At 72.6% G+C, this 914496-nt stretch carries 785 protein-coding genes, 10 tRNA genes, 3 rRNA genes, 16 pseudogenes and 4 riboswitches (2 of these 818 running past the window's edge); of the genes and pseudogenes, 299 read left to right on the top strand and 515 right to left on the bottom strand.

The genetic code is table 11. The features are described from left to right. From ACRAS8_RS29860 to ACRAS8_RS29840, 5 genes and pseudogenes are all read right to left on the bottom strand, one after another. Positions 1–5801, bottom strand: a pseudogene (locus ACRAS8_RS29860) (amino acid adenylation domain-containing protein); its annotated part reaches 2446 nt to the left of the window's first position; the annotation flags it as partial. Positions 5802–5876: 75 nt separating this feature from the next. After that, positions 5877–6890, bottom strand: coding sequence for a phenylpyruvate C(3)-methyltransferase (mppJ, locus tag ACRAS8_RS29855; protein WP_438489085.1), 1014 nt, complete (start codon positions 6888–6890; stop codon positions 5877–5879). 203 nt (positions 6891–7093) lie between these two features. After that, complete coding sequence (locus tag ACRAS8_RS29850) at positions 7094–8626, bottom strand: ArnT family glycosyltransferase (protein WP_438489084.1); 1533 nt, start codon at positions 8624–8626, stop codon at positions 7094–7096. Between the two features lie 53 nt (positions 8627–8679). Next, entirely contained in the window at positions 8680–10185 is a 1506-nt protein-coding gene (locus ACRAS8_RS29845; protein WP_438489083.1) for a glycosyltransferase family 39 protein, read from the bottom strand. Positions 10186–10370: 185 nt separating this feature from the next. Next, positions 10371–11546 (bottom strand): glycosyltransferase, encoded by a 1176-nt coding sequence (locus ACRAS8_RS29840; protein ID WP_438489082.1) that lies wholly within the window; start codon positions 11544–11546, stop codon positions 10371–10373. Positions 11547–11881: 335 nt separating this feature from the next. On the opposite strand from ACRAS8_RS29840, the gene dhaK reads away from it, so the two are divergent. The 3 genes from dhaK to dhaM all read left to right on the top strand — a co-directional run bounded on the left by dhaK (position 11882) and on the right by dhaM (position 13998). Next, positions 11882–12874: a dihydroxyacetone kinase subunit DhaK gene (dhaK, locus tag ACRAS8_RS29835; RefSeq protein ID WP_438489081.1), complete on the top strand. Its 993-nt coding sequence runs from the start codon at positions 11882–11884 to the stop codon at positions 12872–12874. A 147-nt stretch (positions 12875–13021) separates the two neighbouring features. After that, positions 13022–13588, top strand: a complete 567-nt coding sequence (gene dhaL / locus ACRAS8_RS29830) for a dihydroxyacetone kinase subunit DhaL (protein WP_438490637.1) — start codon at positions 13022–13024, stop codon at positions 13586–13588. Beyond that, positions 13585–13998 (top strand): dihydroxyacetone kinase phosphoryl donor subunit DhaM, encoded by a 414-nt coding sequence (dhaM, locus tag ACRAS8_RS29825; RefSeq protein WP_438489080.1) that lies wholly within the window; start codon positions 13585–13587, stop codon positions 13996–13998. Before dhaL ends, dhaM begins: the two co-directional genes overlap by 4 nt. 27 nt (positions 13999–14025) lie before the next feature. On the opposite strand, the gene ACRAS8_RS29820 is transcribed toward dhaM, so the two are convergent. After that, positions 14026–14844 carry an SAM-dependent methyltransferase gene (locus ACRAS8_RS29820; protein WP_438489079.1) on the bottom strand — a complete coding sequence of 273 codons (819 nt, stop codon included), beginning with the start codon at positions 14842–14844 and terminating at the stop codon, positions 14026–14028. A 438-nt stretch (positions 14845–15282) separates the two neighbouring features. Between ACRAS8_RS29820 and ACRAS8_RS29815 the strand changes: the two genes are divergently transcribed. Both ACRAS8_RS29815 and ACRAS8_RS29810 read left to right on the top strand, forming a co-directional pair. Further along, positions 15283–15912, top strand: a complete 630-nt coding sequence (locus ACRAS8_RS29815) for an RNA polymerase sigma factor (protein WP_438489078.1) — start codon at positions 15283–15285, stop codon at positions 15910–15912. After that, a complete protein-coding gene (locus tag ACRAS8_RS29810) occupies positions 15882–16673 on the top strand; it encodes a hypothetical protein (protein ID WP_438489077.1) in 792 nt (263 codons plus the stop codon). The genes ACRAS8_RS29815 and ACRAS8_RS29810 overlap by 31 nt, the downstream gene beginning before the upstream one ends. Positions 16674–16689: 16 nt before the next feature. Here the strand turns inward: ACRAS8_RS29810 and amaB are convergent, their stop codons facing one another. The 6 genes from amaB to ACRAS8_RS29780 form a co-directional block, all read right to left on the bottom strand. Continuing rightward, positions 16690–18264, bottom strand: coding sequence for an L-piperidine-6-carboxylate dehydrogenase (amaB, locus tag ACRAS8_RS29805; RefSeq protein WP_438489076.1), 1575 nt, complete (start codon positions 18262–18264; stop codon positions 16690–16692). 34 nt (positions 18265–18298) lie between these two features. Then, positions 18299–19708, bottom strand: a complete 1410-nt coding sequence (gene hglS, locus ACRAS8_RS29800; RefSeq protein WP_438489075.1) for a 2-oxoadipate dioxygenase/decarboxylase — start codon at positions 19706–19708, stop codon at positions 18299–18301. A 79-nt stretch (positions 19709–19787) separates the two neighbouring features. Beyond that, positions 19788–20996, bottom strand: coding sequence for an NAD(P)/FAD-dependent oxidoreductase (locus ACRAS8_RS29795; protein ID WP_438489074.1), 1209 nt, complete (start codon positions 20994–20996; stop codon positions 19788–19790). 264 nt (positions 20997–21260) lie between these two features. Beyond that, complete coding sequence (locus tag ACRAS8_RS29790; RefSeq protein ID WP_438489073.1) at positions 21261–21665, bottom strand: STAS domain-containing protein; 405 nt, start codon at positions 21663–21665, stop codon at positions 21261–21263. 275 nt (positions 21666–21940) lie between these two features. Continuing rightward, on the bottom strand, positions 21941–22432 hold the full coding sequence (locus ACRAS8_RS29785) for an NUDIX domain-containing protein (RefSeq protein WP_438489072.1): 492 nt from the start codon (positions 22430–22432) through the stop codon (positions 21941–21943). A 110-nt stretch (positions 22433–22542) separates the two neighbouring features. Further along, positions 22543–24078 (bottom strand): ATP-dependent DNA ligase, encoded by a 1536-nt coding sequence (locus ACRAS8_RS29780; protein ID WP_438489071.1) that lies wholly within the window; start codon positions 24076–24078, stop codon positions 22543–22545. A gap of 86 nt (positions 24079–24164) precedes the next feature. On the opposite strand from ACRAS8_RS29780, the gene ACRAS8_RS29775 reads away from it, so the two are divergent. Then, positions 24165–24899 carry a histone deacetylase gene (locus ACRAS8_RS29775; RefSeq protein ID WP_438489070.1) on the top strand — a complete coding sequence of 245 codons (735 nt, stop codon included), beginning with the start codon at positions 24165–24167 and terminating at the stop codon, positions 24897–24899. A 108-nt stretch (positions 24900–25007) separates the two neighbouring features. After that, positions 25008–26339, top strand: coding sequence for a phosphoribosyltransferase family protein (locus ACRAS8_RS29770; protein ID WP_438489069.1), 1332 nt, complete (start codon positions 25008–25010; stop codon positions 26337–26339). Positions 26340–26438: 99 nt separating this feature from the next. Here ACRAS8_RS29770 and ACRAS8_RS29765 read toward each other — a convergent pair whose 3' ends face one another. Next, positions 26439–27554, bottom strand: a complete 1116-nt coding sequence (locus tag ACRAS8_RS29765) for a baeRF3 domain-containing protein (RefSeq protein WP_438489068.1) — start codon at positions 27552–27554, stop codon at positions 26439–26441. Between the two features lie 418 nt (positions 27555–27972). On the opposite strand from ACRAS8_RS29765, the gene ACRAS8_RS29760 reads away from it, so the two are divergent. After that, positions 27973–28407: a CBS domain-containing protein gene (locus ACRAS8_RS29760; RefSeq protein ID WP_438489067.1), complete on the top strand. Its 435-nt coding sequence runs from the start codon at positions 27973–27975 to the stop codon at positions 28405–28407. 79 nt (positions 28408–28486) lie between these two features. On the opposite strand, the gene ACRAS8_RS29755 is transcribed toward ACRAS8_RS29760, so the two are convergent. Next, the gene (locus ACRAS8_RS29755; protein WP_438489066.1) at positions 28487–28705 is read right to left on the bottom strand and encodes a hypothetical protein; all 219 of its coding nucleotides are present in this window, start codon (positions 28703–28705) and stop codon (positions 28487–28489) included. Between the two features lie 65 nt (positions 28706–28770). Next, a pseudogene (locus ACRAS8_RS29750) lies at positions 28771–28908 on the bottom strand (3-hydroxybutyrate dehydrogenase); the annotation flags it as partial. Positions 28909–29355: 447 nt separating this feature from the next. Between ACRAS8_RS29750 and ACRAS8_RS29745 the strand changes: the two are divergent. Next, positions 29356–29883: a hypothetical protein gene (locus ACRAS8_RS29745; RefSeq protein ID WP_438489065.1), complete on the top strand. Its 528-nt coding sequence runs from the start codon at positions 29356–29358 to the stop codon at positions 29881–29883. Between the two features lie 21 nt (positions 29884–29904). Here ACRAS8_RS29745 and ACRAS8_RS29740 read toward each other — a convergent pair whose 3' ends face one another. The 3 genes from ACRAS8_RS29740 to ACRAS8_RS29730 form a co-directional block, all read right to left on the bottom strand. Then, positions 29905–30420, bottom strand: coding sequence for an NUDIX hydrolase (locus ACRAS8_RS29740; RefSeq protein WP_438489064.1), 516 nt, complete (start codon positions 30418–30420; stop codon positions 29905–29907). Positions 30421–30474: 54 nt separating this feature from the next. Beyond that, positions 30475–31089, bottom strand: coding sequence for a hypothetical protein (locus ACRAS8_RS29735; protein ID WP_438489063.1), 615 nt, complete (start codon positions 31087–31089; stop codon positions 30475–30477). 64 nt (positions 31090–31153) lie between these two features. Further along, entirely contained in the window at positions 31154–31951 is a 798-nt protein-coding gene (locus ACRAS8_RS29730; RefSeq protein ID WP_438489062.1) for a glutamate racemase, read from the bottom strand. 136 nt (positions 31952–32087) lie between these two features. Between ACRAS8_RS29730 and ACRAS8_RS29725 the strand changes: the two genes are divergently transcribed. The 6 genes from ACRAS8_RS29725 (at position 32088) to ACRAS8_RS29700 (ending at position 39310) form a co-directional block, all read left to right on the top strand. After that, complete coding sequence (locus ACRAS8_RS29725; RefSeq protein ID WP_438490636.1) at positions 32088–33236, top strand: glycosyltransferase; 1149 nt, start codon at positions 32088–32090, stop codon at positions 33234–33236. A gap of 509 nt (positions 33237–33745) precedes the next feature. Beyond that, positions 33746–34189: a DUF6643 family protein gene (locus ACRAS8_RS29720; RefSeq protein ID WP_438489061.1), complete on the top strand. Its 444-nt coding sequence runs from the start codon at positions 33746–33748 to the stop codon at positions 34187–34189. A 46-nt stretch (positions 34190–34235) separates the two neighbouring features. After that, complete coding sequence (locus ACRAS8_RS29715) at positions 34236–35060, top strand: MOSC domain-containing protein (protein ID WP_438489060.1); 825 nt, start codon at positions 34236–34238, stop codon at positions 35058–35060. A 134-nt stretch (positions 35061–35194) separates the two neighbouring features. Continuing rightward, the gene (locus ACRAS8_RS29710) at positions 35195–35824 is read left to right on the top strand and encodes a hypothetical protein (protein ID WP_438489059.1); all 630 of its coding nucleotides are present in this window, start codon (positions 35195–35197) and stop codon (positions 35822–35824) included. Further along, positions 35818–36276 (top strand): ATP-binding protein, encoded by a 459-nt coding sequence (locus ACRAS8_RS29705; protein ID WP_438489058.1) that lies wholly within the window; start codon positions 35818–35820, stop codon positions 36274–36276. Before ACRAS8_RS29710 ends, ACRAS8_RS29705 begins: the two co-directional genes overlap by 7 nt. Before the next feature lie 601 nt (positions 36277–36877). After that, positions 36878–39310, top strand: coding sequence for a right-handed parallel beta-helix repeat-containing protein (locus ACRAS8_RS29700; RefSeq protein ID WP_438489057.1), 2433 nt, complete (start codon positions 36878–36880; stop codon positions 39308–39310). Here ACRAS8_RS29700 and ACRAS8_RS29695 read toward each other — a convergent pair. Beyond that, a complete protein-coding gene (locus ACRAS8_RS29695; protein ID WP_438489056.1) occupies positions 39280–41685 on the bottom strand; it encodes a hypothetical protein in 2406 nt (801 codons plus the stop codon). The two genes, ACRAS8_RS29700 and ACRAS8_RS29695, sit on opposite strands and share 31 nt — an antisense overlap. A 319-nt stretch (positions 41686–42004) precedes the next feature. On the opposite strand from ACRAS8_RS29695, the gene ACRAS8_RS29690 reads away from it, so the two are divergent. Then, positions 42005–42853 (top strand): DeoR/GlpR family DNA-binding transcription regulator, encoded by an 849-nt coding sequence (locus ACRAS8_RS29690; RefSeq protein WP_438489055.1) that lies wholly within the window; start codon positions 42005–42007, stop codon positions 42851–42853. Positions 42854–42927: 74 nt separating this feature from the next. Continuing rightward, positions 42928–43401 carry an SRPBCC family protein gene (locus tag ACRAS8_RS29685; RefSeq protein WP_438489054.1) on the top strand — a complete coding sequence of 158 codons (474 nt, stop codon included), beginning with the start codon at positions 42928–42930 and terminating at the stop codon, positions 43399–43401. Positions 43402–43476: 75 nt separating this feature from the next. Here the strand turns inward: ACRAS8_RS29685 and ACRAS8_RS29680 are convergent, their stop codons facing one another. Further along, the gene (locus ACRAS8_RS29680; protein WP_438489053.1) at positions 43477–44646 is read right to left on the bottom strand and encodes a PLP-dependent cysteine synthase family protein; all 1170 of its coding nucleotides are present in this window, start codon (positions 44644–44646) and stop codon (positions 43477–43479) included. Between the two features lie 245 nt (positions 44647–44891). On the opposite strand from ACRAS8_RS29680, the gene ACRAS8_RS29675 reads away from it, so the two are divergent. The 5 genes from ACRAS8_RS29675 to ACRAS8_RS29655 all read left to right on the top strand — a co-directional run bounded on the left by ACRAS8_RS29675 (position 44892) and on the right by ACRAS8_RS29655 (position 48331). After that, positions 44892–45179, top strand: a complete 288-nt coding sequence (locus ACRAS8_RS29675) for a hypothetical protein (RefSeq protein ID WP_438489052.1) — start codon at positions 44892–44894, stop codon at positions 45177–45179. 174 nt (positions 45180–45353) lie between these two features. After that, a complete protein-coding gene (locus ACRAS8_RS29670) occupies positions 45354–45854 on the top strand; it encodes an ATP-binding protein (protein ID WP_438489051.1) in 501 nt (166 codons plus the stop codon). Positions 45855–46031: 177 nt separating this feature from the next. Beyond that, complete coding sequence (locus ACRAS8_RS29665) at positions 46032–46703, top strand: TetR/AcrR family transcriptional regulator (protein WP_438489050.1); 672 nt, start codon at positions 46032–46034, stop codon at positions 46701–46703. A gap of 48 nt (positions 46704–46751) precedes the next feature. Next, complete coding sequence (locus ACRAS8_RS29660; RefSeq protein ID WP_438489049.1) at positions 46752–47339, top strand: DUF4865 family protein; 588 nt, start codon at positions 46752–46754, stop codon at positions 47337–47339. After that, positions 47336–48331: a phosphotriesterase family protein gene (locus ACRAS8_RS29655; protein ID WP_438489048.1), complete on the top strand. Its 996-nt coding sequence runs from the start codon at positions 47336–47338 to the stop codon at positions 48329–48331. Before ACRAS8_RS29660 ends, ACRAS8_RS29655 begins: the two co-directional genes overlap by 4 nt. A gap of 532 nt (positions 48332–48863) precedes the next feature. Here the strand turns inward: ACRAS8_RS29655 and ACRAS8_RS29650 are convergent. Further along, complete coding sequence (locus ACRAS8_RS29650) at positions 48864–50081, bottom strand: ROK family protein (protein ID WP_438489047.1); 1218 nt, start codon at positions 50079–50081, stop codon at positions 48864–48866. Between the two features lie 493 nt (positions 50082–50574). On the opposite strand from ACRAS8_RS29650, the gene ACRAS8_RS29645 reads away from it, so the two are divergent. Next, positions 50575–51324 (top strand): maleylpyruvate isomerase family mycothiol-dependent enzyme, encoded by a 750-nt coding sequence (locus ACRAS8_RS29645; protein ID WP_438489046.1) that lies wholly within the window; start codon positions 50575–50577, stop codon positions 51322–51324. 303 nt (positions 51325–51627) lie between these two features. Here ACRAS8_RS29645 and ACRAS8_RS29640 read toward each other — a convergent pair. Continuing rightward, positions 51628–51702, bottom strand: a pseudogene (locus ACRAS8_RS29640) (DNA-binding response regulator); the annotation flags it as partial. Between the two features lie 52 nt (positions 51703–51754). After that, entirely contained in the window at positions 51755–53035 is a 1281-nt protein-coding gene (locus tag ACRAS8_RS29635) for a geranylgeranyl reductase family protein (protein WP_438489045.1), read from the bottom strand. 180 nt (positions 53036–53215) lie between these two features. On the opposite strand from ACRAS8_RS29635, the gene ACRAS8_RS29630 reads away from it, so the two are divergent. Beyond that, positions 53216–54574 (top strand): dipeptidase, encoded by a 1359-nt coding sequence (locus ACRAS8_RS29630; protein WP_438489044.1) that lies wholly within the window; start codon positions 53216–53218, stop codon positions 54572–54574. Positions 54575–55109: 535 nt separating this feature from the next. Here ACRAS8_RS29630 and ACRAS8_RS29625 read toward each other — a convergent pair. The 3 genes from ACRAS8_RS29625 to ACRAS8_RS29615 all read right to left on the bottom strand — a co-directional run bounded on the left by ACRAS8_RS29625 (position 55110) and on the right by ACRAS8_RS29615 (position 59600). Next, a complete protein-coding gene (locus tag ACRAS8_RS29625) occupies positions 55110–56144 on the bottom strand; it encodes an NUDIX hydrolase (RefSeq protein WP_438489043.1) in 1035 nt (344 codons plus the stop codon). A gap of 290 nt (positions 56145–56434) precedes the next feature. Beyond that, on the bottom strand, positions 56435–58525 hold the full coding sequence (locus ACRAS8_RS29620) for a protein kinase domain-containing protein (protein ID WP_438489042.1): 2091 nt from the start codon (positions 58523–58525) through the stop codon (positions 56435–56437). 118 nt (positions 58526–58643) lie between these two features. Further along, positions 58644–59600: an ROK family protein gene (locus ACRAS8_RS29615; RefSeq protein WP_438489041.1), complete on the bottom strand. Its 957-nt coding sequence runs from the start codon at positions 59598–59600 to the stop codon at positions 58644–58646. A gap of 187 nt (positions 59601–59787) precedes the next feature. Here ACRAS8_RS29615 and ACRAS8_RS29610 point away from each other — a divergent pair, with 187 nt between their 5' ends. Then, positions 59788–60825, top strand: a complete 1038-nt coding sequence (locus ACRAS8_RS29610; protein WP_438489040.1) for a LacI family DNA-binding transcriptional regulator — start codon at positions 59788–59790, stop codon at positions 60823–60825. 524 nt (positions 60826–61349) lie between these two features. Here the strand turns inward: ACRAS8_RS29610 and ACRAS8_RS29605 are convergent. Beyond that, complete coding sequence (locus tag ACRAS8_RS29605; protein WP_438489039.1) at positions 61350–62633, bottom strand: DUF6986 family protein; 1284 nt, start codon at positions 62631–62633, stop codon at positions 61350–61352. Between the two features lie 206 nt (positions 62634–62839). Between ACRAS8_RS29605 and ACRAS8_RS29600 the strand changes: the two genes are divergently transcribed. After that, positions 62840–63358 (top strand): DinB family protein, encoded by a 519-nt coding sequence (locus tag ACRAS8_RS29600; protein WP_438489038.1) that lies wholly within the window; start codon positions 62840–62842, stop codon positions 63356–63358. A 96-nt stretch (positions 63359–63454) separates the two neighbouring features. On the opposite strand, the gene ACRAS8_RS29595 is transcribed toward ACRAS8_RS29600, so the two are convergent. From ACRAS8_RS29595 to ACRAS8_RS29580, 4 genes are all read right to left on the bottom strand, one after another. Further along, the gene (locus ACRAS8_RS29595) at positions 63455–64417 is read right to left on the bottom strand and encodes an electron transfer flavoprotein subunit alpha/FixB family protein (RefSeq protein WP_438489037.1); all 963 of its coding nucleotides are present in this window, start codon (positions 64415–64417) and stop codon (positions 63455–63457) included. Positions 64418–64564: 147 nt separating this feature from the next. Further along, positions 64565–65353 (bottom strand): electron transfer flavoprotein subunit beta/FixA family protein, encoded by a 789-nt coding sequence (locus ACRAS8_RS29590; protein WP_026247553.1) that lies wholly within the window; start codon positions 65351–65353, stop codon positions 64565–64567. A gap of 212 nt (positions 65354–65565) precedes the next feature. Then, positions 65566–66072 (bottom strand): flavin reductase family protein, encoded by a 507-nt coding sequence (locus tag ACRAS8_RS29585; protein WP_438490635.1) that lies wholly within the window; start codon positions 66070–66072, stop codon positions 65566–65568. Between the two features lie 231 nt (positions 66073–66303). Then, positions 66304–66678: a TlpA family protein disulfide reductase gene (locus ACRAS8_RS29580; RefSeq protein ID WP_438489036.1), complete on the bottom strand. Its 375-nt coding sequence runs from the start codon at positions 66676–66678 to the stop codon at positions 66304–66306. A gap of 344 nt (positions 66679–67022) precedes the next feature. Here ACRAS8_RS29580 and ACRAS8_RS29575 point away from each other — a divergent pair, with 344 nt between their 5' ends. Next, complete coding sequence (locus ACRAS8_RS29575; protein ID WP_438489035.1) at positions 67023–67745, top strand: lysophospholipid acyltransferase family protein; 723 nt, start codon at positions 67023–67025, stop codon at positions 67743–67745. Positions 67746–68260: 515 nt separating this feature from the next. Here the strand turns inward: ACRAS8_RS29575 and ACRAS8_RS29570 are convergent. The 3 genes from ACRAS8_RS29570 to ACRAS8_RS29560 form a co-directional block, all read right to left on the bottom strand. Beyond that, positions 68261–69331, bottom strand: a complete 1071-nt coding sequence (locus tag ACRAS8_RS29570; RefSeq protein ID WP_438490634.1) for a threonine aldolase family protein — start codon at positions 69329–69331, stop codon at positions 68261–68263. Then, on the bottom strand, positions 69328–70089 hold the full coding sequence (locus ACRAS8_RS29565; protein ID WP_438490633.1) for an SDR family NAD(P)-dependent oxidoreductase: 762 nt from the start codon (positions 70087–70089) through the stop codon (positions 69328–69330). Before ACRAS8_RS29565 ends, ACRAS8_RS29570 begins: the two co-directional genes overlap by 4 nt. A gap of 101 nt (positions 70090–70190) precedes the next feature. Next, positions 70191–71588: a DUF6421 family protein gene (locus tag ACRAS8_RS29560; protein WP_438489034.1), complete on the bottom strand. Its 1398-nt coding sequence runs from the start codon at positions 71586–71588 to the stop codon at positions 70191–70193. A gap of 615 nt (positions 71589–72203) precedes the next feature. On the opposite strand from ACRAS8_RS29560, the gene ACRAS8_RS29555 reads away from it, so the two are divergent. After that, the gene (locus tag ACRAS8_RS29555; RefSeq protein WP_438489033.1) at positions 72204–72887 is read left to right on the top strand and encodes a glycerophosphodiester phosphodiesterase; all 684 of its coding nucleotides are present in this window, start codon (positions 72204–72206) and stop codon (positions 72885–72887) included. A gap of 123 nt (positions 72888–73010) precedes the next feature. Here the strand turns inward: ACRAS8_RS29555 and ACRAS8_RS29550 are convergent, their stop codons facing one another. After that, complete coding sequence (locus ACRAS8_RS29550; protein ID WP_438489032.1) at positions 73011–73544, bottom strand: GNAT family N-acetyltransferase; 534 nt, start codon at positions 73542–73544, stop codon at positions 73011–73013. A 148-nt stretch (positions 73545–73692) separates the two neighbouring features. Here ACRAS8_RS29550 and ACRAS8_RS29545 point away from each other — a divergent pair, with 148 nt between their 5' ends. The 7 genes and pseudogenes from ACRAS8_RS29545 to ACRAS8_RS29515 all read left to right on the top strand — a co-directional run bounded on the left by ACRAS8_RS29545 (position 73693) and on the right by ACRAS8_RS29515 (position 80813). Beyond that, a complete protein-coding gene (locus tag ACRAS8_RS29545) occupies positions 73693–74079 on the top strand; it encodes a VOC family protein (RefSeq protein ID WP_438489031.1) in 387 nt (128 codons plus the stop codon). 86 nt (positions 74080–74165) lie between these two features. Next, entirely contained in the window at positions 74166–75743 is a 1578-nt protein-coding gene (locus tag ACRAS8_RS29540; RefSeq protein ID WP_438489030.1) for an FAD-dependent monooxygenase, read from the top strand. A gap of 168 nt (positions 75744–75911) precedes the next feature. Then, the gene (locus ACRAS8_RS29535; protein WP_438489029.1) at positions 75912–76622 is read left to right on the top strand and encodes a DUF5134 domain-containing protein; all 711 of its coding nucleotides are present in this window, start codon (positions 75912–75914) and stop codon (positions 76620–76622) included. A 126-nt stretch (positions 76623–76748) separates the two neighbouring features. After that, positions 76749–77684, top strand: a complete 936-nt coding sequence (locus ACRAS8_RS29530; protein ID WP_438489028.1) for a M56 family metallopeptidase — start codon at positions 76749–76751, stop codon at positions 77682–77684. A 326-nt stretch (positions 77685–78010) separates the two neighbouring features. After that, a pseudogene (locus tag ACRAS8_RS29525) lies at positions 78011–78687 on the top strand (HAD-IA family hydrolase). Between the two features lie 268 nt (positions 78688–78955). Then, positions 78956–79736, top strand: a pseudogene (locus ACRAS8_RS29520) (SDR family NAD(P)-dependent oxidoreductase). Positions 79737–80036: 300 nt separating this feature from the next. Further along, positions 80037–80813 (top strand): hypothetical protein, encoded by a 777-nt coding sequence (locus tag ACRAS8_RS29515; RefSeq protein WP_438489027.1) that lies wholly within the window; start codon positions 80037–80039, stop codon positions 80811–80813. Positions 80814–80931: 118 nt separating this feature from the next. Here the strand turns inward: ACRAS8_RS29515 and ACRAS8_RS29510 are convergent, their stop codons facing one another. Next, the gene (locus tag ACRAS8_RS29510; protein ID WP_438489026.1) at positions 80932–81300 is read right to left on the bottom strand and encodes a hypothetical protein; all 369 of its coding nucleotides are present in this window, start codon (positions 81298–81300) and stop codon (positions 80932–80934) included. A 250-nt stretch (positions 81301–81550) separates the two neighbouring features. Here ACRAS8_RS29510 and ACRAS8_RS29505 point away from each other — a divergent pair, with 250 nt between their 5' ends. After that, positions 81551–82474, top strand: a complete 924-nt coding sequence (locus ACRAS8_RS29505) for an ArsR/SmtB family transcription factor (protein ID WP_438489025.1) — start codon at positions 81551–81553, stop codon at positions 82472–82474. Positions 82475–82551: 77 nt separating this feature from the next. On the opposite strand, the gene ACRAS8_RS29500 is transcribed toward ACRAS8_RS29505, so the two are convergent. Beyond that, complete coding sequence (locus ACRAS8_RS29500) at positions 82552–83175, bottom strand: DJ-1/PfpI family protein (RefSeq protein ID WP_438489024.1); 624 nt, start codon at positions 83173–83175, stop codon at positions 82552–82554. Positions 83176–83281: 106 nt separating this feature from the next. Here ACRAS8_RS29500 and ACRAS8_RS29495 point away from each other — a divergent pair, with 106 nt between their 5' ends. Next, on the top strand, positions 83282–84619 hold the full coding sequence (locus ACRAS8_RS29495) for a PLP-dependent aminotransferase family protein (RefSeq protein WP_438489023.1): 1338 nt from the start codon (positions 83282–83284) through the stop codon (positions 84617–84619). A 176-nt stretch (positions 84620–84795) separates the two neighbouring features. Here ACRAS8_RS29495 and ACRAS8_RS29490 read toward each other — a convergent pair whose 3' ends face one another. Together ACRAS8_RS29490 and ACRAS8_RS29485 are read right to left on the bottom strand one after the other, a co-directional pair. Then, the gene (locus tag ACRAS8_RS29490) at positions 84796–85119 is read right to left on the bottom strand and encodes a TfoX/Sxy family protein (RefSeq protein ID WP_438489022.1); all 324 of its coding nucleotides are present in this window, start codon (positions 85117–85119) and stop codon (positions 84796–84798) included. Between the two features lie 155 nt (positions 85120–85274). Then, on the bottom strand, positions 85275–85727 hold the full coding sequence (locus tag ACRAS8_RS29485; protein ID WP_438489021.1) for a VOC family protein: 453 nt from the start codon (positions 85725–85727) through the stop codon (positions 85275–85277). Between the two features lie 200 nt (positions 85728–85927). Here ACRAS8_RS29485 and ACRAS8_RS29480 point away from each other — a divergent pair, with 200 nt between their 5' ends. Continuing rightward, positions 85928–86977, top strand: coding sequence for a helix-turn-helix transcriptional regulator (locus tag ACRAS8_RS29480; RefSeq protein ID WP_438489020.1), 1050 nt, complete (start codon positions 85928–85930; stop codon positions 86975–86977). Positions 86978–87364: 387 nt separating this feature from the next. On the opposite strand, the gene ACRAS8_RS29475 is transcribed toward ACRAS8_RS29480, so the two are convergent. Next, positions 87365–88753 carry a peptidase C39 family protein gene (locus tag ACRAS8_RS29475; protein WP_438489019.1) on the bottom strand — a complete coding sequence of 463 codons (1389 nt, stop codon included), beginning with the start codon at positions 88751–88753 and terminating at the stop codon, positions 87365–87367. A 159-nt stretch (positions 88754–88912) separates the two neighbouring features. On the opposite strand from ACRAS8_RS29475, the gene ACRAS8_RS29470 reads away from it, so the two are divergent. Both ACRAS8_RS29470 and ACRAS8_RS29465 read left to right on the top strand, forming a co-directional pair. Continuing rightward, positions 88913–89509, top strand: a complete 597-nt coding sequence (locus ACRAS8_RS29470) for a uridine kinase family protein (protein WP_438489018.1) — start codon at positions 88913–88915, stop codon at positions 89507–89509. A 502-nt stretch (positions 89510–90011) separates the two neighbouring features. Further along, a complete protein-coding gene (locus tag ACRAS8_RS29465; RefSeq protein ID WP_438489017.1) occupies positions 90012–91913 on the top strand; it encodes an AAA family ATPase in 1902 nt (633 codons plus the stop codon). Between the two features lie 62 nt (positions 91914–91975). Here the strand turns inward: ACRAS8_RS29465 and ACRAS8_RS29460 are convergent, their stop codons facing one another. The 10 genes from ACRAS8_RS29460 to ribD form a co-directional block, all read right to left on the bottom strand. Beyond that, complete coding sequence (locus tag ACRAS8_RS29460) at positions 91976–93106, bottom strand: hemolysin family protein (RefSeq protein ID WP_438489016.1); 1131 nt, start codon at positions 93104–93106, stop codon at positions 91976–91978. Continuing rightward, positions 93103–94464 carry a hemolysin family protein gene (locus tag ACRAS8_RS29455; RefSeq protein WP_438489015.1) on the bottom strand — a complete coding sequence of 454 codons (1362 nt, stop codon included), beginning with the start codon at positions 94462–94464 and terminating at the stop codon, positions 93103–93105. The genes ACRAS8_RS29460 and ACRAS8_RS29455 overlap by 4 nt, the downstream gene beginning before the upstream one ends. 172 nt (positions 94465–94636) lie before the next feature. Next, entirely contained in the window at positions 94637–95107 is a 471-nt protein-coding gene (locus ACRAS8_RS29450) for a PH domain-containing protein (protein ID WP_438489014.1), read from the bottom strand. Positions 95108–95153: 46 nt separating this feature from the next. Continuing rightward, positions 95154–96002 (bottom strand): ATP phosphoribosyltransferase, encoded by an 849-nt coding sequence (gene hisG / locus ACRAS8_RS29445; RefSeq protein WP_438489012.1) that lies wholly within the window; start codon positions 96000–96002, stop codon positions 95154–95156. 52 nt (positions 96003–96054) lie between these two features. Then, a complete protein-coding gene (locus tag ACRAS8_RS29440; protein WP_016571913.1) occupies positions 96055–96327 on the bottom strand; it encodes a phosphoribosyl-ATP diphosphatase in 273 nt (90 codons plus the stop codon). 34 nt (positions 96328–96361) lie between these two features. Continuing rightward, a complete protein-coding gene (gene ribH / locus ACRAS8_RS29435) occupies positions 96362–96847 on the bottom strand; it encodes a 6,7-dimethyl-8-ribityllumazine synthase (protein ID WP_438489011.1) in 486 nt (161 codons plus the stop codon). Positions 96848–96894: 47 nt separating this feature from the next. Continuing rightward, on the bottom strand, positions 96895–98247 hold the full coding sequence (locus ACRAS8_RS29430) for a bifunctional 3,4-dihydroxy-2-butanone-4-phosphate synthase/GTP cyclohydrolase II (protein WP_438489010.1): 1353 nt from the start codon (positions 98245–98247) through the stop codon (positions 96895–96897). After that, positions 98244–98903 carry a nicotinamide mononucleotide transporter family protein gene (locus tag ACRAS8_RS29425; protein ID WP_438489009.1) on the bottom strand — a complete coding sequence of 220 codons (660 nt, stop codon included), beginning with the start codon at positions 98901–98903 and terminating at the stop codon, positions 98244–98246. The genes ACRAS8_RS29430 and ACRAS8_RS29425 overlap by 4 nt, the downstream gene beginning before the upstream one ends. After that, positions 98900–99583 carry a riboflavin synthase gene (locus ACRAS8_RS29420; protein ID WP_438489008.1) on the bottom strand — a complete coding sequence of 228 codons (684 nt, stop codon included), beginning with the start codon at positions 99581–99583 and terminating at the stop codon, positions 98900–98902. The genes ACRAS8_RS29425 and ACRAS8_RS29420 overlap by 4 nt, the downstream gene beginning before the upstream one ends. A gap of 1 nt (position 99584) precedes the next feature. After that, the gene (gene ribD / locus ACRAS8_RS29415; protein ID WP_438489007.1) at positions 99585–100712 is read right to left on the bottom strand and encodes a bifunctional diaminohydroxyphosphoribosylaminopyrimidine deaminase/5-amino-6-(5-phosphoribosylamino)uracil reductase RibD; all 1128 of its coding nucleotides are present in this window, start codon (positions 100710–100712) and stop codon (positions 99585–99587) included. A 159-nt stretch (positions 100713–100871) separates the two neighbouring features. Further along, positions 100872–101002, bottom strand: a riboswitch (FMN riboswitch). 180 nt (positions 101003–101182) lie between these two features. Here ribD and ACRAS8_RS29410 point away from each other — a divergent pair. Continuing rightward, complete coding sequence (locus ACRAS8_RS29410; protein WP_438489006.1) at positions 101183–101956, top strand: SDR family oxidoreductase; 774 nt, start codon at positions 101183–101185, stop codon at positions 101954–101956. Between the two features lie 74 nt (positions 101957–102030). Here ACRAS8_RS29410 and ACRAS8_RS29405 read toward each other — a convergent pair whose 3' ends face one another. Then, positions 102031–102519, bottom strand: coding sequence for an acyl-CoA thioesterase (locus ACRAS8_RS29405; RefSeq protein WP_438489005.1), 489 nt, complete (start codon positions 102517–102519; stop codon positions 102031–102033). A 144-nt stretch (positions 102520–102663) separates the two neighbouring features. Here ACRAS8_RS29405 and ACRAS8_RS29400 point away from each other — a divergent pair, with 144 nt between their 5' ends. Together ACRAS8_RS29400 and ACRAS8_RS29395 are read left to right on the top strand one after the other, a co-directional pair. Then, complete coding sequence (locus ACRAS8_RS29400) at positions 102664–104061, top strand: uracil-xanthine permease family protein (RefSeq protein ID WP_438489004.1); 1398 nt, start codon at positions 102664–102666, stop codon at positions 104059–104061. Between the two features lie 591 nt (positions 104062–104652). Further along, positions 104653–105306 carry a DUF5995 family protein gene (locus ACRAS8_RS29395; protein WP_438490632.1) on the top strand — a complete coding sequence of 218 codons (654 nt, stop codon included), beginning with the start codon at positions 104653–104655 and terminating at the stop codon, positions 105304–105306. A gap of 59 nt (positions 105307–105365) precedes the next feature. Here ACRAS8_RS29395 and ACRAS8_RS29390 read toward each other — a convergent pair whose 3' ends face one another. The 12 genes from ACRAS8_RS29390 to fmt all read right to left on the bottom strand — a co-directional run bounded on the left by ACRAS8_RS29390 (position 105366) and on the right by fmt (position 120072). Further along, a complete protein-coding gene (locus ACRAS8_RS29390; RefSeq protein WP_438489003.1) occupies positions 105366–107072 on the bottom strand; it encodes a flavin monoamine oxidase family protein in 1707 nt (568 codons plus the stop codon). A 171-nt stretch (positions 107073–107243) separates the two neighbouring features. Next, complete coding sequence (locus ACRAS8_RS29385; protein ID WP_438489002.1) at positions 107244–108050, bottom strand: carbon-nitrogen hydrolase family protein; 807 nt, start codon at positions 108048–108050, stop codon at positions 107244–107246. A 256-nt stretch (positions 108051–108306) separates the two neighbouring features. Further along, the gene (locus ACRAS8_RS29380; protein ID WP_438489001.1) at positions 108307–108762 is read right to left on the bottom strand and encodes an Lrp/AsnC family transcriptional regulator; all 456 of its coding nucleotides are present in this window, start codon (positions 108760–108762) and stop codon (positions 108307–108309) included. 10 nt (positions 108763–108772) lie between these two features. Further along, the gene (locus ACRAS8_RS29375; RefSeq protein WP_438489000.1) at positions 108773–110260 is read right to left on the bottom strand and encodes an amino acid permease; all 1488 of its coding nucleotides are present in this window, start codon (positions 110258–110260) and stop codon (positions 108773–108775) included. A 350-nt stretch (positions 110261–110610) separates the two neighbouring features. Beyond that, positions 110611–112074 (bottom strand): GuaB1 family IMP dehydrogenase-related protein, encoded by a 1464-nt coding sequence (locus ACRAS8_RS29370; protein WP_438488999.1) that lies wholly within the window; start codon positions 112072–112074, stop codon positions 110611–110613. Positions 112075–112238: 164 nt separating this feature from the next. Beyond that, entirely contained in the window at positions 112239–112682 is a 444-nt protein-coding gene (locus ACRAS8_RS29365) for a barstar family protein (RefSeq protein WP_438488998.1), read from the bottom strand. Then, positions 112679–113134, bottom strand: coding sequence for a ribonuclease domain-containing protein (locus ACRAS8_RS29360; protein WP_438488997.1), 456 nt, complete (start codon positions 113132–113134; stop codon positions 112679–112681). Before ACRAS8_RS29360 ends, ACRAS8_RS29365 begins: the two co-directional genes overlap by 4 nt. A 61-nt stretch (positions 113135–113195) precedes the next feature. Then, positions 113196–114185 carry a sugar-binding transcriptional regulator gene (locus ACRAS8_RS29355; RefSeq protein WP_438490631.1) on the bottom strand — a complete coding sequence of 330 codons (990 nt, stop codon included), beginning with the start codon at positions 114183–114185 and terminating at the stop codon, positions 113196–113198. A 219-nt stretch (positions 114186–114404) separates the two neighbouring features. Next, entirely contained in the window at positions 114405–115085 is a 681-nt protein-coding gene (rpe, locus tag ACRAS8_RS29350; RefSeq protein WP_438488996.1) for a ribulose-phosphate 3-epimerase, read from the bottom strand. 154 nt (positions 115086–115239) lie between these two features. Next, positions 115240–117462: an NADP-dependent isocitrate dehydrogenase gene (locus ACRAS8_RS29345; protein WP_438488995.1), complete on the bottom strand. Its 2223-nt coding sequence runs from the start codon at positions 117460–117462 to the stop codon at positions 115240–115242. 150 nt (positions 117463–117612) lie between these two features. Then, positions 117613–119052 carry an RsmB/NOP family class I SAM-dependent RNA methyltransferase gene (locus ACRAS8_RS29340; RefSeq protein ID WP_438488994.1) on the bottom strand — a complete coding sequence of 480 codons (1440 nt, stop codon included), beginning with the start codon at positions 119050–119052 and terminating at the stop codon, positions 117613–117615. Between the two features lie 81 nt (positions 119053–119133). Then, complete coding sequence (fmt, locus tag ACRAS8_RS29335; protein ID WP_438488993.1) at positions 119134–120072, bottom strand: methionyl-tRNA formyltransferase; 939 nt, start codon at positions 120070–120072, stop codon at positions 119134–119136. A gap of 249 nt (positions 120073–120321) precedes the next feature. Between fmt and ACRAS8_RS29330 the strand changes: the two genes are divergently transcribed. Next, positions 120322–120867, top strand: coding sequence for a hypothetical protein (locus tag ACRAS8_RS29330; RefSeq protein WP_438488992.1), 546 nt, complete (start codon positions 120322–120324; stop codon positions 120865–120867). 173 nt (positions 120868–121040) lie between these two features. Here ACRAS8_RS29330 and ACRAS8_RS29325 read toward each other — a convergent pair whose 3' ends face one another. The 14 genes from ACRAS8_RS29325 to pyrR all read right to left on the bottom strand — a co-directional run bounded on the left by ACRAS8_RS29325 (position 121041) and on the right by pyrR (position 137909). Continuing rightward, positions 121041–123182: a primosomal protein N' gene (locus ACRAS8_RS29325; RefSeq protein ID WP_438488991.1), complete on the bottom strand. Its 2142-nt coding sequence runs from the start codon at positions 123180–123182 to the stop codon at positions 121041–121043. Between the two features lie 115 nt (positions 123183–123297). Further along, positions 123298–124506, bottom strand: a complete 1209-nt coding sequence (metK, locus tag ACRAS8_RS29320) for a methionine adenosyltransferase (protein WP_438488990.1) — start codon at positions 124504–124506, stop codon at positions 123298–123300. A 273-nt stretch (positions 124507–124779) separates the two neighbouring features. Further along, a complete protein-coding gene (coaBC, locus tag ACRAS8_RS29315) occupies positions 124780–126009 on the bottom strand; it encodes a bifunctional phosphopantothenoylcysteine decarboxylase/phosphopantothenate--cysteine ligase CoaBC (RefSeq protein WP_438488989.1) in 1230 nt (409 codons plus the stop codon). 137 nt (positions 126010–126146) lie between these two features. After that, positions 126147–126422, bottom strand: coding sequence for a DNA-directed RNA polymerase subunit omega (gene rpoZ, locus ACRAS8_RS29310; protein WP_274917076.1), 276 nt, complete (start codon positions 126420–126422; stop codon positions 126147–126149). Between the two features lie 80 nt (positions 126423–126502). Then, positions 126503–127123 (bottom strand): guanylate kinase, encoded by a 621-nt coding sequence (gene gmk, locus ACRAS8_RS29305; protein WP_438488988.1) that lies wholly within the window; start codon positions 127121–127123, stop codon positions 126503–126505. 38 nt (positions 127124–127161) lie between these two features. Continuing rightward, a complete protein-coding gene (locus tag ACRAS8_RS29300) occupies positions 127162–127485 on the bottom strand; it encodes an integration host factor (protein ID WP_438488987.1) in 324 nt (107 codons plus the stop codon). A 205-nt stretch (positions 127486–127690) separates the two neighbouring features. Continuing rightward, a complete protein-coding gene (gene pyrF, locus ACRAS8_RS29295) occupies positions 127691–128584 on the bottom strand; it encodes an orotidine-5'-phosphate decarboxylase (protein WP_438488986.1) in 894 nt (297 codons plus the stop codon). Then, entirely contained in the window at positions 128581–129687 is a 1107-nt protein-coding gene (locus ACRAS8_RS29290) for a quinone-dependent dihydroorotate dehydrogenase (protein ID WP_438488985.1), read from the bottom strand. The genes pyrF and ACRAS8_RS29290 overlap by 4 nt, the downstream gene beginning before the upstream one ends. Positions 129688–129785: 98 nt before the next feature. Further along, positions 129786–133097: a carbamoyl-phosphate synthase large subunit gene (carB, locus tag ACRAS8_RS29285; RefSeq protein ID WP_438488984.1), complete on the bottom strand. Its 3312-nt coding sequence runs from the start codon at positions 133095–133097 to the stop codon at positions 129786–129788. Continuing rightward, complete coding sequence (gene carA / locus ACRAS8_RS29280) at positions 133090–134265, bottom strand: glutamine-hydrolyzing carbamoyl-phosphate synthase small subunit (RefSeq protein WP_438488983.1); 1176 nt, start codon at positions 134263–134265, stop codon at positions 133090–133092. Before carA ends, carB begins: the two co-directional genes overlap by 8 nt. Next, complete coding sequence (locus ACRAS8_RS29275) at positions 134262–134849, bottom strand: PH-like domain-containing protein (RefSeq protein WP_438488982.1); 588 nt, start codon at positions 134847–134849, stop codon at positions 134262–134264. Before ACRAS8_RS29275 ends, carA begins: the two co-directional genes overlap by 4 nt. Next, positions 134846–136141: a dihydroorotase gene (locus ACRAS8_RS29270; protein ID WP_438488981.1), complete on the bottom strand. Its 1296-nt coding sequence runs from the start codon at positions 136139–136141 to the stop codon at positions 134846–134848. Before ACRAS8_RS29270 ends, ACRAS8_RS29275 begins: the two co-directional genes overlap by 4 nt. Before the next feature lie 5 nt (positions 136142–136146). Beyond that, on the bottom strand, positions 136147–137175 hold the full coding sequence (locus ACRAS8_RS29265; protein ID WP_438488980.1) for an aspartate carbamoyltransferase catalytic subunit: 1029 nt from the start codon (positions 137173–137175) through the stop codon (positions 136147–136149). Between the two features lie 95 nt (positions 137176–137270). Then, the gene (pyrR, locus tag ACRAS8_RS29260; protein WP_438488979.1) at positions 137271–137909 is read right to left on the bottom strand and encodes a bifunctional pyr operon transcriptional regulator/uracil phosphoribosyltransferase PyrR; all 639 of its coding nucleotides are present in this window, start codon (positions 137907–137909) and stop codon (positions 137271–137273) included. Positions 137910–138129: 220 nt separating this feature from the next. Here pyrR and bldD point away from each other — a divergent pair, with 220 nt between their 5' ends. Continuing rightward, complete coding sequence (gene bldD / locus ACRAS8_RS29255; protein ID WP_018539834.1) at positions 138130–138630, top strand: transcriptional regulator BldD; 501 nt, start codon at positions 138130–138132, stop codon at positions 138628–138630. A 228-nt stretch (positions 138631–138858) separates the two neighbouring features. On the opposite strand, the gene nusB is transcribed toward bldD, so the two are convergent. The 15 genes from nusB to rpsD form a co-directional block, all read right to left on the bottom strand. Further along, entirely contained in the window at positions 138859–139296 is a 438-nt protein-coding gene (nusB, locus tag ACRAS8_RS29250; protein ID WP_100602287.1) for a transcription antitermination factor NusB, read from the bottom strand. 2 nt (positions 139297–139298) lie between these two features. Then, complete coding sequence (efp, locus tag ACRAS8_RS29245; RefSeq protein ID WP_438488978.1) at positions 139299–139865, bottom strand: elongation factor P; 567 nt, start codon at positions 139863–139865, stop codon at positions 139299–139301. Positions 139866–139931: 66 nt separating this feature from the next. Next, complete coding sequence (locus tag ACRAS8_RS29240) at positions 139932–141047, bottom strand: aminopeptidase P family protein (RefSeq protein WP_438488977.1); 1116 nt, start codon at positions 141045–141047, stop codon at positions 139932–139934. A 60-nt stretch (positions 141048–141107) separates the two neighbouring features. Beyond that, a complete protein-coding gene (locus tag ACRAS8_RS29235) occupies positions 141108–141956 on the bottom strand; it encodes a Pro-rich N-terminal domain-containing protein (protein WP_438488976.1) in 849 nt (282 codons plus the stop codon). Positions 141957–142183: 227 nt separating this feature from the next. Then, complete coding sequence (aroQ, locus tag ACRAS8_RS29230; RefSeq protein WP_018539829.1) at positions 142184–142633, bottom strand: type II 3-dehydroquinate dehydratase; 450 nt, start codon at positions 142631–142633, stop codon at positions 142184–142186. Further along, on the bottom strand, positions 142630–143721 hold the full coding sequence (gene aroB / locus ACRAS8_RS29225; RefSeq protein WP_438488975.1) for a 3-dehydroquinate synthase: 1092 nt from the start codon (positions 143719–143721) through the stop codon (positions 142630–142632). The genes aroQ and aroB overlap by 4 nt, the downstream gene beginning before the upstream one ends. Further along, on the bottom strand, positions 143718–144272 hold the full coding sequence (locus ACRAS8_RS29220; protein WP_438488974.1) for a shikimate kinase: 555 nt from the start codon (positions 144270–144272) through the stop codon (positions 143718–143720). The genes aroB and ACRAS8_RS29220 overlap by 4 nt, the downstream gene beginning before the upstream one ends. Then, on the bottom strand, positions 144269–145453 hold the full coding sequence (gene aroC, locus ACRAS8_RS29215; RefSeq protein WP_438488973.1) for a chorismate synthase: 1185 nt from the start codon (positions 145451–145453) through the stop codon (positions 144269–144271). The genes ACRAS8_RS29220 and aroC overlap by 4 nt, the downstream gene beginning before the upstream one ends. Positions 145454–145588: 135 nt before the next feature. Continuing rightward, complete coding sequence (locus ACRAS8_RS29210; RefSeq protein WP_438488972.1) at positions 145589–146425, bottom strand: shikimate dehydrogenase; 837 nt, start codon at positions 146423–146425, stop codon at positions 145589–145591. A 22-nt stretch (positions 146426–146447) separates the two neighbouring features. Then, positions 146448–148262 carry an endolytic transglycosylase MltG gene (mltG, locus tag ACRAS8_RS29205; RefSeq protein WP_438488971.1) on the bottom strand — a complete coding sequence of 605 codons (1815 nt, stop codon included), beginning with the start codon at positions 148260–148262 and terminating at the stop codon, positions 146448–146450. Between the two features lie 126 nt (positions 148263–148388). Next, the gene (gene ruvX / locus ACRAS8_RS29200; RefSeq protein ID WP_438490630.1) at positions 148389–148853 is read right to left on the bottom strand and encodes a Holliday junction resolvase RuvX; all 465 of its coding nucleotides are present in this window, start codon (positions 148851–148853) and stop codon (positions 148389–148391) included. 14 nt (positions 148854–148867) lie between these two features. Then, entirely contained in the window at positions 148868–151537 is a 2670-nt protein-coding gene (gene alaS / locus ACRAS8_RS29195; protein WP_438488970.1) for an alanine--tRNA ligase, read from the bottom strand. After that, complete coding sequence (locus tag ACRAS8_RS29190; protein WP_438488969.1) at positions 151537–151881, bottom strand: DUF6167 family protein; 345 nt, start codon at positions 151879–151881, stop codon at positions 151537–151539. The genes alaS and ACRAS8_RS29190 overlap by 1 nt, the downstream gene beginning before the upstream one ends. Before the next feature lie 8 nt (positions 151882–151889). Next, positions 151890–152309, bottom strand: a complete 420-nt coding sequence (locus tag ACRAS8_RS29185) for a DUF948 domain-containing protein (protein ID WP_438490629.1) — start codon at positions 152307–152309, stop codon at positions 151890–151892. A gap of 301 nt (positions 152310–152610) precedes the next feature. Next, a complete protein-coding gene (rpsD, locus tag ACRAS8_RS29180) occupies positions 152611–153222 on the bottom strand; it encodes a 30S ribosomal protein S4 (RefSeq protein WP_018539819.1) in 612 nt (203 codons plus the stop codon). Positions 153223–153404: 182 nt separating this feature from the next. Between rpsD and ACRAS8_RS29175 the strand changes: the two genes are divergently transcribed. Then, a complete protein-coding gene (locus tag ACRAS8_RS29175; protein ID WP_438490628.1) occupies positions 153405–154199 on the top strand; it encodes a DUF2470 domain-containing protein in 795 nt (264 codons plus the stop codon). Positions 154200–154244: 45 nt separating this feature from the next. On the opposite strand, the gene ACRAS8_RS29170 is transcribed toward ACRAS8_RS29175, so the two are convergent. From ACRAS8_RS29170 to ACRAS8_RS29155, 4 genes are all read right to left on the bottom strand, one after another. Beyond that, entirely contained in the window at positions 154245–155603 is a 1359-nt protein-coding gene (locus ACRAS8_RS29170; RefSeq protein WP_438488968.1) for a replication-associated recombination protein A, read from the bottom strand. 102 nt (positions 155604–155705) lie between these two features. After that, positions 155706–156347 (bottom strand): vitamin K epoxide reductase family protein, encoded by a 642-nt coding sequence (locus ACRAS8_RS29165; protein ID WP_438488967.1) that lies wholly within the window; start codon positions 156345–156347, stop codon positions 155706–155708. 195 nt (positions 156348–156542) lie between these two features. After that, positions 156543–157805 carry a histidine--tRNA ligase gene (gene hisS / locus ACRAS8_RS29160; RefSeq protein WP_438488966.1) on the bottom strand — a complete coding sequence of 421 codons (1263 nt, stop codon included), beginning with the start codon at positions 157803–157805 and terminating at the stop codon, positions 156543–156545. A gap of 12 nt (positions 157806–157817) precedes the next feature. Beyond that, the gene (locus ACRAS8_RS29155; protein ID WP_438488965.1) at positions 157818–158534 is read right to left on the bottom strand and encodes an MBL fold metallo-hydrolase; all 717 of its coding nucleotides are present in this window, start codon (positions 158532–158534) and stop codon (positions 157818–157820) included. Between the two features lie 252 nt (positions 158535–158786). On the opposite strand from ACRAS8_RS29155, the gene ACRAS8_RS29150 reads away from it, so the two are divergent. Together ACRAS8_RS29150 and ACRAS8_RS29145 are read left to right on the top strand one after the other, a co-directional pair. Then, complete coding sequence (locus ACRAS8_RS29150; RefSeq protein WP_438488964.1) at positions 158787–159608, top strand: peptidylprolyl isomerase; 822 nt, start codon at positions 158787–158789, stop codon at positions 159606–159608. Positions 159609–159847: 239 nt separating this feature from the next. Beyond that, positions 159848–161077: a DUF349 domain-containing protein gene (locus tag ACRAS8_RS29145; RefSeq protein ID WP_438488963.1), complete on the top strand. Its 1230-nt coding sequence runs from the start codon at positions 159848–159850 to the stop codon at positions 161075–161077. A 91-nt stretch (positions 161078–161168) separates the two neighbouring features. Here ACRAS8_RS29145 and ACRAS8_RS29140 read toward each other — a convergent pair whose 3' ends face one another. From ACRAS8_RS29140 to pgsA, 15 genes are all read right to left on the bottom strand, one after another. After that, on the bottom strand, positions 161169–163706 hold the full coding sequence (locus ACRAS8_RS29140; RefSeq protein ID WP_438488962.1) for a RelA/SpoT family protein: 2538 nt from the start codon (positions 163704–163706) through the stop codon (positions 161169–161171). 184 nt (positions 163707–163890) lie between these two features. Continuing rightward, positions 163891–164439, bottom strand: coding sequence for an adenine phosphoribosyltransferase (locus ACRAS8_RS29135; protein ID WP_438488961.1), 549 nt, complete (start codon positions 164437–164439; stop codon positions 163891–163893). Continuing rightward, a complete protein-coding gene (secF, locus tag ACRAS8_RS29130; RefSeq protein ID WP_438488960.1) occupies positions 164436–165551 on the bottom strand; it encodes a protein translocase subunit SecF in 1116 nt (371 codons plus the stop codon). The genes ACRAS8_RS29135 and secF overlap by 4 nt, the downstream gene beginning before the upstream one ends. 1 nt (position 165552) lies before the next feature. After that, positions 165553–167295, bottom strand: a complete 1743-nt coding sequence (secD, locus tag ACRAS8_RS29125; protein WP_438488959.1) for a protein translocase subunit SecD — start codon at positions 167293–167295, stop codon at positions 165553–165555. Between the two features lie 154 nt (positions 167296–167449). After that, on the bottom strand, positions 167450–167944 hold the full coding sequence (gene yajC, locus ACRAS8_RS29120) for a preprotein translocase subunit YajC (protein ID WP_438490627.1): 495 nt from the start codon (positions 167942–167944) through the stop codon (positions 167450–167452). A 212-nt stretch (positions 167945–168156) separates the two neighbouring features. Next, entirely contained in the window at positions 168157–169245 is a 1089-nt protein-coding gene (gene ruvB / locus ACRAS8_RS29115; protein WP_438488958.1) for a Holliday junction branch migration DNA helicase RuvB, read from the bottom strand. A gap of 76 nt (positions 169246–169321) precedes the next feature. Next, on the bottom strand, positions 169322–169945 hold the full coding sequence (gene ruvA / locus ACRAS8_RS29110) for a Holliday junction branch migration protein RuvA (protein ID WP_438488957.1): 624 nt from the start codon (positions 169943–169945) through the stop codon (positions 169322–169324). Then, on the bottom strand, positions 169942–170493 hold the full coding sequence (gene ruvC, locus ACRAS8_RS29105) for a crossover junction endodeoxyribonuclease RuvC (RefSeq protein WP_438488956.1): 552 nt from the start codon (positions 170491–170493) through the stop codon (positions 169942–169944). Before ruvC ends, ruvA begins: the two co-directional genes overlap by 4 nt. Before the next feature lie 135 nt (positions 170494–170628). After that, on the bottom strand, positions 170629–171381 hold the full coding sequence (locus ACRAS8_RS29100) for a YebC/PmpR family DNA-binding transcriptional regulator (protein WP_438488955.1): 753 nt from the start codon (positions 171379–171381) through the stop codon (positions 170629–170631). A gap of 63 nt (positions 171382–171444) precedes the next feature. Next, on the bottom strand, positions 171445–172038 hold the full coding sequence (gene pdxT / locus ACRAS8_RS29095; protein ID WP_438488954.1) for a pyridoxal 5'-phosphate synthase glutaminase subunit PdxT: 594 nt from the start codon (positions 172036–172038) through the stop codon (positions 171445–171447). 14 nt (positions 172039–172052) lie between these two features. Beyond that, complete coding sequence (pdxS, locus tag ACRAS8_RS29090; protein ID WP_018539801.1) at positions 172053–172964, bottom strand: pyridoxal 5'-phosphate synthase lyase subunit PdxS; 912 nt, start codon at positions 172962–172964, stop codon at positions 172053–172055. Between the two features lie 146 nt (positions 172965–173110). Continuing rightward, positions 173111–173656, bottom strand: a complete 546-nt coding sequence (locus tag ACRAS8_RS29085; RefSeq protein WP_438488953.1) for a hypothetical protein — start codon at positions 173654–173656, stop codon at positions 173111–173113. A gap of 579 nt (positions 173657–174235) precedes the next feature. Then, positions 174236–175429 (bottom strand): glycosyltransferase family 4 protein, encoded by a 1194-nt coding sequence (locus ACRAS8_RS29080; protein WP_438488952.1) that lies wholly within the window; start codon positions 175427–175429, stop codon positions 174236–174238. Next, complete coding sequence (locus ACRAS8_RS29075; RefSeq protein ID WP_438488951.1) at positions 175426–176364, bottom strand: phosphatidylinositol mannoside acyltransferase; 939 nt, start codon at positions 176362–176364, stop codon at positions 175426–175428. The genes ACRAS8_RS29080 and ACRAS8_RS29075 overlap by 4 nt, the downstream gene beginning before the upstream one ends. Then, positions 176364–177017, bottom strand: a complete 654-nt coding sequence (gene pgsA, locus ACRAS8_RS29070) for a phosphatidylinositol phosphate synthase (protein ID WP_438488950.1) — start codon at positions 177015–177017, stop codon at positions 176364–176366. Before pgsA ends, ACRAS8_RS29075 begins: the two co-directional genes overlap by 1 nt. 246 nt (positions 177018–177263) lie before the next feature. Between pgsA and ACRAS8_RS29065 the strand changes: the two genes are divergently transcribed. Together ACRAS8_RS29065 and ACRAS8_RS29060 are read left to right on the top strand one after the other, a co-directional pair. Next, positions 177264–179462 carry an elongation factor G-like protein EF-G2 gene (locus ACRAS8_RS29065; RefSeq protein ID WP_438488949.1) on the top strand — a complete coding sequence of 733 codons (2199 nt, stop codon included), beginning with the start codon at positions 177264–177266 and terminating at the stop codon, positions 179460–179462. 183 nt (positions 179463–179645) lie between these two features. Next, on the top strand, positions 179646–181304 hold the full coding sequence (locus ACRAS8_RS29060; RefSeq protein ID WP_438488948.1) for a hypothetical protein: 1659 nt from the start codon (positions 179646–179648) through the stop codon (positions 181302–181304). 120 nt (positions 181305–181424) lie between these two features. Here ACRAS8_RS29060 and ACRAS8_RS29055 read toward each other — a convergent pair whose 3' ends face one another. The 6 genes from ACRAS8_RS29055 to ACRAS8_RS29030 form a co-directional block, all read right to left on the bottom strand. Next, positions 181425–182621 carry a YncE family protein gene (locus ACRAS8_RS29055; RefSeq protein ID WP_438488947.1) on the bottom strand — a complete coding sequence of 399 codons (1197 nt, stop codon included), beginning with the start codon at positions 182619–182621 and terminating at the stop codon, positions 181425–181427. After that, positions 182621–183433 carry a polysaccharide deacetylase family protein gene (locus ACRAS8_RS29050; RefSeq protein WP_438488946.1) on the bottom strand — a complete coding sequence of 271 codons (813 nt, stop codon included), beginning with the start codon at positions 183431–183433 and terminating at the stop codon, positions 182621–182623. The genes ACRAS8_RS29055 and ACRAS8_RS29050 overlap by 1 nt, the downstream gene beginning before the upstream one ends. A 92-nt stretch (positions 183434–183525) precedes the next feature. Then, positions 183526–184083, bottom strand: a complete 558-nt coding sequence (locus ACRAS8_RS29045; RefSeq protein WP_438488945.1) for an HIT family protein — start codon at positions 184081–184083, stop codon at positions 183526–183528. An 89-nt stretch (positions 184084–184172) separates the two neighbouring features. Continuing rightward, positions 184173–186149: a threonine--tRNA ligase gene (gene thrS, locus ACRAS8_RS29040; protein WP_438488944.1), complete on the bottom strand. Its 1977-nt coding sequence runs from the start codon at positions 186147–186149 to the stop codon at positions 184173–184175. A gap of 156 nt (positions 186150–186305) precedes the next feature. Beyond that, positions 186306–187514 (bottom strand): hypothetical protein, encoded by a 1209-nt coding sequence (locus tag ACRAS8_RS29035; protein ID WP_438488943.1) that lies wholly within the window; start codon positions 187512–187514, stop codon positions 186306–186308. Then, positions 187514–188101, bottom strand: coding sequence for a DUF4365 domain-containing protein (locus tag ACRAS8_RS29030; protein WP_438488942.1), 588 nt, complete (start codon positions 188099–188101; stop codon positions 187514–187516). The genes ACRAS8_RS29035 and ACRAS8_RS29030 overlap by 1 nt, the downstream gene beginning before the upstream one ends. A gap of 225 nt (positions 188102–188326) precedes the next feature. On the opposite strand from ACRAS8_RS29030, the gene ACRAS8_RS29025 reads away from it, so the two are divergent. Then, complete coding sequence (locus ACRAS8_RS29025; protein WP_438488941.1) at positions 188327–189052, top strand: exonuclease domain-containing protein; 726 nt, start codon at positions 188327–188329, stop codon at positions 189050–189052. 143 nt (positions 189053–189195) lie between these two features. Here ACRAS8_RS29025 and ACRAS8_RS29020 read toward each other — a convergent pair. The 3 genes from ACRAS8_RS29020 to ACRAS8_RS29010 form a co-directional block, all read right to left on the bottom strand. Further along, positions 189196–189267: transfer RNA gene (locus ACRAS8_RS29020), tRNA-Val, on the bottom strand. Positions 189268–189349: 82 nt separating this feature from the next. Next, entirely contained in the window at positions 189350–189820 is a 471-nt protein-coding gene (locus ACRAS8_RS29015) for an SRPBCC family protein (protein ID WP_438488940.1), read from the bottom strand. Positions 189821–189906: 86 nt separating this feature from the next. Continuing rightward, a tRNA-Val gene (locus ACRAS8_RS29010) sits at positions 189907–189978 on the bottom strand. Positions 189979–190354: 376 nt separating this feature from the next. On the opposite strand from ACRAS8_RS29010, the gene ACRAS8_RS29005 reads away from it, so the two are divergent. Together ACRAS8_RS29005 and ACRAS8_RS29000 are read left to right on the top strand one after the other, a co-directional pair. After that, the gene (locus ACRAS8_RS29005; RefSeq protein ID WP_003959770.1) at positions 190355–190768 is read left to right on the top strand and encodes an SsgA family sporulation/cell division regulator; all 414 of its coding nucleotides are present in this window, start codon (positions 190355–190357) and stop codon (positions 190766–190768) included. Positions 190769–190994: 226 nt separating this feature from the next. After that, positions 190995–191561 (top strand): CGNR zinc finger domain-containing protein, encoded by a 567-nt coding sequence (locus ACRAS8_RS29000; RefSeq protein WP_438488939.1) that lies wholly within the window; start codon positions 190995–190997, stop codon positions 191559–191561. 74 nt (positions 191562–191635) lie between these two features. On the opposite strand, the gene ACRAS8_RS28995 is transcribed toward ACRAS8_RS29000, so the two are convergent. Then, a complete protein-coding gene (locus ACRAS8_RS28995; RefSeq protein ID WP_018540225.1) occupies positions 191636–191791 on the bottom strand; it encodes a hypothetical protein in 156 nt (51 codons plus the stop codon). 68 nt (positions 191792–191859) lie between these two features. Continuing rightward, positions 191860–192306: a hypothetical protein gene (locus ACRAS8_RS28990; protein ID WP_438488938.1), complete on the bottom strand. Its 447-nt coding sequence runs from the start codon at positions 192304–192306 to the stop codon at positions 191860–191862. 173 nt (positions 192307–192479) lie between these two features. Between ACRAS8_RS28990 and ACRAS8_RS28985 the strand changes: the two genes are divergently transcribed. Further along, complete coding sequence (locus ACRAS8_RS28985) at positions 192480–193031, top strand: DsbA family protein (RefSeq protein WP_438488937.1); 552 nt, start codon at positions 192480–192482, stop codon at positions 193029–193031. Between the two features lie 63 nt (positions 193032–193094). On the opposite strand, the gene ACRAS8_RS28980 is transcribed toward ACRAS8_RS28985, so the two are convergent. Genes ACRAS8_RS28980 through ACRAS8_RS28970 form a run of 3 tightly spaced genes read right to left on the bottom strand, consistent with a single transcriptional unit; the run spans position 193095 to position 195854 of the window. After that, entirely contained in the window at positions 193095–193925 is an 831-nt protein-coding gene (locus ACRAS8_RS28980) for a GNAT family N-acetyltransferase (RefSeq protein ID WP_438488936.1), read from the bottom strand. Between the two features lie 37 nt (positions 193926–193962). Then, the gene (locus tag ACRAS8_RS28975) at positions 193963–194787 is read right to left on the bottom strand and encodes an aminotransferase class IV (RefSeq protein WP_438488935.1); all 825 of its coding nucleotides are present in this window, start codon (positions 194785–194787) and stop codon (positions 193963–193965) included. Continuing rightward, positions 194784–195854, bottom strand: coding sequence for a chorismate-binding protein (locus ACRAS8_RS28970; RefSeq protein ID WP_438488934.1), 1071 nt, complete (start codon positions 195852–195854; stop codon positions 194784–194786). Before ACRAS8_RS28970 ends, ACRAS8_RS28975 begins: the two co-directional genes overlap by 4 nt. Before the next feature lie 177 nt (positions 195855–196031). On the opposite strand from ACRAS8_RS28970, the gene ACRAS8_RS28965 reads away from it, so the two are divergent. From ACRAS8_RS28965 to ACRAS8_RS28945, 5 genes are all read left to right on the top strand, one after another. Beyond that, positions 196032–196104: transfer RNA gene (locus tag ACRAS8_RS28965), tRNA-Gly, on the top strand. Between the two features lie 40 nt (positions 196105–196144). Further along, positions 196145–196218: transfer RNA gene (locus ACRAS8_RS28960), tRNA-Cys, on the top strand. Between the two features lies 1 nt (position 196219). Continuing rightward, positions 196220–196291: transfer RNA gene (locus ACRAS8_RS28955), tRNA-Val, on the top strand. 24 nt (positions 196292–196315) lie between these two features. After that, positions 196316–196387: transfer RNA gene (locus ACRAS8_RS28950), tRNA-Val, on the top strand. Between the two features lie 40 nt (positions 196388–196427). Continuing rightward, positions 196428–196499, top strand: a tRNA-Val gene (locus tag ACRAS8_RS28945). 233 nt (positions 196500–196732) lie between these two features. On the opposite strand, the gene ACRAS8_RS28940 is transcribed toward ACRAS8_RS28945, so the two are convergent. After that, positions 196733–196942, bottom strand: a complete 210-nt coding sequence (locus tag ACRAS8_RS28940) for a hypothetical protein (protein WP_438488933.1) — start codon at positions 196940–196942, stop codon at positions 196733–196735. Between the two features lie 611 nt (positions 196943–197553). On the opposite strand from ACRAS8_RS28940, the gene ACRAS8_RS28935 reads away from it, so the two are divergent. Next, positions 197554–198912: a protein kinase domain-containing protein gene (locus ACRAS8_RS28935; RefSeq protein WP_438488932.1), complete on the top strand. Its 1359-nt coding sequence runs from the start codon at positions 197554–197556 to the stop codon at positions 198910–198912. Positions 198913–199360: 448 nt separating this feature from the next. Here ACRAS8_RS28935 and ACRAS8_RS28930 read toward each other — a convergent pair whose 3' ends face one another. The 5 genes from ACRAS8_RS28930 to ACRAS8_RS28910 form a co-directional block, all read right to left on the bottom strand. Next, positions 199361–202582, bottom strand: coding sequence for an SNF2-related protein (locus tag ACRAS8_RS28930; protein ID WP_438488931.1), 3222 nt, complete (start codon positions 202580–202582; stop codon positions 199361–199363). 39 nt (positions 202583–202621) lie between these two features. Continuing rightward, complete coding sequence (locus tag ACRAS8_RS28925; RefSeq protein ID WP_438488930.1) at positions 202622–205543, bottom strand: DUF1156 domain-containing protein; 2922 nt, start codon at positions 205541–205543, stop codon at positions 202622–202624. A gap of 3 nt (positions 205544–205546) precedes the next feature. Further along, positions 205547–206008 (bottom strand): DUF7680 family protein, encoded by a 462-nt coding sequence (locus tag ACRAS8_RS28920; protein ID WP_438488929.1) that lies wholly within the window; start codon positions 206006–206008, stop codon positions 205547–205549. After that, a complete protein-coding gene (locus tag ACRAS8_RS28915) occupies positions 206005–209226 on the bottom strand; it encodes an ATP-binding protein (protein WP_438488928.1) in 3222 nt (1073 codons plus the stop codon). Before ACRAS8_RS28915 ends, ACRAS8_RS28920 begins: the two co-directional genes overlap by 4 nt. 662 nt (positions 209227–209888) lie before the next feature. Further along, entirely contained in the window at positions 209889–210029 is a 141-nt protein-coding gene (locus ACRAS8_RS28910) for a hypothetical protein (protein ID WP_369356106.1), read from the bottom strand. A gap of 143 nt (positions 210030–210172) precedes the next feature. On the opposite strand from ACRAS8_RS28910, the gene ACRAS8_RS28905 reads away from it, so the two are divergent. Further along, positions 210173–210880 (top strand): hypothetical protein, encoded by a 708-nt coding sequence (locus ACRAS8_RS28905; protein ID WP_438488927.1) that lies wholly within the window; start codon positions 210173–210175, stop codon positions 210878–210880. Positions 210881–211018: 138 nt separating this feature from the next. Here the strand turns inward: ACRAS8_RS28905 and ACRAS8_RS28900 are convergent, their stop codons facing one another. The 8 genes from ACRAS8_RS28900 to ACRAS8_RS28865 form a co-directional block, all read right to left on the bottom strand. Further along, positions 211019–211927: a TrmH family RNA methyltransferase gene (locus ACRAS8_RS28900; RefSeq protein WP_438488926.1), complete on the bottom strand. Its 909-nt coding sequence runs from the start codon at positions 211925–211927 to the stop codon at positions 211019–211021. A 54-nt stretch (positions 211928–211981) separates the two neighbouring features. Further along, positions 211982–213220, bottom strand: a complete 1239-nt coding sequence (cobA, locus tag ACRAS8_RS28895) for a uroporphyrinogen-III C-methyltransferase (RefSeq protein ID WP_438488925.1) — start codon at positions 213218–213220, stop codon at positions 211982–211984. Positions 213221–213560: 340 nt separating this feature from the next. Continuing rightward, positions 213561–217661, bottom strand: a complete 4101-nt coding sequence (cobT, locus tag ACRAS8_RS28890; RefSeq protein ID WP_438488924.1) for a nicotinate-nucleotide--dimethylbenzimidazole phosphoribosyltransferase — start codon at positions 217659–217661, stop codon at positions 213561–213563. Positions 217662–217896: 235 nt separating this feature from the next. Continuing rightward, on the bottom strand, positions 217897–219126 hold the full coding sequence (gene cbiE, locus ACRAS8_RS28885) for a precorrin-6y C5,15-methyltransferase (decarboxylating) subunit CbiE (RefSeq protein WP_438488923.1): 1230 nt from the start codon (positions 219124–219126) through the stop codon (positions 217897–217899). A gap of 171 nt (positions 219127–219297) precedes the next feature. After that, positions 219298–219933 (bottom strand): GNAT family N-acetyltransferase, encoded by a 636-nt coding sequence (locus ACRAS8_RS28880; RefSeq protein ID WP_438488922.1) that lies wholly within the window; start codon positions 219931–219933, stop codon positions 219298–219300. Between the two features lie 214 nt (positions 219934–220147). After that, positions 220148–221005, bottom strand: coding sequence for a MetQ/NlpA family ABC transporter substrate-binding protein (locus ACRAS8_RS28875; RefSeq protein ID WP_438488921.1), 858 nt, complete (start codon positions 221003–221005; stop codon positions 220148–220150). A 98-nt stretch (positions 221006–221103) separates the two neighbouring features. Beyond that, a complete protein-coding gene (locus tag ACRAS8_RS28870; protein WP_438488920.1) occupies positions 221104–221838 on the bottom strand; it encodes a methionine ABC transporter permease in 735 nt (244 codons plus the stop codon). Next, positions 221835–222887, bottom strand: coding sequence for a methionine ABC transporter ATP-binding protein (locus tag ACRAS8_RS28865; RefSeq protein WP_438488919.1), 1053 nt, complete (start codon positions 222885–222887; stop codon positions 221835–221837). Before ACRAS8_RS28865 ends, ACRAS8_RS28870 begins: the two co-directional genes overlap by 4 nt. Before the next feature lie 598 nt (positions 222888–223485). Here ACRAS8_RS28865 and ACRAS8_RS28860 point away from each other — a divergent pair. Beyond that, complete coding sequence (locus ACRAS8_RS28860) at positions 223486–223854, top strand: hypothetical protein (RefSeq protein WP_438488918.1); 369 nt, start codon at positions 223486–223488, stop codon at positions 223852–223854. 43 nt (positions 223855–223897) lie between these two features. After that, positions 223898–224308, top strand: a complete 411-nt coding sequence (locus ACRAS8_RS28855) for a hypothetical protein (RefSeq protein WP_438490626.1) — start codon at positions 223898–223900, stop codon at positions 224306–224308. A 58-nt stretch (positions 224309–224366) separates the two neighbouring features. Here the strand turns inward: ACRAS8_RS28855 and ACRAS8_RS28850 are convergent, their stop codons facing one another. Both ACRAS8_RS28850 and ACRAS8_RS28845 read right to left on the bottom strand, forming a co-directional pair. Next, positions 224367–224855, bottom strand: a complete 489-nt coding sequence (locus ACRAS8_RS28850; protein WP_438488917.1) for a GNAT family N-acetyltransferase — start codon at positions 224853–224855, stop codon at positions 224367–224369. Positions 224856–225067: 212 nt separating this feature from the next. Continuing rightward, complete coding sequence (locus tag ACRAS8_RS28845; protein WP_438488916.1) at positions 225068–226234, bottom strand: glycerophosphodiester phosphodiesterase; 1167 nt, start codon at positions 226232–226234, stop codon at positions 225068–225070. 316 nt (positions 226235–226550) lie between these two features. On the opposite strand from ACRAS8_RS28845, the gene ACRAS8_RS28840 reads away from it, so the two are divergent. Further along, on the top strand, positions 226551–227219 hold the full coding sequence (locus tag ACRAS8_RS28840; RefSeq protein WP_438488915.1) for a lysophospholipid acyltransferase family protein: 669 nt from the start codon (positions 226551–226553) through the stop codon (positions 227217–227219). Positions 227220–227307: 88 nt separating this feature from the next. Here ACRAS8_RS28840 and ACRAS8_RS28835 read toward each other — a convergent pair whose 3' ends face one another. The 5 genes from ACRAS8_RS28835 to ACRAS8_RS28815 form a co-directional block, all read right to left on the bottom strand. After that, positions 227308–229278: a bifunctional metallophosphatase/5'-nucleotidase gene (locus tag ACRAS8_RS28835; protein ID WP_438488914.1), complete on the bottom strand. Its 1971-nt coding sequence runs from the start codon at positions 229276–229278 to the stop codon at positions 227308–227310. Between the two features lie 233 nt (positions 229279–229511). After that, complete coding sequence (locus ACRAS8_RS28830; protein ID WP_438488913.1) at positions 229512–231137, bottom strand: MFS transporter; 1626 nt, start codon at positions 231135–231137, stop codon at positions 229512–229514. Next, the gene (locus ACRAS8_RS28825; protein WP_438488912.1) at positions 231134–231685 is read right to left on the bottom strand and encodes a TetR/AcrR family transcriptional regulator; all 552 of its coding nucleotides are present in this window, start codon (positions 231683–231685) and stop codon (positions 231134–231136) included. Before ACRAS8_RS28825 ends, ACRAS8_RS28830 begins: the two co-directional genes overlap by 4 nt. A gap of 120 nt (positions 231686–231805) precedes the next feature. After that, positions 231806–233236 carry an argininosuccinate lyase gene (gene argH / locus ACRAS8_RS28820; protein WP_438488911.1) on the bottom strand — a complete coding sequence of 477 codons (1431 nt, stop codon included), beginning with the start codon at positions 233234–233236 and terminating at the stop codon, positions 231806–231808. 76 nt (positions 233237–233312) lie between these two features. Then, a complete protein-coding gene (locus tag ACRAS8_RS28815) occupies positions 233313–234515 on the bottom strand; it encodes an argininosuccinate synthase (RefSeq protein ID WP_438488910.1) in 1203 nt (400 codons plus the stop codon). A gap of 392 nt (positions 234516–234907) precedes the next feature. Between ACRAS8_RS28815 and ACRAS8_RS28810 the strand changes: the two genes are divergently transcribed. The 3 genes from ACRAS8_RS28810 to ACRAS8_RS28800 all read left to right on the top strand — a co-directional run bounded on the left by ACRAS8_RS28810 (position 234908) and on the right by ACRAS8_RS28800 (position 236268). Then, a tRNA-Pro gene (locus ACRAS8_RS28810) sits at positions 234908–234981 on the top strand. A gap of 440 nt (positions 234982–235421) precedes the next feature. Continuing rightward, complete coding sequence (locus ACRAS8_RS28805; protein ID WP_438488909.1) at positions 235422–235736, top strand: hypothetical protein; 315 nt, start codon at positions 235422–235424, stop codon at positions 235734–235736. Between the two features lie 139 nt (positions 235737–235875). Then, positions 235876–236268, top strand: coding sequence for a hypothetical protein (locus ACRAS8_RS28800; RefSeq protein WP_438488908.1), 393 nt, complete (start codon positions 235876–235878; stop codon positions 236266–236268). Between the two features lie 31 nt (positions 236269–236299). Here ACRAS8_RS28800 and pstS read toward each other — a convergent pair whose 3' ends face one another. From pstS to ACRAS8_RS28750, 10 genes are all read right to left on the bottom strand, one after another. Next, positions 236300–237448 carry a phosphate ABC transporter substrate-binding protein PstS gene (gene pstS, locus ACRAS8_RS28795; protein WP_438488907.1) on the bottom strand — a complete coding sequence of 383 codons (1149 nt, stop codon included), beginning with the start codon at positions 237446–237448 and terminating at the stop codon, positions 236300–236302. A 185-nt stretch (positions 237449–237633) separates the two neighbouring features. Then, a complete protein-coding gene (locus ACRAS8_RS28790) occupies positions 237634–238191 on the bottom strand; it encodes an arginine repressor (protein ID WP_438488906.1) in 558 nt (185 codons plus the stop codon). A gap of 19 nt (positions 238192–238210) precedes the next feature. After that, positions 238211–239467, bottom strand: coding sequence for an acetylornithine transaminase (locus ACRAS8_RS28785; protein ID WP_438488905.1), 1257 nt, complete (start codon positions 239465–239467; stop codon positions 238211–238213). Further along, positions 239464–240429: an acetylglutamate kinase gene (argB, locus tag ACRAS8_RS28780; protein WP_438488904.1), complete on the bottom strand. Its 966-nt coding sequence runs from the start codon at positions 240427–240429 to the stop codon at positions 239464–239466. The genes ACRAS8_RS28785 and argB overlap by 4 nt, the downstream gene beginning before the upstream one ends. 82 nt (positions 240430–240511) lie before the next feature. Next, a complete protein-coding gene (argJ, locus tag ACRAS8_RS28775; protein ID WP_438488903.1) occupies positions 240512–241666 on the bottom strand; it encodes a bifunctional glutamate N-acetyltransferase/amino-acid acetyltransferase ArgJ in 1155 nt (384 codons plus the stop codon). Continuing rightward, positions 241663–242691, bottom strand: a complete 1029-nt coding sequence (argC, locus tag ACRAS8_RS28770; protein WP_438488902.1) for an N-acetyl-gamma-glutamyl-phosphate reductase — start codon at positions 242689–242691, stop codon at positions 241663–241665. Before argC ends, argJ begins: the two co-directional genes overlap by 4 nt. A gap of 102 nt (positions 242692–242793) precedes the next feature. After that, the gene (locus ACRAS8_RS28765) at positions 242794–243507 is read right to left on the bottom strand and encodes a VC0807 family protein (RefSeq protein ID WP_438488901.1); all 714 of its coding nucleotides are present in this window, start codon (positions 243505–243507) and stop codon (positions 242794–242796) included. Beyond that, the gene (locus ACRAS8_RS28760; protein WP_438488900.1) at positions 243504–244148 is read right to left on the bottom strand and encodes a TetR/AcrR family transcriptional regulator; all 645 of its coding nucleotides are present in this window, start codon (positions 244146–244148) and stop codon (positions 243504–243506) included. The genes ACRAS8_RS28765 and ACRAS8_RS28760 overlap by 4 nt, the downstream gene beginning before the upstream one ends. Positions 244149–244229: 81 nt before the next feature. Then, positions 244230–245819: a N,N-dimethylformamidase beta subunit family domain-containing protein gene (locus ACRAS8_RS28755; protein ID WP_438488899.1), complete on the bottom strand. Its 1590-nt coding sequence runs from the start codon at positions 245817–245819 to the stop codon at positions 244230–244232. 199 nt (positions 245820–246018) lie between these two features. After that, complete coding sequence (locus ACRAS8_RS28750; protein WP_438488898.1) at positions 246019–246210, bottom strand: DUF1059 domain-containing protein; 192 nt, start codon at positions 246208–246210, stop codon at positions 246019–246021. 132 nt (positions 246211–246342) lie between these two features. Here ACRAS8_RS28750 and ACRAS8_RS28745 point away from each other — a divergent pair, with 132 nt between their 5' ends. Then, the gene (locus ACRAS8_RS28745) at positions 246343–247446 is read left to right on the top strand and encodes a class I SAM-dependent methyltransferase (protein WP_438488897.1); all 1104 of its coding nucleotides are present in this window, start codon (positions 246343–246345) and stop codon (positions 247444–247446) included. Positions 247447–247578: 132 nt separating this feature from the next. Beyond that, complete coding sequence (locus tag ACRAS8_RS28740; protein ID WP_438488896.1) at positions 247579–248343, top strand: helix-turn-helix domain-containing protein; 765 nt, start codon at positions 247579–247581, stop codon at positions 248341–248343. Positions 248344–248358: 15 nt separating this feature from the next. Here the strand turns inward: ACRAS8_RS28740 and ACRAS8_RS28735 are convergent, their stop codons facing one another. Further along, positions 248359–248811 (bottom strand): GNAT family N-acetyltransferase, encoded by a 453-nt coding sequence (locus ACRAS8_RS28735; RefSeq protein WP_438488895.1) that lies wholly within the window; start codon positions 248809–248811, stop codon positions 248359–248361. 93 nt (positions 248812–248904) lie between these two features. Continuing rightward, on the bottom strand, positions 248905–250371 hold the full coding sequence (locus ACRAS8_RS28730; RefSeq protein WP_438488894.1) for a PLP-dependent aminotransferase family protein: 1467 nt from the start codon (positions 250369–250371) through the stop codon (positions 248905–248907). Between ACRAS8_RS28730 and ACRAS8_RS28725 the strand changes: the two genes are divergently transcribed. Next, positions 250370–251320: a DMT family transporter gene (locus tag ACRAS8_RS28725; RefSeq protein WP_438488893.1), complete on the top strand. Its 951-nt coding sequence runs from the start codon at positions 250370–250372 to the stop codon at positions 251318–251320. The genes ACRAS8_RS28730 and ACRAS8_RS28725 overlap by 2 nt on opposite strands. Positions 251321–251519: 199 nt before the next feature. Further along, a complete protein-coding gene (locus ACRAS8_RS28720) occupies positions 251520–251729 on the top strand; it encodes a DUF1918 domain-containing protein (protein WP_438488892.1) in 210 nt (69 codons plus the stop codon). 63 nt (positions 251730–251792) lie between these two features. Here the strand turns inward: ACRAS8_RS28720 and ACRAS8_RS28715 are convergent, their stop codons facing one another. Continuing rightward, complete coding sequence (locus tag ACRAS8_RS28715; protein WP_438488891.1) at positions 251793–253010, bottom strand: glycoside hydrolase family 10 protein; 1218 nt, start codon at positions 253008–253010, stop codon at positions 251793–251795. Between the two features lie 159 nt (positions 253011–253169). On the opposite strand from ACRAS8_RS28715, the gene ACRAS8_RS28710 reads away from it, so the two are divergent. Then, on the top strand, positions 253170–254039 hold the full coding sequence (locus ACRAS8_RS28710; protein ID WP_438488890.1) for a 3-hydroxybutyryl-CoA dehydrogenase: 870 nt from the start codon (positions 253170–253172) through the stop codon (positions 254037–254039). Positions 254040–254908: 869 nt separating this feature from the next. On the opposite strand, the gene ACRAS8_RS28705 is transcribed toward ACRAS8_RS28710, so the two are convergent. Together ACRAS8_RS28705 and ACRAS8_RS28700 are read right to left on the bottom strand one after the other, a co-directional pair. Beyond that, entirely contained in the window at positions 254909–255481 is a 573-nt protein-coding gene (locus ACRAS8_RS28705; protein ID WP_438488889.1) for a hypothetical protein, read from the bottom strand. Positions 255482–255603: 122 nt separating this feature from the next. Then, a complete protein-coding gene (locus ACRAS8_RS28700) occupies positions 255604–261732 on the bottom strand; it encodes an RHS repeat domain-containing protein (protein ID WP_438488888.1) in 6129 nt (2042 codons plus the stop codon). A gap of 704 nt (positions 261733–262436) precedes the next feature. Between ACRAS8_RS28700 and ACRAS8_RS28695 the strand changes: the two genes are divergently transcribed. From ACRAS8_RS28695 to ACRAS8_RS28680, 4 genes are all read left to right on the top strand, one after another. Then, the gene (locus tag ACRAS8_RS28695) at positions 262437–265319 is read left to right on the top strand and encodes an FG-GAP-like repeat-containing protein (protein ID WP_438488887.1); all 2883 of its coding nucleotides are present in this window, start codon (positions 262437–262439) and stop codon (positions 265317–265319) included. 450 nt (positions 265320–265769) lie between these two features. Further along, positions 265770–267170: a lytic murein transglycosylase gene (locus ACRAS8_RS28690; RefSeq protein ID WP_438488886.1), complete on the top strand. Its 1401-nt coding sequence runs from the start codon at positions 265770–265772 to the stop codon at positions 267168–267170. A gap of 276 nt (positions 267171–267446) precedes the next feature. Continuing rightward, the gene (locus tag ACRAS8_RS28685; RefSeq protein WP_438488883.1) at positions 267447–267905 is read left to right on the top strand and encodes a hypothetical protein; all 459 of its coding nucleotides are present in this window, start codon (positions 267447–267449) and stop codon (positions 267903–267905) included. A gap of 382 nt (positions 267906–268287) precedes the next feature. Continuing rightward, positions 268288–268815: a transposase family protein gene (locus ACRAS8_RS28680; protein WP_438488885.1), complete on the top strand. Its 528-nt coding sequence runs from the start codon at positions 268288–268290 to the stop codon at positions 268813–268815. Between the two features lie 93 nt (positions 268816–268908). Here ACRAS8_RS28680 and ACRAS8_RS28675 read toward each other — a convergent pair whose 3' ends face one another. Next, positions 268909–269889: an alpha/beta hydrolase gene (locus tag ACRAS8_RS28675; protein ID WP_438488884.1), complete on the bottom strand. Its 981-nt coding sequence runs from the start codon at positions 269887–269889 to the stop codon at positions 268909–268911. A 122-nt stretch (positions 269890–270011) separates the two neighbouring features. On the opposite strand from ACRAS8_RS28675, the gene ACRAS8_RS28670 reads away from it, so the two are divergent. Then, the gene (locus tag ACRAS8_RS28670) at positions 270012–270413 is read left to right on the top strand and encodes a MerR family transcriptional regulator (protein WP_039630255.1); all 402 of its coding nucleotides are present in this window, start codon (positions 270012–270014) and stop codon (positions 270411–270413) included. Between the two features lie 511 nt (positions 270414–270924). On the opposite strand, the gene ACRAS8_RS28665 is transcribed toward ACRAS8_RS28670, so the two are convergent. Next, positions 270925–271383 (bottom strand): hypothetical protein, encoded by a 459-nt coding sequence (locus tag ACRAS8_RS28665; RefSeq protein WP_438488883.1) that lies wholly within the window; start codon positions 271381–271383, stop codon positions 270925–270927. A 798-nt stretch (positions 271384–272181) separates the two neighbouring features. On the opposite strand from ACRAS8_RS28665, the gene ACRAS8_RS28660 reads away from it, so the two are divergent. From ACRAS8_RS28660 to ACRAS8_RS28645, 4 genes and pseudogenes are all read left to right on the top strand, one after another. Continuing rightward, positions 272182–272451 carry a helix-turn-helix domain-containing protein gene (locus ACRAS8_RS28660; protein WP_438488882.1) on the top strand — a complete coding sequence of 90 codons (270 nt, stop codon included), beginning with the start codon at positions 272182–272184 and terminating at the stop codon, positions 272449–272451. A gap of 838 nt (positions 272452–273289) precedes the next feature. Beyond that, positions 273290–273943, top strand: coding sequence for a tyrosine-type recombinase/integrase (locus tag ACRAS8_RS28655; protein ID WP_438488881.1), 654 nt, complete (start codon positions 273290–273292; stop codon positions 273941–273943). A 23-nt stretch (positions 273944–273966) separates the two neighbouring features. Next, positions 273967–274071: pseudogene (locus ACRAS8_RS28650) on the top strand (3-hydroxyacyl-CoA dehydrogenase family protein); the annotation flags it as partial. 368 nt (positions 274072–274439) lie between these two features. Further along, positions 274440–274697, top strand: a complete 258-nt coding sequence (locus ACRAS8_RS28645; protein ID WP_438488880.1) for a hypothetical protein — start codon at positions 274440–274442, stop codon at positions 274695–274697. Positions 274698–274709: 12 nt separating this feature from the next. Here ACRAS8_RS28645 and ACRAS8_RS28640 read toward each other — a convergent pair whose 3' ends face one another. The 9 genes from ACRAS8_RS28640 to infC form a co-directional block, all read right to left on the bottom strand. After that, entirely contained in the window at positions 274710–275240 is a 531-nt protein-coding gene (locus ACRAS8_RS28640; RefSeq protein ID WP_438488879.1) for an NUDIX domain-containing protein, read from the bottom strand. Positions 275241–275288: 48 nt separating this feature from the next. After that, a complete protein-coding gene (locus ACRAS8_RS28635) occupies positions 275289–276626 on the bottom strand; it encodes a transcriptional regulator (protein WP_438488878.1) in 1338 nt (445 codons plus the stop codon). Between the two features lie 158 nt (positions 276627–276784). Next, a complete protein-coding gene (gene pheT / locus ACRAS8_RS28630; protein ID WP_438488877.1) occupies positions 276785–279325 on the bottom strand; it encodes a phenylalanine--tRNA ligase subunit beta in 2541 nt (846 codons plus the stop codon). Next, positions 279325–280455 (bottom strand): phenylalanine--tRNA ligase subunit alpha, encoded by a 1131-nt coding sequence (gene pheS / locus ACRAS8_RS28625; RefSeq protein ID WP_438488876.1) that lies wholly within the window; start codon positions 280453–280455, stop codon positions 279325–279327. Before pheS ends, pheT begins: the two co-directional genes overlap by 1 nt. Before the next feature lie 143 nt (positions 280456–280598). Next, entirely contained in the window at positions 280599–281714 is a 1116-nt protein-coding gene (locus tag ACRAS8_RS28620) for an ATP-binding protein (RefSeq protein ID WP_438488875.1), read from the bottom strand. Between the two features lie 69 nt (positions 281715–281783). Then, positions 281784–282653: a TrmH family RNA methyltransferase gene (locus ACRAS8_RS28615; protein ID WP_438488874.1), complete on the bottom strand. Its 870-nt coding sequence runs from the start codon at positions 282651–282653 to the stop codon at positions 281784–281786. A 142-nt stretch (positions 282654–282795) separates the two neighbouring features. Next, on the bottom strand, positions 282796–283182 hold the full coding sequence (rplT, locus tag ACRAS8_RS28610; protein WP_438488873.1) for a 50S ribosomal protein L20: 387 nt from the start codon (positions 283180–283182) through the stop codon (positions 282796–282798). A gap of 106 nt (positions 283183–283288) precedes the next feature. Then, a complete protein-coding gene (gene rpmI, locus ACRAS8_RS28605; protein WP_016576627.1) occupies positions 283289–283483 on the bottom strand; it encodes a 50S ribosomal protein L35 in 195 nt (64 codons plus the stop codon). A 123-nt stretch (positions 283484–283606) separates the two neighbouring features. Next, positions 283607–284290: a translation initiation factor IF-3 gene (gene infC / locus ACRAS8_RS28600; RefSeq protein WP_438488872.1), complete on the bottom strand. Its 684-nt coding sequence runs from the start codon at positions 284288–284290 to the stop codon at positions 283607–283609. A gap of 343 nt (positions 284291–284633) precedes the next feature. Between infC and ACRAS8_RS28595 the strand changes: the two genes are divergently transcribed. Then, complete coding sequence (locus ACRAS8_RS28595) at positions 284634–285023, top strand: DUF1844 domain-containing protein (RefSeq protein ID WP_018540167.1); 390 nt, start codon at positions 284634–284636, stop codon at positions 285021–285023. A 101-nt stretch (positions 285024–285124) separates the two neighbouring features. On the opposite strand, the gene ACRAS8_RS28590 is transcribed toward ACRAS8_RS28595, so the two are convergent. The 4 genes from ACRAS8_RS28590 to ACRAS8_RS28575 all read right to left on the bottom strand — a co-directional run bounded on the left by ACRAS8_RS28590 (position 285125) and on the right by ACRAS8_RS28575 (position 289294). Further along, positions 285125–285892 (bottom strand): MIP family channel protein, encoded by a 768-nt coding sequence (locus ACRAS8_RS28590; RefSeq protein ID WP_438488871.1) that lies wholly within the window; start codon positions 285890–285892, stop codon positions 285125–285127. A 135-nt stretch (positions 285893–286027) separates the two neighbouring features. Next, the gene (locus tag ACRAS8_RS28585) at positions 286028–286759 is read right to left on the bottom strand and encodes an SseB family protein (protein ID WP_438488870.1); all 732 of its coding nucleotides are present in this window, start codon (positions 286757–286759) and stop codon (positions 286028–286030) included. Positions 286760–287006: 247 nt separating this feature from the next. Then, positions 287007–288179: a type VII secretion-associated serine protease mycosin gene (gene mycP / locus ACRAS8_RS28580; RefSeq protein WP_438488869.1), complete on the bottom strand. Its 1173-nt coding sequence runs from the start codon at positions 288177–288179 to the stop codon at positions 287007–287009. Then, on the bottom strand, positions 288176–289294 hold the full coding sequence (locus ACRAS8_RS28575; RefSeq protein WP_438488868.1) for a hypothetical protein: 1119 nt from the start codon (positions 289292–289294) through the stop codon (positions 288176–288178). Before ACRAS8_RS28575 ends, mycP begins: the two co-directional genes overlap by 4 nt. Positions 289295–289505: 211 nt before the next feature. Here ACRAS8_RS28575 and ACRAS8_RS28570 point away from each other — a divergent pair, with 211 nt between their 5' ends. Continuing rightward, on the top strand, positions 289506–290729 hold the full coding sequence (locus tag ACRAS8_RS28570) for an amino acid deaminase/aldolase (protein WP_438488867.1): 1224 nt from the start codon (positions 289506–289508) through the stop codon (positions 290727–290729). Between the two features lie 52 nt (positions 290730–290781). Here the strand turns inward: ACRAS8_RS28570 and ACRAS8_RS28565 are convergent, their stop codons facing one another. From ACRAS8_RS28565 to ACRAS8_RS28550, 4 genes are all read right to left on the bottom strand, one after another. After that, positions 290782–292059 (bottom strand): haloacid dehalogenase-like hydrolase, encoded by a 1278-nt coding sequence (locus ACRAS8_RS28565; RefSeq protein ID WP_438488866.1) that lies wholly within the window; start codon positions 292057–292059, stop codon positions 290782–290784. Between the two features lie 94 nt (positions 292060–292153). Then, a complete protein-coding gene (locus ACRAS8_RS28560) occupies positions 292154–292954 on the bottom strand; it encodes a 3-oxoacyl-ACP reductase (protein WP_438488865.1) in 801 nt (266 codons plus the stop codon). A 35-nt stretch (positions 292955–292989) separates the two neighbouring features. Continuing rightward, positions 292990–294363 (bottom strand): aldehyde dehydrogenase family protein, encoded by a 1374-nt coding sequence (locus tag ACRAS8_RS28555; RefSeq protein ID WP_438488864.1) that lies wholly within the window; start codon positions 294361–294363, stop codon positions 292990–292992. 9 nt (positions 294364–294372) lie between these two features. Beyond that, on the bottom strand, positions 294373–295740 hold the full coding sequence (locus tag ACRAS8_RS28550) for a glutamine synthetase family protein (RefSeq protein WP_438488863.1): 1368 nt from the start codon (positions 295738–295740) through the stop codon (positions 294373–294375). A 73-nt stretch (positions 295741–295813) separates the two neighbouring features. Here ACRAS8_RS28550 and ACRAS8_RS28545 point away from each other — a divergent pair, with 73 nt between their 5' ends. The 3 genes from ACRAS8_RS28545 (at position 295814) to ACRAS8_RS28535 (ending at position 298989) form a co-directional block, all read left to right on the top strand. Next, positions 295814–296545 (top strand): FadR/GntR family transcriptional regulator, encoded by a 732-nt coding sequence (locus ACRAS8_RS28545; protein ID WP_438488862.1) that lies wholly within the window; start codon positions 295814–295816, stop codon positions 296543–296545. A 189-nt stretch (positions 296546–296734) separates the two neighbouring features. After that, positions 296735–298207, top strand: coding sequence for an ethanolamine permease (eat, locus tag ACRAS8_RS28540; protein ID WP_438488861.1), 1473 nt, complete (start codon positions 296735–296737; stop codon positions 298205–298207). Positions 298208–298251: 44 nt separating this feature from the next. Continuing rightward, on the top strand, positions 298252–298989 hold the full coding sequence (locus tag ACRAS8_RS28535; protein ID WP_438488860.1) for a gamma-glutamyl-gamma-aminobutyrate hydrolase family protein: 738 nt from the start codon (positions 298252–298254) through the stop codon (positions 298987–298989). Positions 298990–299039: 50 nt separating this feature from the next. Here ACRAS8_RS28535 and ACRAS8_RS28530 read toward each other — a convergent pair whose 3' ends face one another. Together ACRAS8_RS28530 and ACRAS8_RS28525 are read right to left on the bottom strand one after the other, a co-directional pair. After that, positions 299040–299405, bottom strand: coding sequence for a hypothetical protein (locus ACRAS8_RS28530; protein WP_438488859.1), 366 nt, complete (start codon positions 299403–299405; stop codon positions 299040–299042). Between the two features lie 163 nt (positions 299406–299568). Next, positions 299569–300174, bottom strand: a complete 606-nt coding sequence (locus ACRAS8_RS28525; protein WP_438488858.1) for a TetR/AcrR family transcriptional regulator — start codon at positions 300172–300174, stop codon at positions 299569–299571. Between the two features lie 205 nt (positions 300175–300379). Between ACRAS8_RS28525 and ACRAS8_RS28520 the strand changes: the two genes are divergently transcribed. Continuing rightward, positions 300380–301579 (top strand): FAD-dependent oxidoreductase, encoded by a 1200-nt coding sequence (locus ACRAS8_RS28520; RefSeq protein WP_438488857.1) that lies wholly within the window; start codon positions 300380–300382, stop codon positions 301577–301579. A gap of 18 nt (positions 301580–301597) precedes the next feature. Here the strand turns inward: ACRAS8_RS28520 and ACRAS8_RS28515 are convergent, their stop codons facing one another. Beyond that, complete coding sequence (locus ACRAS8_RS28515; protein ID WP_438490625.1) at positions 301598–302161, bottom strand: helix-turn-helix domain-containing protein; 564 nt, start codon at positions 302159–302161, stop codon at positions 301598–301600. A gap of 146 nt (positions 302162–302307) precedes the next feature. On the opposite strand from ACRAS8_RS28515, the gene ACRAS8_RS28510 reads away from it, so the two are divergent. Both ACRAS8_RS28510 and ACRAS8_RS28505 read left to right on the top strand, forming a co-directional pair. Next, positions 302308–303441: an aryl-sulfate sulfotransferase gene (locus ACRAS8_RS28510; protein WP_438488856.1), complete on the top strand. Its 1134-nt coding sequence runs from the start codon at positions 302308–302310 to the stop codon at positions 303439–303441. 36 nt (positions 303442–303477) lie between these two features. Then, complete coding sequence (locus ACRAS8_RS28505) at positions 303478–304737, top strand: uracil-xanthine permease family protein (protein WP_438488855.1); 1260 nt, start codon at positions 303478–303480, stop codon at positions 304735–304737. Positions 304738–304780: 43 nt separating this feature from the next. On the opposite strand, the gene ACRAS8_RS28500 is transcribed toward ACRAS8_RS28505, so the two are convergent. Continuing rightward, a complete protein-coding gene (locus ACRAS8_RS28500; protein WP_438488854.1) occupies positions 304781–305731 on the bottom strand; it encodes a LysR family transcriptional regulator in 951 nt (316 codons plus the stop codon). A gap of 70 nt (positions 305732–305801) precedes the next feature. On the opposite strand from ACRAS8_RS28500, the gene ACRAS8_RS28495 reads away from it, so the two are divergent. Beyond that, positions 305802–306938, top strand: coding sequence for a TDT family transporter (locus ACRAS8_RS28495; RefSeq protein ID WP_438488853.1), 1137 nt, complete (start codon positions 305802–305804; stop codon positions 306936–306938). Positions 306939–306942: 4 nt separating this feature from the next. Here the strand turns inward: ACRAS8_RS28495 and ACRAS8_RS28490 are convergent, their stop codons facing one another. From ACRAS8_RS28490 to ACRAS8_RS28475, 4 genes are all read right to left on the bottom strand, one after another. Next, on the bottom strand, positions 306943–307677 hold the full coding sequence (locus ACRAS8_RS28490; protein WP_438488852.1) for a helical backbone metal receptor: 735 nt from the start codon (positions 307675–307677) through the stop codon (positions 306943–306945). 169 nt (positions 307678–307846) lie between these two features. After that, positions 307847–308266, bottom strand: coding sequence for a hypothetical protein (locus ACRAS8_RS28485; RefSeq protein ID WP_438488851.1), 420 nt, complete (start codon positions 308264–308266; stop codon positions 307847–307849). Positions 308267–308426: 160 nt separating this feature from the next. Further along, positions 308427–311027, bottom strand: coding sequence for an ABC transporter permease/substrate binding protein (locus ACRAS8_RS28480; RefSeq protein ID WP_438488850.1), 2601 nt, complete (start codon positions 311025–311027; stop codon positions 308427–308429). Continuing rightward, positions 311020–312219 (bottom strand): quaternary amine ABC transporter ATP-binding protein, encoded by a 1200-nt coding sequence (locus ACRAS8_RS28475; RefSeq protein ID WP_438488849.1) that lies wholly within the window; start codon positions 312217–312219, stop codon positions 311020–311022. The genes ACRAS8_RS28480 and ACRAS8_RS28475 overlap by 8 nt, the downstream gene beginning before the upstream one ends. A 247-nt stretch (positions 312220–312466) precedes the next feature. On the opposite strand from ACRAS8_RS28475, the gene ACRAS8_RS28470 reads away from it, so the two are divergent. After that, the gene (locus ACRAS8_RS28470) at positions 312467–313381 is read left to right on the top strand and encodes a 5'-3' exonuclease (protein ID WP_438490624.1); all 915 of its coding nucleotides are present in this window, start codon (positions 312467–312469) and stop codon (positions 313379–313381) included. A gap of 39 nt (positions 313382–313420) precedes the next feature. After that, positions 313421–314311 (top strand): siderophore-interacting protein, encoded by an 891-nt coding sequence (locus ACRAS8_RS28465; protein WP_438488848.1) that lies wholly within the window; start codon positions 313421–313423, stop codon positions 314309–314311. A gap of 112 nt (positions 314312–314423) precedes the next feature. Here ACRAS8_RS28465 and ACRAS8_RS28460 read toward each other — a convergent pair whose 3' ends face one another. The 11 genes from ACRAS8_RS28460 to ACRAS8_RS28410 all read right to left on the bottom strand — a co-directional run bounded on the left by ACRAS8_RS28460 (position 314424) and on the right by ACRAS8_RS28410 (position 325872). Next, positions 314424–317240 (bottom strand): DEAD/DEAH box helicase, encoded by a 2817-nt coding sequence (locus ACRAS8_RS28460; protein ID WP_438488847.1) that lies wholly within the window; start codon positions 317238–317240, stop codon positions 314424–314426. Positions 317241–317439: 199 nt separating this feature from the next. Further along, on the bottom strand, positions 317440–318384 hold the full coding sequence (tatC, locus tag ACRAS8_RS28455; RefSeq protein ID WP_438488846.1) for a twin-arginine translocase subunit TatC: 945 nt from the start codon (positions 318382–318384) through the stop codon (positions 317440–317442). Positions 318385–318446: 62 nt separating this feature from the next. Beyond that, positions 318447–318743, bottom strand: coding sequence for a Sec-independent protein translocase subunit TatA (tatA, locus tag ACRAS8_RS28450; protein ID WP_438488845.1), 297 nt, complete (start codon positions 318741–318743; stop codon positions 318447–318449). A 204-nt stretch (positions 318744–318947) separates the two neighbouring features. Further along, complete coding sequence (locus ACRAS8_RS28445) at positions 318948–319157, bottom strand: hypothetical protein (RefSeq protein WP_438488844.1); 210 nt, start codon at positions 319155–319157, stop codon at positions 318948–318950. Between the two features lie 74 nt (positions 319158–319231). Continuing rightward, positions 319232–319480 carry a hypothetical protein gene (locus ACRAS8_RS28440; protein WP_438488843.1) on the bottom strand — a complete coding sequence of 83 codons (249 nt, stop codon included), beginning with the start codon at positions 319478–319480 and terminating at the stop codon, positions 319232–319234. 71 nt (positions 319481–319551) lie between these two features. Next, positions 319552–320502, bottom strand: a complete 951-nt coding sequence (locus tag ACRAS8_RS28435) for a helix-turn-helix transcriptional regulator (RefSeq protein WP_438488842.1) — start codon at positions 320500–320502, stop codon at positions 319552–319554. A gap of 14 nt (positions 320503–320516) precedes the next feature. After that, on the bottom strand, positions 320517–321512 hold the full coding sequence (locus tag ACRAS8_RS28430) for a helix-turn-helix transcriptional regulator (protein WP_438488841.1): 996 nt from the start codon (positions 321510–321512) through the stop codon (positions 320517–320519). Between the two features lie 113 nt (positions 321513–321625). Continuing rightward, positions 321626–322000, bottom strand: coding sequence for an FKBP-type peptidyl-prolyl cis-trans isomerase (locus ACRAS8_RS28425; RefSeq protein ID WP_438488840.1), 375 nt, complete (start codon positions 321998–322000; stop codon positions 321626–321628). Positions 322001–322070: 70 nt separating this feature from the next. Then, on the bottom strand, positions 322071–323087 hold the full coding sequence (locus ACRAS8_RS28420) for an FKBP-type peptidyl-prolyl cis-trans isomerase (protein ID WP_438488839.1): 1017 nt from the start codon (positions 323085–323087) through the stop codon (positions 322071–322073). Positions 323088–323241: 154 nt separating this feature from the next. Next, entirely contained in the window at positions 323242–324603 is a 1362-nt protein-coding gene (gene pafA, locus ACRAS8_RS28415) for a Pup--protein ligase (RefSeq protein ID WP_438488838.1), read from the bottom strand. Between the two features lie 9 nt (positions 324604–324612). Further along, the gene (locus ACRAS8_RS28410) at positions 324613–325872 is read right to left on the bottom strand and encodes an MFS transporter (protein ID WP_438488837.1); all 1260 of its coding nucleotides are present in this window, start codon (positions 325870–325872) and stop codon (positions 324613–324615) included. A 123-nt stretch (positions 325873–325995) separates the two neighbouring features. Here ACRAS8_RS28410 and ACRAS8_RS28405 point away from each other — a divergent pair, with 123 nt between their 5' ends. Then, complete coding sequence (locus tag ACRAS8_RS28405; RefSeq protein WP_438488836.1) at positions 325996–327099, top strand: LacI family DNA-binding transcriptional regulator; 1104 nt, start codon at positions 325996–325998, stop codon at positions 327097–327099. A 57-nt stretch (positions 327100–327156) separates the two neighbouring features. Here ACRAS8_RS28405 and prcA read toward each other — a convergent pair whose 3' ends face one another. The 6 genes from prcA to arc all read right to left on the bottom strand — a co-directional run bounded on the left by prcA (position 327157) and on the right by arc (position 333518). Further along, positions 327157–328038, bottom strand: coding sequence for a proteasome subunit alpha (gene prcA / locus ACRAS8_RS28400; protein WP_438488835.1), 882 nt, complete (start codon positions 328036–328038; stop codon positions 327157–327159). A 70-nt stretch (positions 328039–328108) separates the two neighbouring features. Continuing rightward, complete coding sequence (prcB, locus tag ACRAS8_RS28395) at positions 328109–328954, bottom strand: proteasome subunit beta (RefSeq protein ID WP_438488834.1); 846 nt, start codon at positions 328952–328954, stop codon at positions 328109–328111. Further along, a complete protein-coding gene (locus tag ACRAS8_RS28390) occupies positions 328936–329511 on the bottom strand; it encodes an endonuclease VII domain-containing protein (protein WP_438488833.1) in 576 nt (191 codons plus the stop codon). The genes prcB and ACRAS8_RS28390 overlap by 19 nt, the downstream gene beginning before the upstream one ends. A 50-nt stretch (positions 329512–329561) precedes the next feature. Then, entirely contained in the window at positions 329562–329777 is a 216-nt protein-coding gene (locus tag ACRAS8_RS28385; RefSeq protein ID WP_438488832.1) for a ubiquitin-like protein Pup, read from the bottom strand. Positions 329778–329965: 188 nt separating this feature from the next. Continuing rightward, complete coding sequence (dop, locus tag ACRAS8_RS28380) at positions 329966–331477, bottom strand: depupylase/deamidase Dop (RefSeq protein ID WP_438488831.1); 1512 nt, start codon at positions 331475–331477, stop codon at positions 329966–329968. A 274-nt stretch (positions 331478–331751) separates the two neighbouring features. Next, positions 331752–333518: a proteasome ATPase gene (gene arc, locus ACRAS8_RS28375; protein WP_438488830.1), complete on the bottom strand. Its 1767-nt coding sequence runs from the start codon at positions 333516–333518 to the stop codon at positions 331752–331754. 249 nt (positions 333519–333767) lie between these two features. Here arc and ACRAS8_RS28370 point away from each other — a divergent pair, with 249 nt between their 5' ends. Then, positions 333768–334061 carry a ferredoxin gene (locus ACRAS8_RS28370; RefSeq protein ID WP_221908577.1) on the top strand — a complete coding sequence of 98 codons (294 nt, stop codon included), beginning with the start codon at positions 333768–333770 and terminating at the stop codon, positions 334059–334061. A 99-nt stretch (positions 334062–334160) separates the two neighbouring features. Here the strand turns inward: ACRAS8_RS28370 and ACRAS8_RS28365 are convergent, their stop codons facing one another. The 3 genes from ACRAS8_RS28365 to ACRAS8_RS28355 all read right to left on the bottom strand — a co-directional run bounded on the left by ACRAS8_RS28365 (position 334161) and on the right by ACRAS8_RS28355 (position 337348). After that, the gene (locus ACRAS8_RS28365) at positions 334161–334748 is read right to left on the bottom strand and encodes a hypothetical protein (RefSeq protein WP_438488829.1); all 588 of its coding nucleotides are present in this window, start codon (positions 334746–334748) and stop codon (positions 334161–334163) included. Between the two features lie 202 nt (positions 334749–334950). Then, positions 334951–335943: a tRNA (adenine-N1)-methyltransferase gene (locus ACRAS8_RS28360; protein WP_438488828.1), complete on the bottom strand. Its 993-nt coding sequence runs from the start codon at positions 335941–335943 to the stop codon at positions 334951–334953. 100 nt (positions 335944–336043) lie between these two features. Continuing rightward, complete coding sequence (locus ACRAS8_RS28355; protein WP_438488827.1) at positions 336044–337348, bottom strand: site-2 protease family protein; 1305 nt, start codon at positions 337346–337348, stop codon at positions 336044–336046. Between the two features lie 190 nt (positions 337349–337538). On the opposite strand from ACRAS8_RS28355, the gene ACRAS8_RS28350 reads away from it, so the two are divergent. Both ACRAS8_RS28350 and ACRAS8_RS28345 read left to right on the top strand, forming a co-directional pair. Then, entirely contained in the window at positions 337539–338474 is a 936-nt protein-coding gene (locus tag ACRAS8_RS28350) for a RecB family exonuclease (protein ID WP_438488826.1), read from the top strand. Between the two features lie 207 nt (positions 338475–338681). Continuing rightward, positions 338682–339353 carry a response regulator gene (locus ACRAS8_RS28345; RefSeq protein ID WP_438488825.1) on the top strand — a complete coding sequence of 224 codons (672 nt, stop codon included), beginning with the start codon at positions 338682–338684 and terminating at the stop codon, positions 339351–339353. Between the two features lie 84 nt (positions 339354–339437). Here the strand turns inward: ACRAS8_RS28345 and ACRAS8_RS28340 are convergent, their stop codons facing one another. From ACRAS8_RS28340 to metH, 4 genes are all read right to left on the bottom strand, one after another. Further along, complete coding sequence (locus ACRAS8_RS28340; protein ID WP_438488824.1) at positions 339438–341033, bottom strand: ABC transporter substrate-binding protein; 1596 nt, start codon at positions 341031–341033, stop codon at positions 339438–339440. Positions 341034–341117: 84 nt separating this feature from the next. Next, complete coding sequence (locus ACRAS8_RS28335) at positions 341118–342728, bottom strand: ABC transporter substrate-binding protein (protein ID WP_438488823.1); 1611 nt, start codon at positions 342726–342728, stop codon at positions 341118–341120. 359 nt (positions 342729–343087) lie between these two features. Then, positions 343088–343801: an HAD family hydrolase gene (locus ACRAS8_RS28330; protein WP_438488822.1), complete on the bottom strand. Its 714-nt coding sequence runs from the start codon at positions 343799–343801 to the stop codon at positions 343088–343090. A 215-nt stretch (positions 343802–344016) separates the two neighbouring features. Further along, positions 344017–347526: a methionine synthase gene (gene metH, locus ACRAS8_RS28325; protein WP_438488821.1), complete on the bottom strand. Its 3510-nt coding sequence runs from the start codon at positions 347524–347526 to the stop codon at positions 344017–344019. A 238-nt stretch (positions 347527–347764) separates the two neighbouring features. Between metH and ACRAS8_RS28320 the strand changes: the two genes are divergently transcribed. From ACRAS8_RS28320 to ACRAS8_RS28295, 6 genes are all read left to right on the top strand, one after another. Continuing rightward, a complete protein-coding gene (locus ACRAS8_RS28320) occupies positions 347765–348529 on the top strand; it encodes an IclR family transcriptional regulator (protein ID WP_438488820.1) in 765 nt (254 codons plus the stop codon). Positions 348530–348756: 227 nt separating this feature from the next. Beyond that, a complete protein-coding gene (locus ACRAS8_RS28315; RefSeq protein WP_438488819.1) occupies positions 348757–349545 on the top strand; it encodes an MIP/aquaporin family protein in 789 nt (262 codons plus the stop codon). 43 nt (positions 349546–349588) lie between these two features. Further along, positions 349589–351145: a glycerol kinase GlpK gene (gene glpK / locus ACRAS8_RS28310; protein ID WP_438488818.1), complete on the top strand. Its 1557-nt coding sequence runs from the start codon at positions 349589–349591 to the stop codon at positions 351143–351145. Positions 351146–351159: 14 nt separating this feature from the next. Then, positions 351160–352764, top strand: a complete 1605-nt coding sequence (locus ACRAS8_RS28305) for an FAD-dependent oxidoreductase (protein WP_438488817.1) — start codon at positions 351160–351162, stop codon at positions 352762–352764. Between the two features lie 213 nt (positions 352765–352977). Beyond that, complete coding sequence (locus ACRAS8_RS28300) at positions 352978–354075, top strand: LLM class flavin-dependent oxidoreductase (protein ID WP_438488816.1); 1098 nt, start codon at positions 352978–352980, stop codon at positions 354073–354075. 165 nt (positions 354076–354240) lie between these two features. After that, complete coding sequence (locus ACRAS8_RS28295) at positions 354241–355356, top strand: PAC2 family protein (protein WP_438488815.1); 1116 nt, start codon at positions 354241–354243, stop codon at positions 355354–355356. A gap of 175 nt (positions 355357–355531) precedes the next feature. Here the strand turns inward: ACRAS8_RS28295 and mshC are convergent, their stop codons facing one another. From mshC to ACRAS8_RS28275, 4 genes are all read right to left on the bottom strand, one after another. Then, positions 355532–356761 carry a cysteine--1-D-myo-inosityl 2-amino-2-deoxy-alpha-D-glucopyranoside ligase gene (gene mshC / locus ACRAS8_RS28290; protein ID WP_438488814.1) on the bottom strand — a complete coding sequence of 410 codons (1230 nt, stop codon included), beginning with the start codon at positions 356759–356761 and terminating at the stop codon, positions 355532–355534. Positions 356762–356893: 132 nt separating this feature from the next. Continuing rightward, positions 356894–357757 carry an SCO1664 family protein gene (locus tag ACRAS8_RS28285; RefSeq protein ID WP_438490623.1) on the bottom strand — a complete coding sequence of 288 codons (864 nt, stop codon included), beginning with the start codon at positions 357755–357757 and terminating at the stop codon, positions 356894–356896. Between the two features lie 5 nt (positions 357758–357762). Next, entirely contained in the window at positions 357763–358353 is a 591-nt protein-coding gene (locus ACRAS8_RS28280) for a DUF3090 domain-containing protein (protein ID WP_438488813.1), read from the bottom strand. A 130-nt stretch (positions 358354–358483) separates the two neighbouring features. After that, complete coding sequence (locus ACRAS8_RS28275; RefSeq protein WP_438488812.1) at positions 358484–359182, bottom strand: histidine phosphatase family protein; 699 nt, start codon at positions 359180–359182, stop codon at positions 358484–358486. 82 nt (positions 359183–359264) lie between these two features. Between ACRAS8_RS28275 and corA the strand changes: the two genes are divergently transcribed. Next, complete coding sequence (gene corA, locus ACRAS8_RS28270; protein ID WP_438488811.1) at positions 359265–360257, top strand: magnesium/cobalt transporter CorA; 993 nt, start codon at positions 359265–359267, stop codon at positions 360255–360257. Positions 360258–360279: 22 nt separating this feature from the next. On the opposite strand, the gene ACRAS8_RS28265 is transcribed toward corA, so the two are convergent. After that, positions 360280–361068: a ferritin-like domain-containing protein gene (locus ACRAS8_RS28265; protein WP_438488810.1), complete on the bottom strand. Its 789-nt coding sequence runs from the start codon at positions 361066–361068 to the stop codon at positions 360280–360282. Positions 361069–361343: 275 nt separating this feature from the next. Beyond that, complete coding sequence (locus tag ACRAS8_RS28260; protein WP_438488809.1) at positions 361344–362399, bottom strand: LLM class F420-dependent oxidoreductase; 1056 nt, start codon at positions 362397–362399, stop codon at positions 361344–361346. 159 nt (positions 362400–362558) lie between these two features. On the opposite strand from ACRAS8_RS28260, the gene ACRAS8_RS28255 reads away from it, so the two are divergent. Further along, positions 362559–363542 carry an aldo/keto reductase gene (locus ACRAS8_RS28255; protein WP_438488808.1) on the top strand — a complete coding sequence of 328 codons (984 nt, stop codon included), beginning with the start codon at positions 362559–362561 and terminating at the stop codon, positions 363540–363542. Then, complete coding sequence (locus ACRAS8_RS28250; RefSeq protein ID WP_438488807.1) at positions 363539–365914, top strand: helix-hairpin-helix domain-containing protein; 2376 nt, start codon at positions 363539–363541, stop codon at positions 365912–365914. Before ACRAS8_RS28255 ends, ACRAS8_RS28250 begins: the two co-directional genes overlap by 4 nt. Positions 365915–366088: 174 nt before the next feature. Here ACRAS8_RS28250 and ACRAS8_RS28245 read toward each other — a convergent pair whose 3' ends face one another. Then, entirely contained in the window at positions 366089–366772 is a 684-nt protein-coding gene (locus tag ACRAS8_RS28245) for a hypothetical protein (RefSeq protein WP_221908602.1), read from the bottom strand. Between the two features lie 47 nt (positions 366773–366819). Here ACRAS8_RS28245 and ACRAS8_RS28240 point away from each other — a divergent pair, with 47 nt between their 5' ends. Then, the gene (locus ACRAS8_RS28240; protein WP_018537156.1) at positions 366820–367008 is read left to right on the top strand and encodes a DUF5703 family protein; all 189 of its coding nucleotides are present in this window, start codon (positions 366820–366822) and stop codon (positions 367006–367008) included. A 103-nt stretch (positions 367009–367111) separates the two neighbouring features. On the opposite strand, the gene ACRAS8_RS28235 is transcribed toward ACRAS8_RS28240, so the two are convergent. From ACRAS8_RS28235 to ACRAS8_RS28225, 3 genes are all read right to left on the bottom strand, one after another. Then, positions 367112–367987, bottom strand: coding sequence for a chaplin (locus ACRAS8_RS28235; protein WP_438488806.1), 876 nt, complete (start codon positions 367985–367987; stop codon positions 367112–367114). Positions 367988–368184: 197 nt separating this feature from the next. Further along, positions 368185–368418 (bottom strand): chaplin, encoded by a 234-nt coding sequence (locus ACRAS8_RS28230; protein ID WP_438488805.1) that lies wholly within the window; start codon positions 368416–368418, stop codon positions 368185–368187. Between the two features lie 328 nt (positions 368419–368746). Further along, a complete protein-coding gene (locus ACRAS8_RS28225; protein ID WP_438488804.1) occupies positions 368747–370072 on the bottom strand; it encodes a M20/M25/M40 family metallo-hydrolase in 1326 nt (441 codons plus the stop codon). A 303-nt stretch (positions 370073–370375) separates the two neighbouring features. Here ACRAS8_RS28225 and ACRAS8_RS28220 point away from each other — a divergent pair. Further along, positions 370376–370463, top strand: a tRNA-Leu gene (locus ACRAS8_RS28220). A 276-nt stretch (positions 370464–370739) separates the two neighbouring features. On the opposite strand, the gene ACRAS8_RS28215 is transcribed toward ACRAS8_RS28220, so the two are convergent. Next, a complete protein-coding gene (locus tag ACRAS8_RS28215) occupies positions 370740–371048 on the bottom strand; it encodes a hypothetical protein (protein ID WP_438490622.1) in 309 nt (102 codons plus the stop codon). A gap of 128 nt (positions 371049–371176) precedes the next feature. Beyond that, positions 371177–371443: pseudogene (locus ACRAS8_RS28210) on the bottom strand (recombinase family protein); the annotation flags it as partial. A 1507-nt stretch (positions 371444–372950) separates the two neighbouring features. Between ACRAS8_RS28210 and ACRAS8_RS28205 the strand changes: the two are divergent. Both ACRAS8_RS28205 and ACRAS8_RS28200 read left to right on the top strand, forming a co-directional pair. Next, complete coding sequence (locus ACRAS8_RS28205; protein WP_438488803.1) at positions 372951–373265, top strand: MazG-like family protein; 315 nt, start codon at positions 372951–372953, stop codon at positions 373263–373265. Positions 373266–373548: 283 nt separating this feature from the next. Continuing rightward, positions 373549–374009, top strand: a pseudogene (locus tag ACRAS8_RS28200) (winged helix-turn-helix domain-containing protein); the annotation flags it as partial. Positions 374010–374070: 61 nt separating this feature from the next. Here ACRAS8_RS28200 and ACRAS8_RS28195 read toward each other — a convergent pair. The 5 genes from ACRAS8_RS28195 to ACRAS8_RS28175 form a co-directional block, all read right to left on the bottom strand. After that, positions 374071–375366 (bottom strand): glycosyltransferase family 4 protein, encoded by a 1296-nt coding sequence (locus ACRAS8_RS28195; protein WP_438488802.1) that lies wholly within the window; start codon positions 375364–375366, stop codon positions 374071–374073. 153 nt (positions 375367–375519) lie between these two features. Further along, positions 375520–375660: a hypothetical protein gene (locus ACRAS8_RS28190; protein ID WP_438488801.1), complete on the bottom strand. Its 141-nt coding sequence runs from the start codon at positions 375658–375660 to the stop codon at positions 375520–375522. Positions 375661–376399: 739 nt separating this feature from the next. Beyond that, complete coding sequence (locus ACRAS8_RS28185) at positions 376400–376933, bottom strand: GNAT family N-acetyltransferase (protein ID WP_438488800.1); 534 nt, start codon at positions 376931–376933, stop codon at positions 376400–376402. Between the two features lie 247 nt (positions 376934–377180). Beyond that, a complete protein-coding gene (locus tag ACRAS8_RS28180; protein WP_438488799.1) occupies positions 377181–377957 on the bottom strand; it encodes a GNAT family N-acetyltransferase in 777 nt (258 codons plus the stop codon). Between the two features lie 635 nt (positions 377958–378592). Next, positions 378593–380071, bottom strand: coding sequence for an MFS transporter (locus tag ACRAS8_RS28175; RefSeq protein ID WP_438488798.1), 1479 nt, complete (start codon positions 380069–380071; stop codon positions 378593–378595). Positions 380072–380320: 249 nt separating this feature from the next. On the opposite strand from ACRAS8_RS28175, the gene ACRAS8_RS28170 reads away from it, so the two are divergent. From ACRAS8_RS28170 to ACRAS8_RS28150, 5 genes are all read left to right on the top strand, one after another. After that, a complete protein-coding gene (locus ACRAS8_RS28170; protein ID WP_438488797.1) occupies positions 380321–381250 on the top strand; it encodes a helix-turn-helix domain-containing protein in 930 nt (309 codons plus the stop codon). Positions 381251–381938: 688 nt separating this feature from the next. Next, complete coding sequence (locus ACRAS8_RS28165) at positions 381939–383594, top strand: purine-cytosine permease family protein (protein WP_438488796.1); 1656 nt, start codon at positions 381939–381941, stop codon at positions 383592–383594. A gap of 47 nt (positions 383595–383641) precedes the next feature. Next, complete coding sequence (locus ACRAS8_RS28160) at positions 383642–383800, top strand: hypothetical protein (protein ID WP_438488795.1); 159 nt, start codon at positions 383642–383644, stop codon at positions 383798–383800. A 117-nt stretch (positions 383801–383917) separates the two neighbouring features. Continuing rightward, positions 383918–384391, top strand: coding sequence for a PaaI family thioesterase (locus ACRAS8_RS28155; RefSeq protein ID WP_438488794.1), 474 nt, complete (start codon positions 383918–383920; stop codon positions 384389–384391). Between the two features lie 138 nt (positions 384392–384529). After that, the gene (locus ACRAS8_RS28150; RefSeq protein WP_438488793.1) at positions 384530–384988 is read left to right on the top strand and encodes a MarR family winged helix-turn-helix transcriptional regulator; all 459 of its coding nucleotides are present in this window, start codon (positions 384530–384532) and stop codon (positions 384986–384988) included. Between the two features lie 17 nt (positions 384989–385005). On the opposite strand, the gene ACRAS8_RS28145 is transcribed toward ACRAS8_RS28150, so the two are convergent. Beyond that, complete coding sequence (locus tag ACRAS8_RS28145) at positions 385006–385188, bottom strand: hypothetical protein (RefSeq protein ID WP_438488792.1); 183 nt, start codon at positions 385186–385188, stop codon at positions 385006–385008. 738 nt (positions 385189–385926) lie between these two features. Here ACRAS8_RS28145 and ACRAS8_RS28140 point away from each other — a divergent pair. The 4 genes from ACRAS8_RS28140 to ACRAS8_RS28125 all read left to right on the top strand — a co-directional run bounded on the left by ACRAS8_RS28140 (position 385927) and on the right by ACRAS8_RS28125 (position 389491). Next, a complete protein-coding gene (locus ACRAS8_RS28140; protein ID WP_438488791.1) occupies positions 385927–386430 on the top strand; it encodes a hypothetical protein in 504 nt (167 codons plus the stop codon). 173 nt (positions 386431–386603) lie between these two features. Continuing rightward, positions 386604–386975: a hypothetical protein gene (locus tag ACRAS8_RS28135; RefSeq protein WP_438488790.1), complete on the top strand. Its 372-nt coding sequence runs from the start codon at positions 386604–386606 to the stop codon at positions 386973–386975. Then, positions 386936–388282 (top strand): endonuclease domain-containing protein, encoded by a 1347-nt coding sequence (locus ACRAS8_RS28130; protein ID WP_438488789.1) that lies wholly within the window; start codon positions 386936–386938, stop codon positions 388280–388282. The genes ACRAS8_RS28135 and ACRAS8_RS28130 overlap by 40 nt, the downstream gene beginning before the upstream one ends. Positions 388283–388798: 516 nt before the next feature. Next, the gene (locus ACRAS8_RS28125; protein ID WP_438490621.1) at positions 388799–389491 is read left to right on the top strand and encodes an HAD family hydrolase; all 693 of its coding nucleotides are present in this window, start codon (positions 388799–388801) and stop codon (positions 389489–389491) included. Positions 389492–389548: 57 nt separating this feature from the next. On the opposite strand, the gene ACRAS8_RS28120 is transcribed toward ACRAS8_RS28125, so the two are convergent. The 3 genes and pseudogenes from ACRAS8_RS28120 to ACRAS8_RS28110 form a co-directional block, all read right to left on the bottom strand. Further along, entirely contained in the window at positions 389549–390085 is a 537-nt protein-coding gene (locus ACRAS8_RS28120) for an ATP-binding cassette domain-containing protein (RefSeq protein WP_438490620.1), read from the bottom strand. 477 nt (positions 390086–390562) lie between these two features. Then, positions 390563–391174, bottom strand: a pseudogene (locus ACRAS8_RS28115) (ATP-binding cassette domain-containing protein); the annotation flags it as partial. Positions 391175–391595: 421 nt separating this feature from the next. After that, complete coding sequence (locus ACRAS8_RS28110; RefSeq protein ID WP_438488788.1) at positions 391596–393041, bottom strand: cytochrome P450; 1446 nt, start codon at positions 393039–393041, stop codon at positions 391596–391598. 208 nt (positions 393042–393249) lie between these two features. Between ACRAS8_RS28110 and ACRAS8_RS28105 the strand changes: the two genes are divergently transcribed. Continuing rightward, the gene (locus ACRAS8_RS28105) at positions 393250–393681 is read left to right on the top strand and encodes a (2Fe-2S) ferredoxin domain-containing protein (protein WP_438488787.1); all 432 of its coding nucleotides are present in this window, start codon (positions 393250–393252) and stop codon (positions 393679–393681) included. Between the two features lie 181 nt (positions 393682–393862). Then, a complete protein-coding gene (locus ACRAS8_RS28100) occupies positions 393863–394633 on the top strand; it encodes a response regulator transcription factor (RefSeq protein WP_438488786.1) in 771 nt (256 codons plus the stop codon). Here the strand turns inward: ACRAS8_RS28100 and ACRAS8_RS28095 are convergent, their stop codons facing one another. Beyond that, the gene (locus tag ACRAS8_RS28095; protein ID WP_438488785.1) at positions 394634–395935 is read right to left on the bottom strand and encodes an MFS transporter; all 1302 of its coding nucleotides are present in this window, start codon (positions 395933–395935) and stop codon (positions 394634–394636) included. Next, positions 395932–396639: a helix-turn-helix domain-containing protein gene (locus ACRAS8_RS28090; RefSeq protein ID WP_438488784.1), complete on the bottom strand. Its 708-nt coding sequence runs from the start codon at positions 396637–396639 to the stop codon at positions 395932–395934. The genes ACRAS8_RS28095 and ACRAS8_RS28090 overlap by 4 nt, the downstream gene beginning before the upstream one ends. Positions 396640–396862: 223 nt before the next feature. Between ACRAS8_RS28090 and ACRAS8_RS28085 the strand changes: the two genes are divergently transcribed. The 5 genes from ACRAS8_RS28085 (at position 396863) to ACRAS8_RS28065 (ending at position 401927) form a co-directional block, all read left to right on the top strand. Next, positions 396863–397759 (top strand): DMT family transporter, encoded by an 897-nt coding sequence (locus ACRAS8_RS28085; RefSeq protein WP_438488783.1) that lies wholly within the window; start codon positions 396863–396865, stop codon positions 397757–397759. A 34-nt stretch (positions 397760–397793) separates the two neighbouring features. Next, positions 397794–398390, top strand: coding sequence for an NUDIX domain-containing protein (locus tag ACRAS8_RS28080; RefSeq protein ID WP_438488782.1), 597 nt, complete (start codon positions 397794–397796; stop codon positions 398388–398390). Positions 398391–398424: 34 nt separating this feature from the next. Further along, the gene (locus ACRAS8_RS28075; RefSeq protein WP_438488781.1) at positions 398425–399441 is read left to right on the top strand and encodes an MBL fold metallo-hydrolase; all 1017 of its coding nucleotides are present in this window, start codon (positions 398425–398427) and stop codon (positions 399439–399441) included. A 197-nt stretch (positions 399442–399638) separates the two neighbouring features. Beyond that, positions 399639–400685: a phosphotransferase family protein gene (locus ACRAS8_RS28070; RefSeq protein WP_438488780.1), complete on the top strand. Its 1047-nt coding sequence runs from the start codon at positions 399639–399641 to the stop codon at positions 400683–400685. A 27-nt stretch (positions 400686–400712) separates the two neighbouring features. After that, a complete protein-coding gene (locus tag ACRAS8_RS28065; protein WP_438488779.1) occupies positions 400713–401927 on the top strand; it encodes an acyl-CoA dehydrogenase family protein in 1215 nt (404 codons plus the stop codon). 27 nt (positions 401928–401954) lie between these two features. Here ACRAS8_RS28065 and ACRAS8_RS28060 read toward each other — a convergent pair whose 3' ends face one another. From ACRAS8_RS28060 to ACRAS8_RS28050, 3 genes are all read right to left on the bottom strand, one after another. Further along, positions 401955–402566: a TetR/AcrR family transcriptional regulator gene (locus tag ACRAS8_RS28060; protein WP_438488778.1), complete on the bottom strand. Its 612-nt coding sequence runs from the start codon at positions 402564–402566 to the stop codon at positions 401955–401957. 127 nt (positions 402567–402693) lie between these two features. After that, positions 402694–404346, bottom strand: a complete 1653-nt coding sequence (locus ACRAS8_RS28055; protein WP_438488777.1) for a class I adenylate-forming enzyme family protein — start codon at positions 404344–404346, stop codon at positions 402694–402696. Beyond that, positions 404343–405116, bottom strand: coding sequence for an SDR family oxidoreductase (locus tag ACRAS8_RS28050; protein WP_438488776.1), 774 nt, complete (start codon positions 405114–405116; stop codon positions 404343–404345). The genes ACRAS8_RS28055 and ACRAS8_RS28050 overlap by 4 nt, the downstream gene beginning before the upstream one ends. Before the next feature lie 204 nt (positions 405117–405320). Here ACRAS8_RS28050 and ACRAS8_RS28045 point away from each other — a divergent pair, with 204 nt between their 5' ends. Next, positions 405321–406601, top strand: a complete 1281-nt coding sequence (locus ACRAS8_RS28045) for an exo-beta-N-acetylmuramidase NamZ family protein (RefSeq protein WP_438488775.1) — start codon at positions 405321–405323, stop codon at positions 406599–406601. 98 nt (positions 406602–406699) lie between these two features. Then, positions 406700–408025 (top strand): MFS transporter, encoded by a 1326-nt coding sequence (locus ACRAS8_RS28040; protein WP_438488774.1) that lies wholly within the window; start codon positions 406700–406702, stop codon positions 408023–408025. Positions 408026–408061: 36 nt separating this feature from the next. Here ACRAS8_RS28040 and ACRAS8_RS28035 read toward each other — a convergent pair whose 3' ends face one another. Together ACRAS8_RS28035 and ACRAS8_RS28030 are read right to left on the bottom strand one after the other, a co-directional pair. After that, positions 408062–409033 (bottom strand): LysR family transcriptional regulator, encoded by a 972-nt coding sequence (locus tag ACRAS8_RS28035; RefSeq protein ID WP_438490619.1) that lies wholly within the window; start codon positions 409031–409033, stop codon positions 408062–408064. Positions 409034–409336: 303 nt separating this feature from the next. Then, on the bottom strand, positions 409337–412159 hold the full coding sequence (locus tag ACRAS8_RS28030; protein WP_438488773.1) for a penicillin acylase family protein: 2823 nt from the start codon (positions 412157–412159) through the stop codon (positions 409337–409339). Positions 412160–412421: 262 nt separating this feature from the next. Between ACRAS8_RS28030 and ACRAS8_RS28025 the strand changes: the two genes are divergently transcribed. The 3 genes from ACRAS8_RS28025 to ACRAS8_RS28015 all read left to right on the top strand — a co-directional run bounded on the left by ACRAS8_RS28025 (position 412422) and on the right by ACRAS8_RS28015 (position 415576). Next, positions 412422–413036 carry a hypothetical protein gene (locus ACRAS8_RS28025; RefSeq protein WP_438488772.1) on the top strand — a complete coding sequence of 205 codons (615 nt, stop codon included), beginning with the start codon at positions 412422–412424 and terminating at the stop codon, positions 413034–413036. A 79-nt stretch (positions 413037–413115) separates the two neighbouring features. After that, positions 413116–413847, top strand: coding sequence for a 3-keto-5-aminohexanoate cleavage protein (locus ACRAS8_RS28020; protein ID WP_438490618.1), 732 nt, complete (start codon positions 413116–413118; stop codon positions 413845–413847). 286 nt (positions 413848–414133) lie between these two features. Then, positions 414134–415576 carry an amidase gene (locus ACRAS8_RS28015; protein ID WP_438488771.1) on the top strand — a complete coding sequence of 481 codons (1443 nt, stop codon included), beginning with the start codon at positions 414134–414136 and terminating at the stop codon, positions 415574–415576. Between the two features lie 232 nt (positions 415577–415808). Here the strand turns inward: ACRAS8_RS28015 and soxR are convergent, their stop codons facing one another. Then, the gene (soxR, locus tag ACRAS8_RS28010) at positions 415809–416372 is read right to left on the bottom strand and encodes a redox-sensitive transcriptional activator SoxR (protein ID WP_438488770.1); all 564 of its coding nucleotides are present in this window, start codon (positions 416370–416372) and stop codon (positions 415809–415811) included. A gap of 140 nt (positions 416373–416512) precedes the next feature. On the opposite strand from soxR, the gene ACRAS8_RS28005 reads away from it, so the two are divergent. Beyond that, positions 416513–416974: a MaoC family dehydratase gene (locus ACRAS8_RS28005; protein ID WP_438488769.1), complete on the top strand. Its 462-nt coding sequence runs from the start codon at positions 416513–416515 to the stop codon at positions 416972–416974. Positions 416975–417038: 64 nt separating this feature from the next. Here the strand turns inward: ACRAS8_RS28005 and ACRAS8_RS28000 are convergent, their stop codons facing one another. After that, the gene (locus ACRAS8_RS28000; protein WP_438488768.1) at positions 417039–417662 is read right to left on the bottom strand and encodes a TetR/AcrR family transcriptional regulator; all 624 of its coding nucleotides are present in this window, start codon (positions 417660–417662) and stop codon (positions 417039–417041) included. A 197-nt stretch (positions 417663–417859) separates the two neighbouring features. Next, entirely contained in the window at positions 417860–419017 is a 1158-nt protein-coding gene (locus ACRAS8_RS27995; RefSeq protein WP_438488767.1) for an acyl-CoA dehydrogenase family protein, read from the bottom strand. A gap of 132 nt (positions 419018–419149) precedes the next feature. On the opposite strand from ACRAS8_RS27995, the gene ACRAS8_RS27990 reads away from it, so the two are divergent. After that, positions 419150–419779 carry a TetR/AcrR family transcriptional regulator gene (locus ACRAS8_RS27990; protein WP_438488766.1) on the top strand — a complete coding sequence of 210 codons (630 nt, stop codon included), beginning with the start codon at positions 419150–419152 and terminating at the stop codon, positions 419777–419779. A gap of 142 nt (positions 419780–419921) precedes the next feature. Here the strand turns inward: ACRAS8_RS27990 and ACRAS8_RS27985 are convergent, their stop codons facing one another. The 3 genes from ACRAS8_RS27985 to ACRAS8_RS27975 form a co-directional block, all read right to left on the bottom strand. After that, a complete protein-coding gene (locus tag ACRAS8_RS27985; protein WP_438488765.1) occupies positions 419922–421022 on the bottom strand; it encodes a Zn-dependent alcohol dehydrogenase in 1101 nt (366 codons plus the stop codon). A gap of 80 nt (positions 421023–421102) precedes the next feature. Beyond that, positions 421103–422497 carry an aldehyde dehydrogenase family protein gene (locus ACRAS8_RS27980; protein ID WP_438488764.1) on the bottom strand — a complete coding sequence of 465 codons (1395 nt, stop codon included), beginning with the start codon at positions 422495–422497 and terminating at the stop codon, positions 421103–421105. Positions 422498–422531: 34 nt separating this feature from the next. Next, positions 422532–423308, bottom strand: a complete 777-nt coding sequence (locus ACRAS8_RS27975) for a TetR/AcrR family transcriptional regulator (RefSeq protein WP_438488763.1) — start codon at positions 423306–423308, stop codon at positions 422532–422534. 255 nt (positions 423309–423563) lie between these two features. Between ACRAS8_RS27975 and hmgA the strand changes: the two genes are divergently transcribed. Next, positions 423564–424889 (top strand): homogentisate 1,2-dioxygenase, encoded by a 1326-nt coding sequence (hmgA, locus tag ACRAS8_RS27970; protein ID WP_438488762.1) that lies wholly within the window; start codon positions 423564–423566, stop codon positions 424887–424889. Between the two features lie 34 nt (positions 424890–424923). Further along, the gene (locus ACRAS8_RS27965; protein WP_438488761.1) at positions 424924–425673 is read left to right on the top strand and encodes a GntR family transcriptional regulator; all 750 of its coding nucleotides are present in this window, start codon (positions 424924–424926) and stop codon (positions 425671–425673) included. Positions 425674–425713: 40 nt separating this feature from the next. Here the strand turns inward: ACRAS8_RS27965 and ACRAS8_RS27960 are convergent, their stop codons facing one another. Continuing rightward, the gene (locus tag ACRAS8_RS27960) at positions 425714–427135 is read right to left on the bottom strand and encodes an MFS transporter (protein WP_438488760.1); all 1422 of its coding nucleotides are present in this window, start codon (positions 427133–427135) and stop codon (positions 425714–425716) included. A gap of 152 nt (positions 427136–427287) precedes the next feature. Between ACRAS8_RS27960 and ACRAS8_RS27955 the strand changes: the two genes are divergently transcribed. Then, positions 427288–428559, top strand: a complete 1272-nt coding sequence (locus tag ACRAS8_RS27955) for a type ISP restriction/modification enzyme (RefSeq protein WP_438488759.1) — start codon at positions 427288–427290, stop codon at positions 428557–428559. A gap of 147 nt (positions 428560–428706) precedes the next feature. Here the strand turns inward: ACRAS8_RS27955 and ACRAS8_RS27950 are convergent, their stop codons facing one another. After that, on the bottom strand, positions 428707–428970 hold the full coding sequence (locus ACRAS8_RS27950; RefSeq protein ID WP_018537118.1) for a hypothetical protein: 264 nt from the start codon (positions 428968–428970) through the stop codon (positions 428707–428709). Between the two features lie 240 nt (positions 428971–429210). Beyond that, positions 429211–430017: an SGNH/GDSL hydrolase family protein gene (locus ACRAS8_RS27945; protein WP_438488758.1), complete on the bottom strand. Its 807-nt coding sequence runs from the start codon at positions 430015–430017 to the stop codon at positions 429211–429213. Between the two features lie 313 nt (positions 430018–430330). On the opposite strand from ACRAS8_RS27945, the gene ACRAS8_RS27940 reads away from it, so the two are divergent. Beyond that, positions 430331–431569 carry a S8 family peptidase gene (locus ACRAS8_RS27940; RefSeq protein WP_438488757.1) on the top strand — a complete coding sequence of 413 codons (1239 nt, stop codon included), beginning with the start codon at positions 430331–430333 and terminating at the stop codon, positions 431567–431569. A 75-nt stretch (positions 431570–431644) separates the two neighbouring features. On the opposite strand, the gene ACRAS8_RS27935 is transcribed toward ACRAS8_RS27940, so the two are convergent. Next, the gene (locus ACRAS8_RS27935) at positions 431645–432355 is read right to left on the bottom strand and encodes a YoaK family protein (protein ID WP_438488756.1); all 711 of its coding nucleotides are present in this window, start codon (positions 432353–432355) and stop codon (positions 431645–431647) included. 170 nt (positions 432356–432525) lie between these two features. Here ACRAS8_RS27935 and ACRAS8_RS27930 point away from each other — a divergent pair, with 170 nt between their 5' ends. Beyond that, entirely contained in the window at positions 432526–432714 is a 189-nt protein-coding gene (locus ACRAS8_RS27930; protein WP_438488755.1) for a hypothetical protein, read from the top strand. Positions 432715–432901: 187 nt separating this feature from the next. Here the strand turns inward: ACRAS8_RS27930 and ddaH are convergent, their stop codons facing one another. The 4 genes from ddaH to ACRAS8_RS27910 all read right to left on the bottom strand — a co-directional run bounded on the left by ddaH (position 432902) and on the right by ACRAS8_RS27910 (position 437047). After that, positions 432902–433678, bottom strand: a complete 777-nt coding sequence (gene ddaH / locus ACRAS8_RS27925) for a dimethylargininase (RefSeq protein WP_438488754.1) — start codon at positions 433676–433678, stop codon at positions 432902–432904. Between the two features lie 70 nt (positions 433679–433748). Next, positions 433749–434138 (bottom strand): GntR family transcriptional regulator, encoded by a 390-nt coding sequence (locus ACRAS8_RS27920; protein ID WP_438488753.1) that lies wholly within the window; start codon positions 434136–434138, stop codon positions 433749–433751. 121 nt (positions 434139–434259) lie between these two features. Further along, positions 434260–436110, bottom strand: coding sequence for an asparagine synthase (glutamine-hydrolyzing) (asnB, locus tag ACRAS8_RS27915; protein ID WP_438488752.1), 1851 nt, complete (start codon positions 436108–436110; stop codon positions 434260–434262). A gap of 280 nt (positions 436111–436390) precedes the next feature. Beyond that, on the bottom strand, positions 436391–437047 hold the full coding sequence (locus ACRAS8_RS27910) for a class I SAM-dependent methyltransferase (protein ID WP_438488751.1): 657 nt from the start codon (positions 437045–437047) through the stop codon (positions 436391–436393). Between the two features lie 182 nt (positions 437048–437229). Between ACRAS8_RS27910 and ACRAS8_RS27905 the strand changes: the two genes are divergently transcribed. The 3 genes from ACRAS8_RS27905 to ACRAS8_RS27895 all read left to right on the top strand — a co-directional run bounded on the left by ACRAS8_RS27905 (position 437230) and on the right by ACRAS8_RS27895 (position 441386). After that, the gene (locus ACRAS8_RS27905; RefSeq protein ID WP_438488750.1) at positions 437230–439752 is read left to right on the top strand and encodes a SpoIIE family protein phosphatase; all 2523 of its coding nucleotides are present in this window, start codon (positions 437230–437232) and stop codon (positions 439750–439752) included. A 366-nt stretch (positions 439753–440118) separates the two neighbouring features. Next, complete coding sequence (locus tag ACRAS8_RS27900; protein ID WP_438488749.1) at positions 440119–441042, top strand: lytic polysaccharide monooxygenase; 924 nt, start codon at positions 440119–440121, stop codon at positions 441040–441042. 59 nt (positions 441043–441101) lie between these two features. Next, on the top strand, positions 441102–441386 hold the full coding sequence (locus ACRAS8_RS27895) for a hypothetical protein (RefSeq protein WP_438488748.1): 285 nt from the start codon (positions 441102–441104) through the stop codon (positions 441384–441386). Positions 441387–441457: 71 nt separating this feature from the next. Here the strand turns inward: ACRAS8_RS27895 and ACRAS8_RS27890 are convergent, their stop codons facing one another. The 3 genes from ACRAS8_RS27890 to ACRAS8_RS27880 all read right to left on the bottom strand — a co-directional run bounded on the left by ACRAS8_RS27890 (position 441458) and on the right by ACRAS8_RS27880 (position 447187). Beyond that, positions 441458–442315 carry an esterase/lipase family protein gene (locus tag ACRAS8_RS27890; RefSeq protein ID WP_438488747.1) on the bottom strand — a complete coding sequence of 286 codons (858 nt, stop codon included), beginning with the start codon at positions 442313–442315 and terminating at the stop codon, positions 441458–441460. Positions 442316–442577: 262 nt separating this feature from the next. Further along, positions 442578–443663 carry a DNA polymerase Y family protein gene (locus ACRAS8_RS27885; RefSeq protein WP_438488746.1) on the bottom strand — a complete coding sequence of 362 codons (1086 nt, stop codon included), beginning with the start codon at positions 443661–443663 and terminating at the stop codon, positions 442578–442580. Next, positions 443660–447187 (bottom strand): DNA polymerase III subunit alpha, encoded by a 3528-nt coding sequence (locus ACRAS8_RS27880; RefSeq protein WP_438488745.1) that lies wholly within the window; start codon positions 447185–447187, stop codon positions 443660–443662. Before ACRAS8_RS27880 ends, ACRAS8_RS27885 begins: the two co-directional genes overlap by 4 nt. A 196-nt stretch (positions 447188–447383) precedes the next feature. Between ACRAS8_RS27880 and ACRAS8_RS27875 the strand changes: the two genes are divergently transcribed. Then, complete coding sequence (locus ACRAS8_RS27875; protein ID WP_438488744.1) at positions 447384–448457, top strand: DUF3533 domain-containing protein; 1074 nt, start codon at positions 447384–447386, stop codon at positions 448455–448457. 166 nt (positions 448458–448623) lie between these two features. On the opposite strand, the gene ACRAS8_RS27870 is transcribed toward ACRAS8_RS27875, so the two are convergent. Beyond that, a complete protein-coding gene (locus ACRAS8_RS27870; RefSeq protein ID WP_438488743.1) occupies positions 448624–449394 on the bottom strand; it encodes an SDR family NAD(P)-dependent oxidoreductase in 771 nt (256 codons plus the stop codon). A 140-nt stretch (positions 449395–449534) separates the two neighbouring features. On the opposite strand from ACRAS8_RS27870, the gene ACRAS8_RS27865 reads away from it, so the two are divergent. Next, positions 449535–450278: a TetR/AcrR family transcriptional regulator gene (locus ACRAS8_RS27865; RefSeq protein ID WP_438488742.1), complete on the top strand. Its 744-nt coding sequence runs from the start codon at positions 449535–449537 to the stop codon at positions 450276–450278. A 303-nt stretch (positions 450279–450581) separates the two neighbouring features. Then, positions 450582–451022 (top strand): subtilase-type protease inhibitor, encoded by a 441-nt coding sequence (locus ACRAS8_RS27860; protein ID WP_438488741.1) that lies wholly within the window; start codon positions 450582–450584, stop codon positions 451020–451022. A gap of 116 nt (positions 451023–451138) precedes the next feature. On the opposite strand, the gene ACRAS8_RS27855 is transcribed toward ACRAS8_RS27860, so the two are convergent. The 10 genes and pseudogenes from ACRAS8_RS27855 to ACRAS8_RS27810 form a co-directional block, all read right to left on the bottom strand. Further along, complete coding sequence (locus ACRAS8_RS27855) at positions 451139–452203, bottom strand: S1 family peptidase (RefSeq protein ID WP_438488740.1); 1065 nt, start codon at positions 452201–452203, stop codon at positions 451139–451141. A 384-nt stretch (positions 452204–452587) separates the two neighbouring features. Beyond that, entirely contained in the window at positions 452588–453556 is a 969-nt protein-coding gene (locus ACRAS8_RS27850) for a slipin family protein (protein ID WP_438488739.1), read from the bottom strand. 132 nt (positions 453557–453688) lie between these two features. After that, positions 453689–454604: pseudogene (locus ACRAS8_RS27845) on the bottom strand (S1 family peptidase). Positions 454605–454868: 264 nt separating this feature from the next. Next, positions 454869–455675, bottom strand: a complete 807-nt coding sequence (locus ACRAS8_RS27840) for a DUF1684 domain-containing protein (RefSeq protein WP_438488738.1) — start codon at positions 455673–455675, stop codon at positions 454869–454871. A gap of 1 nt (position 455676) precedes the next feature. Further along, positions 455677–456996: an NtaA/DmoA family FMN-dependent monooxygenase gene (locus ACRAS8_RS27835; protein ID WP_438488737.1), complete on the bottom strand. Its 1320-nt coding sequence runs from the start codon at positions 456994–456996 to the stop codon at positions 455677–455679. Further along, a complete protein-coding gene (locus tag ACRAS8_RS27830; RefSeq protein ID WP_438488736.1) occupies positions 456996–458030 on the bottom strand; it encodes an LLM class flavin-dependent oxidoreductase in 1035 nt (344 codons plus the stop codon). The genes ACRAS8_RS27835 and ACRAS8_RS27830 overlap by 1 nt, the downstream gene beginning before the upstream one ends. A 79-nt stretch (positions 458031–458109) precedes the next feature. Beyond that, a complete protein-coding gene (locus tag ACRAS8_RS27825; RefSeq protein ID WP_438488735.1) occupies positions 458110–459078 on the bottom strand; it encodes a transporter substrate-binding domain-containing protein in 969 nt (322 codons plus the stop codon). An 86-nt stretch (positions 459079–459164) separates the two neighbouring features. Next, on the bottom strand, positions 459165–459926 hold the full coding sequence (locus ACRAS8_RS27820; protein WP_438488734.1) for an amino acid ABC transporter ATP-binding protein: 762 nt from the start codon (positions 459924–459926) through the stop codon (positions 459165–459167). Then, positions 459923–460855 (bottom strand): amino acid ABC transporter permease, encoded by a 933-nt coding sequence (locus ACRAS8_RS27815; RefSeq protein WP_438488733.1) that lies wholly within the window; start codon positions 460853–460855, stop codon positions 459923–459925. The genes ACRAS8_RS27820 and ACRAS8_RS27815 overlap by 4 nt, the downstream gene beginning before the upstream one ends. Continuing rightward, a complete protein-coding gene (locus tag ACRAS8_RS27810) occupies positions 460846–463386 on the bottom strand; it encodes an ABC transporter permease subunit (RefSeq protein WP_438488732.1) in 2541 nt (846 codons plus the stop codon). The genes ACRAS8_RS27815 and ACRAS8_RS27810 overlap by 10 nt, the downstream gene beginning before the upstream one ends. Before the next feature lie 499 nt (positions 463387–463885). Between ACRAS8_RS27810 and ACRAS8_RS27805 the strand changes: the two genes are divergently transcribed. The 3 genes from ACRAS8_RS27805 to ACRAS8_RS27795 all read left to right on the top strand — a co-directional run bounded on the left by ACRAS8_RS27805 (position 463886) and on the right by ACRAS8_RS27795 (position 465403). Next, positions 463886–464392 carry a GNAT family N-acetyltransferase gene (locus ACRAS8_RS27805; RefSeq protein ID WP_438488731.1) on the top strand — a complete coding sequence of 169 codons (507 nt, stop codon included), beginning with the start codon at positions 463886–463888 and terminating at the stop codon, positions 464390–464392. After that, positions 464389–464574 (top strand): hypothetical protein, encoded by a 186-nt coding sequence (locus ACRAS8_RS27800; protein WP_438488730.1) that lies wholly within the window; start codon positions 464389–464391, stop codon positions 464572–464574. Before ACRAS8_RS27805 ends, ACRAS8_RS27800 begins: the two co-directional genes overlap by 4 nt. Before the next feature lie 379 nt (positions 464575–464953). Further along, a complete protein-coding gene (locus tag ACRAS8_RS27795) occupies positions 464954–465403 on the top strand; it encodes a cell division protein SepF (RefSeq protein ID WP_438488729.1) in 450 nt (149 codons plus the stop codon). Positions 465404–465457: 54 nt separating this feature from the next. Here the strand turns inward: ACRAS8_RS27795 and ACRAS8_RS27790 are convergent, their stop codons facing one another. Continuing rightward, positions 465458–466651, bottom strand: coding sequence for an acyl-CoA dehydrogenase family protein (locus ACRAS8_RS27790; RefSeq protein WP_438488728.1), 1194 nt, complete (start codon positions 466649–466651; stop codon positions 465458–465460). 129 nt (positions 466652–466780) lie between these two features. Then, positions 466781–468421, bottom strand: a complete 1641-nt coding sequence (locus ACRAS8_RS27785; protein WP_438488727.1) for an MFS transporter — start codon at positions 468419–468421, stop codon at positions 466781–466783. A 224-nt stretch (positions 468422–468645) separates the two neighbouring features. Here ACRAS8_RS27785 and ACRAS8_RS27780 point away from each other — a divergent pair, with 224 nt between their 5' ends. Both ACRAS8_RS27780 and ACRAS8_RS27775 read left to right on the top strand, forming a co-directional pair. Continuing rightward, entirely contained in the window at positions 468646–469839 is a 1194-nt protein-coding gene (locus tag ACRAS8_RS27780; RefSeq protein WP_438488726.1) for a hypothetical protein, read from the top strand. Positions 469840–470104: 265 nt separating this feature from the next. Further along, positions 470105–471142, top strand: coding sequence for a phosphatase PAP2 family protein (locus ACRAS8_RS27775; RefSeq protein ID WP_438488725.1), 1038 nt, complete (start codon positions 470105–470107; stop codon positions 471140–471142). Between the two features lie 119 nt (positions 471143–471261). Here ACRAS8_RS27775 and ACRAS8_RS27770 read toward each other — a convergent pair whose 3' ends face one another. The 5 genes from ACRAS8_RS27770 to ACRAS8_RS27750 all read right to left on the bottom strand — a co-directional run bounded on the left by ACRAS8_RS27770 (position 471262) and on the right by ACRAS8_RS27750 (position 475819). Next, on the bottom strand, positions 471262–471486 hold the full coding sequence (locus ACRAS8_RS27770) for an I78 family peptidase inhibitor (RefSeq protein ID WP_438488724.1): 225 nt from the start codon (positions 471484–471486) through the stop codon (positions 471262–471264). A 375-nt stretch (positions 471487–471861) separates the two neighbouring features. After that, positions 471862–472797 (bottom strand): MerR family transcriptional regulator, encoded by a 936-nt coding sequence (locus ACRAS8_RS27765; protein ID WP_438488723.1) that lies wholly within the window; start codon positions 472795–472797, stop codon positions 471862–471864. Between the two features lie 9 nt (positions 472798–472806). Continuing rightward, positions 472807–473670, bottom strand: a complete 864-nt coding sequence (locus ACRAS8_RS27760) for a hypothetical protein (protein ID WP_438488722.1) — start codon at positions 473668–473670, stop codon at positions 472807–472809. 83 nt (positions 473671–473753) lie between these two features. After that, entirely contained in the window at positions 473754–475013 is a 1260-nt protein-coding gene (locus ACRAS8_RS27755) for a glycosyltransferase (RefSeq protein ID WP_438488721.1), read from the bottom strand. A 227-nt stretch (positions 475014–475240) separates the two neighbouring features. Next, positions 475241–475819, bottom strand: coding sequence for a transglycosylase family protein (locus ACRAS8_RS27750; RefSeq protein WP_438488720.1), 579 nt, complete (start codon positions 475817–475819; stop codon positions 475241–475243). A gap of 287 nt (positions 475820–476106) precedes the next feature. Here ACRAS8_RS27750 and ACRAS8_RS27745 point away from each other — a divergent pair, with 287 nt between their 5' ends. Next, on the top strand, positions 476107–476904 hold the full coding sequence (locus ACRAS8_RS27745) for a hypothetical protein (protein ID WP_438488719.1): 798 nt from the start codon (positions 476107–476109) through the stop codon (positions 476902–476904). Positions 476905–476993: 89 nt separating this feature from the next. Further along, complete coding sequence (locus ACRAS8_RS27740; protein WP_438488718.1) at positions 476994–477365, top strand: hypothetical protein; 372 nt, start codon at positions 476994–476996, stop codon at positions 477363–477365. 30 nt (positions 477366–477395) lie between these two features. On the opposite strand, the gene der is transcribed toward ACRAS8_RS27740, so the two are convergent. The 5 genes from der to aroH form a co-directional block, all read right to left on the bottom strand. Further along, positions 477396–478865 carry a ribosome biogenesis GTPase Der gene (gene der, locus ACRAS8_RS27735; protein ID WP_018537073.1) on the bottom strand — a complete coding sequence of 490 codons (1470 nt, stop codon included), beginning with the start codon at positions 478863–478865 and terminating at the stop codon, positions 477396–477398. Positions 478866–478933: 68 nt separating this feature from the next. Further along, positions 478934–479590, bottom strand: a complete 657-nt coding sequence (locus ACRAS8_RS27730; RefSeq protein ID WP_438488717.1) for a lysophospholipid acyltransferase family protein — start codon at positions 479588–479590, stop codon at positions 478934–478936. Beyond that, on the bottom strand, positions 479587–480330 hold the full coding sequence (cmk, locus tag ACRAS8_RS27725) for a (d)CMP kinase (protein ID WP_438488716.1): 744 nt from the start codon (positions 480328–480330) through the stop codon (positions 479587–479589). The genes ACRAS8_RS27730 and cmk overlap by 4 nt, the downstream gene beginning before the upstream one ends. A 142-nt stretch (positions 480331–480472) precedes the next feature. After that, entirely contained in the window at positions 480473–481558 is a 1086-nt protein-coding gene (locus ACRAS8_RS27720) for a prephenate dehydrogenase (RefSeq protein ID WP_438488715.1), read from the bottom strand. Next, the gene (gene aroH / locus ACRAS8_RS27715; RefSeq protein ID WP_438488714.1) at positions 481555–481917 is read right to left on the bottom strand and encodes a chorismate mutase; all 363 of its coding nucleotides are present in this window, start codon (positions 481915–481917) and stop codon (positions 481555–481557) included. The genes ACRAS8_RS27720 and aroH overlap by 4 nt, the downstream gene beginning before the upstream one ends. Positions 481918–482056: 139 nt before the next feature. On the opposite strand from aroH, the gene ACRAS8_RS27710 reads away from it, so the two are divergent. Then, the gene (locus ACRAS8_RS27710) at positions 482057–482764 is read left to right on the top strand and encodes a nucleotidyltransferase domain-containing protein (protein ID WP_438488713.1); all 708 of its coding nucleotides are present in this window, start codon (positions 482057–482059) and stop codon (positions 482762–482764) included. Positions 482765–482769: 5 nt separating this feature from the next. Here the strand turns inward: ACRAS8_RS27710 and ACRAS8_RS27705 are convergent, their stop codons facing one another. From ACRAS8_RS27705 to ACRAS8_RS27655, 11 genes are all read right to left on the bottom strand, one after another. Next, positions 482770–483588, bottom strand: coding sequence for a nucleotidyltransferase domain-containing protein (locus ACRAS8_RS27705; RefSeq protein WP_438490617.1), 819 nt, complete (start codon positions 483586–483588; stop codon positions 482770–482772). 7 nt (positions 483589–483595) lie between these two features. Then, the gene (locus tag ACRAS8_RS27700; RefSeq protein WP_438488712.1) at positions 483596–484606 is read right to left on the bottom strand and encodes an ADP-ribosylglycohydrolase family protein; all 1011 of its coding nucleotides are present in this window, start codon (positions 484604–484606) and stop codon (positions 483596–483598) included. An 81-nt stretch (positions 484607–484687) separates the two neighbouring features. Continuing rightward, positions 484688–485785, bottom strand: coding sequence for a pseudouridine synthase (locus ACRAS8_RS27695; protein ID WP_438488711.1), 1098 nt, complete (start codon positions 485783–485785; stop codon positions 484688–484690). Next, a complete protein-coding gene (scpB, locus tag ACRAS8_RS27690; protein ID WP_438488710.1) occupies positions 485785–486468 on the bottom strand; it encodes an SMC-Scp complex subunit ScpB in 684 nt (227 codons plus the stop codon). The genes ACRAS8_RS27695 and scpB overlap by 1 nt, the downstream gene beginning before the upstream one ends. After that, a complete protein-coding gene (locus tag ACRAS8_RS27685; RefSeq protein ID WP_438488709.1) occupies positions 486465–487613 on the bottom strand; it encodes a segregation and condensation protein A in 1149 nt (382 codons plus the stop codon). The genes scpB and ACRAS8_RS27685 overlap by 4 nt, the downstream gene beginning before the upstream one ends. Before the next feature lie 371 nt (positions 487614–487984). Next, complete coding sequence (locus tag ACRAS8_RS27680) at positions 487985–488635, bottom strand: hypothetical protein (RefSeq protein ID WP_438488708.1); 651 nt, start codon at positions 488633–488635, stop codon at positions 487985–487987. Then, complete coding sequence (locus ACRAS8_RS27675; protein WP_438488707.1) at positions 488620–489636, bottom strand: ParA family protein; 1017 nt, start codon at positions 489634–489636, stop codon at positions 488620–488622. Before ACRAS8_RS27675 ends, ACRAS8_RS27680 begins: the two co-directional genes overlap by 16 nt. A gap of 490 nt (positions 489637–490126) precedes the next feature. Then, positions 490127–491242, bottom strand: a complete 1116-nt coding sequence (ald, locus tag ACRAS8_RS27670; protein ID WP_438490616.1) for an alanine dehydrogenase — start codon at positions 491240–491242, stop codon at positions 490127–490129. 165 nt (positions 491243–491407) lie between these two features. Next, positions 491408–493519: a tetratricopeptide repeat protein gene (locus ACRAS8_RS27665; RefSeq protein WP_438488706.1), complete on the bottom strand. Its 2112-nt coding sequence runs from the start codon at positions 493517–493519 to the stop codon at positions 491408–491410. 171 nt (positions 493520–493690) lie between these two features. Beyond that, on the bottom strand, positions 493691–494317 hold the full coding sequence (locus ACRAS8_RS27660) for an NUDIX domain-containing protein (protein WP_438488705.1): 627 nt from the start codon (positions 494315–494317) through the stop codon (positions 493691–493693). Positions 494318–494415: 98 nt separating this feature from the next. Next, complete coding sequence (locus ACRAS8_RS27655) at positions 494416–496104, bottom strand: CTP synthase (RefSeq protein ID WP_438490615.1); 1689 nt, start codon at positions 496102–496104, stop codon at positions 494416–494418. Between the two features lie 456 nt (positions 496105–496560). Here ACRAS8_RS27655 and ACRAS8_RS27650 point away from each other — a divergent pair, with 456 nt between their 5' ends. Further along, positions 496561–498360: a glycoside hydrolase family 15 protein gene (locus ACRAS8_RS27650; RefSeq protein ID WP_438490614.1), complete on the top strand. Its 1800-nt coding sequence runs from the start codon at positions 496561–496563 to the stop codon at positions 498358–498360. 66 nt (positions 498361–498426) lie between these two features. Here the strand turns inward: ACRAS8_RS27650 and ACRAS8_RS27645 are convergent, their stop codons facing one another. After that, positions 498427–499581, bottom strand: a complete 1155-nt coding sequence (locus ACRAS8_RS27645; RefSeq protein WP_438488704.1) for a beta-1,3-glucanase family protein — start codon at positions 499579–499581, stop codon at positions 498427–498429. Positions 499582–499801: 220 nt separating this feature from the next. Here ACRAS8_RS27645 and ACRAS8_RS27640 point away from each other — a divergent pair, with 220 nt between their 5' ends. Further along, entirely contained in the window at positions 499802–501427 is a 1626-nt protein-coding gene (locus tag ACRAS8_RS27640; protein WP_438488703.1) for a PucR family transcriptional regulator, read from the top strand. A gap of 40 nt (positions 501428–501467) precedes the next feature. Here the strand turns inward: ACRAS8_RS27640 and ACRAS8_RS27635 are convergent, their stop codons facing one another. From ACRAS8_RS27635 to recN, 3 genes are all read right to left on the bottom strand, one after another. Then, on the bottom strand, positions 501468–502628 hold the full coding sequence (locus ACRAS8_RS27635) for a glycosyltransferase family 4 protein (protein ID WP_438488702.1): 1161 nt from the start codon (positions 502626–502628) through the stop codon (positions 501468–501470). A gap of 443 nt (positions 502629–503071) precedes the next feature. Beyond that, positions 503072–503863 (bottom strand): hypothetical protein, encoded by a 792-nt coding sequence (locus tag ACRAS8_RS27630; RefSeq protein ID WP_438488701.1) that lies wholly within the window; start codon positions 503861–503863, stop codon positions 503072–503074. Positions 503864–503898: 35 nt separating this feature from the next. Continuing rightward, complete coding sequence (gene recN, locus ACRAS8_RS27625) at positions 503899–505635, bottom strand: DNA repair protein RecN (protein ID WP_438490613.1); 1737 nt, start codon at positions 505633–505635, stop codon at positions 503899–503901. 316 nt (positions 505636–505951) lie between these two features. Here recN and ACRAS8_RS27620 point away from each other — a divergent pair, with 316 nt between their 5' ends. Continuing rightward, the gene (locus ACRAS8_RS27620; RefSeq protein WP_438488700.1) at positions 505952–507436 is read left to right on the top strand and encodes a S41 family peptidase; all 1485 of its coding nucleotides are present in this window, start codon (positions 505952–505954) and stop codon (positions 507434–507436) included. A gap of 22 nt (positions 507437–507458) precedes the next feature. On the opposite strand, the gene ACRAS8_RS27615 is transcribed toward ACRAS8_RS27620, so the two are convergent. Genes ACRAS8_RS27615 through ACRAS8_RS27605 form a run of 3 tightly spaced genes read right to left on the bottom strand, consistent with a single transcriptional unit; the run spans position 507459 to position 509582 of the window. Continuing rightward, a complete protein-coding gene (locus ACRAS8_RS27615) occupies positions 507459–508337 on the bottom strand; it encodes an NAD kinase (protein WP_018537049.1) in 879 nt (292 codons plus the stop codon). A 59-nt stretch (positions 508338–508396) separates the two neighbouring features. Next, the gene (locus ACRAS8_RS27610) at positions 508397–509212 is read right to left on the bottom strand and encodes a TlyA family RNA methyltransferase (RefSeq protein ID WP_438488699.1); all 816 of its coding nucleotides are present in this window, start codon (positions 509210–509212) and stop codon (positions 508397–508399) included. A gap of 7 nt (positions 509213–509219) precedes the next feature. Next, positions 509220–509582 carry a hypothetical protein gene (locus ACRAS8_RS27605; RefSeq protein WP_438488698.1) on the bottom strand — a complete coding sequence of 121 codons (363 nt, stop codon included), beginning with the start codon at positions 509580–509582 and terminating at the stop codon, positions 509220–509222. Between the two features lie 64 nt (positions 509583–509646). Here ACRAS8_RS27605 and ACRAS8_RS27600 point away from each other — a divergent pair, with 64 nt between their 5' ends. Further along, positions 509647–509994, top strand: a complete 348-nt coding sequence (locus tag ACRAS8_RS27600; RefSeq protein WP_438488697.1) for an SCP2 sterol-binding domain-containing protein — start codon at positions 509647–509649, stop codon at positions 509992–509994. Here the strand turns inward: ACRAS8_RS27600 and ACRAS8_RS27595 are convergent. The 3 genes from ACRAS8_RS27595 to ACRAS8_RS27585 form a co-directional block, all read right to left on the bottom strand. Continuing rightward, positions 509978–510802 (bottom strand): ABC transporter ATP-binding protein, encoded by an 825-nt coding sequence (locus ACRAS8_RS27595; RefSeq protein WP_438488696.1) that lies wholly within the window; start codon positions 510800–510802, stop codon positions 509978–509980. The genes ACRAS8_RS27600 and ACRAS8_RS27595 overlap by 17 nt on opposite strands. A 97-nt stretch (positions 510803–510899) precedes the next feature. After that, positions 510900–512000 (bottom strand): FecCD family ABC transporter permease, encoded by a 1101-nt coding sequence (locus ACRAS8_RS27590; protein WP_438488695.1) that lies wholly within the window; start codon positions 511998–512000, stop codon positions 510900–510902. Positions 512001–512098: 98 nt separating this feature from the next. Next, complete coding sequence (locus tag ACRAS8_RS27585; RefSeq protein ID WP_438488694.1) at positions 512099–513157, bottom strand: FecCD family ABC transporter permease; 1059 nt, start codon at positions 513155–513157, stop codon at positions 512099–512101. A gap of 111 nt (positions 513158–513268) precedes the next feature. Between ACRAS8_RS27585 and ACRAS8_RS27580 the strand changes: the two genes are divergently transcribed. Together ACRAS8_RS27580 and ACRAS8_RS27575 are read left to right on the top strand one after the other, a co-directional pair. Further along, positions 513269–514297, top strand: a complete 1029-nt coding sequence (locus ACRAS8_RS27580; RefSeq protein ID WP_438488693.1) for an ABC transporter substrate-binding protein — start codon at positions 513269–513271, stop codon at positions 514295–514297. Between the two features lie 77 nt (positions 514298–514374). Next, positions 514375–515271, top strand: coding sequence for a siderophore-interacting protein (locus tag ACRAS8_RS27575; RefSeq protein ID WP_438488692.1), 897 nt, complete (start codon positions 514375–514377; stop codon positions 515269–515271). A gap of 76 nt (positions 515272–515347) precedes the next feature. Here the strand turns inward: ACRAS8_RS27575 and ACRAS8_RS27570 are convergent, their stop codons facing one another. Beyond that, positions 515348–516397 carry an HAD-IIA family hydrolase gene (locus ACRAS8_RS27570; RefSeq protein ID WP_438488691.1) on the bottom strand — a complete coding sequence of 350 codons (1050 nt, stop codon included), beginning with the start codon at positions 516395–516397 and terminating at the stop codon, positions 515348–515350. A 117-nt stretch (positions 516398–516514) separates the two neighbouring features. Between ACRAS8_RS27570 and ACRAS8_RS27565 the strand changes: the two genes are divergently transcribed. From ACRAS8_RS27565 to ACRAS8_RS27545, 5 genes are all read left to right on the top strand, one after another. Beyond that, positions 516515–517780: a DUF1015 family protein gene (locus ACRAS8_RS27565; protein WP_438488690.1), complete on the top strand. Its 1266-nt coding sequence runs from the start codon at positions 516515–516517 to the stop codon at positions 517778–517780. A gap of 158 nt (positions 517781–517938) precedes the next feature. Continuing rightward, positions 517939–519486, top strand: coding sequence for a pyridoxal phosphate-dependent decarboxylase family protein (locus ACRAS8_RS27560; protein WP_438488689.1), 1548 nt, complete (start codon positions 517939–517941; stop codon positions 519484–519486). A gap of 40 nt (positions 519487–519526) precedes the next feature. Continuing rightward, entirely contained in the window at positions 519527–520852 is a 1326-nt protein-coding gene (locus ACRAS8_RS27555; RefSeq protein WP_438488688.1) for a lysine N(6)-hydroxylase/L-ornithine N(5)-oxygenase family protein, read from the top strand. Next, positions 520849–521418 carry a GNAT family N-acetyltransferase gene (locus ACRAS8_RS27550; protein WP_438488687.1) on the top strand — a complete coding sequence of 190 codons (570 nt, stop codon included), beginning with the start codon at positions 520849–520851 and terminating at the stop codon, positions 521416–521418. The genes ACRAS8_RS27555 and ACRAS8_RS27550 overlap by 4 nt, the downstream gene beginning before the upstream one ends. Beyond that, on the top strand, positions 521415–523232 hold the full coding sequence (locus tag ACRAS8_RS27545; RefSeq protein WP_438488686.1) for an IucA/IucC family protein: 1818 nt from the start codon (positions 521415–521417) through the stop codon (positions 523230–523232). Before ACRAS8_RS27550 ends, ACRAS8_RS27545 begins: the two co-directional genes overlap by 4 nt. Before the next feature lie 61 nt (positions 523233–523293). On the opposite strand, the gene ACRAS8_RS27540 is transcribed toward ACRAS8_RS27545, so the two are convergent. The 6 genes and pseudogenes from ACRAS8_RS27540 to ACRAS8_RS27515 form a co-directional block, all read right to left on the bottom strand. After that, complete coding sequence (locus ACRAS8_RS27540; protein WP_438490612.1) at positions 523294–524034, bottom strand: hypothetical protein; 741 nt, start codon at positions 524032–524034, stop codon at positions 523294–523296. 96 nt (positions 524035–524130) lie between these two features. Continuing rightward, positions 524131–524997, bottom strand: a pseudogene (locus ACRAS8_RS27535) (tetratricopeptide repeat protein); the annotation flags it as partial. Positions 524998–525123: 126 nt separating this feature from the next. After that, positions 525124–525240, bottom strand: a 5S ribosomal RNA gene (gene rrf, locus ACRAS8_RS27530). Between the two features lie 165 nt (positions 525241–525405). Continuing rightward, positions 525406–528534 (bottom strand): 23S ribosomal RNA (locus ACRAS8_RS27525). Positions 528535–528836: 302 nt separating this feature from the next. Further along, positions 528837–530365: ribosomal RNA gene (locus tag ACRAS8_RS27520) — 16S ribosomal RNA — on the bottom strand. Together the 16S, 23S and 5S rRNA genes form the textbook arrangement of a ribosomal RNA operon. Positions 530366–531014: 649 nt before the next feature. After that, a complete protein-coding gene (locus ACRAS8_RS27515; RefSeq protein ID WP_438488685.1) occupies positions 531015–531665 on the bottom strand; it encodes a DNA-3-methyladenine glycosylase in 651 nt (216 codons plus the stop codon). Positions 531666–531888: 223 nt separating this feature from the next. Between ACRAS8_RS27515 and ACRAS8_RS27510 the strand changes: the two are divergent. The 3 genes and pseudogenes from ACRAS8_RS27510 to ACRAS8_RS27500 form a co-directional block, all read left to right on the top strand. Beyond that, positions 531889–532227: pseudogene (locus ACRAS8_RS27510) on the top strand (sporulation protein); the annotation flags it as partial. A 42-nt stretch (positions 532228–532269) separates the two neighbouring features. Further along, entirely contained in the window at positions 532270–532809 is a 540-nt protein-coding gene (locus ACRAS8_RS27505) for a YbhB/YbcL family Raf kinase inhibitor-like protein (RefSeq protein WP_438488684.1), read from the top strand. Between the two features lie 487 nt (positions 532810–533296). Beyond that, on the top strand, positions 533297–533800 hold the full coding sequence (locus ACRAS8_RS27500) for an HNH endonuclease (RefSeq protein ID WP_438488683.1): 504 nt from the start codon (positions 533297–533299) through the stop codon (positions 533798–533800). 62 nt (positions 533801–533862) lie between these two features. On the opposite strand, the gene ACRAS8_RS27495 is transcribed toward ACRAS8_RS27500, so the two are convergent. From ACRAS8_RS27495 to ACRAS8_RS27480, 4 genes are all read right to left on the bottom strand, one after another. After that, the gene (locus ACRAS8_RS27495; RefSeq protein ID WP_438488682.1) at positions 533863–534630 is read right to left on the bottom strand and encodes a sulfite exporter TauE/SafE family protein; all 768 of its coding nucleotides are present in this window, start codon (positions 534628–534630) and stop codon (positions 533863–533865) included. A gap of 85 nt (positions 534631–534715) precedes the next feature. Beyond that, entirely contained in the window at positions 534716–535657 is a 942-nt protein-coding gene (locus tag ACRAS8_RS27490) for an SPFH domain-containing protein (protein WP_438488681.1), read from the bottom strand. Between the two features lie 99 nt (positions 535658–535756). Further along, complete coding sequence (locus tag ACRAS8_RS27485; protein ID WP_438490611.1) at positions 535757–536170, bottom strand: NfeD family protein; 414 nt, start codon at positions 536168–536170, stop codon at positions 535757–535759. 74 nt (positions 536171–536244) lie between these two features. Then, on the bottom strand, positions 536245–537039 hold the full coding sequence (locus ACRAS8_RS27480; RefSeq protein ID WP_438488680.1) for an ABC transporter ATP-binding protein: 795 nt from the start codon (positions 537037–537039) through the stop codon (positions 536245–536247). A 108-nt stretch (positions 537040–537147) separates the two neighbouring features. Between ACRAS8_RS27480 and ACRAS8_RS27475 the strand changes: the two genes are divergently transcribed. After that, positions 537148–537963, top strand: coding sequence for a hypothetical protein (locus ACRAS8_RS27475; RefSeq protein WP_438488679.1), 816 nt, complete (start codon positions 537148–537150; stop codon positions 537961–537963). A gap of 107 nt (positions 537964–538070) precedes the next feature. Here the strand turns inward: ACRAS8_RS27475 and ACRAS8_RS27470 are convergent, their stop codons facing one another. The 4 genes from ACRAS8_RS27470 to ACRAS8_RS27455 form a co-directional block, all read right to left on the bottom strand. After that, positions 538071–538310 (bottom strand): chaplin, encoded by a 240-nt coding sequence (locus ACRAS8_RS27470; protein ID WP_438488678.1) that lies wholly within the window; start codon positions 538308–538310, stop codon positions 538071–538073. Positions 538311–538471: 161 nt separating this feature from the next. Beyond that, positions 538472–538678: a chaplin gene (locus ACRAS8_RS27465; RefSeq protein ID WP_438490610.1), complete on the bottom strand. Its 207-nt coding sequence runs from the start codon at positions 538676–538678 to the stop codon at positions 538472–538474. A gap of 217 nt (positions 538679–538895) precedes the next feature. After that, positions 538896–539579: a response regulator gene (locus tag ACRAS8_RS27460; RefSeq protein ID WP_438488677.1), complete on the bottom strand. Its 684-nt coding sequence runs from the start codon at positions 539577–539579 to the stop codon at positions 538896–538898. Beyond that, positions 539572–540717 (bottom strand): GAF domain-containing sensor histidine kinase, encoded by a 1146-nt coding sequence (locus ACRAS8_RS27455; RefSeq protein WP_438488676.1) that lies wholly within the window; start codon positions 540715–540717, stop codon positions 539572–539574. Before ACRAS8_RS27455 ends, ACRAS8_RS27460 begins: the two co-directional genes overlap by 8 nt. Positions 540718–540975: 258 nt before the next feature. Between ACRAS8_RS27455 and ACRAS8_RS27450 the strand changes: the two genes are divergently transcribed. Then, positions 540976–541707 carry a nitroreductase family protein gene (locus ACRAS8_RS27450; protein ID WP_438488675.1) on the top strand — a complete coding sequence of 244 codons (732 nt, stop codon included), beginning with the start codon at positions 540976–540978 and terminating at the stop codon, positions 541705–541707. Positions 541708–542047: 340 nt separating this feature from the next. Next, entirely contained in the window at positions 542048–542728 is a 681-nt protein-coding gene (locus tag ACRAS8_RS27445; RefSeq protein ID WP_438488674.1) for a transglycosylase SLT domain-containing protein, read from the top strand. Positions 542729–542831: 103 nt separating this feature from the next. Here ACRAS8_RS27445 and ACRAS8_RS27440 read toward each other — a convergent pair whose 3' ends face one another. Further along, complete coding sequence (locus tag ACRAS8_RS27440) at positions 542832–545393, bottom strand: FHA domain-containing protein (protein ID WP_438488673.1); 2562 nt, start codon at positions 545391–545393, stop codon at positions 542832–542834. A 452-nt stretch (positions 545394–545845) separates the two neighbouring features. Between ACRAS8_RS27440 and serB the strand changes: the two genes are divergently transcribed. Then, positions 545846–547093 carry a phosphoserine phosphatase SerB gene (gene serB, locus ACRAS8_RS27435; protein ID WP_438488672.1) on the top strand — a complete coding sequence of 416 codons (1248 nt, stop codon included), beginning with the start codon at positions 545846–545848 and terminating at the stop codon, positions 547091–547093. Between the two features lie 394 nt (positions 547094–547487). On the opposite strand, the gene ACRAS8_RS27430 is transcribed toward serB, so the two are convergent. The 4 genes from ACRAS8_RS27430 to ACRAS8_RS27415 form a co-directional block, all read right to left on the bottom strand. After that, complete coding sequence (locus ACRAS8_RS27430; protein ID WP_438488671.1) at positions 547488–548006, bottom strand: SixA phosphatase family protein; 519 nt, start codon at positions 548004–548006, stop codon at positions 547488–547490. 112 nt (positions 548007–548118) lie between these two features. Continuing rightward, a complete protein-coding gene (locus ACRAS8_RS27425; protein WP_438488670.1) occupies positions 548119–548337 on the bottom strand; it encodes a hypothetical protein in 219 nt (72 codons plus the stop codon). Between the two features lie 216 nt (positions 548338–548553). Then, complete coding sequence (locus tag ACRAS8_RS27420) at positions 548554–548670, bottom strand: SGM_5486 family transporter-associated protein (RefSeq protein WP_267890163.1); 117 nt, start codon at positions 548668–548670, stop codon at positions 548554–548556. Between the two features lie 312 nt (positions 548671–548982). Next, positions 548983–550278 (bottom strand): CynX/NimT family MFS transporter, encoded by a 1296-nt coding sequence (locus ACRAS8_RS27415; protein WP_438488669.1) that lies wholly within the window; start codon positions 550276–550278, stop codon positions 548983–548985. A 151-nt stretch (positions 550279–550429) separates the two neighbouring features. On the opposite strand from ACRAS8_RS27415, the gene ACRAS8_RS27410 reads away from it, so the two are divergent. Further along, a complete protein-coding gene (locus ACRAS8_RS27410) occupies positions 550430–551137 on the top strand; it encodes a FadR/GntR family transcriptional regulator (protein WP_438488668.1) in 708 nt (235 codons plus the stop codon). Positions 551138–551445: 308 nt separating this feature from the next. On the opposite strand, the gene fabI is transcribed toward ACRAS8_RS27410, so the two are convergent. Together fabI and fabG are read right to left on the bottom strand one after the other, a co-directional pair. After that, a complete protein-coding gene (fabI, locus tag ACRAS8_RS27405) occupies positions 551446–552216 on the bottom strand; it encodes an enoyl-ACP reductase FabI (RefSeq protein ID WP_438488667.1) in 771 nt (256 codons plus the stop codon). Positions 552217–552221: 5 nt separating this feature from the next. Then, positions 552222–552926, bottom strand: a complete 705-nt coding sequence (gene fabG, locus ACRAS8_RS27400) for a 3-oxoacyl-[acyl-carrier-protein] reductase (RefSeq protein ID WP_438488666.1) — start codon at positions 552924–552926, stop codon at positions 552222–552224. Positions 552927–553108: 182 nt separating this feature from the next. Here fabG and ACRAS8_RS27395 point away from each other — a divergent pair, with 182 nt between their 5' ends. From ACRAS8_RS27395 to ACRAS8_RS27375, 5 genes are all read left to right on the top strand, one after another. Next, positions 553109–554638 (top strand): TldD/PmbA family protein, encoded by a 1530-nt coding sequence (locus ACRAS8_RS27395; RefSeq protein ID WP_438488665.1) that lies wholly within the window; start codon positions 553109–553111, stop codon positions 554636–554638. Beyond that, positions 554635–556062: a metallopeptidase TldD-related protein gene (locus ACRAS8_RS27390; protein WP_438488664.1), complete on the top strand. Its 1428-nt coding sequence runs from the start codon at positions 554635–554637 to the stop codon at positions 556060–556062. The genes ACRAS8_RS27395 and ACRAS8_RS27390 overlap by 4 nt, the downstream gene beginning before the upstream one ends. 164 nt (positions 556063–556226) lie before the next feature. Further along, complete coding sequence (gene tyrS, locus ACRAS8_RS27385) at positions 556227–557645, top strand: tyrosine--tRNA ligase (protein WP_438488663.1); 1419 nt, start codon at positions 556227–556229, stop codon at positions 557643–557645. Between the two features lie 224 nt (positions 557646–557869). Then, a complete protein-coding gene (locus ACRAS8_RS27380; RefSeq protein WP_438488662.1) occupies positions 557870–558232 on the top strand; it encodes a DUF3099 domain-containing protein in 363 nt (120 codons plus the stop codon). A 264-nt stretch (positions 558233–558496) separates the two neighbouring features. Further along, positions 558497–558736, top strand: a complete 240-nt coding sequence (locus tag ACRAS8_RS27375; protein WP_018541223.1) for a hypothetical protein — start codon at positions 558497–558499, stop codon at positions 558734–558736. Here ACRAS8_RS27375 and moaA read toward each other — a convergent pair. From moaA to ACRAS8_RS27360, 3 genes are all read right to left on the bottom strand, one after another. Then, a complete protein-coding gene (gene moaA, locus ACRAS8_RS27370; protein ID WP_438488661.1) occupies positions 558719–559708 on the bottom strand; it encodes a GTP 3',8-cyclase MoaA in 990 nt (329 codons plus the stop codon). The genes ACRAS8_RS27375 and moaA overlap by 18 nt on opposite strands. Before the next feature lie 191 nt (positions 559709–559899). Continuing rightward, entirely contained in the window at positions 559900–561522 is a 1623-nt protein-coding gene (locus ACRAS8_RS27365) for a solute symporter family protein (protein WP_438488660.1), read from the bottom strand. Then, positions 561519–561968, bottom strand: a complete 450-nt coding sequence (locus ACRAS8_RS27360) for a DUF485 domain-containing protein (protein ID WP_438488659.1) — start codon at positions 561966–561968, stop codon at positions 561519–561521. Before ACRAS8_RS27360 ends, ACRAS8_RS27365 begins: the two co-directional genes overlap by 4 nt. Positions 561969–562154: 186 nt before the next feature. Here ACRAS8_RS27360 and ACRAS8_RS27355 point away from each other — a divergent pair, with 186 nt between their 5' ends. Together ACRAS8_RS27355 and ACRAS8_RS27350 are read left to right on the top strand one after the other, a co-directional pair. Beyond that, on the top strand, positions 562155–562364 hold the full coding sequence (locus ACRAS8_RS27355) for a hypothetical protein (protein ID WP_438488658.1): 210 nt from the start codon (positions 562155–562157) through the stop codon (positions 562362–562364). A 198-nt stretch (positions 562365–562562) separates the two neighbouring features. Beyond that, the gene (locus ACRAS8_RS27350) at positions 562563–564053 is read left to right on the top strand and encodes a S8 family serine peptidase (protein WP_438488657.1); all 1491 of its coding nucleotides are present in this window, start codon (positions 562563–562565) and stop codon (positions 564051–564053) included. Between the two features lie 47 nt (positions 564054–564100). Here ACRAS8_RS27350 and ACRAS8_RS27345 read toward each other — a convergent pair whose 3' ends face one another. From ACRAS8_RS27345 to ACRAS8_RS27335, 3 genes are read right to left on the bottom strand one after another with little or no spacing between them, the layout of a single operon-like run. After that, complete coding sequence (locus tag ACRAS8_RS27345) at positions 564101–565657, bottom strand: TIGR03086 family metal-binding protein (protein WP_438488656.1); 1557 nt, start codon at positions 565655–565657, stop codon at positions 564101–564103. Between the two features lie 33 nt (positions 565658–565690). After that, complete coding sequence (locus ACRAS8_RS27340; protein WP_438488655.1) at positions 565691–566437, bottom strand: lysoplasmalogenase; 747 nt, start codon at positions 566435–566437, stop codon at positions 565691–565693. Then, a complete protein-coding gene (locus tag ACRAS8_RS27335) occupies positions 566434–567327 on the bottom strand; it encodes a sterol desaturase family protein (protein ID WP_438488654.1) in 894 nt (297 codons plus the stop codon). Before ACRAS8_RS27335 ends, ACRAS8_RS27340 begins: the two co-directional genes overlap by 4 nt. A 229-nt stretch (positions 567328–567556) precedes the next feature. On the opposite strand from ACRAS8_RS27335, the gene ACRAS8_RS27330 reads away from it, so the two are divergent. From ACRAS8_RS27330 to ACRAS8_RS27310, 5 genes are all read left to right on the top strand, one after another. Continuing rightward, positions 567557–568588, top strand: coding sequence for a DEDDh family exonuclease (locus ACRAS8_RS27330; RefSeq protein WP_438488653.1), 1032 nt, complete (start codon positions 567557–567559; stop codon positions 568586–568588). A gap of 63 nt (positions 568589–568651) precedes the next feature. After that, positions 568652–568885 (top strand): hypothetical protein, encoded by a 234-nt coding sequence (locus ACRAS8_RS27325; RefSeq protein ID WP_026247770.1) that lies wholly within the window; start codon positions 568652–568654, stop codon positions 568883–568885. A gap of 115 nt (positions 568886–569000) precedes the next feature. Beyond that, positions 569001–569885, top strand: a complete 885-nt coding sequence (locus tag ACRAS8_RS27320; RefSeq protein WP_438488652.1) for an SURF1 family cytochrome oxidase biogenesis protein — start codon at positions 569001–569003, stop codon at positions 569883–569885. Between the two features lie 29 nt (positions 569886–569914). Next, positions 569915–571699: a glycoside hydrolase family 15 protein gene (locus tag ACRAS8_RS27315; RefSeq protein ID WP_438488651.1), complete on the top strand. Its 1785-nt coding sequence runs from the start codon at positions 569915–569917 to the stop codon at positions 571697–571699. Positions 571700–571703: 4 nt separating this feature from the next. Next, positions 571704–572459, top strand: coding sequence for an SDR family oxidoreductase (locus ACRAS8_RS27310; RefSeq protein WP_438488650.1), 756 nt, complete (start codon positions 571704–571706; stop codon positions 572457–572459). Positions 572460–572675: 216 nt separating this feature from the next. On the opposite strand, the gene amaP is transcribed toward ACRAS8_RS27310, so the two are convergent. Genes amaP through ACRAS8_RS27285 form a run of 5 tightly spaced genes read right to left on the bottom strand, consistent with a single transcriptional unit; the run spans position 572676 to position 575006 of the window. After that, the gene (amaP, locus tag ACRAS8_RS27305) at positions 572676–573281 is read right to left on the bottom strand and encodes an alkaline shock response membrane anchor protein AmaP (protein WP_438488649.1); all 606 of its coding nucleotides are present in this window, start codon (positions 573279–573281) and stop codon (positions 572676–572678) included. A 7-nt stretch (positions 573282–573288) separates the two neighbouring features. Then, positions 573289–573888 carry a DUF6286 domain-containing protein gene (locus tag ACRAS8_RS27300; protein ID WP_438488648.1) on the bottom strand — a complete coding sequence of 200 codons (600 nt, stop codon included), beginning with the start codon at positions 573886–573888 and terminating at the stop codon, positions 573289–573291. Continuing rightward, on the bottom strand, positions 573885–574286 hold the full coding sequence (locus tag ACRAS8_RS27295) for a hypothetical protein (RefSeq protein ID WP_438488647.1): 402 nt from the start codon (positions 574284–574286) through the stop codon (positions 573885–573887). The genes ACRAS8_RS27300 and ACRAS8_RS27295 overlap by 4 nt, the downstream gene beginning before the upstream one ends. Before the next feature lie 6 nt (positions 574287–574292). After that, the gene (locus ACRAS8_RS27290) at positions 574293–574490 is read right to left on the bottom strand and encodes a hypothetical protein (RefSeq protein ID WP_438488646.1); all 198 of its coding nucleotides are present in this window, start codon (positions 574488–574490) and stop codon (positions 574293–574295) included. Between the two features lie 36 nt (positions 574491–574526). Further along, on the bottom strand, positions 574527–575006 hold the full coding sequence (locus tag ACRAS8_RS27285; RefSeq protein ID WP_438488645.1) for an Asp23/Gls24 family envelope stress response protein: 480 nt from the start codon (positions 575004–575006) through the stop codon (positions 574527–574529). A gap of 172 nt (positions 575007–575178) precedes the next feature. On the opposite strand from ACRAS8_RS27285, the gene ACRAS8_RS27280 reads away from it, so the two are divergent. Next, positions 575179–575901 (top strand): hypothetical protein, encoded by a 723-nt coding sequence (locus ACRAS8_RS27280; RefSeq protein WP_438488644.1) that lies wholly within the window; start codon positions 575179–575181, stop codon positions 575899–575901. Positions 575902–575924: 23 nt separating this feature from the next. Here ACRAS8_RS27280 and ACRAS8_RS27275 read toward each other — a convergent pair whose 3' ends face one another. The 6 genes from ACRAS8_RS27275 to ACRAS8_RS27250 all read right to left on the bottom strand — a co-directional run bounded on the left by ACRAS8_RS27275 (position 575925) and on the right by ACRAS8_RS27250 (position 582977). After that, entirely contained in the window at positions 575925–576704 is a 780-nt protein-coding gene (locus ACRAS8_RS27275) for an enoyl-CoA hydratase/isomerase family protein (RefSeq protein WP_438488643.1), read from the bottom strand. A 113-nt stretch (positions 576705–576817) separates the two neighbouring features. Next, entirely contained in the window at positions 576818–577039 is a 222-nt protein-coding gene (locus ACRAS8_RS27270) for a helix-turn-helix domain-containing protein (RefSeq protein WP_043263790.1), read from the bottom strand. Positions 577040–577390: 351 nt separating this feature from the next. Beyond that, positions 577391–578989 carry an ABC-F family ATP-binding cassette domain-containing protein gene (locus ACRAS8_RS27265; RefSeq protein WP_438488642.1) on the bottom strand — a complete coding sequence of 533 codons (1599 nt, stop codon included), beginning with the start codon at positions 578987–578989 and terminating at the stop codon, positions 577391–577393. A 479-nt stretch (positions 578990–579468) separates the two neighbouring features. Further along, on the bottom strand, positions 579469–580911 hold the full coding sequence (locus ACRAS8_RS27260) for a hypothetical protein (protein WP_438488641.1): 1443 nt from the start codon (positions 580909–580911) through the stop codon (positions 579469–579471). A 183-nt stretch (positions 580912–581094) separates the two neighbouring features. After that, a complete protein-coding gene (locus ACRAS8_RS27255; RefSeq protein ID WP_438488640.1) occupies positions 581095–582222 on the bottom strand; it encodes an alpha/beta hydrolase in 1128 nt (375 codons plus the stop codon). A gap of 86 nt (positions 582223–582308) precedes the next feature. After that, a complete protein-coding gene (locus ACRAS8_RS27250; protein ID WP_438488639.1) occupies positions 582309–582977 on the bottom strand; it encodes a class II aldolase/adducin family protein in 669 nt (222 codons plus the stop codon). A 413-nt stretch (positions 582978–583390) separates the two neighbouring features. On the opposite strand from ACRAS8_RS27250, the gene ACRAS8_RS27245 reads away from it, so the two are divergent. The 10 genes from ACRAS8_RS27245 (at position 583391) to cobC (ending at position 594804) form a co-directional block, all read left to right on the top strand. After that, on the top strand, positions 583391–584644 hold the full coding sequence (locus ACRAS8_RS27245) for an inorganic phosphate transporter (RefSeq protein WP_438488638.1): 1254 nt from the start codon (positions 583391–583393) through the stop codon (positions 584642–584644). Between the two features lie 55 nt (positions 584645–584699). Continuing rightward, positions 584700–584936, top strand: coding sequence for a hypothetical protein (locus ACRAS8_RS27240; protein WP_018541251.1), 237 nt, complete (start codon positions 584700–584702; stop codon positions 584934–584936). 227 nt (positions 584937–585163) lie between these two features. Beyond that, a riboswitch (cobalamin riboswitch) is annotated at positions 585164–585296 on the top strand. 130 nt (positions 585297–585426) lie between these two features. Next, positions 585427–586392 carry a cobalamin biosynthesis protein gene (locus tag ACRAS8_RS27235; protein ID WP_438488637.1) on the top strand — a complete coding sequence of 322 codons (966 nt, stop codon included), beginning with the start codon at positions 585427–585429 and terminating at the stop codon, positions 586390–586392. Then, positions 586389–587954 carry a cobyric acid synthase gene (locus ACRAS8_RS27230; protein WP_438488636.1) on the top strand — a complete coding sequence of 522 codons (1566 nt, stop codon included), beginning with the start codon at positions 586389–586391 and terminating at the stop codon, positions 587952–587954. The genes ACRAS8_RS27235 and ACRAS8_RS27230 overlap by 4 nt, the downstream gene beginning before the upstream one ends. Before the next feature lie 100 nt (positions 587955–588054). Then, positions 588055–590226, top strand: coding sequence for a putative cobaltochelatase (locus tag ACRAS8_RS27225; RefSeq protein ID WP_438488635.1), 2172 nt, complete (start codon positions 588055–588057; stop codon positions 590224–590226). Then, positions 590226–590825: a cob(I)yrinic acid a,c-diamide adenosyltransferase gene (gene cobO, locus ACRAS8_RS27220; protein ID WP_438488634.1), complete on the top strand. Its 600-nt coding sequence runs from the start codon at positions 590226–590228 to the stop codon at positions 590823–590825. Before ACRAS8_RS27225 ends, cobO begins: the two co-directional genes overlap by 1 nt. 7 nt (positions 590826–590832) lie before the next feature. After that, positions 590833–592248: a cobyrinate a,c-diamide synthase gene (locus ACRAS8_RS27215; RefSeq protein WP_438488633.1), complete on the top strand. Its 1416-nt coding sequence runs from the start codon at positions 590833–590835 to the stop codon at positions 592246–592248. Continuing rightward, positions 592245–592838: a cobalamin biosynthesis protein gene (locus tag ACRAS8_RS27210; RefSeq protein WP_438488632.1), complete on the top strand. Its 594-nt coding sequence runs from the start codon at positions 592245–592247 to the stop codon at positions 592836–592838. The genes ACRAS8_RS27215 and ACRAS8_RS27210 overlap by 4 nt, the downstream gene beginning before the upstream one ends. Then, positions 592832–593695 (top strand): sirohydrochlorin chelatase, encoded by an 864-nt coding sequence (locus ACRAS8_RS27205; protein ID WP_438488631.1) that lies wholly within the window; start codon positions 592832–592834, stop codon positions 593693–593695. The genes ACRAS8_RS27210 and ACRAS8_RS27205 overlap by 7 nt, the downstream gene beginning before the upstream one ends. Further along, complete coding sequence (gene cobC / locus ACRAS8_RS27200; protein ID WP_438488630.1) at positions 593692–594804, top strand: Rv2231c family pyridoxal phosphate-dependent protein CobC; 1113 nt, start codon at positions 593692–593694, stop codon at positions 594802–594804. The genes ACRAS8_RS27205 and cobC overlap by 4 nt, the downstream gene beginning before the upstream one ends. Before the next feature lie 154 nt (positions 594805–594958). Here cobC and ACRAS8_RS27195 read toward each other — a convergent pair whose 3' ends face one another. The 3 genes from ACRAS8_RS27195 to ACRAS8_RS27185 form a co-directional block, all read right to left on the bottom strand. Continuing rightward, the gene (locus tag ACRAS8_RS27195) at positions 594959–595936 is read right to left on the bottom strand and encodes an SCO1860 family LAETG-anchored protein (protein ID WP_438488629.1); all 978 of its coding nucleotides are present in this window, start codon (positions 595934–595936) and stop codon (positions 594959–594961) included. A gap of 251 nt (positions 595937–596187) precedes the next feature. After that, a complete protein-coding gene (locus ACRAS8_RS27190) occupies positions 596188–596934 on the bottom strand; it encodes an SDR family NAD(P)-dependent oxidoreductase (protein ID WP_438488628.1) in 747 nt (248 codons plus the stop codon). Between the two features lie 10 nt (positions 596935–596944). After that, positions 596945–597346 (bottom strand): hypothetical protein, encoded by a 402-nt coding sequence (locus ACRAS8_RS27185; protein WP_438488627.1) that lies wholly within the window; start codon positions 597344–597346, stop codon positions 596945–596947. 94 nt (positions 597347–597440) lie between these two features. Between ACRAS8_RS27185 and ACRAS8_RS27180 the strand changes: the two genes are divergently transcribed. Continuing rightward, entirely contained in the window at positions 597441–597971 is a 531-nt protein-coding gene (locus tag ACRAS8_RS27180) for an ArsR/SmtB family transcription factor (RefSeq protein ID WP_438488626.1), read from the top strand. On the opposite strand, the gene ACRAS8_RS27175 is transcribed toward ACRAS8_RS27180, so the two are convergent. After that, complete coding sequence (locus ACRAS8_RS27175; RefSeq protein WP_438490609.1) at positions 597890–598981, bottom strand: amidohydrolase family protein; 1092 nt, start codon at positions 598979–598981, stop codon at positions 597890–597892. The genes ACRAS8_RS27180 and ACRAS8_RS27175 overlap by 82 nt on opposite strands. 517 nt (positions 598982–599498) lie before the next feature. On the opposite strand from ACRAS8_RS27175, the gene ectA reads away from it, so the two are divergent. The 4 genes from ectA (at position 599499) to thpD (ending at position 602833) form a co-directional block, all read left to right on the top strand. Then, positions 599499–600065 carry a diaminobutyrate acetyltransferase gene (gene ectA / locus ACRAS8_RS27170; RefSeq protein WP_438488625.1) on the top strand — a complete coding sequence of 189 codons (567 nt, stop codon included), beginning with the start codon at positions 599499–599501 and terminating at the stop codon, positions 600063–600065. Positions 600066–600132: 67 nt separating this feature from the next. Beyond that, a complete protein-coding gene (ectB, locus tag ACRAS8_RS27165) occupies positions 600133–601401 on the top strand; it encodes a diaminobutyrate--2-oxoglutarate transaminase (protein WP_018536876.1) in 1269 nt (422 codons plus the stop codon). A gap of 51 nt (positions 601402–601452) precedes the next feature. Further along, a complete protein-coding gene (locus tag ACRAS8_RS27160) occupies positions 601453–601857 on the top strand; it encodes an ectoine synthase (RefSeq protein ID WP_438488624.1) in 405 nt (134 codons plus the stop codon). Positions 601858–601930: 73 nt separating this feature from the next. Next, positions 601931–602833, top strand: coding sequence for an ectoine hydroxylase (gene thpD / locus ACRAS8_RS27155; RefSeq protein WP_438488623.1), 903 nt, complete (start codon positions 601931–601933; stop codon positions 602831–602833). Positions 602834–602982: 149 nt separating this feature from the next. Here thpD and ACRAS8_RS27150 read toward each other — a convergent pair whose 3' ends face one another. From ACRAS8_RS27150 to ACRAS8_RS27140, 3 genes are all read right to left on the bottom strand, one after another. Further along, entirely contained in the window at positions 602983–604056 is a 1074-nt protein-coding gene (locus ACRAS8_RS27150) for an alkene reductase (protein WP_438488622.1), read from the bottom strand. 190 nt (positions 604057–604246) lie between these two features. Continuing rightward, positions 604247–605329, bottom strand: a complete 1083-nt coding sequence (locus tag ACRAS8_RS27145; RefSeq protein ID WP_438488621.1) for an aminotransferase class V-fold PLP-dependent enzyme — start codon at positions 605327–605329, stop codon at positions 604247–604249. A 90-nt stretch (positions 605330–605419) separates the two neighbouring features. Then, positions 605420–606115, bottom strand: a complete 696-nt coding sequence (locus ACRAS8_RS27140; protein WP_438488620.1) for a DsbA family oxidoreductase — start codon at positions 606113–606115, stop codon at positions 605420–605422. Between the two features lie 190 nt (positions 606116–606305). On the opposite strand from ACRAS8_RS27140, the gene ACRAS8_RS27135 reads away from it, so the two are divergent. Then, positions 606306–607019, top strand: a complete 714-nt coding sequence (locus tag ACRAS8_RS27135; protein ID WP_438488619.1) for a class I SAM-dependent methyltransferase — start codon at positions 606306–606308, stop codon at positions 607017–607019. On the opposite strand, the gene ACRAS8_RS27130 is transcribed toward ACRAS8_RS27135, so the two are convergent. After that, positions 606967–607566: a GNAT family N-acetyltransferase gene (locus tag ACRAS8_RS27130; RefSeq protein ID WP_438488618.1), complete on the bottom strand. Its 600-nt coding sequence runs from the start codon at positions 607564–607566 to the stop codon at positions 606967–606969. The genes ACRAS8_RS27135 and ACRAS8_RS27130 overlap by 53 nt on opposite strands. A gap of 305 nt (positions 607567–607871) precedes the next feature. On the opposite strand from ACRAS8_RS27130, the gene ACRAS8_RS27125 reads away from it, so the two are divergent. The 6 genes from ACRAS8_RS27125 (at position 607872) to ACRAS8_RS27100 (ending at position 612903) form a co-directional block, all read left to right on the top strand. After that, a complete protein-coding gene (locus ACRAS8_RS27125; RefSeq protein WP_438488617.1) occupies positions 607872–608642 on the top strand; it encodes an IclR family transcriptional regulator in 771 nt (256 codons plus the stop codon). Between the two features lie 170 nt (positions 608643–608812). Beyond that, the gene (locus ACRAS8_RS27120) at positions 608813–609457 is read left to right on the top strand and encodes a hypothetical protein (protein ID WP_438488616.1); all 645 of its coding nucleotides are present in this window, start codon (positions 608813–608815) and stop codon (positions 609455–609457) included. After that, on the top strand, positions 609409–610230 hold the full coding sequence (locus ACRAS8_RS27115) for a class F sortase (protein WP_438490608.1): 822 nt from the start codon (positions 609409–609411) through the stop codon (positions 610228–610230). The genes ACRAS8_RS27120 and ACRAS8_RS27115 overlap by 49 nt, the downstream gene beginning before the upstream one ends. A 114-nt stretch (positions 610231–610344) precedes the next feature. Next, on the top strand, positions 610345–611154 hold the full coding sequence (locus ACRAS8_RS27110) for an NAD-dependent epimerase/dehydratase family protein (protein WP_438488615.1): 810 nt from the start codon (positions 610345–610347) through the stop codon (positions 611152–611154). A 140-nt stretch (positions 611155–611294) separates the two neighbouring features. Continuing rightward, entirely contained in the window at positions 611295–611567 is a 273-nt protein-coding gene (locus ACRAS8_RS27105; protein WP_438488614.1) for a GlsB/YeaQ/YmgE family stress response membrane protein, read from the top strand. A 91-nt stretch (positions 611568–611658) separates the two neighbouring features. Further along, positions 611659–612903 carry a TerD family protein gene (locus ACRAS8_RS27100; RefSeq protein ID WP_438488613.1) on the top strand — a complete coding sequence of 415 codons (1245 nt, stop codon included), beginning with the start codon at positions 611659–611661 and terminating at the stop codon, positions 612901–612903. A gap of 4 nt (positions 612904–612907) precedes the next feature. On the opposite strand, the gene ACRAS8_RS27095 is transcribed toward ACRAS8_RS27100, so the two are convergent. Further along, positions 612908–613942, bottom strand: a complete 1035-nt coding sequence (locus tag ACRAS8_RS27095; RefSeq protein ID WP_438488612.1) for an LLM class flavin-dependent oxidoreductase — start codon at positions 613940–613942, stop codon at positions 612908–612910. A gap of 111 nt (positions 613943–614053) precedes the next feature. On the opposite strand from ACRAS8_RS27095, the gene ACRAS8_RS27090 reads away from it, so the two are divergent. After that, entirely contained in the window at positions 614054–614950 is an 897-nt protein-coding gene (locus ACRAS8_RS27090) for a class I SAM-dependent methyltransferase (protein WP_438488611.1), read from the top strand. Positions 614951–615029: 79 nt separating this feature from the next. Here ACRAS8_RS27090 and ACRAS8_RS27085 read toward each other — a convergent pair whose 3' ends face one another. Then, positions 615030–616526 carry a hypothetical protein gene (locus ACRAS8_RS27085; RefSeq protein ID WP_438488610.1) on the bottom strand — a complete coding sequence of 499 codons (1497 nt, stop codon included), beginning with the start codon at positions 616524–616526 and terminating at the stop codon, positions 615030–615032. A 219-nt stretch (positions 616527–616745) separates the two neighbouring features. Here ACRAS8_RS27085 and ACRAS8_RS27080 point away from each other — a divergent pair, with 219 nt between their 5' ends. Next, positions 616746–618584: an endonuclease/exonuclease/phosphatase family protein gene (locus ACRAS8_RS27080; protein ID WP_438488609.1), complete on the top strand. Its 1839-nt coding sequence runs from the start codon at positions 616746–616748 to the stop codon at positions 618582–618584. A gap of 140 nt (positions 618585–618724) precedes the next feature. Next, positions 618725–618865, top strand: a complete 141-nt coding sequence (locus ACRAS8_RS27075; protein ID WP_018536858.1) for a hypothetical protein — start codon at positions 618725–618727, stop codon at positions 618863–618865. 84 nt (positions 618866–618949) lie between these two features. Here the strand turns inward: ACRAS8_RS27075 and ACRAS8_RS27070 are convergent, their stop codons facing one another. The 10 genes from ACRAS8_RS27070 to ACRAS8_RS27025 form a co-directional block, all read right to left on the bottom strand. Continuing rightward, positions 618950–619753: an EI24 domain-containing protein gene (locus ACRAS8_RS27070; RefSeq protein ID WP_438488608.1), complete on the bottom strand. Its 804-nt coding sequence runs from the start codon at positions 619751–619753 to the stop codon at positions 618950–618952. Between the two features lie 118 nt (positions 619754–619871). Continuing rightward, positions 619872–620864, bottom strand: coding sequence for a 2,3,4,5-tetrahydropyridine-2,6-dicarboxylate N-succinyltransferase (dapD, locus tag ACRAS8_RS27065; RefSeq protein WP_438488607.1), 993 nt, complete (start codon positions 620862–620864; stop codon positions 619872–619874). A gap of 465 nt (positions 620865–621329) precedes the next feature. Further along, positions 621330–621665, bottom strand: coding sequence for a metal-sulfur cluster assembly factor (locus ACRAS8_RS27060; protein WP_438488606.1), 336 nt, complete (start codon positions 621663–621665; stop codon positions 621330–621332). Then, positions 621662–622120: a Fe-S cluster assembly sulfur transfer protein SufU gene (gene sufU / locus ACRAS8_RS27055; protein WP_018536854.1), complete on the bottom strand. Its 459-nt coding sequence runs from the start codon at positions 622118–622120 to the stop codon at positions 621662–621664. Before sufU ends, ACRAS8_RS27060 begins: the two co-directional genes overlap by 4 nt. 64 nt (positions 622121–622184) lie before the next feature. Next, positions 622185–623441, bottom strand: a complete 1257-nt coding sequence (locus tag ACRAS8_RS27050; RefSeq protein WP_438488605.1) for a cysteine desulfurase — start codon at positions 623439–623441, stop codon at positions 622185–622187. Then, positions 623438–624202, bottom strand: a complete 765-nt coding sequence (gene sufC / locus ACRAS8_RS27045) for a Fe-S cluster assembly ATPase SufC (RefSeq protein ID WP_438488604.1) — start codon at positions 624200–624202, stop codon at positions 623438–623440. The genes ACRAS8_RS27050 and sufC overlap by 4 nt, the downstream gene beginning before the upstream one ends. Positions 624203–624209: 7 nt before the next feature. Then, positions 624210–624527 (bottom strand): non-heme iron oxygenase ferredoxin subunit, encoded by a 318-nt coding sequence (locus ACRAS8_RS27040; protein ID WP_018536851.1) that lies wholly within the window; start codon positions 624525–624527, stop codon positions 624210–624212. Further along, positions 624524–625711 (bottom strand): Fe-S cluster assembly protein SufD, encoded by a 1188-nt coding sequence (gene sufD, locus ACRAS8_RS27035; protein WP_438488603.1) that lies wholly within the window; start codon positions 625709–625711, stop codon positions 624524–624526. Before sufD ends, ACRAS8_RS27040 begins: the two co-directional genes overlap by 4 nt. A gap of 59 nt (positions 625712–625770) precedes the next feature. After that, positions 625771–627192, bottom strand: a complete 1422-nt coding sequence (gene sufB, locus ACRAS8_RS27030; RefSeq protein WP_438488602.1) for a Fe-S cluster assembly protein SufB — start codon at positions 627190–627192, stop codon at positions 625771–625773. Next, positions 627189–628007 (bottom strand): helix-turn-helix transcriptional regulator, encoded by an 819-nt coding sequence (locus ACRAS8_RS27025; protein WP_438488601.1) that lies wholly within the window; start codon positions 628005–628007, stop codon positions 627189–627191. The genes sufB and ACRAS8_RS27025 overlap by 4 nt, the downstream gene beginning before the upstream one ends. 225 nt (positions 628008–628232) lie before the next feature. Here ACRAS8_RS27025 and ACRAS8_RS27020 point away from each other — a divergent pair, with 225 nt between their 5' ends. From ACRAS8_RS27020 to ACRAS8_RS27010, 3 genes are all read left to right on the top strand, one after another. Next, positions 628233–629192 (top strand): ABC transporter ATP-binding protein, encoded by a 960-nt coding sequence (locus ACRAS8_RS27020; RefSeq protein WP_438488600.1) that lies wholly within the window; start codon positions 628233–628235, stop codon positions 629190–629192. 88 nt (positions 629193–629280) lie between these two features. Then, on the top strand, positions 629281–630075 hold the full coding sequence (locus ACRAS8_RS27015) for an ABC transporter permease (RefSeq protein WP_438488599.1): 795 nt from the start codon (positions 629281–629283) through the stop codon (positions 630073–630075). An 84-nt stretch (positions 630076–630159) separates the two neighbouring features. Next, the gene (locus ACRAS8_RS27010; RefSeq protein ID WP_438488598.1) at positions 630160–631152 is read left to right on the top strand and encodes a COX15/CtaA family protein; all 993 of its coding nucleotides are present in this window, start codon (positions 630160–630162) and stop codon (positions 631150–631152) included. A 16-nt stretch (positions 631153–631168) separates the two neighbouring features. Here the strand turns inward: ACRAS8_RS27010 and ACRAS8_RS27005 are convergent, their stop codons facing one another. The 3 genes from ACRAS8_RS27005 to ACRAS8_RS26995 all read right to left on the bottom strand — a co-directional run bounded on the left by ACRAS8_RS27005 (position 631169) and on the right by ACRAS8_RS26995 (position 633814). After that, a complete protein-coding gene (locus ACRAS8_RS27005) occupies positions 631169–632212 on the bottom strand; it encodes an amidohydrolase (RefSeq protein ID WP_438488597.1) in 1044 nt (347 codons plus the stop codon). Positions 632213–632341: 129 nt separating this feature from the next. Then, positions 632342–632728: a hypothetical protein gene (locus tag ACRAS8_RS27000; protein WP_438488596.1), complete on the bottom strand. Its 387-nt coding sequence runs from the start codon at positions 632726–632728 to the stop codon at positions 632342–632344. 129 nt (positions 632729–632857) lie between these two features. Then, positions 632858–633814, bottom strand: a complete 957-nt coding sequence (locus ACRAS8_RS26995; RefSeq protein WP_438488595.1) for a heme o synthase — start codon at positions 633812–633814, stop codon at positions 632858–632860. A gap of 527 nt (positions 633815–634341) precedes the next feature. Between ACRAS8_RS26995 and tkt the strand changes: the two genes are divergently transcribed. The 5 genes from tkt to pgl are packed head-to-tail and all read left to right on the top strand — an operon-like array spanning position 634342 to position 641005. Beyond that, entirely contained in the window at positions 634342–636444 is a 2103-nt protein-coding gene (gene tkt / locus ACRAS8_RS26990; RefSeq protein ID WP_438488594.1) for a transketolase, read from the top strand. A 34-nt stretch (positions 636445–636478) separates the two neighbouring features. Then, positions 636479–637597 carry a transaldolase gene (tal, locus tag ACRAS8_RS26985; RefSeq protein WP_438488593.1) on the top strand — a complete coding sequence of 373 codons (1119 nt, stop codon included), beginning with the start codon at positions 636479–636481 and terminating at the stop codon, positions 637595–637597. Positions 637598–637602: 5 nt separating this feature from the next. Beyond that, complete coding sequence (gene zwf / locus ACRAS8_RS26980; protein ID WP_438488592.1) at positions 637603–639135, top strand: glucose-6-phosphate dehydrogenase; 1533 nt, start codon at positions 637603–637605, stop codon at positions 639133–639135. Beyond that, positions 639132–640202 carry a glucose-6-phosphate dehydrogenase assembly protein OpcA gene (opcA, locus tag ACRAS8_RS26975; RefSeq protein ID WP_438488591.1) on the top strand — a complete coding sequence of 357 codons (1071 nt, stop codon included), beginning with the start codon at positions 639132–639134 and terminating at the stop codon, positions 640200–640202. The genes zwf and opcA overlap by 4 nt, the downstream gene beginning before the upstream one ends. Beyond that, positions 640199–641005 (top strand): 6-phosphogluconolactonase, encoded by an 807-nt coding sequence (gene pgl / locus ACRAS8_RS26970; RefSeq protein WP_438488590.1) that lies wholly within the window; start codon positions 640199–640201, stop codon positions 641003–641005. The genes opcA and pgl overlap by 4 nt, the downstream gene beginning before the upstream one ends. An 89-nt stretch (positions 641006–641094) precedes the next feature. On the opposite strand, the gene pgi is transcribed toward pgl, so the two are convergent. The 13 genes from pgi to ACRAS8_RS26905 all read right to left on the bottom strand — a co-directional run bounded on the left by pgi (position 641095) and on the right by ACRAS8_RS26905 (position 655273). Further along, positions 641095–642747 carry a glucose-6-phosphate isomerase gene (gene pgi, locus ACRAS8_RS26965; protein WP_438488589.1) on the bottom strand — a complete coding sequence of 551 codons (1653 nt, stop codon included), beginning with the start codon at positions 642745–642747 and terminating at the stop codon, positions 641095–641097. A gap of 57 nt (positions 642748–642804) precedes the next feature. Further along, on the bottom strand, positions 642805–644145 hold the full coding sequence (locus ACRAS8_RS26960; RefSeq protein ID WP_438488588.1) for an MFS transporter: 1341 nt from the start codon (positions 644143–644145) through the stop codon (positions 642805–642807). Between the two features lie 259 nt (positions 644146–644404). After that, entirely contained in the window at positions 644405–644740 is a 336-nt protein-coding gene (locus ACRAS8_RS26955) for an RNA polymerase-binding protein RbpA (protein WP_016578660.1), read from the bottom strand. Between the two features lie 152 nt (positions 644741–644892). Further along, positions 644893–645129, bottom strand: coding sequence for a preprotein translocase subunit SecG (gene secG, locus ACRAS8_RS26950; RefSeq protein WP_438488587.1), 237 nt, complete (start codon positions 645127–645129; stop codon positions 644893–644895). Between the two features lie 138 nt (positions 645130–645267). Then, on the bottom strand, positions 645268–646023 hold the full coding sequence (gene tpiA, locus ACRAS8_RS26945; protein ID WP_438490607.1) for a triose-phosphate isomerase: 756 nt from the start codon (positions 646021–646023) through the stop codon (positions 645268–645270). 30 nt (positions 646024–646053) lie between these two features. Next, positions 646054–647265 carry a phosphoglycerate kinase gene (locus ACRAS8_RS26940; protein WP_438488586.1) on the bottom strand — a complete coding sequence of 404 codons (1212 nt, stop codon included), beginning with the start codon at positions 647263–647265 and terminating at the stop codon, positions 646054–646056. Between the two features lie 111 nt (positions 647266–647376). Then, positions 647377–648381: a type I glyceraldehyde-3-phosphate dehydrogenase gene (gap, locus tag ACRAS8_RS26935; RefSeq protein WP_438488585.1), complete on the bottom strand. Its 1005-nt coding sequence runs from the start codon at positions 648379–648381 to the stop codon at positions 647377–647379. A 251-nt stretch (positions 648382–648632) separates the two neighbouring features. Then, positions 648633–649622 (bottom strand): DNA-binding protein WhiA, encoded by a 990-nt coding sequence (gene whiA, locus ACRAS8_RS26930; protein ID WP_039637542.1) that lies wholly within the window; start codon positions 649620–649622, stop codon positions 648633–648635. Then, positions 649613–650674: a gluconeogenesis factor YvcK family protein gene (locus tag ACRAS8_RS26925; RefSeq protein ID WP_438488584.1), complete on the bottom strand. Its 1062-nt coding sequence runs from the start codon at positions 650672–650674 to the stop codon at positions 649613–649615. The genes whiA and ACRAS8_RS26925 overlap by 10 nt, the downstream gene beginning before the upstream one ends. Then, the gene (gene rapZ / locus ACRAS8_RS26920) at positions 650671–651624 is read right to left on the bottom strand and encodes an RNase adapter RapZ (protein WP_438488583.1); all 954 of its coding nucleotides are present in this window, start codon (positions 651622–651624) and stop codon (positions 650671–650673) included. The genes ACRAS8_RS26925 and rapZ overlap by 4 nt, the downstream gene beginning before the upstream one ends. Beyond that, complete coding sequence (gene uvrC / locus ACRAS8_RS26915; protein ID WP_438488582.1) at positions 651621–653675, bottom strand: excinuclease ABC subunit UvrC; 2055 nt, start codon at positions 653673–653675, stop codon at positions 651621–651623. Before uvrC ends, rapZ begins: the two co-directional genes overlap by 4 nt. A gap of 118 nt (positions 653676–653793) precedes the next feature. Beyond that, positions 653794–654678 carry a hypothetical protein gene (locus ACRAS8_RS26910; protein ID WP_438488581.1) on the bottom strand — a complete coding sequence of 295 codons (885 nt, stop codon included), beginning with the start codon at positions 654676–654678 and terminating at the stop codon, positions 653794–653796. A 4-nt stretch (positions 654679–654682) separates the two neighbouring features. Further along, a complete protein-coding gene (locus tag ACRAS8_RS26905; protein ID WP_438488580.1) occupies positions 654683–655273 on the bottom strand; it encodes a papain-like cysteine protease family protein in 591 nt (196 codons plus the stop codon). A gap of 239 nt (positions 655274–655512) precedes the next feature. On the opposite strand from ACRAS8_RS26905, the gene ACRAS8_RS26900 reads away from it, so the two are divergent. Continuing rightward, positions 655513–656472 (top strand): hypothetical protein, encoded by a 960-nt coding sequence (locus ACRAS8_RS26900; protein ID WP_438488579.1) that lies wholly within the window; start codon positions 655513–655515, stop codon positions 656470–656472. A gap of 13 nt (positions 656473–656485) precedes the next feature. Here ACRAS8_RS26900 and ACRAS8_RS26895 read toward each other — a convergent pair whose 3' ends face one another. Then, complete coding sequence (locus ACRAS8_RS26895; RefSeq protein WP_438488578.1) at positions 656486–656899, bottom strand: Rieske (2Fe-2S) protein; 414 nt, start codon at positions 656897–656899, stop codon at positions 656486–656488. Positions 656900–657105: 206 nt separating this feature from the next. Here ACRAS8_RS26895 and ACRAS8_RS26890 point away from each other — a divergent pair, with 206 nt between their 5' ends. Next, positions 657106–658137 carry a LacI family DNA-binding transcriptional regulator gene (locus tag ACRAS8_RS26890; RefSeq protein WP_438488577.1) on the top strand — a complete coding sequence of 344 codons (1032 nt, stop codon included), beginning with the start codon at positions 657106–657108 and terminating at the stop codon, positions 658135–658137. A gap of 49 nt (positions 658138–658186) precedes the next feature. After that, on the top strand, positions 658187–659152 hold the full coding sequence (locus ACRAS8_RS26885) for a carbohydrate kinase family protein (protein WP_438488576.1): 966 nt from the start codon (positions 658187–658189) through the stop codon (positions 659150–659152). Between the two features lie 91 nt (positions 659153–659243). Here ACRAS8_RS26885 and uvrA read toward each other — a convergent pair whose 3' ends face one another. Both uvrA and ACRAS8_RS26875 read right to left on the bottom strand, forming a co-directional pair. Beyond that, on the bottom strand, positions 659244–662339 hold the full coding sequence (gene uvrA, locus ACRAS8_RS26880) for an excinuclease ABC subunit UvrA (RefSeq protein WP_438488575.1): 3096 nt from the start codon (positions 662337–662339) through the stop codon (positions 659244–659246). Positions 662340–662611: 272 nt separating this feature from the next. Further along, complete coding sequence (locus tag ACRAS8_RS26875) at positions 662612–663283, bottom strand: TetR/AcrR family transcriptional regulator (RefSeq protein WP_438490606.1); 672 nt, start codon at positions 663281–663283, stop codon at positions 662612–662614. Positions 663284–663392: 109 nt separating this feature from the next. On the opposite strand from ACRAS8_RS26875, the gene ACRAS8_RS26870 reads away from it, so the two are divergent. The 3 genes from ACRAS8_RS26870 (at position 663393) to ACRAS8_RS26860 (ending at position 666564) form a co-directional block, all read left to right on the top strand. Further along, complete coding sequence (locus ACRAS8_RS26870; RefSeq protein WP_438488574.1) at positions 663393–664943, top strand: FAD-dependent oxidoreductase; 1551 nt, start codon at positions 663393–663395, stop codon at positions 664941–664943. Positions 664944–665156: 213 nt separating this feature from the next. Then, on the top strand, positions 665157–665897 hold the full coding sequence (locus ACRAS8_RS26865; protein ID WP_438488573.1) for a maleylpyruvate isomerase family mycothiol-dependent enzyme: 741 nt from the start codon (positions 665157–665159) through the stop codon (positions 665895–665897). A gap of 10 nt (positions 665898–665907) precedes the next feature. Beyond that, positions 665908–666564 (top strand): MBL fold metallo-hydrolase, encoded by a 657-nt coding sequence (locus tag ACRAS8_RS26860; protein ID WP_026247047.1) that lies wholly within the window; start codon positions 665908–665910, stop codon positions 666562–666564. A 60-nt stretch (positions 666565–666624) separates the two neighbouring features. Here ACRAS8_RS26860 and ACRAS8_RS26855 read toward each other — a convergent pair whose 3' ends face one another. The 3 genes from ACRAS8_RS26855 to uvrB all read right to left on the bottom strand — a co-directional run bounded on the left by ACRAS8_RS26855 (position 666625) and on the right by uvrB (position 672279). Beyond that, positions 666625–667623, bottom strand: a complete 999-nt coding sequence (locus tag ACRAS8_RS26855; protein WP_438488572.1) for a TerC family protein — start codon at positions 667621–667623, stop codon at positions 666625–666627. Positions 667624–667777: 154 nt separating this feature from the next. Then, entirely contained in the window at positions 667778–669820 is a 2043-nt protein-coding gene (locus tag ACRAS8_RS26850; protein ID WP_438488571.1) for a TerD family protein, read from the bottom strand. A 311-nt stretch (positions 669821–670131) separates the two neighbouring features. Beyond that, positions 670132–672279: an excinuclease ABC subunit UvrB gene (gene uvrB, locus ACRAS8_RS26845; protein WP_438488570.1), complete on the bottom strand. Its 2148-nt coding sequence runs from the start codon at positions 672277–672279 to the stop codon at positions 670132–670134. A gap of 503 nt (positions 672280–672782) precedes the next feature. Between uvrB and ACRAS8_RS26840 the strand changes: the two genes are divergently transcribed. The 3 genes from ACRAS8_RS26840 to ACRAS8_RS26830 all read left to right on the top strand — a co-directional run bounded on the left by ACRAS8_RS26840 (position 672783) and on the right by ACRAS8_RS26830 (position 674998). Beyond that, complete coding sequence (locus tag ACRAS8_RS26840; RefSeq protein WP_438488569.1) at positions 672783–673667, top strand: glycerophosphodiester phosphodiesterase; 885 nt, start codon at positions 672783–672785, stop codon at positions 673665–673667. Positions 673668–673755: 88 nt separating this feature from the next. Then, positions 673756–674355 (top strand): methylated-DNA--[protein]-cysteine S-methyltransferase, encoded by a 600-nt coding sequence (locus tag ACRAS8_RS26835; protein ID WP_438488568.1) that lies wholly within the window; start codon positions 673756–673758, stop codon positions 674353–674355. Between the two features lie 100 nt (positions 674356–674455). Next, a complete protein-coding gene (locus ACRAS8_RS26830; RefSeq protein WP_438488567.1) occupies positions 674456–674998 on the top strand; it encodes a DUF1697 domain-containing protein in 543 nt (180 codons plus the stop codon). Positions 674999–675049: 51 nt separating this feature from the next. Here ACRAS8_RS26830 and ACRAS8_RS26825 read toward each other — a convergent pair whose 3' ends face one another. The 5 genes from ACRAS8_RS26825 to ACRAS8_RS26805 form a co-directional block, all read right to left on the bottom strand. Next, the gene (locus ACRAS8_RS26825) at positions 675050–675511 is read right to left on the bottom strand and encodes a type II toxin-antitoxin system PemK/MazF family toxin (RefSeq protein WP_438488566.1); all 462 of its coding nucleotides are present in this window, start codon (positions 675509–675511) and stop codon (positions 675050–675052) included. A 172-nt stretch (positions 675512–675683) separates the two neighbouring features. Beyond that, positions 675684–676325: a uridine kinase gene (locus ACRAS8_RS26820; RefSeq protein ID WP_438488565.1), complete on the bottom strand. Its 642-nt coding sequence runs from the start codon at positions 676323–676325 to the stop codon at positions 675684–675686. Positions 676326–676366: 41 nt separating this feature from the next. Next, positions 676367–676813 carry a hypothetical protein gene (locus ACRAS8_RS26815; protein ID WP_438488564.1) on the bottom strand — a complete coding sequence of 149 codons (447 nt, stop codon included), beginning with the start codon at positions 676811–676813 and terminating at the stop codon, positions 676367–676369. Positions 676814–676919: 106 nt separating this feature from the next. Beyond that, positions 676920–677813 (bottom strand): IclR family transcriptional regulator domain-containing protein, encoded by an 894-nt coding sequence (locus tag ACRAS8_RS26810; RefSeq protein ID WP_438488563.1) that lies wholly within the window; start codon positions 677811–677813, stop codon positions 676920–676922. Positions 677814–677900: 87 nt separating this feature from the next. Then, positions 677901–678845, bottom strand: coding sequence for a quinone oxidoreductase family protein (locus tag ACRAS8_RS26805; protein WP_438488562.1), 945 nt, complete (start codon positions 678843–678845; stop codon positions 677901–677903). Between the two features lie 723 nt (positions 678846–679568). Between ACRAS8_RS26805 and ACRAS8_RS26800 the strand changes: the two genes are divergently transcribed. Together ACRAS8_RS26800 and ACRAS8_RS26795 are read left to right on the top strand one after the other, a co-directional pair. Beyond that, the gene (locus tag ACRAS8_RS26800) at positions 679569–681203 is read left to right on the top strand and encodes an FAD-dependent monooxygenase (protein WP_438488561.1); all 1635 of its coding nucleotides are present in this window, start codon (positions 679569–679571) and stop codon (positions 681201–681203) included. A gap of 371 nt (positions 681204–681574) precedes the next feature. After that, the gene (locus tag ACRAS8_RS26795) at positions 681575–683314 is read left to right on the top strand and encodes a CDP-glycerol glycerophosphotransferase family protein (protein WP_438488560.1); all 1740 of its coding nucleotides are present in this window, start codon (positions 681575–681577) and stop codon (positions 683312–683314) included. Positions 683315–683373: 59 nt separating this feature from the next. On the opposite strand, the gene ACRAS8_RS26790 is transcribed toward ACRAS8_RS26795, so the two are convergent. The 5 genes from ACRAS8_RS26790 to ACRAS8_RS26770 form a co-directional block, all read right to left on the bottom strand. After that, entirely contained in the window at positions 683374–683628 is a 255-nt protein-coding gene (locus tag ACRAS8_RS26790; protein ID WP_438488559.1) for a hypothetical protein, read from the bottom strand. Further along, a complete protein-coding gene (locus ACRAS8_RS26785; protein ID WP_438488558.1) occupies positions 683562–685598 on the bottom strand; it encodes an NB-ARC domain-containing protein in 2037 nt (678 codons plus the stop codon). Before ACRAS8_RS26785 ends, ACRAS8_RS26790 begins: the two co-directional genes overlap by 67 nt. A 202-nt stretch (positions 685599–685800) precedes the next feature. Continuing rightward, positions 685801–687768, bottom strand: coding sequence for a helicase-associated domain-containing protein (locus ACRAS8_RS26780; protein ID WP_438488557.1), 1968 nt, complete (start codon positions 687766–687768; stop codon positions 685801–685803). Positions 687769–687782: 14 nt separating this feature from the next. Beyond that, entirely contained in the window at positions 687783–689348 is a 1566-nt protein-coding gene (locus ACRAS8_RS26775; protein ID WP_438488556.1) for an SWIM zinc finger family protein, read from the bottom strand. Beyond that, on the bottom strand, positions 689345–692359 hold the full coding sequence (locus ACRAS8_RS26770; protein ID WP_438488555.1) for a DEAD/DEAH box helicase: 3015 nt from the start codon (positions 692357–692359) through the stop codon (positions 689345–689347). The genes ACRAS8_RS26775 and ACRAS8_RS26770 overlap by 4 nt, the downstream gene beginning before the upstream one ends. 600 nt (positions 692360–692959) lie before the next feature. On the opposite strand from ACRAS8_RS26770, the gene ACRAS8_RS26765 reads away from it, so the two are divergent. Together ACRAS8_RS26765 and ACRAS8_RS26760 are read left to right on the top strand one after the other, a co-directional pair. Further along, positions 692960–694468, top strand: a complete 1509-nt coding sequence (locus ACRAS8_RS26765) for a UvrD-helicase domain-containing protein (protein ID WP_438488554.1) — start codon at positions 692960–692962, stop codon at positions 694466–694468. A 112-nt stretch (positions 694469–694580) separates the two neighbouring features. After that, a complete protein-coding gene (locus ACRAS8_RS26760) occupies positions 694581–694886 on the top strand; it encodes a DUF6343 family protein (RefSeq protein WP_438488553.1) in 306 nt (101 codons plus the stop codon). Between the two features lie 63 nt (positions 694887–694949). On the opposite strand, the gene ACRAS8_RS26755 is transcribed toward ACRAS8_RS26760, so the two are convergent. The 5 genes from ACRAS8_RS26755 to rpsA form a co-directional block, all read right to left on the bottom strand. After that, positions 694950–695360, bottom strand: coding sequence for a tetratricopeptide repeat protein (locus tag ACRAS8_RS26755; protein ID WP_438488552.1), 411 nt, complete (start codon positions 695358–695360; stop codon positions 694950–694952). Positions 695361–695567: 207 nt separating this feature from the next. Beyond that, positions 695568–696038, bottom strand: a complete 471-nt coding sequence (locus tag ACRAS8_RS26750) for a cupin domain-containing protein (protein WP_438488551.1) — start codon at positions 696036–696038, stop codon at positions 695568–695570. Positions 696039–696061: 23 nt separating this feature from the next. After that, positions 696062–696652 carry a dephospho-CoA kinase gene (gene coaE / locus ACRAS8_RS26745; RefSeq protein ID WP_438488550.1) on the bottom strand — a complete coding sequence of 197 codons (591 nt, stop codon included), beginning with the start codon at positions 696650–696652 and terminating at the stop codon, positions 696062–696064. Between the two features lie 155 nt (positions 696653–696807). Further along, a complete protein-coding gene (locus ACRAS8_RS26740) occupies positions 696808–697761 on the bottom strand; it encodes a PAC2 family protein (protein WP_438488549.1) in 954 nt (317 codons plus the stop codon). A gap of 1232 nt (positions 697762–698993) precedes the next feature. After that, complete coding sequence (gene rpsA, locus ACRAS8_RS26735) at positions 698994–700502, bottom strand: 30S ribosomal protein S1 (protein WP_438488548.1); 1509 nt, start codon at positions 700500–700502, stop codon at positions 698994–698996. A 373-nt stretch (positions 700503–700875) separates the two neighbouring features. Between rpsA and ACRAS8_RS26730 the strand changes: the two genes are divergently transcribed. Both ACRAS8_RS26730 and hrpB read left to right on the top strand, forming a co-directional pair. Continuing rightward, positions 700876–701709 carry a class I SAM-dependent methyltransferase gene (locus tag ACRAS8_RS26730; protein WP_438488547.1) on the top strand — a complete coding sequence of 278 codons (834 nt, stop codon included), beginning with the start codon at positions 700876–700878 and terminating at the stop codon, positions 701707–701709. A gap of 52 nt (positions 701710–701761) precedes the next feature. After that, positions 701762–704365: an ATP-dependent helicase HrpB gene (gene hrpB / locus ACRAS8_RS26725; protein ID WP_438488546.1), complete on the top strand. Its 2604-nt coding sequence runs from the start codon at positions 701762–701764 to the stop codon at positions 704363–704365. A 177-nt stretch (positions 704366–704542) separates the two neighbouring features. On the opposite strand, the gene ACRAS8_RS26720 is transcribed toward hrpB, so the two are convergent. The 3 genes from ACRAS8_RS26720 to ACRAS8_RS26710 form a co-directional block, all read right to left on the bottom strand. Then, the gene (locus ACRAS8_RS26720; RefSeq protein ID WP_438490605.1) at positions 704543–705544 is read right to left on the bottom strand and encodes a DUF3068 domain-containing protein; all 1002 of its coding nucleotides are present in this window, start codon (positions 705542–705544) and stop codon (positions 704543–704545) included. Positions 705545–705616: 72 nt separating this feature from the next. Beyond that, positions 705617–705751, bottom strand: a complete 135-nt coding sequence (locus ACRAS8_RS26715; RefSeq protein WP_438488545.1) for an SPW_0924 family protein — start codon at positions 705749–705751, stop codon at positions 705617–705619. A gap of 149 nt (positions 705752–705900) precedes the next feature. Then, a complete protein-coding gene (locus ACRAS8_RS26710; RefSeq protein WP_438488544.1) occupies positions 705901–707766 on the bottom strand; it encodes a lytic transglycosylase in 1866 nt (621 codons plus the stop codon). A 183-nt stretch (positions 707767–707949) separates the two neighbouring features. On the opposite strand from ACRAS8_RS26710, the gene ACRAS8_RS26705 reads away from it, so the two are divergent. Next, the gene (locus ACRAS8_RS26705) at positions 707950–708840 is read left to right on the top strand and encodes a DUF4184 family protein (RefSeq protein WP_438488543.1); all 891 of its coding nucleotides are present in this window, start codon (positions 707950–707952) and stop codon (positions 708838–708840) included. Positions 708841–708909: 69 nt separating this feature from the next. Here ACRAS8_RS26705 and polA read toward each other — a convergent pair whose 3' ends face one another. Next, positions 708910–711624 (bottom strand): DNA polymerase I, encoded by a 2715-nt coding sequence (gene polA / locus ACRAS8_RS26700; RefSeq protein WP_438488542.1) that lies wholly within the window; start codon positions 711622–711624, stop codon positions 708910–708912. A gap of 215 nt (positions 711625–711839) precedes the next feature. Between polA and ACRAS8_RS26695 the strand changes: the two genes are divergently transcribed. Together ACRAS8_RS26695 and ACRAS8_RS26690 are read left to right on the top strand one after the other, a co-directional pair. Beyond that, entirely contained in the window at positions 711840–714152 is a 2313-nt protein-coding gene (locus ACRAS8_RS26695; protein ID WP_438488541.1) for an FdhF/YdeP family oxidoreductase, read from the top strand. Positions 714153–714277: 125 nt separating this feature from the next. Further along, entirely contained in the window at positions 714278–714751 is a 474-nt protein-coding gene (locus tag ACRAS8_RS26690; RefSeq protein ID WP_438488540.1) for a PaaI family thioesterase, read from the top strand. Positions 714752–714873: 122 nt separating this feature from the next. On the opposite strand, the gene ACRAS8_RS26685 is transcribed toward ACRAS8_RS26690, so the two are convergent. Continuing rightward, positions 714874–715566 carry an ANTAR domain-containing response regulator gene (locus ACRAS8_RS26685; RefSeq protein WP_438488539.1) on the bottom strand — a complete coding sequence of 231 codons (693 nt, stop codon included), beginning with the start codon at positions 715564–715566 and terminating at the stop codon, positions 714874–714876. A gap of 90 nt (positions 715567–715656) precedes the next feature. Between ACRAS8_RS26685 and ACRAS8_RS26680 the strand changes: the two genes are divergently transcribed. Beyond that, positions 715657–715739 (top strand) — tRNA-Leu (locus ACRAS8_RS26680). An 85-nt stretch (positions 715740–715824) separates the two neighbouring features. Then, complete coding sequence (locus ACRAS8_RS26675; RefSeq protein ID WP_438488538.1) at positions 715825–716613, top strand: helix-turn-helix domain-containing protein; 789 nt, start codon at positions 715825–715827, stop codon at positions 716611–716613. A gap of 69 nt (positions 716614–716682) precedes the next feature. Here the strand turns inward: ACRAS8_RS26675 and pyk are convergent, their stop codons facing one another. Together pyk and ACRAS8_RS26665 are read right to left on the bottom strand one after the other, a co-directional pair. Beyond that, the gene (gene pyk / locus ACRAS8_RS26670) at positions 716683–718119 is read right to left on the bottom strand and encodes a pyruvate kinase (protein ID WP_438488537.1); all 1437 of its coding nucleotides are present in this window, start codon (positions 718117–718119) and stop codon (positions 716683–716685) included. A 167-nt stretch (positions 718120–718286) separates the two neighbouring features. Beyond that, positions 718287–718982 (bottom strand): SIMPL domain-containing protein, encoded by a 696-nt coding sequence (locus ACRAS8_RS26665; RefSeq protein WP_438488536.1) that lies wholly within the window; start codon positions 718980–718982, stop codon positions 718287–718289. A 180-nt stretch (positions 718983–719162) separates the two neighbouring features. On the opposite strand from ACRAS8_RS26665, the gene ACRAS8_RS26660 reads away from it, so the two are divergent. After that, positions 719163–720926 (top strand): bifunctional metallophosphatase/5'-nucleotidase, encoded by a 1764-nt coding sequence (locus ACRAS8_RS26660; protein ID WP_438488535.1) that lies wholly within the window; start codon positions 719163–719165, stop codon positions 720924–720926. On the opposite strand, the pseudogene ACRAS8_RS26655 reads toward ACRAS8_RS26660, so the two are convergent. The 5 genes and pseudogenes from ACRAS8_RS26655 to ACRAS8_RS26635 all read right to left on the bottom strand — a co-directional run bounded on the left by ACRAS8_RS26655 (position 720904) and on the right by ACRAS8_RS26635 (position 728362). Beyond that, positions 720904–722348 (bottom strand): annotated as a pseudogene (locus tag ACRAS8_RS26655) (lysine N(6)-hydroxylase/L-ornithine N(5)-oxygenase family protein). The gene ACRAS8_RS26660 and the pseudogene ACRAS8_RS26655 sit on opposite strands and share 23 nt — an antisense overlap. Next, positions 722345–723769, bottom strand: a complete 1425-nt coding sequence (locus tag ACRAS8_RS26650; RefSeq protein ID WP_438488534.1) for a pyridoxal phosphate-dependent decarboxylase family protein — start codon at positions 723767–723769, stop codon at positions 722345–722347. Before ACRAS8_RS26650 ends, ACRAS8_RS26655 begins: the two are co-directional and overlap by 4 nt. Before the next feature lie 277 nt (positions 723770–724046). Further along, complete coding sequence (pepN, locus tag ACRAS8_RS26645) at positions 724047–726587, bottom strand: aminopeptidase N (RefSeq protein WP_438488533.1); 2541 nt, start codon at positions 726585–726587, stop codon at positions 724047–724049. Between the two features lie 177 nt (positions 726588–726764). Further along, positions 726765–727439 carry a response regulator gene (locus tag ACRAS8_RS26640; protein ID WP_438488532.1) on the bottom strand — a complete coding sequence of 225 codons (675 nt, stop codon included), beginning with the start codon at positions 727437–727439 and terminating at the stop codon, positions 726765–726767. A 113-nt stretch (positions 727440–727552) separates the two neighbouring features. After that, positions 727553–728362, bottom strand: coding sequence for a S1 family peptidase (locus ACRAS8_RS26635; RefSeq protein ID WP_438488531.1), 810 nt, complete (start codon positions 728360–728362; stop codon positions 727553–727555). A 275-nt stretch (positions 728363–728637) separates the two neighbouring features. On the opposite strand from ACRAS8_RS26635, the gene ACRAS8_RS26630 reads away from it, so the two are divergent. Further along, a complete protein-coding gene (locus ACRAS8_RS26630; protein WP_438488530.1) occupies positions 728638–729561 on the top strand; it encodes a hypothetical protein in 924 nt (307 codons plus the stop codon). A 43-nt stretch (positions 729562–729604) separates the two neighbouring features. On the opposite strand, the gene ACRAS8_RS26625 is transcribed toward ACRAS8_RS26630, so the two are convergent. Next, complete coding sequence (locus tag ACRAS8_RS26625) at positions 729605–730297, bottom strand: alpha/beta fold hydrolase (RefSeq protein WP_438488529.1); 693 nt, start codon at positions 730295–730297, stop codon at positions 729605–729607. 182 nt (positions 730298–730479) lie between these two features. Between ACRAS8_RS26625 and ACRAS8_RS26620 the strand changes: the two genes are divergently transcribed. Then, positions 730480–730977 (top strand): hypothetical protein, encoded by a 498-nt coding sequence (locus ACRAS8_RS26620; RefSeq protein ID WP_438488528.1) that lies wholly within the window; start codon positions 730480–730482, stop codon positions 730975–730977. A gap of 48 nt (positions 730978–731025) precedes the next feature. On the opposite strand, the gene ACRAS8_RS26615 is transcribed toward ACRAS8_RS26620, so the two are convergent. Then, positions 731026–731748, bottom strand: a complete 723-nt coding sequence (locus ACRAS8_RS26615; RefSeq protein ID WP_438488527.1) for an SDR family NAD(P)-dependent oxidoreductase — start codon at positions 731746–731748, stop codon at positions 731026–731028. A gap of 102 nt (positions 731749–731850) precedes the next feature. On the opposite strand from ACRAS8_RS26615, the gene ACRAS8_RS26610 reads away from it, so the two are divergent. Beyond that, positions 731851–732429, top strand: a complete 579-nt coding sequence (locus tag ACRAS8_RS26610; RefSeq protein WP_438488526.1) for a MarR family winged helix-turn-helix transcriptional regulator — start codon at positions 731851–731853, stop codon at positions 732427–732429. Here the strand turns inward: ACRAS8_RS26610 and ACRAS8_RS26605 are convergent. After that, entirely contained in the window at positions 732407–733198 is a 792-nt protein-coding gene (locus ACRAS8_RS26605) for an ArsR/SmtB family transcription factor (protein WP_438488525.1), read from the bottom strand. The genes ACRAS8_RS26610 and ACRAS8_RS26605 overlap by 23 nt on opposite strands. A gap of 67 nt (positions 733199–733265) precedes the next feature. Between ACRAS8_RS26605 and ACRAS8_RS26600 the strand changes: the two genes are divergently transcribed. Further along, a complete protein-coding gene (locus ACRAS8_RS26600; RefSeq protein ID WP_438488524.1) occupies positions 733266–733832 on the top strand; it encodes a hypothetical protein in 567 nt (188 codons plus the stop codon). 133 nt (positions 733833–733965) lie between these two features. Here ACRAS8_RS26600 and ACRAS8_RS26595 read toward each other — a convergent pair whose 3' ends face one another. The 3 genes from ACRAS8_RS26595 to ACRAS8_RS26585 form a co-directional block, all read right to left on the bottom strand. Continuing rightward, a complete protein-coding gene (locus ACRAS8_RS26595; protein ID WP_438488523.1) occupies positions 733966–735426 on the bottom strand; it encodes a glutamate synthase subunit beta in 1461 nt (486 codons plus the stop codon). Next, on the bottom strand, positions 735419–740020 hold the full coding sequence (gene gltB / locus ACRAS8_RS26590) for a glutamate synthase large subunit (protein WP_438488522.1): 4602 nt from the start codon (positions 740018–740020) through the stop codon (positions 735419–735421). Before gltB ends, ACRAS8_RS26595 begins: the two co-directional genes overlap by 8 nt. 325 nt (positions 740021–740345) lie before the next feature. After that, positions 740346–741077 carry a VIT1/CCC1 transporter family protein gene (locus ACRAS8_RS26585; protein WP_438490604.1) on the bottom strand — a complete coding sequence of 244 codons (732 nt, stop codon included), beginning with the start codon at positions 741075–741077 and terminating at the stop codon, positions 740346–740348. A gap of 348 nt (positions 741078–741425) precedes the next feature. On the opposite strand from ACRAS8_RS26585, the gene ACRAS8_RS26580 reads away from it, so the two are divergent. After that, positions 741426–742715 carry an ADP-ribosylglycohydrolase family protein gene (locus tag ACRAS8_RS26580; protein ID WP_438488521.1) on the top strand — a complete coding sequence of 430 codons (1290 nt, stop codon included), beginning with the start codon at positions 741426–741428 and terminating at the stop codon, positions 742713–742715. 109 nt (positions 742716–742824) lie between these two features. Here the strand turns inward: ACRAS8_RS26580 and lgt are convergent, their stop codons facing one another. The 11 genes from lgt to hisI form a co-directional block, all read right to left on the bottom strand. Then, positions 742825–743808, bottom strand: coding sequence for a prolipoprotein diacylglyceryl transferase (gene lgt / locus ACRAS8_RS26575; RefSeq protein WP_438488520.1), 984 nt, complete (start codon positions 743806–743808; stop codon positions 742825–742827). 121 nt (positions 743809–743929) lie between these two features. After that, the gene (locus ACRAS8_RS26570; protein WP_438488519.1) at positions 743930–744730 is read right to left on the bottom strand and encodes a DsbA family protein; all 801 of its coding nucleotides are present in this window, start codon (positions 744728–744730) and stop codon (positions 743930–743932) included. 78 nt (positions 744731–744808) lie between these two features. After that, complete coding sequence (trpA, locus tag ACRAS8_RS26565; RefSeq protein WP_438488518.1) at positions 744809–745639, bottom strand: tryptophan synthase subunit alpha; 831 nt, start codon at positions 745637–745639, stop codon at positions 744809–744811. Further along, complete coding sequence (trpB, locus tag ACRAS8_RS26560; RefSeq protein WP_438488517.1) at positions 745639–746904, bottom strand: tryptophan synthase subunit beta; 1266 nt, start codon at positions 746902–746904, stop codon at positions 745639–745641. The genes trpA and trpB overlap by 1 nt, the downstream gene beginning before the upstream one ends. Positions 746905–747030: 126 nt before the next feature. Beyond that, complete coding sequence (trpM, locus tag ACRAS8_RS26555) at positions 747031–747180, bottom strand: tryptophan biosynthesis modulator TrpM (RefSeq protein WP_438488516.1); 150 nt, start codon at positions 747178–747180, stop codon at positions 747031–747033. A 5-nt stretch (positions 747181–747185) separates the two neighbouring features. Continuing rightward, a complete protein-coding gene (gene trpC / locus ACRAS8_RS26550; RefSeq protein WP_438488515.1) occupies positions 747186–747995 on the bottom strand; it encodes an indole-3-glycerol phosphate synthase TrpC in 810 nt (269 codons plus the stop codon). Positions 747996–748194: 199 nt separating this feature from the next. Continuing rightward, entirely contained in the window at positions 748195–748635 is a 441-nt protein-coding gene (locus ACRAS8_RS26545; protein ID WP_438488514.1) for a DUF2752 domain-containing protein, read from the bottom strand. A gap of 110 nt (positions 748636–748745) precedes the next feature. Then, positions 748746–748988: an HGxxPAAW family protein gene (locus tag ACRAS8_RS26540; protein WP_438488513.1), complete on the bottom strand. Its 243-nt coding sequence runs from the start codon at positions 748986–748988 to the stop codon at positions 748746–748748. 86 nt (positions 748989–749074) lie between these two features. Beyond that, positions 749075–749728, bottom strand: coding sequence for a TIGR02234 family membrane protein (locus ACRAS8_RS26535; RefSeq protein WP_438488512.1), 654 nt, complete (start codon positions 749726–749728; stop codon positions 749075–749077). Positions 749729–749783: 55 nt separating this feature from the next. Further along, positions 749784–751328, bottom strand: a complete 1545-nt coding sequence (locus ACRAS8_RS26530; RefSeq protein WP_438488511.1) for an anthranilate synthase component I — start codon at positions 751326–751328, stop codon at positions 749784–749786. 11 nt (positions 751329–751339) lie between these two features. Beyond that, positions 751340–751729: a phosphoribosyl-AMP cyclohydrolase gene (gene hisI, locus ACRAS8_RS26525; protein WP_438488510.1), complete on the bottom strand. Its 390-nt coding sequence runs from the start codon at positions 751727–751729 to the stop codon at positions 751340–751342. A 32-nt stretch (positions 751730–751761) separates the two neighbouring features. Between hisI and ACRAS8_RS26520 the strand changes: the two genes are divergently transcribed. Both ACRAS8_RS26520 and ACRAS8_RS26515 read left to right on the top strand, forming a co-directional pair. Then, positions 751762–751905 (top strand): hypothetical protein, encoded by a 144-nt coding sequence (locus tag ACRAS8_RS26520; RefSeq protein WP_438488509.1) that lies wholly within the window; start codon positions 751762–751764, stop codon positions 751903–751905. A gap of 63 nt (positions 751906–751968) precedes the next feature. Continuing rightward, on the top strand, positions 751969–752601 hold the full coding sequence (locus ACRAS8_RS26515; protein WP_438488508.1) for a TIGR03085 family metal-binding protein: 633 nt from the start codon (positions 751969–751971) through the stop codon (positions 752599–752601). Between the two features lie 31 nt (positions 752602–752632). Here ACRAS8_RS26515 and ACRAS8_RS26510 read toward each other — a convergent pair whose 3' ends face one another. Then, positions 752633–753532 (bottom strand): LysR family transcriptional regulator, encoded by a 900-nt coding sequence (locus ACRAS8_RS26510; RefSeq protein WP_438488507.1) that lies wholly within the window; start codon positions 753530–753532, stop codon positions 752633–752635. Positions 753533–753662: 130 nt separating this feature from the next. On the opposite strand from ACRAS8_RS26510, the gene ACRAS8_RS26505 reads away from it, so the two are divergent. The 3 genes from ACRAS8_RS26505 to ACRAS8_RS26495 are packed head-to-tail and all read left to right on the top strand — an operon-like array spanning position 753663 to position 757034. After that, positions 753663–754334, top strand: coding sequence for a succinate dehydrogenase (locus tag ACRAS8_RS26505; RefSeq protein WP_438490603.1), 672 nt, complete (start codon positions 753663–753665; stop codon positions 754332–754334). A 1-nt stretch (position 754335) separates the two neighbouring features. Next, positions 754336–756294: a fumarate reductase/succinate dehydrogenase flavoprotein subunit gene (locus ACRAS8_RS26500; RefSeq protein WP_438488506.1), complete on the top strand. Its 1959-nt coding sequence runs from the start codon at positions 754336–754338 to the stop codon at positions 756292–756294. Beyond that, a complete protein-coding gene (locus ACRAS8_RS26495) occupies positions 756291–757034 on the top strand; it encodes a succinate dehydrogenase/fumarate reductase iron-sulfur subunit (RefSeq protein WP_438488505.1) in 744 nt (247 codons plus the stop codon). Before ACRAS8_RS26500 ends, ACRAS8_RS26495 begins: the two co-directional genes overlap by 4 nt. A gap of 13 nt (positions 757035–757047) precedes the next feature. Here ACRAS8_RS26495 and hisF read toward each other — a convergent pair whose 3' ends face one another. From hisF to hisD, 8 genes are read right to left on the bottom strand one after another with little or no spacing between them, the layout of a single operon-like run. Beyond that, positions 757048–757803, bottom strand: a complete 756-nt coding sequence (gene hisF / locus ACRAS8_RS26490) for an imidazole glycerol phosphate synthase subunit HisF (protein ID WP_438488504.1) — start codon at positions 757801–757803, stop codon at positions 757048–757050. A gap of 6 nt (positions 757804–757809) precedes the next feature. Continuing rightward, positions 757810–758220, bottom strand: coding sequence for a Rid family hydrolase (locus ACRAS8_RS26485; protein WP_438488503.1), 411 nt, complete (start codon positions 758218–758220; stop codon positions 757810–757812). A 39-nt stretch (positions 758221–758259) separates the two neighbouring features. Continuing rightward, positions 758260–758982, bottom strand: a complete 723-nt coding sequence (gene priA / locus ACRAS8_RS26480) for a bifunctional 1-(5-phosphoribosyl)-5-((5-phosphoribosylamino)methylideneamino)imidazole-4-carboxamide isomerase/phosphoribosylanthranilate isomerase PriA (protein WP_438488502.1) — start codon at positions 758980–758982, stop codon at positions 758260–758262. Between the two features lie 20 nt (positions 758983–759002). After that, positions 759003–759653, bottom strand: coding sequence for an imidazole glycerol phosphate synthase subunit HisH (gene hisH, locus ACRAS8_RS26475; protein WP_438490602.1), 651 nt, complete (start codon positions 759651–759653; stop codon positions 759003–759005). After that, a complete protein-coding gene (locus tag ACRAS8_RS26470) occupies positions 759650–759814 on the bottom strand; it encodes a hypothetical protein (protein ID WP_438488501.1) in 165 nt (54 codons plus the stop codon). Before ACRAS8_RS26470 ends, hisH begins: the two co-directional genes overlap by 4 nt. Next, positions 759814–760419, bottom strand: a complete 606-nt coding sequence (hisB, locus tag ACRAS8_RS26465) for an imidazoleglycerol-phosphate dehydratase HisB (protein ID WP_018536733.1) — start codon at positions 760417–760419, stop codon at positions 759814–759816. Before hisB ends, ACRAS8_RS26470 begins: the two co-directional genes overlap by 1 nt. Beyond that, positions 760416–761549, bottom strand: a complete 1134-nt coding sequence (locus ACRAS8_RS26460) for a histidinol-phosphate transaminase (protein WP_438488500.1) — start codon at positions 761547–761549, stop codon at positions 760416–760418. The genes hisB and ACRAS8_RS26460 overlap by 4 nt, the downstream gene beginning before the upstream one ends. A gap of 8 nt (positions 761550–761557) precedes the next feature. After that, positions 761558–762883 carry a histidinol dehydrogenase gene (gene hisD, locus ACRAS8_RS26455; RefSeq protein WP_438488499.1) on the bottom strand — a complete coding sequence of 442 codons (1326 nt, stop codon included), beginning with the start codon at positions 762881–762883 and terminating at the stop codon, positions 761558–761560. A 279-nt stretch (positions 762884–763162) separates the two neighbouring features. On the opposite strand from hisD, the gene ACRAS8_RS26450 reads away from it, so the two are divergent. From ACRAS8_RS26450 to ybaK, 3 genes are all read left to right on the top strand, one after another. Next, a complete protein-coding gene (locus ACRAS8_RS26450) occupies positions 763163–764764 on the top strand; it encodes an oxidoreductase (RefSeq protein WP_438488498.1) in 1602 nt (533 codons plus the stop codon). Positions 764765–764833: 69 nt separating this feature from the next. Beyond that, on the top strand, positions 764834–765571 hold the full coding sequence (locus ACRAS8_RS26445; RefSeq protein WP_438488497.1) for an LON peptidase substrate-binding domain-containing protein: 738 nt from the start codon (positions 764834–764836) through the stop codon (positions 765569–765571). A 65-nt stretch (positions 765572–765636) separates the two neighbouring features. After that, positions 765637–766170: a Cys-tRNA(Pro) deacylase gene (gene ybaK / locus ACRAS8_RS26440; protein WP_438488496.1), complete on the top strand. Its 534-nt coding sequence runs from the start codon at positions 765637–765639 to the stop codon at positions 766168–766170. A gap of 269 nt (positions 766171–766439) precedes the next feature. On the opposite strand, the gene ACRAS8_RS26435 is transcribed toward ybaK, so the two are convergent. From ACRAS8_RS26435 to ACRAS8_RS26420, 4 genes are all read right to left on the bottom strand, one after another. Next, entirely contained in the window at positions 766440–767162 is a 723-nt protein-coding gene (locus ACRAS8_RS26435) for an ABC transporter permease (RefSeq protein ID WP_438488495.1), read from the bottom strand. Positions 767163–767248: 86 nt separating this feature from the next. Next, positions 767249–768079: an ABC transporter permease gene (locus tag ACRAS8_RS26430; RefSeq protein ID WP_438490601.1), complete on the bottom strand. Its 831-nt coding sequence runs from the start codon at positions 768077–768079 to the stop codon at positions 767249–767251. Positions 768080–768194: 115 nt separating this feature from the next. Next, positions 768195–769184: an ABC transporter ATP-binding protein gene (locus tag ACRAS8_RS26425; protein WP_438490600.1), complete on the bottom strand. Its 990-nt coding sequence runs from the start codon at positions 769182–769184 to the stop codon at positions 768195–768197. A gap of 116 nt (positions 769185–769300) precedes the next feature. Beyond that, positions 769301–770575 (bottom strand): NYN domain-containing protein, encoded by a 1275-nt coding sequence (locus tag ACRAS8_RS26420; RefSeq protein ID WP_438488494.1) that lies wholly within the window; start codon positions 770573–770575, stop codon positions 769301–769303. Between the two features lie 267 nt (positions 770576–770842). Between ACRAS8_RS26420 and ACRAS8_RS26415 the strand changes: the two genes are divergently transcribed. Continuing rightward, positions 770843–771007: a hypothetical protein gene (locus ACRAS8_RS26415; RefSeq protein ID WP_438488493.1), complete on the top strand. Its 165-nt coding sequence runs from the start codon at positions 770843–770845 to the stop codon at positions 771005–771007. Between the two features lie 136 nt (positions 771008–771143). Here ACRAS8_RS26415 and dnaE read toward each other — a convergent pair whose 3' ends face one another. Beyond that, a complete protein-coding gene (gene dnaE / locus ACRAS8_RS26410; RefSeq protein WP_438488492.1) occupies positions 771144–774686 on the bottom strand; it encodes a DNA polymerase III subunit alpha in 3543 nt (1180 codons plus the stop codon). 211 nt (positions 774687–774897) lie between these two features. Between dnaE and ACRAS8_RS26405 the strand changes: the two genes are divergently transcribed. The 4 genes from ACRAS8_RS26405 to ACRAS8_RS26390 all read left to right on the top strand — a co-directional run bounded on the left by ACRAS8_RS26405 (position 774898) and on the right by ACRAS8_RS26390 (position 779225). After that, positions 774898–776217: a DUF2252 family protein gene (locus tag ACRAS8_RS26405; protein ID WP_438488491.1), complete on the top strand. Its 1320-nt coding sequence runs from the start codon at positions 774898–774900 to the stop codon at positions 776215–776217. A 95-nt stretch (positions 776218–776312) separates the two neighbouring features. Next, positions 776313–776987, top strand: coding sequence for a hypothetical protein (locus ACRAS8_RS26400; RefSeq protein WP_438488490.1), 675 nt, complete (start codon positions 776313–776315; stop codon positions 776985–776987). Between the two features lie 115 nt (positions 776988–777102). After that, on the top strand, positions 777103–777951 hold the full coding sequence (locus tag ACRAS8_RS26395; protein ID WP_438488489.1) for a thioredoxin domain-containing protein: 849 nt from the start codon (positions 777103–777105) through the stop codon (positions 777949–777951). Positions 777952–778277: 326 nt separating this feature from the next. Beyond that, on the top strand, positions 778278–779225 hold the full coding sequence (locus ACRAS8_RS26390) for a thioredoxin domain-containing protein (RefSeq protein WP_438488488.1): 948 nt from the start codon (positions 778278–778280) through the stop codon (positions 779223–779225). Positions 779226–779288: 63 nt separating this feature from the next. Here ACRAS8_RS26390 and ACRAS8_RS26385 read toward each other — a convergent pair whose 3' ends face one another. After that, complete coding sequence (locus ACRAS8_RS26385; RefSeq protein WP_438490599.1) at positions 779289–779906, bottom strand: dienelactone hydrolase family protein; 618 nt, start codon at positions 779904–779906, stop codon at positions 779289–779291. Between the two features lie 101 nt (positions 779907–780007). On the opposite strand from ACRAS8_RS26385, the gene ACRAS8_RS26380 reads away from it, so the two are divergent. Continuing rightward, a complete protein-coding gene (locus ACRAS8_RS26380) occupies positions 780008–781087 on the top strand; it encodes a mechanosensitive ion channel family protein (RefSeq protein WP_438490598.1) in 1080 nt (359 codons plus the stop codon). Here the strand turns inward: ACRAS8_RS26380 and ACRAS8_RS26375 are convergent. The 4 genes from ACRAS8_RS26375 to ACRAS8_RS26360 all read right to left on the bottom strand — a co-directional run bounded on the left by ACRAS8_RS26375 (position 781084) and on the right by ACRAS8_RS26360 (position 785359). Next, positions 781084–782676, bottom strand: a complete 1593-nt coding sequence (locus ACRAS8_RS26375; protein WP_438488487.1) for a Na+/H+ antiporter — start codon at positions 782674–782676, stop codon at positions 781084–781086. The two genes, ACRAS8_RS26380 and ACRAS8_RS26375, sit on opposite strands and share 4 nt — an antisense overlap. 91 nt (positions 782677–782767) lie before the next feature. Then, positions 782768–783709 carry an RluA family pseudouridine synthase gene (locus ACRAS8_RS26370; RefSeq protein WP_438488486.1) on the bottom strand — a complete coding sequence of 314 codons (942 nt, stop codon included), beginning with the start codon at positions 783707–783709 and terminating at the stop codon, positions 782768–782770. Positions 783710–783788: 79 nt separating this feature from the next. Further along, positions 783789–784391, bottom strand: a complete 603-nt coding sequence (gene lspA / locus ACRAS8_RS26365; protein WP_438488485.1) for a signal peptidase II — start codon at positions 784389–784391, stop codon at positions 783789–783791. 128 nt (positions 784392–784519) lie between these two features. Beyond that, positions 784520–785359, bottom strand: a complete 840-nt coding sequence (locus tag ACRAS8_RS26360; protein ID WP_438488484.1) for a TraR/DksA family transcriptional regulator — start codon at positions 785357–785359, stop codon at positions 784520–784522. A 567-nt stretch (positions 785360–785926) separates the two neighbouring features. On the opposite strand from ACRAS8_RS26360, the gene ileS reads away from it, so the two are divergent. Further along, entirely contained in the window at positions 785927–789070 is a 3144-nt protein-coding gene (gene ileS / locus ACRAS8_RS26355) for an isoleucine--tRNA ligase (protein ID WP_438488483.1), read from the top strand. A 224-nt stretch (positions 789071–789294) separates the two neighbouring features. Here the strand turns inward: ileS and ACRAS8_RS26350 are convergent, their stop codons facing one another. The 16 genes and pseudogenes from ACRAS8_RS26350 to rsmH all read right to left on the bottom strand — a co-directional run bounded on the left by ACRAS8_RS26350 (position 789295) and on the right by rsmH (position 806726). Continuing rightward, positions 789295–790401 carry a DivIVA domain-containing protein gene (locus tag ACRAS8_RS26350; RefSeq protein WP_438488482.1) on the bottom strand — a complete coding sequence of 369 codons (1107 nt, stop codon included), beginning with the start codon at positions 790399–790401 and terminating at the stop codon, positions 789295–789297. A 49-nt stretch (positions 790402–790450) separates the two neighbouring features. Continuing rightward, complete coding sequence (locus ACRAS8_RS26345) at positions 790451–790744, bottom strand: YggT family protein (RefSeq protein WP_039637383.1); 294 nt, start codon at positions 790742–790744, stop codon at positions 790451–790453. A 70-nt stretch (positions 790745–790814) separates the two neighbouring features. Further along, positions 790815–791435 (bottom strand): cell division protein SepF, encoded by a 621-nt coding sequence (locus ACRAS8_RS26340; RefSeq protein ID WP_438488481.1) that lies wholly within the window; start codon positions 791433–791435, stop codon positions 790815–790817. A gap of 123 nt (positions 791436–791558) precedes the next feature. Further along, entirely contained in the window at positions 791559–792293 is a 735-nt protein-coding gene (locus ACRAS8_RS26335; protein ID WP_438488480.1) for a YggS family pyridoxal phosphate-dependent enzyme, read from the bottom strand. Further along, positions 792290–793042, bottom strand: coding sequence for a peptidoglycan editing factor PgeF (pgeF, locus tag ACRAS8_RS26330; protein ID WP_438488479.1), 753 nt, complete (start codon positions 793040–793042; stop codon positions 792290–792292). The genes ACRAS8_RS26335 and pgeF overlap by 4 nt, the downstream gene beginning before the upstream one ends. 13 nt (positions 793043–793055) lie before the next feature. Beyond that, complete coding sequence (ftsZ, locus tag ACRAS8_RS26325; protein ID WP_438488478.1) at positions 793056–794294, bottom strand: cell division protein FtsZ; 1239 nt, start codon at positions 794292–794294, stop codon at positions 793056–793058. A 281-nt stretch (positions 794295–794575) separates the two neighbouring features. Then, entirely contained in the window at positions 794576–795391 is an 816-nt protein-coding gene (locus ACRAS8_RS26320; RefSeq protein ID WP_438488477.1) for a cell division protein FtsQ/DivIB, read from the bottom strand. A 22-nt stretch (positions 795392–795413) separates the two neighbouring features. After that, a complete protein-coding gene (murG, locus tag ACRAS8_RS26315) occupies positions 795414–796505 on the bottom strand; it encodes an undecaprenyldiphospho-muramoylpentapeptide beta-N-acetylglucosaminyltransferase (RefSeq protein WP_438488476.1) in 1092 nt (363 codons plus the stop codon). A 6-nt stretch (positions 796506–796511) separates the two neighbouring features. Then, positions 796512–797864, bottom strand: a complete 1353-nt coding sequence (gene ftsW / locus ACRAS8_RS26310) for a putative lipid II flippase FtsW (RefSeq protein WP_438488475.1) — start codon at positions 797862–797864, stop codon at positions 796512–796514. Between the two features lie 59 nt (positions 797865–797923). Further along, positions 797924–799387: a UDP-N-acetylmuramoyl-L-alanine--D-glutamate ligase gene (gene murD, locus ACRAS8_RS26305; protein WP_438488474.1), complete on the bottom strand. Its 1464-nt coding sequence runs from the start codon at positions 799385–799387 to the stop codon at positions 797924–797926. Next, complete coding sequence (mraY, locus tag ACRAS8_RS26300; RefSeq protein ID WP_438490597.1) at positions 799384–800448, bottom strand: phospho-N-acetylmuramoyl-pentapeptide-transferase; 1065 nt, start codon at positions 800446–800448, stop codon at positions 799384–799386. Before mraY ends, murD begins: the two co-directional genes overlap by 4 nt. Before the next feature lie 5 nt (positions 800449–800453). Continuing rightward, positions 800454–801029 (bottom strand): annotated as a pseudogene (locus ACRAS8_RS26295) (glutamate ligase domain-containing protein); the annotation flags it as partial. A 217-nt stretch (positions 801030–801246) separates the two neighbouring features. Continuing rightward, the gene (locus ACRAS8_RS26290) at positions 801247–802992 is read right to left on the bottom strand and encodes a UDP-N-acetylmuramoyl-L-alanyl-D-glutamate--2,6-diaminopimelate ligase (RefSeq protein WP_438488473.1); all 1746 of its coding nucleotides are present in this window, start codon (positions 802990–802992) and stop codon (positions 801247–801249) included. An 18-nt stretch (positions 802993–803010) separates the two neighbouring features. Then, positions 803011–804981 (bottom strand): peptidoglycan D,D-transpeptidase FtsI family protein, encoded by a 1971-nt coding sequence (locus ACRAS8_RS26285; protein ID WP_438488472.1) that lies wholly within the window; start codon positions 804979–804981, stop codon positions 803011–803013. Positions 804982–805092: 111 nt separating this feature from the next. Next, a complete protein-coding gene (locus tag ACRAS8_RS26280; protein WP_438488471.1) occupies positions 805093–805770 on the bottom strand; it encodes a septum formation initiator family protein in 678 nt (225 codons plus the stop codon). Next, positions 805767–806726, bottom strand: a complete 960-nt coding sequence (rsmH, locus tag ACRAS8_RS26275; protein ID WP_438488470.1) for a 16S rRNA (cytosine(1402)-N(4))-methyltransferase RsmH — start codon at positions 806724–806726, stop codon at positions 805767–805769. The genes ACRAS8_RS26280 and rsmH overlap by 4 nt, the downstream gene beginning before the upstream one ends. A gap of 413 nt (positions 806727–807139) precedes the next feature. On the opposite strand from rsmH, the gene ACRAS8_RS26270 reads away from it, so the two are divergent. The 4 genes from ACRAS8_RS26270 (at position 807140) to ACRAS8_RS26255 (ending at position 812802) form a co-directional block, all read left to right on the top strand. Next, positions 807140–807700, top strand: a complete 561-nt coding sequence (locus tag ACRAS8_RS26270) for a beta-class carbonic anhydrase (RefSeq protein WP_438488469.1) — start codon at positions 807140–807142, stop codon at positions 807698–807700. Between the two features lie 253 nt (positions 807701–807953). Further along, positions 807954–808979, top strand: coding sequence for an AAA family ATPase (locus tag ACRAS8_RS26265; RefSeq protein ID WP_438488468.1), 1026 nt, complete (start codon positions 807954–807956; stop codon positions 808977–808979). Further along, complete coding sequence (locus ACRAS8_RS26260) at positions 808979–810373, top strand: DUF58 domain-containing protein (protein ID WP_438488467.1); 1395 nt, start codon at positions 808979–808981, stop codon at positions 810371–810373. Before ACRAS8_RS26265 ends, ACRAS8_RS26260 begins: the two co-directional genes overlap by 1 nt. Beyond that, positions 810370–812802 (top strand): transglutaminaseTgpA domain-containing protein, encoded by a 2433-nt coding sequence (locus tag ACRAS8_RS26255; protein ID WP_438488466.1) that lies wholly within the window; start codon positions 810370–810372, stop codon positions 812800–812802. The genes ACRAS8_RS26260 and ACRAS8_RS26255 overlap by 4 nt, the downstream gene beginning before the upstream one ends. A gap of 341 nt (positions 812803–813143) precedes the next feature. Here ACRAS8_RS26255 and ACRAS8_RS26250 read toward each other — a convergent pair whose 3' ends face one another. The 3 genes from ACRAS8_RS26250 to ACRAS8_RS26240 all read right to left on the bottom strand — a co-directional run bounded on the left by ACRAS8_RS26250 (position 813144) and on the right by ACRAS8_RS26240 (position 815335). Continuing rightward, the gene (locus tag ACRAS8_RS26250) at positions 813144–813548 is read right to left on the bottom strand and encodes a DUF3040 domain-containing protein (protein ID WP_438488465.1); all 405 of its coding nucleotides are present in this window, start codon (positions 813546–813548) and stop codon (positions 813144–813146) included. Positions 813549–813979: 431 nt separating this feature from the next. Next, the gene (locus ACRAS8_RS26245; protein ID WP_438488464.1) at positions 813980–814735 is read right to left on the bottom strand and encodes a methyltransferase; all 756 of its coding nucleotides are present in this window, start codon (positions 814733–814735) and stop codon (positions 813980–813982) included. Between the two features lie 105 nt (positions 814736–814840). Beyond that, positions 814841–815335, bottom strand: a complete 495-nt coding sequence (locus ACRAS8_RS26240; RefSeq protein WP_438488463.1) for an SAV_6107 family HEPN domain-containing protein — start codon at positions 815333–815335, stop codon at positions 814841–814843. A gap of 264 nt (positions 815336–815599) precedes the next feature. On the opposite strand from ACRAS8_RS26240, the gene ACRAS8_RS26235 reads away from it, so the two are divergent. The 4 genes from ACRAS8_RS26235 (at position 815600) to ACRAS8_RS26220 (ending at position 821035) form a co-directional block, all read left to right on the top strand. After that, complete coding sequence (locus tag ACRAS8_RS26235; RefSeq protein ID WP_438488462.1) at positions 815600–817807, top strand: YhgE/Pip family protein; 2208 nt, start codon at positions 815600–815602, stop codon at positions 817805–817807. Positions 817808–817842: 35 nt separating this feature from the next. Continuing rightward, positions 817843–818457, top strand: a complete 615-nt coding sequence (locus tag ACRAS8_RS26230) for a TetR/AcrR family transcriptional regulator (RefSeq protein ID WP_438488461.1) — start codon at positions 817843–817845, stop codon at positions 818455–818457. A 364-nt stretch (positions 818458–818821) separates the two neighbouring features. After that, a complete protein-coding gene (locus tag ACRAS8_RS26225; RefSeq protein ID WP_438488460.1) occupies positions 818822–819445 on the top strand; it encodes a DUF4126 domain-containing protein in 624 nt (207 codons plus the stop codon). 69 nt (positions 819446–819514) lie between these two features. After that, the gene (locus ACRAS8_RS26220) at positions 819515–821035 is read left to right on the top strand and encodes a phytoene desaturase family protein (RefSeq protein ID WP_438488459.1); all 1521 of its coding nucleotides are present in this window, start codon (positions 819515–819517) and stop codon (positions 821033–821035) included. Between the two features lie 103 nt (positions 821036–821138). On the opposite strand, the gene ACRAS8_RS26215 is transcribed toward ACRAS8_RS26220, so the two are convergent. The 5 genes from ACRAS8_RS26215 to ACRAS8_RS26195 all read right to left on the bottom strand — a co-directional run bounded on the left by ACRAS8_RS26215 (position 821139) and on the right by ACRAS8_RS26195 (position 825835). Continuing rightward, positions 821139–822218 (bottom strand): hypothetical protein, encoded by a 1080-nt coding sequence (locus ACRAS8_RS26215; protein WP_438488458.1) that lies wholly within the window; start codon positions 822216–822218, stop codon positions 821139–821141. 36 nt (positions 822219–822254) lie between these two features. Then, a complete protein-coding gene (metF, locus tag ACRAS8_RS26210; protein WP_438488457.1) occupies positions 822255–823172 on the bottom strand; it encodes a methylenetetrahydrofolate reductase [NAD(P)H] in 918 nt (305 codons plus the stop codon). A 130-nt stretch (positions 823173–823302) separates the two neighbouring features. Continuing rightward, positions 823303–823953 carry a thiamine phosphate synthase gene (thiE, locus tag ACRAS8_RS26205; protein WP_438488456.1) on the bottom strand — a complete coding sequence of 217 codons (651 nt, stop codon included), beginning with the start codon at positions 823951–823953 and terminating at the stop codon, positions 823303–823305. A 102-nt stretch (positions 823954–824055) separates the two neighbouring features. Continuing rightward, entirely contained in the window at positions 824056–824421 is a 366-nt protein-coding gene (locus ACRAS8_RS26200; RefSeq protein WP_438488455.1) for an Rv2175c family DNA-binding protein, read from the bottom strand. A 133-nt stretch (positions 824422–824554) separates the two neighbouring features. Continuing rightward, positions 824555–825835 (bottom strand): NAD(P)/FAD-dependent oxidoreductase, encoded by a 1281-nt coding sequence (locus tag ACRAS8_RS26195; protein ID WP_438488454.1) that lies wholly within the window; start codon positions 825833–825835, stop codon positions 824555–824557. A gap of 164 nt (positions 825836–825999) precedes the next feature. Then, positions 826000–826112, top strand: a riboswitch (TPP riboswitch). Here ACRAS8_RS26195 and thiO point away from each other — a divergent pair. The 3 genes from thiO to ACRAS8_RS26180 all read left to right on the top strand — a co-directional run bounded on the left by thiO (position 826110) and on the right by ACRAS8_RS26180 (position 828496). Continuing rightward, on the top strand, positions 826110–827342 hold the full coding sequence (thiO, locus tag ACRAS8_RS26190; protein ID WP_438488453.1) for a glycine oxidase ThiO: 1233 nt from the start codon (positions 826110–826112) through the stop codon (positions 827340–827342). Its footprint overlaps the riboswitch before it by 3 nt. A gap of 92 nt (positions 827343–827434) precedes the next feature. Next, the gene (gene thiS, locus ACRAS8_RS26185; RefSeq protein ID WP_438490596.1) at positions 827435–827635 is read left to right on the top strand and encodes a sulfur carrier protein ThiS; all 201 of its coding nucleotides are present in this window, start codon (positions 827435–827437) and stop codon (positions 827633–827635) included. Between the two features lie 9 nt (positions 827636–827644). Then, positions 827645–828496 carry a thiazole synthase gene (locus ACRAS8_RS26180; RefSeq protein WP_438488452.1) on the top strand — a complete coding sequence of 284 codons (852 nt, stop codon included), beginning with the start codon at positions 827645–827647 and terminating at the stop codon, positions 828494–828496. Here ACRAS8_RS26180 and ACRAS8_RS26175 read toward each other — a convergent pair. Next, positions 828493–828894 (bottom strand): MerR family transcriptional regulator, encoded by a 402-nt coding sequence (locus ACRAS8_RS26175; RefSeq protein ID WP_438488451.1) that lies wholly within the window; start codon positions 828892–828894, stop codon positions 828493–828495. The two genes, ACRAS8_RS26180 and ACRAS8_RS26175, sit on opposite strands and share 4 nt — an antisense overlap. Before the next feature lie 226 nt (positions 828895–829120). Between ACRAS8_RS26175 and pknB the strand changes: the two genes are divergently transcribed. Both pknB and ACRAS8_RS26165 read left to right on the top strand, forming a co-directional pair. Continuing rightward, entirely contained in the window at positions 829121–831097 is a 1977-nt protein-coding gene (pknB, locus tag ACRAS8_RS26170) for a Stk1 family PASTA domain-containing Ser/Thr kinase (RefSeq protein WP_438488450.1), read from the top strand. Positions 831098–831166: 69 nt separating this feature from the next. Next, complete coding sequence (locus tag ACRAS8_RS26165) at positions 831167–832066, top strand: deoxyribonuclease IV (protein ID WP_438488449.1); 900 nt, start codon at positions 831167–831169, stop codon at positions 832064–832066. 32 nt (positions 832067–832098) lie between these two features. Here the strand turns inward: ACRAS8_RS26165 and ACRAS8_RS26160 are convergent, their stop codons facing one another. Then, entirely contained in the window at positions 832099–832719 is a 621-nt protein-coding gene (locus tag ACRAS8_RS26160; protein ID WP_438488448.1) for a sulfite oxidase-like oxidoreductase, read from the bottom strand. A gap of 155 nt (positions 832720–832874) precedes the next feature. On the opposite strand from ACRAS8_RS26160, the gene bfr reads away from it, so the two are divergent. Continuing rightward, positions 832875–833351, top strand: coding sequence for a bacterioferritin (gene bfr / locus ACRAS8_RS26155; protein ID WP_438488447.1), 477 nt, complete (start codon positions 832875–832877; stop codon positions 833349–833351). A gap of 40 nt (positions 833352–833391) precedes the next feature. Here the strand turns inward: bfr and ACRAS8_RS26150 are convergent, their stop codons facing one another. Next, positions 833392–833727, bottom strand: a complete 336-nt coding sequence (locus ACRAS8_RS26150) for a (2Fe-2S)-binding protein (protein WP_438488446.1) — start codon at positions 833725–833727, stop codon at positions 833392–833394. 155 nt (positions 833728–833882) lie between these two features. Next, positions 833883–835232 carry a class II 3-deoxy-7-phosphoheptulonate synthase gene (locus ACRAS8_RS26145; protein ID WP_438488445.1) on the bottom strand — a complete coding sequence of 450 codons (1350 nt, stop codon included), beginning with the start codon at positions 835230–835232 and terminating at the stop codon, positions 833883–833885. A 258-nt stretch (positions 835233–835490) separates the two neighbouring features. Between ACRAS8_RS26145 and ACRAS8_RS26140 the strand changes: the two genes are divergently transcribed. Further along, the gene (locus ACRAS8_RS26140; RefSeq protein WP_438488444.1) at positions 835491–837437 is read left to right on the top strand and encodes an anthranilate synthase family protein; all 1947 of its coding nucleotides are present in this window, start codon (positions 835491–835493) and stop codon (positions 837435–837437) included. On the opposite strand, the gene ACRAS8_RS26135 is transcribed toward ACRAS8_RS26140, so the two are convergent. The 5 genes from ACRAS8_RS26135 to ACRAS8_RS26115 form a co-directional block, all read right to left on the bottom strand. Continuing rightward, positions 837403–838419, bottom strand: coding sequence for a 2-hydroxyacid dehydrogenase (locus ACRAS8_RS26135; protein WP_438490595.1), 1017 nt, complete (start codon positions 838417–838419; stop codon positions 837403–837405). The two genes, ACRAS8_RS26140 and ACRAS8_RS26135, sit on opposite strands and share 35 nt — an antisense overlap. 171 nt (positions 838420–838590) lie before the next feature. Further along, on the bottom strand, positions 838591–839619 hold the full coding sequence (locus tag ACRAS8_RS26130; protein ID WP_438488443.1) for a 6-phosphofructokinase: 1029 nt from the start codon (positions 839617–839619) through the stop codon (positions 838591–838593). 191 nt (positions 839620–839810) lie between these two features. After that, positions 839811–840482, bottom strand: coding sequence for a response regulator (locus ACRAS8_RS26125; RefSeq protein WP_438488442.1), 672 nt, complete (start codon positions 840480–840482; stop codon positions 839811–839813). Beyond that, a complete protein-coding gene (gene macS, locus ACRAS8_RS26120; RefSeq protein WP_438488441.1) occupies positions 840475–841788 on the bottom strand; it encodes a MacS family sensor histidine kinase in 1314 nt (437 codons plus the stop codon). The genes ACRAS8_RS26125 and macS overlap by 8 nt, the downstream gene beginning before the upstream one ends. A gap of 99 nt (positions 841789–841887) precedes the next feature. Then, complete coding sequence (locus tag ACRAS8_RS26115; RefSeq protein WP_438488440.1) at positions 841888–842595, bottom strand: lysophospholipid acyltransferase family protein; 708 nt, start codon at positions 842593–842595, stop codon at positions 841888–841890. Between the two features lie 237 nt (positions 842596–842832). Between ACRAS8_RS26115 and ACRAS8_RS26110 the strand changes: the two genes are divergently transcribed. Then, positions 842833–843630: an alpha/beta hydrolase gene (locus ACRAS8_RS26110; protein ID WP_438488439.1), complete on the top strand. Its 798-nt coding sequence runs from the start codon at positions 842833–842835 to the stop codon at positions 843628–843630. Beyond that, positions 843617–844171, top strand: a complete 555-nt coding sequence (locus ACRAS8_RS26105) for a hypothetical protein (protein WP_438488438.1) — start codon at positions 843617–843619, stop codon at positions 844169–844171. The genes ACRAS8_RS26110 and ACRAS8_RS26105 overlap by 14 nt, the downstream gene beginning before the upstream one ends. A gap of 18 nt (positions 844172–844189) precedes the next feature. On the opposite strand, the gene ACRAS8_RS26100 is transcribed toward ACRAS8_RS26105, so the two are convergent. The 6 genes from ACRAS8_RS26100 to ACRAS8_RS26075 all read right to left on the bottom strand — a co-directional run bounded on the left by ACRAS8_RS26100 (position 844190) and on the right by ACRAS8_RS26075 (position 849329). Further along, on the bottom strand, positions 844190–845014 hold the full coding sequence (locus ACRAS8_RS26100; RefSeq protein ID WP_438488437.1) for an endonuclease/exonuclease/phosphatase family protein: 825 nt from the start codon (positions 845012–845014) through the stop codon (positions 844190–844192). 5 nt (positions 845015–845019) lie between these two features. Beyond that, positions 845020–845961, bottom strand: a complete 942-nt coding sequence (locus ACRAS8_RS26095; protein ID WP_438488436.1) for an ROK family glucokinase — start codon at positions 845959–845961, stop codon at positions 845020–845022. 138 nt (positions 845962–846099) lie between these two features. Next, entirely contained in the window at positions 846100–846573 is a 474-nt protein-coding gene (locus ACRAS8_RS26090) for a DUF5304 domain-containing protein (protein WP_438488435.1), read from the bottom strand. Between the two features lie 104 nt (positions 846574–846677). Next, positions 846678–847883 (bottom strand): ArsA family ATPase, encoded by a 1206-nt coding sequence (locus tag ACRAS8_RS26085; RefSeq protein ID WP_438488434.1) that lies wholly within the window; start codon positions 847881–847883, stop codon positions 846678–846680. Between the two features lie 2 nt (positions 847884–847885). After that, positions 847886–848371: an SRPBCC family protein gene (locus tag ACRAS8_RS26080; protein ID WP_438488433.1), complete on the bottom strand. Its 486-nt coding sequence runs from the start codon at positions 848369–848371 to the stop codon at positions 847886–847888. 181 nt (positions 848372–848552) lie between these two features. Then, a complete protein-coding gene (locus ACRAS8_RS26075) occupies positions 848553–849329 on the bottom strand; it encodes a metallophosphoesterase family protein (RefSeq protein ID WP_438488432.1) in 777 nt (258 codons plus the stop codon). A gap of 272 nt (positions 849330–849601) precedes the next feature. Here ACRAS8_RS26075 and ACRAS8_RS26070 point away from each other — a divergent pair, with 272 nt between their 5' ends. Beyond that, positions 849602–851398 carry an AMP-dependent synthetase/ligase gene (locus tag ACRAS8_RS26070; RefSeq protein ID WP_438488431.1) on the top strand — a complete coding sequence of 599 codons (1797 nt, stop codon included), beginning with the start codon at positions 849602–849604 and terminating at the stop codon, positions 851396–851398. 100 nt (positions 851399–851498) lie between these two features. Here the strand turns inward: ACRAS8_RS26070 and ACRAS8_RS26065 are convergent. Beyond that, positions 851499–852221: pseudogene (locus tag ACRAS8_RS26065) on the bottom strand (glycosyltransferase); the annotation flags it as partial. Here ACRAS8_RS26065 and ACRAS8_RS26060 point away from each other — a divergent pair. Continuing rightward, complete coding sequence (locus ACRAS8_RS26060) at positions 852115–853452, top strand: glycosyltransferase 87 family protein (protein ID WP_438488430.1); 1338 nt, start codon at positions 852115–852117, stop codon at positions 853450–853452. The pseudogene ACRAS8_RS26065 and the gene ACRAS8_RS26060 overlap by 107 nt on opposite strands. A gap of 31 nt (positions 853453–853483) precedes the next feature. On the opposite strand, the gene ACRAS8_RS26055 is transcribed toward ACRAS8_RS26060, so the two are convergent. From ACRAS8_RS26055 to ACRAS8_RS26030, 6 genes are all read right to left on the bottom strand, one after another. After that, a complete protein-coding gene (locus ACRAS8_RS26055; protein ID WP_438488429.1) occupies positions 853484–854260 on the bottom strand; it encodes a hypothetical protein in 777 nt (258 codons plus the stop codon). Between the two features lie 76 nt (positions 854261–854336). Further along, a complete protein-coding gene (locus ACRAS8_RS26050) occupies positions 854337–854834 on the bottom strand; it encodes a hypothetical protein (protein WP_438488428.1) in 498 nt (165 codons plus the stop codon). A 62-nt stretch (positions 854835–854896) separates the two neighbouring features. Further along, positions 854897–855943 carry an NlpC/P60 family protein gene (locus ACRAS8_RS26045; RefSeq protein ID WP_438488427.1) on the bottom strand — a complete coding sequence of 349 codons (1047 nt, stop codon included), beginning with the start codon at positions 855941–855943 and terminating at the stop codon, positions 854897–854899. A 235-nt stretch (positions 855944–856178) separates the two neighbouring features. Further along, entirely contained in the window at positions 856179–857204 is a 1026-nt protein-coding gene (locus ACRAS8_RS26040) for an NlpC/P60 family protein (RefSeq protein WP_438488426.1), read from the bottom strand. A gap of 305 nt (positions 857205–857509) precedes the next feature. After that, on the bottom strand, positions 857510–858826 hold the full coding sequence (locus ACRAS8_RS26035) for an NYN domain-containing protein (protein ID WP_438488425.1): 1317 nt from the start codon (positions 858824–858826) through the stop codon (positions 857510–857512). 75 nt (positions 858827–858901) lie between these two features. Then, the gene (locus ACRAS8_RS26030; RefSeq protein ID WP_438488424.1) at positions 858902–859141 is read right to left on the bottom strand and encodes a hypothetical protein; all 240 of its coding nucleotides are present in this window, start codon (positions 859139–859141) and stop codon (positions 858902–858904) included. A gap of 185 nt (positions 859142–859326) precedes the next feature. On the opposite strand from ACRAS8_RS26030, the gene ACRAS8_RS26025 reads away from it, so the two are divergent. Both ACRAS8_RS26025 and ACRAS8_RS26020 read left to right on the top strand, forming a co-directional pair. Then, positions 859327–860061 (top strand): rhomboid family intramembrane serine protease, encoded by a 735-nt coding sequence (locus ACRAS8_RS26025; RefSeq protein ID WP_438488423.1) that lies wholly within the window; start codon positions 859327–859329, stop codon positions 860059–860061. Then, a complete protein-coding gene (locus tag ACRAS8_RS26020) occupies positions 860058–860339 on the top strand; it encodes an Lrp/AsnC family transcriptional regulator (RefSeq protein WP_438488422.1) in 282 nt (93 codons plus the stop codon). The genes ACRAS8_RS26025 and ACRAS8_RS26020 overlap by 4 nt, the downstream gene beginning before the upstream one ends. 518 nt (positions 860340–860857) lie before the next feature. On the opposite strand, the gene ACRAS8_RS26015 is transcribed toward ACRAS8_RS26020, so the two are convergent. The 6 genes from ACRAS8_RS26015 to ctaE all read right to left on the bottom strand — a co-directional run bounded on the left by ACRAS8_RS26015 (position 860858) and on the right by ctaE (position 868047). Further along, positions 860858–862225 carry an aminotransferase class V-fold PLP-dependent enzyme gene (locus ACRAS8_RS26015; protein ID WP_438488421.1) on the bottom strand — a complete coding sequence of 456 codons (1368 nt, stop codon included), beginning with the start codon at positions 862223–862225 and terminating at the stop codon, positions 860858–860860. A gap of 219 nt (positions 862226–862444) precedes the next feature. Further along, positions 862445–862562, bottom strand: a riboswitch (SAM riboswitch). Between the two features lie 87 nt (positions 862563–862649). Further along, positions 862650–863714 carry an anthranilate phosphoribosyltransferase gene (gene trpD / locus ACRAS8_RS26010; RefSeq protein WP_438488420.1) on the bottom strand — a complete coding sequence of 355 codons (1065 nt, stop codon included), beginning with the start codon at positions 863712–863714 and terminating at the stop codon, positions 862650–862652. A 140-nt stretch (positions 863715–863854) separates the two neighbouring features. Continuing rightward, positions 863855–865492 carry a cytochrome bc1 complex cytochrome b subunit gene (gene qcrB / locus ACRAS8_RS26005; protein ID WP_438488419.1) on the bottom strand — a complete coding sequence of 546 codons (1638 nt, stop codon included), beginning with the start codon at positions 865490–865492 and terminating at the stop codon, positions 863855–863857. Beyond that, the gene (gene qcrA / locus ACRAS8_RS26000; RefSeq protein WP_438488418.1) at positions 865489–866532 is read right to left on the bottom strand and encodes a cytochrome bc1 complex Rieske iron-sulfur subunit; all 1044 of its coding nucleotides are present in this window, start codon (positions 866530–866532) and stop codon (positions 865489–865491) included. The genes qcrB and qcrA overlap by 4 nt, the downstream gene beginning before the upstream one ends. Beyond that, positions 866529–867338: a cytochrome bc1 complex diheme cytochrome c subunit gene (qcrC, locus tag ACRAS8_RS25995; RefSeq protein WP_438488417.1), complete on the bottom strand. Its 810-nt coding sequence runs from the start codon at positions 867336–867338 to the stop codon at positions 866529–866531. The genes qcrA and qcrC overlap by 4 nt, the downstream gene beginning before the upstream one ends. An 88-nt stretch (positions 867339–867426) precedes the next feature. Then, a complete protein-coding gene (ctaE, locus tag ACRAS8_RS25990) occupies positions 867427–868047 on the bottom strand; it encodes an aa3-type cytochrome oxidase subunit III (protein ID WP_438488416.1) in 621 nt (206 codons plus the stop codon). A gap of 284 nt (positions 868048–868331) precedes the next feature. Between ctaE and ACRAS8_RS25985 the strand changes: the two genes are divergently transcribed. Further along, positions 868332–868745 carry a hypothetical protein gene (locus ACRAS8_RS25985; protein ID WP_438488415.1) on the top strand — a complete coding sequence of 138 codons (414 nt, stop codon included), beginning with the start codon at positions 868332–868334 and terminating at the stop codon, positions 868743–868745. 33 nt (positions 868746–868778) lie between these two features. Here ACRAS8_RS25985 and ACRAS8_RS25980 read toward each other — a convergent pair whose 3' ends face one another. The 4 genes from ACRAS8_RS25980 to ctaC all read right to left on the bottom strand — a co-directional run bounded on the left by ACRAS8_RS25980 (position 868779) and on the right by ctaC (position 873271). Continuing rightward, the gene (locus tag ACRAS8_RS25980) at positions 868779–870056 is read right to left on the bottom strand and encodes an Ig-like domain-containing protein (RefSeq protein ID WP_438488414.1); all 1278 of its coding nucleotides are present in this window, start codon (positions 870054–870056) and stop codon (positions 868779–868781) included. A gap of 130 nt (positions 870057–870186) precedes the next feature. Next, positions 870187–870585: a cytochrome c oxidase subunit 4 gene (locus tag ACRAS8_RS25975; RefSeq protein WP_438488413.1), complete on the bottom strand. Its 399-nt coding sequence runs from the start codon at positions 870583–870585 to the stop codon at positions 870187–870189. Further along, positions 870582–872312, bottom strand: coding sequence for an aa3-type cytochrome oxidase subunit I (ctaD, locus tag ACRAS8_RS25970; protein WP_438488412.1), 1731 nt, complete (start codon positions 872310–872312; stop codon positions 870582–870584). Before ctaD ends, ACRAS8_RS25975 begins: the two co-directional genes overlap by 4 nt. After that, positions 872309–873271 carry an aa3-type cytochrome oxidase subunit II gene (ctaC, locus tag ACRAS8_RS25965; protein WP_438488411.1) on the bottom strand — a complete coding sequence of 321 codons (963 nt, stop codon included), beginning with the start codon at positions 873269–873271 and terminating at the stop codon, positions 872309–872311. The genes ctaD and ctaC overlap by 4 nt, the downstream gene beginning before the upstream one ends. Before the next feature lie 294 nt (positions 873272–873565). On the opposite strand from ctaC, the gene ACRAS8_RS25960 reads away from it, so the two are divergent. After that, complete coding sequence (locus ACRAS8_RS25960) at positions 873566–874984, top strand: cysteine desulfurase/sulfurtransferase TusA family protein (RefSeq protein ID WP_438488410.1); 1419 nt, start codon at positions 873566–873568, stop codon at positions 874982–874984. 16 nt (positions 874985–875000) lie between these two features. Here the strand turns inward: ACRAS8_RS25960 and ACRAS8_RS25955 are convergent, their stop codons facing one another. Then, positions 875001–875975 carry a carbohydrate kinase family protein gene (locus tag ACRAS8_RS25955; protein WP_438488409.1) on the bottom strand — a complete coding sequence of 325 codons (975 nt, stop codon included), beginning with the start codon at positions 875973–875975 and terminating at the stop codon, positions 875001–875003. Between the two features lie 316 nt (positions 875976–876291). Between ACRAS8_RS25955 and ACRAS8_RS25950 the strand changes: the two genes are divergently transcribed. Continuing rightward, on the top strand, positions 876292–877785 hold the full coding sequence (locus tag ACRAS8_RS25950; protein ID WP_438488408.1) for a hypothetical protein: 1494 nt from the start codon (positions 876292–876294) through the stop codon (positions 877783–877785). Between the two features lie 93 nt (positions 877786–877878). Here the strand turns inward: ACRAS8_RS25950 and erpA are convergent, their stop codons facing one another. Continuing rightward, on the bottom strand, positions 877879–878232 hold the full coding sequence (gene erpA / locus ACRAS8_RS25945; protein ID WP_018539634.1) for an iron-sulfur cluster insertion protein ErpA: 354 nt from the start codon (positions 878230–878232) through the stop codon (positions 877879–877881). Between the two features lie 339 nt (positions 878233–878571). On the opposite strand from erpA, the gene nadA reads away from it, so the two are divergent. Continuing rightward, positions 878572–879750, top strand: coding sequence for a quinolinate synthase NadA (gene nadA / locus ACRAS8_RS25940; protein WP_438488407.1), 1179 nt, complete (start codon positions 878572–878574; stop codon positions 879748–879750). A gap of 16 nt (positions 879751–879766) precedes the next feature. Here the strand turns inward: nadA and ACRAS8_RS25935 are convergent, their stop codons facing one another. Beyond that, on the bottom strand, positions 879767–880099 hold the full coding sequence (locus tag ACRAS8_RS25935) for a hypothetical protein (RefSeq protein WP_438488406.1): 333 nt from the start codon (positions 880097–880099) through the stop codon (positions 879767–879769). 141 nt (positions 880100–880240) lie between these two features. On the opposite strand from ACRAS8_RS25935, the gene ACRAS8_RS25930 reads away from it, so the two are divergent. Continuing rightward, positions 880241–881086 (top strand): helix-turn-helix domain-containing protein, encoded by an 846-nt coding sequence (locus ACRAS8_RS25930; protein ID WP_438488405.1) that lies wholly within the window; start codon positions 880241–880243, stop codon positions 881084–881086. Continuing rightward, a complete protein-coding gene (locus tag ACRAS8_RS25925; protein ID WP_438488404.1) occupies positions 881065–881262 on the top strand; it encodes a DUF397 domain-containing protein in 198 nt (65 codons plus the stop codon). The genes ACRAS8_RS25930 and ACRAS8_RS25925 overlap by 22 nt, the downstream gene beginning before the upstream one ends. Here the strand turns inward: ACRAS8_RS25925 and ACRAS8_RS25920 are convergent. Together ACRAS8_RS25920 and ACRAS8_RS25915 are read right to left on the bottom strand one after the other, a co-directional pair. After that, positions 881252–883408 carry an NACHT domain-containing protein gene (locus tag ACRAS8_RS25920; protein WP_438488403.1) on the bottom strand — a complete coding sequence of 719 codons (2157 nt, stop codon included), beginning with the start codon at positions 883406–883408 and terminating at the stop codon, positions 881252–881254. The two genes, ACRAS8_RS25925 and ACRAS8_RS25920, sit on opposite strands and share 11 nt — an antisense overlap. Beyond that, positions 883405–884502, bottom strand: coding sequence for an alpha/beta hydrolase (locus tag ACRAS8_RS25915; RefSeq protein WP_438488402.1), 1098 nt, complete (start codon positions 884500–884502; stop codon positions 883405–883407). Before ACRAS8_RS25915 ends, ACRAS8_RS25920 begins: the two co-directional genes overlap by 4 nt. Before the next feature lie 409 nt (positions 884503–884911). Between ACRAS8_RS25915 and ACRAS8_RS25910 the strand changes: the two genes are divergently transcribed. Further along, entirely contained in the window at positions 884912–885784 is an 873-nt protein-coding gene (locus ACRAS8_RS25910; RefSeq protein ID WP_438488401.1) for a 4Fe-4S domain-containing protein, read from the top strand. Between the two features lie 37 nt (positions 885785–885821). Here ACRAS8_RS25910 and ACRAS8_RS25905 read toward each other — a convergent pair whose 3' ends face one another. The 6 genes from ACRAS8_RS25905 to ACRAS8_RS25880 form a co-directional block, all read right to left on the bottom strand. After that, positions 885822–887018, bottom strand: coding sequence for a carboxylate-amine ligase (locus ACRAS8_RS25905; protein WP_438488400.1), 1197 nt, complete (start codon positions 887016–887018; stop codon positions 885822–885824). 180 nt (positions 887019–887198) lie between these two features. Beyond that, positions 887199–890381 carry an efflux RND transporter permease subunit gene (locus ACRAS8_RS25900; RefSeq protein WP_438488399.1) on the bottom strand — a complete coding sequence of 1061 codons (3183 nt, stop codon included), beginning with the start codon at positions 890379–890381 and terminating at the stop codon, positions 887199–887201. A gap of 234 nt (positions 890382–890615) precedes the next feature. Further along, complete coding sequence (locus tag ACRAS8_RS25895) at positions 890616–891299, bottom strand: response regulator (RefSeq protein WP_438488398.1); 684 nt, start codon at positions 891297–891299, stop codon at positions 890616–890618. 16 nt (positions 891300–891315) lie between these two features. Continuing rightward, entirely contained in the window at positions 891316–892593 is a 1278-nt protein-coding gene (locus tag ACRAS8_RS25890; RefSeq protein WP_438490594.1) for a sensor histidine kinase, read from the bottom strand. A gap of 141 nt (positions 892594–892734) precedes the next feature. Then, the gene (gene pspAA, locus ACRAS8_RS25885) at positions 892735–893013 is read right to left on the bottom strand and encodes a PspA-associated protein PspAA (RefSeq protein ID WP_438488397.1); all 279 of its coding nucleotides are present in this window, start codon (positions 893011–893013) and stop codon (positions 892735–892737) included. Positions 893014–893086: 73 nt separating this feature from the next. Further along, positions 893087–893887, bottom strand: a complete 801-nt coding sequence (locus tag ACRAS8_RS25880; RefSeq protein ID WP_438488396.1) for a PspA/IM30 family protein — start codon at positions 893885–893887, stop codon at positions 893087–893089. 295 nt (positions 893888–894182) lie between these two features. Between ACRAS8_RS25880 and ACRAS8_RS25875 the strand changes: the two genes are divergently transcribed. Next, positions 894183–894779, top strand: a complete 597-nt coding sequence (locus tag ACRAS8_RS25875) for a DUF3043 domain-containing protein (protein WP_438488395.1) — start codon at positions 894183–894185, stop codon at positions 894777–894779. A 60-nt stretch (positions 894780–894839) separates the two neighbouring features. Here ACRAS8_RS25875 and ACRAS8_RS25870 read toward each other — a convergent pair whose 3' ends face one another. Further along, complete coding sequence (locus ACRAS8_RS25870) at positions 894840–895052, bottom strand: hypothetical protein (protein ID WP_438488394.1); 213 nt, start codon at positions 895050–895052, stop codon at positions 894840–894842. Between the two features lie 220 nt (positions 895053–895272). On the opposite strand from ACRAS8_RS25870, the gene ACRAS8_RS25865 reads away from it, so the two are divergent. The 12 genes and pseudogenes from ACRAS8_RS25865 to ACRAS8_RS25810 all read left to right on the top strand — a co-directional run bounded on the left by ACRAS8_RS25865 (position 895273) and on the right by ACRAS8_RS25810 (position 910774). Continuing rightward, positions 895273–896502, top strand: a complete 1230-nt coding sequence (locus ACRAS8_RS25865) for a bifunctional adenosylcobinamide kinase/adenosylcobinamide-phosphate guanylyltransferase (RefSeq protein ID WP_438488393.1) — start codon at positions 895273–895275, stop codon at positions 896500–896502. 62 nt (positions 896503–896564) lie between these two features. After that, the gene (locus ACRAS8_RS25860; protein WP_438488392.1) at positions 896565–897224 is read left to right on the top strand and encodes a class I SAM-dependent methyltransferase; all 660 of its coding nucleotides are present in this window, start codon (positions 896565–896567) and stop codon (positions 897222–897224) included. 91 nt (positions 897225–897315) lie between these two features. Beyond that, positions 897316–898362: a nicotinate-nucleotide--dimethylbenzimidazole phosphoribosyltransferase gene (cobT, locus tag ACRAS8_RS25855; protein ID WP_438488391.1), complete on the top strand. Its 1047-nt coding sequence runs from the start codon at positions 897316–897318 to the stop codon at positions 898360–898362. A 161-nt stretch (positions 898363–898523) separates the two neighbouring features. Beyond that, positions 898524–898883, top strand: a pseudogene (locus ACRAS8_RS25850) (phosphatidylglycerol lysyltransferase domain-containing protein); the annotation flags it as partial. Positions 898884–898885: 2 nt separating this feature from the next. Continuing rightward, a complete protein-coding gene (locus tag ACRAS8_RS25845) occupies positions 898886–899614 on the top strand; it encodes a hypothetical protein (RefSeq protein WP_438488390.1) in 729 nt (242 codons plus the stop codon). Between the two features lie 48 nt (positions 899615–899662). Then, positions 899663–900463, top strand: coding sequence for an adenosylcobinamide-GDP ribazoletransferase (locus ACRAS8_RS25840; RefSeq protein WP_438488389.1), 801 nt, complete (start codon positions 899663–899665; stop codon positions 900461–900463). 190 nt (positions 900464–900653) lie between these two features. Next, the gene (locus ACRAS8_RS25835; RefSeq protein WP_438488388.1) at positions 900654–902195 is read left to right on the top strand and encodes a leucyl aminopeptidase; all 1542 of its coding nucleotides are present in this window, start codon (positions 900654–900656) and stop codon (positions 902193–902195) included. A gap of 311 nt (positions 902196–902506) precedes the next feature. Then, complete coding sequence (lpdA, locus tag ACRAS8_RS25830; protein WP_438488387.1) at positions 902507–903895, top strand: dihydrolipoyl dehydrogenase; 1389 nt, start codon at positions 902507–902509, stop codon at positions 903893–903895. 52 nt (positions 903896–903947) lie between these two features. Next, positions 903948–905681 (top strand): 2-oxoglutarate dehydrogenase, E2 component, dihydrolipoamide succinyltransferase, encoded by a 1734-nt coding sequence (gene sucB / locus ACRAS8_RS25825; protein WP_438488386.1) that lies wholly within the window; start codon positions 903948–903950, stop codon positions 905679–905681. Positions 905682–905885: 204 nt separating this feature from the next. Further along, entirely contained in the window at positions 905886–906509 is a 624-nt protein-coding gene (locus tag ACRAS8_RS25820) for a GntR family transcriptional regulator (protein WP_438488385.1), read from the top strand. Positions 906510–906805: 296 nt separating this feature from the next. After that, the gene (gene aceE, locus ACRAS8_RS25815) at positions 906806–909508 is read left to right on the top strand and encodes a pyruvate dehydrogenase (acetyl-transferring), homodimeric type (RefSeq protein WP_438488384.1); all 2703 of its coding nucleotides are present in this window, start codon (positions 906806–906808) and stop codon (positions 909506–909508) included. A 174-nt stretch (positions 909509–909682) separates the two neighbouring features. Next, the gene (locus ACRAS8_RS25810; protein ID WP_438488383.1) at positions 909683–910774 is read left to right on the top strand and encodes a helix-turn-helix transcriptional regulator; all 1092 of its coding nucleotides are present in this window, start codon (positions 909683–909685) and stop codon (positions 910772–910774) included. Here ACRAS8_RS25810 and ACRAS8_RS25805 read toward each other — a convergent pair. Continuing rightward, positions 910723–911721 (bottom strand): SDR family oxidoreductase, encoded by a 999-nt coding sequence (locus ACRAS8_RS25805; RefSeq protein WP_438490593.1) that lies wholly within the window; start codon positions 911719–911721, stop codon positions 910723–910725. The genes ACRAS8_RS25810 and ACRAS8_RS25805 overlap by 52 nt on opposite strands. 195 nt (positions 911722–911916) lie before the next feature. Then, complete coding sequence (locus ACRAS8_RS25800) at positions 911917–913812, bottom strand: hypothetical protein (protein WP_438488382.1); 1896 nt, start codon at positions 913810–913812, stop codon at positions 911917–911919. Between the two features lie 258 nt (positions 913813–914070). Here ACRAS8_RS25800 and ACRAS8_RS25795 point away from each other — a divergent pair, with 258 nt between their 5' ends. Beyond that, positions 914071–914496, top strand: partial view of a DUF4240 domain-containing protein gene (locus tag ACRAS8_RS25795; RefSeq protein ID WP_438488381.1) — the 5' portion only. Its footprint extends 93 nt past the window's final position; 426 of the gene's 519 nt are visible here — the first part of the coding sequence; the start codon lies at positions 914071–914073; its stop codon lies off the right edge, out of view.

Below are 914496 nucleotides of genomic sequence, written 5' to 3'. Positions count from 1 at the left end.
ACCTCCCCGAGCCGGGCGGTCTCCGCGGCGGACAGCCGCAGCGTGCGGGTGGCGTCGGGGGCGGCCCGGTGGGTGCCGGTGGGCGGCCGGTCGTAGGGCAGCGGGGTGGGCGACTCGCGTCCGGTGAGCGCCGCCCGCCAGTACGTCTCGGCCGCGGCGCCGTCCTGGGCGGCGAGCCAGGCGACGAACTCGGCGTAGGTGTGCCGCTCCGGTGCGGTGTACGGCACGCCGTCGGCGAGCGCGGCGTACTCCCCCAGCACCTCGGCAAGCACCTGGAGCGCGCTCCAGCCGTCCAGCAGCAGGTGGTGGAAGGTCCACACCAGTTGGAGCCGGCCGGCGCCGAGCCGGGCGAGGGCAAGCCGCATCAGCGGCGCGCGGTGCAGATCGAGGCCGCGCGCCCGGTCCTCGGCCAGGTGGCGGGTGAGCGCCGCCCGCTGCCCGGTCTCGTCCAGCGCGGTCCAGTCCAGGTGTGCCACGGGTATCCGCGCGCCGGACCGCACGACCTGGAGGGGTTCGGCCAGCCCTTCCCAGAACAGGTCGGTGCGCAGCACCGGGGTGCGGTCCACCACGCGCTGCCAGGCGTCGGCGAGCAGCTCCGGTGCGTGGATGCCGTCCAGCACGAAGTGGAAGTGCTCGACGTACAGGCCGCGTTCGGTGTCCATGAGGTTGTGGAAGAGCAGCCCGCTCTGCATGGGGGTGAGCGGGTAGGCGTCCTCGGCCGGGGCGCCGGTGGCGCCGAGCCGCGCGATGCCGGCCGCGTCCAGGCCGCTCAGGGCGAACGCCCGCTCGGCCGCCTTCCCTTCCGGTTCGGCGGGCCGCCGGTCCACGGTCACGGCCGGGCCGAGCGCGGCGATGGTCTGCAGCCGGAAGAGGTCCTTGGACGCCAGCCGCAGACCGGCCTTGCGGGCCAGCACCGCGACCCGCAGCCCGGCGATCGAGTCGCCGCCCAGGGCGAAGAAGTTGTCGTGCACGCCGACCCGTTCGACGTCGAGCACCTCGGCCCAGACGGCGGCCAGGGCTTCCTCGACAGCGTTGCGGGGCGCGGCGTAGGCGGTGTCGGCCGCGGCCGGCTCCGGGTCGGGCAGCGCCCGCCGGTCGATCTTGCCGTTCGGGGTCAGCGGCAGCGCGTCGAGCACGACGAAGGCGGACGGGACCATGTACTCCGGCAGTACGGAGGCGAGGTGCGCGGCCAGTTCCTCCGGGTCGGGTGCCGCGCCGCGGTCGGGGACCACGTAGGCGACCAGTGCGCGGCGGCCCGGTGCGGGCTCCCGGACGGTGACGAAGACCTGCGCGAGCTCCGGCCGGCGGGCCAGCGCGCTCTCGATCTCGCCCAACTCGATGCGGTAGCCGCGGAGTTTGACCTGGTTGTCGGCGCGGCCGAGGAAGTCCAGGGTGCCGTCCGGCAGCCAGCGCACGATGTCGCCGGTGCGGTACATCCGCGTCCCGGGCGGCCCGAACGGGCAGCCCACGAAGCGCTCGGCGGTCAGGTCGGGGCGGCCGAAGTAGCCGCGGGCCAGCCCCGCGCCGGCGAGGTACAGCTCGCCGGGCACCCCGACGGGGGCCGGGCGGAGCCGGTCGTCGAGGACGTAGGCGGCGGTGTTGTAGAGGGGGGCGCCGATGGACGGCAGGCCGGTGGGCGCGCCGGCGCCGAGCGGGGCGACCGCGGCCTGGGTCGCGGCCACCGTCGCCTCCGCCGGGCCGTAGGCGTTGACCAGCGTGAACGGCAGCCCCGGCTGCGGCCGGCGGCGCAGCGAGTCGCCGATGACCATGAGGGTGCGCAGCCGGGTCCCGGTGATCGCCGGGACGTCCAGCAGCGATTCGATGCGCGGGGTCGGCAGATAGGCCACCGTGGTGCCGTGCGCGGTGAACCACTCGACCAGCGCCGTCGGGTCGTCCAGCGTCTCCTGGTCGGGCTGGTCCACCCGGGCGCCGGCGCACAGATACGGCCACACCTCGCCGACCGCCACGTCGAAGGCGAGCCCGACCACCGAGGAGCCCCGGTCGTGCGGGCCGATGTCCCAGGCGTCGTTGTGCCAGGCGCAGTAGTCGGTCAGCGCGCCGTGCGGCACCGCGACGCCCTTGGGGCGGCCGGTGGAGCCGGAGGTGTGGACGATGTACGCCAGGTCGTCGGGGCCGGTCGGGACCCCGGGGTCGTCCGCGGGCCGGCGGGCGATCTCCGGTGCCGCCGCGTCGAGATCGACGACGGCGGCCCCGGTGGCCGGGAGCCCCACGGCCCGCTCGCCGGTGGTCAGCAGCACGGGCGTGCCGGTTTCCGTCAGGAGCTGACCGAGCCGCGCGGCGGGGGTGTCCGGCGCGGTCGGCACGTAGGCGCCGCCGGCCTTGAGCACCGCGAGCATCGCCACGACCAGCTGCGGCCGGCGGTCGAGGTGCAGCACCACCGGCGTGCCGCGGCCGACCCCGAGACCGATCAGGAAGCGCGCCAACTGGTTGGCGCGGGCGTCGAGTCGGGCGTAGGTCAGGGACTCCGTGCGGTGGGTGACGGCGAGTGCGTCGGGGGTGCGGCGCGCCTGCTCGGCGAACTGGCGGTGCACGCCCAGCGTCGTGGGCAGCGGGGTGGCGGTGTCGTTCCAGTCGTGGAGCACGGTGCGGCGCTCGTCGGCGGTGAGCAGCGGCAGGTCGTGCAGCGGGGTGCCCGGGGCGGTGCGGACGGCGTCCAGCAGCACCCGGAGTTGGCCCGCCAGCCGCTCGATCGTCGCCGCGTCGAACAGGTCGGTGTTGTACTCGACCGAGACCTCCAGCGCGCCGGCCCGTTCGGTGACGTCGACCGTGAGGTCGAAGATCGCGGCCGGTCGCGGCAGCGGGACGGTCTCGGTGCGCAGGCCGGCGAACTCCTCGGCGGCTGCTGGGGCGTTCTGCAGCAGCAGCATCGCCTGCACCACCGGGGTGCGGCTCGGGTCGCGCTCCACGCCCAGCGCGTCCACGACGTGGTCGAACGGCACGTCCTGGTGGGCGAAGGCGCCCAGTACGGTCTGGCGCACCTCGCCGAGGAAGGCGTCGAACGGCAGCTCGCCGCGGACGTCGGAGCGCAGCACCACGGTGTTGATGAACGCTCCGACCAGGCGCTCGACCTGGGGGTGGTCGCGGCCCGAGACGGCGGTGCCCAGGGCGATGTCGCGCTGCCCGGACCAGCGCGCGAGGAGGACCTGGAGCGCGGCGGTCAGCGTCATGAAGAGCGTGGCGCCGTGGGCCGCGCCGAGCTCCTTGAGCCCGGCGACCAGCCGGCGGTCCAGGGTGCAGCGGTATGCCGCGCCGGCGGAGGTCCGTACCGCGGGCCGGGGCCGGTCGGTGGGCAGCTGCAGCGGGGTCACCCCCGCCAGCCGGCCGCGCCAGTAGTCGAGTTGCGGCGCCAGCCGGCCGTCGGCGGCGAGGGCGCGCTGCCAGGCGGCGTAGTCCCCGTAACGGACCGGCAGCGGCGCCAGGTCCACGGGGACGCCGCGGCATGCGGCGTGGTAGCGGGTGCTCAGCTCGTCGGTGATCAGCCCCATCGACCAGCCGTCGGTGGCGACGTGGTGCACGCCGATCACCAGGACGTGGTCGCGGTCACTGCGGCTGATCAGCAGCACCCGCAGCACCGGCCCGGCGGCCAGGTCGAACGGCCGGGCCACCTCCTCGGCCAGCAGCCGCCGTTGGGCATCCTCCAGCTCCGCGCCGCTCAGCGCGGTGAGGTCCCGCACGTCCAGCGGCACGGGGTGGCCCCCGGCCGGGGCGATCACCGCGGTGGGGCGGCCGTCCCGGGACAGCACCGTCGTGCGCAGCGGCTCGTGACGGGCGATCAGCCCGGCCAGGGCGGTGCGCAGCGCCGCGGTGTCGAGGGGGCCGCGCAGCCGCAGCGCGGAGTGCACGTTGTACTCGACCTCGCCCGGGTCGAGTTCGTGGAACAGCCAGAACCGCTGCTGGGTGAAGGACAGCGGCAGCGCGCCGGTGTGCGGCGCGGCCGGTATCCGCCCGTCCTGTCCCTCGCCGGCCGCGGCGCGGCGCCGGGCCAGCGCGCGGACCGTGGGGGCGGCGAAGAACTCGGCGGCGGTCAGGTGCAGTCCGAGGGCGGTGCGCATCCGCGACAGTACCCGCACCACGGACAGCGAGTCGCCGCCCAGCTCGAAGAAGTCGTCCTCGGCGCCGACCTGTTCGGCACCGAGCACCTCCCGCCAGATACCGGCCAGCGCCTCCTCGGTGGCGCCCTCCGGAGCGCGGTAGGCGGCGTCGACGCTGTCCTCGCGGGTCGGCGCGGGCAGCGCCCGGCGGTCCAGCTTGCCGTTGGCGGTCAGCGGGAAGGCCGGCAGGGTGTGGAACGCGGTGGGGATCATGTAGCCGGGCAGCCGGGTGGCCAGCGCGGCGCGCAGCCGGGACGGCGTGGGGCGGCCGGCGCCCGACGGCACGACGTACGCGACCAGCCGGCGCTCGCCCGACGCCTCGTCGCGCACGACCACGGCGGCCTGGTCGACCGAGGGGTCCTGGGCCAGCGCGTGCGAGATCTCACCCAGCTCGATCCGGAAGCCGCGGATCTTGACCTGGTCGTCGCTGCGCCGGAGGTATTCCAGACCACCGTCGGGCAGCCGCCGCACCAGGTCGCCGGAGCGGTACATCCGCGCCCCGGGCGGGCCGAACGGGCAGGCCACGAAGCGCTCCGCGGTCAGCCCAGGCCGCCCCGCGTAGTTGCGGGCCAGGCCAGGACCGGCCACGTACAGCTCGCCCTCGGCGCCCACCGGCACCGGCCGCAGGTCCTCGTCCAGCACATGGAAGGCCAGGTCGGGGAGGGCGACGCCGACGGCGCTGCCCGCGGCGCGGGCCGCGCTCTCCCGATCCAGCGCCAGGAAGGAGGCGTGCACCGTGGTCTCGGTGATGCCGTACATGTTGACCAGCGTCGGACCGCCGGCGGTCCCGTCGTCGTGGCGCTCGTACCAGTCGGCGAGCTTGCCGAGGTCCAGCGCCTCGCCGGCGAAGACGACGTAACGCACGGCGAGTTCGGCGCCGAGTTCGGGGTGCTCCCGGTCGGCGGCCATCAGCTGGTAGAACGCCGACGGCGTCTGGTTGAGGACGGTCACCCGCTCCTCGACCAGCAGCCGCAGGAAGTCGGCGGGGGCTCGGGTGGTGGCGTGCGGGACGACCACCAGCCGGCCGCCGTGCAGCAGCGCGCCCCAGATCTCCCAGACCGACACGTCGAAGGCGAAGGAGTGGAACAGCGGCCAGACGTCGTGCTCGTCGAAGCCGTACCAGTGGGCGGTGGACGACAGCAGCCGCGCGACGTTGCCGTGCGGGACGACCACGCCCTTGGGCCGGCCGGTGGAGCCGGAGGTGTAGATGACGTAGGCCGGGTTCTCCGGGGAGCGGGGGCCGGCCGGGACGGGCGCGGCGTCCGCCCCGGTCGCGCGCCGGGCCGCGGCCTCGGCGGCTTCGGTGGCCTCCCGCTCCCAGGTGGCCATGACCAGCCAGTCCGTCCCGGCCGCGGCGGGCTCCCCGGCCAGGGCGTCCCGGAGGTCCTCGGTGGTGACCGTCGTCACCGGGCGGGCGTCGCCGAGGATGTAGGTGATGCGGTCGGCCGGGTACTCCGGGTCGATCGGGACGTAGCCGGCGCCCGACTTCAGCACCGCGAGGATCGCCACGACCAGGTCGGCGGAGCGGGGCAGCAGCAGCGCGACGAACCGCTCGGGGCCGGCCCCGCGCGCGGCCAGCACGGCGGCCAGGCGCTCGGCCCGGTCGTCGAGTTCGCGGTAGCTCACCGCCCGGCCCTCGAACACCACCGCCGTGCGGTCCGGTGTCCTCTTCACCTGCTCCGCGAACAATGCGTCCAGGCGGTGCTCTCGCCACTCACCCATGGAAAACCCCCTCAGCCGACGTGGTCGTTGGTGCCTGCGCGGTTATTCGAGTTCGAAGACCACGGAGACCGACAGTGAATCGATGGCATGCTTCTTCACACACCGCCAGCCGCCCTCTTCGAATACCCCGTCCCATTCGTCGAGGGTCGGCAGATAGACGCCCATCATGTCGTGTCCGAACTCGAATCCCAGGGTGAATACGGGGAGTTCGGTATCCGGAATGCCGACGGTGCGGGTCGCGTCACCGAGCAGGAAGCGGCGGACATTCGGGAAGGATTCCCGCAGATTCCGCAGGATCCGCACGCAGTTCTCCCGGGGCCAGAAGTCGTGCCCCATCATGAAGCAGGTGAGCAGATCCACCTTGGCGAATTCCTCGGGCGCCTCGACCTGGTCGATGGTGCGGGCGTCGCCGCGTACGAAGGAGATCCGGTCGCCGAATCCCTTGGCGGCCACCTCCTGCTTCGCCATCTCGATGGCGCCGTCGGCGATGTCGATGCCCAGGCCGCGCGCGCCGGGGAACCGCCGGGCGAGCTGGATCAGCCGCTCGCCGCTGCCGGAGCCCAGGTCGGCGACGGTGGAGGGCTCGTAGCCCAGGCCGTCGACGGCCGACCAGAACGCCGGGTCGAAGTAGCGCTCGCTGATCTCGCGGCAGGCGTAGCTGATCGCCGCCGCGTCCCGCTGGTAGAAGTCGCCGACGCGGTTGGCGTTCGGCAGCACCTGCGGCATACGGCGGAAGAGTTCGCCGCTGCCCTGGTTGAGCCAGTGGAACAGCGAACGGTGGTGGTCGGCCTCGGTGAAGTACGGCCCGGGAAGGACCGTCTCACCGTCCCGCCGCACGATTCCCACGCTCGCCAGGGCGGTGAACATGCCGACCACCGCCGGCCGGTGCAGATCATGTCGCACGGCGAAATCGGAAACATCCAGCTTGCCGTTCTCCCGCAGCTCGTCAAGAGCTCCGAGCTCCCACGCGGCGCCTATGGCCGATGAGGCCAGCGTCGAGTTGAAGATGTCGGCCACGGCGCGCCGCGCCTGCGCCTCGGAAACCTCGGTACTCATATCACGCCTCCACCCCAAAGGGGTCCGTCCGCAATTCGATTGGGCGTACGCATTCCAGCGATTTCCAGTCTCGGGTGAACTTCCCGGTCAAGCCACGACTTTTACCGTGCAGCGAAGCAGGTCGCCCCGCGGCCCGGTCCCGGGGAAACCCCGCACCGGGCCGCGAGCCAGGGACCGTCACAGACAGGCGGTACAGACAGGCGTCACAGATAAGCGTTGTAGTGCCGGTAGCCGGGCCACTGCGCGGACCAGGGCTGCTTCAGCCCGCGGCAGACCGTGATCGGCACACCCTGCTCGGGGTTGTCGATGCCCAGCCCGTTGTCGAGGTGGCCGGCGACGGCGCACGAGCGGAAGCCCGCGGCGAGCCGGGCAGGGTCGATGCCGACCGCGATCACGACGTCGGCGCGCTCCGGCGGCGGACCCCACTTGTGCAGCTCGTTGTGGCCGCTGTAGACGGGCGGCAGCCCGTGCCCGTACACGTCCAGGGCCCCCGCCTCGCCGAAGTTGTCGGTCAGCAGCACCGCCCGGTCGCGCTCGGCGACCGGCAGTGCCCGGTAGGCCGCCTCGGTCTGCTGGACCATACGGGGCCAACCCACGGTCTCCAGCGGCATGCTGGCGATCTGGAAGTCGCGCAGCGCGCTCTTGGGGATCACCGGCAGCGACAGCAGCATCTGCGCCGCGGCGCTGAGCGCCAGGCAGAACGCGAGCACCGACAGCCGTATTTTGCGCCGGCCGGCCCACCGGTCGGCGGCCACACACCCGGCGGCCAGCAGCGCGATCAGCAGTCCGCCGGTGTAGTCCGGCCGGCCGCCCTCGATCAGATACGACGCCGCGGTGGCCGCCAAGTAGCCGACCCCCAGGGCCCGTACGGGCTTCCACTCGGGAACCCGGAACAGCTTCCACAGCCCGATCAGGCAGAGCACGAACAGCGCAGGACCGAAGAGCAGCACGAGGTTGGTGGCGAACATGGCGCGGTTGGCCTCGCCGTCGGTACCCGCCAGCCCCTCCGCCATCTGCAGCTGCGGGAAGTCATGGGTGGCCTGGTAGACCAGGTTCGGCGCCCCGATCACCAGCGCCAGTCCGATGCCCGCGTACAGCCGCCACTCCCGGAACACCTTCCGCGGCCCCACCAGCGCCAGCCCCACCAGCAGCGCGACCGCCAGCAGCAGCACGATGTACTTGGCGTACAGCCCCACGCCGACCACCACACCGGCCCACAGCCACCACTTCCCCTCGCCGCGCAGCAGCGCCCGCACCGCGAGGAGCAGCACCGCGGCCCAGGCCACGGTGTCGAAGCTGGTGGTGAGGATCCAGTGGCCGAAGCTGAGCACCATGGTCGAGGTGGCCACCCCGAACGCGGTCAGTGTCTGCGCCCGCCGGGAGCCGCCCAGTTCGGCGGCGATCAGCGCGCCGAGCACGGTGACGACCACGGCACACAGCACCGCGGGCACCCGGATCGCCCACATGCTGTCGCCGAAGACCGCCGACGCCGCCCGTACCACCATCGGCAGCAGCGGCGGCTGGTCCACGTACCCCCAGGCGAAGCCGTGCTTCCCGAGCAGCCGGAAGTACAACTCATCGGCGTGGTAGCCGTATTCACTCGCGAACGCGAACAGCAGCACGGCCAGCGCGGCCGCCACTACGGCGATCGGCCGCCAGGCCACCGGCGCCGCCCGCAGCGCCGGTGTATCCGCCGCTCCCGCCTTGCTCTCCCTGTCCAGGGACGTCGTCGTCATCACGCCTCATCTCCCGCCGAGTCTTCGCTTCTCCCCCGGTCCCGCCGGGCAGTTCAACCGCTCAGGTAGTGGTAGGCGGGCCACAGCCGGGCCCATGGGGCCCTGCGGCCCTGGCAGACCGTCACCGGTTTGCCCTGTTCGGCGTTGTCCACGCCGACGCCGTTGTCCAGATGGCCGACGGCGGTGCAGCTGCGGAAGTCGGCCGCCAGCCGTGGTCGTTCGACGCCCACCGCGACCACGACGTCGGCCCACTCCGGCGGCGGACCCCACTTGTGCAGTTCGTTGTGACCGCTGTAGACGGGCGGCAGTCCGCGCCCGTACCGGTCCAGGGCCCCGCTCTCACCGAGGTTGCCGGCCAGCACCACGGCCCGTTTCCGCTGCTCGGGCGGGAGTGCCCGATACGCGGTGCGCACCTGGTCGGCCAGGCGGGGCCAGCCCACGCTCTCCAGGGAGATGTTGTTCAGCGGGACGAACGGGGAGTTCTGCGGCAGCACCGGCAGCGCCATCAGCACCTGCAGCACCGCACTGACCGCCAGCCCGCCGCCCAGCAGCACCTGCCGGAACCGCCGTTGCCCCAGCCACCGGTCGACGGCGACCGCCCCCGCCGCGAACAGCGCGATCAGGAACCCACCCACGTAGTCGGGCCGCCCCCCGCCGTAGATGGTCAGCGCCACCGCCACGCCGAACGCCGGTGCCAGCGCCCGCACCGGGCGCCAGGCCGGCTCGCGCAGCAGCCGCACCAGCCCGGCCACCCACACCACCGTCGGCACCGGCCCGAACAGGATCACCAGGCTCGGCACGAAGATGACGCGGTTCATCGGCCCGTCGGTGACGCCCAGCGCGTCGGCCATCTGCAACTGCGGGAAGTCATGGGTGACTTGGTAGATCAGGTTCGGCGACCCGATCACCAGTGCCAGCGCGATGCCCGCGTAAAGCCACCGGTCCCGGAACACCTTCCGCGGTCCCACCAGCGCCAGGCCCACCAAGAGCCCCACCGGCAGCAGCGCCACGATGTACTTGGCGTACAGCGCCAGGCCCAGTACGGCCCCCGCCCCCACCCACCACCGGCCCTGGCCGCGCAGCAGCGCCCGTACGACGCACAGCAGCAGCGCGGACCAGGCGAGCAGGTCCAGGGTGGTGGTCACCATGATGTGGCCCACGCTGAGCACCAGGAACGAGCTGCCCAGGCCCAGCGCGGCCAGAGTCTGCGCCCGCCGGGAGCCGCCCAGTTCGGCGGCGGTCAGCGTCCCGAGCAGCACCACGGCGCCGGCACACAGCGCCGCCGGCACCCGGATCGCCCACACCGAGTCGCCCAGCACCTGGGTCGTGGCGTGCACCAGTGCCGGCACCAGCGGCGGCTGGTCGGTGTATCCCCAGGCCCAGCCGCGCTCGCCCAGCAGCCGGAAGTACAGCTCGTCCACGTTGTAGCCGTACCGGCCGGCCAGGGCGAGCAGCAGCACGACGACGGCGCCGGCGACCGTGCCGGCCATCCGCCAGGCCGGCCGCACCCGCGGTCCGGCAACCGGCGTGTCCCGCACCTCCACAGCGACCGCCCCCACGTCCACCGCCCCATTCGCCGTCGAAAACCACGTCGTACGTCACGTCGTACGTCACGTCGTCGGTCACGGCGCCGTCCGCTCCGGACGGCGCGATCATCGACTGGAGTCTCCTGTCGGCCGGGGCGGACCGCCACGAGTTTGCGTTGTCAGCTAAGCAGCGCGCCCGCCTGGCGCGCGGGCGTCCCTCAGGCGGTGCGCTCCTCCCCCGCACCGCGCACCGCCGCGGCCCGTCGGCGCTGCCTGCGCCGGTAGACCAACGTGTCCACGAGCAGGAACCGCACCACGAACACCACCACCAGGCTCAGCACGGTCGCCGGCACCGGCCCGATCCCGGCCCGCTCCACGAACAGCACCATCAACGGGATCCGGGCCGGCAGATCGAGGTTGCTGAGCGCCGCGAACCCCGCCAGCCGGCCGGCCCAGTGCCCCCGTTTCACGCTGCGGTAGACCAGGAAGTCCAGCAGGGCGAAGTTCCAGACCACCCCGAGCTGGTTGGCGAGCACCTCGGCCACCGCGTAGTGCAGCGGTGTGAGGCCGGTCAGCGCCCCCAGCGCCAGCAGGTTCGGTACGAACCCGGAGACGCCGATCAGCCCGAACGCCACCATCCGCGCCCGCTTGTCGCTGCTGCGCAGCTCCGCGAGGTGCCGCAGGAACCGCAGCCCCTCCCGCACCGTCGACTTGGACTCGCCCGCGAACCGCTCCCCGAACTCGTAGGGCACCTCGGCCACCCCGCGCGGCCGGCAGCGCACCGCCAGCTCCAGCAGGATCTTGTACCCCAGCGGCCGCAGCCCGCCCTCCTGGCGTGCCTCGCCCTCCCGCCCGGCGCGCTCGACCGCCTCCCGCCGGATGGCGAAGAACCCGCTCATCGGGTCGGAGACCCCGCGCAGCAGCCTCGGGAACAGCGCCTTGGTCAGCGTCGTCGACGCCCCCGACACCGCCATCCGGTACCCGCCGGCCAGCCCGCTGCGGCTGCCGCCCTCCGCGTACCTGCTGGCGACCACCAGTTCGGCCCCGGTCCGCTCGCCGGCCCGCACCAACTCCGGCATCAGGTGCGGCGGATGCTGCAGATCCGCGTCCATCACCACGATCCACGGCTTGCTGGTCCGCGCGATCCCGGCCACCACCGCTCCACCGAGCCCGCCCTCGGGCACCTCCCGATGCAGCACCGCCACCGGGATCGCCACCCGTCCGGCCGCCTTCTCGATCACTTCCGGCGTGTTGTCCGTCGAGTCGTCGACGAACAGCACCTCGACGTCCCACCCCGCCGGCACCGCCGCGCTCACCACGTCCAGCAACTCATCGATGTTCCCTGCCTCGTTGAACGTCGGAACGATCAGCGACACGGCCGGCGGGGCTGCCATGGCTCCTCCTGAGGGGTCAGCAACTGTCACCACAGCGGCCACCAGATCCCAGGACAGCCCGGAACTCACCATGTTTTACGGAGAAGTCAAACTGACCGACCGGCCGTTCGACGCAGCTCAGCGGTCGCGTGCCGGGCGTGGCGCCGCACGCCGGCCACCGGTTGCTCCGTTCGGGTGGCCGGGGCATCCGACGTCCGTCACGGCGGAGAAACCTCGTGGACGACGGTGCGCCGGACACCTCGGGGCCCGATACTTGATCCGCACTTGATCCGCCGAGGCGTGCCCGGAAAGACTCGGATCATGACCCTGCTCGCTGCGCTCCCTGGGAGGTACCCGTGAGGATGCTGATCAACGTCCCCGAGACCGTGGTGGCGGACGCCCTGCGGGGGTTCGCCGCGGCGCACCCGGAGCTGGTCGTGGACGTGGAGCACCGGGTGATCGTGCGGCGGGACGCGCCGGTGGCGGAGAAGGTGGCTCTGGTCTCCGGCGGGGGAAGCGGGCACGAGCCGTTGCACGGCGGGTTCGTGGGGCCGGGGATGCTGGACGCGGCGTGCCCGGGAGAGGTGTTCACCTCGCCGGTTCCGGATCAGATGGTGCGGGCCGCGGCGGCGGTGGACAGCGGGCGCGGGGTGCTGTTCGTGGTGAAGAACTACACCGGCGACGTGCTGAACTTCCGGATGGCGGCGGAACTGGCGGAGGACGAGGGGGTGCAGGTCGCCACGGTGCTGGTGGACGACGATGTCGCGGTGCGCGACTCGACGTTCACGGCGGGGCGGCGCGGTACGGGGGCGACGCTGTTCGTGGAGAAGATCGCGGGGGCGGCGGCCGAGGAGGGGATGCCGCTGGAGCGGGTCGAGACGCTGGCCCGGCAGGTCGTGGCGTCGTCCCGGAGCTTCGGCGTGGCGCTGAGCGCCTGTTCGACGCCGGCCAAGGGCGGTCCGACCTTCGAACTCCCCGAGGGTGAGCTGGAGTTGGGGGTTGGGATCCACGGCGAGCCGGGGCGGGAGCGGCGGGCCATGATGACCGCACACGAGATCGCGGACGCCGCGGTGGACGCGGTGCTGGCCGACCTCCCGCCCCGGCTGCCGGTGCTGGTGCTGGTGAACGGCATGGGGGCGACACCGCTGCTGGAGCTGTACGGCTTCGCCGCGGAGGTCCACCGGGTGCTCGACGAGCGCGGGGTGGCCGTCGCCCGTACGTTGGTGGGGAACTACGTCACGTCGCTGGACATGGCCGGCTGTTCGGTGACGTTGTGTCAGGTCGACGAGGAACTGCTGCGGTTGTGGGACGCACCGGTGGCGACGGCCGGACTGCGGTGGGGGCGATAACGGGCGGCCGACGGGTGCTGCCGTGACGTGCACGGTGTTGACTGGCGAGACGTTGTTGACTGGCGCAGACGTTGTTGACTGTCGGTTGTGCAGAGGGGTGATGGTGTGGTGGACGTGACGCTGGACGGTGCGTTCTTCGTACGGTGGATGACCGCGGCCGCAGGTCTGGTCGAGCGGGAGGCCGGGCGGCTCACGGAGCTGGACTCGGCCATCGGCGACGCCGATCACGGGACCAATATGCAGCGGGGCTTCGCGGCCGTGGTGAAGGCGCTGGAGAGCGAGCCGCCCGCCGCGCCGGGCGCGGTGCTGCTGACCGCGGGGCGGCAGCTGATCTCGACGGTGGGCGGCGCGGCCGGGCCGCTGTACGGGACGCTGCTGCGGCGGGCCGGCAAGCGCCTGGGCGAGGCACCCCGGGTGACGGTGGCGGAGCTGCAGGCGGGGCTGCGGGCCGGGCTGGAGTCGGTGCGGGAGCTCGGAGGTGCCGCACCCGGCGACAAGACCATGGTGGATGCCCTGGTGCCGGCCGTGGACGCGCTGGGGACCTCGCCGGACGCGGCCGCCGCGGCGGCCGACGAGGGGGCCCGGGCGACGGTGCCGATGCTCGCGCGCAAGGGCCGGGCCAGCTATCTCGGGGAACGGAGCATCGGGCATCAGGACCCCGGGGCGACGTCCACCGCGCTGCTGTTCGCGGCGCTGGCGGAGGTGGCGCGATGAGCGGCGCGCGGCCGGTGGTGGGCGTCGTGCTGGTCTCGCACAGCAAGGCGGTCGCGGAGGCGGTCGCGGAGCTGGCGGCCGGGCTGGCCGGGGACGGCCCGCGGGTGCCGGTGGCCGCCGCGGGCGGGACCCCGGACGGCGGGCTGGGGACGAGCGCCGAGCTGATCGCGTCCGCGGCGCGGGAGGTGGACCGCGGCGCGGGGGTGGCGCTGCTGGTCGATCTCGGCAGCGCGGTGCTGACGGTGAAGGCGCTGATCGCCGAGGGCGACGAACTCCCGCCGGACGCCCGGCTGGTGGACGCGCCGTTCGTCGAGGGGGCGGTGGCCGCCGTGGTCAGCGCGTCGGCCGGGGCGGATCTGGCGGCGGTGGTGGCAGCGGCCGAGGAGGCGTACGGCTACCGGAAGCGGTGAGCGCCGGGCCGCCGCGCGGACGCCGGGTCAGGGTTTGCGGGCGACGGCGGCGTAGCCGGCGGCCTCGCCGTCGGTGACGTGGGTGGCGTCCTCGGGGCGGTCGGGGCGCCACTGGTGGGAGAGGGTGACGCCGGGGTCGAGGAGTTCCCAGCCGTCGAAGAAGCGCACGAACTCCTCGCGGGTGCGGAACTGCAGCTCGGTGCCCGCCTCGCGGTAGATCCCGAGGATCCGGTGCATGGTGTCGGGGCTGTGGTCGGAGGTGGCGTGGGTCATCGCCAGCGTACTGCCGCTGGGCAGGGCGGACTTGAGCGCCTCCACGACGGTGTGCGCGCGGTCCCGGCCGTCATCGGTGACGAAGTGCATCAGGGCGTTCAGGCTCAGGGCGACCGGCCGGGTCAGGTCGAGGGTGGCGCGCAGCTGCGGGGCGGTCAGGATGCTCGCGGGGTCGGTGACGTCGGCCGGTACGTACGCGGTGCGGCCCTCGGGGGTGCCGCGCAGCAGGGCGGCGGCGTGGGCGAGCACGATGGGGTCGTTGTCGGTGTAGACGACGCGGGCGTCGGGGGCGGTGCGCTGGGCGATCTCGTGGAGGTTGGGCGGGGTGGGGATGCCGGTGCCGATGTCCAGGAACTGGCGCAGGCCCGAGGCGGCGAGGTGCCGGGTGGCGCGGTGCATGAACTCGCGGTTGATGCGGGCGGCCACCAGCGCGGCGGGGAAGACGCCCAGGACCCGGCCGGCGGCCATCCGGTCGGCCAGGAAGTTGGTCTTGCCGCCCAGCATGTAGTCGTAGATCCGGGCCGAGTGGGCCCGGTCCAGTTGCAGGTCCACCACGGGCTCGTGGTCGTTCATCGCGTGCTGCCTCCCGTCGCCGTACGGGTCGCCGGAAGGCCCGTACGGGTCGCCGGAAGGCGCTCCCCTGGGAGCGGCGACCGCCGTGGTGAGCACTTCCCGGCGGGGGCGCGTTCATGCGCCACGGCGAGGGCGTGCGCGGGGCGCCTGGCGGCGTGCGCCGGGGGTGCCGTGGTCGCGCGGCGGGCATCGGCGTCCGCTTTTGATCGTTCTCGATCACGAGTAGTCAGATGACTGCGGAGCGCAAGATTATTTGTCGCCCGGTGCCACAAAACCGCGAGGTTTCCTGTTGATTGGAAGGTGAGGGCAAACCGCCCTCCCGGTGCGGCCGCCGTCCTCGGTGGGCGCCGCGGCGGTGCACGGCGAACGGAACGAGGGCGGCGCGTGAGCACACACCGGAACCGACTTCTGCCGGCCCTGGGGTCGAACCGTGCCGCCATGGCCGAGCCGGCCGTGCCACAGGAGTCGAGCCGGCGGCTGACGCTCGCCTTCGAGGCGTTCCTGTCGACCCACGCCCGCAAGTGGCTGGCCTACGCCTATCTGCACACCGGCAGCGAGGACGCGGCCCGCGCGGTGACCCGGGCGGCGTACGAGCGGCTCGGCCGGGTGTGGCCGCACGCACTGCGGCAGGCGTCGGTCGAGGCGTACGCCTGGGCACTGCTCAAGGAGCAGGTCATGGAGTGGCTCTACGACCACCGGCAGTCGACTGCGCTCACCGAGACCGCCGCCTTCGCCGTCGTCACCCATGCCCTGCTGCGCGAGTGCCAGCAGCAGTTCGCCATGCTGGAGAGCCAGTTGGGGCTCTATGCGGCGATCTCCCGGCTGCCGGAGCGGCAGTGCGACGTGATCGTGCTCCGGCACGTCATCGGCTACGGCGACGCGCAGATCGCCGCGCTGCTCGGGGTGGACGAGGTCACCGTGCGTTCGTACGCGAGCCGGGGCCGGCGGAAGCTGGCCGTCGCGCTCGGCATCGATCAGGGAGAGGGCCGGTCCGGTGGATCAGGGCCGGACCGGCCGGAAACCAGCGGGAGTCGGACATGGGGGAAGACATGGGGGAACGGGAGATGACGAGGGCTCATCAGGGTCCCGGCGAGCGGCGGGAGACCGTCGAGTCGCTGCTCAGCGCGGCCGCGGCGGTGGCCGGGATCGGCGGACTGGCGGACTTCGGGGCGCTGGACGAGGCGGGGGCGCTGGACGGGCTGGGCTGTCTGACGCCGGCGGCGGAGTGGCCAGCGACGTCGCCGCCCGCGGTGGTGCCGCCGCCGGCCAGGCCGGGCCGGGCCGCCCCCAGCGCGTATCCCACCGCGCGCGACGAGGCCACCCATGAGCTGCAACTGGCGTGTGCGCTGGTGATCAACGCCGCGGCGGCCGCGGCGAGTCTGGAGCGGCTGGTGGACGACCACCACATCGACCCGGAGGGGGCGCTGGTCTTCGGGTGCCTGCTGCACCTCACCGGGCGGTCGGCGGCGGCGCGGTTCTGGTGGCTCTTCGGCGCCGGCGCGGGCAGCCGGACCGCCGCCTACTGCCTGTATCTGGCGCACCGCCGGGACGGCGAGTTCCGCGACGCCGCCTACTGGCGCGGACAGGCCGCCCACGCGCCCGACGAGGAACCGCGGGCGGTGGCGGCCTTCGACGACAAGCAGCTGCTGCCGGACGAGGCCCGGCACAACCTCCTCGTCCAGTGGCACAGCGGGCTGGCGCCGACGCTGCCGGCCGCACTGGAGAACGTCATCAACCGGCTGGTGGTGGAGGGCGACGACGAGGACTTCGGAGCCATCCCCCGGCCGTCGCCGACGCTGGTGGCAGACCTGGGCCGGGCCCTCAACTGACGCCGGCGGGCGCGGTTCAGAGGAAGTCGACGCCCTGGGCGAGCGGCAGGTCGGCGGAGTAGTTGACGGTGTTGGTGGCCCGGCGCATATAGGAGCGCCAGGCGTCGGAGCCGGACTCCCGGCCGCCGCCGGTCTCCTTCTCGCCGCCGAACGCACCGCCGATCTCCGCGCCCGAGGTGCCGAGGTTGACGTTGGCGATGCCGCAGTCGGAGCCGTCGGCGGCCAGGAAGGCTTCGGCCTCGCGCTGGTCGCGGGTGAAGATGCTGGAGGACAGGCCCTGCGGCACGCCGTTCTGCAGGGCGATGGCCTCCTCCAGGGTGCGGTAGGTCAGGACGTAGAGGATCGGGGCGAAGGTCTCGGTGCGGACGATCCCGGTCTGCCCGGGCATCCGGACGAGGGCGGGGCGGACGTAGGCGGCGTCGGGGGCCTCGTCGGCGAAGCGGCGGTCGCCGCCGGTGAGCACGGTGCCGCCGTCGCGCCGCGCGGCGGCCAGCGCCTCGGCCATCGCGGTGTACGCGGCGGGATTGATCAGCGGTCCGACGAGGGTGCCGGGCCGGTAGGGATCGCCGAGCGGGAGCCGCTCGTAGGCGTGCGCGACGCGGTCGACGAGGCGGTCGGCGAGGTCCTCGTGGACGATCAGCCGGCGCAGGGTGGTGCAGCGCTGGCCGGCGGTGCCGGCGGCCGCGAAGACCACGCCGCGGACGGTGAGTTCGAGGTCGGCGGAGGGGGCGACCACGGCGGCGTTGTTGCCGCCGAGTTCCAGCAGGCAGCGGCCGAAGCGGGCGGCGACCCGCGGCGCCACCTGGCGCCCCATCCGCACCGAGCCGGTCGCGCTGAGCAGGGCCACCCGGGGGTCGTCGGCGAGCAGTTCGCCGTGGCGCGGGCCGCCGAGCAGCAGGTGGTGGACGCCGGGCGGGGCGCCGGTGTCGGCGGCGGCGCGGGCGAGCAGAGCGGTGCAGGCGAGGGCGGTGAGCGGGGTCAGTTCGGAGGGCTTCCAGACCACCGGGTCGCCGCAGACCAGAGCGAGGGCGGTGTTCCAGGACCACACGGCTACGGGGAAGTTGAAGGCGGAAATCACTCCGGCGACGCCGAGCGGGTGCCAGCTCTCGGAGAGCCGGTGGCCGGGGCGTTCGCCGGCGATGGTGCGGCCGTAGAGCTGGCGGGAGAGGCCGACCGCGAAGTCGCAGATGTCGATCATCTCCCGGACCTCGCCGAGCGCCTCGGAGCGGATCTTGCCGGCTTCGAGGGTGACGAGATCGGCCAGGTCCTCCTGGTGGGCGGTGAGGAGTTCGCCGAGGCGTTTGACCAGGGCGCCGCGGACCGGGGCGGGGACGGTGCGCCAGGTGAGGAAGGTGCGTTGGGCGTCGGCGAGGGCGGCCTCGGCCTGGTCGGGGGTGGTGGCGGGCAGATGGGCGAGGACGGCGCCGGTGAGCGGGGTGCGGGCGGCCACCGTGGCGCCGTCCCCGGGGACGGCGTCCGGGTACGCGTCGAGCCCGGCGGCGCCGCAGCGGCGCAGCGCGGTGGTGGCCCGGGCCCGCAGGGCGTCGGTGCCGGGAAGGCCGAGGGTGGCGGGTTGTGCGCTGACGGACATCGACGACAACTCCCTTGCAGTTCACGGTAGGTGACTAGGCGTTGGGCGGTACGGGCGTGTCCAGGGCGGCCAGGGCTTGGCGCAGCGAGCGCTCCTGCTGTTCGCCATAGAGCGCGAACGGGTCGAGCACCGGGCGGTCGAGGGCCGCGGAGAGGCGGTCGGCGTCGAAGGGGGTGCCGTCGCGGTGCGGGTCGCGGGTGCCGTCGCCGGTGAGGTTGGAGTGGAAGATGCCGGCGGCGGAGCGGGGCAGGAAGTCCTCGTAGACGAGGGGACGGGCGGTGAGCCAGCCGTCGGCGAGCAGGGCGGGGAGACCGGCGGACGGGCGGCGGCCGTCGCGAGGGCGGTCGGTCACCGGCCGGTAGGCGAAGAACGCCAGCCGCTCGGCGGCGAGTTCGGCCTCGGTGCGGGGGAAACCGTCGTTCCATACGGCGCGGGCGGTGGCCTGCCGGTCGGTGTCGGGGTGCTCGGCGGTCCGGCGGTCGGTCTCGGCCATGAGGGCGTCGTAGCGGGCCCGGCCGGTGCGGGTCAGGGCGATGCCGCGGGCCTCGACCTCGCCGAAGCGGACGCGCAGCGCGCCGCGGGTGAGCCGGCCGCCGGCGTCGCGGAAGGTGCGGGGTTCGGCCAGGGCGCGGAAGGAGGTCTGGCGCAGCAGGACGTCGGGGCCGGCCCAGCGCGGCGGCCCCTGGATGCGGTCGATCATGGTGATGCCGCGCTCACCCATCCGCCGGTAGAGGGCGTCGATGTCCAGGACGCGCGGGGTGAGGTGGTTGACGTGGGTGGTGGTGACGCCGCCGATGTCGGCGGCGACCGCGGAGATCCGTTCCAGTTCGGCGTACCAGGCGCGGTCGACGGGCTCGGCGGAGAGGGTGAACGCGCCGACGGCGAGGGTCAGGAAGCGTTCCGCGGCGGGTTCGTCCAGGCCCTGTTCGCGTTCGGCGCGCTCGGCGAGGCCGAGGAGTTCGGGCGGGAAGAGGCGGCGCCGGGCGAGGAAGGCGGTCAGGCGGGCCTCCAGGTCCGGGTCGAAGAAGCGGCGGTCGCCGGTGGTGAGGAGCGAGGTGAAGACCCGGAAGGGGTTGCGGTCGAGTTCGGCGGGGTCGGTGGGGCGGAAGGCGGTGGAGACGACGGGGACCGCGCCGACGGCGCCGTCCCGGAGGTCGTAGAAACCGACCGGGTGCATGCCGAGGGCGGCGAAGATCTGGGCGGCCTGGCGGAGTTCACCGGGGGTGCCGACGCGGATGGCGCCGTGGCGTTCCGCGGTGACCCGTTCGAGGCTGCCGAGCCGGCCGGCGTCGGGATCCCGGCCCGCGACCTCGTCGTTGATCTGCCCGGCGACCTCCAGGAGGGTGGTGTAGGCGGGGACTTCGGTGCCGTACATGGCGGAGAGCCGGCGGGCGAACGCGGCGCGCAGCCGCCAGGTGGGGATCGTGGCCGGGGGATGTGCCATGAGGTCTCCTCTGCGGGGCCGGCTCGGAATCTTCCTCTCCCGAGTCGCCTATTCGCCCTGTTCTTCTCATTCGTCTGATTCAGATGATGTGGGCCTCGGGCCGGGTCGCGGCGTGGTGGGCGTCGAAGCGGGTGGCGGCGAGCGGGCCGATGTCGAGGAAGGGTTCGCGGCGCAGGTAGAGGTCGCGGACGAGCTCGCCGACGGCGGGGGCCTGGAGGAAGCCGTGGCCGGAGAAGCCGGTGGCGTAGAGGAAGCGCCCGGGGTGCGGGGCCTCACCGATGAGGGCGTTGCGGTCGGGGGTCATCTCGTAGAGGCCGGCCCAGCCGCCGGTGACCGGCAGGCCGGCGAGCGCCGGTGCCCGGCGGGCCGCGGCGGCCCGGAAGGGGACCAGCCATTCGCGGCTGAACTCCCGCTCGTGGCCGGGTGGTTGGGCGGGGTCGGAGAGGCCGAGGAGCAGCCCGTCGGCACCGTCGTTGTGGAAGTAGAGGGTGGAGGCGTAGTCGAGGGTGAAGGGGATACGGGGCGGGCGGGGGCGCAGCGGCCCGGTGAAGGCGATCTGCCGGCGCAGCGGGGTGACCGGGAGGCTGACCCCGGCCAGCGCGCCGACCTGCGCGGACCAGGCGCCGGCACAGCAGATCACGGTGCGGGTGCGGACGGTGCCGTGCGGGGTGCGGACGGCCTGGAGGCGGCCGTCGGCGGTGTCGATGGCGGTGACGGGGCAGCGGGTGCGGACGGTGGCGCCGAGCCGGCGGGCCGCGCGGAGGTAGCCGGTGACGGCGGCTTTGGGGGTGGCGTAGCCGTCGGTGGGCGAGAAGGCGGCGGCTACGAGGGTGCCGGGGTCGACGTAGGGGCACAGGTCGCGGGCGGCGCGCGGGGTGATCAGGCGGCTGGGCACGCCGTGGGCGTTCTGGAGCTCGATGCCGGCGGCGAAGGTGTCGCGTTCGGTCTCGTCGCCGAGGAGGAAGAGGTAGCCGACGGTCTGCAGGCCGATGTCGGCGCCGGGGCGGCGGGCGAAGTCCCGCCAGGCGTCCAGGCTGCGCAGGCCGAGCCGGATGTTGAGCGGGTCGGAGAACTGGGCGCGGACCCCGCCCAGCGGTTTGCCGGAGGAGCCGCCGGCCGGCAGGTCGCGTTCGAGCAGCAGCACCCGGCCGGCGTCCGCCTCGGCCAGGTGGAAGGCGATGCTCGCGCCGATCACCCCGCCGCCGATGATCACGACGTCGGCGGAGGCGGGGAGCGGGGCGGGCTGCGGGTCGGGGAGCGAGGGTGCCGAAGCCGTGGAGTGGGCCATCCGGGCCGCCTTCCCGTCGTCACATGGTCGGGTGGGCACGTCGTCACGCCGTGGACCGTCCCGGCGGCGGGGCCGCGGGGCCGGTGCCCTTCGATGGTGACGGGCCGGGGGCCGGCCGTCCATGCGGCGTCGCGGGAGGTGAGGCCGGCGGCCGGGAGGCCGGAGCGTCACACACAGGGGTCAGCGCGGTCGGGCCGGGCCGCTTCGCCCGCAGGCGTGACCGCTCCCCCAGATGGCGCAGCCGGCTCGCGGGGGGGGCGGCGGTCAGTCCGCGGGGTCCTCGGGCGGCGGCCATGCAGGACGGCTGCCGTCGGGGACCGCGGCCAGGGCGTGGCCGACCGTCGGATAGCAGGAGAAGACCCCGAGCGACTGCGTCCCGACCAGCAGCTTGAGCATCCGCACGCCCAGGGAGGCCAGGAGCAGCCGGCCCTCCAGGCGGCGGCAGAGCCATTCCAGGGCGAGCAGGCAGCTCAGGCCCCGGGAGTCGCAGAACCGCAGGGCGGTCAGATCGAGCACGAGGAAGCGGTGGCCGGCCGAGACGACGGACCGGGCCTCGGCGAGGAACGTCTGCTCGGTGCGGAGGTCCAGCTCACCGCTGACCCGCAGCACCGCGCACTCGTCCTCCTGGACGAGTGGGGTGACCGCCAACGACCGCATCTCCGAGCTCATGCCGTCCAGCCTAAGCGCCGCGCTACCCGGCACCACCGGTGTGCCATCGGCGTACGCGGGCGGGCTCCGACGGCGGAGACGGGCCTTCGCAGGGGCCCGAAGGGGCCCGGACCAGCGGCGCAGACCCGAAAATCGGCGCTCGGAAGCGATCGGAAACGGGCGCATTTCTCATCGTTTCTCATCTCGTTTCTCATCGTTGCGACTCATTACGGGCACCCTCGGGCAGCCTCGGGCAGCAGAACTCTTGCCATGAACCTGACTGCCGGCACGGGCCCTCAGCGGCTCTCGCCGGCCCCGCCCCCGGCGAGGACGTCCGCCAGCCGGTCCAGGAACGCCCGCTGGGCCGCGATCAGCCGGTCATACGCCTCCCGTGGGCTCCACCACGCGACCCGGTCGATCTCCGGGAAGGTCCGCAGCACCCCGGAGCCGCGCGGCCACTCCATCTCGAAGGTGCCCGGCTGGATCCGGTCCGGGTCGAGGTCGGCCTCAACGGCCCAGACCGTCACCACCTTGCCGCCGGACTGCCGGACGTCCCCCAGGGGCAGGTACCGCCCTTCCGGCGGCGCCATACCCAGCTCCTCGGCGAACTCCCGGCGGGCCGCCGCCAGCGGCTCCTCCGGCGGCAGGTACTCGCCCTTCGGTACCGACCAGGCACCGGCGTCCCGGCGGGCCCACAGCGGGCCGCCCATGTGCGCCAGCAGCACCTCGATGCCGCCGTCCGCGCCGCCGCGGTACAGCAGCAGCCCGGCACTCCGCTTCCCGGCCATCCGCTCCCGCACTCCCTTCGCCCCGATCGTTCGTCCCGCTTGCTCGTCCCGTGCGTTCGTCCCCTTCGCTCGTCCCTTCGCTCGCCCCTTCGCTCGCCGGTCCCGCCGTGTCATCCGTGCGCGGCGAGCACGGTGTCGAGGGTGTCGGCCTCCGCGGCCGTCTTGTCCTCGCGGTAACGCACCACGCGGGCGAACCGGAGGGTGATCCCGGCCGGGTAGCGCGGCGAGGTCTGCAGTCCGTCGTAGGCGATCTCCACTACGAGTTCCGGACGGACCGTCACCACATGGCCGTCGTCCGCCACCGCCAGCTGCCGGAGCCGTTCGGTCTGCCAGTCGAGGGTGGCGTCGGTGAGTCCCTTGAAGGTCTTGCCGAGCATGACGAAACCGCCGTCCGCGGACCGTGCCCCCAGGTGCAGGTTGGAGAGCCGCCCGGTGCGGCGGCCGTGGCCCCACTCGGCCGCCAGGACCACCAGGTCCAGGGTGTGCACCGGCTTCACCTTCAGCCAGGCGGCGCCCCGGCGGCCGGCGCCGTAGGGCGCGTCCAGGGACTTGACCACGACGCCCTCGTGGCCGCGCCGCAGGGTGTCGGCGAAGAATTCCGCGGCGGCGGCGCGGGCGCCGGGGTCGTCCGGGTCCTCGACGACACAGCGCCGCACCCGCGCCGACTCCGGTACGACGGCGGCGAGTTCGGCGTGCCGGCGGTCGCCGGGGAGGTCCAGCAGCTCGCGGTCGCCGAGCGCGAGCAGGTCGAAGAAGACCGGGGTCAGCGGGAGGGCGGCGCGGGCCGCGGCGACGTCCGTCCGGGAGCCGAACCGGCCGGCGACCCGCTGGAACGGCAGCGGGCGCCCGTCCGCGCCCAGCGCGATCACCTCACCGTCGAGGACGAGGCGCCCGGCGGGCAACTCCCGTACGAGGGCGATGACTTCGGGCAGCCGGTCGGTGACCTCGTCGAGAGTGCGGGTGTGGATCCGGACGTCCGGGCCGTCCCGGTGCACCTGGACCCGGATGCCGTCGAGCTTCTCCTCGACGGCGCAGCGGCCGAGCCGGCCGATCGCCTCGTCCACGGAGGCGGCGGTCTGCGCGAGCATCGGCCCGACCGGCCGGCCGACGGTGAGCCGGAAACCGGCCAGCGCCGCCGGGCCCTCGGCGAGCAGCGCCCGGGCGACGTCCGGGAGCGAGCCGGCCAGCATCACCGCGCGCCGCACCGCGTCCGGCGGCGCGCCGGTGGCGGCCGCGAGCCCCTCGACGGCGAGCGCGTCCAGCGCGCCCTGCCGCACCTCACCGGTCAGCAGCCCGTGGAGGAACCGCTGCTCCTGCGCGGTGGCCGTGGCGAGCAACGCGCCGACCAGCCGGCGCCGTTCGGCCTGGGCACCGGGGCCGGCGACCCGGGCCAGGGCGGTCAGTGCGGCGTCCACGTCGCGGACGGTGAGGGTGGACCGGTCGGCGGGCGGCGGCGGGTCGCGCAGGGCACTCCAGCCGACGCCGATCCGGCCCTGGGGCAGCTGCCCGGCCAGGTAGGGAATGACCACCGGGACGTCCTCCGGGGCGGCGGCCCGGAACAGCTCGGCCAGCAGCGCGGTCTTCCGCGACCGGGCCGACGTGGCGGCGACCTCGGCCGAGACCCGTGCGAGAGCGGCGAGCAGCATACGGTCATCCTGCCCCCGCGAGGCCGCCCCCGCTCCCGCAGCCGGCCCGCACGCCCGCCCGCCGTCGCGGGCGCTACCGTGAAGAGGTGACCGCGCCCCGCGCCCCGGAACCCTTCGACGCCAACGCCGACGCCGACGGGAACGCCACCCGTCCGCTCCCCGTCACCCATGTCTGGTACGCCGCGTACGGCTCCAACACCCACCCCGAACGGCTCGGCTGCTACCTCGCCGGCGGCCGTCCGCCGGGCGGGCTGCGGGAGTTCCCGGGATGCCGCGATCCCCGGCGGCCGCGGCGCAGCGCGCCGGTGCTGCTGCGCGGGCGGCTGTACTTCGCCACCGAGTCCGCGGTGTGGACCGGCGGCCGGGCCTTCTACGACCCCGACGCGGACGGCGAAATCCCCGCTCACGCCCACCTCCTGACACTCTCTCAGTTCTCGGACGTGGCGGCGCAGGAGATGTACCGGGAGCCGGCCGCGGACCTCGATCTGGCGGAGGTCCTCGCCCACGGGCGCGCCCGCCTCGGCCCCGGCCGCTACGAGACGCTGGTCTGCGCCGGCCGGCTCGACGGCCACCCGGTCCTGACGTTCACGGCACCCTGGCGGAGCACCGACGTCCCGCCGAACCCGCCCTCGCCCGCCTATCTGCGCCTGATCGGGACCGGCATCGGCGCCGCACACGCCTGGTCGGCGCTCCGCACGGCGGAGTATCTCGCCACGTGCCCGGGGGTGCACCCTCGGTGGTCGGTACCGGAGATCACCGCCCTGCTGACCGCCGCTCCGCCCGCCGCCACACCGGCCACGCCACCCGGACCTCCGGAATGACCAGCCCGGCGCATTGACCAGCGCGGCTTGCGGAACGACCGGTACGGAGTTATTCCGGATTTAGGTGTGGACGTGGCTTTCGTCTCCCCTGGGTAGGGGGTGCACACTGTGCTGTTCACTGACCGCGCAGACGCCGGACGGCGGCTCGCCGAGGCGCTGCGCCACTTGGAGAAGGAAGAACCCGTCGTCCTGGGCCTGCCACGCGGCGGCGTCCCCGTCGCCTATCAGGTGGCCCAGGCGCTGCGTGCCCCGCTCGATGTGATCGTGGTCCGCAAGCTCGGCGTCCCGTACCAGCGGGAACTGGGCTTCGGCGCGATCGGCGAGGGCGGCGTACGGGTCCTCAGCGAGGACATCATCCGCCGGGGCCGGGTCGCGCCCGAGGACGTCGACGCGGTGCAGCGCACCGAGGAGGCGGAACTCTCGCGCCGGGCCGAGCGGTTCCGGGCCGGCCGGCCGCGGCTGCCGCTCGACGGCCGGACCGCGATCGTCGTCGACGACGGCATCGCGACCGGGTCGACCGCGGCGGCCGCCTGCCAGGTGGTCCGTGCCCAGGGCGCCGCGCGGGTCGTGCTGGCCGTGCCGGTGGCCCCGCCGGACGCCGCCGAGCGCCTGCGCACCGCGGCCGACGAGTTCGTCTGCCTGTCCACCCCGTATGCGTTCGCGGCGGTGGGCGAGTGGTACGAGGACTTCTCGCAGACCTCCGACGACGAGGTGGTCTCCCTGCTGGCCCAGGCCGCGAGCGGCACCGCCGCCCGGCCCGGTACGGCGCACGGCGCCCGTACGACGACGGCGCACCGTGCGGGCGACTGGGAGGAGGTGCGGATCGAGGCCGGGCCGGTGCGGCTCGTCGGGGACCTCACCCTGCCGGTACCGGGCGGGCCGGTCGTGATGTTCGCGCACGGCTCCGGCAGCAGCCGGCACAGCCCCCGCAACCGCGCGGTGGCCACCGCCCTGAACCGCGCGGGCCTGGGCACCCTCCTCTTCGACCTGCTCACCCCGGCCGAGGAGGCCGACCGGGCCAAGGTCTTCGACATCGAGACGCTGGCCCGGCGACTGGCCGAGGCCACCCGCTGGCTGCGGGCCCGCGAGCGCGTCCCGATCGGCTACTTCGGCGCGAGCACGGGGGCCGCGGCCGCGCTGCGGGCCGCCGCCTACCCCGACGCGGACATCGCCGCCGTGGTCTCCCGCGGCGGCCGCCCCGACCTCGCGGGACGCTCGCTGCTCTCGGCCGTACAGGCCCCGACGCTGCTGATCGTCGGCGGCGCCGACACCCTGGTACTGGACCTCAACCGCCAGGCGCAGTCCGCGCTGGTCTGCGAGAACAGGCTGGAGGTCGTGCCCGGCGCGACCCACCTCTTCGAGGAGCGGGGAGCGCTGGACAAGGTGTCCAGCCTCGCCCGAGACTGGTTCACCCGCCACTTCCATCTGCTACCGGCGTAGCGGCGCCACAGTGGCTACGGCAGTGGCAACGGTGGTCAACAGGCTGCCTGTTGACCACCGTTGCCACTGCCGTAGCCGGCTCCTTACGTAGCCAGCTCCTTAATACCGCAGCGTCCCCGCGATCCCGCCCACCTCGGCGAGCACACCGTCCGGTACGAAACGCACCTCCGCGCCGGTGTCCAGCGACCGCTCCACGATCGCGTCCACGATGTCGTCGACGGCGTCCCGTTCACCGGGCTCGGCCGGCGTCAGGTGGCCGCCGACGTCCCGCACGGTCTCCCGGTAGTTCTCCTCCACTGCCAGCAGAGCGACCCGGCCGCTCTCCGCGTTCTGCCGGATCTCGTCCACTCCGGCCGCGAAGGCCCGCCGCCCGCGCGCCCGGACCAGTTCGGCCAGCACATCGGCGACTTCGGCCTCCGCGCGCTTCTCCGCGTACGGGCGGACCGCCTGCCACAGCGGCTCCGGCGGGCCGGCGGCCAGCCCGGCCTGCGGTACCTGAGTCACCGTGACCTTGATGCCGGTGCCGCCCCGCATGACCATCCCCGCGTCGTCGAAGAGGGAGAGCGCCGCCGCCTCACCGACCACGTACAGCGGCCGCGGGTCGGCCTTGAGGACGGTGGCCAGAGCGGTGTCCGCCTCCCGCAGGAACTTGCGGGTGTGCTCGTCGCTGAAGGTGCTGGGCACCTCGCCCACCTGCAACTGGTCCTCGGGGTCGGGATCGACCAGGCTGCGGGTCAGCGGGAACCCGCCGCGCCGCAGCTCGGTGAGGCGGTCCGCCGCGCCGCTCCACAGGCTGACGTGGTCGGCGGAGAGCGCCAGCACCCAGAAGGGGTGCTCGGCGGCGTGCGCGGCGACGAGATTGCGGGTGAGGAAGGTGTCCGAGAGCACCACCCGGGCCGGGACCGTGCGGCCCAGCGACCACACCTGGTGCTCCCCCGGCGCGGCGAAGAGGACCATGCCCTCCTCGGCGTGCGTCAGATCGACCTCGGCCGCCGCCTTGTCCAACTGCTCGATGACGTCGATCCGTCGCTCCCTGGAGACGTTCGGATCGGCCTGGAGCCGCTCCTTGGCCTCGGCGAGCATGTTCCGCAGCAGGACCGGGTCCTGTGCGCTGTCCGGCTCACGGCGATGCGTGGGCATCAGCACCGACACGGCCGGATAGGGCCGCTGCCGGCGAAGCTTGGCGAGTTCAGCGGGGCTGAGCGCAGCATGCATCGGAACCCTTCTTTCGATGAGCGGATTCACGAATCTTTCGGTGAGCGGATTCACGAACGGATCCACGAGCGGACTCCCGGGCGGATCCAGCGGATTCACGGAGCGCTGTGGAGCGCGGAGTCGGGCCCGGCCCAGCGGGGAGGTGTCCCCGCGGATAGCCTTGTCCGACCCCCCGGAGCCCTACCACACTATGCACGATATGCCCGTTTCCTCGGTGCGGCAGCAGGTGCGGCGGCAGCGGTCTCCCGCCCGTACGGCAGCCGGATTTCGGGCCGGCCGACGGCGTCCCGGCCCCGGAAGCGACCTTGCGCCATTCGTGGTGTCATCGAAGTGTGGGCGCCCCGCGGACCATGCGGACGCCATGCGACGAACACTCCGGAGAAGCCCTGAGAAGAACCCTGTGACAGCGGGAGGAATCATGGCCGGCAACCTGCGAGCCCGGGACATCATGACCGGCGGAGTGCAATGCGTCGGCGCGCACCAGTCGTTGAAGGACGCAGCACAGATGATGCGTGACCTGAAGGTCGGCGCGTTGCCGATTTGCGGTGACAACAACAAGCTGACGGGGATGATCACCGACCGTGACATCGTCATCAAGTGCTGTGCCGAGGGCATCGACCCGGCGACGGTGCAGGCCGGAAGCATGCAGAGCAAGGTCCACTGGATCGACGCCGACGCGGACGCCAGCGATGTCCTGCGCGCCATGGAAACGCACCGGATCAAGCGCCTCCCGGTGATCGACGTCAAGGGCGGTCACCAACTGGTGGGCATGATCACCGAGGCCAACCTGGCCAAGACGCTCAACGACGCCCAGATCGCCGAATTCGACCGCCGCGTCTACGCGACCGCCTGACACGCCCGTACAGCGGCCGAGCGCGCCGCTTCCGCGCCCCGCACCCGGCCGCTGGCGGACCACCACCGTACGGCCGACTTCACCGGTCGTCTTCACGGACCGGCCCCCGGTCCGCGTCGTACGCGGCGAGAAGATCGCCGACCAACAGCCGCTGCGCGTAGACGAAATGCCACCGCCCCGAGAGCCGGGCGGTCCGTACCGCGTGCCGCCCGCCGTCGAAGCGGAACACGAACTCGCCCTGGGGTGTGGCGCGTTCGAGCAGCCGGTCAGCGAGGCCGTGCCGGGCCAACGCCCGCACCGCCCACTCCCCGACGAACCCGGCCCGCGCCCGCCGCTCGATGAACTCCCGGCTCTCCGCCCCCAGTACGACACCTGCGGCGTGCAGAGGTACGCCACCGCCTCGGCGACCCCCTCGGGCTCGACGAGCCGTTTGAGGGCCGCATCGGCCAGCAGGACGCCGGTCAGCACCCGCTCCTCGGGGATGCCGCGCGCGCAGGCCCGTCCCATACCGCTGGCCGCACCCGTGACCAGGGCTGTCCGGTCGCGCAGATCGAGGGCCACCGGGCCGAGGGCTCGGGGCGCGGGCGGCAGGATGCCGGGAGTACCAGGGACACCAGGCACATCAGGTGTACCGGACGTATCAGAGCTGCGCTTCGCGGTCATCCGCGCGTGATCGCAGCGCGGGCCGCGCCACGACAGGGCCCCGCCGGACACCGCCCGGCGCCCGGCCCCGGGCACCGCGCGTTCACCCGAACGGCCGCCCCGGATCGCCCCGCCCCCCGCGGGCCTCCTACGGTCTGTCCGATGGGTCAGGGCCGAAGTCAGGGCTGAAAGGGCCGCGCCGCGGTCCCGGCCATCGACCCAACGCACAGGCGCCTGGCGTCGAACCACCCCAGCGTCGAACGACACAGCGCGCCGACCGCGCACCGCCGCCACAAGGAGGCCGACATGCGGAGGCTGATAGCCGTGCCGACTGTGCTGCTCGCCCTGGCCGCCGCGGGCTGCGGGACCGGTGAGGACCGCGAGGAGGCACCGGCCACCACGTCCGCGTCCGGCCCGGGCGGGGCGCCCGACGCACCCGAGCCGCAGGGCTCCCCCACCATCCCGGGCCAGCCGGTGAGCTGCGGCGCCATCGCCGACGCACTGGGCAAGGCGCACGGCGTCGCCCTCTACGCGGACCCCGGCGCGGGCGGCACGGTGGGCTGCGACGAGGCCCGCGCGGTGATGAAGGAGTTCTTCCTGCGGGCGCCGCCGCAGTCGGCCGGACACCCGGGATCGCTGGCCGTGCGGGGCTGGGCCTGCCAGTACGACGCCGGCCCCACCGGCACCTGGGTCACCGAGTGCCGACAGGGCGAGCGCGCCATGCACACCGAGGACTCCGGCCAGGGGCCCGGCCCCAGCGGCCCCCCGGACGAGCCCGGCGCGCCCGACGAGTCCTCGCTCCCCATGGAGGAGCCGTCGACCACCGAGCTGTAGGCCCCGGCCGACCACCGGTCACTACTGGACGAGCGAGTCCGAAGTCCCGCCGGCCTCCTCCGGCACGGCCATCCCCTGGAACCACGTCGGCCCGCCCGCCAGCGCCTTCCCGATCCGGGTGCGCGCGTAGTCGTCCAGCTCCGGGAGGGCGTCCACGGAGAACCAGCCGACCTCCAGCGACTCGTCGTCGTTGACCCGCGCCTCGCCGCCGACCGCCCGGCAGCGCAGTGTCACGTCCAGGAACTGGCACTCGTCGCCGTTGGGATACCGGACCGGCGGCATGGCCTCGACGAGGACCACCCCTTCGGGGACGACCCGGACCGCGGTCTCCTCGTACACCTCGCGGACCGCGGTCTCGGCGGGCTGCTCACCGGGCTCCGGGATGCCGCCGATCACCGACCAGCCGCCGGTGTCCACCCGCCTGCCCAGCAGCACCCGGCCGGCGTCGTCGAGGACCACCGCGGTCACCCCGGGCAGCCACAGCAGCTTGGTGCCGATGTCGGCCCGGAGGTCGCGGATGAAGTCGGGGATCGCCATGCCCCGACCCTACGGGACGATCACCGGCCCCGACCCGAGCGGACGCGGTACGCCCTAGGCCGCCGACGCCGGGCGGCGCAGCCGGAGTCGTTCGCGGACGCAGCGCACCGCGCCCTCGGCATCGTCGACGGTGATCGTGAACGTCCGCCCGTCACCGAGCCGGAGCACCATCGCCTCACCGCGGCGGACGATCACGGCGGTGCCCTGCTCGGGCCGCCAGCGGTACCCCCAGCCGCCCCAGTGGCGCGGGGTGACCCGGGGCGCGAAGTCCGCGTCGACGACGCTGTCCAGCGGGATCCGGCGGCGCGGCAGGCCCATGTGGCCGCACCGCACCTCCAGGCAGTCCGCGTCCACCCGGACCGCGACATGGACGAACGCGAGGGTGCCGAAGAGCACCAGCAGCCCGGCCGCGACACAGCCGACCACGGCCATCACCAGGGGCGCCAGCCCGGAGGTCCAGGTGCTGTTCACCGCGAGGCCGATGCCCAGCGCCATGCAGGCCGCGCCCACGGAGGACAGCAGCCACTGGACGCGGTTGGACGCCCGGCCGTGCCAGACCTCGGGAATCTCCGCATGCGCGCCGCCGGCCGGTCGGCCACCGGCCGGTACACCGTCGGTACTTCCGTGCTCACCGGGGGCTGCGGCCCCCTCCTGGGGGTGGTCCCTCATGAGACGCAGCGTACGCGCCTTCGCAACCTGTGGCCCGGGATGGCTCCGTGTGGCAGGCGGCGCGTCACACGGTGCGCGGCGCGGCCGGGACGGCGCCGGCGAGCAGCCGGCCCTCCGCGTAGGCCAGGGCCACTTCGGGGAGCGTGCCCGGGCGGCCGCTGAGGAGGACGTGGAGGGTGCCGGTGGGGGCGGCCGCGGGGGCTGGTTCGGCACCGATCCGGCGGAGTGCCTGGGCGGCGACCGCCTCGGCGGAGCCGTGCAGGACCAGCGGCGGGGTGCCGGGCTGCTGGAGGGCGGCGCGGATGCGTTCGGCGACCAGCTCGTAGTGGGTGCAGCCGAGGACGACGGACCGGATGTCGCGCGGGGTGCGCTCGGCGGCGGCGGCCACCGCGGCGTCGATCGCGTCCTCGTCGGCCTGCTCGACGGCGTCGGCGAGGCCCGGGCAGGGCACTCCGGCGACCGCGACGCCCTGGGCGAAGCGGGCGATCAGGTCCTGCTGATAGGGGCTGCCGGTGGTGGCGGGGGTGGCCCAGATGGCGACCGGGCCGCCGCCGGCCGCGGCGGGCTTGATCGCCGGGACGGTGCCGATGACCGGGATGGCCGGCTCCAGCTCGGCACGGAGCGCGGGCAGCGCGTGCACGGAGGCGGTGTTGCAGGCGACGATCAGCGCGTCCGGGCGGTGCGCCGCGGCGGCCCGGGCGACGGCCAGGGCGTGCGCGGTGACGTCGTCGGGGGTACGCGGGCCCCACGGCAGGCCGTCGGGGTCGGTGGAGAGGACCAGATCCGCGTCCGGCCGCAGGCGCCGCACGGCGGCGGCCGCCGGGAGCAGGCCGGTTCCGGAGTCCATCAGCGCGATCTTCACCCGGACACTTTACTCAACGGGCCGTCCTGCTTGTCATACCGGGCCGGACAGGACCGGAAGGGGGCGGGGGCCGCGAGTCCCTGCCGGGCACCGGCCCGCGGCGGCCCCGGTGGGGCAGACTGCGGCCGTGGACGCGATGGAGTGGATCGCCGCGGTGTCCCTGGTGGCCTGGATCTGGCTGCTGCTGGGGCAGGGCTTCTTCTGGCGGACCGACGTCCGGCTGCCGGCCCGCCGGGATCCGGACCGCTGGCCGTCGGTGGCGGTGGTGGTCCCGGCGCGGGACGAGGCGGCGGTGCTGCCGGCGAGCCTGCCGACGCTGCTGGCGCAGAAGTACCCCGGCCGGGCCGAGGTCTTCCTGATCGACGACGGGAGCACGGACGGCACCGGCGCGCTCGCCCGCGAGCTGGCGGCCGGCGGGGGCGGGCTGCCGCTGACCGTCGCCTCGCCCGGTGAGCCGGAGCCGGGCTGGACGGGGAAGCTGTGGGCGGTCCGGCACGGCATCGCGCTGGCGCGGGAGCGCACCGCCCCCGAGTACCTCCTGCTGACCGACGCCGACATCGCCCACGAGCCGGACAGCCTGCGGGAGTTGGTGGCCGCGGCCCGGTCCCACGAGCTGGACCTGGTGTCGCAGATGGCCCGGCTGCGGGTGGCGACCGGCTGGGAGCGGCTGATCGTGCCGGCCTTCGTGTACTTCTTCGGCCAGCTCTACCCGTTCCGGTGGGTCAACCGGCGGGGCGCCCGGACCGCGGCGGCGGCCGGCGGCTGCGTCCTGCTGCGGCGGGAGGCGGCGGAGCGGGCCGGCGTCCCGGAGGCGATCCGGCACGCGGTGATCGACGATGTGTCGCTGGCGCGGGCGGTGCAGCGCTCCGGCGGACGCATCTGGCTGGGGCTGGCGGACCGGGTGCGCAGCGTGCGCCCGTACCCGCGGCTGGCGGAACTGTGGCGGATGGTCTCCCGCAGCGCCTACGCCCAACTCCGCCACCGGCCGCCGCTCCTGCTGGGCACGGTCCTGGGGCTGGCGCTGGTCTACCTGGTGCCGCCGGCCGCCCTGCTGGCCGGTCTCGCGGCCGGCGACCCGGTGGCCGCGGGCCTGGGCGGCGCGGCCTGGGCGGTGATGTGCGGGACGTATCTGCCGATGCTGCGCCACTACCGGCAGCCGCCCTGGGCGGCACCGCTGCTCCCGTTCACCGCGCTGCTCTACCTCCTGATGACCGTGGACTCGGCCGTGCAGCACCACCGGGGGCGCGGCGCCGCATGGAAGGGCCGCACCTACGGCGCGCCCTGAGCGGTCACTTCCGGTCGAGAGCGGCCACTTCCCGTCGAACCGGCCCCGCAGCACGCCGGAGGCCCTCCGCTTCGTCTCCCGCTTCGTCAACGAGACGGCCGGGGCGTCCTTCGTGACGGTGGCTTTCGTCAGGCGGACGGGAACGGGGCCCGGGGCCCGGGGCAGCCTGGCCGGGCGGCGCGGAATTGACGCCACCGGTTGACCGGCCGGCAACGGCGGCCGACGGGACACGGGCGGCGGGCTTGCGCATCGACATCGCCGCGCCGTCCCCTCGTCGTGAGTCCTCGTACCCCATCAGCCGTGGCCGTCACCAACCCACTTGGCCGGGAACGCCCCGAACGCCCCCTGTTCATCCGCTGGAAGCGAGGTCTTTACACGATCCCTACGGGCGATCGCGACCGATTTTCACAAGTTCGCTCACATTGCGGACCCAGGACCTCTCCGAACCCGTAAAACAACCCTCTTGTCAGGCTCCCCAATCGACACATCGTGGGCTTAACTTATGAGGCATGACCTCCCCCCGCTCCACTTACAGCGGCGGCTACTACGCATCGCCCTCCTTCCCCGACACCCCCATCTACGACAGCCTCGTCGCAGAGCGGGGTACGCCGCAGATCGCCCCGATCCGGGTGAACCCGTCCCCCTGGGAGACCGGTTCCTCGCTGCCGGCCCTGCCCGCGCTGCCCTCCGCGCCGTCCGCGCCCGCGCACGGCCACGGGTATCCGGGCGCCGTGCCGCAGCCGGCCGCCCCGCTGCAGCACACCCCGGCGCCGTACATCCCGCAGCAGGCGGGCCATCGCGGCTACCAGCCCCCGCAGCAGCACCAGCGCCCGGCACCGGGCATGGGCACGGGGTACGAGGCGATGCGTCCGGCCGCCCCGGTCGCGCCGCGGCCCGTCTCACCGTTCGACGAGCCGGGGTACGGCCGCCAGTATCCGCCGCGCGGGTACTGAACCGCCCGCTCGACCAGATGTGCGAAGCGGCTGGCAGGATGGGGCCATGTCAAGGCCACAGATCCAGTCGCTGCACATCTATCCGGTCAAGGGACTTGCGGGGGCCGATCCCGGCGATGCGGTCGTCGAGCCGTGGGGGCTCGCCGGGGACCGGCGGTGGCTGGTCGCCGACGCCGCGGGCCGGCAGATCACCCAACGCCAGCAGCAGAGGCTGGCGTTAGCCCGTGCCGAGCCGCTGCCCGGCGGCACCCTGCGGCTGACCGCGCCCGGGATGCCGCCGCTGGTGGTCGAGGTGCCCGAGCCGCTGGGCACGGTCCCGGTCCAGGTCTTCGACGACGTCGTCGAGGCGGTGCCCGCGGGCCCCGAGGCGGCCGCCTGGTGCCAGGGCTTCCTGGGCGTCGAGTGCCGGCTGCTGCACATGGACGCCCCGGAGATGCGCCGCCCCGTGGACCCCCACTACAGCGAGCCCGGCGACACCGTCAGCTTCGCCGACGCCTATCCGCTGCTGCTGACCACCGCCTCGTCGCTCGACGCCCTCAACTCCCTCATCGCGCAGGGCGACCACGCCGACGAGGGGCCCCTTCCGATGAGCCGTTTCCGGCCCAATGTGGTGATCGCCGGTACGGCGCCCTGGGCGGAGGACGACTGGCGACGGGTGCGGATCGGCGAGGTGGAGTTCCAGGTGGCCCTGCCCAGCGGGCGCTGCGTGGTGACCACCATCGACCAGCGCACCGCCGAGCGCGGCAAGGAGCCGCTGCGGACCCTCGCCCGCCACCGCCGCTTCGGCGGCCAACTGGTGTTCGGCCAGAATCTGATCCCCCGTGGTGCGGGCACGCTCCGCGTCGGCGACCCGTTCGAGATACTCGGCTGACGGCCGCACGCGGCCGCCGCCGCCCTCGTTGCGGGCCGGTCGGCGGCTGCCTACAGTGAGCGCTCAGCGCCGCCGACGGGACCGGCCGCGGGGGGAGACAGAGAGCTGCTGTGCCGATGCCTGCCAGGGATGCCGTGAGCGGCCCCCTCATCCCCGTCCGGCGCCTGCGCCCCGGGGACCACACCTTCGCGGGCCACGGCGACGACGAGGTCCGCCGGGCGGACGTGCCGGAGGAACCGGAGGAAGAGGTACCGGCCCGGATCGGCTTCCCCAGCCGCAGCACGGTACGGGCGCGCGAGCGCGGCCGGCTGGTGGTCACCGGCGTGCGGGAACTCATCGGGCCGGACGCCGAGTTCACGGCCGCCCGGCAGCCGGGGCAGCTGCGCGCGGCCACCGACCGGGCGACGGCCGAGGAGCACACCGGGCGGCGGCCGTACACCGGGCACTGCGCGTACGACCGCCGGCGGCTCGACCCGGCGAGGGTGGCCGCGAGGGAGCGGTCGCGTCCGCGGGCCGTGCCGGAGCGGCTGAGCGGTCCGCGGACGGTGCGCGGGCCGGGCGGGGCGCTGCGCTTCGTCGGCGAGGCGGACACCGCCCATCGGACCGCGTTCGTCCGCTCGTCGAAGAGCACGCCGGCCCGGGGCGCCACGGGACACGATCTGGTCGAATCGCGCTGCGGCCGCGGGCAGCAGCGGATGCTGCGGCGGCCGGGCGCCGAGGCGGTGCCGCGGCGGGCGCCGAGGGAGGTGGTACGGCCGTGCTGAATCCGGAACCGGCCGGTCACGGTCGGGCGAAGGAGCCGGTGGAGGAGGCCGGGCGCCGGCTGCTGCAGCGGCGCTTCACCGCGCGGCTGCTGCCGCAGCTGCGGCTCCTGGTCGAGGAGTGCGCCGCCCGGGAGGGGCTGAACGAGCCGCGGCGCGGGGAGTTCGTGCTCGCGGTCGACGAGATCGCCGGGAACGCCGTGGAGCACGCCGGCGGCGCGGGGCGGCTGGTGCTGCGGCGGGTGGGGGACGAGCTGGAGTGCCGGATCAGCGACGCCGGCCCCGGCTTCAGCGAGACGGTGATCCCTGAGCTGCTGCCGGGCCTGGACGGCGCGCCCAAGGGGCGGGGGCTGTGGCTGGCGCGGCTGGTGGCGGACCGGTTCGCGGTCGGGTCCGGCACGGGCACGGCGGGCGAGCGGGGCGCGGTGGTGACGGTGGCGGTCCGGCTGCGCTGACGGCCCGGCCGTCCGGCACGGGAACCGGCCTCGGGCGGGGCGGGCGGCGGGTGCGCCGCGAGGCCGCCAACCGGGCGCACTGTCAGGGGCGTTCGGGGCGGGTGGGCCGACCGGGGCGGGAGTGTCTCCGCCTCGTCCGCGGTGCCCGCCGCGTAACGCGGCCCTCTTTGCGTGGAACCCGCGCAGCGGAGCCCCGGCATGCGGTATCCACGGATACGAGAGGGGGCACGATGCGGGCGATACGGGCATTGGTGTGGGCGGTCTCGGGCCGCGGACCGCGGGGCGGAGAGGTGGCCGCGCCGCGGCCGGCTGGCTCGTCTAGGGCGGCCGGCGGCTGGCCGTACGGCAGCTGATGGCACGTCGGTTCGGCCGCTGGGACGCGGCCCGGGCAGGCGCCGGGCAGGACTGGGGCCGGGCCGGCGCCGGGAGTTGAGGAGCGGCTGACCAGGCTGCGGACCGTGTCAACTGCCGCCCCCCGGGCGCGCTACGGTGGTGCCTCCGGCCTCTCGGCTGGGGCCTCGCAGACCGGAAGCGGACCTCCCGCTTCACCCATGGCTGCCGGGCCGACATCCGCCGCACGAAGTGGGGACACGACACCGCCATGGCACAGGGCTCGGTCCAGGTGACGCACTCCGGAACGTCGCGTTGGCGGCGCCGCACCGGTGAGTACAGTTCGCTCGCCGCCGCCCTGGAGGCCGCCGGTGACGGTGACGTCCTGACCGTGCCCGCCGGGACGTACCGGGAGAACCTGGTGCTCCAGCGGGCGGTGACGCTGCGCGGGCCGGAGGGGGCGCGCGGCTCGGTGCGGATCGCGCCGGCCGACGGGGTGGCGCTGACGATACGAGCCTCGGCCACCGTCCACGACCTGCACCTGGAGGCCACGGACTCGGCGTCGCCGGCGCTGCTGGTGGAGGACGGCACCCCCGAGCTGACGGACCTCCGCGTGGTGACCCGGTCCGCGGCCGGCATCGAGGTGCGCGGCGGCGCCCGTCCGACGGTGCGGCGCTGCACGGTCGACAACGCCGGCGGCGTCGGCATCAGCGTCCTGGACGGCGCCGGCGGGGTGTTCGAGGAGTGCGAGGTGGTGGCGGCCGGCCAGGCCGGGGTGACGGTGCGCGGCGGCGCCCATCCGCGGCTGGTGAACTGCCGCATCCACCATGCCTCGGGCGCCGGCCTGTCGCTGACCGGCGAGGGCACCACGGTCGAGGCGGTGGGCTGCGAGCTGTACGAGATCAAGGGCACGGGCGTCCAGGTGGCGGGGCGGGCCGCCGGCCATCTCACCGACTGCACGGTGCACCGCACCACCGCGGACGGCGTCACCCTGGACACCGACGCGGTGCTCACCCTCGCCGACTGCGACATCCACGACGTCCCGGAGAACGCGGTGGACCTGCGGTCCCGTTCGGTGCTGACGCTGACCCGCTGCACCGTGCGGCACTTCGGACGCAACGGCCTGTCGGTGTGGGATCCGGGCACCCGGGTGGACGCCAACCACTGCGAGATCCACGACAGTACGGGCGACTACCCGGCGGTGTGGGTCAGCGACGGCGCGACCGCGGTACTGGACGCCACACGGCTGCACGACGTGCCCGACGCGCTGTTCGTCCTGGACCGGGGCTCCCGGGCCGACGTCGTGGACTGCGATCTCACGCAGGTCCGCAACACCGCGGTGTCGGTGAGCGACGGCGCCACCGTCCAGCTGGACGACTGCCGGATCCGGGAGACCTCGACCGGTGCGTGGTTCCGCGACCACGGCAGCGGCGGCACGCTCGCCAACTGCACCATCGACGGGGCGCAGACCGGGGTGATCGTCACCAAGGGCGCGGACCCCACCATCGAGGGCTGCACGGTCACTTCGCCCGCCGAAGCCGGGTTCTACGTCTCGGCGGAGGGCCGGGGCGCCTTCCACGGCTGCCGGGTCACCGGCAGCTCCGGCTTCGGCTTCCATGTGATCGACGGCTGCCGGACGACGCTGACCCGGTGCCGTACGGAGCGGTGCGCGCGCGGCGGCTACGAGTTCGCCGACGCGTTCGGCGACGGCAGCGGCGGCGGGCCCACCGTCGAGGACTGCACCAGCGACGAGAGCCGGACCACGCAGGCGCCGCCGGTGGCCGCACCGACGGTGCAGCCGGCGTCGGCGACGGCCGGGCTGCTGGGCAACGTCCCGGCGCCGCGCCGGGCGCCGGCCGCCCCCGACGCCGCGCCGCAGCCGCCGGCGCCCGGCCGCCCCTCCGAGGAGGTGCTGGGCGAACTGGACGCCCTGGTGGGGCTGGACAGCGTCAAGCGGGAGGTGCGCACCCTGATCAACATGATCGAGGTGGGGCGCCGCCGGCAGGAGGCCGGCCTCAAGGCCGCGTCGGTCCGGCGGCATCTGGTGTTCACCGGCTCCCCCGGCACCGGCAAGACCACGGTGGCCCGGCTGTACGGCGAGATCCTGCACTCCCTGGGGGTGCTGGAGCGCGGTCACCTGGTCGAGGTGTCGCGAGTGGACCTGGTGGGCGAGCACATCGGCTCGACGGCGATCCGCACCCAGGAGGCGTTCGACCGGGCGCGCGGCGGGGTGCTCTTCGTGGACGAGGCGTACGCGCTCTCCCCCGAGGACTCCGGGCGGGACTTCGGCAAGGAGGCCATCGACACCCTGGTGAAGCTGATGGAGGACCACCGGGACGCGGTGGTGGTGATCGTGGCCGGCTACACCGCGGAGATGGCGCGGTTCCTGGCGGTCAACCCCGGTATCTCGTCGCGTTTCTCACGGACCATCAGGTTTGGTGACTACGCCCCGGAGGAACTGCTGCGGATCGTCGAGCAGCAGGGCGAGGAGCACGAGTACCGCCTCGCCGAGGGGGCCGGCGAGGCGCTGCTCAAGTACTTCACGGCGCTGCCCAAAGGGCCCTCGTTCGGCAACGGCCGCACCGCGCGGCAGACGTTCGAGGCGATGGTCGAGCGGCACGCGGGCCGGGTCGCCAGGATCACCGACCCGAGCACCGACGACCTGACCCTGCTCTACGCCGAGGACCTGCCCGAACTCCCCTGATTTTCCGCGGGGTTGGACCGCTGTGCCGGTATCCCGGGGGCCAGCCGGGCGAGCAGTTGGGCGCGCACCCGGTCGAAGACGGGGTCGGCCTGGTAGTCGCCGTGGCCCAGGATCTGGGCGGGCAGCGGGTTCTGGAGGGTGCGGCCGAAGGCGAGCGGGTCGCGCAGCGGCCCCTCGTCGATCGCCCGGCCGTCCTCGCAGGTGAGCCGGATCGGGCCGCCGATGGGGTCGGTGAAGCGCCAGAGGTTGCGCCAGTCGTCCATCTCGCGGTGCAGGCCGGTGAGGGCCGGCGGGCCGAAGTAGGCGGGGAACCAGCGGCCGTAGAGGCGTTCCAGCGGGCTGCCGTAGGTGAGCAGGGCGACCCGGCTGCGGGTGACCAGGTCCAGCTGCCAGACGGCGGCCGCGGCCAGCACACTGCCCTGGGAGTGGCCGGAGATCACCAGCCGGCCGTCGTAACGCTCGGTCCAGGTGGCCATCCGCCACGTCAGGTCGGGGACGGCGCGCTCGGCATAGCAGGGCGGCGCGAAGGGGTGTGCGGCGCGCGGCCAGAAGGTGCCGACGTCCCAGAGGATGCCGATGGTGCGCCGGGCGGAGTGGTCGCGGTAGGCGCGCCGGCCCATGGTGAGCAGCAGGAGCACCCCGGCGCCCATCAGCCAGGAGCCGAGGGACTCGGCGACCACGGCGGCGGCGTGCACGAACGGCGGTGCGCCCTCGGTGGCGCGGCCGGGGGCCCGGTCGGTGAACCAGGCCCCGGCCACCGCGCCGGCGCCCAGGACGAGGGTGACGGCGGCGACCGCGGCCACCAGGACGGGCGCCGCGTCGGTGAGCCCGGCGCGGGCGATGGTGCCGGCGATGCGCTCGGTGCGCAGCACGTCGGGCCGCTCGCGCGGGTCGTAGAGGCCGGGGACGTCCTTGGCGACCCGCTTGCGGACCAGCAGGACCCGGACGCCGGCCAGGACAGCGACGACGGCCACCACGGCGAGCAGCGCGGGCAGTACCGACGCCTGCCAGGACAGCAGCACCGGCGGCCCGGGGATCGGGGCATGGTCCTGGCCGGGCGTGGCGGGCCCGTCGATCCAGTCGGCGAACCGCTGGGCCGCACCTCCCGTCAGCACCCCGGCGACCGCACAGGACAGCAGTGCGACGGCCGGCCCGCCCATGCCGCGCAGCGCGGTGCGGGCCTCGCCCCGGGCGGCGCGCTGGAGGAACCAGGCCGTCACCGCCAGGGCCAGCACCAACCCGCCCTGGAGGACGGCGATCCCGCCGAACGCCGCGACGCCGGGCAGCGGGCCGTGGCTGTGCGCCGCCGGCCGCGACCAGGCGGCGTAGCCGGCGGTGAGGGTGAGCACGGCCAGCGCGAGGTAGGGCAGCGCGCGGACGGCGAGACGGTCGGACTCCTCGTCGCGGACCGCCTCGCTGCGGGCGGTGCGCCAGACGACGAGCAGGGTGCCGGCGGCGAGCAGCACGACCAGGCCGGTGAGGGTGCGGCCGGCGGCGGTCAGGGCGGTGGCGCCGGCCCGGTCGTCGGCCCGCAGGGAGGCGACGAGCAGGGCGGCGGTGATGGTCAGCACCCCGGCCGTGGTGTGCGCGGCGCGCAGCCGGGCGACGAGCCGGCGGCCGTACCAGAAGCCGTCGAGACCCAGCGCGGTGCGCTCGTGGGCGGGGGTGTCGCGGGAGGTGCCGGGACGGCGCGGCGGCGGGGAGGCGGACTCGTAGGCGCTCCAGGTGCGGTGCGAGAGCCACCACAGGAAGCCGACGACCGCCAGGGGCAGCGCGGAGGCGAGGACCAGGCGGCGGCCCGGGGTGCTCCACCAGCCGCCGCCCGCGGGGTCGAGGAAGCCCAGCCAGGACTTGCCGGTGGCGCAGACGGGGGTGCCGGCGCACTGCCAGGCACTGAGGTCGAGGGCGACCTCGCACGCCGCGGCGGCCAGCAGGATGGTGAGGGTCAGCGCGAGCAGCCGTACGAGGAGGTCGTAGACGCGCTGGCCCCGGTGGTCGGGCGGGGCGGCCGGGCGCATCCAGTGGGCGAGGTTGGCGACCATGAACGGCAGCAGGATCAGCCAGAGTGCGCGGGCGCCGTTGCCGGAGGTGAGGTTGGACCAGCAGTACGCCTCGCGCACCGGCCGGGTGCGGTAGGCGCCGGGGCGCCGCTCGGCGTCGGCGTCCTCGGAGCGGCGGTAGCAGGCGGCGGTGTCGTCGCCGGTGATCAGCTGGACCCGTGGGTCGCCGAGCATCTCCTGCGGGGTGGTGCCGCCGACGCCGTGGACGAGGAGCTCCAGGGCGAGCGGCGACTGCGGTGCGGTGACGGGTGGCGGGTCCGCCGCCGGGCTCGGTTCCGGCGTGCGGGCGGACGGTGGTGTGGCCGCGGTCTCCACTGGCTCTCCCCCGATGTCAGTGTGGAGCGGTGTGAGGTGGGTGGTGCGAGTGTCAGGTCTGAGGTGGGTGGTGCGGGGCGCGGGTGGTCGCTCGTGCGTTGTGCCCCCTTCTCGGATTGTCCCCGTCTTCTGGGAGCGTTCGCACCCGGGTTGCGGTTCCCGGGGCGCCGGTTGCGGTTCCCCGGCCGCGGCGTACCGGATCGGGGCCGCTGTCGGACCCGCGTGCGAGGATGAAGGTCGGCAGCAGCACAGAGCGCAGGCGGCGGACAGCCGGCGGAAGGACCCGGGGCGGTGAGCCGGGTGGAAGGGACGGGCCGCGGTGGGCGACAACCAGAACCTCCTCGCGGAGCAGCGGCGGGCCCTGATCCTCGATGAGGTCAGGCGGCGGGGCGGGGTGCGGGTCAATGAGCTGACCCGCCGGCTGAGCGTCTCGGATATGACGGTCCGTCGCGATCTGGACGCGCTGGCCCGCCAGGGCATGGTCGAGAAGGTGCACGGCGGCGCCCTGCCGGTGAGCGATCCCAGTACGCACGAGCCGGGTTTCGAGGTGAAGTCGGGGCTGGAGCCGGGCGCCAAGGCGGAGATCGCCAAGGCGGCGGCCGAGCTGGCGGTACCGGGCAGCGCGATCGCGCTGGCCGGCGGCACCACGGCGTATGCGCTGGCCCAGCGGCTGCTGGAGGTGCCGGAGCTCACGGTGGTGACGAATTCGGTGCGGGTGGCCGATGTGTTCTACAACGCCCAGCGGGCCGCGGCCGGCGCCGGCGAGGGTCGCCCGCCCGCGGAGGCGGCGACGGTGGTGCTGACGGGCGGGATGCGCACGCCGTCGGACACCCTCGTCGGCCCGGTGGCGGACGCCGCGATCCGGTCGCTCCACTTCGATCTGCTCTTCCTCGGGGTGCACGGCATATCGGTGGAGGCGGGGCTGTCCACGCCGAACCTCGCCGAGGCGGAGACCAACCGCCATTTCGTGCGGTCCGCGCGGCGGGTGGTGGTGGTCGCCGACCACACCAAGTGGGGCACGGTCGGCCTGAGTTCGTTCGCCGCGCTGGACGAGGTGGATGTGCTGGTGACGGATGCCGGGCTGTCCGCCGAGGCGCGGGCGGAGTTCGCGGACCGGCCGACGGAGCTGGTGGTGGCGGGCGAGCCGGCGGCCGACGCGGACAGCTGACGACGCAGACAGCTGACGCTGCGCCGGCTATGGTGTCCGGCGCAGTCGGCTCCGCCCGCAGGAGGTGCGCGTCCATGCCCCGACGACTCCGTCCCGTCCCGCTCGACTTCGCCGGATCGGCGCCGCTGCGGCTGGTGTTCACCGCCGAGTCCGCCGCACCGCCCAAGGCCGTCTACGCCGCGCTGGCCGACGACGTCGCGGGCTGGGCCGACTGGTTCACCGGGGTCACCCGGGTCGCACCGACGCCGGACGGCCGCGGCCGCGAGGTGCGGCTCACCGGCGGCGGCCGCTTCCACGAGACGATCATCGCCGCCGAGCCCGCCGCGCGCTATGCCTACCGCGTCGACTCCACCAACGCCCCCGCGCTGCGGGCCCTGTTGGAGGACTGGCGGCTGACGCCGGCCGGCGACGGGACGCGGGTGCGGTGGACGTTCGCGGTGGACGGCCCGGCGCTCTTCCGCTGGCTGATGCCGCTGGCCCGCCCGGCCCTGGCGCACGTCTTCCGCCGTTCCCTGCGGTCCCTGGACCGCCGGCTCGCCGACGGCTGACGGACGGACTCGCGACCAGGCCCGCCGGCCGCCGAGGTGCGGACGGACGCCACCGGCCACCGGCCCGACCGCGCCTCAGTCGCCCCAGGACCCGGTGGCGAGGAAGTGCTCGATGGTCCGGGCGTAGGGGGCGATGTCGAGCCCCTGCTCCGCCAGCCAGTCGTCCGAGTAGTACTTGTCGAGGTAGCGGTCGCCCGGGTCGCACAGCAGCGTCACCACGGATCCGGTCCGGCCCTGCGCGACCATCTCCGCGACGATCCTCAGGGCGCTCCACAGCCCCGTGCCCGTCGAGCCGCCCGCCTTGCGGCCGATGGCCCGCTCCAGCGCGCGGACGGCGGCGACACTGGCCGCGTCCGGCACCTTCATCATCCGGTCGATCGCCCCCGGCACGAAGCTCGGCTCCATGCGCGGCCGGCCGATGCCCTCGATGCGGGAGGCGGTGGCGCAGCCGGTCGAGGCGTCGCCGGTGAGCCAGCCGTCGAAGAAGCAGGAGTTCTCCGGGTCGGGGACGCAGATCAGGGTGTCGTACTGCATGTAGTGGACGTAGCGGGCGATGGTCGCGGAGGTGCCGCCGGTACCGGCGGTGGCGACGATCCAGGTCGGCTCGGGGTAGCGCTCCAGCCGCAGCTGCTGGTAAATCGATTCTGCGATGTTGTTGTTGCCGCGCCAGTCCGTGGCCCGCTCGGCATAGGTGAACTGGTCCATGTAGTGCCCGCCGGACTCGTCGGCGAGCCGCGCGGAGACCTCGTAGACGGTCCGCGGGTCCCGGACCAGGTGGCAGGTGCCGCCATGGAACTCGATGAGCCGGGTCTTCTCCCGGCTGGTGGTCGCCGGCATCACCGCGATGAACGGGACCCCGATCAGCGAGGCGAAGTACGCCTCGGAGACGGCCGTGGAGCCGCTGGACGCCTCGATCACCGGCTTGCCCGGGCGGATCCAGCCGTTGCACAGCCCGTAGAGGAACAACGAGCGGGCCAGCCGGTGCTTGAGGCTGCCGGTGGGGTGCGTCGACTCGTCCTTGAGGTAGAGGTCGATGCCCCACTCCTCGGGCAGCGGGAAGCGCAGCAGGTGGGTGTCGGCGGTGCGGTTGGCGTCCGCCTGGACCTTGCGGACGGCTTCCTTGAGCCACGCCCGGTAGTCGGGATCCGAGCGGTCGACGTCGACGGTCGGCAGGGCGGACGGGGCGGTCACGCCGGCCGCGTGCGGGTCTCCGGGCCGGCCCTGGGGCGGTTGTACGGTGCTCACCGGCGCGCTCCTCACGGGGGTGTACGGGCCTGGCGGAAGGCCGGTCCGGTTTCGACTATAACCACCCGGCGCACGCTTCTCACCTGCATAAACATGCCTTTGAGAGGCCCCAAGAAGACCCTGGGGAAAGGGGGTTGTGCGCCTTGGCGCCCCCTGTGGCACTGGTGCACCGGGCGCGGTGGCGGCAAACTTCCCTACGGGGGGCGGTGGACGGCCCCGCCCAACGGCATCGGGGAGTGGTGAGAATGGCGGAGCCGGAGTACAACGCGACCGGCGTACGGATCGAGCGCTCGTTGCGGTCCCTGACCAGAGCGGGCCAGGTCCGCATCAGCGGCGGCCGGCTGTCCCTGCTGACCAGCTACGGCAGGGAGATCGACAGCGCGCCGCTCGGCGCGGTGGAGGCCCACAAGCCGCTGTTCGCGGCCCGCGACCGGGCACTCGCGATCCTCAACGGCAACCGCTATTCCCTGACCCTGGGAGCCCGGGACCGCTTCCTGCGCGCCGTGGAGGCGGCCCGTCGGCCACGCGCGTGAACGCCGGCTCCGGCACGGCGGTGCGGTTGCGCCGGCGCACCGCCTGCCCGACCCTGGACACGTATCACTGAGGGTTCACCAGCGGTGACACTGTGATGCAGCCGGCATCGCTGGTTCCGATCTTCGCCCCTCCCCGGCACGAGGGGCGCCCGGCCTCATCAGGGAGTCGCGGTCGTGATCAGGCAGCCCAGCAGACACTGCACGGTGGAGCTAGAGGCCGTCCCGGCCCGCATCGGCCACGCGCGCAGACTCGTCTCCGCGCAACTACGTCTCTGGCACCTCGACGCCCTGGTCGATCCGGCCGCCCTCGGGGTGACCGAACTCCTCGCCAACGTCCACCGGCACGCCCGCCCCAGCAAGCAGTGCACCGTCGAACTGCACGTACTGCTCGACCAGTTGACGGTCTCGGTGCACGACCTCGACCCCCGGCTGCCGCTCCTGCGCACCGCCGGCGGCTGGGAGACCTCCGGCCGCGGACTGGCGCTGATCGCGGCGCTCAGCGAGAGCTGGGGAGTGCGCCCGCACGACCCGGGCAAGGTCGTCTGGTTCACCCTCCCCGCCCTGACCGCCGCCCCCGAAGAGGCCCGCGCGCCGCACACCCGCTGGGACACCGCACCGCTGGAGGACGCGGGCGCGGACTCCCGACCCCGACCCCGGAGCGCACGGGTCGGCTGACCGCGAGGCGGCCGGGGGTGATCGGGGCCGGGGCGTCACCACCACCCGTGGGCCGGTGACCGGACCACGGCCCACGGCCCCGGGCCGCCGCCGGACCAGCGTTCTGCCAGTGCGTTCACGAAACTCAGCTGCTGCGACTCCTTGATCTCTGTAACTACTGGTATGTACAGTCAGGGCATGAGCAAGAGCACGTGGGACAGGGACAGCGGGACGACAGCGGCCGGCGCTCCCCCGGCCGGCAGCACCCAGGAACGGCTCGTCACCAGCACCCAGGAACTCCTGTGGGAGCGCGGCTACGTGGGCACCAGCCCCAAGGCGATCCTGGAGCGCGCGGGCGTCGGCCAGGGCAGCATGTACCACCACTTCGCGGGCAAGTCCGATCTCGCGCTGGCGGCGATCCGGCGCACCGCGGACGGCATGCGGGCGGCGGCCGACGAGATCCTCTCGGCTCCCGGCACGGCGTACGACCGCGTCGCCGCCTACCTGCTCCGGGAGCGACAGGTGCTGCGCGGCTGCCCGATCGGGCGGATGACGCAGGACCGCGACGTGGTGCAGGACCCCGAACTCCGGGCGCCGCTGGACGAGATGTTCGGCTGGCTCCGGCAGCGGATCGCCGAGGTGCTCACCGAGGGACAGCGGCGCGGCGAACTGGCCGCCGCCCTCGACCCGTCGGCCACCGCGGCCAGCGTCGCCGCGGTCGTCCAGGGCGGCTATGTCCTGGCCCGGGCGGCCGAGGACCCCGCCCCCTTCGACGCCGCCGTACACGGCCTGTTGGCGCTGCTGGCCGCGCAGTCCACTCCGGCACCGACCCCGCCCCCGGCCCGTGGGAAGGCCCCGGCCGCCCCCTGACCGACGCCGCTCCCCTCGCCTCCCCTCCTCTCCCCTACGGAGCCCCCGATGCACGCCATGCAATACAGCGTCCCCCTGCCCGCCGACTACGACATGGAGATCATCCGGCGCCGGGTGAAGACCAGGGGCCACCTCCTGGACGACTTCGACGGCCTCGGCCTCAAGGCGTACGGCATCCGGGAGCGCGGCACGGACGGCTCGCCGGTCAACGAGTACGCGCCGTTCTACCTCTGGGCCGAGCAGGAAGCGATGAACCGCTTCCTGCTCGGCGACGGCTTCCGCGGTGTGGTCCGGGACTTCGGGCGTCCGGCGGTCCGCAACTGGCAGGGCCTGTACCACCGTCCGGGCCCCGCGGCCGCCCGCCTCCCCGCCTCTTTCACCCGGCACGCCGTGCCCGTCCCCGGGGGCGCCGACCTCGCGACCGTCATCGAGGACGCCCTCGCCACGCACGAGAAACTGGCGACCACCGACGGGGTGCACACCACCGCCCTGAGCCTCGATCCCCGACGCTGGGAGCTGCTCCACTTCACCCTGTGGGCGGACGCCGCCCCGGAATCCGCCGCCGGGGAGCGCTTCCAGGTACTGCACCTGTCCACCCCTGGCGTCGGCCGTCTGGGCGCCGGGCGGCAGTGGTGACCCCGGGCCCCGCGGCCGCGCCCGGCCCCACCGTCCGCACGGTCCTGGGCGACATCGCCCCCGACCGGCTCGGCGTCTGCGACGCCCACGACCACCTCTTCATGAGCAGCCCCCGGCTTCCGGGCCACGAGCTCGCCGACGCCGACGCGGCCGCCGCCGAACTGCGCGCCTTCCGGGACGCCGGCGGGGCGTCCGTGATCCAGTGGACGCCGTACGGCATGGGACGGCACGCGGCCGAACTCCCGCGACTGGCCCGGGAGTCGGGCGTCACGATCGTCGCCGCGACCGGGCTCCACCAAGCAGCGCACTATCGCTCCGACATCCTGGACGGGCTGGCGGCCTCGGCCGACCTGGCCACGCTGTTCGTCACCGAGCTGACGGAGGGGATGGGCGCCACGCGCGCCCTCGGTGCCGACGGCGGCGACGCCGACGCCGTGGATTCCGCGGAGCCCCGGCCGCGGGCCGGCATGATCAAGGTGGCCGGCGGCTTCCATGGGCTGGACCGGCACGCCCGCTACACCATGACGGCCGCCGCCGAGGCCCACCGGGCGACCGGCGCGCCCATCGGCGTCCACCTGGAGCTGGGCACCGGCGCGCTGGACGTCCTCGACCTGCTGTGCGACCGGTTGGCGGTCCCGCCGGACCGGGTGATCCTCGGCCATCTCAACCGTTCGCCCGACTTCACGGTGCACCGGATGGCCGCCGAGTCCGGCGCGTACCTCGCCTTCGACGGGCCGTCGCGCGCCAACCACCCCACGGACTGGCGGATGCCGGACGCGGTCGCGGCCCTGTGCGACGCCGGCTTCGCCGACCGGATCCTGCTCGGCGGCGACACCACGACGGCCGCCGCCCGCGCGGTCAACGGCGGCCCCGGCCTGCGGTATCTGCTGCGCAGGCTACGGCCGCGCCTGGAGGCGGCCGTGGGGGCGACGGCGGTGCGGGGGATGTTTGTCGCGAACCCCTCCCGAGCGTTTTCGGCCGAATGGCCGTGAATCCCACGTAGCCGGCTTTCCCGCCGTGCGGGTTCCTGTTCTTTGCGCCTGCGGCGCATTGCTTGTCCGCTGCGCGGGGCTGTTGGGTGCGGTGCCGGGCCTCCGGGGTAGGGGTGTTCCGGACTGCTTCGCTTTACGTCCGGAACACCCCTACCCCTCCGACCCGTCCCCTCCCGTGGGTGGTCATGGAAGACGGTGGGTGGGGGCGTGCGTGAGTGGTCCCGTGCGGGTCGCTCATCAGTTGGGAATTGCCGGTCACGCATCAGTCCGGGGGCTGCACCGGCCCACCGGGCAGGAACCCCAACTCACCTGAAATCCGACCCCCAACGGGAGGTGGCGGGCCTCCGGGGCAGGGGGTGTGTCCGGACGTAAAGCGACAGCAGTCCGGACACACCCCCTGCCCCGGAGGCCCGCCACCGCACCCGACAGCCCCGCGCAGCGGACAAAAGCAAAGCGCCGCAGGCGCAAAAAGGCGAACCCCTACGGCGGGAAAGCCGGCTACGTGGGAAGAAAAGCCAAGCGCAGCGAACCGTCAGGGGACAATGACCAACGGGTCGTCAAGAATGGGCTGCCAGGCCAACTCCGCAGCCCCCACAAGGCTGTTGTGATCCAGGCTGCAGGGAAGGATCGGAACCCCACCGCTGCGTCCCCACAGGCTCCGCTCGGCGACCACCGCGCGCAGTCGTTCCGGGTCGGCCTCGACGAGCGCGCGGTGCAGGCCGCCGAGGATGATGCGGTCCGGGTTGAGGATGTTGACCAGGCCGGCGAGGCCCAGGCCGAGCCGGTCGATGAGCAGGTCGGCGGCGGCGCGTACGCCCGGGTCGGCGTACTCGTTGCGGAGGAGTTCGCCGGCCTGGTGGACGAGCGAGACCTCCGGCCCCGGTTCCCGGCCGGCGGCGACGAGGAAGGCGAGCGGGTCGGCCTCGACGTCCAGGCAGCCGCGGCTGCCGCAGTGGCAGGGCGCGCCCTCGGGGTTGACGGTGAGGTGCCCGACCTCCAGGGCGAGGCCCGAACTTCCGCTGTGCAGGCGGCCGTCGAGCACCAGCGCCCCGCCGACGCCCCGGTGGCCGGAGGCGACGCAGAGCAGGTGGCGGGCGCCGCGGCCGGCGCCGTGGCGGTGTTCGGCGAGCGCGCCGAGGTTGACATCGTTGCCGGTGAAGCCGATCTTCTCGGTGACGCCGGGGATGCCGGCGTCGGCCAGCGCGCGCAGGAAGAGTTCGCGGACCGGGGCGCCCGAAGGCCAGGCCAGGTGGAGCGGGTTGAGCGCCTCCCCGTCCGGTTCGGCGACCGCGGAGGGCACCGCGAGGCCCGCGCCCAGACAGCGCCGGCCGGTCTCGTGCAGCAGGGCGGCGCCGGCCTCGACCACATCGGCCAGGACGTGCGCCGGGTCCGCGGGGATGATGCCGCAGCTGGGCGTGGTGGCGACGATCCGGCCGCCGAGGCCGACCAGGGCGGCGCGGTAGCCGTCGGCGTGGATCTGCGCGGCGAGCACGACGGGGCCGTTCTCGTTGACGGACAACCGGTGCGAGGGCCGTCCCTGCGAGCCCGCGGAGGCGTGCGGCCGGGAGTCGACGGTGATCAGGCCGAGCGCTTCGAGCTCGGCGGCCACCGCCCCCGCGGTCGCGCGGGTCACGCCGAGTTCGGTGGTCAGGACGGCGCGAGTGGGGGCGCGTCCGGTGTGTACGAGCTCCAGTGCGGGTCCGAGGGCGCTGCGGCCCCGCTCCAGCCTGGTTGTCCGAGTCTGGGTCACGCCTCTATTCTGGCTTTGTGCCGACGCTAAACAAAATAAGCACGGCCTTGCCCCGTAATCGGGCCCATTTCCCCTCCAGCCTCGAAATCCGCGATATCGCCGTATAGCGGGGCGGGGGACGTCCCGCTCGGGGCGCGTACCGGCGCGCCGGGCGTGCGCGTCGCCCCGAGACCTGGCCGGATGCGCGCCGCGCTCACCGCGTTCTTCGTCATGGACGGCTCCGCGCAGGCGCCCCGCGCGGGGCACACCGCGTGCGGTCCCCTCCGGCGGCCGAGCACCCCTGGGGCCCCAACCTCCGCCGCCCGAACGCGCGTTGCCGGCCGCGGACCCGAGCCCCCTGTCCGGTTGATGTGCGGTTGAGATCGATTGACGGCCGATTGCTGTCCGGTTGGGGTGCGGTTGAGGTCATGTCGGTGAAGGGGCGGGGGTGCCAGGTCGGGGGCGGGCGACCCGGCGGGGGCGGTTGTCAGTGGTGGCTGGCACACTCGGACGCATGGAGATCACTGAGTTCGTCGAAACCCTTCGGCTGGACGGCGGGCTGCTCGCGGACGCCGCCGACGAGGCCGGACCCGACGCCCCGGTGCCGTCGTGCCCCGAGTGGCGGATGCGCGATCTGGTGCACCACATAGGGCGGGTCCACCGCTGGGCCGCGGGGTACGTGACCGACCCCCAGGAGCAGCGGAAGCCGTTCCCGGAGGACCCGCTGCCGGCGGACGACGAGCTGGTGCCCTGGCTGCGCGAGGGCCATCACCGCCTGGTCCTGGCACTGCACACCGCGCCAGCGGACCTGCGGACGTGGACGTTCCTGCCCGCGCCGTCCCCGCTCGCCTTCTGGGCGCGCCGGCAGGCCCATGAGACGTCGGTGCACCGCGCCGACGCCCAGCAGGCGGCCGGCGTCCCGCTCACGCCGCTGCCGGCGCGCTTCGCCGCCGACGGCGTCGACGAGATACTGGCGGGCTTCCACGCCGGCGACCGCAGCCGAGTGCGCCCGGACGCACCCCGGAGCCTGCGGCTGCGCGCCACCGACACCCCCGACGCCGACTGGACGGTGCACCTCACCCCCGACGCACCGCCGCGCACGGTGCGGACGCCCGCAGCGGCCGGGGACACGCCCGACTGCACGATCGAGGGCCCGGCCGAGGAGCTGTATCTCGCGCTGTGGAACCGCCTGCCGTGGGACGGTCTGAAGGTCTCCGGCGACCCGTCCCTGCCGAAGCTGTGGCAGGAGCGCGGCGCCATCTGATCCGTCGTACGGGTCTGTACGGGTCTGTGCGCCCGGTACTTGCTTCGCGCTGGGCTGTGCTGGGCTGCGCCGGCGTACTGATCTGCGCTGATCGGTCGGCCGTGACGGGCGGTAGGGGCAGAGGCGGGGCGGGGACCGGGCGGGCGGGCGCCGCTGTACCGTGCGCGGCGTGTGCCGGTGCCGGTGCCGGGATGCCGAGTCAGAGACACTCCCTCCCCGCCCCGCTCCGCCCGACCGCACGTCGCTGCACGTCGCCGCACGGCCAGGTGGAGACAGCGCCCGTCCCCGCACCCGCTGCCGGCCTCAGCCCAGCCGGCCGGGGCGGACCAGGCCCGACTCGTAGGCCAGGGCGACCAGTTGGGCACGGTCGCGGGCGCCAGCGTCGAGCACCAGGGCAGCCGGCCGCCGGACTCCGGCGCCGCCGGGCGCATCACCGCCGTTCGGCCGCCGGCTCCGGGTCGCCGATCTCCGCCGGACGGGCGGCGGGCGGGGTCTCCCGGGCCGCCTCCGTCCGGTCGAAGGCGTCCAGTGCGCGCCGGGCGATCGGATGCGTACGCACCAGTTCGGCGAGCGTGGCCGTACCGCGGGTGATCTTCGCGAACGCCCGCCACGCGGGCCGGAATCCGGTCAGCGCGGCATGGAACATCCCCGGGCGGCGCGCGAAAGCGGCCAGCATCCGCCGGCCGACCCCCATCTCCACACCCAGCCCGGCCTTGATCGCGAAGGCGTAGTTCAGGGCCTGGCGGCGGGCGTCGACCGCGTCGTGCGCCTCGGAGATCCGCACCGCCCACTCGCCCGCCAGCCGCCCGGAACGCAGCGCGAACGAGATGCCCTCACGGGTCCAGGGCTCCAGCAGGCCGGCCGCGTCGCCGCAGACCAGCACCCGGCCGCGGGAGAGCGGGGAGTCGTCGGTACGGCAGCGGGTCAGGTGCCCGGAGGAGATCCGCGGCTCGAAACCGGCCAGGCCGAGCCGGCCGATGAAGTCGTCCAGATAGCGCTTGGTGGCCGCACCCTCGCCCCGGGCGGAGATCACGCCGACGGTGAGGGTGTCCCCCTTGGGGAAGACCCAGCCGTAACTGCCCGGCAGCGGACCCCAGTCGAGCAGCACCCGGCCCGCCCAGTCCTCGGCGACCGTCGCCGGCACCGGGATCTCGGCCTCCAGCCCGAGGTCGACCTGGCCGACCTTGACGCCGACGTGCGCGCCTATCCGGCTCGCGCTGCCGTCCGCGCCGACCACGGCGCGCGCCAGCACCACCTCGCCGTCACCGAGCACCACCGCGACGGTCCGCCGGTCGGGGACGTTGCCGCCGTGCTGCTCGACCCGCGAGACGGTGACGCCGGTCCGCACCCGCGCACCGGCGTCCTTGGCGGACTCCACCAGCGCGGCGTCGAACTCGGGGCGGTTGATCAGCCCGAAGAGCGTGTTCTTGGCGCGACGGGTGCGGGTCAGCTTGCCGTTGAGCGTGAACGTGACGGCGTGCACCCGGTCGCGCAGCGGAAGTTCGAAACCGGGCGGCAGGGAGTCCCGGGACGGGCCGATGATGCCGCCGCCGCAGGTCTTGTAGCGGGGGATTTCGGCCTTCTCCAGGAGCAGCACCCGGCGTCCCGTACACGCCGCGGCGTGTGCCGCCGAGGCGCCCGCGGGCCCCGCGCCCACCACCACGACGTCCCACACCTGCTGCTCGCCCTCGGCTGCCTGCTCGCTGCTCACCTGTGCTTCCGCTCCCGTCCGATGCCTGGCTGCGCGTACCGCCCCGCATCCTACGGGCCGCCTCCCGCCGGACCGCCTGTGGGAAGATCGGTGGTACGCACACCCGTACGTCCGGCCCGCCCGGCCAACCCCGCCGGACGTGCCGCGCCTACCCGCCGTCGCGCCCACAAGGAGCGTTCCATGTCCGACAGCCCGCTCGCCCAGACCGTCGCCGCGCTGCAACCGCGCGCCAGGGCAGAGCTCACCGAGCTGGTGGCCTTCAAGTCGGTCGCCGACTTCGCGCAGTTCCCCAAGAGCGAGAGCGAGGGCGCCGCCCGCTGGGTCGCCGACGCACTGCGAGCCGAGGGCTTCCAGGACGTGGCGCTGCTGGACACCCCCGACGGCACCCAGTCCGTCTACGGCCACCTCCCCGGCCCGGCCGGCGCGCCGACCGTCCTGCTGTACGCGCACTACGACGTCCAGCCGCCGCTGGACGAGGCCGCCTGGGACTCCCCGCCGTTCGAGCTGACCGAGCGCGACGGCCGCTGGTACGGGCGCGGCACCGCGGACTGCAAGGGCGGCGTGATCATGCACCTGACCGCGCTGCGGGCCCTCAAGGAGCACGGCGGCGTCCCGGTCAACATCAAGGTGATCGCCGAGGGTTCGGAGGAGCAGGGCACCGGCGGCCTGGAGCGCTACGCCGAGGCACACCCCGAGCTGCTGGCCGCCGACGCCATCATCATCGGCGACGCCGGCAACTTCCGGGCCGGCCTGCCGACGGTCACCGCGACGCTGCGCGGCATGACGATGGTGCAGGTCCGGGTCGACACCCTGGCGGGCAACCTGCACTCCGGCCAGTTCGGCGGCGCGGCCCCGGACGCGCTGGCCGCGCTGATCCGGATCCTGGACTCGCTGCGTGCCGAGGACGGTTCGACGACCGTGCGCGGGCTGACCACGGACGGCGCCTGGGAGGGCCTGCAGTACTCGGAGGAGGACTTCCGCAAGGACGCCAAGGTCCTGGACGGCGTCGGACTCCTCGGCACCGGCACCGTCGCGGACCGCCTCTGGGCCCGCCCCGCCGTGACGGTCCTCGGCATCGACTGCCCGCCGGTGGTCGGCGCCACCCCGTCCGTACACGCCTCGGCGCGCGCCCTGGTGAGCCTGCGGGTGCCGCCGGGCACCGACGCCGCCGAGGCCACCAAGCTGCTCACCGCCCACCTGGAGGGCGCCGCCCCCTGGGGCGCCCGGGTCACGGCCGAACAGGTCGGCCAGGGCCAGCCGTTCCGCGCGGACACCAGCAGCCCGGCGTACGCCGCCATGGCCGAGGCGCTGCGCGAGGCGTACGACGGCCAGGAGATGCAGACGTCCGGCATGGGCGGCTCGATCCCCCTCTGCAACACGCTGACCGCGCTGTATCCCGATGCGGAGATTCTGCTGATCGGGCTCAGCGAGCCGGAGGCGCAGATTCACGCCGTCAACGAAAGCGTTTGTCCGGATGAGCTCCGGAGGCTCTCGTTGGCCGAGGCGCTCTTCCTCCGGCGGTTCGCGAAGCGGGGCTGATCCCCACGTAGCCGGCGTTCCGCCGGGGTTTGCCGCTTGCCTGTTGCGCCTGCGGCGCATTCTTGTTCCGCTGCGCGGGGCTGTTGGGTGCGGTGACGGGCCTCCGGGGGTGGTGTGTCGGACTGCTTCGCTTTACGTCCGACACACCACCCCCTCCGACCCGTCCCCTCCCGTGGGTGGTCATAAAGACGGTGGGTGGGGGCTGACCTCAGTGGTCCTCTGACGGGCACGCATGAAGTCGGCGCCACGCGTCAGCAGACGGTCACCCATCAGTCCGGAGGCCGCAGGAGCCCACCGGACATGCGCCCCAACGCACCTGGTCTCCACCCAACCCACGGGAGGGGACGGGTCGGAGGGGCAGGGGTGTGCCGGACGTAAAGCGACAGCAGTCCGGCACACCCCTGCCCCGGAGGCCCGTCACCGCACCCGACAGCCCCGCGCAGCGGACAACAATCCCGCGAAGCGGGCCGGCGAAACGCGCCGCCAGGCGCAAAGCGCGGCGAACCCCTACGGCGGGAAAGCCGACAACGTGGGGCTACCCCAAGGGAACCCCGGCCTCAAGGTGCAGCGGAAACCCCCGCTCCCGGGCGCGAAGCGCCCACCGCAGTCGGTTCCACCGTACCGGCGGCAGCATCGACTCCGCCTCGGACTCCGTGACGAAGCGCCAGGCGCGGAGTTCGGAGCCGGGGAGGAGGAGGTCACGGATGCGCTCCTCGGTGAGGGTTCCGCCGTCGAAGAGGAGGCGGAGGCCGCCGAAGCCGGGCGGCTTGGGTGCCTCCCAGTCGAGGACCAACAGCCTTGGGGTGCACGGGAGTTGGATGCCGAGTTCCTCGGCGACCTCGCGCACGCCCGCGCGAGCGGGTGGCTCGCCCGGTTCCACTATGCCGCCGGGGAACTCCCAGCCGGGCTTGTACGTCGGATCGACCAGCAGCACGCGGTCCCGGTCGTCGAAGAGGAGCACGCCGGCGGCGAGGGTCTCCGCGGTGGGTTCGGGGGTCTGCACGATGTCGCAGGCGCCGGCTCCGGTGCGGACGGCCTCGGCGACCCGCTCGGCGGTCTGACGTGGTGTCAGTGTCGTGGTGTCCACGACGTGCGCGTCGCTCCCGAGCCAGTCCAGCGCCCGGGCGTAGGGCCCGAGGTGCGCCAGGCACCAGCGGCGGACGGCGGCGCTGCCCTCCGGGTCGCCGGGGGTTTCCTCGCGGCGGGATATCCGCTCGCGCAGGATCGTTTCCTCCGCATGGAGCAGAACATGCCGGACCGGAATCCGGCGGGCGGCGAGGGAGCCGAAGATCTCGTCGCGGTACTCCTGGCGCAGCAGCGTCATCGGCGTGATCAGCGGGCCCGGCACCTCGGTGAGCAGCGCGGCCGCGGTGTCCACCACCATGCGCCGCCAGGACGGCAGGTCCTGGTAGTCGTCCACCTCCTCGAACCGCTTGGCCGGCAGCATCAACCGCAGCCCGCTGCCGAGGAGTTCGGGGTCGTAGAGCGTGCTTCCGGGAAGCAGGTCGAGCAGTTCATGAGCCGCAGTGGTCTTGCCCGCACCGAACGTGCCGTTCAGCCAGACGATCACGGTTTCCCCTCTTCCCTAGACCCAGGTGAGTTGCCCGCAACACCCTGCCACGGAAACGCGCGGGATCACGGGCCGCGCGCAGGGCCGGGAGCACCGCCTCTGGAACACACCGCACGGAGGATGCCGGTCCGCTTCCCCCGCCGCGAAGTCCCGGCAAACAAGCGCTCCCCCGCCCCTCCAGCACCGAAACCCCCACCCGCGCACGGCGTCCGGCCGACCGGAGGCGGGGCGGTACGTCGCATATGCCGGAGTCCCATGGATCCCGGCATACGGGGCGCGCCGTCCGCGGTTCAGCAGACCCGCAGCCCGGGCACCGGCTGGTCGTTCGCCCCGCCGGTGAGGTAGACGACGCTGACGTAGACGCCGGAGTTGCCGCTGTCGTCGTCGGTCTTGGCCCACCACACGTTGGTCCACTTCCCGTACGTCTCGCGACGGCCCAGTTTCGCCTGGCAGTAGAAGTAGTTGGTGCCCATGTTGAGATGGCCGACCTGCTGGAAGGAGGCGGTGTACGAGGCCGCGGTGCGCCACACGGTGCAGTTGGCCTTGCCGCCGCCGACGTCGACGCAGGACGGGCCCTGGGTCTGCCCTCCGCCGCCGGTGCCGCCATTGCCCCCACTGGCGCCGCCGGCACCACCGGACCCGGAGCCACCGGTCGTGCCGCCGGGCGCACCGCCCGACGTGCCGCCGTGCGCTCCACCGCCGGAGGCGCTGCCGTCCGTGCCACCCTGGCCGCCGCCCGCGGCCGCTCCACCGGTCTGGCCGCCCGAACTGCCGCCCGGGCCACCGGGCTTGGGGTTCCCGGACGCGGAGGCGTCGCCCGAGGGGGTCGTCGCGTCGGACGGCGACGGGCTCAGGGCCTTGCCGTCGCCGCCCTTGCCGGCGGACACGCTGGGCCGGCCGGCAGCCGACGAGCCGGCCGGTGCCGCCGGCTGCCGGCCGCCCGCGGTGTCCCGGTCGCCGGAGCCGCCGCCGACCAGCGCGTAGGTGAGCCCACCGCCGCTGGCCAGCACCGCCAGAACGGCCGCCACGGCCAGCAGCACCCGCCGGCGGCGACGGGCCGGCAGCCGGGTGGTGTCGCCGTCCGCGCGGCCCGGATAGGGATGCGGGCCGGTGGCGCCCACCGAGGAGCCGGCCGCGGTGGGCGACGGGTCGTGGGCGGCCGGCCCCTGCGGCGCGTACGGGGCCGGCGGCTGCGGGGTGGCGCCACCCTGGGCACCGGGCCCGCCGAGCCGGCCGGCCGGTGCCACGCCGGCGCCCGCGGGACCGGGCACCGGCCCGGCCCCCGCCGTCACGTCCGTCGCGGTAGGCGCGTACGGCAGGCCGGACGGAGCGGCCGACGGCGGGGCGGGAGGCGTCACACCGGGGTCGCGGCCGTCCGCCACCGCCTGGAGCATGCTGCGGGCCTCGGCGGCGGACGGGCGGTCGGCCGGGTTCTTGGCCATCAGGGCGTGCAGCACGGGCGTCAGCGGACCGGCCCGGCGCGGCTCGGGCAGCGGCTCGGTGACGATCGCGGTCAGCGTGGAGTACACCGACGTGCGGCGGAACGGCGCGGTGCCGCCCTCGACCGCCGCGTACAGCGTCATACCCAGCGACCAGATGTCCGAGGCCGGGGTGGGGTCCATGCCCTGGGCGCGCTCGGGCGGCAAGTAGTCGAGGGAGCCGACGAGTTCGCCACTGCGGGTGATGTTGGTGGTGGCGCCGTCACCGGGGGCCTCGATGCTGGCGATGCCGAAGTCGGTGAGCACCACCCGGCCGGTGCGGTCGAGCAGGACGTTGCCCGGTTTGACGTCGCGGTGCAGCACGCCCACCTGGTGGGCGGCGGCCAGCGCGTCCATCACGGCGGCGCCGATGCGGGCGATCTCCCGGGGGTCCCTCGGCCCGTACTCGCCTACGGCGTCGTCCAGCGACGGCCCGTCCACCAGCTCCATGACGATGACCGGGCGCCCGTCCTCCTCGATGACGTCGTGGACGGTCACCACGCCGGAGTGCCGGATCCGGGCGGCGGCCCGCGCCTCGCGCTGCATCCGGGTGCGCAGGTCGGCGAGTTCCGGAGCGGAGGCGTCCGTGTAGGCCCGCAGGACCTTGAGGGCGACCTCGCGGCCCAGCACCTGGTCGTCGGCCCGGCAGACCACGCCCATGCCGCCGCGGCCGATCCGGCCGGTGACGCGGTAGCGGCCGCCCAGCACCCGCCCGGTCAGGTCGTCGTCGGCACCGCGCCGGGGCCCGCTGCGGGAGGCCGCCCGCGGCGCCCCGCCCGCCGCGCCGCCCGGCTCCCGGCCCGCCGGTCCGGGGCCGTTCGCACCGCCCGCCGCACCGGCCTCGTCCGCCCCGCGCTGCTCGTGCTCCCCCGAAGTCACCGTGCCGATCCCCTCGTTACGCATCCATCGTTACGCATCCATGCCCCGCCGCGGCCGGTACGTCCGGGCGCCGGGGCGCCACGCCGTGGCCCTCGGCGCGGCCGGCACCAGACTACGGGGCGGAGGGGGACCGCCGATGCCCCTATGGAGCAGGGGCGTACGCATCGAGACGGGACTGTTGTGCGGCGGCCGCGGCGGCGCCCACCACGCCGGCGTCCGTCCCCGTCTGCGCGGGGACCACCGTCAGCCCGGAGACGAACGACAGCGTCGCATAGTCCCGCAGAGCGGAGCGCAACGGGGCGAACAGGACCTCGCCGGCGCCCGCGACCCCGCCGCCGACGACCGCTATGTCGATCTCGACGAGGGTGGCGGTGGCGGCGATCCCGGCGGCCAGCGCCCGTCCGGCCCGTGCGAAGGAGCGCAGCGCGACGGGGTCGCCGGCGTGCGCCGCGGCGGCGACCGCTGCGGCGCTGGTGTCCCCGCCGGGGCCCGGCCGCCAGCCGTCGGCCAGTGCCCGGCGGGCGATGTTGGGGCCGCTGGCGATCCGCTCCACACAGCCGCGCGCACCGCAGGGACACGGGTCGCCGTCGAGGTCGACGCTGATGTGCCCGATGTGTCCCGCGTTGCCCGAAGGCCCCGGATGCAGCCGCCCGTTGAGGACCAGTCCGCCGCCGACCCCGGTGGAGACCACCATGCACAGCGCGTTGTCGTGGCCGCGCGCGGCGCCCTGCCAGTGCTCCGCCGCGGTCATCGCGACCCCGTCGCCGACCAGCGTCACCGGGAGCTCCCCGACCAGCGCCCGCACGCCGGCGACCAGCGGGAAGTCGCGCCACCCGGGGATGTTGACCGGGCTGACGGTGCCGGCCGCGGCGTCCACCGGGCCGGCGCTGCCGATGCCGACGGCCGCCACCCGCACCCAGTCCGGCCCGGCGGCCAGCTCCCGGACGACCTCGGCCACCGCGCGCATCACGGTGGCGCCGTCCTGGTCCGCGGGGGTCGGCCGGGCGGCCCGGACGACGAGTCTGCCCTGCGCGTCCACCAGAGCGCCGGCGATCTTGGTGCCGCCAATGTCCAGCGCTGCGCTGAGGTCCGTCTGCATCGGTGTCGAATTCTCCTGGTGGGCCCGGGGGGGGGCCGGGGTCCGGCCCGGCGTGAGAACGCCAGTCTTCCGATAATTGACAACGTTGTCCAGAGGCTATGCTCGTCGCCACACGACGGTCCGGCCGCGCGCCCCGTCCGTCCGCGCGCCGGCACCGCATCCGCCCCCTCCAGACAGGACCACCCACGTGACCGAGACCGCCCGCGGCACCTCCCATCGCTACGGCACCCGCCCCACGATGAAGGACGTCGCGGCCCGTGCCGGGGTCGGTCTCAAGACGGTCTCCAGAGTCGTCAACGGCGAGCCGGGCGTCACGCCGGACACCGAACGCCGCGTCCAGGAGGCCATCACCGCGCTCGGCTTCCGCCGCAACGACTCCGCCCGGGTCCTGCGCAAGGGCCGGACGGCCAGCATCGGCCTGGTCCTCGAAGACCTCGCCGACCCCTTCTACGGCCCGCTCAGCCGCGCCGTGGAGGAGGTCGCGCGCAGCCACGGCGCCCTGCTGATCAACGGCTCCAGCGCTGAAGACCCGGCCCGCGAACAGGAGTTGGTGCTGGCGCTGTGCGCCCGCCGGGTGGACGGGCTGGTCGTCATCCCCGCCGGTGACGACCACCGCTACCTCGAACCGGAGATAGCCGCCGGCGTCGCGACCGTCTTCGTCGACCGCCCGGCCGGCCGGATCGACGCCGACGTGGTCCTCTCCGACAACTTCGGCGGCGCCCGGGCCGCGGTCGCCCACCTCATCGCGCACGGCCACCGCCGGATCGGCTTCATCGGCGACCAGCCGGGCATCCACACGGCCAAGGAGCGGCTGCGCGGCTACCGCACCGCGATGGCCGAGGCCGGTCTGCCGGTCGCCGACGCCTGGGTCTCCCCCGGCTCCACCGCCCCCGACCGGGTCCGCGCCGCGGCCACGGCCATGCTGACCGCCCCCGAGCCGGTCACCGCCCTCTTCGCCGGCAACAACCGCGTCACCGTCACCGCCGTCCGGGTCCTGCGCGACCACCCGCGCCCGGTCGCCCTGGTCGGCTTCGACGACTTCGAACTGGCCGACCTCGTCCACCCCGCGATCACCGTCGTCGCCCAGGACTCCGCCCAACTCGGCCGCACCGCCGCCACGCTTCTCTTCCGCCGCCTCGACGGCGCCGACGAGCCGCCCAGGCGGCTGGAGATCCCCACGCGCTTGATCGCACGCGGCTCCGGTGAAATCCGGCCCACCGGGTGAGGCCCCACGTTGTCGTCTTTCCCCGCCGTGGGGGTTGCGGTCTTTCCGCCTTCGGCGGAGGGGGTGTGTTGGGTGGGGGCGCCCGGTTGCCGGTGGGTGCCGGGTGCGGTCCTCCGGGGGCGGGTTTCCGGACTGCTTCGCTTTACGTCCGGAAACCCGCCCCCTCCGGCCCGCCCCCTCCCGTGAGTTGGCCGCCCCCGCCCGGTGGGAGTTGAGGGAAAGGGGCCGCCCCGGGTTGCTGCTTGTACCTGTCTCTCCCACCGGGGCGGGATCCCGTCCACGTACGGGAGGGGGCGGTGCCGGAGGGGTGGGTGTTCGGGCTTTGCTTCCGAAGGCTCGAAATAGAGCAAAGGCGGAGCGAAGCGGAGCGTAAAGCGAAGCAGTCCGAACACCCACCCCGGAGGCACCGAACCCGGCACCCACCACTCAGCGGGGCCCCGCCCCGACAACCCCTCCGCCGAAGGCGGAAAGACCGCAACCCCCACGGCGGGACAGCCGGCAACGTACGGGGCGCACCGGCCGCGTCAGCCGCGCTTCGCGGGACGCCCCGCCAGGCCGTCCAGGTCAGCGCGGGTCAAGCCGGTGAGGCGGGCGACCTCCGCCGGGTCGACCGCGCCACAGTCGACGCCGCGGAGAAGGTAGCCGCTGAGGGCCTTCGCGGTGGCGGGCTCGTCGGCAATGTCGCCGCCGGTCTTGGCGGCATACGCGGCGAGCCGGGCGGCGGCCTTCGCCAGGCCCTCGCGGTAGAAAGCGTAGACGGCGGCGTAGCGGGTCGGCAGGTGGCCCGGGTGCATGTCCCAGCCCTGGTAGTAGGCGCGGGCCAGGGCGCGGCGGGTGAGGCCGTGGTGCAGCCGCCAGGCGTCGTGGACCTGGGCGGTGGGGCCGACCGGGAGCACGTTGGTGGAGCCGTCGGAGAGCCGGACGCCGGTGCCGGCGGCGGCGACCTGCATGACGGCCTTGGCGTGGTCGGCGGCGGGGTGGTCGCTGGCCTGATAGGCGGCACTGACGCCGCAGGAGGCGCTGTAGTCGAAGGTGCCGTAGTGGAGGGAGGTGGCGCGGTCCTCGGCGGCCTCGATCATGCGGGCGACGGTGGCGCGGCCGTCGGCGCCCAGGATGGCCTGGGTGGTCTCGATCTGGATCTCGAAGCCGATCCGGCCGGGCGCCAGGCCGCGGGCCTTCTCGAACGCCTCCAGCAGCCGGACCATGGCGGTGACCTGCTCGGCGTAGGTGACCTTGGGGAGGGTGAGCACCAGGCCGTCGGGGAGTCCGCCGGCCTCCATCAGGCCGGTGAGGAAGATGTCCAGGGTGCGGATGCCGCGGTCGCGGACGGCGGCCTCCATGCACTTCATGCGGATGCCCATGTAGGGCGCGGCGGTACCGTCCCGGTAGGCGGCGGCGACCAGGGCGGCGGCGCGGGCGGCGGTCTCGTCCTCCTCGGCGTCGGACCGCGGGCCGTAGCCGTCCTCGAAGTCGATCCGCAGGTCCTCGACGGGCTCGCGCTCCAGCTTGGCGCGGACCCGTTCGTACACCGGGCCGGCGAGGTCGTCGGCGAGGCCGAGGACGGCCGCGAGCGCGCCGGCGTCGGGGGCGTGCTCGTCGAGCATGGCGAGCGCCTGGTCGCCCCAGGAGCGGAGGGTGCCGGCGGTGAAGGCGTCGCCGGGGACGTAGACCGTGTGGACCGGCTGGCGGGTGCCGGGGTCGCCCGGGTAGCGCCGCGCCAGATCGGCGTCCACTTGGGCGAGAGCGGCTCCGATGCCCTCGCGTACGGTGTCCGCGAGGCTCGTCGCCACGGTCTCCTGCTGCCCCATTTCGGTACCCTCCCGGTGCTTGTGCCCGCCGCCGTCACCGACCCCGAGCATTTCCGCTCAACGGAATCAACAATCCGTATAGCGAAGCTAACGGTGTCGGTAGGCGAGGTCAACACCTTCCCGGCCGTGGCGACGCGGGTCAGCGGACCGCCGCGGGCCGGCAACTCCCTGGCGCGAGCGGCCCCTCCCGGCCCACAATCCCGCTCATGACATGGACCGCACCCCGGATCGAACGCCGGCAGATCCCCACCGCGGCGGACGAACGCGCCTTGCTGCAGGGCTGGCTCGACTTCCACCGTGACACCCTGCTCACCAAGTGCGCGGGTCTGACCGGCGAACAGCTCGCCCGGCCCACCACCCCGCCGTCCCCGCTCACCCTGCTCGGCCTGGTGCGTCATCTGACCTACGTCGAACGCGTCTGGTTCCGGCAGCGGTTCGCCGGCGAGGCGATCGACAGCCTCTACTCCACCGAGGACGATCCGGACGCCGACTTCCACGGCCTCGACCCGGCCCGGGCCGAGGCGGACCACGCGGCCCTGCTCGCCGAGATCGCGGCCTGCGACGCGGTGGCGGCCGGCCGCGGCCTGGACGAGACCTTCACCACCGACAAGGGCCGCACCCTCAACCTGCGCTGGGTGTACGTCCACATGATCGAGGAGTACGCCCGGCACAACGGGCACGCGGATCTGCTGCGCGAGGCCCTGGACGGCGAGACCGGGTCCTGAGCAGCCCGGCCGCCCCACGGCCGAAGGCCCCGTACGCGGACGACGTACGGGGCCTTCGGCCATGCGGTGCGCGGGCCCGCGGCGGGCCCGGCCGGGTCAGCCCTTGCGGGTCTTGACCTCTTCGGTCAGCGCCGGGACGACGTCGAAGAGGTCGCCGACCACGCCGTAGTCGACCAGGTCGAAGATCGGCGCCTCGGCATCCTTGTTGATCGCGACGATGGTCTTCGAGGTCTGCATACCGGCACGGTGCTGGATCGCGCCGGAGATGCCGGCCGCGATGTACAGCTGCGGCGAGACCGACTTACCGGTCTGGCCGACCTGGTTGGTGTGCGGGTACCAGCCGGCGTCCACCGCGGCGCGCGAGGCACCGACGGCCGCGCCGAGCGAGTCGGCGAGCGCCTCGATGACCGGGAAGTTCTCGGCGCCGTTGACGCCACGGCCACCGGAGACCACGATCGCGGCCTCGGTCAGCTCCGGGCGGCCGGTCGACTCCCGCGGGGTGCGCGAGACGATCTTGGTGCCCTTGGAGGCGTCCCCGACGGTCACCGCGAGCTGCTCGACCGTGCCGGCGGCCGGCGCGGCCTCCGGAGCGGCGGAGTTGGGCTTGACGGTGATGACCGGGGTGCCCTTGGTGATCCGCGACTTGGTGGTGTACGAGGCCGCGAAGACCGACTGGGTGGCCACCGGGCCCTCGTCGCCGGCCTCGACGTCCACGGCGTCGGTGATGATGCCGGAGCCGATCCGGACGGCCAGGCGGGCGCCGATCTCCTTGCCCTCGGCGGAGGACGGCAGCAGGACGGCGACCGGCGACACCGCCTCGTGGGCGGCCTGCAGCGCGTCGACCTTGGGGGCGACGAGGTACTCGGCGAACTCCGGGGCGTCGGCGGTCAGGACCTTCACCGCGCCGTGCTCGGCGAGCACGGGGGCGGCGGTGTCCACGCCGGCGCCGAGGTGCACGGCAACCGGCTCGCCGATGCGGCGGGCCAGGGTGAGCAGTTCGAGGGTGGGCTTGCGGACGGCGCCGTCCACGTGGTCGACGTAGACAAGGACTTCAGCCATGGCAATTGCTCCTGCGGGAAGAGTGCGGGCGAGGGAGGAAGGGATGGTTCCGACGGACCGTCATGTGCCAGCAGAGATAGGGGAGTTGACCCCTGCCCCGGCCGCGGCAGCGGCCCCGGCCCGGGGGTGGCGCCCCGGGCCCGCGGCTCAGATGAACTTCTGGCCCGCGAGGAACTCGGCGAGCTGCTTGGCGCCCTCGCCCTCGTCCGTGACGATCGTGCCCTTGGTACGGGCCGGACGCTCGGTGGCCGACTCGACCTTGGTCCAGGCACCCTCCAGGCCGACCTCCTCGGCCTCGATGTCCAGGTCCTCCAGGTCCAGGGTCTCCAGCGGCTTCTTCTTGGCCGCCATGATGCCCTTGAAGGAGGGGTAACGCGCCTCGCCCGACTGGTCGGTGACGGAGACGACGGCCGGCAGCGCGGCCTCCAGCTGCTCGCTGGCGGTGTCGCCGTCCCGGCGGCCGGTGACCTTGCCGTCGGCGACGGCGACCTGGGAGAGCTGGGTCGCCTGCGGGACACCGAGCCGCTCGGCGAGCAGCGCGGGCAGTACGCCCATGGTGCCGTCGGTGGAGGCCATACCGCAGACCACGAGGTCGTAGCCGGTCTTCTCGATGGCCTTGGCGAGCACGAGCGAGGTGCCGAGCGCGTCGGTGCCGTGCAGATCGTCGTCCTCGACGTGGACGGCCTTGTCGGCACCCATCGACAGCGCCTTGCGCAGCGCGTCGGTGGCGTCCTCGGGACCGACGGTCAGGACCGTGATCTCCGCGTCGTCGTCGTTGGCTTCCTTGATCTGCAGGGCCTGCTCGACGGCGTACTCGTCGAGCTCCGAGAGGAGGCCGTCCACGTCGTCCCGGTCGACGGTCAGGTCCTCGGCGAAGTGCCGGTCGCCGGTGGCGTCGGGCACGTACTTCACACAGACAACGATCCTCAAGCTCACGCCGGCTCTCCTACCTGCTTCGTCTCTTCAGAACTGCCTTGTGCTGGCAGCATAGGCGCCTCACGGGGCGGCTCCCGGTCGGATACGGATCCCCGCGCCGACCGTCATGTTACTCGCTAGTACATACACTCCGTCGCCCCGAATCAAGGCCGCCGAAATGTGACCTTCCCAACGGCTCCAACGAGGCGACGAAGCAGGTCCGGAGGAACCCGTCAGTCCCGCAACGCGTTGAAGGCGCCCTGGTGGTAGAGGAGCGGGCGGCCCGGTCCGGCGGGGTCGCCGACGACCGGCTCGGCGAGCACGATCCGGTGGTCACCGGCCGGAATCCGGGCGACCACCCGGCACACCAGCCAGGCCACCACGCCGTCCAGCAGGGGCACGCCCTCGGGGCCGGTGCGCCAGGAGGTGGCCGGGCCGAACCGGTCGGCGCCGCTGCGGGCGAAGGTGGCGGCCAACTCCTCCTGGTGCTCGCCGAGGAGATGGACGCCTATGTGCGCGGCCTCGGAGACCACGGGCCAGCTGGAGGCGCCGGTACCGATGCCGAAGGAGAGCAGCGGGGGCTCGGCGGCGACGGAGGTGAGCGAGGTGGCGGTGAAACCGACGGGGCCGGGACCGGCCGCGGTGATCACCGCGACGCCCGCGGCGTGCCGGCGGAAGACGGAGCGCAGGAGTTCCGGGGAGGCGGTACGGGCCGTGCCGAGTTCGGGCGAGACCGTCATGGAGTTGTCCTTCTGCTGTGGGCTGTGCGCCCGGGCGGGGCCGCCGGCGGCCGAAGGGCGGGCGGCGGCGGTGAGGTCGTCGCTGCTCACACGCCGGGACAGCGCGCGCTGGCGGTCCGCTGCAGATCGACGTGCGCGCGTCCGTACAGAAGAAGGAAGATGCCTGGCCGCATGACGTCAGGCTGACGACGCGTGCCCCACAGCGTCAAGTGGCGCCCGGAATCTGGGAGATCAATCACGGACCGCCGCCCCCAGTGCCGCGATGACGTCGGCCTTGCGCGGCTGCCCCGCGGCGCGGCGGACGACCGCGCCGTGTCCGTCGAGCACCAGGACCGTCGGCGTGCGGAGGATCTCCAGCCGGCGCACCAGCTCCAGACGGTCCTCCGCGTCGATCTCGACATGGGCCACGCCCTCGACCATCCCCGCGACATCGGCCAGCACCCGCCGGGTGGCCCGGCAGGGCTGGCAGAAGGCACTGGAGAACTGGAGGAGGGTGGCCCGCTCCCCCAGCTCCGCACCGATCTCCGCGGCCACCAGCCGCGCCTCGTCCTCCCGCTCGCCCACCTTCGTCCTTCCGTCCCTACGACCGGCGAACCTGCCCGGCATCCCTCCCCCTTCGCCGCGCCCCTTCCCAGCATGCAGCGTCCTCAGGACCACAAAGATTCCCGGCCCCACACCACCACCGCACTCCACGCTCTCCACCGGAACCCCACCGCACAACGACCTGCCACGCACCACGACGCCGGACGCACCCCTCCTGAAACCGCCCACGACCTGCTGCTTTCCCTCTCCCCGCCCCTCCCACGTGACGAGAATCTCCCGCCGGGAGGCGCCCACGCGCTGGCCGCCGACAGCGAACATCGGGCACGATCTCCCGAGCCGCAGAGTTACCTCTGCGTAGGTTTCCGCCGGGAGAACCCTCCCCAGGCACAGAGAAGGGGCCCCCGGACATGGCCGAGTTCGTCTACCCGCCCGTCATCGGCGCCGCCCGTACGCTCTTCAAGACGCTGGACCTGAAGTTCGACGTGGCCGGCACGGAGCACATCCCGCGGCGCGGCGGGGCGGTGCTGGTGAGCAATCACATCGGCTATCTGGACTTCGTCTTCTGCGGGCTGGCGGCCCGCCCGGCCAAGCGGCTGGTGCGGTTCATGGCCAAGGAATCGGTCTTCCGGCACAAGGTGTCCGGGCCGCTGATGCGGGCCATGAAGCACATCCCGGTGGACCGGACGCAGGGCACGCACGCCTACAAGCACGCGCTCTCCGCACTGCGCTCCGGCGAGATCATCGGGGTCTTCCCCGAGGCGACGATCTCCGAGTCGTTCACCCTGAAGAACTTCAAGTCGGGCGCGGCACGACTGGCCCAGGAGGCCGGCGTCCCGCTGCTCCCGATGGCGCTGTGGGGCACCCAGCGGCTGTGGACCAAGGGCCACAAGCGCCAGCTGGGCCGCCACCACTTCCCGATAACGATCCGGGTGGGCGAGCCGGTGGAGGCCGACCCGGCCGATCAGGCCGAAAAGATCACCGACCGCCTGCGGGCCCGCGTCCAGGACCTCCTGGAAGCCGCCCAGCGTGCGTATCCCGTGCGTCCTCGGGACGCCGAGGACACGTGGTGGATTCCGGCCCACCTGGGCGGCACCGCACCGTCCGCTGCGCTTGGCTGCCCTCCCACGTAGTCGGCTTTCCCGCCGTAGGGGTTCGCCGCGCTTGCGCCTGACGGCGCGCTTCCGGCCCGCTTCGCGGGCTTGTTGTCCGCTGCGCGGGGCTGTCGGGTGCGGTGACGGGCCTCCGGGGGTGGTGTGCCGGACTGCTTCGCTTTACGTCCGGCACACCACCCCCTCCGACCCGTCCCCTCCCGTTGAGGGTCGGATTTCAGGTCAGTTGGGGCTCATGCCTGGTGGGCAAGTGCAGGCCCCGGACTGATGGGTGACCGGCAATGGGTAAGCGAGCCGGCACGGGACCGCTCACGCACGCCCGCACCCACCGTCTCCATGACCACCCACGGGAGGGGACGGGTCGGAGGGGCAGGGGGTGTGTCCGGACGTAAAGCGACAGCAGTCCGGACACACCCCCTGCCCCGGAGGCCCGGCACCGCGGCCGAACAGCCCCGCGCAGCGGACAAGCAATGCGCCGCAGGCGCAAAACAGGAACCCGCACGGCGGGAAACCCGACAACGTGGGAATAAACGGGCCTATCGGCCCATCTCCTCGCGGATCGCCGAAAGAAACGCGTCGACATCCCCCTCCGTCGTGTCGAACGAGCACATCCACCGCACCACCCCGGCCGCCTCGTCCCAGAAGTAGAAGCGGAACCGCTTCTGGAGGCGTTCGCTGACCTCGTGCGGGAGGCGGGCGAAGACGCCGTTGGCCTGGACGGGGTAGAGGATCTCGATGCCGGGGATCTCGCGGACGCCGGTGGCCAGGCGCTGGGCCATGGTGTTGGCGTGGCGGGCGTTGCGCAGCCACAGGTCCTTGGCGAGGAGTGCCTCCAACTGGACGGAGACGAAGCGCATCTTGGACGCGAGCTGCATGGAGAGCTTGCGCAGATGCTTCATGGCGCGGACCGCGTCGGGGTTGAGGACGACCACGGCCTCGCCGAAGACCGCGCCGTTCTTGGTGCCGCCGTAGGAGAGGATGTCGACGCCCACGGCGTTGGTGAAGGCGCGCATGGGGACGTCGAGGGTGGCGGCGGCATTGGCTATCCGGGAGCCGTCGAGGTGGACGAGCATGTTGCGCTCGTGGGCGTGGTCGCAGATCGCGCGGACCTCGTCGGGCGTGTAGACGGTGCCCAGTTCCGTGCTCTGGGTGATCGAGACGACCTGTGGCATGGCGCGGTGCTCGTCGTCCCAGCCCCATGCCTGGCGGTCGATCAGCTCGGGGGTGAGCTTGCCGTCGGGGGTGGGGACGGTGAGCAGCTTGAGGCCGCCGATCCGCTCCGGGGCACCGCATTCGTCGACGTTGATGTGCGCCGATTCGGCGGCGATCACCGCGCCCCAGCGGTCGGTGACGGCCTGGAGTGCGACGACGTTGGCGCCGGTACCGTTGAACACCGGGAACGCCTGGGCGCGCTGGCCGAAGTGGCTGCGGAAGACCCGTTGGAGGTGTTCGGTGTACTCGTCCTCGCCGTAGGCGACCTGGTGGCCGCCGTTGGCGAGGGCGAGCGCGGCGAGCACCTCGGGGTGCGCACCGGCGTAGTTGTCGCTGGCGAAGCCGCGGATCTGCGGGTCGTGGTGCTGCCGGGCGTCGGTCTTCGCCCGGTTCACGGCTTGGGGGTCAGCCACAGACGCTGTCCATTCACTTCCTGGGCGGGCCGGTCCCAGACCTCGGCGATGGCCTCGGCCAGCTCCGTGACGTCGGTGAAGCCCGCGAACTTGGCGTTCGGTCGCTCGGCGCGCATCTGGTCGTTGACGAGCGCCTTCACGATCAGGATGGCAGCCGCGGCGCGCGGTCCGGCCTCGCCCCCCGACTTGCGGAAGCCGTCGGCCATGGCAAGGGTCCATGCCTCGGCGGCCGCCTTGGACGCGGCGTAGGCGGCGTTGCCGGCGGTGGGCTTGCTGGCGCCGGCGGCGCTGATCAGCAGGTAGCGGCCGTTGCCGCTGCGTTCCAGCGCGTCGTTGAAGGCGAGGGAGGTGTGCTGGACGGTGCGGATCAGCAGCTTGTGCAGGGTCTCCCAGTCCGCCAGGTCGGTCTCGGTGAACGTCGAGCAGCCTCGCCAGCCGCCGACGAGGTGGACCAGGCCGTCGACCCGGCCGAATTCCTTCTCCGTGCGGGCCGCCCATTCGCGGGTCTGGTCGAGGTCGAGGAGGTCGACCGTCTCGCCGATGACCGTGGCGCCGCCGTGGGCGTAGCGGGCCGCGTCGACGGCCTCCGCCAGCCGCTCGGGGTTGGAGTCCGAGCCGACCACCACCGCGCCGGCCTCGGCCAGCCGCAGCAGGGTGGCCCGGCCCGCCGGTCCGGCCGCTCCGGCCACCGCGATGACCGCGCCCTCCAGCGGCCCCTGGCCGCCCGTCGAAGTACCCATCTCCGTCGCCTCCTCGTCCTGCCCCTGGACGGCCGCCGGCCTGGCGTCCCGGCCGGTCCGCACGCTCTGCACGTTGTCTTCCTGCTCGGTCCGCGCGCTCTTCACGCCGCCACCGGCGTCTCGCTGTGGGCGGTGATGCCCTTGGTCGAGGCGATCACAGAACGCAGCTTCTTGGCGAGCGCCTCGTAGAACATGCTCAGCGGGAACTCGTCGGGCAGCACGTCGTCGACGAGTTTGCGCGGCGGACGGTCCAGGTCGAGGGCGTCCGGGCCCTTGGCCCAGACCGAGCCCGGGTGCGGGGCGAGGTAGGTCGAGACCAGGTCGTAGGCGGCGAACCAGTGGACCAGCTTGGGCCGGTCGATGCCGTCGCGGTAGAGCTTCTCGATCTCGCCGCAGAGCTGGTTGGTGACCCTGGGCGCCCGCTCCCAGTCGATGTGCAGTGTGTTGTCCGTCCAGCGTACGACGTCGTGCTTGTGGAGGTAGGCGAAGAGCAGCTGGCCACCGAGGCCGTCATAATTGCGCACCCGCTCGCCGGTGACCGGGAAGCGGAACATCCGGTCGAAGATCACCGCGAACTGCACGTCCCGGGCCTGCGGGTAGCCCTCGGCCTCCAGCTTCACGGCCTCCTTGAAGGCGGTGAGGTCGCAGCGCAGCTCCTCCAGGCCGTACATCCAGAACGGCTGGCGCTGCTTGATCATGAAGGGGTCGAACGGCAGGTCGCCGTGGCTGTGGGTGCGGTCGTGGATCATGTCCCAGAGGACGAACGCCTGCTGGCAGCGCTGCTGGTCACCGAGGAGCGCGCGGATGTCCGCGGGGAGGTCGACGCCGAGGATGTCCACGGCGGCCTCGCTGACCCGGCGGAAGCGGGCGGCCTCGCGGTCGCAGAAGATGCCGCCCCAGCTGAACCGCTCGGGGGCCTGGCGGACCGCGATGGTCTCGGGGAAGAGGACGGCCGAGTTGGTGTCGTAGCCGGCGGTGAAGTCCTCGAAGGTGATCCCGCAGAAGAGGGGGTTGTCGTAGCGGGTGCGCTCCAGCTCGGCGAGCCAGTCCGGCCAGACCATGCGCAGCACGACGGCCTCGAAGTTGCGGTCCGGGTTGCCGTTCTGGGTGTACATGGGGAAGACGACGAGGTGCTGGAGGCCGTCGGCGCGCTGCCGGGCGGGCTGGAAGGCGAGCAGCGAGTCGAGGAAGTCGGGGACGCCGAAGCCCTCCTCGGCCCAGCGGCGCAGATCGGCGACGAGGGCTTCGTGGTAGGCGGCGTCGTGCGGGAGCAGCGGGGCGAGGTCGCGGATGGCCCTGACGGCCCGCTCGACCTCCTGGCGGACCGCCGCAGCGGTGGGTGCGCCGTCCGCGGCGAGGTCGACGGAGCCGTCCTTGGACTGCCACGGGCGGAGGGACTCGATGGCGTCCTTCAGCACGGGCCAGGCGGGGTGTGCGACCACGGAGCCGTCCGACAGGGTGCCGCCCCGGGCACCCACAGGCGAAAGAATTTCCGTCATGACTGCCCTCCGGCGATAGATCGTCCTGTGAGACCACCGTAACCAGCCAAGGATCGGCCATTCAAGTGGGCCTGGTGAAAAATATTCTGCGGACGCCCCATGGTCACGGCTGATTTTCCTGTGAGATGTGGCTTCGACCTCACTTCCTGCCACTTGCGGTGGACGATTCCGCGTTTTCTCCGGCGTGGAGTGGGGTAGATGAGGGAGATCGCGGACCGGCTGGGCGGGTGAGGAAGCACGGGGCGGACGGGGGCGGTCCGGGCCGGGCAGGGGCCGGAGCAGGCGCGACCGGCGCGGCGGCGCCGGCGGCCGTAGGGCGGTGGGCGGCCGCGGCGCGGTGGTGATGCCGGCGGCGCGGGCGGCCGGGTGTGGCGGAATGTCGCTCAACTCGCCGCGTCGGGGCAGGTGTTGATCAGGTCCGGCCGGGTTCCGGGGCACTCGGCGGTGCGTAGCGGAGGCGGCCGGCGGGCACTCGTACGGGCTAGAGGGGACTTGTCCCTACGGCGCTGCCGTTCGCCGGCGGATTAGGCTGTGCGCCATTTCGGGCGGCAGTGCGCCGGCGGCGACATGTGCACGGAGCCGACCGCAACCGAGCCGACTGAAAGCGAGGCAGCCTTGTCCTTTCTCACCATCGGGCACCGCGGATTGATGGGTGTGGAGCCGGAGAACACCCTGCGCTCCTTCGTCCGCGCCGAACGCGAGGGCGTCGACGCCGTCGAACTGGACCTGCACCTGAGCAAGGACGGCGCGCTGGTGGTGATGCACGATCCGGACGTCGACCGGACCACCGACGGCACCGGCCCGGTCGCCGAGCGCACCCTCGCCGAACTGCGGGAGCTGGACGCCGGGCAGGGCGAGCGGATCCCGGTGTTCGAGGACGTGGCGGACGCGGTGCGGCTGCCGCTGCAGGCGGAGATCAAGGACGTCGCGGCGGCGCAGGCGCTGGCCGAGGTGGTGCGCTCGCGCGATCTGGCCGGCCGGGTGGAGGTCATCTCGTTCCACGACGAGGCGCTGGCGGAGATCCGCACACTGCTGCCGGGGGTGCGCACCGGGCTGGTCGGCGAGTGGTACGGCGCCGACATCGTGGACCGCGCCACGGCGGTGGGCGCGGGTCTGGTGTCGCTCGACATCCGCCGGCTCACCCTCGAACTGGTCGAGCGGGCGCACGCCGCGGGGCTGCGGGTGCTGGGCTGGACGGTGAACACCCACGACCAGCTGCGGCTGGCGCGCGGGCTGGGGCTGGACGGGGTGGTGACCGATCAGCCGGAGATCCGGCGGGCGGTGCGCTTCACGGCGTAGCCGGGGCCTTCCGCGGGCGGGCGGCATGGCACCGCGTACGGGACGCGGCGCCACGTACGGGGCCGCCCGGCGGGAAGGCCGGCCGCACGTCCGGGCGGAGCTGCTCCGGCTGTCCGGTGTGGCTCAGCCCAGCGGCTTGACCAGCAGCTCGAACTCCAGGTCGGCGCGCTGCGGGATGCCGAACCGCTCGTCGCCGTAAGGGAACGGGCTGAACCGGCCGGTGCGGCGGTAGCCGCGGCGCTCGTACCAGGCGATGAGTTCCTCGCGCTGGCGTATGACGGTCATCCGCATCTCCGGGGCGCCCCAGGTGGCCGCCGCCGTGCGCTCGGCCTCGGCGATGATCACCTTGCCCAGGCCGGCGCCCTGCAGCGCGGGGCGGACCGCGAACATCCCGAAGTAGACGTGGTCCCCGCGGTGCTCCAGCTGGCAGCAGGCGACCAGCTCGCCGTCCCGCTCGGCGACCAGCAGCCGGCCGCTGTCGTTGCGCACCACCTCGGCGACGCCGTCCGCGTCGGTCCGCCGGCCGTCCAGCAGATCCGCCTCGGTCGTCCACCCGGCCCGGCTGGCGTCCCCGCGGTAGGCCGACTCCACCAGCGCGACGAGCGCGGGGACGTCGGCCTCGGTGGCGTCGCGGAAGGTCAGCGGCGTGGTGAGCATGGCGGGCGGAATCCTCTCGGCCGTACGGCGGGCTGACAGCCGAGGCTAACAAGCGGCGCCGCGCGGCGGGAGGGCCGGACGGCCCGGCGGCCGGCCGGGCGCCGTGTCCGGGCCCCTGAGGCGCGTCCGGCGGCGTAGGGTCCCTGCCATGGTGCAGGTACTGAGCAGCAGGGTGCTGTTGCGGCCGGCCGATCCGGAGCGGTCGCGGACGTTCTACGGCGAGGCGCTGGGTCTGGCGGTCTACCGCGAGTTCGGCACCGGTCCCGAGCGCGGCACGGTGTACTTCCTCGGCGGCGGCTTCCTGGAGGTCTCCGGACGGGCCACGGACGCGCCGACGCCGACCCTCCAGCTGTGGCTGCAGGTGGCCGACGCGGCACGGGCGCACGAGGAGTTGGTGGCACAGGGAGTAGAGGTGCTGCGGCCGCCGGTGCGCGAGCCGTGGGGGCTGATCGAGATGTGGATCGCCGACCCGGACGGGCACCGGATCGTCGTCACCGAGGTGCCCGCGGACCATCCGCTGCGCTTTCGGCCCTGAGCCGGCGCCTCGCGTGCTTCCGGCGCAACTCCCGTGCGTGCGGCGGTGACTGGTGGGCGGTGTGCGCGCTCGCTAGCGTCACCGCCATGACCTCTACCGAACACCCCCTCGGCGGGGAGCACTTCGATGTCGTCATCGCGGGCGGCGGGCCGGTCGGACTGTTGTTGGCCGCGGAGTTGCGGCTGCACGGCGTGGCGACGCTCGTCCTGGAGCGGGGGCGGCGCGGGCAGGGTGAACCGCGCACGCTGGCGTTGCACTCCCGGACGCTGGAGACCCTGGACCGGCGGGGCATGCTGGCGGAGTTCACCCGCGCGCAGGAGACCCTGCCGGGGTTGGCGGACTTCCGGCGGGAGCTGGCTGACGGCGGTGCCCGGGGGCACTTCGCCGGGCTGTTCCGGCTCGGCCGGCACTCCGCGGAGCCCGCCGAGCAGCCGCACGGCCTGCTCCTCCCCCACGAGGTCCTCAAGGAGCTGCTCGCCCGCCGGGCCGACGACCTGGGCGCGGTGGTCCGCTACGACCAGGAGGTGACCGGCCTGGCGCAGGACGGGGACGGCGTCACCGTCCGCGTGCGGACCGCGGACGGTGACGGTGCGGTGCGCGGGGGCTTCCTCGTCGGGTGCGACGGCGGGCGCAGCGTGGTCCGCAAGGCCGCCGGGATCGGCTTCCCGGGCACCGGCCCGTCGTTGGTGTCCCGTATGGGGCGCGGCCGGATCGAGGTCCACGGGGGCGGGGAGCTGCCGGGCGGCTGGCAGCGGACCGACGGGGGCTGGTTCATGCGGATGCCCGACGGGCGGATAGCCGTCACCGAGTGGGAGGTGCCGGAGGACCTGGAGAGCCCGGCGACCAGCGACGAACTGGCCCGCGGCATCGAGCGGGTGACCGGGCGGCGGATCACCCTGACCGGCGTGGACTTCGTCACCCGCTTCACCGACAGCGCCCGCCAGGCGGCCCGGTACCGCGCGGGCCGGGTGCTGCTGGCCGGGGACGCGGCGCACATCCACTTCCCGGCCGGCGGACAGGGCGTCAACCTCGGTCTGCAGGACGCCTTCAACCTGGGGTGGAAACTGGCCGCGGAGTGCCTGGGCCGGGCACCGGAGGGGCTGCTGGACAGCTACGAGGCCGAGCGGCACCCGGTCGCCGCGCAGGTGCTGGCGAACACCCGGGCGCAGGTGGCGCTGATGCGGCCCGGCCCGCAGGTGGACGCGCTGCGCGCGCTGTTCACCGATCTGATGGGGATGGACGAGGTCAACAAGTACCTCAGCGACATCATCTACGGCACCGGCATCCGCTACGCCGCCGGACCGGACGGGCATCCGCTGGCCGGCGGGTTCGCCCGCGATCTGCCGGTGGCGACGGCGGACGGCACGACCCGGCTGGCCGAACTGCTGCGCCCGGGGCGGCCGTTGCTGCTGGGGCTGGACGGCTCGGGTGCGGGCGGTTCGGGTACGGGCGGCTCGGGTACGGGCGGCGCTCTGAAGGCCGCGGCGGGGTGGGCCGACCGGGTCGAGATCGTGGCGGGAGAGGCGCCGGTCCCGCCGGCGGCGGCGCTGCTGGTACGGCCGGACGGCTATGTCGCCTGGGCGAGCGACGGGCCGGTGGCGGAGGAGGCGCTGCGGGCGGCGCTGACCGCCTGGTGCGGGCCGGAGGGGCCGGGGGCGGAGTGAGGGTGCGCGGGGACGGTGAGCACCCGCGGGCGGTCCGCGGGCGCGGCGGGCCTCGTGGGGCGCCGTCCTCGCTCCGCGCTCCCGGAGTGCGCCCGTGCGCTCCCGTGTGCGGCGCCCCGGCCGGGCATCCTGCGGGTGCTCACCGTCCCCGCGCCCGGGAGGTGTTCCATGCACGCTCCGCCGCTGGTCGGCTGGCTGCTGGTGCTGCTCTGCGTCGCCACCGCCGGCTACTGCCTGTCCCACACGCGCGCCGGCCCGCCGGCCCAGCGGGTGACGGCCCGCGGCGAGGGCCTGATGGCGCTGGGCATGGCGGCGATGGCCCTGCCTGCGTCCGCGGTGGCGCCGCCCGCGTGGTCGCCCTGGCTGTACGCCGCGCTGTTCGGCGCGCTGGCGCTGTGGGCGCTGGTGCGGCGCCATCCGCACCACACGGTGGGCGCCCTGGCGATGGTCTACATGGCGCTCGCGATGGTGGGCATGGGCGGCATGGCCGGTAGGGGCGACGGGTCCGGGATGTCGGCCGCGCACGGCGCGGCGGGGAGCGGGCAGCCGGCAGCCGGGACGAGCGGGATGACGGGCATGCCGGGGATGCCGGGGGCATCGGGCATGTCGGGGATGCCGGGGACATCGGGGATGCCGGGGACATCGGGGATGTCGGGGATGTCGCATGCCGCGCCGGCCGGTGTTCCGCTGCTGACCGGGCTGCTGCTCGCGTACTACGTGGTCTATGTGCTCGTCGCCGGGGTCCGGCTGGTCCCGTCGGGGACGGCGGTCGTGGCCGGCTGCGGCGCCCCTGCGGCCGGTGCCTGCCCGCCCGTCGTCCTGCGCGCGTGCCAGGTGGCCATGGGCCTGGGCATGCTCACCATGCTGCTGGCGCTGTGAGGCGCGGCGGGCGGCGGCCGTTCGCCTTCGCCCTTGGGCCGCGCGCCGTCCCGGCGGTGCGTGGTGTGCGTCACTTCCGCCGCGAGACCGTACCAACCGGTAGCGGCCCGCTCATAGGCTGACGCCATGATGGTCCCCCTCACGCTGATGATCCTCGGCGTGCTGGCCGCGGCGACGGCGCCGCGTCTGATGGCCCGTTGGGACTGGCCCGACCGCGAGCCGGTGCTGGCCCTGTGGGTGTGGCAGTGCGTGGTGGCGGGTGTCCTGCTGTGCTGCGGACTGGCCATGGCGCTGAACGCGGCCGCCGCCTGGGAGGCGGTCCGCAGCCCGGTCTTCGGTTTCGCCCCGCGGGTGGTCGTCGAGGCGTACGCGCTCAACACCTACGGGCCGTGGGCCGGTGTGCTGGCGCTGTTGCTGGCGGGCGGCGGCGCGTGGACGGCGGTGGCGCTGACCCGTGAGGTGCGGGCGGCGCGGGCCCGCCGCCGGCGGCGCCGGGCCGAACTCCGGCGCCGTTCACCGCTGCTGCCCGGCGAGGACCCGCGCGGCGGCCGCCTGGTGGTCCTGGAGGGCGACCGGCCAGGGGCCTGGTGGCTGCACCACCCCGCGTCCCAATTCGTCGTCACCACCGCGGCGTTGCAACGCCTGAAGGGCCGTCAGCTCGATGCGCTGATCGCCCATGAGCAGGGACACCTCCGGGCCCGGCACGACGTGCTGCTGCACTGCGCGTCGGCGCTGGCCGCCGGTTTCCCGCAGATCCCGGTGTTCGCGGCCTTCCGCGACCAGGTGCACCGGCTGGTCGAGATGGCCGCCGACGATGTCGCCTCGCGCCGCTTCGGCCGGCTGACCATCGCCCTGGCGCTGGTCGAACTCAACGAGGACAGCGGGGTGTTCGGGCCCTGCCCGCCGCAACTCGCGCAGGTCCCGCAGCGGGTGGACCGGCTGCTGGCCCCGGCCGCCCGCCTCACCCCGGGCCGCCGCCTGAGACTGACCGCGTACGCCCTGCTGCTGCCCGCCGTCCCGCTCCTGGTGACGTTCGGCCCCGGTCTTCGCGCGCTGGCCTGACGGGCCGCCGGACCGCCGCCACCATGGACACATGACGACCACCAACGGCGCACCCAACGGCGCACCCGGCGGTACGGCCAGCGGTACAGCCGGCGGCGGGATCGACGGCGTGTGTTCGACTTCTCCGGGACGCTGCTGCGCATCGAGCCCGCCCTCTCCTGGCTCCGGGCTTCCCTAGGGCGCTTCTGATGGATCTCCGCGGCGTCGCGGCGCCTGGCACGCACTCTCGCGGCGTTGCCGAAATGTCCCCATAGCTCCGCTATGAAGCCATCCCGGCGCCTTGCGAGAGCACGCACCAGGCGCCGCTCCTTCCTCCACGGAGATCCATCAGAAGCGCCCTAGCCGCCTTCCACGCCGCGCCCGGCACCCCGCCGTGTCCCCTCACCGGTGACGAGATCGCCCGGCTGGCGGCCGATCTGGAGCGGGCCGGCGCCCTTCCCGGCGGCGCCGTGCCGGTACGCGTCCCCGACGAGCTGGCCGCGCTGTGGGACGTCCGGGACCGCGACACCCGGCACCACCGCGCCCTCTACACCGGCCTGGCCCGCCAAGTCCCGCTTCCGCACCCTGAGTTGTACGACCCACCCGGCGACGCCCGTTCCCTCTACGACGCCCTCTACGAGCGCCACCGGACCCCGGACGCCTGGCTGCCCTACCCCGACGCCGCCGAGGTGCTGACCGCGCTCGACCACCGCGGCATCCGCACCGGCGTGCTCAGCAACATCGGCTGGGACCTGCGCCCGGTCCTGCGCGCGCACGGCCTGGACCGCCATCTGACCGCCTGCGTCCTCTCCTACGAACACGCCCTGCAGAAACCGGACCCGCGGCTCTTCACGCTCGCCTGCCGGGAGTTGGGGTGACCCCGCCACGTGTGCTGATGGTCGGCGACGACCGCACCGCCGACGGGGGCGCCACCGCCGTCGGCTGCGCCTACTTCCCAGTCGAGCCGCTCCCCGTACACCGCCGGCCCGGTGGACTGCGGCCGGTGCTGGACCTGGTCGGCTGACGGGCGGCCGGCCGCGCAACGGCGCCGGGGCCGTCCGGCCGGTGGCGCCCGGGGAGGGCAGCGCGCAGCTAGGGTGGCACGCCGCTAGGGTGGCGCGGGCCCCACCGATATATGACCGATGTGCGACCGCCATGCACCCGATGTGCGACCGATGTGCGTCCGTCGACTGCTGGCGGCCACCGGGAAAGCCCGGAACACCACCACGCGCAGGAGGACCCGCCCCCTTCCCCCTACCTCCTCCCCCTTTCCCGACCAGGAGGCCCGCCCCATGTCCACCACCCCGTACCTCGACGCGCTGTTCTCGCTGGCCGGCCGCCGGGCCCTGGTGACCGGGGGCAGCTCCGGCATCGGGCGGGCGATCGCCGAGGCGCTGGGCCGGGCCGGGGCCGCCGTCGTCCTGATGGCGCGCCGCCCGGACCCGTTGCGGACCGGTGCCGAGGAGCTGCGGGCGGCGGGCTGCACCGCGGACTGGGTCGCCACCGACCTGGGCGACCGGGCCGCGGTACGGGCGGGCGCCGACGAGGTGGTGCGCCGCTTCGGCGAGCCGGACATCCTCGTCAACGCCGCCGGGGTCAACCCCCGCCCGCCGATGGGCGAGTTGAGCACCGAGGAGTGGGACCGCACCATGGCCGTCAATCTGGACGCGCCGTTCCTGCTGGGCCAGCGCTTCGGGCCGGGGATGGCGGAGCGCGGCTGGGGGCGGATTCTCCATATCGCGTCCCAGCAGGCGGTCCGGGCGTTCGGCAACAGCGGGGCCTACGGGGTGTCCAAGGCGGGCCTGGCGGCGCTCACCCGCTCCCAGGCCGAGGCGTGGTCCCGGCACGGGGTGAGCGTCAACGCCCTCGCCCCGGGTCTGGTGCGCACCCCGCTCACCGAGGCGGTCTTCGCCGATCCGGTGCGCACCGAGGCGACGGCCCACCGGACGATGGCCGGCCGCAACGGCGAACTGTCCGACTTCGCGGCCGCCGCGGTGTTCCTGGCCGGCCCCGGGCGCGGCGTACGTAACGGGCCAGACGGTCTTCGTGGACGGGGGCTTCTCGGTGACCTGAGGGGGCGGCGGCCGCACGACGGCCGGCCGGCGGCCGGTGTGCAGGATGCCCACACGGCTGTATGCCCACACGGCCTCGCCAGACCCTCCCCTCGTCCACACGCAATCGCGCCCGGCTGACGGAGTCCCCGCGAGGAAACGTCCCTGTGGAAAACCCACGGCGTTACACCTCGGCTCCACAGGGGAGCCTCGTGACGCTGTAGACACCTGAGCGGTGGGCTGTGGCTGATTGTTGTCTCAGCCCACCGCTCTCACATGCGCCAGGATCAGGCCCAGGAATCCGCCACCCTCTCTGGAATGAGTGATCGTGCCCCGACCCCGAAAGGATTCGCGGCGCCGCCGCACCACATGGGCCATAACCGTGTCGGCTTGCCTCGTCACCGCAGTCGCCGGCTGGGTCGTATGGGACCACTCGCATATCCACGAGGCGGCGGTTCGCGGCGATGTCCTCATCAGCAGCGACGGCCGCACCCTCACCACGCCCGTCGACTGGACGAGCTGCGAAGACAAGCCCCAACTGGAGGCGCACGAAGCCGCCCACACCATCACCCTGGTACTCACTCGGAAACGTCATTCCTTCGTTTCCGGGAACACCGTGTGCGACGACCCTCGTGACGGGCTGGTCAGCACAACGCTGTCGAAGCCGGTGGGCGACAGGACCATCACCGATACCGTCACCCACTCCACCATCACCCCCTTCGACGGCTCCCACCTCGACCGCCCCCGCTACCTTCCGCACGGCTACGCCCTCGCGGACACCGTCATCGCCCCCGGAAACCGCTCCAACCCGCCCTACGTAAGGGCCCAGAAACCCGCCTGGACAACCACATACCAACGGAACCTCGACGGAGGCGGCCAGGCCGGATACGTGAGCATCTCGGAAACCAAGGGCGAGACCTCGGTCACCGCCGGAACCCCTGTAGTCATTGACGGACACTCCGCGCGCTTCCAGGAGCATGCCGGCGGCAGCCGATCCGTCACCTGGCCCGACAGGGGCTATACCGTCACCCTTGAAGCCGGTGACCCCCTCATGTCCCGGGGCGAGTTCCTGCACATCGCCAGGCAACTCAACCAGTAGGAGCCCGGCGAGGAAAGCGGGCAGCCGCCCGGCCGGCATCCGCAACCCCGTGAGCGCGGCGCGCCCCACCGGCACGGCACCCGAGCAGGTCCGGCGCCAGGTGGACCTGGCGCCGGGGTCAGTTGTGCACCAGGTACCAGTCGCTGTCCTGCATGCGCGGAACGTTCGGGTGCAGGTAGCCGACCACTCCATTGTTCTCGTGGTCGCAATGCCGATTCCTGAACTCCGTGATCTCCATCCTGCCGACCCACCAGTTGTCACGGATGTAGGTGTCCGTCGCCGGCGTCATCCAGCAGAACTGCACGGGCTTACCGTTCTGGTTCTTCCCGTCCAGCCAGATTGACGCCACCTTGTGCCGCCTGTCCTGGAAATGGATCTGCTGACCGCTGTTCCCGGCGAAAGCCACGCCGGCCCCGAGCGTCAACGAACCGGCCAGTGCGGCCGTACATGCCGTGGCCATCGCCATCCTGCGCAGACGAAGCATCATGTTTGCCTTTCCTTGCCTTTCGTTGCCTTCCGTTGCTTTCCTGCGGAGCCCTCGTGACACCGTCGCGAACGTGCGGTCCGTCGGACCGTGGCGGATAGGCGGCTGGTGACATCAGCGGTGAGGGCCGGTTGTTGGTTGCCGCGTACAGGCTCCCCGTTCCAGCGGAGCTGCGGGATGCTTTCAGCGAGGGCTGAATCGTTGGGGGACTGGCGTGTTACGCATTCACTGCACTTCAGAGGATCTCTTGAGGGTGACGGTCGCCGACCGGCCGGCGCCGCTGGTGGAACTCGGCTTGGCCATGGGGATGTTGCAGCGTCGAGACGGGCACCCGGTGTTCAGCCCATGGCGGCGGCGCGTGGCCCGGTCCCTGCCGCGGACGGCGCACCCCGTATTGCAACTGGTCTCCCCGCTGGGTGCCGGTCCGTTGTTCCTGGACCCGCCCAGCGACGATCTGGAAGAGGGCATGGATCAGGTCCTGTCCACGCCCCGTGCCCGAGCCCGCGCGGAGTTGCGCAGGATGTGCGCGATTGACCGCCCACTCACTCCATGGGTGCGTCACCTCGCCGACCGGGATCGAGACGCCTGGCAGATCCTCAAACTGGCCGTCCAAGCCGGCCATGCCAGTGTCATCGCCGAGGCGTGGCCCCGTATCCGGGCGGGCTTCCACGCCGAAACCGCCTGGCGCTCCCGCATCCTTGCCCAGCAGGGCCTGCATGTTGCCCTGACGGGGCTGGCGCCGTCCGTCCGCTGGCGCGGCATGACCCTGGAAGCAGCCTTCCCCCGCGATCTCGATCTCCCCCTTCACGGGGACGGCATCATCTTGCAGCCGTCCCTGTTCTGGGCCGACCACCTCTTGGCAGCGCCGCACCCCGACGGACGGCTTCTCCTGATCTACCCAGCCGTCACGCCGCTGCCTCTCCGGGACACCTCAACCCCCGCGGACCCGTTGACGGCTCTTGTCGGCAGTACCCGGGCGCATGCCTTGCGCCTGCTCGTCCGTCAGCACACCACCACCGACCTCGCCCGTGACCTCGCCGTCAGCCCAGCGGCCGCGTCCATGCAGGCCAAGATCCTCCGCGAAGCCGGACTGATCGTCTCGCAGCGTGACGGCAAGGCCATGTGGCACTGGTGCACAGCCCTCGGCCTGGATCTCCTTGCACACGGGAGGGCCTGAGTCGTTCCGGCCGCGAGCAACCGGCCAGGCTGTCGAGGGCGTGGCTTCCTGACCGGTCACTGCTTGCGACTGGTCGTTCAGACGAGCGCCGCTGTGGGAGCGGGCAGGTAGGGAGTGATGTTGCGCCAAGCGCGCTCGATGTATTCCTCCTTCTCACCGACCGGGGCGACATAGTGCAGCGCGCCTTCGGCGGCGCCGCTGCCCTCAAGGCGGGCGATGATCCAAGCGGCGAGGTAGGGGGAGGCCAGGCAGCCGCCGGCGGTGGCGATGTTGTCCTTGGCGTAGAAGGGCTGGTTGAGCACCTCGACGCCGGCGGCGACGACCCAGGGCTTGGTGATCAGGTCGGTGCAGGCGGGGGTGTCGTTGAGCAGGCCGAGCTTGGCCAGCACGAGCGCGCCGGAGCACTGCGCCGCGATGAGTTGGCGCGAGGGGTCCAGGCCGCGCAGGACCTTCATGATCGCCGGGTCTTCGACGACCTCGCGGGTGGCAATGCCACTGCCGACGATGACGGCGTCAGCGGCACACGCCTCCTCAAGAGTGCACATCTGCTCGATGACCACCCCGTTCATCGACGTCACCTTGGGGCTGGGGGTGGCGATGGTGACGCGCCAGTCGTCGGTCTTGATGCGGTTGAGCACACCGAGCGCGATCAGGGAGTCGAGCTCGTTGTAGCCGTCGAAGGTGAGGATGGCGATGTGCACGGTGGCTGTCCTTCCGGATGAGTGGGTCTTGACGGATGAATGGGTCTTGACGGTAAGGACTCGCGAACAGGACAGCCAAGGAATTGTCATGCATACAATCCGGTGCATGGCAGCCTCGCGGTACAAAAAGCTGGTCGATGCGTTCGCGTCCGACATCCGGACGGGGCGGCTCGCCGCAGGTGTGCGGCTGCCGACACACCGCGGGCTCGCCGCCCGCGAGGGCATCGCCGTGGTGACCGCGACTCGGGTGTACGCCGAGCTGGAAGCGATGGGCCTGGTGAGCCGGGAACAGGGCCGCGGCACGTTCGTGCGTGACATCGCGGTTCCCGCCGGTCACGGCATCGATCAGCAGGTCGTCGCCACGGATGCAGTCGACCTCAACTTCAACTACCCGTCGCTGCCCGGCCAGGCCGGTCTCCTACGGCAGGCCCTGCGAGAGGTGGCCACCTCTGGTGATCTCGACTCGCTGCTGCGCTACCAACCACATGGAGGGCGTCCCCAGGACAGAGCCTCGATCGCACGGCACCTGAGGCGTCGAGGAATCGCTCCTGACGCGGATCAGATCCTCATCGTCAACGGTGCGCAGCACGGCCTGGCCATCACCGTCATGGCCGCGCTCCACGCCGGCGACGTCGTCGCGGTCGACGCACTCACCTACCCGGGTTTCAAGGTGCTCGCGCATGCCTGTCGTCTCGACTTGGAGCCCATACCCACAACCACCGACGGGCCGGATCTCGATGCCCTGGAGAACCTGTGCGCGACCCGCCCGGTGCGCGCGATCTACACCATGCCCACCTTGCACAACCCTCTGGGCTGGGTCATGCCGGCAACTGATCGCACCCGTCTGATCAAGATCGCTCGACAGCACGGTCTGCTCATCATCGAAGACGCCTCCTACGCCTACCTGGTTGAGGACCCTCCATCACCTCTGGCTGCAAGCGCACCGGACATCACCGTCTACGTCTCGGGACTGTCCAAGAGCGTCGCCACCGGCCTCCGGGTCGGCTTCGTCGTCGCCGCGCCGTCCACGGTGCCGTCGCTGGAGCGCGCGATTCGGGCGACTACCTGGAACACCCCGGCCCTCACCACCGCGGTCGCCTGCCGCTGGCTTGAAGACGGCACGGTGGACCACTTGGAAGCGCAGAAGCGAGACGACGCCAAGGCCCGCCAAGCACTCGCCAGACAAGAGCTGGCAGACCTGCCCCTCATCAGCCACCCGTCGTCCTACTTCACCTGGCTGCCGCTGCCCGACGACGCACGCGCCGATCGCCTGACCGCCACCCTCGCGCGTCAGCACATCTCGGTCACCACGGCGGAGCCGTTCACCACCTCGATGCACACACCACAGGCGCTCCGCCTCGCTCTGGGCTCGACCGATCTGGACAGTCTCCAGTCGACGCTGCGTACGGTGAGGCGCGTCACAATCGAGGACGCCTACGCCTGAACTCCCCTCGTCCAGCCGGTTCCTGCCCGCACCGATGTCTGCGTACGAGGGCGTCGCGGTAGACCATCAGCGCGAGGCCGGGCGTGCCCAGGTCGGGCGGTGAGCGTCGGCGCAGACGTACAGGGCCGGGGCGGCCGGCGGGACGGGCGTGATCACGGGTTCGGCCGGGTGGGGCGTCACTTTGGCGGGAGTTCGGCAGTGGCGTCCATGGCCCAGGCCAGCCAGTCGTCCAGGACGTCGTCGTCGAGGGTTTCCTCCGCCAGCAGGACCCAGCCTCGTTGCTCCTTGCCCCGGATCACCAGGGGCGCGGCGCCGGGGCGGGTCAGGGCCTGGTCGGTTCTTTCCTTGCCGACGCGCACCATGAGGCCCTCGTCGTACAGGTTGGCCAGCGCGTTTCCCTGGAGGAGGAAGGTCAGGCCGTTGAACATCCTCTTCGCGACCACTCCCTCCGCCTCCAGCCGCTCCTTGATGCGTTCGGCGAGTACTTCGTCGTAGGCCATGACTCCTCCTTGTGGTCGGGCAGCCCGGACAGGCCGGCTATGGTCATCGTTTCGGCTGGTCGCCGGTGCGGCCACCGGTGGGCCGTGCGGTGGCCGGGAGGGCGAGATCGCCTTCCCGGGCTGCCGGATCGGGCAGACGCTGGGGCGGCCCGGGTTCAGGTGTTCTGGGCGGCTGTTTCCTGGCCCTGGTGGTGCGGCTGGAGGAGCTCGTGGCAGGTGCCGGAGTCGTCTCGGAAGGTCGCGGAGATGCCCCACGGCCTGGGCTGCGGCTCCTGGAGGAAGGTCACGCCCCGCGCGGACAGCTCCTTGACGGCCGCGTGGCAGTCCTCGACGGTGAACGTGCAGCCGACGAGCGCGCCCTTGGCGAGCAGTGCCCTGAGCTGCTCGGCGGACTTCGGATCCTGCACCGGTGCGCCCGGAACCATCAGGCTGAGCTGCAGTTCCGGCCGGCTCTGGGGGCCCACGGTGACCCAGCGCACGCCCTCGCCGAACGGCACGTCCGTGCGCGCTTCCAGACCGAGGGTCTCGGTGAAGAAGGTCTTGGCCGAGTCCTGGTCAAGGACCCAGACCACTACCGTGTTCACTCCGGTGATCATGATCTCTCCCATGGTGTGAGGACACGTCCGATCGCCCACGCGGCGCGGATGTGCTTTCTTCGGCGGCGGGGAGCAACGGGCAGGAACGGCCGCCTCCCGGTGGGAGCGGCAGCTGCCCGTCCATCGGGGCAGCCCCTCGACGCTCGGACGTTTCCGACCATAGAGGCCCTTTAGGACAGCTCACGTCACTAATGCCTGGCAGCCTGGAACACATGACCCAGGACCTGCCCGCCCGCATGCTGCGCCTGCTCTCCCTGCTCCAGACACGCCGCACCTGGTCCGGCACCGAACTCGCCGAACGGCTCGGCGTCACCCTGCGCACCATCCGCCGCGACATCGACCGGCTCCGCGATCTCGGTTATCCGGTCCAGGGCACTACCGGCACCGCGGGCGGCTACCGCCTGGCCGCCGGCGCCGACCTGCCACCCCTGCTCCTCGATGACGACGAGGCCGTGGCCATCGCGGTCACCCTGCGCACCGCCGCCGGCGGCGTCGCCGGGATCGAGGAGACCGCGGTGCGCGCCCTGGCGAAGCTGGAACAGGTGCTACCGCAACGGTTGCGCCAACAGGTGACCGCGATCCAGGCGACCGCCGCCCCGCTGCCCGTGCCCTGGAGCACCGGCCCCGAGGCCGACCCCACGGTCCTGGCCACCTTGGCCGCGGCCTGCCGCGACCACGAGATCACCACCTTCACCTACCGGACCGGGAAAGGTGTCACGGGCCGGCGCCGGGCCGAACCGTACGCCCTGGTCGCCGCCGCACCCGTCTGGTACCTCGTCGGCTACGACACCGACGACGACGCATGGCGCCTCTTCCGCGTCGACCGCCTCACCGACCCCACCCCCACCGGCCACCGCGCCGCGCTCCGCGAACTGCCCGCCACCGACGCCGCCGCCTATGTAGCCGCCCGCCTGGCCGCCTCCCCCGCCCGCTACACCCTCCACGCCACCGTCCCCGCCGACGCCGAAACCGTTCGCGCCCGCACGTGGTCCCTGCCCGGCCGCGTCCAGCCCGTCGACGACCGCACCAGCACCCTCGACCTCGCCGCCGACAACCCCCGCCACATCGCCGAACAACTCCTCGGCATCGACCTCGGCCCCACCCACACCATCCACGGCACGCCCGAACTCGCCCCACACCTGGAACAGTTGGGGAACCGTCTACTGCATGCCGCACACGCCCTCACCAGACGGGACGATCAGAGCGAACAGCGCGCAGAGCCGGACGCCAGGAACGAGCCGGCGGGAAGGTGGCAGACCTGAAGCAGGTCGGCGAGACGACCTCAAGGACAAGATCGTGAGACAGAAGGGCCGCGTCCTCCGCTGAGACAGCCGACAACTCCCAGAGGGCCTGGCGGACTTCATCAACCGCGGTCCCGCACCGCGTCGCGCCTCGCTCACCAAGGACGACGAAATCACCAAGGCCGTACGGACGTTGGGATACCGCACCGTCTCACCCGCAGGGTGCCGTGTGGTCACCGAAGTGACGACGACGGTGCCGAGGCTGCGCGCGGCCGGCGGCTGTGGCACCAACGTTTGCTGCCGGCAGCGCGGCACCCTGGAGAACCTCCGCGACTACGGCTGGACCCCGGTCACCGCGCCGTACGTCATCCGCCAGGGCCACTGGCGGTCGGCTTGGCGGCATGAGTGTCACCGGATTCCGAGCTCGCGCAGGACGCGGCGCTGAGCTGGTGCTGAGTCGACGGGGAAGTAGAGGTAGCAGACACCCCCGGAACCGCTCTTGACCTGGCCTTTTGCGTCGTGGCGCTTGGTTCGGAGCCAGATGTTCTCGAACTGGCGGCGTTGGTAGACGCGGCGGACGGCGGGGTCGTCGGGGGAGGCGGGGTCGTTGGCGATGACGTCGCCGGTCGGGGTGAAGCCGATGACGGTCATCAGGTGGCCGGCGGTGCCGTAGCCCGCGCCGTCGAGTTCGCTCTTGAGGAAGGACTGGGAGGTGATGACGGGGATGCCGGCGTGGACGAGGCGTTCGGCGTCGTTGAGGGAGGACAGGCGGGTGACGATGGCCTGGAGGTCGTGATAGGTGGCGGCGTAGGCGGCGTTGAAGGGCCAGTTGCCGCAGCCGTTGTACTGGTAGTCGAAGGTCTGGCGGGCGGCCTGGCAGACCTGGGGGTCGGCGTAGGAGGGGTCGACCCAGGCGAGCTGCTGCCGGGTGGGGCGGCGGCCCCAGTACTCGATGATCATCTGGGAGGAGGTGGGGCTGCACCACGCCTCTCCCCCATTGTCGTACTGGGGGTACTGGCCCTTGTGGATCTCCTGGGAGTAGCGGGGGACGTGGAGTTCGCGGCCGGTGAGGCGGGGGGTGGAGGGCGGCACCTCGAAGCGGTCGGGGAGGTCGGAGGCCATCGCGCCCAGTCGCCAGACGGTGGGGGTGACGGTGGTGCCGGGCCGGCGGTGGAGGGTGAGCCGGAGTTCGTAGGACGTCAGGCGCAGGCCGGTCGAGGGGTCGTCGAGGGCGAGGGTGTCGGTGGAGACGGCGCTGCGGCCGTCCTTCTGGCCGTCGACGGAGGTGCGCCGGATGTCGGTGTCGCCGTCGCCGGCGGTCCAGCGGCCCATGACGTACCAGGGGGTGTGGCCGCCGTCGGAGTAGGTGCCGCGGAGTTCGACGGCGATCCAGGTGCCGGCGGGGGTGTGGGCGTTCCAGGAGGCGACGGCCTCGGTGGCGGGGACCGGGAGGCGGTGCACCGGGCTGGTCCAGGTGGCGTACTCCCAGGTGGCGGTCCGGCCGGTGTGCGGGTCGTGGTAGTCGGTGGTGCCGGCGGGGTGGGCGAGGGCGATACTGGGGCGGTGGCCGGGGACCACGCGGGTGCCGTGGCCGGTGCCCCGGTGCCAGTCGGCGGCGGTGGTCCAGGCGTGGTAGTCCACGGGGTTCTTCGTCCAGTGCGGGGTGGTGGTCTCGGGCTGCGTAGGGGCCGTCCGGCGGCCGGGGCCGGCGGCGGTGGCCAGGGGGGTGACGGCGGCGCCGGCCGCGACGGCGAGTGCGGCGGCCAGGACGGTGCGCCGGGGTGCGGAGCTGGTCATGGGGTCCCCCTGTCGGTGCGGACAGCCGGCGGTGCGGACGAGCGGGTGCGGGTGGTGCGGCTGGGCTCAACTATCTCCGTTCCGGGCGGGCTTAGGAAGGCGGTTCGACGCGCGTCGCGCCACGAATATTGGTGTGGACCACTGGCGTACGCTGGTGGGATGACCCCTGCCCTGGACCCCGCGCTGGCGTCGCTGGCCGCCCGGCTGCACACCCTGCCGCCCTCGTGCGGCCCGGTGCGGCTGATCGCGGTGGACGGGCACGCGGGTTCCGGGAAGAGCACCTTCGCCGGGCGGCTGGCCGAGGCGCTCGGCGGCGCGCCCGTGGTGCACACCGACGACCTCGCGACCCATGAGGAGCTGTTCGCCTGGAGCGACCGGTTCCGGGAGCAGGTGCTGGCGCCGCTGTCCCGGGGCGAGCCGGCGCGCTACGAGGTCTACGACTGGGTGCGCCGGGAGTTCGGCGCGGCGGTGGAACTGGCGCCGGCGCCGGTGGTCCTGGTCGAGGGCGTGGGCACCGGACGGCGCGCGCTGCGGCCGTACGCCGCCTGCCTGTTGTGGATGGAACTGGCGCGCGAGCATTCATGGGAAAGAGGTCAACTCCGGGACGGGCCGGGGCTCTCCGCCTTCTGGGAGGGCTGGATTCCGGCTGAGCGCGCGCACTTCGCGGCGGATCCGTCCCGGCCGTACGCCGATCTCCTGGTGCACCAGGGGCCGATGGGGTACGAGGTGCGCGTGGGACCGTCCGGCCGGGCCTGACCGGGGCCCGGATTTCACCCTGCGTAGCCGACTATGGCTGACACGCCGACAGTTGTTGACCGGGACCCGCCGAGTGCGCCAACTCGGCTTGACCTGGGGGGCGTACAGGACTTACGTTCTCAATGTGCGGTTCAACGGACCGCCCGCAGACGCGAAGCCCCCGGTTGTTCCCCCGTGATCGGGGGCTTCGTTCTGTGTAGAAGCACCTGTCGCGGCGCTCGCAGCACGGCACTTCCCTCACCCAGGGTCACCGCATTCTTCGCGCCGGTGCGCCCCCTTCCGCGCCCCCGCCTCCACCTCGTGCCGCCCTCTACGGCCTGCGCCGACAGCGCAGGTACGATGCGAGTCTGTGCCACCGCGGGACCCGGACCCGGGCGCGTGGCAGGGCAACTCCCGCCCGCCGCACGCCGGTTCGGCCAGGGCCGGACGAACAGGCCCTGGGGCCCCGGTGCGGCACACGTCCGGTGGTACACCACGGGGGGACGTTTTGTGGGGGGACGGGATGGATGTCGGCGCTCAGGGTTCGCCCGCCCCGGCCGAACTCGCCTGGCTGCGCGCGGTCGACGCCTACACCATGGGGGCCTACCCCCAGGCCGAGGAGGAGTTCCGGGCCGCGGTACGGCTCGATCCGTCGATGGCCGACGCCTGGCTCGGGCTCCACGCGCTGCGCGCGGACACCTCCATGGCGCTGCTGCGGATGCACCAGCACCGCGACCGCTTCGGTGAGCAGCGCGCCCGGCACCGACGCGCCCTCAACTCCTGGTACTGGCTGGGCTGGTGGGTCCAGCCGGTGCTGGAGACCGGCCGCGACCTGCTGCTGGCGCACGCCTCCCACTGGCTCGACGGCCGCCATGTCGCCGAGCTGGACCAGGCGCTGGCCGGCTGCCCGCCGGTGGAGACCGATCCGCAGGTGCGCTTTCTGCACGCCTGCCGCGCCTATCTCGTCAAGGACTGGGACCAGCTCGTCCGGCACACCGAGCCGCTGCTCGGCGATCCCGCGCTGGGCATCGAGGCGGGGTTGTTCGGCGGGATGGCACGGGTGCGGCTGGAGATGTTCGGGCAGGCCGAGCCGCTGCTGGCCACGGCGCTGATGCGCTGCCGCAGCGAGCAGCCGCAGCGCAAGGAGCTGCGCTACTGGCTCGCCCGCGCCTACGAGGGCACCGGCCGCAGCGCCGCCGCCCTCCCCCTCTACCGCGCGGTGCACCGGGTCGACCCGGCGTTCATGGACACCGCGGCCCGGCTGGCCGCCATCGCGGAGGCGGACGGGCTGGACGAGGGCGCCGGCCTCGCGACGGTCTCCGCGCAGGGCCCGGCACAGGAGGCCGGCGGCGACCTCGACCCGCTGGCGCCGCTGGACCCGCTCGACGGCCGGGAGCTGCTGGTGGCCGGCGAACCGAGCGGCCCGCAGGCGGAGCCGTCCGGCCCGGCCACCGGGGGCGGCGGGGCGGCCCGGATCAAGACGACGGCGCCGGGCCGGCGCGGCGGCGAGGTGCTGCCCGCCGGGCCGGCCGATCCGGTGCTGCTGGAGAAGGCGCTGGCGGAGCTGGAGCGGATGGTCGGCATGGAGCCGGTCAAGCGGCATGTGCGGGCGCTCTCCGCGCAGCTGCGGATGGCCCGGCTGCGGGCGAGCCAGGGCCTTCCGGTGGCGCCCCCGAAGCGGCACTTCGTCTTCTCCGGCCCGTCGGGGACCGGCAAGACCACGGTGGCCCGGATACTCGGCCGGGTCTTCTACGCGCTGGGGCTGCTCGGCGGCGACCATCTCGTGGAGGCCCAACGCGCCGACCTCGTCGGCGAGTTCCTCGGCCAGACCGCCGTCAAGGCGAACGAGCTGATCGACTCGGCGCTGGGCGGGGTGCTCTTCGTCGACGAGGCGTACAGCCTGTCCAACTCCGGCTACAGCAAGGGCGACGCGTACGGCGACGAGGCGCTGCAGGTGCTGCTCAAGCGGGCCGAGGACAACCGCGACCGGCTGGTGGTGATCCTGGCCGGCTACCCCGAGGGCATGGACCGGCTGCTGGCCGCCAACCCCGGCCTCTCCTCCCGCTTCACCAGCCGGGTGGACTTCCCCAGCTACCGGCCGCTGGAACTCACCAGCATCGGCGAGGTGCTGGCCGCGGAGAACGGCGACCGCTGGGACGAGGAGGCCCGCGAGGAGCTGTGCAGCATCAACGGCCACGTCGTCGAGCAGGGCTGGATCGACGAGCTGGGCAACGGCCGCTTTCTGCGCACCCTGTACGAGAAGAGCTGCGCCTACCGCGATCTGCGGCTGTCCACCTGGCCGGGCACGCCGACCCGGGACGATCTCGCCACCCTGCGGCTGGCGGACCTGATGCAGGCGTACGGCGAGGTGCTCTCGGGCCGCGGGCCGGATCCGCAGGCGCCGCCGAAGGGGCTGGATCTGTAGGGGCTTCGGACGCCCGAGGGGCGCGCCGGTGGTCCGGTGCGCCCCTCGGGCCGATGCGGCGGTCAGCCCGCCAGTGCGGGGTCCTCGGCCGCCAGCGGGGCCCCCTCGCGCGGTTCGCCGACCCGCCCGGTCCCCTCGCGGGGCGCCGGGCCGGCCGTCGGCTCCGTGCGGTGCGCCGGGTCGCGGACCTCGCCGACCAGCTTCTCCAGGACGTCCTCCAGGGCGACCAGGCCGAGTACCCGGCCGGTGCCGTCGGCGACCGCGGCCAGGTGGGAGGCGGCCCGGCGCATCGCGGTCAGGGCGTCGTCCAGCGGAAGTTCGGCGCGGAGCGTGGTCATCGGGTGCCAGATCCGCTGCGGCACCGCCCGGTCCCGTTCCTCCAGGTCCAGGACGTCCTTGACGTGCAGATAGCCCATGCAGGCGCCGCCCGGCGCGCAGACCGGGAAGCGGGAGTAGCCGGTCCGTACGGTCAGCTCCTCCACTTGACGGGGCGTCACCGTCGGTTCGACGGTGATCAGCCCGGCGGGGTCGAGGAGCACGTCGGTGACCGGGCGGCTGCCGAGCTCCAGGGCGTCGGAGAGCCGCTCCTGCTCGCCGGGGTCGAGCAGGCCCGCCTGGCCGGAGTCCTCGACGAGGTGGGTGAGCTGCTCGCTGGTGAAGACCGCCTCCACCTCGTCCTTGGGCTCGACCCGGAAGAGCCGCAGCACACCGCGGGCCAGCGCGCCGAGCAGCGCGGTGACCGGGCGGCACAGCCGGGCGAAGGCGACCAGCCCGGGGCTGAGCCACAGGGCGGTCTTCTCGGGCGCGGCCATCGCGAGGTTCTTCGGGACCATCTCGCCGATCACCAGGTGGAGGAAGACCACCAGGGCCAGGGCGATGGCGTAGCCGAGCGGGTGGACCAGGGCCGCCGGCAGCCGGACGGCCGCGAAGACCGGCTCCAGCAGGCGGGCGACGGTCGGCTCGGCGACCGCACCGAGCGTCAGGGAGCAGACGGTGATGCCGAACTGGGCGGCGGCCATCATCTGCGGGAGGTTCTCCAGGCCGTGCAGGACCCGGCGGGCCCGCTTGGAGCCCATCGTGGCGAGCGGTTCGACCTGGCTGCGGCGGACCGAGACCAGGGCGAACTCGGCGCCGACGAAGAATCCGTTGGCGAGTACCAGGAGCACCGCGAAGAGAAGCTGGGCCACCGTCATCGGGCCACCTCCGCACCGGCCGGGACCCGCTCACGGGCCGCCTCGGGAACGGCGGGGGCCAGCCGGACCAGCCGTATCCGCTCGGCACGGTGGTGCGCGACCAGCCGCACCCGCAGCCGCCAGCCCTCCAGTTCCGCGGTGTCGCCGGGGGCCGGGATCCGGCCGAGTATGTGGGCGACCAGCCCCGCGACGGTCTCGTAGGGGCCCTCGGGGGCCTCCAGGCCGATGCGGCGCAGGGTGTCGACCCGGCAGCCGCCGTCGGCGTCCCACGCCGGGCGGCCGTCCTCGGGCGGGGCCTGGCCGAGCTCGGGCAGGTCCACCCGGTCGTGCTCGTCGCGGACCTCGCCGACGAGTTCCTCGATGATGTCCTCCAGGGTCACCACGCCGGCGGTGCCGCCGTACTCGTCGACGACCACCGCGATCGGCTGCTCGCTGCGCAGCCGCTCCAGCAGCGGCTGCACCGGCAGCGTGGCGGGCACCAGCAGCGGCGGCACCGCTATCCGGAGCGCCGGGGTGCGCAGCCGCTCCTCGGCCGGGACGGCGAGCGCGTCCTTGAGGTGCACCATGCCGACGATCTCGTCGAGCCGGGTGCGGTAGACGGGGAAGCGGGAGAGGCCGGTGGCGCGGGTGAGGTTGACGACGTCCTCGGCGGTGGCGGTCGCCTGGAGGGCGCTGACCCGGACGCGCGGCGTCATGACGTTCTCCGCGGTGAGGTCGCCGAGCGAGAGGGTGCGGACGAAGAGGTCCGCCGTGTCCTGCTCGATCGCCCCGGCCCGGGCGGAGTGCCGGGCCAGCGAGACCAGCTCGCCCGGGGTGCGGGCGGAGGCCAGTTCGTCGGTCGGCTCCACGCCCAGGGCGCGGACCAGGCGGTTGGCGACGGTGTTCAGCAGGGTGATCACCGGCCGGAAGAAGCGGGAGAAGGTGTCCTGCGGGCCGGCGACGAAGCGGGCGACCTGGAGCGGCTTGGAGACCGCCCAGTTCTTGGGTACCAGTTCGCCGACGACCATCTGGACGGCGGAGGCCACCAGCATGCCGATGACGACCGCGATGCCCGGGACGGCGCCGCGCGGCAGGCCGAGGGCGAGCAGCGGCCCGGACAGCAGCTCGGCCAGCGCCGGCTCGGCGAGCATGCCGACCACCAAGGAGGTGATGGTGATGCCGAGTTGGGTGCCGGAGAGCTGGAAGGAGAGTTCCCGCAGAGCGGAGACGACGGTGTCGGCCCGGGGGTCGCCGTCGGCCGCGGCCCGTTCGGCGTCCGCCTTCTCGACGGTGACGAGTCCGAACTCGGCGGCCACGAAGAAGCCGTTGGCGAGGATGAGTGCGAGTGCCGCAAGGAGGAGCAGCAGGGGGCCGGTCATGCCGCCGCCTCCGTCGTATGCGGGGGTTGGGGAGGGGCGGCGCAGGTACTACAGGACGATCCGTCCATTGCCGGAGGGAGTCACTCCTCGGGTCGTTGGGTCCCACTGAGGGGCGGGGTGCGGGTGCACCCCGGAGAACAGAGTAAACAGCGGGGCCCGCGTTGGGGCAGGGTCAGCGGGCCGTGTGGTCGACCGCACCGTGGATCTCGACGAGATCGCGCAGGGCGCGGGCGTCGCGAACGGCCTGTTCGCGGGCGATGCCGGGCTGGATGCCCATCGCGGGCAGGCTGGTGCCGTCGGCGAGGTCCAGATGGACCCACGGGTCACCGGCCCGGAGGTTGACGCGCAGCACCTGGGCCCAGGCCAGGTCGCGCCGGGTGGTGAGGTTGACGACGGTCACGCCCTCCTGCCGCGCGACCACCTTGGGGCGGGCGAGCAGCAGGAGGACGGCGCCGACCAGGACCCCGGTGGCGACGAAGCTGATCCGCTCGCCGCCGCTCAGCTCCGGCAGCAGCACCGCGACCGCGGTGAGGGCGGCGAGCTGGGCGATGCCCACGGTGTACAGGACGGCCCGGGTGCGGGACGGCCGGAAGGTCACCGGGAGGGCGGGCAGGGCGGCAGCGGGGGACGCGGGCGCGGACACGTGTCGTCTTCCGTGGGAGGGCGTGCGGGTGCGGAACGGCGGGGCGTCAGAGCCGGCAGGCGTGGATGCCGGTGGTCAGGATCGCGCGGGCGCCGAGTTCGTAGAGCTCGTCCATGATGCGCTGGGCGTCCTTGGCCGGGACCATGGAACGGACCGCGACCCAGCCCTCGTGGTGCAGCGGGGAGACGGTCGGGGACTCCAGGCCCGGGGTGAGCGCCACGGCCTTCTCGACCTGCTCGACCCGGATGTCGTAGTCCATCATCACGTACCGGCGGGCCACCAGGACGCCCTGCATGCGGCGGAGGAACTGGCGGACCTTGGGGTCGTCGTCCGGGGCGCCGGTACCGCGGATGACGACGGCCTCGGAGGTGAGGATCGGCTCGCCGATGATCTCCAGGCCGGCGTTGCGCAGGGTGGTGCCGGTCTCCACGACGTCCGCGATGATCTCGGCGACGCCGAGCTGGATGGCGGTCTCCACGGCGCCGTCGAGGTGCACGACGGAGGCGTCCACGCCGTGGTCGGTGAGGTGCTTGGTGACCAGGCCGGAGAACGAGGTGGCGATGGTCATGCCGGCGAAGTCGGCGACGTCCTTGGCGGTGCCGGGACGGGTGGCGTAGCGGAAGGTGGAGCCGGCGAAGCCGAGCTGGAGGATCTCCTCGGCGTCGGCTCCGGAGTCCAGCAGCAGGTCACGGCCGGTGATGCCGATGTCGAGCTTGCCGGAGCCGACGTAGACGGCGATGTCGCGGGGGCGCAGGAAGAAGAACTCGACCTCGTTCTCCGCGTCGACCAGGACCAGTTCGCGGCGGTCCTTGCGCTGACGGTAGCCGGCCTCATGGAGCATCGCCGACGCAGGCTCGGACAGTGAACCCTTGTTGGGGACAGCGATGCGCAGCATGAGGGCGATTTCCTTTGCGACTGGGGGTGTTGGGGAGTGCGGGGGCTGTTGTCTACAGGTGGGCGTAGACGTCGTCGAGGGAGATGCCCTTGGCGACCATCATCACCTGGAGGTGGTAGAGGAGCTGGGAGATCTCCTCGGCGGCGGCGTCGTGGGACTCGTGCTCCGCGGCCATCCAGACCTCGGCGGCCTCTTCGACGATCTTCTTGCCGATCGTGTGCACACCGGCCTGCACCAGCTCGGCGGTGCGGGAGGTGGCGGGGTCGCCGGTGGCGGCCTTCTGCTGGAGCTCGGCGAAGAGCTCCTCGAACGTCTTCTTGGACATGATGCGGCCTACCCTACGCGGTCGCCCCGCGCACTCAGCGCCAGGGCTCGGAGACCGTGCGGAGGGTGGCGGCGGTGGCGACCGCGGCGGTGACCGCCTCGTGGCCCTTGTCCTCGGCGGATCCGGGCAGACCGGCGCGGTCGAGTGCCTGCTCCTCGGTGTCGCAGGTCAGCACACCGAAGCCGACCGGGACGCCGGTGTCCACCGCGACCTGGGTCAGGCCCTGGGTGACGCCCTGGCAGACGTAGTCGAAGTGCGGGGTGCCGCCGCGGATGACCACGCCGAGCGCGACGACCGCGTCGTAGCCGCGGCCGGCCAGGACCTTGGCGACCACCGGCAGCTCGAAGGTGCCGGGCACCCGCAGCAGGGTGGGCTCGTCGATGCCCAGCTCGTGCAGGGCCCGCAGCGCGCCGTCCACCAGGCCGTCCATGACCTTCTGGTGCCACTGCGCGGCGATCACGGCGACCCGCAGGTCACCACAGTTCTTCACGGTCAGTTCGGGTGCGCCCTTGCCGCTCATGCTTCTCCTCGTACGGGTGATGGTGCCGGTGCCCGGCTGACGTGGGGTTACTGGTTGCCGCAGGTGGCGGTCGCGCCGGCGGCGTCGGTGCCGCCGTGGCCGCCGTCCAGCCAGGGCAGGTCGTGCCCCATCCGGTCGCGCTTGGTGCGCAGATAGCGCAGGTTGTGCTCGCCGGCGTGGACGGGCATGGACTCGCGGCCGGTGACGGTGAGGCCGTGCCGCTCCAGGGCGGCGGTCTTCTCAGGGTTGTTGGTCATCAGGCGCAGCGAGCGGACGCCGAGGTCGCGGAGCATCTGGGCGCCGGCGCCGTAGTCCCGGGAGTCGGCCGGCAGGCCCAGTTCGAGGTTGGCGTCGAGGGTGTCCCGGCCGCGCTCCTGGAGTTCGTAGGCGCGCAGCTTGGGCAGGAGTCCGATGCCACGTCCCTCGTGGCCGCGGAGGTAGACGACCACGCCGCGGCCGGCCTCGCTGATCCGGCGCAGCGACTCCGTCAGCTGGGGGCCGCAGTCGCAGCGCAGCGAGTGGAAGACGTCGCCGGTCAGGCACTCGGAGTGGACCCGGACCAGGACGTCCTCGCCGTCGCCCAGTTCCCCGGCGACGAGTGCGACGTGCTCGACGCCGTCGACGGTGGAGCGGTAGCCGTGGGCGGTGAACTCGCCGAAGGCGGTGGGCAGCCGGGTGCTGGCCTCGCGGCGGACGGTGGGCTCGGCCGGGAATGACACGTGGTCGGGCGAAGCCGGGACCTCGGTGGAGCGTCGGTAGGCGATCAGGTCCGCGATGGAGATGATCGCCAGGCCGTGGCGGCGGGCGAACGGGACCAGCTCGGGCAGCCGCAGCATGGTGCCGTCCGCGCCGGCGATCTCGACGATGGCGGCGGCCGGGCGGAGTCCCGCGAGCCGGGCGAGGTCCACGCCGGCCTCGGTGTGGCCGTCGCGGGCGAGGACGCCGCCGGGCTTGGCGCGCAGCGGGAAGACGTGGCCGGGCCGGACGAAGTCGCCGGGGGCCGAGTCGCCGGCGGCCAGCAGCCGCAGGGTGGTGGCGCGGTCGGCGGCGGAGATGCCGGTGCTCACGCCGTGCGCGGCGGTGGCGTCGACCGAGACGGTGAAGGCGGTGCCCATCGACTCGGTGTTCCGCTCGACCATCTGCGGCAGGTCCAGTCGGTCCAGGTCGGCGCCCTCCATGGGGGCGCAGATCAGGCCGCGGCACTCGCTCATCATGAACGCGACGATCTCCGGGGTGGCCTTCTCGGCCGCGACGATCAGATCGCCCTCGTTCTCGCGGTTCTCGTCGTCCACCACGACGACCGGGCGGCCGGCGGCGATGTCGGCGACGGCCCGCTCGACCGGGTCCAGGGTGAGGTCGCCGGCCTCGGCCTCGGCGTACCAGCTCTGCAGTGCGGTCATGCCGCAGCTCCTTCCAAAGCGGGGCGGTCAGCGGCGGCGGCCCGCGAGCGGAGCCACCAGTCGCGCATGCCCCAGGCGACGAGGGCGAGGTAGACGACGTAGACCAGGCCGGAGAAGGCCAGGCCGCTGCTGAAGGCGAGCGGGACGCCGACCACGTCGACCAGCAGCCAGGCGAACCAGAACTCCACCAGCCCGCGGGCCTGGGCGACCATCGCGGCGAGCGTGCCGACGAAGATGTAGGCGTCCGGCCAGGGGTTCCAGGACAGCTGCGGGACCAGGGTGAACAGCCCGCCGACGGCCAGGGTGCCCAGCGCGGTGCCGCCGATCAGCAGCGCGCGCTCGCGCCAGGTGCCGAACCGGACGGCGATCGAGCCGTCCTGGGCCTGCCGGCGGCCTCGCTGCCACTGCCGCCAGCCCCACAGCGCCACCCCGATGACCAGCAGTTGCTTGCCGACGCCGCCGCTGAGGTGAGCGGAGGCGTAGGCGGCGACGAGGATGACACCGGAGAGGAACTGGGCGGGCCAGGTCCATATCGAGCGCCGCCAGCCGAGTGCCAGGGCGGCCAGGCCGACGGTGTTGCCGATCATGTCGGACCAGATGACGCGCTGTCCGAACGCCGTGAAGGCAGGACCGTTGAGCCACTCCAGGACGCTCACCGGTCCGTCTCCTGGAGCTCGGCCAGGTCGGCGAGGTCGGCGGTCCCGGCGGTGTCCTGCTCGCCCCGGCCGGTCCCGCCCCGGCCGATCTCACCCCGGCCGAGCAGCCGCTCGACGTACTTGGCGAGCACGTCCACCTCCAGGTTGACCGGGTCGCCGGGCTGCTTGATGCCGAGGGTGGTCAGGGCGAGGGTGGTGGGGATGAGGCTGATGGTGAAGTGGTCGTCGGCGGCGTCGACGACGGTGAGGCTGACACCGTCGACGGTGATGGAGCCCTTCTCGACGACATAGCGGGCGAGTTGGGCGGGCAGCGCGACCTTCACCAGCTCCCAGTGTTCGCCGGGGGTGCGCTCGACGAGGGTGCCGGTGCCGTCGACATGGCCCTGGACGAGGTGGCCGCCGAGCCGTCCGCCGAGAGCCATCGGCCGCTCCAGGTTGACCCGGGAGCCGGTGGTCAGCGCGCCGAGGCTGGAGCGGTGCAGGGTCTCGGCCATCACGTCGGCGGTGAACTCGCCGCCTTCGGTGTCCACGACCGTCAGGCAGACGCCGTTGACGGCGATCGAGTCGCCGTGCTTGGCGTCCTCGGTGACGACGGGGCCGCGCAGGCGGAAGCGGGCGGCGTCGCCGAGGTCCTCGACGGCGACGACCTCACCCAGTTCTTCGACGATTCCGGTGAACACGTCAGTTCTCCTCGGGGCGGGCGTGGCGGATTGGAGTTGCGGTGATCCGCAGATCGGAGCCGAGGCGGGCGGTGTCGGTCACATCGAGCCGCAACGCCTGGGTGAGGGTGGTGATTCCGGCGTCGCCGACGGCGGCCGGGCCGGCGCCGAGCAGCACCGGCGCGAGATAGCCGACGACCTTGTCGACGAGCCCGGCGGCGAGGAACGCGCCGGCGAGCGTGGGCCCGCCCTCCAGCAGCACGGACCGCACATCGCGGGCGCGCAGGGCCTGGAGCAGGGCGGGCAGGGACAGCCCGCGCCCGCCCGGGGCGCGTGGCAGCCGGACGAGCGGGGCGAGTCCTTCGAGGTGGGCGGCGTCCGCGTCCTCGGCGACCGCGATCAGGGTCGGGGCGGTGCCGTCCAGGACCCGGGCGCCGGCCTTGACGGCGGTGGCGCCGGAGTCCACCACTACCCGCAGCGGCTGGCTGACCTCGTCGTCGTCGAGTCCGGCGATCCGCACGCCGAGCTGCGGGTCGTCGGCGCGGGCGGTGCCGGAGCCGACGATCACGGCGTCCGCGGCGGCGCGCAGCCGGTGCACGTCGGCGCGGGACTCGGGTGAGGAGATCCAGCGGCTGGTGCCGTCGGCGGCGGCGATCCGGCCGTCGAGGGTGGCGGCGTACTTCCAGAGCACGAACGGGCGGCCGCGCAGCACCGAGGTCAGCCAGGCTTCGTTGCCGGCCGCGGCCTCGTCGGCGAGGAGTCCGCCCTCGACGTCGACGCCGGCCTCGGCCAGGGTCAGCGCACCGCCGGTGGCGGTGGGATCGGGGTCGGCGACGGCGTAGACGACCCGGGCGACGCCGGCGTCGATCAGCGCCCGGGCGCAGGGGCCGGTGCGGCCGGTGTGGTTGCAGGGTTCGAGGGTGACCACCGCGGTGCCGCCCCGGGCGCGTTCGCCCGCGGCGCGCAGGGCGTGGATCTCGGCGTGCGGTCCGCCGGCCCGCTGGTGCCAGCCCTCGCCCGCGGTGCGGCCCGCGGAGTCCAGGACGACACAGCCGACGACCGGGTTCGGGCTGGTGCGGCCGAGGCCGCGGGCGGCGAGCTCGATGGCCCGGCGCATCGCCGCGGTCTCCACAGGGGCTGAGGTGGCCACCGGGTCCTCCTGCCTCTTCGGGCACGGACTCCGGGGCTGTCTGGACGACAGAAGCGGACGCTGTGGACTCGCAGGACACCGGGGCCGGAAATGCACGGCCCGCCCGGGACGTTGACGTCCGGACGCGCTGCCGACGGCGGTGTACTTCGAGCTCGCCCGCCGCGCACTGCCTCCCATCCGGACTTTCACCGTCGGTGCAGGAATTCCACCTGCTCAACCGGCCACTGGCTGCGGACGGGTCGCGGACTGTTACCGCCGGTTCGGAATTACACCGACCCCGGAGTGCGCTGCTGCTTGTGTCAGTACAGCCCCAGTCTGCCACGGCCGCTCGTCGCCCATGCGAGCGAAGCCCTGTGGCCTGCCTCACAGGACACGGGCGCGCCGCCTGTCACAGCCACACCCGGTGTTCCGTCATGGGGGCGGCGTCCCTCTTCCCCTCTCCCCCTCCCCCACACAAGGACGGATCCGCAATGGCAGAAGGCAGAGACATCCTCGTCACCGGCGGCACCGGCGTCCTCGGGCGCGCCGTGGTCGGGCGACTGCTGTCCGGCGGGCACGGCGTCCGCTCGCTGAGCCGGCATCCGCACACCGGCCGCACGCGGCCCCGCCCGCACGCGTACGCGGTGGATCTGCGGGACGGCACCGGACTGGCGGAGGCGGTGGCAGGGGTGGACGCGGTCGTGCACTGCGCCTCCACCCCCGCCGGTGGCGACACCGAGGCGGCCGGGCGGCTGATCGAGGCGGTGCGCCGGGCCGGGGTCCGGCATCTGGTGTACATCTCGATCGTCGGCGTGGACCGGATCCCGCTGCGCTACTACCGCGCCAAGCTGGCCGTGGAGCGGCTGGTGGCGGGGTCCGGAGTCGGCTGGACGGTGCTGCGGGCGACGCAGTTCCACGAGCTGCTGCTCCGGCTGGTCAGGGCGGGCGCGCGGTCACCCGTCGTACCGGTGCCGGCCGGGGTCCGCTGCCAGCCCGTCGACGCCGGTGAAGTGGCGGACCGGCTGGTCGAGTTGGCGTTGGGCGAGCCGGCCGGGCGGGTCGCCGACATGGGCGGGCCCGAGGTGCTGACGGCGGACGAGGTGGTCCGGATGACGCCGGCGGCCGACGGGCGGCGCCGGCTGCCGCTGCCGGTGTGGCTACCCGGCGCGAGCGCGGCGGCGCTGCGGCGCGGGGAGAACCTCGCCCCCGAGCACGCGGTCAGCCGGCGCACCTATGCGGAGTTCCTGGCGGAGCGGAGGGGGTGAGCGACGCGGCGGCCGGGGCGCGAGCGGTGCGCGCAGGGCCGGATTCCGCCCTTCGCCGTCCTGACCGCGGCGGCTCAGGCCGCGTCGGCGCCGGCGGTCTCGCCTTCCTCCGGCCGCAGCAGGTCCGCGGCGATGCCCCGGGCCCGTTCCGACCACGGCGTGGGGCGCAGCGTCTGCGGGTCGACGCGGACCAGGACGCGGTGGCCGCGGGCGTGGGTCCCGGTGCCGTCGGCGGAGCAGAGCCGGAAGCCGTAGGTGAGGCCGGTGCGGCCGAGGCGCTCGACCCAGAGGTGGACGGCGTATCGGCCGGCGCGGGTGACGGGGCGCTCGTAGGAGACCTTCATCTCCTTGATGACGTTGCACATGTCGCCGGCGGCGGCCCAGTCGCCGTCGAAGCCGAAGCCGAAGCCGTGCCAGTACTCGGCCCAGGCCCGCTCGGCCAGCAGCGGGTAGCGGGAGTTGTGGAGCATGCCGAGCGCGTCGAGGTCGTCGAAGTGGACGGTGACGGGGACCAGTTGCCCGTACGCGACGGGGCCGGCGGCCTGGAGGGGGTCGACGCTCACTGGTGGTGCTCCTGGATTCTCGGGTGGGTGCGGTGGTGCCCGCGCCGCCGGCGGGGGCCGGCGCGACGAGCCCGAGCCATCGTAAGCGGCTGCTTAGAATGCTTTGCGTCCCCCTTGAAGAACACCTGAACAACTGGAGCAGTCATGGGCCTCGGCGTGCGCTGGACCGTGCATGGCGACGGGCGCAACCCGGCCCCCGGCGCCGTGGTCAGACCGGACGAACGGCTCTCGTGGCCGCGCACGGTCGGCCTGGGCGCACAGCACGTCGTCGCAATGTTCGGTGCGAGCTTCGTCGCCCCGATCCTCATGGGTCTCGACCCCAATCTCGCGATCATGATGTCGGGCGTCGCCACCGTCATCTTCCTGCTGGCGACCCGCGGCCGGGTGCCGTCGTACCTCGGCTGCTCGCTGTCGTTCGTCGGGGTCGCGGCGGTCATCCGGGCGCAGGGCGGCACCAGTGCCACGGTGACCGGCGCGGTCCTGGCGGTCGGGGTGGCGCTGTTCCTCGTGGGACTGGTCGTCCAGCGGTTCGGGGCGCGGGTCATCCATGCCGCGATGCCGCCGGTGGTGACCGGTGCCGTGGTGATGCTGATCGGCTTCAACCTGGCGCCGGTGACGGCGAGCACGTACTGGCCGCAGGACCAGTGGGTGGCGCTGCTGACCATGCTGGTGACCGGCTTCGCCGTGGTGTGCCTGCGCGGGTTCTGGTCCCGGATCGCGATCTTCCTCGGCCTGGTCTTCGGCTACGCCGTGTCCTGGATCTTCGACCGGGCCTTCGGAATGATCCACTCCGTCGACGGCGCGGGGAAGGTGACCGACCACTGGCGGCTCGACTTCTCCGCGGTGGGCAAGGCCGACTGGATCGGTCTGCCGTCGGTCCACGGCCCGAGCTTCCAGTGGTCGGCGGTCCTGGTGGCACTGCCGGTCGTGATCGCCCTGGTGGCGGAGAACGCCGGGCACGTCAAGGCGGTCGGCGAGATGACCGGCGACCCGCTGGACGACAAGCTCGGCACCGCGATCTCCGCGGACGGCGTGGCCTCGGTGCTCTCCACCTCGCTGGGCGGCCCGCCGAACACCACCTACTCCGAGAACATCGGCGTGATGGCGGCGACCCGGGTCTACTCCACCGCCGCCTACTGGGCGGCCGCCGGCTTCGCGCTCCTCTTCGGCCTGTGCCCGAAGTTCGGCGCGGTGGTGGCCGCGATCCCCGGCGGGGTGCTGGGCGGCATCACGGTCATCCTCTACGGCATGATCGGCCTGCTGGGCGCCCAGATCTGGCTCCACAACAAGGTGGACCTGCGCAATCCGCTCAACCTCGTCCCGGTCGCCGCCGGCATCATCATCGGTATCGGCGGGGTCAGTCTGCGCCTGACCGACACCTTCCAGCTGAGCGGGATCGCGCTGGGCACCATCGTGGTCCTCACCGGCTACCACGTACTGCGCGCCCTGGCCCCCGCGCACCTCAAGGAGCAGCCGCCGCTGCTGGACGAGGGCACCTCGGCGTACGACCGGATGGAGGCCCCGGAGGAAGACCGGTCGTAGCTACTGCGACGCGGCGGCGGGCGGGTCGGCCGGGCGGCCGGCTCACTTGCCAGGCTTCGAGCTTCTTCACGGCCTGGGAATGGGGCCAGACCGGCCCGTTTCAGAAGGTCTTCTCCGCACCGGAATACCGTGGAGAAAGTGCCCGCATTCTTGTCGTCGGGATAGTCGTCATAGTCGTCGGGATAGCCGAAGTCCTGCCGGGCACAGGAGAGTTCGCATTCGAAGGAGAAGCCGAAGGGTTCGTCCGGCGACCTGGAGACACTCATCTACCTCCGGATCAACCCCCGGATCAACCTCCGGAATTCCGCACCGCGTTCCGGCGGCGTTTCCCGGGATGCCGAAAGGGACGTTGCACGGCGCGGAGCGGCGGAAAGCGGAGCGGAGCGGCGGAATGCAGCCTCAAGACGGCGCGCCGACTATTACCCCGATCCGGTCAACTCTCCCTAGTCAGCGGCATATTCGAGGGTATCCCGATGTCACGCTGAGCGGATGACGACCCTTCGGCAGAACGGCGAAATGGGCCCGCGGCACAGCACCGCGGCACCCGCCGCCCGGCCCCCCGGCACCACCGGACCGGCGACGACGGCAGGCGTGGCGCACGTCCTGGCACGGATGCGGGCGCTGGACCGGGCGCTGCCCGCCGACGACGGGGTGGCGGTGTTCAACCGCGTCTACCTCACCGTCACCGAGGCCGTCGCGCAGCAGGTGGGCGGCGGCGCCTTCGAGGACCCGGAGGCCGCCGGCGAACTGGACGTCCGGTTCGCCCGCCGCTACTTCACGGCGGTGGACGCCGACGCCACCGGGCTGCGGCCGCCGGCCTGCTGGCGGCCGCTGTTCCAGCTGCGGCGGCACCCCCGGGTCCGCCCGCTGCAGTTCGCCCTGGCCGGCATCAACGCACACATCGGCCACGACCTGGCCCTGGCCGTCGTGGACACCTGCCGGGCCCTGGAGTGCGAACCGCCCGCCCTGGAAGGCGACTTCGACCGCATCGGCACCCTCCTCACCCGCCTGGAGGAGAGCATCCGGGAGACCCTGATGCCCGGCCCCGACCTCCTGGACATCGCCGATCCGCTCACCCATCTCATCGGCTCGTGGAGCCTGGAGAAGGCCCGCGACGGCGCCTGGGCCGCGGCCCGGATGATGTGGGGCGTCCGTCGGCTCCCGGAGATCGCCGAGGAGTTCGCCGACCGCCTGGACGCCGGCGTCGGCCTGATCGGACGCTGTCTGCTGACACCGCTGGGATAGGGCCGGCCCCGGGGACGTGCGCAGGGCCCCGGATCGACCGGGGCCCTGGGGCAGGACGCTCAGTCCTCCGGGAGTTCGACCGGCGCGATCTCGTCGTAGACGTCGCCGGGGCCCGGGTTGGCCGCGTCGGTGCCGCCGCCGAGGTGGTGCATCACGCCCCACACCGCGTTCAGCGCGGTCTGGATGGCGCCCTCGGCCCAGCCCGCCGTCCAGGAGATGTCGTCGCCGGCGAGGAAGATGCCGCGCTTGTCCTCGGGGAGCAGCTCCTGCATGAAGTGGGTGAACAGGCGCCGCTGGTAGCGGTAGTGGCCGGGCAGGTTGGCCTTGAACGCGCCCATGAAGTAGGGCTCGTTCTCCCAGGAGACGGTCACCGGGTTGCCGATGATGTGCTTCCGGATGTCGACCTTCGGGTAGATCTCGCCGAGCGACTTGAGCATGACCTCCATGCGCTCGTTCGCCGACAGCGGCAGCCACTTCAGGCTGTCGTCGCACCAGGTGTAGGAGAGGCAGATGACGGCCGGCCGGTCCGGGCCGTTGTCGAGGAGGTACGTCCCGCGCGTCATCCGGTCGGTGAGCGTCATCGACATCACGTCGCGACCGGTCTCCTCATCCTTGTCCAGCCAGAACGGCCGGTCCACGGGGACGAAGAGCTTGCTGGACTCCATGTAGTGGGTGCGCTCGATCGCCGTCCAGTGGTCGATCGGGAACAGGTCGTCGTCGCACTCGATCTTCGACAGCAGCATCCAGCTCTGCGCGGTGAAGACCACCGCCTTGTAGGAGCGGATGTCGCCGGAGGCGTCGGTGACGGTGATGCGGTTGCCGGCGGTGCGGTGCAGCCGGGTCACGGCCGGCCGGGGCGCGCCGTCGTGCAGCGAGGACAGCGAGGTGCCCGGCGCCCAGTGCACGATCTTGCGCGGCTCGCGCTCCCACAGGCGCAGCGGCAGCTGCTGGGAGCCGCCGACGATGCCGCGGTGGTGGTCGTCGGCCTCGGTGTAGACGACCCGCAGGATCTCCAGGATGGAGTTGGGGAAGTCGGTGTCCCAGCCGCCGGTGCCGAAGCCGACCTGGCCGAAGATCTCGCGGTGCCGGAAGGAGGTGAAGGCCGAGGAGTCGCAGAGGAATCCGTAGAAGGTCTGGTTGTCGAGCTTCTCGACGAGCTTCGCCCAGATCTCGCGGATGCGCGGCACGTCGCGCTCGCGCATGGCCTGGTTCATGTCGGAGAAGTCGGCGCCCTCCTCCAGGCAGGCGTTCCACGCCTCGGCGACCTGGCGGTAGACCGGGGGCAGGTCGTCGAGCGTCTCGGCGTAGTGCGACTCGCCCTTGAGGTCGACGACGGTCGACGGGGTGGCCTCGGCCAGCGGGTTGGGGAACGGCCTGGTCTCCAGGTCCACCAGGTCGATGTAGTACTGGAGGGCGGTGGAGGAGGGCGGGAAGCGCATCGCGCCCAGCTCGCAGTTCAGCTCCTCCTCGCCGGCCGCGGCCGAGCAGCCGTCGAAGCCGACGGTGCGCAGCCGGCCGCCGATCTGGTCCGCCTCGTAGACGACGGGCTTGAGGCCCATCTTCATCAGCTCGTACGCGGTGACGATGCCGGAGAGGCCGCCGCCGACGATGGCCACCTCGGTGCCGTGCTCGGTCGCCGGGATCTGGCCGAGGCCCGCGGGGTGCGCGAGGAAGTCGTCGTAGGCGTAGGGGAAGTCCGGGCCGAACATGGTGATCGGCGGCTGCGCGGCGGTGTGCGGGACGGCGGGGGGCACCGTGGACGTCATCGGGGCGGACTCCTTGCGGGCAGGGCGGGCGTAACGGGGCGTATCGGGCGCGGGCGGGCGGGCCGGGGCGCACGGGTACGCGCGGGGCAGAACTGGGGGGGGTGATCGGGGCCGGCGGGGACGCGCGTCGCCGGTCGGCCGGTGTACGGGGCGCGGGGCGGCGCCGGTCGGTCAGGCGAGGTCGGTGTAGAGCTCCGGCCTCCGGTCGTGCAGATAGGGGTTGTCCGCCCGCGCCTCCTTGAGGAAGGCCGGGTCGACGGCGGCCTGCACCAGTTGCTCGGAACGTCCGGCGCGGGTGCGGACGACGCCGTCCGGTCCGGCCAGGCAGCTGAGGCCGACGAACTCGAACTCGCCCTCGGCGCCGACGCGGTTGACGTACGCCACGTACATCTGGTTCTCGAAGGCGCGCACCGGGATCATCTGCTCCGGAACGATCTGGAAGGGGTGCATCTGCGCGGTGGGCACCAGCAGCAGGTCGGTGCCGGCCAGCGCGTGCGCCCGGACGTTCTCCGGGAACTCCACGTCGTAGCAGATCAGCAGGCCGATCCGGATCCCGTCCAGCTCTGCCTGGACGACCTGCCGGTCGCCCGGGGCGAACCACTCACGCTCGTAGCAGCCGAAGAGGTGCGTCTTGCGGTAGTTGGCGAGCGGGGTGCCGTCGGGGCCGATCAGCCGGGCGGAGTTGTAGACGGCACCAGGCTCCTCGGGGGCGCGCTCCGGGTAGCCGTAGAGGACCGCGATCCGGTGGGCGGCGGCGATCTCCGCGACGGCCCGCGCGCCGGCGCCGTCGGCCGGCTCGGCGAGGCGGTGCAGGTCGCCGCCGATCGCGTAGCCGGTGAGGAACAGCTCGGGGCAGGCCAGCAGCCGGGCGCCGGTCGCGGCCGCCTCGCGGGCCGCCTCGTCGAGGACCTTGAGGTTGTGCGCCACGTCGCCGGGCCGTCCCGAACTCTGGAGCAGGGCGGTGTGCAGCGGCGACATGGGACCCCTCGGCGGTGGCGGTTCGGGCGGGACGCAATGACGGTACGGGCCGCCGCGGACCCCGGACAAGGTGCCGGTGTTGCACGCTGACGGACGATTCGTTGCGCGTTAAAGGGCCACCGCGGCGATTCGTTGCGTGCTGCATCACCGCTGGTCGGCGGCACATCGACGGGGTGACGCGGACCACTCGCGGCGACCACCGCCCCACGCGCCACACCGCGCCTGCCGGCGGACGCCGCGCGGAGGCCGGCCGCGGCTAGCGAGGCGCCCCGGACCCGTAGCGGCGCAGCAGCGGCGAGAGGACCAGGACGGACTTGGTGCGCTCGACGAAGGGTTCGCCGGCGATCCGCTCCAGGACCCGTTCGAAGTGGCGCATGTCGGAGGCAAAGACCTGCACCAGGGCGTCCGCGTCACCGGTGACGGTGGAGGCGGACGCCACTTCGGGGTAGCGCGACAGGCCGCGGTGGATCGCCTCGGGCGAGGTGTTGCGGCGGCAGAAGATCTCGATGAACCCCTCGGTCTCCCAGCCGAGGGCGGCCGGGTCGACGCGCACCGTGAACCCGGTGATCGCGCCGTCCGCCCGCAGCCGGTCCACCCGGCGCTTGACCGCCGGTGCGGACAGGCCGACCTCCTGGCCGATGTCCGCGTAGCTGCGGCGGGCGTCCTCGGCGAGGGCGTGGACGATGCGTTCGTCGAGATCGTTCAGTCGCACTACGGGTGGATCACTTCTCTGCGGTGGCCAATCGGGAGCGGCGCATGCCGTAACCGAAGTAGATCACAAGGCCGACCACCATCCAGACACCGAAGACCACCCAGGTCACCGGGCCGAGGCGGCTCATCATGAAGGCGCAGAGCAGGAAGCCGATCGCCGGGAAGAGCGGCCAGAGCCACCGGGTACGCGAGAGCGGCGTACGGAAGGACCGCGGCATGTCGGGACGGGTCCTGCGCAGCACGATCACGGCCACGTTGACCAGCGCGAACGCGAACAGCGTGCCGATGCTGGTGGCATCCGCCAGCTGGCCGAGCGGCACCGCGGCGGCGAGCACACCGCAGAAGAGGGAGACGATCACGGTGTTGACCCGGGGCACCCCGGTCTTCGCGTGCACCTTGGAGAACGTCTTCGGCACCAGGCGGTCGCGGGACATCGCGAAGAGGATCCGGGTCTGGCCGTAGAGCACGGTCAGCACGACGCTGGCGATGGCGACGACCGCGCCGAAGGCCAGCAGCACCGACCAGTAGTCGTGCCCGGTGACGGACTTGAGGATGCCGGCCAGCGCCGCCTCCGAGCCCTTGAACTTCTGCCACGGCAGGGCGCCCACGGCGATGGCCGCCACCAGGCAGTACAGCGCGGTGACGATCACCAGCGAGAGCATGATCGCGCGGGGCAGGTCGCGCTGCGGGTTGCGGGCCTCCTCGCCCGCGGTGGAGGCGGCGTCGAAGCCGATGTAGGAGAAGAACAGGGTGGCGCCGGCGGCGCTGACGCCCGCCATGCCCATCGGCATGAAGTTGGCGTAGTTGCCGGACTTCACGCCCTGGAAGGCGACCGCGCAGAACATCAGCAGCGTGACGATCTTGACGACCACCATGAGGGTGTTGGCCCGGGCGCTCTCCTTGGCGCCGCCCAGCAGGAACGCCATCGCCAGCAGCACCACCAGCAGTGCCGGCAGGTTGAAGTAGCCGCCCTGGCCCGGCGGCGCGGAGAGCGCGTCGGGGATGGTGAAGCCCAGCGTCCCGCCGAGGAACTCGTTGAGGTACTGGCCCCAGCCGACCGCGACGGCGGCGACCGAGACGCCGTATTCCAGGATCAGGCACCAGCCGCAGACCCAGGCGACCAGCTCGCCGAGGGTGGCGTAGGCGTAGGAGTAGGACGAGCCGGAGACCGGGATGGTGCCGGCAAGCTCGGCGTAGGAGAGCGCGGAGAACAGCGCCGTGATGCCGGCGATGACGAAGGACAGCACGACCGCCGGGCCCGCGGCCGGGACGGCCTCGCCGAGGACGACGAAGATGCCGGTGCCGAGCGTGGCACCGATGCTGATCATGGTCAGCTGCCAGACGCCCATCGAGCGGCGGAGCGTGCCCCCCTCGCCCTGGCCGCCCTCGGCGACCAGCCGTTCGACAGGTTTGCGGCGCAGCAGCCGGGTGGCGACTCCGCCGGCGGGCGGCGGGGAATAGCTGTCCCCGGGGGGCGGGGCGGCGCCGTTCTCCAACACTGGGGCTCCTTCGTCGCTGCCGGTCGGACGGACACGTTCCGGCACATTCCGGTGACAGGACCGCGGCGGCCGGGCAGGCAGGACGAACCACCCTGCAGCAGGAGACCGCCGAGCAGGCGGTCTCCGCCACTCCACGTACAGCGCATGACCTTACGGCCCCTCGTTCTCCCGCCGTAATGCAGCTTCTTTGCGCAACAGCGGTGGAACGTTGCGCACAGCCGGGAAGAGCGGCGGAACGTTGCGCTCCACCCAGTGAATCACGACCCTGCCCGGAGAACGCGACCGGCCCCGCACCAGGTCGGTGCGGGGCCGGTGAGCGGCGCGTACGGAGCCGTCGGCGGCTCGGCGGGTCAGTTCCAGCTGTTGTGCAGCGGCTTGCCCTCGGCGTAGCCGGCGGCGCTCTGGACGCCGACCACGGCCTTCTCCGCGAACTCCTCCAGGGAGGCCGCGCCGGCGTAGGTGCAGGAGCTGCGGACGCCCGCGATGATCGAGTCGATCAGGTCCTCGACGCCGGGGCGGGCCTGGTCGATGAACATCCGGGAGGTGGAGATGCCCTCCTCGAACAGCGCCTTGCGGGCGCGGTCGTAGGCCGACTCCTCACTGGTGCGGTTGCGCACCGCACGCGCCGAGGCCATGCCGAAGCTCTCCTTGTACGGCCGGCCCTCGGCGGTGTGCTGGAGGTCGCCGGGCGACTCCAGGGTGCCGGCGAACCACGAGCCGATCATGACGTTGGACGCGCCCGCGGCCAGCGCCATGGCCACGTCGCGGGGGTGCCGGACACCGCCGTCGGCCCAGACGTGCTTGCCGTACTTGCGGGCCTCGGCGGCGCACTCCAGCACCGCGGAGAACTGCGGGCGGCCCACGCCGGTCATCATGCGGGTGGTGCACATCGCGCCCGGGCCGACACCGACCTTGATGATGTCCGCGCCGGCCTCGATGAGGTCGCGCACACCGGCGGCGGCGACGATGTTGCCCGCGACGATCGGGACCTGCGGGTCCAGCGCCCGGACGGCCTTGATCGCGCTGATCATCGACTCCTGGTGGCCGTGCGCGGTGTCCACGACGAGGGTGTCCACGCCGGCGTCCAGCAGCGCCTTGGCCTTGCCGGCCACATCGCCGTTGATGCCCACGGCGGCGGCGATCCGCAGCCTGCCCTCGGCGTCGGTGGCGGGGGTGTACAGGGTGGCGCGCAGCGCGCCCTTGCGGGTCAGGATGCCGACCAGCATGCCGTCCGCGTCGACCGCGGGGGCCAGCTTGCGGTTGGCGGCGTCGAGGCGGTTGAACGCCTCGCGGGGGTCGATGTCCGCGTCCAGGACCAGCAGGTCCTTGGACATGACCTCGGCGACCTGGGTGAAGCGGTCCACCCCGGCCAGGTCGTGCTCGGTCACGACGCCGACCGGCCGGCCGCCCTCGACGACGATGCCCGCGCCGTGCGCCCGCTTGGACAGCAGCGACAGCGCGTCCGCCACGGTGGAGACCGGGGAGAGCACGATCGGCGTGTCCAGCACCAGGTGGCGCTGCTTGACCCAGGTGATGACGTCGGTGACGACGTCGATCGGGATGTCCTGCGGGATCACGACCAGACCACCGCGACGGGCCACGGTCTCGGCCATGCGGCGGCCGGCGATCGCCGTCATGTTGGCGACCACGAGGGGGATGGTCGTGCCGGAGCCGTCGCGCGAGGCGAGGTCCACGGCCTGGCGGGAGCCCACCGACGAGCGGCCGGGCACCATGAAGACATCGTCGTAGGTCAGGTCGTAGGGCACCGAAGAACTCTCTTCGAGGGCGCCGTTCTTCGGATTGAGGAATCGCATACAACCCAGGATACGGGCCCTGACCAGGACTCATGTGATAGTCCCAACGCCGCCGCCGGCCGTGTGTGCGATCCGCCAACGCGCCGCCCGCCCGCCGGGGCCCATCCGCTCACCGGACGCGCCCGTAGCATCGCGGAACGGCGCCCCCGCGGGCGGGTCCGGCGCTACGCCGCCTGCCGGCCGCGCCCGCCGGCCATGATCACCGCGAGTCCGGTGTCGGTGTCCCGCCAGTACCCCACGGCGTCCGCCAGCACCCCCTCGACCACGGACCAGTCCTCCGGGACGGCGGTCGCGTACTCCTGCCAGCCGGTGACGGCCAGCAGCCGGCCGCGGGCCGGCGGCAGCCACGCCAGGTCGGTGAGGCAGTCGGCCAGGGCGTCCCAGTTGTGGCCGAAGTACCCGGGGAAGTCCAGGGCGTCCGCGCAGCGGTCCAGGAACGTGGCCTTGTCGGTGACCCCGCCGAGGTCCAGGGTCGCGGCGTGCCAGCCCGCGTCCCGGGCGGCGGCCAGGGCGTCCGCCACCGGGCGGCCGGCCGGCCAGGGCAGCACCCCCGCCGGCGTCCGCCCGTCGAGCACCGCGGCCAGTGCCGGGGGCACCTCGGGGCTCACCGGAGCACCGCCTTGAAGCTCTTGTAGTGGTCGTCGGTGTAGAAGAACTCGTGGTGCTTGCCGGTGATCAGGCGGCGGGCGCCGCGGTTCTTCGCACCGGGGGTGTCGACCGTGTACTCGTGGTAGTAGCCGCGCGGCTCGGCGGGCAGCCGCTTCTCGTGGTTGCCGAAGACCGTGCCGTCCTTCGGGTACGGGAACGGCCCGCCGGCGTCGATCAGCTTCAGGGTGCGGCGGGCCTCGGCGGGCAGCCGGTCGGCCGGGACGGTCGGCAGGCCCTTCGCCCAGCCCGGTGCGGTGCCGCCGGCCGTGGCGGTCGCGGACGGCCGGTGCGAGGGGGCCGAACTCCCCTTGCCGTCACCGCCGGTGGAACAGCCGGTCAGGACGAGGAGCAGCGCGGCGAGCAGCGCACCGAGGACGGCGGCGGCCCGGCGTGGCGCGGTGTGGATCAGCATGCGCCGATGCTGTCACAGCCCCGCGCGGGCTGCTCGCCGGCAAACGCCCCGGACCGCGCGCTCACTTCCCGTCGGGGTCCGCCCGGTCCAGGGCCGGCCGCGGGCCGGGGCCGGTCTCCAGCAGCAGGTGGTCGGCGGCCGCGGTGTCCGTCACCAGGCTCGTCACCAGGCCGGAGCGGAGCACCGCGCCGATCGCGGCGGCCTTGCGCCGGCCGCCGGCGATCGCCACCACTTCGGGGATGCGGCGCAGCCGGTCCGCCTCGACGGTGATGCAGCGCTCGCCCAGGTCGCGGCCGACCCGCCGCCCCTCGGCGTCGAAGAGGTGCGAGGACGACTCGGCGACCGCGCCCAGCGAGGCGTAGTGCTCCCGCTCCTCCTCCGACAGCATGTCGTAGACGGTCGAGACGCCCGGCTCCCACGAGCCGATGGAGACGCAGGCGACGGTGACCTTGTCGAAGTACTCGAAGGCGCGGGCGATGCCGGTCTGGCCGCGCAGCGCGGCGGCGGTCGCCGAGTCGGGCAGCAGCATCGGCGCGTAGATCGGGTGTGCCTCGCCGCCGGAGACGTCGGCCGCGCGGCGGACCGCCTCGACCGAGCCGCGGTCGGCGGTGCCGGCGTCGTAGACCCCGGTCAGCTGGACGACGGTGCACGGCGGGAGGTGGTGCAGTGCCGCCGCCATATGGATCATCGAACGCCCCCAGGCGAGCCCCAGGACATCGCCCTCGGTGACGAGTTCGCCGAGGAGGTCGGCCGCCACCTCCCCGAGGTTCTCCGGGTCGGCGGCGTCCTCCGAGGCGTCCGCGGGCGATTCGACGACGACCGCGTGCCGCAGACCGTAGCGGGCACGCAGGGCGTCGGAGCGCTCCGCGTCGAGTTCGGAGGGCACCCGGATCTCGATCCGTACGAGATCACGCTCCAGGGCCGTCTCCAGGACGCGGGCGACCTTGAAGCGGCTGACGCCGAACTCCTCCGCGATCTGGATCTTGGACTTGCCCTCAAGATAGAAGCGGCGGGCCATGGCCGCGGCCTGCACCAGCTCGGCGGGGCCCATTCCGGACTGCGGGCGGCTGGCTACCACGAATTTCTCCCCTTTTGCGCATCTGATCGAGTCTTTGCTCATCCTTTCAGAAACCCGAGGTGTACGGGGACCAAGACCGGCACGACGGGCATGAACGCTCGGTTGCCACCAGGTCAACCGAGGGCGCGTGCCATGTCCGGCGTGCCCGGCCCCGGGCCCCGTACGGGCCGGGTCTCCTCGACCAGGGGGCGGTCAGTGGGCACAGCCCCAGCTCGCGGCGGTCGCCGCCTCGGCCTTCTCCCGCAGGTCGCGGACGGCCTTGGCCGGGTCGTCCGCCCCGTACACCGCGGAGCCGGCCACGAACACGTCGGCGCCGGCCTCCGCGCACCGCTCGATGGTCTCCGCGGAGACCCCGCCGTCCACCTGGAGCCACATCTGCAGGCCGTGCCGCGAGATCAGCTCCCGGGTGCGGCGGATCTTCGGCAGCATGATGTCCAGGAACGCCTGGCCGCCGAAGCCGGGCTCGACGGTCATGATCAGCACCATGTCCAGCTCGGGCAGCAGGTCCTCGAACGGCTCGATCGGGGTGGCCGGCTTCAGCGCCAGCGACGCCCGCGCGCCCTTGGCCCGGATCTCCCGCGCCAGCCGCACCGGCGCCCCGGCCGCCTCCGCGTGGAAGGTGACCGAACCGGCCCCCGCCTCCACGTACTGCGGCGCCCAGCGGTCCGGGTCCTCGATCATCAGATGCAGGTCGAGGGGGGTGTCCGTCGCCCTGCTCAGCGACTCGACGATCGGCACGCCGAGGGTGAGGTTGGGGACGAAGTGGTTGTCCATCACGTCGACATGGAGCCAGTCGGCGCCCTCGACGGCCCTCGCCTCCTCTGCGAGGCGGGCGAAGTCGGCGGACAGGATGCTGGGGTTGATCAAGGCCATGCCCCCAGTATGGCGGTCCGCCCGCGGCCGGGATGCAGCGGGCGGCCCGGGCGCTTCCGGCGGAGCTCCGCGGCGTTGGGCACACACCGGGCCGCCCCGGCCGGGCGCGCGGCCCGGCCGGGGCGGACGAGGTGGTGTCGGGGTGCTGCGGCGGTCAGCCCTGCAGGGCCGCCAGCGCCTGGTTCAGCGTCTTCGACGGACGCATCACCGCGGACGCCTTGGCCGGGTCGGGGCGGTAGTAGCCGCCGATGTCGGCCGGGGAGCCCTGCACCGCGATCAGCTCGTCGACGATGGTCTGCTCCTGCTCGCCCAGCGTCTTGGCCAGCGGCCCGAACGCCTCGGCGAGCTGCGCGTCGTCGGTCTGCTTCGCCAGCTCCTGGGCCCAGTAGAGGGCGAGGTAGAAGTGGCTGCCGCGGTTGTCGATGCCGCCCAGCCGGCGGCTCGGCGACTTGTTCTCGTTGAGGAACGCGCCGGTCGCGCGGTCCAGGGTCTCGGCGAGGACCTTGGCGCGGGCGTTGCCCGTGGTGTTCGCCAGGTGCTCGAAGCTGACCGCGAGCGCGAGGAACTCGCCCAGGCTGTCCCAGCGCAGGTAGTTCTCCTTGACCAGCTGCTGGACGTGCTTGGGGGCGGAACCGCCGGCGCCGGTCTCGAACAGGCCGCCGCCGTTCATCAGCGGGACGACCGAGAGCATCTTGGCGCTGGTGCCCAGCTCCAGGATCGGGAACAGGTCGGTCAGGTAGTCGCGCAGGACGTTGCCGGTGACCGAGATGGTGTTCAGGCCCTGGCGGATGCGCTCGACGGAGAGCTTGGTGGCCTCGACCGGGGAGAGGACGCGGATGTCCAGGCCCTCGGTGTCGAACTCCGGCAGGTACTGCTCGACCTTCTTGATCAGCTGGGCGTCGTGGGCCCGCTCGGCGTCCAGCCAGAACACCGCCGGGTCGCCGGTGGCGCGGGCGCGCGTGACGGCCAGCTTGACCCAGTCCTTGATCGGCGCGTCCTTGGTCTGGCAGGCGCGGAAGATGTCGCCCTCGGAGACGGCCTGCTCCAGCACAACGTCGCCGGCCTGGTTGACCAGGCGGACGGTGCCGGTGGCCGGGATCTCGAAGGTCTTGTCGTGCGAGCCGTACTCCTCGGCCTTCTGCGCCATCAGGCCGACGTTCGGGACGGAGCCCATGGTCGACGGGTCGAAGGCGCCGTTGGCCCGGCAGTCCTCGATGACGGCCTGGTACACGCCGGCGTAGGAGGAGTCCGGGATGACGGCGAGGGTGTCGGCCTCGGCGCCGTTCTTGTCCCACATGTGGCCCGAGGTGCGGATCATGGCCGGCATGGAGGCGTCGATGATGACGTCGGACGGCACGTGCAGGTTGGTGATGCCGCGGTCGGAGTCGACCATGGCCAGGTCCGGGCCGGCGGCCAGCTCGGCCTCGAAGGACGCCTTGATCTCGGCGCCGTTCGCCAGGGACTCCAGGCCCTTGTAGATGCCGCCCAGACCGTCGTTCGGGGTCAGGCCGGCGGCGGCGAGGTCCGCGCCGAAGCGGGCGAAGGTCTCCGGGAAGAAGGCGCGCACGACGTGGCCGAAGACGATCGGGTCGGAGACCTTCATCATGGTGGCCTTCAGGTGCGCGGAGAACAGCACACCCTCTTCCTTGGCGCGGGCGACCTGGGCGGTCAGGAACTCGCGCAGGGGGGCGACCCGCATCACGGCGGCGTCGACGACCTCACCGGCGAGGACCGGTACGGACTCGCGCAGCACGGTGGTGGTGCCGTTGTCGGCGGCCAGCTCGATGCGCAGGCTGTCGTCCGCGGCGATCACGGCGGACTTCTCCGTCGAGCGGAAGTCGTCGGCGTCCATGGTCGCGACGTTGGTCTTGGAGTCGGCGCTCCAGGCACCCATGCGGTGCGGGTGGGCCTTGGCGTAGTTCTTGACCGACGCGGGCGCCCGGCGGTCCGAATTGCCCTCGCGCAGCACGGGGTTGACGGCGCTGCCCTTGACCTTGTCGTAGCGGGCGCGGATCTCGCGCTCCTCGTCGGTCTTCGGGTCGTCCGGGTAGTCCGGCAGCGCGTAGCCCTGCTCCTGGAGCTCGGCGATGGCCGCCTTCAGCTGCGGGATGGAGGCCGAGATGTTCGGCAGCTTGATGATGTTGGCGCCCGGCGTCCTGGCCAGCTCGCCGAGCTCGGCGAGGGCGTCGCCGATCCGCTGCTCCTCCGTCAGGCGCTCCGGGAAGCCGGCGATGATGCGGCCGGAGAGCGAGATGTCGCGGGTCTCCAGCGTCACCCCGGCCTGCGCGGCGTACGCCTCCGCGATCGGCAGGAACGAGTACGTCGCCAGGGCCGGGGCCTCGTCAGTGTGGGTGTAAATGATGGTCGAGTCAGTCACCGGGTACTCCGCTCCATCCACGTCTCAAATATTGCTCGACATCAAGATATCAACATTCCTCGACATCAAGATATCTCGGGCTCCGGCCCGCTCCCACGGCCGTGCAGCCACAGGCGAACGGGACCGGCCACCGCGGCGGCCGCGGGCTCGTCAGCCGGTCCGTCGCAGCAGCGCCAGATACATCGCGTCGGTGCCGTGCCGGTGTGGCCACAGCTGGACGTCGGGACCGTCGCCGAGCTCCGGGACCCCCGGCATCAGCGGCCGGGCGTCGAGCCACTCGGCCGCGGCCGCCGGGCCGCCGCGCCCCTTGAGGACGTCCTCCACCACCGCCCGGGTCTCCGCCGGATGCGGCGAACACGTCGCATAGCCCACCACACCGCCGATCCGCACCGCCGCCAGCGCCTGCCGCAGCAACTCCCGCTGGAGCGGCGCGAAGCCGTCCAGGTCCTCGGGGCGGCGCCGCCAGCGCGCCTCCGGCCGGCGGCGCAGCGCGCCCAGACCGGTGCACGGCACGTCCACCAGCACCCGGTCGAAGGCCCCGGGCCGCCATGCCGGACGGGTGCCGTCGGCGGCGATCACCGCGTACGGGCCGGGGTTGCCGTCCAGGGCCCGGGCCACCAGCCGCGCGCGGTGCGGCTGCTTCTCCGAGGCCAGCAGCGCCGCGCCCCGCTGCGCCGCCAGCGCGCCCAGCAGCGCCGCCTTGCCACCCGGCCCCGCGCAGCCGTCCAGCCACGCGCGGTCCGGACCGTCGAGCGGCGCGTTCGCCAGCGCCAGCGCGACCAGCTGGCTGCCCTCGTCCTGTACGCCGGCGCGCCCCTCCCGCACCGCGTCCAGCGCGCCCGGCTCCCCGCCCTCGGTGAGCCGGACCGCGTACGGCGACCACCGGCCCGGCACCGCGCCGTTCTCGCCCGCGGCCGCCAGCAGCTCCTCGGCCGTGGACCGGCCGGGCCGCGCCACCAGCGTCACCTCGGGGCGCTCGTTGTCCGCCGCCAGCAGCTCCTCGATGCCCGCACGGCCGCCGCCCAGCGCGTCCCAGAGGGCCGAGACGACCCACCGGGGGTGCGCGTGGACGATCCCCAGGTGCTCCTCGGGATCCTCGTCGTACGCCGGAGCCACCCGCTCCAGCCAGCCGTCCAGATCGTGCGCGGTGACCTTGCGCAGCACCGCGTTGACGAACTTCGCGCGGCCGTCGCCCAGTACCACCCGGGCCAGTTCGACGGTGGCGCCGACCGCCGCGTGCGGGGGGATCCGGGTGCCGAGCAGCTGGTGCACGCCGAGCGTCAGCACGTCCAGCACCGGCGGGTCGACCTCGCGCAGCGGCCGGTCCACGCAGTCGGCCAGGATCGCGTCGTAGGTGCCCTGGCGGCGCAGCGAACCGTAGACCAGCTCGGTGGCCAGCGCCGCGTCCCGGGCGTCGAAGTCGCCGGCCGCCCGCGCCTTGCGCAGCAGCGGCGGCAGGACCAGATTCGCGTACGCGTCCCGCTCGTCCACGGCCCGCAGCGCCTCGAACGCGAGGATCCGGACCGGGTCCTTCCTGGGGCGGCGGTAGGGCTTGCGGGTGCCGTGGCGACGCGGCGGCTGCTGACTCACAGAAAGGTGCTCCGGTATTACGGGACGGTGTCCGCCCCAGCCTACGCGGACCGGAAACCGCCGGCGCGGGGGACCAGCCGGCTAGCCCTCCAGCCGCTCCCCGGTCGTGATCCGCACACCGCGCGCCCAGTCCGCGGCCCGCATGGGCTTCTTGCCCTGCGGCTGGACCCAGAGCAGCTCCACCGGGTGGCTGCCGGTGCCCGCGTGCACCGTCTTCTTGGTGGCGGCCAGTTCGCCCGACGCCAGGGCCGGCCCGTCGTAGCCGGGGGCCAGGTGGGCCGCCATCACCTTCAGCCGCTCCCCGCGGAAGACCGTCCAGGCGCCGGGTGCCGGGGCGCACCCCCGGACCAGCCGGTCCACCCGCAGCGCGGGCGCGGTCCAGTCGATCCGGGCGTCCTCCACCTCGATCTTCGGGGCGAGGGTGATCCCCTCCTCCGGCTGCGGCACCGCCTTGAGGGTGCCGTCCTCGATGCCGTCCATCGTGGCGGCGAGCAGGCCGGAGCCGGCGAACGCCAGCCGGGTCAGCAGATCGCCGCTGGTGTCCGTCGGCCGGATCTCCTCGGTGAGCACCCCGTACACCGGGCCCGAGTCCAGTCCCTGCTCGATCTGGAACGTCGTGGCGCCGGTGATCTCGTCGCCGGCGAGCACCGCGTGCTGCACCGGCGCCGCGCCACGCCACGCCGGCAGCAGCGAGAAGTGCAGGTTGACCCAGCCGTGGGCCGGGATGTCCAGCGCGGCCTTGGGCAGCAGCGCCCCGTAGGCGACCACCGGGCAGCAGTCCGGCGCGATCTCCCGCAGCCGGGCCAGGAAGTCCTCGTCACGCGGCTTGACGGGCTTGAGCACCTCGATGCCGGCCTCCTCCGCGCGCTCCGCGACCGGGCTGGCCACCAGCCGGCGGCCCCGCCCGGCCGGCGCGTCCGGCCGGGTCACCACGGCCACCACCTCGTGCCGGTCCGAGGCGATCAGGGCGTCGAGGGCGGGTACGGCGACCTCGGGGGTACCGGCGAAGACAAGCCTCATGAGTGACGGACTACCTCTCACACGCTGCGGAACGGCGCACCAGTCTAGGCGCCTTACGCAGGTCATGGGCACGAACGCCAGGGGGCGTGCGAACCCGTCCGCGCCCTGCCCACACGCTCGTACGCCCCTGCACCGTGACCAGAGCCGCTCCTGGCGCGTTGGTCAAGCAGCATTGACCGAATTCCGGGCCGCTTTGGCGGCCCGATCGCTTTCACCCTTCCTTTCCACGCCGGTTCGAGAGGCTTGCTCATGGCCGACCACGCAACCCACGACGCCCAGGCGCGCGCCAGCCTGCATCTCCTGGTGCGGGACATCGAGCGGGTCCGCCGGCAGGTGGACGCCCTGCGCACGCTCACCGCACAGCTCGGCAACGTCTACCGGCCGCGGCGCACGGGCCCCTCCACGGGCTTCGTCGTCTACGGGCGGGCGCCGGCCCCCACCGTGCGCCTCGCCCAGGAGCTGCGCGACAGCGTCGAGACCCTCGTCACCGCGGCGGTCGACTTCGACCGCTCGCTGGGCTTCTCCTGGGACGCGGTGGGCTCCGCGCTCGGCGTCACCAAGCAGGCGGTGCACCGGCGTTACGGCGCCCGGCGGGCCTCCACCCAGTCGTCCGGCGACGGCGGCGACAGCGCGGTGCGCTCGTCCGACGCCACCGCGGCCCGCGCGGTCAGCATCGCCGGCGGCCTCGCCGGGTCCCCGTCCGTCCCCGCCGCCCGCTCGATGCCCACCCAGCCCTCCGCGTCCTCCCGCGACGAGGCCCGGCCGGGCGCCTTTCCCGGCCCCCGCAACGGCTGACTTCTCCCCCATCCGCGCAGGCCGCACCCCGCGGGCACCACGCACCGGCACCCGGACCGCCCGCCGACACCGGTCCCGGGTGCCGTGCCGTGTGACGGGCGACGGGGCCTGGCTGCTGCCGTCCCGCGAGGCGGCGGGCGCGGCGCCCATCGGCCCGCGCGGCGCGCTCGGCCTCAGCCCAGATCCAGCGGATCGACCCGCACCCGCACCGGCTGCCCCTCCCGCTTGACCAGACGGGCCGCCTGCGCCGTCTTCAGCGCCGCCGCCAGCGCCCCGCCCTGCCCGGGGCGGACCCGTACGAGCACCCGCTCCCACACCTCGCCCGGCGCCGGGTCGCCCGGCCTGCGGGGCCGGCCGGGATCCGGCACCGGAACCGGCACCGGGCCCAACACCTCGGCCCCCGCGGGGAGTTCGACCGCCGCCAGCAGACCGGCCACGTCCTCGGCGCGGCCCGCCACCGAGGCCATCCGCGACACCGGCGGGAAGCCCAGCTCCGCCCGCTCCGCCAGCTCCCGGACCGCGTGGCCCACCGGATCCCAGCGCACCAGCGCCTGCACCGGCCGCAGCGTCGGCTCCGCGATCACCGCGACCGTGCCGCCCGCCGCCTGGCCGCGGACCAGCGCCGCCGCGCCCAGCCAGCGCCGCAGCGCCTCCTCACCGGCCCGCAGATCCGGCCGGCCCAGCAGCGCCCAGCCGTCCAGCAGCAGGGCCGCGGCATAGCCCGCGCCCTCCGCGATCGGCTCGGCGCCCGGTGTGCTCACCACCAGCGCGGGCAGGTCGGGGACGGACTCCAGGATGTGGTCCCGGCCGGAGGTCCGGACCGGTACGCCGGGAAAGGCCCGGCCGAGCTCCTCGGCCGTCCGGCGCGCGCCGACGACCTGCGCCCGCAGCCGGGTGCCGCCGCACTCCGCGCAGCACCACTCCGGGACCGCCTGCCCGCACCAGCCGCAGCACAGCGCGCCGCCCTGGCTCCGCGCCTCCAGCGGCCCGGCGCAGTGGCGGCACCGGGCCGGCGTGCGGCAGCGCCCGCACGCCAGCCGCGGCACATACCCCCGCCGCGGCACCTGCACCAGGACCGGCCCGTGTGCCAGCGCCCTGCGCGCCGTCTGCCAGGCCAGCGACGGCAGCCGGGCGGCCCGCGCCGCCTCGTCCCGCGCCTGCTCGGCCTCGTCGACGGTGCGGACCAACGGCGCCGCGCCGCGCACCACTTCGCGGTCGGCGGCCAGCTGACGCGCCCAGCCGTTCTCCACCAGCTGGGTGGCCTCGACCGTGCGCCCCACGTCGCCGACCAGGCACGCGGCCTTCTCGTGGACGGCGCGGAGCAGGAGCACGTCCCTGGCGTGCGGATGGGGTGCGTGGATCTCGCTGTGGTTGGTGTTGCCGTCGTCCCAGATGGCGACGAGGCCGAGCTCGGCGACCGGTGCGTACATGGCGGCGCGGGTGCCGACCACGGCCCGCACGGCGCCGCGGCGTATCGCCAGCCAGCGGCGATAGCGCTCCTCGGGGCCCGAGTCGGCCACCAGCAGGGTGTGACCGTCCGGCCCGATCAGCTCCGTCAGCGCCGCCTCGACCCGGGCGGCGGACCGGCCGTCGGGCATCACCACCAGGGCGCCGCGCCCGGACGCCAGGGTGGCGGCCACCGCGGCGGCCAGTTCGGCCGGCCAGTGCGGCCCCGGCAGGGCGGTCCACACGGCGCGCGGGGAGTCGCCGCGGGCCAGCGCCTCCAGGAACGCCGGGCCGGCCGGATAGCGGCTCCAGCTCGCCGGCGCGGGAGGGGCGGGTGGCGGCGGGGCCGGCGGGAAGCGTGCCGCCTCGGCCTTGGCGTTCCGCGGCGGCAGGGCGAGTTGGAGGACGTCGGCGAGCGAGCCGGCGTAGCGGTCGGCGACCGCCCGGCACAGCGCCAGCAGCGGACCGCTGAGCACCGGCTCCGGCGAGACGACCTGGGCGAGCGCCGCCAGCGGTCCGCGGTAGTCGGATTCGGCGACCCGCTCGACGAGATACCCGTCGAGCAGGCTCCCGCCCTCGCGGCGGCCCTCGCGCACCTTGCCGGTGCCCGCCCCGAAGCGCACCCGCACCCGCACCCCGGGCTGCGCCTCGGCGTCCATGGCGGCGGGCACGGCGTAGTCCCAGAGCCTGTCCAGGTGGACGGGGCCCTTGTCCACCAGCACCCGGGCCACCGGCAGGTGCGGCGCCAGCGCGGCGCCCCGCCAGGTGCGCGGCTTGGCGCGCTCCGCCTTCGTCTCCCGCACGGCCTCCCGGATCAGGGCCAGCTGCTCGCCCCGCTGCCCCGGATCCGGTCCGTTCTCCCTGCTCACAGCAACCAGTCTTAGCAGACGGCACCGACAACGGCGGCCGGGTGCGCAACGGCCCGGGGCCCCGGCCCGCCGTAGCGGTCCGGGGCCCCGGGGAAGTGCCCTGGTGGTGCGTGCTCTACAGGCCCGCGGCCTTGCGGAGGGCGTCCACCCGGTCGGTGTGCTCCCAGGTGAAGTCCTCCAGCTCGCGGCCGAAGTGGCCGTAGGCGGCGGTCTGGGAGTAGATCGGGCGGAGCAGGTCGAGGTCGCGGATGATCGCGGCCGGGCGGAGGTCGAAGACCTCGCCGATGGCCTGCTCGATCTTGTCGGTCTCGACGGCGTTGGTGCCGAAGGTCTCGACGAAGAGGCCGACCGGCTCGGCCTTGCCGATCGCGTAGGCGACCTGGACCTCGCAGCGCGAGGCGAGGCCGGCGGCGACCACGTTCTTGGCGACCCAGCGCATGGCGTACGCGGCGGAGCGGTCGACCTTGGACGGGTCCTTGCCCGAGAAGGCACCGCCGCCATGGCGAGCCATGCCGCCGTAGGTGTCGATGATGATCTTCCGGCCGGTGAGGCCGGCGTCGCCCATCGGGCCGCCGATCTCGAAGCGCCCGGTCGGGTTGACCAGCAGGCGGTAGCCGTCGGTGTCCAGCTTGATGCCGTCCTCGACGAGCTGGTTGAGGACGTGCTCGACGACGAACTCGCGGATGTCGGGCGCCAGCAGCGAATCCAGGTCGATGTCGCTGGCGTGCTGCGAGGAGACCACCACGGTGTCGAGGCGGACGGCCTTGTTGCCGTCGTACTCGATGGTGACCTGGGTCTTGCCGTCGGGGCGGAGGTAGGGGATGGTCCCGTTCTTGCGGACCTCCGACAGCCGGCGGGAGAGGCGGTGCGCCAGGTAGATCGGCAGCGGCATCAGCTCGGGGGTCTCGTCGCAGGCGTACCCGAACATCAGGCCCTGGTCGCCCGCGCCCTGCCGGTCCAGCTCGTCGTCGTCGCCCTCGACGCGGTTCTCGTACGCGGTGTCGACACCCTGGGCGATGTCCGGGGACTGCGCGCCGATGGACACCGAGACGCCGCAGGAGGCGCCGTCGAAGCCCTTCTTGGACGAGTCGTAACCGATCTCCAGGATCTTGTTCCGGACGAGGTTGGGGATGTCGGCGTACGCCTTCGTCGTCACCTCGCCGGCCACGTGCACCAGGCCGGTGGTGATCAACGTCTCCACGGCGACCCGGGACGTCGGGTCCTCCTTCAGGAGTGCGTCGAGAATGGTGTCGCTGATCTGGTCAGCGATCTTGTCGGGGTGGCCCTCGGTGACGGACTCCGAGGTGAACAGGCGGCGGGACACATCGCTCCCTGGGGTTGCAGCGGCTGCTGGCTGATCATTTAGCGGAACGGCCGAGAGCTGCGCTCGGCCGAATCCACTGCCAGTTTATCGGTCTAATGTGGCGCGCGGGCACGCAGTCTCGATTTATGGAACCCCCGTGACCAGGGACACCACTGCCTCGCGGTAGTGACGATCACCTCGAGATCCAGTCGGGTCAAGGGGGCACGCCGATTTTCGGGGCTCGATCAGGGGTGCTCGGCGGCCCGGTGCGGCGGTTTCCGGCCGCGCCGGACGTCAGGGGCGCGGCTCGGCCAGTCGGGGGGCGACCAGGTCCCAGACGGTGTCGGCGAGGGCCTCCTTCGGCCCGTGCGGGACGGGGGTCTCGGTGCCGTCCGTGGCCAGGATCACCGCCTCGTTCTCGGTCGAACCGAAGGTCCGGTGCTCGCCGACCTCGTTGACGACCAGGAGGTCGCAGCCCTTGCGGGCGAGCTTGGCGCGGCCGTTGGCGAGCACGTCGTCGGTCTCGGCGGCGAAGCCGACGACCAGCTGGCCGGGGCGGACCCGCTCGGCGGAGAGCTCCGCGAGGATGTCCGGATTCCGTACCAGCGCGACCGGCTCCGGCTCCTGGCCCTCCCGCTTCTTGATCTTGCCGGGGGCGTAGACGGCGGGCCGGAAGTCGGCGACCGCGGCGGCCATCACCACCGCGTCGGCGTCCGCGGCGGCCTTCAGCACCGCCTCGCGCAGCTGGAGCGCGGTGCCGATGCGGATCACGTCCACACCGGCCGGGTCGGGCAGCTCGGTGTTGCAGGCGACGAGCGTGACCCGGGCGCCGCGGGCCGCGGCGGTGCGGGCGAGGGCGTAGCCCTGCCGGCCGGAGGAGCGGTTGCCGAGGTAGCGCACCGGGTCCAGCGGCTCGCGGGTGCCGCCCGCGCTGATCACGACATGGCGGCCGGCGAGATCCTGCGGCAGCCCCCGGGCGCCGCGGGCCAGTACCTGGCGGCACAGGTCGAAGATCTCCACCGGGTCGGGGAAGCGGCCCTTGCCGGTGTCGACGCCGGTCAGCCGGCCGACCGCGGGCTCGACGACGATCGCCCCGCGGCGCCGCAGCGTGGCGACGTTCTCCTGGGTGGCGGGGTGCTCCCACATCTCGGTGTGCATCGCGGGCGCGAAGACCACCGGGCAGCGGGCCGTGAGCAGGGTGTTGGTCAGCAGGTCGTCGGCGAGGCCGTGGGCGGCCTTGGCCAGCATGTCGGCGGTGGCCGGGGCGACCACGACGAGGTCGGCGGCCTGGCCGATACGGACGTGCGGGACCTCGTGGACGGACTCCCAGACCTCGGTGGTGGCGGGGTTGCCGGACAGCGCCGCCCAGGTGGCCTCGCCGACGAAGTGCAGCGCCGAGGCGGTCGGCACGACCCGGACATCATGGCCGGACTCCGTGAACCGGCGCAGCAGCTCGCACGCCTTGTACGCGGCGACACCGCCGCTGACCCCCAGGACGACCCTGGGCCGCTCCCGCTTGTCCATCGTTTCCCCGCTCCCCGAGCCTAGGTCCGAACGCATGACCCTCAACCTATGCCCTCACGGCGCGCCAAGGGCCCGGCAGGTTCCCCAGCTCGTCGCCGGGGGCCCTGCCGGGCCCTTGGTGAGGGATGCGGTGCCGCTTACTGGCCGACCGGGCCCTCGACGGCCTCGGAGGTCAGCAGGCCGGCGTTGATCTCGCGGAGCGCGATCGACAGCGGCTTCTCGTGCACGTGGGTGTCGACCAGCGGCCCGACGTACTCCAGCAGGCCCTCGCCGAGCTGGGAGTAGTAGGCGTTGATCTGGCGCGCGCGCTTGGCGGCGTAGATCACGAGGCTGTACTTCGAGTCGGTGGCCTCGAGAAGCTCATCAATGGGCGGGTTGATGATGCCCTCGGGTGCGGTGATGGAAGAGGACACTCTCTACCTTCCGAAAGGGGATGAAGCAGGTGGTGGCGCATGCGGCGCCGAAATCCGTGGCGCCGCGGTCGGGGCCGGGGTCAGTCGCCGGTGGCCCGGTCCTCAGTGCGGCGCAGCATCAAGGCTAGCAGCTCACGGCTGACGTCCTCGACGGAGGTGTTGACGAGCGTCACGTCGAACTCCTTCTCCGCCGCGAGCTCGATCCGGGCCGCCTCCAGGCGCCGCTCGATGACCTCGGGTGCCTCCGTGCCGCGGCCGGTGAGCCGGCGGACCAGCTCCTCCCAGCTCGGCGGCGCCAGGAAGACGAGGTTGGCCTCCGGCATGGACTCGCGCACCTGGCGGGCGCCCTGCAGATCGATCTCCAGCAGGACCGGCTCGCCGGCGTCCAGGCGGTCCAGCACCGCCTTGCGCGGGGTGCCGTAGCGGTTGCCCGCGAACTCGGCCCACTCCAGCAGCTCGCCGTTGGCGATCAGCTTGTCGAACTCCTCGTCCTCGACGAAGAAGTACTGGACGCCGTGACGTTCCCCGGGACGCGGCCTGCGGGTGGTGGCCGACACCGAGAGCCAGATCTCGGGATGGACCTTGCGCAGATGCGCGACGACCGTGCTCTTGCCGACCCCCGAAGGGCCGGAGAGCACGGTCAGGCGCGGTTGTCTGGCCGGGGGTACGGGGGCGGACCCCCGGGAGACTGCTGAACTCATGCAGCGATTATTCCAGCTTCCCGGCGGTGCCGGAAAACTCAGGCGCCGGTGCTGCCGAACTCGCGCTCCAGCGATGCGATCTGGTTGGAGCCCAGACCGCGCACCCGGCGGCTCTCGGAAATCCCGAGGCGCTCCATGATCTGCTTCGCCCGGACCTTGCCCACGCCGGGCAGGGACTCCAGGAGGGCCGAGACCTTCATCTTGCCGATGACATCGTTCTTCTGGCCCTGCTGGATGACCTCGTGCAGGGAGGCCCCGGAGTGCTTGAGCCGATTCTTGACCTCGGCGCGCTCCCGGCGAGCCGCGGCGGCCTTTTCGAGCGCGGCAGCGCGCTGTTCAGGGGTAAGGGGCGGAAGAGCCACGCCTACGTCACCTCGGATGTCGAACTGTCGGATACGGACCGGTGTGGAACCTAGTCGCCCCGCCACAGCGGAGCAACGAGCAACGCGCTTACGTGCAGTGCTCTCGACGGAGACTAGCGGCCGATCGCGCCGGAGTCAGCGAGAACAGACGAAAAGTCCTGGTCAGACTCAGCTGACCAGGACATTTCGGGACCAAATAACCGCGTTATGCGACGGCCGCGCGCACTTCGTCGGCACAGCGGGCCGCCGCCGCGCGCAGTGCGCCGGCGTCCGGACCGTGCTTCAGCACTCCCCGGCTGACGCTCGGGACGACGTTGCGGACCGCCGCGCCGAAGACGGTGGGCAGGTCGGCGGGGGTGGCGCCCTGGGCTCCGATGCCGGGAGCCAGCAGCGGGCCGTTGATCGCCAGGTCGAAGGCGGAGAGATCGCCGAGGGTGGCTCCGACGACCGCGCCGAAGGAGCCCAGCGGCTCGGCCCCGGCGTTCTCGGCGGCGAGGTGGCCGAGCATGGTGGCGGCGACGGTGCGACCGTCCTCGCGGACCGCGCGCTGCACCTCCGCGCCCTCCGGGTTGGAGGTCAGGCCCAGCACGAAGAGCCCGGCGCCGCTCTGCCGCGCCAGCTCCACGGCCGGCTCCAGCGAGCCGTAACCGAGGTACGGGGAGACCGTCAGCGCGTCCGAGAACAGCGGCGAGTCCGGGCGCAGGAACGCCTCGGCGTAGGCGCTCATGGTGGAACCGATGTCGCCGCGCTTGGCGTCCATGAGGATCAGCGCACCGCGCTCCCGCGCCTCCTCGACGGCGGTCTCCAGGACGGCGATGCCGCGCGAACCGAACCGCTCGAAGAAGGCCGACTGCGGCTTGAAGACCGCGACCTGCTCGCCGAGCGCCTCGACGACGGTCCTGGTGAACCGCGCCAGGCCCGCCACGTCGTCGTTCAGGCCCCAGTCGGCCAGCAGCGAGGCGTGCGGGTCGATGCCGACGCAGAGCGGGCCGCGCTCGTCCATGGCGCGGCGGAGACGGGCGCCGAAGGGTGGAGGAGAGTCCAGCCGCCCGGAGGGCGTCGTTGAGGGGCGGTGGTCGGGCGAGGGGCTGGCCGTCATGCGGGCTTCCTCACGTCGGCGCCGACCGCGTCGGCGAGGGTGGCGTACGGGCTGGTGCGCAGGCGCGCGGCGAGGCCCTTGTGGATGGCACGGCACCAGAAGGGGCCCTGGTAGATGAAGGCGCTGTAGCCCTGGACGAGGGTGGCGCCGGCGAGGATGCGCTGCCAGGCGTCCTCGGCGGTCTCGATGCCGCCGACGCCGACCAGGGTGATCCGGTCGCCGACCCGGGCGTAGAGGCGGCGCAGGACCTCCAGGGAGCGCTCCTTGAGGGGGGCGCCGGAGAGGCCGCCGGTCTCGGCGGTCAGCTCGGGGTCGGAGGTCAGGCCGAGGCCCTCGCGGGCGATGGTGGTGTTGGTGGCGATGATGCCGTCCAGGGACAGTTCCAGGGCGAGGTCGGCGACCGCGTCCACGTCCTCGTCCGCGAGGTCCGGGGCGATCTTGACCAGCAGCGGGACCCGGCGGTCGGGGACGGTGCGGTCGGCGGCTTCGCGGACCGCGGTGAGCAGCGGCCGCAGGTGGTCGGTGGCCTGGAGGTTGCGCAGCCCCGGCGTGTTGGGCGAGGAGACGTTGACGACCAGGTAGTCGGCGTGCCGGGCCAGGCGCTCGGTGGAGGTGACGTAGTCGGCGACCGCCTCGGACTCCGGGACGATCTTGGTCTTGCCGATGTTGACGCCGAGGGTGGTCCGGAAGACCGGGTTGCGGGCGGCCAGGCGGGCGGCGACCGCCGCCGAACCGTCGTTGTTGAAGCCCATGCGGTTGATCAGCGCGCGGTCCGGGACGAGCCGGAACAGCCGCTTCCTGGGGTTGCCGGGCTGCGGCTGGGCGGTGACCGTGCCGATCTCGACGTGGTCGAAACCGAGCATGGCCAGGCCGTCGACGGCGGCGGCGTTCTTGTCGAAGCCGGCGGCCAGGCCGAACGGGCCGTGCATCCGGCGGCCCAGGGCCTCGGTGCGCAGCTCCTTGTAGCGGGGGGCGAGGGCGGCCGCGGCGAAGGTGCGCAGCACCGGGACGCGGGCGGCCAGGCGGATCCAGCGGAAGGCCAGGTGGTGGGCCTTCTCGGGGTCCATGCGCTGGAAGAACAGCTGGAAGAACAGGCGGTACATGGTGGTGGGAGGACCTTTTCGCGAGGAGTCGGGCGGGCTCGGGAAAGCGGCGGGCTCATGAAGAGGGGGACACCGCCTTCGGTGTCCCCCTCCCGGGCCTACTCCTCGCGGGCCGCGGTCAGTTGCCGGGCGTGTTCCTGCAGGGAGCGCACCCCGACGTCGCCGCGGGACATCGCCTCGATGCCCTGGACGGCGGCGGCCAGTGCCTGGACGGTGGTCAGGCAGGGGATGCCGCGGGCCACGGAGGCGGTGCGGATGTCGTAGCCGTCGAGCCGGCCGCCGGTCCCGTAGGGGGTGTTGACGATCAGGTCGACCTCACCGTCATGGATCAGCTGGACGATGGTCTTCTCGCCGTTGGGGCCCTCGCCCTCGGACTGCTTGCGCACCACGGTGGCCTTGATGCCGTTGCGGCGCAGCACCTCGGCGGTGCCGGAGGTGGCCAGCAGCTCGAAGCCGTGGGCGACCAGCTCACGGGCCGGGAAGATCATCGAGCGCTTGTCGCGGTTGGCGACGGAGACGAAGGCCCGGCCCTTGGTGGGCAGCGCGCCGTAGGCCCCGGCCTGCGACTTGGCGTAGGCGGTGCCGAAGACCGAGTCGATGCCCATGACCTCGCCGGTGGAGCGCATCTCCGGGCCGAGGACGGTGTCCACGCCGCGGCCGGAGGCGTCCCGGAACCGCGACCAGGGCATGACCGCCTCCTTGACGGAGATCGGCGCGTCCAGCGGCAGGGTGCCGCCGTCGCCGCTCTTCGGGAGCATGCCCTCGGCGCGCAGCTCGGCGATGGTGGCGCCCAGCGAGATCCGGGCGGCGGCCTTGGCCAGCGGGACCGCGGTGGCCTTCGAGGTGAAGGGCACGGTCCGCGAGGCGCGCGGGTTGGCCTCCAGGACGTAGAGGATGTCGCCGGCCATGGCGAACTGGATGTTGATCAGTCCGCGGACGCCGACTCCCTTGGCGATGGCCTCGGTTGAGGCCCGCAGCCGCTTGATGTCGAAGCCGCCGAGGGTGATCGGGGGCAGCGCACAGGCGGAGTCGCCGGAGTGGATGCCGGCCTCCTCGATGTGCTCCATGACGCCGCCGAGGTAGAGCTCGTGACCGTCGTAGAGCGCGTCCACGTCGATCTCGATGGCGTCGTCGAGGAAGCGGTCGATGAGGACCGGGTGCCGGTCGATCAGACCGGCGTGCCGCTCCAGGTACCCGGCCAGCGAGGGCTCGTCGTAGACGATCTCCATGCCGCGGCCGCCGAGCACGTAGGAGGGGCGGACCATGACCGGGTAGCCGATCTCGGCGGCGATGGTCTTGGCCTCCTCGAAGGAGAAGGCGGTGCCGTACTTGGGGGCCGGCAGCCCGGCCTCGGTCAGCACCCGGCCGAACGCGCCGCGCTCCTCGGCGAGGTCGATGGCCTCGGGCGAGGTGCCGACGATCGGCACGCCGTTGTCCTTGAGCGCCTGCGCCAGGCCCAGCGGGGTCTGCCCGCCGAGCTGGACGATGACGCCCGCGACCGGGCCGGCCTGCTGCTCGGCGTGCACGATCTCCAGCACGTCCTCCAGGGTGAGCGGCTCGAAGTAGAGCCGGTCGGAGGTGTCGTAGTCGGTGGAGACGGTCTCCGGGTTGCAGTTGACCATGACGGTCTCGTAGCCGGCCTCGCTGAGCGCGAACGACGCGTGGACGCAGGAGTAGTCGAACTCGATGCCCTGGCCGATGCGGTTGGGGCCGGAGCCGAGGATGATCACCGCGGGCTTCTCGCGGGGCGCGACCTCGCTCTCCTCGTCGTAGGAGGAGTAGAAGTACGGCGTCCTCGCGGCGAACTCGGCGGCGCAGGTGTCGACCGTCTTGTAGACCGGGCGGATGCCCAGCGCGTGCCGCACCTCGCGCACGACGTCCTCGCGCAGGCCCCGGATGTCGGCGATCTGGGCGTCAGAGAAGCCGTGGCGCTTTGCTTCCGCAAGGGTTTCCGGGTCGAGCTTGTCGGCGGCCGCGATCTCGTCGGCGACCTCCTTGACCAGGAAGAGCTGGTCGACGAACCACGGGTCGATCTTCGTGGCGTCGAAGACCTCCTGCGGGGTGGCGCCGGCCCGGATGGCCGCCATGACGGTGTTGATCCGACCGTCGGTGGGGACCTTGGCGCGCTCCAGCAGCTCGGCCTTGTCGCCCGGCTCACCGGTGAAGGCGAACTGGCTGCCCTTCTTCTCGATCGAGCGCAGCGCCTTGTTGAGGGCCTCGGTGAAGTTGCGGCCGATGGCCATCGCCTCGCCGACCGACTTCATGGTGGTGGTGAGGGTGGCGTCGGCGGCCGGGAACTTCTCGAAGGCGAACCGCGGCACCTTGACCACGACGTAGTCGAGGGTGGGCTCGAACGACGCCGGGGTCTGCTCGGTGATGTCGTTGGGGACCTCGTCGAGGGTGTAGCCGACGGCGAGCCGGGCGGCGATCTTCGCGATCGGGAAGCCGGTGGCCTTGGAGGCGAGGGCGGACGAGCGCGAGACCCGCGGGTTCATCTCGATGACGATCACCCGGCCGTCCTCGGGGTTGACCGCGAACTGGATGTTGCAGCCGCCGGTGTCGACGCCGACCTCGCGGATCACCGCGATGCCGATGTCGCGCAGGATCTGGTACTCGCGGTCGGTCAGCGTCATCGCGGGCGCGACGGTGATCGAGTCGCCGGTGTGCACGCCCATCGGGTCGAAGTTCTCGATGGAGCAGACGACCACGACGTTGTCGTGCTTGTCGCGCATCAGCTCCAGCTCGTACTCCTTCCAGCCGAGGATGGACTCCTCCAGGAGCACCTCGGTGGTCGGGGAGAGCGTGAGGCCCTGGCCGGCGATCCGGCGCAGCTCCTCCTCGTCGTGGGCAAAGCCGGAGCCGGCGCCGCCCATGGTGAAGGACGGGCGGACGACGACCGGGTAGCCGCCGAGCTCCTCGACGCCCTTGAGGACGTCGTCCATGGAGTGGCAGATGTAGGAGCGCGCGGACTCACCGTGGCCGATCTTGCGGCGGACGGCCTCGACGACCTCCTTGAACTGGTCGCGGTCCTCGCCCTTGTGGATCGCCTCGACGTTGGCGCCGATCAGCTCGACGCCGTACTTGCCGAGGGTGCCCGCCTCGTGCAGCGAGATGGCGGTGTTGAGCGCGGTCTGGCCGCCGAGGGTCGGCAGCAGCGCGTCCGGGCGCTCCTTGGCGATGATCTTCTCGACGAACTCCGGGGTGATCGGCTCGACATAGGTGGCGTCGGCGATCTCCGGGTCGGTCATGATCGTGGCCGGGTTGGAGTTGACCAGGATGACGCGCAGGCCCTCGGCCTTGAGGACCCGGCAGGCCTGGGTGCCGGAGTAGTCGAACTCGGCGGCCTGACCGATGACGATCGGGCCGGAGCCGATGACCAGGACGGACTGGATATCGGTGCGCTTAGGCACGCTGGCCCTCCATCAGGGAAGTGCTGTGCTGGTTGTTGTCGCGCATGAGCTCGACGAACCGGTCGAAGAGGTACGCGGCGTCGTGCGGGCCGGCGGCCGCCTCGGGGTGGTACTGGACGCTGAAGGCCGGCTGGTCCAGGAGCTGGAGCCCCTCCACCACGTCGTCGTTGAGGCAGACGTGGGAGACCTCGGCGCGGCCGAAGGGGGTGTCGGAGACCTTGTCGAGCGGGGCGTCCACGGCGAAGCCGTGGTTGTGCGCGGTGATCTCGACCTTGCCGGTCGTGCGGTCCTGCACCGGCTGGTTGATGCCGCGGTGCCCGTACTTGAGCTTGTAGGTGCCGAAGCCCAGCGCCCGGCCCAGGATCTGGTTGCCGAAGCAGATGCCGAACAGCGGGGTCCTGCGGGAGAGCACCTCGCGCATCACCGCGACCGGGTGGTCGGCGGTGGCCGGGTCGCCGGGACCGTTGGAGAAGAACACGCCGTCGGGGCCGACCGCGTAGACGTCCTCGGCGGTCGCGGTGGCCGGCAGGACATGCACCTCGATGCCGCGCTCGGCCATCCGGTGCGGGGTCATGCCCTTGATGCCGAGGTCGATCGCGGCGACCGTGAACCGCTTCTCCCCGATCGCCGGGACGACGTACGCCTCCTTGGTGGCGACCTCCGCGGAGAGGTCGGCGCCCTTCATCTCGGGCTGCTGGCGCACCTCCGCGAGCATCGTGCCCGCGTCGGGCAGCGCGTTGCCGGAGAAGATGCCGACCCGCATCGCGCCGCGCTCGCGCAGATGGCGGGTGAGCGCGCGGGTGTCGACGCCGCTGATGCCGACGACGCCCTGGTGGCGCAGCTCCTCGTCGAGGGAGCGGCGGGAGCGCCAGTTGGACGGGATGCGGGCGGGGTCGCGGACGACGTAGCCGGCCACCCAGATCCGCTGCGACTCGGGGTCCTCGTCGTTCACGCCGGTGTTGCCGACGTGCGGGGCGGTCATGACGACGACCTGACGGTGGTACGAGGGGTCGGTCAGGGTCTCCTGGTAGCCGGTCATGCCGGTGGAGAACACCGCTTCACCGAAGGTCTCCCCCACGGCCCCGTAGGCACGGCCGCGGAAGGTGCGGCCGTCCTCCAGGACGAGTACGGCGGGGATCTTGCCGGTCCCCTGGGTGGAGGTCGTCATCGTGCGCCTTCCGTTTCGGTGTGCTCGGTGGTGTGCTCGGTGCTGGTGAGCCGGTTGAGGGCCGCGACCCAGGCGGGGTGCTCCCCGGCCCGGTCGGAGCGGAAGCCGGAGTCGATCTGCTTGCCGCCGTGTTCCCAGGTGACGACCAGCAGGCCGCCCTCGGGGAGGACCTTGCCGGCGATGCCTTTGTCGAGGCGGGCGCCGCGCAGGGCGGCGGCCGGTACGAAGAAGTCCGTGGCGCCGGGCCGTTCGACGGCCAGGCCCTGGTCGGTGAGGGTCAGTTCGGCCCGGCTGCGGGTGCCCAGACCGCGGGCGACGATCCGGTCGAGCCACTGCCCGGCGGTGGTCGAGCCGTGGTAGCGGCCGCTGAGGGACAGCCGGACCTCGCCCGCGTCGGTGGGGGCGGCCGGCAGCTCGGGCAGATCGCCCTGGAGGGTGCCGCGCCACTTCCAGCCCTGGCGCATCAGCCAGTACACGAAGACGACGAAGACCAGGAGGCCGACCACCCAGGCGATGCGCCCGGACCAGTCGGTGACCGGGGCGGAGTGCTGCGCCGCGGCCAGGGGGATCAATTGAGCAGTCACGCGAGCTTCCCGTCGACGACCGTTGCGCGGCCCCGCAGGAAGGTGTGGGTGACGCGTCCCGGCAGCTCACGGCCCTCGTAGGGGGTGTTGCGGCTGCGGGAGGCGAAACCGGCGGGGTCCACCTCTCCACGGTAAGCGGAATCGACCAGGGTGAGGTTGGCGGGCTCGCCGGGTGAGACGGGACGCCCCTGGCCGGCCAGCCGGCCGATCCGCGCCGGGGCGGCGGACATCCGGTCGGCGACCCCGGCCCAGTCCAGCAGCCCGGTCTCGACCATGGTGTGCTGGACGACCGACAGCGCGGTCTCCAGGCCCACCATGCCCATGGCGGCCGCGGCCCACTCGCAGTCCTTGTCCTCGTGCGGGTGCGGGGCGTGGTCGGTGGCGACGATGTCGATGGTGCCGTCGGCGAGGGCCTCGCGCAGTGCCATGACGTCGCGCTCGGTGCGCAGCGGCGGGTTGACCTTGTAGACCGGGTTGTAGCTGCGCACCAGCTCGTCGGTGAGGAGCAGGTGGTGCGGGGTGACCTCGGCGGTGACGTCGATACCGCGGGACTTGGCCCAGCGGACGATCTCGACGCTGCCGGCGGTCGACAGGTGGCAGATGTGGACCCGGGAGCCGACGTGCTCGGCGAGCAGCACGTCCCGGGCGATGATCGACTCCTCGGCGACGGCCGGCCAGCCGCCCAGTCCCAGCTCGGCCGAGACGATGCCCTCGTTCATCTGGGCGCCCTCGGTCAGCCGCGGCTCCTGGGCGTGCTGGGCGACGACGCCGCCGAACGCCTTCACGTACTCCAGCGCCCGCCGCATGATCACCGCGTCGTCGACGCACTTGCCGTCGTCGGAGAAGACCGTGACGCCGGCCGCGGACTCGTGCATCGCGCCGAGCTCGGCGAGCTTCTTGCCCTCCAGGCCGACGGTGACGGCGCCGATGGGCTGCACGTCGCAGTAGCCGTGCTCCCGGCCCAGCCGGTAGACCTGCTCGACGACGCCGGCGGTGTCGGCGACGGGGAAGGTGTTGGCCATGGCGAAGACGGCGGTGTAGCCGCCGGCGGCCGCGGCCCGGGTGCCGGTCAGGACGGTCTCGGAGTCCTCGCGGCCGGGCTCGCGCAGATGGGTGTGCAGGTCGACCAGACCCGGCAGCAGGATCTTGCCGTCGGCCTCGACGACCTGGGCTTCCTCGACGCCGGAGACGGCGAGGTCGGTGCCGACGGCGGCGATCGTCCCGTCCGTGATCAGCACATCCTGCGGCGCGCCGCCGAGCACCTTCGCACCGCGGATAAGGATCTTGCTCATGGGTCTTACTTCTCCTCGGTACGGAATTCAGAGGTGGGCGCGGAGCGCCTCGTTGCAAGGGTGGTGGTGGGCGACGGGCGGGCGACGGCGGGCTCGTTGCCGCCGAGCAGCAGGTAGAGGACGGCCATGCGGATGGAGACGCCGTTGGCGACCTGTTCGACGACCGTGCAGCGGCCGGAGTCGGCGACCTCGGCGGTGATCTCCATGCCGCGGACCATCGGGCCGGGGTGCATCACGATGGCGTGCCCGGGCATCCGCGCCATCCGGTCGGCGTCCAGGCCGTAGCGGCGCGAGTACTCGCGCTCGGTGGGGAAGAACGCGGCGTTCATCCGCTCGCGCTGGACCCGCAGCATCATCACGGCGTCGGACTTGGGCAGCACGCTGTCGAGGTCGTAGGAGACCTCGCACGGCCAGGTCTCGACGCCGACCGGCACCAGGGTGGGCGGCGCGACGAGGGTGACCTCGGCGCCGAGGGTGTGCAGCAGATCGACGTTGGAGCGGGCGACGCGGCTGTGCAGGACGTCGCCGACGAGCGTGATGCGCTTCCCGGCGAGGTCCTGGCCGAGCCCCTCGTCCGGGCCGATCAGCCGGCGCCGCATGGTGAAGGCGTCCAGCAGGGCCTGGGTGGGGTGCTGGTGGGTGCCGTCGCCGGCGTTGATGACGGGGGCGTCGATCCAGCCGGAGGTGGCGAGCCGGTAGGGGGCGCCGGAGGCGCTGTGCCGGATGACGACGGCGTCGACGCCCATCGCCTCCAGGGTCTGGGCGGTGTCCTTCAGGGACTCGCCCTTGGAGACGCTGGAGCCCTTGGCGGCGAAGTTGATGACGTCGGCGGAGAGCCGCTTCTCGGCCGCCTCGAAGGAGATCCGGGTGCGGGTGGAGTCCTCGAAGAAGAGGTTGCAGACGGTGCGGCCGCGCAGGGCGGGCAGTTTCTTGATCGGCCGGTCGGCGACCCGGGCCATTTCCTCGGCGGTGTCGAGGATCAGCACGGCGTCGTCCCGCGTGAGATCGGCGGCCGAGATGAGGTGACGCTTCATCCGGTGTTCTCCGGGAGTGAGGGAGGTGTACGGGAATGTCCGTCGAGCGGGCACGGGTGCGGGCCCGGGGTCACCGGGTCCTTCCCGCGGGTGCGCTAGCGGCCGTCGGCCGGGGCGGTCCGCTCGACCGCCGGGGCGTCGCCGTCGGAACCGGAGCGGGACGGGGCGGGGCGCAGGCCGAGCAGCACGGCGTCGCGGCCGTCCTCTTCGGTGAGCTGGACCTTGACGGCCTCCCGCAGCGAGGTGGGGAGGTTCTTGCCCACGTAGTCGGCGCGGATCGGCAGCTCGCGGTGACCGCGGTCGACCAGGACCGCCAGCTGCACGGCGCGCGGGCGCCCGATGTCGCCCAGCGCGTCCAGGGCGGCGCGGATCGTGCGCCCGGAGAAGAGCACGTCGTCGACGAGGAGGACGAGGCGGCCCTCGATGCCGTCGGCGGGGATCTCCGTGCGGCCCAGCGTGCGGGCCGGGCCCAGCCGCAGGTCATCGCGGTACATCGTGATGTCGAGCGAGCCGACCGGAATGGCGCGGCCGGTGATCTCCTCGAGCTTGGCGGCCAGCCGCCGGGCGAGAAAGACGCCGCGGGTGGGGATTCCCAGGAGCACCACGTCGTCCGCGCCCTTGGCGCGCTCGACGATTTCGTGGGCGATACGGGTCAGCATCCGCGCGATGTCCGGGCCTTCGAGCACCGGCCGGGCGGAAGCGTGCGTTCTCGTGTCGGAATGCGTCGCGTCCATACGAAACGGACCTCCTTCTCCGCCTCACGGGACGGACTTTAAAGGACGTCGGAATTACGGGTTCAGGCTATCAGGAGGCCCTCGGAGACCCGTACACCCCCCTGACGGGTGAGGGTCTGGCCCATTCGGCTTGACGAAGTCAGATTACGCTGCGTAACCTCACAGTGAGTTACCAGCCCGCGGCCGAGCCGCATGTCGATACAGCCGTCTGGGGAGCTTTATGTCCAGCGAATACGCTAAACAGCTCGGGGCCAAGCTCCGCGCCATCCGTACCCAGCAGGGCCTCTCTCTCCATGGCGTCGAGGAGAAGTCCCAGGGCCGCTGGAAGGCCGTGGTGGTGGGGTCCTACGAGCGCGGCGACCGTGCCGTGACCGTCCAGCGCCTTGCCGAGCTGGCGGACTTCTACGGCGTGCCGGTGCAGGAGCTGCTGCCGGGCACCACGCCGGGCGGCGCCGCCGAGCCGCCGCCGAAGCTGGTCCTGGACCTGGAGCGCCTGGCCCATGTCCCGCAGGAGAAGGCCGGCCCGCTCCAGCGCTACGCCGCCACCATCCAGAGCCAGCGCGGGGACTACAACGGCAAGGTCCTCTCGATCCGCCAGGACGATCTGCGCACCCTCGCGGTGATCTACGACCAGTCGCCCTCGGTGCTCACCGAGCAGCTGATCAGCTGGGGCGTGCTGGACGCGGATGCCCGCCGGGCCGTGCAGCACGAGGAGATCTGACCGGCCTCCCTGTCCCGCTTCACACGCAGAAACGTACCGCCGCTCCGGGCTGCCCGGTGCGGCGGTCGGCGTATCCGGCGGCGGGCGCCCAGGTCGCCGGCCGGGCTGCGGAAACGGGCGTGGAACGGGCGCGGACGGCCGACGGGCCCGGAGCGATGGGGTATCGCTCCGGGCCCGTTCGGTGCCTTGATTCGCGGCCGTCAGCGGCCCTCCGCGGGGGTCGGCGCGTCAGCGCGTCTCCTCGCGGCGCAGCCCCGGCTTGAGCTCCTTGAGCCGGGCCAGCAGGCCGTTGACGAAGGACGGCGAGTCGTCCGTGGAGAACTCCTTGGCCAGCTGCACGGCCTCGTCGATCGCCACCGCGTCCGGCGTGCCGTCCACCCACAGCAGCTCGTAGGCCCCGAGCCGCAGGATGGAGCGGTCGGCCGCCGGCATCCGGTCCAGATCCCAGTCGACGGAGTAGGTGGAGATCAGCTCGTCGATGCGGGCGATGTGCTCCGCGTACCCCTCGACCAGTTCCAGGGTGTACTCGTGCACCGGCGGTTGACGGGGGTCGGTCCGGGCGTGGCGCATCCAGTCCGCGAGCACGGACTGCACATCGGCACCGCGCTGGTCGGCCTCGAAGAGGATCTGGAAGGCGCGCTTACGGGCCTTGGTGCGGGCAGCCACGGTTAGCTGTTCACCCGGCCGAGGTAGTCGCCGGTACGGGTGTCGACCTTGATCTTCTCACCGGTGGTGATGAAGAGCGGGACCTGGATCTCGTAGCCGGTCTCCAGCTTGGCGGGCTTGGTGCCGCCGGTGGAGCGGTCGCCCTGGACGCCCGGCTCGGTCTCCTGGATGGTCAGCTCGACGGCGGCCGGCAGCTCGACGTAGAGGACCTGGCCCTCGTTCTGCGCGACGACGGCCTCGAAGCCTTCGAGCAGGAAGTTGGCGGCGTCGCCGACGGTCTTGCGGTCGACGTGCAGCTGGTCGTAGGTGTCCATGTCCATGAAGACGAAGTAGTCGCCGTCCATGTACGAGAACTGCATGCCCCGCTTGTCGACGTTGGCCGTCTCGACCTTGACGCCGGCGTTGAAGGTCTTGTCCACCACCTTGCCGGAGAGCACGTTCTTGAGCTTGGTACGGACGAAGGCCGGGCCCTTACCGGGCTTGACGTGCTGGAACTCGACGACGGACCAGAGCTGGCCGCCTTCGAGCTTGAGCACCATGCCGTTCTTGAGGTCGTTCGTGGAAGCCACGGTTGCGGAATCTCCTGGACTGCGGGTGGTGGGTACCGAGAAACCGCCCGCAGCGAGCCCGGTGGCTCAGAGGGCGAGCAGCTCCTTGGTCGTGATCGTGAGTAGCTCGGGTCCGCCGTCCGCCTCGGGGCGGACGACGAGGGTGTCGTCGATCCGGACACCCCCTCGGCCCGGGATGTGGACCCCTGGCTCGACGGTGACCGGCACGCAAGCGTCCAGTTTACCCATGGCGCCGGGTGACAACTGAGGGTCCTCGTCGATTTCCAGTCCGACACCGTGCCCGGTCCACGGGCCGAGGCCGTCTCCGTGCCCCGCCGTCTCCAGGATCTGGCGGGCCACCCGGTCCACCTCGTGGCACTCCACGCCCGGCGCCAGCGCCTCCCGGCCGGCCTTCTGGGCCGCGAAGACCAGGTCGTACAGCTCGATCTGCCAGTCCGCCGGGGTGGTGCCGATGACGAAGGTGCGGCCGATCTCGCAGCGGTAGCCGCGGTAGTTCGCGCCCAGCCCGACGGTCAGGAAGTCGCCCTCCTCGACCCGGCGGTCGGTGGGCAGGTGTCCGGCACGTCCGGAGTTCGGGCCGGTGGCGACGGAAGTGGCGAAGGCCGGGCCGTCCGCGCCGTGGTCGACCAGGCGGCGCTCCAGTTCGAGCGCGAGATGCCGTTCGGTGCGGCCGACCAGGATCGACTCCAGGAGTTCGCCCAGCGCCTGGTCGCTGATCTCGGCGGCGATCCGCAGGCAGGCGATCTCGTCGTCGTCCTTCACCAGCCGCTGGGTCTCGACGGCGCACGCCAGGTCGGCGAGGCGCATCCCGGGGGCCACCTGGGAGAGCGCCCGGTGGCGGGTGACGGTGAGGTGGTGCTCCTCCACCGCCAGGATCTCCGCGCCCGACGTGGCGGCCAGGGAGGCGGCGGCCACCGCGGGGTCGCCGCCGCGGGCCGGCAGCACCGAGATCCGCACGTCGTCGGCGGGGCGGCCCTCGCTGGGGTCACCGGTCAGCGGGCGGCCGCAGACCAGTACGTCGTCGCCCGGGCTGCCGGGGCCCAGCAGCAGAATCGCGCCGGGCGGGGTGCAGCCGGTGAGGTAACGGACGTTGGCCGGGCGCGAGATCAGGGCGGCGGTGCTTCCGGTTGCGGCGCAGCGGTCGCGCAGCTGCGCGCGTCGGGCCGCGTACAACTCGGACATATCGCCAGCGTACGACCGCTCTTCCCGGGAGGCCGTTCGAGACGGCCGCCCGGGGGACGGCTACCAGCTGGGCGGGCTGGCGATGCTGCGGGCGACGACCTCGTCGAGCGCCCGCACGGTGGTGGCCACGTCGTGCTGGGAGTTGTCGATGATCGGCAGGCCCGAGCCGTACCAGCCGGCCATCCGGCCGTGGATCCGGGCCACCTCCTCGTCGGAGAGGCGGCGGTTGCCGGTGCGCCGGGCGTTGCGCTCCAGGACGACCTCCAGGCCGGGGAGCAGCACGATCGGCAGCAGGCCGGGGCCGACGTGGCGCTTCCAGCCACCGAGGCCGACGACCGGGCGGTCCGGGAAGACCGCGTCGTCGAGGATGCAGGAGATGCCGTTGGCGAGGAAGTTGCGGGCGGCGAAGCCGCAGGTGCGGCGGGCGAGGCGGTACTGGGCCTCGGAGTGGTCGTTCCAGCCGGACTGCGGGTCGGCGAAACCGGAGCGGACCCACTCCCGGACGTCGTCCAGGCTGATGTGCGCGGTCGGCACCCGCCGGGTGTCGGCCCAGTGGCGGGCGACGCTGGTCTTCCCGGCGCCAGCCGGACCGATCAGCAGCACCGCGACCGCGGCGTGCGCGGGGTCCGGACCGGCGTCGCTGGGCAGCGGGACGGGGGCGCCGGGGGGCAGCTGGATGTGGCCGGTGACGTCGCCGCTGTGCTGGACGGGGGGGTGCTGCGCGGCGGGCCAGCCCGGCGGGGCGGGCGCGGGCGGGGCGGGGGGCGGCGGCGGGGCCGCGGGGGTGTGCGGCATACCGGGCGGATGAGGCGGGCCGGGGTGCGGCGTCCAGTTCATGGTCGCGCCGGCGCCCTGGGAGGGAAGCGGGCCGCGGGGCGGCGGCAGCGGAGCCCCCACTGCGTACTGCATCCGGTGGCTCTCCGTCTCGTGCGGTCGACGTGGTGCGGGGCGGCGCACCGGACGGGGTGGCCTGGTGCGCCGGGGCGGCAACTGCGGGGCGGGCACGGAGGGTTGGTGCCCGGCCGCCGGGTGGTGCTGCGGTGAACCGTACCCCCGGCGGCTGCCGGGAGGTTTCCCTACCCCGGCCGTCCGTCGTATGAACGGCCGAGGGTACGGGCGGGTGGACGGCGCGCGGGTCAGCCGTTCAGTTCCTCGGCCAGGGCGCGCAGCGCGAGGCGGTAGGAGCCGATGCCGAAGCCGGCGACGGTGCCGCTGGCGACCGCCGCGATGACCGAGGTGTGGCGGAACTCCTCGCGGGCGTACGGGTTGGAGATGTGCACCTCGATCAGCGGGGCGGTGCGCTGGGCGGCCGCGTCCCGCATCGCGTAGGAGTAGTGCGTGAACGCACCGGGGTTGATGACGACCGGGACGGCGCCGTCGGCGGCCTCGTGCAGCCAACGGACCATCTCGCCCTCGTCGTTGGTCTCCCGCACCTCGGCGTCCAGGCCCAGCTCCCGGCCGAGCCGGGCGCACTCGGCGACCAGCCCGGCGTAGGAGGTGGCGCCGTAGACGTCGGGCTCGCGGGAGCCCAGCCGGCCGAGGTTGGGGCCGTTGAGGACCAGCACCCGGCGCGCTGCCGCGGTCATGCGGCGATCTCCGCGTGCGCGGCGAGCAGCATCGCCGGGTCGGGGCTCTCCATGACGGCCGGCTTGGCCAGGCCGTCCAGGACGATGAAGCGCAGCCGGTCGCCGCGGGACTTCTTGTCGACCTTCATCGTCTCCAGCAGCTTGGGCCACTGGTCGCCGCGGTAGGTCAGCGGCAGTCCGACGGCGGAGAGGACGGCGCGGTGCCGGTCGGCGGTGGCGTCGTCCAGCCGGCCGGCGATCCGGCCGAGTTCGGCGGCGAAGACCATGCCGACGGAGACGGCGGCGCCGTGCCGCCAGTTGTAGCGCTCGTTCTTCTCGATGGCGTGGGCCAGGGTGTGGCCGTAGTTGAGGATCTCCCGCAGGCCGGACTCCTTGAGGTCGGCGGAGACCACCTCGGCCTTGACCCTGATCGCCCGCACGATCAGCTCGGTGGTGTGCGGGCCGTCGGGCCGCTTGGCGGCCTCGGGGTCGGACTCGATCAGGTCGAGGATCGCCGGGTCGGCGATGAAGCCGGCCTTGATGACCTCGGCGAGCCCGGAGACGTAGTCGTGGACCGGGAGGGTGTCCAGCGCGGCGAGGTCGCAGAGCACCCCGGCCGGCGGGTGGAAGGCGCCGACGAGGTTCTTGCCCTCGGCGGTGTTGATGCCGGTCTTGCCGCCGACCGCGGCGTCCACCATGCCCAGGACGGTGGTCGGGACGGCGATCCAGCGCACCCCGCGCAGCCAGGTCGCGGCGACGAAGCCGGCCAGGTCGGTGGTGGCGCCGCCGCCCACGCCGACGATCACGTCGGTGCGGGTGAAGCCGGTCTGGCCGAGCGCCTTCCAGCAGTAGGCGGCGACCTCGGCGGTCTTGGCCTCCTCGGCGTTGGGCAGCTGGATGGCGATCGCCTCGTAGCCCTGGTCGGCGAGGTCCGCGCGCAGCGCCTCGCCGGTGGCTGCCAGCGCCTCGGGGTGCAGCACCGCGACGCGCTGGGCCGACGTGCCGATCAGAGCGGGGAGTTCGCCCAGCAGCTGCCGCCCGACGAGGACCTCGTACGGGTCGGTGCCGGCGGTGCCGCCGACCTGGATGCGGGTGGCGTGCTCCGTCATGCCTGTTCCTCCCTGCCGGCGGGGTGCGCGGGGTCCGCGGCCGGCCGTAGCTCCAAAGCGTCCATGATCGCGTCGGTGACGTCCTCGGGGGTGCGGCCCCCGGTGGCGATCACCGCCCGTGCGACCTCGGTGTAGAGCGGGCGGCGCCGCTCCATCAGCTCGCGCCACTGCTTGCGCGGGTTGACCGCGAGCAGCGGGCGGGGCGCGTCCAGGCCCACCCGCTTGACGGCGTCGGCGAGTTCGACGTCCAGGAAGACCACCGGCAGGCCGGTGAGCAACTTCCGGGTGCCGTCGTCCATGACCGCGCCGCCGCCGAGGGAGAGCACCCCCGGGTGGCCGTCGAGGGCGGTGCGGACCGCCGCCCGCTCCAGCTCGCGGAAGTGCGGCTCGCCGTCCTCGATGAAGATCTCGGCGATCGGCTTGCCGGCGGTGGCGACGATGTCGGCGTCGGTGTCGCGGTAGCCGACGCCCAGCCGCCCGGCCAGCAGCGCGCCCACGGTGGACTTGCCGGCGCCGGGCGGGCCGACCAGTACGACGACCGGCGCGGTCACTTGATCGCCAGGTTGTCGAGGTAGCCCTGGACGTTGCGGCGGGTCTCCGGCACGCTGTCGCCGCCGAACTTCTCCACCACCGCGTCGGCCAGCACCAGCGCCACCATCGCCTCGGCGACGATGCCGGCGGCCGGGACCGCGCAGACGTCGGAGCGCTGGTGGTGCGCCTTGGCGGCCTCGCCGGTGGTGACGTCGATCGTCGCCAGCGCCCGCGGCACGGTAGCGATCGGCTTCATCGCGGCCCGCACGCGCAGGAGTTCACCGGTGGTCAGGCCGCCCTCGGTGCCGCCGGAACGGCCCGAGGTGCGCTTGATGCCGTCCTCGGTGGCCACGATCTCGTCGTGTGCCTTCGAACCGGGGACCCGCGCCAGGTCGAAGCCGTCGCCGACCTCGACGCCCTTGATGGCCTGGATGCCCATCAGGGCGGCGGCCAGCCGGGCGTCCAGACGGCGGTCCCAGTGGACGTGCGAGCCGAGGCCGACGGGCACGCCGTAGGCCAGTACCTCGACGACGCCGCCGAGCGTGTCGCCGTCCTTGTGGGCCTGGTCGATCTCGGCGACCATCGCCTTCGACGCGTCGGCGTCCAGGCAGCGCACCGGGTCGGCGTCCAGCTTCTCCACGTCGGAGGGCTTGGGGTGGACGCCGTAGGGGGCCTTGGCCGAGGCCAGCTCGACGACGTGCGAGACGATCTCGATACCGGCCGTCTCCTTGAGGAAGGAGCGGGCGACGGTGCCCAGGGCGACCCGGGCGGCGGTCTCGCGGGCGGAGGCGCGCTCCAGGATCGGGCGGGCCTCGTCGAAGCCGTACTTCTGCATGCCGGCGAGGTCGGCGTGGCCGGGGCGGGGGCGGGTCAGCGGGGCGTTGCGGGCCAGCTCGGCCAGCACCGCCTCGTCGACCGGGTCGGCGGCCATGACCTGCTCCCACTTGGGCCACTCGGTGTTGCCGACCATGATCGCGACGGGCGAGCCCAGCGACCGGCCGTGCCGGACGCCGCCGAGGAAGGTGACCTCGTCCCGCTCGAACTTCATCCGGGCACCGCGGCCATAGCCGAGCCGGCGGCGGGCCAGGGCGTCCGCCACCATCTCCGTGGTGATCGGCACGCCGGCGGGAAGGCCCTCCAGCGTCGCCACGAGTGCGGGGCCGTGCGACTCCCCCGCCGTCAGCCAGCGCAACCTGCTCAACGGTGCTCCTCAGTACTGCTCATGTGCTGCTCATCCGCGTACGGTCTCCTCTGATCCTCCCACGTCGGGCCGGCCGCGCGGCGCGGAGTCCAGGGTGCGGACCGAAGGGACCGCCCAGCGGGCGGCCCGGGTCCCTCAGCGGGCCGCGAGCGCCGCCTCGCCGGCCCGGCGCATCGCGGCCAGCGGCGCCGGCGCCCGGCCGGTCATCTGCTCGACCTGGAGGACGGCCTGGTGGACCAGGAGGTCCAGGCCGCCGACGACGGCGCCGCCGCGGCCGGCCCAGGCGGCGGCCAGCGCGGTCGGCCAGGGCTCGTAGAGCACGTCGAAGAGGGTGCCGGGGCGGTCGGGGACGGCGGCGGCGAGCGGGTCGGTGCTGCCCGCCGGGGTGGTGGCGACGACCAGGGGCGCCTCGAAGGCCGCGGCGGCGTCGTCCCAGGGGGCGGTGCGGACCGCGACGCCGAGCCGTTCGCCCCAGCCACGCATCTCGTCGGCGCGGGCCGCGCTGCGGACGTACGCGGTGACCTCGCCGGTGCAGATCCGGGCGAGCGCGGCCAGCGCGGAGGAGGCGGTGGCGCCGGCGCCGAGGACGGCGGCCCGCTCGACCCGCTCGACGCCGCGTTCGCGCAGCGCGGCGAGCATGCCGGGGATGTCGGTGTTGTCGCCGCGCCGGCGCCCGTCGGCGGTGAAGACGACGGTGTTGACCGCCTCGACCGAGGCCGCGGTGGGGCTGATCTCGTCCAGCAGCGGGATCACCGCGCGCTTGAGCGGCATGGTCAGCGACAGCCCGGCCCACTCCGGCCCGAGCTTCTCCAGGAAGCCGGGGAGCGCGGCCTCGTCGACCTCGTGGCGGCCGTACTCCCAGCCGGTCAGCCCGAGTTCGGCGTAGGCGGCGCGGTGCAGTACCGGCGAGAGGGAGTGGGCAATGGGCGACCCGAGGACCGCCGCCTTCTTGTTGTCAGAGCTGTGGGACACGGGCTGGCCTTTGGTTTCCGTTCTACTTCTGCTCTTGCTGCCGCTTGTTGAATTCCCGGACGAGCTTCATGTGATCGGTGAGATTGGTGGTGAAGGTCGTCGTCTTGTTGTCCAGCGAGATGAAGTAGAGCCACTTCTGGGAATTGTCCGGATCGACGGCCGCCTTCAGTGCCTCCGCGCCGGGATTCCCGATCGGACCGGGCGGCAACCCCTTGTAGAAGTAGGTGTTGTAGGGGTCGTCGTAGCTCCGGATCTCCTTGGTACCGATATTGATCTTGCTCTGCTTCTTGAGGTAGTTGAACGTCGAGTCGAATTCCAGCTTCTGGTTCGTGTCCGTGTTGGTCGGGGCCAGCCGGTTGTAGACGACCGCGGCCATCTTGCGGAAGTCGTCGTGCGTCCGGCCCTCGGCCTGGGTGAGGCTGGCGACGGTGAGGAGCTGGAGCGGGGAATCCAGGTGGAATTTCGTGGCGTTCGCCGCGAGATCGTACTTCTGGTATTCCTGGGTCGCCCGCGACACCATCTGCCGGAGCACGTCCGCGGGTTTGGCGTGATCGCCGACGCTGTACGTCGAGGGGTAGAGGAAGCCCTCCAGCGGGTCCTTGATCTTCGGGGAGTTCGCGGCCCAGGACGGCAGGCCGAGATTCCTGGCCTGGCTCTTGGCGACGTCCTTGGTGGTGCCCGCCTTGAGCTTGAGCTTCTGGTCGATCAGCTCGTAGACGCCGTCGGCCCGCAGCCCCTCCCGGACCGTCAGGCCGTTGCGGCTCTTGGGATCCAGCATGAGGTCGAGGGCGGCGGCCGCCGACATCTGCTTGCGCAGCGTGTACGTCCCGGGCTGGAGGCTGCGCGACTTCTTGTCGTCCGCGGCGGCGGCCTCGGTGAACGCGCCGGCGCTCTTGATCACGCCGTCGCGGGCGAGGATCGTGCCCATCTGGGAGATCGGCACCCCGTCCGGGATCTCCACCTGCACGTCGCCGGAGCCCTCGCCCTCGTAGTCGGGCGCCGATCCGAAGCGGGCCTTGATGAAGTCGTAGCCGAAGTAGCCGACGCCGCCGACGACGCCGATCAGGGCCAGGGTCGCGATCAGGCAGGCGGAGCCGGTGCGCCGCTTGTTCTTCTTGTTCTTCTTGTTGCGGCCCCGGCCCTCACGGCCGGACGGCCGGTCGTCCTCGTCGTCGCGGCCGGCGTCCTCGGCGTCCGGGTCGTCGGCGAAGAACGGGTGGTCCCGCTCCGGTGCGCGCGGTTCCGGCTCGCCGGCGTCCTGCGCCGCCCGCCAGTCGTCGCCCGCGGCGGCCGGATCGTCGTAGGGCGGGCCGGCCTGCGGATGCTGCTGCGGGCCGGGGCCCCGCGGATGCGGGGGCTGCCCGTACTGCGGGGCGTGCGGGTCCGCCGCCTGCTCCGGCATCCCGTGCTGCGGGGGCGGCGGCTGGGCGGGCAGCTGCTGGGTCTCCTGGAATCCGTAGCCGTCCTGGGCGCCGTAGTACTCGTGCCCGGGGTAGTTCTGGCCGGCAGGGTGCGGGGCCGGGTAGTCCTGGCCCGGGTGCTGGTACGGGTCGGCCGGCGGCTGCTGCCCGTAGGGGTCGTACGGGTCGTACGCCGGCCGGCCGCCCGGCTGCTGCGTGCCGTCCCAGCCACCGTGACCCGCCGGGTACTGCTGCTGGTGCGGGTGCGGCTGCTGAGGAAACTGCTGCTGGGGGTACTGCTCCTGGGGATACCCGGTGGGCTGCTGCCCCGCCCACTGCGGCTGCTGCGCCTGGCCTCCGTACGAACCCCGGTCTCCGTAGAGCGGGTCGTCGGGATGCCACGGTTCGGAGCCGTAGCCCCGGCCATACTCGGTCATCGATCCCCTAGAGCCGAGAGGCGGGGCGCTCCATCCGGGCCGCGCCTGACGTACCGTTCCGCCTCTACTTGCACGCGCGGCTGTTCGAACCGCTGCCACAACGCGCGGAACGTTACCGTACCGCGATCAGATGACCACTTCGACGGGCTCCCCGGGCGGGCGGCCGGAGGTCCGTTCGGTTTCCAGGGCGCTCTGGAGGATGACCACCGCGGCGGCCTGGTCGACCACCGAGCGGCCCTTCTTGCTGCGGACGCCGGAGGCCCGGAGTCCGTGAGTCGCGGTCACCGTCGACATCCGCTCGTCGACCAGCCGGACCCCGACGGGGGCGATGTTCCGGGCCAGTTCGCGGGCGAAGGCGCGGACCTTGGCCGCAGCCGGCCCCTCTCCCCCGCTGAGGGAGCGGGGCAGGCCGACCACGACTTCGAGCGGCTCGTACTCCTCGACGATCGCCTTCAGCCGCCGGTGCGCCGCCGGGACGTCCCGCCCCGGCACGGTCTCGACGGGGGTGGCGAGGACCCCGTCGGGGTCGCACGAGGCGACCCCGATCCGGGCGTCCCCGACATCCACGGCGATGCGGCGGCCGCGTCGCATCTCGCTCACGTCCCTCAGGCCGCCTCGGACACCAGGCGCCGGACGGCCTCGACGGCCTCGGGCACCGCGGCGGGGTTCTGCCCGCCGCCCTGAGCGACGTCCGGCTTGCCGCCGCCACCGCCGCCGAGCGTCTTGGCGGCGGTACGGACCAGGTCGCCGGCCTTGATGCCGCGCTCGCGGGCGGCCTCGTTGGTGGCGATGACGGTCAGCGGGCGGCCGTTCGCCACGGTGAACAGGGCCACCACGACGGGGCGGTCGCCCTGGATCCGGCCGCGCACGTCGAGGACCAGCTTGCGCAGGTCGTCGGCGGAGGTGCCGTCCTGGACCCGATCGGCGACCAGGGCCACGCCACGGACGTCCTGGGCGCCGTCGGCCAGCCCGGCCGCGGCCTGCAGGACCTTCTCGGCGCGGAACTTCTCGATCTCCTTCTCGGCGTCCTTCAGCTTGGCCAGGACACCGGAGATCTTCTCCGGCAGCTCCTCCGGGCGGCCCTTGACCAGCTCGGTGAGCTGCGAGACGACGGTGTGCTCACGGGCCAGGAACCGGTAGGCGTCCACGCCGACCAGGGCCTCGACCCGGCGCACGCCGGAGCCGATGGAGGACTCGCCGAGCAGCTTCACCAGGCCCAGCTGGGCGGTGTTGTGGACGTGCGTACCGCCGCACAGCTCCTTGGAGAAGTCGCCGATGGTCACCACGCGGACCCGCTCGCCGTACTTCTCGCCGAACTCGGCGATGGCGCCCTGCTTCTTGGCCTCGTCCATGCTCATGACCTCGGCGTGCACGTCGAGTTCGCGGGCGAGCACGTCGTTGATCTTCTGCTCGACGTCGGTGAGGACCGAGCCGGGCACGGCGGTCGGCGAGCCGAAGTCGAAGCGGAAGCGGCCCGGGGAGTTCTCCGAACCGGCCTGGGCGGCCGTCGGCCCCAGGGCGTCGCGCAGTGCCTGGTGGGTGAGGTGGGTGGCGCTGTGCGCGCGGGCGATGGCCCGGCGGCGCTGGACGTCGATGACGGCGAACGCGGCGGCGCCGAGCACCACCTCGCCGACCTGCACCGCGCCCTTGTGGACGAGGACGCCGGGAACCGGCTGCTGGACGTCGCGCACCTCGACGACGGCGCCGTTGTCGAGCTTGATGCGGCCGGTGTCGGCGAGCTGGCCGCCGCCCTCGGCGTAGAACGGCGTGCGGTCCAGCACGACCTCGACCTCGTCGCCCTCGTGGGCGGCCGGGGCCGAGGAGCCGTTGACCACCAGGCCGACGACGGTGGACTCGCCCTCGGTGTCGGTGTAGCCGGTGAAGACCGAGGCGCCGGCGGTGTCGGCGATCTCGCGGTAGGCCGACATGTCGGCGTGGCCGTGCTTCTTGGCCTGGGCGTCGGCCTTGGCGCGCTCGCGCTGCTCCTTCATCAGGCGCCGGAAGCCGTCCTCGTCCACCGAGAGGCCCTGCTCGGCGGCCATTTCGAGGGTGAGGTCGATCGGGAAGCCCCAGGTGTCGTGGAGCAGGAACGCCTTGTCGCCGGGGAGCACCGTGCCGCCGCCGGCCTTGGTCTCGGTGACGGCGGTGTCGAGGATGTTGGTGCCGGCCTTGAGGGTCTTGAGGAAGGCGGCCTCCTCGGCGAGAGCGACCGTCTCGATCCGGCTGCGGTCCGCGATCAGCTCCGGGTACTGCTGGCCCATCGTCCTGATGACGACGTCGATGAGGTCGGCGACGACCGGGCCGGTGGCGCCCAGCAGCCGCATGTTGCGGATGGCGCGGCGCATGATGCGGCGCAGGACGTAGCCGCGGCCCTCGTTGCCGGGGGTGACGCCGTCGCCGATGAGCATGGTGGAGGTGCGCATGTGGTCGGCGACCACGCGCAGCGAGACGTCGGAGTCGCCGGCGGCGCCGTAGCGGACGCCGGTGAGCTCGCCGGCCTTGTCGATCACGACGCGCAGGGTGTCGGTCTCGTACATGTTGTGGACGCCCTGGAGGATCATGGCGAGGCGTTCCAGGCCGAGGCCGGTGTCGATGTTCTTCGACGGCAGCTCGCCGAGGATCTCGAAGTCCTCCTTGCCGAGGCCCGCGCCGCGCTCGTACTGCATGAAGACCAGGTTCCAGATCTCCACGTAGCGCTCGTCGTTGACGGCCGGGCCGCCCTCGACGCCGAACTCGGGGCCGCGGTCGTAGTTGATCTCCGAGCACGGGCCGCAGGGGCCCGGGACGCCCATGGACCAGTAGTTCTCCTTCTTGCCCAGGCGCTGGATGCGCTCCTTGGGCACGCCGACGACCTCGTGCCAGATGCGCTCGGCCTCATCGTCGTCGAGGTAGACGGTGATCCAGAGCTTCTCCGGCTCCAGGCCGTAGCCGCCGTCCGCCACGGGAGACGTCAGCAGCTCCCAGGCGTACTTGATGGCGCCTTCCTTGAAGTAGTCGCCGAAGGAGAAGTTGCCGCACATCTGGAAGAACGTGCCGTGCCGGGTGGTCTTGCCGACCTCTTCGATGTCCGGCGTGCGGACGCACTTCTGGACGCTGGTGGCGGTCTTGAAGGGGGCCTTGACCTCGCCGAGGAAGTACGGCTTGAAGGGGACCATGCCCGCGTTGACCAGCAGCAGGGTCGGGTCGTCCGCGACGAGCGACGCCGACGGCACGACGGTGTGCCCGCGCTCTTCGAAGAAGCGCAGCCAGCGGCGGCGGATTTCAGCCGACTCCATCAGTGGTCCTCATTTCCGGTCGGTCCGGTCAGTCCGGGGGTTCTCGTGGTTCGGTAGGACGTCTGCTGCACCTGTTGCACCGCACGGCGCGGCGCGGGCAGCTCTCGCACCTCGGCGGGCTCCGCGAGCCCGAGCGCGTCGTGCAGTTGCTCTTCACGGTCCGACATTCCGGCCCGTACGTCCAATGCAAATTGGCGCAGCCGGTGTCCGGTCTCGACGGCCTTGTCCGCTGCCTGGGCGGCGAGGCTGTCGGGCTGCAGCTTGCGCAGCTTTCGGTGAACCTTGTTGGTGGCCCACACCCCGGCGGCGGCGCCGGTGGTGAACCAGAATGCGCGGCGGAACATCGCGGTGATCAGTCCTTGGAGCGACGGGAGCGGCGCCCGCCGCGGCGGGCGCCGGGCAGGGTGCGGCCGACGATGACGGTGCGGTCCGGCTCGGGCAGGCCCTTCCTGCCGATCGCGCGGCGCACGCCGTAGCCGAACGCGGCGACCTTGACCAGCGGCCCGCCGAAGGCGGAGGAGACGGTCGAGGAGAGCGCGGAGGCGTTGGCGGTGACCTCCTGGACGTCGGCGGCGATGGCGTCGACGCGGGCGAGTTGGCTGTGCGCGGAGCGGACGGTCTCGGAGGCGCCGGCGAGGAGCGGCACGGCCTGCTCGGTCACCTCGGTCACCATCTTGGTGGTCGCTCTGAGGGTCTGCGCGAGCCTCACCAGCACGAGGGCGAGGAACGACACGAGGATCGCCCAGAAGACGGCCACGAGGATCCCGGCCACCTCTCCACCGGACACGCTGGCACCACTCTCCGACTGGTCTGCTCTGGTCTGGTCTCGTCCTGCTCGAACGGCAACCTTGACCTTATCGCGCCGTGACTGTCCGTCCGTACCGCGTTGCCGTTCCGTCCCGCGGCACCGGGCGGCCGATTCTACGGTCCGTGCCGGTGCGCGTGCGCTCCGTGGGGAGGGCGGGGGTGCCGGCCGGGGAACTCAGCGCCGCCGTCCGGCAGTTGGTCGTTACTTCGGCTGCGGCCGGCCGGGAGCCGGGGATTTCCGCCCGGAAAAGCACCGGCCCGGTGGATCAGCGGGCGTAGTACTCGACGACGAGCTGCTCGTCGCAGATCACCGGGATCTCCTTGCGGTTGGGGTCCCGGTCCAGGCGGAACGCCAGGGCCTGGAGGTTGACCTCCAGGTAGCGCGGGGTCTCGCCGTCGGGGGCGTAGCCACCCTCGCGGGCCACCTGGAAGGGGTGCTTGTCACGGCTGCGCTCGCGGACCATCACCACGTCGCCGGGGCGGACGCGGAAGGACGGCTTGTCGACCTTGCGGTCGTTGACCGAGATGTGGCCGTGGACGACCATCTGGCGGGCCTGGTAGATGGTCCGGGCCAGGCCCGAACGCAGGACGAGCGCGTCCAGACGGCGCTCAAGCTCGACGATCAGGGCCTCGCCCGTCTTGCCTTCGACCTTCCGAGCGCGGTCGTAGGCACGGACCATCTGGCGCTCGCTGATGTCGTACTGAGCGCGCAGACGCTGCTTCTCCAGCAGCCGGACCTTGTAGTCACTGTTCTGCTTGCGGCCACGGCCGTGCTCGCCGGGCGGGTAGGGACGGGCCTCGAAGTACTTGACGGCCTTCGGCGTCAGCGCGATGCCGAGCGCACGGGACTTCTTGACCTTGGGACGCGACTGGTTCACGTGGAACGTTCCTCCATGTAAGTTAGGTGAGGCTTACCTTAGCGCGAGGAGAACGCATGTTTCGACCTGGGATCCCCCTGCCCGGCGCCGACCGCACCGGGACGGGTCAGCCGCGTCCCGTGGAAGACGCCCAGCGGCCCTCGGCGGCTGAGCGCGTACGAACTCTCGTCGAGTCCCATGGTATGGCGTCGCTGGACATCCCCGGAGTCGAGGATCCGGACGAGACCGGCCTCTCGGCTCCCGTCTGCCGGACCGTGACTCCCGAAGGAGACGTGCTGCTGCTGGTTCCTGGGGACTCGGCGGCCGCCCGGGCCGCCGCACACGCCCAGGACGACGACCTGCCCGCCGTGATGGAGATCACGGATGTGGCACCGGTCGCGGTGCCCCACCGCGTCCGCGGCCGCGCCTGGGTCGCCGGCTGGCTCACCCCCGTACGCAACGAGCAGCGGGCCCGGGCCGCGATGCTGCTCGCCGAGCGGCACCCGGTCGGCGAGCTGCTGGGCATCGGCGAGGCACTGGCGCCGGACCCCGTGCCGGGCCAGTACGGGCGGCCCGCCTGGATGCTGCTGCGCCTGGAGGTCGGCGAGGGCGCGGTGGACGACCTGTGGGGCGCGGAGTCCTTCGAACCGGAGGAGTTCGCCGCCGCGGCGCCCGACCCGCTGGTCTCCCACGAGGCGGAGCTGCTCCAGCACCTGCACGCCGCCCACTCCGCGCAGGTCCGGGGGCTGTGCGGGCTGCTCGGCGAGCGCGGCGAAGAGGTCTGCGGGCTGCGCGGTCAGGCGGTGCCGGTGGGCCTGGACCGCTTCGGGCTGCGGGTCCGCTTCGTCCGGGGCACCGGGGACGGGCCCCAGGGGGACGGTGGGACGGACGGCGTCCGGCGGACCTTCGACGCCCGCTTCGACTTCCCCGAGCCCGTCCGGGACGTCGCCGAGCTGCGCCGGGCGATGCACGTCCTCTTCGAGGCCGCGACCGGCTGACCCGCCGCGGCGCCCGCCGCCCGGCGACGGCCGGTCAATCGCCGGTCAGTCGCCGTTCTCGCCGCGCAGCCGGGCCCGGACCCGCTCGGCGACATCGGCGTAGCGTGCCTCGGCGCCGTGCCGGGTGGGGGCGTAATAGCGCGTGCCGTGCACCGCGTCGGGGGCGTACTGCTGGGCCGCGATACCGCCCGGCAGGTCGTGCGGGTACTGGTAGCCCTTGCCGTGGCCCAGCTTCTGGGCGCCCTGGTAGTGGCCGTCGCGCAGATGCGGGGGCACCGGCCCGGCCTTGCCGGCACGGACGTCCGCCAGCGCGGCGTCTATCGCCAGATACGCGGCGTTCGACTTCGGGGCGAGGGCGAGCGCGATGGTGGCCTGGCTCAGCGTGATCCGGGCCTCGGGGAAGCCGATCAGCGCCACCGCCTGGGCGGCCGCCACCGCCGTCTGCAGCGCCGACGGGTCGGCCAGGCCGATGTCCTCGCTCGCCGAGATCATCAGCCGGCGGGCGATGAACCGGGGGTCCTCCCCCGCCTCGATCATCCGCGCCAGATAGTGCAGCGCGGCGTCCACGTCGGAACCGCGGATGGACTTGATCAGCGCGCTGGCGACGTCGTAGTGCTGGTCGCCGGCCCGGTCGTACTTCACCGCCGCGCGGTCGACCGACTCCTCCAGCGTCCGCAGGGTGATCTCCTTCTCCCCCTTGGCCAGCGCGGAGCCGGCGCCGGCCTCCAGGGCCGTCAGCGCCCGGCGGGCGTCGCCGCCCGCGATCCGCAGCAGATGGGACTCGGTGTCCTCGGGGAGGGCGACCGCCCCGCCCAGGCCCCGCTCGTCGGTCAGCGCCCGGTGCAGCAGGCCGCGCAGGTCGTCGTCGGTGAGCGGTTCGAGCGTCAGCAGCAGGGAGCGGGAGAGCAGCGGGGAGATCACCGAGAAGTACGGGTTCTCGGTGGTGGCGGCGATCAGCGTGACCCAGCGGTTCTCCACCGCGGGCAGCAGGGAGTCCTGCTGGGCCTTGCTGAAGCGGTGGATCTCGTCGAGGAAGAGGACGGTCTCCTTGCCGTAGCCGCCCGAGGCGCGGCGGGCGCCGTCGATGACCGCGCGGACCTCCTTGACGCCGGCCGTGATCGCGGAGAGCTCGACGAAGCGCTTGTTGGTCGCCTGGCTGACGACGTACGCCAGGGTCGTCTTGCCGATGCCGGGCGGGCCCCACAGGAAGACCGACGACGGCCCCGCGGGACCTCCGGCGCCCTCCCCCACCAACCGCCGCAGCGGCGAGCCGGGCTTGAGCAGGTGCTGCTGGCCGACGACTTCGTCGAGGGTGCGGGGGCGCATGCGAACGGCGAGAGGGGACCCCGCGGGGTCCTTCTCCTGACGGGCTTCCGCGGCGGCGGTGAACAGGTCGGGCTCCACGTCTACGGAGCCTATGCCACCCCACTGACAACGCCCCGGCCGCCGAGGTCGGCGGTCCGGGGCGGGGGAGCGATCCGGACAGGTCCGGGACGGCTCCGGGGCTCAGATCAGGCTGCTCCAGTACGACCACCAGCGGGTCAGGATCAGCAGCGCGATCACGCCGTACCAGAGCACCGGGACGACCCAGTGGAACTCCAGTACCGCGCTGCGCAGCGCCCGGGGCGCCGGGATGAACCCGTGCTTGAGGTTGTGCACGGTGGTGTACCAGAACATCAGGATCACGGCGCACCAGGTCAGCGTGCACCACAGGCAGAGCGCGTTGATGTCGTAGAGCGACTGGGTCATCAGCCACATGCAGAAGACCGCGGCGAGACCGGTGCCGGCGTTGAGGCCGAGCCAGTACCAGCGGCGGAACCGGGCGCCGGCCAGCAGGGCCATGCCGATCGCGACGACCACCCCGAAGCCGACCAGTCCGGCCATCGGGTTCGGGAAGCCGAAGACCTCCGCCTGCTTGCTCTGCATCACGCTGCCGCAGGAGATGATCGGGTTGAGGCTGCACGCCGGCTTGAAGTTCGGGTCCTTCAGCAGCTCGAACTTGTCCAGGGTGATGACCCAGGAGGCCAGTCCGCCGAGTGCGCCGGTGATCACCAGGAGCAGGGCGAGGGCGCGACCGGAGCCGGTGGGCTGCGCGGCGCTCGCGCGGTCGTCGTCGGTGGACACGTCGTCAAGCGCTGTCGTCGTCATATGGCCGTTCCGTCGGTCCCGGAGAAGGTGTCGGTCGGCCGGCGGAACCGGCCGCGTCCTTCATTGTGCCGCACCTCCCTGTGAACCCGGGGTGCTGTGGACCGGTACGGGGTGATTCCGCGTACCGGCCTTGACGCGAGGGGGCCCGGACGGCGCGCTGCCGTCCGGGCCCCTGGAGGTTCTGCCGCGTCCGGCTCAGCCCAGCGCCCGCCGGACCTCCTCGACCACCGCGTCCAGCGCGACCGGGGTCTGCTCGCCACTCGCCAGGTCCTTGAGCTGGACCACGCCCTCGGCCAGATCCCGTTCGCCGGCCACCAGGGCCAGTCGCGCACCGGAGCGGTTGGCGGACTTCATGGCGTTCTTCAGGCCCTTGCCGCCGAAGGCGAAGTCCGTGGCGACGCCGGCCAGTCGCAGCTCGGTGACCTTGCCGAACAGCACCCGGCGGGCCTCCTCGCCGAGCGGGACGGCGTAGACGGAAGTGGCGGCCGGGATGTCGAGGGTGACGCCCTCGGCCTCCAGGGCCAGCACCGTGCGGTCCACGCCCAGCGCCCAGCCGACGGACGGCAGCGCTGGGCCGCCGATCATCTCCGACAGGCCGTCGTAGCGGCCGCCGCCGCCCACCGCGGACTGCGAGCCCAGGCCGTCGTGGACGAACTCGAAGGTGGTGCGGGTGTAGTAGTCCAGGCCGCGGACCAGCTTCGGGTCGTCCTCGTAGGCCACGCCCGCCGCGGTCAGCAGCTCGCGGACCTGCTCGTGGTAGGTCTTGCACGCCTCGCAGAGGTAGTCGCGCAGCATCGGCGCGCCGATCAGCTGCTCCTGGACGGCCTCGCGCTTGTCGTCCAGGACCCGCAGCGGGTTGATCTCGATCCGGCGGCGGGTGTCCTCGTCCAGCCGCAGCCCGCGCAGGAACTCCTGGAGCGCGGCACGGTAGACGGGGCGGCACTCCTTGTCGCCGAGCGAGTTCAGCAGGATGCGGAAGTCGCGCAGGCCCAGCGAGCGGTACGCCTGGTGGGCCAGGATGATCAGCTCGGCGTCCAGCGCCGGGTCCTCGGCGCCGATCGCCTCGGCACCGACCTGCGAGAAGTGCCGGTAGCGGCCCTTCTGCGGGCGCTCGTAGCGGTAGTACGAGCCGGAGTACCAGAGCTTGACGGGGAGGTTGCCGCCCTTGTGGAGGTTGGCCTCCAGCGCGGCGCGCAGGACGGAGGCGGTGCCCTCGGGGCGCAGCGCGAGCTTGTCGCCGCCCTTGGTCTCGAAGGCGTACATCTCCTTGGTGACGATGTCGGTGGACTCACCGACACCGCGGGCGAACAGCTCGACGTTCTCGAAGCCGGGCGTCTCGACGTAGCCGTAGCCGGAGTTCTTCAGCGGTGCGGCGATCGCCTCGCGCACCGCGAGGTACGTCGCGGAGTTCGGCGGGATCAGGTCGTAGGTGCCCTTGGGTGCCTGAAAGGTGCTCACGGAAGGTTCTCGTCACAATCCTCGTCGCGGAGCGGCGGTCGGGGTGCCGTCTCCGAGGCCGGCGGCCACCTGCCGGAGGAAGGGGTTGGTGGCGCGTTCGCGGCCGATGGTGGTCTGGGGGCCGTGGCCGGACAGGACGACGGTGGAGTCCTCCAGCGGCAGGCACACGCGTGCCAGCGACTTGAGGATCTCGGCGTGGTCGCCGCCCGGCATGTCGGTGCGTCCGATGGAGCCGGCGAACAGCAGGTCGCCCGAGAAGAAGACCGAGGGAATGTCGGCCTGTTCGGGCATCCGGAAGGTCACCGACCCCTTGGTATGGCCCGGGGCGTGCGCGACCGAGAACTCCAGCCCGGCCAGCTCCAGGACGCCGCCGTCGGCCAGGTCCTTGACGTCGTCCGGCTCGCCCACGGTCAGCTCGCCCATGAGCCGCTGACCGATGGAGCGGCCGAGGGCCTTCTCCGGGTCGCTCATCATGTAGCGGTCCTCGGGGTGGATCCAGGCGGGGACGTCGTGCGCACCGCACACCGGGACGACGGACGCGACGTGGTCGATGTGGCCGTGGGTGAGGACCACCGCGACGGGCTTGAGCCGATGCTTCCTGAGCGCGTCCTCGACTCCCGGGGCCGCCTGGTGGCCCGGGTCGATGATCACGCACTCCTCGCCGGCGGCGGGGGCGACCAGATAGCAGTTGGTGCCCCAGGCCCCGGCGGGGAACCCGGCAATCAGCACGTTCGTCCTTAAAGATCGGCGGGGGCGGCCTGCGGGGGCCGCGCCCGGAACATCTCGGCAGCTCCAGAGCCTACCGGCGGGACTCCCGGCAGGGCGAACCCGTATACGGTACGGCCACGGCCGGGCCCTGTCACCGGACTCCGGCCGCCCGCCCGCAGGACCGGCGGCGGGCGGGAGGTGCGACGGACAGGGCCCGACGGCAGCGATCGACGCTCCGGACAAATCGACGCTCAGGACCAAAGGAGACGACCGGTGGTCAGCAAGGACCGGCGGCGACGCGAGCTCGCCCGGCAGAAGTACGCGCGCCAGCAGCAGCGGCGGGCCGAGTCCAGGCGGCGGACCAAGCGCCGCAACGTGATCGTCGCGGGCGCCGTGGCCGTCGCCCTGGCCGCGGGCGCCACCGCCTACGCCTCGGTCACGCTCATCGGCGGCGGGCAGGACCGCACCGACGCCGCGGCCTCGCCCTCGCCGGCCGACCCGTGCGCCCGCCCCGCCAAGGGCACACCGTCGACGAAGACCTGGCCCAAGGAGCCGGCGATGACGATCGACACCTCGGCGTCGTACACCGCCCGGCTGGCCACCACCTGCGGGCAGATCACGTTCACCATGGACGCGGCCAGGGCGCCGCACACCGTCAACTCCTTCGCCTTCCTGGCGGGCCAGGGCTACTTCGACCACAGCCGCTGCCACCGCCTGGTCGACCAGCGCATCTACGTCCTGCAGTGCGGCGACCCGAAGGGCACCGGCGCGGGCACGCCCGGCTACACCCTCCCCGACGAGAACCTCAAGGACCCCCGGCTCAAGGGCGAGGTGTATCCGGCGGGCACGGTCGCGATGGCCAACCGCTACGACGGCAAGGACCCCAAGACCCGCAACTCCGGCGGCAGTCAGTTCTTCCTCGTCTACCAGGACAGCCAGCTGCCCCCGAACTACACGCCGTTCGGCCGGATCACCGGTGGGATGGACGTGCTGAAGAAGATCGCCGAGGCCGGTTCGCACCCCGAACCGGAATCCGGCAACACCGCTCCGAACGCCACCGTCGTCATCAACGCGGCAACGGTCGGGAAATCCTGATCGGCGGTGGCCGGGAGGGGGCGCATCCGGTCGTCCTCGCTGCAATTTCGGTCGTGCTGGATGCGGACAGCCGACCGCCGGTCGCCTAGATTGGCGTTGTGTAGGGTGCCTGCTCCGACGGCCTGCCACCCGCACCGCAAGTCAGCCCGTCGGACCGGCCGGGCGCTGCCCGCCGGACAGAAACTGTGGACGATGCCGGGGGCCGCGGGCCCGGGCCGGCATCATGTGGAGGAGGCGCTGTGAGCAGCGACCCATGGGGCCGCGTCGATGAGACGGGGACCGTGTACGTGCGTACCGCCGACGGCGAGCAGGTCGTCGGATCGTGGCAGGCGGGCACTCCCGAAGAGGCCCTCGCCTACTTCGAGCGCAAGTATGAGGGCCTGGTCGTCGAGATCGACCTCCTGGAACGGCGGATCAGGACCACCGACCTCTCGGCGAAGGACGCCCAGACCGCCATCGACCACCTGCGCCGGCAGGTCGACGAACACCACGCGGTGGGCGATCTGGAGGCGCTGGGCAAGCGGCTGGACACGCTGGTCGGTGTGGTCGAGTCGCGGCGCGAGGAGCGCAGGGCGGCCAAGGCCCGGCAGACCGACGAGGCCCGGCAGGCCAAGGAGAAGCTGGTCGCCGAGGCCGAGGAGCTGGCGGGCAGCGAGCAGTGGCGGGCGGCCGGCGAGCGGCTGCGGTCGCTGGTGGACACCTGGAAGGGCCTGCCGCGGCTGGACCGCAAGACCGACGACGAGCTGTGGCACCGCTTCTCGCACGCCCGGTCGGCGTTCTCCAAGCGGCGCAAGGCGCACTTCGCCTCGCTGGACGCGCAGCGCGAGGAGTCCCGCAAGGCCAAGGAGAAGCTGGTCGCCGAGGCCGAGTCGCTGTCCGGCTCCACGGACTGGGGGGCCACCGCCGCCCGCTACCGCGAGCTGATGCAGGAGTGGAAGGCCGCCGGCCGCGCCCAGCGCGAGCACGAGGACGACCTGTGGAACCGTTTCCGCGGCGCCCAGGACGTCTTCTTCCAGGCGCGCGGCGAGGTCTTCGCGGAGCGCGACGCCGAGCAGCGGGAGAACCTGACCCGCAAGGAGGAGCTGGCCGCCGAGGCGGAGAAGCTGCTCCCGGTCACCGACCTGAAGACGGCCCGGGCCGCGTTCCGGGGGATCAACGAGCGGTGGGAGGCCATCGGCCATGTGCCGCGGGACGCCCGCCCCAAGATCGAGGGCCGGATGCACGCCGTCGAGCGGGCCATCCAGGACGCCGAGGAGGCCGAGTGGCGGCGGACCAACCCCGAGGCGCGGGCGCGCGCCGCAGGGCTGACCGGTCAGCTCCAGGACGCCGTCGACAAGCTCCAGAAGCAGATCGACCAGGCCCGGGCGGCCGGCAACACCGCCAAGGCCGACAAGCTCGGCCGTGAGCTCGAGGGCCGCAAGGCGCTGCTGGACCAGGCGCTGAAGGGGCTTGAGGAGTTCGGCGGTTGAGTCTCTGTGCCTGAGCCGATGAGCGGCTGAAGTGCCGTACGGAACGGCCCGCCGGGTATTCCCGGCGGGCCGTTCCCGTGTGCCGGTGCGCTCAGGGCCGGCGGGCCGACGTCACACGGTAGACGTCGTAGACGCCCTCGACGCCCCGGACCGCCTTCAGGACGTGGCCCAGGTGCTTGGGATCGCCCATCTCGAAGGTGAAGCGGGAGGTGGCGACCCGGTCGCGGGAGGTCTGCACGGCCGCGGAGAGGATGTTGACGTGCTGGTCGGAGAGGACGCGGGTGACGTCCGACAGCAGCCGGGAACGGTCCAGCGCCTCCACCTGGATCGCGACGAGGAAGACCGACGACTGGGTCGGCGCCCACTCGACCTCCAGGATCCGCTCCGGCTGGCGGGAGAGCGAGTCCACGTTGACGCAGTCGGCGCGGTGCACCGAGACGCCGCTGCCGCGGGTGACGAAGCCGATGATGGGGTCGCCCGGCACCGGCGTACAGCAGCGGGCGAGCTTGACCCACACATCGTCCACGCCCTTGACGACCACGCCCGGGTCGGCGCTGGAGCGGCGCTTGGAGCGCGGCCGGATCGGCGTCGACTCGGCGATGTCCTCGGTGGCCTCGTCCTGCCCGCCGAGCGCCTGCACCAGCTTCTGGACGACGCCCTGCGCGGCGACATGGCCCTCGCCGATGGCGGCGTAGAGCGAGGAGATGTCCGGGTAGCGCATCTCGTGCGCGAGGGTGACCAGGGAGTCGCCGGTCAGGATCCGCTGGATCGGGAGGTTCTGCTTGCGCATCGCGCGGGCGATGGCGTCCTTGCCCTGCTCGATGGCCTCGTCGCGGCGCTCCTTGGAGAACCACGCGCGGATCTTGTTGCGGGCGCGCGGTGACTTCACGAAGCTCAGCCAGTCGCGGGACGGGCCCGCGCCGGGCGCCTTGGAGGTGAAGACCTCCACCAAGTCGCCGTTGTCCAGGGTCGATTCGAGCGGGACGAGGCGGCCGTTGACCCGCGCCCCTATCGTGCGGTGGCCGACCTCGGTGTGCACCGCGTAGGCGAAGTCGACCGGGGTGGCGCCGGCCGGCAGCGCTATCACATCGCCCTTGGGCGTGAAGACGAAGACCTCGTTGCGCGAGAGGTCGAAGCGCAGCGATTCCAGGAACTCGCCCGGGTCCTCGGTCTCCTTCTGCCAGTCCAGCAACTGCCGCAGCCAGGCCATGTCGTTGACGGTGTCCTGGCCGGCGCCCTTGCCGGTGCCCTTGGGCGCGTCGGTGCGCACCTTGGAGGCGCCGGCGACCGCCTCCTGCTTGTACTTCCAGTGCGCGGCGATGCCGTACTCGGCGCGCCGGTGCATGTCGAAGGTGCGGATCTGGAGCTCAACGGGCTTGCCGTTGGGGCCGATCACCGTCGTGTGCAGCGACTGGTACATGTTGAACTTGGGCATCGCGATGTAGTCCTTGAACCGGCCGGGGACCGGATTCCACCGCGCGTGGATGGTGCCCAGGGCCGCGTAGCAGTCCCGGACGGTGTCGACGAGGACGCGGATGCCCACCAGGTCGTAGATCTCGGCGAAGTCGCGGCCGCGCACGATCATCTTCTGGTAGACGCTGTAGTAGTGCTTGGGGCGGCCGGTGACGGTGGCCTTGATGCGGGCGGCCCGCAGGTCGGCCTGGACCTCGTCGGTCACTATCGCGAGGTACTCGTCCCGCTTGGGCGCGCGCTCGGCGACCAGCCGGACGATCTCGTCGTACATCTTGGGGTAGAGGATCGCGAAGGCGAGGTCCTCCAGCTCCCACTTGATGGTGTTCATGCCCAGCCGGTGCGCCAGCGGGGCGTAGATCTCCAGGGTCTCGCGGGCCTTCTTCTCCTGCTTCTCCCGCTTGAGGTAGCGCATGGTGCGCATGTTGTGGAGCCGGTCGGCGAGCTTGATGACCAGGACGCGCGGGTCCTTGGCCATGGCGACGACCATCTTGCGGACCGTCTCGGCCTGCGCGGCCTCACCGAACTTGACCTTGTCCAGCTTGGTGACGCCGTCGACGAGCAGCGCGACCTGGTCGCCGAAGTCCCGGCGCAGGGTGTCGAGGCCGTACTCGGTGTCCTCGACGGTGTCGTGCAGCAGCCCGGCCATCAGCGTCGCCGGGTCCATGCCGAGCTCGGCGAGGATGGTGGTGACGGCGAGCGGGTGGGTGATGTACGGGTCGCCGCTCTTGCGCTTCTGGCCGCGGTGCCAGCGCTCGGCGACCTGGTAGGCCCGCTCGACCTGGCGCAGCGTGGCCGTCTCGATCTTGGGGTCGTTGCTGCGGACGGCCCGCAGCAGCGGCTCCAGGACGGGGTTGTACGGGCTGGAGCGCTGGACGCCGAGACGGGCCAGCCGGGCCCGGACGCGGTTCGGCGAGCCGGAGCGGCCGCCGGGAGCGGTCGGCAGCGGCTTGGCCGGCGGCTGCACGGGGGTCGGGCGGGACCGGCCGGCGGGGGCCTGGGGCGCGGTGGGCGCGGCGGTGCCGTCGGCCGCGCCCTGCCGCTCGGGCTTCGGCGCGTCGGAGGAAGCCGCGGACCGCGGCTTCGGCTCGTCCGCACGCACGGCGGGGCTTCCCGTCGGACGCGGTCCGGGGGAGAGCGGCTGGGCCTCGTCTGGCAAGGGCACTCCTCATGCGGGTACGGACCCCAGGGCCTCGAAGCGGCCGGGATGCCATGGTATCGAGCCCATGGCCATGACTGCCGCGCGGCCAGGGGTCCGTACATGACACAGCGGCGGGGGCACCCGGAATGTTCCGGATGCCCCCGCCGTCGCCAGAAGTGCCGGACGAAGCCGGCGGCGGGACTCAGACCGTGATCAGGGCCTCCAGCGGAGCGCCCTTCAGGCCCGCGTCCAGCCGCTGCCGGCCGTCGAGGAAGCCCAGCTCCAGCAGTACCGCCAGGCCCGCCACCTCGGCGCCGGCCCGCCGGATGAGCTGCAGCGAGGCGTCCGCGGTGCCGCCGGTGGCCAGCACGTCGTCGATCACCAGGACCCGGTCGCCGGGCGTCAGCGCGTCGGCGTGCATCTCGATCTCGGCGGTGCCGTACTCCAGCTCGTATGCCTGGCCGAGCGTGGCGCCGGGCAGCTTGCCGGCCTTGCGGACCGGGACGAAGCCGATGCCGGCGGCCACCGCGACCGGCGCGGCGAGGATGAAGCCGCGGGCCTCCAGGCCCACCACCTTGTCCGCCCGGAAGCGCTTGCACAGATCGACGAAGGCACCGGTCAGCGCACGGAACGCGGCCGGGTCGGCGAGCAGCGGGGTGATGTCCTTGAACACCACGCCCGGCTGCGGGTAGTCCGGGACGTCCGAGATCCGGCTGAGGAGCAGCTCGCGCAGCTCGGCGGGGGCGCTCATCGGCGCTTCCCGGAGGTGCGTCCGCGACCACGGTTGCGAGCCTCGGACTGGGGACGCGGGCCGACGACCGCGGCGCCCTCGGCCTCGTCGTCCGCGCCCTCCGCCTCGGCGGCCTCCTCCTGGCGGGCCGCCTCCTTGGCGGCGGCCGAGGCCCGCTTGGCGGCGACCCTCCGGGCCAGCGCCTTCATCTGCGGCTCGCCGTTCTTCAGGTCGGCGACCAGCGGCGTCGCGATGAAGATCGAGGAGTAGGCACCGGCGGCCAGACCCACGAACAGGGCCAGCGAGATGTCGTTGAGCATGCCCGCGCCCAGCACGCCACCGCCGACGAAGAGCAGCCCGGCGACCGGCAGCAGCGCCACGACCGTGGTGTTGATCGAGCGCACCAGGGTGCCGTTGATGCTGCGGTTGGCGATCTCGCTGAAGGTGAAGCGGGACTGCTTGGTGATGTCCTTGGAGGCTTCCTTGAGGCTGTCGAAGACGACGACGGTGTCGTAGAGCGAGTAGCCGAGGATCGTCAGCAGACCGATGACCGTGCCCGGGGTGACCTCGAAGCCGACCAGGGCGTAGACGCCGACGGTGATCGTCAGGTCGTGGATCAGGGCCACCAGTGCGGCGACCGCCATCCGCCACTCGAAGGCGACGGCCAGATAGAGCACCACCAGGACCATGAAGATCCCCAGGCCCAGCCATGCCTTGTCGGCGATCTGCTCGCCCCAACTCGGGCCGACCAGCTGGGTGTTGACGTCCTTGACCGGGACCTTGAGGTCCTTGGCGATCTCCTCCTGGACGGGCAGCGACTGCTTGGTGTCCAGACCGCTGATCTGGACGCGCAGCGTGCCGTTGCCGAGCTTCTGCACCATGGCCTGGTGGCCGGGGGCGGCCGACTCGGCGTGGTGCTGTGCCTCCGCGGTGGAGACCGAGGTCTTCGGGGTGGTGAAGACCGCGCCGCCGGAGAACTCGATGCCGAAGTTCAGGCCCCGCACCGCCAGGCCGACGATGGCCGTGATGGTGATCAGGATCGAGATGCCGTACCAGATCTTCCGCTTGCCGATGAAGTCGTAGCCGACCTCACCGCGGTAGAGCCGGGCGCCGAGGTTGCCGAGCTTGGACATCTCACGCCTCCTTCGTCTGGGTGGGGGCGGTACGACGGCGCCGCAGCGGCGGCCGGGCGCCCAGGCGCTTGGGATCGAGACCGGACCACGGGTGTCCGTCGGCGAAGAACTTCCGCCGGGCCAGCAGCGTCATCAGCGGCTTGGTGAAGAGGAAGACCACGACCACGTCGAGCAGGGTGGTCAGGCCCAGCGTGAACGCGAAGCCCTGCACCTTGCCGACGGTGACGATGAACAGCACCGCCGCGGCCAGGAACGACACGAAGTCGGAGACCAGGATGGTGCGCCGGGCCCGCGGCCAGCCGCGCTCGACGGCCGGGCGCAGGGTGCGGCCCTCGCGAATCTCGTCCCGGATGCGCTCGAAGTAGACGATGAACGAGTCGGCGGTGATACCGATCGCGACGATGGCGCCGCAGACCGCTGGGAGGTTCAGCGCGAACCCGATGGCCGGGCCGAGCAGCGTCATGATCGTGTAGGTCAGGACCGCCGAGACCGCCAGGCTCGCCAGCGCGACCAGCGCCAGCCCGCGGTAGTAGGCGACGAGGTAGATGACGACCAGCGCGAGGCCGATGGCACCGGCGATCAGACCGGCGTGCAGCTGCTCGCCGCCGAGCGCCGCGGTGACCGTGGTCTCGTCGTCGATCTTGAACGAGAGCGGCAGGGCGCCGTACGACAGCATGTTGGCCAGATCCTCGGCGGACTGCTGGGTGAAGCCGCCGGAGATGGTGGCGGAGCCCTGGTTGAGCCGCGTGTTGACGCGCGGGTCGGAGGCCACCGCGCCGTCCAGCACGATCGCGAACTGGTTCTGCGGCGGCGCCTTGGCGGCGAGCTTGCCGGTGATGTCCGCGAACTTCTTGCCGCCCGCGGAGGTGAACTCCATGTCGACGATCCAGCCCTGGCCCTGCTGGCTGTCGAAGACCGCCTTGGCGTTCTTGACGTCCGTGCCCTCGACGCCGACCGGGCCGAGCACGTACTTCTGGGAACCGTCGTCCTTGCAGGCCACGACCGGGTCGGAGGGCTTGGCGCCGGCGGCCTGCTCATTGGCCAGGGACAGGCTCTGCTTGGTGGAGCAGTTCAGCGCGGCGAACTGCTTCTGCAGGGCGGGCGGGACGTCCGTGCCGCCGGGGGCCGGGGGCGTCGGCTGCGCGGAGGGCTTGTCCGAGGCCGAGGCGGAGGGCTGGGCGGACGGCTTCTTCAGCGCGTCCGTGACCGCGCGGCCCTTGGCGGTGGCGCTCGGGGTCGGCGAGGCGCTCTGCTGGGAGCCCTTGCCGCCGGTGGCCTTCTCCCCCTCCTTGCCGCCCTTGGAGGGGCTGGGCGCGGGCTCGGGGGCCTTGGTGCCCGCGGCGGTGGTCAGCACCGGCCGGAAGGCGAGCTGGGCGGTGGTGCCCACCTGCTGCCGCGCCTGCTTCGCGTCCGTCCCCTTGGGGATGTTCACGATGATGTGGTTGCTGCCCTGCGTCTGGACCTCGGACTCGGTCACACCGAGACCGTTGACCCGCCGCTCCATGATGCCGGCGGCGGTGTTCATGTTGGTCTCGTTGATCGCGTTCGGCTTGCCCGGCTGGTTCTGCGCGGCCAGCGTGAAGCTGGTGCCGCCCGCGAGGTCGATGCCCAGTCGGGGGGTCAGTGTGCCGGAGTAGAACATGCCTCCGACCAGCGCCACCATCGCGATCAGCATCAGGATCAGGGTGCGCCCCGGATGCCCCTGGCTCGCGGGCGCCCTGCGGCCCTTCTTCGGTGCTGCCACCTTGTCGTTTCTCCCTGTCCAACCCCTCGGCCTGGGATGTCTGCCGAGCGGCCACGAAGTCTTGTGGGGACGTGCCCCCGCCGGAGCCTAGACCGTCCGGGAACCGCGGTGCGCCCGATCGGGGGCGTGCCGCGGTCCCCTACTACGGAACGGACTACTTCGCGTCGGCGTCGCCGGACTTCTTGCCGTCCTTGGCGGCCTCGGCCTCGCCGGCCGCCGGCTTGCCGGCCTTGCCGGCCTGGTCGTCCTCGGCCTTCTCGGCGGCGGGCTCGGCGCCCTCGCCGGCCTCGGCCTTGCCCAGGTCGATCTTGCCGGCCTTGTCACCCTTTTCGGTGGCCTTGTCGGCACCGTCCTCGGTCAGCGACGAGACGTCGTCCGGAACGACCGGGCGGTCCTCGGCGACGACCGGGTCGGCACCGTCCAGAATGCGGTTGTACTCCTCGTCCGCGAGCACCGCGCCGATGGCGTTCTTGGCGTAGATGGCGTGCACACCGGGAGCGACCTCCAGGAGGACGGTGTCCTCGTGGATTTCCTTCACGGTGGCGTACATGCCGCCGATCGTCCGGACGCCGGTGCCGGGCTGCATCTCATCGCGCATCTGCTGGGCCGCCTGCTGCTTCTTCTTGGCGGACCGCGTCATCAGGAACATGGCCCCGATGAGGACGATGAAGGGGAGGAGAGTCACGATATTGGGCACGGGACGGAAATCCTTCGCACGACCGCTGCTATCGGCGGTCTCATATAGCGGGGGTGGGCATGCCGGCCCTACGGACGGCATCGGCGGAGTCTAAGCGAGTCCGCACCACAGGAACAACGCCCAGCATCGCACCGCAGTTCCTGACCGGGCGAGTCCCCGCGCCGTCATGCCTCGAACAGGCCCTGCCGGCCGCCGCCGCCCGCCGCCTGCGGCGGCACCATCCCCATGTGCGCCCAGGCCGCCGGCGTCGCGATCCGGCCCCGCGGCGTGCGGGCCAGCAGGCCCTCCCGCACCAGGAACGGCTCGGCGACCTCCTCGACCGTCTCGCGCTCCTCCCCCACCGCGACCGCGAGGGTGGACAGTCCCACCGGGCCGCCGCCGAACAGCTTGAGCAGGGCGGTGAGCACCGCGCGGTCGAGCCGGTCCAGGCCGCGGGCGTCGACCTCGTAGACCCCCAGGGCCTGCGCGGCGACCTCGCGGGTGATCACGCCGTCTGCCTTGACCTGGGCGTAGTCGCGGACCCGGCGCAGCAGGCGGTTGGCGATCCGGGGCGTGCCACGGGAGCGGCCGGCGATCTCGGCGGCTCCGTCGGGCTCTATCGCCACGTCGAGCAGGCCGGCGGAGCGGTGGATGACGCGCTGCAGCTCGGCGGGGGCGTAGAACTCCATGTGGCCGGTGAAGCCGAACCGGTCGCGCAGCGGCGGCGGCAGCAGGCCCGCCCTGGTCGTGGCCCCGACCAGCGTGAACGGCGGAAGCTCCAGCGGGATCGCGGTGGCGCCCGGCCCCTTGCCGACGATCACGTCGACGCGGAAGTCCTCCATCGCCATGTAGAGCATCTCCTCGGCCGGCCGGGACATCCGGTGGATCTCGTCGAGGAAGAGGACCTCGCCCTCCTGGAGGGAGGAGAGGATCGCCGCCAGATCGCCGGCGTGCTGGATGGCGGGGCCGGAGGTGATCCGGATCGGGGCGCCCATCTCCGCCGCGATGATCATGGAGAGGGTGGTCTTGCCGAGCCCGGGCGCCCCGGACAGCAGGACGTGGTCGGCGGTGGCGCCGCGGGCCCGGGCGGCCTTCAGCACCAGGTCGAGCTGCTCGCGGACCCGCTCCTGGCCGACGAACTCGTCCAGGTCCTTGGGCCGCAGCGCGGCCTCGACGGCGTTCTCCTCGCCATCGGCGTCGGCCGCCACCAGCCGGTCGGCCGGGGCGCCGGCGGTCTCCTCGGCGGCGGACGGTGCGGTGTCGTCCCAGTTCACTGCGGATTGCCTCGCGGGGTCGGGGCGGCCGGGCCGCCTGCGTGGTCGTACGGTCGAGGGCGCCGGGGCGCGTCGGTCAGCGGGCCCGGTTGAGGGTCCGGAGGGCCGCCTTGAGCAGCTGCGGCACCTGCGGCGTGCCGCCCTCGGCCGCGGCCGCCTCGGCCTGCGGCGCCACCGCGGCGACCGCCTCGTCGGCCTCCCGCGCGGCATAGCCCAGGCCGACCAGCGCGGCCTGCAGCTGATCGCGCCAGCCGGCCGCCGGCGCCGCGGCCCCGGCGGCCGGACGGGCGCCGCCGACCGGCGCGCCGAGCCGGTCCTTGAGCTCCAGCAGCAGCTTCTGCGCGCCCTTCTTGCCGATGCCCGGCACGGCCGTCAGCGCCTTCTCGTCCCCCGTGGACACCGCGAGCCGCAGCGCGTCCGGCGAGTGCACGGCGAGCATCGCCTGGGCGAGCCGGGGGCCGACGCCGCTGGCGGTCTGCAGCAGCTCGAAGGTCTGCCGCTCGTCGTCGTCGGCGAAGCCGTAGAGGGTGAGGGAGTCCTCGCGCACGACGAGGGAGGTGGCGAGCTTGGTGCGCTCGCCGAGGCGGAGGCCGGAGAGGGTGTTCGGCGTGCACTGGACGGCCATGCCGACACCGCCGACCTCGACGACGGCGGCGTCCGGTGCGAGGGCCGCGACCGGGCCGGAGACAAAGGCGATCATCGGGTGCCCTTCAGCGTGCGAGCGGGGACGGGGGTGCGGCGGGCCGCGGCCTGGGCCTGCTGGAGGCGGTTGACCGCGGGGGCGCGCCAGATGTGGCAGATGGCGAGGGCGAGGGCGTCCGCGGCGTCGGCCGGCCTGGGCGGCGCGGCGAGCCGCAGCAGGCGGGTGACCATGGCGCCGACCTGCGCCTTCTCGGCCCGGCCTGAGCCGGTGACCGCGGCCTTGACCTCGCTGGGGGTGTGCAGCGCGACCGGCAGCCCGCGGCGGGCGGCGCACAGCATGGCGACCGCGCTGGCCTGGGCGGTGCCCATGACCGTACGGACGTTGTGCTGGCTGAAGACCCGCTCCACGGCGACGTACTCGGGGCTGTGGGTGTCGAGCCACTCCTCTATGCCGCGCTCGATCAGCACCAGGCGGTGCGCGATGTCCGCGTCCGCCGGCGTGCGCACGACGCCGACGCCGACCATGGTCAGCGGCCGTCCCGCGACCCCGTCCACCACGCCGACCCCGCACCGCGTCAGCCCCGGGTCCACCCCCAGCACCTTCATCGGGCCCCGCCCCTCGCCGTCGTTCGGTCGTCTGTTCCTTACGTTCCTGCAGGTTAGTGGCTGCCACTGACAAACCGACGGGCCGGCGGGGTGTGTCCCCGCCGGCCCGTCGTACGACCGGTAAGCCCGTGGCCGTCAGGCGTCGACCTTGGCCATGACGTCGTCCGACACATCGAAGTTGGCGAAGACGTTCTGGACGTCGTCGCTGTCCTCCAGCGCGTCGATCAGCTTGAAGATCTTGCGCGCGCCCTCTTCCTCCAGCTCGACCTGCATGGTCGGGACGAAGTTGGCCTCGGCCGAGTCGTAGTCGATGCCGGCCTCCTGGAGCGCGGTGCGCACCGCGACCAGGTCGGTGGCCTCGCTCAGCACCTCGAAGGACTCACCGAGGTCGTTGACCTCCTCGGCACCGGCGTCCAGGACCGCGCCCAGGACGTCGTCCTCGGTCAGCTCGCCCTTGGGGACGATCACCACGCCCTTGCGGTTGAAGAGGTACGACACCGAGCCCGGGTCGGCCATCGAACCGCCGTTGCGGGTCATCGCGACGCGGACGTCGGAGGCCGCGCGGTTGCGGTTGTCGGTGAGGCACTCGATCAGGACGGCGACGCCGTTGGGGCCGTAGCCCTCGTACATGATCGTCTCGTAGTCGGCGCCGCCGGCTTCGAGACCGCCACCGCGCTTGATCGCGGAGTCGATGTTCTTGTTGGGGACCGACTGCTTCTTGGCCTTCTGGACGGCGTCGTAGAGCGTCGGGTTGCCGTCGAGATCGACGCCGCCCATCCGAGCCGCGACCTCGATGTTCTTGATCAGCTTCGCGAAGAGCTTGCCGCGCTTGGCATCGATCACGGCCTTCTTGTGCTTCGTCGTAGCCCATTTAGAGTGGCCGGACATCCGCCTGTCTCCTTCGCGTAACCCATTCAGAAAACGATCGCCCCAAATCCTACCGGGATCTCGTCAGGCCCCCGCACGCACCATGTCCACGAAGAACGCGTGGATACGGTGGTCACCGGTCAGCTCCGGGTGGAACGAGGTGGCCAGGACGTTGCCCTGCCGCACGGCGACCGTATGTCCACCGTACGTCGCGAGGACATCGACGGAGGCGCCGACCGACTCGACCCAGGGGGCGCGGATGAAGACGCCCTCCACCGGGCCGCCGTCGATCCCGGCGACCTCGACTGCCGCCTCGAAGGACTCGTTCTGCCGCCCGAAGGCGTTGCGGCGCACGATCATGTCGATGCCGCCGAGCGTCTCCTGGTCCTCCCGGGCGTCGAGCAGCTTGTCCGCGACCATGATCATGCCGGCGCAGGTGCCGTAGACCGGCCGGCCCGCCCGGACGAACGCGCGCAGCGGCTCCAACATGCCGAACACGACCGCCAGTTTGGACATGGTGGTGGACTCGCCGCCGGGTATCACCAGGCCGTCGACCTCGGCGAGCTCCTCGGGACGGCGCACCGGGAGCGCCCGGGCGCCGGCGTCCGCGAGCGCCTTGAGGTGCTCGCGGACGTCGCCCTGGAGCGCCAGCACACCGATGGTGGGAGTGGTGCTCATCAGTTCCTGCGTCCTTACCAGCCGCGGTTGGCGTAGCGCTCGGCTTCGGGGAGGGTGTCGCAGTTGATGCCGACCATGGCCTCGCCCAGGTTGCGGGAGACGTCCGCGATGACCTTCGGGTCGTCGTAGAAGGTGGTGGCCTTCACGATCGCGGCGGCGCGCTTGGCCGGGTCGCCGGACTTGAAGATGCCGGAGCCGACGAAGACGCCCTCGGCGCCGAGCTGGCGCATCAGCGCGGCGTCGGCCGGGGTGGCCACACCGCCGGCGGAGAACAGCACGACGGGCAGCTTGCCCAGCTCGGCGACCTCCTTGACCAGCTCGTACGGGGCACGCAGCTCCTTGGCGGCGGCGAACAGCTCGTTGTGGTCGCAGCCGCGCAGCTTTGCGATCTCGCCCTTGATCTGTCGCAGGTGGCGGACCGCCTCGACGACGTTGCCGGTGCCGGCCTCGCCCTTGGAGCGGATCATCGCGGCGCCCTCGGCGATCCGGCGCAGGGCCTCGCCCAGGTTGGTGGCACCGCAGACGAACGGGGTGGTGAAGGCCCACTTGTCGGAGTGGTTGACCTCGTCGGCCGGGGTGAGGACCTCGGACTCGTCGATGTAGTCCACGCCGAGCGACTGGAGCACCTGCGCCTCGACGAAGTGGCCGATCCGCGACTTCGCCATGACGGGGATGGAGACGGCGTTGATGATGCCGTCGATCATGTCCGGGTCGGACATCCGGGCCACGCCGCCGTCCTTGCGGATGTCGGCCGGGACCCGCTCCAGGGCCATGACGGCGACGGCACCGGCGTCCTCGGCGATCTTCGCCTCTTCCGGCGTGACGACGTCCATGATCACGCCGCCCTTGAGCTGCTCGGCCATGCCGCGCTTGACGCGCGCGGTTCCGGTCTCGGGGGTCTGGGGCGTGGTGGGCGTGCTGGACACGTTGACCTCACTCAGTGCGGGTGGTTGCGCTTCGGCGCCCACACAACCGTTGGCAGGTGCCCCGCGAAAAGGGCCAATTAGAGGCCAGTGGCTTGCGACGTCTGCCGTCTCGGGATCCGGACGCTCCGGTTCCGATCCGTGGTCGCTCAGTGTCCCGCCGAGCGGTCGTCCAGGACGGCCGGCGGCTCGTCGTCCATCTCGAAGGCCATCGGGAACGGCGCGTGCCCGGCCAGCCGCAGATAGCGCACCAGCCGATGGCGGCGCACCGCCCGCGCGGCCCGTACCGCGTCGTTGTGGAACCGGCGCGCCATCGGCACCCGCCGCACCGCCGCCGTCAGCTCCACGACCGTACGCTCCCCGCCCGGCGCCTCCCGCACCGCGTCCAGCTGCCCCTCGTCCTCGAAGACGGCCCGCAGCGCCTGGCTCAGCTCGCTCTCCGCGACCTCGCGGTGCTCCTCCTCCGCCTGCCGGGCGTCGTGCGCGGCCTGGTAGAGCACGATCGACGCCGCCGGATCGAGCACCCCGGAGGTCCCCACCTCCTGCGCCACCGAGGCCCGCCGCAACAACTGCGCGTCCAGCGCGGCCCGCGCGGCGTCGATCCGCGCGTGCAGACGGTCGAGCCGGCCGGCCGTCCAGCTCAGGTAGACGCCGATGAGGATGATCGCGGCGGCGATCCAGATAAACGTGGTCACGACGCAGCACGCTATCGCGTGGGGCTTCCCACGTAGCCGGCGTTCCCGCCGTAGGGGTTCGCCGCGCTTGCGCCTGACGGCGCGCTTCCGGCCCGCTTCGCGGGCTTGTTGTCCGCTGCGCGGGGCTGTCGGGTGCGGTGACGGGCCTCCGGGGGGGGTGTGCCGGACTGCTTCGCTTTACGTCCGGCACACCACCCCCTCCGACCCGTCCCCTCCCGTTGAGGGTCGGATTTCAGGTGAGTTGGGGCTTATGCCCGGTGGGCCCGTGCAGGCCCCGGACTGATGGGTGACCGTTGCCGATGGGGGCGCCCCTTTGATGAGTAGCCGTCAGGGGACCAGTGAGGTCGGCCCCCACCCACCGTCTCCATGACCACCCACGGGAGGGGACGGGTCGGAGGGGCAGGGGGTGTGTCCGGACGTAAAGCGCAGCAGTCCGGACACACCCCCTGCCCCGGAGGCCCGTCACCGCGGCCGAACAGCCCCGCGCAGCGGACCCGCAATGCGCCGCAGGCGCAACAGGCAAGCGGCAAACCCCGGCGGAACGCCGGCTACGTGGGAAGCAAGGCCAAGCGCAAGCGTTCAGCGCCGCCGGGCCCGGATCCCCACCCGCTCGTCCGTCGCCACGGCCGAGGCGCCAGCCGCCACCGTCTCGTAGACGGCGAGAATGTCCGCACCGACCGTCGTCCAGTCGAAGCGACGGACATGCTTGGCGCCGCGTTCGCCGAGTTCGGCCAGCCGGTCGGGGGCGTTCAGGAGTCGGATGGCCGCAGCGGCGAGCGCCTCGGCGTCCTCGTTGGTGAAGAGTTCGCCGGCCTCGCCCTGGTCCAGGACCTGGGCGAACGCGTCGAGGTCGCTGGCCAGTACGGGCGCGCCGGCGGACATCGCCTCCACGAGGATGATGCCGAAGGACTCGCCACCGGTGTTGGGCGCGACGTAGACGTCCACACTGCGCAGCAGCCGCGCCTTGTCCTCGTCGGAGACCATGCCGAGGAACTCGACCCGGGAGCGCAGCTCGGCGGGCAGGCCGGCGACCGCCTCGTCCTGGTCGCCGCGGCCGGCGACCAGCAGCCGGGCGTCGGGGACCGCGGCGAGGATCGCGGGCAGCGCCTTCATCAGGACCGGCAGCCCCTTGCGCGGCTCGTCGATACGGCCGATGAAGCCGATGGTGCCCGCCCGTCGCCCGCCACCACCCTTGCCGGAGCTTCGCGCCCCTTCTGATTGCCACTCCGGCCGCGGTTCGGCGCGGGCGAAGAAGTCGACGTCGACGCCGTTGGGGATGACGACGGCGTCGCCGCCCAGGTGCTCGACGAGGGTGCGGCGGGCGTACTCGCTGACCGCGATCCGGGCGCTGATCTTCTCCAGGGCGGGCTGGAGGATCGGGTACGCGGCGATCATGGCGCGGGAGCGCGGGTTGGAGGTGTGGAAGGTGGCCACGATCGGGCCCTGCGCCGCCCAGCAGGCGAGCAGGCCCAGGGAGGGCGAGGCGGGTTCGTGGATGTGGATGACGTCGAAGGCCCCGTTCTGCAGCCAGCGGCGGACCCGCGCGGCGGAGAGGAAGCCGAAGTTCAGGCGGGCGACCGAGCCGTTGTAGGGCACGGGGACGGCGCGGCCGGCGGGGACGACGTAGGGCGGCAGCGGGGTCTCGTCGTCGGCGGGGGCCAGTACGGAGACGTCGTGGCCGGTCCGGATCAGGTGCTCGGCCAAGTCGCGGATGTGGAACTGCACGCCGCCGGGGACGTCCCAGGAGTACGGGCAGACGATGCCGATCTTCACGCGGGCTCCGTTCCGGGGGTGTCGCCGCGCGGCTCCAGGTCGGCGAGCCACAGCCGCTGGAGCATGTGCCAGTCCGCGGGGTGGTCGGCGATGCCGGAGGCGAAGGCGTCGGCGAGCGCCTGGGTCATGTGGGCGGCCTTCTCGGTACGGGTGCCGTTCTCCGGTACCTCGATCTCCGGGTGGACCCGGCCGCGCAGGATGGGGGTGTCGTCGTACCAGAGGGTGACCGGCAGCAGCATCGCTCCGGTCTGGAGGGCGAGCATCGCGGGTCCGGCCGGCATCTTCGCGGCCTCGCCGAAGAACTTCACGGGGATGCCGGAGCTGGAGAGGTCGCGGTCGGCGACCAGGCAGACGAGGCCGCCGGCCCGCAGCCGCCGGGCCAGCGTGCCGAACGCGGCGGCACCGGTGTGCGGCAGCACCTCCATGCCCAGGCCCTCGCGGTAGGCGACGAACCGGTCGTAGAGGGACTCCGGCTTGAGGCGCTCGGCGACGGTGGTGAACGGGACGCCGAGCTTGGTGGTGACCCAGACGCCGGCGAGGTCGTAGTTGCCCATGTGGGGCAGGGCCAGGATCACCCCGCGGTCGCTCTTGAGACCGTCCTCCAGGTAGTGCACGTCCTGGGGCGTGAAACCGGCCTTTATCCGCTCCGGGCTCCACACCGGCAGCCGGAAGGACTCCATCCAGTACCGCATGTACGAGCGCATCCCGGCCCGGGAGAGCGCGGCCAGCCGCTGCGGGGAGGCGTCCGGGACGACCCGGGCGAGGTTGGCCTCCAGGCGCCGGACGCCCTTGCCGCGGCGGCGCCAGGCGAGGTCGGCGAGCCGGCGGCCGAGCTGTACCGCGACGCCTTCAGGCAGTCGCTTGACGGTGCTCCAGCCCAGGCCGTAGAGGCCGTCGGTGAGCTTTTCGGTGTCGATCGGTGTGCGGCTGCCCATCAGCCGTTCCCCCCTTGTGCGAGGGCGTCGGCCTCGGCCGACTCCCGGCGTACCGTCACCACGCGCTGGCCGAGGGTGACGGCGCTGCCGACGGCGACCACCCACAGGGCGATCGGCAGCAGGACCTGGACGCCCGGCACGCCGAACGCGTGCAGCCCGGAGAGCCCGCAGGCGACCAGTGAGACGACCAGCCGTTCGGCCCGCTCCACCAGACCGTTGACGGCCACCGGCAGCCCGATGGCCTCACCGCGCGCCTTGGTGTACGAGACGACCTGGCCGCTGGCGAGGCAGAAGATCGCAACCGCGCAGAGCGCCGTGCTGTCGCCGCGCCCGGCGTACCACAGGGCCAGCCCGCCGAAGATCGCCGAGTCCGCGACCCGGTCGAGGGTGGAGTCCAGGAACGCGCCCCACCGGCTGGAGCGCCCCAGCTGCCGCGCCATGTTGCCGTCGACCAGGTCGGAGAAGACGAACAGCGTGATGACGACCGTGCCCCAGAAGAACTCGCCCTGGGGATAGAAGACCAGGGCGCCGGCCACGACACCGCCGGTCCCTACGAGGGTGACCGCGTCCGGGCTGACCCCGAGACGGATGAGCAGGGCGGCGAACGGTGTGAGAACACGCGTGAAGAACGCACGCGCGTACTTGTTCAGCATGACCTTCCCGGTTGGTCGATACGGGCCGCGCGGTCAAGGGGCCACCGGCTGGCCCAATCGTAGCCAGGCGGCCACGGGGCACCGCGAACGCATCGCGGCACGGGGTGCATCCCCGCGGGCCCGGGCCGTTCCCCGGGCGCCGGGGGACGCGTCGGCGGCAGCGGGCGGGTGCGCCACGTATGGACGCATCCTGAACCCGGTGGAAAGCTCGAAACACCGCAAAGTGTCGACCTGGAGGCGAGACACATGAGCGAGAAGTCGAGTACGAACCCAGGAGCCGCCGGCAGGGCACCGGCGGCCGACCGGCCCGCGGATCTGCGCAATGTGGTGCTGGTCGGCCACAGCGGAGCGGGAAAGACCACCCTGGTCGAGGCCCTCGCGCTGGCATCCGGCGCGATCAACCGGGCCGGCCGGGTGGAGGACGGCGGCAGCCTGTCCGACCACGACGAGATCGAGCACCGGCAGCAACGCTCCGTACAGCTCTCCCTCGTCCCGGTGGACTGGGGCGGAATCAAGATCAATCTGCTGGACACCCCCGGATACGCGGATTTCGTCGGGGAACTCAGGGCCGGTCTGCGCGCGGCGGACGCGGCCCTTTTCGTCGTCTCGGCGGCCGACGGGGTGGCCGGCGCGACCCGCATGGTCTGGGACGAGTGCGCAGCCGTCGGCATGCCGCGCGCCCTGGTCGTCACGCACCTGGAGGCCGCCCGCGCCGACTTCGACGAGATGACCCGGCGCTGCGCGGTGACCTTCGGGGGCGACGACGTGGATGCCGTCCTGCCCCTCTACCTCCCCCTGTACGGCACCCCCGGCGCCGACGGCCACGCCCCCGTCGAGGGCCTGATCGGCCTGCTCACCCAGCGGGTCTTCGACTACTCCTCCGGGGAGCGCACCGAGCGCGCGCCCACCGACGAGGAGCTGCCGCTGATCGAGGCGGCCCGCAACCGCCTCATCGAGGGGATCATCGCCGAGAGCGAGGACGAGACCCTCATGAACCGCTATCTCGCGGGCGAGGAGATCGACGTCAAGACGCTCATCGGCGACCTGGAGACCGCGGTCGCCCGGGGCTCCTTCCACCCCGTCCTGGCCGCCGCACCCGCCGCCGAGGGCGCCAGACAGGGTCTGGGCACCGTCGAGCTGCTGGAGCTGATCACCGGCGGCTTCCCGACGCCGGCGGAGCGCGAGGCACCCCCCGTGACCGGCCCGGACGGCTCGCCGCGGCAGAGCCTGAGCTGCGACCCGGACGGCCCGCTGGCCGCCGAGGTCGTCAAGACCTCCTCCGACCCGTACGTCGGCCGGATCTCCCTGGTCCGGGTCTTCTCCGGCACCCTGCGCCCCGACGAGACGGTGCACGTCTCCGGCCACGGCCTGGAGGACCGCGGCCACGAGGACCACGACGTCGACGAGCGGGTCGGCGCGCTGTCCGCGCCCTTCGGCAAGCAGCAGCGGCCACTCCCCCGGGCCGTCGCCGGCGACCTGGCCTGCGTGGCCAAGCTCACCCGCGCCGAGACCGGCGACACCCTCTCCGGCAAGGACGACCCGCTGCTGATGGAGCCGTGGGCGATGCCCGACCCGCTGCTGCCGGTCGCCATCCGGGCCCACAGCAAGGCCGACGAGGACAAGCTCTCCCAGGGCCTGGCCCGTCTGGTCGCCGAGGACCCCACGATGCGCCTGGAGCACAACCAGGACACCCGCCAGGTCGTCCTGTGGTGCATGGGCGAGGCACACGCCGACGTGGCGCTGGAGCGGCTGCGCTCCCGCTACGGCGTCCAGGTCGACACCGTCGACCACAAGGTGGCGCTGCGGGAGACCTTCGGCGGGTCCGCCGCGGGCCGTGGCCGGCACGTCAAACAGTCCGGCGGCCACGGCCAGTTCGCGATCTGCGAGATCCAGGTCGAGCCGCTGCCGGGCGGCTCCGGCATCGAGTTCGTCGACAAGGTCGTCGGCGGCGCGGTCCCCCGGCAGTTCATCCCGTCGGTGGAGAAGGGCGTCCGCGCCCAGGCCGCCCGCGGGATCGCCGCCGGGTATCCGCTCGTCGACATCCGCGTCACCCTGCTCGACGGCAAGTCCCACTCGGTCGACTCCTCGGACGCCGCGTTCCAGACGGCGGGCGCGCTGGCCCTGCGGGAGGCCGCCGCGCAGACCACCATCGAGCTGCTGGAGCCGGTCGCCGACGTGCAGGTGCTGGTGCCGGACGAGTACGTCGGCCCGGTGCTCAGCGACCTCTCCGGCCGCCGCGGCCGGGTCGTGGGCACCGAGCAGTCCGGCGCCGGCCGCACCCTGGTCCGCGCCGAGGTGCCGGAGATCGAGATCGACCGCTACGCCGTCGATCTGCGCTCGCTCTCCCACGGCACCGGCCGCTTCGGGCGCGGCTATCTGCGGCACGAGCCGATGCCCGCCCAGCTCGCCGCCAAGGTGCGCCAACAGGAGGCGGTCGTCGCCTAGTTAACGGGAGGTCAGCCGCCGTCCCGGACAGCCCACTTGGGCCGGGGCGGCGGCGGTACGCTGGGACTCCACGCCGCGCCGCGCGTTCCGGGCCAACCTGCGAGCACGCCGGGCCGGCAGGTGTGCGCGTCAGCGCAGTCGGGTAGAGCGCATCAGCGGATACGCGCGTGATGGGGGCGGGTAGTGGCAGACGGCTTTGACTTCAGTCCGGGGGCACAGGTCCCCATCTCGGGCGGTGCCGGGCAGACGGCGGCGACCCAGGCCCTGGCCTCTGCCGCCTACCGCGACAGCCCGTTGACCGACATCTCCAAGGCGGACTCCGACTCCGGCACCTCCGAGGTCAAGAAGCCCAAGCTGTCGCTGTTCGCGCCCAACCTCGGCGAGGCGTTCTCCCGCGCGGTGCAGGTGCGGATGCTCGGCGGCGGCCGCAAACCGCTGATCCAGTCCTTCGGCACCGAACCGCAGACGGTCGTCGAGCACTGCCTGTCGGCCACCCGCATCCGCAAGCAGCGCGACACCCGGCTGACGGTCCTGATGGTGGTGTGCGGGCTGCTGTTCCTGCCCGGTGTGCTGCTCTGGCTGGGCGCCTTCCAGCTCCGGAAGATCTTCTCCAAGGACGGCGAGGGCAACGGCATCTCCCTGCTGGGCGGCATCATGCTGACCCTGCTCGCCGGCGCCGGGCTGTTCTTCATGGTCAAGCTGCCGTTCACCGGCTTCTGGCCGCTGTACGCCCGCGGCATGGTCATCGCCCCGATGGTGGGCTGGTGGCTGGCCAAGCAGATCTGCGAGCGGACCGCGGTGACCCTGCGGGAGGCGTGGAAGGGGCTGCTGGAGGGCGGCGGCGTCGCCGCGAAGATCCCCGAGGCGGTGCCGCAGGACCCCAACCACACCTCCGCCGAGACCCTCCGGCACAACCTCGCCAAGGTCTCCGCCGAGCAGCGCAGCAACGTCATCTTCTACGCCGGCCCCAAGGGCATACTCGGGATGGGCACCCGCTGGGGCAGCTGGCAGCTGGCCGAGGAGCTCCGGCCGGCCCAGGAGGGCACCGACATCCACCCGTTCCGCAGCTGGGACGTCATCCGCGCGATCCACGACCGGCTGCGCCTGCTGGAGCGCAGCCCGCTGCACACCGGCGGCTTCCAGCAGCCGCCGTCCGTCCGCCACTGGATCGTCGTCCCCGTGGGAGAGAAGGCCGGGGCGGTCGCCCGCCCGGAGGGCAGCCACGTCGACGGGTACGAGGTCCGCGGCCACGAGATCGAGCGGATCTGCAACGAGCAGCAGTTCGGCGCCGGCAACCGCCACTACCTCGGCGTCCAGTTCGTCCTGTGGGACGGCCAGTTGGTGCTCACACTCATGATCACCGTCACCGTGCTGCACGAGACGCTGCGCATCGAGGTCAGCGGCTACGCCCTCGGCCCGGTCCACTCGCTCTTCACCAGCAAGCCGGAGCCCAAGACCAAGGACGTCGCCAAGGTCGTCCGGTTCTGGGAGACCAAGACCCTGACACTGCCGCTCATCGGGACGGCGGAGGTGGTGCGGCTGGCCGCCCGCGCCCCGCTGACGTGGTTCCCGCCGGTGCTGGACTTCCTCGGCGGCAAGCTCGCCCTCCCCGAGCCGTTCGGTCTGCGCCATGTCTGGGCCGACAAGCCCTGGCGGCACCGCTTCATGGCCGACGACGCGCTGCGCGCCGCGACCCCGGTCCTGCGGGCGGTGCACGCCGCGGCGATGAACGTCCTCAAGGAGCACGGCGTCGACACCGAGCGCTTCGACAACCGCTCCCTGGTGCTCAGCGGCATGGTCCAGAGCGCCGAGCCGAAGAAGGCCGACGAGTACAACGCGTAGGCACCGCCCCGCGCACCGCACGGACGGGCGCGCGCACGGCTTGCCGCCGGGCGCGCGCCCGTTTCCGTTCCCCGGCCGGAACGACCGGACAGTCCGGACCAACCGGCCCCGGCGGACGGCCTACCGGAAGATCCCGGTATGCCCCAGCGAGTACCGCCCCGGCTGCGGATAGACCGCCAGTCCGTGCGGCCCCTCCCCCACCCGGATCTTCGACAGGGTCTTGCCCGTACGGGTGTCGAGCGCGTACACCTCGGAGTTGTAGCGCCCGGACAGCCACAGCACCTTGCCGTCCGCCGAGACCCCGCCCATGTCCGGGCTGCCGCCGCCGCGGATGTGCCACTTGCCGACGAGCTTCCCGGTCCTGAAGTCCAGCAGCGAGACGGAGCCCTCGCCGCGGTTGGAGATGTACATGGTGCGGGAGTCACGGCTGACGTAGAGGCCGTGCGTCCCCTTGCCGGTCGGCAGCAGCTTCGGCCGGCCGAAGGCGTCGCCGTCCAGGATCCACACGCCGTCGGCCATCATGTCGGCGATGTACCAGGTCCTGCCGTCCGGCGAGATCTTCACGTCCTGCGGCATCGCGCCCTCGAACGGCAGCTTCTCCTGGCCGACCACCTTCATCTTCGCGGTGTCGACCTTGAGCAGTTCGCCGGAGAACTCGCAGGAGACGATGAAGTACTTCCCGTCCGGCGAGAAGTCGGCGTGGTTGACGCCCGCGCAGTCGACCGGCAGGGTCTTGCGGGTCTCCATGGTGTGCGGGTCCCGGAACACCAGCTGCCGGTCCATCGACGCCATCACCACGGCGTACTTCCCGTCCGGCGTGAAGTAGAGGTTGTACGGGTCGTGGACCTTGACCGGCTTGCCGGCCTTGCCGGTGGCCGGGTCGATCGGGGTGAGGTCGTGCCCCCGGTTGTTGTTGACCCACAGCGTCTTCATGTCCCAGGACGGCACCACGTGCTGCGGCTGCACGCCCACCGGGATCGTCTCGATCACCTTGTACGTCCTGGGGTCGATGACGCTGACCGTGTCGGAGCCGGTGTTGGGCACATAGATCCGCGACGGGTAGTTCCTGACCTGCGGCGCCAGCCGGTTGGGCCGGTCCGCGGCGTACAGGTCGTGCTGGTCCAGCAGCGGCGGCATCCCGGGCAGGCCCTGGGCGACGGCCTCGTGGGGCGAGGGTCCGTCGGGCCGCGGGGCGGACTGCTCCCCGCCACCGGTGCAGCCCGCCGCCACCAGGGCGCAGGCCGCGACGAGCAGCGCCGCCCGGCGGGTGCGGCGGGAGCCGGTCGGGCGGGGGTGGGTACGGTTCCGGTCAGCCATCAGGTCACTAGCTCCGTTGTCGTCACCGCGCGCAGACCGCGCCGGCGGAGGCCGTCGAGGATCGGGGGCAACGCGGCCACCGTGCCGGGATGCCCGAGGTGGAGACTGACGACCGAGCCCGGGCGGACGCCGTCCAGGACCGTGCGCTGGACGGCCGGGGCGCCGGGGTCGTTCGCGTCGAGGGAGTCCACGTCGTACGACAGGACGTGCGGATAGCCCGCCTGGCGGGCCAGCCGGATGACCTGCCCGGTGGCCCGCCGGGTCTGCGACGGGCGGAACCAGCTGCCGATGCTGCCGGTGAGCTTGCGCAGCCGGTCGGCGCACTGGCGGATCTCGGCGTCGGCGGCGTCGGCGGGCAGCGCGCAGATGTTGCGGTGGTGCATGGTGTGGTTGCCCAGCTCATGGCCGCCGTCCAGGATGCGGCGGGCCATCGCGGGCTGTTCGTCGAGCCAGTCGCCGACGACCAGCACGGTGACCCGGGCACCGGCCCGCTCGGCCTCGCCCAGCAGCGCCTCGGCCAGCTTGGGATCGCCCCGGCCGTGGAAGGTGAGGGCGACCGCGTGCCCGTTCCGCGGTCCGTGCTCGATCTCGGGAGGCAGGCCGGGCGCACGGGTCGGTGGCCGGGCGGCGGGGTGCCGGGCCGGCGCGGACCGGCCCGTCTCTTGGGGGCTCGGTCCGCCGGCGGCCCGTGCGGAGGCGGCGGTGGCGGAGGAGTCCGCCGACCGCTTCGGGGCGCAGCCCGACGCAAGCGCACCCGCCGCCGCGGCCGAGGCGGCCGCGCGCAGCACGGAGCGACGATCCAGGGAGGTCACCACCCCATTAGAGGGGCAAGATTTCCCGATCGGGGCGATTTATAGGATTCATCCGGGTGCGTGTCGCCCCGTTCACCCGGCGTGCACGGCGGCTATTCCGGCCAGGCCGAGGCCAGCATCGACCGGGTGTCGGCGAGGAGTTGGGGCAGCACCTTGGTGTGCCCGACCACCGGCATGAAGTTGGTGTCGCCGCCCCAGCGGGGGACGACGTGCTGGTGGAGGTGGGCGGCGATACCGGCGCCGGCCACGCTCCCCTGGTTCATCCCGATGTTGAAGCCGTGCGCCCCGGAGGCGGTGCGCAGCGCGATCATCGCCCGCTTGGTGAAGTCCGCCAGCTCCGCGGTCTCCCGCTCGTCGAGCTCGGTGTAGTCGGCGACGTGGCGGAACGGGACGACCATGAGGTGCCCGCCGTTGTACGGGTAGAGGTTGAGCACCGCGTACACCCGCTTGCCGCGGGCGATCACGAGGCCGTCCTCGTCCGACTTCGAGGGAATGGTGCAGAACGGACAGCCGTCCTCGGCGCCCGGGCCGCTCGGCTTGTTCTCCCCCTGGATGTAGGCCATCCGGTGGGGCGTCCACAGGCGCTGGAAGGCGTCCTGCGTCCCGACTCCGATCTGCTGTTCCGGCTCACTCGTCATGTTGCGAAGCATATTCTCCCGGGCCGGACGGGGAAGCGGCGAGGGGCGGTCCGGATGGGACCGCCCCTCAAACCCCGCACGCTCCGCGGCAAAGATCACGCCTAGGCGCGGCGCTCCACCACATCGACGAGCTTCCGCAATGCCTCGTCACGCGGGATGCCGTTCTCCTGCGACCCGTCGCGATACCGGAACGACACCGCCCCGGCCGCCATGTCCTCATCACCCGCGAGGATCATGAACGGCACCTTGCTGCGCTGGGCGTTCCTGATCTTCTTCTGCATCCGGTCCGAGGACGAGTCCACCTCGACCCGCAGCCCCTTGGCCTTCGCCTCCGCGGCGAACTCCTCCAGGTACGGGACGTGGGCGTCGCCGATCGGGATGCAGGTGGCCTGCACCGGGGCCAGCCACGCCGGGAAGGCGCCCGCGTAGTGCTCCAGCAGCACCGCGAAGAACCGCTCGATGGAGCCGAACAGCGCCCGGTGGATCATGACGGGCTGCTGCTTGGAGCCGTCCGCCGCGGTGTACTCCAGGCCGAAGCGGGCGGGCTGCTGGAAGTCGACCTGGATCGTCGACATCTGCCAGGACCGGCCGATGGCATCGCGGGCCTGCACCGAGATCTTCGGGCCGTAGAACGCGGCGCCGCCCGGGTCCGGGACCAGCGGCAGCCCCTGCTTCTCGGCCGCCTGGCGCAGCGCCTCGGTGGCCTCCTCCCACTCCGCGTCCTCGCCGATGAACTTGTCGGACTCCGGGTCGCGGGTGGACAGTTCCAGCTCGAAGTCGGTCAGGCCGTAGTCGCGCAGCAGGTCGAGGACGAAGGTGAGCAGGCTGTCCAGCTCGTCCGCCATCTGCTCCTTGGTGCAGTAGATGTGCGAGTCGTCCTGGGTGAAGCCGCGGGCCCGGGTCAGGCCGTGCACCACGCCCGACTTCTCGTAGCGGTACACCGTGCCGAACTCGAAGAGACGCAGCGGGAGTTCGCGGTACGAGCGGCCGCGGGCCTTGAAGATCAGGTTGTGCATGGGGCAGTTCATCGCCTTGAGGCGGTAGTTCTGCCCGTCGAACTCCAGCGGCGGGAACATCGCGTCGCCGTAGTTCGGCAGGTGTCCCGAGGTCTCGAAGAGAGCTTCCTTGGTGATGTGCGGGGTGTTCACGAACTCGTAGTCCGACAGCTCGTGCCGCTTGCGGGAGTAGTCCTCCATCACCCGGCGGACGACACCGCCCTTGGGGTGGAAGACCGCGAGGCCGGAGCCCAGCTCCTCCGGGATGGAGAAGAGGTCCAGCTCGGCACCGAGCTTGCGGTGGTCGCGCTTCTCGGCCTCGGCGAGGAAGTCCAGGTACGCCTTGAGCTCGTCCTTGGTGGGCCAGGCGGTGCCGTAGATGCGCTGGAGCTGCGGGTTCTTCTCGCTGCCGCGCCAGTAGGCGGCGGCCGACCGCATCAGCTTGAAGACCGGGATGTTCCGGGTGCTGGGCAGGTGAGGACCGCGGCACAGGTCCTTCCAGCAGAGCTCGCCGGTCTTGGCGTCGAGGTTGTCGTAGATGCTCAGCTCGCCGGCGCCGACCTCGGCGGAGGCGCCCTCGGCGGCGTCCGCGGCGGAGCCCTTGAGGCCGATCAGTTCGAGCTTGTACGGCTCGTCCGCCAGCTCTGCGCGGGCGTCCTCGTCGGTCACCACGCGGCGGGCGAACTTCTGGCCGCGCTTCTGGATCTCCTGCATCTTCTTCTCGATGCGCTTGAGATCGTCGGGGTGGAAGGGCTTCTCGACGTCGAAGTCGTAGTAGAAGCCGTCCTTGATCGGCGGGCCGATGCCGAGCTTGGCCTCGGGGAAGAGCTCCTGCACGGCCTGGGCCATGACGTGCGCGGTGGAGTGCCGCAGGATGTTCAGGCCGTCCTCGGAGGTGATCTCGACGGGCTCGACCTCGTCGCCGTCGGCCAGCTCGTGGGTGAGGTCCCGCAGCTCGCCGGCCACCCGTGCGGCCACCACGCTGCGCTCGCCCTGGAAGAGGTCGGCGGCCGTAGTGCCCGTGGTCACCACGCGTTCTTCCCGCTCGGAATCGCGTTGGACGGTCACACGGACGTCTGACACCGGTCTCTCCTGACTCATGTCTCACTCGCATCAGCGTTTGCTGCGCCTCCGAATCGTACCGAGCCGCAGGACCGCACCGCGAAACGGCTTCGCCCCGGCCGCTCAGGCGCCCGCCGGACACCAGGGCGCTGCTGCCGGATCTCCGTCAGCAGCGCCTCAGCCGTCCTCGCCGAACCCGCCGTCCCCGCCGTCCCCGGACCCCGCGGGGTCCGCCCAGAGCGCCTTCAGCAGCCGGTCCCGGTCGGCCGGATCGACCTGTACGGGGGCAACGTCCCGGCCACCGGTGATCCGCCGGAAGCCGCCCCGGCTCTCCAGCCGGCCGCTGACCCGGATCGGCAGCCCGGCCAGGTGTGCATGGCCGGCGATCCGGTAGTCCTCCTCCCCCAGGGCCGCCCGCACCTGCCCCACGTCCGCCCCGGTGATCACCCGCAGCCGCACCGACCCCGGGCCGTCCGGCCGCTCCCGGCGCAGCCGTACGACGGTGCCGGTCACCCGCACCGGCAGCGACGGCTCGGCGCGGACGTAGCGCTGGGCGGCCTGTTGGAGCGCGGGCAGGTCGCCGGGCGAGAACTCGACGGGTTCCGGGCGGGCCGCGAAGCCGGCCGGGGTGCCGGCCGCCGGCGACCAGGCGATGGTGATCCGCACCCCCTCCGCGCCCCGCACCAGCGCGATCAGCGCCTGCGCCAGCTCGTGGCAGACGCCCAGCCCGACCGCCGCGTCGAACGCCTCCATGCCGCCGGTGGCCCGCTGGTAGTCGGTGGCGTCCCGGGCCGCGTGCAGCGCCCGCTGGAGACCGGCGACCGCGCCGCGCCCGGCCCGTACGGGGACGAACGCGGCCAGCCGGCGGCCGGCCGGGGCCGGCCCGACCAGCACCTGGCCCAGGAAGCCGGCGGCCCGCCGCTGGTACCGGGCGCCGTAGTAACCGGCGCGGGCGTAGCTGCCCAGCGCGCCGGCCGTCAGCAGGGCGCGGGCCGCGCCGCGCAGCTGCTCCTGCGCCACCCAGTGCGCGGTCCCGGGGCCGCCGTCGGGGACCTCGCGCTCCCAGCGGACCTCGTCGCTGGGCACCGCCAGCCCGACCAGCACCTCGCGGGCCGAGGGCGCGGCGCTCCGCTCCAGCGCCGCCAGCGCCTCGGCCAGCAGCTCGGCGCTGTCGGGGAACCGGCGGTCGTGCGGCACCAGCAGGCTGGTCCCGGCCGCCCCGTCCGGTGGGGTCCAGCGGGCGCAGCGGCCGGCCGCCGCGCCCCGGCGCCGCCAGCCGTGGCGGGCCAGCAGGGCGCCGAGCACCGCCGGGTCGAGCCGTGCGGGGTCCGGCGGGGGCGCGCCGTAGTCGTGGGTCGGGCCGTGGTCGTCGGTCAGCCGGTCCATCAGGGTCTCCCTCCCGCCCCGACCCGCGTCATGATCTCGCGCAGCGCACGGTCGTCGAAGATCCGCGTGGTCGGGATCCGCACAGTGGTCCTGCGCCGGCCGGTCACCGGATGGCCGGCGAGGTTGATCCAGTAACAGCAGTGCCGCAGTTCGAGGTGGTCGTGCCCGGCCCGCAGCCAGTCGTCCGGATCCCGCGGGACGAGCATCACGACGAGGATCTTGTGCACCGCCACCGGCGTGCGGGCCAGCTTCACCAGGTGGTCGTTGTCGAGCGTGAAGGCGAAGGTGGGCCCCGGCGGGCGCGGGGCGGTCTGGTAGGTGCACTTGAGCTGCACCTTGATGGTCACCTCGTCGTCGACGGTGTGACCGGGCGCGGCATGGCTGACGTGCCAGTCGATGCCGTTGTCCGGGAAGGGCTGTGCCAGTGAGCACCCGGAGGCGGCGGCGACCGCGTGGAGGTAGCCCACCTGGAGGGTTTCCATGCAGGCGGTGGTGGCCAGGCCACCGCGCCGCGGGGTGAGGGAGGGCCGGGGGTACCGCCCGCTTGCGGGGGACAGCCCGCCCGGTTCGGGCTGCGCGAGGGTCATCGCGGGTGCCTTCCGGGCCGTGCCGATTCGATGCGTCCGGGCGGCGGGGGCGGAGCCCGGCGCGGGAAGCCGCCGGACCGCGCGGTGCGGCGCCGGCCGTCTCTGTGGTTGTCTCCGCGTCAAGCGGCCCGCAAACAAGGGCGGTTCGAGCCGTCCTCGCCCCGGGTATCACCAGCTCGGGTGACCCGCACCGTCATCCCCCGTACGACCGCGAGGAGTTGGCTGATGCCGCGCTGGTATGACGGTCCACTTGCCGCCTTCGACACCGAGACGACGGGCATCGACGTCGAGCGCGATCGCATCGTCTCCGCCGCCCTGGTGGTCCAGGAAACCCCGCGCGCCGCCCCGCGCGTCACCCGCTGGCTGATCAATCCCGGGGTGGAGATACCGGAGGCCGCGACGGCGGTGCACGGCCTGACGGCAGATCACCTCGCGCGGCACGGCCGCTGGCCGGCGCCGGTGCTGGAGGAGGTGGCCCGTGCGCTGGCCGCCCAGGCGGTGGCCGTCCGCCCGCTGGTGGTGATGAACGCCCCGTTCGACCTGACGCTGCTGGAGCGGGAGTTGAAGCGCCACCGCGCCAGCTCCCTGAGCGCCTATCTGGGCGCGCATCCGCTGCACGTCCTCGATCCCCGCGTCCTGGACAAGCACCTGGACCGCTACCGCAAGGGCCGCCGCACCCTCACGGACCTGTGCGCGCACTACGGGATCGAGCTGACCGACGCGCACGAGGCGGCGGCGGACGCGCTGGCCGCGCTGCGGGTGGTCCGGGAGCTGGGCCGGCGCTTCGCCGCACGGCTGGAGGGCCTGCAGCCCGCCGAGCTGCACACCCGGCAGGCGCTCTGGCACGCGGCCCAGGCCCGCGGCCTGCAGGCGTGGTTCGCCCGCAGCGGCACCCATGAGCCCGTCGACCCGCACTGGCCGCTGCGGCCGGAACTCCCCGCCGCGGCCTGATTCCCCCTCGGAATTCCGGCGGAATTCCCAACGCCGGTGCGGCTGAACGGAATTGACCCGGCGCGAAGCGCCACGGCCGCACGCCCACGCGTGCCAACGAAAAGGACCGGACCGCCTTCCGACGGTCCGGTCCATGATCCCGGTGGGCGATACTGGGTTCGAACCAGTGACCTCTTCGGTGTGAACGAAGCGCTCTCCCACTGAGCTAATCGCCCGGGTTCCGGCGAGGTTTCCCTCGCGAACGACCTGAACAATACAGGCCGCCAGGCCCTTCCATCAAATTCCGTTCCGGCCTCCTCACCCGCGGGCCAGCCAGGCCGTCAGCCCGCGCCGGCCGGCCCGCATCATCAGCGCGTGGTTGATCCGGAACAGCGGCCGCCCCAGCAGCGCCCAGCGCCGCAGCCCCGGCTTGCGGACCTCCACGTCCTGCTCGAACACGGCCCGGGTGCCGCCCTCGCCGGGCACGATCGTCCACCGCGCCCAGCCGGCCAGGTCCCCGCGCATCGCGATCTCCAGCACCCCGACCCCCGGGTCCCGCCGGGTCTCGGTCGCCACCACGAGCAGGTCGTACGGCAGGAAGGACCGGAAGCGCGCGATGCCGCTGCGCTCGTCGAGCGAGGCGACCTCGCGCACCTGCGGCCACCAGCGGGGATACGCCTCGGCCCGCTCCAGCACCGCGTAGACGACGGTGGGCGGGGCGTTCAGCAGCCAGACGCTGCGGAAGCGGTAGCGGTGCAGACGGCACGGCCGGCGTGACGTGTCGGGCATGATCCCAGTGTGCGCCCCGCCGGCCCGGGAACGGCCCAACAACCGCGAAGGCCCGGAGACTTGAGTCTCCGGGCCTTCGTCCGGGGTGGGCGATACTGGGTTCGAACCAGTGACCTCTTCGGTGTGAACGAAGCGCTCTCCCACTGAGCTAATCGCCCGGGCGCACCGCCAACATTACCGCACGTCGGAGGCGCTTCCGACCACGGCGGCCGACCCGGTCGATCTTCGACGGGCACGGACGGCCCGGCCCCGCGCCCCCGTCCGCGCACCGGAGCCGGAACCCGGCACGCCGAGCCGACGGAGATCATCGCGAAGCGCTCCCCGCTCCATTACTCTGCGTATTCGTGCCGCCTACGCAACGGACATGATCCGTTGGCCGAAATACCGCCGGGGACGATCACGCAATCCGCCGGAAGAGGTATCTGAAGCCACCCAAAACCGGCAGAGGGGTTTACAACGGCACCGTAGGTGGCATGTCGATTTCGCCGACGTGCGAATCCCCGAGCGCACACTGAGCGAAAGGCCCTGGCGCTTATGAACACCACGGTCAGCTGCGAGCTGCACCTGCGCCTCGTTGTGTCGAGCGAGTCCTCACTGCCTGTACCCGCGGGCCTGCGGTATGACACGGCCGATCCGTATGCCGTGCACGCCACCTTCCACACCGGAGCCGAGGAAACGGTTGAGTGGGTCTTCGCCCGCGACCTCCTCGCGGAGGGCCTGCACCGGCCCACGGGCACCGGAGACGTCCGCGTCTGGCCGTCCCGGAGCCACGGACAGGGCGTGGTCTGCATCGCCCTGAGCTCCCCGGAGGGGGAAGCCCTTCTGGAGGCCCCGGCGCGGGCGCTGGAATCCTTCCTGAAGCGCACGGACGCCGCCGTACCGCCCGGTACGGAGCACCGGCACTTCGATCTCGACACCGAGCTCTCCCACATCCTGGCGGAGAGCTGAGACGCAGCAGGCACACTTTCCGCATCCAACCGCTCACACTTGCGACCGTCCGACTCGGGGAGACGGCGCAGGACCGACAAGTTCACACGGCACACTTCGGCGCCGTCGCCGCGGACCCACCGCGGGACGGCGCCGAGGCGTGTCCCAGGCGCTAGGGTCTGTCCGACCATTCGCCAACGACACCGGGGCGGCGCCGGCCGGCCCCACCCGGCCAGGGAGCGGAACCGTGCTGATCACCCATGACACCCGGTGCGCGCTGGACGCGGTCGTCGGCCTGCTGAACACCGCGCCCGAGGGGGACTCCCCCGGCACCCCGGACAGCCTGACCGACCTCGCGGCGCTCGCGGAGTTCGTCCGGCGCAACAAGATCAGCGGCGTGGGCTCCCTCGGACCGGGCGACCTGGCGGCCGTCCGTGCCGTCCGTGCACGCTTCGCGGAGGTCTTCGCGGCCGGCGACGACCGCACCGCGGCCGCCCGGCTGAACACGCTGGTGGCCTCGGCGGGCACCACCCCGCAGCTGACCGACCACGACGGCTACGACTGGCACGTCCACTACTTCGCGCCGGGTGCCTCGGTCGCCGACCACCTTGCCGCGGACGGCGGGATGGCGCTGGCCTTCATCCTCGTCGCCGGGGAACGCGAGCGGCTGCGGCGCTGCGAGGCACCGGACTGCCGGCACGCCTTCGTCGACCTCTCCCGCAACCGCTCGCGGCGCTACTGCGACAGCCGGACCTGCGGGAACCGGCTGCATGTCGCGGCGTACCGCGCACGGCGGCGGGAAGCGGCGGGCTGAGCGACGGCCGGCGCCGGGCACACGGCGGGTGCCGGGTGCCCGTACGCCGCGGCCGGACCGGCCCGTGCGGGGCGTCAGAGGATGTAGAGGTCGTGTACCGCGCCTAGGAGGAGCAGCAGGCCGATCACGGCCAGGAAGAGCATCAGCGGCGGCTGGGACAGCGCGAACAGGCAGCCGCGGGGCTCGGGGGACGTGGCGTCGTCTTGGGCGAGGGCGCACTCATCGTTCATCTCGCGCGCATCATCGCGCAGATGATCGGCCCGGAACCCGCAATGGGCCGCTCAGCAGCGGGAGTTCATCAGATCCCGTGCTTTTTCAGGATCGCTTCGATGTCCGAGAAGTCATCCTTGGGGGCGCTGTCCGGGGCCGGGGCCGCCGTGCTCCCGGGGGCCTTGCGGCCGGAACCGAGGGAGGGCGCCGAGGCGGCCGGCGCCACCGCCGGGGCCTCGGAGGCCGCCGCGGCCCGGCGCTCCTTGCGGCCGGGTATGCCGCGGCGCCGCTCCGCCAGCCGGCTGATCATGAACAGCACCACGGAGAGCGCCAGCACCCCGAAACCTGCCCAGACCGTGGGCTTGAGGACGATGCTGGTGACCCAGTCGATGACGCCCGTCATGACCAGACCGATCGGGATCAGAGCGAAGGCGGCGATCCGGGTCGCGGCCAGGAAGCGCTTGCGATAGGCGGTCAGCGCGGCGATGCCCAGGCCCGCCGCCGAGACCGCGGCACAGATCGTCGAGGTCAGCATCCGGTCCTCCTGCCGGTCGAAGGGGCGAGCGGGCGTTCCGCGCTCCCCTCCATCCTGCCCCCTCCGGCCCCGCACAGGCCATGTCCCGGCCAGGACCTCAGGGAGATCTCCGGGTCGCCCTCCTCCGCAGGTCCGGGTTCCTCCCCCGGGCGGCGGGCTGGAAGACTGACCGCATGAACGACGCCGCCGCCTCCGGCCCCACCCGTCCCGTCAGCCCCGCCCGTCCTGTCCTCGACGTGTGGTGCGACCTCCAGTGCACCGACTGCGCCACCGCCCTGAGCGACGTCCGGGCGCTGCGCGAGCGCTTCGGCGACCGGCTGGAGATCCGGCTGCGGCACTTCCCGCTGGCCAAGCACAAGCACGCCTACGCGGCGGCCCAGGCGGCCGAGGAGGCGGTGGAACAGGGCCAGGGCTGGCCGTACGTCGAGGCGGTGCTGGCACGCGCCGAGGAGCTCGGCAGGCGCGGCGAGAAGGTGCTGCTGGACGTCGCCGGGGAGCTCGGGCTGGACGCCGAGGAGATCGACACCGCGCTGGTCGACGGCCGGCACCTGCTGACCGTGGACGCGGACGAGGCCGAGGGCAAGGCGATCGGGGTCACCGGCACCCCGACGTACGAGATCGGCGGCGAGCGGCTGGACGGCGGCAAGAGCCAGGAGGGCCTGCGGGCCCGGATCGAGGGGATCGCCGAGCGGCTGCTGGCCGGGCAGGACGCCACGGCGGGCTGAGCCGGCACGGCCCGGCGGTTCCGGCCTGGCCCGTACGAGACCGCGGGCCGGCCGGCGGACGCGTCAGAGGATCGGCTTCCACATCCGGTACGCCGTGGGCCGGTAGCCCAGCGAGCGGTACAGCCCCAGCGCCGGGGCGTTGTCGGCCTGGACGTTGAGCGCCAGGGAGGAGCGGCCCGCGGCCAGGGTCTCCCGCTCGGCGACGAGCATCAGGCTGCGGCCGTGTCCCTCGCCGCGGTGCTCCGGCGCCACCCGCACGTCCATGACATAGCCGCCGGGCTGCCCGGGGAGCCGCAGGGCCAGCCACAGCGTGCCGACGTCGGTGCCCTCGTGGGCGAGGATCCGCAGTACATGGCCGGGGGTGGCCGCGCCCTCGGGGAGCAGCGCGTCGTGCTCGGCGGGCACGGCCTCCTCGGCGCGTTCCCGGGACATCCCCTGGGCTGTCTGCTGCCGGACCCGCTCGGCGATCGCGGCCGCCCGCCAGGCCGGGTATCCGGCCTCGCCCAAGGGCCGGTCGGTGCTGCCGTCGGGGAGCGCGCCCGGGCGGGTCAGGACCCGGGCCAGGATGCGGCCGCGTTCGGTGTAGCCCAGGGCCGCCGAGAGCCGTACCGCGGCCTCGGCCTCGACGGGCACGGTCAGTTCGATCTGCCGGCAGCCCCAGCCGCGCAGCACCTCTTCGGCGGCCAGCGCGGCGACCGTGGCGCGGCCGCGGTGCCGGTCCGGGGCCGCCACGCTCAGGGCCTCGATCCGGCCGGCGGTGGGCCCGAACCGGGCGTCGGTGGCCAACTGGATCCCGCCGACCCGGCGGCTGTTGACGCAGATGTCATAAGGGCGGGACCGGCGGCCGTCGTCGTGTCGTACTTCGGGGCCCGCGGGGCGCAGCGTAGTGGTCACGAGGACTTTCTACTCGCCCGCCGCGGGCCCGTCACCCTCAGCGCGGGTCGAAGTCCGCGGCCGACTCCCGGTCGAAGAGGCGCATCGCCTCGGCGGTCACCGGGCCCGGCGCGTCGGCGAGTTGGCGGCCGTCGATCCGGGTCACGGCCTGGACGTCGCGCAGGGTGGAGGTCAGGAAGATCTCCTCGGCGCTCTCCAGGGCGTCCAGCGGCAGGTCGGTCTCCTTGGCGCCGGCCCAGGCGACGGTCAGCGCGCGGGTGATGCCGGCCAGGCAGCCGGAGGCCAGCGGCGGGGTGTGCAGTTCGCCGTCGAGGACGACGAAGACGTTGGAGCCGGTGCCCTCGCAGAGCGCGCCGACGGTGTTGGCGAACAGCGCCTCGGAGGCGCCCCGTTCGCGGGCGCGGGCCAGGGCCACGACGTTCTCGCCGTACGAGGTGGTCTTCAGGCCGGCCAGGGCGCCGCGTTCGTTGCGGGTCCAGGGGACGGTGACGGCGGCGGTGGTGTCCGGGCGGCGGCCGGCCTCGGAGACCGCGATGACCAGGGTCGGTCCGGCCTCGCCGCGATCCGAGCCGAGCGGGGAGATGCCGCCGGTGTACGTGATCCGTATCCGGCCCAGCGCCATCGGGTTGGCTTCCAGGACGGCCGCGCAGCCGCGCCGCACCTCGTCGAGGTCGGGCTCGGGCAGGCCGAGCCCGCGGGCGGAGTGGGCCAGGCGCTCCAGGTGGCGGGTGAGCGCGAAGGCGCGCCCCCGCTCGGCCTTGAGCGTCTCGAAGACCCCGTCGCCGACCGTCAGGCCGTGGTCGAAGACCGAGACCCGGGCGCCGTCGGCGTCCCGTAGTCCCCCGTCGAGCCAGATCTTCATCGCTTGAGTCCTCCGCTCACTTCGTGCTCACCGGACGCTACCGCGAGCAGTCGGCGCGCCTTCAACTCGGTCTCGGCCCACTCCCGCTCGGGGTCCGAGTCCCAGATGATCCCGGCGCCCGCGCCGAAGCGGAGCACCGGTCCCGCGGGGGCGGCACGGTCGATCCAGAACGTGCGGATGCCGACGTTGAGCCAGCCGGTGCGGCGGTCGGCGTCCACCCACCCGATGCCGCCGCAGTAGGGGCCGCGCGGGGCGGTCTCCAGTTCCTCGATGATCCGCAGGGCGCTGGACTTGGGGGCGCCGGTGACCGACCCCGGCGGGAAGGTGGCCCCGAGCAGATCGGCCCACGCCGTCTTCTCGTGGGCCTCGGCCAGTTCACCGCGCACGGTGGAGACGAGGTGGACGAGGCCGGGGTGCTCCTCCACGGCGCACAGGGCGGGGACGGTGACCGAGCCGGTGGCGCAGACCCGCCCCAGGTCGTTGCGGACCAGGTCGACGATCATCACGTTCTCCGCCCGGTCCTTCTGCGAGAGGTCCGCGGGGGTGCGGCCGGTGCCCTTGATGGGGCCGGACTCCACGGTGCGGCCGTCGCGGCGCAGGAAGAGCTCCGGGGAGGCGGTGGCGATCTCGACGCCGTGATCGGGCAGGCGAATCGTTCCGGCATAGGGAGCGGGGTTGCCGCGGGCCAGGACGGCGGAGAGCGCGTCCACGTCGGCGCGGTGCGGGTCGGGCAGCGATGCGGTCAATACCCGGCAGAGGTTGACCTGGTAGACCGTGCCGGCCGCGATGTGGGCCCGGATACGCCGGACGCCGTCCGCATAGGCGGAGCGGTCCAGGGAGCTGCGCCAGTCGGCCGGGGCAGGGCCGCGCCAGGCGCCGGGCGCGGGGGCGTCCGCGGCCGTGGCGGGGCGTACGTCCGCGAAGCGGGCGCAGACCACTCCCCCCTCGAAGTCGGCGGTCACCGCCCACCAGCCGGCGGAATCCAGTGCCGCGGGATCGCTGGTCACATCGCGCAGGTCGGTGGCGAGCAGGCCGCCGAAGCGGGCCATCGGAGCGAAGTCGTGCACGTCAGTGAGTCTATGGCGGGGCCCCCTCGATCGCTCGGGCCGGACGAGCAGCGCAGCACGCTGCACAAACGCGTTTTTGTACTGGCCCAGGAATCCGCTAAAGTTCAACACGTCGCCGGGACGCGGAAGCGCCCCGGAGGCCAGGGAGCTTCCCGACGTAGTCTGGGAGAGCCGCCCGCGGACGTAGCTCAGTTGGTAGAGCACCACCTTGCCAAGGTGGATGTCGCGAGTTCGAGTCTCGTCGTCCGCTCGATGTGGGGGATCATCCCGAGCCCCCCGCACACACTCCTGGTGGAGTGGCCGAGAGGCGAGGCAACGGCCTGCAAAGCCGTCTACACGGGTTCAAATCCCGTCTCCACCTCCAAGGACGATTAGCTCAGCGGGAGAGCGCTTCCCTGACACGGAAGAGGTCACTGGTTCAATCCCAGTATCGTCCACTGACCTGGTCACACCAGGTCCCCGCGCGATTAGCTCAGCGGGAGAGCGCTTCCCTGACACGGAAGAGGTCACTGGTTCAATCCCAGTATCGCGCACGCAGTATCCGCGGCGATCTTGCGAGAGCCGCGGTCCCGAGGACGATTAGCTCAGCGGGAGAGCGCTTCCCTGACACGGAAGAGGTCACTGGTTCAATCCCAGTATCGTCCACACCGAGGGCAGAGGGCCGGAGCATCAGCTTCGGCCCTCTGTCGTTGTGCCGGTGCGGTGCGGTGCGGTGCGGTGGCCAACTCCACCGTGCGGGCGGGAAGTTCCCGAAAAAGCCAGATGGCCGGGCATCTCCCCAGATGCCCGGCCATTCCTGCCGTCCGCCGCACCCCCGTCCCCACGGGGTTTCGGCCGGCAGCCGTCCCGGACCGCTCTCCCGGGACCGGGGCGCCCGCTCAGCGCCCCAGCATGCCGGCCACGGACGACGCCTGTGTGACCACGGCCTCCCAGCCGCCGAAGACCACGGCCAGGAGGAACGCCAGCGGCAGCACCATGGCGACCGCTATGAGGGGGTGGCGCGTACCGGCGGGCCGGCTTCCGCCGAACGCGGTGGTGGCCCTGCGGCCCCGCGCCCGGAGGGCCGTCCGCCCCGTGCTCTGCGCCATCGCCCCGCTCCTGTCGTGATCCGAGGGCGGCGGGCGTCTGACCTCGGGGGACGAGTGCTGCGCCCGCCGCTTGACCTCAAGCCTAGGCGCGCGGCGGCGCCCGGGCGTCATGCCGTCGTACCGCTTGGCGGGCCTCCAGGAGGATGACGGGTGGGGGCCCGGCGTACTCCCCTGGGTGGAGAGGGCCCGGGCGGTACCCGGAGAGATCCCTGTGAGGGGCGCGGGAGCGGGGATGCGGCGCGCGGGAGGCGCAACAGGCTTGCCGCGGGCGGGGATACCGAAACGGTGACTTCGATCACTAGGGAATCTCCCGGGGTGCACGGCCGCCGGGGCCGCGGCGCGGGGCTCGCGGGAGACGGGGCCCGCGCCGGTTCCGCACCTTTCGCTCCGTCAAAGTCCGTTGGGAAAGGGATCATTGGGGGCCGGTGCGGGTAGCGGGGCCGGGGGGCGGGCCGAATTCCCTCCGTGCGGCGGGGATCGGGGCGGCCGCCGGTAATCCGGTTGCCGACGCATGCGCGGCCTCTCAGCACAGCGAGCCGGCAATCCGTAAGCTGTGCCACGTCAGACGGTTGAGCGGAGTGGGGCCTCCCCACCGCAGGCAGGGGACGGACATGGCGATGATGCGGCTCCGGCGCGAGGACCCGCGTGTCGTCGGATCGTTCCGACTGCACCGCCGGCTCGGCGCGGGCGGGATGGGCGTGGTCTACCTCGGCTCGGACAAGCGCGGGCAGCGGGTCGCATTGAAGGTGATCCGGCCGGATCTGGCGGAGGATCAGGAGTTCCGGTCGCGGTTCGCCCGCGAGGTCTCGGCCGCCCGGCGGATCCGCGGCGGCTGCACGGCGCGGCTGGTGGCGGCGGATCTGGACGCCGACCGTCCGTGGTTCGCGACCCAGTACGTCCCCGGTCCCTCGCTGCACGACAAGGTGAACGAGGAGGGGGCGCTCTCCCCCGCGCAGGTCGCCGCCATCGGGGCGGCGCTGTCCGAGGGGCTGCTGGCCGTCCACGACGCGGGTGTGGTGCACCGGGACCTGAAGCCGTCCAACATCCTGCTGTCGCCCAAGGGCCCGCGGATCATCGACTTCGGGATCGCCTGGGCGACCGGGGCCAGCACGCTGACGCACGTCGGCACGGCCGTCGGGTCGCCCGGCTTCCTGGCGCCGGAGCAGGTGCGCGGCGCGGCGGTGACGCCGGCCACCGACATCTTCTCGCTGGGTGCCACCCTCGCGTACGCCTGCACCGCGGACTCGCCGTTCGGGCAGGGCAGTTCGGAGGTCATGCTCTACCGCGTGGTCCATGAGGAGGCGCAGCTGGCCGGGGTGCCGGACGCGCTGGCGCCGCTGCTCGCGGCGTGCCTGGCCAAGGACCCGGCGGACCGGCCCAGCACGCTGTCGCTGTCGCTGCGACTGAAGGAGATCGCGGCCCGTGAGGCGCACGGGCACTCGGGCGGGGCGTGGGAGAGCGCGCCGGGTGGCGAGGACGGCTGGAGCCACGCGGAGCGACGGCCGGCGGAGCGTCCGACCGGGCGGCGCGCCGAGGAGTACGCGCGGCAGCGGACCGAGCGGGGTACGGGGGGCGCGTCCGCGCCGCGGCCTCGGCCGGCCCGGCCGGCGGGGTCGCGGGACGCGGCGGCGCGGGATCGGGGTCCCGCGTCGACGGGCGCCGCCGCGCGGACCGGTGGACGGGCCACCGGGCAGCGGCCGGCCGCACGGCCCACGGGACGAAACGGTTCGCGTACGCCGCCGCGCACCGGCGCGGGCGGCCGGCGGCCGGGCCCGGACCGGCGGCTGCTACGGCAGCGCGTGGTGGTGTTCGTGGTGGTGACGCTGCTGGTGGCACTGGGGATCGCGGCGGCCCAGGGGTGCCAGGGGCCGACCCGCGGGCTCGGCGGCGAGCGACCGGTGAGTGTGGCATCGCACGAGGCCGGAGGCGCGGCCGGCAGTGCGGCCGGTGGCGGTGCCCGGCCGCACTGAGGGCACCGTGGCCGTCCTGTCGCAGCGGGTGCCGCGCTGGGCTCGGCGATACCAGTCATCGGCGTCTTCATCTGCGCGCTGTGCTTCGGCAAGTCCGGTACGGGGGCGAGGGTCACAGCGATCGTCTTCGCATCAATCATGATCCTTTTCGGCCTTGGCGCCTTGGGACGTGGGATGCCAGCCGGGATCGTCCAGCTGGGCCTGGGGATCGCCATCGTGGCAGCGCTCTCCCAGCGTCAGTCCGGCGACTGGTTCCGCCGCCCACAGCGCTGACGAGCAGAACGCGCCAAGGCTGACCATCCACGCCCGCGCGGTCACCTCTGACGGCCGGCGCCGTGCCGACCAGCTGCCAGCAGACAGGGGCCAAGGCCGCCAGAACGCCACCTATGCCGGATGGGTCGGATCTTCTGAGCCGTGTTGTCCTGGCGGCAGAGGCAAATCAGGATGGTCACCCCTTTAAGTTCTCCGTCGTCGACAAAAGTAGTGACTGAAGAGCTGGCGATCCAAAAGTTAGCAACTCGATGTCGGTGGCTGCTCTATCTACCACGGAGCGGTCGAAGCTGACGTGTCGCTGTTCGGGGTGAACTACCGACTTTTCGTTTTCGACGATGGGGAAAGTGACCGGAGGGCAAACGGTGTCGAGTGACAGGACATAGACACCGGGTTGTTTTTCGAGAGGAACCAGACGTGGGGCGGCGAGCTGATTTCGTGTGAGTATCTCGTGCAGTTCTTCCAGAGTGACTGCGGGCTTCAGCTGTGGTGGCTCCTCGGGGTCGTGGTCTTCCAGGTCGGATAGACGCACGGAGGTGGAGGTTGCCACCGTGACCTGGTCGTGCAGTGCGTTGACCTGGCGGGTGATCTCGTCCTGCTGGTGGCCGGGTTCGGTCATTGCCGCGCTGCGGATGGCTTCTTCGGTGGCGGCAAGGACGGGTTGGGCGTCGCCGACGATGTGGACGAAGTCGCCGAAGTCTCCCTTGATACCTTCGTAGACCCGTTGCTCGACGGTATCTGCGTAGAAGTAGTTGCTAATGCTGACCATTGGATACGACGCGTTGATCCGGTCTACGCGACCGATGCGCTGTTCGACGCGCATGAGGTTCCAGGGCACGTCGTAATTGATCAGGCGACCGCATGTCTGGAGATTGAGCCCTTCGCTCATGGAGTCTGTCCCGATGAGGACGCGGATCTCCTTCTCGCGGAAGCGAGTCTTGAGCTCGGCCTTCGAGATCGTCTGCCAGGCTTCGCTCGCAGGGTCGTACACTTCCCCGCCCCGCCCTGAGTAAGTGGCAATCCTCCCGTAGACGGCGGCGAGGTGGTCACGCAGGAAGTCCATTGTGTCGGTGTACTGGGTGAAGATCACGACCGAGTCGTAAGTGCTCCAGGTCTGGTCCAGGTCCTTGATTAGCTGCTTGAGCTTGGAGTCATCGCCGCGCCTGTGGTCGAGGTCTTCGATGAAACTGCGGAGTTCTGCCAGTTCAGCGCCCAGCAGCTCTCCGCGTACGTCCAAGTTGGCGACCTCGAAGAGTGTGTCGTCTTCGGTGGTCAGGCGGTCGTCGTCGTCCAGGAGTTCCTGAAGGGTGGCGCCTTCGGTGAGGCCGTCGAGGCGCCGCTGGAGGGATGCGCGGATTGCGTGGAAGGAGCTGGTAAGGCGGCGCCGGTAGACCGTCATGATGAAGCCGAGAGCTTGATTGCCCTGATCGACCTGGTAGGCGTTGTAGTGGCGGCGGATGTAATCGTCGATCCTCCGGTACAGCCCCTCCTCCGCCGTGGTCATGGGAATGAACCTGTCGTTGACCTCCCGGCGTGGAATGACCACGTCGGCACTGAGAATTCCCAGCTCCTGGTAGCGGCGCAGTGTTTGCCTGGTCGTACGGAACACTCTGTCCCGCATCGGGGTGTGGACGCTGAGCCATTCTCCGGCTGCGGCCGTCTGCTCGGCAGACCAGTGACGAACCGTGTTCTGGGTGAGCGGGCGAGCATGCATCTTGGTGACGGAGCCGGCCTTGGCGTAGCCCAGTTGACCTCTGATGCGCTGTTCGAGCCGGCTATCCCGCCGTGTGGCGGGGTCGCCTTTGACGAAGTAGTCCGTGAGCAGCTTGTGAAGGAAGATCCAGTCGCGCTTGTCAGAGTCTTCCTGCAAGTTGGCGTAGTAGCGCTGGAACTCGGCCGAGCTGTGCCCCCACGTTCCCGGCAGGCCGAAGAGCGCTATGAGATCCCATGCCTCATGCGGGGACATCTGCATGGGGGTAGCCGAGGCCAGGTAGAGCGCCTTCCACAACCGTCGCTCCTTCATCTCCTGCAAGAGGGAGAGGAGGGCGTTGGGGGATGCGTCGGGCCGTGAACCGCGTCGGCGCGCGTGGTGGGCCTCGTCGACGAAGACGATGTCCCATGGGCCTGCTTCGAAGAGTTCGGGGCGCCGGTCCCTGCGCCGGGCAAGGTGGCTTGAGGCAAGGACGACGGGGAAGGCCCCCCAGGGGTTCGACCCTGACTCGTACGGGATCAGTTCACCGTGCCGGTCCCAGAATCGGCCCTGCTCATAGCGGGGAACGTCGAGAGCCAGCTTTTCGTGCAGCTCTTCCTGCCACTGGCGTAACACGGAGGCAGGTACGAGGATGAGCGCGGTCCGTGCCTTCTGGGACAGCAGCAGTTCGCGGAGGATGAGGCCAGCCTCGATGGTCTTGCCGAGGCCCACCTCGTCAGCCAGCAGATAGCCCCGCGGATAGCTAGCGATCGCCCGGTGGGCAATGCGCAGCTGGTGCGGCAACGGTTCGACACCGGCGGTCACTAGGCCAACTCCGGTCCCACCATCAACCGTCGGGGCGGCGGCGAGGGCAGCTAGCTCCTCTCGGGCCGCGGCCAGGTCCGGTTGCGGCGGAGGGTCGGCAGCGGGGCGCGGGTGCGGAAGGGCGGCTTGATCACCAATGTCATCGCGCTGACTCGGGTCCTCGGAGCGAGGCTGCCACCCTCCGGGTACCAGCTTGATCAGTTCGTCCCGTACGGCTTGCGGTAGAGAGACGACGGTCCACCCGGCGTCGGGACGATCAAGCCAGTGGGCAGCGAACCGCTCCACGATGGGGTTTCCATACTCAGCCCACACATGCCGGCTCCAGGAGCGGTAGGCCGTGAAGGTCTCGTGGTTTTCTTGCCAGCCGGCGGCCGTCTCGTTGTTCGACCCGAGGAAGGCCACGCGCTCGCCCATGGCGTCGGTGAGCACGCCGTACTTGGAGTGAAAGTAGCGGCGGGTCGCGGTAGGGGGCAGCGGGCGACCCTGCTCATCCAGCGGCACTCCCACCTTGATCTCAAGCTGGCCCTGCTTGACCAGCCAGGCCAGCAGCCGCAGGTACTCCCTCTCGACGATGCTGACGCCTTCGCCGAGAGGATCGGCGAGCAACCTGGAGACGAGCGCGTCCTCCAGAGGCCGCCCGCGGGTCAGGGCATGGATGTCTCCTGCCGTGAGCTGTGCGCCGACGATGAGACGCATTCGCCCGTGGCGCGCGACGAAGGGTGCGACCCCGCGGGCGGCAAGGGCCAGTTCGCGGCTGGAGTAGTACCCGACAAGCCGGTCGTATGAGACCGCGCGAGACAACAGCGGGATGTAGAACTCGCGCAGTGGATCGTCCGCCCCGCTGTACAAGGGGCGGATCTCCAGATCAAGGAAGGAGACACCCATAGCTTCGGCGATCGTCTGCCCTGGCACTGTCTGCGCCCCCTACCCGGCCTCGGAGTAGAAGTCACCCTGCACGAAGGTGCGTCGCTCTGCTGGCAGCTCGGGCAGTACAACATCGGGCAGATACGCGGCGGCAAGACGGTCCAGCATGCCGGCCAGGGGAACGACCCAGTCCCCCTCCCCTCGCGCGCGAGGGACTGCATTGACGAGTCCTTGGAAGCAGTCGCGGAATCCGCGGTCCGTCGCCAGTCCCGTACGGTCGAGGAAGACCTTGGCGGCAGTCAGGCCATCCATGTCGGCGATGTAGCACACGGTGTGCACGGCATCGATCGGGTGGTCGAACTGCTCGGCGGCTGGGTCCACACCGAATTTGCCTGCGGAGCCTCCTCGAGCGATGCGTTCCTTCGGTTCGCGCAGCCGGACAGTACCGGCCTTCTTCTCGACGATCTTGGCGCGGACGAGTTGGTCCACATCAAGACCGCCGGTGCTGAGGGCGAGCCGCCGCGCATCGTCGAAGCCGAACTCGATTGCGCGGAACGTATGCCAGGCGAGGAGTGTGAAGTCCGTGTAGGGCTCGAACTGGGCGGTATGACCTACGATCCGGTTGAGCTGGAGCCGGGAGACCTCATTACGGGCCGTGCTGAGTGCTTCCTCCGGGCGGAGGAGGCGGACCGAACCATCCTCACTGGCCTGCGAGGAGTGAACAGGCCAGTACCCTGAGATCACGGACATGGCGGGTCCGTAGGTGGACAGCATGAGGTCCACCCCGGACAGGCCGGAGCGTTCGAACCGGACAAGAGCGTCCCGGGCTGCTTGCCGTACCTCGGATTCGATGTCCTCAAAGAAGACTTGCTCAGTTGCGTCGGCAGTGCCCCGCTTGCGGCATACCAGCATGATCGTTGACGCCGCAGAGTTCAGATTTGCTTGGTGCAGGGAGTTTTCCGACTCGGTGTTCACGGGCCACGAAGTCTCGATGGTAAATCCGGCTTCGAGCAAGGCCATACCAAGCGTGTCCCAAGCCTCGGCCCGCTTATGTGTGAACATGACGGTCAAAACGCCGTCGCTCCGTAGAACTCGATGACATTCAGCAAAGACCGCGGTCATCTTCGCTTCATAGTCGGCATCAGCGAGCTGTTTCTTCTTGCGCCCAAAAGCGGCAAACCGCGCAGGGTTCGCTACGGCCTCGTTCTCCTTGTCGGTGAGTTCATCGGCGAAATACTCAGGCAGCACTCGCCCGAGAGTCCGCTTCTCCCAGACGTAGAAGAAGTCTGCCAACTCGGCGTACATAACGTTGTCGTAATAGGGAGGGTCCATGCATACATGCGCCATGGACTCGTCGCTCAGGTGCCTGAGATCCGCACCATTCCCCTGGGTTACCGTGATGCTGCGAGGCAATGCCTGTCCAGGAGCAACCTGGAGTCCCGTGTTCTCGAAGAGCCGGGCCAGCTTCTCGTAGGCATCCGTGAGCTGATAGAGGCACCATGCATAGAGCGCCTCGGCCCCCTCGGACTCAGCAAAGGTCCATTTGAACGCAAAATTGTGCTTATCGAATACACTGCGCATCTTTTGACGCGAAACGTCCCAGGATGACGATCGAGCATTATAGTTCAGCGCCGTCCCTTGCATGATGGCCAGCTCGGCCAGCACGGAAGTGGCCGTCTCCGTGTCGAGTTCGTCACGAATTTCAGATGCAATTCGCTGGAATTCTTCAGCGAATACCACATGCGTGAGGAGCTGCCGACTCGAGAACATTTCCGCCCAGGTGTTGATGCCATACAGGCGGTGACCACGATCATAATTACTAACCGCATCAATAGGCTCTACAGGAAGAAGCTCCTGAGATTCCCACGCCGGACGAAGGTTCTCCAGTTCCTTTTCGGCCTCACGAATTGCATTCAAATCAGCCTCAACCGGAGCGCGAAGATCTCTCTTCCCACCCGGCAGGCGGATTGCCACCGCGTAGAGAACCTGGCTCATACGTCCCGCCCGAGCTTCAGCCTTGATGTAATCTCCGCTAATGACCAGGTCGTCGTACGGGCTCACGGCGGAACCGCGGGACATGACTCCCTTGGCTGGGTCGAAGTTGATAGCCGAACCATGCACCACTTCAAATCGCGGTTCACGAAGTTCAACACCGTCGGCCTTCTTAACCAGACGGACTGCAACCTCCTTGCCTTTTTCCTTCCGCAGCCACCAGTCGGTGACGAGCGGCACCATTCGCCCCGTGCGAGGGCAGGCTACGGCGTGCGCCCAAATATAGGCGACGACCCTCTCGTCATTTCGTAGCGGGAAGAAAGGCTTCAGTCGCTCACGAACTCGAGCGACCAGGATGTCGCCCCACTTTTTGAGGTTTGGAAGAAGCTTCAAGCCGTGGTCGGCGGTAATTTTCACACCAGCCCGAAGGACAGATGCGGCAACGCCATTCAAATCGTTGGCGTAGGTCGGAAGTCCCAATCGAGCTGCTACGAATGGAATGGAGCCGCCGCCAGCAGTTGGGTCAACGACGGGAGGGATTTCACCCCACGTTCGTTTCAGCACCTGGTGAAGTAGGTCGATAGCGGCGCGATCCGGGTGGTTACGGAAGGCTTGCTTGTAACCGTATCCGTTGCCATCCAGCTTGATGCCCTCAACCTTGGCTCGATCCAGCGCAGCTCGCGCTGTGACCGGGTCACCCCAAATTCCGCAGAGGTGCAGCAACCACTTCCGGTACGCCTCGACGCTGGCGAGCTGCGGTGCACCCGGGAACTCTTCGGCAAGCTGAGGAGACCACGCCGGCAGGAGCCCAGCGAGGACGACGCCGGCCGACGCAACCAAGGGGCGCCTTGCCCACCAGACGTGAAGGAACGAGAGCGGTGGCAGTGCGGAGGCCGCGGCTCGCTCCCGCCGGGACTCGATTCCCAGTTCACGCACCGGAAGCCACTCTTCGATGAGCAAGCGCTTCGGCGAGATGAGGTCGGTGGTCAAGGTTCAGGCCCCCGAGAGGTAGACACGTAGCGCCTTGCGGGCGCGCTGGGCTGAGGCGCCGGTCGTGAGGGCGTACCAGTAGTACGTCTCCTCGACCGACATACCTGCGATTCCGCTTGTCACGGCATGCACCCGATCCGCTCGGGAGAGAGGAGCTATGGCCAGCAGGGTCAGCGCAAGGCGGACGCCCGCTTCCTCCTCGAGTTGAATCGGCTTCCGACGGTGCGGAGCCAGAACACTCGGGCGGTGGCCGGAGTCACGGACAGCAGAGACGACGGCCTCAAGCGCTCGTTGCACCTGGCCGGCATCGGCTTGCGCCACAGTGGAGGCCAGCCGCCCGTACGTCTCCTCCAACGTCACCGCAAACCCGTCGGTGTAGGAGCCTTCCGGGGAACGGACGGTGAGCCGGAAGGCTCGCACCCCCGGAGAAGCGTCGGGACGGACCAGACGTACGACGGTGCTCACTGTGCGAGCTTTCCTTCCACCGTGAGTTCGGCGGGGCCGAGTTTACGGATTACGGTGACAACCTGCTGGAGAGCCGAGTCATCAGGGTTTACGGGTTCGTTGAAGGACACGTCCCACCGCAGTTGGCCGGACACCTCTGATGCGTACTTGAGCAACCCGACGAGTTTGGAGGAAAGGGACTGGAAATCCCTTTTCCCGCCGTTCACTTCGACGTTGAGTCCGCCCGTCATGCCAGGGAATTCGGCATCGAACTGTCCATACACGCTGATGTCATGGCGCGGGAGCTGCCCCAGCCCCAAGATGATCAAGTCGACGTCTTGCAGTTTGCGTGCCTCATCCGCAGTGACGGTCAGGGAGAGGGAACGCAACCCCGTTCCAGCGTCGGCGAGCCGGTCGAGCATCCGCTGAAGGACAACCCCGGGCGGCCCCGAATCGCGCTCCAACTTAGCTCGCTTGCGCACGACTCCGAACTCGATCCCTATCCGTTCCGCCTCGGGCCGGGGCAGAACGGTGAAGGTGTCGAGGCTACGTTCCTTGATTTCTTTTACACCCAGTGCCTTCAGTCCGGCCGTCGGCTCCTGGTCCACGACTGTCAGCCGCTCATTACGGACAGCGTCGGCGAGCAACTCCGCCACCGCTGATTTGGTCGGCTCTCCGCCACACCTCTGTTCCAGTGCGGCCCGGAGCTCCGGACCGGTGATGGTGCGGTTGCACAGCGAAGCGACATCGGACTGATTTGGCTGTCTGGCCAGCAGCCCCAGCAGTGTCGCCTCGGCACGGGTCAGCAGTTCGCATGTCGCGGAGAGCTCGACATTGGGTGTAGCACCATCGGACGTCCACGGCCGCTCTGCGCGCGTGTCGTAATAAACCCATCCATCGCTGCGGATCCCCGCCTTGATGGCGTCGCTGATGAGCGTCTTGTCCAGCACTATCGGTGCATTGTGGTCGCGCCAGAACCAGTCCGCTACGGCCTTCGTGGTCGTCCGCTCCGGTCGGTCCCACGCCCGGGCCTTGAGCCACGCGTACGGAATGGCCTCCCTGCGGGTCTTGGCCTCGTCGTGGAGAAGTTGCAGGACGAGGCGCACCGCCGACCTAGCGTTCCCCTGCTGGTCTAGGGGCATTTCCCGGTGGCGCAGGTGAGCGCTGTTCTGGTCTTTGACGGGGAAGTAGACGTGCTTGTAGCAACGGGTGACCGCGACCCTAGCTTCCAGGCCGCTCCGGTCACGGAGCTTGACTATGCGGTCCCTGACTTGGTCGGAGTAGGTAGCCATGCGTGTCGTATCACTGTGGATGCGTTCTACCGCGATCGACGTCGCCACGCGGCTGCGGAGGACCTCGATCTGCTCGGCGTCGGCCGCCACGAAGACAACGCCATTGCGGTGGACCCGCAGCGTGCCAACCGCACCTGCGTGATCCCGCATGTCGGCGACGGGCGCGGGAGGCTTATCGGTCTCTCCAGCACGGAGAGACACATGATCGTGGTGAAGGACCGCGAGGTGAAGTTTGGGCTCATCGGGAATCGCGCCAGCGCTCTCCGGAAAGAGCACCACCTCCGCATTACCTTCCGAGGTGAAGGTGCGACGGATCAGGTCTTCGACTTCAACTCTTATCGTCGTGTTGGGGACGTTCTGCTTCTCGTCCTCGACGATCTTGTTGACATTGGGCTCGGTCAGGAAGCGCCAGCGGGTTCCGTCGTAGGTAAGGTGCCAGCAGACCTGCTCGGCTTCGCTGAGCGCCTCGTCCAGCAGCTCGGGCTCCTCCCCCGGGCGCAGCGTTCCCAGCAGGTATTCCGGGCGGGCAGCCCCTACTCCAGCCTTGAGCTCCAGCGAGTGCACGAAGACGGTCCGGCAAGCGCGGGTGGCGTAGGGGGTGCGCCCTGCGAACCGTGAGGCGTCAACCCTGGCTGCGTGCGAGCTAGAGCCGGCCAGATCCGCCTTGGCCACTCCCTCGAAAGCGCCTCGATCGATGGCGACGGTAAGACGATTGAGAACCTCGGATCGGCCGAAGTCGATTTCAGCAACGTTGATGATCCCCGCGTCGCTGCCCGCTTCGTAGATTCGGGCTACAACTTCAGCCAGCAGCTTCAGGGCTCCGCGAGCGCGCTGAAAGTTCGGGATGTCACCAAGTCGCTGGTCAAGGACGCGGATCAGCTCGGGGTGGAACGGATAACAACGTTCCACCTGCTTCCCGTACTTCACGGGATACTCTGCGCCACCGGTCAGAGCTTGGTGACGGCCGAGCTGTTCGTACAGCTCCTGATACGCCTCGCCTGCAGCCTTGGCAGCCTCTTGATCGACAGACTCGAACAGCCGTCGCTTGAGGATCTCGGCAATCTCGGTGTCGGTCGCTGGCTTGACGACCTTCCCAACCCGGGCGAGATTCGAGTGGGCTTCCGCAAGATTCTGAGCGGCAGTGCCGGTCGTCTCGTCGAGCAGTTGAGCAAGCTCGTTGGTCTCTCGACCGTACGCATCGGCGGCAGAGGCAAGGGTGACGATCACCACGAGGTTCGAGTCCGCCGCGGCGATCTCGAAGAGGTTCTTGAGGAAGACAGGCACCTGGCCGGCCGACCGGCGAACTGCGTCGTCCCCAGAGGCGGTGAGCTGCCGAAGGTGGTGGGCGATCTCGTCGATGATCACGATGGTCGGACGACCAGCGATCACCTTGCGCAGTGTCTCCGTGCCCGGCGCTGTACGAGCCGCATCGGAGTCCTTGAGGACCTGCCATGCGTCGTCGCCGAGCTGGGCTGCAACCTCTCCCCACAGAGTGAACGAGCGGTGGCCTCCGGTCTCCACACCGTTCACAGGGTCGAGGACATCGCCCACAACTGCGGCGATCTGCACGGGATCATCAGGCAGCAGCGCCGGGTCGACGAACTCGTCGAGGTTGGAGGGGCGGGCGCCCTTGGCCACGTGGTAGACGGCAATGAGCGAGTGTGTCTTTCCTCCGCCGAATGAGGTCTCGGCCCGCAGCACACCGTTCTCGCCCAGGTCACCGGATGCGCGGGTGACGCGCCCAAAGGTCCTGGCCAGCATCGACTTCAGACCCGTCGTCGGGTAGGTCAGTTCGAAGAACGTCTCGGCGTCCCCGTAGACAGCGTAGCGCTCCGGATCGCGCACGATCTTGTCGAGCTGCGCCGCAAAGTGGTTGTCAGCTAATCGACCGGCGAGGACGTCGTCCCGCGGAACACAAACGTCACGTAACGGCTCAAGGCGTGCCACGCCCACCCCTTCAGACTGTTCCCCATACGTTCCACGTGACTTGTGCAACGCCCCTTACCCGACAGTCTTCTGACGGGCCGTCCGGTCATACTAGTCGACCAGCAGGTGGCACACCCAAGAAAGGTTCAAAGAGAAAGATCTTGGTCACATCGCCAGATTCCGGCAGGCGAAACGCTCTGTACAGCGGAAGGCCATCCGTGTGGATCGCCAAGGCGAGTGGATCAGAACTTCATGCCTGACAACCAGTCCCCGGGCAGCAGCGACATTTTTCCGCTGCTGGCTCGCCCGCGGGCGGATGAGCAGCGGCATGTCGTGGAGTCCAGAGACGTTCGGCTCGTCATGTAGGGCTACGCCGAACTGCTGGACCTCCGTCACGAGGACATCTCAGGCGACGGGTGAGGTTAGAAGCACCGCGTGAAGCTGGAGCTAGCCTGCCAGCCCTCATACCACCGACCAGAGTGTCGGTCCGAGAACAGGTCGCCCGCTCAGAGACCGGGTGCCGTGATCAAGAGAATCGAGCCCTCCACCCGCTTGTGAGCGCGTCCCTCGCGCACGGGCTGCCCGAACCACAGACAAGCCTGTTCGACTACGCACTGCGGCTGCATCAACAGGCCCCCGACGCGCCCCTCCCACGTGACGGCGAGCCCTACCCGGACGACGCACTACATCGTCGTCAGCCACGGCCGAAGCCGCCGAGGAACCGCCGCATTGAAGGCGCCCGGGTCGCCCGCATCCTGGACCAGCACTTCGCTCAGCCGCTCGACCCGCCCAGCGAGCTGGCCGACGCATTCCACGACGTCCACGTGCCGATCTTCCACAACGACCACATCTCTGACGCGGCCCAGCGGACAGACGTCGACCGGGTCCGGCAGAGGCCGGAAGGTGGCTCGTCCGTCACGGGACCGATCGATGTTCAGTCACCGTCGGGTTCGCCCTGCTTGCCGCAGTGGGCACCGAGGACGACATCCCGCTGATCCAGACGATCGGACTGCTCTCCAACCAGTTCGGGCCGCCGGCGGCTCATGCACTGGAGCGACTCCCGGGGCACCCGGAGTCGCTGCTCTGGCTGGCGGAGCGTGTCTCCGGCTGGGGCCGTGTCTATGTGGTGGAAGCACTCTGTCGCCTCGAAGATCCAGGCGCACGGCCCTGGCTCCTGCGCAGATCCATCGACGGCGATTTCCTCAACGGCTACTGCGCCGGCAAGGTCGCCGTCGTCGCCAGGCTGTACGAGGCGCTCTCTGAGTTCGAAGGTGACAGTGAGGTCCTCGACCACGCGGGTCGACTGCTACATGTGATGACCTTTTGCGAAGGTATGGGCCAAACCCTTGAGCACTACCCCCATGCCGCAGTCGTGTTGGAAGCGCATGTCCGGCAACTTGGCCTGCTCGCGCCGACCATCGAGCGCTTCGTCGTCGCTGCGATGCTGGCCAAGTACCTCACTGCCGCGGCGCCGGACAACCTCGGCAACAACACGACACCGCGCCAAGCGATCCTCGCCGCCTACCTCTCGCTCCTTGACCGTGAGGACTGGTGCGAGCTGGCTCGCGACGGTATCGCTGCGCAGGACAACCGACTGCAGTGGCTCGCAGACTCCGGGCCACCCAGGCTCCACTTGCGGGCGTTCGCAGGCCGCGACGCACCGACCGAGGAATAGTGCACATCAGAAATAAGTGATCTCCGTCAGTGCCGTAGTCCCCGACCTCCGTCGTCGTCACCGTCGAGTGGCTGAACGCGTAGACCGCAGGCGTAGGCACTGCGCCTAGCCCGATAGGGCTCCCGAAGTCAGCGAGTGTCAGGAAAGGATGTAGAAGCTGATTGCGGCAGCTGCCGCGATGTTCAGGGAGTCGACCCCGTGCGCCATCGGGATCCGCACCCACTCGTCCGCCGCGCGCAACCAATCTCGGGACAGACCATGTCCCTCCGAACCGAGCATCACTCCAAACTTCCCGAGTTCTTCGCTATGGACTTCGCTGAGTGGTGTGGCCCTCTCGTCGGGGGTCAGAGCGAGGAGTCGGAAGCCTGCCTCGCGGACCGATTCCAGGGCCCGAGGGCCGGGTTCGAGTCGAGCGTACGGAATGGTGAATACCGCACCCATGGAGGTCTTCACGGCGCGGCGGTAGAGCGGATCGGCACAGTCAGACGACAGCAGTACGGCCTCGATGCCCAAGGCGGCAGCGCTGCGGTACACCGTGCCCAGGTTCGCGTGGTCCACGATGCCCTCCAGGAGGGCGATCCGACGAGGTGGCGCCACGTTTCCGCAGGTCAGAGCCCCTTGCGCGCTTGGGTATGATGCTGTTCCACACATGTTGGTGTGGTCGTTGACCGCTTCCATGACCGCGATCCGGCGGGCGCCGGCGAGGAGTTCGGCGGCCGCCGGCAACGGCTTGCGCTGCATGGAGGCGAGGGCGCCGCGGTGCACGTGATAGCCCGTCACCCGCTCGGCGAGGTCCGGGCTGACGGCGTAGACCGGGGCCGGTACCTCGTCGATGACATCGCGCATCACCTCGACCCACTTGGCCGAGAGCAGCATGGAGCGCATCTCGTAGCCGGCGTGCCGGGCGCGGCGGATGACCTTCTCGCCCTCGGCGATGAAGAGCCCTTCGGCCGGTTCGCGGCGGCGCCGCAGCTCGACGTCGGTGAGGCCGGTGTAGTCGCCCAGCCGCGGGTCGTCCGGGTCATCGACGGTGATGATTTCTGCCACGGGGAGAGAGTGCCTTGTCGGAGTCGGGGAGCCTGGGCCGGGGAGCGGTTCCGGTCAGCGGGCGGGGGTGGCGGGGGCGAGGCGGACGACGTCGCCGATGACGATGACGGCCGGCGGGCGGACGCCCTCGGCGCGTACGGTCTCGCCGAGGGTGGCGAGCGTGGCGTCCACCCGGCGCTGGGCGGCGGTGGTGCCCTCCTGGACGACGGCGGCCGGGGTGTCGGCGGGGCGGCCGCATTCCATGAGCTTGGCGGCGATGGCGCCGCTGTTCTCCACGCCCATGAGGACGACGAGGGTGCCGCGGAGCGCGGCCAGTGCGGGCCAGTCGACCAGGGAGCGCTCGTCGTCGGGGGCGACATGGCCGCTGACGACGGTGAACTCGTGGGCGACGCCGCGGTGGGTGACGGGGATGCCGGCGGCGCCGGGGACCGAGATGGTGCTGGAGATGCCGGGGACGACGGTGCAGGGGATGCCGGCGTCGGCGAGTGCCTGGGCCTCCTCCATGCCGCGGCCGAAGACGAACGGGTCGCCGCCCTTGAGGCGGACCACGGCCTTGCCGGCCTTGGCGTGCTCGATCAGGGCGTTGTTGATCGCCTCCTGGGCCATGAACCGCCCGTAGGGAATCTTGGCGGCGTCGATCACCTCGACGTGCGGCGGGAGTTCGGCGAGCAGATCGCGCGGCCCGAGCCGGTCGGCGATGACGACGTCGGCCTCGGCGAGGAGGCGGCGGCCGCGGACGGTGATCAGGTCGGGGTCGCCGGGGCCGCCGCCGACCAGCGCCACGCCGGGGGTGTGCGGGCGGCGGTGGTGCGGGGCGGCGATGCTGCCGTCGCGCAGGCCCTCGACGATGGCGTCGCGGACGGCGGCGGAGCGGCGCGGGTCGCGGCCGGTGAGGACGGCCACGGTGACGCCCTCGCTGCGGCCGGTGGCCGGCGTCCAGGCGGTGGCGGCCTCGGCGTCGTCGGAGCGGACGGCCCAGACGCGGCGCTCCTCGGCCTCCTGGGAGGCGGCGGCGTTGGCCTCGGGGTCGTCGGTGGAGATCAGCGCGTACCAGGCGCCGTCGAGGTCGCCGGGGCGGTAGCGGCGGCGCTCCCAGCGGAGTTCGCCGGCGTCGGCCATCGCCTCGACGGAGGCGGTGGCCGACGGGGAGACCAGCAGGACGTCGGCGCCCGCGGCGAGAAGTGCGGGGAGCCGGCGCTGGGCGACCTGGCCGGCGCCGAGGACGACCACACGGCGGCCGGACAGCCGCAGTCCGACGGGGTAGGCAGCGGGTTCGGCGACGGGCTCGGCCATGGCGGGGTGGCTCCTTGTGCGGTGATGCGAGTTCGACGACCGTTCAGTCGCTGCGACGCCGGAGCGGCTGAGGGGTGGTACGGCCCGGGCGGGACGTACGCCCCGGCCCACAGCCTAGGGCGTGTCCGATGGGTCAGGGGCGGAAAGGTCGCGGCGTCTGGTGCGGTGCATCGCAAGGCGCCGGAGCGTCTTGATAGCGGAGCTATCGGGACGGTTCGGCAACGCGGCGAAGTGCCGTGCCAGACGCCGCGACCCCGGCCATGACCCATCGGACACGCCCTAGGAGGCTGCGGGCCGGGGGTCATGCGGGGGCGGCCCGGGCTTCGGGCCGGGCCCGGTGTCAGCTCTTCTCGGTGACTCCGGCGGAGTCGAAGGTGGCGACCTCGTGCATGGCGCGGGCGGCGCTCTGCACGACGGGCAGGGCGAGCAGTGCGCCGGTGCCCTCGCCCAGCCGCAGGTCGAGGTCGACCAGCGGGCGCAGGCCGAGTTTGTTGAGGGCCGCGACATGGCCGGGTTCGGCGCTGCGGTGGCCGGCGATGCAGGCGGCCAGCGCCTCGGGGGCGATGGCCCGGGCCACCAGGGCGGCGGCCCCGGCGCTGACGCCGTCCAGGATCACCGGTGTGCGCAGCGAGGCGCCGCCGAGGATCAGACCGATCATGGCCGCGTGCTCCAGGCCGCCGAGGGCGGCGAGGACGGTGATCGGGTCGGCCGGGTCGGGCTGGTGGAACTCCAGGGCGCGGCGGACGACGTCGACCTTGCGGGCGTGCGTCTCGTCGTTGATGCCGGTGCCGCGGCCGGTGACCTCGGCCGGGTCGACGCCGGTGTAGACGGCGATCAGGGCGGCCGAGGAGGTGGTGTTGGCGATGCCCATCTCGCCGGTCAGCAGTGCCTTGTTGCCGGCCGCGACGAGGTCGCGGGCGGTCTCGATGCCGACCTCAATGGCCTTGAGGGCCTCGTCCTGGGTCATCGCCGGGCCCTGGGTGAAGTCGGCGGTGCCTGGGCGGACCTTGCGGGGCAGCAGGCCGGGGGTGGAGGGGAGGTCGCCGGCCACGCCGACGTCGACCACGCAGACCTCGGCGCCGACCTGGTTGGCGAAGGCGTTGCAGACCGCTCCCCCGCCCAGGAAGTTGGCGACCATCTGGCCGGTGACCTCCTGGGGCCAGGGGGTCACGCCCTGGGCGTGCACGCCGTGGTCGCCGGCGAAGATCGCGACCGCGGCCGGCTCCGGGATCGGCGGCGGGCACTTCCGGGACAGGCCGCACAGCTGCGCGGAGATGATCTCCAGCATGCCCAGCGCGCCGGCCGGCTTGGTCATCCGCTTCTGCCGTTCCCACGCCTCGCCGAGCGCCTTGGCGTCCAGCGGGCGGATGCCGGCGAGGGTCTCCTGGAGGAGGTCGTGCGGGTCCTCGCCGGGCAGGGCGCGGCGGCCGTAGGTCTCCTCGTGGACGACCCAGGAGAGCGGGCGGCGCTTGGACCAGCCGGCCTGGAGGAGTTCGGGCTCGTCCGGGAACTCGTCGACGTAGCCGACGCAGAGGTAGGCGACGATCTCCAGGTGTTCGGGCAGGCCCAGTTCGCGGACCATCTCGCGCTCGTCGAAGAAGCTGACCCAGCCGACGCCCAGGCCCTCGGCGCGGGCGGCCAGCCAGAGGTTCTCGACGGCGAGCGCGGAGGAGTACGGGGCCATCTGCGGCTGGGTGTGCCGGCCGAGGGTGTGCCGGCCGCCGCGGGTGGGGTCGGCGGTGACGACGATGTTCACCGGCGTTTCGAGGATGGCCTCGATCTTCAGCTCGCGGAACTGCTTGGCCCGGGCCTTGGGCAGCGACTTGGCGTAGGCGTCGCGCTGCCGCATGGCCAGCTCGTGCATCTTGGCGCGGGTCTCGTCCGACCGGATGACGACGAAGTCCCAGGGCTGGGAGTGGCCGACGCTGGGGGCGGTGTGGGCCGCCTCCAGGACGCGCAGCAGGACGTCGTTGGGGATCGGGTCGGGGCGGAAGCCGTTGCGGATGTCGCGGCGTTCGCGGATGACGCGGTGGACGGCGGCGCGCTCGGAGTCGTCGTAGCCGGGCGCGGGGGCCGTCGCGGGCGCGGGCTCGGCGGTGGGGGCCTCGGCCGGGTGCGCGTCGTCGCCCTCGGCGTGCTCGACGAACTGGGCGTCGTCCTGCTGGTGCGGGAGGGCGTCGGCCCCGGCCGGGGCGGGCCCGGCCGGAACGGCGTCGGTGGCGGCCGCGGGGGCCTGGGGTGCCTGGTCGGCGGCGGGCTCCTGCGGGCCGGGCACCGGCTCGGCGGTCGCCGGGGCGGGGATCTGCGGGGCCGCCGCCTCGGGCTGGACGGGGGCGTCCGCGGCGGGCCGGGGTTCCTGTCCGGTGGGCGCGTCGGCGGCCTGCGGGGCGGGGGCCTCGGCCGGCTCGGCGGCGGGCTCCTGGGCGTCGGCGGCGGCAGGCGCGGGCTGCTCGCCCTCGGGGGCGGGCTGCGGGGCCGCCGCCTCCGTGGTGGGCTGCGGGACCGTGGCGTCCTCGGGGGCGAGGGGCTGCGCGGCTCCGGTGTCCTGCGGCTGCTTCTCCGCCTCTATGACGGGCTGCTGGGGTGCCGCCTCGGGGGCCTGCGGGGCGTCGGCGGCCTGGGGGGCGGTCACGGCGTCCGCCGGCGCCGGCGCGGCTTCGGGGGCGGCGGCGCCCTCGGCCGGGACGACCGTGGCGGCCTCGGCGGGCTGCGGCTCGGTGGCCTGCTCCCCGGCGGGCTGCTCGGGCTGCGCCGCGGCGGCAGGGGCGGTGTCCGTGGGGGCCTCCGGGGCGGGCTGCGGGGCCGCGGCCTCGGCCTGCGGCTGGTCGGCCTGGGCCTGGGCCGGGGCGTCGGGAGCCGGCTGCCCGGCGGGCTGTGCGGCAGCGGGCCCGGCCGCGTCCTGCGGAGCCTGGGGCGCTTCGGCGGGGGCCTGTGCCGGCGCCGGCTGCGCGGCGGCGGCCTCGGGGGTCGCGGGGGCGTCCTCCTGTGCCGGCGCCTCGGGCTGCTGGGGCGCGGCCTCGGGGACGTCCTGGGCCGCGGCGGGGGCGCCGGCGGCCGGCTGCGGGGCCGCGGCGTCCGGAGCGACGGCCGGCTCGGGCACGGTCGGCTGGGCGACGGCCTCCGGGGCGGGGGCCGCCGCGGTCTCGGCCACCGCGGCCTCGGGGGCCTCCGCGGCGGCGGCCTGTGGCTGCTCGGCCGCGGTATCCGGCGCCGGGGCCTGGTGCTGAGGCTGGGCCGGAGCCTGGGCGGCGGCCTCCTGGGCGTTCTCGCCCGGCTCCGCGACGTCGGGGGCGGCGGCCCCGTCCTCGTCGGAAACCGCGCCTTCGGCGGGCGTCGCCACGGGCTGCGGCTGCCCGGCCGGCGCCTGGTCGGCGCCCGGTGCACCCTCCTGGGCGGGCGGCTGGGCCTCGGGCACGGCCGTTTCCGCGCCGGTTCCGGCGGCAGGGGCGGGGGCAGCCGGTGCGGCCGTCGGCTCCGCGACGGGCGTCGCCGCGGCCTGGCCGGACGTCGCGCCCCACGGCTGCGCCTGGGCCGGCGTGTGCGACGGGATCTCGCCCAACTGCGGGCCCGGCAACGGGCCCTGGCCGGCGGCCCCGTAGGACTGCTCGGCGTACGTCTGGCCTTCGTAGGGCTGCCGGCCGAGCGGCACCGCCGCGGGCTGCTGCTCCTGCTGCGCGGCCGCCGCGGGGACGGCCCCCGGGTGCGGCTGGGCGGGCGCGGCCTGGGCCTGCGCGGCGGCCGCCCCGTCGTCAACCGGCTGTCCACCGGCGGGCTGCGGCTCGACCGGCTGTCCGGAGTCGGTCTGTGCGGCGTTGGCCTGCGCGGCGTCGGGCTGTTCGTCGGGGAGCGGTGCGGCCTGCGGGGCCTCGGCCGGGACGTCGAGGTATTCGGGGCCGCCGGTCGGCGGGGCGGGCTGCCGGGCGGCCTGCTGGGGTGCCTCGGCGGGCCCCCGGTCGGCCAGCGAACGCACCACGCCGCCGGTCGCCTCGGGGACCGGCGGGCCCATGTGGAGCGGGCGGCGGGGTGCGGCCGCCGCGTGGGCGCGGGCCTGCTGGGGGACGGTGGGCTGCGGGGCGCGGACGGCGCCGAGGTCGACGGAACCGGAGTCCCGGCCGCCGGTCTCGTGGTCGCCGGCCGGGGCGTAGCCGGCGGCGGGATCGAACGGCGCGGTCTGCTGCGGCGGTACGGCCTGCGGCGGGGGCAGCGGCTGGGCGGGCTGCGGCGGTTGCTGGGCGCCCTGTTCGCTCCAGGCACCCTGGGTACCGGGCATCAGCAGGTCGTCGTCCTCGACGGCGCCGTCGGCCGGGCCGAGGTAGGGATAATCGCCCGGGTGCTGACTGGGTCCGGGGTCGGCAGGGGTGGGAACGGCCTGCGGCTGCCCGCGGTGTCCGCCTGCGTTCTCCGGCTGTCCCTGACCCGGGACCTGGCCGGTGTCGGTCATGCGTACCCCTCGCCCACTGCTAGTGCTCCTTCCACGCGCTCGTGCGACGCGCCGACCGGTGCGCACCGACGCCCCGATAGCGAGAACGAGCGAGCACGCCTCCCGGCACGTCCGCACTCAAGTGCTTCATTTTCGTCCAAAACCACGGCATTTTCCGGATATTGGCGTACGAAGCCGAACGCGGAACGGCGGCGCAACGATCCGCCAGCCTACCCCGCGCGGGCGGCCTTCCTGGTCACGGGTGAGGAACGCGATAGCCGCTCAGCAAAAAGACCACAGAGCGTTCACGTTCGACCCAAACGGAAGTGTCGAGTTCCACGGACTGCAGCAGCGCGCACTCGACTTCGTAGCCGCCGTCGGCGAGCGCGCGGCCGAGCGTCTCGGCCTCGTCGCGGGTCGCGGCGTGGGTGACGATCCGTTCGGGGCGGCGGGCCGCGCAGGCGGTGACCACGTCCGCTCCCCCGGCGCCGATGCGCACCACGTCGGGCTCCGGGAGGTCCTCCAGGATCTGTGGCGCTCGGCCGTGCACGGCCTGGAGTTGGACACCGTGCCGGCGGGCCAGGGCGGCGGCGCGGCCGCAGGCGTCGGCGTCGGCGTCGACCGCGATGACCGCGGCGCCGAACCGCGCGGTCTCGACCGCGGCCGCGCCGCTGCCCGACCCGATGTCCCAGACCAGGTCGCCCACCCGCGGCCCGAGGCGGGCGAGTTGGGCGGTGCGCAGCTGGACGGACTCGCCCTCGCCGAGCGCGCCGCCGTAGGCGCGGTCCGGAAGTCCCCAGCCGCGCGGGCCCGTCGGGTGGCCGGCGGTGTTGCCGGGGTTTCCGGCGATCCAGCCGGTGCCCTGGGCGGCGGCCCCGGACGGTGAACCGCCCACGACGATGACGACGTTGGGGTCGCGCCAGTCATGGTCGGCGACCTTGTCGGATGTGAGGACCGTCACCCGCTCCCGTTCGGTGCCGAGGTCCTCGCAGATGACGAAGGTGCGGTGCACGCCGTCCAGGAGGAGGGCGAGTTCGGCGGGTCCGGCGCCGGGCGAGGTGAGCACCGCGACCTTGGGGTGGGCGCGGCAGACGTTGACCGCGCGGCGCAGGTCGCGGCTGTGGGCGACGACGACCCGGGCGTCGTCCCAGGGCATGCCGGCCCGGGCGAAGGCGGCGGCGACGGCGGAGACGGCCGGCACCACCTCGACCTCCAGGCCGTGTTCGGGGGCGCGCAGGGTGCGGACGACGCCGAAGAAGCCGGGGTCGCCGTCGGCGAGGACGACGGCGGTGCCGCGGTGCTGGGCGATGCGGCGGGCGGCCAGGGTGAGGCTGCCGAGCCGGATGCGTTCGGCGGCCGGCGGGACTTCGGGCAGCGCGAGGTGGTGGGCGGCGCCGGCGACGAGGGTCGCGGCGCCGAGGGCGGAGCGGGCGGCGGCGGTGAGCGGAGAGCCGTCCCATCCGATCACCGTGACCCGGTCGGCCATGCGCGTCAGTCTCCTGGGGGGAAGGTGCGGTTCCGGGGGCGGTCGGCGGGCGCCGTGGACGCCGGCCGGGGGTGCTTTGGGGTGCCGGTCCGCGCTGGTCGGGGCGGGCCCGGGCGCCGTCCGGCAGGCCGAGGGTACCCCGGCGGCCGGGGCCGGGAGGTGCGGTGGGGGTCAGTTCCACTCGGGGTAGGCGAAGCCGCTCGCGCCGACAGTCTGGTCGGGGAGTCCGTCGAGGTCCTCGGGGAGCAGGCTCCAGACGATCTGGTCCGTGCGGAGGTCGGTCCAGGTGCCGTCGTCCGCGCGGGTCCGGGCTATGCAGGCGTTGCGGAGCACTCCCTCGCTGATGCAGCCGATCTTCTGGGCGACCTGCTGGGAGGCGGTGTTGCCGGCGGCGGTGCGCAGTTCCAGGCGCTCGAACTTCTGGTCCTGGAAGAGCCAGCGGGCGGTGGCCAGGGCCGCCTCGGAGGCGTAGCCCTCGCCGCGGGCCCAAGAGGCGACGATGTAGGAGAGCTCGGTGGAGCGGACCCGCCAGTTGGTGTTGCCGAGCTGGACGATGCCGACCAGGCGCTGGGTGAGGAACTCGGTGACCGCGAGGTCGAGGCCACGTCCCGCGATGCGTTCGGTGGGCGCGTAGCGGGTGATCCAGTTGCGGGCGGCGTCCTCGGTGAAGGGCTGGGGCACCGCGGTCCAGGCGGCGACCAGTTCGTCGTTCATCATCGCGGTCAGGGCGGGGAGGTCGTCCTCGTCGAGCGCGCGCAGCACCAACCGGTCCGTGCTGAGGGAGATGTCCGGAAAGGTGGATGTCATGCCGATGCTCCAACGCCGTTGACTGGGGTGCTCCGGGGCGTCGCGCGCGGTCCGCTCCGCGAGGCCGGGAACCGTCCTGACCGTCTTGAATGCACCAGCATGCAGCATCGGCACAGGGGCGTGCCACGCGCCCGGGCCCCGGCCGCGCGGGTGGGCGCGACCGGGGCCCCTGACCACACCCGCCCGCCCCTCGGAAGGGGTGGGCGGTGGAGTGTCAGCCCTTGACCGGGCCGAAGGCCGGGATGACCGAGCCGTCCTTGTACTTGTCCTCGATGAACTTCTTGACCTCGTCGGAGTTGAGGAGCTTGGCGAGCTTCTTGATCCGGGGGTCGTTCTCCTTGCCCTGCTTGACGGCGAGGAAGTTGGCGTAGGGGTTGCCCTTCGCCTGCTCCAGGGCCAGCGCGTCGGTGGAGGGCTTGAGGTGGGCGCCGACGGCGAAGTTGCCGTTGATGACGGCGGCGTCGACGTCGTCGATGCGCGGCGCGGTCTGGGCGGCCTCCAGCTCGGTGATCTTGACGCCCTTGGTGTCCTTGACGTCGGTCAGCTTGGCGTCGGAGCCGACACCGGGCTTGAGGGTGATCACGCCGTTGTCGGCGAGCAGCTTGAGCGCGCGGCCCTCGTTGGAGGGGTCGTTGGGGACCGAGACGGTGGAACCGGCCTTGAGGTCGGAGAGCTTGTGGATCTTCTTGGAGTAGACGCCCAGCGGCTCGATCTCGACGTTCACGACCGGGACGATGTGGGTGCCGTTCTCCTTGTTGAAGGTGTCCAGGAACGGCTTGTGCTGGAAGAAGTTGGCGTCGACCTGGCCGTCGTCGGTGACCTTGTTGGGGATCTTGTAGTCGTTGAACGGCTTGACAACCAGCTTGAGGCCGACCTGCGGCGCCAGCTTGTCCTTGACGTAGTCCAGGATCGTGGCGTGCGGGGTGGGGCTGGCGGCAACGACCAAGGGGGCGTCCTTGTCGTTCTTGTCGCTGCTGGCGGTGGTGTCGGAGGGGGCGCTGCAGGCGCTCGCGCCGAGGGCGACGGCGGAGGCGGCGGCTACGGCCACGGTGATCTTGAGGGTGTTACGCACGAAGAGTGCCTCTTTCCTGTGCACACGGGGTTCCGTGTGGGCTGCGCCCGGCAAAGGGTCCGGGCTTCGGGATGCGGGTGACGCGGGTGGTTCGTGGGTCAGGCGGCCTCGGTGGCAGCCGCCGGCTCCTCGGCCCGTGCGCGGCGCAGTCCGACGCGTCCGGTCGAGGCGCGGCCACCGCGGCGGGCCAGCCGGCGGACGATCAGGTCGCCGATCAGCTGGACGAGGGTGACGAGGACGATCAGCTCCACCACGGTGGTGATCATCAGCGAGGTCTCGTACTGCTGGTAGCCGTAGGTGTAGGCGAGGTTGCCCAGTCCGCCACCGCCGACCGCGCCGGCGATCGCCGAGTAGCCGACCAGCGTGATGACGGTGGTGGTGACGGCCGCGACCAGGGCGGGCAGCGCCTGCGGGAGCAGCACCTTGAAGACGACGGTCCAGGTGCCGCCGCCCATCGCCTGCGCGGCCTCGACCAGGCCGTGGTCGACCTCGCGCAGGGCGGCTTCCACGAGGCGGGCGAAGAAGGGAATGGCGGCGATGGCCAGCGGGACGACCGCACCGGTCGGGCCGATGGAGACGCCGACGACGAGCCGGGTGAACGGGATCAGCACCACGATCAGGATCAGGAACGGGAAGGACCGTCCGACGTTCACGAGCGCGCCGACGGCCTTGAACACCACGAAGTTCTGCAGCATGGCCCCGCGGCCGGTCAGATGCAGCAGGATGCCGACGGGTATGCCGATGAGGACCGCGTAGAACGTGGACCACCACACCATGAAGAGGGTGTCGAGGGTGGCGTCGGAGAGCAGCGGCTGCATGTCGTGCCAGCTCACTGGGCACCTTCCTTCCGGAGCGGGGCGGCGGTCGCCGGGGCGGTGTCCGCGCCGACGACGTCCACCTGGAGGCCCTGCTCGCGCAGGAAGCCGATGGGGACGACGTTGTCCTCGAAGCGGCCGGGCAGTTCGATGCGCATCCGGCCGACCTGCTTGCCGCCGACGGTGTCCATGGCGGCGCCGAGGATGGAGATGTCGACGTTGTAGGTGCGGGCCAGCTCGGAGATCACCGGGCGGGTGGCGGCCGCGCCGTGGAAGGTGACGTCGACGACGGTGCGGTCCTCTGCGGAGGGCTCGCCGCCGACCGGGAACAGCTCGCGGGCCAGCTCGGAGCCGGGGGTGGCGAGGAGTTCGGCGACGGTGCCCTGTTCGACGACCCGGCCGCCCTTCATCAGCGCGGCGGAGTCGCAGATGGTCTTGACGACGTCCATCTCGTGCGTGATGAGGACGACGGTCAGGCCCAGCTGCTGGTTGAGGTCGCGCAGCAGCGTCAGGATGGAGCGGGTGGTCTCGGGGTCGAGGGCGCTGGTGGCCTCGTCGGAGAGGAGCACCTTGGGGTCGCCGGCCAGGGCGCGGGCGATGCCGACGCGCTGCTTCTGGCCGCCGGAGAGCTGGGCGGGGTACGCCTTGGCCTTGTCGGCGAGGCCGACCAGGTCCAGCAGCTCCAGCGCCTTGCGGGCGCGGTCGGCGCGGCCGACCTTGAGGATCTCCAACGGCAGTTCGACGTTGTCCTGGACGGTGCGCGAGGACAGCAGGTTGAAGTGCTGGAAGACCATGCCGATGTGGCTGCGCGCGGCGCGCAGGGCGGCGCCCGCGCGCAATCCCCGTCCGCCGAGGGCGGTGAGGTCCTGGCCGGCCACGGTGACCGTGCCGGAGGTGGGGCGCTCCAGGAGGTTGAGGCAGCGGATGAGGGTGGACTTGCCGGCGCCGCTCTGGCCGATGACGCCGTACACCTCGCCCTCTCGGACGTGCAGATCGACGCCGTCCAGGGCGGTGACCTCGCGGCCTCCCGACCGGTAGACCTTGGTCAGGCCCGTTGTGGTGATCACAGGGAATTCCGTCACTGTCGAGTGCTCGGTGGCTGGCCCACCGGGCACGGGGCATGCTGGCGAGTGCGGCAGGGGAAACGGGGAGCGGCGGTGGGCACGGGGCCCGGCTCCGGGTTCCGGTGACGCGGGGCGGCCGGGGGCGCCGGGGGCGGCGTTCGGCTCATGCGGCAGGGTCTCGCTTCGGGGCGCGAGGCACAGGCGGGGGCCCTCAGCGGTCACACATTCGACACATGCGACGAGCACCGGGCGCGGTGAACGCCTCGGTCGCGGGGGTGCGGCGGCTCGTCGTGGTCATGGCGGTCAGTAAACCAGACAGCGGTATGGCTCGATCAAGCCCGTCCGTATACCGGACAGCGGTGCCCGTCCCGTGGACCGGGGGCCGCAGGTTCTGATGATCTCGGCCGGGCGGGCGTGGCCTGCGCCGATGCCGCCGGCGGGGCGCGGGCGCGGCGGCCGGTGGGGCGGTCCGGTGCGGGGCGGCTGTGGCCAACACCACGGCCGCCGGGCCGGTCGCCGCGCCCGGCCCGGCGCCGATTAGCATCGGGCCCATGCCCCACAACCCCACGGCGCGCGGCCGCCGCCCCGCCCGGAGGCCGCGGTGATCGACGCGCTGACGCTCGCGGTCGGCGTGACCGCTCTCGCGCTGGCCGCCTGGTGCGGCTTCGCCGCGTACCGCAACGAGCCCACCAAGGACTGGCACTTCATCGGCATGGCCGTGGTGTCCCTGCTGGCCGTGGTCCAACTGGCCGTCGCGTTCGTGCAGTTGGCACGCGGGCAGTCCCCGGACAAGGGGACCGCGCTGTTCCTGGCGTATCTGCTCGGGGCGGCCGCGTGCGTCCCGGCGACCGGGTTCATGTCGCTCTCCGAGCGGACCCGGTGGGGTTCGGCCACCGTCGCCGCGGGCTCCGTGGTGCTGGCCGTTCTGGAAGTACGGCTCTTCGACATCTGGGGAGGCGGCAGTGCCTGAGGCTGCCCCGAAGACCGCGGCGGCCGGTGCCGCCGAGGAGACCATCGGCCGGGATCCGGCCACGAGGCTGGGCGCGGGCCCGGGGCGGCTGCTGGTCACCGTCTACGGCGTGTTCACCGTGGCCGCCGCGTCCCGCTCGCTCTACCAGCTGATCGCCCAGTTCGACCGGGCCCCGCTGGCGTACCTGCTGTCGGCGGTCTCCGCGCTGGTCTACGGCTTCATCACGGTCTCGCTGGTGCGCGGCGGCGAGGGGGCCCGCCGGGCCGCCGTGGTCTGCTGTGCGCTGGAGCTGCTCGGGGTGATCGGCATCGGCGCCTGGACGGTGGTGGACCCGGCGGCGTTCGCGGACTCCACGGTCTGGTCGTACTTCGGCATGGAGTACCTCTTCATCCCGATCGCCCTGCCGGTCACCGGCCTGCTGTGGCTGCGCCGTAACCGCACGGCGGCGGCGTAGCGCACGGCACGGCGGGAGATCCGGGCCCGCCTGCGCTCCGGGCCCGGTCCGGCCGGCCTCACGAGGCGGGGCTCAGCTCCTTCTCCAGCGTGACCAGGTTGAGCCGGCGGGTCAGTTGCTCGGTGCCGACCGGGGCGTAGCCGTGGCTGCGGTAGAGCCGGAGGTTGCCCTCGCTGCGGTCGCCGGTGAAGAGGCGGTAGCGGGTGGCGGAGCGCTCCTCGGCCAGCCGCTGCTCGACGGCGGCCAGCAGCCGCCCGCCGAGTCCGTGCCGCTGGAGCCGGGGGTGCACGATCAGCTTGCCGATCTTCGCCGTGCCGTCGGCGTCGACCGTGCCGCGCACCGAGCCGACGACCTCCTGGCCGAGTCTGGCCACCATGACGCAGCCCTCGGCGAGTTCGGCGCGCAGCGAGTCCAGGGTCTGGGTCAGCGGCTCGATGCCGTAGTCGTCGTAGAGCGCGGCCTCGGTCTGGTAGCAGAGGTACTGGAGTTTGAGGATCTGCTCGGCCTCGTCGTCGGTCGCCGTCGAGATGGTCACGCTCGTGCCCATGCCTGTCCGCCTCCCCATTCGGTTCACTGTGCGCTGCGGTGCGCTGTCCGCTTCCGGACTCCCCGGTATACGGCAGCGGCAATCTCCGCCGGGTGCATTCTGCGGGGGCATAGGGGACAAGCGGAACGGACCGGCGCCAAGCTCCCCTGTGACATTCCCAACTCAGATGAGTACGGGGGCGGGTGGCCGGGCGCCGGTCCGCAGGCGCGGCGTCAGTGCCGGCGGAACTCCTGGGCGGCCAGCACCGCGGTGTCCGGGTTGTCGGAGAACAGTCCGTCGATGCCGGTGGCGAAGAGCGCCTTGAAGTACGCGAGCGAATTGCCGTAGTCGCCCGGGTTCTTGCCGACCTGGAAGTCCAGCGGCAGGAAGCTGTTCTCGTTCCGCACCGTATACGGGTGGACGACCAGACCGGCGGCGTGCGCGTCGCGGACCAGGGTGGTGGGCTTACCGAGCTTGCCCTTGTCGTCCTGCGCGATGATCTGCGGCAGCCAGGGGCCGATGCCCTGGGCGAAGCCGGAGATCCACTTCAGCCCCTCGGGCTTGAGCAGGTCGGCGGTGGTGCGCGGGTCGCCGGCCTCGACGAAGTCCGCGGGCCGGACGGACGGCTCGTCGAGCAGGACCACCTTCGGGCACTTCACACCCAGTTCACCGAGCCGCTTGAGGCTGCTGGGCTCGAAGGACTGCAGGAAGTTCGGGGCGTGCGCGGTGTGCCGGCCGTACCGGCGCAGCAGCTTGGCGAGCCGCTCCTCCAGGCCCAGGCCCAGCTTGCGGAAGTAGGTGGGGTGCTTGGTCTCGATGTGCAGCCAGACCGGGCGGCCGCGCTCGCGCCCCTTCTTCTCGGCCCACTGCAGGGCCTCTTCGAAGGTGAGGACCGGCCAGACGCCGTTGTAGAGGGTGTTGTGCTGGCGCACGTCCGGTATGCGCTCCTTGGCGCGCAGCGTCTTGATCTCGGCGAGCGTGAAGTCCTCGGTGAACCAGCCGGTGATCTTCTTGCCGTCGATGGTCTTGGTCGTCCGGCGGCCGGCGAACTCCGGGTGCTGCGCTACGTCGGTGGTGCCGCTGATGTCGGGCTCGTGGCGCAGGATCAGGTGCCCGTCCTTGGTGGGGACGAGGTCACCGGCCTCGATGACGTCCGCGCCCATCGCGAGGGCCAGTTCGTAGGAGCCCAGGGTGTGTTCGGGACGGTAGCCGCTGGCGCCCCGGTGGCCGACGACCAGCGGGACCGGCAGCTGCTCCGGCCGCCCGGCGGGTGCCGGCCGGTTCGTCCGGCCCGCCGGGGCGGCCGCCTGGGCCCCGCCCGCGCCGGCCAGTACCGCCGCTCCGCCCAGGGCCGCGGCTCCCAGTACCGTCCGCCGTCCCGGCTCGTGCCGCTTCTCCATGCCCGCGCTCCTCGCTCTGTGTCGTGTGCCCCGGTCGGCCCGGTGATGTTCCGGGCGTTCCGGGACTTTCCGGTGTATCAAGGTGTCCCGCGAGGCGTGTGCGCACCTCTCCCGGGACGGCACTGATCGTAAGCACGGACGGGTGATGTCGGCGAGACGTGCAGGGAGACCGCGCGGAACATGGAAGTAACGCATGTCAACTCTGCGTATCGGCCCGGTGAACCCGATGTGCGCGCCGCAGTGACCCGCGAGTATGGTCCTGGGCTGCGGAGCGCTGCGCCGCCATGAACCTGACCATCACGACCCGGAGGGCCTGTTGTCCCGCATTGTGCTGAAGGCGATCCTCGGACTTCTGATGCGCGTCCTGTTCCGCCCGAAGGTCGAGGGCGTCGAGCGGATTCCGGAGACCGGCCCGGTCATCATGGCCGGCAACCACGTCACGTTCATCGACTCGATCTTCCTGAGCCTGGTGGTCAGGCGCCCGGTGTTCTTCATCGGCAAGGACGAGTACGTCACCGGCAAGGGGATCAAGGGCCGGCTGATGGCCTGGTTCTTCACCACCGCCGGGATGATCCCGGTGGACCGCGACGGCGGGCACGGCGGCGTGGCGGCGCTGATGACCGGCCGGCGGATCCTGGACGAGGGCCACGCCTTCGGCATCTACCCGGAGGGCACCCGCTCCCCCGACGGCCGCCTGTACCGCGGCCGGACCGGCGTCGCCCGCCTCGCGCTGATGACCGGCGCCCCGGTCGTCCCCTTCGCCATGATCGGCACGGACAAGGTGCAGCCCGGCGGCAAGGGCCGCCCGCATCTCGCCCCGGTGACCGTGCGGTTCGGTGCCCCGCTGGACTTCTCGCGGTACGAGGGCATGGACCGGGACCGCTACGTCCTGCGGGCGGTCACCGACGAGGTGATGAGCGACGTCATGGAGCTGTCCGGCCAGGAGTACGTGGACGTCTACGCCACCAAGGCCCGCGCCGCCTGAGCCTCCCCGCGCATGACGAGGGCCCCGTCCGCAGCCGGACGGGGCCCTCGTTCGGTCGCGGCCCTGCGGTGCGGGCGCTACCGGGCGGTCAGCAGGGCACCTGGAAGCCGCCGGGTGCGCGCTGGCCCTCGGCGTCGCCGGTCAGCGCGGTGCGCAGGGCGACCTCCGGGCGCGGCACCAGGGTCGCATCGAGCCGGAGGAGCTGCTGGTGCTCGGCGACGGAGCCGACGCGGGCGCCGGGGAGGTGGCCGTTGCGGGCCGTGACGCGGTCGAGTTCGGACGGGGAGAGCCGCCGTCTGGTGCGGATGTAGGCGATGAAGCTCTCGAAGTCGCGGGTGTGCCGGACGGGTTCGGTGAAGCCGGTGAAGGCGCTGAACCCGTCCTGGTTGATGAGGGTGTACGAGGGCGCGGCGAGGCGGTAGCGGCGGGAGACGTCGAGCGGCCGGCCGTCGATGAGGATCTCGTCGGGGTCGATGCGGTGCCCGGCCGGGCCGGAGGCGTCGAAGGTGTAGCGGACGTTGCCGGAGACGGCCAGCGGGGAGAAGGAGATGCCGCCGCCGGCGGTGGGGGCCCACTGCTGTTCCAGGGCGTCGTGGATCTGCCGGCCGGTGACCGTGACGGTCATGATCGGGTCGCCGTAGCCGACCGCGCTCCACGCCTGTCCGAAGGTGACCGCGCCGTCTGACGCTTCGTCACGTACCAGGTCGCCGGCGATGATCGCGGCGCCGACCCGCGGGGCCAGCGCGATGACGGCGAGTTCGGCGGGGACGTTGCGGTGCCCGCCGGGGTCGTCCATCGGGCCGTGCGGCCGGCCGCCCGCCCACAGCGCCCAGTCGGCGACGAGGTTGCCCATGGTGGACTCCCCCAGCGCGTTGCGGCGCCGGGTGAAGGAGGCGGTCTGGGTGCCGATGCGGGTGCGGGCGCGGCGGGCGCCGTAGCCGGCCCAGTAGTCGGCGATCGACTTCAGCTCCGGATCGGGCGTCACGTCACGGGTGTTGGGGTGGTTGACGGAGGTGGTCAGGGCGCGGACGACCTTGCCGGTGGACGGGTCCAGCCGCAGGTTGATCTCGTTGATGATCTGGCCGTAGCAGCCGGCCTCGACGAACGGGCGGGGCCGGCCCTTGGGGTCGGGCAGCATCATGGTGAAGGCGCAGTGCCAGTGGCCGGTGACGATGGCGTCGATGTCGGGCGTGACGCGCAGCGCCAGTTCGTAGGCCGGTCCTGAGGGGTTGCTGCCGCTCTGGAAGTCGCCGCCGGCTACCGCACCGTCGTGCATGCTGAGGACGATCGCGTTGACACCCCGTCTCTTGAGGGCGGCCGCACAGCGGTTGGCGGTCTCCAGTTCGTCCAGGGTGCGCAGTCCGGGCTGGTAGGAGCCCGGGAAGGACTCGGTGCCGATGGCGGTCAGATGGATGAAGCCGAGCGGCAGCCGGCGGCCGTGACCGGCGTCCACGTGCACGATGTTGTAGGGCGGCAGCAGCCGCCGGCCGGTGTCGTGCCAGACCATGTTGGCGCTGTAGTAGGGGAAGTTCGCGCCGCGGAAGCGGTGGCCGGTGGAGTCGGTGAAGGAGTCGTCCCGGCCGGCCTCCGGGAACGGCCGGCCGCGTTCCATGTGCTCGCGCAGGAAGACCGCCGACTTGTCGAACTCGTGGTTGCCGGCCGACGCGAAGTCCAGGCCCAGCGCGTTGAGGGCCTCGATGGTCGGCTCGTCGGCGAAGGCGGCGGCGTCGAACTCCCAGCCGGAGAAGAGGTCGCCGGGGGCGAAGAAGAAGGAGTTGCGCCGTCCGGCGCGCAGCCGCTCCAGGTGGGCGGCCATGTAGGCGACGCCGCCGACGGTGTAGCGCTTGCCGCCGGCGCCGGTGATGACGGAGTTGGCGCCGGGGGCGCCCTGCAGATAACCGTGCAGATCGGTGATGTTGAGCAGCTGGACGTCGACGTACTCGTCGGCCGTTGCGGCGTCGCGGGCGTGGCCGGTGGCGTAGGCGTTGCTGCCGATCGCGCTGGCGGTGGCCATCGCCCCCGCGGCGGTTACGAAGGACCGTCGTCCGATGTCGCGCACTCGTCACTCTCCTGAGCGGGTCCGACCGTTGGGGGGACGACGGGAGAGTCAAACGAGCCGCGCGGGACAACCGGCCACCACGACGCGTACCGGGCATGAACGGCAGGGGACGGTCGCCCCCAGGGGCGTGTCCTGTGGATCATGGCCGGTGCGCGCGGTCGCGATCCACGGGACACGCCTGGGCGGGGGCAGGGTGCGGGACGGTGTCCCTCGTTCGTGTGCCGGGTGGGCCCTTACGGGTGCCCGGGCCGGAGCGGCGGGGCGGTCTCGGCGTCCGCCGCGGGCCGCGGCGGCGCGCTGTCGGCCAGCTCCTGGCCGCGCAGCAGGAACCACGCGGCCACCGCGGCGCCCAGCAGCACCACCGCGCCCACTCCGGCCGCGGTGTCCACGCCGCTGACGAAGGAGTCCTGAGCGGCCTTCAGCAGGGCGGCGCTCTGCTCGGCGGGGAGGCGGGCGGCGGTGTCCACGGCGCCGCCCAGCGAGGCGCGGGCGGCGTCGGCGGCGGGTCCGGGCACGCCCGCGGGGGTGGCGAAGCCCTGGTAGATGCTGGTGACGATGGAGCCCAGCAGGGCGATGCCGAGCGCGGCGCCGAGTTCGTAGGCGGTCTCGGAGACCGCGGAGGCGGCGCCGGCCTCCTCCTTGGGCACGCTGGAGAGGATGACGTCGGCGGTGACCGTGAAGGCGAAGCCGGCGCCGATGCCCACGACGAAGAGGATGCTGCACAGCGCGAGGGTGCCGGTGTCGCCGTGCAGGATCGTGCAGCCGGCGAGCGAGAGGCCGACCACCGCGAGGCCGCCGGCCACCACCAGCCGCACCGACAGCCGCCGGGCGACCCAGCCGGCGGCCAGGCCGGCGCCCACCGCGCCCACCGCGGCCGGGAGTTCGACCAGGCCGGCGTTGAACGGCGAGCGCATCTGCACCATCTGGAGGAACTGCGAGAGGAAGAAGACCAGTCCGGACAGCCCGAGGATGGTCAGCAGATCGGCCAGGACCGCGCCGGAGAAGCCCCGGTGCTGGAAGAGCTTCATGTTCAGCAGCGGCGAGTCGAGGGTGAGCTGGCGGCGGACGAACAGCAGCAGGGCGAGCGCGCCGATCACGGCGGCCGGGCCGATGTCCCAGCGGAAGCCGTGCACCGCCGCCTCCTTGACGGCGTAGACGACGCCGACGATGCCCACCAGCGAGAGCAGGACGCTGGGGACGTCCCACGGGCCGGGGTCCGGATTGCGGGACTCCGGGATCACCTTGGCGCCGACGACGACCAGCAGCGCCATCACCGGAAGGTTGATCAGGAAGACCGAGCCCCACCAGAAGTGGCCGAGCAGGAAGCCGCCGAGGACCGGCCCGACCGCCGTACCGGCCGAGGCCATGGCGCCCCAGATGCCGATCGCCAGGCTGCGTTCCCTGGGGTCGTGGAAGAGGTTGCGGATCAGTGCGAGCGTGGACGGCATCAGCGTCGCACCGGCCACGCCCTGCAGGGCCCGGGCGGCGATCATCATCTCCGGGGTGCCGGCGTAGGCCGCGAGCACCGACAGCGCGCCGAACGCCACCGAACCGATGAGCAGCAGCTTCTTCCGGCCGATCCGGTCGCCGAGGCTGCCCATGGAGACCAGCAGGCCGGCGATGACGAAGGAGTAGACATCGCCGATCCACAGCAACTGGGTGCCGGACGGCTTCAGATCCTCGCTCAGGAACGGGGTGGCGAGCCCGAGGACGGTGGCGTCGACGCCGACCAGCAGGACCGCCAGGACGAGGACCGAGAGCGCCAGCCAGCGGCCCGGCCGGGGCTGTTCGTCCACATGGGCCGAACCGGCCCGCGCCGCGGCCGGACCGGCCTGCCCGGTGGCTATGGGATCGCTCATTTCTCCATGCTCCGTCGGATGCCGCCGAGCAGCAGCTCGGCGATCGAGTGGTCGAGGTCGCCGCGCGCGAGGCGGCCCTCGTGCACCGCCCAGGCGCCGGCGCCCAGGAGGCCGTAGAACGCCTCGGTCAGCCAGGCCGTGCCGAGGTCGACCCGGAAGTCCCCGTCCTCCTGCCCACGGCGGAACAGCGCGGCGAGCCGGGCGTCGAGCCGGGCCCAGCCGGCGTTGACCGGGCCGCTCTCGAAGAGCTGGTTCTCGGTGAAGAGGAAGGCCAGCACGCCGGCGACCGGCTGGGCCTCGCGGACCAGCCGGCGCAGCGCCCCGGCGGCGTCCCCCTCGTCGAGCCGGGCGGCGTCCATGGCCCGGGCGAACCGCTCGATGCCGTGCTCCTCCAGGGCTCTGATCAGCGCGTCTCGGCCGGCGAAGTGCCGGTGCAGGGTCGCCCGGCTGATGCCCGCGGCGCGGGCGATCTCGTCCATCGGCGTCGTCGCGCGGCGCGAGAGCAGCGCGGCTGCTTCGGCGAGTACGCGTTCTCGATCCACGGCCATGAGACACAGAGTACCCGAATGAGACATGAATGTCTCACTCTTTTCGGCGAAAGACGGAGGCGAAAGGCAAAAACAAGGGCGGCCCCCGGGTCGGGGACCGCCCTCACTGGCCGCTTGCCGTCACTTCTTCGCCGCGGCCCACTCCTGCTGCCGCACCAGGTCCGCCCGCAGCTCGGCGAGCTGCACCGCCACCGCCGACGGCGCGGTACCGCCGCGGCCGTCGCGCGCGGCGAGCGCGCCGGGGACGTCGAGGACGCCGCGGACCTCGGGCGTCAGATGCGGGGAGATCCTGGCGAACTGCTCGTCGGTGAGCTCGTCCAGCTCGATGCCGTGCGCCTCGCACTCCTTGACGCACGCGCCGGCCACCTCGTGCGCCACCCGGAACGGCACGCCCTGCTTGACCAGCCACTCGGCGATGTCGGTGGCGAGCGAGAAACCGGCCGGCGCCAGCTCCGCCATCCGCGCGCGGTTGACGGTCAGGGTGGCCATCATCCCGGTGAACGCCGGGAGCAGCACCTCCAGTTGGTCGCAGGAGTCGAAGACCGGCTCCTTGTCCTCCTGGAGGTCGCGGTTGTACGCGAGCGGCAGCGCCTTCAGCGTCGCCAGCAGCCCCGTCAGATTGCCGATCAGACGCCCGGACTTGCCCCGCGCCAGTTCGGCGATGTCCGGGTTCTTCTTCTGCGGCATGATCGACGAGCCGGTGGAGAAGGCGTCGTGCAGGGTCACGAAGGAGAACTCCTTGGTGTTCCAGACGATCACCTCCTCGGCGATCCGGGAGAGGTCGACGCCGATCATCGCGGTGATGAAGGCGAACTCCGCGACGAAGTCCCGCGCGGCCGTGCCGTCGATGGAGTTGCCCGCCGAGCCGCGCTCGAAGCCGAGGTCCGCGGCGACCGCCTCCGGGTCCAGGCCGAGGCTGCTGCCGGCCAGCGCACCGGACCCGTACGGCGAGACCGCGGTCCGCTCGTCCCACTGCCGCAGCCGCTCCGCGTCCCGGGACAGCGCCTGGACGTGGGCGAGCACGTGGTGGGCGAAGAGCACCGGCTGGGCGTGCTGGAGGTGGGTGCGGCCCGGCATGGCGACGTCCGGGTGCGCCTCGGCGAGACCGATCAGCGCCTCTTCGAGGTCGGCGAGCAGCCCGCCGATGATCCGGGCGTGGTCGCGCAGATACATCCGGAACAGCGTGGCGACCTGGTCGTTACGGGACCGGCCGGCCCGCAGCTTGCCGCCGAGGTCCGGGCCGAGCCGCTCCAGCAGCCCGCGCTCCAGGGCGGTGTGCACGTCCTCGTCGGCGACGGTGCCCACGAACTCGCCGGCGGCTACGTCGACTTCGAGCCGGTCCAGCCCGTCGAGCATCCGCGCCAGCTCGTCCTCGGTGAGCAGGCCCGCCTTGTGGAGCACGCGGGCGTGGGCGCGCGAGCCGGCGATGTCGTACGGGGCCAGGCGCCAGTCGAAGTGCACCGAGGCCGACAGCTTCGCCAGGGCCTCGGCCGGGCCGTCCGCGAACCGTCCGCCCCAGAGCCGGACGTCACCGGTGTTGCCGTTGCTCACTTGTGCTGCTCCTTGGTGGAGGGAGTGGTGGCCGGCTGCCCGCCGGCGGGGTTGGGGTGTACTACACCAGGTCGCGTCAGGCTCCGCCGGCCAGGCGGCGCCGCGCGGCGATCCTGCTCGACATGCCGAAGAGCTCGATGAAGCCCTTGGAGAACGACTGGTCGAACGTGTCGCCGGTGTCGTAGGTGGCGAGGCCGAAGTCGTACAGCGACTGCTCGGAGCGCCGGCCGGTGACCACCGCGCGGCCGCCGTGCAGCGTCATCCGGATGTCGCCGGAGACGGCCGCGTTGGCCTCCTCGACGAAGCCGTCCAGGGCCCGCTTGAGCGGCGAGAACCACAGGCCGTCGTAGACCAGTTCGCCCCAGCGCTGCTCGACCTGCCGCTTGTAGCGGGCCAGTTCACGCTCGACGGTGACGTTCTCCAGCTCCTGGTGCGCGGTGATCAGGGCGAGCGCGCCCGGCGCCTCGTACACCTCGCGGGACTTGATGCCGACCAGCCGGTCCTCGACCATGTCGATCCGGCCGACGCCCTGTGCCCCGGCCCGCTCGTTGAGCTGCTGGACGGCCTCCAGGACGGTGACCGGCCTGCCGTCGAGGGCGACCGGCGCGCCCGCCTCGAAGGTGATGACGACCTCGTCGGGCTCCCGTGGGACGGCGGGGTCCTGGGTGTACTCGTAGACGTCCTCGACCGGCGCGTTCCAGATGTCCTCCAGGAAGCCGGTCTCCACGGCCCGCCCGAAGACGTTCTGGTCGATGGAGTACGGCGACTTCCTGGTGGTCGCGATCGGGAGGTCCTTCGCCTCGCAGAAGGCGATGGCCTTGTCCCGGGTCATCGCGTAGTCGCGGACGGGGGCGATGCACGTCAGGCCGGGGGCGAGGGAGGCGATACCGGCCTCGAACCGAACCTGGTCGTTCCCCTTGCCGGTGCATCCGTGGGCGACCGTGGTCGCGCCGTGCTTCGCGGCCGCGGCGACCAGGTGCTTGACGATGACCGGCCGGGACAGCGCAGAGACCAGCGGGTACCGGTCCATGTAGAGGGCGTTGGCCTTGATCGCCGGAAGGCAGTACTGCTCGGCGAACTCGTCCTTGGCGTCGGCGACCTCGGCCTCCACGGCACCGCAGGCGAGCGCGCGCTTGCGGATGACGTCCAGGTCCTCGCCGCCCTGGCCGACGTCCACGGCGACGGCGATGACCTCCGCACCCGTCTCCTCGGCTATCCAGCCGATGCAGACGGAGGTGTCAAGGCCGCCCGAGTAGGCGAGTACGACACGCTCGGTCATGAGTCTCTCCTTACGATGCATACACTGCTCGGTATAAGTATGCATTCCCCCGTATGCTTCGTCAACGAGCACGGAAAGCCCAGGCCGGCACCCTGCCGTCAGCACGGAGACCCGTCCCGGAATGCCACCCACCCCTCCCCCGTCAGCTCCAGCGAGCCGTCCGCCCCTCCGGCGGGCCGCACACCCGCCGCACCTCGATGGCGCGCGACGCGTGCACCTTCGTCGCTTTCTGCACCTTTGTCGCCATATTTCATCCCGAAACACGGTCATCGCGGGCCCGCCGGGAGGCTCGGCAGCGCCCGGGAAGGGGCCCGCTTTGGATTCAGCGGCCGGGACAGGGTATTTTTCTGTCTGCACGCCCCGACCGGGACTCTCCGGTCGGAACGCGGCACCGGGACGTGGCGCAGCTTGGTAGCGCACTTGACTGGGGGTCAAGGGGTCGCAGGTTCAAATCCTGTCGTCCCGACGGTGCAGCAAGGGCTCAGGCCCAGCTCAGAGGCCCTGTCTCCATCACTGGAGGCAGGGCCTCTGCCGTACTGCCGTACCTGCATCCGCATCGCGTCACCGTTTGTCACAGACGCAGACAGAAGGCTCGTTGTCCCTGGCTCCTGCCGGTGCCAGACTGAGAACGGACTCCGCGCCAACCAGCAAGCCCAGAGGGGTCACTGCGATGACCCGGCACAGCTCCCTGACCCCGTCAAGCGGTCTGGATGCACCTCGACTGACGCTCCTCTGCCCGGCGATCTGCCCGGGTACGCGTTTCATCCCAAGGAATTCGCCGAGCTCACGGATACGGGTACCGAATACCTGAATCTTTACAAAGCCTGGTTCGAACTCCCGAAATCGCGACAACACAAGGCCGGGACCTGGCCCAGACGGCCATATGTTGAGCTGGAGGGAAATCCCATGACTGTTCAGAAAGCCAGTGGCAGCGTAACTTTTCTGCGCGTGAATGACTCCGAAGGATGGGGCCCGCCGAATGACCACATCGACGTGGACGTCATCGTCAGGCTGGACAGCGAACCAAACCGAGCCTTCGGCTTCCCGTTGCGGGGCGATCCCACGGGAGAGCCTGGCGGGCCCGGCAACCTCCCGGCGCGGCAGGCGATGTTCTGGCTGCTGACATTGGCCAGGGCGGACGGTATACGCGTAAACATCGACTACGACGATCAGCCGCCCAAGACCAACAGCATCATGTTCCGCGTCGAAATGCTGCCATGAACTCATGAACCTCGCTGTCGTCGAGCGATGCGCGAACGACACTCTTCCGGCGGATACGCCTGACCGCCGGTGCTGCCGCATGATGAGGCCGACATCCTCCATATCCCGGAGGCGACGGTAAAAGTAAGGACGTGGTGGCATGAGTGTCGAGGACAGGGCTGCCGAGAGCGCGACGGACGCCGCTAAATTCAATGCCGATGTGAAACTCACGGTCGAGTCGGACCCCAGCAGGACTCAGTTCGTCAACATGACCATCGACTCCGTTCCCGGCGGCGCCGACCAGTTGGACGGCACCTGGCGCGGGGCATCCGTCTTCGTCCCGTCCACCGGGGGCAGCTTTCATTGGGATGGCAGACCGGGACAGGACGTCGCCTTCCTCCTCGACGGCGCGACCGGCAACGTGACCGTCAGTCTGCTCGGCTTCGTCGGGGCCACGGGCAAGCTGCCCGGCAGGGGCGCCACGGGCCACGGCGAGGTACTCGACCCGGTCACCAAGCAGTTCCTCGACGCGATCGTCTGGAAGATCACCTGACCGACGCTCCCGTGGCGGGCGCCGGCGAGCTTCACGGCAGGGCGGCGATCTCGGTGCGGACCTTGTCCACGACGGCGGCCGGGAGCGTCGCGTACCCCTGGAAGCTCAGGTTCTCCTGGCCCTTCCGGCTCGCCATGTACGTCAGGAACGCCTTGGTGGCGGGCCAGGTCTCCGGCTTGTTGCCCTTGTCGCAGACGATCTCGTAGGTGACCACGTCGATCGGGTAGGCACCGGGGACCTTGGTGTCGTAGGCGAGCCGGAGCGTGACGTCATGGCCGGTGTTGACGGTCCTGGCGCCGGCGATGGCGTGCGACGCCGAGGTCACGTTGGGGTCGGCGGGGGTCGGCGCGCCGGTGTCGACGGAGATCGTGCGCAGCATCCGGTCGACCGCGTAGGGGAGCTCGACATAGCCGAGGGCGCCGGTGGTCCGCTGCACCTGGGCGGCGAGGTCCGCGGAGCCCTTGGCCGCGTCGCCGCCCTTCGCCGGCCACTCCTTGGCGTGCGGATACGGCCAGGCGCTCTGGCCGGCGGCGGCGAGATACGCCGTGAAGTTGTCCGTCGTGCCGGAGGAGTCGGAGCGGTGGAAGGTCCGGATGGGGGTCGGGGGCAGGTTGGTGCCCTTGTTGAGCCCGGTGATCGCCGGGTCGTTCCAGCGGGTGATCCGGCCGTCGAAGATCTTGGCGAGGGTGGGGCCGTCGAGGACCAGCCGGTCGATGCCGGGGAGGTGGAAGGCGAGGGCGATCGGGCCGCCGACGAGCGGCAGGTGGATGGCGCGGCCGCCGTCCGAGCAGACCTTCTTCGACCGGGTCACCTGGTCGTCGTCGAGCGGGGAGTCCGAGCCCGCGAAGGCAGTGCGGCCGCTCAGGAAGTCGTCCTGGCCGGCGCCCGAGCCGTTGCCGTCGTAGGTGATCCTGGTGCCGGGGCAGGCTTTTGTGTACGTCGTGATCCAGTACTTCATCGCGTACTGCTGGGCCGTCGAGCCGGAGGCGTGCAGGGTGGCCGCCTTGCCGCAGGCGATCCCGGCCGCGCCGGTGGCCGACGCGCTCTGGGAGGGGGCGGACGGGCTGTGTGAGGGGCCCGCCCCGCCGCCCGAACCGCAGGCCGTGAGGACGAGGGCGCCGCACACCGCCGCCGCCCCGAGAGTGCTGGTGCGCGGTCCGGCCTTCCGCTGAGGCTTCACTGTCCCGTGCTCCTTCCTGCGGACCGGCCCCGGCCGACGCAGTCGAGGGTGCGGAGGCCGCGCTTCCGCGGCGTCCGCCCGTACGGCGGCGGCTCGCGCGGCGGCGAGCACGGGGTCCGCGACCGGACCCTCGGTCACTATATGCAGCTATGCACGCACGGGGTGTGACGGCTGTGGCGGGTGGGTTACGGGGCCCCGCGGCCCTCCTTCTCGGCCAGCCGCAGCAGGTGGTCCGCGAGCTCCTGTCCGCCGGACGGAGCGCGGCTGATGAGGAGGAGGGTGTCGTCGCCGGCGATGGTGCCGAGGATGTCGTGCAGCTCCGCCTGGTCGATGGCGGAGGCCAGGAACTGGGCGGCGCCCGGTGGGGTGCGCAGGACGACGAGATTGGCGGACGCCTCGGCGGAGATGAGGAGTTCGCCGGCGAGGCGGCGCATCCGCTCCTCCTTGGCGGACTCCCCGAGCGGGGCGCGCGGCTTGCGGTCGCCGCCCTCGCTCGGTACCGCGTAGATCAGCTCGCCGCCGGTGTTGCGGATCTTCACCGCGCCCAGCTCGTCCAGGTCGCGGGAGAGCGTCGCCTGGGTGACGGAGAGGCCGTCGTCGGCGAGCAGCTTGGCGAGCTGGCTCTGGGAGCGGACCGGCTGCCGGTTGAGGATGTCCACGATCCGGCGGTGGCGGGCGGTGCGGGTCTGCGGTACGGCCGGGCCGCTGTTGTGCGGCGAGTCGTTGTCCTGCGGCTCGGTCATCGTTGCGTCAGTCTCCGGATCATCGTTCCCCGTCGGCCGATTCCTCGGCCCTCGTAAGGACCCCGGGGAGCTTCTGGAGGAAGGTCTCCACCTGTTCGTCGGAGACGATCAGGGGCGGGGCGAGCCGGATGACGTCCGGCGCGACCGCGTTGACCAGAAGGCCCGCGTCCTGGGCCGCCTGCTGTACCTGTGGCGCGAGGGGCCCGGTCAAGACGATACCGAGGAGCAGGCCGGCGCCGCGGACCTGGCCGACCAACGGGTGCTCCAGGGCCGCGATTCCGGCCCGCAGCCGCGCGCCGGCCCGCCGGACGTGGTCGAGGAGGCCGTCCGCCTCGATGGTGTCCAGGACGGCGAGGGCGCCGGCGCAGACGACCGGGTTGCCGCTGAACGTCGAGCCGTGCGAGCCGGGGGTGAGCAGGTCGGCGGCCGGGCCGAAGGCGAGGGTGGCGCCGATGGGGAGGCCGCCGCCGAGGCCCTTGGCGAGGGTGACGATGTCGGCGTCGACGCCCTGGGCCGCGGAGTGCAGCCAGTGCCCGGTGCGGCCGATGCCGGTCTGGATCTCGTCGACGACCAGCAGGGTGCCGGTGGCGGCGGTGATCTCCCGGGCCGCCTTGAGGTAGCCGGGCGGCGGGACGATCACGCCGTTCTCGCCCTGGACGGGCTCCAGGATGACGAAGGCGGTGTCGGTGGTGACGGCGGCCCGGAGGGCGTCCGCGTCGCCGTACGGGACGTGCTCGACGTCGCCGGGCAGCGGGCGGAACGGGTCCTGCTTGGCGGGCTGGCCGGTGAGGGCCAGGGCGCCCATGGTGCGGCCGTGGAAGCCGCCGGCGGCGGAGACGACATGGGTACGGCCGGTCAGCCGGCCGATCTTGAAGGCGGCCTCGTTGGCCTCGGCGCCGGAGTTGGAGAAGTAGACCCGGCCGGGCCGCCCGGCGAGCGCGAGCAGGCGCTCGGCGAGGGCCACGGTCGGCTCGCTGGAGAAGAAGTTCGACACATGGCCGAGGGTGGCGACCTGGTCGGAGACCGCGCGGACCACCGCGGGGTGGGCGTGGCCCAGCGCGTTGACCGCGATCCCGCCGAGGAAGTCGAGGTAGGCGTTGCCGTCGGCGTCCCAGACGGTGACGCCCTCGCCGCGGACGAGCGGGAGGCGGGGGGTGCCGAAGTTGTGCATCAGGGCGCCCTGCCAGCGCCGGGTCAGTGCCTCGTTGGTGACCGGGCCGTGGCCGTTCGCCGTGCCCTGGGTGGCCGGGGTGTCCGCCGCCGTGCCGGTGCTCATGCCGTCCCCTCCGCGGTGTGGTGTCCGTGGTCGCCGTGCGGGTCGGTGGGCTGCGCCGGGACCGGGTCCGGGTCCGGGACCACCATCGTGCCGATGCCCTCGTCGGTGAAGATCTCCAGCAGGATCGAGTGCTGGACCCGCCCGTCGATGACCCGGGCGTTGCGCACGCCGTTGCGGACGGCGTGCAGACAGCCCCGCATCTTCGGGACCATGCCGCTGGCCAGGTCGGGCAGCAGCTTCTCCAGTTGGCTCGCGGTGAGCCGGGAGATCACCTCGTCGCTGTTCGGCCAGTCCTCGTAGAGGCCCTCGACGTCGGTGAGCACCATCAGGGTCTCCGCGCCGAGTGCGGCCGCCAGGGCCGCGGCGGCGGTGTCGGCGTTGACGTTGAAGACGCCGGAGGTGTCGCCGTCGTCGCTGCTGCGGGCCACCGACGAGATCACCGGGATCCGGCCGTCGTCGAGCAGCGCCTGCACCGCGCCGGGGTCGATGGCGGTGATCTCGCCGACCCGGCCGAGGTCGACCCGTTCGCCGTCGACGTCCGCGTAGTGCTTGGTGGCGGACATCAGCCGGGCGTCCTCGCCGGTCATGCCGACGGCCAGCGGGCCGTGCTCGTTGAGCAGGCCGACCAGCTCGCGCTGGACCTGGCCGGCCAGCACCATCCGGACGACGTTCATCGCCTCGGGTGAGGTGACCCGCAGGCCGCTCCTGAACTCCGAGTCCAGGCCCAGGAGTTCGAGCTGAGCGCTGATCTGCGGGCCGCCGCCGTGGACCACGACCGGGCGCAGTCCGGCGTGCCGCAGGAAGACCACGTCCTGGGCGAAGGCGCGCTTGAGCTCGTCGTCCACCATCGCGTTGCCGCCGAACTTGATCACCACCGTCTTGCCGTGGTGCCGGGTCAGCCAGGGCAGCGCCTCGATGAGGGTGCGGGCCTTGGGGAGCGCGGTGTGCTTGCGGGCGGTCATGCGGCGGCCTCGTTCCGCTCCGTGGGGTGTCCGCCGGGTACGCGCGGGTGCGCGGCGGTTCCGGTCATGAGAAGTACGCGCTTCATGACGAGTACGCGCTGTTCTCGTGGACGTAGTCGGCGGTCAGGTCGTTGGACCAGATCACCGCGGACTCGGTGCCGGCGGCGAGGTCGGCGGTGATCCGCACCTCGCGGTAGCGCATGTCCACCAGCTCCCGGTCCTCGCCGACCGAGCCGTTCCGGCAGACCCAGACGTCGTTGATCGCGACGTTGAGCCGGTCCGGGTCGAAGGCGGCGGAGGTGGTGCCGATGGCGGAGAGCACCCGGCCCCAGTTGGGGTCCTCGCCGTGGAGGGCGCACTTGAGCAGGTTGTTGCGGGCGATGGAGCGGCCCACCTCGACCGCGTCGTCCTCGCTCGCGGCGTTGATCACCTCGATGCGGATGTCCTTGCTGGCGCCCTCGGCGTCGCCGATCAGCTGCCGAGCCAGGTCGTCGCAGACCTCGCGCACCGCCTCGGCGAACGCGTCCCCGTCCGGGACGACGCCGGAGGCGCCGGAGGCGAGCAGCAGCACGGTGTCGTTGGTGGACATGCAGCCGTCGGAGTCGACCCGGTCGAAGGTGGTGCGGGTGGCGGCGCGCAGCGCGGCGTCCAGCTGCCCGGCCGGCACGTCGGCGTCGGTGGTCAGCACCGCGAGCATGGTGGCCAGGCCCGGGGCGAGCATGCCGGCGCCCTTGGCCATCCCGCCGACCGTCCAGCCGTCCTTGGTGACCTGCGCGGTCTTGTGGACGCTGTCGGTGGTCTTGATGGCGATCGCGGCCTTCTCGCCGCCGTGGCCGGTGAGTTCGGCGGCGGCCTTCTCAACCCCGGTCAGCAGCTTGTCCATCGGGAGCCGCACGCCGATCAGGCCGGTGGAGGCCACCGCGACCTCGGCGGCGCTGTGGCCGTCGAGCACCTCGGCGACCTTCTCGGCGGTCGCGTGGGTGTCCTGGAAGCCGAGCGGGCCCGTACAGGCGTTGGCGCCACCGGAGTTGAGGATCACCGCGGAGACCCGGCCGCCCTTGAGGACCTGCTCGGACCACAGGACCGGCGCGGCCTTGACGCGGTTCGAGGTGAACACGCCGGCGGCGGCCAGGCGCGGCCCGCTGTTGACCACCAGGGCGAGATCGGCGCTGCCGTTCTCCTTGATCCCGGCGGCGACGCCCGCCGCGAGGAATCCCTTCGCTGCCGTCACACTCACGGCGCCACTCCCATCGTGGAAAGTCCCATGTCCTCGGGGAGGCCGAGGGCGATGTTCATGCTCTGGACCGCGCCGCCCGCGGTTCCCTTGGTCAGGTTGTCGAGGGCGCTGATCGCGATGATCCGGCCGGCCGCCGGGTCGAGGGCCACCTGGATCTGCACGGCGTTGGAGCCGTACACGGCGGCGGTGGCAGGCCACTGCCCCTCGGGCAGCAGCCGGACGAACGGCTCGCCGGCCAGCGCCTTCTCGTACGCGGCGCGGACCGCCTCGGCGTCCGCGCCGGGCCGGACCCGGGCCGAGCAGGTGGCGAGGATGCCGCGGGGCATCGGCGCCAGCGTCGGGGTGAAGGACACCGTGACCCGCTCGCCGGCCGCGGCGCTGAGGTTCTGGATCATCTCCGGGGTGTGCCGGTGCCCGCCGCCGACGCCGTACGGGCTCATCGAGCCCATGACCTCGGAGCCGAGCAGGTGCGGTTTGAGGGCCTTGCCCGCGCCGGAGGTGCCGGACGCCGCGACGATCACGGCCTCCGGTTCGGCGAGGCCGGCGGCGTAGGCCGGGAAGAGCGCGAGCGAGACGGCGGTGGGATAGCAGCCCGGGACCGCGATGCGCTTGGCCCCCGCCAGCGCCGCGCGGCCGCCGGGCAGCTCCGGGAGGCCGTACGGCCAGGTGCCGGCGTGCGGTGAGCCGTAGAACGCCTCCCAGTCGGCGGCGTCCTTCAGCCGGAAGTCCGCGCCGCAGTCCACCACCAGCACCTCGGGGCCGAGCTGTTCGGCGACCGCCGCGGACCGGCCGTGCGGCAGCGCCAGGAAGACCACGTCGTGGCCGGCCAGCGCCTCGGGCGTGGTGGCCGCCAGCTCGCGGTCGGCGAGCGGGGCCAGGTGCGGCTGGAGCGTACCCAGACGCTGCCCCGCGTTGGAGTGCCCGGTCACCGCGCCGATCTCGACCTCCGGGTGCCCCAGGAGCAGGCGCAGGAGCTCGCCCCCCGCGTACCCGCTCGCACCCGCGACTGCTGCTCGTACCGTCATGGCCGCTGGACCCTCCTTCTCGATGGCATGACTATACGGATAGCGGCAGTTTTATGCAATGACTGGGATGGATGAGATCAGCTTCGGGCGACCGCGGCTCGGCTAGAGCTTCATGCCGTGGCGAGTTATGTACCAGTTGTGCCAGGTCAGCAGGGTGCCGAGGAGCGCCAGCCAGAGCACGGTGCCGGCGAGCGGGAAGGCGTCCACCGGGATCGTGTAGGCCAGCACCACCCGCAGCACCGCGTCGAGCAGGAAGACCGCGCCCCACACCGCGGTGACCAGCCGCAGGTGGTGACGGAACACCGGCTCCGCGTCCCACCGCGCCTCCCACTCGACCAGTCCGGCCTCGCCGACCTTGGCGATGACGATGCCGCGCGAGGCGGTCATGATGAACGGCCGCCGGGTGAGCAGCGTGCCGAGCACCCACAGCCCGATCGCGGCGGTCACCCAGCTGTCCCGGATCATGATCACCCGCGGGCTGCCGGTGACCAGCGTCAGCAGCGTGCCGACCACCACCAGGCTCAGCGTGAACACCGCCATCGCCTCCACCCGGCGCCGCCGCACCATGCCGTGGACGATCCACGGCAGCAGCAGCACGCCGCCGACGGCCATCGCGAGCCACTGGCCCAGGCCGGCCGCGCGCAGCCCGTAGTAGGAGCCGAGCGGCAGGACGAGCTCGAAGAGCAGCTGTGCGGCGAGCCGCCGGCGCAACCGTGCCGTGCGGGCCCGGGCGGCCGCCGCGGCGGGCTCGTCCGGGGCGGTCCGTGGTACCGGGCGCGTGGCCATGGTGTGCTCCCCCGTGTCGGCTGTGGTCATGGCGTTCTCCTGGTGGCGTGGTCGAAGAGGTCCGCCAGCTCCCGGCCGGCGGCCCGTACGTCGAGCTCGGGATCGTGGCCGGCCCGGCGCACCACGTCGTCGATGGCGGCACGGATCGCCCGCACCATCACCCACGGGTCGAAGTCGCGGAACTCGCCGGTGCGTTGTGCCTTGCGGAGCTGCTCCACCTGGACGGCGAGGTTCGCCTCCGTGGTCTCCAGGAAGGCGACCATGCCGGGGTCGCCGCCGCGGAGGTTGGAGAGGACCTCGGTGATCGCCGAGAGGTGGCGCGGGTACTCGGCGAACAGGTCGAGGTTGCCCTCGATGGAGGCGCGCAGCCGGGCCGCGTAGCTCTCGTGGGCCTCGATGCGGGGGCGGAGGTACCCCTCCGCGAGCCGCAGGACCTCGGCGACGAGCTCGCGCATCAGGTCGTCCCGCCCGTCGAAGTGGTACGAGATCATCCCGGTGCTGCTCAGCCCGGCGCGCTCGGCGATCTTCGCGAACGAGGCCCGGTGATACCCGACCTCGGCGACGACGTCGATCGCCGCGGCGACGATCTGCGCGCGACGCCCGGTCTCCGTGAAGGAGGGCTTGGCCTTGCGTGCCGCCTTTTGCTTGTCCGTGCTGTTTTTTGCTTGCATGAGCAAGACGGTAGCGGGGTTTGCTCGGCCGAGCAAGGGGTGGCGGGCGCCCAGCGGTACGGTGCCGGTCTCGCGCCCGGCTCAACTCCCGTAGACCCGGGCGGCGTTCGGCCGTGGTGCCGGGCGGTGGCGGGCCGCCGGGCCCGCGGCGAAGGCGTGCAGCAGGTTCTCGGTGGTGCGGGTGACGAACGCGCCGGTACGGCGGTCCATGCCGTGGTCGCGGCCGTGGTCCGAGGTGCCCGCCATGAGGGCCTCGACCCAGCGCATGGTGCCGGTGGCGAAGACGCCGGCGCCGCCGGGGACGGTGTAGTAGGCGGAGTCGGCGTGGCCGGCGCGGCCCTGGCAGACCAGCGGCGAGTGCGCGACGATCTCCAGGGCGGCGGGGGTCGGGGCCTCCGGTGTGACCCGGTCGTACTCCACGCCGACCAGGTGCGGGAAGGCGTCGCCGGTGCGGACGCCGGTGCCCTCGAAGAGCCAGTGGCCGGCGTTGTGCACGACGTAGGGCGCGTCTGTGGGGTAGCCCTCGTAGAAGACGCCGGTCAGGGCGGACTCCGGGTCGGCGGCGGGCGGGGCGCGGAAGTCGTGGGTGGGCGGGTCCTGGTGGTCGGCGAACCGGGGGTCGTCGCGGTAGTCGGTCTTGTAGCAGGTCACGGTGCGCAGCGGGCCGCCCGGGCCGGCGTCCAGGCGGACCCGGCGGAAGCAGGCGTTGGCGCCGAGGAAGGCGACGTTGGTGCCGGTGTCGCGGGCGCGGGTGACGTGGGCGCGCTGCTCCGGCGTCCAGTATTCGTCGTGGCCGAGGGAGAGTACGGCGGTGGCGCCGTGCAGCGCGGACGGGTCGCGGTGGACGTCGACGGAGGTGGTGTAGGCGAGCGGCAGACCCAGGCGTTCGGCGAGGACCACCAGGGCGCGCTCGTACACCAGGAACTTCTCGGCGCCGGTGGCGTCGTAGGGGCGGTCGAAGCCGACCGCCAGGGAGCGGGTGGCGTAGGAGCCGTCCGGGCCGTGGTAGAGGCTGCGGCCACCCCAGGCGTTGTACGCCTGCCAGGTCGTCACCGCGTGCATCAGGACGGTGCGGCCCGCGGCGCCGGCCGAGCGGACGGTCAGCGGGACGTACCGCTGGTGTCCGTGGTCGGTGTCGAGGCGGAGCAGATAGGCGCCGGGCGGCCAGCCGTCGGTGCGGACGGTGGTGGTGCGCGGCCAGCCGGCTTCCACGGTGCGGGTGTCCGCGCGCAGCCGCGGGGGCGGGCCGGGCCGCCCGGCGAGCCGGTCCGAGCGCCACACCAGGCGGGCCTGGGCGCCGCCGTACCAGCCGACCCGGTAGGCGGAGATCCGGAAGCCGGGGGCGGTGGTGGAGACGTGCAGGCCGAACTCCTCGCCGGGCAGCACGCTCACCCGGTCCGGGTAGCCCTCGACGGCGTCCGGCGGGCCGGTGGCGCGCAGCCGCCAGCCGGGGCTGCCGGGGCGGGTGCGCTCGGCGGTGAGCGGGTCCGCGGGGCGGTGGCCGCGCGGGGTGCCGGCCGGGAAGTCGCAGCCGGTCAGGCCGGTGGCGAGGGCTGCGATCCCGGTGGCGGCGCCGAGGAAGTGCCGGCGGTCCGGGCCGGGGCGCGGCCGCGGCCGGTCGTCGTCGGCCGCGCCCCGGCCCGGACCGCCGTGCGCCGCGCCGTCCGCCATCGGTCCGCTCCCGTCCGTGCGTTCCCAGTTGGTGTCCCTTGGTGGCCCTTGGTGTCCTTTGGTGTCCGTCCCAGGACGATCCTGCGCCGGGCGGCGCGGGCGGACGACCGCAGCGGGCCCGAACGCGGGTACCGGCGGGCACAGCGGTGCCCGGCCGCCCATGGGACGGCCGGGCACCGCCCACCGCTCCCCCGGTGGCTCAGGCCGGCTGCGGCACCTCGTTCTTGAGGGCCTTCCGGAGCTGTTCGCGCAGTTCGGGGCTGTCCGTGTGGCCGTGCACGGAGATCGCGTGCTCGGTGGCGGCACGGAGCACTTCCTCCTCCTCGCCGATCAGGACGAGGCTGCAGTGCGTCTCACTGGGGTGTTCCCGGCAGTCGATCATCTTGCGCATCACCCAACACCTCCTCGTTCCCAGTGTCGGCCGCCGGTGCCCGGCCCGCCGCACGTATACGGGGAACCGCGTATGGCGCGGCGGCGGCCGGAGCTGGTGCAGTGGAGTCAGTGAGGCGAGGAGGTGACGGCCATGGCGGTCGCCGCACCGGCCGCGCCGGGCGCCGCGGGCGACGGCGGGACCCTCCGGCAGGACCGGGTGGACGCGTTCATGGAGCGCGTGATCACCGACGCCGGTGCCGCGGTCGCGGGCCTGTGCACCTCCCTCGGCGACCGGCTCGGGCTGTACCGGGCGATGGCCGGCGCCGGCCCGCTGACCTCCGCGGAACTCGCCGCCCGCACCGGGCTGGCCGAGCGGTACGTCCGGGAGTGGCTGGCGGCCCAGGTGGCCGGCGCGTACGTCGTCCACGCGGTGGACGGCGACACCTACCTGCTGCCGGACGAGCACGCCGCGGTCCTCGCCGACCCCGGGCTCCCCAGCTACGCGGCCGGCTTCTTCACCGTGCTCCAGGCGCTGTACGCCACCGAGGACAGCCTCCTGGAGGCATTCCGCACGGGTGCGGGCATCGGCTGGGAGGAACACGGGCCGGCGCTGTTCGAGGGCACCGCCAAGTTCTTCCGCCCCGGCTACACGGCGGCGCTGGTGCCGGAGTGGCTGGCCGCGCTGGACGGCGTGGTGGAGAAGCTGGAGCGCGGCGGCACGGTGGCGGACGTCGGGTGCGGCTTCGGCTACTCCACGGCGCTGATGGCGCGGGCCTTCCCCCACTCCCGCTTCACCGGCTTCGACTTCCACCGGCCGTCCGTGGCGGCGGCTCGCCGGATCGCGGCGGAGCAGGGCGTGGCCGACCGGGTGTCGTTCGAGGTGGCGGGCGCCGACGACTTCCCCGGCGAGGACTTCGACCTGATCACCTTCTTCGACTGCCTGCACGACATCGGCGATCCGGGCGCCGCGCTCCGGCACGCCGAGCAGGCCCTGGCCGACGGCGGCACCTGCATGGTCGTGGAGCCGAACGTCTCCGCGGTGGACGAGGAGAACATCAACCCGGTCGGCCGGGCGCTGACCGCCGCCTCGGTGGCCGTCTGCCTGCCCTCCGCGCTGGCCCAGCACGGCCCGCGGGCGCTGGGGAACCACGCGGGCGAGCAGGTGCTGCGGGACATCGCGGACGCGGCCGGGCTGCACCGCTGGCGGCTGGCGGCCGAGAGCCCGGTCAACCGCGTCTATGCCGTCGGGCGCTGACCCGCCCGACGCCCCCGGCCGGTCTTCCCCCGGCCGGCCGGGCGGCCCCGCTCCGGGGCGGCTCCCGCAAGCCCGGGGAGCCGCCCCGACAGCCGCCTTGACCCGCGCCGGGGCGCTGGGCACGCTGGAGGCATGAGCGCGGCCGCGGAGGCGGGACTGCGGCGCATCCTCTCCGTCGTGGACCTCCTGATCGACGCCGTGGACGAGGACTCCCTGGTTCCGGCGCTGCTGCCGCTGCTGCTCGGCGCGCTGCCCGGCGACAGCGTCATCTGGTCGCCCCGCCCGGACCCGGCCCATCCGCTGCGCACCCTCCCGGACGACCTGCTGAGCCAGGACGTGCTGGACGCGTTCGACCGCGGGTGGAGCTGCGACTCGTTCGTCCGGCACACCCGGATCGGCAGCGGCACCCCGCTGCGCCGCTCGTCCCTCCAGACCGCCGGCGAGTTCCACGCGCTGCCCGTCTACGCCGACGTCTACCGGCCGTTCGGTGCCGAACGGCAGTTGGCGATGTCCTTTCCGGCGGGCTATGCCGCCGGCGGGCCGCGGCGGGTCACCGTGGTGGTCAGCCGCGACCGCCGGGCGAGCGACTTCAGCGACGCCGACGTGGCCGCCGCCGGGCTGCTGCGCTCCCGCCTCAGCCGGGTCCTGGGCCGCCTCGCCCCGCCGGCCCCCGCCCCGGCCGGCGAGCTGGTCACCCGCCGCGAGTCGGCGGTGCTGGGCCTGCTCGCCGACGGCCTGACGAACCAGCAGATCGCGCACCGGCTGGCGATCAGCCCCCGGACGGTCGACAAGCACCTGGAGCACGCCTACGCCAAGCTGGGGGTGGGCGGCCGGGTCGCGGCGGCCAACGCCTGGCTGACGCGGGAGGCCGGGCCGCCGGGCGGCAGCCCTCCGTAGGCCGGGCCCTGCCGGTCAGGGGCCGACCGGGCCGGGGTCGAGCAGCCCCAGCGTCATCCACTGCTCGGGCGCCGTCAGCGGCCGGAAGCCGATCTTCTCGTAGACGCCGTGCGCGTCCTTGGTCGCGAGGGTGATCCGGGCCAGGCCGTGCGGCGCGAGGTGCTCGGCGACGGCCTCGACGAGGGCGGTCCCCAGGCCCTTGCCGCGGTCGTCGCGGGCGATGTAGACGTCGCAGAGCCAGGCGAAGGTGACGTGGTCGGTGACGACCCGGGCATAGCCGGCCTGGCGGCCCGAACCGGCCTCGTACAGGCCGAAGTTGAGCGAGCCGGCGACGGCGCGGTCGTGGTGTGCGCGGGTGCGGCCCAGCGCCCAGTAGGAGTCGCGGGCGAGCCAGTCGTGGACCAGGTCGGAGTCCAGGCGGGCGGGGTCGGTGGAGATCTCGTAGCCGTCGAGGGCGCGGGCGGTCATGCGGGGAGACTGGCAGAAGGGGCGGGCCCGCGTCGAACGCGTTGCCGGGCCCGGCCGTTTTCCGTCCCGTGTCACGCCGCCTTTCCGTCCGGGTCACGCCACCGGTACGCCCAGTTCGTCGCAGGCGGTCCGCAGTCGGCGGACGCCCTCGGCCAGTTCGGCGGCGCCGGCGGCCGAGGCGAAGCTCAGCCGGAGGTGGGCGGCCGGCGGCTCGGCGGCGAAGTAGGGGCGGCCGGCGGCCACCGCGACGCCCGCGCGCAGGGCGGCGCCGGTCAGCGCCGCCTCGTCGGTGCCGTCCGGCAGCCGCAGCCAGAGGTGGAAGCCGCCGAGCGCCGCGGGCTGCCCGGGCCCCGCCGGGTCGAGCGCCGGCAGCTCGCGGTGCAGCGCGGCCCGCATCGTCTGCCGACGGGACGTCAACTCCCCCGCCATCGCCCGGAGATGGCTCTTCCAGGCGGGCGAGCCGACGAGTTCCAGCGCCGCCTCCTGGAGCGGGGCGGGGACGAAGAAGCTGTCGACGACCTGGATGGCGCGCAGCCGGTCCAGCACCGGGCCGCGGGCGGCCAGGGCGCCCACCCGCAGGCTCGGCGAGGTCGCCTTGGTCAGCGAGCGGACGTGCACCACGGTGCCGTCCGGGTCGTCGGCGAGCAGGGTCGGCGGCAGCGGCGGCGCGTCGGCGTGGCCCAGCAGCCGGGCGAAGTCGTCCTCGACGACGAAGGCGCCGGCCGCGCGGGCCACCCGCAGCACCTCCCGGCGGCGCTCGGCGGCCAGCACCGCGCCGGAGGGGTTCTGGAACAGCGGCTGGCAGACGAACAGCCGGGCGCCGCTGGCCCGGAAGGCGTCGGCGAGCAGATCGGTGCGCACCCCGTCGGCGTCCATCGGGACCGGCACCGGGCGGAGCCCCGCGGCCCGGGCGACGGCCAGCATGCCGGGGTAGGTCGGCGACTCGACGAGGATCGGGGCGCCGGGCGCGGCGAGGGCGCGCAGCGCGGCGGTCAGGGCGCTCTGGCCGCCCGCGGTGATCAGCACGTCGCTGGCGGAGAGCGGTCCGCCGGGGCCGCCGATCTCCCGGGCGAACCAGGCGCGCAGCTCCGGCACCCCGTCGACCGGCGGGCGGCTCCAGACGCCGGGCCGCCGGCCGGCTCGGGCGAGCGCGGCGGCCAGGGCGCGTTCGGGCTGGAGGGCGGGCGGGAGATAGCCGCCGTGGAGTTCGATGACGCCGGGTCCGGGGGCGGCGAGGGTGGCCAGGACGCCGGAGGCGTCGACGCTGCGCGGCACCTGGTCGCCGGCCGGTTCGGCGCTGAGGGCGATCTCCTGCCAGGAGGTGTCGGTCGGGCGGGGCGCCGTGCGGCGCGGCGCGGCGCGGAAGGCGCCGGCGCCGGGGCGGGTGACGACCAGGCCCTCGGCGGCCAGCTCGGCCAGCGCCCTGGAGACCGTCACCGGACTGACCCGGTGCCGCTCGATCAGGGCGCGACTCGACGGCAGCTTCTCTCCGGGAGAGTAGCGCTTCAGCTCTTCTCGCAGGATCGCGGCCAACCCGGCCCCACTGCTACGCTCTTGCATGAGAAGCAACGATAGCGCTATCGCCACCCCACCGATAGCGGTCACCGCCCCCGAGCCCACCCCGGCCGCCGGCCCCGCCGCACCGCGCCCGGCCCGCGCCTCCGGCTCCCTCCTCGCCGCCCTCGGCGTCGCCGCCTTCTCGCTGACCTTCCCGGCGACCGCCTGGGCGCTTGAGGGCATGGGCGCCTGGACAGTGGTGACGCTGCGCGGCGTGCTGGCCGCGGCGCTGGCCGGCGGCTGCCTGGCGGCCTGCCGGGTCCGGGTGCCCGAGCGCCGCCACTGGGCGGGCCTCGCGGTGGTCGCGGGCGGCGTGGTGCTGGGCTTCCCGCTGCTGACCACCCTCGCGCTGAAGACCTCCACCACCTCGCACGCCGCGGTGGTGATCGGCCTGCTGCCGCTGGCCACCGCCGCCTGCTCGGTGCTCCGCACCGGGAGCCGGCCGTCCCGGACGTTCTGGATCGCCGCGCTGGTCGGCGCCGCGGCGGTGCTCGCCTTCGCGGTGCAGCAGAGCGGTGGCGCGCCGGGCACCGGCGACCTGTACCTCTTCGCGGCGCTGCTGGTGTGCGCGGCGGGCTACGCGGAGGGCGGCCGGCTGGCCCGCCATATGCCGGGCTGGCAGGTGATCGGCTGGGCGCTGCTGCTGGCGCTGCCGGTGACGCTGCCGGGCGCGGTGTGGGCGCTGTCGGCCGAGCCGCCGCACCTGACCGGGCACGCGGTGGCCGGGCTGCTGTGGCTGGCGGCCGGCTCGACGTTCCTGGGCATGGTGGTCTGGTACCGCGGGATGGCCGCCATCGGCGTCTCCCGGGCCAGCCAGCTGCAGCTCGCCCAGCCGCTGCTGACCCTGGTCTGGTCGGTGGTGCTGCTCGGCGAGCGGCTGCCGCCGGCCGCGCCCCTGACCGCGGTGGCGGTCCTGGGGTGCATCGTGGTCACCCAGCGGGCCCGGACCTGACGCCCCGGGGAGCGGACCCCGGGGCGCCCGCTCCCCGTTCACCGGGTGCGCCCCGGGCGTGCGGACATACACTGGCGGCGACGGCAGGAGAGCCGTCCGGGCCGTTCCCGGGCCCGCAATCCGTTGGCCGCTCCACCGCCCGGCCGCCGTGCGCGTCGGCCGCCCCGGTCGGCGGCCGCCCGAGGCGGGAGGAGCCCAGATGCACGCGAGCAAGGGCGACCGGCTGCTGGTGCACGGCAGGACCGTCGGCCACGGCGATCACATGGTCGAGATCGTGGAAGTGCTGGGGACCAACGGCGAACCGCCCTTCCGCGTCCGCGCCGAGGACGGTCACGAAACGATCATGTGGCCCGGCCCGGACTGCGTCGTCCAGCACCCCAAGTCCACCGAACCCCACACCATCCGCTGACGTACCTCGCGGCGGTGGCGGGCCGCCCGCCACCGCCGCGCCCCGGCCCGGACCCGGCCGCGGTCAGCGCCGCGCGCCGCCGTAGTGGTCCGCGGCGACCCGGGTCAGCGCGCCCAGCGGGTCCCGTACCACGTCCTTGGCCGAGAAGTAGACGTGTCCGCCGACCTGCCGGTAGCGGCGGGCGAAGGCGACATGGCGGGAGAGTTCGGCCGGGTCCCGCCAGGCGGTGGGCCGCGCGGTCCGGCCCACCTTGTAGAGCGCCTCGCCGATGTAGAGGTCCACACCGGTGCCCGCCACGGTGTGCGCCCACCAGGGCACCAGCTCCGCGTAGTCGGCGGCGGCGAAGCCCAGCGGCCAGTAGACCTGCGGCACGATGTAGTCGATCCAGCCCTCCCGCACCCAGCGCCGGGTGTCGGCGTAGAGGTCGTCGTACGTCTGCACCCCCGCCTGGGTCCGCGAGCCGCGCGGGTCGGTCGCGGCGTTGCGCCAGACCGCGAACGGGCTGACGCCGAAGCGCACCCGCCGGTCCACCGCCGCCAGCCGCCGCCCCATCTCCCGGATCAGCAGGTCCACGTTGTCCCGCCGCCAGTCGGCGCGGGACGCGAAGTCCGCGCCGTACGCCTCGTAGGCGGCGTCGTCGTGGAACGCCTGGCCGGCGACCGGGTACGGGTAGAAGTAGTCGTCGAAGTGCACCCCGTCGACGGGGTAGCGGCGCACCGCGTCCAGCATCGCGTCCTGCACGAAGCGCCGGACCACCGGCAGCCCGGGGTTGTAGTAGAGCTTGCCGCCGTAGGGCAGCACCCAGTCCGGGTGCCGGCGGGCGGGGTGGCCGGGCGCCAGCCGGCGGGGGTCGGTGTGGTTGGCCACCCGGTACGGGTTGAACCACGCGTGCAGCGCCAGACCGCGCCGGTGCGCCTCGTGGACCGCGAAGTCCAGCGGGTCCCAGCCCGGGTCGCGGCCCTGGACGCCGGTCAGGCACTGGGCCCAGGGTTCGTACGGCGACGGCCAGAGCGCGTCCGCCGTCGGACGCACCTGGAAGAACACCGCGTTCAGCCGTCTGTCGACGGCGGTGTCCAGGAGCCTGGCCAGTTCCCGCTGTTGGGTGCCGCGGCTCAGGCCGGGTTTGGACGGCCAGTCGAGGTTGGCCACCGTCCCCAGCCACATCCCGCGCAGCTCCCGCCCGGAGGGAGCGCCGGCCGCGGCCGGACCGCCGGCGCCCAGCAGGCAGGCGGCCGCGCCCAGCGTCGCCGCACCGAACGTGCGGCGTGTGATCCCGTGCATGAAAAGCCCCCATCTTGTCCGTTTCGTCCCGAGTGGCAGGCTCAGAATGCCCGCCCCGGCGCCCTCGTCCCAGCACCTCGCGGAGTAACGTCGGGGTCGAGGCGGGCGTCGGACCCTTACGGCGTACCGCCGGTCCTGAAGATCAGCGAAAGGCACGAGGTGACGGACTCATTCGCCGACATTGCACGCGTCGGAGTGGTCGGCTGCGGCCAGATGGGCGCGGGCATCGCCGAGGTGTGCGCCCGGGCCGGGCTGGACGTCAAGGTCGCGGAGACCACCGGCGAGGCACTGGAGCTGGGGCGCACCCGCCTGACCAACTCCCTCGGCAAGGCCGCCGAACGCGGCAAGATCACCGTGGCCGAGCGCGACGCGACACTCGGCCGGCTCAGCTTCACCACCGACCTGGGCGAGTTCGCCGACCGTGACCTCGTCATCGAGGCCGTGGTGGAGAACGAGCAGGTCAAGACCGAGATCTTCCAGGTGCTCGACCAGGTGGTGGTCCGCCCGGACGCGATCCTGGCGTCCAACACCTCGTCCATCCCCCTGGTGAAGCTGGCGGTCGCCACCTCCCGGCCCGACCAGGTCATCGGCATCCACTTCTTCAACCCGGCGCCGGTGCAGAAGCTGGTCGAGCTGATCCCGGCCCTCACCACCGGCGAGGAGACCCTCAAGCGCGCCGAGTCGCTGGTCCAGGACGTGCTCGGCAAGCACGCCATCCGCGCCCAGGACCGCTCCGGCTTCGTGGTGAACGCCCTGCTCATCCCGTACCTGCTCTCCGCGATCCGGATGTTCGAGTCGGGCATGGCCAGCCGCGAGGACATCGACAACGGCATGGAGATGGGCTGCGCCCACCCGATGGGCCCGCTCAAGCTCTCCGACCTCATCGGCCTGGACACCGTCGCCTCGGTCGCCGCCTCCATGTACGAGGAGTACAAGGAGCCCCTGTACGCCGCTCCCCCGCTGCTCCAGCGCATGGTGGACGCGGGGCGGCTGGGGCGCAAGAGCGGATCCGGGTTCTACTCGTACTAGGGAGTGCAACGACGCCGCCAAGTGGCGCTGCTTCAGGGGGAGTTCACACTGGAGCAGCGCCAACTGCGATGCCGCGCCGGGCGGCTCATGGAGCCCGCTGGCCCCCAACTACGCAGCCGGCCCGAGGCCAGCGCAGCCGGCGCGGGGGTTACAGCCTTGCGAGCGTCATCAGCCGGCAGGAAACCGGCCCTGACGTGGGGCTTTACGTCTTACTGGGGCTGTCGGGGCCTTTCTCGCTTACTCGGCGGAAAGTCCCTGGAAAGTCCCTGCGACAGAGCTGAAAGTCCCTGAAAAATCCCTGGGCGGTCACTGGCTCGGAGCCTCCTGACCTGCGTTTCGAGCCTTGTCACGGTGGCGAACGACGGATGGCGGGAGCAGGTCACGCCCCCTTCCCTCAGGGCCTGGACGTCCTCACGGACGCCTCGCCCCTGCGCGTGGACCATCCAGGAGTGGAGCTTCCGTCCGGCAGGATCCAACGCGCCACTCTGGACGACGCCGCGGTCCCGCACTTCCTGCCACGGGTTCAGGGCCGGTTTTGTCGCCAGCAACGGTGGTCGCCGACGCAGACCCAGACAGTGTCCACCGGGACGGGCCGTTCGTCACCCGGGTTGGTGTCGCGTGCCGCACCGAACGGCGCATTGATGCTCTGGGTGCCCAGGTCCCACAGCACTCGATCACCGTGGCCGGGAATGCTTGACCTCCTTCTTTCCTTTACCTATATCGTCCACCGGCGAGGGCGCCGTCCCTAGCGCCCGACTCCTCACCAGGAAACAGCAGCTTCCTCTGACCAGCTCATTGTGTTGACCGTTGCATCGTAATGTTTACCAACGTTGCATGTGACCGGTCCGGGCGAGGAAGTGCAATCGAAATCACTGCACTTTCTTGAGTTCGTAACGCACGTGCAGGTCGGGGTCGCTGACGAGATAATAGAGACGCAATTGGCCGGCGCCTCCGTTAAGCCCGAGTATCCAAGTCGAATGCTTTGGACCCGAATCTCGTTCCGCTTCAGAAGCACCTCCCCCGAAGGACTCCGGTTCGCCACTTTCTGCACTTTTACTTCCCGTGGAAAAGTCGAGCTTCACGTTCCTATTGATGGACACCCGCAACAATTGAGGACTTCCGACAGTCATTCCTCCTTTATAATCGCGCGCATCAAGGAGCTCCCATTTCCCTTCCCCGGACATCTTCCATTTATCATCAAAAGAGAACTCTTGACCGCCAAGCCGATCTACCGAGGCACTGCCGTCTCCTTTCAGTACGACCTTCCCTCCGCGAGGCCCCTGCCAGACCCCCTGGATGTCACTGATTTTCGATCGCGACGCTTCTGGCAGCGGCTCGTGCCTCTTATCCTGAGCGCAGGAGGCCAGCGAGGACCCGACAAGCACCAACAGGGCGAAAGCCGCCCCACGCCGAGTGAAGCCGCTACGTCTTCTCGCTGGCATCCGATACACCGTACTCTCCACGCTTACCTCGAACTTCTTCTACGGGACGGACTCGCTCAGTGTAGAACGCAGTGGCCGGCTGAGCACCGTCGCGCCCAGCCAGCCACCAAAGCGATCCGCTATCAGCCACCGGCGCCGGAGAGCCAGGGCATCTTGATGGTCTCGGACCAATGAACGGTCATATTCGCGTCGCGTTGACCGTTCGGGAAGTACTGCTTGATCATCTCCGAAGCGGAAGACATTTTTGAATCCTTCGCCCCGGTGGAGTAGCCTTTTTCGGATATCTCTCTGGTCAGAGATTCAACTCCCATTCGGTTTTTCAAGGTGAAGTTCACTCTGGCTTCACCGCTACGCTTGTCATGGGATTCGATCTTGGCTTCCAGAGAGAAGGAACCCAGAACCGCCTGTGCGGCGCCGGGTCCCGCCTCCCTGTCACCTAGAGCTCTCATCAAGGCCGCGGACCCGTCAGCGATGGGCATCTCTTCAATGGGGATACCGAATTCTCTCTCTCCATATTTCGTCTTGTAGTCAAGACCCTTAATCGTCTGCCCGACCGAGCATTCCTTGCACATCCCCAGGAGTTTCTTGATCTTCGCTATCCAAGGCATGTTGCGAATGTCTTCGGTGAACTGGTCACCTTCGGTGAACCCCCACTGTGACGGCGCTGCCCCCATGAACCACAGGGCAACGATCTGCACAGGGTTGGGGTTCAACGGGTTGAGTCCCTGAACCGGCAATTGTGACTTGTACGCCGCGCTGGCCCGTGTTCCGACATAGCGTTTCCGGGCACTATACGAGGAGCTGCTGTGCCGGCGAACTGAAGTCTCCACCGCGACTACCTCAAGAAGCGGGCTTCCGCTGGCCCAGAGTCCGCCGAGCAGCGCGCCCAGGCCGATCTCGAACAAGTCGCTGCTGCTGTACAACATCCCGGTGGGGTCGCTGTAGGTGAGCGGGTTGTTGTTGCCGTAGGCATAGCCCTGGAGTTGCTGTGAGTCCGTGAGGTCCATGACCGGATCGACGCTGATGAACTGTCCCAGCGTCGGATCGTATTCACGGGCGCCGAGGTGGATCAGGCCGGTGGTTTTCTCGTTGCTGCCGCCGACGAAACCCCGGTCGCCAGGCCAGTTGGCGGGCTGGCTGCCACGGGGTGTGCCGAAGATGCCGGTTCTGCGACTGGTGACCATCAGAGTGGCGGCATCGACGCTGGTGGTAGCTGTGCCGTGGTGGTCGGACAGCAGGTAGGAGATCTTGCCTCCGGCCTGGACGGCAACGTTCTTTCCCGCGTGGCTGTAGTAGCGCGTACCGACCTTGCTCTTACCGTCCGGTTTGATCAGCAGTTCGTTTCCGCCCGGCAGGTAGAGGGTGGTGCCTGTGGTGTCGCGGCGGATGATCCGGTTGCCGTCGGTGTCGTAGACGTAGCTGGTGGTCTTGCCATCTTCGACCACCTTGCTCAGGTGTCCCTCGGCGTCCCAGGTCAGCTGCTGTCCCTTTCCGGCGACCTGACGCTGGGAAACGTTCCCGGCTGCGTCGTAGCGATATGTATCCGGACCACCGGGTGTGGCCTTGCCGCCGATTTTGGTGGCGACGGATTGGATCGCGTGGGGCTGGGGGTTGTTCTGGGCCGGGTAGGAGTATGTGCGCTGGATGTCCTTGGTCGCGTCGCCGCTGATGTCGTGCTGGACCTCGGTGGCGCGGCTTCCTGCGGCGTCGTACGTGTAGGAGTGCCAGTAGGAGTCCGGGCCGCCGACCTTGGGTTTGGTATCGCCCTCAGGTTTGGCCGCACAGCCGTCGGTCGCGGTCCATGCCTGAGTGATACGGCGCAGAGCATCAGTGGTGAAGCACTGAGTATCCGTGGACTTGGTCGCGTCCTGGCCCGAAACCGTGGTCAGGCGCGTGAGGTTGCCGGCGGGATCGTAGTCATAGCTGGTGTCGTCGATACGTTGAGGTGCGGTTTCCCGGTCATTGGTCACCCGGGTGACGCGGCCGGTCTGTTCGTCGTAGGTGGAAGAGGTGTACAGGCGTTTACCGAGAGGGCCGTACTGGTCGCGGATGGAGCGGCCGAAGGGGTCGTATGTGGTGCCCGAGACCAGTTCCCGGCCGCCGGTGAAGGTGGCCTGCGGTAGGTCGAGACTGTTGTAGCGGGTAGTGACCCGCTCAGCGGGCAGACCGCCAAGGCCGGGCTGGGTGATGGATTCCACCAAGCCCGTCTTGTCGTTGTAGGCGAACGACCATTTGTAGGTGCCTGCCAATGCTCCCGCCGAGTCCGGCACAGCGATCTGTGACGCCTTGGGGTTATAGAACTCATCGAAGGCGGTGACTTCGGAAACGAATGCCTTGCCGTCGATGTAGCGCTTGGCGGAGGTCAGTTGCCCCTTAGCGAGGGTATCGTACGTCCACTCCGAAAGTACGGTGTCGCCTTGCTTGAGTTCGGTCTTGCGGCCAATGGCGTCGTAACTGATCGTCAGTCTCTGCTTGTTGGCATCGGTCGAAGCGACCATATGATCAGCGTTGTCGTAACTGAAGGACGACTTGCCCTTGTCCGGATCGTCGACCGCGATCTTGCGGCCGCGGGAGTCGTAGGTGTACTTCCACTTTGCGCCGACAGGATCGGTGACCTCGGCGAGAGCGCCGTGCTTGTCGTACGAGTAGTGGGTCGACTGCGACTGGGTGCGGTCGTTGTTGGTGTACTGAATCAGTTCCGTGGTCCGCCCCAGGGCATCGATGATACGAGTGGTGGCGGTGCCGCCTTGGGGCGGAGTGACAGTGGTGCGATCACCGTCGTAGGCGGTGCTGCTCCGGAAGGTTTCGTCTCCGTATTTGCGCGCGATTGCCACCGTGGGGCGGCCGGCACCGTCAAAGATGGTTTCGGTGATGTTGGGGATCTTGGTGTCGTCCGCTTTCACCAAGGTGCTGGACGGGTCGCCGTTGGTGTAGTAGCCGCCGTAGGACTTCCAGACCAGGCCACGGGTGTCGTAGCGCTTCTCCGTGATAACTCGACCCTCGCCGTTTGCAGACGTCGACTGTGTCTGGCGTTCGCGCAGCAGTCCGTCGTAGAGGGTGTAGTCGGTCGAAAACGTTGCGTCGCCGTGCAGCGTCGTGGTTTTCACCGAGACCGGTTCAGTCTTCGAGACGGTGTACGTGTGGGCGATGCTGGGTGAGTCCGGGTAGTTGCTCTTGGCCCGGCCCTGCTTCCAGATCTTGGCCAAACGTCCGAACGCATCCCGCTCGGTATCGGTGCGCTTGCCGTTGGGATCGATGACGGCCGTTGTCTCGCCACGGCGAGCGTCAAGTTCCGAGGTGGTCGTGTGGCCGAGGGGGTTGGTGATGACGGACTTCGTCGGATTCGCACCAGTGGCCGGTGTGTAGATGGTGGTGGTCTTGTTCTTCAGTACGTCGGTGGACGACAGTTTACGACCGTACGGGTCGTAGGTGCTCGTTTCCGTGGTGAGGAAACCGGTGCCCTTGCCGTCGTTCTCGTCGGTGCGGGTGACCAGTCCCCGCCCCTTGTCGGGCAGTTCGCCGAGTTTGGTGGACCCGTCGTAGTAGGAGCGCCGCTCAGAGATCAGGTCGGCGGGGAGGTCGGGCTTGTCGCTGCAGGCTGTGGCCAGCTTCATCTGGGACGCGACGGCATCCAGGATCCGGTTGTTCGGATTCCGGGCGTAGATCGTCCGCGTACAGACCTCGTCGCCGGACTTGGCCGTGTCACCGAGGTCGGATTCCTCGGTGACCATGCCGTACTCGTCGAAGCTGCGCTCGGTCTTCGTGCGGCGCCAGCCGTTGCCGACGGCGGTACGGGAGTTCTCGGCCTTGACTCCGACGACGTGCGCTTCGAGAGCGACGAGGCCGGGGCGGGCGTGTGAAGCGGTGGCACCCTTCTGCCACGGCTCGTACGTGGTGGCGGACAACAGTTTGCCGCCGTCGCCGTCATACGTGTCCTGCTCGCGCAGCATGCCGGAGAACGACTCGTGATCGGCAACCTTGTTGCCTTCGGCATCAGCGACCTGGTCCCCGGAGATGCCGCGGAAGAAGCGCTGTTCGGTGAGGAGCCGCTTGTCGTCGTCGGCTCCGATGCGGGTCTGCACCCGTGCGTAGCCTCGAAAGTCACTGTAGGTGCGGTGCTCGGGCTTGACCAACTCGTCCTGACTCTTGGCCCAGGCTGCACCTCCGAGGTAAGAGTAGTTGGTTCGCTTGATCGGGGATCCACCCGTGTTGTCTATCTCGTCGACTTGGGTGACGACGTATTTGTGGAACCAGTCCTTGATCAGCTTCCCCTCGGCGGCGGGTGCGTCTTCCGAGGACCAATACACCGGGAAGCAGCGCGTGGAATTCGACGAATCAGCAGGTAGCTTGTCGGCGGTGCAGTCGGGCTCCGAGTAGGTGACGCCGATGGTGCCACCGGTCTCAGTATTGATCTTGTAGACGCGATAGCGAACCAGTGGGGGAACGGCGTCGACCGCCTTCTCCACGCGGTTGGCCATCTGCGTCCCGTAGAACTCCACGGGTGGGAGAGACTCCGCCGTGCCGGCAGTATGGCCGGTGCGCGTGAGGGAGGACAGCCACAGTGCGGGGGCGGAACCATCGCCGGTGCTGGGGAAGCTGTGCTTGAGTTCCCAGGAGTCCACCGGCTGGTACTTGCCGTCTACCAGGACTTCGGTGTTGACCTTCTGCAGGCGCTTGCGGGTCCAGAAGGTGGGCGAGTACTTCTCCTTGCAGTCCTCGCCGGCCTTGCAGTACTGGTCGAAGGGGACGTCCGGCCAGTGCTTGGCGTTGGCCTTGGTGAACTTGTCCTCGGCACAGTCGAAGTCCTTGCCGGGTAGGCAGCGTTCGGCCGTGGTGAACTTCACCTTCGCTGCTGCGGCGTTGGCACCGTAGACATTGTCGGCACGCAGGCCATATTCGATGCGGGCCAGGTAGCCGCCACGCGTGTACTCGGTGGGGGTGCCCTTGCCCGTGGTCAGGCTGACGTTGCGCGCGTAACGGTTGGTTTCGGTGGCGTAGTAGTACGCCATGGCATTGTTGTTGGAGTCCACCACGTAGTCGAGATTCCAACGCCACGCCTGATTGCACCAGGAGTCGGCGAACTTATCCTTGTAGCAGGGCTCGCCCTTGTGGTTGCCGTAGACCGGGGCGTTCCAGGTGGAGTTGGTCTCGGGCTTTCCTTTGGACCAACCTGGGAGCCGGTTGTAGCCGAAGTGATACTGGGTCCCATCGGGCGTGGTCACCCGCCAGTACTCACCATCGTTGTCGCCGTTGCCCCGGTTGGTGTCCGCCAGTCTTTCGACTCTGGTGCCGTCGTCGTGCTTCAGCTTCCACGTTCCGGTCTTGTCATCCTTGACCAGTTCGTTGCTCTTGCCGTTCAGCGAGATGGTGGCGTTGTCGGTGCCCCAGCACTGGTCGCCGTTCTTGGCTTTGTTGTTTCCATCCTTCATGTCGTCGATACACGGCTTGTATCGACGCTCGATGAAGTTCTCCGACAGTGACCAGCCGTCACCTACCCAGTTTGCCTGGTTGTTGGTGGCCGCGGTGCGGCCGTCGACGGATTGCGAGGAGTATGCGAGGTTCAGCTTGGGCTCAAGCCCCCCAGGCGCTTTGGGTGGTGTCATGGGGTAGGCCCAAGTGAATCCTCCCGAAGACCCGCCGGCTTGCCAAGAGCTGGATGGCGATAGCGATGTCGCTTTGTAGTCACCCGAGGCACCCGACACCTCAGCAGTCGCAGCAAGGAGGAGGGGAGCTGCGGCCATGGATTGCTGCCGGAACCCCCCCTGCTTGGCGAGCACCTCCCCGTCATCGGTCGTCGGGAGCGAGACCTTTGCTTTGAGCTTTCCTGTTTTCAGGTCGTTGCGAACACCCCTGAGCGGGGTGCTGGTCCTGCATCCATCCTTGCCTGGATCGGTCAGCGCACATTCGGGTAGCCGGACCAAGGTGAGCCTGGAGGCCCAATCACCGCCGTAGGCGTACCGGAAGCCGGAGTAGTCGAGTTCGACTTCGATGTCACCTCCGGAGGTCGCTCGCCCTTGGGGGCTGATCTTGAGGAGGACGCCCTCGACGTTCGCCTTGTCTGCCGCCGAGCGATCCAGGGTTTCAACGACTACCTTGTCAGGCGTCGGTTCCTTCTTCTCTGACGCGCCTTGTGCGCTTGCCAGCGTCAGAGGAAGCGTGCCAGCTCTCAGTTGCCTTACGGGGCGGCGCCCGGAAATTGCTTCGTTCTTGACCAGGTCCGCTGTTACCTTGCCGGGTTTGGGCCAGGTCACTGACGGCACTTGCTTCCAGGCATTGGCTGCGGCGTGGTCTCCTCCTGCCGCCTGACGGAGCCTCACCTCCGAAACCGGCACAGGCTTGGTCTGCCCGGGGACCGGTATGCGCGATTGGCTTGCCGAAACGGCAGTTGCCGGTGCCGTCGACAGCATTCCCGAGGCCAGTGCCAGGGTGATTGTGCTCGCTATCACCCCCCGCCACGACTGGGGTCTCAGTCTCGTCAGACGTGGTTTTCCTGTGGCTGAACCACAGTTGAAGGAACGCAGCACACTGCCCTCCATGATCGATGAAGTAACCCGGGAACATTAGCTTCCCTTTACATTGACCATAGGGGACCAAGGTCCCGAAACGGACAGGGCGAAAGTCCCGGAAACCTTCGAGGTAACGCTGGGGTCTCGATTCAATCCAGACTTTCGTTACTCCAGCGCCCATGAGCCCTTGCATTACGCTCTCTTGACGCGCACTTACCTGAGCTGCTTCGACAGCTTGGTGTACGTGCGACTCTTCTTGCCGCACCACCCCGGAAGGACTGGACGTGCCCGCACCCCCCTCGCGAAGACGACTCAGGCATTGGCGTTCTCTGCTGGCCTGCGCTATAGGTGGAGGGCTCGTGGTGACCGCCATACCGTCAATGTCCCTCGCAGCTCCAGCAGTTGACGGTAAGGAATCTGTCACGCCTGCCTCAGAGGTGCAGCGTGCAGTGGAACGTGCCGCTGAAACCGGAACTCCGGTTGAGTTGACATCGCACAGGACCGAGTCATCCTCGGTTTTCGCTAACCCATCCGGGACGTTCACTGAGGAACGACACAGCGTTCCCCAACGCGTCCGGAAGCAAGGCAGGTTGCTGGATATCGACCCCACTTTGCAGGCTGCTGAGAATGGAACGCTTTCAGCCAAGGCCACTGCTGTGGGGATCGAGTTCTCCGGTGGCGGCAAGGGCCCCCTGGTAACGGTCACCCGGGACGGTCGAAGCCTGTCCCTGTCCTGGCCGGGTGAGCTGCCAAAGCCAACAGTGGCCGGGGACACCGCGACGTACCCGAATGTGCTGCCCGACGTGGATCTGAAGCTACGCGCGGGCAACGACGGATTCGGTCAGCTTCTGGTGGTGAAGACGCCCAAGGCCGCCGCCAACCCGGATTTGAAGTCCATCCAGTACGGCATGACGACCGACGGAGTGGACGTCTCCACTGACGCGCACGGCAACATTTCGGCTGTCAACCCTGCCGGACAGCAGGTGTTCGCAGGACCGACACCCCGAATGTGGGACAGCTCCAGCACCAAGACGAACACGCAGGCGTTTGCGGCAGTGCCGCGCTCAGCCACCAAAGCCTCCGAAGAGCCACAGAACCAGGTTCCGCAGGACGAGTTCCTACCGCGGCCAGGCGCCAAGGAATCAGCCCTGGGGGTGGCGGTGTCGGGCAAAAACCTGGCACTCAAGCCGGACACTGACGTGCTGGCAGGCAAGGGTACGCAGTACCCGGTCTACATCGACCCGTACATCAGCGGGTCGCGCCTGGCCTGGACGATTGCCTATAAGAAGTACCCCAACAGCACCTTCTACAACGGGGCCGGCTGGATCGAGCGGGACGGGAAGAAGGGCACCTCCACGGCCCGGGTCGGCTACGAGAACGAGACCAACGGGTTGGGGCGGTCCTTCTTCAGCATGAGCACCCGCAACCTGTGGGGCAAGGAGGTCATCAAGTCCACCTTCCGGATCAAGAACACCTGGTCCTGGTCGTGCGAGAAGCGCGAGACCCAGCTCTGGGATACCGGGTCCATCAGTTCCAGCACCAGTTGGAACAACCAGCCTTCCTGGCAGCGGAAGGTGGCCCACACCACGGAGAGCCGGGGCTGGGGTGGCAACTGCCCCGCCGGCAACCTGGCCTTCGACGTGACCTCGGCTGCCAAGGATGCCGTGAAGAACAAATGGGCCCAGTGGACTTTGGGCCTGCGCGCCGCCAACGAATCAGACGTCTACGGGTGGAAGAAGTTCGACGCCAAATCCGCCGTACTGTCCACCGAGTACAACACCCCGCCCAATGCGCCAACCAACCTCGACACCTCGCCGAGTACCCGGGTGAATGGCAGTTGCAGCCCCTCGAACGGCGGATACGTCACGCTGGGCAATACCGATGTCGCCCTCACCGCCAAGATCAGCGACCCGGACGGCGGCACGCTCAAGGCCCGGTTCATCGTGTGGCCCACCGGCGGTTCGGGGTTCGTCCTGGACAAGACCATCTCCGTGACCAGCGGCACCATCGCGCGGGTCGCCATCCCGAAAGCTACCTTCCAGAACAAAGACGGCGTCACCTTCTCCTGGCAGGTCCAGGCCCAGGACGGCAGGACTACGTCGGCCTGGACCCCGAATCCGCCGTGCCGCTTCCGTGTGGACACCACACGCCCCAGTACGCCCCCGGACATCGCCTCAGACCAGTACCCCGACGGCAGCAACGGCTGGCCCACCAAGACCGGCATCGCCCGCACACCGGGCACCTTCGCCCTCTCCTCAGGCGGTGTGAAGGACGTCCAGAAGTACGAGTACTTCACCGAATGGGACGCCACCGTACGGACCGCAACTCCTGCCTCCGCCGGAGGCTCCGCCTCGGTCAAGCTCACCCCCATGGCCGCCGGGCCCCACATGCTTTACGCCCGCAGCCTGGACAAGGCGAACAACCGCTCTGACCTGGCGGCCTACCTGTTCTACGTCAACAGCTCAGGCGAAAAGGACGCCCCCGGCGACCTCAACGGCGACGGCCACCCCGACATGTACGCCGTCACCAAGGACGGCGAACTCCAGCTCTTCAACGGCCTTGGCGACGGCCGCCTGGGCCCGAAGGCCAAGGCCAGCGACCGCAGTTTCAAGGACTCGTTGATCACACACCGCGGCGACTGGACCGGTGACGGCTACGAGGACCTCATCGAGCACCGCTACGACCCCGTCGACAAGACCAAGAAGCTCTACGTCCACCCCAACGAGGGCCACGGCCACCTGTCCGGCAACACCGCACCGATGGAACTGCGCCTGTACGACCAGGCCAACAACCACTGGCAGAAAGCCGACCAGATCCTGGCCGTGGGCGACCTCGACGGGCCGACCGACCTTGACGGCGACGGCGTCATCGGCGACTACGACCTTCCTTCCTATCCGGACCTCCTCGTCCGCGAAGGCAAGCTGGTGTGGCTCTACTTCGGGTCTGCGTCCGGCTACCTGGACGAGAACCCCGATCAGCCACCGCTGCTCCTCAACGCCCATAACACCGAAGGCATCGACCTTTTCGCTCCTGGTGACTTCGACCATGACGGGCACGCCGATCTAGGCGTCCGCAGCCTCGACAACGGCGCCGTGGGCGTCTACCGCGGTGCGGCGCTGTACGGCACCGCTCCCGGCAACCCCGTTCTCGTCGGTCAAGGATTCACCCTCGACAAAACACCACTGATGACCTCGCCTGGGGACGCTGACCACGACGGCAAGTTCGACGTCTGGCTCGTCACCAACGACGGAACCCTGTGGTGCTACCCGGGCAACGAGGTACTGCGCTTCCGCGTCGGTGAGGGCTGGAAGGACTACCGAGCCATCAGCTGAGCCGAACCCCACTCGCGCTACACGTGGGGCCGGCTCATGAGCGCCGGCCCCACGCCTATTCCCATCAAGGAAATACCGCACGTGAAGATTCGAATGGTCCCTCTCGCCCGCCGGAGCCTGTGCGTTTTCGCCCTCGCTGCCACGCTCACGACGGCTGCAACCGCTGGCCCCCTGACGGCCGATGCAAGTGAAGCTACCCCCGCCCCGGGAAACCCCCAGGCCCAGCCCCGTGGTGTGCCGGATCTGGACCCGCCCAGCGCGACGAGGGGCGACCAGGACGGCAGCAAAGGGAAATCCACCTCGGGTAAAGATGAAGAAGATCTGACTCGGGCGAAGGGCACCGGGATACCTGCGACCGCACTGGACGCATACAAGAAGGCTGCGCAGGCAGTGACAGGCAGTCGGCCGGGCTGCCATCTCCCGTGGGAACTGGTCGCCGGGATCGGGCGAGTGGAGTCCGTACACGCCTCCGGCTACGGGCTGCGCACCGATGGCTCCACGGAGAAGCCGATCCGCGGGCCGCGACTGGACGGGCGCGGCTTCGCGCTGATCCGCGACACCGACGGCGGCCGCTGGGACGGCGACACCGAGTTCGACCGAGCCGTCGGACCTACCCAGTTCATCCCCTCCACCTGGCAGACATGGGGCGCCGACGGCAACGGCGACGGCAACAAGGACCCCAACAACATCTACGACGCCGCCCTGGGGACCGCCCACTACCTGTGCGCCGGCGACCGCGACCTGCGCCACAGTGCCGACCTGGACCGTGCCATCCTGAGCTACAACAACTCCCGCGCATACGTGAATGCCGTGCTGGAGTGGATGCGCACCTATCAAGGCGGCACCGTCACCGGGATCCCCGACGACTCCCCGGCCACACCACACCGGCCGGATCCAGCTGCGCCGTCAACGCCCCTACCCTCGCGCAGGGTTTCCTTGAAAGCAGGGCCCCTTCCGCTAGCCGACCGGCCGGGCACCTCTACCCGGCCCACCCCCACACCCACGTCTCCGGCCAAGCCCCGGCCGGAGACCACACCGCAGCCCGACACCAAGCCAACCCCCGGCGCCGAAACAGCCCCTGGCACCAAGCCCGCGCCGAGGCCCACTCCCCAGCCTCACAGTGCCACCACCCTGCACCGCCTCGGGGCTGCGACTCTGGAAACCGCCGTGGGCACGGAACCGGACCGACAGCTCCAGGTACGCGCCACCGATACCCACGGCGCCCCGGTACCCGGTGCGAAGGTGACGTACGAGATCGGCGGGGCCGAAGGCGCCGCCACAGCACAGTTCCCACACAATGCACGCCGTGTCGCCGTCACTGCCAACCGAGAAGGCATCGCCGCCGCACCCCGCCTCCGCGTCGGTGACATCCCCGGCCTGGTCACCGTCCGCGCCATCCTGCACGGCAGCGCCACCATCCGCGCCGTGGACTTCACCATCACCATCCACCCCGTCCCTGCGGATGCCCTGACCCTCCTCGCCGGCCCCCTGCCCGAGACAGCGGCCGGACGCCCCTTCGCCGGCCCGGTCCGGATCCGCGCCACCGCCCAGGGCAAGCCGGTCGCCGGTACCCAACTCACCGCCACTCTCCTCACCGGTACGGAACAGCCTGGCGCCCACACCGGACCCATCGAGAACCACCAGGGCCCCTACTTCACGACCAAGCAGGACGAGCACGGTGAACCCGTCCAGGCCCTCACCCTCCCCGCCACCGGCCCCAACGGCATCACCGCCCTCCCGCGCCTCCATGCCGGTCTGCAGACCGGCACTTACACCCTCCGCCTCACCACGGGCGAAGGCACCACCCTGGACATCCCCGTCACTGTCACTGCGATGAATCCAAAGCATTGACTGCGCAAACGCCCCGACCGTCCGCCAACTACTTGGCACGACGAAACCGAGCTTCAGGACCTTTCCCTGAGGGCCCGAAGCCATCGACATTCATAGAAGCCCCGCCATCTTGAAGTCGCAGGGCATCGGGTGGCATGGCGTCGTGCTGGGGTGCTCGTGCTGGTCGCGGGCGGCAGTCTGTGTCCTTGATCGTCAGGCAGTGGTCAACGCCGGTCTGCTCGTTTCCAGGTCGTCGTTTCCAGGTCGCGGAGGCGTACGGATTCGTAGGCGCGCGGGATGACGGAGATCAACGAGGTCGCCGAACGCGTCGCAGCCCGCCGGGCGGAGCTCGACGAGGAGGAGAAGCTCCTGGCCGAACGGCTCGATACGGTCCGCGCCGAGCGGGAGGAACTCGCGGTGGCGATGCGCGTGTGGGAACGAATGCACGCCCAGCTCGACACGGAGAAGCCGTCGACGCAGGCGGAAACGGCTCAAGTGGGCGGGCGCGGTGTGCTGTTGATCCCGCACCGGAAGGCCGGCGCGGGCGAGGACATCCTGCCGCCGGACTACCAGCGGCTGATGAAGATCGTGCGAGATCCCGGTGGTCCGGTCCGGGTCAAGGACGTCGGCGTCGAGCTGGACCTCGAAGTCGAGGTGAAGGGCCGGCTGGAGCCGCTGCGCGGCAAGCTGAGCAAGCTCGCCGGGCGGGGATGGCTGCGCAAACTGCCTGACGGACGCTTCCAGACCACACCATAGGTACGGCGTCGTACCCGTAACCGGCCTGTCCCCGGCGGCCGTTGGCTCGACGTGTGCATGAAGAGGATCAACGATCCTGCCGGGACACCGGCTTCCCTGTCCACCAGTGCCGCCTGCCGGTGTCCCGGAAACCAACGCATACTGCACCGATCTGCTGAGCCGCCACCTGAAGAAGATCGGCTCCCGCTGGCGCCGTCCGGCACCCGGACGGATCGTCGTCATCGTGCTCGCCGTGCTCCGCCACGACCAGCGCATCGCTCCGCCACGACCAACGCATCGCCGACATGGCCGGCGGCAACCAGGTCGGCGACACCACCGTGCGCCACTGGCGCTACGAACTGATATCCCTGCTCACGGCCCACGCACCCCGTCTGGACCGCACGTGCAAGAGGATCGCCAAGCGGGGCGGCGAAGCCGTCCTGATCGACGGCACCCTGATCCCCACTGTCCGCCGGCCGGCAGAGCGAACCGGCCCAACTACTGCGGAAAACACCGCCGACACGGCCTGCACTTCCTCGCCCTGACCGACGAGAAGGGCCGCCTGGTCTGGATCTCCGCAGCCCGCCCCGGCCGCACCCACGACACCACCGCCGCCCGCCGCGACCACATCCTCACCCACCTGCGCACCGCCGGGCTCGGCGCCCTGGCCGACCTCGGCTTCCTCGGTCTGGACGACAATCCGGACCACCCGGTGATCGTCACGGGCTACCAGGCCACCCGCGCCCGCAAGCTCACGCCCGGCGAGAAGGAAGCCAACCGCGTCCTGGCCGCCGCGCGCGCCCCCGTCGAGCACGGCTTCGGGCACGTGAAGACCTGGCGCATCCTCACCAAGCTCCGCACCGACCCCACCCGCGCCACCGATCTCCTGCGGGCCATGCTCGTACTCACCAACCTCGAAGTGAACCGCTGACAGATGGGCTTGGCCCAACGCGACCAGCACGAGCATCCCGACAGGAGATCACGCCACCCCGATGACCTGCGACTTCAAAATGGCGGGGCTTCTCTATATCGAGAGGCGGGGTGGCTGAGGGCGGCCGAGGCTCTCGACGATCTCCTCGGCGACCGCGGCAGGAAGGTGCTCCTCGGCGAAGGCGACGGCGTCGGCGACCGCCTTGTCCGCGGCAGGGAGGTGAGCGGCGAGCAGATGCCACACGTGTCCCATCCCCGGCGCGACATCCAGGCGCAGGGGTACGGAGTCCTCGGCCAGCTTGGCGGCCAGCCTGACCGCGTCGCTGAGCATGACCTCGTGACCGCCGGTCTGGATCAGAACCGGAGGCAGTCCGCGGGTGTCGGCGAAGACCGGCGAGGCCAGCGGGTTGTTCCGCGGGGCGCCGCCCAGGACGATGTCCGCGGCGCGGCTCAGCCCCGCACGGTTCACGGACGGGTCCACGCCGTCCAGCGTGAACATCGTGACCCCGGTGTGTTCGAGGTTGGCCCAGGGGGAGATGGCGATCGAGGCGGCCGGCATCGGAAGTCCCTGGTCACGGGCGGCGACCAGGGCGCTGACCGCCATCGCGCCACCGGCGGAGTCGCCGGCGAGCACCACGTTGTGCGGTTCGGCGCCCTCTTCCAGCAGCCGGCGGTAAGCGGTGACGGCGTCCTCGATGGGGGCGGGGAAGACCGCCTCGGGCGCGAGCCGGTAGTGCGGGACCAGAACGCGGGCGCGCAGGCGTCGGGCGAGATCGCCGACCAGGCCACGGTAGCCCTGCGGGTCTCCCGCCAGGTAGGCGCCACCGTGGAGATAGACCAGGTGCCGGCCGGGGACGGCGTCCGCGGGAGTCGCGCGCTCGGCGGCCACCCCGTCCGCGTCCACGGAGTCGAAGGTCACCCCGTCCGGTGCCGGAAAGCTGTCCTGGAAGAACGTCCGGTAGGCGAGCCGGGCGTCCTCCAGAGTGTCGGGGCCTACCCCGGCGGCAGCGTCGATGACACCGCCGCTGCGAGTCGCCCATTCCTGGTAGAAGACGGGAACATCTATCGAGACCATGGCAGGTCCTCCTCGTCGCAGATGCACAGCGGCCGCGTCCTGGCCGCCCTGCGAGTCTCAGACCCTCACATTTATGTGAAGGTCAAACGGGGGCCCGAAGGCGACGCCGTACGCTCGGCGGCATGAGGATCGGAGAACTGGCGGAACGCACCGGCACCTCCCGGCGGTTGCTGCGCTACTACGAGGAGCAGCGGCTGATCACGCCTGGGCGTTCCTACAACGGCTACCGTGAGTACGAGGAAGCTCACGTGGGCCGTGTGATGCAGATCAAGGGACTGCTCGGCTCCGGGCTGCCGACCCGGATCATCCGGCAGATCCTGCCCTGCCTGGACAAGCCCCGGAGCATCTACTTCGACGATCTGACGCCCGAGATGCTCAGGGTTCTGGAGTGCGAACACGGCCACCTGACGCAGCGGATCGACTGCCTGACCCGCAACCGGGACGCGATCGGCGACTACCTGGAGACGGTACGCGGCATGAGAGCCGCCGCCGATCCCTCCGGTCGGGCGGGCGGAGGCTCGTAGGCTCCTTCACTTTCGCCGGAACAGCCTCCGCAACCAGCTCCCCCTCGGCCCGGGGCGACGGGGGCGCCGGCTGCCTGCACTCCCTGACCGGGCAGGTCGCGTGATCCGTATCCGGCGATCCTCTTGCACGTGCGGTCCGGACGGGGTGCGTGGGCCGTGAGCAGGGATATCAGTTCGTAGCGCCAGTGGCGCACGGTGGTGTCGCCGACCTGGTTGCCGCCGGCCATGTCGGCGATGCGTTGGTCGTGGCGGAGCGATGCGCTGGTCGTGGCGGAGCACGGCGAGCACGATGACGACGATCCGTCCGGGTGCCGGACGGCGCCAGCGGGAGCCGATCTTCTTCAGGTGGCGGCTCAGCAGATCGGTGCAGTATGCGTTGGTTTCCGGGACACCGGCAGGCGGCACTGGTGGACAGGGAAGCCGGTGTCCCGGCAGGATCGTTGATCCTCTTCATGCACACGTCGAGCCAACGGCCGCCGGGGACAGGCCGGTTACGGGTACGACGCCGTACCTATGGTGTGGTCTGGAAGCGTCCGTCAGGCAGTTTGCGCAGCCATCCCCGCCCGGCGAGCTTGCTCAGCTTGCCGCGCAGCGGCTCCAGCCGGCCCTTCACCTCGACTTCGAGGTCCAGCTCGACGCCGACGTCCTTGACCCGGACCGGACCACCGGGATCTCGCACGATCTTCATCAGCCGCTGGTAGTCCGGCGGCAGGATGTCCTCGCCCGCGCCGGCCTTCCGGTGCGGGATCAACAGCACACCGCGCCCGCCCACTTGAGCCGTTTCCGCCTGCGTCGACGGCTTCTCCGTGTCGAGCTGGGCGTGCATTCGTTCCCACACGCGCATCGCCACCGCGAGTTCCTCCCGCTCGGCGCGGACCGTATCGAGCCGTTCGGCCAGGAGCTTCTCCTCCTCGTCGAGCTCCGCCCGGCGGGCTGCGACGCGTTCGGCGACCTCGTTGATCTCCGTCATCCCGCGCGCCTACGAATCCGTACGCCTCCGCGACCTGGAAACGACGACCTGGAAACGAGCAGACCGGCGTTGACCACTGCCTGACGATCAAGGACACAGACTGCCGCCCGCGACCAGCACGAGCACCCCAGCACGACGCCATGCCACCCCGATGCCCTGCGACTTCAAGATGGCGGGGCTTCATATAACGTGCGCCCTCTGTGGTGCCCATCAGCGGAGCACCTCCACGCAGGCGGAGATAGCGCCGACATGCCTATCCACCCCGCTCCCAGAGGGGTAGCGCCTTGGCAGCACGCAACTAAATCATCAACATGGGTGCCACCGTGGAGCGGCTGCTCAGACGCCTCCGGTGACCGCCCAGCTCTGGGATTTTTCAGGGACTTTCAGCTCTGCCAGAGGGAGTTTCGAGGGACTTTCGGCTGCCCAAAACAGCAAGCGCGTGAAAGGTCGGAAAGGGCCTCCGATGCAGGTCAGAGGCCCTTTCCGAGGAAAAGTCCCAGGTGGGGGCGGACGAGTCGGCCTATACGCCGGGTACTGGCCCACAGCAGTTCGCCTACGGCAGACGCCCATGACTGGAGACCTGCTCGGACACCATGTCAACGTACGAGTGCTGGCAAAACCACAGGTCAATGAGAGGACCATCGAGCGCCGTGGACTGCTACGCCCGCGAGCACCAATCACACTTCAGCACTCCTTAAGACCCCCAGTACGTGCGCTACCAGAATTTCCCGGTCTCACCAAGCCGAGACTTCTCCGGATAGTGGCGTCCATCGACCCCTATCACCCTGGAGACCGGAGATGCACGAGGAGATCACGCGCACCCATGAAGCGGCGTTCCTGAACCTGGCCAAGGCAGCCGAATACCTTGGCATTTCACCGAACACCCTATACGTCTGGCGTCACCAACGGCAGGGACCGCCGAGCTTCCGCATGGGAGGCCGCGTCATGTACCGGATTTCGGCGCTCGATGAGTGGGTCGTGACGCAAGAGCAGGCGGATTCACGTTCCAACGCTGCTCTCAATCCCGTCAGTCAGAACCCGATGAAGCGCGCAGCGCGTACTCCTTGAAGGCCGTCCACAAGCCCGAGGGCGATGCCTCGATCTCTTGAAGCCTTTCGGAGTCCCGGCGTGCGCTCTTCCACCATGTCGTACGCGCATATGCAGTTGAGTTCATAGGAGCACATTCCCTTGGCGGGGTACATAGAAGACCGTTGGCTCAAGAAGAAGCCCAACAAAGACACCGGTAAGCGGGAGCGGACATCCCTCTGGGGCAAGGGCAAGCGCTACCGGGTGAAGGGCATCCCGGGTGTCCGGGATCGCTCGTTCGACACGAGCGAGGACGCCAAGCAGTGGCTCGCGAACGCACAGACGGACACCACCCGTGGCGAGTTCGTCGATCCCCGCGACGGAGCGATCCCCCTCACCGAGTACGTCGAGAAGCACTGGTGGCCGAGCCGGTCGGACGAACCGTCGACCGCTGCCCCCCTGCGTAGCAAGGTCTGGAACCACATCATCCCGTTCCTGGGCGAGACGGCGCTCCGGGACATCGGCGGTGCCGCGCTGCGTACCTGGAAAGCGCAGCTGCTCACGCGTGTCGAGGCGTCCACGGCCCAGGTGATCTGGATCCACCTCTCCACCATCCTCGAAGCCGCCGTCGACGACGGCCGCCTGGTCAAGAACCCCCTGCAGGGCGCGTCGGACGGTCAAGGCGCCCAAACCCGCGAAGAGGAAAGCCAAGGCGTGGGCCAGGGCGACCGTGGAGGCCGTCCGGGCAGGTTCAGGAGCGGTACCGCATTGCGGTGGACCTCGGGGTGGGTGTCGGTCCGCGGCAAGGCGAAGCTTTCGGTCTCGGCGAGGAGGACTTCGACTTCGAGGCCGGCGTCGTGCACATCCGCCGGCAGCTGCGGTGGGACTCCAAGGGAAGGCCCTACTTCTGCCTGCCGAAGGGGGCAAGACGCGAACCGTTCCCGTCTCCCCCAACCTCGCCAAGCGTGTCCAGAACCATCTGCGTCACTTCCCTTCGGTCGCCTGCACACTTCCATGGCGCAATCCCGAGCCACCGACGACCGAGCTGGCGGCGCGGCAGCGCAAACCGATCACCGTCCGGCTGATCCTGAGCACCCCGCAGGGCAATCGGATCAACTACTCGAGGTGGAACAAGCAGAGCTGGCGGCCCGCGCTCGCGGCGGCCGGAATCCTGAAGAAGCTCGGCGAGAAGGTCAGGACGTGCGGAGGCCGCACCCGTCGGTACCCCGTCTACGAGCTCTCCCGCGCGGACATGTTCCACGTCCTCCGGCACACGTACGCAAGCACCCAGCTTGAGGCGGGCGAGTCGATCGTGAGCGTGTCGGAGTGGCTCGGGCACGCGTCGCCGCAGACCACGCTGAAGCACTACGCTCACTTCATGCCCGGTGCGGGCAAGCGGGGACTTGCCGCGATGGACGCGTGGTTCGATCAAGAGCCGTCATCGGGTCAAGAGCCACAACCAAATGTCCCTGAGAAATCCCTGGACGTCCCACAAGCCCCAAACGAGCCCGGAAACCGCAGGTCAGGGCGGTAGTCGCCCGCATCGTCAGCCTGTAGGAGGAGTACAAGGAGCCCCTGTACGCCGCTCCCCCGCTGCTGCAGAGGATGGTGGACGCGGGGCGGCTGGGGCGGAAGTCCGGGTCGGGGTTCTACTCGTACTGAGCCGCCGCCCCCGTGGCGGGAGCTGAGCCGTCGCCCGCGCAGCGGGAGAAACGGGGGCCGTCCGCCCGCCGCTCGGGGGATGGTTCGGCGGGCGGACCCGGCCGGCGGGCGCCCGACCGCCGGCGGCTTCGGCCCCCGTACTTAGAGTCAACTCCTCTCGGCCCGTTGATGACAGCGTGTGAATGCGCCAACTCGGCGCGCCCGCTTCACACCCCGTGCGAAACGCTCACGCGGCGTCACTTCACACGGGGTGTGAACCGCTGACCCGTATCTCCCCGCCGCACACACTCCCGCCTGCCGTCCCTGGGCAGTTGACTGGTTGAGGTATTCACCCGACCGTCACCAGGAGAAGGAAAGAGGAGCGGAACGTGACCGCCCACCGGGACCCCGACACTCTCGCCGCCGACTTAGCGGAGCTGCGACGCCTACTCGACGTGCGCACCGCCAAGGTCGACGGCCAGCTGCGGCTACAGGCCCAGCGCTGCGCGCAGACCACGCGCGAAGCCGACGAACTCCAGGCCCGCCTCACCCGGTTGGAGAGCCGCCGCTGGCCGCTGCCCTCGCTCGCCGCGCTCGCCGGGCTCGCGGCGGGCGCGGCCGCCCTGTGGCAGGCTACGGGGCACTGAGGCCGGCCGGCCTCAGCCGAGCCGGATGTGGTGGAGCATCAGCAGGGCCGCGGCCATGTTCGCGGCCGGCACCTCCCCCCTCGCCACCATGTCGGGCACCAGCTTGAGGTCGACCCACTCCCGCCGGTCCGACTCGAAGTCGTCCTGCGGGGCGCCGAGATACTCGGCCCGGTCGGACCAGTAGATGTGGTGCCGCGCGTCGGTGAGGCCGTTGGACGGCTCCACCGAGAGGAGGTGCTGGAGGGGCCCGGGTCGCCACCCGGTCTCCTCCTCCATCTCCCGCGCGGCCGCGGCGGCCGGCTCCTCCCCGTCCTCCACGACGCCGGCGGCCAGCTCCCAGCCCCAGCTGTCGGTGATGAACCGGTGCCGCCACAGCAGCAGCACCTCATTGGCCTCGTTGACCGCGGTGGCCACCGCCACCGGCCGCATCCGGATCAGGAAGTGATCCAGGTGACGGCCGTCGGGGAGTTCCACATCGGCCAGATTGACCCGGAACCAGGGATTCGCGTAGACCGGCTTTTCGCTGAGATTGTTCCAACGCACGTAACTGCCACCTTCCGCTTGAGGGCCGGCAAGGTGACACGAGCCCGGTCACAGCGGAACGCGCAGCACCTCGTCGATGAGATCGGCAGCCTCGTCCGTCGCTGAGCTCCCGGTCTCCGCCAGATGCTCGCGCACCGCCCGCAGCCGGTCCCGCAGGCGTTGCGACTCCATGCCCCGGGCCTGCTCCGTCATCTCCGCGGCGTTGGCCACGGCCCGGTCCGCATCCCCTTGGCGCAGCTCGATATGGGTGAGCATGGCCAGCCGGTGAACCCGGCCGCGGTCGTGTGCGGGGGTGTCCACGGCGGCGTCCGCCTGCTCCCGGGCGGCCCGCAGGTCCCCGAGGCTGAGCAGCGCCTCCGCCACTTGTACGTTCACCAGGCCCGGCTGCACATAGCCGGTCTCGTCGGGTTCCAGCCCCGGGCGGATCCGCTCCGCCGCCGCCTCGGCCCGCCGGATGCGGTCCAGTGCGCCGGTGCCGTCGCCCAGCCGCGCGTACGCCTTGGCCTGCATGGCGTAGAGGTCGGCGGAGAGCGCCGGGGTGAGCTGTCCGCCCGCGGCGCGCAGGGCCGCCTCCGCGAAGGCGACCGCCTGGCGGTGTTCCCGTACGAAGAGGGACTGGTTGACCAGCAGCGCGATCACATACGCGCCGAGTCCGCGGTCCCCGCTGGCCTTTGCCAGCCGCAGCGCCTGATGGAAGTAGCGCTGGGCCAGTCCGAGAGCGTCCGAGTCGTACGCGCAGATGCCCGCCACGGCCACCAGCCCACCGGTCGCCCGGTGCAGCTGACGCCCCGTCGCGTCGCTGTAGCTGCCCCGCAGCAGCGGCGCCGCCTCGGTGTTGAGGAACCGCACGATGCGTGCTCTGGTAGCGATACCACCCGCCTTCCGGTACATCTGCTCGTAGTGGGTCCGGGCCGTCCGCAGCATCTCGATGTCGGCCATCCCGACCCGGCTCAGCCCGTCGCGCGAGACGTCGAAGTCCTCCGGCGGGTTCTCCCACTCCCATACGGGGATGATCGCCGACGTCCCGGTCAGCGCGGGGGCCGCGACCACATGCGGCCGCTGCTGCTCGTCGGACCGCCACAGCGCGGTGGCCCGCTCGACGAACCCCGACAGCGGGGTCCCCGGAGCCTGCCGCGCCCCCGGCCCGCTGAGCCCGATGTCGGCCAGGCTCACCGGCCGGTGCAGCCGCTCGCCGAGGATCTCGCAGATCAGGTCCGGCACCTGCCCCCGCGGCCGCTGCCCCTTGAGCCACCGCGCCACGGCGGTGTGTTCGTAGCGCAGCGCGAGCCCGCGCCGCCGTCCGAGCTGGTTGATCCGCGCGGCGAGCCCGGCGTGCGAGACGCCGGCCTCGTCCAGGATCGCATCGAGCAGCGTGTTGGGCTCCATGCCTCGCCCCCAAGGACGTACGGACTCCGTAAGTCCAGCGTAATCAGGGGGAGTTCACACCCCGTGCGAATCCGGCCGGGGGCGGGGGCGGGAAACGGGACGGGCCCCCGCCCACCAGTGTGGACAGGGGCCCGGCAGCCGGCACAGGGCCGCGCGGATCAGCCGCGCAGCACGGCGCCCACCCGCTCGACCGCGACGGCGACCGCCGCGTCCCGGGCGGCGCTGGCCTCCTCGGCCGTCAGGGTCCGGTCGGACGCGCGGAACCGCAGGGCGTAGGCCAGCGACTTCTTGCCGGCGCCCACCTGCTCGCCGGTGAAGATGTCGAACAGCCGCAGCGACTCCAGGAGTTCGCCGGCGCCGTCCCGCAGGGCGGCCTCGACGTCCGCCGCCGCCACCGAGGCGTCGACGACCAGCGCGACGTCCTGCGTGGCGACCGGGAAGGTGGAGATCCGCGGCGCCTTCAGCGCGCCGGCCCCGGCCCGCTCCAGGCGGTCCAGGTCGATCTCCATCGCGCTGGTGCGCTCCGGCAGGCCCATCGCCTTGACCACCCGCGGGTGCAGCTCACCGGCGTTGCCGACGAGCACCTCCTCGCCGTCGACCAGCGCGAGCAGCGCCGCGCACCGGCCCGGGTGCCACGGGGCGTGCTGGTCCTGGCGGACGACCAGCTCCACGCCCGCCTCACGGGCGACGGTCCGGCCGGCCTCGATGGCATCGGCCCACCCGGACGGGTGACCGGCGCCCCACCAGCCGGCCTGCTCGCGCGCACCGGCGAGGACCACGGCGGCCCGCCGGGGCTGCTGCGGCAGCGAGGCGTCCAGCGACGCGATCTCGTCGTCGGTCGGCCGGCGGTCGACCACCAGGCGGCGGGCCGGCTGCTCCTGGCCGGTCGCCCGGAACACCGGGCCGGTCTCGAAGAGCGCCAGGTCGTGGTTGCCGCGCCCGTAGTTGCGGCGCAGCGCGGCCAGCAGCCCCGGGACGAGGGTGGTGCGCAGGTCCGGCTCCTCGTCGGAGAGCGGGTTCACCAGGGTGACCGCGTCCCGCCGGGGGTCGTCCGGCTCGATGCCGAGCTGGTCGAGGACGGCGGAGCCGGTGAACGGGTAGTTCAGCGTCTCGACGTACCCGGCGCCGGCCAGCGCGCGGCCGACCCGGCGGTGCAGACGCTGACGCTCCGTCAGCCCACGGCCGGCGGGCGGCAGCGGCAGCGTGGAGGGGAGGTTCTCGTAGCCCTCCAGCCGGATGACCTCCTCCGCCAGGTCGTTGGGGTCGGAGAGGTCCGGCCGCCAGGACGGCACGGTCACGACCAGCTCGTCCTGGCCGTAGACGTCGCAGCCGACCTGCTGGAGGCGGCGGACGACGGTCTCCCGCCCGTAGGTCACACCGGCGACCTTGTCCGGGTGGTCCGCCGGGATGGTGATCGTCCGCGGCCCGCGCGGCGAGACGACCTCGGTGACGCCGTCCTCGGCGGTGCCGCCGGCGAGCAGCACCAGCAGGTCGACGGTCCGCTGGGCCGCCGCGGACGCCGCCTCCGGGTCCACCCCGCGCTCGAAGCGCTTGGCGGCCTCGGAGGAGAGCCGGTGGCGGCGGGCGGTCCGGGCGATGGCGATCGCGTCGAAGTGCGCGGCCTCGATCACCACGTCGGTGGTGCCGCGCGACCGGCCGGTCGACCCCGCCTCAAAAGCCGCGGTGGCGGTCGGTGCGGCGATCTCGGTGTTGGCGCCGCCCATCACACCCGCCAGCCCGATCGGGCCGCGGTTGTCGGTGATGACCAGGTCCTCGCCGTCCAGCACCCGCTTGGTGCCGTCCAGGGTGACCAGCTCCTCGCCGGGGGTGGCGCGGCGCACGCCGATCGGGCCCTCGACGGTGGCACGGTCGTAGGCGTGCAGCGGCTGGCCCAGCTCCAGCATCACGTAATTGGTGATGTCCACGGCGAGCGAGACCGGCCGCATACCGGCCTTCTGCAGCCGGCGCTGCATCCAGATCGGAGTGCGGGCCTCCGGCTCCAGGCCGGTCACGGTGCGCGCGGTGAAGCGGTCGCAGCCGATCGGGTCGGCGACCTGGACCGGGTAGCCGCCGGCGTTCGGCGGCGGCACGTCCAGCAGCGCCGGGTCGCGCAGCGGCAGCCCGAACGCGATGGCCGCCTCGCGGGCCACGCCGCGCATCGACAGGCAGTAGCCGCGGTCCGGGGTGACGGCGATGTCCAGCACCTCGTCGCGCAGCTCCAGCAGCTCGATCGCGTCGGTGCCCGGCTCGTACTCCGGCGGCAGCACGATGATGCCGCCCGAGCCGTCGTCGCCCATGCCCAGCTCGTCGCCGGAGCAGATCATGCCGTGCGACGTCTTGCCGTAGGTCTTGCGGGCGGCGATCTTGAAGTCGCCGGGCAGCACGGCGCCCGGGAGGACGACCACGACCTTGTCGCCGACCGCGAAGTTCCGCGCACCGCAGACGATCTCCTGCGGCTCACCGGTGCCGTTGGCCCGGCCGACGTCGACCGTGCAGAAGCGGATCGGCTTCTTGAAGCCCTCCAGCTCCTCGATGGTCAGCACCTGGCCGACGACCAGCGGGCCGCTCAGGCCCTCGCCGAGGCGCTCGACGGTCTCGACCTCCAGGCCGACCTCGATGAGCTTCTCCTGTACGTCCCGGCCGGTCGTCGTCGCCGGCAGGTCGACGTATTCCCGCAGCCAAGAAAGCGGGACCCGCATCAGATCTCCATCCCGAACGGCCGGGTGAACCGGACGTCGCCCTCGAACATGTCGCGCATGTCTTCCACGTTGTGCCGGAACATCAGCATCCGGTCGATTCCGAACCCGAAGGCGAAACCGCTGTACTTCTCGGGGTCGACGCCGCAGGCGACGAGCACCTTGGGGTTGACCATGCCGCAGCCGCCCAGCTCGATCCAGCCCTCGCTGGAGCAGGTGCGGCACGGCCGGTCGGGGTCGCCCACGGACGCGCCACGGCAGACGTAGCAGACCATGTCCATCTCGGCGGACGGCTCGGTGAACGGGAAGTAGTTGGGCCGCAGCCGGGTCTTCATGTCCGGGCCGAACAGCGCCCGGACCATGTGGTCCAGGGTGCCCTTGAGGTCCGCCATGGTCAGGCCCTCGTCGACGGCAAGCAGCTCGATCTGGTGGAAGACCGGGGAGTGCGTGGCGTCCAGCTCGTCGGTGCGGTAGACCCGCCCCGGGCAGACGACGTAGACCGGCGGCTCGCGGTCGACGAGCGTACGGGCCTGCACCGGCGAGGTGTGGGTGCGCAGCACCACGCCGGACTCGGCCGCGTCGGCCTGGGCGCCGTTGGCCTTCACGAAGAAGGTGTCCTGCATCTGGCGCGCCGGGTGGTCGGGCACGAAGTTCAGCGCGTCGAAGTTGAACCACTCGGCCTCGACCTCGGGGCCCTCGGCGACCTCGTAGCCCATCGCGACGAACACGTCCGCGACCCGCTCCATGAAGGTGGTCAGCGGGTGCCGGGCGCCGGCCGGTACCCGGTCGTAGGGCAGCGTGACGTCCACCGCCTCCTCGACCAGGACACGGGCGTCGCGCTCCGCCTCCAGCTCTTCCTGCCGGGCCTTGAGCGCCTGGCTCACCCGGCCGCGGGCCTGGCCGACGCGCTTGCCGGCGTCCGCCTTGGCCTGCGGGGGCAGGGCGCCGATCTCGCGGTTGGCGAGGGCGAGCGGCGAGGTGCCACCGGCGTGCGCGATCTTCGCCTGGGCGAGCGCGTCGAGGTCACCCGCGGCGGCGATGGCGGCCAGCGCCTCGTCGACCCGTCGGGCGATCTCTTCCGGTTTCAGGGCTTCGACCTCGACAGGGTCGTACGACTTATTGGGTGCGGACATCTCTTCCCGTGCTTCCGGTGGTGTGGCTTGGCGCGGCTCGCTTCGCCTCGGCTCTGCGCCCGCGTGTCCGCGATGCCTGTGCGCCAAAGGTGCCAAAGGTCAAGTCTAAGGGGCGGGCCGCCGGCGGCCGGTCCGCCCCTGCTTCATGCCAGGAAGGCCGGGGCCGCGACGGGCAGGCTGAAGCGGAACTGGGCGCCGCCGGCCGGGGCCCGGCCGACCGTGATCGTGCCGCCGTGCGCCTCGACGATGCCCTTGACGATATAGAGGCCCAGCCCGGTGCCACCGCGCTTGCTGCCCCGCCAGAAACGCGTGAACACACGGCTCATCGACTCCTCCGGGATGCCGGGGCCCTCGTCGCTCACGGTGACGCTCGTCCCCTCTCCGCCGCCGGTGTCCTTCGCCGGTCCCACCTCGATGGTGACCGTTCCCTCGCCGTGGCGCACCGCGTTCTCCAGGAGGTTTCCCAGCACCTGGTCCACTTTGTCCGGGTCTGCCCACAGGTCGGGCAGCGGCTCCCGCATCCGGATCAGGAAGCGGTCCGGCCGCTGGCCCGCGGTGGTCTGCGCCTGTACGTGCCGCCGGACCGCGGCGATCATGTCGACCCGCTGCCGGCGGACCTCCAGCCGCCCGGAGTCGATCCGGGAGATGTCCAGCAGTTCGGCGATCAGCCGGGTGACGCGGTTGGCGTCGGCGTCCACCGTCTCCAGCATCAGCCGCTTCTGGTCGTCGGTGAAACGTTCCCACTTCTGGAGGAGGGTGGCGGTGAAGCCCTTGACGGAGGTCAGCGGGGAACGCAGCTCGTGGGCGACGGTGGCGATCAGCTCGGCATGGCTCAGCTCGGTGCGCCGCCGGGCCTCGGTGCCGCGCAGCGCGATCACCAGCCGGCGCACCGGACCGGTGGGCCGGCTGCGGACGTAACGGGCGGAGACCAGTACCTCCCGCCCGCCCAGCAGCAGATTCCGCTCCGGCTGGCCGCGGCGGATGGCGAGGCCCCCGTACGGGTCGGTCAGCTGCCACCAGCGGCGGCCTTCCAGGTCCTGCAGCGGCAGGGCGTCCCCGACGGGGCGGCCCAGCGCGGCCGGCGGCTCGATACCGGTGATCCGGGCCGCGGCGGCGTTGAAGCAGATCACCCGGCCGTGCTCGTCGGCGACGACCAGGCCGTCCGGGAGGTCGTCGGGGGTCAGCCCCAGCTCCGCGCCGGCCGCCTCGGACGGGCAGCCGCCAGCGGTGGCGGTACGGGCCGAAGTCCTCGCCGTCATCGCCGTGTTACCCCCTTCCGGGCCGGAGCTGGCAACACTACTAGCTCGGCCCGGACCCACCGCTCGGGATCAGGACGACGCCCCTCCGGCGGGTGACGTCGCGCGGCACCCTCCCGGCGTGCGCTGGGCGCGCGCGGAGGCGTACAGGCACACGGCGGCCGCGGTCGCGAGGTTGAGGCTCTCGGCCCTGCCGTGGATGGGCACCCGGACGACGGCGTCGGCCAGCGCCCGGGTCTCCTCGGGCAGCCCCCACGCCTCGTTGCCGAAGACCCAGGCGGACGGCCCGCCCATGGAGCCGGCGTCCAGCTCGGCGTCCAGATCGCGGTCGCCGGCCCCGTCCGCGGCCAGGATCCGCACCCCGGCCCCCCGGAGCCCGGTCACCACCTGCTCCACCGGCACGCCCACCGCCACCGGCAGGTGGAACAGCGAACCCACCGACGCCCGCACCGACTTGGGGTTGTAGAGGTCCACCGAGGCGTCGGTCAGCACCACCGCGTCGGCGCCCGCGGCGTCCGCGCAGCGCAGCACGGTGCCGGCGTTGCCGGGGTCGCGGACGTTGGCCAGCACCGCGACCAGCTGAGGGCGGGCGGCGAGGATCTCCTCGAACGGCGAGTCCAGGAACCGGCAGACGCCCACCAGCCCCTGCGGGGTGACGGTCTGGGAGACGTCCGCGACGGTCCGGTCGTCGGCCAGGTGCACCCGCGCGCCCGCCGCCCGGGCCGCCTCGACGATCTCCGCGTACCGCTCGGCGGCCTCGACGGTGGCGAACAGCTCGACGAGGGTGGGCGATCCGCCGGCCCGGTGCGCGACGGCCTCCCGGACGGCCTGCGGACCCTCGGCGATGAACCGGCGTTCCTTGCCCCGGAAATGGCGCCGGGCCAGCCGCCGGGCGGCGGCGACTCGCGGGGAACGCGGGGAGATCAGCTCGGGGGTGCCCATGGACGGCGGCTCGCTTCTTTCGTTCGGTGCGGGGCCCGTGCGGAATCGACCGGGCCGGAAACGCGGCGGACCCGCAGGCCGGGGGCCCACGGGTCCGCAATCACAACGTCGTCACGACGTCACAACGCTGTCAGGCTGCGCTTCAGGCAGCGGCCTTCGGGGCGTTGACGTCGCTCGGCAGCGCCTTCTGCGCGACCTCGACCAGCGCGGCGAACGCGTTGGAGTCGTTCACGGCGAGGTCCGCGAGGATCTTGCGGTCCACCTCGATGTTGGCGGCCTTCAGACCCTGGATGAAGCGGTTGTAGGTCATGCCGTTGGCGCGGGCAGCGGCGTTGATGCGCTGGATCCACAGCTGACGGAAGTCGCCCTTGCGCTTCTTGCGGTCGTTGTAGTTGTAGACGAAGGAGTGGGTCACCTGCTCCTTGGCCTTGCGGTACAGGCGGGAGCGCTGGCCGCGGTAGCCGCTGGCCTGCTCCAGGATCGCCCGGCGCTTCTTGTGGGCGTTGACTGCCCGCTTGACGCGTGCCACTTGTTAACTCCTTGTAGCGGGGCCGTGGTTGTTCGTCACACGGCCCGAATCGACGTGGGTCCCGGTCGGGTCGGTGCGCCCCGCCCGTGCGGCGGAGCGCCCCGGCTCACTTGCCGAGAAGCTTCTTGATCTTCGCGGCGTCGCCCGGGGCCATCTCGGCGTTGCCGGTGAGGCGACGCGTCACGCGGGACGACTTGTGCTCGAGCAGGTGGCGCTTGCCGGCGCGCTCGCGCAGCACCTTGCCGGAGCCGGTGACCTTGAAGCGCTTGCTGGCACCGCTGTGCGTCTTGTTCTTCGGCATGCGCCGTTCTCTCCTCGTCAGTGGCGCCCCCACCGGCGGGGACCGGCATGCGGGAGCGTCAGATGTGTCGGTTGTTCCGGGGCGTGTGCCCCGGCCTGGATCCGGGGCAGCTCACCCAGGAGCTCACGCCTCGGCAGGCTCCTCAGCGGGCTCCGCGGGAGCCGCACCCTGGCGCTCCGCCTTGCGGGCGGCCTGCGCCTCGCGGGCCTCGGCCATCGCCTCGGTCTTCTTCTTGTGCGGACCGAGGACCATGATCATGTTCCGGCCGTCCTGCTTCGGGTTCGACTCGATGAAGCCGAGGTCCTGGACGTCCTCCGCGAGCCGCTGGAGCAGTCGGAAGCCCAGCTCGGGGCGGGACTGCTCGCGACCACGGAACATGATCGTGATCTTGACCTTGTCACCCTGCTTGAGGAACCGGACGACGTGACCCTTCTTGGTGTCGTAGTCGTGCGGGTCGATCTTCGGCCGGAGCTTCATCTCCTTGATGACCGTGTGCGCCTGGTTCTTGCGCGCCTCACGGGCCTTCATGGCCGACTCGTACTTGAACTTTCCGTAGTCCATGAGCTTGCAGACCGGCGGGCGGGCGTTCGCCGCCACCTCGACCAGGTCGAGGTCGTACTCCTGCGCAAGCTCCAGGGCCTTGGCAAGCGGCACAATGCCGACCTGCTCGCCACTGGGACCGACGAGTCGCACCTCGGGGACGCGAATCCGGTCGTTGATGCGGGGCTCGGCGCTGATGGATCCTCCTCGGTAGCACCACGCGACGGCCTGGCGGACTGCCGCGTAACGTCTGTTCGGTGTGACCAACCGCGCCGGCGCACGAAAAACGCCCCGGACGGGACACAGGCGGGGCTCCACGTGGCTCAGGAGCACCGCCGCGAAAGTCTCCGCGGGGCGCAGCCGGACCGTTGACCCGCCGATCCGGAGATCGGTCGGGTGGGAGATCGGAGCCTCCACTTGTGGGCCGGTCACATGCGTGTCCGGCCGGTCGGAACACCAGGATACACGAGTCAAGGGGGCGGCCCCACTCCGTGCGTCGGGCCCGCACCGGCCCGATGCGCGGCGGGGGGGGCGCTCCCGGCCGCGGGCCCGCCGGGCTGTGGCCATAGGCTGGGGGCAAGACCTCCACCAGGAAGTGAAGCCCCAGCACATGAGCGAGCAGACCCCCCAGCAGCCGGCCGCCCCCGAGACCGGCGGCGCGGCCCGCCCCGACTTCGAGACCATGACCCGGGACATCGCGGAGGTGCCGGCGGTCGAGGTGATCACCACGGTCGCGGTGCACCTGATGAGCTCGGCGGCGGTCAACCTCGGACTCGCCGAGGACGGCGCGGACCACAAGGACCTGGACGAGGCCCGCAAGCTCATCCACGCGCTGGCCGGGCTGGTCACCGCCAGCGCCACCGAGATCGGTTCCTACCACGCCGCGCCGCTGCGGGACGGCCTGAAGTCGCTGCAGCTCGCCTTCCGTGAGGCGTCGGTGGTGCCGGACGAGCCGGGCCAGGGCCCCGGGGAGAAGTTCACCGGGCCGGTCTACGGCTGACGGCTCCGCGAGGGCTGCCTGCCGCCGCGCGCATGACGAGCCCCGGCCGGATTCGTTCCGGCCGGGGCTCGTCCGCGTACGGGGACCGGCTCCGGTGCTCCTCAGACGCTGCCGCCGGGGGCCGGCTCGGCGGGGGGCTTCGGCTCGCCGCGGGCCGCCTGGTCGGCGACCACGACCGGCTCCTGGGGCGGGTGCGTGATCTGGTGCACCAGCGCCGCCAGCGCCCCGCCGATCAGGGGCGCGACGAGGAACAGCCATACCTGGGTGATGGCCGCGCCGCCCGCGAAGATGGCGGGGCCCAGGCTCCGCGCCGGGTTCACCGAGGTGCCGTCCAGCGGGATGCCGATGAGGTGGACGGTGGCCAGGGCCAGACCGATGGCCAGGCCGGCGAAGCCCACCACGGCCACTTTGTGCGTCACGCTCAGCACCACGAAGACGAACAGGAAGGTCATCACGATCTCGGCCACGAAGGCGCCGCCGAGGTTGATGTGGACCGCCGAGCGGTCGCCCCAGCCGTTCGTGCCGAAGGCCGCGTGGGTCTGGAGGCCGGGGACCTGCTTGGCGACCAGGAAGAGCAGGGCCGCGCCGACGATGCCGCCGAGGATCTGCGCGATCCAGTACTCGACGGCCGTGCGGAGCGTGATGCGCCGGGCCACCAGCATGCCGAGCGTCACCGAGGGGTTGATGTGGCAGCCCGAGATCGGGCCGAGCGCGTAGGCAAGCGCCAGCATGACGAAGCCGAAGGACAGCGCGATGCCGAAGGTGCCGATGTACTCGCCGGCCAGCACCGCGGCGCCGACGGCGAAGAACACCAGGAGCAGCGTGCCGAGGAACTCGGACACGACCGTGCGGGTCTCCGTGGTCTCCATGGGCTCTCCTCGCGTGGATCTTGAGCTCTCCTGGCATTGTGCGGCCCGGAGGGCGAAGCCGCCCGTCGGCGCGGGTGATGACCGGGCGGCGGAGAGCCTGCGGGAGTCCGTCCCGAGGGGCCGGGTTCTTGCGGATCAGCGCTGGTAGAGGGGTTCCCCGGGGGCGTCGGCGCCGGGCGGGAGGAGCGCCAGGTCGAGGCCGCGGACGAGGCGGGCGCGCAGGGTCTCGTCGGTGGCGAGTGCCTGGGCCAGACGCTGGGCGGCTTCGGCGGGGACGGCGTCGGGGGCCAGGCCGAGGGCGAGGGTGCCGTCGGTCTCGGCGGACGGTGTCAGCCGGGCGGCCAGGACCGCGGGCTCGGCGGTGAGGAGGGTGCGCAGCGCTTCGGTGACGGCCGGGTCGGCGAGCGGGTCGGCGGTGGTCCGGCCCTCGGCGAGGGCGCGCAGGGCGGCGCCGGTGAGCTGGTAGGTGACCGGGCCGGCCAAGTCGAGGACGACGGTGTCGGCCTGTTCGTGCGCGGCGGCCAGCAGCGCCTGGCGGAGCGGCACCGCGACCGGGCGGGCGTCCGGCCGCCAGCGCCGCAGGCTGTCCATGGAGGTGAAGGCGGGGAGGGCGCGGCGGCCGTCGGGCGCGGTGAGGGTGGGCACCGCCATGTCGCTGGTCTTCTCCCTGCGCAGCCCGTCGGGGCCCGTCTCGACCTCGCCGAGGACCGCGACGACCGGGACGAGGAGGCGGGCGTCCGCCAGGGCGGCGAGCAGCGCGGGTTCGGTGCCGGGGTCGTTCGCGTACGCCGCGAGCGCGGCGGCGAGGGCGGGGGCGGCGGAGCCGTCGTCGTCGGCGAAGCCGGGGTTTGGGATGTTCTTTTGCACGAACCCGAGCGTATCCGCTGCGCTTGGCCGGCTTCCCACGTTGTCGGCCTCCCCGCCGTAGGGGTTCGCCGCTGCTTTTGCGCCTGCGGCGCGGAACCGCTGCGCGGCTGTTGGGTGCGGTGACGGGCCTCCGGGGCAGGGGTGTGCCGGACTGCTGTCGCTTTACGTCCGGCACACCCCTGCCCCGGAGACCCGTCACCTCCCGTGAGTGGTCATAGAGACGGTGGGTGGGGGCGTGCGTCGTGGGTCAGTGGTGGGTGGTGGGGCGGTTGCGCCAGAGGAAGAAGGAGGTGGTGGTGAGGGTGAGGCCGGTGGCGGCGAGGGTCCAGGGGAGCCAGTTGATGGGGGTGTTGTCTTCGGGGTCGGGGGCCGGGCCGGGGCCGAAGTAGCGGTGGGGGTAGGCGGCGGGGGCCGGCTTCTGGGGGGTGGGGGTCAGGTGGGCGGCGGCCTTGAGGGCGGCGGCGGGGTCGATGAGGCCGGCGCCGTAGTCGTCGTCGCGGCCGGACCGGGGGCGGTGCTGGGCGGTGCTGGTGAGCAGGGTGCGGATCTGGGCGGGGCTGAGGTCGCGGTGGGCGGAGCGGATCAGGGCGATGGCGCCGGAGGTGAAGGCGGCTGCGGGGCTGGTGCCCAGGCCGGAGACGTAGCCGGTGCCGTGGTCGGCCATGAGGATGTCGTCGCCGGGGGCGCTGACCGTGGCGTACCAGTGGCGGGTGGAGAAGGGGGCGCGGGCGTCCAGGTGGGTGACGGCGGTGGCGGCGATGACGCCGGGGTAGGCGGCCGGGTACGAGACGTGGTCGCCCTTCTCGCCGCCGTTGCCGGCCGAGGCGACCACCGGGATGCCCTTGCCCAGGGCGTACTGGATGGCGGCGTCCTCGCGGGGGTCGGGGTGGGCGGTCTCGCTGTCGTCGCCGAGCGACATGTTGATCACGTCGGCGCCGTGGTCGGCGGCCCAGCGGATGCCGTCGGCGAGGGCGCCGGGCCGCTGGTCGCGGGCCCGCCGGCGGTCGGGGTCGTGGTCCTCCAGGATCACCCGGACGGGCAGGATTCTGGCCTCGGGGGCGACGCCGAGGATGCCGTCGGAGCGGCCGGCGCCGTGGCCGTGGCCGGCGATGACGCTGGCCATGCCGGTGCCGTGCTGGGCCCAGGCGTCGTCGCCGGGACGGGCACCGAAGCCGATCAGGTCCTTTTCCGGCAGCACCTGGCCCTTGAGGTCGGGGTGGTCGGCGTCGACGCCGGTGTCCAGGACGGCGACGGTGATACCGGCGCCCTTGGTGGTCTGCCATGCCTCCTGGGCGTGGATGGCCGTCAGGCCCCACTGCTGGGCGCGGATGGCGTCCGCGCGGGCCGGCAGAGCGGGCAGGACGGCCAGGGCGGCGGAGGTCAGGGCGAGGGTCGCGGCCCGCAGCGCGGTCTTGATCACTGCGCGTCCTCCGTGGGCTTGGCGGGGATGCCGGACGCCGTGCGGAAGGCGGCGCTGATCTTGTCCGCGAGGCCCTTGGCGTCGTGGCCGAGGCCGGATTCGGCGGGGGCGGTGGCAGTGCCGGGCTGGACAGCGGCGTCGGCGGGCTGCGGGTCGGTGATCTCGCGGCCGTCGGCGAAACCGGAGACGGCGTAGACGACGACGGGTATGTCGGTGAGTATCCGCACCGTCCAGCTGGCGCGCTGGGCGGGGCCGAAGTCCTCGGCGGGGGTGCCCTGGGCGGCCAGCGGCAGCGGCATCAGGGCCTTGCGGGTGGCGAGGTTGTTGGTGCTGAAGCGGGCGTTGAGGTCCATCATCCCGGCCCGGTCGGCCTTGGTGGTCTGGGCGCCGACGGTGATGACGTCGGTGCGGGTGGCGTCGACGTAGGTGGCGCGCAGCAGACGGGCGCAGCCGGCCGGGGCGAGTTCCTCGGCGAGCGGGCCCTCGTAGGCGGCGGTGCAGTCGGTGTCGGGGGCGACGGCGAGCCGGATCCAGGTGCGGTCGGCGCCGCCGGGGCCGGCGGCCAGGCCCTCGACGGTGCGCGGGAAGAGGGTGTCGACGGGGGTGTTGCGCCAGGCGTCCCGGCCCTTGGTGAAGGCGGCTTCAGGCGTCGGGGTGGTCTTGGCGGGGGTGTCGGTGAGCCAGCTGCCGACGGCCGCGCCGGCCATCAGCCCGATGCCGAGGACGAGGCCGGCGGCCGCGGCGACGATGCGGGTGCCGGGCAGGCGGGCGGGGGCCGGCGGCCGGGACATGGGGGCGGCCGGGGGCGGGGGGCTCGCGGCGCGGTCGCGGGGCGCGTCCCACTGGGCGCCGCTGTTGGCGAGGTGGAACGCGGCGGTGTCGCGGAACGACCGGGGGGCGCCGGCGGGGCGCGGCGGGGCGGTCGGCGGCTCCGGGCGGGGGCGCGGCGGGGCCGGGGGCGCGGCCGGTGGCGGGGCGTCGGGGTCGGCGGGGACCGGGCGCAGGACGGTGGTCTGCGGGTCCAGGTCGGCGGGCGGCCGAGACGGGCGGTGGGGCGGGCGCGGGGGTATGGGTGGGATGCGCGGAGCATCGGCGTAATCGGCGTCGGCGCTCACCAGCGCTCCCCCTCGCACGGTGTGCCCCGGACCCGACAAGCGGGGCAGGGTGGCTCGTATCCGGACATCACGCCGCTGACCTGCTGGTTGCGGTGTCGAGCCACTGTAAGGGCTGGCGCGCCCGGTGCTCCAACCCCTGGACGCTCCGGCGTCACTTCCGGCGCGGTTCGTCCCCTTACCCCGCGGTAGCGGTGTCTGGCAGGCTGCGGCCATGTCGCAGCACTCCGCCGGTACGTATGCCGGCAAAGCCTTCTACGACCGGGCGACCGCCGCTCTCGACGCGCCGCTGGCCGTCGTGGATCTGGCGGCCTTCGACGCCAACGCGGCCGATCTGGTGCGCCGTTCGAAGGGGAAGCCGATCCGGGTGGCGAGCAAGTCGGTGCGCTGCCGGGCGCTGCTGGAGCGGGTGCTGGCGCGGGACGGCTTCGCGGGGATCATGAGCTTCACGCTCGCCGAGTCGCTGTGGCTGGCACGCTCGGGCTTCCCGGACGTGCTGCTGGCCTATCCGTCGGCGGACCGGGACGGTTTCGCCGAGCTGACCGGGGACGCCGCGCCGGCGGCGGCGGTGACGGTGATGGTCGACGATCCCGCACAGCTGGATCTGATCGACGCCGCGCGGGCGGCCGGCCCGGGCCGCGGCGAGGAGGTGCGGGTCTGCCTGGAGCTGGACACCTCGTACCGGCTGCTGGGCGGGAGGGTCCGGGTCGGGGCGCGGCGGTCGCCGGTGCGGGAGCCGGCGGCGCTCGCCGCGCTGGCCCGGACGGTGGTGCGCCGCCCCGGTTTCCGGCTGGTGGGGCTGATGGCCTACGAGGGGCATGTGGCGGGGGTGGGCGACGAGGTCGCCGGGAAGCCGGTGGTTTCGCGGGCGATCCGGATGATGCAGGCGGCGGCCCGGAAGGAGCTGGCGCGGCGGCGCTGGGAGGCCGTGCGGGCGGTGCGGGCGGTGGCGCCGCGCCTGGAGTTCGTCAACGGCGGCGGGACGGGGAGCGTGCAGCACACCGCGGCGGAGGCGGCGGTGACGGAGCTGGCGGCCGGCTCGGGGCTGTATGTGCCGCGGCTGTTCGACAACTTCCGGTCGTTCCGGGGGCGTCCGGCTGCGCTGTTCGCCCAGCCGGTGGTGCGGCGGCCGGGGCCGGGGGTCGTCACGGTGCTGGGCGGCGGCTATCCGGCGTCGGGGGTGGCCGGCGCGGACCGGCTGCCGGAGCCGTATCTGCCGGCCGGTCTGCGGTACGACCCGCAGGAGGGGCCGGGCGAGGTGCAGACGCCGCTGCTGGGGGCGGCGGCGGACGGGCTGGCGGTGGGCGACAAGGTGTGGTTCCGGCACGCCAAGGCCGGTGAGCTGTGCGAGCGGTTCGCGGAGCTGCACCTGGTCGAGGGCGACCGGGTGGTGGCGACGGTGCCGACGTACCGGGGCGAGGGCCGCACCTTCCTGTGACGGTGTCACGGGTGGCGGTGCGGCCCCCGTCCGGCGTACGGAGGCCCCGGGGTCAGCCGTGGATCCGGTCCTGCTGGTCGGCGACGACGGTGCCGTCGGGGCGGCGGACCGGGCCGAGGGTGCCGTCGGTGTTGGTGTAGCCCTTGGTGGCGCAGGGGTACACACCGGACTTGCGGGGCAGCGGGTCGATGAACATCGGGTTGACCACCCAGCGGCCGTCGGCGTTGTCGTAGCCGCGGCACATCAGCTCGTCCTTGTTGCGGTTGATGGCCAGGTGGGCGCCGGTGGCGTCGCCGACGAAGGTGACATCGGTGTTGGCGTCGCCGCCGCCGAGCGCGATGCGGTGCGCGGGGTCCTGCTTCCGCCACGCCTCGGCGCCCTTGATGCCGTAGATCTCCTGGTTGATCCAGCAGCGCTTGCCGTCCATGTACGGGATGACCTCGCCGCGGCCGTCCTTGACGTCGCCGCAGCCGGCGATGGTGGTGGTGAGCCAGCCGTCGCGGACGCGGCTGCGGATGCCGAGGGTGTGCCGGGCGTCCACCCCGACGCCACCGGACCACGCCTCGGCGACGGTCTCGGACGACGCGGAGACGATGTAGACGTCGAAGCCGGCCCGCTTGAGCGTGCGGATCAGGTCCTTCTGCTGGTCGTAGTAGCGGACGTAGCCGGCCAGCTTGTGGGTGCCGACGGTCTGCACGGCGCCGACCGGCGCGGCGAGGTTCTCGGCGCGGGCGCGCTTGGCGTACGCGGTGAGGGTGGCGGGCTTCAGGCCGGCGAACAGCTGCGGTATCCAGGCGTAGTCGGGGACCGTGCGGCGGTGGTTCCAGTCGCCGGCGAACGCCTCGGCGCCGCTCATGGTCTTCGCCGTGCCGCGGATCTCCATGATCTCGTCGGCGCAGGCGGTGTTGCGGGAGGTGGGCAGCGGGCGGCCGGGGGCGCCGGTGCCGCAGGCCCGGGTCAGCGCGCGGTCGGCGGCGGGGGTGAGCCAGGGGCTGGTGTCCCGCCAGCTCGTGGGCCGGGGCAGCTTGTCGTGCCGCAGCATCCAGGCCAGCGTGGCGTCGGAGATGTCGTTCTTGACGACGGTGTTGTCCCAGTCGAAGGCGGCGACCGGACGGGGGCCGCCGTGGCGCCCCGAACAGGTGCCGCGTTCGTCGATCATCTTCTGGAGTTTGGCGCGGTTGTCGCCGTACCAGGGCAGGTCCTTGGAGAGCTGCGGGCACCGGGCGCGGTCCGCGGACCTGACCGGGGCGGCGGTGGTGGTGGCGGGCAGCGAGGCGGTGAGGGCGGCGGCCGCGAGCAGGCCGGCGACGAGGGTGCGCGTGGTGCGCATGCATCCTCCTTGACGCATTGACGCATGGGCGGGACAGCAGTCGGAACCGGCAGCGCTGCCGGTTCCGGTGCTGGTCATGGACCTTATCGGGGGGTTAGAGCGGAGTGACGTAGGCCCCCGCGATACCGCCGTCCACGAGGAACTCGGCGGCGTTGACGAAGGAGGAGTCGTCGCTGGCGAGGAAGGCGACCGCGGCGGCGATCTCCTCGGGCTCGGCGAACCGGCCGACCGGGACGTGCACCAGGCGGCGCGCGGCGCGCTCGGGGTCCTTGGCGAACAGCTCCTTCAGCAGCGGGGTGTTGACCGGGCCCGGGCAGAGCGCGTTGACGCGGATGCCCTCGCGGGCGAACTGCACGCCCAGTTCGCGGGACATCGCCAGCACGCCGCCCTTGGAGGCGGTGTAGCTGATCTGCGAGGTGGCGGCGCCCATCACGGCCACGAAGGACGCGGTGTTGATGATGGAGCCGCCGCGCCCGGTCTCGGCGAACTGGCGCTGCATGTAGGGCAGGGCGTGCTTGCAGCAGAGGTAGACCGAGGTGAGGTTGACCTCCTGGACGCGCTTCCAGGCGTCCAGGCCGGTGGTGAGGATGGAGTCGTCGTCGGGCGGCGAGATGCCGGCGTTGTTGAAGGTGACGTCCACCGAGCCGTAGGTGTCGTAGGCGGTCTTGTAGAGCGCCTCGACCTGCTCGGAGTCGGTGACGTCGACCTGGACGAAAGCGCCGCCGACCTCTTCGGCGGCGGCCTTGCCGGCCTTCTCGTCGATGTCGGCGCAGACGACGTTCGCGCCTTCGGAGGCCAGCCGGCGGGCGGTGGCCAGGCCGATGCCGCTGCCGGCTCCGGTGATCACGGCGGTACGGCCGACGAGGCGGCGGCACACGGCGGTCTGGTCGGTCACTTGCTCTCCTCGGTGCTGGTTGGTGCGGTGCGGGGTCACGAGCCGGCCGGCTCGGTGCTGATGAAGATGTTCTTGGTCTCGGTGAAGGCGGCCAGCGCGTCCGGTCCGAGTTCGCGGCCGAGTCCGGAGTGCTTGAAGCCGCCGAACGGGGTCCAGTAGCGCACCGCGCTGTGGGAGTTGACGGAGAGGTTGCCGGCCGCGACGGCCCGCGAGACGCGCAGCGCCCGGCCCACGTCCCGGGTCCACAGGGAGCCGGCGAGGCCGTAGTCGGTGGCGTTGGCGAGCCGGATCGCGTCGGCCTCGTCGTCGAAGGGGAGGACCACCGCGACCGGGCCGAAGATCTCCTCGACGGCGGTGCGGTCCTCGGGGCGGCCCTCCAGGACGGTGGCCGGGTACCAGAAGCCCTTGCCGGACGGGGCCTCGCCGCGGATGGCGGCCGGGGCGTCCTCGGGGACGTAGGAGCGGACCCGGTCGCGCTGGGCGGCCGAGATCAGCGGGCCCATCTTGGTGGCGGGATCGGCCGGGTCGCCGGCGGTGAACGCCTTGACGGCGGGCTCCAGCAGCTCCAGGAACCGGTCGTAGACGCTCCGCTGGACGAGGATGCGGCTGCGGGCGCAGCAGTCCTGGCCGGTGTTGTCCAGGAAGGAGCCGGGGGCGGCGGCCGCGGCGGCCTCGATGTCGGCGTCGGCGAAGACGATGTTGGGGCTCTTGCCGCCGAGTTCGAGGGTGAGCCGCTTGGTCTGCGCGGCACACCGGGCGGCGATCTGCCGGCCGGTGGCGGTGGAGCCGGTGAAGACGACCTTGGCGACGCCGGGGTGGTCCACGAGCGCGCTGCCGGTGACCGGGCCCTCGCCGGGCAGGACCTGGAAGAGGCCCTCGGGGAGCCCGGCCTCCAGGGCGAGTTCGGCGAGCCGGAGCGCGGTGAGCGGGGTGGTCTCGGCGGGCTTGAGGAGGACGGCGTTGCCGGCGGCGAGGGCCGGGGCGGTGCCCCATGCCGCGATCGGCATGGGGAAGTTCCAGGGGGCGATGACGGCGACCACGCCGAGCGGTTCCTGGACGGTGAGGTTCAGCCCGCCGGGCACCGGGATCTGGCGGCCGGTCAGGCGCTCCACTCCCCCGGCGGCGTAGTGCAGCAGGTCGCGGACGTTGCCCGCCTCCCAGCGGGCGTTGCCCAACGGGTGGCCGGCCTCGCGCAGTTCCAGTTCGGCGAGCGGCTCGATCGCCGCGTCGACGACGTCGGCGAAGCGGCGCAGCAGCCGGGCCCGGTCGCCGGGGGCCACCGCGGCCCAGGTCTCCTGGGCGGTTGCGGCCCGGCGGACCGCCGCGTCGACCTGGTCGGGGGAGGTGGTGGGGACGGTGGCCACCACCTCCTCGGTCGCCGGGTTGAGGATGGTCAGCTCTTGCAGCACGGGCGTTCCTTACATGCGCTCGAAGGAGCGGAACCGCTCCCAGTCCGTGACGGCGGCGTCGTAGGCGTCCTGTTCGACGCGGGCCATGTGGCGGTAGTGGTCGACGACCTCGTCGCCGAAGGCGGCGCGGGCGATCGGGCTGCGCTCCCACAGCTCGGCGGCCTCGCGGAGGGTGGTGGGGACGTGCGCGGCATCGCCCGTGTAGGCGTTGCCGGTGGTGGCGTCGGGGAGTTCGAGCTCGTGCTCTATGCCGTACAGGCCGGCCGCGACCATGCCGGCGACCGCGAGGTAGGGGTTCACATCGCCGCCGGGCAGGCGGTTCTCCAGGCGGTGGGAGTGGCCGTGGCCGACGACCCGCAGGGCGCAGGTGCGGTTGTCCGGGCCCCAGGCGACGGCGGTGGGCGCGAAGGAGCCGGGGCGGAACCGCTTGTAGGAGTTGATGTTGGGGGCGTAGAGCAGCGTGAAGTCGCGCATCGCGGCGAGCTGTCCGGCGAGGAAGTGCCGCATGGTCCGCGACATGCCGTAGGGGTCGCTGTCGTCGGCCAGCACCGGCCGGCCCTGCTCGTCCTGGAGCGAGAGGTGGATGTGACAGGAGTTGCCCTCGCGCTCGTCGTACTTCGCCATGAAGGTGAGCGCCATGCCCTCCTGGGCGGCGATCTCCTTGGCGCCGGTCTTGTAGATGCTGTGCTGGTCGCAGGTGGTGAGCGCCTCGTCGTAGACGAACACGATCTCGTGCTGGCCGAGGTTGCACTCGCCCTTGGCGGACTCGACGGTCATGCCGGCCGCGCCCATCTCGTTGCGGATCCGGCGCAGGACGGGCTCGACCCGGCCGGTGCCCAGGACGGAGTAGTCGCCGTTCCACTGGTTGGCCGGGGTCATCTGGCGGTAGCCGCGCGACCAGGCGTCCTCGTAGGAGTCCTTGAAGAGCATGAACTCCAGCTCGGTGCCGGCGTACGCGGTCCAGCCGTGCTCGGCCAGCCGGTCGAGCTGGCGGCGGAGGATCTGCCGGGGCGAGGCGGCGACCGCGGAGCCGTCGTGCCAGGCGAGGTCGGCGGTGATCAGGGCGGTGCCGGGGTTCCAGGGGGTGCGGCGGAGGGTGGCGGGGTCGCCGTGCATGGCGAAGTCGCCGTAGCCGCGCTCCCAGGAGGACATCGCATAGCCGTCGACGGTGTTGAGGTCGACGTCGACCGCGAGGAGGTAGTTGCAGCCCTCCGTGCCGTGTTCGAGAACGGTGTCGAGGAAGTAGCGGGCGGCGAACCGCTTGCCCTGGAGCCTGCCTTGCATATCGGTGAAGGCGAGGACGACAGTGTCGATCTCCCCGTTGTCGACGAGGGCGGTGAGCTCCTCGACGGAGAGCGGGGGCCTGCGGTCTGCCACGGTGGTGCCTCCTGTCGCTGCATCCGGAGGTCATAAGGTATGCACACGAACCATTGATTGGGAAGGGGTTGCGATGGACGGTGCGGCCGACCGGCTGGCGCCGGTGCTGCGGCCGGTCCGGGCGGGCAACGGCTTCGAGGAGGCTCTGGAACAGATACTCCAGATCGTCCGGCTCGGACTGGTGCCGCAGGGCGAACGGCTGCCCGCCGAGCGGGAGTTGGCGGAACGGCTGCAGATCAGCCGGGTCACCCTGCGCGAGGTGCTCAAGGTCCTCCAGGACGAGGGCCTGGTGGAGAGCCGGCGCGGCCGCTACGGCGGCACCTTCGTACGGGCCCGCACCGAGAGCCCCGACGAGTCCGAGCTGCGCCGCCGGGTGGACCGGACCGACGTGGAGGACATCCTCCGCTTCCGTGAGGTGCTGGAGGTCGGCGCGGCCGGGCTGTGCGCCGCCCACGGACTGTCGGACGAGCAGGCCGGGCGGCTGCGCGCGGCACTGGCCGCGACCCAGGACGCGCCGCTGGCCGACTACCGCCGGCGCGACACACTGCTCCACCTGACCCTGGCCGAGCTGTCCGGATCGGCGTCGCTGGCCGCCCAGTACGCCGCCGTCCGGGCCCGTGTCAACGAGCTGCTGGACTGCATCCCGCTGCTGGTGCGCAACCTGGAGCACTCGCAGAACCAGCACGCCGCGCTGGTGGAGGCGGTGCTGGAGGGCGACGCGGACGGGGCCCGCGAGGTGATGCGGGAGCACTGCTGCGGCACCGCGGCGCTGCTGCGCGGCTTCCTGGCCGCCCCGGCCGTGTAGCGGCGCGCGGGCCGGCCGGCTGCCGCCGGGCGCCTGCCCCGCACGTCCCGCGCCGCCCGCTCTGCACCGTTGCGTAACCAGTGTTTTACACCGGCGTTTTGCGCCCAGGTCTTGCGCTGAGCCACCCGGACAGCAAAGGTATGCGGCTAAACCTTTACTCCGGTTGTCCCCGCAAGGCAGGAGCGGCACATGGCCGACAGCACCGATGCGCAGACCGCGGCGACCGCCGCCTCCCCCGGTGGCGGCTCGCCGGACGGCGACGCCTATCTGGAGCGCCGGACGCTGCGCCGCGGCAGCGCCGGCCCGCTGCTGCTGACCGGCCTCGGGGTGGCCTATGTCGTCTCCGGCGACTTCTCGGGCTGGAACAACGGGCTGGCGCAGGGCGGCTTCGGCGGTCTGGCGATCGCCGCGGTCCTGATGGGCCTGATGTACACCTGCCTGGTCTTCGCGCTCGCCGAACTGGCCTCGATCCTGCCCACCGCGGGCGGCGGCTACGGCTTCGCCCGGCGGGCGCTGGGCACCTGGGGCGGCTTCCTCACCGGCACCGCGATCCTGATCGAGTACGTGCTGGCACCGGCCGCGATCTCGATCTTCATCGGCGACTACGTCGAGTCGCTGGGACTGTTCGGACTGCATTCCGGCTGGCCCGTCTACCTCGCCTGTTTCGTGCTCTTCATCGGCATCCATCTGTGGGGCGTGGGCGAGGCGCTGCGGTTCAGCCTGATCGTCACCGCGATCGCGGTCGCCGCGCTGCTGGTCTTCGCGGTCGCCGCGCTCACCGACTTCCACGTGGACGCGCTCAACGACATACCCGTCAAGTCCGGGGCGTTCGGGGCGAGTTCATGGCTGCCGTTCGGGGTGCTGGGCATCTGGGCGGCGTTCCCGTTCGGGATGTGGTTCTTCCTAGGCGTGGAGGGCGTCCCGCTGGCGGCCGAGGAGACCAAGGACCCGGCCCGCTCGCTGCCCCGCGCGATGGCCGCGGCGATGGGCATCCTGCTGCTGCTCGCGCTGATCACCTTCGCCGCGGCGACCGGGGCGCGCGGCTCGGCCGCGATTCAGTCCGCCGGCGATCCGCTGGTGCAGGCGCTCCAGCCGCACGGCACACCGACCACGGCCGGCCGGATCGTCAACTACGCCGGGCTGGCCGGGCTGGTGGCGTCCTTCTTCTCCCTGATCTTCGCCGGGTCCCGGCAGCTGTTCGCGCTCTCCCGGGCCGGCTATCTGCCCCGCTTCCTCTCCCTGACCAGCCGCCGCAAGGCGCCCTACCTCGGCCTGCTGGTCCCCGGCGCGCTGGGCTTCGCGCTCGCCGCCGCCACCGGCGACGGCGCCCGCATGCTGAACATCGCGGTCTTCGGGGCCACCATCTCCTATGCGCTGATGGCCCTTTCGCACCTCGTGCTGCGCCGCCGGGAGCCCGGTCTGCACCGCCCGTACCGCACGCCGGGCGGCATGCTGACCTCCGCCGTCGCCTTCGTCCTGGCATGCTCGGCGCTGGTGGCGACGTTCCTGGTCGACAAGGAGGCCGCGTTCATCGCGCTCGGCGTCTACGGGGTCGCCCTGGCCTACTTCGCCTTCTACTCCCGTCACCGGCTGGTGGCCGCGGCGCCCGAGGAGGAGTTCGCGGCGCTGGCCGCCGCCGAGGCCGAACTCGCACGCGACTGACCACCGGACCGCACCGCACCGCACTCCACGGAGGACCCCACCCGATGTCCCAGCCGCAACCGCCCCAACCGCCCCTCATCGGCATCAGCACCTACCAGGAAGAGGCCCGCTGGGGGGTGTGGACGCTGCCCGCCGCGCTGCTGCCGGCCGGCTATCCGCGCCTGGTGCGGCGCTCGGGCGGGCTGGCGGCGCTGCTGCCGCCCGGTGACCCGGAGACCGCCGCGGCGACCGTCGCCCGGCTCGACGGGCTGGTGATCGCCGGCGGCGCCGACATCGCCCCGGCCCGCTACGGGGCGGAGCCGCACCCCCGCACCGGCCCGCCCGCGCTCGACCGGGACGCCTGGGAACTGGCCCTGATCGAGGCGGCGTTGACGGCCGGGGTGCCGCTGCTGGGCATCTGCCGGGGGCTGCAGCTGCTGAACGTGGCGCTCGGCGGGACCCTCGTCCAGCACCTGGACGGGCACTCCGGGCCGCCCGGGGTCTTCGCCCGGCACGAGATCAAGCCGGTGCCCGGCACCCTGCTGGGCACGGCGCTGCCGGAGCCGGTGGCCGTACCGACCTACCACCACCAGGCCGTGGACCGGCTCGGCCGCGGGCTGGTGGCCTCGGCCTACGCGGAGGACGGCACCGTCGAAGCGGTGGAGCTCCCGGACGCGGCCGCCTTCACGCTGGCGGTCCAGTGGCACCCGGAGGCCGGCGACGACACCCGCGTCATGGACGCCCTGGTGACCGCGGCCCGCACGACGGCCCCGGCCCCGCCTGCTCCGTCAGCGGCTCCCTAGGCCCTGCCGTTGAACTCCCCCGAGGCAGGCGGGAGTTCGACGACCAGACCCTAGGCGCGGTTCACCGTGCAGCCGCGGGGTATCCAGCCGCGGATGCCGCGGTAGGTGATCTCCGACCAGGCGTTGTCCTTGACGCCGCAGAGGTTGTAGGACTCGCCGGAGGTGGTCGGGGTGCTGGTGCGGCAGGCCAACGAGCCCTTGGGGAACAGCCCGAGCGCGGTGGCGTTCACCTTCCGGGCGTTGCGGATCTTGACGCTCTCCTTGGCCTCGGCGTAGACGCAGGTGGCGGGCGCGGCGACCGGCGCGACGGCCGCCGGGCGGGCGGGCGCGGGCGCGGCGGCGGCCGTCCCGCCGGCCACGGCGGTGCCGAGCGCGGCCGCACAGGCGAGGGCGGGAACGACGGTCTTCAGCCTCATCGGGCATCCCCCTGTTGTCGGGTGACGGCACGTCAGCCGCCACCACGGCCGTCACAGCGGCCGTGATCAACCTTTTCGCACACAGTAGCGTGCGCCACTGACAACGCCCGCGGCACGTGGCGCCCTCCCCGCAGCCACAGCCACAGCCGGCCGCGATCCGCCGTCATCCGTCCCGGCCGGGGCCCTCCGCCGCCCGCGCCAGCGGGGTGCCGGCCCAGCCGTTCTCCAGCAGCGCGAACAGCTCGCGCATCATCCGGGCCGGGTCGTCGGCGGCACCGGCGAGACCGGGCGCGTCCAGCGCGAAGCGTGCCAGGCCGGTGACGGCGGGGGCGTCCGGGGCCAGCCCGGTGGCCTCGGCGAGGGCGGCGGCCAGCGCCTTCTCGTGGCGCGACCACATCCGCCGGGCGTACTCGCGCAGCGCCGGCGTGCCGGCGACGAGGCGGGGCATGGGGTCGTCGGCCCGCACCGTGGTGCGGGTGCGCACCAGGTGATCGCGGAGCGCGTGCAGCGGCGACTGGTCCGGGGCCCGGTCGCGCACCGCGGCGACCAGGGCGCCCTCCAGATCCGCGTCGAGATCGAAGACCAGGGCTTCCTTGCTGGGGAAGTGCTTGAAGAGCGTGCTCAGCGAGACATCGGCCGCCTCCGCCACCTCGCGCACCCCGACCTCGTCGAAGCCGCGCTCGGTGAACAACCGCAGCGCGGCGTCCGCCAGTGCCTGCCTCGTCCGGGCCTTCTTGCGCGCGCGGCGCCCGATCGTCGTCTCGTCCATGCCCCCACTCTACCCACTGAGGCGATTCGATCGAAAAATTGAGTGGATAGAAAATCGGAGCAGTTGTACTTTGGGGTGCCGCGCTTCCCCTGGACGGGCGAGCCGCCCGGCATTCCCCTGCCGGAAGCCGGCCGCGTTCGCCCTGCCCACCTCCACAGATGTCCACCTCCAGAGACGCCCACCTCCACAGAGCGGAGCCCGACCCATGTCCACCACCCCTCGTATCGCGATCGTCGGCGCCGGCCCCGGCGGCCTGTTGTGCGCCCGCGTCCTCCAGCGGCACGGCGTGCCGGTCACCGTCTTCGAGCGGGAGCCCGACCCCAACTCCCGCGCACAGGGCGGCACCCTCGACATCCACGAGGAAACCGGTCAGGTCGCACTGCGCGCGGCCGGCCTCTTCGACGCGTTCCTCGCGCTGTCCCGCCCGGAGGGCCAGGAGTGGCGCCTGTACGACCGCCACGCGTCCCTGGTACGCCACGACCGGGCCGCCGAGGGCGAGTTGAGCCGGCCCGAGATCGACCGCGGCCTGCTGCGCACCCTCCTGCTGGGCTCCCTCGCCCCCGGCACGGTCCGCTGGGGCCTCCCCGTGGAGACGGTCACCCCGCTGCCCGGCGGCGGCGCCCGGCTGCACCAACCAGGCGGCGCTGCCGAGGAGTTCGACCTGGTCGTCGGTGCCGACGGCGCCTGGTCCCGGGTGCGCCCGGCGCTCTCCGACGCCCGGCCGCACTTCACCGGCGTGACCATGGTGGAGACCCACTTCGACGACGTCGACCGTCGCCACCCCGGCATCGCCCGGCTCGTCGGCGCCGGCACCATGTCGGCCAAGGCCGGCCACCGCAGTCTGGTGCTCCAGCGCAACAGCGGCGGACACGTCCGCGCCTACGCCGTCTTCCGCGGCCCCGAGGACTGGCACGCCGGTCTCGACCTCGCCGACACCGACGGCGTCCGCGCCCGCCTGCTGGCTCAGTACGAGGGCTGGCACGAGAGCCTGCGGGGCATCCTGCGCGACGGCGAGGGCGGTTTCACCAACCGGCCGCTGTACGTCCTGCCCGTACCCCACACCTGGGACCGCGTCCCCGGCATCACCCTGCTCGGCGACGCCGCCCACCTGATGCCGCCGGTCGGTGTCGGCGCCAACCTCGCCCTGCTCGACGGCGCCGAGCTCGCCCGGGCGGTCGTCGACCACCCCACGATCGACGCGGCCCTCGACGCCTACGAGAGCGTCATGCTGCCCCGCTCCGTCGACGAGGCCAAGGAGGCGGGGCAGTTGCTGGCCACCCTCAGCCCCGAAGCCGACTCCGACGAGGCCGTCTTCCCGGACCCCTTCTGGACGGACGACACAGGCACGAACGACACAGGCGCGGACGAAACGGGCGCCGACGCGCCGCCCGCGCACGGCGGCTGAGCCGGTCCGCCCGGCGCCTCAGCCCCGGAAGTCGTCCGCCACGCCCACCAGCAGCACCCGGCTGTCCGGAGCCAGCGCGCGCCAGCGGTGGGTGACCCCGCCGGAGCAGTAGAGGGTGTCGCCCGGCCCGAGTTCGTAGCGTCGGCCGTCCGCCTCGGCCTCCACCGCGCCCGCCACGACATACATCAACTCGTCGTGCGGGTGCCGGAATTCCCGCCGCCAGTCGTGCCGGCCGGTGAACTCCAGGGCGTGCAGCTGCTGGTGGCCGCGGACCAGCGGGCGCACCCGGCCGGTCTCGCCGTCCTCGGGGACCGCCGCCGAACCGGCGCGCACCACATCGACGGTGCGCGGCCCGTCGGCGGCGGCCAGCAGCCGGACCGCGGTGGTCTCCAGGGCGTCGGCGATGAGCTGGAGCGAGCGCATGCTGGGGCGGGCCCGGTCGTTCTCGACCTGGCTGAGGAAGGGGGCGGACAGCCCTGTCGCGCGGGCGAGTTCGGCCAGCGTCAGCTCGCGCGCGCGACGCCGCCGGCGCACCGCCACCCCCACCCGCGGCACCTCCGCCGCTGCCCCGTTCCCGCCCATCCCCCGCTCCTCCCCCACGCCCTCGCGCATCCGCGGACTCCTTATCGCGCCGTTCACAGCACGGCAACAGACTGCCCCTAGCGTCTACGCCGTTAGATCCCATCAAACAAAGTTTGACGAGACGCAGTTCGACGGGGGAATGCGGCATGACCTCCGGCCCGACCACAGTCGATCAAAACACACGCCGACGCCGCGGCACCGGCCTGATCGCGCTCGACGCCGACGCCGCCCAGGACGGCTACACGCTCTACGCCCCGCTCACCGGTGGCGGCCAGGTCCTGCTGATCGACCTGCACGGCACCGTCGTCCACCGCTGGCGGCTGCCGCACCGCCCCGGCCGGCACGCCCGCATTCTCCCCAACGGCAACCTCGCCTACAACGCCACCCTCCCGGACCAGCCCGCGCTCTTCCCCATGTGGCACAAGTACCGCGGCGGGCTGATGCAGCAGATCGCCCCCGACGGCACGGTGCTGCGGTCCTTCACCGATCCGCTCCAGCACCACGACGCCCACCACCACGGCGACGGGCGGATCCTCTACTCCGCGCTGGAGCCGCTGACCGGCGAACGGGCCGCGGCGGTCCGCGGCGGCGTCCCCGGCTCCGAGCCCCACGGCACCGTCCACGCCGACACCCTGCGCGAAGTCGACGCGGACGGGCGGCTGTTGTGGTCCTGGCGCGCCGCCGACCACCTCGATCCGGACGCCTACGCGCTGCATCCCGCCTACTCCCGCGAGCACTGGCCGCTGATCAACTCCGTGCAGCCGCTGGCTGACGGCAACATCCTGGCCGGCCTGCGCAGCACCTCGGCGGTGATCGTCATCAGCCGGGCGACCGGCGAGGTCCTGTGGCGGACCGAACCCGGGCTGGTCGCCCAGCAGCACCACCCCACCGAACTGCCCGGCGGCAACCTCCTGATCTTCGACAACGGCGTCTTCCGGCCCGGCTGCGACGTCCCCTACTCCCGCGTCATCGAGGTGGAACGGGCCACCGGCACGATCGTCTGGGAGTACCACGACCCGGCCCGGGAGGCGTTCTTCGCCCCCTTCATGGGCAGCGCCCAGCGCCTGCCCAACGGCAACACCCTGATCACCGACTCCCCCGCCGGCCGGCTCTTCGAGGTCACCGCCGAGGGCCGGGTCTGCTGGGAGTACGTCGTCCCGGAGTTCGGCGCGTATCGGGAGCCGGAGGTCGGCGAGCTGTTCACCGGTCAGCACAACGCGGTCTTCCGCGCCTACCGCTACGCCGCCGGGGAACTCCCCTGGCTGACGCGGCAGGGTTGAGCGATGGCCGCCCGCAAGCCGTCAAGGAGCAGGGAAGTGCCCCCGTCCCGGCTGCTGCCGCTCGCCGCCCAGCACGTCCTGGCGATGATCGCCGCCCCGGTCTCCACCGTCTTCCTGGTGGCCGACGGGCTGCGCCTGCCGCCCGACCGCACCGCCGCCCTGCTGGGCGCCACCCTGGTGCTGTGCGGAGCCGGGGCGCTGCTCCAGTCCTTCGGGGTGCTGCGGATCGGCGCCCGGCTGCCGTTCATGATGCTGCCCGGCGGCGCCGCGGCCGCGATCTTCCTTCAGATCGCCCGTGCGCACGGCGCGGCCACCGCCTCCGGCGCGGTGCTGCTCGCGGCCGCGCTGCTGCTGGCCGTGCTGCCGGTGTACGGGCGCATCGTGCGGTTCTTCCCACCCCTGGTGATGGGCACGACGGTACTGGTCATCGGCATCGACATGGTCGCCGCGACGGCCCCGATGGCGGCCGCCGGCAGCGCTCCGGCGCTGGTCACCGTCGCCGCCACGGCGCTGGGCCTCCTGCTGCTGCGCGGGGTCTGGCGGCAGCTGTCGGTCCTGCTGGGCCTGGCGGTGGGCACCGCTGCCGCGGCGCTGGCCGGCGCCCCGTTCCGCGCCGTACCGGGCGACGGGGTCCTGGCCCTCCCCCGCCTCCTCCCCTACGGCACACCGCACTTCGACCTGCTCGCCGCGCTCCCGCTGCTGGTCTTCGCGCTCGCCTCGCTCGCCGAGGCGACCGGTCAGACGGTGCTGACCAGCGAGGCGGTGGGCCGAACCCCGCAACCGTCCCGCGACGTACCGCGCACCGTCCGCGCGGACGCGGTGGCCTCACTCGCCGCCGGGCTGTTCGGCGGCACGACCATGGTGACCAGCGCGGAGAACATCGGCATCGTCCGCCTCACCGGCGTACGCAGCCGCCTGGTGACCGCGGCGGCCGGGGCGCTGCTGATGGCCTGCGGGCTGCTGGCCCCGGTCGCCCGGCTGGTGGCGGCGCTCCCGGTGCCGGTCGTCGGCGGAGCCGCCCTGGTGCTCTACGCGGTGATCGCCGCCATGGGCGTCGACATGCTGCGCCGCACCGACCTCGCCGACCGCGCCGCCTCCACCGTCGTCGCCCTCGCCCTCCTCGCCGGCCTGCTCCCGGTCCTGACCCCGCGGCTCTACGCGCCCCTGCCCGGCTGGGCGCACGCCCTCCTCGGCAGCGGCGTACCGGCCGCCGCCCTGACCGCCGCCGTGCTCTCGGCGCTCTTCCACCGCCTGGACGCGAACCGCCGGACGCCGGCCCCGGTCGGCACGCACTGACACCCCCCGACGGCAGCACCCCCGCAGCCCGGCACCTGCCGCATCAGGCCGTACGCCGCGTCAACCCCAGCAGATCCCGGGCCGGACCCGCCGGACGATGGCCGGCCGGCCACACCGCGCGCAGCTCACGGCCCAGCCGCAGCCCGCGCAACGGCACCTCCACCAGCCGGCGGGCGGTCAGCTCCTCGCGGACCGCCAGCTCGCTCAGCACCGTCGGGGCCGCCTCGCTGACCACCGCGGACTTCACCGCGGTGGTGGAGGCGAGCTCCAGCAGCGGCTCGGCCAGCCCGCCGGCGCCGGCCAGCGCCGCGTCCAGCACCTGCCGGGTGCCCGAACCGCGCTCCCGCAGGATCAACGGGGTCGCCGCCAGCTCGGCGGGGGTCAGCTCGGTGCGCCGCCGGGCCCAGGGATGGGACGGGGCGGCCACCACGATCAGCCGGTCGTGCCCGATCACCGCCCCGTCCAGCCCCTCCGGGACGTCCAGCCCCTCCACGAAGCCGAGGTCCGCCTCGCCCGCCAGCAGCCGCGTGGCGACCGCCTGGGTGTTGCCCGCCAGCAGCGACACGGCCGTCCCCGGGCGCTGGGCGCGCAGCGCGATCAGCCAGCCCGGCAGCAGGTACTCGGCGATGGTCATGCTGGCCGCGACCCGCAGCCGGGAATCCCGCCGCCCGCGCAGCGCCTGGGCGCCCGCGTCGAACTCCTCGGCGGCCTCCACCACCCGGCGCGCCCAGTCGGTGACCAGCACCCCGGCGTCGGTGAGCCGGGAGCCGCGCGGCGACCGCTCGATCAGCGCCACCCCCAGCTGCTGCTCCATCGCCCGGATCCGGCTGCTGGCGGCGGGCTGGGTGATGCCCTGCGCCCGGGCGGCCCGGCCCAGGCTGCCGAGCCGGGCGACGGCCAGCAGCAGCTGCATCGCCCCGAGGTCCGGCACCCGGTGGTGCAGCGGCCCGGCCTCCGCCGGCTCCGGCCGCCGCCCATAAGTCTCCGCGCTCATAAACCCACCTTATGTGGCCATAGAAACAAGATCCCTGGCGGGCACGCCGGGCCCGGGCGACGCTGAAGCCATGACAACGCTCGCCCCCACACCCTCCGTCCGTCCCGCCACCAGCGGCGACACCCCCGGCACCGGTCCCGCGGTCCGTCACCTCGGCCCGAACTGGTACGCCTCCGTGATGGGCACCGCGATCGTCGCCAACGCCGGCGCGGTGCTGCCGCTCACCGCCCCCGGCCTCCGCACCGCATACCTGGCGGTGTGGGCCCTGTCCGCGCTGATGCTGCTCACCCTGCTGGCCGCCCGCACCGTCCACTGGGTCCGCCACCACGACCAGGCCCGCCGCCATCTGCTCGACCCCGCCGTCGCCCCGTTCTACGGGTGCCTGTCGATGGCGCTGCTCGCGGTCGGCGGCGGCACCCTCGCGGTCGGCCGGGACCTGCTCGGCGAGCCCGCCGCAGTCGCCACCGACGCCGTGCTGTGGACCGCCGGAACGCTGGTCGGCCTGGCCGCCGCCGTGGGTGTCCCGTATCTGATGGTGGCCCGGCACCGCATCACCGAGGGCAGCGCCTCGCCGGTGTGGCTGCTGCCCGTGGTCGCCCCGATGGTCTCGGCGGCGCTCGGCCCCGCCCTGATACCGCACCTGCCGGCCGGCCAGCCGCGCGAGGCCATGCTCCTGGCCTGCTACGCGCTGTTCGGGATGTCGCTGCTGGCGACCCTGGCCATCGTGCCGATGGTGCTCAGCCGGCTGTTCCACCACGGGCCGCTGCCGCTCGCCCTCACCCCGACCCTCTTCCTCGTCCTCGGCCCGCTCGGCCAGTCCACCACCGCCGTGAACAACCTCGCCGACGCCGCCCCCGGCCTCGTCGCCCCCGCGTACGCACACGCCATGAGCGCCTTCGCGGTGCTCTACGGGGTCCCCGTCCTGGGCTTCGCCCTGCTGTGGCTGGCACTGGCCGCGGCCCTGGTGGTACGCGCCGTCCGGCACGGCATGGGCTTCGCGATGACCTGGTGGGCCTTCACCTTCCCGGTCGGCACCTGCGTCACCGGCGCCGCGACCCTGACCCGGCACACCGGCCTGCCCGCCTTCGGCTGGCTCGCGCTCGCGCTGTACGCGTTCCTCGTGACGGCCGTCGCGGTGGCCGGCACCCGCACCGCCCACGGACTGCTGCGCGGCACCCTGCTGTCCCCGCCCCGCCCGCCGGCGTAGCGACTCACGGCCGGAGCAGCGCCGCCCCGTCCAGCGCCGCCCCCAGCGCCCCCGGTGCTTCCAGCAACGAGGGCCCGTACCACGTCAGATGGCGCCCGCTGACCAACGCGGCGGGCAACCCCGGAAACGCCTCGGGCCCATCCTCCGCCGTGAAGCGGTACGGCTCATCGGGCAGCACAACCACATCCGCGGCAACGGCATTGAGTTCCTCCACCGAGACCCGCGGATACCGCTCCCCATGACCGGCATAGACATTCCGCACCCCCAGCCGGGCCAGCACGTCCCCCGCGAAGGTGTCCCGCCCCAGCACCATCCAGGGCCGCCGCCACACCGGCACCACCGCGACCCGCTCCGGCGCCCGCACCGGCAGCGCCCGCCAGACCTCCTCCGCCGCGTCCAACCACCCCGGCCGGGCCACCCCGCAGCCCTCCACCAGCACCCGCTCCAGCTCCCGGAACGCCTGCTCCACACTCCGCACCTCGGTCACCATGACCTCCAGCCCGGCCCCCCGCAGCGCCGCAAGATCCTGCGCCCGGTTCTCCTCCTCGTTGGCCACCACCAGATCCGGCCGCAGCCCGACGATCCGCCCGACATCGGGATTCTTCGTCCCCCCGACCCGCACCACCTCCAGCCCCACCGGCCGACTGCACCAGTCCGTCGCCCCGACCAACACCCCCGGCGCACTCACCCCCACCGCCTCACTCAACGACGGCACCAACGACACCACCCGCAACACCATTCCCCAACCCTCCCACCATCGTTGAAACAACCCGCACCGCCCCACCCACACCATCCCCCAACCACCGAAATCCACCCCCCAACGGGAGGTGCCGGGCCTGCGCAGCGGACAACATGCGCCGAAGGCGCAAAGACAGAACCCGCACGGCGGGAAAGCCGAACACGTGGGACTATCCCCGCCGGCAAAGGCGATACGCCCCAACCGCCACCGCCAACAACGCCAACCCCCCAACCACCTGCGCCACCCCCACCCCCTCCGCACGCCCCTCCGTCACCGTGACGGAGGCAACGTGCCGGGCCCCGCCGCGTCCGCACTCGATGGTCACCCGGTAGCGGCCCGGCGCCGCCCGCTCACCGACCCGGACCTCCGCCGCCATCCCCCGGGCCCCCGGCCGCAGCGCCACCGCCCCGAACAGCTCCGAGGCCGCGGTCGCCTCCCGGGCCGGCCCGCACCGCCCGCCGTCGCTGATGCTGACCCGCTGGCCGGCCACCACCGGATCCGGCACGGTCCCGGCCCGGGCGGCGGGCGCGGCCGCGCCGAGCGCGAGCAGGCCGAGCAGCACGGCGGCGACGGGGCGGGCAGGCTGCACGATCGGCTCCCGGGCCGGCCGCGGCCGCTCCGGCCGCCGGGGACGGACACCGGCCCAGGGCGAGCGAACCACCGCCAGGACCCCGGGTCCAGGCAGGCGCACCCGCTCGGGTGGCCCGCACCGGGCGGCCGCCGGCCCGGGCCCGGGCCGGAAACGCCGGCTATTTCACCGGCGCCATCTTGTCCACGATGCCCGGGTGGTCGCCGATCCACTTCTCGACGCCCTTGTCCTCATTGCCCTTTCCGGCGTCCTGGATGTCCTTCTCCAGGCTGCCGAGCTCGTCGGGGGACATCTTCCAGTTCTTCAGCCAGCCGTGGAACTCCGGGAACTTCTCCGGGAAGCTCTTGTTGCCGAGCGTCTTGATCTGGTTGTTGGCGCCCCAGGTGCCCTTGGGGTCCGCGAGCTTGGTGAGCTGGTACTTGCTGTACGCCCAGTGCGGCGACCACAGGACAACCGCGATCGGCTCCCGCTTGTGGTACGCCCGGTCCAGCTCGGCGAGCATCGCGCTGGTGCCGGCCGAGGTGACCTGGAAGTCCGTCAGGCCGTAGGCGGGCAGGACGGTGCTCTTCAGGCGCTGCATCTCACCGGTGCCCGGCTCGATGCCGACGATCCTGCCCTTGAACTCGTCCTTGTGGGCCCGCAGATCGTCCATGGACCTGACGTCCTTGACGTACGACGGGACGGCGATCTCCAGCGAGGTCCTGTCGTACCAGGCGCCGACATCCACCAGATCATTCCGGTACTGGTCCCAGTACTGCTTCTGGGCGACCGGCAGCCAACCGTCGGTCTCCACGTCGATCTGGCCGGTGGACAGGCCGGTCCACATCGGTCCGATGTCGAGGTTGCGCAGGCTGGGGTGGTAGCCGCGCTTCTCCAGGACGTTCTTCCACAGGTAGGCGGTGGCGATGCCCTCGTCCCAGGCCGGGTAGCCGATGTTGGGAGCCTTGCCGGCGTCCGCGCCCTTGGCATACGTGGCGTGCGCGGACGGGGCGGCCTTCTCGACGAGACCGGGGTTCTTCTTCAGCCAGCTGCGCACGCCGTCCTGCTCATGGCCCTCACCGGCCGACTTGATGGCGTTCTCCAGGCTGGTGAGCTGCTTCTCGTCCAGGTGGAAGTTCTTCATCCACCGGGCGACCTCGGGCATGTCCTTGCTGAAGCCCTTGCGGCCCAGCATGTGCAGGCCGTCGCCGGAACCGAAGGCGCCCTTGGGGTCCTTGAGCTTGGTGAGCCGGTACTTGTCGTACGCCCAGTGCGGGGACCACAGGGTGACCGCGATCGGCTTCTTCTGGTGGATCGCACGGTCCAGCTCGCTCAGCATGGAGGCGGTGCTGGACTCCTGCACCTGGTAGTCGCCGGTCAGGCCGTACTCCGGCAGCACCTTGTCCTTGAGGATCTTCATCTCGCCGGCGCCCGGCTCGATACCGGTGATCCGGCCGCCGAACTCGGCGCTCTTCCCCTTGAGATCGTCCAGCGTGTGGACGTCCTTGACGTACGACGGAACGGCGATCTCCAGGGAGGTCTTGTCGTACCAGGTGCCGAGGTCCTCCAGCTGGTCCTTGTACTTCTGCCAGTACTCGGCGTGGGTGACCGGCAGCCAGGCGTTGGTCTGGACGTCGATGTCGCCGCGGGCCTGCCCGGCGAAGAGCGGACCGGCCTCCAGGGCCTGGACCTTGGGCTTGTAGCCGCGCTCCTCCAGGATCTCCTTCCAGAGGTAGGTGGTGGCCTTGCCCTCGTCCCAGTTGACGTAGCCCAGGGTGATCGGCTTGCCGTTGCCACCGCCGGCGCCGCTGCCGCCGTTGTCCAGGAAGCGCATCCCGCCGGCCAGCAGCGCCAGGACGACGACGCCGACCATGGCCACCGAGGTCGCAGGACGCCAGTGCAGGAACTTCCAACGGCCCAGCGCCGCCTGCGCCTTGGCCAGCGCCCGCCGGCCGAGCGGCGAGACCCGCTGGTTGAGCGCGCCGGTCATCCGGTCCAGGTACATGGCGAGGATGACCACCGCGAGGCCGGCCTCGGCGCCCAGGGCGACGTTGACCGAACTGATGGCGTTGTAGACGGACGCGCCGAGGCCGCCGCCGCCGACCATGCCGGCGATCACGACCATGGACAGCGCGAGCATGATGACCTGGTTGACACCGGCCATGATCGTGGGCAGCGCCAGCGGCAGCTGGACCCGCAGCAGGGTGCGCCGCGGGTGGGTGCCGAACGCCTCGGCCGCCTCGACCAGTTCCTCGTCCACCTGCCGGATGCCCAGCTCGGTCATCCGCACCGCGGGCGGCATGGAGAAGACGATGGTGGCGACGATGCCGGGGACGACTCCGAGGCCGAAGAAGAGGATGCCGGGGATGAGGTAGACCATCGCCGGCATGGTCTGCATCAGGTCCAGGACCGGGCGCAGGATGCCGCCGACGATCCGGCTGCGGGCCGCCCAGATGCCCAGCGGCACCGCGACCACGACGGTGATCAGGCAGGCCACCAGCACCAGCGAGAGCGACTCGATGGTCGGGCTCCACTGCTGGACGGAGTCGATCAGTGCGAAGCCGAGGAAGGTGAGCACCGCGGCCGGCAGCCCGCGCAGCCACCAGGCGAGCACCGCCAGGATGCCCGCCAGGAGCAGCGGTTCGGGGGCCGCGAGGACGGTGTGGATGGCGTTGTACAGGCCGTTCAGGACGGTGGTGACGAGGTGGAACAGCCAGTCGAGGTTGTCCCGCAGCCAGTTGACGGCGTCGTTCGCCCAGCTGCCTATCTGGATCCTAGGCATCGGCGGCCACCGTCCCCTCGGTCCGACCATGGGGCGCGGCGTCAGCCGCTCCGGTGGAGCCGGTGCTTGCACCGGAGGATGCCGGGCCCGACTGGGCCGGCACCGCGGCGGCCTGCGCCTCCGGCCGGCCCGGTTCGCCCAGGACGGCCAGCAGCCGCTCCGCGGTGACCGCGCCGGCCAGTTCGCCGCGCTCGTCGGTGACCGCGACCGGCACGGAGCTGGCCGAACAGGCGCCGAACAGGTCGGCGAGCGGAGTGTCCACGCCGACGGTGGCGGGCGCGGCGGCCCGGAACTCGGCGGCGGTGCTGAGCTTCGCCCCGTCCGGGGCGGTCATCCCGAGCACCGTGCCGACCTCGGCCATCACCGCACCGGCCGTCAGCACCCGGCTGCGGTCGACGTCCTGGATGAAGGAGGCGACGTAGTCGTTGGCGGGCCGCACGAGGATGTCCTCGGCGCTGCCGGTCTGGACGATCCGGCCGTCGCGCATCACCGCGATCCGGTCGCCCAGCCGCATCGCCTCGTTGAGGTCGTGGGTGATGAAGACGATGGTCTTCTTCAGCGTCTTCTGCAGCTCCAGCAGCTGGTCCTGCATGTCGCGGCGGATCAGCGGGTCGAGCGCGCTGAACGACTCGTCCATCAGCAGCAGATCGGCGTCGGTGGCCAGTGCGCGGGCCAGGCCGACCCGCTGCTGCATACCGCCGGAGAGCTCGTCCGGCCAGGACTTCTCCCAGCCCTTGAGGCCGGCGAGCTCCAGCGCCTCGGTCGCGCGCCGCTCCCGCTCGGCGCGCGGCACGCCCTGGACCTCCAGGCCGTAGGCGGCGTTCTCCAGCACGCTGCGGTGCGGGAAGAGCGCGAAGTGCTGGAAGACCATGGAGATCTTCCGGGAGCGGACGGCGCGCAGCTCCTTGTCGCTGAGCGAGGTGAGGTCCTGGCCGTCGAAGCGGACGGTGCCCGAGGTCGGCTCCAGCAGCCCGTTCAGCATGCGCAGCAGCGTGGACTTGCCGGATCCGGACAGACCCATGACGACGAAGATCTGGCCCTCGCCCACCTCGATGGAGGCGTCGATCACCGCGGCGGTGGTGCCTTCGGCCCGCAGTTCGTCCCGGCTCGCGCCGGACTGGAGTCGGTGGACGGCGTCCTCGGGTCGTCTGCCGAACACCTTGAAGAGGTGCTCGGCTTGCAGCCTGGACACATATACCTCTCTTGTCGCACGAGAAACGACCTGCCACCTCCCGCGGGGTCTGACCGATGGGCCGGCAGGTCGTGGCGCGGGACGAGTTCGGCCCGTCTTCACCGGCTGCCGGTCGAACTGCCCAGCCGGGTCCGCACCGCCTGCGCGCCTGCCCGGGTTCATCAGGCTCAAACCGATCGGTGATTCACCTCACAATCCAGGCACGTTTGGGGCATACGGCATCATGCGGGGTGTGACTCGACGCCTGATGCTCCTCGACACCGCCTCCCTCTACTTCCGCGCCTACTTCGGGGTACCGGAATCGGTCAGGGCTCCGGACGGCACCCCGGTGAACGCGGTGCGCGGCCTGCTGGACTTCATCGCCCGGCTCGTCCAGGACCACCACCCCGACGACCTCGTCGCCTGTATGGACTTCGACTGGCGCCCTCAGTGGCGGGTCGACCTGATCCCCTCCTACAAGGCGCACCGGGTCGCCGAGGAGGCCCCCGCCGGGTCCCCCGAGCCCGACGAGGAGGAGATCCCGGACACCCTGTCCCCGCAGGTCCCGGTGATCGAGGAGGTGCTCGACGCGCTGGGCATCGCCCGGATCGGCGCCGCGGGCTACGAGGCCGACGACGTCATCGGCACGCTGACCGCGCGGGCCGAGGGGCCGGTCGACATCGTCACCGGCGACCGCGACCTCTTCCAGCTCGTCGACGACGCCCGCGGCATCCGCGTGCTCTATCCGCTCAAGGGCGTCGGCACCCTCCAGCTCACCGACGGGGCGCTGCTGCGCGAGAAGTACGGCGTGGACGGCCCGGGTTACGCGGATCTGGCGCTGCTGCGCGGCGACCCCAGCGACGGCCTGCCGGGCGTCCCGGGCATCGGCGAGAAGACCGCCGCGAAGCTGCTGGCCACCTACGGCGACCTGGCCGGCATCATGGCCGCCGCCCAGGACCCGGCCTCCGGGATCACCCCGGCGCAGCGCAGGCGGATCGTCGAGGCGGGGCCCTATCTGGCCGTCGCCCCGAAGGTCGTCCGGGTGGCGGCCGACGTGCCGGTCCCGGACGCCGACCTCGCCCTGCCGGACGAGCCGGCCGACCCGGAGCGACTGGAGGCGCTGGCCGCCCGGTGGGGCCTGGGTGGCGCGTTGCAGCGGTTGCTGATCGCCCTCGCCCGATGACCTGTTAGGTTAGGTATACCTAAGCGGCGGCGTGGGTCCATGGAGCACGCCGCCCTCCACCGCGTCAGGGGAGACACCGTGGCAGCAGAGCGACCGGCCCGCAGCACGCCCACACTGCACCGCGCGCAGGTGCGGCGCACCGAGCGGCTCACCCCGCACATGATGCGCGTCGTCCTGGGCGGCGACGGACTGGCCGCGTTCGACTCCGGCGCGTACACCGACCACTACGTCAAGCTGGTCTTCCCGCTGCCGCACATCAGCTACCCCGAGCCGTTCGACATGGGCCGCATCCGCGCCGAGCTGCCGCGCGACCAGTGGCCCCGGACCCGCACCTACACCGTGCGCGCCTGGGACCCGCGGGCGCGCGAGCTGACCGTGGACTTCGTCGTGCACGGCGACACCGGGCTGGCCGGCCCGTGGGCGCTGGCCGCGCGGCCGGGCGACGAGATCATGTTCCTCGGCCCCGGCGGCGCCTACGCCCCGGACCCGACGGCCGACTGGCACCTGCTCGCCGGCGACGAGAGCGCCCTGCCGGCCATCGCCGCGACCCTGGAACGGATGCCGGCGGACGCCACGGTGCACGCCTGCATCGAGGTCGCCGGCCCCGAGGAGCGGCAGGAACTGACCGCGCCGCCCGGCGCGGAGATCACCTGGCTGTACCGCGGCACCGCCCCGGTCGGCCGCCAACTGGTCGCCGCCGTACGGGCGTTGGACTTCCCCGCGGGCCGCGTGCACGCCTTCGTCCACGGCGAGGCGGGCTTCGTCAAGGAGCTGCGCCGGCTGCTCCGGGTCGAGCACGCTGTCCCCCGCGAGGCGCTGTCGATCTCCGGCTACTGGCGCACCGGTCACGACGAGGACGGCTGGCAGGCCGGCAAGCGCGCCTGGAACCAGCAGGTCGAGGCCGAACAGGAGCCCGCGGCGGCCGCCTGACCCACCGGGGCCGCCTCGCCTCCGTAACGGCTCTACTGGCCGCTCCCCCACGGCCGTTGACGCCGGTCGCGCCCGCGCGGAACACCCCCGCGCCGGCGCGACCGGTGTCCCGTCAGCCGACCGACGAGTACGCCACGACCCCGCGCAGCACGCCATCCATCGCCTTGCGGGCGGACCGTGCCACCGTGCCGTCGGCCGGGGCCGCCGCGGCGATCTGGCCGAGGATGTCCACCAGTTGCTTGCACCAGCGGACGAAGTCGCCGGCCGGCATGTCCGCCTCGCCCAGCACCTCGTCGAGGGCGGCACCGGAGGCCCAGCGGTACGCGGCCCAGGCGAAGCCCAGATCGGGCTCGCGCTGGCCGACGCCCTCGGCCTGGCTGATCCGGTGCTCCTCCTCCAGGGCGTCCAGCCGGCCCCAGATGCGCACCATCTCCGCCAGGGCGTCCCGCGCCCGGCCGGCCGGCAGCTTCGGCGCCACCGCGTCGTCCGCCTGCCGCGCCTCGTAGACCAGCGCCGAGGCGCAGGCGGCCAGTTCGGCGGGGCCGAGGCCCTCCCAGATGCCGTCCCGCAGGCACTCGCTGGCCAGCAGGTCCAACTCGCCGTAGAGCCGGGCCAGCCGGCGGCCCTGGTCGGTGACGGTGTCGCCTTCGAGGTAGTCCAGCTCGGTCAGCAGCGCGCAGATCCGGTCGAAGGTGCGGGCGATGGTGTTCGTCCGGCCCTCGATCCGGCGCTCCAGCTGACGGGTGTCCCGCAGCAGCCGGTGGTAGCGCTCCGCCCAGCGGGCGTGGTCCTCCCGCTCGTCGCACCCATGGCAGGGATGGGAGCGGATCTCCTTGCGCAGCCGGGCGATCTCGCGGTCGTCGGCCGCCTCCGCACGGGGCTTGCGGTGCCGCGAGGGCACCAGATGGCCCGCCTTGGTGCGCAGCGCGGACGCCAGATCGCGGCGCGACTGCGGGCTGCGGGCGTTGAACGAGCGCGGGATGCGCATCCGTTCCAGAGCAGCCACCGGCACCGGGAAGTCGACCGAACCGAGCCGCTTGACCTGCCGCTCGGCGGTGAGCACCAGCGGCCGCGGGCCGTCGTGGGCATCCATGCCACGGTGGCCGTTGGTCCGCCCGGAGGGCATGCCGGGATCCAGCACCAGCGCCAGCCCGGCGTACTTGCCCGTCGGCACATGGATGACGTCGCCCGCCCGGAGCTTCTCCAGCGCCGCCGCGGCCGCCGCCCGCCGCTGGACCGCACCCTGCCGGGCGAGATCGGTCTCACGGTCCTTCAACTCCCGCCGCAGCCGGGCGTATTCCCCGAAGTCGCCGAGGTGGCAGACCATCGCCTCGCGGTAGCCGTTCAGGCCCTCCTCGTTGCGCTGCACCTGGCGGGTGATGCCGACCACCGACTTGTCGGCCTGGAACTGCGCGAAGGACATCTCCAGCAGTTCGCGTGAACGGTGCCGCCCGAACTGCGAGACGAGGTTGACCGCCATGTTGTACGACGGCTTGAAGGAGGAGCGCAGTGGGTACGTCCGGGTGCCGGCGAGGCCGGCCAGCGCGCCGGGGTTCATCCCGCGCTGCCACAGCACCACCGCATGGCCCTCGACGTCGATTCCGCGCCGCCCGGCCCGGCCGGTCAGCTGGGTGTACTCGCCGGGGGTGATGTCGGCGTGCTGCTCGCCGTTCCACTTGACGAGCTTCTCCAGCACCACCGACCGCGCCGGCATGTTGATGCCCAGCGCCAGCGTCTCGGTCGCGAAGACGGCCTTGACCAGGCCCTTGACGAACAGCTCCTCGACGACCTCCTTGAAGGTGGGCAGCATCCCGGCGTGGTGCGCCGCGATGCCCCGCTCCAGGCCCTCCAGCCACTCGAAGTAGCCGAGCACATGCAGGTCGTCGTCCGGGATGCCGGCCGTCCGGGCCTCGACTATCCGGCGGACCTTCTCCCGGCCCTCCGCGTCGTTGAGCCGCAGGCCCGAATACAGGCACTGCTGGACGGCCGCCTCACAGCCGGCCCGGCTGAAGATGAAGGTGATCGCCGGCAGCAGCCCCTCGCTGTCCAGCCGCTCGATCACCTCGGGCCGGCTCGGCGTCCAGATCCGGGCGCGCTGCCGCCGCTCCCGCTCGCGATCGGCCTCGCGCATCGCACGGCCGCGCCGCTTGTCCCGGCCGAAGGTCGGCCGGCTGTTCTCCATCCGCGCCAGCCGCTCCAGATCGGGATTGACCTCGCGGCGGCCGCCGGCCGCGCCGTCCCGCTCCTCGAAGAGGTCGTAGATCCGGCGGCCCGCGAGCACGTGCTGCCACAGCGGGACCGGGCGGTGCTCGGAGACGATCACCTCGGTGTCGCCGCGGACGGTGTCCAGCCAGTCGCCGAACTCCTCGGCGTTGGAGACCGTCGCCGACAGGGACACCAGCGTCACCGACTCCGGGAGGTGGATGATCACCTCTTCCCAGACGGCACCGCGGAACCGGTCGGAGAGGTAGTGCACCTCGTCCATCACCACATAGCCCAGGCCGGTCAGCGACTGCGAGCCGGCATAGAGCATGTTCCGCAGGACCTCGGTGGTCATCACGATCACCGGGGCCTCGCCGTTGACGCTGTTGTCGCCGGTCAGCAGGCCGACCTTCTCGGGGCCGTAGCGCTTGACCAGGTCCTGGAACTTCTGGTTGGACAACGCCTTGATGGGCGTGGTGTAGAAGCATTTTCGGCCCTGCTCCAGGGCCAGGTGGACGGCGAACTCGCCGACGATCGTCTTGCCGGATCCGGTGGGAGCGGCGACCAGCACACCCTTTCCCGCCTCCAGGGCCTGGCACGCCTCGATCTGGTACGGATCCAGCTCGAAGTCGTACAGCTCCCGGAACGGCGCGAGTGCGGTGGCCTGCTCCGCCGCGCGGATTTTCGCGGCGGCATAGCGCTCAGCAGGGGACATGTCCTCGGTCATCGTGCTTACGAGCCTACCGGCCACCTCTGACAACGACCGGATCTTTATGGCGGCCCTTTACCCGCCACCGCCGCACCCGGCGACCGCCCGCCCCGGACACCGTCCCCACACGGCGCGGCCCCCGGCTCACAGAGCACGGGGGCCGCGAAATCCGGTCCGCGGTACGTCACTTCACGTGACCCCGCGACTACCCGTCACCTCAGGTGACGTCGTCGTAACCGCGGCGTCCGCCGTCGGCGCCCTCCCCGCCGGCCTGCTCCGGCAGCATCCGGCTCGGCGCGACCGGCTCGATCGCGTCGACCTCGGACGGGGTCAGGTCGAGCTCGGACGCCTCGTCGTCGGCCAGCGCCCGGTCAGGGTTGGCCAGCCGCCGGCGGCGGTCGTTGAAGAGGCAGATGCCCACGGCGCCGAAGTACAGCAGCACGATCGGCGCCGCCAGCAGCGACATGGTCAGCGGGTCACCGGTCGGGGTGGCCACCGCCGCGAAGATCGTGATCCCCATGACCATGAACCGCCACCAGCTCAGCACCCGCTTGCCGGTGAGCACCCCGCCGAAGTTCAGCAGCACCAGGAGCAGCGGCAGCTCGAAGGAGAAGCCGAAGACCAGCACCATGCGCGTGACGATGTCGAAGAAGTCGTCGGCCGGGAAGAGGTTGGACCAGTCGCCGGGGGTCAGCCCGACGAGGGCACCGGCGGTGGTCGGCAGCACCGCGTAGGCGAGGTAGGCGCCGCCCAGGAAGAGCGGCACGCCGGCGCCCACGAAGCCCAGCGCGTACTTCTTCTCGTGCCGGTGCAGACCGGGCGCCAGGAACGCCCAGAGCTGGTAGAGCCACAGCGGGCTGGCGGCGACCAGACCGACCGTCAGCGACAGCTTGAGCATGATCGTGAACGGCGCGATGAAGCCGTTCGCCACGATCTGCGCGCAGGGGTGGGGATGCCCGCCGCCCGTCGGGCAGCCGACCGCCGCGATGGTCGGCCCCGTGATGAAGTGCGCGATCGGCTCGTACTGCCACATGGCGACGGCCGTGACCACGAGGATCGCCAATACCGATTTCAGCAGCCGGTTGCGCAGCTCACGCAGATGCGCCGCGAGGGGCATCCGCCCCTCGGGGTCCTTCTGCTGATTGCGGGCAGACTTGAGCAACCCACTTCCTCGTCTCGTACGTCAGCCGCACCGACGGCGTCGGCACGGCCGGATCGGCTCGGTCAGCTCTGGGTGGTGCGGTTCGGCTCGGCCACGGGGCGCGAGCTGGCCACGTCACCGGGCGCGGCCTGAATCGTACGAGGCGCCTGCTGGGCGGCGTCGGCGGGCGCCTGCGCCGCACTGCCGTCGGCCCCGCGCTCCGCCTCGCTCTCCTTCTTCATCGCCTTGGCCTCGCTCTTGAGGATGCGGGCCGACTTGCCGAGCGAACGCGCCATGTCCGGAAGCTTCTTCGCGCCGAACAGCAGAAAGATCACGGCGATGATCAGCAGAATCTCGGGGAGCCTCAGGTTGGCTAGCATGTGCGACTACCTTCTCGCCGGGGCGGCGTCTCCTGTGGTGCCTGCCGATGGGTCGGACTGGCGTCCTGGTGGTCCCTCGATCGTAACGTTCGGCGGTGAACGTCCGGCAATCCCCGTGCATCCTGTGGATTGCCCGCGCCACCTCATCGTTCGAACCGTTGAGCAGCCTACCTTCCGGACGCCCCCGACAGCAGAGCGCCGCCCTCAGCTCCGGTCGCGTGCCACATCGTGGAGCCGCGAGGCGAGCGGCACCGCGGCCCGCTCCAGATCCTCCGTGGCCCGCTGGATCCGCTCGGTCGCCGTGCCCACCTCCCGGGCCAGCCGCCGCACCTCCGCGAAGACGCGGACGGCGAGGACGCCGAGGACGGCGATCCCCAGGAAACCGAGGGCGACAGCGAGCATGGGCCAGAACATGGCACGAGCCTATCGGGCCGCCCCGGCCCGGACGGCCCGGCGGGCGGCGCGCCACGACACGGCCCGGCCGGCGGTCAGCCGATGTGCAGCCGCAGCGTGCGCACCCCGCCGCCGGTCAGCAGCTCCACGATCCGCTCCCCGGCCGGCTTGCGCACCGCGCGCCCGCAGTCGGGGCAGGTGAAGGCGTAGAAGGTGGTGCTGCGGCTGGCGCCGATGGCCAGCCGGAAGGCGTCCGAGGCCAGCTCGAAGCGCCCCCGGCACTCCGGGCAGGCCGCCTTGAAGAACACCGGAGCGGCCATCTCCGCCAGAGTGGTCGTCACCATCGTGGTCGTCATCCTTCGCTGCCTTGTCTTACGGTCATCGGTGCGCCGGCCCGCCTCCGGGGCGGGCCGTCTCACTCGCCGTACGCCGCCAGCGCCTGCCGGGCGGCCTCCCGGGCGCTCGCCGCCAGCGCCGGCGGCGACACGATCCGGCCGTCCCGGCCCAGCCGCAGCGCCAGCCGCCGCAGCGACGCCGGATCGGGCGTGCGCAGCGTGATCCGCAGGCCCCCGTCGGGGAGTTCCTCGGCACTGTCGTGCGGGTAGTACTCGGCGACCCAGCGCCCGCCGGGCCCCACCTCGACGGCGACCTCGGGATCCTCGGCCGCGGGCTGCACCAGCCCCTCGGAGAGGTCGCGCAGTTCCACCGGCGGCGGGTCGGCGGGCGCGTCCAGCAGCCTGATCTCGGCGACCCGGTCGAGCCGGAAGGTGCGCCGGGCCTCGGAGAGCCGGCACCACGCCTCCATGTAGGTGTGGCCGACGGCGAACAGCCGGATCGGGTCCACCTCGCGCTCGGTCAGCTCGTCACGGGCCGGCGAGTAGTACCGCAGCCACAGCCGGCGCCGCTCGGCGATGGCGCGGTCCACGTCGGCGAAGACCCCGCCCTCGGACTCGAAGGTCACCGACAGCCGCGAGCTGGCCCCGGCCGCCTCCCCGGCCGCCGCCTCCAGCTTGGCGGTGGCCCGCAGCAGCGCCTGCCGGTCGCCCTCGCGCAGCCCCGGCAGGGTCGCCACCGCACGGGCCGCGACCAGCAGCGCGGTGGCCTCGTCGGCGGCCAGCCGCAGCGGCTCGGCGACGTCGTCGGGGTTGTGCCACCAGATCCGGTCGCCGTCGGTGTCGATGTCCATGAGATCGCCACCGCGGAAGCTCGTCCCGCACATCGGCAGCACGTCGAGGTCGGCGATCAGCTCGTCCTCGGTGATGCCGAAGGCCCGGGCGACGTCCTCGACGCGCGCGCCGGGGCGCTCGCGCAGATACGTCACCAGCGACAGCATCCGGCGGGTCTGGTCGATCGCGTTCGCAGCCATGTTCCGTCCCCCTCTCAGCCCTTGGCCACCGCGCGCAGCCGGTCGACGACCTCGGCCCGCAGCTCCGCCGGCGCCAGCACGACCACGTCCGGCCCGAACTCCACCAGCCAGGCGTCGAGTCCGTGCCCGTAGGGGATCTCCAGCTCGTCCCAGTCGCCGTCCAGCTCGCGGACGACCAGCGCACGGGCCCGCAGCGGATAGCCGTGCCCCGTACGGAGCTTGATCCTCGCGGTGCCGGTGGCGGTCTCCCCCGCCCAGCGCTCGACGGTCTCCCGCACGGTGACGTGGTCGGGCACCGGCACGGTGAACTTCCCCTGCCGGGAACGGACCTTGCCGGTGATCCGGGAGAGCCGGAAGACCCGCTCCGCGCCGCGGTCCCGGTCCCAGCCGGCGACGTACCAGTGGCCGCGCCAGCACTCCAGGATCCAGGGCTCGATATGCCGCGGCTCGGGATGGGCGGCGTTGGACTTGCGGTAGTCGAAGACGACCGGGCGGCGGTCCCGGCACGCCAGCATCAGCGGTTCGAAGGCCGCCTCATGGGTGGGGATACGGGGCTCCAGCGCGCTGTGCGGCGGCCCGGCGTCCGGCTCGTCGGGCTCCCCGGCGAGCGGCATCCCCGCCGCCCGCAGCTTCTGCAGCGCGCCGCTGGCCGCGCCGGCCAGCCGGGCCTGCTGCCAGACCTTGGCGGCCAGTCCGAGGGCCGCGGACTCCTCGGCGTCCAGGGTGATCGGGGGCAGCCGGTTGCTGTCGCGGCGGGCCAGATAGCCGACCTCGCCGTCGATGCCGTCCACGGTCTCGATGACCAGGCCCAGCTCGCGCAGGTCGTCCTTGTCCCGCTCGAACATCCGGTTGAAGGCGTCGTCACCGCCGGCCCCGTGACCGGCGCCGGAACCGAACGCGTCGCGGTACGCCTCGATCGACGACCGCAGCTCGTGCTTGGTCAGCGGGCGTCGCGTCCCCAGCAGGCACAGCGCCAGATTCATCAGCCGCTCGGCCTTGGCAATCGCCATCGACGCCCTTTCTCGTTGGCTCCCAACGGGTGACCGTACCGCCCTGGGTGCGTCCGGCAAAAGCGGAGGGCCCGCGCCGGCCGGCACGGACCCTCTCGGTGTCGTACGAGGTCTCAGACGGAGACCAGGTCGCACACGAAGATCAGCGTCTCGTTGGGCGCGATCCGGCCACCGCCGGCGCCGCGCTCACCGTAGGCGAGGTGCGGCGGGATGGTCAGCCGGCGCCGGCCGCCCACCTTCATGCCCGCCACGCCCTGGTCCCAGCCCGGAATGACCTGGCCGGCGCCCAGCTGGAACTGGAGCGGCTTGCCGCGGTTCCAGCTCGCGTCGAACTCCTCACCCGTGCTGTAGGAGACGCCGACGTAGTGCACGGAGACCATGTCCCCGGCCTTGGCGACCGCCCCGTCGCCCTCCCACAGGTCCACGATCTCCAGGTCAGCGGGAACCGGGCCCTCGGGGAAGTCGATCTCGGGCTTGTCGATGTTCACGAATGTGCTCCTACTTGCGAATCTTTTCGATTACCGGGCCAGTCTTGCAGATCCCGCAGGTCACCCCGGATCAGACCGTGCCGACGATGTCGACCACGAAGACCAGGGTGTTCTTCGCCAGCTCGTGCTGCGGGTTCGCACCGTAGGCCAGCTTCGGCGGGATCACGATCTCCACCCGGTCCCCGACGTGCTTGCCCACCAGCGCCTGGTCCCAGCCCTGGACGACCTGCCCGGTGCCGATCTGGAAGGCCGTCGCACCGCCGTGGTCCCACGACGAGTCGAACTTCTTCCCGTCCTCCCACTTCACCCCGGTGTACTGGGCGATCAGCCCGTCACCGGCCTTCACCTCCGGGCCCTTGCCCTTGATCAGCACCTGCTGCTTGAGGTCGGTGGGCGCCTTCTCCCCCTTGGGGACGGTGATCGCGGCGGCCTTGTCGTCCTCGGCCTTGACCTCCGGCATCCCGTCCTCCGGGTCCGCCTGGCTGCCCTCGGCCTTCGCCTTCTTGTCCACCTTCTTCGCGCCGACCACGTCGACGACCCAGACCAGACCGTCGTCCGGCTTGATCCCCGACTGCGGGTTGAGGCCCTCGCCGATCAGCGCCTTGGCGGTGCCCTCGACCTCGAACCGGCCGCCGACCTTCTGCCCGGCCGCGGCCGTCAGCACCTTCGGCGGCAGCATCTGCTGCGTCATCTGCTCGGTGACCTCGGTGACGACCTGGGTACGCGGGCCACCCGGCTTCGCGCCCGGCTGCGGCGTCCAGCTGCTGCCGAGGTTCTGGCCCTTCATCGTCTGCGCGGAGAAGTCCAGCCGCACCAGATCGCCCTTGTTCACGACCGCGCCCGTGCCCTCGGCCAGGGTCTTGGTGACGGCCTTGTCCGCCGGCTTGGCGTCCTTGGGCACGGAGATCGTCGGCTTCGCACCGGGCTTGCCCGTCACCTTGACCACCGCCTCGTCGGAGGTCTTGCCGTCGTCGGACCCGCAGGCGGCGGTCAGGAGCAGAACGGGCACCGCCAGCGCGGCAGCGGCGGCACGGCGGGTGTGCGTGGCGAAGGGGCGGGGGAAGCGCCCCCCGGGAGAATTCAGCATCTGTCCAACTCGGGCTCGTGGGGAAGGTGGGCAATGCCCGCCACTCTACGACCTGTCACTGTGACCGCCTCCGGTGAACACAGCGGCCCGCCGCGACACGACGATGCGCCGAGAGCATTCACGCTCCCGGCGCACCCGCACACATTCCGGACGCTCACATCCCGGCGATCAACTTCTCCACCCGATCATCGACGGAACGGAACGGGTCCTTGCACAGGACCGTCCGCTGCGCCTGGTCGTTCAGCTTCAGATGAACCCAGTCGACCGTGAAATCCCGGCGCTGTTCCTGAGCCCGGCGAATGAAGTCCCCGCGCAGCCGCGCACGCGTCGTCTGCGGCGGCACCGACTTGCCCTCGAAGATCTTCAAGTCGTTGCAGATCCGCGCCGCTTGTCCCTTCCGCTCCAGGAGGTAATAAAGCCCCCGACGGCGGTGGATGTCGTGATACGCGAGGTCTATCTGCGCCACCCGCGGATGGGACATGCTGATGTTGTGCTTCGCGCGGTACCGCTCGATGAGCTGATGTTTCATCACCCAGTCGATCTCGGTCGAGATCCGGTCCAGTTCCTGCTCCCGGACCGCTTCCAGAGTGCGCCCCCACAACTCCAGGACACGCTCGACGGTACCGGTACGGATTCCGCGGCGATCGCAGAAATCGACGGCCTTTTCGTAGTATTCCTGCTGCACTTCGAGCGCCGACGCCTCACGCCCGCTGGCCAGCCTCACCTTGCGCTGACCGGTGGTGTCATGACTCACCTCACGGATCGCCCGGATCGGGTTCTCCAGCGTCAGATCGCGCATGACCGTACCCGCCTCGATCATCCGCAGCACCAGATCGGTGGCCCCGACCTTCAGCATCATCGTCGTCTCCGACATGTTGGAGTCGCCGACGATGACGTGCAGCCGGCGATAGCGCTCGGCGTCCGCGTGCGGTTCGTCCCGGGTGTTGATGATCGGCCGGGACCGGGTGGTCGCCGAGGAGACGCCCTCCCAGATGTGCTCCGCGCGCTGGCTGACGCAGTAGACCGCGCCGCGCGGCGTCTGCAGCACCTTGCCGGCACCGCACAGCAGCTGCCGGGTGACCAGGAACGGAATGAGGATGTCCGCGAGCCGGGAGAACTCGCCGTGCCGCGCCACGAGATAGTTCTCATGGCAGCCGTAGGAGTTTCCCGCCGAATCGGTGTTGTTCTTGAAGAGATAGACGTCGCCCGCGATTCCCTCCTCGTGCAGGCGGCGTTCGGCGTCGACGAGCAGACCTTCGAGAATGCGTTCGCCGGCCTTGTCGTGGGTGACCAGCTCCGTCACGTTGTCGCACTCGGGAGTTGCGTATTCCGGGTGTGACCCCACGTCCAAGTACAGGCGCGCGCCGTTCCGCAGGAAGACATTGCTGCTGCGGCCCCATGACACGACACGGCGGAAGAGGTACCGCGCCACTTCGTCAGGCGACAGTCGGCGCTGTCCCCTGAACGTGCACGTGACGCCGTACTCGTTCTCCAGCCCGAAAATGCGGCGGTCCATGACTGAACATTACGCCTGATGGCCTGCTCTGAAACCGGGTTCGACAGCCCCGTTTCGATCATTTTCCGCCCGGACCGCACCCACGGCGGGCACCACCGGATCCCCGAGCAATCGCTTCGTCGACAAAAGCACCAGCAGAGCGGCCACTCCTGACACACCCGCGACCGCGAACCCCGCGGCCGGCCCGCCGCCCTCCAGCGCCGGCCCGGCCACCGAGGCCCCCACCGCCGAACCGACACCGAACGTCGTCACCAGCCACGAGAACGCCTCCGTCACCGTCCCCGTCGGCGCATGCCGGTCCACCACCACGAACGCGCAGGCCAACGCCGGCGCCAGGAACACCCCGGCGAGCCCGCTGAGCACCGTCATCCCGACCACCCCGGGCACCAGGAACAGCGGCAGATAACCCAACGCCAACAGCGCCACCAGCAGCCGCAGCCGGGCCTCCGGACGCCCCGGCCACTGCCGGGCCCCGTAGACCAGACCGCCGGCCAGCGCGCCCACACCGAGCGCGGAGAGCAGCCAGCTGGAGACCAGCCCACCGCCGTGCCCCTCGGCATAGCCGACCGCCGCCACCGCGATCGACCCCAGCGCCAGCCCCACGAAGAAGAACGCGCCGATCAGCACCAGCATCCCGGCCGACCGCAACGCGCCCAGCCAGTGCGCCTCCCGCGGCGCACTGCGCCACTCCCGCGACGGCGCCGAGACCACGACCGAGAGCGCACCGAGCACCCCGATCGCGTTGACCACCAGCAGCGCCGCCCCGGGTGACCAGGCCGCCACGCACAGCGTGACCAGCAACGGCCCGACCGCGAACATGACTTCCTGCGCCACCGCGTCCAGCGCGTACGCGGCATGCACCCGATCCGCCCGCCGGAGCACCACCGGCCACAGTGCCCGCAGCCCGCCCTCCAGCGGCGGCGTGAACAACCCGGCGACCGCAACGGCCAGGCAGGCGGCCCACCGCGGCCCCACCCCGACGGCGACCAGCAGCGCCATGCCCAGCGCGGAGACCACCGAGGCGGGCAGCATCACCCGGGGCTGCCCGTGCACGTCCACCGCGCGGCCCAGCAGCGGCTGGCCGAGGGCGGTGCAGACGCCGTAGACGGCGGAGAGCGCGCCGGCCAGGGCGTAGCTGCCGCCCTCGGCCCGGACGAAGAGGACCAGCGCCAGCGGCGCCGTGGCGTTCGGCAGCCTGCCGACCAGGGTCCCGGTCAGCAGCCGGGCGGCATACCGGGTCCTGAGCAAATCCGCATATCCCGCGGCCACGGCTGCCCCTCTCCCCCGATCCGAGACCGGAAGTGTTACGTATAACGTCCGGCGTCATACGTACCATGGCGGCAACCCGCGGGTCCACCCCCGCAGCGCCGGCCCCAAGGAGTGACACACCCGGTGACCAGCCGCCACGAGGCCGCCGCGCCCACCGCTCCACCGCCCCCGGAAGCCACCACCGGCCGGACCACCCCCCGGGTCACCAGCCGCGACGTCGCCCGCGCCGCCGGCGTCTCCCAGGCCGCGGTCTCCCTGGTCCTGGGCGACAAATGGCGCGGCCGGGTCTCCCCCGGCAAGGCCGACGCGGTCCGCGACGCCGCCCGCGAGCTCGGCTACCGCCCCAACCTCGCCGCCCGCAGCCTGCGCACCGGCCGCACCCGCACCGCCCTGCTCGTGGTCCCCGCCCTCACCACCGAATTCTTCGCACGCGTCTACACCGGAGCCGCCCGGATCGCCGCCGACCACGACTTCGGCGTGGTCCTCTACCCCTCCCCCGAAGGAATCGGCCCGGCCCGCGACCCGTTCGCCTCCGCCTCCGCCGCCCTCGACGGCGTCATCGCCTCCTCCATGGCCGCCGACGCCCTCACCGAACTGCGCACCGCCGGACTGCCGCTGGTCATGCTCGACAGCGACCCCGGCGACACTGCCGCCTCGGCCACCGTGAACCTCGACATCGCCGACGGCGTACGGCAGTTGGCCGCCCACCTCACCGGCCTCGGCCACCGCCGGATCACCCACCTCGCGGCCGACATCGACTCCTGGACCTTCGCCGTCCGCGCCCGCACCCTCGCCGACGCCCTGGCCGGCGTCCCCGACGCCGTACTGCGCCGCGTCCCCACCGCACTCGGCGTCGACGCCGGACTGCACGCCGCCCACACCGCGCTGACCGCCCCCGGCCCCCGCCCCACCGCTCTGCTCTGCGACGACGACATCATCGCCGCCGGCGCCTGCAAGGCGGTCCGCCGCCTCGGCCTGCGGATCCCCGAGGACATCTCGGTCACCGGCTATGACGACCTCGCCCTCGCGGTCGCCGTGGAGCCGGAACTGACGACCGTACGGCTCCCCGCCGAGGAGTTCGGCGAGGCCGGACTACGGGCCCTGATGGCCGTCCTGGACGGAGTCCCGGCCGATGCCACCACCCTCCCCGTCACCCTCGTCCCACGCGGCTCCACCGCACCACCGCCGCCGGACGCCCCGCACAACACCGCGCGCCCCGGCGGGTGATGACCCACCGGGGCGCGCGATCCGGGCAACCGGCCCGGAAGCGGAATACCGCGGTCCTCAGTCCTCCGTGGAACCGGCTTCCGGCTCGCCGCCGTCCGCATCCGCCGCGCCGGAACCGCTCTTCCCCGCGGCCGAGCCCTTGCCGGCGCCCTTGTCGTTCCCACCGGCCGCGGAGGCGGAGGCATCCGAGGACTCCCCCGCATCCGCCGCGGGCGCGCCCTTCTCCCCCGCCGCGGCCGCCCGCTCCTCCAGCAGCCGGGACAGCTGACGCCCCAGGATCCGCTTGAACTTCCGCTTCTGCGGGCGGGTACGGTCCAGCACCGCGACCTCAAGATGCTCGGCGGTCAGCGTCCGCTCACCGCCGTTGGTGTCCCGGGCGAGCGAGTCCACCGCCAGCCGCAACGCCTCCGCCAGGGTCATCCCGTCCCGGTGCCGCTGGTCGAGATAGCTGCTGATCTGGTCGGCGTTGCCGCCCACCGCGACCGAACCGTGCTCGTCCACGATGGAACCGTCGTGCGGCAGCCGGTAGATCTGGTCGTCCTCGGGGGCGTTGCCGACCTCGGCGACGATCAGCTCGACCTCATACGGCTTCTCGGCCGCGCTGGAGAAGATCGTGCCGAGCGTCTGGGCGTAGACGTTGGCCAGCCCACGGGCGGTCACGTCCTCCCGGTCGTAGGTGTACCCGCGCAGATCGGCGTAACGGACGCCGCCGATCCGGAGGTTCTCGAACTCGTTGTACTTGCCGACCGCCGCGAAGGCGATCCGGTCGTAGATCTCACTGACCTTGTGCAGGGCACGGGAGGGATTCTCGGCGACGAAGAGCACGCCGTCGGTGTACTGCAGCACCACGACGCTGCGGCCGCGCGCAATGCCCTTGCGGGCGTACTCGGCGCGGTCGGCCATGGCCTGCTGGGGTGAGACATAGAACGGCGTCGACACCGGCTATCCGTCCCTTCCTGTCAAAAGCTCTCTCGCTGTCTGGGGGCGCACCGCTACCTCATCCGTCCCGTCAGAACAGCGCGGCGCGCGGGCCGTCGGGCTGGTCGAGGCGGCGCTCGTGCACGGCGCGGGCGATCTCCGAGACCTCGGCCTCGGTCAGCTTCTTGAAGCCCTCTTCGGTGATCACCGTGACGATCGGGTAGATCCGCCGCGCCATGTCCGGCCCGCCGGTCGCCGAGTCGTCGTCGGCGGCGTCGTAGAGCGACTGGACGACGGCGGTGGCGGCCTGATGCTCCGTGAAGTCCTCCCGGAACAGCTTCTTCAGCGCACTGCGCGCGAAGACCGAGCCGGAACCGGTGGCCGCGAACCCGTGCTCCTCCGAACGCCCGCCGGTGACGTCGTACGAGAAGATCCGGCCCTTCTCGCGGTCGAGGTCGTAGCCGGCGAACAGCGGCACCACGGCGAGGCCCTGCATGGCCATCCCGAGGTTGCCGCGGATCATCGTCGAGAGCCGGTTCGCCTTGCCCTCCAGGGAGAGTTGGGCTCCCTCGACCTTCTCGAAGTGCTCCAGTTCCAACTGGAACAGCTTGACCATCTCGATGGCGAAGCCGGCGGTGCCCGCCATGCCGACCGCCGAGTACTCGTCCGCCGGGAAGACCTTCTCCATGTCGCGCTGGGCGATGACGTTGCCCATCGTCGCCCGGCGGTCACCGGCGAGCACCACACCGCCGGGGAACGAGGCCGCCACGATCGTCGTGCCGTGCGGCGCCTCGACGACGCCCTGCACCGGCGGCAACGGCCGGTTGCCCGGCAGCAGCTCGGGCGAGTGCTCCCCGAGAAAGTCCATGAACGAGGACGACCCGGGCGTCAGGAAGGCAGCCGGCAGACGCCCGGTGCTCAGAGGGTTGGCTTCCACGAGTTTCCTTCCACGTATGCGATAGCTCGCCGTATGACGTCGGGATCGTCTCCCAACTTGCCGATGGCCGAATTGCAGTTGAAGCACAGTACGCCACGGACTTTACCCGTCGTGTGGCAGTGATCCACATGAGCGGCCGGAGCCTTGAGGCATATCGCGCACAGACCACCTTGAGCGGCGATCATCTCGTCACGCTCGGCTTCGGTGATGCCGTAGTGGCGCTTCAGGTGGCCTTGGCGCCCCTGCACCACCCGACATGCTTTGCAGCGCGTCGCCAGACCGTCGGATGCCGTCGCATTGCGATGCCATTCGCTGTGAGGTTTAACCTCACCGCACGTCCGACAGAGCTTGTGGCCAGCCGGGACGTCCGCCTTCTCCCGGACCCGCTTCCCCATGGCCGCCCGGCGGCGCCGGTAGTGCGCGGCACTGTACTCCGCCACACACCCCCGGCACCGCACCTGGAGGCCATCACGCCGATTCCTGTCCCTCGCGAATGCCGCGGCAGGTAGATCCCGCTCGCAGCGCGTACACCGCTTCGCGTTCGGTTCGCCAGACACTCCCAATCCCCCCAACCTTCGATTCGAAGGTAAAAGTGGTCCGGCGACCTCTATTGTCCGCCTTTTTGCACGAAGCTCCGAACGAAATCCTCGGCATTTTCCTCGAGTACGTCATCGATTTCGTCCAGAACCGAGTCCACGTCGTCGCTCAGCTTCTCCTGGCGTTCCTTGAGGTCGTCCGAGACCTGCGCGTCCTGGGTCTGCTCCTCGACCTCTTCGGTGGACCGGGTGGCCCGCTGCTGTCCGCCGCTGTCCTTGGTCGCCATATCCCTCACCCCGCTCGGTTTGCCCCGCTCGATGTGACCTTCAAGATCCGACCCTACAAGCAGGGTCCGACATCGGCCCTGCACTTGCTGCAACGCCCGGGAGTCACCTCGATGATTCCCGCGGCGCGGCCTTTTCAGCCGTCGATCAGCCGTGGATCACGGCGGAATTGCCATGAACCTGCCCCGTTTCAGCGCCCGGACAACGTCCTGACCAGCTCTTCTGCCGTCCGGCAGCGGTCCAGGAGCTCCTTCACGTGCTTCCGGGTCCCGCGCAGCGGCTCCAGCGTGGGCACCCGTTGCAGAGAGTCACGGCCGGGCAGGTCGAAGATGACCGAATCCCACGAGGCGGCGGCCACGTCGTCGGCGTACTGCTCCAGGCAGCGGCCGCGGAAGTAGGCCCTGGTGTCCTCCGGTGGCTTCAGCTCGGCCTGTTCGACCGCGGCCTCGTCCAGCAGCCGCGTCATCCTGCCACGGGCGGCCAGACGGTTGTACAGGCCCTTCTCGGGGCGTACGTCGGCGTACTGGAGGTCGATGAGGTGCAGTCGGGCGGCGTCCCAGTCCAGGCCGTCACGGCGGCGGTAGCCCTCCATCAGCTCCCGCTTGGCGACCCAGTCCAGCTCGCCCGACAGGCTCATCGGGTCGTTCTCCAGCCGGCCCAGCACGTCCTCCCAGCGGGAGAGCACGTCCCGGGTCTGCTCGTCGGCGTCCGCGCCGTAGCGGTCCTCGACGTACTTGCGGGCCAGCTCGAAGTACTCCATCTGGAGCTGCACCGCGGTCAGCGTGCGCCCGCTGCGGAGCGTGATGAGGTGGCGCAGCGACGGGTCGTGCGAGACCTGGTGGAGGGTGCGTACGGGCTGGTCGACGGCGAGGTCGACGGCGATGAAGCCGTCCTCGATCATGGACAGCACCAGTGCCGTGGTGCCCAGCTTGAGGTACGTCGAGATCTCGGAGAGGTTGGCGTCGCCGATGATCACGTGCAGCCGGCGGTACTTCTCGGCGTCGGCGTGCGGTTCGTCGCGGGTGTTGATGATGGGCCGCTTGAGGGTCGTCTCCAGGCCGACCTCCACCTCGAAGTAGTCGGCGCGCTGGCTGATCTGGAAGCCGTGTTCGTGGCCGTCCTGGCCGATGCCGACGCGTCCGGCGCCGGTGATCACCTGCCGGGAGACGAAGAACGGCGTCAGGTGGCGCACGATGTCCGAGAACGGGGTCTCCCGTTTCATCAGGTAGTTCTCGTGCGTCCCGTAGGAGGCGCCCTTGTTGTCGGTGTTGTTCTTGTAGAGGTGGATGGGCTGGGCGCCGGGGACCTGGGCGGCGCGTTCGGCGGCCTCGGCCATGATCCGTTCGCCGGCCTTGTCCCAGAGGACGGCGTCCCTCGGATTGGTGACCTCGGGGGCGCTGTACTCGGGGTGGGCGTGGTCGACGTAGAGCCTGGCCCCGTTGGTGAGGATGACGTTGGCCAGCCCGATGTCCTCGTCGGTGAGCTGGCTGGAGTCGGCGGCCTCGCGGGCGAGGTCGAAGCCTCGGGCGTCCCGCAGCGGGTTCTCCTCCTCGAAGTCCCAGCGGGCACGTCGTGCCCGGTGCATCGCGGCCGCGTAGGCGTTGACGACCTGGGACGAGGTGAGCATGGCATTGGCGTTCGGGTGGCCGGGGACGGAGATCCCGTACTCCGTCTCGATTCCCATTACTCGCCGTACGGTCATGCGGCCCTCCTTGCCCGGCGGCGCCCCAGGGTGGGGCGGGCGCTCCTCAACCGCTGCGCTTCCGGTCCGTGTCCGGTCCCCGCGCCCGCACAGTGGGACGCAGCGGTACCGAAGAGCCTAGAACGCCTTTGCGGCGCTGGGGAGATCATTACAGTCATTGCTCCAGTCCGGTTTTCCCTGTTCCGTCGCCGGTTCGCCGGGGCGGTGGGCCGCCCCCGGAAAAGCGTCCGGCTGCGGACGCCCCGTGCAGGACATCCGCAGCCGGCGAGCGGTGTTACAGGTATTGGCCGGTATTCGCCACCGTGTCGATGGAGCGGCCGGTGTCCGCGCCCTGCTTTCCGGTGACGAGGGTGCGGATGTAGACGATCCGCTCGCCCTTCTTTCCGGAGATCCGGGCCCAGTCGTCCGGGTTGGTGGTGTTGGGCAGGTCCTCGTTCTCCTTGAACTCGTCCACGCATGCCTGGAGGAGGTGGGAGACCCGCAGACCTTTCTGATTGTGCTCGAGGAACGCCTTGATGGCCATCTTCTTGGCGCGGCCGACGATGTTCTCGATCATCGCGCCGGAGTTGAAGTCCTTGAAGTAGAGGACTTCCTTGTCGCCATTGGCGTAGGTGACCTCCAGGAAGCGGTTTTCCTCGGATTCCGCGTACATCTGCTCGACGACCGACTGGATCATTCCGCTGACCGCCGCCTTGCGGGAATTTCCGTGTTCGGCGAGATCGTCGGCGTGCAGCGGGAGGTTTTCCGTGAGGTACTTCGAGAAGATGTCCTTGGCGGCCTCCGCGTCCGGACGCTCGATCTTGATTTTCACGTCGAGGCGGCCGGGGCGCAGGATCGCCGGGTCGATCATGTCCTCGCGGTTCGAGGCGCCGATGACGATGACGTTCTCCAGGCCCTCGACGCCGTCGATCTCGGAGAGCAGCTGGGGGACGATGGTGTTCTCCACGTCCGAGCTGACTCCGGATCCGCGGGTGCGGAAGAGCGAGTCCATCTCGTCGAAGAAGACGATGACGGGTGTGCCCTCGCTCGCCTTCTCGCGGGCGCGTTGGAAGACGAGGCGGATGTGCCGCTCGGTTTCGCCGACGTATTTGTTGAGCAGCTCGGGGCCCTTGATGTTGAGGAAGAAGCTCTTCCCGGCGGGCTGCCCGGTGACCTCGGCGACCTTCTTGGCAAGGGAGTTGGCGACCGCCTTGGCGATGAGGGTCTTGCCGCAGCCGGGGGGGCCGTAGAGCAAGACGCCCTTGGGCGGGCGGAGTTCGTGCTCCTTGAAGAGGTCGGGGTAGAGGTAGGGGAGCTCGACCGCGTCGCGGATCTGCTCGATCTGGCCGCTCAGACCACCGATCTTGGTGTAGTCGATGTCCGGGACCTCTTCGAGGACCAGTTCCTCGACCTCGCTCTTGGGGATGACCTCGTAGACGTAGCCGGAGCGGGAGTCGAGGAGCAGGGCGTCGCCGGGGCGGATGGTGATGTCCAGCAGGGGCTCGGCGAGCCGCACCACCCGCTCCTCGTCGGTGTGCCCGATGACCAGCGCGCGCTCGCCGTCCTCGAGGATCTCCTTGAGGGTGACGATGTCGCCGGCGCTCTCGAACTCCATGGCCGCGACCACGTTGAGTGCTTCGTTGAGCATCACCTCTTGGCCGCGCCGGAGGTCGTCGGCCTCGACGCTGGGGCTGACGTTCACCCGGAGCTTGCGGCCCCCGGTGAAGATGTCGACGGTGCCGTCGTCGTTCGCCTGCAGGAAGACTCCGAAGCCGGCCGGGGGCTGTGCGAGCCGGTCGACCTCCTCCTTGAGGGCGACGATCTGGTCGCGGGCCTCGCGGAGCGTGTTGGCGAGGCGTTCGTTCTGGGCGGAGACGCCGGCCAGGTTGGTCTGCAGCTCGACGATCCGCTCTTCGAGAATCCTCGTGTGCCGCGGAGAGTCGGCGAGCTTGCGTCGCAGGACGGCGATCTCCTGCTCAAGATAGGCAACCTGACCGGCTGGATCTTCAGACCCGCGCCCCGGCCGGATGCCGCGGTTGATGTCGTCGTCGTGGGCTGCCACGGTCCTCACCTCCTCCAAGGAGCTGGACGCTTCCAGACCCTACCTGGGCCGGTGCAGGTTGAAACCCCTAGATCGAAAAGACTGTCGGGGTGTGTCCGATCTTCACCCTTGCGCACGTCCTCACGCCAGGGGAATACCCACCCAACAACATCGGAAAGCGACCGGTTGTATCGTCGAGTCGGTCAACACCCGTCAGGGCTGGCGCCACTTAGACAAAAACGGTTCACGTACGCAGGAACGGCAGGCGAGATGACCGCGCAGGACGAAGCACCGGAGCTGGAAGTCTGGATCGACCAGGACCTGTGCACCGGGGACGGGATCTGCGCGCAGTACGCGCCGGAGGTCTTCGAGCTGGACATCGACGGGCTGGCGTATGTCAAGAGCCCCGACGACGAACTGCTGCAGGAGAAGGGCGCCACAACGCGCGTGCCGTTGCCGCTGCTCAACGACGTGCGGGACTCGGCCAAGGAGTGCCCCGGCGAGTGCATCCACGTGCGCCGGGTCACGGATCTCGTCGAGGTCTACGGGCCGGACGCGGAGTGACGGGCCGCGCCCGCGCCGTGGACGTGGCGCGGACGCGGCGTAGATACGGCGTAGGCGCGGCGTAGCGGAACACCGGACGCACGCACGGCGTGTGAGGAGTCAGGCACCGTCTGTTGCGGTATGGGCGGGGAGTTCGCTCTGGACGAACTTCCCGCCCTGCCATTGCCACTTGAGGGTCTTGTGCACGTCCGGCATGTAGCGCGGTACGTCGGGTGAGGAGTAGCCCTGGAGGGTCGCGGAGACGACGCGGCCGTCGAGGGTGATGTCCTGGACGGAGAGGCGCTGGGAGGGCGCCAGGAGGGTCGCCACGACGCGGGGCGCGGCCTTGGGGCCGGGGGGCTGGGCGAGGACGTAGACGCCGCTGGGCGGGGTGCCGGCCTCGCTGTGGCAGCGGACCACGGCGACGGTCTGGGTGCCGCCGGTGCCGTCGAGGTCGCCGGAGACCTTGCGGACCACGTCGAGGCGGTTGGGGCCGCAGTTCACCGGGAAGGCGACCCGGCTCGGGTCGGGGGCGGCGGTGCCCGGGGCGGCCTCGGGGGACGACGGGCCGGTGGTGGTGGCGAGGGCGCCGGCGGGTTGCAGGAGGGACGAGACCGCGATCACCGCCGAGATGGCGGTGGCCGTGGCGAGCCAGTGCATGGGGTGGGGCTGGGTGTGCAACAGGTCCTGGCCTGCCAAGGGCTGCACGTGGGGTAACTCCTGTGAGGTGCTGTGGCGGTGGGAGTGGCCAGCATCGTTCCACAGCGGGCGGCGGCAAGGAACCGGCGGGGACGGAGTTTACGGAGTTTTCCGCGCCTGCCCGCAGGGGGAACGAAGCGGCGCCGCCGGCGGTTCCCGTGAAGGGGAACTCGTCGGCGGCGCCGGTCGGTTCGGTGGCTGCCGGGCGGGGTCAGCCGTGCTCGGGCGAGCCGTCGGCGAGGTCGGCGGTGAGGTCGGTCGCGGCGGCGCCGTCGGGCTTGCCGGTGACGCGCTTCTCCCGCCCGCCGGGCGTGGCCTGCTCGCGCCCCGGACCGGTGTAGTCCTCGCCGTAGGCGCCCTTGGCGGGCCGGCGGCGGCGCAGCGGGGGCTCCACACCGTCGGCCAGGCGGCGGGCGGTCAGCAGGAAGCCGGTGTGGCCGATCATGCGGTGGTCGGGGCGGACGGCGAGGCCCTCGACGTGCCAGGTGCGGACCATGGTCTCCCAGGCCGACGGCTCGTTGAAGGTGCCGTGTTCGCGGATCGCCTCCACGGTGCGGGCCAGCTGCGTCGTCGTCGCCACGTAGGCGCAGAGGATGCCGCCGGGCACCAGGGCCTTGGAGACGGCCTCCAGGCACTCCCAGGGGGCGAGCATGTCCAGGATGACGCGGTCGACGTCGGTGTCGGAGAGGTTGTCCTGGAGGTCGCCGACGGTGAGCGTCCAGGCGGGGTGCGGGCCGCCGAAGTAGCGCTCCACGTTCTGGGTGGCGATCTCGGCGAAGTCGGCGCGGCGCTCGTAGGAGTGCAGCATGCCGTCGTCGCCGATGGCGCGCAGCAGGAAGCTGCTGAGCGAGCCGGAGCCCACCCCCGCCTCGACGACGCGGGCGCCGGGGAAGATGTCGGCCATCGCCAGGATCTGCCCCGCGTCCTTGGGGTAGACCACGGCGGCGCCGCGGGGCATGGACAGGACGTAGTCGGGGAGCAGGGGACGCAGCGCGAGGTAGGCGACGTTTCCGGTGGTACGGACAACACTGCCCTCGGGCGCGCCGATCAGCTCGTCGTGGGGGAAGGCTCCCTTGTGGGTGTGGAAGCTCTTGCCCTCTTCGAGCGTGAAGGTGTAGTGGCGTCCCTTGGGGTCGGTGAGCTGGACCTGGTCCCCGACCTTGAAGGGCCCGCGACGGCGGGCGGCACCGGTCGGTTCGGACATGTGACCAGCCTACCGGCCGTTTGGCGTGTGCCGTACCAGGGGCGGCGGGGCGGCCCGGAAAAGAGGCCGGTCGAACGGGGGCGGGCCCCGGGGCGGCTGGTCAGGGGGTGCGGGCCATGGCGGCGACGAAGGCGCGTTCCACGTCGGCGGTGGACAGGACGCCGTAGATCTCGCCGGCGGGTTCGACGACGAGGTATTCCGTGGCGGGGGTGGCGCGGAGGTGGTCCAGGAGGTCCTCGCCGGCGAGTTCGGCGGCGACCCGCATGCCGTCCTTGAGGTCCTGGGCGAGGGCGCCGACGGTGACCCAGGGGCGGCGGTGGTCGGGGATGCCGACGATGGCGGCCTCGCGGACCAGGGCGGTGGGGAATCCCTGGCGGTCGACGACGACCAGGGCGCGGGCGCCGGCGTCGTCGGCGCGGCGCAGCGCCTCGGAGAGCGGGGTGTCGTTCTCGACGGGGATGGCGCGGCGGGTGAGCGTACGGGCGGTGAGGTCGGGGAGGCGTTCGCGCAGGCGGGCCATGCGGAGGCTGTTGCCGGCGCCGGTCCAGATGATGGCGGCGAGGATCGCGGCGAGCAGGGCGTCGGTGAGCGAGTCGGCGCCGCCGATCTCCTCGGGGGCGCGGCCGAGGGCGCCGGTGTGGGTGAGCAGCGGCAGGCCGATGAGGACGGTGACGGCCAGCGCGCGGCCGACCCAGGCGGCGGCGATGGTGCCGCTCATCGGCTTGCCGGTGAGCTTCCAGACGACGGCGCGCAGCATCCGGCCGCCGTCCAGCGGGAGGCCGGGGAGGAGGTTGAAGACGGCGACGATGAGGTTGGAGATCATCAGGCCGGCGAGCAGGACGCCGGGGACGGTGCCGGGCTCGACGAGCTTCATGCCGACGTAGAAGACGCCGGCGAGGACGAGGGAGAGGAGCGGGCCGACGAAGGCCAGGACGAACTCCCGGCCGGGGCTCTCGGTCTCCTTCTCTATCTCGGAGACGCCGCCGAAGAACTGGAGCTGGATGCGGCGGACGGGAAGCCGGAAGCGCAGCGCGGCGACGGTGTGCGCGAGTTCGTGGACGAGTACGGAGGCGTAGAAGGCGACCGCGAAGAAGAGGGAGACGAGGTAGCGGGCGGCGCCGAGCTCGGGCAGGACCCGGTCCAGCTGGCCGCCGAAGACCCAGGTGATCAGGGCGGCGACCAGGAACCAGCTGGGTGCGACGTAGACGGGTACGCCGAAGGGGCGGCCCATGAGGATGCCGCCGCCGGGGGCCTTGCGCTCGGGGCGGTCCCGGCCGGTGCCCTGGGGGCGGGCCGGCGGGGCCGGCGGCTGGGGTGGGGGTCCGTCGGGGGCGTGCTCCGTCGGCCGGGGCGGCCGGTCCTGCCCGGACTCCTGGGGGTCCTGCGGCTTCCCGCTCTCGTCCACGGCGTCCCCTCGTTGAATACGGCTTCGGCACCTGCACTGTCTGACAACTCGATCATGCAGGGCAAAGGTGCCCGACGTCGATGGTATGCGGAGCTTCCGGCCGCGAGCCGCCGCGGGTGCGGCCGGGCGGCGGTCTCACCACCGGTGACGCTTCGGCGATTGTCAGTGGCGGGCCGTAGGGTTCTGTGGCATGGGATGGAGCACGGAGAAGACCGAGGCGGACGCGCCGGGTGACGGGCCGGGGCCGGTGGCGGCCGCGGTGCCGGCGCAGGATGCGGGGCCGGCGGCCGGGGTGCCGGCGCAGGGCGGGGCGCGGCCGCCGGTGGCGTTGTCGCCGTCGCGGGCGAGCGATTTCATGCAGTGCCCGCTGCTCTACCGCTTCCGCGTGATCGACAAGCTGCCGGAGAAGCCGAGCCCGGCGGCGACCCGGGGCACGGTGGTGCACGCGGTGCTGGAGCGGCTCTTCGACGCCCCCGCGGTGGAGCGCACGGCCGCCGGGGCCCGCGCGCTGGTGCCGGTGGAGTGGGAGAAGCTGCTGGCCAAGCGCCCGGAGTTGGCCGAGCTGTTCGCGCAGGACGCGGACGGGGCGCAGCTGGGGCAGTGGCTGGCGGAGGCCGAGGCGCTGGTGGAGCGGTGGTTCACGCTGGAGGATCCGACGCGGCTGGAGCCGGCCGACCGCGAGCTGTATGTGGAGACGGTGCTGGATTCCGGGCTGCGGCTTCGGGGGTTCATCGACCGGGTCGACGTGGCGCCGACGGGCGAGGTCCGGCTGGTGGACTACAAGACCGGCAAGGCGCCGCGGCCGCAGTTCGCCGAGGGCGCGCTGTTCCAGATGAAGTTCTACGCGCTGGTGATATGGCGGTTGCGGGGTGTGGTGCCGCGCCGGCTCCAACTGGTGTATCTGGGCAGCGGCGAGGTGCTGACGTACGACCCGGACGAGCGTGATCTGCGGGGCGTGGAGCGGAAGTTGCTGGCGCTGTGGGAGGCGATCCGGCAGGCGACGGAGACCGGCGACTGGCGGCCGCGGCCGACGAAGCTGTGCGGTTGGTGCGACCACCAGGCGCACTGCCCGGAATTCGGCGGCACTCCCCCGGTGTACCCGTTGCCGGTGAGCGGCGGCGTTTGATCCGGCCGGGGGTCCGGGGGTTGGCCCCCGGAAGGCACAGCCGTTGCCGGTGAGCGGCGGCGTTTGATCCGGCCAGGGCCCCGGGGCGGGGGGCCATGGCCTGCCCCCCGGAGACACAGTCGGTGTGCCCGGCGGACGGTCGGGAGGGTCCGCAGGGCAGAATGGAGCGGATCGAGGAGATCTCGCCCCGCCGAAGGAGAGCTTGTTGTGGCCATCCGCGTCCTGCTGGTCGACGACCAGCCCCTGCTGCGTACGGGCTTCCGGATGATTCTGGAGGCCGAGCAGGATCTGGCGGTCGTCGGCGAGGCGGGCGACGGGCTCCAGGCACTGGAGCAGGTGCGGGCGCTGCAGCCCGATGTGGTGCTGATGGACATCCGGATGCCGCGGATGGACGGGGTCGAGGCGACCCGGCAGATCACCGGCCCGGCGAAGGACGGTCCGGCGAAGGTGCTGGTGCTGACCACGTTCGACCTGGACGAGTACGTCGTCGAGGCGCTGCGGGCCGGGGCCAGCGGCTTCCTGCTGAAGGACGCCCCGGCCCATGAGCTGGTGCAGGCGATCCGGGTGGTGGCGGCGGGCGAGGCGATGCTCGCGCCGAGCATCACCCGGCGGCTGCTGGACAAGTACGCCGGGCATCTGCCGTCGGGCGAGGAGCAGGTGCCGGACACCCTCCACACGCTCACCGAGCGGGAGGTGGAGGTGCTGAAGCTGGTGGCCCGCGGGTTGTCGAACGCGGAGATCGCGGCGGATCTGTTCGTCAGCGAGACGACGGTCAAGACGCATGTCGGGCATGTGCTGACGAAGCTGGGGCTGCGGGACCGGGTGCAGGCGGCGGTCTACGCGTACGAGAGCGGGCTGGTGCGGCCGGGCGCCCAGTAGGCGCGGCGGCCGATGCGGCGGCGGGGCCGGTCCGGGGTGTCCCGGACCGGCCCCGCCGTCGTGGTGTGCTTCCGTCCGGCCGGCTCAGGCGTCGGCGGACTTGCCGATCTCCCAGAAGCGGAAGACGGTCGAGGAGTCCAGGGTCCATTCCAGGCCGGAGACGCCCTGGCGGGCGACCGCGTACTGCTTGCCCTGCCAGATCGGGATGACCGGCAGGTCCTTGGCGATGATGTCCTGGAGTTCGCGGAAGGCGGCCTTGGTGGCGCCGCGGTTGGGCTGGTCGGCGGTCTGCGGCAGCAGCCGGCCGGTGATCTCCGGCGAGCTGTAGTTGTTGGCCAGCACGCTGTCCTTGCCGAAGAACGGCTGGGTGAAGTTGTCCGGGTCCGGGTAGTCGGGTATCCAGCCCTTGACGTAGACGCCGAAGCGGCCGGCGGCCACGCCCTGGTCGTAGTCGCCGGTGGGCACGCTGCGCACCTTGGCGTCGAACAGGCCGCTGGCGTTGAGCTGTTGGGCGATTTCCTGGACGGCGGCGACGGTGCCGGGGCCGAAGCGGTCGGGGGTGGCCCAGAGGGTGAGCGGGACCTTGCCCTGGAGGCCGGCGTCGTGCAGCGCGGCGGCGGCCTTGTCGGGCTGCGGGCGGTCGCCGTAGGTGTTGAAGAAGGCGGTGTTGTGGCCGGTGATGCCGGCCGGGACGACCGAGTAGAGGGGTTCGGCGGTGCGCTGGTAGACGTCCCGGACGAGGGTGGAGCGGTCCAGGAGGTAGGCGACGGCCTTGCGGACGCCGAGCTTGCCGGCGACCGGGTCCTTGAGGTTGAAGACCAGGTGCATGACCTCGGCACTGCCGCCCTCGACGACCTGGGTGCCGTGCTGCTGGTCGCGGGAGGCCTTGTCGAGCGCGGCGATGTCCTTCATGGCCAGACCGCGGTAGGCGAGGTCCACCTTGCCGCCCTCGACGGCCTTGCGGAGCGGCTGGGGGCCGTTGAAGAACTTCAGGGTCATCCCGGAGTTCTTGGTCTTGGCGGGGCCCTTGTAGGACGCGTTGACAGAGAATTTGGCCTGGTCGGGGCCGTAGGAGTCGAGGGTGTAGACGCCGGAGCCGACGGCCTTGCCGTCGGTGCGCAGCCGGTCGGCGGGGTAGGCGGTGTGGTCGACGATGGAGCCGGCGCCCGAGGCGATCTTCATGGGGAAGGTGGCGTCGGGCGTGCTGAGGTGGAAGACCACCGTCTTGGCGTCCGGGGTCTCGACGTTGTCCAGGGCGGCGAACATCACGGCGGGGCCGTCCTTGTCCTTGATCCGCCGGATGCGGTCGAAGGAGAACTTGACGTCCTGTGAGGTGAGCTTGTCGCCGTTGCTGAAGGTCAGGCCGTCCTTGAGGGTGCAGCGGTAGACCTTGCTGTCGGAGCCGGTGAAGCCGCAGCTCTCGGCGGCCTCCGGTTCCGGGGTCGTCTGGCCCTTGGGGAAACTGAGCAGTGACTGGAAGACGTTGTTGAACAGCAGCCAGGAGCCGGGGTCGTAGCCCGAGGCTGGGTCGGTGGCCTTGACCTTGTCGGTCGTGCCCATGACGACGGGCTCGCCGTGGCCGGACGACTGCGAGGTGTCCGTGCCGCACCCGGCGACCGCGAGCAGGACTGTCGCCAGTCCCGCTCCGATCGGGGCGGACAGCCACTGGTCACGCTTCACTCGGTGGTTCCTCACGTTCTGGTGGTGCCGGTCGGGCCGCGGCGGGCTGCCGTGGCGGGGGACGGTGCCGGGAGGGGCGGGCGGTCAGCTGGAGACACCGCGGCCCAGCTCCCAGAGCTGCAGCGCCGAGGAGGAGTTGAGGGCCCACTCGACGCCGGTGATGTTGTCGCGGGCGGCGACGTACTGCTTGCTCTGCCACAGCGGGAGGACCGGTACGTCGTCGGCGAGGATGTCCTGGGCCTGCTTGAAGCCGGCCCCGGCGGCGTTGCGGTCGGTCTGCTGCCGGGTGCCGGGGATCAGCTGCGACTCGATCTTCTCGTTGCGGTACGGGGAGTTGAGGAAGTTCCCCTTGCCGACGAACGGCGCGATGTAGTTGTCCGCGTCGGGGATGTCGGCGAACCAACCCATGCCGTACGCGGTGTACTTGCCGCTGGACGCGTCGGTGCGGAACTGCTGCCAGCGGTCGATGCCCTTGATGCTGACGTCGAACAGCTTGGTGCTGTTGAGCTGCTTCTGGAGGGCGGCGAACTCCTTGGCCGTGTTGGGCCCGTAGTGGTACTTGCTGTAGGTCAGGGTGAACTTCACGGGGGTGGTGATGTTCGCCTGCTGCAGGGTCTGCTTGGCGGCGGCGACGTCGGGGGTGCTGCCGTACTTGGTGTAGAAGGAGTTGATGTGGCCGGAGAGGCCGGTGGGGACGAGCGAGTAGAGCGGGTCGCCGGTGTAGGAGTAGACGTCGCGCATCAGCTGGGAGCGGTTGACGACCTGTGCGATCGCCTGCCGGACGGCCTTGTTGGAGACGGCCGGGTCCTTGGTGTCGAAGGCGATGTAGCGGATCTCCTGGCCGGGCATCTCCTGGACCACCAGGTGTTTGTCCTGGGAGTTCTGCAGGCCCTTGACCTGGTCGGGCGTCAGGCCGCGGGTCAGCAGGTCGATGTCGCCCTTGCGGAGGGCGGCGTCCATGTCCGCGGGGTCGTCGAAGAACCGCATCTCGACGGAGTCGTTCTTCACCGGCAGCCCGCCCTTGTACTCGGGGTTCTTGGTGAAGACGGCTTTGGTGAGGCGGTCGCCGCGGTGCTCGGTCTTGACGGTGTACGGGCCCGAGCCGGCCGTCTCCCAGCCCTTGTAGAGGCTGTTCTTGGGGTACACCTGGCTGTCGACGATGGCCGCGGCGGGGGTGGCGAGCTTCTGCGGGAAGGTGGCGTCCGGCTTGGTGAGGTGGAAGACCACCTCGCGGTTGCTGGGCGTCTCGACCCGGTCGACGCTGTCGAGCAGCGACACCGGGCCGTTGGTGTAGTTGATGGCCCGCATCCGGTCGATGGAGAACTTCACGTCCTGCGCGGTCAGGTCGTGGCCGTTGGAGAACTTCAGGCCGCTGCGCAGTGTGCAGCGGTACTGCTCGTTCTGGGTGTCGCGGAAGCCGCAGGACTCGGCGGCCTCGGGCACCACGGCGGTGCCGGTACGAGGCAGCCGCATCAGCGTCTGGAAGGTGCTGCGCAACACGTTCCAGGCGTCGACGTCGTACGCCTGCGCGGGATCCAGCGGCGCGGGCGCCGCCTTGGTGGCCTCGATCTGCGAGGCGACGCCGACGACGATCGGCGAGCCGCCCGAGCCCGCGCCGTCGCCGTTGCCGCAAGCGGCCAGAGCCGGGGCGAGGAGACCGGCCAGCGCCGGCAGCACCAGGGTCTTGCGATTCATCGTCGGCAGGTTCCTTATCAGCGCAGAGGTGTTGCTCGCGTCGAGATTAGTAGGCACCGCCAGCGGCTCATCGACGTACGGAAGTTACATCGATAGGGCGGTGGGATAACGGGAACAGCGTGATCGATATCCGGGCGGCGGAACGTATTGCGCGTTGCCCCATCAATCCGGACACTTACCCCCGTAGAAACCACCGACGGGGCCCCCTGGATCACCCGTCGAGCCCCCTGTCGACGGCCCGGCACGTGAGAAACGTCACGCATCCTAGCGCCTCGCGCGCCCCCGGAATTCCCCGGGTATTCGTCACGGAAAATAAGCGGATCGCTGCCGTGAGTTTCCGGGCAATACGCGCAGTACGCTCAGTGCACGGTTCCTTTGCTTTCCGTGATGAGGGCCTGGAGAAAGGGAAGATCGACTTCTTCGAGGGAGCCGACCACGCTCCGTCCGGGTGCCGGCGGGATCGGGGTCACGGAGGGCACCGCGACCACCCGGCAGCCGGCCGCCTCCGCCGCCCGCACCCCGGTGAGGGTGTCCTCGACGACGGCGCACCGGGTCGGGTCGACGCCCAGCCGGGCGGCGGCGGTCAGATACGGGTCCGGGTGCGGCTTGGTCCGCATCAGGTCGTCACCGGCGACGGTGAGGTGGAAGTTCTCCGGGCCGAGGGAGTGCAGCATCTGCTCGATGATGGTCCGGTGCGAGGCGGAGACCAGCGCGGTGGGTACGCGGTGCGCGGCCAGCTCGGACAGCAGCCGGCGGGCGCCCGGCATCAGCGGGACGCCGCGGCCGATGCGGGCCACGAACGCCTCGTTGAGCAGGGTGCTCAGCTCCGTCAGGCCGATGTCGGCGCCGGTCGCGCGCAGCAGATAGCCGGCGCTGCGGGACATCGGGCCGCCGACGACGACCTCCCGGTGACTGTCGTCGAGGACGTGGCCGAGCCGGGCGAAGACCTCCGCCTCGGCCTCCCACCAGAAGCCTTCGGTGTCGACGAGGGTGCCGTCCAGGTCGAGGAAGACGGCCTGGAGGGTCGCGGCTTCGGCCGTGCGGGTGCCGACTGCGGGGATGCTGCTGGTCATCCATCCACCTCCGTGGGGACGTCCCCGGAGGGACGAAAGGGCCGGCCGCCACCCCCGGTGGGGGGAAACGACCGGCCACTACCGGATCGACAAGTGTACGACCGTACGCGCCGGAACGCCCGGGGAATGCGGAGGATCCGCTTCCGGGGGCGCTCCGGCCGGCTCACCGCACCGCACCGCACGTCACCGCGGCCCCCGGGACCGCCCGCTCCTGGTTACCGCGCGTTGAAGTACTTCGCCTCCGGGTGGTGGATGACGATGGCGTCGGTGGACTGCTCGGGGTGGAGCTGGAACTCCTCGGAGAGCTGGACGCCGATCCGCTCCGGCTGCAGGAGGTCGGCGATCTTCGCGCGGTCCTCCAGGTCGGGGCAGGCGCCGTAGCCGAGCGAGAAGCGCGCGCCGCGGTACTTCAGCGCGAACATGTCCTCGACGTCGGCCGGGTCCTCGCCGGCGAAGCCGAGTTCGGCGCGCACCCGGGCGTGCCAGTACTCGGCCAGCGCTTCGGCCAACTGCACGGACAGGCCGTGGAGTTCGAGGTAGTCGCGGTAGGAGTTGGCGGCGAACAGCTCGGCGGTGGCGGCGCCGACCTTCGAGCCCACGGTGACGACCTGCAGGCCGACGACGTCACTCTCGCCGGACTCCTCGGGGCGGAAGAAGTCGGCCAGGCACAGGCGGCGGCCGCGGCGCTGGCGGGGGAAGGTGAAGCGGGTGCGCTCGGTGCCGTCCTCGCCCAGCAGGATCAGGTCGTCGCCCTTGGAGCGGCAGGGGAAGTAGCCGTAGACGACGGCCGCCTCCAGGAGGTTCTCGGTCTGGAGCTTGTCCAGCCAGCCGCGCAGCCGCGGCCGGCCCTCGGTCTCCACCAGCTCCTCGTAGGTGGGGCCTTCGCCGGTGCGGGCCTGCTTGAGGCCCCACTGGCCCTTGAACAGGGCGCCCTCGTCCAGCCAGGAGGCGTAGTCGGCCAGCTGGATGCCCTTGACGATGCGGGTGCCCCAGAACGGCGGGGTGGGCACGGGGTTGTCGGTGGCCACATCGGAGCGGACCGCGCCCTGCTCCGGCTCCGGCTCGGTGACCTTGACGTCCCGTTTGGGCACCCGGCGCTGCTTGAGTTCGGGCAGGGTCGCGCCGGGCACGCCGCGCTTGACGGCGATCAGCGCGTCCATCAGCCGCAGGCCCTCGAACGCGTCGCGGGCGTAGCGGACCTCGCCCTCGTAGATCTCGTGCAGGTCCTGTTCGACGTAGGCGCGGGTGAGGGCGGCGCCGCCGAGGATGACGGGGTAGTCGGCGGCCATCTTGCGCTGGTTGAGCTCTTCGAGGTTCTCCTTCATGATCACCGTGGACTTGACCAGGAGCCCGGACATGCCGATGACGTCGGCCCGGTGCTCCTCGGCGGCTTCCAGGATCGCGGAGACGGGCTGCTTGATGCCGAGGTTGACGACGTTGTAGCCGTTGTTGGACAGGATGATGTCGACGAGGTTCTTGCCGATGTCGTGGACGTCGCCGCGGACGGTGGCCAGCACGATGGTGCCCTTGCCCGCGTCGTCGGACTTCTCCATGTGCGGCTCCAGATAGGCCACCGCGGTCTTCATGACCTCGGCGGACTGGAGCACGAACGGCAGCTGCATCTGGCCGGAACCGAAGAGTTCGCCGACCACTTTCATGCCGTCCAGCAGGGTCTCGTTGACGATGTCGAGCGCCGGACGCTCCGTCAGCGCCTCGGCGAGGTCGGCCTCCAGGCCGTTGCGCTCGCCGTCGATGATGCGGCGCTTGAGGCGCTCCTCCAGCGGCAGCGCGGCCAGTTCGGCGGCCTTGTCGGCCTTCAGCGACGTGGCGGTGGCGCCCTCGAAGAGCTCCATCAGCTTCTGCAGCGGGTCGTAGCCCTCGGCACGCCGGTCGTAGATCAGATCCAGGGCGGTCCTCACCTGCTCGTCGTCGAAGCGGGCGATCGGCAGGATCTTGGAGGCGTGCACGATGGCGGAGTCCAGGCCGGCCTTGACGCACTCGTCCAGGAAGACGGAGTTGAGGACGATGCGGGCCGCCGGGTTGAGGCCGAAGGAGATGTTGGACAGGCCGAGGGTGGTCTGGACGTCCGGGTGACGCTTCTTCAGTTCGCGGATCGCCTCGATGGTGGCGATGCCGTCCTTGCGCGACTCCTCCTGGCCGGTGCAGATGGTGAAGGTCAGGCAGTCGATGAGGATGTCGGACTCCCGCACGCCCCAGTTGCCCGTCAGGTCCTCGATCAGCCGCTCGGCGATCTCGACCTTCTTCTCGACGGTGCGGGCCTGGCCCTCCTCGTCGATGGTCAGGGCGATCAGCGCCGCACCGTGCTCGGCGGCCAGCCGCGTCACCTTCGCGAAGCGGGAGTCGGGGCCGGCGCCGTCCTCGTAGTTGACGGAGTTGAGCACGGCGCGGCCGCCGAGCTTTTCCAGCCCGGCCCGCAGGACGTCGACCTCGGTGGAGTCCAGCACGATCGGCAGGGTGGAGGCGGTGGCGAACCGGCCGGCCAGCTCCCGCATGTCCGCCACGCCGTCGCGGCCCACGTAGTCGACGCAGAGGTCAAGCATGTGGGCGCCCTCGCGGATCTGGTCGCGGGCCATCTCCACGCAGTCGTCCCAGCGGCCGTCAAGCATCGCCTCGCGGAACTTCTTCGAGCCGTTGGCGTTGGTGCGCTCGCCGATCGCCAGGTAGGAGGTGTCCTGGCGGAACGGGACGCTCTGGTAGAGGGAGGCGGCGCCGGGCTCGGGGCGCGGCTCGCGGACGGTGGGCGCAAGGCCGCGGACCCGCTCGACGACCTGGCGCAGGTGCTCGGGGGTGGTGCCGCAGCAGCCACCGACCAGCGACAGGCCGTACTCGGCGACGAAGGTCTCCTGGGCGTCGGCCAGCTCGGCGGCGGTCAGCGGATAGTGCGCGCCGTCCTTGCCCAGGACCGGCAGGCCCGCGTTGGGCATACAGGACAGCGGGACGCGGGAGTGGCGGGCCAGATAGCGCAGGTGCTCGCTCATCTCGGCAGGTCCCGTGGCGCAGTTCAGGCCGATCATGTCGATGCCCAGCGGCTCCAGCGCCGTCAGCGCCGCCCCGATCTCCGAGCCGAGCAGCATCGTGCCGGTGGTCTCGACGGTGACGGAGCAGATGATGGGCAGGTCGGTGCCGGTGGCTTCCAGGGCTCGGCGGGCGCCGAGCACGGCGGCCTTGGTCTGCAGCAGGTCCTGGGTGGTCTCCACCAGCAGCGCGTCCGCGCCGCCGGCGATCATTCCCTCAGCGTTCTGCTGGTAGGCATCGCGCAGGGTGGGGTAGGCGACGTGGCCGAGGGTGGGGAGCTTGGTGCCGGGGCCCATCGAGCCGAGGACGTAGCGCTGCTGGCCGGTGGCGGCGGTGAACTCGTCGGCGACCTCGCGGGCGATCCGGGCGCCGGACTCGGACAGCTCGAAGACCCGCTCGGGGATGTCGTACTCGGCCAGCGCGGCGAAGTTGGCGCCGAAGGTGTTGGTCTCCACGCAGTCGACGCCGACCTCGAAGTACGCCTCGTGGACCGAGCGCACGATGTCGGGGCGGGTGACGTTGAGGATCTCGTTGCAGCCCTCCAGCTGCTGGAAGTCCTCCATGGTCGGGTCCTGTGCCTGGAGCATCGTGCCCATGGCGCCATCGGCGACCACGACTCGTGAGGCGAGGGCTTCGCGGAGTGCGGTGACGCGGGACGAGCTGGTGGACGCGGGCGAATGTGAAGCCATGGAAGTGCTCCCGTGGTTGCGACGGCTGTCGGCTTTGCACCCCTCCTGAAGAGGGCGCACCCGGCCAGCGTAGCTTCCGGGCCGGTACAGGTGTTCCCCGTTCCACGGCGTGGACAGCGGTTTCGGAGGCCGGCCCGGTCCGCTATCCATGATCGTCGGTCGCCGACCCCGCTCCCTATGGTCGGCATGGGCCGATATCGTTCAGCATTGTCGAACCAGATATTTCGGAGGTCGCCCGATGGCACGCACCATCCAGTCGCTGGAGCGAGCAGCCGCGATGCTGCGGCTGCTCGCAGGGGGAGAACGGCGGCTGGGCCTCTCCGACATCTCCTCCTCGCTGGGGCTGGCCAAGGGGACGGCACACGGCATCCTGCGCACGCTCCAGCAGGAGGGCTTCGTGGAGCAGGACACCGTCTCGGGCCGTTACCAGCTGGGCGCCGAGCTGCTGCGGCTGGGCAACAGCTACCTGGACGTCCACGAGCTGCGGGCCCGTGCCCTGGTGTGGACGGACGACCTGGCCCGCTCCAGCGGGGAGAGCGTCTATCTCGGCGTCCTGCACCAGCAGGGCGTGCTGATCGTGCACCACGTCTTCCGCCCCGACGACAGCCGGCAGGTGCTGGAGGTCGGCGCGATGCAGCCGCTGCACAGCACCGCCCTGGGGAAGGTGCTGTCGGCGTACGACCCGGTGGCGCACAGCGAGGCCGTGGAGGCCGAGCGGGAGCCCTTCACGCCGCGTACGACGACCGGGCTGGCGGACTTCGAGGCGGTGCTGGACCTGACGCGGGCGCGCGGCTGGGCCGCGGACGTGGAGGAGACCTGGGAGGGCGTGGCCTCGATCGCGGCGCCGATCCACGACCGGCGGCGGATGCCGGTGGGCGCGGTGGGGGTCACCGGGGCCGTCGAGCGGGTGTGCCGCGAGGGCGAACTGCGGCCGGAAATCGTCGCTGCTGTGAGGGATTGCGCACGAGCGGTCTCCCGAGACCTCGGGGCAGGCCGGTTCTGACCGGTTTCGCCCTAAATGTTCACCTGAGTTTTTCGCCATAGAGCCCTTGACGGGGTCTAGGAGGTAAACAAAACTGCCGTTCGTCGGTCGGCATTGCCGAACACCTGACGGAAATAAGCGTTATGGTGTGGACTGCCGCGGGCCGACCAACGCCCTCTCGGAGGGCGCGGACCACCGGAGGGACCCGGGGTTCGCCTTCCCCTGGACGAAGGACAAAGGAGTCGCGGGTGTCCAGCTCCGACATCTTCATCAGCGAGACCATCGGTACCGCTGTTCTGATCTTGATGGGCGGTGGCGTGTGCGCCGCCGTCACCTTCAAGCGCTCCAAGGCGTTCAACGCCGGATGGGTCGCCATCGCCTTCGGGTGGGGCTTCGCCGTCCTCACGGGTGCCTACATCGCCGCCAAGTCCGGCGCACACCTCAACCCCGCCGTCACCATCGGTCTCGCGATCAAGGGCGGCATCGAGTGGAACCAGGTGCCGGTGTACTTCGCCGGCGAGTTCCTCGGCGCCATGATCGGCGCGGTGCTGGTGTGGCTCGTGTACTACGGGCAGTTCCGGGCGCATCTGACCGACCCGGAGGTCCTGACCGGCCACTTCGGCGAGGAGGGCATGGTCGACCCGGCTGCCGCGCCGAAGGCCGGCCCCGTGCTGGGCATCTTCTCCACCGGCCCCGAGATCCGGAACGTGGTCCAGAACCTCGTCACCGAGATCATCGCCACCGCTGTGCTCGTGCTGTCGATCCTCACCCTCGGGCTGAGCGACAACGGCAAGGGCGTGGGCGCGATCGGCACGCTGCTGGTCGCCCTGGTCGTCACCGGTATCGGCCTGTCCCTGGGCGGACCGACCGGCTACGCCATCAACCCGGTCCGCGACCTCGGCCCGCGCATCGTGCACGCGCTGCTGCCGCTGCCGAACAAGGGTGGTTCCGACTGGGGCTACGCCTGGATCCCTGTCGCGGGCCCGCTGATCGGCGGGGCCCTCGCCGGGGGCATCTATCAACTGGCGTTCGCCTGAGCCGCCCCGCCCACCACGCCCGCACCGACCCCTGGAGCACACCATGAGCGACACCCCCAGCACCTCCTCGCACGGCCACGGCCCGTTCATCGCGGCGATCGACCAGGGCACCACGTCCAGCCGCTGCATCGTCTTCGACCGGGACGGCCGGATCGTCTCCGTCGACCAGAAGGAACACGAGCAGATCTTCCCGAAGCCGGGCTGGGTCGAACACGATGCCGCCGAAATCTGGAGCAACGTCCAACAGGTCGTCGAGGGCGCCATCGACAAGGCCGCGCAGAGCAACCCCGGCTTCTCCCCTGACGACGTCAAGGCGATCGGCATCACCAACCAGCGCGAGACCACTCTGCTCTGGGACAAGAACACCGGCGAGCCGGTCCACAACGCCATCGTCTGGCAGGACACCCGCACCGACGCGCTCTGCCGGGAGCTGGGCCGCAACGTCGGCCAGGACCGCTTCCGCCGCGAGACCGGCCTGCCGCTGGCCTCGTACTTCGCCGGCCCGAAGATCCGCTGGCTGCTGGACAACGTCGAGGGCCTGCGCGAGCGCGCCGAGCGCGGCGAGATCCTCTTCGGCACCATGGACTCCTGGGTCATCTGGAACCTCACCGGTGGCGTCAACGGCGGCCGGCACGTCACCGACGTGACCAACGCCTCGCGCACCCTCCTGATGAACCTGCACAGCCTGCAGTGGGACGAGAAGATCCTCGCCTCGCTGGACATCCCCGCCTCGCTGCTGCCCGAGATCCGGTCCTCCGCCGAGATCTACGGCACCACCGCCGCCGGCGTCCTGGCGGGCGTGCCGGTCGCCTCCGCGCTCGGCGACCAGCAGGCCGCGCTCTTCGGCCAGACCTGCTTCGAGCAGGGCGAGGCCAAGTCCACGTACGGCACCGGCACGTTCATGCTGATGAACACCGGCCACCAGCCGGTGAACTCCTACAACGGGCTGCTGACCACGGTCGGTTACCGGATCGGCGACCAGAAGACGGTGTACGCCCTGGAGGGCTCCATCGCCGTCACCGGCTCGCTCGTCCAGTGGATGCGCGACCAGATGGGGCTGATCAACAGCGCGGCCGAGATCGAGACGCTGGCCAGCACCGTCGAGGACAACGGCGGCGCCTACTTCGTGCCGGCCTTCTCCGGCCTGTTCGCCCCCTACTGGCGCTCCGACGCCCGCGGCGTCATCGCCGGCCTGACCCGTTACGTCACCAAGGCGCACATCGCCCGTGCCGTCCTTGAGGCCACGGCCTGGCAGACCCGCGAGATCACCGACGCCATGACCAAGGACTCCGGCGTCGACCTGACCGCGCTCAAGGTCGACGGCGGAATGACCTCCAACAACCTGCTGATGCAGACCATCTCGGACTTCCTGGACGCACCCGTGGTGCGCCCGATGGTGGCCGAGACGACCTGCCTCGGCGCTGCCTATGCGGCCGGACTGGCCGTCGGCTTCTGGTCCAGCACCGACGAGCTGCGCGCCAACTGGCGCCGGGCCGCCGAGTGGACCCCCCGCATGGACGCGGCCACCCGTGACCGCGAGTACAAGAACTGGCTCAAGGCCGTTGAGCGGACCATGGGCTGGCTCGACGACGAGAGCTGACTGAGGAGCACATCATGAGCACCCTGCAGAGCGTCCCGGCCCTCGGGACGCACCCGGCCGCCGGTTCCCTGCCGAGCCGCGCCGAAACCCGGGAGCAGCTGTCCAAGGCGACGTACGACCTCCTGGTGATCGGCGGCGGCATCCTGGGCATCTCCACCGCCTGGCATGCCGCGCAGGCCGGACTGCGGGTTGCCCTGGTGGACGCCGGCGACTTCGCCGGCGCCACCTCCTCCGCCTCCTCCAAGCTGCTGCACGGCGGTCTGCGCTACCTGCAGACCGGCGCGGTCAAGCTGGTCGCGGAGAACCACTTCGAGCGGCGCGCGGTCTCCCGCGAGGTGGCCCCGCACCTGGCCAACCCGCTCACCTTCTACCTGCCGGTCTACAAGGGCGGCCCGCACGGCGCGGCCAAGCTCGGCGCGGGCGTCTTCGCCTACTCCGCGCTCTCCGCGTTCGGTGACGGCGTCGGCCACGTCATAAGCCCGGCCAAGGCCCAGCGCGACGTCCCGGAGCTGCGCACGGAGAACCTCAAGGCCGTGGCCGTGTACGGCGACGACCAGATGAACGACTCCCGGATGGCGCTGATGACCGTCCGCGCGGCCGTCGCGGCCGGCGCCACGGTCCTCAACCACGCCGAGGTCACCGGCCTGCGCTTCACCCAGGGCCGGGTCACGGGTGCGGAGCTCAAGGACCGCCTGGACGGCAGCGAGTTCGGCGTCAGCGCCCGCCTGGTGCTCAACGCCACCGGCCCGTGGGTCGACCACCTGCGCAAGATGGAGGACCCGAACGCGGCCCCCTCCATCCGCCTCTCCAAGGGCGCGCACCTGGTGCTCAAGCGCACCTCCCCCTGGAAGGCCGCGCTCGCGACCCCCATCGACAAGTACCGCATCACCTTCGCCCTCCCCTGGGAGGACATGCTGCTGCTCGGTACCACCGACGAGGAGTACGAGGGCGACCCGGCGGACGTCGCGGTCAACGAGAAGGACACCGCCCAGATCCTGGACGAGGCCGCCTTCTCCGTCCGCGACCAGCAGCTCTCCCGCGACCTGATCACCTACTCGTTCGCCGGTCTGCGGGTGCTGCCGGGCGGTCCCGGCGACACCTCGAAGGCCAAGCGCGAGACGGTGGTCACCGAGGGCCGCGGCGGGATGCTGTCGGTGGCCGGCGGCAAGTGGACCACCTTCCGGCACATCGGCCGCACGGTGATGAACAAGCTCGCCGCGCTGCCCGGCCACCCGCTGGCCGAGGACATGGAGCCGATCGCGCAGCTGCCGAAGAAGCTCCCGCTGCCCGGCATCGCCAACCCCAACGCGGTCGCCCACCGGCTGCTGGTGGACGGCGGCACGCCCGGCCCGCGGATGGCCGCCGACACCGCGCGGCACCTGGCCACCCACTACGGTTCGCTCTCCTTCGACATCGCCCGGCTGGCGAACGAGGACCCGGCGCTGGCCGAGCGGATCCACCCGGACGCCCCGGAGATCTGGGCGCAGGTCGCCTACGCCCGGGACCACGAGTGGGCCGAGACCGTCGACGACGTGCTGCGCCGCCGGACCACGCTGACCATCCGCGGCCTGGCCACGGACGACATCCGCGCCCGGGTCGAGACCATGCTGAAGGGCTGACGGGCAGTCAGAAAGCTGTACAGCTGAGGTGAGTCGGGGCGGTCCACGGGCCGCCCCGGCCCCTTTCCGGTGCACACCGCGGCGCGCGTCCCTCAGGGCGCGCGCCGCAGCCGTACGGGGGCACGGTGCCACGCGGCCGACACACCGCGGCAACGTCCGGCGCGCACAGTGGGAGGACCACCGCCGGGGTGGCACCCACGCCGGAAGGACGCCATGAAATTCTCCGTGCTCTCCCTGATCGGCCATGCGCCGCACCCGCTGACCGGTCAACTGGCCGCCCCCGCCGACCGGTTCGCCGAGGTCGTGGGGACCGCCGAGGCGGCCGAGCGGCTCGGCTTCGACGCGTACGCGGTCGGCGAACGGCACACCGGCCCCTTCCTCTCCTCCAGCCCGTCGGTGGTGCTGGGCGCGCTGGCCGCCCGGACGTCCCGCATCCGCCTGCTGACCGGGGTCACCGTCGTGGCGATCCTGGACCCGGTGCGGGTGGCCGAGGACTACGCGACGCTCGGCCAACTCGCCCGCGGCCGGCTGGAGCTGGTCGTCGGCAAGGGCGCCGAGGCCGGGCACTTCGACCTCTTCGGCCTCGACGAGGAACGGCAGTGGGACCTCCAGGCCGAGAAGTACGAGCTGCTGCGCCGGCTGTGGCACGAGGAGAACGTCGACTGGGCGGGCGAGTTCCGGCCGCCGCTGAAGAACGTCACGACCCTGCCGCGCCCCTACGGCGGCCCGCCGCGGATCTGGCACGGCTCGGCCACCAGCCGCAACTCCCCCGAACTCGCCGCGAAGCACGGCGATCCGCTGTTCACCGCCAACGCGATCCAGCCGCGCGCGGCCTACGCCGAGCTGATCGCGTACTACCGCGAGCGGTTCGCGGCGTACGGGCACGACCCGGCGCGGGCCCGGGTGGCCGCGGGCTCCGGCGGGCTGCTGATCGCCGACAGCGAACAGCAGGCGATCGCCCGCTACAAGGACCTCTACGAGGCGAAGGTCGCGCAGAGCTTCCGGCCGCACCTGGCGGGCCGGCCCGGCTACAACACCCCGTTCCGCACCATCGAGGACGCCATCGCGGACGGCCCGCAACTGATCGGCTCGCCACAGCAGATCATCGACAAGATCCTCGGCTGGCACGCGGTGTACGGGCACGACCTGCAGTCGCTCACCGTCGACGGCTTCGGGCTGGACCACGCCGAACAGCTGGAGACCCTGCACCGGTTCGCCGAGGAGATCGCCCCTGTGGTCCGCCGCGAGGCACCCAGCACGCTGTGGGAGGACGCGGCGGACGACGCCCCGGAGGGGGCGGCGGGGCGGTGACCGCCGGCACGGAGCGGACCGCGCGCCGCTCCGTGCCGTCCGCACACACGCTCGTAAAGGGGCTGCGGATCGGCCCCGGGGAAGCCGTAGTCTTGGGAGCGCACGCAATGGAACTGCTGCCGGCGACCGCCCCAGGCGGCCCGACCGGCCGGAAGGAGGGGCTGGGTGATCGAGCTGGAGGGGGTGCCCGAGCTGATCGACCCGGTCATGGTGGCCGCGTTCGAAGGCTGGAACGACGCCGGCGACGCCGCCTCCGCCGCGGTCGCCCACCTGGACCGGGAGTGGAAGGGGGAGGTCTTCGCCGCGCTCGACGCGGAGGACTACTACGACTTCCAGGTGAACCGCCCCGCGGTCTTCCTGGAGAACGGCGTCCGCAAGATCACCTGGCCCACGACGCGACTCTCCGTCGTCCGGGTCGGTGACGCGGACGGCAAGGGGAACCCCCGTGACCTGGTCCTGGTCCGCGGCATCGAGCCGAGCATGCGCTGGCGCTCGTTCTGCAACGAACTCCTTGGCTTCGCCCATGAGTTGGGCGTCGAGATGGTGGTGGTGCTGGGCTCGCTGCTGGGCGACACCCCGCACACCCGGCCGGTCCCGGTCAGCGGCGTCAGCTCCGACGCGGACGTGGCCCGCCGACTGGATCTGGAGGAGTCCCGCTACGAAGGCCCCACGGGCATCGTCGGCATCCTCCAGGAGGCGTGCACCCACGCCGGTGTTCCGGCGGTCAGCCTGTGGGCCGCGGTGCCGCACTACGTCTCCCAGCCGCCCAACCCCAAGGCCAGCCTCGCCCTCCTCAACCGCCTGGAGGACCTGCTCGACCTGCGGATCCCGCTGGGCGAGCTGACCGAGGACGCCCGCGCCTGGCAGCTGGGCGTGGACCAACTCGCCGCGGAGGACAGCGAGGTCGCCGAGTACGTCCAGTCGCTGGAGGAGGCCCGGGACACCGCCGAGCTGCCGGAGGCGTCCGGCGAGGCCATCGCCCGCGAGTTCGAGCGCTATCTGCGCCGCCGCGACCCGCAGGCCGGTCCCGGGGTGGCGAGCGAGGGTGGCGTCGCCGACGGCCGGGACGGCTCCTACCTCCGCGACACCACCGGCGGCCGCACCCGGCACCCGCGCGCCACGCCCAAGGAGCCGCGCGAGCCCCGGCCGCCGGAGGATGCCGGCCCCGCGAAGCCGCCCACCGGCCCGGAGGCCGGCGAGGGGACCGGGGGCCGCGACGAGGGGCCGGACGGCGGCCGCACCGACGGCGAGGGCCCGGAGGACTCCGGCGCCGAGCGCTGACGGGCGGAGCGGCAGATCGGCGGACCGGCCGCGATCCGTCCCACCACAGGGGCGGACGGCCGCGAGCAACAGACGCCGGCACACGACGAAGCCGGCACACGACGAAGGGGCGCCCCCGCCATTTCCGGCGGGGGCGCCCCTCGCACATCCGGCCGCGGCCGGACGGCCGTCGTCCTTACAGCGCCACGCCCAGCAGTGCGTCCACCGCACGGGAAACAAGGCCGGGAGCGCCCTCGTCGGTGCCGCCGTCGGCCTCCTGCGCGGCGGCCCAGCGGTCCACCGCGGCCAGCGCGGCCGGCGCGTCCAGGTCGTCGGCCAGGGCGTCGCGGATCTCCGCGAGGAGGGCCTCGGCGGGCGGGCCGTCGGGGCGGGAGACCGCGGAGCGCCAGCGGGCCAGCCGGTCCTCGGCGTCCCGGAGCACCGCGTCGGTCCACTCCCAGTCGCTGCGGTAGTGGTGGGCCAGCAGCGACAGACGGATCGCCGCCGGGTCGGTGCCGGCCCGCCGCAGCGCGGAGACGAAGACCAGGTTGCCCTTGGACTTGGACATCTTCCGGCCGTTCAGGGCGACCATGCCGGCGTGCACATACGTCTGGGCGAAGGGGTGCCGGCCGGTCAGTGCCTGGGCGTGCGAGGCGCCCATCTCGTGGTGCGGGAAGGCGAGGTCGGAGCCGCCGCCCTGGACGTCGAAGCCCATGCCCAGGTGCTCCAGGGCGATGGCGACGCACTCGATGTGCCAGCCGGGCCGGCCGCGGCCCAGCGAGCCGCCGTCCCAGCTCGGTTCGCCGTCACGGGCGGCCATCCACAGCATCGGGTCGAGTGGGTTCTTCTTGCCCGCGCGCTCCGGGTCGCCGCCGCGCTCGGCGGACAGCAGCCGCATCGCCTCGGCATCCAGGCCGGAGACCTCGCCGAAGTGCGGGTCGGAGGCGACCGAGAAGTAGACGTCGCCGTCGAGTTCGTAGGCGGCGCCGGCGTCGCGCAGCCGCTCGACCAGCGGGACGATGGCGGGTATCGACTCGACGGCGCCTATGTAGTGGCGCGGCGGCAGCATCCGCAGCGCCGTCATGTCCTCGCGGAAGAGGGCGGTCTCGCGCTCGGCGAGCGCGGTCCAGTCGTCGCCGGTCGCCACCGCCCGCTCCAGCAGCGGGTCGTCGACGTCGGTGACGTTCTGCACGTAGTGCACCTGGCGCTTCGTGTCGAGCCACACGCGCTGAACGAGGTCGAACGCGTTGTAGGTCGCCGCGTGCCCCATGTGGGTGGCGTCGTACGGCGTGATGCCGCAGACGTAGATACGGGCGACGGGACCGGGGTCGAGGGTCACCCGTCCGCCGGTCGCGGTGTCGTGGATCCTCAGGTCGCGGCCCTGACCGGGCAGGGCGGGGACCTCAGAAGCGGGCCATGCATGCATGCCTTGAGCGTAACCGGACGGATGTTCCGCATACGAACCGGAGGGGCCTCTCTGGCTGGAAAGGCGCTCTTGCGGTCCGCGGCTGGATGTGCAACAGGCATACGGTCGTTGGGCGGCCGGGACCGTGCCGGCTCAGACCGGCGGCCAGGGAATCGCCGGCCACTCCCCGCTCGGCTCCGGGTGCCGTCCGCTGCTCAGCAACGCCTCGACCCGCGCCCGCAGCGCCGCCAGCTCGGCGTCCGTGATCAGCTCCGCCAGCCGGGCGGCGAGCGGCGCGCCGTCGGCCAGCGCCGCCTGCAGACCGCGCAGCGCCGCAAGCGCCTCCTCGGGCAGCGGCTCCCCGGCCCAGCCCCACAGGAGCGTGCGCAGCTTGTCGGCCGAGTTGAACGTCACACCGTGATCGATCGCGAAGAACGCGCCACCGGCCCCGGGCAGCAGATGGCCGCCCTTGCGGTCGCCGTTGTTGATCACCGCGTCCAGGACGGCCAGCCGGCGCAGCCGGGGGTGGTCGGCGTGGACCAGCAGCGCGGTGCGGCCCGCGCCGATCTCCGCCCGGCCGACCGCCTTCCAGCCCGGCGCCGGCTCGTCCTCGGCGACCAGCGCCAGCAGCTCGGGCGCCTCGTCGCCGTCCCCGGGCGGCGCTATCCACTCCTGGACCATGCCGGTGCCGTACGGGCCGTCCCGCAGCACCGTGGTGGGGATGAGGTCCCAGCCGCAGGCCCGGGACACCTCGTAGGCGGCGACCTCGCGCTGGGCGAGGGTGCCGTCCGGGAAGTCCCACAGCGGGCGCTCGCCGGCGACGGGCTTGTAGACGCAGGCGGCGCTGCGCCCGTCGTGTTCGACGGTGCAGTAGAGGACGGCGTTGGAGGCGTCGGGGATCTGGCCGCGGACGGTCAGCTCGCCCTCGGCGAGCAGCGCCGGCGGCAGGCTCCCGACGGGCTCCCGCGGGGCCGCGGGGCCGGCTTCCGGGCCGGCCGGTTCGGCGAGGGGCTCCATGGGGCTCAGGCGTCCCGCCGGTATCCGTTCTGGCGCGGGCATACGTGTCCCTCCGGGTCGAGCGGCAGGCTGCACAGCGGGCACGGCGGGCGGCCGGCGTTGACCACGTCCAGCGCCCGCTTGGCGAACGCCCGGGCCATGGTGCCGGTCAGCCGCACCCGGAGCATCGGCGGGCCGTTCTCGTCGTCCTGGAGCAGCCGCTCCTCGGCGTCGGCGAGGTCCTCGTCGCTGTCGGCCTCCAGCTCGACCAGCGCCTGCGCCTCGACGATCATCCGCTCCTCGTCGCCGTCCCAGGCCAGAGCCATCGTGCCGACCCGGAACTCCTCCTCCACCGGCGTCTCCAGCGGCGCGGTGTCGGCCATCTCGGCCGGGGAGACGGCGGGCACCGGGGCGCTGCCGCCGCTGCGCCGCACCACCTCGTCCAGCAGCTCGTCGATCCGCTCGGCGAGCGCCGCCACCTGGGTCTTCTCCAGGGCGACGCTGGTGACGCGGCCGCCCGCGGTGGCCTGGAGGAAGAAGCTACGGCGGCCAGGCAGCCCGACCGTACCGGCCACGAAGCGGTCCGGTAGGTCGTAGAAGAACACCTGACGGGACAACGTCCTGCTCCGATTCTCGACTGCTTGGGTCAGTGCGGTCGCCGCGGTCGCTGCGTCCCGGAGGGGTACTTGCGCGGATCACAGGGGCGTCGCGGGCAGCGCCGTCGCACCACCCTACTGCGCCCGCTGATCACGCTGCGCCCGCACCGCCTCCGATGGCCGCGTCCCGCTCGCTCCCGGCGCCGCCGCCGTCCTCGCGGGGCATCAGCGAGGCGAGGTCGCCGGTGTCGCCGAGCCGTACGAGGTAGGGGCGCAGCCGGGTGTAGCGGACCACGGTCACCGAGCACGGCTCCACGGAGATCCGCTGGAAGAGGTCCAGGTGCATGCCGAGGGCGTCGGCGACCAGGGATTTGATGATGTCACCGTGCGAGCACATCAGGTAGGCCGCCTCGGTTCCGGAGGTCTCCTCGACCCGGGCGTTCCAGTCCCGGACCGCGGCCACCGCGCGGGCCTGCATCTCCCGCAGCGGCTCGCCGCCGGGGAAGCCGGCCGCGGAGGGGTGCTGCTGGACGGCCTCCATCAGCGGTTCGTCGGCCAGCTCGGCGAGCTTGCGGCCCGACCAGTCGCCGTAGTCGCACTCGGTGATCCGCTCGTCGGTCTCCAGGCGCAGCCCGGGGCGGGCCTCCAGCAGCGGCGCCAGGGTCTCCCGGCAGCGCTGGAGCGGGCTGGTGACGGCGAGCGCCAGCGGGATGCCCGCGAGCCGGGCGGGCAGCGCCGCGGCCTGGGCGGCGCCCCGCTCGTCGAGGGCGACTCCGGGAGTCCGGCCGGCGAGCACGCCGGAGGTGTTGGCGGTGGAGCGGCCGTGCCGCACCAGGATCAGCGTGGGCATGCCCGCCACACTAGGGCCTGTCCGGCGGGAAGGTCCCGGGGCGGGTCGGCTTCCCTGGCAGGGGCCCCTGCCACGGGCGAGAATGCCTGATGTGATCGTGGACTGCGCCATCTACCGCGAGGGCCGCCGCCATGAGTGCGCGCGGGACTTCTCGCGTGCGCTGGCCGCGGCGCGGGCGGAGGGGCACTCCTTCCTGTGGCTGGGCATGTACGAGCCGACCCAGCACGAGTTCGACCAGGTCAGCAGCGAGTTCGGACTGCACCCGCTGGCCGTTGAGGACGCTCTCAAGGCCCACCAACGGCCGAAGCTGGAGGTCTACGACGACTCGCTGTTCATGGTGCTGAAGCCGATCACCTACGACGTCACGGCCGACACCGTGACCGCCTCGGAGCTGATGGTCTTCGTCGGCGACTCCTTCGTCGTCACGGTCCGGCACGGCATGGCCAGTCCGCTGGCAGCGGTCCGCAAGCGGCTGGAGCACCATCCGGAGATCCTGCGGCACGGCCCCGGCGCGGTGCTCTACGCGATCAGCGACGCGGTGGTGGACCACTACATCGAGGTCGCCGGTGAACTCCAGGTGGATCTGGAGGAGTTGGAGGCGGAGGTGTTCGCGCCGATCCGCCGGGAGACGAGGAACACCGCCGCCCAGATCTACGCGTTCAAGCGCGAGGTCCTCGAATTCCGCCGGGCCACCGTCCCGTTGGCGGACCCGATGGCCCGTCTGCAGAGCCCCGGCGTGCCCTTCGTACATGACCACGCCCGGCCGTTCTTCCGGGACGTCGGCGACCATCTGACCCGCGCCAACGAGTCGGTGGAGGCCCTGGACCGGCTGCTGTCGGACATCCTCGCCGCCCATCTGGCGCAGATGGGCGTCCGGCAGAACGACGACATGCGCAAGATCTCGGCGTGGGCCGCGCTGGCCGCGGTGCCCACCCTGATCGCGGGCATCTACGGCATGAATTTCAGTGACATGCCGGAGCTGAAGTGGCCGCTGGGCTATCCGGTGATCCTGCTGCTGATGGCCACCATCGAGGTGCTGCTCTACCGGCTGTTCAAACGCCGCGGCTGGCTGTGAGCGGGGCGCGAGGGCGCGGTGCTCAGGCGAACTCCGGCGCGGCGTCGGCCGGTCCGCCCAGCGCGTTCCGCCGTGCGGGCATCGCGAGGCTGACCATCCGCCGCCAGCCGAGCAGCCGCTCATAGCCGTAGAACGCCATGATCCCGGCCCGGATCAGCGCCGTTCTGCTCCGGGACCAGTCCAGGATGCGGCCCATCCGCGCCATCACGGCCAGGCTGACGTCCCGGTGGACGGCGATCTCGGTGAGCGCGCACTGCCGCAGGGTCCGCTGGATGGCGCGCCCGTGGCCGGCCCGGGCCAGCCGCAGCAGCTCCTCGTGGCAGTACGCGAGGTGGTTCTCCTCGTCCTGGCAGATCATCCGGACCGCCCGGCCCACCTCGGGGTGGTCGCCGAAGTGCTTCCGGAGCAGCAGCATCTGCTCCGCGGCGCGCTGCTCGGTGACCCGGCTGTGCGCGAGGTAGGCGACGATGTCCCGTTCGCCGAGCGGCTCTTCGCGGCGGAGCTTGTCGTGGGCCAGTCCGATGCCGCGCCGCTCCAGCAGCATGGTGTAGTCGGTGGCCTCGGGGACCTCTACGGGCGTCAGGCCGCGCCTGCGGAGCAGGGCGCGGAAGATCCGGCCGTGCTTGTCCTCGTCGGCGCCGTGCCGGGCGACCTTGGGCGCCAGGTCGCGGTGGGACGCCGGCAGCAGTGCGGCGATCCGCCCGTTCTCCCAGCCGCCCTGGGCCTCCCCGCTGGCCGCGATGGAGCAGAAGAGGCGGTAGGCGGCGTCGTTGTCGACGATCTCCTGGAACAGGCTCCTGGCCGAGAACATCAGCGTCACCTCCGAACGGACACACCCGTGCTCGGAGAGTCAAATGCCGCATTCCGCCCCCGGCAACCGGGGGCGCGGCCCGCGGCGCCCGTTCGCCTGACGCGCACGGCGCGGGCCCCGTAACCCGCCCGCCACTGGGGCGTTGAGTCCCGTGACGGCCGTGGCGGGGAAGACCCCCGAGCCCCCACCACGGCCGCAGCGCTTCCCCGGCCCGGCGCCTTCCGCGCCGGGCTTTCGCGTGTGCGCGGTGCTGGAAGGGAGTTCGACGACGGGGCCTACGCGAGGCCGGACCGCTCCAGCGCGTCGGTGCCGGCGCGGAGTGCGGCCAGCCGCTCCTCCAGGGTGAAGCCGGCGGGCGTCACCGTCAGGGTGGTCACGCCGGCCGCGGCGTACGCCCGCATCCGCTCGGCGATCCGGTCGACCGAGCCGAGCAGGGTGGTCTGGTCGATCAGCCGCTCGGGGACGGCCGCGGCGGCGCCGTCCTTGTCCCCGGACAGGTACTTGTCCTGGATCTCGGCGGCTTCCTTCTCGTACCCCATCCGCTGTGCCAGCTGGTTGTAGAAGTTCTGCTTCCGGCTGCCCATGCCGCCGACGTAGAGCGCGGTGTACGGGCGGAAGAAGTCGGCGAGCGCGCTGATGTTCTTGTCGTCGCCGAGGGCCAGCGGAAGGGTGGGGCAGACGTCGAAGCCGTCCATGGTCTTGCCGGCGGCCTCCCGGCCCGCCCGGAGGTGGGAGATGGCGGTCTCCTCCAGGTGGTCGGCGGAGGGGAAGATCAGCAGGGCGCCGTCCGCGATCTCACCGGTCTGCCGGAGGTTCTTCGGCCCGATCGCGGCGATGTAGAGCGGGATGTGCTCGCGCTGCGGGTGCACGGTGAGCTTCAGCGGCTTGCCCGGGCCGCCCGGCAGCGGCAGCGTCCAGTGCTCGCCCTCGTAGGAGAGCCGCTCGCGGGACATGGCCTTGCGGACGATCTCCACGTACTCCCGGGTGCGGGCCAGCGGCTTGTCGAACTTCACGCCGTACCAGCCCTCGGAGACCTGCGGGCCGGAGACGCCGAGGCCGAGCCGGAAGCGGCCGCCGGAGAGCGAGTCCAGCGTCGCGGCGGTCATCGCGGTCATCGCGGGCGTACGGGCCGGGATCTGGAAGATCGCCGAGCCGACGTCGATCCGCTCGGTCTGCGCGGCCACCCAGGAGAGCACCGTGGGGGCGTCGGAGCCGTACGCCTCGGCCGCCCAGCAGACGGCGTAGCCGAGGCGGTCGGCCTCCTTCGCCACCGCGAGATTGTCGGAGTCCATGCCGGCGCCCCAGTAGCCGAGGTTGATGCCAAGCCTCATGCCGCTCCCCTTACCCATCAGTAACGTCGCTGTTCCGGGGACTCTAGCGTGCGGGTGCGGCGGCCGTCACCGGTGGGCCGGAGCCCGGCCCGGGCGCGGCCGGGCGGCGGTTGTCCACAGGTCCCCTGCTCGCGGGGTCCGGCGCGTAGGGTCTGGCCCATGGAGCACAGGCACCTCGGCCGCACGGGCCTGCGGGTGTCCCGCCTCGGGCTGGGCACCCTCAACTGGGCGCGCGACACCGGCGAACAGGACGCCGCCGAACAGCTCAAGACGTTCTGGGAGGCCGGCGGCACGCTCGTCGACACCGCCGACATCTACGCCGACGGCGGCGCCGAGTACCTCCTCGGCCGGCTGCTGGAGGGGCTGGTGCCGCGTACGGACCTGGTCGTCGCCACCAAGGCCGGCAGCGTCCTGGCGCCGGACCGCCGGGTGGACGGCTCCCGCCGCCATCTGCTCGCGGCCCTGGACGCCTCCCTGGAGCGCCTGGGCACCGACTATGTGGACCTCTGGCAGCTGCACGCCTTCGACCCGCACACCCCGCTGGAGGAGACCCTCCAGGCGCTCGACCTGGCGGTGGCGAGCGGCCGGGCGCGCTATGTGGGCCTGGCGGGCTTCTCCGGCTGGCAGCTCGCCAAGGCCGCCACCTGGCAGCTGGCCGCCCCCGGCGTCCGCAACCGGCTGGCGAGTGCGCAGCTGGAGTACTCCCTCCTCCAGCGCGGCGTCGAACGGGAGGTGCTGCCCGCCGCCCGGGATCTGGGCCTGGGTCTGCTCCCGTCGTCCCCGTTGGGCCGCGGGGTGCTCACGGGCAAGTACCGCCATGCCACCCCGGCCGACTCCCGTGGCGCCTCGGAGCAGCTGGCGCCGTTCGTGGCGCCCTATCTGGACGAGACCGCGGGCCGGGTCGTCGACGCGGTCGCCACCGCCGCCGACGGACTGGCCGTCACGCCCCTGCAGGTCGCGCTCTCCTGGGTCCGCGACCGCCCCGGCGTGACCGCCCCGATCCTCGGTGCCCGCACCGCGCCGCAGCTCAGAGCCGCATTGTCAGTGGAGGCGCTTAGTCTTCCTGACGAGATCCGCCGGGCGCTGGACGATGTGTCGGCTCCGGTGCACCACTATCCCGACCACGACTGGAGCACGCTGTGAGTACCGACCGCGCCGGCGACAACCCGCCCGAGCAGGAGGCCGCCGCGCCCGGGGGCGGCCCGGGCGGCGAGTCCGGCGGCGCCGACGGCGCGGCACAGCCCGGCCCGGCCGCTTCCGTGGCGGCGCTGGCGGCGGCGGTGCGGGCCGTGGAGAGCGGTGAGCGCTCCGCCGCGTCGTTCTTCGCCGAGACCCCGAAGCCGGCCGCCAAGGCTCCGACGGCCCGCCCGGCCCGGGACGGCGCGCCCGGCCCGGAGGGCACCGGCGGCCCGGGCCGGGCCCCGCAGCAGGTACCGGCAGGCCCGGGCCCCGAGGCGGCCGCGCCGCGGCCCGCCGGTCCGCCGCCCGCCCCGCCCCGTCCGGCCGTCCCGGCCCCCGGCGCCCAGGGTGCCGGGGCCGGCCCCGCGGTCCCGCCGGCCCGGCCGGCCGTCGCCCCGGCCCCCGGCATCGAGGGCGTCCGGCGGGTGCTGGCCGCCGGCGGCGCCCCCGAGGCGCTGGCCGAGCGGGCCACGGAGGCGCTCGGCCAGCAGGCCGCCGAGGCACTCACCGAGGACCCCTGGCAGCTGCTGGCGGTGCCCGGGGTGCGCCCGGAGCAGGCCGACGGCTTCGCCCGGGCGCTGCTCGGCCCGGCCTGCGGCCCCGGTGACGAGCGGCGCGCCCAGGCTCTGATCGGCTGGCTGCTGGAGCAGGCCGCGGTCGCCGGCCACTCCGCCCTGGAGGCATCCGCGCTGCGCGCCGCCCTCGCCCAGCGCGCCGTACCGGATCCGGACGCCGCCCTCCAGAGCGCCATCGCGGACGGCGCGGTGCTGGTCTTCCAGGAGGCGCTGGAAACCCCGGGCCGCCCCCGGGCCGCCGCGGAGGACGACGAGGAGCAGCCGGTCCGCCTCCTGCTCGGCCTGGACCGGCTCGCCATGGCCGAGGAGAGCGTCGCCGACGGCCTGGCCCGGCTGCTGAACACCTTCGAACCGACGGCGGATGAGCCGACGGACGGCAGTACGGACGGGACTGCGGCCGAGCCGACGGACGGCGCCGCGGACGGGACCGAAGCCGCAGACAGCCCCGCAGACGACGCCCGGGAAAGCGGCGCCGCCGGTGCGCCCGCTGGGGGCGCGGACGTCGCGATCCCCCGGCCCCACCCCACCGCCGGCGCCTGGGCTCAGGCAGCGGCGGCCGCCCCCTCGTCCTCCGCCGCCGAGCTGATCCGGACCGTCGCGCACAGCGGCCTGGTGGCCCACACCGGCGGCGAGGCGGCCCGCGCCGAGCCCGCCGCGCTGGTCGCCGCGGCCCGCGCCCTCGGGCTGCGGGCGTTCGGCGCCGCGCACACCGCCGACGGCCGCCGACGGCTCGCCGCGCAGCTCGCCGAGGCCGCGCCGGCCGCCGCCCCCGGGGAGTCCGCCGACCCGGCCGCGCCGGCGGCCGCGGTGACCGTCGCCGGTCTGCTGTCCGGCCGGGAGGGCCCCGGGCGGGACGCGGACGGCGCGCTCGCGCTCGACCTGCTGGTCGTGCTGGACGCCCCGCAACTGGACCTGGAGACCGCCGCCCTGCTCGTCGAGTCGCTCACCGACGGGACGCGCCTGGTGCTCAGCGGCGACCCCGGCGTCCTGTGGTCGGCGGGCCCGGGGCGGCTCTTCCAGGACGTCCTGCAGTCCCGCTTCTGCCCCCAGGTCGCCTCCCGCACCCCGGACTTCGGCCCGATCGGCGAGCTGGTGTCGGGCATCGGCATCGGCGAGCTGACCGAGGTCGAAGCGCCCGGCAAGGAGGTGGTCACCGTCCCGGTGCGGGACGCCCGCGAGGCGGTCCACCGCACGGTCCAGTTGGTCGCCGACTCGGTGCCCCGCGCGCTGGGCATTCCGGCCGTGCAGACCCAGGTCATCACCGTCGGCCACGGCGGCGCGGCCGGCACCCGCGCACTGAACTCCGCGCTCAAGGAGCGCCTCAACCCCGGCCCCGGCCGGTTCGGCGGCTTCGACCCCGGCGACCGCGTCGCCTACTCCCCGACGCCGGGCCGTACGCTCCCCGGCACGGTCACCGGCGCCGACGCCGACGGCCTGCACCTGGAGTGCGACGGCACCGCCGTGGTCGTCCCGCGCGAGCAGGTCGGCTCCGGCACGGTCCGGCACGGCTGGGCGCTCACCGCCCATCAGGCGGCCGGGTCCCGCTGGCCGGCCGCGGTCGTGGTGCTCCCCGGCGACGCCGCCGGCGGCCTGACCCGCGCCTGGGCCTACACCGCCTTCAGCCGCGGCGAACGGCATCTGTCGGTGGTCCAGGGCGTGGGCCCGGCGCTGTCCCGCGCGGTCGCCGAAGTCCCCGCCAAGGAGCGCACCACCCGGCTGCGGACCCTGCTGCGGACGCAGACCGAGGAACAGTCCGAGTAACCGAGGAACATGCCGAGTAACCGAGGAACAGTCCGAGTAGAGGAACAGCCCGAGGACTGACGCACCGCCCCGCCCGGCCCGAGGATTCCGAGCGAGAGGCCCGGATTCCCGGCGAGGGGCCCGCGGGGCGGCGGCACACCGGCCGTCCGTCCCGCGGGCCCCGTCCACCGCGCCTCACCGGCTCCGGTCGGCCGGCTCCAGCAGATCGTCGTCATCGTCGTCGTCGAGTTCCTCGTCGAAGACCGAGCTGACGTCGAAGCGGCACACCACCCGCTGCGGATCCGCCTGGTCGAACGGCGCGGAGAGCCACTCCCCCGGCTCGGCCGGCTCGTCGACGGCCGCCACCCACAGTGTGGAGTCGCCCTCCTCCAGGCCGAACTCCTTGTGCCGGGAGGCGATCTCATCCGGTTCGTACTCCCCGAAGAGGACACCGAGCGCGGCGTACACACTGCTGCCGACGAGCGTGGCGGCGTCGGGGGCATTGCCCGTGGCGTCGTCGGCGGCGTCCGGGTCCAGGGCCGCGATGCGCTGGGCCTGATGCAGCAGCCGCTGCGGCTTGGCGACGGTGTAGTCGCGCCGGATGAGCACGCTCAGCGCGCTCGGTTCCTCGGGCCCCGCATAGGCGGGCAGGGCGTCGTTCCCGGGGATCTCGAAGGGAGTGACCTCGTCGTAGGCGTCGTAGAGCAGCTCGTCATAGCGCTCGGCAGCCGCGGCGACTTCGTCGAACGCGGCGTAGACGGCGGGATCGTCCGCCCCCGTGCGGCGTTCGACCGCGTCGAGGTGACGGTCCAGCGCGGCTTTGACCGCCTCAGCGGCGGCACGTACCTCGGCAGCGGAAGGCTGCGCAGCATCAGACATAGTGCAGACGCTATCCGTACCGGGGCCGGTCCCGCACAATAGATGCGATGCCGGAATACGAATTCTGCGATGTGTATGTGCCTCGGGGCGTCTCCCGCAAGGCCGCTACCCGCCTGCTGACCGACCATGCCGAGTACGGGCACTGGGAGTTGGACCGACTTCGTCTCAATCCCGACGGCAGTCGCCGGGTGCGGCTGCGTCGCCGGATCATCCGCCAGCTGCGCGCCACGTGGTGAGCCCGGGAACGTGTGAGAGAGGCGTGAGTACGGCAGAGCGGGCCCGGTCGAAGGACGGGGCCCGCTCCGTCATGCGTTCCTGCTTCCTACGGAGTGCCGCTGATCACCTACGGGCGGTGCGCGCCCGGCGGTAGAGGACGGCTCCACCGAGCAGCATGCCCGCGCTGGCCGGGATCGCGTAGCCCAGCGCCCCGGCACCGGTGTGCGCGAGCTGTGCTCCGCCCTCCGGCGCCGTCGCGTTGTGGCTTCCCGTGTGCGTCGCCGGGACGCCCGGCGACTGCGGGGTGCCGGGCCGCGACCCATGCGCCCCACCCGGCCCGTGCGGGTGCCCAGGCTGCTGGGGCGTACCCGGGTGGTGCGGCGTACCGGGAGGCTGCGACGGGTGGCCGGGCTGACCCGGGTGACCGGGGTGTCCGGGGTGGCCCGGGTGTCCGGGGTGACCCGGGTGACCCGGGTGGCCCGGCTGACCAGGCTGTCCCGGGTGGCCCGGACCCTCCGGCGAGGCGTCGTTGTCGTTGCCGCAGTCGTTGCCGGACGACGGGTTCAGCACGCCGACCGCGTCGACGGTGTTGCCGCAGACATTGACCGGGACGTCGACCGGCGCCTGGATGGTGTTGCCGGAACCGACGCCCGGCGAGTGCGTCGCCCCGCCCGTCGCGCTGGCGCCGCCGGGCGTCCGCCGGTGCTTCCCGTGGCCCTGACCGTGATCATGGCCGTGGCCGTGACCATGACCGTCGCCCCCGTTCCCGCACCCGTTGCCGAACGACGGGTTGAGCGCGCCGACGACGTTGACGGTGTTGCCGCAGACGTTCACCGGAACGTCGATGGGAGCCTGGATGATGTTGCCGGAACCGACGCCCGGCGAGTACGCCGTGCGGCCCGCGGCACCGGAGTCCGCGTGCGCGGCTCCGGCGGCCATGGCGAGCGCGCCACCGGCGGCCGCCATGGTGATCAGCCCTTTTCGCGCGACCTGTCTCATTGGTGTTCCCCTGCCTAGTGCTTTACAGGAATGCGGGCGGATGGCCGCCGCCGGAGGTGAGAGCACGCTCCGCGGACTGCCTCCCGGGGAGGGGCACCCACCCGCGAGAATGCCCAGCGGCTCCGGAATGTCGTCAAGGACATTCCGGAGCCTGACCTGGCCGGGCCCGAAATCGGGCCGAGAGGCCGTCGATAACGTCAGTCGTTCCCACAGGGGTTGCCGAAGGACGGGTTCAGCAGGCCGATCACGGAGATCGTGTTGCCGCAGGTGTTCACCGGAACGTGCACCGGAGCCTGGACGAGGTTGCCGGACAGCACACCCGGGGAGCGCACCGCGGCACCCTGGGCACCGGAGTCGGCAACGGCCAGGCCGGCACCGGCGAGTACGACTCCACCGGCCACCGCTGCTGCGGCTACGACCTTCTTGATCATGGTTCCTCCTTGTAGGCAATGCGGTCCCAGCCGCGGACCGCACCCACGTCAACGGAGGTAAGGCTCATGAAGCTACGAACACATCGCAGCGTTCATCCTTTTCAGCGAAGTCAACGCCAAAGGCAGGGTTTTCACGCCGACTTCACGTTACGCGCACGCCTCGGCGGGGCGAACTCCCAAGACGGACAAGGCCGATGAGGCGGACGGCCACCCACCTCGGACGCACCATCCGGACGCACCACACCACACCTCGCCCCTCCACATCACCCCCTCCGAAATCGTTATCACCCCCTCCGAAATCGTCCCGTATCGTCCCGTTCCCCCCGCCTCAACTCTGGTCGATGAACCGGTCGAGTACCCGCACCCCGAACTTCAGCCCGTCCACCGGAACCCGCTCGTCCACGCCGTGGAACATCCCGGCGAAGTCCAGCTCCGGCGGCAGCTTCAGCGGCGCGAACCCGAAGCCCCGGATGCCGAGGCGGTCGAAGGACTTGGCGTCCGTCCCCGCGGAGAGCATGTACGGCACGGCCCGCGCGATGGGGTCCTCGGCCTGCAGCGCCGACTGCATCGCGTCCACCAGGGCGCCGTCGAAGGTGGTCTCCAGCGCCTTGTCCGCGTGGATGTCCTCGCGCTTGACCCGCGGGCCCAGGAGCCGGTCCAGGTCGGCCAGGAACTCCTCCTCGAAGCCGGGCAGGAAGCGGCCGTCGACGCACGCGGTGGCCTCGCCCGGGATCACGTTGACCTTGTAACCGGCGCCCAGCTGCGTGGGGTTGGCGGTGTTCCGCATCGAGGCGCCGATCAGCTTGGCGATTCCGCCGAGCTTGGCCAGCGTCGCGTCCATGTTCTCCGGGTCCAGCTCGGTGCCCAGCGCGTCCCCGAGTTCGTCCAGGAAGACCCGCAGGGTCTTGGTCACCCGCACCGGGAACTCGTGCCGCCCCAACCGGCCAACGGCCTCGGACAGTTCGGTGATGGCGTTGTCCCGGTGGATCATCGACCCGTGCCCGGCCGTGCCGGCCACGGTCAGCTTCATCCAGTGCATGCCCTTCTGGGCCGTCTCCACGAGATACAGCCGCAGGTTCTCGTTGACCGTGAACGAGAAGCCGCCGACCTCGCTGATCGCCTCCGTCACCCCCTCGAACAGCTCCGGGTGGTTGTCGACGAGGTACCGCGCGCCGTACGTACCGCCCGCCTCCTCATCGGCGAGGAACGCCAGCACGATGTCCCGCGGGGGCCTGCGCCCGGTGCGCAGCCGGTCGCGCACGACGGCCAGCGTCATCGCGTCCATGTCCTTCATGTCGACCGCGCCCCGGCCCCACACGCAGCCGTCCGCGATCTCCCCGGAGAACGGGTGGTGCGTCCAGTCATCGGCGTTGGCCGGCACCACATCCGTATGCCCGTGGATCAGCAGGGCCGGCCGCGAACGGTCCTCCCCCTCGATCCGCGCGACGGTCGAGGCCCGTCCCTTGTGCGACTCGAAGATCTGCGGCTCCAGGCCGACCTCGGCGAGCTTCTCGGCGACGTACTCGGCGGCGACGCGCTCCCCCGGCCCCGAGTGATCGCCGTAGTTGCTGGTGTCCATCCGGATCAGGTCCCGGCACAGGTCGACGACCTCGTCCTCGCCGGTGACCGTAGCTGCCGGCCGCGACTCGCTCATGCCCGGACCTCGCTTCGCCCGGCCCGGCCTGCGCGGGGCCCGCACCTCTCCATGGTTCGCTCGCGAAGCTCGCTCACACTGCCTCCTCTACGTTCACGGCCGCGGCGCACCCGAGGGCACCCCGCGACGGGGTCCACCGCCATCCTCCACCCGGCACCCGCTCCACCCAAGGCCGCAATACGCCCGACATGTGCCGGTCACAGCCCCGCGGCCGCTCCGGACCAGGCGTGATCGACCACCCCCGAACGTTTGCTATTGTTTTCCTCGTCGGAACGGCCCGGAGGCCGCAACGACAGACACCTTGTCCGGGTGGCGGAATGGCAGACGCGCTAGCTTGAGGTGCTAGTGCCCTTTATCGGGCGTGGGGGTTCAAGTCCCCCCTCGGACACCAACCAAATCCCCATGGTTTCTCTGAAGCCGTGGGGATTTGTCGTTTTTGGGGGCGTGCGGGGTGGGGGTGATCTCGGCGTGGATGGTCTGGTGGCTGGGGGTGTAGGTGAGCTGGAGGCCGAGCTGGCGGTATATCTCGGCTTTGTCTTCGGGGTCGGCTTGGCGGATGGCAGCGGCCATCGGCGCCCGTTCTTGGCCTTCGGCCGGGAGCGGGCGTTTGTCGTTTCTGGCCTCCTTTCGTTTGGGCCGGATGGAGTGAGGAGCCGGTCGGCGGCTGTCAGCCGATGAAGATCCTTTCTGTGGTGGGGGTGCTGGCGGTGAGGGTCATTCCTTTCGGGTCGTAGGCCAGTGTGATCTTTGCTGTCCGGAGGCGGGTGACGATGGCGGGGGGGCGCGGTACTGGTGGCGTCGGGGCTGGCTGGTTTGGGGCCAGGCCGAGTCTGATCGCGAGGGCGGGCGGGTGGGGCAGGATGCGGTCTTCGCGTACGTAGGCATTGCGGGGCCGGTTGCTGCTGGAGGCGGTGGCGGGAGTGTGGCTGTGGCGGCAGCGGTAGGCGGGGTGTTGGTGGGACCAGCAGGAGTCCATCTGGCGCCGGCAGAGTGCGCAGCGGAGCAGGCCGGTGAGGAGGTATGTGCGTCCGGGGCGGTTTCGCGTGGGGTGCGGATGTGCTGGACGGCGACGAAGTCCGTCTCGCTGACCAGTGCCCGGTGGGCCGGTGTGGTGGAGATGCTCCAGTTTTCGGGGGTGTGCCAGCGCCTGACGTCACGGTTGCCGAGTGTGGTGTTGGTCGGGTCGAGGAGGACGTGGTCGGTGCGTTGCCGGTTCCAGACCTGACGGCCGGTGTAGCGGGGGTTGGCCAGTATCGCCCGCACGACGGTGGCGTTCCATGTTGTCCTGCGGCGGTGGGGGTTGCGTTCGGGGTCGGCGGCCGAGGGGCAGGGGATGTGGGCGTCGTTCAAGGCGCGTGCGATGCGGGCCATGGTGTGGCCGGCGAGGCGTTGGGGGAAGATCCAGGTGACGATGGGGGCGGTGGTGGGGTCGGGGACGAGGCGGTGGGCACGTACGCCGCGTCGGGCCAGGCCACGGTTGGGGTGTGGGCCGGCGTCGGCGAGCCGGTAGCCGTAGGGTGGGCGGCCGCCGAGGTAGCGGCCTTGGTCGCGGGCTTGGATGGTCATCGAGGTGAGGGCGCGCATGCGGGCGCGGGCGACCTCGCGCTTGGCCCGGATGCCGAGCAGGACCATGAGTTCCTCGTGGCCGGCGGTCTGCGGATCGGCGGCACCGCCCAGCTCGGGGACCCACACGGGGATCTTGTAGTGGTCGAAGAGTGGTGCCAGGACGGTGAATTGGTTGCCGTGGAAGGCGCGTTCACCGGAGCCGATGACGATGGCGTCGAAGGCGCGGTCGGGGTCGGCGAGTGTGGCCAGGAGGGCGGCTGCTTCGGGGCGGCGTGGCCAGGGGGTGCTGCGGCTGCGGCCGATGTCGAAGTACTCGGCCGTGATGTGGCCGTAGCCGGAGGTGAGGGCTTGGGCGCGCAGGAGCTGCCAGCCGCGGGAGGTGGCGGGGTCCTGGTGGTCCTCGGCGGAGACGCGTCCGTAGAAGGCGAACCGCAGCACAGGCGATGCAGGAGCCGCAGCAGACATCGTGGTCTGTTCCTGCACCCACTGGTCCAGCCCCGGGAGCCGGTCGGTTGCCCATGACGCCGTGTCACCGGGCAGCGGAAGGGAGCAGATGTCCGACGTCATGGCTACCTCCAGCGGTTGGTGGCTGACGGCATGACTCCACTGTCATGGACGGTCAGGGAGGTGGGGAGTCGCGTTCATCCGCGCGGGTGAAGGGGACTTGGCAGTGTCGAGACCTTGGGACTGCGCTTTGCTCGCCACGTAGGCAACGAGGACCAAGTGCACGGGGCTTTTGTGGTCTGAGGCGTTGCCGACATCCAGCAGCTCAGCGAGGCCATCGGCCTCGACTCATGCATCGGCCGCGCCGGCCTGAACGCCGTCCCCGGCCACGGCGGAAAACGGCTGCCTGCCCAAGGACGTCCGTGCCTTCACCGTCTCCGCCCACAACCTCGGTGCCCACGAAGCCGTCACCCTCCTTCAAGCCGGAACAGGTCCATGCCTCCCGCCCGGCCGCTGCTCTCCGGCTCACGAGGACACCCTGGGCCGTCCTGTGTCCGGGACGCGGGTCACGGTATGGGGCGCATCCTTCAAAGCCGGCACCAACGACGTCCGAGAATCGCCCGCCCGAACTCGACTACGCCGAAGACCTCAAGGAGTCCGCCAAGGACACCGACCTCGTCGTCATCGCTACCGAATGACCACAGTTCCGCGACGCCGACCCCAAGGCCCCGGCCACCCTGGTCGGCCAGCCGGTCATCGTCCACCTCCGCAGCCTCATTGACGCCGAGGTCGGATGCGCGCCGGGTGGACCGTACGCCAACTCGGCCGCCCCGCACAGGCACAACCGACACACGGAGAGGAGATTCCCATGGACGATCCGTGGGAGAGCATCACCAGGCTCTCCGCGGTCTGCGGCGAGGCGATGCATGGCCTCCATGGCTTGAAGGGCCTGACCACCTGCGGCGACGAACACGGTTGGGACGAGGTACAGAACGGCCTCGTTGGCGCCGTCATCGTCGCACTGCTTGCCATGCGCTGCATCGACGATACCGGCAGCCACAGCACCTTCAACGAGATCTTCCACCGCCGCACTCGCAGTGGCCACGAGGTCGCAGCTGCCTGTTTTCGCTTCTTGGGGCCGCGTCACCGACTCGCAGGCTTGCGGTGGTCTGAGCAGTCGTGATGCCGGCGTGGAGGTGACACTCCGGTCAGGCGCGAGGCGCTACGTCGCTGACCTGTGTCGACAGCTGGTTCGTTCCTGGATCGGAGGATTCGCGCTCGTGGCCCGCAGTGCGCTGACCCGGTGATCACGGTGCGAGGGGTCCAGTGCGGCATCCGACGCGTGGTGGCTGGCCGGCTCGGCTGTCCGGGACGTCCGGGACGTCCGGCGCGGAAACCGCGTTCTGCCGCCTCTGAGGATTGCGGATTGGGGCGACGTGTAGTCACTTTGGTTGTGTGTCTGGTAGTTGAGGTATGCCGATGGGGCGGCTTGACCGCGTGGGAGCAGGCCCGGCGGGAGCGGGTGCGGTTCGAGGTCGCCGTGATGTTCGAGCAGGGTGTGGCCTGGCCGGTGGTGGCCAAGGAGTTACGGGTGTCGCGGAAGTCCGCGTATGCCTGGCATGCGCTGTGGCGTGAGGGCGGGTGGAGGCGTTGCGCTCGAAGGGGCCCAGCGGGCCGTCCTCGCGTATGAAGCCCGAGTGGCGGGTGTGGCTGGAGGAGGCGTTGAGCCAGGGTCGGCCCGCATGGCTGGGTGGAGGACCGGCGGTGGTTGCTGCCGCGGATGACGTTGCTGATCGCGCGGCGGTTCCACGTCCGGTTCAGCACAGCGCAGGCCCGCCGGATTCTGCACCAGAGGGGGTGGAGCGTGCAGGTCCCGGTGCACCGGGCCGCCGGGCATGATCCGCAGGCGGTGGAGCGGTGGATGCGGCCTGCGGGAGTTCCTCGGCGGCTAGGCGGCTGCTTCGGGGAAATCCCCGGTCTCCGCCCGGTCACCCCTGCCGTGCGCCCGGACACTGGTCCGGACGCCCCTGGACCCCTTGGACCACCACCTTGATCCGGTCCTTGGTCACGTACCACGCCCCCACGCCGTACGCCGCCGTCTGGTGACCGAGTCCGCGCAAGCGTCCCCGGGCGCCCGCCTTGCGGTCCAGCAACTCCTGGAAGAACGCCTCGTACCTTGTGACGATCCGCGCCGTGTCATACCGGCGGCCCTTCTCCAGGGCCGCCCGGCCCATTCGCTTGCGGCGCCCGTCGTCCTCGATCAACTCCAGGATCGCGTTGGCCAGCGCCCCGGGATCACGCGGCGGGACCAGCAGCCCGTCCACACCGTGCTCGATGATCTCTCCTGGCCCCAGCGGGCAGTCCGTGCTCACGACCGGCAGACCGACCCGCATCGCCTCGACGATGGTCATTCCGAACGACTCCATGCTTGAGGAGACCACCAGCATCGAGCCCTTGGCCATCTCCGGTTCGACGGGCGCGACCGAGCCCATCAACGTCACGGCGCCGTCGAGATCCAGTTGGCTCACCAGCCGTGCCAGCTCTTCCTTCTCGGGTCCCTCGCCGTACAGCCGCAGACCCCAGTCCGGCCGCTCCTCCCGGACCTTGACGAAGGCCAGAATCAGGTCCTCGTACCGTTTCACCGGAGCCAGCCGGCCGACCGCGACCACATGCCTGGCGTCCAGTGTGCTGGGCGCGATCCCCGGATCGGGGACGCTGTTGGGCATCGCCTGGATCCGCACACCCGGCAGCCGCAGCCTGCGGAGGTAGGAGGCGGAATCGGCTTCGGTGGTCGTCGTGATCGCGTCCAGCCGTGGATACAGCCGGCGGACCCTGAGCACCAGCCGGGTGGGATGGGTGTTCAGCGTCAGGTGCTCCTGACCGATCCGCACCAGGCGGCGCGGGGCCTGCCGGGCGATCTGCACGTTCAGCCCCGGCCGGGTTCCGATCACGATGTCGGCGTCCAGGCCCCGCAGATCGGCGCCGAGTCGTTCGTCGGTCAGTTCGCTGTACCGGTGGTAGTGGCCGTCCTCGCGCGGGTAGACTTTCGCGGGACGCTTGGCGAGCGGATGGTCGCCCACGTAGGACGCGCTCTTCTTCCGTAGATCCACCAGGTATCGCAGCCGCACCCGCGGGTCCAGGAAGAGCTGGTGTTTCGTCCGGTACCGGAACACCGAGACGATCTCGACCGGATGCCGCTCGACGAGACCGTTGGCCAGATTGAACGTGGTGCGGATGGTCCCGCCGATTCCGTAGGCGTGGTGGATCAGGAAAGAAATGCGCATGCGTATCCCATACCCGCTGGTCGTGCGGGCGGCGCGCAACAACTGGCGAAACACCATTTCGCGTGCGTGAACACGGGCCGTAGCGTGGAGTTTTGACTATTCCCCTCCCTCAAGGAGGGGATTTCTGGCTCAGCTGCCCGCTGAGGCAGCGCCTCAGCGGGTCTTACGCCTTCGGCACCAGCCGGGTTCGGACCAGCCCGCACCAGCATCACGCGGGTGGAGTTCGGCCAGCCGCATCGCCAGTCTGCTGGGGGTGCCGTCGGTGTGGGTGAGGGCGGGGATGTGGGTGTCCATGCCCGGCTCAGCGTCCTGGACGGAAAGCTTGAGTAGGGGTGGGGCAGGTGGCCGGGCTGGGTGGTGAACACGGTCCAGCCCGCTCGATGGCCCACCCGGGGAGCGCAGTGCCGGGGCGGGTGCGGCGTGCGGTTCGTCGGGGACGGGAAGCCAGATGGTGATGGGCAAGGAGCGGGTGGCGTGGGGCCGGGTGGTGCGTGGAGTGTGGGGCGAAGTGGCGCGCATAGGTGAGTGGCGCCCGGGAAGTGGGATCGGATCCGTCTGGTGCTGACATGAAGTAAAGAGAAACGACCGGCCGGAATTGTCACCCACGGAGGGAACGTTCGATGCGCTGCTGCGGTGGGTCGACGAGTTGGTCGAAGGTGCGTGCAGGCGCTCGGAGGAGGGCGCCCGCTGGAAGGGCTTGGCCGCCTGAAGCCTGTCCGGCGGATCTTCCATCTGTTGGACGGTCCTCAGCTCGCCGATGCGCTCGGTCACGTAGGTGTAGAGCGCACGGCGGTCGCGGCAGAGGATCGTGCCCACCAGGTTGATGGTGCCGGTGGCCGCGGCCACCCAGGGGGGTGCTGGACGAGGGCGCGGCCGGCCTCGTCCAGGTTGTGCGGGGCCACCGTGGCGTCCCGTGAAAGTGCAGGTCGCGGTGGGAAAGCAGCCTCTTTCGCCTACTCGGCGGCGGTCAATGCGGTCGGGGGCGTATGGACAGCGGTCGACTGTCTCGTGCTGATCCGGCGGCTCGGCTGGTTCACGCCTGGAACTCGGTGAGGTCGATGGTGTGAACGTGCAGCGGAAAGTCGTACACCGGGTGTGCCGTCTCGCGTTCCGGCTCCATACCGAGCTTGCGGATGACGTTCTCGGAAGCGTTGTCGCCCACCCGGTTGATGCTGATGACGCGGTCGAGGCCACGGTCCTGGAGCGCGAACTCCAGCGTGGCTTGGGCCGCTTCGGATGCGTATCCCTGGCCCCAGAACTGTGAGCCGAGCCGCCAGCTGATCGCCACGGCGGGCAGCACCTCCGGAAGGAACTCGGGCACGGACAGACCCGTGAAGCCGGCCAGTTCACCTGAGGCCAGCAGTTCGACGGCGAAGAGGCCGAAGCCCTCCTCGTCCCACTCCTCCTCCCACCGTTCGAGGTCCTCTGCCGTCTGGTCCAGGTCGCGCACCGAGCCGTTGTCGATCCAGTGCATGACCCGCGGGTCGGCGTTGATCTCGGCCATGGGAGCGAGGTCGTCATCACGCCAGCGACGGAGCAGGAGACGGGGGGTGCGGATCTCGGTCATGGCGCCCATCCTGCCGAAGGCAAGGGCCTCATCGGTAATCGGCGCCGCTCCCGGACTCTCAAGGCGTTATGGCGTGCCCGCACGGGCCTTGCCAGGTCCACATCAGGTACGGCATGGGCAATGTTGGGGGACTCTCAGCGCCACCGCCTCCGCGGCGGTGCCAACTCGCCTCGCGGTCATCGGCGGCCTCATCGTCCTCGCCAACCGCCGGTGCCTCCCATCGGCCGGCGCCGGGTTCCGCGTGATGTCAGCCGAGCGTGTGGACGTACGGGGTGGTGGTGGCCAGCGGTACGAACCCGAGTCGCCGCAGGATCGGACGGCTCTGGTCGGACGCGTCGACCTGCAGATAGCGGTAGCCGCGTTCGGCGGCGATACGGGTGCGGAAGGCGACCAGGGCCCGGTAGACGCCCCGGCCACGCCACTCCGGCACAGTGCCCCCGCCCCACAGGCTCGCGAAGGACGTCCCTGGGTGCAGCTCCATCCGCGCCGCGCTCACCGGCACGTCACCGGCCATGGCCACGACCGCCGGAGGCAGGCCGGCGGCCAGCTGACCGAGCAGAAGCTGCCGATGGTACGGCCGCGCCTCACCGAACGCCCGCTCCTGCGCAGCCACCGCGAGCTCGACCCCGGCAGCATCGGTCACCGGGAGCAGGCGGACCCCCTCGGGCAGTTCGATGCTCGTGGGCAGGTCTTTGATGTCGGCGACCATCAACGTCTCCTCGGGCTCGGGTACGAAACCCGCTCCCCGCAGCCGTCCGGGCAGGTCGGCCGGCCGGTCGTACCCGTACAGCTTCCACTCGAACCCGCGCCCGAGCGAGGTGAAGTACTCCACCTGTTCCGCGATCGCGGCGTCCGCCGTCGCGGCGTCCAGGTCCGACCAGACGACCCCGTTCCAGCCGTCGGCGTCCGCGCCTACATGGCGCACGACGCCGCCCACCCGCTCTACCCGGGCTCCTGGCTCATCGGCCCGGATGCCCTGCCGCATCTCGCGATCGAAGATCGCCAGCACTGTGTCCTGGTCCATCCGCTCACTCCAGCATCACCAGACGCACGAGGCAACGGAAAATGAGCGGACGGGCCTGGCGCGCCTACAAGTTGCTGCAACTGCTCAGCATCGGCAGCGCCGATGGCGCGTGGCCCTGCCCGGCAACTGGCGGATCCAGGATCCGAAGCAGTGCTCTGGTTGCCGGTGCTGGGACCGCGCGCCCGACGGCCCCGCGAGGTTTCCTGCCTGCGGGGCCTACACTTCTGTGATGAATTGCGGGGATATCGAGCAGGCGCGGCGCTGGTGTTGGCGCTCTTTGATTTTCCCCACCCAGTGATCAAGGGGTCACCAGACCTGCTCGCCCTGGCTCCCCACCTGTTGTGCGGGCTGGACTCGTATCTTGGGACACCAGTCGAAGGTAGTCGAAGGTAGCTGTGCGTGACGTTCGCGCGTGCCGTCGGCGGCGCTGTCCTTGACAACTGTGTGGCTGACGGTGGCAACCGGGTGCGCTGCCTTGTTCTTGCCCGAGGTGGTGATGAGCTTGCGCCCGCCCCGCCTGCTGGAGCAGAAGGTGTTCCACCCCATGAACTACGTGAGGCGGGGCGGCGCGAAGAGGTCGTCATGCGTGGACCTGGAGCGACTGCACGCAGGCGGGCATAGCGGGCTGACGAGGTTCAGTCTCGGGGTAGGAGAAGGCGGGAGAGAGTGGTGGTGGCGAGGAGGAGGGTTGCGACGGCGAGAAGGCAGAGGCGCATGCCTGGGAGGGAGAAGCCACCGCCGGGGCCGGAGAGCAGGCTGCCGAAGAGGGCGATGGCCAGCGCACCGCCGGTCTGGCGCAGGGAGTTGAGCAGCCCTGACGCGGTCCCCACGCGCTCCCTTGGGACGGCGTCGATCAGCAGCGCGGTCAGCGCGGGTACCGCGAGTGCTCCGCCGATGCTCAGTGGCAGCAGCAGGAGCAGCACCAGCCACACCGGGGTGTGTGCGGTAAGCAGCAGCATGGCCAGCATGGCCGCGGTGAAGACCAGCTGACCTGCGATGATCACTGGCCGTCGCCCGATCCGCTCCGCCAGGCGTGGTGAGAGGAGGTTGGTCGCCGTCACCACCGCCGACATCGGGACGAACATCAGCCCGGCCGCTATCCCCGACATCCCGCGCAGCTGCTGGTAGTACAGCCCGAGGAGGAAGATCCCGCCGTAGAAGGCGGCGTTGACGGCGAAGCCGACCGCAAGCGGGACAGACACCTGGCGTTCCCTCAGCATGGCCAGGGGGACCATGGGTTGGCGGTGTCGCGACTCCACCACGCGGAAGGCGAACCCGGAGGCGACGGCGAGCACGGCGGCGATCAGCACGGGGAGACTGGTCCAGCCCAGGTGGCCGCCTTCGATCACCGCGAAGGTCAGCCCGGCCAGGGCGAGTACGGCGGTGAGCTGGCCGCCGCCGTCCAGCGCGGCGGGGCGGCGTGGGGAGCGTGGCACGCGGACCAGCAGGCCGAGAATCACCGCGCCGACCGGAAGGTTGAGCAGGAAGACCGCCCGCCAGCCGGCCGACTCGGTCAGGAGCCCGCCCAGCACAGGTCCCGCGGCCATCGCCACCGAGCCGCCGACCGTCCACAGCGCGATGGCGCGGGCGCGCTCCTGGGTGTCCTCGTACGCCTGCCGGATCAGAGCCAGCGAGGCCGGCATCACAACCGCGGCGGCGCCGCCCTGCGCCAGGCGCGCGGCGACCAGCACACCGATACCGGGCGCGAGTGCGCAGCCGAGGGAGGTGAGGGTGAACAGGGCCACGCCCCAGGCGTAGGCGCGGCGGGCGCCTGCGCGGTCGGCGATGGCGCCGGCGGAGAGCATCAGGGCCGCGAACATGAGGGTGTACGCGTCCATCACCCACTGCTGCCCGGCCATCCCGCCGTTGAGGGAGTCCCGGATTGCGGGCAGTGCGATGTTCACGGCCGACACGTCGATGGTGATCACTGTGAACCCGAGGAGCGAAGCAACCAACGCGACGCCTGCCCGCCGCGGCGGAGCAGGGGCGCTGGCGGGCAGCGCGGTTGGCCGGGCTCGCTTCGGCCGGCGTCGCCGCAGCCGGGGAGCCGACAACTCGGGGTCGTGCCCGGGGGCGGTGGCAGTGGACGGCGAGGGGGGAGGGTTGCCCGGCATAGTGATCTCCTGGACGAGGCAGGCTGGGTGACGGTATCCATCAGGGGCGATCGGGCGGGCGGCCGCAGTCCGTCGGGCCGCGGTCCGGTGTCTTGCACCCCCTGGGCCCCGGCGGCCGGGCCGCCCGCTCCGGGATCAACTCTCCGCCCGCCCGTGATCGCCCGGCAGACCGCGCTGTACCCGGGGTGCGGCGTTCCAGGCCCTGACACGGCCCCCCACAGCCCCCGCCTGCCTGCCACAATGGGCCGAATGGCAGCAGCAACGGACGTGCGGGGCACCGAACTCGGCAGGTATTTGAAAGCCCGCAGGGCACAGGTGCGCCCGGAGGACGTCGGCCTCCCGGCCGGCGCGGGGCTGCGCCGCACTCCGGGACTGCGTCGGGAGGAGTTGGCCGCGCTGGCCGGGGTGAGTGTGGACTACTACATCCGCCTGGAGCGCGGCAGGGAGACCAACCCCTCGCCCGCCGTCGTGGACGCCCTCGGCCGAGCCCTGCGACTACGCGGCGACGCTTACGAACGTCTTCACGAGCTCGCGGAGCTGGCCTCCGGCCGGGTCTCCGAGCTGCCGGCCTGCTCGGACCACACCGTCCGCGATTCAATACTGCGGATGCTGGAGTCGGTACGCCCGCTGCCCGCCTATGTGGTGAGCCGATACAACCGCGTACTTGCCGCGAACCCACCAGGCCGACGGCTGCTGCCCGGACTGTGGGACTGGCCGGAGCACCAGCGCAACCTGACCCGCTATCTCTTTCTCCACCCGGTCGGTCGGACGCTCTACGAGCCGTGGGAGGACACCGTCGCGCTCTCGGTTGCACATCTGCGGGCAGTTGCCGGCGCCGACCCGGACGACCCTGAGCTGACCACGCTCGTCGGTGAACTGATGCTGAAGTCACCGCAGTTCGCACGACTCTGGGAGCGGTACGACGTCTGCGAGCGTGGCGGCGGACAGAAGTTCTTCCGGCATCCGAAGGTCGGACCGATGACCCTGACCTACGAGGTGATGCGTCTGGCGCGGACAGGCGACCAGCGGATGGTCGTGTACCAGGCAGCCCCCGGCACCTTGGACGAGCAAGCCATGCTCCGCCTGGAGTCCGCTGCCCCCCGGCCGGAGCCGACGCCCGTGAGCCACCCGGACCCGGCTTCCGATCGGCATCGGCTCCGCGACGCGTCGGCCACATGACATAGCCCCGGAACAGGTACCCGACGTGTGACTGCTCGGGTGACTGCCGGGGCAGGCCCGGCCGGATGACTGGGACGGGCTGACGGCTACGCGGTGAGGAACCGGGCCCCGGGGGACAGATCCGTCTCGATCATCGCCGCCGGGCCCACCGCGAGGCGCTGCCGCAGGATGCGCTCTTGGAGCGTACGGCCGTTCTTGGGGCGGGAGGTCGTCCAGGCTGGCGTAGTCCCGGTAGAGGCGGTAGAGGCGGGCCGCGTTGCCGGGGAACAGCGTTCAGCGGGCCAGGACCTGTACCTGTTGCACCTGCACGCTGCTCGAACATGACGGCTGCCGGGGCCATGGCGCAGTCTGCCAGGCCGGCCTGTGTCAGCAGGCGTTTCACGCAGGGTGAGGTGCCTGCCTACGAAGGCGAGCTCGTAGTGGCGTCCTGGCGTGGTCTCAGCGCACGCACTCCCGCGGCCCACCCCCTCTGACATTCCGGGCCTACGGAAACAGCGCGTTCACATCAAGGGGAATCAGCCGTAACAACCGCTTTCTAGCGTGACCGGCCGTGGGATCAGAGTCGTATACAGGGCCGCCGGAACGACTCATGACGGCCCGTGCGACTCCCCCGTCCTGCCGACGACGCCACGCGGGGCTCTCCACCACCTCGCAGCACCCCCACCCAGCCCCCACCGGGAGGCGTGACATGAGCACCACCGAGTCACGACAGACCACGACCACGCCAGGCACGACGAGGACCGCCGCCGACCAGGCGGTCAAGGAGACGCTGGAGGACTACACCCTCCGTTTCGCGCCCCGCAGTTACCGCCGCTGGACCCCCATGGTCGTGGCCACCACGGCACTTGGCGGCATCGCATACATGGCCGACTTCTCCATCGGCGCCGGGATCGGTCTGGCCCATGGCACTGGCAACGCGCTCGCAGCGATCGCGGTCGCCGCCGTCGTCATCTTCCTCACCGGCTTCCCCCTGGCGTATTACGGCGCGCGCTACAACATCGACCTCGACCTGATCACCCGCGGCTCCGGCTTCGGTTACTACGGCTCGGTCCTCACCAGCGTCATCTTCGCCAGCTTCACCTTCATCTTCTTCGCCCTCGAAGGGTCGATCATGGCCCAGGGACTCAAGTTGGGCCTCGGACTGCCTCTGTGGCTGGGCTACCTGGTCTCGACGCTGATGGTCATCCCGCTGGTGATCTACGGCATGAAGGCGCTCAGCAAGCTCCAGGTGTGGACGACCCCGATCTGGCTGCTGCTCATGGTCGGCCCGCTGGTGTACCTGATCACCACTGACCCGGGCACGGTCGACCAGTTTCTCGCGTACGCCGGCACGGACGGCGACAGCGGCGTCAACACCGCCTCCGTGCTCCTGGGCGCGGGCGTGTGCCTCTCGCTCATCGCTCAGATCGGCGAGCAGATCGACTACCTGCGCTTCATGCCGCCCAAGACCGAGACCAACAAGCGCACGTGGTGGACCGCAGTGGTCATGGCCGGTCCCGGCTGGGTGGTGCTCGGTGCGCTGAAGCAGGCCATCGGCGTCTTTCTCGCCGTCTACATCCTCGCCAAGGTCGGCCCGGCCGCCGCGACCGAACCGATCCAGCAGTTCCGCGGAGCCTTCGACGCGATGATGCCGTCGTGGATGGTCATCCCCCTCGCCGTCGCGCTGGTCGTCATCAGCCAGATCAAGATCAACGTGACGAACGCGTACTCCGGTTCACTCGCCTGGACGAACTCCTTCACCCGCGTCACCAAGCACTACCCCGGCCGCATGGTCTTCGTGCTGGCCAACCTGGGCTTCGCGCTCGCCCTGATGGAAGCCGACATGTTCAGCTTCCTCAACGGCATCCTGGGCTTCTACTCCAACTGCGCGATCGCCTGGGTGGTCACCGTGGCCACCGACATCGGGATCAACAAGTACGTGCTGAAGCTTTCCCCGCTCCAGCCGGAGTTCCGCCGGGGCATGCTCCACGCCATCAACCCGGTGGGGGTCGTCGCCTTCGTCGCCGCCTCCGGCCTGTCGATCGCCATGTACTTCCACCTCCTCGGCGACGCCCTCCAGCCGTACTCGCCGGTGGCCGCGGCCGCCATCGCCTTCCTCCTCACCCCACTGATGGCCGTGGTCACCAAGGGCAGGTACTACCTGCGACGCACCGACGACGGCATCACCGAGCCCCTGATGGACGCGGACGGCAACCCGAGCGCGGTCTCCCTTGACTGCCACGTCTGCGACCAGCCCTACGAGCGCCCCGACCTCACCGCCTGCGCCACCCACGACGCCATGGTCTGCTCGCTGTGCCTGAGCACAGACAAGGTCGGCGACCACGTGCTGCCCGCCACCGCGTAGGCCCACCAAGGGCGGGGGCGCCTCGGGCTCGGCACCTCGCCTCCCACTTGACCGACAGCGACGGGCTGGCCGAGGAATGGCGACAGACCAAGCTCGCCCTGGCCCGCCCGCAGATCCAGGCCCGACTCCGTCGCCTGCTCGAACTCGGCAGCCAGACCCGCGGCCCGGCCGAGCTCGACCACGCCCGCTTCCTCGGTGAACTCTGACGCCCGATCGCCCCGCACGCCCACCGTCACTCCCCGAGGTCACCGTCACTCCCTGAGGACACCGTCAACCCCTGAACGAGGAGACAACCCGCCATCCCACCCGCCGACACCGCCGCCATGTCCGGACTGGAATTCCTGTGCTGGGCGCAGAAGAAGCAACAGGAGCAGCCCGATATCCCCTCCATAGGGCGCCTGTTGGGGATGGAGATCGACGAGGTGGACGAGGGCCGCGTCGTCATGTCCTTGAACACCAGGCCCGATTACGCCAACCCGCTCGGCACAGTGCACGGCGGCATCGCCGCCACCCTGCTCGACTCGGTGAGGGGCTGCGCCGTCCACACCACCCTCCCGCCCCGCGTCGGCTACACCACCCTCGAACTCAAGGTGAACTACATCCGCGCCGTGCCCCTGGACGCCGGGAAACTGACCGCCCAAGGCACCGTCATCCACACGGGCCGCCGCACGGCCACGACCGAACTGCTCTCCGCGCCAGCGGAGGTGAACCGAACTTGGCCAAGGCCGGACGATCGAGACGCGCCTGCTCTCCGGCGCCAGCGGAGGTCAACCGCCGAGTTCTTCTGCCTCGCCTAGTACTACAGCCGGTGGTTTCACGGTGAGTAGGCAGCGACCTCTCGGAGGAGTCGACCGGTAGCTCTTGACCTCAAGCCCAGTTGAGTTTCTACGGTCGATCTCGTCGAACCGATTCAGACCACGACAGGGAGCCCGGCCATGGAGTACTCACACGGCGACACCGAGCTGGTCAAGCAGCCCATCGGCTACTGGAGTTGGGCGGCCTACAAGGCCGTCATCGCCCGCACCCGGGCCGCCCTCGCCGGAATCGGCACTACTCAGCCGCAGTGGTGGGCCCTCGCCCAGGTAGCACGGGCCGACTCCGTCAAGACCCGTGACGAGGTGTCCCGCCTGCTTCGGAACTACCTCGACACCGGCCCGGAAACCATGGAGTCGGAAATCGACACGATCATCGCCCAGGGCTGGATCACGGAGGATGCCGGGGGACGCCTGGGCATCACGGTTGAGGGCAGGGCGTTCTACGACAAGGCTGCGGCCCTGCAGGACGAGCTCTGGGCGGAACGGCACGCGGGTGTCTCCGAGGAGGAGTACCTGACCACCCTCAAGGTGTTGCAGCGGTTCATCCACAACACGGGCGGGCGAGCCTGGCACCACTAGTGGTGCGGCCGGTGGTTTCACAGTGAGTTGGCGCGGGCGGTCCGGGTGCGGTAGTGGCGGGCCCGGGTCTGGTGGCGGGTGCGCCGGCGATGCCAGTGCATGGCGAGCCAGGTCCGGGCGGTGCGGGCGGGGGCGAGGACGCCCCGGTCGTACAGGCGGCGGCCCCCGCGGCTTCCGGCCGCCTGGATTTCGAAGTCCATCGCACTCCCCTGGGCTGGGGTGTTGCGACGACCACTAGAACTCAAGAACCGGCGGGGCCTTCGTCGTTGCCGGCTCACTCCAGCCGGCAACTCGGCGCATCCGAGGTCAGAGTGCAGAGCTATAACGGCCCAACGAGGCCATCCACCCTTCGACAGGTGAGACGCCTGGCGTCTCCGACTGGGCCAGACGGGCGAAACTGTAGATCCTGACCGGCCGACGCATGGTTGATCGGTCGTGACCATTCGTAGGGCGCTTGGGCTTACTGCCGCCGCACTCGGGGCCGGACTGGCGACTGCCGCACCCGCATCCGCCGGTGGCATCGGCGTCATCCTCTCGCCATCGTTCGACAACGGCTGCGCCAAACAAGACGCCGCAGCACGCATCAACGCTGACGCCGGCCACGGGAGCGGAACTGCAAGCGGACAATTGGCGGCAGTTCCGGCCGGCACTCCGCTCAACCACTGTGGCGGTGCCGAACTCCCGCTTAACAACCCGAACGTGAATGTCCTCGGCTAGCAGCGACGAAACCGGCTCGCACGGATGCGAAAAGCCCCGCCCCAGGAATGGCGGGGGTAACCCACGCGAGGAGTTCACGTCGCGACCGCTTCCTCCCGCGGGAACACCACCGGACACCGTCGGCAAATCCACGACCGCGCCCACAAGGCCCGCGCATCTTCCGCAGCCCGACGGCCAACCCCGGTTGATGTGGGCACGCAGTAAAACGCGATCATGGAAGCATGAGGAACGAAGGGGCGAACGGCCCGGTGGTGTGTCCCGGATGCCGGACGCGGGAGAACGTGCCAGTGGCCGAGGCGCGTACAGACAGAGGAGAACGACGCGAGGACCTGACGATCAAGCCCGCGTCGGTACCGAAGGACACCGGCAACAGCTGCATGCACGTCGTGGAGGGCATCGTGCTTGCCGTGGTGGCCGGCCTCGCCGGAAAGTATTTTGCCGACGAACGGCACCTGCCGTGGCTCACGGCCGTTGGCGCCGTCGTCGCGGCGCTCATCCTGGTGGCTACGATCGCCATCGTCCGCGGCGAGACACGGGACGCACGACGGGCTCAAGACGGGGCCGCCCGCGCGGCCGCACTCACCGCCGAGGCGCGCTTCTGCTACCCCTGTCAGGGCGTTATTTACCCTTCCGGGCACCCATCGCCAGCGGTCGTGACGCCGGAGCAGTTCCGCGAGCACGTGCGGACGGCAGCCGGCTGTACTACAGCGGTAGATCGTGACTGAGCTGGGGCGAACTGCGCGGTGATGAGGGCCGGCATCCGATAATTCAGGACTCGCACATGCTCGATGAACGCCTCGGGGAGCAGGACGTGGTGCGTTTCAACGTAGTGCGGGAAGTCCTGGCGCCAGAGCCAGGAGCCATCAGTGACCACAGATGAGCAGCCCAAGGAGTGGCGGTGCGCGCTCCCGGTGACGACGTCGTGGCCCGCTTCCATGGCATCGATGAGGACGTGGCCGGCATCCAGGTAGGCCACCAGGTCCGCCTCGTCCGGCTCGCCGACGGGCTGGGCGGCATCGCGAATGGATCCGTTCGGCCGGCCGGGGCGGTTGTCGAGTTCGTCATAGAAGCCCAGCAAACCCAGCATGGCATCTCCTGCGCCGATGGGGCTTTCCGCCTTGCTGGCACCAATGGGCACGACCACCGTTACGTTGCGGCATCTGCCCATATAGCGAAGCCCCACCCGCCCGGGAGGCCCGTTGCCGCGCTGCGCGTCGTTAGCCTGTTGGTATGTCAGAGCGTGTCATGCCCGGTCGCACGGACGGCCTGATCCCCCTGGGTGCCGCGGACGCTCTGTGGGTCGAGTTGACGGCCGACAGTGCTGTGCCGACGGCTTCTGGGGCATTCACCTGCTCTCCTGCCCGTGCCCGGGTGGGGTACGTCCTGCTCGGCGGCCATGTGGTGGCGACGGTGAGGGCGAGCGGCGGTCAGTGGAGTGTCCCGGAGGCCCGGGTGCGCCGGGCGGCCGCGGAACTGAACGCGATGAGGATGGATCGGCAGGACCTCATCCGCATCGGTCCGTTTCGCGGCGCGCCGCGGCAGGAGTGCAACGAGGAAACGCCGCTGCGTTGGCGCCGGCGCATCACACGGGAACTGCAGGGTCTGGGTGGCGGCCCCGGGCAGGCAGCACGATGTGACGTCGGCCGGCCGTACCCTCTGGCGGGGGTCGACTGGCGACAGATGCTGGTGGAGCAGATTCGCGGCGGGACGCAGCGGACGTGGTGGCTGCCGCGTGCTGTGGTCAGGCTGCTGGATGCGGCCGAGCACGCCGAAACGCAGTGGGTGCAAGCCGCGCGGACCCGCCAGGCAACCGCAGCCGTCACCGAGCCGCCCTCCCGCCCCCGGCAGGCCCGAGCCGCCGACGGTCCGCAGCCGACAAGCCCCCAGAGCCCCACCGCCTCACCGCGCCCGTACGACAAAGAGCTGGACGGCCAGCTGTACTCGGTGCTCAGCAAGAAGCCCGGTATCTCCCGCAAGGTGGCCGGGTGGGCGTGCGCGGTCTGCCGCACCGCGCCCGCCACCGTCCTCGACCACTGCCACGAACACGGCTACGTCCGCGCCCCCGTCTGCCAGTCCTGCAACACACAAGAACGCCCCGACCACCTGTACAGCAACGACATCCGCGTGGCGAACCGCTACAGGCGCCTCTTCCACACCGACACCGACGACTGGCTCCGCCACTGGCACCGCTGCCCAGGCTGCCGCGCACGCACCACCCTGCCCCTGCCCCACCTCGCCGCATGGACCGCCCACACAGCCTGCCGATCACTGCGCCCGACCCACCGCGCCTCCGGCGGGCGCGAGCCCTGCGGTGTCCTGCGCGTGTCCTGGACGGGCAGTTGGCAGGCACCCCGTTCCTGCCTGCTCACCGTCGCCGTCGACTTCTGCCCCTCCGGCGAGCACCGTGTCCTGGCGCAAGTCCCCTACCGCGAAGCCGCCGAACGGTTTCGTGCCTGGCTGGCCCAGACAGCCCCTGCCGTAGCCGCCGCGGCCGGCCCCGACCGCCTGGACGACCTCCCCGCCCAGTCCCGGCCAGTCATCGCGGACACCAGCGGCGAGGGCCTAGCACTCTTCTGAGCCAGCACCGGGAGACCCGACACCCCAACGCCACCTCGCAGCCGCTGGCCCCCGACACGGTCACCCCACACGCCCCAGCGAAATCGCAGCAGAGTTGCCCAAGCAGTCAAAGCTCGGTGAGACCGGTCAGCAGCCTGGCCCTTGGCTGCTCTCCACGCCAGCGGAGCTGGACCGGCGGCTTCGGCAGCCAGGCGCTGCTCCAGTTCCTCTTTGCAGGTGCTGCTATCTCCCGGCCTGAGAATGGTTCCCCTCCTCGACGAGCGGCCGAGTTGCACCCGCAGAGATCACCGCAACGCCCGATGGACATCGTTCACCGACTGCCGGACTGGTACCTCGCTGGTGGGTGGCAGGGTCTCGTGGTCATGCACGAGCTGGCGCCGGTTGACCAGTCGACCGTTTCGGGACGCCGGGCCTGTCTGTTGGTGGGATGCTTCGCCGGTGGTGGTCCCGTCCGGTGCGGGGAATTTGCGTGCGGGGGTGTGGGGCGCGTCCGTAGGGTGCTCCCGTTTGTGGACTATGGGAGGGGTGTGGGTGGTGCTGATCTTTGATGCGGATGACACGTTGTGGGAGAACAACGTGATCTTCGAGCGGGTGATTGACGAGTTCACGGGGTGGTTGGCCGGGCCGGGGATGGGGCGGGGGGCGGTGCGGGCCGTACTGGACGGGATCGAGGCGGCGAACGCGGTGACGCTGGGGTATGGGAGCCGGGTGTTCCTGCGGAGCCTCGGGGAGTGTCTGGAGCGGGTGCGGGGGCGGGCGGCCACGGCGGCGGAGCGGGCGCGGATCGCCGGGTGGGGGACGGCGTTCGCGGGGGATCGGGTGGAGCTGATCCCGGGGGTGGCGGAGACGCTGGCGGAGCTGGCCGGGCGGCACGAGTTGCTGTTGCTGACCAAGGGGGATCGGGAGGAGCAGGAGCGGAAGGTGACCGTGTCGGGGCTGAGCGGGCACTTCCGTGGGGTGCACATCGTGCCGGAGAAGAACGTGGCCGCGTACGAGGAGCTGACCCGGGTCTACGGGCTGGTGCCGGAGCGGACGTGGATGATCGGGAACTCCCCGAAGTCGGACATCCTGCCGGCGCGGTCGGCGGGGCTGAACGCGGTGTACATCCCGCACGATCACACGTGGGTGCTGGAGCACGAGGAGTTGGATCCGGGGGATGTGAAGGTGTTGCGGCTGGGGGCGTTCCGGGAGTTGGTCAGGCACTTTTAGGGCCAGGCCGCCCCGGCCCCGGCCCTGGAAGTGGTTCCAGGGGCGGGGCCGGTGGGGTCAGAGGGGGGCGATGGGGGTGAGGGTGCCGGAGTCGAGGGTCAGCCAGCGGGTGAGCGAGAGTTCGCGCAGGAAGCGGGGGTCGTGGCTGACCACGAGGAGGGCGCCCTCGTAGGAGTGCAGGGCGGTGACCAGGCTGCGGACGGAGGACATGTCGAGGTTGTTGGTGGGTTCGTCGAGGAGGAGGAGCTGGGGGGCCGGTTCGGCGAGCATCAGGGCGGCCAGGGCGGCCCGGAAGCGTTCGCCGCCGGAGAGGGTGCCGGTCCGCTGGTCGGCGCGGGCGCCCTTGAAGAGGAAGCGGGCGAGGCGGGCGCGGATGCGGTTGTTGGTGGCCTCCGGGGCGTAGCGGGCGACGTTCTCGACGACGGTGAGGTCGTGGTCGAGGACCTCGTCGAGGCGTTGCGGGAGGAAGCGGTGGGGGACGTGGACTTCGGCGGTGCCGGCGGCCGGCGGGAGGTCGCCGGTGAGGGTGCGGAGGAGGGTGGTCTTGCCGGAGCCGTTGCGGCCGGTGAGGGCGATCCGCTCGGGACCGCGCATGTCCAGGTCGGCGCGGGTGCCGTGGCGGGTGCGCAGGCCGGTGACGGTGAGGACGGTGCGGCCGGGCGGGACCGCGGTGTACGGGAGGTCGATGCGGATCTCGTCGTCGTCGCGGACGGCTTCGGCGGCCTCGTCGAGACGCTCCCTGGCCTCCTGGAGGCGTTCGGTGTGCAGGGCGCGGTGTTTGCCGGCCGAGACCTGGGCCTCCCCCTTGCGGGCGTTCATGACGATCTTGGGTTCGCGTTTCTGGGCGTACATCTTGTTGCCGTAGCGGACCCGGCGGGCCAGTTTGACCTGGGCGTCGGCCAGTTCGCGCTTCTGGCGCGCGACGTCGGACTCGGCGGCCCGCACCATCCGCTCGGCCGCCTCCTGTTCGACGGCGAGGGCCTCTTCGTAGGCGCTGAAGTTGCCGCCGTACCAGTGGACTTCTCCCCCACGCAGGTCGGCGATCCGGTCGACGTGTTCGAGGAGTTCGCGGTCATGGCTGACGACGAGGAGGACCCCGGACCAGGCGGCGACCGTGTCGTAGAGACGGCGGCGGGCGGGCAGGTCGAGGTTGTTGGTGGGTTCGTCGAGGAGGAGTACGTCCGGGCGGCGGAGCAGCAGGGCGGCCAGGCGGAGCAGGACGGATTCGCCGCCGGAGACCTCGCCGATGGTGCGGTCGAGGCCGATGGCGTGCAGGCCGAGTTGGTCCAGTGTGGCGCGGGCGCGCTCCTCGACATCCCAGTCGTCGCCGACGGCGGTGAAGTGTTCCTCGCTCGGGTCGCCGCTCTCGATGGCGTGCAGGGCGGCGCGGGTGGCGGCGATGCCGAGCGCCTCGTCGACCCTCAGGTGGGTGTCGAGGGCGGCGTGCTGCGGGAGGTAGCCGACCTCGCCGACGGCCTTGACGCTGCCGGCGGTGGGGGTGAGTTCACCGGCGATCAGCTTCAACAGGGTTGACTTTCCTGACCCGTTGAGGCCCACCAGGCCCGTACGGCCGGGGCCGACGGAGAACTGGAAGCCGTCCAGGACGGGGGTGCCGTCGGGCCAGGCGAAGCCGGTGTTGGTGCAGACGACGGCCGCGGTGGACGCGGCGGGAGGCTTTGGCATACGGGTCTCCTGGGAGGTGTGCGCGGGGTGGGGTGATGTGTGCGCAGGGAGACACCGCGGCAGTGCCGGGGATCGGGTACGCCGTGCGTACGCCGAGGTCGCGGACGGGCGCGCGGGGCGGGGATCGCGGAACGGATCGCCGGTCGCGGGCGCGGTGTCTGCCAGACCTCAGACGAGCAACGGCCTTCTCCTGTCGGGAGGGAAACCCGCTGGGCCGATGCCCGGGCGGGGTGGACGTCTACGACCGTAGAGGGTGGCGGGCGAGAATGCAAACGCTATTTTTGTTGCGTTTGGCGCGTTGGGTTGCGTTGGATTCCCGCCCGCCGTTGCGTTTGTTGCGTTCGTTGGCTTTGGATTCCCGCCCGCCGTCTCTGTGCCGGGGCCGGCCCCCTCCCGGGGGTAGGTCCCGACCCGGGGGCCGCTACAGGGCGCGGAGGCGTACCCGGGCCGGGCCGGTGGCCTGGAGGGTGATGCCGGCGGCGACCGGCACCTCCTGGTCGAGGGCGGTCAGTTCGTGGGAGCGGAGCAGGGTCGCCAGGGCCAGGACGGATTCCAGCATCGAGAAGTGCTGGCCGATGCAGGCGCGCGGGCCGCCGCCGAACGGGAACCAGGCGTAGCGGTGGCGCTCAGCCTCGCGCTCGGGGGCGAAGCGGTCCGGGTCGAACCGCTCGGGGTCCTCCCACAGGTCCGGGTGGCGGTGGGTGACCCAGGGGGCGACGACGACATCGGCGCCGGCCGGGAGGGGGAAGCCTGCCACCTCGGTGGCTTCGACAGCGCGGCGGCTGACGACCGGAGCCGCCGGGTAGAGCCGCAGGGACTCCTTCAACGCCCGGGTGAGCAGCGGCAGTCGGTCCAGGTCGGCGGCGGTGGGCGTACGGTCGCCGAGCACGCGGGCGAGTTCGGCGCGGACCCGGGACTGTTCGTCGGGATGCCGGGCCAGCAGGTGGAGGGTGAAGGCCATCGAGGTGGCGGTGGTCTCGTGACCGGCCAGCAGGAAGATCAGGACCTGTTCGCGGACCTCGGTGGCGTCGAGGGTGCCGTCCTCGTCGTTACCGGCCGTGGCGAGCAGGGAGAGCAGGTCGTTGTGGGCCGGTTCCCCGGTGGTGGCGTCGCCGGAGGCGGTAGCGCCTGAGGCGGTGCGGCGCTCGGCGATGATCCGGTCGCAGAGCGCGTTGAGTTCGGCGGTGACCCGGCGGTTGCGGAGGTTCCTGGGGGTGGGCCAGTCGCGGGGGACCTTCACGGGGGTGTAGGCGCGGCGGACGACGTAGTCGTTGATGATGGGGGCGCAGCTATGGAGGGCCGTCACCGCGGCCTCCGTATCGAGGCCGAAGAGGATGCGGGCGACGGTGCGCAGGGCGAGCCGGTTCATCTCGGGGACGAGGTCGACCACGCCGTCCGCGGCCGAGTGCCAGCGGGCGACGGCCGCGTCCGCCTCGGTGGTGACGGCCGCGGCGTAGCCGTCGACCCGGCGCCTGGTGAACAGCGGTTGCACCAGCCGGCGTTGCCGGAGGTAGTCGTCGTCCTGGCTGGTGAGCAGGCCGTTGCCGAACGCCTGGCGGACCTCCTCGTAGAAGGGGTGGTCCTTGCGGAAGTTGGCGGCCTGGGTGCCGAGGATCTGCTGGACGCCCTCGGGCGCGAAGACGGCGTAGAAGACGCTGCGGAAGCCGGGCGGGCCGGCCTCCAGGCGGACCACGTCGCCGTGTTCGCGCTGGGCGCGTAAGAAGGCGCCGAGCGAGTCGCGGTGGAGATCGAGCAGGGAGCCGATCACGGGGAGGCCGGCGGGCCCGGGGACCGGGCGCCGGGCGGTGGCCAGGGACGGGTGTGCGGTGCCGGAGCCGGAACGGGGCGAGGGGTTGGTCAGGGACATGCTCGGATGTCTATCCAGGAACGGGCCGGGGAATGTCGCGGGCCCGCGTGGTCTGCGCAACGGGCGGGGTCTGCCCAACGGGCGGGCTGTGGGCTGTGGGCTGTGGGCTGTGGGCTGTGGGCTGTGGGCTGTGGGGAGGATGGCCGGGACCGACGGTCGGTGGCCTGCGGCCGGCGGTCGGCGCGGAACGGCCCCGTACCATGGCGGGATGATCGAAAAGCAGGTCGGACGGGCGGGCAAGCAGGTCGGCGAGCGGGCGGGGCGGGCCACCGCGCAGCAGTGCCGGGTGACCGTCTGTCGCGGCTGCTGCTGCGGGGACGGGGCGAAGATCCCGGGCGTCGACCACGCCGGGCAGATTCCGCGGCTGCGGGCGGCGCTGGACGGGGCGGCGCCGGTCCGGGCCTCGGAGTGCCTGGACGTCTGCGACCAGGCGAACGTGGTCGTGGTGCAGCCCTCGGCCGACGGGCGGGCCGCGGGCGGGCGGCCGGTGTGGCTGGGCCTGGTCAACGACGACGCGGCGCTGGCGGACATCGCCGCATGGATACGGGCCGGTGGGCCGGGCCTCGCGGAGCCGCCCGGCGTACTGGACCTGTACGCGTTCACGGTGTCGCGGCGGGTGCGGGAGCAGCTGGAGAAGTAACAGGCGTAAACCGGGGGCGGAAGCCGGGGGCGGGGTGCGGCGGGCCGCGGAGACGGCCCGGTGGGAGTCTCGGCGCGCGAGGGCGCGCGGGCGGGTGTTGGCTGGAGATATGAGGCTTCTCCTGACGGCGCGCCCCGGGACGCGCCTCGCGGGAACGGCGGGCTGAGCGGTGCGCCGGGCAGTGCCGTCCGCTCCCCCGGGGCCGGCGCCCGGGCCGCCGCACCGTGTCCTCGTCGTCGCGGACGACCCGGCCGTCGCCACGGCCGTTGCCGCCGAGCTCGCCCGCGCCGGCCACACCACCGCCTACGCCACCGACGGCTTCACCGCCCTCGAACGCGCCGCGGACTTCGCGCCGCACGCCGTCGTCCTCGATCCGGCGCTGCCGGGCATCGACGGCCTGGAGCTGCGCCGCCGGCTGCGGCGACGCGGGGGCGGGCCGCCGGTTCCCGTGGTGCCGTTGGCCGCGGAGGGGCCCGCGGGGACGCGGGAGCTGGTGGGGCGGGTGACGGAGGCGCTGCGCGGGGCCGGGGGCGCGGGCGCGACATCGGCCGGTCGCCGCTCCGCGGACGTCCTGCGGGCCGGGGAGGTGGCCGTCGATGTCGGGACCGGGCGGGCGTCCCGCGCCGGACGCGAACTCGCCCTGTCTGCAGACGAGTTCGCACTGCTGGCGTTCCTGGTGCGGCACCCCGGGCGGGTGTTCTCCCGGGAGCAGCTGCTCAAGCGGGTCTGGGGGCGGGACTTCGGCGACCTGTCGGCGGTGGCGGCGCGCATGGCCCGGCTGCGGGCGGAGCTGGCGGCGGATCCCACCGCGCCTCGGCTGCTGACGGAGGTGTGGGGGTCCGGTTACCGCTTCGACCCCGGGGGTGCGGAGGTGGCGCCCGTGGGGGTGGGGACGGCGACGGGGAACGGGACGGTGGGCGGAGTCGGCGCCGGGGGCGTCGGGAGCCCTTGATCACTGCGGCGTGCGGGCGTTCGCGTCGGCGTTCATGTCGGCGCTCCTGTCGGCGTTGTCCTCCGGGGGGCGGGACGGGAGGTCGCGGGCCGTGCGGATCGGTGAGGCCAGGAGGATCAGGGCGGCGAGCGGGACGCCGGCGGTGGTGATCCACATGGCCGTACGGACCCCGAAGCCGGCGCCGAGCGCGCCGCCGAGCAGGGCGCCCAGCGGCAGCGTGCCGTAGTTGAGGAAGGCGGAGCCGGCGGTCACCCGGCCGAGCAGCCCCGGTGGACAGTACGCCTGCTGGAAGCCGACCTTGAGGATGTTTCCGCCGACCACGCCCGCGGAGACGCCGAAGCCGGCGACGACGTACAGGGCGGCGCCGGGCCCCGAGGTGGCGAGCGGGATGAGCAACGCCGTGGCGGGCAGGCCGAGTTCGAAGAGCAGGGTGGCGCGGGCGGTGCCGATCCGGGCGGCGGCCCGGCGGACCGCGAAGGCGCCGGCGATCCCTCCGGTGCTCGCCACCGCCAGCACGGTGCCCACGGTGCCCGGCGCCAGTCCGGCCTCGCGCACCAGGAAGACCGGCAGGATCGACTGGTATCCCATCAGGGCGAGGTTGGAGGCGGCGCCGAAGAGGGTCAGCGTACGGAGCCAGACATCGCCGGCGACCAGCCGCAGCCCCTCGGCGACCTCGGCGCGCAGGGACCGCGCGGCACGCTCCCCCGGGCCGGACGGGCGCGCCTCGCGGTGCCGGATGCCGAGCAGGCAGAGCAGGGAGACCAGGAAGGTGGCCGCGTTGGCGAACAACCCGTTGGCGGCACCGGCGAGTTGGACCAGGAAGCCGCCGGCGCCCTGCCCGGCGAGCTGCGCCGCCGAGGCGCTGCCGTGCAGCTTGGCGTTGCCCTCGGGCTGGTCGGCGGGGGCGAGGAGGCCGGGGAGGTAGGCGCTGTACGCGGTCTGGAAGACCACCGCGGCGGCGCCGCTCAGCAGGGCCGCGCCGATCAGCAGACCGAGGCTCAGCCCACCGCACCAGGTGACGACGGAGACCGCGGCGAACACCGCCATGGAGAGCACGGCGGCGCCCAGCATCAGGGGGCGGCCGCGGACCCGGTCCACCCAGGCACCGACCGGCAGCCCGATCAGCAGCCAGGGCAGCCAGCCGCAGGCGCTCAGCAGGCCGACCGCGAAGGTGTCGGCACGCAGGGCGGCGACGGCGGTCAGCGGCATCGCCACCCCGGTGACCGCGGCGCCGAACTTGCCCGCGACCTCCCCGCACCACAGCAGCCGGAAGTCGCGGTGGCGGCGGAGCAGGCCGCTCACGGGGTCGTCCGGTCGGTGTGGCTGCCCTGGTCGGCCCGGCCTGCCCGGTGCCTGCGGGGGAAGGACTGGAGCTGTACGATGACGGGCTGCGCGGCGGCCGCGCCCTCCTCCGTCTCCGTGGCGACGCCCCGGTACCGCTCCACGACCAGCGCCAACTCCTCGTTCAAAGCGGCGAGTTGATCCGGCGTCAGCGCCAGGTCGTGCCATTGGGCGACCGCGCCGGCGTCGCGCCACTCCGGGGCCCAGTCCTCGGCGAGGTAGTCGACGACTCGGTTGAAGTGCTGCTGGACGATCTCGTGGACGTAGACCGAGAGCGGCCCGCGGACGTCCGGGTCGTCGCGGAAGTCGGTGGTGTCGAGCCGGCGGGAGACCGCCACCGCCCGCCACCAGCGCTCGCGCCGGGTGCCGCGGCCGGTCTCCTCCTCGATGAAGTCGTGGTCGGCGAGGTGGCGCAGGTGCCAGCTGACCGTGCCGGTGTTCTCGCCGAGCCGGCGGGAGAGGCCGGTGGCGGTGTCCGGGCCGTCGAGGGTCAGCAGCTCCAGGATGCGCATCCGTAGCGGGTGGGCGAGTCCGCGCAGACTGCGGGCGTCCATCCGGCGGGTGGGGCGGGGCGCGGGGGACGTCTGGGACGCGGGGGACACGGGGGGCTCGGAGGCGTCGCCGTCGGCCGGGCGGTCGCCGGCGGACGCGTCGTCATAACTCATGAACGCAAGCCTAGAGATGCAGAGGACTCTCTGCATAGAGTTCTCTGCATAGGCTTCTCCGCAAAGAGTCCTCTGCAAAGGCCCCTCTGCATCTCGAACGGCCGGTGGCCGGTGGTACAGACGGGTGCGCGCGAGAACGGCGCCGTCGAGGGCCGCGTTTCGGCCATGGTGGCTGACTATCCTCGGGCGCATCCCCCGCCCCGCGCGATACGAGGTGTGCGACGTGACGGTGATCCTGCTCGCCCTTGCCGCGGCATGCTGTCTGGGCACCGGGTTCGTCCTCCAGCAGATCGCGGCGCAGTACGCCCCGCCGCAGGACTACCTCTCCTTCCGGCTGCTGCTCGACCTGGTGCGGATGCCGCGCTGGGTGGCCGGGATCGCGCTGATGGTGACGGGGATGGCGCTGGGCGCGGTGGCGCTGGGGATGGGTGACATCACCCTGGTCGAACCGCTGATGGCGACGAACCTGCTGTTCGCGATGGCGCTGGCGCGCCGGATCTCCCGGCAGCGGCTGGGCCGCAGCGGATGGACCGGCCTGTGGTTGCTGGCCGGCGGGGTGACGATCTTCATCGTGGCCGGGCAGCCGCACGGCGGGCACAACAGCGAGGTGGGACAGCTGGCCCAGTGGCTGATCATGGGTGGGGTGCTGTGCATCGCCCTGGTGCTGGCGGCGGTCGCCAAACGGGAGCGGGTGCACGTCAGTCTGGAGGCCGCGCTGCTGGGGGTGGCGGCCGGGCTGCTGTACGGGCTCCAGGACGCGCTGACGCGGATCAGCGGGCTGCGGTTCACGGCGGGCGGCTGGCGCGCGCTGCTGACCAGCTGGCAGCCGTACGCGATCGTGGTGCTGGGGGTGCTGGCGCTGGTGATGGTGCAGAGCGCGTTCGAGTCGGCGCCGCTGCGGATGTCGCTGCCCGCGCTGACCGCGGCGCAGCCGCTGGCGGGGATCGCCTGCGGGGTCGGCTTCCTGGGCGACCAGCTGCGGGTGACGCCGGGGGCGCTGGCCTTCCAGGCGGCCGGGATCGTCGCGGTGGTGGCGGGGATCGTGCTGATCGGCAGCCATCCGGCGATGCCGCCCGGGAGCGGCGCGGCCGACGACGTACGGGAGCTCCAGCCGCGCTGAGGCCGGGGTGCGCCGCGGGTGGTTCGATGGCCCCATGAGCGATCAGCGACCAGTCAGCGAGCAGGATCACCGACCAGTCAGCGAGCAGGAGCCGCTCAACGCGGACGAGATCCTCGACGTCGTCGACGAGCACGACCGGGTCGTGGGGCAGGCCCCGCGGGCGGTGGCCTACGCCCGCCGGCTGCGCACCCGGTGCACGTTCATCCTGGTCCGGGACGCCGAGGACCGGATCTTCGTGCACCGGCGCACCCCCCGGAAGCTGGTGTTCCCCTCGCACTACGACATGTTCGTGGGCGGGGTGGTGGGCACCGGCGAGAGCTACGACGAGGCGGCGCTGCGGGAGGCCGAGGAGGAGCTGGGGGTGTCCGGGCTGGCCCGCCCGGAGCCGCTGTTCCGGTTCCTGTACGAGACGCCGGAGCACACCTGGTGGTCGGCGGTCTACGAGGTGCGCTGCACCCTTCCGGTGGCGCCCCAGGAGGCAGAGATCGACTGGCACGCGTTCCTGCCCGAGGAGGAGCTCGCCCGGCGGCTGGAGGAGTGGCCGTGGACGCCGGACGGGCTGGCCGCGTACCGGGAGCTGACGGCCCGGCGGGCGGCCGGGGACGTCTACGGTGTCCGTGCGGACCGATGACCGGCCGGCATGGATCGACCAGCATGGAGCGGACATGACGAACCATCAAGCCGACATGACGGACCATCGAGCAGATGCGACGGGGCGTCATCCGACCACCACGGACGCCGACGCGGGCACCAGCACCAGTACCAGCACCGACGCCGTCCCCGAGCCCTACCTCACCGAACTCGCCCCGGGCGTCCATGCGTTCGTCCAGCCGGACGGCGGCTGGTGCCTGAACAACGCGGGCTTCGTCACCGACGGCACCGCCACCCTGGTCGTGGACACCGCCGCCACCGAGCGGCGGGCGCGGCTGCTGCGCCGCCGGATCGCGGAGACCGGCGCCCCCGCGCCCCGTACGGTCGTCAACACCCATCACCACGGCGACCACACCTACGGCAACGGCGTGTTCGCGCCCGAGGCGACGATCATCGGGCACGCGGCCTGCCGGCGGGAGGTGCTGGCCGCCGGGTACCAACTGCACGCGGTGTGGCCCGAGGTGGCGTACGGCGACATCCGGCTCACCCCGCCGGAGGTCACGTTCGAGGACCGGATGACCGTGCACGTCGGGGAGTCCGAGGTGCAGCTGATCCATCCGGGGCCGGCGCACACGCCCGGCGACACCGTCGTCTGGCTGCCGCGGCAGCGGGTGGTCTTCACCGGCGACCTCGTCTTCCACGGGGGCACGCCGTTCGTCCTGATGGGCTCGTTGAGCGGGTCGCTGCGGGCGATCGAGCTGCTGCGGTCGCTGGGCGCGGAGACGGTGGTGCCGGGACACGGTCCGGTGGCCGGGCCGGAGGTCTACGACGAGGTCGAACGGTATCTGCGGTTCGTCGGGGAGCTGGCGCGGGAGGGGCGGGCGGCCGGGCGGACGCCGCTGGAGGTGGCCCGGGAGGCGGACCTGGACGCGTTCGCGGAGCTGGCGGAGCGCGAGCGGCTGGTGGCCAACCTGATGCGGGCGTACGCGGAGCTGGACGGCGCGGCCCCGGGGGCGCCGCTGGACGTGGTGGCGGGGTTCCTGGCGATGGCCGAGATGAACGGCGGGGTGGCGCCGGCCTGCCACGCCTGAGCGGGCGGCCGGGGCGGGGCGGGCAGATACGAGGCGCCAGGGTGCTGGGGTGCCGGGCCGCGGTGGCGGAAACACGTCGGGTGACCGACGCCCCACGGCGGGGCACTGGACGCCATACCGACTAGTCGGCATGATCGGGCGGGACGGGCCCGCCGGCCCTGCACCGCCCAACCGTCACTCCGTACGGAGGAAGCACGATGAGCAACGGCACCCCGCCCCCGCCGGCCGCCGGGGAGGCACCGCCCGGCCTCGATCCGGAGCGCCTGCGGCAGCATCTGGACCGGGAGCGGCCGGGCCTGGTCTCCGGGCCGCTGCGGGCGCGGCTGATCGAGGGCGGCCGGTCCAACCTCACCTACCGGGTCACCGACGGCACCGCCTCCTGGGTCGTCCGCCGGCCGCCGCTCGGCCATGTGCTGGCCACCGCGCACGACATGCGCCGCGAGCACCGGGTGATCAGCGCGCTGCACGACACCGCGGTGCCGGTGCCGGAGACGCTGCTGCTGTGCGAGGACGAGACGGTGCTCGGCGCGCCGTTCTATGTGATGGAGCTGGTGGCGGGCACCCCGTACCGGACCGTGGACCAGCTGGCCCCCCTGGGCCCGGAGCGGACCCGGGCGGTGGTGCTGTCGCTGGTCGACACGCTGGTGGAGCTGCACGCGGTGGATCCGGCGGCGGCCGGGCTGGCCGACTTCGGACGGCCGGACGGCTTCCTGGAGCGCCAACTCCGGCGCTGGGGAAAGCAGTTGACGGCCTCCAGGAACCGCGAACTGCCCGGCATCGACGCGCTCCACGAGGCGCTGGGCCGGGCGCTGCCCCCCTCCCCCGCGCCGGCCGTCGTGCACGGCGACTACCGGCTGGACAACGTACTCGTCGGAGCCGACGACACCATCACCGCGGTGCTGGACTGGGAGATGTCCACGCTCGGCGACCCGCTGACCGACCTGGGGCTGCTGGCGATGTACTGCACCGACCTCGGGCTGCCGAAGTCGCCGGTGAGCACCACCAGCGGCGCGCCGGGGCACCCCGCCCCGGAGGAGCTGATCGCGCGCTACGCCGAGCGCTCCGGGCGGGACACCTCGCGGATCGCCTGGTACACCGCGTTCGCGTGGTTCAAACTCGCGGTGATCCTCGAAGGCATCCACTACCGCTACACGCTCGGCCAGACGGTCGGCGCGGGCTTCGACCGGATCGGCGAGCTGGTGCCCGTCTTCATCGACCGCGGACTGACCACTCTCGCGGACTGACCACTCTCAAGGAAGGCTGAGGCACCGATGGACTTCGCATTCGACGCCCGTACCGAGGAACTGCGGTCCAGGCTGGAGGCGTTCATGGCCGAGCACGTGTACCCGGCCGAGCGGGTCGCGGAGGAGCAGCGGGCCGCGCTGGCCTCGCCGTGGGACACCCCGGCGGTCGTGGAGGAGCTCAAGGCCGAGGCCCGTCGGCAGGGCCTGTGGAACCTCTTCTTGCCGGACGAGGAGTACGGCGCGGGGCTGACCAACCTCCAGTACGCGCCGCTGGCCGAGATCACCGGCCGCAGCCCGCAGTTGGCGCCCACCGCGCTGAACTGCGCGGCGCCGGACACCGGCAACATGGAGGTGCTGGCGCAGTTCGGCGACGCCGAGCAGAAGAAGCGGTGGCTGGAGCCGCTGCTGGCGGGTGAGATCCGGTCGGCGTTCGCGATGACCGAGCCGGAGGTGGCCTCGTCGGACGCCACCAACATCGAGACCCGGATCGAGCGGGACGGCGACAGTTACGTCATCAACGGCCGCAAGTGGTACATCTCCGGGGCGATGAACCCGCTGTGCCGGATCTTCATCGTGATGGGCAAAACCGACCCTGACGGTGCGGACATCCGTCGCCAGCAGTCGATGGTGCTGGTGCCGCGGGGCACCCCCGGGCTGACGGTGAAGCGCGCGATGCGGGTCTACGGCTACGAGGACCACCACCACGGCGGGCACGCGGAGGTGCTCTTCGAGGACGTCCGGGTGCCGGTCGGCAATCTGATCGGCGAGGAGGGCGGCGGCTTCGGCATCGCACAGGCGCGGCTGGGGCCCGGCCGGATCCATCACTGCATGCGGCTGATCGGGATGGCCGAGCGGGCCATCGAGCTGATGTGCCGGCGGGCGGTGGCCCGTACGGCGTTCGGCCGGCCGCTGGCGCAGCAGGGCGTGGTCCAGGAGTGGATCGCGGACGCCCGGGTGGCGGTGGAGCAGCTGCGGCTGCTGGTGCTGAAGACCGCCTGGCTGATGGACACCGTCGGCAACAAGGGCGCGCACACCGAGATTCAGGCCATCAAGATCGCCACTCCGCGCACGGTCGTGGACATCCTCGACAAGGCGGTCCAGCTGCACGGCGCGGGCGGGGTGAGCCAGGACTTCCCGCTGGCGGAACTGTGGGCCGCCGCCCGTACGCTGCGCCTGGCGGACGGCCCCGACGAGGTCCATCAGCGGTCACTGGCACGGCGGGAGATCAAGCGGTACGTGTAGCGGCGGGGCAAAGGACCGTGGGGCCCGTCAGGGGCGCAACGCGCGCAGCAGCAGATCGGCCAGGTGGTCGGCGACCTGTTGTGGGGTGAGGGGGCCGTTTTCGCGGTACCAGGTGCCCAGGTGGTGCACCGAGCCGAAGTGGTAGTCGACGACCAGGTCGGCGGGGACGTCGGCGGTGAAGACCCCGGTGCGCTGGCCCTCCTCGATGAGCGCCCGGAACCGTTCGTGGTAGCGCCGCCGCTCGGCTCGCACCTGCTTGTCCTTCTCCGGGCTCAGATGGTGCATCGAGCGGAAGAAGATCTTGGTGTCGTCGAGGTTCTCGATGGTGGTGACCACGACGTCGGCGGCGGCGTCCCGCAGCCGTCGCTCCACCGGAGCGTCGGCGTCCGCGAAGTGGTCCAGCCGCTCCTGCTGGAGCCGCAGCACCCGGCCGTAGACCTCGTGGAGCAGGTCCTCCTTGGAACCGAAGTAGTGGTAGAGGGCGCCCTTGGTGACGCCCGCCGCGTCGACGATCTCCTGCACCGAGGTACGGTCGTAGCCCTGCTCCGCGAAGAGCCTGGTGGCGGTGGCCAGCAGCCGCTGCGCGACGGGCTTCGCCGTACCGCTCCCGTTGCCCGCGCCGTCCTTGATGCCGGCCATCGCCCTCACCGTTCCTCTGTTCCTCACGCGTCCGTCATGGGCGCCTGCCCGCGTCCATCATGGGCGCCCGCCCGCGTCCGCCGTGCGCACCGACGCGCGTCCGTCCTGCGCACCGGCCTGCGCTCCTTCATGCGCGCCGGCGCAGCTCCCGTCGAAGGATCTTGCCACTCGCGGTCTTGGGAAGCTCCGGCAGGATCTCCACCACCCGCGGATATTTGTACGCGGCGAGCCGCTCCTTGCAGTAGGCGGCCAGCTCGGCGGGGTCAGGGGACGCGCCGGGGCGCAGGCTGACGTACGCCTTGACGGTCTCGCCGCGGTAGGGGTCGGGCACGCCGACGACGGCCGCCTCGCGCACGGCGGGGTGGGCGTAGAGGACGTCCTCGACCTCGCGCGGCCAGACCTTGAAACCCGACGCGTTGATCATGTCCTTCTTGCGGTCGACGACGTACAGCCAGCCGTCGCGGTCCATGAACCCGATGTCGCCGGTGCGCAGTTCGCCGTCCGGGATGGCCTCTGCGGTGGCGTCCGGGCGGCGCCAGTAGCCGGGCACGACCTGCGGGCCGCGGACCGCGATCTCGCCCTGTTCGCCGAACGGCAGGTCATGGCCGGCTTCGTCGATGATCCGCACGACGGTCTGCGGGTCGGGGACGCCGACCGCGAGGGTGCCGGAGACCTTGTCGACCGGCGCCTCCTTGCCGGGCGGGACGGTGGCGCAGGGCGCGGTGCACTCGGTCAGGCCGTAGCCGTTGTGGAGGTGCGGGCCGAAGGCGGTGCGGAACTTCTCGACGAGGGCCGGCGGCAGCGGGGCGCCGCCGGAGCTCATGGTCCGGAAGGAGGTGAAGTACCCGGGGGTGACGTCCGGGTGGGCCATCAGCGCCATGTAGGCGGTGGACGGGCCGACGGTGAAGGCCGGGCGGTGTTCCAGGAAGGCGTCCAGGACGGTGCCGGCCTCGAAGCGGTGGGCCAGCGCCAGGGTGCCCGTGTTGGCGAGGCAGGCGGCCAGTTCGCAGACCATGCCGGTGATGTGGAAGAGCGGGGCGAGCGCGAAGTAGGTGGCGCCGTCGGGGAGTTCGAGGCCGGTGCGCATCCGTTCGGCGTTGTAGCTGATGTTGCCGTGGGTGTTGGTGGCGCCCTTGGGGGTGCCGCTGGTGCCGGAGGTGTAGCTGATGAGCGCGATGTCGTCGGCGGCCGGTTCGGGGGCGGCGGGGGCCGGTCCGCCGGTCCGGGCGGCGGTGAGCAGGTCGTCGGCGCCGCCCTGGGGGCCGGCCGGTTCGCCGCGCAGGACGCGGGGGTCGTCGCGGGTCTGGAGTCCGCGTTCGTCGGCGGTGAACGCGATCCGGACGGAGGGCGCGTCGGCGGCGGTGGCGCGCAGGAAGCCGGCCCAGGTGTGGTCCGCGCAGAGGACGGCGGTGACCTCGGCGTCGTCGAGGATGTGCCGGGTCTCCGCCGCCTTGTACATGGGGTTGACGGGGACGACCACGCCGCCGGCCTTCCAGACGGCGAGCGCCGCGAGCACGAAGTGCGGGGTGTTCTGGAGCATGACCACGGCGCGGTCGCCGGGCCGGAGGCCGCGGGCGGCGAGGTGGCCGGCGAGGCCGTCGGAAAGCGCGTCGGTCTCGGCGTAGGAGATCCGGCCATCGAAGTAGGCGAGCGCGGTGCGGTCGGGGGCGCGGCGGGCCGCGGCGCGGAAGGCATGCAGCGGGGAGGGCGGCGGCTGGACGGGGGCGCGCTGGGCGTCGGTGAGCAGGGCCAGCCACGGCTTGTCCTGATAGGCGGTCACCGGGCCTCCCCCTCCCGTGCCTCCAGCTTCTGCTGGAGGTGGTTCATCCCGGTCAGCCAGCGGTCCGGGGCGGTGGCGCGGGCGGTGTAGTGGCCGGCCGTCTCCGGGTGCGGCAGGACCAGGAAGCGGCCCGCGTCCATGGCGGCGAAGAGCGCGTCGGCGACCGCGTCCGGTTCGATGGCGGTCGGGGCCAGGACGAGGTCGCCGGCGGCGCCGGTGGCGGCGAGCATGTCGGTGCGCACGCCCTGCGGGCAGATGGCGTGCACCTCGATGCCGCGGTGGCGGTAGGTCAGCGACAGCCACTCGGCGAAGGCGAGGGCGCCGTGCTTGGTGACGCTGTAGGGGGCCGCGGCGATCATGGTGAGCAGGCCGGCCGCGGAGACCGTGGAGACGAAGCGGCCGCTGCCGCGCGCCAGCCACTCCGGCACCAGTTCGCGCGCCGCCCGCACATGGGCCATCACGTTGACATCCCAGGCCAGCGCCCAGTCGTCCTCGGGTGCCTCGGGGCCGCCGCCGGTGCCGACGCCGGCGTTGGCGCAGAAGACGTCGATGGCGCCGCCGAGCACCTCGCGGGCCGGGCCGACGATGCCGGAGGCGTCGCCGGGGACGGCGACCGCCCCGATCTCCTCCGCGGTCCTGCGCGCCTTGGCCTCGTCCAGGTCGTTGACCACGACCCGGGCGCCCTCGGCGGCGAACCGGCGGGCGAGTGCGGCGCCGATCCCTCCGCCCGCTCCGGTTACGACAACGGCCTTGTCCCGTACGGCTGCCACGCGGTGTCTCCCTCGGTCGTCGCCCTGGTTTGCGTCCGCGCACCGGTCACGCCGGCGCACCGGCAGGGGCAGACTAACCAGTCGGTATGTCTCGGCGGAAGCCTCTGTTTTCCGTCACGGCCGGGCGCGTTCCGTACCCGCCCCGACCGCGTTAGCGTGCACACGACACTCATCGGGTCGACCACCGCTCACGGAGGTGTGCGCATGGCTCTGTCGAGACGTGTTCTGCTGGGGCAGCTGGCGGCGACCGGGGCGGCCGCGGCGGCGGTCACCGCGGGCCCGGCCCCCGCCCAGGCCGCGCCGGGCACCGGCACCCGGCGCCGGGTGCGCACCGGCTTCGACCGCCTGGCCGCCGACGGCTACCAACTCCTGGACGGGCAGCGGGTGGGCATCGTCACCAACCCCACCGGCGTCACCACCGCGCGGCGGGCGGTCCGGCACATCGTGGACGTGATGCACGCCGACCCCCGGGTCCGGCTCACCGCGATCTTCGGCCCGGAGCACGGCTTCCGGGGCACCGCCCAGGCCGGCGGCTCCGAGGGCCGCTACGACGACCCGGCCACCGGCCTGCCCGTCTACGACACCTACGACAAGAGCGGCCGCGAACTGGCCGGCATCTTCACCGCCTCCGGGGTGGACACCGTCGTCTTCGACATCCAGGACGTCGGCGCCCGCTTCTACACCTACATCTGGACGCTCTACGACTGCATGGTGGCGGCCGTCCTGGCGGGCAAGCGGTTCGTGGTGCTCGACCGCCCCAACCCGGTGACCGGCCGCGCCGCGGCCGGCCCCGTCCTGGACCGGCGGTTCGCCTCCTTCGTCGGCCGGGAGCCGATCGCCCAGGCACACGGCATGACGGTGGTGGAACTGGCGCTGCTCTTCAACGACGTCTTCGTGCCGCGGGCCGCCGGACGGCCGGTGGCGCTGGAGACCGTCGCCATGACCGGCTGGCGCCGCGGCGACTTCTTCGACGCCACCGGCCTCCCCTGGGTGCCCCCCAGCCCCAACATGCCCACCGCCGACACCGCCCTGGTCTACTCCGGCACCTGCCTCTTCGAGGGCACCAACCTCTCCGAGGGCCGCGGCACCACCCGCCCCTTCGAACTCCTCGGCGCCGAGGGCCTGGACCACCGCTGGGCCGACGCCGCCACCGAACTGGGCCTGCCCGGCGTCCACTTCCGCGAGGCGTACTTCGCCCCCACCTTCTCCAAGTTCCAGGGAAAGACGATCGGCGGGCTTCAACTCCACGTCCACGACCGCACCGTCTTCGACCCGATCCGCACCGGCCTCGGCCTCCTGCTCACCGCCAGACGCCTCTGGAAGGGCTTCGCCTGGCTCCCCGACCACTTCGACCACCTGACCGGCACCGACACCGTCCGCACCCTGATCGACGCGGGCGCCGGCCTCGACGAGATCACCGAGTCCTGGCAGGACGGGCTGAGACGCTTCCGGGCGGTGCGGGAGCGGTATCTGCGATACCGGTGAGCGCAGGCCACGGGTGGGTCGTGCCCGACATCTCACCATCCAAGATGGACCAATTCACCTATTGACTGCCGTCTGCATCGACCGTGAGAGTGCGGCTCGTGCACAGTGACGCGACATCAGCGAGACCGGCGGACGCACCGGTCGAGAAGGCGACCGGTGGGGAGAGTCTGCGGCGGGTTGCCGTGGCCTCGTTCATCGGGACGGCCATCGAGTTCTACGACTTCTACATCTACGGCACGGCCGCGGCGCTGGTGCTGAACAAGGCGTTCTTTCCGACGCTCGACCCGGTCAACGCCACCCTCGCCTCGTTCTCCACCTACGCGGTGGCGTTCGCCGCGCGGCCGCTCGGGTCGCTGGTGTTCGGGCACTTCGGCGACCGGGTCGGGCGCAAGTCGGTGCTGGTCGCCTCGCTGTTGCTGATGGGGCTGTCGACGGCGTGCGTCGGGCTGCTGCCCGGCTACGGGACGTGGGGGATCTGGGCTCCGCTGGTGCTGATCCTGCTGCGGTTCCTCCAGGGCATCGGGCTGGGCGGCGAGTGGGGCGGGGCGGCGCTGCTGGCCGTCGAGCACGCGCCGCGCGCCCGGCGCGGGCTGTACGCCGCGTTCCCCCAACTGGGGCCGTCCGTGGGGTTCTTCGCGGCGACCGGGGTGTTCTGGCTGCTGTCCGAGGCGATGAGCGACGCGGCGTTCCGCTCGTGGGGCTGGCGGGTGCCGTTCCTGCTGTCGTTCCTGCTGGTCGGGGTGGGGCTGTTCGTCCGGCTGAAGATCAGCGAGACGCCGGTCTTCGCGAAGGTGCGGGACGCGCAGGAGGCCGGCCGGGTGCCGGCCGTGGACGTCCTGCGGCGGCATCCACGGGAGTTGCTGCTGGGCGCCGGCGGGATGATCGTCGCGTACGGACTGTTCTACACCGCCACCACCTACTGCCTCGCGTACGCCACCGGCACCCTGGGTGTCTCCCGTACCACCATGCTCGGGCTCTCGTTGGTCGCCTGCCTGTTCCTGGCGGCGGGCACCTGGCTGGCCGCGACCCGTTCCGACGGCATCGGGCGCCGGAAGCTGGTACTGGGCGGCGCGGGGCTCGCCGTGGTGTGGGGACCGGCACTCTTCCCGCTGCTGGACACCCGGCAGCCGGTGCTGATCGCGCTGGGCGTCGGCGGCGCGCTGTTCTGCATGGGCGTGATCTACGGCCCGATGGGCGCCTATCTGCCGGAGCTGTTCGGGACCACCGTCCGCTACTCGGGCGCCTCGCTCGCCTACAACCTGGGCGGGGTGCTGGGCGGGGCGGTCGCGCCGCTGTTCGCCACCCGGCTGCAGGCGGCGTTCGGCTCCGCGTCGGTGGGCTGGTACGTGAGCGCGATGGCGCTGGTGTCGCTGGGGTGCGTACTGGCGCTGCCGGAGACCCGGGAGCGGGAACTCCTGGGCTGAGCGGCGGCCCCCGGGGCGGCGGGCCGGAGGGGGCGGTCAGGGCCGGAGCCACCAGCGTTCGCTCTCCCAGGAGAGCGCCTCCCAGAGGCGGTTGAGCGGGTGCTCAGGACCGTAGGAGCCCCGCTCGCCGCGCCGGGTGAAGACGCCGACGAGGACCTCCGTCCGGGGGCCGACGTCCCCGGCGACCTCCAGGGTGCGCAGCCCCTCGGCCTCCGGGAGGTGGCCGTCCGACGCGGCCTCCCCCAGGCCCCGGGTGACCGGCATCGCGCCGCTGACCACGCCCGAGCGGAGCAGCTCGAAACCGTAGTGCGCGGCCTCTATCTCGGCGGCGACGGTCAGCTTCTGGCGGTAGTCGGTGCCGTACCAGGCGGTCAGGAAGCGGTCGATGAGCCCGCCGGTGGAGAGCACCAGCGGCAGCCGCGGCAGTTCGCCGGCCGGGAACGGGCCGGCGGGCAGCCGCTCCGGCGGCAGGTTCGTCAGCAGGGACAGCCCGCTGCGCCGCCACTCCATCACCTCGTACGGGGCGAGTTGGGCGGCCTCCTCGCCCTCGGTGACCACGACGCTGCCGCAGACCAGGTCCAGTTCCTGGGAGCGGAGCCTGGTGAAGAGGTCGGCGGTGCGGACGTGGGTGATCTTCAGGTCGACGCCCTCGCGGTCGAAGTCCGCGCTGACGTACTCCACGGCGTCCAGGAGGAAGCCGAGGGTGTAGCGGGTGGTGCCCACGGAGAGGGTGCGGCCGAGCCGGCGGCGGGCGTCGTGGACGCCGGCGGACCACTCGCCGAGGGTGCGCCGGGCCAGTTCGACCAGGGCCTCGCCGGTGGCGGTGAACAGCGCGTCGCGGCCCCGGCCCTGCTTGAGCACCAACTCCTCGCCGCAGAGCGCCGCGAAGGTGCGGTTCATGGTGTCGAGCTGCTTCTGCACGCTGGACTGCTCGCGGCCCAGCCGGCGGGCCGCGCCCAGCGCGGTGCCCGCCTCGTGCACCGTGATCAGCGTCCGCAGCTGGTCCATCGTGGTGTCGAGCAGCTCCGCCGGAAACTGCCGCGACCCCGGGTTCTGCCGCGCCCCCGAGTTCTGCTGCACACCTGGGTTCTGCTGCGGACCTGTCTCGGTCATGCGCCCCTACTCGCTTTTCCTTCCCCCGAATTTCCTTCCCCCGAATTCAGGAAGGAGCAGCATAGCCGTACCGGAATTCCCGGTGGCGCCGGTGTTCACGGTGGTGGCGGGGCCGGGGGAAACGCAGCCGGGCCCTGGGATGTTGGCACCCCAGGACCCGGCTTCGTTCCGTTCATGTCGTTTCGCGCCGCCGCCTGTCTACCTGTGGGCGGGGAACTCCACCACCTGCTGGTAGGTGGGGCGGTTCTGCCAGCTCATCTTGTCGTGGGTCAGGCCGCCCACGGCGCGGTGGACGATGGCGTCCGCGCACCACTGGTCGCCGGCCTTGCAGTTGTCGTCGCCCGGGTAGACCTGCTCGGCGGTGCGGGCGTCGGCCTGCCGCAGGGTGGCCAGGAGGGTGTCGCGGCAGGCGGCGAGGTCGCCGTTGCCGCAGTAGCGTGCGGCGAGCGGCCCCTGGACGCGGTCGCCGAGCACCGCGCGCAGGTCCTTGTCGGCATAGCTCCACCAGCCGTACTGGAAGGCCGATCCGGCGTGCGCTCCGGTGGGACCGTGGCCGGCCGACGGGGACTCGTCGATGGCGAGGTTGGCGTTCAGCGCATCGTAGAGGCCGGCGCCGAGGCCGGGCCGGAAGACGTCCCTGACCATCAGCGGCCACCACGCGTCCATCAGCCGGACCGCGTCGGCGTGGGCGTAGGTGTGCGCGCCGGGGGTGGTCTCGCGGCGCTGGGCGCCGTCCTTGCGCCAGGCGTCCAGCCGCTGCACCGCGGTGCGCAGCGCCGGGTCGGTGACCGGCTTGCTGTCCAGGACACGCAGCAGCCGCGGCAGGACGTCCTCGCCGCGCAGGTCGGTGAGGGCGGCGTCGGCCATTGCCCGGGTGAGGGCGGCCCGGGTGACCCCGCCCTCCTTGGTGAGGGCGCGCACCCGGTCGTCGAGGAGGTTGGCGCGGTGCACCGGGCCGTTGCCGAAGCCGGCCGAGTCGTAGTCCTTGGCCTGCTTGTTGTTCCAGGAGACGTAGTAGTCCTGGTCGACGGAGTGCGGGTGCTGGGCGGGCGGGGTGTAGGCGGCGGTGTTGGTGGCCGGGTCGAAGTCCCGCCACTCGTAGGCCGGTTCGGCCCGGACGGGCAGCGCGGCGTCGACGTCGGGGTTGCGGACGGGGTTGAGTCCGCTGTTGTAGTACGCGATGTCGCGGGAGTCGGCATAGAACCAGTTGAAGGCGTAGCCGATGTGCCGGGCGGCCTGCTGGAAGCTCCGGGCGTCGTGGACGTACGACGGGTCGTTGAACATCTGGAAGCCGATGATGGAGTCGGCCTCGTGGCGGTAGGTGGAGCGCAGCGCCGTGTAGGCGACGGGTTTGCCGCCGACGGTGGCGCGGTGGGTGACGATGCCGTACCGGGTGCGGAAGACCTGCATCCGGTAGGAGCCGGCCGCGGTGGGGTCGGCGATGGTGGGCTTCCAGGAGTTGGTGCGCTCCAGCTTCTCCATCGGCAGGCACCGGCCGTGGTAGCGGTAGGAGGCGGAGTCCCTGGTGGGCGCGGAGCCGTCCGGGTTGCACAGGTCGACGGCGTAGGTGTCGGTGATGTCCTGGCCGGCGGAGGTGGCGCTCCAGGCGTAGTCCTGGCCGCGGCCGAGCTGGACGTACATCCCGACGCCGGCGAACGAGGCGCCGCGGGCGCTGATGCCGGGGCCCTGGATCTCCTGGAGCATCAGCAGTTGAGGCGCGAAGTAGCCGGTCTGCGGGCCGAAGACGGCGACCGGGTGGCCGCTCGCGGTGTGCTTGCCGGAGACCAGCAGGGCGTTGGACATCCCCCGGTGCTGCGTCGGGTCGAAGCTCCCCTTGGGCAGCACGCCGTCCTTGAAGAGGCCCTCCAGCTTGCGGTACTTCCCGGGGGCCCGGACCGGATCGCGGGGCGGGGTGGCGCTCTTGGAGGCGGCGGCGCCGGTGCGGTCGAAGACCAGCGGTTCGGGGGTGACCGAGCCGCGGTCGGGCAGCGCGGTGCCCCTGGCTCTGGCGGGCTTGCCGGCGTAGGGGAAACTCTGGCCGTCGTGCAGGGTCTTGACCGCCTCGGGGTCGTTCCGCTCGCGGAAGGACTCCCAGACCCTGGTGCCCTTCTCCGGGCCGTACTTCTGCTGGGCGGAGAGCAGCGCGAGGGCGGACGGGACCTCTCCGCCGCCGCCGTTGCCGAAGAGGCCGCCGACGACGGAGGCCAGGGCTATCAGGTCGGTGAGCTTGAACGGGGCGATCTCGCCCTTGTTGGTGATCGCGTCGATATGGCCGGTGAGGACGTACTCACCGGGGAAGTAGCGCCCGTTCTTCGACTGCTCCCGATAGGCGTTGATGCCGTCCACGTATGCCTGGGCGTCCGCCATGGCCTGTTTGCCGCGGGCGCCGTTGTTGTCGCGGATGGCGTCGACCTGCGCCTGGAGGTCGGCCTCGGTGTACGGGGCGGAGGGCCAGAACTGCTGCTCCAGGCCCTGGTTGGCGGGGGCGCCGCCGGCGAACGAGGTCAGCTCACCGCGTCCGATGTGCCGGAAGAGGTCCATCAGCCACAGCCGGTCCTGGCCCGCGGCGTAGCCGGCGCCGTACTCGGTGCCGTAGCGGGTGGTGCCCTTGATGTGCGGGACGCCGGTCTTCCTGTCGCGGGTGATGGTGACGTCGGTGCGGGGCCTGGTGACCGAGCCGACCTGGTCCTGGGGGACGCCGAAGGAGGCGTCGTTGAAGAAGTCGGTGAGGGTGTCGTCGGTGAGCGAACGGTAGCCGCCGGCCAGGGCGTTGTAGGGCGCGATCTGGTCGGTGGAGTGCGCCGGGTGGGTGCCGAACAGTTTGTTGCCGAGGATCTGCATCAGGGTCGCGTTGCCCGTCGCGCCGGGCGGCAGGATGTCCGCGCACTGGCCCTGGCAGTAGTCGTCGGCGTCGTGCGGCGCAGTCGCGGCCGCGGTGGGGGGCGGTGCCAAGAACGTGGCACCCAGGGCGAACAGGGCAGCCGCCGCGGCGGCCCTGAGCCTTCCGGTACGTCGTTGCATTCCTGCTCCTCGGAGGGGCCCCTGCTCTTCCGGAGCGCGGGGAGGGTGCGCCGGACGTTACCGTCGGTTACTCGTGACGGGAAGATGAACAACAGTCACCTTTTTGAATTTCCCACAGCGGGAAGGCGGTTGGGTGCGCCGGGCGGCAGGACACCGCGTCACATCGCCACCCAAAACCGCAAAAGAATTCGATGGATCCAGGTGGCAGGCGCCCACGTCCATTCCCTGTCCAATCGGGATCCTCCTCGGAGGTGGAAGCACCATGGCCGGTTTCAGAGCCCTCGCAGAACAGGTCCGCGATCCGCGACTCGTCACCGTTCGGCGGCGTACCGCGCTGCGCAAGTGCCTGGAGCGCTTCGCTCCATACGGGCACCGCGCGACCTGGCACCATCTGTGCACCCGGGCCGGATTCGCCACCCACGACCGCGAACCCGACCCGGCGCGGCTGGTGGCCGCGCTGGCCGAGCTGGAGGAGGCACGTGCCCTCTGGCTCGCCTACGAGGAGGAGTTCGCCGCCCGGCGCCGCCGCGAGAAGCACCACGGCATCCGCCAGCCCGGCACCCTCGACGAGTGGCACCGCCGCACCTGGGGCGGCTACGACATCGTGCCCTGCGTCTCCGCGCAGCGGCACCCGGCGGCCCGCCTCTCCGAGGTGCTGCGCCGCATGATCGCGGCGATGGAGGCGGGACGCCCGCGCCGCGACTGCCCGGTCTGCGGCGGCACCCGCTTCGCGTGGGTCCCCGGCCCGGGCGGCTGCCCGGCGCCCGGGCCGGCCTGCCGGGAGTGCGGAGTGCTCGCCCCGGCGTCCGCGCTGACCCCGGAGGCGCTGCACACGGCCGCCGGGGTGCCCGGCGCGAAAACCTTCGCAGCCGCCTGAGCCCCTTCCGCGCGGCGCCTCGCACCCCGCACAGGGCGGACTGTCGGACCCGTCTGTCATCATCGGAACCATGCTTCAGATGCTTCAGGTGTGTCTCAACGGCGCTCGGACGGCGGCCGATTCGGGTGTGGTGCCGCTGTCGCCGGCCGCGCTCGCGGAGTCGGCGCGGCAGGCGGTCGCGGCCGGTGCCCAGGACGTCCACGTCCACCCCAAGACCCCGTGCGGGCAGGACTCCCTCTCGCCCAACGTGGTCGGTCCGGCCCTGACGGCTATTCGGGAGGCGGTGGACGTGCCGGTGGGCGTGACGACCGGCGCCTGGGCCGAGCCCGACCCCGCGCGCCGGGCCGAGCAGATCGCGTCGTGGACGGTGCTCCCCGATCACGCCTCGGTCAACTGGCACGAGGACGGCGCCGACACCGTCGCCGCCGCGCTGCTGGCCCGCGGCGTCGGCGTCGAGGCGGGCATCTGGGCCGGGACGGCCGCCGCCGCCCGCTTCGCCGCCTCCCCGCTGGCGCCACGGGTGCTGCGGGTGCTGGCCGAGGTCATCGACGACACCGACCCGCGCACCGCGCCGGCCACCGCCCGCGCGCTGCTTGCCGAGCTGGCGCGTATCCCGCACGGCCGCCCGGTGCTGCTGCACGGCTACGACGGCGGCGCCTGGCCGGTGCTGCGGCTGGCCGGGGAGCTGGGGCTGGCCAGCCGCATAGGCATCGAGGACACGTTGGCGCTGGCCGATGGGTCACCGGCGGTTGGGAACGCCCAACTGGTGGCGTGTGCCGTGGCGTTGGGGGGTGGGGGGTCCGGCGCCTGAGGCGTGCGGGGCGCCGCGCGGCGGCGCGGGCGGGCCCGTGGCCCCGCGGTGCCGGGCGGTCGGCGCGGGGGACGCCGTCCACACCCCGCCTCCCCGTGGCCGCCACCCGGCCTCGCGGCGCCCGCCTCACCCCTCACGGCCCTTTACGAGCCATCCCGCAGAGCCGTGCCGCAAACTGAAACAAATGCTGTCAGGCTGATCACCGGCGGACCCGCGCCCCGGCGCCGGCCCGTCCCGCCCGCACGGCACCCGGGCCGCGCGGGCCCCGACGAGAGGGTGGACGTCCATGGCCGAACTACACGACCTGACCGCGCTCGAACAGGCCGAGGAGATCCGGACCGGGGAGCTCTCCCCCGTCGAGCTCACCGAGCACTACCTCACGCGGATCGAGCGGCTGGACGACACCCTGGGCGCCTTCCTCACCCGTACCCCGGAGATCGCCCGCAAGCAGGCCGCGGAGGCCGAGAGCGAGGCCGTCGCCGCCCGCCGCCAGGGCAGCGCGCTGCCGCCGCTGCACGGCGTCCCGGTGCCCGTGAAGGACCTCAGCCAGGTCGCCGGGGTGCGCTGCACGATGGGTTCGGCCGCGCTGGCCGACTACGTCCCGGAGATCGACGACCACATCACCGCCGCGCTGCGCCGGGCCGGCACGATCCTGCTGGGCAAGACCAACACCCCCGAGTTCGGACTGCCCTGCTACACCGAGAACGCCCTCGCCCCGCCCGCCCGCACCCCCTGGGACCTGGAGCGCTCGGCGGGCGGCTCCAGCGGCGGGGCGGCCGCGGCGGTGGCCGGCGGGCTGGCACCGGTCGCGCAGGGCAGCGACGGCGGCGGTTCGATCCGCATCCCGGCGTCGGCCTGCGGGCTCTACGGCATCAAGCCCAGCCGCGGCCGGGTCAGCGACGGCCCCCTGCTGCACGACGTGACGGGCCTGAGCACCTCCGGCCCGCTGGCCCGTACGGTCGCCGACGCGGCCGCGCTGCTGGACGTGATGGCCGGCACCCTGCCCGGCGACCCGTATGCCGCGCCCTCCCTGCCGCCCGGCGAGACCTTCGCCGGCCAGGTCCGCCGGGACCCCGGCCGGCTGCGGATCGCGGTGCTCGACCAGGCGCCGCTCCCGGACGTCGAGGTGCACCCCGACTGCCGCACCGCGGTCGCGGAGACCGCCGCACTGCTCGGCGAACTCGGCCACCACGCCGAAGAGTTGACCTTCCCCGTCGACGACCGGATCCTGCACGCCTTCACCCGGGCCTGGTCGGTGATGGCCGCCATCCGCCCCGTCCCGCCGGAGGGCGAGGAGCTGCTGATGCCGCTCACCCGCTATCTGCGGGCCCGCGGCCGCGAGGTCCCCGGCACCGACCTCGCCACCTCCCTCTACGCCTTCCGGGCCCTCGCCCAGACCGTCGCCGACGACCTCATGCCGCCCGGCACCGGCTATGACGTGATCCTCTCCCCCACCCTGGCCGCGCCGCCGCACCCGGTCGGCGCGCTGCGCGACGACGACGATCCGCAGGCGGAGTTCGCCGCGGTCGGCCGTTTCACGCCGTTCACCGCCTTGTCCAACATCACCGGGCAGCCCGCGGTCAGCGTCCCGCTGCACTGGAACGCCGAGGGGCTGCCGATCGGCGTGATGCTGGCCGGCCGCTATGGCGACGAGGCCACGCTGATCGCGCTGTCGGCGCAGTTGGAGGCGGCGCGGCCTTGGGCGCATCGTAAGCCGATGATGTGGTGACGGCCTCCCACGTTGTCGGCTGTCCCGCCGTGAGGGGTTCGTCTTTGCGCCTTCGGCGCATCGCCGGTCCGCTGCGCGGGGCTGTTCGGCCGCGGTGACGGGCCTCCGGGGCAGGGGTGTGCCGGACTGCTTCGCTTTACGTCCGGCACACCCCTGCCCCTCCGACCCGTCCCCTCCCGTTGGAGGTCATGAAGACGGTGGGTGGGGGCTGGTGTACGTGGGCTGCTGACCGTCAGGGCTCCTGGTGCTGCTCCGGTTTCCCGGGCGTGCAGGTGGGGGTGTCCGGGGCGCAGGTCGCGGTGGCGGCCTTCGGCACGCGGGGCGGCGGGTTCTCGGTGCGGCGGTCCACCCGTAGTCGGCGGGCGCCGGGGCCCTGTTCGCCGAGGTTGTCGTAGGGGTTGGACAGCGCGCAGGTCTGGAGCGAGAGGCAGCCGCAGCCGATGCAGTCGGTGAGCCGGTCGCGCAGCTCGACGAGCTGGCTGATCCGCTCGTCGAGTTCGGTGCGCCAGACCTCGGAGAGCCGGGCCCAGTCCTCGCGGTTGGGGGTGCGCTCGTCCGGCAGCTCCGCCAGGGCGTCGCGGATCACCGCGAGCGGGATCCCGACCCGTTGCGCGGCCCGGATGAACGCGACCCGGCGCAGTGTCTCGCGAGTGTAGCGGCGCTGATTGCCGGCCGTCCGGGTGCTGCTGATCAGTCCCTTGGACTCGTAGAAGTGCAGCGCGGAGACGGCCGCGCCGCTGCGCGCGGAGAGCTGGCCGACGGAGAGCTCATGGACCTTGAACGGAAGCTGAGGCACGCCGTCAACCCTACGGCCTGCCCGGGGATCCGCCGGGGCGGCCGACGGCCGGGCCGTTGACAGCGTGCGCCCGCCCTCGCATGCTGAGCGAGCAGACACTGAGCAAGCGCTTAGTAGCACGGCTGAGGAGGCGGACGAGGATGGCAGAGCCCCGGGTGTTCGGGTCGGTCGAGGAACTGCGGGCGGCGGTCGGCGAGGAGCTGGGCCCCAGTGACTGGCTGGAGATCGACCAGAAGCGGATCGATCTGTTCGCGGAGGCCACCGGCGACCACCAGTGGATCCATGTCGACCAGGAGAAGGCCGCGGCCGGCCCCTTCGGCACGACCATCGCCCACGGGTATCTGACCCTGTCGCTGCTGCCCGTCCTGGTCCCGCAGCTGCTGCGGGTGGACAACGTGAAGATGGGCATCAACTACGGCACCAACAAGGTGCGTTTCCCGGCCACCGTCCCGGTCGGCTCGCGAGTGCGGGCCCGGGCCCGGATCGCGGAGGTGGCCGAGGTGACCGGCGGGGTACAGCTCACCACGGTGGTCACGGTCGCGCGGGAGGGCGAGGAGAAGCCGGTGTGCGTGGCGGAGTCGGTCAGCCGGTTCTATCTGTAGCAGCCCGTTCCATCTGTAGCAGCCGGTTCCACCGGTAGCCGGGGCGGCGGCCGCAGGGCCTGGCCTAGGTGGCGCCGCCGACCATCCGTAGGACGAGGTCGGCGTAGAGGGTGCCGACCTCGTCGGGCGTGCGCGGGCCCTCGGCGGAGAACCAGCGGGCGACGTCCACGCACAGCGACAGCACGGCCAGGGTGGTGCCGGGGACGTCGTCCACGGCGAACTCCCCGCTGTCCGCGCCGTCCTGGATGATCTGCCGGAGCATACGGTCGGTGCGGCGGCGCAGCGCGGCGATCTCGGCGTAGTGGTCCGCGCCGAGGGCCTGCAGTTCGTACTGGATGACCCGGGCGGTGGTGTGGTGCTCGGCGTGCCAGCGGGCGAAGGTGCGTACCGCGTCGCGGAGCCGGTCGGTGGCGCTGCCCGGGGCCTCGGCGGCGGCGCCCATGATGCGCAGGGCCTTCTCGTGGCCGATGCCGCTGATGCGGTAGAGCAGCTCCTCCTTGGTCTTGTAGTGGATGTAGAGCGCGGCAGGGCTCATGCCGGCGCGGCCGGCGATGTCACGGGTGGTGGTGGCGTGGTAGCCGCGCTCGGCGAACGCCTGGACGGCCGCGCTGACCAGCCGCCGCGCGGCGTCCGGGGTCACGTCGGACCACTCGCCGCTCTCCTCCGCCGCCCGCTCGGCCGCACCCATCGCCTCTCCCCGCTCTCGCTCCGCACGCTCCGCCAGGGGCCCTTCCTCTGCCGGATCGAACACCATACCGTGCTGCTGAGCAAGCGCTTAGGGGTCGCCTGGCGGCTGCCCGGGAGCGGGCGATGGGCGGGCTGGCTGCCGGCGGCCGACGGGCCGGTCAGAAGTCGGATACGTCGATCAGAACGCGGCGACGCCGGTCAGAAGGCGGAGACGCCGGTCAGGGCGCGGCCGATGAGGAGCTTCTGGATCTGGCTGGTGCCCTCGTAGAGGGTCATCACGCGGGCGTCGCGCAGCAGCTTGCCGACCGGGTACTCGTCGATGTAGCCGTAGCCGCCGAAGACCTGGAGGGCGTTGCTCGCGGCACGGACCGCGGCCTCGGAGGCGAAGAGCTTCGCCTTGGACGCCTCGGTGGCGAACGGCTCGCCGCGGTCGATCAGATCGGCCACCCTCCAGGTCAGCAGCCGCGCCGCGTCCACGTCCACCGCGATGTCGCTGAGCAGCTCCTGGACGAGCTGGCGCCCGGCGATCGGGGCGCCGAACTGCTCACGCTGCCCGGCGTATCCGAGCGCGGCGTCCAGCGCGGCCTGGGCGATGCCGACGCAGCCGGCGGCGACCGACATCCGGCCCTTGGCCAGCGCGGACATCGCGACCGAGAAGCCCTTGCCCTCGGGGCCCAGCAGGGCGCCGGCGGGCACCCGCACGCCCTCCAGGACGAGTTCGGCCGTCGCCTGGCCGCGCAGCCCGAGCTTGCCGTGGATCGGGCGACGGGTCAGGCCCGGGGTGTCGGTGGGTATCAGGAAGGCGCTGATGCCCTTGTGGCCGGGGGCGCCGCCGGTCCGGGCGAAGAGCAGGACGAGGTCGGCCCGGGTGCCGTTGGTGATGAACATCTTGGCGCCGTCGATGATCCAGTCGCCGCGCGCGCCGTCGCGGACCGCCCGGGTGGTCAGTGACGCGGCGTCCGAGCCGGTGCCGGGCTCGGTCAGGCCGAAGCAGCCGAGCGCCTCGCCGGAGGTCAGCCGGGGCAGCCAGGCGCGCTTCTGCTCCTCGTCGCCCCAGGCCGCGAGGGTCTTGGCGACCAGTCCGAGGGAGACCGAGACGATGCCGCGGACCGAGGAGTCGCCGCGGCCCAACTCCTCGGTGACCAGCACATAGGAGAGGTGGTCGCCGCCGGAGCCGCCGTACTCCTCGGGGATGGTCAGCCCCAGGAAGCCCAGGTCGCCGAGTTTCCGGACGATGCCCGGGTCGACCTCCTCGGCGCGGTCCCAGGCGGTGGCGTGCGGGACGATCTCGCGGTCGGTGAAGCCCGCGGCGAGCCGGCGTACGGCGGTCTGCTCGGGCGTGAGCTCCAGGTTCATCTCGGGCCCCTTGTCGGCGGGAACGGGAGGTGCGGCGACATGGATCAGCGTTGACGAGCGGCATCAAGCGGCATCAAGCCGGCATTAATTAGCGGTGCTAGTTTTTGCGGAGCAGCCCCTACTATGTGCGGCATGGCCCGACCCCGCAAGCCCCTGCTGAGCCGCGAGCGCATCGTCACCACCGCGCTGGCACTGGTCGACGCGGAGGGGCTGGCAGCGCTCTCCACCCGGCGGCTGGCGGCGGAACTGGGCGTCAGCGGCCCCTCCCTCTACAACCACTTCACGACCAAGGACGAGATCCTGGACGCGGTGGCCGACACCGTCATCGCCCAGGTCGACGTCTCTGTCCTGGCGACCGGCACCGACTGGCGGGCCGGCCTGCTCGCCTGGGCCCGCTCCTACCGCGCGGCGCTCGCCGCCCACCCGCACATCGTCCCGTTCCTCGCGCAGGGCCCCGGCCGCCGGCCCGCCGGGCTGAAGATGGCCGACGCGGCCTTCGGCGGCATGGTGGCGGCGGGCTGGCCGCCCGCGCTGGCCACCAGGGTCTGTGCGATGGTGCGGTACTTCGTCGCGGGCTCGGCGCTCGGCTCGTTCGCCCGCGGCTTCGTGGACGACCCGAGCGCGTACGACCCCGCCGACTACCCGCACCTCGGCCAGGCGCACCTGCTCGCCGAGCACCAACGCCAGGTGGACGAGGGCGCGTTCGAGGACGGACTGCGGGCCTTGGTGGACGGGCTGGCGCTCCAGCATCCGGAAAGGTGAAGCGCGGCTGTTTCCGCGCGGGCGACGCTTCTCGCGAACTACCTTGCGTGTTCCGGCCGTTACGGGAACGGCCGGCAGTGGAGGGGCTCCTTCGTGGCCGCCGTCAAGGGCGGAGTGGTGGCCTAGTACGGGCCAGGACGGCCTAGAAGACCACCAGGGCCCGGCCGCCCTTGCCGGCGAGCATCGCGTCGAACGCGGCCGGGATGCCGTCCAGTCCGATCCGGTCGGTGACCAGTGCGGAGAGGTCGAGCGCGCCGGAGCGGACGTGTTCGGCGATCAGCGGGAGGTCGCGGGCCGGGTCGCTGTTGCCGTAGACGCAGCCGGAGAGCGTGCGGCCGAAGTAGAAGAGTTCCAGGGCGGAGAAGACGACCTGCTGGTCCTTGCCGCCGATGCCCACCACCGTCGTCCGGCCGCCGCGGCGGGTGGCGGACCAGGCCGCGCGGATGGTCTCCGCGCGGCCCACGCACTCCACCGCGACATCGGCGCCGACGCCGCCGGTGAGCGCCCGGACCCGCTTGGCGCCGTCCTTCTCGAAGAACGCCGGGCCGTCGGCGACCAGGAAGTCGGTGGCGCCGGCGGCGCGGGCCAGTTCCTCCTTCGCCGGTGAGACGTCCACCGCCACGATCGGGCCCGCCCCGGCGATCCGCGCCGCCTGAAGCGTCGCCAGGCCCACCCCGCCGACGCCGACGACCAGCACCGACTCCCCCGCCCGGACCCGGGCGCTGTGGTGGACGGCGCCCCAGCCGGTGAGCACCGCGCAGCCGAGCAGGGCCGCGTCGGCCAGCGGGATCCCGTCCGGCAGCGGCAGCGCGGCGCGCGCGGGCACCACGGTCTCCTCGGCGAACGCGGCGGTGCCCAGGCCGGGGTAGAGCGCGCTGCCGTCGGCGCCGAGGGTGGCGTACGGGGCGCCGGCGGCCCGCCCGGCGTCGGCGCACAGCCAGGGCTCGGCCAGTCCGCAGAAGTGGCAGTCGCCGCAGGACGGCGCCCAGTTGAGGACCACCCGGTCGCCGGGCGCCACCCCGGTCACGTCCGGCCCCACGGCGGTGACGGTGCCGGCGCCCTCGTGGCCGAGCACGGCCGGGGCCGGCTGGCGCAGCGTCCCGTTGGACAGCGAGAGGTCGGAGTGGCAGACGCCGGCGGCGGCGAGCCTGATCCGGACCTGTCCGGGGCCGGGCTCGGGCAGCTCGATCTCGGTGACCTGGAGCGGGGCGTTGACGGCGGGCAGGACGGCGGCGCGGACCACGGGATCTCCTGGGGGCGTTGGTGGCGGGGCGGGCGGATGTACGGACGGGCGTCCCGTACGGGCTCGGCGCGGGAACGGGCTCAGAACTGGAGGGACTTGGTCTGGAGGTACTCCCTCAGGCCGTGCGGCCCCAGTTCCCGGCCGATCCCGGACCGCTTGTACCCGCCGAAGGGGGCGAGCGGGTTGAAGCGGCCGCCGTTGATGTCGACCTGGCCGGTTTCCAGCCGGCGGGCGAAGGCCACCGCCTCGGCGTCGTCGCCGGCCCAGACCGCGCCGGCCAGGCCGTAGACGGTGCCGTTGGCGATCCGCACGGCGTCGTCCTCGTCCTCGTAGCGCAGCACCGTCAGGACCGGGCCGAAGATCTCCTCCTGGGCGAGGGTCATCTCCGGGGTGACGTCGGCGAAGACGGTGGGGTGGACGTAGAAGCCGGGGCCCTCGGGCGGACGCGGGCCGCCGGCAACGGGCCGGGCACCCTCGGCGACGCCGCGTTCCAGATAGCCGACCACCCGGTCCCGCTGGCGGGCGCTGACCAGCGGGCCGAGCCGCTCGCCGGGGACGTACTTGGCGGCCGCGGCGGCGGCCAGTGCGACGGCCTCGTCGTACTGGTCCCGGTGCACCAGCATCCGGGTCCAGGCGCTGCAGGTCTGGCCGGAGTTGGCCATGACGTTGGCGACGCCGACCGCGACCGCCCGGCCGAGGTCCGCGCTCGGCAGGATGACGTTGGCGGACTTGCCGCCCAGTTCCAGGGCCACCCGCTTGACCGCGCCGCCGGCGAGCGCGCCGACGGTCCGGCCCACCGCGGTCGAGCCGGTGAAGGAGACCAGGTCGACGCCGTCGTGCTCGGCCAGCGCCCGGCCCGCGACCGGGCCGAGCCCGGTGACGACGTTCACGGCGCCGGCGGGTATCCCGGCGGCCCCGACGCACTCGGCGAACAGCCGGGCCACCAGCGGGGTGTCCTCGGCGGGCTTGAGGACGACGGTGCAGCCGGCCGCCAGCGCCGGGGCCACCTTGGCGACGATCTGGTGCAGCGGGTAGTTCCACGGGGTGATCGCGCCCACCACGCCGACCGGTTCGTGCAGCACGGTGGAGTTGCCGAGGGTCTCCTCGAAGGCGTGGGTGCGGGCGAGTTCGGCGTACGAGCCGCAGACCGCGACCGGCACCCCGGCGTGCACGGCCCGGCTGAAGGCGAGCGGCGCGCCGAGTTCGGCGGTGACGGTCTGTGCGATCTCCTCGGTCCGGGCGACGAGTTGGTCGCGCAGGGCGGCGATCAGGTCGGCGCGCCGGGCGGGCGGGGTGGCGACCCAGCCGGGCAGGGCGGCGCGGGCGGCCCGGACCGCGGCGTCCACGTCCTCGGCGGAGCCGGCCGGGACGGTGCCGATGACCTGCTCGTCGGCCGGGTTGACGACCTCGATCGTGCCGCTGCCCGCGGCGGGCCGCCAGCGTCCGCCGATGTACATCGTGTCGTGGTGCTGCACGCGGTGGTCCTCCCTGGCCGGTGATGGTGGCACCTTAGGGGTGCCCCGGGGCACTTCCCAGGGTGCCTCCGGTCAAACTAGCGCCGGTAGTTTCGTTGCCGTCGGCAGACCTGGCAGAGGCGTCTGCCCCGGTCGCAACGCCCGCACCGTCCAGATCGCGCGCCAGGTAGGCCCGGAGCAGCTCCTTGGTCTCCGTGACGATCTCCGGATCGCCCTCGGGGTCGGTGCGGAAGGCGAGCTGGAGCAGCGCGTCGGCGGTCTCCACGCCGACCAGGAAGACGGTGCGCAGCCGGTCGTCGGCGGGGTCCAGACCGAGCCGCCCGGCGAGCAGCCGCAGCAGCCGGTCGGCGACCTCGTGGTTGGCCTGCCGGGACTCGCGCGGGGCCGGCACGGTGAACTCCACCAGGGCGAAGCCGGGCACCGTCCGCTTCATGGCCAGGTATTCGTCGATCACCACGTCCATCGCTGCGCGCCAGCCCGGCGGCTGCCCGGGGGCGGCCAGCCGGGCGCTGATCCGGTCCGCGTAGGCGTCGAGGTTGCGGTGGGCGAGCGCCTCGGCCATGGCGCGTTTGTTGGGGAAGAAGCGGTAGACGGAACCGATCGGGACACCGGCGCGGCCGGCCACCGCGCGGGTGCTCAGGTCCTCGTAGCCGGTCTCGTCGAGCAGTTCGGCGCAGGCGTCGAGGATCCGGGCCAGGCGCTGGGCGCTGCGCCGCTGGACGGGCGCCCGGCGGAGCGGGGACGGCGCGGGGGCGGCGGGCTGTGGGACGGGGGCGGACCGCGGGGCGGGCGGGGGCGTCGAAGGCTGCACGAGGTCATCTTGCCCGTCGTACGGGCCGGGGATCGCCGGGCGGGGCGATCCGGCCACCTCGGCCGGGCTCCGGCGCGTTCCCGACGTGGCTCGAACAGGGACGTGGCGCGAACAGGCCCCAACAGGGCGGCATCCCGTCGTTGACGCGCCCTCCACGCAATCCTAAGGTCTTGCATAGGATTCCGGGCCGGTCCCGGATCCCGTGGTGCCTTGGATTCCGTGGACGTCTGGTTCCGTGAGCGGCGGGAGCGTGTGATGACAGGTACGGCCAACGAGCAGGCGAGGAAGGCGGCCGAGGGCCTCGCGTACTCCTCCGGCTTCGGCAACGAGCACAGTTCGGAGGCGGTCCCCGGCGCGCTGCCGGTGGGCCGCAACTCCCCCCAGCGGGCCCCCCTCGGGCTCTACGCCGAGCAGCTCAGCGGCTCGGCGTTCACCGAGCCGCGCCGCCACAACCGCCGGTCCTGGCTCTACCGCATCCGGCCGTCGGCCGCGCACCCGCCGTTCGCCCGCGCCAACCGCGGCGAGATCCGCTCCGCGCCGTTCACCGAGTGCCTGCCCGACCCCAACCGCCTGCGCTGGGACCCGCTGCCGGAGCCGGCCGACCCGACGGACTTCGTCGACGGCCTGTGGACGCTGGGCGGCAACGGCGACGCCACCCAGCGCACGGGCATGGCGGTGCACCTTTACCACGTCAACACCTCCATGGAACGGCGGGTGTTCGGCGACTCCGACGGCGAGCTGCTGATCGTGCCGGAGCGCGGCGGGCTGCTGCTGCGCACCGAGTTCGGGCTGCTGCGGGCCGAGCCGGGCCAGGTGGCGCTGATCCCGCGCGGGGTCCGCTTCCGGGTCGAGCTGCTGGACGCCACCGCGCGCGGCTATGTCTGCGAGAACTACGGCCGCCCCTTCGAGCTCCCCGACCTCGGCCCGATCGGCGCCAACGGGCTGGCCAACGCCCGGGACTTCCTCGCTCCGACCGCCGCCTACGAGGACGTCGAGGAGCCGGTCGAGGTGGTCAACAAGTTCTGCGGCCACCTCTGGACCGCGACCTACGACCACTCGCCGCTGGACGTGGTCGCCTGGCACGGCAACCACGTCCCGTACGTCTACGACCTGCGCCGTTTCAACGTCATCGGCTCGATCAGCTACGACCACCCGGACCCGTCGATCTTCACGGTGCTGACCTCGCCGAGCGACACCCCGGGGCTGGCGGGCGTCGACTTCGTCGTCTTCGCCCCGCGCTGGCTGGTCGGCGAGGACACCTTCCGGCCGCCGTACTTCCACCGCAACGTGATGAGCGAGTACATGGGCCTCATCGAGGGCGCCTACGACGCCAAGGCGCAGGGCTTCGTCCCGGGCGGCGGCTCGCTGCACAACATGATGTCGGCGCACGGCCCGGACCGGGAGACCTTCGAGCGGGCCAGTGCCGCGGAGCTGGTCCCGCAGAAGGTCGACGACGGGCTGGCCTTCATGTTCGAGACCCGCTGGCCGCTGACCCTCACCGAGCAGGCCCGGAACGCCGACCACCTCCAGCGCGGCTACGACGGCGTGTGGCAGGGTCTCCAGCGCCACTTCCGCCCGTAACACCGGGACCCGCACCGCAGACCGGGGAACGCCCTTGACCACCTTCGCTCCCGACTCGCTCGCCCTGAACCGCAAGTTGCCGCTGTGGTACCAGGTCTCGCAGTCCCTGCGCGCCTCCATACTCGGCCGCTCCCCGGAGGCGCCGCTGCGGCTGCCGACGGAGGAAGCACTCGCGGCGCACTACGGCGTCAGCGTGCTGACGATGCGTCAGGCACTCAAGGAGCTGGAGGAGGAGGGGCTGATCAGCCGGCACCGGCGCCGGGGCACCTTCATCGAGCCGCATGCGCGGCGCGGTGCGCCGGTGCGGCTGCTCGGGTCGGTGGACGCGATCGTGGCCCAGCAGTCCGGGATGCGCACCGTCCTGCTGGAGCACGGACCGGTACCGGTTCCCTCCGAACTGTCCGAGTATTTCCCGGACATGGCGGAGGTGGCCGGTTTCCGGCGGCTGCGCAGCGACGAGGAGACCGGGGAGCCGACCAACCACGCGCGCAACTACGTCCGCCCCGACGTCGCCGCCCGGATCGACCTCGCGGAGCTGGAGCGTTGGCCGATGACGAAGGTGCTGCGGGACGCGGTGGGCCTGCGGATCGGCCGGATCACCGACACCGTCGAGGCGCGACTGGCCGACCCGGAGACCGCGCGGCTGCTGCGGGTGCCACTGCTCAGCCCGATCCTGCACTACACCGGCGTCACCTACGACGAGTCCGGCCGGGTGCTGGACGTCGCCCTGATCCACTACCGGGGCGACCGCTTCTCGTTCACGGTGACGCTGGACGCTCACTGATCCGCGGCACGGCCCGCCCCGGAGAGGCGGCCGCGGCTCCTCAGATCCGTTCCAGGCTCCGCCCCGTGCTGCGCGGCCCCAGCAGCGCCACGTCCAGGCAGAGCAGCACCAAGAGCACCGCCGAGCCGACGAAGACCGCGGGCGCACCGAGGGCGGACAGCACGCTCAGCGCGACGAACGGCAGCACGGCCGAGGTGAGCCGGGACAGCGAGTACGCGATGCCGATCGCGCTGCTGCGCAGGCCGGTCGGGAAGATCTCGGTCTGGTAGACGTGGAAGGCGTTGGAGAAGACGTTGCTGCACACCGTCAGCAGGAAGCCGAAGGCGACGATCTCCCAGGTGGCGGCGGCGAAGCCGAAGGCCAGACCGCAGGCGGCCATGCCGAGCGCGGAGGCCACGATCAGCGTCCGGCGCTCGATCCGGTCGATCAGCGGGACCGACACCGCCGAGCCGATCGGGTAGCCGCAGTAGCTCAGCGCCGCGTACAGCAGGGAGTCGGTGACGGTGTGCCCCTTGGCGGTGAGCACCACCGGCGCCAGCGAGCCGAAGCCGTAGTAACCGACGGTCTGGAGCACCTGGAAGATCCACCACATCAGCGTCCGGCGCCGGTGGTCGCCGCGGAACATCTCCCCCAGCGGCACCTTCCGTTCCGGGATCTCCTCGACGTCCGGGACGGACGGCAGACTGATGCCGGTCTCCGCCGCCACCCGCCGCTCGATGCCGGTCACGATCCGGTCGGCCTCCTCCCCCCGCCCCCGTACGGACAACCATCGTGGGGACTCGGGGAGTTGACGTCGCATCAGCTGAATGAAGGCGGCCCCCAGCGCACCGGCGACCAGCAGCCAGCGCCAGCCGTCCACGCCCAGCAGCGGGTGCCCGGCCACCAGGCGGGCGCCGAGCAGGGCCGCGGCCGGGACGCCGACGAATCCGAAGGTGTAGGCCCAGGCGACATAGCGACCGCGGACCGCCCGCGGCAGAAACTCGGCCAAATAGGTATCGACCAGGACGAGTTCGGCGCCGAGCCCGAGTCCGGACAGGAAGCGGAGAGCGAGCAGCCACCCGAGGTCCGGCGCGCCCGCGGCGGCCAGCGAGAAGAGCGCATAGCCGCCCAGGTTCACCAGGAACATCCGGCGCCGGCCGAGCCGGTCGGCGAGCACCGACAGCACATTGGCGCCGGCGAACATCCCCAGGAACCCGGCGGCGATCACCCACGACTTGGCGGTGTGGTCCAGTCCCCACCGGTCGGCCAGGACCGCGGCGAGCACCCCGCCGAGGAAGATCTCGTAGAGGTCGAAAAAGGCACCGACGCCGACGACGAGGGTGATCCGGCGGTGCCACCGGGACGGCGGCAGCCGGTCCAGCCGGGCGGCGGCCCGGGTCCCGGCGGTGGCTCCCGGACCCGGTGCGGGCCTGGTGTCGGGGGTCCCCGCGCGCCGTTCGGGCGTGGGGGAGGTCTCCGGCATGGCGCTCCTCCCTTGGCAGGCGTTCCGGCCAGGACCGTACCCGGCCAAGATCGGCAAGCGGAAGACCGCGGCGGGGCGGGCGCGGTGAACGGGCGCCGGGCCCGCCGCTACGATGCCCGGGGGTCAACGACACGGTCCGGGAGGGGCTCCGCGTGACGGCGAAGCAGGGCGCGCCAGGACTGGGCGCGCCACGGCTGTCCGATCTGATGCCGTGGTCCGCGGCGCCGCTGCGGCTCGGCCGCTCCTGGGTGATGGGCCCGGATCCGGCCACCCTGCGCGCCCGTTGGAAGGTGCTCGCGGATGCCGCGGACCCGGCCGACCGGGAGCGGCTGTTCCGCCCGTCCCGGGCCCGCACCCTGCACTCCGCGGTCGGTCAGCTGCCCGGGCGGGACACCCCGACCGCGCGGCTGGCCCGGGCGGTCGGCCCGTGCCCGGAGCCGGTGCGGGTGCTGCACGGCCCGTTCGACCGGCAGTGGCTGCTGCCCGACCACCGGCTGATCGACGCGGCCCGCCCGGAGCTGTGGCGGGTGGCCGACGAACGCCAGCTGTTCCTGGTGGAGTTGGGGCAGGTGCCGGGGGTCTCCGGTCCCGCGGTGGTCTGCTCCGCGCTGCTTCCGGACGGCCGCTCGCCCGCCGGGCGCCCCGGCCGGATCCGTCCGCTCTACCGCCGGCCCGGCGGCACCGAACCCAACCTCGCGCCGGGCCTCGCCGCGCTCCTCGCCCGCCGCCTGGACCGTACGGTCCCGCCGGACGGCCTGCTCGCCTGGCTCGCCGCCACCGCCGCGCACTCCCCCGACGGCACCGTGGTGCCGCTCACCGCCGACCCGTCCCTGTGGGACCGCGGGGTGGCACTGGGCACCCGGCTGCTGTGGCTCTCCACCTGGGGCGCCTACCAGGGGAACGGCCCGAATGGGCCCGGCGGGCGGCCGCGGTTGCCCGGCGGCCGACGGCCGTACGTCCGGGCCGCGCTGCCCGCCCGCGGACTGCCCGACGCCCTCGCCTACGACCCCGGCGACGAGGCGCTGTCGCTCGACGGCGGCCGGATCGCACCGGTGCCGTCGGGTGCCTGGGAGTTCCATGCCGGGGGCGTACGGGTGCTCGCGGAGTGGTTCGCGCAGCGCGCGGGCGCGGCGGCCGCCGGCCAAGAGCCCGCCGAGCCCGGTTCCCTGGCGGCGCTGCGGCCCGCGGCCTGGCCGCAGGAGTGGACCTCGGAACTGCTGGAGCTGGTGACCGTGTTGGCGCTGTGGTCCGAACTGGAGCCGGAGCTGGCGCAGTTGGCGCGGGCGGTGGCGGACGGGCCGCTGATCGGGGCGGCGGAGCTGCGGGCCGCGGGGGTGCTGCCGGTACCGGCAGCGGCGGCCCGTCCGGCGTCGGTGCTGGACCACCGGGAGGAGGGCCCGGACGGCCAGTTCGCGCTCTTGTGAACCAGCGCCATGCCCCCTATGGCGCGCGTCCGGGCACACAAGGAACCACCCGCCACGAGGTGACGGGTGGTGAGAAGGAGGCACCTGGCGCTGCGCCGAGCCGGGGCGGTGGGTCGCCTGAGCCGGTGGTGCCGCTTCAGAGGTGACTCAGCCGTGGCCGCCGAAGAGCGAGCGGCGGAGCCTGCGCAGCGGGGCGAACAGCGACACCCGGTGGCCGCGGCTCTTCCTCATGCGCGTGTGGTCACGCGCGGTGATCTCCTGCATCAGCGAAGTGGCCCCCGCCGCCTCGCGCTGCGGGATGGCGGGACCGCCGAGCACCGCGAGGTGACGGTCGAGCCGCGCGCTGGACGCGCTGCTCCCGCATGTGATGGCAGGGACCCGCGCCCTGCTGCGCACTGTTATCTGTTCCATGAATCTCCCCACCCGTACGAGGGCACCCGGCCAACGGGCAGGGTAACCCTATCTCTCTTGGAGGACACGCGTGCAGACCGGTCAACGGATTCACCTGCCTTGCCTTGACGTTGACGAACACCATACGGAATGTCACGTACTGCGCGTGTGCCAGGGCGAGTTGAGCGGCCGCGGGAGGGTTCCGGCGAGGGCGGAGCGCGGAGGGGGAGGCACCCGCCCCCGCGCCCTGTACACGGAAGATCACGCAGCGGAGCCGAACACCGGGAGATAGCCCTCGGCTTGGCCCGCGGAGGTGGGGTGGTAGGACTCGTCGACGGGGTAGGTCACGCTGTGCAACCACGGGCTGCCGGAGCACAGCTCGTGGCCGGCGAAGGTGGGGTTGACATCGGCGTAGGCGAAGCCGTGGTCGGCGGCGCGCTTGGCGATGACGCCGTCGATGGCGTCGGCGGCGTCATTGACGGCGGCCCGGGACTTCTCGGTGAGGCCGGCGTCGCAGTCGCCGTCGAGCTTGTAGAGGCGGGGGTACCCCAGGGCGACGACGTGTGCGGAGGGCGCCTTGTCGGCGATGGCCTTGTACACGGTGTCGAGCTTGCCGGGGAGAGTGTGGTCGATGTAGTCGCGGGCCTCGGCGATGCGGGCGAGGCAGGCGCTCTCGCCCTGGAGGGCACAGGTGGTCATGGTGTCGGCGAATCCGGCGTCGTTGCCGCCGATGGTGATGCTGACCAGGCTCGTGGCGGAGTTCAGCGGGCCGAGCTGGCCGCTGACGACATCACCCGTTCGGGCCCCCGAGCAGGCGGTGAAGGAGAACGACGACGGGCTGTGCGCGGCCGCCCAGAGGGCCGGGTACGCCTTGGTGCTGCGCTTGCAGGAGCCGCTGCCGCTGTCGTAGCTGCCGGCGCCGACGCCGGCGGAGTAGGAGTCGCCGAGGGCCACATACCCTCCGGCGGCGGGGAGTTGGGACGCCGTCGCGGTGCCGGCGCCGGTGAGCGCGAGCGACGAGGCGACGAAGAAGGCGGATGTCAATGCCGCATATCGGGACACTCTCATGGAACCTCCCATAGCAGGATCGCTGCTCGATCCGTCGTATCAGGAGACCCGTGTCGTTGATAGTGTCCATGCCAAAAGTAGTACAGAGTTCATGACAAATCTGCCGACATGTCAGTTTCCACACTGCGCCGGCATTGCCCTTTCATGGCGTGTATATGACATCGCGTTGAGACTCTTGCTCCCTGTCCGCGGCTCATCGAACCTTTTGACGTCCGGTCAAGGACGTTCCCGGACCGGCTGATTGCGTACGGACCCCGTACGCCCACCTTGCGCGCGCACCACGGCGCGCCACCGATGAGGAGGACACCTCGCGATGGCAGTGATGCGTTCCACCACCCCCCAGGCCGCCCGCCGGCGTACCACCACCCTGCGGATCGCCACGGCGCTCAGCGCGGCCGCGGCCGCCGTCACCCTCGGCGCCCCGGCCCTCCCGGCCCAGGCGGCACCCGCCCAGGGCACCGTGATCGGCGCCGGCGCGGCGGACGCGGTGCCCGGCAGCTACCTCGTCACGCTCAAGCCGAGCGCCGGCCTCAGGGCCGCGTCGGCGGACGGCCACGGCGTGATATCCGCCCACGGAGGCACCGTCCGACGCACCTACACGGCCGCGCTCAACGGCTATGCCGCCACGCTGTCCGAGGCCCAGGCGAGACAGTTGGCGGCCGACCCCGCCGTCGAGCACGTCTACCAGGACCGCACCGTGCACGCCCTGGACACCCAGACCAACCCGCCGTCCTGGGGCCTGGACCGGATCGACCAGGCGAAGCTGCCGCTGGACAGGAAGTACAGCTACCCCGCCACCGCCGGCTCCGGCGCCACGGTGTACGTCATCGACACCGGCGTGCGGATCTCCCACCGGGAGTTCGGCGGCCGGGCGGCGAACGGCTACGACGCGGTCGACAACGACAACGTCGCGCAGGACGGCAACGGCCACGGCACCCACGTCGCGGCCACCATCGCCGGGAGCTCGTACGGCGTCGCCAAGAAGGCGAAGATCGTCGCCGTGCGGGTGCTCGACGACTCCGGCTCCGGCACCACCGCCCAGGTGGTCGCGGGCATCGACTGGGTCACCAAGAACCACAAGGGCCCGTCGGCGGCCAATGTGTCGCTGGGCGGCGGCCCGGACGCGGCCCTGGACGCCGCCGTGCGGAACTCCATCAAGAGCGGCGTGACCTACGCCGTCGCGGCCGGCAACTCGGGGGACAACGCGCAGAACTACTCCCCCGCGCGGGTCCCCGAGGCGCTCACCGTCGGCGCGACGACCTCGGCCGACGCGCGCGCCTCGTACTCCAACTACGGCTCCCGGGTGGACCTCTTCGCGCCCGGCAGCAGCATCACCAGCGCCTGGAACAACAGCGACACCGCCAGCAACACCATCTCCGGGACCTCGATGGCCACCCCGCACGTCGCGGGCGCCGCCGCGGTCTACCTCGCCGGGCACCCGACCGCGACCCCGGCCCAGGTCGCCACGGCCCTGGTGAACGGCGCCACCTCCGGGGTCGTGACCAACCCCGGCAGCGGCTCGCCCAACAAGCTGCTGAAGCTCGTCCCGTAGGGGACGCCCTGGCGGGGCCGCCCGGCAGCGGACCCTGCCAGGTCCTGTCGGGTGCGGACGCCGGCGGCCGGTCGGTCAGCCGTCGGCGTTCCGCCTGTGAGTGAGACCGGGCACGAGGAAGGCGGTGGCCGCCACGGTCACCGCCGCCAGCAGCAGGACCAGCGGCGTACGGGTGCCCAGCCCGATCAGCCACGCGCCCAGCAGTCCGCCCGCGAGCATCCCGCCGACCGAGCCGAGCCGGCGGGGCAGCGCGCCGGTGCCGTAGCCCAACCGCCGGTCGCCGCCCAGCGCCGAACCGCTCACCAGGGCCGTCATGGCACGGGTCGCCACCGTCGTGGGGAGGTCCGGGACGGCCACCCGCATCGCGGTGACATTGCGCACCCCCATCGCCACCGCCATCAGCGCGATCACCACGTAGCGCTGCGGCGAGGGCACTTCGCGGGCCGCCGGTCCGGACTCCCAGCCGGCCGCCGCCGCGCCGGCCAGCAGCGCCGCCTCGGCCAGCAGGGCCACCGGGAACCACGGGCGCCGGTGGGCGGCCAGCGTCGACTCCAGCCGGGCCCCGGCCACCGCCCCGGCCAGGAACGCGCCGAGCGAGACCACCGGCGCGGCCACCGGCAGCCCGCCCTGTCCCGCCAGGCCGAAGCCGAGGAAGAGCAGGTTGCCGGTCTGGTTCGCGGTGAAGACATGACCGAGGGTCAGGAAGCTGGCGGCGTCGAGCACTCCGGTCACCACGGTCAGGCAGACCATCACCACCGTCAGGGCGGCTCCGCTCGGCGGCTCCACGGGATCGGCTCCTTCCACCGGGCACCTCGGGCCGGCGCCCCGGCAGTTCGGCGTCCTGTCAGTCTCCGGACGGCCCTCACGGCCACCGGGCCATTGCGCCGTCTGTGGGCGCCTTGCCGTGACGGGACGTCAGGACGACAGGACGACACGCAGGACGGCAGGACGGCGTCGTGCGGGACCGGTCGTTCGCCGCCGGGCCCGCCCGGGAAGAGGTCCGGTGCCCGGCCGCCGCACCGCACATCACCAGCAGCAGCGCCAGCGCCGCCACCCCGACCACGACCGCCACCCCGAAGGCCGTCCCCCGGCGCCCCCGCAGCCGCCCGCCGTCCGCTCGCCCCGGCCCGTCCGGCCGCCCCTGACGTTCCCCACCTCGACGTCGCACGGCGGACCACCCTAGGACCGGCCCTGCGGGCGCGCACAGGGCGCGTTCCGGCGCGCGTACCGCCCGCCGGCGACCGGTCGGCGCAAGCGGACGGCGCAGCCCCCGGGGCCCGTCTCCTGACACCCCGTCACTTTCCGTACGCGCGCGCCTAATCCTGCGCGCGCCTACTCCCGCAGTTCGCGCAGGCGTACCGACAGGCAGGTGACGCAGCCCTCCCGCTTCTCGAACTCGCTGATGTCGACGGGCACCGGGCGGTAGCCGAGGCGGGTGAACAGCTGGGCGGTCCGGGGCGCGGAGGCCGCCATCAGCAGCGCGTCGCCGCCCAGCAGTACGACATGCGCCCCGGACTCCTCCAGGACGGGCCGGAAGTGCGGGAAGACCGACGGGTCCTCGATCAGCGGCGGGTAGCCGACGACGGTGCCGTCGGGGAGAGCGGTGACCGCCGACTTGAGGTGCAGCACCCGGCTGACCGGCACGGCGATCACCTTGGCGCCCAACGGCTCGAAGACGGCGCGCAGTTGCCTGACCCCTTCGAGGTTGGTGCGGCAGCCGCGGCCCACGTAGACGGTGTCCCCGACCTTGAGGACGTCGCCGCCGTCGAGGGTGCCGGGGGCGCGCACCGCGTTGAGGGAGCAGCCGAGCGCCTCGGCGGCCTCGCGGGCGGCCGGCAGCTCGGCGCGGCGGGCGTCGGCGCCGGAGCGGGCGAGCAGCGCGACGTTGCGGAAGACGACCATGGTGTCCTCGACGAAGACCGCGTCGGGGCAGTCGTCGGCGGGCGCGACCTCGGTGGTCCGCCAGCCGTGGTCGCGCAGCACCTGGACGTACGCCTCCCACTGGCGCAGGGCTCGTGCGGCGTCCACCGGCCGCCGCTCGATATGGGTGACCAGGCCGTCGGCCAGTCGGGGGCCGGGGCGTCGGACGAGGGCGTGCCGGCTGGGCATGGGCTCCTCCGGAGCTGGGGCGGGGCCGGGCCGTCCGGTCGGGGGCCCGGCCGCTGGTCGGGACGGACCGTCAGGCGCCGTCGTCGTACGTGGCGCGCAGGGCGTCGGTGACGGCGGCGAGCGCGGCGGGGCGGTCCAGGCCGAGGCGCCGGGCGCGGTGGGCGTAGGCCGCGGCCGCCGCGGCGGCCTCCTTGGCGGCGGCGTCACCTGCCGCGGCGACGAAGCTGCCGTTGCGGCCGCGGGTCTCGATCACGCCGTCGGTCTCCAGGGCGCGGTACGCCTTGGCGACGGTGTTGGCGGCCAGGCCCAGTTCCTCGGCGAGGCCGCGGACGGTGGGGAGCTTGTGGCCGACCGGCAGGGTGCCGGTCCGGGCCTGATCGGCGATCTGGGTGCGGACCTGCTCGAACGGGGCCTCGGCCGCCGCCGGGTCGATGGTGATCGTCAGCGTCTGCGGGGACACGGTGGCGCTCCTGGTGCTGGTGATGCCGCGGGTGCGCGGTTTTGTCGCATCCATTGTGCGCCAGGAGCGGCCACCGTGCCCGGGGACCGGGCGGGCGGGCCTAGGGCATGTCTGACACGCCCTACAGCTCCAGGGTGGTGCCGGTGGTGCGCAGCCAGGCGTCCATGCCCAGGACGAGTTCGGCGCCGGGGCGGATGTCGTGGTCGGCGCCGGGGGCGATGGCCTCGGCGAGCGCCCCGGAGTCCACCAGCGGGCGGACGGGGGCGTCGCGGTCGGCGGCCAGCTCCCGCAGCTCGCCGCGGAGCGCCTCGCCGTAGCCGGGGTCCTGGGTGCTGGGATAGGGGCTCTTGACGCGGTCGGCGACCAGGTCGGGCAGCACGTCGCGGGCGGCGGCGCGCAGCAGCGACTTCTCCCGGCCGTCGAACGTCTTCATCGCCCAGGGGGTGTTGAAGACGTAGTCGACCAGGCGGTGGTCGCAGAACGGGACCCGGACCTCCAGGCCGACGGCCATGCTGGCGCGGTCCTTGCGGTCCAGCAGGACCTGCACGAAGCGGGTCAGGTGCAGATAGCTGATCTCGCGCATCCGGCGCTGGTGGCCGGTGTCGCCGTCCAGGTAGGGGACTTCGGCGAGTGCCTCGCGGTAGCGGCGGTGCTCGTAGCCGGGCAGGTCGATCCGCTTGAGCAGGGCGCGGTCGAGCAGCGCCTCGCGGACCGCGTCGCCGCCGGCGAACCGGCCGGAGACGCCCGCGGCGATCCAGGGGAAGGTGTCGGCGTTGACCGTCTCCGGGTCGTGGAACCAGCGGTAGCCGCCGAAGACCTCGTCCGCGGACTCGCCGGAGAGGGCGACCGTGGACTGCTCGCGGACCGCCTTGAACAGCAGGTAGAGCGAGGTGTCGCCGTCGCCGAAGCCGCCTGGCAGGTCGCGGGCGGCGAGCACCGCGGCGCGGTGGGCCGGGTCCATCAGGGCCGCGGTGTCCAGCACGATGTCGTGGTGGTCGGAGCCGACGTGCTCGGCCAGCGCGTGCGCGTAGGGGCCGTCGGGGGTGCCGCGCAGGTCGTCGGGCTTGAAGTTCTCGGTGTAGCCGGTGAAGTCGACGGCGAACGAGCGGACCGGGCCGCTGCCCTGGGCCGCCAGCGCCCGGGCGGAGAGCGCGGTGATGGCCGAGGAGTCCAGGCCGCCGGAGAGCAGGGTGCACAGCGGGACGTCGGCGATCAGCTGGCGGGCGACGATGTCGTCGAGCAGTGCGCGTATCCGGGCGACGGTGGTGTCGAGGTCGTCGGTGTGCTCCCGGGCCTCCAGCGCCCAGTAGCGGCTGACGTGGACGCCGTTGCGGTCGACCCGGACGAGGTGGCCGGGGCGGACCTCGTGCAGGCCCTTGTAGACGCCGTGGCCGGGCGTCTTGGTGAAGGTGATCAGCTCGGCCAGGCCCTCGGCGTCGACGGCGGGGCGGACGTCCGGGTGGGCGTGCACGGCCTTGGGCTCGGAGCCGAAGAGGACGCCGTCGCGGGTCGGGCGGTAGAAGAGCGGTTTGATGCCCATCCGGTCGCGGACCAGCAGGAGTTGCTCGGTGCGCGGGTCCCAGAGCGCGAAGGCGTACATGCCGTTGAGGCGCTCGACGAACGCCTCGCCCCACTGGAGGTAGGCGTGCAGCACGACCTCGGTGTCACTGCTGGTCCGGAAGGCGTGGCCCAGCTTCTCCAGTTCGGCGCGGAGTTCACGGTAGTTGTAGACCTCGCCGCTGTAGGTCGTGACGACCAGGGTGCGGCCGTCCTGCTCGACGCTCATCGGCTGTTTGCCGCCGTCGATGTCGATGACGGCGAGCCGGCGGTGGCCGAACGCGGCGTGCGGGGCGAGCCATGTGCCGCCGGCGTCCGGGCCGCGGCAGGTCATCGTCGCGGTCATCGCGTCGAGGACGGGGCGCTGGGTGGTGAGGTCGTTGTCGTAGGAGATCCATCCGGTGATTCCGCACATGCCTGCGGCTCCTCCTTCGGGGTACGGCGAGCCGCCCGCCTGCCACGGCGGCGGCCTGCGCGAGCACCGTACGCCCGGATAGTTGCAGCGGCCACCTATACATACGGGGCACCGTCCGGAATTGGCCACTCCGATCCCACGCGCCGGAGGGACCGCCGGAGGGCCGGCGGGCGGACGACGGGACCCCTCCCCCTCAGCCCCCGACCCTCCCGAACTCGCCGCCGCTCTAGGGCGCTTCTGACGGGTCTCCGTGACGCCGCGGAGATCCGTCAGAAGCGCCCTAGTCCCGTTCGGCGGCGGCCACCGGGTGGACGAGCAGCGCATAGCGTTCGTCGTGCACCTCCCGGCCCCACAGCACCGGGTCGTCGGAGAGAGGTATCAGCTCCGTGCGGGTCGCCAACGGGGCGGTCAGCGCGGCGAGTTCGGCGGCGGTCAGGCCCAGCTGGGTGGACTCGCCCCAGCGGCCCTCCACCAGCACCAGCCGGCCGCCGGGGGCGAGCAGGGATGCCCAGCGGCGCAGGGCGGCCGCCGGGTCGGGCAGTGCCCACAGCAGATGGCGCACCAGGACGGCGTCGAACCGCCGCTCCCCCACAGGCGGTTGGGCGGCGTCGCCGACGACGAGCGCGGCGGACCGGCCGGCGAGCTTCCGCCGGGCGCGGGCCAGCATGGCCGGTGAGCGGTCGACGCCGGTGACCCGGTGGCCCGCTTCGGCGGCGAGCAGGGCCAGGCTGCCGGTGCCGCAGCCGAGGTCGAGGACGGCGGAGGGGGCGGGCGGCAGCCAGGCGCGCAGCCGGCCGGCCCAGGCGGCGCGGACGGACGGGTCGCGCAGGCCGTGGTCGGGCTCGTCGTCGTAGGTCGCGGCGGCGGCCTGCCAGTAGGCGGCGGTCGCGTCGGGCAGGGGTCCGGTCGCCGGTGCGGCGGAGGCTTCGAGGCTCATGTCGTCAGGGTGCCAGGCGGCACTGACAATGGCCGGTGACCTGCGCGGACGGACCGGCGGCGGGGCCGCGGGCAGGCGCCCCGGGAGGTTCCGGGAGTACCGTGGGAGGGGCTGGTGGTGCGCGGCGGCGACCGGCGTCAGGGGCCGTCGCGGGGTTGGAGCCGGCATTGGAACGGTCGTCTATGAGTGCCTCCCCGAGCAGCAGCGGCCTCCCCGGAGACGGGGCCCTCGACCTCACCCGGACCGCCGTGGTGCTGGCCGATCGGACGGGGGTGGTACGGGGCTGGACGGCCGGTGCCGAGTGGCTGCTCGGTCATCAGGTGTCCGGCGCCGTCGGCCGCCCGCTGGCGGAGCTGTTCGCGGCGGCGGACTCCGGGGCCGCCGCCGGGGAGCGGGTCTGGCGGGAGCGGCTCGCGGCGGAGGACGGCTGGAGCGGGCTGGCCGTGGTGCGCGACCACACCGGCCGGCGGCTCGACCTGGAGGTGCGGGTGCTGCCGGTGCTGGCCGGCCGGGAGCCGTCCGCGCGCCTGGTGCTGGCCGCCGAGACGGCCCGTACGCCCTGGGCGGGGGCGGGCCGGTCGCTGCTGAACGGCATCCTCGGGATGTCGCCGATCGGGGTGGCGATGCTCGACCGCGACCTGCGGTACGTCTGGCTGAACGACACCCTGGAGCGGATGGGCGGCACCTCCCGCGCAGAGCGGGTGGGGAAGCGGCTGGCCGAGGTGCTGCCGGGCCTGGGGGTGGAGTCCCTGGAGGCGGAGATGGGGCGGGTGCTGCGGACCGGGGTGCCCTCCCTCGGTTACGAGTACCTCGGACGCCCGGAGTCCGATCCGCAGCACGAGCACGCCTACTCGACGTCCTTCTTCCGGTTGCAGGACGAGACCGGCCAAGTGCTCGGCATCTGCTACATGGTCGTCGACGTCACCGAGAGCTACCGCGCCCGGCAGCGGATGGCACTGCTCAACCGCGCCGGGGAGCGGATCGGCGGTTCCCTGGACGTCTGGCAGACCGCGCAGGAACTGGCGGACGTGGCCGTTCCGGACCTCGCCGACTTCGTCACCGTCGATCTGCTCGAAGCGATGCTCACCGGTGCGGAGCCCGCGCCCGGACCGGTCGAGACCGCCGACCTGTTCACCATGCGCCGGGCCGGGCAGCAGTCGGTACGGGAGGGCTGCCCGGAAGCGGTGACCCCGGTCGGGGAGCGGACCGCCTACCCGCCGTCGGCACCGGTGGTGCTGAGCCTGACCGAGGGCGAGTCGGTGCTGATCCCGGACCTGGACCTGGAGCGGGCCGACTGGGCGGCCGACGACCCGGTGCGGACCGGGCAACTGCGGGCGCTCGGCTGCCACTCACTGATGGTGGTGCCGCTGCGGGCCCGGGGCAGCTTCCTCGGCGCGGCGGCGTTCGCCCGCTGGCGCCCCACCGGCCCGTTCCAGCCCGACGACCTGGCCCTGGCCGAGGAGTTCGTCACCCGCGCGGCGATCTCCGTCGACAACGCCCGCCGGTACACCAGGGAGCACGCCGCGGCGCTCACTCTGCAGCGCAGCCTGCTGCCGCGCGAGTTGCCCGAGCAGAGCGCGGTGGAGGCGGCGTACCGCTATCTGCCCGCCGATTCGCGGTCCGGGGTGGGCGGCGACTGGTTCGATGTGATCCCGCTGTCCGGGGCGCGGGTGGCGCTGGTGGTCGGCGACGTGGTCGGGCACGGGGTGCACGCCGCGGCCACGATGGGCCGGCTGCGGGCCGCCGTGCAGGCGCTGGCCGATCTGGACCTGTCCCCGGAGGAGTTGCTGGCCCACCTGGACGACATGGTCAACCGGGTCGCGCACGACGCGCACACCGACGACGGGGTGGTGGGGGCGACCTGCCTGTACGCGGTCTACGACCCGGTGGCCTGCTGCTGCGTGCTGGCCCGGGCCGGGCACCCGGCGCCGCTGCTGGTCGGCCCGGCGGGCGGCTGCCAGATGGTGGAGCTGCCGACCGGGCCGCCGCTGGGGCTGGGCGGGATGCCCTTCGAGTCCGTCGAACTGCCGCTGCCCGAGGGCAGCTTGCTGGCGCTCTACACCAACGGGCTGCTGCTGGGGAAGGCCCTCGACCCGGTCGGCGGGATCAACCGGCTGCGGACCGCGCTGGCCGATCCGCAGGCCCCGCTGGAGGAGCTGTGCGAGCGGGTCGTCAGCACCCTGCCCGGCCCCCGCCCGATGGACGACGTGGCGCTGCTGCTGGCCCGTACCCGGGCCCTGCCGCAGGAGCAGTTGGCGACCTGGGACATTCCCGCGGACCCGTCGGCGGTCGGCGAGGCCCGCCGGGCCGTCCTCGGCCAGCTCGGCCAATGGGGGCTGGCGGAGCTGGAGTTCTCCACCGAACTGATCGTCAGCGAGCTGGTCACCAACGCCATCCGGCACGCCTCCGGGCCGATCGGGCTGCGGATGATCCGGGCCGAGTCGCTGATCTGCGAGGTCTCCGACGGCAGCAGCACCGCACCGCATCTGCGGCACGCCCGGACGACCGACGAGGGCGGCCGGGGGCTCTTCCTGATCGCCGGGTACGCCCGGCGGTGGGGCGCCCGCTACACCCCGCACGGCAAGTTCATCTGGGCCGAACTCCCCCTGGACGCCGGCTCCGACGCCCCGGCGGCGCCGGCGTTCGCCTCGTTCGCCGAGGACCTGGACGGACTCGACGGGCCGGACGGGCCGGACGACCCGTAGGCGCCGCCGCTCCCCGACACCGGCCGGTGAACGCGACCGCCCTCCCCGGACACCGGACCCCCAACACCCCTTCCGGCACCCGTTCCTGTGGCCCCGCTTAGCGGCTCCTTAAGCGGACCATAAGGATCCGCCGGATCGGCCGACGGGGCTCAATTCCGCTGCTCAGGGCGGCTAGCGTCGGCTCCGCAAGGCGGGTTCGCGGGCCCGCCGGTGCCGTTCTCCGGGGGGCGGCACCGGAAATCGGCACGGGTCCGACCCCCCACCCCGCCTTCCGCCCCGGACGCGCGCGGCGCACCTCCCGCCCCCTCGGTGCGCCGCGCGCCCACCCCCACGCCCCCACACGCATCCGACGAAGGAGACCCCACGATGACCGCTGGACGCAAGGCCACCGTGTTCGCGCTGCTCGGCCTCGGCCCGCTGGCGCTCACCGCGCTCACCGCGACCCCGGCCGCCGCGCACGGGTCGATGTCGGACCCGGTCAGCCGGGTCGCGGCCTGCTACGCGGAGGGCCCCGAACACCCCACCTCCGCCGCGTGCAAGGCCGCCGTGCGGGTCGGCGGCGCCCAGGCGCTCTACGACTGGAACGCGGTCCGGGACGGCAACGCCGGCGGCAGGTCGAAGGAGCGGATCCCCGACGGCAAGCTGTGCAGCGCCGGCAACGACGAGTACAAGGGGCTCGACCTGCCGCGCGCCGACTGGCCGTCCACCCCGATGAAGGCCGGCCGGCACACCTTCCACTACAAGGCGACCGCCCCGCACAAGGGCACGTTCGAGCTGTACCTCACCAAGGACGGCTACGACCCGGCGAAGCCGCTGAAGTGGTCCGACCTGGAGGCCCGGCCGTTCGCGAAGGTGACGAACCCGGCGCTGAGCAACGGCAGTTACGTCTTCGACGGTACGGTGCCCGCCCGGTCCGGACGCCATCTGATCTACAGCATCTGGCAGCGCTCGGACAGCCCGGAAGCCTTCTACACCTGCTCCGACGTGGTCTTCGGCAAGGCCGGCGGCGGGTCCGCGGGCGCGCCGGCGGCGTCCGCGCCGAGCGACCGTCAGATCGCGGCCGGCGCCGGCAGGTCCTCGATGGACATGCGCCACCACGACCACGCCATGGGCGCCGCCGACGGCGCGCACCCGGACGGCGCGTCGGTGCCGGTCGGCGGGAAGCGCCTGGCCGAGACCGGCGGCGACGGCTCCACCGCCCCGCTGGCCGTCGGCGGCGCCGCGGTGCTCGCGCTGGGCGCCGGGGTGCTGTTCGCGACCGCCCGCCGCAGGGCCACCCGCCGGGGCTGAGCCGCCCGCCCGCCGCTGCCGCCCGGCCGGTCCCGTCAGGACCGGCCGGGCTCGGCGTGGTGGCCGCGGCGCTGGCGGTGCCGGCCGCGTTCGGCGCCGCCGACCTGGACCTGATGATGCGGGCCACCGCCACCTGCCTGGCCGCGGTGACCCTGGCGGGGCTGGCCGCCGCGCTGGTGCTGCTGCCGCGCCGCACCCCGCTGTGGTGGGGCGGGCTGGCCAGTGCCCTGCTGACCGCGGGGGTGCTCGCCTTCTCCGGGTGGCTGCTGCTGATCCCGGTGGTGCTGGCGGGGGCGTCCGGCGGCTTTCTGACGCTGCGCGGGACGGGCCGGGGCGCCCGCTGAGTCACGGGTGCCCCGGCCCGGAATCCCGGCCCGCGCGCCGACCGCGGGCCGACCGCGGGCCGGAGCGGCGCTCAGCTCGCGGCGGAGAGGCAGTTGCTCGGAGTGGCGTGGGCCGGGTCGAGCGCGTTGGCCGTCTCGTGGAAGGCGATCCGGTCGACCATCCCGATGGCCACGTGCTCGGAGAGGTCCACCGCGCACAGGTCCTGAAGCCGGACGTTGCGGACGTCGGGGCCCTTGAGGTACCCGGTGGTATACGGCGTCGCGACCTCGTCGTACTTGGTGGTGATGACGGTGTAGTGGATACCGGGGAGGGTGTCGCCGCCGGCGTTGAGGCGGTTGAGGAGCGCCGACCCGACGGCCTGGTCGGTCAGGCCCTGGGCGTGCTCGTCGATGTACTTCCGGGCGCCCGGGAAAAGGTCCAGCAGCTTGGTCAGGCCGCTGAGGGTGGTGCCGTGGTTGGTGGGAGCCAGCCCGACCAGCGTGTCCACCTTGTCCGCGCCGCCGTGGAACTTCAGGTACACCCGCGCCATCATGGCGCCCTGCGAGTGCCCGACGATATCGACCTTGGCCGCGCCGGTCGCGGACCGCACCCGGTCGACGTAGCCGGCGAGTTGCTGTGCCGACGCGTCCACCGGGCCGAGCCCGTGGAAGACCGGGACTCCGGGCAGCTGGCCGTAGTCCAGGGAGAAGACACAGTAACCGCGGGCCACCAAGTAGGGCGCGAGCCCTAACCAGTTGTCGACGGAGTTGCCGAGCGTTCCGTGGGCGAGGACGACCGGGCGGGGGTGGGCGGCGGAGGGCTTGCACGAGAAGTCGTTCCAGCCGCTGGTGACGGTGGGAGCCGCCGCCGCGGGAGTTGCCGTGGCGAGACCTGCGACCAGGGCGGCCGCCGGAACGACGGCGCGCAGTCTCGGCCAACGCAGCTTCATACGGTGCTCCTTGCGAGGTGAGGGTCCGAAGTGCTCGGTGAGCCGTCAAGCCGCGATCCGGATCGCAAGGGCCGACTTGTGAACTGAAAGTTAAGTTACGGGCGGGTAAGCGGGGTGTACCAGCGGTATGACGGTGAAGGAAGATCTGCACGATCTACACGGCATGACCGGGTGCGCAACAGCGGTTGCGTGCAGGGGAAACGGTGGCCCGGAGCGTGGGGCGGAATCGCGTGGTTGCGTGGAGCGGTTGCGCGGAGCAGCGCTACGGCTGAGCCGGGCGGCGCGGCCGGGCCGGTCCGGGGGCCGGGGCGGGGCCGAAGGCTCCCGCGGGGCGGATCGCCGCGGTGCCGAAGCGGGCGCGGGCGCGGTCGACGGCCGCCTCGACGCGGTGGGCCTTGTCGTCGGCGGCGTCGAACGACAGCTGGCGCGCGGCGTGTTCGGCCCGGCACAGGTCCTCGGCTCGCAGGGCCACCGCGCGCACCCGGGCCCGCTGGAGGCCGAGGGCGGCGTGCAGCGCGTAGGCGGCCGCGGTCAGCGCGGGGCCGTGCGCGGTCGGCGCGTCCAGCCGGCGGGTGCGGGTGGTGGTGGAGCGGTCGGCGTAGCGGACGGTGAGGGTGAGGGCGCGGGCCGCCCGGCCGCCGGCCCGCAGCCGGGCGCCGAGTTCGTCGGCGAGCGAGAGCAGCGCCCGGCGGCGCCGGTCGGGGTCCAGTTCGTCGTGGGCGAAGCGGTGTTCGGCGGCGATCGAGCGGGCGGCCGCGTTGGGGGTGACGGGGGTGGGGTCGATGCCGCGGGCGCGCTCGGAGACCGCCCGGCCGGCCCGGGCGCCCAGGATCCGCTGGAGGGTGGCGGGCGGTGCAGCGGCGATCTTGCCGACGCTGTCGAGCCCGTAGGCGGACAGCGCGCGGGCGGCCGCCGGTCCGACGCCGTACAGCGCGGAGGCCGGGCGGCGGTCGAGGAAGGCGGCGGCGGACCGCGGGTCGGCGGGCACCGAGCCGATCCCGCCGGGCGGGGCGTCCTGGGCCGCGATCCGGGCGAGCTGCGGGTTGCCGCCGACGCCGATGGTGCACCGCACGCCGTGCCAGGCCAGCGCGCGCAGCCGGATCAGCGCGGCGATGCCCGCGGCGTCGCGGTCGAAGTAGCGCAGCGCGCCGCGGACGTCGGCGAGCGCGGCGTCCGGCGGCAGCGCCTGGACGACCGGGGTGAACTGGCCCAGCAGGCCGAGCAGTTGCTCGTACTGGCGGGCGCTCACGGGCTCGCCGGCGGCGGTCCGGAAGCGGACGTACAGCGTGCCGGGCGGCCGCCGGGCGCCGGCCGGGGGCGGCGGGACGGGCGGGGCCTTGGGGGTCATCCGGCGCTCCCGGGGCTGGCGTGCCACAACTTGCGGCCCGTGGCGGCGCGTTCGCCGGGCGGCTGGAGGTCCGCCCACGGGTGCAGCTCGTAGCCGGTCTCCAGGCGGATGGTGCGGCCGGGGCCGGTCCCGGCCGTCTCGGCGGGCTCCGGCGCGGGCTCACCGGCGGCCCCGTCCGCCGGGGCGCCGTCCCGGGGCGCGCGCTCAGGTTCCGGTACGGCGGAGAGCTGGGCGGTGACCGCCTCCAGGCCGCCGGTGCGGCGGAGTTCGGCCAGTTCGGCGAGGTTCCAGGCGGCGCTGCCGACCACGCTGAGGCTGCGCGGGCCGCGCCGCTGGACCGTGCCGCGCACCAGCAGCAGCCACGAGTGGAAGACGGTGCGGGCGCAGGTCTCGTGGCTGTCGTCGAAGAAGGCGCAGTCGACCAGGCCGGTGCTGTCGTCGAGGGTGGTGAAGATGACCCGGCGGCCGGAGCGGACCGGCGGTGTCTGGGTGGCCGCCTTGGCGCCGGCGACCAGCACCGTCTCGCCGTGCCGGACGTCCCGCAGCCGCCGGGCCGGCACCGCGCCCAGCTCGGTGAGGAACGCGCCGTGGTCGGCCATCAGATGGCGGGAGGCGTCCATGCCGAGGACGCCCAGTTCGGCGCTGAGCCGTTCCACGTCGGTGAGGTCGGGCAGGCCGGCCGGCTCGACCGGTTCGGTGCCCTCCTCCCCGTCGGTGTGGAGCGTCAGCTGCCCGGCGGGGGCGCCGCGTCCGTGGTGGTGCAGTTCGGCGAGGTGCAGCAGCAGGTCGCGCCGGTTGGCGCCGAAGGCGTCCAACGCGCCGACCCGGGCGAGGCGTTCGGCCACCGGGCGGCTGGGGCGGGCCCGCTGCCAGAGGTCCTGGAGCGAGCGGTAGGGCTGCCCGTCCGCGATCCGCCGGGCCTCGGCCTGGCTGATTCCGTGCACGTCGGAGAGAGCCAGCCGCAGCCCCCAGGCGTCCGGAGCCCCCTCCCGACCGGACATCAGTTCGATCCGGTGGGCGACCGCCGACCGGTTCACGTCCAGCGGCAGCACCGGCACCCCGCGCCGCCGGGCGTCCGCGAGCAGCAGCCGCTTGGGGTACATCCCGGGGTCGTGGGTGAGCAGCCCGGCGTAGAAGGCCGCCGGGTGGTGCGCCTTGAGCCAGGCGGACTGATAGGTGGGCACCGCGAACGCGACGGCGTGCGCCTTGCAGAAGCCGTAGGCGCCGAACGCCTCGACGATCTCCCAGGTGCGCGCGACGACGTCGGGTGCGTAACCGCGGGCGGCGGCCCGCCCGGTGAACCAGGTGCGCACCTCGGCCTGCTTCTCCGGGTCGGCCAGGGCGCGCCGCCGCTCGTCCGCCTCGTCCCGGCGGCATCCGGTCATGATCCGCAGGATCTCGATGACCTGCTCGTGGAAGACCACCACCCCGTAGGTCTCGCGCAGCGGTTCCGCAAGGTCGCGGTGCGGGTAGCGGACGGGTCTGCGGCCGTGCCGGGCGTCGATGAAGGGCCGCACCATGTCGGCGGCGACCGGGCCCGGCCGGAAGAGGGAGATGTCGACGACCAGGTCGTGGAAGGTGGCGGGCTGGAGCCGGCCGACCAGGTCGCGCTGGCCGGGCGACTCGATCTGGAAGCAGCCCAGCGTCTCGGTCGAGCGGATCAGGCCGTAGGTGGCCGGGTCGCCGGGCGGCACCTGCGCCGGGTCGTCCAGGTCGAGGCGGACGCCGGTGGCCCGGCCGATCTCGGCGACCGCGTGCGCCATCGCGGACTGCATCCGCACGCCCAGCACATCGAGCTTGAGCAGCCCCAGGTCCTCCACGTCGTCCTTGTCGAACTGGGACATCGGGAACCCCTCGCCGCTGGTGGGCACGACCGGCGTGCGGTCCAGCAGCGTGGCGTCGGAGAGCAGCACCCCGCACGGGTGCATGGCGATCCCGCGGGGCAGCGCGTCCAGCGCCTCGACCAGTTCCCACAGCCGTTCGTCGGCGCCCTCCCGCACCCCGCGCAGCTCGGGCAGTTCGGCCAGCGCGGCGCGGGCGTCCCGGGCCCGGATGTGCGGGAACGCCTTGGCGAGCCGGTCCACCCGCGCCGGGTCCATGCCGAGGGCGGCGCCCACGTCCCGTACGGCGTGCCGGACGCGGTAGGTCTCGGGCATCGAGACGGTCGCCACCCGCGCGGCGCCGAAGCGGTCGAAGATCGCGTGGTAGACCTCCAGCCGGCGGGCCGACTCGACGTCGATGTCGATGTCCGGCAGCGCGCGCCGCCGCTCGGACAGGAACCGCTCCATCAGCAGCCCGTGCTCGACCGGGTCGGCGTGGGCGATGCCCAGAAGGTGGTTGACCAGCGAGCCGGCACCGGAGCCGCGGGCCGCGACGCGGATCCCCAACTCCCGGATGTCCGATACGACCTGAGCGACCGTCAGGAAGTACGAGGGGAAGCCGAGCCGCTCGATGGTGCGCAGCTCCTCGTGCAGCCGGGCCCAGCGCTCCCGGTCGCGGTCGTAGCCGCGCAGCACCATCGCGGCGGCGCAGCGGGAGCGCAGCACCCGGGCGGCGGTGCGGTGCTCCGCGCCGACCAGCCGGGGCTCGGGGAAGTGGATGCGGCCCAGTCCGATGTCGTCCCGCGGGTCCACCCGGCACTCCCCCGCGGTCTCCTCGGTCATGGCGAGCAGCCGGTGGGCGAGGCCGCGCCGGAAGCCGGCCGCCTCGGCGATCCGCTCGGCGGCGGCGGCCATCGCGGCGGTGTCCTTGAGCCAGCGTTCGCCGCTGTCCCAGGTCTCGGGGCGGCGGCGGTCCACCGGCACCAGGCGGCGGGCGGAGTCCAGGACGTCGGCGACCGGGCCCTGGCCGGGGTCGGCGTAGCGGACCGCGTTGGTCAGGACGGCGCGGACGCCCTGGTCGACGGCGAAGCCGAGGGTGCGGGCGGCCAGCCGCAGGGAGCCTGGGCCGCTGCCGGGGCGGCCGTGGTCGACGGCCTCCAGGCGCAGCGCGTCGCCGTACCGCTCGCGCCAGGGGGCGAGGAGCCGCGCGGCGCGGTCCGGCCGGCCGGCGGCCAGCGCCCGGCCGACCTCGGAGTCCGGCCCGAGCAGGACGGTCAGCCCGTCCGTGGCGGATTCCAGGGCGCCCGGGGGAAGTACGGGCTGTTCACCGCGGGCCGCGTGGGCGGCCGAGACCAGCCGGCACAGGGCGGCCCAGCCGGCGGCGCCGTCCCGGGCCAGGAAGACGACCCGGGCGGCGGACTCGTCGACGAAGGCGCCACCGCGCACCGGGGTGCGGGGGCGGTCGGCGGGCCGGGGCGCCGGTTCCCGTGCGGCCACGGCGAGTTCGGTGCCGAACAGCGGGCGGATGCCGGCCTCGGCGGCGGCCTTGGCGAAGCGTACGGCGCCGGCGAGCCCGTCCCGGTCGGTCAGTGCGAGGGCGTCCAGCCCGCGTTCGGCGGCGCGCTCGGCCAGCCGCTCCGGGTGGGAGGCGCCGTAGCGCAGCGAGAAGCCCGAAGCGGTGTGCAGATGCGTGAACCCGGGCATCCGCACCTCCTGCACCTCATACGCCCCCCGGCTGTATTCGCGTCCCTTGTTTCACTTCCTCCACCATAACGCTTCTTCGAACATTCGTACGAACACACGCCCGGGGACCGCTCCGGCCGGGAGATATCGCCCCAAAGGGATATAAAACCCCTGGAAGACTCCTGGAAGATCCATGGATCCCGGAACGGAGCGGCGCATGGCCACAACCGACGACGGCAGGCCCCTCACCTTCGTCGAGGAGGTACGGAGCGCGGTGACGACCCGCGCGGCGGTCCTGGTGATCGGGGTGCTGGGCCTGATGGTCGCGTTCATCACGTCGTACGCCGGCGCCTTCCACCACCCGAAGCCGGACCGGGTGCCGCTCGCCGTGGTCGCCCCCGCCCAGGTCCGCGGCGAGCTGGTGCACAAGCTCGACCAACTCCCGGGCGCACCGCTGGACCCGAGCCCGGCCGCCTCCGAGCAGGACGCCCGGCGCCTGATCGGGGACCGCACCCGCGACGCCGCGCTGCTGGTCGACCCGCGCGGCACCACCGACCGGCTGCTGGTCGCGAGCGGCGGCGGCGCCTCGCTGGCGCAGGCGGTCGAGGCGGTGGTGACGGCGGCCGAGAAGCAGCAGGGGCGGACCGTCCGCACCGAGGACGTGCTCCCGGCCGACCCCGGCGACGGCCGCAGCCTGTCGTCCTTCTACCTCGTCGTCGGGTGGTGCGTGGGCGGCTACCTGTGCGCCGCGATCCTGGCGATCAGCGCCGGGGCCCGCCCGGCCAACCGTCCGCGGGCGGTCATCCGGCTGGCCGCGCTGGCGCTCTACGCGATCGCCGCCGGGCTGGCCGGGGCGATCGTGGTCGGCCCGGTGCTCGGCGCGCTGCCCGGCAGCCTCTTCGGGCTGTGGGGGCTGGGCGCGCTGACCGTCTTCGCGGTGGGCGCCACCACCCTGGCCTTCCAGGGCCTGCTGGGCATCGTCGGCATCGGCCTGGCGATCCTGGTGATCGTGGTGTTCGGCAACCCGAGCGCGGGCGGCGCCTATCCGTATCCGCTGCTGCCGCCGTTCTGGCAGGCGATCGGGCCCGCGCTGCCGCCGGGCGCCGGCACCTGGGCGGCGCGCTCGATCGCCTACTTCCGGGGCCGGGCGCTGACCGGGCCGCTGCTGGTGCTCTCCGCCTGGGCGGTGGGCGGCGCGCTGGTCACCGTCGTCCTGGCCACGCTGCACCGGACGGCCGACGACCGGGCCGGCGGCGGGCCGACCGGCGACGCCGGGAGCCTGCCGGCCTGACCCCGGACGCCGGTACGGACGACGGCGCCCCGCACCTGCCACGCCCCTCCCGACGCGGCACGTACGGGGCGCCGTCGCCCATTCTCGCGGTCTTCGGTCCGGCCCGCGGGCAAACCCCCGCGGAACCGTCGATTCCCGGCCGCCGCCGGTCCGTCACACCGGTCCGTCACATGTGCGTACCGCCGTCGATCCGGATCTCGGTGCCGGTGATGAACGCGCCGTCCTCCGAGGCGAGCATCGCGATCACGCCGGCGACGGTCTCCGGGCCGGCGAAGCCCTGCCCGAGGGCCGGGACGAGCTTGGTGAACAGGCTCATGTCGGCGTCCTCGGGCAGGCCCGGACCGCGTCCGGTCGTCATGTTGCTGGCGATGGAGCCCGGCGCCACGCACACCGCGCGCAGCCCCTGCCGGCTGTACTCGGCGGCGATGGCGTGGGTCATCGCCTGGATGCCGCCCTTGCTGGCCGCGTACGCCGCCATGTACGGGTGGGCGAACGAGGCCGAGGTGGAGCTGAAGTTGACGATCACCGGCGCCCGCCCCGCCAGCAGGGCCGGCAGCGCCTCGCGGATCATCAGGAAGGTGCCGGTCAGGTTGACCGAGACGATCCGCTCGAAGAACTCCAGGGTCGTCGCGTGGGTGTGCGCGGAGCGCAGGATGCCGGCCGCGTTGACCAGCACGTCCAGCCCGCCGAGGCGGTCCACCGCGGCGGCCGTGCCGGACCGCACCGCGGCCTCGTCCGCGATGTCCAGCCGCGCGGTCTCCAGGCGGCCGGCGGTGCCGTCCGCGGCGGCCCGTTCGGCGGTGGCCGCCAGGCCCGCCTCGTCGACGTCCACCGCGACGACCCGGCCGCCCTCGGCGAGGATCCGGTGGGCGGTGGCCCGCCCGATGCCCGAGCCGGCTCCGGTGATCAGTGCGCGGCGTCCGTCAAAGCGGTCCATGGTGCTGCTCCGTTTCGTGAAGTGCCTGGGGGCTTTCGTGAAGTGCCTGGGGGCACGCCCCGCACCGTACGCCCGACTGGCACGATGTGCCATATTCGCATCTCATGCCGTTCTGTCGTCGCGCTCCGTAAGCTGACCCCATGCCCACCGCACCACGCCCCACCGCCCCGCCCGCCCCCGCGCGGCCGTCCCTCACCGAGCGACGCAAGGCCGAGACCCAGCTGGAGATCGCCCGCACCGCGGCGGCGCTCTTCGCGGAGCGCGGGCCGGGCGTCACCGCCGACGAGATCGCCCGCGCCTCGGGCGTCGCGCTGCGCACCTTCTACCGGTACTTCCGCACCAAGGAGGACGCGGTGGCCCCGCTGCTCGCGGTCGGCGTCCGGCAGTGGATCGGCGATCTGGCCGCCGTCACCGCGGGACCGGGGGCACCGTCCGCCCGCACGGCGCTGGAGCAGGCCGCCCGCCGGGCGCTGACCCCCGCCGGCGAACCGGCCGCGGAGGCGCTGCGCTGGACCCGCGGGCTGCTGCGCGCGATGCCCGGCGACCCGGCGCTGCGCGCGGTCTGGCACCGCGTCCACCACGACTCCGAGGAGGAGTTGCGGCCGGTGCTGGCGCGGCTCACCGGCGCCGATCCGCTGACGGTGCGGCTGGCCGCGGCCGCCGCGAACACCGCGCTGCGGGTCGCGGTGGAGGAGTGGGCCGCGGGCGACGCGCGGGCGGACGGCCCGCACGGCCCCGCGGAGCTGGCCGCCCGTGGCATGCGGGCACTCACCGCGGGACTGACCGATCTGGACGGGCACTTCGGTGAACGGGGCGGCGGCGAACGGGAGTTGAAGGCCACCGAGGGACTCGTCGACGACCATCAGGACCCGCCCGCGCACTGATCCACCGGCGAATCCCGGCCCCGCCCCTTCGGCCAATCACCGGAGATCGAAGCCCGGCCGAACGGACGGTCGGCGGCTGGAATCCTTCCCCCGGCGGCGGGCCGGGGCCTACCGGAGGGACTGCATCCGCGCTGGCAGCGCACCGGCCCCGGGCGCGCCGCCCCCTGCCGCCGGGCAACTTTCGCGCCATTACCCTCAGCTTTCATCTATCGACTGAAAGTGATCGGGCCGCGTGCGTTTGAGATGCGGATGGTCCAGACTCGCGTCCGGAATCTCCACCCACGACACAAAGGAGTGTTCGTCATGCGGTACATCACTGGGGCGGTCGCACTCGGCGCGGCGCTGGTTCTGGGCGCACTGTCCACCACCGCGCAGGCCGCCGCCGCACCGGCCCAGCCCGCCCGGACCGGTGGCCTCTACGCGCCCACCGAAATGGTCCTGACGATCGGTCAGGGCGACAGCCGCGCGACCACCACGTCGCTGCGCGCGGCGACGCTGAGCTGTATGCCGACCGCGTCCGGGAGCCACCCGTACGCGAAGGCCGCCTGCGCCCAGCTGCGTTCGGTCGCCGGTGACTTCACCAAGGTGACCGACGCCGCGGGCCAGCGGATATGCAACAAGATCTGGGACCCGATCGTGGTCACCGCGGACGGTGTCTGGCAGGGCCGCCGGATCTCGTACACCCACGTCTTCGCCAACTCCTGTGAGATGGCGGGCGGCAAGGACATGGTCTTCGAGTTCTAGTGCCGGAGCGCCGGCGCAAGGGCGCGCCGACGTGACGGAACGGCACCGGCCCCCGGACGAGGAGAGCGTCCGGGGGCCGGTTCGCGCCGCTGGCCGGAGCCGATCGGCCGTTCGGTTCAGCCGATCTGCGTGCCCGTCGCCTGGAGGGCGGCCGGCACCGGCTGGAAGAAGGTCTCGCCGCCCTGGGAGCAGTCGCCGCTGCCGCCGGAGGTGAGGCCGAGGGCGCTCTCGCCGTCGAAGAGGGAGCCGCCGCTGTCACCGGGCTCGGCGCAGACATCGGTCTGGATCAGACCGTCGACCGTGCCCTCCTGGTAGTTGACGCTGGCGTTCAGCGCCTTGACGGTGCCGTCGTGCACCTGGGTGGTGCTGCCGGACCGCTGCACCTTCTCGCCGACGGTGGCGTCCGCGGCCTTGGTGATCTTCTGGGTGCTGCCGTTGTAGAGGTCGACCTCGCTGGGGTGGTCGGTGTTGCCGGTGTACTTGGCGATCGAGTAGTCGTTGCCGGGGAACTTGGAGTCCTCGGTCGTCGCGATCGTCTGGCCGCCCTGCTGGTCGGACCACTCCTTGACGGCGTTGCCGCAGTGGCCGGCGGTCAGGATGTACGGCTGGCCGCCCTTGGTGACGTTGAAGCCGAGCGAGCAGCGGGCGCTGCTGCCCCAGATCGCGTCGCCGCCGGCGATGAGGGGCTTGAACACGCCCCGGGTGTGCCGGAGTTCGACGGTGTCGCCGAGGCTCCTGGCGACCTTGGTGAGCCGGTCCAGCTTGGCGCCGGTGACCGTGCGGTCGGCGGACACCACGACCTTGTTGGCCCTGGGGTCCATCGCCCAGGCGGTGCCGGGGATCGTCGCCCGGTCCTTCAGCGTCCGCCGGGCCGCGTCGAGCTGGGCCATCGAGTGCTTGACGATTCTGGCCTCGGCACCCTTGGCCCGGACGGCCGCGGCGGACGCCTCGTCCACCACGTTGACGACCAGCTTCTGTGCCCGGGCGTCGTAGAACGCGCCGGCCGTACCGGACTTGAGCTGGGACGCCAGGGTGGTCGCCGCGGCCGGGGAGAGCCTGGCCGTCGTGGGGGCGGGGGCCGCGTGGGCGTTGGCGAGGGTGACGGTCGCGGTGGCGGCGAGCGCGAGCGCGCCCGCGCCGGCCAGCATCGCGCGGCGGTGGGATATGCGTCGGTGCGTCAACTCAGTGCCTCCCGTGGGGGGATGGGCCCGGGACTGTGGGGAGTCGGGCAGGCCCGAGAGTGAGGTGCGAGTCCGAGCACGGACGGGTCGGCTCCGTGGCGGCCGCCGCGTCGCGTCGCGTCCATGCCAACGAGCCGAGTATTCCCATCCGTCCCACTCGTGCACAAGACCGGGTTCCGGTCTCCGGTACGGGAGTTCACGATTTCGGCACGCGTCGTTCACACCGATATGCGCGCGTTCATTTCCCGAGTGCGGACATCAGAGGGCGGACGGCGCCGCCGGGGGCGCGCGAAGTGTGAGGGTCGCACCTGGCCGGAAAACGCCCCCGGTTTTCCGCTACGGAGCGGAAAACCGGGGGCGGGGGAGAGGCGGTGCCCCGGGCTGTTACGGGAGGTTCTCGGCCTCCGGGAGGTCCTCCAGTGCCGGCAGGACGTCGTCGGCACGGCCGCTCTCCACCGGGGCCGGAGTCGGGGCCGCCGGGGCCGAAGGCGGGGTCGGGGCCGCCGGGGCCGGGGTCGCGTCGGGGGTCTCCGGCCGCTGCGCGCGGGCGCGTTCGGCCTCCGCCTCGGCGTGCGCGGTCTGCGCCTGGGCCTGGAGGCCGGAGCGCTCCAGGAACCGCAGCAGCTCCACGGGGAACGGCAGGACGAGGGTGGAGTTCTTCTCGGCGGCGACCGCCACCACCGTCTGCAGCAGCCGCAGTTGCAGCGCGGCGGGCTGGTCGGACATGGCCGCGGCGGCCTCCGCCAGCTTCCGCGACGCCTGGAGCTCGGCATCGGCGTTGATCACGCGGGCCCGGCGGTCCCGGGTGGCCTCCGCCTGCCGGGCCATCGAGCGCTTCATCGTCTCCGGCAGTGAGACGTCCTTGATCTCGACCCGGTCGACGCTCACGCCCCAGCCGATGGCCGGGCTGTCCATCATCAGCTCCAGGCCCTGGTTGAGCTTCTCGCGGTTGGACAGCAGATCGTCCAGTTCGCTCTTGCCGATGATGGACCGCAGCGAGGTCTGCGCCATCTGGGAGACCGCGAAGCGGTAGTCCTCGACCCGGACGACCGCGTCGGCGGCGTCCACGACCTTGAAGTAGACCACCGCGTCGACCCGGACGGTGACGTTGTCCCGGGTGATGCCCTCCTGGGCCGGCACCGGCATCGTGACGATCTGCATGTTGACTTTGCGCATCCGGTCGACGCCCGGGATGATCATGGTGAAGCCCGGGCCGCGCGGCGGGGAGGTCAGCCGCCCCAGGCGCAGCACCACACCGCGCTCGTACTGCTTGACCACCCGTGCCGCGGCCATCAGATAGACCGTCCCCGCGGAGGCCAGCGCCATTACGGCCGCCACCACTTCTCCGACCATCACGGCCCCCTGACATGTGCCGTCGCGTCGTCCAGGTCGCCTTGTCTCCCATGGTAGGCCCGGCCCGGCGGCCCGGCCCAGAGGCCGGTCGAGGCGTGCGGTGGGGCCGCCGGGCCGGGCGGGATCAGCCGGTCAGTAGACGCTCACGCCGTAGGCGCTGAGCGCCTCGGTGACGGGCTGGAAGAAGGTGGTGCCGCCGCTGGTGCAGTCGCCGCTGCCGCCGGAGGTCAGGCCCAGCGCCGTGGAGCCGGCGTAGAGGGGACCGCCGCTGTCACCGGGCTCGGCGCAGACCGTGGTCCGGATGAGGCCGGAGACGATGTCGCCGTTGCCGTAGTTCACCGTGGCGTTCAGGGCGGTGACGCGGCCGCTGTGCACGCCGGTGGTGGAGCCCCGGCGGGTGACCGTCTGGCCGACCGTGGGGTTCCCGGCCCTGGTGATGCGCTGACCGCCGACCGTACTGGGGTGCGCCAGCGAGGTGTTGGTGTACTTCACGATGCCGTAGTCGTTGCCGGGGAAGCTGGAGCCGGTGGTCGGCCCGATGGCGGTGGAGTGGGCGGAGTTGGTGTACCACGGCGGTTTGCCCTCGGTGCAGTGACCCGCCGTCAGGAAGTAATAGGTGCTGCCGCGGCGGACGTTGAAGCCGAGCGAGCAGCGCCAGCTGGGCGCGTAGATGGCGTCGCCGCCGGAGATCAGCTTGCGGATCCGCCCCGCGGTGCGCTCGATCCGGAGCGCGCCGGCGTTGCTCCCGGCGGCCTGCCGGATCTTCGCGAGCTGGGCCGTGGAGACGGTGCTGTCGGCGGTGACCACCAGGGTGTGGGTCGCCGGGTCGACCTGCCAGGCGGTGCCCGCGACGTCCGCGGCGCGGACCGCGTCGCCCGCGGCGGTGAGCCGGGCGGCACTGAACGTTTCGGGGGCGGGGGTGTGGGCGCCGGCGGCGGTCGGGACGGCGACGGCGACAGCGCCGACGGTCAGCAGTCCGGACGCCACGGCGATCAGCCGGGTGCGTCTCTGTACGCCGCTGCGGGGGGGTGGTGCGCTCGTTCCTCACTGATTCCTCCGAGGGGGATCGGGGGCCGCCGGTGGGCGGCCGGTGAGGCGCAGCCGAGGGGCGCGCGGACGCGCGCAGGGGAGACCCCCGCATTCTTTGCGTGCCCCTGACAAACGCTCCTGAGCGGGAGTCTCGGGCGCGGCGTCCCGCCGCGCAAGAGGGAGGACGCGATTCCGCGCCCGCGCACCACCCCGCCGGGCGCCCCCAACGCGCCGCCCCGGCAGCCGGGTTGGGGACTGCCGGGGCGGCGGGGCGGGGTCCGGCTCAGCGGAAGAGCGCGCTCCGCTCCCCCGCCCGCAGGGCGAACGGCAGGGTGTTGCCGGGCGGCGGGAAGGGGCAGAGGAAGTGCTCGGCGAAGGCGCAGGGCGGCAGCTGGGTGCGGTTCAGGTCGACCGGCACGGTGCCGTCGGCGGCCGGCGCGGGCGGCCGCAGGAAGCGGAAGCGATAGCTGTCGGCGCCGCTGGTGGCGTCCGCCAGCACCGCCCACAGCGAGCCGTCCGGCTCCACCGCGACCTGGAGGGTGTGCTCGTCGCCGTCGAGGGTGAAGGCCAGCTCGCCGCCCAGTTCGAAGCCCCGCTCCCGCCCGTCGGCGTTGGCCACTTGGACCGTCCGCCGCGCGGCGTACGGGCGGAACAGGCCCGGCCGCACCCAGCGCTCGTCGTACGGGTGGGCGTCGAGGCCGGCGAAGGCGCGCCGGGCCGGGGACTCCGGGTCGAAGTCGCGGACCGCCCACAGCCCCTCGCGGCACAGCACCACCAGGCGGCGCGCCCCGTGGCGGACCCGGGCGGCCGCGGGCCCGGCGTCCTCGCCGAGCCGGTGGGTGCCGGCGGCCGGTGCGCCGTCCACGGTGAGGCCGTCCCCGGGCGCGGCCTCCAGGACCACCGCGGTGCCGTCGGCGGCGGCCGTCCAACGGCCCGGCAGCCCGTCGATCCGGCCGTCGGGGTGGTCGGCGAGCCAGTGGGTGCCGGCGAGCGCGAGCGGGCCGTACGGGCCGGTGACCGCGGCCAGGCGCGCCTCGTGCCACTCCTGCCACTGCCGGGCGGCGTCCGGCGGGGTCGTGCTGCTGGTCATCTCAGTCCTTCCGTGCGGGGCGCGCCGGTTCCGGCAGCCCCAAGTGGGAGCGCAGGGTGGTCCCGGTGTATTCCGTGCGGAAGACGCCGCGTTCCTGGAGCAGCGGGACGACCCGCTCCACGAACGGGTCGAGGCCGCCGGGGGTGAGGTGCGGGACGAGGATGAAGCCGTCGGCGGCGTCGCTCTGCACGAAGGCGTCCATCTCGCGGGCGACGCTCTCGGGGGTGCCGACGAAGGACTGCCGTCCGGTGGCCTCGATGACGGTCTCCCGGATGGACAGCCCCTTGGCGCGGGAGAGCGCCCGCCACTTGTCCGCGACGGCCTGCGGGTCGGCGATCCGGACCCGGCCCCGGGCCAGCTCGCCGTCCGGGTCCGGGTCGGTCTCCGGCAGCGGCCCGTCGGGGTCGTAGGAGGACAGGTCCACTCCCCAGACCTGCTCCAGGGTGAGCAGCGCGGTCTGCGGGGAGACCTGCCGGCGGCGGATCTCGGCGGCCGCCTCCTGGGCCTCGGCCGCGGTGTCGCCGAGGACGAAGGTCACCCCCGGCATGATCTTGAGGTCCGCGGGCCGTCGCCCGTACGCCGGGAGCCGGCGCTTGACGTCCGCGTAGAAGGCCCGGCCGGCCTCCAGGCCGCTGTGCCGGGTGAAGATCACGTCGGCGGCCGAGGCGGCGAACTCCCGGCCCTCGGCGGAGTCCCCGGCCTGGATGACGACGGGGTGGCCCTGCGGGCTGCGCGGGAGGGCGAACTCGCCGCGGACGGTGAAGTGCGGCCCGCGGTGCCCGACCCGGCGCGGCGCCCCGCCGTCCACCGCGGAATCCCACAACTCCCGTGCCGTGGCGAGGAATTCGGCGGCACGGGTGTAGCGGTCGGCGCGGTCGAGGTAGCCGCCGCGGCGGAAGTTCTCCCCGGTGAAGGCGTCGGAGGTGGTGACGACGTTCCAGGCGGCCCGGCCGCCGCTGAGGTGGTCCAGGGAGGCGAACCGGCGGGCGAGTTCGTAGGGCTCGTTGAAGGTGGCGCTGACCGTGCCGGCCAGGCCCAGCCGCTCGGTGACCGCCGCCAGGGCGTTCAGCACGGTGAGCGACTCGGGCCGGCCGAGCACGTCGAGGTCGTGGATCCGGCCCTTGTGCTCGCGCAGCCGCAGCCCCTCGGCCAGGAAGAAGAAGTCGAACAGACCGCGCTCCGCGGTACGCGCCAGGTGCTCGAAGGAGGCGAAGTCGATCTGGCTGCCCGACCGGTCATCGGCCCAGACGGTGGTGTTGTTGACGCCGGGGAAGTGCGCGGCGAGGTGGATCTGCTTGCGGGGGCGGGGGTCGGAGCCCATCAGGAAGCCTCCCGGGCGAGGGCGTAGATGCTGGCGGGGCGCGGCAGGCCGAGGTGGGCGCGCAGGGTGGTGCCCTCGTAGGAGCGGCGGAGCAGGCCGCGCTCCCGGAGGAGCGGGACGGTGCCGTCGACGATCCGGGCCAGGTCGCGGGCGGGGTCGGCGGGGCGCAGGTGGAAGCCGTCGGCGGCGCCCTGGGCGTACCAGTCGCCGAGCAGGTCGGCGAGGCCGGCGGCGTCGGCCGCGGACTCCAGCTCGACCGGCAGCGAGGCCAGCACCAGCAGGGCGCCGGGGTCGCGGCCGTGCGCCGCCGCCCGCTCGCGCAGTGCGGCGCGGGCGGCGCCGGCGGTCTGCGGGTCCTCTGCCCGGACCAGCGCGACATCGGCCCGGGAGGCGGCGACCTCCCGGCGGGCCGTTCCCTCGGGCCCGCCGGTGTCCCCGGTCGCGTCGACGACGGTCACCGGGCGGCCCTGCGGCGGGCGGGGGACGATGGACGGCCCGCGGACCGAGAAGGTCCGGCCGGTGAAGTCGACGTAGTGGAGCTTGTCGCGGTCGACGAAGCGGCCGGTGGCCCGGTCGCGGATCTCCGCGTCGTCCTCCCAGCTGTCCCACAGCCGCCCGGCGACCTCGGCGACCTCGCCGGCCTCCGGCCACACCTCGGCGGGCGGGGCGGCCGGGCGCCGCCCCACGAGCGCGGCCTCGGCCTCGGTGGTGGACACCTCCACCGTCCAGCCGGCCCGGCCGCGGCTGACCCAGTCCAGGGTGGCCACGGCGGTCGAGACGTGGAACGGCTCGGTGTGGGTGGTGGTCACCGTCGGGACCAGCCCGATCCGCCGGGTGGCCGGCGCGACCCGGGCGAGCACCGCGAGGGCATCCGGGCCGGGGCCGCCGAAGCGGTCGCCGAGGGTGACGAAGTCCAGGGTGCCGCGCTCGGCGAGCCGGGCGAGCGCGGCGTAGTGGGCGGCGTCGGGGCGGGGCGGGTCCTGCGGGGCGCCCAGCGCGACGGCCAGCCGCGGCGGGTGGTGCGGTACGGGCATGGTGTGGAGCCTTTCTGTGCGGTACGGGGCCGGTCGTGCGGTACGGGCCGGTCTGTGCGGTACGGGCCGGGCGCCGGGTTCAGTCGGCGGTCCTGGGCAGTCCGGGCGGGTTGATCCGCGAGGTCGCGACGGCCTCGCCGGACAGCCCCCAGCGGGCCAGCACCCGGGCGTAGCGGCCGTCGGCGATGACCTTGCGCAGGGCCGCGGCATACGCCCCGGCCAGGCCGCTGCCCTTGCGGGTGGTGGCGGCGATCTCGCCCCGGAGGTGGGCGCCGCCGCCGGAGAAGGTGCCGGCGATCTCGGTCCGGCCGGCGGCGGCGACGTGGTAGGCGACGGTCGGGTTCGGGGCGAAGTAGCCGTCGATCCGGCCCGATTGGAGCGCGAGCTGCACGTCCGAGGGCTTCTGGAAGTACTTGACGTCCACCGGCTTGCGGCCGGCCTTCTCGTCCTCCCGGCTCCAGTCGAGGAGGATCTTCTCCTGGTTGGTGCCGGAGCTGACGGCGATGGTCCGGCCCGCGACGTCCGCGGGGCCGCGCACCTTCCAGCCGCTGCCCTTCCTGGCCTCCATGGCCAGCTGGTCGAGGCGGTAGGTGGCGAAGTCGTACTTCTCCTTGCGCTCCTCGGTGACGGTGACGTTGGCGAAGACCGCGTCGAGCTTGCCACTGTCCAGGCCGACGAAGAGGTTCTCCCAGGACAGCGGCTCGAAGCGGGGCTTCAGCCCGAGGGTGTCGGCGACGAGGGTGGCCAGGTCCTCCTCGACGCCGATGAGGGTGGTGTCGTCGGTGGCGTAGAAGGTCAGCGGAGGGCTGCTCTCGGCGCCCACCCCGATCCGCAGTTCGCCGGTCCGCCGGACCCGGGCGGGCACCAGCGCGGCGCTCCCCGGGTCCTCGGTGCCGCGGATGCGGTGCTGGTCGGGGCCGATGTTGAGTTTCGGGCCGCCGTTCCCGGCGGCGACCTCCGCGTTCGCCGCGTCGCCGGTGCCGCAGGCGGTGAGCAGGACGGACCCGGCGGCGAGGGCGAGGACGACGGCGAGCGTACGGCGGATCACGGGGGTGCCTCCTTGGGGGCGGCGTACGGGGGCGGCGTACAGGGGCGACGGGCACGTCGGAAGAACAAGAAGAACAACAGGACCTTTCACAGGACCTTCGAGAGGAAGGCCCGGGTGCGCTCGTGGCGCGGGTGGTCGAGCACCTGGGCCGGCGGGCCCTGTTCGACGATCCGTCCGCCGTCCATGAAGACGACGGTGTCGGCGACCTCGCGGGCGAAGCCGATCTCATGGGTGACGACGATCATGGTGGTGCCCTGGTGCGCCAAGTCCCTGATGACGTCCAGAACTTCGCCGACCAGCTCGGGGTCGAGCGCCGAGGTCGGCTCGTCGAAGAGCAGCAGCCGGGGTTCCAGGGCGAGCGCCCGGGCGATGGCGACCCGCTGCTGCTGGCCTCCGGAGAGCTGCCGGGGGTAGGCGTCCGCCTTCTCCGCGAGGCCCACCCGGGCCAGCAGCCGGCGGGCGGTGGCCTCGGCCTGCGCGCGCGGGCGGCGCTGCACCGCGACCGGTGCCTCGACGAGGTTCTCCAGCACCGTCAGATGCGGGAAGAGGTTGAAGTTCTGGAAGACGAACCCGATCCCGGTGCGCTGCTTGAGGATCTCCCGCTCCCGCAGCTCGTACAGCCTGTCGCCGGATCGCCGGTACCCCACCAGCGTCCCCTCCACGCTGATCCAGCCGCTGTCGACCTTCTCCAGGTGGTTGATGGTGCGCAGCAGCGTGGACTTGCCCGATCCGGACGGGCCGAGCACCACCGTCACCTCGCCGGCCGCCACCTCCAGGTCGATTCCCCGCAGCACCTCCACGGCGCCGAAACTCTTGTGCACGGACCGGATTTCGACCATCGCGCTCATCGCGCGGCCCCCTTGGCGTAGTGGCGTTCGACGTAGTGCTGGAGGACGGAGAGCACGGTGGTGAGGAGGATGTACCAGGCGGTGGCGACCATCAGCAGGGGCACCACCCGGCCGTTCCGTCCGTAGACGACCTGGACCTGGTAGAAGAGTTCGCCGATCGCCATCACCGAGACGATCGAGGTGCCCTTGAAGAGGGAGATCACCTCGTTGGTGGCGTTCGGCAGGATCGAGCGCATCGCCTGCGGCAGCACGATGCGGCGCAGCCGGCGCAGCCGCGGCAGGCCGAGCGCGGCGGCGGCCTCCACCTGCCCGCCGTCCACGGCCTGCACTCCGGCCCGGACGATCTCCGCGGCGTACGCGGCCTGGTGCAGCGCAAGTCCCAGGACCGCCGCGCCCATCGCGCCGACCAGCCCCATGGTGTCGAAGTGGAAGAAGCCGGGGCCGAACGGGATGCCGAAGTCCAGCCGCCGGTAGAGGTAGGCGAGGTTGAACCAGAACAGCAGCTGGACGATGAGCGGGATGGAGCGGAAGGCCCAGACGTAGCCGAAGGCCACCCAGCGCAGGAACGGGCTGGCGGACAGCCGCATCAGGGCCAGCACCAGGCCCAGCGCGAAGCCGAGGGCGGTGCCGTAGACGGTCAGCTGGAGGGTGACCCCGACCGCCTTCAGTACCGTCCCGCTCGCGAAGAACCGGGCGAACACCCCCCATTCCCAGGCCGGGTTGGTGAGCAGACCGTGGGCGAACTGGGCGAGCAGCACCGCGGTCACCGCGATGCCCGCCCAGCGCCAGGGGTGGCGTACGGGGACGACCTTCAGGGCCGCCGGATCGTCCGGTTCCGGTGGTCCGGCGCGCCGTGGGACGGGCCGGGCGTCCGGGGCGGGGCCGGCGGCGGGATCGCCGGCGAGGGCGGAGTCGCTGGTCAGCGGCATGGGCAGTCCTCGGGGGTGAGTGCGGGGACCGGGACCGGTGGGGCGGTGCGGTCGCGGAGGAGGGTGAGCAGGGCGCGCGCCGTCGCGTCGTTCTGCCGGAGGGCGGGCGCGTTGGTGCGGGGGCGGACGAAGGCGCCGCTCGACCGGGCGTCGGTGTGCGGGCCGAGGGCGAACCGGCGTGGGTGCGGCCGGCCGGCGCGGTACAGGATCCGGCCGTCGGCCGGGTCGACGGCCAGCAGCCCGCCGGCGGTGGCGCGGGCGCCGTCGGTGTGCAGGGCGTGCAGCAGCCGGTCCGTGGTGCGGGCCACGGAGGGTTCCGGCAGGCGCGCCTCCACCAGGGCCCGGGCCGTGGTCCCCGGCCCCGGCAGGCTGGTGGACCGGGCGCGGAACACCCCGCGGGCCTCGTCGGCGGTGACGGTCAGCCCGGCGCCCAGGAAGCGCACCACCCCGGCCCGGGACAGCGCCGACAGCTGCCGCAGCCGGGGGCCGGGCGGCCCCGAGGCGAGGAAGCTGAAGAAGCCGTGCCACCAGGGCCCCAGGTCGCCGAGCCGGGTCAGCTGGCCGTAGACCGACAGCAGCGCGAGGAAGACCGCCAGGTCGGGGCTGTGCGCGGGGTCGTGGCGGCGCTTGAGGTCGGCCTCGATGTGGGCGCGCAGGCCGGCCTGGAGGGCCGCGTCGTCGGTGTAGCGGACGCCGTCGAGCGGATGGTCGAGCGCGTCCGGGTCGAACCGGTCGGCCGGGTCGGGGACGGCGGCGGAGACCAGGGCCCGGAGGGCGGCGCCGCCCGGTTCGCAGGCGGCGTACTTCTCCTCGAAGTCCGGCCACGCCATCCGGGTGCGGTCGGCGTGCGCGGTGAACAGCCGGTGGTAGTGGGCGAAGCCCAGCTCCTTGTCGATCAGCGGCCGGACGTCCCGCCCGAAGTCGATGCCGCCGGGGCGGGCGAGCAGCGCGTCGGCCTCGGCGGGCCCGAAGAACCGCGGCAGCGGCGGCCGTTCACCGGACAGCGGGTAGCCGATCTTGGAGTGGTAGGGGACCCCGCGCCGGGACCCGACGTGCAGTACCGGTTCCCGGCCCGAGGGGTGATAGGTCAACTCCCCGCCGGGGCCGGTGGTGTACGTCCCGCCGCGCCCCTCGGTCAGCAGCACCATCAGGTCGACGAAGGCCAGCCCGAAGCCGCGGACCAGCACCGGCTCACCGGGCCGCAGCACGCTCAGGTCGCTGTCGGCGGTGAACGCCGGCGGCAGGTACGTCAGCCCGTGCCGGGCCGCGAACTCCCCCAACTCCCGTTCCGCCGGGCCCGGTCGGGACTCCAGATGGCCGAGCGTCAGCACGACCGCGTCGGCCGGCAGCGGGGCGGCGCGGCCCGCCAGCCACACCTGCTGGCGTCCGTCGCGCGGGCCGGAGACGCGCACCGCCCGCGTCCGGTGCGCGTGCACGGTGACGCCGGGCGGCAGGGCGGCCACCGTGTCCTCGTAGGCCCAGCGGAGGTAGCCGTTCAGCAGCCGGCGCCCGGCGAAGTCCCGCGGGCCCAGCGCCGCCGCGGCACCGCCGGGGCCGGGCGGGGCGGGCAGCCGTCCCTCCCGCACCGCGCGGGCCCACTCGGCGAGCGAGGGCCCCGGGCGCACAGGACCGGCCTGTTCGACGGTCTCGTCGGTGAACATGGTGACGTCCTCGGCCGTGGAGTTCATCCACAGCAGCGGGGACTGCTCCCGGCGCCAGATCCGGCCGCCGCCGGGCGGATGCGGATCGACCAGGTGCAGGTCGAGCGGCGCGTCGCCCCACAGCTCGGGGGCGTTGGCGGCGATCCGCTCCAGCACGCCGGTGCCCCGCGGGCCGGCGCCCACGATCACCACGGACGGCCGGGCCGGGTCCTGCGCGGCCGGGCTCACCGGGCACCCGCCGTGCCGCCGCATCGCCTGCGGCAGCACGATCCTGCGCAGCCGCCGCCCGGCCCCCAGCCCCAGCGCCTGGGCGGCCTCGGACTGGCCCCGGTCGACGGAGAGGAGGCCGCCGCGGACCACCTCCGCGGCGTAGGCGGCTTCGTGCAGGGTCAGTCCGATGACGGCGACGGCGGCCGGCGAGAGCAGGTCGACGGTCCGCACGCCGAGCACGACCGGGTACAGCGCCCCGATGTTGAACCAGAACAGCAGCTGCACCAGGATCGGCATCGACCGGAACAGCCAGACGTAGCCCCAGCCGATGCCGCGCAGCACGGGGTTGCCGGACAGCCGCAGCACGGCGAGCAGGGTGCCCAGCGCGAAGCCCAGCACCATCACCACGGCGGTCAGCCAGAGCGTCAGGCCCAGGCCGCGCAGCACGGCGGAGGTCAGGAAGTAGTCGGCGACCACGTCCCATTGGAAGGCGGGGTTGCGGACCGCGGAGGCGAGGGCGAGCGCCAGCAGGGCGAGGAGGACGGCGGCGGCCGCCCACTGGCCGGTGCGGCGGCGCGGCACGATGCGCGGGGCGGCGCGGTCCGGTGGGCCGGGCGGCGCCGCGGGCAGGGCGGGGGTGTCGAGGGTGCGGGAGGGCATGCGAAGGCTCCGTGGACACGTGGGATCCAGCACGGGAGTTGAGCGCCTTCACACAGGCGGAACGGGTCGCGCCCCTCAGCACGACCGGTCCTTGAGGCTATGGGGAGGGCACCGCCGCTTGTCAAGGGCCGGCCGGACGCGGGGCGCTCGGTGAGCGATGGATCACGTCGTGGTTGACGCGGAAACGGATGCCTGTTCCACTTGGTCGTATGCATCCACGGCAGCGGCTGGTCTCCCGTGACCACATCGACTTCGGTCGCGTGTGGTCGTCCTCCTGTTGAGCTGACCCCCTGCCCCTGTGGCCCGCCGTTCCGGCCGGGCCCTTTCCGCGGTTCTGCCTTCCCCGCCGCGCGCCTTCACACCCGCGCCGCCGTCCGGCGCACCCCTCCCCTCGTACCACCGCGCACGCTTCCTCTCGCAACTCCCCTGTCCCCGCCCCCCGTTCATCCGGCACGCTCGGACACCACCGAGCACCGCCACCGACCACGGAGGCGCCCCGATGTCCGTCGCGCCACGGCCGCCCCGCGCGGCCCGCCTGACGCTCCATCACACCACCGTCACCGACCCGCTCGCCCGTCCGCTCCTGGACGAGCTGACGCACGAATACACCACCCGCTACGGCCGTCCCGTCGACCTGAACCGGGAGTACCCGGCCGCCGAATTCGCCCCGCCCGCGGGGGCGTTCCTGCTGCTCCTGGAGGACGGCGTCCCGGTCGCGGGCGGCGCCTACCGCCGTCACGGCCCGGACACCGCCGAACTCAAACGGATCTGGACGCACCACGCGCACCGCCGCCGCGGCCTGGCCCGGCGCGTGCTGACCGCCCTGGAACAGCACGCCGCCGCCCGCGGCTACACCCGGATCCACCTCACCACCGGCCCCCGCCAGCCCGAGGCCCGGGGCCTCTACCTCGCGGCCGGCTACCGCCCGCTGTTCGACCTGACCGCCGACCCGGAGTCGATCGGCCCGCTGCCGTTCGAGAAGCACCTGGAGACCCCGCGCCCATGACCCGCCGCCGTATGCCCGCCGCCACCGCGCTGCGCACCGCCACGCTCCTGGTCACCGCGGCCCTGACGGTCACCGCCTGCGGCTCCGGCGTCCCGGCCGGCGGCGCCCGGGACGCCGGGCCGGCAGCGGCGCAAGCCGGGATCCCCACCACCGACGTCGTCTCCGGCGTCCGGCGATCCTGAAGAAGTGGGGCACCACCTCCTCCGCCCTCACCACCTCGCGGATCAGCCCGCCGGAAATCCACTGACCCGGCGGTACCGCCACGGGCACAATCCCTGGTCCGACGCCCTGGGATGTGTCCGAAACCGCTCGCGAGCCGTGACCGCTCCCCCCGTTCCCACCCCCGTCGACCGACCGGAAGCACCCCGTACGTACCGATCGTGACGCCATTCGTACTGTCAGTTCACCCACGGGGCACACGAGCTGACGGTGCACCACCCTCTTTGCACCAGATATGTCACGAACCCCCCGTGCGGCGGCTATCCGCTTGGCACACCCTCGCCCTCATGGACGACGATAGGGAGAACGGAACACACCCGCCGCGAGTGAGAGGAGGCGTCAATGGGATCGGTACGCAAGGCGAGCGCCTGGCTTGGCCTCGTCGACGACAACGATGACGAGCGCTACTACGACGACGACTACGCCGAGGGACCCGAGTCCGCCGACTCGGGCAGCGGTCCCTGGGTGACCGACCCCCGGGTCCGGGTGGCCGACGAGGCCGCCCGCACCCAGGGCACCCGCATCGCCACGGTCACCCCGGCCTCGTTCCGGGACGCCCGCGGCATCGGCGAGCTGTTCCGGGACGGCGTCCCGGTGATCGTCAACCTGACGGCCATGGAGCCCGCCGACGCCAAGCGCGTGGTGGACTTCGCCGCCGGCCTCACCTTCGGTCTGCGCGGCTCCATCGAGCGCGTCGCCACCCGGGTGTTCCTGCTCACCCCCGCCGACTACCAGATCGTCACCGGCGAGGCCCGTACGCACCGCAACGGCGGCTTCTTCAACCAGAGTTGACGAGTCTGCGGATGTCCTTTCCGGCCGGGGGGTGCGCGCCGGAAACGGGGGCGCTCACCGGAAGGCGTCGAGCCCGGTGAGCGCCTTGCCCAGCACCAGTTGGTGCATCTCCGCGGTGCCCTCGTAGGTCAGCACCGACTCCAGGTTCGTGGCGTGCCGCATGACGGGGTATTCGAGCGAGATCCCGTTGGCGCCGAGGATCGTCCGCGCGGTGCGGCAGATGTCGATCGCCTCGCGGACGTTGTTGAGCTTGCCGAAGCTGATCTGCTCCGGCCGCAGGGTGCCGGCGTCGAACCGCCGCCCCAGGTGGTGCGCGAGCAGCACCCCCTTGTGGAGCTCCAGCGCCATGTCGGCCAGTTTGGCCTGGGTGAGCTGGAAGCCGCCGATGGGCCGGCCGAACTGTTCGCGGGTCCGCGCGTAGTCCAGCGCCGCGTCGAAGCAGGCCCGCGCCGCCCCCATCGAACCCCAGACGATGCCGTAGCGGGCCTGGCCCAGGCACCGCAGCGGGGCGCCCAGCCCCCGGGCCTCCGGCAGCACCGCGTCGGCGGGCAGCCGCACCCCGTCCAGGACCAGCTCGCTGGTGACGGAGGCGCGCAGCGACCACTTGTGCCTGATCTCAGGGGCGGCGAAGCCGGGGCTGTCGGTGGGGACGACGAAGCCACGGATGCCGTCGTCGGTGTGGGCCCAGACCACCGCGACGCCGGACACCGACCCGTTGGTGATCCACATCTTGCGCCCGGTCAGCACCCAGTCCGTGCCGTCCCGTTCGGCGTGGGTGCGCATGCTCGCGGGGTCGGAGCCGTGGTCCGGCTCGGTCAGCCCGAAGCAGCCGATGACCTCGCCGGCGGCCATCCGCGGCAGCCACCACTGCTTCTGCTCCTCGGAACCGAACCGCCAGATCGCGTACATGGCCAACGATCCCTGCACGGAGACCAGGGAGCGGATGCCGGAGTCGGCGGCCTCCAGTTCCAGGCAGGCCAGCCCGTACTGGACGTGCGAGGCGCCGGCGCAGCCGTAGCCGGTCAGGGACATCCCCAGGGCGCCGAGCGCGCCCAGTTCGCGGGCGAGTTCGCGGACGGCGGGGAGTTCGCCGCGCTCGTACCAGTCGGCGATGTGCGGCAGGACCCGGTCGGCGGCCCACTGGCGGACGGTGGCACGGACCGCGCGGTCCTCGTCGGTGAGCAGGTCGTCCAGGCCCAGGGGGTCGCTGGGGTCGAACGGCGGGAGCGGGGACGGCGTTGCGGGCATGGCGGGTCCTCCGGCGGATTCGGCGCGCGAAAAACTAGCAGCGGTAGTTACGCGCGTCCGACGGTACGGGCCCCGGCGCAGGACGGGCAAGGGTCACCGCCGCGCGGCGGGCCGGCCGTCCCGCCCCGGTCAGCGGCCGGAACTCGCGGGGGCCGGCGCCCCCTCGCGCCCGGCGGGGGCGCCCTCCTCGGCCGCGGCGTCGGCCTCGGCCCGCTCCGCGGACTCCGCGGCCCGGCGCGGCAGTCGCAGCGCGAGCCCGGCACCGGCCAGCAGCAGCACCGCGCTGGCGACGAGGGTGACCCGCAGACCGTGGACGAAGGAGTCCCGGGCGACCAGCCGGAGCGTTTCCCTGGCGTGCTCGCCCAGCCCGGCGGCGACCTTGTACGCCTCGCCGAGCGAGTGCGACGCCGAGCGGGCGGCCCCGTCCGAGACCCCGGCGACGTGGTTCAGGCCCGGTGCATAGGCGGCGTTCATGACGCTGCCGAGCAGCGCCACACCGATCCCGGCGCCCAGCTGGTAGGCGGTCTCGCCGAGCGCGGCCGCACCGCCGGACTGCGCCGCCGGGGCCTCGCTGAGCATCGACTCGTACGCCCCGAAGAGCGTGGACTGGAAGCCGAAGCCGAGCAGCACGAAGCCGAGGGAGAGCTGCCAGAAGTGGTCCTGGCTGCCCAGCGCGGTCAGCGAGACCACCGCGATCGCGGTGAGGGTGAAGCCACCGGAGACCATCAGCCGCGGGCCGAGGGCCTGCAGCAGCCGGGAGCCGGTGAGGCCGGCGGCCATCGCGGAGAACACCAGCGGCAGCATCCGCAGCCCGGTCTCCAGCGGGCTCAGGTGCAGCACCAGTTGGAGGTACTGGACGGCGATCAGCTGCAGCCCGACGAGGGCGAGCATCGCCAGCACGATGCACCCGATCGAGGTGCCGAACGCCGGCCGGGCGAACAGCCGCATGTCGATCAGCGGATGGGCGCGGCGGCCCTGCCGGCGGACGAAGACGATCAGCAGCGCGGCGCCGACGGCGATCGGCAGCAGCGTGGTCACCCCGACGACCGGCGCGCCGCTGCCCAGCCGCTTGACGCCGAAGACGATGCCCAGCACGCCGAGCGCGGCGATCAGCGCGCCGGCCAGGTCCCAGGGACCGTTGCGCTCGCCCCGCGACTCCGGCAGCAGCCAACGCCCTATCAGGAACATCGCCGCCATCATCGGGATGTTGATCAGGAAGACCGAGCCCCACCAGAAGTTCTCGACCAGGAAGCCGCCGAGCACCGGTCCGACCGCGGCGCCGACCGCGGCCACCGCGCTCCACACCCCGATCGCCACCGCCCGCTCCCGCCGGTCGGGGAAGACCTGGCGCAGGATGGACAGCGTCGCCGGCATGATCATGGCGCCGCCGATACCGAGCAGTGCCCGGGCCGCCATCAGGATCTGCGGGTTGGGCGCGAGCGCCGCGGCGGCCGAGGCCAGCGCGAAGAGCCCGTAGCCGAGCAGGAGGACGCGGCGGCGCCCGACGCGGTCGCCGAGGGTGCCGAAGAGGATCAGCAGCGAGGCCGCGATCAGCGGGTAGACGTCGACGATCCACAGCAGCTCGACCGGACCGGGGCGCAGGTCCTCGGTGATGGAGGGCACCGCCACGTAGAGGATGGTGGTGTCCAGCGCGACGAAGAGCAGACTGACGCAGAGCACCGTCAGCACCGTCCAGCGGTTCACGCCGCCGCCTGTGTGCCCGGGAACACCACCCGTCCGCCCCCTGCCGGACGCGGTTGTCCCTGACATCCAGTACCTCCTGTCATGCGCTCGCCGTACTGGTCTCGCGGCCGCGGTCAAGGGCGCGACGACGCGCCGGCGGAACCGGCGGCACGGGCGAGTTGAGACGTCAGACTACGCGAGTCGCCATGAGGCCCGCGTGGCCCACCTCACGGTGAGACGCTCGTCGCAGCCCCGACGTTGCCCCGACCGCCCCGCCCGACGCTGCCCCCGCCACCTGGATAATCGACCGGGTGAACGATCTTGCCTCCACCGCCGCACCCGGCCGGGCCCTGTGTCCGCCCGCCGTCCGTGCCGCGCTGCGCCGCGCCGTCCCCGGCCTGGCGGCGTACGCGGCGATCCGGCTGCTCGGCCTGATCGTGCTCATGGCCTGGTCGGCCGCCAATGGCAAAAACTGGCACACGCTGCTGACCGCCCGCTGGGACTCCCTCTGGTACACCCGGGTCGCCGAGCAGGGCTACGGCTACACCGTCCAGCTGCCCAACGGCGACGTCCACTCCGATCTGGCGTTCTTCCCGCTGCTGCCCTGGCTGGAGCGGGGCTTGTCGGCGCTCACCCCGCTGTCCGCCGCGGACGCCGGGATGGCCGTGGCCTGGACGGCGGCGCCGGCCGCGGCGGCGGCGCTGTACGCCACCGGCGAGCGGCTGCACGGACGACGGGCCGGGGTGCTGCTGACCGCGCTGTGGGCCGCGCTGCCGGTCGGCATCGTGCAGTCGATGGCGTACTCGGAGTCGCTGTTCACCGCCCTCGCGGCGTGGGGCGTCTACTGCGTGCTGACCGGACGCTGGATCTGGGCCGGCGCGCTGGCCGCGCTCGCCGGGCTGACCCGGCCGGTGGGCGCCGCGGTGGTCGCCGCGGTGTGGATCAGCGCCGCGGTGACGGTGGCGAACGAGCGGGCCGGCGGGGTCCGGGCGCGCGCCCTCCTCCGCGGCCGGCACCGGCGGATGCTGCTCGGCGTGGCACTGGCCCCGCTCGGCTGGTGCGCCTACGTCCTGTGGGTCGGCGCCCGCCGGGGCTCGCTCACCGGCTATCTGGACGTCCAGGCCGGCTGGCACAACGGCTTCGACGGCGGCCTCGCCTTCGCCGCCTTCATCTGGCACCAGCTCACCGGCCCCGCCTTCGTCGCCGGCCTCGCCCTGCCGGCCGGCGTCGCGCTGGTGGTCTGGCTGTATGTGCACGGTGTACGGAAAGGCCAGCCGCTGCCGCTGGCGGTCTACGGCGGGACGGTGCTGCTGATCGCGCTCACCGCCAAGGGCTACTTCGGCTCGAAACCGCGGCTGATGCTGCCGGCCTTCCCGCTGCTGCTGCCGCTCGCGGCGGGCCTGGCCAGGTGGCGCCCGGCACGGTCGTGGCTGGTCATCGGGGTGGTGGCGGCCGGCTCGGCGGTCTACGGCGCGTTCTGGCTCAACGGCTCAGGACCGCCGTGACCGGAAGATCCCGCTCCGTAATGGCCGCGCCGAGGAAAACGCGCCACGACACCCGTGCGAATGACGGATAAACTCCGCCACCGAAAAACAGATAAACATCTGCGCCGGCGACACGCGGATGGCCGGAACGGAATCCGGCGCCCGGAGAATTCTCTTCGAAATCCCGGGAAGCCGACCGGGATTGAGACCCATTCCACATCACATCGTCATTACAAAGCGCACGGTTTGACCAAGTGCATACATCACACGCGGTAACGTCGTTTGAGTGCGTACCGATGACAAGCTCGACCAGATGGAGGAGCGCCTCCCGACCGATCGCGTCAGACCGCCGCGCATGACCCGGACCCGCCTGTGGCTGTTCTGGGGCACGCTGGCGGTGTATGCGGTGATCGTCGCCGGGGTGCTGGCCGACACCTCCCTGGTCACCATCGACTGGCAGCTGATGCTGTTCCGGCCGTACAAGCAGTGGCCGGCGATCCATGCCTTCCTCGACTACTTCGTCGTGCTGGGGCAGCGCGGCCCGACCGCGGTGGCGGTGGCGGCCTGGCTGGGCTGGCGCTGCTGGCGGCAGCGCAACCTCCACCCGCTGCTGGTGCTCGGCGCCTCGCTGCTGCTGCTGAACATCACCGTCGGGGCCGCCAAGCTCGGGATGGGCCGCCTCGGTCCGCACTACGCGACGACGGTCGGCTCCAACGAGATGTGGCAGAACGGCGACATATTCCCCTCCGGCCACACCGCGAACGCCGTGGTCACCTGGGGCGTACTGGCCTATCTGGCGACCACCCCGCTGCGCCGCCGCACCCTGTCGGTGATCGCCGCGGTGGGCGCGCTGGGCGTCGGGATGACCACCGTCTACCTCGGCACCCACTGGGTCAGCGACGTCCTGCTGGGCTGGGCCGCGGGCCTGCTGGTGCTGCTGGCCATGCCGTGGCTGGAGCCCGGCATCACCTGGGTCGAGGACCGGCTCATGGGCGTCCTGCTGCGGCTGTGGCTGCGGCTGTGCCCCCATTCGCTGCGCGGCCCGCTGCCGGCCGGCGCGCTGGCCTCCGAGGTCTCCCGGCAGCGGATCGCGCCGGACGGCGAGTTCCTGGTGCGGGAGGCGGTCGGCGCCGCCACCGGCAGCCGCGCCACCCGCGCCCCCGAGGGCTGGCCGCACCACCCGCCGCGCCCGCACACCTCGCGCGCCGAGCGGACCCCGGTCACCCCGACCGGCAGCCGCCGGCCGCCGCACGCGGACCGCGTCCCGCGCGGCGCCGCACCGTTCGGCCCGACCGCCGGCCGCCCCCGCAACGGCACCGGCTGACCACCGGACGGCGGGGCCCGGTACGCACACCCCCGCCCCGCACGAAGGCCCCGGTCGCTCCCTCTGGGAAGCGGCCGGGGCCTTCGCCGTCGTCCGGCCAGGCGCGGGCGGACCGCCCGTCAGCCCTGCCAGCAGCGCGCCACCACGCCGTCCTTGACCTCGAAATTGATCCGGCCGACGGCGTACTCCATGGTGATCATCGCGCCCGGCGGCAGCGCCCGGACGGTACTCCAGCCCTGCTCCCGGGCCCGCTCCTCGGCGGCCTCCTGGCCGAGGCCGACATACGCCTCGGGGTCGTCATCGATTTCCGGTACGTCGCCGGGCAGGTTCGGTTCGGGTGCCATGGCAGCCACCGTAGGCGCCCTCGGCGGCACGTGGAAGGGCGGTCCCCCGCACAGCGCCGTCCCACGGCGGTCCGTCATTGGTCACACTTGTGTCACGGCGAACGCTCGCGCGTTTGCCGGAACACCCGTCACCCTTACGCGCGGTACACCGCCGCAACCGGGTGGAAAGCAAAGCGGCCGGAATTCCCCCTTGATCGGTTACGGAAGGGTGTGCCGCCGGTTCGGGCAAGCCCGGGCAGTACGCCGGAATTAATCGTCCGGCCGCCCCGGAATCCCCTTACCCGACACCCTTTTCCGGCCGTCCCGGAATTGGCCAACGACACACATTCCGCACACATTTCCCGCACATCGTCCCGCGGGCCCCCGCGTGCGGGCTCACGCCCCGGCTGCGTCCCCGGCGTCGAGGGCGGCGACGAGCCAGTCGTGCGCGGCGCCCATCGACGAGCCCGCGCCGCCGGCCGCCTCGTCGGCATACCGCCAGTACGCCCGCATCCGCGGATCGTCGCCGGCCCGCAGGGACGCCCGCAGCCCGGCGCGGAAGGCGGCGCCGTCCCGCCGCCGGTACGCGCGGGCGTGCGCGGCCACGAAGCAGTCCGCCTCGTCCCCGGGTGCCGGGCGGCGGCCCGCGGCGAGGGCCGTGGCGGCCAGCGCGTACGCCTCGCCGAGGCCCTCGTAGAGCGCCACCGGGTCGGTCTCCCCGGGCAGGGCGGCGGCCGCCCGCACCCGGCGGCAGCGCACCGCCAGCCCGCCGTCGCGGTCCGCGGCCAGCGCGTGGAGCCGGGCGTAGCCGACGACCTGGGCGGGACGGGGATCGGCGGGCGGGGCGGGCACCGCGGCGTCGACGACGGCGGCGCGCAGCGCGGGCGGCAGTGCGCGGGGCAGCTGCCGGTGCCAGAAGCGGACCAGCGCGTCGGTGGTGGGCGGCTGCGGCAGGCCGCCCAGCAGCCGCAGCAGCTCCGGGCGGCGCTCCTCGGGGGCGGCGGTGAGCGCATGCAGGGCGGCCTCCCGCCAGCGCAGCGCGACCAGCCGGTCCCCGACGGCGGCCAGCTGGTCGGCCAGCGCCTGCTCCAGGGAGCCGCCGGCGAGCGCCTCGGCCACGGCGGGCAGCGGCATCCCCACGGCGCGCAGATCCCGGATCCGGTGCAGCCGGTCCAGGGTTTCCGGGGCGTAGCGGCGGTGCCCGCCGGCGCTCCGGCCGGCCTCCGGCAGCAGCCCGGCGTCGGAGTAGTGGCGCACCGTCTTGACCGTCACGCCCGCGCGGCGGGCCAGCTCCCCGATCCCCAGCAGCTCCCCGTCCGGCCCCCGTTCCACGGGCCGGCCCTACGTGTCCCGGACGGCCGGGCCGGTGACCCGTACGGCCAGGTCGTTGTCGAGCGTGTAGTAAGGGCCGATGCGCAGCTCTCCGCCGGGCGCCGGGACCGGCCGCGCCGGATAGCTGAACACCTGCTCCTTCTCCGGGACGTCGTCCAGGAGCCGGGCGATCCGGACCCTCGGCGCGCCCTCGGCGGGGCGCAGCCACAGATCCCAGTGCTCGTTGCCGTGCTGCCGGCGGGCGGCGAGCTCGCCGTAGGGGAGGGTGAAGTGGAAGTGGAAGTCCGGGCCGTCGACGGTCAGCGGAACGGCGACCGGGTCCCGGCCGGCGCCGCGGGGACGGGCCTCCGCCCGGGCGCCGGCCCCCGGGACCGCCCCGTAGAGGCGGCCGGTGACGGTGATGCCCTCGGGGGCGACGAGGATGTCGCCGGCCTCGGCGTGCGGCCCGCGCAGCCAGCTGCGCAGGGCGAGGTTGCCCAGCTTGGTGGCGTAGGGGATGCGCACGCCGAGCCGGCCGATGCCCGCCAGCGGCCGGCGGTCCACCAGCGACCGCAGGTCGTTGACGCCGGGCAGCAGCCTGCGCGGGTCGGCGCCGTCGCCGAGGTCGGCGTAGGCGTGCCAGCGGCCCTCGGCGAGCGCGACGGTGCTGGGCAGCACGGCGCGCAGCCGACCGGGGCCGTTGGGCCCGAGCGGCAGCCGCACCTCGTCGTCGGCATCGTTGTCGGCGACGGCGCCGGTCTCGTCCGCGCCGCCTCTCAGCCGCAGCACCAGGGCCGCGCTCCAGGGGGTGCCGGTGCCGTGGGGGACGTCCAGGTCGAAGGTGAGGCCGCCCGCGGAGTCCGCGATGCAGTCGGCCTTCAGGTCCACGGGCACCGACGCCCCTCCTCCTGTCGCGGCGGTCCGCCGCGGGCGGCCGGCCGCTCCGGGCCCGGTCACGGGTGACTGCGTCGAGGCGTTCATACCGTCCGCACCCCTCTCACCGCGGCGCGGGCCGCATCCTTGGTGGCGTAGGCGCCGCCGATCAGCGCACCCCGGGCGCGGTGCAGCGAGCCGCGCAGTCCGCTGCCGCGCCGCCGGTCGAGCAGTTCGCCGAAGAGCGCGGCGTGCCGCCCGGCGACCTCGGCCGGGTCGAAGCGGGCGGACGAGGCGAGCGCGACGGCGCCCATCCGCGTCCGGGCGGCGTCGTCGCCGATCAGCTCCAGCAGGGCCGTGGCCAGCGCGTCGGGGTCGCCGGCGGGCACCAGCCGCCCGGTGACGCCGTCCTCGACGAGTTCGCCCGGCCCGTAGGGGCTGTCGGTGGCCACGACGGGCAGCCCGCAGCGCATCGCCTCGGCGAGGGCCGTGCCGGCGGGCTCCCGGCAGGCGGGATCCACGGCGACGGCGCCCTTGGCCCACTCGGACTCCAGCGGGCCGGCCGGCCCCATCAGGAAGACGTGGTTGTAGAGGCCGAGTTCGTCGATCAGGGTGCGCAGCACGGGCTTCTCGGGGCCGCCGCCGTAGATCCGCAGCCGCCAGTCGGGGCGCTCGGCGGCCACCGCCGCGAAGGCCCGGACGAGCACGTCGTAGCGCCGGGCCCGGGTGAGGCGGCCGGCCGCCACCACCCACCGGCCGGTGCCGTCGGCGGGCGCCAGCCGCGGGGCCGGGACCGCCCGGGGCACCGCGGTGACCCGGACGCCGGGCAGCCGCATCAGGCGGAGGTGGGCGCGGGCGTCCGCCTCGGTGGCGGTGACCAGCGCGTCCAGCCGCGGGTAGGCGCCGCGCAGCGCCAGCCGCAGCGCCCGGCCGTGCGCGGCCAGGCAGTGTGGCTCCTGGCCGACCCGCAGCGGGCCGCGGCGGGTCTGCCGGGCGATGTGCACGGTGAGGCCGGGCCGGGTGCCGACCACCACGTCGGCCTCGGTCCGGCGCAGATGCTCGGCGATCCGGCGGTCGGTCAGCTCGCTGTACTGGCCGGAACCCGGCTCGGCGGCCGGGAAGACCCGGGCGGGCCGGCCGCGCGCCGGGTCGGTACGGTCGCCGGCCGGCCCGTGCTCCCGTAGGTCCACCAGGTGCCGCAGCGCTACCCGGGGCCCGAGGCCGAGCGCCGGGGTGTCGCGGTGCCGCAGGACGGAGACGATCTCCACGTCGTGCCGGTCGGCGAGGGCGTCCGCCAGGCCGAAGGTCGCCCGGACCGTCTCGCCGGTGCCGTACGCATGGTGAATCAGGAATGAGATGTGCATCCGTCCCCGTGTCCCCTGGTCCCTCGCACTCGTCCTGGTTCCCCCGCGATATCCCGGCCGCCGGGCGCACGACGGCGCCCGGTCGCCCGACTGTTGAAGGGTAAGACTGCGGAACGGCCTTCGGGGTTGGGGGTATTGGCCAAGTCGTGCCGAAAAAGTTAGGGCATCGGTATGGCGGGTCGGGAACTCTCCGGGGGCGGGTACCGCGCCCCGGCGGCGACCGCGGGTCAGCGGAGCCTGAGCCGGAGACCGGCGCACAGTTCGTCCGGGCGCTCCCCGACGACCGTGCGGTTGGCCTCGTACAGCTGCCGCCAGCCGCCCTCGACGTGGTGGCGCCGGGCGATCTGGGCGAGGCTGTCGCCGCGGCGGACGACATAGGTGCGGTCGTCGAGGAGGCCGTAGCGCCGGGCGCAGACGGGCCAGGCGCCCCAGCCCTGCTCGGCCTGGACCCGCTTGGCGACCTCGATCTGCTCCTCCCGGGTGGCCAGATCGGCCCGCCTGGCGTACTTGAGGCCGCCGAACCGCTCCCAGGTGGGCTGCCAGAACTGGAGGCCGCCGTAGTAGTCGTTGCCGGTGTTGATGTGCCAGTCCCCGCCGCTCTCGCACTCGGCGAGGCAGCCCCAGGGCCACTGGTCGTCGGCGCAGGCGTACGCCGGCCGGCCGCCGTCCTCTCCACCGCCGTCCCCACCCGGCGCCCCGTCGGCGGTGGCGCCGCCGGGCAGGCACAGGACCAGGGCAGCGGCCGCCGCGACGAGCAGCCCGACGGATTCCACGCGGCGCCGCGGCGCCGAAGAGATGTCCGACATAGCCGGTGACGGTAGGCAGCGAGCTGCCGGGCACCGGCGCGCCGCGCCCTTCCGGGGGGCCACCCCACCCCGTCCGTGTACAAAACGGAGCCCATCTGCGCCACGTCCTGCGCAGGAATTGGCGGTGCGTGACCGTCCGGGGACGACTTTTCACCGATTCCTCACCGCGCGGCGTGTTGGTTCGATTCTGTTCGCGTCCGCGCGTGACTCTCCCGGGGGTCGCCCGTTGTCCTTGTACGAGCCGGGAGACCGCCCGGCAGCCGCTCATGAAGATCGAGGAGCCACCCGTGCCGCGCATGCTCGACGTCAGCGACGACGTTCGCGCCGAGATCGGCGCCGAAGAAGCCGACCGGCTGCTGGCCGGAGAAGACGCCCCGGGCAGCTACGACTGCACCTCGTGCCGGACGCCGGGCAACAGCGAGCAGGAGCGCACCAGCACCGTCCTGTTCGTCGGCGAGGAGACCGCGGTGCTCGCGTTCGCCCACGCCACGTGTATCCCCTCGCAGGTCGTACCGGTCTCCGAGGAGCAGCTCCGCGGAGCCGTGCGCTCCATCACCGGTGAGGACGCCCGCACCGCGAGCGCCCCGGCCGCCCCGATCCCCACCACCGACCGGCAGGCCACCCTCGGCATCACCTGCGGCCTGGTGCTGATCAAGGACGAGCTGCACCCGGCCCTGGTCGTCGAGCCCAACGGCCCGATCGCCCGCCCCGGTTCGACGAGCGTGGAGGACGACTTCCTGCCGCTGCTCCTGGAGCACGGCTTCGCCCCGGTGACGGACATGAACCTGCTCCCCGCCCCGATCAAGGGCTGGTCCGCGCTGCTGGCCATGGGCAAGCTGCACGCGGTGCTCCAGCCCGGCACCGCCGGCAGCCCCCAGTCCGCCTGGTGGCAGGCGCACCAGCCGCTGGCCGTCTCGGACGGCTGGCGCACCGCGGCCAACAAGACGCACACCGTGCTGATGTACGCCGCGCCCTCGGGCACCATCGGCCACCAACCGCGCGAGGATCTGATGCGGCAGGCGCTGGAACAGGCGGCCGCCAATCACCTGCTGGTCGCGGCCTCGATGCCGCTGGCCGGAACCTGACCGTCCGCCCCCCGATCGCGGGAGCAACACCGTCCAATGGAGCGGGATTGCTCCCGCGATCGGCCATTTCGCCCCGAAAGCCGCATCCCGTGGGCATCGGGGTCGTTGGCACCTACGTGCACGCATACGACCCCTCCCGCGCCCAGTTCCCCCACCCCATCCCCGGCATGCGTCCGGCCCGCGACCACGGGGCGCCGCGCGGCGCCGACCGCGGTTCGGCCACGCCGATCTACGACGCGCTGTACGCCGAGTACCGCCGCGCCTTCCGGGCCCTGCCCGGGGACCGTACGGACGAGCCGGAGGTGCCGGAATCGCTGCGCGGCGGCAACTGGGGGCGCGGTGGCCCGTCGACGGGCCACTGGGAGGTGGTGGGCCGGCAGCCGTTCCGGCCGCGGGGCCAGCTCCCGGCGGCGCTGCCGCCGGGTCCGCGGGACGGCTCCCGGCCGCACGGCGGCCGCTGACCCCGCCGGCCGCCGCGGGCGGGGCCGCCGCTACTTCTTCTTGTTCTTGGTACCGCGCTTCTCGCGCACCCGTACGGAGATGTGGATCGGCGTCCCCTCGAAGCCGAACTCCTCGCGCAGCCGCCGCTCGACGAAGCGGCGGTAGCCCGCCTCCAGGAAGCCCGAGGCGAAGAGCACGAAGCGCGGGGGCTTGGTGCCGGCCTGGGTGCCGAAGAGGATGCGGGGCTGCTTGCCGCCGCGGATCGGGTGCGGGTGGGAGGAGACGATCTCGCCGAGGAAGGCGTTCAGCCGCCCGGTGGGGATCCGGGTCTCCCAGCCGGCCAGCGCGGTCTCGATCGCCGGCACCAGCTTGTCCATGTGGCGGCCGGTGCGCGCGGAGACGTTGACCCGCATCGCCCAGGGGATCTGGACGAGGTCCCGCTCGATCTCCCGCTCCAGGTAGAAGCGGCGCTCCTCGTCGAGGTTGTCCCACTTGTTGTAGGCGATGACCAGGGCCCGGCCGGCCTCCACGGCCATCGTGATGATCCGCTGGTCCTGGACGCTGATGGACTCGCCGGCGTCGATCAGGACGACCGCGACCTCGGCCTTCTCCACGGCCGCCGCGGTGCGCAGCGAGGCGTAGTAGTCCGCGCCCTCCTGGAGGTGCACCCGGCGGCGGATGCCTGCGGTGTCCACGAACTTCCAGGTCTTGCCGCCCAGTTCGATCAGTTCGTCGACCGGGTCGCGGGTGGTGCCGGCGAGTTCGTTGACGACCACCCGCTCCTCGCGGGCGAGCTTGTTCAGCAGCGACGACTTGCCGACGTTGGGCCGGCCGATCAGGGCGATCCGGCGGGGGCCGCCGACGGCGGTGCCGAAGGTCTGCTCGGGCGCCTCGGGGAGCGCGTCCAGCGCCGCGTCGAGCATGTCGCCGGTGCCCCGGCCGTGCAGCGCGGAGACCGGGTACGGCTCGCCCAGGCCCAGCGACCAGAGCATGGCGGCGTCGGCCTCGCCGGACGGGCCGTCGACCTTGTTGGCGACCAGGACGACCGGCTTGCCGGAGCGGCGCAGCAGCTTGACCACGGCCTCGTCGGTGTCGGTGGCGCCGACCTTGGCGTCCACCACGAACACCACCGCGTCGGCGGCCTCGATGGCGAACTCGGCCTGCATCGCCACGGACGCGTCGATGCCGAGGACGTCCTGCTCCCAGCCGCCGGTGTCGACGACCTTGAAGCGGCGGCCGTTCCAGTCGGCCTCGTAGGTGACCCGGTCGCGGGTGACGCCCGGCCGGTCCTCGACGACCGCCTCGCGGCGGCCGATGATGCGGTTCACCAGCGTCGACTTGCCGACGTTGGGGCGGCCGATGACGGCGAGGACCGGGAGCGGGCCGTGGCCGGCCGCGGCGATGTCGCCCTCGACCTCCTCCAGGTCGAAGCCCTCTTCCGCGGCGAGCTCCATGAACTCCGCGTACTCGGCGTCGCCAAGCGCACCGTGCTCCTCGCCGGTGGGGATCTGCTCGTTCATGAAGTCCGTTCCTCGTTCATCCATGTGGTCGGTGGGCCGCTCGGGAGGGCCCACTGCTCAAGTGTCGGTCAGCGCCCGGTAAGGCGCCGGGCCTGTGCCAGGTGGGCGGTCAGCCGCTCCTGGACCCGCACGGTCGCCTCGTCCAGCGCCTTGCGGGTGCGCCGCCCGCTGCCGTCGCCCGCCTCAAAAGCGTCGCCGAAGACGACGTCGATGCGGCCGCGCAGCCGCGGCAGGGCCGGGGTGAGCCGGCTGGGGCGGTCGGTGCCGCCGAGCACCGCCACCGGGACGACCGGGGCGCCGGAGCGCACCGCGAAGTACGCCAGCCCGGCCCGCAGCGAGGCGAAGTCGCCCTCGCCGCGGGTGCCTTCCGGGAAGATCCCCAGCACCCCGCCGGCCGCCAGCACCCCGAGTGCGTCGGTGATCGCCTTGCGGTCGGCGGCCTGGCGGTCCACCTTCAGCTGTCCGATGCCCCGCAGGAAGGGGTCCAGCGGACCGACGAAGGCTTCCTTCTTGATCAGGAAGTGCACCGGCCGGGGCGCGGTGCCCATCAGCATCGGGCCGTCGATGCCATGGGAGTGGTTGACAGCGAGGATCACCGGCCCGGAGGCCGGAACCCGCCAGGCGCCCAGCACCCGCGGCTTCCACAGGCCGTACATCAGCCCGATGCCGATCCGCCGGCCGACCGCGGCGCCGCGGGGGCTCGGTGCCTTGCCGCCGTCGGTCACCGGGTGTCCCGCCCCGCCTTCTCGGCGCTGACGCCCTCGATGAGGGTGACCACGCACTCGATGACCTGATCCAGCGTCAGGTCGGTGGTGTCGACCTCGACGGCGTCGTCGGCCTTGGCCAGCGGCGAGGTCTTGCGGGAGGAGTCGGCGGCGTCCCGCTTGATCAGCGCCTCGCGGGTGGCGGCCAGGTCGGCGGCGAGCTGGGGGTTCTTGCCCTTGAGCTCGCCGTTGCGGCGGGCTGCCCGGGCCTCCGGGGAGGCGGTGAGGAAGATCTTGAGGTCGGCGTCGGGCAGGACGGTTATGCCGATGTCCCGGCCCTCGACGACGATGCCGTGCGGGGCCTCGGCCGCGATGGTCCGCTGGAGGTCGGTGATCAGGGCGCGCACCTGGGGGACCGCGCTGACCGCGCTGACCGCGGCGGTGACCTCGGCGCTGCGGATCGGGCCCGCGGCGTCGGCCCCGTCGACGGTGATGGTCGGCGCCGCCGGGTCCGTGCCGGAGGCGATCACGGGCTTGGCGCAGGCGTCGGCCACCGCGGCCGGGTCGTCGACGTCGATGCCGTTGGTCAGCATCCACCAGGTGATCGCGCGGTACTGCGCGCCGGTGTCGAGGTAGCCCAGACCCAGCTTGCCGGCGACGGCCTTGGACGTGCTGGACTTGCCCGTGCCTGCGGGGCCGTCGATGGCGACAATCACTGCTGCCGGGGCGGTCCGATCGGCGGTTTCCACGGTGACGAACACCTTTCTTGATACACACGGGGCGCGGTCCAGGGCGCCAGGTCCGGTCGTCGACCGGCGGTCGGGGGTGCGACGGAGGGGCCGACGAAGGGACAGGGGCCTCGGACAAGGTTACTGGCTCGCCCGCGGCGCGCCGTCCACGGTGTCACTGCCGGATCGACCACCCCCGCTCCCGCAGCTCCGCGGTCAGCACCGGGACCGTCTGCGGTTCGACCATCAGCTGGATGAAGCCGGCCTGCTGGCCGGTGGCGTGCTCGATGCGGACGTCCTCGATGTTGACCCCGGCGCGGCCGGCGTCGGCGAAGATCCGGGCCAGCTCGCCGGGCTGGTCGCCGATGTAGACCGCGACGACCTCGTAGGCGGCCGGGGCGGCGCCGTGCTTGCCGGGGACTCGCTCGCGGCCGGCGTTGCCCCGGCGGAGCACGTCCTCGATGCCGTGGGCGCCGGTGCCGCGCTTCTCGTCGTCGGCGGACTCCAGGGAGCGCAGCGAGCGGACCGTGGCGTCCAGGTCGGCGGAGATCTCGGCCAGGACGTCGGCGACCGGGCCGGGGTTGGCGGAGAGGATGTCGATCCACATCGCCGGGTCGGAGGCGGCGATCCGCGTCACGTCGCGGATGCCCTGGCCGCAGAGGCGGACGGCGGTCTCGTCGGCGCCCTTGAGGCGGGCCGCGACCAGGCTGGAGACCAGCTGCGGGGTGTGCGAGACCAGCGCGACGGCACGGTCGTGGGCATCCGCGTCCATCACCACGGGGACGGCCCGGCACAGCGCGACCAGCTCCAGGGCGAGGTTGAGCACCTCGGTGTCGCCGCCCGGGGACGGGGTGAGGACCCAGGGGCGGCCCTCGAAGAGGTCGGCCGTCGCGGCCAGCGGGCCGGAGCGCTCCTTGCCGGCCATCGGGTGCGTGCCGAGGTAGGCGCCGAGGTCGCAGCCGAGCGCCTCCAGCTCGCGGCGGGGGCCGCCCTTGACGCTGGCGACGTCGATGTACGCCCGGGCCGCGCCGCGCCGGATCGCCCCGGCGAGCGCCGCCGCGACATGCGCCGGGGGCACGGCCACGATGGCGAGATCGACGGGATCCGCGGGCGGCTCGGCGGTGCCGGCGCCGAGCGCGGCGGCCGTCAGGGCCTGGGCGTGGTCGTGGTCCTCCAGGTGGACCTGGACGCCGCGGGCGCTGAGCGCCAGGGCGGCCGAGGTGCCGATCAGGCCCGTTCCGATGACGAGTGCGGTTCTCACTGGGCGATGTCCTTCCGGAGCGCCGCGGCCGCGCCGAGGTAGACGTGGGCGATGCCGGCCTTGGGCAGCGCGGTCTCGACGTGGGCGAGCACCCGCACCACCCGCTCCATGGCGCCGGCCACGTCCAGCTCCTGGGCGCAGATCAGCGGGACGTCGGCGATCCCCAGGGCGCGCGCGGCGGCGGCCGGGAAGTCGCTGTGCAGGTCGGGGGTGGCGGTGAACCACACACTGATCAGGTCGTCCGGCACCAGGCCGTTGCGCTCCAACAGCGCGGTGAGCAGCTCGCCGACCCGCTCCCGCATGTGCTCCGCGTCGTCCCGCTCCAGCTGGACGGCCCCGCGCACGGCCCGTACCGCCACGTCCCTGCTCCCCTGCGTCGTGTGCCGCGTACACGTCCGCGTACGCACTGCTCAGCGTAACCAGCGCCACCGACAGCCGTGTTCCGAGCTCCGGGAATCCGGTGGCCGGCAGCGCGTCCGCCCGGCGACAATTCCCGGCATGACGACCGCTCCTCCAGGCCCCACGGATCATGACCTCGTCACCGGGCACACCGTCTACGCGTGTGTGATGGGCTCGCGCGCCTTCGGGCTGGCCACCGAGGCCAGCGACACCGACCGGCGCGGGGTCTATCTCGCGCCCACCGCCCTCTTCTGGCGGTTCGAGAAGCCGCCGACCCATGTGGAGGGGCCGCGCGAGGAGGAGTTCTCCTGGGAGCTGGAGCGGTTCTGCGAGCTGGCGCTGCGCGCCAACCCCACCGCCCTGGAGTGCCTGCACTCCCCGCTCGTGGAACACGCCGACGCCACCGGCCGGGAGCTGCTCGCGCTGCGCGGCGCGTTCCTCTCCCGCGCGGTGCACGGCACCTACGTCCGCTACGCCGCCGGGCAGCTGAAGCAGCTGCGGGCCGGCCTCGCGCGGCACGGCGCGCCCCGCTGGAAGCCGGCGATGCACCTGCTGCGCCTGATGACCTGCGCCCGCGACCTGCTCCGTACGGGCGTGCTGACGCTGGAGGTCGGCGCGGCCCGCGAGGAGCTGCTGGCGGTGCGGCGCGGCGAGGTGTCCTGGGAGGAGGTGGAGCGCCGGCTGGCGGTGCTGTCCGCGGAGGCGGAGGCGGCACTGCCCGGCTCGCCGCTGCCCGCCGGCCCGGACCGGGCCCGGGTGGCGGACTTCCTGCACCGCACCCGCCGCGCCTCGGCCCTGCGGGGCTGACCGCGTCAGCCGGCGGCCGGGGCGCCGTCCAGCCGGGCCCGGACGACGAGATCGTGCAGCGCGTCCCGGCCGGCCGGCGCGGCCGGCAGGGCGGTGGCGGCCTGGGCGGCGTCCAGCCGGGCGTGCAGCGCCGTGATGTCGGTGCGCAGCCGGTCCGGGGCCACCACGTCGCCGGCCGGTCCGTGTTCGGCCGCCTCCTTGGCCGCGATCAGCTCCGGCACATAGGAGGGGGCGTCCGGCTCACCGGCCAGGGAGGGCAGATGGGCCTCCAGCCGCCCGGTGGCCATGAGGTGGATGCCGGTCAGCAGGACCCGCAGGGTGTAGAGCAGCGGCTTCAGTTCGCCGGTCTTCTCGAAGAGCCGCCACTGGGTGCCCGCGAAACCCCGGTAGTGGTGGGCGTGGTGGGCGGTGAACAGGCCGGGGGCGAGTGCGGTCAGCTCCTCGTGGACGGGGGTGCTGTGCACGACCAGAGGGGAGAGCAGCTGCTCCAGGACGTAGCCGTTGGGGCGCAGCAGAAGCCGGGCGAACTTCCGCAGGTCGTGCGTGACGAGGTCGGTCTCGACACCGTCCTGCTCCCCCATCAGCGTCCGGGTCTCCTCCGGCTCACGCAGTCCCACGAGGTCGGTCACCGGCAGCAGGTGGACGCCGCGCAGGTCCACGTCGGAGTCGCGGGACGGGAAGCCGTAGAGGTGGGCGCCGGAGACGGTGGCGAAGAGCAGCGGGTCGCGCTGCCCCGCGACGAGGGCGTCCAGGTCGACGGCGGGAAGTCCGGCCGCCCGCAGGACCGCGTCCCGGCCCGCGGCCTCGGGGGCTGTGGGGGCCATGGAGTTCTCAGACATCCCAGGCCGCCCCGAGGGCCAGGAGTTCCGCGCGGTACTCGATGCGGGCGGCCCACTCCTCGGGCCAGGCGCCGGCGCCGAGCCGGGCGCCCGCGAAGGCGCCGGTGAGGCAGGCGATGGAGTCGGAGTCGCCGGAGGTGCAGGCGGCCCGGCGCAGCGCGGTGACCGGCTCGTCGGGGAAGAGCAGGAAGCACAGCAGGCCGGTGGCCAGCGCCTCCTCGGCGATCCAGCCGGCGCCGGTGGCCCGGCACGGGTCGGCCTCCCGGTCGGGTGTGGCGAGCGCCGCGTCCAGCCGGTTCAGGACGCCCAGGCACTCGTCCCAGCCGCGGGCGATGAACGCCGTCGCGGACGGGGCCTGGGAGCGCCGCCAGAGGTCGCCGAGCCAGTCCTCGCGGTAGCGGGTGCGCTGTGCACGGGCGTACTGCCGCAGCAGGCCGGGGAGTTCGGTCGGGCGGGCACCGTCGGCGAGGGCGCGCACGGCGTACGCGGTGAGGTCGCTGGCGGCGAGCGCGGTGGGGTGCCCGTGGGTCAGCGCGGACTGGAGCTGGGCGGCGCCGGAGCGCTGCTCGGCGGTCAGTCCGGGCGCCAGCCCGACGGGCGCCACCCGCATGTTGGCACCGCAGCCCTTGGAGCCGATCTGGCCGGCGTCGGCCCAGGGCCGGTCCGGGTCGGCGAGCAGTTCGCAGGCGCGGAGGCAGGTGTATCCGGGTGCGCGGTTGTTGTCGGGCGAGCGCCACCAGGCGACGTACTCCTGCCTGACCGGCGGTTCGAGCGTCGCGGCGGTCAGCTCGCCGCCGGCCAGGGCCGTGCGCAGTCCGCGCCCCAGCGCCAGCGTCATCTGGGTGTCGTCGGTGACGCGGGCGGGCTCGGGCAGCTCCATCTGCCGCCAGGGCCCGCACTTGGCGAGGATCGCCGGTACGTCGTCGAACTCGGTCGGCAGGCCGAGCGCGTCACCGAGCGCCAGCCCGATGAGCGATCCGGTCGCCGCGGAAGATGCCGCCATGGAAGCCCCCATGAGAAAACCACCCCTTAATCGTCATGATGACGTTAAGGGGTGGTGGGCGGCCGCCGCAAGCCGTATCGGCTAGAGGCCGACCTCGCGCATCAGCATCCCGACCTCGGTGTTGGTCATCCGGCGCAGCCAGCCCGACTTCTGGTCGCCCAGCGCGATCGGGCCGAAGTGCGTCCGCACCAGCTTGTCCACCGGGAAGCCGGCCTCGGCGAGCATCCGGCGCACGATGTGCTTGCGGCCCTCGTGGAGGGTGACCTCGACGAGGTAGTTCTTGCCGGTGTTCTCCACGACCCGGAAGTGGTCGGCGCGGGCGTAGCCGTCCTCCAGCGGGATGCCGTCCTTGAGCCGCTTGCCCAGGTCGCGCGGGAGCGGGCCCTGGATGGCCGCCAGGTAGGTCTTGGTGACGCCGTAGCGGGGGTGGGTCAGGCGGTGGGCCAGCTCGCCGTGGTTGGTGAGCAGGATGATGCCCTCGGTCTCGGTGTCCAGCCGGCCGACGTGGAACAGCCGGGTCTCCCGGTTGGTGACATAGTCGCCCAGGCACTGCCGGCCGTCCGGGTCCTCCATCGTGGAGACCACGCCGGCGGGCTTGTTCAGCGCGAAGAAGAGGTACGACTGGGTGGCGACCGTCAGGCCGTCGACTTTGATCTCGTCCTTCTCCGGGTCGACCCGGACACCCTGCTCCATGACGATCTTGCCGTTGACCTCGACCCGGGCCTGGTCGATCAGCTCCTCGCAGGCACGGCGGGAGCCCATACCGGCCCTGGCCAGCACCTTCTGCAGCCGCTCGCCCTCCGGCTCACCGAAGGTCTTGGGGGTCTTGACCTGCGGCTTGTCGTAGCGGGCGCGGTTGCGCTCCTCGATCTTGGCGTCGTACTCGCGGGGGCGCGCGGGCGCCTGGCCCCGGCCGCGCTGCTGCTGGCCGCCCTTGCCGCCCGGTCCGCCGCCCCGGGTCGCGCCCGTACGGGGACCGCCCTTGGCGCCGCCCCGGGCCGCCGCGCCCCGGGCGCCGGACTTGCCGCCGCGGCGCTCGTCACCGCCCGCGGATCCGCCCACGTCGTAGCGGCGCTCCTCGGGGCGGGGGCGGCCGGCCCGCTGCTGCTTCTCGTCCCGCTGGTTGCCCGCGCCCCGGTAGTTGCCCCTACCGCTGCTGTTCCTGCCGCTGCTTCGCATCAATGATCCGTCTGAGAGTCGCCGCTGTCGTCTACGTCGAACGACGGGATGCCTTCCTGGGAATCGCCCTCGACCGCGTCCGCCTCGGGGAGGAACGGTGCCAGCTCCGGGAGCTCGTCCAGGCCGCGCAGGCCCATCCGCTCCAGAAAGTAATTCGTCGTCCTGTACAGGATCGCACCTGTTTCAGGTTCCGTCCCCGCCTCCTCCACCAGGCCGCGCTGGAGGAGCGTGCGCATCACACCGTCGCAGTTGACCCCGCGGACGGCCGAGACGCGGGAACGGCTGACCGGCTGACGGTACGCGACCACGGCCAGAGTCTCCAATGCGGCCTGGGTCAGCCGGGCGTGCTGGCCGTCCAGGACGAAGCCCTCCACGGCGTCCGCGTAGGCCGCGCGGGAGAAGAACCGCCAGCCGCCGGCCACCAGCCGCAGGTCGAAGCCGCGGCCCTGGCGGGTGTAGTCGTCGGACAGCTCGCGCAGCGCCAGCGCGACCGCCCGGCGGGGCCGCTGGAGCACCCGGGCCAGGTGCTCCTCGGTGGCCGGCTCGTCGACGACCATGAGGACGGCCTCCAGCGCGGGCTTCAGCTCCAGCTCGGCCACGCCCAGTGCGCCGGCCGGCGCCTCCGCGGTGCCGGGGGGCTCCCCCGGGCCCTGCTCGGTGATCTCGTAGCCCGGGTCGCTCACGCCGGCTCCTCCTGCTCGTCGCTCTCCGCGCGGCCCGCCGCGGCCGCGCCCTTCTCCGCCGGGTCGCCCGCCGCCCGGTCGAACTCGTCGGTGACCTGTGGGGCGGCCCCCTCCTCGCCCGTCCAGCGGACCGTCAGGGCGCCCAGCGCCTCCTCCTGGTCCAGGGCGACCACCCGCTCCCGGTAGAGCTCCAGCAGCGCCAGGAAGCGCGCCACGACGGTCAGGGTGTCGGGGGCGTCGGCGACGAGTTCCGCGAAGCCGGCCGCACCGGCCTCGCGCAGCCGCGCCATCACCACCTCGGCCTGCTCCCGGACGCTGACCAGCGGCGCGTGGATGTGGTCGACGTAGACCTGCGGCTTCGCCCTGGGCTGCATCGCCTTGACCGCGAGCGCGGCGAACCCCTCGGCCCCGATGCCGATCACGACCTCGGGCAGCAGCTCGGCGTGGTGCGGCTCCAGCCCGACGGTACGGGGGTGGCACCGGGCCTCCTCGGCCAGCCGGCCGCTGAAGATCTCCGCGATCCGCTTGTACGCGCGGTACTGGAGCAGCCGGGCGAAGAGCAGGTCCCGGGCCTCCAGGAGGGCGAGGTCGGCCTCGTCCTCCACTTCGGCGGCGGGCAGCAGCCGGGCCGCCTTGAGGTCGAGCAGGGTGGCCGCGACGACCAGGAACTCGGTGGTCTGGTCGAGGTCCCAGTCCGGCCCCATGGCCCGGATGTGGGCCATGAACTCGTCGGTCACCTTCGACAGCGCGACCTCGGTGACGTCCAGCTTGTGCCGGGAGATCAGCTGGAGCAGGAGGTCGAAGGGCCCCTCGAAGTTGTCCAGCCGCAACGTGAACCGGCCGTCCCCGGCCACCGGACCCGCCGCTTCGGCCTGTTCTTCGGCCTCTTCTTCGCCCTTTTCGCCCCCGTCGTCCGCATCGTCGGACGGAGCCGGGACCCCCGCGACCGGCGTCTCCCCGGCCGGCATCTCCCCGGCTGGTGCATCGCCCTCGACCGGGGCATCCTCGGCGGGGGTCTGCGCGCGGCCCTCCGCGGCGTCCTCCGCGGTCGCCTCTGGCGCCGCCTCCAGGAGGGTGCCCGAGCCCCGCCCGAGGGCGCGGCGGGTGCGGCGCGGGGCGGGGTCGTCGGCGTCGGTCGTCGGCATGGCGGTCCAGGGTGCTGCGGTCCCGCGCCGGGGCGGCGGGCTGGTCACGGGCGGGACACCCCGCCGGAGTGGCTCAGGCTATCCCGCCGCACGCCGGGGACCGTCCCCCAGGGCGTGTCGGACGCGCCAGGAGCGACCCTAGGGCCTGTCGTCAAACTCCCGCCTGCCTCGCAACGCCTGGCACGCACGCTCTCCGCGTTGTCGGGCTCATCCCGGTACGCCCAGTACCGGGATGACCCTCCGCCTTGAGATCGGCTCGGCTTCCGGGGGCGGATCCAAAGAGCCGAGACGGAGCGAGCGCAGCGAGCGGAGTGCACCAGACGTCGCGAGGCCCGCCCTCCGGGCGAACGACGGGAGTTTGACGACAGGCCCTAGCGGCCCCGGAGCCGCCGTACCAGGATGCTGGCCTCGCCGCGTGACTCCAGGTCGGCGAGGACCACGGCGACCGCCTCGCGGACGATCCGGCCGCGGTCGACCGCCAGGCCGTGCTCGCCGCGCAGGACCAGGCGGGCGTGTTCGAGGTCCATGAGCTCCTCGGCGGAGACATAGACGGTGATCTTCTCGTCGTGCCGTTCGCGGCCGCTGGGGCGGCGGTTGGCGCCGCGCGACCGGCGGCGGCCCGACGCACCGGCCGCCCCCGCGGACGCCGCGGCCTCCCGCTCGGCGCGGGTCCCCGCCCGGCCGGCCGGTGTCCGGCGTCCCCCGGCCTCCGGCTCCGGCTCCGGCTCGCGGCCGCCGTGTTCGGCCGGCTCCCCGGCGGGCGCCGTACGCGCCGCGGCGGCACCACCCTCGGCCGCCGGTGCCTCGGCGTCCGTACCGCCCGCGGCCCGCTGCCGGCGTGCCGCGGGGGCCTCCTCGGACGCGTCCGAGGAGGGGTCCGGCTCGCCGGCCGGCGCGGGCACCCGCGCGTCCTCGCCGCCGGCCGCGCCGGGCGCACGGCGGGGAGTGGACGCCTGAAGGGCCACTCCCCCGGTGGTGCGGAACAGTTCGTCGGCGCCGGGCAGACTCACTCGGCGTGACACCGGGCGAGCACCTCCCTGGCGAGCTGGCGATAGGCCGCGGCCCCAACGGAGTTGGAGGCGTAGGTGGTGATCGGCTCACCGGCGACGGTGGTCTCCGGGAAGCGGACGGTACGGCCGATGACGGTGTGGTAGACGTGGTCGTCGAAGGCCTCGACGACGCGCGCCAGGACCTCGCGGCTGTGCACCGTCCGGGAGTCGTACATCGTCGCCAGGATGCCGTCCAGCTGGAGGTCGGGGTTGAGCCGCTCCTGGACCTTCTCGATCGTCTCGGTGAGCAGCGCGACACCGCGCAGCGCGAAGAACTCGCACTCCAGCGGCACGATGACCTTGTGAGCCGCCGTCAGGGCGTTGACGGTCAGCAGGCCGAGCGAGGGCTGGCAGTCGATGACGATGTAGTCGTAGTCGGACAGCAGGGGCTTCAGCGCCCGCTGGAGCGTCGACTCGCGGGCGACCTCGCTGACCAACTGCACCTCTGCCGCTGACAAATCGATATTGCTGGGCAGCAGGTCCATGTTCGGGACCGCGGTCTTGAGCAGGACCTCGTCGGCCGACATGCCCCGCTCCATGAGCAGGTTGTAGACCGTCAGATCCAGTTCCATCGGGTTGACGCCGAGTCCGACCGACAGGGCGCCCTGCGGGTCGAAGTCGACGAGCAGCACCCGGCGGCCGTATTCGGCCAGCGCGGCACCCAGGTTGATGGTCGAGGTGGTCTTGCCGACCCCGCCCTTCTGGTTGCACATCGCGATGATCTTCGCCGGGCCGTGTTCCGAAAGCGGCCCCGGGATCGGGAAGTAGGGCAGCGGGCGCCCGGTCGGGCCGACCCGCTCACGGCGCTGGCGCGCCGCGTCCGGCGCGAGCGTCGCCGCGTATTCCGGGTCCGGCTCGTACTCGGCGTCCGGGTCGTAGAAGTGCCCTTCGGGCAGGTCGTCGTAGTCGGCGAGACGGGCGGGTTCTCCACTGCCCCGGTCGCCGGCCATGGCGTTCACGTGTTGGCCGTCCATGCTCTGGTGGGCTGTCGTGGAAGTGCTCTGTGGGGATGCGAAGGTGTGGACCGCTACGGAGCCGACAGCCTCGCGCCCCGAGGGACCGTGGCCCCGTGCAACCGCTCCTGGCCGACCACCTCCGGGAGTAAATGTCGACTCATTCACAAGTCGTCTTACCTCCTTGGATGTGACCAGGAAACTTATCGATAGGTCAGCGTGGCACCATGCCGACGGTTGGCGACTCTATGGCGTGTCGGGCGTCCGCAGCAACACAATCCGCCGGACCCGGTCCGATGTGTCGGTAACGGAACCCCCCGATGTCAAGAGTGCACAGCGCACAAGACGGAAGTTTTGGGGGTACGCGAATCGGTTAAAGGGTTACGTTCACGGCGAGTTGGGAGTCGGCCGCCGGGAGCCGCCCCCGGGGCGCGTCGCACACGCGACCGGCCGGGCCCTGTCGAGCGGGCCCGGCCGGTCGCGCGGTGCTTGACGCGTGCAGTTGACGCCGTCAGCCGAGGAGGGTGCGCAGCTCCACGTACTCCAGGCCGTGGGCCTGGGCGACCTCGGGGTAGACGACCTTGCCGTCGTGGGTGTTCAGGCCCTTGGCCAGCGCCGGGTCACGGCGCAGCGCCTCGACCCAGCCGCGGTTCGCCAGCTCCACGATGTAGGGCAGCGTGGCGTTGGTGAGGGCGTAGGTGGAGGTGTTGGGCACCGCGCCGGGCATGTTGGCGACGCAGTAGAAGACCGAGTTGTGGACCGTGAAGGTCGGCTCGGCGTGCGTGGTCGGCTTGGAGTCCTCGAAGCAGCCGCCCTGGTCGATCGCGATGTCGACAAGGACACTGCCGGGCTTCATCTTGGCGACCAGCTCGTTGGTGACGAGCTTGGGGGCCTTGGCGCCCGGGATCAGGACCGCGCCGACGACGAGGTCGGCCTCGACGACGGCCTTCTCCAGCTCGTAGGCGTTGGAGACGATCGTCTGCACCTTGGTGCCGAAGATCTTGTCGGCCTCGCGGAGCTTGTTGATGTCCTTGTCGAGCAGGGTGACGTGGAAGCCGAGGCCCACGGCGATCTGCACGGCGTTCCAGCCGGAGACGCCGCCGCCGATGACGACGGCCTTGCCGGCTTGGACGCCGGGGACGCCGCCGGGCAGCACGCCGCGGCCGCCGGCCGAGCGCATCAGGTGGTAGGCGCCGACCTGCGGGGCCAGGCGGCCCGCGACCTCGGACATCGGGGCGAGCAGCGGCAGCGCGCGGTTGGCGGTCTCGACCGTCTCGTACGCGATCGCGGTGGTACCGGACTCCAGCAGGGCGTCCGTGCACTCCTTGGACGCGGCCAGGTGGAGGTACGTGAAGAGGGTCTGGTCCTTGCGGAGACGGTGGTACTCCTCCGCGATCGGCTCCTTGACCTTCAGCAGCAGGTCGGCGGTGGCCCACACCTCGTCGGCGGTGTCGAGGATGGTCGCGCCGGCGGAGACGTACTCCTCGTTCGGGATGGACGAGCCGAGGCCGGCGTCCTTCTCGATGAAGACCTGGTGGCCGTTGCGGACCAGCTCGTGGACTCCGGCGGGCGTGATGGCCACGCGGAACTCGTTGTTCTTGACCTCGCGGGGGATACCGACCTTCACGTCGATCACGGTCCTTAAAAGAGCTTGCAGAAGGAATTATCCCTCATGCCATGCATGACGGAACTGACCGCGCCGAACGCGGCTCGACCAGTCTATTGAAGGACCTCACGTTGTCTAGCCTTGCAAAGACATAATTTTTCGGAAGGGCACTACCGATTTCGTAGGTCACTCGGAGCGCTCGTCGCGCAGTCGCTCCCCCACCGCCCGGTGGAGCCGTGCGGCCGCCGGGTCGCCGAGCCGGTCGAGCAGCTCCGCGATCCACAGGTGCAGGCGTGCCTCCTTCGTCACGTCGGCCGCGGCCCGGGCGAAATCGAGCGCCGCCCGGCAGCTGTGCAGCGCCTCGTCGAGCTTCCCCGCATGCTCGTGGACCTCCGCAGCCGCCTCCGCCGCGCGTCCCTGGCCTGCGGCGTCGCCCAGCCTGCGGAAGGTCCGGGCGGCCGCCCGGCAGTCCTTCAGGGCCTGCTCGTAGCGGCCCGCGCGGCCGTGCGCGGCGCCGATCCGGGCGTGCAGCCGGGCCGCGTCGGCCCGCTCGCCCCGGGCCAGCCGCAGCTCCAGCGCCCGTCCGTACCAGTCGGCGGCCCGGATCCAGTCGCCCAGCTCGGTGTAGGTGTCGCCGAGCGACTCCAGCGCCCGGCCGGTGGCCACCGGGTCCTTCACCGAGCGGGCCGCCTCCAGCGCGCCGCGGTAGCGGGTCAGCGCCTGCTCCCGCCGGCCGGCCCCGGCGTCCAGGTCGCCGAGGTTGAGCAGGGCGGCGGCCCGCTCGCGCGGCAGCGGGCGCCGCTCGGCGACCCGGAGGACCAGTTCGTGCAGGGTGTAGAGATCCGGCGCGGCGGCCTCGGGGCCGTGGTGGGCGAGCAGGGCGCGGGTGAGCGCGGCGATCAACCGCCGGTCCAGGGTGTCGAGTTGGCCGTCCGCGACGGCCATCCGGGCGGCGTCCAGCAGGGCGCCGCGGCGGGTGCGCAGCCAGTGCGCGGCGGCGGCCCGGGTGGCGAAGCGCAGCGAGCGGGGCAGCTCGGCGGCCTTGCGGCGGGCGGGGGAACCGGAGGGTTCGGCGGCCGCCCGGCAGGACTGCAGCAGCCGCACGGTCCGCTCCAGCATCCGGGCGCGGGCCAGCTGGACGTCGGCGGGCCGCTCGTGCTCGCGCAGCAGCTCCCGGGAGAGCGGCGCGAGGCAGCCGGGGAGGCGGTAGCGGGGGCCGGTCCCGTCGTCGGCGGGCCGGGCGCCCGGGCCGTCCTCCTCGGGGACGGGCCGCAGCAGGCCGAGCGCGGCGAAGTCGTGCAGGACCGCGGCGGCGGCCGGGACCGAGCAGCCGCCCAGCGCGGCCGCGGTGTGCGCGTCCACCAGGCCGTCCGGGGCGAGGGTGGCCAGGCGCAGTATCCGCGCGGCGGGCTGCGGCAGCGCCTCGTAGGTGAGCCGGAAGGCGCGGTGCAGGGGGCGGTCGCCGGCCGGCAGGTCAGGCGGCAGCGGGACGGCGAGCAGCGCCTGGCGCAGGTCGGCGACGGAGAGCTTGGGACGGGCGGCGAGCCAGGCGCCCGCCAGTATCAGCGCCGCGGGCTGGCCGCCGCACTCCTCGGCGACGGACTCCGCGGTCCGCGGATCGACGGTGATCCGGGTCGGCCCGGCGTAGTGGCAGAGCATCTCGACGCCGGCGGCGGTGTCCAGCCCGCCCAGGGCGCACGGCCGGACGTCCGGGATGCCGGTCAGCGGACCCTGCGCGACCACCACGACCAGGCAGTCCGGGGCGTCCGGGATCAGCGGTTCGACGTCCTCGGCGCCCGGTGCGTCGTCCAGCAGGAGCACCGTGCGGCGCCCGGCCAGGGCGGTGCGCACGGCCTCGGCGAGCTCGTCCTCGCCGGCGCCCGGCGGGGCGTCGGCGCCCAGTTCGGCGAGCAGGTCGCGGGCGGTCCGGGCGAGGCCCGCCGGGGCGCCGTCCCGGCCGGTCAGCACGGCCCGCAGCACCCCGTCGGGATAGCCGTCCCCGACCTCCCGCAGCAGCGCCTCGGCCAGCGTCGTACGGCCCGAGCCGGGGCGGCCGGCGATCAGCAGGACCCGGCTGCGGGCGCCCCGGCGGCCGGTGAGGGTGTCCAGTCCGGCCCGGTCGATGTCGGCGCGCAGCGCCTTGAGTTCGTGGCGGCGGCCGGCGAATCCCGGGAGGCCGGAGCGGGCGGCGGCACCGTCCTGGCGGGGCAGTGTCGCCCGCCGTTCCCGGGCCGCCGTGCCGGACCCGCGCGCCGCCTCCGGTGCGAGGTGCCCCCCGCCCACCGCCTGGTCCGTCACCGGTCACGCTCCCGTCCGCCTGCGCGTCGCGTCCCCGCCGCGGGCGCGCGCGGGGACGCTGTCGAGCGTAGTTCACGGGCCGTCACGTTCCGTGCGGAGCGGGGCCGTTGGGTCACCCGATCGATCGGAGGATCATCCGACCGGGAGGCGGGGGCGGCGCCCGGCCCGGGGTCAGGCGTCGAAGGGGCGGGCCGGCCAGGGCGCGTCGGCCGGCCGGAGCGCGTCCAGCCCGTCGCCGGCCCGCGCCGCGGTGAGCGACAGCACGCCCACGACCAGGCAGTTGTTGTGCAGTTCGCCGGCGAGCACACCGCGGACCAGCTCGTCCACCGGGACCCGCGCCAGCTCCATGTCGGCTTCCTCCTCGGAGACCTCGAAGCGCTCGCCGTCGGCCTCGGAGAGCCCGCGGGCGAGGAAGATCCGCACCGCCTCGTCGCAGCCGCCCGGGGTGGTGTAGACGTCGGTCAGCACCCGCCAGTCCTCGGCCTTGACGTGTGCCTCCTCGTACAGCTCGCGCCGGGCGGCGTGCAGCGGGTTCTCCCCGGGGACGTCGAGCAGGCCGGCCGGGATCTCCCACAGCTTCTGCCGCACCGGGTGGCGGTACTGGCGCAGCACCAGCACCCGGTCGGCGTCGTCGAGGGCGAGGACCGCCACCGAGCCGGGGTGGACCTGGTAGTCGCGGGTGACGGTGGAGCCGTCCGGCATGACGACGTGGTCGGTGCGCACGCTCGTCTTGCCGCCGGTGAACGGCGTGCCGGACGCGGTGACCGTCCACTCCTCCGGGGTGTCCTTGATCGCCATGCGCGTACCTCCACTGAGACCTGTGCCGACACGAGAACCGGGGTACCGCCCCACGGCGTGGGACCGTACCCCGGCAACCGTAACCGGCCAGGTGCCGCCTACTTCCCGGCGCCCGTCGCCTTCGCCGCCTCCTGGCGCTCGACGGCCGCCTTCACCAGGCCGGCGAAGAGCGGGTGCGGGCGGGTCGGGCGGGAACGCAGCTCCGGGTGCGCCTGGGTGGCGACGAGGTAGGGGTGGACCTCGCGCGGGTACTCGACGTACTCGACGAGCTTGTTGTCCGGGGAGGTGCCGGAGAAGAGCAGGCCGGCCTTCTTCTCCAGCTCGCCGCGGTAGGCGTTGTTGACCTCGTAGCGGTGGCGGTGGCGCTCCTCGACGTAGGGCTCGCCGCCGTAGACCTCGCGGACGATGGAGCCGTCGGCGAGCTTGGCCGGGTACATGCCCAGTCGCATGGTGCCGCCCATGTCGCCCTCGCCGGCGACGATGTCCATCTGCTCGGCCATCGTGGAGATCACCGGGTGGGCGGCGGCCGGGTCGAACTCGGTGGAGTTGGCGCCCTCGATGCCGGCGAGGTTGCGGGCCGCCTCGATCACCACGCACTGCAGGCCCAGGCAGAGGCCGAGCAGCGGGAGCTTGTTCTCGCGGGCGTAGGTGATCGCGCCGACCTTGCCGTCCACACCGCGGTCGCCGAAGCCGCCGGGGATGCAGACCGCGTCGCAGTCGGACAGCTGCGCCGCGGCACCGGCCGGGGTCCTGCAGTCGTCCGACGTGACCCACTTGATCTTGACGCGGGCCTTGTTGGCGAAGCCGCCGGCGCGCAGCGCCTCGGTGACCGAGAGGTAGGCGTCGGGCAGGTCGATGTACTTGCCGACCAGCGCGACCTTGACCTCGTGCGAGGGGTTGTGGACCCGGTCGAGCAGGTCCGCCCACTGGGTCCAGTCCACGTCGCGGAACGGCAGGTCCAGCTTGCGTACGACGTAGGCGTCCAGGCCCTCGGCGTGCACGACCTTGGGGATGTCGTAGATCGACGGGGCGTCCGGGCAGGCGATGACCGCGGCCTCGTCGACGTCGCACATCAGCGAGATCTTGCGCTTGATCGCGGTGGGCACCTCGCGGTCGGCGCGCAGCACGATCGCGTCGGGCTGAATGCCGATGTTGCGCAGCGCGGCGACGGAGTGCTGGGTGGGCTTGGTCTTCAGCTCGCCGGAGGGGCCGATGTACGGGAGCAGCGAGATGTGCACGACGAAGACGTTGTCCCGGCCGACCTCGTGGCGGACCTGGCGGACGGTCTCCAGGAACGGCAGCGACTCGATGTCGCCGACGGTGCCGCCGACCTCGGTGATCACGACGTCGACGTCCTCGGTCGCCAGGCGCCGGATGCGGTGCTTGATCTCGTTGGTGATGTGCGGGATGACCTGCACGGTGTCGCCGAGGTACTCGCCGCGCCGCTCCTTGGCGATCACGGTGTTGTAGACCTGGCCGGTGGTGACGTTCGCCGAGCCGTCGAGGTCGACGTCGAGGAAGCGCTCGTAGTGGCCGATGTCCAGGTCGGTCTCGGCGCCGTCGTTGGTGACGAAGACCTCACCGTGCTGGAACGGGTTCATCGTGCCGGGGTCGACGTTGAGGTACGGGTCGAGCTTCTGCATCGTGACCCGCAGACCGCGCGCCTTGAGGAGCGCGCCCAGGCTGGAGGCGGTGAGCCCCTTGCCGAGCGAGGAGGCGACGCCCCCGGTGACGAAGAGGTGCTTGGTCGTCGTGGCTGCATTCTTTCGAGAAGCAGAGGGCGGCATGGCCAAGAGGGGGCTCCCGTGGTCGCGAGGTGGAGAGGTGCGAGGTGGCGCCGGCCTGGGATTCAGGGGTGCCGTCGCTGCGGTTCGGGGGTGCCGCATTTCTGCTGGGTCCCACCGGTCCACGGGGTACCAGGCTATCAGCGACCGGGGATGGTCGCGTCCGGCCACGCACCGGAGGGGGTCGCTCCGCAGGCCACTCGTTCGGAGCACCCCCACTCGACGCGAGCGTCGCGCGGAGCACCCCCCTGCGTCGTATCCTGCTCGGACACTCGCTCCGAGCCGTCCGGGAAGGCACCACCTCTCCCCAGCCACCGCTGGGAGGGAGCCCCACCCCCAGCTACCGCTGGGTGGTTCCCCCAGCCCGAAATTTCCGGTCCAGCTGCTCGGCGACGTTTCATGGGCAGAACGGACAGCACACAACGTCCCCTGGGGGGCGTGACTCCAGTTCGACGGGAGATGCACGTGGCCGGGCGCATCGAGGACTACGCACTGATCGGCGATATGCAGACCGCCGCGCTCGTGTGCCGGGACGGCACGGTCGACTGGCTGTGCCTGCCCCGTTTCGACTCCATGGCGGTCTTCGCGGGACTGCTGGGCACCGAGGAGCACGGCTTCTGGCGGATGGGCCCGGCCGGCGAGCCGCCCCGGGCCGCGGACCGGCGGCGCTACCGCGGGGACTCCCTCGTGCTGGAGTCCGAGTGGGACACTCCGCGCGGTACCGTCCGGGTGATCGACTTCATGCCGCCGCGGGACGGCGCACCGCAGGTGATCCGCATCGTGGAGGGCGTCAGCGGGCGCGTCCCGATGCGTTCGGAGCTGCGGATGCGGTTCGCGTACGGCTGGGTCGTGCCGTGGGTGCACAAGATCGACGAGCGGACGGTGGCGGTCGCCGGTCCGGACTCGGTGTGGCTGGACACGGAGGCGGAGACGTACGGGAAGGACCTGACGACCTTCTCCGACTTCACCGTCTCACCGGGCGAGCGGATCGCGTTCACGATCAGCTGGCAGCCCTCGCACCACCAGCCGCCGGCCGTGGCGGACCCGGAGGGGTCGCTGGAGGCCACCGAGGAGTTCTGGCGCGAGTGGGTCGAGCACTGCACGTACCACGGGCCCTACCGCGACGCGGTGGTGCGTTCGCTGATCACGCTGAAGGCGCTGACGTACGCGCCGACCGGCGGGATCGTCGCCGCGCCGACCACGTCCCTGCCCGAGTGCATCGGCGGCGTCCGCAACTGGGACTACCGCTTCACCTGGCTCAGGGACGCCGCGATCACCCTGTCGTCGCTGCTGCGCACCGGCTACCGCGAGGAGGCCCGGGCGTGGCGCGAGTGGCTGCTGCGGGCGGTGGCCGGCGATCCGGAGAACCTCCAGATCATGTACGGCATCGCCGGTGAGCGGGAGCTGGGCGAGACCGAGCTGAAGTGGCTGCCCGGGTACGAGGACTCGCGCCCGGTGCGGGTCGGCAACGGCGCCGCCGGCCAGCTCCAGCTGGACGTCTACGGCGAGGTCACCGAGGCGCTGCACCTGGCGCACATGACCGGGCTGGCCCGCAACGACTACGCCTCGCTGCTCCAGATCAAGCTGATCGCGTGGGTGGAGAAGCACTGGGACGAGCCGGACGAGGGCATCTGGGAGGTGCGCGGGCCGCGCCGGCACTTCGTGCACTCCAAGGTCATGACCTGGGTCGCGGTGGACCGCACGGTGAAGCTGATCGAGTCCGGGGACGTGGACGGGCCGCTGGAGCGGTGGAAGGACCTGCGGGAGACCATCCACCGGGACGTCTGCGAGAAGGGCTACGACAAGGAGCGGAACACCTTCACCCAGTCCTACGGCTCCCAGGAGCTGGACGCGTCGCTGCTGCTGATCCCGCAGGTCGGCTTCCTGCCGCCGGACGACAAGCGGGTGATCGGCACCATCGAGGCGATCCAGCGGGAGCTGTCCACCGAGGACGGGTTCGTGCTGCGCTACCCGACGTCCGGCGAGGGGCTCGGCGTGGACGGCCTCGAAGGCGACGAAGGGGCGTTCCTGGCCTGCTCGTTCTGGCTCGCCGACGACCTGGCGATGATCGGCCGCGTGGAGGAGGCCCGCAAGCTCTTCGAGAAGCTGCTCTCGCTCCGCAACGACCTGGGGCTGCTCGCCGAGGAGTGGGACTCCCGGCTCCAGCGCCAGGTGGGGAACTTCCCGCAGGCGTTCAGCCATGTTCCGCTGATCGACACTGCGCTGCGGCTGACTGCCAGTGGGGCGTACGGTGGTTGACGCCCCCTTCGGGGCGTCAACCACCCGGAGGTCTTCGCTGCCGTCCGTTTCCGGCTTTCCGTCCGTTCAGAACGGCGTCAGGGTGAGCGTCAGCTCCCTGGGGGCGTGGTCCTGGATGTAGGAGGCGAAGCCGGCGACGTCGTCGAAGGCGAAGCCGTATGCCTTGCCGTCCCGGGTCGCGGTGTGCATGGCGCGGGCGTAGTGGTTGGTGAGCGGCCGGCGGTAGAAGGCGGCGGGGTCGGTGACCGGCTGGGCGGCGTGGGTCGCCAGGGTGGAGCGGTTGAGGGCGGCGCCCAGGACGGCGGCGACCGGGCCGAGGGTGCCGTCGTTCGGGGCGGCCAGGGTGCCGTCGCAGAAGAGGACGTCGCGGGTGGTGGGCCGGGCGACGGAGACCGTGGCCGGGCCGTGGAAGGTGAGCCGGTCACCGCTGGTGCGTCCGGTGAAGGTGCCGGCGGTGGTGGTGACGGTGAGGTCCCGGGTGGCGTACGCGGACCACGCGGCGTCGATGGCGGGGGCGAGGTAGTCGGCGGCGAACAGGCCGCTGTCCAGGCCGTGGCCGGGGGCGATCACCCGGCGGTCGCCGACGACCAGGCGGTCGAAGCCCTCGGCGGCCCTGACGTCGGCGAAGATCCGGGCGCGGGCGCCGTCCTTGAGGGTGCCGGTGGTCTGGTCGGCGGCGCCGGTGAGCCGCAGGGCGAGCGGGACGCTGAACATGTCGACCATGGTGGTGTTGCAGTACATCCCGCCGGAGTTGTAGGTGAACTCGACGCAGTCGTGCAGTACGTCGTAGTTGGGGTCGCCGGCGACCCAGCCCGCCGGGTAGGCCAGCGCGGGCCGGCCGTTGCCGTCGGCGACCGCCTTGATTCTGAGCTTGGCGCCCAGGCTGGTGTAGATCCGGCCGGACATCGGGGGCAGTTGGAGCGTGGTGGTGCCGGTGGCGGCGAGCGGTATCGCGTAGTCGGTGAAGCCGTCCGGGCCGTTGTCGGAGAGGGCGACGGGGACGAGCCCGCCGTCCGGGGTGAGCCGGACCTGCCGGGTGCCGTCGTTGCCGAGGACGTAGATCCAGACGGAGCCGTTGGCGTAGGCGCCGGAGGTGTTGACGATGTGCAGCGGGAGGCCGGCCGCCGAGGGGCGGGCGGGGGCGCCGGCGGCCCGGCCGGCGAGGGCGGCGGTGGCGGCGCCGGCGGCGAGTCCGCCGAGCAGGGTGCGTCGGGTGATCATGAGGCGGCTCCTTGTGGGGGGTGGGGTGAGCGCTCTCCGTGTGACGTGCGGGCACCCTGCCCAGTCGCCCCCGTGACCGTCAAGAGGGCGGAGGGGACGGGGAGTTGAACGGCGGAACGGGTGGCGCGGGTGGGGCGGCGCGCGGGCCGGGCTCGGGCCGGGCGGGGGCCATCCGGATCGCACTCCTCCGGATCGGCTGACGCGCGGTAGCGTTCGCGCCATGGGGCCGCACGCGAGGATCGACGCCGACATCACGGTACGCAGGGCGCTGGAACTGCCGGCGCTGCGCCGCGGCCTGCCGGAGGTGCTGGCCGGCGAGGACCGGCTGGACCGGCCGGTGCGCTGGGTGCACGCCGGCGAGGTCCCGCACATCGCCTCGCTGCTCAAGGGCGGCGAGCTGCTGCTGACCACCGGCCTCGGGGTGGGCACCCGGCCCTCGGAGCAGCGCGCCTTCGTCCGCAGGCTCGCCGACCGGGACGTCGCCGCACTGGTCGTCGAGCTGGGCTCGCGGTTCGACGCGCTGCCCGCGGCGCTGATCGACGCCGCGCGGGACTGCGGGCTGCCGCTGATCCAGCTGCACCGCGAGGTCCCGTACGTCACGGTCACCGAGGAGATCCACACCGAGATCATCAACGGCCACTACACCCTGCTGCGGCGCGCCGACGCGCTGCTGCGGCGCTGCACCGACGTGCTGCTGAGGGGCGGCGGCGCGCCGGAGGTGCTGCGGCTGCTCGCCGACTTCACCGGCAATCCGCTGTGCCTGGAGGCGCCCGACGGCAGCCCGCTCTACGCGGCCGGGCCGGAGGGCGGCGACGGCGGGGCGGATGCCGATCCGCTGCTGGCCTGGGAGGGGCTGCGGGACTCCGGCGTACGGATCGAGGTGCCCGGCGGCGGGCACGGGCCCGACGCGGTGCGCGCCCGGCTGGTACTGCTGCCGGTGAACGGGCCGCCGGCGCCGGTGCACCGGATCGCCGCCGAGCGGGCCGCCGATCTGCTGGCCGTGGTGATGCTCCAGTCCCGCCAGGAGGAGGTGCTGGCCGCCCGCGGGCGCGGTGACTTCCTGGCCGAGCTGGCGGAGGGGCGGATCTCGGCGTCCGAGGCGCCGGCGCAGGCCCGGCTGCTGGGCTTCCGGCCGGGCGCCGACCCGGTGCTGCCGGTGGTGATGCGGCTGCCGGCCGCGCTGCCCTCGCCCGGCGGCTGGGCGCTGCTGGCCCAGGCGCTGCGCGAGGAACTGGCCACGCCGGGCGTGCCGGTGCTGCTCGGTGTGCGGCCCGTGGAGGGCCGGGTGCCGCTGCTGGTGGCGCTGCGGGCGGGCCAGGACCGGGCGGCGCTGGCCGACCGGATCGCGGAGGCGCTGCGGGCCGGGGTCGTCCGGGCCGGCCTGGACCGGCCGTCGGCGCACCGCCCGGTGGTGGTGGTCGGCACGGCGGGCGACTGGGCGGCGGCCGGACCCGGGCTGCGGCACGCGGCGGAGGCGGCGGCCGCGGCCCAGGGGCTGCCGGAGGCGCCCTGGTACGACGCCCGGCGCCTGGACATCGAGCTGCTGCTGTGGCGGATGCGGGAGCACGGCGAGGAGGGGGTGCTGACCGACTTCGTCGAGCGCGCCATCGGCCCGCTGCTGGCCCACGACCGGGGCGCCCGCCAGCCGCTGCTGCCCACCCTGGAGGCGTATCTGGCCAGCGCCGGCCGGAAGGCCGAGACCGCCCGCGACCTGAACGTCAACCGCCAGACGCTCTACGACCGGCTGGCGCGGATCTCCCAGCTGCTGGGCACCGAACTGGACGATCCGCAGACCGTGCTGGGGCTGCGGCTGGCCCTGCGGGCGCGGCGGCACACCGACCGCTAGGGCGTTTCCAATGGACCTCCGGCCGGCGGGCCGGTGGGGGTCAGGGGGCCGGTTGCGGTGGCTGGGTCAGTTCGTCGTAGACGCTGAGGACCTGGGCGACCGTGTCGTTCTCGCTGGGCCAGCCGGCGGCCTGGGCGCGGCCGGCCGCGGCGAGCGTGTCGCGGCGCACCGGGTCGGCCAGCAGGTCCAGGACCGTACGGGCCAGCCCGGTGGTGTCGCCGTAACGGACCAACTCGGCGGCGCGGCCGACGAGTTCGGGGGTGCCGCCGGTGTCGGTGGCCACCAGGGGGACGCCGGCGCGCAGCGCCTCCTGGGCGATCAGGGAGCGCGCCTCCCAGCGGCTGGGCAGCACCACCAGGTCGGCGGCGGCGAGGAGTTCGGGTACGTCGTCGCGGCGGCCGAGCAGCTGGACCGGCAGCCGTTCGCTGTCGATCCGGCGCTGGAGCGCGGCGCGTCGGCCGCCCTCGCCGGCGATGGCGAGCAGCGGCTGCGGGTCGAGTCCGCACCAGGCGTGGGCCGCGTCCAGCAGCAGGTCGTGGCCCTGGGACGGGTCGAGCCGGCCGACCGCGAGCAGCAACGGCCGGTCCACCACGCCCAGTTCGGCGCGCTCCTTGTCGCGGTCGCGCCCCGGGTCGGCGGCCACCGCGCCGGACCGGCCGGGCCGGGGGCGCGGGATGGCGACCGGCGCGAGGCGGGCGTCCTTGGCGCCGCGCTCGCGCGCCCGGTCGACGAGGTCGGAGCAGACGCCCAGGACGACCGCCGCGGCCCGGGCCACCCGGCGCTCCATCAGGTGCACCATCCCGGCCCGGGCGCCCTCGGTGTGCGCCTTGGTGTGCCAGGTGATGACGAGGGGCACCCGGTCGCCCCGGGGGCACAGTCCGCGCAGCGCCATCGACGCGCGCAGCCCGGCCCGCAGGCCGTGCGCATGGACCAGGTCCGCGTCCCAGCAGGCGCCGCGCAGCGCGGTGATGCCCGCCGGGTCCATCCGCGGGGCGATCGGTACGAACCGGGCGCCGGCCGCGGTGAAGCCGTAGGCGTCCTCGGCCTCCGGCGGGGCGCACACCGTCACCCGGACCCCGCGGGCGACCAGCCCCTCGGCGAGCGAGCGGACGTGTGCCGCGCTGCCGGCGCCGCCGTGGCCGAGCACCTGGACCGTGCGCAGCGGCGACAGCGCGTGCGGCGGGGCCGGGGTGCTGGTCACGAGGTCGGGCTCCTGGGTCGGGGCGGTACGGACCGTACCGGCGGGGCGGTTTGGCGCTGCGAGGTGCCGCGATGTGCCCGAGCACACCGACGCACCGGCCTGCGGGCAGGACGGAGCGGGCGCGCCCCGGCACTGCGCACCGCGCCCAGGATGCCAGTCCGGGACCGTCAATTCGCCACCGTGCGGACGCCGTTCCGGTGGGAACTCTCACCCCCGGTTCCACGGATTCACCCACATGGGCGACCCTGCGCGTGAGCGGATCGCCACCCGAACGGGGTGAACCCACCCCTCCGGCCGGCCTGCGCCACTGTCCAAAACCCGTCCCTGACTGTCCGGATCGGGTCGCTCCGGATCTCCCCCGCGCCACGGGCACCGGGGGGCGGTGCGGGCGCCGGTGGCGTCGGAGCGCCCCGGGATTGCGTCACAGCGGCCCCGGGATTGCGTCAGAGCGCCCCGGCCAGCCGGCTGACCCGGTCGCCGGCGGCCGCCGCGGCGACCAGCGCGGCGGCGTGCGCGGCCAGTCCCGCCCGGGGGTTCGTGGCGACGACGGCCAGACCGAGGGCGGCGCCGAGGGCGTGCGCCCCGGCGTCGCCGAGCATCGTCCGCTCCCCGAGGTCGTCCGCGGCGAGCGCGGCCGCGGCGCCGATCGGCACGGCGGCCAGCGCGGCACCCGGACCGCGGCGCAGCAGCCCCGGTGCGGCCAGCGCCACGGCGGCGCCGACGGCCCGGCCCGGCCGGACGTCGAGGAGGTTGACCAGGTGGGCCGAGCCGGCGATCACCACACCCGCCAGCAGCCGGTCGGCCGGGCGGTCCTTGAGCAGGGCGCCGGCGGCGAGCCCGGCGGCACCGATCCCGAAGAGCTTGACCGCCCCGCTGGTGACCTCGCCGTGCCGCAGCGCGCCCAGATGCGCCCGGAAGCCGCGCCGCGGGTCGCCGGCGCCGGCCAGATCGTCGTAGGCCCCGCAGCCGCCGGCGGCCAGGACGGCGAGCGCGGCCGCGCCGCGGGCCCGGGCGGGCAGGCCCGGCGCGGTGGCCGCGGCGAGCGCGGTGCCGAGCGCGGCCGCCGGGCCGGCGTGCAGGGTGACCGTCCGGCCCGCGTGGTTCTTCCGCTCCCACCGGGCCGCGCCGCCCGGTGGCCGGCGCCGCAGCGCCTCGTAGCCGGCCCGGGTCGCGGCCGCCGCGGTGAGCAGCGCCGTGCTCCGTGCCGGCGTCCGGCCGCCCGCTCCCACCCTCATGCCGCTCCCCTTCGTCTTCGTCGCCACCGGTGTGGTCAGGTGCCCGTGCGGGCGGTCTCCAGCAGTTCCTCGGCGTGGGCGCGGGCCGTCTCCGAGTCCTCCTGGCCCGCCAGCATCCGGGACAGCTCGCGGATCCGGTCCTCGCCCTCCAGGACGGTGACGCCGCTGCGGGTCACCGAGCCGTCGTTGGTCTTCTCCACCAGCAGCTGCCGGTCGGCGAACGCGGCGACCTGCGGGAGGTGGGTGACCACCACGACCTGCGCCGACCTGGCGAGCCGGGCCAGCCGCCGGCCGACCTCGACGGCCGCCTTGCCGCCGACGCCCGCGTCCACCTCGTCGAAGAGATAGGTCGGCACCGGGTCCGAGCCGGCGAAGACCACCTCGACGGCCAGCATCACCCGGGACAGCTCACCGCCGGAGGCGCCCTTGGCGATCGGCCGGGGCGGGGCGCCCGGGTGCGGGGCCAGCAGGATCTCGACCTCGTCGGCGCCGGCCGGGCCGTAGGCCACGGTGCGGCCGTTCACCTCGATGCCGTCGGTCTGCGCGGCGTCGCCGGACAGCTCGGTCTGGTGAAGGGCGACGCTCACCCGGGCGTGCGGCATGGCGAGTTCGCCGAGCTCGGCGGTGACCGCGGCCGCGAAGCGCTCCGCGGAGGCGGTCCGGGCGTCGGTCAACTGCTGGGCGAGTTCGCCCAGTTCGGCGCGGAGGGCGTCGTGCTCGGCGGTCAGCTGGGCGATCCGGTCGTCGTCGCCGTCGAGTTCGGCGAGCCGGGCGGCGCTCCGCTCGGACCACGCCAGCACCGCGGTGATGTCCTCGCCGTACTTGCGGGTGAGGTGGTTCAGCGCGGCGCGGCGCTCCTCCACGGCGGCCAGCCGCAGCGGATCGGCGTCCAGGCCGTCGGCGTAACTCGCGAGTTCGGTGGCGACGTCGGCCATCAGGATGCCGAGTTCGCCGAGCCGGTCGGCGAGCGCGGCCAGCTCCTGGTCGTGGCCGCGGACCGCCTCCAGGGCGCGGTGGGCGCCGGCGACCAGGGTGGTGGCGTCGACGCCCTCGGGGTCCTCGGGGTCGCCGGCCAGCGCGCCGTGCGCGACGGTCGCGGCGGAGGCCAGCGCCTCGGCGTGGCCGAGCCGTTCGGCCTCGGCGGCGAGTTCGGTGTCCTCGCCGGGCAGCGGTTCGGTGGCGGCGATCTCGTCCAGGCCGAAGCGGAGCAGATCGGCCTCCTGGGCGCGCTCGCGGGCCCGGGTGGTCAGCTCGTCGAGTTCGGTGGCGACGGTGCGCAGCCGGCGGTGCGCCGCGGTGTACTTGGCGAGCGGGACGGCGACCGCGTCGCCGGCGTAGCGGTCCAGGGCCTGGCGCTGGCGGGCGGGCCGCAGCAGGCCCTGCTGGTCGGTCTGGCCGTGCACGGCGACGAGGTCGTCGGCGAGGTCGCCGAGCACCCCGACCGGGACCGAACGGCCGCCGACGTGGGCCCGCGAGCGGCCCTCGGCGGAGACCGTGCGGCTGATCAGCAGCGCGCCCTCGTCCAGCTCCGCGCCGGCCTCCTCGGCCCGTACGGCCGCCGGGGACGCGGAATTGAGGACGATCCTGCCCTCGACCACCGCCGCCCTGGCACCGATCCGCACCAGCGCGGGGTCCGCGCGCCCGCCCAGCAGCAGGCCGAGGCTGGTGACGACCATGGTCTTGCCCGCGCCGGTCTCGCCGGTCACCGCCGTGAAGCCCGGTGACAGCTCGACGACCGCGTCGTCGATGACACCCAGGGACCGGATCCGCATCTCCTCCAACACGGGTACGACCTTACGAGGTCCGGGGGTCACCCCGCGACGGCCTCCCCCATACCGGCCCCCGGCTCCGGCCTCGCCCCGCCGGGACCGGGCCCGCCGCACGCCCCCGACGTGCGGAAAACCGCACCGCGGAGACGGGTGGCCGCCGCATGGTGGCCGGCCGGGGCCGGCGGGCACGCTGGCGGGGCAGTGCGGCGGCGCCCGGCCGGGCGCCCGCTCCGACGGCTGCCGGCACGGCCGTTCCCGGCTCCCGGCCCGGCGGCCGTCGCCTTCCGAGAGACCCGTCCCGACTTCCCCGAGGTACCCCATGAGTGATCCGGCAGCGCCCCGCCCGTCCATGAGTGATCCGGCAGCGCCCCGCCCGTCCCGCCGTCCGCGCCCCGCCGTCCTGGCGGCCCTTGCCCTGGTGACCGCGCTCGCCGGCTGCACCGCTCCGGCGGCCCCCGCCCGCGCAGCCGCGGCGCCGGCGGCCGCGTCCTCCCTGGACGGCGTCTGGCGGACCGACGGCTACGGCACCCTCGTCACGATCGAGGGCCGCACCCTGAAGACGTACGAGACCACCGCCGTCAGCTGCCTGCCGGGCGAGGTCACCGGCACCCGGGCGGGCACCCCCGGCCCGGACGGCACGCTGCGCTTCACGGTGCCGGACTCGGCGCCGCTCACCGTGGCCCCGGCGGGCGCGGGGCGGGCCCGGATGGCCTTCGACGACAACGTCGGCCACCGCGCCCTGCGCCGGGCCGGGGCGCTGCCGAAGCGCTGCGGTGCCCGGCCGGCCCGCGACCCGCGGGCGGTCTTCGACGTCTTCTGGCAGACATATGCGGAGAACTACCCCTTCTTCCGGGCGAAGGGCATCGACTGGAACGCGGTCCGGGACCGCTACCGCCCCCGGATCACCGCCACGACCACCGACGCCGAACTCTTCGCGGTGCTGCGCGCGATGATCGAGCCGCTGCACGACGCGCACACCCGGCTCGTGGTCGACCAGGACCGGTGGTTCACCGGCAAGCGGCCCGGCACCGTGCTGCCCACGCCCGAGTTCACCGCCCGGGTCGACGCGGCGATCGCCGCGAACCTCGGCCCGCAGACCGTCCGGCAACACTGGGCCGGCGGCCGGCTCTCCTACGCCGATCTGCCCGGCCGGATCGGCTACTTCAGGGTCACCCAGTTCGCCAAGTACACCGAGAAGGGCGACTACGCGGGGGACGTCGCCGAGCTCGACCGGGCGCTGGACGCGATCTTCACCAAGGCCCGTACCCAGGGCCCGACCGCGCTCCGCGGCCTCGTCCTGGACCTGCGGCTCAACGGCGGCGGCTCGGACGCCCTCGGCCTGCGGATCGCCTCCCGGCTCACCGACCGGCCCTACCTCGCGTACCGCAAGCGGGTCCGGAACGACCCGCGGCACCCGGACCGCTTCACCGCGCCGGAGCCGCTCACCGTCCGCCCGTACCGGGGGCCGGTCTACACCGGCCCGCTGGCCGTGCTCACCGGCCGGCTGACGATCAGTGCGGGCGAGACCTTCACCCAGTCCCTGATGGGCCGCTCCCCCGCGCCCACCCGGATCGGCGAGAACACCCAGGGCGTCTTCTCCGACGTGCTGGGGCGGGCGCTGCCCAACGGCTGGAGCTTCGGCCTGCCGAACGAGGAGTTCCTGACGGCCGGCGGCCGCACCTTCGACGGGCCCGGCATCCCGCCCGCCGTACGCACGCCGGTCTTCACCGAGGCGGAGCTGTCCGCCCGGCGCGACACGGCGCTGGCCCGGGCCCGGGAGCTGCTGGCGGGCGGCGGCGCGTAACGGGCGCCGCCGCAGACGCGCCCTAGTGGGGCGCGCCCCGCCAACCGGCCACCGGGAGGGCGAACTTGGCGACCAGCCGGTCGGTGAAGGAGGCGTGGTGCAGCCGGGCCAGGCGGACCGGGACGGCGCCGCGGCGGACCTCGACGCGGGCGCCGGCGGGCAGCTCGACGCTGCGCCGGCCGTCGCACCACAGCACCCCGTGCGGCGTCTTGGGCTGGACCTCGACGGCCAGCACCGAGGCCGGCGAGGTGACCAGCGGCTTGGCGAACAGCGCGTGGGCGCTGATCGGGACCATCAGCAGCGCCTCGACCTCCGGCCAGACGACCGGGCCGCCGGCCGAGAAGGCGTAGGCGGTGGAGCCGGTCGGGGTCGCGCAGACCACGCCGTCGCCGCCGAAGCGCGAGACCGGCCGGCCGTCCACCTCGGTGACGACCTCCAGCATCCGCTCGCGGGCGGCCTTCTCCACGGACGCCTCGTTGAGCGCCCAGTCGGTGTGCACCACGGCGCCGTTGTTGCGGACCAGGACGTCGAGGGTCATCCGCTCCTCGACCTCGTAGGAGCGGGTGACGACGCGGTCGACGACCTTGTCGAGGTCGTCGCGCTCGGCCTCGGCGAGGAAGCCGACCCGGCCGAGGTTGACGCCGAGCATCGGCACCCCGGACGTCCGGGCGAAGTCCGCGCCGCGCAGCAGCGTGCCGTCCCCGCCGAGGACGACGAGCAGTTCGCAGCCCTCGGCCGCGCACGGCTCGGACTCCACGCGCTCGACCGAGGCCGGCAGCGGCAGGTCCGCGGCCTCCTCGGCCAGCACCCGCACCCCGATCCCGCTGCGCAGCAGTCCCTGGACGACGAGTTCGGCGCTGCGGACGGCCGCCGGGCGGCCGGTGTGCGCGAGCAGGAACACCGTCCGCCCGGTGCGGCCGTCCTGCTGTGCCGCGCTGCCTTCAACTGCCTGGGTAGTGGTCAACTGGGCCCCTCCGCCACTGCACGGTCGACATCCGCCGGGTCGAGTGCAGGCGCCCCGGCGCGCAGCCACAGAAAGTACTCGACATTGCCCGAGGGACCGGGCAACGGGCTGGCGGTCACGCCGAGGACGCCCAGCCCCAGCCCGGCCGCGCGGTCCGCGACGCCGCGCACCGCCTCGGCCCGCAGCGCGGCGCTGCGCACCACCCCGCCGCTGCCCAGCCGCTCCTTGCCGACCTCGAACTGCGGCTTGACCATCAGCACCAGGTCGGCGTCGGGCGCCGCGCAGCGCACCAGCGCGGGCAGCACCAGACCCAGCGGGATGAAGGACAGGTCGCCGACGACGAGGTCCACGGGCCGGTCGTCGATCTGATCCAGGGTCAGCTCACGGACGTTGGTGCGGTCCTTGACGGTGACCCGCTCGTCGCTCTGCAGCTGCCAGGCGAGCTGCCCGTAGCCGACGTCCACGGCGACGACATGGCCGGCGCCGGCGCGCAGCAGGACGTCGGTGAAGCCGCCGGTGGAGGCGCCCGCGTCCAGGGCGCGGCGGCCTTCGACGCGCAGCCCGCGCGGGACGAAGGCGGCCAGCGCGCCGGCGAGCTTGTGGCCGCCGCGCGAGACGTAGTCCGGGTCGCTCTCGTCCTCGCGGACGACCAGGGCCGCGCTGGTCTCCACCTGGGTGGCCGGCTTGGTCGCGGTCGTCCCGCCGACGGTCACCCGGCCCGCGGCGATCAGCTGGCTCGCGTGCTCCCGCGAGCGGGCCAGCTTGCGGCGCACCAGCTCCGCGTCGAGACGGCGTCGTGCCACTCCTGCCACCTGTGGTTCAGCTCCTACCGTTCGTGACGGCCGGGTCGGCCGGGTCGTGCGTCGGGGACGGGGCGGGCGGCCCGGGGTGCTGGTCGAGGGAGGCCAGCACGTCGCGCAGCCCACGGTGGACATCCTCGTACATGTCCAGGTGGCCGCTCACCGGGAGGTGGTCGGCTTCGGCCAGGCGCCGCAAGGTGGCGTCGACCGCGGCCTGGCCGGTGGGGGCGAGTGCCACCCCGAGCGGCCGCGGACCGGCGGGCTCCGCGGGCTCCACGGATGCGGGCGCCTCGGGAGCGTCACGCGCCTCGGGTGCCTCGGTGGGCTCGGGTCCCTGCTGCGCGGCCGGGCCCGGCTCCGGGCCGTTCGTGGGGTCTGCCATGCCCCCGACGCTACCTCGGCCGTGCGCCCCCGGCCGTCCGTGACCTGGCGTATCGTCGGGCCCGATGGCAACTCTCGACCAGTGCCGCGCCGCGCTCGACCGGCTGGCCCACAACCTTTCCTCGGCGGACGGCGAGGTGCGCAGCGCCGCCGCGCTCGACCGCTCCGTCAGCTGCCGCATCACCGACCTGGACACCACCTTCGTCGGGCGGCTGGCCGACGGCGGCCTGCAGGACGTGACCTGCGTCGCCGGGCCGCCGCCGGAGAAGGCCGAGATCCGGCTGACGATGACCGGCGACGACCTGGTCGCGCTGGTGGACGGCCGGCTCAACTTCGCCCGGGCCTGGGGCAGCGGCCGGGTGCGGCTGGAGGCCGGGCTGCGCGACCTGATGCGGCTCAGGACGCTGCTGTAGCCGACGCCGCCGCGGCGGTCTCCCGGGGCCGGCGGGCGGCCGGGACGACCAGGGGGGTGCCGGTCTCGGGGTCGTCGATGATCCGGCAGTCGATGCCGAAGACCCGGCCCACCAGCTCGGCGGTGACGATCTCCGACGGCGCGCCCTCGGCGACCACCGCGCCGTTCTTCATGGCGATCAGATGGGTGGCGTAGCGGGCCGCCTGGTTGAGGTCGTGCAGCACCGCGACCAGGGTGCGGCCCTGCTCCTCGTGGAGGGTGGCGCACAGGTCCAGGATCTCGATCTGGTGCTGGATGTCGAGGTAGGTGGTCGGCTCGTCGAGGAGGAGCAGCGGCGTCTGCTGGGCCAGGGCCATGGCGATCCAGACCCGCTGCCGCTGTCCGCCGGAGAGCGCGTCGACATAGCGGTCGGCCAGCGCGGCCACGCCGGTCGCGGCCATCGACTCCCGGACGATCCGCTCGTCCTCGGCCGACCACTGGCGCAGCAGTCCCTGGTGCGGATAGCGGCCGCGGGCGACGAGGTCGGCGACGGTGATGCCGTCCGGGGCGACCGAGGACTGCGGCAGCAGGCCCAGGGTGCGGGCGACCTGCTTGGCCGGCAGCGAGGAGATCCGCTGCCCGTCGAGCAGGACCGCGCCGGCGGCCGGCTTGAGCATCCGCGACAGGGCGCGCAGCAGCGTGGACTTGCCGCAGGCGTTGGGGCCGACGATGACGGTGAAGGACCGGTCGGGGATGGCGACCGTGAGGTTCTCGGCGATGGTCCGCTGGTCGTAGGCGAGGGTGAGGTTCTCGGCCGTCAGACGGCTCACTGGAAGGCTCCTGGGGTGGTCGGGGTGGTCGTCGGGTCGCTGGTGTCCGCCGGGGCGCCGAGGGTTCCTGAGGTCGCGGTGGCGGGCGGTCGGCCGTTCACACCCGGCCCGCCCTGCGCTCGACGGCCAGCAGCCACAGCAGATAGCCGCCGCCGAGGATGCCGGTCACCACACCGACCGGCAGCTGGTCGGCACCGAAGATCCGCTGGGAGGCCCAGTCCGCGCCGACCAGCAGGGCGGCGCCCATCAGGGCGGCGGGCAGCAGGTTGGGGCCGGGCGAGCGGGTCAGCCGGCGGGCGAGCTGGGGCGCGGTGAGGGCGACGAAGGAGATCGGGCCGGCCGCGGCGGTACCGGCGGCGACGAGGACGACGGCGGCCAACAGGGCGGTGATCCGGACGCGTTCGGTCCGCACGCCCAGCGCGGCGGCCGCGTCGTCGCCCATCTCCAGCATCCGCAGCGGCCGCGCGCACAGCAGCAGCACCGGGACCAGCACCGCGCAGACCGCGGCCAGCGGCCCGACCTGGCTCCAGTCGCGGCCGCTGAGCGAACCGGTCATCCAGGTGGTGGCCCGGGCCGCGTCGTAGATCGTGGACTTCGTCAACAGGTAGAGCACCACGGCGTAGAGCATGGCGGCGGCGCCGATGCCGACGAGGATGAAGCGGTAGCCGTGGACGCCGCGCTTCCAGGCGAGCAGGAAGATGGCCAGGCCGGTGGCCACCCCGCCGACGACGGCGCCGGTGGCCACCGCGAAGGGCTCGCCGTGGAACCACACGATCACGACCAGCGCGCCGACCGAGGAGCCCTGGGCGAGGCCGAGCATGTCCGGGCTGCCCAGCGGGTTGCGGGAGACGGCCTGGAAGACCGCGCCGCCGAGCCCGAAGGCGGCGCCGACCAGCAGCCCCACCAGCACCCGCGGCAGCCGCAGTTCGTGCACGATGAACTCCTGGCCGACGGTGCCGCCGCCGGTCAGGGTGGTGAGCACCTCCGACGGGGTCATCGGGAAGTCGCCGGAGCCGATCAGGGCGACCGCGGCGGCGCCGGCGACGGCCAGCAGCAGCGCCCCGGCCAGGACGGCGCGCAGGTCCAGCCGGAGCGAGAGGCCGCCGGCGGTGCGCACCGTACGGGGCCGCCGCCGGGCGGCGGGTATGCCCGACTCCTCGACCTTTCCGGCCTTGCCGGGCTTCACTGTCGCGTTCACTGCCTCTCCTCGCTCGCCCTGCCCGCCGCGCCCGTCACGTGCATCGTGTCCGTCACACGCATCGCGTCCATCACGTACGTCATGTCCGTTACGCCCGTTCACAGTTGCGCCATCCGCCGGCGCCGTACGAGGTAGATGAAGACCGGTCCGCCGATGACCGCGGTGACGATGCCGACCTGGAGTTCGCCGGGCCGGGCCACCACCCGTCCGAGCACGTCCGCGCCGACCAGCAGCACCGGCGAGAGCACCGCCGAGTACGGCAGGATCCAGCGCAGGTCCGGGCCGGTGAGGGCGCGCACCGCGTGCGGCACCATCAGGCCGACGTAGACGATCGGGCCGCAGACCGCGGTGGCGCCGCCGCACAGCAGGGTGACCGCGACCATGGCCAGCACCCGGGTACGGGTGAGCCGGGCGCCCAGGGCGCGGGCCTGGTCGTCGCCGAGCGCTACGGCGTTGAGCGGGCGGGCGAGCAGCAGCGCGAGCAGCGCGCCGGCCGCGAGGAACGGCGCGATCCGGGTCACCGTCGGCATGGTGGCGGTGGCCAGCGAGCCGACCGTCCAGAACCGCATCCGGTCCAGCGCCGCGGAGTCGATGAGGTTGACGGCGTTGAGGTAGCCGGTGAGGACGGCGGTCAGCGCGGCGCCGGCGAGCGCGAGCCGGACCGGGGTGGCGTTGCGGGTGCCGCCGAGCACGTAGACCGCGGCCGAGACGAGGGCGGCGCCGGCGAAGGCGAACCACACATAGCCGGTCAGCGAGGTGACGCCGAGGAAGCTGATGCCGGAGACCACCGCGGCCGAGGCGCCGGCGTTGATGCCGAGGAGGCCGGGGTCGGCGAGCGGGTTGCGGGTGAGCGCCTGCATGACGGTGCCGGCGAGGCCGAGGGCGGCGCCGGCCAGCAGCCCGAGGAGGGTGCGCGGCAGCCGTACGTCGCGGATGACGACGTCGGTGGCGGAGCCGGAGTAGTCGAACACCCCGTGCCAGACCTGGTCGAGGGGGATCTGTTTGGCACCGACGGCGATACCGAGGACGGCGACGACGGCGAGCAGGGCGAGGGAGGCGAACAGCCCCGCGGCCCGGACGGCATGCCGCCGTCGGGGTGCGTCGGGGGCCGTCGCCGCGTCGGGCGGACTGTCAACGGGGGGGCTGTCAACCAACACGCCAGTTAGGTTAGCCTACCCTCACAAGCAGTCGATCTACCGGTCCTTCCGGTTTCGGCCCACCCGCCATGCCCGTTGGGGCGATCCGCCTCCAGAGAGAAGCACGAAGCCATGAGAACCCCTCGCAGCGTATCCCTGTCCCGACGCGGTGTCCTGGCCGCGGGTGGCGCCGTCGGCATCGGCGCCCTGCTCGCGGCCTGCGGCGGGAGCAAGGGCTCGGCGGGCTCGGGCGGTGGCGGCAAGGGCCGCCCGTGGTCCTTCACCGACGACCGCAAGCAGAAGGTCTCGCTGCCCGACACCCCGCACCGGATCGTCGCCTTCACCGGCACCGCCGCGGCCCTGCACGACTTCGGGATCGACGACCGGATCGTCGGCGTCTTCGGCCCCACCAAGCTGGCGAACGGCAAGCCCGACCCGCAGGCCGGCGACCTCGACATCGACAAGGTCACCATCCTCGGCAACGCCTACAACCAGTTCAACGTCGAGAAGTACGCGAGCCTCGCCCCCGATCTGCTGGTCACCAACATGTACGAGCCGGGCGCACTGTGGTTCGTCCCGGACGACAGCAAGGACAAGATCACCAAGCTGGTCAAGTCCGTGGCCATCACCTCGTCCCGGGTGCCGATGGACCGGATCATCGGGCGGTACGCGGAGCTCGCCGCCTCGCTCGGCGCGGACCTGAAGGCCAAGAAGGTCACCGACGCCAAGGCCCGCTTCGAGAAGGCCGCGGCCCGCCTGCGCAAGGCCGCCGCCGCCCACCCGGTCAAGGTCCTCGCCTGCTCCGGCGCCGCCGACTTCTTCTACGCCTCCAACCCCGGCATCAACGCGGACCTGATGTACTTCAAGTCCCTCGGCGTGGACCTGATCGTCCCCGACCACCTCGACAAGGGCGGCTACTTCGAGAGCCTGAGCTGGGAGAACGCCGACAAGTACCAGGCCGACGTGCTCCTGCTGGACAACCGGACCGCCACCCTCCAGCCCAAGGACCTGGCCGCCAAGCCGTCCTGGGCCAAGCTGCCCGCCGTCAAGGCCGGCCAGATCACCCCCTGGGCCAGCGAGCCGCGCTTCTCCTACGCCGGCGCCGCCCCGCTCCTGGAGTCGCTCGCCCAGGCCATCGAAAACGCGAAGAAGGTCAACTGACGCACCGCCGGGCCGGTTTCACCCGCCGGCCCGGCCCGCCCGCCCCAGTCCGTTCTCCGTCCCGGGAGGTTTCCCGTATGACCGCGACCGCCGCCCCCACCTCCGCGCCGTTCCGCTTCTTCGACGTCCGGGTCGCCCGCACCCGGCGGCTCGGCCCGTCCATGGTCCGGATCACCTTCACCGGCGAACGGCTGGCGGAACTGGCGTCCGGCGGCCGGGACCAGCGCTTCAAACTGTTCCTCCCACAGCCCCACCAGGCCGCGCCGGTCTTCGAGGACACCGGGGACGGCTGGTACGCCGCCTGGCGGGCGCAGGACCCGGCCGAGCGCCCGGTGATGCGCTCCTACACCATCCGCGAACAGCGGCCCCACCTCGGCGAGTTCGACGTGGACTTCGCGCTGCACGGCGCCGACGACCCGGCCTCGGCGGCCGGCGGCCCGGCCAGCCGCTGGGCGCTCGCGGCCCGGCCCGGCGACCGGCTGACCGTCCTCGCCCCGGCCGTCGAGGACAACGGCGGGGTGGACTTCCGGCCGCCGCCCGGCACCGACTGGATCCTGCTGACCGGTGACGAGACCGCCCTCCCCGCCATCGCCGGCATCCTGGCCTGGCTCTCCCCGGGCACCGTCGCCAAGGTCTGGATCGAGATCGGCCACGAGGACGACCGCCAACCGCTGCCGACCTTCGCCGACACCGAGGTCAACTGGCTCGTCCGGGAACACGCCGGGCCCGGCCGCGGCGAGCCCGTCCTGGACGCGCTGCGCGCCGCCGACCTCCCCGAGGGCACCCCGTACGCCTGGATCGCCGGCGAGGCCGGCACCGTCAAGGCGGTGCGCCGGCACCTCGTCCGGGAGCGCGGATTCGACCGCCGCGCAGTGAAGTTCACCGGCTACTGGCGGCGCGGCGCCACCGAGGAGGACCTGATCGCAGAGCTGACCGCGGCGGCCACGGCGGCCGCCTCCGCCGACGAGGAGTAAGCCGCCGCGCCACTACGCACGGCCCCGCCGCTCCCGGCGGGGCCCCTGGCGTTCCCCCCTGGAAACTGACGCGCCGTTACATCCCCAGCGTGCTCAGCGCCTTGGCCGCGTCCGCCGGGCAACTCCCCTCGCCCGCCGCGGTCCAGGCCGCCGCGCACAGCGCCCGCAGCCCGTCCAGCGGTTCGCCCGCGCCGTCCAGGAGCAGCTCGTCGCCGGCCGCCTCGGCCCGCCAGCCGCCGCAGCGGAAACCGGCGCCGTCGGCCGCCACCTCCGGCTGCGGCCGCAGCAGCCCGCGCAGATCCGCGTCCACATACGTCGGCCGGTGCGCGGGCGGCGCGGCCAGCAGGTCGGCCGGGGTGGTGACGCCGGTGAGCACCAGCAGGGAGTCCACACCGCCGTTCCAGGCGCCCTCGATGTCGGTGTCGAGCCGGTCGCCGATCACCAGCGGCCGCCGCGCACCGGTCCGCAGCACCGTCTCCCGGTGCATCGGCGGCTGCGGCTTGCCGGCGACCTGCGGCGCCCCGCCGGCGGCGATCCGCACCACCTCCACCAGCGCGCCGTTGCCCGGCGCGATCCCGCGCTCCTTGGGGATGGTCAGATCGGTGTTGGAGGCGAACCACGGCACCCCGCGCCGCACCGCGTACGCGGCCTCGGCCAGCTGCTCCCAGTCCAGCGACGGGTCGAAGCCCTGGACCACCGCCGCCGGGTCGTCGTCCGCCGACGCCACCGGCACCAGTCCCCGCTCGCGCAGCGCCACCCGCAGCCCCTCACCGCCGATCGCCAGCACCCGGGCGCCGTCCGGCACCTGCTCGGAGATCAGCCGGGCAACCGCCTGCGCGGAGGTGATCACGTCCTCCGGGGTCGCCGGCAGACCGAATCCGGCCAGCTGGCCGGCGACCGCCTGCGGTGTCCGGGACGCGTTGTTGGTCACGTACGCCAGGTGCATGCCGCCCTCGTGCGCCGCGGTCAGCGACGCCACGGCATGCTCGACGGCCTCTCCGCCCGCGTAGACCACGCCGTCCAGATCCAGCAGCGCCGTGTCGTACGCCGCGCTCAGCGCACCCGGGCACCCGCCGGGCCGGCGCCGTACGACGTCGCCCGACCGCTCGCCAACCTGCTCGCCCATGCCGTCCTGCTCCTCGCTCCTCGGTGCCGTACCACGGCCCGCCCGGTCGATATTTCTGGCCGATCGCGGCCTCTCCCCCGATCATCCCGCACCCCCTTCCCGGCATAGCATTCTTCAATGACCACCTCCGACGGCCTCCGCCTCCTCCCGTTCCGCGGCCTGCGCTACGCCCCGGACCGGGTCAGCAGCCTCACCGCGGTCACCTCCCCGCCCTACGACGTCGTGGTCCGCCCGGACGAGGTCCGGGAGTTGGAGACCTCCGACCCGTACAACATCGTCCGGCTGATCCTGCCGCACGCCGCGGATCCGGCCGCCCGGCACCGCCAGGCCGCGGAGACCCTGCGCCGCTGGCGCGAGGAGGGAATCCTCACACCGGATCCGGAGCCGGCGCTGTACGTCTACGAGCAGCGCTCCGGGGACGTCCTCCAGCGCGGCTTGATCGGCGCGCTCCGGCTGGACGGCCCGGTGCTGCCGCACGAGGACGTCATTCCCGAGGTGGTCGAGGACCGGGCCGCCCTGATGGGGGCCGCGGCCGCGAACTTCGAGCCGCTGCTGCTGTCGTACCGCGGCCAGGGCACCGCGAACGGCGCCACCGCGGTCATCGAGCGCACGGTCCTGCGCACCCCGCTGCTCGCCACAACCACCGAGGACGGCTTCGCGCACCGCCTGTGGGCGCTCACCGACCCGGCCGAGCTGGCCGCCGTCGACGCGGACCTGGCAGTCCGGGAGGCGCTGATCGCCGACGGCCACCACCGCTGGGCGACCTACCAGCGGCTCCACGAGCAGCGGCCGGAGGGCGGCCCGGACTCCCCGTGGGCGTCCGGGCTGGTGCTCCTGGTCGACACCGCCCGTTATCCGCTCCAGGTCCGGGCGATCCACCGGGTGCTGCCGCATCTGCCCCCGGAGAAGGCGCTGGCGGACGTGGCCGGCGCGTTCCGGGTCGCCCGGCTGCCGGGCGCGCTGCCCGCCGCCCTGGAGGCGCTCGCCGAGACGCCCGGCAACGCCTTCGTGCTGTCCGGCGGCCCGGACTCCTTCCACCTCCTGGACCGCCCCGACCCGCGGCTGCTGGACGGGGCGATCCGCACCGACCGGCCCGAGGCTTGGCGGCGGCTGGACGCGACGGTGCTGCACTCGGTGCTGCTGGACGAGGTCTGGCGGATCCCGGACCGCCCGTCGGACATCTGCTATCTGCACCACGCCGAGGCGGCGGTGGCGCAGGCCGCCCGGCACGGCGGGACGGCCGTGCTGATGCGCGCCACGTCGGAGGAGACGGTCCGTCAACTCGCCCAGCAGGGCGTGACGATGCCCCGCAAGTCCACCTCGTTCGGCCCCAAGCCGGCGACCGGTCTGGTGCTGCGCACGCTCGACGAAGGGTTTTGCTGAGGCGCCGCGGGAGGGGCCCGCCCCGGCACCCCGCACCCACCCGGCGATCCAGTTAGGTTAGGCTTACCTTACTGCGTCACCGGGCGGGTTTCCCTGCCCCTGTGCACACTTCCGCACCTGCACAGGACGCGGTCGACCCGCACCAGGGAGGGCCCTTCATGAGTCGCCTCGCGCACCCCGCCGAGGACCCGGCCGACAGCCGCACCTATCTCCTCAACAACCAGACCGCCGACCGCTACCGCACCGCCGTCACCGACAGCGTCACCCGGCTCAGCGACCGCTTCGCCACCACCGAGCGCCCCTTCACCGGCGTCTCCGTCGACGAGCTGGCACCCACCGTCGCCGCCGTCGACCTCGACACCCCGCTCCACGACCCGGCCGCCGCGCTCGACGAGCTGGAACACGTCTACCTCCGCGACGCCGTCTACTTCCACCACCCGCGCTACCTCGCGCACCTCAACTGCCCCGTGGTGATCCCGGCCCTCGTCGGCGAGGCGGTGCTCTCCGCCGTCAACTCCTCCCTCGACACCTGGGACCAGAGCGCCGGCGGCACCCTCATCGAGCGCCGCCTGATCGACTGGACCGCCGAGCGGATCGGCCTCGGCGCGGCCGCCGACGGCATCTTCACCAGCGGCGGCAGCCAGTCCAACCTCCAGGCCATGCTGCTCGCCCGGGACGAGACCTGCCGCCGCGAACTCGCCCGCGCAGACTCCCCCGAAGGCACCCGCCTCACCGACCTGCTGCCCCGGCTGCGCATCCTCACCTCCGCCGCCGGCCACTTCAGCATCCGCAAGTCCGCCACCCTGCTCGGCATGGGCGCCGAAGCCGTCATCGCCGTACCGGTCGACGACACCCGGCGGATGCGCACCGACGCGCTCGCCGCCGAACTGGAGCGCTGCCGCCGCGACGGCCTGATACCCATGGCGGTCGTCGCCACCGCCGGCACCACCGACTTCGGCTCCATCGACCCGCTCCCGGAGATCGCCGGCCTCGCCGCCCGCTACGGCGCCTGGATGCACGTGGACGCCGCCTACGGCTGCGGCCTGCTGGTCTCCCGCCGCCGCGAACTGCTCACCGGCATCGAACGCGCCGACTCGGTGACCGTCGACTACCACAAGTCCTTCTTCCAGCCGGTCAGTTCCAGCGCCGTCCTGGTCCGCGACCGCGCCACCCTCCGGCACGTCACCTACCACGCGGACTACCTCAACCCGCGCCGGATGGCCGAGAAGCGGATCCCCAACCAGGTCGACAAGTCGCTGCAGACCACCCGCCGCTTCGACGCCCTCAAACTCTGGCTGACCCTGCGCATCATGGGCGCACCGGCCGTCGGCGAACTCTTCGACGAGGTCGTCGACCGGGCCGCCGACGCCTGGAAACTGCTGCACGACGACCCGCGCTTCGAGGTCGTGGTGGAGCCCCAGCTGAGCACCCTGGTCTTCCGCTACCTCCCCGGCGGCACCCAGGACCCCGAACTCACCGACCGGGTCAATCTGCACGCCCGGGAAGCCCTCTTCGCCTCCGGTGACGCGATCGTCGCGGGCACCAAGGTCGACGGCCGGCACTACCTGAAGTTCACCCTGCTCAACCCGGAGACCACGCTCGACGACATCGCCACCGTCCTCGACCTGATCGCCGAGCACGCCGGCCGCCACCTCGCCGAGCAGCCCGGCGCCGCCCGCCCGGCCCCGGCCCTCAGCGCTCACTGACCCCGCGCAACCGTCCGACCATCTCCGAAGAGAGCCCCCCGTGACCGTCCCCCACGACACCCCCTACGACTTCCTGGCCATCGGACTCGGCCCGTTCAACCTCGGCCTGGCCTGCCTGACCGCCCCCATCGACGAGCTCGACGGCCTCTTCCTCGACGACCGGCCGGCCTTCGACTGGCACCCCGGCATGATGCTGGAGAGCAGCCACCTCCAGGTCCCGTTCATGGCCGACCTGGTCACCCTCGCCGACCCCACCTCGCCCTTCTCCTTCCTCAACTACCTCAAGGAATCGGGCCGGATGTACTCCTTCTACATCCGCGAGAACTTCTATCCGCTGCGCGCCGAGTTCAACGACTACTGCCGCTGGGCCGCCGGCAAGCTCGACACCGTCCGCTTCAACCACAAGGTCACCACCGTCGAGTACGACGAGACCGCCGGGGTCTACGTTGTCCACGCCGACCACCAGGGCGAACGGCACACCTTCCGGGCCCGCAAGCTCGTCCTGGGCACCGGCACCCCGCCGCACCTCCCCGACGCCTGCCGCAACCTGGGCGGCGACGCCCTGCACAACGCCGGCTACCTCGACGCCAAGGCCGCCCTCCAGGCCAAGGACAGCATCACTGTCATCGGCAGCGGCCAGAGCGCCGCCGAGATCTATTACGACCTCCTCCAGGACATCGACTCCCACGGCTACCACCTGACCTGGGCCACCCGCTCCCCCCGCTTCTTCCCCCTCGAATACACCAAGCTCACCCTGGAGATGACCTCCCCGGAGTACGTGGACTACTTCCACGCCCTCCCCCCGGCCACCCGCGACCGCCTCAACGCCACCCAGAAACATCTCTACAAGGGCATCGACTCGGAGCTGATCAACGACATCTTCGACCTGCTCTACCAGAAGCGCCTGGCCGGCCCGGTCCGCACCCGCCTGCTCACCAACACCGCGCTCCAGGACGCCCGTTACGACGAGGCCACCGGCACCTACACCCTCGGCCTGCGCCAGGAGGAACAGGGCCGCGACTTCACCCTCGCCACCCAGGGCCTGATCCTCGCCACCGGCTACCGCTACCGCGTCCCCGACTTCCTCGACCCGGTCCGCGACCGGATCGCCTGGGACGCCGCCGGCCGCTACGACGTCGCCCGCAACTACAGCATCGACACCACCGGTCAGGGCATCTTCGTGCAGAACGCCGAGCTGCACACCCACGGCTTCGTCACCCCCGACCTCGGCATGGCCGCCTACCGCAACTCCTGCATCGTCCGCGAGCTGCTCGGCCGCGAGTACTACCCGGTCGAGAAGGCCATCGCCTTCCAGGAGTTCGCCGCCCCGGCCGGCCCGCACCACCCGATGGAGATCCCCGCATGAACACCCCCGTCTTCACCCGCACCGACCCCGCGCTGGGGGAGTTCGCCCTGCGGCCCGTCGACCCCGCCGCCGACGCCGCCGTCCTGCACCCCTGGGTCACCCACCCCAAGGCCGTCTTCTGGCTGATGCAGGACTACGACCTGCCGGCCGTCGAGAAGGAGCTCGCCCGGATCGACGCCGACCCGTACCACGACGCCTTCCTCGGCCTGCACAACGGCACCCCCGCCTTCCTCATGGAGCGCTACGACCCCGCCCACCGCGAACTGGTCGGCATCCACGCCGCCCGGCCCGGCGACATCGGCATGCACTTCCTGACGGCCCCCACGGACACCCCCGTCCACGGCTTCTCCCTCGCCGTCCTCACCACCGTCATGGAGAGCCTCTTCGCCGACCCCGACGTCCGCCGCGTGGTCGTCGAACCCGACGCCCGCAACACCGCGGTGCACGCCCTCAACGAGGCCGTCGGCTTCGACGTCGTCCGCACCGTCTCGCTGCCCTCCAAAGACGCCCTGCTCAGCACCTGCACCCGCGACCAGTTCCTGGCCACCCGAGGAGCCCACCGATGACCACCCGGGAAACCCCCTCCCCCGCCCCGCACCAGCCCGCCCAGGACGCGGTCGCCCACCTCACCCCCGACCTCTGGGCCCGCGCCAACCGCGCCCTGGTCCGCAAGGCCCTCGCCGAATTCGCCCACGAACGCCTCCTGACACCCGAGCCGCTGCCCGAGGCCGACCGCTACGCCGTCCACAGCGACGACGCCACCACCGCCTACCGCTTCACCGCCCGCAGACGCGCCCTCGACCACTGGCAGATCGACCCGGACAGCATCACCCGCCACCGCGCCGGAACCGAACTCCCCCTGGACGCCCTGGACTTCATCACCGAGTTCCACACGTCCCTGGGCCTGTCCGCAGACGTCCTCCCCGTCTACCTGGAGGAGATCAGCTCCACCCTCTCCGGCACCGCCTACAAGCTCGCCGGCAAGGCCCCCACCGCCGCCGAACTCGCCACCGCTGGCTTCCAGGCCATCGAGACCGGCATGACCGAGGGCCACCCCTGCTTCGTCGCCAACAACGGCCGCCTCGGCTTCGGCGTCCACGAGTACCACGCCTACGCCCCCGAGGCCGCCGCCCCGCTGCAGCTGATCTGGCTGGCCGCCCACCGCGACCACAGCACCTTCACCGCCGGCGCCGGCCTCGACTACGACACCCTCATCGAGGCCGAACTCCCCGCGGAGACCCGGGCCCGCTTCACCGCCGCCCTCACCGGCCTCGGCCTCGACCCCGCCGACTACCACCTCTTCCCCACCCACCCCTGGCAGTGGTGGAACAAGCTCTCCGTCACCTTCGCCGCCGAGGTCGCCCAGCGCCGCCTGGTCTACCTGGGCCCCGGCGACGACCAGTACCTCGCCCAGCAGTCCATCCGCACCTTCTTCAACACCAGCCACCCCGCCAAGCACTACGTCAAAACGGCCCTCTCGGTCCTCAACATGGGCTTCATGCGCGGTCTTTCCGCCTCGTACATGGAGGCCACCCCGGCCATCAACGACTGGCTGGCCCGCCTGATCGACGCCGACGACACCTTCCGCGCCGCCCGCTTCTCGATCATCCGCGAGCGCGCCGCCATCGGCTACCACCACCGCCAGTACGAGGCCGCCACCGACAAGGGCTCGCCGTACCGCAAGATGCTCGCCGCCCTCTGGCGCGAGAGCCCCGTCCCCACCCTCGAACCGGGCCGGCGGCTGGCGACCATGGCCTCCCTCCTCCACGTCGACCGCGCCGGCGACTCCTTCGCCGCCGCCCTGATCGCCGAGTCCGGCCTGGCCCCCGAGGTCTGGCTGCGCCGCTACCTCGACGCCTACCTCACCCCCGTCCTCCACGCCTTCTACGCCTACGACCTGGTCTTCATGCCGCACGGCGAGAACGCCATCCTCGTCATCGAGGACGGCGCGGTTGCCCGAGTGATCTTCAAGGACATCGCCGAGGAGATCGCCGTGATGTCCCCCGACGCGGTCCTCCCGCCGGCTGTCGAACGCATCCGCGCCGACGTCCCCGACGACAAGAAGCTGCTCTCCGTCTTCACCGACGTCTTCGACTGCTTCTTCCGCTTCCTCGGCGCCACCCTCGACGACCGCGGCATCCTCGACGAGGACACCTTCTGGCGCACCGTCGCCGCCGCCGTCACCGACTACCAGGCGGCCCACCCCCACCTCGCCGACAAGTTCGCCGAGTACGACATGTTCGCCCCCGAGTTCGCCCTCTCCTGCCTCAACCGCCTCCAGCTGCGCAACAACCAGCAGATGGTCGACCTCCAGGACCCGGCCGGCGCCCTCCAGCTCATCGGCACCCTCCACAACCCCATCGCCCCCTACGCCCCCTGACCCCACCCCCATACGAAGAAGGGCGGACCCGCACCGGGCCCGCCCTTCTTCACACACTCACCTACTCGGGCTTCTCAGCCTTCTCGGCGCCACCGCCGGCCTGCGCCTCACCACCGGCCGCAGCGCCGTCCTGGCCCTGGTCCCGGCCCTCGGCCTCGTCGTCGTCCTCGACCAGCGCGTCGGTGAACTGCACCCCGTCCAGCTCGGCCAGCCGGTCCGACGCATCCGTGGTCCCGGCCTGGTCGGCCTCCAGCGCCTTGGCGAACCAGTCCCGCGCCTCGCCCTCGCGCCCGACCGCCAGCAGCGCGTCCGCGTACGCGTAGCGCAGCCGGGCCGTCCACGGGTGCACCGCGTTCGACGCCAGCTCGGGGCTCTGCAGCGTCACCACCGCGGCGTCCGCCTGCCCCATGTCCCGCCGGGCGCCGGCCGCGACCAGCCGCATCTCGACCTGACCGGCCTTGTCCAGCCGCTGCACCTCCGGCTCACCGGCCATCGCCAGCGCCTTCTCCGGCCGCCCGAGCCCGCGCTCGCAGTCCGCCATGAGCGGCCACAGCTCCGCACTGCCGGTCATCCGCCGAGCCGCCCGGAACTCCTTCAGCGCCTCGGCGTACTTCCCGACCCCGTACGCCGCGAAGCCGCCCGCCTCCCGGACCGCCGCGACCCGCGACGCCAGCCTCAGCGCCACCCGCGCATACCCGTACGCCTTCTCCGGGTCCTCGTCGAGCAGCCGCGCGACCATCACCAGGTTCTTGGCGACGTCCTCGGCCAGCGTCTTCGGCAGGCTCTGCAGCTCCTGCCGCACCGCCTTGTCGATCTCCTCGCCGGTCACGTCCTCCGGAATCGGCAGCCGCTTGATCGGCTCCCGATCGCGGTCGCGGTCGCGACGTTCGTCCCGACGCGGCCCGTCCCGGTCGTCACGCCGCTCGAACCGGCGGTCATCCCGGCCGCGCCCGCCGCCGTAAGGCCGCCGCGCCCCGCGCTCGCCACCGCGCTCGTCCCGCCGGAACCCACCACGGTCGCCACCACGGTCATCCCGCCGCGGCCCCCGATCCCGGTCATCCCGACGGAACCCACCACGGTCGTCATCCCGACGGAAGCCACCCCGGTCGTCCTCACGCCGGAAACCACCACGGTTGTCGTCACGGCGGAAACCACCGCGCTCGTCATCCCGCCGCGGCGCCCGCGCACGGTCGTCCCGCCGGAACCCCCCACGGTCCTCCCGCTCGTCCCTACGGAACCCGCCACGGCCACCACCGCGCTCGTCGCGCCGCTCGTCACGCCGCTCGAACCGGTCGTCCCTACGGAACCCGCCACGCTCGCGATCGTCCCGACGCTCATCCCGCCGGAACCCGCCCCGGTCGTCACGGCCCCGGTCGTCCCGCCGCTCGAACCGGTCGTCGCGCCGGAAGCCACCGCGCTCGCCACCGCGCTCGTCCCGCCGGAACCCACCACGGTCATCCCGCCGCGGCCCCCGATCCCGATCATCCCGACGGAACCCACCACGGTCGTCATCCCGACGGAACCCACCACGGCCACCGGGCCGATCGTCCCGCCGCTCATCCCGCCGCTCGTCGCGCCGCTCGAAGCGGTCGTCGCGCCGGTAACCGCCGCGCTCACCACCGCGGTTGTCCCGGCCGGTGCGGCTGTCGCGGTTGTCCCGGCTGTCGCGCCGCGGCCCCCGGTCATCGCGCCGGAAGCCACCACGGTCACCGCCGTCGCGCCTCGGCCGGCGCTCCGGACGATCGTCGGAAGGGTTGGTGGACATCGACGTGACTCCTGTCTTCGGTACTGCATTCATTCTCACGCACCGACCCGTTCGGCGCGCTCCGGCAAAACAAAAAGGACCCTTGGTCCCAGCGTGAACGCTGGGACCAAGGGTCCTTCACAAATTGTTCGGCGGCGTCCTACTCTCCCACAGGGTCCCCCCTGCAGTACCATCGGCGCTGAAAGGCTTAGCTTCCGGGTTCGGAATGTAACCGGGCGTTTCCCTAACGCTATAACCACCGAAACGCATTCGGGCCGCCCCGCAGAGCGGGAAATCGACACTTAGCGAACAAGCACACTCTTCAGTTAAAGAAGTGCAACTGTCACCCCGCCAAAGCGGGATATCAGCTGGTTCACCGACGCTGCGACTGTTCGCAACCCGGGAACCACACAGTGGACGCGAGCAACTGAGGACAAGCCCTCGGCCTATTAGTACCAGTCAACTCCAACCGTTACCGGTCTTCCATATCTGGCCTATCAACCCAGTCATCTACTGGGAGCCTTACCCCATCAAGTGGGAGGGAGCCCTCATCTCGAAGCAGGCTTCCCGCTTAGATGCTTTCAGCGGTTATCCTTTCCGAACGTAGCCAACCAGCCATGCCCTTGGCAGAACAACTGGCACACCAGAGGTCCGTCCGTCCCGGTCCTCTCGTACTAGGGACAGCCCTTCTCAAGACTCCTACGCGCACAGCGGATAGGGACCGAACTGTCTCACGACGTTCTAAACCCAGCTCGCGTACCGCTTTAATGGGCGAACAGCCCAACCCTTGGGACCGACTCCAGCCCCAGGATGCGACGAGCCGACATCGAGGTGCCAAACCATCCCGTCGATATGGACTCTTGGGGAAGATCAGCCTGTTATCCCCGGGGTACCTTTTATCCGTTGAGCGACGGCGCTTCCACAAGCCACCGCCGGATCACTAGTCCCTACTTTCGTACCTGCTCGACCCGTCAGTCTCACAGTCAAGCTCCCTTGTGCACTTACACTCAACACCTGATTACCAACCAGGCTGAGGGAACCTTTGGGCGCCTCCGTTACCCTTTAGGAGGCAACCGCCCCCCCAGTTAAACTACCCACCAGACACTGTCCCTGATCCGGATCACGGACCCAGGTTAGACATCCAGCACGACCAGAGTGGTATTTCAACAACGACTCCACACCAACTGGCGTTGGCGCTTCACAGTCTCCCACCTATCCTACACAAGCCGAACCGAACACCAATATCAAGCTATAGTAAAGGTCCCGGGGTCTTTCCGTCCTGCTGCGCGAAACGAGCATCTTTACTCGTAATGCAATTTCACCGGGCCTATGGTTGAGACAGTCGAGAAGTCGTTACGCCATTCGTGCAGGTCGGAACTTACCCGACAAGGAATTTCGCTACCTTAGGATGGTTATAGTTACCACCGCCGTTTACTGGCGCTTAAGTTCTCAGCTTCGCCCCACCGAAATGGAGCTAACCGGTCCCCTTAACGTTCCAGCACCGGGCAGGCGTCAGTCCGTATACATCGCCTTACGGCTTCGCACGGACCTGTGTTTTTAGTAAACAGTCGCTTCTCGCTGGTCTCTGCGCGGCCACCCCCAGCTCACACTGCAAGAGTGATCACCGGAAATGGCCCCCCTTCTCCCGAAGTTACGGGGGCATTTTGCCGAGTTCCTTAACCATAGTTCACCCGAACGCCTCGGTATTCTCTACCTGACCACCTGAGTCGGTTTAGGGTACGGGCCGCCTTGAAACTCACTAGAGGCTTTTCTCGACAGCATAGGATCATCCACTTCACCACAATCGGCTCGGCATCAGGTCTCAGCCTCAACGTGTGACGGATTTACCTACCACACGGCCTACACCCTTACCCCGGGACAACCACCGCCCGGGCTGGACTACCTTCCTGCGTCACCCCATCGCTTACCTACTACAAGTCTGGTCCGTCGGCTCCACCACTCCCCTACACTCCGAAGAGCTCAGGGCGGCTTCACGGACTTAGCATCGCCTGATTCAGTACTGGGCGCTTCAAAGCGGGTACCGGAATATCAACCGGTTGTCCATCGACTACGCCTGTCGGCCTCGCCTTAGGTCCCGACTTACCCTGGGCAGATCAGCTTGACCCAGGAACCCTTAGTCAATCGGCGCAAGAGTTTCCCACTCTTGTATCGCTACTCATGCCTGCATTCTCACTCGTGAACCGTCCACAACTCGCTTCCGCGGCTGCTTCACCCGGCACACGACGCTCCCCTACCCATCACAGCCTCCGTTAGGAGTAATGCTGCAATGACACGACTTCGGCGGTGTACTTGAGCCCCGCTACATTGTCGGCGCGGAATCACTTGACCAGTGAGCTATTACGCACTCTTTCAAGGATGGCTGCTTCTAAGCCAACCTCCTGGTTGTCTCTGCGACTCCACATCCTTTCCCACTTAGCACACGCTTAGGGGCCTTAGTCGATGCTCTGGGCTGTTTCCCTCTCGACCATGGAGCTTATCCCCCACAGTCTCACTGCCGCGCTCTCACTTACCGGCATTCGGAGTTTGGCTAAGGTCAGTAACCCGGTAGGGCCCATCGCCTATCCAGTGCTCTACCTCCGGCAAGAAACACACGACGCTGCACCTAAATGCATTTCGGGGAGAACCAGCTATCACGGAGTTTGATTGGCCTTTCACCCCTAACCACAGGTCATCCCCCAGGTTTTCAACCCTGGTGGGTTCGGTCCTCCACGAAGTCTTACCTCCGCTTCAACCTGCCCATGGCTAGATCACTCCGCTTCGGGTCTAGAGCGTGCAACTCAAACCGCCCTCTTCGGACTCGCTTTCGCTACGGCTTCCCCACACGGGTTAACCTCGCTACACACCGCTAACTCGCAGGCTCATTCTTCAAAAGGCACGCAGTCACGACGTTGAGCCAAAGACTCAACGCGACGCTCCCACGGCTTGTAGGCACACGGTTTCAGGTACTATTTCACTCCGCTCCCGCGGTACTTTTCACCATTCCCTCACGGTACTATCCGCTATCGGTCACCAGGGAATATTTAGGCTTAACGGGTGGTCCCGCCAGATTCACACGGGATTTCTCGGGCCCCGTGCTACTTGGGTGTCTCTCAAACGAGCCGCTGACGTTTCAGCTACGGGGGTCTTACCCTCTACGCCGGACCTTTCGCATGTCCTTCGCCTACATCAACGGTTTCTGACTCGTCCCACAGCCGGCAGACTGCAGAAAAGAGATCCCACAACCCCGCACTGGCAACCCCTGCCGGGTATCACACCAATACGGTTTGGCCTCATCCAGTTTCGCTCGCCACTACTCCCGGAATCACGGTTGTTTTCTCTTCCTGCGGGTACTGAGATGTTTCACTTCCCCGCGTTCCCTCCACACTGCCTATGTGTTCAGCAGCGGGTGACAGCCCATGACGACTGCCGGGTTTCCCCATTCGGACACCCCCGGATCAAAGCTCGGTTGACAGCTCCCCGGGGCCTATCGCGGCCTCCCACGTCCTTCATCGGTTCCTGGTGCCAAGGCATCCACCGTGCGCCCTTAAAAACTTGGCCACAGATGCTCGCGTCCACTGTGCAGTTCTCAAGCAACGACCAGCCACCCGTCACAACCCACCAACGTGGATCTTCACCGGGGCCGGCATCGCGAAGGTTCAGACCGTAGTCCGTACCCTCAGACACCCAACAGCGTGCCCGACCCGACCAGTTCACAGCTCACGTTCCACGCCGAAGCAGTACTAATGAACCCTCACCAATCGCGCCGAATAGTCAACGTTCCACCCATGAGCTAACCACCGTCGAACACTCGCCGACGTAGTGGCTCTGGACAGTCTTGCGACTGCCTAGATGCTCCTTAGAAAGGAGGTGATCCAGCCGCACCTTCCGGTACGGCTACCTTGTTACGACTTCGTCCCAATCGCCAGTCCCACCTTCGACGATTCCCTCCCACAAGGGGTTGGGCCACCGGCTTCGGGTGTTACCGACTTTCGTGACGTGACGGGCGGTGTGTACAAGGCCCGGGAACGTATTCACCGCAGCAATGCTGATCTGCGATTACTAGCAACTCCGACTTCATGGGGTCGAGTTGCAGACCCCAATCCGAACTGAGACCGGCTTTTTGAGATTCGCTCCACCTCGCGGTATCGCAGCTCATTGTACCGGCCATTGTAGCACGTGTGCAGCCCAAGACATAAGGGGCATGATGACTTGACGTCGTCCCCACCTTCCTCCGAGTTGACCCCGGCAGTCTCCTGTGAGTCCCCATCACCCCGAAAGGCATGCTGGCAACACAGAACAAGGGTTGCGCTCGTTGCGGGACTTAACCCAACATCTCACGACACGAGCTGACGACAGCCATGCACCACCTGTACACCGACCACAAGGGGGCGCCTGTCTCCAGACGTTTCCGGTGTATGTCAAGCCTTGGTAAGGTTCTTCGCGTTGCGTCGAATTAAGCCACATGCTCCGCTGCTTGTGCGGGCCCCCGTCAATTCCTTTGAGTTTTAGCCTTGCGGCCGTACTCCCCAGGCGGGGAACTTAATGCGTTAGCTGCGGCACGGACGACGTGGAATGTCGCCCACACCTAGTTCCCAACGTTTACGGCGTGGACTACCAGGGTATCTAATCCTGTTCGCTCCCCACGCTTTCGCTCCTCAGCGTCAGTATCGGCCCAGAGATCCGCCTTCGCCACCGGTGTTCCTCCTGATATCTGCGCATTTCACCGCTACACCAGGAATTCCGATCTCCCCTACCGAACTCTAGCCTGCCCGTATCGAATGCAGACCCGGGGTTAAGCCCCGGGCTTTCACATCCGACGCGACAAGCCGCCTACGAGCTCTTTACGCCCAATAATTCCGGACAACGCTCGCGCCCTACGTATTACCGCGGCTGCTGGCACGTAGTTAGCCGGCGCTTCTTCTGCAGGTACCGTCACTTGCGCTTCTTCCCTGCTGAAAGAGGTTTACAACCCGAAGGCCGTCATCCCTCACGCGGCGTCGCTGCATCAGGCTTTCGCCCATTGTGCAATATTCCCCACTGCTGCCTCCCGTAGGAGTCTGGGCCGTGTCTCAGTCCCAGTGTGGCCGGTCGCCCTCTCAGGCCGGCTACCCGTCGTCGCCTTGGTGAGCCATTACCTCACCAACAAGCTGATAGGCCGCGGGCTCATCCTTCACCGCCGGAGCTTTCCACGCACAGACCATGCGGTCGCGCGTCATATCCGGTATTAGACCCCGTTTCCAGGGCTTGTCCCAGAGTGAAGGGCAGATTGCCCACGTGTTACTCACCCGTTCGCCACTAATCCCCGACCGAAGCCGGTTCATCGTTCGACTTGCATGTGTTAAGCACGCCGCCAGCGTTCGTCCTGAGCCAGGATCAAACTCTCCGTGAATGCTTACCGGACTGTGTTTAATTAAAAACTGCCGGCAAAAACACTCGCGTTGAGCGGAACCATGGGGAGGAATAATCCCCACGGTTCACAGCGTCCTCGCTGTGTGTGCCTCCCGAACAGGTCGGAAGGTCTTTCAAAGGAACCTCGTCCCAACGTGATGTTGGAGACGGGGTATCAACATATCTGGCGTTGACTTTTGGCACGCTGTTGAGTTCTCAAGGAACGGACGCTTCCTTCGGCCTGCCCTCGTGGGCTTCCTCCGGGCGCTTCCCTTCGGTCTTGCGTCTCCGACTCTATCAGATCCTTTCGGCTCTGATTTTCGCCGGTGCGATCCGGCCTTTCGACTTTCTCGCGGTTCCGACTCTATCAGATCCTTTTTCGTTTCCGGCCGCTTCTCGATGAGCAGCTGCCAGCTTCGAAATTCGGTTCCGATTTTCTGTCGGAGGGGTTCGCCTTTCGGCGTGGTCACTACTTTAGCGGCTTTTCCTGGCGGCTCATAATCGGGCCGCTCCGGTCGAATTTCGGCAAGCCGAAAGAGACCCGGTCAGGGAGTCGTTCAGAGTAGTGGTTTGTGCCGCCTCGGGGGTACGCAGATAGCGCTGCCCGGAACCAGCGGCTCGGGATACGTTAGGCGCTTGGCGGGGCCGAGTCAAGCAGTCGGGACGCTGCGCCGCCTGGGCACGTGGGGGCGGTAGGGGCTGACGGTGGGGTCGCCGTCGATCCAGTAGCGCCAGGGGTGGTCGGCGCCGTCGCCGCCGACGCCGGTGCGGGGGCCGTTGCGCACCAGATCGCGCCGGGCCGGGGTGCCCTGGAGGATCGTGATCGGGCTGTGGTCGGTGCCGCAGACGTCGACGCCGTCCAGGGTGCGGTCGATGTCCAGGGCAGTGGCCAGGCGGGCGGGGCCCTTGGCCAGCTCGTTGGTGTTGCGGGCCTTGGGGCGGCGGCCGGCGGCGAGCGGCGTACCGGTGAGGATCTCGCCGGCGCGCAGCAGTACGGCGCCGGCCCGGCCTTCGGGGCCGCAGACCAGGTTGATGCTGAACCACATGCCGTAGATGAAGTAGACGTAGGCGTGGCCGGGCGGGCCGTACATCGTGGCGTTGCGGGCGGTGCGGCCCCGGAAGGCGTGGGAGCCCGGGTCGGACTCGCCGTCGTATGCCTCGACCTCGGTGAGGCGGAGCTCGATCGGGCCGGCGGGGCTGTGGCGTACCAGGGTGCGGCCGAGGAGATCCGGGGCGACGTCCACAACGGGGCGGTCGAAGAAGTCGCGCGAGAGAGGGGTGCGGGCCGGTACGTCCGTCATGCGTCCCGAGCGTAACCGAGAGGCACGGGTGGGCGGCGGGGCGATTCGGAAGGTTGTGGAAAGCGCGATGCGGTCGATCGGCTCGGGGTGCGCATGGATTCTGGCCATGATCTGCCGGCCGGCTGGGACGCGGGGTGCAGGGGGAGGTGCAGGATCCAGGGCGGGTCGGTGCCGCAGGCGGTCCAGGGGCTGTCCGTCGGGCTGCAGGCGCGGGTCGGGGGCGAGCTTCGAGCGGCTCGGGTTCCGGTTCGAGGCGGCCGGTCTGGAGCGGGGGCGGATCCACGGGACGCGGCAGCGGCTGCCGTTCTACCGGGAGATCGAGTTCTCGGCGCCGCCGCAGTACCGGGACTGAGGTAGGTGGAGCTGTCCTTCGTGGCCGACGGCCGGGAGCCGGGAGAGGGACGTGGTGCTGGAGAGGGACAAGAGGCCGGGGCCGTTCAGCGAGGGGGCGGACACCTACCGGTCGTTCACGGTGGGGCTGCACGACTTCGGGGGGACCGACCGGGCGGGATGTCCCAACCAGTGGCCGGCCGAGGTCGGCGGGCGGCACAGCTGGCTCTAACCTGGCCGGACGAAGTGTCAGCAAGCGACCAGGAGGTCCGAGGTGTCCGAGCTGAAGCGGCGGCCGCTCCCGCACGATTTCCACCCGCCGGTGGCGGAGTTCACGGTGGTGAGCGAGGAGGTGGAGCCGGGCGGGACGCTGCGGCCGGAGCAGGTCCACGCCGGCGGGAACCGCTCGCCGCAGCTGCGGTGGGAGGGTGCTCCCGCGGGGACCAGGAGCTACGCCGTCACCTGCTACGACCCGGACGCGCCGACCGGCAGCGGGTTCTGGCACTGGGTGCTGTTCGACATCCCGGCGTCGGTGACGGAGCTGCCGGCCGGGGCGGGCAGCGGTGACATGAAGGGGCTCCCGGAGGGGGCCGTGCACGCCCGTAACGACTACGGGACGCGGGACTTCGGGGGTGCCGCGCCGCCGCCCGGCGACGGACCGCACCGCTATGTGTTCACCGTCTACGCGGTGGACCAGGAGAAGTTGGGGCCGGACGCGGACGCCTCGCCCGCGGTGGTCGGCTTCCATCTGCGGTTCCACGCGATCGGGCGGGCCCAGCTGATCGGCGAGTACGAGGTGCCCGCCGCCGGCTAGGCAGGGCGTCCGGCGCAGGCCGGGTCCGACGGGCCCGCCGGACCCGTCAGGCCCGGAAGAAATGCGTTGCGCCCCGGTGTTTCCGCCGCGCACAGTGGTATCCGTACCGCCGCCTCCACGAGGCGGCGGGTAGCCGGTACCGCGGTGGCGGGAGCGCCGGGGCGCTGGTGTGTGCGCCCACTCCCCCATGTCCCAAGGGCATGGGAGGCGCGCCCGGCCCCGTCCGGAGTCCCGTGTAGGGGGACGTCCGCGTCGGCTGCCGGCCGCTCCGGGTTCCGTGTGTCACGGGGGTCGGGACCCGGAGCGCATTCTCTTGCCGCGCTGCTCGCGCGCGTTCGCCACTGTTGCGGCACACCTGTTCTTCATGCGGTGTCCACCCGCCATTTCCCTTGTGGCACACGGAAATTGCGTTGTCCGGGAAATACCTGCCCCTGCACAGTGGAGCCACTTCGCCACGGGGGCGATCAGGGTCCGGGAGGTGGACGGGATGCGCGAGACGCTGGTGCTGAATGCGAGCTTCGAGCCGCTGGCGACGGTGTCGCTGCGGCGCGCGGTGGTGCTGGTCATGCAGGACAAGGCGGTCGTCGAGCACGCCCACCCGGGAATGCGGATCCGGGCGGCGTCGGTGGACGTGCCGGTGCCGCGGGTGATCAGGCTCAGCAGATTCGTCCGGGTGCCGTTCCGAAGACAGGCGCCGTGGTCCCGGCGCGGGGTGCTGGCGCGTGACCAGCACAGATGCGCGTACTGCGGGAAGCGGGCGACGACCGTGGACCACGTGCTGCCGCGATCGCACGGAGGCGGGGACACCTGGCTGAATACCGTCGCCTCGTGTGCGGAGGACAACCACCGCAAGGCGGACCGGACGCCCGAGCAGGCGGGGATGCGGCTGCTCCGGCGGCCGTTCGTGCCGACGCCGGCGGATGCGCTGGTGTCGGCCCTGGGGGTGTCCGTGCGCGACGAGCTGCCGGACTGGCTGGCGCTTCCGGCCTAGATGAGTAGTCCGAACTCATCCAGGCAGACGGAGGGCCGGGCGGTATCGTCGTCCGACTCCCCCTATTTCAGGAGGAGTTGGACGATGGCCACCAGCCCCACCGCGACGATCACGGCGCGCAGGGCGATCGGTGGCAGGCGGCGGCCGATCCTGGCGCCTATCTGGCCGCCGAGGGCGGAGGCGACCGCGATCAGGGCGACGGCGGTCCAGTCGAAGCGGGCGACGAAGAGGAAGAAGACCGCCGCGACGGCGTTCACGAGGGCGGTGAGGACGTTCTTGAGGGCGTTGACGCGCTGGAGGTCGTCGCTGAGCAGGACACCCATCAGGGAGAGGTAGATGATGCCCTGCGCGGCGCCGAAGTAGCCGCCGTAGATGCTGGCCAGCAGCAGGCCGGTGAGGAGCCCGAGGCCGCCGTCGCGGTGGGCGGTGGTGCCGTTGCGGGCGCGGCGGGCGCGGACCGCGGCGGCGAGCCGGGGCTGGGCGACGACGAGGACGAGGGCCACGGCGATCAGCCCGGGGACGACCGCCTTGAAGGCGCCGGAGGGCAGTGCCAGCAGCAGGACCGCGCCGGCCAGGCCGCCGACGGCGGCGGCGACCCCGAAGCGCAGCACCCGGCTGCCCTGGCCGCGCAGTTCGCGGCGGTACCCTATCGCGCCGCTGATCGAACCGGGCACCAGGCCAAGGGAGTTGGAGACGTTGGCGGTCACCGGCGGGAGGCCGACGGCGAGCAGGACGGGGAAGGTGATCAGGGTGCCGGAACCGACGATGGTGTTGATGGTGCCGGCGCCGAGGCCGGCGGCGAAGACTGCGACTGCTTCCCAGGGGGACAAGTCCAACTCCTCACGTGATCAGGGTCGCCTCCCCGCCCTTGAGGTCGAGGGGCAACCCTGATCATGCACGAGGGGTGATGCGGCGTCAGTCGATCGGGGGTGCCTGGCGCTCGGGGCCGCCGCCGGGCTTGGGGATGGTGGCGCCGCCGCCGGCGGGGTTGAAGTTGCCGATGGCGCCGCCGAGGCCCTTGAGCGCGTCGCCGATCTCGCTGGGGACGATCCAGAGCTTGTTGGCGTCGCCCTCGGCGATCTTCGGGAGCATCTGGAGGTACTGGTACGACAGCAGCTTCTGGTCCGGGTCGCCGGCGTGGATGGACTCGAAGACCACCCGGATCGCCTGGGCCTCGCCCTCGGCGCGCAGGGCCGCGGCCTTGGCCTCACCCTCGGCGCGCAGGATCGCGGACTGCTTCTGGCCCTCGGCGGTGAGGATCTCGGACTGCCGGACACCTTCGGCCTGGAGGATCGCGGCGCGCTTGTCGCGGTCGGCGCGCATCTGCTTCTCCATCGAGTCCTGGATGGAGGTGGGCGGTTCGATCGCCTTGAGTTCGACGCGGTTGACGCGGATGCCCCACTTGCCGGTGGCCTCGTCGAGGACGCCGCGCAGCGCCGCGTTGATCTCCTCGCGGGAGGTCAGGGTGCGTTCGAGGTCCATGCCGCCGATGATGTTGCGGAGGGTGGTGACGGTGAGCTGCTCGATCGCCTGGATGTAGCTGGCGACTTCGTAGGTGGCGGCGCGGGCGTCGGTGACCTGGTAGTAGATGACGGTGTCGATGTTGACGACGAGGTTGTCCTGCGTGATCACCGGCTGCGGCGGGAACGGCACGACCTGTTCGCGGAGGTCGATGCGGTTGCGGATGGTGTCGATGAACGGGACGACGATGTTCAGGCCGGCGTTGAGGGTGCGGGTGTAGCGGCCGAACCGCTCGACGATGGCGGCACTGGCCTGGGGAATGACCTGGATCGTCTTGATGAGTGCGATGAACACGAGCACCACCAGGATGATCAGGACGATGATGATCGGTTCCACAGCGGCTCCCGTGCCCTTCGTTGCTGGTCCGTCCGGCCGCGGCCGGCTTTGAGGTTGATCAGTCTTTCAGAGGTGCGGGGCGTCGCGCATCGGGTTCGGTCAGATGACGAGAGCGGTGGCACCGTCGATTTCCACCACGTCGACCTGCTGGCCGGGTTCGTAGACGTGGCCGCCGTCGAGCGCGCGGGCGGACCAGATCTCCCCGGCGAGTTTGATGCGGCCGCCGTCGCCGCCGTCGACCCGCTCCAGGACGGTGGCGGTCCGGCCCTTCAGGGCGTCGATGCCGGAGGCGAGGCGGGGGCTCTGGCCACGGTGGCGGTTGGCGATCGGCCGGACGACGGCGATCAGCGCGATGGAGACCGCCACGAACACCAGGACCTGTGGAACGGTGCCGCCACCGAGCGCTGCGGTGACGGCACCGGCGATGGCGCCGACCGCGAACATCCCGAATTCGGGCATCGCGGTCACGACGAGCGGTATACCCAGTCCTACGGCGGCGATCAGCCACCACACCCATGGATCCACGGCCTCATGGTAGGTCCGCCGGCGGCCCCGGGGACAGGGCGCGATCGGTCAGCGGCGGCCGGTCACTTGAGGGGGAGGCCCTGGGCGGTCCAGCGGTCGGCGCCGTTGCGGTCGACGACGAGCGGGAGGCCGAAGCAGTGCGAGAGGTTGCTGGAGGTCAGTTCGAGGTCGAGCGGACCGGCGGCCAGCACCTTGCCCTGACGGATCATCAGGACGTGGGTGAAGCCCGGCGGGATCTCCTCGACATGGTGGGTGACCATGATCATCGAGGGGGCGTAGGGGTCGCGGGCGAGGCGGCCGAGGCGGCGCACCAGGTCCTCGCGGCCGCCGAGGTCGAGGCCGGCGGCGGGCTCGTCCAGCAGGAGCAGCTCGGGGTCGGTCATCATCGCGCGGGCGATCAGGGTGCGCTTGCGCTCGCCCTCGGAGAGGGTGCCGAACTTCCGGTCGAGGAGGGCGTTCATCCCGAGGCGGTCGAGGAAGGCGCGGGCGCGCTGCTCGTCGATCTCGTCGTAGTCCTCGCGCCAGGTGGCGGTCATGCCGTAGGCGGCGGTGAGGACCGTCTGCAGCACGGTCTGGCTGCGCGGCAGCTTGTCGGCGAGCGCGATGCCGGCGATGCCGATGCGCGGGCGCAGGTCGAAGACGTCGACGCGGCCGAGCTGCTCGCCGAGGATCCGGGCGGTGCCGGCGCTCGGGAAGAGGTAGCTGGAGGCGACGTTCAGCAGGGTGGTCTTGCCGGCGCCGTTGGGGCCGAGGATCACCCAGCGCTCCCCCTCCTTCACCGACCACGAGACCTGGTCCACCAGAGCCCGTCCGTCGCGGACCACGGATACGTCCACCAGCTCCAGCACATCGCTCATGAGCGCACTGTCTCCCATTGCTTCTCGGTCGTCGTGTGCGCCTGTAGGCGCAGCCCCCCTGCAAACCTACGCCACTCGCTGTCAGTGCTGTTCCCTAGGCTGGGGGCCATGCTCGACGAACCACGTTCAGGACGGCTGGCGGCATGGGGAAATGCCCTTTTGGCCGGACTTGTCTCACCTGATGACGCCGCGCACCGGATCGCGGACGACGACGCCGTCCATCGCGTCTCGGGCCTGCCCGGGGAGCACGGCCCGGTCGGCCTGACGCTCGCGCTGGGGCGGCTGCGGACACTCGGCGCGACCGGCCTGCGGGTGGCGCTGCCGGTGCCGGGGCATCCGCTGGGCCTCAGCGGCCCGCCGGAGTTCAACGCACGGGCGCTGGAGGCCGGGGAGGCGGTGCTCGCCCAGGGCGCCGGACTGGGCCTGGTCCCGGAGGTCCATGAGGCGGGCCCCGAGGGCGCGGCCGGACCCGATGTGCATGTCGAGGTGGTCTGGCACTGTCTGCCGGCGCGGGAGGCGCCGCCGGCCGATGTGCCGTCGCTGGGCGAGGCCGAGCGGGAGCTGGCGGAGGCGCTGCGGGAGGCGACGGAGGTGCTCTCCCGGCTGGACGTGGCGGGCTCCGGCCCGGTGGCGGAGGCGGCGCTGGCCGCGTATCGGGCGCGGGCGGAGGCCGGCCGGCAGCTGCTGGCGCCGGGCTATCCGCCGCGCGCGGTGCGGGTGCTGGAGCTGGCCCAGCGGGTGGGCGCGCTGATCGGCATCGCCCGGGACGCCGGCGGGAGCGGCGGGGAGCACGGCGCGGCGGTCAGCTCGTCGGAGATCGCGGCCCGCGCCGAGGCGCTGCGGCCGGTGGAGCGCACGGCCCGCCGGGCGCAGGTGGCGGCGTACGACTCGGCGGTGGAGGAGCGGGAGCGACGCCGGGGGTGAGACGGCAGAGGTCCCACCGGCCGTGGCGCGGCCGGCGGGACCCGGAGAGAGAGCCGGGGCGGAAGTGCCCTGGGCGGCCCGGGAGTTGAGCCCGGTGCCGAGTGGCGTCAGTTGTTGACGGCCGGGTTGCCGAAGGCGGAGTTGAGCACGCCCACGACGTTGGCGCTGTTGCCGGCGATGTTCGCCGGGGTGCGCACCGGGGACTGGACGACGTTGCCCGAGCCGACGCCGGGGGAGTTCACGGCCTTGCCGTCGGCGTGCCCGTGGGCGAACGCCGAACCGGCGGCGGCACCGACGGCGAGACCGGTGGTGGCAAGGACAAGGGCGGCCTTTTTGACGCTGTTCATGGTGGCGTGTTCCTCACGTGGTGGCACTGGGCCGGAATGACGGTGGTTGTGGAGAGCGGACCGGCCGCACGGCCAGGGCTGGCGGGGCCGGTCCGGCTGACCCTCGCGAGCCGTGGACGGCCCGGCGCAGGGTCAGGTGGTCGGAGCGGGCGCTCCGGCGGTCACTTGTTGGCGCAGGTGTTGCCGAAGACCGGGTTGAGCAGGCCGGGCGCGGAGGCGGTGTTGCCGCAGGCGTTCACGGGGGTGTCGGCCGGGGTCTGGACGACGTTGCCCGACAGGACGCCCGGGGACTGCACCGCGGCACCCTGGGCCGGCGCGTCGGCCGAAGCGATGCCGGCGCCCGCCAGGACGAGACCGGCCCCCGCCATCGTGATGGCCGCAACCCGCTTGATGTTCTTCACTTCTCTTGCTCCTCGTTGCCGATGCCGTGGCCAGCCGCCACGACTGCACTGGGAAACGGCCCGGCACGGAGCTGGGATACGCCAAACGGGCTACGTATACACGACAGTATGAATCTCAGATCCGCGGGACGACGTTGGGCTCATAGCTTTGATGGCCCGTCAGCATGCCCCGCTCCCCCGTGATTCAGGCCCCGATGCCGTGCCGTACGGCCCACAGCGCGGCCTGGGTGCGGTCGGCGAGGTCCAGCTTCATCAGGATGTTGGAGACATGGGTCTTGACGGTCTTCTCCGACAGCACCAGCGCGCGGGCGATCTCGCGGTTGGAGCGGCCGTCCGCGATCAGTGCCAGCACCTCGCGCTCCCGGTCGGTGAGCGAACCCCCGCGCCCCTGGCCGTTGTTGCCCTCCTCCTGGGAGAGCAGCGCGCCGGCCACCTCGGGCTGGAGCAGCACGTGCCCGGCGTGCACCGAGCGGATGGCGCCGGCCAGGGCGTCGGGGTCGATGTCCTTGTAGACGTAGCCGGCGGCGCCGGCGCGCAGGGCCGGGACGACGGTGCGCTGCTCGGTGAAGCTGGTGACGACCAGCACCTTGGCCGGGTTGTCGAGGGTGCGGAGCTGGCGGAGGGCCTCGATGCCGTCCATGCCGGGCATCTTGATGTCCATGAGGACGACGTCCGGGCGGAGTTGCTCGGTGGCGGCGATGCCCTCGGCGCCGTCCGACGCCTCCCCCACCACGTGGATGTCGTCCTGGACCTCCAGGAACGTCCGCAGGCCGCGGCGTACGACCTGGTGGTCGTCGACGAGCAGCACGCGGATCACGTGCCCCTCGCCCGTGGCGCGTTCCGTACCGCCGCGCGTGGTGTCAGCCACCGGGCACCTCCATCTCGACAGCGGTGCCCTTGCCGGGCTCCGATTCCACGGTGAGCTTGCCACCGACGCCGCCGGCGCGGTCGCGCATCGACACCAGTCCCAGGTGCCGGCCGGCCCGGCGGACCGCTCTGGTGTCGAAGCCCCGGCCGTCGTCGGCGACCCGCAGCAGGGCGCCCTGTCCGGAGCGGGTGACGCTGACCTCGACGCGTCCGGCGCCGGAGTGCCGCAGCGCGTTGTGCAGCGCCTCCTGGGCGACCCGGAGCACGGCTTCCTCCTGGGCGGAGGGCAGCGCGCGTACGCCGTGCGCGGTGAAGGTGACGTGGGCGGAGTGGGCGCGGTCGAGGACCTGGCACTGGGAGCGCAGGGTGGCCACCAGTCCGTCCTCGTCCAGGGCGGCGGGGCGCAGCTCGACGACGGCGGCGCGGAGCTCGTCGGCGGCCTCCGCGGCCAGTGCGGCGACCTGGTGGAGTTCGTCCTTGGCGCGGGCCGGGTCGCGGTCGACCAGGGCGGTCGCGGCCTGGGCGGTGAGCCGGAGCGAGAAGAGCTTCTGGGAGACCGCGTCGTGCAGCTCGTGGGCGAGCCGGGCGCGCTCGCCGGCGATGGTCAGCTCGCGGCTGCGCTCGTAGAGGCGGGCGTTGGTGAGGGCGATGGCGGCGTGCTGGGCGAGTATCCCCAGGAGCCGCTCGTCCTCCTCGGTGAAGCCGCAGCCGCCGGCGGGCTTGGGGCAGCGCTTGTTGGCCAGGAACAGGGCGCCGAGGATCTCGTCGCCGTCGGCGACCGGGAGGCCGAGGAAGTCGGACATGTCCGGATGGGCGTCGGGCCAGCCGCCGAAGCGGGGGTCCTCGCGGACGTCGGCGAGCCGCTCGGGGGTGGCGTTGTGCAGCATCGCGGCGAGGATGCCGTGCTGGCGGGGCAGCGGGCCGATGGCCTTCCACTGCTCGACACTGACGCCGTCGACGACGAACTGGGCGAAGCCCCCGTGGTCGTCCGGCACACCGAGCGCGGCGTACTCGGCGTCCAGCAGTTCGCGGGCCGAGGCGACGATCGTCTTGAGGACGTCGCGCACCTCCAGATGCCTGCTCATGGCCAGGATCGCGGTGCTCACCGCGGGGATCCCGGCTCCCGGTCCGTTGCTCATGGCCTCACCGTACCGGCGTGCCGACCGGGGCGTATCGGTCCGCGGACGCGCTGTGGCCGGGCCGGGGCCTACACCTCGGGGCCTAGGCCGGGGCGGCCGGCACCGGCCACAAAGGAGATATCCGGTAACGACACCTTGTCCCCTTATATAGGGACAGGAAGGACTATCGGGCCAGGAGAGGCGATACCGGTGATCGAGTTTCCGCCGTTCCCCTGCGTACCGGGGTGGAACCGCAGAGGCGGACCCCAGACTCGGGCCATGTCCTCTTCCTCACAGGCGCGTACCGCGCCGACATCGCCCACGAAGCGCTGGACGCCCACGCACGGTGGGCCCTACCGCCCGGTGCCGTACCGGCCCGACCGGATGCCCGCGGACGAGTCCCTGGCCCGCGCCGCCGAGCTGCGGGAGCGGATGGACCGCCGGCGGACGGTCCGGCAGTTCGCCGCGGACCCGGTACCGGAGCAGGTGGTCCGGGACGCGATCGCCTGCGCGGCCACCGCGCCGTCCGGGGCCCATCAGCAGCCCTGGACGTTCGTCCTGGTCAAGGACCCCGAGGTGCGCCGCCGGATCCGGGCGGCCGCGGAGGCCGAGGAGCGGCGTTCCTACGAGGGGCGACTGGGCGAGGAGTGGCTGGCGGCGCTGCGGCCGCTGGGCACGGACGAGGTCAAGCCGCATCTGACCGACGCCCCGCAGCTGATCGTGGTCTTCCAGCAGCGGTACTGGCTGGGCCCGGACGGCACCAAGCGCAAGCACTACTACGTGGACGAGTCGGTGGGCATCGCGGTCGGCATGCTGCTGTCCGCGCTGCATCTGTCGGGGCTGGCGGCGCTGGTGCACACGCCGAGCCCGATGCGGTTCCTGCAGGAGGTGCTGGGGCGGCCGGCCAACGAGAAGGCGTTCGCGGTGATCCCCGTCGGTTACCCGGCGCGGGACTGTCGGGTGCCCGATCTGGTGCGAAAGTCCCTTGACCAGGTGCTGGTCGAGGTCTGAGTCCGCGCAGCCGGCCCACAGACTGCGCACAGCCTGTGCGATTGCAATTACTACCGGCGAGATAAACCTCCTCCCGATGTGACCCCGCGCATAGGGCGCAGGTCACTTACGACCCCGGATAGTGGACTCCCCGACCTGCCGTGAACTGGGAATATTCTGCCCCGGACGCATTCCGGGCAGGATGGGTTCCACTAACCGGGGTCGTACGTCACATCATTGCCCGGCGAATTTCCGGCCGCTAAGAATGGCTCCCGTCGCTCGGCGCCGTGATCAGAACTCGGCGTTCTGCCTCCGCTCATGGCCCGTGCGTCGTCCCCCATCGGAAGAGGTCGAGTCCGCCATGCCCAAGCACGCCATCCCCGGTCTGAACCTGACCCGTTCCCACAAGATCACCGCCGCCGGAATCGCCGCCGCGGGTGCCGCCGCGCTGATCTTCACCACCGTTCCGGGGGCCGACGCCAGCCAGGGCAAGGCCGCGGCGGCTCCGGCCAGTGCCGACGTCCAGCCGGTGGCCTTCCGCGCCGTCGACACCGCCGCCCGCGCCCAGCAGGCGACCATAGCCCGGCAGGCCGACGCCTCCACCGCGCAGGGCAAGGCCGAGGCGAAGGCCGAGAAGGAGCGCCAGGTCAAGGAGGCCGCGAGCCGCGCCGCCGTCCGCAAGGCCGTCCCCGCCGCCGTCGAGAAGCCGGCCAAGGTCTACGCCAACAACCTGGACGGCTGGATCCGGCAGTCGCTGGACATCATGGCCCAGCACAACATCCCGGGCTCCTACAACGGCATCTACCGCAACCTGATGCGCGAGTCCTCCGGCAACCCGATGGCCATCAACCTCTGGGACTCCAACGCCGCGGCGGGCATCCCCTCCAAGGGCCTGCTCCAGGTCATCGACCCGACGTTCCGTGCGTACCACGTCCCCGGTACCTCCTGGAACATCTACGACCCGGTCGCCAACATCACCGCCGCCTGCAACTACGCGGCCGCCCGCTACGGCTCCATGGACAACGTCAACTCGGCCTACTGAGCCGGGCGTTCCGCCGCGGACCGCGCACCGTACACACCGCCGAGGGGCGGCACCCACTTCCGGGTGCCGCCCCTCGGGCGTGCCATGGCGGTGACCGCGGGCGCTACTTGCGCATGACCTCCGGCTCGTGGCGGCGCAGCAGCCGCGCGACGACGAAGGCGAGCGCCACGCCCAGGGTGACCAGGATGAGCACGTCCATGACGTAGACACCGGTCTGGTGCTTCCACAGCGGGTCCGGGTGACCGGGCTCCCACGGGAGCAGGGTGTTCATGTCCTCGGTGGCGCCGAGGGCGGCGACCGCCCAGCGGGACGGCATCAGCCAGGAGACCTGGGAGACGCCGACGGTGTCGAAGAGCTGGAAGAGGACGCCGGTGAAGACGACCTGGACGATGGCGAACATGACCAGCAGCGGCATGGTCTTCTCGGCGGTCTTCACCAGCGACGAGATGATCAGGCCGACCATCATCGAGGTGAAGCCGAGGGCGATGATCGCGACCGTCATCTCGACGGCCGGGGCCTTGGCGACGAGCAGGCCCTGGGACGGCATCTGCCGGGTGGAGAAGCCGATGGCGGCGATGATCACGCCCTGGAGGGCGGTGGCCACGCCCAGCACGATGATCTTTGACATCAGGTAGGCCGACCGCGACAGGCCGGTGGCCCGTTCGCGCTCGTAGATGACCCGCTCCTTGATCAGCTCACGGACCGAGTTGGCCGCGCCGGAGAAGCACATGCCGACCGCGAGGATCAGCGAGATGGTGCTCGCGTCGCGGTTGGTCTGGTGCTTGCCGATCGGGCCGTAGCCGAGGCCGTAGTCGCTGGGGATCAGCAGCGAGACCACGCCGAGGACGGCCGGCAGGATCACCATCAGGGCGAGGAAGCCGCGGTCGGAGGCGAGCACCGAGACATAGCGCCGCATCAGGGTCCACAGCTGGGAGCCCCAGCTCTGCGACTTCTGGATGCGGGCCGGCGGGGCCTGGACGCTGACCGACTGGGGCGGGGCGGCGTCGAGGTCCGCGGCGTACATCTGGTAGTGCGGGGAGCCGCGCCAGCGGCCGGCCCAGTCGTAGTCGCGGTAGTTCTCGAACGCCGAGAAGACGTCGGCCCAGGTCTCGTACTGGAAGAAGTTCAGCGCCTCCTCGGGCGGGCCGAAGTACGCCACCGAACCACCCGGGGCCATCACCAACAGCCGGTCGCACAGGGCGAGTTCGGCCACCGAGTGAGTGACGACCAGGACGGTGCGGCCGTCGTCCGCGAGGCCCCGCAGCAGCTGCATGACGTCGCGGTCCATGCCCGGGTCGAGGCCCGAGGTGGGCTCGTCCAGGAAGATCAGCGACGGCTTGGTCAGCAGCTCCAGGGCGACCGAGACGCGCTTGCGCTGGCCGCCGGAGAGCGAGGTGACCTTCTTGTCCTTGTGGACGTCGAGCTTGAGCTCGCGCAGCACCTCGCCGATCCGGGCCTCGCGCTCGGACTCCGCGGTGTCGCCGGGGAAGCGGAGCTTGGCGGCGTAGCGCAGCGCCTTCTGGACGGTCAGCTCCTTGTGGAGGATGTCGTCCTGCGGGACCAGGCCGACGCGCTGGCGCAGCTCGGCGAAGTGCTTGTAGAGGTTCCGGTTGTCGTAGAGGACCTCGCCCTGGTTGGCCGGGCGGTAGCCGGTGAGGGCCTTGAGCAGCGTCGACTTGCCGGAGCCGGAGGGGCCGATGACGGCGATCAGCGACTTCTCGGGGACGCCGAAGGAGACGTCCTTGAGGATCTGCTTGCCGCCCTCGACGGTGACGGTGAGGTGGCGGGCCGAGAAGGAGACCTCGCCGGTGTCGACGAACTCCTCCAGGCGGTCGCCGACCAGCCGGAAGGTGGAGTGGCCGACGCCGACGGTGTCGTTCGGGCCGACCGGTGCGCTGCCGGACTTGGGGATCGGCTGGCCGTTGACGTAGGTGCCGTTGTGGCTGCCGAGGTCGCGGATCTCGAACCGGCCGTCGGGGGTGGCCCGGAACTCCGCGTGGTGGCGGGAGACCTGGAGGTCGGAGACGACCAGCTCATTGTCGAGCGCACGGCCGATCCGCATCACCCGGCCCATGTCCAGCCGGTGGAAGGTGGTCGGGCTGCGGTCGCCGCCCTGGGCCTGCGGGGCCTGGGGCTGCGGCGCGGGCCGCTGCTGTGCGGGGACGGCCTGCTGCGGCGCGCCCTGCTGCGGCTGCCGGGCCTGGTGGGGCTGCTGGGGCGGGACGTACGGCTGCTGTCCGCCCTGTGCCGGGGCCTGCCAGTCCTGGTGGGCCGGCGGCTGCTGGGCGGGCGGCTGCTGCTGCCAGCCCTGGTGCGGCGCGGCCGCGGCGGGCTGCGCGCTGAAGGCGTCGGCGGGTGCCGCGGCGGCGGACAGGGTCAGCCGCGGGCCGTCGGTGGCGTTGCCCAGGTGGACGGCGGTGCCGGGGCCGATCTCCAGCTGCTGGACGCGCTGCCCCTGGACGTAGGTGCCGTTGGTGCTGCCGTGGTCTTCGATGAGCCAGCTGCGGCCGGACCATCGGAGGGTGGCGTGGCGCCAGGAGACCCTGGCGTCGTCGAGCACCATGTCACCCTGCGGATCACGACCCACGCTGTAGGTCCTGGACGGGTCGAGCGGCCAGGTCCTTCCGTTCAATTCCAGTACGAGTTCAGGCACTCCACGCCCCATTACATAGTCCCCCGAGTGACGCCCTGTGCGGGGAGTCTAGGGATGGCGAAACATCGTGAAGAACTATTTCAGGCTCGGCCCGCGGACCGGAAACCGGGACGGGACGGGGTGCGGGGCGCACCGACCGGCATCCGACGAACTCTCCTGGAGAGCCGGAAAGGCCCGCGGTGTCCGTCATGCGGGGAATTCCGGGCATTCGAACCGCCGCGTGTGACGCCGGGCGCCTTCCCCGGCTCGAAAACGCCATACCAAAAGGGGAGTTGACGCGCCGACCGGGCCCCTCGAACCGGTGCAATCGGGCCGCTGCGGAAACGAGTGCATAACGATCGCCTTCCGCCCCCGGGGCGTGGCGCGCGGCCGTCGCGGGGTGGTCCGGCACCCCCGGGAGCGCGGGGTCCGATCCCCGGACACCCGTACGGAGGGGGCCGTCCGCCGGTTACCGTAAGGGCACCATGAGCGCATCGCAGACCCCGCCTGCCACCGCCGCACCAGGCGAAGACGTACCGACTCTCCTCGTCAAGATCTTCGGGAAGGACCGGCCCGGCATCACCGCGGGCCTCTTCGACACCCTCGCCGCCTACGCCGTCGATGTCGTGGACATCGAGCAGGTGGTGACCCGGGGGCGCATCACCCTGTGCGTGCTGGTCACCACCCCCTCCCCCGGTCAGGGCACGACCGGCTCCTCCGAAGGCGATCTCCGGGCCACCGTGCACGGCTGGGCCGAGTCGCTGAACCTCCAGGCCGAGATCATCTCCGGCCGCGGCGACAACCGTCCGCGCGGTGTCGGCCGGTCCCATGTCACCGTGCTGGGGCACCCGCTCACCGCGGAGTCGACGGCCGCCATCGCCTCGGCCATAACGGCCACGGGGGGCAATATCGACCGTATTTTCCGGCTTGCCAAGTATCCGGTGACGGCCGTGGAGTTCGCGGTCTCGGGCGCGGAGACCGAGGCGCTGCGCACCGTGCTGGCCCCGGAGGCGGCGCTCCTCGGGGTGGACGTCGCGGTGGTCGCGGCCGGGTTGCAGCGCCGGGCGCAGCGGCTGGTGGTGATGGACGTCGACTCCACCCTCATCCAGGACGAGGTCATCGAGCTGTTCGCGGCGCACGCCGGGTGCGAGGCGGAGGTCGCCGAGGTGACCGCCGCGGCGATGCGCGGGGAGCTGGACTTCGAGCAGTCGCTGCACGCCCGGGTCGAGCTGCTGCGCGGGCTGGACGCGTCCGTGGTGGACCTCGTCCGCAAGGAGGTGCGGCTCACGCCGGGGGCCCGCACCCTCGTTAGGACCCTCAAGCGGCTCGGCTACCAAGTCGGTGTGGTCTCGGGCGGCTTCACGCAGGTCACCGATGCGCTCCAGGAGGAGCTGGGGCTGGACTTCGCCTCCGCCAACACCCTGGAGATCGTCGACGGCAAGCTTACCGGCCGGGTCACCGGGGAGATCGTGGACCGGGCGGGCAAGGCCCGGCTGCTGCGGCGGTTCGCCCATGAGGCCGGGGTGCCGCTGGCGCAGACCGTGGCGATCGGCGACGGCGCCAACGACCTGGACATGCTCAACATGGCGGGGCTGGGAGTCGCCTTCAACGCCAAGCCGGTGGTCCGCGAGGCCGCGCACACCGCGGTCAACGTGCCGTTCCTGGACACCGTGCTCTATCTGCTGGGGATCACCCGCGAAGAGGTCGAGGCGGCGGACACCCACGTGGAGTGAGCGGGGCGGATGCCCACGCGGAGTGAGCGGGGGCGGCCGGCGCTCCCGTGGGGTCGAGGTCCCGGCCTGCGGGGGGGGGGCATGGTCCGCTTCCGCGGGGGCGACGGCCTGCTTCCGCGGGGCCAGGGTCCGCTCTCGCGGGGGCGATGGTTCGCTCCCGGGGGCCAGGTTCCGCTCTCCGCTGGGCCAGGGGCGCTCCTGCGGGTTTTCGCCGCTCACGGACAGCGGCAAGGCCCCGGTGCGCGGGAAGCGCGCCGGGGCCTTGCCGTTCCGTCGGGGACCCGCCGCCGCGGGTCCCGCACCGTCCGGGAGGCCGGAAGGCCGGAAGGGGCGCCGCGGGCGGCCGGTGCACGGCCGGACCGGGGGTGCAGTCCCACGGGGCGCCGGAGTTCTCTCAGGCGTGCGGTGCCCAGAACGCCACCAGCCGGCCGACGCCGTGCTCGACCGACTTCCAGCTGCCGTTGAAGGTCAGCACGGCCATGGCCGACGTCGGGAAGCCGCTGCGGTTCATCCGCGCCAGCAGATCCCCGTCGGCCTCGCCCGCCAGGGCGTCGGCGAGGGCGTGCACCCCGGGGTTGTGCCCGACGACCAGCAGGTCGTTCACGTCCTCGGAGGTCTCGTTAAGGAGCGTGATGAGCTCGCCGAGGGAGGCTTCGTAGATCCGCTCGTCGTAGACGGTCTTCGGGCGCTGCGGAAGCTCGGAGACGACCAGCTTCCAGGTCTCGCGGGTGCGGGTGGCCGTCGAGCAGAGGGTCAGGTCGGGGGCGACACCGGCTCCGGCCAGCCAGCGGCCGGCGACCGGGGCGTCCTTGCGGCCGCGATCGGCGAGCGGACGCTCATGGTCGTCGCCATCGGACCATTCGGCCTTGGCATGTCGGAGCAGGACAATCCGGCGGGGTGTATCGACGCTCATGCGTCCCAGCTTCGCATGAAACCCGCCGTCCGGCGCGGGGTGTTGGAGCGCTCCGCTCGGCCGGGTGATGCTCCCCGCCCACCGCTGGAAGGCGCCCGCGCGCGGGCCCCGCTCACCCCGTGAGCCGGAGCACCCGGGCGAGCAATTCCAGCAGCGGCGCGAGGCTCTGCGTGGCCCGCGCCGCACCGGCCGCGCTCGCCTCGCCGGGACTGGCCACCAGCGCCAGCAGGGCTATGAAGGAGAGCACCGGCAGCGCCAGCCCCCACCACGGCAGCGCCTTCCGCAGGCGCGGTGCCTTCCCTGCGGACGGGCGGCTGAACGCGACGGACATGGCGGGCTCCAGGAAAGGTCGCAGGGACGACGCGACCACCCACGGCGGCGCGCCCACCGCCGTTTCGCGGTGTGACTACGACGCTACGGATCTTCGGCGGCCGTTCCTATCCGGGAAGCCACCCACTCATCCCTGATACCCGCCCCCTAGGGGATCGGGGGTCAGCCCCACCACGGGGCCCGCGGCGGCCAGGCCAAGAGGCCGGCCGCCGCCGGGTCATGGCGCGGCGATGCTCGCGATGATCGCGACGACGGCGGTCACCCCGAGCATCAGGCCCAGGACGAGCAGCAGCTTCTTCTGGCTGCCCTGCGGATTCGGTTCGAGCACTGGCATGGGCCCAGTGTCGCACCCGCCGCCGGCGCGACTTCTGCCAGGGCATGTGACGGGGTACGCGGGGCCCGGCGGGGTGCAGGTGGAGGCAGGTGGGGTGCGAGCGGAGTGCGGGTGGGGCTTGTGGAAGCGCGCCCCGGAGAGCCGGCGGCCCGCACTCCGCAGCCGGTCTCCGGCACGCGGCCCGGAGCGCCGTCGGCTCGCGTCCCTCGATGCGCCCCAAGGCGCCTCAAGGCACCTCAAGGCACCTCAAAGCGCCCTGAGACGGCGGCCCAAGGCAGCCCGGCCGCAGCGCTCAGCCCGCGGCCGGCACCGTCACCGCTCGTCCTCGATGCGGCGGTTCCGCCCCGCCAGCACACCCACCGCGATCTGCGGCACCATCAGCCCGACCATCAGCGCGATCGGCCGGCCCCAGCCGCCGCTGTGCTGATAGAGCGTGCCGACCAGCAGCGGCCCGGGGATAGAGATGAGATAGCCGACGCTCTGCGCGAAGGCGGAGAGCTTGACCACCCCGGCGGGGCTGGCGGAACGCATCCCGATCATCGTCAGGGCCAGCGGGAAGGCGCAGTTGGAGATGCCCATCAGCAGCGCCCAGGCCCAGGCGCCGGCGGCCGGTGCCAGCCACAGCCCCGTATAGCCGGCCAGCCCGCAGAGGCCCAGAACCACGGCCAGCGGGCCCTGGTGCCGCATCCGGGACGCCAGGCGCGGCAGGACGAAGGAGAGCGGGACACCCACCGCCATGGTGAGGGCCAGCAGCACCCCCGCGGTGCCCGCGGAGACGCCCGCGTCGCGGAAGATCTGCGGCATCCAGCCCATGGTGATGTAAGCGGCGGTCGCCTGGAGGCCGAAGAAGACGGCCAGCGCCCAGGCGGTCGGCGAGGCGGCGATCCGTATGGGCCGTTCACCGGAAGCGGGCTGTCCGCCCGGTGCCGCCGCCCCGGACGCGGACCGCCGCCGCAGCACCACCAGCCACGGCAGCACCGCGACCACGGCGAGCAGCGCCCACACGGCCAGGCCCGTACGCCAACTGCCGCCCAGCGCACCCGTCATGGGGACGGTGAGCGCCGCGGCGAGCGAGGTGCCCAGGGCCAGCGCCATGGAGTAGAGGCCGGTCATCGGGCCGACCTTGGTGGGGAACCAGGTCTTGATGACCACCGGCAGCAGCACGTTGCTGACCGCTATACCGGCCAGCGCCAGCGCACTGCCGGCCAGGAAGCCGGGCGTACCGCCGGCGAACGGGCGCACCGCGGCGCCCACCGCGATCGCGGCCATGCCGGCGCAGACGATCGCGCCGGGGCCCCAGCGCCGGGCCAGCCGGGGCGCGGCGAAGCCGAAGACGGCGAAGCACAGGGCCGGTACGGACGTCAGCAGGCCGGCGACGGTGCCGCTCATGCCGAGTCCGTCGCGGACCTCCTTGAGCAGTGCGCCGAGGCTGGTGATCGCCGGGCGGAGATTGAGCGCGGCGAGGACGAGGCCGGCGATCACGATCCGCGGCAGCCAGCGGGCGGCGGGCCCGGGCTCCGGGACGCGCTCGCGGGCGCCGTCGGTGGGCGCGGCGGGGGTCAGGGGCTCGGCGGGCGGGTCGAGGGTCGCAAGGTCTTCGTCTGCCATGCGCGCCATCATAGAATCATGGGATGAATGCCTGTCCAGCCATTATCGGTAGCCTCGGCTCGCCCCCACGGCGCCACGGACGCCGAGCCGCCCGCGTCCAGCGCACCGCCGCCCGCCCGGCCCACCGGGCCCAGCACCCCGGAGCCCAGCCATGCCCCTGACCTCGCCCCGCCGGTCCGCGCTGGCCGACCAGGTGATCGCGCAGCTGCGCGCCCAGATCACGTCCGGCGACTGGCCGGTGGGGTCCCGTATCCCGACCGAACCGGAGCTCGTCGAGCAGCTCGGGGTGGCCCGCAACACCGTCCGCGAGGCCGTCCGGGCGCTGGCGCACAACGGCCTGCTCGACATCCGGCAGGGCTCGGGCACGTACGTGGTGGCGACCAGCGAGCTGGCCGGGGTGATGAACCGCCGGTTCGCCGACGCCGACCCCGGGCACGTCGCCGAACTCCGCTCCGCCCTGGAGGCCGAGGCCGCCCGGCTCGCCGCCCACCGCCGCACCGAGCAGGACCTCCGCCAGCTCGACGCCCTGCTGGAGCGCCGGGAGCGGGCCTGGGAGTCCGGCGCGGCCGAGGCGTTCGTGGAGGCCGACGCGACCCTGCACACGGCGGTGGTGGCGGCCGCCCACAACGACGTACTGGCCGCGATCTACGCCGATCTGGGCGGCGTACTGCGCGACTTCCTGCGGGCCGACGTCGGCTCCGTCCTGCGCCCCGAGGCCCACTTGGACCACTCCCGCCTGGTCGAGGCGATCCGCACCGGCGACGGCGAACGGGCCGCCGCCGAGGCCGGCGCGCACCCGTACGGCTGCCGGGCGGGGGCGGGGGCTGGGGACCTAGGGGCGGTCGAACAGACCCCGTAAGGGTCGCGAGCGCCCCCTCGGGGGCCTCAACAGAGGCGCGGCGGGCGGGTATTCCCGCAGCGAACGGCATTCCCACGACAGAGTGTCCCGGGCGTCACCCCGCTTCGACGACAGGGTGTGTTCCAGGCGTCGCCCGGCAGGGACACGCGCCCCCACCAGCCAGGAACGCCCCTCCGGAAACAGGCGCCCCCGAACACACAACCGCCCGCCCCGGTCTCCCGGGACGGGCAGCGGCGCAGTGCGCGGGAGGGGGTAACGGGGTGCCGGACGCCCGCCCCCACGGGCATCCGGCACCCTCACCTCCGCTCTCAGGCGCCCATCATGTGCACGCCGCCGTCGACGTGGACGATCTCGCCGGTGGTGCGCGGGAAGAAGTCGGACAGCAGGCCGACGACGCCGCGGCCGGCCGGCTCCGGGTCGGTCAGGTCCCAGCCGATCGGGGCGCGGTGGTTCCACACGTCCGCCAGCTCCTCGAAGCCGGGGATCGACTTGGCGGCCATCGACTTGATCGGGCCGGCCGAGACGAGGTTGCAGCGGATGCCCTTCGGGCCCAGGTCGCGCGCCAGGTAGCGGTTGGTGCTCTCCAGCGCCGCCTTGGCCACACCCATCCAGTCGTACTTGGGCCAGGCGATCTGCGCGTCGAAGGTGAGGCCGACGATCGAGGCGCCGTTCCCCATCAGCGGCAAACAGGCCATCGCCAGCGACTTGTAGGAGTACGCCGAAACCTGCACGGCCGTCGAGACGTCGTCCCAGCCGGCCTCCAGGAAGTTGAAGGCGCCCTGCGGGCCGAACGCGATGGAGTGCACGATGCCGTCGAGCCGGGCGTCCTCGCCCTGGTGCTCGCGGATCCTGCCGGCCAGGCCGTCCAGGTGCTCCTGGTTGGTCACGTCCAGCTCGATGACCGGCGCGGGCTTGGGCAGCCGCTTGGCGATCCGCTCGACGAGGGAGAGCCGGCCGAAGCCGGTGAGGATGACGTCCGCGCCCTCGTTCTGGGCGACCTTGGCCGCCTGGAACGCGATCGACGACTCGGTCAGCACACCGGTGACCAGGATGCGCTTGCCTGCGAGGATTCCACTCATACTGATCAGTGCCCCATACCCAATCCGCCGTCGACGGGAATGACGGCTCCGGTGATGTACGCGGCCTCGTCGGAGGCCAGGAAGCGGACCGAGGCGGCGACCTCCTCAGGCTGGGCGTAACGCGCCAGCGGCACCTGCTTCACGATGTTCTCCCGCTGCTCGTCGCTGAGCACCCGGGTCATGTCGGTGTCGACGAAGCCGGGGGCGACGACGTTGACGGTGATGTTGCGGCTGCCCAGCTCACGGGCGAGCGAACGGGCGAAGCCGACCAGCGCGGCCTTGGAGGCGGCGTAGTTCGCCTGCCCCGCCCCGCCCATCAGGCCGACCACGGACGAGATCAGCACGACCCGGCCCTTGCGGGCCCGCAGCATCGCGCGGTTGGCGCGCTTGACCACGCGGAAGGTGCCGGTGAGGTTGGTGTCGAGGACGGCGCTGAAGTCCTCCTCGGACATCCGCATCAGCAGCTGGTCGCGGGTGATGCCGGCGTTGGCCACCAGCACCTCGACCGGACCGTGCTTGTCCTCGATCTCCTTGTACGCCTGCTCGACCTGCTCGGTGTCCGTGATATCGCACTTCACGGCCAAAAATCCCGCCGGGGGCTCGCCCGAGCGGTAGGTGATGGCGACCTTGTCGCCTGCCTCGGCGAAGGCGCGGGCAATGGCCAGGCCGATGCCGCGGTTGCCTCCGGTGACCAGAACCGAGCGGCTCAAGAGATCACCCTTTCCGTTTCCCGTCCGTCTTGCGTTCGGTACGAAACTATCGGTCGGGGCGCCCATCCGGGGAATCGAGCCCGGACAGGGGCGTGCCCCGGTTCACTGTCGGGTCTCCACAGAAGCGCGCCAGGAGGCGCCGCGGCACGGCATGATGCACCCGCCGACTACGGGAGGATGCCGTGCCAGCCGCACCCCACGACCTTGACGAGACCTTCCGCGCGCTGCCGCTGCGCGCGCTGGCCGACGCCGCACTGGCGCGGGCCCGCGCGCTGGGCGCGGAACACGCCGACTTCCGCCTGGAGCGGGTGCGCAGCGCGCTGTGGCGGCTGCGGGACGCACGTACCTCCGCCACCTCCGACACCACCGACCTCGGGTACGCGGTGCGCGTGGTGCACAACGGCGCCTGGGGCTTCGCCTCCGGCGTGGACCTGACCATGGACGCCGCCGCGCGGGTGGCCGGGCAGGCGGTGGCGATGGCGAAGCTGTCCGCCCGGGTGGCCGAGACGGCCGGCACCGGGGAGAAGGTGGAGCTGGCCGACGAGCCCGTCCACGCGGACCGCACCTGGGTCTCGTCCTACGAGGTGAACCCGTTCGACGTGCCGGACGCCGAGAAGACCGGGCTGCTGGCCGAGTGGAGCGCCCGGCTGCTGGCGGCCCCGGGCGTGGCGCACGTCGACGCGCAGCTGCTGGCCGTCCAGGAGAACAAGTTCTATGCGGACACCGCCGGCACCAGCACCACCCAGCAGCGGATCCGGCTGCACCCGGAGCTGACCGCGGTCGCGGTGGACCCGGCCACCGGCGACTTCGAGTCGATGCGCACCCTCGCGCCGCCGGTCGGCCGCGGCTGGGAGTATCTGACCGGCGGCCACGACTGGGACGGCGAACTGGCCTCGATCCCCGAGCACCTCGCCGGGAAGCTGCGCGCCCCCAGCGTCGAGCCGGGCGCGTACGACCTGGTCGTCGACCCGTCCAACCTCTGGCTGACGATCCACGAGTCGGTCGGCCACGCCACCGAGCTGGACCGGGCGCTGGGCTACGAGGCGGCGTACGCGGGCACCTCGTTCGCCACCTTCGACCAGCTGGGTTCGCTGGTCTACGGCTCGCCGCTCATGCAGGTGACCGGCGACCGGACCGCCGAGCACGGCCTGGCCACGGTCGGCTACGACGACGAGGGGGTGGCCGCCCAGTCCTGGGACCTGATCCGGGACGGCATTCTCACCGGCTATCAACTCGATCGCAGAATGGCCAGGTTGACGGGGTTCCCGCGCTCCAACGGCTGCGCGTACGCGGACTCCCCCGCCCATGTGCCGGTCCAGCGGATGGCGAACGTCTCGCTGCGCCCGGCGCCGGACGGCCCGTCCACGGAGGAGCTGATCGCCGGGGTGGAGCGCGGCATCTACCTCGTCGGCGACCGCTCGTGGTCCATCGACATGCAGCGCCACAACTTCCAGTTCACCCAGCAGCGGGCGTTCCTGATCCGCGGCGGGCGGCTGGCCGGGCAGCTGCGGGACGTCGCCTATCAGGCGACCACCACCGACTTCTGGGGGTCGTTGAGCGCGCTGGGCGGCCCGCAGACGTACGTCCTGGGCGGCGCCTTCAACTGCGGCAAGGCCCAGCCGGGCCAGATCGCGGCGGTCTCCCACGGCTGCCCGTCGGCGGTCTTCGAGGGTGTGAACGTGCTCAACACGACGCAGGAGGCGGGGCGATGAGTCCGCGCGGTAGGCGCAGCAACCGGCCGTACGAGATCGTCGAGCGGGCGCTGGAGCTGTCCCGCGCCGACGGCTGTGTGGTCATCGCGGAGGAGCACTCCGGTGTCAATCTGCGCTGGGCGGGCAACGCCCTCACCACCAACGGCACCGGCCGCGGCCGGACGGTCACGGTCGTGGCGACCGTGGACGGCGCGGAGGGCACCGCGTCCGGGGTGGTCTCGCGGTCGGCGGTGACCGCGCGGGACCTGGAGCCGCTGGTGCGGGCGGCGGAGGCGGCCGCCCGGGACGCCGGGCCGGCCGAGGACGCCCGGCCACTGGTCGCGGGCGGGGAGCCGACGGCCGGTTTCACCGACGATCCCGCGGAGACCTCCTCCGACGTCTTCGCCGCGTTCGCCCCGGCCCTCGGGGAGTCGTTCCGGCAGGCCCGGGCGGACGGCCGCGAGCTGTACGGCTTCGCGCAGCACACCGTGGTCTCGTCGTATCTGGGCAGCTCGACGGGGCTGCGGCTGCGGCACGACCAGCCCACCGGGACGCTGGAGCTGAACGCCAAGTCCCCGGACCGTGCCCGTTCGGCCTGGGCCGGCCGGGCCACCCGGGACTTCGCCGACACCGATCCGCGGGAGCTGGACGCCGAGCTGGCCCGGCGGCTGGGCTGGGCCGAGCGGGGGGTCGAGCTGCCCGCCGGCCGCTATGACACGCTGCTGCCGCCGAGCGCCGTCGCCGATCTGCTGGTCTACCAGCAGTGGTCGGCCACCGCCCGGGACGCCGCCGAGGGCCGGACGGTGTTCTCCAAGGCCGGGGGCGGGCAGGGCGCGGCCCGGACCCGGATCGGCGACCGGCTCGCCGCACTGCCGCTGACGCTGCGCAGCGATCCGGCGGCCCCCGGGCTGGAGTGCGCCCCGTTCGTGCTGGCCCACTCCTCCGGGGCGGACGCCTCGGTCTTCGACAACGGGCTGCCGCTGGCCGCCACCGACTGGGTGCACGAGGGGGTGCTGGACCGGCTGGTGGCCACCCGGCACGGTGCCGCGCTCACCGGGCTGCCGGTGGCGCCGGCCGTCGACAACCTCCTGCTGGAGGGCGGGAGTTCGGAAGATCTGGACGCGATGGTGGCCGCCGCCGGCCACGACGGTCCGGCGCTGCTGCTGACCTGCCTGTGGTACATCCGCGAGGTCGATCCGGCGACGCTGCTGCTGACCGGGCTCACCCGGGACGGGGTCTATCTGGTGGAGCACGGCGAGGTGACCGGCGCGGTCAACAACTTCCGGTTCAACGAGTCGCCGGTGGACCTGCTGGGCCGGGCGGTGGCGGCGGGGCGCACGGAGCGGACGATGTCGCGGGAGTGGGGCGACTACTTCCCCCGGACGGCGATGCCGCCGCTGCGGGTGCCGGACTTCAACATGAGCTCGGTCAGCCCGGGCGTGTGAGGGGCGGGCGGCCGGTGCCGGGCCCGTACCGGTGCCGGCCGCGGCGTCCGCGTACCGCCCCGGGCCCGTCCGGCCGGGCGGATATCGCGGTGAGCGGCCGATCCCGGCCTAATAGACTGTCGCCCTGTCCTCCCTCCGGGGAACCACGATCGATCAGGAACGCCATGACACGCCTCGGCGAATCCGTCGCCCGCGCCAGCGCACTGCTCTCCGCCGACCTCTCCTCGGACGGCACCGTCCGGGAGCTGCTCCAGGAGACCGGTGAGCGGCGCTATCTCGACCTGACGGACCTGTCGGCCAAGGAGCAGGCCGAGCTGATCGCGTCCCGGACGGTCGAGGTGCTGCCGGGTGTGGAGAAGCTCGCCGAGCGGATCGAGGAGCGCCGGGCGGCCGGCCGGGGCCTGCACGTCAAGCTGGGCATCGACCCGACGGCGACCGATGTGCACCTCGGGCACGCGGTGCCGCTGATCATCCTGAGCCGCTTCCAGCGCCTGGGCCACGACGTCACGCTCATCATCGGCGACTTCACCGCGAAGATCGGCGACCCGTCGGGCCGTACGGCCGAGCGTCCGCCGCTGACCGACGAGGACATCGCGCACAACCTCGCCACCTACCGCGAGCAGGTGCGCCCCTTCTTCGACTTCGAGAAGGTCAGCTTCCGGCAGAACAGCGAGTGGCTGGCGCCGTACACCTTCCCGGAGCTGCTGGGGCTGCTCGCCCAGGTGCCGGCCTCGCAGCTGCTGCAGCGCGAGGACTTCCGCAACCGGCTGGCGGCCGGCTCGGGCCTGACGATGACCGAGCTGCTGTACCCGATCGCGCAGGGTCTGGACTCGGTGGCGCTGGAGTGCGACGTGGAGCTGGGCGGTTCCGACCAGCTGCTCAACCTCCAGATGGGCCGCAAGCTGATGGAGCTGCGCGGGCAGCGGCCACAGCTGGTGGTGACCATGCCGCTGATCGAGGGCACCGACGGCACCGGCGCCAAGATGTCGAAGTCCAAGGGCAATTACGTCGGGCTGAGCGCGCCCGCGGACGATGTCTTCGGCAAGATCATGTCGGTGCCGGACCGTTTGATGGAGCCGTACCTCAAGGCGTGGACGGAGTGGACGGACGAGGAGGTCGCGCTGGCCCTGGGCCGGGTGGCGGACCGTTCGCTGCACCCGATGGACCTCAAGAAGGTCCTCGCCGGTGAGGTCGTCTCCGCGCTCTACGGGCTGGACGCGGCGATGGCGGCCCGGGCCGGCTTCGTGGCGCAGTTCTCCAAGAAGTCGTTCGCGGACGTGGAGTCGCTGCCGGTCGTGGACGCCGGTGAGCACGGCGCGCTGACGGTGGCGGCGGTGCTGACGACGGCGCTGGAGTTCACCCCGAGCGCCTCGGCGGCGCGGCGGCTGGCGAAGCAGAACGCACTGCGGCTGGTGGTCGAGGGCGCGTCGGGCCAGTCGACGCATGTGCTGGCCGAGGCCGACGCGGTGCGTCCGCTGGCCGAGGTGCTGGCAGAGAAGCTCTCCGGCGACGAGGGCACCGCGTACCTCAAGGCCGGGCGCAAGCTGGCCCAGATCACCGGCCGGCAGGCCGGCACGGCGTAGCGCCGTCGGCTCTCCCGCCGGGCGGGGCGCGGGGTTTGCGCCCTCGCGCGCCCGGTGGGAGGGCCGGCCGGACGAACGGCCGACGCGGCTCTACGGCATACGGCGGAGCGCTCGGTACGCCGCCGGCGCGACCCGGTCTCGTCGGGCGGGAAGGGGCGGCGTACCGTGGATTGCGACCGGAATGCGGGGAGAATCCGGCGGGACCGAGCAGGTGGTGGAACGTGATGCGGAAGCAGAGCGGCGGCGCACAGACCTTCCGGATCACGGGGGCCCGTCAGGGGCTGACCGAGGATGTGCGGGGTCGCCAGCGGCGGTATGTGATCTCGATGGCCGTGCGGACGGTGGCGGTGGTGCTCACCGCGGTGCTCTGGAACGTCGAGCGGCCGGTTGCCATTGCAACGCTCGTCATCGGCATGGGGCTTCCCTACATCGCGGTGGTCATCGCCAACGCCGGCCGGGAGAACGTCCCTTCGCTGCCGTCGACGCTGGTCACCGCCTCCCGGCGGGCGCTGACGACGGGCTCGGCGGAATCCGTTCCGGAACGGCGGGCCAAGGAGTCCGCGCGGCCGTACGAGGAGCGGGGCTGAGGTCCGCCGCACCCGATTGGCTCAGCAAAGCTCAAGAAAAGCTCAGATCAATCATGCGGTTCCGCTGCACCGCGCCCCGTTACCCGTGACATACTGCGTACGCGCTCCGCATCCCCCGTCGGAGCGACGGACCGACGCCGGGCGGCTCCCCCCGTGGCTGCCCGGCGTCGTCATGTCCGCGCTTCGTCATGTCCGCGCTCCGGAGCTGCCGTCCCGGGGAGACGGCGACGGAAGCGGGCGCGGGCCGGGTCGTAGGGTTGAGGAGTGAACTCCCCGAACGATTCCGCGAGTACCGTCATCTGCTCGGCCAAGGGCTGCCGCGCCGCCGCGGTGTGGGTACTGGCCTGGAACAACCCGAAGCTGCACACGCCGGACCGGCGCAAGACCTGGCTGGCGTGCGAGGAACACCGGGAGCATCTGTCGCAGTTCCTGGGCGTGCGCGGCTTCCTCAAGGACGTGGTGACGCTGGAGGAGTGGGAGGCGCGGTCAGCCTCCGATGGCTGACATCGGGCGGTCCGGCTGGAGGAAGGCGGGGTCGTCGAGGCCGGATCCCGCCTTCTTGCCCCACATGGCCACCTTCCAGAGGCGGGCTATCTCGGCGTCGGAGGCGCCGGAGCGCAGGGCGGCGCGCAGGTCGGTCTCCTCGGTGGCGAAGAGGCAGGTGCGGATCTGGCCGTCGGCGGTGAGCCGGGTGCGGTCGCAGGCGCGGCAGAAGGGGCGGGTCACCGAGGCGATGACGCCGACGCGGTGCGGGCCGCCGTCGACGAGCCAGCGCTCGGCGGGGGCCGAGCCGCGCTCCTCCCGGGCCTCGGGGGTGAGGGTGAAGCGGCTGCGCAGCGAGGCGAGGATGTCGCCGGCGGTGATCATTCCCTCGCGCTTCCAGCCGTGTTGGGCGTCCAGCGGCATCTGCTCGATGAAGCGCAGCTCGTAGTCGTTCTCGACGGCCCAGGCCAGGAGGTCGGGGGCCTCGTCGGCGTTGAGGCCGGGCATCAGGACGGTGTTGACCTTGACGGGGGTGAGGCCGGCGGCGCGGGCGGCCTCCAGGCCGTGGAGGACGTCGGCGTGGCGCTTGCGGCGGGTCAGGGCCTGGAAGACGTCGGGCCGGAGGGTGTCGAGGGAGACGTTGACCCGGTCCAGGCCGGCGGTGCGCAGGGCGGTGGCGGTGCGGGCCAGGCCGATGCCGTTGGTGGTCAGCGACATCCGGGGTCGGGGGGCGAGGGCGGCGACCCGCTCGACGATGCCGACCAGGCCGGGGCGGAGCAGCGGCTCGCCGCCGGTGAAGCGGACCTCCTCGACGCCGAGGTCGCGGACGGCGATGCCGATCAGGCGGACGATCTCGTCGTCGGTCAGCAGATCGGGCTTGGCGAGCCACTGCAGGCCCTCTTCGGGCATGCAGTAGGTGCACCGCAGATTGCACCGGTCGGTGAGCGAGACCCGCAGGTCGGTGGCGATGCGGCCGTAGGTGTCGATGAGCACTGGGCCCCCTCCCCGAGAGTCCGGACCGGTCCGTCGATCAGTACGTCGATCAGTACGTGTTCGAGACTACGCGATGGGTCCGACAGTGAGGAGGCGTGAGAAGCACGAGGTGGGCGGGGTGACGTCGTAGGTCTCTACGACATCACCCCGCCCGTGGGCTGTAGGGACGGCTCAGCGCCAGAGGGGAGGGCTCAGTGGGCGCCGCTTCCGGTGAGGGAGCGGACCTCCAGTTCGGCGTACTTGGCGGCATCCGGCTGCTCCTTGGAGAGGAGGGAGCCGGCCCAGCCGAGGAGGAAGCCCAGGGGGATGGAGATCAGGCCCGGGTTCTCCAGGGGGAACACCGCGAAGTGGGCGCCGGGGAACATCGAGCTCTCCTTGCCGGAGACGACGGGCGAGAAGAGGACGAGGAGGACGGAGGAGAGCAGGCCGCCGTAGATGGACCACAGGGCGCCCCGGGTGGTGAAGCGCTTCCAGAAGAGGCTGTAGAGGAGAGTCGGGAGGTTGGCGGAGGCGGCGACGGCGAAGGCGAGTGCCACCAGTCCGGCGACGTTGAGGCTGCGGGCGAAGACGCCGAGGACGATGGCGACCGCGCCGACGCCGACGGTGGCCCAGCGGGCCGCGCCGACCTCTTCCTTCTCGGTGGCCCGTCCCTTGCGGAGCACGTTGACGTAGATGTCGTGGGCGAAGGAGGAGGACGAGGCGAGGGTGAGGCCGGCGACCACGGCGAGGATGGTGGCGAAGGCGACGGCGGAGATGACGGCGAGCAGGACGGCGCCGCCGGTGGAGCCCGCGCCGCCGCCGATCTCCTGGGCGAGGAGCGGGGCCGCGGTGTTGCCGGCCTTGTTGTCGTGGGTGATGGTCCCGGGCTTGAGGAGGGCCGCGGCGCCGAAGCCGAGGGCGAGGGTCATCAGGTAGAAGACGCCGATGATGCCGATCGCCCAGTTCACCGACTTCCGGGCGGCCTTGGCGGTGGGGACGGTGTAGAAGCGGATGAGGATGTGCGGCAGGCCCGCGGTACCCAGGACGAGGGCGAGGCCGAGCGAGAGGAAGTCGATCTTCGAGGTGGCGGTGGCGCCGTACTTGAGGCCCGGTTCCAGGAAGGCGGAGCCCTTGCCGCTGTTCTCGGCGGCGGCGCCGAGGAGGGCGGAGAGGTCGAAGTGGAACCTCAGCGCCACCAGGAAGGTGATCAGCAGGGTGCCGGCGATCAGCAGCACGGCCTTGACCATCTGGACCCAGGTGGTGCCCTTCATGCCGCCGATGGTGACGTAGAGGATCATCACGATGCCGACGAGGACGACGACGAGGATCTTGCCGGCCTCGCTGGTGATGCCCAGCAGCAGCGTCACCAGGGCACCGGCGCCGGCCATCTGCGCGAGCAGGTAGAAGATCGAGACGACGATGGTGGAGGTGCCGGCGGCGGTGCGGACCGGGCGCTGGCGCATCCGGTAGGCGAGCACGTCGCCCATGGTGAAGCGGCCGGAGTTGCGCAGCGGTTCGGCGACCAGGAGGAGCGCGACGAGCCAGGCGACGAGGAAGCCGATGGAGTAGAGGAAGCCGTCGTAGCCGAAGAGGGCGATGGCGCCGGCGATGCCGAGGAAGGACGCGGCGGACATGTAGTCGCCGGAGATGGCCAGGCCGTTCTGGAAGCCGCTGAACTTCCGCCCGCCGGCGTAGAAGTCGTCGGCGCCCCTGGTCTGCCGACCGGCCCAGACGGTGAGGCCGAGGGTGGCGGCGACGAAGACGGCGAAGAGGGTGACGATCAGGGTGCGGTGCTCGCCGGCGGCGCCGGCGGCGAGGTGGGGGGCGAGGTTCATGCGCCGGCCTCCTGGACTCCGGTCTGCTCGGGGCCGTCCTCCGGGGCGGCCTGCGGGGGTCCGGTCCGCGCCGCACCGGCCCGCGGGGCGGTCGCGGGTGCGGGTGCGGGACCGTCCAGGCGGGCCTTGAGGGCCTCGGCGCGGGGGTCGAGGCGGGTGGCGGCGTGCCGGGAGTACCACCAGGCGATCAGGAACGTGGTGGCGAACTGGGCGATGCCGAGCACGAAGGCGACGTTGAGGTGGCCGGCGACCTTGGTGGCCATGAAGCCGCCGGCGTAGCTCGACAGCAGCACATAGCCGAGGTACCAGAGGACGAAGGCGAGGGTGAGCGGAAAGGCGAACGACCGGTGGGCGCGCCGGAGTTCGGCGAACTCCGGGCTCGCCTGCACCTGGGGGTAGTCGGGCGGGTCGTGCGGTCCCCGGTCGGCGTGGGGTGCGGTGATCACGGAGTCTCCTGACGCTCGGCGAGCTGATGCGGAGCCGGAAATAAGGCCCCGATAAGTGACGTGGATCACGCATCGTAGGACGGCCGGCCGTGATGCGACAGACGGTGGATGGTTGAATTCCCGAAGAAATCGGGGGAATGGGTGCACCGGCCGCCACCGCCCGGGCGACGCTTCGTTGAGCCGGTCATGACTCCGCCGCCCCAACAGGACCCGGCTCCGTACGCCCCGCGCCGGCGCCCGTACGGCAGCGTCCGGCTGTCCGCGCCACTCACCCCCGGCCCGTCGTGGCCGCGCCCCGGGCGGGAGCCCCGGCGCTGGTACGGGCCGCGGGTCCCGCTGCCGCCGCTGAGCATGGGCACCCTGCGGCGCCGCGACAGCGCGGGACGCCGGGACTGAGGACACCGGCGGCGCGCCGCCCTCGCACATACCTGACGGGACGTCAAACCACCTGACCGGGCGGCAATTTGCCACCCCTGAGAGGTTTTTTCCGCGTTCCGTTGCCGTGCGCCGGTGATCGCCGCTAGCTTCACCTGTCGTGCAACCGCCTGTGCGCGCCCCGCGCCCCGGCGGTCCGACGGATGAGGTGGAGTACCCATGGCACGTCCCCTTGCACATCCCCGGCGCAGACGCCTGCGGGCCCTGGCCGTACCGCTCGGGCTGGCGCTGACGGCGTCGCTCGGCTTCCTCCCGGACGCGGCCGGCGCCGCGCCGCCGGCCAGTGGCCCGCTGCTGTCGTACGTCGTGAACACCACCCCCGGCCACGCCGCGGTCGGCAGGGTCGAGCAGGCGATAGGACGGGCCGGCGGCAAAGTGATCACCGCCCACGAGCGGATAGGCGTGATCGTCGTCCACTCGGCCAATCCGAAGTTCGCCGCCACCATCCGGACGGTGGCGGGCGTGCAGTCGGCGGGCGCGACCCGCACCGCGCCCCTCAAGCAGTCCGGCACCACCGACTTCGGCAAGCCGCAGCGGCTGACCAGGGCCCAGCTCGTGGCGGCGGAGCGGGTGGCGAAGGCGAAGGGCGAGGAGCCGCTGGAGCCGCTCCAGTGGGACATCCCCGCCATCAAGGCCGACCGGGCTGCCAAGGTGAACCCCGGCAGCCGCAAGGTGACCGTCGCGGTCATCGACACCGGCGTGGACGACACCCACCCGGACCTGAAACCGAACTTCTCCGCCCGGCAGTCCGCCAGCTGCGTGGGCGGGGTGCCCGACACCTCCCCCGGGGCCTGGCGGCCCTACGACCCGGTGAGCGACGCGCACGGCACGCATGTGGCGGGCACCATCGCGGCGGCCCACAACGGCATCGGCGTGACCGGTGTGGCGCCGGGCGTGAAGGTCTCCGCCATCAAGGTCAGCGAGCCGAAGACCAGCTTGTTCTACGCCGAGAGCGTGGTCTGCGCCTTCGTCTTCGCCGCCGACCACGGCGTCCAGGTCACCAACAACAGCTATTTCGTGGACCCGTGGATGTTCAACTGCAAGGACGACGCCGACCAGGCGGCCATCGTCGACGCGGTCGGCCGGGCGGCGAAGTACGCCCAGGACAAGGGCGTGGTGAACGTCGCCGCCGCGGGCAACGCCAGCGCCGACCTCGGCGCCGACAAGCTCACCGACACCGGCAGCCCCAACGACTCCACCCCCGTCACCCGCACCGTCAGCCCCAAGACCTGCTGGGCCGTGCCGACCCAGCTGCCGGGGACGGTGACCGTCGCGGCGACCGGCTCGCACGGCCTGAAGTCCGGCTACTCCAACTACGGCCTGGGGCAGATCGACGTGGCGGCACCGGGCGGCGACGCCAAGCAGGTGCCCGAACTGCCCGCCAAGAACGGCAACGTCCTCTCCACGATCCCGGGCGGCGACTGGGCGTTCTTCGCCGGGACGTCCATGGCCTCCCCGCATGTCGCGGGCGTGGCGGCGCTCCTGAAGAGCGCCCACCCGAAGGCGAGCCCGCAGGAGATCCAGTGGCTGCTCAAGGAGCAGGCCGACAACCCCGGATGCCCGGCGGGCGACGCCACCTGCACCGGCACCCGGCACGTCAACAGCCACTTCGGCTACGGCATCGTCGACGCTTTGAAGGCGGTGGAGTAATAGCGACCGTCTGGTGAGGTGACCGGCGGCCCGGTGCCGCCGGTCCGTCACACGTCGCGGCCCAGATAGGCGGCGAGCCGGTCCGCGGCGGTGGCCCCGGGCGGGGCGGGGCGCTCCGGGGCGAACGAGCCGCCCGCGGTGCGCGGCGCGGCCCCGTAGAGGCGCCGCGCCGCCGCCAGGGTCTCCTCGGCGACCTCCGGCGCCAGATCGGCCGGGGCACCGAGCGCCCGCGCCAAGTCCCAGCCGTGCGCGAGGAGTTCGATCACGACCTGCTGGACGAGCAGCGCGCCGGGCGCCTCGTGGGGGCCGAAGGTGCGGGCCGTCATCCCGCTGCTCCGGAAGACCGCGAGCGCGGTGCGCGCGGACCCCTCGAAGGCGGCGCGGGGGTCGTCGCCGAGGTGGTCGGCGCAGTGGTCGGTACGCGGCGTCCCCTCGGCTATCGAGGCGACCATCAGGCTCTCCCACACCATGTGGTCGAGCAGTTCCCGGACGGTCCATCCGGCGCACGGGGTGGGCCGCGCAAGGTCCACCGGCCGCAGACCGGCGACGAGCCCGCCGACGGCGCCGACGACCCGCTCGTACGCACACAGCACCCGCTCCGGGTCGGTGCCGGCGAAGGCGCCGCGGTCCACCTCGACGGGGGTGAGGTGGGCGCGCAGCGCGGCGGCGGTCCAGGCGCCTGCGGCGCCCCAACGGGGCGGCGCGGGGCGGCCGGTGACGGTGCACAGCAGCCGCCAGTACCGCTCGACGAGAGGTTCGGCGGCGGTCTCCAGCTGCTCCAGCAGCCGGGCCCGGGCGGCCGGACCGTCCTCGGTGGGCGGGTCGGGCACGGCCGCCTGGGTGGGGAGCCAGGCGGCGACCAGTTCGGCGACGACCGGTGCGGCGGCGGGTGAGTCCGGCGCGATGCCGTCGGTGACGGCGGCCTCGGCGCGGGTGTGCATCAGGGCGGCGACGCGCTCGGCGGCTTCGGTGTCGGCCGCAGTGTGGCTGTCGGGGGCCGCCCGGGCGCTGTAGGCGGCCAACCGGCGCCAGGCGGCGCGGAGTTCGGGGTCGCGGACCAGGGTGGCCAGTTCGATCCAGGCGGCGAGCTGTTCGGGGGTGGGGTCGTCGGGCAGGTCGGGGGTGGCGGCCAGCAGGCCGCCGCGGTAGGAGGGGGCGGGTACGCCGGTCAGGGCGTCGTCGATGGCGTCGGCGACGATCCGGCGGCGTTCCCCGGCCGTCAGGCGGGCGAGTCGGGTCATCTGTGGCAGTTCCCTGGCTGTGGTGCCCCCTGCGGCCACCGCCCGCAGGACGGCGCGCTGCGCGTGCAGCGCGGCGATCTGTGCGTCCAGCGCCGCCGCCGAGCGCTCCGCCGTGTCGGCGAGGGTGCTCTCGCGGCGCATGACGGCGCGGATCGCCGCCGTTCCGACGCCCAGGTCGCGCAGGCTGCGCACGATCTCCAGGCGGGCCGGGGCGTCCGGTCCGTAGAGGCGGTAGCCCGCGGGGGTGCGGGCGGCGGGCGGCAGCAGGTCCTGGTCCGACCAGTTCCGGATGGTTTTGACCGGGATGCCGGTCAGGCGTGACAGTGCGCCGATCGGGAGCAGTTCCGTGCCGTCCTCGTACATGCCCCCACCTTCGGGTCTCCCACGGGGGGAGACTCAAGCGGCGCCGTACGCCAGCGGCGGGCGCGGTGCCGGGGGTGCGGGGGTGTCCGGGCCGGCCGCGGCCGCCAACACCCCTACGGCGAGGGCGTATTGGGCCGCCGTGTAGGTGAGCATGATCCAGAACTGGGGGGCGGGCAGGTGCGGCCAGTGGGCGAGGCCGCCGGCGATCAGGGAGTCGGAGAGCAGGAAGAGCAGTCCACCGGCGGCGGCGCGGGGGCCGGCGCGGAGCGCGCCGAACGCCGTCGCGGTGAGCAGCAGGCTGTATCCGGCGACGGGGATCCGCAGGTCGGCGGGCAGATCGGGCCACAGCAGCAGGACGGTGGTGACGAGCGCGGCCGCGTACAGCCCGGCGATCGCGGCGGTGCGCGGCGGCCGGGAGCCGATCGGGCCGCCGTGCCGGATGAAGAGCAGCAGGTAGCAGAGGTGTCCGGCGGCGAACGACCCCATGCCGATGCGGAACGCGGCCGCGCCGCCGATCTGGAGGAAGGTGTCACCGCCGCAGCCGAACAGCAGCGCCCCGGCCAGCAGCGGCGGGCCGCCGCGGAGCAGGACGTGGGCGGCGAGCAGCGGCATCAGGGCCGGCTTGGTGAGGTGGACGGCGGTGCCGGCGAGGGACGCGGGGCCGCTGCCGGGCACGGCGGCGGCGTGCGCCAGGAGGGCGGCGAGGTGGCCGGCGGCCAGTACGGCGAAGACGGCGAGCAGGGCCCGGGCGGCGCGCGGCCGGGGCGCGAGGGGTCTCACGCGACGGACTCCCCGACGGCGGACCCGGCCGGCTCGGCGGCCGGGGCCGCGTCCCGGAGTCGGGCCGGCTGCCAGCCGGGCCCGCGGAACACCCGGCCGGCGCGCTCGCCCCAGCTCTCGGCGGCCCGGACGTCGCGGGCGATGGCGACGTACTCGTGGGTGGCGACCCGCAGCGGGTTGAAGGTTTTGATGTTCTTGGTGAGTCCGAAGACGGGCCGCTCGGTCTCGGGGACGAACGAGCCGAAGATCCGGTCCCAGACGATCAGGATCCCGCCGAAGTTGCGGTCCAGATAGCCGCCTTGGGAGGCGTGGTGGACGCGATGGTGGGAGGGGGTGTTGAAGACGAACTCGACGGGTCGGGGCAGGGTCCCGATCCGTTCGGTGTGGACCCAGAACTGGTAGACGAGGTTGGCGCCGGAGGTGAAGGCGACCACGGCCGGGTGCACGCCCAGCGCGACCATCGGCACATAGAACGGCCAGACCGTCCAGGTCGTCCAGGGTTGCCGCAGCGCGGTGGTGAGGTTGAACTTCTCGCTGGAGTGGTGGACCACGTGGCAGGCCCACAGCACGCGGATCACGTGGTGGCCGCGGTGCGACCAGTAGTAGAAGAAGTCCTGGGCGAGCAGCATCAGCGGCAGCGTCCACCACGTCACGGGGATGCGCAGCGGGGTCAGCTCGTAGAGCGCGGCGTAGATCGCCACGATCGGTATCTTCCACAGCGCGTCGAAGACCAGGCTGCCGAGACCCATGGTGACGCTGGTGGCCGCGTCCTTCGCCTCGTAGCCGGCGGCGTCGTCGTCGGGGTGCAGGCGGTAGCTCACCATCTCCACGACGGTGAGCAGGACGAAGGCGGGCACGGACCACAGCACGACATCGGGCAGGTGCGGCATGACCCGCACCATAAATGCGCCGACGGGCGTACGGCTAGGGGTTGTTACTCAGAAGTATGTAAGACCCGGTGTCAGCTTCGGGGGTGGGCGTACCGGCGGTAGCCCCGGTTCGCGACGGCCGGGCTGATGCGGCGTCGGCCCCGGGCGGGCCGCGCTGGTGCACGGGTCCCGGCCGGATGTGCCCCGGCGGTTCGGTGGCTGTCGGTGGCGGCCCGTATCCTCAGTGACCATGCTCGAAGACCGCAGCGCAGCCGCCCCCTCGATCGCGCCGAAGATCGGCCGGCAGCCGGGCCCGCAGACGCCGCCGGCCGACTGGCCGGCCGGGTATCCCCAGGGATACGCGGTGGTCGATGTGGAGACCACCGGCCTGGCCCGCGACGACCGGATCATCTCCGCCGCCGTGTACCAACTCGACGCCCAGGGCGAGTTCCAGGACTCCTGGTACACCCTCGTCAACCCGCAGCGCGATCCCGGCCCCGTCTGGATCCACGGTCTGACGAGCGAGGTGCTGGCCGGCGCGCCGCTCTTCCCCGAGATCGTGCCGGAGCTCTCCGCGCGGCTGGCCGACCGGGTGCTGGTCGCGCACAACGCCATGTTCGACTGGTCGATGCTGGCCCGCGAGTACGCCCGCGCCTCCGCGGTCGCCCCGGTGCGCCAGCGGCTGTGCACCATCGCGCTCTCCAAGGAGCTGGGCCTGCCGCTGCCCAACCACAAGCTGGAGTCCCTCGCCGCGCACTTCGGCGTCGTCCAGCAACGCGCCCACCACGCCCTGGACGACGCCCGGGTGCTGGCCGAGGCGTTCCGCCCCAGCCTGCGCCGGGCCGCGCAGAGCGACGTCCGGCTGCCGCTGCTGACCTGCCAGCCGCTGACGGAGTGGTCGGACGCCCCCGCGCCCGGCCCGCGCGTCACCGGCTCCGCGTACCGCCCCGCGTCCTGGCGGCCGGCCCGCAAGCGCCCGGCCTGCCCGTACCCGAACCCGGGGCGCTACGAGCCCGGCGGCCCGCTGGTCCAGGGCATGCGGGTCGCGTTCTCCGGCGACACCTCCGTCGACCGCGAGCTGCTGGAGGACCGGGCGATCGAGGCCGGACTGCACGTGGCGACGAGCATGTCCCGGCTGACGAGCCTGCTGGTGACCAACGACCCGGACGCCCGCACGTCCAAGACGGTCAAGGCCGCCTCGTTCGGCACCGCCGTCATCGACGAGGCGGCGTTCATGCAGCTTCTTCAGGACGTCCGGCCGGCGGCACCGTCGTCCGGGTGAAGCCCGGCCAACACACCCGCCGGCACCTCGCCCGCCGGCGCCCCCGCCCGCACGCTGTGGCGCATGGCACGTTGTGAGGTTTGCGGAAACGACTACGGCATGACGTTCGAGGTGCACGCGCAGGGCGCGGTGCACGTCTTCGACTGCTTCGCCTGCGCCATCCACCGCATGGCGCCGATCTGCGAGCACTGCCGGGTGCAGATCATCGGGCAGGGCGTGGAGGCGGACGGGCAGTGGTACTGCGGTGCGCACTGCGCCCGCTCGGCGGGGCGGGTGGGCATCGTCGACCGGGTCTGACGACGCTCCCGGCCGCGGCGTCCGGCGTGCCCCGCGGCCCCGGCGGGCCCTGCGCGCGCCGCCGCCGGGGGACCCGCGGGCCGGGCGCCGGGGGCCGCGCGATACCGTCGCTGCCGTGTACCGCTTCCTGTTGTCCCGGCAGTGGGTGATCCTCACCCTCGTGGGCCTCGTCCTGATCCCGGTCATGATCAAGCTGGGGTTCTGGCAGTTCCACCGCCATCAGCACAGGGTGGCGCAGAACGCGCAGATCGCGCACAACCTCGCCGCCACCCCGGTCCCGGTGACCGACCTGACCGCGGTCGGCCGGACCCTGCCGCACGGCGAGATGTGGCGCCGGGTCACCGCCACCGGAAGCTACGACACCGCGCACGAGGTCGTCGTCCGCCAGCGCACCGCCGCCGACGAGCAGAAGATCGGCTACTACGTCCTGACGCCGCTGGTGCTCGGCAACGGCCAGGCGGTGGTGGTCAACCGCGGCTGGATCCCGACCGGCGACGACCTCACCAAGTTCCCGCACGTGCCGGCCGCCCCCAAGGGCACGGTCACGGTCACCGGCCGGATGATGGCCGACGAGACCACCGCGGCCAGCGGGATCAAGGACACCAGGGGCCTGCCGCCCCGCCAGGTCATGCTGATCAACAGCCGGCAGCAGGCGAAGCTCAGCGGCCACCCGATGCTCGGCGGCTACATCGAGCAGACCGCGCCCAAGGCGGACTCCCCGGAGCAGGTGCCCGAGCCGGACCACGACTCCATCGGGCCGCACATGGCGTACGCGGTCCAGTGGTGGCTGTTCGCGGCGGCGGTGCCGGTGGGCTGGGTCGTGCTGGTCCGCCGGGAGCGCCGCGACCGGCTGGCCGCCGCGGCCGAGGAAGCCGGGCAGGGCGAGCCGGCCGAGCAGGACGAGGGTGACGAGGACGGCGAGGGCGGCGAGAAGGACGCCGGGCCGGCGGAGCGCGGCGGCGCCGGGGCCGTAGCCCGGACGGCGGTCGCCCCCGAGTAACGCACCCGCCGCGCGGGAAAGGCCGCGGAGTGTACCCACGCATCGAGGACTACGCGCTCATCGGCGACCTCCAGAGCGCCGCGCTCGTCGGCCGGGACGGCTCCATCGACTGGCTGTGCCTGCCCCGCTTCGACTCCCCCGCCTGCTTCGCCGCCCTCGTCGGCGGCAAGGACAACGGCCACTGGACCCTGGCGCCGCGCTCCGACGAGGCCCGCGCCGAACGCGCCTACCGCGGGGACTCGCTGATCCTCGACACCGTCTGGGAGACCCCCGAGGGCAGCGTCCGGGTCACGGACTTCATGCCGCAGCGCGACCGGATGCCCGACGTCGTCCGGGTCGTGGAAGGGCTGCGCGGCCGGGTCGAGATGCGCGGGGTACTGCGGCTGCGGTTCGACTACGGGCGGGTGGTGCCATGGGTGCGCGCCACCGAGGGCTGCCGGGTGGCGGTCGCAGGACCGGACTCGGTCTGGCTGCGCACCCCGGCCCAGGGCAGCACCTACGGCAAGGACTTCAGCACCCGCTCGGACTTCGCCGTCGCCGCCGGCGAGCGCGCCGCGTTCGTGCTGACCTGGCACCCCTCGCACGAGCCCCGCCCCGACCAGATCGACCCGTTCGAGGCGCTGGCGGAGACCACCGACGACTGGCACGCCTGGTCCGCGCGGTGCCGCTACGACGGCCCGTACCGCGCCGCGGTGATCCGCTCCCTGATCACCCTCAAGGCGCTCACCTACGCACCCACCGGCGGGATCGTCGCCGCCCCCACCACCTCGCTGCCCGAGGAGCCGCGCGGGGTCCGCAACTGGGACTACCGCTACTGCTGGCTGCGGGACGCCAGCCTGACCCTGAACTCCCTGCTCTGTGCCGGGTATCTCGACGAGGCCGGCGCCTGGCGGGACTGGCTGCTGCGCGCGGTGGCCGGCGCCCCCGACGACCTGCAGATCATGTACGGGCTGGCCGGGGAGCGGCGGCTGCCGGAGTTCGAGGTGCCGTGGCTGTCCGGGTACCAGGACTCGCTGCCGGTGCGGATCGGCAACGCCGCCGTCGAGCAGCGCCAACTCGACGTCTACGGCGAGGTGATCGAGACGTTCCATGTCGCGCGCACCGCGGGGCTGCCGGCCGAGCCGCACGCCTGGAGCATCCAGCGGGCGCTGATGGACTACCTGGAGTCCGCCTGGCGCGACCCCGACGAGGGCATCTGGGAGGTGCGCGGCCCGCGCCGGCACTTCGTGCACTCCAAGGTCATGGCCTGGGTCGCGGCCGACCGCGCGGTACGGGCGCTGGAGCGGCACCCCAGGTTCAGCGGGGACGTGGACCGCTGGCGGGCGATGCGCGACGAGGTGCACCGGGAGGTCTGCGCGCGCGGCTACGACGCCGAGCGGGGCACCTTCACCCAGTCCTACGGCTCCGCGGAACTGGACGCCGCGACGCTGCTGATCCCGCGGGTCGGCTTCCTGCCGGGGGACGATCCGCGGGTGGTCTCCACCGTCGACACGGTGCGCCGCGAGCTGTCGCACGACGGTCTGGTGCGCCGCTACAGCACCCAGGGGCGGTCGGTGGACGGGCTGCCGGGCGGCGAGGGCACGTTCCTGGTCTGCTCGTTCTGGCTGGCGGACGCGCTGCTGCTGACCGGGCGCCGGGCGGCGGCCCGGAAGCTGTTCGAGCGGCTGCTGACGCTGCGGAACGACGTGGGGCTGCTCGCGGAGGAGTACGACCCGGCCACCGGGCGCCAACTGGGCAACTTCCCGCAGGCGTTCAGCCATGTCGGCCTGGTGGGGACCGCCTTCGCGTTGCGGGACGGGGCGGGGGCAGACTAGAGCCATGGATCTTGGACTCACCGACCGGACGTATCTCGTCACCGGCGCCACCCGCGGCCTGGGCTTCGCCACCGCCCGCGAACTCGTCGCCGACGGCGCCAACGTGGTGCTCACCGGCCGCACCGAGGAGGCCGCGGCCAAGGCGGCCGCCACCCTGGGCGAGCGGGCCCTGGGCGTGGCCGCCGACAACGCCGACGCCGGGGCCCCGGCCCGTCTGGTGGCGGCCGCCCGGGAGCGCTTCGGCCGCTTCGACGGCGTCCTGATCAGCGTGGGCGGCCCGCCACCCGGCGGCGCCGCCGACACCACCGACGACCAGTGGCGGGCGGGCTTCGAGACGGTCTTCCTCGGCGCGGTGCGGTTCGCCCGCACGGCCGCCGCGGAGCTGGGCGAGGGCGGCGTCATCGGCTTCGTGCTCTCCGGCTCGGTGTACGAACCGATCGCCGGGCTCACCGTCTCCAACGGGCTGCGTCCGGGCCTGGCCGGCTTCGCCAAGTCCCTGGCCGACGAGGTGGGGCCGCGCGGCATCCGCGTCGTCGGCGTCCTCCCCGGCCGGATCGCCACCGACCGGATGACCCAGCTCGACGAGCTCTCCGGCGACCCCGAGGGTTCCCGCGCCCGCAACTCCGCCACCATCCCGCTGCGCCGCTACGGCGACCCCGCGGAGTTCGGCCGCACCGCCGCCTTCCTCCTCTCCCCCGCCGCGTCCTATCTGACGGGCGTGATGGTCCCGGTGGACGGCGGCGCCCGGCGCGGCTTCTGAGACCGACGGGGCGGGAGGGGCCACGGGCCCGTCCCGCCCCGGCCATCGGCGCCAAGACGTCTTCGACGGGGGAAAGGCGGAAAGGTCGCGGCGTCCGGTGGTGGAGGGCACCACGGAGCTCTCGGGACGCCCCGGCAACGCGGTGTGGGGCAACTCCCGGCGCCGGCCGGGGACATGCCGTACCAGGCGCCGCGACCCTGGCCGTGCCCCGTCGGACTAACTGACCCGTTCCGGCCGGTGGCGGACCGCCCGTAGGCGGACCTCGGTCGGCAGGCGGTCCAGGCCGGCCGAGGTGCGGGCGTCGGCCAGTGCCCGGGCGGAGAGCCGCAGTACCACGGTCCCGGGGTCGGCGTGCGGGGCGAGGACGAGCAGGGCGCGCACCCGCGGTGCGGTGCGGCGGCCGGTCAGCACGGTGGCCGCCCGGTCGACGCCGTCCACCGCCGCCGCCTCGGCCGCCAGGACGGCCTCCAGCGCCCGGCCCCGTACTGTCGCGCCCTCCCCGTCGCCGCTGTCGACCAGCACCGTGCCGAGCCGGCGTCGTCGCAGCTGCGCCAGCAGCCACCACAGCAGCAACAGCACCAGGACGGCCAGCCCGGCGATGACCGCCGGCCACCACCAGCCGCGGTCCGTGAAGCGGGTGCGGTCCGCCGCCGGGAGCAGGACGTCGTCCGGGCGGACCCACGGCCAGCCGGACGGCAGGTCGAGGTGCAGGCGGGCGGGCAGGTCGAGGCCGCCCAGCAGGACCAGCCCGCCGGCGCCGAGCAGGAGCACGCCGACCAGCCCGAGCAGCACCCGGTTGACGCTCGCGCGGACGGTGCGCATCGCGCGCTCACCTCCCTTTCGGGCGCCGGACGTCGACGGTCAGCCGCAGCCGGCGGGTCAGGCCGAGCCGGCGCAGGCCGTCGCCGAGCACCGTGGTGAGGTCGCCGCGGACCGCCTCCAGCTCACGGAAGTGCGCCACGGCCCGCGCCCGCGCCCGGCGCCGGCCGACGGTCAGCCGTACGGCCTGTACGCCGGCGACCTCCATGGCCCGGTCGCGCAGCACCAGCGCGGCGGCCGACCGGTCGAGGCCGGCGCGGACGCCGGGGGCGGTGCGCCGCATCGGCAGCACGGCCCGCAGCCCCGGGGTGGCGGCCAGGGCTAGCAGCCAGATCCCGAGGACCAGCGCGGCGGCCGCGGCGCCCAGCACCCAGGGGTCGTCGAGGTGCCGGACCGCGAGTTCGTGCGCCAGCCGCCGGCGCCAGGCCATCGCGGTGCGGCCGGCCCGTACGGCGGCGACGTCGTAGAGCAGCAGTCCGCCGGCGCCGAGCAGCACCAGGGCGACCAGCGCCGCGGGCACCCGGCGGGCCGACCAGAAGCGCCGGCCGGGCCCGCCGGCGACCGGGCCGGGCTCCCCGGCGTTCCCCGGCCCCGGCGCCGGCCCGCTCACCGCAGCCGCTCCCGGGCCCGGTCCGTCAGCAGCGGCGAGTTCAGCCGCTCCACCTGCACGGCCACCTCGGTGACCGTCATCTCCGTCAACGCCCTTACGCGCTCGGTAACTTGACGGCGCACCAGACGGCACTGGGCGCCAATGGGGGCGGGGTAGGCGAGTTCCACGGCGATCCGCAGCCGGGCCTCGCCGAACGGCGGGCGGATGTCGCGGCGGGTCACCGTCACCGTGGCATGGGCGTCGGTGGGGGCGCCGGGGGCCGCCTCGCGCAGCGCCTCGCGGGCCGCCCGCGCGGCGATCCTGGCGACCACCCGGTCGGCGATCCTGGTGGCGCCGCGCTCACCGGCCGGTACGTCGGTGGCAGCGGCGGGCGGGGCCGCCCGGTAGACGGCTGCCATCCGCGTTCACCGCCGCCGGTCGTCGCGGTCGCCGGTCCGGGCGCGGAAGAACTCCCCGGCCGCCAGGTCCCCGTCGAGGAACCTGCCGGCCATGAACCCGACGGCGCCCAGCGCCGCCACCAGGACGAAGGCCCCGAACCCGCCGAAGTAGCCGGCGAAGCCCAGCGCCATCCCGGCCACGAGACCGATCACGGTCATGCTCATCGTGCGCTCCTTCGCTACGGCTCCGGCCGGGCCCGGTCACTGGAGCCGGGGTTCCGCCGCCTCGGCCGGGCCGGGCCCGTAGTCGCCGTCCGCCTCGTCCGGCAGCTTCACATCACTCACCGCGATGTTGACCTCGACGACCTCCAGACCGGTCATCCGCTCCACGGCGGCGATCACGTTCTCCCGGACGGCCCGGGCCACGTCCGCGATGGCGACCCCGTAGTCGACCACGATCTCCAGGTCCAGCGCGGTCTGCACCTCGCCGACCTCGGCCTTCACCCCGCGCGTGGGGGCGGCCGACCGTCCGCCGCCGGGCACCCGGTCGCGCACCGCACCGAGCGTACGGGCGAACCCGCTGCCCATCGCGTGGACACCCACCACATCGCGGGCGGCGAGCCCGGCGATCTTCTCGACGACGCCGTCGGCGATGGTGGTGCGGCCGCGGGTGCCGGGGTCGCCGCCGCCCCGTTTCACCGGCGGCCTCGCCGCGTCCGCGCCCAGCTGGCTCTCGGTCATCGCCGCGCGTCCCTTCTGGGGATATGCACCTTTCACGCCATTCGTTCCGCTCCCCACAGTAGAGGCGGACGGCGGGGTACGCCCCGGGGAGTGCGGCAGCGGAGTGCCGCGGCCTGCCGCGGCGGGCGGGCTGGGGCAGGCTGGGGAGGTGCTCCGGGAAAGAGGTGACGCGGTGGCCGCGAACGGCTTGGCACACACCGTGCGGGAACAGCTCGGCATCGGCCGGATCCTGCCGCTGGGCGGCCCGGCGGACGGGGCCTGGATCACCGAACGCGCGGCCCGCGCGGCCCTGCTGCGGGCACCCGGCACCCCGCCCGGCGTACGCCTGGACGCCCTGCGGCTCTCCCTCGCCGCCCCCGGCGACGCCCCTGCGCCGACCGTGCCGGCGCCGCCCAGCGCCCTGCCGCCGGGCCCGCTGCGCATCGCCGCGGACCTGGCCGCACCGCCCGGCCGCCCACTGCCGGCGCTCGCCGCGCAGCTGCGGACGGCCCTGCTGGCCGCCGCGGAGGACGGCCTGGGGCTGCGGGTGAGCGCGGTGGACCTCCGGATCGGCGAACTGCTGGACGACCCTGCCGAGGCCGGCCCCGGGGACGGCGACCGGGCCGCCGGCCGGGCCCCGTCACCCGCCGCCGCGGAACCGGGCGGTGCCGCGGCGGACCCCGCGGACCTCGTCGCCCGGGTGCTCGCCGTCCCCGGGGTGGCCCGGCTCGCCCCGGCCCTGGCCGGCCGCTCCCGCCCGGTGGCCCGCACCGGCGGCCATGTCCTCGTCCAGCTGGCGACCGCCGCCGGCCACCGCCCCGTGGACGTGGCCCGCGCCGTCCGCCGGGCGGTCACCGGTCCGCCGCCGGCACCGCGGTCGGCCGCGGTACTGGTCACGGCGGTGGCGGACGGCTGAAGACCGGCGCCGCGGGCGGGCGTTCAGTCCCCGACGCCGGCCAGGTCCCGCAGCCGCCGTGCCTGGGCGGCACGCTCGGCGCGGCGCTGCTCCTCGTACGTCCGGTCCGCGGCGCCGGCCAGCAGGGCCTTGGTCTCGATGACGGCGTCCCGGGGCGCGGCGGTGAGCGCGGCGGCCAGGTCGGCCGCCGCGGCGTCCAGTTCGCCGCCGGGCACGACGAGGTTGACCAGGCCGATCCGCTCGGCCTCCGCGGCGTGCACGAAGCGCCCGGTGGCGCAGATCTCCAGCGCCCGGGCGTAGCCGACGAGTCCGATCAGGGGGTGGGTGCCGGTCAGGTCCGGGACCAGGCCCAGACTGGTCTCGCGCATGGCGAACTGCGCGTCGTCGGCGGCGACCCGCAGGTCACAGGCGAGCGCGAGCTGGAAGCCGGCGCCGATGGCGTGCCCCTGGACGGCGGCGATGGACACCAGGTCGTGCCGCCGCCACCAGGTGAACGCCTCCTGGTACTCGGCGATCGTGGCGTCCAGCGCTTCGTCCGTACCGCGCGCCAGATCGAGGAACGACGGCTCGCCGTCGAACCCTTCGGGCGTGAACGCCTGCCGGTCGAGCCCCGCGGAGAAGGACCTGCCCTCTCCGCGGAGCACCACGATCCGTACGTTTCCCGGCAGCAGCGAGCCCGCCTCGGCCAGTGCCCGCCACATGGCGGGGCTCTGTGCGTTGCGCTTGGCCGCGTTGGCGAGGGTCACCGTGGCGATCGCGTCGTCCACGGTGAGCCGCACACCGTGCTTGTCGAGCAGAGTCATGAGGGCGCCTCCGAGTCAGCCACCGCACCTGCGTGCGTAAGTGACTGAACGGTAACCTCCCGGCCGACTGCTCGGACGGCCGGGGGCACCGCCTTTACCCGGAGCCGCGGCCGTCAGACCGAGGCGGCCTTCTTGCCCCTCGTGGCTCCGCCGCGGCCGCGCAGGACCACGCCGGATTCGCTGAGCATCCGGTGCACGAATCCGTAGGAGCGACCGGTTTCCTCGGCCAGCGCCCGGATGCTCGCTCCGGCGTCGTACTTCTTCTTCAGGTCTGCCGCGAGCTTCTCGCGCGCGGCGCCGGTCACCCGGCTGCCCTTCTTCAGAGTCTCGGCCACCCGTGCCTCCTCGTGGGAAGTGCGCTCTGGACTCTCATGATCACCCCTCCCCGGCTTCCTGGCCACCCATTCCGCAAAGGTCTGTGCGACATCCTTCGCCGCCCCGCGGGCGCCCGGAGCGGTCGGAACTCCTTCTTCCGCGCGCCCTGCGACGCCGACGCACGCCCCGGTGGGCGAGAAGTGCCAGGTCAGGTGGTCTGTCGCCGAAACGGCGACGGCCGGGCCGAGAGGGCCCGGCCCCTTGCCGCAGGCTCGCCGGTGTACGAGCCGTTCTCACTCAGATGATGGATCACCCATGGGCCGAATGATCCAGCGGGCGTGATCCAACCGGTGGCGGCGGTACGGCGGTGATCAGGCCAGTGCGACCAGGTCCGCGTAGTCCTGGCCCCACAGGTCCTCGACGCCGTCGGGCAGCAGGATGATCCGCTCCGGCGCCAGCGCGTCCACCGCGCCCTCGTCGTGCGTCACCAGGACCACCGCGCCGGTGAAGGTGCGCAGCGCGCCGAGGATCTCCTCGCGGCTGGCCGGGTCGAGGTTGTTGGTGGGCTCGTCGAGCAGCAGGACGTTGGCGGAGGAGACGACCAGCGTCGCCAGCGCGAGACGGGTCTTCTCGCCGCCGGAGAGCACACCGGCGGGCTTGTCGACGTCGTCGCCGGAGAAGAGGAAGGAACCGAGCACCTTGCGGACCTCGACGAGGTCCATGTCGGGCGCGGCGGAGCGCATGTTCTCCAGGACCGTGCGGTCCGGGTCCAGGGTCTCGTGCTCCTGGGCGTAGTAGCCGAGCTTCAGGCCGTGGCCGGGGCGGACCTCGCCGGTGTCGGGCGTCTCGACGCCCGCCAGCAGCCGCAGCAGGGTGGTCTTGCCGGCGCCGTTGAGGCCCAGGATGACGACCCGGGAGCCCTTGTCGATGGCGAGGTCGACGTCGGTGAAGATCTCCAGGGAGCCGTAGGACTTGGAGAGGCCCTCGGCGGTGAGCGGGGTCTTGCCGCACGGCGCGGGGTCCGGGAAGCGCAGCTTGGCGACCTTGTCGGAGACGCGCACCGCCTCCAGGCCGGCGAGCAGCTTGTCGGCGCGCTTGGCCATGTTCTGGGCGGCGACGGTCTTGGTGGCCTTGGCCCGCATCTTGTCGGCCTGGGAGTTGAGCGCCGCGGCCTTCTTCTCGGCGTTGGCCCGCTCGCGCTTGCGGCGCTTCTCGTCGGCCTCGCGCTGCTGCTGGTAGAGCTTCCAGCCCATGTTGTAGATGTCGATCTGGGCGCGGTTGGCGTCCAGATAGAAGACCTTGTTCACGACCGTCTCGACGAGGTCGACGTCATGGGAGATGACGATGAAGCCGCCGCGGTAGGTCTTGAGGTAGTCGCGCAGCCAGGCGATGGAGTCGGCGTCGAGGTGGTTGGTGGGCTCGTCGAGCAGCAGGATGTCGGAGTCCGAGAAGAGGATCCGGGCCAGCTCGACGCGGCGCCGCTGGCCGCCGGAGAGGGTGTGCAGGGGCTGGCCGAGGATACGGTCGGGCAGGCCCAGGCTGGCGGCGATGGTCGCGGCCTCGGCCTCGGCGGCGTACCCGCCCTTGGTGAGGAACTCGGTCTCCAGCCGCTCGTACTTCTTCATGGCCTTCTCGCGGGTGGCGCCCTTGCCGTTCGCCATCCGGTCCTCGTTCTCGCGCATCCTGCGCAGCACGGTGTCCAGGCCGCGGGCGGAGAGGATGCGGTCGCGGGCCAGCACGTCGAGGTCGCCGGTGCGCGGGTCCTGCGGGAGGTAGCCGACCTCGCCGGAGCGGGCGACCGAGCCGCCGGCCGGGATGCCCTGGCCGGCCAGGACCTTGGTGAGGGTGGTCTTGCCGGCGCCGTTGCGGCCCACCAGGCCGATGCGGTCGCCCTTGGCGATGCGGAACGAGGCGGACTCGATGAGGACGCGGGCGCCGGCACGCAGCTCAAGGCCGGAAGCGGTGATCACGGGGAAAACTCCAGGGCAGGAAGACGGCGGGTTGGACGGACGGTCCGAGAGCGGTCTGCGCCGTCTAATGAACCCAGAGGAGAACTGCCATGCAGGCAGTCTAACGGGCCGGTGCAAGTCGTTTTCCGGCGTTGTCAGACCCCGCTGCGAGACTGTGAGCCAGGACACAGGAGTTCGGGCGGCGGGGTGTCGTCCGGTGCGCGACAGGCAGGGTGATCAGCGTGGCGGGCACGCCGGCGATGTTCCCGGGTTCCCGGGTTCCCGACGCTGCGCGGTACGGCGGGGAGGACGGCACGGTGCCGCATGCCGAACTCGCCTACGGGGACGGGGTGGTGAGGGTCGGCTCGAAGGGCCGCGGCGTACGACTTCCGGGACTGCCTCGCCCGGGACGCCGAGGGCGACGTCCGGAGCTTCGGCACCTGCCGGCCGGGCGGGGCGGGGGCATGGCCCGCCGGCGCCCGGCCGGGGTGGCCGGGGCGTCAGGCGCCGCCGGTGTGGACCTGGAAGGCGGCCCGGCGGACGGCCTTGGCGAGGGCCGGGTCGGGGTGCGCGGCGGCCAGCGCGACCAGCACCTGCACGGTGCGGGGGTGGCCGACGGCGCGGACCTCCGCCAGCAGCCGCGGCACCGAGCCCTGGACGGCCGAGTCCAGGTGCCGGACGAGGAGTTGGGTCTCCCCGTGGTCGGCGACGGCCGCCGCGGTGTCCACCCACAGCCAGGTCGACTCCTCGCGGGTGAGGACGCCGGAGGCGGTCTCGGGGTCGCCGCCCTCGTGCTCGAAGAGCCACAGCAGGGCGTAGGGGCGCAGCACGGGCTCGTCGGCGGCGGCGCGCACGGCCGGTTCTGCGGGGGCGCCGACGGCGCGCAGCGCCTCGAAGGCCAGCCCGCGCAGCAGCGCGTCCTCGCCGCGGGCGACGGCGAGGAGTTCCTCGACGGCGGCGCCGACGGAGCGGGCGGCGAGCCAGGCGCGGTACTCGGCGCGGGCCGGGCCCGGGGTCAGCCGGGCGCAGCCGCGCAGCATCGCCTCCGCGGACTGCTCGATGTTGCCGGCCGGGCTCTGCGCGGCGACGCAGATCTGCTCCAGCTTGACCCACACCGACCAGTTGCCCAGCGGCGTCAGCTGCGCCTCCTGGCCGTGATGGCCCTCGCCGGCGTCTTCGCCGGCCTCGTGGGCGCCGCGCGGCGGCATCAGCGCGCCGACCGCGAGCAGGGCGTCCAGCGCCCAGCGCAGGAGGTCGGCGAGCGGCGCCCCCGCGGCGTCGCTCGCCGGTCCCGCGGCGTCGGTGCCGTCCGCCGGGTCGGTGCCGTAGGGCACCTCGCAGCGCTCGGTGCGCAGTTCGGCGACGCGCTGGCCGAGCATGTCCAGCAGGACCGGCAGCCGGACGGGTCCGGCGGACAGGTGCAGCAGGGACAGCAGCTGCGGGACGGCCTCGACGACCTCGGCGACGGCGGAGGGGCCGGCCGCGGGCGGCGCGGCCAGGGCCAGCGACCAGGCGTCGAAGAGCGCGACCCAGCCGCGCAGGGCGGCGGTGTCGTCGCGGTCCCAGGCGCGCAGCCGCCAGCCGGGCCGGGCCAGTCCGTCGTGGAGTTCGACGAGCCCGGCGAGCCGGGCCCGGTCCCAGTCGGCGCGCACCTGGCGGGGGGGCAGGCCCAGGGCTTCGGCGGCGCCGGCGACGGCGGCCTCCGGGAGCGATCCGTCGGGGCCGGCGCGGAGGCTGCCCGCGTGGTCGGCCCAGCGCGCGAGTCGGGCCGCGCCGGCCAGTACGGCGCGGGCCTGGCGGGCCAGTTCCGCGGGCGGCGGGGTGCCCTCGGGGGGCCTGGGCGCCGGGCGGGCGGCCCGGGTGCTCACCGCCCGGCGGGCGGCCGCAATCGGTTGTCGGGGGACGAGTCGGAGCCGGGAGTCGCGCGGTGTACGGGACGTCACAGGAGCAGTCTTGCCGCTGACGGCCCGAAAACCCAATCGGAACCCTGCTCGCGGCTCTTCGGCCCCGCGTCACCCCGCGGTCCCGCTCCGGTCGGAGGGAGTTGTCCGGCCGGCCATCTCCGGCGCTGGCCGCGGAACCGGAGGCCCCCGGGGGTCCGCCGGGCGGCCGCGTCACATCAGGCGTCACATCAGCGGGGTGAGGAAGCGGCGCAGGGTCTCCTCGTAGCGATCCGGGGCGGCGTTCCACATGGCGGCGTGCGGGGCGTGCGGGACGGGGTGAAGGGTGATCAGCTCCGGGCGGCGGGCGGCCAGGCGGCGGGAGGCGTCCCAGGGGGCGAGGGTGTCCTCGGGGCCGTGGAAGAGGAGGACGGGCACGTCGAGTTCGTCGGCCTGGACGGCGTCGGCGGGGCGGTCGACGGGCAGTCCGGTGTGGCCCTCGGCGGCGCGCACGGCCAGGGGGAGCAGGGCGCGCGGGATGCGCCGGGCGGCGGCCAGCGCGCGGACGGTGGCGTGCCGGTCGAGCACCGGGGAGTCCAGGACGAGGCCGGAGACGCGGTCGCGCAGCGGGGAGTTGAGGGCGGCGCGCAGGGCCATGGTGGCGCCGGCGGACCAGCCGTGGAGGACGACCGCGCGGGCGCCGTGGCGGACGGCGTAGCGGATCGCGGCGTCCAGGTCGCGCCATTCGGTGTCGCCGAGGTGGTGGAGGCCGTCGGCGGTGCGCGGGGCGCCGGGGTCGTTGCGGTAGGCCAGGTCGAGGACGGGGAAGCGGTGCCGGTGCAGGAAGGGCAGCACCACCATGGGGTGTTCGCGGGTGGTGCCGAGGCCGTGCACGGTGATGACCCAGGTGTCGCGGGCGCCGGGCACGAACCACGCGGGCAGGGCGCCCAGTTCGCCGGGGATGTCGACGTCGGCGCAGGCGAGGCCGAGGGCGTCGTGGGGGTTGCCGAGGTGCACCTGCGGGGTCAGCCGCATCCGGGCGCCGGGCCGCAGGGTGCCGCGGGTGACGCGCTCCAGACGGCGGACGACAGCGTCGGGCGGATGCGGCGTGCCGTGGACGACGGGACCGACGACGGCGTGGCAGCCGGCGCCCGAGAGTCCGTAGCGGCCGGGTCTGAGGGAGCCCAGGCTGCGGGTGAGGACGATGTGGCCGCCGTCGGCGGAGTGGACGGTGAGCCGGGCGTCGCCCGGGAAGGGATGGCCGGGGGACGCTTTCAGGGCGACGCCACCGGCGTACCGCCCGGCCGCCACGGCGGCCGCCCCGGCACCGATCACGGTGGTGGCGGTCACCGCCGCCACGGTTCCCCGTCGCACCCCTCCAGTGTGCGCAGGGCCGCCGGTCCCGGCCACCGGGCGCCCGGGAGCGGCGGCCGGACCGGCGGGCGCCGTGCCGCGGGGGGCTACGGCGCGTCGTCGCCGGGCTGGCCGTAGCCGCGCAGCCGTTCGCCCGCGGCGTCGAGCTGGACGGGCGAGAGCAGGCTGGGGGTGTGGCCGGGCACGGAGGCGGCGGTGAGCCAGACCCGGCACATCCACTCCAGTTGGGCGGTGCGTTCCAGGGCCTGGGCGAGGCTGTCGCCGTAGGCGATGGTGCCGTGGTTCTGCAGGAGCGCGGCGGTGCGGTCGCGGAGCGCGTCGAGCATGTGGGCGGCGAGTTCGTCGCTGCCGTAGAGGGCGTAGGGGGCGACGCGCACGGGGCCGCCGAGCGCGGCGGCCATGTAGTGGACGGGCGGGAGTTCGGGGACGAGGGTGGAGACGGCGGTGGCGTGCGGGGCGTGGGTGTGCACGATCGCGGTGGCCTGGGTGTGGCGGTAGACGGCCAGGTGGAGCGGGAGTTCGCTGGTCGGGCGGAGTCTGCCGACGATCGGGCGGCCTTCGATGTCGACGCCGGTGAGGTGGGCGGGGCCCAGCCGGTCGTAGGGGATGCCGCTGGGGGTGACGAGGATCAGGTCCCGGACACGGACCGAGACGTTGCCCGAGGTGCCGACGACGAGGCCGTCGGCGGCGGTCCGGCGGGCGGTGGCGACCAGCTCGCTCCAGGCGTCGGCGAGGTGGTCGGGGTGGTCCTTCATGGGATCCTCCGGTGCGACGCTGCGGGACGTGCGGAAAGGCACGAGGGCGGTGCACGACACCGTATGGGCAGGCCGGGGCACTGTACGCGCCGGCACCGGCTGACCAGTATCCCCCGTATGGGGATGGCTGTTCCATTGCGGGCGACTGTGAGCGATTGGCCGGAGTTCGACCACCTTGCGTCGATCATCCGTTAACGTCGAGTGATCCCGCACCTCCTCACATGTCATCGCCAGGGGGCACCCCGGCCCAGCTCAAGGAATTTGCCGACGGGTGAGACGGAAGTGACGACTGAGGCGCCTCCGCGTGAACACTGCGGGGGTGTCACCGCGACGCCCGGCCGAGTTCACTTTCCGTTCACCCGCCGTCCGTACGTTCCCGAGGACACTGACCATCGAACGGATTGCCTGGGTGAATGGAACACATCACGCTTCTCATCGGGATCGTGATCGTCACGGCCTTGGTGTTCGACTTTACGAACGGCTTCCACGACACGGCCAACGCAATGGCCACCACCATCTCCACCGGGGCTCTGCGACCCAAGGTCGCGGTGGCGATGTCGGCGGGACTCAATCTCGTCGGGGCATTCCTCTCCGTTGAGGTGGCGAAGACCATCTCCGGCGGCATCATCGACGAACGGGCCGGCGTCAGACCGGAAGTGATCTTCGCCGGTCTGGTCGGCGCGATCATCTGGAACCTCCTGACCTGGCTCGCCGGTCTCCCGTCCAGCTCGTCCCACGCCCTCTTCGGTGGTCTGATCGGCGCGACCCTGGTGTCCGCGGGCGCCGACGGGGTGCACGGGCAGGCCGTGGTGATGAAGGTCCTGCTTCCGGCGGTGGCCGCGCCGTTCGTCGCCGGGCTGGCCTCGATGGCGGCGACCCGGCTCACCTACCGACTGACCCGCGGCCGCGCCGAGGAGGACACCGCCAAGGGCTACCGCGCCGGGCAGATCGCCTCGGCGGCGCTGGTCTCGCTGGCCCACGGGACCAACGACGCTCAGAAGACGATGGGCGTGATCACCCTCGCGCTGATCACCGGCGGGGCCATCGCCCCGCACTCCGACCCGCCGCTGTGGGTGATCGCCTCCGCCGGCCTGGCCATCGCGCTCGGCACGTACCTCGGCGGCTGGCGGATCATCCGCACGATGGGCAAGGGCATCACCGACATCCGGCCGCCGCAGGGCTTCGCCGCCCAGACGGGCGCGGCGGCCACCATCCTGGCCTCCTCCCACCTCGGTTTCGCGCTCTCCACCACCCAGGTCTGCTCGGGCGCCGTGATGGGCTCCGGGCTGGGCCGCAAGGGCGGCGTGGTGCGCTGGTCCACGGCCGGGCGGATGGTCGCGGCCTGGGGGCTGACGCTGCCGGCCGCCGGCCTGGTCTCCGCGGGGGCCGCGTTCCTCGCCGACCAGGGCACCTGGGGCGTGGCGGCGGTCGCCGTCCTGGCGCTGGCGATCTGCGGCGGCATCTGGGCGGCCTCCCGGCGCAAGCCGGTGGACCACACCAACGTCAACGAGGGTCCGGCGGCGGAGCCGGCCGGTGTCGTCACCACGGCGCTGCAGACCGTCTCCCCTCCCCCGGCGGGCCCGGTCGCCCCGGCGGCCACCGTCCCCGCAGCCGCCGGGTCGGACGGCGCGCCCGCTCCCGCCCGGCCCGTGTCCGCCACCTCCTGACGTCGACCACTCGTTCCAAGGCCCCCAAGAAGCCCAAGGACCCTAAGGACTAGCAATGCACATCGACTGGGCAGCTCTCGGCCAGGTCTTCGGCGTCAGCCTCGCGGTGACGGTCGGGATCGTGGGCCTGTTCACCGTCGGGATCGTGGGGACCTCCCGCAAGCCGGCCGCGGACGGCGACGGGGCGGCCACCACGGCACCGGCCGCCGGGGCGCGCGCCGGGGCACTGGCGGCCTTCGCGCTGTGCGCGGCGGCGGTGGCGTACGGGATCTATCTGATCGTCGCCGCCTGAGAACGGCGCCGGCGGATCTCCGGCCGTGGACGGGGCGTCAGGTGGACGCGGCAGCAGCCGCGGCCGCCGGGCGCCCCGTCCGTGTGTGTCCGGCTGGGGTGGTGCGCCGGCGGTCGCCCTGTGGTCTTGGCCACAGGTCCGGCGGCGGGGCTGCACCGCAGGTCAAGGGCGAGTTGACGGGCCTTCGCGGGCCGTGGTGGACTGCCCGGGCCAATCGGCGACAGCAGAGGAAGTCCGGTGCGAATCCGGCGCGGTCCCGCCACTGTCACCGGGGAGCGCTCCTCCAACGAGGGCCACGGTCCGTAGGACGTAGACGGGCGGGAAGGCCGGGGGCGGCGCCGATCCGGGAGCCAGGAGACTCTGGTCGCCGTCGCGTCGAGCCAGGGCGAGGACCCTGAGTGAGGACATACCGCCATGCCCGGCTGCCCGTCGAGAACCCCACTGCCCGCTGCCGCAGGGCCCGTTCACGGACGTCCGGCGGCCTGATCCGGTGCGCGGCGAACACGCGGGATATGCGTGCGGCGCGGCCCTCGGCTTCCTCGGTGATCTGATCGCGGCGGACCCGCGGCGCGGCCATCCGGTGGCCGCGTTCGGCCGGGCCGCGGGCGCCGTCGAGCGCCAACTGTGGCGCGACCACCGGGGCTACGGGGCGGTGCACACCGTGCTGTGCGCGGGCGGCGCGGCCGCCGGCGCCGCGCTGCTGGAGCGCGCCCTGCGGCACCGTCCGGGCGCCCGCACGGCGCTGACCGCGGCGGCGGTGTGGGCCGTACTGGGCGGCACCTCGCTGGGCCGGGAGGCGCGCGCCGTGGGCTGGGCGCTGGCCGTCGGCGATCTGGACGTGGCGCGGGAGCGGCTGCCGCATCTGTGCGGGCGCGATCCGCAGGCGCTGGACGGGCCGCAGATGGCCCGCGCGGTGGTGGAGTCGGTCGCCGAGAACACCTCGGACGCGGTGGTGGGCGCCCTGGTGTGGGGCGCGCTGGGCGGGGTGCCCGGTCTGGTGGCGTTCCGCGCGGTCAACACCCTGGACGCGATGGTCGGTCACAAGTCGCCGCGCTACCGGCGGTTCGGCTGGGCGGCGGCCCGCCTCGACGACGTCGCCGGCTGGCCGGGCGCGCGGCTGACCGCGGCGCTGGCGGTGCTGGCGGGCCCGGACCGGCGCGGTGCGCTGCGGGCCTGGCGGGCGGACGGCGCGGCACACCCGAGCCCCAACGCGGGCCCGGTGGAGGCGTCGTTCGCGGGTGCGCTGGGCGTCCGGCTCGGCGGCACCCTGGCGTACGGCGGGCGGGTGGAGCACCGGCCGGTGCTCAACGGCGGGGCGCGGCCGCCCGCGGTGGCCGACGTCGAACGGGCGGTACGGCTGTCCCGGCGGGTGGGTCTGCTGGCGCTGGGCGTCACGGTCGCCGGCCGGCTGGCGGTGGGCGCGCTGCGGCGCGGGAGCGGGAAGGGGACGCGGTGAGCGGGCGGCGGAAGGCGGCCGGGTCGGCCGTGGGCGGCGGGCTGCTGGTGGCCGGGACGACGTCCGACGCGGGCAAGAGCGTGGTGACCGCCGGCATCTGCCGCTGGCTGGTCCGGCAGGGCGTCTCGGTGGCGCCCTTCAAGGCGCAGAACATGTCGCTGAACTCGTTCGTGACCCGGGAGGGCGCGGAGATCGGCCGGGCGCAGGCGATGCAGGCGGCCGCGGCGCGGATCGAGCCGACCGCCCTGATGAACCCGGTGCTGCTCAAGCCGGGCAGCGACCGCAGCAGCCAGGTGGTGCTGCTGGGGAAGCCGGTGGGCGAGCTGAGTGCGCGGGGCTACCACGCGGGCAGACAGGAGCAGTTGCTGGGCACCGTCACGGACTGCCTGGCGGAGTTGCGCCGCACCCACGACGCGGTGATCTGCGAGGGCGCCGGCAGTCCGGCCGAGATCAACCTGCGGCGCACCGACATCGTCAACATGGGCATCGCCCGCGCGGCGCGGATCCCGGTCGTGGTGGTCGGCGACATCGACCGCGGCGGGGTCTTCGCGTCGTTCTTCGGCACCACCGCGCTGCTGTCGGCGGAGGACCAGGCGCTGGTCGCCGGTTACCTCGTCAACAAGTTCCGCGGCGATGTGACGCTGCTGGAACCGGGGTTGGAGATGCTGCGCGGGCTCACCGGGCGGCGGACCTACGGCGTCCTCCCGTACGCCCACGGGCTCGGGATCGACGAAGAGGACGGGCTGCGGGTGTCGCTGCGCGGGGCCGTACGGGAATCGGTGGTGGCACCGCCCGCGGGCGAGGACATCCTGCGCGTGGCGGTCTGCGCCGTCCCGCTGATGTCCAACTTCACCGACGTGGACGCGCTGGCGGCCGAACCGGGCGTGGTGGTGCGGTTCGTGGACCGGCCGGAGGAGCTGGCCGACGCGGATCTGGTGGTCCTGCCGGGGACCCGCGGCACGGTCCGCGCGCTGGCCTGGCTGCGCGAGCGCGGGCTGGCGGACGCGGTGGTCCGGCGGGCCGCGGAGGGCCGCCCGGTGCTGGGCATCTGCGGCGGTTACCAGATGCTCGGCGAACGGATCGACGACGAGGTCGAGTCGCGGGCGGGCACGGTGGACGGGCTGGGGCTGCTGCCGGTACGGGTGCGGTTCGCGGTGGAGAAGACCCTCGCCCGGCCGACCGGTGAGGCGCTCGGCGAGCGGGTGGAGGGGTACGAGATCCACCACGGGGTGGCCCAAGTGTCCGGCGGGGACGCGGCGTTCATGTCCGACGGCCGGGGAAACGCCCTGGACGGCTGCCGGGTGGGGGCGGTGTGGGGCACCCACTGGCACGGCTCCCTGGAGAGCGACGGGTTCCGGCGGGCGTTCCTGCGGGCGGTGGCCCGGGCGGCCGGCCGCCGGTTCGTACCGGCTCCGGACACCCGTTTCGGCGCGCTGCGCGAGGAGCAGCTGGACCGGCTGGGCGATCTGATCGAGGAGCACGCGGACACCAAGGCGCTGCTGCGGCTGATCGAGGAGGGGGTGCCGGAGGGGCTGCCGTTCGTTCCTCCGGGGGCGCCGTGAGGGCCGGGAACGCCGGCATGCCGCGCGGCTCACACAGTCCGACCGGCCACGGACGCAAGCCACTTGACGGACGCACGCCACTTGAGGGAGTGATCACCACATGAGCACCCGGTATCCGTTCACCGCCGTCGTCGGCATGGACGACCTGCGGCTGGCGCTGCTGCTGAACGCCGTCAGCCCGGCGGTCGGCGGTGTCCTGGTCCGCGGCGAGAAAGGCACCGCCAAGAGCACCGCGGTGCGTGCCCTGGCGGACCTCATGCCCGAGGTGCCGGTGGTGGCGGGCTGCCGCTTCAGCTGCGACCCGCTCTCCCCCGATCCGCAGTGCCCGGACGGCCGGCACGACGCCGGCCCCGCCGAGTCCCGCCCGGCCCGCATGGTCGAACTGCCGGTCGGCGCCTCCGAGGACCGGCTCGTCGGCGCGCTCGACATCGAGCGGGCGCTCGCCGAGGGGGTGAAGGCGTTCGAGCCGGGGCTGCTGGCCGCCGCCCACCGCGGCATCCTCTACGTGGACGAAGTCAACTTGCTCCATGATCACCTGGTCGACGTCCTCTTGGACGCCGCCGCCATGGGTGCCTCCTACGTGGAGCGCGAGGGCGTCTCCGTGCGGCACGCGGCCCGGTTCCTGCTCGTCGGGACGATGAACCCCGAAGAGGGCGAGCTGCGGCCGCAGTTGCTGGACCGCTTCGGGCTGACCGTGGAGGTCGCGGCGTCCCGGGACCCGGAGCAGCGGGTGGCGGTGGTCCGCCGCCGGCTGGCGTACGACGACGACCCGGCGGGCTTCGCGGCGCGCTGGGCGACCGAGGAACAGGAGCTGCGCGAACGGATCGCGCGGGCCCGCGAGTTGCTGTCGTCGGTGACGCTCGGCGACACGGCGCTGCGGCAGATCGCGGCGACCTGTGCGGCGTTCGAGGTGGACGGGATGCGGGCGGACATCGTGATGGCCCGCACCGCGACCGCGCTGGCGGCCTGGGCCGGGCGGACCGAGGTACTCCCGGAGGACGTCCGGCAGGCGGCGCTGCTGGCGCTGCCGCACCGGCGCCGGCGCAATCCCTTCGACGCGCCCGGGCTCGACGAGGACAAGCTCGACCAGGTGCTGGAGGAGTCCGGCGGGCAGGACCCGGAGGGCGACGACGATCCGGAGCCGGAGGGCCCGGACGGCGGTCCCGACGGTCCGGACGGCGGCCCCGACGGCGGGCCTGGTGGGCTGCCGCCGCAGGACGGCGAGCCCCAAAGGCCCCGGGAGCAGCCGGCGGACGCGCCGCACCCGGACGTGCCACGGCAGCAGGAGCCGGAGCGCCCGGCGCGGCCGGAGGAGTCCGAGCGGGAGCCGGCGGGCGAGCCGGCCGCTTCCGGTCCTGGTCCGGAGCAGGCCGCGGTGGGCGCCACCGAGCCGTTCCGCACCCGGCGGCTGGACGTGCCGGGGCTGGGCGAGGGCGCGGACGGGCGGCGGTCCCGGGCGCGGACCGCGCACGGCCGGACGACCGGGGCGCGGCGCCCCCAAGGCGCCCTGGGCAAGCTGCACTTGGCGGCGACCGTGCAGGCCGCGGCACCGCACCAGTGGTCCCGCGGGCGGCGCGGCCCGGGGCTGGTGCTGCGCCGGGACGATCTGCGGGAGGCGGTGCGCGAGGGGCGCGAGGGCAACCTCGTGCTGTTCGTGGTGGACGCGTCCGGGTCGATGGCGGCGCGGAAGCGGATGGGCGCGGTCAAGGGGGCGGTGCTGTCGCTGCTGCTCGACGCGTACCAGCGGCGGGACAAGATCGGGATGGTCACCTTCCGGGGTTCCGGTGCCGAGCTGGCGCTGCCGCCGACGTCGTCGGTCGAGGCGGGCGCGGCGCGGCTGGAGCAGCTGCCGACCGGCGGCCGGACACCGCTGTCGGAGGGGCTCCTGCGGGCCCACGAGGTGCTGCGGGTGGAGCGGATGCGGGACCCGTCGCGGCGGCCGCTGCTGGTGGTGGTCACCGATGGCCGGGCCACCGGCGGGCCCGAACCGCTGGGCCGGGCCCACCGGGCGGCGCGGCTGCTGGCCGCCGGGGGCACCGCGTCGGTGGTGGTGGACTGCGAGGCGGGGCCGGTGCGGCTGGGGCTGGCCGGGGAGCTGGCCCGGGAGCTCGGCGGCACCGCCGTCACCCTCGACGAACTGCGCGCGGACAGCGTCTCCGCGCTCGTACGGACCGTGCAGGGCAAGCCCGTCCGCGGCGGCAGCGCCGACCGGGACGGGGCACGGCTGGATCGTCACAACAGGCTCGATCGTCACAACAGGAAGGCCGCGTAATGCCGCAGGGACAGCCGTCCGTCGTACCGGACGACGGGCTCACCACCCGCCAGCGCCGCAACCGACCGCTGGTCCTGGTCCACACGGGCCAGGGCAAGGGCAAGTCCACCGCCGCCTTCGGGCTGGCGCTACGGGCCTGGAACCAGGGCTGGCCGGTCGGGGTGTTCCAGTTCGTGAAGTCGGCGAAGTGGAAGGTCGGCGAGGAGCGGGCGCTGAAGGTGCTGGGCGCCACCGGGGAGGGCGGCACCGTCGACTGGCACAAGATGGGCGAGGGCTGGTCCTGGGTGCAGCGCGACTCCCAGTTCAGCAACGAGGAGGCAGCCCGGGAGGGCTGGGAGCAGGTCAAGCGGGACCTGGCCGCGGAGACCTACAAGCTGCTGGTGCTGGACGAGTTCGCCTACCCGCTGAAGTGGGGCTGGGTGGACGTCGACGAGGTGGTGGCGGTGCTGCGGGACCGGCCCGGCACGCAGCATGTCGTCATCACCGGCCGGGACGCACCCGCGCCGCTGCTGGACTTCGCGGACCTGGTGACGGACATGACGAAGGTCAAGCACCCGATGGACACGGGCCAGAAGGGCCAGCGGGGCATCGAATGGTGAGCACGTCGTGAGCGGTGGCGCCGTGCCCCGGCTGGTGATCGCCGCGCCGTCCTCGGGCGCCGGGAAGACGACGGTGGCCACCGGTCTGATGGCGGCCTTCGCCGAGGCGGGGCTCGCGGTGTCGCCGCACAAGGTGGGGCCCGACTACATCGACCCGGGGTACCACGCGCTGGCCACCGGCCGGCCCGGCCGCAATCTGGACGCCTTCCTGTGTGGCCCGGACCGGATCGCGCCGCTGTTCCTGCACGGGGCGGCGGGCGCGGACGTGGCGGTGGTCGAGGGCGTGATGGGGCTGTTCGACGGGGCGTCCGGGATGGGCGAGCTTTCGTCGACCGCACAGGTCGCCAAGCTGCTGCGGGCGCCGGTGGTGCTGGTGGTGGACGCCTCCTCGCAGTCCCGGTCGGTGGCCGCGCTGGTGCACGGCTTTGCGTCGTGGGACCCGGAGGTGCGGCTGGCCGGGGTGATCCTCAACAAGGTCGGTTCGGAGCGGCACGAGGAGCTGCTGCGGGACGCCATGGGCTCGTCGGGCGTGCCGGTGCTCGGGGCGCTGCGCCGTACCGAGCAGGCCCGTACGCCGTCCCGGCACCTGGGTCTGGTGCCGGTGGCCGAGCGGCGCGCGGAGGCACTGGAGTCGGTGCGGGCGCTGGCCGCGCGGGTGCGCGACGGCTGTGATCTGGAGGCGCTGCTGGCGCTGGCGCGCACGGTGCCGGAGCTGCCGGACCGGCCGTGGGACCCGGCGGAGGCGGTGGCCGCGGCGGGGGCTCAGGCGGCCCCGCCCGCGGGGTCCGGTCGGCCCGTGGTGGCGGTGGCCGGTGGGCCCGCGTTCACCTTCTCGTACGCCGAGCACACCGAGCTGCTGGCCGCGGCGGGCGCCGAGGTGGTGCCGTTCGACCCGCTGCGGGACGAACAACTGCCGTCCGGTACACGGGGGTTGGTGATCGGCGGCGGCTTCCCCGAGGTGTACGCGCCGGAGTTGTCGGCGAACGCGCCGCTGCGGGCCGCGGTGGCCGGACTCGCCGCGTCGGGCGCGCCGGTCGCCGCCGAGTGCGCCGGGCTGCTCTACCTCTCCCGCTCGCTCGACGACCGGCCGATGTGCGGGGTGCTGCCCGCCGACGGCCGGATGACCGAGCGGCTGACCCTCGGCTACCGGGAGGCGGTGGCGCTGGGCGACAACGCGCTGGCCGCGGCCGGGACCCGGGTGCGGGGCCACGAGTTCCACCGGACGGTGCTGGAGCCGGGCGCCGGCGCGTCCCCGGCGTGGGGCGTGACGCACCCCCGGCGCGGGGTGGAGGGTTTCGTCTCCGGCGGGGTGCACGCCTCGTATCTGCATCTGCACTGGGCGGCGGAACCGGCGCCGGCCGGGCGGCTGGTGGCCGGGGCGGCACGGGGCGCGGTGCCCGGGCCGGCGGCCGGGCCCGCGTGACGGATGCGGGCGGCGGGCTCGTCGCGGGCGTCGGGGCCCGCCGGGGCGTGGCGGCGGCGGAGGTGCGGGAGTTGATCCGTGCCGCGCTGGCGGCGGCGGGCCGGGGGCCCGGGGCGCTGGTCGGGCTGGCGACGGTGGAGGCCAAGGCGGCCGAGCCCGGTCTGCTGGGCGCGGCGCGGGAGTTCGGGGTGCCGCTGTGGTCGTTCCCGGCGGCGGAGCTGGCGGCGGTGCGGGTCCCGGGGCCGTCCGCCGCCGTCCGGGCCGCGGTGGGCACGCCGAGCGTGGCCGAGGCGGCGGCACTGCTGGCCGCGGGGCCGGGGGCCCGGCTGGTCGCCGGGAAGCGGGTGTCGGCACCGGCGGGCCGGCCGGGTGCGGCGACCTGCGCCCTGGCCGCCACGGCCGCCGGGTGCACCCGGGACATTCCCTCCACTGCCTCCGGTACGGCGGGCGCGGCCGACGCCTCCGCGGCGGCTGCCGCTATCGTCGTCCCCTCCCCCCGCCTGCCCCGTCCCGGCGCGGATCGGCGGGCGGCGGAGGTCGGGGGCCGCCCCGACAGCGAAACCCCTGGTATCGAGGAGACGTTGTGGTGACCACCCGACCCGCACTGCTCATCGCCGGTCACGGCACCCGCCACGAAGGGGCGGCCGACGCCCTGCGTGCCCTGGTGGGGATGCTCGCCGAGCGGCACCCGGACGTGCCGGTCGCCGGCGGCTTCTTCGGCGCCCCGGCGTCGCCGCTGCCGCTGTCCGGCGCGGTCGACGAGCTGGCCGCGCGGGGCGCGGACCGGCTGGTGGTGGTGCCGCTGCTGCTGGCGCCCACCGGGACGATCCGGGAGACCCTGCCGGCGGCGGTGGCGCGGGCGGCCGCCGCGCACCCCGGCCTCGGCTTCGTCTGCGGGCCCGCGCTGGGGCCGCACCCCCGGCTGCTGGAGGTGCTGGGGCGGCGCCTGGACGCGGCGCTGGGCGGCGGGGCGCGGCGGCCCGAGGACCGGGCCCGTACGACGGTGCTGCTGGTGGGGCGGGGCGCGGCCGATCCGTACGCCAACGCCGAAGTGGTCCGGACCGCGCGGCTGTTGTGGGAGGGCCGCGGCTTCGCGGGCGTGGAGAGCGCGTTCGTGACGCTGGCGGCGCCGGACGTGCCGGCCGGCCTGGACCGGTGCCGGGTGCTGGCCGCGGCGGCGCCCGGCGGGCCCGGCACGGACCGGATCGTGGTGCTGCCGGGCTTCTTCTTCGCCGGTGACCTGCTGGAGCGGCTGTGGCTGCAGACCGAGGGCTGGGCGGCGGCGCACCCGTGGATCGAGGTGCTGGGCGCGGAGCCGATCGGTGCGGCGCCGGAGCTGGCCGAGGTGGTCATGGAGCGCTACCGGGCGACGGTGGCGGACGGGGCGGCGGGCGGCGCGCTGCCGGACGCGGCCGTGGCCGCCGCGGCCGCCGGGAGCCCGGCGTGACCGGGCCGGCGCCGTCCCCGGCGACCGCGGTGCCCCCGGCGACCCCGCACCGCGGCCCGGCGTCCGACGCGGTGGATCTGCGGCACCACGGTGACGCCGAGGTGCGCGGCGCGGAGCTGACGGACCTGGCGGTCAATGTCCGCGCGGGCACTCCCCCGGCCTGGCTGAAGGAGCGGATCGCGGCGTCGCTGGACGGGCTGGCGGCGTATCCGGACGGCCGGGCGGCCCGTCGGGCGGTCGCGGTGCGGCACGGGCTGCCGGCGGAGCGGGTGCTGCTGACGGCCGGTGCCGCGGAGGCGTTCGTGCTGCTGGCGCGGGCGGTCCGGGCCCGCCGGCCGGTGGTCGTGCATCCGCAGTTCACCGAGCCGGAGGCGGCGCTGCGGGACGCCGGGTACGCGGTGGGGCGGGTGCTGCTGGCGGAGCGGGACGGTTTCCGGCTGGATCCGGCGGCGGTGCCGGACGACGCGGATCTGGTCGTCGTCGGCAATCCCACCAATCCCACCTCGGTGCTGCATCCGGCGGGCGCGCTGGCCTCCTTGGCGCGGCCCGGGCGCACGCTGGTGGTGGACGAGGCGTTCATGGACGCGGTGCCCGGGGAGCGGGAGTCGCTGGCCGGGCGCGTGGGCGGGCTGCCGGGGCTGGTGGTGCTGCGCAGCCTCACCAAGACCTGGGGGCTGGCGGGGCTGCGGATCGGCTATGTGCTGGCGGGCGAGGAGACCGTGGCGGAGCTGGCGCGGGCGCAGCCGCTGTGGCCGGTCTCGACGCCGGCGCTGGCCGCCGCCGAGGCGTGCTGTGCGCCGGCGGCGCTGGCGGAGGCGGCCGCGGCGGCCGAGGAGATCGCCGCGGACCGGGCCCATCTGCTGGCCCGGCTGGCGGAGTTCCCCTCGGTGGCGGTGGCCGGTCCGGCGACCGGGCCGTTCGTGCTGGTGCGCCTGCCCGGCGCGGCGGCGGTCCGGGCCGCGCTGCGGGCCCGCGGTTTCGCGGTGCGCCGCGGCGACACCTTCCCGGGCCTGGGCCCGGACTGGCTCCGGCTGGCCGTACGGGACCGGGCGGCCACCGACCGGTTCACGGCCGCGCTGGCGGACGTGCTGGGCGGGCCGCCCCGGTAGCGGAGAGCCCGCTTCGTGCAGTGCCCTCGCCGGGGCGGTCCACCGGGCCACGCCCCGGCGGGCCCCGGCGAGGGATGGGTGCGCCGCGCGGGCCCACGCGGCGCACCCCCGTCCCCGTACCGGCGCCCCCACGGCACCGGTACGGGGCGGGCTGTCAGCCGCGCCCGGTGGCCGCGGCGTTCCTGCGGTGGCGGACGTAGCCGAGCGCCCCGGCGCCGCCGGCGACCAGCAGGGCCGCGCCGCCGACGAGGTACGGGGTGGCGGCGCTGCCGCCGGTCTCGGCGAGGTTCTGCCCGCCGGAGTGCGCATGGGTACCGCTGCCGGTGCCCGGCGTGTGGGGCCCGCCGGAGTGCGGCGGGCCGCTGGGCTCGCCCGGGGTGCCGTGCGGGGTGGTGCAGGTGGCCCGGGCGAGGGTGACGTCGCCGTGCACCTGCGCGACATTGAGCTTCAACGGGTTGACCGAGACGCGGAGTTGGAGCGCGGTGGCGGCGGCGCTCGCCGAGGCGGTGCTCTTCTGCGAGAGGTCGAGCCGGACGTCGCCCACGCCGGGCACCTTGACCTCGGTGGTGCCGCCCGCGCGGAGCGCGACCCGCTTGCCCAGCACCTCGATGTCGCCGAGGACCCGGGACTCGGCCCGCGGCCGCCGGCCGGCGGTGCAGACGGCGCGGGCGGTGACCTGCTGGACCTGAGCCAGCGGCAGCGCCGGGAGGCCGGGGAGCTGGACCTTCGCCCGGACGAGGTTGGCGTAGCCCTCGGCGGTCCGGCCGTCGGCGGTGGCGCGCGCGGTGGCGACGTCGGCGCGCAGCAGGTCGACCGGCCGGCCGCCGTCGATGCCGTCCAGGCGGACGGTGAGCGCGGTCTTCTCGGCGGAGGCCGGGGCCTGGACGTCGTTGAGGACGGCCCGGACGGGGATGTTCAGGGTCTTGTCGAGCAGGCCGACGTCCAGGGCGGTGCGCAGCACCACCGCCCCCGAAGTGCCGTGGCCGCGGGCGTCGTTGCCGGCGGCGTACGCGGCGGGCGCGGCGGCGAGGGCGACGGCGGGACCGGCGGTCAGGGCGGCGGCGGCCAGAGCGGCGCCGATCCGCCGGGTGGTGCCGGTGGCGCCGGTGCCTCTGGTGGAACTGGTGGACACGTGTGTGGAACCCCCACATGAGAGATGGAGCCGCCGACCGCGTCAATGGGGGACATCACGCGGGCCGACGGCCTCGACCCGCACATCGTGTACGTACGGAGGGTGAACGGTCTGCCACGTGAGGTCAGTTCACCCCAAAGGGTGGTTTTCGCGCCCGTATTCGATTCCTCCCGACCCCTCCGCCCCGGCGGCCGTTCCGCGCCCCAGCCGTACCGGGCCACGCGGGCCCGGCCGGCCGCCGGCGGGCGCCGTCAGCGCATCAGCACGCCGCCGTTGACGTCGTATGTGGCGCCGGTGACGAAGGTTTCCCGGGAGGCGAGGAAGAGGGCGACCCGGGCGACCTCCTCGGGGGTGGCGATCCGGCCCATCGGCACCTGGGCGGTGAGCTCGGCGAGCGCCTCCGGGCCGACCGAGCGGACCATCGGGGTGTCGATCATGGCCGGGGCGACCGCGTTCACCGTGACGCCGTACGGGGCGAGTTCGGCCGCGAAGACCCGGGTGAGGGCGATCATCCCGGCCTTGCTGGTGCCGTACGCGGCGCCCGTGGGGCGGGGCGTCTGGCCGGCGATCGAGGCCATGTTGACGATCCGCCCGAAGCCTCGGTCGCGCATGCCGGCGGCGACCGCGCGGGTCAGCAGGAAGACCGCGCGCAGATTGACCGCGAAGACGTCGTCCCACTCCTCGGGGGTGATCTCCCACAGCGACTTGGCAAGCGGCCGGGCGGCGTTGTTGATCAGCACGTCGACCGGGCGCCAGGCGCGGACCTCGGCATGGGCGGCGGCGAGCGCGTCCGGGTCGCGCAGGTCGGCCCGGACCGGCCGGATCCGTTCGCCGCCGGGATCCAGCTCCGCGGCGAGGGCGCGGTTGGCCGCGTCGTCCACGTCCAGCGCGGCGATGTACGCGCCCTCGGCGTGGCAGGCGCGGACCAGGGCGGCGCCGAGCCCGTGGGCGGTGCCGGTGATCAGTACGGTCCGGCCGTCGAGTCCGGTGTCGAGCATGCCCGCCCCCTCAGGCCGTGCCGAAGAACAGCGGGCGGCCGACCCGGGCCTCGATGCGCAGATAGCGCCACAGCCGGCCGTCGCCGACCGGGGTGTCGCGGACGATGCCGCAGACCCGGGAGACGGTCTCCAGGTCGGGGACGTCGGCGAGGATGTACGAGGTCCAGGGCCAGGCGGTGGCGGCGCCGACCATCAGCCGGTCGTCGTCCAGGGTGCCGAGGACCCGGACCCCGAAGCGCTCGCCGAGCCGGTCGAAGGCGGGCGGGATGGCGGCGGCCACGGTGGCGCGCAGCGCGTCGTCGGCGGCGAAGAAGTCCTGGGTGACGCCGAGGCAGAAGAGGGTGCGCAGCGGGGCCGGGGCCGGGGCGTCGGCGGGCGGCGCCGGGTCGGGTGCCCGGTCGGGGAGGGTCATGGGCGGGTCCTCGGGAGGCGTCGATGGATAATTAGAGGGTCGTCAAAGCGTTGGCGATCACGACCGTAACACTCATTTAGAGAGTTCTCGAACAATGCCTCGTACGGACCCCGGTCGCACGCCGGACCCCGCCGCCACCTCCGCCCCGGCCGACCCCGACCAGCCGGAGACCGCCCTGATCCGGCTCGGGGACCTGCTCCAGGCGTTCAGCGACCCGCTGCGGCGGCGGATCGTGCACCGGCTCGCCACGGAGGGCGAGGCCGGCTGCGGGGACATCGAGCTGCCGGTCAGCCGGGCCACCGGCTCCTACCACTTCCGGATCCTGCGGACCGCGGGCTGGACCCACACCCGCCGGTCCGGCCGCGAGCGGTACATCTCGCTGCGCCGCGCCGACCTCGACGCGCGCTTCCCCGGCCTGGTGGCGGCGCTGCTGCGGGCAGACGCTGCGGAGCGGGAGGACGCCGTGGAGCGGGACGCGGCGGCGGAGCCGGAGAAGGTGCCGGAGGGGACGCCCGAGCCCGCTCCGGAGCTGTCGGCGGGCGTTCAGCCCACGACGCGGCCGCGCAGCACCACCAGGCGCGGCGCCGCCAGCACCCGGACGTCGGCGCGCGGGTCGGCCTCGTAGACGACCAGGTCCGCCGGGGCACCCTCGGTGAGGCCGGGGCGGCCCAGCCACTCCCGGGCGCCCCAGGTGGTCGCCGAGAGCGCGGCCTCCACGGGCAGCCCGGCCTTCATCAGCTCGGCGACCTCGTCGGCGACCAGGCCGTGCGGCAGCGAGCCGCCGGCGTCGGTGCCGGCGTAGATCGGGACCCCGGCGTCGTAGGCGGCCCGCACGGTGTCGTAGCGGCGCGCGTGCAGCCGGCGCATGTGGTCCGCCCAGCGCGGGAACTTCTCCTCTCCGCCGGCCGCGAGCTGCGGGAAGGTGGCGATGTTGACCAGCGTCGGGACGATCGCGACCCGGCGCTCGGCGAAGAGCGGGATGGTGTCCTCGGTCAGGCCCGTGGCGTGCTCGATGCAGTCGATGCCGGCCTCGACCAGCGGGGCGAGCGTCTCCTCGGCGAAGCAGTGGGCGGTGACCCGGGCGCCCAGCCGGTGCGCCTCGGCGATGGCGGCGGCCACCTCGCCGGGCGGCCAGCAGGCGGTCAGATCGCCGGCCGAGCGGTCGATCCAGTCGCCGACGAGCTTGACCCAGCCGTCGCCGCGGCGGGCCTCCTGGGCGACATAGGCGACCAGGTCGTCCGGCTCGATCTCGTGCGCGTAGTTGCGGATGTAGCGCCTGGTGCGGGCGATGTGACGGCCGGCACGGATGATCCGCGGCAGGTCGGCGCGGTCGTCGATCCAGCGGGTGTCCGACGGCGAGCCGGCGTCCCGGACCAGCAGGGTGCCGGCGTCACGGTCGGTGAGCGCCTGCTTCTCGCTGGTGGCGGCGTCCACCGGTCCGTGGGCGTCCAATCCGACGTGGCAGTGGGCGTCGACCAGGCCCGGCAGCACCCAGCCGGTCACCGTCCTGGCATCGCGTGCCAGGGCCGGCCGCTCGAAGGTGACCCGGCCGTCGATGACCCACAGCTCGTCGCGGACGTCGTCCGGCCCGACGAGGACCCTCCCCTTGAGGTGCAGCACCGCACCTTCGCTCATGGACGTCATGCACGCACTGTATGCGGGGGCGGGAGTCCGCGGCCATGGTGTGCGAGGGGCCGTACGGAGACCCGAATGGCCGCTTCGGCGGGCGGTTATCGGAAAACGCGCCGCGCACCGCGCGCGCATCAACTTGCGGGACTTCCCATATGCGCTCAGGAGCACCATCGGGAACTTCCCGCACGCCTTTGAAGAAGCCGTCGCGAGCGTGTCCTCGGGCGAATTTCCAATTCCCCAACAGAACAGCTTCCCGTATTCTTATGCCCGCTTTCCCTCGCCTCAAACGCCAAGATTTCGCTAGCGCCAAGTCTCATAATTCAGGCGCTTCACAGGAGCGTTACTGATCTGTGACCGACTACACAGCGTGTCCGTTTCGCCCCGAACCATCGGGTCAAATCGTGACATTCTGCAGCCGATTCGCGCGCTCGCGCGCTCCCGCGTGATAACACAAAGCCGCTTCTCACGTAACCCCTGCCCGCGATGCAATTTGCTTTTCGCCTCGGTAAATTTAATTTCCATGACCGCCGCACGAGCAGACCATGCAGGTGCCCGAAGCGACATCAGAGAAATTCCGGAGGGCTTCAAGCTCGACACCCCCCGGGTGGAGGACGGGGCAGCGATCTGGCGCATCGCCCGCGACTCGAAGGCGCTGGACCTCAACTCCTCCTACAGCTACCTCCTGTGGTGCCGCGACTTCGCCGCCACCTCCGCCGTCGCCCGCGACGCGGCCGGCGAGCCGGCCGCGTTCGTCACCGGCTACCTGCGCCCGGACCGACCGGACACCCTCGTCGTCTGGCAGATCGCCGTCGACGCGGCGCACCGCGGACGGGGCCTGGCCGCCGCCCTGCTGGACGGGCTGACCACCCGCGCCATCGACGAACTGGGCATATCCCGCGTGGAGACCACCATCACGCCGGGGAACGCCGCCTCCAACCGGCTGTTCGCGTCCTTCGCCGAGCGGCACTCGGTGCCGATCGAGCGCGAGGTCCTCTTCGACGCGGCGCTCTTCCCCGAGCAGGGCCACGAGCCGGAGGTCCTGCATCACATCGGCCCGTTCGAGACGCCACCCGGCAGCGGCCGCTGATCCGGGCCGCGCGCACGGCGCCGCCCCCAGACTTCTCCCTCCCGCACTCATCTCCCAGGAGCATGCTGTGACCATCACCCAGCCCGATCTGAGCGTCTTCGAAACCGTCGAGTCGGAGGTGCGCAGCTACTGCCGTGGCTGGCCCACCGTCTTCGACCGCGCGCAGGGCAGCCGCATCACCGACGAGGACGGCCACACCTACCTGGACTTCTTCGCCGGCGCCGGTTCGCTCAACTACGGACACAACAACCCGGTCCTCAAACGCGCCCTGATCGACTACATCGAACGGGACGGCATCACCCACGGCCTGGACATGTCCACCACGGCCAAGCGGGCCTTCCTGGAGTCGCTGCAGAACATCATCCTGCGGCCGCGCGACCTGCCCTACAAGGTCATGTTCCCGGGCCCGACGGGCGCCAACTCCGTCGAGGCCGCGCTGAAACTGGCCCGTAAGGTCAAGGGCCGCGAGTCGATCGTGTCCTTCACCAACGCCTTCCACGGCATGTCGCTGGGCGCGCTCGCGGTCACCGGCAACTCCATGAAGCGGGCCGGCGCCGGCATCCCGCTGGTGCACGGCACCCCGATGCCGTTCGACAACTACCTCGACGGCCAGACCCCGGACTTCCTGTGGTTCGAGCGGCTGCTGGAGGACCAGGGCTCCGGTCTGAACAAGCCCGCGGCCGTGATCGTGGAGACCGTGCAGGGCGAGGGCGGCATCAACGTCGCCCGCCCCGAGTGGCTGCGGGAACTGGCCGCGCTGTGCGAGCGCCAGGACATGCTGCTGATCGTCGACGACATCCAGATGGGCTGCGGCCGCACCGGCGCCTTCTTCTCCTTCGAGGAGGCGGGCATCGTGCCGGACATCGTCACCGTCTCCAAGTCCATCAGCGGCTACGGCCTGCCGCTGGCGCTGACCCTGTTCAAGCCGGAGCTGGACATCTGGGAGCCCGGCGAGCACAACGGCACCTTCCGCGGCAACAACCCCGCCTTCGTCACCGCGGCCGCCGCCCTGGACACGTACTGGGCCGACGGCCAGATGGAGAAGCAGACGCTGGCCCGCGGCGAGATCGTCGAGGCGCACCTGAAGGCCATCGTCGAGGAGCACCCGGGCACCTTCGCCGAGTACCGCGGCCGCGGTCTGGTGTGGGGCCTGGAGTGCACCGACAAGCCGCTCGCCGGAAAGATCGCCAAGCGCGCCTTCGAGCTGGGTCTGCTGATCGAGACCTCCGGCCCCGAGAGCGAGGTCGTCAAGCTGCTGCCCGCGCTGACGACCACCCCCGAGGAACTGGACGAGGGGCTGCGGACGCTCGCCCGCGCGGTCCGCGACTGCGCCTGACACCCCCCTTCCGAACGCCCTCACCGTTCCGCAGAAAGGCACCGACACACCATGATCGTCCGCTCGTTCAAGGACATCGAAGGCACCGACCGCCACGTCAAGGCGAAGTCCGGCACCTGGGAGAGCAAGCGCATCGTGCTCGCCAAGGAGCGGGTCGGCTTCTCCCTCCACGAGACGGTCCTCTACGCCGGCACCGAGACGTCGATGTGGTACGCCAACCACATCGAGGCCGTGGTCTGCACCGAGGGCGTGGCCGAGCTGACCAACGACGAGACCGGCGAGACGCACCTCATCACGCCGGGCGTGATGTACCTGCTCGACGGGCACGAGAAGCACACCATGCGGATCAAGGAGGACTTCCGCTGCCTGTGCGTCTTCAACCCGCCGGTCACCGGCCGCGAGGACCACGACGAGAACGGCGTCTACCCGCTGCTCACCGAGCCCGAGGCGGACTGACCGCGGAGCCGGCACCGCCGCGCGTCACCGCGACACCGCGAGATTCCGTACGAGAGGAGAGGAAGGCAACACCATGACCACCGCACCCGAGCGCACCGCCGACCTGTACCCGACCCGTGGGACGTCCGAGGTCATCACCCCGCGGCAGGACCCGGTGGTGTGGTCGCAGCCCGGAGCGCAGGGCCCGTTCGCCGCGTCCGAGCTGGGCGACTTCGAACGCGACGGCTTCTTCGCCATGCCGGAGCTGCTCACCGCGGACGAGGTCGCGGTGTACCGCGCCGAGCTGGACCGGCTGGTGACCGACCCGGCGATGCGCGCCGACCCGCGCTCCATCGTGGAGCCGACGTCGCAGGACATCCGCTCGGTCTTCGAGATCCACCGGATCAGCGAGGTGTTCGCGAAGCTGGTCGCCGACCCGCGCGTGGTCGGCCGGGCCCGGCAGATCCTCGGCTCGGACGTCTACGTCCACCAGTCGCGGATCAACGTCAAGCCCGGGTTCGGCGCCTCCGGGTTCTACTGGCACTCGGACTTCGAGACCTGGCACGCCGAGGACGGGCTGCCGCGCATGCGCACGGTGTCGGTGTCGATCGCGCTGACCGAGAACTACGACACCAACGGCGGCCTGATGATCATGCCCGGGTCGCACCGGTACTTCGTCGGGTGCGAGGGCGCCACCCCGAAGGACAACTACAAGAAGTCGCTGCAGATGCAGGACGCGGGCACGCCGTCGGACGAGGCGCTGACCAGGATGGCGGACCAGCACGGCATCCGCCTGTTCACCGGCAAGGCCGGCTCGGCGACCTGGTTCGACTGCAACGCCATGCACGGCTCCGGCGACAACATCACGCCGTACCCGCGCAGCAACGTCTTCATCGTCTTCAACAGCATGGAGAACACCGCGGTGGAGCCGTTCGCGGCCCCGGTCCCGCGACCGGAGTACATCGGGGCGCGGGCTCCGTTCACTCCGGTCAAGTAGGGGTTCGCCGGTGCTCCGGCGCCGGCTGAGTGGGGGTGCCGGGTGTGGGGCCTCCGGGGTGGGTGTGCGGACTGCTGCGCTTTACGTCCGCACACCCACCCCTCCGGCCCCGCACCCTCCCGCCGTCGGTCGCCGCGCGCCCACCGTCGTCAGTTGCCGTCGGCCAGCGTGGGGTAGTCCAGGTACCCGCGGTCGCCGCCCCCGTAGAAGCTGCGCCGGTCCGGGGTGTTGAACGGGCCGCCGGCGGCCAGGCGGCGCGGCAGGTCGGGGTTGGCGAGGAACAGCGCGCCGTACGCCAGCAGATCGGCCTCGCCGCGCTCGACGAGCGGGAGCTCCTCCGGGCCGGTGGGCCGGCCGACGGTGGCCGGGCTGAGCAGGAACGGGCCGCCGAACCGCTTCCGCAGCCGGGCCAGCAGCTCCCCGTCGTGCACGTCGCAGGTGTGCAGATAGGCCAGGCCCAGCGGGGCGATCGCCTCGACCAGCGCGGTGTAGGTGGCCTCGGGCGCGGGCTCGGCGATGTCGTTGAACGGGTTGCCGGGCGAGAGCCGCAGACCGGTGCGGTGTGCGCCGACCGCGTCGGCGACCGCCTCGGCCACCGCGATCGCGAACCGGGCGCGGGCCTCGTCGGAGCCGCCCCACTCGTCGGTGCGCAGGTTGGTGTTGGGGGCCAGGAACTGGTGGACGAGGTAGCCGTTGGCGCCGTGGATCTCCACACCGTCGAAACCGGCCTCGGCGGCGTTGCGGGCCGCGGCGGCGAACCCGTCGATGGTCGCGCGGATCTCCTCGCCGGTCAGCTCGCGCGGGGTGACGAAGTCCGTCGGGCCGTTCCGGGTGAAGCCCTGGCCGGCCGCCCTGACCGCGGACGGGCCGACCGGCACCAGCCCGTCGGGCAGCAGCACCGGGTGGCCGATCCGGCCGCCGTGCCACAGCTGGGCGAAGATCCGGCCGCCGGCCGCGTGCACGGAGTCGGTGACCCGGCGCCAGCCGGCGACCTGGTCGGCGGTGTGCAGGCCCGGGGTGCGCGGGTAGCCGCGGCCGACGGCCTCGGTCTGGGCGGCCTCGGTGATGATCAGGCCGGCCGAGGCCCGCTGGGTGTAGTACTCGACCATGGACGGGGTGGGGACGCCCTCGTCGGTGGCGCGGTTCCGGGTCATGGGGGCCATGACGATGCGGTTGGCGAGCGGGATGCCGGCGAGTTCTATGGGGTCGAACGCGGTGGTCACTGACGGCCTCTCAGCTGGGTGTCACGGTTCGTCAACTCGGCTGCCGAGCTGACCGCTTGGTCACTATCATCAGCCGTCGTCCGGCGTCCCGCATTCCCGTCTCCGCATTCCCGTCTCCCGCATTCCGCGCGTTCCGCCTCCCGCCCGCACACGGCCTGCGGAAGCAGATGCGTCCCCGGGTGGGGAGCAGTCAGGGAACCAGCAGGGACAACGCCCGGTCCACGTCCTCGGCCGAGTTGTAGAGGTGGAACGCCGCCCGCAGCAGCCCGCCGCGGACCGAGACCCGCACCCCGGCGCGGGCCAGCCGCGGTTCGGCGTCGGCCAGCCCCGGGGTGGAGACGATCGCGGAGCCGGGCGCGGGCCGCGGGGCGAGTCCGGCGGCTTCCAGGCCGGCCCGATAGCGGTCGGCCAGCGCGGTGTTGTGGGCGTGGACGGTCTCCACGCCCAGCTCCGCGAGCAGCCCGAGGGAGTGCTCGGCGGCCACATAGGAGTAGTGGGCGTACGGCTCGTCGTAGCGGCGGGCGGTGGCCGCCGGCCGGTCGATCACACCGTAGTTGGACTCCCCCGGGTCCTCCCCGGCGATCCAGCCCGCGTGCGCCGGCACCGGCCACCCGGGGCCGCCCGGCTCCCCCCGCTCCCCGCCGAAGACCATGAACGTCGTCCCGCGCGGGCACAGCAGCCACTTGAACGCCCCGCACACCACATAGTCGAAGTCGGCGGCCCGCAGCGGCAGCCAGCCCGCCGCCTGGGTGGCGTCGACGTACGTCAGCGCCCCGTGTGCGCGGGCGGCGTCCCGGACGGCGGCCAGATCGGCGATCCTCCCGTCCAGCGCGTGCACCGCGCTCACCGCGACCAGCGCCGTCCCGGGCCGCACCGCGTCGGCGAGCGCCTCCCGCGGCACCGCCCGCACCGTGCAGTCGGCGCGCGCCGCCAGCGGGTTCACCAGGGAGCTGAAGTCGCCCTCGGCGACCAGCACTTCACTGCCGGCCGGCAGCGAGCCGGCGACGAACGCCGACTGCACCGCGACCGAACTGCCCAGCGCCACCCGCTCCTCGGGCACCCCCGTCAGCCGCGCGAACGCCCCGCGCGCCCGGGCCGCCGCCCCGAAGTAGTCCGGCCCCATCGTGCCGTACGAGGCCGACTCCGCCAGGGCGGCGGTCACCGCGGCGGCGCTCCGGGCGGGCAGCAGCCCGCTGGACGCGGAGTTCAGGTAGACCGTCTCCGGCGCGAACTCGTCCCCGCCCAGTGCCGTCAGTGCCATGTGTCGCTGCATGGCCCCACTCTGGTCGGTCGCCGCCCCGGCGTCCACGGGAATAGCGGGGACGGACGCCGGGCGGGCCGGAGCCGGGCCGGCGTTGGGCGGTCAGACCGCGCAGCTCCCGTCGCCGCAGCTGTCCGCGTCATCGGCGGCCAGGACCTGGACGGCGGAGTCGGCGTGCGCCCGCTCCAGGGCCTGGCGGAAGACGTCGGCGGGCTGAGCGCCGGAGATGCCGTAGCGGCGGTCGATGACGACGAAGGGGACGCCGGTGGCGCCCAGCTCGGCGGCGGTGCGCTCGTCGGCGCGGACCTCCTCGGCGTAGGCGTCGGGGTCGGCGAGGACCCGCGCGGCCTCCTCCTCGGGCACCCCGGCCGCGACCGCGATGCCGGTGAGCACCGCGGCGTCGCCGAGCGGGCGGGCCTCGGCGAAGTTGGCGCGGTACAAGGCGGTGAGCAGCGCGTCCTGGACGCCGTGCGCCTTGGCCAGGTGGAGCAGCCGGTGCAGGTCGAAGGTGTTGCCGTGGACGCGGTCGGAGCGGTAGTCGAGCCCCTCGCCGGCGGCCGCCTCGGCGACCCGGGCCTCCATCGCCTCGGCCTGCTCCCGGCTGACGCCGTACTTCGCCGCGAGCATGTCCAGGACCGGGATGTCGGTGGGCGGCGGGGCGGCCGGGTCCAGCTCGAAGGACCGGTGGACGACCTCGACGTCCGCCCGTCCGGCGAAGGCCGCCAGGCCGGCCTCGAAGCGGGCCTTGCCGACGTAGCACCAGGGGCAGGCGATGTCCGACCAGATTTCGACGTGCATGGGGGTGACTTTCCTCGGGGGTGCGGCCGGGCCGGCCGGGGGTACGGAGGGGTGCAACGGCGCGTGGGCGCGGGTTATTCCGGGGGCCGGTTCTAGGGCCTGTCGTCAAACTCCCGCCTGCCTCGCGACGCCTGGCACGCGCGGGCGGCGGGTCGGCGGGCGGGCCGGCGCCAGGCGGTACCTTCCCGCTATGGGTACGTCATCGCCGCAGCGTAAAGCCGGGTTCTGGGAGACGGCCGGGGCCGCGTTCTGGGAGACGACCGGGGCCGCCAAGACGTTCACCCACCCGCTCGACCCGGAGCTGCTGGCGGAGTTCGTGCCGCGGACCGCGCGGGTGCTGGACTACGGCTGCGGGTACGGGCGGCTCACCGCGGAGCTGGTGGCGGCGGGGTACCGCTCGGTGCGCGGGGTGGACCGGTCCGCGGCGCTGATCGCGCGGGGGCGGCGGGAGCACCCGGAGCTGGCGCTGATGCGCTGGACCGGGCTGCCGCTGCCGTTCGTGGACGGGATCTTCGACGCGGCGCTGCTGTTCACGGTGCTGACCTGCGTGCCGGACGACGCGGGCCAGCGGGCGATCGTCGGGGAGCTGGGGCGGCTGGTGCGGCCGGGCGGGGTGCTGTACGTGAGCGATGTGCCGCTGCAGGACGACCCGTTGCACCGCGAGCGGTACGAGCGGTTCGCGGCGCGGTACGGGACGTACGGGGTGTTCGAGACGGAGGACGGCGGGGTGTTCCGGCACCATGCGCCGGAGTGGCTGCGGGGGCTGCTGGAGGCGGCGGGCTTCACGGTGCTGCGGGAGCGGCGCACGGTGGTGCCGACGATGAACGGCCGCACCACCGAGCGGCTGCAGCTCATGGCGCGGCGGGAGCCGGCGGCCGCTCCGGGGGAGCCAGCGGCAGGGTGAGCGCGAGGTGGGTGGCGTCGGGGGCGGGGCGGCGGTCGGGGTCGGGGTGCCAGCCGAGGCGGTGGTAGAAGGCGCGCGCCCGGCGGTTGTGCCAGCGCACGTCGAGGACGGCCCGGGAGAAGCCGGCGGCGCGCCAGGCGTGCAGGCAGGCGGCGTGCAGCGCGCGGCCCACGCCGGTGCCCCAGTGGGCCGGGTCGACGTGGAGCTGGTGGAGCGCGACGGTGCTCGCGGGACCGATGTGCGGGGTGTGCGCGGAGTGCTCCCGTCCGGTCGGGGCGGGCCGGGGGTCCCGCGCCGTTGAGGTGCGGGGGAGGTAGGCGGCGGCGCCGAGGACGGTGCCGTGCCGGACGGCGCAGAGGGTGGGGGTCCGGTCGCGGTGCAGCATCCGGGCCCAGGCGTCCCGCCGGCGGGCATACTCGGCGGGCGCGTCGAACGGCGCGTCCGGCACCCGGCCGCGGAGGTAGGCGGCCCGGGCGGCGGTGTGCAGGGCGGCGATCTGCTCCAGGTCGCCGGGGGTGGCGGGGCGGACCTGCGGGTCGGGACTCACCGGCCGGTCCCCTCCACCGCCGACTCCCTCGCCGACGCGCCGCCGGCGGTGTGCGCGGCGCGACCCGCGGCGTCCGCCGTGTCCGCCGTGTCCGCCGTCCCAACTCGCCCCCGGCGCTTCCCGTTTCGGGGGTCCACGCGCCAGACTGGTGCCGCTTCCGCTGCCCTCATGTGCGTCCCTCCCGGGCGAAGTCGTTGCCGCGCAGACCCTTGCCGCACACGGGACGACGTTCTCTATGCTGAACGCTGTCCCAGATGATGAATCCCTGGGACTCTATGGCCGTGCGAACAGAAGGGTCAAGGGCGATGGCAGCTGCCGAGACCGGTGGGGCGCAGGTCAAGTCGGCCGTGCGGACGGTGGAGTTGCTGGAGTACTTCGCGGGCCGCCCGGGCATGCACAGCCTCGCCGCCGTCCAGGAAGCCGTCGGCTATCCGAAGTCCAGCCTCTACATGCTGCTGCGCACCCTGGTCGACCTCGGCTGGGTGGAGACCGACGCCACCGGCACGCGCTACGGCATCGGCGTCCGCGCCCTGCTGGTCGGCACCTCGTACATCGACGGCGACGAGGTGGTGGCCGCCGCCCGGCCGACCCTGGACCGGCTCTCCGACGACACCACCGAAACCATCCACCTCGCCCGGCTCGACGGCACCCACGTCGTCTGCCTCGCCACCCGTCAGTCGCGGCACCACCTCCGCCCGTTCACCCGGGTCGGCCGCCGACTGCCCGCGCACTCCACCGCGCTGGGCAAGGCGCTGCTCGCCACCTGTACCGACGACCAGGTGCGGGCGATGCTGCCGGCCACCCTGCCGGCGCTGACCGCGCACACGATCACCGACCGGGAGCGGCTGATCGAGGAGCTGCGCACGGTCCGCGAGCGGGGCTTCGCGGTCGACCGTGAGGAGAACACCGTCGGCCTGCGCTGCTTCGGCGTGGCGGTCCCCTACCGCACCCCGGCCCGGGACGCGGTCAGCTGCTCGGTGCCGGCGGCCCGGCTGACGCCCGCCCACGAGCAGACGATCAAGGACGCGCTGTTCGACGCCCGGGACCGGCTGACGCTGGCCACCCGGCGACTCTGAGCCCCGCGGAACCCGGACGGCCCAGCCTGCCGGGCCCGCTCACCCGTTCTCCGTAGGCCAGCAGGACCGCCCGGTCGGCGGCGGCTTATCTCGTGGGTGGAGGCGCGGAACTCCACCGACTTCCCAGTGGCGCACGTGTGCCACGTCCGCGCTTCGCGGAGGTTGTTCCCATGCGTTCCACGCGACTGCTCACCGGTGCCGCGCTGTCCGCCGCCACACTGGGCCTGGCCGCCACCGCGGCGTACGCCGGCGATTTCGGCACCATCGAGGTCTCCCCGGGCACGGCCACGGGCGGCTCCACGGTCTCCCTCACCACCACCGGGTGCGGGGCCAGCCGCTCGGCGAGCGTGGACGCCGCCGCGCTGGGCGGGGGCACGGTCACCTTCGCCCCGGGCCCGGCCAAGGGCTCCCTGGTGGGAAAGGTGACGGTCAAACCCGGTACCAAGCCCGGGAATTACGGGATCGGCGGCAAGTGCGCCGACGGCAAGGCGCTCACCGGCACGGTCCGGGTCTCCGGCGAGGAGTCGTCCGCCGGCCCGGGCGCGAGCATGAGCCCGGGCACGAGCGCGAGCCCCGGGAAGGAGCACGGCAGCGCGGCGCCGAGCATGCCCGCCAAGAAGCACTCCGCCCTGCCCTCGCCCGGCGGCGCCGGCCCCACCACGCCGCCCAAGGGCAAGATGAAGACCGGTGAGGGCGCCACCAGCGAGGACGGCATCGACACCACCGAGATCGCGGCCGGCGCCGGGGTGGTGCTGGCGGCCGCGGCCTGCGGGGTCTGGCTGGTGCGCCGGCGCCGGCCCGGCGGCCGGTACTGACCCGGGCCGCGCGGCCGGCCCGTGCGGCGGCGGCCGCAGTCACCGTCCTGGCGTGCGCCGCCGGCGCCTGGCTGATCGCCGGCGGCACCCGCGAGACCGCGCCGCCGCCCCAGCCGCCCGCCGCGCAGGGTTTCACCGGCGGGCCATCCGCCGCCGAACGGGCCGCGCCGCCGCTGCCGCCCGCCGAACCGCTGCGGGTGGCGGTGCCGTCCCTGCACATCGACGCCCCGCTGACCCGGCTGGGGCTGGCCGCGGACGGCAGCCTCGCCCCGCCGCCCGCCGGCGACCGCGATCTGGCGGGCTGGTACGCCGAGGGCACCCCGCCGGGCGCCACCGGCACCGCCCTGATCGCCGGCCATGTGGACACCCGCACCGGCCCCGCGGTCTTCTACCGCCTGGGCGCCCTGAAGAAGGGGCACACCGTGCGGATCCCGCGCGCGGACGGCCGGACCGCGGTGTTCACCGTCGACGCGGTGGAGGTCTACGACGGCCGGCACTTCCCCGACGAGAAGGTCTACGGCGAGGCCCGCCGGCCCGAACTCCGGCTGATCACCTGCGGCGGCGGCTTCAGCCGGGCCCAGCAGGAGTATCTGGGCAATGTCGTGGTCTTCGCCCACCTGACGGGGAGTCAGACCAGTGGTACGGAGGCGGCGCCGCTGCCCTGGGCCCGGCCGCCGGCCGACCGGTTCAGCGCCCGCAGCGCGCCCCGTGCCGCACAAGCCGATTCGGCCACCCGGCCAACCGTGTTGACCGGTCGGGACGCCGCTTCCTAGCGTGTCCCTCCGTTCGTGGCACGCACGTCCCGCCCCGTGAATCCGGGCCCGGTTGGCCCCGGCCGGCGAGGTCCGCGGACACGGCCCCGCCGCCCAGCCGGAGGAGTACCGCCCATGACCGCACCCCGCACCGTCCTGCTCACCGGCGCCGCCGGCGGAATCGGCACCCTGATGCGCGCACTGCTGCCGCCGTACGGCTACCGGCTGCGGCTGTTCGACCGGCGCCCGATCGAGGGCGAACCGGAGGCGATCACCGCGGAGTTGGCCGACACCGGGGCGCTGCGCGCGGCGGTCCACGGGGTCGACGCGATCGTCCACCTCGCCGGGATCTCCCTGGAGTCGTCCTTCGAGAAGATCCTGCGGGCCAACATCGAGGGCACCTACCGGCTCTACGAGGCCGCGCGGGAGGCGGGCGTACGGCGGGTGGTCCTCGCCTCCTCCAACCACGCCGTCGGCTTCACGCCGCGGCCGCCGGACGGCTCGGCCGCCATCCCGGTCGACACCCCGCGCCGCCCGGACACCTTCTACGGTCTCTCCAAGGGCTTCGGCGAGGACCTCGCCGCCCTCTACTGGGACCGGCACGGCATCGAGACCGTCTCGCTGCGGATCGGTTCCTGCTTCCCGGAGCCGACGACGGTACGGATGCTCTCCCTCTGGCTGAGCCCGGCGGACTGCGCGCGGCTGCTGCACGCCGCGCTCACCGCCGAGCACGTCGGCCACACCGTCGCCTACGGCTCCTCCGCCAACACCCGCCTGTGGTGGGACCTGTCCACCGCCCGCGCCCTGGGCTACGACCCGCAGGACGACTCCGAGCCGTACGCCGCACAACTCCTCGCCGCCCAGGGCGAAATCGACCCGGACGACCCCGACCACGCCCACCTCGGCGGAACGTTCTGCACCAACCCGCCCATGTGGCCGCATTAGCAGCGTTTCCCGGGTGATCCGGCACCGTACGGAACCTCGTCCCCGTCCACGGGCGTCCTTGAGGGCACAACGCCCGCCCCGGTACCGGCACACCGCGTCCGGGCGGGCCGCAGCACACACGCGAGAACGAGGTACACACCATGGGCATCGTCAGCTGGCTTCTCCTGGGCCTGATCGCAGGCGTGATCGCCAAGGTCCTGCTGCCGGGACGGGACCCGGGCGGCCTCGTCGGCACCACCCTGACCGGGATCGCCGGCTCCTTCCTCGGCGGCTGGCTCTCCACCCGCTTTCTGCACCGCCCGATCCCCAAGGACTTCTACGACCCGGCCATGTGGATCTCCGCGGTGGCCGGCGCCCTGATCCTGCTGATCGTCTACCGGCTGCTCTTCGGCAACTCCCGGGCCCGGCGCTGACCGGCGGGGACGCCCGCCCCGGCCGCCTCCGGGGCGGGCCGGCGCGGGGAACCGCGTACACCCCCTGACCGTTAGGGCTGGCATGACCGCAATGACTCCTGGCTCGAACCTCCCGCTCGCCGCCGCGCGGGTGGCGGTGACCGTCACCGCCCCCGTCCGGCTGGACGTGTCGGGCCTGCTGCTGACCGCCGGCGGCAAGGTGCGCTCCGACGACGACTTCGTCTTCTACAACCAGCCGGCGGGGCCGGGGGTGAGCCACCGCACGGCGCCCGACGGCGACACCATCACGGTGGACACCGCCGCGGTGCCCGCGGACATCGACAAGGTCGTGGTCACCGCGAGCCTGGACACGCCCGGCGCCACCTTCGCCGGCACCGAGCCGACCGGCACGGTCCGGGACGCCGACGGCGGCGCCGTGCTGGCCACCTTCACCCCGCCGCGGCTGGGCCCGGAGACCGCGCTGGTGGTCATGGAGATCTACCGCCGCGGCGGTGGCTGGAAGGTCCGCGCGGTCGGCCAGGGGTATGCCGACGGCCTCGCCGGCATCGCCACCGACTTCGGCGTGAGCGTGGAGGAGCCGGCCGCCCCGGCGGCGTCCGCACCGCAGCCGCCCGCCGCGCCCCCGGCCCCGGCCGCCCCGCCGGCCCAGTGGGCACCGCCCACCGGCGCCCCCGCACCGGTCGCCCCGCCCCCGCAAGCCCCGGGGCAGCCCGCCGCCGTCGCTCCGGCCCCGGCCCCCGCCCCCGCGTCCGCCACCGGCAAGATCAACCTCGACAAGGGGCGGGTCAGCCTGCAGAAGAACCAGACCGTCTCCCTGGTCAAGGGCGGCCGCCCGCTGCTCGCCTCGGTCCGGATGGGCCTGGGCTGGGAGCCCGCCCGGCGCGGCCGGAACATCGACCTGGACGCCTCGGTGATCGCCTACGGCCCGGACCGCGACAAGATCGACAGCTGCTACTTCGGCAAGCTCAGGATCCTCGACGCCGCGATCCAGCACTCCGGCGACAACCTCACCGGTGACGGCGCCGGCGACGACGAGGTGATCACCGTCCACCTCGGCGGGATCCCCCCGCAGGTCACCGGCCTGGTCTTCGTCGTCAACTCCTTCTCCGGCCAGAAGTTCTCCGAGGTCGCCAAGGCGTACTGCCGGCTGACGGACGCGCAGACCGGCGAGGAGCTGGTCCGCTTCGACCTGACCGGCGCCGAGCCGCGCACCGGCGTGATGATGGCGAAACTCATCCGGCAGTACTCCGGCGAGTGGGAGATGACCGCGCTGGGCAGCTTCGTCGACGCCCGCACGGTGCGCGGCATGGTCAAGCCCGCGGCCGCCGCACTGTAGGCCGCTACGGAGTGGGTGCGGCGCCGGCCCCCGCACCCACCACCCGGCCGGCCAGCCCCGCCACCCGCGCCAGCCGCTCATAGGACTCCCGCAGCGCCGCCCGGTCGTAGGTGCTGGTGGTCACCAGCACCTCGTCCGCCGCCGTGCGCTCGATCAGCGTCCCGAGCGCCTCGGCGACCTGCTCCTCCGTACCGTGGACGTGCCCCCGCAGCGCGTCCTCGTAGAAGCCCCGCTCCCGCTCGGTCGTCATCGCGTCCCCGTCGGTCTCCGGCCGCAGCGGCGGGAACACCCCGTGCGTCCGCGAGTACGCCAGCGCCCGCGCCTCGGGTACGAGCAGCCGCCGGGCCGCGTCCGCCGTCCCGGCCACCGCGACCGTCCCGGAGATCACCACGTACGGCCGCGCCCAGAGCCCGGACGGGCGGAACCCGGCGCGGTACTCCTCGATGGCCGTGAGCAGCTTCTCCGGATCCCGGATGTCGCCGATGACCAGCGCCAGCCCGGCGCGCGCCGCCACCCGCGCGCCCGCGCCGGTGGCCAGCACGAACGCGGGCACCGCCAGCCCCTCGGCGGGCCGGGCGTGGACCTGCGGATGGGCGGTCTGGGTGCCCGTGAAGTAGCCCAGCAGCTCCGCCAGCTGCTCCTCGAAGTCCTCCGCGGCGTCCTTCTCCGTGCCCAGGGCCCGCCGGATGCCGCCGGTGAAGCCGACCGAGCGGCCCAGCCCCATGTCGATCCGGCCGGGAAAGAGCGATTCCAGGACACCGAACTGCTCGGCGACGACGAGCGGGCGGTGGTTGGGCAGCATCACCCCGCCGGTGCCGACCCGGATCGTGTCGGTGGCCGAGGCCACCGCGGCGGCCAGCACGGTGGGCGCCGACCCGGCGACGCCGGGCACGCTGTGGTGCTCGGCGACCCAGAACCGGTGGTACCCGAGGCTCTCGGCATCCCGCGCCAGCTCCACGGTGTCCCGCAACGCCGCGGCAGGCGGGTGTCCCTCCCTGGTGCGGGAGCGGTCCAGGATCGAGAATTGTGTCGTCCGCATTGTCGTCCGTATCGTCGCGCTCACCTTCCCTTCAACATCCGTCCGCGCCCAGGATTCCGTCCCCGCGCCCCCTCGGCCCCCTCCCCCACGCCTTACGACGAGGAGCGTCCGATGACCCAGCAGCCGCCCCCGGCCGGCGGATCCGACCGGCCCGGGCCCCCGGACCACCCGGACAGCGCACCCCGCCCGGATCTCCCCGACCGGGTCGCCGCCACCTACGGCGCGGAGGATCTCGGCACCGTCCCCGCGTTCACCGGCGGCTTCATCAACTTCGGGTACTGGGGCTGGCTCCCCGAGCCGGCGGACCGCCCGCTGACCGAGGACGACCGGCTCCGCAGCGAGCAGGACCTCTACCGACTGGTGCTGGACACCTACGACCGGCCGCGCGGCCGCACCGCCCTGGAGGTCGGCTGCGGGCGCGGGCTGGGCTGTGCGCTGGCCCTGCGGGAGTTCGACTTCGGCTCGGTGATCGGTCTGGACGCCCATCCGGACCAGATCGCCCGCGCCCTGGAGGCCAACGCCGACCTGCTCCGCGAGGACGCCGGCCCCCGCCGGCTGGAGTTCGTGCTCGGCCCGGCCCAGCGGATGCCGCTGCCGGACGCCTGCGCCGACTTCGTCTACTCCGTCGAGGCCGCCCAGCACTTCCGCGACCTGGCCGGCTTCGCGCGGGAGGCGGTGCGGGTGCTGCGCCCGGACGGGCGGTTCGCGCTGACCACGTTCTTCGCCCGGGTCCCGGACGCGGTCCGGGTGCTGCCGCAGCTGCTGCCGCCGTACGCCGACGGGCTGGACGTCCCGCACCTGGTGGACGACGTGGCCGCCACGTTCGCCGAGGCCGGCCTGCGGGACGTCGCGGTGACACCGATCGGCGACGGCGTCTGGGAGCCCTACGACCGCTACATGGAGCAGCGGCCCGAGCTGCGCGACAAATGGCCCCGGCAGTACCTGACGGCCTATCAGACGGGGCTGCTGGACTACTACTTGATCACGGCGGCGGCCCCGAAGGGCTGAGTGGCGACCCACCGGGCCGGAGCGCGCGCACCGGCCGGCTGAGCCGGGGCGCGCACCGAGGAGACCCTGGCTTTTCCGCCTAGTCGGCGCGCCGCGAGCGCGCCTTGAAGGCGGCCTTGCGGGCTTCCTTGGCGGCCTTCCGGTCCGGGTGCAGCCGGCCCATGGCCTCCAGCACCTCCGCGGTGGCCGGGTGGTCCACCCGCCAGACCGCGTCGAAGAACCCGCTGTGCTGCTCGGTCAGGGCCCGCACCAGATCGCTGAGTTCGGCCGCCGCCTCGTCGCCGGTGTCGCCCAGCTGGGCCGCGATGGTGTCCACCGTCAGCCAGAAGACCATGTCCTGGGACGGCTCGGGGATGCCGGGCAGCGCCCGCTCGGCGAGCCAGACCCGCGCCAGTCCGCCCAGGTGGCGGTCGTCGAGGACCTCGCGCAGCGCCGGCTCGGCTTCGAGGCCGACCAGCGAGAGGGCCTGCTGGGCGGCGAGCCGGCGCAGCGGGCCGCGGTCGTCGTCGCCGCGGGCCGCCGCGAGCAGGCCCCGGGCGGCGTCCAGCGGGGTGCGGGCGGCCAGCCACTGCTCGGCCTCCGCCTGCGCCAGCGCCTCGGGGTAGTCGGGCAGCGCCTCCAGCAGGACCTCGGCGTCCTTTTCGGTGAGGTCGCCGACGGCCGGGGCCTCCACGCCGGCGTCCAGCATCCGGGCGCGAACCGCCCACACACCGAGCGGGGTGAGCCGGACCATGCCGTACCGGGCGACGTCCTCGTCCGCCAGCGGCTCGGCGGCCCTGACCGTCTCGCCCTCCTCGTCCAGCTCCTCGATGAGCGCCTCGTCGACGGGCCGGTAGACGACCAGCCCGATCGGCTCCAGCACCCGGAACTGGTCGTCGAGCCGCATCATCGCCTCGGAGACCTCTTCGAGGACCTCGTCGGTGGGCTCGTCCATGTCGTCCGGGACGATCATGGAGGCGGCCAGCGCGGGCAGCGGGACGTCCTGGTCAGGCTGCTCGTTCAGCGCGCCGAGGAGGTAGAGGTTGCCGAGGATGCCGTCCAGCAGCTCGGCCTCCTCCTCGGGGTTCCAGTCGAGGGCGTCCAGGTCCAGTTCGCCGCCCTCGGCGAGCTGCTCGGCGATGTCGGAGAGGTCCGGGGCGACCGCGTCGGCGAGCACCGTCTCCATGCCGCCGAGCCAGATGTCCAGGACGTCCTGGGGGCTGCCGGCGGTGAGCAGACCCAGCTCCTCGCCGGGGGTGGCGGTGCCGACCGCGGCGTCGTCGGGGAGGTTCGCGGCCTCCTCGGCGTCACCGTCCTCGTGCTCGGTGATCTCGACCAGCCCGGTGTCCACCGCCAGCTGCCATGCCTCGGCGGTGTAGGAGGGGCCGTCCTCGTCGCCGGCCAGACCCAGGTGCTCGGTGGCGGCGGCCAGCGGCTTGGCCAGCAGCTCGCCGCCGACGCCGACCGGGACGCCGGACTCCGCCCAGCGGGCGAGCCGGGCGGCGCGGGCCAGCAGCGGGGCACTCAGCGCGGCCCGGGCCAGCTCCGCTTCGGGGTGCAGCCGCACCGGCGGCATCGTGGGGCGGTCTGCGGACATCTGGCTCAGCTCCTCGGACGGACGTCGGCTTGTGCGCCGCCCAAGCGTAGACGGAATTCTCCCCATGTCGGGCGGTTCACCCTCCCGTACGCTCCCGTCCACCCGGAGAACCTTGACAACTCCCTTGCGCGCACAAGAGATTGACGCGCGTAGCGCGAGCTCCGGCCCCGCTCCGCCACCTCTTCCACCCCCCTACCCCCCCTTTCTCCGGAGGCTTGGATGCCATCCCGTCGTACGCTCCGCAGACCGGCCGCCCTCACCGCGGCCGCCGCCTGTGCCGCCCTCGCCGGCGGACTGCTCAGCACGCAGTCCGCCGCGGCGGCCGGCACCCGGATCCACGACATACAGGGCAGGACCCGGATATCCCCGCTGGCCGGCAAGCAGGTCGACGGCGTGCCCGGCACCGTGACCGCGATCCGGGCGTTCGGCTCGTCGCGCGGCTTCTGGGTGCAGGACCCGCACCCGGACGACGACCCGGCCACCAGCGAGGCGGTCTTCGTCTTCACCGGCAAGGAGACGCCGAAGGTCGCGGTCGGCGACGCGCTCACCTTCGGCGGCACGGTCAGCGAGTACTACCCGGGCGGCAGGAACGCCGGCGGCCAGTCCGTCACCGAGATCACCGACGCCACCTGGCAGGTCACCGCGGCGCACCAGCCACTGCCGGCCCCGGTCAGGCTCAACGCCTCCGCGATTCCCGCGACTTACGCGCCCGCCGCGGGCGGCCGGAGCATCGAGTCGCTGCCCCTGCGGCCGGCCACGTACGCCCTGGACCGGCTGGAGTCGCTGGAGGGCATGCGGGTCACGCTCTCCGACGCCCCGGTCGTCGGCCCCACCAACACCCACCACGAGCTGTGGGTGACCGCCACCCCCGGCCACAACCGCACCCCCCGCGGCGGCACCCTCTACGGCTCCTACGCCGACCCCAACGGCGGCCGGATCAAGGTCCAGTCGCTGATCCCCTTCTCCCAACGGCCGTTCCCGGTGGCGGACGTCGGCGACCGGCTGACCGGCACCACCGCGGGACCGCTGGACTACGACAACTTCGGCGGCTACACCGTCCAGGCCACCGAACTGGGCCGGCTCGCCGCCCACCCGCCGGCGCCCGAGGTCACCCGCAAGCAGACCGCCGACGAGCTGGCGGTGGCCACGTACAACGTCGAGAACCTCGCGCCGGACAACCCGCGGGAGAAGTTCGACCGGCTGGCGAAGGGGCTGGTGCACAACCTCGCCGCGCCCGACGTGGTCGCCCTGGAGGAGGTCCAGGACGACAGCGGCGCCGAGGACGACGGCACGGTGACCGCCGGGGTCACCCTGAAGAAGCTCACCGACGCCGTCAAGGCGGCCGGCGGCCCGGCGTACCGGTGGCGGTCGATCGACCCGCGGAACGACGAGGACGGCGGCCAGCCCGGCGGCAACATCCGGGTGGTGTTCCTCTTCAACCCGAAGCGGGTGGCGTTCACCGACGTCAAGGGCGGCGACGCGACCACGCCGGTGAAGGTCGTCGACGACCACGGCCGGGCCGGACTGTCGGTGTCGCCGGGCCGGATCGCGCCGGGCGACGCGGCGTGGCGGAGCAGCCGCAAGCCGCTGGTCGGCGAGTTCGCGCTGCGGAGCAGGCCCGGCCGCCGGGTCTTCGTGATCGCCAACCACTTCAACTCCAAGGGCGGCGACCAGGGTCTGGACAGCCGTTTCCAGCCGCCGGCCCGGACCTCGGAGACCCAGCGCACCGCCCAGGCCGGGATCGTCAACGGCTTCGTGAAGCAGCTGCTGGCCAAGGACCCCAAGGCCGAGGTGGTGGTGGCCGGGGACCTCAACGACTACCAGTTCTCACCCGCGCTGAAGACCCTCACCACCGGCGGGGTGCTCACCGACCAGGTCACCAAGCTGCCGCCGGCCGAGCGCTACAGCTACATCTACCAGGGCAACTCGCAGGTGCTGGACCACCTGCTGACCAGCAGGGCGCTGACCCGGGCCGACTACGACATCGTGCACGTCAACGCCGAGTACGCGGACCAGGCCAGCGACCACGACCCGCAGGTGCTGCGGATCAAGCCCTGACGCACCGCGCTCACCTCCCTCACCTCACCCGGGGTGACCGTCTCGTCACTCCACCGGCCCACCCCCGGGGGCCAACCGCGCCCGGGGGTGCGGTACTGGGCTGTGTAAGCACCACTCTCGGCGAGACAAAAGGAGTCATGATGCCGAAGTCGCAGAACCGTAAGTCGGGCAAGCAGGACCGGGCCGCCGAGCGGCGCTCCGAACAGCACCGGTCGCAGTCGCCGGAGTCCGCCGCCGAGCGTACCCAGGACCTGAAGCCGCGGTCGCGCAAGGCTGACTGACGCGGGTAGGGCAGTACGCCCGAGCGGCCGCCGCACCGGCTGGTGCGGCGGCCGCTCCGTCGTTTCCGGGCGCCGTCGGACGCGTCACCGGGCGGCGGGCACGGACCGCCCCTCGGGCTCGTCCCCGCCGGCCGCCGCCCCGGCGTCCGCCCCTACGGGGACCAGGTCCCGCACCAGCAGGGTGGCCCCCGCGACCGCGCCCGGCATCAGCAGCACCGCCACGAACGGGATCAGGAACAGCAGCACCAGCGGCGTCCCGAAGCCGACCGCCAGCCCGAGCCGGCCGCGCAGCAGCCGCAGCCGCTCGCGGACCGGCACCTCCCGGCGCTGCATCGCCACCGTGGTCAGCTCCACGGCGAGGAAGAAGCCGGAGACGCAGAAGCCGACGGCCGGGACGACGGTCTGCCCGACGACCGGCAGAAAGCCCAGGAGGAAGAGCAGCACCCCGAACCCGGCGGCGCGCAGCAGGACATGGACCATCTCCCGCAGCGCGATACCGATCTCCCGCCACAGCGGGCGGTCCGGGCCGGGCGGGCAGCCGCCCTCGCTCTCCTCGACCCGCTCCGAGAGCGACTCGTAGAAGGGGTCGCCGATCAGCAGGGTGACGGCGGTGAACGTCAGCACCGACAGCGTCAGCCCGCCGGCCAGCAGCAGCGCCACGAACAGCCCGCGCAGCAGCCCCTGCCACGGGGAGCCCCAGCCGTCCGCGAACGGCGTCGCCCACGCGGCGACGTCGCCGGCCCACACGGCCAGCACCACGAGCAGCCCCGCGTAGAGCACCAGCGCGATCAGCGCCGGGATCAGCCCGAACCCCCACCACCGGCCGTGCCGCGCGGCCCACCGCACACCCCGGCCCAGATACCGCGTCCCCGCGACCAGATCACGCATGGGGCCACCCTATCGGCGCGGCACGGCGGCCGGTCCGGGCCCAGAAGCGGGCACGCCCCGGGCCCGGCGGAGGGACCGCCGGGCCCGGGGCGGGCAACGACTTCGGGGCGGCGCCCGGTCAGTTGTGGCTGTGCAGGATCTCGTTCAGACCGCCCCAGACCGCCTTGTTCGGGCGGGCCTCGACGGTGCCGGTGGTGGAGTTCCGGCGGAAGAGGATGTTGTCGGCGCCGGAGAGCTCCAGCGCCTTGACGATCTGGCCGTCGGGCAGCGTGACCCGGGTGCCCGCGGTCACGTACAGGCCGGCCTCGACCACGCACTCGTCGCCCAGCGCGATGCCGATACCGGACTCGGCGCCGAGCAGGCAGCGCTCGCCGATCGAGATGATCTGCTTGCCGCCGCCGGAGAGGGTGCCCATCGTGGAGGCGCCGCCGCCGATGTCGGAGCCGTCGCCGATCACGACACCCGCGCTGATCCGGCCCTCGATCATCGAGGTGCCCAGGGTGCCGGCGTTGAAGTTGACGAAGCCCTCGTGCATGACGGTGGTGCCGGCCGCGAGGTGGGCGCCGAGCCGCACCCGGTCGGCGTCGGCGATCCGGACGCCGGCGGGCGCCACGTAGTCGGTCATTCGCGGGAACTTGTCCACGCTGGTGACCTGGAGGTGCAGGCCCTCGGCGCGGGCGTTCAGCCGGGCCGTCTCCAGCTGGTCGACGGGCACCGGGCCGAGCGAGGTCCAGGCGACGTTGGCCAGCAGGCCGAAGACGCCCTCCAGGCTCTGGCCGTGCGGCTTGACCAGGCGGTGGCTGAGCAGGTGGAGACGCAGGTAGGCGTCGTGCGCGTCCAGCGGCTTGTCGTCCAGGGAGGCGATGACCGTGCGGACGGCCACGACCTCCACGCCGCGGACCGGGTCGGGGCCGATCGCCTTGCGGACGGCGTCGCCCAGCAGCTCGGCGGCGCGGTCGTCCGCCAGCTGCTCGGTGCCGGCCGGGCCGGGCGCGTCGACCAGCTCGGGCGCGGGGAACCAGGTGTCGAGAACGGTGCCGTCGGAGGCGACGGTGGCGAGCCCGGCGGCGACGGCGCCGGTCGTGCGGGAGGGGGTTGCAGCATCGGTCATGCTGGAAACCTAACCGGAGCCCGCCCGCGGAGGCGAACCGGTCTCAGCGATCGGTCCCGGGCCGCCCGGCCACCCGCTCCCCTGCGCCTCCCCGGGAGGTCACCACCGGCTCGCCCGCGGCGCCCAGCGCCCCCGCCAACCCCTAGGGCGCTTCTGACGGATCTCCGCGGCGTCGCGGCGCCTGGCACGCACTCTCGCGGCGTTGCCGAAATGTCTCCATAGCTCCGCTATGAAGCCATCCCGGCGCCTTGCGAGAGCACGCACCAGGCGCCGCTCCTTCCTCCACGGAGATCCGTCAGAAGCGCCCTAGCGCACCGCGTCCACTTGGAACGGCTGCCCGGTGAGCACGTGCTGTAACGGCGGGCGGCGCATTTCCCCGTGCACGACGAAAACGGCCGTGCCCGCCGGGAAAATCCGGCGGGCACGGCCGTGGCACCGAGCGCGGCGGGAGACCGCGCGAGGTGCTCAGACGTTGAAGCCCAGCGCCCGCAGCTGCTCGCGGCCGTCGTCGGTGATCTTGTCCGGGCCCCACGGCGGCATCCAGACCCAGTTGATCTTCAGCTCGTTGACGATGCCGTCGGTGGCGGACCTCGCCTGGTCCTCGATGACGTCGGTCAGCGGGCAGGCCGCCGAGGTCAGCGTCATGTCGACGGTGGCGATGTTGGCGTCGTCGATGTGAATGCCGTAGATCAGGCCGAGGTTGACGACGTCGATGCCCAGCTCGGGGTCGACGACGTCGTACAGCGCCTCGCGGACCTCGTCCTCCGAGGCCGGCTTGGTGGTGGTCGGGGTGTCGGTCATGCGGTCTTCGCCTCCTGGGAAAGGGCCTTGGCCGTGGCGTCCTTCCAGGCCATCCAGCTGAGCAGGGCGCACTTCACGCGCGCCGGGTACTTCGAGACGCCGGCGAACGCCACCGCGTCCTCCAGCACCTCCTCCATGGCGTCGTCCGGCTCCACCTGGCCCTTGGACTGCATCAGCTCCAGGAACGTCTCCTGGATCCGCTGCGCCTCGCCGAGCTCCTTGCCGACGAGGAGGTCGTTGAGCACCGACGCGCTGGCCTGGCTGATGGAGCAGCCCTGGCCCTCGTAGGACACGTCCTCGATCGTCGTGCCGTCGTACTTCACGCGCAGCGTGATCTCGTCACCACACGTGGGGTTGACGTGGTGCACCTCGGCGTCGCCGTCCCGAAGACCGCGCCCATGGGGGTGCTTGTAGTGGTCCAGGATGACGTCCTGGTACATGGAATCCAGCTTCACGACTCAGTCAGTCCTCGTCCTCATCCGCTGTGCTCATGCGGTCTTCATCGACCGAAGGCGGTGCTTAACCGAAGAAGTTGCGCACGTACTCCAGGCCCTCGGCCAGGGCGTCCACCTCGGCCGGAGTGGAGTACAGATAGAACGACGCTCGCGTGGTCGCGGGAATTCCGTAGCGCAGGCAGACCGGGCGCGCGCAGTGGTGCCCGACCCGGACCGCGATGCCCTGCTCGTCGAGGACCTGGCCCACGTCGTGCGGGTGGATGTCACCGAGCGTGAAGGAGATCGTCGCCCCGCGGTCCTCGGCCGTACTCGGGCCGATGATCTTCAGGTCGGGGACCTCCAGCAGCCGCTTGACGGCGTACTCGGTGATCGCGTGCTCGTGCGCGGCGATCCTGTCCATGCCGATCGAGGTGAGGTAGTCCACCGCCGCGCCGAGGCCGACGGCCTGGGCGATCGGGGGCGTACCGGCCTCGAACTTGTGCGGCGCGGGGGCGTAGGTGGAGGAGTGCATCGAGACGGTCTCGATCATCTCGCCGCCGCCGAGGAACGGCGGGAGGTCCTCCAGCAGCTCCTGGCGGCCCCACAGCACGCCGATGCCGGTCGGGCCGCACATCTTGTGGCCGGTGAAGGCCACGAAGTCGGCCTGCAGCGCCTGCACGTCCAGCGGCATGTGCGGCGCGGCCTGCGAGGCGTCGATCACCACCAGCGCGCCGACCTCCTGGGCGCGGCGGACGATCGTCTCGACCGGGTTGACGGTGCCCAGGAGGTTGGACACCAGGGTGAAGGAGACGACCTTGGTGCGCTCGGTGATGACCTCGTCGATGTCCGAGAGGTCCAGCCGGCCGTCGTCGGTCAGCCCGAACCACTTCAGCTTCGCGCCGGTGCGCTGCGAGAGCAGCTGCCACGGAACGATGTTGGAGTGGTGCTCCATCTCCGTGATGACGATCTCGGTGTCGCGGTCCACACGGTAGGGCTCGTCGGCCCAACCGAGCATGTTGGCCACGAGGTTGAGCGACTCCGAGGCGTTCTTGGTGAAGATGACCTCGTCGCGGCTCGGTGCGTTGACGAAGGCGGCGACCTTGTCGCGGGCGCCTTCGTACAGCGCCGTGGCCTCCTCGGCGAGCACATGCACGCCGCGGTGGACGTTGGCGTTGTGGCGTTCGTAGTAGGCACTCAGGGCGTCCAGCACCTGGCGCGGCTTCTGCGAGGTCGCCGCGTTGTCCAGGTACACGATCTTCTTGCCGTCGTGGACCTGGCGGTCCAGGAGGGGGAAGTCCTTGCGGATCGCCTCTGTGTCGAGGAGGCCCGGCAGCTGTGTCACGCGGTCGTACCACCCTTCACGTAAGCCTCGTAGCCCTCGGCCTCCAGCTTGTCCGCCAGCTCCGGGCCGCCGGACTCGGCGATCCGGCCGTTGGCGAAGACGTGGACGTGGTCGGGCTTGATGTAGCGCAGGATGCGCGTGTAGTGGGTGATCAGCAGGGTGCCGACCTCCCCGGTCTCGCGGACGCGGTTGACGCCCTCGGAGACGATGCGCAGCGCGTCGACGTCGAGGCCGGAGTCGGTCTCGTCGAGGATCGCGATCTTCGGCTTGAGCAGCTCCAGCTGGAGGATCTCGTGGCGCTTCTTCTCGCCGCCGGAGAAGCCCTCGTTGACGTTGCGCTCGGCGAAGGCGGGGTCCATCTGGAGGCGCTCCATGGCCTCCTTGACCTCCTTGACCCACGTCCGCAGCTTGGGGGCCTCGCCGCGGATGGCGGTGGCGGAGGTGCGCAGGAAGTTGGAGACCGAGACGCCGGGGACCTCGACCGGGTACTGCATGGCGAGGAAGACGCCGGCCCGGGCGCGCTCGTCGACGGACATCTCCAGGACGTCCTCGCCGTCGAGGGTGACGGTGCCGCCGGTGATCGTGTACTTGGGGTGACCCGCGAGGGAGTAGGCGAGGGTCGACTTGCCGGAGCCGTTGGGGCCCATGATGGCGTGCGTCTCGCCCTGCTTCACGGTCAGGTCGACGCCCTTCAGGATCTCGCGCTGGCCGTTCTCGGCCTCGACGGAGACGTGCAGGTCGTGGATCTCAAGCGTTGCCATGGGTGACTCAGGACTCCTGGGTGACGGAGACGAGCACGTCGTCCCCTTCGATCTTTACGGGGTAAACGGGGACGGGGCGCGTCGCGGGGAGGCCGGACGGCTTGCCGGTGCGCAGGTCGAAGCTGGAGCCGTGCAGCCAGCACTCGATCGAGCAGTCCTCGACCTCGCCCTCGGAGAGGGAGACGTTCGCGTGCGAGCAGATGTCGTTGATCGCGAACACCTCGCCCTCGGTGCGGACGAGCGAGACCGGCGTGCCGTCGATCTCCACCCTCTTCGGGGTGTCCTCCTCCAGCTCGCTCAGCGCGGCTGCGCGTACGTAGGTCATGCCGCGGACGCTTCCAGCTCGGATTCGATCTTGTTCATCAGGCGCTCCTCGACGTCCGGGACGCCGATCTGCTGGACCAGCTCGGCGAAGAAGCCGCGGACCACCAGGCGGCGCGCCTCGTCGGCCGGGATGCCGCGGGCCATCAGGTAGAAGAGCTGCTCGTCGTCGAACCGGCCGGTCGCCGAGGCGTGGCCGGCGCCGACGATCTCGCCGGTCTCGATCTCCAGGTTGGGCACCGAGTCGACCCGCGCGCCGTCGGTGAGGACGAGGTTGCGGTTGAGCTCGTAGGTGTCGGTGCCGGTGGCCGCCGCCTGGATCAGCACGTCGCCGATCCACACCGCGTGCGCGTCCTGGCCCTGGAGGGCGCCCTTGTACGTCACGTGCGAGCGGCAGTTGGGGGTGTCGTGGTCGACGAAGAGGCGGTGCTCCTGGTGCTGGCCCTGTTCGGTGAAGTACAGGCCGTAGAGCTCGGCCTCGCCGCCGGGACCCTTGTAGTCGATCCGCGGGTGCAGGCGGACGAGGTCGCCGCCGAAGGTGACGACCACGGACTTGAAGGTGGCGTCCCGGCCGATCAGGGCGTTGTGCTGGCCGCAGTGGACGGCGGTGTCGTCCCAGTCCTGGACGGAGACCACGGTCAGCTTGGCGCCGTCGCCGAGGAGGTAGTCGACGTTGGCGGCGAGCACGCCGGCACCGGTGTGGTCGATGACGACCACGGCCTCGGCGAACGCGCCCAGCTCCACGACCTGGTGGCCGAAGGCGGTGCCGCCCTCGCCGTGCACCCGGATCCGGATCGGCTCGGTGAGCACGGTCTCCTTGGGGACGGTGACCACGGACGCCTTCTCGAAGGCGCTGTACGCCTGGGCGGCGACCCGGTCCACCGGCTTGCCGGCCTTGCCGACCCGCGGGTCGGCGCGGTCGACGAGCTCGTGGGTGACGCCCTCGGGCGCGCTGATGTCGATCTTCAGGTCCGGGCCGCCGGCGGTGGCGGTGCCGTCGTGCAGCCCGCGCAGCCGGGCGAGCGGCGTGAACCGCCACTCCTCCTCGCGGCCGTGCGGGACGGGGAAGTCCGCCACGTCGAAGGACGGCGGTGCGCTCATCCGGGTGGCGACGGTGGACTCCGCGGCCACCGCGATGGAGCCGGTGGTCGTGGAACCCGCCGGGATGGTCGTCTGAGCCTCAGCCATGGCTGTCGTCTAGCTCGCTTTCTGCGTTCTCAGGGAGTCGTTCGCTGCGGGGGCCGGGGTCAGCCGACCGCGCCTTCCATCTGCAGCTCGATCAGCCGGTTGAGCTCCAGCGCGTACTCCATCGGCAGCTCGCGGGCGATCGGCTCGACGAAACCGCGCACGATCATCGCCATCGCCTCCTGCTCGCTCAGACCGCGGCTCATCAGGTAGAAGAGCTGGTCCTCGCTGACCTTGGAGACCGTCGCCTCGTGGCCCATGGACACGTCGTCCTCGCGGACGTCGACGTAGGGGTAGGTGTCGGAGCGGGAGATGGTGTCCACCAGCAGCGCGTCGCACAGCACGTTGGACTTGGAGCCCGCGGCGCCCTCGCCGATCTCGACCAGGCCGCGGTAGGAGGTCCGGCCGCCGCCCCGCGCCACCGACTTGGAGACGATGTTGGACGAGGTGTTGGGCGCCATGTGGACCATCTTGGAGCCGGCGTCCTGGTGCTGGCCCTCGCCCGCGAAGGCGATGGACAGGGTCTCGCCCTTGGCGTGCTCGCCCATGAGGTAGACCGCGGGGTACTTCATGGTGACCTTGGAGCCGAGGTTGCCGTCGACCCACTCCATCGTCGCGCCCTCGTAGGCGACGGCGCGCTTGGTGACGAGGTTGTAGACGTTGTTCGACCAGTTCTGGATCGTCGTGTAGCGGCAGCGGCCGCCCTTCTTCACGATGATCTCGACGACGGCCGAGTGCAGCGAGTCGGACTTGTAGATCGGGGCGGTGCAGCCCTCGACGTAGTGGACGTAGGCGTCCTCGTCCACGATGATCAGCGTCCGCTCGAACTGGCCCATGTTCTCGGTGTTGATCCGGAAGTAGGCCTGCAGCGGGATGTCGACGTGGACGCCCTTGGGCACGTAGATGAACGAGCCGCCGGACCACACCGCGGTGTTCAGCGAGGCGAACTTGTTGTCACCGACCGGGATGACGGTGCCGAAGTACTCCTGGAAGAGCTCCGGGTGCTCCTTCAGCGCGGTGTCGGTGTCCAGGAAGATGACGCCCTGCTTCTCCAGGTCCTCGCGGATCTGGTGGTAGACGACCTCCGACTCGTACTGCGCGGCGACACCGGCGACCAGGCGCTGCTTCTCCGCCTCGGGGATGCCGAGCTTGTCGTAGGTGTTCTTGATGTCCTCGGGCAGGTCCTCCCAGGAGGCGGCCTGCTGCTCGGTGGAGCGGACGAAGTACTTGATGTTGTCGAAGTCGATGCCCGAGAGGTCGGAGCCCCAGGTCGGCATGGGCTTCTTGTCGAACAGCTTCAGGCCCTTCAGCCGCAGCTTGAGCATCCACTCCGGCTCGTTCTTCTTCGCCGAGATGTCGCGGACGACCTCCTCGGAGAGGCCGCGCTTGGCCGAGGCACCGGCGACGTCGGAGTCGGCCCAGCCGTATTCGTAGTTGCCCAGCCCCTCGAGCTCAGGGTGAGCAGTCTCCGTGGGGAGCGTCATGCGGGGTTCCTCCCGGCCGTGCTTGCAGATGCTGTGGTGGTCTGTGTGGGGCGCTCACCGGTGCGGTGAGCCGCCTTGCCGGCGCCGGCCTTCGGGACGAAGGTCGTGCACACCCCGTCGCCGTGGGCGATGGTGGCAAGGCGCTGTACGTGGGTCCCGAGCAATCGGGAGAAGACCTCGGTCTCCGCCTCGCACAGCTGCGGGTACTGCTCGGCGACGTGGACGACCGGGCAGTGGTGCTGGCAGAGCTGTTCACCGAGCTGGGGATTGGGCGCGCTGCGCGCCGTAGCAGCGTACCCGTCCGCGGTCAACGCCTTCGCCAGGGCCTGGGTGCGGGCCTCGGGCTCGGCGCTCTCGACCGCCTCGCGGTAGCTCTCGGCCTGCGCGGCCATCCGGGCGCGGGCGAACGCGGCGACCGCCGCCTCGCCCTCGGCGCCGCCGCCCGCGCTCTGCGCGATCCAGCGCAGCGCGTCGGCGGCGAGGTCGTCGTAGGACTGGTCGAAGGCGTCCCGTCCGCAGTCGGTGAGGGCGAACGCCTTGGCCGGGCGGCCGCGGCCGCGGGCGCCGTAGACCCGCTTCTCCCGGGGCTCGACGACGCCCTCGGCGACCAGCGCGTCCAGATGGCGGCGGACGGCGGCCTGGGTCAGCTCCAGCCGGAGGGCCAGCTCGGCCGCGGTGGACGGGCCGTGGTCGAGGATGGAGCGAGCGACGCGATTGCGGGTGCCGTGCTGGTCGTCGTGGGCAGGGGCGGACGAAACGGGGCCGGCGGTCTGCCGGGCCGTTGGCCTCTTCCGGTCCTCGCGCACGTTTTTCACAACGCCATTGTTGCGTAATTCGTCAAATCGATTCAAGCCTGTACCGGATCACGGACCGGTGGCCTCCGTCACTAAGGGTTACCTAATTTCGGGGCCTTTCGTCACGCTCCGGAACCATCGCCGGTCGCCCGGAGGCCGCCCGCGCATCCACTCGTCTCGTCCCGATCCCGGAGCAGTTCCGGCCCCCGCTCCCCGCGCCCCGGCCCGCTCCGTAGACTTCCCGGCATGCCCAGCACCTCCCCGGGGGACGCCCCCCGCTCCGCCGGCGAGCCCGCCGTCGAGGTCGTCGGCCTGGTCAAGCGGTACGGCGCCAAGACCGCCGTGGACGGGCTCGACCTCACCGTCGCACGCGGCACCGTGACCGCCGTCCTCGGCCCCAACGGCGCCGGGAAGACCACCACCGTCGAGACCTGCGAGGGCTACCGGCGCCCGGACGCCGGACGGGTCCGCGTCCTGGGCCTGGACCCGGTCGCCGACGCCGCCGCGCTGCGGCCCCGGATCGGCGTGATGCTCCAGTCGGGCGGCGTCTACGCCGGCGCCCGGGCCGAGGAGATGCTGCGGCACACCGCCACCCTGCACGCCCACCCCCTCGACGTACCCGGACTGATCGAGCGGCTGGGCCTGGGCAGCTGTGGACGGACGCCCTACCGGCGGCTCTCCGGCGGCCAGCAGCAGCGCCTGGCGCTGGCGATGGCCGTGGTCGGCCGCCCCGAGCTGGTGTTCCTGGACGAGCCGACGGCCGGCCTCGACCCGCAGGCCCGCCGCGCCACCTGGGACCTCGTCCGGGAGCTGCGCGCCGACGGCGTCAGCGTGGTGCTGACCACCCACTTCATGGACGAGGCCGAGCAGCTCGCCGACGACGTCGCGATCATCGACGGCGGCCGGGTCGTCACCCAGGGCAGCCCCGAGGAGCTGTGCCGGGGCGGCGCCGAGAACAGCCTGCGCTTCTCCGGCCGCCCCGGCCTGGACCTCGCCTCGCTCCTCAAGGCCCTGCCCGCCGAGTGCGCCGCCGCCGAACTCACCGCCGGCACCTACCGCGTCCAGGGCCGGATCGACCCGCAACTGCTGGCCACCGTGGCCTCGTGGTGCGCCCAGAACGGCGTGCTGCCCGACGCGATAGCCGTCGAGCGCCACACCCTGGAAGATGTCTTTCTGGAACTCACGGGCAAGGAGCTGCGCTCATGAGGTCGGCCCACACGTCTCACGGCCGGGGGTCCGGGGGGCGTCCCCCGGGAAGGCACAGCTTGGAACTGACGGGCAAGGAGCTGCGCGCATGACCGCCGTCGAGACCGGTGCCGGCGCCGCCACCGGCACCTTCGCCCCGCGCCCCGGGGCGGCCCCGCTGCCCCGGATGATCCGCGCGCAGGCCGCCCTGGAGACCAGGATGCTGCTGCGCAACGGCGAGCAGCTGCTGCTGACCGTCATCATCCCGACGCTGCTGCTGGTGCTGTTCTCCGCCGTCCGCATCATCGACACCGGCGCCGGCAAGCCGGTGGACTTCCTCACCCCGGGCATCCTGGGACTCGCCGTGCTGTCCACGGCGTTCACCGGACAGGCCATCGCCACCGGCTTCGAGCGGCGCTACGGCGTGCTCAAGCGGCTGGCCGCCTCGCCGCTGCCGCGCTGGGGGCTGATGACCGCCAAGACCTGCGCGGTGCTGGTCACCGAGGTCCTCCAGGTCGTCCTGCTGACCGCGGTCGCCCTGGCGCTGGGCTGGTCCCCGCACGGCAACCCCGTCTCCGTGGTCCTGCTGCTCCTGCTGGGCACCGCCGCGTTCTCCGGGCTGGGCCTGCTGATGGCCGGCACCCTCAAGGCCGAGGCCACCCTGGCCGGCGCCAACCTGGTCTTCCTGCTGCTGCTCGTCGGCGGCGGGGTGATCGTCCCGCTGGACAAGTTCCCGGCCGGCGCCCAGCAGGTGCTCCAGTTCCTGCCGATCTCCGCGCTCTCGGACGGCCTGCGGGAGGTGCTCCAGCACGGCGCCGGACTCCCCTGGGCCGACCTCGGGATCCTCGCGGTCTGGGCCGTGCTGGGGCTGGGCGCGGCGGCCCGGTTCTTCCGCTGGGAGTAGCGGACACCCCGGCCCACCGGCCGGAACGCCCCCGACCCGACCCTCGTGAAAACTCGCACAAGCGGCCCGCCTACGATGGCTCCCGTGCCGAACACGCTGAATCCCTTTGAGCTGATCGCCCGCCGCTGGCAGCCCTCCGCGCGCTTCGTCGAACGGGCGGCGCTCGCCACCGTCGTGATGGCCGTGGTCATCGTCGTGACCGGCGGCGCGGTCCGGCTGACCGAATCCGGGCTGGGTTGCTCGACGTGGCCCCAGTGCACGTCGGACAGCCTCACCCCGACCGCCGAGATGGGCATCCACGGCCTCGTCGAGTTCGGCAACCGCACCCTGACCGGCGTCCTGTGCGCCTTCATCGGGGTGTTCATCGTGGCGGCCCGCGCCCGTGCGCCACACCGCCGCTCGCTCACCCGGCTCGGCTGGGCGCAGTTCTGGATCGTGATGGGCAACGCGGTCTGGGGCGGCATCGTCGTGCTGACCGGCCTGAACCCCTACCTCGTCGCCGCGCACTTCCTGCTCACCAGCGCCCTGCTGACCGTCTGCGTCCTCGCCTGGCAGCGCGCCAAGGAGGGAGACGAGGAGCCGCGCGACCTGGTGTCCCCGGCGGTCCGGCAGCTCTCCTGGGTGCTGGTGGTGGCGGTGGCCGCCCTCACGGTGATCGGCACGGTCGTCACCGGGACCGGCCCGCACGCGGGCGATGCCCGGAAGGTCCACCGGATCCCGCTGGACTGGCAGGAAGTGACCCAGCTCCACGTCGACTTCGTCTACATCGTCGTCGGGCTCTCGGTCGCCCTGTTCTTCACCCTGCGCGCCATCAAGGCGCCGCAGGCCCCGCGCCGCGCCACCCTGGCGCTGTTCGGCACCCTCGCCTTCCAGGGCGTCGTCGGCTACGTCCAGTACTTCATGAGCCTGCCGACGCTGGTCGTCGGGCTGCACATGTTCGGCTCGACGCTGGTCTGGATCGCGACGCTGCGGATCTTCCTCGCCCTGCGCGACCGCGGCCCGGTGCCCGCCACACCGGACGCACTCACCGACGGAGAGACCGCGACGGCCCGGCCGGCCGCCACCACCGCGGTCTAGGACGCCCCGGGAACCCCTACGCCGCGGGGGCCAGCCGGTAGACCCGGCGCGCGGTTCCCGAGCCGACCAGCTCGGTGATCCGCCGCCCGTCCGCCGCGGCGCACAGCCCCTCGGCGGTCCACTCCCCCACGACGCGGGCCATGGCCCGTGAGAAGAGCCGCGCGGCGGTGACGTAGAGCTCGGGCAGCCCGCGCGCCCCCGAGGAGAACATCAGCTTGCCGAACGGCGCCTGGCCCAGCGTCTCCTCGGGGCACGGGCCGGTGTCCGCGTAGACGTGCGGGTGCACGGCGGCGAGCTGCGCGGCCCGCCGGTGGTGCGGGGCCCGGGGCAGCAGGACGAGGTCGCAGCCGAGCCCGGCGGTGGCCCGCAGGAAGGCCGCCAGCGGCTGCGGATCGGCACAGTGCAGCTGCACCGGAAGGCCGGTCGCCACCGCGCTCCACAACAGGTGCCGGACGAGCGCCGGTTCCCCCAGCGGCTCCCCCGGGCGGCGCCCGCGCAGCCAGCGGTCCGCGGCCCGCCGCACCTCGCCCGCCTCCGGGGCCCGCCCCTCGCAGTAGCCGGCGCCGGAGGCGAAGGCGGTGGCGTGCTGGGCGGCGGAGTAGAGGGCCTCGGCGGTGTAGCCGAGGAAGGATTCGACGCTGCCGGAGGTGTCGGCGACCTGTTCGGCGAGTGGTTCCAGGCGGACGACCTCATGGGCGCGGCCCTGCGCGGCGGCGGCGAGTTCGGCCGCCGAGGTCAGGCCGCCGGGTGCGCCGGCCTCCACCAGGAACGTACCGATGCCGCTGCCGCGGAGCAGCGTCCGGCCCGCGCGGAAGGCGCCGATCTCGCGCCGCCGGGCCAGATAGCGCACCGGCGGGCAGTGCCGCTCCAGGCCGAGCAGCGGAGGGCACCAGCGGCGTAACGCCAGGCCGGTGCGGGTGTCGAAGTGGCTGGTGCCCGCGGGGGCCGGACCCTGGGCACCGACGGCGGCGGCCAGATGGGCCTCGAAGGAACCGAGGCCGAGTTCACCGTGGACGGCACCGTGACTGTACTGGTCGATGAGCGGGGGGAGTGTGTCCATCCGCCTCTCCTCGCCGTCAGCCCGCCGGGCGTGGCCGGTCCACCGCGCCTGGTGAGCTTAACGGCCGAGCGGGTGGTGAGGTAGCGGGCGATGCGCCCCGGCGCACGGCACCGGGGCGGGAGCGCGGGCTCAGGCGTTGGCCGGGCCGCCCAGCTGGATACCGGCCATCCGGGACCACTCGTAGCGGCCGGTGCGGACCTTGGCGGCCAGCTCGCCGTCGAAGTCGTCCTGGAGGGCGATGCCGGCCTGCTCGGCGGCCTTCTTGGCGGCGGCGTAGCTGTCCGCGACGAGGTTGCCCCACTCGCCGTTGGCGCCGACCAGGGCGATCCGGGTGCGGCCGCGGCCGATGTGGGCGAGCTGGCCCTCGGCGGCACCGCCGTGCGTGCTCGCGAAGGCGCGGATCTGCCGGGCGAGCCGGGCCGCCTGCTTGTCGGCCCGCTTCTCGGCCGTGGTCGCGGCGGCCGGGCCGCCCGCCGCCTGCTCGTCCGCGTGCTGGGTGTCTGCCATGGTCAGCATGCTACCCACCGGTAGCGCTTTTGTGAGGGTGATCCCCCACACCTGCCGACGGACCGTCCCGGGCCCGGTCGCCGAACTCCCTCAACGGCCCGGGAGAACCCGCCCGTTGGTCGGCCGTCGACGCCTGCCTCAGCGCAGGAAGGGGTCCACCGCGACCGCGACGAAGAGCAGCGACACGTAGGTGATCGACCAGTGGAAGAGCCGCATCTCCTTGAGCTTGGCGCCGGTGACGCCCGCCTTGGCGCGGGACTGCAGGGCGTGCGCCTCCCACAGCCAGAAGCCGCCGCAGGCGAGCGCGACGCCCGTGTAGAACCAGCCGGTGTAGCCCAGCGGCTGGAGCAGCAGCGAGACCGCCACCATCACCCAGCTGTAGACGACGATCTGCCGGGCGACGACCTTGTTGCCCGCGACCGCCGGCAGCATCGGCACGCCGACCCGCTTGTAGTCGTCGGTCACCTTCATCGACAGCGGCCAGTAATGCGGCGGCGTCCAGAAGAAGATGACGAGGAAGAGGATGAACGACGCCCAGGAGACCGTGTTGGTCACCGAGGACCAGCCGATGAAGACGGGCATACAGCCCGCGATGCCGCCCCAGACGATGTTCTGGCTCGTCCGCCGCTTGAGGATCATCGTGTAGACGACGACGTAGAAGAGCAGCGCTCCGAGGGAGAGCATCGCCGACAGCGGGTTGACGAGGAACCAGAACCACGCGGTGGAGCCGACCGCGAGGGCGGTGGCGAAGACCAGGCACTCGCGCGGCGAGACCACGCCCGTCACCAGCGGACGCTGGGAGGTGCGGTCCATCATCGCGTCGATGTCGCGGTCGAGGTACATGTTGTACGCGGCGGCGCCGCCGGCGGAGAGGTAGCCGCCGACGCAGGTGGCGAGGACCAGCCACAGGTCCGGCACCCCGCCGGCCGCCAGGAACATCACCGGCACCGTCGTCATCAGCAGCAGTTCGATGACCCGCGGCTTGGTCAGTGCGATGAACCCCTTGAGCCGGGCCCCGAACGGCCGGTTACCGGGACTCCCGGGGACCTGAGAGAGCCCCCCCGCAGGACGGGTTTCGACGGCCGTCACGCACACCCCTGGAAGTAACGTCTGCGGCCGCAGCCGCGGAGATGAGGCCAGCAAGCTCCGCCGGCGGTGAACACCCGGTAAAGGCTTGCGCTTACCACGCCACTTTAGACGTTGGCCATACGGCGGCTCTCGCGGGGGTGGGGTCGTGTTGGGCGCCCGGCCACGGGGCGGCCACGGCGCCTCCCCGGACGGGCCGGACGGCGGTTTGTCCGGAGCTTTCCCGGCTCGTCCACCGGGCGCCCGGGAGGCGGAGGCGCTCGCGGCCCGGCAGTCTGGACTAGGGGAAGCCCCGGGGCGCGGTCGGCGTCGGGAATGCCCCGAGTGCCGTTTTGGTTGCCCGAAGCGACAGATGTTCCCGCGCGTGCGACACCACCCGCCGGGTGAGCGCCAGGACCGCCGACTGAGCACCGACTGAGCGCCTGAATCGCCGACTGAGCGTCGAAAAGGCGGGCGTATGCGCGGGGGTAGGCTCGACACCGCCTGGGCGGATCTGCCGTCCGAGTTCGACATGTGGAGAGGAGCCCTGACTCAGGGTGAGCACCAAGCCGACCACCACAGATTTCGAGTGGACCGAACTGGACCAGCGGGCGGTGGACACCGTCCGCGTCCTGGCCATGGATTCCGTGCAGAAGGTCGGTAACGGCCATCCGGGTACGGCCATGAGCCTGGCGCCCGCCGCCTACGTTCTCTTCCAGAAGCTGATGCGGCACGACCCCGCCGACGCGGACTGGACCGGCCGCGACCGGTTCGTCCTCTCCGCGGGCCACTCCAGCCTGACCCTCTACATCCAGCTCTTCCTGGCCGGTTACGGCCTGGAGCTGGCGGACCTGGAGGGCTTCCGCACCTGGGGCTCGAAGACCCCGGGCCACCCGGAGTACGGCCACACCACCGGCGTGGAGACCACCACCGGCCCGCTGGGCCAGGGTGTCGCCAACGCGGTCGGCATGGCGATGGCGTCCCGCTACGAGCGCGGCCTGTTCGACCCCGACGCGGCGCAGGGCACCTCCCCCTTCGACCACATGGTGTACGTCATCGCCGGTGACGGCTGCCTCCAGGAGGGCATCGCCGCCGAGGCGTCCTCCATGGCCGGCCACCAGAAGCTCGGCAACCTCGTCATGCTGTGGGACGACAACCACATCTCCATCGAGGGCGACACCCAGACCGCCGTCTCCGAGGACACCCTCAAGCGCTACGAGGCGTACGGCTGGCACGTCCAGCGCGTCGAGCAGCTGCCCAACGGCGACCTGGACCCGGCCGGTCTGGCCAAGGCTCTGGAGGCCGCCAAGGCGGAGACCGAGCGCCCGTCGTTCATCGCGGTCCGCTCGATCATCGCCTGGCCGGCCCCCAACGCCCAGAACACCGAGGCCGCGCACGGCTCCGCGCTGGGCGACGAGGAGGTGGCCGCCACCAAGCGGGTGCTGGGCTTCGACCCGGAGAAGTCGTTCGACGTCGCCGACGAGGTGCTGGCGCACACCCGCCGCGCCCTGGACCGCGGCCGCGAGGCCCGCGCCGAGTGGGAGAAGTCGTTCGCCGCCTGGCGCACCGCCAACCCCGAGCGCGCCGCCGAGTTCGACCGGATCGCCGCGGGCAAGCTGCCCGAAGGCTGGGAGGACCACATCCCGTCCTTCGAGACCGGCAAGGCGGTGGCCACCCGTGCCGCCTCCGGCAAGGTCCTCCAGGCGCTGGGCGCGGTCGTCCCCGAGCTGTGGGGCGGCTCCGCCGACCTCGCCGGGTCGAACAACACCACGATCGACAAGACCTCGTCGTTCCTGCCGGAGGGCAACCCGCTGCCGGGCGCCGACCCGTACGGCCGCACCGTCCACTTCGGCATCCGCGAGCACTCCATGGCCGCGGAGATGAACGGCATCGCGCTGCACGGCAACACCCGCATCTACGGCGGCACCTTCCTGGTGTTCTCCGACTACATGCGCAACGCCGTCCGGCTGTCGGCCCTGATGCACCTGCCGGTGACGTACGTGTGGACGCACGACTCCATCGGTCTGGGCGAGGACGGCCCGACCCACCAGCCGGTCGAGCACCTGGCCTCGCTGCGCGCCATCCCGGGCCTGAACGTCGTGCGCCCGGCCGACGCCAACGAGACCGCGCTCGCCTGGCGCGAGATCATGCGCCGCTGGACGAAGGAGTTCCGCGTGGGCGCCCCGCACGGTCTGGCGCTGACCCGCCAGGGCGTGCCGACGTACGAGGCCGACGAGAACACCGCCAAGGGCGGCTACGTCCGCTTCGAGGCCGAAGGGGCCGACGGCGCGGCCGCCGAGCCGCAGGTCGTGCTGATCGCCACCGGTTCCGAGGTGCAGCTGGCCGTGGCGGCGCGCGAGCAGCTGCAGGCCGAGGGCGTCCCGACCCGCGTGGTGTCGATGCCGTCGGTGGAGTGGTTCGAGGAGCAGGACCAGGCGTACAAGGACAGCGTGCTGCCGCCGTCCGTGAAGGCGCGGGTGGCGGTGGAGGCGGGCATCGGCCTGACCTGGTACCGCTACGTCGGCGACGCCGGCCGGATCGTGTCGCTGGAGCACTTCGGCGCCTCGGCCGACGGCAAGCTCCTCTTCCGCGAGTTCGGCTTCACCCCGGAAGCGGTGGCCGCCGCCGCCCGGGAATCGATCGCCGCCGCCGCGCGCTGACGCCCGTATACGACAAGTAGGAGATGCAGAACCCATGACAGACGCACTCAAGCGCCTCTCCGACGAAGGCGTGGCGATCTGGCTGGACGACCTGTCGCGCAAGCGCATCACGTCCGGCAATCTGGCCGAGCTGATCGACCAGCAGCACGTCGTCGGCGTCACCACCAACCCGTCGATCTTCCAGAAGGCGATCTCCTCGGGCGACGGCTACCAGCAGCAGGTCGCCGACCTCGCCGCCCGCAAGGTCACCGTCGAGGAAGCCATCCGCATGATCACCACGGCGGACGTCCGGGACGCGGCCGATGTGCTGCGCCCGGTCTTCGACGCCACCGGTGGCCAGGACGGCCGGGTCTCCATCGAGGTGGACCCGCGGCTGGCGCACAACACCGTGGCGACGGTCGCCGAGGCCAAGCAGCTGGCGTGGCTGGTGGACCGCCCGAACACGCTGATCAAGATCCCGGCCACCAAGGCGGGCCTGCCGGCCATCACCGAGGTGATCGGTCTGGGCATCAGCGTCAACGTCACGCTGATCTTCTCGCTGGAGCGCTACCGCGAGGTGATGGACGCCTACCTCGCCGGTCTGGAGAAGGCCAAGGCGGCGGGCCTGGACCTGTCCGAGATCCGTTCGGTGGCCTCGTTCTTCGTGTCCCGTGTGGACACCGAGATCGACAAGCGCCTGGAGAAGCTCGGCACGGACGAGGCCAAGGCCCTCAAGGGCAAGGCCGCCCTGGCCAACGCCCGGCTCGCGTACCAGGCGTACGAGGAGGTCTTCGCCTCCGACCGCTGGGCCGCCCTCGACAAGGCGGGCGCCCACAAGCAGCGTCCGCTGTGGGCCTCCACCGGCGTGAAGGACCCCGCGTACAAGGACACCCTCTACGTGGACGACCTGGTCGCCCCGGGCACCGTCAACACCATGCCGGAGGCCACCCTGGAGGCCACCGCCGACCACGGTGAGATCACCGGCGACACGGTGCGCGGCACCTACGCCGGCGCCAAGGCCGACCTCGACGCGATCGCCGCGCTCGGGATCTCGTACGACGACGTCGTGCAGCTCCTGGAGGACGAGGGCGTGGAGAAGTTCGAGTCCGCCTGGAACGACCTGCTCAAGTCGACCGAGGCGGAGCTGGCGCGCCTCGCTCCCTCGGAGGGCTGATCCCCTTGACCGCTGTTCATGGAGCGAATCCGCTCCGTGACGCCGCGGACCGACGGCTCCCGCGCATCGCGGGGCCGTCGGGCCTGGTCATTTTCGGCGTCACGGGCGATTTGTCACGGAAGAAGCTGATGCCCGCGGTGTACGACCTCGCGAACCGGGGTCTGCTGCCACCGGGCTTCTCGCTGATCGGCTTCGCCCGTCGCGAGTGGCAGAACGAGGACTTCGCCCAGGAGGTGTACGAGGCCGTCAAGCAGCACGCCCGTACGCCCTTCCGCGAGGAGGTCTGGCAGCAGCTGGTCCAGGGCTGCCGCTTCGTCCACGGCGACTTCGACGACGACGAGGCGTTCGAGACCCTCAAGAACACCATCGAGGAGCTCGACAAGGCCCAGGGAACCGGCGGCAACTACGCCTTCTACCTCTCGGTGCCGCCGAAGTTCTTCCCCAAGGTCGTCCAGCAGCTCAAGAAGCACGGGCTGGCCGACCAGAAGGAAGGCTCCTGGCGCCGCGCGGTCATCGAGAAGCCGTTCGGCCACGACCTGAAGAGCGCCCAGGAGCTCAACCAGATCGTCCACGAGGTCTTCCCGCCCAACGAGGTCTTCCGGATCGACCACTACCTGGGCAAGGAGACGGTTCAGAACATCCTGGCGCTGCGGTTCGCCAACACCATGTTCGAGCCGCTGTGGAACCGCTCCTACGTCGACCACGTGCAGATCACGATGGCCGAGGACATCGGCATCGGCGGCCGGGCCGGCTACTACGACGGCATCGGCGCGGCCCGCGACGTCATCCAGAACCACCTCCTCCAGCTGCTCGCGCTGACCGCCATGGAGGAGCCCGCCTCCTTCGACGCGGACGCGCTGGTGGCGGAGAAGACCAAGGTGCTGGGCGCCGTCCGGCTGCCCAAGGACCTGGGCCGGGAGACCGTCCGGGCACAGTACGCGGAGGGCTGGCAGGGCGGCGAGAAGGTCGTCGGCTACCTCCAGGAAGACGGCATCGACCCCAAGTCGAAGACCGACACCTACGCGGCGATCAAGCTCGGGATCGACAACCGCCGCTGGGCGGGCGTCCCGTTCTACCTGCGGACCGGCAAGCGCCTGGGCCGGCGGGTGACCGAGATCGCGGTGGTCTTCCAGCGCGCCCCGCACTCCCCCTTCGACCACACCGCCACCGAGGAGCTGGGGCAGAACGCCCTGGTCATCCGCGTCCAGCCGGACGAGGGCGTGACCGTGCGGTTCGGCTCCAAGGTCCCGGGCACCTCCATGGAGGTGCGCGACGTGTCGATGGACTTCGCGTACGGCGAGTCCTTCACGGAGTCCAGCCCCGAGGCGTACGAGCGGCTGATCCTCGATGTGCTGCTCGGTGACGCCAACCTCTTCCCGCGGCTGGAGGAGGTCGAGCTGTCCTGGAAGATCCTCGACCCGATCGAGGAGTTCTGGGACCGCAACGGCAAGCCCGCGCAGTACCCGGCGGGCACCTGGGGCCCCGTCGAGGCGGACGAAATGCTCGCACGAGACGGACGGAGCTGGCGTCGGCCATGAAGATCGATCTGACGGAAACCACGGCCAGCGCGATCAACAAGGCACTGGTACAGGGCCGCCGCGCGATCGGCACCCCGGCCATCGGCATGGTGCTCACCCTCGTCATCGTCACCGACGAGGAGAACGCCTACGACGCGCTGAGGGCCGCCAACGACGCCTCGCGCGAGCACCCCTCGCGCACGCTCGTCGTGATCAAGCGGGTCAGCCGGACCCCGCGCGACCGCGCCAAGGCCCGGCTGGACGCCGAGGTGCGGGTGGGCACGGAGGCCGGCACCGGCGAGACGGTGGTGCTGCGGCTGTACGGCGAGGCGATCGACCACGCCCAGTCCGTGGTGCTGCCGCTGCTGCTGCCGGACGCCCCGGTCGTGGTCTGGTGGGCCGTCAACGCCCCGCTGGACCCGGCCAAGGACCCGCTCGGCGCGCTGGCCCAGCGCCGGGTCACCGACGCCTACGCCGCCGAGGAGCCCATCGCGGAGCTGACCGGTCGCGCCGACACCTACACCCCCGGCGACACCGACCTGTCCTGGACGCGGATCACGCCGTGGCGCTCGATGCTGGCGGCGGCGCTCGACCAGTCGCCGTGCCGGGTCACCTCGGCCGTGGTCGAGGGCGAGGAGTTCAACCCCAGCTGCGAGCTGCTCGGCATGTGGCTCGCCGGCCGGCTGGACGTCCCGGTCACCCGCGCCGTCTCGGCCGGCCCCGGGCTCACCGCAGTGCGGCTGGAGACCACCGCCGGCACCATCGTGCTGGGCCGCCCGGACGCCTCGCTGGCCACGCTCACCATGCCCGGCCAGCCGGACCGTGCGGTGGCGCTCAAGCGCCGGGAGACCTCCGAGCTGCTCGCCGAGGAGCTGCGCCGGCTCGACCCGGACGACATCTACGCCGCCGCGCTGAAGTACGGCGTGGAACGGCTCCAGGTGCCGGGCGCCGGGACGTCCGCCGCGGATGCCCGGACCGCCCCGGCGGACGGCGGCCCGTCGGCGGACACCGCGGACGCCGGGGAGGCGGGGGACGCCGCCAAGAAGGCGGCGAAGAAGGCGCCGGCCAAGAAGGCGGCCGCCAAGTGAGCACCCCGCAGGTCGTCGTCCACCGCGACAAGGAGCTGATGGCCAAGGCCGCCGCGGCCCGGCTGATCACCAGGATCGTCGACGCCCAGTCGGCCCGGGGCTCGGCCTCCGTCGTGCTGACCGGCGGGCGCAACGGCAACGGGCTGCTCGCGGCCCTGGCCGAGGCGCCCGCCCGGGACGCGGTCGACTGGTCCCGGCTGGACCTGTGGTGGGGTGACGAAAGGTTCCTGCCGGACGGTGACCCCGAGCGCAACCACACCCAGGCCCGTGCGGCGCTGCTGGACAGCGTCCCGCTGGACCCGGCGCGGGTGCACCCGATGGCGCCCTCGGACGGCCCGTACGGCCATGACGCGGACGCCGCCGCCGAGGCGTACGCCGCCGAACTCGCCGCCGCCACGGGCCCGGAGCACTACCAGTCGGCGACCGACGCCGCGGGTGCCACGGTGCCGGCCTTCGACGTCCTGCTGCTGGGCGTCGGCCCGGACACCCATGTCGCCTCGCTCTTCCCCGAACTCCCGGCGGTCCACGAGCAGGAGCGGACGGTGGTCGGCGTGCACGGCGCGCCCAAGCCGCCGCCCACCCGGATCTCGCTGACCCTGCCCGCGATCCGCGCGGCACGGGAGGTCTGGCTGCTGGCGGCCGGCGAGGACAAGGCCAACGCCGCGGCCATCGCGCTCTCCGGCGCGGGCGAGGTGCAGGCCCCGGCGGCCGGCGCCCGCGGCCGCAGCCGGACGCTGTGGCTGCTGGACGAGGCCGCCGCCGCCCAGCTGCCGCGCGACCTGTACCCCCCGGCCTCCTCCTGACGCGACGGCGCACCGGACCACCGGAGCACCGCCCTGACGCCGACGGCCCCACCCCCCTTCGCGGGAGTGGGGCCGTCGGCGTCCGTGGCTCAACGCCCGCGCAGCTCGCGGTACTTGGCGACCAGGCCGGCCGTGGAGTCGTCCAGGCCCGGCACCTCGGCGCCTTCGGTGAGCGCCGGCTCGACGCGCTTGGCCAGGACCTTGCCCAGCTCGACGCCCCACTGGTCGAAGGAGTTGATGTTCCACACCGCGCCCTGGACGAACACCTTGTGCTCGTAGAGCGCGATCAACTGGCCCAGCACGGACGGGCTGAGCTCGGACGCCAGGATCGTGGTGGTGGGGTGGTTGCCCTGGAAGGTGCGGTGCGGCACCAGCTCCTCCGCGACGCCCTCGGCGCGCACCTCGTCCGCGGTCTTGCCGAACGCCAGCGCCTGGCCCTGCGCGAAGAGGTTGGCCATCAGCAGGTCGTGCTGGGCGACCAGGCGCGGCTGGAGGTCCTCGACCGGCCGGGCGAAGCCGAGCAGATCGGCCGGGATCATCTTGGTGCCCTGGTGGAGCAGCTGGTAGTAGGCGTGCTGGCCGTTGGTGCCGGGGGTGCCCCAGACCACCGGGCCGGTCTGCCAGCCGACCGGCCGGCCCTGGCGGTCCACGGACTTGCCGTTCGACTCCATGTCCAACTGCTGGAGATAGGCGGTGAACTTGGAGAGGTAGTGGCTGTACGGCAGCACGGCGTGCGACTGGGCGTCCCAGAAGTCGCCGTACCAGACGCCCAGCAGGCCCAGCAGCAGCGGGGCGTTCTCCTCCGGCGGGGCGGTGCGGAAGTGCTCGTCGACGAGGTGGAAGCCGGCCAGCATCTCGCGGAACCGCTCCGGGCCGATCGCGATCATCAGCGACAGACCGATGGCGGAGTCGAAGGAGTAGCGGCCGCCGACCCAGTCCCAGAACTCGAACATGTTGTCGGTGTCGATGCCGAACGCGGCGACCTTCTCGGCGTTGGTCGACAGCGCCACGAAGTGCTTGGCGACCGCTTCCTGACCGGCTCCGAGACCGGCCAGCAGCCAGTCGCGGGCGGAGCCGGCGTTGGTGATCGTCTCGATGGTGGTGAAGGTCTTCGAGGCGATGATGAACAGCGTCTCGGCCGGGTCCAGGTCGCGGACCGCCTCGTGCAGGTCGGCGCCGTCCACGTTGGAGACGAAGCGGAACTGCATGTCGCGGTGGGTGAAGGCGCGCAGCGCCTCGTACGCCATCGCGGGGCCCAGATCCGAGCCGCCGATACCGATGTTGACGACCGTTTTGATCCGCCGGCCGGTGTGGCCCTTCCAGTCGCCGGAGCGGACCCGGTCGGCGAAGGTGCCCATCCTCGTCAGGACATGCTGCACGGCGGGGACGACGTTCTGCCCGTCGCTGGTGACGACCGACGAACCGGGGGCCCGCAGCGCGGTGTGCAGCACGGAGCGGTCCTCGGTGAGGTTGATCTTCTTGCCGCGGAACATCGCCTCCCGCAGCTCGGCCACGCCGGTCGCCGCGGCGAGTTCGCGGAGCAGCCGCAGCGTCTCGTCGGTGACCAGGTGCTTGGAGTAGTCCAGGTGCAGATCGCCGACCTGGAGGGTGAAGCGCCCGGCGCGGCCGGGGTCCTTGGCGAACAGCTCGCGCAGGTGCACCTCCCCCATCTGCTCACGGTGCTTGCCCAACGCCGTCCACTCGGGCGTCTGGTCGAGCCTGCCGCGGCCTTCTGCGTTCATTGGGACATCAGCCTTCTTCGTCTCGTTAGCGGCCCCGCCGCCCTCCAACCTAATTGATCAGGGCGTGGTATGAGGTATCTGTCCGCTGTCGGAGGCTGTGACATCGGAGGCTGCGCTGTTGAACGACGTGCTGTCGAGCGATGTGCCGTCGAACGTCGTGCCGTCGCCGCCCCGGACAAGCGGTGTCAGCACCACCGCACCGGCACCCAGCAGCGCGGCGGCCACCAGCGCCGGGGAGTTGAGCCCCCAGGCCACCGCGGACCCGCCGCCCAGCAGCGCTCCCAGCGGCGTCCCGGCGATCGAGACGGTGCGGAACGCGGAGCTGATCCGGCCGAGCATGGCCTTCGGCGCGCGCTGCTGCACCAGCGTGGTCTCCAGGACGTTCCACACCGTGCCGGCGAAGCCGAACAGGCCCAGCGCCAGAGCCGCGGGCCACAGTGCCCGCACCGTGCCGAACGCCACCAGCGCCGCGGTCTGTACCACGCCGACGAGCAACAGGGTGCGGAACCGGCCGCCGACCGCGGCGACGACCCGGCCGGCCATCAGCCCGCCGAGCACCGTGCCGGCGCCGTAGCCCGTCGTCACCGCGACATAGCCGTAGTCCCCGGCGCCCAGCCAGTCCTTGACGACCACGACCAGCTCCGCGATGAGCGCGCCGATGCCGACGTTGCCCAGCGCCACCGACAGGCAGAGCCACCGCAGCACCCGGTCGCCCCACAACGCCCGTATGCCCTCGGCGACTTCCCGCCGCAGGGTGCGCCCGGAGGCGGCCGGCGGACGGGGCGGGCCGCCGGTGCGCAGCGACGCCACCAGGGCGGCGGCGACCAGATACGTCGCCGCATCGGCCGCGAAGGGCAGCGCCAGGCCCACCCCGATCAGCAGCGGTGCCACCGGTCCCCCGACGAACCGGCCGACGACCTCCTGGCCGGTCATCAGACGGGCGTTGGCGGAGGTCAGCGACTCCTTGGGCACCACCGCCGGCAGCAGGGCCGTGGCGGCGTTGTCGAAGAGCGTCTGGAGGGTGGTGAGCGCGAAGGCCAGTGCCAGCAGCAGGCCGATGCCGGCCGCCCCGGCCGCCACCGCCAGCGCGAAGCCGCCCATCAGCAGCCCACGCAACACATCGACCGCCCACATCGCGCGCCGCTGGTCCACTCGGTCCGCAATCGCGCCGCCGAGCAGCCCGAACAGCAGCCACGGCGCGAAGCCGCAGGCCGTGACCAGCGCGATCAGCAGCGGGTCGGACGTCAGCGCATGGGCGAGCAGCGGGAGGGCGGTGCCGCTCAGGGCGTCACCGAAGCGGGAGACCGCGGCGGCGCTCCACAGCCGCCCGAACCCGCCGCGCCAGGCGAACGCGCCGACTCCCGCCGCGCCGCCCACGTACGCTTCCGTCCGCGCCATGTCCGCCCCCGTACCGCGCCTCCACGGAACCCGAACGGGCTCCGTCTCTGCTCCCCACCGTACGGCCCGCCACTGACAACGGGCCTGGGGCAACTTCCCCGCCCCGCACCTCAGATGCCGTTGTCCCCAGCATCACGCAGCACCGCACGGCACCGCGCGACGGGCCCCGGGTACGCGAACGGCCCGGCGGAGGAGGCTCGATGTCCCCTCCGGCCGGGCCGGTCGTCGTGAGCGGTGTGCGCGGTACGCCGCGGAGCCGTCAGATCTCGCCGCGGAGCTTGGCGAGCGCCTCCGCGAGGATCGCCTCACCGTCGGCGTCGCTGCGGCGCTCCCGGACGTAGGCGAGGTGCGTCTTGTACGGCTCGGTGCGCGGCGGGTCCGGCGGGCTGTCCCGGTCCTTGCCGGCCGGGAAACCACAGCGGGGGCAGTCCCAGGTGTCCGGCACCTGGGCATCGCCGGCGAAGCTGGGCTGCGTCTCGTGCCCGTTGGAGCACCAGAAGGAGATGCGGATGCGCGGCGCGGACTCACCGCGCTCGGCCTCCCCCATCGGCCCCGCCCCGACCCGACTTCCTCGGATCGCGTTGCCACTTGCCACGGTCGTAACTCCCTGCGTAATGGTGCCGCGTGCCTCTCACAGCGACTGCGCTGCGGGCGCCCCAGTGTACGTAAGGCCCAACGCGCGTCCAGTGACACGAGTTACCGTCCCGGGACGCTGCCTTCATGATAGGCCGCGCCCTCGACGGTATGTCAGCTGCCGAGCTTGACCAGGATGCCGAGCACCACGATGCAGGCGAACCACAGCAGACCGATCACGATGGTGATGCGGTCGAGGTTGCGCTCGGCGACCGAGGAGCCGCCGACCGAGGACTGCATGCCGCCACCGAACATGTCGGACAGGCCGCCGCCCTTCCCCTTGTGCATGAGCACCAACATCATCAGCAGCACGCTGAAGATGATGAGGGCGATCGAGAACCCGATGACCACGGCTGGACCAACTCTCTGAGGACTGTCGGACGGAACGTGCCGGCCGGGCGCTGCCGGACGGTGCGGGGCCGGGCGGTGCGCACGACACCGGACCCGGCCCCGACAGGGTACGACGGGCCGGGCCCGTCGTCATAGCTGCTACTGATCGCGGAAGCGGACGATCTTCACGAATTCGTCCGTGTCCAGGGAGGCGCCGCCGACCAGGGCGCCGTCCACGTCGGGCTGCGCCATGATCGCCGCGACGTTGCCGGACTTGACCGAGCCGCCGTACTGGATGCGGACCTTGTCGGCCAGCTCCTGGCTGTAGAGCTCGGCGAGGCGGCCGCGGATGGCCGCGCAGACCTCCTGCGCGTCCTCGGGCGTGGCGACCTCGCCGGTGCCGATGGCCCACACCGGCTCGTAGGCGATCACGACGGTCTCGGCCTGCGCGGCCGGGACGTCCTTCAGGCCGCCGTCGAGCTGGGCGAGGGTGTGCGCGACGTGGTTGCCGGCCTTGCGGACGTCGAGGCCCTCGCCGACGCACAGGATCGGGGTCACGCCGTGCTTGAAGGCGGCCTTCACCTTGGCGTTGCAGATCTCCTCGTCCTCGCCGTGGTACTGGCGGCGCTCGCTGTGGCCGACGGCCACGTAGGCGCACTTGAGCTTGGCCAGCATGGCGCCGGAGATCTCGCCGGTGTAGGCGCCGGAGTCGTGCGCCGACAGGTCCTGGGCGCCGTACTTGATCTTGAGCTTGTCGCCGTCGACGAGCGTCTGCACCGAGCGCAGGTCGGTGAAGGGCGGCAGGACCGCGACCTCCACCTGGTCGAAGTCCTTGTCGTTGAGGGCGAAGGCGAGCTTCTGGACGTGGGCGATGGCCTCGAGGTGATTGAGGTTCATCTTCCAGTTGCCCGCCATCAGCGGGGTACGTGCTGCGGTCACGGTTGTTCAGTCCTCCAGAGCGGCGAGGCCGGGGAGCGTCTTGCCTTCGAGGTATTCGAGGCTTGCGCCGCCGCCGGTCGAAATGTGGCCGAAAGCATTCTCGTCGAAGCCGAGCAGGCGCACGGCGGCAGCCGAGTCGCCACCGCCGACGACGGTGAAGGCGGGCGAGTCCAGCAGCCCCTGCGCGACGGCCTTGGTGCCGTTCGCGTAGTCGGGGTGCTCGAAGACACCCATCGGGCCGTTCCAGAAGACGGTGGCCGCGTCGGCGAGCTTGGCGGCGTACAGCTCGCGGGTCTTCGGGCCGATGTCCAGGCCCTCCTTGTCGGCCGGGATGGCGTCCGAGGCCACCACGTCGTAGGTGGCCGGGGTCTTGCCCTTGAGGTCCGGGAACTCGGCGGAGACCAGCACGTCGACGGGGAGCACGAACTCCACGCCGCGCTTCTCGGCGCGCGCCAGGTATTCCAGGCAGGCCGGGACCTGGTCCTCCTGGAGCAGCGAGATGCCGACCTCGTGGCCCTTGGCCTTGAGGAAGGTGTAGGCCATGCCGCCGCCGACGAGGATGCGGTCGGCCTTCTCGATCAGCTGGTCGATGACGGCCAGCTTGTCGGAGACCTTGGCACCGCCGAGCACCACGACGTAGGGACGCTTGACGTCCTCGGTGAGCTTCTTCAGGACGCCGACCTCGGTGGCGATCAGGTCGCCGGCGGCGTGCGGCAGCCGCTTGGGCAGGTCGTAGACGGAGGCGTGCTTGCGGTGCACGGCACCGAAGCCGTCGCCCACGTAGAGGTCGGCGAGCTCGGCGAGTTGGTCGGCGAAGGCGCCGCGCTCGGCGTCGTCCTTGCTGGTCTCGCCCGCGTTGAAGCGGAGGTTCTCCAGGACGGCCACCTGTCCGTCGGCCAGACCCGCGACCACGGACGCGGCCGACTCGCCGACCGTGTCGGTGGCGAACGCCACGGCCCGGCCGAGGATCTCGCCGAGCCGCTCGGCCGCCGGGGCCAGCGAGAAGGCCGGGTCCGGGGCGCCCTTGGGACGGCCCAGGTGGGAGGCGACGATCACCTTGGCGCCGAGCCCGGCGAGCTTGGCGATCGTCGGGGCGACGGCGCGGATCCGGCCGTCGTCGGTGATGGTGGTGCCGTCCAAGGGAACGTTGAGATCGGCGCGGACGAAGACCCGCTTGCCGGCGACGCCTTCCGTGGCGAGGTCGTCGATCGTCTTCATGTGAAGTGACTCCGTTGTAGTCCGTCATGGGACGGGGCCCGCAGCACGCGTTTCCGCGCCCTGCGAGCCCCGTCCTCACATTCCGGTGCCTTGGGTGACGTCAGGCGGTGATCAGAGCTGGCCGCCGACGAAGGTGGTGAGGTCCACCAGGCGGTTGGAGTAGCCCCACTCGTTGTCGTACCAGCCGACGATCTTGACCTGCTTGCCCTGCGCCATCGTAAGCGAGGAGTCGAACGTGCAGGAGGCCGGCCAGTTCACGATGTCCGAGGAGACGATCGGGTCCTCGGTGTACTCAAGGATGCCCTTGAGCTGGCCCTCGGCGGCCTTCTGGAAGGCTGCGTTGATCTCGTCCTTGCTGACCTCGCGGTCCAGCTCGACGACGAGGTCGGTGACCGAGCCGGTGGGGACCGGGACGCGCATGGCGATGCCGTCCAGCTTGCCCTTGAGCTGCGGGAGGACCAGGGCGGTGGCCTTGGCGGCGCCCGTCGAGGTCGGGATGATGTTCTCCGCGGCGGCCCGGGCGCGGCGCAGGTCGCTGTGCGGGAAGTCCAGGATGCGCTGGTCGTTGGTGTACGCGTGGACCGTCGTCATCAGGCCCTTGACGATGCCGAAGCTCTCGTCGAGCACCTTCGCCATCGGCGCCACGCAGTTGGTGGTGCAGGAGGCGTTGGAGATGACGTGGTGGTTGGCCGCGTCGTACTTGTCCTGGTTGACGCCCATCACGATGGTGATGTCCTCGCCCTTGGCGGGCGCGGAGATGATGACCTTCTTGGCGCCGGCGGCGAGGTGCTTGGCGGCGTCCTCGCGCTTGGTGAAGATGCCGGTCGACTCGATGACGATGTCGGCACCGAGCTCGCCCCAGGGGAGCTGCGCCGGGTCGCGCTCGGCCATCGTCTTGAAGGTCTGGTTGCCGACCGTGATGGTGTCGTCGGTGTGGCTGACGTCCTGCTTGAGGCGACCCAGGATGGTGTCGTACTTCAGCAGGTGGACCAGGGTGGCGTTGTCGGTCAGGTCGTTGACACCGACGATCTCGATGTCCGCACCCTGCTCCAGGAGCGCGCGGAAGTAGTTGCGACCAATGCGGCCGAATCCGTTGATGCCTACGCGGATCGTCACGAACCGATCTCCTCGTTGGTACGCCGGTTTTGGATACCGGCGAGCTGTATGGGCTGTCCCCGACCGCCTCCGACCCTACCCCCTCAACGAGACGTACGTGACATTGACATCGGCGCCGAAAGATGCTCAGGTGAGCGGCTTCGAGCCCCTCTGACGCACGGCCCGCTCCGGCCCCTTCCGGCGGCCCGCACGCAGGCGCCCCCGGCACCCGATGACGGGCGCCGGGGGCGCGAGGGAAGAAGGCGGCCGCGTCAGCCGACCATGCCGTCCGCGAGCTCCTCGGTGAGATTGGACTCCGTGCCCGGGATGCCGAGGTCCTGGGCGCGCTTGTCGGCCATCGCCAGCAGGCGGCGGATGCGCCCGGCGACCGCGTCCTTGGTCAGCGGCGGGTCGGCCAGCGCGCCCAGCTCCTCCAGGGACGCCTGCTTGTGCTCCATGCGCAGCCGGCCGGCCGCGGCGAGGTGCTCGGGGACCTCCTCGCCGAGGATCTCCAGGGCGCGCTGGACCCGGGCTCCGGCGGCGACCGCGGCCCGCGCGGAGCGGCGGAGGTTGGCGTCGTCGAAGTTGGCGAGGCGGTTGGCGGTGGCCCGGACCTCGCGGCGCATCCGCCGCTCCTCCCATGCCAGCACCGACTCGTGGGCGCCGAGCCGCGTCAGCAGTGCGCCGATGGCGTCACCGTCACGGACGACCACGCGGTCGACGCTGCGCACCTCGCGGGCCTTGGCGCCGATGCCGAGGCGGCGGGCCGCGCCGACCAGGGCGAGGGCGGCCTCGGGGCCGGGGCAGGTGACCTCCAGGGAGGACGAGCGGCCCGGCTCGGTGAGCGAGCCGTGGGCCAGGAAGGCGCCCCGCCAGGCGGCCTCGGCGTCGCAGGTCGCGCCGGAGACCACCTGTGGTGGCAGCCCGCGAATGGGGCGGCCGCGGCCGTCGACCAGGCCGGTCTGCCGGGCAAGCTGGTCGCCGCCGGCCACCACGCGGACGACGTAGCGGCTGCCGCGCCGCAGGCCGCCGGGGGCCATCACCACCAGGTCGGAGGAGTGCCCGAAGATCTCCAGGATGTCCTTGCGGAGCCGGCGGGCGGCGATGCCCGTGTCGAGCTCCGCCTCGATCACAATGCGGCCGCTGACCAGGTGCAGACCACCCGCGAACCGCAGGATCGACGAGACCTCCGACTTCCGGCAGCAGGTCCGGGTGACGGGGAGCCGGGAGATCTCATCCTTCACCGCAGCCGTCATCGCCATGGGCCGATCCTTCCATGCATCCGAAAAATACGGTCGTACGCGGCTGCCAGCAGTTCCGGATCGTGCCGGTCGGGGGCTCCCCCGGCACCGGGCCGGGCGTCGTCTCCGCGTCGGGCGACCGCGGCCAGCTCGACCTCGCTGCCCACCAGCTGCTTGGCGGCAACCGTCAGACCATCGATGTCGGGCACCGCGGCCTCGTCGGCCAGCACCACGTCGAAGGCGAGTTTAGGGGCGTGTCGGGCCAAAACCTCCAAATGACGCTGCGGGGAGAAGCCGTCGGTTTCGCCCGGCTGGGGCGCGAGGTTGAGCGAGAGGACCTTGCGGGCCTGGGTCTCCTCCAGGGCCTCGCGCAGCTCGGGCACGAGCAGATGCGGGATGACCGAGGAGAACCACGAACCGGGACCGAGCACCACCCAGTCGGCGTCACGGACCGCGGCGACCACCTCGGGGACGGCCGGCGGGTCCTCGGGGACGACGTGGACGGACTGCACCTCGCCGCGGGTGAGGGCGACCGTGGCCTGGCCGCGGACCGTGCTGATCGCGTCCGGGTGCTCGGCGTCCAGCCCCTTGACCTGGGCCTGGAGCTCCAGCGGCACCGCCGACATGGGCAGCACCCGGCCGTGCGCGCCCAGCAGCCTGCCGACCAGGTCGAGGGCCTGGACGTGGTCGCCGAGCTGCTCCCACAGCGCGACGATCAGCAGATTGCCCACCGCGTGGTCGTGCAGCTCGCCCTCGCTGGCGAAGCGGTGCTGGATCACCCGGGCCCAGGTCTGGCCCCAGTCGTCGTCGCCGCACAGCGCGGCCAGCGCCTTGCGCAGGTCGCCGGGGGGCAGCACGCCCAGCTCGTCGCGGAGCCGGCCGCTGGAACCGCCGTCGTCGGCGACGGTGACCACGGCGGTCAGGTCGCGGGTGATGCGGCGCAGCGCGGCGAGGGAGGCGGACAGCCCCATGCCGCCGCCGAGCGCCACCACCTTGGGGGTGGCGCCCTTCGTCGCGCGGCCGCTGGGGACGAAGCGGCGGACCCGGCGGAGCCGTGGCGTACGGGAGGTCACTCGCGCCCCATGTCCCGGTGCACCACGACCGTTTCCACACCGTCGGAGGTCAGCCGGCGGGCCAGCTTCTCGGACATCGCGACGCTGCGGTGCTTGCCGCCGGTGCAGCCGACCGCGATCGTCACATAGCGCTTGCCCTCGCGGCGGTAGCCGGCCGCGACCAGGCGCAGCAGGTCGGTGTAGCCGTCCAGGAACTCCTTGGTGCCGGGCTGCTTGAAGACGTAGTCGGAGACCTCGTCGTTCAGGCCCGTGAAGGGGCGGAGTTCGGGGACCCAGTGCGGGTTGGGGATGAAGCGGCAGTCGACGACCATGTCGGCGTCGACCGGGAGGCCGTACTTGAAGCCGAACGACATGACCGTGGCGCGCAGCTCCGGGGCCTCCTCGCCGGCGAACTGGGCGTCGAGCTTGGCGCGGAGTTCGTGGACGTTGAGGCTGGAGGTGTCGATGACCAGGTCGGCGTCGCCGCGCAGCTCGCGCAGCAGGTCGCGCTCGGCGGCGATGCCGTCGACGATCCGGCCGTCGCCCTGGAGCGGGTGCGGGCGGCGGACGGACTCGAAGCGGCGCACCAGGGCCTCGTCGGAGGACTCCAGGAAGACGATGCGGCGCTTGACGTTCTGTGCGTCGAGGGTGGCCAGGGACTCCTTGAGGTTGGCGAAGAAGCGGCGGCCGCGGACGTCGACGACCACGGCGATCTTGGCGACGTTGCCCTGGGAGCGGGCGCCGAGCTCGACCATCGGCGGGATCAGCTCGGGCGGGATGTTGTCGACGACGAACCAGCCGAGGTCCTCCAGGCACTTCGCCGCCGTGCTGCGGCCGGCGCCGGACATGCCGGAGATGATCACCAGCTCGGGGATCGCGGCGCTCTCGCCCTGGTCGGCTTCGCGCATCGTGCCCGTACTCACCTGTGCACCGTCTCTCTCGGTTTCCTGCGTCTCGTGCGGTGTGGTCATCGGTCCTGCCCCCGTTCTGCTGACAACGCGGCCGGTGGGGCCTCGTCATCCTCAATGATCTCTCCTGTGGCGGTGTTCACCGCGGGGGCGGAGGGAGCCGCGGCGGCCAGCGCCGCGGCGACCGTCTCGGCGGTCTTCCGGCCGACGCCCGGGACCTGGCAGATCTCCTCGACCGTGGCCGCCCGCAGCTTCTTCAGCGAGCCGAAATGCTTCAGGAGCGCCTGGCGGCGGGTCTCGCCGAGCCCGGGGACGGCGTCCAGCGGGGAGGACTTCAGCCGCTTGCCGCGCTTGCTGCGCTGGTAGGTGATCGCGAAGCGGTGCGCCTCGTCGCGGACCCGCTGGAGGAGGTAGAGCCCCTCGCTGCTGCGCGGCAGCACCACCGGGTCGTCCTCGCCGGGCAGCCAGACCTCCTCCAGGCGCTTGGCCAGGCCGCAGACCGCGACGTCGTCGATGCCCAGCTCGTCCATGGCGCGGCGGGCGGCCGCGACCTGGGGGGCGCCGCCGTCGACGACGACGAGCTGGGGAGGGTAGGCGAAGCGCTTGGGGCGGCCGTCCTCGTCGGTGAGACCGGCGGCCGGGCCGGGCTCGGCCGGCGCGGCCCCTTCTCCCGCCGTGTCCTGCGCGGGCTCCTCCGTCCACTCCCCCGACTTCTGCTTCTCCTGGAGATAGCGCCTGAAGCGGCGGCCGACGACCTCGTGCATGGCGCGGACATCGTCCTGGCCGGCGAAGCCCTTGATCTGGAAGCGGCGGTACTCGCTCTTCCGGGCCAGCCCGTCCTCGAACACCACCATGGAGGCGACGACGTCCTCGCCCTGGAGGTGCGAGATGTCGAAGCACTCGATGCGCAGCGGGACCGAGTCCAGGTCGAGGGCCTGGGCGATCTCCTCCAGAGCGCGGGAGCGGGTGGTCAGGTCGGAGGCGCGCCTGGTCTTGTGCAGGGCGAGGGCCTGCTGGGCGTTGCGCGCGACGGTGGCCATCAGGTCCTTCTTGTCGCCGCGCTGAGGGATGCGCAGGGAGACCTGGGAGCCGCGGCGCTGGGTGAGCCACTGGGCGACCGGTTCGAGCGGGTCGGGCAGCGCGGGGACCAGCACCTCCCGGGGGACCGCGTCGCCCTGCTCGTCGCCGTAGAGCTGCTGGAGGGCGTGCTCGACGAGATCGCCGGTGGTGACCGCCTCGACCTTGTCGGTGACCCAGCCGCGCTGGCCGCGCACCCGGCCGCCGCGGACGTGGAAGATCTGGACGGCGGCCTCCAGTTCGTCCTCGGCGAGGGCGATCAGGTCGGCGTCGGTGGCGTCCGCGAGCACCACCGCGCTCTTCTCCATGGCCCGTCTGAGCGCGCCTATGTCGTCCCGCAGGCGGGCGGCGCGCTCGTACTCCATCTCCTCGGCCGCCTCCTGCATCGCCCGCTCCAGGCGGCGGAGGTGGGCGCCGGTACGGCCGGCCATGAAGTCGCAGAACTCCTCGGCGAGTTCGCGGTGGTCCTCAGGGGAGATCCGGCCCACGCAGGGGGCCGAGCACTTGCCGATGTAGCCGAGCAGACAGGGGCGGCCGATCTGGGCGGAGCGCTTGAAGACGCCAGCGGAGCACGTCCGCACGGGGAAGACCCGCAGCAGCAGGTCGACGGTCTCGCGGATGGCCCAGGCGTGGGCGTACGGGCCGAAGTAGCGCACGCCCTTCTTCTTGGCGCCGCGCATCACCTGGACGCGGGGGAACTCCTCGCCAAGGGTCACCGCGAGGTACGGATAGCTCTTGTCGTCGCGGTACTTGACGTTGAACCGCGGGTCGAACTCCTTGATCCAGCTGTATTCGAGCTGGAGCGCCTCGACCTCGGTGGAGACCACCGTCCACTCCACCGAGGCGGCGGTGGTCACCATCGTGCGGGTGCGCGGGTGCAGCCCGGCCAGGTCCTGGAAGTAGTTGGCCAGGCGCTGACGCAGGCTCTTGGCCTTGCCTACGTAGATGACCCGGCCGTGCTCGTCGCGGAATTTATAGACCCCCGGCGAGTCGGGGATCTGTCCCGGCTTGGGTCGGTAGCTACTGGGGTCTGCCATGCCCACCACCCTACTGACCGCCACCGACAATCCGGTCCGAGGCGGTGGAGCCCGCCCCTGCGGCACCCCGGGGTGTGGGGGCGGAGGGACGGGCTCCGGTGGAGCGGGCGGCGCGCGGTCAGCGGGCGCGGCGCCGGCGCACGGCCGCGGCGGCCGACAGGCCCAGGGCGAGCACGGCGGCGGCGCCCGCGACGGTGGAGGCGGCGGTCACCGGGAAGGCGTCGCCGGCCCCCGTCTCCGCCGCGGTCACGGGAGCCTCGTCCGCGGCGAGCGGGTGCGGCGCGCGGCCGCTGTCGGCGCCGGCCGGCGCACCGCCGGGGCCGAAGCCGCCGGCCTCGCCGCGCTTGTCGTACGCGGAGCCCGGGAGCTTGTCGCCGTAGGCGGCGGCGACCCGTTTCTGATAGGCGGCGACGGTGGTGCCGTGCGCGCCGACGGCCTTGCGGGCGGCGGCGTCCAGGGGCTCGATGCGGTCGCCGCGCTGGACGTACCAGGCGTCGATCTGCGGCTCGTGGAAGACCGTGCCGCCGCCGGGTCCGGCGCCGGCCGCGGCGTAGCGGGTCTCGTCGTCGCCGCTGGCGATGTTGACGACCTTCCAGGAGGCGCCCCGGCGGGCGGTCCATACGGACGCCGTGCGGCCGTCGGCGGCGACGGCCCTGGTCGCCATGAACTCCAGCCGGGCCACGGGGACGTCGGCCCGGCCGCGGACGAAGTCGGGCGAGAGGACGTAGACGGGGACGGTGGCGCCCTCGACGCGCGGGGCGGTCCGGGCCGGTGCGGTCAGCCCGGCGCGGGCCCCGTCCTCGGCCGGGGCGGCGGCGAAGAAGCGGGCCAGGGTGTCCAGGGTCGCCGGGGCGGTGGCCGCGTCGTGGGCGGCGGTCAGGCCGGCGCGCGGCGGGGCGGACGGGGCCGGCGCGGCGGCCAGGGCGGCGTGCGGGGCGAGGCCCAGGAGAGCGGCGGCGAGGGTGCCCGTGGCGGCGGCGCGGACGACGATGCGCTTCGGCATGGCCTCAGGCTCCTATCCGGTAGAGGGAGTGGGTCCAGGAGAAGGAGTCGCCGTTCACGTAGTAGTCGAAGTCGCCCCAGTTGTAGCGGTTGTTGGAGGCCCAGGGGTCGCCCCAGTACACCCAGTTGCGGGAGGTGTCGAAACCGTAGAGGACGTGCATGTGGCCGCCGCCGGACGCCCACTCGATACGGGTCTCGATGGGGCGGTTGGCGTTGATCTCGCTCTGGACGGTGCTGTAGCGGAGCCAACCGGTCACATATGAGCCAGGATTGATGCCCATCCAGTCGAATGCGTTCTGCACATTGCCCAGCGTGGCCTGGTTGTTGGGGCAGGTGGTGCCCTGCTGACGGTTGAACGCGGCGTTGCAGAACTGGTTCTGGCTGTAGTTCCGGCCGAACCAGGTCGCGATGGTGTTACCGGAACCGGCCCAGCACCAGTTGGTCTTCTGCTGGGCCTGCATGGTGATGTCGAGGCGGTTGGCGGCCTGCGGGGCGGCAGTGGCGGTGCCGGGGAGTCCGGTCAGGGCCACGGCGGCGAGGATGGCTGCCGACAGCCATCTGCGGCGCCCGCGCCGGGCGGACGGGGAGTGGGACATGGCGTTCCTCCCGTGTGGGGTGAGGGGGAGAGAGGAGCGCATCCGGATGCTGCTGAGGAGCATCGGGTGTTGTCGCAGGCAGGTCAACACGCTTCAATGCGAGGTGACATGGGGGTGTGGACGAACGGGCCCGGATGTGAACGACCGGTGCCCGGCGTCCTGCAGTGAACGAGCAGGGAGCGCGTGCGCCGTGCGTTCCGGTTGTGAACATTCACCGCGCGCGCCGGAGGATTGAGGCAATGGCACAGAACACTCCCGACACCGCGCAGAGCCTTCCCGTTTCGGCCGAGCTGGCGCAGCTGCTGCGGACCGGCCCCTTCCATCTCGCCCTGCGCAGCGCGCTCACCGCCCGCGGGCTGGCGCTCACCCGCGTCCAGCACAAGCTCGCCCAGCGCGGCATCACCATCGGGGTCACCAGCCTGAGCTACTGGCAGCAGGGCGCCCGGCGCCCGCAGCGCCCCGAGTCGCTGCGCGCGGTCCGCGCCCTGGAGGACGTCCTCGGCCTGCCCGACCGGTCGCTGCACCGGCTCCTGGTGCCCGAGGGCGGCCCCCGCCCGGAGGTCGAGCGGCCGCCGGGTCGCTCGTACCGCTCGCTGGTGGCCCCGGCCGACTGTCTCCAGCAGCTCTTCGCCGAGCTGGAGACCCCCGCGGACGGCGGGGTGCACACGGTCGGCCACCACGAACGGGTACGGATCGGGGCCCGGCGCGAGCTGAGCGAGCGGGAGTCGCTGCAGGTGGTGCGCGCCCACCGGGACGGCGTGGACCGCTATGTCGCGATCCACCGGGGCGACACGGGCTGCGACCCGTCGCGGGTGCGGGTGCGGGCGGGCGAGAACTGCCGGCTGGGGCGGGTGCGCGGCGACGGGACCAACGGCGTGATCGTCGCCGAGCTGCTCTTCGACACCCGGCTCCGGGCCGGCGACACCCATGTCTTCGGCTACGCCTTCGAGGACGGCAGCGGCGGCCCCAGCTCCGAGTACGTGCGCGGCTTCAGCTTCGCCGGCGGCCAGTACGTCCTCCAGGTGCGGTTCGACGAGGCGGCGCTGCCGGTGCGCTGCCGCCGCTTCGCCCAGACGTCGGCCGGCGCGCCGCGCACCGGCCGGCAGGAGCTGACGCTGAGCGGCCGGTACCACGCGGTGCACGTGGTCGAGCAGGGAGTGCGGCCGGGAATCCTGGGGATCGCCTGGGACTGGGGGTGAACGGGGCGGCGGCTCAGCCCGCGACCAGCTTGCCGCCCTCGACCTTGACCGGGACCTCCTCCAGGGGAGTGCTCGCCGGGCCCTGGGCGACCTTGCCGGTGGCCACCTCGAAGTGGCTGCCGTGCAGCGGGCAGACCGCCTGCCCCTTCTCGATCTTGTTCAGCGTCCCGCCCATGTGCGTGCACACGGCACTGAAGCACTTGAACTCGCCCTTCGCGGGCTGCGAGACCAGCAGCCGCTGCGCGGCGTAGAGCTTGGCGCCGCCGACCGGCACGTCCGCGGCCGGGCCCAGCTCGACCGGCGCGTCCGAGGACGGCCGCTTGGCGGCTCCCTGCTCGCCCGCGGCACAGGCGGCGGCGCCGAAACAGGCGATGCCGGCGAGCGCGGCCCCGCGCAGCACGGTCCGGCGGTCCGGGGACACGCTCATGGGATACCTCCTGGTCAGTGGGCGGCGTCGGCCCCAGACGATACCGGGGCGGCCCGGGCGGCCGGACGGCGGTGCACCCCGTTCCGGCGAAGCAGAGGAAGCGGCAGTACCGCCAGAACGTAAGCGCTTACGTCCTGGCCCTGCGCGCACGTACTGTGAGGGTTCGGGACGCCGGGGTGTCGCGGCGTCGGGGAGGGAAGAGCCGGATGGCGACGATGGTGGATGTGGCACGGCGCGCGGGCGTCTCCGTCGCCACGGTGTCGCACGTGGTGAACGACACCCGGCCGGTGCGCCCGGATACCCGGGCCGCGGTGCTGGCCGCCATCGAGGAGCTCGGCTACACCCACAACACCCTCGCCCGCTCGCTGGTCACCTCCCGCACCCGCTCCATCGGCCTGGCCGTCTCGGCGATCGGCAACCCGTACTTCACCGAGATCCTCCAGGGCGTCGAGGCCGGCGCCCTGGAGGCCGGCTACAGCCTGCTGATCGCCGACCCGCACGACGATCCGCGGCACGAGCGCAAGGTCGTCCGGCTGCTGCACGAGCGGCGGGTGGACGGCGTGATCGTCGCACCGTCCGCCGAACCGGACGGGATGGTCGACTACTTGACGAAGCGTGAGGTACCCACGGTGTTCCTCGACCGGCTGGTGGGTGACGGCTTCGACCAGGTCTGCGCGGAGAGCGCCGGCCCGGTCCGCCGGCTCGTCGAGCACCTGGCCGGGGCGGGGCACACCCGGATCGGGCTGATCGCGGGCCTGCCCGGACTGAGCACCACCACCGAGCGGGTCGAGGGCTACCGCGCGGGGCTGCGCGCCCGCGGCCTGCCGTTCGCGCCCGAACTGCTGGCCGGCGGCAACTCCGAGGCGGAGAGCGCCCGGGACGCCACCCGCCGGCTGCTCGCCGCGACGGAGCCCCCCACCGCGCTCGTCACCGCCAACAACGCGATGACCATCGGCGCGCTCCAGGCGCTGCGCGCCCTGGGCCTGGAGGTGCCCCGGGACATCGCGCTGGCCTGTTTCGACGACTTCTCCTGGGCCGACCTCTTCACCCCGCGGCTGACCGCGATCGCCCAGCCCAGCAGGGAACTGGGCGCCGCCGCGGTCCGGCTGCTGCTGGAGCGGCTGGACGCCCCGGACCGGCCGCCGCGCACCGTCCGGCTGCCCTGCACCTTCGTGCACCGCACCTCGTGCGGCTGCCCCGAGACCGCTTCGGACCGGCCCTCGGACTCACTCACCTAGCGACCATGCCCGGCCGTGCCCGGCCGGTGGAGGAAAGGACCCGCACCCCGTGATCGTCGTCGCCGGCGAGGCGCTGATCGACCTCGTCCCCAGTCAACAGCCTTCCCCGGACGGCTCGTTGCCGGCGCTGCTGCCGCGGCGCGGCGGCGGGCCGTACAACACCGCGGTGGCGCTGGGGCGGCTGGGCTCGCCCGTCGCGTTCTGCTCCCGGGTCTCGACCGACACCTTCGGCGCCTCGCTGCTGCGCGGGCTGCGCGACGGCGGGGTGGACACCTCGCTGGTGCAGCGCGGCCCGGAGCCGACCACTCTGGCGGTGGCGGACATCGGCGCGGACGGCTCGGCGGGCTACGGCTTCTATGTGGAGGGCACCGCCGACCGGCTCTTCACCCTGCCGCCCGCACTGCCCGAGGCGGTGCGGGCGCTCTCGCTGGGCACCTGCTCGCTGGTGCTGGAGCCGGGCGCCGGGGCGTACGAGGCGCTGCTGCGGCGGGAGGCCCGGCGCGGGGTGTTCACCGCGCTCGACCCCAACATCCGCCCGGGGCTGATCGCCGATCCGGACGCCTACCGGGCGCGTTTCCGCTCGTGGCTGGCGGACCTGGCGCTGGTGAAGCTGTCGGAGGAGGACGCGCTGTGGCTGGCCGGGGCGGCCCCGCGGCCGGCCGGGGCCGAACGGGCGGCGGTGTTCGCGGCGGCCCGGGAATGGCTGGCCGCCGGACCCGCGGCGGTCGTCCTCACCCACGGCGGCGACGGGCTGACGGTGCTGACGCGGGGCGGCGGCGAGGTGGCGGTGCCCGGGGAGCGGGTCACCGTCGTCGACACCATCGGCGCCGGCGACACCGTCAACGCGGCGCTGCTGCACCGGCTGGACGCCCATGGCGCGCTGTCGTACGCGGCGGTCGGCGAGCTCACCGGCGGCGACTGGGAGGACATCCTCCGCTTCGCCGCCCGGGCGGCCGCCGTCACCTGCTCCCGGGCGGGCGCGGAGCCGCCGTTCGCCGCGGAACTGGCCGGCTGAGCCGCCGGCGTCCCCGGGCAGGACAGCGGGGGCGGAGCCTCGGGGAGAGGCTCCGCCCCCGCTGTGCGGTGCGGCTGCGGCCGGTGCGGCGTCAGGAGGACCGGCGGGCCCGCGTCGCCGTCTTCTTGGCGGCGGACTTCTTGGCCGGTGCCTTCTTGGCCGTCGTCGCTGCGGACTTGGCCGTGGTCTTGGCGGCGGTCCTCTTGGCGGCGGTCTTCTTCGCCGCCGTCGAGGCCGTCACCGTCGTCTTCTCGGCGGACTTGGCGGCGGCCACCGCCTTCTTCGCCGTGGTCTTCCGGGCGGCCGGCTTCCGGGGCCCGCCGTCGACCGGCGCCGCGTCGCTGACCCGCTCGCCGAGGATCTCCCGCAGGAACTTGCCGGTGTGGCTGGCCGGGATCCCCGCGACCTGCTCCGGGGTGCCCTCGGCGACGACCATGCCGCCGCCGTTGCCGCCCTCGGGGCCCATGTCGATGACCCAGTCCGCGGTCTTGATCACATCGAGGTTGTGCTCGATGACGATGACGGTGTTGCCCTTGTCGACCAGGCCGGAGAGCACCTTGATGAGCTTGCTGATGTCCTCGAAGTGCAGACCGGTGGTGGGCTCGTCGAGGACGTAGACGGTGCTGCCCGTGGAGCGCTTCTGAAGCTCGCTGGCCAGCTTGACGCGCTGGGCCTCGCCGCCGGAGAGGGTCGGCGCGGACTGGCCGAGCCGGACATAACCGAGGCCGACCTCGTTGAGTGTCTTGAGGTGGCGGGCGATGGTGGGCACCGCCTCGAAGAAGCTCAGCGCCTCCTCGATGGGCATGTCCAGCACCTCGGCGATGGACTTGCCCTTGTAGTGCACCTCCAGCGTCTCGCGGTTGTAGCGCGCGCCGTGGCAGACCTCGCACGGGACGTAGACGTCCGGGAGGAAGTTCATCTCGATCTTGATGGTGCCGTCGCCGGAGCAGTTCTCGCAGCGGCCGCCCTTGACGTTGAAGGAGAAGCGCCCCGGCAGATAGCCGCGGACCTTGGCCTCCATCGTCTCCGCGAAGAGCTTGCGGACGTGGTCGAAGACGCCGGTGTAGGTGGCCGGGTTGGAGCGCGGGGTCCGGCCGATCGGCGACTGGTCGACGTGCACGACCTTGTCGACGAGGTCGTCGCCGGCGACCCGGGTGTGCCGGCCGGGGACCGACTTGGCGCCGTTCAACTCACGCGCCAGGTGGGTGTAGAGGATGTCGTTGACCAGCGTCGACTTGCCGGAGCCGGAGACTCCGGTGACGGCGGAGAGCACGCCGAGCGGGAAGGAGACGTCGATGTCGCGGAGGTTGTTCTCCTTCGCGCCGTGGACCGTCAGCTGCCGGTCCGGGTCGGTGGCGCGGCGGACGTCCGGCGTCGCGATGGCCTTCTTGCCGGAGAGGTACTGGCCGGTGATCGAGTCCTTGTTGGCCAGCAGCTGCTTCATGGGGCCGCTGTGGACGACCTTGCCGCCGTGCTCGCCGGCGCCGGGGCCGATGTCGACGACCCAGTCGGCGACCTTGATGGTGTCCTCGTCGTGCTCCACCACGATCAGGGTGTTGCCCATGTCGCGCAGCCGCACCAGGGTCTCGATCAGGCGGTGGTTGTCGCGCTGGTGCAGGCCGATCGACGGCTCGTCGAGGACGTAGAGCACGCCGACCAGGCCGGAGCCGATCTGGGTGGCGAGGCGGATGCGCTGGGCCTCGCCGCCGGAGAGGGTGCCGGCCGCGCGGTTCAGCGAGAGGTAGTCCAGGCCGACGTCGACGAGGAACTTCAGCCGCTCGTTGACCTCCTTGAGGACCCGCTCGGCGATGGTCTTCTCACGGGCGGTGAGCGTCATGCCGCGCAGGAAGTCGGCGCAGTCGCTGATCGACATGGCCGCGACCTCGGCGATCGACCTCCCCTGGACCGTGACGGCGAGCACGATCGGCTTGAGCCGGGTGCCGTCGCAGGTCGGGCAGGGCACCTCGCGCATATAGCCCTCGAAGCGCTCCCGGCTGCTGTCGCTCTCCGCCTCGCTGTGCCGCCGCTTGACGAACGGCACCACGCCCTCGAAGGCGGTGGTGTAGGCCCGCTGGCGGCCGTAGCGGTTGCGGTAGCGGACCTCGATCTGGGTCTTGTGGCCGTAGAGCAGGGCCTTCTTGGCGCGCTGCGGCAGGCCGGCCCAGGGGATGTCCGTCCGGAAGCCCAGGGCGTCGGCGAGGGCGCCGACCAGGCGGCCGAAGTAGTCCTTGGTGTGGCCGCCGGACCAGGGGTGGATGGCGCCCTCGTCGAGCGAGCGCTCCTCGTCCGGGATGATCAGCTCGGGGTCGACCTCCATGCGGGTGCCGATGCCGGTGCAGTCCGGGCAGGCGCCGAAGGGGGAGTTGAAGGAGAAGGAGCGGGGCTCCAGCTCCTCGAAGGAGAGGTCGTCGTACGCGCAGTAGAGGTGCTCGGAGTACATCCGCTCGCGCTGCGGGTCGTCGGCGTCGAGGTCGACGAAGTCGAGGATGACCATGCCGCCGGAGAGCCCGAGGGCGGTCTCCACGGAGTCGGTCAGCCGGCGCTTGGCGCTGTCCTTGACCGTGAGGCGGTCGATGACCACCTCGATGGTGTGCTTCTCCTGCTTCTTCAGCTTCGGCGGATCGGCGAGGTGGACGGTCTCCCCGTCGACCCGGGCGCGGCTGTAGCCCTTGGTCTGGAGGTCGGAGAAGAGGTCGACGAACTCGCCCTTGCGCTCGCGCACCAGCGGCGAGAGCACCTGGAAGCGACTGCCCTCGGGGAGCTCCAGGACCTTGTCGACGATGGCCTGGGGCGACTGCCGGGCGATCGGGCGCCCGCACTCCGGGCAGTGCGGCTTGCCGATCCGGGCGAAGAGCAGGCGGAGGTAGTCGTAGACCTCGGTGATCGTGCCGACCGTGGAGCGCGGGTTGCGCGAGGTCGATTTCTGGTCGATCGAGACCGCGGGGGACAGGCCCTCGATGAAATCCACATCGGGCTTGTCCATCTGCCCGAGGAACTGCCGGGCGTACGAGGAGAGCGACTCGACATAGCGCCGCTGCCCCTCGGCGAAGATCGTGTCGAAGGCGAGCGAGGACTTGCCCGACCCGGAGAGCCCCGTGAAGACGATGAGGGAGTCGCGGGGGAGGTCGAGCGAGACGTTGCGGAGGTTGTGCTCGCGAGCGCCACGGACGATGAGACGGTCGGCCACGCCGGTCGGCACCTTTCTTGGAGAGGGGCGGAAGCCACGGGCTGCGCCCGCCGCGCGGTGAGCGAGCAGAGGCGGCGGGACGGAGCGGGGCCCCCGACCAAGGGTATGGGGACCGCCGCGGCACTGTCTTTGGGATGCCACACACGAGCCTATAGCACGTGCATTCGATTTACGGGCCTCGCAAGCCCTCTTCACCCAAACGTGTGGCGGCGCCGTACCCTTCCCGCCGCGATGACCAGCCATTACGCCGTCCGGCGGCCGGCGCCCCGCGGTCAGTCCCGGCCCGGACCCCCGTCCGGCAACGCCCGCTCCAGCGCCTCGAAGGTGTGCCGGATCACTGCTTCGTGGTCAGCCGCCACCTCGTCCGCGGGGTCACCCGCCAGCTGCCGGGCGGCGGCTTCCACGTAGCACGTCCGCCACCCCGCGACGATCAGCGCCGCGGCCAGCCGGGCGCTCCGGCCGGGCCGCGCGGGGTCACCGCCGGCCGCCTCGGCCAGCGCCCCGGCCAGCGCGCCCTCGACCTCCTCGACCGCCTCCCGCGCCCGCGCCCGCAGCGACGGCGCCTCCAGCACCGTGCGGAAGAAGTACTCGAACCCCTCCCCCGGCCCGCCCAGCGGATGGCGCTCGGCCAGCAGGCCCAGGGCGAGCCGGCGCAGCGCGGCCAGCGGCGTCTCGTCCGCGCCGCGCTCCCGCACCGCACCGACGAGCAGTTCCACCGCCTCCGGAATCCGGTCGAGGAAGAGGTCCTCCTTGCGCGGGAAGTAGTTGAAGACCGTCATCGTGGAGACCTCGGCGGCGCGAGCCACCTCGGCGACGGTGACGTTGTCGAAGCCGCGCTCCACGAAGAGCCGGGTGGCGACGCCGGAGATCCGCTCCCGGGTGAGCCGCTTCTTGCGCTCGCGCAGGCTCGGCCGCGCGCCGCGCTCCCCCTCCTCGCCCGCCATGCGCCGCCACTCCCCCGAGGGCTTCTTTTCCGCCACCGTCTCTCCTTCCGCCGCCATCCCGGAGAAAATTGTAGCGGGGACAAATTTTTAGTGACTACACTCTCGCTCCATGAAGCACGACGCAGACGTAGTGGTGGCAGGGGGCGGCCCGGTGGGGCTGATGCTCGCCTGCGAACTGGCACTGGCGGACGTCTCGGTCGTCGTCCTGGAGCGACTGACCGAGGTGGACACCACGATCAAGGCGGGGGCCATCAACACCCCCAGCTCGGAAGCCTTCTACCGGCGGGGCATGCTGCCCGGGCTGGTCGAGGTGCAGCGCGCCGCCATGGCGCAGTTCAGCTCGTTCATGCGGCAGCGGCAGGCGGCCGACGCCTCTACGGTCAAGGCGGCGCCGCGGTTCGCCGGGCACTTCGCGGGCATCATGCTCCGCGCCGACCTCCTGGACGAGTCGGACCCGGAGTTCGGCACCAGCGGCCCGGCCGCCGAGGTCGGGCTCATCCCTCAGGAGGCCCTGGAGCGGCTGCTCGCCGCCCGCGCCGCCGAGTTGGGCGTGAGCCTGCGCCGCGGGGTGACCCTGACCGGCTTGGACGCCGACGACAAGGGGGTCCACGTCCACACCTCGGAGGGCTCGCTGCGCGCCGGCTGGCTGGTGGGCTGCGACGGCGGCCGCAGCACGGTGCGCCGGCTCGCCGGATTCCCCTTCCCCGGCACCGATCCGGAGATCACCGGCCACCAGGCCATCGTGGAGATGACCGGTGCCGACTCCCTGGGGGCCGGCTGGACGTGGACCGACACCGGCACCTACGTCCACGGGCCGATGACCGGCCGGATCCTCACCGTGGAGTTCGACGGGCCGCCCGCGGACCGCGACGCCCCCGTCACCGCCGAGGAGTTGCAGACCTCGCTGCGCCGGGTCTCCGGTGTCCCCGACGTAACGATCACCAAGGTGGTCACGGCCACCCGTTTCACCGACAACGCCCGCCAGGTGCCCGACTACCGCCGGGGCCGGGTGCTGCTCGCCGGTGACGCGGCCCATGTGCACGCCCCGTTCGGCGGCCAGGGCCTCAACCTCGGTATCGGCGACGCGATGAACCTCGGCTGGAAGCTGGCCGCCACGGTGCGCGGCTGGGCCCCGGAGGGGCTGCTCGACAGCTACACCGCCGAGCGGCACCCCATCGGCGCGTGGGTGCTGGAGTGGACCCGGGCTCAAGTGGCGCTGATGCGGCCGGAGTCGCACGCCCAGGCGCTGCGCGGGGTGATCGCCGAACTGTCCGGGACGTCCGACGCCACCACCTTCTTCGTCAAGAAGATCTCCGGCGTCCAGCAGCGCTACGACCTGCCCGGCAGCCACCCGCTGACCGGCCGCAGCGCGCCCGATCTGGAGCTGTCCGACGGGCACCGGCTCGCGGACCATCTGCATGGCGGCCGGGGGCTGTTGCTCGACCTCGGCGACGACCCGGCCCTGCGCGAGCGCGCGGCCGGCCACCGGGACCGGGTGCGCGTCCTGACGGTGACGTGCCCGGAGCGGCCCGGCCTGGCCGCCCTCCTGGTGCGCCCGGACGGCTGCACCGCCTGGGCGGCCGACACCCCGGGCGCCTACGAGGAGTTGGACGCGGCGCTGGACCAGTGGTTCGGGGCACCCGCCACGGTGCCTGTCTAGAGCCTGTCCGACCCTGACCCATCGGAGACGCCCCGGGTTCCCGCCCGTCGGACGGTCCCCGGAGGGGGCGGACGGCGTGGAAGAGGCGGTCGCCCCGTCCGCCCCTTCCACGCCCGCACGCACCGTCCGTGCCACCGGCACCACCCCGCTTCCGCCCGGAAGGCTGTGCCGTTCGCCTCCCGGACGGGCCCGCCCGGCGCTAGCGTCGGGGCCATGACCAACCCTCCTGATTTCCCGCGCGATGTGGCCGCCGTCCACGAGGCGACCGACCGGCTGCTGATCTCCCTGGGCAAGCTCGACGACGACGCGGTGGCCGAGCCGTCGCTGCTCCCCGGCTGGACCCGGGGCCATGTCCTGGCCCATCTGGCCCGCAACGCCGACGCCCTGAACAACCTCCTGACCTGGGCTCGGACCGATGTCCGTACGCCGATGTACGCGAGTACCGCGGTGCGCGACGGCGACATCGAGCGGGGCGCCGACCGTCCGCTGGCGGCCCACCTGGAGGACCTTCGGGAGTCCGCGGCCCGTTTCGAGGCGGCGGCGGAAGCCCTCCCGGAGGACCGCCGGGCGTACGAGGTCGAGATGCGCAACGGCGTCGTCGAACGGGCCGACCGGCTGGCGCTGCGCCGGCTGGCCGAGGTCGAACTGCACCATGTCGACCTGGGCGTGGGCTACACCGTCGACCAGCTGTCGCCGGCCTTCGTCGACCGCGAGCTGGACTTCCTCACCGGGATCAAGTTCGCCGGCCACCCGGAGCTGGCCGCGCTGGAGCTGCGCGACGACGACGGCCGCCAGTGGCACACCGGGCGCCGCGACCCCGTGGACGGCGGCGCGGCCGGTCCGGTGGTGGTGAGCGGCTCGGCGCGCGACCTGGTCGGCTGGCTGACCGGGCGCGCGGACGGCGCCCGTCTGGACACCCACGGCGGACCGCTGCCTGTCATTCCCCCGCTCTAGAGTTGGTGCCATGACCTACAGCGGAGCAGTGAAGGTCGGCGGACCGGCCGACGTGCACGAGCTGACCGACCTGATGATCTCGAAGGTCGCGGTCGGTCCGACGGACAACAACGCCTATGTGCTGCGGTGCCGGGCGACCGACGAGCAGCTGCTGATCGACGCGGCCGCCGAGCCGCACACGCTCCTCACGTTGATCGGCGACAGCGGTCTGGCGTCCGTGGTCACCACGCACCAGCACGGCGACCACTGGGGCGCGCTGCGCGAGGTGGTCGACGCCACCGGTGCGCGCACGTACGCGGGGCGGCACGACGCCGAGGGCATCCCCGTCCCCACGGACGTGCTGCTCGACGACGGCGACACCGTGACCGTGGGCCGCGTCCGCCTGACCGCGCGCCATCTGGTCGGGCACACACCGGGCAGCATCGCGCTGGTCTACGACGACCCGCACGGCCACCCGCACGTCTTCACCGGGGACTGCCTCTTCCCCGGCGGCGTCGGCAACACCTGGGGCAGCGCGGAGCGGTTCGGCACCCTGCTCGACGGCGTGCAGCGCAAGCTCTTCGACGAGCTGCCGGACGAGACCTGGGTCTATCCGGGCCATGGCGCCGACACCACGCTCGGCGCCGAGCGGCCGCATCTCGCCGAGTGGCGGGCCCGCGGCTGGTAGGCGGGCGAAGGCCGGCTGAGGCCCGGCGGGCGACACACCGCCCGCCGGGCCCTTACTTGTTCACCCGCGGGTGCCCGCCCTGGCCTCTTCGGCCGCCTCGGCGGACTCCTCGGCCGCCTGGCGCCGCGACGCCCGCAGACTGGTCACGGTCGTGATGACCAGCACCGCACAGATCACGCCCAGCGAGACCGGAATGCTGATCTCCGGCACGGCCACCCCGGATTCGTGCAGGGCGTGCAGCACCAGCTTCACGCCGATGAACCCGAGGATCACCGACAGGCCGTAGGAGAGGTGGACCAACTTCTTCAGCAGCCCGCCGATCAGGAAGTACAGCTGCCGAAGGCCCATCAGGGCGAAGGCGTTGGCGGTGAAGACGATGTACGGGTCCTGGGTCAGGCCGAAGATCGCCGGGATCGAGTCCAGGGCGAACAGGACGTCGGTGGTGCCGATCGCCAGCATGACGATCAGCATCGGCGTCATCAGCCGCCGGCCGTTCTCCACGATGAACAGCCTGGTGCCGTGGTACCGGTCGGTGGACGGGAAGCGGCGCTCGACCGCCTTCAGGAAGCGGTTCTCCTCGAACTCCTCGTCTTCGTGCCCGGACCGCGCCTCCTGGATCAGCTTCCACGCCGTCCAGATGAGGAACGCGCCGAAGAGGTAGAACACCCAGGAGAAGTTGGCGATGATCGCCGCGCCGGCGCCGATGAAGCCGGCCCGCAGCACCAGCGCGATCAGCACCCCGACCATCAGCACCCGCTGCTGGTAGACGGCCGGGACCGCGAACTTGCCCATGATCAGCACGAAGACGAAGAGGTTGTCGACGCTCAGCGACTTCTCGGTGATGAAGCCGGCGAAGAACTCACCGGCCGGCGCGCCGCCGCCGAACACCAGCAGGCCGAGCCCGAACAGCGCGGCGAGCCCCATCCAGACACCGGTCCAGATACCGGCTTCCTTGAGGGACACCTCATGGGGTTTGCGTCCGCCGATGAAGAAGTCGGCGGCGATCAGGGCACACAGACCGAGGATGGTCAGCGCCCAGAGGGTGGGGGAAACGTCCACTGCTCCTCCGGCAAGGTCGTACGGCACTCACAGCGTCGTCGCTGCCGGGGGACTCCGGCGCCCTCCGTACAAGAAAGAGTAAAGGCAGTTCATGAAATGGCAAAGGAAAGGGTAAAGCAGCAGGTGAGAGGCGCCCTCTGGGGCGGCTGACGGGTCAGCCGAGATACGGGCCCGCGGCGCGGCGGGCCTCGGCGACGCGGTCCATCACCCGGCGGACCACCTCGCTGCGCCGGGGCGCGAGCGGGGGCTCATACGTCCAGGCATGGCCGACCCAGGGGTCGGCGAGATGGTCGTCGGGCACCGGGGTCAGCCGCAGCAGGGCGCGCCACAGCGGGTCCAGGAGCGGCCCGTACTCCCGTGCCCGCTCCCGGTCGGCCACCAGCATCAGATGGACCCCGACCGCGGGGCCCTCGTCGGCCAGATAGCGCAGTTGGTTCAGGGCGCGGTCGTCGAAGCCGTGCGGGAAGTCATGGACGATCACCAGTTGCTCAGCCGGGTCCAGCTCCGGCGGCAGGGCCTCGGTGGCGCGGTGGCGCACCGCCATCTGGAGGAGGTCGACCCGGCGGGTCAGCGCGCCCAGCACCGCGGCCACGCCCCGGGCCCCGGCCGGCGGCGGCTCGGGCAGCGCGCCGCTCTCCCGCAACGGGGCCAGCGCCGGCCCGGCCGCCCCGGCGGCGTCGATGACCTGGACGGCGTACGCGCCCGGTGGATGGGCGGCCAGCAGGCGGGCGGCGAGGGCGACGGCGGTCTCCAGGGCTAGGCGCGCCAGCGTGGCCTCGTCGGGCTGCGCGTCGGTGAGCGCACTGCCCAGCTCCCGGCGGCCGAACTCCCGCTCCGGGTCGTACCCGGCGCGGGGATACGGGCCGGGGCCGCTGTCGATCCACAGGCCGCGCTCCAGGGGGAGCCGGACGAGCAGGGGAATGCGCAGGCCAGGGGCCTCCGGGAGGTGCAGATCGCCCAGCCGGACCGCCATCGGATGCTGCCGCGGCACCTCGTAGCCGTGCCACACCGGGTTGTCCCAACGGGCCAGCGCAGGCGGCAGCGCGGGCTCGACCACCTCCGACACTGCGGTGAGCTGGGCGAGGTCGCGGTCGAGGACGGCGCGGGCCCGGCCGACCAGGTCGGCGTGCCGCTCCCGGGCGGCAGCACGGGCGGCCTCGGTAGCGCCGTCCATACGGGCGCGGGGGTCGGCGAGCGCCGCGTCGAGCTCCCGCTCCAGACGGGAGGCGGCGAAGCCGGCGGCGCTACGGTACGCCGCGACCGACCGGGCCAGGTCCTCGAACATGCCCCGGACCTGGTTGTAGAGCCGCTCCTCCATGCTCCAGCCGTTGGCGTCGCCGGCGACCGGCACGGCGGGGCCCTCGGGGCCACCGGGCGCGCCGACGGGGCCGGCGGACGGCGGGAGTGGAGGCGCGGCGGACGGCGTGCGGGCCGCTGCGGGATCGGTGGGGCGCCGGGGGTGGCGGTAGTCGATGCGGGGGCCGGACGGCGGGGTGGGGGCGACGGACGGCGGGGTGGCGGGCGTGGCGGCCGGGTCGGGTGCCGTCACCGGGGTGTGGCCGGGGCTGGTCGCCGGGTCGGGTTCCGGGCCGTCCGGTGCGGACTCCTGACCGGCCGACGGTGTGGATGCCGGATCGGCCGGGGCCGGCTGCCGGCCGGTCGCCGTCGTGATCTCCGCGGCCAGTTCCGCGGCCTCCGGCAGTCCCTGATCGCGCAGCAGTTCCGCCGGCCCTCCGGCGTACCCCTGGCCCACGGCGCGGATCCGCCAGGCGCCCCGCCGCCGGTAGAGCTCCACGGCGACCAGCGCGGTCTCGGGGCCCAGGCCGCTGAGGGTGCAGCCGACGAGGTGGGTGCCGTCGGGGCTCGTCACGGCGACCGACGGCGCGGCGACGGCACCGAAGCCGCGCGGCACGCCGGGCCCGTCCGGCAGCACCAGCAGCACGCTCACCCGCTGCACCACCTCGGGCAGCGTGCCGAGATCAACCGCGATGCGCTGTTCGGCGGCCGCATGGGAGGGCACCTCGACGCCTGTCCGACGGGGCGCGCCCGGATGAGCCACCGCCTCGGTGCCCGGCAGCCGGCCCCGCTCGTCGCCGAGCGCGACCGCGGCCACTACGGGCACGGCGGCCGCGATCCGGATCTCCACCCGGGTGCGGTCCAGCGGGTGGTTCTGCCCCCGGACGAGCTCCGCCGTCATCGTTCTCCCCCTGCGTGTCGTACGGGTCGCTCGTCAGTGCCGCGGCACGCCCGCGGGTGCGCCAGGGCCGCCTCACCACTACCACCTCACTACTCCCGCCGACCGGTCCGGTGACCGGCGATCGGTGACCGGTGATCGGGCGGGCTTCTCCCGACCCTACGCACACGACCCGCCCGAGGGCGCGCCGAGCCCCCTCCCGTGGTGAAGCCTCAACACACCCCGGTGACGGACCTGCTGCCGACCCGGCGGCTCCGCGACCGCCCGCCTAGTGCCCCGGAGCGGGCCGCCGGTGGCCGCCGATGCCCCGCCGCCTACTTCAGTCCCGCCTCCTTCATCTGGCGCAGCTCCTTCTTCAGCTCGCCGACCTCGTCCCGGAGCCGGGCGGCGACCTCGAACTGCAGCTCGGCGGCGGCCGCCCGCATCCGCTCCGTCAGCTCCTCGATGGTCTCGGCGAGTTCGGCGGCGGGACGGTCCGTCAGCGTCTCGGTGCCCTTGCCGCCCTTGCCCTTGGCCGCCTTCCCGGCCTTGCCGGCCTTTCCGCCGAGTGCCGGGACCGGCGCCTTGGCCCTGCCGTCCTTGTCGCCGTGCTTGCGGTAGCCGGTGCCCAGCAGCTCCTGGGTGTCGATCTCCTCGCGGGCGAGGGTGGCGACGATGTCGCCGATCTTCTTGCGGAGCGGCTGCGGGTCGATGCCGTTCGCCTTGTTGTACGCCAGCTGCTTCTCCCGGCGGCGGTTGGTCTCCTCGATGGCCTTCGCCATCGCCGGGGTGACCTTGTCGGCGTACATGTGCACCTGGCCGGAGACGTTGCGCGCGGCTCGGCCGATGGTCTGGATCAGCGAGGTGCCGGAGCGCAGGAAGCCCTCCTTGTCCGCGTCCAGGATCGCCACCAGGGAGACCTCCGGCAGGTCCAGGCCCTCCCGGAGGAGGTTGATGCCGACGAGCACGTCGAACTCGCCCGACCGCAGCTCACGCAGCAGCTCCACGCGGCGCAGGGTGTCCACGTCGCTGTGCAGATAGCGCACCTGGATGCCGAGCTCCAGGAAGTAGTCGGTGAGGTCCTCGGCCATCTTCTTGGTGAGGGTGGTGACCAGGACGCGCTCGTCCTTCTCGGTGCGCTTGCGGATCTCGTGCACCAGGTCGTCGATCTGGCCGTCGGTGGGCTTGACCACCACCTCCGGGTCGACCAGGCCGGTCGGCCGGATGATCTGCTCCACAAAGCCGTCGCCGCGGGACAGCTCGTACGGGCCGGGCGTCGCGGAGAGGTAGACGGTCTGGCCGACCCGCTCCAGGAACTCCTCCCACTTCAGCGGCCGGTTGTCCAGCGCGGACGGCAGTCGGAAGCCGTGGTCGACGAGGGTGCGCTTACGGGAGGCGTCGCCCTCGTACATGGCGCCGATCTGCGGGACGGTGACATGCGACTCGTCGATGACCAGCAGGAAGTCGTCCGGGAAGTAGTCCAGGAGGGTGTTGGGCGCCGAGCCCGGCTCGCGGCCGTCCATGTGCATCGAGTAGTTCTCGATGCCCGAGCAGGAGCCGATCTGCCGCATCATCTCGATGTCGTAGGTGGTGCGCATGCGCAGCCGCTGGGCCTCCAGCAGCTTGCCCTGCTTCTCCAGGGTGGCGAGCCGGTCGGCCAGCTCCGCCTCGATCCCGGCGATGGCCTTCTCCATGCGCTCGGGGCCGGCGACGTAGTGGCTGGCGGGGAAGACGTAGAGCTGCTGGTCCTCGCTGATCACCTCGCCGGTGAGCGGGTGCAGGGTGGAGAGCGCCTCGATCTCGTCGCCGAACATCTCGATCCGGACGGCCAGCTCCTCGTAGACCGGGAAGATCTCGATGGTGTCGCCGCGGACCCGGAAGGTGCCCCGGGTGAACGCCAGGTCGTTGCGGGTGTACTGGATGTCGACGAAGCGGCGCAGCAGCAGGTCGCGGTCGATCTCGTCACCGACCCTGAGCGGCACCATGCGGTCGACGTACTCCTGGGGCGTACCCAGGCCGTAGATACAGGACACCGAGGCGACGACGACCACGTCGCGCCGGGTGAGGAGCGAGTTCGTCGCGGAGTGGCGCAGGCGTTCGACCTCCTCGTTGATGGAGGAGTCCTTCTCGATGTACGTATCGGACTGCGGGACATACGCCTCTGGCTGGTAGTAGTCGTAGTACGAGACGAAGTACTCGACCGCGTTGTGGGGCAGCAGCTCGCGGAACTCGTTGGCGAGCTGTGCCGCGAGGGTCTTGTTGGGCGCCATCACCAGCGTCGGGCGCTGGAGCTTCTCGATCATCCACGCGGTGGTGGCCGACTTGCCGGTGCCGGTCGCACCCAGCAGGACGACGTCCTTCTCACCACCGCGGATGCGGCGGTCCAGCTCGGCGATGGCCGCCGGCTGGTCGCCACTGGGCTGGTAGGGGCTGACGACCTCGAAGGGCGCCACCGTGCGTTCGATCTGTGAAACGGGCCGCATGGGATCCACCGTACGACTCGCCACTGACAATGCGTGCCGCTTCGGCCCTGACCTGCGATTTTCCGGGGCTTCCGGAGCGGCGGGGCGAGTCGGGCGGGACGCGTCGGGCGGGCCGCCGATCGCCGGTGGACCGCCCGCCCGCCCGCGGCGTCCGGGCCCGAGCGGGCCGGCGGACCGGAGCCGTCGAGGCCGGGCAGGACGGTATGCCCCGGTCGCGTCCGGTAAAAACGGTCAACTGCGCGACGGGTGACTCATCGTCGGTCAAGATGCGCGGATGCCGCGGCTCCGGCAAGTTGGACGACGTCGGGACGTACGTCTGCTGCACGGCCATTCCGGGCATCCTGCAACTGCGACGCTCCGCACGGAAAACCGGCCATTTCCCCTTCCACTCCCGGCCACCGCACGTCCGGCTCCCGCTCCGGCCCGGCTGCGAGGCTCCGTCCGTCCGCCCCGTTCACCTCACCTCACGTCAGCTCACCTCCACGACGTCACGAGGAGTCCGTATGCGTATCCGCCACGTCGTCGCCGTCACCGGTGCTCTCATGGGCCTGTCCGCGCTCGCCCTGCCCGCCTCGGGCGCCCAGGCCGTGGCCTACGGGCAGCATCCTCCTGTGGTGGTCGGCCATCGCGGCGCAGCGGCGTACGCGCCCGAGAACACGCTCGCCTCGGTGGACACGGCCGACCGGCTCGGCATCTCCTGGGTCGAGAACGACGTCCAGCGCACCAAGGACGGCGAGCTGGTCGTCCTGCACGACACCTCGCTGGCGAGGACGACCAACGCCAAGAAGCTCTTCCCGGGCCGCTCCCCATGGAACGTCGGCGACTTCACGCTCCGGGAGATCGAGAAGCTGGACGCCGGCAGCTGGTTCAGCTCCAAGTTCAAGGGCGAACGGGTGCCGACTCTGGAGGAGTATCTGGAGGAGGTCGAGGACAACGGCCAGAAGCTGCTGATGGAGCTGAAGAACCCCGAGCTGTATCCCGGTATCGAGCGGCAGGCGATCCGGGAGCTGCGCCGCGACGGCTGGCTGGACAGCGGGCACCTCCGGCGCCGCCTGATCGTCCAGAGCTTCAACGCCGACGCGATCAAGAGGTTCCACCGCCTGGACCCGGCGGTCAAGACGGGCTTCCTCGGCAGCCCCACGGTCGCCGACCTGCCCAAGTACGCCGCCTACTGCGATCAGATCAACGCGCCGCACACCGCCGTCACCCGGAAGTACGTGAAGGCGGTGCACGGACTCCGGGGCCCGCACCACCGGCGGCTGGAGGTGTACACCTGGACCGTCGACGACGCCAAGGGCGCGGTCGGCATCGCCGGCATGGGGGTCGACGGGATCATCAGCAACAAGCCCGACGTGGTGCGCGACGCGCTCGACGGGGACGGCTCCTGACCGCCCCGGCACGGCGGGGAGCGGGTCCGGCGGCGGCCGGCGGCCCGCTGCCCGCCGCGTAGTCGGTGGCCGGTCCTACGCTGGGCACGTGACGAACGCAGAGCACGGCCCGGAGTCGGCCCCGGCGCCGGACGCCGCCCCGGAGGCCGCCCGCCCGCCCCGCCGCGACTGGGCCTGGAGGCGCATCGATACCCCGATCGGCCCGCTGCTGCTCGCGGCGACCGGGGAGGGCCTGGTACAGGTCGTCTTCCACGCCGGTGAGCGGGTGACCCGGCGGGCCCTGGCCCGTCTGGAGGGCGCCTTCGGCGGGCCGCCGGTCCCGGAGGTACCCCATCTGGCGACGGCCGCCGCCGAGCTGTCCCGCTATTTCTCCGGTGAGCTGCGGAGCTTCACCGTCCCCCTGGACTGGTCCCTGTCCGGGGGCTTCAACGCCCGGGTGCTGCACGCGCTGGCCGATGGCGTCCCGTACGGCAGCGTGGTCGGCTATCAGGACCTCGCCGACCGGGTCGGGGAGCCGGGCGCGGCCCGCGCGGTGGGCGCGGCGATGGGCTCCAATCCGCTCCCCGTGGTCGTGCCCTGCCACCGGGTCGTGGCCAGCGACGGCGGGATCGGCGGCTTCGGCGGCGGCCTGGAGGCCAAGCGGCTGCTGCTGGCCCTGGAGGGCGTGCTGCCCGCTCCTCTGTTCTGAGCACCGCCCGGTCGCTCCGCCCCGGTCGTGTCCCGTCCGTTCCCCGTCCCTGCCGACGCGGTTCCGTCCCGCCGGCCGCCCCGTTCATGAAGGGCCGCGCATGTCCCGTCAGATCGCCCTGCTCCGCGGAATCAACGTCGGGGGCCACAACCGCTTCCCCAAGGCCCACCAGTTGGAGCTGGCCCGCTCCCTGGGGCTGTCCGAAGTCTCCGTCCTCCTGCAGACGGGCAACATCGTCTTCGCCGATCCGGGGGTACCGCCGCAGGAGACCGCCCGGCGGTTCGAGGAGCGGATCGCGGCCGAGCTGGGCCTGACGGTGCCGGTGCTCGTACGGACCCGTGACGAGTTGGCCGCCACCGTCGCCGGGAACCCGTTCCCGGCCGCCGTGCCGGAGCCCAGAACCCTGCATGTGACGTTCCTGTCCGAGGCGCCGGCGGACACCGCGGGACTGGACGCGCTCGACGAGGCGGCGTACGCGCCGGACCGGTTCCGGCTGCTCGGCCGCGAGCTGTATCTGTGGTGCCCGCAGGGCGTCGGGCGCTCCAGTCTCGCCGACGCGGTCGGCCGGGCCCGGCTCGGGGTGACGGCCACCGCGCGCAACTGGAACACCGTCACCAAGCTGCTGGCGCTGGCCGACGCCTGATCTTCCGGACGGCGTGTCCGGGACGGCGGCGCCTCCCGGACACGGAGCCCGTCAGCGCCAGCCGTGGAGTTCCCGCAGCCGGTTGGCGACGAGGTGGAAACGGCCCCGGTCGAGCGCACACGCCTCCCGCCGCATACCGCCCGGGTGGACCCGCAGCACCCGGTCCACCGCGACCCAGGAGTCGCGCCCCGCGCGGTCCCAGGGGCCCGCACCGATCGCCACCCAGTCCCGGTCGTCGTTGTGGCGCTTGCTCGACAGCTGCACGGCCAGCAGCGTCCCGGCCGTTTCCCGGGCCACCACCAGCACCGGCCGGTCCTTGCCGCGCCCGTCGTTCTCCTCGAAGGGGACCCAGGTCCAGACGATCTCGCCGGGGTCCGGGTCGCCGTCCGGGTCGGGGGCGTAGTCCATCGCCACGGCGCCGACGGCACGCGGCGGTATCTCCACGGTCGCGGTGGGGCCCTGACTGCCGGGCAGGGGCGGATGCGGGTCTGCTGCGTTGAACGATGCGGTCATCCCCGCACGCTATCGGCAGCGGTGAACACGCTGCTCAGCGGCCCGCGTTGGGGTGTCCACGGTCGATTGTCAGTGGTCGGCCGTACGGTTTTTCACAGCGGGGGACGGTCGCCGGGACCGCCCGGAAAGGACCGCCATGTCCAAGATCACGAGATACCTCTCAGCGGGCGGCTCAGCCGGCCGCTCCGCTCCAGGCCGGGCGGCGGGGATCGTCGGTGCGTACGACGACGTCCGCCGCCTCCTCCGGCCGGGTCTCGGCCTCGTAGCGGGCGAACGCCGGCAGCGTCCAGCGCTGGTCCTCCGGCGTACGGCGGGCGAGCGCCCCCGGCGACAGCTTCAGGTGCACGGAGAGATCGAAGGGGAACCAATGTCCGAGCAGCAGCGGACCGTGCAGCAACAACACTCCGCCCGGCGGAAGTTCCACGTAGGGACTGCGGGTCGCCCGGTCGGCCTCCGGGTCCCACAGGTCCGCGAGCACCCGCCCGGTGCCGCCCGGTTCCAGCGGCTGGAAGACCTCACGCCACAGGGCCCGCCGGTCGAACCACTCGTCGTGGTAGGCGTCGGGGTCCTCCCGGCCGTACTCCAGGCGCAGCGAGGCGGGCCGCAGAAAGCCGTGGGTGCCGGCCTTGTGCACCGCCCGCCCCCGGAGCCGCAGCGCCTCGGCGAGCCGCCCGGCGAGGTCGCCGGGGGCGGCGGCGGGAGCCCCGTCGACCGCCACCCGCAGCCAGGGACTCCCGTCGTGCGCGGTCAGTGCGTCGATGCGCGCGGCGAGCCCGTCGGTGAGCCGTTCCCAGGTGATCGCTTCGAGCCGCACCCGGCCATTCTGCCCCGTCGGCGGGCGTCGGGCGCCGGCGGTCAGCGGGAGTGCGGTCCGCCGGGCTGGTTACCGGGGTGGACGTTGGAGACGATGCCGGCCTGCACCACCATGCCGTTCACGCCGCCGCTGACGGTGTTGTGGACGTCCCGCACGGTGGCGCCCTGGTCGCGCCGGGGCGCCACCTCGTCGAGCAGCCGGCGCAGATCGGCCGCCGCGGCCGGGTCCTCGGTGAGCAGCCGCCGCAGTTCGATCCGCCACTGCCCGATCGCGTCCTGGACGGCCAACTCGTCGCCGTTCTCCTGGGCGTTGACGACCTCGGCACGCGTCTCGTCCAGCTCGCGGCCGACCTCCTCCTCTTCGGCGCCGCGGCGCCTGGCGAGCAGGGCTGCCATCCGCCGGCGGAGCGCACCCCAGCCCTCGGTCGCCATCTGCTGCACCAGCGTCGTCGCCCCGGTCGTGGCCAGCGCCACCAGTTCTGCTTCCATCAGACCCCCTCGGCCGTCGTGCGCGCGGTGTCGCACGTGGTGTCACAGTAGAGAGGCGAGTCGCCTCGTGCACGGCATTCGGGCCGTGCGGCGCCGTGATCCGGACTCAGCCCTCGATGGCCGGCCGGGCGGCTCCGTAGCGGCTGAGCACGGCCGCCGCCTCCTTCGTCGCCTCGATGACGCTCCGGGGGACGTCCGGCATCACGGTCTTCTGCTTGAGCAGCAGCACCGCGCCCATGATGGCCCCGTCCCACATGATCGGCGCGGCGCAGGAGTTCCAGCCGGCCATGCACTCCTCGTAGCCGACCGCGTGGCCGAGGTCGCGGACCTCCGCCAGGGAGGCGAGCAGCGCGTCGTTGTCCCGGTAAACACCGGGCCCCGCCTGCTCGGGCACGGGCTCGGCCAGTACGCGCTGCTGGAGGACCTCGGGGAGGTAGGCGAGGATGGTGCGCCCGGAGGCGCCGGTGCGCAGGGAGCGGGTCACGGACAGCACATCGCGCGGGGTCATGCCCAGTTCGGCGAGGTCGGAGTCGCCGACGGCCATGTCGACGCACTGCCGCTGAGCGCCGGAGAACGGCGCCACCATGTAGAGGAACGCCAGTCCGTTGCCGGTCGCCTCGCGCAGGTCGCTCAGGACCGTCTGCGCACCGTCGAGGCGGTGGTCGAGGGCGGTGAAGGCGAGCTGGGCGGCCGAGGTCCGCAGCCGGTAGAGGCCGCGGTCCACTCGCTCGAAGATCCGCTGGTAGATGCCGGATTGCAGGATGCGGTAGACGACGGAGTCGTCCAGGCCGGTGAACTCCGCGATCTCACCGGGCCCGTGGGCGGACCCGCCGAGTTCGGCGAAGGCGGTCTGGACGAGGAAGACCCGCTCGGCATGGCCGGATCCGGACGTCCGGGAGCCGCCGGAGGCCGCGCTCCTGGCGGCCCGGCCGGTGTGTCGGCCGGTGTGCTGTGCGGCCTCCGGAGCCGTGGACTGCGACGCTGCGGTGCGTTGGCCCATCGTGTGCTCTCTCTCCTGGCAGTGATCCGCGCCCGAAGGCGCACGGCGTGTGCGGTGCCCGGCGTCCCGCCCCCGAGGGCGCCCGCGTCACCGGGTGACGTCGAGGGCGAGTTTCCCGGTCGGGGTGCGGGCGGCGAGGTCGTGGTGCGCCCGCGCCGCCTCCCCGAGCGCGTAGGTGGCGCCGGTCAGTGTCCTGAGGGAGCCGTCGGCGACGGCGTCGAACAGCGCCCGCATGGAGGTCGCCAGTGCCGTCCGGTCCGCGTAGAGCTGGGGCAGCCAGAAGCCGGAGACGGTGAGGGAGCGCTCCATCAGCTCCCGGGTGGACACGTTCGCCAACTCGCCGCCGGCGAAGCCGTAGACGGCGAGCCGGCCGCGCGGCGCGACGGCGGCCAGGGTCCGGGCGAAGGTGGCGCCGCCGGTCATCTCCAGCGCCGTGTCGACCGGGCCGCCGGCCGCGTCCAGGATGCGCTCCGTGAGGTCCTCGGCGGTGGAGTCGACGACCGCGTGCGCGCCCAGGTCCAGGGCCAGTCGGCGCTTGGCCGCGGAGCCGGCGAGGCCGATGACCTTCGCGCCGGCCCGCGCCGCGAGCTGGACGGCCAGCGTGCCGACCCCGCCCGCGGCGGCCGGGACGACGACGCTCTCCCCCTCGGTGAGGCGCAGCGCGGTGAAGAGCAGGTGCCAGGCGCTGTTGCCCTGGAGGGCCAGCGCGACCGCCTGTTCGTCGCTGACGGCGTCGGGGACGTCCCAGGTGATGCGGCGGTGCAGCAGGGCCCGTTCCGCGTAGCCGCCGCCGCGGGTGAGTCCGACGACCCGCCGGCCGCCGTCGAGGGTTCCGACGACCTCGTTGCCGGGTATGTACGGCAGTTCGACCGGCGCGAGGTAGGTGTCGCCGCGGACGTGCACATCGGCGTAGTTGACACCCGCCAGCGTCACGTCGACGAGCGCGTGCCCGGCGCGGGGCGTCGGCTCGGGGGCGTCCTCCAGGCGGAGCACGTCCGGGCCGCCGAATTCTCGCATCACGATCGCGCGCACGACTCTCCCTCAGATTCTCCGGTGCGGTGCCCGCACAGGGTAGGCACGGCGCCCGCCGGACCGCCGCCTCCCGATCATTTCGCGCCAACCCTTCGGACTTTCTGGGCGCGGTGGCCTCCCTCGTACCCCGAATTCCCGGGAGTTTTCTCGTGTCGCGAGAAAAGTTCGGTTCACTTCATACCCATTGGACCGTTTTGGCGAGGATCTACCCGGCGGTATACGGCGGGTGGCTCCCACACATCCCTCATTCGACTTCGGCTACCGGAAGTGATCGACGCCGCCTACGATCCGGACGTGTGTCCGCCGTTGACGAGAGCCGACGGCCACGTTCCCAAGGGCAGAGCACAGCGTGCGAGGCAGCGGTGCCGGCCCGCCCGACCCGGTGAACCGGGCGGGGAGTGGCGGAGGACGGGGCCCGGGCCGCGGCAGGGCGGACACGGCCTGAGGGGGAATCATGATGGGGAAATCGGGGGGCGGCAGGCCGGCGTTGGCGCCGGCCTGCCGGGACCCGCAACGGGCTCTGCCTCTTGCGCCGGCACCTCTGCGCATCCTGCGAACCGCGTCTGCTTCCCTGCCGTCGTTGACCGCACGGGTCACCGACGCCGCCGACGCCGTCATCGCCGCCGCGCGCCGCCACTCCCGGCCGTACGCCGCACCGCCCTTTCTGGACGCGGCCCGGCCCCGCCGGGGATTCGCGCGCCATCGCCGAGAAAGGGACCGCCCATGAACGCGTCGAGTCGAACGACCAGCGCCGGGCTCCAGTTCACGCACCCGTACCTCGCCGTGGTGCTCGGCGGCGGCTTCACGGGCATGCTCGCCGCCGCGGCGCTGTCCGCGTACGCCGACGTGATCGTGGTCGAGCGGGAACGCCTGCCCCGGACGCCCGCGTTACCCACGGATCTGCCGCAGCCACGGCACACCCACCTGCTGGCGTCGGAGGGCGCGCGGGTCGTGGAGGGCCTGCTGCCCGGCACGGTCGAACGGTGGCTGGCCGAGGGCGCCCACCGGCTCGCGATGCCGTGGGCGGCCGCCGGTCCGCTGCCGCCCGGCCGGCCCGCCCGCCGGACCCGTACGCGGCAGGTGTTCGCCTGCTCCCGCGATCTGCTCGACCGGGTCGTGCGCGAGCAGGTGCCGGCCCTCCCCGGGGTGTCGGTCCTGGACGGCACGGAGGCGGAGCGGCTGACCGGCACCGCCGAGCACGTCACCGGGGTGTGGGTCCGCGACACCACCAGCGGTGAAACGTACCGTCTGGACGCCGATCTCGTGGTCGACGCCACCGGCCGCTCGTCCACCACCCCGGACCGGCTGTCGGCGCTCGGCCTGCCGGCCGCGCCGGAGGACGTCCGGGATTCCGGCATCGTCTGCGCCACCCGCATCTTCCGTACACCGCCCGGATACGAGAACTGCCCGGTGCTCACCGGCCGTTCGGACTCCCGTCCGGTCGGCGCCGCGGGTAGCGGCAACCCGGTGCCGGCGTCCCTGCTCCCGGCCGCGCGGACCGCGACGCTGGTCCCGATCGAGGACGGGCGCTGGCTGGTCACCCTCACCGGTGGCAGCGGCGGTGAGCGGCCGTCCGAACGCGCCGACCGCTTCGTGCCGTTCGCCCGCCGCGTCCACGCGGCCATCGGGGACCTCATCGCCGACGCCGAGCCGCTGAGCGAGGTACGGCTGACCCGCGACACCTCCAGCCGCCGCCACCGCTACGAGCAACTGCCCATCTGGCCCTCCGGGTTCCTCGCGCTCGGCGGTGCGGTGGCCTCGGTCACCCCGGACTCCGGGCAGGGGCTGTCCCTCGCCGCGCACGGCGCCGCCGCGCTCCGCGAGGCACTGCGGCGGCACGGTCTGGACGACCCGGCGCTGGGCCGCCGGGTGCAGCGCGCCGTCGGCCGCCTCGTCGAGGCGCCGTGGGCGCTGGCCACCGGCGCGGAGCTGCCGCCGTCGCCACGTCCCGGTACGCCGCGGCCGTCGTTGGCCACGCGCGTCGTGCGCGGCGCCATGAGCGGGTTACGCGCCCCCGCCGCCGTCCTGCCCCCGGTCTGCCACGCCTACGTGGACGTGGTCGGGCCCGCCGTCTCCGCGGCCCATCCGCCGCAGCCGCTCGCCCCGCGACCGGCATCCGCCCCGACGTCGTCCGCGGTACGGCCACCGGACCCCGACGCCCCGGACACCCCGCCCGCCCTGCCGTCCCCGCTCACCCCCTCCGCCGCCGCGCTCACGGCGCCGCCGCCCTCGGCCGCGCCGGGCAGCCCCGGCCCCGAGCAGACGCCCCGCCGGCTCCCCCGCACCCTCGGCTTCGGCCCCGCATCGCTGCGCCTGCGGCGGCTCAACGGCGGCCGTCGGAAGCCCGACGGAGGCTGAGACGGCCCCTGGCCCCGGCACGGCGCCGGCCCTGAATTACGGTGGGCGCCAGGTACACATCTCCGATCGCCGGCGGCGCGGCCACCGGCGATCGTCATCACCAGGGGGTTGCGGAAAAAGGTGACGCACGCTACAACGCAACCTGGCCGCGAACCGCGAACCGCGAACCGCGAACCGCGAACCGCGAACCGCGAACCGCGAACCGCGAACCGCGAACCGCGAACCGCGAACCGCGAACCGCGAACCGCGAACCGCGAACCGCGAACCGCGAACCGGGGGCTGGGGCAGGCGTCGGCGTCTGTGCGGGGGGCTGTGCATGCGCGGAGGCGGCTGACACCACCCATGGGCTGCTGCCTCCGCTGCGGGTGCCCGTGGGTGACGATCCCGAGCGCTGGCAGACGTTCCCCGGCGAGCGGCTGGTCGTCGTCATCGCCCGCACCGTCACCTCGACGGTCCGGGTCCTCGACGTCCTCCGCCCGGTCCTGCGCGACGACCCGCGTCTCCACCTGGTCTTCGCCTTCGATCCCAGCTCCGCCTTCAACGACGGCGTGCACGCCCTGCTGCACTCGGTCGGCGCCCGAGTGCTGCCCTGGCACCAGTTCCCGCGGATCTCCCCCCACCTGATCATCACGGCGACCGAGAACGCGGATCTCGCCACCGAGCACCACACCTGCCCGGTGCTGGTACTCCCGCACGGGGTCGGCTTCCACAAGGTCGTCCCCGACTCCCGCAGCGACCGCGACCGACTGGCCGGTGTCGTCCCGGACATGCTGCTGCGCAGCGGCCGCGCCCGGCTCGCGATCTCCCACCCGGACCAGGCGGCCCAGCTCGCCGCCGCCCACCCCGCCACCTCCGGCCGCACCCTGCTCGTCGGCGACCCCTGCTACGACGCGCTGCTCGACGGGCGGGCGCTGCGGGACAGCTACCGCCGGGCGCTCGGCCTCACGGACCGGCGGCGACTGATCATGATCAGCTCGACCTGGCGCGATCACTCGGTCCTGGGCCGGGACCCCGCCCTCCCGGCCCGTCTGCTCGCCGAACTCCCCCTGGACGACTACGCCGTTACCCTGGTCACCCACCCCAACATCATCTCCGCGCACGGCGGTTACACCCTCCGTTCGCACCTCGACTCCGCGCACGGCGCCGGGCTGCTGACGATCCCGCCGACCGCCGGCTGGCAGGCCACCCTGCTCGCCGCCGACCTGCTGATCGGTGACCACGGGTCGGTCACCTTCTACGGCGCGGCGCTCGGCACCCCGCTGCTGCTCGGCGCGTTCGGCGACGACGAGGCCGTAGCCGACACGCCCATGGCGGAGCTGGGCCGTATCGCCCCGCGACTCCGCCCCGAGGCACCGTTGCGTCCGCAGATCGAGCGGGTGCTCGACCTGGACGGAACGGCCGGCGACGACACCATGGAGCGGGTGCGCAAGGTCGGTGAAAGCGCCTTCGCCGCGCCGGGCCGGGCCCTGAGGCTCCTGCGCACCGCCGTCTACGAACTCCTGGGCCTCCCCGAGCCGACCGGCCCGCCACCTCCGCGCCGCGCCCCGGAGCCGCCCGTCCCCCAGAACCGCCCGGAACCGGAACCGGCCACCGCCTGTTACATCCACACCTCCCTCTCCCAGGGCGCCGGCGAGCCCGCCGGCGCCCGGATATCCCTCGAACGCTTCCCCGCCGCCGTCGCCGACCTCTCCTCCGACTCTCGACGCGATACTCCCGAGGGCCCGTTCCGCCATCTGTCCTGTGCCGACGACGAGTGGGACCGGCAGTGGCCGGAGAGCGCCTCCGTCCTCGTCCACCGGACCGCGGCCGATACCGCCGTGGGCGCGGACCGGTGGATCGACGACACCTTCGCCCGCTATCCCGGCTGTCTGCTCGCCGCCGTCACCGTCGCGGGCCGGGGCTGCCGAGTCGGGCTGTGCGACGGCCGGACCGTCGAGGTGTCCGCCACCGGCCGGTTGGACGACGCCGCCGTCCTGGCCGCCGTCGTCTACACCTGCCTGCGCGCCGAGCACCCGCTGGACGGCTTCGCCACCCTCGCCCTCGGCGGCCGTACCGAGGATGTGGCGCTCCGCCTCACCCGGCGGGCGAGCGGGCCACGCCCGGTCGGCTGACGGGCCCGCTCGCGGGCAGCCGCCGTGCGGCAGTTGCCCGCCGGCCCGCGCCGTCGGTGCTACCCCGCACTGCTGTCGGTGGTGTCTGTGCCGGTGTCGGGGCGGATGCCGGTGCCGGTGTGGCCGGCGCCTTCCCCGCCGCTCGTGCCGTTCCGGCCCTGCGCACCGGCCGAGGTCTCCGTCAGTCTGCGGCGCAGCTCCACGGCGCGCGGTCCGCCGCCCGCCTCGTATATCTCCAGGGCGCGCATCAGATGGCGTCGCCACCGCTCGTGATCCCCGCGCTGCTCGGCCAGTTCGGCCAGCGTCTCGCACACCTGCGCCTCGTAATGAACGGCTCCGCGCTCGCGGAGCATGGCGCCGGCCTCCTCCATGTCGCCACGGCCTCCGCAGGCCGCCCGAGGTCGCGGAGCACGCCCCCGATGGCGGCCAGCGCGCGGGCGCCCATCCGACGGTCGTCGATGGCCATGAACCCGTCGTAGGCTCCTTCGAGGGTGGCCCGGGCCTCCTCGGTGCTGCCGACGGCGTGCTGGGCGCGGCCCATGAAGTAGCGGCCGATGGCGATGCCCCGGTCGTCGCCCGCGGCGCGGTAGAGGACCATCGCCTCCTCGTAGGTCGCCACGGCGCGGACCGGGTCGCAGCGGTCCCAGTAGCGGCCGTAGAACTCGCGGGCGGAGGCCCGGAGCAGGGTGTGGCCGGACTCGTCGGCCCGGGCGACGGCGGTTTCCAGTTCCCTGCGGGCGCGGCGCAGCTCCTCGCGGTCCATCAGGGGGCGGGACAGCAGGGTGCGCAGACGGGCCTCGGCGGCTGGATTGCCGTCCGCCTCGGCATGGCGGACGCCCAAGTCGCCGCTTCTGACCCAGTCGTTGAGGTATCGGCGGTTGAGGAAGAGCGCGGTGAGCGCCTCGGCCAGCTCCCAGACCTGGCGGTGCCATCCGTGGTCCGCGGCGGCCTGCTGGGCGGACAGCAGCTCGGCGCGCCAGGTGTCCAGCCAGTCCAGCGCCTCCTGCCGGTCGCCGAAGGCGGTGGCGCGGTCCGCCTCCCCCAGCCGTTCCGTATACGTCCCGATGCGCATCCGGCGGCCCATGACGGCGAGATCGGCCTGTGCGGCGCGGATGAGCAGATGCTCGACGACGCGGGCCACGACCGCGGTGCGCGCGGCCTCGTCGTCCTCCTGGACGGCCTGTTCACGGGCGTGCAGGCGCACCAGGTCGTGGAACTCGTAGCGCCCGTCCGCGGCCACCGTGACCAGGCTCGCGGCCTCCAGGACGTCGAGCTGCCCGGCGGCGTGGGCAACGGTCGCCCCGGCTGCCGCGGCGGCCGATGCGGCGTCCCAGCGGCGGCCGGGATGCAGCCCGAGCAGTCGGTAGAGCCGGGCGGCGGGCGCGGGCAGCCCCGCGTAGGCCACTCCGAAGACAGCGGACACCGGGCGCTCCCCTCCCTGGCGCAGGGCCTCCAACCGGCGCCGGTCGTCGGCCAATTCATCGGCCAGCGCGGCGACCGGCAAACCTGGATGCATCACCAGTCGCGCGGCGGCGACATGCAGCGCCACCGGCAGGCCGCCGCAGCTCTCCACGATGCGCAGCGCCGCGTCCTCGTCACCCACGGCGATGCGCTCCTGCCCGCACAGCGCACGCAGCAACTCCAGCCCGTGCTCCGGCGACAGTGGTTCGAGCGACATGAGGCGGGCGCCCTCGCCGAGCAGTTCCCCGAGCCTCGACTGGCTGGTCGCGAGGACGACGCTGCCGGGGGCGCCCGGGATCAGCGCCCGTACCTGCGCCGGCTCGGTCACGTCGTCGAGCACCATCAGCACCCGGTCGTCCGCCGTCCGGCTGCGCAGCAGGGCCGTCAACTCGCCCAGGGTGCCCGGCAGATACTCGTCCTCGATACCGAGTGCGCGCAGGCAGTGGCTCACCCCGGCCGAGACATCGCCGCCCCGCTGCGCCCGCAGCTCGGCGAAGTCGATGTAGAACTCGCCGCCGGGGAAGCGGCCGCGCTCCCCCTCCGCCCATCTCCGTACGGTCGCGCTCTTGCCCACTCCGGGCAGGCCGCTGAGCACCGCCAGGCCGCCGGCGTCGCCCACCCAGCCGTCGATCTCCGCCAGCACCGGCTCCCGGTCGACGAACTGCCGGAGCGCGGCCGGCACCTGCCGTGGCACCGGATGCTCCCGCCGCGGCATCTCGAAGCGCAGATCGCCGTGGATCTCCCCGGCCTGGACCACCGGGCCGTGTGCGGTCCCACTGAATTCGTTCCGGACGCGTCCGACGTCCGCTCCGTTGTCCCCCATGACGGCTCCCCCCACATCGGTCGACTCCCTACGACTCCCTACGTGAAAAACGCTACTTGACGCCACTGACAACGCGGCACGGCGGTGGTTCGCGCGGACACCTGGCACGCCACCAACCAGTCATCATCAGCCCAAAGCGATGAGTTTCGGTCAGTGACGGGCCATCGGTGGATCACCGACGGGTGGGGGGCGACGAGGCAGATCAGACGGCTCCGCTTGTCGCGCTCTCCGACTCCTCCGACTCCTCTGACTTCTCTGACCTCTCCGTCCGCTGTCCCAGGAGGCGTTGGGCGAGGGCGAGGGTGGCGTGCGGATCGCGACTGGGGCCGGGCGCCGCGGTGCGGTGGCTGGGGAGCCGTTCGACGGTGGCGGCGCCGGTGTCCGACTCCAGGGCGGGGGCGTAGCCGGCGGAGCGCAGGGCGTCCAGCGTGGCGGCCGGTGGGCGGGCGCTGACCAGGACTGTCGGGGCGAGGGTGCGCAGCTCCAGCGCACGCAGGGCGCGGTGGGCGGCGAGTTCGGCGATCAGGGACTCGTCGTCGGAGCGGACACAGCAGGCGGCGGGCACGACCCGCATCCGGCCGTGGGTGCGGGCGGTGTCCTGGATGAGGTAGCCGAGGGGCTGTGGCAGTGTGCCGGTGGCCGAGGCGGCGGTGAGCGCGTCGCGGAGGGTGTCGGCCGTGTGGCCGGAATCCAGTGCGCGGCGGACCGAACCGGGGGTGAAGCGCCAGGTCACGGCGTGGCCCTCGGACTCCCGGTCGGCCGCGGTGGCGAGCAGCCCGGCGAGCTCGGGGGCGGGGCGGCCGGGCACGACGGCGGTCAGGTCGGCCTGGAAATGGGCCCGTTCGACGGGTGGCGGGAGCAGGTCGCGGAGCGGCTCGTCGAGGTCCGTCGGGTCGGCGAGCAGGGCCCGGCCCAGCGGGGTGAGCGTGCCGTGGGCGGTGAGCCCCAGGTAGGCCGCCTCGTGGAGGATGTGGGCGGCGCGCTCCTCGGCCATCGGCTGCTCGGTGACGGCGAGCGGTCGGTACCAGTCCGCCGTCCGCAGCAGGTGGCGGAGGGACGCGAGCGCGTGCTCGTCCTCCGGCGAATCGGGAAGCGGCAGCGGCGGGGGTGCCGAGCCGGTGCCCGGTGGGACGTCAGCCAGGGCGGCGAGGAGGGCGTGCCGCAGTGCCGGGGCGTGCCGGTCGTGGCCGCGGACCAGGGCGGTCGGCGTCTCACCGAACGGGGTGTGGGTGGGGATGTCCCACAGGGCGTACCAGGCGGCCAGTACGGGAGCGAGGCGGGCGCCGGGCGGGCGGGCCAACCACTCGTCGTAGGCGTGGGTGGGCAGCGCGGTGATCCCGGACGGGCTGCGGGTCAGCGCGATCAGGCCGGCGGCCAGGGCGAGATCGAGCAGGAGCCGGGTGTGCGGTTCGGTGGCGCCGGCCGCCTTGGCCAGGCGCTTGACCTCGCGGACGGTCAGACCGCCGGACTTGCGCAGCGTGGCGGGCTCGGTGGCCAGGCAGGCGAGCAGCCGCTCGACCGTAGTGGCCAGGTGCGCCGCGGCCGCCTGGGATTCGTCGGACGGCGAGGTCCGCGGGGCGGGCACGGCGGGGGCCCCGGCGCGGCCGTCGTACGGCACGGCGCCGTCGGGAACGGGTGTCGGGGCGTGCGGTGCGAACGGGCCCAGGTCGTGGGCGGCGAGGAGCTGCGGGATGCGGGGCGGCACGACGAGGGAGCCATCCTCGGCGGGGGCGGCGAGGCCGTCGGCGCACAGTGCGTCGAGGGCGGTTTCGGCGGCGGTCCGCGCGGGTCCGGGGGCGGCGGTGCCGAGCGCCGCATGGATGTCCTCGGGATGGACCGGTTCGCTGGCCAGCTGCGGGAAGGACAGCCGGTGGGCCATCAGGGATTGGTAGTCGGCGCCCGGGACGGGGGCTGCGGGCACGGCGGCGTCGCGGGCGGCGCGCTCCTGGCTGGTGCGGGCAGTGGCGGCGAGCACCTGCAAGCGCGGGTGATCGAGGTGCAGCACTATGTGGTGGAGGGTTTCGTAGGACCACAACGCACCTGCCAGGCCACGGAGTTCGGTGGGCGCGGGCCGGCGGGCGAGCGGCTCGGCATGGCGGGTGAGGAGCGCGGCGAGCTGTTCGGGGGTGCGCTGCGCGAGGGAGCGGGTGAGTGCGTCGAGACCTTCCACGGCCCTGAGGTTAGTCATCGTGCCAGCAGAGTGCTCAGGGCGCCCACGGGGTCCGGATCCGCGGGGCCGGTGGGCCACCAGTCGTCGGCTCCGGGCTCGGATTCGTAGGGATACCAGCGGTGGTCGCGACCGAAGCGCAGCTGGATGCCGCGGGCGGCGTCGGTGAGGTGGTTACCGTGCGGGCGCAGCGACGGCAGGCCGGCGGCCAGGAGAGCGCTGCGGGCCCGGTCGAAGTCGCCGGCCGGGGGGTTCCAGGTGCGTTCCAGGAGGGCGAGTCCTTCGGCGCCGCCCTGCCGCCACGCGGCGACGGAGCGCGCGATGTCCGCGGGAGTACGGCCGGTCGCCGCCGCGATCTCGCGGTAGAGCGCACGGGTGGTGGCCGTCAGGCCGGCGGTGGGGTGGGCGGTCGCGGCCAGACGGATGGCGTCCTCCCAGGGGGGCAGCGCCGCGAACGGGCCTGGGCCGCCCGGTCCGGCATCTCCGTCGGGGCCGGCGGCGGACAGCCAGCTGTGGGCGCGTGCCGCGGCGTCGCCGGCGAGGAGTTCGAGGGTCGCGGCGTCGAACGGGAGGCCGGCGGCGTCCGGGAGGGCCGGCGGTTGGCCTGGGCCCGGGGGCAGCGCCATGGGCGGCGGCAACGGCGGTCGGGCCCGGTCGGCGAGGGCCTGGCGGGCGAGGCCGCCACGGGGTACGGCCGCCGCGGACGCGGCCTCACCCTCGCTGTCGACGGCCTCTCGGGGCTGGGGCGCAGCGAGGGATAGGGATACGGCCTCCGGCACCGAGGGCGGCGCGGACGGCGTCGCCACGACGTCCCCAGTTGCCGAAGCCCGTGCCCATGCCGATGCCGACGTCGATGCCGGCGTGGAGACCGGCATCGATGCCGAAGCGGAACCTCCGCTCCCAGGTGCCCTCACAGCCAGGAGCGCGGCCCGCACCCGGCTTTCCCTGGTGTCGTGGCCGGCATTGCGGCGGGCCAGTTCGTCGAGGAGCTCCCGCTCGCCCCGGCCGCGGAGCAGCAGCAGGACGAAGGGATCGGCGTCCAGCAACCGGGCCACCTCGAAGCAGAGCGCGGCGGCGTGCTTGCAGGGCCGGCCGCTGTCCGGGCAGGAACATCGGGGCACCAGTTCCCCCGGCCCCGGCAGGAGGGGCACGTCCCCCTCGGCCAGCGCGCGGGGCAACTCCTTGCCCAGCAGCGCGGTGAGCCGGTCGGGGCGGGCGGCCACGCCGTCCAGCAGGGCTTCCCACTCCTGCGCACCGAGCGTCGTGATGCGCACCTCGGCGCTGTACGGGCGAGGCCGGCTGCCCCGTACGGTGGCGATCACCCGGCCCGGGGTGACGTTGATCGTGTCGACATGGCCGTCGCGGGCGTAGGCCCGGCCGCGGGCCAGGCGGGCGGCGTCGAGCGCGCTGCTCTCCAGTGCGTCCAGCCAGGCACGACCCCACCAGGACGCCGCGTACGGCCCGTCCGCGCCGTCGGAGCGCGGCAGGGGCGGGAAGGTGCGCGAGCGGTCGGCGCGGACCAGCCGATCCGCCGCCGCGGCGCGTCGGGGGCCGGCGGCCCGGCGCCGCAGCCCGGGGCTCATCGGGTGCTCCTCAGGGAGACGAGATCGGCGAGTTCGGCGTCGGTCAGCTCGGTGAGTGCGCTCTCGCCACCGGAGAGCACCGCGTCGGCGAGGGCCTTCTTGGCGATGAGGAGCTGGGCGATGTTGTCCTCCACGGTGCCCTCGGTGATCAGCCGGTGGACCTGGACGGGCTGGGTCTGGCCGATGCGGTACGCGCGGTCGGTGGCCTGCTCCTCCACCGCCGGGTTCCACCAGCGGTCGTAGTGGATGACGTGTCCGGCGCGGGTGAGATTCAGGCCCGTGCCGGCCGCCTTCAGGGACAGCAGGAAGACCGGCGTCCGGCCCTCCTGGAAGCGGTCGACCATCCTCTCCCGTTCGGCCACCGGCGTGCCCCCGTGCAGGAGTTGGTGGGGAACGCCCCGGACCGCGAGATGGCGTTCGAGCAGCCGCGCCATCCCGACGTACTGCGTGAAGACCAGTGTCGCGCCGCCCTCCGCGAGGATGGTGTCCAGGAGTTCGTCGAGCAGTTCGAGCTTCCCCGAGCGCGCGGCGAGGCCCGGGGCGGCCTCCCTGAGGTACTGCGCGGGGTGGTTGCAGATCTGCTTGAGGGCGGTGAGCAGCTTCATCACCAGGCCGCGCCGCGCCATGCCCTCGGCGCCCTCGATGCGGGCGAGGGTTTCGCGGACCACCGCCTGATACAGCGCGGCCTGTTCACGCCCCAGTGGGACCGGGTGGTCGGTCTCGGTCTTGGGCGGGAGTTCGGGCGCGATGCCGGGGTCGGACTTCCGGCGGCGGAGGATGAACGGCCGCACCAGTCCGGCCAGCCGTTCTGCCGCCCGCGGGTCCTCGCCGCCCTCGACCTCCCGGGCGTGCAGCGCCCGGAACGTCTTGAGCGGGCCGAGGAGGCCGGGGGTCGTCCAGTCCAGCAGCGCCCACAGCTCGGAGAGGTTGTTCTCCACGGGCGTGCCGGTGAGGGCGATCCGCGCGGGTGCCTTGATGGCGCGCAACGCCTTGGCAGTCGAGGAACGCGGATTCTTCACGTGCTGTGCCTCGTCGGCGACGACCCATGCCCAGGTGCGGCCGGCCAGTTCACCGGCGCTGCTGCGCATCGTCCCGTAGGTCGTCAGCACGAAACCGCCGTCCACACCGTCGAGACTGCGGCCGGCGCCGTGGAAGCGGCGCACGGGCGTGCCGGGGGCGAAGCGTTCGATCTCGCGCTGCCAGTTGCCCAGCAGGGAGGCGGGGCAGACGACGAGTACGGGGGCGGTGGGCCGCCGGTGGAGGTGGAGCGCGATGACGGTGATGGTCTTGCCCAGGCCCATGTCGTCGGCCAGGCAGCCGCCCACTCCGGTGGCGACCATGGTGTCGAGCCAGGCCATGCCGCGCAGTTGGTAGTCGCGCAGGGTCGCGCGGAGACCGGGCGGCTGGGGCAGCGGGCGCTCCCGGGTGGTGAGCCGGCCCCGCAGGTCGGCTAGTGCGCCCAGCGGCACCACCTCGACCTCCTCGCCGTCCACCTCCGCGGTGCCGTCGAGCGTCGCGGCGAGCGCCCGGGCCGGGTCCAGATAGCCCAGTTCGCGCTTACGTGCCTTGCGGACCAGGTCGGGGTCGACGAGAGCCCACTGGTCGCGCAGCCGGACCATCGGGCGGTGTGCCTCGGCGAGGGCATCCATCTCCGCCTCGTCGAGCGGTATCCCGTCCATGGCCAACTGCCAGCGGAACTCCGCCAGTTGATTGGCGTCGAAGAAGCCGAAGCCGTCCGCAGCCGAGCCCGGCGCGGGGCGCAGCACCGCCGTCGCGGTCAGGCCGCGGGTCAGCTCCCGGGGCCAGTGGACGGTGACCCCGGCGGCCCCCAGCCGGGCGGTCGCCTCCCCCAGCAGGTCGTACAACTCGTCCTCGCTGAGCGGGAGTACGTCGGGTACCGGGCGCTCCAGTAGGCGGCCGAGCGGGGGCCAGACACGGGTGGCCCGGCGCAGCGCGAGGAGTGCGCCGGCGCGGGACCGCGCACCGAAGGCGTCGGGCGCCCCGTCTTCCCACAGCTGGCGGGCATCGGCCATCAGCGTCGGATCGCTGAGGCTGTGGACCTGGAGGACGGCCGCCGCCGCTCGGCGCTCCTCGATGGCGCCGCCCCCGGGCGCCGCCCTTCCCCTGGCCTTACCCCCTGCGCCCTCCTCCGTGGTCACACTCGCCCCCGTGGTGTCGAAGAGCCGGGCCGGGGAGAGGTCCAGGCGGAGCGAGAGCCGTACTCCGGCGTCGGTACCGGCCGCGACCTCGCTCGCCCACTCCCGGGCGGCCGGAAGGTGCTGCGGCGCCGTCGCGGCGAACGGGGCACCGGCCACCAGCGCGGCGGCCGGGGTGCGCGGCAGGGTGTCGACGACGGCGTCCACGAACTCCCTTACCAGGGCGGCCGGGTCGGGCAGGCGGAGCGGCCGGCTGCCGGGAAGGGGGGCCGCGTACGCCTCTGCCGGCATGGCGGCGGCGATGGCCCGGAGGTGCGCGACGTCGTCCGGGTCGAGCGGGCCGGCCCGCCAGGCGTCGGTGTCCTCGCCGGTCAGGCCCGGCAGGAGCCGGCCCCGGGCGGCGAGGTGCAGGGCGTGCAGGGCGGCCGCGCCCCAGCAGGCCGCGGCCGGGTGGGCCTCCGGTGCGTGCCGGGCCCGGACCAGCATGGGAACGGCCTCCGGCAGGGGAAGCACCAGTGCGGGCACGCTACGGCTCCGCGCTCCGTTGCCATGGCGCCGGGCCACGGTCAGCCGTGTGATGTCGCCGCGCGGCTCCGCCTGATGGCCCTCGTCCGCCGCAGCTGCTCCGGTCACGGCATCGGGGAGCGCCCCGCCGTCCGGCCGCCAGAAGGCGACCGTTCCGGCACGCGGCGTCCCGGCGGGCAGGAAAACCGCGGCACAGCCCACCACACCAGCAGCCCGGTCACCGCCCCCGGCGTCAGCCGCGCCGGCCGTTCCCGCCGACACAGGCGCACCGCCGGCAGAGGTGACGGACGACCGAGACGCCTCTCCCGACGCCTCCTGCCACCTCGTCATTCCATCCCCTGCCATCGGATCGTTCGACGCCGATAACGGCGCCCACCGAGCCTGTCGCGCCCTGTCACCTTCTGCTACGTCCCCGACCTGCGAGTCTACGGTCGTCCTCATGTCGTCTCCCCCGTCGTTCTCCGGCGGCCGCGGCGATCTCCAGCGGTCACGGCGCGCTCTTCGGCCGGCCGGTCCCGCACCCCTCCCTTCTGCGCTTCCGCTCTTCTGCAACCTCCCGCGCCGTCCGCGCCATCGCGGCTCTGCGTGATGCCGAGGAAAGCAGACGCCACTGACAATCCGCCCGCGCACCGCCGCCGGCTCAGCCCGCACGCACCCCGGCAACGCGACCGACACTTTCGGATTCAGCCTCCTGACCAGCACAAAGACCCGCTGGCGCAGCCTCGCAGCCGACGCGCGACCGCCTCGCGGCGGAGTTATCCACAGGCCGAACACACCCCGCCCACGCCCACATCGATTCGATTACAGTCAGTAACGAAATCGCGCGCGGTGCCCGCCGGCACCTGACCGCGACAACGCACCGAACACACCGCACCGACGCCGAACCAAGACAGCGACCCGACATGAACGACGACACACACGGGAGCCCCCATGCACACCCCCACCCCCGAGCAGACCGCCGCGGCGGAAGCCTTTCCGACCGGCGCACACCTCGTGATCCAGGCCGGTGCCGGCACGGGCAAGACGACGACCCTGGCGATGCTGGCACACACCGCGCGCCGGCAGCGCCGCACCGGCCGCTACCTCGCCTTCAACCGCGCCGTCGCCCGCCACGCCGCCCGCACCTTCCCCGCCGAGGTGAGCTGCGGAACCGCCCACGCCCTCGCCTACACAACCGTGGGCCGGCACTACCAAGCACGCCTGAACGCCCCTCGTCAGGCAGGCTGGCGCACCGGCGCCGCCCTCGGAATCGAAGAGGGCATGTGCTTACGCATCGGTCCACGCAAGGTCAACAACAAGACCCTCTCCTACACCGTCCTGCGCACCGTCACCCGCTTCTGCCAGTCCGCCGACAAGGAGATCGCCCACCATCACGTCCCGCCGCTGCGCGGGGCCGAATCCGAGCCGCTGCACACCCACCTCGCCGACCTGGTCCTGCCCTATGCCCGCAAAGCATGGGCCGATCTGCACCATCCCGATCGCGGTGTGGTCCGCTTTGAGCACGATCACTACCTCAAGATGTGGGCGCTGAGCGACCCCGTCATTCCGGCGGACTTCCTCCTCCTCGACGAGGCGCAGGACACCAACCCGGTCGTCGAACAGGTCCTCACCGCGCAGCGCGATCACGCGCAGCTGGTCCTGGTCGGCGATTCCGCGCAGGCCATCTACGGCTGGCGCGGCGCCCGCGATGTGATGACCGGCTTCGACGGCACCCATCTCAGCCTCTCCCGGTCCTTCCGCTTCGGCCCCGCGCTCGCCGCCGAGGCCAACCGCTGGCTGGCGATCGTCGAAGCCCCCATCCGCCTCACGGGGTCACCCCACCAGGAGACCGAGTTGTGCCGGCTCCCCCGGCCCGAGGCGATCCTGTGCCGGACGAATGTGGGCGCCATGGTCGAGGTGATACGGCAGTTGGAGGCGAACCGTACGGTCGCGCTGGCGGGCGGCGGTGAGCCGCTGAGCGCCCTGGCCCGTGCCGCGCAGGACCTCGCCGCGGGCCGACGCACCGCGCATCCGGAGCTGATGCTCTTCGAGAGCTGGTCCGAACTCCGTGAATACGCGGAGTTCGACCCGGCAGGACGCGATCTGCTGCCCCTGGTGGAGCTCATCGACGAACACGGCGCGGACGCCGTGCTCCGGGCCTTGGAGCATCTCTCACCGGAGGCGTCCGCCGAGGTCACGGTGTCCACGGCCCATCGCGCCAAGGGCCGCGAGTGGTCCGGCGTACGCATCGCCGACGACTTCACCGGCCCCGACGATCTCGACGAGCGCGACGAGGACGGCACGCCGCTGCCCGGTCCGATCGACCTCGACGAGGCCCGCCTGGCCTATGTCGCGGTGACCCGCGCCCGGTCCCGGCTCGATATCGGCGGTCTGTCCTGGATCAATACCCACCCGGCCGGCGACCCACGCGCGGAGGGCGGTTCCCCGCCGGCGCCGTAGGGGCAACACCAGAGCGGATCTGCAAGAGAGGAGCACAACGGCACGTGACAGACATGACGGGCGTGACGGACGTGACGATCAGGAGGATGCTGGAGATGGGAGATGGATGGCCATGCGCACAGGTGATGAGCCACTTCACGCACGCAGCCCGCTGCGCATGCGGTTGGGGCTGGCCTTGTGGGGGCTGCTGTGGACGGTCGCCGGCGCCGTGGCGTTCGTGATGGCCGGCCGGCCGCAGTGGGCGGCCGCCTGTGCCGCACTGGCCGCGGTGACCCTCACGGACCTGGCCATGGTGATCAGGCACATCCACCAGGGACCGCACTACCAACCCGGCAGGAACATACCGCCCTACGAGCCCGATCGCGGACGCAACGAGATACGTGACACCGCCGGTCGACGGCGCGACTCCAGACCGTAGCCGCGGCCGGTCACCAGCGGTGGGCGGCGACGGGCTCGCGGACACTGGTCATCGCGGACACCGTCACGGAGCATCGCCATTCGGGCCGGCCGCGCGGTCACCGTTCCCCCGCTCAGGGCCGAAGCGGGCGGCTTCGAGGAATTCCGGACGCGGTTCCAAGGCCGCCGCCAGGCGGAAGTGCCGCCTGGCCTCGTCGGGACGGCTGGCGCGTTCCAGCGTGCGGGCGAGGGCGAAGTGCGCGAAGGCGTTGTCCGGTTCGCGCTCCAGGACGATCTGGAACTCCAACTCCGCGGGGCGGAGTTGGGCGGAGAGAAAGAAGGCACGGGCCCGCAGCAGTCGCGCCGCGGTGTTCTCGGGGTGGGCGGTGATGACCGAATCCAGCAGCCGGATCGCGCCGCGCGGGTCACGGGCGGCCAGCAGTTGCTCCGCGGCACGGTAGTCGATGACATGCGTCTCGGGACTGCGCTCGGGCACGGATCGTCTCCTCTCCGGGGTCGTCGGGGCAGGCCGCGGACGGCCATGCTCCGCACCGCGGTCTGTGCGGTGCAACAACCACGTCGTCAACACTCGGGACCGGTTCCGCATTCCCGGTCCGACGGCCTCGGCCGTCGGGTGCCCCGTTGTCGGTGGCGCGTCCCGCACCGACGTCAGCCCCTCACGCTGACGCCGACGCATCCGTCGCTAGAGGCTGATGTGGTACGCCTTGCGCAACGTCTCGTGCACCGTCCAGCGTGTGCGGTCGCCTTCGCGCAGGACGCAGGCGTCGCCCGGCCCGACCTCCAGGACCTGGCCGCCCTCGACCTCGATGGTGGCGCGCCCGCTGACGACCACGAAGAGCTCGTTGGCCTCGGTGTCCGTCACCACGCCCGGTGTGATCTGCCAGATGCCGCGGATCTGGCGGCCGTCCGGCGACTCCCACAGCACCTTGCCGGTCACCACCGGGTCACCGGAGACGATCTGTTCGGGGTCGAGGGGCTCCGGCTCCAGGTCGGTGTCGGCAAGTCCGGGGACGTTCACCACGAAGGAGGCAGAAGCAGCATCGGCGGGGCAGGGGGCCGGAAGGGACTCCACGGCAGCGGAGTCGGCCCCAGTGCCGGTACCGGCGGCCTTGGGGTCGAGTTCGGCAGGTGTGGGTGTAGGTGCAGGTGTCATGGCGGTGAGGCTATCGCCTGGTCTCAGGCGCCCCGCAGGCGCTTCCAGACCTCGCGGACCTGGGGCTCCAGCGCCTCCAGCGGACCGTCGTTGTCGATCACCAGATCGGCGATGGCGAGCCGCTCCTCGCGGGTGGCCTGCGCCGCCATCCGCCGCGCCGCCTCGTCCGCCGCCATGCCGCGCAGCCGCACCAGCCGGTCCAGTTGCGTCTGCGGTGCCGCGTCGACGACCACGACCAGGTCGTAGAGCGGCGCCAGGCCGTTCTCCGTCAGGAGCGGCACATCGTGGACCACCACGGCGTCCGGTCCGGCCGTCGCCTCGAGTTCGGCCGACCGTGCACCCACGAGCGGGTGCACGATCGCGTTGAGCGCCTTCAGCTTCTCCTGGTCGGAGAAGACCAGCGCGCCCAGCTTCGGCCGGTCCAGGGTGCCGTCCGCGGCGAGGACGTCCTCCCCGAACTCCTCGACCACCGCCGCGAGTCCGGGCGTCCCCGGCTCGACGACCTCGCGTGCGATCTTGTCCGCGTCCACGATCACTGCACCGTACGACGCCAGCAGCCGCGACACTTCGCTCTTGCCGGCACCGATCCCGCCGGTCAGCCCCACCTTCACCATGGCTCCACGCTATACGGCGGACGTTGCCGGAGAACGCCCGGGCGGCATCCGCGGCTCTCAGGCGCACCAGCCCAGCCCGTACGCCGAACCGGTCCGGACGCCGACCGGACCCGACACCAACTGCCCCAGGCCATCCAGCCCCCGTCCGGCCGGTCTCAGATCGCGCCCCCGCCGCCCTCGGCCTCGCGCTCCGCCAGGAAGCGTTCGAATTCCCGGCCGATCTCGTCGGCAGACGGCAGCTCCACCGGCTCGGCAACGAGGTTGCCCCGCGTCTCCGCCCCGGCCACCGCGTCGTACTGGTGCTCAAGGCCGGTCACCATGGCGACCAGTTCCTCGTCGCCCTCGGAGATCTGCCGCTCGATCTCCTCCTGCGTCCGCAGCGCCTCCGTGCGCAGCGCGTGCGCGGCGTTGGGCAGCACCAGGCCGGTGGCGGCCGTCACCGCCTCCAGCGCGGTCAGCGCGGCGTCCGGATACGCGGACCGGGCGATGTAGTGCGGCACATGTGCCGCCACGCCCAGGACGTCGTGCCCGGCCTCGGCGAGCCGGAACTCGACCAGGGACTCCGCACTGCCCGGCACCTGCGCCTCGTCGAAGAAGCCGCTGTGGCCCGGCATCAGGTCCGTGCGGTTGCCGTGCGGGGTGAGGCCCACGGGCCGGGTGTGCGGCACGCCCATGGGGATGCCGTGGAAGTTGACCGACAGCCGGACGCCGAGCCGCTCCACTATCTGCCGGACCGCCACCGCGAACCGCTCCCACTCCACGTCCGGTTCGGGCCCGGACAGCAGCAGGAAGGGCGCGCCGGTGGCGTCCTCGACCAGGTGGAGTTCGATGCTGGGGGCCTCGTACGCCGTCCAGCGGTGCTGTTCGAAGGTGAGCAGCGGCCGGCGGGCGCGGTAGTCGACCAGCCGGTCGTGGTCGAAGCGCGCCACCACCCGGTGCGGCAGGCCGTCCAGCAGCCGCTCCACGATCTGCTCACCGGTCTCACCGGCGTCGATGTAGCCCTCGAAGTGGTACAGCAGCACCAGACCGGCGGAGTCCCTGGCGGTGATCGCCTCGACCGCCGCCAGCCCGCTCGGTTCCCATTCGTACAACCCCTGCGGATCCAACACAGTGACCGCTCCTCCTCGTGTCCATGAATGACAACGTCCAGAGCAGCCCCGAGCATTCCCATCCCGCCGCCCCAGTCCGCACACCACGGACGCCCCGCTCACCTCCTCCGTCCTCCTCCCCCTCGCCCACCCTTCACGTCGATGAACCGTCATGCCTCCCGGACCGGTTGCCCCACTCCGCTCCCCCACCACACGGCGCTCGCCCGACCTTGCCCTCACCTCAACAGGAGCCCGTGACGCCACTTGGTCCACACCTCCAACTTCACCACGCTCCAACAATTCACTTTCCCGTCCAATGTTCATATGTGGAAAGGCAGTTGGATACGCGCACCAGAACCTTGGGTGTCTCCTCCGTCGCCACGCTCTTGACCGCGGCCGGCGTTCTAACCACCGCCATCACCGCCCCCAGCGCGCCTACCCCGGCCCGCACCTCCTCGGCGGCCTCCCCGCCCTCGTCGTCGACGTCTAGACCGCCGCGCAGCTCAAGAGCACACTGGCCGCCGCATCCGGCAGCACCGCATCATCGCGCATCACCCTGACCGGCTCCTCGAAGGCCGTGCTCACCGCGAGCGGCGGGTAGGGGCTCCGCCGGGGAAACAGCCGGGGAATGGGCGAGGGTATCTATGTCGGCAGCGCGGGCGGCACGCACGACGAGAGGGACAACGCGCGGATCCCGAACAACACGATCGGCGCGGATGTCGGCGGGGAGAACGTCGACCTCAAAGAGGAGGGCACCACCGGCGCCCACTTCGACGACTCATGGGCCGACATGACTCATGGGCCGGCCTCAAGGGCAACAAGGTGCTCATTGCGGACAACACCGGTGTCCACTACACCACCACGAACAACGGCTACGAGACCCACACCCAGCAGCCGGGCTGGGCCACAGCACGACCTTCCCCCAGCAACCGGTCCGATCTGAGCGGCGCTTCGGGAGCGGGGCCGCTGCGGCTTCGACATCACCAACCACGCGGCGGGCAACTGCCCCGTCACCATCGCGGGCGCCAACACGGTCACCGGCAGCCGGGGCATCGCAAATCCGGGCGTTCCGGTCGGCTGACGTGCGTCTCGTCGGGCGGGCCTGCCAGCGGTCCGGCGGCCGCTCTCCCGCCCCGGTCGGTCCGCTTCTCGGCCACCACCCGCGCCCGCACATGACGAAGGCCCGCCCCCCGAAGGGAGCGGGCCTCGCGTCTTCAGCTACCTCAACCGGCTAGCGCTGACGGTGGGACCGTTCAGCTCTGGCCGCCGGCCAGCTTCTCGCGGAGCGCGGCGAGGGCCTCGTCCGACGCCAGGGCGCCGGAGTTGTCCGCCGACTCCGAGGAGTACGAGCCACCGGAGACCTGGCCGCCGCCCTGGCCGCCGGCCGCCGGAGCGGCAGCGCCCTCGGCCGCGGCCTGCTCGTCGGCCTCGCGGGACTTGATGACCTGGGCCTGGTGCTGCTCGAAGCGCTGCTGCGCCTCGGCGTACTGCTGCTCCCACGCCTCGCGCTGGGCCTCGTAGCCCTCCAGCCAGTCGTTGGTCTCCGGGTCGAAGCCCTCGGGGTAGATGTAGTTGCCCTGGTCGTCGTAGGACGCGGCCATGCCGTACAGGGTCGGGTCGAACTCGACCGCCGACGGGTCGGCGCCGAAGGACTCGTTGGCCTGCTTCAGCGAGAGGCTGATGCGGCGGCGCTCCAGGTCGATGTCGATGACCTTGACGAAGATCTCGTCGTTGACCTGGACGACCTGCTCCGGGATCTCCACGTGGCGCTCGGCCAGCTCGGAGATGTGGACCAGGCCCTCGATGCCCTCGTCCACGCGGACGAACGCACCGAACGGAACGAGCTTGGTGACCTTACCCGGGACGACCTGACCGATCTGGTGGGTCCGGGCGAACTGCTGCCACGGGTCTTCCTGGGTCGCCTTGAGCGACAGGGAGACGCGCTCGCGGTCCATGTCGACGTCCAGGACCTCGACCGTGACCTCCTGGCCGACCTCGACGACCTCGGACGGGTGGTCGATGTGCTTCCAGGACAGCTCGGAGACGTGGACGAGACCGTCGACGCCGCCCAGGTCCACGAAGGCACCGAAGTTGACGATGGAGGAGACGACGCCGGAGCGCACCTGGCCCTTCTGCAGGGTGGTGAGGAAGGTCTGGCGGACCTCGCTCTGGGTCTGCTCCAGCCAGGCACGGCGGGACAGGACCACGTTGTTGCGGTTCTTGTCCAGCTCGATGATCTTGGCCTCGAGCTCCTTGCCCACGTAGGGCTGAAGGTCGCGGACACGGCGCATCTCGACCAGGGAGGCCGGGAGGAAGCCGCGGAGGCCGATGTCGAGGATGAGACCACCCTTGACGACCTCGATGACGGTACCGGTGACGATCCCGTCCTCTTCCTTGATCTTCTCGATGGTGCCCCAGGCACGCTCGTACTGGGCGCGCTTCTTCGAGAGGATCAGGCGGCCTTCCTTGTCCTCCTTCTGGAGAACAAGCGCCTCGATCTCGTCACCGACGGCGACGACCTCGTTCGGGTCGACGTCGTGCTTGATCGAGAGCTCACGGCTCGGGATGACGCCTTCGGTCTTGTAACCGATGTCGAGCAGGACCTCGTCCCGGTCGACCTTCACGATGACGCCGTCGACGATGTCGCCGTCGTTGAAGTACTTGATCGTCTCGTCGATCGCGGCGAGGAAAGCTTCCTCGTTACCGATGTCGTTGACCGCAACCTGCGGGGTGGTGGCGGTGGTCTCGGTGCTGCTCGTCATGTGGGAAAGGGCTCCGGTACGGACATTGAAGTCGTAGGTACTGCTACGCCGAGAGCCCGTATCGCCTCTGCATCAGACCGGACAGCGTCTAAGGCGCACCCTCCGGAGCCCCGCAAAAACCGGAGCCAACCGAAACGCCTCAAAACCGAGGGGACATTCATACAGATGCGAGCGCGGCCTGCTCCGTCCGAGGCGCGCAGGCCCGCAGCGCAACTTGTAGCATACGGGGGCAGCCGGACAGGGTCAATGCGCCAAAGGCGCGCAGCCGGGGCGGAACGCCCCATAACCGGCGCACGCGATTGTTCCGCGAGGTCGTACGGCCTCGCAGTCCCCCGCTGCGACAAGCACAGCGAAGACTACGACGACGGGCGCGATGAGCCAATACGTGATGGACAGCGAGCCGGAGGCGACGCGCCGTGACGCGTCGGACGCCGAGAGCAGCCGGGCCAGCCGCGGCTGGTGGGACAGCAACGCGGACGACTACCAGAGGGAGCACGGCGCTTTCCTCGGGGACGACCGGTTCGTGTGGGGTCCCGAAGGGCTCGACGAGGCGGAGGCCGCGCTGCTGGGGCCGGCCGCGGAGCTGCGGGGCCGGCGGGTCCTGGAGATCGGGGCCGGCGCGGCGCAGTGCTCCCGCTGGCTGGCAGCCCAGGGCGCGCTCCCGGTGGCCCTGGACCTCTCCCACCGGCAGCTCCAGCACGCGCTGCGGCTCGCCGGCACGGACACCGGCGGCCCCGTCGGCCTGGTGGAGGCGGACGCGGGCGCGCTGCCGTTCCGCGATGGCTGCTTCGACCTGGCGTGCTCCGCCTACGGGGCGCTGCCGTTCGTGGCCGATCCGGTACGGGTGCTGCGGGAGGTCCGGCGGGTGCTGCGGCCGGGCGGGCGGTTCGTCTTCTCGGTGACCCATCCGATCCGCTGGGCGTTCCCCGACGAGCCGGGGCCGGCCGGCCTGTCGGTGGCGGCCTCGTACTTCGACCGCACCCCGTACGTCGAGCAGGACGAGGCGGGCCGGGCGGTGTACGTGGAGCACCACCGGACGCTGGGCGACCGGGTGCGCGACGTGGTGGCCGCCGGCTTCCGGCTGGTGGACCTCGTCGAACCAGAGTGGCCGGAGTGGAACACCCAGGAGTGGGGCGGCTGGTCACCGCTGCGGGGGCATCTGATCCCGGGGACGGCGATCTTCGTGTGCGAGACGGACAGGGCGTAGCGCTCCCGGGGCGGGCGGCCGGCGGACGGCGGCCGGGCGGCAGACTGGAGCGGTGAGCCGCACTCCTTCCCCGGCCGCCGGTACGCCCGGCGCCGCCCTCGCCCAGCTGCCCGTCCGCAGTGCGCTGCCCGCGCTGCGGACCGCCCTCGACACGACCGGTGCCGCGGTGCTGTGCGCGCCGCCGGGCACCGGCAAGACGACGCTGGTGCCGCTGGAACTGGCCGGGCTCACCGGCGCGGGGCCGCGGCGGCGGGTGCTCGTCGCCGAACCACGCCGGATCGCGGCCCGCGCGGCGGCGCGACGGATGGCGTGGCTGCTCGGCGAGCGGGTGGGCGACCGCGTCGGCTTCACGGTGCGCGGGGAGCGGCGGGCCGGGCCCCGCACGGCGGTGGAGGTGGTGACCACCGGGGTGCTGCTGCAGCGGCTGCAACGCGATCCGGAGCTGGCCGGGGTGGACGTCGTGGTACTGGACGAGTGCCACGAACGGCATCTGGACGCCGACACCTGCGCGGCCTTCCTGCTGGACGTACGGGCGGCCCTGCGCCCGGAACTGCGGTTGCTCGCCGCCTCCGCGACGACCGATGCGGAGAGGTGGGCGCGGCTGCTGGGCGGTGCCGGGGAGCCGGCGCCCGTGGTGACGGCGGCGGACGTCTCGCACCCGGTGGAGGTCGTGTGGGCGCCACCGGAGCGGCCGGTGGCGCCACCGCACGGGATGCGGGTGGATCCGGCGCTGCTGGCGCATGTCGCGGCCGTGGTGCGGCGGGCGCTGCGCGAGCGGTCCGGCGATGTGCTGTGTTTCCTGCCCGGCGTCGGCGAGATCGGGCGGGTGGCCGGGCAGCTGGCCGGGATCGACGCCGAGGTGCTGCAGGTGCACGGGCGGGCGGCGGCAGAGGTGCAGGACGCGGTGCTGGCGGGGAGTACGGGCGGGGCCCGCCGGGTCGTGCTGGCGACCTCGGTGGCGGAGTCCAGCCTGACCGTGCCCGGGGTGCGGGTCGTGGTGGACGGCGGGCTGGCGCGGGTGCCGCGGATGGATCACGCGCGGGGGCTCAGCGCGCTGGCGACCGTACGCGCCTCCCGGGCGGCGGCCCGGCAGCGGGCCGGGCGCGCCGGACGGCAGGGACCCGGGGTGGTCTACCGCTGCTGGGCCGAGGGGGAGGACGGGCGGCTGCCGCGCTTCCCGGACCCGGAGATCAAGGTCGCCGACCTGACCGCCTTCGCCCTGCAGACGGCCTGTTGGGGCGATCCGACCGCGAGCGGGCTGGCGCTGCTCGACGCACCGCCGGCCGGGGCGCTGGCCGCGGCCCGGGAGGTGCTGACGGCGATCGGCGCGGTGGACGCCGCGGGCCGGGCGACCCGGCGGGGCATCCGGATGGCGCGGCTGGGACTGCACCCGCGGCTGGCCCGCGCGCTGCTGGACGGCGCGCCCGAGGTCGGCGTGCGGCGCGCCGCGGAGGTGGTGGCACTGCTGAGCGAGGAGCCGCCGCGGTCCTACGGGGACGACCTGGCGACGGCCTGGCGCACCGCGCGCCGGGGCGGCGACGCCTACGCCACGCGGTGGCGCCAGGAGGCACGGCGGCTGGCCTCGGCGGCCGGGGAGCCCGAGCGGGCCCCCGAGGAGCGGCCAGGGGCGGGCACCGGCCCGGTCCCGGAGGACGCGGCGGCCGGGCTGATCGCGGCGCTGGCCTTTCCCGAGCGGGTGGCCCGGGCGCGCGCGGCCGGCGGCTACCTGATGGCGTCCGGGACCGGCGCCGAACTGGCCGGGGCGGAGGCCGGGGGCCGGGCCGGGGACGGCTCGCGGCTGCGGGACGCGGCCTGGCTGGCGGTCGCGGTGGCGGACCGGCCGGTCACCGCGGCGTCCGCGCGGATCCGGCTCGCGGCGGTGATCGACGAGGAGACCGCCCGCGCCGCGGCCACGGTGCTGTACTCCTCCGGGGAGGAGGTGCGCTGGGCGGACGGCGAGGTGGTGGCCCGGCGGGTGACCCGGCTGGGCGCGATCGAGCTGGCGGCCCGCCCCCTGGCCGCACCGGATGCCGGACTGCTGCGGGAGGCCGTCGTGGACGGTCTGCGGCGGGAGGGCCTCGGGCTGCTGCGGTGGACGGCCGGGGCGACCGCGGTGCGGCAGCGGATGGCCTTTCTGCACCGGGAGTTGGGCGCACCGTGGCCCGACGTCTCCGACACGGCGCTGCTGGAGCGCGTCGAGGAGTGGCTGGGGACCGAGCTGGGGCGGGCCCGGCGGCGGGCCGATCTGGCGCGGGTGGACGCGGGGCAGGCACTGCCCCGGCTGCTGCCGTGGGCGACCGGTGAGGCGGTGCGCTTCGAGGAGCTGGCTCCGGAGCGGATCGAGGTGCCGAGCGGCTCCCGGGTGCGCGTGGACTACGGGGGCGAGCAGCCCGTACTGGCCGTCAAACTGCAGGAGCTCTTCGGTCTGCGGGAGTCGCCGCAGGTGGCGGACGGGCGGGTGCCGGTACTGGTGCACCTGCTCTCGCCCGCCGGGCGGCCGACGGCGGTCACGTCGGATCTGGCGTCCTTCTGGCGGGACGGCTACCGGGCCGTCCGGGCGGAGTTGCGCGGCCGCTACCCCAAGCACCCCTGGCCGGAGGACCCTTCGACGGCCGAGCCGACCCGGCACACCACGGCGCGGCTGCGGCGGGGGTGAGAGCCCGCCCGGCGGGGCCGTCCCACCGCGGGGCGGACGGCCCCGCGCGCCCCGCTCCCCCGGGGCGCCGGGCAACGTCAACTCCCTTGCCCGGCAGGTGTTTCGGGGATCGCCCGGCCGCTGCGTCCGCTTCGTCTCTCGCTGCGTCGTTCGCTTCGTCGATGTCATGCCTCCACGCTACGGCCGGCCACTGACAACGCCCGCGGACGCCGATCGCGCCGGCCGCGAGCGCGGGCGGGGGCGCCGGCCGCGGGCTTCGAGCAGCAGGCCGGCGGCGAGGAGGGCGGCGCCGAGGGCCAGGAAGCCCCAGGGAAGGTAGCTGGTGAGCAGCAGGACGAGGGTGCGCTGGGACGTGACGAGGGCGAGGGTGGCGGCGACGTAGTCGGCGCGCATCCTCACATGGCCGGCGAAGGCGGTGACCTTGCCGCCGCCGGGCACCAGTTGGCCGCCGCGCAGCTCTTCCTTGTGGATCTCCTCGCCGTTGACCGGGGCGCCGGTGACCGGGTCGACCCAGAACATCCGCCTGGTCGAGTACCAGCGGGTGGTGCCCGCCTTCGCGACGGTCTCCGGGGTGATGCCCTTGACCGGCATCTTCTTGGGCAGCGGGACCCTGGTCCAGGGGATGGTCTGCTCGAAGTAGTAGACCTCCAGGCCGTGGAAGGTACGGGTCCCCTCGTAGTGGATGGGGGCGGAGGTGCGGGTCTGGGCGTCGAAGTAGGCGTAGTCCCGCTTCTCGGTGAGGAACGGCCACTTGTACTCGATGCCGGAGCGGCGGACAGGGTCGCCGTCGACCATCTCCCCGGCGGCGTGGACGGGTTCCTGGGAGTGCGCGTCGAAGATGTAGCGCTCGGGGATCTCGGAGACCATCTTGCCGTCGGGTCCGGCGACGAAGGAGAGGGTGTCCCAGACCACGACGTCGCGGCCGGCGGTCCGCTCGACGCGGTGGGCCTCGGCGACGTTGCCCTTGAGGGTCTGCACGATGGTGACCTTGGGGACCTGCCGGGCCTTCATGGTGCCGTAGTCGAGGAGGGTGGCGGGCCGGGCCTCCAGGACCATGTCCTGGTACTGGCTGGGCGGGATCTTCGCGAGGCGGGGGAAGGCGTACCACCGCATCAGCGGGGACAGCGCGGCGAAGAAGGCGGCGAGACCGAGCAGGACGAGGCTCGCGGGGCGGCGCATCCCTCGTGCCGGCTTCGCCGGGTGCGCCCCGGTGCCGGGCGGGGTTCGGCGCATGGCGGTGGCGTCCCTCCCTCAGGGGTGTGCGGGGACGGTGGTCAGCAGCGGCTCGGGGGAGGTCCGGCCCTCGGGGGCGCCGATCGCGGTGACGGTGAAGACGAGGGCGAGCGCCGCGGCCAGTCCGATCGCGGCTGCTGTCAGGGCGCGCATGGCCGTCCTCCCGGAGAACTGTCTGATGCAGTGTCAGGGCGGGGGCACGGTAGCAACGGGCGGCCTGGATGAGAACACGTTTCACCGCCGTGCCGTCCCGGTGGACGGGCGGCACGGCGGTGACGGTGGCTCCGGCCGACGGCCGGTGGTCAGGAGGTGGCGGGCGGTGCCGTCACGGTGAGGGTGACGGTCAGCACGGCGCCGTCGGCGGTGGTCAGCCGGAGCCGGAAGGTGCCCGGGTGGGCGTCGGTGTAGAGCTTCGGGAGGGTGAGCAGGCCGTCGGCGCCGGTGGTGAGGCCGGTCAGGGTGCGGACGGGCTTGTCCTTGTCGGCGCCGGTGGCCTTGGGGTCCTTGAAGTAGGGGCCGCGGTCGTTCTCGACGGGCTTCTTGGGGTCGTCGGTGACCAGGGTGGCGGTGACCGGCACTCCGGCGGCGGCCTTGCCGTGGTAGGTCGCCCTGATCCGGACGGCGTCGTCGGCGTAGGCGCCGCCGGCCGCCGTGGTCAGCTCCTTGTCGGAGGTCCGGGCGAGCGCGTCGGCCTGGGGAGCGGGCCTGGCGGTGACGGTTCCGGTGAAGTCGACGGGCGGCACGGCGCGGCCGGTGGCCGTGGAGGTGGCGCGGACGGTGAACGGGCCGGCGGTGTCGCCGGCGTGCAGCGTCGGGGCGGTCGCCAGGCCGTCCTTGCCGGTGGTGACGGTGGCCTCGGTGGCACCGCCGGGGAACCGGGCGGCGGTGGCGTCATGGGCGCCGGGGAGGAGGAAGAAGCGGACGGTGACGCCGGCCACCGGCTTGCCCTCGGCGTCCTTGGCGCGCACCCGGGGCGTGGTGGCGAAGTCGGTGTCCACGGTGGCCGTCAGGGCCTTGCCGTCCTTGTCGGCGACCGCTTCGAGGGCGGTGAACGGGGCGGGCTTCGTGGGCGGCTTCGGGGTGGGTGTGGGCGTCGGGGTGGGTTTGGGGTGCGGGACCGGCCTGGGCTTCGGGGACGGGGCGGGGGTCGGTGTGCCGCCGCCGTGGGTCGGTCCGGTGGAGCCACCGGGTCGGGGCGAACCGCCCGGAACCGCCGGGGTGTTGGGCTTCGTCCGGCCCGCCGTGCCGCCGGGTGGCGGCGGTACGGCCTGCTCACCACCTGGGCGCTTTCCGGGACCGCCCTGGGTGGCGGGCGTGCCGCCGCCGCGGTGGACGGGGAGCGCGCCCTTGCCGTCCGGCACCTCGAACGTGCCCTTCCGGTAGAACGTGTACCAGGACAGCACCAGGCGCAGATAGTCGGTGGAGTCGTTGTAGCCGAGGACGGCCCGGTCGAGGTCGGCCTGGTCGGACAGGTTTCGGCCGTCGGCGCAGAGGTAGCGGCCGGCGGCGAGGGCGGCGTCGAAGACGTTGTTGGGGTCCTTGACGCCGTCGCCGTTGCCGTCGGCGCCCCAGCCCGCGCCGTGCGGGCCGCCCTGGGACCAGGTGGACGGGATGAACTGCATCGGGCCGACGGCGCGGTCGAGGGTGGTGTCGCCGTCGTAGCGACCGCCGTCGGTGTCGGATATCAGGGCGAAGCCGTGGCCGTCGAGCCGGGGACCGAGGATCGGCGAGAGGGAGGTGCCCGCGGCGTCGACCGCGCCGCCGCGGGCGTGGCCGGACTCCACCTCGCCGATCCCGGCGAGCAGTTGCCAGGGCAGCCGGCAGCCCGGGGCGGAGGCGCGGAGCTGGTCCTCGGCCTTCTTGTAGGCGGCCAGGACGGTGGCCGGAATGCCCGCCTGGGAGGGGCCGTGGAACACACCGCCGGCGTCACCGGAGTGGCCGGAACCCTTCGGTGGGGCAGGGGACTTGCGAGGCGGCAGGTCGGTGAAGTAGGACGAGCCGCCGTCGATGGGGGTGCCGGCGGGCGGCGGCGGGTTGCGGGCGGCGCGGGCGGCCGCACGCTCGGCGGCACCGGGCGCCTGGGAGGCGGTGAGCGCGGCCAGCGCGGCCGCCGCCACGGCCGTGGAGGCCACTCCTCTTTGGAGCCGCCGCCGGAATGTGGCTGCCATACGTGGTGTCCCCTCCGTGTCGACCTGCCGCGTGCCCACCGGTCGCCGCTGTCCGGCTTCCCGGGGTGTGACGCCGAATCGCGCTCCCCAGCGCCCAACTCCGGCGACACTACGACAACTCGGGCCGCACAGCCACCACTCCCCTCGGCCACATAATGATCCGAATCGATCAAGGAGGGGCCAATGCCGTTCACTCTGAGCCATGCCGCCGCCGTCCTGCCGTTCCTCCGCCGCACCGGCGCGGCCCGCGGCCCCCTGGTCGCCTCGGCGTTGGTCGCCGGGGCGTTCGCACCGGATGTCACCTACTACGCGGCCACCGTCGTTCCCGGCGGCATGGAGTTCGGCACGGTCACCCACTCCCCGGCCGGTGTGGTGACGGTGGACGTGCTGCTCAGCGCGGCGCTGGCCGGCGGCTGGCACCTGATACGCGAACCACTGTGCGCGCTGCTGCCGCGGGCCGGCAGGGAGCGGCTGGCGGCCGTCGCCCGGGGCCGGCCCCGACCGCCGCGCACGGCCCGCGAACGGGCCCTGGCGGCAGGCTGGTTCGTGGTGTCGGCGGTGCTCGGTGCCGCGACGCACGTCGGCTGGGACGCCTTCACCCACCCCGGACGCTGGGGCGCCCGGCTGCTGCCGGTGCTCGACACCGTGGTCGCCGGCCGGCCGCTGGCGATGTATCTGCAGTACTCGACCTCGGCGCTGGGCCTGGCCATGGTCGGGGCGTTCCTGTGGGCGGCGCTGCGGGCCCGCCCCGCGGCCGGGACCGGCGGGGCCGGGCCCGCGCTGCCCGAACTGCCGCCGCGGCTGCGGCTGTCGCTCACCGCGGTGGTGGCCCTGGGGACGCTGCTCGGCGGCGGATACCGCACGCTGCGCGCATACGCCGTCCACGGGGCGGCGGTGGGGTGGTTCGACTACCTGCCGGACCTGCTCTTCGGGGCGGGCGCCGGGCTCGCACCGGGACTGCTGGTCTGCGCGGCGGCGCTACGACTGCGGGGCCGGCGGGCACGGCGCGGCGAAGCCGCGGCGGACGCGAGCGCGCCGGGGCGTCCGGCGGGCGCCGAGGCCGGGCCCGCCTGACGCGGACCAACGGGGACGGAGCTGCCGGGGTGCGGACGGCGCGGCCACCGCACGCACCCCGGGACGGCATCAGTGCGCCGCCGACTCCCAGTCCCCGCCCGAGCCGATCGACACGTCCAGCGGGGCACGGAGCTCGACAGCGGCGGCCATCTCCTTCCGGACCAGCTCCTCCAGCTGGGCACGCTCCCCCGGAGCCACCTCAACCACGATTTCGTCGTGAACCTGCAGCAGCATCCGGGAAGACAGCTCCGCCGCACGCAACGCCGCGTCCACCCGCAGCATCGCAATCTTGACGATGTCGGCGGCAGTGCCCTGGATCGGGGCGTTCAGCGCCATCCGCTCGGCCATCTCGCGACGCTGACGGTTGTCGCTGTTGAGATCCGGCAGATAACGGCGACGGCCGAGGATCGTCTCGGTGTAGCCGGTGGCCCGGGCCTCCTCGACGACACGCTGGAGGTAATCCCGCACCCCGCCGAACCGCTCGAAGAAGGTGTCCATCAGCTTGCGGGCCTCGTCGGGCTGGATACCCAGCTGCTGGGACAGACCGAACGCGGACAGCCCGTACGCCAGACCGTAGGACATCGCCTTGATCTTGCGGCGCATCTCCGGATCGACCTCGGCCTTGGCCACCGAGAACACCTGGGAGGCGACGGTGGTGTGCAGGTCCTCACCGGAGGTGAACGCCTCGATCAGACCCTCGTCCTCGGAGAGGTGAGCCATCACCCGCAGCTCGATCTGGCTGTAGTCGGCGGTCAGCAGCGACTCATAGCCCTCACCGACGACGAAACCGCGGCGGATCGCCCGGCCCTCGTCCGTCCGCACCGGGATGTTCTGCAGATTGGGGTCGGTGGAGGAGAGCCGGCCGGTGGCCGCGACGGTCTGGTTGAAGGTGGTGTGGATCCGGCCGTCCGCGGCGATGGTCTTGATCAGCCCCTCGACCGTGGTGCGCAGCTTGGCCTGCTCCCGGTGGCGGAGCATGATCACCGGGAGTTCGTTGTCCGTCTGGGCGGCCAGCCACGCCAGGGCGTCGGCGTCGGTGGTGTAGCCGGTCTTCGTCTTCTTGGTCCTGGGCAGGCCCAGCTCGCCGAAGAGGACCTCCTGGAGCTGCTTGGGCGAGCCGAGGTTGAACTCATGGCCGGCCGCCGCGTGCGCCTCCTTGACGGCCTGCTGGACGGCACCGGCGAACTGCTGCTCCATGCGCTCCAGCCAGCCACGATCGGCCGCGATACCGGCCCGCTCCATCCGGGCCAGCAGCTCACTGGTGGGCAGCTCCACCTCACGCAGCAGATCCGCCGCACCGACCTCGGCCAGCCTGGCACCGAACGCCGTCCCCAGATCCAGCACCGTGCGGGCCTGCGCCATCAGGGCCTCCGCCTCGGCCTGCTCGTCCACGCCGAACGCCAGCTGACCGTCACCCGCGGCGGCCGGGGCGAGATCACGGCCCAGATACTCGATGGACAGCGCGTCCAGCGCGAAGGAACGGCGGCCGGGCTTGACCAGATAGGCGGCGAGCGCGGTGTCCATGACGACACCGTCGATGCGCCAGCCGTGCTCACCGAAGACCCGCATCAGACCCTTGGCGTTGTGCATCACCTTCGGGCGGGCGGCATCGGCACTCCAGGCGGCGAAGGCCCGCTCATCGGCCTCGTCCAGCTGCGCCGGATCGAACCAGGCCGCCGGGCCGTGCGCCGTGGCCAGCGCCACCTCGGCGACGCTGCCGCTGCCCAGCGTCCACACGTCGACGGTGGCCACACCCAGCGGCCCGGCACCGTGCTCGACCAGCCACGGGGCGAGCTCACCCGTGCCCAGGACCGTGCCGTCCACCTCGACACCGGCGGCCGGCGCGGCCGGCTCCACGCTCTCGGCAGCACCCGGATCCACCGCCAGCAGACGGTCCCGCAGGCCCTGATTGCGGATCTCCAGGGCGTTCAGGAAGACCTTGAGGGCCTCGCGGTCATACGGGAGGCGGGTGAGCTCGGCGGGGCCGCACGGCAGCTCCACGTCGCGGACCATCTCCGTCAGGCGGCGGTTGCGCTTCACCGACTCCAGATGATCGCGGAGATTCTGCCCCGCCTTGCCCTTGACCTCGTCGGCACGCGCCACCAGCTCGGCGAACGAACCGAACTGATTGATCCACTTGGTGGCCGTCTTCTCGCCGACACCGGGGATGCCCGGGAGGTTGTCCGACGGGTCGCCGCGCAGAGCGGCGAAGTCCGGATACTGCGCCGGGGTCAGCCCGTACTTCTCCGCGACCTTCTCCGGGGTGAAGCGCGTCAGCTCGGAGACACCCTTGGTCGGGTAGAGGACCGTGACGTCCTCGGAGACCAGCTGGAACGAGTCACGGTCACCGGTGACGATCGACACCTCGAAGCCCTGCGCGGTGGCCTGGGTGGCGAGAGTGGCGATGACGTCGTCGGCCTCGAAGCCGTCCACCGCGAAACGCTTGACATGCATCGCGTCCAGCAGCTCGCCGATCAGCTCGACCTGGCCCTTGAACTCGTCGGGCGTCTTCGAACGGTTCGCCTTGTAGTCGGGGAACTCCTCGGACCGCCACGTCTTACGGGAGACGTCGAACGCCACCGCGAAATGCGTAGGGGCCTCGTCACGCAGGGTGTTCGCGAGCATCGACGCGAAGCCGTAGATCGCGTTGGTCGGTTGCCCGGTCGCGGTGGTGAAATTCTCCACAGGCAGGGCGAAGAACGCCCGGTATGCCATGGAATGCCCGTCCATCAGGAGCAGGCGCGGACGGCCACCCGCCGCCTCGCCGCCGGTCGCTTCGCTCATCTTCACTGCCTTTCCTGCCACGCCCCCGATCCTGCCACGCCCCACTGACAATCCCCGCCGCGCCAGCCGACTCCCAGCCGCCACCCACCCCCCCCCGCCATCCCCTTACAGCCCGCCACACGTCCATGACAGGATCGGAAACGCACCACACAAAGTGACCGGCAACAACCCGCCACCACCCGGCAGCCCGGCACACGACCCCCAGGGAGAGCGCCATGGCAGGCAAGCCGCCCACGTCGGACCCCGCCCAGGACGCGCCCCAGGTCGGCGCACCCCAGCACTCCGCAGTCGGCATCCCCGCCATCACCCACGCCCTGAAGATCTCCCAACAGCAAATGGGCGTCCGCCGCACCGCCCTCACCCTCCTCCGCGTCAACCAGAAAAACGGCTTCGACTGCCCCGGCTGCGCCTGGCCCGAAGACGACAAACGGCACACCGCCGAATTCTGCGAAAACGGCGCCAAAGCCGTCGCCGAAGAAGCCACCCTGCGCCGGGTCACCCCCGACTTCTTCGCCACCCACCCCGTCACCGACCTCGCCACCCGCAGCGGCTACTGGCTCGGCCAACAAGGCCGCCTCACCCACCCCATGTACCTCCCCGAAGGCGCCGACCACTACGAACCCATCACCTGGGACCACGCCTTCGACCTCATCGCCGAGGAACTCACCGCCCTCACCTCCCCCGACGAGGCCGTCTTCTACACCTCCGGCCGCACCAGCAACGAAGCCGCCTTCCTCTACCAGCTCTTCGCCCGCGAGTACGGCACCAACAACCTCCCCGACTGCTCCAACATGTGCCACGAGTCCTCCGGCTCGGCACTCACCGACACCCTCGGCGTCGGCAAAGGCAGCGTCCTCCTGGAAGACCTCTACAAAGCCGACCTGATCATCGTCGCCGGCCAGAACCCCGGCACCAACCACCCCCGCATGCTCACCGCCCTGGAAAAAGCCAAGACCAACGGCGCCAAGATCATCTCGATCAACCCACTGCCCGAAGCCGGCCTGGAACGCTTCAAAAACCCCCAGACCCCACGCGGCCTCGCCGGCGGCGGCACCGCCCTCACCGACCTCTTCCTCCAAGTACGCATCGGCGGCGACCAAGCCCTCTTCCGCGCCCTCAACCGCCGCATCCTCGAAGAAGCCAAGACCACCCCCGGCATCCTGGACGACGACTTCATCCGCCAACACACCCACGGCTTCGAAGACTTCGCCACCCTCGCCACCGCCGACGAGGACTGGGACGAAACCCTGCGCGCCACCGGCCTCACCCGCGACGAGATCGAACGCGCCCTCACCATGGTCCTCGCCTCACAACGCACCATCGTGTGCTGGGCCATGGGCCTCACCCAGCACAAACACTCCGTCCCCACCATCCAGGAAGTCGTCAACTTCCTCCTACTGCGCGGCAACATCGGCCGCCCCGGAGCCGGCGTCTGCCCCGTACGCGGCCACAGCAACGTCCAGGGCGACCGCACCATGGGCATCTTCGAACGCCCCGCACCCGCCCTCCTCGACGCCCTGGAAAAGGAATTCGGCTTCACCCCGCCCCGCCACCACGGCTACGACGTCGTCCGCGCCATCCGTGCCCTGCGCGACGGCCACGCCAAAGTCTTCTTCGCCATGGGCGGCAACTTCGTCTCCGCCACCCCCGACACCCACGTCACCGAAGCCGCCATCCGACGCGCCCGCCTCACCGTGCACGTCTCCACCAAACTCAACCGCTCCCACGCCGTCACCGGCGCCCGCGCCCTCATCCTGCCCACCCTCGGCCGCACCGAACGCGACCGCCAAACCCGCCCGGACGGCACAAGCACCGACCAGTTCGTCACCGTCGAGGACTCCATGGGCATGGTCCACGCCTCCCGCGGCCGCCTGGAACCCGCCAGCCCCCACCTCCTCTCCGAACCCGCCATCGTCGCCCGCCTCGCCCGCCGCACCCTCGGCGACCGCAGCAACACCCCCTGGGAGACGTTCGAGAACGACTACGCCACCATCCGCGACCGCATCGCCCGCGTCATCCCCGGCTTCGAGGACTTCAACACCAAGATCGCCCACCCCGGAGGCTTCACCCTGCCCCACGCCCCCCGGGACAGCCGCAGCTTCCCCACCACCACCGGGAAAGCCAACTTCACCGCCACCCCCGTGCAATACCCCACCGCCCCCGAAGGACGACTCCTCCTCCAGACCCTCCGCTCCCACGACCAGTACAACACCACCATCTACGGCCTCGACGACCGCTACCGCGGCATCAAGAACGGCCGCCGCGTCATCCTCGTCCACCCCGACGACGCCCACCAGCTCGGCTTCCCCGACGGCTCCTACGCCGACCTCGTCAGCGAGTGGACCGACGGCAGCGAACGCCGCGCCCCCGGCTTCCGGGTCGTGCACTACCCCACCGCCCGCGGCTGCGCCGCCGCCTACTACCCCGAGACCAACGTCCTGGTCCCCCTGGACCACACCGCCGACACCAGCAACACCCCGGCCTCGAAATCCCTGGTCGTCCGGCTGGAGACCGCGCACAACGACTGACCGCCGCCAAGCGGACACCCCACAGCGGGCACCCGCCCGACGGCCTGATAGGAACAGGCACGGACCCGCGACGACCAACAGCGGATCCACGACCGCGTTCAAGGGCGAGCAAAACGGAGCAGTCCATGGGTGAGCAGAGCACGACCACGTTCCCGCAGGAGATCCTCGACCAATGGGCCGGCATCGGAGTCGACCTGCCCGCCCTCTTCTCCGCCGGACACCTCGGTGAACGGATGAGCGTCCAGGTCACCGAGGCCGCCCCGGAGCGCGTCGTCGGCACCATGCCCGTCGAGGGCAACACCCAGCCCTACGGACTGCTGCACGGCGGCGCCTCCGCCGTCCTGGCCGAAACCCTCGGCTCCGTCGGCGCCATGCTCCACGGCGGCCCCGCCAAGGCCGCCGTCGGCGTCGACCTCAACTGCACCCACCACCGCGGCATCCGCTCCGGACTCGTCACCGGCGTCGCCACCCCCGTACACCGCGGCCGAACCACCGCCACCTACGAGATCGTCATCACCGACGACCAGGACAAGCGGGTCTGCACCGCCCGCCTGACCTGCCTGCTGCGCGACGCCGACCCCGCCATGTACCGCGCCTGACGCCGCACATCAGCCACCCGGCAAGACTCCCGGTCCTGCCCCGCCCACAGAAAACGCCGGCGGCGCCCACAGGCACCGCCGGCGTGTTCAACCCCGGAACAGGCCGGAACAGGACCCAGGCCCTACTGGCCCTTCTCCTGCTCCTTCTTCTGCTCCTTCTTCGACTGGTCCTTCTGCTGCTGACGCTCCGCCGCGTCCTCGATGACCGCCTCGGCCACCTGGTGCATCGACAGCCGGCGGTCCATCGACGTCTTCTGGATCCACCGGAACGCGGCCGGCTCCGTCAGCCCGTACTGGGTCTGCAGAATGCTCTTCGCGCGGTCCACCAGCTTCCGCGTCTCCAGCCGCTGGGTGAGGTCCGCGACCTCCTTCTCCAGCGCCTGCAGCTCGGTGAACCGCGACACCGCCATCTCGATCGCGGGCACGACGTCGCTCTTGCTGAAGGGCTTCACCAGATACGCCATGGCGCCCGCGTCCCGGGCCCGCTCCACGAGTTCGCGCTGCGAGAACGCGGTCAGCATCAGGACCGGCGCGATGCTCTCCTCGGCGATCTTCTCGGCCGCCGAGATCCCGTCAAGGATCGGCATCTTCACGTCAAGGATCACCAGATCGGGGCGGTGCTCCCGGGCCAGCTCCACAGCTTTCTGTCCGTCCCCGGCCTCGCCGACGACGGTGTACCCCTCCTCCTCCAGCATCTCCTTGAGGTCGAGGCGGATGAGGGCCTCGTCCTCGGCGATCACGACGCGCGTGGTCAGCGGCGGTACGTGCGACTGGTCGCCATCGGCGACAGGCTGCTGGGGCTCGGCGGCGCTCAAGGGGACTCCTCGTTCCAGGCAGGTGGTGCCATTGCAGCCTACCTAGGGGCGGTGATCATTACTTACACGGTATGGTGTCTCGTGCCGCCGGCCGGGTTGGTGGAACGGCATACACGGATGTCTCAAACACATCTGCCCGAGAGGGCTTGCGGGTTCGAATCCCGCACCCGGCACTCACAGATCAAGCGGAATTTCACCTTCTCGTGAAGTTCGGCAGGAATCATTCCTTCCACACGCTTCGTCACGCACAGTGACGGTATGCGATTTCACGAGACAGAAGTACGACAGCAGGCGGTCGCCCGGCTCCGCGCGGGGGTGAAGAACGCAGACGTCGCTCGCGCCCTGGGTGTCCCTGTCGGAACCATCGGCTATTGGCGACATATGGACCGCGCCAAACGCGGAGAGTGTCCGGGGCGCCATGACCCCCGATGCCCTCGCTGCGACGGCTGCGAGCTCGACGAAGCGGCCTATGCCTACCTCCTCGCCCTCTACCTCGGCGACGGGCACATCATCCAGTACTCGGGACACCGCGTACCGAGCCTGATGATCACGTGCGACGACAACTGGCCCGGTCTCATGGACGACTGCGAGGCCGCGATGCGGGCGGTCTTCCCCGACAACTCGGTGTGCCGCGTCAGCAAGCAGGGCTGCCACAACGTGAAGGTCTACTCCAAGCACTTATGGTGCATGTTCCCCCAGCACGGCCCCGGCAAGAAGCACGAGCGGCCGATCGTCCTCGATGGGTGGCAGCAGCGGATCGTGGAAGCACACCCCTGGGAGTTCATCCGGGGACTCGTCCACTCCGACGGATGCCGGATCACCAACTGGACGACGCGGATAGTCGGCGGCGAGCGCAAACGCTACGAGTACCCGCGGTACTTCTTCACGAACAAGTCCGCGGACATCCGCCAGCTTTACTCGGAAACGCTGGACAGAGTCGGCGTTGAGTGGAAAGCCACCCGACGCGGCAGCGAGACCTACAACATCTCCGTCGCCAAGCGCGCCTCCGTGGTCCTCATGGACCAACACATCGGGCCGAAGTACTGACGGGACGGCGGTCAGTTACCTCGGCCCAGCGGAGTTGGTGCGGGTGCGTGCGGGTGGGGCTATGTGGGGCTACTTCTGGATGTCGTCCTCGCCGATGTGGTGGACGCGGACGAGGTTGGTGGAGCCGGGGACTCCGGGCGGGGAGCCGGCGGTGATGATGACGACGTCGCCCTTCTTGCAGCGGCCGATCTTCAGGAGCTGCTCGTCGACCTGGGCGACCATCTCGTCGGTGGAGTTGACGGTGGGGCCGAGGAAGGTCTCCACGCCCCAGGTGAGGTTGAGTTGGGAGCGGGTGGCGGGGTCGGGGGTGAAGGCGAGGAGGGGGATGGGCGAGCGGTAGCGGGAGAGGCGGCGGACGGTGTCGCCGGACTGGGTGAAGGCGACGAGGAACTTGGCGCCGAGGAAGTCGCCCATGTCCGCGGCGGCGCGGGCGACGGCGCCGCCCTGGGTGCGGGGTTTGTTGGCCTCGGTGAGCGGCGGGAGCCCCTTGGCGAGGAGGTCTTCCTCGGCGGCTTCGACGATGCGGGACATCGTGCGGACCGTCTCGAACGGGAACTTGCCGACGCTGGTCTCGCCGGAGAGCATCACGGCGTCGGTGCCGTCGATGACGGCGTTGGCGACGTCGCTGGCCTCGGCCCTGGTGGGGCGGGAGTTGTCGATCATCGAGTCGAGCATCTGGGTGGCGACGATGACCGGTTTGGCGTTGCGCTTGGCGAGTTTGATGGCGCGCTTCTGGACGATCGGGACGGTTTCCAGGGGCATTTCGACGCCGAGGTCGCCGCGGGCGACCATGATGCCGTCGAAGGCGGCGACGATGTCGTCGATGTTCTCGACGGCCTGGGGCTTTTCGACCTTGGCGATGACGGGGAGGAAGCGGTCCTCCTCGCGCATGATGCGGTGGACGTCCTGGATGTCGTGGCCGCTGCGGACGAAGGAGAGGGCGATGACGTCTGCGCCGTAGCGCAGGGCCCAGCGGAGGTCGTCCTGGTCCTTTTCGGAGAGGGCGGGGACGGAGACGGCGACGCCGGGGAGGTTGAGGCCCTTGTGGTCGGAGACCATGCCGCCTTCGATGACGGTGGTGTGGACCCGGGGGCCGGAGACCTCGGTGACCTCCAGGGTGACCCTGCCGTCGTCGACGAGGATGCGTTCGCCGGGGGTGACGTCGCCGGCGAGGCCGGAGTAGGTGGTGCCGCAGAGGTGGCGGTCGCCTTCGATGCCGTCTTCCACGGTGATGGTGAAGGTGTCGTCGCGTTCAAGGAGTACGGGGCCTTCGCGGAATCGGCCCAGGCGGATCTTCGGGCCTTGAAGGTCGGCGAGGATTCCGATGCTGCGGTGGGATTCCTCGGATGCTTTGCGGACGCGGTCGAAGCGGGCTTCGTGTTCGGCGTAGGTGCCGTGGCTGAGGTTGAAGCGGGCGATGTCCATTCCGGCGTCGACGAGGGCTTTGATCTGCTCGTACGAGTCGGTGGCGGGGCCCAGTGTGCAGACGATTTTTGCTCGGCGCATGCTTCGACCCTATGACTTACCGGGCGGTAGGGAAGTGTGGTGACGTGACTGCTCAACGACCGCTTGGTGAAAGCCTGTTGACAAGTTTTGGAATGGGCGCGAAGCCGCTCCGATGAGCGGAATTACGGCTTCGCGCGGGGTGATCTCGCGGTGGTCCCGCGGTGGTCTCACAGTGCGGGGCGGGTCATGGTGAAGCGGGCGTTGACGCTGGCGTGGACGGTCTGGCGGTGGGGTTCGAGGTCGAGGGCGGGGGCGGTTTCGAGGGCGGCGCTGCGGGCGCCGGCGGGGGCGGCGAAGCCGTAGCCCTGTTGCTGGGGGTGGCTTTCGGCGCCGATGTCGGCGATTTCGAGGACGGCGTCGAGGGTGGCGCCGAGGGCTTCGGCGTATTCGCGGGCGCGCTGGATGGCTTCGTGGACGGCCTGGGTGCGGGCGCTGCGGTGGGCGGGCGAGTCGGGGCGGAGGGCCCACCAGGGGCCGTCGACGCGGGTGAGTTCGAGGTCGGCGAGGCGGGTGGTGAGTTCGCCGAGGGCGGTGAAGTCGTTGAGGGTGGCGGTGAGGGTGACGCGGCCGTGGTAGGCGCGGATGCGTTCGTGGCGGCCTTTGTCGGTGAGTTGGGGGGTGAGGGTGAAGCTGCCGGTTTCGAGTTGTTCGACGGCGTCGCCGTAGCTCTTGATGAGGGCGAGGGCGTGTTCGTTGCGGCGGGTGAGGTCGGTGAGGGCGGTGGTGCGGTCGGTTCCGCGGGCGCTGATGGTGATGGTGATGCGGGCGATTTCGGGGTCGACTTCGAGGTGGGCTTCGCCCCGGACGGCGAGGCGGGGGGCGTCGGGGGTGCCGTACGGGAGGGGTGGGGTGGGCTGGGTCATGGGGTCAGCTTGCCAGCCGGTGTGGGTGTTCCGGTCAACTGGTCGCCGGGGAGTCACCTGTTCGCAATGTTGTGGGGCTGTTGCGAGGGGGGTGGTTGGGGCCACAATCTACGCGCGTTGTTGCGAGGTGGCCTACCACCGGGCGCATTGGGACCATCTGACCTCTTGGGGGGAATCGCCATGTCGTTCAACCGCCGGAAGTTCCTGGGGCGTTCGGCCGCGGCCGGTGCGGGGGTGGCGCTCACGGGGGCGCTGCCGCAGGGTGCGCTGGCACAGGAGCGGGAGGCGCGGCCGGGGCGCGGGCGGGGCGGGCGGGTGCCGTTCCGGGTGCTGGGCACGACGGATGTGCACGGGCATGTGTTGAACTGGGACTATTTCACCGACAAGGAGTATGACGACGCGGCGCACAACGATGTCGGGTTGGCGAAGATCTCGACGTTGGTGGCGGCGGCCCGTAAGGAGGCGGGGCGGCATCGTACGTTGCTGATCGACGCGGGTGACATCATTCAGGGCACTCAGCTGTCGTATTACTACGCGCGGGTCGATCCGATCACCGCGCCGCACGGGCCGAAGCATCCGATGGCGCTGGCGATGAACAGGATGGGGTACGACGCGGCGGCGCTCGGCAATCATGAGTTCAATTACGGTATTCCGGTGCTGCGGAAGTTCCAGGAGCAGTGTGATTTCCCGTTGCTGGCGGCGAACGCGCTGGATGCGCGGACGTTGAAGCCGGCGTTTCCGCCGTATGTGGTGAAGCGGATCAAGGTGCCGGGACACCGGGATATCCGGGTGGGGATTCTGGGGCTGACGAATCCTGGTATCGCGGTGTGGGACAAGGCGCATGTGCAGGGGAAGTTGACGTTCCCGGGGCTGGTCGAGCAGGCGAGGGTGTATGTGCCGAAGCTGCGCTCGCTGGGCTGTGATGTGGTGGTCTGTACGGATCATTCGGGTCTGGACGGTGGGACGTCGTACGGGGATGCGGTGCCGTATCCGGAGAACGCGTCGTCGCTGGTGGCCGAGCAGGTGCCGGGTATCGACGCGATTCTGGTGGGTCATACGCACAAGGAGGTGGCGTCCCGGACGGTGGTGAACAAGGAAACCGGCCGGAGTGTGGTGCTGTCCGAGCCGCTGATGTGGGGGATGCGGCTGAGTGTCTTCGATTTCGAGGTGGAGTGGTGCCGGGGCCGCTGGGAGGTGGTGTCGGTGAAGGCGGAAGTGCGCAATGCCAATACGGCGGCGGAGGATCCGGAGATCGCGCGGCTGGTGCGGCGTGAGCACCAGGCGGTCGTGAAGTACGTGAATCAGGCGGTGGGGACGTGCAAGGCGGCGATGTCGGCGGCCGAGGCTCCGTACAAGGACACGCCGATCATCGACTTCATCAATTTCGTGCAGATGGACACGGTGCGGTCGGCGCTGGCCGGTACGAAGTACGCTTCGCTTCCGGTGCTGTCACAGGCGGCGTGTTTCTCGCGGTCGGCGGCGATTCCGGCGGGCCGGGTGTCGCTGCGTGATGTGGCGGGGCTGTATGTGTACGAGAACACGCTGGATGCGCGGCTGATGACGGGTGCGCAGCTGCGGGATTATCTGGAGTTCTCGGCGCGGTATTTCGTGCGGACGGCGCCGGGTGCGCCGGTGGATCCGGCGAAGCTGACGAACGCGGACAACACGCCTGACTTCAACTACGACGTGGTCGGTGGGCTCACGTATGACATCGACATCGCGAAGCCGGCGGGTTCGCGGATCACGAATCTGCGGTATCAGGGCCGGCCGTTGGATGACGGGGCGCGGTTCGTGCTGGCGGTGAACAACTACCGGGCGAACGGTGGTGGTGGTTTCCCGCATGTGGCGAAGGCGGCGTCGGTGTGGTCGAGTTCGGAGGAGATCCGGAACACGATCGTCGGGTGGGTGAAGGCGAAGAAGGTCATTGCGGGCCGAAGGTGGTGAAGCCCCTCTCCCCCGGTTGGTGCAGGGGGTAAGGGGTTGTGTTGGTGAGGGAGTTGAGGATGGTGGCGCTGCGCCAGGCGGCGAGGCCGAGGTCGGGGGCGCCTACGCCGTGGGTGTGGCGTTCGGCGTTCTGGTGACGTAGGTGGAGGGGAGGGGGTAAGGGATGGTTGGGGGAGTTGAGGATGGACGAGGCGCCAGGTGTTCGTCGATGCGGGGGCGCCGTTCGTGGGCGTCGGACGTAGACGGAGGTAGGGGGTCGAGGGCGGTGGTGTTCGAGGGTGTCGAGGCGGCGGCGGAGGTAGGGGTCGAGGGCGGCGAGCCGGGTGGCGAGGACGACGGTAGCGTCGGTGGTGACGGCGGGTGGAGCGGGCTGCGGCTGCCTTGTTGGGCGTGTTCGAGGTGGAGTTCGACTTTGGTGGTGCCGACGCGGCCGGCGGTGCGGACCTGGACGCCGGGGGTGAGGACGGTGTGGGGCCAGCCGCCGTCGAGGGTGCGGCGGTAGAGCTCGTCGTGGATGGCGGCGAGGGTGTCGTGGTCGATGCCCTTGTAGAGCTGCCATTGGGCGGGGAGGAGTTCGTCGCGGGTGCGTTCGGGGAGGGCGTGGAAGTAGCGGGTGTAGTCGGGGGTGAAGTGTTCCAGGCCGAGTTTGCTGTATTCCATGGGGGCGAAGGCGGGGGTGCGGGCGAGCCAGTGGAGGTTCTCGCGGCCGGCGGGGCGGGCGCGGAGCTGGTCGAGGAAGATTTCCGCGCCTGACTGGCCGGCGCCGATGACGGTGAGGTGGTCGGCGGCGAGGAGGCGTTCGCGGTGGTCGAGGTAGTCGGCGGAGTGGATGACGGGGACGGTGGGGGCCTCGGCGAGGGGGCGGAGGGGGATGGGGATGTGGGGGGCGGTGCCGATGCCGAGGACGAGGTTGCGGGTGTGGGTGCGGCCGAGGGCTTCGGCTTCGCCGTCGGCGTCGAGTTGGGTGTAGTCGACTTCGAAGAGGCGGCGTTCGTGGTTCCAGCGGACGGCGTCGATGTGGTGGCCGAAGTGGAGGGTGGGGAGGTTTTCGCTGACCCAGCGGCAGTAGGCGTCGTATTCGGCGCGGTGGATGTGGAGGCGCTCGGCGAAGTAGAAGGGGTAGAGGCGTTCGCGGGTCTTGAGGTAGTTGAGGAAGGTCCAGGGGCTGGCGGGGTCGGCGAGGGTGACGAGGTCGGCGAGGAAGGGGACTTGGAGGGTGGTGCCGTCGATGAGGAGGCCGGGGTGCCAGTGGAAGGCGGGGCGCTGGTCGTAGAAGGCGGTGCGGAGGTGGGTGAGGGGGTGGGCGAGGGCGGCGAGGGAGAGGTTGAAGGGGCCGATGCCGATGCCGATGAGGTCGAGGGGTTCGTCGGGGCCGGGGGTGTCGGTGGGGGTGTCGGGGTCGGTGTGCGGTGGGGTGTTCATCGCGGGGTGTGGCCTTCCACGAGTTTGAGGAGGGTGGTGAGGTCTCCGGGTTGGGTGTGGGGGTTGAGGAGGGTGGTTTTGAGCCAGAGGCCGGTGGGTGTGGTGGCGCGGCCGAGGACGGCGTGGCCTTCGGTGAGGAGGGAGCGGCGGATGGTGGCGAGGGTGGTGTCGTCGGCACCGGTGGGGCGGAAGAGGACGGTGGTGAGGGTGGGGCGGGAGTGGAGTTCGTAGCGGGGGTGGGCGTCGATGAGGTCGGCGAGGGTCTGGGCGGCGGCGAGGGTGCGGTCGACGAGGTCGCCGAGGCCCTGGCGGCCGAGGGCCTTGAGGGTGACGGCGATCTTGAGGATGTCGGGGCGGCGGGTGGTGCGCAGGGAGCGGCCGAGGAGGTCGGGGAGGCCGGCTTCGGTGTCGTCGTCGGGGTTGAGGTAGTCGGCCTGGTGGGCGAGGGGGGTGAGGGTGGCGGGGCCGGGGACGGCGAGGAGGCCGGCGGCGACGGGTTGCCAGCCGAGTTTGTGCAGGTCGAGGGTGACGGTGTGGGCGCGGGCGAGGCCGGTGAGGGTGGGGCGGTGGGTGTCGCTGAAGAGGAGGGGGCCGCCGTAGGAGGCGTCGATGTGGAGGCGGGCGCCGTGGTGGTCGGCGAGGTCGGCGAGGGCCGGGAGGGGGTCGATGGCACCGGCGTCGGTGGTGCCTGCGGTGGCGGTGAGCAGAACTGGTCCGCTGCGGCCGGTGAGTTCGGCGAGGCAGGTGTGGACGGTGGCGGGGTCGAGGGTGCCGTCGGGGGTGGGGAGGGTGAGGGGTTCGGGGAGGCCGAGGAGCCAGGCGGCGCGGTGGATGCTGTGGTGGGCGTTGGCTCCGCAGACGATGCGGAGGGGGCTGGTGGGGTGCGGGGGTCGGGTGTCCTCACACGCTGCTTCGCGGGCGAGGAGGACGGCGAGTTGGTTGGACTCGGTGCCGCCGGTGGTGACGAGGGCGTCGGGTGCGGTGGCCTCGGGGTAGACGAGGGCGGCGAGGGCGCGGGCGGTGAGGGTTTCGAGTTCGGAGGCGGCGGGGGCCTGGTCCCAGGAGTCCATGGAGGGGTTGAGGGCGCTGGCGGCGAGGTCGGCGGCGGCGGCCAGGGCGAGTGGGGGGCAGTGCAGGTGGGCGGCGCAGTGCGGGTCGGCGGGGTCGGCGGCGCCGGCGGTGAGGGTGTGGACGAGGGTGCGCAGGGCGGTGTGCGGGCCGGTGCCCTCTTCGGGGAGGAGGGGGAGGCAGGCGTCGCGGACGGTGCGGGCGACGGTGGCGGGGCCGCCGGGCGGGAGGGGGCCGGAGCGCTCCTGGGCGCCGGTGGTGAGGGCGTCGAGGACGGTGTCGAGGAGGGGGCGGAGCGCGCGGGGGCCGTCGGCGCCGCCTGCGAGGGCGGTGCCGGCAGGGGCGACTGGCATCAAGGGGCTCTTCTTCAAAGGGAGTTGGGTGCATGGGCACCGGGTCTTAGGCCGCCCTAAGTTACTGGTCCGGTACGGCGGGTATCCACCCGTTACGCCGGTATCACCCGTTCGTGGGATGGGTGTCCCGCAGATGTTCGGTTGCCTGCGGTCTTGCGCACCGTCGAGGAGCGGGAGCCGGGGGTGGCGCGGACGCGACACGGGTGCCACCGGCGGCTTCCGCCGGGTGACACCCGCGCCCCGCGCCGCCGGTGTTACCACTCCGTGTCGGCGTGCGCTACCGCTCGCTGTCGGCGGCGCGGACGCGCAACGCCCGGCGCAGGTCGTCGAGTTGGTCGACGAGGGTGCGCCGCAGGGCCGGTGTCGGGTCGCTCTCGGCCAGGCAGGTCTCGCCGAGGCGGAGGGTGGTGTCCTCGATGAAGGGGGTGGGGAAGGCGTTGCGTCCGGCGGCCCGGGCGAGGGCGGGGCCGCGGCGGGCGGCGAGGGCGGGGACGTCGGTGAAGTAGCGGGTGACGTAGGGGCGGAGCAGGTCCTGTTGTTCGGGGGCCCAGAAGCCGTTGGCGGTGGCGGTGAAGAGGTAGTTGGAGAGGGCGGTGTCCTCGTCGGTGGTGAACAGGGCGTCCCAGGCGGCCTGTTTGGCGGCCGGGTCGGGGAGGGCGGCGCGGCAGCGGGCGGCGCCCTCGCGGCCGGTGGCGCTCTGGTCGCGGGCGAGTTCGGCGTCGATGGCGGCGTGGAGTGCGTCGGTGGGGGCGGCGCCGAGGGTGGCGAGCCGGCCGAGGATGCGCCAGCGCAGTTCGTGGTCGAGGGCGGGGCCGCCGGGGACGCTGCCGTCGTCGAGCCAGTCCTGGATGGCTTCGGGGGTGGTGGCGCTGTCGATGAGGGTGCGGACGGCGGTCAGGCGCAGGCCGGCGGCGGGGCCGTGGCCGGGGCCTTCGGTGCGGCGCAGGAGGTCGCGGCTGAGGGCGGTGAGGGTGGTCAGGGCGGTGTGGCGGTCGGTGGGGGTGAGGTAGCGGTCGGCGATCTGGGTGCGGGCGAAGGCGAGGACGCCCTGGACGATGGCGAGGTCGGTCTCGTGCGGGAGGTGGTCGCGGGCGGCGTCGAGGTAGGCGGCGGGCGGGAGTTGGCCGTCGCGGACGAGGTCGCGGGCGGCGTTCCAGACGACGGCGCGGGTGAGCGGGTCGGGCAGTGCGGAGAGGCTGCGGGCGGCGGTCTGCCAGGAGGCGGGGTCGAAGCGGACCTTGGCGTAGGTGAGGTCGCCGTCGTTGAGGACGACGAGGGCGGGGGCGGTCTGGGGGAAGGTGTGGCGGGTGGGGTGGCCGTCGGTGGGGATGTCGATGTCGAGGCGGTCGCGCGGGGTGAGCCGGTCGGGGTGGTGGGGGTCGGGGTCGTAGGTGCCGACGGTGATGCGGTGCGGGCGGCTGCCGGTGTGGGTGATGTCGAGGTGCCAGCTGCCGGGTTCCGCGGTGACGGCGGGGGTGAGGGTGTCGACGCCGGTGGTGCGCAGCCAGCGTTCGGCCCAGTTGTGGATGTCGCGGTCGGTGGCGCGGGCGAGGGAGTCGAGGAAGTCGGCGAGGGTGGCGTTGCCGAAGCGGTGCCGGGCGAAGTGGTCGTTGATGCCGGCGAGGAAGTCCTTCTCGCCCATCCATGCGACGAGTTGGCGCAGGGCGGAGGCGCCCTTGGCGTAGGAGATGCCGTCGAAGTTGAGGAGGGCGGAGGCGGTGTCGGGGACGTCCTCGGGGGTCGGGGCGACGGGGTGGGTGGAGGGGCGCTGGTCGGCGTCGTAGCCCCAGCCCTTGCGGGCGACGGCGAAGCCGGTCCAGGTGTCCTTGAAGCGGGTGGCTTCGGAGAGGACCTGGTAGCCCATGTACTCGGCGAAGGACTCGTTGAGCCAGATGTCGTCCCACCACCGGAGGGTGACGAGGTCGCCGAACCACATGTGGGCCATTTCGTGGGCGATGGTCACGCCGCGGGTCTGGCGTTCGGTGTCGGTGACGGCGGAGCGGAACACGTACTCGTCGCGGAAGGTGACCAGGCCGGGGTTCTCCATGGCGCCGGCGTTGAACTCGGGGACGAACGCCTGGTCGTAGGAGTCGAAGGGGTAGGGCTCCTCGAAGATCTGGTGGTAGCGGTCGTAGCAGCGGCGGGTGAGGTCGAGGATTTCCTCGGCGTCGGTGTCGAGGTGGGGGGCGAGGCTGCGGCGGCAGTGGATGCCGAAGGGCAGGCCGGCGTGTTCGGTGCGGACGGAGTGCCAGGGGCCGGCTGCGACGGCGACGAGGTAGGTGCTGATGCGGGGGGTGGTGGCGGCTTTCCAGGTGCCGTCGGGGAGTTGTGCGGTGCGGCCGTTGGCGAGGACGGTCCAGGTGGGCGGGGCGGTGACGGTCAGGTCGAAGGCGGCTTTGAGGTCGGGTTGGTCGAAGGCGCCGAAGACCCGCTGGATGTCGTCCATGAAGAGCTGGGTGTAGACGTAGCTCTCGCCGTCGGCGGGGTCGGTGAAGCGGTGCATGCCCTCGCCGGTGCGGGAGTAGCGCATGGTGGCGTCGAGGTGGAGCTGGTGGGGGCCGGCGCTGAGGCCGGTGAGGGGCAGGCGGTTGTCGTCGAGGGTGGCGGGGTCGAGGGGCCGGCCGTCGAGGGTGGCGGTGTGGAGCGTGGCGGGCCGGATCTCGGCGAAGGTGTCGCCCGGTTCGCGGGCGGTGAAGTGGATGACGGTGCGGGAGGTGAACTCCTCGTCGCCGTGGGTGAGATCGAGGGCGATCTCGTAGCGGTCGACGTGGAGCAGGCGGGCGCGGGCTTCGGCTTCGGAACGCTGCAGTACGGGCATGTGGTGCAGCTTGCCACGGCTGTCTGGCGGGGGGGACGGGGAGTTTCGGGGAGCCGGGCGGAGGGGGCCGAGGAGACCGCGATCAGTCGGCGTCGGCGGCGTGCAGGACCGCGGCGAGGCCGGTCTTGGCCGCGGCGGCCTTGTGGGGGTGGGCGCGGGCCCACCCGGTCATCGGGCTCATTCGCCGGTGGCCAGCCCGGTTTCCCAGGCCCAGGCGGCGATCTCGACGCGGTTGCGGGCGGCGAGTTTGGCCTGGACGTTGGCGAGGTGGGTCTTGACGGTGGAGAGCGAGACGAAGAGTTCTTCGGCGATCTCGGCGTTGGTGCGGCCGGTGGCCAGGGCGCGGACGACCTGCTCCTCGCGTTCGGTGAGGGGTTCGGAGGGGGTCCTTGCGGGTGCGCGGCCGGTGTCGGGGCCCATGGTGCGCAGCAGTCGCAGGGTGAGGGAGGGTGAGACGAGGGCGTCGCCGGCGGCCGCGGCGCGCACGCCCTCGACGAGCAGGGCGGGGCTGGCGTCCTTGAGGAGGAAGCCGCAGGCGCCGCTGTGCAGGGCGGCGTGCACGTATTCGTCGCGGTCGAAGGTGGTGACGATGACGATCCGGGGGCGGTCGTGGTATTCGGGGTGGTCGACGGCGCGCTCGGCGAGCCGGCGGGTGACTTCCAGGCCGTCCATTTTCGGCATCCGGAGGTCGAGCAGGAGCACGTCGGGCTGGAGTCGTTCGACGGCTTCCAGGGCGGCGGCGCCGTCGGTGACGTCGTCGAGGACCTCGATGTCGGGCTGGCTTTCCAGGATCATCCGGAAGCCCGTCCGGACCATCTCCTGGTCGTCGGCGATGACCACGCTGATCGGCATGGTTCCATCGGAACCGCGGCGGGCGGGCCGCGCAAGCCGCGGGGGGCGGATGGCGGAACGGGCCGGGGCCCGGGCACACCCCCGGGCCCCGGCCGTCGCGGGTGCGGGCCGGGTCAGCCGCCGAGTTGGCCGGCGGCCTTCTTGATGTCGGCCGTGAAGGTGCTCACCTCGGTGTAGACGCCGGGTTTGCCGGGGCGGGCGCAGCCCTCGCCCCAGGAGACGATGCCGACCTGGAGCCACTGGCCGCCGTCGTCCTTGCGGAACATCGGGCCGCCGGAGTCGCCCTGGCAGGTGTCGGTGCCGCCGGTGTCGAGCTTGCCGGCGCATATCTCCTCGCCGGGCGTGAGGGAGTCACCGTACGCCTTCTGGCAGGTGGCGTCGTCGACGAACGGGACAGTGGCCTTGAGGAGGTAGCGCTGCTGGTCGCCGCCTTCCTTGTCGGCGCCCCAGCCGGCGATGGTGAAGTCGCCCTTGTTGAAGGTGTCGTTCTCGGCGATCTTCAGGGTGGGCTGGTCGATGGGCTTGGCGAGCTTGATGAGGGCCCAGTCCTTGCCCTTGCCGTTGTAGCCGGGGGCCTGCAGGACCTGGGTGGAGTTGACCTTGACGGCGGCCGCGTCCTCCAGGTCGACGGCGCCGGCGGTGGCGGTGATGGAGGTGTCGGGCCCGCTGCCGTCGACGCAGTGGGCGGCGGTGAGCACGATGTCCTTGGCGTAGAGGGCACCGCCGCAGCCCATCGACAGCCGGACCATGAAGGGGAATTCACCCTGGCCGGCGCGGGTGCCGCCGACGACGTGGGAGTGCACGGAGCCGCCTGGGGTGGGGGCGGGAGCCGCGTGCGCGGCGACGGGCTGGAGGCTGAGGGCGGCCAGGGCGACGGCGCCGGCGGCGGTGGATCTCTTGAGGTGCTTCAGGGAGCTGCGCAACGGGCTTCCTTTCGTGGGGGGTCGAGTGCGCCATGTCAGGCCCATGCCAATGCCAGGGCCGCGCATACCGACCGCAAAGTCCGCGTGAACGACGGCAGCACACCGCAAAGCCTCGGGGCATCCAGGCAATGAACCCGTAAAGCGCCCTGCGATTATGTGGACTGCGGGATAAGAGTGACAAGGGTCAACATCCGGCCAACTCCCGTACCCCGTAGGCCCCATACGCCCCGTACGCCCCGGTGCCGGGCCCGGCGCGCCGGCCGTAGAGTGTGCGGATGACGACCGGCGGCAGCGCGATCGCGCACGGCTTCCCCCATCTCGACACGGTCCGCGCCGCCCTCACGGCGCTCTTCCGGCGCCTGTCGCACGACACCGTGAGCACCTTTCCCACCAGCGTGCTGCCGGTCGACGTCGCCTTCGACGACGACGAGGACCTCCACCTCGGCGCCCAGCGGGTCGCCCGCGCCATGGTCCGCCAACTGCATCTGCCGGACGCCCGGATCGTGATCACCTTCCGCGAGATGGAGCACGCCGCGACCGTCGAACTGACCGCCGGGCCCGAGTACTTCGTCGAGCTCAACGACCGTTTCCGGCGCCACCGCAAGGACATCGGCGCCGCCCTCGCCCACGAGGTGACCCATGTCTGGCTGCACCGGCTGGACCTGTCCTTCCCCGGCACCCGCGACAACGAGATCCTCACCGACACCGCCGCCGCCTATCTCGGTGCCGGCTGGCTGCTGCTGGACGCCTACCGCGAGCACGGCCCGTTCTCCCAGAAGCTGGGCTATCTGACGCCCGAGGAGTTCGGCTACGTCCTGGCCAAGCGCGCCGCCTTCTTCACCGAGGACCCCGCGCCGTGGTTCACCAGCCCGCAGGCGTACGACGCGTACACCGCCGGCCGGGCGCGGGCCCGCCAGGACGACCGGCGGCCGCCGCTCGCCGCCGCCGGCTGGGCCGCCCGGCTCCGCTACGCCAAGGACCGCCGCGCGGCCCAGGGCCGGCCCGGCACCGCACCGCACCCCCGGCCGCCGGCCCACGGCCCCGGCGACGGCTACGCCTTCGAACCCGCCGCCGGCGACGCGCCCCTGCGGGTGTCCTTCCCCTGCCCGACCTGCTGGCAGCGGATCCGCGTCCCGGTCCGCGGCCGCCTCCAGGCCCGCTGCGGCCTGTGCAAGTCCCTCCTGGACTGCGAGACCTGACGAGACATCACCTCACTGCCCCGGTCGGATTCAACCCTCCGGCTCAGATCCAACCCTCCAGCCCGGCCAGGAACCCCTCCAGATCGTCCCGGTGGATGGTGTGCCCGGCGCCGTGCACCGTACGCACCTCGAAGCCCCGGCCGGCGAGTTCCTTCCCCGCCTCCTCGGTGAAGAGGAACCCCTCCCCCGCGATCTGCACCAGCGACGGCACCACCGGGCGCTCCGGCGTCCCGTCCCGCAGCCGGTCATCGGACAGCGCCAGCGCCGTCCCGGTGTCCCAGTCCGCGAGGGTGGCCAGCTCGATCTCGACATCGGCGTCGTCCCAGCGCGGGTTGAAGTACCGCACCACGCCCCGGTCGGCCTTCTTGAACGTCACGAACACCGCCGGGTCGATCTCCCCCTTCGGCCCCGTCGACCACGCCGGATCGCTGTAGATCGCCCGCCGCGGCCGCAGCCGCTCGACCGCCAGGGCCAGCGCCAGCCCGCCCAGCGAGTGTCCCAGGGCGACCTCCACACCGGCCGGCAGGGTGTCCACCAGGTCGTCGGCGAAGAGTTCCGGGCCGTACTCGCCGCGCGGGCTGCGGCCGTGGCCGCGCAGATCGACGGCGATGACGCGGTAACCGCGCGCGGCGAGGGCCGGGCCGACGCGGTGCCAGGTCCGGTGGTCGGACATGATCCCGTGGACCAGTACCGCGATCCGGTCGCCGGCGCCCCACTCGTGGGTGTGCAGCCGCATGCGTGTCTCACTCCTCCGCTCGCCTCCGCCCCTCCGGGCGCCGGTGCGCCGCGCACCGGGACCGAACTTACCCGTGCAACACGGGTGCGCACGGCTCTCGTTCCCGCCCTGCCCCGCTGGAGAGGAGGGAACCCGTCGTGCCCCTGACACGTCCCATCCGCGACCGACCGAGGAGGCACGTCATGCAGCACACCATCCACCACACCCGTCCGCGCACCCGTGTGACCGCCTGGGCCGTCTCGCTCGCCGCGGCCGGTGCCGTCGCGCTCTCCGGCTGCGGCCAGGCCACGCAGACGGTGCACAGTTCGCCGCCGCACCGCACCGGTGACGCCTTCACCCAGCGGGCCGCACAGATCGTCCAGGACTGGCCGAAGGTCTCCCCCGTGCCCGGCCGGCACGACGCGCTGCTGCCGCTGGCCGGCGCCGACCGCCCCGCGAGCCGCGACGTCCGGGAACTGACGGTGACCGTGGGCCACAGTGCCTGTGACGCCCGCTACGGCGCCCGGGTCATGGAGTCCAAGGAGCTGGTGGTGGTCTCCGGTTGGGGCAGGAAGAAGAACCCGAAGGGGATCTGCACCGAGCAGCTGGCCACGCAGAAGACGAAGGTGCGGCTGAGCAGCCCGCTGGCGGGCCGCAAGGTGGTGGACGCCGCCACCGGCAAACAGCTGCTGAAGGGCTGACGGCTGCCCCCTGGACGGGGCCCTGGGTGCAGGCCGCCGGCCCCGACGTCAACGCGAGGCGTACGCACCGCCGTTGACGTTCAGCACCTGGCCGGTGATGTGCCGGGCCCCCGGCGACGCGAGGAAGGCCACCGCGCCGGTGATGTCGTCCAGGGTGCCGGCCCGGCCGGTGGCGGTGGCGGCGATCAGCCGCTCCCGGCGCTCGTCGGCGAGCTTGTCGCGGAAGAACTCGGTGTCGGCGATGTAGCCGGGCGAGACGACGTTGGCCGTGACGCCGCGAGGACCGAGGGTCCGGGCCAGGTCGATGTTCCAGGAGGCCAGTCCGGCCTTGGCCGCCCCGTAGGAGCCGGAGCCCTGGTCGGCGGCGATGGAGCCGATGTGGATCACGGCGCCGCCGGCCGCCAGCCGGTCGTCCACGGCGCGGGTGGTCAGCGCGGCGCTGAGCAGGTTGGCGTCGAGGTTGGCGCGGAAGTCGCGGGCGTAGGAGGCCAGGTCGGTGGCGCCGTCGGCGTCGAAGTCGGTCTGGCCGCCGGCGTTGTTGACCAGGACGTCCAGGCGCTCGGGCAGTTCCGCGGCGAGCCGGAGCAGCGCGGCGGGGTCGGTGTGGTCGCAGACCAGGCCGGTCGCCCCGGGGAGCGCGTCCGCGGTCTCCTTGACGGGGCCGGGGCGCCGGCCCGTGATGACGACGTGGTCACCGTGGGCCGCGAAGTGCTCGGCGAGGGCACGGCCGATGCCGGTGCCGCCGCCGGTGATAAGGATGGTGCGTGCCATGTGCGGAATCCTTCTAATTTTTAGGTCTAAACGTACGGAGCGTGGAGCGGCCGTCGTTCAGTGCTAAATTTAGACCTGAACATAACACTTCCAGGAGGCCCGGTGGCAAGCGACTTCGAGGCGCGGGACGACGACGGGACGACGGCCGGCCCGTCGCCCTACCCGGTGGACGAGATCGCCGCCGCCTGGCAGCGCGAGCGCCCCGGCACACCGGTCTCCTCGATCGGGATCGTCACGCCGATCTGGCGGCTGGCGAAGCTGCTGGGCGACGACCGGCGCCGGGTGCTCCAGCGCGCCGGGGTGGACATCGCCACCCTCGACCTGCTGAGCGTGCTGCGCCGCAGCGGCCCGCCGTACACCCTGAGCACCCGGGAGCTGGGCCGGCGTTCGATGGTCACCGCCGGGGCGGTCTCCCAGCGGGTGGCTCGCGCCGAACGCGAGGGCCTGGTCACCCGCCGGCCCGGCGAGGGCCGCCCGCGCAGCGTCCTGGTCGAGCTGACCCCGGCCGGCCACGACCTCGTCGAGTCGACGGTGGACCAAGTCCTGGGCCGCGAGGCGGAGTTGCTCCAGGCGCTCGGCCCGGCGCAGCAGGAGCAGCTGGCCGGGCTGCTGCGGATCCTCCTCCAGGACGTCCAGCACCGCCTGGGCGACGACCGGATCACCCAGGTCGGCGGGGACTGACCTCCGTCCGGTCGCGCGGCGGCGGCACCGCGGGCGTGGGCGTCAGCACCTCGTCGGGCAGCCCCAGCCGGCCACGGAAGGCGGCCCGGCCGGCCTCGGTGATCGCGAGGATGCGGCTGGCGGGGGCCTTGATGATCCAGCGATGCTCCAGCGCGTGCCGGTACAGGGCCGCACCGACCGCGCCGGAGAGGTGCTGGCGGCGCGAGGTCCAGTCCAGGCAGGTGCGCACATGCGCCCGGTGGGCCGGCGAGTGGCCGGCGTGCGGGATGCCGAGCGCGGCGAGCCACTCGGTGCCGGCGGCGGTCAGCTCCAGCCCGTATTCCCTTACCAGCAGCCCGCGTTCGGTCATCGTCTCGGCGAGGGCCACCCCGAGGGCCCCGGCGATGTGGTCGTAGCAGGTGCGGGCGTGGTGCAGGGCCCGGCGGTGGTTGGCCTCGGCCAGCGAGCGGATCCGCACCTGGCGGTAGGGGGCGAGGCCGGCGAGGTTCTCCAGGGTCTCGGCGGTGTCGGGGCCGGCCAGCCTGACGTAGCGCCGCCGGCCCTGCCGCTCCTCGGCCAGCAGGCCGCCGGCGACCAGGAGATTGAGGTGTTCGGTCGCGGTGGACGGGGCCACCCCGGCGTACTCGGCCAGTTCGCCGGCGGTCCAGGTGCCGCCGTCGAGCAGGGCGATGCAGATGGCGGCGCGGGTACGGTCCGCGAGCAGCGCCGCGAGGGCGGCCAGATCGGGGGTTTCCGCGGTGTTTTCATGATCGGCGTCCCATCGAATCATGTGCAGAGCGTAATCGCATATAACACTTCGGTGAGCACCGAATCGTCCGGCTTCTATCCTCGGGAGCATGAAATCCGCGCTGGAGAAGAGCAGTTCGGTGGTGCCGGCGCTGCTGTCCACGGAGAACGACGACGGGACGTTCGTGCTGGTCGCGCTGCGGATCCGGTGGGACCTCGGGCCGGTGGTGAGCGTCTGGCTGCCCGCCCTGGGGCGCACCGCGCAGAATCTCGCGGTACGCCCCGACGTTGTCTTCAACCTGCCGCCCCAAGAGGACGCGGCGCAGGAGGGGACGGACTGCGGCACCGAGCCGGAGGGGCCGTGGACGGAGCCGTCCGAGCTGGTCCGGCCGCCCCGACTGGCGCACTGTCCGGTGCAGTTGGAGGCCCGCCGGGTCGGCGAGCGGACGATGACGGACGGCGCCTGGACCCAGATCGAGGCGCAGGTGCTGCGGGTGCACGCCGACCCGCGCTGGGTGCTGCCGCTGGGCGACGGCAGCATCGACGTGTCGGCCTGGCGCGCCCCGGTGCACGATTTCCGGCCGCCGGTCACTCCCCCGCCGGAGCCCGTCCCGGCGCCCGCCCGGGAACTGGCCCGGCAGTTGGGGCGGCGTTTCCCCACTCAGCGGGACGGCTGACCGGCCGGGAAGGACAGCGCGGCGCCTGCCCTCCGGTCGGGGGAGGGGACAGGCGCCGCCGTACGACGACCGGGCTCTCACCCGGTCCTCGTGCCTCCGTACGACGCTGTACGGGACATCGGATGACGGGGCGTCACACGGTCAGTGCGCGGTCCGTCGGCTTGATCGGGGCCGGCAGGGCGCTGGCTCCGGTGAGGTAGCGGTCCACGCCGCGGGCGGCGGAGCGGCCCTCGGCGATGGCCCACACGATCAGCGACTGGCCCCGGCCGGCGTCGCCGGCGACGAACACGCCGGGGACGTTGGTGGCGAAGTCCGCGTCGCGGGCGACGTTGCCGCGGGCGTCCAGCTCCAGCCCGAACTGCTCGACCAGGCCGTTCTTCTGGTCGGTGCCGGTGAAGCCCATGGCGAGGGTGACCAGTTGGGCGGGGATGCGGCGCTCCGTCCCCGGCTTCTGCTCCAGCTTGCCGTCCTTGAACTCCACCTCGATCAGGTGCAGCCACTGGACGTTGCCGTCCTCGTCGCCCTCGAAGTGGGTGGTGGAGACGGAGTAGACCCGCTCGCCGCCCTCCTCGTGCGCGGAGGTGACCTTGTAGAGCATGGGGAAGGTCGGCCAGGGCTGGCCGGCGCTCCGCTCCTCGCCTGGCCGGGGCATGATCTCCAGCTGGGTCACCGACGCCGCGCCCTGGCGGTGCGCGGTGCCGACGCAGTCCGCGCCGGTGTCACCGCCGCCGATGACGACCACGTGCTTGCCCTCGGCGCTGATCGGGGAGACCGTCAGGTCGCCCTCCTGCACCTTGTTGGCCAGCGGCAGGTACTCCATCGCGAAGTGGACGCCGTTCAGCTCGCGGCCGGGCACCGGCAGGTCGCGGGAGGTGGTGGCACCGGCGGCGATGACCACCGCGTCGTAGCGCTTGCGGAGCTTGGCCGCGTCGATGTCGCGGCCGATCTCCACCTCCGTGCGGAACTTGGTGCCCTCCGCGCGCATCTGCTCGATGCGGCGGTTGATGTGCCGCTTCTCCATCTTGAACTCGGGGATGCCGTAGCGGAGCAGGCCACCGATGCGGTCCGCGCGCTCGTACACCGCGACGGTGTGGCCGGCGCGGGTCAGCTGCTGGGCGGCGGCCAGGCCGGCCGGGCCCGAGCCGATGACGGCGACGGTCTTGCCGGAGAGCCGCTCGGGCGGCTGCGGGGTGACGTCGCCGCTGTCCCACGCCTTGTCGATGATGGAGACCTCGACGTTCTTGATGGTGACCGGCTGCTGGTTGATGCCCAGCACGCAGGCCGCCTCGCAGGGGGCGGGGCAGAGGCGACCGGTGAACTCGGGGAAGTTGTTGGTCGCGTGCAGCCGCTCGCTGGCCGCGGTCCAGTCCTCGCGGTAGGCGTAGTCGTTCCACTCGGGGATGAGGTTTCCGAGCGGACAGCCGTTGTGGCAGAACGGGATGCCGCAGTCCATGCAGCGCGACGCCTGCTTGGTGATGATCGGCAGCAGGGAGCCGGGCTGGTAGACCTCGTTCCAGTCCTTGACGCGCTCCTCGACGGGGCGGGTCTTGGCGTGCTCGCGCTCGTGGGTCAGGAAGCCCTTGGGGTCAGCCATTGGTCGCCGCCTCCATCATCTTCTCGTGGGTCTCGGACTCGGAGAGCCCGGCCTGCTCGGCGGCTTCCTTGGCGGCGAGCACTGCCTGGTACGTGGGCGGGACGACCTTGCTGAAGCGCGCGGCCGCGGCATCCCAGTCGGCGAGGAGCTTGGCGGCCACGGTGGAGCCGGTCTCCTCCTGGTGGCGGCGCACCACGTCGTGCAGCCACCGCTTGTCGTTGTCGTCCAACGGGCGGACCGCGCCGGCAAGTTCGGCGTTGACGTTGGCCGGGTCGAGGTCGACGACGTAGGCGAAGCCGCCGGACATGCCGGCCGCGAAGTTGCGTCCGGTCGCGCCCAGGACGACGGCGTTGCCGCCGGTCATGTACTCGCAGCCGTGGTCGCCGACGCCCTCGGAGACCACCGTGGCACCGGAGTTGCGGACACAGAACCGCTCGCCGACCCGGCCGCGCAGGAACAGCTCGCCGCCGGTGGCGCCGTAGGCGAGGGTGTTGCCGGCGATGGTGGAGTACTCGGCGAGGTGGTCCGCGCCGCGGTCCGGGCGGACGATGATCCGGCCGCCGGAGAGGCCCTTGCCGACGTAGTCGTTGGCGTCGCCCTCCAGGCGGAGGGTGATGCCGCGGGGCAGGAACGCGCCGAACGACTGGCCGGCGGAGCCGGTGAAGGTGAGGTCGATGGTGTCGTCGGGCAGGCCCGCGCCGCCGAACTTCTTGGTGACCTCGTGGCCGAGCATGGTGCCGACGGTGCGGTTGATGTTGCGGATCGCGACCTGGGCGCGGACCGGCTGGGCGGCCTCGGCGGTGTCCGCGGCCAGCGCGTCGGTGGCGAGCCTGATCAGCTCGTTGTCCAGCGCCTTCTCCAGGCCGTGGTCCTGGGCGGTGATCTGGTGGCGGACCGCGCCGTCGGCCAGGTCGGGGACGTGCAGCAGCGGGGCGAGGTCCAGGCCCTGGGCCTTCCAGTGGTCCACCGCGCGGGCGACGTCGAGGACCTCGGCGTGGCCGATCGCCTCGTCCAGGGTGCGGAAGCCCAGCTCGGCGAGGAGCTCGCGGACCTCCTCTGCGATGAACTGGAAGAAGTTGACGACGAACTCGGCCTTGCCGGCGAAGCGTTCGCGCAGCACCGGGTTCTGGGTGGCGATGCCGACCGGGCAGGTGTCCAGGTGGCAGACGCGCATCATGACGCAGCCGGAGACGACCAGCGGCGCGGTCGCGAAACCGAACTCCTCGGCGCCCAGCAGCGCGGCGATGACCACGTCGCGGCCGGTCTTGAGCTGGCCGTCGGTCTGCACCACGATGCGGTCGCGCAGGCCGTTGAGCAGCAGCGTCTGCTGGGTCTCGGCCAGGCCCAGCTCCCAGGGGCCGCCGGCGTGCTTGAGCGAGGTGAGCGGCGAGGCGCCCGTACCGCCGTCGTGACCGGAGATCAGGACAACGTCCGCGTGCGCCTTGGAGACACCCGCGGCGACCGTGCCGACGCCGACCTCGGAGACCAGCTTCACGTGGATGCGGGCCGCCGGGTTGGCGTTCTTCAGGTCGTGGATGAGCTGGGCGAGGTCCTCGATGGAGTAGATGTCGTGGTGCGGCGGCGGGGAGATCAGGCCGACGCCGGGCGTCGAGTGACGCGTCCTGGCGACCCACGGGTAGACCTTGTGGCCGGGCAGCTGGCCGCCCTCGCCGGGCTTGGCGCCCTGGGCCATCTTGATCTGGATGTCGTCGGCGTTGACGAGGTACTCGGAGGTCACGCCGAAGCGGCCGGAGGCCACCTGCTTGATCGACGAACGGCGCGCCGGGTCGTACAGCCGCTCCGGGTCCTCGCCGCCCTCGCCGGTGTTGGACTTGCCACCGAGCTGGTTCATGGCGATGGCGAGGGTCTCGTGGGCCTCGCGGGAGATCGAGCCGTAGGACATCGCGCCGGTGGAGAACCGCTTGACGATCTCGGAGGCGGGCTCGACCTCGTCCAGCGGGACCGACGGGCGGCCGGAGGCGAAGGAGAACAGGCCGCGCAGCGTCATCAGCCGCTCCGCCTGCTCGTTCACCCGCTGGGTGTACTGCTTGAAGATGTCGTAGCGGCGCGAGCGGGTGGAGTGCTGGAGCCGGAAGACGGTCTCCGGGTCGAAGAGGTGCGGTTCACCCTCGCGGCGCCACTGGTACTCGCCGCCGATCTCCAGGGCGCGGTGGGTGGCGGTGATGCCGGAGGCCGGGTACGCCTTGGCGTGCCGGGCCGCGACCTCCTTGGCGATGACGTCCAGGCCGGCGCCGCCGATCTTGGTGGTGGTGCCCTGGAAGTACCGGGCGACGAACTCCTCGTCCAGGCCGATGGCCTCGAAGACCTGCGCGCCGCGGTAGGAGGCGACGGTGGAGATGCCCATCTTGGACATGACCTTCAGGACGCCCTTGCCGAGCGCCTTGATGAGGTTCCTGATGGCCGTCTCGGCCTCCACGCCCGGCAGGAAGGTGCCGGCCCGGACGAGGTCCTCGACGGACTCCATCGCCAGGTACGGGTTGACCGCGGCGGCGCCGTAGCCGATCAGCAGCGCGACGTGGTGCACCTCGCGGACGTCGCCGGCCTCGACCAGCAGCCCGACCTGGGTGCGGGTCCTGGTGGCGATGAGGTGGTGGTGGACGGCGGCGGTGAGCAGCAGCGACGGGATCGGCGCGTGCTCGGCGTCCGAGTGGCGGTCGGAGAGCACGATCAGCCGGGCGCCGTCGGCGATGGCGGCGTCGGCCTCGGCGCAGATCTCCTCGATCCGGGCGGCCAGCGTCTCGCCGCCGCCGGAGACGCGGTAGAGGCCGGAGAGGGTCACGGACTTCATGCCGGGCATGTCGCCGTCGGCGTTGATGTGGACGAGCTTGGCCAGCTCGTCGTTGTCGATCACCGGGAACGGCAGGGTCACGCTGCGACAGGAGGCCGCGGTGGGCTCCAGGAGGTTGCCCTGGGGGCCGAGGGAGGAGATCAGGGAGGTGACCAGCTCCTCCCGGATGGCGTCCAGCGGCGGGTTGGTGACCTGCGCGAAGAGCTGGGTGAAGTAGTCGAAGAGCAGCCGGGGGCGCTCGGAGAGCGCGGCGATCGGCGAGTCGGTGCCCATCGAGCCGATCGGCTCGGCACCGGCCTTGGCCATCGGGGCGAGGATAACCCGCAGCTCCTCCTCGGTGTAGCCGAAGGTCTGCTGGCGGCGGGTGACCGAGGCGTGGGTGTGCACGATGTGCTCGCGCTCGGGCAGGTCGGCCAGGTCGATCAGGCCGGCGTCCAGCCACTCCTGGTAGGGGTGCTCGGCGGCCAGCTGGGCCTTGATCTCGTCGTCCTCGATGATGCGGTGCTCGGCGGTGTCGACGAGGAACATCCGGCCGGGCTGGAGGCGGCCCTTGCGGACGACCTTCGACGGGTCGATGTCCAGGACGCCGACCTCGGAGGAGAGCACCACCAGGCCGTCGTCGGTGACCCAGTAGCGGCCCGGGCGCAGACCGTTGCGGTCCAGCACCGCGCCGACCTGGGTGCCGTCGGTGAAGGTGACGCAGGCCGGGCCGTCCCAGGGCTCCATCATCGTGGAGTGGTACTGGTAGAAGGCCCGCCGGGCCGGGTCCATGGCGGTGGCGTTCTCCCACGCCTCGGGGACCATCATCAGCACCGCGTGCGGCAGCGAGCGCCCGCCGAGGTGGAGCAGCTCCAGGACCTCGTCGAAGGTGGCGGAGTCGGAGGCGTCCGGGGTGCAGACCGGGAAGAGCCGCTCCAGGTCCTCGTTTCCGAAGAGCTTCGACGCCAGCTGGGACTCGCGGGCCCGCATCCAGTTGCGGTTGCCCTGGACGGTGTTGATCTCGCCGTTGTGCGCGACGAAGCGGTACGGGTGGGCCAGCGGCCAGCTCGGGAAGGTGTTGGTGGAGAACCGCGAGTGGACCAGGGCGATGGCGGTGGCGAACCGGCGGTCGGAGAGGTCCGGGAAGAAGGGCTCCAGCTGGCCGGTGGTCAGCATGCCCTTGTAGACGATGGTCCGGGCGGACAGCGAGGGGAAGTAGACCCCGGCCTCCCGCTCGGCGCGCTTGCGCAGCGCGAACGCCTTGCGGTCCAGCGCCAGGCCGGTGTTCTCGCCGTCGGCCACGAACAGCTGGGAGAAGGCCGGCATGGTGGCGCGGGCGCCGTTGCCCAGCAGCTGCGGGGCGACCGGGACGACCCGCCAGCCGAGGACGGTGAGGCCCTCCTCACCGGCGAGCGTCTCGATCCGTGAGACGGCCGCGGCCGCTTCGTGGGCGTCGGAGGGGAGGAAGGCGATGCCGACGGCGTAGGAGCCGGCCGCGGGGAGCTCGAAGGTGGCCTCCGCGCGGAGGAACGCGTCCGGGATCTGGAGCAGGATGCCCGCGCCGTCGCCCGAGTCGGGCTCGGAGCCGGTGGCGCCGCGGTGCTCCAGATTGGTCAGCACGGTCAGGGCCTGCTCGACCAGGGCGTGGCTGGCCTCGCCGGTGAGGGTGGCCACGAAGCCGACGCCGCAGGCGTCGTGCTCGTTGCGCGGGTCGTACATTCCCTGCTGGGCGGGGCGGCCGTCCATGGGCGACCAAGCGGCGGCGGCGCCGCTGGTGGTCGCGGAGTGCGTGGACGCGTGGCGCATCGGCTCTCCCAACGTCGTCGTGGCAATAGGGGTTGCCGAGGGACGACGTTGGCCCTCCGCGAAATTTCGTGCAGGTTACAGGATGACTCGCTTCTCGAAAAGCGAAAGATGCCTTCCAACATCCGGACACCGCACGGGCGGTGCGCCTGAATTTCGGGGAATTTCGGGGATGCGGACGACTGCTTGCTTCTCGGACTGGGAGCCGCCCACTGCGGCGGCGTTCGGCGAGCGACACTGCCCGGCGACGCCAGGGCCTTATGCCCGGTCGTCAACAAACCGAAACCGCTGGGTAACGCGGCCATCATGCGGTCACCCGAATGGGACGTCAACCCACCGCCGTCCCGAACAGTGCGCCGAGGCCGTACGTCACCGCCGCCGCGGCACCGCCCAGCGCCAGCTGGCGCAGCCCGCTGAACCACCACGAGCGGGCCGTCACCCGCGCCACCACCGCGCCGCAGCCGAAGAGCCCGAGCAGCGCCAGCAGCACCGCAGGCCACAGCACACTCGCCCCCACCAGATAAGGAAGGAGAGGCAAAAGCGCGCCCAACGCAAAGGATCCAAAGGAGGAAACGGCGGCAACGATCGGAGAAGGAAGGTCCGACGGGTCGATGCCCAATTCCTCGCGGGCATGGATCTCCAGCGCCTGCTCGGGGTCGCGGGAGAGCTGCTCGGCGACCTTGCGGGCCAGCTCCGGCTCCACCCCGCGGGACTCGTAGAGGGCCGCCAGCTCCGCCTGCTCGTCCTTGGGGTGCTTGCGCAGCTCGGCCCGCTCGACGTCCAGCTCCGCGACCACCAGTTCACGTTGCGAAGCCACCGAGGTGTACTCCCCCGCGGCCATCGAGAACGCGCCGGCCGCCAGCCCCGCCAGGCCGGTGATCACGATCGTCTGCTGCGACACCGCACCGCCGGCCACGCCCGTCATCAGGGCGAGGTTGGACACCAGGCCGTCCATCGCGCCGAAGACGGCGGGGCGCAGCCAGCCGCCGTTCACATCGCGGTGGGTGTGGTTGTCGCGGTGCGCCGCATGCGTCGGCGCGGCGGCGTCCATGATCTCCATGACCGACATATCGAGACCTGCTCTCTGCTTGCGAGGCGTGGGCCGATGACGGCGCTTCCCCCTCCAACACCTCGAAGTTATGCGCGGATTACCCTCCTCCGCTAGCAAGGAAGGCCGAACTTACCTCTCTGACCTGCGGTTTCGCCGAGAGGGCGAGCTCGTGATCCGGATCACAAGGCCGTCGGCGGCCCTTGACGGCCGTACAAGGCGGTCGACCGGGTGACCCTGCGGCCCCGGACAGGAGACCCGGGCCGCCACGGGGGACGGATACGGGCGGGACACGGACTCCGCCCGCCCCGGCCCGCCGTCCGCCCCGACGGCCCCCTCAGCCCGCGAAAGGACACCCCGATGACGGACGCCGCCACCACCGCCGGCCCGGTACGGCCCGACCCGGAGCCACCGGACCCCGAGGGGTCGCGGGCACCCCGCGTCACCGGCCCGGAGCCCGGAGCGGACGGCCCGCCGCCCGCGCTCTCCCCTCTGGAGGACCGGGCGGCCGGCGCGCTCGTCGGGGCCGCGGTCGGCGACGCCCTGGGCGGGCCGGCCGAGGGCCTGACACCGGAGCAGATCGTGGCCCGGCACGGCGGCCGGATCGAGGGCATCGTCGGACCGTTCCACACGGACTGGCGCACCGCGCGGCCGCTCGCGCCGTACCACAAGGGCGACGGCCACATCACCGACGACACCCTGATGACCCATGCGCTGGTGCGCGTCTACGAGACGGTCCGCGACCACCTCGACGCCTACGCCGTCGCCGACCACCTCGTCCCCGACCTGATCGGCACGCCCCGCTGGATCCCCGAACTGGAGGCCGAGGCGCTGCCGTTGCAGCGGATCTTCCTCGCCGAGAAGTGGATCGTGGCGCGGCTGCACTACGGCCACGCCGATCCGCGCGAGGCCGGTGTCGGAAACATCGTCAACTCCGGTGCGGCGATGTACATGACGCCGGTCGGCATCGTCAACGCCGGTAATCCGGACCGGGCTTATGCCGAGGCGCTGGACATCTCGGCCGCCCACCAGTCCTCCTACGGGCGGGAGGCGGCCGGGGTGTTCGCCGCCGCGGTGGCCGCCGCGTTCCTGCCGGACGCCACCGCGGCCACGGTCGCCGGGCATGCCCTGCGGCTGGCGAAGGACGGCACCCGGGCGGCGATCGAGGCGGTCTGCGACGTGGCCGCGCCGCACACCGACTACGAGTCCGCGCTGGTGCCGCTGCGGGCGGCGGTCGCCCCGTACGACACCGTCGGCCCGGACCACCGCGAACCGTCGCTGGGCGCCCGCCGGCCCTCCCGCGTGCACGCCGTCGAGGAACTCCCCATCGCCCTGGGCATGTTGCTGGTCGCCGACGGCGACTACCGGGCCACCGTGCTCGGCGCGGTCAACTACGGGCGCGACTGCGCCGCGATCGCCACGATGGCCGGTGCGCTCGCCGGTGCCCTGAACGGCGCGGCGGCGGTGCCCGCAGAGTGGAGCACCGAGGTCGCCCGGGCCAGCCGGCTCGACCTGCACGCCCCGGCCGCCGCGCTGGCCGCCGTCGCCCGCGAGGTCTTCGCCCGCGACCGGACCCGCCATCTGCGCCACGCGCAGTCCTTCGGCGCCCTGCTGACGGGGACGCTGATGACCGAGGCCAGCGGGCGGTGACGGCCGGCCGGCACGGCGGGCCCGGCCGGCACGGCGGAGCGCCGGGCGGTCCCGGTGTGAGCGGGTCCGCCCGGCGCTCCGGTCGGATGCGGGCCGTCGGCGGCCGGCCTCAGGACTTCGTGCCGCCCGGGCTCCCGGCGGACCTGGCGGAACCGGAGGCGGAGCCGTCGGCCGCGCTCTTGGTGCCCTTGTTGCTCTTGTCGCTCTTCTCGCCCTTGGCGGTCCCGGCAGGCTTCCCGGCGTCCTGGCCCTCCTGGGCGCCCTCGGCGAGCTGCCACTCCGGCTCGACGATCTCCTCGCGGCCCGGGGCCTTCCGCGCGGAGACGATCATGTAGACGACGGCCAGGACGAAGACCACCAGCGAGGTCCAGTCGTTCAGCCGCAGGCCCAGGATGTGGTGCGCCTCGTCGACGCGCATGTACTCGATCCAGGCGCGGCCCACGCAGTAGGCGGCGACGTAGAGCGCGAAGACCCGCCCGTGGCCGAGGCGGAAGCGCTTGTCCGCCCAGATCACCAGCGCCGCGACGCCCAGGCACCACAGGCACTCGTAGAGGAACGTCGGGTGGTAGGTGCCGCCGATGCGGCCGATCGCCGGGTCCGGGTCGATCTTCAGCGCCCACGGCACGTCGGTCGGCTTGCCGTACAGCTCCTGGTTGAACCAGTTGCCCCAGCGGCCGATCGCCTGGCCGATGGCGAGGCCCGGCGCCAGCGCGTCGGCGTACGCGGGCATCGGGACGCCCCGGCGGCGGCAGCCGATCCAGGCACCGAGGGCGCCCAGCGCGACCGCGCCCCAGATGCCGAGGCCGCCCTGCCAGACCTTGAGGGCGTCGAGCGGGTGGCCGTTCTTGCCGAAGTACGGCTCGTACGTCGTGATGACGTGGTACAGGCGCCCGCCGACCAGGCCGAAGGGCACCGCCCACACGGCGATGTCGGCGACCGTGCCGGAGCGGCCGCCGCGCTGCACCCAGCGCCGGTTGCCGAGCCAGACGCCGACGAACACGCCGATGATGATGCAGAACGCGTAGCCGCGCAGCGGGATCGGCCCGAGATGGACGACACCGGTCGAGGGGCTGGGAATGAATGCGAGGTCCATGGCAGGACCGACGCTACCGCGCCGGGCGGGGTTGACGACAACCCGCCCGGCAACGGCTGCGTAACGGCCGCGGCGGCGCGGCGGTCCGTACCGGCTCCCCGGCCGGACGGCCGCGGCCGGGCTACTTGCCCTGGTCGGCCTCCAGGACCATCTTCTTCAGGTCCGCGGGGGTGACCCGGCCGCCCTTGAACTGGGAGAGGTCCTTGCCGTTGAGCAGGACGGTCGGGGTGCCGCGGAAGCCGCCGCCGGCGAACGCCTCGTTGGACTTGCGGACGAAACCGTCGTACCGCCCGTCGCGGACGCACTTGGTGAACGCGGCCGAGGTCAGGCCCGGGACCTTCCCGGCCAGCTGGAGCAGGTACTTCTTGTCGCCGAAGCGGTCCTGCTGCTCGGGCGGCTGGTGGGAGTAGAGGACGTCGTGGTAGTCGCGGAACTTTCCGGCGTCCTGGGCGCACAGGGCGGCGTTGGCCGCGTTCAGCGAGCCGGTGCCGCCGGCGTTCCCGTCGATGAGGGTGGCGAGGTGGTACTCCACCTTGAGCTTGCCGGAGTCCTGGAGCTGGTGGATCACCGGGCGGAAGCCGGTCTCGAACTGCTGGCAGGCCGGGCAGCGGAAGTCCTCCCAGACGGTGAGGGTGGAACGGGCGCGGGCCGAACCCACCGGGACGGCGGGCTTGTCGCCGTCGCTGGCCTGTTTGGGGAGGGCGAACGCGGTGTTGTCGGTACTGCTGCCGGTGCCGCCGCCGGAGGACACCCACACGGCGATCCCGCCGGCCACCGCGAGCGCCGCCACCACCGCGCCGGCGACGGCCGACTGGCGGACCCGCCGGGCGCGCGTCCTCTCCTTGTCACGCTGGGCCTGGAGCCGCTCGCGGGCGCTGCTCGTTCCGTCACGCTTCGGGCCGTCATGGTTCTTCTGGTTCACGCCCGTGGACAACGAAGCGGAGGGGCGCAGCCGCACCCCTCCGCTCCGAGGTTCGCCCGATCGGACGATCTGCCGGGGTCAGTCCCGGGCCGCGCCGTTCCGGCGCACGCCGTCGCCGAGCTGCCCGGCCAGGGCCCGGACGGCGGTCAGGCCGGCGTCAAGGTCGCCGTCCGCCGCCAGCAGGCACTTGACGAACGCCGAGCCGACGATCACACCGTCGGCGAAGCGGGCCACCTCGGCGGCCTGCTCGGCGTTGGAGACGCCGAGGCCGACGCAGACGGGGAGGTCGGTGGTGGCGCGGGTGCGGGCCACCAGGTCCTCGGCCTCCCGGCCGACGGACTCGCGGGTGCCGGTGACGCCCATCAGGGACGCGGCGTAGACGAAGCCGCTGCCGGCCTCGGTGATCCTGGCCAGCCGCTCGTCCCGGCTGCTCGGCGCGACCACGAAGACGGTGGCCAGGCCGTGCTGCTCGGCGGCCTTGCGCCAGACCTCGGACTCCTCGACCGGGAGGTCCGGCAGGATGCAGCCGGCGCCGCCCGCCTCGGCGAGGTCGGCGGCGAACCGCTCGACGCCGTAGCGGTCGACGGGGTTCCAGTACGTCATGCAGAGCACCGGCGCGCCGGTGGCGGCGTGCACGTCGCGGACCGTGCGGATGACGTCGACGATCTTGATGCCGGCGCGCAGCGCGATGTCGTCGGCGGTCTGGATCACCGGGCCGTCCAGGACCGGGTCGCTGTGCGGCAGCCCGACCTCGACGATGTCGCAGCCGCCGTCCAGCATCTCGGTCAGCGCCCGGATGCCGCCGTCTACGGTGGGGAAGCCGGCCGGAAGGTAGCCGACCAGCGCCGCCCGGTTCTCCGCCCTGGCCTGCGCCAGGACGGACGACAGGAGTTCGATGTTGCCCGCCATCACTTGTCCCCCTCGCCGGTGCCGGCCGCTTCGTCGGCGGCGGTGTTGTAGAGCCCGAAGTAGCGGGCGGCGGTGTCCATGTCCTTGTCGCCGCGCCCGGAGAGGTTCACCAGCAGCAGGCCGTCGGGGCCCAGCTCCCGGCCGACCTCCAGGGCGCCGGCCAGCGCGTGGGCGCTCTCGATGGCCGGGATGATGCCCTCGGTGCGGGACAGCAGCCGCAGGGCCTGCATCGCCGCGTCGTCGGTGACCGCGCGGTACTCGGCGCGGCCCGAGTCCTTGAGGTAGGCGTGCTCGGGGCCGATGCCCGGGTAGTCCAGGCCGGCCGAGATCGAGTACGGCTCGGTGATCTGGCCGTCCTCGTCCTGGAGGACGTAGGAGCGGGAGCCGTGCAGGATGCCGGGGGTGCCCTCGGTGAGGGTGGCGGCGTGCTCGCCGGTCTCGATGCCGTGGCCGCCGGGTTCGCAGCCGATGAGGCGGACGCCGGTGTCGGGCAGGAAGGCGTGGAACAGGCCGATGGCGTTGGAGCCGCCGCCGACGCAGGCCAGGGCGGCGTCCGGCAGTCGGCCGGCGCGCTGGAGGATCTGGCGGCGGGCCTCGACGCCGATGACCCGGTGGAAGTCGCGGACCAGGGCCGGGAAGGGGTGCGGTCCGGCGACGGTGCCGAAGAGGTAGTGGGTGCGGTCGACGTTGGCGACCCAGTCGCGGAACGCCTCGTTGATGGCGTCCTTGAGGGTGCGGCTACCGGACTTCACGGCGATGACCTCGGCGCCGAGCATCCGCATCCGGGCGACGTTGAGGGCCTGCCGCTCGGTGTCGACCTCGCCCATGTAGATGGTGCATTCGAGGCCGAAGAGGGCGCAGGCGGTGGCGGTGGCGACGCCGTGCTGGCCGGCGCCGGTCTCGGCGATGACCCGGGTCTTGCCCATCCGCTTGGTGAGCAGGGCCTGCCCCAGCACGTTGTTGATCTTGTGGGAGCCGGTGTGGTTGAGGTCCTCGCGCTTGAGGAACACCCGGGCCCCGCCGGCGTGTTCGGCGAACCGCGGCACCTCGGTGAGGGCGCTGGGCCGGCCGGTGTAGTTGACCATCAGGTCGTCGAGCTCGGCGGCGAAGGCCGGGTCGGCCTTGGCCTTCTCGTACTCGGCGGCGACCTCGTCCACCGCGGCGACCAGCGCCTCGGGGATGAACTTGCCGCCGAAGGCGCCGAAGTAGCCCTCGGGGCCGGGGACTTGACCCTCGGGGTCGGGAAGGAAGAACTCGCTGGGCATGCGGAAACCTCACGGTGAGTGTGTGGACACTTGAGCCGTGGGGCGGGGGGTCATCGCTTGGCTGCGGCCTCGTGTTGCCGGCCGCGCCCACGCGGCGGAGCCGCATGTCGACACAGTCCCGCGCCCCTAACGGGGCGCCTGCCATCGCATGCCGTTGATCTGCCCCGGCTCGCAGCCGATGTGGTAGCGGACCCGCCGGCCCCGCACGCGCCGTGCCGGGGCACGACAGCCACGCGGCCGGCAGCCGCGGGCGAGGCGGAGGAGGGCGGCGGCCATGGCGGTCAGTCCCGGCCGTGCCGGATCGCCGGGTGGGAGCCGGCCGCGACCAGGTCGGCGACCGCGGCCTTGGGGTCCTTGCCGGTGACCAGGGACTCGCCGACCAGGACGGCGTCGGCGCCGTCGTTGGCGTAGGCGATCAGGTCGTGCGGGCCGCGCACGCCGGACTCGGCGACCTTGACGATGTGGTCGGGGACCTCGGGGGCGACCCGGGCGAAGGTGCCCCGGTCGACCTCCAGGGTCTTGAGGTTGCGGGCGTTGATCCCGATGATCTTGGCGCCGGCGGCCACCGCGCGGGCGACCTCCTCCTCGTCGTGCGCCTCGACCAGCGGCGTCAGCCCGATCGACTCGGCCCGCTCGATCAGCGAGACCAGGGCCTCCTGCTCCAGCGCGGCGACGATCAGCAGCGCGAGGTCGGCGCCGTAGGCCCGGGCCTCCCACAGCTGGTAGGCGGTGACGATGAAGTCCTTGCGCAGGACGGGGATGTCGACCTTGGCGCGGACGGCCTCCAGGTCGGCCAGCGAGCCGCCGAAGCGGCGCTGCTCGGTGAGGACGGAGATCACCGCGGCGCCGCCCGCTTCGTAGTCGGCGGCCAGGCCCGCGGGGTCGGCGATCGCGGCGAGCGCGCCCTTGGACGGGCTGGAGCGCTTGACCTCGCAGATCACCCGGACGCCCTCGCCCTTCAGGGCGGCGACGCCGTCCTTGGCCGGGCGTGCCTTGCGGGCCCGCTCCTTGAGCTCGTCGAGGCCGACGCGCGCCTGCCGCTCTGCGAGGTCGGCGCGGACTCCGTCGATGATCTCGTCGAGCACGCTCACGCGAGCGGCCTCCTTCGTGAAGGGTGGAGGTGGACAGCGGCCCGTGGGGCGGGAACCGCCGTCACGGCTGCTCCTCCGATGGTATCCGCCGCGAGGGGCAGGTCCCGCATCCGGTTGACCGTGGTCCCACGACCCGGACAACTCCGGGTTGCCTCGCGGTGCGCCCCGGGGGCCGCGGCGGGCCGCGGACCGGTGCGCGTCACGGCCGCAGTCCGGCGCCGAGGGGGAGGTTGCGGACGAGGGTGAAGGCCAGCAGCAGCCCGCCCAGCGCCCACCAGTGGGCCGCCCGGGGCCGCGGGCCCGCGGTGGGCAGTCCGCGCACCGCGCGGGCCGCCCAGACCAGCCAGAAGAGCGCGAACGCGGCGTAGCCGGCCACCGCGGGGGCGTTGGCGGCGAGCGCCGCGAGGAGGTCGCCGTGCGCGACGGCGTGCGCGCTGCGCAGCCCGCCGCAGGCCGGACAGAGCAGTCCGGTGAGGTGCCGCAGGGGGCAGACCGGGTAGTGGCCCGGTTCGTTGGGGTCGACGGTGCCGACCCAGGTGAAGGCCGCGGCCACCGCCGCGAGGGTGCCGGCCGGCGCGGCGAGCCGGCGCAGCGGGCCGCGGGAGGCGTCCGGCCGCGGCCGGACCACAGGAGCGCTCACGGAGCCGATGGTGCTACCGGACGCGAGAAGGCGCAGCTTCTTCGCCGCCGTACGGGGCGCGGGCCGTACGGGGCGGGAAGCGGCGCCTTCGGGGGGCTGCCGAGCGGGGCTCAGCTCTCCTGCGGCTGAGCCTGGGCGGGGGCGGGCTTGGCGGAGCGCCTGGGCTCCTGGCCGAGGCCGGCCGCGCGCATCACGCCGCCCACGACGGCGCCGGCGGCGATCAGCACCATGCCCGCCCAGAAGCCGGCCACGTTGGCCATCACGATGAAGGCACCGGCCACGCAGAAGCCGATGAAGGCGATGATGACGCCGGTCCAGGCGGCGGGGGTGTGTCCGTGGCCACTGCTCGACATGGAGTGCTCCTCGTTACTGAAGTCGCGCCGGGGTCCGAGCGCGCGAATGTCGTCGTCCATTGTCACCGATGCCGGGCGAAGCCCTTTTACCGGGTGGGGTCCTCGCCGCGGTCCAGGGACTTCCAGATCTCCTCGGGGCGCTCCAGGTCCGGCGGCGCCGCGGCGCGCCGCGGGCCGCGGGCGCCGCCGGGGGTGCGCTCGTACCGGCCCGACATCGCGGGCCAGCGGCGGCCGAAGACCAGGGCCAGCACCCCGGCGAGGAGCAGCAGCAGGCCGCCGGCGGCGGCCACCCAGGGCCAGACGGTGTGGGTGACGTGATGCACGTCGGCGCCGTTCAGGCCGACCGCGTCGGCGGCTTTCTCGCGCAGCGCCGAGGTGTCGGCGTAGCCGAGGGCGGCGGCGGTGGTGATGCCCAGGCCGCTGAGGGCCAGCAGTGCGGCGACCACGATCCGGCCGGCCCGGCGGACCGCGAAGACGGCGACCAGGGCGGCCAGGCCGACCACCGCCAGCGCGCCGGGCAGGCCGGTCACGTCGCTGCCGGTCACGGTGCGCGGCAGCTCTCCCTGGGCCAGCGCCGCGGTGCCCCGGGCCCAGGTGCGGCCGGAGGCGAGCAGTGCCAGGCTCGCGCCGGCGGCGCCGAGCAGCAGCGCCAGGGCGAGCGAGCGCCTGGCGCTGCCGCGGGGCCGGGCCGGGGCGGGAGCCGGCTCGGTGTCGGTACGGGACTGGGGTACGGCACTCACGCGTACCACTATCGCCTACCGGCTCCGGCGGGCCGCCGCGCGGGGGTGCGGCGGGTCATTTGCCGAGGTGGTTGGCGGTGTGGACGGCGCGGAGGACGGCGGCGGCCTTGTTGCGGCACTCGGTGTCCTCGGCGTCCGGGTCGGAGTCGGCGACGATGCCGGCGCCGGCCTGGACGTAGGCGGTGCCGTCCCGCAGCAGGGCGGTGCGGATGGCGATGGCGGTGTCGGAGTCGCCGGCGAAGTCCAGATAGCCCACGCAGCCGCCGTAGAGGCCGCGCCGGGTCGGCTCCAGCTCCTCGATGATCTGCAGGGCGCGCGGCTTGGGGGCGCCGGAGAGGGTGCCGGCGGGGAAGCAGGCGGTGAGCACGTCGAAGGCGGTGCGGTCGGCGGCGACCGTGCCGGTGACGGTGGAGACGATGTGCATGACGTGGCTGTAGCGCTCGACGGACATGAAGTCGACCACCTCGACGCTGCCCGGCTCACAGACCCGGCCCAGGTCGTTGCGGCCCAGGTCGACCAGCATCAGGTGCTCGGCGCGCTCCTTGGGGTCGGCCATCAGCTCGTCGGCGAGCGCCTGGTCCTCCTGGACGGTCGCGCCGCGCGGGCGGGTGCCGGCGATCGGGTGCACCATGGCCCGGCCGTTCTCGACCTTGACCAGCGCCTCGGGGCTGGAGCCGACGACGTCGAAGGGCGCGCCCTCGGGGCCGCCGTTGCCCTCGAAGCGGAAGAGGTACATGTAGGGGCTGGGGTTGGTGGCCCGCAGCACGCGGTAGACGTCCAACGCGCTTGCCGTGCAGGGGGTTTCGAACCGCTGCGAGGGCACCACCTGGAACGCCTCGCCGGAGCGGATGCGTTCCTTGATGTCCTCGACGGCGGCCTTGAAGGAGTCCGCGCCCCACTCGCCGGTGTACGGGGGCAGGGCGGTGGGCGGGAGCGCGGCGGCGCTCGCGGGCGCGGGGCGGGCGAGGTCGTCGGCCATGGCGTCCAGGCGGGCCACCGCGTCCGCGTACGCCTCGTCGACGCCGGTCGCCAGGTCGTTGTGGTTGATGGCGTTGGCGATCAGCAGGACCGTGCCGCTCCAGTGGTCCAGGACGGCGAGGTCGGAGGTGAGCAGCATGGTGAGCTCGGGCAGGCCGAGGTCGTCGGCGGTGTGCTCGCCGACCTTCTCCAGGCGGCGCACGATGTCGTAGCCGAGGTAGCCGACCATGCCGCCGGTGAACGGGGGCAGTCCCTCGCCCTCGACGAGGTCGCGCGGGGTGTGCAGGGCCTCGACGGTGGCGCGCAGCGCGGCGAGCGGGTCGCCGCCGGTGGGGACACCGACCGGCGGGGTGCCGAGCCAGTGCGCCCGTCCGTCGCGGGTGGTGAGCGTCGCGGCGCTGCGGACGCCGATGAACGAGTACCGCGACCACGTGCGGCCGTTCTCGGCGGATTCGAGGAGGAAGGTGCCGGGGCGCTCGCCGGCGAGCTTGCGGTAGAGGCCGACCGGGGTGTCGCCGTCCGCGAGGAGGCGCCGGGTGACGGGGATGACCCGCCGGTCCGCGGCGAGCGTGCGGAAGGTGTCGAGGTCCGGTGTGGCGGTGCCGGTGGTTCCCGTGGTCATGGGAGCGGAGCCTACTGGTCGGTGGCGGGCGCGCTCACCGCGCTCAGGAGGATGTCCGTATCGAAGCAGGTGCGGGCGCCGGTGTGGCAGGCGGCGCCGACCTGGTCGACCTTGACGAGGACGGTGTCGGCGTCGCAGTCGAGGGCGACGGACCTGACGTGCTGGACGTGGCCTGAGGTGTCGCCCTTGACCCAGTACTCCTGGCGGCTGCGGGACCAGTAGGTGCAGCGGCCGGTGGTGAGGGTGCGGTGCAGCGCCTCGTCGTCCATCCAGCCGAGCATCAGCACCTCGCCGGTGTCGTACTGCTGGGCGATGGCCGGAAACAGACCGTCCGCGTCGCGCTTGAGGCGGGCGGCGACGGCGGGGTCCAGCGAGGATGCGGTGACGCGGCTGCTGCTCATGGGTCCATTGTGCCGTGCGGCATCCTGCTGCCATGGACCAGTCGCCCTCCCCTGACGCGCCACCGCCGCCGGACCCGGACCGGGTGGCGAGGGTGGCGGTGCGGGTGCTGGTGGCGGTCTTCGCGGCGGCGCTGGTGGCCGCGGTGGTGGTGGGGGTGCTGGTGCTGCGGGGGTGACGGGCCCAGAGGACGGGGGTATGCGCCGTGGCAGGTGGGGCGGGGCGGTCGTAGGGTGGCCGTATGTCGACCCATGCGAAGCGTGAACGGCTCCTTCTGGCCGACCTGTTGGAGAGCGCGGGCCCCGAGGCACCGACGCTGTGCGAAGGCTGGACGACGCGGGAGCTGGCCGCGCACGTGGTCGTGCGCGAGCGGCGTGCCGATGCGTCGGCGGGCATCCTGGTCAAGCCGCTGGCGGCGCGGCTGGAGCGGGTGCAGGCGGAGTTCGCGGCGAAGCCGTACGAGGAGCTGCTCCAGCTGATCAGGACGGGCCCGCCGAGGATGTCGCCGTTCGCGCTCAAGCAGATCGACGAGGCGTCCAACACCGTGGAGTTCTACGTCCACGCCGAGGACGTGCGGCGGGCCCAGCCGGACTGGTCGCCGCGCGCGCTCGACCCGGTCTTCGCGGACGCGCTGTGGACGCGGCTGGAGCGGGCCGCCCGGGTGCTGGGCCGCAAGGCGCCGGTGGGGCTGGTGCTGCGCCGGCCGGACGGGCAGACGGCGGTGGCGCATCGCGGGACTCCGGTGGTGACGGTCACCGGCGAGCCGGGCGAGCTGACGCTGTTCGCCTTCGGCCGGCAGGAAGCGGCGCAGGTCGAACTGGACGGGGACAAGGACGCGGTGGCGCGGGTGCTGGAGGCGGACCTGGGGGTGTGACCCCGGATGGCCACCCTCGCGCCCGCGGGCCTCAGTTCGTCGCCTCCGCCAGGTGGGCCCGCAGGATGCGGTCGAGTTCGCGGGCGGCGCGCGGTGGTGAGACGTCGCCGCGGTGCGCGACCGAGACCACCCGGTGCATGCCGGGGGTGGCGAACGGGGTGACGCGCAGGCCGGAGCGTTCGGCGACCATGCTGGGGACGACGGCGATGCCGAGCCCGGCCCGGACGAAGCCGAGCACCGCGTCCATCTCACCGCCCTCGACGGTGAAGGCGGGTTCGAAACCGGCCGCGCGGCAGGCCGCGGTGGTGAACTCCCGCAGGTCGTAGCCGCGGCGGAACATCGCCAGCGGACGGCCGCGGAGGTCCTCCACGCGGATCCGGGTGCGCCGGCCGGTCACCGGGGCCGGGCGGCCGGGGGCGGAGACCACCACCAGCTCCTCGCGCAGCAGCTCGGCGGTGGCCAGCGCCGGGGCCTGGCCGGGCAGCGGGGTGATGATCAGCGCCAGGTCCAGTTCGCCGTCGGCCAGGGCCCGGACGAGGTCCTGGGAACCGTCCTCGGTGACGATCAGGTCGACGCCCGGATAGGCGGTGTGGAAGGCGCTGAGCACGTCGGGGACGAGGCTGGCGCAGAGGCTGGGCGGGGCGCCGAGGCGGAGCCGGCCGCGGCGCAGCTGGGCGACCTCCTGGACCTCGCGGCGGGCGGTCTCGGTGTCGGCGAGGATCCGGCGGGCCAGCGGCAGCAGCGTCTCGCCGGCGTCGGTGAGGGTGATGTGGCCGCGGGCGCGGTGGAAGAGCTCTGCGCCCAACTCCCGTTCCAGGGCGCGGATCTGCTGGGAGAGCGAGGGCTGGGCGACGTGTTCACGCTCGGCGGCGCGGGTGAAGTGGCGGGTGTCGGCCACGGCCGTGAAATAGCGGAGCTGCTGCAGCTGCATGGGGCGAATATAAATCAGCGATAGGCCCAGCCTATGGAGATCAGCTCCACCATGTCTTGGACTAATGGTGGGCCCCGTCCCTACCGTCGGCCTCATGGCACTGGCAACGCGGACGGACCGACGGTCGTCCATGGCCCATACGATGTGGGACTCCACCGTCGGCAAGAAGACGGTGATGGCCGTCAGCGGCCTGATCATGCTGCTGTACCTGGTCGCCCACATGATCGGGAACCTGAAGATCTTCTTCGGGCCCCCGGAGTTCAACCACTACGCCCACTGGCTGCGCACCGTCGGCGAGCCCTTCATGCACTACGAGTGGACGCTCTGGCTGATCCGGGTCGTCCTCGTCGTCGCGGTGGCCGCCCACGCCACGTCCGCGTACCAGCTGAGCCGGCGCGACATCAGGGCACGGCCGAGCAAGTACGTGCACCGCAAGCCGCGGGCGAGCTACGCCACGCGCACCATGCGGTGGGGCGGGATCATCCTCGGCCTGTTCATCGTCTGGCACCTTCTCGATCTGACGACCGGCACCGTGCACGCGGGCGGCTTCCAGGAGGGCCACCCGTACCAGAACGTCGTGGACACCTTCTCCACCTGGTACGGCAATGCCATCTACCTCGTGGCGATGCTCGCCCTCGGGCTGCACATCCGGCACGGCTTCTGGAGCGCCGCCCAGACCCTCGGCGTCGGCAGCCGGGCCCGCGACCGTGCCCTGAAGACCGTCGCCAACGTCCTCGCGCTGCTGCTCACGGCCGGCTTCGTCGCCGTCCCCGTGGGCGTCATGACCGGAGTGGTGAGCTGAGATGTCCCCCTACACCCCCTACACCGCCTACACGACCGGGGAACCGGCCGCCGACACCAGGGCCCCCGCCGGCCCGATCCACGAGCGCTGGGACCGGCGCCGCTTCGAGGCCAGGCTGGTCAACCCCGCCAACCGGCGCAAGCACACGGTCATCGTCGTCGGCACCGGGCTCGCCGGCGGCTCCGCCGGCGCCACCCTCGCCGAACAGGGCTACCACGTCGTCCAGTTCTGCTATCAGGACTCGCCGCGCCGGGCCCACTCGATCGCCGCGCAGGGCGGCATCAACGCCGCGAAGAACTACCGCAATGATGGAGATTCCATCCACCGGTTGTTCTACGACACCGTGAAGGGCGGCGACTTCCGGGCCCGGGAGTCCAACGTCCACCGGCTGGCGCAGATCTCGGTCGAGATCATCGACCAGTGCGTGGCGCAGGGCGTGCCGTTCGCCCGCGAGTACGGCGGTCTGCTCGACACCCGGTCCTTCGGCGGCGTCCAGGTCTCCCGTACCTTCTACGCCCGCGGCCAGACGGGCCAGCAGCTGCTGCTCGGCGCCTACCAGGCGCTGTCCCGGCAGATCGCCGCGGGGAACGTGGAGATGCGGCCGCGCACCGAGATGCTGGACCTGATCGTCGTCGACGGGCGGGCCCGCGGCATCGTGGCGCGGGATCTCGTCACGGGGAGGATCTCCGCCCACTTCGCGGACGCGGTGGTGCTCGCCTCCGGCGGCTACGGCAACGTCTTCTACCTGTCGACGAACGCCATGAACTCCAACGCCACCGCGGTGTGGCGGGCCCACCGCCGCGGCGCCCACTTCGCCAACCCCTGCTTCACCCAGATCCACCCGACCTGCATCCCGCGCACCGGCGACCACCAGTCGAAGCTGACGCTGATGAGCGAGTCGCTGCGCAACGACGGCCGGATCTGGGTGCCGAAGGCCACGGGCGACACCCGCCCGCCGCACGAGATCCCCGAGGACGAGCGGGACTACTACCTGGAGCGGATCTACCCGTCCTTCGGCAACCTCGTGCCCCGCGACATCGCCTCCCGGGCCGCGAAGAACGTCTGCGACGAGGGCCGCGGCGTCGGACCGGGCGGGCAGGGCGTCTACCTGGACTTCGCCGACGCGATCCGGCGGATGGGCCGCGCGGCCGTCGAGGCGAAGTACGGCAACCTCTTCGACATGTACCAGCGGATCACCGACGAGGATCCGTACCGGGTGCCGATGCGGATCTATCCGGCCGTGCACTACACGATGGGCGGCCTGTGGGTCGACTACGACCTGCAGACCACCGTCCCGGGCCTGTTCGCGATCGGCGAGGCCAACTTCTCCGACCACGGCGCCAACCGGCTGGGCGCCTCCGCGCTGATGCAGGGCCTGGCCGACGGCTACTTCGTCCTGCCGGCGACGATCAACGACTACCTGGCGCGCAACCCGCACCAGGACCCGGTGACGGCTGAACACCCGGTCGTCCAGGAGGTGTTGGCCGAGACGGAGGACCGGCTGAACCTGCTCCTGTCCGTCGACGGCGACCGCACCCCCGACTCCTTCCACCGCGAGATCGGCGCACTCATGTGGGAGTACTGCGGGATGGCCCGCACCGACGCGGGCCTGCGCAAGGCCCTGGAGCGCCTCCCGCAGATCCGCGGGGAGTTCTGGCGGCGCGTCAAGGTGCCCGGCACAGGCGAGGAGTTCAACCAGTCGCTGGAGAAGGCCAACCGCATCGTCGACTATCTGGAGCTCGCCGAGCTGATGTGCCTCGACGCGCTGCACCGCGCCGAGTCCTGCGGCGGCCACTTCCGCGAGGAGTCGCAGACCCCGGACGGCGAGGCCGCCCGCCGGGACGAGGAGTTCGGCTACGCCGCCGCCTGGGAGTTCACCGGCACCGGCACGGCCCCCGTCCTGCACAAGGAAGACCTGGTCTTCGAGTACGTCCACCCCACCCAGCGGAGCTACGCATGAGGCTCACCCTGCGCGTCTGGCGACAGCGGAACGCCGGCGCCGACGGCGCCATGTCCACCTACGAGGTCGACGGCATCTCCCCGGACATGTCCTTCCTGGAGATGCTCGACACCCTCAACGAGGAGCTGATCCTCAAGGGCGAGGACCCGGTCGCCTTCGACCACGACTGCCGCGAGGGCATCTGCGGCGCCTGCTCGCTCGTCATCAACGGCGACGCGCACGGCCCGGAGCGGACCACCACCTGCCAGCTCCACATGCGGTCCTTCAAGGACGGCGACCGCATCGACATCGAGCCGTGGCGGGCGGCGGCCTTCCCGGTCGTGAAGGACCTGGTCGTCGACCGCTCGGCCTTCGACCGGATCATCCAGGCCGGCGGCTACATCACCGCGCCGACCGGCTCCGCGCCGGAGGCGCACGCCACGCCGGTGCCGAAGCCGGACGCCGACGCCGCCTTCGAGCACGCCGAGTGCATCGGCTGCGGCGCCTGCGTCGCGGCCTGCCCCAACGGCGCGGCGATGCTGTTCACTTCCGCGAAGGTCAACCATCTCAACGTGCTGCCGCAGGGCGCGCCGGAGCGCGAGACCCGCGTCCTGGACATGGTGGCCCAGATGGACGCGGAGGGCTTCGGCGGCTGCACGCTGGCGGGCGAGTGCGCCACCGCCTGCCCCAAGGGCATCCCGCTGTTCAGCATCACGCGGATGAACCGGGAGTTCGTCCGGGCGGCGGGCAAGCGGCGCTGACCGGGCGCGCCGGTCACCGCACCGGGTGACCGGCCTCCCGCAGCGCGTCCTTGACCTGGCCGATGCGCAGATCGCCGAAGTGGAAGACGGAGGCGGCCAGCACCGCGTCGGCGCCGGCCGCCACCGCGGGCGCGAAGTGGTCGAGGCGGCCGGCGCCGCCGGAGGCGATGACCGGGACGCTGACGTGCCGGCGGACCGCCTCGATCATCTCCACGTCGTAGCCGTCCTTGGTGCCGTCGGCGTCCATGGAGTTCAGCAGGATCTCCCCGGCGCCCAGCTCCGCGGCGCGGTGCGCCCACTCCACGGCGTCGATCCCGGCCGAGCGGCGGCCGCCGTGCGTGGTGACCTCGAAGGACCCCGAAGCGGTACGGCGGGCGTCGACGGAGAGGACCAGGACCTGGCTGCCGAAGCGTTCGGCGATCTCCTTGATCAGCTCCGGGCGGGCGATCGCGGCGGTGTTGACCCCGACCTTGTCGGCGCCGGCCCGCAGCAGCTTGTCGACGTCCTCCGCGGTGCGCACCCCGCCGCCGACGGTCAGCGGGATGAAGACCTGCTCGGCGGTGCGGCGGACCACGTCGTAGGTGGTCTCGCGGTCGCCGGAGGACGCGGTGATGTCGAGGAAGGTCAGCTCGTCGGCGCCCTCCTCGCCGTAGATCTTCGCCATCTCGACCGGGTCCCCGGCGTCGCGGAGATTCTGGAAGTTGACGCCCTTGACGACGCGGCCGTTGTCGACGTCCAGGCAGGGAATGACGCGGACCGCCAGGGTCATGACGGGTTAGCCCTCTCGTTCGGTGTCCCGGGAGGTGTCCCGGAACGCTTCTAGTTCTACTTCCACCAGGACCCGGGAGTCGACGAAGCCGGAGACCACCACCAGGGTGGCGGCGGGCGGCGCGGCCTCGAACAGCTCGCGGTGGGCGCGGGCGGCGGCGTCCGCGTCCCGCAGGTGGGTCAGGTACATCCGGGTGCGCAGGACGTCGGCGGCGCCCAGCCCGAAGGGTTTGAGCGCCGCCAGCGCGTTCCCGAAGGCCACCTTGGTCTGGACGTAGGGGTCGCCCTCGCCCTGGAGGACGCCGCCGACCAGCGGCATGGTGCCGGCGACCAGGACCCGGTCACCGGCGGCCACCGCGCGTGCGAAGCCGATGGACTCTTCCCAGGGACTGTCGGTCCGAACCCGCTCGATGCTCATCACGCCGCCTTCCACATGTGGCCGGTTGCGGCACCGCGGCTACGACACCGCCGCCAGTGCCTCTTCGAGGGTGAACGCCTTCGCGTAGAGCGCCTTGCCCACGATGGAGCCTTCGACACCCGCCGGCACCAGCGCGGCGATCGCCCGCAGGTCGTCGAGGGAGGAGACGCCGCCGGAGGCGACGACCGGGCGGTCGGTGGCCGCGCAGACGTTCTTCAGCAGCTCCAGGTTGGGGCCCTGGAGGGTGCCGTCCTTGTTGATGTCGGTGACGACGTAGCGGGCGCAGCCCTCGGAGTCCAGGCGGGCCAGCGTCTCGTAGAGGTCGCCGCCGTCCCGGGTCCAGCCGCGGCCGCGCAGGGTCGTGCCGCGGACGTCCAGGCCCACCGCGATCTTCTCGCCGTGCTCGGCGATGATCCTGGCGACCCACTCCGGGTTCTCCAGCGCCGCGGTGCCGATGTTGACCCGGGTGCAGCCGGTGGCCAGGGCGGCGGCCAGCGAGTCGTCGTCGCGGATGCCGCCGGACAGCTCGACCTTGATGTCCATGGAGCGGGCGACCTCGGCGATCTGCGCGCGGTTGTCGCCGGTGCCGAAGGCGGCGTCCAGGTCGACCAGGTGCAGCCACTCGGCGCCGGCCGACTGCCAGGCCAGCGCGGCCTGCATCGGGTCGCCGTAGGAGGTCTCCGAGCCGGACTCGCCGTGCACCAGGCGGACGGCCTGGCCGTCGCGGACGTCGACGGCGGGCAGCAGTTCAAGCTTCTTCACGGCGTTCGCCTTCACAGGGTTCACAGCGTTTCGATCCAGTTGGTGAGGAGCTGGGCACCGGCGTCGCCGGACTTCTCGGGGTGGAACTGGGTGGCCCACAGCGGGCCGTTCTCGACCGCGGCGACGAACGGCTCGCCGTGCGTGGCCCAGGTGACCTTCGGCGCGGCCATCTGGACGTTGCCGATCTCCAGCTCCCAGTCGTGGACCGCGTAGGAGTGCACGAAGTAGTAGCGGGCGTCGGCGGGCAGCCCGGCGAAGAGCCGCGAACCCTCGGCGGCGCGGACGGTGTTCCAGCCCATGTGCGGGACGACCTCGGCCTTGAGCGGGCCGACCGTGCCGGGCCACTCGTCGAGACCCTCGGTCTCCACACCGTGCTCGATGCCGCGCCCGAAGAGGATCTGCATACCGACGCAGATGCCCATCACCGGGCGGCCGCCGGACAGCCGGCGGCCGATGATCCAGTCGCCGCGGACCTCCCGCAGCCCCCGCATGCACGCGGCGAACGCGCCGACGCCGGGCACCAGCAGCCCGTCGGCGTTCATCGCGGTGTCGTAGTCGCGGGTGATCGTCACGTCGGCGCCGACGTGCGCCAGGGCCCGCTCGGCGGACCGGACGTTGCCGAAGCCGTAGTCGAGGACGACGACCTTCCTACGGGAGCCGGCGGCGCTCAATTCCACACCTCCAGTCGCAGCACCCCTGCCACCAGGCACATCGCCGAGGCGATGGCCATCAGGGTGATCACGGACTTGGGGATCTTCTGCTTCCAGAACGAGTAGACCCCGCCGAGCAGGAAGAGGCCCACGAGGATGAAGACGGTGGACAGGCCGTTCATCAGAGGGCGCCCTTCGTGGAAGGGAGGATGCCGGCCGCCCGCGGGTCGCGCTCGCTGGCGTAGCGCAGGGCCCGGGCGAGCGCCTTGAACTGGCACTCCACGATGTGGTGGGCGTTGCGCCCGTACGGGACGTGGACGTGCAGCGCGATCTGGGCCTGCGCGACGAACGACTCCAGTATGTGCCGGGTCATCGTGGTGTCGTAGGTGCCGATCATCGGCGCCATGTTCTCCGGCTCGGTGTGCACCAGGTACGGACGCCCCGAGAGGTCGACGGTCACCTGGGCCAGCGACTCGTCCAGCGGGACGGTGCAGTTGCCGAAGCGGTAGATGCCGACCTTGTCGCCGAGCGCCTGCTTGAAGGCGGCGCCCAGCGCGAGGGCGGTGTCCTCGATCGTGTGGTGGGTGTCGATGTGCAGATCGCCGTCGGTCTTGACCTTGAGGTCGAAGAGGCCGTGCCGGCCGAGCTGGTCGAGCATGTGGTCGTAGAAGCCGACGCCGGTCGAGACGTCGACCTGGCCGGTGCCGTCGAGATCGATCTCGACCAGCACCGTCGTCTCCTTGGTGGTGCGCTCCACGCGCCCCACGCGGGCGGTCGCCCCGCTCATCGCTTGTTCTCCTTCAGGCTGCGTTCTTTCAGCACCGCGCGCACCGCGTCGAGGAACGCGTCGTTCTCGGCCGGGGTGCCGGCGGTGACCCGCAGCCAGCCCGGTACGCCGTTGTCGCGGACCAGCACGCCGTGGTCGAGGATCGCCTGCCAGGCGGCGTGCGCGTCGTCGAAGAGGCCGAACTGGACGAAGTTGGCGTCCGAGTCGACGACCTGGCAGCCGCTCGCACGCAGTTCGGTGACCAGGCGGTCCCGCTCGCCCTTGAGCTGCTCGACGTACGACAGCAGCGTATCGGTGTGCTCCAGGGCGGCGAGCGCGGTGGCCTGGGTGACGGCCGAGAGGTGGTACGGCAGCCGGACCAGCTGGACGGCGTCGACCACGGCGGGGTCGGCGGCGAGGTAGCCCAGCCGGAGCCCGGCGGCGCCGAACGCCTTGGACATCGTCCGGGAGAGGACCATGTTCGGCCGGCCCTCGATCAGCGGCAGCAGCGACGGGCGGTGGCTGAACTCGACGTACGCCTCGTCGACCACCACCAGCGCGCCACCGGTGCCGGCCCGGGCGACCTGCGCGGCCTCGTACAGCGCGAGGACGGTGTCGGCCCCGACGGCGCTGCCGGTGGGGTTGTTCGGCGAGCAGACGAAGACCACGTCGGGCCGGTGCTCGGCGATGGCGGCGCGGGCCGCCGCCACGTCGATGGTGAAGTCGTCGTTCCGCGGGCCGGAGATCCAGCCGGTGCCGGTGCCGCGCGAGATCAGCGCGTGCATGGAGTACGACGGCTCGAAGCCGAGGGCGGTGCGGCCGGGGCCGCCGAAGGTCTGGAGCAGCTGTTGGATGACCTCGTTGGAGCCGTTGGCGGCCCAGACCTGGCCGGTGGTGACCGGGTGGCCGGCGGTGCGGGTGAGGTAGGCGGCCAGCTCCGTGCGCAGCTCGATCGCGTCCCGGTCGGGGTAGCGGTTGAGGTGGCGGGCGGCCTCGGTGACCCGCTCGGCGATCCGCCGCACCAGCGGCTCGGGGAGCGGGTAGGGGTTCTCGTTGGTGTTGAGGCGCACCGGGACGTCCAACTGCGGCGCGCCGTAGGGCGACTTGCCGCGCAGCTCGTCCCGGATGGGGAGATCGTCGATCCTGGTCACGTGCCTGCTCACTTGCTCGGGGGAACCGTCCAGTCATACCTCGCCTTGATCGCCGCGCCGTGGGCCGGGAGGTCCTCGGCCTCGGCGAGGGTCACCACATGGTGGGCGACCTCGGCCAGCGCCTCCCGCGAGTAGTCCACGACGTGGATGCCGCGCAGGAACGACTGGACGGACAGGCCGGAGGAGTGGCAGGCGCAGCCGCCGGTGGGCAGGACGTGGTTGGAGCCGGCGCAGTAGTCGCCGAGGGAGACGGGGGCGTAGGGGCCGACGAAGATCGCGCCGGCGTTGCGGACCCGGGCGGCGACCGCGGCGGCGTCCGCGGTCTGGATCTCCAGGTGCTCGGCGCCATAGGCGTCCACCACCGCGAGGCCCTCGTCGAGGCCGTCGACCAGGACGATCGCGGACTGCCGGCCGGACAGCGCCGGCACGATGCGGTCCTCGACGTGCTTGGTGGCCGCGATCTGCGGGGCCAGCTCCTTCTCGGTGCGGTCGGCCAGCTCCTCGGAGTCGGTGACCAGGACCGCGGCGGCCATCGGGTCGTGCTCGGCCTGGCTGATCAGGTCGGCGGCGACGTGGACCGGGTCGGCGGTGTGGTCGGCGAGCACCGCGATCTCGGTGGGCCCGGCCTCGGAGTCGATGCCGATCCGGCCCTTGAGCAGGCGCTTGGCGGCGGCGACGTAGATGTTGCCGGGGCCGGTGACCAGATTGGCCGGGGCGCACTCGTCGGTGCCGTAGGCGAACATCGCGACGGCCTGGGCGCCGCCCGCGGCGTACACCTCGTCGACGCCGAGCAGGGCGCAGGCGGCGAGGATCGTCGGGTGCGGCAGGCCCCCGAAGTCGGCTTGCGGCGGGGAGGCGACGGCGAGCGAGCCGACGCCGGCCTCCTGGGCGGGGACGACGTTCATGACGACGGAGGACGGGTAGACCGACCGGCCGCCGGGGACGTAGAGGCCGACCCGCTCGACGGGGACCCAGCGCTCGGTGACCGTGCCGCCGGGGACGACCTTGGTGGTGACGTCGGTGCGGCGCTGCTCGCGGTGGACGATCCGGGCGCGCCGGATGGACTCCTCCAGGGCGGCGCGGACCTTCGGATCCAGCGCGTCAAGGGCCTCGGTGAGGGCCTCCGCCGGGACCCGGACCCGCTCGATCCCGACGCCGTCGAACCGCCGCGCGTACTCGATCAGCGCCGCGGTGCCGCGATGGCGTACGTCCTCGCAGATGGGCCGGACCTTCTCCAGGGCGGCTTCCACGTCGAACTCGGCACGGGGCAGCAGGTCGCGCAGGGCGGCACCCTCGGGGAGGGCGGCGCCACGCAGATCGATTCGGGAGATCACTCCCCCAGTGTCTCAGACCCGCCGCCGGGCCCGAGCGGCCGTATCGGTGAGTGATACGCAGTGTGGACGGGCCGGGCGACCGCCGGACCGGAGACCGCGAAGTTGACCGGAGTTGGCCCTGACCACGCGTGTTCAACCCGTCACCGGGCGGGCAAGGGGTCGGTGCGGGCTCACGGGGAGCCCCGCGGGGCGGGTGGAACGGCGCCTGCCGGGACGCGTCCGAACAGGTATCGGGACCGGATACCGCACCGCCGGGGGCGAGAGCGAGGGGGAGCCACAGTGACCGGAGCCAGGGACGGCGACGCGCCTGCCGACCTGCGACTGACGTCCGCGGAGTGGAGCATGTGGCAGGCGTTCCGCAACGGCAGCACCTGCGACCTCCACAGCGGCGACCCGTCCCGGGACGATCCGCACGGGCAGCACCTGTGGGGCCCGGAGCGCCGGGTCCGGGCCCGGGTGGTGGCGCTGCTGCTGCTCGACGGACCGCCGGCGCAGCCCGGGCGGGTGTCCGGACTGCACCTCACCGGTGCGTACATCACGGACACTCTCGACCTTGCGGGCGGCACGATCAAGCCATTCGTGGAGCTGCGGGACTGCCGCTTCGAGGCCGAGGTGCTGCTGCCGGAGAGCCGGTTCACCACCCTGCGGATGGTGAACTGCGCGATACCCAGGCTGGAGGCGGCCCGGCTGCACACCGAGGGCGATCTGCATCTGCCGCGGTGCGTGGTGCACTCGGGCATCCGGCTGACCGACGCGCACATCGGCACCGACCTGATGCTCAATCAGGTCGTGGTGCACAAGGACCGCCAGGGCCGCTCGGTCATGGCGGACGGGATGACCGTCGCCCAGGACCTCCAGGCCGAGATGCTGGAGTCCTACGGCGAGCTGTCGCTGCGCGGCGCCACCGTCGGGGTGTCGCTGAGCCTGCGCGGGAGCCATCTGAGCAATCCGTTCGGCCGCCGGGCGCTGAACGCCCCCCAGCTGACCGTCGAGCGCACCCTCTATCTGACCGCCGCGGGCCTGGCCAACTCCCCGTTCTCCAGCGGCGCCACGCCCCCGTACGGCATCACCCACACCCCGGCCCGGGGCACCCGGATGCAGCGCTTCGAGTGCGAGGGCGGGGTGCGGCTGGACGACGGGCGGTTCGGGGACGCGGTGGACCTGGAGCACGCGCGGTTCATCATGGAGTCCGACCAGGAGCTGTCGCTGCGCCGCATCCAGACGCCGGAGCTGCGGTTCCTGGGCGAGCGCCCGCAGCGCGGCCGGGTGATCCTCTCCGGCGCCCGGGTCGTCAACCTCGTCGACAAGTCGGCGAGCTGGCCGGGGCTGGGCGGGCTGATGATGGCCGGCTTCGCCTACGAAACGCTGATCCCGCGCGGCCACTTCCCGCTGGCGCTGCGGCTCCAGTGGGTGGCCGCGGCGACCCCGGAGTACGCGCCCGAGCCGTACGAGATGCTGGCCGCCTCGCTGCGCGCGATGGGCGAGGACGCGGACGCCCGGGAGGTGCTGCTGGCCAAGCAGCGGCGGCGCCGCGAGACGCTGCCGCTGGCGGCGAAGGCATGGGGCTTCCTCCAGGACTGGACGGTGGCCTACGGCTACCGCCCGGGGCGGGCCGCGGTGTGGATGGCGATCCTGTGGGCGATCGGCACGGCGTACTTCGCCTCGTACCCGCCGCCGCCCCTCAGGCACGACGAGGCGCCGCAGTGGAACCCGTACCTCTACTCCCTGGATCTGCTGCTGCCGGTCATAGACCTCTACCAGGGCGGCGCGTGGAAACCGGGCGGGGCAGCCCAGTGGGTGGCGGCGGTGATGATCATGGTGGGGTGGGTTCTGGCGACGACGATCGCGACCGGCGCCTCCCGGCTGCTGCGACGGCAGTAGGGCCGCCCGGGAGCCGCCCGGGGACGGCCCCGGTCGGGACGCACCGGACAGGCCGTAGGCTTACGGACTGTGTCCTCCGTGCGTCTGCCCCTGTTCCCGCTCAATTCGGTGCTGTTCCCGGGCCTGGTGCTGCCGCTGAACGTCTTCGAGGCGCGGTATCGGGCCATGATGCGCGATCTGCTGGAGCGGCCCGAGGACGACCGCCGGTTCGCGGTGGTCGCCATCCGGGACGGCCGGGAGGTCGCGTTCACCGCGCCTGGGCTGCCGGACGCCACCGCGCCGACCGCCACCGGCCCTGCCGCGGGCTTCGGCGACGACCCGGTCCGGGCCTTCCACACGGTCGGCTGCGTCGCGGACGCGGCGACCATCCAGCAGAAGGCGGGCGGCGGCTACGAGGTCCTGGCCACCGGCACCACCCGCTTCCGGCTGCTGTCGGTGGACGCCTCCGGGCCGTATCTGACGGGCGAGTTGGCGCCGCTGGAGGAGGACGACGGGGAGGGCGCGGGCACCCTGGCGTCCGGCGTGGTGCGGGCCTTCCGCACCTATCAGAAGCGGCTGGCCTGGGCGAACGAGCGGACCCTGACCGGCGACCAGGAGCTGCCCGCCGACCCGTCGGTGCTGTCGTACCTGGTCGCCGCGGCGGCCGTGCTGGACGTGCCCGCCAAGCAGCGGCTGCTGGCGGCGTCGGACACCGCGTCCCGGCTGCGTCAGGAGCTGGAACTCCTTCGCCAGGAGGCGGCGGTGATCGGTAAGCTCCCGTCGCTGCCGGCCGTGGAGCTGACCCGGCAGCCGACCAGTCCCAACTGACGCACCGGCAGCACGAGATACGGTCCCGGGGCCGTCGGCTCCGCGTTCGAACGAGGCGAGACACGTTGACCAAGCAGCCGAAGCAGTCGAAGAAGCCGAAGCAGGGGAAGAAGGGCGCCGCGCAGTCCGGGGGCACGCCGGCGACGGTGGCGCTGACCGCGGCCGGCGTCCCGTTCACGGTGCACGCCTACGACCACGACCCGGCGGCCGCCTCGTACGGCGAGGAGGCCGCCGAGGCGCTCGGCGTCTCCCCCGACCAGGTCTTCAAGACGCTGCTGGCGGACGTGGACGGCGCCCTGACGGTGGCCGTGGTCCCGGTCTCCGGCTCGCTGGACCTGAAGGCGCTGGCGGCCGCGGTGGGCGGCAAGCGGGCCGCGATGGCCGATCCGGCGGCGGCCGAGCGCAGCACCGGCTATGTGCGGGGCGGGATCTCGCCGCTGGGGCAGCGCAAGCGGCTGCGGACGGTCGTGGACGCCTCGGCCGAGGGCCGGCCGACGGTGTGCGTCTCGGCGGGCCGGCGCGGCCTGGAGGTCGAGCTCTCCCCCGGCGACCTGGTCGCCCTGACCGACGCCCGGGTCGCACCGATCGCACGGGGCTAGCGATTCTCCGGTGGGGGTTCTCGCGTGGGTCAGGGGTTCGGGCTCGCGTACCCGAAACCCGCCGTCCTGAGCCCCGTCGGTGCCGCCGCGCGCCCCCGGGTGTCGCGGCCCGCGCTGTGGTGGGGCTTCCCCGGGCGCCCGTCCTCGGTTACGACCGGGGAGGAGGTACGCCATGTCGAAGAGAACCCGTAAGCGGAAGTGGCGCGTCCGGAAGGGGCGGGCCAACCACGGCCGCCGGCCGTCCTGAGGGGGGCGGCCGGCAGGGCGGTTCAGCCGGCCGTCGGCGGCTGCTGGTGGTGTCCGGACCAGTCCGGCACCATCAGCGCGTCGGCCTCCGGATCGCGCGGCCCGAAGAGCCCGGTCAGCGCGATCTGAGTGATCATCCCGGCGATCGGCCAGGCCAGCAGGGCGCCCTTGGCCTGGAGCCGCAGCGGCCCGTCGAAGACGACCCCGGCGCCGACCTGCTTGGCATGCGCGACCACGTCCGGCGTGGGGCCCAGCCACATGCCGGTCAGCCAGCCCAGCACCGCGCCCAGCAGCCCGCCGGCGGCCAGCGACACCACGAGCGGGATGCCGCCGCGGCGCCGGAGGAGGAAGACCACGGCCGCGGTGACCACGCCGAAGCCGAACGCCAGCAGGAAGAAGATGCCGTCGGCGCCGATCGCCTCCTCGCCCTCGGTGTTCTTGAGGTAGACGTTGCGGGTGTCCGCGATCAGCGGGACGCGCGGCGCCAGCCAGGCCCACAGCACGCCCAGCAGCACCCCGCTGACCGCGACGGCCAGCGCGATCAGCACGCCTTCGCGCAGTTCGCGGGCGAGCTCGGGGTGGCCGCCGGCGGAGGCGGCGGGTGCGCCGGATTCAGCGGATTCGGCGGACGCACCGGCGTCGGCGGGTGTGCCGGAGTCGGGGCCGGCGGAGTCGCCGGGGGCCGCGGGGTGCCGGTGGGGCTCTTCGGGCGGTTGGTTCTCGTGGGGCGTCTGCGCTGCGGTCACCCCGTCATCGTGCCAGGCCGGCGCCGCGGTCCCGGCAGCAGGACGCCCGCGTGCCCCGTGTGCGCCGGTTGCGCCGGTGCCGTCGTTCACCGGACCGCCGCCCGGCGGTACGCCCAGGTGGCCAGGGCCAGCGAGAGCACCCCGACGGCCGCGCAGATGCCGAGGTCGCCGACGACCGCGGGCCAGTCCGGGTGCGGGGCGAAGGTGCGTGCCAGCGCCTCCACCCCGTAGGTGGAGGGCAGCAGATCGCGGGCCCAGCCGATCAGCTCGGGCATCCGCCCGGCCGGCAGCACTCCCAGCAGCAGCGCCGCCGACATGCCCAACTGGCCGCCGAGGGTGGCGAGTTCCTGGCGCGGGGCGAGCAGCCCGAGGGCCGCGCCGAGCCCGGACAGCGCCGCGCCGGCCAGCGGCACCACCGCGGCCAGCACCCACAGGTGGGCCATCGGCAGCTGGAAGAGCAGACAGCCGACGACCGCGGTGACCGCCGTGCCCGGCACGGTGAACGAGGCGTAGGCGGCGGCCGCGCCGAGCACCACGGCGGCCGGCGGCACCGGCAGCGTCGCGTAGTGGTCGAGGCCGCCGCCGGCCCGCAGCTGGCCGAAGTACTGGGCCAGGAGGTTCAGCGCGACGAAGGCGACGACCAGCACGGCGGAGCCGGAGACCACCGACCAGGCCGGGTCGCCGCCGCTGACCACCCCGCGCAGCAGGACCATGATCCCGACGGACTGGAAGGTGGCGACGAACAGCAGCGGAATCCGGGCGACCCGGGCCCGGGAGAGCTGGGCGCGGTAGACGGCACCGAGGGCGGGCAGCAGCCGGGCCCGGGGCGCGAGCGGAGCGGCGGCGCCGGTCCCGTCCTCCGGTCCGGCGCCGTCGCCCGTTCCGCCGCCCGTTCCGGTCGCTGTCCGCGCGGACATCACACTCACGCCGCCACCCGGCTTTCCTCGACACGCGGTCGGTCTGTCGTGCGCACGAGCGGCCGCCCGCCCGCGTTCCTGCTCGTCCGGGCCCCGGCCGGAGGCGCCGCCGCGCTCACGCCTTCACCAGACCCTCCGCGCGCCCGCCCAGGGAGACGTAGACGTCCTCCAGGCTCGGCGTGGCCAGGGTGAAGTCGTCCAGGGCCGCGAAGGCGGGGCCCGCGGTGACCGCGGTGACCGCCAGGCGGGCCCGGTCGGCGGGGAGCCGCAGGGTCCAGCGGCGGCCGGTGGCGCGGGCGTCGGCGGCCAGGGCGGCGACCTCGGGGACGTCGAGCGGGGGCCGGTCCCGCCAGACCAGCTCCAGCCGGACCTCCTCCCCCACCAGTTCCTTCAGCCGGCCGGGCGTGTCGCAGGCGATCACCCGCCCCTGGTCGATCACCGCGACCCGGTCGAGCACGCTCTCGGCCTCCAGGACGTTGTGGGTGACCAGGACGACGGTGACGCCCCGCTCGGCGCGGCGGCGGTCCACCGCGGCCCACACCGCGCGCCGGGCGACCGGGTCCATGCCGGTGGTCGGCTCGTCCAGCACCAGCAGCGGGCGCTCGCCGGTCAGCACGGTGGCGAAGCAGGCCAGCCGCCGCTGGCCGCCGGAGAGCTTCTTCAGCGCGCGGCCGGCGAGCGGTCGCAGGCCCAGCTCGTCGAGGACCGCGTCGCGTTCGGCGCGGGCCGCGGCGGCGTCCAGGCCGCGCAGCCGGCCGGTGGTCTCCACGGCCAGGGAGACGGTCAGCTCGTCCAGCGCGGTCGACTCCTGACCGAGATAGCCCAGCAGGCGCGCGGCCCGCTCCGGGTGCCGCACCAGGTCGTGGCCGAGGACGGTGATGCTGCCGGCGTCCGGCCGGAGCAGTCCGGTCAGCTGGCGGACCAGGGTGGACTTGCCGGCGCCGTTGGGGCCGAGCAGCCCGAAGATCTCGCCGCGGCGGACGTCGAGGCTGATGCCGTCGCTGGCGCGTACCGCCGGCGCGCGCTCCGCCCCGCGCCGCCCGCGCGGCGCGGGATAGGTCTTGACCAGGTCCCGCACGACGCACACCGGCGCGCCGTGCTCCACCTGTTTTGCGCCCGTCTTCACGAGCTATGAGGGTACGCGGCCCGGGGCGGCCGCCGGTCCCGGGGGCAGCCCGAGGACGGGCGCGCCCAGCCGGCGCACGGCTCCGGGCCGCGCGGTCAGTCGCCGGCCGGGGTGTGTTCGGCGGCGGTGCGGAGGTCGACCTCGCGCCAGAAGCCGGCCCGGATGGCGTAGCGGTCGTGCTCGTCGATCTGGTCGTCCTTGTGGGCGAGCAGGCCGAAGCGGGCGGCGTAGCGGAGGAGTTCCCCGTCGATGCGGTGCGGGATGCGGGGGTACTCCGTGGAGAGCTGCTGGAGGTGGGCGGCGTCGGAGAGCCGCTCGGTCCAGCGGCGGGCGAAGACCTGGCCGACCTCGAAGGGGTCGCCGCCGACCGCGGTGATGTCCTCCTCGCGGTCGGCCCAGCGCTGTTCGGCGCTGGTGAGCTGGGCGAGGGTGGGCAGCGAGGCGGTCTCGGCCGGTTCGCCGAGCGGGCCGCCGCGCTCGATCCAGCCCTTGTCGGAGGACCAGCGGAGGGTGGCCGCGGGCTGGCTGCCGTTCTGCGCGGGGCCGGGGACGGAGTTCTGCGGGGCGTGCGCGGGGCGGCCGAGGCCGGCGAGGTCCTTGGGGGTGGGGACGCCTCGGGAGCCGCCGGCGCCGCTCTCGCCGCCGGGCTCGCCGCGGTCGTCGGCGGAGGCCGGGCGCGGTGCTCCGTCGTGGCCGTCCACCGGGTCGGGGCCGGAGGCGGCGGCCGCCGCGGCGGCGACCGCGGTCTCCGGGAGCGGGGCGGAGAGGATCGCGGCGATCTCGGGGCGCGGGGCGGGCGGCGGGGCGCAGGGGCCGCCCAGCTCCTTGGCGCGGACCGCGCCGGTGATCCAGGCGCGGTCCAGCACCCGCCGCTCGTCGGCCTCGGCGACCAGGTCCTCGGACTGGTTGTAGTCGCCGTCGGCGGCCTGGACGGCCCAGAGGTGAACGGCGACGCCGTGCTCCTTGGCGGACATCAGGCCGGGCAGCAGATCGCCGTCGCCGGTGACCAGCACGATGTCGGAGCAGGCGCGGTTGCGGGCGAGTTCGGTCAGCTCGGCGTGCATGGCGGCGTCCACGCCCTTCTGCGCCCAGCGCCCGTCGCTGCGGGTCAGGGCGCCCAGCCGGACGGTGACCCGGGGCATCACCCGCAGCCGGCGGTGCTCGGGCTGCGGGACGCGGTCGGGGGCGCCGTCGAACCAGTAGATCCGCAGCAGCGGCCGTTCGGTGTCGGCCTCGGCGCGTTGGCGCAGTCCCTGGATGAGGGCGGCGTGGTCGACGGTGATCCGGGAACGGGCGGGTTCTCCGGCGAGCAGGCTGGCGGCGGCACCGAGCAGATACCCGGCGTCCACCAGGACGACGCAGCGGTCCACGTTCCACCCTCTTCCCTGAGGTGCTGAAGTCCGGTCGCCCCCGGCTCGGCCCGTGGCACGAGTGCTCTTCGGCTTCCTTCGAGTCTGCCCGACCGAACGGGGGTTATCTGCACGAACTCGATCTTCGGCGTGGCGGATTCACGTTCGGCCGTCCGCACGACGGGTAACTGCCGTTGTCACCCAGGGTAATTGCCCGAAATGCAGGGATGTGTCCGCCGTGTAAGTCTGATTCCGGCCGATCCCAAGATCCCCCTCAGGAGGCACGATATGGCCAAGAACAAGAAGGAACGGAAGCAACCCAAGGAGAGTCAGGCCGAACGCGGCCAGCAGTCGTCCGAGAAGTCCACCCTCGAAGCGATCTCGCACTCGCAGGCGCAGGGCAGCCCGGCGGACGTGGCGCGCAAGCACCAGCGCCGCTTCGGCCACAACTGACGGTCCGGACAGGACCGCCGCGCGGTCCCCCAACCTCCGTGCGCCGCCGAAGACTTGGGAGGGGCGCGCCCGAACCGTGCGGGCGCGCCCCTCGTCGTACCGGGCCGGGGCGTCAGCGGCGCCCCGGCCGGATGTCTCAGCCGGCCAGGCAGGACGGGCCGAGCAGCACCTTCAGATCGCCGAACAACGACGGGTCGGCGGTGACCCGGTGGCGGTCCAGACGGAGCACCGTGGTCTTCCGTACGCCCTGCAGCCGGATGCGGACCTCGGTGGAGCCGCGGTGGCTGCTGAGCACCTCGCCGAGCTTCTCGACCATCGGCGGGGTGACCTTCACCGCCGGAATGGTGATCGTCACCGGGGCGTTGGCGCCGGCCTCCGAGAGGTCGGGGACCATCATCTCCATGGCGACCAGCCGCGGCACGTCCTCCCGCTTGTCCAGCCGGCCCTTGACGAACACCACGGCGTCCTCGACGAGTTGGGTGGACACCAGCTGGTACGTGGCCGGGAAGAACATGCAGTCGAGGGAGCCGGCGAGGTCCTCGACGGTGGCGATGGCCCAGGCGTTGCCCTGCTTGGTCATCTTGCGCTGGAGGCCGGAGATGATGCCGCCGATGGTGACGATCGAGCCGTCGGCGTAGTCACCGCCGGTCAGCTGGGCGATGGCGGCGTCCGCCTTGTCGCTCAGCACGTGCTCCAGGCCGAAGAGCGGGTGGTCGGAGACGTAGAGGCCGAGCATCTCGCGCTCCTGGGCGAGCAGATACGTCTTGTCCCACTCCTCCTCGGAGAACTGCACGTCCAGCCCGAAGCCGGGGCCCTCGTCGGAGGAGTCGTCGCCCATCCCGCCGAAGAGGTCGAACTGGCCCTCGGCCTCCTTGCGCTTGACCTGGACGACGTTGTCGATCATCGCTTCGTAGTGCGCCGTCAGGCCCTTGCGGGTGTGGCCCATCTCGTCGAAGGCGCCGGCCTTGATCAGCGATTCGGTGGTGCGCTTGTTGCAGACCACCGCGTCGACCTTGTCGAGGTAGTCGGGGAAGGAGGCGTACTTCCCCTTGGCCTTGCGGCAGCGGATGATCGAGTCGACGACGTTCTGGCCGACGTTCCGTACGGCAGTGAGGCCGAAGAGGATGACGTCGTCGCCCTGGGCGGCGAAGTTGGCCTCGGACTCGTTGACGTTCGGCGGGAGGACCTTGATGCCCATCCGGCGGCACTCGTTCAGATAGACCGCGGACTTGTCCTTGTCGTCGCGCACGGACGTCAGCAGCGCGGACATGTACTCGGCCGGGTAGTTGGCCTTGAGGTAGGCGGTCCAGTAGGTGACCAGGCCGTACGCGGAGGAGTGCGCCTTGTTGAAGGCATAGCCGGCGAACGGGACCAGGACGTCCCACAGGGCCTGGATGGCCTCGTCGGAGTAGCCGTTCTTCTTGGCGCCGGCCTGGAAGATGGTGAAGTTCTTGGCCAGTTCCTCGGGCTTCTTCTTGCCCATCACACGGCGGAGGATGTCGGCCTCGCCCAGCGAGTAGCCGGCGATGATCTGGGCGGCCTTCTGTACCTGCTCCTGATAGACGATCAGGCCGTAGGTCAGGCCGAGGGTCTCCTTGAGCGGCTCTTCCAGCTCCGGGTGGATCGGGGTGATCTCCTGGCGGCCGTTCTTGCGCTCGGCATAGTTGATATGCGAGTTCATGCCCATCGGGCCGGGCCGGTAGAGAGCCGAGACGGCGGAGATGTCCTCGAAGTTGTCGGGCTGCATCTGGCGCAGCAGCGAACGCATCGGACCGCCGTCGAACTGGAAGACGCCGAGGGTGTCGCCGCGGCAGAGGAGTTCGAAGGTCTTGGGGTCGTCGAGCGGGACGGAGAGCAGCTCCAGGTCGATGCCCTTGTTGGCCTTCACCATCTTCAGGGCGTCGTCCATGATGGTGAGGTTGCGCAGGCCCAGGAAGTCCATCTTCAGCAGGCCGAGCGACTCGCACTGCGGGTAGTCCCACTGCGTGATGGTGACGCCGTCGGTGTGCCGCACCCAGACCGGGGCGTGGTCGATGATGGGCTCGCTGGACATGATCACGCCGGCGGCGTGCACGCCCATCTGCCGGACCAGGCCCTCGACGCCCTTGGCAGTGTCGATGACCTTCTTGACGTCCGGCTCGTTCTCGTACATCCCCCGGATCTCGCCGGCTTCGCTGTAGCGCGGGTGCGAGGGGTTGGTGATGCCGTCGAGGTCGATGCCCTTGCCGAGGACGTCGGCGGGCATGGCCTTGGTGAGGCGGTCGCCCATGGCGTACGGGTAGCCGAGGACCCGGGCGGAGTCCTTGATGGCGTTCTTCGCCTTGATCTTGCCGTAGGTGCCGATCATGGCGACCTTGTCGGCGCCGTACTTCTCCGTGACGTACCTGATCACCTCGACGCGCCTGCGCTCGTCGAAGTCGATGTCGACGTCGGGCATGGAGACGCGCTCGGGGTTGAGGAACCGCTCGAAGATCAGGCCGTGCTCGATCGGGTCGAGGTCGGTGATGCCCATGGCGTAGGCGACGATCGAGCCGGCCGCGGAGCCACGGCCGGGGCCGACCGCGATGCCGTTGTTCTTCGCCCACATGATGAAGTCGGCGACCACGAGGAAGTAGCCGGGGAACCCCATCTGGATGATGACGTCCATCTCGTACTCGGCCTGCTTCATGCGGTCCTCGGGGACGCCGGCCGGGAACCGGCGCTCCATGCCGCGCCGGACCTCCTCCTGGAACCAGGTGACCTCGGTGAAGCCCTCCGGGATGTCGAACCGCGGCATCAGGTCGCGCTTCTCGAACATGCCGGTGGTGTCGACCTGCTCGGCGACCAGGAGGGTGTTGCGGCAGCCCTCCTGCCAGGCGTCCGAGGAGTCGATGGCGTACATCTCGTCGGTGGACTTGAGGTAGTAGCCGGTGCCGTCGAACTTGAAGCGGTCGGGGTCGGAGAGGTTCTTGCCGGTCTGGATGCACAGCAGCGCGTCGTGCGCGGTCGCCTCGTGGGCGTAGGTGTAGTGCGAGTCGTTGGTGACCAGCGGGGGGATGCCGAGCTTCTTGCCGATCTCCAGGAGACCGTCGCGCACCCGGCGCTCGATCTCGATGCCGTGGTCCATCAGCTCCAGGAAATACCGGTCCTTGCCGAAGATGTCCTGGTACTCGGCGGCGGACTTCAGGGCCTCGTCGTACTGGCCCAGGCGCAGCCGGGTCTGGAGCTCGCCCGAGGGGCAGCCGGTGGAGGCGATCAGGCCCTCGGACCACTGGGAGAGGGTCTCCTTGTCCATCCGGGGCCACTTCTGGAGCCAGCCCTCCTTGTAGGCGTCGGAGGAGAGGCGGAAGAGGTTGTGCAGACCGGTCTTGTCAGCCGCCCAGATCGTCTTGTGGGTGTAGCCACCCGAGCCGGAGACGTCGTCGCGCTTCTGGTGCGGCTGGCCCCACTGGATCTTGCGCTTGTTGCGCCGCGACTCGGGGGCGACGTACGCCTCGATCCCGATGATCGGGGTGATCCCGGCCTTCTTCGCGGAGTGGAAGAAGTCGTAGGCCCCGTGGAGGTTGCCGTGGTCGGACATGGCGATGTGCGTCATCCCCATCTCCTGGCACGCCTTGAACATGTCGGAGAGCCGCGCCGCACCGTCCAGCAGCGAGTACTGGGTGTGGACATGCAGGTGCGTGAAGGGCGGCTTGGCCACGGCGCTGAACCTCCGGTGGTGACAGTCGTCAGGGTCGTCGGGAGCGGTCGGAAGGGGCGGGCGGAGAGGTCGGGAGGGATGGGTGGAACGGTGTTGAAGTCTACGACCCGGCGCTGACAGCGGCGGCCGGATCCGGGCACTCCCGGGCGTCCTCGCGCGTTCTCCCGTCTGATCTCCCTCCGCTTTCCCGGCACTCCAGGAGGCACCAGCGATGCCGATCCCCCATGCCCCGGCACGGCACAGCACGCACCCCGGCCAGGACACCGACCGTCGCGACGGGGCGATCCTCGCCGCCCTCGACGCCGTCCCCGGACCGTCCCTGCGCCGGATGGCCGGCTCCCCCGCCGCGTTCTTCCGGGGCGCCGCGGCCTTGTTCCACCACGACCTGGCGGCGTCCGGCGCGGGCGCGCAGGGAGCGCCGTATCTGGACGAGCGGACCAGCCGGGTGTGGATCCACGGCGATCTGCACGCCGGGAGCTTCGGCGCGTACCTGGACGCCACGGGCCGTCTGGTGTTCGGCGTCACCGGATCGGATGAGGCGTACGTCGGCCCGTTCACCTGGGACCTGAAGCGGTGCGCGACCTCGGTGGCGCTGCTCGGCCACGCCCGGGGGCTGAGCGATGCGCGGATCACCGAACTGGTGCGAGCCTTCGCCGCGTCCTACCGGGAGCACGTCCACGCGCTGGCCTCCGGCGCGGACGCGGCGCCGCCGTGCACCCTGGACACCGCCGACGGCCCGCTGCTCGCGGTGCTGCGCGCGGCCCGCAGCCGGACCCGGGCCGGGCTGCTGGCGCCGCTGACCGAGCTGTCCGGCGGGGAACGGCGGTTCGCCGGCGGGCACGGCGGCGTCGAGCTGGACGCGGCGGCCCGCTACACGGTCCTGGCGGCGTTCGACGGATATCTGGAGACGCTGCCGGAGACCGGCCCGGCCCGCCCCGAGGCGTACCGGGTCAAGGACGTGGTGGGCCGGCGCGGCCCCGGCACGGACGGCGCGGCCGCCTACGACCTGCTGCTGGAGGGCGCCAGCGACGTCCTGGAGAGCGATGTGGTACTGACCATGCGGCCGGCGCCGGCGTCGTCGCTCGCCCGGTACCGCCCGGTCCCGGACGTCGCGGAGCATGTCCGGCACGACGGGCACCGGGCGGCGCTGGCCCGCCGGGCCCTCCAGGCGCACGCCGATCCGTGGCTGGGCTGGACCGCGCTGGACGGTGCGGGCTTCCTGGTCGGCGAGGTCGCGCCGTACACGGCCGGGCTGGACTGGTCCGCGCTCGACGACCCGGAGGAGATCGCCACGGCCGTCGCCGGGCTCGGCCGGGTCACCGCGGCCGCGCACGCCGCGGGCGACGGCAAGGAGCGGCATCCGCTGGTGCCGTTCCGGCCCGAGCGGGCCGTCGACGCGGCCCTCGCGGCCGACGAGGACGGCTTCGGGCCACTGCTGGCGGACTTCGCGCACTCCGGCGCGGCCCGCGCCCGCGCCGACCACCGGATCTTCGTCGACCTCCTCCGCGACGACCGGTTCCCGGGCGCGTAGGGCGTGCCGCCCGCGGGGCTCTTCCCCGTCGTCGGCGCCGCCCGGTCCCGCAGGCACGCGGGCGTGCCCCCTTAGTACCCCTTTAGCCGGCCCCCATGGCACACTCGCTGGCGATGGACATCTCGGCGGCACACCTGCGGGCACTGCGCGCGGCGCTCTTCACGGCGCTGTGCGTCGCGCTGTCCTCGGCGTCCCATGTGCTGCTCTCCCGTATGCCGCTGCCGCCGGTCACCGTCGCCGGGACCGGCGCCGCGGTGTTCGCGCTGGCCTACGCGCTGGCCGGCCGCGAGCGCGGCTACTGGCGGATCGCCGGGCTGCTGCTCCCCCTGGAGCTGGCCGCCGACGCGGTCTTCAGCCTCGGCCAGCACACCTGCTACGGCGCGGACGGTGCCCCGGCCGGGCCGGTCCACTCGCTGAGCACGATGCTGCTCTGCGGCGGCGGACCGGTCGGCGGACCACTGGCCCAGCTGGCCCGTGAGGGCGGCGCCCCGGCCCCGGCCTGGCTGCTGCTGCTCGCCGCGCACCTGGCCGTCGGGCTGCTGGCGGCCGGCTGGCTGCGCCGCGGCGAGGCCGCGCTGGTGCGGCTGCTGGGCGCGGTGGCCGGCTTCGCCTTCCGCCCGCTGCTGGTGGCGGCCGCGGTCCTGGGCCGCGTCCTGACGCCGCGCCGCGCGGTGCCCGCCCCCGTACGGACCGCGCTGGCCCCCCGCTCCCTCCCCCTGCTCGTGCACTCCGTCGTGCGCCGCGGGCCGCCCTGCGCGCTCGCCGCCTGAGGCCCGCCCCCGGGGCCCGGCGGCCGGCGCACGCCCGTACGGCAGGCACGGCGCGTACGCCCCCGGTAGCACGCCCCCGTCCCACGGACCACGGAAACCACGGAGCAGAACAGTCATGAGCAACCGCAACAGCCAGGCCAACAAGCAGGCAGCCCGCGAGCGGCTGCGCGCCGAGCGCGAACGGCAGGCCAAGAAGGAACGCACCCGCCGGCAGTTGATCGTCGCCGGCTCGGTCGTCGCCGTGCTGGCGGTGGCCGGCGGCATCGGCCTCGCGGTCGCCACCTCCGGTGGCAGCGACGGCGGCAGCGGCTCCAGTGCCGACGTCTGGGCGAAGGCCGCCAAGGCCAAGCCCGTCCCGCCCGCCCACACCAGCGGCCCCAACGGCACCACCGTCGTCGTCGGCAAGGCCGACGCCAAGAACACCCTGCAGCTCTTCGAGGACCCGCGCTGCCCCGGCTGCGCCGTCTTCGAGGAGACCGTCGGCGCCACGGTCGAGAAGGACATCAGCGACGGCAAGTACAAGGCGGAATACCACATCGGCACGTTCCTGGACGGCAACCTCCAGGGCACCGGCTCCAAGAACGCGCTCAGCGCCCTGGGCGCCGCGCTGAACGTCTCCCCGGACGCGTTCCTGAAGTACAAGTTCGCGCTGTACTCCAAGCAGTACCACCCCGACGAGACCGGCCCGGACAAGTTCGCCGACGACGGCTACCTGATCAAGGTGGCCGACACCATCCCGGCGCTGAAGGGCAACGCCGCCTTCCAGAAGGCCGTCAAGAGCGGCACCTACGACGCCTGGGCGATGGCGATGTCCAAGGAGTTCGACTCGCACAAGGACGTCCGCAGCACCCCGACGGTGAAGATGAACGGCACGGTGCTGGGCACCCAGACCGCGCAGGGCCCGGTCGCGCCGTCCTCGGCCGCGGACTTCACCGCCCAGGTGGACAAGAACCTCAAGAAGTGACCCCAGGGTCCTGACGCCGGGCTCCGCCCCGGCACCGGCATCGGCCGGCGTGCACCGCGCACGCCGGCCGATGCCAAATCTTGACCCGGATTTCCGTCGTGCCCATGGCAGACTCCCGGCCATGCAGGGGAGGGGAGTTGGCCCGGCGGCCCGGCCCGGGGCCTCGCCCGGGGGCCGCACGGGGGTCCGTACCCCGGCCTGTGCGCACACCGGCCGTCCGCTCCCGCCGCCCGCGCCGTGCGTACGCCGCCGCGGCCCGCCCGGCCCGGTCGCCGTCTGACGCCCGTACCGCACCAGCCAGGCAGCACCGAAGGATCGGACCCCCCATGAGCAACCGGAACACCCAGGCGAGCAAGCAGGCCGCCCGCGAGCGGATCCGCGCCCAGCGCGAGAAGGAGAAGAAGAAGGAGCGGCTGCGCCGCCAACTCGTCGTGGCGGTCTCGGTCGTCGGCGTCCTGGCGGTCGCCGGCGGCATCGGCTACGCCGTGATGAAGGCGAACGAGCCGACCGGCTGGGAGGCGGCCAAGGAGGCCAAGCTGGTCACCCCGGCCCACACCCAGGGCAAGAACGGCACCGAGATCCTCATCGGCGACAAGAAGGCCACGCAGACGCTGGAGGTCTTCGAGGACGTCCGCTGCCCGGCGTGCGCGGCCTTCGAGCAGAGCACCGGCGAGGAGCTGCTCAAGGACATCCATGACGGCCGCTTCAAGGTCCGCTTCACGATGTACTCCTTCATCGACGACGCGCAGGGCGGCGAGGGCTCCAAGAACGCGCTCAGCGCGCTCGGCGCGGCCCTGAACATCAGCCCCGAGGCGTTCCTGAAGTACAAGGCGGCGCTGTACTCGGCCAAGTACCACCCCGACGAGCGCGAGGACCTCTACGCGAAGGACACCGAGCTGCTGAAGGCGGCCGGCGACGTACCGGAGCTGAAGGGCAACAAGGCGTTCGAGAAGCAGGTGAAGGACGGGACCTACGATCGCTGGGCGATGGAGCTGACCGCGCTCTTCGGCCGCAAGGGCGTGCGCGGCACCCCCACCTTCATGCACGGCGACAAGAAGCTGACGATGGCGGAGATCCCGCAGCGGCGGATGACGCAGGAGCAGTACAACCAGCTCGCGCGGGCCAACTTCCGCAAGATGATCGACGCGGAGTTCGGCCCGGCGAAGGACGGCGGGGGCAAGGACGGCGGCGCGGACAAGGGCGGGGACGCCGGCAAGGACGGCGGCGGCCAGGGCATCGCCAAGGGCGAGAAGGACCCGACCGGCGGCAACTGACCACCGCGGCACGGTGGTTGGGCCCCGCCCCGTCACGCCGTGCCCGGACCGCCCCGCCCCGGCTCAGCCCCGCTCGGGCAGATCGGCCAGGAACCCCAGCGCCACCTTCCAGGCGCTCTCCGCCGCCGACGCGTCGTAGTCCGGCAGGTCGGGGTCGGTGAAGAGGTGGCCGGCGCCGGCGTAGCGGAACACCTCGACGTCGGCGCCGGCCCGGCGCATCCGCAGGTACCAGGCGTTCAGCCAGTCGTGCGGCTCGTACGGGTCGGGGTCGGCGACGTGCAGCTGCACCGGCAGCTCGTCGGCGACGGCGCCGTCGGCGATGTCCGAGGTGCCGTGCAGCAGGAGCAGCCCCCGGGCCTTCTCGTCGGCGAGGGCGAGGTTCTGCGCGACCGCGCCGCCGAAGGAGAAGCCGGCGTAGACCAGTCCGCGGTCGGAATACGGGGCGGCGGCCGCGACGGCGCGGCGGAGCAGCTCCTCCTTGCCGATCTCGTCCTTGATCACGATGCCGTCGGCGACCGAGCCGGCGGTCCGGCCGCCGAACAGGTCGGGGACGATCACCTCGTGGCCCGCGGCCCGCAGCCGGTCCGCGCCGGCGTGCACCGCGGGGCGCAGCCCGCACACCGAATGAAACAGCACGATGGTGGAGGAACCGCTGGTCGCGGGCTCGGCGGAGGCGGGCACAGACATCACTTCCCTGGGGTTGGATCGCTTGCCCCCCATCGTGCCAGCTACGGTCGTGGTACCCGGCAGGAGCACACCGCACCGAGGAGGAGACCGTGTCCCTGGAGGCCGTGCTGCGCCCGATAGCCGTCGTCGGGGGCTCGCTCGTGGTCACGACGGTCCTGGTCTGGCTGATCGACCGGACCCTCGCGCGGATCGACACCCGGCACCCGGAGACCCCGCTGTGGGGGCTGCTGCGGCGCTGCCGGATACCGCTCCAACTCATGCTCGCCGCCGCCCTGTTGCTCGGCACCTTCGACCAGACCGAGATCCCGGCCGTGGTGGACCACGCGGTGGGCATCGGCCAGGCGCTGACGCTGGTGCTGATAGCCGCCACCGCCTGGCTGCTGGTGCGGGCCGCGGCGGCGATCGTGGAGTCGTCGTACACCCGCTATGCGGCCGGCGCGCGGGACGCGGCGCGGGTGCGGCGGGTGCGGACGCAGGTGACGCTGATCCAGCGGGTGGTGACCGCGGCCGTGATCGTGATCGCGGCGGCCTCGATGCTGCTGACGTTCCCGCAGATGAGGGCGGTGGGCACGTCCGTGCTGGCGTCCGCCGGGCTGGTGGGCATCGTCGCCGGTATCGCCGCCCAGTCCACGCTGGGCAATCTCTTCGCCGGACTCCAGATCGCGTTCGGCGACATGGTCCGCATCGGGGACACCGTGGTGGTGGACGGCCAGTGGGGCACCGTCGAGGAGATCACGCTGACGTTCCTGAGCGTGCGGACCTGGGACGAGCGCCGGATCACCATGCCGGTGTCGTACTTCACCAGCAAGCCGTTCGAGAACTGGTCGCGCGGCGGCGCCCAGATGACCGGCGCGGTCTTCTTCCATCTCGACCACTCCGCCCCGGTGGAGAAGATGCGGCAGCATCTGCACGAGCTGCTCCAGGAGAGCCCGGAGTGGGACGGCCGGTCCTGGAGCCTGGTGGTCACCGACACCACCCCGTCCACCATCGTGGTGCGCGCCCTGGTCACCGCCCGGGACTCGGACGCGCTGTGGACGGTGCGCTGCCAGGTCCGCGAGCGGATGATCGAGTGGCTGCGCACCGAGCACGCCTACGCGCTGCCGCGGATCGCCACCGCGCCGGCGCCGTCCGCCGAGGAGCACGGGCGCGCCCAGTGCCCTGGGGACACGTCCTAAGGAGCCGCCCGCAGGCTCCGCACGTCCAGATGGCGCAGCACCCGGTCGACGATCTCCGGGTCGGCGCCCGGTTCGCTGCGCGCCGCCAGCACCTCGTGCCGGGCGGCCGAGAGCATCTCGTTCTGGATCCGCTGGACCTTCTTCAGCCGGGAGATGCGCTTCTCGAACAGCTCGCGCCGCTCGTCGTCGACGATGTCCGGCGCGATCCGGGCCCCGATGTCGTAGGCCCGGCGGGCCAGTTGGTCGGCGACCTCGTCGGACACCTCCTCGACCTCCAGGACCTCCTTCAGCCGCCGCTTGGACGCCCTGATCACCCGCAGCGCCAGCTCCCGCTCCAGCGCGTCCGCCGCGTCGGTGTCGGCCCGCACCCGCAGCCTGCGCACCAGCCACGGCAGCGTCAGCCCCTGGACGACCAGGGTGGCGAGCACCACCGCGAAGGCGATGAAGAGGATCTCGTCGCGGGCCGGGAAGGGCCCGCCGTCCACGCCGAACGGGATGGCCAGCGCCAGCGCCACCGAGGCCACCCCGCGCATCCCGGACCACCACATGATGACCGTCTCGCGCCAGCTCATCGGGATCTCCTCGTCGTAGTCCCGGCGCTTGTGCATCCGCTTGGCGAGCCAGGCCGCGGGCAGCAGCCACACCAGACGCACCGCGACGACCACCGCCACCACCGCGGCGCCGGCGCCCAGCATCGGGCCCCAGCGGCCGGCGGCGGCGCCGATGATGGTGTGCAGCTCCAGGCCGATCAGCCCGAAGGCGACGCCGGTGACGAGGGTGTCGACGACCTCCCAGAAGGTGTAGCCGGCCAGCCGGCCCAGCACGTCGTCCGCGTCGACCGCGTACTCGGCCAGGAACAGCCCGCAGGTCAGCACCGCGAGCACGCCCGACCCCTTGAACTCCTCGGCCAGCACGTACGACACGAACGGCACCAGCAGCGTCAGCCCGATCTGCAGGGTCGGATCGCCCAGCCGTCCCATCAGCTGGTTGGTGACCCAGCCGAGCGCCAGGCCGACCGCTATGGCGACGACGGCGGAGAGCACCAGCGAGCCCACCGCGCCGGGCACCGAGAAGCTGCCGCTGACCACCGCGGCCAGCGCGACGTGGTACAGCACGATCGCGGTGACGTCGTTGAACAGCCCCTCGCCCTCCAGGATGGAGACCATGCGGCGGGGCAGCCCGAGTTTGCCGGCCACCGCGGTGGCGGCCACCGGGTCGGGCGGGGCGACCAGCGCCCCCAGGACCACCGCGGCGGCCACCGGCATCCCGGGCACCACCGCCTGGGCCACCGCCGCGACCGCCGCCGTGGTGGCGAAGACCAGCAGCACGGCGAGCAGGAAGATCGGCCGGATGTTGGCGGTGAACTGCCGCCAGGAGGTGCGCTGGACGGCCGCGTAGAGCAGCGGCGGCAGCACGATCGGCAGGATGTATTCCGGCGGCACCTGGACGTTGGGCACGAACGGGAGCAGTGCCAGCACCGCGCCCGCGAGCGTCATCAGCACCGGCGAGGGCAGGCCCAGCCGGTCGCCGAGCGGCACCATCACCACCGCTCCGAGGAGGAGGACGAACAGCAGGGCCAACTGATCCACGGTGGCTACGCTCCGAGGCGGTCGATTTCGATCACATTCCGCCCCAAGCGTGCCACGAAGTGATCAGATGCCCGCTTTCACGCCCCGGACGTCAGTAGCTCTCCTCCCGGACGGTGTCCAGCGCGTGCTGGAGATCCGCCGGGTAGGCGTTCTCGAACTCCACCCAGCGCCCGTCCGAGGGGTGCTCGAAACCCAGCCGCACCGCGTGCAGCCACTGCCGGGCGACGCCCAGCCGCTTGGCGAGGGTGGGGTCCGCGCCGTAGGTCAGGTCGCCGACGCAGGGGTGCCGGTGCGCGGACATGTGCACCCGGATCTGGTGCGTCCGGCCGGTCTCCAGCTTGATGTCCAGCAGGCTGGCCGCCCGGAACGCCTCGATCAGGTCGTAGTGGGTGACCGAGGGCTTGCCGTCGGCGGTCACCGCCCACTTGTAGTCGTGGTTCGGGTGCCGCCCGATGGGGGCGTCGATGGTGCCGCTCAGCGGGTCCGGGTGGCCCTGCACCAGCGCGTGGTAGCGCTTGTCCGGCACCCGCTCCTTGAACTGCCGCTTCAGCGAGGTGTACGCCCGCTCCGACTTGGCGACCACCATCAGCCCGGAGGTGCCGACGTCGAGACGGTGCACGATGCCCTGCCGCTCGGCCGCCCCGGAGGTGGAGATCCGGTACCCGGCCGCGGCCAGGCCGCCGATGACGGTGGTGCCGCTCCAGCCGGGGCTGGGGTGCGCGGCGACCCCCACCGGCTTGCCGATCACCACGACGTCCTCGTCGTCGTGCACGATCTCCATGCCCTCGACGGGCTCGGCCACGATCTCCACCGGCGCGGCCGCCGGCGGCATCTCGACCTCCAGCCAGGCGCCCCCGTGCACCCGCTCGGACTTCATCACCTCGGAGCCGTCGACCCGGACCTTGCCGGCCGACGCCAGCTCGGCGGCCTTCGTCCGGGAGAAGCCGAACATGCGGGCCAGCGCGGCGTCCACGCGCTCGCCCTCCAGGCCGTCCGGTACGGGCAGGGTGCGGATCTCGGGGAAGGTGCTCACCCCACGAGTATGGCAGTCCCCCGGCACTGCCCCGCCCGGCGGAGGGCCCCGGCCACCGGGCCGGGACGCGGACCGGCCGTCAGTCCTTGTGGAGCGTCCCGTCCGGGTCCAGGCCCCGGAAGGACAGCAGCACGATCAGCACGCCGCCGCAGACGATGGCGGAGTCGGCGAGGTTGAAGACCGCGAAGTGGGCCGGGGCGATGAAGTCCACCACCGCGCCCTGGAAGACGCCGGGCGAGCGGAAGATCCGGTCGGTGAGGTTGCCGAACGCGCCGCCCAGCAGCAGGCCCAGCGCGATCGCCCAGGGCAGGCTGCGGAGCTTGCGGGCGATCCGGGCGATCACCACGATCACCACCGCGGCGATGATGGTCAGGAACACCGTCAGCGCCTCGCCGAACCCGAAGGCGGCCCCGCGGTTGCGGATCACGCTGAACTGCAGCAGCGTCCCGACGATCTCGACCGGCGCGTGGTGCTCCAGCTTGGCGACCACCGCGAGCTTGCTGCCCAGGTCGAGGAGGTAGACGACCGCGGCCACCAGCAGCAGCGCGGCGATCCGCCGCTTGCCGCGCCCGGTCGGCCGCTCGCCCTCCGCCGGCCGGCCCCCTTCGGATCCCGCCGCGGTGTCCGCCCCGGAACCCGGTTCGGATTCCGGCGTACCGGTGATGCGTTCCGCCTCTGCCACGTGTGCGTCCCTCAGCCCGTCGAGTCCTTCACCAGGCCCAGCCCGGCTGCCCACGAGAGTACGGCACCCGCCTGCGGGAACGGGCCGGACGGGTGCCGGCCGGCTCGCCCGGCGCGGCGGCGCACGGCTCAGCGCCGCTCCTGCTTCTGCTTGCACTCCACACAGAGCGTCGCCCGCGGGAACGCCTGCATCCGCGCCTTGCCGATCGGCTGGCCGCAGTTCTCGCACAGGCCGTAGGTGCCGGCGTCCAGCCGGCCGAGCGCCCGCTCGGTCTGGTGCAGCATCTCGCGGGCGTTGGAGGCCAGCGCCAGTTCGTGCTCGCGGGTGATGTTCTTGGTGCCGGTGTCGGCCTCGTCGTCGCCCGCGCCGTCCCCGGAGTCCCGCATCAGCCCGGCGATGGCGTCCTCGGCCGCGGCGATCTCCGCCCGCAGCCGGCCCACCTCGTCCATCAGGCCGGTCCGCGCCTCGGCCACCTCCGCCGGCGTCCACGGCTCCTCACCGGCCCGTACCGCGAGTTCGCCGGGTGCCGCGGCCGTACGGGCCGGGGGCGCCCCGGACTCCGCACCGTCCGTGGCCGGCGCGGCCACCGTCCTCTTCGCCACCACCGTCTTGGCTCCCGTCTCCTCCGCCGGCCCGGCCGTCTCCCCGGCCGCCGCCTTCGCGACGGTCGCCTTCTTCGCCGCCGGCTTCTTCGCGGCGGTCGTCTTCTTCGTGGCCGCCTTCTTCGCGGCGGTCTTCTTCGCCGCCGTCTTCTTGGCCGCGGCCTTGGCGGGCGCCGCCTTCTTGGCCGGCGCCTTCTTCGCGACAGCCTTCTTGGCCGGCGCCTTCTTCCCGGCGGCCTTCTTCGCGGCCGCCTTCTCCGGCGCGGGCCCGGTCGCCTCCTCGCGCGCGGACTGCTGCGCGACGTCCTCGTCAGTGGGCCCGGCGGACGTCGTGGTCTTCTCCGCGGCGGACTTCTTCGCCACCATGGCCGCGACCCCTTCACATATGTGATCTTGTTCGCGAATCGTGACCGGAACGATAAATCGCCTCACGGCACGCGGCAACGGGACGCACCGCCCGGCCACCCCGCCACCGGGACCGTACGTCCGGTCTGCCTCGTTTGTGCCCCGCTGTCCGCGCGGTAATCCGCCCCCGGACGACCGACTGCGCGGGTCCCGGCATTCGGGTCAGCCGCCGAGCGGCGGCCGGCGGCCCGAATTCCGGTCGGCCGGTGTCGGCCCGGCCCTTTACACTGGGGCCCAGCGAAAGGCGTCGATGGGACGAGTAGCGTCATACGCAGCCTGCAGCGATCCGGGGACGGTGCGAGCCCGGAGGCGTGCATGACGTGAAGATCACCCCGGAGCCGCCGGAAGAAAGCCGGAGAGCAGCGGACCCCGCCCACGGGCCGCGGATCCACCGGCGACTAGAACCGGCAGCGCGACCCCAATGAGGGGGCGGTGCGGCGCGCACCGCCAAGGAGGGTGGTACCGCGGGAGCCAGCGCTCTCGTCCCTCCGGTCGGAGAACGCACCCAGGTGTCCGCCGGAGGAACCGATGAGTCCCACACCCCAGTACCGACCGGTACCCGCCCAGGTAGACCTGCCCGCCCTGGAACACGCGGTGCTCGACTTCTGGCAGGAGCGGAAGGTCTTCGCCCGCACCCTCCAGCAGTCCGAGGGCCGCCCCGAGTGGGTCTTCTACGAGGGCCCCCCGACGGCCAACGGCATGCCCGGCGCCCACCACATCGAGGCCCGCGTCTTCAAGGACGTCTTCCCCCGGTTCCGCACCATGCAGGGCTACCACGTCGACCGCAAGGCCGGCTGGGACTGCCACGGCCTCCCGGTCGAGCTGGCCGTGGAGAAGGAGCTGGGCTTCAGCGGCAAGAAGGACATCGAGGCGTACGGCATCGCCGAGTTCAACGCCAAGTGCCGCGAGTCGGTGACCCGGCACACCGACGCCTTCGCCGCGCTCACCACGCGCATGGGCTACTGGACGGACCTGGACACCCCGTACCGCACCATGGACCCCGACTACATCGAGTCGGTGTGGTGGTCCCTGAAGGAGATCTTCAACAAGGGCCTGCTGGTCCAGGACCACCGCGTCGCCCCGTGGTGCCCGCGCTGCGGCACCGGCCTGTCGGACCACGAGCTGGCGCAGGGCTACGAAACGGTCGTCGACCCCTCGGTCTTCGTCCGCCTGCCGCTGACCTCCGGCCCGCTGGCCGGCCGGGCCGCCCTCCTGGTCTGGACGACCACCCCCTGGACCCTGGTCTCCAACACCGCCGTCGCCGCCCACCCCGACGTCACCTACGTCGTCGCCACGGACGGCAGCGAGCATCTGGTCGTCGCCGAGCCGCTGCTGGAGAAGGCGCTGGGCGAGGGCTGGACGGCCACCGGCGAGACGTTCACCGGCCGCGAGATGGAGCGCTGGGCCTACGACCGCCCCTTCCAGCTCGTCGACCTCGACGGCGCCAACTTCGTCGTCAACGCCGAGTACGTCACCACCGACGACGGCACCGGCCTCGTCCACCAGGCCCCCGCCTTCGGTGAGGACGACCTCAGGACCTGCCGCGCCTACGGCCTCCCGGTGGTCAACCCGGTCCGCCCGGACGGCACCTTCGAGGAGCAACTGCCGCTCGTCGGCGGCCAGTTCTTCAAGAAGGCCGACGAGGCGCTGGTCGCCGACCTCGACGCCCGCGGTCTGCTCTTCCGCCACGTCGCCTACGAGCACAGCTACCCGCACTGCTGGCGCTGCCACACTGCGCTGCTCTACTACGCCCAGCCGTCGTGGTACATCCGCACCACCGCGGTCAAGGACGCCCTGCTGCGGGAGAACGAGAACACCAACTGGTTCCCGGAGTCGGTCAAGCACGGCCGGTTCGGCGACTGGCTGAACAACAACATCGACTGGGCGCTCTCCCGCAACCGCTACTGGGGCACCCCGCTGCCCATCTGGCGCTGCGAGGAGGGCCACCTGACCTGCGTCGGCTCGCTCGCCGAGCTGTCCGAGCTGACCGGCACCGACCAGTCCGGCCTGGACCCGCACCGCCCGTTCATCGACGCGGTCACCTTCGGCTGCACCCACGAGGGCTGCGCCCTGGAGGCGACCCGCGTCCCTGAGGTCATCGACGCCTGGTACGACTCCGGCTCGATGCCGTTCGCGCAGTGGGGCTACCCGTACCGCAACAAGGAGCTCTTCGAGAAGCGGTACCCGGCGCAGTTCATCTCCGAGGCCATCGACCAGACCCGCGGCTGGTTCTACACCCTGATGGCCGTCGGCACCCTGGTCTTCGACAAGTCCTCGTACGAGAACGTGGTCTGCCTGGGCCACATCCTCGCCGAGGACGGCCGGAAGATGTCCAAGCACCTGGGCAACACCCTCCAGCCGATCCCGCTCATGGACCAGCACGGCGCCGACGCGGTCCGCTGGTTCATGGCGGCCGGCGGCTCCCCCTGGGCGGCCCGCCGCGTCGGCCACGGCACCATCCAGGAAGTCGTCCGCAAGACCCTGCTGACGTACTGGAACACCGTCGCCTTCCAGGCGCTCTACGCCCGCACCTCCGGCTGGGCACCGTCCGCCGCCGACCCGGCCCCGGCCGACCGCCCGCTGCTGGACCGCTGGCTGCTCGGCGAGCTCAACACCCTGGTCGAGGGCGTGACCGAGGCCCTGGAGAGCTACGACACCCAGCGCGCCGGCAAGCTGCTCTCCGCCTTCGTCGACGACCTCTCCAACTGGTACGTCCGCCGCTCCCGCCGCCGCTTCTGGCAGGGCGACGCGGCCGCGCTGCGCACCCTGCACGACGTCGTCGAGACGGTCACCCGGCTGATGGCTCCGCTCGTCCCGTTCATCACCGAGCGGGTCTGGCAGGACCTGGTCGTCCCGGTCACCCCGGACGCCCCGGATTCGGTCCACCTCACCACCTGGCCGGTGGCCGACCGCGCGCTGATCGACCCGGCGCTCTCCGCGCAGATGCAGTTGGTGCGCCGGCTGGTCGAGCTGGGCCGCGCCACCCGCGCCGAGTCCGGCGTCAAGACCCGCCAGCCACTGTCCCGCGCCCTGGTCGGCGCCCACGGCTTCGCGGACCTCTCCGAGGACCTGCGCGCCCAGATCGCCGAGGAGCTGAACGTCAGCTCGCTGGCCTCGCTGTCCGAAGTGGGCGGCTCCCTGGTGGACACCACCGCCAAGGCCAACTTCCGGGCCCTGGGCAAGCGGTTCGGCAAGGGCGTCCAGGCGGTCGCCAAGGCGATCGCCGGCGCGGACGCCGCCGCCCTCTCGCTCGCGCTGCGCGAGGGCACGGCGAGCGTCGAGGTGGACGGCGAGACGGTCGGCCTCACTCCCGAAGAGGTCATCATCACCGAAACCCCGCGCGAGGGCTGGTCGGTCGCCTCCGACCAGGGCGCGACGGTCGCCCTCGACCTGGAGATCACCCCGGAGCTGCGCCGCGCCGGCCTGGCCCGCGACGCGATCCGGCTGATCCAGGAGGCCCGCAAGAACAGCGGCCTGGACGTCGCCGACCGGATCGCGCTCCGCTGGGCCGCCGCCGACGACGAGGTGCGCACGGCACTGGCCGACCACGCCACGCTGATCGCCGACGAGGTGCTGGCCACCGACTTCGCCGCCGGTGAGCCGGACGGTTCCTACGGCCCGGCCTTCACCGACGAGGCGCTGTCCCTGACCTTCCACCTCCGCAAGGCATAACGGAGCACGGAAGCACGGCAGAGCACGACCGGGCCCCGGCGCACCGCGCGCCGGGGCCCTCGCTCTTGTCCGCCCCCGCGTACCACCGCCGCGCCCCCCGCACGGACGACGGCGGACGATCGGCGCCCGCACGGCGGCACGAACAGGGCCGGGCCCCGAGGGAGATCCCTCGGGGCCCGGCCCTGATTGCCGACTCCGCGCGCCGTACCGGCGTCAGCCGTCCGTCAGTTGTCGTCCTCGTCGATGAGGAAGCCACGCATCGGCGACGGCGTCTGCTGCATCGGCGACGGCCCCTGCGGCCGCACCGGTGCCATCGGCTGGGTCATCGCCGGCGACATCTGCTGCTGGCCGCCGTAGGACGGGCCACCGCTGGACGGGCTGCTCATGGAGTGGTTGCCGCCCATCGACTGGCCGCCACCCATGGTGTGGTTGCCGCCCATGGTGCCCGCACCGGCCGACGCCATCGACGGCGACGGCGGCAGCGAGGGGGCAGCCGGGGTCCGCGGCGGAGCCAGCGAGTCGTCGGACTGGTTCTCCAGCTGACGCAGCTGGCTCTCCAGGTACGACTTCAGACGGGTGCGGTACTCGCGCTCGAAGCCGCGCAGGTCCTCGACCTTGCGCTCCAGCGTCGCGCGGGCCGACTCCAGCGAGCCCATCGCCACGCGGTGCTTCTCCTGCGCGTCCCGCTCCAGCGCGTCGGCCTTGGCGCGGGCGTCCCGCTCCAGGCCCTCGGCACGACTGCGCGCCTCGCCGACGATCTTGTTGGCCTCGGAACGGGCCTCCGCGATCGCCTGGTCGGCGGTCTGCTGTGCCAGCGACAGCACGCGGGCCGCGCTGTCACCGCCGGGGCCGCCCTGCTGCTGGGCCGGCTGCGGCAGTTGCTGTCCGGGGCCGCCCAGCGGACCGCCCAGCGGGCCGCCCTGGCCCATCGGGCCGGGACCGTGCGGACCCTGTGGACCCGGACCGTGGCCACCGGGACCGGGAGGCAGCTGCGGTGCACCACCGGGCAGTTGGGGCGGGCCACCCATCCCCTGCTGCTGCGGCGGAACCGGCTGCGGACCGGATATGGCGGCGGGCACCGGGGCCCCCGGCCGCTGCTGCTGCTCCTGCTGCTGGTCGGGACCCTTGCGCAGACCCTGCTGCTGGTTCTGCGCGGCGGCACGAGTGGCGGCGGCCAGCTTGGCGCGCAGGTCCTCGTTCTCCCGGAGCAGGCGGGTCAGTTCGGCCTCGACCTCGTCGAGAAAGGCATCGACCTCGTCCTCGTCATAGCCTTCTCGGAGGCGGACGGTCGTGAACTGCTTGTTCCGCACATCCTCGGGGGTCAACGGCATCTCTACTTCACCTCAACGTAGTCGTCGGCAATCGGCAAGACCGTATCGTTCACACCAACAACACCGACCTCACGACGGTGATCAGGATGTAGACGATGATCATCAATACGAAGAAGGACAGGTCGAGCGCCACGCCCCCGAGACGCAGCGGCGGGATGACCCGCCGCAGAAGCTTGAGTGGCGGATCGGTGACAGTGTAGGTGGCCTCAAGAATCACCACCATCGCCTTGCCGGGTTGCCATGAACGGGCGAACTGGAAGACATAGTCCATCACCAGGCGGAAGATCAGCAGGATCAGGAAGCAGTACAGCGCGATGTAGATCACCTGACCAGCGACACTCATCTCGCGCTTCCCTCTCCCCTTGTGTGTTCCTGTGCCGACCTTACGGCCTTGGTGTGCCCGGTGTTGCGTCTCAGCTCTGGTTGAAGAATCCGCCCTCTGCGATACGGGCCTTGTCCTCCGCCGTGACATCGACGTTAGCAGGCGACAACAGGAACACCTTCTGCGTCACCCGCTCAATGCTCCCGTGCAGTCCGAAGACCAGACCGGCCGCAAAGTCGACAAGTCGCTTCGCGTCGGTGTCGTCCATCTCCGTGAGATTCATGATCACCGGAGTGCCCTCACGGAAGTGTTCCCCGATGGTACGGGCTTCGTTGTAGGTCCGGGGGTGCAGTGTGGTGATGCGGTAAGGCTCCCGCTCGGACACAACTTTGGGCATGATCACCGGTGCGTTCTTCTCCAGGCTCGGGCGTTCGGGTGTGATGGATGCCACGGGGGCGATACGCGCGGGTCGTCCGCTTTCCGCGGCGAGCGGGGCGGGTTCACGCGGCGCGGGAGGCGTCACGGCACGGACCGGTTCCTCCCGTTCCGGGCGTGTTTCGGCCGGGACTTGGTGCTGTTGGCGCCGTCCCCGATCGGGCTCCGGGTCCAGCTCGGGCTCGAACTCGTCGTCGGGGTCGAACCCCCGGCCGTCGTACCCATCGTCCTCCACGAGGCCGAGGTAGACCGCCATCTTGCGCATCGCGCCGGCCATTCTCTGCGTCCTCCGCTCTGTGGTGGATCGGCTCCGTCACCGGGGCCCTTGGATCCACTCGGCCTGCCCGCCTCCTGCGGGAATGACCATATTTTGTGCTGTGGTCCGACTTGCTTGGCGACGTTACCCGAGCCGTGGTCGGACTCCGAGTACCGCGGTACCGATGCGCACATGTGTCGCCCCGGCCGCCACCGCGTCTTCGAGGTCCGCGCTCATGCCTGCGGACACCATGGTGGCAGCAGGATGGGTCACGCGCAGGTCGGATGAGATTTCCATGAGCCGCTCGAAAGCGGCGCGTTGACGTCCCGCGTACGGCCCGGCCAGCGGCGCGACCGACATCAGACCGTCCAGACGCAGCCCTTGCGCGGCGGTGATCGCCTCGGCGAGTTCCGCGACACCTTCCGGCGCCACCCCGCCACGGTCTCCCGTGATGCGCCCGTTCTGTCCTGACTCGACGTCAAATGCCACCTGGATCAGACAGCCCAGCTCCCGCCCGGCACGGACCGCCTCCCGGGAGAGCGCGGTGACGAGCCGGGGCCGGTCGACCGACTGGACGACGCCGGCGTAGCCGGCCACCGACCGCACCTTGTTGGTCTGCAATTGACCGACGAAGTGCCAAGTCAGCGGCAAATCGGCACATTCGGCCGCTTTGGGTGCCGCTTCCTGATCGCGGTTCTCCGCGACCTGCCGCACCCCCAGCTCCGCGAGCAGCCGGACGTCGCTCGCGGGGTAGGTCTTGGTGACGACGATCAGCGTGACCTCGTCCCGTGACCGGCCGGCCTTGGCGCAGGCTGTGGAGATACGATCCTCCACCCGCGCCAGGTTGTCGGCCAGTTGCGTTCTGCGGTCGTCGGTCACAGCTCAGCCTCTCCGGGGCCGCCCCCGAGCCATACGTAACTCGCGAGCCGCCCGGTCGTGCGGTCGCGCCGGTACGAGTAGTGGTCCGCCGACTCCCGGGTGCAGATCGGCGATTGCGCCCGCAACTGCACGCCCTTCGCGGCGAGTTGGGCGCGCACCCCTGCGGTGACGTCCACCGACGGGGTGCCCCAGGAGGTGGTCCCCCAGGATTCCGGCACCACCGCGGCGACCTCGGCGCGCATCTCCGCGGGCACCTCGTAGCAGCGTCCGCAGACCGCGGGCCCGGTGTACGCGAGGATCCGGGACGGCTCCGCGCCCAGCTCGGCCATGGCGGCGAGGACCTCCGGGACGACCCCGGCGACCAGCCCCGGCCGGCCGGCGTGCGCGGCGCCCGCCACCCCGGCGACCGGGTCGGCGAGCAGGACCGGGGTGCAGTCGGCGGTGAGCACGGCCAGCGCCAGGCCACGACGCGTGGTCACCACCGCGTCCACGGACGGGATCCCGCCCTCCCCCCAGGGTCCGTCGACCACGGCCACGTCCCGGCCATGGACCTGGTTCATCCAGACCACCGCGGCCGGGTCCAGGCCCAGGTCCCGGGCCACCAGGTCGCGGTTGGCGCGGACGGCGGCCGGGTCGTCGCCGACCGCGCCGCCCAGATTGAGCTGCTCATACGGAGCGGCGCTCACCCCGCCCCACCGGTCGGTGAAGGCGAAGTGCGCGCCGCTCACGTGGTGCTGTTGCCCTATCACGTCGGTGCTTACGTCACTTCAGGAAGTCGGGAACGTCCAGTTCCTCGGCCGCGGAGTCCGAGTACGGACGGGCCGGGGGAACCGAGGGGCCGCCGGCCGGCGGGGTGGACACCTCGCCCAGCGACGGGGACTCGGACGCCGGGGCCTCGTCCCGGACCGGCGGGACCGCGCCCAGGCCGCCGAACGACGGCGCGGGGCGGGGCGGCTCGACCGGGGGCGCGGTCGGGCGGACCGGCGCCGGGGCGGGCTCGTCGCGCTTCGGGGAGGGCATACCGGCCTGCTGGGTGTCCCGGCGGGCCGGCGGCTGACCGCCGTCGAAGCCCGCGGCGATGACCGTGACACGGACCTCGTCGCCCAGCGCGTCGTCGATGACCGCGCCGAAGATGATGTTGGCCTCGGGGTGCGCGGCCTCGCTGACCAGCTGCGCGGCCTCGTTGATCTCGAAGAGGCCGAGGTCGGAGCCGCCGGAGATGGAGAGCAGCACGCCGCGGGCACCGTCGATCGACGCCTCCAGGAGCGGCGAGGAGATCGCCATCTCCGCTGCGGCGACCGCGCGGTCGTCGCCGCGCGCCGAGCCGATGCCCATGAGCGCCGAGCCGGCCTCGGACATCACGGACTTGACGTCGGCGAAGTCGAGGTTGATCAGACCGGGGGTGGTGATGAGGTCGGTGATGCCCTGGACACCCGACAGCAGCACCTGGTCCGCGGACTTGAACGCGTCGAGCACGCTCACCTGGCGGTCCGAGATGGACAGCAGACGGTCGTTGGGGATCACGATGAGGGTGTCGACCTCTTCGCGAAGGCTCGCGATGCCGTCCTCGGCCTGGTTGGCGCGGCGCCGGCCCTCGAAGGTGAACGGCCGGGTGACCACACCGATCGTCAGGGCCCCCAGCGAGCGGGCGATGTTGGCGACGACCGGAGCACCGCCAGTGCCCGTCCCGCCGCCCTCACCCGCGGTCACGAAGACCATGTCGGCCCCCTTGAGGACCTCCTCGATCTCCTCGCGGTGGTCCTCGGCCGCCTTGCGGCCCACGTCCGGGTTGGCGCCGGCGCCGAGTCCGCGCGTCATCTCGCGGCCGACGTCGAGCTTGACGTCGGCGTCGCTCATCAGCAACGCCTGCGCATCGGTGTTGATCGCGATGAACTCGACGCCCTTGAGCCCGACCTCGATCATCCGGTTGATGGCGTTCACGCCACCGCCGCCGATGCCGACGACCTTGATGACTGCGAGGTAGTTCTGCGGTGCTGCCACGTCGAAGGCCTCTCGCCTCGATTTACGTGTCGTCGCCGCACATTGCGTGTGGACGCCGACTGATGCCGAAGGGATGGTCCGCTCTGCCGACCCGAACCCTAACCCTGAAGTTTAGGGTTACTGTGCCTGTGTTCCTGGTTCCACGGTCCCTTTGGAACGAGACACTAAGTCGACAAGGCGCGCGCGTTCAACGAACACGCCGAACCTCCCGTTTTTCTTTTCACCCTATGTGATCACCCATAGTCGTAGCCATCCAGGGTGCTGGCCTGCGCCTCGGTACGTCAACTCCCGGACACCGCGGGCGCGCTGGGCACCGAGATGTCGAGGTGGCGCGCGTCACGCGCGGCCTTCATCAGCTCGGCCAGCACCTTCGCCTTTTCGGCGCCCTGTTCGCTGCTGCCCCACATCACCGTGCGGCCACCTGCGAGTTCGAGGGTGACGGAGTCATAGGAGCGCATCCGGAGCGTGCGGATGTCCTTGCGGACGGCGTCCGGGAGGTCCCGGGCGACGGTGACCGCGGCGCGCAGCAAACGGCTGGTTCCGAAACGGCGCAGGCTCGGGGAGTCGGAAACGGTCATTTCCAGAAGCGGGATACCGGGGGGCGCGTGGCTCACCGTGGCGAAACGGACGCCCTCGCCGTCCACTTCCACGAACTTCCCGTTCGCTCGCAGCAGCAGTTCCGGCGTCCGTTCGGTCACTTCCAGTCCGAGGGTGTGCGGCCAGGAACGGGTGATGTCAACACTCTTGAGGCGCGGGAGCCGGGCCAGCAGCCGGCGTCGCACCGCGTCGGTGTCCACGGAGACGAGCGGAGCGCCCATCGGCGCGGAGGCGGCGGCGACCACCTGCTCCGGGGTGAGCACGTCGGTGCCGGAGGCCCGGACGCGCTCCAGCCGGAGCCAGTCCGAGCCGTAGAGCGCCCAGGCGCCGAACCCGCCCAGCAGGGCCGCGAGAACCACAACGATGATCACACCGCGGCGGCCCGGACGGCGCAGCCGCGGGCGCGGCAGCCGGAGGCGAAGGCCGCCGGACCGCGGTGAAGAGGGCGGGCCGGACCGCGACTTCTTCGCTCCGCGCCTGGCGGTGGTCGGTCCGGCCACGCTCTCCGCCTTCTCTCGTCCGCTACTTGCGGCGCTGCTCGATCGCGTCGTAGACCATGCCGACCAGCAGCTCGTCGGCGTCCCGGCGGCCGAACTCGGCGGCCGCGCGGGACATCTCGTACAGCCGGTGCGGATCGCCCAGGACCGGGAGCACGTTGTCCTGCACCCAGTCCGGGGTGAGCTGGGCGTCGTCGACCAGCAGGCCGCCGCCGGCGTTGACCAGCGGCTGGGCGTTGAGCCGCTGCTCGCCGTTGCCGATGGGCAGCGGGACGAAGGCGGCCGGGAGCCCGACGGCGGACAACTCGGCGACGGTCATCGCGCCCGCGCGGCAGAGCATCATGTCGGCCGCGGCGTACGCGAGATCCATCCGGTCCACGTACGGTACCGGGACATAGGGGGGCATTCCCGGCATGTTGTCCACGTGCGGCAGTTCGTTCTTCGGGCCGACCGCGTGCAGCACCTGGATGCCGGAGCGCTGGAGCACCGGGACCGCGGCCTGGACGACCTCGTTCAGCCGGCGGGCGCCCTGGGAACCGCCGGACACCAGCAGGGTCGGCAGGTTGGGGTCGAGGCCGAACGCGGCGCGCGCCTCGGGGCGCATCGCGGCGCGGTCCAGGGTGGCGATCGAGCGGCGCAGCGGAATGCCGACATAACGGGCGCCGCGTAGCTTGCTGTCCGGGGTGCTGACGGCTACGTACGTGGCGTAGCGCGAGCCGATCTTGTTGGCCAGGCCGGGGCGGGCGTTGGCCTCGTGGACGACGATCGGCACGCCGAGCCGCTTGGCGGCCAGATAGCCGGGCAGCGCCACATAGCCGCCGAAGCCGACGACGCAGTCCGCCTTGGTGCGCTCCAGGATCTGCTCGGCGGCCTTGATCGTGCCGCGCAGCCGTCCGGGGACGGTGATGAGTTCGGGGGTGGGCTTGCGGGGCAGCGGTACCGCCGGGATCAGTCCCAGCTCGTAGCCGCGCTCGGGGACCAGCCGGGTCTCCAGGCCGCGCTCCGTGCCGAGTGCCGTGATCCCCACGGTCGGGTCCTGCCTGCGCAGGGCGTCCGCGAGGGCGAGCGCGGGCTCGATGTGGCCGGCGGTCCCCCCACCGGCGAGTACGACATGCACCGAAATTCACCGCTCTCCGGACGGCCGCCTCTTAACGCGCCGTCGCATCGTCTTCCATCTCACCCCAGCCGGTTTCCTGCCGGGAGCCGGCTTCCGCGCCGACCGTGCCGTCAACGCCGCCCGTGCGGCGGGCTCGTCACGCGCGAAGGCGATCAGCAGCCCGACGGCGAACATCGTCGGCAGCAGGGCCGAGCCCCCGTAGGAGAACAGCGGGAGCGGGACACCGGCGATCGGCAGGAGGCCGAGCACCGCACCGATGTTGATCACGGCCTGGGCCATGATCCAGGTGGTCACACCACCCGCTGCGTACCGTACGAAGGGGTCCTCCGTGCGTCCGGCCACGCGGATACCCGCATAGCCTAGAGCCGCGAAGAGGGCGAGCACCGACAGCGTCCCCGCCAGGCCCAGTTCCTCCCCGGTGATGGCGAAGATGAAGTCGGTGTGCGGTTCGGGGAGTTCCCCCCATTTTTCCATACTCGCCCCGAGCCCGGAACCGAAGAGGCCGCCGGAGGCCAGCGCGTAGATGCCGTGCACGGCCTGCCAGCACTGGTCGCCGGGGCCCGGATCGGTCGCGCCGATGCAGGCGAGGCGGGACATCCGGTGGGCGCTGGTCTTGATCAGCAGCAGGCCGAGCACGGCCGCGGCGCCCAGCACCCCGGCGAACAGCCGGGTCGGGGCGCCGGCCAGCCACAGCAGGCCGAAGAGGATCGCGGTGAGAATGATCGTGGTGCCCATGTCGCCGCCGAGCATGATCAGCCCGAGTACGAGAAATGTCACCGGCGTCAGGGGAACCAGCAGCTGCTTCCACTGCGTCAGAAGTTTCTTCTCCTCCTTGCGGGCCAGCAGGTCGGCGGCCCACAGGACGAGCGCGAGCTTGGCGAACTCGCTCGGTTGCACCTGGAAAGGCCCGCCCAGGCTCAGCCAGTTCTGGTTGCCGTTGACCGAGACGCCGATGCCCGGGATCTGCACCATGCCGAGCAGGAAGACCGAGCCGGCGAGCAGCGGATAGGCCAGCGACCGGTGCCGGCGCACCGGCATACGGGAGGCGAGCAGCAGCAGCCCGCCGCCGATCGCGGCCGCCAGCAGCTGCTTGCGGAAGAAGTACGACGGCGCCAGACCGGACTGCAGGGCCTTGATCTGGGAGGCCGAGTAGACCATCACCAGGCCCAGCACGGTGATCAGCAGGGGGGCGCCGAGGATGAGGTAGTACGCCGTGAGCGGGCGGTCCCAGGCCCGCCGGGCGCGGGTGTAGAGCCCGCGCGGGCCGGGCGGCGTCCGCACGACCCGCGGCGGGCGCACCTTGGCGGGGGTCCGGCGGACCGGGCGCTGCGGCGCCGGCTTCGCCGATCGGGCGGTCATCCTCGTCCCCTCCACAGGTGCGCTCGCCGCCGGCGACGACGGCAGCGGGGAGAACCGGGCTAGTGACCCGCGGCGGCCAGCTCACCGACCGCGTCGGCGAACGCCTCGCCCCGCTTGTTGTAATTGACGAACATGTCCATCGAGGCACAGGCCGGGGCCAGCAACACGGTGTCGCCCGGCTCGGCCAGCCCGGCCGCCTCCCGGACCGCCTCGGACATCGCCCCAGTGTCGGTCCGGTCGAGGTCGACAACCGGGACATCCGGGGCGTGTCGCGCCAGTGCTTCCCTGATCAGCGCCCGGTCGGCGCCGATCAGGACCACCCCGCGCAGCCGGCCGGCGGCCGTGCGCACCAGGTCGTCGAAGGTGGCGCCCTTCGCCAGTCCGCCGGCGATCCACACGATGCGCTCGTACGCCGCCAACGACGCCTCGGCGGCGTGGGTGTTGGTGGCCTTGGAGTCGTCGACGTAGGAGACCCCGGCGACGTCCGCGAGGTGCTGGATGCGGTGGGCGTCCGGGTGGAAGGACCGCAGCCCGTCGCGGACCGCGGTCGCCGGGACGCCGAAGGCGCGGGCCAGCGCCGCGGCGGCCAGCGCGTTGGCGATGTTGTGCGGGGCGGCCTTGCCGGAGGCGGGCGCGATGTCCGCGACCTCGGCGAGCTCCTGGGCCTGCTGCTGCCGGTTCGCCACGAAGGCGCGGTCGACGAGGATGCTGTCGACGACGCCGAGTTGGGAGGGGCCGGGGGTGCCGAGGGTGAAGCCGATCGCGCGGCAGCCCTCCTCGACGTCGGCCCGGCGCACCAACTCCTCGGTTGCCGGGTCGGCGGCGTTGTAGACGCAGGCGATGGTGTTGCCCTCGTAGATCCGGCCCTTGTCGGCGGCGTAGGCGGCCATGGAGCCGTGCCAGTCGAGGTGGTCCGGGGCGAGGTTGAGGACGGCCGCGGAGTGCGCCCGCACCGACGGCGCCCAGTGCAGCTGGTAGCTGGAGAGCTCGACGGCCAGGACGTCGTAGGCCGTCTCCTCGGTCCGGCCCTCGCCGAGCACCACGTCCACCAGCGGGACGCCGATGTTGCCGACCGCGGCGGTGCGCAGGCCGGCCGCGGCGAGGATCGAGGCGAGCATCCGGACGGTGGTGGTCTTGCCGTTGGTGCCGGTGACCGCCAGCCAGGGCGCCGCCTTGGGGCCGCGCAGCCGCCAGGCCAGCTCGACGTCGCCCCAGACGGGGACGCCGGCCTTCCCGGCCGCCAGGAAGAGCGGGCTGGTGGGCTTCCACCCGGGGGAGGTCACCACCACCTCGGTGCCCTCGGGGAGAGTCTCCCCGTCGCCGAGCCGGACGGTGATCCCGAGCTTCTCCAGCTCGGCCGCCTGGGCCCGTTCGCGCTCGCCGTCGCTGCCGTTGACGACGGTGACGCGGGCGCCGAGGCCGGCCAGGGCGCGGGCGGCGGGGACGCCGCTCACGCCGAGACCGGCCACGGTGACGTGCCTGCCGGCGAAGTCCTCGGGAGCCTTCGGGTCGTACACGGTCACTTCGCCGCCTGCCAGCCGCCGTAGAAGATGCCCAGACCGACGATCACGCACATGCCCTGGATGATCCAGAACCGGACCACCACAAGGACCTCGGACCACCCCTTGAGTTCGAAGTGGTGCTGGAGTGGCGCCATCCGGAAGACCCGCTTGCCGGTCATCCGGAACGAGCCGACCTGGATGACCACCGACATGGTGATCAGGACGAACAGGCCGCCCAGGATCGCCAGCAGCAGCTCCGTGCGGGAGCAGATCGCCAGGCCGGCGAGCGCGCCGCCCAGGGCCAGCGAGCCGGTGTCGCCCATGAAGATCTTGGCGGGCGAGGTGTTCCACCACAGGAAGCCGAAGCAGGCGCCCATCAGGGCGGAGGCCACGACCGCCAGGTCGAGCGGGTCGCGGACCTCGTAGCAGCCGGGTCCGGCGGTGATCAGGTTGGCGCAGGACTCCTGGTGCTGCCAGATGCCGATGAACGTGTACGCGCCGAAGACCATCACCGAGGCGCCGGTGGCCAGGCCGTCGAGGCCGTCGGTGAGGTTCACGCCGTTGGACATCGCCAGGATCATGAACAGCGCCCAGATGACGAAGAGCACCGGGCCGATCTGCCAGCCGAAGTCCTGGGTGAAGGAGAGCCGGTCGGAGGCCGGGGTGGCGCCCCGCAGATCGGCGAACTGCAGCGAGAGCACCGCGAAGGCGATGCCGACGATCAGCTGGCCGGCCATCTTCGCCTTGGCGCGCAGGCCCAGCGACCGCTGCTTGACGATCTTGATGTAGTCGTCGAGGAAGCCGACCAGGCCCATGCCCGCGAAGAGGAAGAGCACCAGTACGCCCGAGAAGGTCGGGTCGCTGGAGGTGATCACCTTCGTCAGGGCGTAGGCGATGATCGTGGCCAGGATGAAGGAGATGCCGCCCATGGTGGGCGTGCCCTTCTTGCTGCCGTGGGTGCGGGGGCCGTCATCGCGGATGAACTGCCCGTAGCCCTTCTTGGCCAGCAGCTTGATCAGCAGGGGGGTGCCGATCAGGGTCAGGAAGAGCCCGATCGTCCCGGAGAAGAGGATCTGCTTCATGGAGTTCATCGGGACGCGGCTCCGCCCTCGGCGCCGCAGCAGCCCTCGCCGTCCAGCAATGCCGCGGCCACCCGCTCCAGGCCCACCGACCTGGACGCCTTCACCAGCACGACGTCTCCCGGTCGCAGCTCGCTGCGCAACAGGTCCACCGCCGCCCGCGTGTCGGACACGTGCACCGACTCCTCACCCCACGAACCCTCGTTCTTGGCGCCCATGTCGAGCCAGGCCGCTTCCCTGCCGCCGACCGCCACGAGCTTGCTGACGTTGAGCCGGACGACCAGCCGCCCGACCGCGTCGTGTTCGGCGAGCGACTCCTCGCCCAGCTCGGCCATCTCACCGAGCACCGCCCACGTCCGGCCCCCCTTCGCCCTGGCGGCAGTGCCCATGGCGACCAGCGCACGCAGCGCCGCCCGCATGGACTCGGGGTTCGCGTTGTAGGCGTCGTTGACGACCGTCACGCCGTCCGCGCGCTCGGTGACCTCCATACGCCAGCGGGAGAGCGTGCCGGCTTCGGAGAGCGCGGTGGCGATCTCGTCTGCGGGCATGCCCAACTCATGGGCGCGCCGACCGGCGGACGGCGCCGCGCCGGCTTCCACGGCGCCGGCGGCGAAGTCCCGAGACGACCGAACAGCCCCCGGTGACCTCGCGGCCCGGGTCCGGTGATCGTCCCGTCCGGTATGTCGTGCTGCTGCCCGCCGACGATGCTCGCGATCTCGGCGAGGGACAGGGAGATCACAGGTCACCCCCGGGGCCGTGCAGGAGGTGCCAACAAGAGGATTGTGCGCGCATGGCGGTGTGTCATCCCTGGTGGTTCGGCTGCTGTGACTGCTGCGGCGGCTGCGCTGCCGTGGCGGACTCGATCGCGGCGCGCAGCACCTGACGGTCGTCGAAGGGGCGTACCACTCCGGCGATGTCCTGACCCTGTTCGTGGCCCTTGCCCGCGACGATCACGGTGTCCCCGGGCTCGGCGCGGGCGACGGCGGCGGCGATGGCGGCGGCCCGGTCCTCCTCGACCAGGACGGTGCCGCGCTCGTGGACGGGCACCTCGGCGGCGCCCGCGAGCATGGTGGCGAGGATCGCGAGCGGGTCCTCGGAGCGGGGGTTGTCGGAGGTCAGCACGGCGGTGTCGGCGAGCCGGGCGACCGCGGCGCCCATCGGCATCCGCTTCTGCCGGTCGCGGTCGCCGCCGCAGCCGAGGACGGCGTGCACCTTGCCGGTGGTGACCTTGCGCAGGGCGCGCAGAACCGATTCGACGGCGTCGGTCTTGTGGGCGTAGTCGACGACCGCCAGATAGGGCTGGCCGGCGTCCACGCGCTCCAGGCGGCCGGGGACTCCGGGGATCGCGGCGACGCCGTCGGCCGCGGTCTGCGGGTCCACGCCGGCGACGGCCAGGGCCGTGATGGCGGCGAGCGCGTTGGAGACGTTGAACGGGCCGGCGATCGGGGAGGCGGCGCGCAGCGTCACGCCCCCGGGGCCGTGCACGGTGAACGTCGAGCCGAGCGCGCCGACCTCGACGTCGGCGGCGCGCCAGTCCGCGTCCGGGTGGCCCTCGGCGGAGAACGTGGTGACCGGGACCTCGGACTCGCCGGCGGCCAGCCGGCGGCCGTACTCGTCGTCGAGGTTGACCACGCCGGCCTTGCTGCGCGCCTTGGTGAACAGCTGCGCCTTGGCCTGGAAGTAGTCCTCCATGCCGGAGTGGAACTCCATGTGCTCCGGGCTGAGGTTGTTGAAGACGGCGACGTCGAAGACGCAGCCGTCGACCCGGCCGAGCACCAGCGCGTGGCTGGAGACCTCCATGGCGACCGAGCGGACGCCGCGCTCGCGCATCACCGCGAACAGCGCCTGGAGGTCGGTGGCCTCGGGGGTGGTCCGCTCGGACTTCAGGCGCTCGTCGCCGATCCGCGACTCGACCGTGCCGATCAGTCCGGTCAGTCCCCCGCCCTCTTTGGCCGCCGCCGCCCGCAGCCCGCCCTCGATGAGGTACGCGGTGGTGGTCTTGCCGGAGGTGCCGGTGATGCCGATCTGGAGGAGGTCGTCGCCGGGTGCCCCGTAGATCGAGACGGCCAGGGCGCCCATCCGGCCGCGCGGGTCGTTGACGGCCAGGACCGGCAGGCCGGTCGCGGCGGCCCGCTCGGCGCCCGACGGGTCGGTCAGGATCGCGGCGGCGCCGAGGTCGGCGGCCTGGGCGACGAAGTCGGCGCCGTGCAGACGGGCGCCGGGCAGCGCGGCGTAGACGTCACCGGGCCGCACCGCCCGGGAGTCGTGGGTGATGCCGGTGACCTGGACGGCTGAGGAGCCGTCCGGGAGCGGGATCGCCAGCTGCTGGGCGAGGTCGGCCAGGGGGGTGGGGCGGACCTCGTCGGGGCGCGGCGCACCCGGATATCTGCCGGGGCCGCCCTTCTCCGCGTGCTGGGCTTTCGGGGACTGATCAGCTTGTGACACGGCGGTGAGCGTACCGGGCAGAACGGGCCCGGGGCGAAGTGAGGGCTTCGCCGGGGGGCCGTCGCCGGGCAGCTGCGGGCCGTCGGGGGTGATGGTCGTCACGGCGGTTGTGCCTCGATTTCATTCGCCTGGCTTGAAGGTGACCGGCAGCCGCGGCGGCTCGGCGCCGGTCGGGGGGACCTGGAGGGTCTTCAGTGCGAACGCCATGACCTGCTGGAAGATCGGGCCGCAGACCTGGCCTCCGAAATAGCTGCCCCGCTTGGGGTTCTGTACGGCGCAGTAGACGGTGACGCGGGGCTGGTCGGCGGGCGCGAATCCGGCGAAGGAGGCGGTGTAGCCGTGGTAGCGGCCGGTCTTCGGGTCCACCCGGTTGGACGTGCCGGTCTTGCCGCCGACCCGGTACCCGTCGATCTTCGCCTTGGCGCCGGTGCCCTCCTCGTCGTCGACCACCGACTCCAGCATGGCGGAGAGGGTGGTGGCGGTCTTCGGGCTCACCACCCGGCTCCGGGCGGGCGCGGGGACCGGGGTGTAGCGGCCGTCCGGCCCGGTGGTGCCGCGCACGAGGGTGGGGGCGATCCGCTCGCCGCCGTTGGCGATGGTGGAGTAGACGGAGGCGGCCTGGACGGCGTTGAGGGAGAGGCCCTGGCCGAACGGGATGGTGTACTGCTGCGAGGTGTTCCAGTTCTGCGGCTTGGCCAGGATGCCGTCGGTCTCGCCCGGGAAGTTGAGTCCGGTCGGCCGGCCGATGCCGAATTTCCGCAGGTAGGAGTAGAGGACCTGGTTGGCCTGGGGCTGGGTGGTGCCCAGCTGGCCGGTGGCCAGGATGGTGCCGATGTTGCTGGACTTGGCGAGTACGCCGTTGAGCGTGAGGTTCCAGGTGGCGTGGTCGACGTCGTCCGCGAAGAGCCGGTCGCCGCGGTGCAGCCGGTTGGGCACGGTGACCCGGGTGTACGGGGTCGCGGCGCCCTCCTCCAGGACGGCCGCCATCGACATCAGCTTGCTGGTGGAGCCGGGCTCGTAGGCGTCGGTGAGGGCGGGGTTGCCGAGCGTGTCGGGGCCGGCCTTGGAGAGGTCGTTGGGGTCGAAGCCGGGGGCGTTGGCCAGGGCCAGGATCTGGCCGGTGCGGGTGTCCTGGACGACGACGTAGCCGCGGTCGGCGTCGGACTTCTCCACCTGGCGCGAGATGGCCTGCTGGGCCGCCCACTGGATGTCGCGGTCGATCGTCAGCTGGACGTCGGTGCCGGGGACGGCGGGGTGCTCTTGGGTGTCGGCGGTGGGGACCCGTCGGCCGCCGGACTGGGCGTAGACCAGCTTGCCGTCCTTGCCGGCCAGCTGCTTGTCGAGCTGGGCCTCCAGGCCGCCGGCGCCCTTGCCCGCGCCGTTGACGAAGCCGAGGAGGCCGGCCGCGAGGTCGCCGCCCGGATAGACCCGCTTGCTGTGCTTGTCGGCGAAGATCCCGACCAGGACGTTGGGGCGGGGGGCGCGCTTGGGGGCGGCGGCCGCCCTGGCGTCCAGCTCCTTGCGCAGGTCCTTGATCCGCTTCCAGACCTGGGGGGTGCGCTGGCGGGCGAGCAGGACGTAGCGCGAGGCGGGCTGGTCGAGCTTGGCGGCGAGGGTCTTCTCGGACTCGCCGAGGATCGGCGCGAGCAGCGCGGCGGCCTGCCGCGGGGCGTCCTTGATCTTGGTCCGGGCGGGCGCCAGCAGGCTCGGGTCGGCGGTGATGTCGTACGCGTCCACGGTGGTGGCCAGTGCCACGCCGTTGCGATCGGTGATCGCACCGCGCTCGGCGGCCAGTTTGACCGGGACGTAGCGGTTCTCGTTGGCCCTGGCCGCGTAGGCCGCGGCGTCCACGGCCTGCACCTGCACGAGCCGGAAGACGAACGCCAGCATCACCAGCGTCAGCGCCAGGGCCACCAGCCGCAGCCGGGGGCGCGGGCTGACCGGCCGCAGCGTGCCCCCGGCCGGCCGGGGGCGGCCCGCGGCGGGGCGGCGGGCGGCGGGCGTCCGGGGCGCGCCGGAGCGGCCGGCGGACGGGCGGCCGCCGGTCCGGGCGGGGCGCGGAACGCGACGGGGTTCCCTGGGCTCGGTCATACCGCGGTCTCCGGGTCGGGCACGGGGGTGGCGGGGAGCGGCGCGGCGCCGTGCGCCCCGGGGGCCGGGGCGGCGGGACCGCGGCAGCGACGGGCGGCGGGCGTCACGCGGTCACCTGCCGGAGGCCGACGGGGCGGGCGCGGTCTGGGGCCCGGCCGGCGGCTCGGACAGGCGGACGGCGGCGGACGGGGCGGGCGCGTCGGGTGTGAGGACGGACGCCGGGGCCGCGGGGGTGGCCGGCGGGCCCGCGGGCAGCAGGAGGCCCGGGGCGCTGGGGGCGAGCGGTCCGAACGCGGCGCGGACGGCGGGGGCCGGCGCCGGCAGCACGGACGCCGGCGGGGTCTCCTGGGGCGCCGGCCGCGGCGGCATCGGGCCGAGCGGCAGCGGCGCGGCGGACGCGGCCGACGGGGTGCCGGAGGACGAGACCGGGCCCGGCGCGCCGCGGACGGTGCCGTCCGGCATCAGGAAGGCCGGGTTGCCGCCCGGCACCATGCCCAGTCTGTGGGCCCGCCGCGCCAGCTCGTCGGGCGCGGAGTAGCCGTTGACCTCCTGCTGGAGCTCCTGCTGCTCGTCCGTCAGCTCGCCGGTCCTGCGCTCCAGCCGGCTCAGCTCGAACGAGCCTTGGTTGAGCGCGGAGTTGAGCAGCAGCAGGGTGATCAGCCCGGAGCCCAGGAGCACGACGACGAGCAGGACGAAGGGGGTGCGCGCGGCGGTGCCGCCGCGGGGCGGGGAGGGCAGCAGCGCGGCCAGCCGCTGCCGGCCGCGTGGGCGGCTCCCCTGCCCTGTCACGCGATGTCCTCGCGGATGCGCTCGGCGCCGCGCAGCCGGGCGGGGGCCGCCCGCCGGTTCTCGGCGACCTCCTCCTCCGTGGGCAACTCGGCGCCGCGGGTGAGCAGCTTCAGGCGCGGCTGGTAGCGCTCGGGGACGACCGGCAGGCCGGGCGGCGCGGTGTTGCTCGCGCCGGCCGCAAAGACCTGCTTGACCAGCCGGTCCTCCAGCGAGTGGTAGGAGAGGACGGCGATCCGGCCGCCCACCGCGAGCGCCTTGACGGCGGCCGGGATGGCGCGCTCGACGCAGGCCAGCTCACCGTTGACCTCGATGCGCAGCGCCTGGAAGGTGCGCTTGGCCGGATTGCCGCCGGTGCGCTTGGCGGCCTGCGGCAGCGCGTCGCGGATCAGCTCGACCAGCCGGGCACTGGTGCTGAACGGCTCCTTCTCCCGCTCCCGGACCACCGCCGCGACGATCCGCTTGGCCTGCTTCTCCTCCCCGTAGGAGCGCAGGATGTGGACGAGTTCGCCGGGCGGGTAGGTGTTGAGGACCTCGGCGGCGCTGATGCCGGTCGTCTGGTCCATCCGCATGTCGAGGGGGGCGTCCTGGGCGTAGGCGAAGCCGCGGTCGGCCTCGTCGAGCTGCATGGAGGAGACCCCGAGGTCGAACAGGACGGCCTGGACATGCGGCAGCCCGAGCCGGTCGAGTACCTGGGGCAGCTCGTCGTAGACCGCGTGCACCAGGGTGGCGCGGTCGCCGTAGGGGGCCAGCCGCTCACCGGCGAGCCGGAGCGCGGACGGGTCGCGGTCGAGGGCGACGAGCCGGGCCTCCGGGAACCGTTCGAGCAGCGCCTCGCTGTGCCCGCCGAGGCCGAGGGTGCAGTCGACGACGACCGCGCCGGGCTCGGCGAGCGCGGGGGCGAGCATGTCCAGACAACGCTGGAGCATGACCGGTACGTGGCGAGTGTTGCTGCTCATGCGCCTTCCGATGGTGGGCGGCAGGTGGGTCCCCGGCCGTTGGCTGGGGGATGCCGCACGTACCGCTTGGTCCCCGCCCGCTCTGAAGGGGAAGTGGCCCTCCGGCGACGGGGAAGTGACGTCGGATGACCGGTGGAGCGGGAGGAGGCCGAACCGTACGTACGGTCACGCACGCGAGGGATCCGGGATCCAAGGAGAGCGTCACGCCTCCCACTTCGCGCCACTTTAGTCCACCTGCCGCCCCGGTCAATCAACCGGTTCCGCGCGTCCCCCGCAGGGTGTGCCCGAAGGTTTTCGTGCGGCTTTGCCTGGGGACGTCCCACCCTGTGGATTACCTCACAAGGTGTGATGTTGCCCCCTACGCCCTGCTTTCCGGAGGGGCCGAAAAAGCCCTGAACGTTTACGGTGAATCCATGGCCATACCCGCGTCGCAGCCGCTGCCCCCGTCCGCCGACAGCACGCCCGCCGCCTCCGAGGGCACGGTCACCGACCAACTCGTCGAGGCGAACCGACGGTACGCCGCCGCCTTCACCGACCCGGGCATGGACGCCCGGCCGGTGCGCAAGGTCGCCGTCGTGGCCTGCATGGACGCCCGTATCGACCTGCACGCCGCGCTGGGCCTGGAGCTCGGCGACTGCCACACCATCCGCAACGCCGGCGGCGTGGTGACCGACGACATCATCCGCTCCCTGACGATCAGCCAGCGCGCGCTCGGCACCCGGTCGGTGGTCCTCATCCACCACACCGGATGCGGTCTGCTCGGCCTGACCGAGGACTTCCGGCACGAGCTGGCGGCCGAGGTCGGCCAGCGGCCCACCTGGGCGGTTGAGGCGTTCAAGGACCTCGACGAGGACGTCCGGCAGTCCATGCAGCGGGTGCGCACCTCGCCGTTCCTGCCGCACACCGACGACGTCCGCGGCTTTGTCTTCGACGTGACGACGGGCCTGCTGCGGGAGATCGACCCGCGGCACTGAGCTGGTACGGGACCTGCCGCGCACGGCGGCGGGTCCCGTTCGCTTCTCCTCCCTCGCGCCCGGTTCGCCGGACTTGTCCCGTTGGTCGGACTCGAAGGGTGTGAGTTGTCCACAGGCCATGACGCGGGGCCGCGCGGGCGGCCAGAATGCGTACGTGACATCGCCCCGGCCCGAGCCGGGCGGGATGCGCGCGGGGAGGACCGGGTCCGTCGAGGGGGCGTCGGCCACCCGTCGACGGGCCGAGGAGGGCCGAGTGACGACGTATGACGAACGAGCGAGCCTTGCCGATCTGACCACCACCGCCGGGCGGGTGCACCGGTCCGTGGAGGGCGTGATCGAGGGCAAGCCGGAGGTCGTACGGCTCGCGCTGACCGTCCTGCTGGCAGAGGGGCACCTGCTCATCGAGGACGTGCCCGGCGTCGGCAAGACGATGCTCGCCAAGGCGCTGGCCCGGTCCGTCGACTGCTCGGTGCGGCGCATCCAGTTCACCCCCGACCTGCTGCCGTCCGACATCACCGGCGTCAGCGTCTACGACCAGCAGCGGCAGGACTTCGAGTTCAAGCCCGGCGCGATCTTCGCCCAGATCGTGATCGGCGACGAGATCAACCGCGCCTCCCCCAAGACCCAGTCCGCGCTCCTGGAGTCCATGGAGGAGCACCAGGTCACCATGGACGGCCAGACCTACGACCTCCCCCGCCCCTTCATGGTCGTCGCGACGCAGAACCCGGTAGAGATGGAGGGCACCTACCCGCTCCCGGAGGCGCAGCGGGACCGCTTCATGGCCCGGGTGTCGATCGGCTACCCCAGCCCGGCGGCCGAGCTGCGGATGCTCGACGTGCACGGCGGCACCTCCCCGTTGGACGATCTGCGCCCGGTGGCGCACGCCCACGAGATCGTGCGGCTGACCGAGGCGGTGCGCACCGTCCACGTCGCCGAGGCCGTCCGCCGGTACGCCGTCGACCTCGTCGCGGCCACCCGCAGCCACCCCGATCTGCGGCTCGGCGCCTCCCCGCGGGCCACCCTGCATCTGCTGCGCGCGGCGAAGGCCGCGGCGGCCATGGCCGGGCGGGAGTTCGCGCTCCCGGACGACCTCCAGTCGCTGGCGGTGGCGGTGCTCGCGCACCGTCTGCTGCCCACCGCGCAGGCCCAGTTGAACCGCCGCACGGCCGAGCAGGTGGTGCTGGAGATCGTGCAGCGCACACCGGTGCCCGCCCCCTCCGCCCCGCAGTGGCGGCAGCCCGCCCGCGGCCAGCAGCCGCCCGGCGCCCGGGGGTTGTGATGTCCGGCGGGGGGAGCACCGGGGCGCCCGAGCCGGGCGGGCCGCGCGCCGCGCTGGCGGGGCTGACGACGCGCGGTCGGTCGTTCCTGGCGGCCGGGGTGGCCGCCGCGGCCTGCGCGTATCTCCTGGGGCAGGCGGATCTGCTGCGGGTCGGACTGCTGCTGGCGGTGCTGCCGCTGGTGTGCGTCCTGGTGCTGTACCGCACCCGCTACCGCGTCGCGGGCAGCCGCACGCTCACGCCCGCCCGGGTGCCGGCCGCGGCCGAGGCCCGGGTCCGGCTCCGGGTGGAAAATGTGGCCCGGCTGCCGACCGGCGTGCTGATGCTCCAGGACCGGGTCCCCTACGTCCTCGGGCCCCGCCCGCGCTTCGTCCTGGACCGCGTCGAGCCAGGCGGGCACCGTGAGGTGTCCTACCGCGTCCGCTCCGACCTGCGCGGCCGCTATCCGCTGGGGCCGCTGCAGCTGCGCCTTTCCGACCCGTTCGGGATGTGCGAGCTGACGCGGTCCTTCAGCACGTTCGACACCCTGACGGTGGTGCCCCGCGTCGAGCCGCTGCCGCCGGTCCGGCTGGCCGGCGAGGCCGCCGGGTACGGCGACGGCCACCGGCGTTCGCCCGCGCTGGCCGGCGAGGACGACATCATCCCGCGCGGCTACCGCCACGGCGACGATCTGCGCCGGGTCCACTGGCGCTCCACCGCCCGCCACGGCGAACTGATGGTCCGTCGCGAGGAGCAGCCGCAGAAGGCCCGCTGCACCGTCCTGCTCGACACCCGGGCCGTCGCCCATGAGGGCGCGGGGCCCGACTCGGGCTTCGAGTGGGCGGTGGCCGGCGCCGCGTCGGTCGCCCTGCACCTGCTGGAGCGGGGCTTCTCGGTGCGGCTGCTGACGGACACCGGCCGCGCGGTGCCCGGTCCGGAGGGCGGCGGCTTCGCGGGCGCCGGCGAGGCCGCCGACGCGGGGGGCCTACTGCTGGACGCCCTGGCCGTGGTGGAGCACTCCGCCGAGGAGGGCCTCGCCGCGGCGTACGACGCGCTGCGCGGCGGCACGGAAGGACTGCTGGTCGCCTTCTTCGGCGGTCTGGACGAGGAGCAGGCCGCGCTGGCCGGGCGGATCCGCCGGCGCAGCGCCACCGCGGTCGCCTTCGTCCTGGACACCGACGCCTGGTCCAGGGGGCCGGACGGGATCCGTCTCTCCCGCGACGGGGCACCGGTCGGCGAGCGGGTCCGGATGCTGCGCGACGCCGGCTGGACGGCGCTGCCGGTGGCGCCCGGCGTCGCGCTGGCCGATCTGTGGCGGGCCGCCGACCGGGCGGGGGCGACGCCGGCCGCCACGGCCGGGGCGTCCCCGGGCCGCGGCGGAGACGGCAGACCCGGACGGAGCGGGGGCGCGGCATGAGCGGGCGGGCGCGGCTGGCGCTGTGCGCGATGGTGGCGACGCTGTGCGCCGGGGGCACGCTGCTGCCGCTGGTGGACCCGGTCACCTGGATGTTCCAGGCGGCGCTGCTGCTGGCGCTGGTGACGGGGGTGGGCGCGCTGGCCCGGCGGATCCCGCTGGCCCGGCCGCTGACCGTCGGCGTCCAGGCGCTGGCGGCCGTCCTGCTGCTCACCGTGGTGTTCGCCCGCGGCCAGGCGATCGCCGGACTGCTGCCGGGCCCGGACGCCGTCAGCGCGCTCGCCGACCTGGCGCACGCCGGAGTCCGGGACGTCGGCCGGTACGCCATCCCGGCCCCGGTCACCCCCGGCATCCGGCTGCTGCTGGTCTCCGGGGTGCTGCTGATCGGCCTGGTCGTGGACGCGCTGGCGGTCACCTACCGCAGCGCCGCGCCCGCGGGGCTGCCGCTGCTCGCGCTGTACTCCGTGGCGGCGGGGCTGTCCCAGGGCGGCTCGGGCCGGCTGTGGTTCGTGGTGGCGGCCGTGGGCTATCTGCTGCTCCTGCTCGCCGAGGGCCGCGACCGGCTCACCCAGTGGGGCCGGGTGTTCGGCGGCCCGTCCGCGGGGGCGGGCCGGCCGGGAGAGCGCCGCGGCGGTCCGGTGCCGATCCGCCGGGGCCGCCGGATCGGCGCGCTGGCGCTGGGCGTCGCGCTGCTGGTGCCCGCCGTGCTGCCGTCCCTGGACGGCGGGCTGCTCGGCGCGAACGCCGCCGGCGAGGGCCCGGGCGGCGGGGGTGGCACCATCTCCGCGGTGAACCCCCTGGTCTCGCTCCAGGACAGCCTCAACCAACCGGAGGACCGCGAGGTCCTCAACTACCGCACCACCGCCCTCGACACCCGCGAGATGTATCTGCGGATCGTCGCCCTGGACCAGTTCGACGGCACGGCCTGGAAGCCCTCCGAGCGCACGGTCACCGACGTCCCCGCCGAGCTGCCGCGGCCGCCCGGCCTCAGCCCCGACGTGCCCGTCACCCGGATCAACACCTCCCTGTCCACCGCCCAGTGGTACGCGCAGAACTGGCTGCCGCTCCCGTATCCGGCGGCCAAGGTGGACATCCCCGGCCGCTGGCGGTTCGAGCCCGAGGGCCGCACCCTGGTCGGCGACCGCGGGCAGAACACCCACGGCCTCCAGTACCAGGTCGAGAGCCTCCAGGTGCGGCCCACCGCCCGCCAGCTGGCCTCGGCCCCGCCGCCGCCCGCCGCGCTGCGGCGCGAGTACACCAAGGTGCCGGCCTCGCTCCCCCCGGTCGTCCGCACCACCGCCCGCCAGGTCACCCGCGGCGCCCGCACCGCCTACGACAAGGCGGTCAAGCTCCAGGACTGGTTCGCGCTCTACGGCGGCTTCACCTACAACACCGAGGTCCGGGCGGGCAGCGGCACCGAGGCGATCGCCCGCTTCCTGCACGACAAGGAGGGCTTCTGCGTCCACTTCTCGTTCTCCATGGCGGCGATGGCCCGCACACTGGGCATCCCCGCCCGGGTGGCGGTCGGCTTCACCCCCGGCACCCGGCAGCCCGACGGCACCACGTCGGTCGGCCTGAAGGACGCGCACGCCTGGCCCGAGCTGTACTTCCAGGGCGTCGGCTGGACGCGCTTCGAGCCGACCCCGAGCCGCGGCAGCGTCCCGGACTACGCCTACCCGGACACCTCGCAGACGCCGGGCTCCACCGGCCCGGAGCACACACCGGCACCGTCCGCGGTGCCCTCCACCGGCCCGTCCGCGATCCCGTCCTGCGGCGCCGGCGACCGTCGGGCGGACTCCGGACCGGACTGCGCGGCCGCTCCCCCGGTGCCGACGGCCGGCCCGCCGGGCGGCGGGCCCTCGCCCTGGACGCTCGCGGCCGTCGTCCTCGCCGCGCTCCTGGTCGTGGCGCTGCCCGCGGCGCCGGTGCTGTGGCGGAGCCGGGTCCGCGCCCGCCGGCTGGCGGGCGGCCCGGGCGGTGACGCCGCGGCGGGCACCCTCGCCGCCTGGCAGGAGTTGCTGGACACCGGTTGGGACTTCGGGATCTTCCCGGACGAGTCGCTGACGCCCCGCGCGGCCGCGGCCCGGATCATTCGCATCGGGGAACTGCAACCCGACGCCGCGGCCGCCGCCCGGCGCGTCGCCACGGCGGTCGAACAGGTCCTTTACGCCCCGCGGCCTGCCCCGGCGGCCGGGCTCGCCGCCGACGTCCGGCAGGTGCGGGCCGGGCTGCGCGACGGGGCGCCGCGGGCCCTGCGGCTCCGGGCGCAGTTCGCCCCGCGCTCGGCGGCCCGGCTCCGCCACGCCTGGGCGGCGCGCACGTCGGCCCTGCGCCTGCGCTGCCGCAACAGCCGCCCGGCCACCCTGGCCCGGCACGCGACGGCCGCAGCCGCACTGCGCACGGCGGGGTGGCGACGCGGCGAACGGGCGTAGGCGGGGGCGGGGGCCCGCGGCGTGGGGGCGCGGGATGCAGGGCTCGGGGCGGTGGGGGCCGGCCGGGGCCGCATCACGGAAATCGGAAATCACCTGCGGCGGGCCTCACGAGCCAAGCACGTCAGACGACACGGACGCCGGGCACCCTCACCCCGTACGGCCCGCACCCCGCACGGCACGACAGCCGTAAGTCGATCACCGGGGCCGGCCCCAGCCCCGCAGTCGCCGAGGCGGAAAAGATTGGCCGGATCCATGCCACGGAATCCAACGAGAATCCGAGGAACGGAATCCAAGGAGAAGAACGCGCCGGGCGCCGGAGGCGGGGGCTTCGGAGGCGCCGGTCAGTGGCCCTGCTGCTCGTCGCGGCGGCGCTGCCAGCGGTCCTCGATGCGGTCCATCATCGAACGGCGCGACTTGACCTGCCGGCGGGCCTGCGTCCCGGCCGGGCGCGGCGCACCGCGCTCACCGGGCTTGGGGGCCTTGCGCCAGCCGGTGACGGCCAGGACGGCGCAGCCCAGCATGACGAGGAAGCCGACGATGCTGACCCACCAGATCTGCTGCGCGACCATGCCGGCCATGAGCAGGCCGATACCCACCAGGAAGCCCGCGACCGCTTGGTAGACCCGTCGCCGGGTGTACGTACGCAGCCCGCTTCCCTCAAGCGCTGTCGCGAACTTGGGATCTTCGGCGTACAGCGCTCGCTCCATTTGCTCGAGCATGCGCTGCTCGTGCTCCGAGAGCGGCACGGAGTCCTCCTACTCGTCGGTCGCGGGGGGCGACCGGGTGCGGCCCTTTCAGGATAGGCAGGGAATCGCCCCCGTGAAACCCGCCCCTCTGCGCCACTTCACCGTCCGCACCGCCGCGGCTGCGCGGTGGTGATGCTGGCTGCATTCCCCACCCGCCTGTCCGTCATGCCGGAACGTGGTACCCCGATCATACGGGGCGAAGCGGCTGTTCGGGTGGCCTGTGGCCGACCGCACGCGGTGCTCGCGGGCGTCGCCCGGTCACCTCGACGGCGCTCCCGCGCGGCCCGCCGCCCCCGTCCGTGACGGCCATGGTCCCGGGCGCGCCGGTGCGACGGCACGGACCGGCGCCCCGAGGCGGGGCTCAGGGGCGGTACGGAGCGGTGTGCGGTCGACGGACGGCCGCGCCGGTGACCAACCGGCCGCGCGGCCGGTCAGTCGCGCTCGGCGAGGACGTGCAGCTGGGTGGCGACGGAGTGGAACGCGGGCTGCTCCGCCGCGGCGGTCTCCAGCTTCAGCAGGGCGTCCAGGGCGCCGGGCTCGGTGTCGACCAGGACACCGGGGACCAGGTCGGCGAAGATCCGTACACCGTGTACCGCGCCGACCTGGAGGCCGCTGGCGGTGACCAGGTCGGTGAGCTGCTCGGCGGTGAACCGGCGGGGCACCGGGTCGCCCTCGCCCCAGCGGCCGGCGGGGTCGGTGAGAGCCCGGCGGGCCTCGGTGAAGTGACCCGCCAGGGCGCGGGCGAGGACCGCCCCGCCCAGGCCGGCGGCGAGCAGGCTGAGGGTGCCGGCGGGGCGCAGGGCGCCGACGGCGTTGCCCAGGCCCTCGGCGGGGTCGTCGACGTACTCCAGCACGCCGTGGCAGAGCACCGCGTCGTAGCCGCCGCGCTCGACGACCTGGAAGAGGCCGTGGGCGTCACCCTGGACGCCGCGGATGCGGTCGGCGACCCCGGCCTCGGCGGCCCGGCGCTCCAGGGCGAAGAGGGCGTTGGGGCTGGGGTCGACGACGGTGACGCGGTGGCCGAGGCGGGCCACCGGAACGGCGAAGTTGCCGCTGCCGCCGCCGGTGTCGAGGACATCCAGGGCGTCGCGCCCGGCGGCCTTGACCCGGCGCTCCAGGGCGTCCTTGAGGACGTCCCAGACCACGGCGGTACGAAGGGAGGCGCGCGGGCGCAGCGGGTCAGACACGGTGGGTGGCTCCTCGGCGGGGCAAGAACATCCAGTCGCTCACCACCCTATTCCGTATTCCGCCGGGTGCCGCGCCCGGCCCGCGCGCCGCCGAGGCACGGGCCGTCAGCCGGCCCGCTCGGCCCGCTGCGGCGGCAGCACCGGCTGGGACCGGAGCATCCGCTCGACGAGGCGGAGGAACATCCCGGCGTCCCGCAGGAGGTCGTCGGCGTCGCGGTGGCTCGCCGCGCCGGCTATGCCGGCCTCGGCCCGGGCCCGGCGGTCGGCGCCGGCCGCGAACAGGGCGCTCCACTCGGCGAGTTCGGGAGCGACCTCGGGCAGCACCTCCCAGGCGCTACGGATGGTCTTCCGGCGGCGCGCGGTGGGCTCCGGCCGGCCGCGCACGGCGAGGACCGCGGCCGCGGCGCGCAGCGCGGCCAGATGGGCGGTGGCGAAGCGTTCGTTGGCGGATTGCAGGGTCTCGGCCTCGTCGAGACCGTGCTGGGCCTTGGTGAGCAGGTCGAGGGCGGCGGGCGGTGCGGCCGCCCGGCGCAGGACGGGGTGGACATCGCTCGGGGGACCGTACGCAGCGGAGCTGCCCGCGGCGGGACGAGCTGCCATGACGAACCTCCTTTCGTCGCACGGCGGTTGGGGACCGGCGTGCCGATGCGGACCGTATGCACCCATCGTGCGGCACACCACTGACAATCGGCCCTGGCCTGCGGTTTTGCCGGAAAACGGACATCGGGCGGGGAACCGGAACGGGGTTTCACGGAATTCCGCGGAACCTCTTGCGGAGGGCGGGAGGGCTCCCTACTTTGAACTGACCAGTCAGTGCAGGGAAGCGCCCCGTGTGCGGCGGGCACGACGAGGAGGGGGCGACCGATGCGCTCGCCGAAGCTGGCCGCGCTGGAGCTGAAGCGGTTCGGCAGGGGGAAGCTGCCGCGCGCCGCGCTGGCCGCGCTCCTGCTGCTGCCGCTCCTGTACGGCGCGCTCTACCTGTGCTCCTTCTGGGACCCCTACAGCCGGCTGGACCGGATACCAGTCGCGCTGGTCGACGAGGACCGGGGCGCCGACGTCGGCGGGCAGCACCTCTCCGCGGGCGACGGCCTCGTCGCCGGACTGCGCGACAGCCACACCTTCGACTGGCACCGGGTGGACGCCGAGGAGGCCGGCCGGGGAGTCGAGGACGGCACGTACTTCCTCTCGCTGTCCATTCCAAGGGACTTCAGCCGGCGGATCGCCTCCAGTTCCGGGAACCACCCGGAGACCGCCGCCCTGAAGGTGCGCACCAACGACGCCAACAACTACATCGTCGGCCAGATCTCCCGGACGGTGTTCTCCGAGGTGCGCGCGGCGGCCTCGGCCAAGGCGTCGCGGACCTTCCTCGACAGGATCTTCGTCTCCTTCTCCACCCTGCACGGCAGGACGGAGCAGGCCGCCGACGGCGCGGGCCGGCTCCAGGACGGCATCGGGCAGGCCAGGGACGGCGCCGGCAAACTGGCCGACGGCCTGGGCACCGCCAAGAACGGGAGCGCCCGGCTGGCCGGCGGCCTGGGCGACCTCGACGCCGGCGCCGGGCGGCTCAGCCGGGGCAGCGCCGACCTCGCCCGGGGCGCCGGCACCGCCGCCGGGGGGTCGCGCCAACTGGCCGACGGTTCCGGGCAGGTGGCCCAGGGAACCCAGCAGCTCGCGGACACCGTCAACGGGATCGCCGGCAAGGTGGGACCGTTCGTCCGGGCGCACGGCAAGGAGATCGGCGAGGCCGCGCGACTGGTCGCGGACGGCGCCCAGGCGGTGCGCGACCACCTGGACAAGCTGCCCGCCGCGGCGTCCACGGGCGCCACGCTCTCCCGCGGCATCTCCGACCACCTCGCCGCCTACTACCGGCTGCGCTGCGGCAGCGGCCTCGGCCTGGCGGCCGACTGCGCCGAGCTGAAGCAGCTCACCGAGCAGGCGGACGCGGCCGCGGACACCGCCGAAGAGGTCAGCGGCTACGTCCACGACCAGAAGAACCTCGACCAGCTCGGCCGGGATCTGGACACCCTGCACTCCCTCGCCTCCGAACTGGCCGCGCACGGCCCGACCCTCGGCGCCGACATGGACGCCGCGGTGCGGAAGATCAACGACCTCAACGAGGGCGCGCACAAGGTCTCCGCCGGCGCCCGCAAACTGGCCGCGGGCAACGCCCAGTTGGCGGCCGGAGCGGACCGGCTGGGAAACGGGGCCCGGCAGTTGCACGACGGTACCGGGCGCGCCGCCTCCGGGATGACCGACCTGGACGCCGGCGTCGGCCGCCTCAAGGACGGCGCGCAGACGCTGGACGGCGGGATGTTCAAGCTCTCCGACGGCTCCGCGCGGCTGGCCGGCGGACTGCGCGACGGGGCGCGGCAGATCCCCGACTACGGCAGGAAGGACCGTGACGCGCGCACCCTGGTCATGTCCGACCCGGTGCGGCTGGCGTCCGGTTCGGCCCACAAGGCGCCCAACTACGGCACGGGGTTCGCCCCGTATTTCATCCCGCTGTCCCTGTGGGTGGGCGCGATGGTGGCGTACATGCTGATCCCGCCGCTCAACCGGAGGGCGCTGGCGATGGGCGCGCCCTCCTGGCGGGTGGCGCTGTCCGGTTGGCTGCCGGTGTTCGGCATCGGGGTGCTCCAGACCGCCGCGCTGATGGCCGTGCTGCACTTCGCGCTCGGCCTCCAGATGGCCCGGGCGGTCGGCACGATCGGCTTCCTCGTCCTGGTCACGGGCTGCTTCTCGACGCTCGTGCAGTGGCTGAACGCGAAGTTCGGGCCGGCCGGCCGGATCCTCGTCCTGGCGCTGCTGATGCTCCAGCTGACGTCGGCGGGCGGCACCTACCCGGTGGAGACCAGCCCGGGCTTCTTCGGGGCCATCCACCCCTTCCTGCCGATGAGTTACGTGGTCGAGGGGCTGCGCCGGCTCATCACGGGCGGCGACCTGGCGCCCGTATGGCAGGGCGGTGCGGTGCTGCTCGCCTTCACCCTCGGGGGGCTCGCGCTGACCGCCCTGGCGGCGCGCGGCCGCCAGGTGGTGCGCATGAAGGACCTCCACCCGGAGCTGAGCCTGTGAGCGTGCGCACAGTGATTACCGGCAGAATCGCCCCTATGGACAGCTCCAACACACGCCGCGACGCCACCCGGCGCAAGCTCTTCGAGGCCGCGGTCACGCTCATCGCCGAACAGGGCTTCTCCTCCACCACGGTGGACGAGATCGCCGAGCGGGCGGGGGTCGCGAAGGGCACGGTGTACTACAACTTCGCGAGCAAGAACGTCCTCTTCGAGGAGCTGCTGCGGCACGGCATCGAGTTGCTGGCGACGTCCCTCCAGGCGGCCGCCGAAGAGGTCGCCGACGGGGGCGGCACCCGGGTCGACGCCCTGGACGCGATGATCCGGGCGGGCCTGGACTTCATCGCCCGTTACCCGGCGCTCACCCAGCTCTACGTCGCCGAACTGTGGCGCACCAACCGCGCGTGGCAGTCCACGCTCATGGTGGTGCGGGAGCGGGCCATCACGGTGGTGGAGGACGTGCTGCGGGAGGCCGTGGCCGGCGGGGAGCTGAGCGAGGAGATCGACATCCCGCTGACCGCCTCGGCGCTGTTCGGGATGGTCCTGGTGGCCGCCCTGGACTGGCAGTCGTACCAGCCGGACCGGTCGATCGACGACGTGCACGCGGCACTGTCGCGGCTCCTCCAGGGGCGGGTCACCGGCCGGCGCGCCTAGGAAGCCCCCGCTCCCCGGAGCGCCACACATGCCCTTACGGACATATGAGCCCGTAAGGGAAAATGGGTGCTGCCCTGGCACGGATCGTTCCCCCGACCGATCCGACCAGGGCAGCACCGTCCCCCGTCGTTCCCCCGTACTCCCCCGTCGTTCCCCCGTTCCGTCCGGGAGCCGCGCCGTTCCGCCGCCCCGTGTCGGCGGTGCGGCGCCGCTTCCCTTCCGTGGTCTCCACTCTTCCGTCCCGGCGGGCGCCGGCCCATCCGCGTACCTACTCATCTCGCCGTCTGAGTACGGATACTCAAAGCTGAGCACCTCGCGCCATGAGCCGGGCGGCGGGGCCCTCGCAGCGCCTACGATCTGCCGGGTGTCCGTACTTCCCTTGGTCTTCACCAGCGGCTGGGCGAGCGGGATCAACGCCTACGCCGTCGTCCTGCTCCTCGGTCTCCTCGGCGTGACCGGGGTCTCCGACGAGGTCCCCGCCGCACTGGAGCGGCCGGATGTGCTGATCGCCGCCGCGGTGCTCTTCGTGGTCGAGGCGATCGCCGACAAGGTCCCGTACGTGGACTCCGTCTGGGACGCCGTGCACACCGTGGTCCGGCCGATCGCCGGCGGGGTGGTGGCGGCGCTGCTGGCCGGGCACGACGGGTCGCTGCCCCAGCTGGCGGCCGGTGCCGTGGGCGGCTCCACGGCGCTGGTGAGCCACCTGGTCAAGGCGGGCACCCGGATCGCGGTCAACACCTCGCCGGAGCCGGCCAGCAACATCGTGGTGAGCCTGGCCGAGGACCTGGGCGTCGCCGGGCTCATCGCGTTCGCGCTGTTCCACCCGTGGATCGCGGCGGGCATCGCGGCGGCGCTGCTGTTCGCGGGGGTCGCGGTGGTGATCCTGCTGTGGTCGCGGATCCGCCGGTACCTGCGGCGCCGGCGTGCGCGGCGCGCGGAGAAGCGGCTCGCCGCGGCGGACGCCGGCGCCGCGCCACCGGCCGGCTGAGCCCACCGCCGGACCGGGCGGCGGCCGTCGGCGGCGGCGTTGTCAGTGCCGCCGGATACAGTCGCAGGCATGGCAGGGATTGCGGTGATCGGCGCCGGGATGGGCGCCATGGCGGCCGCCGCCCGGCTGGCCGTCGCGGGCCACCGGGTGGCGGTGTTCGAGCGCGGGGCGACGTACGGCGGCGCGGTGGGACGGTTCGAGCGGGACGGCTTCGCCTTCGACACGGGGCCCGGCCTGCTGCATCTGCCGGCGGTCTACCGCGATCTGTTCGTCAAGACCGGCCGTGAGCCGCTGGAGCGGTGCGTCGAGCTGACCCAGGTCGACCCCGCGAGCCGGCATGTCTTCCCCGACGGCACCGTCGTGACGCTGCCGAACGCCTCCCGGGCCGGCGTCCTCGCCGCCCTCGACGAGGCCCTCGGCGCCGGCCGCGGCGAGCGCTGGAGCGACCTGATGGTCCGCGCCCGGGAGGCGTGGGACACCGCCCGCCGGCCGCTCCTGGAGGAGCCGCTGCGGGCCGACTGGCGGGTGCTGGGCCGCGATCCGTATCCGGCGGTGCGCCGCCGCCTGTTCGGGCTGGGCGGCGGCAGGGGGCCGACGACCGCCACCCTCGCCGAGGTCGCCCGCCGCGAGCTCGCCGACCCCCGGCTGACCGCCCTCCTGGAGAGCCACGCCCTGGCGTACGGCTTCGACCCGCGCACCGCCCCGGCGAGCGCGGCCGTGCTGCCGTACATGGAGCAGACCTTCGGCAGCTGGTACGTCGGCGGCGGCATGCGGGCGCTGGCCGACGCACTGTACGCGCGCTGCCGGGCCCGCAAGGTGGAGTTCACCTTCGGCGCCGAGGTGACCCGGATCGTGGAGAAGGACGGCCGGGTCGCCGGTGTGGAGCTGGCCGACGGGCGGCCGGCCGACGCCGAGTTCGTGGTCGCGGGCATCGACCCGGCCCGGCTGCCGGAGCTCTGCGCCGGCCGCGCACTGTGGGGCGAGGGCGACGTCCGCCCCGCTCCGGAGCCGGGCGAGGGGGCCGCCGCGCGGCTGACGGTCTGCCTGGCACTGCGCGGCGCCCGCCCGGCGGACGCGGTGCACCGCACGGTGGTCCACGCCGCCGACCGCGCCGCGGAGCCGGCCGGCGTCTTCGGCGACGGACACGGCCGCCGGGAGCCGTGCGCCCGGCCGACGGTGACGGTGCTGCGCCCCGACGACCCCACGACCCGGCCCGACGACGACCACGAGGCGGTGACCCTCACCGCCACCGTCGCCCCGCACGGCCCCGTGGACTGGCGCGACCCCGAGGCCCTGGAGCGGGCCGCGGACGGGCTGGTCGAGACCGCCGAGGCGGCCGTACCGGGCCTGCGGGAGCGGGTGCTGTGGCGGGAGGTCCGCTCGCCGGCCGACAGCGGCCCGGTGCCCGGTCCGGCGCTGCCGGGCCGGGAGGGGCGCTTCCTGCGGCCCGGCAACCGCACCCGGATACCGGGGCTCTACGCCGTCGGCGGCTGGTCCCACCCCGGCGGCGGGCTGGCGCACGCGGGGATGTCCGGGGCGCTCGTCGCCGGCCTGATCGTGCACGGCGACGACTGGCACGGCTCGGAGTGAGCCCCGGGCCGCCTCCGGAGCTCCGGGGGCGGAGGCGGCACCAAGGGCCGGGCCACGCCCAACCAGGCTTCAGGCACCCGGAGTTGACCCGCCGGTCCGCCGCTCAGTAGTGGTACCGCTGCTCGCCGTACCCCGGCTCCTGGGGCGGGTAGGCCGGCTGCTCCGCCGGGTGCCCGGTGTCGCGCTGCTGCGGCACCCACACCCCGTCCGGCGGCGACTGGGGGTACTGCTCCTGGCCGTACGGCTGGCCCTGCTGCACCTGTTGGCCCTGATGCCCCGGCTGCCCGCCGAAGGGGTCGTAGGCGCCGGGCTGGTACGGCGCCGCGCCGAACGGATCGGGCTCCTCGTACGGGTCGTAGTGCGCGGCGTACTGCTGGGCGCCGATGTACGGGTCGGAGTAGGGCGCCTGGGTGCCGTGGTGGTAGGCGCCGTCGTCGTAGGACGGGTAGGGGTCGGCGTAGCCGTCCTGGCCGGCGGGCTGACCGGCCGGCCGGCCGTAACCGCCGTCGTAGCCATGGCCGTTGCCCTCGCCGTAGCCGAGGCCCTCGCCCTCTGCAGTGACGTTTCCGAAGAGGTCGTACGAGGCGCCGGCGGGCTGGTCGGGGCGGGCGTCGGGGCTGTAGACGCCGTAGGTCCCGGTCTCGTCGGGCATCGGCTGGGGGGCGTAGACGGTGGGGGCGTCGGCGTAGGCGTAGGCGAAGTCCGGGGCGGCGGCGGGCGGTTCACCGCTACCGGCCGGGTCCTGCGGCGGCGCGTAGGGGCCACCGGTCCCGGTGGCGTCCTCGCCGTGGCCGCCGGCCGCCGCCGGCTCCGCGCCGCTCCCGGCGGCGTCCGGCGCCGTCTCCTCCGTCAGCCCGGAAACCTGGAGGTTCGGTCCGGCGGCGGCGCCGCGGGAGGGGCGGGCGCGGCGCCGGCGGCCCGGCTTGGGCCGGCCGCCGATCGTCCAGCCCTCGGTGTAGCCGCGGCGGACGGAGAGCGTGACATACGTCTGCCCGACGGCGAAGGCGACCGCCCCCAGCGCGATCACGATGACCGACGGCAGGAGCACGCCGGTCACCACGCCGAGGAAGCCGCCCAGCGCCAGCAGCCGCCAGCGCAGCGGTGCCTTGTTCTGGAACAGCACCTCACCGAGCAGCCACAGGGCGACCAGGGCGAACGCGATGTAGAGGATCGTCCAGCCCATATGCGCCCCTCTTCCGCCGGATTCCGGCCGCCGTGCTCAGGGCCGCTGGTGCAGCCCCAGATTCTCGTAGATTTCCAGCGTCGCCGTGGAGTGGTTCAGGGTGATGAAGTGCAACCCGGGCACGTCCTCGGCCATCAAGCGCGCACACAGGTCCGTCGCGTACTCGATGCCAATGGAGCGTACCGCCGCCGGGTCGTCCTTGACGGCGAGGATGCGCGCTGCGAGCTCGGGCGGGAAGGCGGCATTGCTGAGCTGCGCGAACCGCTCGATCTGGCGCACGTTGGTGACCGGCATGATCTCCGGAATGATGGGCGTCGGGCAACCCGCGGCGTGGACCCGGTCGCGCAGCCGGAGGTAGTCCTCCGGGTAGAAGAACATCTGCGTGATGGCGAAGTCGGCGCCCGCGCGGCACTTGTCGACGAAGTGCCGGATGTCGGTGTCCCAGTCCGTCGAGCGCGGATGCATCTCGGGGAAGGCGGCCACGCCGACGCAGAAGTCGCCGGACTCCTTGATCAGCCGGACCAGGTCGGCGGCGTACACGACGCCGTCTGGGTGCTTGATCCACTCGCCCATGGGGTCGCCCGGCGGGTCGCCGCGCAGCGCGAGCATGTTGCGGATCCCGGCGTCGGCGTACTGGCCGATGACGTTGCGCAGCTCGGCGGTGGAGTGGTTGACCGCGGTCAGGTGGGCGACCGGGGTGAGGGTGGTGTCGGTGGCGATGCGCTCGGTGGCGCGGACCGTGCCGTCGCGGGAGGTGCCACCGGCTCCGTAGGTCACCGACACGAAGGTCGGGGCGACGGCCTCGATGCGGCGGATGGCGTTCCACAGCGTCCGCTCGCCCTTCTCCGTCTTCGGGGCGGCGAACTCGAACGAGTAGGAGCGCTTACCGGAGGCAAGCAGGTCGCGCACGGTTCGTGCGCGATCAGTCCTGGTGGAAGCTGTACCTAGGGCCATACCGGCAGGTTAACCACACCCCGGGCGGACACCAACCGGCATCGGCGTAATGCCTGGTTGGTGCGGTTCCTGTCCACCACGTGGACATCTCGCGGCCATCCCGGGGCTCCCCGGGGGCGCCGGCCGCTGCTCAGGCGGACCAGGTCCGGATGCGCTTGGCGAGTTCCGCGGCGGCCGCGCCCGGGTCGTCGGCCTCGGTGAGCGCGCGGACCACCACCACCCGGCGGGCGCCGGCGGCCAGCACCTCGTCGAGATTGCCGGCGTCGATTCCGCCGATGGCGAACCAGGGGCGCTCGGGCGCGCGCGCCGCGGCGTACCGGACGAGATCCAGCCCGGGGGCGGGCCGGCCGGGCTTGGTCGGGGTGGGCCAGCAGGGGCCGGTGCAGAAGTAGTCCACGCCGGGCTCGGTGAGCGCGGCGTCCACCTCCGCCTCGGCGTGGGTGGAGCGGCCTATCAGGGGCTCCGGGCCGAGGAGGGCGCGGGCGGCCGGGACCGGCAGGTCCCCCTGGCCGAGGTGGAGCACCTCGGCGCCGGCGGCGTGGGCGACGTCCGCGCGGTCGTTGACCGCGAGCAGGGTGCCGTGGCGCCGGCAGGCGTCCGCGAAGACCTCCAGGTGGCGCAGCTCCTCGCCGGCCTCCATGCCCTTGTCGCGCAGCTGGACGATGTCCACGCCCGAGGACAGCACCGCGTCCAGGAACTGCGGGAGGTCGCCCTGGCGGGTGCGCGCGTCGGTGCACAGATAGAGCCGGGCGTCGGCCAGGGCCTGTCGAGCGGTGGTCATGGGGCGGCTTTCCCCCTCGTCGGCGGCGTACGGACCGGGCGGGCCGGTCCGTACGCCGCGTGGATGCGGTGGTGTGGTGCGGTTGCTGCGGGACGCGGTGCGTCAGACGGCCAGCGCCTGGGCCCGGCGCTTGACCTCCGTGCCGCGATTCTCGCGCAGCGCCTGCGCCGGGGTGCCGGGCAGGGTGTCATCGGCGGTGAAGAGCCACTCCAGCATCTCCTCGTCGGTGAAGCCGTCGTCCTTGAGGAGGGTCAGCGTGCCGGCGAGCCCCTTGAGGACCTTGCCGTCCTTGATGAATTCGGCGGGCACCTGGAGCACGCGGTTCTCGCCGCGGCGCACGGCGATCAGCTGGCCCTCCTTCACCAGCTGCCGCACGCGGGTCACCTCGACGCCGAGTTCCTCGGCGATGTCGGGGAGGGTGAGCCAGGCGGGGACGAGTCCATCGATGTTTGCGTCAATCTCGGTCACAGGACAAGCGTGCCACCTCCCACTGACAGCCGGTAGCCGGGCATCGCCGTCGGGGCGCGCGTGCACACCGCCGGGTGAGCGGCGGCGGGCCGGGGCGCGCCGCCCCCGTCCGGCGGCCCGGGCCCGGACCGCCCTACAGGACCGCGGACTTGAGCGGAACGGTCGCGTCCGCGGCCCGCTCCCGGTCGAGCAGCGCGCCCTTCTCGATGAGCCGGCGCCCTTGTGCCAGGTCCCGGGGCCGCCCCACGGCCAGCAGCGCGACCAGCCGGCCCGCCGGCCGCCCCGCGCCGCCCCCGGCCGGCTCCCGGGTGCCCCGGAGCCAGATCACCGACCAGGCGGCGCCGGCCGGATCGCCGCGCCAGACCAGTTCGTCGGCGTCCACGTGATGACCGGCGTACTGCACGAACCGCCCGAACTGCTCGGACCAGAAGTACGGCACCGGGTCGTAGACGACGCCCTCCGCCTCGCCGCGGGCGATGTTCTCGGCCACCGTGCGGGGCCCCTGGAGGGCGTTGTCCCAGTGGTGGACCAGCAGCCGGATGCCATAACGGGCCGACGGGAAGGAGGCGCAGTCGCCGACCGCGTAGACCCCGGGGACGGAGGTGCGCAGCCGCTCGTCGGCCAGCACCGAGCCGTCCTCGGGCGAGAGCGCGACGCCGGAGCCGGCCAGCCAGGCGGTGGCGGGGCGGGCGCCGACCCCGACGACCACGGCGTCGGCGGGCAGCACGGTGCCGTCGGCGAGCGTCACCGCGTCGCCGGTGACGGAGGCGACGCGGGCGCCGGTGCGCAGCTCGGCGCCCGCGTCCGCGTACCAGCCGGTCATGTACGCGGCGACCTCGGCGGGCAGCGCGCCGGCCAGCGGGTGCTCGGCGGCCTCGACGACGGTGACCTCGCAGCCGGCCTCGCGGGCGGCGGTGGCGAACTCGGCGCCGATCCAGCCGGCTCCCACCACCACGACGCGGTGCTGGGCGGCGAGCACCGGGCGCAGCCGTTCGGCGTCGTCCAGGGTGCGCAGCAGGTGGACGCCGGGGAGCCCCTCGCTGCCGGGCAGCCGGACCGGCTCGGCGCCGGTGGCGATGACCGCGTAGTCGTAGCGGACCGGGCCCTCGGCGGTCTCGACGACGTGCTCCCCGGGGCGCAGCGCGGTGACCGGGCGGCCGAGGTGGAGGTCGATGCCGAGGCCGGCGAAGTCGATGTCGAACGCGGAGCCGTCGGCCTTGCCGAGCAGTACCGCCTTGGACAGCGGGGGGCGGTCGTAGGGCTGGTGCGGCTCGTCGCCGAGGAGCGTGATCGCGCCGCGCCAGCCTTGTTCGCGCAGGGCCACGGCGGTCTGCACACCCGCCATCCCCGCGCCGGCGATCACCACCCGCGGCGTGCGGTCAGGGGCCTGGGGAGACTTGCTCTGCTCGCTCACCCGCTCACTTTAGGACGGCGGGCGACGCGGCCCGCAGCACCGCGCAAGGAGATCTCTGACACAGCGTCACAAGCCGGGACGCCGGGGCACGGCCCGCGGGCGGCCCGGCCCGTGGCCCGGCCGCTCCCTTACGGCGGTCCGCGGCCCGTACTAGGGTGACCGGTGCACGCACTCGCGGGAGCCCGGACGCACCGGGCTGAGAGGGAGGCTGACCGGCCTCCGACCGTACGAACCTGATCCGGGTCATGCCGGCGAAGGGAGGGGCTGGACGCCCATGCATCCATCTGCCACACCATCGGACCCGCCGCGGGCGGCGGACCGGCACCCCGATGTGCTGGTCGTCGGCGGCGGCATCATCGGGCTGGCCACCGCCTGGCGGGCGGCCGGCCGCGGGCTGCGGGTCGCGGTCGCCGACCCCGCGCCCGGCGGCGGCGCGGCACAGGTCGCGGCCGGAATGCTGGCCGCGGTCACCGAGCTGCACTACGGCGAGGAGACGCTGCTGGGGCTCAACCTCGCCTCGGCGCAACGGTATCCGGAGTTCACCCGGGAACTGGAGGAGGCGAGCGGGCAGCGCATCGGCTACCGGCGGTGCGGCACCCTTCAGGTCGCACTGGACGCCGACGACCGCGCCCACCTGCGGGAACTGCACGCCCTCCAGGTCCGCTGCGGGCTGGACTCGCAGTGGCTGACCGGGCGGGAGTGCCGCCGGCTGGAGCCGATGCTCGCCCCCGGGGTGCGCGGCGGCCTCCGGGTGGACGGCGACCACCAGGTCGATCCGCGCCGGCTGACGGGCGCCCTGCTGGCCGCCTGCGAGCGGGCCGGGGTGGCCTTCCACCGCACGCGGGCGGAGCGCCTGACGACCGCCGGCGGGCACGCCTCGGGCGTCGAACTCGCCGACGGGACACGGCTGTCGGCCGGTCAGGTCGTCCTGGCCGGGGGCAGTCTCAGCGGCCGGCTGGCGGGCGTCCCGGAGGCCGTGCGGCCGCCGGTGCGCCCCGTCAAGGGGCACGTACTGCGGCTGCGGCTGCCGGAACCGCCGCCGGGCGGCCCGCCGTTCCTCTCCCGCACCGTACGGGCCGTGGTCCGGGGCAGTCCCGTCTACCTGGTGCCCCGGGAGAGCGGTGAACTGGTCCTCGGCGCCACCACCGAGGAACTGGGCTGGGACACCACGGTCACCGCCGGCGGGGTCTACGAGCTGCTGCGGGACGCCCACGAGCTGGTCCCGGGCCTCACCGAACTGCCACTGACCGAGAGCCTGGCCGGGCTGCGCCCCGGCTCGCCCGACAACGCGCCGCTGCTCGGGCCGACCGCGCTGCCCGGCCTCCACCTGGCCACCGGCCACTTCCGCAACGGCGTCCTGCTGACGCCGGTCACCGGGGACGCGATGGCCGAGCTGCTGTCCACCGGGACCGTCCCGGAAGTGGCCCGCCCCTTCTCCCCCGCGCGCTTCTCCCCCACCGTCCAGGAGGAACAGCGCACCCGCGCCGCAGAGGAGCAGCCCGTATGAGCGCCGCCGGTACGCCCGGTATCCCCGACACCAACGACCCAGCCGACATCGCCGATAGCACGGACAACTCCGGCGCCCCCGAGGGCCTCACGGTGTCCGTCTCCGTCAACGGGGAGGCCCGCCGGATCCCCGGCGGCCTGACCCTCGACCGGCTGGTCGCCACGCTGTCCCAGGCACCGACCGGGGTGGCGGCCGCGGTCAACGAGACCGTGGTGCCGCGCAGCCAGTGGCCCACCACCGCGCTCGGCGACGGCGACCGCGTCGAGGTGCTGACCGCCGTCCAGGGAGGCTGATCCGCCGACATGACCGACACCGCAGTCGAACGGGGCACCGCCCCCGCGGCGCCCGGCACCGGCCCCGCCGGCGCCGACCCGCTCACCATCGCCGGGACCTCCTTGCGGTCCCGGCTCATCATGGGCACCGGCGGCGCGCCGAGCCTCGACGTCCTGGAGCGTGCCCTGCTGGCCTCCGGCACGGAGCTGACGACCGTCGCCATGCGGCGGCTGGACCCGACCGTGCAGGGCTCAGTGCTCTCCGTCCTCACCCGGAACGGGATCCGGGTGCTGCCGAACACCGCGGGCTGCTTCACCGCGGGCGAGGCGGTGCTCACCGCCCGGCTCGCCCGGGAGGCGCTCGGCACGGACTGGGTCAAGCTGGAGGTCGTCGCCGACGAGCGGACCCTGCTGCCGGACCCGGTGGAGCTGCTGGACGCCGCCGAGATCCTCGTGGACGACGGGTTCACCGTGCTCCCGTACACCAACGACGATCCGGTCCTGGCCCGGAAGCTGGAGGACGTGGGCTGTGCGGCGATCATGCCGCTCGGTTCGCCGATCGGCTCCGGCCTGGGCATCCGCAATCCGCACAACTTCCAGCTGATCACCGAGCGCGCGGGTGTCCCGGTCATCCTGGACGCCGGCGCCGGCACCGCCTCGGACGCCGCGCTCGCCATGGAGCTGGGCTGTGCGGCGGTGATGCTGGCGTCGGCGGTGACCCGTGCGCAGGAGCCGGAGCTGATGGCGTCGGCGATGCGGCACGCGGTGGCGGCGGGCCGGCTGGCACACCGCGCGGGCCGGATCCCGCGCCGCCACTTCGCGCTGGCGTCCTCGCCGACCGAGGGTGTACCGGAGCTGGACCCGGAGCGGCCGGCCTTCTAGGGCACGCGGTCCGCCGCCCCGGCCCGGTCCGCGAACTCCGCCGGGGCGGCGGTGATCACCTCGTCGAGCAGGTCCCGGGAGGCCAGCAGCGCCTCGATGGAGTCGGTGAGCCGGGCCCGCTCCCGGTGCAGCTCGCCGACCAGCTGCGGACAGGTCGGCACCAGGCGCCCGTCGTCGTCGCGCAGGCAGGGCAGCACCTGTGCGATGGTCGCGGTGTTCAGCCCGGAGGTGAGCAGGGTGCGGATGCGGCGGACCTGGGCGACGTCGGCCTCCTCGTAGAGGCGGTAGCCGGCGGCCGTCCGTCCGGGGCTCAGCAGGCCCTGCTCCTCGTAGTAGCGCAGCAGCCGCTCGGTGGTGTCGGTCCGCCGGGCCAGCTCACCGATCAGCAGCGTCGTCATGGACTCCCCCTTCCTTCATGGTCTCCCCCCTCTTCCTCTGGTGCGGTGGTGCGAACGGGGGCGGCGCGCCCTGTCCCCTGGGATGCGACCACGTCCGGAGCCGGATTATTCCGGGCCGGACCGGGCCGGAAGCCGGCCGCCCCCCTTGTCACGGTTCCGCTGCGGTCGCCCGGGAGGGTGGCCGGGACGTCCGGCGTGTCGGTGCGGGCTCGTAGACTCGTCTGCCGTGGATACGACGCTGCAGGACCCGCTCGTGGGCCGGCTGCTCGACGGCCGCTATCGCGTCGAGGGGCGCATCGCCGCCGGGGGCATGGCCACCGTCTACCGGGCCATGGACACCCGGCTGGACCGTGCGCTCGCACTGAAGGTGATGCACCCCGGCCTGGCCGTGGACGAGGCGTTCGTCGACCGCTTCATCCGGGAGGCCAAGTCCGTCGCCCGCCTCTCGCATCCCAATGTGGTCGGCGTCTTCGACCAGGGCACCGACGGCACCTACGTCTATCTGGCGATGGAGTACGTCGCCGGCTGCACCCTGCGCGACGTGCTGCGCGAGCGCGGCGCCCTGCAGCCGCGGGCCGCGCTGGACATCCTGGAGCCGATCCTGGCCGCGCTGGGGGCCGCGCACCGCGCCGGCCTGGTGCACCGCGACATGAAGCCGGAGAACGTCCTGATCGGCGACGACGGCCGGGTCAAGGTCGCCGACTTCGGCCTGGTGCGCGCGGTGGACACGCACACCACCGCCTCCACCGGCTCGGTCCTGGGCACGGTCTCGTATCTGGCCCCCGAGCAGATGGAGCACGGCACCGCGGACGCCCGCGTCGACGTCTACGCCTGCGGTGTGGTGCTCTACGAGATGCTCACCGGCGGCAAACCGCACACCGGCGGCTCCGCCGCGCAGATCCTCTACAGCCATCTGCACGACGAGATCACCCCGCCCTCCCAGCTGGTGCCGGGCCTGGCCCCGGAGCTGGACGAGTTGGTCGCGGCGGCCACCGCCCGCGCCCCGGAGGCCCGCCCGCACGACGCGGTGGCGCTGCTGGCCCGGGCCCGGTCGGCCCGCGCGCTGCTCACCGACGCGCAGTTGGACGTCGTCCCGCCGCAGGCCAGGGAGGCCGCCGCGGACGAGGAGCGGACGGACGTGATTCCGCGCCCGGCCGGTGTGCAGCTCCCGCTGCCGGCCGAGGCCGAGGCGCCGCTGGACCGCACCAGCCGGCTGGAGATCCCGCCGGCGGAGCCGGCGCCCGCGGACGGCCGGACCACCCGGCTGCGGCCGGTGCGCCCCGAGCCCGGCGCGGGGCCGGCCGACCGGCGGCTCCGGCAGCGGCGGATCACCACCATCGTGGCGGCCGTACTGCTGGTCCTCGGCATCGGCTCCGGCGTCTGGTACGTCAACGTCGGCCGGTTCACCCACGTCCCGGCGGTGCTGGACATGACGCAGGCCAAGGCGCAGCAGACCCTGCGCGACGACGGCCTGGGCGTGAAGGTGGAGCGCGGCTTCAGCGCCAACGTCCGGCGCGGCCATGTGATGGCCACCAAGCCGGGGACGGGCGAGCGGATCCGCGGCAACGGCACGGTCACCCTGGTCGTCTCCCGCGGCCCGGAGCGGGTCACCGTCCCCGATCTGGCCGGCACCCCGCTCGCGGACGCCCGGCGCAAGCTGCGCGACCTGGGCCTGGTGCCGGGCACCGAGACCCGGACGTTCAGCGACGAGGTCGCCAAGGGGTCGGTGATCCGTACGGACCCGGCCGCGGGCAGCAGCCGGCGGCCGGACACCGCGGTGGCGCTCACCGTCAGCCGGGGCGCGCCGGTAAACGTGCCGGACGTGGTCGGCAAGGCGCGCCAGGACGCCGCGTCGGCGCTGCGCCAGGCCGGCTTCCAGGTGCGCTTCGCCGATCAGCCGGTGTTCGCGCCGCAGGAGAAGGACGCGGTGGCGCGCCAGTCGCCCGGCGCGGGCGGCACCCTGGGCAAGGGCGACACGGTCACCCTGACGCTGTCCAAGGGCCCGGAGATGGTCACGGTGCCGGACGTCGGCGGCAAGAGCACCGCGGACGCCACCAAGGCGCTGACCGACCTCGGCTTCGCGGTCACGGTGGACAAGCCGTTCCTGTTCCCGCAGGACAGCGTCGCCTCCCAGTCGGTCGCGGCCGGCGAGCAGGCCCCCAAGGGCAGCACGATCACGATCCGGCTCAAGGGCGCGCTCTAGGTCTGTTGCCGTGCCGGGTGTCCTGCGGGCGGTCGCGGTCGGTCGCGGGGCACCTGGCACCCTGGGAGGGTGAGTACTCCCCTGTCCCCCGAGGGCGCCGCGCAGCGCGCCCGCGCACGCAATCCGGTCGGCGGCCATGTGCCGGTGGCCGGCGGCCTGGCCAAGGTGGGCCTGTCGTACGCCCGGCAGATCGGCTGCGAGGCCGTCCAGGTCTTCGTCGCCAATCCGCGCGGCTGGGCGACGCCGCCCGGCAGCCCCGAGCAGGACGCGGCGTTCCGCGCGGCGTGCGCCGAGGAGGGCATCCCGGCCTATGTGCACGCGCCCTATCTGATCAACTTCGGTTCGCACACCGCGGCGACGGTCGAGAAGTCCGTGGCGTCGCTACGCCACTCGCTGCGCCGGGGCTGGGAGATCGGCGCGCTCGGGGTGGTGGTGCACACCGGCTCGGCGACCGGCGGACGGCCCCGGGAGACGGCGCTGGCGCAGGTCAGGGAGCAGGTGCGGCCGCTGCTGGACGAGCTGACGCACGACGACGACCCGTGGCTGCTGCTGGAGCCCACGGCCGGCCAGGGCGCCTCGCTGTGCGCGCTGGCGGAGGACCTGGGGCCGTACTTCGACGCGCTGGACCGCCATCCGCGGCTCGGGGTGTGCCTGGACACCTGCCACGCCTTCGCCGCCGGGCACGACATGGCGGCGCCCGGCGGGACGAAGGCGCTGCTGGACGAGCTGGTGGAGGTCGCCGGCGAGGGCCGGCTGAAGCTGATCCACGCCAACGACTCCAAGGACGTGGCCGGCGCGCACAAGGACCGGCACGCGAACATCGGCGCCGGCCACATCGGCGCGGGGCCGTTCGCCGAGCTGTTCACCCACCCCGCGACCAGCGGCGTCCCGCTGGTGATCGAGACCCCGGGCGGCGAGGAGGGCCACGCCGCGGACGTGGCGCGGCTGAAGGAGCTGCGGAGGCCCTGAGCGGGCGGGGCCGGGCGGGGCCGCCCCGGGGTTCAGAGCTCCGGGCCCTCGCCCGGCTCCTCCTGGTAGGTGTAGCGCTGCTCGCGCCAGGGGTCGCCGAGGTTGTGGTAGCCGCGCTCCTCCCAGAAGCCGCGGCGGTCGGCCGTCATGTACTCGACGCCGCGGACCCACTTGGGGCCCTTCCAGGCGTAGAGGTGCGGCACGATGAGCCGGACCGGGAAGCCGTGCTCGGCGGTGAGGAGTTCGCCGGAGCGGTGGGTGGCGAAGAGGCAGTTCTCGGCGCCGAAGTCGCCGAGCCGGAGGTTGGAGCTGAAGCCGTACTCGGCCCACACCATCACATGGGTGGCCTCGGGCGCGGGCGGCGCCAGCTCCAGGATCGTGCGGGTCAGCACCCCGCCCCACTCGGCGCCCAGCATGCTGAACTTGGTGACGCAGTGCATGTCGGCGACGACGGTGGTGTACGGCAGCGCCGTGAACTCCTCGTGCGTCCAGCAGTGCTTGGCCCCGTCGGCGGTGGCGCCGAAGACCCGGAACTCCCAGCGCTCGGGGCGGAACTTCGGGACCGGCCCGTAGTGCGTCACCGGCCAGCCGCGCTGCAGCCGCTGTCCCGGAGGCAGCACAGGCTCCTCTTCGCGACGTTCCGGCTGACCCATGCCCCCATGGTGTCAGACCCCGGAGGGTGCCGATGACCAGGGCGGTATGGAATCGGGCAACTCGTGCTAAGTGTGAACTTACTGGACGGCTTGCTCGGCGCGGTGCGAGGATGCGCGGCACCTGCCCAGAACTCGCGTGAAAGGGGCCCGCAGCCATGCAGGGCGACCCCGAGGTCATCGAATTCCTCAACGAGCAGCTGACCGCCGAGCTGACCGCGATCAACCAGTACTTCCTGCACGCGAAGATGCAGGAGAACTTCGGCTGGTACAAGCTCGCCAAGTACACCCGCGCCGAGTCCTTCGACGAGATGAAGCACGCGGAGACGCTGACCGACCGCATCCTCTTCCTCGAAGCGCTGCCGAACTACCAGCGGCTGTTCCACGTCCGGGTCGGCCAGACCGTCACCGAGATGTTCCAGGCCGACCGGCAGATCGAGGTGGAGGCGATCGACCGGCTCAAGCGCGGCATCGAGATCATGCGGGCCAAGGGGGACGTCACCTCGGCCAACATCTTCGAGGACATCCTCGCCGACGAGGAGCACCACATCGACTACCTCGACACCCAGCTGGAACTGGTCGAGAAGCTCGGGGAGGCGCTCTACATCGCCCAGGTGATCGAGCAGCCGAGCTGACGGCCCGGCATGACGCACACCGGCGGGGCGCCTCAGAGGGTCACGCGGCCGCCCGGAGGCCCACGGGCGCCGGTGCGTCCGCCTCCGCGGCCGGCGGCACGGCGGGCACGGACGGCACGCCCGGCACAGCCGGCTCGTCGGATGCCCGGCCCGACGGCTCGGACTCCGGCCGCAGCGCGTCGGGGGCGCCGCTGTCGATCAGCTCCCGGCGGGGGCACGCGCCCCGGCCCAGCAGCGCCTGGATGCGGCGCACGCAGCTGCCGCAGTCGGTGCCGGCCTTGCAGGCGGAGGCGACCTGCCGGGGCGTGCAGGCGCCCCGGTCCGCGTGCTCGCGGACCTGCTGCTCGGTGATACCGAAGCAGGAGCAGACGTACACGCGGGTTCACCTCCGTAAGGGCGCCTCACCCGATCCCGGTGATCGTCAGTGAGGTAACCCTTACCTTACCTGCGGCAGCGGGCGCGGAACAACGCGGGGCAACGCAGTGGGGCGCGGATCACAGGATCCGCGCCCCACTCGTCGTACGCCGCTCGCTACTGGTCGCGGTACATCTCCGCCACCAGGAAGGCCAGGTCCAGCGACTGGCTGCGGTTCAGCCGCGGGTCGCAGGCGGTCTCGTAGCGCTGGTGCAGATCGTCGACGAAGATCTCGTCGCCGCCGCCCACGCACTCGGTGACGTCGTCACCGGTCAGCTCGACATGGATGCCGCCCGGGTGCGTGCCGAGGCTCTTGTGGACCTCGAAGAAGCCCTTGACCTCGTCCAGCACGTCGTCGAAGCGGCGGGTCTTGTGGCCCGAGGCCGCCTCGAAGGTGTTGCCGTGCATCGGGTCGCAGATCCACACGACCTGGGCGCCGGAGGCGGTGACCTTCTCCACCAGGGAGGGCAGCTTCTCGCGGATCTTGTCCGCGCCCATGCGCGTGATGAAGGTGAGCCGGCCGGGCTCGCGGTCCGGGTCGAGCCGGTCGATGAGGGTGAGCGCGTCCTCCGGCGTCGTCGTCGGGCCGAGCTTCACACCGATCGGGTTGCGGATCCGGGAGGCGAACTCGATGTGCGCGCCGTCCAGTTGACGGGTGCGCTCACCGATCCAGACCATGTGCCCTGAGACGTCGTAGAGCTTCCCGGTGCGGGAGTCCACGCGGGTCAGCGCCGACTCGTAGTCCAGGATCAGCGCCTCGTGCGAGGCGAAGAACTCCACGGTCCGGAACTCCTCCGGCTCCACCCCGCAGGCGTTCATGAAGTTCAGCGCCCGGTCGATCTCGCGGGCCAGCGCCTCGTACCGCTGGCCGGAGGGCGAGGACTTCACGAAGTCCTGGTTCCAGGCGTGCACCTGGCGCAGGTCGGCGTAGCCGCCGGTGGTGAAGGCGCGGACGAGGTTCAGGGTCGCCGCGGAGGCGTGGTACATCCGCTGGAGCCGCCTCGGGTCCGGGATGCGGGCCTCGGGGGTGAACTCGAAGCCGTTGACGGAGTCGCCGCGGTAGGTCGGCAGGGTCACCCCGTCGCGGGTCTCGGTCGGCTTGGAGCGCGGCTTGCTGTACTGGCCGGCGATCCGGCCGACCTTGACCACCGGCACGGACCCGGCGTACGTCAGCACGGCGCCCATCTGGAGGAGCGTCTTGAGCTTGTTGCGGATGTGCTCGGCGGAGACGGCGTCGAACGCCTCCGCGCAGTCGCCGCCCTGGAGGAGGAACGCCTCACCCCGGGCGACCGCGCCCAGGCGCTCGCGCAGCTGGTCGCACTCGCCGGCGAAGACGAGCGGCGGATAGGACTCCAGCTCCGCGATCACATCGCGCAGAGCCTCTTGGTCCGGCCAGTCGGGCTGCTGCGCCGCGGGCAGGTCTCGCCAGGTGTTGCCACCGGCGTGGGTTTCAGCGTTCACGGTCACACCCCCACATTACGGGGTCCGGTCGGGGTGTCCGTTTCGGCATCCGGACTGTGAGACGACGCCGCGGCGGAGATCCGGTAGGGTGCCGGCCATGCAGACGCGACCGGCCATGCACATGAACTGGTGGTGGACCGCCCAGCCGGCGGCCCACTGATTCGCGTACGCATCCCACAGACCGCGAAGGCCGCCCGAGGGGCGGCCTTCGGTGTTCCCGCGGCCGTTCCCTCCGTACCGGAAGCACTCCCGGAAGGAACCGCCATGCACCCCGATCCCCAGACCCGGCCCGACGCCGCCGCGCTGGTCCAGCGGCTGCTGGACCCCGCCTGCCCGCCGTTCGCCCTGCTCCGCCGCCGCGCACCGGGCCGGGACGACACCCTCGTCGAGGTGCTGATCGGCGAGGTGACCGAGGTCGGGCGCCTGGCCGACATCCCGCTCGGCGAGGGGGCGCCGGCCGCGCCGGTCACCGACGCGCTGGCCCTGGTCCCGTTCCGGCAGATCCGCGAGCGCGGCTTCCGGGCCCACGACGACGGCACCCCGCTGGCCGTGCTGCGCCCCGCCGAGCGCCACGAACTGCCGCTGGACGCGCTGCTGGCGGCGCTCCCGGCGCATGCCGTGCGGGTGGACGACGGGGCCTTCGACGTCGACGACGCGGCCTACGCGGAGATCGTCGAGCGGGTGGTGCGGGAGGAGATCGGCACCGGCGAGGGCGCCAACTTCGTCGTCCGCCGGACCTTCGAGGGGGAGATCCCCGGCTTCTCGGCGGCCGACGCGCTGGCGCTGTTCCGTCGGCTGCTGGCCGGCGAGCGCGGCGCGTACTGGACGTTCGTGGTGCACCGGCCGGGGGTGCGCACGCTGGTCGGCGCCAGCCCGGAGGTGCACGTCCGGATGGCCGGCGGCACCGTGGTGATGAACCCCATCAGCGGGACCTACCGCTATCCGGCCGAGGGGCCCAGCCCGGAGGACCTGCTGGCGTTCCTCGGCGACCGCAAGGAGGTCGAGGAGCTGTCGATGGTGGTCGACGAGGAACTGAAGATGATGTGCACCGTCGGCGACCGGGGCGGGGTGGTGGTCGGGCCCCGGCTCAAGGAGATGGCGCACCTCGCGCACACCGAGTACGAGCTGCGCGGCCGCTCCACCCTGGACGTGCGGGAGGTCCTCAAGGAGACGATGTTCGCGGCGACGGTCACCGGGTCGCCGGTGCAGAACGCCTGCCGGGTCATCGAGCGGCACGAGCCGGTCGGCCCGGACGGGCGGGGCCGCGGCTACTACGCGGGCGCGCTGGCGCTGATCGGCCGGGACGCGAGCGGGGCGCAGACGCTGGACTCGCCGATCCTGATCCGCACCGCGGACGTAAGCGCCGAAGGCAGGCTGCGGGTGCCGGTCGGCGCCACCCTGGTGCGCGCCTCCGACCCGGCCGGCGAGGTCGCCGAGACGCACGCCAAGGCGGCCGGGGTGCTCACCGCGCTGGGGGTCAGGCCGGCGCCCGCGCGGCCCGCGGCCGGACCGGTGCCGCGGCTGGCCGACGACCCGCGGGTGCGGGCCGCGCTGGACGCCCGCCGCGCCGACCTGGCCCCGTTCTGGCTCCGGATGCAGACCACCGCCCCGGTCGCCGGGCTGGACGGCCACGCCCTGGTGGTCGACGCCGAGGACACCTTCACCGCGATGCTGGCGCACCTGCTGCGCACCTCGGGGCTGACGGTGACGGTCCGCCGCTACGACGAGCCGGGGCTGCGCGCGGCCGCCCAGGCGCACGAGGGACCGGTGGTGCTGGGCCCGGGGCCCGGCGACCCGTCCGACACCGCCGATCCCAAGATGCGCTTCCTGCGGTCCCTCACCGCCGACCTGGTGGCGGATCACCGCCACGGCCTGCTCGGGGTCTGCCTGGGCCACGAACTCCTCGCCGCCGAGCTGGGGTTGGAGATCGTCCGCAAGGAGGTGCCGTTCCAGGGCGCCCAGGAGCGGATCGACTTCTTCGGGCGGACCGAGACGGTGGGCTTCTACAACACCTTCACGGCCCGCTGCGACGACCGGACCGCGGCCGAACTCGCCATGCACCGCGTGGAGTTGAGCCGGGACGAGACCACCGGCGAGGTGCACGCGCTGCGCGGCCCGGGCTTCGCCGGGGTGCAGTTCCACCCCGAGTCGGTGCTGACCCTCGACGGTGCCGCGGTCACCGCGCGGCTGCTGGCAGCTGTCCTCGTCTGACCAGGAGGTTCTCGCTGGTGCGGCCGGCCAGATGGTCCTCCACGTTGGCCACCGTGGTCGCGATGATCTGGCCGACCGCCTCCTCGGTGAAGTACGCCTGGTGCGAGGTGACCAGCACGTTCGCGAAGGTCATCAGCCGGGCCAGGACGTCGTCGCCGATGACGTCCAGGGACTTGTCCCGGAAGAACAGCCCGGCCTCCTCCTCGTAGACGTCCAGGCCGACGCCGGTGAGCCGGCGGGCCTTGAGCGTCTCGACCAGGGCCGCGGTGTCGATCAGCCCGCCGCGGCTGGAGTTGACCAGGATCGCGTCGTCCTTCATGGCGGCCAGCGCGGCGGCGTCGACCAGGTGCCGGGTGTCGTCGGTCAGCGGGACGTGCAGGGTGACCAGGTCCGCCTCGGCGAACAGCCGCTCCCGGGGGACGTAGTGCATACCCAGCGCCCGGCACTCGGGGTTCTCCGCGAGGTCCCAGCCCAGCAGCCGCATCCCGAAGCCGTGGGCGATCCGGGCGAAGGCGGTGCCGATCCGGCCGGTGCCGAGCACCCCGGCCGTGCGGCCGTGCAGATCGCGGCCCATCAGGCCGTCCAGCCGGAAGTCGAAGTTACGGGTGCGGTGGGTGGCCGGGATCAGCCGCCGGTTCACCGCCAGCGCCAGCAGCCAGGCGAACTCGGCGACCGCGTACGGCGAGTAGGCGGAGACCCGGCCGACGGTCAGGAGGAGGTCGGCCGCGGCCTCCAGGTCGATGTTGTTGAAGCCGGTGGAGCGCTGGGCGACCATCTTGGTGCCGCCGGCCGCGAGGGTCTGCAGCACCTCGGCGCGCAGGTCGTCGTTGACGCTGGTGGAGACGACCTCGTAGCCGTGCGCGATGGGGGCGGTGTCGCGGTTGAGGAAGACGTCCAGGCAGCGGACCTGATGGCGGCCCGCGAACGCCTGCTCCAGGAGCGGCCGCTCGTCCGCCTGCACGCCGAAGGCGACGATCTCCACGGTCTTCTCCCCGTTCTCCCCCGAGGAAGCAGCGGGCTGGACGTACCAGATATGCCGGGTATACCGCTTATGACGGATGTATCGCGTCATGGCGAATACGGCGAATATACGGCCCCTCGCCCGGCGGTGCCGCCCGGGAAGCGAACGGCACCGCCCGGCCGGGGCCCGGCGTCAGCCGAAGAAGACGCCGGCCTCGGCGTAGAGCGCCGGATCGACGGTCTTCAGCCTGGCGGTCGCCTCCGCCAGCGGCACCCGGACGATGTCGGTGCCGCGCAGCGCGACCATCACGCCGTAGTCGGCGTCGTGCACCGCGTCGATGGCGTGCAGCCCGAAGCGGGTGGCCAGCCAGCGGTCGAAGGCGCTGGGGGTGCCGCCGCGCTGGGTGTGGCCGAGGACGGTGGTCCGGGCCTCCTTGCCGGTGCGCTGCTCGATCTCCTTGGCCAGCCACTCGCCGACGCCGGACAGCCGCACGTGCCCGAAGGAGTCGGTGCTGCCGTCCTTGAGCACCATCTCGCCGTCCTTGGGCATGGCCCCCTCGGCGACCACCACGATCGGCGCGTAGCTGGCCTTGAAGCGGGACTCGATCCAGCGGCAGACCTCGGCGATGTCGAAGCGCTGCTCCGGGATGAGGATGACGTTGGCGCCGCCGGCCAGGCCGGAGTGGAGCGCGATCCAGCCGGCGTGCCGGCCCATCACCTCCACGACCAGGACCCGCATGTGGGACTCGGCGGTGGTGTGCAGCCGGTCGATGGCCTCGGTGGCGACCCCGACCGCGGTGTCGAAACCGAAGGTGTAGTCCGTGGCCGACAGGTCGTTGTCGATGGTCTTGGGCACGCCGACGCAGGGGATGCCGTGCTCCATGAAGAGCCGGGAGGCGACGCCGAGGGTGTCCTCGCCGCCGATCGCGATCAGCGCCTCGACCTCCTGTTTGGCGAGCGTCTCCCGGATCCGGCGGACCCCGTCCTCCTCCTTGAAGGGGTTGGTCCGCGACGAGCCGAGGATGGTGCCACCGCGGGGCAGGATGCCGCGCACCGCCGGGATGTCCAGCCGCACGCCGGTGCCCTCCAGAGGGCCGCGCCAGCCGTCCCGGAAGCCGACGAACTCGTATCCGTACTCCTGGGTGCCCTTGCGGACGATGCCCCTGATCACCGCGTTCAGACCCGGGCAGTCGCCGCCGCCGGTCAGTACTCCGACCCGCATCGCTTCACCTTCATCCCGTCCGTGGCCGCGTACGGCCGTCCGTGAGCATTAATGCCGGCCACGCTAATGGTGACCTGGCTCACTCCGGGATGGTGCGGGCGGCCGATTCCCGTCCGCTGCACGGGAGTTGACGCGCGGCGTTCACCCTTACGAGCGGACGGCCGCGGCCCCGGCGGGGGACGTCCGGTGCCTCAGACGCCGTCGAGGCCGCGCTCTATCGCGTACCGCACCAGCTCGACGCGGTTGTGCAACTGGAGCTTGCCGAGGGTGTTCTGGACGTGGTTCTGCACCGTGCGGTGCGAGATGACCAGCCGCTCGGCGATCTGCTTGTACGAGAGCCCCTTGGCGACCAGGCGCAGCACCTCCGTCTCCCGCTCCGTCAGCCGGGGAGCGCCCGGGTCGTCAGCGGTCGCGGGGGACGGCTCCGCCGCCAGCCGGCGGTACTCGCCGAGGACCAGGCCGGCCAGGCCCGGGGTGAAGACCGCGTCGCCGGCGGCGGTGCGGCGGACCGCGTCGAGCAGCTCCTCGGTGCTGGCGGACTTCAGCAGATAGCCGGTGGCGCCGGACTTCACCGCCTCCAGGACGTCGGCGTGCTCGCCGCTGGCGGAGAGGACCAGCACCCGCAGCGACGGATCGCCGCCGACCAGTTCCCGGCACACCTGGACGCCGGGCAGGCCCGGCAGATTGAGGTCCAGGACCAGCACGTCGGGCGCCGCGGCCTGGGCCCGGCGCACCGCCTGGAGCCCGTCCCCGGCCGTCGCCACCACGTCGAACCCGGCCTCCGCCAGATCCCGGGCGACCGCGTCCCGCCACATCGGGTGGTCGTCGACCACCATGACCCGCAGGCCCGTCTCGTCACTCATGTCCGTGCCTCCCCCGTCGTCCGCCCTCGGGCGCGCGGCCCTTGGGAACCTTCAGCTCCACTTCCGTGCCCTGGCCGGGGACCGAGATCCACTCGGCGCTGCCGCCCAGCTCCCGCAGCCGGCCGCGGATCGACAGGGCCACCCCGAGGCGGCCCTCGCGCTCGGCCGCGGCGAGCCGCCCCTCGGCGATGCCGGGGCCCTCGTCGCGCACCGTCACCAGCACCGCGTCCGGTTCGTCCTCCACCAGGATCCACGCGCGGGCGTCGGCCCCCACGTGCACCCGGACATTGTCCAACGCGGCACCGACAGCGGCGGCCAGCTCCCCCGCGGCCACGGCCGGCAGCACGACCGGGGAGCCCGGGCCGGAGAGCGCCACCCCGGCCCCGGCGTGCGGGGCGAGCAGCGCCATCAGGTCACAGGGACCGCCCGGCGGCGGGCCGGGGACCGCCGCCGGGCGGGCCGGCGCCGCGGCGTCCTGCGCGGGGCCGGCCGCGGTCCGCTGCCGGGGCACCGGTCCGACGGCGATCAGGGTGCGCAGCGCCACCTCCTGCTCGCCGGCCATCCGGCCCAGCTCGGCCGCCTCGCCGCCGATCGCGGTGCCGCGCCGCTGCACCATGGCGAGCACCTGCAGCACGCTGTCATGGATGTCGCGGGCCAGCCGCTCCCGCTCGCGGGTGGCGGCCTCGATCTGGAGGGCGCGGGCCAGGGTGCGCTCACTGGCCCGGGCCACCTCGACGACATAGCCGATGGCGACGCTGGCCACCCACACCAGCACCACGTTGTGGACGGTGTCCCGGGCGAACCCCTGGCGCTCGAAGAGGTTGACCGCCGCCACGATGGCGGAGGCCACCGCGGCCCACCGCCAGCCGCCCTTGATGGCGAAGCCCAGCACGGCACCCGCCGTCCAGATGGACGGCAGCGTCGGGGCGCCGCCCATGATGCGGGCCTGGGTGTCGATCAGGGTCGTCAGCAGGATGCCGCCGACCGCGAAACCGAGGTCGGCGACCAGGAACTGCCGGGTGCAGCGCTCCGCGGACATCGTCCGGCGCCAGGTCAGCGCCGTCCAGAGGGTGAGCGCGGCCATGTAGGCGGCGGCGCCCAGCGGGTGCGCGTAGCGCGGGTAGGCGACCGCGAACAGGCCCAGGACGTAGACCAGAGTCAGGATGCGGTAGCCGGTGAGCGCCCGCCACAGCGGCAACTCGACGGACATCCGCAGCGCCTTCGGGCGCCCGCCCGGCCGCGCGCCGCGGCCGCCCCCGGCGGCGTCGCCCGCGGTCCGTATGTCGTCCCTGTCGGCATCCGTCATGCCGGCCCCACCCCTCACCAGGGCCGCCCCGCCCCGGTCTCGGCTCGTCCGTCCCGTCTGTCCGGCGGCGGCCCGAACGGCCCCGCGCGGTGACAGGGCCTACGCCCCGGCCTTCTTCTGCGCCTCGGCGGCCTTGGCCGCCTCGGCGATCTGCCGCTTGGCCGCGGTCGCGTAGATGTCGACGTACTCCTGGCCGGAGAGCTTCATGATCTCGTACATCACCTCGTCGGTGATCGAACGCAGGATGTAGCGGTCGCCCTCCATGCCCTGGTAGCGGCTGAAGTCCAGCGGTTTGCCGATCCGGATGCCGGGCCGGACCATCTTGGGAAGGACCTTGCCGGGCGGCTGCACCTTCTCGGTGTCGATCATCGCCACCGGGATGACCGGCGCCCCGGTGGCCAGCGCCACCCGCGCCAGGCCGCCCGGCTTGCCGCGGTAGAGGCGCCCGTCCGGGGAGCGGGTGCCCTCCGGGTAGATGCCGAACAGCTCGCCGCGCTCCAGCACCTCGATACCGCTCCTGATGGCGGCCTCGCCGGCGCCGCGGGCGCCCGAGCGGTCGACCGGGAGCTGCCCCACGCCCTTGAAGAACGCGGCGGTGAGCTTCCCCTTCACGCCCGGGGAGGTGAAGTACTCGGCCTTGGCGATGAAGGTGACCTTGCGGTCGAGGACCGCGGGCAGGAAGAACGAGTCCGAGAAGGACAGGTGGTTGCTCGCGAGGATCGCCGGGCCCTCGGCGGGAACGTTCTCGATGCCTTCCACCCAGGGACGGAACGCGAGCCTCAGCGGACCGCCGATGGAAAACTTCATTGCGCCGTAGATCAACCGACTGCCTCCTGTGTCTGACGCACTGACCTTAACCCCCGCGCGGCGCGCCGGGGGCCGCGGCGGGCCACGAGACCGCGCGCGGGCCCGCCGGAGGCCGTGCGCAGGGCGGTTTCCGGCGGGCGTCCGCGCCCCTGGCCGGGCCACGGCCCTACCCCCGCCGCGGTCACTCCGCGTACCCTGAGGTAACCCGCGAGCCCTCTCACCGATCGGAGTCCCCCGGTGCCGCTCCTCCCCGGAGCCGAGCCGTTCCGCCGCGACGGCGGAGACGTCGGCGTCCTCGTCTGCCACGGCTTCACCGGCTCCCCGCAGTCCGTCCGCCCCTGGGCCGAGTACCTCGCCGACCGGGGCCTGAGCGTCACCGTCCCCCTGCTGCCCGGCCACGGCACGCGCTGGGAGGACATGCAGCTGACCACCTGGCAGGACTGGTACGCCGAGGTCGACCGCGAGCTGCGCGCGCTGGCCGAGCGCTGCGCCAGGGTCTTCGTCTGCGGACTGTCCATGGGCGGCGCGCTGGCCCTGCGGCTGGCCGCCCGGCACGGCGACACCCTCAGCGGCGTCGCCCTGGTCAATCCCGGCAACAGGGTCCATGACACGGCGGCCCCGCTGCTGCCGGTGCTGCGGCACGTCGTCCGCTCGACGAAGGGCATCGCCAGCGACATCGCCAAGCCCGGTGCGGTGGAGGTCGGTTACGACCGGGTGCCGCTGCACGCCGCGCACTCGCTGCGGCGGTTCTTCCAGCTGGTCGACTCCGAACTCCCGCGCGTCACCCAGCCGTTGCTGGTGCTGACCAGCCGGCAGGACCACGTCGTCCCGCCCGTCGACTCCGAGCGCATCCTCGGCCGGGTCTCCTCCACCGACGTCCGGCACATCCTGCTGGAGCGCAGCTACCACGTCGCCACGCTCGACCACGACGCGGAGCGGATCTTCCAGGACACCCACGACTTCATCACCCGGCTCGCCCCGGAAGCCCGGCCGGAGGCGGCCGAGGAGGGGACGGCGGCCCGTGGCGGAGCGTAGCCCCCGCGACCCCCGGGACCCGCTCGACGAGGAGGCCGCGTGGGCCGAGATCGTCGCGGGGTACGGCGAGCGGCCGGAGTTCCCGGCGGCCGGGGAGCGCCCGGACCGCGCGCCGGCGGACGGCGACGCCCCGGACTCCCCCGCCGCGCGCCCCGGTGACGGCACGCCCGGCAGCCCGCCCGACGCTCCGCCGTCGCGCCCCGGCAGCTTCGTGGTCTACGCCCCCGGCGTGGGGCCGCGCGACTGGACCCCGGAGCAGCCCTCCGACGACGACCTCGACGAGACCGACGAGGGCCACTTCACCCCGCCCGAGCCGCCACCGCTGCCGAGCGCCGACACCACCACCAAGTTCGCCTGGATCGCGGCCCTGGGCGGTCCGCTGCTGCTTCTCGGCACGGTCGTCCTCCAGCAGCCGGTCACCTGGTGGATCGCGGTGCTGGGCATCGGCGGCTTCCTGGGCGGCCTGGCCACCCTCTTCGCGCGGATGGGCAACGACCGGGACGACGACGAGGACATGCCGGGCGGCGGCGCGGTCGTCTGAGGACCACGGGCCGGCCGGTCAGCCTTCGGCCGGCACCCGCAGGGCCGCCAGCACCGGCAGATGGTCCGAGGCGGCCAGCAGATCGGCCGCCCGCAGGCCCGGCAGGCCGTACGGCACACCGCAGCCGAGCACCTCGACGCCGCCGGTGGCGAACAGCGCGTCGATCCGCTGCCGCGGTGCGTGCGGCGTGGAGGTGAACTCCCCGCCCCACGGCGCGGCCGCCCAGCCGTCCCGGAGCGCCCCGGCGATCCGCCGGAAACTCCGGCCGTCCGGCCGCTCGTTGAGGTCCCCGCCGACCACCGCGTGCGGCACGCCCAGCCCGGCGACCCGCTCCAGCAGCAGCCCGGCCTGGCCGTACCGCTCCCGGGCGTCGAGGCTGAGGTGGCAGCTGACGACCCCGAGCCGGGCCCCGGCGAAGCGCAGCACGGCGGTGGCCAGGCCCCGCTGGTGCAGGCCGGGGGTACGGGGCAGCAGGACGTCCTCGGTGCGCTCCACGTGGGCGCGGAGCCGGGCGAGGATCATCGGGCCCGCGGTGGTGGCGCCGCCGGTGACGTACGTCAGGCCGGTCGCCCGGGCGAGGCGCTCGGCGGCCTTGCGCCAGCGGAAGAAGCGCGGCGCCTCCTGGACGAGGACGAGATCGGGGGCGCAGGCCCGGATGACCCGGGCCAGCGCTGCCCGATCGTCGCGCAGGGAGCGGATGTTGTAGCTGAGCACCCGGACGACCGCGCTGCCGTCGGCCTCCGTGGCGGAGGGCGGGAGTCCGGCGGCGGAGCCGGCCGCGCCGCTGCCGGGACCGGGGTCCGCCGTGCCGGACGCGGTCCGTCCGGAGCGCTCGGCCGCCATCCGCGTCAGCCCTGGCGCGCCAGGTCGGCGGCGCCGACCAGCCCTGCCTTGCCGCCGAGTTGGGCGGCGAGCACCTGGGCGTGCGGCCGCCACTGGCTGCCGACGAGCCAGCGCCGGAAGGACTTGCGGATCGGGTCGAGGACCAGCTCGCCCTCGTCCGAGACGCCGCCGCCGACGATGAAGGCCGACGGGTCGAAGAGCGAGGCCAGGTCGGCGAGGCCGGCGCCGGCCCAACGGGCCAGTTCGCGGAAGGAGTCGACGGCGACCGGGTCGCCCTGGCGGGCGGCGGCGCTGATGTGCCGGCCCTCGATGCCCTCGGCGGTGCCGTCGCCGAGCGCCAGCAGGATCTCGGCGTTCTCGGGGGTGGCGAAGGCACGCTGCCGGGCGTAGCGCAGCAGGGCGCGGCCGGAGGCGTACTGCTCCCAGCAGCCCTGGCTGCCGCAGCCGCAGAGCAGGCCGTCGGGGACGACCCGGATGTGGCCGAACTCGGCGGCGACGCCGAAGCGGCCGCGGCGGAGCTTGTTGCCGATGATGATGCCGCCGCCCAGGCCCGTGCCGAGGGTGATGCAGATGACGTCGCTGTGGCCCTGGCCGGCGCCGAAGCGGTACTCGCCCCAGGCCGCGGCGTTGGCGTCGTTCTCGACGACGACGGGGAGGCCGACGCGCTGCTCGACCTTGTCCTTGAGCGGCTCGTGGCGCCAGTCGATGTTCGGGGCGAACAGCACCGTGGCCCGCTTCTCGTCGACGTAGCCGGCGGCGCCGATGCCGACGGCCTCGACGTGGTGGCCGGCTCCTACCGTGCGGACGGCGTCCGCGATGGCCTCGGTCAGCGCATCGGGTCCTTGCGGGGTCGGTACCTTGCACGTCTCAAGGATCGAACCCTCTTCGTCGACCACGCCGGCCGCGATCTTCGTGCCGCCGATGTCGACGCCGATGGTGAGTCCCATGTGTCCCTCAGTTTTCGCTCGAACCCCGCCGGGACCCACCGTACCGGAGGCAGGGGGAGCTCCCTCGCCGGTCAGGGCCGCCGGGGCGGGGAGCGCGGGGGGATCGCGGGGGCTCTCCGGCGCCCGCGGCGGCGGGCGTCAGTCGAGGTCGATGCGCTCGGTGCCGGCCGGGCCGTCGTCGCGGGGGTCGTCGGCCGGGCCCTCGGGGCGGCCGGCCGGGCCGGTGTCGCGGGTCCAGCGGCGCTCGCTGCCCGTCACCGCGGAGCGGTAGGCGGCCAGCAGCTCGGAACCGGCCGCGGCGAGGTGGTCGAAGACATCGGGATTGCGCTCGATGACCGGCTCGACGGCGGCCTTGGCCTGCCGCAGCAGCTCGCCCACCGCGCCGCTGGCGGCGATCCCGCCGAGCGCGCCGGGCAGTTGGATGGCGGCGAGCTTGTCGGTCACCGCCTCGGCGAGCCGGCGCAGCTCCTCGGCGGCGCTGCCCGGCTGGGGGCCGTACTCGGCCCGGCGGCGGGCCTGTTCCGCAGCGAGGTCCTCGGCGCAGGCCGTCTTCCAGGCGTCGGCGTCCGGCTCGGCGCGGCGGTCGGCGGGGCGCTCGGTGGCATCACTCATGGCGGACTCCGTGGACTCCTGCGGGCGGTACGGACCGTACGGGTGCCGTGCGCGGACGCACGGCGGTGACGTCTTACGACGTTACCCGAACGGGGGTGCCGGGATCAGTCGCTCGACGCGGTCCGCGGCCAGAGTCCCGGATCGGGGGTGAAGCGGATCTCCAGGGCGCCGTCGCGCAGGGAGGCGCCGGAGACGGTGCAGCGGCGCAGCGCGGAGGGCAGGGTGCGGATCCGCCGGAAGCGGCCGACGGTCACCACGATCTCGTCGCCGCGGCGTACCAGGCCGAGGCCGTCCCGCCGGGCGCCGGGCAGCGGCACCCGCCAGACGAGGAGGCCGTCGGACGCCAGCCGGTCCTCGACCGTCCAGGGGTCGTCGGCGGGCGGCGCGGGGGGCGGAGTGCCGGCGGCACCGTCGAGCAGCGCGCCGAGCTCCTCGACGCCCTGGGGGTCGCGGCCGAGGTGCGGCACCTCGTGGACCGGGATGTCGGTGAACTCCTCGCGCAGCGCCTTCAGGGCGGTCTGCTGGATGCCGGAGAGCCCGGCGAGGAAGGGGTCGGCGGAGCCGGTGGGCAGCAGCCGGTTGACCAGGACGGCGTCGGTGCGGCGGCCGTGCAGCGCCAGGCCGGCGCGGAGGGTGCGCAAGGCCGCGGTGGCGACCGGGCCGGCGTCGGTGACCAGCCGGACGGTGGTGCCGGGGGCGTCCACCACCCGCTGGACGGCGGCGAGTTCGCGCTCCCAGCGCTCGGCGGCCTCGTACAGCTTCTGGGCCGGCATGGGGACGCCGGCGAGCTGGGCGAGCACCGGGCGCAGCGCGCGGGCGGCCTGGCGCTCGGGCGGCAGCAGGCGGCGGAGGTAGCGGCGGACCTGTGCGGGCAGGGCGAGCAGCCGGATCGTTTCGGCGGCCGGCGGCATGTCGACGACCAGGAGGTCCCAGGCGTCCGAGGCGTGTGCGGCGCGCAGCGCGTGCAGCAGCGCGAAGGACTCGGAGCCGGGGAGTTCGGTGAGTTCGTCCTCGTCGAGCGGGGCCGCGCCGAGCAGGTCGAGGGCGGCGCCGGCGCGCTCCTGGAAGGCGAGGAACTCCTGGCGGAAGCGGTCGGCGGGGTCGATGCGGTGGGCGTGCAGGCCGGGGGCCGCCGCTATCGGCGCGGGTTCGGCGACGCCGGGGCGGACGCCGAGGACCGCCTCCGGGGCGCTGCTCTGGGTGGTGAGCAGGAGGGTCCGCGCGCCCTGCCGGGCACCGGCCAGGGCGGTCGCGGCGGCGAGCGTGGTGCGGCCCGCGCCGCCGGGGCCGGTGACGAGGACGGTCCGCACGCTCAGTGCTTCTCGGCCTCGTCGTTGGCGGTCGCGCCGGACGTGGCGGGGCCGCTCTCGACGCGCTTCTTCAGCCCGGCCAGCGCCCGGTCGATGATGACCTTCTCGGCCTTGCGCTTGATCATTCCGAGCATCGGGATCTTGACGTCGACGGTGAGCTGGTAGGTGACCTCGGTGCGGGTGCCGCCGGCGAGCGCGGTGAGCCGGTAGGAGCCGTCGAGGACGCGCAGCATCTGCGACTTGACCAGCGACCAGCTGACCTCGTTCTCGCCGGTCCAGGTGTAGGCGAGGGTGTGGTCGTCCTTGATGGCGCCGGCGTCCAGCACCAGGCGCACCTTCTCCGCGCGGCCCCGGTCGTCGGTGGCCAGGATCTCGGCCTTCTTGACCTCCCCGGTCCACTCCGGATAGCGGGCGAAGTCGGCGATCACTCCCATCACCTCGGCCGGTGCCGCCTCGATCGTGATGTTCGAGCTGGTGTGTTCGGCCATCGCCGTGACTCCTCCATGCCGATTCATGCCGGTCCGCCGACCCTTCCCCGGGCTCTCCGCTCCGAGCCGGGGCGACCCCGTTGCGCGGTGTCTGTGCTGCTGAAGGCTACCGCGCGGCGCAACCCCGGCCGACACCAGCGGGCCCACCGCGACGGCCCGGCCGCGCGGCCCGGTGCCGGGCTCACCACTCCAGCACGTACGGCCTGCCGGTCGCGTTGAAGTGCCCGACATTGACGCATTCCGTACCGCCGACCCGGGCCCGGCGGGCCAGCGGCTGGTGGACGTGGCCGAAGAGGGCGTAGCGCGGCCGGGTGGTGCGGATGGCGTGCAGCAGGGCGGCGCTGCCGCGCTCGAAGCGGCGGGCGACGGTGTCGTAGCAGAGTTCGGGGACGTCCGGCGGGATGTGGGTGCACAGCACGTCCACCTCGCCGACCGCCTCGATCTTGGCGGCGTACTCCTCGTCGCCGATCTCGTAGGGCGTCCGCATCGGGGAGGTGAGGCCGCCGCCGACGAAGCCGAAGACCCGGCCGCCGATCTCCACCCGCTGCCCGTCGAGGACGGTGGTGCCGGGCCGGGCGTATTCCGGCCACAGACGCGGGATGTCGACGTTGCCGTAGGTGGCGTAGGTGGGGGTGGGGAACGCGGCGAAGAGATCGGCGTACTGGCGGCGGACCGCGGCCTCGATGACCTCCTCGCGGCTCGCGCCGTCGCGGTCCAGCCCGGCCCAGAGCCGGCGGCCCAGCTCGCGGGCCTCGTCGAAGCGGCGGGCGGTGCGCAGTTCGATCAGGGCGGCGGCGTTCCGGGCGCCGAAGAGGTCGGGGAAGATGCCGCGCGAGTGGTCCGCGTAGTCGAGGAAGAGGACCAGGTCGCCGAGGCAGACCAGGGCGTCGGCCCCGTCCCCGGCGGCCGCCAGGTCCCGGCTGTTCCCATGGACATCACTCACCACGTGCACGCGCATGACGTCACCCTATGAGCGCGCGGGGCGCCGCGGGGAGGCGGGGCGGTCCGCCGGTTACTTTCGGGTCACCTCTGGGCTGGACTAGTCTGCGCGTGCAGTCCCCAAGACGTGTCCGCCCACATGTGACGCATCGAACATCTGGCCGCGCACCCCTATCCCAAAGGCAATACCGGTGGGTAACGTCCGGCCCGTCCAATCCCCCGCATGATCATGGACCGCAAGCCGGTGCGCACACAGCGTCGTGGTGCCGGCGCTTTCGAGGAGCAGCAGTCTTGCGCGAGTTCAGCCTTCCGGCCCTGTACGAGGTCCCCGCGGACGGCAATCTGACGGACCTGATCCGCCGCAATGCCGCGCAGTACCCGGATGTCGCGGTCATGGGACGGAAGGTGAACGGCACCTGGCAGAACGTCACCGCCGCCGCCTTCCTCGCCGAGGTCCGGGCGGTCGCCAAGGGCCTGATGGCCGCCGGGATCGAGCCGGGTGACCGGATCGGCCTGATGTCGCGCACCCGTTACGAGTGGACGCTGCTGGACTTCGCCATCTGGAGCGCGGGCGCCATCACCGTCCCCGTCTACGAGACCAGCTCCGCCGAGCAGATCCAGTGGATCCTCGGCGACTCCGGCGCGGCGGCCTGCCTGGTGGAGACGCCCGACCACGAGGCGACGGTGGAGTCGGTCCGCGACCGGCTGCCGGACCTGGCGAACATCTGGCAGATCGAGCGGGACGCCGTCGCCCGGCTGCGGGCCGCCGGCGACGGCATCACCGACGAGGCGGTCGACGAGCGCAGCGCGCTGGCCACTGCGGACTCCCCCGCCACCATCGTCTACACCTCCGGCACCACCGGCCGCCCCAAGGGCTGCGTGCTCAGCCACCGCAGCTTCTTCGCCGAGTGCGGCAACGTCGTCGAGCGGCTGAAACCGCTCTTCCGCACCGGCGACTCCTCGGTGCTGCTCTTCCTCCCCGTCGCGCACGTCTTCGGCCGGCTGGTGCAGGTCGCCTCCGTCATGGCGCCCATCAAGCTGGGCCACGCGCCGGACATCAAGAACCTCACCGACGACCTGGCCTCCTTCCGGCCGACGATGATCCTGGGCGTCCCCCGGGTCTTCGAGAAGGTCTACAACTCCGCGCGGGCCAAGGCCCAGGCCGACGGCAAGGGCAAGATCTTCGACAAGGCGGCGGAGACCGCGATCGCCTACAGCCGGGCGCTGGACACCCCCGGCGGGCCCTCCTTCGGCCTGAAGGTGAAGTACAAGGTCTTCGACCGGCTGGTCTACGGCAAGCTGCGGGCGGTGCTCGGCGGCCGGGCCACCCACGCCATCTCCGGCGGCGCCCCGCTCGGCGAGCGGCTGGGCCACTTCTACCGCGGCATCGGTTTCACCGCCCTGGAGGGCTACGGCCTGACGGAGTCCTGTGCGGCCACCGCGTTCAACCCCTGGGACCGGCAGAAGATCGGCACGGTCGGCCAGCCGCTGCCCGGCTCGGTGGTCCGGATCGCCGACGACGGCGAGGTGCTGCTGCACGGCGAGCACCTCTTCAGCGCGTACTGGAACAACCCGACGGCCACCCAGGAGGCGCTGTCCGACGGCTGGTTCCACACCGGCGACCTCGGCACCCTCGACGAGGACGGCTACCTCGCCATCACCGGCCGCAAGAAGGAGATCCTGGTGACCGCGGGCGGCAAGAACGTCGCCCCGGCCGTCATCGAGGACCGGATCCGCGCCCACGCGCTGATCGCCGAGTGCATGGTGGTCGGCGACGGCCGCCCGTTCATCGGCGCGCTGATCACCCTGGACGAGGAGTTCCTGCCCCGCTGGGCCGAGGAGCACGGCCACCCGGCCGACGCGACGCCCGCCGGGCTGGCCGACGACCCCGAGCTGCTGGCCGCCGTGCAGCGCGCGGTCGACGACGGCAACGCGGCGGTCTCCAAGGCCGAGTCGGTCCGCAAGTTCCGTATCCTGCCGACCCAGTTCACCGAGGAGTCCGGGCATGTGACGCCGTCGCTGAAGCTGAAGCGGAACGTCGTCGCGAAGGACTTCGCGGAGGAGATCGAGGCGATCTACCGGGGCTGACGGGCGCCCTCGCGCCGTTGGGCTCAGTGCGGTCGCGCGCCTGTCGGCCGTCCGTGGTCGCTCGCGCAGTTCCCCGCGCCCCTCACCGGGCACGGGGAACCTACAGCAGCTCCCGCAGCCGCTCCGCGAGCAGGTCCCAGCGCCACTTCTCCTCCACCCAGGCACGGCCCCGCTCGCCCATCCTGCGGCGCAGGTCAGCGTCCTTCAGAAGCGTGACGAGGCGGTCGGCGACGGCCTCCGGGGAGCCGCCGGGGACCACCCAGCCGGTCTCGCCGTCCAGCACCGCGTCCGGAGCACCGCCCGAATCGCCCGCGACGACCGGGAGTCCGGTGGCCGACGCCTCCAGGTAGACGATGCCCAGCCCCTCGACGTCCAGCCCGCCGCGGCGGGTGCGGCAGGGCATCGCGAAGACGTCGCCCGCGCCGTAGTGGGCGGGCAGCTCCTCCCACGGGACGGCACCGGTGAAGCGGACCGCGTCGGCGACGCCCTTCTCCAGGGCCAGCCGGTGCAGCCGCGCCTCGTGCGGGCCGCCGCCGACGATCAGCAGCACCGCGTCCGGCACCGCGGCGCGGACCGCCGGCAGCGCCTCGACGAGGGTGTCCTGGCCCTTGCGCGGGACGAGCCGGGAGACGCAGACCACCACCGGCCGGCCGGCGAGCCCGAGCCGGGCCCGTACCGCGTCGCCGCCCGAGTCCGGGTGGAAGGTCTTCGTGACGATGACCAGCACCGACAGCGGGGCGGACCCGACGGGCCCGCCCACCCGGTCCGCCCCGCCCGGCACGTCCGCCCGGGCCGCCCGGACCGCCGGTTCCGCGGTCGCCGCCTGGACCGCCTGGGCCGCGACCCGGGCGCTGCTCCTGCTGTGCGTCCTGCGGGTGCTGGTGCTGCCCGGCCCGGACGTCACCACCGACGTCTCGGTGATCTACCGGGGCTGGGCCGAGGTCCTGCGCTCCGGGACCTTCCCCCTGAACGACGTCACCTGGCAGTACCCGCCGGCCGCCGCGCTGCCCGTCCTGGCCCCCGGCCTGCTGCCGTTCCTCTCCTACCCCACCGCGTTCTTCGTGCTGGTGCTGGCCGTGGACGCGGCCGCGCTGGCGCTCTTCCTGCGGGCCGGCGGCACGCCGGGGCACCGCCGGGCCGGGGCCTGGGCATGGATCGCCGGCGTCGCCCTGCTCGGCCCGACCGCCTACGCGCGCTACGACCTGCTGGTGGCGGCGGTGGCCGCGGCGGCGCTGTTCGCGGCGGCCCGCCGGCCGCGCACCGCGGGCGCGCTGGTCGCCTGCGGCGCCCTGCTGAAGGTCTGGCCGGTGCTGCTGCTGGCCGGGGCGCCGCTGCGCGGCCGCCGGGCCCGCGCCCTGTGGCGGAGCGCCGCCGGCTGGGCCGCCGGGCTGACGCTGACCGCGGTCGTCGCGGCGCCGGGCGCCCTGGCCTTCCTCACCTTCCAGCGCGACCGCGGCACGGAGGTCGAGTCGCTGGGCGGGCTGGTCCTGCACCTCGCCCGGCACGCCGGCTGGCCCGGCGAGGTGCAACTCCACTACGGCTCGCTGGAGTTCCTCGGCCCCGGCGTGCCGCTCGTCAGCGCCCTCTCGCTGGTGCTGACCGGCGCCGCGCTGGCCTGGCTGGTCCACTGGCGGCTGCGCGCCGCCGGGACGCGCGGCGAACCCTCGGTGCTCTGCGACGCCGCCTTCACCGCCGTCCTCCTCTGCACCACCACCAGCCGGGTGATCAGCCCGCAGTACCTGCTGTGGCTGGTCGGACTGGCCGCGGTCTGTCTGACCGTACGGGCGAGCCGGCAGGCCCTGCCGGCCGCGCTGGTGCTGCCGGCCGCCGGGCTGACCCTGCTGGAGTTCCCGGTCGGCTTCGCCGACGTGGTGGCCGGCGACACCCGGGGCATCGCCCTGCTGGTGCTGCGCAACGGCCTGCTGGTGGCCGCGTCCCTGCTCGCCTGCCGCCGGCTGCGGACCGCCACCGCCCCCGGCCGGAGCGCGCGACCGCCCGGACTGCCCGGCCCTGCCGCCGAACTCCCGCCTGCCGCGCGGACGACGCGGGTCTGACGACGGGACCTGGACGAGTGAGTCCGCCCCCTCAGCCCAGTTCGCGGCGCACATAAGCGCGCCACATCGCGGTGAACTCCGCCAGCCCGACGCCGAGTTGCTCGCGCATGGCGCGCTCCACCAGGCCGCTGCGGTGACTCCTGGGGCCGTGGCCCACCGCGGGGGCGGCCGGGCGGGCCGGGGCCGTCGGCACGGCCGTCCGGGCCTCCATGGGCGCCGTCGCCGGACCGGCCGCCGCGTCGCGGAGCCCGCGCCGCCCGGTGTCCCGGTAGAAGGCGATCAGCCGGTCCTCGCCCCACTTCCCGGCGATCAGCCGGCAGGCCAGCCAGCCGCCCTCGTACGCCTTGGCCAGCCGTTCCGCGCCGGCTCGGAAGCCGAAGTCGGCGTCGCCCGGCAGGCTCGCCGGCTCCCGTCCGGCCGCGACCGCCCGGGAGAGCTCCGGCGCGGTGACGGCGGGCCGGCGGTGCACCTCCCGATAGGCGACCCAGTCCGCGAACCCCTCGGAGAGCCACAGCGGGGTGGCGGACGTGGTGAGCCCGCGGGTGGCGACATGGGTGGTCTCGTGGGTGAGGACCACCGAGCGGCCCAGGTCGTTGAGTTCCTCGTACGCGTCCGGGTTGACGATCACCCGGTCCGCGGGGGCCGCGGCCGACGCGCCCGCCTCGCCGGTGGTGACCGCCGCGATCCCGGCGTACCCGGACGGATCGTCACCGCCCATCAGCTGCGCCATCCGCTCGACGCTGTCCGGCGCCTCCACCACCACCTTCCGCGCCCAGGTCCCCTTCCAGGCCGCGGAGACCGCGGGCACCGCCGCGTCCACCCTGGACCCAGCGCGCAGCGGTCCGCGCCCCGCCCAGGACGGCTGACCGGGTGAGGACCGGGCCCTACTGGGCGGCGCCCTGGTCGCCCGCGCCGTCGGAGTCGGAGCTGACCAGCCAGCGGCCGCCGCGCTCGGTGAGGGTGAGGTACTGGACGCTGGTGACCGGCGCGGTGTCGAAGCCCTTGAGGCGGTAGCGCAGCCGCACCTGCGCGGCCAGCCGCTTCCCGTCGCCGAGCGGCAGCCGGAAGGCGCCGGTGGACACCAGGTCATAGCGCCAGTCGGCGAGCGGGACGGCGGCGAGGTGGTCGAAGACCGCGCGCTGCCGGCCGCGGAAGGCGGTGGCCCGGGGATCGACGGAGGCCAGGAAGGCCGCGGCGTCGTGCCGCCGGACGGCGTCGGCCCGCGCGTCGAGCATCCGCTGGGCGCCGGGGTACTGGTCGGTGGGCCCGTCCGCGGGGGCGCAGCCGGTGAGCTGGACGAGCAGCGCCAGCAGCGGTGCCGCGCAGCCGGCCGCCCGCGCGGCCCGCCACGGCCCCTGGTGTCGCGCCCTCTGGTCCGGCATGCGGCCGATCGTAAGGGCGGCCCGGCCGGGGCAACACCGCAGGGGGCGCGGCCGGGAACGGCTCAGGGCCGGGTGATCGCCTGGATCGGCATCATGCCGACCGGGTCGTAGCGCACCCGGGCGCCCGGGTAGGGCGCGTGCACGACCTGTCCGTTGCCGACGTACATCCCGACATGGCTGGCGTCCGAGCGGTAGATGACCAGGTCGCCGGGGCGGGCCTCGGACAGCGGGATGCGTGCTCCGGCGCCGCGCTGGGCCTGCGAGGTGCGCGGCAGCGAGACACCGGCCTTGCCGTAGGCCCATTGGGTGAGACCGGAGCAGTCGAACGCCCCGGGACCGGCGCTGCCCCAGGCGTACGGGGAGCCGACCGCGGCGCGCACCGCGGCGACCGCCGCCGCGGCCCGGTCCGTGCCCGGCACGATCCCGGTGAGGTCCGGGATGAACTCGTCCTGGCCGTCGCTGCGGGTGGCCCGGTCGTAGGCCGCCCGGGCCGGTGCGGGCAGGGAGTCGAGCAGCCGCCGCGCGCCGGCCAGCTTCCGCTGGACGTCCTTCTTGTGGCGGGCCACCTCGGCGCGGCCGGCCTCCAGCACGGCCAGCTTCCCGGCCGCCTCGTGGCGCTGCTGCTCCAGCTGCCGGATGGCGGCCCGTAGCCGGTGCAGCTCGCGGGCCTCGGTGCCGTTGAGCCGGTCCAGCGCGGACGCCTTCTCCAGGTAGCTCTCGGGCCGTTCGGAGAGCAGCAGCCGGACGGTGGGGTCGATCCCGCCGGAGCGGTACTGGGCGGCGGCCAGCGCGCCGAGCCGGGCCCGCATGCGGTTGACCCGCGCCAGGGTGCGGGCGGCGCCGTCCTGGAGGGCCGACACCTCGTCACGCAGCGCGTCGGTGCGGGCGGTGGCGCCGTTGTACTTCTCGGTGGCCCGCTCGGCCTCCTCGTAGAGCTTGCCGATCTGTGCGGCGGCGCCCTCCCGGCCGGCCGACGGATGCTCCGAGGGGTCCGCGCTGGCGGGCTGAGCCGACAGGGCGGCGGCCGCGGTCGCCAGGGCGGCGGACAGGACGGTGACCGAGGCGAGGGTGGTCTGACCGCGCTGCGAGGTACGGCGATGGGACACCACGAGGGCCGCAACTCCTTCCGTGTGCAGCCCCTGCCGCCCGGGCGGGACGGTCGGTGATCCGGCAGCTGCGAGGGCAGACAGTAACCGCGTCCCGGCACACCGGCCAAAGACCGCTTCGCCTGCACGAAAAGCCGCTCCGCCGGTGACTTCGCAGGTCACCGGCGGAGCGGAAGGTCAGCGGCACAGGCCGCAATTCGCCCGATCGGGCGGAGGGTTGCGGGTTTTGTGAGTCTTTTCAGACCCGCACGCCGAACTGGAACGGCATGTTGTTGATCGATTCGTAGCGGACCGCGGCGCCCGGCTTCGGGGCGTGCAGCACGGTGCCGTTGCCGGCGTAGAGGCCGATGTGGTGCAGGTCGCCGTAGAAGAGCACCAGATCGCCGGGCTTGAGGGCGCTCTGGGAGCCGATCCGGGTGCCGGCGTTGGCCTGCTCCTGCGAGGTGCGCGGCAGCGACTGGCCGGCCTGCGCGTACGCCCAGGACGTCAGGCCCGAGCAGTCGAAGGAGGACGGGCCGGTCGCGCCCCAGACGTAGGGGGACCCTATCTTCGACTGGGCGGCGGCCAGGGCGGCCGCACCGCGCTGCGAGGCGGGCACGTCGTTGCCGAGGTCGACCCGGTCGTTGCCGCGGTTGGCGCGGTCGTTCGCGCCCTCCATGGCCGCCCGCTCCTTGGCGGTCAGCGTGTTGAGCAGCTCCTGCGCCTTGGCGAGCTTGCCCTTGATCTCGTCCTTCTTGTCGCCGAGCGACTTGCGGGTCTCGGAGAGGTCCTGGATCTTGCTCGCGGCCTCGGCGCGCTCCTGGGCGAGCTGGCGCTGTTTGTCCGCGATCGTCCTGAGCTGCTCGGCCTGCTTGCCGCTCAACTGGTCGAGGGTGGCGGCCTTTTCGAGGTAGGTGTCCGGGTCGCCGGAGAGGAACAGCTGGACCGAGGGGTCGATGCTGCCGCTGCGGTACTGGCCGGAGGCGATGGCGCCCAGGCCCTTGCGCAGCTGGTTCAGCTCGCCCTGGCCGCGGGCGACCTTGTCCTGGAGGTCGTCGACCTCTTTCTGGAGCTTGTCCTGCTGCTCCTTGACGCCGTTGTACTTCTCGGTGGCCTGCTCCGCGTCGTTGTAGAGCTTGTCGACCTCGGACTTGACGTCCTTCTTCGACGGGGTCGGCTCGGCGAACGCCGCCTGGGACGAGAGGGCGACGGCCGCGGCGGCGGTCGCGGTGAGCACGGTCACACGAGTACGGCTCGGCTGTTTGGGTCGACGGTGGGACGCCACGGGGGCGAGCTCCTTCTTCCTCCAGCCGCCTACCGGGAGTGGGGGGAGCATGGCCCCGGCTCCGCGCGAACGCCGCGGACTCGGCGGTACCTTCACTGACCATCCCGGTTGGATAATCACCTGTATGAAGGTTCGAGGCCCGACCTTAGTAACCGAGTTGTGATCGCTTCAAATCCTCCCGGGGAAAATGTGTATCGGGAGCCCCATCTTTTACCAACATCACACGGCCCGTGAGCGCCATTTGACGCTCCGGTACGGCGCGCGGGCACATCCCCCCGGCACCATTCCGGGCAACAGGGGATATGTCAGGTTCGGGCAAGTCGCTTGAGCAGCAGGGCCGATGCGACCGGCCGGGCCCCCGCCTTGGCGACCCCGTCGGCCACCTCGCGGTCCGAGGAGACCACCACCACGGGCCGGCCGGCCGGCTCGGCCCGGACCAGCTGGCGGATCAACTCGTCCGCCGTCACGCCCGGTTTGCTGAACAGCACCCGCACCCCGCGCGGTGGCGCCAGCAGCACCGGCGCGGCCAGCTCCGCCCCGTCGAAGACACAGGTCATCTCCGCACCGGTCTGCGCCGCCAGCACCGCCAGGCCGCCCAGCAGCCGCAGCCGCTGCTTCTCCAGCGGCATCGTCGGATAGCCGGTCTTGGTGACGTTGTAGCCATCCACCACCAGGTGTGCCTGGGGCAGCGCCAGGAGTTGGTCCAGCAGCGCCGGATCGGTCTCCGACAGCGCCCGGGCGGCGATGTCCCTGGGCGTCATACGGCCCGGCGCGACCGCGTCGACGGTGTCCGCCGGGCGGCCCGCGGCGGGCGGCAGCGCCAGCTCGCGGCGCAGCCCCTGGGCCGCGTCCAGCACCGTGTCGAGCAGCAGCCGCAGCCGCATGTCCTCGACGCTGCGGCCCTCGCGGGCGGACCGCCGGCTGGCCTCCAGGGCCGCCTCCGCCTCCGCGATCCGGGCCTTGAGGCGGCGCAGTTCGCTGTCGGCCGCGGTCTTCTCCGTCGCCGCCCGCTCCCGCGCCTCGGCCAGCGCGGCCTCGGCCTTGCGGGCCGCCGCCTCACCGCGCTTGACGTCGCTGAGCGCGCTGCGCAGCCGGCGCTGCAACGACTCGTTCTCCTTGCGGGCCGCCTCCAGGTCCGTCCGGACCCGGTCCGCCTCCGTACGGGCCTCGCCGCGCGCCCGCGCCAGCTCCTCGCGCAGCCGGGCCAGCTCCCGCTCGGCCTCCTCGCCGGCCCGCTCGGCGCGCGCCCGCTGCGCCTCCTCGCCGGCCGCCGCGACCAGCTTGACCCAGCCCTCGGGACGCAGCACATACGCCGCGGCCGCGACGTCCAGCGGGTCGGCGGCGGCGGGCGGGGTCCCCTGTTCCAGGGCGTCGGCGAGCTCCGGCTGGGCCTCCCGGAGCTTGCCGGCGATCCGCTGCCGGAAGACCGGGTCGCTCTCCAGCGCCGCGGCCATCGCGTTGCCGGCGAACTTGGCCCGACGACTCGGGGTGAACCGGGCGTACTGCCGCAAGGGGGGCGGCAGTTCGGCGACCGTCAGCGCCCCGAACCACTCCGCGGTGAGCGCCACGACACGGCGCCGTACGCCCTCGGGCAGCGGCTGGTCGAGCACCTCGTCGGCCACCCCTCCGGGCGCGTCCGCACACTCGGCCCCCGGAGCCCCTTCTGGACGTTCCACCACGGCTGCATCGCTCCGATCTCAGGCGCTCGCGCCCGGACGGTCCACCAGCTCGATCTGGTCGACCGCGTTGCACCAGCGGCAGCGCACGGACTCGATCGTCTCGCTGACGACCTCGCGCTCCTCCACCCGCGGCTCCCCGGCGAGGTCGAGGTGGACGTACTCCACGACCTTGGACCGACGGGTCACGTCGAACCGGGTGAGGTTCCCGCAGAGCGTGCAACGCCACCGGGTTTCCGCCGTCGGCAGGGGAACAGCCATCGTGTCGTCCTCTTTCGTGCTCGTGCTGCGATGCGGCTCACGCGGTGCGCCGTCGGACTGCGGAAATACGCAACGTACTGCTTGCAACCCTACGGCCTGACGGCGGGCCGGTGCGGGCCCGCCCGGAAGCCGGGACCCGGCGAGGCGGTCTGTCCCGTGTGCCCGCATTACGCCATGATCACTTCATGACGGCGCCCGTCCACCCCGTCCGCTCGCTGCGCGCGGTGTTCTCCCGGATGACCAACGTGCTGATCGGCCTGTGCTGCGCGCTCTTCGTGCTCGGCCCGGTCTCCGGCCTGAACCGGGCGTACGGCACCGGTGACGCCCTGGTCCACGCCCAGAACGGGTACTTCGCGCGCTGGGGTGTGATTCCGCTCGATGTGTGGAGCGGCTCGCCGCGGGCCCTGCTCACCCCGCTCACCGCGCTGTTCGTGCACGCCAACTGGCTGCATCTGCTCGGCAACGTGCTGTTTCTGTACGTTTTCGGCGGCATGCTCGAAACCCGGATGGGCCGGCTCCCGTTCACCGTCTTCTACCTGACCGCCGGCTACCTGGCGCTGCTGGGCTACGCGGCCGCACACGCCTCCTCGGCGCAGACGCTGGTCGGCGCCTCCGGTGCCGTCTCCGGCGTCCTCGGCGCCTTCCTCTTCCTCTTTCCGCGGGCCCGGGTCACCAGCCTCTTCCCGTTCCTGTTCTTCCTGCCGCTGCGGTTCCCGGCCTGGCTCGTCCTGCCGTTCTGGTTCTGCCTCCAGTGGCAGGCAGCCGACCACGACCCGGCCGGCCCCGGCGTCGCCTACCTCGCCCACGTCGTCGGCTTCGCCCTGGGCTTCCTCTACGCGTGGGCCCGCTACGGACGGCGGGATACTGTGGGTGCCACCAGGGACAACGGACCGTCGGCCGAGGGAGAGAGCCAGCCGTGATCACGTCGATCGTGCTGATCAAGACCAGCGTGGATCAGATCCCCGAGATCGCCGAGCGGATCGCCGCTCTGAACGGCGTCAGCGAGGTCTACTCCGTCACCGGCGCGTATGACCTCATCGCGATGGTGCGGGTCGCCAACCACGACGACCTCGCCGACGTCATCCCCGGCCGCATCAGCAAGGTGCCCGGCGTCGCGTCGACGGAGACGCATATTGCGTTCCGCACGTATTCGCAACATGACCTTGAGGCCGCGTTTTCCATCGGTCTCGACGCGTAACGCTGCGCTTGACCTTGCTTCCCACGTAGTCGGCTTTCCCGCCGTAGGGGTTCGCCTTTTTGCGCCTGGCGGCGCTTGCTTGTTGTCCGCTGCGCGGGGCTTTTGGGTGCGGTGCCGGGCCTCCGGGGCAGGGGTGTGCCGGACTGCTGTCGCTTTACGTCCGGCACACCCCTGCCCCGGAGGCCCGTCACCTCCCGTGGGTGGTCATGGAAACGGTGAGTGGGGGCGTGCGTGAGTGGTCCGTGCGGGTCGCTCATCAGTCGAGAATTGCCGGTCACCCATCAGTCCGGGGCCTGCACTAGCCCACCGGGCATGAGCCGCAACCGGCCTGTCATCTGACCCTCAACGGGAGGGGACGGGTCGGAGGGGCAGGGGGTGTGTCCGGACGTAAAGCGACAGCAGTCCGGACACACCCCCTGCCCCGGAGGCCCGGCACCGCGGTCGAACAGCCCCGCGCAGCGGACCCGCAATGCGCCGCAGGCGCAACAGGCAAGCGGCAAACCCCGGCGGAACGCCGGCTACGCAGGAACGCAACGCCCGTCCTCGACCCGGTAGTTCCAGCGGGCGCCCTCCGCAACGAGCTCCCCGACCGCACGCAGGAAGCGGTCAACATGCTCGTCGGGCGTGCCGGCGCCGAAGGAAACGCGGATCGCGTTGAGGGACCGCTCCCCCGGCGCGGCCTCCGGGGCGCCGCATTCGCCCTGGGTCTGGGGGGCGGAGCCCAGCAGCGTCCGGACGAGCGGGTGGGCGCAGAACAGGCCGTCGCGGACGCCGATGCCGTACTCCGCGGAGAGCGCGGCGGCGAAGTGCGAGCTGTTCCAGCCCTCGACGACGAAGGAGAGGACGCCGACGCGCGGGGCGTCGTCGCCGAAGAGGGAGAGGATCCGGACCTGCGGAACGTCGGCCAGGCCCGTCCGGACCCGGGCGATCAGCTCCCGCTCACGGGCGACCAGGGTGTCCCAACCGGCCTCCGTGAGCGCCTTGCAGGCCGAGGCGATGGCGTAGGCGCCGATGACGTTGGGCGATCCCGCTTCGTGCCGCGCGGCGCTCTCGTGCCACTCGACGTCCACCCCGCCGTCGGTCCGCCGGGCGACCTTCCGGCTGGCGCCGCCGCCGGCCAGGTACGGCTCGGCCGCCCGGAGCCAGTCGGCGCGGCCGGCCAACACCCCGGCGCCGAACGGCGCGTACAGCTTGTGGCCGGAGAAGGCGACCCAGTCGGCGTCCAGGTCCGCGAGGTCCACGGGGTGGTGCGGGGCGAGCTGGGCGGCGTCGAGGACGATCCGGGCGCCGTGGGCGTGGGCCGCGGCGGCCAGTTCGCGCACCGGCCACAGTTCGCCGGTGACGTTGGAGGCGCCGGTGACGCAGACCAGCGCCGGCCCGTAGGGCTCGCGGGCGGACAGCGCCTTCTCCAGGGTGTCGACCGCCTGCCGCGGGGTGCGCGGGGCGTCGAGGTAGGTCACCGTCAGATCCGCGCGGTGCTCCCAGGGCAGCAGCGAGGCGTGGTGCTCGGTCTCGAAGACGAACACCCGGGTGCCCTGCGGGAGCGCGGCGGCCAGCAGGTTCAGCGAGTCGGTGGTGGAGCGAGTGAACACCACCTGGTCGTCGGCGCGGCAGCCGAGGAAGTCGGCGACGGTCCGGCGGGCGTTCTCGAAGAGGTCGGTGGAGAGCTGGGAGAGGTAGCCGGCGCCGCGGTGGACGCTGCCGTAATACGGGGCGTAGGCGGCGACGTCGTCCCAGACGCGCTGGAGGGCGGGGGCGCTGGCGGCGTAGTCCAGCGCGGCGTAGACGGCCTCGCCGCCGGTCACCAGGGGGACGAGGACGTCCCGGCCCAGAACCGGCAGCGGGGCACAGACGGAGCGGTCGGCGGCAGCAGTGGAGACAGACATGGCGAACTCCCGTGAGAAGTAAGCGAGTTCGCTGCGACGGATCTCTCCGGTACGGCATCCGAAAACGTCAACGCACGGCGGACGCGGCGTCGCAGCGTGAAAGGGAAAGAAAGGTGTGAAAGGGGAAGAGAGGAGAGGTGTGGGGAACGGGCCGTCAGGCCCTACCGCATTCGCTTCATCACGGGGGAACTCCCTCGAGGACCAGGATCCCTGGCGAGGGATCCGCGCTTGCCGCAGACCTCGCTGCCTGCGGCCTGGTCATCACCCGGGGCACCCCGCCACGGAAGGAGGGTTGCCGGACAGCGGGCCGGGGCCTGTGTCGCTGTCACTCGTGACCTGGGCTGAATCATGCCACACGATCAAGGACACGCAAGCCCCGGTCCATATCCCGGACCGGGGCGTACGTCACGTCCGCCGGCGTCCCTCAGGCGTTGCTGGCCGCCACCCAGCGGTCCAGCGTCCGCCGGGCCGCGCCCGAGTCGATCGCCTCGGCGGCCTTGCGCAGGCCGTCCCTGATCCGGTCGGTCAGCGGGGCGGCGGAGGGCTCCAGCGCGGCCAGCGCGGCGGCCGCGTTCAGCAGCACCGCCTCCCGTACCGGGCCGGTCTCGCCGTCCAGCAGCCGCCGGGCCACCTCCGCGTTGTACGACGCGTCGCCGCCGCGCAGCGCCGCCACCGGGACCAGGCCGATGCCGATGTCCCGCGGGTCGAAGGGCTCCTCATGGACCGTACCGTCGCGGACGATCCACACCCTGGAGGTGGCGGTGGTGGTCAGCTCGTCCAGGCCGTCGTCGCCGCGGAAGACGAGCGCCGAGGAGCCGCGTTCGGCGAGGACGCCGGCGAGGATCGGGGCCATCCGGGCGTCGGCGACGCCGGTGGCCTGGGCGCGGACCCGGGCCGGGTTGGTCAGCGGGCCCAGGACGTTGAAGGTCGTCCGGATGCCCAGCTGGCCGCGGGCGGCCGCCACGTGCCGCAGCGCGGGGTGGAACTTGGCGGCGAAGCAGAAGGTGATGCCGGCCTCCGCCGCGACCTCCACCACCCGCCGCGGCGACAGGTCCAGGTTGATGCCCAGCTTCTCCAGGACGTCCGTGGCGCCGCTGGCCGAGGACGCGGCGCGGCTGCCGTGCTTGACGACCTTGGCGCCGGTGCCGGCGACCACGATGGCCGACATGGTGGAGATGTTGACGGTGTTCGCGCCGTCGCCGCCGGTGCCGACGATGTCGACGCTGGGGCCGGGGACGTCGATGAGGGTGGCGTGCGCGTACATCGTGCGGACCAGGCCGGAGATCTCCGCGACCGTCTCGCCCTTGGCGCGCAGCGCGACCGCGAAGCCGGCGATCTGCGCGTCGGTGGCCTCGCCGCGCATGATGCGGTCCATGACCCAGGCGGTGTCGTCGGCGGTGAGGTCACGGCCGTCGAGGAGGGCGTTGAGTACGGCCGGCCAGGAGCGGTCCGCCACGTTGCCGCCGCCTGCCGGGGTCACGACGTTCATGGTGCACGCTCCTGGTTCGTCTCCTGCCTGTGTCGTCACCCTATCGACCCCCGGGCATGCCGGAGGGCCCCGTCCTCTTCGTGGACGGGGCCCTCTGGGTGGCGTACTACCAGCGGTGCGCGTCGCCGCGCCCGCGGGGATCAGTGGTGGCCGTGGCCGCTGGTGATCTCCTTGTACTCCTCGACGGTCGGCTTGGGGATGACGTTGTCCTCGCCGTAGTAGCTCTTGGAGAGCTTGGCGCGCAGCTTCTGCGAGCGCTTGAACTTGCGCCGGACACCGTTCTCGTCGACCTCGGGACCGAGCTCGAACGGCTCGGGCTGCTCGTGCTGGGTGAGGACGTGCAGCTGCTCCTGGTTGAGCGGCTCGTGGACCTCGATGAACTCACCGTGCGGCAGGCGCTTGATGATGCCGGACTCGCGTCCGTGCAGCACCTTGTCCTTGTCGCGGCGCTGGAGACCCAGGCAGATCCGCTTGGTGACGACGAAGGCCAGCACCGGCCCGACGAAGAACGCGATCCGGACGAACCAGGTGATCGAGTTGATCGACAGGTGGAAGTGGGTGGCCCACAGGTCGTTGCCGCCACCGATCAGCATCACGAAGTAGGCGACGAGCCAGGCCACACCGAAGCCGGTGCGGTTGGGCACGTTGCGCGGGCGGTCCAGGATGTGGTGCTCGCGCTTGTCGCCGCGGACCCAGGACTCGATGAACGGGTAGACCGCGATGGCGACCAGGACCAGCGGGAAGACCAGGATCGGGATCAGCACGCCGAAGTTGACGGTGTGGCCCCAGAAGTTCCACTCCCAGCCCGGCATGACACGCACCAGGCCCTCGGCGAAGCCCATGTACCAGTCGGGCTGCGCACCGGTGGACACCTGGTCGGGACGGTACGGGCCGATGGCCCACACGGGGTTGATGCTGGCGACCGCGGCGATCACCGAGATCACACCGAAGACCAGGAAGAAGAAGCCTCCGGCCTTGGCCATGTAGACCGGCAGCAGCGGCATGCCGACCACGTTGTTGTTGGTCTTGCCGGCACCCGGGAACTGCGTGTGCTTGTGGTAGAAGACCAGGATCAGGTGCGCCACCAGCAGGCCCAGCATGATGCCCGGCAGCAGCAGCACGTGGACCGTGAAGAACCGCGGGATGATGTCGTGACCGGGGAACTCGCCGCCGAAGATGAACATCTGCAGGTACGAGCCGACCAGCGGCATCGCCAGGATGACGCCCTCGATGAAGCGGACGCCGGTGCCGGAGAGCAGGTCGTCCGGGAGCGAGTAGCCGGTGAAGCCGGTGAACATGCCCAGGACGAACAGCAGGAAGCCGAAGAGCCAGTTGACCTCACGCGGCTTGCGGAACGCGCCGGTGAAGAACACCCGCATCATGTGGACCATCATCGCGGCCAGGAAGACCAGCGCCGCCCAGTGGTGGATCTGCCGGATCAGCAGACCGCCGCGCACGTCGAAGCTGATGTTCAGCGTCGACTCGAACGCCTGGGTCATCTTGATCCCGTGCATCGGCACGTAGGACCCGTGGTAGGTGACCTCGGCCATGCTCGGGTGGAAGAACAGCGTCAGGTAGACACCGGTCAGGATGATGATGACGAAGCTGTAGAGCGCGACCTCGCCCAGCATGAAGGACCAGTGGTCCGGGAAGATCTTGCGCATGTTGGCCTTGGCCAGGCTGTAGATGCCCAGCCGGCCGTCGGCCCAGTCGGCGATCCGCTCACCCCGTGGCGCCTGGCCACGGCGCGCAGTGGTCGCGGTTGTCTCGTTACTCATCCGCGCTCCCAGAAGCTCGGGCCGACGGGCTCCGCGAAGTCGCTGACGGCCTCGAGGTAGCCGTCCTTCACCGTGATGTGCAGCTGCGGCAGGGCGTGTCCGGCCGGACCGAAGATGACCCGACCGCCGTCGGAAAGGTCGAAGGTCGACTGGTGGCAGGGGCAGAGCACGTGGTGCGTCTGCTGCTCGTACAGGCTGATCGGGCAACCCACGTGGGTGCAGATCTTCGAGTAGGCCACGATGCCCTCGTGCGACCAGGCGAGTTCCTGCTTGTCCTTGATGTTCTGCGGCTGGATCCGCACGAGCATCAGGGCGTCCTTGGCGATCTTGTTGGCGAAGTCCTCGTCGCTCTCCTCCAGGCCCTCGGGCTTGGCGAACGTGAGGGAGCCGACCGCGATGTCCTCGGGACGCAGCGGGAGGTTCGTCGACTGGTTGACCAGGCGGACGCCCTTCTTCCAGCCGGTGGTCCGCAGCTTCTTCTCGGGCAGCGGGCCGAGGTCGCGCAGCAGGACGACGCCGGAGAGCGGCACCAGGGCCAGCGCGCCGAACATCGTGTTGCGGATCAGCTTCCGCCGGCCGAACTGCGACTCCTTGGCGCCCTGCGCGAAGTCCGCCAGGACCTTGGCCTTGACCTCGGGGGTGGCCTCGATCGGGTGCCGCTCGTCGGCGACCTCCTCGTCCGACATCAGCGTGCGGGCCCAGTGGACCGCGCCGGCGCCGATGCAGAAGAGCGCCACGCCCAGCGTCAGACCGAGCGCGAAGTTCAGGCCGCTGATGTGGCCCAGCGGAAAGACGTAGACGATCTTGTCGATCGGAATGGCCACGTACGACGCGATGAACGCGACGGTGGCGAGCATGGAGACCAGGAAGAGCAGGGCGACGGTGCGCTCGGAGCGCTTGGCGGCCCGCTCGTCGATGTCCTGGATGCGGTGCTCGTGGGGCGGCAGCCCGGGGTCGGCGAAGGGGTTGTCCGCCTTCCCCACCGCGCCCTCGTGAGCCGTCTCCCGCTCACTGGGAAGGTTTTCTTCTGTCTCACTCATGACTTCTTGGCCTTCGTAGTCCGGGCTGCGACCCAGATGGCGACCGCGACACACGCACCCAGGCCGAAGATGTAACCGAAGAGACCTTCGGTCACCGGGCCCAGACCACCGAGTTCCATACCGCCGGGGCTCGCGGTCTTGTCGCCGTTGACGGCACCGAGGTACGCGACGATGTCCTTCTTGTTCTGCGGGCTCAGCGTGCCGTCACCGAAGGAGGGCATGTTCTGCGGGCCGGTCTGCATGGCCTCGTAGATGTGCTTCGGGTTCACGCCCTCAAGCGTCGGTGCGTACTTGCCGTTGGTGAGGGCGCCGCCCTTACCGGTGAAGTTGTGGCACTGGGCGCAGTTGGTGCGGAACAGCTCGCCGCCCTTGGCGACGTCGGCGCCGTCCGCGCTGTACTGCGACTTGTCGGGCACGGACGGGCCCGCGCCCAGCGACGCGACGTAGGCCGCGAGCTGGTCGATCTGGGCGTTGTTGTAGATGTTCCGCTTCCGCGGCACCTGGGCGCCGGGCTGCTGGGCCGGCATACGGCCGGTGCCCACCTGGAAGTCGACGGCGGCGGCGCCCACGCCGACCAGGCTCGGGCCGTCGGAGGTGCCCTGACCGCCGGTGCCGTGGCAGCTTGCGCAGCCCACGGCGAAGAGCTTCTTGCCCTCCTTGATGGCAAGAGACTGGGCGGTGTCATCGGCTTGAGCCTTGTCCGCCGGCGCGAACGCGGCGTACAGCCCCCCAGTGACCGCCAGCGCGAAGAGTAGGACGACGAGCGCCGCCAGCGGATGGCGCCGTCGTGCGGAGAGCTTTTTCACGGATTACCCCGGTGTCAGGATCTTCTGCGTCGATGCTTTGGCTATGTCTGTCCGATATGCGGTTCCGGTCCGATTCCGGTCGGACCTGTTACCGAATCAGGTAGATCGTGGCGAAGAGGCCGATCCAGACGACATCGACGAAGTGCCAGTAGTAGGACACGACGATGGCCGCGGTGGCCTGCGTGTGGGTGAACCTCTTGGCCGCGTACGTCCTGCCCAGGACCAGCAGGAAGGCGATCAGGCCGCCCGTCACGTGCAGTCCGTGGAAACCGGTGGTCAGGTAGAACACCGAGCCGTAGGGGCCGGACTTGAGCGAGAGGCCCTCGTCCTTGACCAGCTCGGTGTACTCGAAGATCTGACCGCCGATGAAGATCGCACCCATGATGAAGGTGACCACGAACCACGCGCGGAGCTTCTTGACATCGCCGCGCTCGGCGGCGAAAACGCCGAGCTGACACGTCAGGGAGCTGAGCACCAGGATCGTGGTGTTGGTCGCGGAGAACGGAAGGTTCAGCGCATCGGCCGATTCCTTCCAATAAGCCTCTCCGGTCACGGATCGAAGGGTGAAGTACATCGCGAAGAGGGCCGCGAAGAACATCAGCTCGGAACTCAGCCAGATGATGGTTCCGACGCTGGTGAGGTTCGGCCGATTGACCGACGGGTGCGCGTGCCCGGTTTCTACTGTCGTTGCTGTCGCCACGACCGACATTATGTCGGTCGCTTATCCCGCCCTCACTCCGGGGGGTGCCGTTCGGTGTGTCAAGGCCATATGCCCTGCTCGTCCGGGCGGTGACGACGGTCGCCCGATGGGGGGACGCGCACACCCAGGTGCCGCCCGCGGCCCCTGGGAAGGCCGGTCCTGACGGGGCGTCGGCCGCATCCGGGGGCCGTACGGCCTCTCCTGCCGGGGCCCCGTCCGGGAGTAGCATCGCGCAACGGTTTGATCCGGGAACCGTGCCGCTACGAACGTCCCGCGACAAAGGTGGAGGAACGATGCAGGCGACTGCCACGGTGCTGGTCTACAGCGACAACGCCAACACCCGCGAGCAGGTCCGGCTGGCGGCCGGACGCCGCCCGGCCCCCGACGCCCCGCAGATCGAGATCCTGGAGTGCGCCACCGCCCCGGCCGTCCTGGAGGCCCTGGAGCAGGGCGGGATCGATGTGTGTGTGCTGGACGGCGAGACCGCGCCGGCGGGAGGTATGGGCGTCTGCCGGCAGATCAAGGACGAGGTCTTCCGGTGCCCGCCGGTGCTGCTGCTGATCGGCCGCCCGCAGGACGCCTGGCTGGCCACCTGGAGCCGCGCGGACGCCGCGGTGACCCATCCGCTGGACCCGGTGGCGTTCGCGGAGGCGCTCGCCGGGCTGCTGCGCCGCCGGGCGCTCGCCCAGGACACGGTGCCGGCCTAGGGCCTGGGCCCTCACGGGGGCGCTGAGCGGTCCTCAGACCTGGGGGCGCAGCCGGGCGTCGGCGGCGGGGTTCTGCTCCTGCTCGGCCGCGCCGGTGGTCGTGGGGGCCTTGTTGCTGAGCGCGCTGCCGGCGCGCCAGTCCTTCCAGGGCATGTTCCAGTCGCCGAAGCCGTTGTCGAACGGCGTCATGGTGGCGCCGCCGCTGTTGACCACCTTGACGATGTCGCCGACCCGCACGGTGTTGAAGAACCACTGGGCGTTGCCCGTCGACATGCCGGTGCAGCCGTGACTGACGTTGGCGGCGCCCTGGGAGCCGACCGACCAGGGGGCGGCGTGCACGTACTCGCCGCTCCAGGTGACCCGGGTCGCCCAGTAGACGGGCAGGTCGTAGGCGTCCGAACTCCCCGCGGCGATGCCGACGGTGGAGCTGCGCATCCGTACGAAGCTCTCCTTGCCGAGCACGACCTTGACGCCGTTGCGGGTGGAGAAGCCGGGTTTGCCGGTGGTGACCGGGATGGTGTTGATCGTCTTGCCGTTGCGCAGCACGGTCATCCGGTGCGCGGCGGCGTCGGTGACGGCCTCCAGCCGGTCGCCGGTGGTGAGCCGGACCGGCTTGGCCGGGCCGCCGTAGAGCCCGCCGGCGATCTTCAGGCCGTCGAGGTTGCTGTGGACGGCGACGGTGGCGTGCGCGGGCCAGTAGTCCTTGGGGCGGAAGTGCAGCTTCTTGCCGTCCACCCAGTGCCAGGCGCCCTCCACACGGGGCGAGGAGTCGACCTTCAGCGCGCTCTCGACGACGGCCCGGGCCTTCGGGTCGTTCACCGGCTTGCTGAGCTCGGCGGTGATCGGCTGGCCCACGCCGTAGACACCGCTCTCCGGGCCGAACTTGACGGTCAGCCGGTCGTCCGCGTCCTTGGTGTCGACCACCAGGGTCTTGCTGCCGGGGGTGCCGTCCTCCTCCTCGGTGCTGACCTGCACCGTGTAGCGGGTGCCGGCGGCCAGCGGCACGGTGGTGCGCCAGTGCCGGCCGTCGGCGCTCAGTTCGCCGCGGACGTGGCGGCCGGCCGCGTCGGTGGCGGTCACATCCGTGATCCGTGAGTCGTCGCCGTTGAGGGAGACCTCAAGCGGCTTGTCCGGGTCCGCCTTGTGCCTGCCGTCCGCCGGGATGTTCGCCGATATCTGGTCGGACGCGTCGTAGGGATTGGCCGAGAGCGGTTCCGACGACGAGCCCCCGCACGCGGTGGTGCTCACCGCGAGGGGCACGAGCAGAAGGCCGCAGCTCAGCACCGTCCGGGTTCGAGGTCTGTGACTCATGCCCCAAACGTACGAAGGATCCCGTTCGGCGGCGCGCTGGATGACTGCAAACGGGTCGGGCCCGGACACCTGTTGGAGTGTCCGGGCCCGCCCGTACGGCGTGTCTGCCGCGTTGTCGCGTTACCGCGTACTACTGGGTGCGGTTCTCGCCGTGGTAGTACTCGAAGACCCAGCCGAAGAGACCCACGAGGATCACCGGCAGGGAGAAGTACAGCAGCCAGAAGCCGAAGCACACGCTCATGAAGGCGAGTGCGCCACCGACGGCCAGGGAGAGCGGCTGCCAGCTGTGCGGGCTGAAGAAGCCCAGCTCACCGGCGTCGTCCGCGACCTCGGCGTCCTCGTTGTCCTGCGCGCCCGCGTCGACCCGCCGGGCCGTGAAGGCCAGGTAGTAGCCGACCATGATGCACAGGCCGAAGGCCAGGAAGAGCGCGGTGGTACCGGCCGGCTCCTTCGACCACACGCCGTAGACCACGGCCATGGCGAGGATGAAGACGCTCAGCCAGATGAACATCTTGCCCTGGATCTTCACTTGCCCGCCTCCTTGCCGCCGGCCAGCGCCTTGTCACCCTCGCGACCGTTGTGCAGCGCGTCCAGCGCGGCGATCTCGGGGTGGTGCAGATCGAACGCCGGGGATTCGGAGCGAATACGCGGCAGGGTGAGGAAGTTGTGCCGCGGCGGCGGGCAGGACGTCGCCCACTCCAGCGAGCGGCCGTAGCCCCACGGGTCGTCCACGGCGACCTTCTCGCCGTACTTGGCGGTCTTCCAGACGTTGTAGAAGAACGGCAGGATCGACAGGCCGAGCAGGAACGAGCTGATCGTGGAGATCGTGTTGAGCGTGGTGAAGCCGTCGGCGGCGAGGTAGTCGGCGTAGCGGCGGGGCATGCCCTCGGCGCCGAGCCAGTGCTGGACGAGGAACGTGCCGTGGAAGCCGATGAACAGCGTCCAGAACGTGATCTTGCCCAGCCGCTCGTCCAGCATCTTGCCGGTGAACTTCGGCCACCAGAAGTGGAAACCGGCGAACATCGCGAACACGACCGTACCGAACACCACGTAGTGGAAGTGCGCCACCACGAAGTACGAGTCCGAGATGTGGAAGTCCATCGGCGGCGACGCCAGGATCACACCGGTCAGACCACCGAAGGTGAACGTGATCAGAAAGCCGATCGCCCACAGCATCGGCGTCTCGAAGGACAGCGAGCCCTTCCACATCGTGCCGATCCAGTTGAAGAACTTCACCCCGGTCGGCACCGCGATCAGGAACGTCATGAACGAGAAGAACGGCAACAGCACGCCACCTGTGACGTACATGTGGTGCGCCCACACCGTCACCGAAAGACCGGCAATCGACACCGTCGCGGCGATCAGACCGATGTAACCGAACATCGGCTTCCGGGAGAAGACCGGAATGACCTCGGAAATGATGCCGAAGAACGGCAACGCGATGATGTACACCTCGGGATGCCCGAAGAACCAGAAAAGGTGCTGCCACAGCAGTGCGCCGCCATTGGCCGCGTCGAAGACATGGGCACCGAATTTACGGTCCGCCTCCAGGGCGAACAGCGCGGCCGCCAGCACCGGGAAGGCCAGCAGGACCAGCACACCGGTCAGCAGCACGTTCCAGGTGAAGATCGGCATCCGGAACATCGTCATGCCCGGAGCGCGCATGCAGATGATGGTGGTGATGAAGTTGACCGAACCCAGGATCGTGCCGAAGCCCGAGAAGGCCAGACCCATGATCCACATGTCGGCGCCGACGCCGGGCGACCGCACCGCGTCCGAGAGCGGCGAGTAGGCGAACCAGCCGAAGTCCGCGGCACCCTGCGGGGTGAGGAAGCCGGCGACCGCGATCAGCGAGCCGAAGAGGTAGAGCCAGTAGGCGAACATGTTCAGCCGCGGGAACGCCACGTCGGGCGCGCCGATCTGCAGCGGCATGATCCAGTTGGCGAAACCGGCGAACAGCGGCGTCGCGAACATCAGCAGCATGATCGTGCCGTGCATCGTGAACGCCTGGTTGAACTGCTCGTTCGACATGATCTGCGTACCCGGACGGGCCAGCTCGGCGCGCATGAGGAGCGCCATCAGGCCGCCGACGCAGAAGAACGCGAACGACGTGACCAGGTACATCGTGCCGATGGTCTTGTGGTCAGTGGTCGTGAGCCACTTGACGGCAGCGATGCCTGGCTGCTTCTTGCGTACGGGCGGTGCTGCCGGAGCCGTTGCCGCGGCGGCACCCTGAGGTTCGTTGAGAATGCTCACTGCTTCTTGGTCTCCGCATTCCTGGCGTGGTCAGTCTGCTTGATACCAGCCGGCAGGTATCCGGTCTGACCCTTCGCCGCCAGGTCCTTCAGGTGCTGCCGGTACTTGGCAGGCGAGACGACCTTGACGTTGAAGAGCATCCGGGAGTGGTCGACGCCGCAGAGCTCGGCGCACTTGCCCATGAAGGTGCCCTCCTTGTTGGGGGTCACCTCGAAGACGTTGGTGTGGCCCGGGATGACGTCCTGCTTCATCAGGAACGGCACCACCCAGAAGGAGTGGATGACGTCACGCGAGGTCAGCACGAACTGGACCGTCTCGCCCTTCGGCAGCCACAGCGTCGGGCCCGGGTTGCCGGTCTGCGGGTTGCGCGTGCCCGGCGTGCCGTAGTCGTAGACGCCGTCCGCACCCTGGGGCGCGGACTTCTTCCACTTGTCCGGGATCGCGGCGAGCTCCGGAGAGTTGATGTTCGTCGTCTTCGGGTTGCCGTCGACGTTCTCCAGGTAGTTGAACGCCCAGCTCCACTGGAAGCCCACGACGTTGACGACGTGGTCCGGCTTCTTGGACGTCTTGAGGAGCGCGCTCTCGTCCCGTGCGGTGAAGTAGAACAGCACCGCGATGATGATGAACGGGACGATGGTGTACAACGCCTCGATCGGCATGTTGTACCGCGTCTGGGCGGGGACCTCCACCTTGGTCCGGCTGCGGCGGTGGAAGATCACGCTCCAGATGATCAGGCCCCACACCAGCACGCCCGTTGCGAGGGCGGCGGCCCAGGAGCCCTGCCAAAGAGAGAGGATCCGCGGCGCCTCGTCGGTGACGGGCGTCGGCATGCCGAGGCGGGGGAAGTCCTTGTATGTGCAACCGGTCGAGGTTGCCAGGACCAGGCCCGCAGCAAGCACCTGCGGCAGCTTCCGCCGCATCGGGCGCCGCGACGAGCGGTCGGAGCCGTTGGGACTCACGTAGCGCCTTCCCGAGAGTCTCGCCCGAGCGGTCGGCTGCGGCCTTACTCGCTGGTCGGTCGCCGCCCTGCGTCGGGCAGGGGTTTGGATGTTTATGCGGACCAAACCCTACTGGACGCTATTTGGGGTCGCGCGGGGAGGGTGCCCAACGCGCCGCGTCGCACCCCCAAGGGGCGGCGGGGCCCTTTCGGGCCGCCCGGTCCCGGCCGCTATCGCCCGTCTGTGCCGGGCATCTGACGGCCCGCCCGGCGGCCCGTCCGGCGGCCCGGCGACCGGTGCTCTACCGTCTCGTACGTGCCCTACTTCGACGCCGCCTCCACCGCCCCGCTGCACCCCGTCGCGCGGGAGGCCCTGCTCGCCGCGCTCGACGAGGGGTGGGCCGATCCGGCCCGCCTGTACCGCGAGGGGCGGCGGGCCCGGATGCTGCTGGACGCGGCGCGGGAGGCGGCCGCCGGCGCGGTGGGGTGCCGGACCGACGAGCTGACGTTCACCCCATCGGGGACGCATGCGGTGCATTCGGGCATGTTCGGTGTGCTGGCGGCCCGTCGGCGCGCCGGGCGGCGCCTGGTGCACTCCGCCGTCGAGCACTCCTCCGTCCTGCACGCCGCCGAGGTGCACGCCGCGGCCGGCGGCACGGTGACGGAGGTGCCGGTGGACCGGACGGGCCGGGTGGCGGCCGCGGAGGTGGCCGCGGCGCTCGGCGGGGACGCGGCGCTGGTGTGCCTGCAGTCCGCCAATCACGAGGTGGGCACCGCGCAGCCGGTGGAGGAGGTGGCCGCGCGCTGCCAGGAGGCCGGGGTGCCGCTGCTGGTGGACGCGGCGCAGTCGGTGCCGTGGGGGCCGGTGCCCGGCGCCTGGTCGGTGCTGACGGCGAGCGCGCACAAGTGGGGCGGGCCGCCCGGGGTGGGGCTGCTGGTGGTCCGCAAGGGGACCCGGTTCGCGCCCCAGGGGCCGCTGGACGAACGGGAGTCGGGCCGCAGCCCGGGGTTCGGGAACCTCCCGGGGGTGGTGGCCGCGGCGGCGGCGCTGCGCGCCCTGCGGGCCGCGGCGGAGAGCGGTCCCGACGAGGCGGCGCGGCTGCGGGGGCTGGTGGATCTGATCCGGGCCCGGGTGCCGGAGCTGGTGCCGGACGTGGAGGTGGTCGGCGATCCGGTGCGCCGGCTGCCGCACCTCGTCACCTTCTCCTGTCTCTATGTCGACGGGGAGGCGCTGCTGCACGAACTGGACCGGGCCGGTTTCTCCGTTTCCTCCGGTTCGTCGTGTACGTCCAGCACGCTGACGCCGAGCCATGTGCTGCGCGCGATGGGGGTGCTGTCGGAGGGGAACGTCCGGGTCTCGCTGCCGCTCGGTACGGAGGAGGCCGACGTGGAACGGTTCCTGCGGGTGCTGCCGGAGGCGGTGCGGTCGGTGCGGGAGCGGTTCGGGGTGCCGGCGGAAGGGGCGGCGGCCGGGCCGGTCGCGGAAGCCGCGGCCCCGGAGGCGGCGGCGCCCGGGCTGGTGGTGGACGCGCTCGGCCGGCGCTGCCCGGTCCCGGTCATCGAGCTGGCGAAGGTGATCGGCGAGGTGCCGGTCGGCGGCACGGTGACGGTGCTCTCCGACGACGAGGCGGCGCGGCAGGACATCCCGGCGTGGTGCGCGATGCGGGAGCAGGAGTACGTGGGCGAGGAGCCGGCCGAGCGCGGCGCCGCGTACGTGGTGCGGCGCCGCGTCTGAGGCCGGGGCCCGCGGGTCAGAGCAGGTGCTGCCGGACCTCGGCGGCGGCCTCGTGGCCGTACGCCTTGGTGAAGCGGTCCATGAAGTGGCTGCGGTGCAGCTCGTACTCCTGGGTGCCGACGGTCTCGATGACGAGGGTGGCCAGCATGCAGCCGATCTGGGCGGCGCGCTCCAGGCCGACGCCCCAGGCCAGGCCGGCGAGGAAGCCGGCGCGGAAGGCGTCGCCGACGCCGGTCGGGTCGGCCTTGGCCTTCTCCTCCGGGACGCCGACCTCGATGTCCGGCTGACCGACCCGCTGGATGCGGACGCCGTCGGAGCCGAGGGTGGTGACGCGGGTGCCGACCTTGGTGAGGATCTCCTCGGCGGTCCAGCCGGTCTTGGACTCGATCAGCCCGGCCTCGTACTCGTTGTTGAAGAGGTAGGTGGCGCCCTCCATGAGGAGGCGGATGTTCTCGCCGTCCATCCGGGCGATCTGCTGGGAGAAGTCGGCGGCGAAGGGGATCCCGCGGGTGCGGCACTCCTCGGTGTGCCGGATCATCGCCTCGGGGTCGTCCGCGCCGATCAGGACGAGGTCCAGGCCGCCGACCCGCTCGGCCACGGCCTGCAGCTCGATCTGCCGGGCCTCGCTCATGGCGCCGGTGTAGAAGGAGCCGATCTGGTTGTGGTCGGCGTCGGTGGTGCAGACGAAGCGGGCGGTGTGCAGGACCTCGGAGATACGCACCGAGCGGGTGTCGACGCCGTGCCGGTCGAGCCAGGCGCGGTACTCCTCGAAGTCGGTGCCGGCGGCGCCGACCAGGATCGGCCGGATGCCGAGCTGGCCCATGCCGAAGCAGATGTTGGGGGCGACCCCGCCGCGGCGGACGTCGAGCTGGTCGACCAGGAAGGAGAGGGAGACCGTGTGCAGCTGGTCGGCGACCAGCTGGTCGGCGAAGCGGCCGGGGAAGGTCATCAGGTGGTCGGTGGCGATGGAGCCGGAGACTGCGATACGCACGGCGGGTCTGCTCCTGCGGAGGGCGTGGGGTTGTGCGGACGGAGGGCAACGCTACCCGGCGGCAGGCCCGGCATCTGCCCATTCCTGGACACTCGTCATAGGAAGAAAACACCTCATCATAGGGCGTTTCGCCGGCCCGGAGGGAGCGGATCTCCCGCCGGGCGGCCCGGCCTGTGGGCGCCGTCACAGACCGTGCGGGCGGCGCGGCGGGCGGCGCGGGGGCAACCGGGGAACCGTACGCGCCCCGGTTCCGTCCCATCGGCGTCCACCCGGCCGGGTGGCACGTCAGACGACCGGCGGAGCTGAAGGAGCAAGCGTGAGCACCGAGGACACCCCGGAGACGCAGGACACCTCCCAGGCCGCCCGGACCGGACGGCGCGGGCGGCGCACCCCCCTGGTGATCGCGTCGGTGGCCGGCGCGGTGCTGGTGGCCGGGGGCGGCGCGGCCTACTGGGCCTCGTCGGCGTCGGGCGGCGCCGGCCCGGCCGGTCCGGCCGACGGCGGCCCCCCGCCGCTGGTGCTGGACTCGGCGTCGATCGCGGTCGGCGAGCCCGCCCCGCGGCACGATCATTACCGCGTGGTGGGCACGCTTCCCGAGGGCCCGCGGTCCGCCCCCGTCTACCGGCCCGCGGGCGGAATCGACCAGTCCGCCGTGGAACGACTGGCGAAGGCCCTGGACGTGGCCGGAACCGTGCGGTCGGACGGCAACTGGTGGACGGTCGGCACGCCGGGTCCTGACGGGCGCGGCACCACGCTGCGGGTCGCCAAGTCCGGCGCGGGGAACTGGGTGTTCAGCCGGTACGGCGGCGGGGACGGGACCAAGTGCCCGCTGGTGGACGAGCGGCCGGGCTGCCCCTCGTACCGCGGCGGGACGGATGGCGGGACGGATGGCGGGGCAGGTGCGGGCGCGGACGCCGGCAGCGGTCCGGCGTCCGAGGCGAAGGCCCGGCAGGCGGTCCGGCCGGTGCTGGCGGCGCTCGGCCAGCCGGGCGCCCGGCTCGACACGCACCAGACGTACGCCGCGGTGCGGGTGGTGACCGCGGACCCGGTGATCGGCGGGCTGCCCACCTACGGCTGGCAGAGCCGGCTCCAGGTCGGCTCGGACGGGCAACTGGTCGGCGGCAGCGGGGAGTTGGCACAACCGGTCAAGGGCGCGACCTACCCCGTCCAGGACGCCCGGACGACGCTGAACGCGCTGGGCGGCGACGGCCGGACGATGCGGCCGCCGGCCCACTGCCCCTCCGTGCCCACCTTCCAGCACAAGGAGGGCAAGGCCCCGCAGGGCGGCGGGATCGCACCCTGCGAGCCGCCGCCGACCGGCCGGCAGCCTGAGTCCGAGGTGACCGGCGCGGTCTTCGGGCTCGCCGCGCGGTACTCGCAGGGCGGGGAGGTGCTGGTGCCGTCCTGGCTCTACACGGTGCGCACGGCGGGCGCCGGGGGCGCGCAGGGCGCCACCTCGACGATTGCCGGGACCGCGGTGGACCCGAAGTACCTGCGCGGCAGCGAGCCGCCGGCGCCGAAGCCGTCCGCGCCCGGGACGACGGCGATGGCGCTGTCCGGCTACACGGTGGGCGACGGCGGCCGGACGCTGACCGTCCACTTCTGGGGCGGGGTGTGCAGCACCTACGAGGCGAGCGTCCGGGAGTCGGCCGACACCGTGCGGGTCTCGGTCACCGGCAAGGAGAAACACCCCGGGCAGATCTGCGTGAAGATCGCCAAGGACTTCAGCAAGACGGTGACGCTGGAGAAGCCGCTGGACGGCCGGAAGGTCGTGGACGGCACGTCCGGCAAGGCGGTGCCGCTGCGGTGACGGCCTGAGGCCCCGCGGCGGACGACGACGAGGGCGGCGCTCCCCGGTGGGGGCGCCGCCCTCGCGCGTCGTGACCCGTGGGCCCGAGGCCGATCAGCTGAAGGAGTCGCCGCAGGCGCAGGAGCCCGTGGCGTTCGGGTTGTCGATCGTGAAGCCCTGCTTCTCGATGGTGTCGACGAAGTCGATGGAGGCGCCGCCCAGGTAGGGAGCGCTCATCCGGTCGGTGACGACCTTGACGCCGTCGAACTCCTTGACGACATCGCCGTCGAGCGAGCGCTCGTCGAAGAAAAGCTGGTAGCGCAGGCCGGAGCAGCCGCCGGGCTGGACCGCCACCCGCAGCGCGAGATCGTCCCGGCCCTCCTGCTCCAGCAGGCTCTTGACCTTCGACGCGGCCGCGTCGGACAGGATGATGCCGTCGGTGACGGTGGTCTCGTCCTGAACGCTCATCTACATCTCTCCCGGGTTGTACGGACCGCTTGCCATCGGTTGCGAACAGCTTCAACCGGCGGCGTCCCGGATTAATTCCGGCTGCGCGTGATCTGTCCTTGCTCTTTCTTCATGCTCGCACACCGGCCGCCGGACACCGCCGGCCGCCGGTGCACACGGGTGCCCGCTCGTGCCGCGGGGCTGATGCGTCACATCGACACTATGGCCATCGTCAAAGTGACGTGAAGGAGCTATGATAGATAGCGTCAAATAGACGAAAAGGCGGTGCCGCAGCGCACCCCGCCGTCTTCGCAGAGACCGTCCGCAAGGACTTTCCGCAGAGAAGAGAGGGTGCGTGTCGTGACCACCGCCCAGCCCCTGGACGTCCAGCCGACCCCGCTGGCGCTGCTCCTCCTCGGCCGCGAGGCCGACCCCAGGAGCGAGCGCGGCGTGGAGTGCCCCGGTGACCTGCCGGCGCCCTCCGACCCGGACCTGGTCGAGCGCGCCCGCGCCGCCAAGGCGAAGCTGGGCGACAGGGTCTTCGTCCTGGGGCACCACTACCAGCGCGATGAGGTCATCGAGTTCGCGGACGTCACCGGTGACTCCTTCAAGCTCGCGCGGGACGCCGCGGCCCGGCCGGACGCCGAGTACATCGTCTTCTGCGGTGTGCACTTCATGGCCGAGTCGGCCGACATCCTCACCGGCGACGACCAGCAGGTCATCCTCCCCGACCTGGCCGCGGGCTGCTCGATGGCCGACATGGCCACCGCCGAGCAGGTCGCCGAGTGCTGGGACGTGCTCACCGAGGCCGGCATCGCGGAGTCCGTGGTTCCGGTCTCGTACATGAACTCGTCCGCCGACATCAAGGCGTTCACCGGCCGCCACGGCGGCACCATCTGCACCTCCTCCAACGCCAAGCGGGCGCTGGAGTGGGCCTTCCAGCAGGGCGAGCAGGTCCTGTTCCTCCCCGATCAGCACCTCGGCCGGAACACCGCCGTACGGGACCTGGGCATGTCCCTGGACGACTGCGTGGTCTACAACCCGCACAAGCCGAACGGCGGGCTGACGGCGGAGGAGCTGCGGGCCGCGAAGATGATCCTGTGGCGGGGCCACTGCTCGGTCCACGGCCGCTTCTCACTGGAGTCGGTCGAAGATGTCCGCGCCCGGATTCCCGGCGTGAACGTGCTGGTCCACCCCGAGTGCAAGCACGAGGTCGTGGCGGCGGCGGACCACGTCGGGTCGACCGAGTACATCATCAAGGCCCTGGAGGCGGCCCCGGCCGGCTCCAAGTGGGCCATCGGCACCGAGCTGAACCTCGTCCGCCGCCTGGCCAACCGCTTCGCGCCGGAGGGCAAGGAGATCGTCTTCCTCGACAAGACGGTCTGCTTCTGCTCGACGATGAACCGCATCGACCTGCCGCACCTGGTGTGGGCGCTGGAGTCGCTGGCGGACGGCAAGGTCGTCAACCGCATCCAGGTCGACAAGGAGACGGAACACTTCGCCAAGCTGGCACTGGAGCGGATGCTGGGCCTGCCGTAGGCAGGCGGGCAAGCGGTCACAAATAGAGCTGCCGACGGCAGGACGTGCAACGCGTCTTGCCGTCGGCGTTTTTGTCGATCTCGCCGTGATCGCAGGGCTCCGGCAGCCGGGCGCCCCGGCTGACCGCGACCCGCACGACGTCGCGCAGCGCCTCGCACAGCACGGCGTTCGGCACGGGCCTGTCCTCCAACAACTCCTCGGCGGCGTCGATCAGTTCGTCCTCGACCTCGTCGGCCAACCGGGACATCCGGCTGTTCGGATCGTCCGTCGACAGGTAGCACGGCGCCCCGTCCTGCCGCGCCCAGGGCAGCAGCCGAAACGGGCTTCCTTCGCCTGATGTTGGGAACATTTCTCTGTACCTGCCTCGTCTGGAGTTCGGATCCCGGCTGCGCTTACCGTCTGTATCGCCACAGTCGCCCTGTGGGATGTGGCCTGAACAGGCCCGCACCGTCCCCGCATTGAGCACGGGATGATTCGAAAGGCGGAGCACATGAAGTTCGCACCCAAGACCCTGACGCCGTATGTGTCGGCCCGGCACTACTTCGGTTCCGAGCAGCGGCGCCACCGCGAGATCGCCAAGCTGTCGCTCGTACAGCTGGCGGGCATTGTGAACTCCAGTAAGAGCAATCTGGCGCGCATCGAGACGGCGGAGCTGATGCCGCCGCCGGAACTCCCGTCCGCGCTGGACGCGGCGTTCGGCACGGGCGAGCACTTCCACGGGCTGTATCAGCTGGCGAAGCGGGAGGCGCATCCGGATCAGTACCGGCGATTCATGGACTTCGAGGCGCAGGCCGAGGTCATCGAGAACTACGAACCCCAGGTCGTCCCCGGCCCCTTGCAAACCCCGGAGTATGCCCGCGCATTGCTGCGTTGCCAGGAAGACCTGGCCGAGGAGCAGGTCGAAGAACGCGTTAACGCCCGCATTTCCCGTCAGGAACGTCAGCACGGCGACAATCCACCACTGCGCTGGGCAATCATCGACGAGTCGGTGCTCCGACGGCGGATCAGCAGCGCCAAGTGCATGCGCAATCAGCTGGCTTCACTGTTGGAGCAGGCGGATACTCGTGACAGTAAGGTTCAGGTGATGCCGTTCAACGCGGGTGGGCACTCCCTCATGAGCGGTGCGCTGACCTTGCTGACACTCCCAAACGGCTCCACGGTTGCCTACGAAGAAGGCATCGAGGTCGGCCACCTCTACGAGGATCCGCAGAGGGTGAAAAAGTGGCGACGTCAATACGAAGTGCTTCGAGCCAACGCCCTCTCGGTGGCCGACACAGTGAAGCTGATCCGAACCGCGATGGAGGACTACACGTCATGCGACACACCCCCGAGCTGAGCACCGCCCGTTGGCGAAAGAGCAGCTACAGCAACACCAACGGGGGCAACTGCGTCGAGATCAGTGAGGACTTCCCCGGCATCGTCCCCGTCCGCGACAGCAAGACCCCCGACGGCCCCGCGCTCGTCGTCCCCGTGCCTGCCTGGGCGGCGTTCGTTCAGACGCTCAAGGACTGAGCGGGGGCGCCCGGAAGGCGTCGGCGAGGTGATCCTGGAGCCGGGCGTGGCGGAACTGGTAGACCGTGCCGGCCTGGCGCAGCACGCCTCGCCGATGGGCGTCCTCCAGGAAGGCGCTCACCGCCCAGGGCAGCCGCCCCGTCAGCGGCAGCCAGATGCGGGACAGAGCCACCCATTGCCCCCAGGCGGTCAGGCTGAGCCCGTACGCCAGCCCGCCGCCCAGCCCGCCCACGACGGCGATCGCGATCCAGTCAATGATCCTGGCCCGCTGCGTCAGGCACAGGATCCCACCCGCGGCTCCGATGGCGAGCACGAGCACGAGCGACTGGAAGAGCACCGTCGTGCGGTTGGTGCTCAACTGCTCAGAGGGACTGACGGCGGTTTCGATGTCGATGGGGGCTTCGAACCCGGCCATGAGCGCGTACACGAGCCCGGCAGTGGGACCGAAGTAGAGCCCGCTGGTGAGCCCCGCCTGTAGCCCGCTGGTGAGCCACGCCAGGAAGCCGGACGGGAACCCCGGCACGAGTCCGCCCAGGGTGTTGGCCACGGCATAAGCCAGCACCACGAAGCCGAACACGCCCACGAATCCGACCACCAGCCTGGGGACGAACTTTCTGCGCATCTCCTTTGTGCCGCCGAGGAGCCGTACGCGGACGCGCGACGGCTCACATGCCGCGTCCCCGAATCTGAGCCCGTACACGAGCGCGAAGGCCAGCCCGGACGCGGACCCGAACGCGAGCCCGTTTTCCAGGCCGTTGATGAGGCCGTTCCAGAATCCTGGGTCATACCCGACGAGCCAGGTCATGACGCACATCAGAAGCCCGTCCAGGAGGCCGAAGACCAGACCGGTCAGGAGCCCGATCACGCGTATCCGCGACGAACGGCGAAGGGTGCTGCCCAGCTGCCACCAGGCGAGGTCGCGGGTGCCGAGCTGGTCCAGGTGCTGGGCGAGGTAGCCGAGCCGGTGTGGGATGCGTTCGCGGAGAGCGGGGGGCTGGTCTCGGTAGACCGTGGAGACGAAGTTGTCCAGGAGGTGCCTTTCGAGAGCGTCGGGGGTGCTGAACCGGTCGGTGTCCAGCAGTGCCGACGGGTCGCGGTCCGAGGTGTCGCTGTAGATGGTTCGGGCGAGCGCGACCATCAACGGAGTCGTCAGCACCGTGGAGAGCTGGATGCCGGCCGGGTGCAGAGGACGGTCGCGCAGGTGCTCCAGGACGGGGCTCCACACGGTCGCGCGGGTGGTGCGCGGCAGGTAGCTCTCCAGGTCGGCCGGGGAGAGGTCGGTCAGCTCGATGCAGGCGGCGGAGGCCAGGACGCGGGTGCGCGACACGGCGGCGGCGTATTCGGCGCGGCGGCTGGTCAGCAGCAGCGGCCTGGTGAAGTCGTTGAGCTTGTCCAGCGCGCCACGGTGCAGGTCGGCGGCGATCTCGTCGAACCCGTCCAGGACGGGCAGGATGCGGTTGTCGTGTACCAGCTCCGCAGCCAGTGTCGGTCCGTCGGGGCCGGGCTCCGCCAGGCCGGGATGGTCTCGCTCAAGTTGGCTGACCAGCCAGGCGCGCAGGGGGGTTGTGGCGGGGTTCCACGATCCGAGGCTGAAGATCACCGGCACGGCGGGGACGGCGGTGGTGGGAGATCCCAACAGGTCCAGCAGGAACCGTATGGTCAGGACCGACTTTCCCGACCCCGCCCGGCCCAGCACCACCAGCCGTCCGGACGGTATCCGCAGGTAGACGTCCACGATCTCGTCCAGCCGGCCGGCCAGGGCCAGCGGACGGGAGACGGCCCCGTCCTGGGAGCGCCGGATGTTGGACCAGTGGTCCGTCAGGTCATCGGGCGCCGGTTGCCAGCGGACCGGCAACGGAATCGGGTCCTGTGTCCTGCGCTGTTCTTCCTCGGCCAGCCACTGCTTGTGGACCGCCTTCGCGAGACGTTGGGCGGCATCGTCCAACGTCTCCTTGAGACTTGGGGGAGGCCGGCCCCCGATGTTCAGTTGGCGGATCGTCCTGGCCTGGATCAGCGAGCCGACCGTGCTGTCGCGCACCGTGTTGTGCGTCGTGTTGTGCGTCGAGCCCTCGCGCGGCGTCCGTCCCCCGCCGGACCGGAGACGGGGGACGATCTTGCCGAGGGCCGTCCTGACCGTGACGGTCACGGGTGCCGCAACCGCTTCATGATCAGCTTCACGAAGTCGTTCATGTCGGCCTGCAGGCAGGGGTCCTGGGCGTGCTTGCCGTTGCAGCCCCTGGCCCACGTGCTGCCGTCGCCGTAGTCGGCGAAGCGGTACGGGATGCCTGCCGCCTTGAGGTGGGCCGCGGTCGTCACGGCCGACTGGCGGTCGACCTTCTCGGCCACGGCCAGGACCGGGTTGTCCGTCAGATCGCCGCCGTTGCCGGCATACATCGCGACGCCCATGCCGCGCAGCGTTCCGACGTTCTGGGCGGCGCTCGCCTTGTTCCAGGCACCATCGAGCGGCCACACCGGCGGCCCGAAGATCGCGTCGGGCGCGGCGGTCGGCGTACCGATGTTCGGCAGGAGCTCGCTGCCGACAACGGCGGCGCGCAGCAGCGGATTCTGCAGGTCGAGGACGCCGGAGAAGCTGCCCACGTAGCTGAAGAGGCCCGGCCGGTCCTCGGCGTAGTGGAACGCGCCGAAGCCGCCCATCGAGTGGCCGGTGATCGCCCGGCCCTCCCTGGTCGGGATGGTCTTGAGGTTGGCGTCGACGAACGGGATCAGCTCGTCGAGATGGAACGACTCCCAGTTCTGGCGCCCCCGGGAGTCGGGGTGCACCCAGTTCGTGTACCAGCCGCGCGCGCCGCCGTTGGGCGTCACGGTGATCAGCGGGACGCCCTTGGTCGACCGCTCGGCGAGGGCCTGGTATCGGGAAGAGTTCGGGTACTCCGGGCTGCCGTGCAGGTCGTAGAGCACCGGGTAGCGGGTGCCGGCGGTGCCGTCGTACCCCTCCGGCAGGGTGACCATGACGACGTGCTCGCCGGAGACCTGGTCCTTCAGCACGTCGTAGACGGGTACCTGAGTGGACTTCACGGTGATGACGAACGTGCGCCTGTTTGCGTCCACCCACTTCGGCTGGCTGACCACGGTGAGGCCGAAGCCGTTTGCGAAGTGCGGTGGCGCGGTCACGGCATGCGCGGCGGGCGCGGCCGGTCCCAGCAGCATTCCGAACGTGGCGACAAGGCCGGTAAGTGTGGCGGCCCAGCCGCGTAACACGGCCCTGGAAAGGATCTTCATGTGATTCCCCCGTATTCGGCGTCGGACGACGCGACCTGGCTGCAGAGCTGTTGCAGAGCTGTGCTGTTGCAGAGCTTCAGATGGTGAAGCGATCGATCGACGGTTGTCAACACCCCCTATTCGCCGATGAGTTGACCTTGGCGTGACGGGAGTTGGCCTTGGGATGACGGTGGTGTGACCGAGCTCGGCTTGACCGCGGAGGCCCAGGTCAGTCCGTCCCGACCCACTGCCGGGACGGGCGGCATGCCGCGGACATGACATTGCGCCTGCCGTCTCACCGGGAGAGACACCGCGACCAGCAGAAACAAGGCCCGGGACCCCTTCCGCTTTCCGGGCCGGCCGCGGGAACCTCGTGGCCAGGGGATCCAACGGGCCCGGCAGGGCACGGAGTTGAGGAGGCGGCCACACCGTGAGCACCGACTGGTACGTGGATGACCGCTGCACCGACTGCGATGTGGCGCGGCAGCTCGCGCCGGGGCTGATCGAGCAGATCGGCGGCCGGTCCGAGGTGGTCCGGCAGCCGCGCGGGCCGGCGGAGGAACGGCTGCTGGCCGCCGCGGCGTTCGCCTGTCCGACCCGGTCGGTGCGGCGGACCGGCGGCCGGGTGGCGGCGGAGCTGGACCCGTTCCCGCTGCGGCTGGACGACGCGGTGAGCTTCTGCGGGCACAACTCGCGGCACACCGCCGGGGCCAACGCCTATCTGCTGCGGCGGCCGGACGGGACGCAGATGATGATCGACACCCCGCGGTTCGCCGAGGCGCTGGCCGCCCGCTACGAGGCGGCCGGGGCGGTGACCGACGTCCTGCTCACGCACCGGGACCACGCCGCGCACGGCCGCCGCTACGCCGACCGCTTCGGTGCCCGGCTGTGGATTCACGAGGGGGATCTGGCGGCGGCGCCGGACGCGGACCGGGTGCTGCGGGGCACCGGGCCCACGGACATCGCCCCGGGCGTGGTGGCGCATCCGCTGCCCGGCCACACCGAGGGCAGCGTGCTGTATGTCGCGGACGAGCGGTACTGCTTCAGCGGCGACAGCTTCTACTGGTCGCGGACGACCGGCGATGTCGAGGTGGCGGAGAGCGTCACCTGGTACTCCGTCACCGAGCTGGCCGCCTCACTGGCGCGGACGGTGGAGCGGCTCCGCTTCCGGTGGCTGCTGCCCGGGCACGGGGACCGCGCGCAGCTGCCGGAGGACGAAATGGCGCGGCGGATGCGGGAGTTGGCCGACCGCACCCGGGCGCTGCGGCCGCGGCCGGTGGACTTCACCGCGGTGCGGTGGTGAACGGGCGGTGCGGTGTTGAACGGGAGGCCCCGGCCGGTCAAGGCCGGGCGGGTGCGGTGTCCGCCTCCAGGTCCCGGGTCAGCAGGTCGACGACGTCCCGGAGGTCGCCGCGGCGCCGGTAGGCGGCGCGCTGCCGCTCCGCGCCGCCGCCGCGCTGCCGCAGGCGCTGCCACACCCACCGGACGAAGGGCAGTTCGCCGGCCTCCTCCAGGAGCGGGGCGGCCCGGCCGATGAGGCGGGCGGCGAGGTCCGCGGCGGGCCGCAGGCGGCCGGTGGCCAGGTCCAGGCCGGAGCCGGACAGGCCGTCGCGGGCGGCCCGCCAGTGGGCGGCCCGCAGCAGCGCGTCGTCGACCTCGGGGGCCGGCCGCCCGCGGCGGACGTCGGCCAGGAGGGCGCCGGTCAGCGCGCGGGTCAGGGAGGCGACGAGCAGGACGGTGTCCAGGTCCGCGTTGACGTCGGGGACGCGGACCTCCAGCGTCGGCCAGCGTTCGGAGGGGCGGGCGTACCAGTAGACGAGTTTGCGGTCGAGCAGCATGCCGGAGGCGACGAGCGTGTCGACGAAGGTGTCGTAGGCCGTCGCGTCCCGGAACAGCGGGGTGGGGCCGGCGTGCGGCCAACGACCGAAATGGAGCACGCGCCAGCCGGCGAATCCGCTGTCCCGGCCGTCCTGGAAGGGCGAGTTGGCGGCGAGCGCCTGGAGCGTCGGCAGCCAGGGCCGTAAGTGGTTGCAGAGCTGTACGGCCTCCTCGCGGTCCGGGACGGCTACATGGACATGACAGGCACAGACGCCGGTGTTGCGGTCGCCGACGACGAGCGGGGCGTAGTAGTCGGCCATCCGCCGGTAGCGCGCGTTGTCGGCGATCTCCGGTGGGCCGGGGAAGGGGATGACCGGCGTGCCGGACGCCACCACCCTGCAGTCGACCTCGGCTGCGGCGGCCACCAGGTCCGCGCGCAGCGCGCCGAGCTGCTGCCGCAGGTCCTCCAGGGTGGTGACGGGCGGGGTGCGGGTCTCGACCGTGGTGGTGAAGAGTTCGGCGCCGATGTGGTCGCGGAAGTCGGCGCGGGTGCGGGCGATGACGTCCGGGGCACGGGCGACGGTGGCCCGCGTGGCGCGGTCGGCGAGGAAGAACTCCTCCTCGACGCCGAGCGTCGGTAACGCTCCGGAGGAGGACCGCCCGTGCCCGGTGTCGGGGCGGGGCGTCGGGGCTCTCTTGCCTTCCGGCTCTAACAGCACGATGCGACAACCTTCCGGCCAGGAGCGGTCAACTCGCCGATACTGCGCGCCTGATGATAAGGCGGACGGCGGGCGACACGGGGGTGCGCGACGGTCGCCCGGGCACCGCAGCGGCGCGTTCCGGCCACCCCGCCCGCCGGGGCGCGCCGGGCGGGATGGCCGGCGCGCCCCGGGCGGGCGTCAGACGCCGGCCGGCTCCGGCGTGCGGTCGGTGTCGGCGGGGGCCGCGGGGCCGTCGTCCTTCCCGGCCCGCCGGGCCGCCTTCTTCGCCGCCCGGCGCTCCTTGCGGAGCTCGATGATCGCGTAGAGCGTCGGGACGAGGAGCAGGGTGAGCAGGGTCGAGGTGATCAGACCGCCGATCACGACCACGGCCAGCGGCTGGGAGATGAAGCCGCCGTCGCCGGTGACCGACAGGGCCATCGGCAGCAGCGCCATGATCGTGGCCAGCGCCGTCATCAGGATCGGGCGCAGCCGGTGCCGGCCGCCCTCGACGACCGCCTCGACCACGCCGTACCCCTTGGCCCGGTACTGGTTGATCAGGTCGATCAGGACGATGGCGTTGGTGACCACGATGCCGATCAGCATCAGCATGCCGATCATGGCGGGGACGCCCATCGGGGTGCCGGTGGCGACCAGCAGACCGAGCGCGCCGGTCGCCGCGAACGGGATCGAGATCAGCAGGATCAGCGGCTGGACGATCGAGCGGAAGGTGCCGACCAGGAGCAGGAAGACGATCGCGATGGCGGCCAGCATGGCGAGGCCGAGCTTGCCGAACGCGTCGGTCTGGTCCTGGGAGACGCCGCCGACGGTGGCGGTGGCGCCGGCCGGCAGCTTCAGCGACCTGATCTCGCTCTGCAGCTTGGCGGAGACCGCGCCGGTGTCGTCGCCGGTCGGCTTGGCGGTGATGGTCGCCGAGCGGGCGCCGTCGATCCGGGTCATCTGCACCGGTCCGGCCACGGTCCTGACGGTGGCGAGGTCGCCGAGCCGGGCCATGCCCGACGGGGTCGGCAGCGGCAGGTCCTTCAACTGGGCCTCGGTGGTGGCCGGGTGGGCCGACCTGATCACCACGTCGCGCTCGGTGTCGTCGAGCACGGCCTTGCCGCTGGGGGTGCCGTTGACGGCCTGGGCGACGGCCGCGCCGAGCGTGGCCTGGCTGTAACCGGCCGCGGCGGCCCTGTCGTTGGGCGTCACGGAGATCCGCGGCACGCTCTGCGCGAGGTCGCTCCGGACGTCGGTGACGTGGTCCAGGCCCGCGACGGCCGTGCGGACCTGCTCGCTGGCGCGCTTGAGCACGTCGGCGTCGCCGGCCTTGACCACCACGCTGAGGTTCTGGTTGCCGAAGCCGCCGCCGCCCGCGCTGACGGAGGTGTCGCCGGCGGCCGGGCCGAGCTTCGCCAGCTCGGCGCGGAGGTGCTCGGTGACCTTGTCGGAGTCGGCGGAGCTCTTCAACTTGACCTGGTAGCTCGCCTGGTTGGCGCCGGAGCCGCCGCCGAAGGCCGCCATCATCCCGGAGGAGCCGACGGTGACCTGGTAGTCCTGTACGTCCTTGTCGGCCGCGAGCACCTTCTCGACCCGCTTGGCCTGCGCGTCGGCCGCGCCCAGGCTGGTGCCCGGCTTCAGCTCCTGCTTGATGCTGAGGGTGTCCTGCTTTCCCTGGTCGAAGAAGGTGGTCTTCAGCAGCGGCGCCATCCCGAAGGTGCCGAGGAGGATCACCACGGCGATCAGCACGCTGAGCGCGCGGCGGCGGGTGGCGAACCGCAGCACCGGGACGTAGAGCCGCTGCAGCGCGCTGCGCGTCTCCTTCTCCTCGGCCGCGCGGCGCAGTTCCTCGGGGTCGGTGCCCGCGGGGATCTCCGGGGCGCGCAGGAACCAGTACGACAGCACCGGCACCACGGTCAGCGAGACCAGCAGCGAGGAGAGCAGGGCGACGGTGACGGTGATGGAGAAGGAGCCGAAGAGGGCGCCGACCATGCCGCCGACCACGCCGATCGGGAGGAAGACCGCGACGGTGGTCAGGGTCGAGGAGGTGATCGCGCCGGAGACCTCCTTGACGGCCTTGAGGATGGCCTCGCGGCGCTCCTCGCCGTAGCCCAGGTGCCGCTTGATGTTCTCCAGGACGACGATCGAGTCGTCCACGACCCGGCCGATCGCGATGGTCAGACCGCCCAGGGTGAGCATGTTCAGGGACAGGTCACCGGTCCACAGCACGATCAGGGTGAGGACCACGGACAGCGGGATGGAGACCGCGGTGACCAGCGTCGAGCGCAGGCTGAGCAGGAAGACCAGGATCACGACCACGGCCATGACCAGGCCCAGCAGGCCCTCGGTGGTCAGCGACTCGATGGACCTGGAGACCTGCGGGCCCTGGTCGGAGGCGATCGTGACGTGGGCGCCCCTGCCCAGGTCCTTGCGGATGCCGTCCAGCTTGCCCTTGACCGCGTCGGAGATGGCGACCGCGCTGCCGTCCTGGTTCATCGTCACGGTGACCGCGAGGCTGGGCCGGCCGTCGGTGCGGGTGAGCGAGGTCGGGGTGGCCGAGGTCTCCTTGACCGTGGCGACGTCGCCGAGCCGGACCGGCTTGCCGCCCCGGCCGCCTTGGCCGCCGCCCGCCGCGCCGGCCGCCGGGGTGACCATCAGGTCCTTGATCTGCTGGACGGAGGTGAAGCCGGCGCCGACCTGCACGGTCTTGCTGCGGCCGCCCTCGGCGAAGGCACCGGCCGGCACGGCGGTGCCCCCGGCCTGCAGCGCCTGCCCGAGCGCCGCGGAATTCAGACCCGCGGCGGCCAGCTTCGCCTCGTCCGGAGTGACCGCGACGATCCGGTCCTGCACGCCGCCGACGTTGACCTGGCCGACGCCGTCGATGTTCTTCAGGTCCGGGACGACGGTGCGGTTGAGCTGGTCGGCGAGGGTCTGCTGGTCCTTCGTCGTGGAGGACACGGCGAGGACGACGGTGGGCAGGTCGTCCGTGCCGCCGGAGACCACCTGCGGGTCCACGTCCTTGGGCAGCTTCGCCCGGGCCCGGTTGACGGCCTGCTGGACGTCGGCGACCAGGCGCTTGGAGTCATTGCCGTAGTCGAACTGCGCCATCAGCACGCCCGAACCCTCGCTCGACGTGGAGGTGACGCTCTTGATGCCGTCGACCGCCCGGACGCCGTTCTCCAGCGGCTCGATCACCTGCTTCTCGACGACGTCGGGCGAGGCGCCCTGGTACGGGGCGATCACGGAGACCATCGGCAGGTCGATGGAGGGCAGGAGCTGCTGCTTGAGCTGCGGGATCGCGATGGCGCCGAAGGCGATCGCGACGATCGACATCAGCGCTATCAGGCCCCGTTGTACGAGGCTGATACGGGACAGCCAGGACATGGGTGGGGGTCTCTCTTCTGTTCAGAAAAGCGGGTATCGAGGGCTGGGCACGCCGGCGGGAGCCGTGCCCGGCACCGGCGGCAGGGCCGACACCGGCCCACCTACACCCTCCGCCACGGCCCGGCCGGTTTTCCTCGCTCGCAGGTCGGTTTCCGGCCGCGGCCCGTACCGCGTCCGCAGTACGGCCGACTCCCCCCGCCCTGCACCCCTGGGCGTACGCTCCACTGCTCCCGCTCAGTGCGCCCGCGGGCGGACCAGTCCCGACTCGTAGGCGATGACGACCAGTTGGGCCCGGTCGCGGGCGCCGAGCTTGGCCATCGCGCGGTTGACATGCGTCTTGACGGTGAGCGGGCTGACGTCGAGCCGCTCGGCGATCTCGTCGTTGGACAGCCCGCCGGCGACCAGCACCAGCACCTCGCGCTCCCGGCCGGTGAGCGTGGCCAGCCGCTCGGCGCCGGCGCCGCCGGGCCCCTGGGCCGCGCCGTCGCCCTGCGCCAGGAACGTGGCGATCAGGCCCTTGGTGGCGGCGGGCGAGAGCAGCGCCTCACCGCCGTCGGCGATCCGGATCGCGTGCAGCAGCTCGTCCGGCTCGGCGCCCTTGCCCAGGAAGCCGCTGGCGCCGGCCCGCAGCGCCTGCACGACGTAGTCGTCGACCTCGAAGGTGGTGAGGATGACCACCTTGACGCCGGTCAGCTCCGGGTCCTGGCTGATCATGCGGGTGGCGGCCAGCCCGTCGGTGCCGGGCATCCGGATGTCCATCAGGACGACGTCCGGGCGCTCCCGGCGGGCGAGTTCGTACGCCTGCGCCCCGTCGGACGCCTCGCCCACCACCCGCATGTCCGGCTCGGAGTCGACAAGGATGCGGAACGCGCTGCGCAGCAGCGTCTGGTCGTCGGCCAGCAGCACCTTGATGGTCATCCCGTCGCCCTCACGCTCATGTCGTCCCGCCGGTGCGCGCGCCGGCCAGCGGCAGGGTGACCCGCACCTGGAAGCCGCCGGCCGCGCGGGGGCCGGTGACGACCGTGCCGCGCAGCGCCTGGACGCGCTCGCGCATCCCGATCAGACCATGGCCGCCGCCGGACGCCGGCACGGCCCCCTCCCCCGGGCCGTCCGCCGCCCGCGGTGCGGGGCCCCGGCCGTCGTCCTGGACGGTCACGGTCAGCGCGTCCTCGGTGCGCAGGATCCGCACCGTGGCGCGGGCGCCGTCGCCGGCGTGCTTGCGGACGTTGGTCAGCGCCTCCTGGACGACGCGGTAGGCGGTCAGGTCCACGGAGGCGGGCAGGGCCGGCTGCGGGCCGGGCGGCAGGTCCAGGGCGACCGGCAGGCCGGCCCGGACGAACCCGTCGACCAGCTGGTCCAGGACGCCGAGGCCGGGCGCCGGCTCGGTGGGCGCCGTCGGGTCGTCGGACTGGCGCAGCAGGCCGACCGTGGCGCGCAGCTCCTCCAGCGCCGAGCGGGACGCCTCGCGGACGTGCGCCAGGGCCTGTTTGGCCTGGTCGGGGCGGTTGTCCATGACGTGCGAGGCGACTCCGGCCTGGACGTTGACGAGGGCGATGTGGTGGGCGACCACGTCGTGCAGCTCGCGGGCGATGCGCAGCCGCTCCTCGGCGACCCGGCGGCGGGCCTCCTCCTCGCGGGTGCGCTCGGCGCGTTCGGCGCGTTCGCGGATGGCGTCGACGTAGGCGCGGCGGCTGCGGACCGCGTCGCCGGCGGCGGCCGCCATGCCCGTCCAGGCGAAGATCGCGAGGTTCTCCTGGGCGTACCAGGCGCGGTGCCCGAGGAGCATCGCGGCGGCGGTCAGCCCCACGCAGGTGAGTGCACCGATCCGCCAGGTGGTGGGCCGGTCGGTGCGGGAGGCCACGGTGAACAGGGCGAGCACCGCCGCGCCGGCGACCGGGGCACGCGGGTCGTCGGACCGGGCGGCCAGTTCGACGACGGTCAGCGCGCCGGTCACGGCCAGCACCGTGCGGGGCAGCCGCCGGCGCAGCACCAGCGCGCCGCAGGCGAGGGCGGCCAACACCACGGTGGTGGCGGTGAGTTCGCGGGCGCCGAAGCGGGGGAAGTGGGCGCCGTGCGGGCCGTGCGGGCCGGCCACCGCGCCGCAGAGGATCGCCACGAAGGCCACCACCGCCACGGCGGCGTCGAACGCGAGCTGGTGCGTCCGGTGCCACTGGCGGAGCCGGGCGACGCGGGTGACGTCCTGGGCGGCCACGTCACCGCGGCGCGCGGCGCGGGCGCTCGGGGCGGCGGTGGCTGACGGCGGGTTCACAGGGAGAAACGGTAACGCCCCGGTCCCCCAACGGGGCCGGGGCGCTGTCCGTAGTGCGCTGGGTGTGCGGGTGCGGTCGCGGGCTCAGCCCGGGATCAGACCGTCGTCGCTGAGCATCTCCCGGACCTCCTCCAGACTGGCGTCCGGGGAGGGCAGGATGAGTTCGGAGGGTTCCAGTGCGTCGTCCGGCAGCGGGGTGCCGAGGCGGCGGACGGAGTCCAGCAGCGCCCCCAGGGTGCGCCGGAATCCGGCTTCGTCACCGCTCTCCATCTCGTCGAGCAGTTCGTCGTCCAGCTTGTTGAGCTCGATGAAGTGGGCGTCGTCCAGCTTCACCTGCCCCTCCCCCATGATCCGTACGATCACGACGGTCTCCCTCGTTCAGGTCGGGCGGGGCCGCGGCGGCGGACCGCCGGCGCAGGCGGTCCGCCGCCGTCGGTCACTGCTTGTCGAGACGCGGGTGCTGCTGCTGCGGCGCCTGCTGGGCGGCGCCGCCCTGGCCGCTCTCCAGGGCCTGCTGCTGGGCGGACGGGCCGCCCGCCAGCTCGGCCTTCATCCGCTGCAGCTCCAGCTCGACGTCGCTGCCGCCGGAGAGCCGGTCCAGCTCGGCCGTGATGTCGTCCTTGGCCATGCCCGACGGGTCGTCCAGCGCGCCGGAGGCCATCAGCTCGTCGATGGCGCCGGCCCGGGCCTGCAGCTGCGCGGTGCGGTCCTCGGCCCGCTGGATGGCCAGGCCGACGTCGCCCATCTCCTCGGAGATGCCGGAGAACGCCTCGCCGATCCGGGTCTGCGCCTGGGCAGCCGTGTACGTGGCCTTGATCGTCTCCTTCTTCGTGCGGAAGGCGTCGACCTTGGCCTGGAGCCGCTGCGCCGCGAGCGTCAGCTTCTCCTCCTCGCCCTGGAGCGTCTGGTGCTGCGTCTCCAGGTCGGTGACCTGCTGCTGCAGCGCGCTGCGCCGGGTCAGCGCCTCGCGGGCCAGGTCCTCGCGGCCGAGCGCCAGCGCCTTGCGGCCCTGGTCCTCCAGCTTGGCGGACTGGCCCTGGAGCTGGTTGAGCTGCAGCTCCAGGCGCTTGCGGGAGGTCGCCACGTCGGCGACGCCGCGGCGTACCTTCTGCAGCAGTTCGAGCTGCTTCTGGTACGAGTAGTCGAGGGTCTCGCGCGGGTCTTCGGCCCGGTCAAGGGCCTTGTTGGCCTTCGCGCGGAAGATCATCCCCATCCGCTTCATGACACCATCGCTCATGGGCCTCGCGCGCCCCCTTCTGACCGACTTGCATCGGGCTTAGGCTCCAGCACATCTACAGACCCCACAGTACGGGCCCTGGTTCCATTACCGCACTGTTCGGGCCCGGATGCGCTCCTCCTCCAGGACGATCAGGCCGTCCGGCTTCTCCAGCCCAGGGAGTAGGGCGCCCCCGAGGTACCGCCGCACCGCCCGGTCTGTCCGCTTACGCCCCCACGGGAAGGCCGGTGCCGTTGTCGGATCGTTCCCCGTCGGCCGGTGGCTCATTCGCGGCGAGCACGTACTCTTGGGTGTTGTGTTCCGAAGCCGTTCGAAGGATGAGCAGGCCGCGGCCGCCAAGGTGACCGCGTCCCAGCCCCAGCAGCCCCGCGACCCGCAGGCCCCCAAGGGCCGCCCGACGCCCAAGCGCAGCGACGCCCAGTCGCAGCGCCGTACGCGTGCGCACACGCCGGCCAACCGCAAGGACGCCATGAAGGCGCAGCGGGAGGCCCGGCGCGCCGACCTGGCCCGCCAGCGCGAGGCGCTGGCCAACGGCGACGAGCGCTATCTGCCCGTGCGCGACAAGGGCCCGGTGCGCCGCTTCGCCCGGGACTACGTCGACTCCCGGTGGTGCGTGGCGGAGTTCTTCCTGCCGGTGGCCGTGATCATCCTGGTGCTGACCATGGTCCGGGTGCCGCAGATCCAGTCCCTCGCGCTGCTGCTGTGGCTGGTGATCATCGTGCTGATCGTGCTGGACTCGGTGCTGATCTGGTTCCGGCTGGGCAAGGTGCTCCAGCAGCGCTTCCCCAAGGAGAACCTCAAGGGCGCCCGCGCCTACGCGGTGATGCGCACGCTCCAGATGCGCCGGCTGCGGCTGCCCAAGCCGCAGGTCAAGCGGGGCCAGCGCCCCTGATCGCGAGCGGCTCGGGACGAGGGGGCCGGCCGCGCCGGCCCCCGTCGCTGCTGCTTGTGCTCATTCCTCGTCGGCGTGCAGGCTCATCGGTCCGGCGTAGATCTCGGTGCCCTCCTCGAACAGCCGGACCTGGTCGACGCCGCCGTCCAGCAGGTTGCGCCACTGCTCCCCGATCCAGGACTCGGCGTCCCCCTGGGTCGTGAACTCCTCCGGTTCCACGGTGGGCACCGCCTCCGAACCGTCCGCCTTCTCGAACCGCCACGTCCACACCATGTGCGCCTCCTGGAGTCCCACCGGGTCCGCCGGGTCCGCCGATCCCACCGCGTGCGCCGGATACCGCGCGCCGCGCCGTGCCTGCTGATCGTGCTTCCCCGCTTGATCGGAAGCCTAACGGCCGTGTCGAGGGGCGCCCCGCGCGCTCCGCGAGCCGGGCGGTGGTGGTCCGCGGGCGCCCCGCCGCGCCGCCGCGGGCCGGACGCGAGAGACTTCCCGGGTGGACCTGACTCTCCTCGGCACCGGCGCCCCGCTGGGGCTGCCGCGTCCCGACTGCCCGTGTGCCGCCTGCGCGACCGCCGTCGGCGACGAGGCGCGGGCGGCGACCGCCCTGCTCGTCGACGGCGCGCTGCTGCTCGACCTGACCCCGGGCCCGGCCTTCGCGGCGGCCCGCGCGGGCCGGTCGCTGGCCGGCGTACGGCAGGTCCTGCTCTCCCATCCGCACGACGGGCCGGCCCTGGAGGTGCCGGCCGGGCTGCCGCAGCCGGGCCGGGTGGCCGACGGGCGGGAGCTGGCGCTGCTGGACGGGCACCGGGTGCGGGCCGTGGCGGTGGACGTGCCCGGCACCGGCTACGAGATCACCGGCGGCGACGGTGAACGGCTGCTGTACCTGCCGCCGGGCGCGGCACCGGCCGGGCTCGACGAAGGCGGGAACGGCCCGTCCGCGGCGCCCCCGGGGCCGTACGACCTGGTGCTGCTGGACGTGCTGGCGCGGCCGGAGGCGCTGGCCCGGCTGCGGGCGAGCGGCGCGGTGGACGCGGCGACCGACGTGGTCGCGGTGCACCTGGACCACACCGTGCCGCCCGGGCCCGAACTCCACCGGCGGCTGGCGGCGCTGGGCGCCCGCGCGGTGGCGGACGGCAGCACGCTGGTGGTCGGCGAGTACCACGCGGTGCCCGATCTGCCGCGCCGCACGCTGGTGCTGGGCGGGGCGCGCAGCGGCAAGTCGGTGGAGGCCGAGCGGCGGCTGCTGGCGTTCCCCGAGGTGGTGTACGTGGCCACCGGCGGCACCCGGGAGGGCGACGAGGACTGGGCGCGGCGGGTGGCGCTGCACCGCGAGCGGCGCCCGGCGGGCTGGCGGACCGTCGAGACCTGCGAGCTGGTGCCGCTGCTGGCGGAGCCCGCGACCGCGCCGCCGCTGCTCGTCGACTGCCTGGCGCTGTGGCTGACGCACGCCATGGACGAGGCCGGGGCGTGGGACGACGCGACATGGGAGGCGGGCGGCCGGCGGGCGCTGCGGGAGCGCTGCGAGGCGCTGGTGGCGGCCGTGCGGGAGACCCGGCGGCGGGTGGTGGCGGTGAGCAACGAGGTCGGTTCGGGGGTGGTCCCGGCGACCCCGGCGGGCCGGCGCTTCCGGGACGAACTCGGGCGGCTGAACGCCGCGTTCGGCGCCGAGTGCGAGCAGTTGCTGCTGGTGGTCGCGGGCCAGGCGCTTGCGCTGCGCGGCTGACAGCGGCCCGGCGCGGACCGTGTCCGCTTGCCCGCGGGGACGCCGGCGGGTCCGCTGGGACCGTGACCGAACTTTCCCGGTATGGCGGGTGCGGCTCCTTCTTCCGGCGCCCCCGTCCGCGGCACGGTGCCTCCGGACGTCCCGGTCGGGGCGGCCCGGGCGCGCCCGGCGAGCTGAGCGCCCCCGCCGAGGCGGCCGTCCGCGGCTATCTGGCGCGCCGCCCGGATGCCACCGTGGTGGTCCTCGGCGAGGGCCTGGGGACCGGCTTCCGGCGGCTGGACAACGGGCGGCTGACCTGGCTTTCGGTGCTGCCGGACGGGGACGCGGCGGCCCGCCGGATGCTGCTGCCGGACGTCCCCCGGCGGCGCACCGTCGGCCGCCCGGCATCCGGGGCCGGCTGGCCCGCCCTGGTGGGCGCGGTGGAGCGCGGGGTGGTCGTGGCGGTGCCGGGGGCGCCCTCGGGGCTGCCGGCGGGCGCGGCACGGGAGCTGCTCGCGGTGTGCGCGGCGCGGTTCCCGGGCGGGGCGCTGGTCCTGGACGCGCTGCCCTGGCGGGCGGCGGTGGCCGTGTTCCTGACGGCCCGCCGCCACCGGGCCGTCGCCGCGGTGCGCGCCCGGCCCCTGGCGCCCCGCCGGCCGTCCGGCCCGTCCCGGCCGGGGCGGCGGCCGCCGTCGTGGACGGCGGTGTGCGAGGTGCGGTTCACCGCCGGGAGCAGCGCCTGACGGGACGTCAGCACAGCGGGGCGTGCCCCGGTTGCGGCGCCGCCCCCGGCGCGCGCCCCGCCGACGCGCCGTTGCCGGTAATCTGCGCCCAATGAGCGCCCTGAACCTCGATGACTTCGCCCAACTGATCGAGCGCCCGGACGGCGATCTGCGCCGCGCCGCCGAGGAGCGGCGGGCCCGGACGGCCGTGCCGCCCGGCGCGCTGGGGCGGCTGGACGACCTCGGCGGGTGGCTCGCCGCCGTCCAGCAGCAGGTGCCGGTGCGGCCCGTCGAGCGGCCGCGGGCGCTGCTGTTCGCGGGCGACCACGGCGTGGCGCGGCTGGGCGTCTCGGCCCGGCCGGCCGGCGGCACCTGCGACCTGGTGCGGGCCGTCCTGGACGGGGCGAGCCCGGCCGCGGTGCTGGCCCGCTCCGCCGGGGTGCCGGTGCGGGTGGTCGACATGGCGGTGGACTGCGACCCGGCGGAGCTGCCGGCGGAGGTCACCCGGCACCGCGTGCGCCGCGGCTCGGGGCGGATCGACGTCGAGGACGCGCTGACCGCCGAGGAGGCCGAGGCGGCGTTCCGGGCCGGTGTGGCGATCGCCGACGAGGAGGCGGACGCCGGCACCGACCTGGTCGTGCTGGGCGATCTGAGCGTGGGCGGCACCACCGCGGCGGGCGCCCTGATCGCCGCGCTGTGCGGGACGGACGCCTCGGTCGTCACCGGGCGCGGCGGCCGGCCGATCGACGACCTGGCCTGGATGCGCAAGTGTGCGGCGATCCGGGACGCGCTGCGCCGGGCCCGGCCGGTCCTCGGCGACCAGCTGGAGCTGCTGGCGACCGTCGGCGGCGCCGACCTGACCGCGGCCACCGGCTTCCTGCTGCAGTGCGCGGTCCGCCGCACCCCGGTGATCCTGGACGGTGTGGTGTCCGCGGCCTGTGCGCTGGTGGCGCAGCGGGTGGCGTTCCGGGCGCCGGACTGGTGGGTGGCCGGGCAGGCGAGCGGCGAACCGGCGCAGGCCAAGGCGCTGGACCGGATCGCGCTCAACCCGCTGCTCGACCACGGCGTCACAGCGGGCGAGGGAACCGGGGCACTGCTGGCGCTGCCGCTGGTACGGGCGGCGGCCGCCCTGGCGGCGGAGCTTCCGGTGCACGACTGACACCGGGCGGGCGCGCCCGCGCACCGCCCGCGACGGCACCCGGCCGGCCCGGCGACGGCTCCCCGTAGGATCGCTTTTTGCACGTTTTATCGGGAGACATCGCTTTGAGTCCGGAGGAAGACCTCCCCCACGGCCGGCGGGCGGGGCGCGGCGCCGCGTTCGGCGACCCCGCGGACGGCCGCCGCGTGAGGCGCGAACGCACCGGCGCCGAGGGAGAGTTGCGGGCCCTGCCGGGCTTCGCACCATGGGGCACCGAGGGGCAGTCACCGGAGCCGGTCCGGCGGGCGGAAGAGGCGCGGATCACTCGGCTCCCGCTCAACTTCGCGATCTTCCGCTCCGTCTTCGAACGGGGGTCGCGGCTCGGCGCGGGCCCGGCGCTGCGGTGGCGGCGCTCCCTGCTCGGCCTCTTCTCCCGGTGGTGGCACATCGAACCGCTCGCTCGCGCCCACGCGACATACCGACCCGTCCGGGAGCCCCGGTACCCGTTCTTCGAGAAGAGCGGCAAGCAGCTGGAGCGCGGCAGATGAGGGGCCCCGGCAGAGGGCCGGGGACGGCGTCCGCCATACGGGGCGCCGTACGTGCCGAGTGGGGCCGGCTGCTGTGGACGGTGTGGCCCGCGCTGGTGGCGCGCCGGCTGCGGGCGATCCCGCTGACCCTGGCCGCGGTGTGCCTGACGCTGGCCTTCCACTTCGTCCAGAAGCAGTCCTGGGGCTACCACGCCGTCCAGGACATCGGCTCCGTCCAGGCGTACGAGCACCTGTGGGTGGCGCTGCTGCGGACCCCGCTGTCGCTGTTCGTACCGGCCCTGGACCTGCCGGTGTGGGGCGCGCTGGCGCAGATCCTGGTGGTCTTCGGGATCGCCGAGATCTGCCTGGGCCGGTGGCAGACGCTGCTGGTCGCCTACGCGGCCACGCTCGCCGGCACGATGTACGCCCGGATCGGCCTGTGGATCGGCCCGGACAGCCCGATCGGACTGCCGGACTCCGACAAGTTCGTGGTCGACACCGGCCCGTCGGCGGCGGTGGTCGGCCTGGCGGTGGTCGTCTGCTGGCGCTACCGGGCCCGCTTCACCTGCGCCGCGGTGGTCGTGGCGATGGTCGTCGAGGTGGTGTTCATCAAGAACAACCTGGCGGGCAAGGAGCATGTCGCGGCGGTGCTGGTGGTGCTGGCGCTGTGCATGGCGTGGGACCGGTGGCGGCCGCTCAAGCCGTACGACGCCCAGTACACCCGGGGCCGGGACCGCCCCTGGTGATCCGCCCGGCCGGGCGGGCCGGCCCGCCTCCCCGGGTACCCTGCCGCGGTGACCGACACCGCCCCCTCCCCCGCCTCGCCCCTCGACGGGCTCCGCTTCGCGTTCGGCACGCTGACCGTGCTGCCGGTGCGGGTGACCCGCTGGGACCGGGCCGCGGCGCGCGGCGGGATGCTGTGCGCGCCGGTGGCCGGGCTGGTGGTCGGCCTGTGCGCGGCGGCGTTCGGCGGGGCGCTGCTGCTGCTCGGCGGCGGCCCGCTGCTGGCCGCGACCGGCAGCGCCGCGGTACCTGCGGTGCTCACCCGCGGCCTGCATCTGGACGGGCTCGCGGACACCGCCGACGGCCTGGGCAGCGGCAAGCCCGCCGAGGAGGCGCTGCGCATCATGAAGCGGTCCGACATCGGGCCGTTCGGCGTCATCACCCTGCTGTTCGCGCTGCTCGCCCAGGTGGCGGCGCTGTCCGGGCTGTACGCGGCGGGCTGGACGGCCGGCGCCGCCGGGGCGGTGGTGGCGGCGGTCACCGCCCGCGGCGCGCTGACCCTGACCTGCCGGGCCGGGGTGCCGGCGGCGCGGCCGGAGGGGCTGGGCGCGGCGGTCGCCGGGACCGTCCCGGTGCCGGCCGCGGCGGGCTGCGCGGCGCTGGTGGCGGCCGGCTGCGCGGCGTTCGGCGCGACCGCCGGCGGCCCGTACGGCGCGCTGCGCGCGGGGGCGGCCGCGCTGCTGGGGCTGGCCGGCGGGGAGTTGCTGCTGCGGCACTGCCGGCGGCGGTTCGGCGGGGTGACCGGCGATGTCTTCGGCGCCCTGGCGGAATGCGCCGGACTCACCGCGCTGGTCCTGCTCACTCTTGGCTGAACACCACCGGGCGGCGTCAAATCCCTTGCTTCGCGGGCGAGTTGCGGGGAACGTCCGAGGTTGGGCGACGCCCCGTCAGGCGCCGGTGCCATGACCGGCCGGGCCGGGCGGCGCCACCGAGCGTAGGCTCGGCCGCAGCAGCGCATACGCGCGAAACGGATTCCCCGGACGGAACAGGACCTTCATCACCGTGACTGCACTGACCCTCAGTACTTCTTCCGCCGCAACGGTGCGCGCGGATGCCGTCGTCGTCGGCGCGGCGAAGGGCGCCAAGGGCGTCGTGGTCGCCCCCGGCGCCGAGGCCGTGGACAAGGCGTTCGGCGGCAAGCTCGCCGCCGTGCTGGAGACCCTCGGCGCGAGTGGTGCCGAGGGCGAGGTGACCAAGCTTCCCGCGGCCGACGGCATCAAGGCACCGGTCGTGCTGGCGGTCGGCCTGGGCGACGCCCCGGCCAAGGGCGAGTCCTACGACCACGAGGCGCTGCGCCGCGCGGCGGGCAGCGCGGCCCGGGCGCTGGCCGGCGCCAAGAAGGCCGCCTTCGCGCTGCCGGTCGAGTACGCCGGGGCGGCCGCCGCGGTGGGCGAGGGCGCGCTGCTGGGCGCGTACACCTTCACCGCCTTCCGCGGCGACGCGAACGGCAAGGGCACCAAGGGCCGCAAGGCCGACGCCAAGTCGGCGCCGCTGGGCGAGGCCACCGTCCTCGGCGGCAAGCCGCGGGACAAGGAGTTCAAGGCCGCCGCGGCGCGCGCCCAGGTGCTGGCCGCGGAGATCAACCGCGCCCGCGACCTGATCAACACCCCGTCCAACGCGCTGGACCCCAAGCAGTTCGCGGCGCAGGCCCAGGCCGCCGCCAAGGAGTTCGGCCTGACCGTCGAGGTGCTGGACGAGAAGGCGCTCAAGAAGGGCGGCTACGGCGGCCTGATGGGCGTCGGCCAGGGCTCGGAGGCGCCGCCGCGGCTGGTGCGGATCGCGCACACGCACGCCGACGCGGAGCGGACGCTGGCGCTGGTCGGCAAGGGCATCACCTACGACTCCGGCGGCATCTCGCTGAAGCCGGCCGGCCACAACGAGACCATGAAGTGCGACATGAGCGGCGCCGCCGCGGTGTTCGCCGCGGTCGTGGCCGCCGCCCGGCTGGACCTCCCGGTGAACGTCACCGGCTGGCTGGCGCTCGCCGAGAACATGCCGTCCGGCGCCGCCACCCGCCCCGGCGACGTCCTGACCATGTACAGCGGCAAGACGGTCGAGGTGCTCAACACCGACGCCGAGGGCCGGCTGGTGCTGGCCGACGCGCTGACCCGGGCCTCGGAGGAGTCGCCGGACGCGATCGTGGACGTGGCGACGCTGACCGGCGCGATGGTGCTGGCCCTGGGCCACCGCCACTTCGGGATCATGGCCAACGACGACGCCTTCCGCACCTCGATCCACGAGATCGCCGAGGAGGTCGGCGAGGACTCCTGGCCGATGCCGATGCCCGGTCACCTCCGCAAGGGCATGGACTCCCCGGTCGCCGACCTCGCCAACATGGGCGAGCGGATGGGCGGCGGCCTGGTCGCCGGCCTCTTCCTGAAGGAGTTCGTGGGCGAGGGCATCCCCTGGGCCCACCTGGACATCGCCGGCCCGGCCTTCCACGAGGGCGCGCCCTGGGGCTACACCCCCAAGGGAGGCACCGGCTCCTCGGTCCGCACCCTGGTGCGGCTGGCCGAGCGGACCGCCGAGGGCGACCTGGGCTGATCCGGGCCCGGTCGGAGCCGCGGCACGGCCCCGGGCGGCGCCCGGGGCCGTCGTAGGCTCGCTCCCAACGCCCGCAACGTGTTCGCCCTCGACGAAATCCGCACGTGGGTACGCCCCACCGAACCGACAAGGCGGCTGATCGGCCGTCCACAGCCCGGCCCCGCGTCCCGGCTTCGTGGAACAAGTGCGAAGATGGGTTCTCGGCAGGACAGGGCCCCCCTTACCCAGGGCCGAGACAAAGCGGCCGAACAACAGCCGCGGACCGGTCACCGAAGACCGGCTCCGGCGCACCCATGCATGGAGGACGTGACGTGGCGAACGACGCCAGCACCGTTTTCGACCTAGTGATCCTCGGTGGCGGCAGCGGCGGTTACGCCGCCGCTCTGCGCGGGGCGCAGCTGGGTCTCGACGTCGCCCTGATCGAGAAGGGCAAGGTCGGCGGCACCTGCCTGCACAACGGCTGCATCCCCACGAAGGCTCTGCTGCACGCCGGTGAGATCGCGGACCAGGCTCGCGAGAGCGAGCAGTTCGGCGTCAAGGCCACCTTCGAGGGCATCGACATCGACGCGGTCCACAAGTACAAGGACGAGGTCATCTCGGGCCTGTACAAGGGCCTGCAGGGTCTGATCGCCTCGCGCAAGGTGACCTACATCGAGGGCGAGGGCCGGCTGTCCTCGCCGACCTCCGTCGCGGTCAACGGCCGGCAGGTCCAGGGCCGCCACGTCCTGCTCGCGACCGGCTCCGTGCCGAAGTCGCTGCCGGGCCTGGAGATCGACGGCAACCGCATCATCTCCTCGGACCACGCGCTCACGCTCGACCGCGTCCCGAAGTCCGCGATCATCCTGGGCGGCGGCGTGATCGGCGTCGAGTTCGCCTCGGCGTGGAAGTCCTTCGGCACCGACGTCACCGTCATCGAGGGCCTCAAGCACCTCGTCCCGGTCGAGGACGAGAACAGCTCCAAGCTGCTGGAGCGGGCCTTCCGCAAGCGGGGCATCAAGTTCAACCTCGGCACCTTCTTCGACAAGGCCGAGTACACCGCCGACGGCGTCCGGGTCACCCTCGCCGACGGCAAGACCTTCGAGGCCGAGGTGCTGCTGGTCGCCATCGGCCGCGGCCCGGTCTCCGCCGGTCTGGGCTACGAGGAGCAGGGCGTCGCGATGGACCGCGGCTACGTCCTCGTCGACGAGTACATGCAGACCAACGTGCCGACCATCTCGGCCGTCGGCGACCTCGTCCCCACCCTCCAGCTCGCGCACGTCGGCTTCGCCGAGGGCATGCTGGTGGCGGAGCGGCTCGCCGGCCAGAAGGTCGTCCCGATCGACTACGACGGCGTCCCGCGCGTCACGTACTGCCACCCCGAGGTCGCGTCGGTGGGCATCACCGAGGCCAAGGCCAAGGAGCTGTACGGCGCGGACAAGGTCGTGGCGCTGAAGTACAACCTTGCGGGCAACGGCAAGAGCAAGATCCTCAAGACCTCGGGCGAGATCAAGCTCGTCCAGGTCAAGGACGGTGCCGTGGTCGGCGTCCACATGGTCGGTGACCGTATGGGCGAGCAGGTCGGCGAGGCCCAGCTGGTCTACAACTGGGAGGCCCTGCCGGCCGAGGTTGCGCAGCTCATCCACGCGCACCCCACGCAGAACGAGGCGCTCGGCGAGGCCCACCTGGCCCTGGCCGGCAAGCCCCTCCACTCCCACGACTGACACCAGTCCGGGCGCGACCACATCCGTACTTGCGATAGGAGCAACTGAAACCATGACGGTTTCCGTAACCCTGCCGGCGCTCGGCGAGAGCGTCACCGAGGGCACCGTCACCCGCTGGCTGAAGGCCGAGGGCGAGCGCATCGAGGCCGACGAGCCGCTGCTGGAGGTGTCGACCGACAAGGTCGACACCGAGATTCCGGCTCCGGCTTCCGGCATCCTGGCCTCCATCAAGGTGGCCGAGGACGAGACCGTGGAGGTCGGCGCCGAGCTGGCCATCATCGACGACGGCACGGGCGCCCCGGCGGCCGCGCCGGCTCCGGCCGCCGCCGAGGCTCCGGCCCCGGCCGCACAGCCCGAGCCGGCTCCGGCCCCCGCGGCCGAGGCTCCCGCCCCCGCGGGCGGTGCCGAGGGCACCGACGTGCTCCTCCCCGCGCTCGGCGAGAGCGTCACCGAGGGCACCGTCACCCGCTGGCTGAAGGAGGTCGGCGAGGAGGTCTCCGAGGACGAGCCGCTCCTGGAGGTCTCCACCGACAAGGTCGACACCGAGATCCCGGCTCCGGTCTCCGGCACCCTGCTGGAGATCCTGGTGGGCGAGGACGAGACCGCCGAGGTCGGCGCCAAGCTCGCGGTGATCGGCGCCAAGGGCGCGGCTCCGGCCGCCGCCCCGGCACCGGCCGCCCCGGCACCGGCCGCCCCGGCTGCCGCTCCGGCTCCGGCACCGGCCCCCGCGCCGGCTCCGGCCCCGGCCGCTCCGGCGCCCGCCCCGGCTCCGGCGCCCGCCCCGGCTCCGGCCCCCGCGCCGGCCCCGGCTCCGGTCGCGCCCGCCCCTGTCACCCCCGCCCCGGCGGCCGGTGAGGCGGACGGCGCCTACGTCACCCCGCTGGTCCGCAAGCTCGCGGCGGAGAACGGCGTCAACCTCGCCACGGTCAAGGGCACCGGTGTCGGTGGCCGGATCCGCAAGCAGGACGTCATCGCCGCCGCCGAGGCCCTCAAGGCCGCCGTGCCGGCCCCGGCCGCGCCGGCCGCTGCGCCGTCCAAGGCCCCGGCGCTGGAGGTCTCGCCGCTGCGCGGCCAGACCGTCAAGATGCCGCGGATGCGCAAGGTCATCGGCGACAACATGATGAAGGCCCTGCACGGCCAGGCGCAGCTGACCTCCGTGGTCGAGGTGGACATCACCGCGATCATGCGGATGCGCAACAAGGCCAAGGACGCCTTCGCGCAGCGTGAGGGCGTCAAGCTCTCCCCGATGCCGTTCTTCGTCAAGGCCGCCGTCCAGGCGCTGAAGGCCCACCCGGTCGTCAACGCCCGGATCAACGAGGACGAGGGCACGATCACCTACTTCGACACCGAGAACGTCGGTATCGCGGTGGACGCGGAGAAGGGCCTGATGACCCCGGTCATCAAGGGTGCGGGCGACCTCAACATCGCCGGCATCGCCCGGAAGACCGCGGAGCTGGCCGGCAAGGTCCGGGCCAACAAGATCACCCCGGACGAGCTGTCCGGCGCGACCTTCACCATCAGCAACACCGGTTCGCGCGGCGCCCTGTTCGACACCGTGATCGTGCCGCCGAACCAGGTCGGCATCCTGGGCATCGGTGCCACCGTCAAGCGCCCGGTGGTCATCAACCACCCGGACCTCGGCGAGACCATCGCCGTCCGCGACATGACCTACCTGGCCCTGTCGTACGACCACCGTCTGGTGGACGGCGCCGACGCGGCCCGCTACCTGACCACGGTCAAGCAGATCCTGGAGGCCGCGGAGTTCGAGACCGAGATCGGTCTGTAGCGGTCACCCCGGGCGACCGAGGATCGCAACGAGACCGAAAGCGGTCTCGGACGCCGACTCCCGCCAGGGAAAAGGCAGTTGTGCACAGGGGCCGGCCCCGGTTCGTTCCGACGAGCCGGGGCCGGCCCTTTGGCACGTCCGCGTCCGGCGATAATGGCCCCGGCACCACGTCTCGCGGCCCGATCCGCTCTGAAGGAGCACCAAATGACCCCGCCCGTCGTCCACTCGCTGCGCGAACAGATCCGCGAGCACATCCTCGAGGGGATCGTCAGCGGCCGCTGGCAGCCGGGCGAGCGGATCGTGGAGCGGCGGATCGCGGTGGAGCTGGAGGTCAGCCAGACACCGGTGCGGGAGGCGCTGCGGGAGCTGGAGTCGCTCCAGCTCATCGAGTCGGCGCCGAACAAGGGCGTCCGGGTGCGGAACCTCACCGCGGACGACCTCAAGGAGAGCTACCCGGTCCGGGCCGGGCTGGAGCAGGTCGCCGCGGAGCTGGCGGCGGGCCGGCTGGCGGAGGACACCACGGCGCTGGAGCGCGAGGTGGCGGCCCTGCGGGAGGCCGACGCGGCGGGTGACGGCGAGGCCCAGGTGCGGCACACGGTGGCCTTCCACCGGGAGATCGTGCGGGCGGCCGGGAACGCCGTGCTGCTGCACACCTGGGAATCGCTGGGCATCGAGGTCTGGACGACGCTGTCGATCCGCTGGTTCAGCCCCGAGCAGCGCTCGCACGCCCAGGACCACCAGGAGCTGGTGGACGCGTTCCGGCGGCGCGACCCGCGGATCGGCGCACTGCTCAAGGCGCACGTACTGAGCTGCGCGCCGCGGGTCTAGCGGGCGCGTCGGAGACGGAGCCGGCCTTTCGGGCCTCAGGAGGGTCCGCCGGGTCCGTCGGCTCTGTCGGTTCCGGCCTGTGCCGGGGGCGCTCCGGGGCGTAACGGAGGCGGGCTCCGGAGCTGGCACGCGGTGCCCCGAATTGCGGCACCCCGTGCCGACCTGCGGTTTTTCCTCCGTTCGGCGTTGATCGATCATCGATCAGAGAGTTATCGTCGACAGCTGGGGCGCGACACCCCTGTCCTGCCGACTGCCTGCCGCACTCGCATTCCCACCCGTCCGGAAAGGGGCCACCCATGCCCGATCCCGTGCGCCTGCCGTACAGCCAGCTCGACCAGCTCCCGGACCGCGACCCCGAGGAGACGGCCGAATGGCGCGAGTCGCTGGACGCCGTCACCAAGGCAGCGGGCCCGCACCGCGCCGCGTACCTGATGCGCCGCGCCCTGGAGCACACCGCCCGCACCGAGGGCGCCGACCTGCCCTCGCTGCTGGAGACGGACTACGTCAACACCATCCCGACCTCCGCCGAGCCCGCCTTCCCCGGTGACGAGGCCATGGAGGCCCGGATCACCGCCTGGAACCGCTGGAACGCGGCGGCCATGGTGACCCGCGGCTCCAAGCTCGGCCTGGGCGGTCACATCGCGACCTTCGCCTCGGCGGCATGGCTGTACGAGACCGGCTTCCAGCACTTCTTCCGCGGCAAGGAGGGCGACGGCTCCGGCGACCAGCTCTACATCCAGGGCCACGCCTCCCCCGGCATCTACGCCCGCGCCTTCCTCGAAGGCCGGCTCACCGAGGAGCAGCTGGACCACTTCCGCCAGGAGGCCGGCGGCGAGGGCCTGCCCTCGTACCCGCACCCGCGGCGGCTGCCCTGGCTGTGGGAGTTCCCCACCGTCTCCATGGGCCTCGGCCCGCTCTCCGCGATCTACCAGGCGCGCTTCAACCGCTACCTGGAACACCGCGGCATCAAGGACACCGGCAACTCGCACGTCTGGGCCTTCCTGGGCGACGGCGAGATGGACGAGCCGGAGTCGACCGCCGCCCTGGCGCTCGCCGGCCGCGAGGGCCTGGACAACCTCACCTTCGTCATCAACTGCAACCTGCAGCGCCTGGACGGCCCGGTCCGCCCCAACTTCAAGATCGTGCAGGAGCTGGAGGCCCAGTTCCGCGCCGCCGGGTGGAACGTCGTCAAGGCCCTGTGGGGCCGGGCCTGGGACGAGGTCTTCGCGCTCGACACCGACGGCGTGCTGGTCCAGCGCCTCCGCGAGACCCCGGACGCGCAGTTCCAGACGTACGCCACCCGCGACGCCGCCTATCTGCGCGAGCACTTCTTCGGCGCGAGCGACGCCCTGAAGGCGATCGGCGCGCAGCTCTCCGACGCCAAGCTGCTGGAGCTGTTCCAGACCTCCCGCGCCGGCCACGAGCCGCGCAAGGTGTACGCCGCGTACCAGGCCGCCGTCGAGCACAAGGGCGCGCCGACGGTCATCCTGGCGCAGACCGTCAAGGGCTACACCCTCGGCACGGGCTTCGAGTCCCGCAACGCCAACCACCAGATGAAGAAGCTGACGATGGCGGAGTTCCGCACCATGCGGGACCTGCTCGAACTCCCCATCCCGGACAGCGCGTTGGAGGGCGACCTGGTGCCGTACTGGCGCCCGGCCGAGGACTCCCCGGAGATGCGGTACCTGCGCACCCGGCGCGCCGCCCTGGACGGCCCGGCCCCGGCTCGCAAGGTCGTCGCCAAGCCGCTGCCGATGCCCGCCGACAAGAACTTCGACGCGCTGAAGAAGGGCTCCGGAAGCCAGGAGATCGCCACCACCATGGCGTTCGTCCGGCTGGTCAAGGACCTGATGCGGGACAAGGAGACCGGCAAGCGCTGGGTCCCGATCGTCCCGGACGAGGCCCGCACCTTCGGCATGGAGTCGCTCTTCCCGACCGCCGGCCTCTACTCCCCCAAGGGCGCGACGTACGACCCGGTCGACCGGGACCAGCTGCTCTGGTACAAGGAGGCCAGGAACGGCCAGATCCTCAACGAGGGCATCACCGAGGCCGGTTCGCTGGCCGACTTCACCGCCGCCGCGACGTCGTACGCGACGCACGGCGAGCCGATGATCCCGTTCTACATCTTCTACTCGATGTTCGGCTGGCAGCGGACCGCCGACCAGTTCTGGGCGCTCGCCGACCAGTTGGGCCGCGGCTTCGTGATCGGCGCCACCGCCGGCCGCACGACGATGACCGGTGAGGGCCTCCAGCACGCCGACGGCCACTCGCACCTGATCGCCTCCACCAACCCGGCGGCGCTCTCGTACGACCCGGCGTTCGCCTACGAGGTGGCGGTGATCGTCAAGGAGGGCCTGCGCCGGATGTACGGCGCGACCGCCGAGCACCCCGCCGGCGAGGACGTCTTCTACTACCTGACGGTCTACAACGAGACCAAGGTGCAGCCGCCGATGCCGGAGGGCGTCGAGGAGGGCATCCTCAAGGGCCTCTACCGCTTCAAGGAGGCCGGCTCCGTCGAGGGTGCCCCCGGGGGCGCCGAGGCCCCGCGGCTCCAGCTGCTGGCCTCCGGCACCGCGATCCACTGGGCCCTGGAGGCGCAGCAACTGCTGGCCGCCGACTGGGGCGTGGCGGCGGACGTGTGGTCCGCGCCGTCCTGGACGGAGCTGCGCCGCGACGCCCTGGAGTGCGACGCGGCCCGTCTGGAGGGCGAGGACCGCATCCCGTACGTCACCCGCGCGCTGGCCGGTGCCCCCGGCCCGGTCGTCGCGGTGAGCGACTGGATGCGGGCGGTCCCGGACCAGATCGCCCCGTGGGTCGAGCAGGACTGGACCTCCATCGGGACGGACGGCTTCGGCCTGTCCGACACCCGCGAGGCGGCCCGCCGGCACTTCGGTGTCGACCCGCAGTCGGTGGTCGTCCAGGCGCTGGCGGCCCTGGCCCGGCGCGGGGACGTCAAGCCGGAGGCGGTCAAGGAGGCCCGCGAGCGCTACGGGCTGTAGGCCGGCACCAGGTTGCGGGTGGCCCCGGCCGACGCCGGGCGCCGCCCGCCCGCACACTCCCGTGCGAAGACCACCACCGCGCCCGGGGTCTTCGCACGGGACCCTCTTCGCTCCGCTTCGCTCTTCGTTCGGCGTCCGCGGGGCGTTGTCAGTGGTGCCGCGCATGATGGATCCATGCGTGCCGCACGGCTGATCAGAATGGTGCTGCTGCTCCAGTCGCGGCCGTCGATGACGGCCGGCGAGCTGGCGCGGGAGCTGGAGGTCTCGGAGCGCACCGTCGCCCGGGACGTGCTGTCGCTCTCGGAGGCCGGTGTGCCGGTCTACGCCGACCGCGGCCGGTCCGGGGGCTACCGCCTGATAGGCGGCTACCGCACCCGTCTGACGGGCATGGGCCGGAGCGAGGCGGAGGCGCTCTTCCTGTCCGGAGTGCCCTCCGCGCTGCGCGAGATGGGCCTGGCCGACGTCGCGTCCGCGGCCCGGCTGAAGGTCTCCGCCGCGCTGCTGCCGGAGCTGCGGGACGCCCCGTCGGGCGCCGCCCGGCGGTTCCATCTCGACGCGCCGCGCTGGTACCACGATCCGGAGACGCCCGCGCTGCTGCCGGTGATCGCCGACGCGGTGTGGGACGACCGCCGGCTGACGTCCCGTTACCTCCGGGACGGCCGCGAGGTGGTCCGGGAACTGGAGCCGTACGGCCTCGTGTTGAAGGCGGGCGTCTGGTATCTGGCGGCGCGGGTGGCCGAGCCGCCCGAGGGGCCCGCGGGGGCCGGCTTCCGGGTCTATCGCGTCGACCGGTTCACCGCCGCCGAGCCCGCAGGTCCTGCGGCCGACCCTCGAAGCGGCCGATCCGGCGGGGACGCGGCGGACGGCGGGCGCTTCGTCCGTGATCCGGAGTTCGACCTGCCCGCGTTCTGGGCCGAGCGGGCCGAGCAGTTCCGGCGGTCGCTGCTGCGCGAGCAGGTGCGGGTCCGGCTCTCCCCGCGAGGCGTCCTGCAACTGCCCTACGTCACCGAGCCGGCCGCCGCCCGCGAGGCGGTGGAGCGGGCGGCGGCCGCGGGCGGGCCCGATGCCCAGGGCCGGCTGAGCATCACCCTCGCCGTGGAGTCCGAGGAGGTCGCCTACGCCCAGCTGCTGGGGCTCGGCCCGGAGGCCGAGGTGCTGGCGCCCGCCGGGCTGCGGGAGCGGTTCGCGGCGGCCGCCCGCCGCGCCGCCGCGCTCTACGCCCCTGCGGAGGAGGCCGTCGACTGCCCGGACGCGCCCTCGCGATAGTCCTCCGGGCGCGCGTCCTTGCCGCCCAGCACCACGTCCGCGAAGTAGCCGAAGCAGTCCGGCCGGGTGCCGTCCGCGTCGGTGAAGTCGTACTCCTTCGCCAGCCGGCCGCTGGAGAGCGACCGGCCGCTGAAGCGCGCCTTGTCCGGATCGGCGGCCAGGGCCCGTACCGCGCGGCCGATCAGGACCGGGGATTCGGCGATGGCGAAGTGCGGTTCCCGGGCGATCGCGTCGCGCCAGGTCTCCTCGGTGACGCCGAAGTGGTCCAGCATCTCCTCGGAGCGCAGGAAGCCCGGGGTGAGCGAGACCGCGGTGCCGCCGTACTCGCGCAGTTCACTGGCGAGTCCGAAGGCGATCCGGTGCGGGACGTTCTTGGTGACGTCGAAGCAGAGGCTGTCGCGGTAGGCGCGGTTGAAGTCGGCGGTGCCGTCGGTGACCTCGACGACGAGTCCGCCGGGCCGCCGGATCAGCAGCGGCAGCGCGAAGTGGCTGGTGATGACGTGGGTGTCGATGCCGAGCCGGAACATCCGCAGTCCGCCGGCCAGGTCCAGGTCCCACACCTTGGTGTCGAACTGGATCAGCCGGTCGCCGCCCCAGACGCTGTTCACCAGGACGTCCAGCCGCCCCTGTTCCCGGTCGACGCGTTCGACGAGCGCCCTGACCTGCGCCGGCTCCAGGTGGTCGGTGGGCACCGCGATCCCGGTGCCGCCGGCCTCATCGACCAGCTCCGCCGTCTGCTCGATGGTCTCCGTGGGCCGGCCTACCTCGCTGACGCTGTCCCGGGTCGTGCGGCCGGTGACGTAGACCACCGCACCGGCCCGGCCCAGTTCCACCGCCATCGCCCGGCCCGCGCCCCGGGTGGCTCCGGCGACCAGCGCCACCCGCCCGGTCAGATCGCCCTCGGGCGCCCGCCCGCCGGGCGCCGCGGCGGCCCTCCGCCCGTCCACCGCCGCCACCCGCTGCGCCGTGTTCTCCCGCGCCGTCACGTGTCACTCCTCGCTGCTGCCTCTGCTGTGCCGTCGTTGCGGCCGTTGCAGGGCGACCCTGACAGCGAATCCCGACACCTCCTGTCGGGATTTCCACGGACGTTTCCCCGGACGCCGCCGACGCCGAACCGCCCCGCCCACGCCACGCCCCGCCGCCTACGGCCGCAGTGCCCGCAGGCTCCCGCCGTCCCGCAGCCGCCCGGCGACCTGCACCGGGGTGTCCCGGGTGGCCGGGACCGCCAGCGTCGGCGCCGCCGCGCCGGCCCGCACCCCGCCGGTCACATTGATCGCGGACACCTCGCCACTGCCCGCCGCGAGCAGGTACCACTTCCCGGACTTGGCCTGCCAGTGGATGTCGCCGAGCACATGCCGGCCGAAGCGGCTGCACACCGCCGTGCCGACGGCCCGGCCGGCGACCCGCCCCGGATCGTTCGGCCCGGCCGCCGACGTCTGGAACTGCACCATGGCCCGGCCGGGGCCGCGCCAGGTGTCGGCGCGGTTGCACACCCAGGTCGCGGTGCCGCCGCCCTCCGGGAGGACCTGCTGGGCGTAGACCCAGTTGTTGACGGACCGTACGCCGGTGCCGCGCAGCGCTCGCAGGGTGCACGCGGTACGGGCCCAGCTGCGCAGCGCCGGGGCGCCGGTGGCCTCGCCAGGGCCGCCGCCGGCCGCGGGCGGCGGCAGATACGTCAGATGCACCGGCGCCAGGTCGCCGAGGTCGGTCATCAGGAAGGAGCGGCGGTCGTCGATCCGCGGCGAGGAGCGGAACTCGGCCGCCGGCCAGTGCCCGCAGGGCGCGCCGTCCGCGGGCGGGAGGGGGATGCGGTCGGTGACACCGTCCGGGGCCAGGTGCAGCCCGCGCGGCGGGGCGCCCGGGGCGAGCAGGTCCCGGACCGCGACGCCGGAGACCCAGGGCGCGATCAGATAGCGCATCCAGCCGTTGCCGCGGCCGATCACCAGCCCGCCGGCGGAGGTCAGGTCGGCGTTGTCGACCCGGGCGAAGTGCAGGGTGGGGGTGGCGCCTTCCGGTTCGGCGTACCGCACCAGCCGCTCGCCGTCGTGGAAGACCACCACCATGACGTTGTCGATCAGGCCGGCGTACAGCAGCCGGGGCGGGGCGGCCGGCGGACGGGTGGAGGTGTCCGCCGCCGTGACGATCCGGGTGCCGGGAGGCGGCGCGGCCCACACCCGCAGTGCCCGCGCCAGCAGCTCCCGGTCACCGGCCTGGCGGCCGCGCGGCGGCCAGGCGGTGAAGTCCACCCGGGCGGTCCGGGCCCACTGCTCGTTGGGGGCGCGCAGCAGCCGGCCGGGGTCGAGGGCCTGCGCGGCGGCGGTGGGCACGCCGCCGTCCGCGGGCCGGCCGGCGGGCAGCGCCAGGGCGACCACGCCGGCGACCACCACCGCCGCCAGCGCGGCCGTCGCCCGGACGCGCTGCCGGCGGCGGAGCAGGTCGGTCGGCCGGGCCTGGACCGTGCAGGGGTCGAACTCCCCGGAGTTGAGCAGCGCCCCGGCCCCGGCGCCGGTCCGCCGGTCCAGCTGCGCCGCCGCCCGCTGCGCCACGTCGGGGTCCGGGACGCCGGCCCGCGCCAGCACGGTGCGGGCCGCGTCCGCGTCCAGCCCCTCCAGGTGCCACAGCCCCAGCGCGGCCCGGACCGCGGCCGGGACCGCCGACAGGGCCTGGTCCAGGGCGAGTTCGTCGGCACCGCCGGCCCGCGGGAAGAGCCGCAGCCCCCAGACGAACGGCACCGTCGGCAGCAGCACCGCGGGCCGCTGCCGGTCCTCGTAGGCCAGCGCCAGCTCCACGGTGCGCTGGCGGACCAGGTCGTAGCCGGCGCCGGCGTCCGAGCCGCGCTGGGCGGGCAGCGCGCCGGCCGGCCGGCGCGGCAGCCGCCAGGGCAGTGCCCGCTGCACCAGGCCGTGCGCGGTGAGGACCTTGCGGTGGCGGCCCATCGACGGGGGCAGGACGAGATAGGCGAGGCGGACCAGCCGCGGATAGTGCTCGACGAGGGCCGCCTCGGCGCGTTCGACCTCGGCCCGGGTTCGTTCGTCCATGGGCATGGCGGTATGCGCCCTTCACGAAGTGGGAGTGCGGGGGTGGGGGTGAGGGGTGGGGGATGCTGCAGGGGACCGGTGGGGGATTGCGGCAGGTTTGTGCTGCCGTCGTGCATGCCGCACAACGACGGAGTCCCGGCGCGGTCACCGCCGGGTCACCCCTCCCGGCGCCCCGGACCGCCGGCCCGGATGGCGCCCCGGCGCGTCCGGGGCACTCCGCGTGCGGGGCGCGGCGGCAGGGCGGATGCTGGAGCGGTGATGGACGAGACGGACTTCTGGGAGCTGATCGACAGCTCCCGCGCGGCCGCCGGGGGCGACCCCGAGGAGCAGGCCGACGCACTGGTCGAGCGGCTGCTCGGACTCGACCCGGACCGCGTCATCGACTTCGCCCGCCACTTCGAGGAACGCTACAACCGCGCCTACACCTGGGACCTGTGGGCCGCCGCGGCCCTGATGCTGGACGGCGCGAGCGACGACGCCTTCGACTACTTCCGCTGCTGGCTGATCGGCCAGGGCCGGCACGTCTTCGAGGGCGCGCTGGACGACCCGGACCAGCTCGCCCGTCTCGTCGGCGACTTCGACGAGGACACCGACGGCGACGCCGAGGAGCTGGGCTACGCCGCCGACGAGGCGTACGAGCAGCTGACCGGCGCCGTCATGCCCGACCTGCGGCTGCCGCCGGCC

Source organism: Streptomyces sp. S186, assembly GCF_051603415.1.
Lineage (GTDB): Bacteria > Actinomycetota > Actinomycetes > Streptomycetales > Streptomycetaceae > Streptomyces.
Note: the sequence above shows the minus strand (reverse complement) of the source record. Positions and strands in the feature narration are given on the sequence as shown.

Excerpts from the sequence above, each read along its gene's own strand:
- ACRAS8_RS25915 (WP_438488402.1), bottom strand. The coding sequence starts at position 884,502 with ATGAAGATCCTTTCCAGGGCCGTGTTACGCGGCTGGGCCGCCACACTT.
- ACRAS8_RS26705 (WP_438488543.1), top strand. The coding sequence starts at position 707,950 with ATGCCGTTCACTCTGAGCCATGCCGCCGCCGTCCTGCCGTTCCTCCGC.
- ACRAS8_RS27475 (WP_438488679.1), top strand. The coding sequence starts at position 537,148 with ATGCTCGACGAACCACGTTCAGGACGGCTGGCGGCATGGGGAAATGCC.
- ACRAS8_RS26390 (WP_438488488.1), top strand. The coding sequence starts at position 778,278 with ATGAGCAACCGGAACACCCAGGCGAGCAAGCAGGCCGCCCGCGAGCGG.
- ACRAS8_RS28590 (WP_438488871.1), bottom strand. The coding sequence starts at position 285,892 with ATGGAGACCACGGAGACCCGCACGGTCGTGTCCGAGTTCCTCGGCACG.
- ACRAS8_RS26840 (WP_438488569.1), top strand. The coding sequence starts at position 672,783 with ATGCGTATCCGCCACGTCGTCGCCGTCACCGGTGCTCTCATGGGCCTG.
- ACRAS8_RS29430 (WP_438489010.1), bottom strand. The coding sequence starts at position 98,247 with ATGACCGCACTGCAGAGCTGGTACGCCGAGGCCGAGGCCGGCGACCTC.
- ACRAS8_RS26580 (WP_438488521.1), top strand. The coding sequence starts at position 741,426 with ATGACGGACGCCGCCACCACCGCCGGCCCGGTACGGCCCGACCCGGAG.
- ACRAS8_RS29465 (WP_438489017.1), top strand. The coding sequence starts at position 90,012 with ATGGATGTCGGCGCTCAGGGTTCGCCCGCCCCGGCCGAACTCGCCTGG.
- ACRAS8_RS28665 (WP_438488883.1), bottom strand. The coding sequence starts at position 271,383 with ATGACGGAGATCAACGAGGTCGCCGAACGCGTCGCAGCCCGCCGGGCG.
- ACRAS8_RS29725 (WP_438490636.1), top strand. The coding sequence starts at position 32,088 with ATGGAGTGGATCGCCGCGGTGTCCCTGGTGGCCTGGATCTGGCTGCTG.
- pgi (WP_438488589.1), bottom strand. The coding sequence starts at position 642,747 with ATGAACGCAGAAGGCCGCGGCAGGCTCGACCAGACGCCCGAGTGGACG.
- ACRAS8_RS26180 (WP_438488452.1), top strand. The coding sequence starts at position 827,645 with ATGACCGACACCGCAGTCGAACGGGGCACCGCCCCCGCGGCGCCCGGC.
- ACRAS8_RS28335 (WP_438488823.1), bottom strand. The coding sequence starts at position 342,728 with ATGAATCGCAAGACCCTGGTGCTGCCGGCGCTGGCCGGTCTCCTCGCC.
- ACRAS8_RS27785 (WP_438488727.1), bottom strand. The coding sequence starts at position 468,421 with ATGTCAGGGACAACCGCGTCCGGCAGGGGGCGGACGGGTGGTGTTCCC.
- ACRAS8_RS26360 (WP_438488484.1), bottom strand. The coding sequence starts at position 785,359 with ATGGTGGCGAAGAAGTCCGCCGCGGAGAAGACCACGACGTCCGCCGGG.
- uvrB (WP_438488570.1), bottom strand. The coding sequence starts at position 672,279 with ATGCGGCCCGTTTCACAGATCGAACGCACGGTGGCGCCCTTCGAGGTC.
- ACRAS8_RS28230 (WP_438488805.1), bottom strand. The coding sequence starts at position 368,418 with ATGATCAAGAAGGTCGTAGCCGCAGCAGCGGTGGCCGGTGGAGTCGTA.
- ruvA (WP_438488957.1), bottom strand. The coding sequence starts at position 169,945 with ATGATCGCCTTTGTCTCCGGCCCGGTCGCGGCCCTCGCACCGGACGCC.
- ACRAS8_RS26585 (WP_438490604.1), bottom strand. The coding sequence starts at position 741,077 with ATGGAGATCATGGACGCCGCCGCGCCGACGCATGCGGCGCACCGCGAC.
- ddaH (WP_438488754.1), bottom strand. The coding sequence starts at position 433,678 with ATGCCCAGCCGGCACGCCCTCGTCCGACGCCCCGGCCCCCGACTGGCC.
- dhaL (WP_438490637.1), top strand. The coding sequence starts at position 13,022 with ATGACCGCGGCCGCAGGTCTGGTCGAGCGGGAGGCCGGGCGGCTCACG.
- gltB (WP_438488522.1), bottom strand. The coding sequence starts at position 740,020 with ATGCGCCACGCGTCCACGCACTCCGCGACCACCAGCGGCGCCGCCGCC.
- ACRAS8_RS27245 (WP_438488638.1), top strand. The coding sequence starts at position 583,391 with ATGGAACACATCACGCTTCTCATCGGGATCGTGATCGTCACGGCCTTG.
- ACRAS8_RS27545 (WP_438488686.1), top strand. The coding sequence starts at position 521,415 with ATGACCACCCGGGAAACCCCCTCCCCCGCCCCGCACCAGCCCGCCCAG.
- ACRAS8_RS27945 (WP_438488758.1), bottom strand. The coding sequence starts at position 430,017 with ATGAGAGTGTCCCGATATGCGGCATTGACATCCGCCTTCTTCGTCGCC.
- ACRAS8_RS26770 (WP_438488555.1), bottom strand. The coding sequence starts at position 692,359 with ATGACGAGGTGGCAGGAGGCGTCGGGAGAGGCGTCTCGGTCGTCCGTC.
- ACRAS8_RS27580 (WP_438488693.1), top strand. The coding sequence starts at position 513,269 with ATGAGAACCCCTCGCAGCGTATCCCTGTCCCGACGCGGTGTCCTGGCC.
- ACRAS8_RS27290 (WP_438488646.1), bottom strand. The coding sequence starts at position 574,490 with ATGAGCATGACCGTGATCGGTCTCGTGGCCGGGATGGCGCTGGGCTTC.
- ACRAS8_RS26060 (WP_438488430.1), top strand. The coding sequence starts at position 852,115 with ATGACCAGCACCGACAGCGGGGCGGACCCGACGGGCCCGCCCACCCGG.
- ACRAS8_RS29240 (WP_438488977.1), bottom strand. The coding sequence starts at position 141,047 with ATGTCCGAGTTGTACGCGGCCCGACGCGCGCAGCTGCGCGACCGCTGC.
- ACRAS8_RS27950 (WP_018537118.1), bottom strand. The coding sequence starts at position 428,970 with ATGGAACAGATAACAGTGCGCAGCAGGGCGCGGGTCCCTGCCATCACA.
- ACRAS8_RS27900 (WP_438488749.1), top strand. The coding sequence starts at position 440,119 with ATGACCGCTGGACGCAAGGCCACCGTGTTCGCGCTGCTCGGCCTCGGC.
- mppJ (WP_438489085.1), bottom strand. The coding sequence starts at position 6,890 with ATGAGTACCGAGGTTTCCGAGGCGCAGGCGCGGCGCGCCGTGGCCGAC.
- ACRAS8_RS29675 (WP_438489052.1), top strand. The coding sequence starts at position 44,892 with ATGGCGGAGCCGGAGTACAACGCGACCGGCGTACGGATCGAGCGCTCG.
- ACRAS8_RS28830 (WP_438488913.1), bottom strand. The coding sequence starts at position 231,137 with ATGAGCGATCCCATAGCCACCGGGCAGGCCGGTCCGGCCGCGGCGCGG.
- ACRAS8_RS27660 (WP_438488705.1), bottom strand. The coding sequence starts at position 494,317 with ATGGCGATCAAGGACACCCCGGAGGAGTGGACGGTCACCGCGTCCGGC.
- ACRAS8_RS29575 (WP_438489035.1), top strand. The coding sequence starts at position 67,023 with ATGGCCGAGTTCGTCTACCCGCCCGTCATCGGCGCCGCCCGTACGCTC.
- ACRAS8_RS27005 (WP_438488597.1), bottom strand. The coding sequence starts at position 632,212 with ATGGACACACTCCCCCCGCTCATCGACCAGTACAGTCACGGTGCCGTC.
- ACRAS8_RS28235 (WP_438488806.1), bottom strand. The coding sequence starts at position 367,987 with ATGAGACAGGTCGCGCGAAAAGGGCTGATCACCATGGCGGCCGCCGGT.
- ACRAS8_RS26100 (WP_438488437.1), bottom strand. The coding sequence starts at position 845,014 with ATGGCGGCCGAGCGCTCCGGACGGACCGCGTCCGGCACGGCGGACCCC.
- ACRAS8_RS26665 (WP_438488536.1), bottom strand. The coding sequence starts at position 718,982 with ATGACCCAGCCCACCCCACCCCTCCCGTACGGCACCCCCGACGCCCCC.
- serB (WP_438488672.1), top strand. The coding sequence starts at position 545,846 with ATGAGCGCATCGCAGACCCCGCCTGCCACCGCCGCACCAGGCGAAGAC.
- ACRAS8_RS27125 (WP_438488617.1), top strand. The coding sequence starts at position 607,872 with ATGGCAGCTGCCGAGACCGGTGGGGCGCAGGTCAAGTCGGCCGTGCGG.
- ACRAS8_RS26015 (WP_438488421.1), bottom strand. The coding sequence starts at position 862,225 with ATGTCTGTCTCCACTGCTGCCGCCGACCGCTCCGTCTGTGCCCCGCTG.
- ectA (WP_438488625.1), top strand. The coding sequence starts at position 599,499 with ATGACCGCCGCACGAGCAGACCATGCAGGTGCCCGAAGCGACATCAGA.
- ACRAS8_RS27285 (WP_438488645.1), bottom strand. The coding sequence starts at position 575,006 with ATGACCGAGAGCCAGCTGGGCGCGGACGCGGCGAGGCCGCCGGTGAAA.
- dhaM (WP_438489080.1), top strand. The coding sequence starts at position 13,585 with ATGAGCGGCGCGCGGCCGGTGGTGGGCGTCGTGCTGGTCTCGCACAGC.
- ruvX (WP_438490630.1), bottom strand. The coding sequence starts at position 148,853 with ATGCGACGCGGCCGCCGCATCGCCGTGGATGTCGGGGACGCCCGGATC.
- ACRAS8_RS26215 (WP_438488458.1), bottom strand. The coding sequence starts at position 822,218 with ATGGGCTGGACGATCCTCTACATCGCGTTCGCCCTGGTCGCCCTGTGG.
- ACRAS8_RS27000 (WP_438488596.1), bottom strand. The coding sequence starts at position 632,728 with ATGCTGACCATGGCAGACACCCAGCACGCGGACGAGCAGGCGGCGGGC.
- ACRAS8_RS28125 (WP_438490621.1), top strand. The coding sequence starts at position 388,799 with ATGGGAGGGGTGTGGGTGGTGCTGATCTTTGATGCGGATGACACGTTG.
- ACRAS8_RS28300 (WP_438488816.1), top strand. The coding sequence starts at position 352,978 with ATGAAATTCTCCGTGCTCTCCCTGATCGGCCATGCGCCGCACCCGCTG.
- ACRAS8_RS29820 (WP_438489079.1), bottom strand. The coding sequence starts at position 14,844 with ATGAACGACCACGAGCCCGTGGTGGACCTGCAACTGGACCGGGCCCAC.
- ACRAS8_RS26750 (WP_438488551.1), bottom strand. The coding sequence starts at position 696,038 with ATGACACCTGCACCTACACCCACACCTGCCGAACTCGACCCCAAGGCC.
- ACRAS8_RS29545 (WP_438489031.1), top strand. The coding sequence starts at position 73,693 with ATGGTGCAGGTACTGAGCAGCAGGGTGCTGTTGCGGCCGGCCGATCCG.
- ACRAS8_RS28615 (WP_438488874.1), bottom strand. The coding sequence starts at position 282,653 with ATGGGCACCCCCGAGCTGATCTCCCCGCGTTCCCCGCGAGTCGCCGCC.
- ACRAS8_RS26640 (WP_438488532.1), bottom strand. The coding sequence starts at position 727,439 with ATGCCGATCAGCGTGGTCATCGCCGACGACCAGGAGATGGTCCGGACG.
- ACRAS8_RS29740 (WP_438489064.1), bottom strand. The coding sequence starts at position 30,420 with ATGGCGATCCCCGACTTCATCCGCGACCTCCGGGCCGACATCGGCACC.
- ACRAS8_RS25845 (WP_438488390.1), top strand. The coding sequence starts at position 898,886 with ATGAGGGGCCCCGGCAGAGGGCCGGGGACGGCGTCCGCCATACGGGGC.
- ACRAS8_RS27110 (WP_438488615.1), top strand. The coding sequence starts at position 610,345 with ATGACCGCACCCCGCACCGTCCTGCTCACCGGCGCCGCCGGCGGAATC.
- ACRAS8_RS26430 (WP_438490601.1), bottom strand. The coding sequence starts at position 768,079 with ATGTCCGCGCGGACAGCGACCGGAACGGGCGGCGGAACGGGCGACGGC.
- ACRAS8_RS26115 (WP_438488440.1), bottom strand. The coding sequence starts at position 842,595 with ATGAAGTTTTCCATCGGCGGTCCGCTGAGGCTCGCGTTCCGTCCCTGG.
- ACRAS8_RS27575 (WP_438488692.1), top strand. The coding sequence starts at position 514,375 with ATGACCGCGACCGCCGCCCCCACCTCCGCGCCGTTCCGCTTCTTCGAC.
- ACRAS8_RS29360 (WP_438488997.1), bottom strand. The coding sequence starts at position 113,134 with ATGCTGATCCACACCGCGCCACGCCGGGCCGCCGCCGTCCTCGGTGCG.
- ACRAS8_RS28155 (WP_438488794.1), top strand. The coding sequence starts at position 383,918 with ATGTCCGGACTGGAATTCCTGTGCTGGGCGCAGAAGAAGCAACAGGAG.
- ACRAS8_RS26730 (WP_438488547.1), top strand. The coding sequence starts at position 700,876 with ATGAGCCAATACGTGATGGACAGCGAGCCGGAGGCGACGCGCCGTGAC.
- ACRAS8_RS28000 (WP_438488768.1), bottom strand. The coding sequence starts at position 417,662 with ATGGGTGCGGCCGAGCGGGCGGCGGAGGAGAGCGGCGAGTGGTCCGAC.
- ACRAS8_RS28545 (WP_438488862.1), top strand. The coding sequence starts at position 295,814 with ATGGACGGTGCGGCCGACCGGCTGGCGCCGGTGCTGCGGCCGGTCCGG.
- ACRAS8_RS25980 (WP_438488414.1), bottom strand. The coding sequence starts at position 870,056 with ATGAGTCACAGACCTCGAACCCGGACGGTGCTGAGCTGCGGCCTTCTG.
- ACRAS8_RS29785 (WP_438489072.1), bottom strand. The coding sequence starts at position 22,432 with ATGGCCGGGAAGCGGAGTGCCGGGCTGCTGCTGTACCGCGGCGGCGCG.
- ACRAS8_RS28385 (WP_438488832.1), bottom strand. The coding sequence starts at position 329,777 with ATGGCGACCAAGGACAGCGGCGGACAGCAGCGGGCCACCCGGTCCACC.
- ACRAS8_RS26875 (WP_438490606.1), bottom strand. The coding sequence starts at position 663,283 with ATGGCGGGCGAGGAGGGGGAGCGCGGCGCGCGGCCGAGCCTGCGCGAG.
- ACRAS8_RS29035 (WP_438488943.1), bottom strand. The coding sequence starts at position 187,514 with ATGGACCGGCTGACCGACGACCACGGCCCGACCCACGACTACGGCGCG.
- ACRAS8_RS28195 (WP_438488802.1), bottom strand. The coding sequence starts at position 375,366 with ATGCGCATTTCTTTCCTGATCCACCACGCCTACGGAATCGGCGGGACC.
- ACRAS8_RS27240 (WP_018541251.1), top strand. The coding sequence starts at position 584,700 with ATGCACATCGACTGGGCAGCTCTCGGCCAGGTCTTCGGCGTCAGCCTC.
- ACRAS8_RS26720 (WP_438490605.1), bottom strand. The coding sequence starts at position 705,544 with ATGCGCCGCCCCGCGAGCCTCGTCCTGCTCGGTCTCGCCGCCTTCTTC.
- ACRAS8_RS27885 (WP_438488746.1), bottom strand. The coding sequence starts at position 443,663 with ATGACCCCCAAGGCCCCGCCCGTCCCGCCGCCCCCGGCCGGCGCCCGG.
- qcrA (WP_438488418.1), bottom strand. The coding sequence starts at position 866,532 with ATGAGTGAGACAGAAGAAAACCTTCCCAGTGAGCGGGAGACGGCTCAC.
- ACRAS8_RS28090 (WP_438488784.1), bottom strand. The coding sequence starts at position 396,639 with ATGAGTTATGACGACGCGTCCGCCGGCGACCGCCCGGCCGACGGCGAC.
- ACRAS8_RS27770 (WP_438488724.1), bottom strand. The coding sequence starts at position 471,486 with ATGGCACCCGAACCGAACCTGCCCGGCGACGTACCGGAAATCGATGAC.
- ACRAS8_RS29645 (WP_438489046.1), top strand. The coding sequence starts at position 50,575 with ATGGAGATCACTGAGTTCGTCGAAACCCTTCGGCTGGACGGCGGGCTG.
- ACRAS8_RS28480 (WP_438488850.1), bottom strand. The coding sequence starts at position 311,027 with ATGCCTAGGATCCAGATAGGCAGCTGGGCGAACGACGCCGTCAACTGG.
- ACRAS8_RS26650 (WP_438488534.1), bottom strand. The coding sequence starts at position 723,769 with ATGCCAGTCGCCCCTGCCGGCACCGCCCTCGCAGGCGGCGCCGACGGC.
- cobT (WP_438488924.1), bottom strand. The coding sequence starts at position 217,661 with ATGACCGACACCGGCCAGGTCCCGGGTCAGGGACAGCCGGAGAACGCA.
- ACRAS8_RS27140 (WP_438488620.1), bottom strand. The coding sequence starts at position 606,115 with ATGCACGTCGAAATCTGGTCGGACATCGCCTGCCCCTGGTGCTACGTC.
- ACRAS8_RS27880 (WP_438488745.1), bottom strand. The coding sequence starts at position 447,187 with ATGCCCGGGTTCACGCATCTGCACACCGCTTCGGGCTTCTCGCTGCGC.
- ACRAS8_RS28320 (WP_438488820.1), top strand. The coding sequence starts at position 347,765 with ATGGCACGCACCATCCAGTCGCTGGAGCGAGCAGCCGCGATGCTGCGG.
- tpiA (WP_438490607.1), bottom strand. The coding sequence starts at position 646,023 with ATGGCGGGCAACTGGAAGATGAACCTCAATCACCTCGAGGCCATCGCC.
- ACRAS8_RS28215 (WP_438490622.1), bottom strand. The coding sequence starts at position 371,048 with ATGGACTCCTGCTGGTCCCACCAACACCCCGCCTACCGCTGCCGCCAC.
- bldD (WP_018539834.1), top strand. The coding sequence starts at position 138,130 with ATGTCCAGCGAATACGCTAAACAGCTCGGGGCCAAGCTCCGCGCCATC.
- ACRAS8_RS28525 (WP_438488858.1), bottom strand. The coding sequence starts at position 300,174 with ATGGACGAGACGACGATCGGGCGCCGCGCGCGCAAGAAGGCCCGGACG.
- ACRAS8_RS27085 (WP_438488610.1), bottom strand. The coding sequence starts at position 616,526 with ATGTCCGCAGACCGCCCCACGATGCCGCCGGTGCGGCTGCACCCCGAA.
- ACRAS8_RS26030 (WP_438488424.1), bottom strand. The coding sequence starts at position 859,141 with ATGGCTGTTCCCCTGCCGACGGCGGAAACCCGGTGGCGTTGCACGCTC.
- ACRAS8_RS27710 (WP_438488713.1), top strand. The coding sequence starts at position 482,057 with ATGACGACCGCTCCTCCAGGCCCCACGGATCATGACCTCGTCACCGGG.
- ACRAS8_RS27190 (WP_438488628.1), bottom strand. The coding sequence starts at position 596,934 with ATGCTCGACACCGGACTCGACGGCCGGACCGTACTGATCACCGGCACC.
- ACRAS8_RS26270 (WP_438488469.1), top strand. The coding sequence starts at position 807,140 with ATGGCCATACCCGCGTCGCAGCCGCTGCCCCCGTCCGCCGACAGCACG.
- ACRAS8_RS27820 (WP_438488734.1), bottom strand. The coding sequence starts at position 459,926 with ATGAGCGCGATGGTCGAAATCCGGTCCGTGCACAAGAGTTTCGGCGCC.
- ACRAS8_RS28660 (WP_438488882.1), top strand. The coding sequence starts at position 272,182 with ATGCACGAGGAGATCACGCGCACCCATGAAGCGGCGTTCCTGAACCTG.
- ACRAS8_RS26895 (WP_438488578.1), bottom strand. The coding sequence starts at position 656,899 with ATGAGCGTGTCCCCGGACCGCCGGACCGTGCTGCGCGGGGCCGCGCTC.
- rpmI (WP_016576627.1), bottom strand. The coding sequence starts at position 283,483 with ATGCCGAAGAACAAGACGCACAGCGGTGCCAGCAAGCGCTTCAAGGTC.
- alaS (WP_438488970.1), bottom strand. The coding sequence starts at position 151,537 with ATGGAGTCGGCTGAAATCCGCCGCCGCTGGCTGCGCTTCTTCGAAGAG.
- ACRAS8_RS26900 (WP_438488579.1), top strand. The coding sequence starts at position 655,513 with ATGGCACAGAACACTCCCGACACCGCGCAGAGCCTTCCCGTTTCGGCC.
- ACRAS8_RS27550 (WP_438488687.1), top strand. The coding sequence starts at position 520,849 with ATGAACACCCCCGTCTTCACCCGCACCGACCCCGCGCTGGGGGAGTTC.
- sucB (WP_438488386.1), top strand. The coding sequence starts at position 903,948 with ATGACGGTTTCCGTAACCCTGCCGGCGCTCGGCGAGAGCGTCACCGAG.
- ACRAS8_RS28185 (WP_438488800.1), bottom strand. The coding sequence starts at position 376,933 with ATGACCGAGATCCGCACCCCCCGTCTCCTGCTCCGTCGCTGGCGTGAT.
- ACRAS8_RS27185 (WP_438488627.1), bottom strand. The coding sequence starts at position 597,346 with ATGACCCTCCCCGACCGGGCACCCGACCCGGCGCCGCCCGCCGACGCC.
- ACRAS8_RS26510 (WP_438488507.1), bottom strand. The coding sequence starts at position 753,532 with ATGCAGCTGCAGCAGCTCCGCTATTTCACGGCCGTGGCCGACACCCGC.
- ACRAS8_RS25985 (WP_438488415.1), top strand. The coding sequence starts at position 868,332 with ATGCAGGCGACTGCCACGGTGCTGGTCTACAGCGACAACGCCAACACC.
- ACRAS8_RS27455 (WP_438488676.1), bottom strand. The coding sequence starts at position 540,717 with ATGAGCAACGGACCGGGAGCCGGGATCCCCGCGGTGAGCACCGCGATC.
- ACRAS8_RS29490 (WP_438489022.1), bottom strand. The coding sequence starts at position 85,119 with ATGGCCTACGACGAAGTACTCGCCGAACGCATCAAGGAGCGGCTGGAG.
- ACRAS8_RS27310 (WP_438488650.1), top strand. The coding sequence starts at position 571,704 with ATGGATCTTGGACTCACCGACCGGACGTATCTCGTCACCGGCGCCACC.
- ACRAS8_RS26160 (WP_438488448.1), bottom strand. The coding sequence starts at position 832,719 with ATGGGTCAGCCGGAACGTCGCGAAGAGGAGCCTGTGCTGCCTCCGGGA.
- ACRAS8_RS27420 (WP_267890163.1), bottom strand. The coding sequence starts at position 548,670 with ATGCCAGTGCTCGAACCGAATCCGCAGGGCAGCCAGAAGAAGCTGCTG.
- ACRAS8_RS27800 (WP_438488730.1), top strand. The coding sequence starts at position 464,389 with ATGACCCGCCGCCGTATGCCCGCCGCCACCGCGCTGCGCACCGCCACG.
- ACRAS8_RS28045 (WP_438488775.1), top strand. The coding sequence starts at position 405,321 with ATGGCTCTGTCGAGACGTGTTCTGCTGGGGCAGCTGGCGGCGACCGGG.
- ACRAS8_RS29790 (WP_438489073.1), bottom strand. The coding sequence starts at position 21,665 with ATGAGCTCGGAGATGCGGTCGTTGGCGGTCACCCCACTCGTCCAGGAG.
- ACRAS8_RS28430 (WP_438488841.1), bottom strand. The coding sequence starts at position 321,512 with ATGGCGATTGCCAAGGCCGAGCGGCTGATGAATCTGGCGCTGTGCCTG.
- ACRAS8_RS28070 (WP_438488780.1), top strand. The coding sequence starts at position 399,639 with ATGAGCAACGGCACCCCGCCCCCGCCGGCCGCCGGGGAGGCACCGCCC.
- ACRAS8_RS25895 (WP_438488398.1), bottom strand. The coding sequence starts at position 891,299 with ATGACCATCAAGGTGCTGCTGGCCGACGACCAGACGCTGCTGCGCAGC.
- ACRAS8_RS28240 (WP_018537156.1), top strand. The coding sequence starts at position 366,820 with ATGCCGGAATACGAATTCTGCGATGTGTATGTGCCTCGGGGCGTCTCC.
- ACRAS8_RS29485 (WP_438489021.1), bottom strand. The coding sequence starts at position 85,727 with ATGGGAGAGATCATGATCACCGGAGTGAACACGGTAGTGGTCTGGGTC.
- cbiE (WP_438488923.1), bottom strand. The coding sequence starts at position 219,126 with ATGGCCGACCGGGTCACGGTGATCGGATGGGACGGCTCTCCGCTCACC.
- ACRAS8_RS29065 (WP_438488949.1), top strand. The coding sequence starts at position 177,264 with ATGAGCGAGAAGTCGAGTACGAACCCAGGAGCCGCCGGCAGGGCACCG.
- ACRAS8_RS26660 (WP_438488535.1), top strand. The coding sequence starts at position 719,163 with ATGTCGTTCAACCGCCGGAAGTTCCTGGGGCGTTCGGCCGCGGCCGGT.
- ctaE (WP_438488416.1), bottom strand. The coding sequence starts at position 868,047 with ATGTCGGTCGTGGCGACAGCAACGACAGTAGAAACCGGGCACGCGCAC.
- ruvC (WP_438488956.1), bottom strand. The coding sequence starts at position 170,493 with ATGAAGGTGCTGGGGGTGGACCCGGGGCTGACGCGGTGCGGGGTCGGC.
- gmk (WP_438488988.1), bottom strand. The coding sequence starts at position 127,123 with ATGAGTTCAGCAGTCTCCCGGGGGTCCGCCCCCGTACCCCCGGCCAGA.
- ACRAS8_RS27960 (WP_438488760.1), bottom strand. The coding sequence starts at position 427,135 with ATGCCGGAGACCTCCCCCACGCCCGAACGGCGCGCGGGGACCCCCGAC.
- ACRAS8_RS27630 (WP_438488701.1), bottom strand. The coding sequence starts at position 503,863 with ATGAGGGTGGGAGCGGGCGGCCGGACGCCGGCACGGAGCACGGCGCTG.
- qcrB (WP_438488419.1), bottom strand. The coding sequence starts at position 865,492 with ATGAGTAACGAGACAACCGCGACCACTGCGCGCCGTGGCCAGGCGCCA.
- ACRAS8_RS26230 (WP_438488461.1), top strand. The coding sequence starts at position 817,843 with ATGGACAGCTCCAACACACGCCGCGACGCCACCCGGCGCAAGCTCTTC.
- ACRAS8_RS28245 (WP_221908602.1), bottom strand. The coding sequence starts at position 366,772 with ATGTCTGATGCTGCGCAGCCTTCCGCTGCCGAGGTACGTGCCGCCGCT.
- argB (WP_438488904.1), bottom strand. The coding sequence starts at position 240,429 with ATGACCGCCCGCAAGCACACCGCGCTCCCCAAGGCCCGCACCCTCATC.
- pafA (WP_438488838.1), bottom strand. The coding sequence starts at position 324,603 with ATGGACCGCCGCATTTTCGGGCTGGAGAACGAGTACGGCGTCACGTGC.
- der (WP_018537073.1), bottom strand. The coding sequence starts at position 478,865 with ATGAACGAGCAGATCCCCACCGGCGAGGAGCACGGTGCGCTTGGCGAC.
- ACRAS8_RS27335 (WP_438488654.1), bottom strand. The coding sequence starts at position 567,327 with ATGCCGCACCTGCCCGATGTCGTGCTGTGGTCCGTGCCCGCCTTCGTC.
- ACRAS8_RS27870 (WP_438488743.1), bottom strand. The coding sequence starts at position 449,394 with ATGGACCGCTTTGACGGACGCCGCGCACTGATCACCGGAGCCGGCTCG.
- ACRAS8_RS26865 (WP_438488573.1), top strand. The coding sequence starts at position 665,157 with ATGACCAACCCTCCTGATTTCCCGCGCGATGTGGCCGCCGTCCACGAG.
- ACRAS8_RS29605 (WP_438489039.1), bottom strand. The coding sequence starts at position 62,633 with ATGGGGCAGCAGGAGACCGTGGCGACGAGCCTCGCGGACACCGTACGC.
- ACRAS8_RS28105 (WP_438488787.1), top strand. The coding sequence starts at position 393,250 with ATGATCGAAAAGCAGGTCGGACGGGCGGGCAAGCAGGTCGGCGAGCGG.
- ACRAS8_RS28510 (WP_438488856.1), top strand. The coding sequence starts at position 302,308 with ATGACCTCCGGCCCGACCACAGTCGATCAAAACACACGCCGACGCCGC.
- amaB (WP_438489076.1), bottom strand. The coding sequence starts at position 18,264 with ATGTCCGTCAGCGCACAACCCGCCACCCTCGGCCTTCCCGGCACCGAC.
- ACRAS8_RS28745 (WP_438488897.1), top strand. The coding sequence starts at position 246,343 with ATGGCGGTCGCCGCACCGGCCGCGCCGGGCGCCGCGGGCGACGGCGGG.
- ACRAS8_RS25900 (WP_438488399.1), bottom strand. The coding sequence starts at position 890,381 with ATGTCCTGGCTGTCCCGTATCAGCCTCGTACAACGGGGCCTGATAGCG.
- ACRAS8_RS28080 (WP_438488782.1), top strand. The coding sequence starts at position 397,794 with ATGAGCGATCAGCGACCAGTCAGCGAGCAGGATCACCGACCAGTCAGC.
- ACRAS8_RS26540 (WP_438488513.1), bottom strand. The coding sequence starts at position 748,988 with ATGTCGAGCAGTGGCCACGGACACACCCCCGCCGCCTGGACCGGCGTC.
- ACRAS8_RS27080 (WP_438488609.1), top strand. The coding sequence starts at position 616,746 with ATGCCATCCCGTCGTACGCTCCGCAGACCGGCCGCCCTCACCGCGGCC.
- ACRAS8_RS27295 (WP_438488647.1), bottom strand. The coding sequence starts at position 574,286 with ATGGCAGCCGTCTACCGGGCGGCCCCGCCCGCCGCTGCCACCGACGTA.
- trpD (WP_438488420.1), bottom strand. The coding sequence starts at position 863,714 with ATGAACGTCGTGACCCCGGCAGGCGGCGGCAACGTGGCGGACCGCTCC.
- ACRAS8_RS27685 (WP_438488709.1), bottom strand. The coding sequence starts at position 487,613 with ATGCCGACGACCGACGCCGACGACCCCGCCCCGCGCCGCACCCGCCGC.
- ACRAS8_RS26470 (WP_438488501.1), bottom strand. The coding sequence starts at position 759,814 with ATGAACGGCCTGTCCACCGTCTTCATCCTCGTGGGCCTCTTCCTGCTC.
- ACRAS8_RS28495 (WP_438488853.1), top strand. The coding sequence starts at position 305,802 with ATGACAACGCTCGCCCCCACACCCTCCGTCCGTCCCGCCACCAGCGGC.
- ACRAS8_RS27695 (WP_438488711.1), bottom strand. The coding sequence starts at position 485,785 with ATGCGAAGCAGCGGCAGGAACAGCAGCGGTAGGGGCAACTACCGGGGC.
- ACRAS8_RS28515 (WP_438490625.1), bottom strand. The coding sequence starts at position 302,161 with ATGGGCGGGAACGGGGCAGCGGCGGAGGTGCCGCGGGTGGGGGTGGCG.
- ACRAS8_RS28635 (WP_438488878.1), bottom strand. The coding sequence starts at position 276,626 with ATGGAGCCCAACACGCTGCTCGATGCGATCCTGGACGAGGCCGGCGTC.
- ACRAS8_RS27570 (WP_438488691.1), bottom strand. The coding sequence starts at position 516,397 with ATGGGCGAGCAGGTTGGCGAGCGGTCGGGCGACGTCGTACGGCGCCGG.
- ACRAS8_RS27650 (WP_438490614.1), top strand. The coding sequence starts at position 496,561 with ATGCACGTGGCCGGGCGCATCGAGGACTACGCACTGATCGGCGATATG.
- ACRAS8_RS29700 (WP_438489057.1), top strand. The coding sequence starts at position 36,878 with ATGGCACAGGGCTCGGTCCAGGTGACGCACTCCGGAACGTCGCGTTGG.
- ACRAS8_RS28030 (WP_438488773.1), bottom strand. The coding sequence starts at position 412,159 with ATGCAACGACGTACCGGAAGGCTCAGGGCCGCCGCGGCGGCTGCCCTG.
- ACRAS8_RS28720 (WP_438488892.1), top strand. The coding sequence starts at position 251,520 with ATGCACGCGAGCAAGGGCGACCGGCTGCTGGTGCACGGCAGGACCGTC.
- ACRAS8_RS28985 (WP_438488937.1), top strand. The coding sequence starts at position 192,480 with ATGAACGACGCCGCCGCCTCCGGCCCCACCCGTCCCGTCAGCCCCGCC.
- polA (WP_438488542.1), bottom strand. The coding sequence starts at position 711,624 with ATGAGCGAAGCGACCGGCGGCGAGGCGGCGGGTGGCCGTCCGCGCCTG.
- ACRAS8_RS28305 (WP_438488817.1), top strand. The coding sequence starts at position 351,160 with ATGAGCACCCTGCAGAGCGTCCCGGCCCTCGGGACGCACCCGGCCGCC.
- ACRAS8_RS26140 (WP_438488444.1), top strand. The coding sequence starts at position 835,491 with ATGCACCCCGATCCCCAGACCCGGCCCGACGCCGCCGCGCTGGTCCAG.
- ACRAS8_RS27700 (WP_438488712.1), bottom strand. The coding sequence starts at position 484,606 with ATGGCGGCATCTTCCGCGGCGACCGGATCGCTCATCGGGCTGGCGCTC.
- pyrF (WP_438488986.1), bottom strand. The coding sequence starts at position 128,584 with ATGACGGCCAGCCCCTCGCCCGACCACCGCCCCTCAACGACGCCCTCC.
- ACRAS8_RS27990 (WP_438488766.1), top strand. The coding sequence starts at position 419,150 with ATGGCCCGACCCCGCAAGCCCCTGCTGAGCCGCGAGCGCATCGTCACC.
- ACRAS8_RS29190 (WP_438488969.1), bottom strand. The coding sequence starts at position 151,881 with ATGTTCCGCCGCGCATTCTGGTTCACCACCGGCGCCGCCGCCGGGGTG.
- cobO (WP_438488634.1), top strand. The coding sequence starts at position 590,226 with ATGCCGCAGGGACAGCCGTCCGTCGTACCGGACGACGGGCTCACCACC.
- ACRAS8_RS27500 (WP_438488683.1), top strand. The coding sequence starts at position 533,297 with ATGCGCGAGACGCTGGTGCTGAATGCGAGCTTCGAGCCGCTGGCGACG.
- ACRAS8_RS26615 (WP_438488527.1), bottom strand. The coding sequence starts at position 731,748 with ATGGCACGCACCATCCTTATCACCGGCGGCGGCACCGGCATCGGCCGT.
- ACRAS8_RS28225 (WP_438488804.1), bottom strand. The coding sequence starts at position 370,072 with ATGAGCGAGTCGCGGCCGGCAGCTACGGTCACCGGCGAGGACGAGGTC.
- ACRAS8_RS28140 (WP_438488791.1), top strand. The coding sequence starts at position 385,927 with ATGAGGAACGAAGGGGCGAACGGCCCGGTGGTGTGTCCCGGATGCCGG.
- ACRAS8_RS26775 (WP_438488556.1), bottom strand. The coding sequence starts at position 689,348 with ATGAGCCCCGGGCTGCGGCGCCGGGCCGCCGGCCCCCGACGCGCCGCG.
- ACRAS8_RS29540 (WP_438489030.1), top strand. The coding sequence starts at position 74,166 with ATGACCTCTACCGAACACCCCCTCGGCGGGGAGCACTTCGATGTCGTC.
- ACRAS8_RS27390 (WP_438488664.1), top strand. The coding sequence starts at position 554,635 with ATGAGTCCGCGCGGTAGGCGCAGCAACCGGCCGTACGAGATCGTCGAG.
- ACRAS8_RS28120 (WP_438490620.1), bottom strand. The coding sequence starts at position 390,085 with ATGCGCGGTCCCGAGCGGATCGCCCTCACCGGCCGCAACGGCTCCGGC.
- ACRAS8_RS29580 (WP_438489036.1), bottom strand. The coding sequence starts at position 66,678 with ATGCCGGGCAGGTTCGCCGGTCGTAGGGACGGAAGGACGAAGGTGGGC.
- ACRAS8_RS29850 (WP_438489084.1), bottom strand. The coding sequence starts at position 8,626 with ATGACGACGACGTCCCTGGACAGGGAGAGCAAGGCGGGAGCGGCGGAT.
- ACRAS8_RS27905 (WP_438488750.1), top strand. The coding sequence starts at position 437,230 with ATGAGTGCCTCCCCGAGCAGCAGCGGCCTCCCCGGAGACGGGGCCCTC.
- aroQ (WP_018539829.1), bottom strand. The coding sequence starts at position 142,633 with ATGACCGCGGCAGCGCGCCGGGTGCTGGTCCTCAACGGCCCCAACCTC.
- pepN (WP_438488533.1), bottom strand. The coding sequence starts at position 726,587 with ATGCCCGTACTGCAGCGTTCCGAAGCCGAAGCCCGCGCCCGCCTGCTC.
- ACRAS8_RS28940 (WP_438488933.1), bottom strand. The coding sequence starts at position 196,942 with ATGGCGCAGAGCACGGGGCGGACGGCCCTCCGGGCGCGGGGCCGCAGG.
- ACRAS8_RS28075 (WP_438488781.1), top strand. The coding sequence starts at position 398,425 with ATGACGAACCATCAAGCCGACATGACGGACCATCGAGCAGATGCGACG.
- ACRAS8_RS26850 (WP_438488571.1), bottom strand. The coding sequence starts at position 669,820 with ATGACGGCGGAGCTCGTCCGGGGGCAGAACCACCCGCTGGACCGCACC.
- ACRAS8_RS27810 (WP_438488732.1), bottom strand. The coding sequence starts at position 463,386 with ATGCCCTCCCGCACCCTCGACACCCCCGCCCTGCCCGCGGCGCCGCCC.
- pheS (WP_438488876.1), bottom strand. The coding sequence starts at position 280,455 with ATGTCCGCACCCAATAAGTCGTACGACCCTGTCGAGGTCGAAGCCCTG.
- ACRAS8_RS28180 (WP_438488799.1), bottom strand. The coding sequence starts at position 377,957 with ATGGACCAGGACACAGTGCTGGCGATCTTCGATCGCGAGATGCGGCAG.
- ACRAS8_RS28850 (WP_438488917.1), bottom strand. The coding sequence starts at position 224,855 with ATGGGCACGAGCGTGACCATCTCGACGGCGACCGACGACGAGGCCGAG.
- fmt (WP_438488993.1), bottom strand. The coding sequence starts at position 120,072 with ATGAGGCTTGTCTTCGCCGGTACCCCCGAGGTCGCCGTACCCGCCCTC.
- ACRAS8_RS27850 (WP_438488739.1), bottom strand. The coding sequence starts at position 453,556 with ATGGTCGGAGAAGTGGTGGCGGCCGTAATGGCGCTGGCCTCCGCGGGG.
- ACRAS8_RS27860 (WP_438488741.1), top strand. The coding sequence starts at position 450,582 with ATGCGGTACATCACTGGGGCGGTCGCACTCGGCGCGGCGCTGGTTCTG.
- ACRAS8_RS27365 (WP_438488660.1), bottom strand. The coding sequence starts at position 561,522 with ATGAACCTCGCCCCCCACCTCGCCGCCGGCGCCGCCGGCGAGCACCGC.
- ACRAS8_RS29470 (WP_438489018.1), top strand. The coding sequence starts at position 88,913 with ATGACCCCTGCCCTGGACCCCGCGCTGGCGTCGCTGGCCGCCCGGCTG.
- ACRAS8_RS26825 (WP_438488566.1), bottom strand. The coding sequence starts at position 675,511 with ATGACCGCATCGTTCAACGCAGCAGACCCGCATCCGCCCCTGCCCGGC.
- ACRAS8_RS26340 (WP_438488481.1), bottom strand. The coding sequence starts at position 791,435 with ATGGCCGGCGCGATGCGCAAGATGGCGGTCTACCTCGGCCTCGTGGAG.
- ACRAS8_RS27940 (WP_438488757.1), top strand. The coding sequence starts at position 430,331 with ATGGCAGTGATGCGTTCCACCACCCCCCAGGCCGCCCGCCGGCGTACC.
- ACRAS8_RS25800 (WP_438488382.1), bottom strand. The coding sequence starts at position 913,812 with ATGGACGAACGAACCCGGGCCGAGGTCGAACGCGCCGAGGCGGCCCTC.
- tyrS (WP_438488663.1), top strand. The coding sequence starts at position 556,227 with ATGACACGCCTCGGCGAATCCGTCGCCCGCGCCAGCGCACTGCTCTCC.
- ACRAS8_RS28445 (WP_438488844.1), bottom strand. The coding sequence starts at position 319,157 with ATGTTCTGGCCCATGCTCGCTGTCGCCCTCGGTTTCCTGGGGATCGCC.
- ACRAS8_RS27135 (WP_438488619.1), top strand. The coding sequence starts at position 606,306 with ATGGGTACGTCATCGCCGCAGCGTAAAGCCGGGTTCTGGGAGACGGCC.
- mraY (WP_438490597.1), bottom strand. The coding sequence starts at position 800,448 with ATGAAGCAGATCCTCTTCTCCGGGACGATCGGGCTCTTCCTGACCCTG.
- mshC (WP_438488814.1), bottom strand. The coding sequence starts at position 356,761 with ATGCATGCATGGCCCGCTTCTGAGGTCCCCGCCCTGCCCGGTCAGGGC.
- ACRAS8_RS28930 (WP_438488931.1), bottom strand. The coding sequence starts at position 202,582 with ATGGGTGTCTCCTTCCTTGATCTGGAGATCCGCCCCTTGTACAGCGGG.
- ACRAS8_RS27750 (WP_438488720.1), bottom strand. The coding sequence starts at position 475,819 with ATGTCGGACATCTCTTCGGCGCCGCGGCGCCGCGTGGAATCCGTCGGG.
- ACRAS8_RS29440 (WP_016571913.1), bottom strand. The coding sequence starts at position 96,327 with ATGTCCAAGAAGACGTTCGAGGAGCTCTTCGCCGAGCTCCAGCAGAAG.
- ACRAS8_RS28110 (WP_438488788.1), bottom strand. The coding sequence starts at position 393,041 with ATGTCCCTGACCAACCCCTCGCCCCGTTCCGGCTCCGGCACCGCACAC.
- ACRAS8_RS27160 (WP_438488624.1), top strand. The coding sequence starts at position 601,453 with ATGATCGTCCGCTCGTTCAAGGACATCGAAGGCACCGACCGCCACGTC.
- aceE (WP_438488384.1), top strand. The coding sequence starts at position 906,806 with ATGCCCGATCCCGTGCGCCTGCCGTACAGCCAGCTCGACCAGCTCCCG.
- ACRAS8_RS26175 (WP_438488451.1), bottom strand. The coding sequence starts at position 828,894 with ATGACGACGCTGCTGATCGGTGAGCTGGCCCGGCGGACCGACACCACC.
- bfr (WP_438488447.1), top strand. The coding sequence starts at position 832,875 with ATGCAGGGCGACCCCGAGGTCATCGAATTCCTCAACGAGCAGCTGACC.
- ACRAS8_RS26910 (WP_438488581.1), bottom strand. The coding sequence starts at position 654,678 with ATGCCGAAGCGCATCGTCGTCCGCGCCGCCGCCACGGGCACCCTCGCC.
- ACRAS8_RS27910 (WP_438488751.1), bottom strand. The coding sequence starts at position 437,047 with ATGAGCCTCGAAGCCTCCGCCGCACCGGCGACCGGACCCCTGCCCGAC.
- ACRAS8_RS29815 (WP_438489078.1), top strand. The coding sequence starts at position 15,283 with ATGGCCGAGCCGGCCGTGCCACAGGAGTCGAGCCGGCGGCTGACGCTC.
- ACRAS8_RS25935 (WP_438488406.1), bottom strand. The coding sequence starts at position 880,099 with ATGTTCCCAACATCAGGCGAAGGAAGCCCGTTTCGGCTGCTGCCCTGG.
- pyrR (WP_438488979.1), bottom strand. The coding sequence starts at position 137,909 with ATGGACGCGACGCATTCCGACACGAGAACGCACGCTTCCGCCCGGCCG.
- ACRAS8_RS27330 (WP_438488653.1), top strand. The coding sequence starts at position 567,557 with ATGCTCGAAGACCGCAGCGCAGCCGCCCCCTCGATCGCGCCGAAGATC.
- ACRAS8_RS29595 (WP_438489037.1), bottom strand. The coding sequence starts at position 64,417 with ATGGCTGAAGTCCTTGTCTACGTCGACCACGTGGACGGCGCCGTCCGC.
- sufC (WP_438488604.1), bottom strand. The coding sequence starts at position 624,202 with ATGGCAACGCTTGAGATCCACGACCTGCACGTCTCCGTCGAGGCCGAG.
- ACRAS8_RS29780 (WP_438489071.1), bottom strand. The coding sequence starts at position 24,078 with ATGCTGCTCGCCGCTCTCGCACGGGTCTCGGCCGAGGTCGCCGCCACG.
- argC (WP_438488902.1), bottom strand. The coding sequence starts at position 242,691 with ATGACGGTACGAGCAGCAGTCGCGGGTGCGAGCGGGTACGCGGGGGGC.
- ACRAS8_RS27755 (WP_438488721.1), bottom strand. The coding sequence starts at position 475,013 with ATGCACATCTCATTCCTGATTCACCATGCGTACGGCACCGGCGAGACG.
- tatA (WP_438488845.1), bottom strand. The coding sequence starts at position 318,743 with ATGCTAGCCAACCTGAGGCTCCCCGAGATTCTGCTGATCATCGCCGTG.
- ACRAS8_RS27875 (WP_438488744.1), top strand. The coding sequence starts at position 447,384 with ATGGCCACAACCGACGACGGCAGGCCCCTCACCTTCGTCGAGGAGGTA.
- ACRAS8_RS28420 (WP_438488839.1), bottom strand. The coding sequence starts at position 323,087 with ATGCTGAATTCTCCCGGGGGGCGCTTCCCCCGCCCCTTCGCCACGCAC.
- ACRAS8_RS26285 (WP_438488472.1), bottom strand. The coding sequence starts at position 804,981 with ATGACCGAGCCCAGGGAACCCCGTCGCGTTCCGCGCCCCGCCCGGACC.
- ACRAS8_RS28285 (WP_438490623.1), bottom strand. The coding sequence starts at position 357,757 with ATGGAGCCCCTCGCCGAACCGGCCGGCCCGGAAGCCGGCCCCGCGGCC.
- thiE (WP_438488456.1), bottom strand. The coding sequence starts at position 823,953 with ATGACCACCGCTCGACAGGCCCTGGCCGACGCCCGGCTCTATCTGTGC.
- ACRAS8_RS27380 (WP_438488662.1), top strand. The coding sequence starts at position 557,870 with ATGCGGAAGCAGAGCGGCGGCGCACAGACCTTCCGGATCACGGGGGCC.
- ACRAS8_RS28735 (WP_438488895.1), bottom strand. The coding sequence starts at position 248,811 with ATGACCGCCCGCGCCCTCGACGGCTACGAGATCTCCACCGACCCCGCC.
- ACRAS8_RS29810 (WP_438489077.1), top strand. The coding sequence starts at position 15,882 with ATGGGGGAAGACATGGGGGAACGGGAGATGACGAGGGCTCATCAGGGT.
- ACRAS8_RS28705 (WP_438488889.1), bottom strand. The coding sequence starts at position 255,481 with ATGCCAGCGAGAAGACGTAGCGGCTTCACTCGGCGTGGGGCGGCTTTC.
- ACRAS8_RS27225 (WP_438488635.1), top strand. The coding sequence starts at position 588,055 with ATGAGCACCCGGTATCCGTTCACCGCCGTCGTCGGCATGGACGACCTG.
- hisB (WP_018536733.1), bottom strand. The coding sequence starts at position 760,419 with ATGAGCGGGGCGACCGCCCGCGTGGGGCGCGTGGAGCGCACCACCAAG.
- ACRAS8_RS29495 (WP_438489023.1), top strand. The coding sequence starts at position 83,282 with ATGGCAGCCTCGCGGTACAAAAAGCTGGTCGATGCGTTCGCGTCCGAC.
- recN (WP_438490613.1), bottom strand. The coding sequence starts at position 505,635 with ATGCGGATCCGGTCCCTGGGTGTCATCGACGACGCGGTCGTCGAGCTG.
- metH (WP_438488821.1), bottom strand. The coding sequence starts at position 347,526 with ATGGCTTCACATTCGCCCGCGTCCACCAGCTCGTCCCGCGTCACCGCA.
- ACRAS8_RS28880 (WP_438488922.1), bottom strand. The coding sequence starts at position 219,933 with ATGACATCCACCTTTCCGGACATCTCCCTCAGCACGGACCGGTTGGTG.
- ACRAS8_RS26220 (WP_438488459.1), top strand. The coding sequence starts at position 819,515 with ATGGCAGGGATTGCGGTGATCGGCGCCGGGATGGGCGCCATGGCGGCC.
- ACRAS8_RS28530 (WP_438488859.1), bottom strand. The coding sequence starts at position 299,405 with ATGAGGCTGAAGACCGTCGTTCCCGCCCTCGCCTGTGCGGCCGCGCTC.
- ACRAS8_RS28785 (WP_438488905.1), bottom strand. The coding sequence starts at position 239,467 with ATGAGCACCGGCACGGCGGCGGACACCCCGGCCACCCAGGGCACGGCG.
- ACRAS8_RS27040 (WP_018536851.1), bottom strand. The coding sequence starts at position 624,527 with ATGACCTACGTACGCGCAGCCGCGCTGAGCGAGCTGGAGGAGGACACC.
- coaBC (WP_438488989.1), bottom strand. The coding sequence starts at position 126,009 with ATGGACAAGCGGGAGCGGCCCAGGGTCGTCCTGGGGGTCAGCGGCGGT.
- ACRAS8_RS28595 (WP_018540167.1), top strand. The coding sequence starts at position 284,634 with ATGAGCGAGCAGACCCCCCAGCAGCCGGCCGCCCCCGAGACCGGCGGC.
- ACRAS8_RS28255 (WP_438488808.1), top strand. The coding sequence starts at position 362,559 with ATGGAGCACAGGCACCTCGGCCGCACGGGCCTGCGGGTGTCCCGCCTC.
- ACRAS8_RS27640 (WP_438488703.1), top strand. The coding sequence starts at position 499,802 with ATGGGGCCGCACGCGAGGATCGACGCCGACATCACGGTACGCAGGGCG.
- lgt (WP_438488520.1), bottom strand. The coding sequence starts at position 743,808 with ATGGACCTCGCATTCATTCCCAGCCCCTCGACCGGTGTCGTCCATCTC.
- ACRAS8_RS27425 (WP_438488670.1), bottom strand. The coding sequence starts at position 548,337 with ATGTCCGTCGCGTTCAGCCGCCCGTCCGCAGGGAAGGCACCGCGCCTG.
- ACRAS8_RS27655 (WP_438490615.1), bottom strand. The coding sequence starts at position 496,104 with ATGCCGCCCTCTGCTTCTCGAAAGAATGCAGCCACGACGACCAAGCAC.
- secF (WP_438488960.1), bottom strand. The coding sequence starts at position 165,551 with ATGTCCAAGCTCGGCAACCTCGGCGCCCGGCTCTACCGCGGTGAGGTC.
- ACRAS8_RS28025 (WP_438488772.1), top strand. The coding sequence starts at position 412,422 with ATGGCCGGTTTCAGAGCCCTCGCAGAACAGGTCCGCGATCCGCGACTC.
- ACRAS8_RS28350 (WP_438488826.1), top strand. The coding sequence starts at position 337,539 with ATGGGATGGAGCACGGAGAAGACCGAGGCGGACGCGCCGGGTGACGGG.
- ACRAS8_RS26800 (WP_438488561.1), top strand. The coding sequence starts at position 679,569 with ATGAACGCGTCGAGTCGAACGACCAGCGCCGGGCTCCAGTTCACGCAC.
- pyk (WP_438488537.1), bottom strand. The coding sequence starts at position 718,119 with ATGCGCCGAGCAAAAATCGTCTGCACACTGGGCCCCGCCACCGACTCG.
- ACRAS8_RS26630 (WP_438488530.1), top strand. The coding sequence starts at position 728,638 with ATGACGACCGGCGGCAGCGCGATCGCGCACGGCTTCCCCCATCTCGAC.
- trpM (WP_438488516.1), bottom strand. The coding sequence starts at position 747,180 with ATGGCCGCCGCCCTCCTCCGCCTCGCCCGCGGCTGCCGGCCGCGTGGC.
- ACRAS8_RS26505 (WP_438490603.1), top strand. The coding sequence starts at position 753,663 with ATGGCCCATACGATGTGGGACTCCACCGTCGGCAAGAAGACGGTGATG.
- ACRAS8_RS28675 (WP_438488884.1), bottom strand. The coding sequence starts at position 269,889 with ATGGTCTCGATAGATGTTCCCGTCTTCTACCAGGAATGGGCGACTCGC.
- ACRAS8_RS27355 (WP_438488658.1), top strand. The coding sequence starts at position 562,155 with ATGACTCCGCCGCCCCAACAGGACCCGGCTCCGTACGCCCCGCGCCGG.
- ACRAS8_RS28015 (WP_438488771.1), top strand. The coding sequence starts at position 414,134 with ATGGCCGAACTACACGACCTGACCGCGCTCGAACAGGCCGAGGAGATC.
- ACRAS8_RS26405 (WP_438488491.1), top strand. The coding sequence starts at position 774,898 with ATGCCGATCCCCCATGCCCCGGCACGGCACAGCACGCACCCCGGCCAG.
- uvrC (WP_438488582.1), bottom strand. The coding sequence starts at position 653,675 with ATGGCAGACCCCAGTAGCTACCGACCCAAGCCGGGACAGATCCCCGAC.
- ACRAS8_RS26095 (WP_438488436.1), bottom strand. The coding sequence starts at position 845,961 with ATGGGACTCACCATCGGCGTCGACATCGGCGGCACGAAGATCGCGGCC.
- ACRAS8_RS26500 (WP_438488506.1), top strand. The coding sequence starts at position 754,336 with ATGTCCCCCTACACCCCCTACACCGCCTACACGACCGGGGAACCGGCC.
- ACRAS8_RS29560 (WP_438489034.1), bottom strand. The coding sequence starts at position 71,588 with ATGACGGAAATTCTTTCGCCTGTGGGTGCCCGGGGCGGCACCCTGTCG.
- trpB (WP_438488517.1), bottom strand. The coding sequence starts at position 746,904 with ATGCCCAGCGAGTTCTTCCTTCCCGACCCCGAGGGTCAAGTCCCCGGC.
- ACRAS8_RS27815 (WP_438488733.1), bottom strand. The coding sequence starts at position 460,855 with ATGCCGCTGACCAGCGACTCCGCCCTCGCCGGCGATCCCGCCGCCGGC.
- ACRAS8_RS29530 (WP_438489028.1), top strand. The coding sequence starts at position 76,749 with ATGATGGTCCCCCTCACGCTGATGATCCTCGGCGTGCTGGCCGCGGCG.
- ACRAS8_RS28265 (WP_438488810.1), bottom strand. The coding sequence starts at position 361,068 with ATGTTCTCGGCCAGGAGCCTGTTCCAGGAGATCGTCGACAACGACGCC.
- ACRAS8_RS28765 (WP_438488901.1), bottom strand. The coding sequence starts at position 243,507 with ATGACCACAGCCGACACGGGGGAGCACACCATGGCCACGCGCCCGGTA.
- cobT (WP_438488391.1), top strand. The coding sequence starts at position 897,316 with ATGAGCGCCCTGAACCTCGATGACTTCGCCCAACTGATCGAGCGCCCG.
- corA (WP_438488811.1), top strand. The coding sequence starts at position 359,265 with ATGCCTGATGTGATCGTGGACTGCGCCATCTACCGCGAGGGCCGCCGC.
- coaE (WP_438488550.1), bottom strand. The coding sequence starts at position 696,652 with ATGGTGAAGGTGGGGCTGACCGGCGGGATCGGTGCCGGCAAGAGCGAA.
- ACRAS8_RS29030 (WP_438488942.1), bottom strand. The coding sequence starts at position 188,101 with ATGACCCTCGCGCAGCCCGAACCGGGCGGGCTGTCCCCCGCAAGCGGG.
- ACRAS8_RS29075 (WP_438488951.1), bottom strand. The coding sequence starts at position 176,364 with ATGGGCAGCCGCACACCGATCGACACCGAAAAGCTCACCGACGGCCTC.
- pheT (WP_438488877.1), bottom strand. The coding sequence starts at position 279,325 with ATGCGGGTCCCGCTTTCTTGGCTGCGGGAATACGTCGACCTGCCGGCG.
- ACRAS8_RS27705 (WP_438490617.1), bottom strand. The coding sequence starts at position 483,588 with ATGGCCCCCACAGCCCCCGAGGCCGCGGGCCGGGACGCGGTCCTGCGG.
- ACRAS8_RS25810 (WP_438488383.1), top strand. The coding sequence starts at position 909,683 with ATGCGTGCCGCACGGCTGATCAGAATGGTGCTGCTGCTCCAGTCGCGG.
- ACRAS8_RS28760 (WP_438488900.1), bottom strand. The coding sequence starts at position 244,148 with ATGCAAGCAAAAAACAGCACGGACAAGCAAAAGGCGGCACGCAAGGCC.
- ACRAS8_RS29165 (WP_438488967.1), bottom strand. The coding sequence starts at position 156,347 with ATGACGACGACAGCGCTTGACGACGTGTCCACCGACGACGACCGCGCG.
- ACRAS8_RS26395 (WP_438488489.1), top strand. The coding sequence starts at position 777,103 with ATGAGCAACCGCAACAGCCAGGCCAACAAGCAGGCAGCCCGCGAGCGG.
- ACRAS8_RS26905 (WP_438488580.1), bottom strand. The coding sequence starts at position 655,273 with ATGTCCCACTCCCCGTCCGCCCGGCGCGGGCGCCGCAGATGGCTGTCG.
- ACRAS8_RS27835 (WP_438488737.1), bottom strand. The coding sequence starts at position 456,996 with ATGGGCTCCGACCCCCGCCCCCGCAAGCAGATCCACCTCGCCGCGCAC.
- ACRAS8_RS28755 (WP_438488899.1), bottom strand. The coding sequence starts at position 245,819 with ATGGCGGACGGCGCGGCGCACGGCGGTCCGGGCCGGGGCGCGGCCGAC.
- ACRAS8_RS27090 (WP_438488611.1), top strand. The coding sequence starts at position 614,054 with ATGACCCAGCAGCCGCCCCCGGCCGGCGGATCCGACCGGCCCGGGCCC.
- tal (WP_438488593.1), top strand. The coding sequence starts at position 636,479 with ATGACAGACGCACTCAAGCGCCTCTCCGACGAAGGCGTGGCGATCTGG.
- ACRAS8_RS27795 (WP_438488729.1), top strand. The coding sequence starts at position 464,954 with ATGGGATCGGTACGCAAGGCGAGCGCCTGGCTTGGCCTCGTCGACGAC.
- ACRAS8_RS26675 (WP_438488538.1), top strand. The coding sequence starts at position 715,825 with ATGCGATTTCACGAGACAGAAGTACGACAGCAGGCGGTCGCCCGGCTC.
- ACRAS8_RS28435 (WP_438488842.1), bottom strand. The coding sequence starts at position 320,502 with ATGGCTGCGAACGCGATCGACCAGACCCGCCGGATGCTGTCGCTGGTG.
- ACRAS8_RS27345 (WP_438488656.1), bottom strand. The coding sequence starts at position 565,657 with ATGTACGAGGACGGCACGGAACTGCTCCCGATCGGCGCACTGTCACGC.
- ACRAS8_RS26600 (WP_438488524.1), top strand. The coding sequence starts at position 733,266 with ATGAAATCCGCGCTGGAGAAGAGCAGTTCGGTGGTGCCGGCGCTGCTG.
- yajC (WP_438490627.1), bottom strand. The coding sequence starts at position 167,944 with ATGTTCCTGATGACGCGGTCCGCCAAGAAGAAGCAGCAGGCGGCCCAG.
- ACRAS8_RS26415 (WP_438488493.1), top strand. The coding sequence starts at position 770,843 with ATGGCCAAGAACAAGAAGGAACGGAAGCAACCCAAGGAGAGTCAGGCC.
- ACRAS8_RS29135 (WP_438488961.1), bottom strand. The coding sequence starts at position 164,439 with ATGAGCGCCCCCGCCGAGCTGCGCGAGCTGCTCCTCAGCCGGATCTCG.
- ACRAS8_RS28170 (WP_438488797.1), top strand. The coding sequence starts at position 380,321 with ATGGCAGCAGCAACGGACGTGCGGGGCACCGAACTCGGCAGGTATTTG.
- ACRAS8_RS27020 (WP_438488600.1), top strand. The coding sequence starts at position 628,233 with ATGCCCAGCACCTCCCCGGGGGACGCCCCCCGCTCCGCCGGCGAGCCC.
- ACRAS8_RS26235 (WP_438488462.1), top strand. The coding sequence starts at position 815,600 with ATGCGCTCGCCGAAGCTGGCCGCGCTGGAGCTGAAGCGGTTCGGCAGG.
- ACRAS8_RS26530 (WP_438488511.1), bottom strand. The coding sequence starts at position 751,328 with ATGACCACGGGAACCACCGGCACCGCCACACCGGACCTCGACACCTTC.
- ACRAS8_RS27515 (WP_438488685.1), bottom strand. The coding sequence starts at position 531,665 with ATGACGGACGTACCGGCCCGCACCCCTCTCTCGCGCGACTTCTTCGAC.
- ACRAS8_RS29290 (WP_438488985.1), bottom strand. The coding sequence starts at position 129,687 with ATGTACCGCCTGTTCTTCCAGCTGTTCTTCCAGCGCATGGACCCCGAG.
- ACRAS8_RS28750 (WP_438488898.1), bottom strand. The coding sequence starts at position 246,210 with ATGCGCAAGATGATCGACTGCCGGGAACACCCCAGTGAGACGCACTGC.
- ACRAS8_RS26080 (WP_438488433.1), bottom strand. The coding sequence starts at position 848,371 with ATGGCCGAACACACCAGCTCGAACATCACGATCGAGGCGGCACCGGCC.
- opcA (WP_438488591.1), top strand. The coding sequence starts at position 639,132 with ATGAAGATCGATCTGACGGAAACCACGGCCAGCGCGATCAACAAGGCA.
- ACRAS8_RS29795 (WP_438489074.1), bottom strand. The coding sequence starts at position 20,996 with ATGGCCCACTCCACGGCTTCGGCACCCTCGCTCCCCGACCCGCAGCCC.
- ACRAS8_RS27470 (WP_438488678.1), bottom strand. The coding sequence starts at position 538,310 with ATGAACAGCGTCAAAAAGGCCGCCCTTGTCCTTGCCACCACCGGTCTC.
- aroB (WP_438488975.1), bottom strand. The coding sequence starts at position 143,721 with ATGACGGAGCACGCCACCCGCATCCAGGTCGGCGGCACCGCCGGCACC.
- ACRAS8_RS29550 (WP_438489032.1), bottom strand. The coding sequence starts at position 73,544 with ATGCTCACCACGCCGCTGACCTTCCGCGACGCCACCGAGGCCGACGTC.
- ACRAS8_RS29045 (WP_438488945.1), bottom strand. The coding sequence starts at position 184,083 with ATGCTTCGCAACATGACGAGTGAGCCGGAACAGCAGATCGGAGTCGGG.
- ACRAS8_RS26870 (WP_438488574.1), top strand. The coding sequence starts at position 663,393 with ATGAAGCACGACGCAGACGTAGTGGTGGCAGGGGGCGGCCCGGTGGGG.
- ACRAS8_RS25925 (WP_438488404.1), top strand. The coding sequence starts at position 881,065 with ATGCGACACACCCCCGAGCTGAGCACCGCCCGTTGGCGAAAGAGCAGC.
- ACRAS8_RS27560 (WP_438488689.1), top strand. The coding sequence starts at position 517,939 with ATGAGTCGCCTCGCGCACCCCGCCGAGGACCCGGCCGACAGCCGCACC.
- ACRAS8_RS27440 (WP_438488673.1), bottom strand. The coding sequence starts at position 545,393 with ATGGGGCGTGGAGTGCCTGAACTCGTACTGGAATTGAACGGAAGGACC.
- ACRAS8_RS27105 (WP_438488614.1), top strand. The coding sequence starts at position 611,295 with ATGGGCATCGTCAGCTGGCTTCTCCTGGGCCTGATCGCAGGCGTGATC.
- ACRAS8_RS27100 (WP_438488613.1), top strand. The coding sequence starts at position 611,659 with ATGACTCCTGGCTCGAACCTCCCGCTCGCCGCCGCGCGGGTGGCGGTG.
- ACRAS8_RS26625 (WP_438488529.1), bottom strand. The coding sequence starts at position 730,297 with ATGCGGCTGCACACCCACGAGTGGGGCGCCGGCGACCGGATCGCGGTA.
- ACRAS8_RS27180 (WP_438488626.1), top strand. The coding sequence starts at position 597,441 with ATGCCTCGTACGGACCCCGGTCGCACGCCGGACCCCGCCGCCACCTCC.
- eat (WP_438488861.1), top strand. The coding sequence starts at position 296,735 with ATGGCCGACAGCACCGATGCGCAGACCGCGGCGACCGCCGCCTCCCCC.
- ACRAS8_RS28725 (WP_438488893.1), top strand. The coding sequence starts at position 250,370 with ATGAGAAGCAACGATAGCGCTATCGCCACCCCACCGATAGCGGTCACC.
- ACRAS8_RS26075 (WP_438488432.1), bottom strand. The coding sequence starts at position 849,329 with ATGCGCGTGCACGTGGTGAGTGATGTCCATGGGAACAGCCGGGACCTG.
- ACRAS8_RS26050 (WP_438488428.1), bottom strand. The coding sequence starts at position 854,834 with ATGCCGGACCAGAGGGCGCGACACCAGGGGCCGTGGCGGGCCGCGCGG.
- ACRAS8_RS27995 (WP_438488767.1), bottom strand. The coding sequence starts at position 419,017 with ATGAACCTGGAGCTCACGCCCGAGCAGACCGCCGTACGCCGGCTCGCC.
- hisI (WP_438488510.1), bottom strand. The coding sequence starts at position 751,729 with ATGAGCAGCAGCCGCGTCACCGCATCCTCGCTGGACCCCGCCGTCGCC.
- ACRAS8_RS28150 (WP_438488793.1), top strand. The coding sequence starts at position 384,530 with ATGGAGTACTCACACGGCGACACCGAGCTGGTCAAGCAGCCCATCGGC.
- ACRAS8_RS27120 (WP_438488616.1), top strand. The coding sequence starts at position 608,813 with ATGCGTTCCACGCGACTGCTCACCGGTGCCGCGCTGTCCGCCGCCACA.
- ACRAS8_RS28565 (WP_438488866.1), bottom strand. The coding sequence starts at position 292,059 with ATGCGCACCACGCGCACCCTCGTCGCCGGCCTGCTCGCGGCCGCCGCC.
- whiA (WP_039637542.1), bottom strand. The coding sequence starts at position 649,622 with ATGGCGATGACGGCTGCGGTGAAGGATGAGATCTCCCGGCTCCCCGTC.
- ACRAS8_RS27805 (WP_438488731.1), top strand. The coding sequence starts at position 463,886 with ATGTCCGTCGCGCCACGGCCGCCCCGCGCGGCCCGCCTGACGCTCCAT.
- ACRAS8_RS28360 (WP_438488828.1), bottom strand. The coding sequence starts at position 335,943 with ATGTCCGAACCGACCGGTGCCGCCCGCCGTCGCGGGCCCTTCAAGGTC.
- hisF (WP_438488504.1), bottom strand. The coding sequence starts at position 757,803 with ATGACCCTGGCGGTCCGCGTCATTCCCTGCCTGGACGTCGACAACGGC.
- ACRAS8_RS26765 (WP_438488554.1), top strand. The coding sequence starts at position 692,960 with ATGCACACCCCCACCCCCGAGCAGACCGCCGCGGCGGAAGCCTTTCCG.
- hisG (WP_438489012.1), bottom strand. The coding sequence starts at position 96,002 with ATGCTGCGCATCGCTGTCCCCAACAAGGGTTCACTGTCCGAGCCTGCG.
- ACRAS8_RS28730 (WP_438488894.1), bottom strand. The coding sequence starts at position 250,371 with ATGCAAGAGCGTAGCAGTGGGGCCGGGTTGGCCGCGATCCTGCGAGAA.
- ACRAS8_RS25820 (WP_438488385.1), top strand. The coding sequence starts at position 905,886 with ATGACCCCGCCCGTCGTCCACTCGCTGCGCGAACAGATCCGCGAGCAC.
- ACRAS8_RS27645 (WP_438488704.1), bottom strand. The coding sequence starts at position 499,581 with ATGATCACCCGACGCACCCTGCTCGGCGGACTCGCCGCCGGCGCCGCC.
- ACRAS8_RS26260 (WP_438488467.1), top strand. The coding sequence starts at position 808,979 with ATGTCCGGCGGGGGGAGCACCGGGGCGCCCGAGCCGGGCGGGCCGCGC.
- ACRAS8_RS28845 (WP_438488916.1), bottom strand. The coding sequence starts at position 226,234 with ATGGAGAAGCGGCACGAGCCGGGACGGCGGACGGTACTGGGAGCCGCG.
- metF (WP_438488457.1), bottom strand. The coding sequence starts at position 823,172 with ATGGCCCTAGGTACAGCTTCCACCAGGACTGATCGCGCACGAACCGTG.
- ACRAS8_RS29235 (WP_438488976.1), bottom strand. The coding sequence starts at position 141,956 with ATGCAGTACGCAGTGGGGGCTCCGCTGCCGCCGCCCCGCGGCCCGCTT.
- ACRAS8_RS26620 (WP_438488528.1), top strand. The coding sequence starts at position 730,480 with ATGCAGCACACCATCCACCACACCCGTCCGCGCACCCGTGTGACCGCC.
- ACRAS8_RS29175 (WP_438490628.1), top strand. The coding sequence starts at position 153,405 with ATGGCGTCGCTGGACATCCCCGGAGTCGAGGATCCGGACGAGACCGGC.
- ACRAS8_RS26815 (WP_438488564.1), bottom strand. The coding sequence starts at position 676,813 with ATGGAAGCAGAACTGGTGGCGCTGGCCACGACCGGGGCGACGACGCTG.
- ACRAS8_RS27480 (WP_438488680.1), bottom strand. The coding sequence starts at position 537,039 with ATGAGCGATGTGCTGGAGCTGGTGGACGTATCCGTGGTCCGCGACGGA.
- ACRAS8_RS29005 (WP_003959770.1), top strand. The coding sequence starts at position 190,355 with ATGAACACCACGGTCAGCTGCGAGCTGCACCTGCGCCTCGTTGTGTCG.
- ACRAS8_RS27350 (WP_438488657.1), top strand. The coding sequence starts at position 562,563 with ATGGCACGTCCCCTTGCACATCCCCGGCGCAGACGCCTGCGGGCCCTG.
- ACRAS8_RS28825 (WP_438488912.1), bottom strand. The coding sequence starts at position 231,685 with ATGGCCGTGGATCGAGAACGCGTACTCGCCGAAGCAGCCGCGCTGCTC.
- ACRAS8_RS28165 (WP_438488796.1), top strand. The coding sequence starts at position 381,939 with ATGAGCACCACCGAGTCACGACAGACCACGACCACGCCAGGCACGACG.
- erpA (WP_018539634.1), bottom strand. The coding sequence starts at position 878,232 with ATGAGCGTTCAGGACGAGACCACCGTCACCGACGGCATCATCCTGTCC.
- ACRAS8_RS28440 (WP_438488843.1), bottom strand. The coding sequence starts at position 319,480 with ATGGTGACGACCACTCTGGCGGAGATGGCCGCTCCGGTGTTCTTCAAG.
- asnB (WP_438488752.1), bottom strand. The coding sequence starts at position 436,110 with ATGTGCGGAATCACCGGATGGATCTCCTACGACAACGACCTCACCACC.
- ACRAS8_RS26690 (WP_438488540.1), top strand. The coding sequence starts at position 714,278 with ATGGGTGAGCAGAGCACGACCACGTTCCCGCAGGAGATCCTCGACCAA.
- ACRAS8_RS26860 (WP_026247047.1), top strand. The coding sequence starts at position 665,908 with ATGACCTACAGCGGAGCAGTGAAGGTCGGCGGACCGGCCGACGTGCAC.
- rpsA (WP_438488548.1), bottom strand. The coding sequence starts at position 700,502 with ATGACGAGCAGCACCGAGACCACCGCCACCACCCCGCAGGTTGCGGTC.
- ACRAS8_RS26595 (WP_438488523.1), bottom strand. The coding sequence starts at position 735,426 with ATGGCTGACCCCAAGGGCTTCCTGACCCACGAGCGCGAGCACGCCAAG.
- ACRAS8_RS28715 (WP_438488891.1), bottom strand. The coding sequence starts at position 253,010 with ATGCACGGGATCACACGCCGCACGTTCGGTGCGGCGACGCTGGGCGCG.
- ACRAS8_RS27865 (WP_438488742.1), top strand. The coding sequence starts at position 449,535 with ATGCCCACCGCACCACGCCCCACCGCCCCGCCCGCCCCCGCGCGGCCG.
- ACRAS8_RS28685 (WP_438488883.1), top strand. The coding sequence starts at position 267,447 with ATGACGGAGATCAACGAGGTCGCCGAACGCGTCGCAGCCCGCCGGGCG.
- ACRAS8_RS28060 (WP_438488778.1), bottom strand. The coding sequence starts at position 402,566 with ATGGCCGGCATCAAGGACGGCGCGGGCAACGGGAGCGGTACGGCGAAG.
- ACRAS8_RS29025 (WP_438488941.1), top strand. The coding sequence starts at position 188,327 with ATGCCGCGCTGGTATGACGGTCCACTTGCCGCCTTCGACACCGAGACG.
- ACRAS8_RS29840 (WP_438489082.1), bottom strand. The coding sequence starts at position 11,546 with ATGGCAGCCCCGCCGGCCGTGTCGCTGATCGTTCCGACGTTCAACGAG.
- ACRAS8_RS26350 (WP_438488482.1), bottom strand. The coding sequence starts at position 790,401 with ATGCCGTTGACCCCCGAGGATGTGCGGAACAAGCAGTTCACGACCGTC.
- ACRAS8_RS28370 (WP_221908577.1), top strand. The coding sequence starts at position 333,768 with ATGACCGCGCAGGACGAAGCACCGGAGCTGGAAGTCTGGATCGACCAG.
- ACRAS8_RS26240 (WP_438488463.1), bottom strand. The coding sequence starts at position 815,335 with ATGGCAGCTCGTCCCGCCGCGGGCAGCTCCGCTGCGTACGGTCCCCCG.
- ACRAS8_RS29745 (WP_438489065.1), top strand. The coding sequence starts at position 29,356 with ATGCGGAGGCTGATAGCCGTGCCGACTGTGCTGCTCGCCCTGGCCGCC.
- ACRAS8_RS28330 (WP_438488822.1), bottom strand. The coding sequence starts at position 343,801 with ATGACCAGCAGCATCCCCGCAGTCGGCACCCGCACGGCCGAAGCCGCG.
- ACRAS8_RS25870 (WP_438488394.1), bottom strand. The coding sequence starts at position 895,052 with ATGGTGTGGACGTGGCGGTTCGAGAAGGCGGACGGTTCGGAGGCGGTG.
- ACRAS8_RS26830 (WP_438488567.1), top strand. The coding sequence starts at position 674,456 with ATGTCCCGTCAGATCGCCCTGCTCCGCGGAATCAACGTCGGGGGCCAC.
- ACRAS8_RS27605 (WP_438488698.1), bottom strand. The coding sequence starts at position 509,582 with ATGGCAGACCCCACGAACGGCCCGGAGCCGGGCCCGGCCGCGCAGCAG.
- ACRAS8_RS29355 (WP_438490631.1), bottom strand. The coding sequence starts at position 114,185 with ATGGGCCCCGCCGAGCTGGTGCAGGCCGCGGCCATGGCCCGCCGCTTC.
- ACRAS8_RS28490 (WP_438488852.1), bottom strand. The coding sequence starts at position 307,677 with ATGGTGTTGCGGGTGGTGTCGTTGGTGCCGTCGTTGAGTGAGGCGGTG.
- ACRAS8_RS28130 (WP_438488789.1), top strand. The coding sequence starts at position 386,936 with ATGTCAGAGCGTGTCATGCCCGGTCGCACGGACGGCCTGATCCCCCTG.
- ACRAS8_RS26515 (WP_438488508.1), top strand. The coding sequence starts at position 751,969 with ATGTCGACCCATGCGAAGCGTGAACGGCTCCTTCTGGCCGACCTGTTG.
- ACRAS8_RS28740 (WP_438488896.1), top strand. The coding sequence starts at position 247,579 with ATGAGCGCGGCCGCGGAGGCGGGACTGCGGCGCATCCTCTCCGTCGTG.
- ACRAS8_RS29615 (WP_438489041.1), bottom strand. The coding sequence starts at position 59,600 with ATGCAGACGGACCTCAGCGCAGCGCTGGACATTGGCGGCACCAAGATC.
- ACRAS8_RS26960 (WP_438488588.1), bottom strand. The coding sequence starts at position 644,145 with ATGGCGCGGACGGAAGCGTACGTGGGCGGCGCGGCGGGAGTCGGCGCG.
- ACRAS8_RS28260 (WP_438488809.1), bottom strand. The coding sequence starts at position 362,399 with ATGAGGCTTGGCATCAACCTCGGCTACTGGGGCGCCGGCATGGACTCC.
- ACRAS8_RS29475 (WP_438489019.1), bottom strand. The coding sequence starts at position 88,753 with ATGACCAGCTCCGCACCCCGGCGCACCGTCCTGGCCGCCGCACTCGCC.
- ACRAS8_RS26025 (WP_438488423.1), top strand. The coding sequence starts at position 859,327 with ATGACGGCGCCCGTCCACCCCGTCCGCTCGCTGCGCGCGGTGTTCTCC.
- ACRAS8_RS27890 (WP_438488747.1), bottom strand. The coding sequence starts at position 442,315 with ATGAAGCTGCGTTGGCCGAGACTGCGCGCCGTCGTTCCGGCGGCCGCC.
- ACRAS8_RS29600 (WP_438489038.1), top strand. The coding sequence starts at position 62,840 with ATGACATGGACCGCACCCCGGATCGAACGCCGGCAGATCCCCACCGCG.
- ACRAS8_RS27075 (WP_018536858.1), top strand. The coding sequence starts at position 618,725 with ATGCCGAAGTCGCAGAACCGTAAGTCGGGCAAGCAGGACCGGGCCGCC.
- ACRAS8_RS27450 (WP_438488675.1), top strand. The coding sequence starts at position 540,976 with ATGTCCTCTTCCTCACAGGCGCGTACCGCGCCGACATCGCCCACGAAG.
- macS (WP_438488441.1), bottom strand. The coding sequence starts at position 841,788 with ATGACGGATGCCGACAGGGACGACATACGGACCGCGGGCGACGCCGCC.
- ACRAS8_RS27430 (WP_438488671.1), bottom strand. The coding sequence starts at position 548,006 with ATGAGCGTCGATACACCCCGCCGGATTGTCCTGCTCCGACATGCCAAG.
- ACRAS8_RS29765 (WP_438489068.1), bottom strand. The coding sequence starts at position 27,554 with ATGCATGCTGCGCTCAGCCCCGCTGAACTCGCCAAGCTTCGCCGGCAG.
- thpD (WP_438488623.1), top strand. The coding sequence starts at position 601,931 with ATGACCACCGCACCCGAGCGCACCGCCGACCTGTACCCGACCCGTGGG.
- ACRAS8_RS26255 (WP_438488466.1), top strand. The coding sequence starts at position 810,370 with ATGAGCGGGCGGGCGCGGCTGGCGCTGTGCGCGATGGTGGCGACGCTG.
- ACRAS8_RS28520 (WP_438488857.1), top strand. The coding sequence starts at position 300,380 with ATGTCCACCACCCCTCGTATCGCGATCGTCGGCGCCGGCCCCGGCGGC.
- ACRAS8_RS29735 (WP_438489063.1), bottom strand. The coding sequence starts at position 31,089 with ATGAGGGACCACCCCCAGGAGGGGGCCGCAGCCCCCGGTGAGCACGGA.
- ACRAS8_RS27620 (WP_438488700.1), top strand. The coding sequence starts at position 505,952 with ATGAGTGATCCGGCAGCGCCCCGCCCGTCCATGAGTGATCCGGCAGCG.
- ACRAS8_RS28020 (WP_438490618.1), top strand. The coding sequence starts at position 413,116 with ATGCTTCAGGTGTGTCTCAACGGCGCTCGGACGGCGGCCGATTCGGGT.
- ACRAS8_RS29100 (WP_438488955.1), bottom strand. The coding sequence starts at position 171,381 with ATGTCCGGCCACTCTAAATGGGCTACGACGAAGCACAAGAAGGCCGTG.
- ACRAS8_RS27060 (WP_438488606.1), bottom strand. The coding sequence starts at position 621,665 with ATGACCGACACCCCGACCACCACCAAGCCGGCCTCGGAGGACGAGGTC.
- ACRAS8_RS27565 (WP_438488690.1), top strand. The coding sequence starts at position 516,515 with ATGACCACCTCCGACGGCCTCCGCCTCCTCCCGTTCCGCGGCCTGCGC.
- ACRAS8_RS29630 (WP_438489044.1), top strand. The coding sequence starts at position 53,216 with ATGTCCGACAGCCCGCTCGCCCAGACCGTCGCCGCGCTGCAACCGCGC.
- ACRAS8_RS27445 (WP_438488674.1), top strand. The coding sequence starts at position 542,048 with ATGCCCAAGCACGCCATCCCCGGTCTGAACCTGACCCGTTCCCACAAG.
- ACRAS8_RS29370 (WP_438488999.1), bottom strand. The coding sequence starts at position 112,074 with ATGCGATTCCTCAATCCGAAGAACGGCGCCCTCGAAGAGAGTTCTTCG.
- glpK (WP_438488818.1), top strand. The coding sequence starts at position 349,589 with ATGAGCGACACCCCCAGCACCTCCTCGCACGGCCACGGCCCGTTCATC.
- ACRAS8_RS26710 (WP_438488544.1), bottom strand. The coding sequence starts at position 707,766 with ATGGCAGCCACATTCCGGCGGCGGCTCCAAAGAGGAGTGGCCTCCACG.
- ACRAS8_RS29715 (WP_438489060.1), top strand. The coding sequence starts at position 34,236 with ATGTCAAGGCCACAGATCCAGTCGCTGCACATCTATCCGGTCAAGGGA.
- ACRAS8_RS26715 (WP_438488545.1), bottom strand. The coding sequence starts at position 705,751 with ATGCGCGCCCTGACAGCAGCCGCGATCGGACTGGCCGCGGCGCTCGCC.
- ACRAS8_RS26605 (WP_438488525.1), bottom strand. The coding sequence starts at position 733,198 with ATGATTCGATGGGACGCCGATCATGAAAACACCGCGGAAACCCCCGAT.
- ACRAS8_RS26695 (WP_438488541.1), top strand. The coding sequence starts at position 711,840 with ATGGCAGGCAAGCCGCCCACGTCGGACCCCGCCCAGGACGCGCCCCAG.
- ACRAS8_RS29760 (WP_438489067.1), top strand. The coding sequence starts at position 27,973 with ATGGCCGGCAACCTGCGAGCCCGGGACATCATGACCGGCGGAGTGCAA.
- ACRAS8_RS26485 (WP_438488503.1), bottom strand. The coding sequence starts at position 758,220 with ATGAGCATCGAGCGGGTTCGGACCGACAGTCCCTGGGAAGAGTCCATC.
- ACRAS8_RS28275 (WP_438488812.1), bottom strand. The coding sequence starts at position 359,182 with ATGCCCACGCTGATCCTGGTGCGGCACGGCCGCTCCACCGCCAACACC.
- ACRAS8_RS26125 (WP_438488442.1), bottom strand. The coding sequence starts at position 840,482 with ATGAGTGACGAGACGGGCCTGCGGGTCATGGTGGTCGACGACCACCCG.
- ACRAS8_RS29015 (WP_438488940.1), bottom strand. The coding sequence starts at position 189,820 with ATGCCCGACACGTCACGCCGGCCGTGCCGTCTGCACCGCTACCGCTTC.
- ACRAS8_RS29565 (WP_438490633.1), bottom strand. The coding sequence starts at position 70,089 with ATGGGTACTTCGACGGGCGGCCAGGGGCCGCTGGAGGGCGCGGTCATC.
- ACRAS8_RS27250 (WP_438488639.1), bottom strand. The coding sequence starts at position 582,977 with ATGAAGGACCACCCCGACCACCTCGCCGACGCCTGGAGCGAGCTGGTC.
- ACRAS8_RS27275 (WP_438488643.1), bottom strand. The coding sequence starts at position 576,704 with ATGACTCTGCTCGACAAGCACGGTGTGCGGCTCACCGTGGACGACGCG.
- fabI (WP_438488667.1), bottom strand. The coding sequence starts at position 552,216 with ATGAGTGGAATCCTCGCAGGCAAGCGCATCCTGGTCACCGGTGTGCTG.
- ACRAS8_RS29720 (WP_438489061.1), top strand. The coding sequence starts at position 33,746 with ATGACCTCCCCCCGCTCCACTTACAGCGGCGGCTACTACGCATCGCCC.
- ACRAS8_RS27415 (WP_438488669.1), bottom strand. The coding sequence starts at position 550,278 with ATGGCAGACGAAGACCTTGCGACCCTCGACCCGCCCGCCGAGCCCCTG.
- ACRAS8_RS28460 (WP_438488847.1), bottom strand. The coding sequence starts at position 317,240 with ATGACCGAGGACATGTCCCCTGCTGAGCGCTATGCCGCCGCGAAAATC.
- thiO (WP_438488453.1), top strand. The coding sequence starts at position 826,110 with ATGCATCCATCTGCCACACCATCGGACCCGCCGCGGGCGGCGGACCGG.
- ACRAS8_RS27015 (WP_438488599.1), top strand. The coding sequence starts at position 629,281 with ATGACCGCCGTCGAGACCGGTGCCGGCGCCGCCACCGGCACCTTCGCC.
- ACRAS8_RS29460 (WP_438489016.1), bottom strand. The coding sequence starts at position 93,106 with ATGACGGTGGCCCAGCTTCTCTTCGCGGTGCTCCTGGTACTCGCCAAC.
- ACRAS8_RS26785 (WP_438488558.1), bottom strand. The coding sequence starts at position 685,598 with ATGGGGGACAACGGAGCGGACGTCGGACGCGTCCGGAACGAATTCAGT.
- ACRAS8_RS28790 (WP_438488906.1), bottom strand. The coding sequence starts at position 238,191 with ATGACCGAGCCGCAGGACAACGACTCGCCGCACAACAGCGGCCCGGCC.
- ACRAS8_RS25880 (WP_438488396.1), bottom strand. The coding sequence starts at position 893,887 with ATGAGCGATGGTGTCATGAAGCGGATGGGGATGATCTTCCGCGCGAAG.
- pdxT (WP_438488954.1), bottom strand. The coding sequence starts at position 172,038 with ATGAGCACCACTCCCACCATCGGTGTGCTGGCGCTCCAGGGCGACGTC.
- ACRAS8_RS27145 (WP_438488621.1), bottom strand. The coding sequence starts at position 605,329 with ATGCAGCGACACATGGCACTGACGGCACTGGGCGGGGACGAGTTCGCG.
- ACRAS8_RS29455 (WP_438489015.1), bottom strand. The coding sequence starts at position 94,464 with ATGACCGGCCCCCTGCTGCTCCTCCTTGCGGCACTCGCACTCATCCTC.
- ACRAS8_RS26130 (WP_438488443.1), bottom strand. The coding sequence starts at position 839,619 with ATGCGGGTCGGAGTACTGACCGGCGGCGGCGACTGCCCGGGTCTGAAC.
- ACRAS8_RS27830 (WP_438488736.1), bottom strand. The coding sequence starts at position 458,030 with ATGCCCGTACCGCACCACCCGCCGCGGCTGGCCGTCGCGCTGGGCGCC.
- ACRAS8_RS27600 (WP_438488697.1), top strand. The coding sequence starts at position 509,647 with ATGGCAACTCTCGACCAGTGCCGCGCCGCGCTCGACCGGCTGGCCCAC.
- ACRAS8_RS29480 (WP_438489020.1), top strand. The coding sequence starts at position 85,928 with ATGACCCAGGACCTGCCCGCCCGCATGCTGCGCCTGCTCTCCCTGCTC.
- ACRAS8_RS28935 (WP_438488932.1), top strand. The coding sequence starts at position 197,554 with ATGGCGATGATGCGGCTCCGGCGCGAGGACCCGCGTGTCGTCGGATCG.
- ACRAS8_RS29620 (WP_438489042.1), bottom strand. The coding sequence starts at position 58,525 with ATGCGTAACGAGGGGATCGGCACGGTGACTTCGGGGGAGCACGAGCAG.
- ACRAS8_RS25930 (WP_438488405.1), top strand. The coding sequence starts at position 880,241 with ATGAAGTTCGCACCCAAGACCCTGACGCCGTATGTGTCGGCCCGGCAC.
- ACRAS8_RS27410 (WP_438488668.1), top strand. The coding sequence starts at position 550,430 with ATGCCCCTGACCTCGCCCCGCCGGTCCGCGCTGGCCGACCAGGTGATC.
- ACRAS8_RS28805 (WP_438488909.1), top strand. The coding sequence starts at position 235,422 with ATGACTGTTCAGAAAGCCAGTGGCAGCGTAACTTTTCTGCGCGTGAAT.
- trpA (WP_438488518.1), bottom strand. The coding sequence starts at position 745,639 with ATGGCGGGCAACATCGAACTCCTGTCGTCCGTCCTGGCGCAGGCCAGG.
- ACRAS8_RS27175 (WP_438490609.1), bottom strand. The coding sequence starts at position 598,981 with ATGAGCGAAGGTGCGGTGCTGCACCTCAAGGGGAGGGTCCTCGTCGGG.
- sufD (WP_438488603.1), bottom strand. The coding sequence starts at position 625,711 with ATGGCTGAGGCTCAGACGACCATCCCGGCGGGTTCCACGACCACCGGC.
- ACRAS8_RS26495 (WP_438488505.1), top strand. The coding sequence starts at position 756,291 with ATGAGGCTCACCCTGCGCGTCTGGCGACAGCGGAACGCCGGCGCCGAC.
- sufB (WP_438488602.1), bottom strand. The coding sequence starts at position 627,192 with ATGACGCTCCCCACGGAGACTGCTCACCCTGAGCTCGAGGGGCTGGGC.
- ACRAS8_RS28800 (WP_438488908.1), top strand. The coding sequence starts at position 235,876 with ATGAGTGTCGAGGACAGGGCTGCCGAGAGCGCGACGGACGCCGCTAAA.
- ACRAS8_RS26760 (WP_438488553.1), top strand. The coding sequence starts at position 694,581 with ATGCGCACAGGTGATGAGCCACTTCACGCACGCAGCCCGCTGCGCATG.
- ACRAS8_RS29685 (WP_438489054.1), top strand. The coding sequence starts at position 42,928 with ATGCCCCGACGACTCCGTCCCGTCCCGCTCGACTTCGCCGGATCGGCG.
- ACRAS8_RS26345 (WP_039637383.1), bottom strand. The coding sequence starts at position 790,744 with ATGAGTGTCGCTGGTCAGGTGATCTACATCGCGCTGTACTGCTTCCTG.
- ACRAS8_RS27840 (WP_438488738.1), bottom strand. The coding sequence starts at position 455,675 with ATGACCAGCAGCACGACCCCGCCGGACGCCGCCCGGCAGTGGCAGGAG.
- ACRAS8_RS26090 (WP_438488435.1), bottom strand. The coding sequence starts at position 846,573 with ATGAGTGATGCCACCGAGCGCCCCGCCGACCGCCGCGCCGAGCCGGAC.
- ACRAS8_RS27675 (WP_438488707.1), bottom strand. The coding sequence starts at position 489,636 with ATGGACGGCCAACACGTGAACGCCATGGCCGGCGACCGGGGCAGTGGA.
- ileS (WP_438488483.1), top strand. The coding sequence starts at position 785,927 with ATGAGTCCCACACCCCAGTACCGACCGGTACCCGCCCAGGTAGACCTG.
- ftsW (WP_438488475.1), bottom strand. The coding sequence starts at position 797,864 with ATGACCGCCCGATCGGCGAAGCCGGCGCCGCAGCGCCCGGTCCGCCGG.
- ACRAS8_RS26810 (WP_438488563.1), bottom strand. The coding sequence starts at position 677,813 with ATGGGCCAACGCACCGCAGCGTCGCAGTCCACGGCTCCGGAGGCCGCA.
- ACRAS8_RS28570 (WP_438488867.1), top strand. The coding sequence starts at position 289,506 with ATGTCGCAGCACTCCGCCGGTACGTATGCCGGCAAAGCCTTCTACGAC.
- ACRAS8_RS26400 (WP_438488490.1), top strand. The coding sequence starts at position 776,313 with ATGGCACACTCGCTGGCGATGGACATCTCGGCGGCACACCTGCGGGCA.
- ACRAS8_RS28535 (WP_438488860.1), top strand. The coding sequence starts at position 298,252 with ATGTCCCAGCCGCAACCGCCCCAACCGCCCCTCATCGGCATCAGCACC.
- ACRAS8_RS26890 (WP_438488577.1), top strand. The coding sequence starts at position 657,106 with ATGGCGACGATGGTGGATGTGGCACGGCGCGCGGGCGTCTCCGTCGCC.
- carA (WP_438488983.1), bottom strand. The coding sequence starts at position 134,265 with ATGACGACCTCCACCCAGGGGACCGGCAAGATCCCCGCCGTACTCGTC.
- ACRAS8_RS27325 (WP_026247770.1), top strand. The coding sequence starts at position 568,652 with ATGGCACGTTGTGAGGTTTGCGGAAACGACTACGGCATGACGTTCGAG.
- ribH (WP_438489011.1), bottom strand. The coding sequence starts at position 96,847 with ATGAGCGGCAAGGGCGCACCCGAACTGACCGTGAAGAACTGTGGTGAC.
- ACRAS8_RS27095 (WP_438488612.1), bottom strand. The coding sequence starts at position 613,942 with ATGCGGACGACACAATTCTCGATCCTGGACCGCTCCCGCACCAGGGAG.
- ACRAS8_RS29055 (WP_438488947.1), bottom strand. The coding sequence starts at position 182,621 with ATGGCTGACCGGAACCGTACCCACCCCCGCCCGACCGGCTCCCGCCGC.
- ACRAS8_RS28670 (WP_039630255.1), top strand. The coding sequence starts at position 270,012 with ATGAGGATCGGAGAACTGGCGGAACGCACCGGCACCTCCCGGCGGTTG.
- ACRAS8_RS29270 (WP_438488981.1), bottom strand. The coding sequence starts at position 136,141 with ATGAGCAAGATCCTTATCCGCGGTGCGAAGGTGCTCGGCGGCGCGCCG.
- ACRAS8_RS29330 (WP_438488992.1), top strand. The coding sequence starts at position 120,322 with ATGGCCGACCACGCAACCCACGACGCCCAGGCGCGCGCCAGCCTGCAT.
- ACRAS8_RS27070 (WP_438488608.1), bottom strand. The coding sequence starts at position 619,753 with ATGCGTGATCTGGTCGCGGGGACGCGGTATCTGGGCCGGGGTGTGCGG.
- cobA (WP_438488925.1), bottom strand. The coding sequence starts at position 213,220 with ATGGCCGAGCCCGTCGCCGAACCCGCTGCCTACCCCGTCGGACTGCGG.
- rpe (WP_438488996.1), bottom strand. The coding sequence starts at position 115,085 with ATGGCCTTGATCAACCCCAGCATCCTGTCCGCCGACTTCGCCCGCCTC.
- ACRAS8_RS28995 (WP_018540225.1), bottom strand. The coding sequence starts at position 191,791 with ATGAACGATGAGTGCGCCCTCGCCCAAGACGACGCCACGTCCCCCGAG.
- dop (WP_438488831.1), bottom strand. The coding sequence starts at position 331,477 with ATGACCGTACGGCGAGTAATGGGAATCGAGACGGAGTACGGGATCTCC.
- ACRAS8_RS28975 (WP_438488935.1), bottom strand. The coding sequence starts at position 194,787 with ATGAAGATCTGGCTCGACGGGGGACTACGGGACGCCGACGGCGCCCGG.
- ACRAS8_RS28815 (WP_438488910.1), bottom strand. The coding sequence starts at position 234,515 with ATGACCGAGCGTGTCGTACTCGCCTACTCGGGCGGCCTTGACACCTCC.
- mltG (WP_438488971.1), bottom strand. The coding sequence starts at position 148,262 with ATGACCGAGTATGGCCGGGGCTACGGCTCCGAACCGTGGCATCCCGAC.
- ACRAS8_RS29585 (WP_438490635.1), bottom strand. The coding sequence starts at position 66,072 with ATGACGGTCTCGCCCGAACTCGGCACGGCCCGTACCGCCTCCCCGGAA.
- ACRAS8_RS28205 (WP_438488803.1), top strand. The coding sequence starts at position 372,951 with ATGGACGATCCGTGGGAGAGCATCACCAGGCTCTCCGCGGTCTGCGGC.
- ACRAS8_RS29390 (WP_438489003.1), bottom strand. The coding sequence starts at position 107,072 with ATGACGTCCACGGTGCCCCCCGCCGTCCCGCACACCGCCGCGCAGCCG.
- ACRAS8_RS28035 (WP_438490619.1), bottom strand. The coding sequence starts at position 409,033 with ATGGACCAGCTGCGGACGCTGATCACGGTGCACGAGGCGGGCACCGCG.
- ACRAS8_RS27465 (WP_438490610.1), bottom strand. The coding sequence starts at position 538,678 with ATGGCGGGGGCCGGTCTCGTCCTGGCGGGCGCCGGCATCGCTTCGGCC.
- rsmH (WP_438488470.1), bottom strand. The coding sequence starts at position 806,726 with ATGAGCAGCAACACTCGCCACGTACCGGTCATGCTCCAGCGTTGTCTG.
- ACRAS8_RS28990 (WP_438488938.1), bottom strand. The coding sequence starts at position 192,306 with ATGCTGACCTCGACGATCTGTGCCGCGGTCTCGGCGGCGGGCCTGGGC.
- ACRAS8_RS28620 (WP_438488875.1), bottom strand. The coding sequence starts at position 281,714 with ATGACGGCGAGGACTTCGGCCCGTACCGCCACCGCTGGCGGCTGCCCG.
- ACRAS8_RS28465 (WP_438488848.1), top strand. The coding sequence starts at position 313,421 with ATGGAGCACGCCGCCCTCCACCGCGTCAGGGGAGACACCGTGGCAGCA.
- ACRAS8_RS29385 (WP_438489002.1), bottom strand. The coding sequence starts at position 108,050 with ATGTCGCCGCTGCACACCGCCCTGCTCCAGAGTTCGGGACGGCCCGGC.
- ACRAS8_RS29410 (WP_438489006.1), top strand. The coding sequence starts at position 101,183 with ATGGCAGAAGGCAGAGACATCCTCGTCACCGGCGGCACCGGCGTCCTC.
- hglS (WP_438489075.1), bottom strand. The coding sequence starts at position 19,708 with ATGGCACATCCCCCGGCCACGATCCCCACCTGGCGGCTGCGCGCCGCG.
- pgsA (WP_438488950.1), bottom strand. The coding sequence starts at position 177,017 with ATGCTGAACAAGTACGCGCGTGCGTTCTTCACGCGTGTTCTCACACCG.
- ACRAS8_RS29660 (WP_438489049.1), top strand. The coding sequence starts at position 46,752 with ATGCACGCCATGCAATACAGCGTCCCCCTGCCCGCCGACTACGACATG.
- ACRAS8_RS28065 (WP_438488779.1), top strand. The coding sequence starts at position 400,713 with ATGGACTTCGCATTCGACGCCCGTACCGAGGAACTGCGGTCCAGGCTG.
- ACRAS8_RS29510 (WP_438489026.1), bottom strand. The coding sequence starts at position 81,300 with ATGATGCTTCGTCTGCGCAGGATGGCGATGGCCACGGCATGTACGGCC.
- ACRAS8_RS29535 (WP_438489029.1), top strand. The coding sequence starts at position 75,912 with ATGCACGCTCCGCCGCTGGTCGGCTGGCTGCTGGTGCTGCTCTGCGTC.
- ACRAS8_RS26520 (WP_438488509.1), top strand. The coding sequence starts at position 751,762 with ATGGACCAGTCGCCCTCCCCTGACGCGCCACCGCCGCCGGACCCGGAC.
- ACRAS8_RS28175 (WP_438488798.1), bottom strand. The coding sequence starts at position 380,071 with ATGCCGGGCAACCCTCCCCCCTCGCCGTCCACTGCCACCGCCCCCGGG.
- ACRAS8_RS28190 (WP_438488801.1), bottom strand. The coding sequence starts at position 375,660 with ATGGACACCCACATCCCCGCCCTCACCCACACCGACGGCACCCCCAGC.
- ACRAS8_RS29400 (WP_438489004.1), top strand. The coding sequence starts at position 102,664 with ATGGGCCTCGGCGTGCGCTGGACCGTGCATGGCGACGGGCGCAACCCG.
- ACRAS8_RS27790 (WP_438488728.1), bottom strand. The coding sequence starts at position 466,651 with ATGCCCGCAACGCCGTCCCCGCTCCCGCCGTTCGACCCCAGCGACCCC.
- ACRAS8_RS28005 (WP_438488769.1), top strand. The coding sequence starts at position 416,513 with ATGGCAGAGCCCCGGGTGTTCGGGTCGGTCGAGGAACTGCGGGCGGCG.
- dapD (WP_438488607.1), bottom strand. The coding sequence starts at position 620,864 with ATGACCGATGCTGCAACCCCCTCCCGCACGACCGGCGCCGTCGCCGCC.
- ACRAS8_RS28470 (WP_438490624.1), top strand. The coding sequence starts at position 312,467 with ATGCTCCTCGACACCGCCTCCCTCTACTTCCGCGCCTACTTCGGGGTA.
- ACRAS8_RS29265 (WP_438488980.1), bottom strand. The coding sequence starts at position 137,175 with ATGAAGCGTCACCTCATCTCGGCCGCCGATCTCACGCGGGACGACGCC.
- ACRAS8_RS29665 (WP_438489050.1), top strand. The coding sequence starts at position 46,032 with ATGAGCAAGAGCACGTGGGACAGGGACAGCGGGACGACAGCGGCCGGC.
- amaP (WP_438488649.1), bottom strand. The coding sequence starts at position 573,281 with ATGCGCACCGTCCGCGCGAGCGTCAACCGGGTGCTGCTCGGGCTGGTC.
- hmgA (WP_438488762.1), top strand. The coding sequence starts at position 423,564 with ATGACAGGTACGGCCAACGAGCAGGCGAGGAAGGCGGCCGAGGGCCTC.
- ACRAS8_RS28145 (WP_438488792.1), bottom strand. The coding sequence starts at position 385,188 with ATGGACTTCGAAATCCAGGCGGCCGGAAGCCGCGGGGGCCGCCGCCTG.
- ACRAS8_RS28500 (WP_438488854.1), bottom strand. The coding sequence starts at position 305,731 with ATGAGCGCGGAGACTTATGGGCGGCGGCCGGAGCCGGCGGAGGCCGGG.
- rapZ (WP_438488583.1), bottom strand. The coding sequence starts at position 651,624 with ATGACCACACCGCACGAGACGCAGGAAACCGAGAGAGACGGTGCACAG.
- ACRAS8_RS26940 (WP_438488586.1), bottom strand. The coding sequence starts at position 647,265 with ATGAAGACGATCGACGACCTCGCCACGGAAGGCGTCGCCGGCAAGCGG.